The sequence below is a fragment of the Enterobacter sp. BNK-18 genome, from assembly GCF_047456135.1.
In the GTDB taxonomy this organism is placed as follows: Bacteria; Pseudomonadota; Gammaproteobacteria; order Enterobacterales; family Enterobacteriaceae; genus Enterobacter; species Enterobacter ludwigii.
In genome coordinates this window covers 2,058,727-2,972,993 of record NZ_CP179899.1, presented here as the reverse complement: position 1 = coordinate 2,972,993, position 914,267 = coordinate 2,058,727, and the positions used below count along the sequence as shown (strand labels likewise).

Here is a 914,267-nt window from a genome sequence, read left to right as displayed (position 1 = left end):
CAGAGATCAACCTGCGTAGCGACATCCATAACGCGGTAGGCATTACCCTGGATGAAAGCACTACCCGCGAAGATATCGTTAACCTGTTTAACGTCTTGCTGGGCGATGCACACGGCCTGGATATTGATACGCTCGATAAAGATGTCGCGCTCGACAGCCGCTCTATCCAGGAAAGCATGCTGCGTGATGATGCGATCCTGACTCACCCGGTGTTCAATCGCTACCACAGCGAAACCGAGATGATGCGCTATATGCACTCTCTGGAGCGCAAAGACCTGGCGCTGAATCAGGCGATGATCCCGCTGGGCTCCTGCACCATGAAGCTGAACGCTGCGGCAGAGATGATCCCAATCACCTGGCCTGAATTTTCCGAGCTGCACCCGTTCTGCCCACCAGAGCAGGCGGAAGGTTACCATCTGATGATCAACCAGCTCTCCGACTGGCTGGTGAAGCTGACCGGTTACGATGCACTCTGCATGCAGCCAAACTCCGGGGCGCAGGGGGAATACGCGGGCCTGCTGGCAATTCGTCACTATCACGAAAGCCGCAATGAAGGGCATCGCGATATCTGCCTGATCCCGAGTTCTGCGCATGGCACCAACCCGGCGTCTGCCCAGATGGCGGGTATGGAAGTGGTGGTGGTGGCCTGCGACAAGAATGGCAACATTGACCTGGCCGATCTGCGTGCGAAAGCCGAGCAGGCGGGTGAAAAACTCTCCTGCATCATGGTGACCTACCCGTCCACCCACGGTGTGTACGAAGAGACCATCCGTGAAGTGTGTGAAGTGGTCCATCAGTTCGGCGGTCAGGTTTATCTCGACGGTGCGAACATGAACGCACAGGTTGGCATTACCTCTCCGGGCTTTATCGGCGCGGATGTGTCGCACCTGAACCTGCACAAAACCTTCTGCATTCCACACGGCGGTGGTGGTCCAGGTATGGGCCCAATCGGTGTGAAAGCACACCTGGCGCCGTTTGTCCCAGGCCACAGCGTAGTGCAGATTGAAGGCATGTTGACCCGTCAGGGCGCGGTCTCTGCGGCACCGTTCGGTAGCGCCTCAATCCTGCCCATTAGCTGGATGTATATCCGCATGATGGGCGCGGAAGGGCTGAAGCAGGCAAGCCAGGTGGCTATCCTCAACGCTAACTACATCGCAACGCGTCTGAAAGAAGCGTATCCGGTGCTCTACACGGGCCGTGATGGTCGTGTGGCGCACGAGTGCATCCTCGATATCCGTCCTTTGAAAGAAGAGACAGGTATCAGCGAGCTGGATATTGCTAAGCGTCTGATTGACTACGGATTCCATGCGCCAACCATGTCGTTCCCGGTGGCGGGTACGCTGATGGTTGAACCCACCGAGTCTGAAAGCAAAGTTGAGCTGGACCGCTTTATTGACGCGATGCTGGCTATCCGCGCTGAAATCGACCGCGTGAAAGCCGGTGAGTGGACGCTGGCTGATAACCCGCTGGTTAACGCACCGCACACCCAGAATGAGCTGGTCTCCGGGTGGGAGCACGATTATACCCGTGAGCAGGCGGTGTTCCCGGCCGGCATAGCAAACAAATACTGGCCGACCGTGAAACGTCTCGATGACGTCTACGGTGACCGTAATCTGTTCTGCTCTTGTGTGCCAATGAGCGAATACCAGTAATCGTTCCGCGGTTATAACGTGTTACAGGCCGGGTCAGCGTTAACGCTACCCGGTTTTTTTTATAAGGAGACATAGATGGCAATTGCACTGGTCACCGGCGCCAGCCGCGGTATTGGTAAAGCCACCGCGCTGCAGCTGGCGCGCGAAGGCTACACCGTAGCGGTGAACTATCACCACAACATTAAAGCCGCGACGGATGTGATCACGATGATTACCGACGCGGGGGGTAACGCGTTTGCCGTGCGCGCAGATATCAGTGATGAAGCTCAGGTGCTGGCAATGTTCGACAGTATCGATCGTGAAGCCGGACCGCTTACCGCACTGGTGAACAACGCCGGGATCCTGTTTGAACAATCCACGATTGAACACCTCTCCGCTGAACGGATCAACCGCGTGTTAGCCACGAACGTGACTGGTTATTTCCTCTGCTGCCGCGAAGCGGTAAAACGCATGTCGTTCAGACATGGTGGTAAAGGCGGCGCGATCGTGAACGTGTCATCCGCGGCATCGCGCCTCGGTGCTCCGGGTGAATATGTGGATTACGCCGCGTCCAAAGGTGCTGTCGATTCGTTGACGACGGGATTATCGCTGGAAGTGGCAGCGCAAGGGATCCGCGTAAACTGCGTGCGTCCCGGGCTGATTTACACCGAGATTCATGCATCTGGCGGTGAGCCGGGCCGGGTGGATAGGGTCAAATCCATGCTGCCTATGCAGCGTGGCGGTCAGCCGGAAGAGGTGGCGCAGGCGATTGTCTGGCTGCTGAGCGAGAAAGCCTCGTATGTGACGGGAAGTTTTATTGAACTGGCGGGTGGGAAATAAACATCTCCTCTCCCCATCGGGGAGAGGAGAAAAGCGTTAAAGCGTCTCGCCGTTGCTGGCAATCACGTCTTTGTACCAGTTAAAGCTCTTTTTTCGCGAGCGTGACATATCGCCGGTACCGTCGTCGTGCTTGTTCACATAAATAAAGCCGTAGCGCTTACTGTACTGGCCGGTAGTGAACGACACGCAGTCGATGCAGCCCCACGGGGTATAACCCATCAGATCCACACCATCATACGTGACGGCTTTCATCATCTCTTCCACATGCGCACGCAGGTAGTCGATGCGGTAGTCATCATTGATGCTGCCGTCTTCTTCTACTTTGTCGTAGGCGCCAAAGCCGTTTTCCACGATAAACAGCGGTTTCTGATAACGCTCGTACAATTCGCACAGGGAATAGCGCAGACCCACCGGGTCAATCTGCCAGCCCCAGTCAGAGGCTTTCACATGCGGGTTCGGTACGCTGCCTTCAAAGCCTGAGATAGCATCGCCAGTACCGCCTTCCGCTTTCACGGCGTTGGTCATGTAATAGCTGAAGCCCAGATAGTCACAGGTGCCTTCACGCAGGATCTCCTCGTCACCCGCTTCCATATGGATGGTGAAGCCACGGCGTTCCCATTCATTAAGCACATAGGATGGGTAGTAACCGCGCAGCTGGACATCGGTAAAGACATAGCGTTCACGCATGGATTCCTGTGCAAACATCACGTCCTCTGGTTTACAGGAGAACGGGTAGAGCGCCACCATTGCCAGCATACAACCGACTTTCATTTCCGGGTTAATGCGACGCGCCGCTTTCACCGCCAGCGCGCTGGCAACGAACTGGTGGTGCAGCACCTGGTACATGGTCTCTTCCGGATTGTCATGCTCGGTATAAACCACGCCTGAGCAGCAGTAGCCAAACAGCGGCGCACGCCAGTTACGCTGGTTGTTGATCTCGTTAAAGGTCATCCAGTATTTGACCTTATTTTTGTAACGCTCAAACACCACTTCTGCGAAGCGCACAAAGAAATCCACCACTTTACGGTTGGTCCAGCCGCCGTACTCCTGCACCAGGTGCAGCGGCATTTCGAAGTGGGAGAGGGTAATGACCGGTTCAATATTGTATTTCAGCAGCTCATCGAACATGTCGTCGTAGAACTTCAGGCCTTCTTCATTCGGCTGTGTTTCATCCCCTTTCGGGAAGATACGCGTCCAGGCGATAGAGGTGCGGAAACATTTGAAGCCCATCTCAGCAAACAGCTTGATGTCTTCTTTGTAATGGCCATGGAAGTCGATAGCTTCGTGGTTAGGATAGTATTTCCCCGGCACGACTTCCTGCGTGATTTCGCGCGGCACGCCGTGCGCACCGCCCGTTAAGACATCGCAGATGCTCGGCCCTTTACCGCCTTTGTTCCAGCCGCCTTCAACCTGGTGAGCGGCCACTGCACCGCCCCATAAAAAGTCTTTTGGTAGGGTAAGTTTTTTCATCGCTGCTATTCTCAGTAAATGACATATTGCGTTCGAGTCTAGCAAAGCGGAATTAAATGTCACGATATAACAATTCGCTGAAAATGTAATTTGTCACATCGAAAAAACAGGGTGTTTTATTCTGTCAGTTTCTTCGCCAGTTTCCGGCCAAGCGATTCGAGAATATAGATGACGGGTATTTGTGTGGTGATATCGTACACGCCGCCTATCCGCGTCTGAGGGACATGCCAGGAGAGGTTAAAGTCCGCGAGCTTTGCCAGGCGCGAGTGCTCGTGGCTGGTAATGGAGAGCACTTTGCAGCGATGCAGGCTAAACTGGCTGGCAAAGCGCAGGATCTCTTCGGTTTCACCGGATACCGACAGCACAATCGCCAGCGCGTTTTTAGCCATATCATTGGTGACCGGGAAATAAGGATCGTCGATGTGGTTGCTGAATTTACCGATATTCGAAAAGAAGCGTGCGCCATATTTTGCCAGCGAGCCAGACGTGCCCGCGCCGACAAATATAATACGTTCGGAAGATAAAATAATATCGACCGCCTCATCTAATAAAGCATCGAACTCTTCGTTATTAACGCCTTTAAAGAAGCTGATAATTTCACTGGCACCAAAATTTGCCTGCTGAGGTTCGTTCTGCTCTAAATAGAGCTTAAAGCGCACGCGGAATTCAGAGTAGCCTTCGCAGTTGAGTTTGCGGCAAAAGCGCAGGATAGTGGTCGTTGAGACGCCAGCCGCATCCGCCAGCTCGCGGATGGTCATGTACATGACTTTGTCACGATTTTTAATGACATAGTTGTAGACCATCATTTCCAGATTATTGAGACTGGCAATGGCGGCGTGGGTGAACATACTCACAATGGCGAAACTCTCATTCAGACCTCATTTATCCATCATAACATGCAGCAAGGCGGCAGGATCCAATTTTATGCCCTTGATTCTTAATGATTAAATTTTAATGTGAACAAATGTTAGGTGAATAATTTATTTATGTTCATGATTTATAGATAAAAATTATGTTTGTGAAATTATTTTAGCTAACAGGTGTTCACTGGAATCATTCTCAGTTAGCATAGACAGGTGATGAATATTCATCGTTAGTTTTCCCGGAGTTTTGTATGGTGAGCAGACCATTAATTGCACAGGGATATTCGCTGGCTGAGGAAATAGCCAACAGTATTAGCCACGGTATTGGCCTGGTTTTTGGGATTGTCGGTTTAGTGTTATTGCTGGTGCAGGCGGTGGATACGAATGCCAGCGCAATGGCCATCACCAGCTACAGTCTGTATGGCGGGAGTATGATCCTGCTGTTCCTGGCGTCGACGCTGTACCACGCTATCCCGCATCAACGGGCCAAGATCTGGCTCAAGAAATTCGACCACTGCGCTATCTATCTTCTTATTGCAGGGACCTACACGCCTTTCCTGCTGGTGGGTCTTAACTCGCCGCTGTCGCGTGGCCTGATGATTGTTATCTGGAGCCTGGCGCTGCTGGGGATCCTGTTTAAGCTGACCATTGCGCACCGGTTTAAGGTGCTGTCGCTGGTGACCTATCTCACGATGGGCTGGCTTTCGCTGATTGTGGTTTATCAACTGGCGATCAAGCTGGCGGTAGGGGGCGTGACGCTTCTGGCCGTTGGGGGCATCGTCTACTCGCTGGGCGTCATTTTCTATGTCTGCAAGCGTATCCCGTACAATCATGCTATCTGGCATGGGTTTGTGCTGGGCGGTAGCGTGTGCCACTTTTTAGCGATTTATCTCTATGTGGGGCAGGTTTAATTTCAGAACGTTGATCTTCTTGCCTTCGCCCTCTCTTCGTGAGAGTAAGCAAAAAAAAACGGTAACCGTCAGGTTACCGTTTTTTTATCTCGACGCCGGGCAATGACGCCTTACTCTTCCAGCGAATACGGCAGTGGCTCAATGCTCAGCGTATTGGCATCGTCACGCACGCGGAACACGCTGTCGGCTTCCATATCGTTGTTCATGACGGCCTGCACCAGAAGGCGGCCATCATCCAGTTGAACTGCGGCTAACACCGTGCCGGTACGGCGCCAGTTCTCGCCCATCTTCAGCTCTAAATCTTCACCAGCGTCAGGCACGCGGCTGGCGTGGCCCGCCAGGGTCCACAGTGCGCGTTTGTTGGCTCCGCGGAATTTGGCGCGTGCCACCATCTCCTGGCCGGTATAGCACCCTTTCTTAAAGCTAATGCCACCCAGCGCCTGCAGGTTGGTGGCCTGAGGAATGAACTGCCCGCTGTTTGCGGCGTCAATCACCGGCAGACCGGCTTCAATGTTCAGCGCCAGCCACTGCTGGCTGTTATTAAACTGGGCTTCGCCGCGCAGCGCCTCGGTAATGCGTTCAGCGGTCGCGGTATCCGTGACTAACAGAAAGCGTTCAGCCGGGTGTTCAAACCACAGGATAGACGTTGCGCCTTCGCTGACGACCTGTTTCTGGGCATCCGGGAGTTCACTGAACAGATTTTTCAGCGCCGCACGGGCCTGGAAGCCTGCCACGCCCAGCAGAACGTGTTCATCATCCGCGGCAATAGTGACTTTTGAGAAGACCGCGTATTTTTTCAGCTCGGTGAGCTGCGCGTCCCGCAGGCTGCGGCGCTCAATAAAGGCAAAACCCTCCTGGCGACGGAACAGGCGCAGGTTGCTCCACATCTTCCCTTTTGGATCGCAGTGTGCGACCAGCAGATGCTGGTGTTCGTCCATCTGGCTGACGTCGGCGGTTACCTGGCCCTGCAGGTATTTTTCGCTGTCTGCACCGGTGAGTGTCGCCAGCGCCCAGTCATCAAGAGTAATAAGCGTCAGCGGCAGACGCGCAGAGGCGGCGGGCTGGCGAGGAGAAAATGGTGTAAAGGCCATAACGATATCCTGAATTGCTTAACGCTTTGATAATGCCTAATGGTAAAAGAGCCTGCTGGCATTGCAAGCGCTTTCAACAGGCCATTTGTGCCATAACCCGGTTATGCGTAGCGCCACGCAAAATAGTGTAATCCGCTGTCTTTATAGGGTTTATTGTGGAAGCGCGCTCGTGGTTCGCAATATTCCAGTAAAGAAACGGTCAAAAACACGTTACACTAGCTGGTGTCCCCGCAGAGAAATCAAGAACACTGGACGGGGTGCCGACTGTGCCAAACGTAATGCAGGAAACAGAACATGGATATTAACAACAAGGCCCGTATTCACTGGGCGTGCCGTCGCGGCATGCGTGAACTTGATATTTCCATCATGCCTTTCTTCGAATATGAGTATGACAGCTTAAGCGATGATGATAAGCGTCTGTTTGTTCGCCTGCTTGAGTCTGACGATCCTGATTTATTTAACTGGCTGATGAATCACGGCAAACCCGCCGACACCGAGTTGCAACGGATGGTGCAATTAATTCAAACACGGAATCAGGAACGTGGTCCTGTGGCAATCTGACCTTCGCGTCTCGTGGCGCTCGCAGTGGATGTCGTTGTTGCTCCACGGACTGGTCGCGGCCTTTGTGTTACTGATGCCGTGGCCGCTTAGCTATACGCCTCTGTGGCTGCTGTTGCTGTCGTTTGTGGTGTTTGACAGCGTGCGCAGCCAGCGCCGCATTCATGCCCGTCAGGGGGAGATCAAATTACTGATGGATTCCCGCCTGCGCTGGCAGGGAAAAGAGTGGGAAATTCTCGGTATGCCCTGGATGATCGCTTCCGGCATGATGCTGCGGCTACGTAGCGTGGACAGTGGGCGTCGCCAGCATCTGTGGCTGGCCGCGGACAGTATGGATAGCGCTGAGTGGCGGGACCTGCGTCGGATGTTATTACAGCAGCTGACGCAGGAGTAATTCGCGTTAGCTAAACTGTTCTGCCATTTCGCCCAGAATCTGCTCACACCAGCTTTGCAGGCGCTCATCGCTGAGATCGTACTGGTTGGTTTCATCCAGTGCCAGCCCGACAAACAGCTGCCCATCGGCAATAATCGGTTTCTTACTGGTGAACTCGTACCCTTCGGTTGGCCAGTAACCGATAAACGTGACGCCCTTCGGTGCCAGTTTGTCGTGCAGCATGCCAAGTGCGTCCAGGAACCACTCACCGTAACCCAGCTGATCTCCCATGCCGTACATGGCAATGATTTTGCCGTCGAGGTTAAGCGTATCAAGCTGGTCCCAGATGGCTTCCCAGTCTTCCTGTATTTCGCCAAAATCCCAGGTCGGGATGCCGAGGATCAGCACGTCGTACTGCTCCATCAGCGTAAGCGCGTCATCTTTCAGGTTATGCAACGTCACCAGTTCCGGGCCAATGATGTCCCGAATTTTCTCTGCCGCCATTTCGGTGTAGCAGGTGCTGGAACCATAGAACAGACCAATATTCATCGCGTGACTATCTCAATTCTTGCTTTGACTTTGCGCGTAGTGTACCAGAAACCGGTAGCAATCAGGCATAATGGCCTGACTGCAGAATCAAAGGGGCTGATGTGGAAAAGGATCTCGCACTCATCGAACAGTTTCTCGATGCACTGTGGCTGGAGAAGAACCTGGCCGAGAATACGCTCAGTGCCTACCGGCGCGATCTCACCATGCTGGTGGAGTGGCTGGCGCACCGCGGGCTGTCGCTGGCGAACGCACAAAGCGACGACCTGCAGGCGCTGCTGGGCGAGCGGATGGAAGGGGGCTACAAGGCCACCAGTTCCGCACGTTTGCTCAGCGCAATGCGTCGGCTGTTCCAGCACCTCAACCGTGAAAAAATTCGCGAAGACGATCCCAGCGCGCTCCTGGCCTCCCCGAAACTCCCGCAGCGGCTGCCGAAAGATCTCAGCGAAGAACAAGTTGAGAGATTATTACAGTCACCCGCAGTTGACCTGCCGCTGGAGTTACGCGATAAAGCCATGCTTGAGCTATTGTATGCTACCGGTTTGCGTGTTTCTGAACTGGTCGGCCTGACGATGAGCGACATTAGCCTTCGTCAGGGCGTGGTTCGCGTAATCGGTAAAGGAAACAAGGAAAGGCTGGTGCCGCTGGGTGAAGAGGCGGTGTACTGGCTGGAAACGTATCTGGAGCACGGTCGTCCATGGTTGCTTAATGGCGCTTCAATCGACGTCTTGTTTCCCAGCCAGCGCGCACAACAGATGACGCGGCAAACGTTCTGGCATCGCATCAAACATTACGCCACACTGGCGGGTATCGACAGTGAAAAGCTTTCGCCACACGTTTTGCGTCATGCCTTTGCGACGCATCTGCTGAACCACGGCGCCGACCTGCGCGTGGTGCAGATGCTGCTGGGACATAGCGATCTTTCCACGACCCAAATTTATACCCATGTCGCGACGGAACGGCTGCGGCAGCTACACCAACAGCACCACCCACGAGCGTGAGTGCCGACGAATTAGGATCTTATATGAAAAAGTCTTTCGCGCTGTTCACCCTGCTGGCAGCCTCATTTACCGGTTTTGCCCATGCGGATGACGCCGCTATCAAACAGTCTCTGGCGAAGCTAGGCGTCACCAGCAGTGATATCCAGTCTGCACCGGTTGCCGGCATGAAAACGGTTCTGACGAACAGCGGCGTGCTGTACGTGACCGAAGACGGAAAACACATTATTCAGGGGCCAATGTACGACGTGAGCGGTGCACAGCCGGTCAACGTAACCAACCAGCTGCTGATGAAAAACCTGAACGCGCTCGAAAAAGAGATGATCGTTTATAAAGCGGCGCAGGAAAAACACGTCATTACCGTCTTCACCGACATCACCTGTGGCTACTGCCATAAGCTGCATGAAGAGATGAAAGATTACAACGCGCTGGGGATCACCGTGCGTTATCTGGCCTTCCCGCGCGCGGGCGTTGAGAGCAAGCCAGAGCAGGATATGAAAGCTATCTGGTGTGCGAAAGACCGCAACAAAGCCTTTGATGACGCGATGAATGGCAAAGGCGTGCAGCCTGCATCCTGCGACATTGATATCGCTAACCACTACGCGCTGGGTGTGCAGTTTGGGGTGAACGGTACGCCAGCGATTGTCCTGAGCAATGGCTATGTTGTTCCGGGTTATCAGGGACCTAAAGAGATGAAAGAGTTCCTCGACGCGCACCAGAAACAGTTTGGTGGTAAATAATTCGCGTGAAAGCCCCAATAAAACTGCGCCGCCGCGAGGCGGTTGAACATGCTGATTTGCCTGACGACCTCCCGCCGCTGCTAAAGCGGCTATACGCCAGCCGTGGCGTGCGTATCGCCGCCGACCTTGAGCGCAGCGTTAAAGGGATGTTGTCATGGCAGCAGTTAAACGGCATCGAAAAAGCCACAGAAATACTCTACAACGCGCTGTGTGAAGGTACGCGCATTGTGGTGGTGGGGGATTTTGATGCTGATGGCGCAACCAGTACCGCGCTGAGCGTGCTGAGCCTGCGCGCGCTGGGCTGCGCCAACGTGACATATCTGGTGCCGAACCGGTTTGAAGATGGTTACGGCCTCAGCCCGGAAGTGGTCGATCAGGCCCATGCCCGCGGCGCACAGCTGATTCTGACCGTAGATAACGGGATCTCTTCCCATGCGGGCGTCGATCATGCGCATCAGCTGGGGATCCCGGTGCTGGTTACCGATCACCACCTGCCGGGTGAAACGCTGCCTGCCGCGGAAGCGATCATCAACCCGAACCTGCGCGACTGCGATTTCCCGTCGAAATCACTCGCAGGCGTTGGCGTGGCATTTTATCTGATGCTGGCGTTACGCACGCTGCTGCGTGATAAGGGCTGGTTCGACGCCCGCGGTATTGCCGTGCCGAACCTGGCCGAGTATCTCGACCTGGTCGCACTGGGGACCGTCGCAGACGTGGTGCCGCTCGATACCAATAACCGTATTCTGACCTGGCAGGGCTTAAGCCGCATCCGGGCGGGCAAATGCCGTCCCGGTATCAAAGCGCTGCTTGAGATTGCTAACCGCGATCCGCTCAAGCTGGCGGCAAGCGATCTGGGCTTCGCTCTGGGGCCTCGCCTGAACGCGGCCGGCAGACTGGACGACATGTCCGTTGGCGTCGCGTTGCTGCTGTGCGACAACATTGGTGAAGCGCGCGTGCTGGCTAATGAGCTGGACGCCCTGAACCAGACCCGTAAAGAGATTGAACAGGGAATGCAGGTTGAAGCGCTGACCCTGTGCGAAAAACTGGAACGCAGCGGCGATACGCTGCCGGGCGGCCTGGCGATGTATCACCCTGAGTGGCATCAGGGCGTGGTGGGCATTCTGGCTTCGCGTATTAAAGAGCGTTTCCACCGCCCGGTCATTGCGTTTGCACCGGCTGGTGATGGCACCCTCAAAGGCTCCGGGCGTTCGATTCAGGGGCTGCACATGCGCGATGCGCTGGAGCGTCTGGATACCCTCTACCCGGGTCTGATGCTCAAGTTCGGCGGCCATGCCATGGCGGCAGGTTTGTCGCTGGAAGAGGCGAAGTTCGACGAGTTCCAGCGTTTGTTCGGCGAGCTGGTCACCGACTGGATTGACCCGGCCCTGCTGCAGGGCGAAGTGGTTTCCGACGGCGAACTCACGCCGGTTGAGATGACGATGGAAGTGGCACAGATGCTCCGGGATGCAGGGCCGTGGGGGCAGATGTTCCCGGAACCCCTGTTCGATGGCCGCTTCCGTCTGCTGCAACAGCGCATTGTTGGTGAGCGCCATCTGAAAGTGATGGTCGAGCCTGTAGGCGGTGGCCCGCTGCTGGACGGTATTGCCTTTAACGTCGATACCGCTGTCTGGCCGGACAACGGCGTGCGCGAAGTTGAGCTGGCATACAAACTGGATATAAACGAGTTCCGCGGTAACCGCACCCTTCAGATCATCATCGACAATATCTGGCCAATTTAGCGGCAGTAATCTCTATAAAAAAGGGCGTGGATTCGGTACAATCCCGCTCTTATCACCGCATTTTGACAAGTCCATAAAAGAAAACAGACCATGTTTGAAATTAATCCGGTAAAAAACCGTATTCAGGACCTCACGGAGCGCTCTGACGTTCTTAGGGGGTATCTTTGACTACGATGCCAAGAAAGAGCGTCTTGAAGAAGTAAACGCCGAGCTGGAACAGCCGGACGTCTGGAACGAACCTGAACGCGCGCAGGCGCTGGGTAAAGAGCGTTCCTCTCTCGAAGCTATCGTAGATACGCTGGATCAAATGGCTCAGGGGCTGGAAGATGTTTCCGGTTTACTGGAGCTGGCCGTCGAAGCTGACGACGAAGAAACCTTTAACGAAGCCGTGGCTGAACTCGACGTGCTCGAAGAGAAGCTGGCACAGCTTGAATTCCGTCGCATGTTCTCCGGTGAATACGATAACGCTGACTGCTATCTCGATATTCAGGCAGGTTCTGGCGGTACCGAAGCCCAGGACTGGGCCAGCATGCTGATGCGCATGTATCTGCGCTGGGCGGAAGCCCGCGGCTTCAAAACCGAAATCATCGAAGAGTCTGAAGGTGAAGTGGCCGGTATTAAATCTGTCACCATCAAGATTATTGGCGATTACGCCTACGGCTGGCTGCGTACCGAGACGGGGGTTCACCGCCTGGTGCGTAAGAGCCCGTTCGACTCCGGCGGCCGTCGTCACACCTCCTTCAGCTCCGCATTTGTCTATCCGGAAGTTGACGAAGATATCGATATCGACATCAACCCGGCGGATCTGCGTATCGACGTTTACCGCGCATCCGGCGCGGGTGGTCAGCACGTTAACCGTACGGAATCTGCGGTGCGTATCACCCACATTCCAACCGGGCTGGTGACGCAATGCCAGAACGACCGTTCCCAGCATAAGAACAAAGACCAGGCCATGAAGCAGATGAAAGCGAAGCTTTATGAACTGGAGATGCAGAAGAAAAATGCTGAGAAACAGGCGATGGAAGATAACAAATCTGACATCGGTTGGGGCAGCCAGATCCGTTCTTACGTCCTTGATGACTCCCGCATCAAAGACCTGCGTACCGGGGTTGAAACCCGTAACACGCAGGCGGTGCTGGACGGCAGCCTGGACCAATTTATCGAAGCAAGTTTGAAAGCAGGGTTATGAGGAACCAACATGTCTGAACAACAAGCACAGGGCGCTGACGCGGTAGTCGATCTTAATAACGAACTGAAAACCCGCCGCGAGAAGCTGGCAGCACTGCGCGAGCAGGGCGTGCCGTTCCCGAACGATTTTCGTCGTGACCATACCTCAGACCAACTGCACGCTGACTTCGACGGTAAAGAGAACGAAGAGCTGGAAGCGCTGAACATCGAAGTGGCCGTTGCTGGCCGCATGATGACCCGTCGTATCATGGGTAAAGCCTCCTTCGTGACGCTGCAGGACGTTGGCGGCCGTATTCAGCTGTACGTCTCCCGTGACGACCTGCCGGAAGGCATCTACAACGAGCAGTTCAAGAAGTGGGACCTGGGCGATATCCTGGGGGCGAAAGGTAAGCTGTTCAAAACCAAGACCGGTGAGCTGTCTATCCACTGCACCGAACTGCGTCTGCTGACCAAAGCCCTGCGCCCGTTGCCGGACAAATTCCATGGCCTGCAGGATCAGGAAGCGCGCTACCGTCAGCGTTACCTGGATCTCATCTCCAACGATGAATCCCGTAAGACCTTCAAGATTCGCTCTCAGATCATGGCCGGTATCCGCCAGTTCATGGTTAACCGCGACTTTATGGAAGTGGAAACCCCAATGATGCAGGTGATCCCGGGCGGCGCGTCTGCACGTCCGTTCATCACCCATCACAACGCCCTCGATCTGGACATGTACCTGCGTATCGCGCCGGAACTGTACCTGAAACGTCTGGTCGTCGGTGGTTTTGACCGCGTGTTCGAAATCAACCGTAACTTCCGTAACGAAGGCATCTCCGTGCGTCATAACCCAGAGTTCACCATGATGGAACTCTATATGGCGTATGCGGATTATAAAGATCTGATCGAGCTGACCGAATCACTGTTCCGTACCCTGGCGCAGGACATTCTGGGCACCACTAAAGTGCCTTACGGTGAAGAAGTCTTCGACTTCGGCAAGCCGTTCGAAAAACTGACCATGCGCGAAGCGATCATGAAATACCGTCCAGAAACCAACATGGCCGATCTGGATAACTTCGACTCTGCGAAAGCGATCGCGGAAAGCATCGGTATCAACGTTGAGAAGAGCTGGGGTCTGGGCCGTATCGTGACCGAGATCTTCGAAGAAGTGGCCGAAGCGCACCTGATTCAGCCGACCTTCATCACCGAATACCCGGCAGAAGTTTCTCCGCTGGCACGTCGTAATGATGTGAACCCGGAAATCACTGACCGCTTTGAGTTCTTCATCGGTGGCCGCGAAATCGGCAACGGCTTTAGCGAGCTGAACGATGCAGAAGATCAGGCTCAGCGCTTCCAGGATCAGGTTAACGCGAAAGCGGCGGGCGATGACGAAGCGATGTTCTTCGACGAAGACTATGTGACTGCGCTGGAGCACGGTCTGCCACCAACCGCAGGTCTGGGGATTGGTATCGACCGTATGGTTATGCTGTTCACTAACAGCCACACCATCCGTGATGTGATCCTGTTCCCGGCGATGCGCCCGGTGAAGTAAGCCGTTAAGACAGTAAAAAAGCCCCGAAAGGGGCTTTTTTATTGCGCCGCGAAGGCCCTGAGCGCGTCGCGGGCGACCGTCGCTTCCTGCACCATCCACGGGCTAAAGCTCCAGGGGGCAGCGTCCAGTGCGCGGAACAACGCTTCCAGCTCGACCCATTCATACTCCATCACTTCATCGTGATTAATATGCAGTTCGCTGGTGACGCGTGCTGCGAATACCGGGCAAATCTCGTTCTCCACGATCCCCGAAGGATCGGCTTCACGATAACGGAACTCAGAGGCGATGGGAGTGATATTGGCGATCTCCGCGCCAACCTCAAAGCGGCAACGGCGGATGATAGCCTGTTCCGTCTTTTCACCAGACTGAGGATGTCCACAAACGGAGTTGGTCCAGACACCTGGCCAGGCTTTTTTGCTTAAGGCGCGTCGGGTAACCAGACACTCACCTCTGGCGTTAAAAAGCCACGATGAGAAAGCCAGGTGCAGCGGGGTGTGGGCGGTGTGGGCGGCGTACTTTTCCTGAGTGCCAATCACCATTCCCTGGTCATTTACCAAAATAACGTGTTCTTGAATACTCATTGATGCTCCAGTGCCAACGATGCGGATGGCTCAGCACCATCAGCAGCTGCATTATACCGCATTCCTCCATGCGCCGTTTGCTCTCAAGAGCGGAAAAGGGCTGACCCATATCAGTCTGGGCTGGTATCATAGTGCGCCATTCACGCTGACCGAGGATCTGTTTTGTTTGCAGGAAGCCTGACGAGAAATCCCATTACCGCCGTTTTTTGTCTGACGCTGACGCTATTACTGGCAGGCTGTTCAGGAAGCAAGTCGTCGGATATGGGCAGCTATTCCGGTGCGGTCTATACCGTTAAGCGCGGGGATACGCTGTATCGGATTTCGCGCGCAACGGGGACCAGCGTGAAGGATCTGGCGCGTCTGAATAACATCTCTCCACCCTACACTATCGAGGTGGGGCAGAAACTGAAGGTTAACGGTGGCGCGTCTTCAACGAAGAAATCCTCTAAAGGCAAAACAGCCAAAGTGACGCCGTCTTACGCGGTGCCGCAGTCCTCATGGCCTCCGGTCGGCCAGCGTTGCTGGGTCTGGCCTGCCAGCGGCAAGGTCGTGTTGCCTTACTCCTTGTCTGAGGGAGGCAATAAAGGCATTGATATCGCTGCTGCGCGCGGCACGCCAGTCTATGCATCAGGGGCAGGGAAGGTGGTCTACGTCGGCAACCAGCTGCGCGGTTACGGTAACCTGATCATGATTAAACATGGGGAAGATTACATCACTGCCTATGCCCACAACGATACGATGCTGGTGAACAACGGGCAGAATGTGAAGGCTGGGCAGAAGATTGCCACCATGGGCAGTACCGGCACGGACTCGGTGAAGTTACACTTCCAGATCCGCTATCGCGCCACAGCCATCGATCCGCAGCGTTATCTTCCGGTGCCAGGCAGCAAGCCAAAGTGCTAAGTGATTATATAATCGCCATTTAGTTGCAAAGAGGCTTGTATGAAGAGGCGTAAGGTCTATAATGCCTTACGCACCTCAAAGCGGGCGTAGTTCAATGGTAGAACGAGAGCTTCCCAAGCTCTATACGAGGGTTCGATTCCCTTCGCCCGCTCCAGAATCTCCCTTTCTGAAAAAGCCCTTTAAATCTTTCTCTATCAGCAAATTAAATAGTTACCTGTTTTAGTCGCCTATGGGGTCTACCATTATGATCCGTCCCTGGTAACTGTCACGCTAAGTTACACGGTGAGATGACAGGATAACTCAGCGTTGGCGGCAGTTGCATCCTCACACCGCGATAGTGAAACGTGAAAAAAACCTATCCTGGCATTGTTATGATATCGACAGACTGATCACTCGCATTAAAGCCCGATATACAGGCTCTTCCAGCGCTTCGACAGATATACGAGCACACCTGATAAGGTGTGATCCCTCAGACAATCTGATGAAGTCGCTACGCTCTGCTTGTTGCTTGTACCACTAACGGGGCTTTATGGCTGCTATTGTCCAAAATCTGTTAGTTGCGCATTTTATGCACCCTGGATACCCTGAGATTAATCCTATTAACTCAAGGGTGAGCATGGCTATCGGGAAGAGACAGAACCAAAAGGAATCACCTGAAGAAGAGTTAGATCGCTTGCTGGATGAGCTTGAACTCACACAAGAGCAACGAGAGTTTATAGAATCTATGCGGCAAGAGGAGGGGGATAAAAGCAACGGGGAGTAGTGTTTGCACCGTCACTGCGTTTGATGAATGGCTAAAGTTCGCGTATAGACTATTTCGAATTATGATTTTACGATGTAGATAAATCATACAAGGAGGGCAGTTTATGAGCGCGCAGGCGGAGGAAGGTACATTACGCCGGATGACGTTAGGCGAGATTGCAATGGCTCGTAGGGTGTTCGGAGATTCAATAGTTTATAGCCGTGTCTGGATTCATTGCGACAGCTATTTACCCTTCGGACTTCAGAAACAAAACTATGCGATGACTCCCAACGGAGAGTTATGGTACAGAAAGTCGATGTACAGAGAAGATTTTTCCGCAAACTCTGTTTTCATCGAAGATAAATACGTTTTCATCCACGAACTGGGGCATGTGTGGCAACACCAACATGGGCAATGGGTGAGAGTGAGGGGGGCTTTTAGCTGGGCTGCTGAATATACCTACAAGCTGGATAAAGAAAAGCTCACTGATTACTCTCTTGAACAGCAAGCCTCTATTTTGGCTGATTACTGGTTACTGCTGGTTTATGGTATCAATAAGTGGTCTTACTATCAGAGACCAGGGCGCATGGGGATGTACAGGGGCGTTGATATGTCGCAGGATGTCCCCTCGCTTTATCAGAAAATCGTAACAGGGAAGGGGCGTTAAACATGAAGAATAAAATATTGCTGGGTGTTGTATTCCTCTTAACGGGATGCCCTGGGCCTGGTGATCGAATGGTAGATCGCGAATCTACAACGGCATTAATCAAAGATAATCAAGTTTGTGTGGTGTCACCACTGGAGCCGCAGGAACGGATCACTGCTATTCAAATCAATAGCGATAATAGCGACTCTCTTCACAAGATTTTCGATGACAAGCCTGTTTATGTACCGAAGGGTGAGTGTCTTCCAGTATTTGGATTTAAATTTACATCTGGAAAACGATATAACTTCGCGTATGACGTCCAATCTGATAAGTCAGAATCGCATTTAGTCACCGCAGAATTTTCGTATCCCAAAGGATAAGGGGGGCAGAATGTCCCCAAGATCTTACTTCTTCAAGTCACCAGTATATTGATATTCCATTGTGACTATTGTTTCCATACATCCGCTTGAGGATGGTTGAGAACAAACTCAGGTATAACCGCCGTGACCTGCTCCCCATTCATTAACACATCACAATGTAAGTTATATCTGTATAAACCACATGAGAACATCCCCTTAAAAAAGTGTTTTTTACAAACACATCATCTTTATCCTCCGCCAGGCCAGACCGGGGTTTTGCATTGAAACGCTGTCTTAAGGATGCTATTTAAGACGCCATCTTCTGGAACTTATGCAAGAAGTCTGGCGGTATGGAAGTATCCGAAGTGAAGCGGGAAGCCGTGGGTGTTATGTCTGAGTGAATATGGATTCAGCGATATTTTCATGCCCGGAAAATCATAAATGGCTTGCGGCAGGGCTATAACGAGTACAGACCTCATTTATCGCTTAATGACCAGACTCCATCTTAATTTGTCGCAGGACTGACTTTTAATCAAAAAAATAAGGGGGGTAAATTCTTACCGCCTGGTAATAACTCCACCCCTTCAAAAAAATCAGGACTGTTTTACCGCTTTACTCTGTGGGCAATCGTTGCCGCCCTGCATCACAACCTTTTCACTGCGCGCAGCATCGCCATACACGCATAACGTACCTTCATCGGTATGAATTTGCTCTTTCAGCGGCAGGGGCGTTTCCTGGGCGATGGCATAGCAGGAGAGCGCCGGGAAAAGGGTGAGGGCACTTATGAACAGAAAGGTTTTCATCATCTCGCTCCAGAACAGGGATAACGTTTACTGTGTTATCACACCCTTAAGCCGGCAATCGCTGCGTACCCGCTAGCTTTTTTCCATCACCGACTGGCGAGGTGTGAGTTTACCAATCACGGGGGAGAGCTCTGACGTGCGAACAGGTCGGCCATCCACCAGGCTTTTAATGCGCTCAACGCACTGAGTGAGCAACTGATCCATTGGCCACGAGATACAGGTCAGCTGTGGATAGAGCTGGGTTGCCAGAGGTGAATCTTCCAGACTCAGCAGCGATACTTCCTGCGGAACGGAAATGCCAAATTCCCGGAACAGACGCATCGCTTCAGCGGCATAGGCATCACGTTTAACCACAATGGCGGAAAACTTGCTCAGGCTGTTGATGAGCGTCAGCAGCGCCTGTTCAACATCTTCATTCGCCGTTAACACCAGCTGGCGATTAAACGGCAAAGAGTAGTTTTGCAGGACGTTGCGATAGCCTTCCACCATCTTTTTACTGTTGTCATCGTGTTCGCTGTCAATCACCAGTGCGATATTGCGATGGCCCTTGCCCGTCATGTAACGACAGGCGCTTTCCGTCGCAAAGGCAAAGTCATATCCCTGAGGTTTCGCATCCACCACAGGACGATCGAAGGAGATAACATTCTCTGCGCTACCGGCTGCAACCGGCCCAAAGACTACGACAGCAACGCACTGGCGCTGAAGATCATCGACGGTGACAGCCTGCTCAACAGGATCGTTTACGTACTCTACGATGAGCGTTTTATTCAACGCTTTCATGGCGCGGGAGAGCGCAGGCAGCAAACGTGCTCCGCTGCTTTCATCCTTCGCAGAGAGAACCAGACCAACGTAGCTTGATGACTGACTTGCCAGGTTTTGCGCGGCAAAGCTTGGGCGATAATTAAGCTCTTCTACGGCGCGCAGCACGGCTTCACGGCTCTCTTCGCGCACGCCGCGCGTCCCCGTCAACACGCGTGAGACGGTTGCTCGTGAGACATTGGCTAATCGTGATACATCGTCAATCGTTGGCATAGCATTTTCTGCGTGGTGGGTTTTGGTTATCTTAACATAACCCACCTTAAGAATCTTAGCGCCCCCCACAGGCGGTTTCACGTCTGCGCGGCGTGCAAACCCGGTAGCCACGCCGCGCCACGCACGCCACTGGCGTCGCCGTAACGGGCCGGGACGATACGGGTACGGCAGCTTTCCGAGAAGATGTAGGGCCTGATGGCGGCCGGAAGTTCGTCGTACAGCTGGCTGACATTTGATAACCCACCGCCCAACACAATAACCTGCGGATCAAGAATATTGATCACCGAGGCCAGACTGCGGGCAAAAGCGTCGATAAAGTGTCGCCAATGGGCCCGCGCGGTCAGGTCTCCCTGGGCCGCCGCTTCAATGATGGCCTGCGCGCTCAGTTCGCTGGGATAACGGCGGGCAAAGCCGGTGCCAGAGATAAAGGTTTCGATACAGTTATGTTTCCCGCAATAGCAGGACTGCGCCGGACCATCCGTCTCGGGGGCATAGCCAGGCAACGGGTTATGTCCCCATTCGCCAGCGATGGCGTTTAGCCCCTGAAGCAGACGCTTATGTACCGCCACGCCACCGCCGCATCCGGTACCGACAATTACGCCAAAGACGGTTTCTGCTTCTGCGCCTGCGCCATCAACCGCTTCAGACAGCGTGAAGCAGTCCGCGTCATTGGCTATCCACACGGGCTGATTGAGCTGCTTTGCTAAATCATGCTTCAGGTCGTGACCGTTGAGCACCAGGCAGTTGCAGTTTTTAATTAGCCCGCTTTGTGGGTCGATGGCCCCCGGCAGGCCAATACCGATACTGAATGGCACTTCACCTACCGCGCGCGCTTCACCGATAAACGCCAGCAGATGGTGCATAAAGGCGTCATAACTCTCTTTTTGCGTCGGACGACGCTCACGCCAAAGGCATTCGCCCTGAGGCGAAAGCAGGACGGCTTCCATTTTTGTGCCGCCAATATCGAGTCCAAGATAGTGCATACGTTCCTCGAAAAGGAGAGGCCAGCGCCTCTTCTGAATGGTTATGCCTGACGAGTGCGGTACAGCTCGATCAGCTCCGTCACCAGTTCTTTCGCCAGAATCGAGGTCATCAAATGATCCTGAGCGTGCACCATCACCAGCGTCATTTTGGTTTTGCCTTCCCCTTCGTCAGCTTCGATCAGTTGGGTTTGCACCAGATGCGCTTCACGGCCGAAGTGCGCCGCCTCTTTCATCCGCGCGTCGGCTGAGGCAAAGTCACCTTTTTTTGCGAAGCCAAGCGCTTCGTAGCAGAGACTGCGTGACTGACCGGCATTGATAATAATGCCCATGACCTGTTCTTCTAATTCCATCAGTAACCTCTGTGTTTTCACTATCAGGCGGACTGTGCCGCTTCTTCAGATTGTTCAACCGAATTTTCATGCTCTTGTTCCAGCAGCTGCTTCTCGTACGCTTTGAGGAACGGGAAGTACATGGCCGCTGAGGTAACCATGCACAGCAGGCAGAGGATCACCGGGCTAAAACTCCAGTTGGCTGCCCAGGATGCGCCGATAGGGGCAGGCGTTGTCCACGGTGTCATCGAGACCACGCGACTGACCAGGTCGAAATCAAGGGCAAAATAGGCGAGGGTGGCATTGACCATCGGAACCAGCACGAACGGCAGGAAAAAGAGCGGATTCATGATGATAGGGGCACCGAATAAAATCGGTTCGTTGATATTAAACATCCCCGGTACCACGCCCATACGCCCAATGGTACGCAGATGCACCGCTTTGCTGCGCAGCAGCAGTAACGCCAGCGGCAGCGTGGAGCCGACCCCGCCAATCAGCAGGTAGTGATCCCAGAATCCCTGAACGTAAATGTGCGGGATCGCCTGACCGGCAGCCATTGCTGCCTGGTTAACCGACAAGTTCGCCATCCAGAACGGGTTCATAATTCCGGTGACAATCAGCGCGCCGTGGATGCCCGCAAACCACAGAACCTGGCACACCAGCACCGAGAGCAGAATGGCAGGCAGCGTATCGGAGGCGGCAACCAGCGGTTTCACCAGCGACATAATCGCTTCCGGAATAATCATGCCGAGCTGGGCCTCAATGAAGAGGTTGAGCGGGTGCAGAGTGACAACAATTGCCAGCACCGGGATCAGAATTTCGAACGAACGCGCAACGCCCGTAGGCACTTCTGGCGGCAGGCGGATGGTAATATTGTGACGCTTCAGGAAGGCATACAGCTCGGTAGAGTAGATAGCCACCAGAATGGCCGTGAAGATCCCTTGCCCGGAGAAATAGGCGGTAGAAATCTGTCCGTCTTTTAACGGCGCAGCCACCAGCAGAAATGCCATCAGCGACAGCATGCCGGCGGTAAGGGCATCCAGATCGTGATGTTTGGCCAGGCTCGCGGCGATCCCGACTGAAATGAAGATCGTCATGATCCCCATGCTGAAGTTGAACGGCAGCATCAGGGCTTCACGGTGATCCAAGGAGAATTGCAGCCATGCCCGGGCGAAACCCCAGGACGTGTCGGGTGAGAAGGGCGGGAAAATAAACACCAGCATAAAGGAACCGACGATCATGAACGGCAGGGCGGTGATAAAGCCGTCACGAATCGAGGTCACATACTTCTGCTGCCCGACGGCGCCTGCCATCGGGGTAATTTTCTGTTCAATGACCTGGATAAGTTTCGCGTACAGAGAGCTCATGGGTTTTCCCTTCGTTATTTGTTATCTATCAGGGAGAGGGCGAAATCGAGAACGGCGCCCCCTTTTTGCATGCCGTAATCCATCATGTTGATAGGCTCAACACGGATCCCGTATTTATCAGCTTGTTTCTGAAGATCGCTTTGCATGTACTTCACCTGCGGTCCAAGCAGCACCACCTGATAGTGACCGACCTGCTCGGCGAATTCGGCCACGCCAAACGCTTTGATCTCCGCTTCCAGGCCACGCTTTTGCGCTTCGTCGACCATTTTTTTCACCAGCAGGCTGGTGGACATCCCGGCAGAACAACACAACATGATTTTTTTCATAACGTCTCCTTTGAACTTATGGCTGGAATATAGTCATCATGGAACAAAACGGAAAGCGCTTTCCGTTGGTGGATAAGGTAATTGTGACCGCGATCACCTGAGGGAATCTTTCACTTTGTCCGGATGTGCGAGATCATCGCGGCTATTCACGAACTATTAAGGTCGAGTTATGAACATTCATTTGATGAATGTTGCTGTGGATTTGATTGAGCAACGTCTCACACCAGCAGCCAATATAATCACCAGAAATCAACATATTACCGCGATGCGGGACGGCTTTTCCCTCGCCATGCCTTTTGTGATTGTGGGAAGCCTGATGGTGCCACTGCTGTTTCCACCGTTCGCCATTTCAAGTGCATCGCGCCTCGGACACGTCTATCTGCTGCTGCGTCCGATGCTGTTGCCAACCTTTGAGCTGACGCTCGGACTGGTGGCGCTGATTGTCGCGTTTGGTGCCAGCGCCAGTCTGGCCAAGCAGTATCAACTGCCGGAACGGCTGTGTGGGCTCACCGGCTGCCTCTCCTTTTTGCTGTTCATTGGCTTTCGGGATAACGGTGCAACGAATATTTTTCTGGGCGGGATGGGGCTTTTCACTGCGCTCATTTCAAGTGCTTACTCTATTGAAATAATAAGGTTTTTCTACAAAAGAGGGTGGTGCATTCGTCTGCCGGAGGAGGTACCGGTGATGACGCGAAATGGTTTCCAGCTGCTGATGCCGCTGCTGGTGATCATGCTCTCCATTAGCGTAATGAATGCCGTGATGCTGCAGACGACCGGACAAATTTTGCCGCAGCTGATTGGCGAGGCGTTACGCCCGCTTATCGTGGCATCCGATACCCTTACGGCTGTGCTTATCTCCTTGTTTCTATGTAATCTTTTATGGTTCGTCGGTATTCATGGCGCCCTGATCATTACGGGCATCATGAACCCGTTCTGGCTCACCTATCTGTTTGAAAACCAGCGGGCCCTGGCCGCCGGGGAAGCCGTGCTGCCCCATATTTATCTGCAGGGATTCTGGGATTTTTATCTGCTGATTGGCGGTATCGGCTCTACGCTGCCGCTGGTCTTTATGGCGATGCGAAGCCGATCCCGGCAGTTGAAGAGCGTCGGGAAAATTGGCCTTCTGCCGTCGCTGTTCAACATTAACGAGCCGATATTGTTTGGTTTCCCCGTCATCATGAACCCGGTTTTTTTACTGCCCTTTGTGTTTGTACCACTGATAAATGCCTGTATAGCTTGGTATTTAACCCAGCTTGGCGTGCTCGACAGAGCCGTCGCCATGCTGCCCTGGTCTATGCCTTCACCGCTGGGCGCAGCCTGGTCGGCGAACGGCAGCTGGAAAAATATGTGCATGTGCCTGTTCGCCTTTTTTAATGCATGGATGCTCTATCGCCCCTTCTTCAAGGTTCATGAACGCCAGTTGATGCAGCTGGAAAAATAATCCCCGCCTCCCTGCTTCTGCCCGTTCCTGATGGGCAGAAGGTTATTTCGTGACATTCTTCACAAAAATTTTCTCTTTGATCTTAAATTTGTGATTCAATCCGGCAAACATGGAAAGCGCTTTCCGTTTGTGGATGTACATTTCCGAATTTGATCCTTACATTTCCCCTGCACGTTTAACCGTGAAAATAAAAATTCAAAGGGAACCTATGCAAACGTTAATGAAATCAATACCTCTGTCCTTGATTGCTCTTACTGTCATCAGCGGTTATGCCAGCGCCGATGAGAAATATGATTTCGCCCTCCACGGCTATTTACGCTCGGGTATTCTTGCCAATAGCGATGGCAACCGGGTCGATTCGGTGGGGCTGATGCCTGACGGGAAATGGCGTCTGGGTAACGAAGAAGATACCAAAATTGAGCTGATCCCGACGGTGACGCTGAAGTCGGATTCAGGTGCAGTCGCACGTATTCAGGCCAACCTGACGCACCAGACCAAATGTACTGCCGACTGGAACTGTACTGACGATGACGGCAAAGAGACCCAGTTCCGCGAAGGGTTTGCTGAATTAACGAATCTCGATTTTGCCCCGGACATGACCTTCTGGGCCGGTAAACGCTATAGCAGCTCCAACCTTTCCAGCCACCAGTTCGACTGGGAGTACATTCAGTACAACGGAACCGGGGGCGGGTTCGATAACCTGGACTTAGGCTTTGCGCGCTTTGATGCGGGTGTGTATGCCTTCTCGACCACCGACGAAGCCAAAGCTTATCCGGTAGATCTGGGGGATCAGGGCTATCCGGACGACTATTCGCTTAACCTGTGGTTTAAAAAGATCGGCGGCACCGGGCTCGATGTCGAACTTATCGGCCACCACATGAACCGCAATGAAAACCATCCTACCTCGGCTGAGAAGGGGTACGGCGTGACGGCGCTGTACAACTTTGACAGCTTCTACGGCCTGACCAACGGATACTCCCGCATCGCTTTCCAGTATGGCAAAGGCCTGGCCGCCGCGGATTCGCTGGGTAAAAACGGCTGGGGCTGGGCAAACCTTGAGGATACGCAATCCTGGCGCGTCGTGCTGGACAGCATGGCCAACCTGGGTGACGTGGAGGTATCGACCTTTGCGTTTTATCAGAAAGACAAAAACTACCGCTGGTGGACCAACGACGATGACGGCTGGGGACGTTCCATGTGGGTCGCGGGTATCCGTCCGTATCATCAGATAACCAAAAACTTCGCCATGCAATATGAGGTGGGCTACGAATATCTGGATGATAAAAACTACATGGGCGTAAACGGTAAAGGGAAAGGTGGGCTGACCAAGGTGACCATTGCGCCGACCCTGACCTTTGATTCAGGTTTCTGGAGCCGTCCGCAACTGCGCTTCTTTGCCACCTACGCAAAATGGGATAAAGGCGTCTCGGATGCGATGGACAGAAATTACGACTGGAGCACTGGCACCCTGAGTCCGGGGGGATATTCACGTAGCGGCGATACCGATACGCTGAATTTTGGTGTGCAGGCTGAAGTCTGGTTCTGAGGAGAAAAGAGATGACTTTCCCGATTCGAAAACTGCTTCTCGTTTCCTTACTCTCCGCGCTGGGAAGCGCGGGGGCTCTGGCGGCCGAGCAATCCCATTTTGAACACTTTATTACTCGCGATGGCGCAGCGTTAAAAGATGGCGATCGCGTCTTTCGCTTCGCCGGGATCCACGCCCCGGAGTTGCATCGTATAGAAGATGACGCGCGCGGAACCTGTAAGGCCGATCCGCGCGGCTGGGGGCAATACTTTAGATGGCCGACTGCTGAAGAGCAGGAGAACTGGATCAAAGCGCTGGTGCAAACCGGTGCTAAAGCACAGCGCGTATATGTGCTTTCCGTGCAGCAGGAAAATGATGCTGCCTGCGGACGTGAGACACATATTCTGGCACCGGCAACGCCGGACGGTATGCCGCGGCTGAATGAAACGGCCATGAAAGTGTATGACAATATGATTGCCGAGGCGGATAAGCAGGGGCTGCGCCTGATTCTGCCGTTTATTGACCACTGGTGGTGGTGGGGGGGACGCGAACAGCTGGCCGCGTTTTATCATGAAAAGCCGGAAGATTTTTATCGAACCGACAGTAAAACCTACCGTGCTTATCAGGACGTGATCCGTCAGGTGATTACCCGTACCAACACCATTACGGGACGCCATTACTACGATGAAAAGGCGATCATGGCCTGGGAAACGGGTAATGAGCTGGAAAACACCAATGCTGATTTCCTGCAGAAAACGTCGGCCTGGATCCGCAAGTGGGCGCCCCATCAGCTTGTCGTCGATGGTACCTATAAAAAGGTGAATGATTTCGCGCTCAACGATCCGAACGTCGACATCATCAGTAACCACTATTACACCAACGCCGAGAACAACCACCCCGAGCAGGTTCGTAAAGATCTGGAGGCGATTGGCGGCAAAAAGGTCTATCTGGTGGGCGAATTTGGTCTGCTCGATCAAAAAGACCTTAACACTATCATGCAGGCCATTGTGCATACCGAGGTCAACGGCGCGCAGGCGGCGGGGGGCTTTATCTGGGGCTTCCGTGGTCATCGCCATGATGGTGGTTTTTACTGGCACAAAGAGTTTACCGGGCACTACAGCTACCACCTGCCTGGCTTCCCGGTCGAGGGCAAAGCAAACCAGGAGATGGAGGTCGTCAATCTGGTGCGAACCGCCTCGGCGCAAATGGCGGGGCTGAGCCAGGCGCCGGCTCTGCCGGTCCCGGAAGCGCCTAAGCTGCGCGAGAGTAACTCACCGTTTGCCATTAACTGGATGGGATCCCCCGTCGGGCGTTATTACGATGTGGAGAGAGCGACTCAGCCACACGGCCCGTGGACCCGCGTTGGTCAGGATATCTCCGACGGCAAAAATGAGTGGGATCCGGCAAAAATGGATCTCTTCCGTGATGACTATCGCAGCCTGACGCTGGGCCAGACTTACTACTACCGGGTGATCGCAAAGAACGAAAGCGGTCAGTCTGCGCCTTCAAACGTGATTCGCCTTGAGCATACGAAGAAAAACCTGCCACCGGTCATCACTCTGCAGGATGCGCTCTCTACCACCGTGGATAAAGGCGTTCAGCTCACCGCGGCCTGGCAGGATGACAATCTGCCTGAGCCGAAGGTCAGCGTGGCATGGCATCACGAAGGCAAGGATAACGTCCACTTTTGTGACAGCACCAAAGCGGAAACCCGTGCCTGGTTCTCGGCTCCCGGTGACTATGCGTTGACCTTTACCGCTGACGATGGACTGCTGAAAAGCAGCAAGACGGTAAACGTTAGCGTGAAGGCCGCGGCGGGACCCGTGCCGGCGGACTACTGTCATTTTGGCGGCGGAACGCTGGACGTCAGCAAGGGGAAACTGAACATCACCAAGAGCGATAAAGATACGTTAGCGATTGGTGAAGACGGTTTCCTTGGTCCTTTTGCCAATGACGGAGACAGCGTGACCTGGCAGGTTAACGCCCCCTGGGACGGTAAGTTTGCCCTGCACGTGAAATTTAACGGCAAATGGGGAAGTAAGAAAAACTCGTTCATTGTGAACGGCGGAACGCCGGTGAGCATTGAATTCCCGCAAACGGATGAGAAAGGCCAGACGATGATCGTACCGGTCACGCTCAGGGCAGGGGACAACACCATTAGCTTTGGCAAGTTCTCTGGCGACTGGGGATATATGTTCATCAAATCAATTGAAGTCACTGCAGAGTAGTTATTTGGCTGCCCTGTTCGGGGCAGCCCTTTTTTCATTCAGGAGGCGTTATGAACCGGTATCAATTCCCGGAAGGTTTTTTTTGGGGCGCAGCGGCATCAGGTCCGCAGACGGAAGGCATAGCCAATAAGCCGCACCGTTCTGTCTGGGACAGCTGGTTTGCCGAACAACCGGAGCGTTTTTTTCAGCAGATTGGTCCGCAGCACGTTTGTGAAACCTACAGTAAATATAAAGAAGACGTAGCCCTGATGAAGCAAACGGGGTTTAACTCGTTTCGAACCTCTATTCAGTGGTCGCGTCTGATCGATGATTTCAAAACCGGACAGCCAAACCGCGACGCCGTCCGCTTCTATAACGATTATTTCGATGAAATGATTGCCAACGGCATCGAGCCCATCATCAATCTTTACCATTTTGATATGCCCGAGGCGCTGCAAAAAGCATATGGCGGATTTGAGTCATCCTACGTAACCGAGCTTTTTGCCCGCTTCGCCCGCACCGCGTTCGAGCTGTTTGGCCATAAGGTGAAATACTGGATAACCTTTAATGAGCCGATCGTACCGGTGGAAGGCGGTTATTTATATGACTTCCATTATCCGTGTAAAAAAGATGGCAAACTGGCGGCTCAGGTCGCCTTTAATATTATGCTGGCGCACGCCAGGGCGGTGAATGTCTACCGTGAAATGGGCTTGCCGGGTGAGATTGGTGTCGTGCTCAACCTCACGCCTTCTTATACCCGCAGCGACAGCGAGGCCGATAAAAAAGCGGCCTGGTATGCCGACCTGCTGTTTAACCGAAGCTTCCTCGACCCGCTGGTTAAACATGAATTTCCCAAAGAACTGTGCGAAATCTTAACCGCAAACGGCTGCTTACCAGAGGTTTCACGGCAGGATGTGGAGACGATCCTGCAGTCGAGAATTGATTTTCTGGGGGTGAATTATTATGTGCCGAGAAGGGTGAAAGCGCGGGAAAGCGTTTACGCGCTCGATTACTTCACGCCGGAAGTTTATTTCGAAAATTACATCGATCCTCAGGGACGGTTTAACCCTTATCGCGACAATAACGAGATCCACCCGGAAGCTATCTATGACATTGCCTGCAATATTCGCGATAACTACGGCAACATCAAATGGTATCTGGCGGAAATTGGCATCGCGATGGATCTGCAGTCCGAAGGGCCGGTGCAGGCCGATGGCGTGATAGATGACACCTTCCGTATCGCTCTGATGGAGGAACATCTGGCTCAGCTGCATCGTGGTATTGCTGACGGCGCCAACTGTTTTGGTGTTCATCAATGGACCTTCATTGATAACTGGTCCTGGATCAACAGCTTCAAGCGGCGATATGGCTTCTGGCGTCTGGATTTAGCCACCGGGGAGCGACAAATCAAACGTAACGCGTTGTGGTTTGCGCAGCTGGCGGCTGAAAATGGCTTCACCCCTGGCGAATGTGAAAAGGATACGCAATGAGTCAGCCTTTTTACCGGATGCGTAACGGCATCAAAAATTACGCCTGGGGGAGTCGCGTAGCGCTTAATCATCTTTTTGGCCTGCTCAACCCTGACGATCAACCCCAGGCCGAGGTCTGGATGGGAAGCCACCCCGCAGGCTGCTCGGAGATTGAAACCGATACAGGGTTACGCTCTTTACAGGACCTTATTTCACAGAGGCCGGCAGAGATGTTGGGCGCGTGCGCGGGAGAAACTGCGGGGCAGTTGCCTTACCTGCTGAAGTTGCTGTCAGCGGAGCGCGCACTGTCGCTGCAGGTACATCCCAATAAGCGCCAGGCAGAAGAAGGGTTCGCCCGTCAGGGCAACCTGCCCGGAGAGGATTACACCGATGCGAACCATAAGCCCGAGCTGGTTTTTGCCCTGACGCCTTTTATGGCCATGAACGGCTTCCGGCCGTATCAGGAGATTGCTAATCACTTTTTGCGCCTGGATGCCCCGGCCCTGACGTCCGCACTGTCGCTGTTTCGCAACAACCTGCATGCTGAAGGGCTTAAGGCCTTTTTTACGCGTCTGATGGCGCTTGAGCCGGCGGAAAAAGAGGGCGTGCTGACGTGTCTTGAAGCGCGACTTGCATGCGGGGTGTTTGCTCCGGTAGCGCCCTTTATCGAACGGCTACTGCGAGACTACCCGGGGGACATCGGGGCTCTGGCCCCGCTGTATCTGCACTGCATTACGCTTGCGCCGGGTGAGGCGATGTTCCTGCGCGCCGGTACGCTACATGCCTATGTGAACGGTACGGCGGTAGAGGTCATGGCCAGTTCTGACAACGTGCTGCGTGCGGGCTTAACCCCCAAGAACATCAACGTGGCAGAATTGGTGCGCTGTACGGTGTTTGACGAAACCCCAGCCGACCGCCTCAGGATGCATCCGCACCGGGAAGAGGGGATGCAGCAATACCCGATCCCGGTAACGGATTTTCGCTTTAGCGTCATTGAACATTGCGAGCAGCAAAGCATCCGGACAGACCGTGCGCAAATTCTGCTGGTGCTGAAGGGGAGTGCCACGCTCAGCCACGCCGAGGGTGCCACCATGACGCTGAACGCCGGTCAGTCTGCGTTCATCCCGGCGGTCACAACCTTATGGACGTTGACTCAGCGCGGGCAGTCTTGCCTGGTAAGCTGATGACGTAAGGCTTTCGCTGCCGTGTGCAGGCAGTATGTCGGGTATAAAAAAGGCTGCTTATCGCAGCCTTTTTACATTTAGTTTTTCGGGAAGATCCACACGTGCTTTTCAGGCAGCGAAAGGTGGCAGTGCAGCGGGTCCCGGGCCTCGTGACCATAGGCGCGAATGACAAAATCATCCCCCTGCGTGCGGAACAGGTATTCCCAGCGGTCGCCGAGATACATGCTGGTCAGTAACGGGAGCGCCAGCTGGTTTTCCCCCGGCCCCTCGACCACCGCCACGCGCTCGACGCGGATCACCGCGGTGGCGTCTTCACCGCTTCGTACCCCTTCACCGGCCTGGCCCCACAGCACCCAGCCTTTGCCTTCGATACGCGCTTTGCCGTCGCGCACTTCCGTAACCTTGCCGTGCAGGCGATTATTGCTGCCCATAAACTCAGCGGTAAACAGCGTTTTCGGCGAGCCGTACATCTCCTGCGGTGTGCCCTGTTGCTCGATTTTACCGTTGTTAAGCAGCAGGATACGGTCGGAAATCGACATCGCCTCATTCTGGTCGTGCGTTACCATCAATGCGGATAAGCCCAGCTTGATAATCAGCTCACGCAGGAATACGCGAGCCTCTTCACGCAGCTTAGCGTCGAGGTTAGAGAGCGGTTCATCCAGTAAAATGACCGGCGGGTTGTAGACCAGCGCCCGGCCAATTGCCACGCGCTGCTGTTGTCCACCGGAGAGCTGGTGCGGGTGGCGTTTGCCCAGATGGCCCAGCCCGAGCTGGTCCAGCACGTCCTGTACGCGCTGCTGGATCTCTTTGGCCGGAACCTTGCGCAGCTTGAGCGGATAGGCCACGTTTTCAAAAACGGTTTTGTGCGGCCACAGCGCATACGACTGAAACACCAGGCCCAGGTTACGCTCTTCCGCCGGGATCTCACTGCGCGGCGTGCCGTCATAGACTTTGTTTTTGCCAATGATAATCGAGCCCTGAGTCGGTTTTTCCAGGCCCGCCACCGCACGCAGCAGGGTGGTTTTCCCGCTGCCGGATGGCCCCAGCAGGGACACCACTTCGCCGCGGTTGAGGTTCATGGAGACCCCTTTTAAAACAGGATTGTCACCGTAGGTCAGGTGCAGATCGTTAACCGCTAATTCAATCATGTATTTTGACTCCGAAACGAAGGGCAATGCCCAGACCTACCACCACCAGCAGGATGTTAATAAAAGAGAGCGCCGCCACAATATCAATGGCTCCCGCGGCCCAGAGGGATACCAGCATTGAGCCGATGGTTTCCGTGCCGGGTGAAAGCAGGTATACACCCGTTGAATATTCGCGTTCAAAAATCAGGAACATCAGCAGCCACGAACCGATAAGGCCGTAGCGGGAGAGCGGGATCGTGACATGGCGGGTAATCTGGCCACGCGTAGCCCCCGTACTGCGGGCGGCCTCTTCAAGCTCCGGCGCAACCTGCAGCAGGGTGGACGAGATGAGTCTCAGCCCGTAAGCCATCCAGACCACCGTATAGGCCAGCCAGACGCTGAATATGGTGCTGCGCAGTGAACGTAGCCAGACAATCAGGTTTTCACGCATCCAGTCGCTCCAGGCGAACCCGGAAAGCCAGCCCGATTTCAGCGAGTTATCCAGCCACATTGGCAGGAACAGGAACACCCAGAGAAAGGCCAGACCCGCGAGCAGGCCAGGCACGGCGCGCGGCACCAGGACGCTGTAATCCAGGAAACGCGTGGTATTGTCCGGTTTGCGGTGCATGGCGATACCGACAAACAGGTAGCACGCCACGGCCAGCGCGCCGCCAATGACCCCAATGGACATGGAGTTGACGATGGCGCGCAGCAGGTTCGGCTGCGCCCATATCGTGCGAAAAGTACTCAGGGAAAGCTCGTCCCACAGCGAAACGCCCACGCCCCAGTTTGAGATAAACGCGCGCAATACCACGCCGAGCAGGGGAACGCCGATCGTGACGGTAAGCCAGAAGGCGACCACCGCGCCCGCCACCCAGCGCCATTTACCCAGAGGTAAGGCCCGGGCCTGGGACGCTTTGCCTTTCATGGTCACGAAACGGTTGGCGGTGCGCATCAGGCGACGCTGCAGCATGACCAGCGGAATGGTGATACAGATAAGCACCACCGCAACCGCCGCCATCAGGTGGTAGGAAGGGGTACCAAGCTTGTTGGTCAGCTGGTACAGGTAGGTTGCCAGCACCATGTTGCCTTCCGGATCGCCGAGGACCAGCATCAGACCAAACACTTCAAGACCGAGGAAGAACAGCAGAACGATGGCGTACAAAATGGACGGGCGCACCATCGGCAGGCTGACCGAGGTCATCACCTGTAACGGCGACGCACCCGCGGTACGTGCGGCCTCTTCCACATCGGAACCGACGCTTCGCAGCGCGGACGAAATATAGAGATAGGCATGCGGAACATGCGTCAGGCCAGCAATGACCACGATGCTCGACATGTCGTAGATATTCCACGGTACGAAACCAATCAGCGCCTGCGCCCAGAGGGATAAAAAGCCCACCGGACCGGCGGCCACCACGTAGCCGAATCCCAGCACCATTGGCGACACGAAAACCGGCACGAGGATCAGCGGTTCAATCAGGCGGCGGCCGGGCAGGTCGGTACGCACCATCAGAAAGGCCAGCACGCCCCCTAACGGAATGGCGATGATGACCAGCCCGAAAGCGAGAATAAAACCGCTTTTCAGCGCCTTATAGAAATCAGGGTCGGTGAAGATAAAACCAAATGATTCAAGGCTCCACTCTTTTGTCGGTGAAAAGAACGGGGCGGACAAGAAGCTCTGTATCACGATAAACGACAGCGGCGTGTAGATAACCAGGGCGGTTATCAACACGACAATACCGCGCGGCAGGCTTTGCCACTTTCTGCGTAATGTATTCATGGGGTATCCCTGGTGTTGCAGCCCAGCAAAACGAACTCAGGTAACAGGAGCGCGACGGCCCGCGTCGCGCTCAGACGCTTATTTGGCGGCGGCGGTACGCCACTGTTTGATGTACTCCAGGCGTTTTTTCGGCTGCAGATACTCCAGCAGGCTTTCATCAACCGGAATAGGTTTCAGCGCATTGCCGAGCACTTTCGTCAGGCCGTCGATATCATTTTTGCCGTCGATATCGTTACGAATGGACGGGATATCCGCCTGGCTTGCCAGAATACTTTGTCCTTTTTCAGACAGGACGTAGTCCAGCCACAGTTTCGCGGCATTGCTGTTTTGCGCCTGCTGGCTGATGAACGACACGCGTGATAACACCAGGGTGTAATCTTTTGGATAGGCGATCCCCAGCGACGGATCGTTCTTCGCGCGCGCTTCCGCGTAGGATCCGAGGATATTAAAACCGATCAGGTTTTCCCCTGATGACACCCTCTCCATCATGGTGCCGGTTGAAGACTGAACGGCTAAGCCACCTTTGGCGATATCGGCCAGGGTTTTGAAGTAGTTAGGATCGGCCTTGTGATCCTGCACCGAGAGCATAAAGCCCAGACCCGATTTTTCGATGTCGTAGGTGGTGACTTTGCTCTTGAATTTATCCGTCTGGCTGGCAATAAGCTTAGCCAGCGCCGCATGGGAATCAGGCACGTCGCCCGCCGGGATCAGCCGTTTGTTGTAGATAAACACGACGGGCTCATAGGTGGTGCCGTAGGCTTTATCTTTCCAGACCGCCCATTTCGGCAGCTGGCTTTGCTCCGGTGATTTGTACTCCATGGCGTAGTCGGTAGCGAGCTTTAGCCCGGTGTCCATGGAGGAGCTCCAGACCACATCGCCGCTTCCGCCACCCGAGGCCTGTTCGCTGATAAAACGGTTGTACAGCTCGGTGCTGTTCATGTCGTTATATTCAACTTTGATGCCCGGATAGGTTTTTTCGAAGCCCTCAATCAGCGGCCCGGCAGCTTTGGTGTCGGTGGTGGAGTAGATCACCACTTTGCCCTCTTTGGTCGCGGCATCGACCATTTTTTGATAGTCAGCAGGGTAGCCCTGCGGCAAAGCAGACAGTGCGGAAGCAGAACACAGTACGGTAGCGGTAATCAGAGAAATTCGGAAAATGTTCGACATTATAGTTAACCTTTTAGTTACATTTGAGGAACTAATTGTCAACATAGCGCATAGCTCCGCGCCGACAATAGGGGGGCGCGGGTTGCGGTTCCGAAGTGTGATTGTCAGCGTCGTTTCAGCAATTAACACCATAAAATCCGCGACGCTTAGCAAACGAACGGTTACGGATTACGTTTTCTCTGCCGCTTTGCGGTAAAGCCTTCTGGGATGTCCGATATTGCCATACAGCATTTCGATGCTGATTAACCCACTTTCCACGCAGTATTCCAGATAACGGCGGCCCGTGGTTTTGCTGATCCCGACGTATTCCACCACCTCTTCCACCGACATTGTTTTTTCGGGGTGTTCCGCAAATAAACGCTTAATACGGTCCAGGGTGTGGGGTTCAATACCCTTTGTGGACGGGGTCTGCGAGGCGTCCGCGGCGGGGAGGTTAAACAGGCGATCCAGCGCATGCTGGTCGACAACCTTCACCTGCTGCACGGTGTGGATGAAACGCATAAAACGCTCCAGCGAGGCGTGCAGACGCTGGAAAAAAACAGGCTTAATCAGGTAGTCAAACGCGCCGCTGCGCATGGCATGGCTACAGGTCTGCATATCGCTGGCTGCGGTGATAAAGATCACCGAGCATTCATAGCTTTTCAGGAGCGGGTTATCGATTAACGCCACGCCTTTACCGTCCGGGAGATAATTGTCCAGCAGTATCAGCCTCGGCTGATGCTGGCGTATCAGGTTACACGCCTGCTCAATCGACGCGGCAATGCCCACCACGCGCAAATGGAAATTTTGCTCGATATACTCGCGATGCAGTTCCGCCAGGTGCGGCTCATCCTCAACAATCACAACATCAAGTGCTCGGGTCGTGGTCATGCGTTAGCCCTGTCGAACGGGGAGTGGATTGGGAATAAACACAGAGAATATCGTGCCTTGAGGAGCATTATCCGTTATCTCAATGCTGCCGCCCGCCTTGTTGATATAGCCTGCCACCAGAAACAGGCCAATACCGTGCTCTGTGCCCACAATGTCGTTCTCGCTTTCCGGCTTACTGCTGAACCCCTGGCGGAAAAGATGCGGTTTCATCGCCTCATCCACCCCGCAACCCCGATCGGCCACCTCTATCAGCAACTCCTGGTTGCGATCGGAAATGTAGAGCTCAACAGCTGCGGGAGCCGGGGCTTTCAGGGTGGCGTCAACGGCGTTATCCAGCAGATTGCCAATCACCGACACCAGCTCCGTTTCCGTGATGCTGGCAGGCATTCGGGTGAGCTGGCAGGCGGGATCAAATTGCAGTTCAACGCCCTTTTCCCGGGCGCTGACATATTTCCCTAGCAGCAATCCGCACAGGGCCGGCGAGACAAAATGGGCTGAGACGAAGTCCAGCACGCGCTGCGCCCCTTCTGACTGTGCCTGGATGTAACGGATCGCCTCGTCATAGTGTTTCATCTGCAGCAACCCCACCAGCGTGGCGGTCCAGTTCAGCTGTTCATGACGCATAATGCGCAGGTTATCCGCATAGCGTTTAATCTGGCTTAGCTGGCTGCTGAGAGTGTTGATATCATTCTTGTCGCGAAAGCTATAAACCCAACCGCTTTCAACACCAGGTTCAACCTCAATCGCCACGCGGTTCACAATCACCTCGCGCTGGTTAAGCACCGCGATCTGGTCGTGGCTGCCGCGGCTAACCGAGGCGTAGCGCTGAGATAAAAAACCGGGGGACGTTTGCAGAACGTCTTCCAGCGGTTTGCCGATAAGCGCTTTCTCACTTTGATGAATATCCAGCATCTCTCTGGCGGCACGGTTAATTAAAATCAGCTGCTTTTCTTCATTGACGGCAAATACCCCTTCATACATTGCTTCCAGCAGCGCGCGTTGCTGTAAGACCAGTTGCGCAATATCTTTTGGCTCAAGGCGGAACATTTGCTTTTTAAGATTGCGGGTAAACAACCAGGAAAAAATAAACAGTAACAGCAACAGACCCATACCGTATAACCCGGACTGCCAGAGAATACGCGCATTGATATTCGCAATGTACGACGTCAAATAACCGACCGAGACAATCCCAATCACCTGATGCTGCGCATTAAAGATGGGCGCTTTGCTGCGCAGTGAAACCCCAATCCCACCCTTACGCACCGAAATAATTGTTTTGCCTTGTAATACCTCCGCATTATCCCCGCCGATCATCGGTAAATTGATGCGCTCCGGTGATTCTGAATGATAGAGATGCTGTTCCCGGGTATCGCCAATGACAATATAACTGGCATCACTTTCGGCCCGTATAGGCTGAATTAAACGGGCGATGGCGGGGATATTTCTGGACGCGACGTTTTCCGCCAGACCCGGCATCAACGCGATTTCGCTGGCCTGAACCCGGGCGCGCTGGCCGAGATCGTGATGCAATTGCCGGTCAATAAAATGAAACAGGATGGTTCCCAGCAGAACTAACAGCAGGCAGGAGAAGCACACCAGCGCTAAAAAAAGTTTTACCTGAAAAGAGAGTCTGCGTTTCATACGACCTGATGCGGGGAGTCTGATTAGAGCGGTCTGCGCAGACTGACATGAGGAAATGGGGGATGCAATCTGGCGAAAACAGAGTTGTGACCTGGCTTTTCGTTTTGGGGGTTATAGCTATCAGGATCGCGTAAGGCTATGCTTCATTCAGCACCCGAATAATTACAGAGGCAATGTCGTGGATAAAGCGCTACTGGATGCAGGCTACCGGGCCTATACCGGAGAGAAAATTGACGTTTACTTCAACACCGCGATCTGCAAACACTCAGGAAATTGCGTGCGCGGGAGCGCTAAGCTCTTCAACCTGAAACGTAAACCGTGGATTATACCGGATGAAGTGGACGTCGAAACGGTTGTACATGTGATTGATACCTGCCCGAGCGGTGCGCTGAAGTATCGCCAAAAATAAGCGAGGAACCATGGATATTCTGGAAGGCCATAACAAGTTTTACGTCAACGATGCTGACGGTAACCAGGTTGCAGAGATTGTCTTCGTACCGACCGGTGAACATCTGAGCATTATCGAGCACACCGATGTGGATCCGAGCCTGAAAGGGCAAGGTGTGGGTAAACAGCTGGTGGCAAAAGTGGTCGCGAAGATGCGCGGTGAAAATCGAAAAATTATCCCGCTATGCCCGTTTGCCAAACATGAGTTTGATAATACGCGGGAATATGACGATATTCGGGCGTAGAAACACACCGGCAATGGCCGGTGTTTTTTCATCTGATCTGTTCAAACAGCAGCACCACCGCAATCACTACCATCATTCCCCCTGATGCTCTGCTCACCAGACGTGCGGCCTGCGGGCGGGTGGCCAGGATGGCTTTTGAACCGTATCCCACCAGCAGATAGACCAGCGTACAGGTGATGAGGTGTAGCAAGCCCAGCGCGGACATCTGCATCGCAACCGACCAGCTTCCCGTCGGGTCAGTAAATTGTGGAAGCAGGGCCAGGAACAGCAAAAAAACTTTCGGGTTAAGGCCGCTGATACATAATCCCTTCACCGCCCACTGTTTCCAGTTTGCCGCCGAGGTTGTGGCGCTTTCCGGTGCGCCAGGAGCGCGTAACAGTGAGATACCAAGCCACAGCAAGTAAAGTGCTCCCGCTATCGTCAGCCCGGATAATGCCAGCGGATGTTGCGCCATCATGACGCCCACGCCCGCGACCACAATCAGTGTCGCCAGCAGATGCCCGGACATGAGGCCCATCACTGCGGGTACCACGCGCCGCCCGTGGATGCCGGCGCTAATGGCGTAAGCCCAGTCGGCGCCCGGCGTCATGATGAGCAGGAAAGACACCACCCAAAACCCGGCCACAATACTCATTTCCATCGTCTGTAAAACTCCAGAATTTCACCCGTCAACAGAGAGAAAGCATATCGGTATCCGGACGAAATGAGTTTTCAATGTTATGCTCAAAAGACGGTGAAATTGACAAAATCTTCCACATGGACAGCATTGATCGAAAAATTCTTGCGCAGTTGCAGGCTGATGGCCGTTTATCTCTTACGGAGCTGGCTGAACGGGTGAACCTGAGCCTCTCGCCGTGTCACCGGCGCGTGCGGGCACTGGAGCAGAGCGGGGCCATTACGGGATACCGGGCCAGTCTCGATCCCGCCAAAATGGGGTTTAACTTTCTGGCGATCGTGTTTGCGACGCTGAAAGAGGGCGACAGAAAGGCGGTGAGCGCCTTTGAGGAGGCGGTGGAAGAGATCCCGCAAATTGTGCTGGCGCAGCGTTTATTTGGCGATCCTGATTATCTGATGCACGTCGTGACCCGCGACCTGCCGGCTTTTCAGAAACTCTATGATGAGAAGCTCTCTGCGATGCCCGGCGTTCAGCATCTTCGCTCAACGCTGGTCATGAAAACGGTCGTGCAGGACAGGCCGTTTCCGCTCGACCTCTCAGGGCGTGACGAATAACGCGCCCGGCAGAGCGCCGGGCGCAGGGGCGTTTAGCCTACAAACATCACTGACACGCACAGTACGCCAACGATCAGCGTCAGCAGGTTGCCGACAGATCGGTACGGTTTCAGGGACGGGATCAGGTACGTCGACAGCGTCGGCATGATAAACAGGATCATGGCGATAAGCGGACCGCTGATGGCATAAATCATCGAAATGGCATTCGGGTTAATGCAGCACACCGCAAAGGTGATTAACGACACCCCCATGATGGAGATCGCGCGGTTAAAGGCGCGGCTCTTTTTCACGCCCACCTGGTTCAGCGATGACTTCACAATCTCCGTCGCCCCTTCGATCACCCCAAAATAGGTGCCGAGGAACGATTTCGACATGGCGATAATCGCCACAATAATCCCGGAAATCCCCAGCCATGCCGGAGAAGAGGGCATCATCGACAGCGCCGACAGAATGGTTACCCCTTCCTGTTTTGCCGAAACGATATAGGACGGTGGAATAGAGAGCAGGCAGCTGAACACGAAGAACAGCACGCTCAGGCAGATAATCAGGTACGCCACCTTCATGATTTTCTTGCACTTGTCCATGGCGGCGTCGCCAAACTTCTCACGGCGGTCAACGGCAAACGTCGAGATAATCGGCGTATGGCTGAAAGCGAATACCATCACCGGGATCGAAATCCATACCTGATGCAGCGTATGGCGGTCAAATGCCATCTGGCTTGTGAGCAGCGCGGGTTGCCAGCTTCCGGTCAGATAGAGCGAGACAAACAGGAAGTAGGCGATCAGCGGAAACACCAGGAAGCCCATCACTTTTATGGTGATATGCCGTCCCATCAGGAAGATCAGATTTAACACCAGCACCACGCCAAAACTGACCAGCACGCGAACGGCGGTATCCACCGTCATGTGTTTTGCCAGCTGCTCAGTTAACGAGTTGGTGATGGCCACTGCATAAATCTGCACCACCACGAAGAAGGCGATGAAATAGAGCGTGGTGATCAGGTTGCCTATCTTCCTGCCGTAATAATGGGAAACGGCGCCGGTGATCCCTTCATTGCCTTTTGTTTTCGACGACAGGATGAATTGTGCCAGCGCGCGGTGCGGCCAGTAGGTTAATGGGTAGGCCACAAGGGCAGTGATAAACAGGACGATAGCGCCTGCGGAGCCCAGCTGAATGGGCAAGAACAGCGTTCCTGCGCCCACGGCCGTGCCATAGAGAGCGAAACTCCAGAGAGTCTCATCTTTTGACCAAATTTTCGACATTAGAGCAACGTATCAACTATCAAACCAACAGAATGGAGCGCAATTTACCATAATTATGGGTTGAGAGCGCAGTTGCTTCGAAGGAGTTTGGCCGGAGCGGGCGTCCGGCCAGAGGGAATTAGCCTGCGAGGGCGCGTCGCTGCTGGCGACGTTTAAGGAATTTCTCGCGCAGCGTATCGTAAGCCCAGTTATAGAACATGGTGTACGGCAGGAAGAACAGGAAGAAACCAATTTCCAGTGTGAATGCCTGCAGCAGCGTGACGCCCAGCACCGCGGCGACTATCGACACGCCGATCACAATAAACCCGCACTCGAATCCCAGCGCATGCATTGCGCGGATTTTTGCCGTGCGTGTGATGCGGTGAACCGGCCAGAAACGGTCGAAGCCGACGTTATAGATAATGTTCCAGAGCATGGCGGTGGTTGCCAGAATAATGGTCAATCCACCCATCTCCACCACGGAACGTTGCATAAGCCACGCCGCCGTCGGGGCGAGGATCGCCGTGGCAATCCCTTCGAAACAGACGGCATGAAAGATCCGCTCCGGCAGTTTACGTTGGAGTGCATCCTGATGTTGCATAGTTTTAGACCTCGTGAATACGCATTTTGGCGTTGATGCGGCCTATTGTTATCGCTAAAGGTGATATATTAAAGATGGTATCCATCGATAAAGTAGATAGTGCATGCGTTATTCACCTGAAGCCCTTACCGCATTCGTTGAGACCGTCGCGGCGGGCTCTTTTTCTGCCGCCGCGCGTCGGTTACGTAAAAGCCAGTCGACCGTGAGCACATCCATCGCCAATCTTGAAGCCGATCTGGGCTTCGATCTGTTTGACCGTTCGGCCCGTCAGCCGGTGTTAACCGCCCAGGGCGAACAGGTGCTGGGTTATGTGCAGGCGATCCTCGCGGCCAGCACGCGGCTTGACGAACTGGCGGTGTCGTTAACGGCACAAACGGAGGCGCGCCTGACGTTTGTTCTTTCCGATACCCTCAACCCGGACGTGCTGGAAGACCTGATGAACCAGTTCGACCAGCGCTTTCCCCATACCGAATTTGAGTGCCTGATTGGCGAGGAAGAGGACGTTATCGATCTGCTGCAGAAGTCGCGTGCGCAGGTTGGTCTCACGGAAGCGCGTGACAGTTATCCGACCGATATTGGGTTTACCCGGTTGCCGATACAGACCCGGATGGCAATCTATGTCGCGACCAACCATCCTCTGGCCGGGCAGCAAGAAATCCAGGCCGATGAGCTGCACGGCTGGCGGGAATTGCGGCTCAGCACCTATCTGGAGCGGGAGGCAACGCTCGCACGCGGACCCGTCTGGTCGGCACCCAACTACCTGTTACTGCTGAGTATGGCCGTGCAGGGATTTGGCTGGTGCGTGCTGCCGTGCGCGCTGGTGGATGAATTTGCCGCCGCGAAATCGCTGGTGCAGCTGAATGTCCCCGGCTGGCCACGGGCGATCGGTATCGATCTGCTCTGGAATAAACGATCCCCTCCCGGCGTTGCCGGAAGCTGGCTGCGGCAGTATCTGCAGGATGCGCGCTAATCCTTGTGATTAAACTCACTATTTTTAAACAATTAAGATAATTGCTAATAACAATCCACTACTATCGTCATGTCATTTAACACAGAGGTTGTGATGAAAGATGTCGTTATAGTGGGTGCGTTGCGTACGGCTATCGGCTGTTTTCAGGGGGCGCTTGCACGCCACTCGGCTGTTGATTTGGGCAGCGTAGTGGTGAAAGCGCTGGTGGAACGCAGCGGGATTGCAGCACATGAAATTGATGAGGTGATCCTGGGACAGGTGCTGACCGCCGGTGCCGGGCAAAACCCTGCCCGTCAGGCGGCGCTCAAGGGTGGCCTGCCCAATACCGTCTCCGCTATCACCATCAACGACGTCTGTGGCTCAGGGTTAAAAGCGCTGCATCTGGCGACGCAGGCCATTCAGTGTGGTGAAGCGGATGTCGTGATTGCCGGCGGACAAGAAAATATGAGCCGGGCACCACACGTGCTGACCGACAGCCGTACCGGCGCGCAGCTGGGCAACAGCCAGTTGCTCGACAGTCTGGTGCATGACGGTCTGTGGGATGCGTTCAATGACTATCATATGGGCGTGACGGCGGAAAATCTGGCACGTGAGTATGGTATCAGCCGTGAGTTGCAGGACGCTTACGCGTTAAGCTCGCAGCAAAAAGCGCGCGCGGCGATTGATGCCGGGCGCTTTCGGGATGAAATCGTCCCGGTCAGCACGCAGCGTCAGAACGGTGAGGTTGCCGTGGTGGATACCGATGAGCAGCCGCGCACCGACGCCAGCGCTGAAGGGCTGGCGAGGCTCAATCCTGCGTTTGAAACTCAGGGCTCAGTGACGGCGGGAAACGCCTCCTCCATTAATGATGGCGCTGCGGCCGTGATGATGATGAGTGAAAGCAAAGCCCTTGAGCTGGATCTGCCCGTCCTGGCCCGCATTAAGGCATTTGCCAGCGTGGGTGTTGATCCTGCGTTAATGGGTATCGCCCCGGTTTATGCTACCCGTCGCTGCCTGGAACGCGCAGGGTGGCAGCTCTCTGATGTGGATCTGATTGAAGTCAACGAGGCCTTTGCCGCACAGGCAATCTCGGTTGGCAAAATGCTGGAATGGGATCCCCTGCGGGTAAACGTGAACGGTGGGGCAATCGCACTGGGTCATCCTATCGGCGCGTCCGGTTGTCGAATTCTGGTATCGCTGGTGCATGAGATGAAAAAGCGCAATGCCCGCAAAGGCATTGCGACGCTCTGTATCGGTGGTGGACAAGGTGTCGCCCTCGCCATTGAACGCTAAAATCCCGCCCGCATAAAAGAGCCTCCCTTCAGGAGGTTTTTTTTACATAACGTATGACGAATTAACCGTTATTAGTACATTCTCACTCTGGTATTGAATAATTACGGCCTTAATTATTATCGTTGTTAACATCTTAGTGTGATCCCCCTCCGGTAATTTCACGTTAATACACCCTGTTTGTTGATGGGTGTCACGTCCATCTTTGCCAAAAAAAATGAAACAAATAATTACGATCTTTGTCACTAAAATAATGTTCTTTAAAAAATAAACTGCAGTTTCATAAATAAGAAACATTATTTCAGTTGAGGGTTTTTTCATGTTTAAGAAATCTCTGGTCCTTACTTCCCTTATCGGTACGTCCTTCATGGCTCAGGCCGTTACCGTCGATCTGCGCCATGAATATATCGACAGTGGTGCCAATGCTGACCGTGTCTCGGTCTCACATCGCTTTGCTAACGGGGTCGGTTTTTCTGTAGAAGCTAAATGGAAATCCGGTGGTGATAAAGCCGACCAGCCGTTTGCGGATGTGGTGGGTAACGGGCATGAAGATCAAATTAGCTGGCGCTGGAAAGCGACTGAGAATATTGCACTGACGCCGGCGTTTACCCTTGAAAGTAACGACAGCCGCACAATATATAAACCGAATCTGCATCTGCAATATAGTTTCGACAATGGCTTTTATGTTGCCGCGCGTTATCGTTATGAATATACCCGCTACCCGTCAAGCTCGAATAAAGATGACGACAAAGTTAACCGTGGTGATGCCTGGGTTGGCTGGGTAATGGGTGACTGGCGCACCGAACTCAATTATGTTTATGCGAAGAGTTCTGAAGGTATGGTTCGTAATAATAACAAAGATTATTCCAACGAATATAACGCCAAGCTGGCGTATAAATGGGATAAAAACTGGGCACCGTATGTTGAAGTGGGTAACATCGGCGTGAAAGACACCGATGAACGCCAGACCCGCCTTCGTTTAGGCGTGGCCTATTCTTTCTGATATCACGTTATTCCGCTGAACATTGCCGGGTAGCGCCAGTGCCTACCCGGCTTTCCCATGTCTGATAAGCGCCGCCCAACGGGCAAAAGCCCACTGAAAAAAAAGCCCTCCGAAACGGAGGGCAAGGCCAGTTACAGAAACACAAACTCAAATCATGCTTGCAACATTTCAGGTTGCTCAGGAAGTTTCGCGATATAGAGGGCGGGTTGACCGTCTTTATCGGAACTGAACAGCACCGCTTTCTCATCCGGAGTAAAGGAGGGATGCGGGTGGGTGACCTGGCGGCTATTTGCCACCGTTGCCCAGGAGGTGTCGTGACGGGCAATGCGGAAGTAGCTTTTTTTCGCCACGTCAAAGGCGTACAGATAAGGATCGTTATCGATGGTGTAACCGTGCGTATCCTTCACATCAACCGGCGTGCCTGAACCATCGCCCACCAGCAGGGAGCCGTCAACGTTGCTCATCAGATGGGAACAGGCGGGCATTTGCATGACTGCCTCATTGACGCCCGTATCCGGATTGAAGCTGCAGATGGTGCGGCCCTTTTGGCCCTTCAGATAAGAGACATACACAAGGGCAGAACCGTTCGGCACCCAGAATTCATGGGTACAGCTTTCGCCTTCCGCATGCGTTTTCACTTTGCGCACGTGCGAACCATCTTCGTTGACCAGCCACATGCGGGCGTCGACCAGGTCGTGCGGCCCTTCATGGCAAAACGCCACCGTGTTGTCATCAAACGGACGATAGATAGGGTGGCCAAGCCAGTTTTTCTCTTCGTGGATTGTGGTGCTTAAACCGGTTTTCAGATCCACCCGCAGCAGTCGACAGTGCGGCCCCTTATGGAAGAAGTCGTGGAAAATTTTCCAGTCGTTGAGCGGCGTCCAGTCACGTCGGGCAATTTCTATCCCAACCAGTTTGGTGCAGTCGCTGTTGGCGACCCAGGTACCGTAACCGACCCAGTCATCTGGGACACGGTACACCTCGCGTTCTACCAGGGTATGGAGATCCACCTCCAGCAGCGTGCGGTCGTTCTTCACATAGTAGAAGGATTTATCATCCGGAGAGAGGAACCCGCCAAAGGTATTATCCCCCGCGCCTTCCGTCAGCTGTACCGCTTCGGCCTTCTGCAGATCCAGCAGGTAGTAGTTCCAGTGACCGTCAAACGCCCCTGCGAACAGCAGGTGGCTGCCATCATTAAAGAAGCACTTCTGATAGAAGTAGTTGCGGTGACAGGTCACGTCGGGTGGGGTCAGGCGGGTGACTTCCACGCCTGTATCCGGATCGTGGCTGATCTCGTAGTTCAGCTTGACCCGCATACCTTTAGCCATAATGCACTCCTTTGAACGATAAAAGTAGATTAAAAAGTGAGTATTAAATTATCAAAACAATGTTTCATTATGTGTGACTGATGGCGCACTTTGTCTGTTTCATTGGCGAGATTAATGTCTGGCTCTCTTTATCGTGATCCGAACGCCATTTCTGGTATAAACAAATAGAAAAAATGAAACGTTGTTTTAAATGTAATTGAAAACCCCCTTCTCTGGGGCTAGACTGTGCTCATCATGAAAACGGAACGTCGTTTCGTTAATTTTCTGCCTGCGGGCACGATCATTTCTGGAGGTTACGGTGGACGTCAGACAAAGCATCCACAGTGCGCACGCCAAAACGCTGGATACTCAGGGGCTGCGCAATGAGTTTTTAGTCGAGCAGGTGTTCGAGGCCGATAAGTACACCATGGTCTACAGCCATATCGACCGTATTATCATTGGCGGGATTATGCCGGTGACGCAGACCGTCTCCGTGGGTGGTGAAGTGGGTAAACAGCTTGGTGTGAGCTATTTCCTTGAGCGTCGCGAGCTGGGCGTGATTAACATCGGTGGCCCCGGCACCATCACAGTAGACGGACAGTGCTATGAGATAGGTCATCGCGACGCGTTGTATGTCGGTAAAGGGGCGAAAGAGGTCGTGTTCGCCAGCATCGACAGCGGTAAACCGGCGAAGTTTTACTACAACTGTGCGCCCGCACATACCCCGTATCCCACCAAAAAAGTGACCCCGGCGGATGTCGCCCCGGTGACGCTGGGTGACAACCTCACCAGCAACCGTCGCACCATCAATAAATACTTTGTTCCGGATGTGCTGGAAACCTGCCAGCTCAGCATGGGGCTGACCGAGCTTGCTCCGGGCAACCTGTGGAACACCATGCCGTGCCATACCCACGAGCGCCGTATGGAAGTGTATTTCTACTTCAACATGGACGAGGACGCCTGCGTGTTCCACATGATGGGGCAACCGCAGGAAACGCGCCATATTGTGATGCATAACGAGCAGGCGGTTATTTCGCCGAGCTGGTCTATTCATTCGGGCGTAGGCACGAAAGCGTACACCTTCATCTGGGGTATGGTCGGTGAAAACCAGGTCTTTGATGACATGGACCACGTCGCGGTTAACGATCTGCGCTAGCCGCAGGCAGTTAAGCATAAACCTGCCTGTTGGTGACAGGCGCTGAAAGATTAAGGAACAAACATGATTCTGGATGCATTTTCTCTGCAGGGTAAAGTGGCTGTGGTGTCCGGTTGTGACACCGGGCTGGGTCAGGGTATGGCGTTAGGGCTGGCGGAAGCGGGCTGCGATATCGTCGGGATTAACATTGTTGAGCCTACTGAAACCATCGAGCGCGTCACCGCGCTGGGTCGTCGTTTTCTGAGCCTGACCGCCGATCTGCGTAAAATTGACGCCATCCCTGAACTGCTGGATCGCGCGGTGGCGGAATTCGGCCATATCGACATTCTGGTGAACAATGCCGGACTGATTCGCCGTGAAGACGCGATTAGTTTCAGCGAGCGCGACTGGGACGACGTGATGAACCTGAACATTAAGAGCGTGTTCTTTATGTCCCAGGCGGCGGCGAAACATTTCATTGCCCAGGGGAAAGGCGGCAAGATCATTAATATCGCCTCTATGCTCTCCTTCCAGGGCGGTATCCGCGTGCCGTCTTATACCGCATCCAAGAGTGCGGTGATGGGCGTTACCCGTCTGCTGGCAAACGAGTGGGCGAAGCACAACATCAACGTCAACGCGATTGCGCCGGGGTACATGGCGACGAATAACACTCAGCAGTTGCGTGCTGACGAACAGCGTAGCGCGGAAATCCTCGACCGTATCCCGGCAGGCCGCTGGGGCCTTCCGGACGATCTCAAGGGGCCGATCGTGTTCCTGGCCTCTCCGGCATCCGATTACATCAACGGCTATACCGTGGCGGTCGATGGCGGCTGGCTGGCGCGTTAATTGCGTATTCCGTCTTAAACCTCTGCCGGTGGGTGGAGGTTTTTTTGCTCAAAAATTGCCATTATCCATATGGCTCAAGACGAAAAATCCATACTAAAAAATCATAAATGATATGCATCACAGTTTTATTGCTTAAAAATTAAATGATTAATAAAAACTGGCGGTATTTCATCGTTAGTTGAAATTGTAATATCCATCACAGATCGCTATGCCACAGCGAAATAATCCATATCTTCGCGAGTTACGGCCTGACACTTTTCCGCGCTATCTCGTAATTTCAGTTAACGAATTTCGCTGTTCAGGCAGGAAAATATGACATCTATAAATGACTCTACCCTTATGCCCGCCGCGTTGCGTGATACCCGACGCATGAATCAGTTTGTCTCCATCGCGGCTGCAGTGGCCGGTTTACTGTTCGGTCTGGATATTGGCGTGATCGCCGGGGCGCTGCCCTTTATCACCGATCACTTTACGTTGAGTAACCGCCTGCAGGAGTGGGTGGTCAGCAGCATGATGCTGGGTGCGGCCATCGGCGCGCTGTTTAACGGCTGGCTTTCGTTCCGCCTCGGGCGAAAATACAGCCTGATGGTGGGGGCGATTCTGTTTGTCGCCGGCTCCATTGGGTCAGCATTTGCCACGAACGTGGAAATGCTGCTGCTCTCCCGCGTGCTACTCGGCGTGGCGGTGGGGATTGCCTCTTACACTGCGCCGTTGTACCTCTCCGAAATGGCGAGCGAGAACGTGCGCGGCAAGATGATCAGTATGTACCAGCTGATGGTGACGCTGGGCATCGTGCTGGCGTTTCTGTCTGACACTTATTTCAGCTACAGCGGCAACTGGCGTGCGATGCTGGGCGTGCTGGCGCTCCCGGCGCTGGTGCTGATTGTTCTGGTGATTTTCCTGCCAAACAGTCCGCGCTGGCTGGCGCAAAAGGGTCGTCATGTGGAAGCGGAAGAGGTGCTGCGGATGCTGCGTGATACCTCAGAAAAAGCACGTGAAGAGCTGAACGAGATCCGTGAAAGCCTGAAGCTGAAGCAGGGGGGCTGGGCGCTGTTTAAGATCAACCGTAACGTTCGCCGCGCGGTGTTCCTCGGCATGCTGCTGCAGGCGATGCAGCAGTTCACCGGGATGAACATCATCATGTACTACGCGCCACGTATCTTCAAAATGGCGGGGTTCACCACCACGGAACAACAAATGGTTGCCACGCTGGTGGTGGGGCTGACCTTTATGTTCGCCACCTTTATCGCGGTGTTCACCGTGGATAAAGCCGGACGTAAACCGGCACTCAAGATTGGCTTTAGCGTCATGGCGCTCGGTACGCTGATCCTTGGCTACTGCCTGATGCAGTTTGATAACGGCACGGCCTCAAGCGGTCTTTCCTGGCTCTCTGTTGGCATGACCATGATGTGTATTGCCGGATATGCGATGAGCGCTGCGCCCGTCGTGTGGATCCTGTGTTCCGAAATTCAGCCGCTCAAATGCCGTGACTTTGGCATCACCTGTTCCACGACCACCAACTGGGTGTCGAACATGATCATCGGCGCGACCTTCCTGACGCTGCTGGATTCAATTGGCGCGGCAGGAACCTTCTGGCTCTATACGGTTCTCAACGTCGCGTTTATCGGGGTCACGTTCTGGCTGATCCCTGAAACCAAAGGCGTCACGCTGGAGCATATCGAGCGCAGGCTGATGTCCGGCGAGAAGCTGCGTAATATTGGCGTGTAATCTGTTGCCGGGTGGCGAAGAGGCCACCCGGCTTTTTGTTAGCGCATCGCGCGTTTCAGAATACGTTCAGCCTGACGCTGGAAGTCAGCGGCGGTCTCTTCCACGGATTTCTGTCCATAATCGATGTACTGCAGAGAGGTGCCGAACTGGGCCACAATCTGCGGATCGTCAAAGTAAGGTGACACGGAAAGTTTGGCCGGCAGAGACTGCGCCAGACGCAGCCCCGCGACCGACGGATCGCTCTCTTTGATGGTGCCGTCTTCGGTCAGGAACTGCACCGCGGCTTTACTCAGCGGCACGCCACGCTCCAGACCCAGCGTATCCACACCCTCTTTGCTGTTCAGCAGGAAATTAATCAGTTTCGCCGCCGCTTCCGGGTTTTTGGTGGATTTACCAATCGAGAGCATCTGCGCCGGTTTGAAGAAAAGGCCCGCATCGGTTGCGCCCGGCAGCATCGGGTAACTGCCCAGCACCAGTTTTGCCGGTGGCTTCAGGTTGTCGGAATACTTGTTGATGGTGGAGTTCCACATGTAGGTTCCCGCCCATTCTCCCTGGATCCACGGCTTCATCTCATACATGTTGCTCTTACCAAACGACGCATAGTATTTGGTGTCCGGCATGACGTGGCTATCCACCAGCGTTTTGTAGGTCTGGAAGAATTCCACCCACTGCGCTTTGCTGTAAGCGAACTTCTTGGTTTTCTCGTCCACGGCAGGGATGTTGTACTTCTGAATCATGTACGAGTTCAGCAATGCCAGCGTGTCCTGATGCTCCAGCACGACCGGGTAGTACTGCTTGCCGAGTTTACTCTCGAAGGTTTTACCCGCCGCCATCAGCTCGTCCCAGGTTTTCGGGTATGCAATACCGGCTTTTTTCCAGGTCTCGTCGTTGAAGTAGAACACGCGTGCGGTGACGGAGATCGGAATGCCGTTCAGCTTGCCGTTGATGGTGGTGGACTGAAGTTCTTTGGGATCGAACTGGGTCAGGTCGATCACGTCTTTCATTTTGTTCAGGTCGTAGAACCCGTCGCCGGTTTTCGAGAAGATTGGCAGCCAGTTCCAGTTGGTCTGCATCACATCCGGCTCGGTGCCGCCCGCAATTTGAGTGGTCAGGCGGGAGAGGTGCCCATCCCAGCCGGTGTACTCTGCTTTAACGTTGATATCCGGGTTCTGCTTATGGAATTCCTCCAGCGCTTTCAACGTCACCTGATGGCGGCCATTACCACCCCACCAGGACATGCGTAATTCGACATCTTTCGCCATCGATGGCAAAGCGGTAAGGCCCAGCGTCGCGGAGATTGCTGCGCTTAAAAGCACTTTTTTCATTTTTATAAACTCCATCAGAGAGAGAGGTTCTGTTCAGTTTTTGCGTCAAAAATATGACATTTATTCATATCAAATCTGAAATACACCTTGCGATGAAGGCCTTTATCAATCATGGGCTTAGCTTCATCGGAAGGAATTCTGGCGGTCAGTTCGTAGTCCGCAACCTTCAGATAGACGAAGAATTCGTGGCCCATATTTTCCACGCGAACCATTTCGCCACTGCAGCCCCCGTCAACGAATGGTGCGTCGGAGAGGGAAACGAATTCCGGACGTACGCCGTAGTAAATGGCCTGCCCGGCATAAGCGGAGACTTTCTCCTGCATCCCGGCATTCAGCGGCATGGTTTCATTGCCGATGGCGATGTGCAGTTTCCCGGCGCTTTCCACCAGCTGGCTTTGACGAATGTTCATCTCCGGCGCGCCGATAAAGCCTGCCACGAACATGTTTTTCGGCTTGTGGTAGAGGTTGTCAGGGGTATCAACCTGCATGATGTGGCCGAGCTTCATCACGCAGATGCGGTCGCCCATGGTCATCGCTTCGGTCTGGTCGTGGGTGACGTAGACGGTGGTCGCCGGTTTACCGGATTTCTTCAACTGCTTGTGCAGGTCGGAAATACGAATGCGCATTGAGGCGCGTAGTTTGGCGTCGAGGTTTGACAGCGGTTCGTCGAACAGGAATACATCCGGCTTTTTCACAATCGCACGGCCTACCGCCACGCGCTGTGCCTGGCCGCCGGAAAGCTGGCGTGGCAGGCGGTCGAGTAACTCTTCCAGCTCAAGGATTTTGGCCGCTTCGTTGACCTGAGATTCAATCTGATCTTTTGGCAGTTTGCTCAGCTTCAGACCAAAGGCCAGGTTTTCGCGCACCGTCATGTGGGGATAGAGCGCGTAGTTCTGGAACACCATCGCAATCCCGCGCTCTTTCGGCGCGAGGTTGTTCACAATCTTATCGCCGATGCGGACTTCACCCCCGCTGATAGTTTCCAGGCCAGCCAGCATGCGCAGGGTGGTGGATTTGGCGCAGCCGGAGGGGCCAACAATCACCATGAACTCTCCTTCAGCGATTTTCAGGTCAATGGCATGTACCGCTTTAAAGCCGTTGGAGTAGACCTTTTCCAGTTTGTTGAAGATAACTTCAGCCATAATATTTCCCTCTTAACCTTTAATTCCGCTGCTGGTAACGCCCTGGACGAAGTAGCGCTGTGCCAGGAAGAAGACAATGATGGATGGCAGAATGGAGATGCTCGCCATTGCCAGAATTTCGTTCCACGGCGCCCCTTCGGTGACGTCGATGGACATTTTCAGCGCCAGTGCAATCGGGTATTTATCCACGCTGTAGACATAAATCAGCGGCCCGATAAAGTCGTTCATTGACCACATGAACTGGAACAGGGCGACGGAGATAATGGCCGGTTTCAGGATCGGCACCACCACGTACCACAGCACCTGAAGCGAGTTACAGCCGTCAATTTGCGCCGCCTCCTCCATGTCACGCGGCACGCCGCGCAGGAACTGGATAAGCATGAAGACGAAGAACCCCTGGGTGGCGAAGGCTAGCGGCAGGTACAGCGGCATATAGCTGTTGAGCATGCCCATTTCACGGAACATAAGGTACTGCGGGATCAGCAGCACGGTGCTGGGGAGCAGCATGGTGGTGATGAGGGTAGCGAACCAGAATTTCTTCCACGGGATTTCAAAGCGCGCAAAGCCGTACGCCACGATGGTGGAGGAGATAATGGTCAGGATCACTTTCGGGATCACATATTTAAAGGTGTTCAGCATGTAATGGCCGAAGTTGTATTCGGTGCCGGTTTTCCAGCCATTCACAAAACCGTCCCAGGTCGCATGGGCAGGCCACAGGCTGAGAGTGGTGAAAATCTCGTGGTTCGGTTTAAACGACGCCGAGAACATCCACACCAGCGGATAAAGCATCAGCAGGCCGACAAACAGCAGGATCACGTAGCGCACTGCGGCGTTAATTTTCTCTCTGCGCAGCGTGCGGGCGACTTCACGCTCGGCAATCGTCCTCGCCGTGGAAAGTTGTTGGATATCAGCCATTTTTGCCTCCTTTATCGGCGGAGTAGAACACCCAATATTTCGATGACTTAAAGGCGATACCGGCAAAAATGGCTACCACCAGGAACAGGATCCACGCCAGTGCTGCGCCGTAACCCATGTCAAAGTATTTGAACGCGGTGTCGTAGATGTAGAGTGAGAACAGGTAAGTGGAATACGTTGGCCCGCCGCCGGTAATGACATACGGTCCGGTAAATTCCTGGAACGCCTGGGTGGTCTGCATAATGAAGTTGAAGAAAATCACCGGCGTGATCAGCGGCACGGTCACTTTCGTGAACATCTGCCATTTGGATGCCCCATCGATCATCGCAGCTTCATACTGCGACTGCGGAACGTTTTGCAGCGCGGCCAGGAAGATGACCATCGCGGAACCGAACTGCCAGACGCGCAGCAGGGTGACCGACATCAGGGCCAGCGAGGGCTCCCCCAGCCAGTTCACCGGGTCAAAACCAAATACGCCAATAAAGCTGTTCAGCAGACCATCAATGGCAAAGAGTGCGCGCCACAAAACAGCAATGGCCACGGAGCTGCCGAGGATCGACGGAATATAGTAGGCGGTACGGAAGAATCCAATACCGCGTAATTTAAAGTTCAGAACAAACGCAATCCCTAATGCAAAGGCCAGCTTCAGGGGGATGGTCAGAAATACATACGCAAACGTCACTCCCATTGATGTCCAGAAGAGCGTGTCTTCCGTAAACATGTAGCGATAATTTTCAATGCCGTTAAATACCGGCGGGCTCATCAGGTCGTAATCCGTAAAACTCAGGAAAAACGATGAGACGAAGGGGAAAGCCGTAAAGAGTATCAACCCAATGATGTAGGGTGATATCCACGCGAGCCCCAGCAGCTTGTTTTCATTCATACTTACCTACCTGGTAATCAATGGTTTAAAACGGAATCTGCGTCTGTAACAACCTTTCAGGCTGTCGAAACCGAGCCTGAACGGCAATGTTCTGGGTAATACGTGTCACGGTTACTTCATTTAACTTTGTTTTATAAGACTTTTTTCGATTTCATCGATGCGCGAAACGCCTGGATTTCAATACGGTAGAACTCGTGTTCCTGGATAATAAAACGCCGTTTTATTTTATATTATTGCTATTTGTTTCTGCGTCATTCGCTTAATAGCGGAAATGTGATCAAAGTCGAAACGGTGTTTCAATAAGGTGATGAGGATGGCATTTTTGCGCTATTTCAGGCGTTCAAAGAAGAGAGATGAGGGCGGGCGGAAAGAACCGGATGATTAATAAAGACAATACCGTGGAGAAACTAACTACTAATTCTGATAGCAGGTCTACAGCTGGATCATTCTTTCGTTCAGATAATTCTTACTTTCTTGTATCATCGGACCACTGTAACCAATCAGGCAGAAATGGTCTGCACCCTCAAAAGAAGAATGGCTATGTCAGCAATGGATTTCAAAAAAAATACGGATCTCGACTTCCCCCATTACGCGGCCCCGGCAGTCAGTTCCAAAGAAATTGACCTTCTGGGACTGTTAGAAGTTCTTCTGGCGGCAAAAAAACGTATCGTCGTGATTGCCTTCGCATTCGCACTGGTTGGACTGGCCATCGCGTTCTTACTGCCACAAAAATGGACCAGTAAAGCGGTGATCACACCGGCGGAACAGACGCAGTGGAACCCGCTGCGCCAGATGATGGTCGCCCTGCAGGTGCTCGACGTGGACGTGAAAATTACCCGTCCGGACGTGTTTAACCAGTTTATTAAAAAGTTCCAGTCGCAGTCGTTGCTTGAGGAGTACATGAAATCCTCACCTTACGTGATGGCACAGCTGGAAGGCACTGATGTGGATCCGCTTGAGCTGCATCGTGCGGTGGTCAATATCTCCGAAAAGATGAAAGCGGTAGATAACACTCTGGCAAAAGACGCGGATAAAGCGCCGTACGTCTCGTGGACATTGAGCTTCACCGCGCCGACGGCGGGGGATGCGCAAACGGTTCTTAAAGGTTACGTGGATTACATCTCGCAGATTGTTGAGCAGGAAACCATGGAGAATATCCGTAACCAGATCACCCTGAAAACCAAAGTGGTGGAGCAACAGCTGGAGCTGGATCGGGTACGTCTGACGAATGTTCACAACACCAATCTGCAGCGTCTTAACTATTCTCTGGAAGTGGCCAACGCGGCGGGTATCAAAAAGCCGGTCTACAGCAACGGTCAGGCGGTTAAAGACGATCCGGATTACTCCGTCGCGCTCGGTGCCGACGGTATCGCGCAAAAACTGCAGATTGAAAAAAATCTCAAGGACATCGCTGAGCTGAACGCAGACTTCCAGAACCGGGAATACTACCTGGCGCAGCTGAAAAAGCTGTCTGTCGAAGACGTCAAACTTGAACCGTTCAAGTATCAGCTCTCTCCATCGATGCCGGTGAAAAAAGACGGTCCGGGCAAAGCCCTGATTGTGATCCTGGCGGGACTGCTGGGCGGGCTGTTTGCCTGTGGCAGCGTATTACTGCGCGAGGCCATGCTCAGCCGCAATCCTCTGGTCGAGCCTGTAACGGAATAAAAAACGCAGACGAGAAGGGCGCTGTCATCAGCGCCCTTTTTTTATTTCAAAAAATCCTCACGTACCGGCGTGAAGGTATCCAGCAGCGTGCCGGGTTTAAGACACACGCAGCCGTGCATCACATGTGGCTTTTTGTAGAGGGTATCCCCGGCCGACACCACATGTTTTTCATCTCCAATCGTGAACTCAAACTCGCCGGACAGCACATAGGTTAACTGTTCATGAGGATGGTTATGCAGTGGGCCTGTCGCGCCCTGTTCAAAATTCACCTCCACCGCCATCATTTTACCGCCATGGGCAAGAATACGGCGCGTCACGCCGTTCCCCAGATCGTCAAGCGTGGTCTCGTTGTGGAAAATAAACATATCGTCACCCCAGAATGCATTAAAACAATGTTTCATTTAATTTATATCACCAGGGGTTAAAAAGAAACGACGTGACAAAGAACTGGAAACACGATCACAAGTTTGCTTCACTGGGATAAACACATAAGGAGGGATGATGAAAACGATCGGCCTGTTAGGGGGGATGAGCTGGGAATCGACAATCCCCTATTACCGCCTGATTAATGAAGGGGTGAAGCAACGTCTGGGGGGCCTGCATTCTGCCAGTCTGCTACTGCACAGCGTAGATTTCCATGAAATCGAAGCCTGCCAGTCGAGCGGTGAATGGGATAAAGCCGGGGAAATACTGGCTGAGGCCGCGCTGGGGCTGGAGCGTGCGGGAGCAGAGGGGATTTTGCTCTGTACCAATACCATGCATAAAGTCGCGTCCCATATCGAAGCGCGCTGTTCGCTGCCCTTCCTGCACATTGCTGATGCAACCGGGCGGGCTATCACCGCAACCGGATTACGTCGTGTGGCGCTGCTGGGAACGCGCTACACCATGGAGCAGGATTTTTACCGCGGTCGGTTGAGCAGCCAGTTTGGCATTGAAAGCCTGATCCCGGATGAGGCAGACCGGGCCCGCATCAACCAGATTATCTTTGATGAACTCTGCCTCGGCACCTTTAGCGAATCATCCCGGGCATATTACGTCAGCGTGATTGAAAAACTCGCGCAGCAGGGGGCGGAAGGGGTGATCTTCGGCTGTACGGAAATCGGTTTACTGGTGCCGGTTGAGCAAAGCCCGATTCCGGTCTTCGATACCGCCGCGATTCATGCCGCCGATGCCGTGGAGTTTATGCTGTCATAAACTTTGCCGATCGGATAAACGAAGCGCCACCTGACGGGCATGGGCTATCAGGTGTTCCGTAAACGCCTCCACCAGCGCTGAGACCGGGCGATGGAGGGGGCGGATCAGGCTCACGGTGAACGGGACTGACAGGCTAAACGGGCGGATCACAATATCGCGCCCGGCGTAATCCAGCGCCGTCAGTGGATTCACCACCGAAACGCCCACCCCGGCGCGCACCATGGCGCAAATGGAGGCCGCACTGTGGGTCTCGACCACCATCCTGCGCTTCACCTGATGCTCGGCAAACAGTGAATCCAGCAGTTGCCGGTAGCTGTCGGTTTGTGACAGGCTAATGTAGTTTTCACCGTGAAAATCCGCTGGCGTCAGAATCTGCTTGCGGGCAAGCGGGTGCCCGGCTGGCAGCACGCACACCTCATCTAAAGAGAGCAGTTCCGTGCGTTCCGTTCCCGCGGGCGTAGAGAGGGTTTCGGTCAGGCCTAAATCATGGCGCTGTGCGGAGAGCCACTCCTCAAGCAGCGGTGACTCCTGCGGGACAATCGTGAGATTCACCTCCGGATATCGGGCCAGAAAAGGCTGGAGCAGCGTCGGCAAAAAAGACTGCGAAAAGACGGGCAGGCAAACAATCGATAGCTCGCCCTGCCGAAACTCGCGCAGGCTTTCCGCCGCACTGACAATGCGATCCAGGCCGTACCATGAGCGCTGCACCTCTTCGAACAGGCGCAGCCCCTGTACCGTCGGGTGAAGCCTGCCCCGGGTGCGTTCGAACAGCTTCAGTCCCAGCACTTTCTCGAATCGCGCCAGCTCGCGGCTGACCGTTGGCTGCGAGGTATGGAGCATCTGCGCAGCCTCGGTGAGGTTGCCCGTGGTCATCACGGCGTGAAAAATCTCGATATGGCGTAAATTGACGGCGGGCATAGGTCACCTGAATACAGAGAACTGTCCATATCATTTTTGCATAGACTCGCGATAAAACGATATTTTTTATTCTCTTCCTGCTGTGGCGTAATCATAAAAAAATGTCACCCCGGAGAAAGACCATGCCACGCCCGCTTAACCAGACTGATACTGATTTGAATGCCGAAAACCTGCTACGCCTGCCTGCCGAGTTTGGCTGTCCGGTGTGGGTCTACGACGCGCAGATTGTTCGCGAGAAGATTGCTGCCCTGCATCAGTTTGACGTGGTGCGTTTTGCCCAGAAGGCGTGCTCCAATATCCACATTCTGCGTCTGATGCGTGAGCAGGGCGTGAAGGTCGACTCCGTCTCCCTGGGGGAGATTGAGCGCGCGCTGGCGGCCGGGTTTGATCCGAAAGCCGATCCTGACGCGATTGTGTTTACCGCCGATGTGATCGACGACGCCACGCTTGCTCGCGTCCATGAGCTGCAGGTGCCGGTAAACGCCGGGTCCGTGGATATGCTGGAACAGCTTGGGCAAGTTTCTCCGGGCCACCGCGTCTGGCTGCGCGTGAACCCTGGCTTTGGTCACGGTCATAGCCAAAAAACCAATACCGGCGGCGAAAACAGCAAGCACGGTATCTGGTATGCCGATATGCCCGCTGCCCTGGACGTACTGCAGCGTTACAATCTGAAGCTGGTGGGGATTCATATGCACATCGGCTCCGGCGTGGATTACGCGCACCTTGAGCAGGTCTGTGGCGCAATGGTGCGCCAGGTGATCGAGTCTGGTCAGGATCTGGAGGCGATCTCCGCCGGGGGCGGTCTTTCCATTCCTTACCGTGAAGGGGAAGAAGCGATCGATACCGATCACTATTACGGCCTGTGGAGCGCCGCGCGTGACCAGGTCGCCGCGCATCTTGGTCATGCCGTGAAGCTGGAAATTGAGCCGGGTCGTTTCCTGGTGGCTGAATCCGGGGTGCTGGTGGCGCAGGTTCGCAGCGTGAAAGAGATGGGCTCGCGCCACTTTGTGCTGATTGACGCCGGCTTTAACGATCTGATGCGCCCGTCAATGTACGGCAGCTATCACCACATTTCGGCTCTGGCTGCCGATGGCCGCGATTTAACTCACGCGCCGCGTATCGAGACGGTTGTCGCAGGCCCGCTGTGTGAGTCTGGTGATGTCTTTACCCAGCAGGAAGGGGGGAAAGTGGAAACCCGCGCGCTGCCGGAAGTTAAACCAGGCGACTATCTGGTGCTGCACGATACCGGTGCGTACGGGGCGTCAATGTCCTCAAACTACAACAGCCGCCCGCTGCTGCCAGAAGTGTTGTTTGATAACGGCAAGGCGCGGCTGATCCGCCGCCGCCAGACCATTCAGGAACTGCTGGCGCTGGAACTCGTCTGAGTGAAGTACGGCCCCGTCGTGACCGAGTCGCGTAATACCAGCGTACCGGTGAACGGCGGGATCGCGTCGACCGGTTGGTTTTTTGCCAGCCGGATCGCCTGATCGATAGCCGTAACGATCATATTGTCGATAGGCAGGTAAACCGACGAGAGCGCAGGCTCCAGCCATTTCGCGCATGGGGCATCGTCAAAGCCAAACAGGGAAATATCCTGTGGGATCCGCAGCCCCGCCTGGTGTAGCGCCTTGGACGCACCCAACGCCATATCATCGTTACAGGCAAACAGAGCGCTAAACGCTATACCGTCGGCAATCAGCTCTTTGCAGAGCTCATATCCTCGCGTCATTCCCGCATCGCCATACTTAATCCGCCGCTCGTCCAGACGAATACCGTGCTTTTCCAGCGCCTTACGGTAGCCCATCAGCCTCGCTTTCCCGGTTGGCGTGTGGATCGGGACGGTGATACAGGCGATCTCCCGGTGGCCCTGGTTGATCAGGTAATCCACGGCCTTAAAGGCGGCATCCTGCTGTTCGAAGAACACGCAGCGATCGGGCGCCTGGCTGACTTCACGGTTGATGACCACCAGCGGGGTTTGCACCGAATGGATCAGCTTCATGATCGCTTTTTCGCTCATGTAGCGGGTGTAAAGCACGATGGCATCGCATTTGCGATCGGCCAGCATTTGTACCGCCTGCTCTTCCTGCTCCGGGGCGTCGTGACCATCCGTGACGATCAGTTGCTTGCCGTGGGTTTCCGTCTGCCGGGAGGCCTGCTGAAGAAGACGACCAAAGTAAAAACCATCAAAGGTAGAGACCACCAGACCAATGCTGTTGCTGGTCTGGTTTGCCAGCGAACGCGCAAGAAAATTTGGGCGGTAGCCCAGCTCTTCCATCGCATTAAACACCTGCTGACGCGTACTCTCTTTAACCTGACCTGTGCCGTTCAGCACGCGCGATACCGTGGCTTTCGACACGCCCGCGCGTAATGAGACATCCAGCATTGTTGCCATTAGACATTCCTGATTCCACGTAACGATCTGCAGTTTAACACAGACCATCCGGTGCATAAGCGATGCGGGAAGGGCAAAACTTCCAGCACGATCACGCTTTTAGGTAACGATCGGTCAGTTCGAAATACCGGGTTTTAAGTGGTATGCCAAAATCGATGCAAACTGCATTTTGGAATACCTGTTACGTCGTTGAGAGCTTAATCACAGAACAAAACCCGACATGAAGCTATTTTTGGTATGCCAATAGTATCCGGCTGTACACCTTATCCAATAAAAGCCCTTTTACTGAGGTATTACCCTATGGCATTACAGGAAAAACTGATCGACGCTCTGGGCAGTTTTGCCACAAAATTCAACAGTTATCGCTATATCATGGCGATCAAGTCTGCCTTTATTACCTTAATGCCGGTCATCATCGTTGGGGCATTCTCTGTCTTGATCTCCAATATGGTACTGGATCCGAAAAATGGCCTGGCGAGCTTTCAGTCCCTCTCTTTTCTCGCCACGCTAAAACCCATCACCAGCGCGCTCAATTACGCCACCCTGAATTTCCTTAACATTGGCGCGGTGTTCTTAATCGGTATCGAACTGGGCCGCATCAACGGGATCAAATCCTTATTCCCTGGCCTGCTGGCGGTGATCTGCTTTATCTGCGTGACGCCGACAACCGTTGAGATGCTGGTGGATGGTGAAATGCACGTGGTGAAAGACGTGCTGCTGCGTCAGTTCTCTGATACCCGTAGCCTGTTCCTCGGCATGTTTATCGCGATTCTGTCGGTAGAAATTTACTGCTGGCTGGAAAACCGCAAGGGGCTGAAGATCAGGATGCCGGACACCGTACCGCCAAACGTGGCGGCATCGTTCTCCGCGCTGATCCCGGCGATCATCACCACTACCGCGATTGCCACATTGGGTTTCGTCTTCCATCAACTCACCGGCATGTATCTCTATGACGCGGTCTATCAGGTGGTGCAACAGCCGCTGGAGCGCGTGGTGCAAAGCCTGCCGGGCATTCTGCTGCTGATGTTTGTCGCACAGCTTTTCTGGGTGATTGGTATTCACGGCAACCAGATGATCAAGCCGATCCGCGAGCCGCTGCTGTTAGGCGCCATCACCGTTAATATGAGCGCCTTTGAGCAGGGCAAAGAGGTGCCGAATATCATCACCATGCCGTTCTGGGATGTGTACATGAGCATCGGCGGGTCGGGGCTGACCATCGGCCTGCTGATCGCGGTCATGATTGCCACCAAACGCAAAGAGATGAAAGAGATCGCCAAGCTTTCCATTGGTCCGGGGCTCTTTAACATCAACGAGCCGGTGATCTTCGGCATGCCAATCATGCTTAACCCGATCCTCGCCATTCCTTTCATTATCACGCCGCTGGTGACCGGCTCTATCGGTTACTTTGCCACCGTAACCGGCTTTGCCGGTAAAGCCGTGGTGATGGTGCCGTGGACCACGCCGCCGCTGATCAACGCCTGGCTCTCCACCGCCGGATCGATGGGGGCGGTCATCACTCAGCTTATCTGCATTGTGACTGCCGTCATTATCTACCTGCCGTTTGTGAAGATTGCTTCACGACGTGCCGAACAGGCCGCGCTGCAACAGGCGACCGACAATGCATGAGGATGTGATGACGACAAAACAGATAACCATTCCGCAGGATTTCATTCTGGGCGCGGCCGCGTCAGCCTGGCAAACCGAAGGCTGGAGCGGCAAAAAGGCGGGGCAGGATTCGTGGATCGATCTCTGGTACAAAAACGATCGCCACGTCTGGCACAACGGCTATGGCCCGGCGGTGGCGACCGACTTTATCAACCGCTTTCGCGAGGATGTGGCGCTGATGAAGCAGGCAGGGCTGACGCACTACCGAACCTCGATTAACTGGTCACGTTTTTTAACCGACTATGAAAAAGTGACGGTGGACGAGGAGTACGCCGCCTATTACGACGCGTTGTTCGATGAGATGCACCGTCAGGGTATTGAGCCGATGATTTGCCTCGAGCATTACGAGCTGCCGGGCGTGCTGCTTGACACTTACGGCGGCTGGGCTTCAAAGCAGGTTGTCGACCTGTTTGTCCGCTATGCGGAAAAAGTCTTTGAACGCTACCACGGTAAAGTCACCCGCTGGTTTACCTTCAATGAACCGATCGTGGTACAGACCCGCGTTTATCTCGATGCGCTGCGCTGGCCCTACGAGCAGAATACCGGTAAATGGATGCAGTGGAACCACCATAAGGTTCTGGCGACGGCAAAGGTTGTACAGCTGTTTCGTGCCAAAGGCTACCCTGGCTCGGTTGGTTGTATTCTCAACCCCGAAGTCACCTATCCTCGCTCGTGCGCGCCGCACGATGTTAACGCCGCAGAGAAGTACGATCTGTTCTATAACCGCGTATTTCTCGATCCGCTGGTGCACGGGCGCTACCCGTCAGAACTGTTTACGCTGCTGGAACAGCATCAGGTGGCGTGGGACTACACCGCAGAAGAGCTGGAACTGATTGCGCAGAACACCGTCGATGAGCTGGGGATAAACCTCTATTACCCGCATCGGGTGAAAGCGCCGTCTCGTGCCTGGCACCCGGAGACACCGTTCCACCCGGCGTACTACTACGAACCGTTCGAACTGCCAGGACGGCGAATGAATAAATCCCGCGGCTGGGAAATCTACCCCCGCATTATCTACGATATGGCGATGCGGATAAAAAATGACTACCGCAACATCGACTGGTTCGTGGCGGAGAGCGGGATGGGCGTGGAGAACGAAGCGCAGTTTCGCAACAGTGACGGGGTCATTGACGACGAGTACCGCATTGCGTTCATTCGCGAGCACCTCTATTACACGCTGCTGGCGCGGGAGGAGGGGGCAAACTGTCATGGCTATATGCTGTGGGCCTTCACGGACAACGTATCGCCGATGAACGCCTTCAAAAACCGCTACGGGCTGATTGAGATCGATCTCGATAACAATCGCGCCAGGCGGGCGAAAAGGTCGGCGAGCTGGTTCCGGCAGCTGCGCGATGCGCGCGTGCTCACGCTCCCGGTCGATGATGAATGGAAGTAAGCGAAAACCATGCTGGTTCTGGTAAAATAGCGCACAAACTGGCCGGGAGGACGCCCGGCCTGCGCATTAACTGAAAAAACAGGTGAAAACGTGGATAAGGCTGTCATCCTGCCGGAAAAAAAACAGTACCAGGAAATTGGCGAGGATTTACGGGCGCAAATTATCCAGGGGCACTATCCCGTAGGTTCCCGTCTGCCGCCCGAGCGAAATATTGCTGAGAAGTACGGCGTAAGTCGTACCATCGTGCGTGAGGCATTGCTGATGCTGGAACTGCAGGGCACGGTGGATATCCGCCAGGGTTCTGGCGTTTATGTGATGCGCATTCCTGAAGAACACGAAAACGAAGAAGAGCGTTTTCTGAACAGCGACGTCGGCCCCTTTGAGATCCTGCAGGCGCGCCAGCTCCTCGAAAGCAACATCGCCGCGTTTGCTGCCAAAATGGCGACACGCGCAGACATCGACAATCTGCGCCGTATTATTGAGCAGGAGCAGCGCGCTATTGCCGCCAACGATAACAGCCAGGACAACAATAAAATGTTTCACCTGGTGCTGGCGGGGGCAACGCAAAACCAGATGCTGCTGGCAACGGTAGAGAGTATCTGGCACCACATGGACAGCAGCCCGCTGTGGCAGCAATTCAATGGGCATATCGCCAGCCGTGCATACCGCCTGAAATGGCTGGGCGACAGACAAACCATCCTCGCGGCGCTTCGCCGTCGTGACGTGATGGGCGCCTGGCAGGCGATGTTCCAGCATCTGGAAAATGTGAAAAAGAGCTTACTTGAACTCTCCGATGAAGATGCGCCGGATTTTGACGGTTATCTTTTTGAATCTGTGCCCGTGTTTCAGGGGAAGCTGGTGTGACTATTTTGCCTCTCTATGCCGCGCCTCAGTATGCGGAACAGGTAACTGACTGGATCTGGCAGGCGTTCGGTGACGGGCTTACGCGGGCGTTTTTCCAGAGCATCGTTGAACATAGCCAGACGCCGGGCGCGTTACCGTTGACCTTTATTGCTCTGGAGGGCGAACAGCTTCTGGGTACGGTCGGGATCTGGCGCTGCGATTTAATCACCCGACAGGATCTTTGTCCGTGGCTGGCTGCGCTTTACGTTGATGAAGCGGCGCGTGGTAACGGACTGGCGGGAAAACTGCAGCAGCATGTTATCGCCTATGCCGCACAGGCCGGGTATCACGAACTGCATCTGTGGTCTGCCTGCCGCGACTTCTACGAACGTTACGGCTGGCAGTACATTGGCGATGCGCTCGAATACCCGAACAAAACGGTACATCTGTATCGCTATTCCTCTCCCGCTTCTGCTGGCGAACCTACAGAGTGACGGCGGACTAAGGTGGGGCTGAACAGGTGGGTGATATCCGGTGGCTGGCGTTGTTCGGCCAGCGCCAGTGCCAGCTCCGCAGCCTGCGTTGCCATTGTGATAATCGGGTAACGTACGGTGGTCAGGCGCGGACGCACGTAGCGGGACACCAGCACATCATCAAAGCCAATGAGTGAAATTTCTCCCGGCACCTCGATTCCGTTGTCATTTAACACCCCCATTGCCCCGGCGGCCATCGAGTCGTTATAGCTGGCAACCGCCGTGAAATTCCGTCCACGCCCCAGCAGCTCTGTCATTGCCTGTTCGCCGCCACTCTCATCTGGCTCGGCGTAGGCCACCAGCCGGTCATTACACGGCAAACCGTTTTCGCGCAGGGCATCGTAGTAGCCCTGCAGGCGATCTTCGGCATCGGAAATCGGGTGATTGGAGCAGAGATAACCAATGCGGGTATGGCCCTGCTGAATCAAATGGCGGGTAGCAAGCCAGGCGCCGTAGCGGTCGTCGAGTGCCACGCAGCGTTTCTCAAAACCGGGAATAATTCGGTTGATGATCACCATGCCGGGGATCTGCTTCATCAGATGAATGAGTTCAGCATCGGGGATCATTTTGGCGTGAACAACCAGCGCAGCGCAGCGGTGGCGCATCAACTGTTCGATAGCCTGGCGTTCTTTTTGTTCGTTGTGATAGCCATTGCCGATCAGCAGAAAATTGCCGGTCTGATAAGAAACCTGTTCAACCGCTTTTACCATAGCGCCGAAAAACGGGTCAGACACATCGCCCACCACCAGTCCGATGGTTTCAGTAGACTGTTGGGCAAGGGCGCGGGCGTTGGCATTCGGATGGTAATTCAATGATTCCATGGCGTTTTGCACCGCCTGGCGTGATGCGTCACTGGCTTTAGGGGAGTCGTTAATCACGCGCGAGACGGTCGCCACGGAAACACCAGCCAGACGGGCCACATCCTTTATTGTCGCCATTACATACCTTCTTAGTGGGGGTAAGCGTTTACACACGAAATAGTGTTGCGGAAAAGCGCCGTGCATTCAAGGGGCGCGGGGTTTCGCCCTCCACAAACGTGACGCAGCACAACCCTGGCCGTGTAATCGTTACACGGCCAGTCATGTCTGAATAATGTCAATCTGAACCTTTAGTTACACTTTGCCTCAGGCTGTTGCGATTGTCCGATGGCGAGGATGAGGGGGAGATTGATAGAGTCGAGATCCCAGAGGTATTGATTGGTGAGAATTCTTAGTACGGTTTCGTACTCTTCTCTTGCACCAACCTGCGCGGATGCGCAGGTTTTTTTTCGCCTCAACTTTGCAGTCGCTCCCGTATCACTTCTCGTGTAATCTGCCACCATTTACTATCAACCCTTCACACTGGCTGGCAAAGGGAGTTGAGATGCTTTTTGGGTTCTTCCGTACACTCTTCCGTATTCTCTTTCGCATTCGCGTCACTGGCGATGCTCAGGCGCTTCGCGGCGAACGCGTTCTTATCACACCAAACCATGTTTCCTTTATCGACGGCATTCTGCTGGCACTATTTCTGCCCGTGCGTCCGGTGTTTGCGGTTTATACCTCCATCAGCCAGCAGTGGTACATGCGCTGGCTCACGCCGCTGATTGATTTTGTGCCGCTCGACCCGACCAAACCGATGATGATTAAACATCTGGTGCGTCTGGTGGAGCAGGGGCGTCCGGTGGTTATTTTCCCGGAAGGGCGCATCTCGGTGACCGGTTCACTGATGAAAATCTACGACGGCGCCGGGTTTGTCGCGGCGAAGTCAAAAGCAACCGTGGTGCCACTGCGTATTGAAGGGGCGGAGCGCTCCTATTTCAGCCGTCTGAAAGGGCTGGTAAAGCAGCGCGTGTTCCCAAAAATTACGTTGCATATCCTGCCGCCAACGTCGTTACCGATGCCTGACGCGCCCCGTGCACGCGATCGCCGTAAAATTGCCGGAGAGATGCTGCACCAGATTATGATGGAAGCGCGTATGGCGGTCCGCCCGCGCGAGACGCTGTATGAATCCCTGCTGTCGGCACAGCACCGCTACGGCGCGAAGAAAAACTGCATCGAAGACATCAACTTTACCCCGGATACCTATCGCAAGCTGCTGACCAAAACATTGTTCGTGGGCCGTATTCTTGAGAAGTACAGTCAGCAGGGCGAAAAGATTGGCCTGATGCTGCCCAACGCAGGCATCAGTGCGGCGGTGATTTTTGGAGCCGTTTCCCGTGGCCGTATTCCGGCGATGATGAACTACACGGCGGGCGTGAAAGGGCTGACCAGCGCCATCACGGCAGCGCAAATCAAAACCGTCTTTACCTCCCGCCAGTTCCTCGACAAAGGCAAACTGTGGCATCTTCCTGAACAGCTTACCCAGGTACGCTGGGTCTTCCTGGAAGATCTTAAAGCGGATGTGACGACAGGCGACAAACTGTGGATTTTTGCTCATCTGCTGATGCCGCGTCTGGCCCAGGTGAAACAGCAGCCGGAAGACGACGCGATTATCCTCTTCACCTCTGGCTCTGAAGGCAACCCGAAAGGTGTCGTCCACAGTCACAAGAGTATTCTGGCGAACGTTGAGCAGATCAAAAGCATTGCCGACTTTACCGCGAAAGACCGGTTTATGTCAGCGCTGCCGCTGTTCCACTCGTTTGGCCTGACGGTGGGGCTTTTCACGCCGCTGCTGACCGGTGCCGAAGTCTTCCTTTATCCAAGCCCGTTGCATTACCGCATTGTGCCGGAGCTGGTGTATGACCGTAACTGTACCGTGTTGTTTGGAACCTCAACCTTCCTCGGAAACTACGCGCGTTTCGCCAATCCGTATGACTTCTTCCGCGTGCGCTACGTGGTTGCTGGCGCGGAAAAACTGCAGGAGAGCACGCGACAGATCTGGCAGGACAAATTTGGTCTGCGCATCCTCGAGGGGTATGGCGTGACAGAGTGTGCGCCGGTGGTCTCTATCAACGTGCCAATGGCGGCGAAGCCGGGGACAGTAGGCCGAATTCTGCCTGGGCTGGATGCTCGTCTGCTGGCGGTGCCTGGTATTGAAGACGGCGGCCGTCTGCAGCTGAAAGGGCCAAACGTGATGAACGGCTATCTGCGCGTGGAAAACCCCGGCGTGCTGGAAGCACCGACCGCAGAAAACGTTAATGGCGAGATTGAAACGGGCTGGTACGACACCGGCGATATTGTACGTTTCGATGAGCAAGGCTTTGTGCAGATTCAGGGGCGTGCAAAACGCTTTGCCAAGATTGCGGGTGAAATGGTCTCGCTTGAGATGGTTGAACAGCTGGCATCGGGCGTCTCCGCCGACAAGATGCATGCCACGGTTGTGAAGAGTGATGCAAGTAAAGGCGAGGCGCTGGTGCTGTTCACCACCGACAGCGAGCTTAAGCGCGACCAGTTACTGAGCTATGCCCGCGAGCACGGCATTCCGGAGTTGGCGGTACCTCGTGATATTCGCTACCTGAAACAGCTTCCGGTGCTCGGCAGCGGTAAGCCCGACTTCGTGACCCTCAAGGGCATGGTTGAACAGGCGGAACAACATAATGCGTGAGTCAGTACACACTAACACCTCTCTGCGCTCAAAGGGCATGATGGCGGTGATTGCCGCCCAGTTTCTTTCCGCCTTTGGCGATAACGCGCTGCTTTTTGCCACGCTGGCACTGCTCAAGGCTGAGTTTTACCCCGACTGGAGTCAGCCGGTTCTGCAGATGGTGTTTGTGGGCGCTTACATTATCTTTGCACCGTTTGTCGGACAGGTTGCGGACAGCTTCCCGAAAGGCCGGGTAATGATGTTTGCCAACGGTCTGAAACTGCTGGGAGCCGCCAGCATTTGTTTTGGTTTCAATCCGTTTATTGGCTATACGCTGGTCGGCATTGGCGCCGCAGCCTACTCCCCGGCGAAGTATGGCATTCTCGGGGAGCTGACCACAGGTGATAAGCTGGTGAAAGCCAATGGGCTGATGGAGTCCTCCACCATTGCGGCAATCCTGCTTGGCTCCGTCGCAGGCGGTGTCCTCGCTGACTGGCACGTGCTGGCGGCCCTCGGCGTGTGTGCCGTGGTGTACGGTGGTGCGGTAGTCGCTAACCTGTTTATTCCGAAACTGCCGGTGGCGCGTCCGGGGCAATCCTGGCGCTTTAAGCCGATGACCGGCAGCTTCTTCAATGCCTGCCGCGTACTGTGGCGTAACGGTGAAACGCGATTCTCTCTGATGGGCACCAGCATGTTCTGGGGCGCTGGCGTTACGCTGCGCTTCCTGCTGGTGCTGTGGGTGCCGGTGGCGCTGGGGATCACGGACAACGCGACGCCAACCTACCTTAATGCGATGGTGGCGATCGGGATTGTGGTGGGCGCGGGGGCAGCGGCAAAACTGGTGACGCTCGACACCGTTGCTCGCTGCATGCCGGCAGGGATACTGATTGGCGTTGCGGTGCTTTTTTTCGCGCTGCAACACGCGTTATTGCCAGCCTACGTACTGCTGATCCTGATTGGTATTCTGGGAGGCTTCTTCGTGGTGCCACTGAATGCGCTATTACAGGAGCGTGGCAAGCAGACGGTCGGGGCGGGCAATGCTATTGCGGTGCAAAACCTCGGTGAAAACCTGGCGATGCTGCTGATGCTGGGCCTGTATTCGCTGGCGGTTAAAGCCGGTGCGCCTGTGGTGGGGATTGGCGTCGGGTTCGGTGGACTGTTCGCGCTGGCGATTGCCGGCTTGTGGGTCTGGCAGCGCCGCCGCTGATTCGGGTCGTCTTCAGCGCCTTTTCACAAGCGGGTGCAAACATTAAAAACGGCAACAGAGGTTGCCGTTTTGCTTTTTTTACGGTGCCGGATAGGTATAAACCTGATGCACCGCTTCAATCTCCGCCAGCACATCCTCGCTCAGGTCCAGATGGAAACTCTCAATGTTGGTTTTCAACTGTTCCATCGTCGTTGCGCCCAGCAGGGTGCTGGCCACAAACGGCTGACGGCGTACGAAGGCCAGTGCCATCTGGGCAGGATCGAGCCCGTGACGCTTCGCAATATCAACGTAGGCCGCGACGGCTTTCTGCGTCTGCTCGCCGCTATAGCGGGTAAAGCGGCTGAAGAGCGTATTACGCGCGCCGGCTGGCTTCGCGCCGTTCAGGTATTTACCCGTCAGCGTACCAAAGCCCAGGCAGGAATAGGCGAGCAGCTCAACCTCTTCATATTGCGTCACTTCGGCCAGACCCACTTCGTAACTGCGGTTGAGCAGGCTGTAGGGGTTCTGGATGGTGACAATGCGCGGCAGATCGTGTTTATCAGCCAGGTGCAGGTAGCGCATAACGCCAAAAGCCGTTTCGTTAGACACGCCGATGTAGCGGATTTTGCCCGCTCGCTGGCATTCGGTCAGCGCTTCCAGCGTTTCAAGCAGCGTAACGGCGGGAGCGCTTTCGTTCCAGCTGTAGCCGAGCTTACCAAAGCAGTTGGTTGGACGCTGCGGCCAGTGTACTTGGTAGAGATCAAGATAATCGGTTTGCAGGCGCTTCAGGCTGGCATCCAGCGCGGCACGGATATTCTTGCGATCGAGGATCTGGTTTGGGCGGATCCCGGCATCGCTGTTACGCGCAGGGCCGCTGACTTTCGAGGCGATAACCAGTTTTTCTCGGTTGCCGCGTTTTGCCAGCCAGTTGCCGACGTAGGTTTCGGTAAGCCCCTGCGTTTCCGGGCGTGGAGGAACAGGGTACATCTCTGCGACATCAATCAGGTTAATGCCCTGGCTGACGGCATAATCGAGTTGTGCATGGGCATCGGCTTCGCTGTTTTGTTCACCAAATGTCATCGTGCCCAACCCCAGTTGGCTTATCTCCAGAGAGCTGTGGGGGATACGGTGATAATGCATAGCCGGCTTCCTTCAATAGACATGTAGACCGCGTCAGGAACCTCCCGACAAAGGAATATAAACATGGCAGAGGGGAAGCAAAAGGGGAAGAAAAAAATCAAAAAGGCCAGCAAGGTACTGACCTCTCTCTGTTTATCGCTCGATAATTTGCGAGACTTCGTCGCGATTGATCTGCATTTTATTCCCGGACTGATCGCGGTAGCTGACCAGACCAGTGTCATCATCGACTTCCGGCTTGCCGTCTGTCAGGATCATCCGGCCATCTTTTGTCGCCATCACGTAATCGCTGCTACAGCCCGATACTGCAAACGCTAATCCGACTGCTGAAATTAACACTGCCCATTTTTTCATCGTTATCGTCCTCACCTGGCTCGTATCAAATCATAGTGTAGTAATAACCCGATATTTCGACAGGAGGAAGCGGTAAAATCTTAAAAACCAGGTGATTATGTTTGAGAGCTCTCAAAATAAGTAAAAAACTACGTTTTGAGTAAGAAATGGCGAGCAAGCAGCGCCCCGGTAAAGTTCTTTTTGAGATAAAAACCGCGTGGCAATGTCAGTATCGGCTCGCCCCGGGCACCGATTGCTTCCGTGAGCGCTTTACTGTTCGCCGCCTTTGGCCGCAGCTGTAACACCTCTCCGTGTCGGGCGGTGATGCGCTCAACCTGACCGAGGACAATCATATCCATCAGCTCTTCCCAGTCCAGACGCAGCTGATGCTCTTCATCTTCATCCGGACTCCACAACAGCGGTGCGCCAACCCGGCGTTCAGCCAGCGGGATCTGACGTTCTCCTTCTACGGGGACCCAAAGCACGCGCTTCAGTTTATGGCGAACGTGACTGGTTTCCCACGTCACACCGGTATTCCCGGTTAACGGTGCAACGCAGACAAATGTCGTTTCCAGGGGCTTCCCAAGGCTATCGATGGGAATGGTTTTTAACTCTACGCCCAGGGCGGCGAAATCCTGCTCCGGTTTACTCCCTGCGCTTGCACCCAGCCACAGCTCCAGCAGCATGCCGATCCAGCCTTTATCCCGCTTCAGATCCTGAGGGATCGGCAGGCCAGCCATTGCCGCCAGCTCGCCAAGCGAAAAGCCAGCCAGACGCTGCGCCTGCTGTAGCAACTGGGTTTCGCTGGACGGCGGTGAAAGCAAGGGTAAAAGCGAATGCATGAAGGTAACCTTTTGATTAAAAAATACACTAAGAAATTGTCCCCTGTGGATAGAGTTTAACTTTTTCTGTACGAATATGCCATGTGCATGATTTATAGGTTTTTTTTGGTACACTAAAAATGGATGGCGAGGGACAAAAATTCGGTTGTTCAATTCTGGTCACTGACAATGAACAGGATCTTACACCATGTTATCCACAGAAAAGTGGGATAACTGGGCATAACCCTGACTACTGTTTCAATTTACAGCCTTGACGTGCGACGAAAATCCAATTTTCAAACAAATTGTGCCTAACTTATTGGCACAATCTGTGGATAAAACCGACGCTGTTCGATCTTTCATCAGCACAACGAACCCTGATGTGATGATCGTCACGCTTAAGCGGTGTGGGTTGGTTTTATGGTTATTAACTTTATGAAAATAATGATTTTATTTTTTATTGGTAATGGAGGGAGATTGACGGCGGCTGAGGTTGTTCATCGGTAATCAGACACTTCTTCACAACTATATCCACAGAAAAGGTGAATAAAATTCCCCTCAGAGCTGCTCATCTGTTTATAACTCTGCCTGTATTTGTGAGTTATTCAAATGTTATTAGGTTGCAGCCCTGTAAGAGAGTGGTTTACCGCCTCCCTGTAGTGTGAAACAATCATTCATATATAAGGTTTAGTTTGGGGTAGTCCGGTGATTGATGACGATGGCTACCGCCCGAACGTAGGAATAGTAATTTGTAATCGTCAGGGCCAGGTGATGTGGGCCCGTCGATATGGTCAGCACTCCTGGCAGTTCCCGCAAGGCGGGATCAACCCGGGAGAGTCCCCAGAACAAGCGATGTACCGGGAGCTGTTTGAAGAGGTTGGTTTAAGCCGAAAAGATGTTCGCATCCTGGCTTCGACCCGCAACTGGTTGCGTTACAAGTTACCGAAACGTTTGGTGCGTTGGGACACAAAGCCGGTTTGTATCGGCCAGAAACAAAAATGGTTTCTACTGCAGTTGGTGGGCAACGATTCAGATATCAATATGCAAACCAGCAGTACGCCGGAGTTTGATGGCTGGCGTTGGGTGAGCTATTGGTATCCTGTTCGTCAGGTCGTGTCATTTAAACGCGATGTTTACCGTAGGGTGATGAAAGAGTTCGCAAGTGTTGTCATGCAGCTTCAGGAGATCCCGCCTAAGCCGCAGAGCGCACCTGCCTGGCGACGTAAAAGAGGTTAAGCTACGCAAATCATGCTCACCCGCTTGCGAGAAATAGTCGAGAAGGTGGCCAGTGCGCCGCGTCTGAATGAGGCGCTGAACATTCTGGTTACCGACATCTGTCTTGCGATGGAGACCGAAGTCTGTTCGGTGTATCTGGCCGACCACGATCGGCGTTGCTATTACCTGATGGCGACCCGTGGTTTGAAAAAGCCACGTGGACGCACCGTAACGCTCGCGTTTGATGAAGGTATCGTTGGTCTGGTTGGGCGACTCGCCGAACCTATCAACCTTGCCGACGCGCAAAAACACCCCAGCTTTAAATATATCCCCTCCGTAAAAGAAGATCGTTTCCGCGCCTTCCTGGGTGTGCCGATTATTCAGCGCCGTCAGCTGCTTGGTGTGCTGGTGGTACAGCAGCGTGAGTTGCGTCAGTACGATGAAAGCGAAGAGTCTTTCCTCGTCACGCTGGCCACGCAGATGGCCGCGATCCTCTCCCAGTCCCAGTTGACGGCACTGTTTGGTCAGTACCGCCATACGCGTATTCGCGCGCTTCCGGCGTCGCCGGGCGTCGCTATCGCCGAAGGCTGGATGGACGCCACTCTGCCGTTGATGGAGCAAGTGTACGAAGCCTCAACGCTTGATGAAGCGCTTGAGCGTGAGCGTCTCACCGCCGCGCTGGAAGAGGCGTCGAATGAGTTTCGTCGCTACAGCAAGCGCTTTGCCGCTGGGGCGCAAAAAGAGACGGCGGCCATTTTTGACCTTTACTCGCACCTTCTCTCCGATGCACGTCTGCGCCGCGAGCTTTTTGACGAAGTCGACAAAGGTGCGGTTGCGGAGTGGGCGGTTAAAAAGGTCATCGAAAAATTTGCCGAGCAGTTTGCGGCACTGACCGACGGGTACCTGAAAGAGCGGGCCGGTGATTTACGCGCCCTGGGGCAGCGTTTACTGTTCCATCTTGATGACACTATTCAGGGCGCGAATGCCTGGCCAAAACGTTTTGTGCTGGTTGCCGATGAACTCTCCGCGACAACACTGGCTGAACTGCCTCATGACCGCCTGGCGGGCGTGGTGGTACGCGATGGCGCGGCGAACTCGCACGCGGCCATTATGGTGCGCGCGCTGGGAATTCCCACCGTTATGGGGGCAGATATCCAGCCATCGGTGCTGCACCGACGCACCCTGGTGGTCGACGGTTATCGCGGTGAGCTATTGGTTGATCCTGAGCCGGTTCTGCTTCAGGAATACCAGCGCCTTATCAGCGAAGAGAATGAATTAAGCAAGCTGGCAGAGGATGACGTTAATCTGCCCGCGCAGCTCAAAAGCGGCGAGCGAATCAAAGTCATGCTCAACGCAGGTTTAAGCCCCGAGCATGAAGAGAAGCTCGGCAGCCGCATCGACGGTATCGGCTTATACCGCACTGAAATCCCGTTCATGCTGCAAAGTGGCTTTCCCTCTGAAGAGGAGCAGGTCGCGCAGTATCAGGGCATGCTGCAGATGTTTAACGACAAACCGGTCACCCTGCGCACCCTTGATGTCGGGGCAGATAAACAGCTGCCGTACATGCCGATCAGTGAAGAAAACCCGTGCCTGGGCTGGCGTGGGATACGCATTACGCTCGATCAGCCTGAGATCTTCCTGATCCAGGTGCGTGCCATGCTGCGCGCGAATGCGGCGACGGGTAACCTCAGCATTTTACTGCCGATGGTCACCAGCATTGATGAGATTGACGAGGCGCGGCGTCTGATTGAGCGTGCCGGCCGTGAAGTCGAAGAGATGATTGGCTATGCGATCCCTAAACCACGAATTGGGGTGATGCTTGAAGTGCCGTCAATGGTCTTTATGCTGCCGCAGCTGGCTAACCGTGTCGACTTTATCTCGGTCGGTACCAATGACCTGACGCAGTATATTCTGGCCGTCGACCGTAACAACACGCGTGTTGCCAGCATTTATGACAGCCTGCACCCTGCGATGATCCGGGCGTTAGCGATGATCGCGCGAGAAGCCGAACAGCACGATATTGATTTGCGCCTGTGTGGTGAAATGGCCGGGGATTCGATGTGCGTTGCAATCCTGATTGGGCTGGGGTACCGCCACCTCTCCATGAACGGCCGTGCGGTTGCCCGCGTGAAGTACCTGCTGCGGCATATCGATATTGAGGATGCCCGCGAGCTGGCTGAACGCAGTCTTGAAGCGCAGCTGGCCGCCGAAGTGCGTCATCAGGTGGCTGCTTTCATGGAACGACGCGGTATGGGCGGCCTGATTCGCGGCGGTCGCTAATACGTACTTTTCCCCTCACTCCGTCCTCGTCCTTTGTGACAGGGCGGCGGTGAGGATATAACACACTCCTCTATACACATCTTTTACATCTCTGGCGCATCCTCCGCGTCCGCCTTATGCTATGATTCGCAACTTTGGAGCCTCTGCTAACAGCAGAATCGCATTTCTACCGCTGTCCACTTTCAGCGGAATAACAACATCTTGTGGTGACAGATGAACAGTGGTTATCTGCATTTTCCGGAATTTGATCCGGTCATTTTCTCAATAGGACCTGTTTCGCTTCACTGGTACGGTCTGATGTACCTGGTCGGCTTCATTTTTGCCATGTGGCTTGCTGGCCGTCGCGCCAGCCGTCCCGGCAGTGGCTGGACCAAAAACGAAGTCGAGAACCTGCTGTATGCAGGCTTCCTTGGCGTATTCCTGGGCGGCCGTATTGGGTATGTTCTGTTCTATAACCTCCCGGTATTCCTGAACGACCCACTCTACCTGTTCCGCGTCTGGGATGGCGGCATGTCCTTCCACGGCGGGCTGATTGGTGTGATCCTGGTGATGGTGATTTTTGCCAAACGCACCAAACGCAACTTCTTCCAGGTGTCAGATTTTATCGCGCCACTGATCCCGTTTGGTCTGGGAGCAGGACGTCTGGGCAACTTTATCAATGGTGAGCTCTGGGGGCGTGTCGACCCGAGTGTCTCCTTTACCATGCTGTTCCCGGGCTCGCGTGCAGAGGACATGGCGCTGCTGCCGTCTCATCCTGAGTGGCAATCCCTGTTCGATACTTACGGTGTTCTGCCGCGCCATATGTCTCAGCTTTACGAGCTGGCGCTGGAAGGCGTGGTGCTGTTTATCATACTGAATCTGTTTATCCGTAAACCGCGTCCGATGGGGTCTGTCTCCGGTCTGTTCCTGATTGGCTACGGTGCATTCCGTATCATCGTCGAGTTCTTCCGCCAACCGGATGCACAGTTCACCGGCGAATGGGTACAGTACATCAGCATGGGGCAGATCCTCTCCATTCCGATGATTGTCGCGGGTGTCATTATGATGATTTGGGCGTATCGTCGTCGTCCACAGCAACAACTTTCCTGAGGAACCATGAAACAGTATCTTGAACTGATGAAAAAAGTGCTCGATGAGGGCACGCCGAAAAATGACCGTACCGGTACCGGCACGCTCTCCATTTTTGGCCACCAGATGCGCTTCAATCTGCAGGAAGGTTTTCCGCTGGTGACGACAAAGCGCTGCCACCTGCGCTCGATCATTCATGAACTGCTCTGGTTCCTGCAAGGCGATACCAACGTTGCGTATCTGCATGAAAACAACGTCTCTATCTGGGACGAATGGGCAGATGAAAACGGCAACCTGGGCCCGGTGTACGGTAAGCAGTGGCGCGCATGGCCTACGCCGGATGGCCGCCATATTGACCAGATCACCACCGTGATGAACCAGCTGAAAAACGATCCGGACTCGCGCCGTATTATCGTTTCCGCCTGGAACGTCGGCGAGCTGGATAAAATGGCACTCGCACCGTGCCATGCGTTCTTCCAGTTCTATGTGGCAGACGGCAAGCTCTCCTGCCAGCTCTATCAGCGCTCCTGCGATGTGTTCCTCGGCCTGCCGTTCAACATTGCCAGCTATGCGCTGTTAGTGCATATGATGGCGCAGCAGTGCGATCTGGACGTGGGCGATTTCGTCTGGACCGGTGGGGATACCCATCTCTACAGCAACCATATGGAACAGACGCATCTCCAGTTGACCCGCGAACCGCGCGCCTTGCCTAAGCTGATTATCAAACGCAAACCGGAATCCATTTTTGATTACCGCTTTGACGATTTTGAGATTGAGGGTTATGACCCTCATCCAGGCATCAAAGCGCCCGTCGCTATCTGAGGCTCTCAATCCTGACATAACCGGTGCTGTTTAGCGCCGGTTTTTTTTCGCCTTCTTCCCGCTTTCCGACGCGTTATCCAGAACGTATGCAACGCACTGCAACCGTTTAACTTTCCTTGATAAGGGCTCGTAAAACGCTCATCCGTTGCTCGTCAATTCCAGGCCATTTCGCCACACTCCCGGCATGAAAAAAGAGAACGGTTTTACGCTTATCGAAACCCTGGTGGCTATCTCGCTGGTGGTCATTCTCAGCGCCTCCGGGCTATACGGCTGGGACAACTGGCAACGGCAGCAACGACTCTGGCAAACTGCCGGACAGGTGCGTGATTACCTGGTATTTCTGCGTAATGACGCAAACCGGCACAACCGTGACCACCAGGTCACACTGCGGCGCGACAGGGGCGTCACCTGTCTGATGAGCGCATTCGTGCAGGGCTGTGATAAAGGCAGTCCGTTTGTATTTATTCCCCTGTGGCCGGAGGTCACGGTAAGTGAAATAACGCCGTTATTTGGCTTCTATGGACTCAGGGATACGGCATGGGCAGGGCGAATACGCCTGCAAAGTCGTGCAGGAGAATGGCTCGTCATTGTCTCGAATGGAGGGCGAATCAGGATGTGCAATGTCACAGGAGAAGGTTCATGTCCCTAAACCAGCAGGGTTTCTCACTGATGGAAGTTTTGATTGCCACGGCGATCAGCAGTCTTTTACTGATAAGCGCCTCGCGCTTTTTACCGGGCTTGCAGCGGGCTGTTTTACAGCAGTCCGGTCAGCGGGAGCTTGAGGAGGAGGTGTGGCAACGCCTTTTTTCCCTCGGCAAACAGCTTCAGCGTGCGGGTTATTGCGCCGGAAACTGTGCGGGGCAGGGACTGACGATCGGCAGGCAAGGTCGCTGTGTCATTGTACGGTGGGATGCAAACAGTAACGGTAACTGGGATAGCTCGTCTTCGGAAAACGACAGCACAGGTTTTCGTCTGGAATCAGGTGCACTGGAGATCCTGCATGGGGCGACCTCGTGTGAGGGTAAAGGATGGGAGAAACTCACTGACCCCAACAGGCTTCTCATCCAGCACTTTGTGGTGAGTCAAGTTGAGCAAGCGGGGTTTGCCCCCCAATTGAATATTGAAATGACCGCCCTTCGTCAGGGCGAGCAGGGGGCCCCCTGTCAGGCTTTTTATGGCGTCACGGGGTACAACCTGTGAACCGGCAGCGCGGAATGTCCTCGCTGGCGCTGGTGTTACTTTTACTGGTGTTGGGCACGCTGATCCTCACCGGCCTCAATCAGCAGCTGATCACGTTTAGCGCACTGGTGGGCGGTGAGAGCCGCTCGGTTCAACAGCAGGCATCCGTGCAGTCAGCGCTTGAATGGGGACGCGTTCAGAACTGGTTATCTGAGCCTGAGATCCAGTGCAAAAAGGTATCGGCGTGGCGAGTTTGCCTGCGACTACTGAATGAAGCGCGTGTGCTGCTTATCGCCGGGAGTGATGACCTGCTGCTATGGCGCAGAGGCGAAATCATCGACGGTAAGATCTATTTCTCGCCACACGGCTGGAGTGATTTTTGTCCGCTTAAGGAGAGTGCGTTATGCCAGCTGCCGTGAGCAGAGAAAAAGGCTTTAGCATGGTTGAGGTACTTCTGGCGATGATGCTGCTGGTGATGATTGTCACGGCACTGTCGGGTTATCAGCGGGCACTGGCGACGCGGTTCTCTATGTTTAATCAGTATCGTCAGCTCTGGCACCATGCCTGGAATCAGTCTCAGCTTTCAACAATTGCTCTCCCGGCAGGCTGGCAGGTCAGTCGGGGGCAGACAACACTCTCTGGATGTGTCAGCATCACGGTTACACTTATTTCTCCTCTGGGGCGGCGCGGCGAGATGACGCGTCTGCATTGCCCGGTTAGCCAGTAGTCGGGAGCGTCTATGTTAAGGGTCTACCACTCAAATCGTCTGGATGTGCTGGAAGCGCTGATGGAATTTATCGTTGAGCGCGAGCGGCTTGACGATCCTTTTGAGCCAGAAATGGTGCTGGTGCAGAGCACCGGTATGGCACAGTGGCTGCAGATGTCGCTTTCGCGTAAATTCGGCATTGCCGCAAATATCGATTTCCCGCTGCCCGCGAGTTTTATCTGGGAGATGTTTGTCCGCGTGTTGCCGGATATCCCGGAGCAGAGTGCCTTCAACAAGCAAAGCATGAGCTGGAAGCTGATGGCATTGCTGCCGGACATGCTGCAGCATGATGAATTCGTCATGCTGCGCCACTACCTCAATGACGACACCGATAAACGCAAGCTGTTCCAGCTGGCATCGCGCACCGCCGATCTCTATGACCAGTATCTGGTGTATCGCCCGGAATGGCTGACTCGCTGGGAAGCGGGCGAGCGGGTCGACGGGTTACCGGAGGCGCAAGTCTGGCAGGCACCGCTCTGGAAAGCGCTGGTGGAACACACTGAGAAACTCGGCCAGCCGAAGTGGCACCGTGCAAACCTCTACCAGCGGTTTATCTCCATACTGGAAAACAGCGCTGAGCGACCAGCCCGGCTGCCCTCTCGCGTGTTTATCTGCGGCATCTCGGCGCTGCCACCGGTGTATTTGCAGGCGCTGAGTGCGCTGGGTAAACACATCGACATACATATCCTCTTTACCAATCCGTGTCGCCAGTACTGGGGCGACATTCAGGATGAACGCTGGCTTTCGCGGCTGGTGTCTCGCCAGAGACGACGCCTGTTTGAAGAGCGTACCGTGCCACTGTTTAAAGACAGCGCGTCTGCCGCACAGCTATTTGATGAGCACGGCATTCAAAACCTGCCAAACCCGCTGCTTGCCTCTTGGGGAAAGCTGGGCCGTGACTACATTCACATGCTCTCAGACATCACGTCGTCAGGCGAAGGGGATGTGGATGCCTTCGTCGAGATCGCTCCGGATAGCCTGCTGCATAATATCCAGCTCGACATTCTGGATCTCGAAAACCGCGCCGTCATGGGCGTTACGGCGAAAGAATTTGAACGCAGCGACAGTAAGCGCAAGCTGGACGGCGACGATCGCAGCGTCACGATCCACGTTTGCCACAGCCCGCAGCGCGAGGTTGAAGTCCTTCACGATCAACTGCTGGCGATGTTGCAGGACGATCCTGAGCTGACGCCACGTGACATTGTGGTGATGGTGGCGGATATCGACAGTTACAGTCCCTTTATTCAGGCTGTTTTTGGGAGTGCGACGGGTGAACGCTACCTGCCGTACGCCATTTCTGACCGACGGGCCCGCCAGTCTCATCCGGCCTTGCAGGCCTTTATTACTTTGCTTTCATTACCGGATAGCCGGTTTATCTCCGAAGATGTCCTGGCATTACTTGATGTCCCAGTCCTGGCCGCACGTTTCAATATCAATGAAGAGGGGCTGCGTTACCTTCGTCAGTGGGTTAACGAGTCCGGGGTACGCTGGGGCATTGATGATGACAACGTTCAGGCGTTCGAGCTTCCTCCCACCGGCCAGCACACCTGGCGGTTTGGCCTGACGCGTATGCTGCTGGGCTATGCGATGGAAAGCAGCCAGGGCGAGTGGAATGAAGTCCTGCCCTACGATGAGTCCAGCGGGTTGATCGCTGAGCTGGTCGGTCATTTAGCTTCTCTGCTGATGCAACTTAACCGCTGGCGGCTTGAGTTGATGCAGCCGCGTCCGCTGGATGCGTGGCTCCCGGTTTGCAGGGCATTGCTCAATGATTTCTTCCTGCCGGACAGTGATACCGAAGCCGCTATGGCGCTCATTGAAACGCAGTGGCAGGCAATCGTCGAAGAGGGCGTGAGTTCCCACTATAACGAGGCTATCCCGTTGTCATTGCTGCGCGATGAGCTGACGCAACGGCTCGATCAGGAGCGAATTAGCCAGCGTTTCCTGGCAGGCCCAATCAATATTTGCACCCTGATGCCAATGCGTTCTATCCCGTTCAAAGTGGTGTGCCTGCTCGGAATGAATGACGGTATTTATCCACGCGCCCTGGCGCCGCTGGGTTTTGATCTGATGAGTGCGAATCCAAAGCGGGGTGATCGTAGCCGTCGTGACGATGACCGCTATCTCTTCCTTGAGGCGCTCATTTCGGCTCAACGTCAGCTGTATATCAGCTATATCGGCCGCTCTATCCAGGACAACAGCGAGCGCTTTCCTTCTGTTCTGGTGCAGGAACTGGTGGATTATATCGGGCAGAGCCACTATCTGGCGGGGGATGAAGCCCGTAACTGTGATGAAAGTGCGCAGCGAGTGAAAGCGCATATCACCCGCTTCCATAGCCGCATGCCGTTTGACCCGGTGAACTACGTGGTCAGCGATCATCAGAGCTATGCCCACGAATGGCTGCCTGCGGCGAAAAAAGAGGGGAGAGCGCATACCGATTTCATTCAGGAGCTTGATCCTCGCCCGATAGACACCCTGACCTTTGAACAGCTTCAGCGGTTTTGGGGGCATCCGGTACGCGCTTTCTTCCAGCAACGGTTGCAGGTCAATTTCCGTTCTGAAGAGAGTGAAATTCCTGATGCAGAGCCGTTTACGCTGGAAGGGCTGGAGCGGTATCAGTTAAACCTGCAGTTGCTGAACGCGCTGGTTGAAGAGGAAGATGCCGACAAGCTTTACCGCCGCTACCGTGCTGCGGGGCAGTTACCCTACGGGGCGTTCGGAGAAATTGTCTGGGAGGCGCAGCGCCAGGAGATGGAATCTCTGGCAGAACGCGTGAGGGAATGCCGGCAACCCGGAACCAGTCTTGAAATCGATCTCAACTGCCAGGGTGTGCAGCTCACGGGCTGGCTAACTCAGGTACAGCCGGATGGGCTCCTGCGCTGGCGTCCTTCCATGCTTAGCGTTTCACAAGGTTTGCAACTCTGGCTCGAACATCTTGTCTACAGTGCTGGCGGCCATAAAGGCGAAAGCCGTATTTTTGTCCGCAAAGAGGGCGAATGGCGCTTTCCGCCGATGGACGCAGAGCAGGCGTTACGTTATTTATCCTTGTACGTTGAAGGCTATCTGCGGGGAATGAATAAACCGCTCCTGCTACTGCCCGAGAGCGGTGGCGCCTGGATAAAAGCTTGTTATGACGCACAGAATGATGCCATGTTAACGGATGACGCTTCACTGCAGAAAGCACGGAGTAAATTCATGCAGGCGTATGAAGGTAACATGATGGTGCGCGGCGAAGGTGAGGATGTCTGGTATCAACGTTTATGGCGAACGCTTGAGCCTGAATACTTCGAGGCTATCACGGAAGAAGCACAACGCTACCTGTTACCGTTGTTCAAATTTAATCAGTCCTGAGCGCTGTATAAAAATTGCGCAGTATGGGGTGTTCATTTATGATGCACTTCTTATCACGGACTGATGTACCCAAAGAAAGAGATGTTGGTGAGTCCAGCACGCAGTTTGTTAATGATGTAGCCGTGATAAAGAGGTCGTAATGCCAGGCAGCACCTTGTTCAAAGCGTTTGTTTTGTTTGTCGCCCTTTGGGCACCTTTCACTCAGGCAGGCTCCGGTTGGCAACCCATTCAGGAAACTATCCGTAAGAGCGAAAAAGATACCCGTCAGTATCAGGCTATTCGCCTTGATAACGGGATGACTGTGCTGCTGGTTTCCGATCCGCAGGCGGTAAAATCCCTGTCGGCACTGGTGGTGCCGGTTGGGTCGCTGGAAGATCCGGAAGCCCACCCTGGGCTTGCACACTATCTGGAACATATGACGCTTATGGGTTCCAAAAAATACCCACAGCCAGATAGCCTGTCCGAATTTCTCAAAATGCATGGCGGCAGCCACAACGCCAGCACGGCGCCGTACCGTACAGCCTTCTATCTCGAAGTTGAGAATGATGCGCTGGGAGGTGCAGTGGATCGTCTGGCGGATTCTATCGCGGCTCCCCTGCTGGATAAAAAATACGCTGACCGCGAACGCAATGCCGTTAATGCTGAACTGACCCTTGCCCGTACGCGAGACGGGATGCGCATGGCGCAGGTGAGTGCAGAAACCATTAACCCGGCGCACCCGGGATCGCGTTTTTCCGGTGGTAACCTGGAGACGCTGAGCGATAAACCGAACAGCCCGGTGCTGGATGCCCTGCATGCTTTTCGCTATAAATACTACTCCGCCAATCTGATGAAAGCGGTCATCTACAGCAACAAACCGTTGCCTGAGCTGGCAAGCATGGCGGCACAGACGTTTGGCCGGGTACCGAATAAAAATATCGACCTGCCGCAGATAAACGTTCCTGTGGTCACGGACGCGCAAAAAGGGATCGTTATCCACTACGTTCCTGCACTGCCGCGTAAAGTGTTACGCGTTGAGTTCCGCATTGATAACAATACGGCGCAGTTTCGCGGCAAAACCGATGAACTGGTCACCTACCTGATTGGCAATCGTAGCCCGGGAACACTTTCTGACTGGCTGCAAAAACAAGGGCTGGTGGAAGGTATCCGTGCCGACTCCGATCCGGTTGTGAACGGCAACAGCGGCGTGCTGGCGATCTCCGCCACCCTGACTGACAAAGGTCTGGCTCACGGTGATGACGTCGTGGCGGCTATCTTCAGCTATCTCTCTTTGCTGCGCGATAAAGGCGTCGATAAACGCTACTTTGATGAACTGGCGCACGTGCTGGATCTCGATTTCCGTTATCCGTCCATTACCCGCGACATGGATTACGTTGAATGGCTGGCGGATACCATGATCCGTGTGCCGGTGGAACATACCCTCGACGCGGTCAATATTGCCGACCAGTATGACGCCGACGCGGTAAAAGCCCGCCTGGCGATGATGACGCCGCAGAATGCCCGCGTCTGGTATATCAGCCCGAACGAACCGCATAACAAAATGGCCTATTTTGTCGATGCCCCTTACCAGGTGGATAAAATCAGTGACCAGACCTTCGCCAACTGGCAGAAAAAGGCCGGTGAGATCGCGCTTAAATTGCCGGAGCTGAACCCCTACATTCCGGATGATTTCTCGCTGATTAAAACCACGAAAGCCTATCCGCACCCGGAACTTATCGTTGATGAGCCGACGCTGCGCGTGGTGTATACGCCAAGCCGCTATTTCGCGAGTGAACCGAAAGCCGATGTGAGCGTGGTTCTGCGTAACCCAAAAGCAATGAACAGCGCTAAAAATCAGGTGATGTTTGCGCTCAATGACTATCTTGCCGGTATCGCACTCGATCAGCTTAGCAATCAGGCGGCCGTCGGCGGGATAAGCTTCTCGACCAACGCCAATAACGGTCTGATGGTCAATGCCAACGGCTACACCCAGCGTCTGCCGCAGCTGTTCCAGGCGTTACTGGAAGGTTATTTCAGCTATACCCCGACGGAAGAGCAACTTGAGCAGGCCAAATCCTGGTATGCGCAGATGATGGATTCTGCCGAGAAGGGTAAAGCGTATGACCTGGCGCTCATGCCGACGCAAATGCTTTCGCAAATTCCCTATTTCCAGCGCGAAGATCGCCGGGCGCTACTGCCCTCTATCACCTTAAAAGATGTGCTGGCGTATCGTGATGCGCTGAAAACGAACACGCGTCCGGAGTTCCTTATCGTCGGAAACATGAGTGACGTACAGGCTAAAACACTGGCAGAAAATGTCCGTACGCAGCTTGGTTCGAAAGGCGACGAGTGGTGCCGCAACCAGGACGTACTGGTTGAGAAAAAACAGAATGTGATTTTTGAAAAGGCGGGTAACAGCACGGATTCTGCCCTGGCCGCTGTGTTTGTACCCACGGGTTATGATGAATTCACCAGTACCGCGCAGAGTGCGGTGCTGGGGCAGATTATTCAGCCGTGGTTCTACAACCAGCTGCGTACAGAAGAGCAGCTTGGTTACGCGGTCTTTGCCTTCTCCATGAACGTGGGTCGCCAGTGGGGGCTGGGCTTCCTGCTGCAAAGCAGTGATAAACAGCCTGCTTATCTCTGGCAGCGTTATCAGGCATTCTTCCCACAGGCGGAAGCGAAGCTGCGGGCGATGAAGCCGGAGGAGTTTGCTCAGATTCAGCAGGCCGTCATCGCGCAGGTGATGCAGCCGCCGCAGACGCTGGGTGAAGAAGCATCACAACTGAGCAAAGATTTTGATCGCGGTAATCTGAAATTTGATTCGCGTGATAAAGTAGTGGCCGAGATAAAACAGCTGACGCCGCAGAAGGTTGCTGATTTCTTCCACCAGGCGGTGGTTAAACCGCAGGGAATGGCGATTCTGTCGCAGGTTTCCGGTAGTCAGAACGGGAAAACGGACTACGTTAACCCGAAAGGCTGGACGATCTGGAAGAGCGTCAGCGCGCTGCAGCAATCTATGCCCTGGAGTAAGAAAGAATGACCGATACCGCTGAGCCCCTTAATCCCTTACGTTTACCTCTACAGGGTGAACGATTGATTGAAGCCTCAGCGGGAACGGGAAAAACCTTCACCATCGCCGCGCTCTATCTGCGTCTTCTGTTAGGGCTTGGTGGTAACGCCGCTTTTCCACGTCCGTTAAGCGTGGAAGAGCTGCTGGTGGTCACCTTCACCGAGGCCGCTACCGCTGAGCTGCGCGGTCGTATTCGTGCCAATATTCATGAGCTGCGCATCGCCTGCCTGCGCCAGACCACGGATAACCCTCTCTACGCCAGCCTTCTTGAAGAGATTGCAGATAAGCAACAGGCCGCCCAGTGGCTGCTGTTGGCGGAACGGCAGATGGACGAAGCGTCCGTTTTCACCATTCATGGTTTTTGTCAGCGCATGCTGAGCCTGAATGCGTTTGAATCCGGAATGCTGTTTGAACAGCAGCTCATTGAAGATGAATCTGTGCTTCGCTATCAGGCCTGTGCGGATTTCTGGCGTCGCCACTGTTACCCTTTATCGCGCGATATCGCTGAAGCGGTCCATGCGTTGTGGAAAGGTCCCGAAGAGCTTCTTCGCGCTATCGACCGTTATCTTCAGGGCGAAGCGCCGGTTATCAAATCTCCGCCACCTGCTGACGAAACGCTGGCTTCACGGCATGAAAAGATTGTCGGAAAAATTGCTGCGCTCAAGCAAAAATGGAATGAGTCTGTCGGTGAGATTGAGGCGATCATCGAAAACTCCGGGATCGACAGGCGTAAATTTAACCGCGGCAACCAGGGTAAATGGATCGAGAAGATCAGCGCCTGGGCGCAGGAAGAGACGCGCGGTTATCAGCTTCCGGACGCACTGGAGAAATTCTCGCAGCGTTTTTTAATTGAGCGGACTAAAGCCGACGGCATTGTGCCTGAGCATCCTCTGTTTGTTGCGATTGAATCGCTGCTCGCTGAGCCACTTACGCTCAATGACCTGATGATCACCCGCGCCATGACGGAAATTCGCGAAGCCGTATCACGTGAGAAACGTCGCCGTGGCGAACTGGGTTTTGACGATATGCTGAGCCGCCTTGATGCGGCGCTGTGCAGTGAAAACGGCGAAGCCCTTGCCTGCGCGATCCGCACCCGCTTCCCGGTAGCGATGATTGACGAATTTCAGGATACGGACCCTCAGCAGTACCGTATTTTCCGCCGCATCTGGCGACAACAGCCCGACACCGCGCTGTTGCTAATCGGCGATCCGAAACAGGCCATTTACGCCTTCCGCGGTGCGGATATTTTCACCTACATGAAGGCCCGCAGTGAGGTAGAGGCGCACTATACGCTGGATACCAACTGGCGCTCTTCCCCGGGCATGGTGCAAAGCGTCAATGCGCTGTTTAGCCGCATGGATACGGCGTTTATGTTCCGTGAGATCCCCTTTCAGCCGGTAAAGTTTGCCGCAAAAAACAGCTCGCTGCGTTTCGAATTCAACGGGGTGACGCAGCCAGCCATGAACTTCTGGCTGCTTGACGGTGAAGGCTGTGGCGTCGCGGACTATCAAAATGCCATGGCCCAGCATTGTGCCGCGCAGATCCGTGACTGGCTCAGCGCTGGTGCGCGTGGCGAGGCGCTGTTGTGGAAGGAAAATGAGTCAGCCCCCGTGAAGGCGTCTGATATCACGGTGTTGGTGCGCAGTCGTCAGGAGGCGTCGCTGATCCGCGATGCGCTTACCCTGCTGAACATCCCGTCCGTGTACCTCTCAAACCGTGATAGCGTTTTTGAAACCCTGGAAGCACAGGAGATGCTGTGGCTGCTTCAGGCCGTGCTGTCCCCGGAGCGCGAAAGTACGCTTCGCAGCGCACTAGCCAGCGCAATGCTCGGTCTGAACGCCCGTGACATTGATGCACTCAATAATGACGAAGCCGCATGGGATGCGGTCGTCGAAGAGTTCGTTCACTACCGTGAGCGATGGCAGAAGCGCGGTGTGATGGCGATGGTGCGCGAGCTCATGGCGAAGCGACACCTTGCGGAGAATATGCTCGCGACAGCAGGCGGTGAACGCCGTCTGACCGACATTTTACATATCAGTGAGCTGTTGCAGGAGGCGGGCACGCAGCTTGAAAGCGAACATGCTCTGGTGCGCTGGCTGGCGCAACAGATTGCCGACCCAAACAGCAACGCCTCCAGCCAGCAGATGCGTCTTGAGAGTGATAAACATCTGGTACAGATCGTCACGATTCACAAGTCGAAAGGACTGGAGTATCCGCTGGTCTGGCTGCCGTTTATCGCCAATTACCGCGTGCAGGATCAGGCCTTTTACCACGATCGCGAATCGTTCGACGCGGTGCTCGATCTCAGTAAAGCGGAGTCCAGCGTTGAGCTGGCCGAGGCCGAACGTCTGGCGGAAGATTTACGCCTGCTCTACGTGGCATTGACCCGTTCGGTCTGGCACTGCAGCCTGGGCGTGGCGCCGCTGTTCCGCCGTCGTGGCGACAAGTCGGGGGAGAGCGATTTCCACCTGAGCGCGCTGGGGCGACTCATTCAGCTCGGCGAGCCCAAAGATGCTGCCGGGCTGCGCCAGTGCATCGAGTCGCTGTGCGGCGAGCATGTTGCCCTGCACATTCCGTCGCCACCCGATAACAGCCGCTGGCAGATGCCGGACTGGCGGGAATCTGAACTGGAAGCCCGGCAGATTCTGCGCACCATTGCCGACGACTGGCGCGTTACCAGCTACTCCGGGTTACAGCAGCACGGGCAGAGCATTGCGCAGGACCTGATGCCAAAGCTGGATATTGATGCCGCCGGAGCCGGTAGCGTACCGGTTGAGCCTGCGCTTACGCCGCATCAATTTCCACGCGGCGCGTCACCGGGAACCTTTTTGCATAGCCTGTTTGAAGAGCTGGATTTTACCCAGCCTGTCTCTGACGAATGGGTCCTGAAGATGTTACAGAGTGGGGGCTATGATGCACAATGGCAGCCGGTCCTCACCGAGTGGATCCGCGCTATTCTGCACGCCCCGCTCACGGCAGAGGGCCTCTCTCTCAGCCAGTTGACCGCCAAAGATAAACAGGTGGAGATGGAGTTTTACCTTCCCATCGCCAGCCTGCTGCGGGCTGACGCGCTTGATGCGGTGATCCGCGAGTATGACCCGTTGTCTGCCGGTTGCCCGCCGCTGAACTTCCGCCAGGTGCAGGGGATGTTAAAAGGCTTTATCGACCTGGTTTTCCGTCACGAAGGGCGCTACTACCTGCTGGATTACAAATCAAACTGGCTGGGTGAGAACAGCGAAGCCTACACCCAGCAGGCGATGGCATCCGCCATGCAAATGCATCGCTACGATCTGCAGTACCAGCTCTATACTCTGGCGCTGCATCGTTATCTGCGCCATCGCATTGCTGACTACCGTTACGAAGAGCACTTTGGTGGGGTGATTTACCTTTTCCTGCGCGGTGTGGATGCGGCTGACCCGCGTTCAGGCATCTTTAGCACACGCCCGCATGCGGCACTGATTGAGAAAATGGATAACTTATTTGCAGCAAACACGGAGGAAGTGGCATGACGATGCAGGAATTGTTGCTGGAAGCGGTAGAACAGCGACTACTGCGCCACCTGGACGTACAGTTCGCCATGATGGTGTCAGGTGATGAGCCTGCCGTGATGCTCGCCGCTGCCATCCTGAGTAAAGACGCAGGGGAAGGGCACGTTTGCCTGCCGCTTTCGCGTCTGGCGATGGATGAGAAAATGCCCGCGGCCCTGCAGTCCTGTTTTGCACTGCTGGGAGAATCCGTGGACTGGCCGACGGTGTTGCACCGTTCGCCTGCCGTCAGCGCAGCCGATAGCCAGACACCCATGATCCTGACGGGCGATCGTTTGTATCTCAACCGACTGTGGCGTAATGAACTGGCGGTCGCGCGTTTTTTCAGCGAGACCAATGCGCCTCTTCCCTGCGATGAAGCCCAACTGCGGCAAACGCTGGATACCTTGTTTACCTCTGTTGAGGCGACTGACTGGCAGAAAGTGGCGGCGGCCGTGGCCTTAACACGGCGGATCTCCGTCATCTCTGGCGGCCCGGGAACCGGTAAAACCACCACCGTGGCCAAACTGCTTGCCGCCCTGATTCAGTTATCAGGTGAGCAAAAGTGCCGTATTCGTCTGGCGGCCCCTACCGGCAAAGCGGCGGCGCGCCTGACCGAGTCGTTAGGTGGTGCGCTGCAGAAGTTGCCACTTACCGGGGAGCAGCTTGCCCTTTTCCCAAACGAAGCCAGCACGCTGCACCGGCTGCTGGGCGCTCAGCCGGGAAGCCAGCGTCTGCGCTATCACGCCGGTAACCCGTTGCACCTGGATGTGCTGGTGGTGGATGAGGCGTCAATGATCGACCTGACGATGATGGCGCGGTTGATTGATGCTCTGCCAGCGCACGCCCGCGTCATTTTCCTGGGCGATCGCGACCAGCTTGCCTCGGTGGAAGCCGGGGCGGTGCTGGGAGATATCTGCACTTATGCAAGCCTGGGATATACCGCTGAACGCGCTGAGGAGCTGTCCCGTCTGACCGGCTGTTCGCTCGCCAGTGAAAACCATTCCCTTGCGGGGGCGCTGCGCGACAGCCTGTGCCTGCTGCAAAAAAGCTACCGTTTCGGCAGCGACTCGGGCATCGGTCAGCTGGCTTCGGCTGTGAACAGAGGCGACCGGCACACGACCTGTGCGGTATTTGACGGTCAATTCACCGATATCGAGAAAAAATCGCTGCAAACCGGGGAAGAGTATCAGGCGATGCTTGATGACGCCCTGCAGGGGTATCAGCATTTTCTGACGGGTGTACAACAGCAATGCACGCCGGCACAGGCGCTCGCCGCCTTTGGGGAGTATCAGCTACTGTGCGCACTGAGGGAAGGGCCATTTGGCGTAAGCGGTCTGAACGACAGGTTCGAACAGCTGCTGGGCCAGAAACGCAAAATCCACCGCACCCCGCACTCGCGCTGGTATGAGGGACGCCCGGTGATGATCGCCCGCAACGATAGCGCGCTGGGTTTGTTTAACGGGGATATCGGGATTGCCCTCGATCGTGGACTGGGGCTGCGCGTCTGGTTCCAGATGCCGGATGGAAGCGTGAAGTCCGTTCAGCCCAGCCGTCTGCCTGAACATGAAACGGCCTGGGCAATGACGGTGCATAAGTCTCAGGGCTCCGAGTTCAACCATGCGGCGCTGATCCTGCCGACACAGCTTTCGCCCGTCATTACCCGCGAACTGATTTATACCGCCATTACGCGCGCGCGTCAGCGCCTGTCACTGTATGCCGATGAGCGCGTACTGCTACAGGCGATTGCCACCCGCACGGAACGTCGAAGCGGCCTGAGCGCGATATTTGAATCCCTTTAAGCGATAGCCCCCACCGGGTGGTGAGGGCTTCGTATTATCCCAGATCGGCCATCAGCACTTTTGACCGGCGCTGATAGTTGTACATCTCTTTCTTACTCTCCGGCAGTGATTCAATGTCCACCGGTGTAAATCCGCGCTCCTGGAACCAGTGAATGCTGCGTGTAGTCAACACGAACAGCTTGTTCAGCCCCATCTGACGCGCCTGAGCCGCCACGCGCTCAAGCAGCATTTCACCCCGTGAAGAGCTCCGGTAGTCAGGATGCACCGCCACGCAGGCCATTTCTCCGATCTGCTCTTCCGGGAACGGGTAGAGGGCGGCGCAGGCAATGGTCAGGTTATCGCGCTGAATAATGGTGAATTTGTCGATCTCCATCTCCAGCTGTTCGCGGGAGCGCCGAACCAGAATGCCCTGCTGTTCCAGTGGGCGAATCAGCTCCAGAATTCCGCCGATATCATTGATGGTGGCGCGACGGATCTGCTCCGCGCTCTCCATCACAATCTGGGTGCCGATACCATCGCGGGAGAACAGTTCCTGCAGCAGGGCACCGTCTTCCTGATAGCTGATCAGGTGGCTACGGCGTACGCCGCTGCGGCAGGCCTTCACGGCACCGCGCAAAAAACGCACGGTACCCGAGTGGTAATCCCCTTCGGCTTCCAGCGCTTCCACGCGAGCCTGGGCCTCATTCGGGAAGAGCTCTGGCACAATCACCCCTTCATCATTCACGACGCCCTGGGAAGAGCAAAACCCAATCATTTTCTCCGCCTTCAGCTTGATGGCCAACTGAGTGGCAATCTCTTCTGAGGTGAGGTTAAAGCTTTCACCGGTCACGGACACTGCCACAGGCCCCATCAGCACGATGGCACCGCTGTCCAGCTGGCGGTGAATGGCCTCTTCATCGATACGACGAATACGTCCGCTATGGCAATAGTCCACGCCATCGTCCACGCCGAGAGGCTGAGCGATGATAAAATTGCCGCTCACAACGTTGATGTGCGCGCCCTGCAGCGGTGTGTTGTTAAGGCTCATCGACAGGCGAGCGGTAATATCCAGCTGCAGCAAACCCGCCGCCTGTTTCACCAGCTCAAGGGTTTTCGCATCCGTGACGCGGGTATGTTTATGGTAAATCGGCTCGTGGTGATGCGCGGCCAGGTTGGCATCAATCTGCGGGCGCGCGCCATACACCACAACCAGGCGGATCCCGAGGCTGTGCAGCAGGCCAATGTCATTGACGATGCTGGAAAAGTTTTCATGCTCAATGGCTTCGCCGCCGAGCATGATGACAAACGTTTTTCCCCGATGGGCGTTGATATAGGGAACAGAATGGCGGAATCCCTGGACCAGTTCGGTTCTACGTTCCTTCACCATGACACAACCCTTAATGAATGTTTATTCGTAATTTCTGTATTTTTATTCGATTGTGGCCGTGTGTGCAAGCCTAAATTTTCTGCGACCCACAGAAATTGATAAGTAATCCGTGCGTTAGCGTATGAATGTTTACCCTTTTATAGATGACAGTTTATGCGTCATTCGTTAAAGTTTTCGGTCAATTTAGCGATTTTGTAAATCAATCACTTTCTTGCTCGGGAGAAGCATGTCGGGATCCAATTCAGCAATAAGCCGCCGCCGGTTGTTAAAAGGGGCAGGGGCGATGTGGTTGCTTAGCGTCAGCCAGGTGGGTCTTGCCGCCACCAGTCAGGTGGTGGCGGTGCGCGTCTGGCCGTCGTCGACCTATACACGCGTTACGGTAGAATCCAATCGGGTACTGAAATATAAGCAATTTGCTCTCAGCAATCCTGAACGTGTGGTGGTGGATCTCGAAGGTGTTAACCTCAACTCTGTGCTTAAGGGAATGGCGGCGCAGATCCGCGGCGACGATCCGTTTATCAAATCGGCGCGCGTGGGTCAGTTTGATCCGCAAACCGTGCGCATGGTGTTTGAGCTGAAGCAAAACGTTAAACCGCAGCTGTTTGCCCTGGCGCCTGTTGCGACGTTTAAAGAGCGTCTGGTCATGGATCTCTACCCGGCGAATGCGACGGATATTCAGGATCCGCTGCTGGCATTACTGGAAGACTACAACCAGGGCAACCTGGAGAAGCAGGTGCCACCGGCCCAGAGCGGTCCGCAGCCCGGAAAAGCAGGGCGCGATCGCCCGATTGTGATCATGCTTGATCCTGGCCATGGCGGCGAAGACTCGGGCGCAGTGGGGAAGTATCGTACCCGGGAAAAAGATGTGGTGCTGCAAATCGCCCGCCGGCTGAAGGCGCTGATCGATAAAGAAGGCAATATGCGCGCCTACATGACGCGAAACGAAGATGTCTTTATTCCACTGAAAGTCCGCGTGGCGAAAGCCCAGAAGCAGCGTGCAGACTTGTTCGTCTCGATCCATGCCGATGCGTTTACCAGCCGCCAGCCGAGCGGTTCGTCGGTGTTTGCGCTCTCGACTAAAGGGGCAACCAGCACCGCCGCAAGATTCCTGGCTGACTCTCAGAACGCCTCGGACCTGATTGGCGGCGTGAGCAAAAGTGGCGACCGCTATGTCGACCACACCATGTTTGATATGGTGCAGTCGCTGACCATCACCGACAGCCTGAAATTTGGTAAAGCGGTGCTGGGCAAGCTAGGCAATGTTAATAAGCTGCACAAAAACAGCGTTGAACAGGCCGGGTTCGCGGTGCTGAAGGCCCCGGATATTCCGTCGATTCTGGTCGAGACCGCGTTTATCAGTAACGTGGAAGAGGAGCGTAAGCTCAGGACGGCAAAATTCCAGCAGGAAGTGGCAGAGTCGATTCTGGCAGGGATCCGGGCGTATTTCTCAGATGGGGCGACGCTGGCAAGGCTTGGGTAGTTGAGTGCGCCGGGTAAACGCCCGGCAGTTTCACACACCGCAGATACAAAAAAACACCCTGAAGGGTGTTTATTGTTTTAGAAGTATTGGTTGCGGGGGCCGGATTTGAACCGACGACCTTCGGGTTATGAGCCCGACGAGCTACCAGGCTGCTCCACCCCGCGTCCGTCTTTCTACTCTTGTAGAAACTTACTTTTTCAAATTTGATTGGTTGCGGGGGCCGGATTTGAACCGACGACCTTCGGGTTATGAGCCCGACGAGCTACCAGGCTGCTCCACCCCGCGTCCGTCTTCCTACTGTCGTAGAAGATACTTCATCAAATTTTAATTGGTTGCGGGGGCCGGATTTGAACCGACGACCTTCGGGTTATGAGCCCGACGAGCTACCAGGCTGCTCCACCCCGCGTCCGTGGAAGCGCACTATACTCGGTTAGGTTTGTGATGCAACCCCTTTTTCACATAAATCATTAACTTTGTATGTAAATTGAACGGCGTTGCGATATTTGGACTATTTTTTGCTCAGAATTTGCCAAAGGGCATGTGATTCCGTTTCTTTAGAACAGTGGGTTTGTTATCTTCATCACGCGGTAATGGGCAACTTAAAGACGAGATATAATGAAAGGACGTTGGGCGAAGTATCTAATGACAGGGGCAATGGTAGCCATTCTTGCGGCCTGCTCTTCTAAACCGACCGATCGCGGTCAACAGTATAAAGACGGGAAGCTATCCCAGCCTTTCTCTTTAGTTAATCAACCTGATGCCGTTGGCGCACCGATCAACGCCGGAGACTTTTCCGAGCAGGTTTACCAGATCCGCAACGCGTCGCCACGTCTGTATGGCTCACAGAGCAGCGTTTATAACGCGGTACAGGACTGGCTGCGCGCGGGCGGTGATACGCGCAATATGCGCCAGTTTGGTATCGACGCCTGGCAGATGGAAGGGGCGGACAACTATGGCAACGTCCAGTTTACCGGCTACTACACCCCGGTTATCCAGGCGCGACACACGCGTCAGGGCGAGTTCCAGTATCCCATTTACCGAATGCCGCCTAAACGCGGTCGTCTGCCGTCCCGCGCTGAGATCTACTCCGGTGCGCTGAGCGAAAACTACGTTCTGGCCTACAGCAACTCGCTGATGGACAACTTCATCATGGATGTTCAGGGCAGCGGCTATATCGACTTTGGCGATGGCTCCCCCCTGAACTTCTTCAGTTATTCCGGTAAAAACGGTCATGCCTATCGCAGCATTGGTAAAGTGCTGATCGACAGAGGCGAAGTGAAAAAAGAAGACATGTCGATGCAGGCGATCCGCGAGTGGGGTGAAAAACACAGCGAAGCCGAAGTGCGTGAGCTGCTGGAACAGAACCCGTCGTTTGTCTTCTTTAAACCGCAAAACTTTGCGCCAGTGAAAGGGGCGAGTGCCGTTCCACTGATTGGCCGCGCCTCGGTAGCTTCGGATCGTTCTATTATTCCTGCGGGCACCACGCTGCTGGCGGAAGTGCCTCTGCTGGATAACAACGGCAAATTTAACGGTCAGTACGAGCTACGTCTGATGGTCGCGCTGGATGTCGGCGGTGCGATTAAAGGTCAGCACTTCGATATTTATCAGGGCATTGGCCCGGATGCGGGGCACCGTGCAGGCTGGTATAACCACTATGGGCGCGTATGGGTGCTCAAGGCAGCCCCTGGCAGCGGTAACGTATTCAGCGGCTGATTGTGGTATTCTGAGTCGTACTGAATTAACAGAGAAGGGTGAGGAATAACCTCACCCTTTTGACATCTGAGGTTTTATGTCTGTAGTAATCAGCGATGCCTGGCGTCAGCGTTTTGGCGGCACGGCACGTCTATATGGTGAAAAAGCCCTGCAGCTGTTTGCGGATGCGCATGTCTGCGTCGTGGGAATTGGCGGTGTTGGCTCCTGGGCGGCGGAAGCGCTGGCGAGAACCGGCATTGGCGCGATCACGCTGATTGATATGGATGACGTTTGCGTCACCAACACCAACCGTCAAATCCATGCCCTGCGCGATAACGTCGGGCTGGCGAAATCTGAGGTGATGGCGGAGCGTATTCGCCTGATTAACCCGGAATGCCGCGTGACGGTGATCGATGACTTTGTGACGGCAGATAACGTCGCCGAATACATGAGTAAAGGCTACAGCTATGTCATCGACGCGATCGACAGCGTGCGTCCAAAAGCGGCGTTGATTGCCTACTGTCGGCGTTACAAGGTTCCTCTGGTTACCACCGGGGGGGCTGGCGGGCAAATCGATCCCACGCAGATTCAGGTGGCCGATTTGGCAAAGACGATTCAGGACCCGCTGGCGGCCAAGCTGCGCGAGCGCTTAAAAAGCGATTTTAACGTCGTGAAAAACAGTAAAGGCAAGCTGGGCGTTGACTGTGTCTTTTCCACTGAAGCCCTGGTCTACCCGCAGGCTGACGGTTCGGTGTGTGCGATGAAAAGCACGGCGGAAGGGCCAAAAAGGATGGATTGTGCCTCAGGCTTTGGTGCGGCCACCATGGTGACCGCCTCTTTCGGCTTTGTAGCCGTCTCTCACGCCCTGAAGAAAATGATGGCGAAGGCGGAACGTCAGGCCTGAGCCTGACGCGCGGCATCCTGTACCGCCTCACTGAGCGCGACCAGACCCTGACCGCGCGAGGCGCTGAGCTGCGCCCGTAGCCCCAGTTCATCGAACAATGCCAGCGGCGAGTGCGTCAGCAGCTCCGCCGCGCTTTTCCCTTCCACAGCGGTTAACAGTACCGCCAGCAGCCCGCGAACGATACGCCCTTCGCTGTCGCCAAAGAAATGCAGTTTTTCACCGGATACCGTGCACCCCAGCCAGACGCGGTTCTCGCAGCCGGAAATCTCTTTCGCCTGCGCTTTGCGTTCGTCTGACAGCGCCGGCAACTGCTTGCCGAGCAGGATCAGCTGGCGATATTTATCTTCCCATTGCAACAGCGGGGCGAAAGTCTGTTTTAAGGTCTCTTCTGTGATGACCGTGCCAAACGGATGCTCGGCTAACGCTGAACTCGTCATTAATCCACCAGTATTTCAAGGGCGCGGTCAACGGCATCAACCAGCGCATCCACATCGCTTTGCGTATTATACGGCGCAAACGATGCACGCAGCGTACCGCTAACACCCAGTGCGGCCAGTAATGGTTGCGCGCAGTGCTGGCCGGCACGCAGGGCAATGCCATACCCGGCAAGCAGCGTAACCATATCGCTATGATGAACGCCGGCAAAATCAAAGGCCAGCAGGCTTGAGTCCTGCACGCGGAACGATCGAAAACCCGGACGTTTCTGCAGCGCTTCTTCTGCAAGCGTCGCCAGACCCCGGCTCCAGCGTTCTGCCTGAGCGATATCCGTTTCAGCCAGCCATTCAAGCGCGGCACTCAGGCCGATGACGCCTGCGACGTTCGGCGTTCCGGCTTCCAGACGGTAAGGGACATCCTGAGTTTTAAAGCTCTCAAAGGTCACCTCGGTGATCATTTTGCCTCCCCCAAGCCACGGCGTCATTTGCGCCAGCAGGGTCGGTTTTCCGTACAGCACCCCGATCCCGGTTGGGCCATACAGCTTATGTCCTGAGAAGGCATAAAAATCAATATCCAGCTTTTGTACATCAGCGGGGAAATGCACCACGCCCTGGGCACCGTCAACCATCACCACCATGTCGTTAGCGTGGGCCACGTCGATGGCCAGAGCCAGATCCGGGCAACCCCCTGTGACGTTCGACATTTGTCCAAGTGCCAGAATGCGGCTGCGGGGGGTAATGAACTCAGATAAGCGTGCTACGTCTGGCAGAAGATCTGCACCCAGCGGCAGTTTCACAATGCGCGCGCCCGTTTGCTCAGCCACCATCAGCCATGGAACCAGGTTGGCGTGATGTTCTGCCTCGCTGACAATAATTTCATCGCCGGGCTTTAGCCGCGGGCGCGCATAGCACTGGGCCACCATGTTAATGGCTTCAGTCGTGCCTCGCGTCCAGACGATGTTTTTCCCGCTTTCGGCGTTGATCAAGCGTGCGACCTGATCGCGTGCGGCTTCATAGCGCGCGGTTAATCGCTGTGCTTCGGCAAACTGGCTACGGTGCACGTTCCCGGCGCTCAGGCTGTAGAACTGCTGCGTCGCTTCAATGACTGCCTGAGGCTTAAGGGCGGTGGCTGCGCTATCAAGGTAAATACCGGCATCGGCCAGCGCCGGGAACTGTGCGCGAAACTGCGCGGGACTGAAAGCGTTCATGGAATTCCTCATCTCAATAGTGAGATCGTCGCGCAATTTCATCGGCAGGGCAAGGAGGTTGATATCTATCAGATTTGTCTGCTAATCCTCACTTATCCTGGCGACTCTGAAAAAGCAGGTTATGCTAAATAAGGTTAGGTGAATGTTTAAGCCTGTTATAAATCGATGTTTGAATAGCATTAATTGCTAAAGGAGAATAAGCATGAAAAAGACAGCCGCCATTATCTCTGCCTGTGCGTTGACCTTTGCCCTGAGCGCCTGTTCCGGTAACAACTACGTAATGCATACTAACGATGGCCGTTCTATCGTCTCTGAAGGGAAACCGACAACCGATAACGACACCGGTATGATTTCGTATAAAGATGCGAACGGTAACAAGCAGCAGATTAATCGCACTGACGTGAAGGAAATGAAAGAAATCGAGCATTAATCGATCGCAGGCGAAAAAAAAGCACCGCAAATTGGCGGTGCTACATTAATCACTATGGACAGACAGGGTAAATGTACAGGAAGTGAAAAATTGGTAGCGTTGCTACCGTGGTCTGAATCGCAGACCAATTGCAAACACAACAACACAACATCACAACCGTAAGCCAAAAGCCCTTCAGAACACGCATTCCGAAAAAAGCTCTTCGTTCCGGCTCAGGAAGTGCCGCCACTATAGGTATTTGCTGGTAGTTCCTCAACGGACAAATTATAATGGCTCAGATAAAAAAAACTAATAGGTTAAACATTGTTTCCTGTTTGTTAAATCTCGTTAACATCTAAGCCAGATAACCATGTCGAAGCGATTGCCACCCCTAAATGCATTACGTGTTTTTGATGCAGCAGCACGTCACCTGAGTTTCACGCGCGCAGCCGATGAGCTTTTTGTGACACAGGCCGCAGTAAGTCACCAAATCAAGTCTCTGGAGGATTTCCTGGGCCTTAAGCTGTTCCGTCGGCGCAACCGTTCGTTACTGTTGACCGAAGAGGGGCAGAGCTATTTTCAGGATATTAAAGAGATTTTTTCCCAGCTCACGGAAGCCACGCGCAAGCTGCAGGCCCGCAGTGCAAAAGGCGCGCTGACGGTAAGTTTATTACCCAGTTTTGCCATTCAGTGGCTGGTGCCAAGACTCACAAGCTTTAACTCAGCTTATCCGGGAATCGACGTTCGAATCCAGGCGGTGGACCGTCAGGAAGACAAGCTGGCCGATGATGTGGACGTCGCCATTTTTTATGGCCGCGGTAACTGGCCAGGCTTGCGTGTCGAAAAATTATACGCAGAATATCTGCTGCCGGTCTGTTCACCGCTGCTCTTAACGGGCGAAAAGGCGCTGAAGACCCCCGCTGACCTGGCGCGACATACGCTTTTACATGATGCTTCTCGCCGTGACTGGCAAACTTATACCCGTCAATTAGGTCTTAATCATATAAACGTGCAGCAGGGCCCCATTTTTAGCCACAGCGCAATGGTGTTACAGGCTGCCATTCACGGGCAAGGCGTGGCGTTGGCGAATAACGTCATGGCGCAGTCCGAAATTGAGGCAGGCCGTCTGGTTTGTCCATTTAATGATGTGCTGGTCAGCAAGAACGCGTTTTATCTGGTTTGTCATGACAGTCAGGCAGAACTGGGTAAAATAGCCGCTTTCCGACAGTGGATTCTGGCGAAAGCGGCGAGTGAGCAAGAAAAATTCCGCTTCAGGTATGAACAGTAACTTTTGTGTGCCGGGCACGCATCACTTTAGGATTTAAACATGACCAGCCGATTCATGCTGATTTTTGCCGCGGTGAGTGGCTTTATTTTTGTTGCACTGGGCGCCTTTGGCGCACATGTATTAAGCAAGTCGTTGGGGGCGGTAGAAATGGGCTGGATCCAGACCGGCCTTGAATACCAGGCATTCCACACGCTGGCGATTTTTGGGCTGGCGGTGGCAATGCAGCGCCGCATCAGCATCTGGTTTTACTGGAGCAGCGTATTCCTGGCGTTAGGCACCGTGTTGTTCAGCGGTAGTCTGTACTGCCTGGCGCTTTCGCATTTACGCCTGTGGGCGTTTGTTACACCTGTCGGCGGCGTCAGCTTCCTGGCAGGTTGGGTATTAATGTTTATCGGAGCCATCCGTCTGAAACGCAAGGGCGTTGTTCATGAATAAGGTTGTTTTATATTGTCGCCCGGGGTTTGAGAAAGAGTGCGCCGCGGAAATTACTGATAAAGCGGCGAAGCGCGAAGTCTTTGGCTTTGCACGCGTTAAAGAAAATGCCGGCTACGTCGTATTCGAGTGCTACCAGCCTGAGGATGCGGATAAACTCGCGCGTGAGCTGCCGTTCAGCTCACTGATCTTCGCTCGCCAGATGTTTGTCGCCGGTGAACTGCTCAAAGATCTTCCGCCGGAAGACCGCATCACGCCGGTTGTGGGTATGCTGCAGGGCGTCGTGGAAAAGGGTGGCGAGCTGCGTGTTGAAGTCGCGGATACCAACGAAAGCAAAGAGCTGATGAAGTTCTGCCGTAAGTTCACCGTACCGCTGCGCGCTGCACTGCGTGACGCAGGCGTGCTGACAAACTACGAAACGCCAAAACGTCCGGTGGTGCATATATTCTTTATCGCCCCCGGCTGCTGCTATACGGGTTACTCCTACACCAACAACAACTCTCCCTTCTTCATGGGCATTCCGCGTCTGAAATTCCCTTCAGATGCGCCAAGCCGTTCTACCCTGAAGCTGGAAGAGGCGTTCCACGTGTTTATCCCGGCGGATGAGTGGGATGAGCGTCTGGCGAACGGCATGTACGCGGTCGATCTCGGCGCGTGTCCGGGCGGCTGGACCTATCAACTGGTGAAACGCAACATGTGGGTCTCTTCGGTTGATAACGGCCCGATGGCCCAGAGCCTGATGGATACCGGACAGGTCACCTGGCTGCGTGAAGATGGTTTCCGCTATCGTCCCACCCGCAACAACATCTCCTGGATGGTGTGCGATATGGTTGAGAAACCGGCAAAAGTGGCCGCGCTGATGGCCTCCTGGCTGGTGAACGGCTGGTGCCGTGAGACTATCTTTAACCTCAAGCTGCCGATGAAAAAGCGCTATGAGGAAGTCTCGCAAAACCTGGCCTATATCCAGGCGCAAATGGATGAGCACGGCATTAACGTGGAGATTCAGGCGCGCCAGCTGTATCACGACCGCGAAGAAGTGACGGTGCACATTCGTCGCTGGTGGGCAGCTGTCGGCGGACGTCGCGACGAGCGATAATACGCGTTACATTGCCCGGTGGCGTTTTGCTTGCCGGGCGATTCATCTGAAAACGATTTAACGTTCTAAGCGCAACTGCTGCAAGTTCCCGTCCAGCTGTAAATCCGTCTGTAATGTCGCCACATCCCGGCAGATAAAGGCCATCTCTTTATGCGCCTCCAGCTTTTTGCGCCATTTTTCCGGGACCTCGTCCAGCCTGGCGTAAATCCCTTCCAGACTCTGAAAATCCGTCAGCAGTTGGGCGGCACTCTTCGGCCCGATGCCTGCCACTCCCGGAACCTTCGAGCTGCTTATTCCGGCCAGCCCCCAGTAGTCAGGAAGTTGTTCCGGCGAGACGCCAAACTCACTGGTGATAAAGGGGGCATCAAGCCAGCGCTTCTGGAAGTAATCGCGGATGCGGACGGTGGGCGAAAGCAGCTGGCAGTAGCCTTTATCAGTTGAGACGATGGTGGCCTGATGCCCGGCGTTCGCGACCTTGACGGCTAACGTGGCGGCCAGATCATCGGCTTCATTGCCATGGGCTCCCCAGCAGGGAACGCCGCGCTGTTCAAAGGCGGCGCGAATGGCTGGCATTTCGGCATGCAAATCGTCAGGCATTGGTGCGCGCCCGGCCTTGTAGTCGGGAAGGCGCTGGTGTCGCCAGCCGCTGTTACGCGCTTCGTCATCAAAAACGGCAACCACATGGGTCGGTTCGCTATGGCGGATAAGTTGCTCCAGCGCGTGCAGACACGTGTCCTTACAGGGCGTACCTTGCACCGCATGGATCCGGCGAATAAGGTTGAGCGCATCGACGATAAGCAAATGAACAGCCACAGATAATCTCCCTTCTGTTTAATGGGGGAAGGGTAACATTGTCAGCGGTGGGAAACTATGTGCGGTGGGGAAAACAGGAAGAAGCCTCGCAAAACGAGGCTTCCTGAAAGGCTTAATCGCAGGTCACGATCTTCATCGCCAGGCCGCCGCGAGATGTTTCGCGGTATTTGGCGTTCATATCTTTACCTGTTTCGTACATGGTTTCGATAACTTTATCGAGGCAAACGCGCGGTTCACTGGTACGACGCAGCGCCATACGTGCGGCGTTGACCGCCTTCACGGAGGCGATGGCGTTACGCTCGATGCAAGGCACCTGTACCTGTCCGGCAACCGGGTCGCAGGTCAGTCCCAGGTTATGTTCCATGCCGATTTCAGCCGCAATACAGACCTGTGTCGGGCTTGCGCCCAGCAGTTCTGCCAGACCCGCCGCAGCCATGGAGCAGGCGACGCCAACTTCACCCTGACAGCCTACTTCTGCACCGGAAATGGAGGCGTTCATCTTGTACAGTGAACCAATCGCACTGGCGACCAGCAGGTAGCGTGCCAGCGAGTTCGCGTTCACTTCGCGGATAAACTTGTCGTAGTACGCCAGTACCGCCGGAACGATACCGCAGGCGCCGTTAGTCGGTGCTGTCACCACGCGGCCACCCGCAGCGTTCTCTTCGTTTACCGCCAGCGCGAACATATTGATCCAGTCAACGACCGCCATGGGGTCCGTGGTCGTTTTGTCGGTGCTCACGAGCATCCGACGCAGCGCTGCCGCACGGCGTGGTACGCGAAGCTTACCGGGCAGAACACCTTCGGTAGTGATCCCGCGTTCGATACCGCCGCGCATGACTTCCCAGATGTTGGTGAAGTGCTGCTCCAGTTCCGCTTTGCTGTGCAGGGCCAGCTCGTTTTTCATCATCAGGCCGGAAAGGGAGAGACCCGTTTCCTGGCAGTGACGCTGAAGATCCGCCGCGGTTTTGTACGGATAAGGCACGTCAACGGAGGATGTGCTGGTTTCACCAAAGTGGTCTTCGTCGACGATAAACCCGCCGCCGATAGAGTAGTAAGTCTGGCTGTATACCGCTTTGTCGCCTGCCAGTGCGGTAATACGCATTCCGTTTTCGTGCAGTGACAGGTTGTCTGCATGGAAATTCATGCAATGATCAACCGGGAATTCCACTTCATGTTCGCCATTTGCCAGCAGCAGGCGACCGTGGGTATTGACGTCCTGGATGAAACCAGGGATCGCATCAATATCAACGGTATCCGGCAGGTTTCCTGCCAGGCCCATGATAATGGCGATATCGGTATGGTGGCCCTTACCTGTCAGGGAGAGAGAGCCGTACACATCGACAACCACGCGGGTTACGTCGTGCAAAATGCCGCGCGCAATCAAGTCATCCGTGAACTGCTTACCGGCTTTCATTGGTCCGACGGTGTGAGAGCTGGAAGGACCAATACCGATTTTGAAAATATCGAATACGCTAATCATGATGCGTCCATTGCTTTCAGTCAGAGGGGGAGGAGTGCGCCGTCCTGAGACGGCGCGGGTGATAATCAGAACATGGTGTACAGGGAGTAGAAGATTGCGGAGATAGCGATAAGCCCCATGATAACCACGAAGATATTGCTAATCTGACCGCTGTACTTGCGCATGGCAGGTACTTTCTGAATCGCGTACATCGGCATCAGGAACAGAATCATCGCGATAACCGGGCCGCCCAGGGTTTCAATCATGCCCAGGATGCTTGGGTTCAGCGTGGCAACTGCCCAGGTGGTGACCAGCATGAACAGCGCGGTCATCTTGTTCAGTTTGTTGACTTCAATGCTCTTGCCTTTACCGCGCAGAGATTTAATCACCATACCGTTGAAGCCTTCACGTGCGCCCAGGTAGTGGCCGAGGAAGGATTTGGTAATGGCGATGATCGCGATGATAGGTGCCATCCACGCGATGACCGGTGCGTTAAAGTGGTTCGCCAGGTAAGACAGAATGGTGATGTTCTGCTCTTTCGCTGCCGCCAGATCCGCCGGGGAGAGGCTCAGTACACAGCTGAAGACGAAGAACATAACGGTCAGCACCATCATGATGTGCGCACGCGCCAGGATGCTGGAGCACTTCTTCTCTGCACCGTCGCCGTACTCTTCACGCTTCGCCACGGCGAAGGAGGAGATGATCGGTGAGTGGTTAAAGGAGAATACCATCACCGGGATCGCCAGCCACAGGGTCATCAGCAGGCCGTTACCGGTCGCAGATGCGCTGCTAAGGGAGAGCGTTTCCAGCGCGGCACCGTGCCACTGTGGAATCAGATACAGCGCCAGTACCATCAGTGCAGCCACAAACGGGAACACCAGGATGCTCATCGCTTTCACGATCATCTGCTCACCGAAACGGACAATGGTCATCATGCCCACAATCAGGATCAGAGACAGAATGGCACGCGGTGGTGGCGTCATGTGCAGCTGGTGCAGCATGAAGCTTTCAACGGTGTTAGTGATTGCAACGCTGTAAACCAGCAAAATAGGGTAAATCGCGAAGAAGTAGAGCAGGGTAATCAGTTTACCTGCGCCCACGCCGAAATGTTCTTCAACGACTTCAGTAATGTCTTCGCCAGGATTTTTACCGGACAGCACGAAGCGGGTCAGGCCGCGGTGCGCAAAGTAGGTCATCGGGAAGGCAATGATAGCCATGATGATCAGCGGAATCAGACCGCCGACGCCTGCGTTAATAGGAAGGAACAATACACCAGCGCCGATAGCTGTGCCGTAAAGGCCAAGCATCCACATGGTATCTGATTTGCGCCAACCACTTCGGGATTCAATCGAAGCAACGGTGCTGGTTTGAGTGGTTTCCATCTGTATCTCCTGGAGGAAGCAAATTGTCAGGTTTGTAGTCAAATCCGATGAAAAAATGCCTGACGGTAATATGAAATTCGTTCAGTGACGGTTTTTTAATAATTTTCGCCCGTAACTATTGGCGGGCGGAAAGATACATTCTCGTTATGAATCTATCAGTGATCCCGATCCCAATTGCAATAATCCACTTTTGATGTGGGCATCTTTAGACCATTTATCTATTAAAAAAACATCGAATAGGATTTACGGGCGCGAAGGCTACCATCAACAACATGTGAGCTAAAAGAGCACCCGCGAAGATAGGTGTCTTACGCTGTAAAGAAATGGGTTTTTAGGATTTTCTGGCAGGTAATTTAGTTTAAGGCTGATAATTTACGGTTGTAAAAACGAGGTAATCGTTTGCGTGGTGTCAGAGTTTGTAAAAGGTATAAGCAATATCTATGAGTTGTTTCGGTAATAAAAAAGCCGGGCCCCACAGCATCGTGGCCCGGCTTTTATCAGGAGAGTGAAAATGTTACGTGCAGATTTCGTAGCAAGGAATGTACGCTGACCCGGGTAGCTTCATGCGGTGCTGGGCAACAAAGCCCTGCAGCATGTCATCCATGCGGCGCATCATTTCGCGATCGCCATGGATCTTATACGGACCATACTTCTCGATAGCACGGATACCCATCTCTTTCACGTTACCCGCCACGATGCCGGAGAAGGCGCGTCGCAGGTCGGCAGCCAGGACTTCTACCGGCTGGTCCGGGTACAGTTTCAGGTTGGCCATGTTTTCGTGCGAGGGTTCGAACGGGATCTGCAGGTCCGGCGCGATGCGGATTGACCAGTTAAAGCTGTAGGCATCTCCGGTGTCGCGACGGTTCTCTTTAACCAGCGGCATCGCTTTTTTCATCTGACGCGCCACTTCTGCCGCATCGTCAATGATGATGCGATAGTGACGACGCGCGGTTTCCCCCAGCGTATGCACGATAAACTCGTCCAGTACGCGGAAGTAGTCAGCGCTCTCTTTCGGCCCGGTCAGGATCAACGGCAGAACCTGATCTTTGTTAGCCGGATTCATCAGAATACCCAGCAGGTAGAGCAGCTCTTCTGCGGTTCCCACGCCGCCCGGGAAGATGATTATCCCGTGGGCGATACGGACGAACGCCTCAAGGCGCTTCTCGATATCCGGCATAATAATCAGTTCGTTAACCAGCGGGTTAGGTGGCTCAGCGGCGATGATCGACGGCTCGGTCATGCCGATAAAGCGCCCTTCTTTGTAACGCTGCTGAGCGTGTCCCACTGCCGCGCCTTTCATTGGCGCTTCCATCGCCCCGGGACCGCAGCCGGTACAGATATTCAGCTCACGCAGGCCGAGTTGGTTACCCACCCGACGGGCATAGAGATATTCGGTTTCGTTAATCGAGTGACCACCCCAGCAGACGACCATATTAGGGGCTTCGCCCACGTGCAGGGCGCGGGCGTTACGTAAAATGGAGAACACCAGATTGGTGATATGTACCGAGCTTTCCAGGTCAAGATGCTGGAAGCGGCCTGCGTTGTGGATCTGCCCGTTAACAAACAGGATGTCACGCAGCACGGCAAACAGGTTGGCCTGAAGGGAGCGAATGATGCGTCCGTCCACAAAGGCCTCTTCCGGCGGGTTGATCACTTCAAGTTTCACGCCACGCTCGCGGCGCAGCACGTTGATATCAAAGTTTTCGAAGCGGGACAGCAGCTCTTTACTGTTGTCGGTCAGGCTTCCGGAGTTCAGTACGGCAAGTGAACAGTTACGAAACAATTGATAAAGATCGCTGCTGGCCGTGCGTTTAAGCATGTCCACTTCCAGCTGCGACAACATATCCATTGAGCCAAGAGGGCTAATATGTGTAATCAAGTGAGCTCCTTACGGGACGATTATCGTCTTTCCCTGTTGATTACAATAGCCCTGGCTTACGACGTTTCACAACCTAAAGCGCGGAATAGACCGCGCATATTGCGAAAATATTTAGGTTACTGGCGTACAAGACGGCCGGTGGCAGGCACAAAGTCCGTGTTGGTGCGCCATGGATTGATATCCAGACCACCACGGCGGGTGTAGCGCGCATAAACGCTTAACGTTTCGGGATGACAGAAACGCTGAATATCATTAAAGATGCGCTCCACGCACTGCTCGTGGAATTCGTTGTGATGGCGGAACGACACCAGGTAGCGCAGCAGTTTTTCCCGGTCAATCTTCGGACCGCGATACTGGATCTGCACGGAGCCCCAGTCCGGCTGATGGGTGATCAGGCAGTTGGATTTCAGTAAATGACTTACCAGCGTCTCTTCAACGGTCTTTCCGCTTGCCGCATTTTCGAGGTAATCGGTACTGAATTCGTAATTATCCACTGCGATATCCTGATCGTCGATGCAGGTACCGTTGAAGTGGGCAACCGGCTGCCCTTCCAGCTCATTCAGACGATAGAGTGACACGCTCACCTTGCCCTGTGCGCAGGCGCTTAAATCCCGCTCCAGGGTATGCTGAACCTCTTCCTGACTGTCGAATTTGGTCTGGTTAAAGCTGTTGAGATAGAGCTTAAAGCTTTTGGATTCCACCAGGTTCTGGCTGGCATAATCCAGTTCAACATGGCCCACTGCGACCTGCGGCAGACCGCGGGCGTTGAGCCAGGAAAGCTCGTAGAGCGTCCAGATATCACCGCCAACAAACGGCAGCGCGTCAGCGCGCAGGCCCAGAGGATCGCGATTCAGACTGCGCGGTACGCCCTGCAGCAGGCCTGCATCGTAGGTGTCGCGGTAATCGGTCGATTTACCCAGCGTTAAGCCCGTTAACGCCTGATGATTTTCGTAAGACATGTTTCATAGCCACTTTACAGGTACACTTATGGGCTGAGTTTATCCTGTCTTACAAGAAGAGAGAAATCGGTGGACATCGAAACTGCAAATGCCCTCACTGCCTTCACGACCCGCTATTGCGATGCATGGCATGAAACGCACGGCACATGGCCGCAAAGCACTGACTTATATGGTGTACCTTCGCCATGTATTATCTCTTCTCCGGATGATTACGTTATCTGGCAACCGCAACCCCCGACGGGTGAGCAAAATGTAAATGCGGTTGAACGGGCAATGGACATTGTGGTACAACCAGCGGTTCACGCGTTTTATACCACGCAATTTGCAGGGGATATGCCTGCGCGATTTGCTGATATCACGCTGACGCTGTTGCAGACCTGGAGTGAAGACGATCTGCAGCGTGTTCAGGAAAACCTGATTGGTCATCTGGTCACGCAAAAGCGCCTTAAGCTTTCTCCGACGCTCTTTATTGCCACGCTGGACAGTGAACTGGACGTTATCTCAGTCTGCAACCTGTCTGGTGAAGTGGTTAAAGAGACCATCGGTACCCGCAATCGCGAGACTCTCGCACCCTCACTTGCGGAATTCCTCACCCGACTTGAGCCACTTCTGTAATCCACGATGCTATCGCGCGTGTGAGAGATCTCTTACAGAGTTGTGAGAGATCGCTGGATCATTCAATATTACCTTATTTAATTAAGATTAACATTACTCTATTTTTCAATATGTTAATGAGGTATCGCCGCGTCCAGGGGGGCACGGGACGACTTACAGCGCTGCCAGCATGGGTTGTAAGACGAAGCAGAATAGCGGATTCTAGTTGTGTCGACAGGACGCCGACACGAGAAACGAACATCAGGATGATGGCGTTTCTCACCAGGAACACGTCAGGATGACGCTGCAGGAAGGCTTCAGGATGAAGCAAAAGGATCGCGCAGGATGCGTAAGGGACACCTCCAGGAAGGGAGAATGAGAGCCGGTCAGGATGGTCGGTGGGTCAGGATGGCCAGGACGTTTCAGGATGAAACAAACACATCAGGACGATGTGAGCAGGATGCACAAGGTGAAGGATGACCAGGCCTTCGGGCTTCAGGAAAAGTTGTCACGGATGAGCAGGGAGCACGAATTGTAGCTGGATTGCTGCGGAACGAACCGGGAGCACTGTTTTTACAGTGCTCCCTTTTTTTATTTCTGTCTCCTGCAATGCTATGCTGCGCGCCGTTCACTTTTTCAGTTGAGGTTACTATGACGCAACACGATAGCGTTCGTGCCCGGTTGCACGCCATCGAGGCATTATTGCGCCAACATCAGCTGTGGCAGGAGACCGCGCCGCAGCCAGAAGCCTTCGCAAGCACTCAGCCGTTCTGTCTGGATACGCTGGCACCGTTCGAATGGCTCCAGTGGGTATTAATTCCGCGTATGCACGCGCTGCTCGACGGTGGCCACCCGCTGCCGCAGGCGTTCGCTGTTGCGCCTTACTATGAAATGGCGCTGGACGCGACCCACCCTGCGCGCGATGTCATGCTGATTGAGCTGGAAAAGCTGGATGCTGTGTTTGCCGGTGAAGATGCATGACGCTTGAGATCCTCTATCAGGATGAGTGGCTGGTCGCGGTAAACAAACCGTCTGGCTGGCTGGTGCACCGAAGCTGGCTGGACCGCGATGAAAAAGTGGTGGTGATGCAAACCGTGCGCGACCAGATTGGTCAGTACGTCTTTACGGCTCATCGTCTCGACAGGCCAACCTCCGGTGTGTTGCTGATGGGGCTTTCCAGCGAAGCGGGCCGCCTGCTGTCGCAGCAGTTTGAACAGCACCAGATCCAGAAACGCTACCACGCGATCGTTCGTGGCTGGCTGACGGAGAGCGCCACGCTCGATTATCCGCTGGTGGAAGAGCTGGACAAAATTGCCGATAAATTTGCCCGCGATGACAAAGGCCCGCAGCCCGCCGTGACGGATTACCGCGGCATGGCGACCACGGAAATGCCGGTGGCAACCAGCAAGTTTCCGACCACCCGCTACAGTCTGGTTGAGCTGTTGCCCAAAACCGGGCGCAAACACCAGCTCCGCCGTCACCTGAAACATCTGCGTCATCCGATTATCGGTGACAGCAAGCACGGCGATTTGCGCCAGAACCGCAGTGCTGCCGAACATTTTGGCTGCGACCGCCTGATGCTGCATGCCAGTGAACTGAGCCTGATGCACCCGTTTACCGGCGAACCGCTGACTCTCCATGCGGGGCTGGACAACGTCTGGATGCAGGCCCTGTCACAGTTTGGCTGGCTGGGGCAACTCCCCGAAAATGAAAGGGTTGAGTTTGTATCGGGCAACGTTCAGGATGAACAGCAAGCGCAATAATCAAGGAAATACATCATGGCTGAAGTGGGCATTTTTGTCGGCACAATGTACGGCAACTCGCTGCTGGTAGCAGAAGAGGCTGAGGCGATACTCGCAGGTCAGGGCCATAAAGCCACGGTCTATGAAGACCCGGAACTGGCAGACTGGGAAAAGTACAAAGATAAATACATTCTTGTGGTTACCTCCACTACCGGGCAGGGCGATCTGCCGGACAGCATCGTGCCGCTTTTCCAGGCAATCAAGGATCAGCTTGGCTATCAGCCGGATGTTCACTACGGCATCATTGCTCTGGGCGACAGTTCTTACGCCAATTTCTGCGGCGGTGGTAAGCAGTTCGATGCGCTTTTGCAGGAACAGAGCGCGCAACGCGTCGGTGAGATGCTGCTGATTGATGCCGGTGAACACCCTGAGCCAGAGAGTGAATCGAACCCGTGGGTTGAACACTGGGCAACGCTGCTTAAATAACCCTCTGGCCGGGCAGCCCTTCGCATACCCGGACCCCCGTGCCCACGTGGCGCGAGCGCAAACACAAAACGGTAACGTCGGTTACCGTTTTGCTTTTCTCCCGCCTTCCGGCGAATTCCGTGAACTACCTTCCACTGCTTTGGGCTTATGCCCCAAACAACTTCTCATTGACCCCTCAATGTTGTGTTCATGCACGGTGAGGGACAGAGGCACTTCTCCCTATACTTTTCCGGTCAGTCATCAAAAAGGCAGTGCGCACTATAAAACGGCATCAAGCCGTACCAAAACTGCCAAATACTAACCCTCATTCTGGTTACCCTACCGGTGCTGTACAGAATGAACTGGCGAGAGCCTGGATTCAGGAGTGCAACAATGAGTACATTAAGCCACGCGGCGAGCAGCGCTGAGAAGCGCACAAATGCGCGCTACTGGATAGTGGTGATGCTGTTTATCGTCACATCCTTTAACTATGGTGACCGTGCCACGCTGTCGATTGCCGGTTCTGAAATGGCAAAAGACATCGGTCTTGATCCGGTTGGCATGGGCTACGTTTTCTCCGCATTTTCATGGGCCTACGTTATCGGCCAAATTCCTGGCGGCTGGCTGCTTGATCGTTTTGGCTCCAAACGCGTCTATTTCTGGTCCATCTTCATCTGGTCGGCATTTACCCTGTTGCAGGGCTTCGTCGATGTGTTCAACGGATTTGGCATCATCGTTGCGCTCTTCACCCTGCGCTTCCTGGTGGGCTTAGCCGAAGCACCTTCCTTCCCCGGTAACAGCCGTATTGTGGCGGCGTGGTTCCCGGCGCAGGAGAGGGGAACGGCGGTAGCAATTTTTAACTCTGCGCAATACTTTGCGACGGTGATCTTTGCACCCATTATGGGCTGGCTGACGCATGAAGTGGGCTGGTCACATGTCTTCTTCTTTATGGGTGGGCTTGGGATCATCATTAGCTTCGTCTGGCTGAAAGTGATCCATGAACCGAACCAGCATCCCGGCGTGAATAAAAAAGAGCTGGAGTACATTGCTGAAGGCGGGGCGCTGATCAACATGGATCAGAAATCGGCAAAAGCAAAAGTGCCGTTCAGCCAGAAATGGGCGCAGATCAAACAGCTCGTCGGCTCGCGCATGATGATCGGCATCTATCTGGGCCAGTATTGCATTAACGCCTTAACCTACTTCTTCATCACCTGGTTCCCGGTTTACCTGGTGCAGGCACGCGGGATGTCGATCCTGAAAGCGGGCTTTGTGGCCTCAGTCCCGGCTATCTGCGGTTTTGTAGGGGGCGTGCTGGGGGGCGTGATTTCCGACTGGCTGATGCGTCGTACAGGCTCTTTGAATATCGCGCGTAAAACGCCGATTGTGCTCGGTATGCTGCTCTCCATGACCATGGTGTTCTGTAACTACGTCAGCGCTGAGTGGATGATTATTGGCTTTATGGCGATGGCCTTCTTCGGTAAAGGGATCGGTGCCCTCGGCTGGGCGGTCATGGCGGATACCGCACCGAAAGAGATCAGCGGCCTGAGCGGTGGACTGTTCAATATGTTTGGCAACATCTCCGGGATTGTGACCCCCATTGCCATCGGCTACATCGTGGGAACCACCGGCTCCTTCAACGGCGCGCTGATTTATGTTGGCGTACACGCGCTGGTGGCGGTCCTGAGCTACCTGGTTCTGGTGGGTGATATCAAGCGCGTGGAACTTAAACCTGTAGTGGAGCGCGGCTGATGACGACTCAATCAAGCCCGGTGATTACCGACATGAAGGTCATTCCGGTGGCCGGACAGGACAGTATGCTGCTCAACATCGGTGGCGCACATAACGCCTGGTTTACCCGTAATATCGTGGTGCTGACGGACTCCGCGGGCCACACCGGCGTTGGAGAAGCGCCGGGTGGCGAGGTTATCCACCAGACGCTGGTAGACGCCATTCCGCTGGTCGTCGGGAAAGAGGTAGCTCGCCTCAATAACGTGGTGCAGCGGGTGCACAAGGGCAATCAGTCGGCAGACTTTGATACGTTCGGCAAAGGCGCCTGGACATTCGAACTGCGCGTCAACGCTGTCGCCGCGCTAGAGGCTGCGCTGCTTGATTTACTGGGTAAGGCGCTGAAGGTCCCGGTCTGCGAACTGCTGGGGCCAGGAAAACAGCGCGACGCGGTGACGGTGCTCGGTTATCTGTTTTACGTTGGCGATCGCAATAAAACCGACCTGCCTTATCTGGCGCATTCCCCTGGCGACCATGAGTGGTATCACCTGCGTCACCAGGAGGCACGTTCCGGTGAGGCGGTGGTTCGGCTGGCGGAAGCCGCGCAGGATCGCTACGGATTTAAAGATTTCAAGCTGAAAGGCGGCGTATTGCCCGGCGAGCAGGAGATTGAAACTGCCCGCGCGCTCAAAAAACGCTTCCCGGATGCGCGCATCACGGTGGATCCGAACGGTGCATGGCTGCTGGATGAGGCCATTGCCTTATGCAAAGGGCTGGACGACGTGTTGACCTACGCGGAGGACCCGTGCGGGGCCGAGCAGGGCTTCTCCGGTCGTGAAGTGATGGCGGAATTCCGGCGTGCCACCGGTTTACCGGTGGCCACCAATATGATCGCCACCAACTGGCGTGAAATGGGCCATGCGGTGATGCTGAACGCGGTCGATATTCCGCTGGCGGACCCGCATTTCTGGACACTCTCAGGTGCCGTTCGCGTCGCACAGCTCTGCGACGACTGGGGACTGACCTGGGGTTGTCACTCCAACAACCATTTCGACATTTCGCTGGCGATGTTTACGCACGTTGGCGCGGCGGCTCCGGGCAACCCGACCGCCATTGATACCCACTGGATTTGGCAGGAGGGAGAAGCCCGCCTGACGAAAGAACCGCTGGTAATCAAAAATGGCAAGATTGCCGTACCAGATGCACCGGGGCTGGGCGTTGAGCTTGACTGGGATCAGGTTCATCACGCGCATGAGGCGTATAAAAAACTGCCAGGCGGCGCGCGTAACGACGCGGGGCCGATGCAGTACCTGATCCCCGGCTGGACATTTGATCGTAAGCGCCCTGTTTTTGGACGTCACTGATAAAAGGATTGAACGATGAGTACTTTTACTACCCCTGTAGTCACTGCCATGCAGATCATTCCGGTCGCCGGCCATGACAGCATGTTGATGAACCTGAGCGGAGCGCATGCGCCGTTTTTCACCCGCAATATTGTCATTATCAACGATAACTCCGGGCATACCGGCGTGGGTGAAATCCCCGGTGGTGAGAAGATCCGCAAAACGCTGGAAGAGGCCGCTCCGCTGGTGGTGGGAAAAACGCTGGGCGAATATAAAAATATCCTCAATACCGTGCGGAGCACCTTCGCTGACCGTGATGCCGGCGGTCGTGGTCTGCAAACCTTCGACCTGCGAACCACCATTCACGTGGTCACCGGTATCGAAGCCGCGATGCTGGATCTGCTGGGCCAACACCTGGGCGTTAACGTTGCGTCGCTGCTGGGCGAAGGCCAGCAGCGCAGTGAAGTGGAAATGCTGGGCTATCTGTTCTTCGTTGGCGACCGCACGCTGACGCCGCTGCCGTACCAGAACCAGGCGGATGAACAATGTGACTGGTACCGACTCCGCCACGAAGAAGCGATGACCCCGGATGCGGTGGTGCGCCTGGCGGAAGCCGCGTACGAAAAATATGGCTTCAACGATTTCAAACTTAAGGGCGGCGTGCTTGCGGGTGAACAGGAGGCGGAAGCCATTACCGCACTGGCAAAACGTTTCCCGCAGGCGCGCGTCACGCTCGACCCGAACGGTGCCTGGTCTCTGGATGAAGCTATCCGCATTGGTAAACAACTGAAAGGCGTGCTGGCGTACGCGGAAGATCCGTGCGGGGCTGAGCAGGGCTTCTCGGGCCGTGAAGTGATGGCGGAATTCCGTCGCGCCACCGGTTTACCCACCGCGACCAATATGATTGCCACTGACTGGCGTCAGATGGGGCACACCCTGTCGTTACAGTCTGTCGATATTCCGCTGGCAGACCCCCACTTCTGGACGATGCAGGGGTCGGTGCGTGTGGCACAGATGTGCCATGAATTTGGCCTGACCTGGGGCTCGCACTCCAATAACCACTTTGATGTCTCGCTGGCGATGTTCACCCACGTGGCCGCTGCCGCACCGGGCACGATCACTGCTATCGATACCCACTGGATCTGGCAGGAAGGTAATCAGCGTCTGACCAGAGAGCCGTTTGAGATCAAAGGAGGCATGGTGCAGGTGCCAACCACGCCGGGTCTGGGCATTGAGCTGGATATGGATCAGGTGATGAAAGCCCACGAGCTGTATCAAAAACATGGTCTGGGGGCACGCGACGATGCGATGGCCATGCAATATTTGATACCTGACTGGAAATTCGACAATAAACGTCCGTGCATGGTACGATAAACGCATTGGGACCGCTCCCATGAGCGGTCGTTTACGTGGTGTATGCTTAACGTAATGACTATGCGTAAGGATGGCTTATGAAGATTGTTATCGCACCGGATTCGTATAAGGAAAGCCTGAGCGCCCTTGAGGTAGCCACCGCGATTGAGCAGGGTTTTCGCGAGATTTTCCCCGCGGCCGACTTTGTGAAATTGCCGGTCGCCGATGGTGGAGAAGGTACCGTAGAAGCTATGGTGGCGGCGACGCAGGGGCGCATTGTCCATGCTTCTGTCTCAGGCCCGCTGGGTGAGCCTGTGGACGGGTTCTATGGCATCTCCGGTGACGAACAGAGCGCGTTTATTGAAATGGCGGCGGCAAGCGGTCTGGAGCTGGTCGCGCCTTCGCAACGCAATCCCCTTCTTACCACCTCCTGGGGGACCGGCGAGCTTATCCGGCACGCGCTGGATGCGGGAGTTAAGCATATTATTATTGGTATTGGCGGCAGTGCCACCAATGACGGCGGTGCCGGCATGGTGCAGGCGCTGGGGGTAAAGCTGCTGGATACCAACGAGCAGCCCCTTGGACAGGGGGGCGGCGAGCTGGCAAAACTGGCCCGTATCGACCTGAGCGGGCTGGATAAACGTCTGGCGGAGTGCCGGATTGAAGTCGCCTGTGACGTCACTAATCCGCTCACCGGCGACGAAGGGGCATCCGCGGTCTTTGGCCCGCAAAAAGGCGCCACGCCGGAGATGATTGTGACCCTGGATAATGCCCTGGCGCATTACGCGCAGGTCATTGCCCGGGATCTGGATATCGACGTCATCAACCTTGCCGGCGGCGGTGCGGCGGGTGGGATGGGGGCGGCACTCTACGCTTTCTGCGGTGCGCAGCTTCGTCAGGGGATTGAGATTGTCACCGACGCGCTGCATCTGGCAGAGCAGGTGGCTAACGCCGATCTGGTGATTACGGGAGAAGGGCGCATCGACAGTCAGACGATCCACGGCAAAGTGCCGGTGGGCGTCGCGAAGGTGGCTAAACGCTTTAATAAACCGGTCATCGGTATTGCGGGTAGCCTGACGGCGGATGTCGGGGTGGTACATAATCACGGCATCGACGCGGTATTCAGCGTGATTTATACCATCTGTTCGCTGGAGGACGCGCTGGAAAATGCCAGCGACAATGTGCGGATGGCCGCACGCAATATCGCTGCAGTGCTGAAAGTGGGGCAGGCGTTCAGGCTCTGAACGGCGGGCAATCCTGTTTGCCCTCTCCCGGCGGGAGAGGGCAACGCTAGTTACCTAACACCTTCATGGCTTCCCGCGTCACATTATCCATCTCGTCCAGCAGCTCCAGAAATTCCGGTTCAAGATCTGTTTCCGGCGTGCCCGCGCGAAGCTGTTGCTCCAGCAGCTGGCAGAGATTCTTCAGCCGCGGCACACCGCTGTAGCCGCAGCTACCGTGCAGCTTATGAATGGCTTCCAGCAGATCTTCCGGGTTTTCACCCACCAGCTGCTCTTCGACCTTATTACGAATTTCCGGCAGAAACGCGACCAGCATTTGCAGCATATCGCGGGCCAAATCAGGCTTACCCGCCGCCTGGCGCAGCGCAAGCTGCCAGTCAAAGGTGGCGTTTTGATTGACGCTGATTTCCACCGGTTCGGACGATACCGTGTACGTTCCGCCAATATGCCCCGGCTTATAGCGTAACAGCAGGCTGTGCAGCTTCTCTTCGTCGATAGGTTTGGCCAGATAATCATTCATTCCGGCGCTCAGCAGCTTCTCTTTCTGACCGGCCATCGCGTGGGCGGTGACCGCAATCACCGGCGTTTGCTGCTGATGCGGGAGCTGACGGATCAGCTCGCAGGCACGAATGCCATCCATGCCGGGCATTTGAATATCCATCAGAATTAAATCGAACTGCATCTGTTTCGCATGCTCAACCGCCTGCGCACCGCTGGTACACAGCTCTACGTGCTGAACCTGATCTTCAAGCAACACGCCAATCAGCTTCAGGTTGGCCGGATTATCATCCACCGCCATTACGCTCATCGGCAATTTTTGTTCATCGTCAATCAGCGGCAGGGCGTGCTGGCTCAGACGACAGTATTCCGTCAGTGCTGGCAGCAGGCGGGTCGCGGTAAGTGGCTTAAGCAGGCAGGCGGCGGCCCCGTCATTTTTTAACTCTTCCGCATTGATCTGGGCATGACACGGCAGGGCCAGCAGCAGGTAGTCGGTCATCGATGCGGCTTTCGCCAGACGTTCCTGTTGCATGGTGAGCTCGCCGGTAAAGGTGACCGGGACCCCCAACAGCAGGATGTCGTAATGCTCAACGGCAAGCGCTGAGAAGGTAGGACTGTAGATCACCTCCAGCGGCGTGGTGCTTAAGATATCAAGCGTACACTGCGCCGCTGCGGCGTTCGGCTCAACGTAGGCAAGGCGCATTCCTTTCAGGCAATTGGTTACCGGACCGTCGGTCAGCACGTTCGGGTTAAGGTCCAGATTGATATGGAACCAGAACGTGGAGCCCCGGTTTGGCTGGCTGTGGAAAGAGATATCTCCACCCATCTCCTTAACCAGTTTCTGTGTGATAACCAGACCCAGCCCCGTGCCGCCATGACGTCTGGAAATACTTGCATCGGCCTGACGAAACGCCTGGAACAGACGGGACTGATCCCGCTCCGGAATACCGATGCCGGTATCGCGGATCTGAACTTCAATCTGAACCTTGTTATTACTGATGGAGCGCTTTTCCACCAGAATATCAATGTTGCCGCTTTCGGTGAATTTGATGGCGTTACCGACAAGGTTTGTAATCACCTGCTGCAGGCGCAGCGGGTCGCCAATGACGTTATCCGGCACGTCATTTTTAATGTTGAGCGTCAGCTCCAGGCCTTTATCGTGCGACGAGTGTGCGAGCAGCGTCACCACTTCATCGAGCGTGCTGCGCAGCGGGAACGGGATGCTCTCCAGGATCAGCTTGCCGGCTTCCAGCTTGGAGAAGTCCAGCACGTCGTTAATGATCGCCAGCAGGTTGTTGGCCGAGCGCTCAATGGTGTGCAGATGATCGCGCTGGGTTGGGTTCAGTTCGCTTTTAAGCGTCAGACGGGTAAAGCCAATCACGCCATTGAGCGGCGTACGCAGCTCGTGGGACATATTCGCGAGGAACTCGGATTTGATACGTGCGGCTTCCTGCGCGCGTTTTTTCGCCAGATCCAGCTCAACGTTCTGAATCTCCATCTGCTCCAGGGTTTCGCGCAGGTCAGAGGTCGCCTGGTCGACGTTGTGCTGCATCTCTTCGTGATACGCTGCCAGCGACATCGCCATCGAGTTAATGCCGTTTTTGAGCATATCGAGCTCGCCCAGCATAAACCCTTCCACCCGGCTGTCGAGCTGGCCCCGGCGAATGCGGTCGACGGTGTTAACCATGTTGCGAATGGGCCCCGTCACGTCACGCATCAGGCGCCAGCCGAAGATAAGTGCAATCCCGATACAGAACAGCATCATAACGCCGGAGATGAAAATTTCTTTGTACTGCTGCAGACGCACCGACTTGAGATCCAGCTCCAGCGCCACATATCCGAGCATATTGTCGCTGGATTTGGCGTCAGATTGGGCGGATTCATCGGGTGAATAGCTTTCCGAAATAATCGGGGTGCGCAGGATCATGATATCGCCGCGTCGCAGCACGGTGAGGTGGCGCGGGAAGGGCGTACCGTCAGGAATTTTCAGGGCCGCTGGATCCAGATGAAAATTCGAGGTGACAAAGAGGCGGTTATGCTCGTCGTAAACGGAGATGGCACGCACGATATCCGAATGACGGCGGTGCAGCACGCTGATTAACTGACCTATCGATTCGCGGTTTTGCAGGTTCATCCCATACTCACTGGAGACGGCCAGCGGTTCGATAATGCTGGCACCGGCATCTTCCAGTTGCCGCTGCAAATCGTTATAGCGGTGCACCACAAAAAAGATACTCAGCAGCAAACCGATGAGAACGGTGGGGGCGAGGATCAAAATCATCATGCGCGCGCGCAGGCTGTAGTTGGTCATGGCGTTCCGTTATGGGACAATTAGGATAATTATGTTTATGTGAGAAAAATCTCGGCGATGGCGCAATTCTACTCTGCAAAGCGACGCGTGACGACGCGTCAGATCATAACTGTTGAAGCCACTGACCTCGATCCCTTTGGCCAGGGGGTTGCGCGTCACAATGGTAAGACACTGTTTATAACAGGTTTACTGCCAACAGAACGAGCAGAAATTACGCTGACGGAAGATAAACGCCAGTTTGCACGCGGGCAGGTTAAGCAGCGTCATAACGATAGCCCGGACCGCGTGAAGCCTCGCTGCCCGCATTTTGGCGTCTGCGGTGGCTGCCAGCAACAGCATGTCAGCACAGAATTACAGCAAAAAAGTAAAAGCAGCGCCCTGGCCCGCCTGCTTAAGCACGACGTCAACGAGATCATCGCCGACCAGCCCTGGGGCTATCGTCGTCGCGCGCGTTTGAGCCTGAGCTATCAGCCAAAAACTGAGCGGCTGGAGATGGGGTTTCGCAAAGCCAGCTCCAGCGATATCGTCGATATCAGGCAGTGCCCCATTTTGGTGCCCCGTCTTGAGGCATTGCTTCCTGACGTGCACGCCTGCCTCTGCGGACTGGACGGCGTTCGTCACCTCGGGCACGTCGAACTGGTCATGGCCAACAATGGCCCGCTGATGGTGCTGCGCCACACCGCGCCGCTGTCGAAAAAAGATCGCGAAAAACTGGAACGCTTTTCGCATTCCCACGAGCTGGCGCTTTTCCTTGCCCCACAAAGCGAGATACTTGAGCAACTGACAGGTGAAGCGCCCTGGTATGCGTCAAACGGGCTACGCTTAACGTTCAGTCCGCGAGATTTCATTCAGGTAAATGATGGCGTCAATCAGCAAATGATTGAGAAAGCGCTGATGTGGCTGGATGTGCAGAAGAGCGATCGGGTACTTGACCTGTTTTGCGGAATGGGCAATTTCACGCTGCCTTTGGCCCGGCAGGCGGCAAGCGTTGTGGGTGTCGAAGGCGTTGAGGCGCTGGTAGCTAAAGGGCAGGAGAACGCACGACAGAACGGCTTGCAAAATGTGACATTCTTTCACCAAAATCTTGAGGAAGATGTGACACAGCAGCCGTGGGCGACGCAGGGGTTTGACAAAATTCTTCTCGACCCGGCGCGCTCAGGTGCACCGGGAGTAATGCAACATATAATTAAACTCGCGCCCAGGCGCGTGGTCTATGTTTCCTGTAACCCGGCAACGCTTGCCCGAGACAGTGAGGCATTAATCCGTGCGGGTTACCAGATTCAGCGTCTGGCAATGCTGGACATGTTCCCGCACACTGGGCATCTGGAATCGATGGTGTTGTTTGAGCACATCTAATTAGTTTGGCTTGTCGACTTCGACAGGCCCTGGTCCCTAAAGGAGAGGACAATGGTTGCGGTAAGAAGTGCACATCTTAATAAAGCTGGGGAGTTTGACCCACAAAAATGGATAGCAAGTCTGGGGATTTCCAGCCAGCAGTCGTGTGAACGCTTAACCGAAACCTGGGCCTACTGTCAGCGCACCACTCTGGGGCATCCTGACGCCGAACTGTTATTGTGGCGCGGCGTGGAGATGGTTGAAATCTTATCCATGCTGAACATGGATATCGAAACGCTGCAGGCCGCGCTTTTGTTCCCGCTTGCCGATGCGGATGTCGTCACTGAAGACGTGCTGCGCGACAGCGTCGGGCAATCCGTCGTGGCGTTGATCCACGGCGTACGGGATATGGCGGCAATCCGCCAGCTCAAAGCCGCACATACCGATTCCGTCTCCTCTGAGCAAGTTGATAACGTTCGCCGGATGCTGCTGGCCATGGTGGACGATTTCCGCTGCGTGGTCATCAAGCTCGCTGAACGCGTTGCCCACCTGCGCGAAGTAAAAGATGCGCCGGAAGACGAGCGCGTACTGGCCGCGAAAGAGTGTACGAACATCTATGCACCGCTGGCGAACCGCTTAGGGATTGGTCAACTGAAATGGGAGTTGGAGGATTACTGCTTCCGTTACCTGCACCCGGCAGAATATAAGCGGATTGCAAAACTCCTGCACGAGCGCCGCATTGACCGCGAGCACTATATTGAGGAGTTCGTCAGCGGATTGCGCCAGTCGATGAAAGAAGAGAATGTGCGGGCTGAAGTCTATGGTCGACCCAAGCACATCTACAGCATCTGGCGCAAAATGCAGAAGAAACATCTCGCCTTTGATGAGCTGTTTGACGTGCGCGCCGTGCGCATCGTTGCGGAGCGTCTGCAGGATTGCTACGCCGCGTTAGGGATAGTACATACTCACTTCCGCCATCTGCCAGATGAGTTCGATGACTATGTCGCGAATCCGAAACCTAACGGCTATCAGTCTATTCATACCGTGGTGCTGGGGCCTGGCGGCAAAACGGTCGAGATTCAAATTCGTACCAAACAGATGCACGAGGACGCTGAGCTTGGCGTCGCGGCGCACTGGAAATACAAAGAGGGGACGTCAGGTGGCGTGCGCTCTGGTCATGAAGACCGCATTGCCTGGCTGCGTAAGCTGATTGCGTGGCAGGAAGAGATGGCGGATTCCGGCGAAATGCTGGATGAAGTGCGAAGCCAGGTCTTTGACGACCGGGTCTACGTCTTTACGCCGAAAGGTGACGTGGTCGACCTGCCAGCAGGCTCCACGCCGCTGGACTTTGCCTATCACATCCACAGTGATGTGGGGCACCGCTGTATCGGGGCGAAAATCGGCGGGCGTATCGTACCGTTTACCTATCAGCTGCAGATGGGCGACCAGATTGAAATCATCACGCAGAAGCAGCCTAACCCGAGCCGTGACTGGCTTAACCCGAACCTGGGTTATGTCACCACCAGCCGCGGGCGCTCAAAAATTCACGCCTGGTTCCGTAAGCAGGATCGTGACAAGAACATTCTTGCCGGTCGCCAGATCCTCGACGACGAGCTGGAACATATCGGCATAAGCCTGAAAGAGGCCGAGAAATTCCTGCTGCCGCGCTACAACTTCAACGAGCTGGATGAACTGCTGGCGGCGATTGGCGGCGGTGATATCCGTCTTAATCAGATGGTGAACTTCCTGCAGGCGCAGTTCAACAAGCCAAGCGCGGCGGAGCAGGATGCGGCGGCGCTGAAGCAGCTGCAGCAGAAAACCTATGCGCCACAACAGCGCAGCAAAGACAATGGCCGCGTTGTGGTGGAAGGGGTGGGTAATCTGATGCATCACATTGCCCGCTGCTGCCAGCCAATCCCGGGTGATGATATCGTTGGCTTTATCACTCAGGGACGCGGGATTTCCATTCACCGTTCAGACTGCGACCAGCTTGCCGAGCTGCAGTCGCATGCACCGGAACGTATTGTGGAAGCGGTCTGGGGCGAGAGCTACTCGGCGGGGTACTCGCTGGTGGTTCGCGTCACCGCAAACGACCGTAGCGGCCTGCTGCGTGATATTACGACCATTCTCGCGAACGAGAAGGTCAACGTGCTGGGCGTGGCCAGCCGCAGCGATACGCGCGAGCAGCTTGCCACCATCGATATGACCATCGAAATCTACAACCTGCAGGTGCTGGGCCGCGTGCTTGGCAAACTGAACCAGGTCCCGGATGTGATTGACGCACGTCGTCTGCACGGCGGGTAAGCCCACCTTTCTGTAAGCCGGGTAAGGCGTAGCCTTTACCCGGCATTTATTTTTAATCAGGACAGAATTATGACCCAAATTGACCGCCTGCTTGGCATCATGAAACGCCTGCGCGATCCTGAAAACGGCTGCCCGTGGGACAAAGAGCAGACTTTCGCCACCATCGCCCCGTACACCCTCGAAGAGACCTATGAAGTGCTGGACGCCATTTCACGCGAGGATTTTGATGACCTGCGTGGCGAACTGGGTGACCTGCTGTTCCAGGTGGTGTTCTATGCGCAAATGGCGCAGGAAGAGGGGCGTTTTAACTTCGATGACATCTGCGCTGCCATCAGCGACAAACTGGAACGCCGTCATCCGCATATCTTTAGCGATGCCACCGCAGGCGATAGCGCGGAAGTGCTGGAGCGCTGGGAACAGATTAAAAGCGCCGAGCGCGCGGAGAAATCCCAGCACTCGGCACTGGATGACATTCCCCTGAACCTGCCTGCGCTGATGCGGGCGCATAAAATTCAGAAACGCTGCTCCGCGGTTGGCTTTGACTGGACGTCTCTTGGCCCGGTGCTGGAAAAAGTGCATGAAGAGATCGACGAAGTGATGCACGAAGCGCAACAGGCCGTGGTAGATGAAGCAAAGCTTGAAGAAGAGATGGGCGATTTGCTGTTTGCGACCGTCAACCTTTCTCGCCATCTGGGTGTAAAAGCGGAAACCGCCCTGCAAAAAGCCAACATTAAGTTCGAAAGACGCTTTCGCGAAGTTGAGCGGATTGTGGCCTCGCGCGGCCTGGAAATGAGCGGAATTGACCTCGATGCGATGGAAAAAGTCTGGCAAGAAGTAAAACGCCAGGAAACTGATCTCTAACGAAATTTTGCGATCAAGCGCAATTTGTGTGATTTTTTAAATGACAAGCGCTTGATTTGCGTCAAAAACATTTACCCAAAAGGGGCTATTTTCTCACTCCTTATGTTTGTCATTGGCTGGACAGGAGACGGAGAATGAAAGTTTGTGGCGCTCGCCGTGTTCGGGTATACTACTTTCCCGTCCTGGTTATTCCATCGTTTCACCCTAACTTCTCAGGTTCAGCATGACAACGAACTATATTTTTGTGACCGGCGGGGTCGTATCCTCTCTGGGTAAAGGCATTGCCGCAGCCTCCCTCGCAGCCATTCTTGAAGCCCGTGGCCTCAATGTGACCATGATGAAACTGGATCCGTACATCAACGTCGATCCGGGTACCATGAGTCCAATCCAACACGGGGAAGTGTTCGTTACTGAAGACGGCGCTGAAACCGATCTGGATCTTGGCCACTACGAGCGTTTCATCCGCACTAAAATGACCCGTCGTAACAACTTCACGACAGGCCGCATCTACTCCGACGTTCTGCGTAAAGAGCGCCGTGGTGATTATCTTGGTGCTACCGTTCAGGTTATCCCACACATCACTAACGCTATCAAAGAACGCATTATTGCGGGCGGCGAAGGCCACGACGTGGTGCTGGTTGAAATCGGCGGTACCGTGGGTGATATCGAATCCCTGCCATTCCTGGAAGCGATTCGTCAGCTGGCGGTTGATATTGGCCGTGAAAACGCGCTGTTCATGCACCTGACGCTGGTGCCTTACATGGCAGCCGCAGGTGAAGTGAAAACCAAACCTACTCAGCACTCCGTTAAAGAGTTGCTCTCCATCGGTATTCAGCCAGACATCCTGGTTTGCCGTTCCGATCGCGCGGTTCCGGCGAACGAACGCGCGAAAATTGCATTGTTCTGTAACGTGCCGGAAAAAGCCGTTATTTCAATGAAAGATGTCGATTCCATTTATAAAATCCCGGGCCTGTTGAAATCACAGGGCCTGGACGATTATATTTGTAAACGATTCAGCTTGAACTGTCCGGAAGCTAACCTGTCTGAATGGGAACAGGTTATTTACGAAGAAGCGAATCCGGCTGGCGAAGTGACTATCGGCATGGTTGGCAAGTACATTGAACTGCCAGATGCCTATAAGTCAGTTATCGAAGCGCTGAAACACGGTGGTCTGAAGAACCGCGTCTCCGTTAACATCAAGCTGATTGATTCGCAGGATGTTGAAACGCGTGGCGTTGAAATTCTGAAAGATCTGGATGCGATCCTTATCCCTGGCGGCTTCGGCTACCGTGGTGTAGAAGGCAAGATCGCCACCGCACGCTATGCGCGTGAAAACAATATTCCATACCTCGGTATCTGCCTGGGTATGCAGGTTGCGCTGATCGAATTTGCGCGCAACGTAGCGGGAATGGAAAACGCGAACTCTACGGAATTTGTGCCAGACTGTAAGTACCCTGTCGTGGCGCTTATCACTGAATGGCGCGACGAAGAAGGTAACGTCGAAGTCCGTACCGAGAAGAGCGACCTGGGTGGCACGATGCGTCTTGGCGCACAGGCCTGCCAGCTGTCTGACGATAGCGTCGTTCGCAAGTTGTATGGCGAGCCGGTTATCACCGAACGTCATCGTCACCGCTATGAAGTCAACAACATGTTGTTGAAACAAATTGAAGCTGCGGGTCTGCGTGTTGCGGGCCGCTCCGGGGATGATCAGTTAGTCGAGATCATCGAAGTGCCAAACCATCCGTGGTTTGTCGCCTGCCAGTTCCACCCGGAATTTACTTCAACGCCACGTGACGGGCATCCGCTGTTTGCAGGCTTTGTGAAAGCCGCCAGCGATTACCAGAAGCGCCAGGCGAAGTAAAAAAAGTTAGAACGGCAACGCGTACCTCTGGTACGCGTTGTTTGTCTGGAGTTTTAGTTTAACTTGTACTGAGGAAAATCTAATGTCCAAAATCGTTAAAGTCATCGGTCGTGAAATCATCGACTCCCGTGGTAACCCGACCGTTGAAGCCGAAGTTCACCTGGAAGGTGGTTTCGTCGGTATGGCAGCTGCTCCGTCAGGTGCTTCTACTGGTTCCCGCGAAGCGCTGGAACTGCGCGATGGCGACAAATCCCGTTTCATGGGCAAAGGCGTACTGAAAGCTGTTGGCGCCGTAAACGGCCCTATTGCTCAGGCAATCATTGGCAAAGACGCTAAAGACCAGGCTGGCATCGACAAGATCATGATCGATCTGGACGGTACTGAAAACAAATCTAACTTCGGTGCTAACGCAATCCTGGCCGTTTCCCTGGCGAACGCCAAAGCTGCAGCGGCTGCTAAAGGTATGCCACTGTTCGAACACATCGCTGAACTGAACGGCACTCCAGGCAAATACTCCATGCCTGTACCGATGATGAACATCATCAACGGTGGTGAGCACGCAGACAACAACGTTGATATTCAGGAATTTATGATTCAGCCAGTTGGCGCGAAATCCCTGAAAGAAGCAGTACGTATGGGTTCTGAAGTGTTCCACAACCTGGCTAAAGTTCTGAAAGCTAAAGGTATGAACACGGCTGTTGGTGACGAAGGTGGCTATGCGCCAAACCTGGGTTCTAACGCAGAAGCACTGGCTGTTATCGCTGAAGCGGTTAAAGCAGCAGGCTACGAGCTGGGCAAAGACATCACTCTGGCAATGGACTGTGCAGCGTCTGAATTCTACAAAGACGGTAAATACGTTCTGGCTGGCGAAGGCAACAAAGCGTTCACCTCTGAAGAGTTCACTCACTTCCTGGAAGACCTGACCAAACAGTACCCAATCGTTTCTATCGAAGACGGTCTGGACGAGTCTGACTGGGATGGCTTCGCATACCAGACTAAAGTACTGGGCGACAAAATCCAGCTGGTGGGTGACGACCTGTTCGTAACCAACACCAAGATCCTGAAAGAAGGCATCGAGAAAGGCATCGTTAACTCCATCCTGATCAAATTCAACCAGATCGGTTCTCTGACCGAAACGCTGGCTGCGATCAAAATGGCGAAAGACGCTGGCTACACCGCTGTTATCTCTCACCGTTCTGGCGAAACTGAAGACGCTACCATCGCTGACCTGGCTGTTGGTACCGCGGCTGGCCAGATCAAGACCGGTTCTATGAGCCGTTCTGACCGTGTTGCTAAATACAACCAGCTGATTCGTATCGAAGAAGCACTGGGCGAAAAAGCACCATACAACGGTCGTAAAGAGATCAAAGGCCAGGCATAATCGCTAAGCCTTAAAATGAAAATGCCAGTCGTAAGACTGGCATTTTTTTTGGCTATTTAAAATCGACCGCCATTTGTTCCGGAATGGTCAGCCCCTGAGTGGTTTGCACGCAGCGGGCAATATAGTCCGTAAAGCGAGGTGGCTTAGGCATGCCCATGCTAAGCAGCTTATCATTGCTGAAGCGCACGTTGAGTGTGGCAAAAGCACCGTATAAACGCATTGCTTTCAGCATCAGGCGCTCGTTGCACGGCCCAAAAATATCCTTCAGTTCGCGGCGCATTCTGACCAGCGTTTCGTAACTCACCTGAGCGTATCGATCTCCGACAGGGGCTTTCTCCAGCGCCTGCGCCATTGCCTTATCAATATCAGCAAAGCGAACGCTGTTCTCTTCTCCGGCAGAAATATGTACCACTTCCCCTGAACGTGCATCACTGGTAAGCAGCATTAACAGCGCGTCGGCACAATAGTCCACCGGAACGACATCGATTTTGTCTTCCATCGAACACATGAATTTTTGCAGCATTAACCCCATGCTAAAGACCCAGAAAATACTGCTTGAAGGTGTGCAGCCGTGACGGGTATGGCCGACGACGATAGACGGGCGGGCGATGAGCAGCGGCAGGTCAGGACAGTGCTGGCGCATCAGCTGTTCAATGGTGGATTTCGAATAGGTATATTCCACCAGATGCTCGGCGTTCTCTCTGAATTCTGCACTTTCGGCGACCAGCGAATCCTGCTCCGGCGTGCAGGACATCGCCGTGCCAACGTGCAGGAAGCGCTGTAGGGTCGACACCCGTTCCATGCGGCGCGCCAGCGCCAGGGTTCCCTCGACGTTCACCTTCCAGATAAGCGGGTTGTTGCCAAATGACGCGACGGCCGCGCAGTTAACGACATGCGTCACCTGTTCAAGGCGCGGATCGTTCAGGAAGGCTTCCGGCTGGCTGAGATCGCCAATGAGGATATTCTCCACGCTCAGCGAGGCCAGTGCATGCTCAGGCACGTTGAACTTACGCATATTCTCCTGCACTCGCGCCAGCCCACCTTGCGGGTCACTGGCGCGCGCAAGCAGAAGTAAATTTACGGCGCTTTCGCCGGTCAGGATTTTTTCAAGTACTGCACCACCCAGAAATCCGGTCACGCCTGTAATCAGTAAGGTTTTCATTGATACCGTCTCATTATGATTGATGAGGCGGATTGTAGGCGGGCGAAAGTAAACGGCGTTTAAATAAAAAAATGGCCAGCCTTACCGTTTCTTAAGCTTATTTTAAGGTAAGGAATTCAGGGGATGAGATTGGACATTGCAGGAGGGAAGAAAATTCAATTTATCAAGATATTTATTTTAACTTACTGATTTGTATATTATAAACGTGCTTCCTGTGTCGTGGGAATATTAAGTCAAAATGTAATTATAAAAATACTTTGTAACATCATTCATTGATGCGGTAAATAATTTAACGGATGCTTAAGTACACTTAAAATAACGAACTCGCAGGCTATTGATATATAGCCTGCGAAGGTTTTTTACAGCAACAGAGGAAGCGTTGCGCTGGCGGTTTGTTGGCTGACCTCGCCGTAATGACCGTCTATTGCAATAAGGGAGTGGGTAAGCAACTCGACCAGCAGCATAACGCCCACTTTGGCATTGAGTGCGCCTGCGCTAAGCGGCCCCTCGGGTTTGGCTGCAACCAGAAGCATATCGCTAAGGGACGCCAGCGGGCTACGCGGCGTATTGCTGAGCGCCAGCACGGGGACGCCACGTTTGCGCGCAAGTTTTACGACGTGAAGTAAATCCCGCGTTGAGCCTGAACTGGAGATGGCTACCACCAGCGACGCTTTAGAGAGGGTGGTCGCATTCATGGCTGCACGGTGCATATCGCTGAAGAGCTGCACAGGTTTGCCCAGGCGCAACAGCTTATAATGCAGATACTCGCCGAGGATCGCACTGGCAGCGACCCCATAAATCTGGACTGACTGCGCCTGATGCAGTGCCTGTGCCGCCTTTTCCAGCAGTGCTCTGTCGAGCAGTCTGGCGGTATCCTGCAGAGCCTGTACAGACTCTTCCACTACGCTATCAATTTCATCGCCGGCCTGACGCTCTGGCTGACCCTGCTGAATGTCCAGCGCAAGCGCCATTTTGAATTCCGTGTACCCCTTACAGCCCAGTGTGCGGCAAAGACGCGTCACGCTGGCCTCGCTGGTATGACTTTCGCGCGCCAGCTCAGTGATCGTCAGGTAAAGCACCCGGGCAGGATCGTTGAGGACAAACTCTCCCAGTTTTCGTTGCGTTGGGCTGTATCCGGAAGCTTCCTGGCGTAGCTTCAGCAGCAGGTTTTCATGGTCTGACATGCGAGATCCTTAATGCATTCTTCTGCCGACTAGTGTGGCGGAAAGCGGGGGAAAGATGCCAGTCATTTCGAAAAAGTATGATCGTCCTCCTGGTTATTGATGATAATTTTCACTATTAATAATTAATATGGTAAAAATTTTCATCTATACGCAAGGGGATGAAAAAATGATGCAAATGTTCAGTGGGGCTTCTTCTGGCGGATGGTTTGAGAAAGCGCAGCGCTTTGGCAAATCATTTATGTTGCCCATCGCCGTCTTGCCCGCGGCGGGTTTGTTGCTGGGGATTGGAGGCGCGTTATCAAATCCCAATACCCTCACGGCCTACCCGTTTTTAGATGTTGCGTGGCTGCAGGCCATCTTTACCATTATGAGCAGTGCCGGTTCGATTGTGTTCGCCAACCTCTCGGTGCTGTTTGCTGTCGGGGTCGCCGTCGGGCTGGCAAAAAATGATAAAGGAACCGCAGGGCTGGCGGCATTGCTCGCTTTTCTGGTGATGAATGCCACCATCAATGCGCTGCTGATCCTGACCGGAAAACTGGCACTTGAGAACCCGGGTGCCGTAGGGCAGGGAATGACGCTGGGGATCCAGACGCTGGAAACCGGCGTATTTGGTGGCGTCGTCATCGGGCTTGTGACCTGCGCGTTACATCATCGGTTCAATAAGATCGCGCTTCCGCAGTTCCTGGGTTTCTTTGGCGGTTCACGTTTTGTACCGATCGTCAGCTCGCTGGCGGCAATACTTGTCGGGGCATTAATGACCGTCATCTGGCCGCATTTCCAGAAGCTGATCTTCGGTCTGGGCGGGCTTGTGGATGCCACCGGTTATCTGGGGACGATGCTGTACGGTTTCATTTTGCGCATGCTCGGGCCGTTTGGTTTACACCACATCTTCTATCTTCCCTTCTGGACGACCGCGCTTGGCGGCAGCGAGATCGTTAACGGTCAGCTGGTAGAAGGTACGCAGCGGATCTTCTTCGCCCAGCTTGCCGACCCGACAACACGCCTGTTTTATGAAGGCACGTCGCGTTTCATGTCCGGACGCTTCATCACGATGATGTTTGGTCTGCTGGGTGCCTGCCTCGCGATGTATCACACGGCAAAGCCGGAGAACAAAAAACGCGTCGCGGGGCTGTTACTTTCGGCGGCATTGACCTCGTTCCTGACGGGGATTACTGAACCTATTGAGTTCTCATTCCTTTTTGTTGCTCCTGTGCTGTACGTCATTCACGCCCTGTTTGACGGGCTGGCGTTTATGCTCGCCCATATTTTACACATCACTATCGGGCAAACCTTCTCAGGCGGTTTTATCGACTTCGTGCTGTTCGGCATTCTCCAGGGCGAGGCCAAAACCCACTGGATGTTCGTGCCGCTGGTAGGGGGGCCGTGGTTCTTCCTCTACTACTTTACGTTCCGCTATCTGATTAATCGCTTTGATTTTGCCACGCCGGGGCGTGAGAAAGAGGCGATGGCGGATGAAGTGACCTTTTCGCAGAGCGAGCGTGCCGTTGCGGTGATCGCCGGGTTAGGTGGCAAAGACAATCTCGAAGAGGTGGACTGCTGCGCGACGCGTCTTCGCGTCACGGTGAAGGATGGCAGCAAAGTGAACGAATCGGCGCTGAAAGCGACCGGCGCGCGCGGCGTTATCGTCCGCGGCAACGGTGTTCAGGTCATTTATGGGCCGCATGTCACGATTATTAAAAACGAAGTGGAAGAGATCTTATCGTAATGAAAACTGTACTGGATAACCTGAAGGGAAAACTGGTCGTCTCCTGCCAGGCGCTGGAGAATGAACCTCTGCATAGCGCGTTTATTATGTCACGAATGGCGCTGGCCGCCGCGCAGGGTGGGGCGGCAGCGATCCGTGCCAATAGTGTGGTGGACATCGAAGCCATCAAGCAGCAGGTGGCTCTGCCGGTTATCGGCATCATCAAACGCGATTATCCGGATAGTGAGGTGTTTATCACCGCCACGATGAAAGAAGTGGATGAGCTGATGACGGTTTCTCCGGAAATCATTGCCCTGGATGCGACTGCGCGACAGCGCCCTGGCGGCGAAGACCTGGCGACGCTGGTCGCGCATATCCGCACGCGGTACCCGTCGGTACGCCTGATGGCGGATATTTCCACAACAGAAGAGGCCGTGACGGCGCAGGCGCTGGGTTTTGATTGTGTGGGGACCACGCTTTACGGTTATACGACAGAAACCGCAGGCCATGCGCTACCGGACAATGACTGCGCGTTTCTGAAAGAGGTGCTGGCTGCCGTCGACATTCCCGTGGTGGCCGAAGGCAACGTTGACACACCTGAACGGGCGGCGAGGTGCCTGGAACTTGGTGCCTTTATGGTCGTTGTCGGCGGGGCCATCACCCGTCCACAGCAAATTACTGCGCGGTTTATGGCAGCGATTGGCGCTCAAAGCACCGATGGAGCATGACCATCTGACGGGGATCTGCGATACTTATCGTTTATCCCCTTAACTGAGATGACTATGCAGTACCCGATTAACGAGATGTTCCAGACCCTGCAAGGCGAGGGTTACTTTACCGGCGTTCCCGCCATCTTTATTCGATTACAGGGATGCCCGGTAGGCTGTGCCTGGTGTGATACCAAACATACGTGGGATAAACTCGCAGATCGGGAAGTGTCGCTGTTTAGCATTCTGGCTAAAACCAAAGAGAGCGATAAGTGGGGCGCGGGAAGTGCAGAAGATCTGCTGGCGATCATTGGCCGTCAGGGTTGGACGGCGCGCCACGTGGTGATTACCGGGGGTGAACCCTGCATCCACGACCTGACGCCGCTGACCGAGCTGCTCGAAAAGAACGGCTACAGCTGTCAGATTGAAACCAGCGGCACGCATGAAGTGCGCTGTTCTCACACCACCTGGGTGACGGTTTCGCCGAAAGTTAACATGCGCGGCGGCTACGATGTTCTCTCTCAGGCGCTGGAGCGTGCTGATGAGATCAAACACCCGGTTGGCCGCGTGCGTGATATCGAAGCGCTGGATGAACTGCTCGCCACGCTGACGGATGAAAAGCAGCGGATCATCGCGCTGCAGCCTATCAGCCAGAAAGAGGATGCCACGCGCCTGTGTATTGAAACCTGTATTGCCCGCAACTGGCGGCTGTCGATGCAGACGCACAAGTACCTGAACATCGCCTAAAAAAAAGCCCGGATATTCCGGGCTTTTTTTACTCACCGCGATAGATACAGCCCGCGGTGCAGGTCTCTTTGATCATCACCGCGCTCAGCAGAGGCACCTGCGGTTTCATCTGATCCCAAATCCATTTAGCCAGCACTTCACTGGTCGGGTTTTCAAGACCCGGGATATCATTCAGATAGTAGTGATCCAGACGATCGTAGGTCGGTTTGAATGCCGCCTTCAGCTCGGCAAAGTCCATGATCCAACCGGTATGCGGATCGACGTCACCGGTTATCTCAAGACGCACCATAAACGAGTGCCCGTGCAGACGGCCACATTTATGCCCTTCAGGAACATGCGGAAGGTGGTGGGCGGCTTCGAAGGTGAAATCTTTAAACAGTGTGGTGGACATTATTGCTCTCAGTAATGCGGAAAAAACCGCCGCATAGTACCGGAAAGCACAATTTTTATCATTAACTAAAACGGCTCTGTTGCCGCAACGTAGTGCATACGAGAAAGGACTACTATTTTGTGATTAAATTTCAATGGGTTAGTTAATCGTTTTTATCGTTAAGAACGATAACTAAAACAGGTTAGTCCATTTGGTTATTTATTATTTCCATCCCTTCTTTAATTGTTATTATCCTCGCCGTTAACCTTATCTTCAGTTTGGATTTATTCGCTTAAAGTCCGCTTGGCTACTGGAACATAACGACGCATGACAACACAGGCCCCACCTTCAAATTTGCTTCCCCTGAACCCGGAGCAACTGGCGCGCCTTCAGGCTGCCACCTCTGATTTTTCTCCCACCCAGCTTGCCTGGGTCTCCGGTTATTTCTGGGGAATGCTTAACCAGCAACCGGGCGCTGTGGCTGCTGCACCGGCAACTGCGGTAGAAATTCCGGCGATTACGCTGATTTCTGCCTCGCAGACGGGCAATGCTCGCCGTGTGGCCGAAGCGCTGCGCGACGACCTGCTGGCCGCCAAACTGAACGTGAACCTGGTGAACGCCGGGGACTATAAATTCAAACAGATCGCGTCCGAAAAACTGCTGGTGGTGGTGGCTTCAACCCAGGGTGAGGGTGAGCCGGCTGAAGAAGCGGTGGCCCTGCATAAATTCCTGTTCTCGAAAAAAGCCCCAAAACTGAACGGGACGGCGTTCGCCGTGTTTGGCCTGGGCGACACCTCCTACGAATTTTTCTGCCAGTCCGGTAAAGATTTCGACAGCAAACTGGCGGAACTGGGCGCTGAGCGCCTGCTGGACCGCGTTGATGCGGATGTGGAATACCAGACTGCAGCCGCTGAATGGCGTGCGCGCATCGTTGACGTGCTGAAAGCGCGCGTGCCGAAAGAGACCCCAACGCAGGCTGCCGTCACCGCGGCGGGTGCAGTCAATGATATTCACACCAGCCCGTATACCAAAGAGGCACCGCTGGCAGCGAGCCTGGCGGTTAATCAGAAAATTACCGGTCGCGACTCTGAGAAAGACGTGCGGCATATTGAAATCGATCTCGGTGATTCCGGTCTGCGTTACCAGCCGGGCGATGCACTTGGGATCTGGTACCAGAACGATTCGGCGCTGGTTAAAGAGCTGGTCGAACTGCTGTGGCTGAAAGGCGATGAGCCTGTCACCGTCGACGGTAACACGCAGCCGCTCTCTGAGGCGCTGCAGTGGCATTTCGAGCTGACGGTCAACACGCCAAACATCGTTGAAAATTATGCCACCTTAACGCGCAGTGAATCGCTGCTGCCTCTGGTGGGGGATAAGGCGAAGCTGCAGCATTACGCCGCGACGACGCCGATTGTCGATATGGTGCGTTTCTCTCCAGCACAGCTGGATGCGGATGCGCTAATTGGCCTGCTGCGTCCGCTGACGCCGCGCCTCTACTCCATTGCCTCTTCGCAGGCCGAAGTGGAGAGCGAAGTGCATATCACCGTGGGCGTGGTGCGTTATGACATCGAAGGCCGTGCCCGTGCGGGCGGGGCATCAAGCTTCCTGGCCGATCGCGTGGAGGAAGACGGTGAAGTGCGCGTGTTTATCGAGCACAACGACAACTTCCGTCTGCCTGCGAACCCGGAAACACCGGTCATCATGATTGGGCCGGGTACCGGTATTGCACCATTCCGCGCCTTTATGCAGCAGCGCGCTGCAGATGAGGCGCCGGGTAAAAACTGGTTGTTCTTCGGCAACCCGCACTTTACGGAAGATTTCCTCTACCAGGTTGAGTGGCAGCGTTACGTCAAAGAAGGTGTCCTGACGCGCATCGACCTGGCCTGGTCCCGCGATCAGCAAGAAAAAGTATATGTACAAGACAAACTGCGCGAACAGGGCGCAGAGCTGTGGCGCTGGATCAATGACGGTGCCCACATTTATGTCTGCGGCGACGCCAATCGCATGGCGAAAGACGTTGAGCAGGCATTGCTGGAAGTGATTGCCGAATTCGGCGGTATGGATGCCGAAACGGCGGATGAATTTTTAAGTGAGCTGCGCGTTGAGCGCCGTTATCAGCGAGATGTCTACTAATGAGCGAAAAACATCCAGGGCCACTGGTGGTCGAAGGTAAACTGACAGACGCCGAGCGCATGAAGCTGGAAAGCAACTATCTGCGCGGCACCATTGCTGAAGATCTGAATGACGGTCTCACCGGCGGCTTTAAAGGCGACAACTTTCTGCTGATCCGTTTCCACGGTATGTATCAGCAGGACGACCGTGATATCCGCGCCGAACGTGCAGAACAGAAGCTGGAGCCGCGTCATGCGATGCTGCTGCGCTGCCGTCTTCCGGGCGGGGTGATCACCACGAAACAGTGGCAGGCGATCGATAAGTTTGCGGGTGAAAATACCCTTTATGGCAGCATCCGTCTGACCAACCGTCAGACCTTCCAGTTCCACGGCATTCTGAAGAAGAACGTGAAGCCGGTACACCAGATGCTGCACTCTGTCGGGCTGGACGCGCTGGCCACGGCCAACGACATGAACCGTAACGTGCTCTGCACCTCGAACCCGTATGAGTCCGAGCTGCACGCCGAAGCCTATGAGTGGGCGAAGAAGATCTCTGAGCACCTGCTGCCACGCACTCGTGCCTATGCGGAGATCTGGCTCGATCAGGAAAAAGTGGCCACCACCGACGAAGAACCGATCCTTGGCCAGACCTATCTGCCGCGTAAGTTCAAAACCACCGTGGTGATCCCGCCGCAGAACGATATCGATCTGCACGCCAACGACATGAACTTCGTGGCGATTGCCGAAAATGGCAAGCTGGTGGGCTTTAACCTGCTGGTGGGCGGCGGTCTCTCCATCGAACACGGTAACAAGAAAACCTATGCCCGCACCGCAAGCGAGTTTGGTTTCCTGCCGCTGGAGCACACGCTGGCCGTGGCTGAAGCGGTTGTCACCACGCAGCGCGACTGGGGTAACCGTACGGATCGTAAAAACGCGAAAACCAAATACACCCTGGAGCGCGTGGGCGTAGAGACGTTCAAAGCGGAAGTGGAGCGTCGCGCGGGGATTAAGTTTGAGCCGATCCGTCCGTATGAATTTACGGGACGTGGCGATCGTATTGGCTGGGTTAAAGGCATCGACAATAAATGGCACCTGACGCTGTTTATTGAAAACGGCCGTATTCTTGATTATCCGGGCCGCCCGCTGAAAACCGGTCTGCTGGAAATTGCGAAGATCCATAAAGGTGAATTCCGTATCACCGCTAACCAGAACCTGATCGTTGCCGGCGTGCCGGAAAGCCAGAAAGCGAAGATTGAGAAACTGGCGCGCGACCATGGGTTGATGGACGCGGTGAAGCCTCAGCGTGAAAACTCAATGGCCTGCGTGTCGTTCCCGACCTGCCCGCTGGCGATGGCGGAAGCAGAGCGTTTCCTGCCGTCATTCACCGATAAGGTGGAAGCGATTCTGGAAAAACACGGTATTCCGGACGAGCATATTGTTATGCGTGTCACCGGCTGCCCGAACGGCTGTGGCCGTGCGATGCTGGCCGAGCTGGGTCTGGTGGGTAAAGCGCCGGGTCGCTATAACCTGCACCTCGGCGGCAACCGTATCGGAACGCGTATTCCGCGCATGTTCCGTGAGAACATCACCGAGCCGGAAATTCTTGATTCTATCGACGAGCTTGTCGGGCGCTGGGCGAAAGAGCGCGAAGCGGGTGAAGGCTTCGGCGACTTTACGGTGCGTGCGGGCATTATTCGCCCGGTGCTCGATCCCGCAAGGGATTTCTGGGAGTAAACACGAGAGGTAATTATGTCCGTACTCGATCTAAACGCCCTAAACGAACTGCCAAAAGTCGATCGCATTCTGGCGCTGGCAGAAACCAATGCGCAGCTTGAAAAGCTCGACGCTGAAGGCCGCGTAGCATGGGCCCTGGAAAACCTGCCGGGTGATTATGTGCTCTCGTCGAGTTTTGGTATTCAGGCTGCGGTGAGTTTGCATCTGGTGAACCAGATTCGTCCGGACATTCCGGTGATCCTGACCGATACCGGCTACCTGTTCCCGGAAACCTACCAGTTTATCGATGAGCTGACGGACAAGCTCGGGCTGAACCTGAAGGTCTACCGCGCGGAGCAAAGCGCGGCCTGGCAGGAGGCGCGGTATGGCAAACTGTGGGAACAGGGCGTTGAGGGCATTGAGAAATACAATGAGATCAACAAGGTCGAGCCGATGAACCGGGCGCTGAAAGAGCTTAACGCGCAGACCTGGTTTGCGGGGTTACGCCGCGAGCAGTCCGGAAGTCGCGCCACGCTCCCGGTGCTGGCGGTTCAGCGCGGGGTGTTTAAAGTGCTGCCGATCATCGACTGGGATAACCGTACGGTTTACCAGTACCTGCAAAAACACGGACTGAAATACCACCCGCTCTGGGACCAGGGTTATCTGTCAGTGGGCGATACCCATACCACGCGTAAATGGGAACCGGGCATGGCGGAAGAAGAGACGCGATTCTTTGGACTTAAGCGCGAGTGCGGATTGCACGAAGGGTAAATTCTGTTCCCTTTTCCCTCACCCTCTTACAAAGGGTAAGGGACATGTTCTGTTCTACGCTTTCCCAGCTTTTGCCAGCTCTTTCACCAACGGCAGCATCACTTTAACCACATCCCGACTGCGGTGTTCAATCCGCTGCGGCAGTGCGCTATCAATATGCTGCTGATTATCCAGCAGCACGTTATGCCAGCTCGTCCCGTCCGGGAAAGCCTTCGATTTCACCCGCTGCTGATAACCGTCTTTCTTACCCAGCATCCAGTTAGTGGCTTCCACGTACAGAACAGGAATGCCCGCTTTATCGAACACTTCACCATCGTTACAGCAGCCGGTTCCGCGAGGATAATCGGGATTCCCGCCCGGGTTGCTGGTGGCATACACCCCATGGCTGCGGGCAATCGCCAGCGCGCGGTCGCGCGTCAGTTTACGCACGGTACCCGGCGTACTCTGTCCGCTGTTGAAATAGAGCTTATCGCCGACGATCAGGTTATCGAGGTTAATCACCAGCAGCGTATTTTTCCTCTCCTCGGCACTCATGCGTTTCAGGAGATTCTCCGCGCCAAGTTTTCCCTCTTCTTCACCGCTGGTAGCAACGAAACGGATCCCGTATTGGGTTGGAATGTCTTTCATTCGCTCTGCCAGTTCGAGCATCACGCCCAGACCCGCCGCGTTATCGTCCAGCCCCTGTAACGTCAGCCCGCCGAGATTATTGTCGGTATCGGCGTCGCTCATTGGCGCGTAGGTGTCCAGGTGCGCCATGATAATGATCTGTTCCGCCGCGCTACCTTCATGCGCCGCAATGACCGTACTGCCGGTCACGTTATGCCAGTTTTTTGTTTTATTGCGCGAGGTATAGACGTAGCGGCTGTGAAACGATCGGATATCGCTCTGGTAACCCATGTCAGCAAATTGCTGGCGAATATAATCGGCGGAAAGCATTTCCGCTGGCGTGCCGGTCATACGACCCGGAAAGACGGTCGCAATATGCCGCGCCTGCATATTCGCGATTTCACCATAGGGCTGATTTTTTGCCTGGGCCGGAAGGATAAAGCAAACGCCGAGCGCCAGGGCAGCGATACGGTGGCGCGTTGCGGAAAACATAGTGAGTCCTTAAAAACAGAGCAAAATTTTAACCCGCCTAGTATGAAACTGTGATCGACCATACACAATTTGAATTGCTCTTAAATGCCCGAAAATTCGCGTGTTAAGCACTTTTTGATCTTTGCTTTTCCACGGCGTTATTCCATTGAGTAACTACTCATTCCAATTCGTAATTTCATTCGATCTAAGCCGCCCCCTATAGTCCCACTATTCCTTGTTGTTAGTGAGTTGTAGCTTGTGGACTATCTGCCCCTTTTTGCCGCGATAAAAGACAGACCTGTGCTGGTAGTCGGCACCGGTGAGGTTGCCGATCGCAAAATCGCGTTTCTGCAGCGAGCGGGGGCGCAGGTACGGGTAGTCGACGAGGCGGATTTCGACGAGTCGCAAATCGACACCGTGGTGCTGGTGATTGCGGCAACCGATAACCGTGAGCTCAACCGCCGTATTTCAGAGGCGGCTCAGGCCCGTCACCGTCTGGTGAACGTGGTGGACGATCGGCCGCTGTGTTCGTTTATCTTCCCGTCGATTGTTGACCGTTCGCCATTGCTGGTGGCCATCTCCTCCGGCGGGACCGCGCCGGTGCTGGCACGCGTGCTGCGGGAAAAAATCGAAGCGCTTTTGCCTACCAGCCTTGGGCGGATGGCGGAGAAAGCGAGCTTCTGGCGCAACCATCTGAAAACGCGCCTGAACAGCGTGACGGAACGCCGTCGCTTCTGGGAGCGCGTGTTCCGCGGTCGATTTGCCAGCCTGATGCATGCCGGAAATGAAACGGCGGCGCAGCAGATCCTCGAAGATGAGCTGGATAACCCTGGCAGTAGCGGCGGCGAGATCATTCTGGTCGGTGCGGGGCCGGGTGATGCCGGGCTGCTGACCCTGCGCGGCCTGCAGGTGCTTCAGGATGCCGATGTGGTGTTCTATGACCATCTGGTCACCGACGGGGTGCGCGAATTGATTCGCCGTGACGCAGAACAAATCTGCGTTGGCAAACGGGCGGGCGAGCACTCTGTACCGCAGCATGACACCAACCAGATGCTGGTGGCGGCGGCAAAAGCGGGCAAAACGGTGGTGCGGCTTAAAGGTGGCGACCCGTTTATCTTTGGTCGCGGCGGGGAAGAGCTGCAGGCGGCGGCTGAAGCGGGCGTGCCGTTCCAGGTCGTCCCGGGTATCACGGCGGCTTCCGCAGTGACGGCCTACGCCGGTATACCGCTTACTCACCGCGATTACGCCCAGAGCGTGACCTTTGTCACGGGCCATTACAAGGCGGACAGCACCCCGTTTGACTGGTCGCATCTGGCCCAGAGTCGTCAGACGCTGGCTATCTATATGGGCACGATGAAGGCGGCGGACATCAGTGAACAACTTATTCAACACGGTCGAGAGGCAACCACGCCGGTCGCCGTAATTTCTCGCGGCACGCGCGTCGATCAGCATGTGGCTATCGGTACGCTACAGGATCTTGCCACCCTGGCGAAAGAGGCCCCTATGCCCGCGCTTATCGTGGTAGGGGAAGTGGTGCACCTGCACAGCACACTCGCCTGGTTTCAACATACAACAGACTCAGAGGGGTTTGGCTCCTCTGTGGTGAATCTGGCTTAAGGAACGGTTATGGACCAAAAACGACTTACTCACCTGCGGCAGCTCGAAGCGGAAAGTATCCATATTATCCGCGAAGTGGCAGCCGAATTCTCTAACCCGGTGATGATGTATTCCATCGGTAAAGATTCCAGCGTGATGCTACACCTGGCGCGTAAAGCGTTTTACCCGGGTACGCTGCCGTTCCCGCTGCTGCACGTTGATACCGGCTGGAAATTCCGTGAAATGTATGAATTCCGCGACCGTACGGCAAAAGCCTACGGCTGCGAACTTCTGGTGCATAAAAATCCGGAAGGGGTGGCGATGGGCATTAACCCGTTCGTGCACGGTAGCGCCAAACACACTGACATCATGAAAACCGAAGGGCTGAAGCAGGCGCTGAACAAATACGGTTTTGACGCGGCCTTCGGCGGCGCACGCCGTGACGAAGAAAAATCCCGTGCGAAAGAGCGTATCTACTCTTTCCGCGACCGCTTCCACCGCTGGGATCCAAAAAACCAGCGCCCGGAGCTGTGGCATAACTACAACGGTCAGATCAACAAGGGCGAAAGCATTCGCGTGTTCCCGCTCTCCAACTGGACCGAGCTGGATATCTGGCAGTACATCTATCTGGAAAATATCGAGATCGTGCCGCTGTACCTGGCCGCTGAACGTCCGGTGCTGGAGCGTGACGGCATGCTGATGATGATCGATGACGATCGCATCGACCTGCAGCCAGGCGAAGTGATCAAAAAACAGATGGTGCGTTTCCGTACCCTCGGCTGCTGGCCATTGACCGGTGCCGTGGAGTCCAGTGCGCAGACGCTGCCGGAGATCATTGAAGAGATGCTGGTGTCGACCACCAGTGAGCGACAGGGCCGCGTGATTGACCGCGACCAGGCAGGCTCCATGGAGCTGAAGAAACGTCAGGGTTATTTCTAAGGAGCCGCCATGAACACGACCATTGCTCAACAAATTGCCAATGAAGGCGGCGTAGAAGCTTATCTGCACGCGCAACAACACAAAAGCCTGCTGCGCTTTCTGACCTGCGGCAGCGTCGATGACGGGAAAAGCACGCTGATCGGCCGTCTGCTGCACGATACGCGTCAGATTTACGAAGATCAGCTCTCTTCCCTGCACAACGACAGTAAACGTCATGGTACCCAGGGCGAGAAACTCGACCTGGCACTGCTGGTGGACGGCCTGCAGGCCGAGCGCGAGCAGGGCATCACCATTGATGTGGCGTATCGCTATTTCTCCACCGAGAAGCGCAAATTTATTATTGCCGACACCCCGGGGCACGAGCAGTACACCCGTAACATGGCGACCGGTGCGTCTACCTGTGAACTGGCGATCCTGCTGATTGACGCCCGTAAAGGGGTACTGGATCAGACTCGTCGCCACAGCTTTATCTCCACGTTGCTGGGGATCAAACACCTGGTGGTGGCGGTCAACAAAATGGATCTGGTGAACTTCAGCGAAGAGAAGTTTGATGAGATCCGTCAGAGTTACCTGACGTTTGCTGAACAGCTGCCGGGTAACCTGGATATTCGCTTTGTGCCGCTCTCTGCGCTGGAAGGCGACAACGTGGCTTCCCAGAGCGCGAACATGCCGTGGTATAGCGGCCCGACGCTGCTCGAAGTGCTGGAAACTGTGGAGATCCAGCGCGTGGTCGACACCCAGCCGATGCGCTTCCCGGTTCAGTACGTTAACCGTCCAAACCTCGATTTCCGCGGTTTCTCCGGCACTATCGCGTCGGGCACCGTGGCGGTCGGTCAGCGTGTTAAAGTTCTGCCGTCTGGTGTGGAATCCACCATCAGCCGTATCGTCACCTTTGATGGCGATCTGCCGCAAGCCGGTGCGGGTGAAGCGGTCACGCTGGTATTGAAAGATGAAATTGATATCAGCCGCGGCGATCTGCTGGTGGACGCTCAGGAGACGCTGGCAGCGGTGCAGGGGGCTTCCGTTGATGTGGTGTGGATGGCTGAACAACCGCTGACCGCCGGTCAGAGCTACGACATTAAAATCGCGGGTAAGAAAACCCGTGCCCGCGTGGACGGTATTCAGTTCCAGGTGGACATCAATAACCTGACCCAGCGCGACGTCACCGAACTGCCGCTGAATGGCATTGGTCTGGTCGACGTGACCTTTGACGAGCCGCTGGTGCTGGATCCCTACCAGCAGAACCCGGTAACGGGTGGGCTGATCTTTATCGATCGCCTCTCCAACGTGACCGTGGGTGCCGGTATGGTGCGTGAGCCAAATGAACAGGCTACGGTAGCCTCTGAGTTCAGCGCTTTTGAGCTGGAGCTGAATGCGCTGGTGCGTAAGCACTTCCCGCACTGGGGTGCGCGCGATCTGCAGGGAGGCAAGTAATGGCCGCCCATGATGAGAACGTCGTCTGGCATCCTCATCCGGTCACCGTCGCGCAGCGCGAGAAACTTCACGGTCATCGTGGCGTGGTACTGTGGTTTACCGGGCTATCCGGCTCTGGTAAATCCACGGTAGCGGGCGCGCTGGAAGAGGCGCTACACCAGCAGGGGGTCAGTACCTACCTGCTGGATGGCGACAATGTGCGCCACGGCCTGTGCAGCGATTTGGGCTTCAGCGACGACGATCGTAAAGAGAATATTCGCAGGGTGGGGGAAGTGGCCAGCCTGATGGCGGATGCCGGGTTAGTGGTACTGACCGCGTTTATCTCACCGCATCGTGCCGAACGCCAGATGGTGCGCGAGCGCGTCGGGCAGGATCGCTTTATCGAAGTGTTTGTCGATACGCCGCTGGAAATTTGCGAAGCGCGCGATCCCAAAGGGCTGTATAAGAAAGCGCGTGCGGGAGAGCTGCGAAACTTCACCGGCATTGACTCGGTGTACGAAGCGCCTGAATCGCCTGAAATTCACCTGGAAGGTCAACAATTGGTAACAAATTTAGTAAGCCAATTATTAGACCTGCTCAGGCGGGACGATATTATCAGATCCTGAGACGGTATCGTTCGGGAGCTGTCTTCCCGAACGATGAGTCACGGTCACAGGATCAGCTATGCGCAACAGTGAGAACTACATTATTACCACCGGGTCGGAGCCGTTAGCGACCGACGACGAGACGACCTGGTCCTTTCCTGGGGCCATAGTCGGCTTCGTCTCGTGGTTGCTGGCCCTGGGCATCCCTTTTCTTATCTACGGCGGTAATACGCTGTTCTTCTTTCTCTATACCTGGCCTTTCTTCCTGGCGCTGATGCCTGTGGCGGTTGTCGTCGGTATTGCGCTGCACTCGCTGCTTAATGGCAAACTCCTTTACAGTACCGTGGTCACGATTGTGACGGTGGTTCTGATGTTTGGTCTGTTATTTTTGTGGCTCATGGGCTAACTTCAGCCATAATTCAAACCGTAAACAACTGTGTGACGATATTGAGCAAGGCGATTCTGCGGAAAAAATGTGGTACATTTGCCCGCGATGTTGCGGCATCTCTGTTACCCCGGCAAAGAGATCTGGGGGCGTTTTGGGATGATGATGCCGTTTTTCAGGGGGCAGGATGGGTAAACTAACGCTGCTGTTGCTGGCTTTGCTGATCTGGCTGCAATATTCGCTGTGGTTCGGTAAAAACGGACTGCACGACTATAGCCGGGTAAGCGATGACGTCGCGGCTCAGCAGGCAACAAACGCCAAACTTAAGGCGCGAAACGATCAACTTTTTGCTGAAATTGATGACCTCAATGGCGGGCAAGAGGCGATTGAGGAACGCGCACGCAATGAACTCAGTATGACTAAGCCGGGCGAAACTTTTTATCGTCTGGTTCCGGATGCGTCTAAACGCAATCAGGGCTCAGCACAAAACAATCGATAATCAGGCCCAGGATTACGACATGGCAGTAACTTTTTCGGACGTATGCGCCGTGGTGCCGGCTGCGGGTTTTGGCCGGCGCATGCAGACAGAATGTCCCAAGCAATACCTCTCTATTGGCGATAAAACGATCCTCGAACATTCCGTGGCGGCGCTGCTGGCGCATCCGCGGGTGACGCGCGTGATTATCGCTATCAGCCCGGGTGATGCGCGTTTCGCGCAGTTACCGCTGGCAAATCATCCGCAGATTACCGTTGTTGACGGCGGCGCCGAGCGTGCCGATTCCGTGCTGGCGGGCATTCAGGCCGCCGGTGAGGCACCATGGGTTCTGGTCCATGACGCTGCCCGTCCGTGCCTGCATCAGGATGACCTTGCGCGCCTGCTGGCGCTTAGCGAAACCAGCCGGGTAGGCGGTATTCTTGCCGCCCCGGTACGCGACACCATGAAGCGTGCTGAGCCGGACAAGCAGGCTATCGCGCACACCGTTGAGCGCGTCGATTTATGGCACGCGCTGACCCCCCAATTTTTCCCCCGCGAATTACTTCACGACTGCTTAACGCGTGCGCTTAAAGAAGGTGCGACCATCACGGACGAAGCCTCGGCGCTGGAGTATTGCGGTTTCCATCCTGAGCTGGTTGAAGGACGCGCTGATAATATAAAAGTGACGCGTCCGGAAGATTTACAGCTCGCGGAATTTTATCTTACCCGTTCGACCCATCAGGAGAAGGCATAATGCGAATTGGACACGGTTTTGATGTACACGCCTTTGGCGGAGAAGGCCCAATTATCATTGGCGGCGTACGCATTCCTTATGAAAAAGGGCTGCTTGCGCATTCTGATGGCGACGTAGCTTTACATGCCCTGACCGATGCATTGCTGGGTGCTGCGGCACTGGGCGATATCGGTAAGCTGTTCCCGGACACTGACCCGGCCTTCAAAGGTGCGGACAGCCGTGCGCTGCTGCGTGAAGCCTGGCGTCGTATTCAGGCGAAAGGCTACACCCTCGGCAACGTGGATGTGACGATCATCGCTCAGGCCCCCAAAATGCTGCCGCATATCCCGCAGATGCGCGTGTTCATTGCAGAAGATCTCGGTTGCCACATGGATGATGTTAACGTCAAAGCGACGACAACAGAGAAACTGGGCTTTACCGGTCGCGGTGAAGGGATTGCCTGTGAGGCCGTGGCGCTGCTGGTGAAGGCAAGCCAATGACGGACTTCGACAACCTGACCTGGCTGCACGGTAAACCGCAGGGGAACGGGCTGCTGAAAGCCAGCCCTGAAGATTTTGTTGTGGTGGAAGACCTGGGATTCGCACCGGATGGCGAAGGCGAACATATCCTGGTACGCATTCTGAAAAATGGCTGCAATACCCGTTTTGTGGCCGATGCGCTGGCAAAATTCCTCAAAATTCATGCCCGCGAAGTGAGCTTTGCCGGGCAGAAAGATAAACACGCCGTCACCGAACAGTGGCTCTGCGCGCGCGTGCCGGGTAATACGATGCCTGATTTAAGCAAATTTGAGCTTGAGGGCTGTAAGGTACTGGAATACGCACGCCATAAGCGCAAACTGCGTCTGGGCGCGTTGAAGGGCAACCATTTTACGCTGGTACTGCGCGAGATTTCGGACCGTGATGATGTGGAAAAACGCCTGAACGCTATTAACGCGTGCGGCGTACCAAACTATTTTGGCGCACAGCGCTTTGGTATCGGCGGCAGCAACCTGCTCGGCGCACTGCGCTGGGCGCAAAGCGATGCCCCGGTCCGCGACAGGAATAAACGCAGTTTTTGGTTGTCGGCGGCCCGCAGTGCGTTGTTTAATCAGATTGTGAGCGAACGGCTGAAAAAACCGGACGCGAATCAAGTTGTTGTCGGCGATGCGCTACAATTAGCGGGACGCGGGAGCTGGTTTGTGGCAACGGCTGAAGAAATGGCCGATGTGCAGTCGCGCGTGGATACTCAAACGCTGATGATTACCGCAGCTTTGCCCGGCACGGGCGACTGGGGTACGCAGGGCGATGCGCTGGCTGCTGAGCAGTCTGCCGTCGCTGATATGCAGGCATTACAAACACTGCTGGTGCGGGAAAAAGTCGAGGCGGCACGCCGTGCGATGCTGCTCTATCCGCAACAGTTGAGCTGGAACTGGTGGGACGATGTAACCGTCGAGTTACGCTTCTGGCTGCCGGCAGGTAGCTTTGCCACCAGTGTTGTCAGGGAACTTATCAACACATCGGGTGATTATGCGAATATTGCTGAGTAACGATGACGGGATCCATGCGCCGGGTATACAGACCCTGGCGAAACACCTTCGCGAATTTGCGGAAGTGCAGGTCGTGGCACCCGATCGTAACCGCAGTGGAGCGTCTAACTCTCTGACGCTGGAGTCGTCGCTTCGCACCTTTACCTTCGAAAATGGTGATATCGCCGTCCAGATGGGCACGCCGACCGACTGCGTTTTTCTGGGCGTGAACGCGCTGATGCGCCCGCGCCCGGACATCGTCGTCTCCGGTATTAACGCCGGGCCCAATCTTGGCGACGATGTGATTTACTCCGGAACCGTGGCCGCCGCCATGGAAGGGCGCCATCTGGGGTTCCCTGCACTGGCCGTTTCGTTAAACGGCCACACGCACTACGACACGGCGGCAGCGGTGACCTGTTCTCTCCTGCGGGCGCTCAATCGCGAGCCGCTGCGTACCGGGCGCATCCTCAATATTAACGTGCCGGATCTGCCGCTGAGTGAAATCAAAGGCATTCGCGTAACGCGTTGCGGAAGCCGACACCCGGCTGACCAGGTGATCCCGCAGCAGGATCCGCGCGGCAATACGCTTTACTGGATTGGTCCTCCTGGCGACAAGTGTGACGCCGGACCGGATACCGACTTTGCCGCCGTTGATGAAGGATATGTCTCGGTTACGCCACTGCATGTAGATTTAACCGCGTATAGTGCGCATGATGTGGTGTCGGGTTGGCTGGATCGCGCAGGAGTGAACGCGCAATGGTAAGCAAACGTGTACAAACTCTTCTGGAACAGCTACGCGCTCAGGGGATCCGCGACGAGCATGTGCTCGACGCGCTCGCCCAGGTGCCGCGTGAGAAATTTGTAGACGAGGCGTTTGAACACAAAGCGTGGGAAAACGTGGCGCTGCCTATCGGGCAGGGTCAGACGATTTCACAGCCTTACATGGTGGCGCGTATGACGGAGCTGCTGGAGCTCACGCCCCATTCGCGCGTGCTGGAAATTGGCACCGGGTCGGGGTACCAAACCGCGATCCTGGCGCATCTGGTGCACCATGTTTGCTCCGTTGAGCGTATTAAAGGTTTGCAGTGGCAGGCGCGTCGTCGCCTGAAACAACTTGATTTACATAACGTTTCGACACGACACGGTGATGGATGGCAGGGTTGGCAGGCACGCGCCCCGTTTGACGCGATCATCGTGACGGCTGCTCCACCTGAAATTCCCGCTACTCTGTTATCGCAGCTGGATGAAGGCGGCATTCTTGTTCTGCCTGTCGGGGACGAGCAACAGCTCCTGAAGCGCGTTCGTCGGCGTGGCGGCGAGTTTATTATCGATACCGTGGAAGCCGTGCGCTTTGTTCCTCTGGTAAAGGGGGAGTTGGCCTGAGACTCAGAATTATCCAGGGTTATTAAGGCAAATTCAGCGTATGGTGTGGCGCGAAAGATTCGTGTCATCACGGTAAATTTTAAGTCACTGGTAGTTAACACATTCCTGGGGGATAAATGAGCGCGGGAAGCCCTAAATTCACCATCAGCCGTGTTGCGGCATTATCACTGGTTTCGCTCTGGCTGGCAGGCTGTACAAGTTCTAATAATGCACCTGCGCCCGTCAGTTCCGTGGGAGGATCCAGCAGCTCGGGTAACACGTCCAGCGGAATGTTGATCACGCCTCCGCCTAAAATGGGCACTGCTGCGGCACAACAAAATCCGCCCATTCAGCCAATGCAGCCTCCTGTTACGCAGCCAACACAGGTTCAGCCAGTGGAACACCCTGTGCAGACTCAAAATGGCCGCATAGTGTATAACCGCCAGTATGGGAACATTCCGAAAGGTAGCTATACCGGTGGGAGCACCTATACCGTAAAACGCGGCGACACGCTGTTCTATATTGCGTGGATCACCGGGAACGATTTCCGTGACCTGGCGCAGCGTAATAACGTCCAGGCCCCGTATGGTCTGGAAGTCGGCCAGACGCTCCAGGTGGGCAATGCGACGGGTACGCCGCTCACGCCTGGCAACACCGTTTCAGCGGCCGATGTCACTGCACAAAATAACAGCGTTAAGCCTGCACAAAAATCCACCACGGTGGTTGCTTCACAACCGGTAATTACGTATTCTGAGGATTCAGGTGATCAGACTGCTAACAAAATGTTGCCGAATAATAAAGGGACTGCGACTGTTGTCACAGCACCGACTACGGCACCTGTGGTTAGCTCTACTGAACCGACTGCCAGCAGTATGACCTCCAGTTCGCCAATTTCTGCATGGCGCTGGCCAACTGACGGCAAGGTTATCGAAAACTTCTCTTCCTCTGAGGGAGGAAATAAAGGGATCGATATCGCAGGGAATAAGGGACAGGCTATTATCGCGACCGCAGACGGTCGTGTTGTATATGCCGGTAACGCTCTGCGCGGTTACGGTAATCTTATTATCATCAAACATAACGATGATTACCTGAGTGCCTACGCCCATAACGACACAATGCTGGTCCGGGAACAACAAGAAGTTAAGGCGGGGCAAAAAATCGCTACCATGGGTAGCACCGGCACCAGTTCTACACGCTTGCATTTTGAAATTCGTTACAAGGGGAAATCCGTAAACCCGCTGCAGTATTTGCCGCAGCGATAAGTTGACGGGGCATGCCAGCCAGGGTGTCTCGTTCAGGGATCACGGGTAGGAGCCACCTTATGAGTCAGAATACGCTGAAAGTTCATGATTTAAATGAAGATGCGGAATTTGATGAGAACGGAGCAGAGGCTTTTGATGAAAAAGCCTTAGTAGAAGAGGAACCCAGTGATAACGATTTGGCTGAAGAAGAGCTGTTATCGCAGGGCGCCACACAGCGTGTACTGGACGCGACTCAGCTTTACCTTGGGGAGATTGGTTACTCCCCACTGTTAACGGCCGAAGAAGAAGTCTATTTCGCACGTCGTGCTTTGCGTGGTGATGTTGCCTCGCGCCGTCGCATGATTGAAAGTAACTTGCGTCTGGTCGTGAAAATTGCCCGTCGTTACGGCAATCGAGGTCTGGCTCTGCTGGACCTGATTGAAGAGGGCAACTTAGGTCTCATCCGCGCAGTTGAGAAGTTTGACCCGGAACGCGGGTTCCGTTTCTCAACCTACGCGACCTGGTGGATTCGTCAGACCATCGAACGGGCGATTATGAACCAAACCCGTACGATTCGCCTGCCGATTCACATCGTCAAAGAGTTGAACGTCTATCTGCGTACTGCGCGCGAGTTGTCCCATAAACTGGACCACGAGCCAAGCGCGGAAGAGATCGCCGAACAACTTGATAAACCGGTTGATGACGTAAGCCGTATGCTGCGTCTCAACGAGCGCATTACCTCCGTTGACACCCCGTTGGGTGGCGACTCCGAAAAAGCGCTGCTGGACATCCTGGCCGATGAAAAAGACAACGGTCCGGAAGACACCACGCAGGACGATGACATGAAACAGAGCATCGTCAAATGGCTGTTCGAACTGAACGCCAAACAGCGTGAAGTGCTGGCACGTCGTTTCGGTTTACTGGGGTATGAAGCTGCAACACTGGAAGACGTCGGCCGCGAAATTGGCCTGACCCGTGAACGTGTTCGTCAGATTCAGGTTGAAGGTCTGCGTCGCCTGCGTGAAATCCTGCAGGGACAAGGTCTGAATATCGAAGCGCTGTTCCGCGAATAAGCAATCTTTCATCAAAAAAGGCCCGTCGTGAGACGGGCCTTTTTCTTTTGCGTTACGATTGTGCCGTTTCGTGCAGCAAACGCCACGTTATCTTGCCATCCTTCTGATTGAGCACGGCGGTTGACCAGCGCACATTGACGGGCTGATCCGGGCGAGTTTGCGTTTCCCGGTAGTGAAGCACTGCGCCGTTGGCCCACGTCTGTAGCGTCGTTATCTCATCAAGAACAATCTCCAGACCAGGACGGCTGCCGCGCTGAAGGTCCAGGAAACCGACCAGCGCGTTATAGTCAAAATGGACGCCACCTGGGGTGAGCATCATAAAATCCGGCTGAAAGTGGGCAAGCAGGGCGTCAACATCCCCTTCGCCCTTACCCAACCAGTTCTCCAGCTTAACGTGAACGTCGATAATGTCCTGTTCGAAATGGGTCATGGTTTCTCCTGTTGCACCTCTGAAAGCACCTGCGTGTTGTTAAGACGAAAGACGTACACGACGGGCAGTAATGTGATGGCCGCAGCAACACTAAACATCCCGTGCCATGCGGTGAGCGGCGTGAAAAACGCCAGTGTCAGGTTCAGCACCTGCGAGAGCAGGAATGCCCCGGCAAAAAAACTGATCTGACGATTAAGATTCCATAGCGCGCTGGCGTCAGGCATATCGTCGCGCGGCGTCGTTAAAAATGCGCTGCTTTGCGCCGTACTGCTGCAAAGACTGCCGCCCGCGCCCATTAACGTAAACGCGACGCCAGGTAACAACACTGTGGTAGTCGGGCTGACGTTAAGCAGCAGTAAAACGCCCAGCGCCTGTAACAGGCAACCCACGACAATGAGAGGCCGGGGACCCACGCGGTTAAAATAACGTCCGGTCGCGGTGATCGCCATAAACGAGGCCAGAGACCATGGCAGCATCAGCATCCCCGTTGCGGCAGGTGTCATGTGCGCCTCGCTCTGAAGATAATACATCCCCGTGACGTTCACCCCAATAAACATGCCGGGTACGCACAAATAGACAAGCATGGAAAAACGCAGCAGCGGGTCGGCCAGCAGGGGCAGGTTTAACAGCCTGCTCGCTTTCACGGGGGCCCTCTCATTCTTAAGCCACACGCAGGCCAGGAAAAACGTCACGGCGGCGACAGGCGTTGTGGCAAAAAATATCCATCGCCAGCTGAGTGCCTGAACCAGCACTCCCCCTGCGGCGGGTGAGCATGCAGGCGCAAGCAATGCAACCAGCATGACCGCAGAAGAGAGCCTGGCACGCTCATGGGGTTTAAACTGTTGCCAGGTCAGCGCTTGTCCGACCGGGATCAGTAACCCCCCTCCCATGCCCTGCAGCACTCGCCAGGCAATCAGGCTCTCAAGTGAGGATGACAAACCTGCCGCAACGGAGGCGGCGCTAAAGAGAAAAAGCGAAAGCAGAATGACATGCTTCGGCCCGAGCCTGTGCGTCAGCAGGGTGCTGAAGGGGATGACGAGTGTCAGACCGGCAATATAGCCGTTACTGACCCAGGCAAGCGATGAGGGCGTGGCGTTGAACGCCTGAGCCATTGCCGGGAAAGCGACGCTGGCGATAAACATATTAATTAAATCAAGAAAAAAGCCCAGCAGATAGACAACGGCGACTTTGCTGCGATACGACATGGCGGCACCTCCAGTGAGGGGCGTATCGTATCGGGCAGGGAGGTACGGATAAACGTTATAAAGCGCGATATACTGTCAAAAAATTTTTGACAGTAATAGGGCTGACAATGATTAATTTGCAGCGTACCGCGATGTTTGTCGCCGTCGCAGATACCGGGAGTTTCACCGCCGCAGCAGAGGCAATGGGGCTGACAAAAGCGGTGGTCAGCTTCAATATCCGCCAGCTGGAAGATGAACTGGGTGTCACCCTGTTGCTGCGTTCCACCCGTCGACTGACGTTAACCGAGGCAGGGAGGCTTTTCCATCAACGGAGCGTCGCGCTTTTAAAGGACGCGGAACGCCTGAAGGACGACGTCCGTGCAAACCATGCAGGTCTCACGGGGGAGTTGCGGATCACCACCACACCGGAGTACGGCTCGCAGGTTGTGGTCCCGTTACTGGCTGAGTTTAGCCAGCAACACCCGGACCTTCGCGTGCGTCACGTTTCGTCTTCACTGCATGCCGATTTGATTTCAGAGCGCTTTGATGTCGCCATCCGGCTGGGAACCCTTGCCGATTCACGCTATCACGCGGCACTGATAACGCAGTTCACTATTTTCCCCGTAGCGACGCCCGGCTGGCTGCGTAACCATCCTGTAGAATCGCTTGAACAGCTGGCGAAAGCTGACTGGATTATTCATGAGCGCTTAGCCTCGCCGCTGCGCTGGCAGGTGAACGATGCCAGCGGTGAGCCTGCCACGCTGGAAATTAAAAAAGCACCGCGTTTGTTTGCGGACAGTGCTCAGGCGCTGATGGCCTTTGCGGTCGCGGGATGCGGTGTGGCGCTGTTGCCGGCGTGGCTGGTGCGCCATGCGCTTGATGACGGCACGCTGGTGTCGGTTTTACCGGAATATACCTTTGCGCGGCAGGGCATCTATGCGGTTTATCCCGATGCCCCGCATGTGCCCGCGAAAGTGCGCACCTTTATCGATTTTATGCGCACCCGGGTTAACTAGTCGCGCATCATTTTTTTGACGAGTGCGGAGAATTGCGCCCGCTCGTCGTTGCTCAGCCGCCCTAAAAACGCCTCATCCACGTCATTGCCGAGCGGTTTACAGCTGGCAAGCAGCGCTTCACCTTCCGGCGTCAGAAAGACGAAACGACGGCGCTTGTCCGCCGGATCGTGCTCGCGTTTTACCAGTCCACGCGCCTCCATGCGGCTCAGCATCTCCGCGAGCGTCGCCTTTGTGCTGACCGCCACTTCTGTCAGAGCAACTTGCTCAATCCCCGGATTTTCGGCAATAGACCGCAATACCGCGTACTGCGGTTTGGTCAGTTCCGGCAATACATGTTGCCAACGGGCAGTATGCTGTTGAAAAAGCTGGCGTAACAGGTGAAACGCCTCTTGTCTCAGTTCCATGAACACTCCGACGAAAAATTCTCTCCCTATGATAGCCGCTCTTGCCCAGGATTTTAACGCGGCAATTTTTAGCAATTAATGTGATCGTGTACGAACAATATTGTCAGAAACAGGATCCGGGAGTAACGTACCTAACATGTTCGTATGCGAACTAATTAATTGAGGTGCTGAATGAGATTGATAGTTGGAATGACGGGCGCAACGGGAGCGCCGCTGGGCGTAGCGTTGCTGCAGGCATTACGTGACATGCCGGAGGTGGAGACCCATCTGGTCATGTCGAAATGGGCAAAAACCACCATTGAGCTGGAGACGCCCTACACCGCACAGGATGTGGCTGCGCTGGCCGATGTTGTCCACAGCCCAGCCGATCAGGCTGCCACTATCTCATCCGGCTCGTTTCGCACCGACGGCATGATCGTCATTCCCTGCAGTATGAAAACGCTGGCAGGCATTCGCGCAGGCTACGCCGAAGGACTGGTGGGCCGTGCGGCAGATGTGGTGCTGAAAGAGGGGCGCAAACTGGTGCTGGTTCCTCGTGAAACCCCGCTCAGCACCATTCATCTCGAGAATATGCTCGCACTGTCCCGTATGGGCGTGGCAATGGTGCCGCCGATGCCCGCGTATTACAACCACCCGCAGACCGCCGACGATATCACCCATCACATTGTGACCCGCGTGCTCGACCAGTTTGGTCTGGAGCACAAAAAAGCGCGCCGCTGGAACGGGTTGCGGGAAGCAAAACATTTTTCACAGGAGAATAAAGATGGCATTTGATGATTTGAGAAGCTTCCTGCAGGCGCTCGATGAGCAAGGGCAACTTCTGAAAATTGAAGAAGAAGTGAATGCAGAACCGGACCTGGCCGCGGCAGCCAACGCCACAGGCCGTATTGGTGACGGCGCACCGGCGCTGTGGTTCGATAATATTCGCGGGTTTACCGATGCCCGGGTGGTAATGAACACCATTGGTTCCTGGCAGAATCATGCCATTTCTATGGGACTGCCCGCGAACACCCCCGTCAAAAAACAGATTGATGAGTTTATTCGCCGCTGGGATAAATTCCCCGTCACGCCAGAGCGCCGTGCAGATCCCGCCTGGGCTCAAAATACGGTGGAGGGTGAAGGCATTAACCTTTTCGACATCCTGCCGCTGTTCCGTCTGAACGACGGTGACGGCGGTTTTTACCTCGACAAAGCGTGCGTCGTTTCGCGCGATCCGCTTGATGCGGATAACTTCGGCAAGCAGAACGTCGGTATCTATCGCATGGAAGTGAAGGGAAAACGCAAGCTGGGTCTGCAACCGGTTCCGATGCACGATATCGCCCTGCATTTGCATAAAGCGGAAGAGCGCGGTGAAGATCTGCCGGTCGCGATTACGCTTGGCAATGATCCGATTATTACACTTATGGGCGCGACGCCGCTGAAATACGATCAATCTGAGTATGAGATGGCCGGTGCGCTGCGCGAAAGCCCCTATCCCATTGCGACGGCACCGCTGACCGGCTTTGATGTACCGTGGGGATCTGAAGTCATTCTGGAAGGGGTGATTGAAGGCCGCAAGCGCGAAATCGAAGGACCCTTTGGTGAGTTTACCGGGCACTACTCTGGTGGCCGTAACATGACGGTGGTGCGTATAGATAAAGTGTCTTACCGCACAAAACCCATTTTTGAATCCCTCTACCTCGGCATGCCGTGGACCGAAATTGACTACCTGATGGGCCCGGCTACCTGTGTACCGCTCTACCAGCAGCTGAAAGCAGAATTTCCGGAAGTGCAGGCGGTCAATGCCATGTATACCCACGGTTTGCTGGCGATTATCTCCACCAAAAAACGCTACGGTGGCTTTGCCCGTGCAGTCGGCTTACGTGCTATGACCACGCCGCACGGCCTGGGCTATGTGAAGATGGTGATTATGGTGGATGAAGACGTTGACCCGTTCAACCTGCCGCAGGTGATGTGGGCGCTGTCCTCGAAGGTGAACCCGGCGGGCGATCTGGTGCAGTTGTCGAATATGTCGGTGCTTGAACTGGACCCGGGCTCCAGCCCGGCAGGCATTACCGACAAACTGATTATTGATGCCACCACGCCTGTTGCACCCGACAACCGGGGCCACTTCAGCCAGCCGGTACAGGATTTACCTGAAACCAAGGCCTGGGCCGAAAAACTGACTGCGATGCTGGCTGCACGCCAATAAGGAGGAAAAGATGATATGTCCACGTTGTGCTGATGAGCATATTGAGGTGATGGCAACATCACCGGTGAAAGGGGTCTGGACTGTCTATCAGTGCCAGCATTGTCTGTATACCTGGCGTGACACGGAGCCGCTACGCCGGACCCACCGCGATCATTATCCGCAAGCGTTTCGCATGACGCAGAAGGATATCGATGACGCACCACAGGTGCCGACGATCCCGCCGTTACTGGCCGACGATAAGCGCTAAAAAAAGCCGGGTGGCGGTTTCGCCTTACCCGGCCTGTGTGTTTCAGATACCGCTACTTCCCGGCAGACCCGGTAAGCATTGCGCCACCGGGTGCGGATTACACCAGGCTTTTCAGGCGATAAATCCACTCCAGCGCCTGACGCGGCGTGAGCGAGTCCGGATCGAGATTTTCCAGCGCCTCAACGGCCGGTGACGTCTCTTCTGCCGGGGCTAGCAACGACATTTGCGTACCATCAATCTGCGTGGCCGCGGCATTCGGTGACAGGCTCTCCAGCTCACGCAATTTCTGGCGCGCACGTTTGATCACCTCTTTTGGAACCCCCGCCAGCGCGGCCACGGCCAGGCCATAACTCTTGCTCGCGGCACCATCCTGTACGGTGTGCATAAAGGCGATGGTATCGCCATGTTCCAGCGCATCGAGGTGGACGTTTGCCACGCCTTCCATCTTTTCTGGCAACTGTGTCAGCTCGAAATAGTGGGTTGCGAACAGCGTCATTGCCTTGATCTTATTGGCAAGGTTTTCAGCGCAGGCCCATGCCAGTGACAGACCATCATAGGTTGATGTTCCGCGCCCGACTTCATCCATCAATACCAGGCTGTATTCGGTCGCGTTATGCAGAATATTGGCGGTTTCGGTCATCTCCACCATAAAGGTTGAGCGGCCGCTGGCCAGATCGTCCGCTGCCCCGACACGGGTAAATATACGGTCGATAGGGCCAATCTCCACTTTTTGAGCAGGAACGTAGCTGCCGATATAGGCGAGCAGAGCGATAAGCGCTGTCTGGCGCATATAGGTACTTTTACCGCCCATGTTTGGACCGGTAATGATCAGCATTCTTCTCTGCGGCGACAGGCTTAGCGGGTTGGAGATGAACGGCTCGTTCAGCACCCGTTCCACAACCGGATGACGGCCTTCGGTGATGCGAATACCGGGTTTATCGGTAAAGGTCGGGCAGGTGTAGTTCAGCGTTTCAGCGCGTTCTGCCAGGTTGACCAGCACGTCCAGCTCTGCCAGCGCGCTGGCGCTTGACTGCAGGTCTGCAAGGTGCGGCATCAGCATGTCGAACAGCTCTTCATACAGCTGTTTCTCCAGCGCCAGCGCCTTGCCTTTCGAGGTGAGAACTTTGTCCTCGTACTCTTTCAGTTCAGGGATAATGTAACGCTCAGCGTTTTTCAGCGTCTGGCGGCGCACGTAGTGGATGGGGGCCAGATGGCTTTGTCCACGGCTGATCTGAATGTAGTAACCGTGAACCGCGTTATAGCCCACTTTGAGGGTATCGAGCCCAAGGCGTTCGCGCTCGCGAATTTCCAGCTTATCCAGGTAGTCCGTGGCACCGTCGGCCAGCGCACGCCATTCATCCAGCTCTTCGTTGTAGCCCGGGGCAATTACGCCGCCGTCACGCACCAGAACCGGAGGTGCGTCAATAATGGCGCGTTCGAGCAGCTCGCGCAGCTCGCTAAATTCACCCATGGTTTCACGCAGTTTCTGCACCGGCGCGCTATCCACATCGGCGAGCAAGCTGCGCAATTCCGGCAACTGCTGGAAGGCGTGACGCATGCGGGCGAGGTCGCGCGGACGCGCCGTACGCAGCGCCAGACGCGCAAGAATACGCTCCAGATCGCCGACCTGGCGCAGCACGGGCTGCAGTTCACTGTAGCGATCCTGCAACGCGGCAATCGTCTGCTGACGACAGGTAAGCGTGTCGGTATCGCGAATGGGCATATGCAGCCAGCGTTTTAACATACGGCTGCCCATCGGCGTCACCGTGCTGTCGAGGACGGAAGCGAGGGTGTTTTCCATGCTTCCGGCCAGATTCTGGGTGATCTCCAGATTACGACGCGTCGCGGCATCCATAATGATGCTGTCCTGCTGCCGCTCCATCGTGATCGAGCGGATATGCGGCAGGGTGGTGCGCTGGGTATCTTTGACGTACTGCAGCAGGCAACCCGCGGCACACAGTCCGCGCGGGGCGTTTTCCACACCAAAGCCAATCAGATCGCGGGTGCCAAACTGCAGATTCAACTGCTGGCGCGCGGTATCAATTTCGAACTCCCACAGCGGACGACGGCGCAAACCGCGGCGGCCTTCAATCAGCGCCATCTCGGCAAAATCTTCGGCATAGAGCAGTTCTGCCGGGTTCGTGCGCTGCAATTCAGCCGCCATCGTTTCACGATCTGCCGGTTCGCTCAGACGAAAACGTCCGGAGCTGATATCCAGCGTCGCATAACCGAAACCTTTGCCGTCCTGCCACAGTGCTGCCAGCAGGTTATCCTGACGCTCCTGCAGCAGGGCTTCGTCGCTGATCGTACCAGGCGTGACGATGCGCACGACTTTGCGCTCAACCGGCCCTTTTGACGTTGCCGGATCGCCGATCTGTTCGCAGATGGCGACTGACTCACCCTGATTCACCAGTTTCGCAAGGTAGTTTTCTACCGCGTGATGCGGAATACCGGCCATGGGAATGGGCTCGCCTGCAGATGCGCCACGCCGGGTCAGCGAGATGTCGAGCAACTGCGACGCACGTCTGGCATCGTCATAAAATAGCTCGTAAAAATCGCCCATACGGTAGAACAGCAAGATTTCCGGATGCTGTGCTTTCAGCTTCAGATACTGCTGCATCATCGGCGTATGTGCGTCGAAATTGTCGATTGTGCTCATGGAGTTATGATGTCCATTTCTTTGAAAATAATACGCTTTGGGCGGCTCAGTGGCCGTTAGTTCCTTCTATTGTCGCATGAAAAAAAGGTACGGCGCAGAAAAATGTCGCGGCTTTACGAGGCGCCTTCCTGCACTAACTCAATGACAATTTTTCCATGCTCAACCCCCACTCTGACCTGCGAATGGGTGGTAAACCCCGCTTTTTCAAGCCAGTCGCCCTTTAAGCTTAGCGCCGCATGCACGCTGTAGCGTTTGGGTATCTTGGTGTTACGGTCTTCATGACGCTTTCTGAAATACCCCACTTTCAAATGACGATAGGATTTGGTGATAGCGATCTCGTGCATACGGCCTCCGGACAACGTGGACAAGGGTCATTCCTGATGCTGTATAAAATACCAGTAATTTACTGCAGGCGTGGGCTTAATACTGGAATCAGCCTTCAGAAAACAGAATGCAACACCTGAAATCAGTATCTGAAAGGTGTATTATAAATGCACTTTATTGTCTGGTGAGCCGTTATGTCCGGAAAACGCATTGCACGTGAGAAAGAGACGATCGCGAAAATGATCGCGCTGTATGAAACACAGTGTCCTCAGGCTTCGCAGGAAGAGGGGCATTATCAGGCGCTGAAAGCGTATGCCAATAAGCGCCTGGATAAATGCGTTTTTGGTGAGGAAAAACCCGCCTGTAAACAGTGCCCTGTTCACTGCTATCAGCCTGCCAGGCGCGAAGAGATGAAGCAGGTGATGCGCTGGGCTGGACCACGCATGTTATGGCGTCATCCCATCCTGACGGTACGCCACCTGATGGATGACCGTCGCCCGGCACCAGAATTACCGGAAAAGTATCGCCCGAAAAAGTAACCGTTCAGGCGCTTCGCTGACAACCGTATCCCAACGCCTGCATGCGGGATCTCAGCCAGAATGACGCTACACCAGGCTCTCTTTATCAATCCCGAGACGTTTCATGCGCGACAGCAGCGTGGTGCGTTTTAGCCCCAGTCGCTGGGCGGCACCTTTCGGACCGGCCACGACACCGTTAGTCTCTTTCAGCACGCGCATGATCAGCTGATATTCGTCTTCACCTTCCTGCGCCACGTCGGTGGCTGTAACCGGTGTTTCAGGCAGGGAAACTTCGGGCAGGGAGAGTTGCAGTACGTTACCGCGCGTCAGCAATACCGCGCGCTCAATGACGTTTTCCAGTTCACGGACGTTACCCGGCCACTCCATTGAGGAGAGGGTACGTAGCGTCTCGGCGGGGATACTGTCGATGTTGCGGCCCATCCGGCGGGCTATTTTGGCGGTAAACGCTTTGACCAGCAGAGGGATATCTTCCGGCCGTTCACGCAGGGGCGGCAGGCAGATTGGGAAGACGTTCAGGCGATAATAGAGGTCGCTTCGAAACTCACGGTCGGCGACCATTTTTTTCAGGTCGCGGTTGGTGGCGGCAATGAGCCGGACGTCTGTCTGGATAAGTTTGTTACTGCCAAGACGTTCAAACTCCTGCTCCTGCAGGACGCGAAGCAGTTTGGGCTGCAGCTCCAGAGGCATGTCACCCACTTCATCAAGGAACAACGAGCTTTTGTCCGCCAGCTCGAAACGGCCCAGACGCTGGCTGCTGGCACCGGTAAACGCGCCGCGTTCGTGGCCAAAGAGATCGCTTTCCAGCAGGCCTGCGGGCATAGCGGCGCAGTTCATCTTCACCATGCGGCGGCTGTTACGGTTGCTGAGGTTGTGGATCGCACGGGCAATCAGCTCTTTACCGGTGCCGGTTTCACCGAGGATCAGCACCGTACTGTCACTTTGCGCCACCATCTCCACCTGTTTCAGCACGCTGTACATGGCATCGCTGCGGCCGATGATTTCGCCAAACTCGCTGTCCACGTTGTTGAGCTGTTCCGTCAGCGCCAGGTTTTCATCCACCAGCCGTTCTTTCAGACGGTGGATCTCCTGATAGGCCAGCGCGTTATCCAGTGCGATGGAGATACGCTCGGCAATCTGGCGCAACAGTTTCAGGTTGGCGGTGGTAAAGACGCCCTCTTCACACTGCGCCAGCTTCAGGACACCAAGCATAGTATTGCCGGACATCAGCGGCAGCAGGCACAGCGTCTGGATTTTATTCCCCCAGGTGTTAAACAGCATCCGCTCATAAGGCGCGAGCGCATCCTGCTCGTTGAGATTGAGCAGCAGGATCTCTTTGCTTTTAAATACCCGCTCAGAGAGCGTGCCCGCCTCATCCACTTCACTCTGTTCGTGGGCGGGGTTTGCCTCATCAAGATAGTGGGTGGAGTAGATGTTCAGCTTGCCTTTCCGGTGCCCCCGGAGCGCAATACTGATGGCGTCGATTTTGAAATAGTGGTGGATCTCTTTTGAGACTTCGCTGACCAGCTCATCCATATCGAGGCGCGAAAGCACCGCGTTGGTGATAGCCACCAGGATCCGGAAATTGTCACGTTCGCGGCTCAGCAGGTCATAATCCACATTATTGGTGACGCGGCTTTGAATTTGCTCCGCGACCACGCCCACAATCTGGGTAAAGGTGTGCAGACGCTCGTATTCCGCCTCGCTCCACGGCTGGTCGGTGTGACGAATAAACTCGCAGCCGCCGAAGATATGCCCTTCCACCGCCAGTGGCAGCAGGCTGTAATGGCCGAAAGGCGGGTATAACTGACTCTGCGCCAGCATCGGCCACGCCTCGCGAAATTCCTCAAAATTGCAGTGCAGCGCCTCCGGGCGGGAAAGAATACGCCGGACAGGACCATGAGCGAGGTAGGTTTCATCCTCGTACTCAAACGCTTTGCCATTGTCGCGCGTTGAATAGTAGCTCGCGCGATGGCTTGCGCTATGCCAGAGCACAATTGCGGCGCTGTCTGCCAGCGCTGATTGCCTGACCAGCCGCGTCAGGGCATCGCTCAGCGCGCCAAGATCGGGCTGCTGTAAAAGTGTGCGCGTAATGTCAAACAGGCCCTGCTGTCCAAGATCGCTCATCGGTGTATACGGCATATTGCTTTCCAATAGAAACTGGCAAAAAAGAGAAAGTCAGTGCTGACCGCTTTTGGCGCGGTTCTAGCAAATGCGGGGTAAAGGTTCCGCGTGCGGCAGATCCAGCGTCCGCTTGACGCCATACAGCCCGGTCAGGCGCACCCCTTTGCGCTCAACCACTTCACCAATCAGCGCAGCCTCTTTACCGAAAGGATGTGTCCGCAGCTGTTCAAGTACGGATTCGGCCGCCGCGCGCTCCACGCCAATGACCAGCTTGCCTTCATTTGCAAAGTTTAGCGGGTCGAGCCCGAGGAGTTCGCACAAGCCGCGAACGGCAGGCTTAACGGGCAGCGCGCGTTCAGTGAGTTCGATACCCAGACCGCAGCGCGCCGCGAACTCATGTACCACGGCGTTAACCCCGCCGCGGGTCGCATCGCGCAGGGCTTTCACGCCTGGAAGGGAACGCAGGGTCTGGATAAGCGGGGTCAGTACCGCGCAATCACTGCGTAATTCTCCGTCCAGCCCCAGGCCTTCACGCAGGTTCAGGATCGTCGCCCCGTGGCAGCCCAGCGATCCGCTGACGATCAGCACGTCGCCGACGGCAAGCTGCTGCGCGCCCCAGTGAATGTCGGCAGGGATCGCCCCCATGCCGGCGGTATTGATGAACAGTTTGTCGGCTGCGCCACGCTGGACCACTTTGGTGTCGCCGGTGACGATGGCGATACCCGCCTCGCGTGCCGTGTGCGCCATGCTGCTGACGACCGCAGAGAGCGTCTCCATCGGCAGCCCCTCTTCAAGGATAAAGCCGCAGGAGAGAAAGCGCGGAACAGCACCGCTGACGGCCACGTCGTTTGCCGTACCGCAGACCGCGAGCTTGCCGATATCGCCGCCCGGGAAGAACAGCGGGTCAATCACGTAGCTGTCGGTGGAAAAGGCCAGCCTGTCGCCCTGCGCGGTCAGGGTGGAGAGGTCAATGCGGGCCTGATCCTCCTGCTCCGCCAGCCAGGGGTTATCAAACGCGTCCATAAACAGACGGTTAATCAGCTGCTGCATCGCCAGGCCGCCGCTGCCGTGTGCCATTTCAACCGTATTCATGCTTCAGACTCCTGATTGCGATACTGATACCACGCGGCACACGCCCCTTCGGAAGAGACCATCAGCGCGCCAAAAGCCGTTTGCGGGTTACAGGTGTTGCCAAATAACGGGCAGTGATGGGGTTTGCATTTGCCGGTGAGCACTTCGCCACAGCGGGCCCGCGGGTCGTCACACACCTGTTGCGGCTGCGGGCGGAAGTGGGCTTCGGCGTCGAACGACCGGTAGGCTGGCGTCAGGCGCACGCCGGACTCAGCAATCAGCCCCAGACCACGCCATTCGCTGTCGCCCTCGACGCTAAATACCTCGGCTATCGCCTGCTGGGCCACCACATTTCCACTGTCGGGGACGACACGGCGGTACTGATTTTCTACTGCACTCTGGGCTGCTATTTTCTGCTCAACCAGCATGGTCACGCCTTGCAGTAGATCAAGAGGTTCGAAACCAGCCACCACTAAAGGCCGTTCGAACTGTTCAGCGATAAAGCCGTAGGCCGCCGTCCCGATAACCATGCTGACATGGCCCGGCGCCAGAAAAGCGTCAATTCCGTTGTCCGGCTCTTCAAGCAGGCTGCGTAACGTCGGGATGAGCGTAATGTGCTGGCAAAAAAAGAAAAAGTTATCAATGTCGCGGGCTTTGGCCTGCTGCAGCGTGATGGCCGTGGCGGGCATAGTGGTTTCAAAACCAAGCCCGAAAAAGACGACCTTGCGACCGGGGTTATGGGTGGCCAGCGTCAGGGCGTCCATCGGCGAGTACACGATCCTGATATCCGCGCCCCGGGCTTTTGCCTGCAGCAGCGAGCCGTTTTTGCCCGGCACGCGCATCGCATCGCCAAAGGTACAGAAAATCACGTCAGGCTGGTGGGCTATCTCAAGGCAGGCGTCGATGCGTCCCATCGGCAGGACGCACACCGGGCAGCCGGGGCCATGGATAAACTCGATGTTTTCCGGCAGAAGCTGGTCGAGGCCAAATTTAAAGATGGCATGCGTGTGCCCGCCGCAGACTTCCATAATACGCAGCGGCTTTTCGGCGGTATAGCTCAGCCCTGCCGCCCGTGTTTTCAGATGTTCAATCAGCTGCATCACCTGCTCAGGCGCGCGATATTCATCAACGTAGCGCATGGTTTACCGCTCCTCGCCGTACAGCAATGCCCCGACGTCCGGCTCCACGTCGAACATATTCTGAAGGGCATCGAGCGTGTCGCGGGCCTCCGCTTCGTTGATGATGCTCATGGCAAACCCCACGTGCACCAGCACCCACTGACCGAGGCGTGAGGCGCCGGTTTCGTCGGTGCTGCCGACAAGCGTCAGGTCGACGTCGCGCAATATGCCACACACCTCAACGCGGGCCTGATTCCCGTCAATGGCGTGAATTTGTCCGGGGACGCCTATGCACATCGTTCGCTCTCCAGCCAGTTCAGCCAGGCGTCCATCCCGTCACCGCGGGTGGCGGACACCAGCATGATGTCAATCTCCGGGTTCACTTCACGGGCATAGGCCATGCATTTGTCCACGTCGAAATTCAGGTACGGCAGCAGGTCAACTTTGTTCAGCAACATCAGCGAAGCGGCGGCAAACATATGCGGATATTTAAGCGGCTTGTCTTCACCTTCGGTCACCGAGAGCACCGCGACCTTATGTCGCTCACCGAGATCGAAGCTGGCCGGACAGACCAGGTTGCCCACGTTCTCAATAAACAGGATGCCGTTGTCCGCCAGCGGCAAGCGCGGCGTGGCGTCGGCAATCATTTGTGCATCCAGATGGCAGCCTTTACCCGTATTAACCTGAATGGCGGGCGTGCCGGTTTCGCGTATACGCGCGGCGTCGTTCACCGTCTGCTGATCGCCTTCGATCACCGCACAGGAGATGCGTCCGTTCAGGCGGTAGAGCGTTTGTGTCAGCAGCGTGGTTTTGCCGGAGCCGGGGCTGGAGACCAGGTTCAGGACCAGCTGTTTACGCGTGGCAAAGCGGGCGCGGTTGCGTGCTGCAATCTGGTTGTTTTTATCCAGAACGTTGATTTCCACCTCCAGCATCTGACGCTGGCTGATCCCCGGCGCGTGGGTACCGGCGACGCCATGCCCGTAATGCAGGTCGCCCGCAGCGGAGTGTTGGGGGGCGAAGGTGATACCGGTTAATGCCGCTGCAGGACGAGGGGCAGGTGAAAAGGGTGCGGAGCGAAACGCGGCGTGAGGACGGTGTTCATCCCCTTCTATATACAGGTTGCCTTCAGCGCAACCGCAGGTACTACACATATTTTACTCCTTCTCGATTTCGAGACGTTGGATCTGCATGCCGTCATCCGCCACGATGCGAAGCTCGCTGCTCTGGCACTGCGGACAGCGCTGAACCTTCGATGAAAGCAGAGTGACGTATTGCTGACACTGCGCGCACCAGCACTCCGCCTGCTGTTCTTCAATATGAAGTTCACAACCTTCCGCCAGCGTGCCGCGGCACACCAGCTCAAAGCAGAAGGTCAGGGCGCTGGTTTCAACGCAGGAAAAGGCCCCGACCTGTAGCCAGACGCCGGTGACGCGTTTTGCATTGTTTGCCCGCGCCTGCTGTTCAATTAACTCGACGGCCCGCTGGCAGAGGGTGATTTCGTGCATGACGCCTCCTCAATGAATTGCCCCGATAATGCAATAACGGTGCCAGCTTGATTTTTGTTAAGGCGTGACGATGTCAATGCTGTCGAAATGACACGTCGACACGACGCGATTGACACGCTTCTTTTGATTAAAATGGTTAAAAATCAATGTATTAAAAACTGGCATGGAATCTGCTTAACAGCCGCTATCTCCATTAACCGGATACCTTTTATGACTATTTGGGAAATTAGCGAAAAAGCGGATTACATTGCGCAGCGCCATCAGCAGTTACAGGAGCAGTGGCACCTTTACTGCAACTCTCTGGTTCAGGGCATCACCCTGTCAAAAGCCCGTCTTCACCACGCCATGAGCTGTGCAGCGCAGGGGGATATGCGCTTTGTGCTCTTCGGCCATTTCACGATAAACGTCACCCTGGCAGACACCTTCAACAGCCACACCATCGAGTACTACGTCGAAACAAAAGAAGGTGAAAAACAGTGTATTGCGAAGGCGCAGCTGATGGCCGACGGGATGGTCGATGGTCACGTCAGTAACCGCGATCGCCAGCAGGTGCTGGAGCACTATCTGGAAAAAATCGCGCCGGTTTATAACGGCCTGTATGCCGCTGTTGAACACGATCTCCCGGTCAACCTGAAACAGCTGATGGATGGAAATACCTCAGCGAACGTGGCCTGACCATTGCGTGTCGAGAAGTGTCGACAAGACAGTTTTTCGTCAAAAATGACTATCACCAGAGGATGACCCGGTGAACCGTTTTGTAATTGCTGACTCGACGGTCTGTATTGGCTGTCGAACCTGTGAGGCGGCCTGTTCGGAAACGCACCGTCAGCACGGGCTACAGTCCATGCCGCGCCTGCGCGTCATGCGTAATGAAAAAGAGTCTGCGCCGCAGCTCTGCCACCACTGTGAGGATGCCCCCTGCGCGGGAGTCTGTCCTGTTAATGCCATCACCCGTGTCGAGGGGGCGGTGCAGCTGAATGAAAGTCTGTGCGTGAGCTGCAAACTGTGCGGCATTGCCTGCCCGTTCGGTGCGATTGAATTTTCCGGCAGCCGTCCGCTGCATATCCCGGCGAATGCCAACTCCCCGAAAGCGCCGCCAGCGCCACCTGCGCCGGCGAAGGTGAGCACGCTGCTTGACTGGGTTCCCGGCGTGCGTGCCGTTGCGGTCAAATGCGACCTGTGCAGCTTTGATGAACAAGGGCCAGCCTGTGTGCGCACCTGCCCGACGAAGGCGCTGATTCTGGTCAATATTCGCGACATCGTTCGCACCAGTAAACGTAAGCGTGAGCTGACCATTAACAGTGATTTCGGCGATCTTTCTCTGCTTCAGGCGCTGAACGAGGGGGCGAAATGAACGCGGTGATGATGATTACCAGCGCAGTGGCCTATTTTGCCGCCGCCGCTGTGTTGGCCTTGATCTTCTCTTTCCATAAAACCCTGAGCGGCTGGATAGCCGGTATCGGCGGGGCGGTTGGCAGCGTGATGACGCTGGTGGCCGGTGGCCTCGTATTAACAGGCGGACAATCCGTCGAAGCGGTGATGCCGCTGATACGGCACACCGTTGAAATTACGCCGCTGAATGCCATCTGGCTGGTGACCTTTGGTCTGTGCGGCGTGTTTATCAGCCTGTTTAATATTGACTGGCACCGCCATCAGCACACTCAGCCCAACGGTCTGCTGGTCAATCTGCTGATGGCCGCGGCGGTCTGTACCGTGACTGCCAGCAACCTCGGCGCGCTGGTGGTGATGGCCGAGATCATGGCGCTGTGCGGCGTGTTCCTTACGGGCTGTAGCACCTCCGGCAAACTGTGGTTTGCGCTGGGGCGTCTTGGCACGTTGCTGCTGGCACTGGCCTGCTGGCTGGTGTGGCAGCGCTTCGGCACGCTGGACTTCTCCGCCCTTAACGGTCAGTCGCTGGGGAATGATGTCTGGCTCCTTGGCGTGATCGGCTTTGGCCTGCTGGCCGGGATTATCCCGCTGCACGGATGGGTGCCACAGGCACATGCACATGCCTCCGCGCCTGCCGCAGCGCTCTTCTCGACGGTTGTCATGAAGGTTGGTCTGTTCGGCATTCTGACGATAACGCTCACCGGTGGGCAGCCGCCGCTGTGGTGGGGCGTTGTGCTGCTGGTCGCCGGGATGATCACCGCCTTCGTCGGCGGCCTGTACGCCCTGATGGAGCACAATATCCAGCGTCTGCTGGCGTACCACACCCTTGAGAACATCGGCATTATCTTGCTGGGTATTGGCGCAGGCGTTACCGGGCTGGCGCTCAATCAACCGGCGCTGATTGCGGCCGGCTTTATTGGCGGCCTGTATCACCTGATCAACCACAGCCTGTTTAAAAGCACCCTGTTCCTCGGGGCAGGTAGCGTCTGGTTCCGCACCGGTCATCGCGATATCGAAAAACTCGGCGGCATCGGCAAAAAAATGCCCGTTATCTCTCTGTGCATGCTGGTGGGGCTGATGGCAATGGCTGCGCTGCCGCCGCTGAACGGCTTTGCCGGCGAGTGGGTTATCTATCAGTCCTTCTTCGCACTCGGCCAGAGCGAGGTGTTTATCGCCCGGTTGCTCGGCCCGCTGCTGGCGGTTGGGCTGGCGATAACCGGTGCGCTGGCGGTGATGTGTATGGCTAAAGTCTACGGCGTGACCTTCCTGGGTGCACCGCGCACGCGTGAGGCCGAAAACGCCTGCTGTGCACCGGCATTGATGGGGGCGAGCGTTGTCGCGCTGGCGCTGTGCTGCATCGCGGGCGGGGTGGCCGCCCCGTGGCTTCTGCCGCTGTTGGGTAACGCCATTCCTCTGCCGCTCACCACGGCGCATACCGCGGTGTCCCAGCCGATGATTGCGCTGCTGCTGATTGCCGCGCCGCTGCTGCCGTTCGTGCTGATGCTGTTCTTCAGACGCGACCGCCTCTCCTCTCGAGCACGCGGTACCGCCTGGGCTTGCGGTTACGCACACGAGCAATCCATGGTGATCACAGCGCACGGCTTTGCCATGCCGGTCAAAGAGAACTTTGCCGCGGTGCTGAAACTGCGGGACTGGCTTAACCCGGTGGGGTGGGTGCCGGGCTGGCAGAGCGCTGCCGTGCCCGTGCTGTTCCGCCGACTGGCGTTGATCGAGCTGGCGGTACTGGTTGTGATTGTGATTTCACGAGGAGCCTGACATGAGTCTGTTACTGGCAATACTTCAGGCGCTGGTGCTATTTGCCATGGCGCCGTTGCTCTCCGGGGTGAGCCGCGTGGCGCGTGCCCGGATGCATAACCGTCGCGGGCCTGGTGTACTCCAGGAGTACCGTGATTTGTTCAAGCTGATGGGACGTCAGAGCGTTTCCCCGGACGCGGCAGGATGGGTCTTTCGCCTGACACCGTTTGTGCTGGCTGGCGTCATGCTCACCATCGCCACGGCGTTACCGGTCGTCACCGTCGGGTCGCCGCTGCCGGTGCTGGGCGATCTCATTACGCTTATCTACCTCTTCGCTATCGCGCGTTTCTTCTTCGCGATTGCCGGCCTCGATACCGGCAGCCCGTTTACCGGGATTGGTGCCAGCCGCGAGGCCATGCTCGGCGTGCTGGTTGAGCCGATCCTGCTGCTCGGCCTGTGGGTCGCTGCGCAGGTCGCGGGGTCAACCCATATCAGCTTTATCACTCATACCGTGTATCACTGGCCCGTGGACCGTTCCCTTCCGTTGCTTTTGGCGCTCTGCGCCTGCGCTTTCGCGACGTTTATCGAGATGGGCAAACTGCCGTTCGACCTCGCGGAAGCGGAGCAGGAGCTGCAGGAAGGTCCGTTGACCGAGTACAGCGGTTACGGCTTTGCGGTGCTGAAATGGGGCATCAGCCTCAAACAGCTGGTGGTGCTGCAGATGTTTGTCGGTGTCTTCTTCCCGTGGGGGCAGATGACGCACTTTTCCGCGGCCGGCCTGGTGCTGGCGGTGGTCGTTGCCGCGCTCAAGCTACTTGTCGGCGTGCTGGTGATTGCCCTGTTTGAGAACAGCATGGCGCGTCTGCGTTTTGTGGCGACGTCGCGCATCACCTGGGCCGGTTTTGGTTTTGCATTTTTAGCGTTCGTCTCCTTGCTGGTGGCGTGATTAAAGAGAGTTTTTATGTCTGAAGAAAAGAAAGGTCAGCAGTATCTCGCCGCGTTGCACCAGGCCTTCCCGGGCGTGGTGCTGGAGGAGTCCTGGCAAACCAAAGACCAGATAACGGTGACCGTGAAAGTGAACTACCTGCCGGAAGTGGTGGAGTTTCTTTACTACCAGCAGGGTGGCTGGCTGTCGGTGTTGTTCGGCAACGACGAGCGTCAGCTGTGCGGAAACTATGCGGTTTACTACGTGATGTCGATGGAGCAGGGCGAGAAGTGCTGGCTCACCGTGCGTGTCGAAGTGGATCCCAACAAACCGGAATACCCGTCTGTCACCCCGCGCGTGCCCGCCGCCGTCTGGGGCGAGCGCGAAGTGCGCGATATGTATGGTCTGGTCCCGGTTGGGCTTCCGGATGAGCGCCGTCTGGTGCTACCGGACGACTGGCCAGACGAACTCTATCCCCTGCGCAAAGACAGCATGGATTACCGTCAGCGTCCGGCTCCGACCACCGACAGCGAGACTTACGCGTTCATCAATGAGCTCGGCAGCAAAAAGAACAACGTGGTGCCGATAGGCCCGCTGCACGTCACGTCTGACGAGCCGGGCCACTTCCGCCTGTTTGTCGACGGCGAGAATATTATTGATGCCGACTACCGCCTGTTCTACGTCCATCGCGGGATGGAAAAGCTGGCGGAAACCCGGATGGGATATAACGAAGTGACGTTCCTCTCTGACCGCGTGTGCGGCATCTGCGGGTTTGCCCACAGTACCGCCTACACCACCTCGGTGGAGAACGGCATGGGGATTGTGGTGCCGGAACGCGCGCAGATGATCCGCGCCATCCTGCTGGAAGTGGAGCGTCTGCACTCGCACCTGCTGAACCTCGGTCTGGCCTGTCACTTTGTCGGTTTTGACTCCGGCTTTATGCAGTTTTTCCGCGTACGTGAAGCCTCCATGAAGATGGCGGAGATCCTGACCGGGGCGCGTAAAACATACGGTCTGAACCTGATCGGCGGGATTCGTCGCGATCTGCTGAAAGATGACATGATCCAGACCCGCCAGCTGGCGCAGCAGATGCGTCGCGACGTTCAGGAGCTGGTGGATATGCTGCTCAGCACGCCGAACATTGAGCAGCGTACCGTCGGTATTGGCCGGCTGGATCCGCAAATCGCCCGCGATTTCAGTAACGTTGGCCCCATGGTTCGCGCCAGCGGCCACGCCCGCGATACCCGCGCCGATCATCCGTTCGTCGGCTACGGCCTGCTGCCTATGACCGTGCACAGCGAGCAGGGCTGCGACGTTATTTCGCGTCTGAAGGTGCGTATCAACGAGGTCTTCACCGCGCTGAACATGATCGACTTCGGTCTGGATAATCTGCCGGGCGGTCCGCTGATGGTTGAGGGCTTCACCTACATTCCAAACCGCTTCGCGCTGGGGTTTGCCGAAGCCCCGCGTGGAGACGATATCCACTGGAGCATGACCGGTGACAACCAGAAGCTCTACCGCTGGCGCTGCCGTGCGGCAACCTACGCCAACTGGCCAACCCTGCGCTACATGCTGCGCGGCAATACGGTATCCGATGCGCCGCTGATCATTGGCAGCCTCGATCCGTGCTACTCCTGCACCGACCGCATGACGGTGGTGGATGTGCGCAAGAAGAAAAGCCAGGTGGTGCCGTACAAAGAGCTGGAGCGCTACAGCATCGAGCGTAAGAACTCGCCGCTGAAATAGGGGATTTTGTGCAGGCTGATGCCCTCACCCTGACCCTCTTTTTGATGAGAGATCCGGGGTGCGGAGCACAGGCAGCACATAAGCAGGAGTCAACATGTTTACCTTCATCAAAAAAGTGATCAAAACCGGGACGGTGACCAGCCGCTATCCGCTGGAGCCGGTGCCGGTCGATAAAAACTTTCGCGGCAAGCCGGAGCACAACCCGCAGCAGTGCATCGGCTGTGCTGCCTGCGTTAACGCCTGCCCGTCAAATGCCCTGACGGTGGAAACCGATCTGAAAACGGGCGAGCTGGCCTGGCAGTTCAACCTCGGGCGCTGCATTTTCTGCGGCCGCTGCGAGGAGGTTTGCCCGACGGTGGCGATCCGTCTTTCGCAGGAGTACGAGCTGGCGGTCTGGAAGAAAGAGGATTTCTTGCAGCAGTCGCGTTTCGCGCTCTGCAACTGCCGTGTCTGCAAACGCCCGTTTGCCGTACAAAAAGAGATCGACTACGCCATCGCGCTGTTGCAGCACAACGGTGATGCCCGCGCGGAGCATCATCGCGAAAGCTTTGAAACCTGCCCGGACTGCAAACGGCAGAAATGCCTGCTGCCGTCGGACCGCATCGATATTACCCGTCATATGAGAGAGGCCAGCTGATGGAAAACCTGATCGGCCCACGCGACGCTAACGGCATTCCGGTGCCGATGACGGTGGAGGAATCCATCGCCAGCATGAAGGCCTCGCTGCTGAAAAACATTAAACGTTCGGCCTATGTGTACCGCGTGGACTGCGGCGGCTGCAACGGCTGTGAGATTGAGATCTTTGCCACGCTGTCGCCCCTGTTCGACGCCGAACGCTTCGGTATTAAAGTGGTGCCTTCGCCGCGTCATGCGGACATTTTGCTGTTTACCGGTGCCGTTACCCGTGCCATGAGATCGCCAGCATTACGTGCCTGGCAGTCCGCACCGGATCCAAAAATTTGTATCTCTTACGGTGCCTGCGGCAACAGCGGCGGCATCTTCCATGACCTGTACTGCGTCTGGGGTGGCACCGATAAAATTGTTCCGGTGGATGTCTACATTCCCGGTTGTCCGCCAACGCCTGCGGCCACGCTGTACGGTTTTGCCATGGCGCTCGGGCTGCTGGAGCAGAAAATACATGCCCGTGAACCGGGTGAACGCGACAACCAGGCTGCCGCAATTCTGCACCCGGATATGGTGCAGCCGCTGCGCGTGAAGGTCGATCGCACAGCGCGCCGGCTCGCGGGGTATCGCTATGGTCGCCAGATTGCCGACGATTATCTGCGTCTGCTGAGCCAGGGCGATCATCAGGTCACGCGCTGGCTGGAGGCGGAAAACGATCCTCGTCTTAATGAGATTGTCGCGAACCTGAATCAGGTGGTGGAAGAGGCGCGTATCCGATGAGTGAAACGGTGGTGTTCAGTCAGCTGAGCCGTAAGTTTATTGATGAGAACGATGCCACGCCGGATGCGGCGCAGCAGGTGGTCTATTACAGCCTGGCCATTGGGCATCACCTCGGGGTGATAGATTGTCTCGAAACGGCATTAAGCTGCCCGTGGCCTGACTATCTGGCGTGGATCGCCACGCTGGAGGAGGGCAGTACGGCGCGCCGCAAAATGGAGGGTGTGCCGAAGTACGGTGAGATCGTTATCGACGCCAACCACATTGCGATGCTCGCCAGTGCTTTCGACGCCGCGCTGAGCGTGCAAACCCCGCAGCAGCAGGCCTGGAGCAAAATTTTGCTCAGCATGCTGCATGATATTCATCAGGAGAGTGCCATCTACCTGATGGTGAGGAGATTACGTGACTGATGTTTTACTGTGTGTCGGCAACAGCATGATGGGCGACGACGGCGCGGGCCCGCTGCTTGCACAAATGTGTGCCGCGCATCCGCAGGGCGAATGGGTGGTTATTGACGGCGGCAGCGCACCGGAAAACGATGTGGTGGCGATCCGTGAGCTGCACCCGGACAGGCTGCTGATTGTGGATGCAACCGATATGGGACTTAATCCGGGGGAAACCCGCCTGATTGATCCCGATGACATCGCCGAGATGTTTATGATGACCACCCACAATATGCCGCTGAACTATCTGGTCGATCAGATTAAAGACGACGTGGGTGAGGTATTGTTTCTGGGTATTCAGCCGGACATCGTTGGGTTTTATTATCCGATGACGCCGCCGGTGAAAGAGGCCGTCGAAGAGGTTTACTCCCGGCTTGCCGGATGGCGTGAGGACGGCGGTTTTTCCCGACTGTGAGCAGTGCCGGGTGGTGGTAGCTTCCACCCGGCCTGGACACTCCCTCGCCCTCGCCCTGTGGGAGAGGGCGAGGGCAATAGGCTACGCCAGATCCGCGCCGTTACTTGCAATGACCTTCTTATACCACCAGAACGATTTCTTACGCGTTCTGTCCAGCGTACCGTTGCCCGCGTCGTCGCGGTCAACATAGACAAACCCGTAGCGTTTGCTCATCTCGCCCGTGGATGCGGCCACCAGGTCAATACAGCCCCAGGTGGTGTAGCCCATCAGCGGCACACCGTCTTCTATGGCATCGCCCATCGCACGAATATGTTCGCGCAGGTAGCTGATACGGTAGTCGTCATTAATCTCACCGTGTTCATCCATGACGTCTTTCGCGCCGAGGCCGTTTTCCACCAGGAACAGTGGCTTCTGATAGCGGTCGTACATCATGTTCATGGTGATGCGCAGCCCCAGTGGGTCGATACCCCAGCCCCATTCGCTGACCTGGATGTGCGGGTTGCGCAGGGATTTCACGATATTCGCCGCATTGGTATTACTGGCGTTCATGTCCGCCGACGCGCAGCGCGAGGCGTAATAGCTGAACGACACAAAATCGACGGTGTTTTTCAGCAGTTCATCGTCGCCAGGGTCTTTGACAATCACCACCCCTTTTTCGCGGAACACGCGGGCAGAATAGGCCGGGTAGCTGCCGCGCGCCTGCACGTCGATAAAGAACAGGTTTTCGCGGTCTTTCTCCAGCGCCATCCACACGTCTTCCGGTTTGCAGGAGTAGGGGTAGAAGTTGCCGCCGGCCAGCATACAGCCGACCTGGTTTTCCGGGTTCACCTCATGGGCGATTTTGGTTGCCAGGGCGCTTGCCACCAGTTCGTGATGCGCGGCCTGATATTTCACCTGATCTTCGTTCTCACCCTCTTCAAACACCAGACCCGCGCCGGAGAACGGGCTGTGCAGCATGATATTGATTTCGTTGAAGGTGAGCCAGTACTTCACCAGACCGTTAAATTCTTCGAAACAGGTACGGGCATAGCGGGCGAAGAAATCGACCATCTTGCGGTTGCGCCAGGATCCATACTCCGTGACCAGATGCATCGGTACGTCGAAATGGCACAGGGTGACCAACGGTTCGATGTTGTATTTTTTGCACTCTTCGAACACTGCGCGGTAGAAGGCAATCCCCTCTTTATTGGGCAGCGGCTCATCGCCGTTCGGGTAGAGGCGGCTCCAGGCAATTGAGGTACGAAATACCGTAAAGCCCATCTCCGCCATCAGGGCGATGTCTTCTTTGTAGCGATGGTAAAAATCAATCGCCTCGTGGCTCGGGTAAAACTCGTCGTCACGCAACGTAAAACGTTTTTCCTTACCGACCTTCACCGCCAGACGATTCGCGCCGTGGGGGATCATATCGACCGTCGTCAGTCCTTTGCCGCCTTCACGGTAAGCCCCTTCACTCTGGTTGGCGGCAAGCGCGCCGCCCCATAAAAATCCTTGTGGAAAAACAGACATCTTTACCTCGCTATAAATTTAGACTTGTGCTGCTTTGGCCTGAACCGGAGCGCTCTGCAGGGCGCGTGCTTTCTCAGCGTCGTCTTCGACCGGGATATCTTCAAAACCTAAAATCAGGGTCAGAACAAACGAGAGCACAACCGCCAGCGCCATGACCCCGAATACCCAGACGATGGTCATTGGGTTGGCCGGATCGAAGAACTGTACGCTGGTAAACAGCCCCGGCGCCGCCATTGAATGGCTGGCAAGACCGGCTATGCCAGCCACTGCCCCGCAGATGAAGCCGCTGATAAGGCTCGCAATCAGCGGGCGTTTCAGGCGTACCGCCACACCATAGAGGGCAGGTTCTGAAATGCCTGCCATGATGGCAGAAGCCGCTGCCGCCAGCGCCGTCTGGCGCAGTTCCGGGTTTTTCGTTTTCCATGCCACCGCCAGCGATGAACCGCCGAGCGACAGGTTGGCTCCGATTTCCGACGGCATAACCATTCCCTCTTTGCCCGTCTCGGCAATGGTCTGAATGATCGTCGGCGTAAATACGCGGTGCATCCCGGTCATCACCAGCAGCGGCCAGAGGGCGCCCATAATGGCCACGGAGAGCCAGCCCAGATAGCCGTGAATAGTGTAGACCAGCGCTGAAATCGCGCTCCCGATCCAGATCCCGAGCGGCCCTATCAGCACGATGGCGAGCGGGGCGGCAATCAGAACGATCAGCATCGGTTTAAGGAAGTTTTTCGTGACCGCCGGCGTAATACGATCAACCCAGCGTTCGATGTACGACAGGCACCAGGTCATCACCAGCGCCGGGATGACCGTGTAGGTGTATTTCACTGCCGTCACCGGAATAAAGGCGAATTCAACGTGCTCGCCCTGTGCGGCTTTCGCCATCAGTTCGATAAAGCCCGGGTGTACCAGCACGCCCGCGATGGCAATCGCCAGCGACATGTTGGTTTTGAATTTCACTGCGGCAGAGGCGGCGACCATCAGCGGCAGGAAGAAGAACGCGCCATCGCCAATCAGCGTCAGAAGGGTGAGCGTCGGTGCTCCTTTTTCCAGCGCGCCGGTCATCTCCAGGATCATTGCCAGCAGTTTGACCATTGAACCGCCGATGATCGCCGGGATCAGCGGTGACATGGTGCCGATCAGCGCATCGAGGATCCCGGCACCGATGCGGCGCAGGGTCATTTTCTGCGGGCCTTCCGGTACGGCAGGCTGCAGGTCGGTGGGCAGCAGGCTTACCACTTCGCGGTAGGCCTGAGACACGGTGTTGCCAATGATCACCTGGCACTGGTTGTCGTTGCGGACCACGCCGAGCACGCCGTTAATGCTTTTCAGGCGCGGGGCATCGGTGAGGCTTTCGTCTTTGAGGACGAAACGCAGTCGCGTCATGCAGTGGGTGACGGCGACGATGTTGTCTCTGCCGCCGAGCGCGCTGACAACGTCATTCGCCAGCGCAGCGTAATTTTTGGCCATCGGATGTAATCCTGTTATCGTTGTGAGAAATGTAGGAAACCGGTTCCACATAATCATCAATAGTTTCTTTGAATGAAACAAGATCACATTTTGTACATTTTTTCATTTCGTGATGATGATCACCTGGAGGGGCGAAAAGCGTGATATCGCCGCTGCGACAATTTTTCTGCAGTGCAGTACACTGCGCCCTGGTAGTTTCAAACGGAAGATTACGATGACCACGATGCTTGAAGTCGCGAAGCGGGCAGGCGTTTCGAAAGCGACGGTTTCCAGGGTATTGTCGGGCAATGGCTACGTCAGCCAGGAGACCAAAGACCGGGTGTTTCAGGCGATTGAAGAGAGCGGCTATCGCCCGAATTTGCTGGCACGAAATCTGGCGACCAAACGTACCCAGACGCTGGGTCTGGTGGTCACCAACACCCTTTATCACGGCGTCTATTTTAGCGAACTGCTCTTTCACGCCGCCCGCATGACGGAAGAGAAAGGGCGGCAGCTGATCCTGGCGGACGGTAAGCACAGTGCGGATGAAGAGCGCGAGGCCATTCAGTATTTGCTCGATATGCGCTGTGACGCGGTGATCATTTACCCGCGTTTCCTGAGCGTGGATGAGATGGACGACATCGTTGAGAAATGCGAACAGCCGATTATGGTCCTTAACCGCCGCTTACGGAAAAACAGCAGTCACAGCGTCTGGTCAGATCATAAAGCCTCCTGCCAGGACGCCGTGTCGCAGCTGATTCAGAAAGGGCACCGGGAGATTGCGTTTATCACCGGTTCGCTGGATTCCCCCACGGGCGTTGAGCGTCTCTCGGGCTACAAAGACGCCCTGGCACAACACCAGATCCCGCTGCGCCCGTCGCTGATTGCGCAGGGGAAATGGAACCCGGCCAGCGGTGCGGCAGCGGTGTCTGAGCTGCTTTCGCGCGGTGAAACCTTTTCGGCGCTGGTGGCGAGTAATGACGATATGGCGATTGGGGCCATGAAACAGCTGCACGAGTGCGGGATCGCCACCCCGGATGTCGTGTCGGTGATTGGCTTTGACGATGTGGCCATCGCCCCCTACATCGTCCCCTCGCTCTCCAGCGTGCGCATTCCGGTGACGGAGATGATCAAAGAGACCATTAGCCGCCTGATCTTCCTTCTGGATGGCGGTGAGTTTAAGTACCAGCAAACCTTCTCCGGCGAGCTTATCCTGCGTGACTCGGTCATTGACGGGCCTCACCGCTGATGTCGACAGCTGTCATCGTCAGAAGTGACGATGACAGCCCTGCTGTCATTTTATAAACCGCAGAAAATCAACAGGTTAATAATTGGCACGGTTTATGTATATCTCCGCGCAGGACTGTAATGCTGGAGAAGCAGATGAACCGTTTTATTATGGCCGATGCCAGTAAATGCATTGGCTGCCGTACCTGTGAAGTGGCGTGTGTGGTTTCCCATCAGGCGGAGCAGGATTGCGCATCGCTCACCCCTGATACCTTTTTACCGCGGATCCACGTCATTAAAGGCGTGAATATCTCCACTGCCGCTATCTGTCGCCAGTGTGAGGATGCGCCGTGCGCTAACGTCTGCCCAAACGGGGCCATCAAACGTGAGAAAGGATTCGTGCATGTGATGCAGGAGCGCTGCATCGGCTGCAAAACCTGTGTGGTTGCCTGCCCGTACGGTGCGATGGAAGTCGTGGTGCGTCCGGTTGTGCGCAACAGCGGCATGGGGCTGAGCGTGCGCGCGGAAAAAGCGGAAGCCAATAAATGCGACCTCTGCTACCACCGTGATGCCGGCCCGGCCTGTATGGAGGCCTGCCCGACGCACGCCCTGGTCTGCGTGGATCGCGACAAGCTTGAGCAGATGAGCGCGGAAAAACGTCGTCGTGCCGCGTTCGACACGTCATCGTCACTGCTGTTTTAAGTCGCGATGGGCGATAACGGCGTACAGTTGCGGGTGCGCGGCAAGGTGCAGGGGGTAGGGTTTCGTCCCTTCGTCTGGCAGCTGGCGCATCAGCTACAGCTGACGGGTGACGTTTGTAATGACGGAGAGGGCGTGCTGGTGCGTCTCGCGGGTAATGGGGGGGCCTTTACCGCGAGGCTGCATCAGGACTGCCCACCGCTGGCACGTATCGATGCTGTCGACAGCCAGCCGTTTACCTGGGCAACGGTGCCGCAGGCGTTCACCATTCGCCATAGCGCGGGCGGAGCGATGGACACCCAGATTGTGCCGGATGCCGCTACCTGCCCGGCGTGCCTGGCTGAAATGCGCGATCCCCGAGCGCGGCGTTATCGCTATCCGTTTATCAACTGTACCCATTGCGGTCCACGTTTTACCATCATTCGCGCCATGCCCTATGACCGCCCGGCCACGTCAATGGCGGCATTTCCCCTCTGTGAGCCGTGTGAAACCGAGTACCGCAATCCCGCTGACCGCCGTTTTCACGCGCAGCCGGTAGCCTGTCCGGATTGTGGACCCGAGCTGGAATGGCGCTCGGGCGAGACCGTTGCCACCCGCGAGTCTGCGCTGAGTGCGGCGGTCCACATGCTCAAACATGGCGGGATTGTCGCCATCAAAGGGCTGGGCGGTTTTCACCTTGCCTGTGACGCATCCAACGCGCAGGCGGTGGCAACCCTGCGGGCGCGCAAACAGCGCCCGATGAAGCCACTGGCGGTCATGATCCCGCAGGCGGAGGGAGTGCCGGAATCAGTGCAAACGCTGCTGCGCTCGCCTGCAGCGCCCATCGTGCTCACGCCAAAAGCATGGTGTCCTCCGCTTTCTGACGCGATCGCGCCAGGGCTGGACACCGTTGGACTGATGCTGCCCGCTAACCCGCTACAGCATGTGCTGATGATGGACTGTCAGCGCGCGCTGGTGATGACCTCCGGCAACCTCAGCGGGCGTCCGCCGGCCATCACCTGCCAGCAGGCACTGGATGAACTGGGCGACATCGCTGACGGATTCCTGCTGCACAACCGCGACATCCTGCAACGTATGGATGATTCCGTGATGGATCAGGACGGTATGATGCTGCGTCGCGCGCGCGGTTTTGTGCCGGATGCCATCACGCTGCCCGCCGGTTTCAGCGCTGTCCCGGCGATGGTGTGCACCGGTGCTGATATGAAAAATACCTTCTGTCTGGTGCGCGGTAACCAGGCGGTACTGAGTCAGCACTTTGGCGATCTGAGTGACGACGGTGTCGAGGCCCAGTGGCGTTCGGCGCTGTCGATGATGCAGCAGATCTATGCGTTTCAGCCGCAGCGCGTGGTATGCGACGCCCATCCGGGCTATCACGCCCGACAGTGGGCGCAAGCCCAGGCTTTGCCGATCGACACCGTGCTTCACCACCACGCTCACGCGGCGGCATGCATGGCAGAAAACGGCTGGCCGCTTGAGGGCGGAGATGTCATTGCCCTGACGCTGGATGGGATCGGCATGGGCGAAAACGGCGCGCTGTGGGGCGGAGAGTGCCTGCGGGTAAACTATCTCGACTGCGAACGTCTGGGCGGTCTGCCTGCGGTTGCGCTGCCGGGCGGGGACAGGGCTGCCATGCAGCCGTGGCGCAATTTACTCGCCCACTGCCTGGCGTTTGTGCCGGGCTGGCAGCAGTACCCGGAAACGCGTGACGTTCAGCGGCAAAACTGGCCGCTGCTGGCTACGGCCATTCAGCGCGGTTTAAACGCGCCGCTGGCCTCATCCTGCGGCCGTCTGTTCGACGCGGTGGCCTGCGCGCTCGGCATCACGTCAGAAACCCAGAGCTACGAAGGTGAGGCCGCCTGCCGGCTTGAAGCGCTGGCCGCGCAGTGCCACGACGTTCAACACCCGGTTACGCTTCAGGCCGAAAACCTTACGCGCTTCTGGCAACAGTGGCTGAACTGGCAGGCGGAACCCTGCGAGCGGGCATGGGCGTTTCACGATGCGCTGGCGAAAGGGCTGGCGGAGCTTGTCACCTCCCATACCCGGCGACTGGGGCTTTCCACCGTATGCTTCAGCGGCGGCGTGTTACATAACCGTCTGCTGCGCGCGCGACTGCGCCATTACCTCTCAGACTTCACGCTGCTTTTTCCTCATCATCTGCCGTCAGGTGACGGCGCTATCTCCTTCGGGCAGGCGGTGGTTGCTGCCGCCCGGTCATGTTCACAAAGGATGTAAAATGTTACGACTCTTACGCAATGAACCCCGCGCGGCGTTTCTGCTGCTGGCTTTGGTAATGGCTAATCTTCTGGCATGGGGCTGGGCATGGCAAACCTTCAGCGGCAGTACGGCGCTGATGGCCGCCAGCCTGCTGGCCTGGTGTTATGGACTCCGTCATGCGGTGGATGCCGACCACATCGCGGCCATTGATACCGTCACGCGTAAGATGATGCAGCAGGGTAAACGCCCTTCCGGCGTGGGGGCGTGGTTCTCTCTGGGACACTCCACCATTGTGGTGCTGGCCTCCATTGCCATTGCGGCCACCGCCACGGCGTTTCAGAAGAATATGGCATGGTTTCATGAAACCGGCAGCCTGATTGGCACCGCCGTTTCTGCAACGTTTCTGCTGGCGATGGCGATGGTCAATCTGGTGATTTTGCGCGGCGTGTGGCGTAATTTTCAGGCGCTGAAGAACGGTCAGGTCACGCGTGACGACATCACGCTTCCGGCATCAGGCGGAGTCATGAACTGGCTGTTTGGCGCAACGTTCCGCCTGGTGAACAAGAGTTGGCAAATGTACCTGGTCGGTTTCCTGTTTGGTCTGGGGTTTGATACCGCGACGGAAATCGGTGTGCTTGGGATTTCAGCCGCCAGCGCGTCAAACGGGATGTCAGTCTGGTCCATCATGATCTTCCCGGCGCTGTTTGCCAGCGGTATGGCGCTGGTCGATACTCTCGACAATCTGCTGATGGTCGGCGCTTACGGCTGGGCGTTTAACAAGCCGCAGCGCAAGCTTTACTACAACATGACCATCACCGGCACCTCTGTGGTGGTGGCGCTGTTTATCGGCGGGCTGGAAGCTCTGGGTCTGTTGATGGATAAGTTTGCCCTCAGCGGAGGCCTCTGGGATCGCATTGGCGCAGTTAATGACAACCTCGGTAACGCCGGGTTCGTGGTGGTCGGGCTGTTCGTTGCCTGCTGGCTGATTTCCATGATCAACTATCGCTGGCGCGGCTACGATACGCTTGTCGTGCGTTCCTGACGCGGCGTCTGAACATCATTGTCGTTATCTGGCTAAACGACGTTGAAAAAAAGCCCCGGGACATCGGGGCTGTGGACCATAAAATCCAAAGGTTACGTTAGCGTGGCAGGCAAATCAGCGTTAAGCGGGTAATGATTTCAGCAGAGCGAAAGCCTCTTTCATCCGGTCTTCGCTCACCACAAAGGCGCGCATTTGTCCTTCGCTGTCGCACCCACGAGCCACCATTCCCTGAGGTTCAATGGTGAGTTGCCAGTGCAGATCCGGACGCTCGGTTTCGCCTGCCAGGTGCAGCGGGAGCGCCGGCGTTTTTACTTTTACCAGCATGGCGGGTAATTTCAGTGGCGCACTGCCGCCAGACAGGTTTTTCGCCAGGTACATCGCGCTCAGTTGAATGGGCTGCAGGAAGGGCAGGACCTGTCCGTTAATTTCAGCGCAGTCACCCAGGGCGTAAATATCGGGCTGCGTGGTTTGCAGGTAGCTGTCTACCTTCACGCCACGACCTGTTTCCGCGCCGGCGCGATGCGCCAGCGCCGTTTCCGGACGCAGGCCCGTGGCGGCAACCACCACATCCACCTCAACGCTGCGGCTGCGGTCGAGCGTTGCATGAATCCCACTCCCGGTTTTCTTCAGGCTTTGCAGCTGGGATTTCAGCAGCAGATGTACGCCCATATCGGTCAGACGATGCTGTAAGCGACTACTTACTTCTGCGGGCATCAGCGCCGACAAAATGCTTGCCGCATGGTCGACCAGGGTGACGGTTTTGCCCGCCCGGCTAAAATCCATCGCCAGCTCTGTGCCAATCAACCCTGCGCCGACAATCATCACCCGCTTCGCGTCACGCAGCAGGGTTTCACTGGCCTGATACGCCTGCTGGCTGTTGAGGGTGATCATCAGTTCCCGGCCTTCCACCGGCGGGACAAAAGCAGACGCCCCTGTCGCCAGCACCAGCTTGTCGTACTGCCAGGTTTTGTCTTTTGCTTTTACCACATGGGCGGCGGCGTCGATATCGGTTATCCAGGTGTGCGGAAATAACCGCAGACTAAACTGTTCCGCGAACGCCCCTGCGGTCTGGCGGGTGAGGTCTTCGGCTCGCTGATTCTGGCTGATAACGTGGCTTAAATCAGGCTTGTTGTACTCGTCCATGCTGTCGGCGGCAATGAGCGTCAACGGCACGCTGGCGTCTTGTTTGCGAATGTTTTTCGCCAGCTGGCGGGCGGCAAAGCCCGAGCCGATGATAACGATACCGTGGTTCATTGTGCCTCCGTCGCCAGTTCGTCAAAGACCTCTTTTCCCAGGGAACATTCCGGGCAGAGGAAATTGTCCGGCACGTCGCACCAGGGGGTACCGGGGGCAACATCCTGCAGCGGCTCGCCCTGTGCCGGGTCGTAAATCCACTGGCAGACGCTGCACTGCATGCGAGGGCCAACGTCAGCGACCGCTGCGGCGCAGGCTTGTTGCGGCGCGGGGTTTTTGGCGTTCATGTCGGGGAGCGGCGCGAGCGCCCACTGACGCGCAATGTCACGGCCATGCTGGCGGCACAATTCAAGCGCGTCGATGTCCGGACGCCATTTCGCCTTCAGGCTCATGGACATCTCAAAACCGGCATCCTGCAAACGCGTGGAGAGCCGGTCTACTGCGCCGCCGCTCCAGCCGTGGGAGCCAAATGCGCTGGCCCGTTTATTACGAAAGCGCAGACCGGTCATCTCTTCTACAAGGCCCGCAATTTTCGGCATCATCACGTTGTTCATCGTGGAGGTGCCCACAAGCACGCCCTTGGAGCGGAAGACGTTGGTCAGGATTTCGTTTTTATCGCTACGCGCCACGTTGAAGATTTTCACCGCCACGTTCGGGTCGACTTCGTTAATACCCTGCGCAATGGCGTCCGCCATCATGCGGGTATTATTAGACATGGTGTCGTAGAAAAGCGTGATACGGTCTTCCTGGTAATCCGCGGCCCATTTGAGGTACAGCTCCACGATCTGGGTGGGGTTTTCGCGCCACACCACGCCGTGAGAGGTGGCTATCATATCCACGGGCAGGTTAAAGCCGAGGATTTCGGTGATTTTTGGCGTCACCAGACGGCTGAACGGCGTCAGGATATTGGCGTAGTAGCGCTGACACTGTTCGAACAGCTCGGTTTGATCCACTTCGTCGTTAAACAGGCGCTCGTCACAATAGTGCTGGCCGAAGGCATCGTTGCTGAACAGCACCGCATCGCCGGTCATGTAGGTCATCATACTGTCGGGCCAGTGCAGCATCGGGGTTTCAACGAAGATCAGCTGTTTGCCGTTGCCGATATCCAGCGTGTCGCCGGTTTTGACGGTGTGGAAATTCCACTCCGGGTGGTGGTGATGGCCGTTAATCGAGTCGATGGCGTTGGTGGTGCAGTAAATCGGGGTGTCGGGAATGCAGGACATTAACTCGGTCAGCGCCCCGGCATGATCCTCTTCCGCATGGTTAATGATGATGTAGTCGATATCAGCAAGATCGATTTCACTGCGCAGATTTTGCACGAACTCCCGGCTGAATTTGTGATCGACGGTATCGATGAGCACGTTTTTGCCTTCACGGATGAGATAGCTGTTGTAGCTGCTGCCGCGCAGCGTTTTGTACTCCGTTCCGTGGAAGTCACGCACTTCCCAGTCACGTTGACCAACCCAATGAATGTTATTTTTAACCAGAATAGACATAGCAACCTCAATTAATACGGCGTTTTTCAAATAAGATGTCTAGCCTTTATCAAGTTGCGTGCCAGTTTTTCATGTTGCTGTTTTTTATGATTTTTTAATTTTATCATCCGTAATGGGTAGTCAATATGACTATCTGATTTATGGTCATTGTGACAATATGAATGGTCAAAATGACAGTGAGGCGCAGATGAGCTTTTCCGTGGACGTACTGGCAAAAATTGCCATTGAACTGCAAACCGGTATCGGTCATCAGGACCGTTTTCAGAGGCTGATTTCGACGCTGCGCCAGGTGCTGGCGTGCGATGCGTCGGCGCTGCTGCGCTACGACGCCCGGCAGTTTATTCCGCTGTCTATCGACGGGCTGGCGCAGGACGTTCTTGGGCGACGCTTCTCCCTGGAAGGCCATCCGCGTCTGGAAACCATCGCGCGGGCCGGTGACGTGGTGCGCTTTCCGGCGGACAGTGATTTGCCCGACCCTTACGACGGGCTGATCCCGGGGCAGGAGAGCCTGAAAGTTCATGCCTGTATCGGTCTGCCGCTGTTTGCCGGACAAAACCTGATTGGGGCATTAACCCTCGACGGCCTGTCGCCGGATCAGTTCGACACCTTTAGCGATGAAGAGCTGCGGCTGATTGCCGCGCTGGCCGCCGGGGCGCTGAATAACGCGCTGCTGATCGAACAGCTTGAGAGCCAGAACATCCTTCCCGGCAGCCCGTCGGCGTTTGAACCGGTGGCACACACGGAGATGATTGGGCTGTCACCGGGGATGGTGCAGCTAAAAAAAGAGATCGATATCGTGGCGGCCTCGGATTTAAACGTGCTGATTTTCGGGGAAACCGGCACCGGTAAAGAGCTGGTGGCGAAGGGCATCCACGAGGCCTCGCCGCGCGCGGTCAACCCGCTGGTGTACCTCAACTGCGCCGCGCTGCCGGAAAGCGTGGCGGAAAGTGAACTGTTTGGTCACGTCAAAGGGGCGTTTACCGGGGCGATCAGCAACCGCAGCGGCAAATTCGAAATGGCGGATAACGGCACGTTGTTCCTTGATGAAATTGGCGAACTGTCACTGTCGCTTCAGGCTAAACTGCTGCGCGTCCTGCAGTACGGCGATATTCAGCGCGTCGGCGACGATCGCAGCCTGAGAGTCAACGTGCGTGTGCTGGCGGCAACCAACCGCGACCTGCGCGAAGAGGTGTTGGCCGGGAATTTTCGCGCTGACCTGTACCATCGTCTGAGCGTGTTTCCGCTTACCGTGCCGCCGCTACGCGAGCGCGGTGACGATGTGGTGCTGCTGGCGGGTTTTTTCTGCGAGCAATGTCGGTTACGAATGGGCCTTTCCCGCGTGGTATTAAGCCCCGGCGCGCGAGCCCATCTGATGCGCTACGGCTGGCCGGGTAACGTACGCGAACTGGAACATGCGATTCACCGCGCCGTGGTGCTGGCGCGGGCGACACGTTCGGGAGATGAGGTGGTGATCCACGCGCGGCATTTCGCATTGCACGATGACACCGCTTCGTTCGTTACGCCTGCCGCGCCGGAAATGGCCCATGAGAACCTGCGGGAAGCAACAGAAGCGTTTCAGCGTCAGACGATCGCCCGCGCGCTGGAGCAGAATAACCGCAGCTGGGCGGCGTGCGCGCGAGCGCTGGAAATGGACGTCGCCAACCTGCACCGGCTGGCGAAACGTCTGGGACTCAAAGGTTAAATAATCCCGGCCTGGTAGAAATCCTGCAGGTTGATGGCGCCGCACAGCGTGCCGTGCTCATCCACCACCGGCGCGGCGGTGATTTTGCGTTTCATCAGCACCTCTTTGGCTTCGATGGCGCGGCTCTCGGCGTTCAGGGTCAACCCGCCCCGGGTCATCGCTTCCGAAACCTGGGATTCCAGCTTGCCGCCGCCCACCAGCCAGCGGCGCAGGTCGCCGTCGGTAAACACGCCTTTAACGCTACCGGTTTCATCGCACACCGCTACCAGACCCAGCCCGGTGCGGCTCAGTTCCAGCATCGCATCCATTACGCTGGTGTTGAGTTTGACCTGCGGAATGGCCTCGTCGGTCCGCATCAGATGATGAACTTTATTGAGCAGTCGCGCACCGAGCGCGCCCGCCGGGTGCGAGCGGGCAAAATCTTCTTCGTTAAAGCCGCGTGCCTGCATTACCGCCATTGCCAGCGCGTCGCCCATCATCAGCGTATTTACGGTGCTGGAGGTGGGGGCGAGGTGCATCGGGCAGGCTTCGCGCTCAACGGAGATATCAAGCGTGGCCTTGGCCGCCAGTGCCAGCGGTGAGCGGGATTTACCGGTCATCGCCAGCAGCGCGACCGATTTTTCCTGCAGACGCGGGATGATGAGATCCAGCTCTTTGGCCGAACCGGAGTAGGAGATAAACAGCATCACGTCGCGGCTTTCAATCATCCCCAGATCGCCGTGCAGCGCTTCAGCCGGATGCACGAAGAACGCCGGTGTGCCGGTGCTGGCAAGCGTAGCGGCAATCTTTTTGCCGATATGACCGGACTTGCCGATCCCGGAGACCACCACTTTACCTTCGCACTGGATAATGGTGTTTGCCGCGCGCACAAAATCCTCGCCCAGACGTTCCGGCAGGCGGCTGGCTTCCTGCAGCTCCAGCATCAGGGTCTGGTGGCCTGCGTTTAACAGAAAATCACTCATCTCTCTCTCCGGTTACAATCACGTCGATCCCTTTCTCTTCCAGCGCTTTTTTGAACGCCGGGTCGATACCTGCGTCGGTAATGAGCTTATCGACGCTTTCAAGGCTGCAGACTATGTTGGGACTTTTACGGCCAAACTTCGACGAGTCTGCCATCAAAATCACTTCTCGCGCGGCGTTGCACATCGCTTTGCTGACGCTGAACACCTCGTTAAAGGTCGTCACACCGGCGTTCAAATCGATGCCGTCCGTGCCCATAAAGAGTTTATCAAAGCTGAAGTGTTCAAAGGCGTTTTCCGCCAGTTGACCGTGAAACGACGCAGATTTTTTACGGAACGTCCCGCCGGGCATCAGAATGGTTTGCTCGCTGTCGAACTCCGACAGGGCGTTGACGATGTGCAGACTGTTGGTCATCACCGTGATGTTGTTAAAGCGGCTGAGCATCGGGATCATCTGCAGCACGGTGCTGCCTGCATCAAGGATAATGGAGTCGCCATCATGGATAAATTTTACGGCGGCCTCGGCAATCAGCGCTTTCTGGTGAGTATTGATCAGCGTTTTGTGATCGATAGGCGGGTCGGCTTCATCTTTGTTGAGCATCACGCCGCCGTAGGTTCGGATGACTGCACCAGAGTTTTCGAGCAATACCAGATCCTTTCGTATTGTCGTGCCGGTGGTGTCAAAGTTGTGGGCCAGTTCTTCTACCGAGCATTTTCCCTGCTTTTGCAGATGCTCCAGAATGGCCGCCTGACGCTGACGTGGTTTCATAGGCGCTCAATTCCTTAGGTTGCGAAATGATAATTTCGCAAGCTTATCGCGTTCACAACGAAATTATCCATGTTTCAGATTAAGCGCTAATGATAGAGCATTCTGACAGAGCGAATCATGGGGAAAGATCACATCGGGTTGTAATTCCTGCAGCGATATCCCGTTAATCGCCTGGATTTTCGCCGGGCGGGCAAAAACGGTCATCCCGCGCATGATGAGGGAATCGCAGACCCTATTGTGTTCGTCCAGCGCAATAGCAACCACCACGCGCGGTTTGAAACGCCCGCCGGAACGCCCGACGCCCACGCGCCCTTTCTGACACAGGGCATCAAACGCGCGGTTAAACTGGCGGATTTGCCAGCCGCCAAAGATCAGCTGGCACATCCAGGCGATGGCGGCGACGGTAATGAATGCGGTAACCATACGAGCTCCTTGTTGTTCCCTCTCCCGAAGGAGAGGGGGATACGGGCATCAGCGTGTTCGATCAGAACATCACCTGCCCGCCGGTGACATTAATGGACTGCCCGGTGCAGTAAGAGGCTTTGGGGCTGGCATAAAACAGCAGCATGTTCAGCACGTCCTGATAATCGCAGCCGCGCTTCAGCGGCACTTTGTCGATGTAATACTGCTCCACTTCCTCCTCTTTCAGCCCGAGCTTGGTGGCATATTGCGGCAGCAGGGACTGGAACATCGGCGATTTCAGCAGGTTGCCCAGCATCAGCGAGTGAACGGTAATGCCATATTCGGCCAGATCGAGGGCCAGAGATTGCGTCAGCCCAACGCCGCCAAATTTCGCCGCGCTGTAACCGGAGTTGTGTTTGCTGCCCACTTTGCCCGATTTCGAGTTGATCTGGATGATGCGCCCCTGAATGCCATCGCGGATCATCAGACGGGAAAACTCGCGTGCGCAGAGGAAATAGCCCACCAGGTTAACCTGCAGGGAGCGGTCGAAGTCCCCCAGTTCGAAATCGCTGATAAAGGCCGCTTTGGCTATTCCTGCGCTGTATACCAGCAGGTCGGTACGGCCAAAAATCTCGTCCACGCCGCGGGCCAGCGCCATTACGCTCTGCTCGCTGGTGGCATCAGCACCAAATCCGTAGGCCATCCCTTCACCCAATTCGGTGTTGATGGTGTCCGCCACGCGTGCGGCTTTTTCACTCTGAATATCCACTACCGCCACGCGGTAACCCTCTGCAGCAAGCCCACGGCAGAGGAACTCGCCTAAGGTTTGTCCCCCACCAATGACAACGGCAACCTGACTCATATCTTTCTCCTTAAATTACGCAACAAACTTCAACGTGCAGCCTGGGGTGACAGCCTGCGGAACCGGGCCATCCACATGAACCGTGCCGGGATATTCCGCCTGCGGCTGGCCATCAAAACGCAGGGTGATATGGCCGAGCTCCCGCAGGTTCTGTCCGGCCACGTCGCCGACGGCGGTCACGGCGTAGCGCGCGTCACCCAACTCCAGCTGGCTCCCGGCCTTCAGCTCACCGTTCATCTCGCCGTGACAGTGGATAAAGCAAAACTCTTCGATATCCGCGGGCGCACCTTCGCGGAAGGTAATCAGCATCTGGTCGCTGAGCGCATCGGCCGCGCTCTGGCCAATGCGGGTGATGGTGGTCTGGTAAATTACGGTCATCACAGGAACCTCTTATTGGTAAATAAAGCCGGAGACAAACCAGGCAATCAGCACCGTCGGTGCGCCGGTCAGGAAACGGCTGACCAGTACAGACGGCACGCCAACGCGTACGGTGTCCTGGCGCGCTTCCGCCAGCGACAGCCCGACAGGAATGAAATCACACGCCGCCTGGGCATTAATGGCAAACAGGGCGGGCAGAGCCAGATGCGGGGGAATGTTGCCAAGGCCAATCTGCACGCCAATCAGCACGCCGATAACCTGCGCAATGACCGCGCCTGGGCCGAGAAAAGGCGACAGCAGCGGGAAGGAGCAGATCAGCGCCAGCGTCACCAGCCCGAGCGGGTGGCTCGCCAGCGGGGCGAGGCCGTGGGCAATCCAGTCGCCCAGACCCGAGGCCATGATGATGCCGATCAGCGCCGAAACGAATGCCATGAACGGCAGAATGGTTTTCAGCACCGTGTCGATGGTGTCGCGCCCGGACTGGAACAGCACGGCCACGGCAGAGCCCATCCCCATTCCGACTTTTGCCAGCAGGCCGTCACTCTGTTCGGTGATTTTTTTACTCGTGTCGTAATCGCGCGGGGCCGCTTTCTGAGGGGCAGCAGACCCTTGTGCCAGGTGAATGTTTTCCTCTTTCACGCCGGAGACATAAATGTCCTCCAGGATGTACTGCGCCAGCGGACCTGATTTACCGGTGGAATGGATATTCACGGTAGGAATACGCCGCTTGGGGTAGATGCCGCAGCGCAGCGTGCCGCCGCAGTCAATCACCGCCACGCCAATTTCCGCTTCAGGCGGTTCGCCCTCTTTGAAGCCGTCGACTGCTTCCCAGCCGGTCAGCTCACGCAGTTTGTCGACAATGGCCGGACGTGTGCCTGCGGTGATATAGACGATTTTTTTGCCTTCAGTGGCGTCGAATTCCAGCGGGCCGCCCCAGCCGCCCGTTCCTTTTTCAATACGAATACGGCTCATGCTGCGGCTCCTGAAAGATGGACTTTCTGTTCAAGCTGGATACCCATTTTCTTCTCGAAAATGGCGGTGGTGAGGTCCGTGACCCAGCCGCGGAAAAAGTTGGTTACCAGACCGACCAGCAGATAACTCACCGCCAGCGGACCGAGCGGCAGGCCAAGCGTGGTCAGGCCGCTGGCAATGCCCAGATAGACAAACAGCTCGCCGGGGTTGATATGCGGGAACAGGCCATTCATGGAGTGGCAGCTGTAGGAGGCTGCGGCGTAATAGCTGGGCTTGTACTTTTCAGGCATAAAGCGGCCGAGGCTCAGCGTCATCGGGTTGCAAAAAACAAACGTACCGATGAAGGGCAGAACCAGGTAACGGGACAGCGGATTGCCGGCGCAGCGCTGGGCAAAGCGTTCAATGCGTTGCTGGCCAATAAAGTTAATCAGCGCGTTCATGATGACCAGCAGGCTAATCAGCAGGGGCAGGATCCCGGTCACCATGCCGGTGAACACTTCTCCGCCTTTCTGAAACAGCCCGATGAACCACTCGGCGCCGTGGGTGATGGTTTCTATCATTCTTCTCTCCTGTGGGGCTTTTTTGTTTTTGTATAACTGAGGCTAATAATAATCACTTTGAAAGGTTTTAAAGTGTTAATTAGATTTCACAATGAAAGAAAAATGGATTATTTTGAAAGTTAATTGCCGACGGAAGTCTTGGGTGGACGAAAATTGCACAGATTTGCGATGGGGAGCGTAAAGATTTGGTGGGGGAGGTGCGTACCACTTCCTTGAGGTGTTGCGGATGCTTTACCATACTGGGTTCTTATCGAACCCGTTAAATGGATGTCACATGTTCAAGCGTCGTTATGTAGCGTTATTACCTGCGCTTATTCTGCTGTCTGCCTGTAGTAGCAAACCCAAGACCGAAGCCGTGCAGCAAACGGCTGGCGCGCCTTCCGGAGGATTCCTGCTGGAGCCGCAGCATAATATGATGCAGATGGGCGGCGACTTTGCGAATAACCCGGCGGCCGAGCAGTTCATCGATAAAATGGTGAGCAAACACGGTTTTGACCGCCAGCAACTGCATGAAATTCTGTCGCAGGCGAAGCGACTGGATTATGTTCTGCGTTTGATGGATCGCCAGGCACCGACGGCTCAGGTACCGACCGGGCCAAATGGCGCATGGCTGCGTTATCGCAAACAGTTTATTACGCCGGATAACGTGCAAAATGGCGTGGTCTTCTGGAACCAATATGAAGATGCGCTGAACCGTGCGTGGCAGGTGTATGGCGTACCGCCTGAAATCATCGTCGGGATTATCGGCGTGGAAACCCGCTGGGGCCGCGTGATGGGCAAAACCCGTATCCTCGATGCGCTGGCGACGCTCTCCTTCAACTACCCGCGTCGCGCTGAATATTTCTCGTCTGAACTGGAAACCTTCCTGCTGATGGCGCGCAATGAACAAGATGACCCGTTAGATCTCAAAGGCTCGTTTGCCGGTGCGATGGGCTACGGCCAGTTTATGCCGTCCTCCTATAAGCAATATGCCGTCGACTTTAACGGAGATGGTCATATCAACCTGTGGGATCCGGTGGATGCCATCGGCAGCGTGGCGAACTACTTTAAAGCGCACGGCTGGGTGCCGGGTGGTCAGGTGGCGGTGCAGGCTAACGGCCAGGCACCAGGGCTTGAGAACGGCTTTAAAACCAACTACAGCGTTTCGCAGCTGGCCGCTGCAGGCTTAACGCCAACGCAGCCGCTGGGAAATACGCAACAGGCGAGCCTGCTGCGTCTGGATGTCGGTACGGGTTATCAGTACTGGTACGGGCTGCCTAACTTCTACACCATCACCCGCTATAACCACAGCACTCACTATGCGATGGCCGTATGGCAGCTGGGGCTGGCGGTGTCACAGGCGCGCGTGCCTGCCGCGTCGCCGTTCAGTCAGTAACACTTGATGTTCAACCCTCTTCCGCCGGGAGAGGGTTGGGCTGACATCCAGAAACATTTCGCCACACTCCCGTTAATCTCCGCTCATTTACATCCGCATTATCTTTCATTATTGTTATGTTATAACATTTGGTGTGGTGATGAAATGTCTACTTCCTTTTTTTCTCTGTCTGCACCGGTCCGGCTTCTGATGGCGCTGGCGCTGATTGTCTTTATCGGACTGGCCGTGTGCTGGGCGGTGGCATTGCCATGATTGTGATGAATCAACTCACGGCGGGTTACGACCGCGAGCCGGTTACGCGTCCTCTGTCCGGGGTGATTGAATGCGGGAGCATGACCGCCATTCTCGGGGCCAACGGCTGCGGTAAATCAACGCTTCTGAAAACCCTCGCCGGGTTTATCCCACCGGTAAGCGGCCGTTTTCACTGGCAGAAAAAACGCCCGGTAATGGGCTGGCTGGCACAGCGTCATGCCCTGGAGGCGCAATTTCCGCTAACCGTACAGGATGTGGTCAGCATGGGCTGCTGGCCTGAAGCGTCGCTTTTTTCTGGCCTTCGCCGTGAAATGCGGCTGCGCATTGCCGGCGCGCTTGAGCGGGTGGGGCTTGGAACGATGGCGCTAACGACCATTGATGAGCTCTCCGGCGGTCAGTTTCAGCGCATGCTGTTCGCGCGGGTATTAGTGCAGCAGGCACCGCTGGTCATGCTCGATGAGCCCTTTACCGGCGTTGATGAAGCTACCTGTAATGTGCTGATGGACCTGATGCTGGAAATGTATATGCAGGGGCAAACGGTACTTGCGGTGCTGCACGACAGCGAGCGTGTATCGCGCCACTTCCCGCAGACGTTACGGCTGGACGCTGACATGCCCCAGTGGAAAACCGAGCGGGTGAGGGTGGCATGATCTGGCATATCTTTTTTCAGCCTTTTATTGAGTATGGCTTTATGCGCCGCGCGCTGGTGGTTTGCCTGGCGTTGTCCGTCAGTACCACTGCTCTGGGCGTTTTCCTTCAGCTGCGCCGGATGAGTCTGATGGGCGATGCCCTCTCTCACGCCATTTTGCCCGGTGTCGCGGTGGGGTATTTGCTCAGCGGTATGTCGCTGCTGGCCATGAGCGTGGGGGGCTTTATTGCCGGTATTACCGTGGCGCTGGTGGCCGGGCTGGTCAGCCGTCGAACGCCGCTTAAAGAGGACGCCAGTTTTGCCGGGTTCTATCTTGGCTCGCTGGCGCTGGGCGTCACGCTGGTATCACTGCGCGGTTCGAACGTCGATCTTCTGCACCTGTTGTTTGGCTCCATCCTGGCGGTGGATAACGATGCCGCGCTGTTTGTGGCAGGCGTTTGCATGTTCACCCTTATCACGCTGGCGATTTTCTACCGTGGGCTGGTGACCGAGGCCTTTGACACCGCCTGGCTGCAGGTAAACGCCCGCCATGTTCCCGGCTTATTACACGGCCTGTTTCTGGCGCTGCTGGTGCTTAACCTCGTTGCCGGTTTTCAGGTGCTTGGCACGTTGATGGCGGTCGGGCTGATGATGCTCCCTGCGGTAGCGGCACGCTGCTGGGCACGCACCTTACCCGGACTGCTATTGATGGCGGGTATCAGCGGTATTTTCTGCGCGTGGCTCGGACTCAGTCTCTCCTGGGCCGCCAGCCTGCCCGCGGGGCCGTCCATCGTGCTTACCGCCAGCGCGCTGTTCTTTATTTCCATTTTATTTGGCACGCGCAGCAGGCTGGCTGGCAGCCTGCGTGCGCTTTTTTAACGCAAGGGGAAACGATGAAACGTACGGGATTCGTAGTGGCGCTCGCGCTGGGGATGATGTCGCAAACGGTGATGGCGAAAACGCTCAATGTGGTGACCAGCTTTTCCATTCTGGGGGATATGACCCGGGAGGTGGGCGGTGACCATGTGAACGTCACGACGCTGGTGGGGCCGGACGGCGATCCGCATACCTTCGAGCCCTCGCCAAAAGATAGCGCGGCGCTAAGCAAGGCAGATGTTGTGGTGGTCAATGGTCTGGGACTGGAAGGGTGGCTGGATCGCCTGGTGAAAGCCTCCGGGTTCAAAGGCCAGCTGGTGGTGGCGTCGCGTGGTGTGCAGACGCATACCCTCGAAGAAGAGGGCAAAACCGTCACTGACCCGCACGCCTGGAACAGCGCGGCGAACGGGGCGCTGTACGCGCAAAATATTCTCAACGGGCTGGTGAAAGCCGACCCAGAAGATAAAACCGCGCTGGAAGCGACCGGAAAACCGTACATCGCGCAGCTTAAGCAGCTGGATAGCTGGGCCAAAACGCGTTTTAGCCAGATCCCGCTGGTGCAACGTAAAGTGCTGACCAGCCATGACGCGTTCGGCTATTTCAGCCGCGCCTACGGGGTGACGTTTATGGCGCCCCAGGGGTTGTCGTCAGAGAGCGAGGCCAGCGCGGCACAGGTCGCTGAGATCATTAATCAGATTAAAGCGGACGGCGTGAAAACCTGGTTTATGGAAAACCAGCTCGATCCGCGGCTGGTTAAACAGATTGCTACAGCCACCGGCGCGCAGCCGGGAGGCGAGCTTTACCCGGAAGCGCTCTCGGCAAAAGGGGGCGTGGCAGAGACCTACGTTAAGGCGTTCCGCCACAATGTGGATACCCTCGCTGACAGCATGAAATAATCCTCGCCACCGCCGGTGCGCTCGCATCGGCTTTTTTCTGAAGCCCCCTCGTAAATCCTGCAGCGCATCCCCATATCTGACGAGAAAGTGCTATCTTGTGCTGCATGTTTTTCTAAGGCCTGGAGCGAGAATGACTGACCATGAATTGATGCAGCTTAGCGAAGTGGTAGGGCTGGCGCTTAAGCAACGCGGGGCGACCCTCACCACCGCGGAGTCCTGCACCGGCGGCTGGGTGGCGAAAGCGATTACCGATATTGCCGGCAGTTCCGCCTGGTTTGAACGTGGTTTTGTGACCTACAGTAATGAAGCTAAAGCGCAAATGATCGGCGTGCGGGAATCTACGCTCGAACAGCATGGCGCGGTCAGCGAGCCAGTGGTGATTGAGATGGCTATTGGTGCGCTCAAAGAGGCGCGCGCGGATTATGCAGTATCGATTAGCGGCATCGCGGGCCCGGACGGGGGCAGTGACGTGAAGCCTGTCGGCACCGTCTGGTTTGGTTTTGCTACCGCCAGAGGTGAAGGGATCACCCGCCGGGAGTGCTTTAGCGGCGATCGCGAAAGCGTGCGTCGTCAGGCAACCGTTTATGCGTTAAAAACGCTCTGGCAACAATTTCTACAAAATACTTGATACTGTATGACCATACAGTATAATTGCACCAACAGAACAGAAATCCACGGTGAAGCACAGTCGCTTCTCCCGGCATGACAGGAGTAATAATGGCTATCGACGAAAACAAACAGAAAGCGTTGGCGGCAGCACTGGGCCAGATCGAAAAGCAATTCGGTAAAGGCTCCATCATGCGCCTGGGTGAAGACCGTTCCATGGATGTGGAAACTATCTCCACCGGTTCGCTTTCTCTGGATATCGCGCTGGGCGCTGGCGGCCTGCCAATGGGCCGTATCGTAGAAATCTACGGGCCTGAGTCCTCAGGTAAAACAACCCTGACGCTGCAGGTTATCGCTGCGGCACAGCGTGAAGGTAAAACCTGTGCGTTTATCGATGCCGAGCACGCGCTGGACCCTGTTTATGCTCGTAAGCTGGGCGTTGATATTGACAACCTGCTGTGTTCTCAGCCGGACACCGGTGAGCAGGCGCTGGAAATTTGTGACGCGCTGGCCCGTTCCGGTGCGGTTGACGTTATCGTGGTCGACTCCGTTGCTGCTCTGACGCCAAAAGCTGAAATCGAAGGCGAAATTGGTGACTCTCACATGGGCCTCGCGGCACGTATGATGAGCCAGGCAATGCGTAAGCTGGCCGGTAACCTGAAGCAGTCCAACACGCTGCTGATCTTCATCAACCAGATCCGTATGAAAATTGGTGTGATGTTCGGTAACCCGGAAACCACTACCGGTGGTAACGCGCTGAAATTCTACGCGTCTGTCCGTCTGGATATCCGCCGTATCGGCGCGGTGAAAGAGGGTGAAAACGTGGTGGGTAGCGAAACCCGCGTGAAGGTTGTGAAGAACAAAATCGCAGCGCCGTTCAAACAGGCTGAATTCCAGATCCTCTACGGTGAAGGCATCAACTTCTACGGCGAACTGGTTGACCTCGGCGTGAAAGAGAAGCTGATTGAAAAAGCGGGCGCATGGTACAGCTACAACGGCGACAAGATTGGTCAGGGCAAAGCAAATGCAATCTCCTGGCTGAAAGAGAACCCGGCTGCGGCGAAAGAAATTGAGAAGAAAGTGCGTGAGCTTCTGCTGAACAACCAGGACGGTACGCCTGATTTCGTGGTGGATAACGCGGGTGCTGAAGAAACCAACGAAGATTTCTAATTCTCTCGTTTAAAGATGAAGGGCTGCTAATGCGGCCCTTTTTGCATTTCTGAATCAGCAGGTTTTTTATGAGTGAATCGACTTCACGCCGCCCTGCCTATGCACGCTTACTGGACCGTGCGGTGCGCATTCTTGCCGTCCGTGACCACAGCGAACAGGAGTTGCGGCGAAAACTGTCGGCCCCCGTAATGAGTAAAAACGGGCCGGAAGAGATTGATGCGACTGCGGAAGATTACGACCGCGTCATTGCCTGGTGCTATGAGCACCGCTATCTGGATGACGAGCGTTTCGCTTCCCGGTTTCTTGCCAGCCGTGGCCGCAAAGGATATGGCCCCGCGCGTATCCGCCAGGAGCTGAACCAGAAAGGGGTCGCCCGTGAAACCATTGAAAAGGCCATGCGCGAATGCGACACAGACTGGTGCGCGCTGGCAAAAGAACAGGCCATTCGCAAGTACGGCGAACCCTTGCCACGTGAATTTTCAGAAAAAGTTAAAATCCAGCGCTTTTTGCTCTACCGCGGCTTTCTGATGGAAGATATTCAGGATATCTGGCGTAATTTTGCGGATTGAACGCATGCGGGATTTTACTTCCCACTAAAGAAAACTTATCTTATTCCCACTTTTTCCAGTAGCTGGTCTGTCCAACGTTTTACCGATACAGGCTTGCTACGACATTTCGTTAGCTTGATTTCAGGATAATTATGAGCAAGAGCACCGCTGAGATCCGTCAGGCGTTTCTCGATTTTTTCCATAGTAAGGGACATCAGGTAGTTGCCAGCAGCTCCCTGGTACCAAACAACGATCCGACTCTGCTGTTTACCAACGCCGGGATGAACCAGTTCAAGGATGTGTTCCTTGGTCTCGACAAACGTAATTATTCCCGCGCCACAACCTCACAGCGTTGCGTGCGTGCGGGCGGTAAACACAACGACCTGGAAAACGTCGGTTACACCGCGCGTCACCACACGTTCTTCGAAATGCTGGGTAACTTCAGCTTCGGCGACTATTTCAAACACGATGCCATTCAATATGCGTGGGAACTGCTGACCGGTGAAAACTGGTTCAACCTGCCGAAAGATCGTCTGTGGGTTACCGTCTATGAAACCGATGACGAAGCCTACGAAATCTGGGAAAAAGAGGTTGGTATCCCGCGCGAGCGTATTATTCGCATCGGTGATAACAAAGGCGCACCTTATGCGTCTGACAACTTCTGGCAGATGGGCGATACCGGCCCTTGCGGTCCGTGCACCGAGATCTTCTACGATCACGGCGACCATATCTGGGGTGGTCCTCCAGGCAGCCCGGAAGAAGACGGCGATCGCTACATTGAGATCTGGAATATCGTCTTCATGCAGTTCAACCGTCAGGCTGACGGTACGATGGAGCCGCTGCCGAAACCGTCCGTTGATACCGGTATGGGTCTGGAGCGTATCGCGGCTGTTCTGCAGCACGTTAACTCCAACTACGAAATTGACCTGTTCAGCACCCTGATTAAAGCCGTTGCGCAAGTGACGGGTGCAACCGATCTGAACAACAAATCGCTGCGCGTTATTGCAGACCATATCCGTTCCTGCGCGTTCCTGATTGCCGACGGCGTGATCCCGTCGAATGAAAACCGTGGCTATGTGCTGCGTCGTATCATTCGTCGTGCTATCCGTCACGGCAACATGCTGGGCGCGAAGGACACCTTCTTCTATAAACTCGTTGGGCCACTGATTGGCGTGATGGGCGCAGCCGGTGATGAGCTGAAACGTCAGCAGGCGCAGGTTGAGCAGGTTCTGAAAACGGAAGAAGAGCAGTTTGCTCGTACTCTGGAGCGCGGACTGGCGCTGCTGGATGAAGAGCTGGCGAAACTTAAGGGCGATACGCTGGACGGCGAAACCGCTTTCCGCCTGTACGACACCTACGGTTTCCCGGTTGACCTGACGGCGGACGTTTGCCGTGAGCGTAACATCAAAGTGGACGAAGCAGGCTTTGAAGCCGCAATGGAAGAGCAGCGCCGCCGTGCGCGCGAGTCCAGCGGTTTTGGTGCTGACTACAACGCGATGATCCGCGTTGATGGCGCATCAGAATTCAAAGGCTACGAAAATCTGGAACTGACTGGCAAAGTGACCGCCCTGTTTGTTGACGGTAAAGCCGTAGACAGCATCAACGCGGGTCAGGATGCGGTTGTCATTCTGGACAAAACGCCGTTCTACGCGGAATCCGGCGGCCAGGTTGGCGATAAAGGCGAACTGAAAGGCAACGGTTTCAGCTTCAGCGTAAGCGACACGCAGAAATACGGTCAGGCGATTGGCCATCAGGGCAAACTGACTGCCGGTTCTCTGAAAGTGGGCGAGGGTGTCCAGGCGAACGTTGATGAAGCTCGTCGTGCGCGCATTCGTCTGAACCACTCAGCTACGCACCTGATGCACGCTGCCCTGCGTGAAGTTCTGGGAACGCACGTTGCACAGAAAGGTTCTCTGGTTAACGATAAAGTGCTGCGCTTCGACTTCTCTCATTTTGAAGCGATGAAGCCGTCAGAAATCCGCGCGGTGGAAGATCTGGTGAATGCGCAGATCCGTCGTAACCTGCCAATCGAAACCGATATCATGGATCTCGAGGCGGCGAAGAAGAAAGGCGCGATGGCACTGTTCGGCGAGAAATACGACGACCGCGTTCGCGTGCTGAGCATGGGCGACTTCTCGACTGAGCTCTGCGGCGGGACGCATGCCTCCCGTACCGGCGACATTGGTCTGTTCCGCATTGTTTCCGAATCAGGAACGGCGGCGGGCGTGCGTCGTATTGAAGCGGTAACCGGTGAAGGCGCGATTGCCAGCCTGCATGCGCAGAGCGATCAGCTGCACGACATCGCGCAGTTGTTGAAAGGTGATAGCCAGAACCTGGGCGAGAAAGTGCGCGTTGCGCTGGATCGTACGCGTCAGCTGGAAAAAGAGCTGCAGCAGCTGAAAGAGCAGGCTGCGGCGCAGGAGAGTGCAAACCTCTCCAGCAAAGCTGTAGACATTAAAGGCGTCAAACTGCTGGTCAGCGATCTGGCGGGCGTTGAGCCTAAGATGCTGCGTACTATGGTCGACGATCTGAAGAACCAGCTCGGTTCCACAGTTATCGTGCTGGCGACAGTGGCAGAAGGTAAGGTTTCTCTGATTGCGGGCGTCTCTAAGGATGTGACCGACCGCGTAAAAGCAGGGGAACTGATTGGTATGGTCGCCCAGCAGGTGGGCGGTAAGGGTGGCGGTCGTCCGGACATGGCGCAAGCCGGTGGTACGGATGCGGCGGCACTTCCTGCGGCATTGGCCAGTGTTGAAAGCTGGGTGAGCGCGAAACTGTAATAACTACAAAGCACAAGCAGACGCCATAGCGGTAACGTTATGGCGTCTTGTTCACTGCGCTATCGATAACGATAAAGTCAGGTTGAGTTTGTGTATATCGGCTAAACTTACGTTTAACAGAATGTGATGCCGTGACTGCTTACACTTTACGTGTTTGTCATCGCTTACTTTTTGGCGTTATATGATGGATAATGCCGGGATACAAGAGACCCGACTCTTTTAATCTTTCAAGGAGCAAAGAATGCTGATTCTGACTCGTCGAGTTGGTGAGACCCTCATGATTGGGGATGAGGTCACCGTGACAGTTTTAGGGGTAAAGGGTAACCAGGTACGTATTGGTGTAAACGCTCCTAAAGAAGTATCTGTCCACCGTGAAGAGATCTACCAGCGTATCCAGGCTGAAAAATCCCAGCAGTCCAGTTACTGATATTGTCGCGTCTCGCTGTCGGGCGAGACGCAACCTCTCCCGCCATTTTTCCTGCTTAAAGTTACCGTTTAATTTCAATCGCTCTGTTTTTAACCACTCTCTTACCCTTAACTCGCCTCAACATCACTATTCTGTCATCAGTTTTCTGAGAAGATGCCTGCAAAATCCGCTTATAAAACACCCTCTTTGCAGCTTTTGCATGCGAATTGCGTGTGATTTGTGCAAACGATAAAAGCTTTTGGAAAATTGTTTGACTTATAAGTCCCAGAAAGTAATATATGCGCCACGCAGCGACGAGAAGCTCTTAACGAGTTACTCGAAGCACTCGAAAGAGGCGTTGTGTGGTGAGGTGGCCGAGAGGCTGAAGGCGCTCCCCTGCTAAGGGAGTATGCGGTCAAAAGCTGCATCCGGGGTTCGAATCCCCGCCTCACCGCCATTTTGCATCCGTAGCTCAGCTGGATAGAGTACTCGGCTACGAACCGAGCGGTCGGAGGTTCGAATCCTCCCGGATGCACCATCTATTACTTCATATTGCTTTCGAAGTGATATGAATATCGAGTAGTACAATAGTAAATCCCGATGCATCCGTAGCTCAGCTGGATAGAGTACTCGGCTACGAACCGAGCGGTCGGAGGTTCGAATCCTCCCGGATGCACCATCTTCTCCGAGATAACAGCAAAGCTGTTGTTTCAAGGTCTGCGGGTTAGCCGCAAGCACCAGGGAGGATAACGTTGCTTTAGCAACGGCCCGAAGGGCGAGGCGCAGCCGAGTAATCCTCCCGGATGCACCATTTACTATTTCTGAAAGCAGTACCCTGATGCATCCGTAGCTCAGCTGGATAGAGTACTCGGCTACGAACCGAGCGGTCGGAGGTTCGAATCCTCCCGGATGCACCATCTATTACTTCATATTGCTTTCGAAGTGATATGAATATCGAGTAGTACAATAGTAAATCCCGATGCATCCGTAGCTCAGCTGGATAGAGTACTCGGCTACGAACCGAGCGGTCGGAGGTTCGAATCCTCCCGGATGCACCATCTTCTTTTCTGTACCACTCTCTTTCTCCCTGGTTATTCCTTCGACGTTCCGTCAGCAATCATTTCTCTTTGAGCGACAAAAACCACCGTTTACGATAAAGTAATGCTTTGTTAATCGTTTAGCGAGAGCACGATGTACGCACAGTATGACGGTTTGATCTTCGATATGGATGGCACTCTCCTGGATACCGAACCCACGCATCGTCAAGCCTGGACTGATGTCCTTGCTCGTTACGGTATGCGTTTCGATCTTCAGGCGATGATCGCCCTCAACGGAGCCCCAACCTGGCGTATAGCGCAGGCCGTGATTGAACGTAATCATGCCGATCTCGACCCGCACCTTCTGGCCCGTGAAAAAACCGATGCGGTAAAAGCGATGCTTTTAGATACCGTGCGCCCGTTACCGTTAATTGACGTCGTAAAAGCATGGCACGGGCGTCGTCCTATGTCCGTTGGCACGGGCAGTGAAAGCGCTATTGCGGAAGCGCTGCTCACCCATCTTGGCCTGCGCCATTATTTCTCTGCGGTGGTTGCCGCCGATCATGTTCAAAATCACAAGCCCGCACCGGACACCTTCCTGCGTTGTGCAGAATTGATGGGTGTGCCTGCGGTGAAATGTGTTGTGTTCGAAGATGCTGATTTTGGTATTCAGGCCGCGCGCGATGCCGGGATGGATGTTGTGGACGTCCGCTTACTGTGAGTGACGCGCTGTCACTTTTATCATTATTCGCCAGCAGTTTTTTAAGCGCCACGCTCTTGCCGGGAAATTCGGAAGTAGTGCTGGTAGCGATGCTGTTGTCTGGCGTGAGTCAGCCCTGGTTGCTCGTGTTAATAGCAACAATGGGTAATAGCTTTGGAGGGCTGACTAACGTTATTCTTGGGCGTTTCTTTCCGCTGCGTGAAAAATCGCGCTGGCAGGAAAAGGCAGTCGGCTGGCTAAAACGCTATGGCGCTGCCACGCTGTTATTAAGCTGGATGCCTGTAATAGGTGATTTACTGTGCCTGCTGGCGGGATGGATGCGCATCTCCTGGGGGCCAGTGCTCTTTTTTTTGTGCCTTGGCAAGGCGTTGCGCTATGTTCTCGTGGCATGGGCAACACTACAGGGTATGACGTGGTGGCACTAATTGGTGGAATGAATACGCGACCTTCAATCGTCAACCATTACAATTATGCTGAGTAACAATACTTTGACAGGCGGGAGGTCAATTTGATCCCGGACGTATCTCAGGCGCTGGCCTGGCTGGAAAATCACCCTCAGGCACTGAAGGGTATTCAGCGTGGTCTTGAGCGTGAAACGCTGCGCGTTAACGCGGACGGTAGCTTAGCGACAACGGGTCACCCGAAGGCGTTAGGCTCGGCGCTGACACATAAATGGATCACAACCGATTTCGCTGAAGCGCTGCTGGAATTCATCACGCCAGTGGATGGTGATATTGATCATATGCTAACGATTCTGCGCGACATCCATCGCTACACTGCCCGCAATCTGGGTGATGAGCGTATGTGGCCGCTCAGCATGCCGTGCTATATCGAACAAGGCCAGGAGATTGAACTGGCGCAATACGGCACGTCAAATATCGGTCAACTGAAAACGCTCTATCGTGAGGGGCTGAAAAACCGCTACGGTGCGTTGATGCAGACCATTTCTGGCGTGCATTACAATTTCTCTTTACCCATGGCGTTTTGGCAGGCGAAGTGCGGCGAAACGGATAAAGACGCGATCTCCGCGGGCTATTTCCGCCTGATCCGCAACTACTATCGTTTTGGCTGGGTCATTCCGTATCTGTTTGGGGCATCGCCTGCGATATGCTCGTCATTCCTGCAGGGGAAACCGACCACGCTGCCGTTCGAGAAGACAGAGTGTGGAATGTACTATCTCCCGTACGCCACCTCCCTGCGTCTTAGCGATCTGGGTTATACCAATAAGTCGCAAAGCAATCTCGGTATTACGTTTAACGAATTGCACGAATATGTGGCAGGATTGAAGCGGGCGATCAAAACGCCGTCGGAAGAGTACGAGAAAATCGGCCTCGAAAAAGACGGTAAGCGCCTGCAGATCAACAGCAACGTGCTGCAGATTGAAAATGAACTGTACGCGCCTATTCGTCCGAAGCGCGTTACGCGCAGCGGTGAAACCCCGTCGGATGCACTGCAGCGCGGCGGGATTGAATACATAGAAGTGCGCTCGCTGGATATCAACCCGTTCTCACCCATCGGCGTTGATGAGCAGCAGGTTCGCTTCCTGGATCTGTTTATGGTCTGGTGCGTGCTGGCGGATGCGCCGGAAATGAGTTCAGAGGAACTACTCTGTACCCGTACCAACTGGAACCGCGTGATTCTGGAAGGGCGCAAGCCGGGTCTGACGCTGGGTATTGGCTGCGAAACAGCGCAGTTCCCGCTGACGAAAGTCGGTAAGGATCTGTTCCGTGACCTGAAGCGTGTTGCCCGGACCATGGACAGCATTGACGGTGGGGAAGCCTATCAAAACGTCTGCGACCAGCTGGTTGAATCGTTTGATAACCCGGAACTGACGTTCTCAGCGCGTATTCTGCGTTCTATGATTGATCAGGGTATTGGCGGCACCGGGCGTTCGCTCTCTGCGGAATACCGCGAGATGCTGAAGCAGGAGCCGTTAGAGATTCTGAGTGAAGCCGATTTTGTGGCAGAACGAGACGCCTCTGTCGTGCGTCAGAAAGAGGTTGAAGCGGCGGATACGGAGACGTTTGAGGCGTTTCTGGCGAAACAGGCTTAACAGAAAAGAAAAAGGCCACATCGCTGTGGCCAAAATATACATCTCTGAATTCAGGGATGATGATAACAAATGCGCGTCTTTCATATACTCAGACGTGCATTTTGTAGAAGAGTTCAGTTTATTTTAAAAAAAATCACTATCGGAGGTGACGTATGCCGTTATTAGATAGCTTTACTGTCGACCATACCCGTATGGAAGCACCTGCAGTACGTGTGGCGAAGACCATGCACACCCCGCACGGCGACACGATCACCGTATTCGATCTGCGCTTCTGCGTGCCTAACAAAGAAGTGATGCCAGAGAAAGGCATTCACACCCTGGAGCACCTGTTTGCCGGGTTTATGCGCGACCACCTGAACGGTAATGGCGTGGAGATCATCGATATCTCTCCGATGGGTTGCCGTACCGGTTTCTACATGAGCCTGATTGGCCAGCCTGAAGAGAAACGCGTCGCGGATGCCTGGAAAGCGGCAATGGAAGATGTGCTGAAGGTGAAAGAGCAGAACCAGATCCCTGAGCTGAACGTATATCAGTGCGGAACTTACCAGATGCACTCTCTGGAAGAAGCCCAGGAGATCGCGCGTCATATCATCGAGCGTGACGTTCGCGTAAACAGCAATGAAGAGCTGGCGCTGCCAAAAGAAAAACTGCAGGAACTGCACATCTAGTGCACCTTTTCCCTCTCCCTCAGGGAGAGGGTAGGGGGAGGGGTGTTTAACCTCATGACCACAACCTCAACCTCAACCTTCTCCTTTACCCATCGCCCACTTGTTCCTTATGCCCATGATTACCTTCATGGCGACAGCGAGCCGTGGCATCAGCATGACTGCGCGCAATTGCTGCACACCCTGAGTGGGGTGGTGAGAGTCGATACCGCATCAGGTTGTTGGGTGGTGCCGCCCGGACGCGGCGTCTGGCTACCCGCGGGCACTCCGCACTCTTTGCGTATTACCGGTAACGTTGCGGCGCGCACGCTGTTTATCGATCCCCTCGCGCGAGCCGATCTTCCGGCAACCTGTCAGATAGTCCAGATCTCCGGTCTGTTACGCGAACTTATCCTCACCTCGCTGACGCTTGAGGCGTCCTACTCGCCTGGCAGTCGTGATGAGCGCGTATATGAGCTCATTCTGGATGAAATTCGCACGATGCGGGTGCTGCCGTTTCACCTGCCTGAGCCGGAAAGCGAGCCGTTGCGTACCCTTTGCCAGCAGATCCGGCTGTTGCCGGGGGAAAGCTGGGGCAGCATGCAGGCCGCAAACACGCTTGGTATGAGTGAACGTACGATGAACCGCCATTTTAAGCAGCAGACGGGGTTAAGCTACGGTGAGTGGCTAAGAAGGGCGCGCCTGCTGGAAGCGCTGCTGCGCCTGGGACAAGGTCAGCCAGTGCTACGCGTGGCGCTGGATCTGGGCTACGGCAGCCACAGTGCCTTTACGGCGATGTTTCGCCGGGTGATGGGGATATCACCCAGCGATTATTTCAAAGACAGCTAGCTGACAGCATTGAACAGGGCCTGAAGAGACGCGCGGGCCACGTCGCTGTCAATGCCCACACCCCAGCGGCTGCTACCATCCTGAAACAGACAGCGGATATACGCCACCGAGCGGCTGTCGCTGCGCTCCCCAAGCGTATGTTCGTGATAGTCCTTAATCACAAACGGGGTCGTGACCCAGCGGCTTATACCATTGGCCGCCGCGGATAACAGCCCGTTGCCTTGCCCCTCCAGCTGGCGCATCCCGCCCTGCGTCGTGACGCTTGCCGTCAGATGTAACTGCCCGTCCTGCTGGCTGTCGCTATGGTAAGCGTGCAGGGCAAAGCCCGGCGTCTCTACCAGCCCATAACGGGTGCGGAACAGTTGCCACAGCGCATGCTGCGTCATCTCTTTACCGTGCTGGTCGGTTTCCTGCTGTACGTGCTGGCTAAAGTCCTGCTGCAGGGCGCGGGGTAATTTCAGACCATGGTTTTGTTCAATAAGCCACGCGCTGCCGCTTTTTCCTGACTGGCTGTTAACCCGGATCACCGCTTCGTAGGTGCAACCAATATCCTGTGGGTCAACCGGCAGATAGGGCATCTCCCAGCGTTCGTCAGGCTTGCGGGCATCAAAGCCTTTCTTGATGGCATCCTGATGTGAACCTGAAAATGCGGTATACGCCAGCCGTCCTGCCCACGGATGGCGCGGATGCACCGGCAGCTGATTGCAGGTTTCTACCACCTCCACCACGTGATTCATGTCGCTAAAGTCCAGATTCGGGCTAATCCCCTGGCTGTAGAGGTTCATTGCCAGCGTGACCAGGCAGACGTTACCGGTTCGTTCTCCGTTACCAAACAGACACCCTTCGACACGGTCTGCACCGGCCATCAGGGCCAGCTCCGCGCTGGCGACACCGGTGCCGCGGTCGTTATGCGGATGGACGCTGATGCAGACATCGCTGCGGCGGCTGAAATGACGGCAGAAATACTCAATCTGATCGGCATACACATTCGGTGTACTGACCTCAACGGTGGCCGGTAAGTTGATCACCATCGGGCGTTCGGCGCACGGCTGCCAGATGTCTGCCACGGCTTCGCAAATCTCCAGCGCAAAGTCCGGCTCGGTAAAGCAGAAAGTTTCCGGAGAGTATTCGTATTGCCAGCGGGTGGCGGGATTCTCTTCGCACAGCGTGCGGATAAGACGCGTGGAACGGGTCGCCAGCTCAACGATTTGCGCTTTCTCCATGCCGAACACCAGGCGGCGGAACAGCGGGGCGGTGGCGTTATACAGGTGTACGGTGGCCTGCTTCGCCCCGCGCAGCGACGCAAAGGTACGCAGGATAAGGTCTTCACGCGCCTGGGTTAATACCTGAATGGTGACGTCATCCGGAATGCGGTTTTCGTCGATCAACTGACGCACAAAATTGAAGTCCGTCTGTGAGGCAGAGGGGAAAGCGACTTCGATTTCTTTGAATCCGCAACGCAGTAACAACGCCCAGAACTGCAGTTTGCGGTTGCTGTCCATCGGCTCGGCAAGGGCCTGATTACCGTCGCGTAAATCGGTGGAAAGCCAGCGCGGCGCCTGCGTGAGGCGTTGCTCAGGCCAGCGGCGATCGGGCAGGGAAATAGCAGGTTGAGGTTGGTATTTGTCGGAAGGTGTTTTCAGCATGGTGCGCTCCTGTTGTCTTTTCACTATCGTGAATCGATTTCAGGAGCGCTGCTTTATCGTTACTGACAATCGCTGTCGCGATCTGGACACCGCACGTTAGTGCGCACCGCCGCCGCCGCCTCCGGCGCCAAACGGTGGTCGGGCAAACCATACCAGTCCCAGCAGGATGATAAAGATCCCCGCCGATATCCAGAATATCTCGTTTGCCGAGATAATCAGGCCCTGGTTGGTGATCTGCTGGGCGATCCAGCCGGATGCCTGCTGCTCCGTCATTCCCATTCCCTGAAGCTGACTGTACATCTGCTGCGAGTTAGGGTTAAACGGGTTCACCGCTTCGGTCAATTGCGCATGGTGCATCGACTCGCGGTTGGTCCAAAGGGTCGTGGTGATCGACGTCCCGATGGAGCCTGCCAGCGTACGCGTAAAGTTCGACAGGCTTGATGCCGCCGCCATGCGCTCTGGCGGCAAGCCGGAAAGCGTAATGGTTGTCAGCGGCATAAAGAAGCACGCCACGGCGAAGCCCTGAATGAACTGCGGCCATGCGGATGCGCCAAAGTCCATGCCCGGCTCGAACGTATACGCGCGCCAGTAGAAGCACACCGCGTACATGATAAAGCTGAAGGTCACCAGCCTGCGCATGTCGAGCTTGTGAGCGAAGCGGCCGATAATCGGCGACAGCAGGACTGGAATTAACCCCACTGGCGCAGAAGCCAAACCTGCCCAGGTTGCGGTGTAGCCATATACCTCCTGCAACAGCTGCGGCAGCAGAACGATTGCGCCGAAGTAGAGCATGTAGGCCAGGCTTATACACAGGCAGCCGATGGTGAAGTTTCGCGACTTAAACAGCGAGAGATCGACGATTGGGTTATCGTCCGTCAGCTCCCAGACTATCAGGAAGCTCAGCGATATCACCGCGACAACGGTCAGGATGATAATCTCTGTCGAGTTAAACCAGTCCAGCTCTTTACCCTGATCGAGCATCACCTGCAGGCTACCGATCCCGACCACCAGCAGCGCCAGACCAATGGCGTCAATTCGCCGCTGCTCTGTTCGGGTTTCGCGACCGCGCAGCGTTTGCAGGGTCAGCATCACCACCAGCGCACCAATTGGCACGTTGATGAAGAAGATCCAGCCCCAGTGGTAGTTGTCGCTGATATAGCCGCCGAGGATAGGCCCGCAAATCGGTGCGACAATCACCGTCATTGACCACAGCGCCAGCGCGATAGAGCGCTTAGCGGGCGGATAGTTGTTCAGCAGCAAACTCTGCGACAGCGGAATCAGCGGCCCGGCCACAATCCCCTGAATGACGCGGAAGATGATCAGCATCGTCAGGCTGTTGGACATGCCGCACGCCCAGGAGGCGAGCACGAACAATACCGTTGACCACAGGAACAGCTTTACTTCACCGACGCGCTTCGCCAGCCAGCCGGTGATAGGGATGGAGATGGCGTTTGCCACCCCAAACGAGGTAATGACCCAGGTCCCCTGGCTCAGTGACGAGCCAAGGTTACCGGCGATGGTTGGGATCGCCACGTTTGCGATGGTAGAGTCCAGCACCTGCATGAATGTCGCCAGCGACAGCGCAATGGTCATGATAACCAGTTGCGCCCCCTCCAGCGGTTTTTGCGGCTTTTGCTGTTGCATAACGCTCACCTTCGGATTAACCGGCGTTTGCCTTCACGATGTCATCGATCAGTTTATTGACCGGATCGAGGCTAATTTCACGGGCGTTACTTTCATAAGCCGGGGTGCTGCGCACCTGACTTGCCAGGATCTGACCATCGCGGTTGGCGGTATTAACCGTTACCAGCGTAGAGAGGCCAATACGCAACGGATGGTCCGCCAGCTGTTTTGCATCCAGTTCGATACGTACAGGCAAGCGCTGAACCACTTTGATCCAGTTCCCGGTGGCGTTTTGCGCTGGCAACAGGGAGAAGGCACTGCCGGTCCCCATATCCAGGCCGACCACTTTCCCGGTGTACTTCACGTCATCACCGTAAATATCGCTGATCACCGTCGCGGTCTGGCCGATACGCATATGGGCAAGCTGCGTCTCTTTAAAGTTCGCATCAACCCACAGGTTGTCCGCCGGAACGACCGCCATCAGCGGCGTGGTTGGGCTAATTTGGGCGCCAGGCTGGACGGAACGACGAGAGACGTAGCCGGTCATCGGGCTGACAATTTTAGTACGCTGCAGGGCAAGCCACGCGTTGCGCACGTCGGTGGCAGCCTGTTGCACGGCAGGCTGGTTTTCCAGGCTGGTGCCCAGCACCATCGCCTGGTTGGCGTTGTACTGTTGAATCGCCACGTCCAGCTGCGCCTGTGCGCTGGCAACGGCATCACGCGCGTGCTGCAGCTCTTCACGGCCAATCAGGTTGGCAGTGCCGAGGGGAACGCGACGGTTCAGGTCGCTCTGCGCCTGCGCCAGTGCGGTTTTCTGCACGTCGATGTTGGCCTGCAGCTGCTTGCTGTTGATCATCAGCTGGCGGGTCTGACGGACGCTGGAGGCCAGCGCGGTCTGGGCTTTTTCAAAAGCCTGTTGGGCGTCGGTCGGATCGAGCGTGACCAATACATCCCCTTTTTGCACAAAATCGGTGTTATCAGCCCAGACTTTCGTCACGCTGCCCGATACCTGCGCCATAATTTGTACCTGGTTCCCTGCCACGTATGCATCGTCTGTCTCTTCAGCATGACGCAATACTAAAAACCAATAGATCCCATATGCCACGGCAATAATAATAAAGAGCAATGTCAGTACAATAAGGGCGCTTTTGCGTTTGCCCTTTTTATTGACCGGTTGCTGCGGGGTAGTGCTCTCCGCATTTGCGCTCATTGTTGTTCTCCACGATCTTCTTATTTTCACATCGGCTGAGCCGAGCTGTTGTCAGAAAGGCCAGCAGTGTGACGTGCTGGCCTGTCGGTTTTCTTATGAGTCTGGGATTGTTGAGCGTGTTGTCGCGTTAGCGCAGCGCCTCTAGAACAGCGCCGTCTTCATCCATCTGGTCCAGACGGGTCAGCAGCTTGCGAGTAATGTGCTCAAGCTGGTCGCGCTCGGTGGTGCTGAGGGCAGACCACAGTTGATGCAGGCAATTATGCTGAGGTGGCAGCACCTCACGCAGGAATTGGTGACCTTTGTCGGTCAGCTGCAGATGCAGGCAGCGGCGATCGTTATCGCTTTCACGGCGTTCAATCCAGCCGCGTTTTTCCAGTTCATCGGCAATACGGGTGGCATTAGTACGGGATGAACCCAGCGCGCAGCTCAGCTCTGACGGCTGAATGCTGTGATTTTCCTGAGACTCCAGCGTAATTAACGCCATAAACAACGTCTCGTTAATCCCTTGAGCTTTCAGCATTTTATTACGATTTTCCAGTAGCTTACCCTGCATGTGCATGCACAGGCGGGTCAGCAGGATCTCCTGATACGGGAAGTCCTCATGACGACTGGCGCGGAATTTAAGCATTTGTTCAATGGGCGTAAACGAACTATCCATTTGGGCATAACCTCATTAATTACAGCCGATATAGTAACGATAGTGACAAATAATGTAAATGAATTATTTGTGCGGTTATATCCGCCAAACTTATGTCACCATCAGAAAGCGCCGGGTAAGTCCGTGACCCGGTGAGCACAGAGAGCGTTGGGTGTGAACCCGCGGAAGAGAGGATGTGAGGACGGGGGTCTGAACTATTCATGCCGGTAGAAAATATGTCACCCACATTAAAATTTCTGGGATAAATGATTACGTTTACATTAACAGACTGCAGGGCCCCTTTACACCCTAAGAGGCCCAAAGCAATGTAAAACTTAGTTAATTACGTCCTGGCGATGGTACCCACGCCACCATACTAGCAGATTCAGCGCGGCGACGATTGCCCCTATCCCACACACGCCTGACCAACCGGCATGCTGCCACGCCGAGGCTGAAATTAACGAACCCGCTGCGCCGCCAATAAAATAGCTGGTCATGTATCCGGCCGTGAGGCGGTTACGCGCCTCTGGCTTCACGCGGTAGATGACGGTCTGGTTAGTGATATGCACGCCCTGCACGGTGAGGTCGAGTACCAGAATACCGACGATCAGCGCCAGCACAGAGGTATGGCCATACCAGATGGCTGCCCAGGAGAGCAGGAGCAGAACCAGCCCGGCAGAGGTCGTCAGATGGGATTTGCCTTTATCCGCCAGTCCGCCCGCCGGACGCGCGCCCAGAGCTCCCGCAGCGCCCGCCAGACCAAACAGACCAATCACTGCTTCGGAATAATTGAACGGCGGCGCGGCCAGCAGAAACGCCATTGAGGTCCATAAGATGCTGAAGTTGGCGAAGGTCAAACAGCCCAGCAACGCACGCGTACGCAGCAGTTTATCGTGTGTGAAGAGGCTGAAAACGGAGGCGAGAAGCTGCGGATAATTAAGGTGATTTTCCTGCTTCACCTTTGGCAGCCCGCGCCACAGGGCAAGCGCCATCACGGCCATCAGTACGCTCGCCACCCAATACACGGTACGCCAGCCACCAAGACTCGCCAGCAGCCCGGCGACGGTCCGCGCCAGCAAAATCCCCAGCAGCAGGCCGCTCATGATTGTTCCCACCACCTTGCCGCGCTTTTCCGGTGAGGCGAGAGTGGCGGCGAGCGGAACCAGAATCTGCGCCACGACGGAGAACAGACCCGTTAACGCGGTGCCGATAATCATCATCGTTAACGAGTGGCTGCTGGCGGTGATCAGCATCCCGCCTGCGGCCAGCAAGGTCATGGAGACAATCAGCATTCGACGCTCAAACATATCGCCCAGCGGCACGAGGAAAAGCAGCCCGGCGGCATAGCCAAGCTGCGCGGCGGTGACAATAAAGCCAGCGGAGCTGGCAGAAAGGTTAAACGCGCGGGCGATGGTATCGAGCAGTGGCTGCGCGTAGTAGTTACTGGCGACGGCCAGACCCGTTGCCACGGACATTAAAAGGATGAGTGCCGGGCTAAGCCCTTGAGTTGTTTTAGTCATCAGGTTCAGGAATCGTGAGTTAAGTGATTATTTTTCCGTGAACCATAATAGCGAATGATTGTGAATGTGGTGGGATTGTTACGTGCTGGATTGTGCGGTTTAGGGGGAGTTAACCCTCTCCCGTGGGGAGAGGGCAGGTCTGAAGGGCTCTTATGACTTCTGCGCGTCCATCGCTTCTTTTACCCAACCATCAAACTGCTGCTGGTGGGCTTTGATCCAGCCATCCACGTGGCCTTTGATGTCAGCTTCGGACGATTTCCCCGCGTGCATCATTGCGTTCTGGGCGTTGATGTCCGCCAGAGGCAGTTTCATCACCGAGAACAGCTTCGCTGCCGCCGGGTTTTTCTCAGCCCAGGCTTTGTTAGCAACGATATGCATCGTGTTGACCGGGAAGCCATAGTTCATGCCGTTTGGCAGTTTGGTGTCGATATCTTTCTGCTCGCCCGGCAGGGAAGAGAAGGGTACCTGCAGCCACACCACGTCTTTCCCCGGCTTCAGCTCGTCGCTCACCCAGTACGGTGTCCAGGTGTAATAGATAACCGGTTTACCCTCTTTGAAGCGGGCAATGGTGTCGGCCATCATCGCCGAGTAGTTACCGTGGCTGACGTCGACCGTTTTCGCCAGGTCAAAGGCTTTGTTCTGGTGATTAATCACCGCCTCACAGCCCCAGCCCGGCGAGCAGCCCATCATGTCAGCTTTGCCGTCACCGTTGGTGTCGAACAGTTTGGCAATCTTCGGATCTTTCAGCTGCTCGATATTGGTGATGTGGTACTGGTCGGCTGTTTTCTTGTCGATCAGATACCCCTGCGCTGCGCCGGTCACGAAGGTGCCTTCGCGGTAGAATTTCTTATCCCCGCCGGCGGCGGCATACATGTCGTCGTGCAGCGGCTGCCAGTTGACGGCGGTAAAGGTGGCATCACCGGAGGCAATCGAGGTGTAGCCCACGTTGTAATCCACTTCACTTGGGGTGTTGACCGTATAGCCCAGTTTTTCCAGCGCGCGGCTGACTAACAGCGTCTGGAAGGTCTCTTCTGAAATGGTGCTTTGCACCGGTTGCACGGTAATGCCTTTGCCCGGCAGGTCTGCTGCAAACGTGCTGGTGGAGACAAGGGTGGCAAACGCTGTGGCAAAAAGTACGCGATGTCGCATCGTTGTTCCTTATTTTCTGAATGGGCGGGTGATTAACCCGACAGGGCCGGTGCTATACCAGCGACGGTTGCCGCGACTGCGTGAATCACGACCGACAGCCTGCGTCAGGCGGTCAAGGATAATGGCGAGGATCACAATGCCGACGCCGCCCACGGTGGCCAGTCCCATATCAAGACGACCAATGCCGCGCAGCACCATCTGACCCAGCCCGCCGACGGCGATCATTGAGGCAATTACTACCATGGAGAGGGCCAGCATCAGCGTCTGGTTGACACCCGCCATGATGGTTGGCATCGCCAGCGGAAGCTGAACTTTAAACAGCATCTGGCGCGGGCTGGCACCAAATGAACGCGACGCCTCGATAAGATCGGCCGGTACCTGGTTAATCCCGAGTATCGTCAGACGAATGACCGGCGGCAGGGCGAAGATAATGGTCACCACGACGCCCGGCACGTTGCCGATACCAAACAGCATCACGATCGGCACCAGGTAGACAAACGCGGGGGTGGTCTGCATCGCATCCAGTAGCGGACGAATAATCTTCGCCGCCCGCGGACTGCGCGCCAGCCAGATCCCCATCGGCAGGCCGATAGCGACGCAGAAGAGCAGGGCGGTGAGCACCAGCGCTAAGGTGATCATTGCCTGCGACCAGGCGCCAATCGCGCCGATGGCTATCAGTGAGATCAGCGTGGCGACACCCATGCCAGCGCTGCCAAACTGCCAGGCAATCAGGGAGAAGAGCACAATAGCGACCGGCGCGGGCATGCCGAGCATCAGCTGCTGGAAACCGTTCAGGATGTAATCCACCGGTACGCGGATCCCCTGGAAGACCGGACGGAAGTGAGTCACTACCCAGTCGATCCCCTCCGTGACCCAGCTATCCAGCGGGATCAGCGTCTTATGAAACGGATCCATAATATTGAAGTGCTCTGGCGCAGGAGCCGGTGCACTGTTGAGCCAGTCCGCCGCGCCGCCATCGGTTGGCGCAGGCGTGGAAGACCCCCACGCATCGGCAGATTGAGCAGCGCTGTCCGCCGCCTCGGTGGTTCCCCACGGGTTAGATTGATCAGCCATTGTTTGTCCCCTCGCGATCTAAAGCCTGCAGCAACATGCGTTTTGAGATGATGCCGACGTACTGTTGTTCCTCACTGACTACCGGTACGGCACACGGGGCCTGACCAACGTGAGAGAGCAGCTCGCTGAGCGGCGTTTCGGCGTCCACGGCAAGCGGGGAGTCGATAACCGCCGCATCAATGCCCTGATTTTCGCTGAGTGCGGTTTTCAGGGAGTCGATGGAAACAATGCCTACAAATTTATTACCGCGTTCGATCAGATAACCGTATTCCCGATCTTCATCCTGCAACAGTTTCAGTGCAGAGCGCGGACCAAAGCCCGGTGTTTTGCGGATAAGACCGTTCGGTGAACGACGGGCGATATCTTTCGCACTAAAGACCTGGCTAATATCCACGCCGCGGAAGAAGGTGCGCACATAATCATTGGCCGGATTATTCAGAATTTCATCCGGCGTGCCGACCTGCACCACTTCACCATTTTGCATAATGGCAATACGGTCACCAATACGCATGGCTTCATCAAGATCGTGGGAAATAAAAACAATGGTACGTTGATGTTTAGCCTGTAATTTTACCAGCTCATCCTGCATCTCGGTGCGAATTAATGGATCGAGTGCCGAGAAGGCTTCATCCATTAATAAAATGTCTGGGTTAATGGCTAATGCGCGGGCTAATCCGACACGCTGGCGCATCCCGCCAGAAAGCTCATCCGGGTAGGCATGCGCATAATTCTCGAGGCCCACCTGACGTAATGCATCCAGCGCTTTTTCCTGACGTTCATTAGCGGTAACGCCCGCTAATTCCATGCCAAAGGCGGCATTATCCAGCACCGTCATATGCGGCATCAGCGCAAATGACTGGAACACCATTGCAATCTTCTTTCTGCGCACCTCGCGAAGTTCAGCCTCTGATATTCTGGCGATATCAACGCCATCTATCAGCACCTGTCCACGGGTGGGTTCAATCAGGCGATTGAGAAGGCGAACCATAGTGGATTTACCCGAACCGGATAACCCCATGATGACAAAAATCTCGCCTTCTTCAATGGCCAGACTGGCGTCTTTAACGCCAAGCGACAGCCCGGTTTTTTCCAGAATTTGCTCTTTTGAAAGGCCTTTCTCAATATATTTGAATGCGCGCTGAGGATGCTCGCCAAATACTTTATAAAGATTTTTCACTTCTAATTTAATTGCCATGCAATAGAGAGTGTCCTGTTATTTGTTTATGTCGATATCATTACCATGGTAAATAGTTAACTGGCATTACCCTAACATACTGAGAATCTGAGACAACCCTGGGTTTGCTTATGGCAGGAATTTTACCGTAAGCGAAACGGCTGAATTTCCCATGAGTAAAGGGCTGAGCGTGGTTAGAATTTTTCTGAATTTTTTGCTTTTGCGCAGCGACATTTCGCCTGAATCGGAGTGATTCAGGCGAATATGAACGGGGAATTACAGTGTAGTTGCCCGTGAAATATTAGGGAGGAAATTGTTAGAATTATATTAAATTAATGAACGTTAACCCGCGCATTAAAAATCCCAGTCCTCATCTTCGGTCTCCACCGCTTTGCCCATCACATACGACGAACCAGACCCGGAGAAGAAATCGTGGTTTTCATCGGCGTTGGGTGACAGTGCCGCCAGGATCGCCGGGTTCACGTCGGCCATTTCCGGCGGGAAAAGCGCTTCGTAGCCGAGATTCATCAGCGCTTTATTGGCGTTGTAGCAAAGAAACGCTTTTACCTCCTCCTCCCAACCGGTACCGGCGTACAATTCTTCGGTATAACTCAGTTCGTTCTCGTACAAATCCATCAGCAAATCGAGGGCAAAACCTTTTAACGCTTCGCGCTTTTCTTCGCTGACGTTCTCCAGCCCTTTCTGATATTTATAGCCGATGTAGTACCCGTGTACGGCTTCATCACGAATGATGAGGCGAATCAAATCGGCGGTATTGGTCAGCTTGCCGCGGCTCGACCAGTACATCGGTAACCAGAAGCCCGAATAGAACAGGAAGGATTCGAGAAACACGCTGGCAATTTTCTTCTTCAGCGGTTCGTCGGCCTGATAATACTCCAGCACCAGGCTGGCCTTTCGCTGCAATGACTCGCTTTCTTCGCTCCAGGTGTATGCCGCGTCCACATCTTTGGTCTGGCACAGCGTGGAAAAAATCGAGCTGTAGGAGCGGGCATGGACCGCCTCCATAAAGCTGATGTTCGACATCACCGCCTCTTCGTGAGGCGTCAGCGCGTCGGCCATCAGCGCAGGGGCACCGACGGTATTTTGAATGGTGTCCAGCAGCGTCAGACCGGTGAACACACGGATCGTCAGCTGCTGTTCGGCGTGGCTGAGGGTTTGCCAGGCCGGAATATCGTTTGAAAGCGGGACTTTTTCCGGCAGCCAGAAGTTGCTGGTCAGGCGGTTCCACACCTCCAGGTCTTTATCATCCTGAATTTTATTCCAGTTAACGGCACTCACGCGTGACAGTTTCATCCTTTCTCCTTACAGCGCGCAGGACACGCAGCCTTCAATTTCGGTGCCTTCCAGCGCACGCTGGCGCAGGCGAATGTAGTAGAGGGTTTTGATCCCTCTCTTCCAGGCGTAAATCTGCGCCCGGTTGATGTCGCGCGTGGTGGCGGTGTCCGGGAAGAAGAGCGTCAGCGACAGCCCCTGATCCACGTGTTTTGTCGCCTCGGCGTAGGTATCAATAATTTTCTCAGGGCCAATCTCATACGCGTCCTGATACAGGGCCAGATTGTCGTTGGTCATAAACGGGGCAGGGTAGTAAACGCGCCCGGTCTTGCCTTCCTTGCGGATCTCAATCTTCGACACAATCGGGTGGATACTCGACGTGGCGTGGTTAATGTAAGAGATTGATCCGGTTGGCGGTACGGCCTGCAGGTTCTGGTTATAGATGCCGTAACGCATCACATCGTCCCGCAGCTGCTGCCACATCTCGCGGGTGGGCAGGAGAACCCCGGCATCGGCAAACAGCTGGCGCACTTTGTCGGTTTTCGGCTGCCAGTCTCCTTCCAGATATGGCCTGAAGTACTCACCGCTGGCGTAACGCGACTGTTCAAAGCCCGCAAAGCGCTGGTTACGCTCGCGCGCCAGCATCATAGAGGTATGCAGCGCATGCCAGGTAATGGTGTAAAAATAGAGGTTGGTGAAATCCAGTCCTTCCAGGCTACCGTAGGCGATACCTTCCCGCGCCAGATAGCCGTGCAGGTTCATCTGCCCAAGGCCGATGGCGTGTGAGGCGGCATTACCGGCTTCAATGGACGGCACGCTGCGGATGTGGCTCATGTCTGACACCGCGGTCAGCCCGCGAATAGCGGTCTCCACCGTGCGACCAAAATCGGGGGAATCCATGGTGTGGGCAATATTCAGCGACCCGAGGTTACAGGAGATATCTTTGCCGATGTCGGCGTAGTCCAGGTTTTCGTCATACGTTGATGCGCTGTTCACCTGCAATATCTCCGAGCAGAGGTTGCTCATATTGATTCGCCCGGCAATCGGGTTCGCACGGTTGACCGTATCTTCATACATGATGTACGGATAGCCGGACTCAAACTGAATTTCGGCCAGCGTCTGGAAGAAATCGCGGGCGTTAATGTATTTCTTACGAATGCGATCGTCGGCCACCAGATCGTGATACAGGGCGCTTATCGCCACATCACCAAACGCTTTCCCGTAAATACGCTCAATGTCGTATGGGGAGAAGAGCGCCATCTCGGCATTTTCTTTGGCGAGTGCAAAGGTGATATCCGGAATCACCACCCCAAGCGACAGGGTCTTAATGCGGATTTTTTCATCGGCGTTTTCACGTTTGGTATCCAGGAAGCGCAGGATATCCGGATGGTGCGCATGCAGATAGACCGCCCCCGCGCCCTGACGCGCCCCCAGCTGGTTGGCATACGAGAAAGCATCTTCCAGCATTTTCATGACCGGAATCACGCCGGAGGACTGGTTTTCGATGCGCTTAATTGGCGCACCGGCTTCACGCAGGTTCGACAGCAGAAACGCCACACCGCCGCCGCGTTTGGAGAGCTGCAGCGCCGAATTCACCGCGCGACCAATCGACTCCATATTGTCTTCGATGCGCAGCAGGAAGCAGGAGACCAGCTCGCCGCGCTGGGCTTTTCCGCAATTGAGAAAGGTCGGTGTGGCGGGCTGGAAACGGCCGGAGAGCATCTCATCCATCAGGCGTTCTGCCAGCGTTTCATCGCCCTGCGCGAGCGTCAGGGCAACCATCACCACGCGGTCCTCGAAGCTTTCAAGATAGCGTTTGCCGTCGAACGTTTTCAGGGTATAGCTGGTGTAAAACTTCCATGCGCCAAGAAACGTCTGGAAACGAAAACCGCGGCTATGGGCCTGCCCGAACAGCGTCTCCACAAAGGCACGATCGTACCGGGCCAGCACGCGCTCTTCGTAATAGCCTTCCTTGACCAGATAATCGAGACGTTCATTCTGGCTTGCAAAGGTCATGCTGTTGGGGCGGACGTGGGTGGCGATAAATGCCTCCACCGCCTCATGATCTTTGCCAAACTGAATGTGCCCCTCACGGTCATAGAGGTTCAGCATTGCGTTTAATGCGTGGTAATCCGGTGTCGCCTGAATTACACGTTCTGCGGTTGTCGTTGCCAAAATTCGTTCACTCCTTTACGCACGTTCTCTACGTCCTGCTGTGTCCCCATCAGTTCAAAACGATAGAGATACGGCACGCCGCATTTTTGAGAAATGACATCCCCGGCACGGCCAAAGGCATCGCCGAAATTGCGATTGCCCGCCGCGATAACGCCGCGAATAAGCTGTCGGTTGTGGGGATCGTTGAGAAAGCGGATCACCTGGCGAGGCACGGCCCCCGCGGTGCCACCTCCACCATAGCTCGGGACCACCAGAATGTAGGGTTCGTCTACCCGGATCCGTTCCCGCTCATTAAGCGGGATACGTATCGCAGGCAGCCCGACGCGCTCAATAAAGCGGAGCGTGTTTTCCGAGCTGCTGGAGAAGTAGACCAGCCCACTCATGCCCTGGCGGCCTGGGCGGCGAGGCGGTTAATCATGTCGGGGCGAAAGCCGGACCAGCTGGTCTCCCCGGCGACGACGACCGGCAGCTGGCGAAAACCTTGCGCCCGCAGGGTATCGGCAGCTTCGGGCTGCAGGTCAATGTTCACCATCTCAAAGGCCACTCCACGGCTTTCCATTGCACGTTTTGTCGCGTGGCACTGAACACAATCGTTACGAGTGTAAATAATAATGCTCATGATTCGTATTTCCATTTAAAATGAGAGAGCGGCGCGAATAAACGCGTCAGGTTGTGTGTATCTTGCTAAAGGGAATACTAGATGTAGTTGTCGTAAGATTCAACCATACAAGATATGGGAATTTCAGATTAATATGGCCCCGATGATGAGCACAGCGGGGCAGGGTGGGCTGTACGGCTTTTTCAGGCGCGCAGGCAAAGAAAAGCCCCGGGGGCTGACGCGACCGGGGCGGATACGGACAGGCTGAGACGACTATTTGCGCAGGCTAAGCAGCGCCCCCACGAAGATACCCACCGCGGCTACCGTACCAAGCGTACAGAGGGGTTTTTCGCGAACGAAGGTATTGGCGCAACTGATGGCATCGCAGGCAGCCTGCGTGGTGCGCGAACGCCCATTCATGCGGGCGCGGGTTTCACGTAGCAAAGACTGAGCCTTACGTTTTGCGGCATCCGCTTCGTCCTTCGCACCGGAACCCCAGGATTTCAGCACTTCTTCCAGCGAGTCCGCTAATTGGCTGACATCGTTACGAATATCCTGCGTGTCGTCGTTAATATCGTTTCGGTTCGGTCTGTTAAACATACGATCCTCCGTAATTTTGCGTTCCCGTTTAGTTTAGTCCAGAAATTTAATATCTGAAGCGCGTCACGCGTTATCTGGCAGTTTATGGAATATTCTGAAAGCCCTGCTAATGCTGAATACTGTAAGGTTGCCGGGCAGGAAAAGATAACGAGGAAAAGATATGTATTTACGACCTGATGAGGTGGCGCGCGTTCTTGAAAAAGAGGGATTCACCATGGATGAGGTGACATCAAAAGCGTATGGATATCGCCGTGGCGAGAATTATGTTTACGTTAATCGTGAAGCAAGAATGGGACGTACCGCTCTCATTATTCACCCGACGCTGAAAGACAGAAGTTTGTCATTTGCTGAGCCTGCCTCGGATATTAAAACCTGCGATCATTATCAGCAATTCCCACTGTATTTAGGTGGTGAAACGCATGAACATTATGGTATTCCGCATGGCTTCAGTTCGCGTATGGCGCTGGAGCGGTTTTTGAAGGGACTGTTTGGCGACGTACAGTAAATCTGCGACTGGCATTCGCCAGTCGCCTCACATCATGCTTTGGCCTGACTGTACTGGCTGACCTTAAACAGGCGGCGACAGTAGTCGAGAAAATAGCCATACACCGCACCCATCAGCATTGAAATCACGATATTTGAACTGACCGCTGCGACGATTTGATGCCAGTCTGCGCCCACTGTCAGCAGAATAGCCACGTAAACCGGCGACTGGAACGTCACGTATGCCAGAACGTCGGCGAGGTTTTTCACCCACCCTGACGGGCTAATACGACGCGCAAAGCGCATGACCGCATCGCGGTATAATCCGTAAGGCCACGCAATAATAATGTTGACCGGAATTGCCACCAGACGAGAAGAAAGTGACTGCTCAAAGGACATTCCGGAGAGGAAAATTTCGATCAGCATGTTCACGACGGAACAGTAAACAACCATCGCGAAGGTATCCGCTACCGCATGGCGCAGGCGAGATTGCGGTGAGAACATGTCTGAACTCCTTGAGAAGAACACAATAGAAACGATTTTCCCTCAGCGGTTAGTGCTTTAGGTTGGTTTGTCAGTCGTGTATAGCGTATATCTCTGCCTTTGAACTAACAACTAGTTATTAATTTTTATTTAGTCGCGTTTTGTCCACAAAATCCTCTAAAATTGCGTGTTTTTTGTTCGGTTCGTTATAATCTGTCCCTTCCGTCAGTTTTTGTATGTAAATCAATCTGTTGATCTTAAGTGTGCCGAAGCGAACGTTCTGCCCGAACGACGACAGTGCGGCATGCTTTGATTTGGATTAAATCTAACCGTTTATACTGAGATAAAGATTGAATCCGGCGGTATCGACAGTTATCCGCCGATATTATTAAACGCGATATTTTAAACCATTTACATTTTTAGCAAGACGTGCCCGCGGGTAGATATTCCAGGCGAAATGAATTATTCTCTTGTCGATTTTTCGATTTACCCTAAAGAAAAGGTTTTCAAATATATGTCTTTGACGTTACAGAATCTTAATAATATCCGAACTCTGCGTGCGATGGCGCGTGAATTATCCCTGGACGTTCTTGAAGAAATGCTGGAAAAAGTCAGGGTCGTTGCTGAAGAGAAACGGAGTGAGCTGGCGGAATTAGAGCAACAACGCGCTGAGCAGCAGGAAAAAATTAATGCCCTGCTGGAACTGATGAAAGCTGATGGTATTTCACCGTCCGATCTCCTCGGTTCAGATTTGGCGCAGGCCGGTAAGCCAGCGAAAAAACGTAAACCGCGTGAAGCGAAATATCGCTTTATTGATCTCAACGGTGAAGAGAAAACATGGACCGGTCAGGGGCGTACGCCAAAGCCTATTGCCAATGCACTGGCAAACGGTAAATCACTGGATGATTTTCTGATTTAATCCATGAGCCGGGCGGAGGACTCCGCCCGGTTGCCTGTTTAGCAGACGCCGAAATCACCCTCTTCGGTATACAGGGCCAGGTCTGCGGCCTTCAGGGTAAATTTCTCGCCTTGCTCATTGCTGGCCTGAACCGCCACAACGCTATCGCCGTTCACTTCGAGTACTTTCAGTTTTGGGCCGCCTTTACGCGGTTGCACATAATCACCGACAGAAAACATACTACCTCCTCATCGTTTCAATGATCTTCACCTTAGCCCACGTCTGATACCGGGTACAGCGTATTTCACCGATTACTGCTTACGAGGTACGCCGGTTCCAGGGCATCACTTTCAGCAGTCTCGCCATTCCGCAAAACCCGGTCAGCCCGGCAAACAGCAGCCCGGCACCCACAAAGCCACTCAGCAGGAAAAAGCCGCTGGAGAGCGTAAAGCCCAGCACGACCCCGCACAGGGTGAGCAGCCCGGCGGCAATTTGTACCTGGCGCATCAACGGCAGCGGCTGTGACGTGTCTTCCTGCGTGATCAACCCGGCCTGCTTCCACCCCTGAATTCCGCCTTCAACGATAAATGCCTGAGCAGGCGTGGCAGCCTGAGCAAGGCGGGCTGCGTTCGAGGATGTCCGGGCGCCAGACTGGCAGTGAAAAATCACCGTTTCTCCCGCGTGCGTCTCAAGCCCGCCGGGTAAGGTGTCCAGCGGCACGGACCGGGCGGCGGGAATATGCTCGCGGGCATATTCGTCGGGATCGCGAATATCGATCAGTTTTGCACCTTCAGCAACGAGCGCATTGGCCTGCTGGGGTGAAATGAGCGGTAGTGACATGGTGGCTCCTTACGGGCAATAGAGGCTTTTCAGGGTGCTGATCAGCTGATGCACCGCATCGTTTTTAATGAAATACAGGATGCGCTGCGCTTCACGGGTGCTGTCGATAAGCCCCTCTTCACGCATACGCGCCAGATGTTGTGACGTGGCGGATGGGCTAAGCCCCGTCGCCCGCGCCAGATCGCCCGCGCTGGTACCCGGTGTACCGCACAGCATGCAGAGGATCAGCAACCGACGCGGATTGCTCATCGCTTTTAACAGGGCTGCGGCCTGTCCGGCGCTGGCCTGAAGTTGTTCGAGTTCAGTCATATTAGTTTAGTATTTACTTAATTAAGAAAACTCTAAACTAATGGGGAGAATTAAGCCAGTGTCAAAAGCGTAAAAGAGGGTAAAAGGGCGATAAAGAGATGGCGCAGGCCGTTAAACTGGCTACGCTTAGAGAATGTTCTCTTTTTTATTTTCAATTGGTTAGCTTGCACGGAGTCGTTATGGGTTTTTGGCGTATTGTCTTTACTATTATCCTGCCACCGCTGGGCGTGCTGCTCGGCAAAGGGTTTGGCTGGGCGTTTATCATTAACATCGTTCTGACCTTACTGGGCTACATCCCTGGTCTTATTCACGCGTTTTGGGTGCAAAGCAAAAACTAAGCGCGCCACAATAGGTCGCTGTATATCCCGGTCAGCACGCCCTGTGGACCAAATTGCTGTTTGATCCAGCGCGTGACCTGGCCGGTCGCCGCATGCTGCGTGGCAAGCAGCATGCGTGAATCCTGACGCGGATTATTGATTCGCCGCGTGACCAGCAGCCCGTCCTCCACCGCCTCGCGGGCCATATACTCCGGTAAAAAACCAATCCCGTCCCCAAGGATCTGACACTGGCATTTGGTGTTGAAGTCGGGCACCAGAATCGCCTCCTGGCCGTGCAGCAGCCAGCCGACCTTCTTGTTTATAGTGTGCGCCGTGTCTTCCACCATGATGTTGGGGTACAGACGCAGCTGGCTTTCGGCTATCGGCTCCGGTACGAAGGCCAGCGGGTGTTCCGGCGCGATGGCGAATACCCAACGGATGGCACCGATCTCGGTGTAATCAATGCCGCCGCCGTCGAGCAGCGTGTCCGGTGCGCCAATCGCGATATTGGCCTGGTTGTTGATAATGGAGTCCCAGACGCCGTTGTAGACCTCGGTCGTGACGGTGATCTGGCAGGTAGGAAACTGTTTTTTCAGCACCTGCAGCAGCCGCGCCGTATGGCGTGGGGTGTACAAAAGCTGGTTGATGCAGATGCGGACCCGCGCCTCAATGCCCTGCGAAATGGTGTCTATCCCGCGCTTAATGGCATGAAAATCATTCAGCAGGTCGGTCGCTTTACGGTAAAAGTAAAACCCTGACTCGGTCAGCTCAATGCTGCGCGTATTGCGTACAAACAGCACCACATCCAGCCCGGTCTCCATTCGCTTGATGGTGTAACTGATGGCAGAGGTGGTTACGCCAAGCTCGGTGGCGGCTTTGCTGAAGCTGCCAAAGCGTGCCGCCGTGGTGAAGGCCAGCAGGTTCTCTTCAGTAAAGATGGAATTCATATTACGGCTCCTGTTAGCCATCAGTTTTGAACATATTTTAACAGCGCTGTTACAACGCATATGACGGCGGTCACAGTTCTGATTATTCGCGTCGAGCCGCGTCATGTCAGGCTTCATCAGGCATAAGCAGAATGCTGTCTGAGGCGAATAAAAGCGCTAAAACATAAGTAAAAGATTGCACGGCCGCACATTTTGGCTGAATTGTTGAATTTAACTCAATAATGAATTGACTGTCGATGAATGATTTTTAAGCGGATTCTTTTCTCACCAGGCTGTTGCTATTCTCAGGTCATGAGCAATACATCATGGGGAGTCTGAATATGTCTGCGAACGAACTCGTTACTGAATTTTTGCTGGCGGCAGAGCAGGGCAATATTGACGGGCTAAAAGCCTGCCTTGAAAAAGGTGTCGATATTAATGCCACTCAACGCCAGAAAAGAACGGCCGTTATTATTGCCAGCCTGAAAAAACATTATGACTGCGTGGCATTTTTAATTGCTGCCGGAGCAGATATTGATCAACAGGATCAGACCTGTTTTAACCCCTTCCTGATTAGCTGCCTGACAAATGATTTAACCCTGCTGCGAATAGTCTTACCCGCCAACCCGGATCTTGATCGCCTGACCCGCTTCGGTGGTGTCGGCATTACGCCTGCCAGTGAGAAAGGGCACGTTGAGATTGTGCGCGAGCTGCTGGAGAAAACCGATATTAACGTCAACCACACCAACTTCGTGGGCTGGACGCCGCTACTGGAGGCGATTGTCCTCAACGATGGCGGCGCGAAACAGCAGGAAATTGTAAAGCTGTTACTGGATAACGGCGCAAATCCGCACATGACCGATAAATACGGCAAAACCCCGCTCGAACTGGCGCGGGAAAAAGGCTATCACCAGATAGCAGACCTGCTGCTGGCCGCAGGCGCGTAATTCCTTCGGCCAGCCTTTTCCGGCTGGTCGCTCATTCAGACAGTATTTTACCGACGTGCCTATTGCACGACGGCGGCCCCCTTTTATCCTCATTCAGGAGAAAATAATGCCCACCAAAATCGTCATAAAAAAGAATACCTATTTTGACTCGGTGTCATTGATGTCGGTTTCCACCAAGGCCAATAAATTGCCGGGCGTTGAGCAGGCTTTTGTGGCTATGGCGACAGAAATGAACAAAGGCGTATTAAAAAATCTCGGGCTATTAACGCCGGAATTAGCGGATGCCAAAAACGGCGACTTAATGATCGTGATTAAAGGCGAGGCGGCGAATGACAAAACGCTGGCAGCCATCGAAGCGCTTTTCACCCGCAAGGAGAGCGGCGGGAGCCATGAAGCGCGTTATGCCACCCTTGCCAGTGCGAAAACCCATCGTCCTGAGAGCAACCTGGCGGTGATTTCAGTAAACGGCACGTTTGCCGCCCGCGAAGCACGTCAGGCGCTGGAAAACGATCTCAACGTCATGCTCTTCTCCGACAACGTCAGCCTTGATGACGAGCTGGCGCTGAAGCAGCTGGCACACCAGAAAGGGCTGCTGATGATGGGGCCGGACTGCGGCACGGCCATTATCAACGGTACCGGGCTGTGCTTCGCCAATGCGGTGCGCCGCGGACCGATCGGTATTATCGGGGCGTCCGGGACCGGCAGCCAGGAGCTGAGCGTGCGGATCCATGAATTCGGCGGCGGCGTGTCGCAGCTGATTGGCACCGGCGGGCGCGATCTGAGCGAAAAGATAGGTGGCCTGATGATGCTGGATGCCATCGCGATGCTGGACGCTGACGACGCCACCCAGGTGATTACCCTCATCTCTAAACCGCCTGCGCCGTCGGTGGCAGAAAAAGTGCTGGCCCGCGCCCGCACCTGCCGCAAACCGGTGGTGGTCTGTTTCCTCGGTCGTCATCAGCCGCCGGCTGATGAAGGCAACCTGCAGTTCGCCCGTGGCACCAAAGAGGCGGCGCTGAAGGCCGTGCTGTTAACGGGGGTGAAAAAAGAGTCTCTCGACCTGCATCCGCTGAACTGGCCACTGATCGAAGAGGAGCGTGCCCGGCTGACACCCCAGCAGAAATACATCCGCGGCCTGTTCTGCGGCGGCACCCTGTGCGATGAGGCCATGTTCGCCGCGCTGGAAAAGTTCGACGACGTCTACAGCAACATTCAACCCGACCCGGCGAAACGGCTGGACGATATCAACGTCAGTAAAGCCCACACCTTCCTTGATTTTGGAGATGACGATTTCACCCACGGCAAACCGCACCCGATGATCGATCCGACCAACCGCATCAGCCGCCTGTTGCAGGAGGCGCGTGACCCCGAGGTGGGCGTGATCGTGATGGACTTTGTCCTGGGCTTTGGCGCGCACGAGGATCCGGTCGGCGTGATGCTTGAGGCCATAAAAGAGGCGCAGGCGACGGCGAAAGCCGATAACCGTCCGCTGGCAATTCTCGGCTATGTGCTCGGAACCGACCAGGACTCACCGTCCCTGGCACAGCAGTGTCAGCTTCTGACCGAGGCAGGGGTGATCTGGGCGAGCAGCAGCACCAACACCGGATTACTGGCACGTGAATTTGTCTTTAAAGGGGAGACTGCCTGATGACGACCTTATTTAACCAGCCGTTGAACGTGATTAACGTCGGTATCGCGCTGTTCAGTGCGGATCTCAAAAAGCAGCATATCCCCGTGACCCAGCTCGACTGGACGCCGCCGGGGCAGGGGAATTTGCAGGTTGTAGAGGCGCTGGATCAGCTGGCCCTTGCGCCACTGGCTGACAAAATCGCCGCCGCCAATAAGATTGCCCTTGAGCGCATTATCCAGTCCCATCCGGTGCTGGTGGGCTACGACCAGGCGATCAACGTTGTGCCGGGCATGACCCGCACCACCATTCTTCACGCCGGTCCGCCCGTCAGCTGGGAAAACATGTGTGGCGCAATGAAAGGGGCCGTGACCGGGGCGCTGGTGTTTGAAGGGCTGGCACGCGATATCGACGACGCGGAGCGCGTGGCGGCGTCAGGGGCGATCACCTTCTCGCCCTGTCACGAGCACGACTGCGTAGGCTCAATGGCGGGCGTCACTTCGGCATCGATGTTTATGCACATCGTTGAGAACAAAACCTACGGCAACCGGGCGTTCACTAACCTTAGCGAGCAGATGGCGAAGATCCTGCGCATGGGCGCCAACGACCAGAGCGTTATTGACCGCCTGAACTGGATGCGTGACGTGCTCGGCCCGATGCTGCGCGATGCCATGAAAATCATCGGTGAAATCGACCTGCGCCTGATGCTCGCCCAGGCGCTGCACATGGGCGACGAGTGCCATAACCGCAACAACGCCGGCACCACGCTGCTGATCCAGGCGCTGACGCCCGGGCTGATTCAGGCCGGGTATCCGGTGGCACAGCAGCGTGAGGTGTTTGAGTTCGTCGCCAGCAGCGATTACTTCTCCGGCCCGACGTGGATGGCGATGTGTAAAGCCGCCATGGATGCCGCACACGGTATTGAGTACAGCACCGTGGTCACCACCATGGCGCGTAACGGCTACGAGTTCGGCCTGCGCATCTCCGGGCTGCCGGGGCAGTGGTTCACCGGCCCGGCGCAGCAGGTGATAGGGCCGATGTTCGCGGGCTACAGGCCGGAAGACTCCGGGCTGGATATTGGCGACAGCGCCATTACCGAAACCTACGGTATCGGTGGTTTTGCGATGGCCACAGCCCCGGCGATCGTGGCACTGGTGGGTGGCACGGTGGATGAAGCCATCGATTTCTCCCGTCAGATGCGCGAGATCACCCTCGGTGAAAACCCGAACGTCACCATTCCGCTGCTCTCGTTTATGGGCATTCCAACCGCCATCGACATCACAAAAGTCGCGGGCAGCGGCATTCTGCCGGTCATTAACACCGCCATTGCCCACAAAGACGCAGGTATTGGCATGATTGGGGCGGGCATCGTTCACCCGCCGTTTAGCTGTTTTGAAAAGGCGCTGTTGACCTTCCGCGATCGCTACTTTTTATAAGGCATGCATCCATGAAAAACATGAAACTGGAGTGGAAAAGAGGTGACTGGGCGGCGTATTTCGGGTTGATGACCAACAACCTGACCAATTTGCTGACCATGATGGGGCTGCTCATTTTTGTCGTCGGCATCCCGAAGGAGATTGTTTATGGACGCATTGCGCCAGCCTTCGGGCTGGCGGTGCTGGTCGCGAGCGTCTGCTACGCGTGGTTTGGCCTGCAGATGGCGCGCCAGACCGGGCGTACGGATGTCACCGCGTTGCCGTCTGGCCCAAGCGCGCCGTCAATTTTCACCGTGACCTTTCTGGTGCTGATGCCGGTCTACCAGCAAACCGGTGATGCGGATTTCGCTATCCAGATTGGTCTGGTGTGGTGCTTCGTGGAGGCGATGATTCTGGCGGGCGGTTCGTTCCTGGGGGAAACCATCCGCAAGATGATCCCGCGCACCGTCCTGCTGTCGTGCCTGTCCGGGCTGGGCCTGCTGCTGCTGGCGATGAACCCGATGCTGCAGGCGTTTGAGGCACCTACCGTGTCGTTCATCGTGCTGCTGCTGATCTTTATTAACTGGTTTGGTAAAAAGCCGATCTTCGCCAAAATCCCGACCGGCCTGCTCTTGCTGATTGCCGGTACCGCGCTGGCGTGGATCTCCGGTCTGCAAAGCCCGGAGGCCATCAAAGCCTCAATGTCGTCGTTTGGCTTTAACCCGCCGGAAGTGCATGTCGACAGCTTTATGCAGGGACTGCCACACGCATTACCGTACCTGGCCTCTGCCGTCCCGCTGGGTCTGGCGAACTACATTTTTGACCTGGAAAACATCGAAAGCGCCCACGCGGCGGGGGATGAGTACCCGACCCGCAAGGTGATGCTGGCAAACGGGCTGGCCTCCATGCTCGGGTGTCTGATGGGTAACCCGTTCCCGGTGACGGTTTACGTCGGCCACGCGGGCTGGAAAGCGATGGGGGCCAGCATTGGCTACACGCTGGCCTCCGGTGTGACCATGTTTATCGTGCCGCTGTTCGGGCTGGGGGCGTTTATGCTCGCCATCATACCGATGACCGCCATCGTGCCGATTCTGGTGTTTATCGGGGTGGTGACCGCCAACCAGGTAGTAAGGGAAACGCCCAAAGTGGAGGTCCCCGTGATCTTCATCTGCCTGTTCCCGTGGATCGCCAACTGGGCGTTGACCATGATGAACAGCGTGATGGGCGCGGCGGGGACCAGTGCGGCGAAAATTGGCACCGACGTGCTGCACAGCAAAGGGATCTACTACCAGGGACTGGTGCATCTGGGTAACGGCGCACCGCTCGCCAGTATGCTGTGGGGCTGCATCGCTATCTTCGCCATCATCAACAAACCGCTGCGCGGAGCCGTGGCCGCCGCCGTTGGGGCGTTGCTGGCGCTGTTCGGCGTGATCCACGCGCCCGTGGTTGGCTTTGCCGAAGGCAGTTCGCTGATGTTTGTCACGGCCTACCTGATGATGGGGGGCATGTTTGTGGTGAAACATTTTCTTGATAGCCGCGACGTGGTGAGCGCGGCAGCGCCGGTTTCGGAGTCCTGATAATGGCTGATGTCCTCACCCCGCACCATTTCAAAGGAAACACTATGAAAGAGCTCATGGTCGTCGCCATTGGCGGCAACAGCATTATCAAAGATAACGCCAGTCAGTCCATTGAACACCAGTCACAGGCCGTGAAATTGGTTGCAGAGTCAGTGCTGGAGATGCTGGCGTCTGACTATGACATCGTGCTCACTCACGGCAACGGCCCCCAGGTGGGGCTGGATCTGCGCCGCGCTGAAATTGCTCACGAGCGGGAAGGGCTACCCCTCACGCCGCTGGCAAACTGCGTGGCGGATACCCAGGGCGGTATCGGCTACCTGATCCAGCAGGCGCTCAATAACCGCATGGCCGCCCACGGCGAGCAAAAAGCGGTCACGGTCGTCACGCAGGTGGAAGTGGATAAACACGATCCGGGTTTCGCCCATCCCACCAAACCTATCGGCGCGTTTTTCAGTGAGACGCAGCGTGATGCGCTCCAGCGTGCCCATCCTGACTGGCATTTTGTTGAAGACGCCGGGCGCGGTTATCGCCGGGTGGTGGCCTCACCGCAGCCGCTGCGTATCGTTGAAGCGGAGGCTATCAAGACCCTGACGCAAAAAGGCTTTGTGGTGATCGGGGCGGGCGGTGGTGGTATTCCGGTGGTGCGCACAGCGCAGGGGGATTACCAGAGCGTCGATGCGGTGATTGATAAGGATCTCTCGACCGCGCTGCTGGCCCGCGAGATCCATGCCGACGTGCTGGTGATCACCACCGGGGTGGAGAAAGTGTGCATCAACTTTGGTAAGCCAGACCAGCAGGCGCTGGATACGGTGAATGTGGCGCAGATGAAACGCTACGTGGCGGCGGGGCACTTCCCAGCGGGCAGCATGCTGCCGAAAATCGTCGCCTCGCTGGCGTTTCTGAACGACGGCGGCAAGCGCGTGATCATCACCTCGCCGGACTGCCTGCCTGCGGCGCTGCGCGGTGAGACCGGTACCCACATTGTGAATGCGTAAGTAAAAGGAAGAGAAGATGAGTGAGAATAAAAGCCGACGCGAGTTTATTAGCCAGAGCGGCAAAATGGTTACCGCCTGCGCCCTGTTTGGCACCACTGGCTCCGTCGCGTATGCTGCAGAGACTGCGAAACCACGTTGTGAGACAGGCAAACCGATGAACATTACCGCCAGACACTACTACCTGGATAACGTGCTGCTGGAGGCCGGGTTCAACGTTGACGGCGGCGTGGCGATAAGCACCCGCACCGAACTGAAAACACTCGAAATTAATGACGGCAAAATTGTCGCCCTGCGTGATAACAAAAGCCATGGCGATGCCACACTGCCACACTATGATGCAGGCAGTAAGCTGATGCTGCCGGCAATGCGCGACATGCATATCCACCTGGATAAAACCTTTTACGGTGGTCCCTGGCATTCCCTTAACCGCCCGGCGGGCACGACCATTCAGGACATGATCCGTCTTGAACAAAAATTGCTGCCAGAGTTACAGCCCTACACGCAGGAGCGTGCGGAAAAGCTTATCGATCTAATCCAGTCGAAAGGCTCCACCCTCGCCCGCAGCCATTGCAATATTGAGCCGACATCCGGCCTGAAGAATCTGGAAAATCTCCAGGCCGTCTTAGCGCGCCGCAAGCCGGGGTTTGACTGTGAAATTGTCGCCTTCCCGCAGCACGGCTTGCTGTTATCGCACTCCGAAACGCTGATGCGCGAGGCCATGCAGGCTGGCGCACACTACGTGGGCGGTCTGGATCCGACTAACGTGGACGGTGCGATGGAAAAATCCCTCGACACGATGTTCCAGATTGCGCTGGATTATGATAAAGGGGTGGACATCCACCTGCATGAAACCAGCCCGGCAGGCGTCGCGGCGGTGAACTACATGGTAGAGACCGTGGAGAAAACGCCCGTGCTGAAGGGGAAACTGACCATCAGCCATGCCTTCGCGCTGGCCACGCTCAACGAGCAGCAGGTCGATGAAATCGCCACCCGCATGGCGGCGCAGCAGGTGACCATTGCCTCTACGGTGCCGATTGGCACCCTGCATATGCCGCTGAAGCAACTCCGTGACAAGGGGGTGTTCGTCATGACCGGCACCGACAGCGTCATTGACCACTGGTCGCCGTATGGGCTGGGGGATATGCTGGAAAAAGCCAATCTTTACGCCCAGCTCTATATTCGCCCGAATGAACAGACGCTCTCCCGCGCGCTGGGTATCGCCACCGGTGATGTGCTGCCGTTGAACGACAAAGGCGAGCGCGTGTGGCCAAAAGCGCAGGACGATGCCAGCTTTGTGCTGGTGGACGCTTCCTGTTCCGCCGAGGCCGTGGCGCGGATTTCACCGCGTACCGCGACCTTCCATAAGGGCCATCTTGTGTGGGGCACCGTCTCCTGACGCCACGTCGTGGTATTGCTACAGGTGATACCCCGACAGACGCAGCTCGCGATCAATCCATTCAACAAACTGCTGGATCTTCCAGGTGCGTTCGTTCATGTGCGGCATCACCAGATGATGCGCATTAATGGCGATCCCCGTTTCATCTGGTAGCACCTGCACCAGGGAGCCATCGTTCAGGTGATCGGTGGCCATCATCTTGCTTTCCAGAATAAATCCCAGCCCCATGCGCGCGGCTTCAAAGCTCATGTAAGAACGATCAAAACTCAGGCTGAAGTTGAGCCAGGGGCGGTCGATATTGTGCCAGGCAAACCATTTTTCCCAGTTGACGAGAGTGCTGGTCGACGAGATAAGCGCCTGTGAAAGCAGGTCCTGCGGCGTGTTGACGGGATGTGCACGCAGATATGCCGGTGAGGCCAGCACCACCAGCGCATCGTTTTTAATGGTCATGACCCTGTAAGCGTCCCAGTCCGGGATGCCGTGGCGAATATCAATATCGATGTTATCGCGTGCAAACTGCAGGTTCTCATAGGAGCAGGAAAGATTGACCGTAATATCCGGGTATTCACTGCGAAATTTGCCGAGCCGGCGCAATAACCACGTCAGGCCAAACGTTGGTGAAGAGTGAACGCGCAATACCGGATTATCGGCCTCTTTCATCACCTGTTCGGTTGCACGGCCGATGGCGCTCATCGCTGCGGAGACGTCGCGCAGATATTTTTCCCCCGTCGGGGTCAGGGTCACGCCTTTGCCGCTGCGGATAAATAACTTCTTCCCCATCCAGGATTCCAGCGAGGCGATCTGATGACTGACGGCTGACGCGGTGACGTTAAGCTGTTCGGCCGCCAGATGGATACTGAGAGAGTTGGCCACGGCGATAAAGGACTGAATATTTCGCAGCGAGGGTATGGGGAGGGTCTGGCGATCCTGCGCGGGCATGGCTCACTCCTTTTAAACGAGACAATTTTAAAAAACATAACATTGCGGCATCGCGTCAGCAATTTTTACCCGGCTGAATGGATTAAACATGATCCTGTTCACAGTGTTTTATCGATGAATATTGATGAGAGTTACATTTTATTTTTATGACCTGCATCGCGTATCAAATTTATCTCAGCAATAAATGAGTTTTATTGAATGGTGTTTCGTTCGATAGCCGATATATTGACGTTGAACGCATAAATAAAACGACTCACGTTGTTCGAATAATGAGGTAAAACATGTCTCGTATAGAACAAGTTGCCCCCTACATAGCGACAAAGAAAACCAATTACCGTTTCGTTGTGCTGGCATTAATATTTATTGTGTATGCCATTAACTATGCCGACCGAACAAATATTGGTGCTGTACTTCCTTTTATCATCGACGAGTTTCATATCAATAATTTCGAAGCCGGTGCGATCGCCAGTATGTTCTTTTTGGGATACGCCCTGAGCCAAATACCGGCGGGCTTTTTTATCGCCAAAAAGGGTATTCGCGGGATGGTGGCGCTGTCGATATTTGGCTTCTCGGCGTTTACCTGGTTGATGGGGACTGCGACCTCAGTGCTGGGCCTGAAGTTTATCCGCCTGGGGCTGGGGTTAACCGAGGGGCCATGCCCGGTGGGGTTGGCATCAACGATCAATAACTGGTTTCCACCAAAAGAGAAGGCCACGGCGACCGGCGTCTATATTGCTGCCACCATGTTTGCCCCCATCCTGGTGCCGCCGCTGGCAGTGTGGATTGCCATGACATGGGGCTGGCGCTGGGTCTTTTTCTCTTTTGCCATTCCGGGGCTGGTCATTGCTGTCCTGTGGTATTTACTGGTACGTACCCGGCCTTCCGAGAGCCCTTTCGTGTCAAAGGGCGAACTGGAGACCATTACCGCAGGTCAGGCGACACCGGATGCCAGACGGGAAAATATCGTGATTTCCCCCGGCTTCTCCCGCCTTGACCGTCTGATTCGCGTACGGGATCTGTCGCCCATCAGCACGGTAAAAGGTCTGTTCACATCGAAAAATATTCTCGGTGACTGTGTGGCCTACTTCATGATGGTCAGCGTGCTGTATGGCCTGTTGACCTGGATACCGCTTTATCTGGTGAAAGAAAAAGGCTTTACGTTCATGAGTATGGGCCTCGTCGCGAGTATGCCGTGTATCGGCGGTTTTATCGGCGCGATTTTTGGCGGCTATGTCTCCGATAAATGGCTCGGGCGCAGGCGTAAACCGACCATGATGTTTACAGCCATCAGCACCGTACTGATGATGGTCATCATGCTGAATATCCCGCAAAGCACCGTTGCGGTTTGTGTCGGCCTCTTTTTTGTTGGTCTCTGTCTGAATATAGGCTGGCCCGCCTTCACCGCTTATGGAATGGCCGTCGCGGACAGCAAAACGTATCCCATCGCCGCATCAATTATTAATAGCGGCGGCAATCTCGGCGGATTTGTTTCGCCGATGCTGGCAGGTTATCTGCTGGATAAAACTGGAAGCTTTAATTCTGTCTTTATTTATTTCGGTATTTGCGCAGCAATTGGCTTAGTCATGATTATCTTGCTGGAAGAACCGAAATAATAAATAAAACCTCTCTTACAATACTGGAGTAAATATATGCTTCTGAAAGATAAAGTCGCCGTGATTACCGGCGCGGCTTCTGTGCGCGGTTTGGGTTTCGCCACGGCAAAATTATATGCCGAGCAGGGCGCGAAAGTGGTCATTATTGATTTAGATGCCGAGGCCAGCCAGCGTGCGGCTGCATGTCTGGGTGAAGGGCATCTGGGGCTTGCGGCAAACGTCAGCAACGAGTTGCAGGTGAACGCAGCCATTGAGCAGGTTCTGGGTAAATATGGGCGCATCGACATTCTGGTGAATAACGCCGGGATAACCCAGCCGCTCAAACTGATGGATATTAAGCGCGACAATTACGATGCCGTACTGGATGTCAGCCTGCGCGGTACGCTGCTGATGTCCCAGGCGGTGATTCCCACTCTGCGCGCACAGAAGTCCGGCAGCATTGTCTGTATCTCTTCAGTTTCGGCACAGCGCGGCGGCGGTATTTTTGGCGGCCCGCACTACAGCGCTGCAAAAGCCGGCGTGCTGGGGCTGGCCAAAGCCATGGCCCGTGAGCTTGGGCCGGATAACGTGCGCGTGAACTGCATCACCCCGGGGCTTATCCAGACGGACATCACCGCTGGCAAGCTGAGCGATGAGATGAAAACCGCCATTCTGGCGGGTATTCCGCTCAACCGTCTTGGTGATGCACAGGATGTTGCCCGTGCCGCGCTGTTCCTGGGGAGCGATCTCTCTTCTTATTCCACCGGTATCACGCTCGACGTGAACGGCGGCATGCTGATCCATTAAGGGGAGACGAGAATGACGAATACGACAGTTCAACAGGTTGCCGCGGCCGCGTGGCGCATTCGCCGCTACGCGCTGCGAATGGGCGAAGTACAAGGTCAGGGCTATATCGGTCAGGCGCTGGGCTATGCCGACGTGCTGGCAACTGCGTTTGCGCACGGTATGACCTTCAGGGCTCAGGAGCCGGAGTGGGAAGGCCGCGACCGCTTCCTGCTCTCCCACGGACATTACGCCATTGCGTATTATGCGGCGCTGATCGAGGCGGGGATCGTTCCTGAAGAGGAACTTGAAACCTACGGCTCGGATGACAGCCGCCTGCCGATGTCCGGCATGGCAACGTATACACCCGGCATGGAGATCTCCGGCGGTTCTCTGGGGCAGGGACTCAGCATTGGTGTGGGAATGGCGCTGGGGCTGAAGCACAAACAGAGCACGGCGTGGGTAATTAACTCCATGTCTGACGGTGAGCTGGACGAAGGTTCAACCTGGGAAGCCGCCATGTCAGCCGCGCATCATGGGCTCTCGAATCTGATTGTGCTGGTGGACATTAACCGGCAACAGGCGGACGGTAATTCACATAACATCCTCGGTTTTGAGCCGCTGGAAGATAAGTGGACCTCCTTTGGCTGGTATGTACAACGCGTTAACGGTAACGATATCCCCGCGCTGGTGTCGGCGTTTGATAATGCCAGACGCTATCCCGAACAACAGCCGCGTGTCATCTTGTGCGACACGCTGATGGGCAAGGGCGTGCCTTTCCTCGAGCAGCGTGACAAGAACCATTTTATTCGTGTGGATGCCGATGAGTGGCAACAGGCGCTCGCCGTGCTCGATGCAAATAAACCAGAAGGAGCCCTGTAATGAGCCAGCCCGTCGAAAATAAACCGCGTTTAACCACCTCCGCCATGATTGCCTCGATTGCAGAGGAAGGGCAGGAAACCCGGGCCGCGCCGTTTGGCCACGCGCTGGTGAAACTGGCGGCTCAACGCCAGAACATTGTCGGCATGACGGCAGATTTATCGAAATATACCGACCTGCATATCTTTGCTCAGGCATACCCTGAACGTTTCTTTCAGATGGGAATGGCGGAACAGCTGTTAATGGGGGCGGCAGGTGGGATGGCCAAAGAGGGCTTTATTCCCTTTGCCACCACCTATGCCGTGTTCGCCACCCGCCGTGCCTACGATTTTATTCATCAGGTCATTGCTGAGGAACACCTCAACGTCAAGATTTGCGCCGCGCTGCCGGGGTTGACCACCGGCTACGGGCCAAGCCATCAGGCAACGGAAGATATTGCGATCATGCGCGGCATTCCGGGCATGACCATTATCGATCCTTGCGATGCGATTGACACCGAACAGGCGGTGCCTGCCATTGCCAGCCACGAAGGACCGGTTTATATGCGTTTGTTACGCGGTAAGGTCCCGGTGGTGCTGGATCAGTACAATTATCGGTTTGAAATAGGCAAAGCCGCGCTGCTGGAAGAGGGCAGTGATGTGCTGATTATCGCCTCAGGGCTGATGACCATGCGCGCACTGGAGGCGGCAAAGCAGTTGCGCAAGGATAATGTCAGCGTGGCGGTACTTCACTCACCCACGATTAAGCCCCTGGATGAAGCGACCATTCTGGCGCAAGCCGCGAAACCCGGACGTCTGGTTATTGTGGCTGAAAACCACAGTAGCGTTGGCGGGCTTTGTGAAGCCGTGGCGTCGCTGTTGATGCGCCATCGCGTTAACGTCGACTTTGATACCGTTGCGTTGCCGGATGCGTTCCTTGATGCGGGTGCGCTACCGACCCTTCACGCGCGTTACGGGATTTCGACTGCCGCCATGGTGGAGAAGATCCGGCGCAGGCTCTGATTTTCAGACGGGTATGTTGTCAACGGGCGAGGGGTGTTTTACCCTCGCCTCTGTTGCGATAAAGGAGTCCGTCATGGCACAAAACATCTACGACAACCCGGCCTTTTTTGAAGGCTATGCCCGGCTACCGCGTTCGGTGCAGGGTCTGGACGGCGCACCGGAATGGCCTGCGCTGAAAAGCATGCTGCCACCGTTATCCGGCAAGTCAGTTATCGATCTTGGCTGCGGTTACGGCTGGTTCTGTCGCGCTGCACGCGCGCTGGGGGCGGCAGAAGTGACCGGCGTTGATCTCTCCGAAAAGATGCTCGCCCGGGCGGCTGAACTGACGGACGACGTGCAAATACAGTATCAGCGCAGCGATCTGGCATCTCTGGCGTTACCTGAGCACAGCGTTGATTTGATCTACAGTTCACTGGCGCTGCACTACCTGCCGGCGCTGGAGACCCTGTTTGAGCAAATCCGGCGGGCGCTTAAACCCGGCGGCAGCCTCGTCTTTTCAATGGAACATCCGATTTACACCTGCGCCACACGTCAGGGCTGGCTGACCGACGACAACGGCGAGCGTTTCTGGGGCGTTAATCGCTATCAGGATGAGGGCGAGCGCGTCAGCAACTGGCTGGCGGACGGGGTGATCAAATACCACCGTACGCTCGGTACCACGCTCAATGCGCTTATTAAGGCGGGGCTGACAATAACGGAAGTGAACGAATGGGGACCAACGCAGGCACAAATTGATGCCTGGCCCGCGCTGGCCGAAGAGGCGGAACGTCCGATGCTAGTCCTGATTTCTGCCGCTAAGGCTCAGTAACCCACTTTATACACTCGTCCATTCTGCACCCCTTCCACGCTGCGACGATAGGCCTGCGCCACCGTTGCGGCGGGAACACTTTCAAAGCCCGGGAAGAAGCCATCGTACGCTTTTGCTGATTCGGTAAGTACCGTCGGGCTAATCAGGTTGATGCGGATCCCGCGCGGGAGTTCACAGGCCGCGGCGCGGACAAACCCTTCCAGGGCGGCATTCACCGTGGTGGCATTCACCCCCTGAGCGATAGGCTCATGCGCCACGATCCCGCTTATCAGGGTGATGGAGCCGCCTTCGTTGAGATAATGCTGGCCGGTCAACGCCAGACGAACCTGTCCCAGCAGCTTATCCTGCAAGCCCTGGTTGAAATCGCTGTCTTTCATGGTCGCGAGCGGGCCGAAGTGCAGGCCGCCACTGGCAGAGACAATCGCATCCACCGCTCCGATGTTTTCAAACAATGCCTGCACGCTGGCCTGAGAGGTGATATCCACCTGGTAGTCGCCCTGCGTGCGACCCACGCGGATCACGTCGTGGCGACGGCTCAGCTCTTCTGTTACCGCACGACCGACCGTACCGCTGGCACCAATAATCACGATTTTCATAGCTGACTCCTTAGGTTGTGAGCCTTCATTCTTTAATAAATCAAAACTCAGATAAACTGGGCTAAAGTTAGAGGATTGCTAACCAGGGGTTTGGAATATGGATAAGCTTCGCAGCATGGAGACCTTCATTGCTGTCGTTGAGAGCGGCAGTTTTACCGGCGCGGCAGGCCGGCTGGAGATGTCGGCGGTGATGGTGGGGAAGTACATAGCGTTACTGGAGTCTCAGCTCGGCACCCGGCTGCTGGAGCGAAACACGCGGCGTCAAAGTCTGACGGACGCCGGGCGGGTCTATTTCGACGAGGCGAAGCGGGTGCTGGAGCAGGTCTCTATCGCCGAAAGCGCGGTTGAGCGACTGCGTGCCGCCCCAGCCGGGACCTTGCGGGTCACGGCGCCCACCTCGTTTGGCGGTTGTGTGATAGCCCCCCTCACGGCGACCTTTTTGCAGCGCTACCCGGACGTGCGCGTGGAGCTGGATCTGACCAACCGGATGGTGGATCTGGTGGATGAAGGGGTCGATCTGGCCATTCGCATCGGTGACATTCATAACGACGATCTGGTGGCGAAATACCTCTGCCCGTACCGAATGGTGATCTGCGCGGCCCCGGCGTATCTGGCGCGTTACGGCACGCCGCGAACGCCTGCCGATCTGGCGGATCATCTCTGCCTGTCACACACGGTGTGGACCACGCGTAACGAATGGCGGCTGCCGGGGGTTGAAGGTGAGATGCGCTGGAAGCGCGATGCCATTCTGCGCTGCAACGATGGCTATGGGCTACGGATGGCGGCGAGAGCGGGGGCGGGATTATTACTGCAACCCGAAGTGCTGGTGGCGGAAGAGCTGGCGAGCGGCAGGCTGGTGCAGGTGCTGGAGAACTATACGCCTGCGCCACGACCGGTACATTTGCTGTGGCGCCAGGATTTACGTCCGCTACCCAAGCTCACGCAATTTGTCGCGCATATTCAGCAGGGCGCGGAATATTTCGGCCATGCCGTTGAAGAAAAGTAATTATCAAAGCCGCAGACTTATGCTACTAAGATTAGGCACATTATAAAAAAGAAGGTAAGCAAAGAATGTCTGTGAATAAACTCGCCAGCAGCGCACAGGGCCTGCAATCATCTGCCATCCGTGAATTATTAAAACATAGCAAAATGGCCGGGGTGATTTCGCTGGGTGGCGGTATTCCTAACCCTGCACTGTTCGATCATGAAGGCCTGAAAATTGCCGCTGATGCCGTATTATCACAGCATTTTGGTGAAGCTTTTCAGTACGGTCTGACCGAAGGCATCCCGGGGCTGCGTGAAGAAATTAAGCTCATCTGTGAAGGCCGTGGGATCTCCTGCAAGGCCGATGACGTGGTCATTACGTCCGGTTCGCAACAATCTCTCGACGTGCTGGCGCGGGCGTTAATTAACCCGGGCGATACCGTCGTCGTCGAACGTCCAACGTATCTCGCGGCACTGCAGGTATTTGGTCTGGCACAGGCCAAATTTGAATCCGTGGGCACCGATGGCGACGGAATGAAAGTGGATGAACTTGAAGCACTGGTGGCGAATAAAACCATCAAGGCGGTTTATATTGTTCCGACATTTGGTAACCCGGGTGGGGTAACGCTTTCTGAGGTGCGTCGTAAACAGCTGGTGGAATTATCGAAGCGCTATGACTTCGTTATTATCGAAGACGATCCGTACAGTGAAATTAATTATACCGATGAAGTGTTCCGCCCGTTAATTGCCCATGCCAAAGATATCGGCAATGAAGAGAATGTCGTCTATACCTCGACCTTCTCCAAAATCCTCGCCCCGGGCACTCGTGTGGGCTGGGTGCTGGTACCGGAGTGGCTGAAACGCGCGGTGGTTAATCTCAAGCAAACCACCGATCTGCACACCAGCACGCTGTCACAGCTGATGACCTATGAGTACCTGAAAACCGGTCGTCTGGCCGATCAGATTAAAATGATCCGTGAAGCATACCGCCAGAAATACCAGACCTTTGCAAATGAACTGGAGGCGGAACTGGGTGATGTCATGTCGTTCCATAAGCCGAAGGGCGGAATGTTCCTGTGGGCCAAAATGAACAATGGCATCAACACCACGCGCTGGCTGGAAAAAACGTTAAGCAACGGCGTGGTTTTTGTGCCGGGTGAGTTCTTCTTTTGCAATGAGCCAGACCATACGACGCTGCGCATGTCGTTTGTCACGCCAACCGATGAAGAGCTGAAAGAGGCGGTTCGTCGCCTGAAAAAATCGCTGTAACAGACCTGCGCATAATGGCACCTGTGCTGTTATGCGCATTACTTGTGCAGTGCGGCCAGCGCCGCAAGCGTTCATGGTGAATCCCATGTTTGAATTTCTGATCGGTATCCTCACGCACACCCCCGTCTGGGTGTGGGTTCTGTTTATCTTTCTTATCTCACGCGGCCTCAATGCCCGTAAGCCTGCCACCGTTACGCTGGAAAGGCTGGCCATCATTCCTGCCATCTTTCTTATCTGGGATATCTACGATCTGGTGGTCTATCGCGATCTTACTCTCGCGACGGTGGCCCTTTGGGTTGCGGGGATTGTGGCGGGCGCGGCGCTGGGGTATGTGCTGATTAAGCAGACGGTCATCACCCGCACCGACGCGCCGCGTACCCTTTATCGCCAGCCTGACAACACGGCTCTGCCGTTTATGATGCTGGCATTTGGGGTGAAATACGTGCTGGGGGTGATGAACGCCCTCTCTCCCCAGACGTTGCAACAGCCCGCCATGAGCGCGCTGGCGATAGTCTCCGGCGGGGTATTTGCCGGAGTGTTTATCGGGAAGTTTACGCGCTATGTGAGTGTGTATCTCAGCGGCGCACCGCAACCGGCTGAGTAACGTTAGCGCGTTGCATGGGCCAGCGTGCGAGCAGAAGCTTCACCGTTGGCTACTCGCGTGACTTCGTGGATCCGGCAGATTTTTCCTGCGCATAGCGTGGCAAACATATAAACCTCTATTTCAGCCTGATGGCCTTCGGGATACGTGACGGTCACGATATGCCGGTCAGCCAGCAGTGTGTCATGACACCCTATCTGTTCCACGCGGAAGGCGATATCGCGGATCTGCGAACGCACGTGCTCCAGGTGCTGAATAAAGCCAGAATAATCAAGAGAGTGACCGTCCGTGATCTGCTGATACGCTGGCGAAAAAACGTCTTTCGGATCAATCTCGCCTTTAAACAGGCCGGTCAGTAAACGGGACATTTCCTCACGCAAAATAGCATTGTCAGACTGGGTAATCAGGCGGGTGATGATGTTCATGGTGACTCCTCGTTGCGTTGAGTCGCCATTATCCTTGACAGACAGAGACGTAGTTTCTGTAATAAGCCAATGAATACCGATTTTCGGCCAAATAACGTGATCAGCTTCGAGACACTTTTGCATCCAGGTGGATACCATACGCCGTGGCACAGCCATCAGGCCGGTCAGCTCTGGCGGATTACGACGGGTCTGCTGGTTGTCGAAACAGCGTCTGGGCGTTCGGTTGTACCGGCGCAACATATCGGCTGGATCCCGCCTGGTCAGGAGCATGCTGCCTTTTCCGGAAGTGCGATTGACGGTCGTGCGATCTATCTGGATCCCGCAGGGTGTGACGCGCTGCCCGGTGAAACGACGCTTTTCGAACCCGACGAGCTCACCAGCGCGCTGTTTTCACGCTTAAACGCTGAAGGAAGCGGGTACGATCCGCGAAAGCTCACCCTGCTGCTGGATGAACTGGCGCGGGGCCGTCAGGTGCGCTATCTGCTGCCCATGCCAGCCGATCCCCGATTAAAGAAGGTAGCCAGCCATCTGATGCAACGTGTGGACGACAACCAGACGGTTGAGCACTATGCCTCCCTTGCGGGAATGAGCGTGCGGACATTCCACCGTCGGTTTAGCGCGGAAACGGGAATGAACGTTGTTAACTGGCGGCAACTTGCCCGCGTAATGCGGGCAATGGAGTGGCTGGCAGCAGGTAAACCGGTAGGCTGGATCGCGCTGTCGTGCGGCTACAACAGTATCAGCGCGTTTATTGAGGTTTTCAGGGCCTTTACCGGCAAAACCCCCGGGCAGTGGGCGCTTAAAGAAGCCCCTTCTGTGCGAAGGTAATGCGCGTGGCTTCGTTCAGATCCAGTGCTTTAATTGCTTCCGGGCGGACCCAGGCAACCTCCTGAAACTCGTCGTTAAACGTCACCAGCCGATTTGCGCTGATGCAGTCGAAAATCAGGTAAATCATATAAATCTCTTCCGTGGTGCCATCGGCATAGGTTTTCACCCGAATGTCGTCGCGAAACGCCCAGGGTTTGACCTCCGTGATCTCCAGCGCGTCGCCCAGCTCTTCGCGAATTTCACGGCGCAGCGCCTGCTCCATGGTTTCTCCCGGCTCCATCCCGCCGCCCGATAACGCCCACTGGCCGGGAAATACGCCGCGGTCATCGGCCATTTTGCACAGCAGATACGCCCCGTCGTTCTGAATGATGGGGCAGACAATAGTTCGTTGACGCATGGTTTCTTCCTGAAAAATGAGTTTGGGCTATTTTAACAGAAGGCGGAAAGGGAAAAGGTAAACGAGGTCAGACTTTCGCCGCTGGCTTAAGCGGTATTGTTGCGGGTTATGGATGCCATGACTCCGGCCCTCTTCCACGAGGAGAGGGCCGGAGAAACAAACCGCCAGTGATTAGCGCTCTCGCAGCGCCTCTTTCGCCCGGTTGAACGGCTTGATCATGTAATCCAGCACCGTTTTCTCACCGGTTTTAATGTCCACCGTCGCAATCATCCCCGGCACGATTGAGAAGTGCCTGCCTGCTTTATTCACCAGGTAATCCTGGCTGGTGCGGATAAATACCCGGTAATAGAACACCTCCGGCTTGGCTTCGTCCTGAATAGTGTCCGGCGAAATGGTTTCAACCACGCCGTGCAGCCCGCCATAAATGGCGTAATCGTAGGCGGTGATTTTTACCAGCGCTTCCTGATTCGGGTGGATAAAGGCGATATCGCGCGGGGAGAGACGGGTTTCGATCAGCAGGTGATCGTCCACCGGTACAATCTCCATCAGCTCGCCGTTAGGCGGGATGACGCCACCGATGGTGGTGACTTTGATGTTTTTCACGATCCCGCGCACCGGAGATTTCACCGTTAAGCGGGTCACTGAATCCTCGCGGCCTTTGAGGATCGCCGAGACCATATCCACTTCAGCGTTGGCCTTGGATAACGCCTCGCGGGCCTGAACATAGTACTGGGATCGCACGTCGGTGAGTTTCAGCTCCAGATCGCTTTTCTGCCGCTGCAGGCGCAGTACCTCCACGTGGCTGGCGGCGCCGGTTTTCACCAGACGCTGAGTGATCGCCAGCTCCTTATTCGCAAGATCCAATGCCGCACGCAGCTCCCGCTGGGTATCTTCCAGCTGCGCACGGCGTGAATTATAGAGCCGGGTTTCGGCAGCGGTCAGATCGGTCCACTTCGCCAGCGAAGGGGGAAATTTCAGCGGCAGATCGTTTACCTCGGCGTACAGTCGCACGCTGGAGGCCAGCGAGGCACGGTAGCGCGCCGCGCTTTCACCAACGTTAGATTCTGAACGCGTGGGATCGAGTCGCGCCAGCACTTGTCCGGCCTGCACCTGGTCACCCTCATGGACGTTCAGCTCGGTGAGGATCCCCCCGTCGAGCGACTGTAAAACCTGCTCGCGCGAACTGGGGATCACTTTGCCCGTGCCGGTTGAGACTTCATCCAGCACGCCAAACCACGCCCAGACGCCAAGTACCACGAACATCAGTAAAGAGAAGATAACAATCCGCCGCGCACCGGTGTAGCCGCTTTCGGAGTCGAGCGCATTGTCCAGGTCGTCCATTGCGGCGACGTCACGCTGACTGATTTTCATTTTTCCACTCCCGTCCTGTTGCTGCCTGCTGCTGCTGCTGCTGCTGCTGCATGCGGCTGTTGTTCAGCGCCTGCGCTTTCGGCGCGTCCATCACCAGCATTCCCTCTTTGAGCACCACGACCCGCTCCACCAGTTCCAGCACCGGCACGCGATGCGTGGCGACAATCAGGGTGCGGTTGCCAAGCCAGGCGCTCAGACGCTGGATAAATTCCCGCTCGGTGTGCTCATCGAGCGACGCAGTCGGTTCATCCATCAGCACAATATTGGGGTCGCGAAGCAGCATGCGCGCCAGCAGAATGGATTGCCGCTGGCCGCCGGATAACCCCACGCCGTTCTCCATAATCGGGTAGTCCAGACCCTTCGGCAGTTTCTGCACAAAGCCCGCAGCGCCGGTTAACTCCAGCACCTCGAAAATCTCCTCATCGGTGGCGCGCGGCATGCCGAGGGTGATGTTTTCGCGCAGGGTGCCGTAAAAGAGCCGGGCGTTCTGGGTCATAAAGCCGACGTTGCGCCGGACATCGGCGACATCGAGGTGCGGGAGGCTGAAGTTATCGAGCCGCAATTCACCGCCGGCGAGATCCATTCCACCCGCCATCGCCTGCAGCAGGGTCGATTTTCCGGCGCCGTTACGCCCGAGGATCGCCACTTTTTCGCCTGGCTTAATCTCCAGACGGTTAATGCGCAGGGCCATGCGCGGATCTTCCGGGTGATAGCGGAACTGCGCCTGCTCGAAAAGATAGTGACCGCGCAGTACGTCCTGGCGGATCGGCGTCTCCTCACGCTGGTTTTCTGTGGGGAGCTGCATAATGCTGTCCAGTCCCTCTTTCGCCGCTTTGACCTGCTGCCAGCGCGCCAGCACGCCGCACAGGGTAGCCATCGGAGCGATCATGCGCGAGGCCAGCATCGAGGCGGCGACCACCGAACCGGTCGTCAGCGTGCCGTCGATCACCATCGGCGCACCGACCACGATCACCCCTGCATAGACCAGGCTCTGAATCGTCATTCCCCAGCTGATCAGGTTCTGGGTCAGTTCACGGGTGCGCAGGCCAGATTCAGCGGTGATCTGGATGTAGCTGTTCCACTGCTGCAAAAAGCGGTTTTCCGCCTGCATCAGCTTTATGTCCTCCAGCCCCTGCACGCTCTCCACCAGCACGGCGTTGCGCAGGGTGGATTCGTGCGCCGACTGCTTCGCGAGCTCTGCCAGCTTTTTCTGCAGCAGCAGACCGGGCAGGACCATGATCACCGCGGCGACCGGTGCGATCCACGCCAGTTGGGGAGCGATGATCGCCAGCACCACCACGAACAGGAAAAAGAAGGGCAGATCGACAATTGTGGAGATGGTGGAGGAGGTGACCATCTCGCGGATCTGCTCCAGCTCGCGTAGCTGGGAGATAAAGCTGCCGGTCGAGCGAGGAATGGCGCTGTTGCGCAGCCGCAGGGCGTGACCGAAGACCCGATCCGATACGCGCAGATCGGAGCGTTTGCCCAGCAGATCCATAATGTGCCCGCGTGCCACGCGCAGCACAAAGCCAAACAGGGTGGCGATCAGCACGCCGATGGTCAGGACATACAGCGTCGGGTAGGACTGCGCGGGGATCACCCGGTCATACACCTGCATGGAAAAGACAATCCCCGACAGGGACAGGACGTTAATGAACAGCGCGGCGAGCATTACCCAGCTGTAGGGGCGCAAGTCGCGCATCACCAGCCGGTAAAGCCAGTCCGGACGGTATTTCGAAATATAGGCATCCACGCGGCTGTCTTTCAGCGCGGCCAGTGGGCGCAGGGCAATGACGTGGCGGATGGCGGGCAGCATGGCGGTCATCGAAAGCCGGTTGGTGTAGGTCTGATCGTCGAAAAAGCTGACCTCCAGCGTATCGTCGCCATCGAAATGTTCGATCACGCCGATCCTGCCGTCGTTCATTGCCGCCACGACCGGCAGACGCCAGCTGTTGATCGCCTGCTGATCCGCCGTCAGCAGCTGAAACGACAGCCCTGCTTCACGGGCCAGCTGAGTCAGTGCGGGCACCATCGGTTTGCCTTTTAGCCACGGCGCGCCCGCGAGCAGCGCACCGGGGGAGCAGGCGACGCGGTAGCGCGTGGCGACAAAACCAAAGGCCTGCGCCCACTGCGCCAGGGCCTCATCCGTCATGGTCTCACCTTGCGGGATATCGCGTTGCTTCATGGCTGGATCTCCACGGTCTGGATGGTGCGGTTATCAAGATCGAACGCGTGACGCAATTGCCCGGTGTTATAGAGGCAGTTGAGCTGCAGCTGGTGCAACTGTCCGAGGGTCTGCTGCTGGGTAAAACGCGCCTGATAGACCTCCTGCTCGGCGTTAAGCACATCGAGCAGCGGGCGCGAACCCAGATCGAGATATTGCTGCTGATAGAGTTCACGGGTGCGGGCGCTGAGCGCCTCCTGACGGCCCTGAATCTGCAGCGTGCTCAGCAGGCTTAATACCTGGCTGCGCGACTCCAGCAGTTTCTGGCGTACCTCGAGGCGGGTACGCTGAATGGTGGACTGTGCGGCTTCTACCGCGTGGCCTGCGGCGTTACGCCGGGCGGTGAGTCCGCCGCCCTGATAGAGCGGCATCTGCACTTTCACCCATGCAGAGTATTGGGTGCGATCCCGCGTTTCGTTACCCGCATAGCGTTCGTTCAGGTAGTGGCGCACCTCCGGCTCCAGCGAGACGGTCGGTGTCATCTGGGCGTCGGCGTAGTCGAGATTGGCCTGGGCGACGTTAGCCTGCGCCCAGGCGGCTAATACTGCCGGGACCAGGCGATCGTCCGGCTCGGCAATGTCGCAGCTGCGGGCCAGCTTTTGTGGAAAATCGTTGCTGATCGTGTTGAGGGTGTTCCAGCCAAGAAAGCTCATCAACGTGGCACGGGCGCTGTCGAGGCTGGCCTGGTACTGCATCAGCTGGGCGCGCGCGCCTTCGATACGTGCATCGGTCTGCACCACGTCAGAGAGTGAGGTGGCCCCTTCGTCATTACGCTGGCGGGTGAGGGTACCAATCGAGGAGAGCGCCTCAAGCTGCTCTTTGGCGGTGTCGACCATTTGCTGCCAGGTTTGTACCTGCACCATCGCGATGGCGGTATCGTGAGCGATGGTGTCGATGCTGACCAGCACGTTGGCCTGCTGCTGGGCGACGCCGGCACTTTCTGCACGCACCTGGCTTGCCACCTTGCCAAAGTCGTACAGCATTTGTGAGAGGGAGAGTACCAGCGACGGGGTAAAGCCATTATCGTCGCCGTCATGGGTATAACCGTTATCCATGCCGGCATTAATTTGCGGATAGTATTTCGATTTGGCGACGTCCACCTCTTCGCTTTGTTGGTAGAGTTTCCCCACGGCTTCACTGATGGCCGGGTGCCAGGTGACGGCGCGGTTGACGGCTTCGCCAAGCTGCAGCGTGCCGGGGGCAGCCTTGCCGACGACAGGTGCCACGCGGCCATTCAGAGAGGGGAGTTCCTGCGTTTCACGGAGTTGTCCGGTATTGATCATCGCCGCCGGCGTCGCGGAGAGGGCGGGCACAGATATCAGGCAGCACGAGAGCCACCAGTAAGGCATCTTCATTCCCATGTCTTATCCCTAATAAAAATGTACTGCTTTATTGTTTATGCCCGGGCGCTGTGCGCCCGGGTCATTTGTGCAGGTGCTATCAGGTAACGATGTGTTGCTGGTTCACTAACTCGTCGTAGGTGGTCTGGACGTTATCCAGCGTCACGAGCGTCGTATTAGTGTAGGTGCTCCCTGAACCATCACGGTCGATGGAGATCACGGTATTGCCATTACTATTAGTAACATGCAGATAATTACCGAGCGTTGAGCTGCTCCCGTTCCAGCCCACCAGCAGATCGCCGATATCGATTTTGTCCCCCTGCGTGAGCGAGAAGTTGGTCCAGTGATCGCCGGCAGTGCTGCTGACGTTGCCCGCGGTGGCGTTGCCTGCGGTGGCGTTCAGCACCTGGTAAATCAGGGTGTCGCCGTAGGCGGTGCCGGTAATGACGTCGTTATGTTCCGAACTGATGAACTGCGGCGCCATATTGATGGTCAGCGTGGCACTGTCTGTTTTCCCGTCGGCATCTGTCAGGGTGTAGTTGAAGGTCTCCTTCGAGGTGATGGTTGAGAGCGACACCCCGGTGTTGAGGGTGTAGGTGTAGTGGCCGTCCGCAGCAATTGCCAGCGTGCCGTAATGGCCGACGACGTTGACCGTTGCGCTGCCGGTGTACGGATCCAGCGTGGTGGTCACGCCGTTGTAGCCGGTCACGCTGAGGCGGGTATCCACCGAATGCAACTGATCCATCGCCCCGGCAGAGTCGGTGCCATCGAAGATGTTGCCGTCAACGGTGTGGCCGCTGGTAGAGTCGAACTGGGTCAGCGAGTAGGTGGTGCCGTTCACGCTTGGGGTAATGGTAATGTTCCCCACGCTGAGCCCCGGTACGCTACCGGTATAGCTCAGCGTATAGGTTCCGGCATTCAGGTCCAGCCCGGAGAGCGCGATGTCGATATTGCCACCCAACAGCGAACCGCCGCTGAAGGAGCCGCTGCGAACAACATTCGAACCGTCACTGATTGACCAGTTCACCGTCAGGCCGCCCAACGCCAGCAGCGATGCCACGTTAAAGTGCAGCGACACGTTATGCAGCGCGGTGTTCGGATCCACCACGAAGGTTCCGCTCCCGCTGCCCTGGGTTGATGACAGCAGCGCGGTTGTCCAGCTGGCCGTCCCGACGGTGGTATCCGAGTAGGTCGTCGTGTGATGTACCGAGGTGACGTCCATCGCGTTACTGACATCGTTGACCGCATCCATCGCCCGCGCGGTTGGGGTGATGTTGAGCGATGCCGTATCCTTCGCCCCGTTTGGTCCGGTGATGGTATAGACAAACGTATCCGGCGTACTGATCGCGTCAGCACCCACACCGGCTTTCAGGGTGTAGGTGTACTGTCCGGACGCATTGATGCTCAGCGTGCCGTATTCCCCCTGGATGTCGGTCAGGCCGCTGCTGTTCACCGCCACGCCGTTCACTTCTGATACCACCGCGCCGGTTGCGACATCGTTATCCAGCACATCTCCGGTGGTGGTCTCGCCCACGCTCGACACGCTGTAGACATGATCTTCCAGCACGTTCAGCGTGTAGGCGGTCAGGGCGGTGATCCCTGCAGCCGTATTCAGCAGGAAGAGGTACTCCCCGGCAGGCAGGTTCAGCGTCAGCTGAGACGAGGTACCGCCCAGCAACGGCGCACGCAGCCAGCCCGGTTCGACGCGCATCTGCTCGAAGGTCTGGGTCGCGTTATTGAACTTGTAGACATACAGGTCGAATACCGACGCCAGCGCCACACCGCCCACGGAAGCCTGAATGGTCATGGTGCGGGTGGTACCTTCCTCCACGTTATAGATGATCGGATTGCTCAGATCGTCCAGCAGGTTCAGCCCCAGCGTGTTGCCGAGATTGATCCCCACCACGGTAAAGCCGCCCTGCGACGAGGTGCCGTTATTGATTTCATGGACCGAGGTGTCAAAGGTCAGCGAGGCCGTGTCATCCACCGCCACAATACCGTTAGCGGTAGTACCGGCACCCAGCGACAGTACCAGGTTCGCCGACGCGCTGACGCCGTTATGGGTGATGGTGTAGGTGAAACTCTCCGTCCGGCCTACGACCGAGGCGCTGGTGTCGGTCAGGTTGTAGGTGTAGCTGCCATCGCGGTTAATGGTCAGCGTACCGTACTGGCCCTGAACAACCGTGCCGTCGGCGTTCACGCTGGTGGTGACACCCAGTGCGTTGGTGACAGCAGAGATCGTGGTCCCTGCCGGGGCGTTGTCGCTGCCCGCGGTCGGGTCGGCGTCGAGAATTACGTTACCGTTCAGGCTGGTGTCGCCCGTCACGGTACCGGCGCTGGTTTCTTTCACCGCCACATCGAGGCTGGTGTAGGAGCCGGTCGCCAGCAGGTTAGTGTTATAGCTCAGCACCCGGTAGTCGCCGTTCGCCAGCCCGGTCAGGTTCAGCGATACGCCGGTGGCCCCGAGGGTCAGCAGATCGGCAAACTGGGGTTGTCCGGTATCCACGACGGTAGTCCAGGTACCGTTGACGCTGTCCCAGCGCTGTACCACCAGCTCAAGGGTATTGAGCAGGGAGAGCACCGCACCCGTGGCATTGGCGTTCACTACAATATCCGCATTGCCGCCGCTGCCCACCGTGAAGTCCACCTGGGCAGTATCATTACCCAGCAACGTGAGAACGTTGCCTACGGCACCCACCAGCAGGAAGCCATAATCACTGTACTGGCTGTTGGTGACGGTGGCCGTGGTGCTGATATCCAGCTCTTCGACGTTATTGCTGGCGGAGAGCGGGACGACCGGTGCGAGGGCTGAGCCTGGCTGCGACGTATTACCTGCGGCATCGGTGGCGGTGATCTGCAGCGTCTGACCTTCCGTCTGTTTATTGAGGAAGGTATAGCTGTAGGTGCCGTTGCTGCCCGCGATTGTGGTCACCGTGCTGCCATCGCCAAGACGGATAGAGACGGTGCTGCCTGCCTCCGCGTTACCGGTCAATACGCTACCGTCAGCGTTAAAGGTTCCGGTTGGGGCCGTTGGCGCCGTCAGATCGACAATCACGCTGGCGGCGGAAGAGACCGGGCTGGTGCCCGAACTGTTCGTCGCCGTGGCGGTAAAGGCGTGAGAGCCTTCGCTTAACGCCGGGGTGGTGAAGGTCCAGTTGCCTGAACTATCTGCCACTGCCGTTCCCATCGACACGCCGTTGTTATACAGCGTGACGGTGGTGCCTGGCAGGGCCGTACCACTCAGGGTTGGCGTGGTGTCGTCAGTGGTTTTACCGTTGGTCAGGTTACCGGTGACGGTGCCGACGTTATCGTTGATGGTGGTGATAAGCGGTGCGTTCGGCACCGGCGTCGCAGGGGCAATCACCGACGTGCTGACACCGGCGTTACCCGCCTTATCGGTGGCATAGACCAGCAGTGATTCACCGTTGGTTTGGGCCGGCGTGATTGTCGCGTTAAAGTTTCCGCTGCCGTCAGCCGTCGCGGTACCGAGCACTGTTCCGGTACTGGTGGTGATGGTAACGGTGCTACCCGCTTCGGCGGTCCCGGTGACGTGCGTACCGTTGGTGATCACGGCAAGGCTTGCCGGCACGTTCGGTGCAGTCAGATCCACGGTAATGGTGGTGGTGGCCGATGGCGTACTGGTGTTGCCCGCGGCATCGGTGGCGGTGGCGGTGAAGTTATGCGTGCCTTCCGTCAGTGTGGTGGTGGTTTGCGGTAGCGTCCAGTTGCCGTTCGCATCGGCGGTGACCGTGCCGACAAGCGTCGTGCCGTCATAGATGCGCACCGTCGCGTTGGCTTCGGCGGTCCCGTTCAGCGATGGGCGCGCGTCATTGGTCGGGTTATTGCCGGTTACCGGTCCGGTGATGCTGCCGACATCATCGACAACCGCACTGATGACCGGCGCAGCTGGCGCGGCGGCATCCACGTTGATCACATAGGCGGTGGTCGGGGCGCTGGTATTGCCCGCGGCATCGGTGGCGGTAAAGGTCAGGCTGTGTGACCCGTTGCTCAGCGCCGGAGAAGGGGTAAAGCTCCATGCCCCGCCGGTCGCGACCGCGCTACCAATCTGGACGCCGTTATCGAAAATTTTCACCGTGGCGCCCGCTTCCGCCGTACCCGTGAGGGTAGGCTGCGCGTCGTTAGTCAATCCGCCATTGGCAATCGGCGTAGCCGCATTGCCCACATCATCCACAATGCTGCTCAGCACCGGCAGGGCTGGCGGCGTCGTGTCGATAGTCAGGCTAAAGGCCGCTGACGAAACGCTGGTATTACCCGCTGCATCCGTGGCCTGCGCGGTGAAGCTGTGCGCGCCCGTGGCTAAGGTGGTCGTGAGCAAGATACTCCAGTTGCCGCTGGCATCCGCGGTGCCCGTTCCGACAAGCGTTGTGCCTTCGTAGATATTCACAGTCGCAAACGGCTCACTGGTCCCGACAAGCCGCGGCACGGTGTCGTCGGTCGTCTGCCCTGAACTGAGCGGGCCGGTGATGCTGCCCGCATCGTCAACGGCCTGGCTGATAACCGGCGCATTGGGTGCGCTGGTATCAACAACCAGCGTAAAGCCAGGCGAAGCCGGGCTGACGTTCCCCGCCGCGTCGGTCGCGGTCGCGGTCCAGGTATGACTGCCATTGCTCAGCGCTGATGACGGCGTAAAGCTCCATGCTCCGGTGCCATCCGCCAGCGTGGTGCCGACCGGCTGTCCGTTCTCATAGATGGTCACCGTGGCGTTGGCTGCCGCGGTGCCCGTCAACGTTGGCGTGGTGTCGTCGGTACTTTGCCCGGAAGTCAGCGGCGTCTGTACGCTGCCTGCGTTGTCTCCCGCGGTCGTGATGGCCGGTGCCGCCGGTGGTGCCGTATCCACTGTCAGGTTAAACGGTGCCGTCGTGCTGCCGGTGTTGCCAGCCGCATCGGTGGCATTGAAGGTGATGGCATGAGGCCCGTCACTCAGGGCGGTGTCAGGCGTGTAGGTCCAGTTCCCCTGGGCATTAACCACCGCGGTGCCAATCTCGTTGCCATCCACAATGATATGCACTGTGGCACCCACTTCGCCCGTACCGTTGAAGGTCGGACGCGCGTCGTTGGTGCTGTTGCCGGTAGTGAGCGTACCGGTGACCGGGCCGACGTCGTCAATCACACTGCTGACCAGTGGCGCAGCAGGGCCTGCTGCATCCACGGTAAAGGCAAAGACCGACGAGTTTGCTGACGCATTGCCTGTCGCATCGGTAGCGTAGGCGCGAAGGAGATAGTTGCCGTCGCCCAGCGGCGTGCTCGGGGTAAAGGTCCAGTTACCACTTCCGTCGACGGTCGCAAGGCCAATTTGCGTACCGTTATTCATGATGTGGATTGTACTGCCCGGTTGTCCGGTGCCGCCGATCGTCGGGGTGGTGTCGTTGGTGACTTGCCCGCTGGTGAGGTTGCCGGTCACGCCGCCAGGGGCATTGTCGTTAACCGTATCCAGCGTTGGAACCGTTGGCGCCGTCAGGTCAACCACGACGTTCCAGCCGTTAGACACCTGGCTGACGTTGCCCTGTGGGTCGGTGGCGGTAACGGTGAAGGCGTGAGGTCCTTCGCTGAGCGCGGTGTCAGGGGTGAACGTCCAGGCACCGGTGCCGTCAGCCGTGACCACGGCAATCTGGGTACCGCCGTCGAAAATTTTCACCACGCTGTTCGCTTCCGCCGTCCCCGAAAGGGTTGGCGTGGCGTCATTAGTCGGATCGCCGCTCACAATCGTGGTGGCAGCATTGCCCACATTATCCGTTACGTTGGTGATCGCTGGCGTGGTGGAAACCGTATCAACGACGATGGTGAAGCCTGTCGACAGACCACTTTCATTGCCCGCGGGATCGGTCTCGCGGATGGTCAGAACGTTATTGCCCTCCGCCAGCGCAGGCGGTGTGAAGACCCAGGTCCCCGTATTGCCGACCAGTGCGGTACCCAGCAGCGTCCCGTTGCTGTAGACGGAGATGGTATCGCCCACCGTGCCGGAGCCGGTAAGGGTAGGCTGGTTGTCGTTGGTGGTCTGCCCGTTGGTGAGTTGACCAGTGCCAGGGCCGACATCATCAATCACTGAGCCAATGGTTGGCGTGTCCGGTGCAGTGAGGTCAACGGTGACGGTTGCAACCGGCGAGCGGCCGCTGGTCGAAAGCCCGACCGTCGCGGTCACTTCAAAGGTGTGCAGCCCTTCACCCAGCGCAATCAGTGGGGTATAGCTCCAGTTACCGTCCGCATCAGCAATCACGTTGATCAGCGGAACCGCGATGCCGTCCTGGTAGATGGTGATAATGCTGCCCGCTTCGGCCGTACCCACGAGTGTCGGGGTAATGTCGTTGGTGGTTTTGTCTTTCACGTCGCCGGTGACAGGCGTTTCATCATCGTTAATCGCCGTAATGATGGGCACATCCGGAAGATTCGGCAGCGTACCGGTGACGGTGTAGGATGCCTCAGGACTGAGGTTGCCCGCGGCATCGGTCGCGGTCACCGTCAGCACAGCGCCATCCGTTTGGGCTGGGCTGAGCGCGATGGAGAAGGTGCCACCGGTGGCTACGCCTGTACCGAGAACATTACCATTGTTATCGGTTACAGTGATGGTAGCTCCCGCTTCGGCGGTGCCGGTCAATGGAGTACCTTGAGCGGCTATGCCAGTAACCGCGGGAGCAGCCGGATCCAGAGTATCGACGTTAACGCTAAGCGGTGCAGAGCTACCGGACGTATTGCCGGCCGGATCGACCGCGGAGACGGTGAAGGTATGCGGGCCTTCCGCCAGCGTGCTGTCGGCGGTCCAGCTCCAGTTGCCGTCCGGCTGTACCGTTACCGGCACCGTGGATGCTGTACCGTCTACGGAGACGATAACGGTGGTACCCGGTTCGCCGGTGCCCGTGAGGGTCGGCGTGCCGTCACGGGTATAAAGCACATTGCTTGTGAGCTGGCTGTCAGACACCGCGTTAATCAGCGGGATTTCTGGCGCAGTGGTATCAACGGTGACGGTGAAGACCGGGCTGAGGCCGCTGACGTTACCCGCAGCATCGACTGCCGCAACGGTGATGTTGAGTGGGCCATCAGTCTGGGTCGGAAGATCGAGAGACCACTCGCCATTGCTGCCGATTTCGACGCGTCCTAGTTCAACACCATTGTTATAAACGATGACCGTTTCGCCCGCAGGGCCGGTACCGCCCACACCGGGGGTAGTATCCGTGGTAACACCACCGTCTGGCTTACCGCCAACGGCGCTAATGACAGGCGTATCAGGTGCCACGGTATCAACGGTGATAGTGATCCCCGGTGACGCCGCCGAAACATTACCGGCTTCGTCGGTGGCGGTGGCGGTAAATTCGTGGCTTCCCTCATCAATGCTGGCGTCAGGGCGCCAGCTCCAGTTGCCGTTACTGTCTACGGTGACGCGACCCACTTCGGTGGCAGGCTGACCATTAATGCTGTCATAAATAATAACCACATCGTTCGCTGTGCCGGTGCCGCTCAGGACCGGACGCGGATCGTTCGTGGTTTCCCCGTCGGCAACCGGTCCGGTTATCTGGCTGACGCTGTCCGTAATCACCGGTGCTGCTGGCGTAGCTGGCGGGTCGGTGTCAATGGTGATGGTCACCGGCTGGGACGGGGCGCTTTCGTTGCCCGCGCCGTCCTTGTTGGTGACGGTCAGGGTGATGTCGTAGGTACCGTTGGCCAGTGGGGTCTCCGGTGTCCATGTCCAGTTACCGTTGCTGTCCACCTCGGCGTCACCAATTTTGTCGGTGCCGTTGTAGATAGTCACGGTATCGCCCGGATTGCCGGTGCCGCTCAGCGTCGGCGTGGTATCGCGGGTGGTCTCTCCCGGGTTCAGCGGGGTTTCTGTTGTGCCGCCGTCAGGGTTCACGGTGATCTCTGGCGTCTCCGGCGTGGCGGGTGCCACGGTATCGACCACCAGCACAAACGGGCTGGAGACGGTCGTATTCCCGGCGGTGTCGGTCGCATGAACTGTCAGAGAGTGCGAGCCGTTGGTGAGCGGGGTGGTAGGGGTGAAGCTCCAGCCGCCGGTACCGTCGAGTGTGGCGGTACCGAGCAGGGTATTGCCATCATAAAGCGTAATAACCGTACCCGCCGGCGCGCTGCCCTGCAGCAACGGTTGCGTGTCATCCGTGGTGTCGCCGCTGGTGAGCGGGCCCTGAACGTCACCGACGTCATCGGTTACGGTGGTGATGGTCGCCGCCGGTGGCGGGGTGATATCGACCGTAAAGGTGAAGCCGCCTGACGGCAGGCTGATGTTACCTGCCGCGTCGGTGGTGACGGCGGTCAGGGTATGCTCACCGTTACCAATCGGTGCGCCTGGCGTAAATGTCCACGCGCCGCCGCTACCGACCAGCGCGGTGCCGATATCAACACCGTCCAGACGAATAGTGACCGTTGAGCCCGGTTCTGCAGTGCCGTTGAGTGTCGGGGTTGGATCGTTCGTAATGGCACCTGCGGTGAGCGCACCTGTGCTTCCCTGAACATCGTCCACCACTTGCGAAATTACCGGTACTTCGGGTGCAGTACCGTCGACAGTGATACTCCAGGCATTTGATGGCCCGCTTGGGTTACCGGCGGCGTCAACTGCCGTTGCCGTCAGCACGTGGCCGCCATCAGCAAGCGGTGAGGATGGCGTGATGCTCCATACGCCAGATGCCGGAACGAGTACCGTGCCGATGACCGTGCCGCCGCTGGAGAGCGTGATGGTTGTGCCAGGTTCGCCCGTTCCGTTTATGGTTGGTGTCCGGTCATTAGTGAGCCCGTTCTGGGCGACAGGGCCCGTAGTGGCAGAGGCATCGTCGTCCACTGAAACGATAACCGGCGTTTGCGCGGCGGTAATATCCGGCGCAATGGCAGGCGTTGTTGGCCCGGTATTGCCGGCGGGATCGGTGGCATCTGCGGTCAGGGTTTCACCGTTGGCTTTTGGTGGGGTCAGCGTGACGGTGAAGCTGCCGTCGTCATTGGCTTTCGCCTCGCCAACCGTGACGCCATTTTCACGGATGGTCACGGTGCTGCCCGGCTCTGCGGTACCTGTCACTTTGGTACCGTCATCTGAGACAACAACGTTATCCGGAGCCAGTGGCGCCGTGGTATCTGGTGCATCGGCTGTAGCGGGCAGGCTGGCGTTACCGCTGCCGTCGGTTGCCACGACCGTCAGCACTTCACCGTTGGTCTGTGCAGGACTAATAACTGCCGTAAAGGTGCCATCGCTGTTGGCGGTGGTTTCACCGATGACCGCGCCGTTAGGATCTTTAATGGTGACGGTGCTGCCTGGCTCCGCCGTGCCGCTGACGCTCTGGCCGTTATCTGCCACCTGAAGGTTGCCGGGGGCGACAGGAGGGGTTGTGTCCGTAGCCGTGACGGTCGCAGGTGTGCTCTGGTTACCAGCAGCATCAGACGCCACCACGGAGATCTGCTGGCCGTTAGTTTGCGCCGGCGTTAACGTGGCAACGAAGTTGCCGTTGCCGTCCGTTGTCGTCCGGCCAATTATGGTGCCGTCGCTGCTGGTGATGACAATGCTGCTGTTTGGCTCGGCAGTGCCGGTAATCTGCGTGCCTGCCGGATTAAGCGTGATGTCGGGCGTTTCCGGCGGCGTGGTATCGACAATGAAGTTGATTGGCTGCGACAACCCACTCTGGTTCCCGGCAGCGTCGGTGACCTGCACCGTTATAGAGTGAGCCCCCTCCGAAAGCGGTTTGTCCGGTGTGATGCTCCAGGTGCCGTTGGGCTGAACTTTAACGGTCGCAATGGGCACGCCGTTATCAAAAATCGTAATTGTCCCACCGGGCTCTCCTCTCCCTGCAAGAACAGGTTTAGCGGCATCAGTGAACAGGCCAGAGGTAATTGCGCCTTTGATGGCACCCGTTTCATCGTTCAGCACGATGGCGGTTGGCGCAGTTGGTGCGGTGAGATCGATGGTAACGGTGAACACCGGGGAAGCCGGTCCGGTGTTACCGGCGGCGTCGGTTGCCCGGACGGTGAGCTGATGCGTGCTTTCGCTGAGATTGATCGAGGGGGTAAACGTCCAGGTGCCGTTGCTGGCCACGACAGCGGTGCCAATCGCGATCCCGCCATCATAAATGGTGACCGTAGATCCGGCTTCCGCGGTGCCGGTAAGCTGTGGTCGCTGATCGTTGGTGCTACCACCGTTACTGACCGAGCCGGTGACCGGATTGGTATCGTCTGACACGAGCGTGATGGCCGGCGCTGTGGGGGCGACGGTATCCACCACAAAGGTCACGGCGCCGGAGGCTGGGCTGGTGTTACCTGCCGCGTCGGTCGCGGTGGTGGTAATGGAATGGCTTCCGTTAGCGAGATTTGTACCCGGGGTAAAGGTCCAGTTTCCGCTGGCATCAACCTTGGTCGTGCCAATCGGCTGACCATTATCGTACAGGGTGATGGTACTGCCTGCTTCGCCGATGCCGCTGAAGGTGGGGCGGGCATCATCGGTACGCTGACCGTTAGTCAGCGGTCCGGTTTCTCCGCCAACGTCGTCATTCACTATTACGATATCGGGCGCATCGGGTGCGGTGGTATCCGGTGCTGTAACATGCCCGGCCTGGCTGGTATTGCCTGATGAGTCGGTTGCTGTGGCGGTAAGTTGCTCGCCATTCGTCAGCGGCGTGCCCAGAACAATGGTGAATTTGCCGTCGCTACCGGTTTTACCCGTGCCGACCAGATTGCCGTCCGCGTCTTTCAGCGTAATCGTACTGCCGGGTTCGGCAGTACCTGTGACAGTTTTACCATCTGAGGAGAATTGAAGGTTGGAAGGCGCATTTGGCGGTGTGGTATCCGGATCGGAAGGATTGCCCGGCGTGCCGGGGTTCGTATTGTCATCATCATCGTCGCCACCCCCTCCGCCGCCGCTGCTTGCCGCGACAGCGATCCCGCCTGCGACAGCAAGACCACCGAGTACCCATGGCCAGATGGCTGCGCCACCGGTATCACCGCCTGAGGCCGCCAGTAATACGTCCGTGGAGGCGATAGATTCGTAGGTAGCAGCCCCGGTAGGATCTTCAATCCACCACAGCGCACCGTCACTCTCTTCCAGGACCAACTGACTCACCCCCTCCGCGTCGGTGACGTAGAAATTCTTCAGGGTAATGACCTCGCCAGAGTGCAGCGTGACCACCAGATCGTTACCACTGCGGGCGAAGTGGGAGACATCGGCTCGCTCTACATGAAGCTCAACGATAGAGGAATGGCTCAGCGTAACCTGTGTGCCTTCCGTGGTAGTTTCCACGCCAGTGAGTTTCGATATAACAGAGATTTGGCTCATTTAGGTATTACTCCAGCAGAGTTGTCGTGAACGGCGTGCAAGATGCGCCATCTCTGCGGAAGGTAAAGCACGCCCCCGGCGGAGTTGCTGTTATTTACGCAGCACTCACCGTTATTTTTTTTAGAGCGAACGATGCCCGCCATAATCCAGAGTGGCAACATCAGAGCGAATCTAATTACTCATGAGAGAGAATGTCGTTTATTTGTATTTTTGTGTTGTATAAAACCCTGTAATTAATAGAGGTATTGGTTTTGACGATATAAAAATGATATAGCCAGAAAAGTCTGAATGTGCAAATTAAGCATCTGTAAACACTGTGTGAAGCGTTGAAGGGGGCATTAATTCATAGCTGGCTATTATAATTTTAAAAATATAACCTGTTGTATTTATTGTTTTTTTATTTGTTTATAAAATGCGATGTTTTATCATTTGCCATGAATAAATATTTAGCAGGGGACTTTTTTTAGGATGGCGTTAAACGCTATTGTTTATGCCGGCTTAATGTGCGTTTAAGTTAGGGTAACGTTTTTGATATAACATATATTATGTTAGTAATTAATTAAAAATATATTCTTGTGCGGTGCCGGGATTCTGCTACTGAGAGAAAAATAATAACTAACAGGGAGTAAAGATAAAATATCCCGCTCAACATTTAATGGGGATACGACGTCAACATGATTCTGAGAAAAAAAAGAGGGGCCCGGGAATGAATAAAATGCATCGCTCACGCGTTTACTGACGTCATTCCCATTCACCCTGGAGCCTTTTATGAACACCACCTCTGTGCGTTTGATCCCGGTGCTGATTTTTTCCCTGTTGTCTCCTCTCGCGCTGGCGATGGGCGATAATAGTACCGAGAGTAAAACACCCGACTGTCCGTCCGGACAGGTGTATGACAGTGCAACTCAGAAATGTGTGCCCGATAAGAGCAGCAGCCTTAGCGATCAGGACAAAACCAACTATGCCTATCACCTTGCTAAAAAAGGCGAGTACCAGGCGGCGCTGAACCTTCTTGATTCGCTAAAAAATAACAACACGGCTGAAGCATGGAACTATCGCGGGTATGCCACCCGCAAACTGGGTCGTACGGATGAAGGTATCGGTTACTACCAGCGTGCGCTGGCTATCGCCCCGGATTATGCCAAAGCCCGTGAATACCTGGGCGAGGCGTGGATGGTCAAAGGACGTCCGGATCTGGCCAAAGAGCAACTGAAAGTGATTGCCGGTATTTGCGGCCAGTCCTGTGAAGAGTACCGTGACCTGCAGGCTGCCATTAACGGACATCCGGAATCCTGATTTTCTCGTGGAGGGAAAACACATCGCTACCCGTGAGGTTCGCCAACAGTTAGCCGTACACCTCTCACGTCTCTGGCGTTATGGGCTGGTGTTGTCGCGAAACAGGGATGTCGCCGAAGAGCTGGTTCAGTCCACCTGCGTCCGCGCGCTTGAAAAAAGCAGTCAGTACATGCCCGGTACGCGTATCGACAGGTGGCTGTTTGCGATATTGCACTCCATCTGGATCTCTGAGCTTCGGGCACGCCATGTTCGTCAGGGGCAGGGGTTTGTCGCCAGCGACGAGCTTCTGGCGCCGGATACCCGTGAAGAGGATGAGACGCACCTGCATTACCTGAAGGTGATGCAGCGCGTCAACGCGCTCCCGGAAGCCCAGCGCAACACGGTTTTTTTGGTGTATGTCGAAGGCTTTACCTATCAGGAAGCCGCGAACACCCTGGCGGTGCCGATCGGTACCGTAATGAGCCGACTGGCGACGGCACGGGCAACGCTGGCAGCGTCTGCCGATGCCTTGCCCCCGGTTAAGGAGAAACGCTCTTGAACGCGCACCGTTTTACAGCGCCCTATAACGATGAGGCTATCGTGGCATGGATAGATGGCGAGATGTGTCATGCCGACGCGCAAAAATTTGAAGAAGAGTTGAGACGTGACGAGCGCCTCTCCGGGCGGACCGCCGAGTTAATGAAAAGCAATGCGGATTACCCCGGCGCGTTTGCCGCTATGCTGGATGATGCTCCTCTGGAGAAGATGCAGGCCCGGCTGGCGGAACTGCCCGATCCGAAGCCCGCTACCCCGGCTGGCGTAAGCCGGCGCGCACTCATTGCCGCATCGGTCAGTTTCCTGGTGGTCGGTTCCGGCGTGGGATATGGGTTGCGACCCGCTTTCGCACCTTCTGATGAAAACGCCCATATTCGTGACCTCGAAGCGCAATACATGTCGCTTTACAGCGTCGAGACATTGCTGGATATGGACAGCGCGCCGCATGTTCTGCAGCGTGGGCTGGAACGGGCAGCGCAGGATATCGGCCTGCAACTTCAGGCGTCACAGCTTATCCTGCATGGAGCAGAGCTTAAAATGGTCCGCATGCTGCGCTATGAAACCACCTCTATCGCGCAGATCGCCTGGATAAATGCCGACTATGGCCCGATGGCGCTGTGCATCTCCCCGGCAGAGCAGACAACGACAGCCGCTCAACAGGAACAGCGGCACGACATGAACCTGGTGTGGTGGCAGAAAGCGGGATATCAGTTTGTGCTGATCGGCCGCAACCCGCTCCCACAGTTGCGGGGCAGTGCAGAGCAGCTGCAAAGCCTGATTTCAGGATGACGGGATACCGTTAGCCTGAATCGCAATGGTGATGGCAATCCTGTCATCAACGACCAGCGCAAATTTATCCATGCCGTAGTCCGCGCGCGAAATGGTCGTTGTCGCATCCAGCGTGAGGACCGGCGCGTGCGGATCTTTCACGACGGCGTCCAGAATGACCGGGCGGGCAATGTCGCGTACGGTCAATGTTCCGAACACCCTGAACGTTCCTGAACCCTGAGCGACCACGCGTGAGCTGATAAATTCGATAACAGGATAACGTTCAGATTCAAAAAACATGTCGCTTTTCAGTTGCCAGGTGAGCAGGCTGTTTGAGGCAACCAGGGTGGCCACGGGAAGGGTGATATGAATATGGTCATCGATATCCTTATCCGGGTTAAGCGTTACGGAACCCGTGACGCCACTGAATCTGGCCCAGGAGAGGATCCCCCCGAAGGCGTGCCAGGATAACCGAATGGCGGTGTTTTCAGTATCAATGGTATAGCTCTGCGGGGCGGCCTGCGCCAGCGGACAGAGCAACACGAACAGAATAACCAGGCGTCGCAACATCTCAGGATCTCTTTAGGGGTGGCAAGGCGTTAACGCGCAACCCCGGGGATCTATTCGGCTTTAGGCGTCAGGACGTCTTAATAATATCCACCGAGATCTCGACGGCGGTTACCGGACCCCGGTTTTCCAGCCAATGGACCGTGTTGTGATCTTCCGGCCAGCCGACACCGGGACCGTAATCAGTCGCAATACCGTTACGATGATCGGTGATGGTTCCTTCAAGGATAAATACGGTGCCGGGCCTGTCGATATGATTATGCACCGGACCAAAGACCGCGCCGGGAGCGAGAGTGACTCTGCGCATACGAAGCTGGCGACCGGCCATGCCCGCTATTTCCGGACCCAGATCGACGACGGAGAGTAATTCAACGGTAACGCCCTGGGTTTCAGGTGCGGTGTGTTTGCTGTTCATGATGGAGTCCCCCTGAGTCAAGTTTAGTCTGCAGGGAGCAGGGCAGGAGGGAATAAAAAAGGCCGCGTCTGCGGCCTTTCGAAGGGATTACTCAGTGACTTTCTTTTCCAGCTCGCTGGCACCTTCTTTGGTCTTATTCCAGCCTTTCTCAGCACCTTCTTTGGTGGCATCCCACCCTTTCTCGGTGCCTTCTTTGGTTTTATGCCAGGCTTTCTGGGAATCTTCGCTGACCTTGCTGCTTAAGTTTTCGGTTTTACCCTCTGCAGCATGCTTCTGTTTCAGCTTCAGCTCTTCGCCTTTATTCTGCTCTTCGTGCAGTTTTTGCTTCGCGTCGTTGGCGTTTGCCTTCGCCGCAGCGACGGTATCGTCAGTTGCATGTGTGGTCGTAGCAAATACTGGGGAAGCCAGCAGAACGGCAGATAATGCGATAATTGTTTTTTTCATAATATCCTCATTTAACGTTATCGGTTATGAGCGTGATTCAGCATGGCACAGACGAAGCGGCGTGGCTTTAGGAAAAAACTGTAATGTTATTTTGGCGTTATACCGTGAAGCGTATTTAGTTACGCAGAGGAATTAATTATTTTCAGGATCAATGCCGTGTACCAGGGGCGTGCATATCCCTATTACTGGTGGCTTTTGGCCATGAGTAAAGTTAATTAACTCACTGAGCTTCGCAAAATATATTTTGACTCTCCCCGCTTGTTGGGGAGAGTTCGCAGAACAGTTTCACGTTGTCGCTCCTGGAATAGCCTGAAAAAGGCCCGCCAAAGCGTCGGGAGGTGTAAATATCGCGTTTTTGTCCCTGAGGGTCGATTGTTGTCAGTGTCCAGCTACTCAGGCGATCTTGCGGTCCGACGGGTATAAAAACATGCCAGTCTCCCTGCGGTACGAAAGAAAAATACCCGTTATTATCCGTTTGTGTCGTGGCAATGTGTCGGTCGAATTCCACTAACGAAACGGTTACCCGGGGCAGCGGTTTCCCTGCGTTATTCAATGTGCCCTCAATACGAGGGGAGGGATAATCATGGTAAACGCAACCGCTGAGCAATAACGTGAGAGCCACGATAGCCTGGCTTGCGATGCGGTTTGAGGACGCTGTCATGGGTGCGAATCCTTTTGCGTTGAGGTGTTTTTCGGTGGCGTGAATGCAGTATACGCGGGTGGTGTAATTTCGGAACTATAGATTCTGTTAAGGGTTTTGATTTACTGAGTTTTTCCAGACTTATGCCTGGATAAATTGAGCGTGTGAATAGACACTGGCACCTCCAGGAGAATGTAGCTTTACGAGCTACATAATAAGAGGTCTTGTCGTTGCCTTTACAATGTTAACGTACTGACGTTGCGCTTTGCAGAAAGTCGCATCAACGAACTTTCTCTGGCGCAGGAGTGGCTGAAATCGTCATGTATTTTTTCAGGCCAGCCTCTCGTTTTGCACCTTGGGCTCTGAACCAAAAGGAAGCCTTAAGCGCGGGGAGTCGACGTTGTTCACTGTCCAGAGAAAATTACCAATGAATCGGAAATTGATACTAGCTACTGTAACGGATAATACCTCAAAACTTCCCGTAGAATACTCATTACCCAAACGGACGATTTCTTTAACGCCATCCTTAACATCGATAAGAGCAATTGACAGTGACTGCTCGAAAATAATGTCATCCGTTAAAAAAGATATAGCGATGATCATTAACCTGAACAGCTGCTTCCAGTATTTGCCCTGGTACAATAATGTCTGTGCTATTGCCATTGATCACTACGCTAGACTGCGCCTGGGATAAATCTGTCGCTTCCTGACCCTTTACCAGAGATATTAAATTAACCTGTTTCATAATCAATTCCACACACTCCCCATTTCCCATACTGCAAGAGCACAGCTGACAAAACCACCAATAAGTACACAAACAGGTGCATCTGGCCCACACATCAATCCCACCATTACGCAGCCTGCGGCGTTTATCGCTATTTGCCGCCCCGATTCTGAGATCTTATCCTCAGCGGTAGAAATTTCGTAAACAGAAATTGCAATCGAGGGCACGACGAGCCCTTTTCCTAAACGCGAGAGCTGTATCAATTTCTCTGGATTAAGCTGGTTGCCCTCGGACAACGACAGACACAAAAAAGCCCGCATGGCTTGCGCCGTGCGGGCTCTCAGGACTTCATCTGATGACTCTGGTAATCATCGATGGAGAATTTTGGTGGAGCTGGCTGAGAGCGACACCAAATATTAACTATCTGATTCTTTGAGCAATGTAGCGGGAATCAATGTCACAACAGTATGTCACACCCAGCTAGCTAGGATCAATAGTCCTAACGGCTCTGAGTTGATTGCTTTTTGGCTGCTTTGAGTTGCTGAGTGAAGAAGCGAGCTCTGTCTTTCTGCCTGAAGTCAACTTGACCAGCTGCATGTAGCTTGCCTGCTAGCTTTTCTAGATGGATTATTTTTGCAGAGTTGTCTTTTGCTTCAGCCAAAGTAACGAATTCTTTTCCGATTGAATCATTGTGTGCCCAACGTACCTTGAGTTCTCCATCCTGAATTACTATCCCTGTAAGCAGCTTTCCCTCTGATGAAGAATAAAATCGCTCTTTTTTGTCTTTAGAGGTGAGCCCATGAGATCGAATACATTTTTTAGCTTGGGCGGCAAATCCTTTTGGGATTTTCGAACCAGAAAACGCTACATCGTCAACATATGCCGTAAATACCAAGCTATTTGAGGCCGCAAGGTTGCTAAGCTCATCGAACATATCTTTATTAGCCCAAAACGCTATAGCCATGCTTATCGGGCTGCCTGTGGGCACTTTTCCTGCAAAGGTCACGAGATTGGTCATTACATAAGCCACATCAGGTGACATCTCAAATTTATCAACAAATGCCTTATAGACCTTCGCTGCCCTAGTGGAGGGGAAAAACTTGTGAATGTCGAGCTTCAGAAGCTCAGTTGCTTGCTTATGGGATTCTGCATTAGTTAATGTTGAATGCTTCTTCCGCCCGGAGTGAAGATATGGTGGTAACTCGATTCTACTCAATAATACGCCGATCTTCCTGTGAACTGCTTTGAGCTGGGCAATTGGTTCCTGAATCTTCCTTCCTGCGTCGTTCTCGAATTCTTTGTATGCTGAGTCAAGCATTAACTTATCTGCTTGTTTTTTCGATAACCCAGTGATTTCTAAAAGTTTTTTCTTGTTTTTGAGTTTGAATAATGGAGATTGATTCAGGGGGTAGAGTTTGAGGGATCTGTGAAGACTAGGGGTACGTTTTGTGCTTTTCATTGTTGTTTATCCTATCTATTACGGCCTCCATTACAGGAATCCCTTGATGGAAGCTAAGATGAAGGCAACAGTATCAGAGTGAATAATCGCTGTGAAAGCCTCGTTGGCAACACAGCTCAAGAAAAACATGCCTAAGCCTTTAAGGTTTTTCTTTAACTCTTCACTCACACAAAACGTTTGCTGAACACTAGCCTGGCATTTTTTACGTGTCTTTCGACCCATAATACATCTCCTTCTCAGTTCCCGGTCACCACTATGGTTACCGGCCTCGCCTGAACTGACAGGAATAAGAGATGTTCAGCAATTAACCCCAGTTTTCGACGTCACTAAGTGACGTCCCCTCGCCACAATCCCGGCAAGCCCAACTGTCACAGCAATTACCAGGGCGTTGGTGATGCGTTAGCATCGTAACGTTGGAACATTGAGAACGTGCGGCATGCGTCGTGTGGGGAGAGAATAGAGGCCGAAGCCTCCACGATGGCTGACAAGCAGACCATCAAGCTTTTGCGAGGAGCTCTCTCCTAGGTACTAGCAGGAGTATTTTATGATCAGATTCATATGGTTAGCAATAGAGAAGAGGAGGGAATGTTTTGAAGTGTGAGTGAAAATGATGATGGGTTTTAGGATGCGAATTCAACTCCCGCACTGGAAGTTGAATTCGTAAAGATCGTTAATGGGAAAGAATCGAACCAATGATTCGTTGTCGTAACTACAAAATCATCGAATAGCAGTGAGTTACCTTTGTGCTTCGATTTTGAATGTGTAACTAATTTGTCTCATCAACAACTCATTCCCTTACCCAAGTTGCAGCCAATCAGCAAAATTTGCTTACGAGTTCATCGACATGTTCGCGGGCTTCACGATACCTTTCTCTTACGACATTTATGACTTCACCGTTTGGCATCTCGTAGTGTGTCTGTGCAGGTAGTTTAAAAAGCGGAATTCCTAAGCTCGCTGAAACCTTACCTGAAGTGTGGAAGTCTTTTACTTCGGAAAGAAACTCCCGCTCCCAACCTGATTGAGTTCGGATTGTTCTGCTACGAGAAGTGAACAAGTCAGGAAAACGAAGATACTGCTCAAATGCGAATTCACATAGCGCTTCTTTAATCGAGTCATAGGCAGTAGCTACACCTTTGTTTGATGTGTAGTTGTTGAAGATAAAGCGATCAAGTTTAGGCAATTCGAGATTATTATCAGCAGCTTGGCTATGGAAGGTTACGAACTTTTGAGCATAAGTTTGAGCTGCTGAGGATGGATAATGTCCATATAGCAGCATCATGATCCCTTTCATGCCTTCCAGAGAGCTATAGTCAGCCATCATTGGCACAACAAGCCTATCTGCTGAAAGCAGTGCCATTTGAGTATAAATGGAGAAGCTTGGATTACAGTCAATAAATACCACTAAATCATCATACTCTTCAGTATCATGCTCTAGATGGCATAAACGACGAAAAGCTGTCATATACTCTCGCCATGCATACCTGTTCGCTGGGTTGATCACTGCATAGTTCAGAGCGAGAGTCAGGGATTCTAAAAAGGAGTCCCCTGCGATCAAAAACAGATTTTCACTAATCTGATCATTGTACCGATTTACTGGGACCTTGAAGGGACGGCGTATGCTAGTAAAGTCTGAGTTACCATCAAGTAGCCAGTCCAGGAATCCTACAACGTTTTTCCTCGTTCTGGACGATTGCAGTTCTTGGTTGGTTTCATAACCCCGATCTCCTCCACCCAGCAAGTATTGCGAGATGTTTGCTTGCGGGCATAGGTCAATAACCAAGACTTGCGTGCTTGGGTTTTCATCTGCGTATTGCGTGGCTATGTTGAAGCCAAGCGTTGTTTTACCAACGCCACCCTTGTTGTTGTACATCGCATAGATCTTTACGGACATTATAGTTTTACCCTGAGGTTAGGCATTTGCTGTGATAAGTGGTGATAGCAGCATATCACTGTAAATACCTAACCATAAAGGGGCCGAAATCAACCAATCGGCAGTACATTAAAGTATTTTATTTACTGCACTTCGCATGAATATTCGCCGCTCCCGCCACTTATCATTTTGAGGGTGAATTTTTTATCAGCTGTGTAGTCAATGTTGAATGCTATGCCTAAGCTAGAGAATGTCAGGCTGTTAACCCCCTTATCATCCTCTGCTCCCATAAAGAACTTAGCTCGTCGCGTTCCGTTTGGAGTTGATAGATCGGCCCATCCGATTTCTTCCTGTTTTTTCAGGGTGATATCTACTGTTATGTTGTTTTCGCATGATAGTTTTACATATACATCTTCAGATGCTGTTGCTGTGGTGGAAATGCTTGCAAGCAGCATAACGAGTAAGCCGATTCTTCTTCTCATTGAATAAATCCTTTTGCTTGTTTGTTTAGTTTTTTGATTGGTCACGCACTATTCGGTAAATGCTGGTGATACCGATACCTAACTGACGGGATATTTCGGGCTTGCTCAGTCCTTGCTCAAGCATTTCGATAACTTCATGCGATTTGCCGCGAGCAGTGGCCTTCCGACCCTTGTACTTGCCCTTGAGTTTTGCCAGAGCTATACCCTCAGCCTGACGCTCCAGCATCATTTCACGCTCAAATGTGGCAATAGCCCCGATCATCGTCAGCATCAGCTTTCCTGTAGGTGTGGCTGTGTTGATGCCAATATTGAGGATATTCAGGGCCACTCCTTTACCCTGAAGGTATTCGGATACTTCCAATAGATGGCGGGTATTACGGGCAAGGCGATCCAGTTTTGTTACCTGAACCACATCACCTTCACGAACAAACTCCAGCATTGCATGAAGTTCTGGACGGTCATCTTTTGCACCGCTGATTTTCTCCCTGAATATCTTCTCGCAGCCGGATAGCGCTTCGAGTTGTGTGTCCAGACTTTGCCCGGTAGTAGACACACGGGCGTAGCCAACTGTAGCCATACGAGCTCCTTACCCTGCCAATAGGCCATGCTATACTGCAAAGGCCTGCCAAAATGCCAAAACCACCCTATGGCATGTCCTTATCGGGCATTTCATTGTTGTGCTGGTGGCAGATCTTTAGGGCATGGTTATTGGCAGGGGGAAAGTGGTTGGTTAGATTGTGGAAACGTCCGGTGGTGTGAACATTTTGATGATTGATTCAAGTAATGCTGTGGCAAAGGCAACCAAGCCAGTTACCAGTGCCGGGATGATTACATCACGTATAAACATAGTGCCTCCTGTTGTGGTTAACACGTTGCTTATACCGACGATATGTTGCCCTATTGACCTAGGGCGGTGACACTTTTCAAATGATGTGAGATCTGCCAAAAAGGTTGATGTTGTCAGCCATTACTTCAAAGTAACTCGCCTATGACAACTGAATCCCTATACATTTGTAGAGGCTATAGGGCTGTATTGCGGTGGGTTTTGGGGGTTACGGCGTTTAAACCCTCCGCAATCCCCATGATCTCAACGTTTTAAGGTAACTTTGTTCAAACGTTTAGCTTGATCTTAGGTTACTAAGGATGTGCTCGACGCTTTTGGCAGGTAACCAACGGTGAAGAGCTTTAGCGAATGATTCCAGTGGCACCTTTAACTGGCGTTGCTTCTTGGTTCTGCCGTCATTATAACGGATGCCACATTTTTTCAGCGCCTCTTTAATGCCCCGCAGCGGTTGTTTATCGTAAGTTAGCATATCTGCATTCATGTTCTTTCTAGAATCATATGCATTCATTGCCGAGTTTGAATCAATGATGAGTGAATCGCCTTCGACTGTACGACAGGCGGAGATGATTCCGTCCAATAAAGCTGATTCAAAGCCAATAAGGCGATTGTTGTCACGCACTAGATCGAACCAATCATCACTTTCATCATGTTTGACCCTGATGATTGTCGTGTGAGGAGCCTCTTTTTTGATTTCTGTATCTCTAATCAGATCGGCTGCCTTGTTTGGGGCTAAAGCGTGCTCTTCTTCGTCAAACTCAATAAGGTACAAGTGGTAGTTTGAACTGTCCTCATTACCATTCCAGTAATGTTTTACAGCAAAATCAACGTAGTACTTGCCATTGCACATGCGATGCTGGGAATACAGTTCATAATCACCGTAGGTGATACTCGTAAGTTCAGCATCAATAAATTCACGGAGTTTGTGACCAAAGACAACCTCTCTCCGACTTAGCCCTTTTGGACGAATAAGCCTGATGCCAGTGTATTGTTCGACCTTCTGAGCAACTTCTAGATGCTTGTGATTTCGGGAACCGTAAGTCAATAAGACTAAGGCTGAACGGGCTGAAATCCAGGTTTCTTTGCCGATTTGGTCATGTAGAACGGCACCTATCTCACGAATTTCATGCCCGAAGAAGTTACTGGGTAATTTTTGAACCATGCTCTGGCTGGTTTTATACCAAATAGCCCTCGAACCACGCGGCTTCGGTAGGTTTTTAAACAGGATATAGAGGTTTAATTGCCATTTCCCATCATTATCCTGACGAAACATCGAATTACGTGGGAGAGTTGCATTTACCGGATAGCTCTTTTTGACTTGTATCATCATGCTACCTCGAAGCTCTGGAACAATTGAAGTGATGTGTATGGCCTGACTTGCGAGGTGATGGATGAAAAGTCAATATTATCAATAAGATGTTTCATTTGAGTCACGTCGGTAGGAAGAGGGAGACCGTAGTCACTTCCTTGGTGACCCATCATCCGTTGTAGATATTCTGGTGATGGATGCTGAGCAAAGAGCTTATCGCGGAATGCATGACGGAAAGCATAAAGCGTCGCTTCTTTTGGAAGGTTTTGCTTATCACGCAAGTTGTGGTTAAACCACTTACCCGGTGTATGAGAAAAATAACCCTGTACAGGGGTAATTTCAGGGAAAAGCCTGACATCTTGGCCTTGGGATGCTCGAATGTCTTCGACAAACTTAATGAACCCAATTTCAACAAACTTGTGGTGAATGGGTACATAGCGTTGAGCACTCGGTGTTTTAAGTGATTGTCCTTCAAATCTGTCATCAATGCGAAGGCACCAGCAGTCGCCAACAAGCTCAACATCTTCGGCATATAACTGGCATGCTTCGCTTGGCCTCATTCCGGTAAACAGGCAAAGAAGGGGAAGCCAAAAATGATGTGGATGCTGGATAGCCTTTTTGGTTAAAACTCCTTGATGTTGAGTGAAAATCCTGTGACTGAACACTCTGGTTGCATCTGTATCACTCATTGAGTGCCTTGCAGCTTTGTTGTTACGTTTAGGAGCTGGTAGTGGCTCTTTAGGAATCGGGTTCTCATTAGTTAAATGTCCCGTAGCTTGCATCCATTCGAAGAATCTACGTGTTTTTTCAAGGTGAGAATTTGCGGTTGCCGTCGTGATAAATTTTGTTGCCTTAATTTGAGATAGTAACTCTGGTAAAGGGTTATCCAGCATGTCTTTAGTTGCTAGCCCAACAGGAAGAGTCAAAAGCATTTCACGGAAGTCTCGCCCTTTGGCTACAGTTATGCTGTTTACCGAGACATTGCCAAAGAAACTGATGGTTAATGCTAAACATTGAGCGTATTTGTTTTGTGTTTTTTTAACGTGTTTCTTGATTTCATTTTCCCCCTGATATTTGCTGATCATATCAGCAAGAAGATGAACCTCTTGCTCAGGGGCTGTTGTCACAGGAACCAAGGATGAAGAGGCTCGACGCCAACCGGACTTGCGGCCAAGAATGATATTCCGTGTCTCTTGCAATGATTCGATTTTCGCATGGGCTACTTCACGGGCGATGTCCTGCAAGTCGTACTCGCTAAGCGAAGCTTTCAGGTGGGGTAATTTATCTAGGACAGTGTTGGCTTCTGCCTGATGGAGTTGGGGTCTATCATCAAACGCCACACGCTCTTTCAGATCAGACATGAGTGTATCAATGTCTTCGAGTAGTCGGTTGAGATCCCCTTCCGTGCGCCCTGAACGTGAAAACCAGCGTTCGGTTTCTTCTGCTGTCCATTCGGCAACTTGTGCTCTGAGAACTGCATCAATGGTTTCTTTTGTCTTATCGTCCATCAAATTCTTCTTCTGGTTAGGGGCCCCCAAAGATCTAACTAATCTCAAGCAAAGAGGCAACAAACGTAGTGCAAGAAGACGTGCACGGTCTAGATTTGCTGTTTTAAGGCTCATCCTAAATTCAATTGCACTGCCTTGTTCGACAAAACGCTTCCTGAACCACCAAGTGTGGTTACGCTTATAGAGGTAATGGGGGATGCTGTTTGATGGCATATGGTACACTCCTGAGTCACAGTTGTGCCACACGCCCAAAGAAAAACGGCCTGAAACTCTATGAGAATCAGGCCGTTATATTTGGTGGAGCTGGCGGGAGTTGAACCCGCGTCCGAAATTTCTACATCCTCGGTACTACATGCTTAGTTTGTCTTTACATTCGCACGCCAGCTGCGAACAAACACGCCACTAACGTACTAGCCTGATTAGTTTTAACGCTTCAACCCCAGGCAGGGCTTCCACGCGATCTCTTTTGGGTTTGACCTCTCTTGAATCCCCGTCTTAAGAGCGGAAGCTAGGGAGAGAGGGCTCAGAGCAGGTTATTAAGCTGCTAAAGCGTAGTTTTCGTCGTTTGCGACTATTTTTTTGCGGCTTTTTACGAGGCAAACCGCCCCTCGGCATGCACCTTGGGTTTCGCAAATCCCGTCGAATCCAGAATCAGCCCCAATAGTGTTGAACTGAGTATACCAGATTTTACATCCTGGATACCAGCCCGGAACGCTAACTTATTGAATAGTACAATAAGTGCGCAGAATCAACGTCCTGCGTTTTTCATAATACGTGCTTTGTCGAGCTGCCATTCGCGCTCTTTCAGATCGGTACGTTTGTCGTGCTGTTTTTTACCCTTCGCGACGCCAACTTTCACTTTGCACCAGGCATTTTTCCAGTACAGCGACAGGGCAACCACGGTGAAGCCTTCACGGTTAATGCGCCCATAAAGGGACTCCAGTTCGCGCTTGTTCAACAGCAGCTTACGGGTACGCGTTGGGTCACACACGTAGTGTGACGAGGCGACGGTCAGCGGCGTGAAGTTGGCACCGAACAGGAAGGCTTCGCCATCTTTCAGGATCACGTAGCTATCACCGATGTTGGCTTTCCCGGCGCGCAGCGATTTTACTTCCCAGCCCTGCAATGCAAGGCCAGCTTCGAATTCTTCTTCAATAAAATACTCGTGGCGAGCACGCTTGTTGAGCGCAATGGTCGCCGAGCCTGGTTTATGTGCTTTTTTCTTCGTCATAAGTATCGTAAAGCCATCGGTAATCTGATTTCAAAAAGTCACCTCATTGCGTCCTGTGAGGTCTAACGCGCTATATTAGCACGAGATGAGGCTTAGCGTTTTTTTAACAGGTGATAAATGTTATTATTTGTCGGTTGTGTGACCATGGGAAATGCTATGCCTCAGATTAGCCGTACTGCGCTTGTTCCATACAGCGCGGAACAAATGTATCAGTTAGTGAACGACGTTCAGTCTTATCCAGAATTTATTCCGGGATGTACCGGGAGCCGAGTGCTGGAGTCTGGCCCGACGCAGATGACGGCGGCGGTCGATGTCTCCAAAGCGGGGATCAGCAAGACGTTCACCACCCGCAATACGCTGACGAGCAATCAGAGTATTTTGATGCATCTGGTAGATGGTCCGTTTAAAACCCTGATGGGTGGCTGGAAGTTTACCCCCCTCAGCGCTGATGCCTGTCGCATCGAGTTCCAGCTGGACTTTGAGTTTACCAATAAACTGATTGAGCTGGCGTTTGGCCGCATCTTTAAAGAGCTGGCCTCGAATATGGTTCAGGCGTTCACGACCCGCGCCAAAGAGGTTTACAGTGTCGCATAAGATAGCTGTCGAGGTGGTGTATGCGCTGCCGGAGAAGCAATATCTGCAGCGTGTGATGCTGGAAGAAGGTGCGACCGTTGAGGCGGCTATTCGCGCTTCTGGCATCCTTGAGCTTCGTCGTGACATCGACCTGGCGAAAAATAAAGTCGGCATTTACAGCCGTCCGGTCAAACTGGCTGATGTGGTGAATGAGGGTGACAGGGTCGAAATTTATCGCCCGCTGATTGCCGACCCGAAAGAGCTGCGTCGCCAGCGTGCGGAGAAATCGGGTAAGTAGTTTGCTCTTCACCTTAAGCCTGATCTCAAAGGGGCGAGGGGGATGAAGGAATACAAAAAAGGTGCTCATTGAGCACCTTTTTGCATCTCTGACACCTGATTATTTGGTCAGGGCAGGCTTGTTGTCGATGTTGGTCAACACACCGGCGCTGCTGAAGGTCAGCGTCAGGGTCTGCTGGGACGCGTCTTCATGGCCCGGCTGCTGACGGAATACATAGAACCAGGTGTTTGTGCCGAACGGATCGGACATCATTGGGGTTCCAAGTGCATAAGCGACCTGCTGTTGTGTCATCCCCACACGGATTTTGGACACATCGTTAGGGGTAAGGTAGTTCCCCTGGTTGATGTCAGGACGGTAAACCACTTTCTCCAGAGTGGAACAGCCTGCGGTCAACATCAGAAGAACCGCTGCGGCAGCGGTCAGCATTTTACAACGCATAGTGATTTGATTCCTTTTCGGGCCCGAGCAGAACGCGGCTCATATGTTATATGCCGATGATAATAGACCTTGCCCCACTTTGAAACCGGTCTGGCGGCGTTTTTGTTGTTCTCTATGACCCTGAGATCCCGAAAAAGTTTATGCCGCCAGCAGTTCTTTCGCGTTCGCGAGCGTATTTCGCGTGACTTCACTGCCGCCCAGCAGGCGTGCCAGCTCCTGCAGACGTGCGCGTTTATCCAGTGGCTTCATGTGCGTTTCCGTCATTTCACCGTCAGTTTCTTTGCTGACGATAAAGTGATGATGACCACACCCGGCCACCTGCGGCAGGTGGGTAACACACATGACCTGCGTTGATTCACCCAACTGGCGCAACAGTTTGCCGACGACCGCCGCCGTAGGGCCGCTGATCCCCACGTCCACTTCATCGAAAATCAGCGCCGGGGTTTCCATTTTACGTGCGGTAATTACCTGAATCGCCAGCGCGATACGCGACAGTTCACCGCCGGAAGCCACTTTAGAGATGGGCTGCAACGGCTGCCCCGGGTTGGTAGTGACGCGGAATTCGATACGGTCCGCACCTTCCGCCGTCAGATGGTTCTCTTCGAAACGGACATCGATGGTGAATACGCCGTGCGGCATCGCCAGCGTGTGCATGCTGTCGGTGATGTGCTGACTCAGTTCCTGGGCGTAATGTTGACGGATCTCATGCAGCTGTTTCGCCGTCGTCAGCGCCTGTTCATGGTGCAGGTTCACCGCCAGTGACAGGGTTTCCAGCGAGTCAGCCTGATCGTCAAGCTGCTGTTGTTCATCAAGCAGGGACTGATAATAGCCAGGCAGCTCTTCTGGCGTAACGTGGTGCTTACGCGCCAGCGAGATCTGACGGGAGATGCGTTGCTCCAGCTCAAACAGACGGTTCGGGTCGAGATCCAGACGTTCACAGTAGTGGCGCAGTTCGTCACTGGCTTCTGAAATCTGAATCGCGGCCTCTTCCAGCATATCCAGTACGCCAGAGAGTTTGCTGTCCATGCCGGCCAGCTCGGTGATGAGCTGACGAACATTATACAGCTGGCTCTGCAGGTTCACGTCTTCACCGTCAGCCAGCATGTTAAGGGCATTCTGGCTGGTTGAGAGCAGGTGACCGCTGTTAGCCAGGCGCTTGTACTCTTCGTCGATAAGCTCAAATTCACCCACCTGCGGGCTAAATTCATTGAGTTCTTTAAGCTGGTATTCCAGAAGCTCAGCACGGGCGGCACGCTCCTGGCTTTGCTGCTGGTGTTGGGCAAGCTCACGGCAGCTTTGATGCCACTGGCGATAGTGCTCCGCCATGCGCTGAGTAAGTGCGTACTCACCAGCATAGCCATCAAGCAGCGCTTTCTGCTGCTCCGGTTTAATGAGTTGCTGGTGCGCGTGCTGGCCGTGGATCTGAATGAGTAACTGGCCGAGCTCGCGAAGCTGGGAAAGCGGGACTGCAGTGCCGTTGATAAAGCCGCGGGAACGACCATCGCTGCTGATAACGCGACGAAGTAAACACTCACGTCCGTCTTCCAGCTGGTTCTCTTCGAGCCAGCGCAGGGCAGCAGGGGTATCTTTCAGGGAGAAGCGAGCGCAGAGATCGGCACGGTTTGCGCCCCTGCGCACCATGTCACCTTCTGCACGGCCGCCGAGGCACAAGCCGAGGGCATCTATGGCAATGGATTTACCCGCACCGGTTTCCCCGGTGATCGCCGTCATGCCGCTGTGGAAATCGATCTCAAGCTCACGAACTATGGCAAAGTTGTTGATGGTCAGTTGCGCCAGCATAATTGTTTTCCTGTATGAAAAACCATGACTGTGTTTTCATACAGTATAAACTGGTTTTATATACAGTAAAGTACTGGATGCAAAATCAGAACAATTTTTTTGACCAGCCAAGCTTCGAGCTTAATGTATTGAAATAGCTGTAATCTTTCGGGTGAATAAGATTCAGGTGGTAATCACACCGACGAATGAGAACATCTTCACCTTCCTGAATAGGCAGCGCAATCTGGCTGTCGCAGCTGATCTCCAGATCGTTACGGCGGTGCGAGAAACGCAGACGAATGGTGCTGCTGCTGTTGATCACCAGCGGACGCGCGGAGAGCGTGTGCGGGAACATCGGTACCAGGGTGATGGCATCCAGTGAAGGGGTGAGGATCGGACCACCCGCAGAGAGCGAGTAGGCAGTCGACCCTGTCGGCGTGGAGATAATCAGCCCGTCAGAACGCTGAGAGAAGGCGAAGATTTCGTCGATATAGACTTCGAACTCAATCATGTGCGCCACTTTGCCGGGATGGAGCACCACTTCATTAATCGCGGTGCTGATGCGCTTCTGGCAGTCCTGCTGACACACCTGCGCTTCCAGCAAAAAGCGTTTTTCGCTGATATAATGACCTTCCAGCACGTCGGCCAGCTGCTGCTGGGCGTTGTCCGGATCGAGGTCGGTCAGAAAGCCGAGATTGCCGCGGTTGATACCGATGACCTTGATGTCATAACGCGCGAGCGTTCGGGCCGCGCCGAGCATATTGCCGTCGCCACCGACCACCACGGCGAGATCCGCCTGCTGGCCAATTTCCGCCAGCGTGCCGGTTTTGACGCTCTTCAGCTGCAGCTCCTGGGCAATCTGCTGTTCGACCATCACTTCATAGCCTTTGCTACACAGCCAGCGATACAACATTTCATGTGTCGTCAATGCGGTAGGGTGACGCGGATGCCCGACGATCCCAATACACCTGAAATGATTATTCATTTTCTGGAGGTCCTTGTGCCTGATGAATGATGACAATCTGTCTTGTTCCCTTGAATCCCGGAAACTGATCCCCATAATAAGCGAAGTTAGCGATATGAATGCAGAAAAACGCGGAGAAATTCATGAGTAGTAAAGAACAGAAAACGCCTGAGGGGCAAGCCCCTGAAGAAATTATCACGGAACAGCACGATGATGTTGAGGCTGTAGAGCCGGACGCATCTGCTGAGCAGGTGGACCCGCGCGATGAAAAAATTGCGAATCTGGAAGCTCAGCTGGTAGAAGCACAGAATCGCGAACGCGACAGTGTTCTGCGCATCAAGGCGGAAATGGAAAACCTGCGCCGTCGTACCGAGCAGGACGTTGAGAAGGCGCATAAATTTGCGCTGGAGAAATTCATCAACGAACTGCTGCCGGTTATTGATAGCCTGGATCGCGCACTGGAAGTGGCTGATAAAGCTAACCCGGACAACACCGCGATGATCGAAGGTATCGAACTGACACTGAAATCCATGCTGGATGTGGTACGTAAGTTTGGCGTGGAAGTGGTTGGCGATACCAACGTTCCGCTGGACCCAAACGTGCACCAGGCGATTGCGATGGTGGAATCAGAAGACGTTGAAGCCGGTAAAGTGCTTGGCGTGATGCAGAAAGGTTATACCCTGAACGGTCGTACCATTCGTGCTGCAATGGTTACCGTGGCGAAAGCGAAAGCGTAATTTGCCATCTGTAGTGCCGGGTGGCGGCTTGCGCCGTACCCGGCCTACTCTCTACTCAGCAATACTTTCCCGAATCGGTTTTACCGGCAGGACTTTCACCTGCTTAATCATATTGTCCTGCACGTCCAGGATATCAATATCGTATTGCTCAATGCGCACCCGCGTGCCCGCCGCCGGGATCTCTTCCAGTGCTTCCAGAATCATCCCGTTTATGGTGCGTGCTTCATCTTCCGGTAAATGCCAGTTAAAGGCTTTATTGAGTTCGCGAATGTTCGCGCTACCGTCGATCAGCACCGAGCCGTCGTTCTGCGGGGTGACTTCTTCCGCAAGGGAAGGGGACATTGAGGTGGTAAAGTCCCCGACAATCTCTTCCAGAATATCTTCAACCGTCACCAGCCCCTGAATATCCCCGTACTCATTAACCACCAGGCCGACCTTCTTCTTGTTACGCTGGAACTTCACCAGCTGGGTGCTGAGCGGCGTTCCTTCCGGCACGTAATAAATTTCGTCGGCGGCGCGGAGCATCACCTCTTTGGTGAACTCTTTTTTCTCGGTCATCAGACGATAAGCTTCACGCACGCGCAGCATGCTGATGGCATCGTCCAGAGAGTCGCGGTACAGCACGATACGCCCGTGCGGGGAGTGGGTCAGCTGGCGGACGATGGCTTTCCAGTCGTCATTGATATCAATGCCGACGATCTCGTTACGCGGCACCATGATGTCGTTAACGCTGACCTTTTCCAAATCCAGTACCGAGAGCAGCATGTCCTGATTACGCCGGGAGATCTGCGAGCGTGATTCATGCACGATGGTGCGCAGCTCTTCTTTGCTGAGCGCGCTGCTGATGGTGACGTCTGCTTTGATACCGATCATCCGCATCAGAACACGCGTCACCATGTTCAGTAACCAGACCAGCGGCATCATCAGGATCAGCAGCGGTGCCAGCAGGAAGCTGCTGGGGTAGGCCACTTTTTCCGGGTAGAGCGCGGCGATGGTTTTAGGCAACACTTCTGCAAACACCAGCACCACAAAGGTCAGCACACCGGTGGCAATGGCGACGCCGGCGTTGCCGTACAGGCGCATCCCAACGATGGTACCGAGTGCAGAGGCAAGAATGTTGACGAGGTTGTTACCGATAAGCACCAGACTGATCAGACGATCCGGTTGACGCAGCAGTTTTTCGACGCGACGGGCGGCACGGTTACCCTGTTTAGCACGATGACGTAACCGGTAGCGGTTTAAGGTCATCATGCCGGTTTCCGAGCCGGAGAAATAGGCGGAGATGACCACCATGACGATCAGGGTAATGATCAGCGTGGTGGTAGAGATGTGTTCCAGGGGGAACTCCTTTGTTACTTAGCCAGCAAATTGCTGTATGAAGCGGCTGCCAAAATAGGCAAGGGTGAGAATGCCCGCGCCCGCGACGTTGAACCAGACCACGCGACGACCGCGCCAGCCTTCATGATAATGGCCCCATAACAGGACAATATAGACAAACCACGCGATGATGGAGAGGACCGCTTTATCGATATTCTCCACGCTGAACAGGTTTTTCATATAAAACAGGCCCGTGCACAGCGTTAACGTCAGCAGCACGACACCGACCTGCGTGATGTGGAACATCTTACGCTCAATCACCATCAGCGGCGGCATCTCATGGTTAAAGGCCAGCTTTTTGTTTTTCAGCTGATAGTCAATCCAGGCGAGCTGCATGGCATAGAGCGCGGCGATAATCAGCGTTGCGTAAGCGAAGAGTGACAGGCCGATATGCACCAGCATTCCCGGCGTCGCTTCCAGATGCGTAATAAACTCATTGGGCATAAACGTGGCCAGGGCCAGGTTGATCAGCGCGAAGGCATACACAATCGGCAGTAGCAGCCAGCCACGGTTTTTAGAGGCGACAATGGTCATCACCGTACAGATCATCAGGCTGACCAGCGAGCCGACGTTGAGCACGCTCAGGTTCTGTACGCTGCCATCGCCGGGGATAATGCGCGATTCCAGCGCGAACGCATGGCTTATCAGTGCGATCACCGCCGAAAGAATAGCCATGCGTCGCCAGCCGCTGTTTTTTTGCAGCAGTCCAGGAATGATCAGCGCGAGGCTGACAGAGTAGGCAACAAGGGCGATCAGTGCGAAAACAGGCATATAGGCATCGACAGTTGTCTTAATAAGAAAGAGAAGCAGTATAACGTTACGTGACGCCTGCTCCAACCGTTGCATAACAACAAAGCCGCCTTCATGTTATACTCCGGCAAAATTCTGTGTATGTGTCGCTGCCAGCGACCCAACGTTTCTACTCAGGCGAGAGACAATGTTTGATAATTTAACCGATCGTTTGTCGCGCACGCTGCGCAACATCAGCGGCCGCGGACGCCTTACCGAAGACAACATCAAGGAAACGCTGCGCGAAGTGCGCATGGCGCTGCTGGAAGCAGACGTCGCGTTGCCGGTTGTTCGTGATTTTATCAACCGCGTTAAAGAGAAGGCGGTTGGTCATGAAGTTAACAAGAGCCTGACCCCGGGTCAGGAGTTCGTCAAAATCGTCCGTAACGAACTGGTTTCGGCGATGGGCGAAGAGAACCAGGTGCTTAACCTGGCGGCACAGCCACCGGCCGTCGTGCTGATGGCAGGCCTGCAGGGTGCGGGTAAAACCACCAGTGTGGGTAAGCTGGGTAAATTCCTGCGTGAAAAGCACAAGAAAAAAGTGCTGGTCGTTTCTGCGGACGTCTATCGCCCGGCGGCGATTAAACAGCTGGAAACCCTGGCGCAGCAGGTCAGCGTGGATTTCTTCCCGTCTGACGTTGCCCAGAAGCCTGTCGACATCGTTAACGCGGCGCTGAAAGAGGCGAAGCTGAAATTCTACGACGTGCTGCTGGTGGATACCGCCGGTCGTCTGCACGTTGACGAAGCGATGATGGATGAGATCAAACAGGTGCATGCCGCTATCAATCCGGTAGAGACCCTGTTTGTTGTTGACGCCATGACCGGTCAGGATGCGGCGAACACCGCGAAAGCGTTTAACGAAGCGCTGCCGTTAACCGGCGTAGTGCTGACCAAAGTGGACGGTGACGCCCGCGGCGGTGCGGCGCTTTCGATTCGTCACATCACCGGCAAGCCGATTAAATTCCTCGGTGTGGGTGAGAAAACCGAAGCGCTGGAGCCGTTCCACCCGGACCGTATCGCCTCCCGTATCCTCGGCATGGGTGACGTGCTGTCGCTTATCGAAGATATCGAGAGCAAGGTTGACCGCGCCCAGGCTGAGAAGCTGGCCAGCAAGCTGAAAAAAGGCGACGGCTTTGACCTGACCGATTTCCTTGAGCAGCTGCGTCAGATGAAAAACATGGGCGGCATGGCAAGCCTGATGGGCAAACTGCCGGGCATGGGCCAGATCCCTGACAACGTAAAAGCGCAGATGGATGACAAGGTGCTGGTGCGTATGGAGGCGATCATCAACTCGATGACCCTCAAGGAACGTGCTAACCCAGACATCATCAAAGGGTCCCGCAAACGCCGTATCGCAGCCGGTTGCGGCATGCAGGTGCAGGACGTAAACCGCCTTCTGAAACAGTTCGACGACATGCAGCGCATGATGAAGAAAATGAAGAAAGGCGGCATGGCGAAGATGATGCGTGGCATGAAGGGCATGATGCCGCCAGGATTCCCTGGCCGTTAATCGCCTGGCTGTTGGCTATTTTGATGCCGGGGTGTGCCCGAAAAGCGCACCTTGGCCGTGTTTTGCAGCAGAGTTTTAACTGCTGATTGCATTTTCCCCAGAAATCAGTAAAATTTTCGGGCTTTTAATATGACACCCGGGCTCCGTTCCTCGATGGGGCCCGGTTGTTTTATTCACACAAGAGGATGTTATGGTAACTATTCGTTTAGCACGTCACGGCGCTAAAAAGCGTCCGTTCTACCAGGTTGTTGTTACTGACAGCCGTAATGCACGCAACGGTCGCTTCATTGAGCGCGTTGGTTTCTTCAACCCGATCGCTTCTGGTTCTGAAGAAGAAACCCGTCTGGATCTGGATCGTATCGCTCACTGGGTTGGCCAGGGCGCTACTGTTTCCGATCGCGTTGCTACGCTGATCAAAGCAGCAAACAAAGCAGCTTAATCTGTCACGGTGGTCATGATGAGCAATAAAGCACCTGTTGAACCGATTGTATTGGGCAAAATGGGTTCTTGCTACGGTATTCGTGGTTGGCTCAGAGTGTTTTCCTCCACTGAAGACGCTGATAGCATTTTTAATTACCAGCCCTGGTTTATCCAGAAAGCCGGTAAGTGGGAAGAGGTCGAGCTGGAAAGCTGGCGTCACCACAATCAGGACATCATCATCAAGCTGAAAGGCATTGACGATCGTGATGCCGCGAATGCACTGACTAATTGTGAAATTATCGTGGATTCGTCGCAGTTGCCGCAGCTGGAAGAGGGCGACTACTACTGGAAAGACCTTATGGGTTGCCAGGTGGTCACCACTGAAGGTTATAGCCTGGGGAAAGTCATCGACATGATGGAAACCGGGTCAAATGACGTTCTCGTCATTAGGGCAAACCTGAAAGATGCATTTGGCATCAAGGAGCGGTTGGTTCCGTTCCTCGATGGACAGGTTATCAAGAAAGTCGATCTCGCTACTCAAACGATTGAAGTAGATTGGGATCCTGGTTTTTAAATTCTCCGGATAAACGGTAAAAGACGGCGCTATGTGGATTGGCATAATTAGCCTGTTTCCTGAAATGTTCCGCGCGATTACCGATTACGGGGTAACTGGCCGGGCAGTAAAGAATGGCCTGCTGAACATCCAGAGCTGGAGTCCTCGTGACTTTACGCATGACCGGCACCGTACCGTGGACGATCGTCCTTACGGCGGCGGACCGGGGATGTTAATGATGGTGCAACCCTTACGGGACGCCATTCACACAGCAAAAGCCGCGGCAGGTGAAGGCGCGAAGGTGATTTATCTGTCACCTCAGGGACGCAAGCTTGATCAAGCGGGCGTCAGCGAACTGGCGACGAATCAAAAATTGATTCTGGTCTGTGGTCGCTACGAAGGGATAGATGAGCGCGTAATTCAAACCGAGATTGACGAAGAATGGTCTATCGGCGATTACGTACTCAGCGGTGGTGAGTTACCAGCGATGACGCTGATTGACTCCGTTGCCCGGTTCATTCCGGGTGTACTGGGCCATGAAGCTTCGGCAACGGAAGATTCCTTTGCTGATGGGTTGCTGGACTGTCCACACTATACTCGTCCTGAAGTGTTAGAAGGGATGGAAGTACCGGCGGTGTTACTGTCAGGAAACCATGCTGAGATACGTCGCTGGCGTTTGAAGCAGTCGCTGGGCCGAACCTGGCTTAGAAGACCTGAACTTCTGGAAAACCTGGCTCTGACTGAAGAGCAAGCAAAGTTGCTGGCCGAGTTCAAAAAAGAACACGCGCAACAGCAGCATGAACATGATGGGAATGCGTAATACGCTCCCGAATATCAGTTTACCCAGGATAAGAGATTAAATTATGAGCAACATTATTAAGCAACTTGAACAAGAGCAGATGAAGCAGGACGTACCTTCCTTCCGTCCAGGTGACACCGTGGAAGTGAAAGTATGGGTTGTTGAAGGTTCCAAAAAACGTCTGCAGGCATTCGAGGGCGTGGTTATCGCTATTCGTAACCGCGGTCTGCACTCTGCATTCACTGTTCGTAAAATTTCCAACGGCGAAGGCGTTGAGCGTGTCTTCCAGACTCACTCTCCGGTAGTTGACAGCATTGCTGTTAAACGTCGTGGTGCTGTACGTAAAGCTAAACTGTACTACCTGCGTGAGCGTACTGGTAAGTCTGCTCGTATTAAAGAGCGTCTGAACTAAGATTCGCTTAAGCGACATCCTGTTAAAAAGGGCTGGCCGAAAGGCTGGCCCTTTTTTATTCCATCGCACCTCTCGTATTAACCCTTTCGTCATAAATCATTTACAATGCTGGCCTCTTAACGGGAGGGAAAGTGGATAACGTACTGCATCGGCATAACTGGAAACGCGCAGCGGCTTTGACCGCGCTGTTTGCGATCCTGCTGATCGTGGTTGCGCCGCTTATCTCCATCTCGCTGCAAAAAGATCCCATGAGCGCCATGCCGGGAATGCATCATGACATGAGCATGATGTCGATGGATGAGCACCATGGCGATATGCCGCACTCGATGCCCGTCGACCATGCGGAAGCGTGTGGCTACTGTGTACTGTTAGCGCATGTGCCGGGCGTGATGCTGGCGCTGATTGTACTGCTCAGTGTCGTACTGCAAAGGAGCCGCGTTACACCGCCGCAACCGCCGGTCAGCCACTGGCACTTTTTCCCCTGGCTCTTTCCTGATACCCGCGCGCCGCCGCGGCAGTCTGCTTTTTCCCTTTAAAAAAATCGATAACTTTTTGCCTTAAAAAGGAAAAGTATGACTACCTGCACTCCGCGCGCGGCATGGGGAAACCTGCTGCGTCGACTCCATTTCTATGTCGGGCTGTTCGTTGGCCCGTTTATCTTCTTCGCCGCGCTGACCGGTACGCTGTATGTGGCGACGCCGCAGCTGGAAAACACGCTCTACCGGCACGCGTTGCACACGGATTCGGTGGGAGAGGCACGGCCTCTGGCCGAGCAGATTGCCGTGGCGGAAAAAACCGTGGGTTCAGATCTGCGCCTGCATGCCGTTCGTCCGGGGCTGGTTGACGGTGATACTACCCGCGTGATGTTCGCTGACCCGGCGCTTGGCCCGTCGGAGAACCGCGCTATCTTTGTGGATCCCGTGAGCCTTGAGGTGCGGGGCGATATGACGGTGTACGGCACGAGTGGCATTCTGCCGTTGCGCCAGACCATCGATTATCTGCACACCTCGTTGATGCTTGGCGATGTCGGGCGTCTCTATAGCGAGCTGGCCGCCTCCTGGATGTGGGTTGCCGCGCTGGGTGGAATCGCCCTGTGGTTTTACACCCGACCAAAACGTCGGATGAACAACCGTTTCCAGAACCGCCGTCGTGTGCATGTGGCACTGGGCTGGGTGTTGCTGGGGGGAATGTTATTGTTCTCAGCGACAGGCCTGACGTGGTCTCAGTGGGCGGGCGGTAACGTGGATACACTGCGTACCCGGATGAACTGGCTTACGCCGCAGGTCAATACTACGCTCTCCGGTGTGCCTGCCATCATGGACGAGCACGCTGAGCACCGGGGGCATCATAGCGGGATGATGATGCCCCCGATGGTGATGGATCCGACGCTTTTTGATGACGTCCTGCATGCCGCCCGTACGGCGGGTATAGATGCCAGCAAGCTCGAAATCCGCCCGGCGAAAACGGCTGAACAGGCCTGGACCGTGACGGAAATCGATCGCAGCTGGCCGACTCAGGTCGATGCGGTGTCGGTCGATCCGCACTCCCTGCACATTCTGGACAGAACCCGGTTTGAAGATTTCCCCTTAATGGCAAAACTGACCCGCTGGGGCGTGGATTTCCACATGGGGATCTTGTTTGGGTTGGCCAATCAGCTGTTGCTGATCGCGTTCGGTATTGCCCTGTGCGTGCTGATCGTCTGGGGATACCGGATGTGGTGGATGCGTCGTCCGGCGCAATCGGTCGTGAACCCGGTTCAGACGCTCTGTCAGAGCTGGCTGGCGCTATCGGGATGGGGAAGAGCCGTCACGGCGATAGTGAGTGTCCTGCTGGGGCTGGCGATGCCGGTGATGGGTGTGAGTCTGGCCCTGTTTGTGCTGGTCGACTGGCTGCGCTGGCGAGCGGCAACAGGCGTGTCGCTCGCAGAATCATCGGTTAAATAACCTTATGGCGTGCTGATAACCACCGCAACCCGGCGGTTTTCAGCGCGCCCTTTTGCAGTACTGTTGCTCGCAACAGGGTATTTTTTGCCTAACCCCTGCGTGGTGAGGTTGCTGCGCGGGATATTGGCTCCCTTCGCCCAGGCGTCGGCTACCGCATTTGCACGTTTCAATGACAGCGCTTCGTTGTAGCGCTCTTCGCCGTAGTTGTCCGTGTGACCGTCCATACGCGCGTGGTTCAGGCCGGTTGCCGCGAGGCGAGAGGCCATGGTCTTGATCTGCGTTTCACTTTCCGCACGCAGCCTGGCGTCATTTTTATCAAACAGGATGGTATCTGACAGGCCAAGAGACCAGTCGCCGTTCAGTTCGTTAAAACCGTAAGACTTCATCGCCGCAATCTGCTCAGGAGTGAACTTGCCTTGCGGCGGTGACTGGCAACCTGCCAGCACGACTGAGGCTAATAACAACGGCGCGAAGTATCGCTTTAACATATCGTTTCCCTTCTAATTTATCGTTTTTGTACGCTGGTTTTTAACCAGGTACATATTGCGGTCGGCTTTCTCCAGTAATGCTTCCACAGAACCATTTTCCCACGCCAGAGCAAAGCCAATACTGAGTGACATTGATGCTTTTTGCCCGTTATGCAATTCGAACGGGCGGATAAACTGCTGCGATAAGGCAGCACAAAGATATTGAACCTCCGGCTCTGAATGGACGCCGTACAGCACCATGGCAAACTCGTCGCCGCCAAGGCGGTATGACTGATGGCGCTTATCACCGAACTCGACCATTCTTCTGGCGACTTCAATCAGCACACAATCTCCTGCCGCGTGTCCCCAGGTGTCATTAATAAACTTAAAATTATCACCGTCGAGGAAGAGCAGGGCCGAGTTTGTTTTTGCTGAGGGGTCATTCATTAATGCCGCGATGCTGTTACGAAACGCCGCACGGTTGGCAAGACCCGTCAGCGGGTCGTGCATGGCGGTGCGTAATAGCTGGGCGTTTTTCGCCTGCAGTTTAAGCTGCCACTCCTCCATTTCATCCAGAAGGCTGTTGAAGTCCTCGCCAAACTGGTGAAACTCTTCAATCCGCCCGTCTTTCACCCGTCGGGAGAAGTTACGGTTAGTGCGTACGTCATGAACGACGTCAGTAATGTTTTGCAGCGCTGTAACCATGCCGTGATGCAAGGATTGCGTAATGGTCAGTGCGACCACCGTCGCAAACAAAATACAGCCGGTGAGAACGGCAAACGACATCCAGATGAAGTGGCTTATCAGGCTGTCACGCGCGGTAAGGCGTATTTCGCCAATCGTTGAGCCGTTATGGAATACAGGCTGGGAAATCGGCTCGGGGAAAAGCCAGCGGCTGACCAGTGCGCCCAGAGTGTCGTTGTTATCCGCCGGGTTCCACGACCAGTACGCAAAGCGTTTTTTGTGCACGTTGAGGACTTCAGCCACGGCGAACTGGCCCTGTTTGCCAAGGGCGGCAAGCGTTTCATTGGCTGCCACTGAATCGTTGAACACCAGGGAGGCTTCAAGGCTGTGGCTCATGGTGGCGCCGGTTAATTCGAGATTCTTTTGTGCGTATTGCTTTAATGTCACGACGGAGGCAAAACAGAGGAGCAGCCATATTAATGTCATCGTGATGATGACGCTTATCATGCTGATTCGTCTGAGTGTTCTTTTAAACGTCGGACGTGGCGCTGAAGTGAAATCTTTATCCATGCTGCTTATTCCGTGCGAGCATTAATACATCCGGATTGACTCTCACGCCACTGCGAGTCAGCGCATCCAGATTGACGGAAAACCGGACATGGTTGCGATCAATTATCAGGCAAAAGGCGCTGCCAATAATACATTCCGGATTTTGCTCTGAGATTAATAGCAATGCTCTGCCCTGATACTGACTTATTAATTCACGTTGTTTTACGGGGGATTCCGCCCCGAAATAAATAGCATCACACGTCGCGGACAGGGCTTCCTGATCGTTACGCACAATAACGGGGGTATAAGGTAATTCGCTTTGCCCGTCCTTGCTGGTGAGTGCATGCGTGTAGTGAGAAGAAGCATAAACACAGAGTTTTGGCTGGCCGGAAAGTGACGGCCATCGGGTGTAGCTCACAATACCTGAAACGATCGAACGTACCGATTTATCGGTTTCGGTGAACGTGCCTGCCGCCGCTGCGCCCACCATAAGGAACAGCATTAGCACCAGAGTGAGTCGGAAAAAAGAGATCAAGGATAAATTTCTCACCAGAATCCGCCACTTCGCTCCGGAAATAGATGTCCTTAAGAGTTGTGGGCAGAATACCATTGTTTACCAAAGCCGTCATTATGTCAGAATTTTCCCTGCCTCGACCTAAGCTAAATCCTACACTTTGTTATATTCCGGTGAATAAAAAGAGGCTTAATTAAGTCTGCTGGAGCGCATGCTTTCATCCATGCCTTTTTGCCATGACTCGTGCAGTTTTGCTGCATTTTCAGCAGTATCGCAGCTGGCAGGAAAAGATTTGCCCGCTAATCCCCAGGCGTGGAGAAAACCTTCTTCACACACTTTCTTCTGTCCGTCTGCATATCCCCGGAGATATTCACTACGATCAACATGCGGATCATTAAAATTATCGGCCAGCGTCTGGTTATCTTTAACCGGCAGACCATTCATGGCGTCTTCTTTACCTGCATCAAACCAGCTGGGGCTGGTCCAGTCCGGGTGGAAGGTATAAGGATTGATTTGGCAACCCGATAAAATGAGCGACAACAGCACCAGAGCAATTGAACGCATAGCCATTCTCCTTTTTTCTTCAGCATAGCCTGGTAACGGAAATTAGTGGTGTAATTTAAAGTTTACGATTTTGGCGGCTGATTTTTGCAATAAATTTGCGATTGTAAAGAAAAGTGTACGTATTTTGGATTGAAATCTTTACTTGTTATGGTATCGTTGTTTCACCTCTTCGAGGAAAACAACTATCGCAAACGAGCTTTACAGGATCGCAATCATGCAAAAAGACGCGCTGAACAACGTACATATCACTGACGAACAGATTTTGATTACTCCGGATCAACTGAAAGCGGAATTCCCGCTTAGCGTCGCGCAGGAGGCTCAAATTGAGCACTCGCGTCAGACCATTTCAGACATTATCGCTGGCCGCGATCCGCGCCTGCTGGTGGTATGTGGTCCTTGTTCTATTCACGATCCTGAAGCCGCCATTGAGTACGCTCGTCGATTTAAAACATTAGCGGAGGAGGTCAGCGATAGCCTCTATCTGGTAATGCGCGTCTATTTTGAGAAGCCACGTACCACCGTTGGCTGGAAAGGGTTGATTAACGATCCGCACATGGATGGCTCGTTTGATGTGGAAGCAGGGCTGAAAATTGCGCGTCGCCTGCTGGTGGAGCTGGTCAGCATGGGGCTGCCGCTGGCCACTGAAGCGCTGGATCCGAACAGCCCGCAGTACCTGGGCGACCTGTTTAGCTGGTCTGCCATTGGGGCACGCACCACAGAATCACAAACCCACCGCGAGATGGCGTCTGGTCTGTCGATGCCGGTTGGTTTTAAAAACGGTACCGATGGCAGCCTGGCCACCGCAATTAACGCCATGCGTGCCGCGGCAATGCCGCACCGTTTTGTTGGCATTAACCAGGCGGGGCAGGTTTGCCTTCTGCAAACGCAGGGTAACCCGGATGGTCACGTGATCCTGCGCGGTGGTAAAGCACCGAACTACAGCCCGGCAGATGTGGCACAGTGTGAAAAAGAGATGGAGCAGGCGGGACTGCGCCCGGCACTGATGGTAGATTGCAGTCATGGTAATTCGAATAAAGATTACCGTCGTCAGCCTGCGGTTGCGGAATCTGTGGTGGCACAGATAAAAGACGGCAACCGTTCTATTATCGGTCTGATGATTGAGAGCAATATTCATGAAGGCAATCAGTCATCTGAACAACCGCGCAGCGCAATGAAGCACGGCGTATCCGTCACGGATGCCTGCATCAGCTGGGAAACCACCGACGCGCTGCTGCGTGAGATCCATAAAGATGTAAGCGGCCAGCTGGCGACGCGTCTGGCTTAAGAGGGTAGTTATGGTTGCTGAATTGACCGCGTTACGCGATCAAATTGATGAAGTGGATAAGGCGTTGCTGGACCTGCTGGCGCGCCGTATGGCTCTGGTTGCCGAAGTGGGTGAGGTAAAAAGCAAATACGGCCTGCCGATTTACGTCCCGGAGCGTGAGGCATCCATGCTGGCCTCGCGGCGCAAAGAGGCCCAGGCGCTGGGCGTCTCGCCGGATCTGATTGAAGATGTCTTGCGTCGCGTAATGCGGGAATCCTATTCCAGCGAAAACGATAAGGGCTTCAAAACCCTCTGTCCGTCCCTGCGCCCGGTGGTTATTGTGGGTGGTGCGGGCCAGATGGGGCGTCTGTTTGAAAAAATGCTGACGCTTTCTGGTTATCAGGTTCGCATTCTGGAAAAAGAGGACTGGGAACACGCGCCAGCGCTGATGGCCGATGCGGGGATGGTTATCGTCAGCGTGCCTATCCACGTGACGGAGCAGATCATTGGCAAGCTTCCACCGTTGCCGAAAGATTGCATCCTGGTTGACCTTGCATCGGTCAAAAATGGCCCCCTGCAGGCGATGCTGGCGGCGCATACTGGCCCGGTGCTTGGCCTGCACCCGATGTTTGGTCCGGACAGTGGCAGCCTGGCGAAGCAGGTTGTGGTGTACTGCGATGGTCGTCAGCCGGAGGCCTATCAGTGGTTCCTGGAACAGATCCAGGTATGGGGTGCCAGGTTGCACCGGATCAGCGCGGTAGAGCACGATCAGAACATGGCGTTCATTCAGGCGCTGCGCCACTTTGCGACCTTTGCCTACGGTTTGCATCTGGCGGAAGAGAATGTGCAGCTTGAAAAGCTGCTGGCGCTCTCTTCGCCGATCTATCGCCTGGAGCTGGCGATGGTCGGGCGTTTGTTCGCTCAGGATCCGCAGCTTTACGCCGACATTATTATGTCCTCTGAGAACAACCTGGCGCTTATCAAACGTTATTACCAGCGGTTTGGTGAAGCGATCACCTTGCTGGAGCATGGCGATAAGCAGGCGTTTATCGACAGCTTCCGTAAAGTCGAGCACTGGTTTGGCGATTATGCGCAACGTTTTCAGAGTGAGAGCCGCACGCTTTTGCGTCAGGCAAATGACAGTCGCCAGTAATGCGATGATGTATATACTAAAAGCCAGCAATGCTGGCTTTTTTCATTTTGGGGAACTGTTATGGCCGAACCGCAGCCGCTGTTGAATTACACCGGGCATCTGCCCGAATGTCCGACGTGGAGTGCCGAAGAGCATGCGCTCTACTGGGCAGATATTCTGGAGGGGGAGATCCACCGTTATCATCTGCCCACCGCGGAACACACGGTACTCTCTTTCCATGAAGAAGTAGGCTGTTTCGCTCTGCGTGAGCGTGGCGGCTTTATCGTCGCGATGCGCAATGGCATCTGGCTTGCTGACAAGCACGGCCTGCTTCAGCGCAAGGTGTGTGACAACCCCTCTAACCCGCAACTGGCGCGTTTTAATGATGGAGGTACCGATCATCATGGACGGTTCTATGCGGGAACCTTCTGGGGGCCGGGGGATTACAACGGCGCCATGCTGATGCGTATCGATAATGACCTGACGCCGAAAGTGATCCAGTGTGATATTCACGGGCACAACGGTCTGGCATTCAGCCCGGACAAACAGTGGATGTTCACCTCTGACACGCCAAATGGCGTTATCTACCGCACGCCGCTTGATGAGCAAGGTGAGCCGGGGAAACGCGAGATATTCCGCCGCTTTAAAGAGGGGGAGGGCATACCCGACGGTGCTGCGATGGATGAAGAAGGCTGCTACTGGAGCGCAATGTTTGATGGCTGGCGTATCGCGCGCTTTTCACCGCAGGGGGAACAACTGGAAGAGCATCGCATGCCGGTTCGTTGTCCGACGATGGTCTGCTTTGGCGGCGAGGATATGAAAACCCTGTTTATCACGACCACGCGGGAAAATATGGATGCGGATGAAGTGGCGCAGTATCCGCTCTCCGGCGCCATCTTCACCCTGCCCGTTAGCGTGGCAGGGATGAAGAAAAGCCGCTTTATCGAACGTTAAGCGGGGTCAACCGGCACGACGTTTTCGCTCGGATAGCAGCCCAGCACTTTCATTGAGCGGGTGATTTCACCCAGTTCACGCAGGGCTTTCTGCATGGATGCAGATTCCAGGTTGGCCTGGATATCCAGATAAAACATCTCTTCCCACGGATTACCATGAATCGGGCGAGATTCCAGCTTCGTCATGATCAGGTTGTGGTTACGCAGTACCAGCAGGGCCTCAACCAGCGCACCCGCCTGCTGCCCGGTCGCCATCAGCAGCGTCGTTTTAGCCGGAACCTGCTCAGAGACATTGATGGCTTTACGGGCCAGTACCACGAAGCGGGTGATATTTTGCGTCTGGTTCGCCAGGTTGCGTTCCAGTACCTGCAGCCCATACAGCGCTCCGCCCGCCTCGCTGCCAAGCGCGGCCACCGTCGGGGAATTTGCCTGCATCACTTTTTCCATCGCCGCAGAAGTGCTTTCGGTGTACTCAATTTTCCAGTTCGGATAACGGTTGAGGAACTGACTGCACTGCTGGAACGGTTGTGGGTGACTGTACACCGTCTCGATTTGGCTCAGGTCGGTTGAGCCAGAGACCAGTACGCAGTGATCGATAGGAATTGTCATCTCGCCAACCAGCGACAGCGTAGTGTGCTGCAGAAGATCGTACACGTCGTTAATGGCACCAGAGCTGGTGTTTTCAATCGGTACGACGGCGTAATCCGCCTGTCCGGTTTCGACCTGATTGAAAATATCAGCAAATTTTGCGCAGCCGCTTTCAATAAACTCTTCGAAATGACGCGCTGCGTACTGGCGTGCGGCAAGGTGAGAGTAAGAGCCTTTTGGGCCGAGGAAGGCGACACGTGCAGAGTGCGGGTTCGTTTTATTCAGATGCTGCTGGAGTAGCGCTTGCTGGGTCAGAACGGAGTCTTCGATGATGAGCTGGAACAAACGGGTGATGTAATGGGCGTCGAGGTGGTGCGCTTTGCCTAGCTGAATCAGGCGTTCCAGCAGGTCGCGTTCACGGTCGATATCACGCACCGGCCGATGGGAGTCCAGCTTGGCTTTTCCCACTTCGATGGCGAGTGTGCGACGTTCTGCCAGCAGGGCCAGTAATTTTTCGTCCAGTGCGCTGATTTTCACTCGCAGGTCCAGTAACGGGTTTTCCGGTGTCATAGTGTTGCCTGTCTCGTTTATCGTTATTAATAAAAAAGGCCTCCCGGTGTGGGAGGCCTTGTTGTTCGTCTTCGCATTCTTTATCACACGACGAAACGCCTCCCAATCAGGGGAAGGTAAAAAAGAATGCGAAGAAAAACGGTGTGTGTTTCATGAAATCATCCTGTCGTTGATACCGTTAAAGTACCCGTACTGTTTTCACGCTGTCAATAAAAAACGCGCCCGAAGGCGCGTTGGCGGTAAACTCAATTTAAAGGATTACTCTTCTTCAACTTCTTCCGCGAAGCTGGCGTCTTTCACCGACGTTGCGGCGCGACGGGCTTCACCTTTGTGTTGCACTTTATTGAGCTGCCGTTCCAGCTTGTTGATCAAATCGTTAATAGCGGTGTACATATCCTCATGTTTTGCGCTGGCGACCAGATGGCCGTTTGGAGTATTGATAGTTGCGTCAGCGATGAAACCTTGCGGCTCCTTGGACAGGATGATATGTGGGTTAATCAAATGTGTTTGCCATTTATCCAGTTTGGCGAGACGGTCTGCGACGTGTTGGCGGATTGCCGGAGTAATTTCCATTTGTTTACTGGTAATGTTCATTGTCATAAATTTTACCTCTTGTCTTTCCGTCTTGGTGATTCCAGCATACCTGTCCTAATGTCAAAATGTGTGATTTAGATCACGTTATTTTGTCGGTTTTTGTCAGGGAATGTTTTTTGTGAGGCAGGGCAGGAAGAGGTGATATTTACCTTGTGGAAGGCCCAATTTGCGGTCATAGTTGATAGGATGTGTTGAGGCTAAACCGCTTCAGCTGATCTCTGAACGCATAAAAAAACGGCAGCCTTCGGGCTGCCGTTTCGCATTGAGGCAATATCAGGTGTTGCTGCTGTTCGCGGCGATGATTTTCGCCACTTTGTCAGCCTGTGCGGTCATCTGCATCTGACGGTAAGCATTTTCCATCAGCTTCAGGCCATCACGCGTTGCCTGTGTATCCGGGTAATCACGCAGCATACCTTCTACACGATTAACCACGGCAACCCATGCGCCACGGCGGGTATAGTATTCCGCAACGGAGTATTCGTATTTCGCCAGACGATCTTTCAGGAACACCAGACGTTTGGTCGCGTCAGTGACGTACTGGCTGTTCGGGTAGCCGCGCACCAGTTTGGAGAAGTCGTTGAAAGCATCACGCGCATGCTGCGGGTCACGGTCAGAACGATCCACACCGAAGAAACCTTGCAGGGCACTGTCGTCCAGCGCCATGTTGGTAAGACCGCGCATGTACATGACGTAATCGATGTTAGGATGAGTCGGGTTCAGACGCATGAAACGATCGATGGTTGCCTGAGCCAGCGGCAGATCGGCATTTTTATAGTAGGCATAGATGAGATCTAACTGTACCTGCTGCGAATACGGACCAAATGGATAGCGATTATCCAACGCTTCCAGTTGCGTTATCGCCTGTTTCCAGTTACCGTCCTGCAACTTTTGTTGTGCAGTCGCATAGATTTCATTCGGCGGATTGTCAGGGACCTGTTCATTTGAACCGGAGCAGCCCACCAAAGCCAGGCTCAACGTGGCCGCTGCCACCAGATATTTCATGCGCGTCATGACGTTTTGACTTTCCTCAAATGTTTGTCCGGGAGAAACTCTGTTCCTGCTCCCGATTAAGACCAGCTACAATAGCACACTATATTAAACGGCAAAGCCGTAAAACCCAACGTTAAACGAAGAAGCAGTTTATGGCACAACGAGTAGAACTCACCGCAACAGTCTCCGAAAATCAGCTCGGTCAACGCTTAGATCAGGCTTTGGCCGAATTGTTCCCTGATTATTCGCGTTCACGCATAAAAGAATGGATCCTTGACCAGCGCGTGCTGGTAAACGGCAAGATCTGGGACAAACCAAAAGAGAAAGTGTTAGGTGGGGAAGCCGTCGCCATCAATGCTGAAATCGAAGAGGATATCCGCTTCGAGCCGCAGGATATCCCGCTGAACATCGTCTATGAAGATGATGACATCCTGGTGATCAACAAGCCACGTGACCTGGTTGTTCATCCGGGCGCGGGGAATCCTGATGGCACGGTCCTTAACGCACTTCTCCATTATTACCCGCCTATCGTGGATGTTCCGCGCGCCGGCATCGTTCACCGTCTGGATAAAGACACCACGGGTCTGATGGTGGTGGCAAAGACCGTTCCAGCTCAGACACGTCTGGTGGAATCTCTGCAGCTGCGTGAAATCACCCGCGAATATGAAGCGGTGGCCATTGGTCATATGACCGCTGGCGGTACGGTGGAAGAACCTATCAGCCGTCACCCAACCAAACGTACCCATATGTCGGTGCATCCGATGGGTAAGCCAGCGGTGACGCACTACCGCATTATGGAACACTTCCGCATTCATACGCGTCTGCGTCTGCGTCTGGAAACCGGTCGTACTCACCAGATCCGTGTTCATATGGCGCACATTACCCATCCGCTGGTGGGCGATCAGGTCTACGGTGGTCGTCCGCGTCCGCCAAAAGGTGCATCGGATGAGTTCATTAGCGTACTGCGTAAGTTTGATCGCCAGGCGCTGCACGCAACGATGTTGCGTCTTTACCATCCTATCACCGGTATTCAGATGGAATGGCACGCGCCGATCCCACAGGATATGGTCGACCTTATTGACGCCATGCGCGTTGATTTTGAAGAACATAAAGATCAAGTGGACTGGTTATGACCAAACTGATTGTCCCGGAGTGGCCACTGCCTGAGGGCGTGGCTGCCTGCAGTTCAACCCGTATCGGCGGTGTGAGCCAGGGCGCGTGGGAATCTTTGAATCTCGGCGCACACTGTGGTGACAACCTGGACCACGTTGAAGAAAACCGCAAACGCCTGTTTGCTGCCGGGAATTTACCGTCGAAACCGGTCTGGCTGGAACAGGTTCACGGTAAAACGGTACTGACGTTAACGGGCGAACCCTATGCGTCTAAACGGGCCGATGCGTCTTACAGTGATACCCCGGGAACGGTATGTGCGGTAATGACTGCCGATTGCCTGCCGGTTCTGTTCTGTAACCGTGCCGGTACCGAGGTGGCAGCAGCGCATGCGGGCTGGCGTGGTCTGTGTGAAGGTGTGCTCGAAGAGACCGTCGCCTGCTTCAAAGATGACCCTGCGAATATCATGGCCTGGCTCGGCCCGGCCATTGGTCCTCATGCGTTTGAAGTGGGACCCGAGGTTCGCGAAGCCTTTATGGAGAAAGATCTGCAAGCCGCGGATGCTTTCCTTCCTGCCGGTGAAAAATATCTGGCCGATATTTACCTGTTGGCCCGCCAGCGCCTGAATAATGTCGGCGTGACGCAGATCTTCGGCGGCGATCGCTGTACCTTCACCGAAAAGGGTGATTTTTTCTCTTATCGCCGCGACAAGACGACAGGTCGTATGGCAAGTTTTATTTGGCTGATATAACCTAAAGAATCAAGACGATCCGGAACGTGCCGTTTTCTTTTCACATAATTCAGGTCATTAACCTTGAATAATTGAGGGATGACCTCATTTAATCTCCAGTAGCAAATTTGACCTGTTATGGGAGGAGTTATGCGTCTGGATCGTCTTACTAATAAATTCCAGCTTGCTCTCGCCGATGCCCAGTCCCTTGCACTGGGGCACGACAACCAATTCATCGAACCTCTTCATTTAATGAGCGCCTTGCTGAATCAGGAAGGGGGATCGGTACGTCCGTTATTAACGTCTGCCGGCATTAATGCTGGCCAGTTACGCACCGCCATCGATCAGGCTCTGAGCCGTTTACCCCAGGTAGAAGGTACCGGTGGCGACGTTCAGCCGTCTCAGGATCTGGTGCGTGTGCTGAATCTTTGCGACAAGCTGGCGCAAAAACGTGGGGACAACTTTATTTCGTCAGAACTTTTCGTTCTGGCGGCGCTTGAATCACGCGGTACCTTGACCGACCTGCTGAAATCTGCCGGCGCAACCACCGCCAATGTGACTCAGGCGATTGAGAAAATGCGCGGAGGTGAAAGCGTGAACGATCAGGGAGCCGAAGACCAACGTCAGGCTTTGAAAAAATTTACGGTCGACCTGACCGAGCGTGCCGAGCAGGGCAAGCTTGACCCGGTGATCGGCCGTGATGAAGAGATTCGCCGTACTATCCAGGTACTGCAGCGTCGTACCAAAAACAACCCGGTGCTGATTGGTGAGCCGGGGGTCGGTAAAACGGCCATCGTCGAAGGTCTGGCGCAGCGCATTGTGAACGGTGAAGTGCCGGAAGGGCTGAAAGGTCGTCGTGTACTGGCGCTCGACATGGGTGCGCTGGTGGCCGGGGCGAAATACCGCGGTGAGTTCGAAGAACGTCTGAAAGGCGTGCTTAACGACCTGGCGAAACAGGAAGGCAACGTCATTCTGTTTATTGACGAACTGCACACCATGGTCGGCGCAGGTAAAGCGGACGGCGCGATGGATGCCGGTAATATGCTGAAACCAGCCCTGGCACGTGGGGAACTTCACTGCGTAGGGGCTACCACGCTGGATGAGTACCGTCAGTACATCGAAAAAGATGCTGCGCTGGAGCGTCGTTTCCAGAAAGTGTTTGTTGCTGAGCCAAGCGTTGAAGATACCATCGCGATTTTGCGTGGGCTGAAAGAACGTTATGAACTGCACCACCATGTGCAGATTACTGACCCGGCGATTGTTGCAGCGGCCACGCTTTCGCATCGTTATATCGCTGACCGTCAGTTGCCCGATAAAGCAATCGACCTTATTGATGAAGCGGCCTCGAGCATTCGTATGCAGATTGACTCGAAACCGGAAGAGCTGGACAGGCTCGACCGTCGCATCATCCAGCTCAAACTGGAACAGCAGGCACTGAAGAAAGAGTCTGATGAAGCCAGTAAGAAACGGCTGGATATGCTCAACGAAGAACTGGACGATAAAGAGCGTCAGTACTCTGAGCTGGAAGAAGAGTGGAAAGCGGAGAAAGCTTCACTCTCGGGTACTCAGACAATTAAAGCTGAACTGGAACAGGCGAAAATTGCCATTGAGCAAGCGCGTCGTGTGGGTGACCTGGCGCGAATGTCTGAACTGCAGTACGGCAAAATTCCTGAGCTTGAGAAACAGCTTGAGATCGCTACACAGTCAGAAGGCAAAACGATGCGTCTGTTACGAAACAAAGTAACGGATGAGGAGATCGCTGAAGTGCTGGCTCGCTGGACCGGTATTCCGGTTGCGCGCATGATGGAAAGCGAACGCGACAAACTGCTGCGCATGGAGCAGGATCTGCATCAGCGCGTGATTGGTCAGAACGAGGCGGTTGAAGCGGTCTCTAATGCGATTCGCCGTAGCCGTGCAGGGTTGTCTGACCCTAATCGTCCGATCGGTTCGTTCCTGTTCCTGGGTCCTACGGGTGTCGGTAAAACCGAACTGTGTAAGGCACTGGCTAACTTCATGTTTGACAGCGATGACGCGATGGTCCGTATCGATATGTCCGAGTTTATGGAGAAACACTCCGTTTCGCGACTGGTTGGTGCGCCTCCAGGATATGTGGGTTATGAAGAAGGTGGCTACCTGACAGAAGCGGTGCGCCGTCGTCCTTATTCCGTCATCCTGCTGGATGAAGTGGAAAAAGCGCATCCGGATGTGTTCAACATTTTGCTGCAGGTTCTTGACGATGGACGACTGACTGACGGACAGGGGAGAACGGTCGACTTCCGTAACACGGTAGTGATCATGACCTCGAACCTGGGTTCCGATTTGATTCAGGAACGTTTCGGTGAACTGGACTACGGCCATATGAAGGATCTGGTGATGGGCGTGGTAAGCCATAGCTTCCGTCCAGAGTTCATTAACCGTATTGATGAAGTGGTAGTGTTCCATCCTCTGGGTGAGAAACATATTGCGTCGATTGCGCAGATTCAGCTGCAGCGTCTGTATAAACGTCTGGAAGAGCGTGGATATGAAATTCACATCTCCGATGATGCGCTGAAGCTCTTGAGCGCAAATGGGTACGATCCGGTTTATGGGGCGCGTCCGCTGAAACGCGCAATCCAGCAACAGATCGAAAACCCACTGGCGCAGCAGATACTCTCCGGGGAGCTGATTCCGGGCAAAGTTATCCGTCTGGAAGCCAACGACGACAAAATTGTGGCAGTGCAGTAAGTCACAAAACGCAAAAACGGGCCGCTTGCGGCTCGTTTTTGTTTAAAAACCAGGCCAGAATTGAGGTCTGGGATGCAAATCGCCTGGAAAGTGAGCAGTCAGTAAATAATTTTCACTTTATCCTTGCAGCTTCAGAATTACCCCCTATAATGCGCCTCCACTGACACGGAACAACGGCACACACGCCGCCGGGTCAGCAGAGATAAGCGAAAATAAATGCTTGACTCTGAAGCGGGAAAGCGTAATATGCACACCCCGCGCCGCAGCGAAAACGAAGCGGCACTGCTCTTTAACAATTTATCAGACAATCTGTGTGGGCACTCAAAGTGACATGGATTCTTAATGTCTTCGGACACTAAATGAATACCAAAGTCTCTGAGTGAACATACGTAATTCATTACGAAGTTTAATTCACGAGCATCAAACTTAAATTGAAGAGTTTGATCATGGCTCAGATTGAACGCTGGCGGCAGGCCTAACACATGCAAGTCGAACGGTAGCACAGAGAGCTTGCTCTCGGGTGACGAGTGGCGGACGGGTGAGTAATGTCTGGGAAACTGCCTGATGGAGGGGGATAACTACTGGAAACGGTAGCTAATACCGCATAACGTCGCAAGACCAAAGAGGGGGACCTTCGGGCCTCTTGCCATCAGATGTGCCCAGATGGGATTAGCTAGTAGGTGGGGTAATGGCTCACCTAGGCGACGATCCCTAGCTGGTCTGAGAGGATGACCAGCCACACTGGAACTGAGACACGGTCCAGACTCCTACGGGAGGCAGCAGTGGGGAATATTGCACAATGGGCGCAAGCCTGATGCAGCCATGCCGCGTGTATGAAGAAGGCCTTCGGGTTGTAAAGTACTTTCAGCGGGGAGGAAGGTGTTGTGGTTAATAACCACAGCAATTGACGTTACCCGCAGAAGAAGCACCGGCTAACTCCGTGCCAGCAGCCGCGGTAATACGGAGGGTGCAAGCGTTAATCGGAATTACTGGGCGTAAAGCGCACGCAGGCGGTCTGTCAAGTCGGATGTGAAATCCCCGGGCTCAACCTGGGAACTGCATTCGAAACTGGCAGGCTAGAGTCTTGTAGAGGGGGGTAGAATTCCAGGTGTAGCGGTGAAATGCGTAGAGATCTGGAGGAATACCGGTGGCGAAGGCGGCCCCCTGGACAAAGACTGACGCTCAGGTGCGAAAGCGTGGGGAGCAAACAGGATTAGATACCCTGGTAGTCCACGCCGTAAACGATGTCGACTTGGAGGTTGTGCCCTTGAGGCGTGGCTTCCGGAGCTAACGCGTTAAGTCGACCGCCTGGGGAGTACGGCCGCAAGGTTAAAACTCAAATGAATTGACGGGGGCCCGCACAAGCGGTGGAGCATGTGGTTTAATTCGATGCAACGCGAAGAACCTTACCTACTCTTGACATCCAGAGAACTTTCCAGAGATGGATTGGTGCCTTCGGGAACTCTGAGACAGGTGCTGCATGGCTGTCGTCAGCTCGTGTTGTGAAATGTTGGGTTAAGTCCCGCAACGAGCGCAACCCTTATCCTTTGTTGCCAGCGGTCCGGCCGGGAACTCAAAGGAGACTGCCAGTGATAAACTGGAGGAAGGTGGGGATGACGTCAAGTCATCATGGCCCTTACGAGTAGGGCTACACACGTGCTACAATGGCGCATACAAAGAGAAGCGAACTCGCGAGAGCAAGCGGACCTCATAAAGTGCGTCGTAGTCCGGATTGGAGTCTGCAACTCGACTCCATGAAGTCGGAATCGCTAGTAATCGTAGATCAGAATGCTACGGTGAATACGTTCCCGGGCCTTGTACACACCGCCCGTCACACCATGGGAGTGGGTTGCAAAAGAAGTAGGTAGCTTAACCTTCGGGAGGGCGCTTACCACTTTGTGATTCATGACTGGGGTGAAGTCGTAACAAGGTAACCGTAGGGGAACCTGCGGTTGGATCACCTCCTTACCTTAAAGAACCTGCCTTTGTAGTGTCCACACAGATTGTCTGATGAAAAGTAAATAGCAAGGCGTCTTGCGATTGAGACTTCAGTGTCCCCTTCGTCTAGAGGCCCAGGACACCGCCCTTTCACGGCGGTAACAGGGGTTCGAATCCCCTAGGGGACGCCACTTGCTGGTTCGTGAGTGAAAGTCACCTGCCGACATATCTCAAAACTCATCTTCGGGTGACGTTTGAGATATTTGCTCTTTAAAAATCTGGATCAAGCTGAAAATTGAAACGACACACAGTTAATGTGTGTTCGAGTCTCTCAAATTTTCGCAAGTCGATGATGAATCGAAAGAAACATCTTCGGGTTGTGAGGTTAAGCGACTAAGCGTACACGGTGGATGCCCTGGCAGTCAGAGGCGATGAAGGACGTGCTAATCTGCGAAAAGCGCCGGCGAGGTGATATGAACCTTTGACCCGGCGATGTCCGAATGGGGAAACCCAGTGTGTTCCGACACACTATCGTTAACTGAATACATAGGTTAACGAGGCGAACCGGGGGAACTGAAACATCTAAGTACCCCGAGGAAAAGAAATCAACCGAGATTCCCCCAGTAGCGGCGAGCGAACGGGGAGCAGCCCAGAGTCTGAATCAGCTTGTGTGTTAGTGGAAGCGTCTGGAAAGTCGCACGGTACAGGGTGAAAGTCCCGTACACGAAAGCACACAGGCTGTGAACTCGAAGAGTAGGGCGGGACACGTGGTATCCTGTCTGAATATGGGGGGACCATCCTCCAAGGCTAAATACTCCTGACTGACCGATAGTGAACCAGTACCGTGAGGGAAAGGCGAAAAGAACCCCGGCGAGGGGAGTGAAAAAGAACCTGAAACCGTGTACGTACAAGCAGTGGGAGCCTCTTTTATGGGGTGACTGCGTACCTTTTGTATAATGGGTCAGCGACTTATATTCTGTAGCAAGGTTAACCGTATAGGGGAGCCGAAGGGAAACCGAGTCTTAACTGGGCGTTAAGTTGCAGGGTATAGACCCGAAACCCGGTGATCTAGCCATGGGCAGGTTGAAGGTTGGGTAACACTAACTGGAGGACCGAACCGACTAATGTTGAAAAATTAGCGGATGACTTGTGGCTGGGGGTGAAAGGCCAATCAAACCGGGAGATAGCTGGTTCTCCCCGAAAGCTATTTAGGTAGCGCCTCGTGAACTCATCTTCGGGGGTAGAGCACTGTTTCGGCTAGGGGGCCATCCCGGCTTACCAACCCGATGCAAACTACGAATACCGAAGAATGTTATCACGGGAGACACACGGCGGGTGCTAACGTCCGTCGTGAAGAGGGAAACAACCCAGACCGCCAGCTAAGGTCCCAAAGTCATGGTTAAGTGGGAAACGATGTGGGAAGGCACAGACAGCCAGGATGTTGGCTTAGAAGCAGCCATCATTTAAAGAAAGCGTAATAGCTCACTGGTCGAGTCGGCCTGCGCGGAAGATGTAACGGGGCTAAACCATGCACCGAAGCTGCGGCAGCGACGCTTATGCGTTGTTGGGTAGGGGAGCGTTCTGTAAGCCGTTGAAGGTGTCCTGTGAGGGGTGCTGGAGGTATCAGAAGTGCGAATGCTGACATAAGTAACGATAAAGCGGGTGAAAAGCCCGCTCGCCGGAAGACCAAGGGTTCCTGTCCAACGTTAATCGGGGCAGGGTGAGTCGACCCCTAAGGCGAGGCCGAAAGGCGTAGTCGATGGGAAACAGGTTAATATTCCTGTACTTGGTGTTACTGCGAAGGGGGGACGGAGAAGGCTATGTTAGCCGGGCGACGGTTGTCCCGGTTTAAGCATGTAGGCGGAGGTTCCAGGTAAATCCGGTTCCTTATTAACGCTGAGGTGTGATGACGAGGCACTACGGTGCTGAAGTAACAAATGCCCTGCTTCCAGGAAAAGCCTCTAAGCATCAGGTAACATCAAATCGTACCCCAAACCGACACAGGTGGTCAGGTAGAGAATACCAAGGCGCTTGAGAGAACTCGGGTGAAGGAACTAGGCAAAATGGTGCCGTAACTTCGGGAGAAGGCACGCTGATATGTAGGTGAAGCCCCTGCGGGTGGAGCTGAAATCAGTCGAAGATACCAGCTGGCTGCAACTGTTTATTAAAAACACAGCACTGTGCAAACACGAAAGTGGACGTATACGGTGTGACGCCTGCCCGGTGCCGGAAGGTTAATTGATGGGGTTAGCGGTAACGCGAAGCTCTTGATCGAAGCCCCGGTAAACGGCGGCCGTAACTATAACGGTCCTAAGGTAGCGAAATTCCTTGTCGGGTAAGTTCCGACCTGCACGAATGGCGTAATGATGGCCAGGCTGTCTCCACCCGAGACTCAGTGAAATTGAACTCGCTGTGAAGATGCAGTGTACCCGCGGCAAGACGGAAAGACCCCGTGAACCTTTACTATAGCTTGACACTGAACACTGGTCCTTGATGTGTAGGATAGGTGGGAGGCTTTGAAGCGTGGACGCCAGTCTGCGTGGAGCCAACCTTGAAATACCACCCTTTAATGGCTGGTGTTCTAACGTAGACCCGTAATCCGGGTTGCGGACAGTGTCTGGTGGGTAGTTTGACTGGGGCGGTCTCCTCCCAAAGAGTAACGGAGGAGCACGAAGGTTAGCTAATCCTGGTCGGACATCAGGAGGTTAGTGCAATGGCATAAGCTAGCTTGACTGCGAGAGTGACGGCTCGAGCAGGTGCGAAAGCAGGTCATAGTGATCCGGTGGTTCTGAATGGAAGGGCCATCGCTCAACGGATAAAAGGTACTCCGGGGATAACAGGCTGATACCGCCCAAGAGTTCATATCGACGGCGGTGTTTGGCACCTCGATGTCGGCTCATCACATCCTGGGGCTGAAGTAGGTCCCAAGGGTATGGCTGTTCGCCATTTAAAGTGGTACGCGAGCTGGGTTTAGAACGTCGTGAGACAGTTCGGTCCCTATCTGCCGTGGGCGCTGGAGAATTGAGGGGGGCTGCTCCTAGTACGAGAGGACCGGAGTGGACGCATCACTGGTGTTCGGGTTGTCATGCCAATGGCACTGCCCGGTAGCTAAATGCGGAAGAGATAAGTGCTGAAAGCATCTAAGCACGAAACTTGCCCCGAGATGAGTTCTCCCTGAGACTTTAAGTCTCCTGAAGGAACGTTGAAGACTACGACGTTGATAGGTCGGGTGTGTAAGCGCAGCGATGCGTTGAGCTAACCGATACTAATGAACCGTGAGGCTTAACCTTACAACGCCGAAGATGTTTTGGCGTGAGAGAGACGATTTTCAGCTGATACAGATTAACAGAATTTGCCTGGCGGCTTTAGCGCGGTGGTCCCACCTGACCCCATGCCGAACTCAGAAGTGAAACGCCGTAGCGCCGATGGTAGTGTGGGGTCTCCCCATGTGAGAGTAGGGAACTGCCAGGCATCAATTAAAAGAACCCCGTACCGTATGGTGCGGGGTTTTTTGCTTTGAATTTTTCCCGCCGCCGGAGACGCCATCAGACTGTACACCAGCCAACGACCCTTGGTCTTTATCCTATAACTTACCTTGCTAACAGAAAATGTGATCTTACTCTCAATGTTATTTATAACAAAATAATAACATTTGTTTTACAAGATCGTGAGTTCGCAGGACTCAGCATGCCGTTTTTATGGCAGGAGCATAATCACAATGACAGAAAGCATAACATCGAACGGGACGCTGGCTGCCAGTGATTCCCGTAGAAGGGTATGGGCAATCGTCAGTGCCTCTTCAGGGAACCTGGTGGAATGGTTCGACTTTTACGTCTACTCATTCTGTTCACTTTACTTCGCACATATCTTCTTCCCGTCCGGCAACACCACCACACAGCTTCTGCAAACGGCTGGCGTATTTGCTGCGGGCTTCTTAATGCGCCCCATTGGTGGATGGTTGTTTGGACGGATCGCAGACCGTCGAGGACGTAAGGCATCCATGCTGATTTCGGTCTGCATGATGTGTTTTGGCTCGCTGGTGATCGCCTGTCTTCCAGGTTATGACGCTATCGGGACATGGGCGCCGGCTCTTTTGCTACTGGCTCGTCTGTTCCAGGGGCTTTCTGTTGGAGGAGAATACGGTACCAGCGCCACTTACATGAGTGAAATTGCCCTTGAGGGCCGGAAAGGGTTTTACGCCTCTTTCCAGTACGTCACGCTTATTGGTGGCCAGCTTCTGGCCATTCTGGTGGTGGTTATTCTGCAGCAGGTCCTTACCGACAGCCAGCTTCATGAGTGGGGATGGCGAATTCCTTTCGCGATGGGCGCTGTACTGGCGGTCGTCGCACTCTGGTTGCGTCGTCAGTTGGATGAAACCTCGCAAAAAGAGGTCCGGGCGCTGAAGGAGGCGGGGTCGTTTAAAGGGCTGTGGCGTAACCGCAAAGCTTTCCTGATGGTTCTCGGGTTCACCGCGGGCGGTTCTCTCAGCTTTTACACCTTCACCACCTACATGCAAAAATATCTGGTGAACACCACGGGCATGCACGCCAACGTCGCCAGCGCTATCATGACCGTCGCGTTGTTCGTCTTTATGCTGATTCAGCCACTTATTGGCGCGCTCTCCGATAAAATAGGGCGTCGCACGTCAATGCTGATTTTTGGCGGCATGTCCGCGTTATGTACTGTTCCCATTTTAACTGCGCTTCAGCACATTTCCTCACCGTATGCCGCTTTTGGTCTGGTCATGCTGGCGATGGTCATTGTCAGTTTTTACACATCGATCAGTGGGATCCTGAAGGCTGAGATGTTCCCGGCACAGGTACGCGCTTTGGGGGTAGGGCTTTCTTATGCGGTCGCCAATGCGCTGTTCGGTGGCTCTGCGGAGTACGTCGCGCTGTCGCTTAAATCATGGGGAACGGAAACAACCTTCTTCTGGTACGTGACGGTGATGGGGGCACTGGCCTTTATTGTCTCCCTGATGCTGCATCGAAAGGGTAAAGGTATTCGTCTCTAATAGCGAGCCATCTGCCACACGGCATAGCCGGTCGTGGCACCGGCCACGTCCCAGGCAAAGTCTTTCCAGCTCCAGCCGCTCCCCGCGGGGCGGCTATCCCACAGTTCTTTTGAAGCCCCGAGGCTTACAGAGAACATCAGGCCGATTGCCGCACTACGATCCCGACTGTACCCCTGATGTTGTGCATACTCATTACCGGCAGCGGACAACATCGCGGAGGCGAGAAAGTGTTGCGCTTTATCCTGCCCGGACCAGCTATCATTAGCCATGTGGCTACAGCCACTGAGAAAGAGAGCACTCAGCAAGAGAAGAATACGCATTAGCGGACTCCAAAAAAAGCCCTGTCGCTGACAGGGCCCGGACATCACAGAATACGGCTGATAAGTCTGTCAATACGGATTCGACGCAGGCGACGAATAAGCTTACGGACTTTCACCGGGTAATCGGCAATGCTCTGCAGTTCGCGGTAATGCTGAACCACAGTGGTATGCGTGCGAATAAGCTCGAGCTCACGTTCACGACTGGTCGCTAACTCATGTTTCGGGTCATGGATCAGGATGGCATTTTCGAGATCCAGACGCCAGGCGCGAGGGTTGAGGTTATTGCCCGTAAGCAGCATCCATTCATCGTCGACCCACATTCCTTTCAGATGATAACTGTTGTCTTCATCTTTCCACAGACGCACGACCAGCTGGTCAGTGTTAACATAATACTGTAAACGGCTCAGGAAACGGCGCAGGTTAATCTCATAGAGATAAGGGAGGGCACCGATAATCTTGAACGGTTGATCTTCAGGAATAAAGAAGTCGTTAGCCGTTTTGTCACCGACGATAATTTCAACTTTTTTACCATCACGCAGCAGCTGAATGATATTACGCACCAGCACGGCGGGAAGGTTGAAGTAAGGGGTGCAGATGATGAGTTTCTGCTCCGCACACGGCATCAGGTGGAAAATCGTTTTGTTCAGCAAGCTTGATTTGCCCAACCCCACCAGCGGTGTAACAGATAGCTCTTCGTTATTGGCATCGCCCTGGAAATGGTAGACCGCATCACGCAGTTCCTGGCGGAACGCGCGGATATCATTTTTAATTTCCGGGCTTTTAGGACGGTGTGGATCGTCAAGACGATTTACGCCGCGACCTTGTACTAAGTTCTTATCAACCCAGTTAAACATGATATCCGCCATCTGCGGATTACGAACCAGATGATAACGGTCATATCGATATTTATCGAGCTGATGAAGGTAAACATCATTCAGGCTCGCGCCGCTGTACAGCACGCTGTCATCAATGATGAACCCTTTAAAATGAAGGACGCCGAGCGCTTCCCGGGTATTTACAGGTACGCCGTAAACGGGCACATCGACGCCAGGATTTTCCTGCGCCGTGCGGCAATACCAGTCAGCATTGGTGTTTGAAGCAGCAGCGCCTATACGGCCACGCTGAGCGCGGTGCCAGTCGACCAGCACGCGAACATCCAGTTCCGGACGTTGACGCTTGGCTTCATAGAGCGCATTTAAGATCGCGCGCCCACCTTCATCTTGTTCAAGATACAGGGCCACAATGCAAATGCGACGCGTAGCGCCGGCAATCTTTTCCAGAAGCGTCTCCCGAAAATGGGCGGGAGCGTAAAAGAACTCTACATCATCAACTGACTGAGAAATCTTCGGTAGTTGAGCAAGGTGTTGTTGATGTTTATTACGCTTAAATTTTGACAACATCACAGTGCGTTTCTTCTCTGTTCATTGAAGGGTTGTCTGTACCATGCAAACAACATAAGCGGACAATGATACCACCAGTCCCGTCCAAAGTGGGTAACATTTCCAGTAGCTTACTCGGCTTTATCCGCTGATATCAGGCTCAGGGATAAGGCCACAATACCTTCGTCCAGCTGAATATCAACGTCAAATCCAAGTTTTCGCGCCAGGGTCACCATACCGCGATTGTTAGGCATAGTAATGCCATTGAGGCGTAACAATCCGTGATCTCGCGTATAGCTGATGAGTTTTTCCAGCAGCCGTCGCCCCAGACCCAACCCTTTCAGATCGGAGCGCACCAGCACAGCAAACTCCGCATCAACATTATCCGGGTCGGAAATAGCACGCGTAACGCCGAGGATCTCATCGCCCTTATCGGAACGACGGACGGCGACAAATGCCATTTCTCGATCGTAGTCGATCTGGGTCATATTGGCTAAATCATCGTGGGTAAATTCGTTGATTTCGCTAAAATAGCGATAGTAAAGATCCTCTTTCGTTACCTGAGAGATGAACGTGCGCAGCTGCGGTTCATCTTCCGGCAGGATAGGGCGGAACAACGCGCGCTCTCCGTTTTTCATCTCCACCCACTCTTCCAGCTGCAGAGGATACGGACGGATCGCAAGGCGGCTCTCTCTGTCACCCTCGAAAGGCGCGATATCCAGCGTGACGTCCAGAGCCGTAAACTCACTGCCGGAGGCGAGCAGCGGGTGGATGTCCAGCCGCTGGATCTCCGCGCAATCAACAATCAGGTTAGACACCTGCACCAGGAACTGACTCAACCCGGCAATATCAAGAGGGCGCAGCGCGCTTCGGCCCCGGATTTTTTTGCTTTTAATGGCCTGAATGATCAGATAGCGCGCCAGGTTCATGTTCAGTGGTGGCAAAGCCACGACCGCCTGCTCCTCAGGACGCCACTCGACGCCGCCTTCCCCCAGCATGATAAGCGGGCCAAAGACGGGATCGTATTCAACCACCACGCGCAGCTCCTGAGCGCCCGCGCGATTAGCCATGCTTTGCACCAGCAGCCCGTGGATCCGAGCCTGAGGCCAGGCCATTTTGACCCGGTCGAATATGGCATCAGCGGCTTGCTGTACCTCGGTCGCAGTCCGCAGGTATAACATCACCCCCTGGACATCAGACTTATGCGGGATGTCCGGTGAGCGAAGCTTGAGGGCAACGGGATAGCCAATCTGTTCGGCAATATGCACGGCTTCGGCGCTGTCGCCGGCAATCCAGGTGGGCAGGGTTTGCATCCCGTAACTGCCCAGAATCGGCTGCACTTCGTGCGTATCAAGCGAGGTTGCTCCCTCTTCGATAGCCTGCTGTAAAAGCCGGTGAACATCGGCGGTGTTCGCCGTCAGGTTACCCGGTAAAGCCGGGGTTTCACGGAGCTGCTTCTGGTTGCGGCGATACTCCACCATATGCATGAACGCCGTAATCGTGCCTTCCGGAGTGCGGTAGGTGGGCATACCGGCTTCACTGAACAGGCGTCGTGCCTCCTGGGAAGAGAACTCACCGCACCAGTTGGTCAGCAGGGTGACATATTTGCCACGAGGATGGTTCCGGACAGCGTCAATCAGTGCGCGCGCGCTTTCACTCCCGGGAGCGACCGCGCTGGGGGAGTGAATAATCATCAGCGCGTCGAAATCCTGGCTATCCAGTAAAAGGGAGATCGCCCTGATATAGTGATCGCTACTGGCATCATCGCGCAAATCGAGGGGATTGCCCGGGCTAACGCTTGCCGGCAGCGCCTCTTTCAGGCGTTGTAGCGTCTCCTCACCCAGGGTGGCCAGCTTGCCATTGCGCAGCCACAGTTCATCCAGTGCAAGTGCGGCAGGAGCCGCGCCATTACTGACAATCATTATCTTCTCACCGCGTAACGGACGCATATGGCTTAACGTCTCGACGGCGGAAAAAAGCTCGTGTGTATCCTGAACCCGTAGCAAACCCGCGCGTTGAATCGCGGCATCCCAGGCGGGATCCATGCCGGAATGCGATTGCAGCAGACGCTGGGCGGCCGGGCTACGCCCGCTTTTAATCACCAGAATCGGTTTGTTACGGGACGCGCTACGGGAAGCCGACACAAAACGACGGGCGTCGCTCAGGTGCTCAAGATAAAGAAGAATGGCGCTGGTTTTGCTGTCGCGAGCCAGAAAATCGAGCAGTTCATCAACGTCGATGTCCAGGCTGTCCCCCAGAGCAATGAAGTAGGAAAACCCCATCTCACGCTGTTGCGCCCAGTCGAGGATCGTGTTCGATACCGCAGCCGATTGCGAAATGAAAGCGAGTTTGCCTTTGCGGATAGGGACCGGGGAGAAGCTGGCATTCAGCCCCTGCCACGGGGCGAGCAGGCCCAGACTGTTTGGCCCAAGAATGCGCATCTGGTAGCGACTGGCGCATGCCTGAAGCTCCGGCTGCTGTTCGGGCGGAGACGAGAGAATAATGCAGGTTTTACATCCTTTCCTGCCGAGCGACTCCAGCAGGGCTGGATTACGTTTCGCATTTGTACACAGGATGGCAAGGTCCGGTATGAAAGGCAGGCTCTGCACGTCCGGCCATGCCAGCACCCCCTGAACAGCCTTATAGGCAGGCGTCACGGGCATGACGGGGCCATTAAATCCGCCGGCCAGCAGGTTACGCATCATCAGATAGCCTGCGCGGTCCGGTTTCATTGATGCGCCGATAACGGCAATGGATTTAGGACGAAGTAGCGCTTCTAACCCTCGCTGGCTCATGCAGGCCTCCTGTGAATGCAAGCGACCTGATGATTTTAAACGTTTTCTGTCTCAGTTGCTGTGACGCTGCCCTTATGAACGGTTTTTCCTGCCAGGTAACGTTCACGAAAGCAGGAGAAATGGCTCCCCAGCGCACCTGCCGCGACGGTATCTCCCGCTAAATCCAGAAGGGCAATCGCCACTTCAGCGGTACAGTATTGCCCGTCAGCATGCGCTTCTCGCAGGCGGTAGGCCGAGACGCGTGAAAGGTCGACCGAAATCACCGGCAATGAATCGAGATAAGGACTTTTGCGGAACATTTTTCGCGCTTCGGTCCAGGTTCCGTCCAGCATAATAAACAGCGGCGGTTTACCTGATGGCGGTGCCGAAAGCACCTGGCGATCTTCGCCAGCATACGAGGCCGGAAATACGACCATTGGCTGATAGTCCGGGTTTGCTACTAAGTCGAGCAGGGCTTGAGGCGGTTCCGTGCGTGACCACTGAAATGCCGCGGTATCCGGCAGAATGTTGGCAATAAGGCGCCCGGTATTGCTGGGTTTCATTGGTTCGGTATCGAACATGACCAGGCAAAAACGACTCTTCGCGGTGCTCGGCGCAAGGGTCTCGCACAGACAAACTTTTAGCGGCAGCAGACAACGCTGACAGCGGCGAACACGATTGCCGCGGGCAAGAAAAGGGCGAGTCGCGCGGGCCAGGCGTGCGGCGCGCAGTTGAAGAACAGCGTTATCAGTCATGGGCGAAGTGCAGGAAAAACCCTATTTTCGCAGAGGAAGGAACGGGGCACAAGATGCGCCCCGTTAATGTTACAGTGATTCGTTTAACCAGCTATCAAACGGTGCTTTAGGAACGGCACCGTTAAGCATGTCGATCACTTCACCATTTTTGAAAATCATGATGGTTGGGATGCTGCGAATGCGAAAGCGTGCGCTCAGCTCACGTTCTGCTTCGGTATTGACCTTAACAAAACGCATTTTGCCGCTACGTTCTTCGGCAACATCTTCGAAGACTGGCGCGAAGCTACGGCACGGACCACACCACGGTGCCCAAAAATCGACAACCACCGGAAGATCGTCCTTGAGAAGTTTGTCCAGCGTAGCACCCGTAGCGTTGATAACATCGCCATCAAACAGTTCATGGCCACAACGCCCGCATTTCGCACCATCTTCAATCCGATCGTCCGGAATGCGATTAAGAGCCTGACAGTTGGCACATACGGTATTCATAACTAACCTCTGATAGAGCCGTGGGACAGCGGCAGAATGCCGATAATGTTTCTAATATGTTACATATTATCATTCAGCCTGTTTGAAACGACAATGCGTTTTATTCAATGAGAACAATAGTCACAGGCTTTTGTACGAATTTATGGCTATGAGCTTGCACATCGGGTAATCTGCGCGCTTCGCGCAGCGCTGGTGGAGAAAAGCATGAACGACGAAATGAAAAACAAAAGCGGCAAGGTCAAAGTGATGTATGTCCGCAGTGATGATGACTCTGATAAACGCACCCAAAATCCGCGTACCGGAAAAGGTGGCGGGCGTCCGGCGTCTTCTCGTGCAGACGGTGGCCGTCGCCCCGCCCGCGATGACAGAAATAACCGCGGTGATGACCGCAAACGTGATGACCGTAAGCGTGACGATCGCAAACGCGATGATTTCTCGCGCGAGGGTTCATCCCCCTGGCGTACCGTTTCTCGCGCCCCTGGTGATGAGGCGCCTGAAAAAGCCGATCACGGCGGCATCAGCGGGAAAAGCTTTATTGACCCGGAAGTGCTGCGCCGTCAGCGTGCAGAAGAGACCCGAGTCTATGGCGAGAACGCCTGCCAGGCGCTGTTCCAGAGCCGTCCTGAGTGCATCGTTCGCGCATGGTTTATCCAGAGCGTAACCCCGCGCTTTAAAGAAGCGCTGCGCTGGATGGCGGCAAACCGTAAAGCCTACCATGTGGTGGATGATGCTGAGCTGACGAAAGCATCAGGCACTGAACACCACGGTGGCGTGTGCTTCCTGATCAAAAAACGTAACGGGACTACCGTACAGCAGTGGGTTAGCCAGGCGGAAGCCGATGACTGCGTGCTGGCACTTGAAGATGTGGGCAACCCGCATAATCTGGGTGCAATGATGCGTAGCTGCGCGCACTTTGGCGTGAAAGGCGTGCTGTTACAGGATGCCGCGCTGCTGGAATCGGGTGCCGCGATCCGTACCGCAGAGGGCGGGGCAGAGCATGTGCAGCCGATCACCGGCGACAGCGTTCTGGATGCCATTGAGCAGTTCCGTAATGCGGGATATGCCATCGTCACTACCTCCAGCCATGCCGCTACGCCGCTGTTTAAAGCAACACTGCCGCGTAAAATGGTACTGGTGCTGGGTCAGGAGCGTGATGGCCTGTCGGATGCTGCGCTTTCCAGCGCGGATCTGAGCGTCTCTATCGACGGTACAGGCAATGTTGAAAGTCTGAACGTTTCCGTTGCGACTGGCGTACTGCTGGCGGAATGGTGGCGTCAGAATAAAGCATAAGACTGTGCGTCGGATGTGCCCGCTAAAACGGGCACATCCGATGCGTTACTCACTCTCAGCCGGTAACACTGGCATCCAGTCAATTGGCGTTTCGCCACGTTTTTCCAGCCACTCGTTCGTCAGAACAAAATGATTACAACCAAAGAAACCACGATGCGCTGACAGCGGTGACGGATGCGGTGCCTTCAGGACATGATGACGCTGCCTGTCGATAATCGCCCCTTTCTTCTGCGCGTGGGAACCCCACAGTAAAAACACCACCCCTTCACGATGCTCGTTGATAAGGCTGATGACTTTATCGGTAAAGGTTTCCCAGCCCAGGCTGGCGTGAGAATGTGCCTGACCGGCACGTACGGTGAGTACCGTATTCAGTAACAGCACGCCCTGGCGCGCCCAGCTTTCCAGATAACCATGAGTGGGCCGGGTAAACCCGGGCACGGTCTTTTCGAGTTCTTTGTACATGTTCAGAAGCGAAGGGGGGATAGCAACCCCAGGACGTACAGAGAAAGCAAGCCCGTGAGCCTGTCCCGGTCCGTGGTAAGGATCCTGACCGAGGATAACAACTTTCACATCGCTGAGTTCGGTATAGCGAAACGCGTTGAAAACATCTTTTTGTGGCGGATAAATCGTCTGGCCAGACTGCCGCTCTGCCGCAACGGTGCTGAGGGTGTTAATAAAATAGGGCTGCTGTTTCTCTTCTGCCAGCACATCGTGCCAGGTCAACGGTGTCGTCATCTCGCTCTCCTGCGAATCACATTCTGCGCCTAGCTTAACCGCTAAAACCCGGGGTGCAAAATCCCAGGCATAAAATCATCGTAAGTCATTCAATTTATTTTGAATAGATGCGAAAGGAGTTGAGCTGGCAAAGCAATGAAGTTGATCTGGAACAATAAAATCAAACCACACTCTTTGTGTGGTTGGTGTTTTTGTTGATTTAAATCAATAAATGACCGGGGTGCGAGTGATATATATACACACAAGAAACAATGGTTTTACCAATTGGCCGCGCGAGGCCGACACCAGTTAATGTAGCCTAAGGGAGGCAACACATGATTACAGGTATCCAGATTACTAAAGCTGCAAATGACGACCTGCTCAACTCTTTCTGGCTGCTGGACAGCGAGAAAAATGAAGCGCGCTGTGTAGTAGCGAAAGCGGGTTTTGCTGAAGATGAAATCGTTCCAGTGAACAAATTGGGCGAAATCGAATACCGTGAAATCCCAATGGAAGTAAAACCGGAAGTGCGCGTTGAAGGTGGTCAGCACCTGAACGTGAACGTGCTGCGTCGTGAAACGCTGGAAGATGCGGTTAAGCACCCGGAAAAATATCCACAGCTGACCATTCGTGTATCAGGTTATGCAGTACGTTTTAACTCTCTGACCCCGGAACAGCAGCGCGACGTTATTGCGCGTACCTTTACTGAAAGCCTGTAAGGTTTCAGTCTCGGGGGGGGAATAAAAAAGCCGGGGTTTTCCCCGGCTTTTTTTTACTCTTCAGTTTTCGTCTCTGGTGCGGCAGAGCTTGGTTTACGGCGTTTACCAATATTCTTGGTATCGCGGTGGCGCTGCTTCACGCGCGGCTTCTCTTTTTCTTTCTCTTTTTTCTCAGCACGTTTTGCGAGCGCTTTTTTAGACGGTTTGCCCGTCATTTTTTCACTCGGTGCACGTGTGGTCGGGCGAAGCTCATCAATAACGCGTGCTTTCAGTGGCTCATCAACGTAGCGGCCAATTTTCTGCAGCAGCAGGTAGTCATGCGCTTCGACCAGAGAGATCGCGATACCTTTGCGTCCGGCACGGCCGGTACGGCCAATGCGGTGCAGATAGGTGTCGCCGCTGCGTGGCATATCGAAGTTAATGACGTGACTGACGTCCGGAATGTCGATCCCGCGTGCAGCAACGTCTGTTGCGACCAGCACGTTCACGCGACCATCAGTCAGACGTTTAATCCCTTCGGTACGCTTAACCTGCGCCATCTCGCCTTCGAGATAGCAGTTATTGATCCCGGCATTACGCAGCATTTCAGCCAGTTCATGCACACGCTCGCGCTTACGCACAAAGACGATGGTACGGGTGGCATCGTCCTGCTTCAGCAGGTGCTTAAGTAACTCAACCTTGTGTTCAAGGTTATCTGCACGGTAATACCACTGGTGGATCTTCTTGCGCTCGCGCGTGGACGGCGTCGCGGAAACTTCCACCGGATCTTCCAGCAGGCGCTCTGCGAAGTCTTTGATCGCGTCCCCTTCAAGGGTGGCAGAGAACAGCATCGTCTGGTTACGCCAGCGTGTCTCACCCGCGATATGTTCGATATCCTGCGCGAAGCCCATGTCCAGCATGCGGTCAGCTTCATCCAGAATCAGTGTTTCTACCGCGCGGCAGTCGAAGTTCTCTTCTTTAATGTACTGCAGCAGGCGACCGGTCGTCGCAACGACGATGTCCTGGTTTTCGCTGAACACTTCGGCGTGGTTCATATACGCAACGCCGCCAGTGATCGTGGCGATATCCAGATGGGTATTGGCCGCCAGCTCGCGGGCGTGATCGGCAACCTGCATCGCCAGCTCGCGCGTCGGCGTCAGGATCAAAATACGCGGCGGGCCTGATTTTTTACGTGGAAAATCGAGCAGATGCTGCAACACAGGCAGCAAGTAAGCTGCTGTCTTCCCCGTGCCGGTTGGCGCAGAACCGAGCACATCGCGGCCCTCAAGCGCAGGCGGAATGGCCGCTGCCTGAATGGCGGTCGGGCGTGTAAAGCCTTTGCTCTCAAGTGCATTGAGCAGGCTTTCATCGAGTTCAAGTTCGGAAAAAGTCGTTACAGTCATGTTCTACCTCTGTGTGGGGCGCTGATTATAGACGTTACGGCTGTAATCTTCATCTGTTTGTATGGATATCGCTTTGCGGCCACTTCGCTTTCCCCTATGCTACTCCAGTTTCACTTAGAAGGTTGCCCTGACATGTCTCAACTCAAAGCGCAGTTGCGCCGCGATGGTTTTACGTTTAAACAATTTTTTGTCGCTCACGATCGCTGTGCCATGAAAGTCGGTACAGACGGTATTTTACTGGGTGCCTGGGCACCTGTCGCAGGTGTAAAGCGTATTCTGGATATTGGGACGGGCAGCGGGCTGTTGGCGCTGATGCTGGCGCAACGTACCGAAGCGCATGTCACCATAGATGCGGTGGAGCTGGATGCGCAGGCGGCAGAGCAGGCGAGTGAAAATGCGGCTGAATCTCGGTGGGCCGCCCGGATTAACGTTGAATGTGCAGATGTGCTCGACTGGACGCCGGAGCAAACCGCGCGTTACGACCTGATTGTCAGCAATCCTCCTTACTACGCGCCCGGAGTTGAGTGCGGAACGCCTGAGCGTGAACAGGCCCGTTATACCGGCTCTCTCGACCATAAGGCGCTGCTGATCAGTGCCGCAGAGCTTATTTCAGAAGAAGGGTTTTTCTGCGTGGTTCTGCCAGAAAGCACCGGCAATGCGTTTATTGGCATAGCGCAAGAGATTGGCTGGAAATTACGTTTACGCACCGATATTGCGGATACCGAAGGGCGATTGCCGCACCGCGTGCTGCTGGCGCTCTCACCCAAAGAAGGTGAATGCTTTAACGACCGAATGGTGATCCGTGGGCCAGACCAGCGTTATTCCGAAGATTACACCGCTCTGACCCAGGCGTTTTATCTGTTTATGTGAACCTGCGGGGAGAGGATCGACGGCCCGGACTCGGCCAGCTGATCGGGGTAGTCGAGGGTATAGTGCAAACCGCGGCTCTCTTTGCGCATCATCGCGCAGCGAACAATCAATTCGGCAACCTGAACCAGATTGCGCAGCTCCAGCAGATTATTGGATACGCGGAAATTGGCATAATATTCATCGATTTCCTGCTGCAGCATTGTGATACGGCGTAATGCGCGTTCAAGACGTTTCGTGGTCCGCACAATCCCGACGTAGTCCCACATAAACAGCCGCAGTTCGTGCCAGTTATGCTGAATAACGACCAGCTCATCCGGGTTCTCCACGCGGCTTTCATCCCAGGCAGGCAGATTTTCTGTCTGACGGGCGTAAGGCATGCGCTTCGTGATATCTTCCGCGGCAGACCAGCCGTAAACCAGACACTCCAGCAGTGAGTTCGACGCCATCCGGTTCGCGCCATGAAGCCCGGTATAACTTACTTCACCGATAGCATACAGGCCATCCACGTCGGTGCGACCGTGATCGTCAACCATTACGCCCCCGCAGGTATAGTGGGCGGCAGGCACGATGGGCACCGAATCGCGGGTTAAATCAATCCCCAGACCCAGCAGCTTTTCGTAGATCATCGGGAAATGCTGGCGGATAAACTCTGCCGACTTATGGCTGATGTCCAGATACATGCAGTCCACGCCAAGACGCTTCATTTCATGGTCGATGGCGCGGGCAACGATATCGCGCGGTGCCAGCTCGCCCCTGGGGTCAAAGTCCGGCATAAAGCGGGAGCCGTCAGGACGTTTCAGGTATGCGCCTTCACCGCGCAGGGCTTCCGTCAACAGGAAATTACGCGCCTGAGGATGGAACAGGGCGGTCGGGTGAAACTGGTTGAATTCAAGGTTTGCCACGCGACAACCGGCGCGCCAGGCCATGGCGATCCCGTCTCCGGAGGCAATATCGGGGTTGGTGGTATACTGATACACTTTGGATGCACCGCCAGTCGCCAGCACCACGGCCTTCGCCTGACAGGTCTCAACCTTCTCTTTATTGCGATTCCAGACCCAGGCACCCACGACACGACGCGTACCCGGAAGGCCAATCTTGTCGGAAATAATCAGGTCAACGGCATTGCTGCGCTCAAGGACCCGAATGTTAGGATGGCTGAGGGCTTTGCTGACCAGCGTGGTTTCGACTTCTTTACCGGTAGCGTCTGCGGCATGCAGGATACGGCGGTGGCTATGCCCGCCTTCGCGGGTCAGGTGGTAGCTCTCTTCACCGTTTGGCTGTACCTGTGTATCAAATAATACGCCCTGATCGATCAACCACTGCACGCAATGACGGGCATTACTGGCCACAAACTCTGCGGCATGTGCATCCACGATCCCGGCCCCGGCAATCAGCGTATCGTCGACATGCGACGCAATGCTGTCTGTCTCATCAAACACGGCGGCAATACCGCCCTGGGCATAAAACGTAGAACCTTCACTTATCGGCCCTTTGCTCAGAACGATAACGCTCTGATGTTCGGCCAGACGCAGTGCCAGGGAGAGACCGGCAGCGCCGCTACCGATGATCAGTACATCACAATGCAGTTCAGGTGTTGTGTTCATGATTTTTGTTTAATTTACTAAACAGCGTTTGGTCAGAATAGCATCCGAATGCGAGATATCGCACGTTTTTTTTGATGTGAGTTGTAACCGCTAAACTCGAGGCGGAGGATTAAAACCACGTAAAAGAAAGAAAATATTTTGCGAAGCAGATCGTTAGCGTCAGATTTTGTGGTGAAATAAAGACTGGGTTGCGTTACTCTTCTGGCGGGAAAAGAGATGTTTCTTGTCATAAAGTGGTGCGTATCGTGAACAGACTTATAATGAGAGAAAATGAACAGTCTGCGGCGCGATGAACAAAAACAAAGGCGTTACGGAACTTATTGAAGATCAGACACTCTAATTCGGTGCTTGCTCAAAGTGCGGTTTTTTAAGAGTGGCGTTTCGATAACGCGTGGAATTTAGGTTTGGGGAGACATTACCTCGGATGAGCGAGCAGTTAACGGACCAGGTCCTGGTTGAACGGGTCCAGAAGGGAGATCAGAAAGCCTTTAACTTACTGGTGGTGCGCTACCAGCATAAGGTGGCGAGCCTGGTTTCCCGCTATGTACCGTCAGGCGATGTGCCTGATGTAGTACAAGAGTCTTTTATTAAGGCCTATCGCGCGCTGGATTCATTCCGGGGAGATAGTGCTTTTTATACCTGGCTGTACCGTATTGCGGTCAATACGGCAAAGAATTATCTGGTCGCTCAGGGCCGCCGTCCGCCTTCAAGTGATGTGGACGCAATCGACGCCGAAAACTTCGAAAGTGGCGGTGCGCTGAAAGAAATTTCGAACCCTGAGAACTTAATGTTGTCAGAAGAACTGAGACAAATCGTTTTTCGCACGATCGAGTCGCTCCCGGAAGATTTACGCATGGCAATTACGTTACGGGAGTTGGATGGTCTGAGCTATGAAGAGATAGCCGCCATCATGGATTGTCCGGTCGGCACGGTACGTTCACGTATTTTCCGTGCGCGAGAAGCAATTGATAATAAAGTTCAACCGCTTATCAGGCGTTGACGATAGCGGGATACTGGAAAAGGTATTAGGCATGCAGAAAGAAAAACTTTCCGCTTTAATGGATGGTGAAACGCTGGATAGTGAGCTGCTCAACGAGCTGTCTCATTCTCCCGAAATGCAAGAGACCTGGGAGAGTTACCATCTCATCCGTGACACCCTTCGCGGTGACACCGGCGAGGTTCTCCATTTCGATATCTCAGCTCGCGTGATGGCGGCCATTGAAAATGAGCCTGTCCGTCAGACCACTCCGCTGATTCCTGAAGCTCAACCTGCGCCTCACCAGTGGCAGAAAATGCCGTTCTGGCACAAGGTGCGTCCGTGGGCCAGCCAGCTCACCCAAATGGGTGTGGCTGCATGCGTATCGCTTGCAGTTATCGTTGGCGTCCAGCACTATAATACTCAGTCTGAAACTAATCAGCAGCCAGAAGCGCCAGTGTTCAACACACTGCCGATGATGGGCAAAGCCAGCCCGGTAAGTTTGGGTGTTCCGGCTGATGCATCCGCCAGCGGCGGCCAGCAACAGCAGGTTCAGGAGCAACGCCGTCGCATTAATGCGATGTTGCAGGATTACGAGTTGCAGCGTCGTCTGCACTCTGAACAGCTTCAGTTTGAGCAGGCACAAACCCAGCAAGCGGCTGTGCAGGTGCCCGGAAACCAAACTTTAGGAACGCAATCGCAGTAATGAAGCAACTTTGGTTCGCCATGTCTCTGATGGCGGGTAGCCTGTTCTTCTCTGCCAACGCCTCGGCTGATGTTTCATCCGGGGCGTTGTTGCAGCAAATGAATCTGGCCAGCCAGTCACTCAATTACGAGTTGGCATTTATCAGTATCAATAAGCAGGGCGTCGAGTCGTTACGATACCGCCATGCCCGTCTTGATAACCAGCCGCTCGCCCAGCTTTTACAGATGGATGGCCCGCGTCGGGAAGTTGTCCAGCGTGGTAACGAAATCAGTTATTTCGAACCCGGTCTGGAGCCTTTCACGCTGAATGGCGATTATATCGTCGATTCTCTGCCATCGCTTATCTACACCGACTTCAAACGTCTTGCGCCTTACTATGATTTCATTTCGGTAGGGCGTACGCGCATTGCGGACAGACTGTGCGAAGTAATCCGCGTTGTTGCCCGTGACGGAACGCGCTACAGCTATATCGTCTGGATTGACGCCGAAACCAAGCTGCCAATGCGTGTAGACCTGCTTGACCGTGATGGTGAAACGCTGGAGCAGTTCCGCGTTATCTCCTTTAGCGTGAACAATCAGGTGGGTAATAGTATGCAGAATCTGGCGAAAGCCAGCCTGCCGCCGCTGCTTTCGGTACCGGCGGGTGATTCCGTCAACTTCAACTGGGTTCCTTCCTGGATCCCGCAAGGGTTTAGCGAAGTCTCCAGCAGCCGTCGACAACTGCCAACCATTGAAACACCGGTTGAATCGCGTCTTTATTCCGATGGTTTGTTCAGTTTCTCGGTGAACATTAACCGCGCATCGGCAAACAGTTCTGAACAAATGCTTCGTACCGGACGCAGGACGGTCAGCACCACGGTTCGCGATAACGCAGAGATCACCATTGTGGGTGAATTACCGCCACAAACGGCGAAGCGTATTTCCGACAGCATTAAATTCAGGACTGCACAATGATTAAAGAGTGGGCTACGGTCGTATCGTGGCAGAATGGCATTGCGCTTGTGAGCTGTGATGTTAAGGCCTCATGCAATAGCTGTGCTTCCAGAGCCGGTTGCGGTAGCCGCGTGCTGAATAAGCTCGGGCCGCAAACCTCGCATACCATTTCCGTGCCAAGCGATCGGCCGCTGATGGTGGGGCAAAAGGTGGAGCTGGGAATTGCAGAAGGTAGCTTGCTCACGTCCGCCATGTTGGTTTATCTCTCTCCGCTGGTGGGGCTGTTTGTTATGGGCGGCGTATTCCAGATGCTGTTTGGTACCGATGTGGCCGCCATGTGTGGTGCGGCATTGGGCGGCGTAGGGGGATTCTGGCTGGCCAAAGCTCTCTCCCCGAAGCTTGCCGCACGCGAAGAGTGGCAGCCTGTTATTCTCAGCGTTGGGCTGGAACCCGACCAGCTTCGTGTTGAGACGCTCTCTTCTGAGGCCCGGTGATCCATCGGGCTTTGTCCTTTTTTACGTCCTAAAACAGAAAACGTCATTTCTTCACGCTATACCTGGCGCTAAGTACATTTCCAGGTAACGGGGATGTAGTGTAGAATGCGGCGTTTTCGCACTGAAAAACGTCAGGCTAAGAACAGCGGCCTCCAGGAATTCGTAAGGCATAATTATTTAACTATATGAAGAACATACGTAACTTTTCGATCATTGCTCACATTGACCACGGTAAGTCGACGCTGTCTGACCGTATTATCCAGATTTGCGGTGGCCTGTCTGATCGTGAAATGGAAGCCCAGGTTCTGGACTCCATGGACCTGGAACGCGAACGCGGTATCACCATCAAAGCGCAGAGCGTTACGCTTGATTACAAAGCGGCTGATGGCGAAATCTACCAGCTGAACTTTATCGACACCCCAGGCCACGTTGACTTCTCCTATGAAGTTTCACGCTCGCTGGCGGCCTGTGAAGGCGCGCTGCTGGTTGTGGATGCCGGGCAGGGCGTTGAAGCCCAGACCCTGGCAAACTGCTACACCGCGATGGAAATGGATCTCGAGGTTGTGCCGGTTCTGAACAAAATTGACCTGCCAGCTGCCGATCCCGAGCGCGTAGCGGAAGAGATTGAAGATATTGTCGGCATCGACGCGACCGATGCGGTGCGCTGCTCCGCTAAAACGGGCGTGGGCGTGACCGACGTGCTGGAACGCCTGGTGCGTGATATCCCGGCACCAGAAGGTGACCCGGATGCCCCGCTGCAGGCGCTGATCATCGACTCCTGGTTTGATAACTACCTGGGCGTTGTCTCGCTGGTGCGTATTAAAAACGGCACCATGCGTAAAGGCGACAAAATCAAGGTAATGAGTACTGGCCAGGTTTACAACGCTGACCGTCTGGGTATCTTCACGCCAAAACAGGTTGACCGTACCGAGCTGAAATGTGGCGAAGTAGGCTGGCTGGTCTGCGCCATTAAAGACATCCTCGGCGCGCCAGTGGGTGATACCCTGACCGGTGCACGTAACCCGGCAGACAAAGCGCTGCCAGGCTTTAAAAAGGTTAAACCGCAGGTTTACGCGGGTCTGTTCCCGGTCAGCTCTGACGACTATGAAAACTTCCGCGATGCGCTCGGCAAGCTGAGCCTCAACGATGCTTCCCTGTTCTATGAACCAGAAAGCTCCACGGCGCTGGGCTTCGGCTTCCGCTGCGGCTTCCTTGGTCTGCTGCACATGGAGATCATCCAGGAGCGTCTGGAGCGTGAATACGATCTGGATCTGATCACCACGGCACCGACCGTTGTGTACGAAGTGCAGACCACCAACAAAGAGATCGTCTACGTCGATAGCCCGTCCAAGCTGCCGCCGCTGAACAATATCGAAGAACTGCGCGAGCCCATTGCAGAGTGTCATATGCTGCTGCCGCAGGAGTTCCTGGGTAACGTTATTACGCTGTGTATTGAGAAGCGTGGCGTACAGACCAACATGGTTTACCACGGTAATCAGGTTGCGCTGACGTACGAAATCCCTATGGCGGAAGTGGTCCTCGACTTCTTCGATCGTCTGAAGTCTACCTCTCGTGGCTATGCGTCACTGGATTACAACTTCAAACGCTTCCAGGCATCTAACATGGTGCGTGTGGACGTGCTGATCAATGGCGAGCGTGTGGATGCGCTGGCACTCATCACTCACAACGACAATGCGCCATACCGTGGCCGTGAGCTGGTTGAGAAGATGAAAGAGCTGATCCCGCGTCAGCAGTTTGATATCGCGATTCAGGCCGCCATCGGTAACCACATTATTGCCCGTTCTACTGTGAAACAGCTGCGTAAAAACGTTCTGGCGAAATGCTACGGCGGTGACGTCAGCCGTAAGAAAAAGCTGCTGCAAAAACAGAAAGAAGGTAAGAAGCGTATGAAGCAGGTCGGTAACGTCGAACTGCCGCAGGAAGCATTCCTTGCCATCCTTCATGTTGGTAAAGACGGCAAATAACCCTAAGGAGTTGGCATGGCGAACATGTTTGCCCTGATTCTGGTCATTGCTACCCTGGTGACAGGTTTGTTGTGGTGTCTGGATAAGTTTATTTTCGCCCCAAAACGCCATGAACGTCAGGCTGCCGCACAGGCAGCCACTGGCGATGGGCTGGACGCGAAAACCCTGAAGAAAGTCGGCCCGAAACCGGGCTGGCTGGAAACCGGGGCATCGGTATTTCCGGTGCTGGCGATTGTGCTGGTTGTCCGCTCGTTTATTTACGAGCCGTTCCAGATCCCGTCTGGTTCAATGATGCCAACGCTGCTGATTGGCGATTTTATTCTGGTTGAGAAGTTTGCCTACGGGATTAAAGATCCGATCTACCAGAAAACGCTGATCGAAACCGGTCATCCGAAACGTGGCGACATTGTGGTGTTTAAATACCCGGAAGATCCGCGTCTGGATTACATCAAGCGTGCAGTGGGTCTGCCGGGTGATAAAGTCACCTACGATCCGGTGGCGAAAGAAGTTACCGTTCAGCCTGGCTGCAGCTCCGGTACCGCGTGTGAAAACGCGCTGCCAATCACTTACTCAAACGTTGAGCCAAGTGATTTTGTGCAGACCTTTGCTCGCCGTAACGGCGGTGAAGCGACCAGCGGTTTCTTCCAGGTGCCCAAAGGCGAGACCAAAGAGGACGGTATTCGCCTGGTTGAACGTAAAGAGACGCTGGGTGATGTGACCCACCGTATCCTCACCGTGCCAATCGCGCAGGATCAAGTGGGGATGTACTACCGGCAGCCGGGCCAACAGCTGGCCAGTTGGATCGTACCACCGGGACACTACTTCATGATGGGTGATAACCGCGATAATTCCGCGGACAGCCGTTACTGGGGCTTTGTGCCGGAAGCGAATCTGGTAGGTAAAGCGACCGCTATCTGGATGAGTTTTGAGAAGCAGGAAGGCGAATGGCCGACCGGCGTTCGCCTGAATCGTATCGGCGGGATCCATTAATTCTCATTAAATGAACGCGTAGCCGCGTTAATTAGCGGCTACGTGAATTATTTCAGCGATAAATCTCTTTGGACTAACGACATCCCCTGTCGTTGTGTATAGAATATTCCCCCGAAGTTTAAGGTTGGCCCTGCAAGGGTGCCACGGCACACGAAACCGCGTTGGTCTTCTCAGGTCGGTTTCGTGTGCTGCATTTTTGACGCATTCATTTACTGGTATCGCATGAACCCCATCGTAATTAATCGGCTTCAACGGAAGCTGGGCTACACTTTTCATCATCAGGAGTTGTTGCAACAGGCATTAACCCACCGCAGTGCCAGCAGCAAGCATAATGAGCGCCTCGAGTTCCTGGGTGACTCTATTTTAAGTTTCGTGATCGCGAATGCGCTTTATCACCGTTTCCCACGTGTGGACGAAGGTGATATGAGCCGCATGCGCGCGACGCTGGTTCGGGGTAATACCCTGGCGGAAATCGCTCGTGAATTTGAACTGGGCGAATGTCTGCGACTTGGGCCGGGTGAACTGAAAAGCGGCGGCTTCCGTCGTGAATCTATTCTTGCCGACACGGTCGAAGCATTAATTGGTGGTGTGTTCCTGGACAGCGATATTCAGACCGTAGAAAAGCTGATCCTTAACTGGTATCAAACCCGTCTGGACGAAATCAGTCCGGGCGATAAACAAAAAGATCCGAAAACGCGTCTGCAGGAATATTTGCAGGGTCGCCACCTCCCGCTGCCATCCTATCTGGTGGTGCAGGTGCGGGGCGAAGCGCACGATCAGGAATTTACCATCCATTGCCAGGTCAGTGGCCTGAGTGAACCGGTGGTCGGCACAGGTTCTAGCCGTCGTAAGGCTGAACAGGCTGCCGCCGAACAGGCGTTAAAAATGCTGGAGCTGGAATGAGCGAAGAAAAAACGTATTGCGGGTTTATTGCCATCGTCGGACGTCCGAACGTTGGCAAATCTACCCTGTTGAATAATCTGCTTGGGCAGAAAATTTCCATTACTTCCCGTAAGGCGCAGACCACGCGTCACCGCATCGTCGGTATCCACACGGAAGGCGCCTATCAGGCGATCTACGTTGATACCCCGGGCCTGCACATGGAAGAGAAGCGCGCCATCAACCGCCTGATGAACAAGGCGGCGAGCAGCTCGATTGGCGACGTAGAGCTGGTGATTTTCGTGGTGGAAGGCACCCGCTGGACGCCTGACGACGAAATGGTGCTGAACAAACTGCGCGACGGTAAAACGCCGGTGATCCTTGCGGTCAACAAAGTGGACAACGTGCAGGAAAAAGCCGATCTGCTGCCGCACCTGCAGTGGCTGGGAAGCCAGATGAACTTCCTTGATATCGTCCCGCTGTCTGCCGAGACCGGTCTGAACGTCGATACTATCGCAGGCATCGTGCGCAAACATCTGCCGGAAGCGATTCATCACTTCCCGGAAGATTACATCACCGATCGTTCTCAGCGCTTTATGGCCTCTGAGATCATCCGTGAAAAACTGATGCGTTTCCTTGGCGCGGAACTGCCGTACTCCGTAACGGTTGAGATTGAACGTTTTCAGACCAACGAACGCGGCGGCTATGACATCAACGGCCTGATCCTCGTTGAGCGCGAAGGGCAGAAGAAGATGGTGATCGGCAACAAAGGTGCCAAGATCAAAACCATCGGCATTGAAGCGCGCAGAGACATGCAGGACATGTTTGAAGCCCCGGTTCACCTTGAACTGTGGGTGAAGGTGAAATCAGGCTGGGCCGATGATGAGCGTGCATTGCGCAGCCTCGGTTACGGCGACGACGTCTAAGACTGAACATCGTGGATGGATGGCAGCGTGCCTTTGTCCTCCATAGCCGTCCGTGGAGCGAGACCAGCCTTATGCTGGACGTTTTCACGGAAGAGTCGGGCCGTGTGCGCCTTGTTGCTAAAGGCGCACGTTCCAAACGCTCCGGCCTGAAGGGCGCCTTACAGCCTTTCACTCCGCTGCTGGTACGCTTCGGCGGGCGTGGGGAAGTCAAAACCCTGCGCAGTGCCGAAGCCGTCTCTCTGGCGCTCCCCCTTTCTGGTATCACGCTGTACAGCGGTCTCTATGTCAACGAACTCATCTCACGTGTTCTGGAGCATGAGACTCGCTTCTCTGAACTTTTCTTTGATTACCTGCACTGTATCCAGGCGCTGGCCGGCGCTACCGGTACGCCCGAACCTGCCCTGCGTCGTTTTGAACTGGCGCTGCTTGGACACCTGGGCTACGGGGTCGATTTTTTGCATTGTGCAGGGAGCGGAGACGAGGTAGAGGATGCGATGACCTATCGCTACCGTGAAGAAAAAGGCTTTATCGCCAGCGTCGTGATAGATAACAGCACTTTTACCGGGCGACAGCTTAGAGCGCTGTATGCGCGCGAGTTTCCCGATCAGGATACCCTTCGCGCAGCAAAACGCTTTACCCGGATTGCGCTCAAGCCGTATCTTGGCGGCAAGCCCTTAAAGAGCCGCGAATTGTTCAGGCAGTTTATGCCGAAACGTTAACGTATCAGACCCTCGCTCCAGCCCTCTCACTGAGGGAGAGGGAGGCAGGGACACGAACTAAAATACCGAGGATTGTCATGGCTGAATTACTGTTAGGCGTCAACATTGATCACATCGCCACGCTGCGTAATGCACGCGGCACGGCTTATCCCGATCCGGTTCAGGCGGCGTTCATCGCTGAGCAGGCTGGCGCCGATGGCATTACCGTTCACCTGCGTGAAGACCGCCGTCATATTACCGACCGCGATGTGCGTATTCTGCGTCAGACGCTGGACACCCGCATGAACCTGGAGATGGCGGTCACGGAAGAGATGCTGACGATTGCCTGCGAGACGAAGCCGCATTTCTGCTGCCTGGTACCGGAAAAACGTCAGGAAGTGACCACCGAGGGGGGCCTGGACGTGGCGGGTCAACGCGACAAAATGCGTGATGCCTGCAAGCGTCTGGCTGAGGCAGGTATCCTGGTCTCTCTGTTCATCGACGCCGATGTAGCACAGATCAAAGCGGCTGCCGAAGTGGGCGCGCCCTATATTGAAATTCATACCGGCTGTTACGCTGATGCGAAAGACGAAACTACTCAGGCCAAAGAGCTGGAGCGTATCGCCAATGCGGCCACCTATGCCGCGAGCCTGGGTCTGAAAGTTAACGCCGGGCATGGCCTGACCTACCATAACGTCAAGGCTATTGCAGCCCTGCCAGAAATGCATGAGCTGAATATCGGCCACGCTATTATTGGCCGTGCGGTAATGAGTGGCCTGAAAGAGGCGGTCTCAGAAATGAAACGCCTGATGCTGGAAGCGCGTCAGTAATGGCTATTCTGGGCTTAGGCACCGATATCGTTGAAATAGCCCGCATTGAAGCGGTGATCGCCCGTAGCGGCGATCGCCTGGCACGACGCGTGTTGAGCGATAACGAATGGGCCATCTGGGAGACGCATCAGCAGCCGGTACGTTTTCTGGCCAAGCGCTTTGCCGTCAAAGAGGCGGCAGCCAAAGCCTTCGGCACCGGTATTCGTAACGGTCTGGCGTTTAACCAGTTTGAAGTGTTTAACGATGAGCTGGGTAAACCGCGCCTGCGTTTATGGGGTGAGGCGCAAACGCTGGCAGAGAAACTCGGCGTAAATCACATGCATGTGACGCTCGCCGATGAACGCCACTACGCCTGCGCGACGGTGATTATCGAAAGTTAAAGTTTGTCCGCGTGATGCAGCAGGACAAACTTATCCCAAAGCTGCTCTTCACTCTCGACGTGTGCCGGATCCTTCAGGATGGTATTGGGGATTGGGCACACTTTCTGACAGGTCGGCGTTTCGTAGTGGCCGATGCATTCAGTGCAGCGGTCGCTGTTAATCTCATAAATGCTCTCGCCCATCGAAATCGCCTGGTTCGGGCATTCCGGTTCGCACATATCGCAATTGATGCATTTTTTGGTGATTAACAACGCCATCAGGAAATTCTCAGAAACAACACAAACAGGGCGGGCATTATACGCTCATTACCTGTTCAAACCAGTTTTTTTACCAGCTCTTCACTGTGCCGGATACGCTCTGGCGCGTGCTCCAGATCCTGTTGCACCAGGGCCATAAACAGCAGGTCGGTCAACATCATTTGCGCACTTGTCGAGGAGATCGCCGCGCTGCGCGTGGCCTGCTCTTCCGCGATAGTATATAAACAGCGCGTAGCCCGCTGCTGCAGCGCGTTGGGAGTAAACCCGGTGATGGCCAGAATCTTACCGCCTACGCGTAAGGCTTCATCGGTAGCCATATTGATCTCGCGGCGTTCGCCGGAATAGGAGATCGCCAGCAGCAGATCGTTAGCATCCATCGCCTGCACGGTCGCCAGCAGGGCGTGCATATCCTGCTCGACAATGGCGTTGTAACCTATTTTTGTCAGCTTCCAGCCAAAGTTACGTGCCACCAGTCCGGACGCGCCTATCCCGGTCAAAATAATACGTCGCGCTGCACGCAGCATCGCCACGCTTTCCAGTAATTTTTCTTCGGTATTCACATCAAGGGTGGCATGCATGGCCGCGACATTCTCTTTGATGAGCTTCTCTCCCACCAGACGCATCGGGTCATCGCCACGAATCTGATTATGCACCGGCATCGACTGCGGGTTGGGGTTACTCACCAGCGCTTCGCTAATCGCCAGCTTGAGAGCCGGGAAGCCTTTAAAGCCAATCTTCTGGGCAAATTTCACCACGCTCGACTGACTCACTCCGGCCTCACTCGCCAGCTGCTGCGAGCTGAGATGGCGGGCATGGTCGGGCTGAGAGAGCAGAAAATCCGCCAGCTTTTTGTCGCTTTGAGCAAAGCCTGCATAACGCTGGCGAATGCGAATTAAACAGTTCATAGGTTCTCCTGGCGAAATTGTGATTGTCTGCGCAAATACGAATTTTGCTCGCCTGAATGAATTTTATATTCCATTATAGTGAGATTATTATGAATTAAAAATTCTTGAGGTACAAAAGATGAATCTTGGCTCACTTGTTTCTGAAACGCGTAACCCACAAACCATGGATCTGGATGCGCTCAGCACCCTGGAGCTGGTTAACCGTTTTAATCAACAGGATACGCTGGTCGCGCAGGCAGTGAAAGAGACATTACCCGAGGTGGCGAAAGCTGTCGATGCGGCAGCGGAAGCACTGAAGGCCGGTGGTCGCATTATCTACATGGGCGCCGGAACCAGCGGGCGTCTTGGTGTGCTGGATGCCTCTGAATGCCCGCCAACGTTTGGTGTGCCGCACGGTCTGGTGGTCGGGTTGATTGCTGGCGGCCCTGGCGCGCTGCTGAAAGCCGTGGAAGGAGCGGAAGACAACAAACAGCTCGGTGAGGATGACCTGAAGGGGCTAAATCTGACCGCTCAGGATCTGGTTGTTGGGCTGGCGGCTTCCGGGCGTACGCCGTACGTTATCGGCGGTCTGGAGTATGCCAACAAGACGGGCTGCACCACGGTGGCGATTTCCTGTAATCCTGGCTCGCCGATTGCGCAGGTCGCTGCTATCGCTATCTCTCCGGTTGTCGGCCCGGAAGCGTTAACCGGCTCTACGCGTCTGAAATCCGGCACCGCGCAAAAGCTGGTGCTCAACATGATCTCCACTGGCGCGATGGTGAAGTTTGGCAAGGTTTATCAGAACCTGATGGTGGATATGCAAGCGACCAACATCAAGCTGGTGGACAGAGCCTGCCGTATGGTCATGGAGGCGACGGGAGCAAGCCGCGAAGAGGCGGAAGCAGTACTGAAACAAACCGATCACGATGTTAAACCGGCCATTCTGATGATCCTGAGCGGACTGGACGCTGCGGCCGCCAGAGCAAGGCTCAATGCCCATAACGGGTTCTTACGGGCGGCATTAGAAAACTAACAGAGGCGTGTATGGACAAAACAGCAGCGCTCGCCAGCGATATCCTGCAGGGGATCGGTGGGGAAAAAAATATTCAGCGTCTGGAAAACTGCATGACGCGCGTGCGTGTCGAGGTGCATAACGACGAGCAGCTTGATGTGCCGCGTCTGAAGCAGCTTTCCGGCGTGAGTGGTTACGTTAAACAGGGGCAACAGCACCAGCTGATTGTCGGGCCGGGAAAGGCGGCGCAGGTTGTGGATGCCATGCGTGCGCTGATGGTCGGCGGCGAGAGCGTGGCGATCGACGACGTCGAACGTACGAAGGCGCAGGCAAAGGCCCGATACAAAGCCCCCATGAGCGATGCGCTGCGACAACTGGCCAACGTCTTTATTCCGCTGATCCCGGCGTTTATTGCCTCTGGCTTAATCACCGGGATCATCAATATTCTTAAGCGTCCGGATATCGTAGGGGACTTCGCGACCCAGTATCCTAATTTATTAGGCATTCTCGGTATTTTCGGCAGCGCCGTGTTTGCCATCATGAACATTCTGGTGGGGGTCAACACCGCGAAGGTCTTTGGCGGCTCGCTGGCCATGGGCGGGGTGATGGCAGGTATTCTGTCCAGCCCACAACTGGCGCAGATAACCCTGTTTGGTGAGGCGCTCCAGCCTGGCCGCGGCGGGGTGATAGCCGTGCTGCTGGTGGTCATCCTGATGTGCTGGATCGAGAAGAAACTGCGCACTCTCCTGCCTGGATCAATTGAGCTGATCCTCAATCCACTGTTAACGACGTTAATCACCGGCAGCGTGGCTATTGTGGCGTTGCAACCGCTGGGGGGCTGGATCTCTGAGGCCATCGCCCATGGCGCATCGCTGGCTATCGATCGCGGCGGTCTGTTAGTGGGGGCCGTGCTGTCAGGCACCTTCTTGCCGCTGGTACTGACCGGTCTGCATCAGGGGCTGGTGCCGATCCACGTCGAGCTGGTGCAGGCGCACGGTTACAACGCGCTGCTGCCCATCCTGTCGATGGCTGGCGTGGGGCAGGTCGGGGCGGCGATTGCCGTACTGATGAAAACCCGCAACGCGCGGCTGAAAAAAGTGATCAAAGGTGCGTTGCCGGTCGGATTACTCGGAATTGGCGAGCCGCTGATTTTCGGCGTCACGCTGCCGCTGGGGAGACCGTTCCTCGGTGCTTGCCTGGGAGGGGCGGTAGGCGGAGCGCTGATCAGCTACTGGAAAGTGGCAACGGTGATCACCTTCGGGATCTCCGGGCTGCCGCTGGCGCTCACCATCGTGACCGGAAAAGTTATGCTCTATCTGTTAGGCTATCTGGTAGCGGTGATCGCCGGGTTCCTGTTTACCTGGCTGTTAGGATTCAACGATCCAGAGGAGTAAGGTTTGGCAAATCACGAGCGTCGCGTTGTTTTTTTCGACCTGGACGGTACGCTGCATCAGCAGGATATGTTTGGTACGTTTATGCGCTACCTGCTGCGGCGTCAGCCTTTGAATGCGCTGCTCGTATTACCTCTCTTACCCGTAATTGGCATTGCGCTGCTGCTAAAAGGTCGGGCAGCGCGCTGGCCAATGAGCCTGTTGCTCTGGGGCTGTACCTTTGGACGCAGCGAAGCGCGGCTTAAACAGCTTCAGCAGGACTTTGTGCACTGGTTTCGCGGGCATGTGACCGCGTTTCCGGTTGTTCAGGCAAGGCTCACCAGCTATCTCGACGCGAACGATGCCGACATCTGGTTGATTACCGGATCCCCGCAAGCGCTGGTGGAACAGGTCTATTATGATACCCCGTGGCTGCCGCGGGTGAATCTTATCGCCACGCAAATTACCCGCGGGTACGGTGGATGGGTACTGACCATGCGCTGCCTGGGACATGAAAAGGTGGTGCAACTGGAGAAGCGAATCGGTACGCCACTGCGTCTTTACAGCGGCTACAGCGACAGCAAGCAGGACAACCCGCTGCTCTATTTTTGCCAGCATCGCTGGCGCGTCACGCCCGCAGGCGAACTTCAGCAACTCGAATAGTCTTATCTATAGCGGGTGTGTATAATGCCGCCCGCTTTTAGACTGGAGTATCAACCGTTGTGCAACCCTGAACGCGATCATGAATACTGGATGCGCCATGCGCTTACGCTTGCCCAGCGCGCCTGGGACGAGGGGGAAGTGCCCGTGGGTGCTGTGCTTGTCCACAATAACCAGGTGATAGGGGAAGGGTGGAACCGCCCGATTGGCCGTCACGATCCGACTGCGCACGCTGAAATCATGGCTCTTCGTCAGGGCGGGATGGTGCTGCAAAACTATCGTCTGCTTGATACCACGCTGTATGTCACGCTTGAGCCGTGCGTTATGTGTTCCGGCGCGATGGTGCATAGCCGTATCGGCACGCTGGTCTTTGGCGCGCGGGATGAAAAAACCGGAGCGGCCGGTTCGCTGATGGACGTACTGGGACACCCGGGAATGAACCACCAGGTGCAGACTATCGGTGGGGTACTTGCACCAGAGTGTGCGGGGCTATTAAGTGATTTCTTTCGAATGCGCCGTCAGCAGAAAAAGCAACAAAAGGCAGAATTGAAGTTGTCGGGCGAGTAAGTTCGTCCGGTGCCACCACCGGATAACTCTGGGCCAGCTGATTTGCCTCTGCCGCCTCTTTTTCCTTCTCCAGCAGATAACCCACCAGGCTAATCTGATATTTACGGATATTTTCCACGTAGGCGTAGGCTTCATGCCCGCGTGCGTAACCGTAGGTCAGCTTGTTGTACCACGGCTTCTGGCTCAACAGCGGCAGGCGCTGTTTTACGTCTGACCAGCTGTCCGGGTTACCTTTCGTTTTCGCCGTCAGCGCGCGCGCGTCAAGCATGTGCGCATAACCCATGTTGTAGGCTGCCAGCGCAAACCAGATCCGTTCCTCTTCAGGCACCGTCTCCGGCACTTTGCCCATCATGTCCTGCAGATACCGTGCGCCGCCGCTGATGCTCTGTTCTGCATCGGTACGGTCAGTCAGCCCAAGGCTCTGAGCGGTATTTTTAGTGAGCATCATTAAGCCGCGAACGCCAGTGGGCGAGGTGGCCTGAGTATCCCAGTGGGATTCCTGATAAGAGATCGCTGCCAGTAATCGCCAGTCGATCTCCTGGGCATACTTTTCAAATAACGGCTGCAGGTCTGGCAGCACGCTATCGACCGCGCGCAAGAAGCTTCGGGTGTCGACGTAATCAAAATCGTCACCGTGGCCGAGGTATTTCTCTTCCAGACGCGCCAGCGTACCGTCTTCATTGATGGTGTTGAAGAAATCGAGCATCGCCGCAGAGAGGGTCTGATCGTCATCAAGCTGGCTAAACCAGGTCACCGGCTGTTCGTCTGTCACGTCCAGCGCCACCGCGATTTCGGGGTGCACGCGCTGGAAAAGGCTGATCGCGACCGAATCAGCGATGGTGTAGGGCAGTTTTTTATCTTTTACCTGGTCCAGCAGTTCAGTCGTACCGAGCTTAGGATCAACCGTCCAGCTCAGGTCCGGGAATTTCTTCTCCTTGAGCTCACGCAGATCGTCAATCACGACGTGGCCCGGGGCGATGGTCAACTGTTGTGCATTAATCGCCGCCAGCGTTCGCGGGCGCTGGCTCCCTACCCGGTAGACCAGCTGTTGCGAAACGGAGTAGTAGGTTGGGCCTGGCTGATAGTTCTTGCTGCGCTCGCTGTTGTACACCAGCCCGGCCGCAAGGATATCGGCGTCGTTGTTATCCAGGTCATCAAACAGCTGGCTGATATTCTGACGGACGGTAATTTTGAGCTTCACGCCAAGATAGTCGGCAAACTGCTGCGCCAGTTCATAATCCAGGCCAATCGTTTTGCCGTTAATGTCGCTGTAAATCAGCGGCGAGTTGAGGGTACTGACGCGCAATTCCCCCCGCTCCTGTATGGCGGCGATACGGTTTTCGGCTTTACCGAACCAGGGGATGGAAGGCCAGAGGGCCACTGCCAGCAGCAACGTTACAATGCCGATGAGCAGATAATTAATCTTTAATTTTTTCAATTAGTTAATTCTCTGCGACGCCGGGTGCCTCAGTATGCTGTAGCCATGTTAAGAATAAGGTTTGCCATTGAATGAGCGGCATTTTGCGTAAAGTTACGCCACTTGGCAACAAATTAGAGAGAGAGGTCACATCTATTGTTAAACGTAAACGTTGATTTTATTTCGACGCAAACGGTTTCGTCGACGCTCAGGATTCTCTATAATGACGCCCGTTTTCCCCCCTTGCGCACACTGTAAGCGCCCCGGCGCTTCGAAGACGAGAGACTTATGATGGAAATTCTGCGTGGTTCGCCTGCACTGTCTGCCTTCCGTATCAATAAACTGCTGGCACGTTTTCAGGCAGCCGACCTTCCGGTAAGCAATATTTACGCTGAGTATGTCCATTTTGCTGACCTGAATGCACCCCTGAATGCAGAGGAGCGAGTACAGCTGGAACGCCTGCTCAAATATGGTCCAAGCCTGAGCAGCCATACGCCAACCGGCAAACTGATCCTTGCGACGCCTCGTCCAGGCACCATCTCCCCCTGGTCTTCCAAAGCCACCGACATCGCCCACAACTGTGGTCTGAACCAGATTAACCGTCTGGAGCGCGGCGTGGCGTACTACGTTGAAGCCTCTACCCTGACCGATGCGCAGTGGCAAACCGTTGCCGCTGAGCTGCACGACCGCATGATGGAGAGTGTCTTTGCCTCTCTGGACGATGCGCAGAAACTCTTCTCCCACCATCAGCCTGCGCCGGTACAGAGCGTCGATTTGCTGGGGCAGGGCCGTCAGGCGCTGATTGACGCCAACCTGCGTCTCGGTCTGGCACTGGCAGAAGACGAAATTGACTACCTGCAGGATGCGTTTGTTAAGCTGAACCGCAACCCGAACGACATCGAACTTTACATGTTCGCTCAGGCAAACTCTGAGCACTGCCGTCACAAGATTTTCAACGCCGACTGGATTATCGACGGTGAAGAGCAGCCGAAGTCGCTGTTCAAAATGATCAAAAACACCATGGAAAAAACGCCTGACCACGTGCTGTCTGCCTACAAAGACAACGCCGCGGTGATGGAAGGTTCTGACGTGGGCCGCTTCTTCGCCGATCGCGAAGCAGGGCGCTATGATTTCCATCAGGAGCCGGCGCATATCCTGATGAAAGTCGAAACGCATAACCACCCGACGGCGATCTCGCCGTGGCCGGGTGCGGCGACCGGGTCTGGCGGGGAAATCCGCGACGAAGGCGCAACCGGACGGGGTGCTAAACCAAAAGCCGGTCTGGTCGGTTTCTCCGTCTCCAACCTGCGCATCCCGGGCTTTGAACAGCCGTGGGAAGAAGATTTCGGCAAGCCGGAACGTATTGTGACTGCGCTGGATATCATGACCGAAGGCCCACTGGGCGGGGCGGCGTTCAACAATGAATTTGGACGTCCTGCGCTGAACGGTTACTTCCGTACCTACGAAGAGAAAGTGGAGAGCCACAACGGCGAAGAGCTGCGCGGCTATCACAAACCGATCATGCTGGCTGGCGGGATCGGTAACATTCGCGCCGATCACGTGCAAAAAGGCGAGATCGTAGTTGGTGCGAAGCTGATCGTTCTGGGTGGCCCGGCAATGAACATCGGCCTGGGCGGCGGGGCTGCCTCCTCTATGACCTCCGGTCAGTCTGATGCAGATCTCGATTTTGCATCCGTACAGCGTGATAACCCGGAGATGGAACGCCGTTGCCAGGAGGTCATTGACCGCTGCTGGCAGTTGGGTGATGCCAACCCCATCCTCTTTATTCACGACGTAGGCGCGGGCGGTCTGTCCAACGCCATGCCGGAGCTGGTCAGTGACGGTGGTCGTGGCGGTCGTTTCAACCTGCGCGACATCCTGAGTGATGAGCCAGGCATGAGTCCGCTGGAAATCTGGTGTAACGAATCCCAGGAACGTTATGTTCTGGCCATCGCTGCCGATCAGTTGCCGCTGTTTGACGAGCTGTGCCGCCGCGAGCGTGCCCCGTATGCCGTCATCGGTGAAGCGACCGAAGAGCTGCACCTGTCCCTGAGCGACACCCATTTCGACAACCAGCCGATCGATCTGCCGCTGGACGTGTTGCTCGGTAAAACGCCGAAGATGACCCGCGACGTTGAGACCCGTAAAGCAGCTGGCAAAGCGCTGGATCGTCAGGGCATTACCGTGGCTGACGCGGTCAATCGCGTTCTGCACCTGCCGGCCGTGGCGGAGAAAACCTTCCTGGTCACCATCGGCGACCGTACCGTGACCGGTATGGTGTCGCGCGATCAGATGGTTGGCCCGTGGCAGATCCCGGTGGCTAACTGTGCCGTCACCACCGCGAGTCTCGACAGCTACTACGGTGAAGCGATGGCGCTGGGCGAACGTACCCCGGTCGCTCTGCTGGACTTCGCCGCGTCTGCTCGCCTTGCCGTTGGTGAAGCACTGACCAACATTGCCGCAACGCAGATTGGCGACATTAAACGTATCAAACTTTCCGCGAACTGGATGGCCGCAGCGGGCCACCCGGGCGAAGATGCGGGCCTGTATGAAGCCGTGAAGGCGGTAGGTGAGGAGCTCTGCCCGGCACTTGGCCTGACCATTCCGGTGGGTAAAGACTCCATGTCGATGAAGACCCGCTGGCAGGAGGGTAACGAGCAGCGCGAGATGACCTCTCCGCTGTCGCTGATCATCTCCGCGTTTGCCCGCGTAGAAGACGTGCGCCATACCGTGACGCCACAGCTGGTGACTGAAGATAACGCCCTGCTGCTGATTGACCTGGGTAAAGGCCATAACGCGCTGGGAGCGACCGCGCTGGCGCAGGTTTATCGTCAGCTGGGTGATAAGCCGGCAGATGTGCGTGATGTGGCGCAGTTAAAAGGTTTCTACGACGCCATCCAGGCCCTGGTGGCACAGCGTAAACTGCTGGCCTACCACGACCGTTCCGACGGCGGCCTGCTGGTTACTCTGGCTGAGATGGCCTTCACCGGCCACTGCGGTGTCGAAGCGAACATCGCGACGCTGGGCGAGGATCGTCTGGCGGCGCTGTTTAACGAAGAACTGGGCGCGGTGATTCAGGTGCGTGCCGCAGATCGTGACGCGGTTGAAAGCGTACTGGCTCAGCACGGCCTGGCAGACTGCGTGCATTATCTGGGTAAAGCCGTGCAGGGCGACCGCTTTGTCATTGAAGCGGATGGCCACGCGGTGTTCAGCGAGAGCCGTTCTACACTGCGTATGTGGTGGGCTGAAACCACCTGGCAGATGCAGCGCCTGCGTGACAACCCGGAGTGTGCCGATCAGGAACACAACGCGAAGGCTAACGACAACGATCCTGGCCTGAACGTGAAGCTCTCCTTCGACATCAACGAAGATATCGCCGCGCCGTACATTGCGACCGGCGCGCGTCCGAAAGTGGCCGTACTGCGTGAGCAGGGCGTCAACTCCCACGTTGAGATGGCTGCTGCCTTCTACCGTGCGGGTTTTGATGCCATCGACGTTCACATGAGCGACCTGCTGGCCGGGCGTACCGGTCTGGAAGATTTCCAGGCGCTGGTCGCCTGCGGTGGTTTCTCTTACGGCGACGTGCTGGGTGCAGGTGAGGGTTGGGCGAAGTCCATCCTCTTCAACAGCCGTGTCCGCGACGAGTTTGAAACCTTCTTCCACCGTCCGCAAACGCTGGCGCTGGGCGTATGTAATGGTTGCCAGATGATGTCCAACCTGCGCGAGCTGATCCCCGGTAGCGAAGCCTGGCCGCGCTTTGTGCGTAACCAGTCTGACCGCTTTGAAGCGCGTTTCAGCCTCGTGGAAGTGACCCAAAGCCCGTCTCTGCTGCTGCAGGGCATGGTAGGGTCGCAGATGCCCATCGCCGTTTCCCATGGCGAAGGCCAGGTTGAAGTGCGCGATGCAGCTCATCTGGCTCAGCTTGAAAGCAAAGGCCTGGTGGCGCTGCGCTTTGTCGATAACTTCGGCAAGGTGACAGAATCCTACCCGGCTAACCCGAACGGTTCGGTGAACGGTATCACTGCGGTGACCAGCGAAAGCGGTCGTGCGACCATTATGATGCCGCACCCGGAACGTGTGTTCCGTACCGTGAGCAACTCCTGGCACCCGGAAAACTGGGGCGAGGACAGCCCGTGGATGCGTATCTTCCGTAATGCGCGTAAACAGCTAGGTTAAGCGTACCGCTACTCCCACAGCAGGCCCGGTAAGCGAAAACGCCACCGGGCTTTTTTGTGCCTGTCGCAAAACCGCGACAATCCGCTATTCGTGGTGTCTCCAAAAGGAGACATTTAACCCATTGAATTATATAGGGTGTGGTAGGTTGTCGTTAAGGTGTTGCTTTTTAGCGACACTTAGCCTGGAAATCATTCAGCGGGCAATTAACGGCATAATTGCATAAAATAGATAAATATCAATAAGATAATTTATTGTTTTGCATTATGGCACGAGTGTTGCATAATATTAATCAGTGGCTCATTCACCTTCTTATGTCAGCCCCTTCGGGACGTGCTACATAAACTTCGAATGACGCACAAAAAGGTGCCTGCCGTCCAACTACTGATCATAGCGTTGCTTTATCAGGCCAGGGCGAAACGTCGAGTTAGGCACCGCCTCATTCCATGACAAAGCCGGGTTTTTACCCGGCTTTGTTGTATCTGAAGGGCAGACTCAGTTACGCTCTCCTTAAACCCCGATAAAGAGAGTAATGCGTTGAAACGCTGGCCCGTTTTTCCTCGTTCCCTGCGACAGCTTGTCATGATGGCCTTTCTGCTAATCCTGCTGCCTTTGCTGATCCTGGCATGGCAGGCGTGGCAGAGTCTCAACGCGCTGAGTGCGCAGGCGGCACTGACTAACCGCACGACGCTGATCGACGCCCGACGCAGTGAAGCGATGACTAACGCCGCGCTGGAGATGGAACGCAGCTATCGCCAGTACTGCGTGCTTGACGATCCTACTCTGGAAAAGGTCTATCAAAATCAACGTAAACGCTACAGTGAAATGCTGGACGCCCATGCAGGGGTGCTGCCGGACGATAAGCTTTATCAGGCGTTACGTCAGGATTTGAACGATCTGGCGCAACTGCAGTGTAAGAACAGCGGCCCGGATGCCGCAGCGGCTGCCCGTCTTGAAGCCTTTGCGAATGCCAATACCGAGATGGTGCAGTCTACCCGCACGGTTATCTTCTCGCGCGGGCAACAGCTGCAGCAGGAGATTGCGGAACGTGGCCAGTTCTTTGGCTGGCAGGCGCTGGTGCTGTTCCTCGTCAGCCTCGGTCTGGTTCTGCTCTTTACCCGCATGATCATCGGCCCGGTGAAGGGTATCCAGCGCATGATTAACCGCCTGGGCGAGGGGAAGTCTCTCGGGGATACGGTCGCCTTTAAAGGTCCTCGCGAGTTGCGCTCCGTTGGCCAGCGCATTATCTGGCTTTCTGAACGTCTGGCATGGCTGGAATCCCAGCGCCATCAGTTCTTGCGTCATATTTCCCATGAGCTTAAAACGCCGCTTGCCAGCATGCGCGAAGGAACGGAACTGCTGGCGGATGAAGTGGCGGGGCCGCTTACGCCCGAACAGAAAGAGATTGTCGACATCCTGGATGCCAGCAGCCGCAATCTGCAAAAGCTGATTGAGCAATTGCTGGACTACAACCGCAAGCTGGCGGATGGCGCGGTGGTGCTGGAAAACGTCGATATTGCGCCGCTGGTGGATATGGTGATCTCCGCCCATAGCTTGCCAGCAAGAGCTAAAATGATGCATACCGGGGTGGAGCTCAGTGAGCCAACCTGCCTCGCGGAACCGATGCTGTTGATGAGCGTTCTGGATAATCTTTACTCCAATGCGGTGCACTATGGTACTGAATCCGGTAACATTTATATCCGAAGTTATACGAATGGTTCACGGGTGTTTATTGACGTCGCTAACACCGGCACTCCAATCCCTGATGACGAAAAAACCATGATCTTTGAACCCTTTTTCCAGGGAAGTCATCAGCGGAAAGGGGCGGTAAAAGGAAGTGGGCTGGGCCTGAGTATTGCCCGGGACTGCATACGACGCATGCAGGGTGAGCTGAAAATTGCCACGGACGAACGGTCAGATGTTTGCTTCCGTATTGAACTGCCCCTGAGCCGGAAAAATCAATGAAATGAATCTATGCCTGGTGAGTATGTCACACGTCTTTTCCCGCGCCGTGCGCGCGGTGTTTTCCAGCAATATGTTTCGCCTGAGCCTGCCCTGTTTATTTCTGGCGGGCTGTGTTTCCCATGTGCCGCAAAGTGCGATTAGCGATAAACAACAAGATAAATGGCCAGATAATCAGCTGGCAGATTTCCTGTCGACCCGCTGTGACGACATCTGGAATCTGTCGGGGCATGACGTCGAGAGCAATCCGCTGTTCTGGCTACGTGGAATAGATTGCGCCCAGCGTCTGGCGCCGGTTGAGGCGCGCTCGCAAGCGGCGATGCTCAGTGACGATACCTGGCAGGACGCGTTCAAGCGTGGGATTTTACTCGCGGATGCGAAAATCACCCCCGTCGAGCGTCGCACCAACGTCACGCGGCTGGACACGTTTGTCGGAAATCTTCCGGCGCAGGTGCGCCCGGTGTATCAGCTCTGGCGTGATGGTCAGGCGTTGCAACTGCAGTTGTCTGAAGAGCGTTTTCGCTACAGCAAATTACAGCAATCCACCGACAGCGAGCTTGATACGCTGCGCCAGCAGGAGCAGCACTTGCGTGCTCAACTGGATACCACGACGCGCAAGCTTGAAAACCTGACCGACATCGAAAGACAGCTCTCGACACGTAAACCAGCCGGAAATTATCTGCCTGATGCGCCAAAAGGGTCAGCCGCGACGCCAGACGGTGATGCGCAGAAACAAGAGGATGTGAAGCCATGACAAGCCGAAAACCTGCCCATCTCTTACTGGTGGATGACGATCCGGGGCTGTTAAAGCTGCTGGGGATGCGTCTGGTCAGTGAAGGCTACAGCGTGGTGACGGCGGAAAGCGGGCAGGAGGGGCTGAAAGTCCTGAGCCGCGAGAAGGTTGATCTGGTGATTAGCGACCTGCGAATGGATGAAATGGATGGCCTGCAGCTGTTCGCGGAGATCCAGAAGCAGCAGCCTGGCATGCCGGTGATCATCCTGACGGCGCACGGATCGATTCCGGATGCCGTTGCCGCGACGCAGCAGGGGGTATTCAGCTTTCTCACCAAGCCGGTAGATAAAGATGCCCTCTATAAGGCTATCGACAGCGCGCTTGAGCACGCGGCTCCGTCGAATGATGAAGCGTGGCGGGAGTCTATCGTCACCCGCAGCCCGATTATGCTGCGTCTGCTCGAACAGGCCCGGATGGTGGCGCAGTCAGACGTTAGCGTGCTGATTAATGGCCAGAGCGGTACCGGGAAAGAGATCCTTGCCCAGGCTATCCATAACGCCAGCCCGCGCAGCAAAAACGCTTTTATCGCGATTAACTGTGGTGCGCTTCCTGAACAACTGCTTGAGTCTGAACTGTTTGGTCATGCCCGCGGGGCGTTCACCGGGGCGGTGAGCAGCCGGGAAGGGCTTTTCCAGGCGGCAGAAGGCGGCACACTTTTCCTGGACGAGATTGGCGATATGCCGGCACCGCTGCAGGTCAAATTGCTGCGTGTTTTGCAGGAGCGAAAAGTGCGCCCCCTCGGCAGTAACCGCGATATCGATATTAACGTGCGTATCATTTCGGCCACGCACCGCGATTTACCAAAAGTCATGGCGCGCAACGAGTTTCGTGAAGATCTCTACTACCGTCTGAACGTGGTGAACCTGAAAATTCCAGCACTGGCCGAGCGGGCGGAAGATATTCCGCTGCTGGCAAACCATCTTTTGCGCCAGGCGGCCGATCGGCATAAGCCTTTTGTCCGGGCGTTTTCCACCGATGCGATGAAACGGCTGATGGCTGCAAGCTGGCCGGGCAACGTGCGCCAGTTGGTGAACGTTATTGAACAGTGCGTGGCGCTGACCTCGTCACCCGTCATTAGCGACGCGCTGGTGGAGCAGGCGCTGGAAGGGGAAAACACCGCGCTGCCGACGTTTGCAGAAGCGCGTAATCAGTTCGAACTGAACTATCTGCGCAAGCTCCTGCAGATAACCAAAGGCAACGTAACCCATGCGGCGCGTATGGCCGGGCGCAACCGTACCGAGTTCTACAAGCTGCTCTCCCGCCATGAGCTGGAAGCAAACGATTTTAAAGAGTAGTACCGCAAAATCTGAATGAGTATGATACTGTGAGCAACCGATTACGAAGCAGCTTACAGGCAAGAGTTTAAGGACCCACCATGAAAAAGATTGATGCGATTATTAAACCTTTCAAACTGGATGATGTGCGTGAAGCGCTGGCGGAAGTGGGCATCACCGGGATGACAGTGACGGAAGTGAAAGGTTTTGGTCGCCAGAAGGGCCACACCGAACTTTACCGTGGCGCAGAGTACATGGTGGACTTTCTGCCAAAAGTGAAAATTGAAATCGTGGTGAGCGACGATATCGTGGATACCTGTGTGGATACCATTATCCGTACGGCGCAGACCGGCAAAATTGGCGACGGTAAAATCTTCGTCTTTGATGTGGCACGCGTGATCCGTATCCGTACCGGTGAAGAAGACGACGCCGCGATTTAATCGTCAGTACCTGATTCCTGATTCAGCCGGGTGGCGCTATGCTTACCCGGCCTGCAAAAACTCACCGGCCGGGAAAGTGTAGCGCCATCGGGCGATTACAGTACTTTATGCGGCCCAAAACATTCGTAATGAATGTTGTCTTTATTCACGCCCAACTCCACCAGCTGCTTCGCGGCATACTGCATAAACGCGACCGGTCCGCAGACATAAAACTGCATCTCCGGCGCGCTGAATGCCCCTTCGTGCTGACTCAAATTCATCAGACCTTCGCTGTCAAAGCGTGCGGCTGCACGGTCGGCATCCGTCGGCAGACGATACCAGGTATGGGCGGTAAAGCGTGGCAGACCGGAAGCCAGCGCATTCACTTCATCGGCAAACGCGTGCACTTCACCGTTCTCGGCGGCGTGGAACCAGTTTACCTGCGCGCTGTGGTTTGATTTAGCGAGGGTATCGAGCATCGCCAGCATTGGCGTCTGACCCACCCCGGCTGAGATCAGGGTGACCGGCGTATTCGCCTCAACCGCCATAAAGAAGTCGCCCGCAGGCGCGGCCAGATGAACCACATCACCCACGTTAGCCTCGTTATGCAGCCAGTTTGATACCTGGCCACCATCTTCGCGTTTTACGGCAATGCGATAACGTTTACCGTCTGGTTTGCGGGTCAGGGAGTACTGCCGAATCTCCTGGTGCGGGAAACCTTCAGGCTTCAGCCACACGCCCAGATACTGCCCCGGCTGATAATCAGCGACCGGCTTGCCATCCACTGGCTCGAACTCAAAACTGGTGATGAGCTGGCTGCGCGGCGTTTTCTCGACGATGCGGAAAGCGCGGGTACCTTCCCAGCCGCCAGCCTTACTGGCGTTTTCGCTGTAGATCTGTGCTTCACGGTTAATGAACACGTTTGCCAGCACGCCGTAGGCTTTTCCCCACGCGTCCAGCACCTCCTGACCCGGGCTAAACATCTCATCCAGTGTGGCCAGCAGATGGCCGCCGACGATATTGTACTGCTCGGGTTTGATCTGGAAGCTGGTGTGCTTCTGCGCAATTTTTTCCACGGCAGGCAGCAACGCCGCCAGGTTTTCGATATTACTGGCGTAGGCTGCGATGGCGTTGAACAGGGCTTCGCGCTGGTCGCCGTTACGCTGGTTGCTCATGTTGAAAATCTCTTTCAACTCCGGGTTATGCGTAAACATACGATCGTAGAAATGGGCGGTGAGTTTCGGGCCGGTTTCGACCAGCAGGGGAATAGTGGCTTTAACTGTGGCGATGGTTTGAGCGTCGAGCATAGCAGCGTCCTTCAGTGGTGTTTTTAATGATGTATTTTAAATGCATCTTATAAAAAATACCCCTGCGTTGTAAATGGTTCTTTGCAACGTGAAAAATATGCATCACAAACCTGAAAAGAAATCCGTTGAAAATGATGAGGGCTTTATTCCTCAAACCCTTGCGTGGCGGGTAGGAAAACGTTTGCGTAAAATCGTTTGTCAAGACCTGTTATCACAGAACTAATCAGTTATACTGTTGCCCGTCGTCCAACAGGACTGCCTTTTCAGGCCAAAATTTTATTGTTAGCTGAGTCAGGAGATGCGGATGTTAAAGCGTGAAATGAACATTGCCGATTATGATGCCGAACTGTGGCAGGCTATGGAGCAGGAAAAAGTACGTCAGGAAGAGCACATCGAACTGATCGCCTCCGAAAACTACACCAGCCCGCGCGTAATGCAGGCGCAGGGTTCTCAGCTGACCAACAAATACGCTGAAGGTTACCCGGGCAAACGCTACTACGGCGGTTGCGAGTACGTTGATATCGTTGAGCAACTGGCCATCGATCGCGCTAAAGAACTGTTTGGCGCCGACTACGCTAACGTACAGCCGCACTCTGGCTCTCAGGCTAACTTCGCGGTCTACACCGCGCTGCTGCAACCGGGCGATACCGTTCTGGGTATGAACCTGGCGCAAGGCGGCCACCTGACTCACGGCTCTCCGGTTAACTTCTCTGGCAAACTGTACAACATCATTCCTTACGGCATTGATGAGTCCGGTAAAATTGACTACGAAGATATGGCGAAGCAGGCGCAGACCCACAAACCGAAGATGATTATCGGCGGTTTCTCTGCTTACTCCGGTATCGTTGACTGGGCAAAAATGCGTGAAATCGCAGACAGCATCGGTGCTTACCTGTTCGTTGACATGGCGCACGTTGCCGGCCTGATTGCTGCAGGCGTTTATCCGAACCCGGTTCCGCATGCTCACGTTGTGACCACCACCACGCACAAAACCCTGGCGGGCCCACGCGGTGGCTTGATCCTGGCGAAAGGTGGCGACGAAGAGCTGTACAAAAAGCTGAACTCTGCCGTATTCCCAAGCGCGCAGGGCGGCCCACTGATGCACGTTATCGCGGCGAAAGCGGTGGCGCTGAAAGAAGCGATGGAGCCAGAGTTTAAAGTTTACCAGCAGCAGGTTGCTAAAAACGCCAAAGCGATGGTGGAAGTCTTCCTGAACCGCGGTTACAAAGTGGTTTCCGGTGGTACTGAGAACCACCTGTTCCTGCTGGACCTGGTTGATAAAAACCTGACCGGTAAAGAAGCTGACGCTGCCCTTGGCCGTGCCAACATCACCGTGAACAAAAACAGCGTGCCAAACGATCCGAAGAGCCCGTTCGTGACCTCCGGTATCCGTATCGGTTCTCCGGCTGTTACTCGCCGCGGCTTTAAAGAAGCGGAAGTGAAAGAGCTGGCAGGCTGGATGTGTGACGTTCTGGACAATATCAATGACGAAGCGGTTATCGAGCGCGTTAAAGGTAAAGTTCTGGAAATCTGCGCACGCTTCCCGGTATACGCATAATCTTTCTGTTTTGCAGAAATAAAAAAGGCCGCGATTGCGGCCTTTTTTTATGGGTTAACGCCGGTCAAGGGAGAGGGCTCCCGGTCCCACTATCGCCAGTAAAATAAACGCTCCGGCAATACTGATATTCTTGTAGAAGTTAATCATATTCGGCATGACGGCATCACCGGTCATATCCCAGTAGTGGTGGCCGATAATCGCGGTACCCAGCGTGTAAAATACAAAGAGTACGGCAACAGGGCGGGTGAAAAAGCCCAGCACGATCAGGATGGCGGCAGGCACCTCCATTACCACCGCAATAATGGCCGCCAGCATGGGCATGGGTGTACCCAGCGACGTCATATATTGTACGGTCCCGCTAAACCCCGTCAGTTTTGGATAGCCGAAGATAATAAACAGTACGACAAGCGCGATACGACCTATTAACAGCAACAGGTGACGTGCCTGGCCGAAATCTAAATAGCGAAGTGAGTTCATGGCAGAAATACCTCTGCAAGTGGAGTAATTTAAACGTAATACACATTTTCATTCCCTGCCATAAGTCAGATGACTGCACAGTATGTTAAATTTTCGTTAATTTATAGCAGGCTATCGACTTGCTTAATTTTTGTATTCTCGCCAGACTATGGCCTCCATTTCGGGAGGGATTCATGGTCTTGCATTCCACGCGCTGGCTGGCGCTCAGTTATTTCACCTATTTCTTTAGCTACGGTATTTTTCTGCCTTTCTGGAGCGTCTGGCTCAAGGGGATCGGCCTGACGCCCGAGACCATAGGTATCCTGCTTGGCGCTGGTCTGGTGGCACGTTTCCTGGGAAGCCTGCTGATCGCACCGCGCGTCAGCGATCCCTCCTTGCTGATTAAGGCGGTACGCATTCTGGCGCTGTTGACGCTGGTCTTTGTCGCCTGTTTCTGGGTGAGCCACCAGTTTGCATGGTTGATGGTGGTGATGGTCGGCTTCAACCTCTTTTTCTCGCCGCTGGTTCCGCTGACGGATGCTCTGGCAAACACCTGGCAAAAACAGATAACGATGGATTATGGCCGCGTGCGGCTGTGGGGCTCAATTGCCTTTGTCATCGGCTCTGCATTGGTGGGTAAACTGGTTAGCATTTACGATTACCGTGCGATCCTTGCGCTGCTGAGTATCGGCATTGCCTCCATGCTGCTGGGGATGCTGTTGCGTCCATCGGTAATGCCGCAAGGTAAGAGCCGTCATCAGGAAAGCGCCGGCTGGCCGGCCTGGCGAAGCCTGGTGGCACAAAGCTGGCGTTTCCTGGCCTGCGTCTGTCTGCTGCAGGGCGCGCACGCGGCGTACTATGGTTTCAGCGCCATCTACTGGCAGGGGGCAGGATACTCCGCATCTGCAGTGGGTTACCTGTGGTCGCTTGGTGTGGTCGCTGAAGTGATTATCTTCGCGCTGAGCAAAAAGCTGTTCCGGCGCTTCGGCGCGCGCGATCTGCTCCTGCTTTCTGCTGTCTGTGGTGTCGTACGGTGGGGCATTATGGGCTGGACGACGGAGCTGCCGTGGCTGATCGTGGCGCAAATTCTGCACTGCGGTACCTTCACGGTATGTCATCTGGCGGCCATGCGCTATATCGCCGCGCGTGAAGGCGGGGATGTCATTCGATTGCAGTCGGTTTATTCGGCGGTGGCGATGGGCGGCAGCATTGCGGTGATGACGGTCTTTGCGGGCTTCCTTTACCAGCATCTGGGACACGGGGTCTTCTGGGTCATGGCGCTTGTCGCCCTACCGGCGATGTTCGTTCGCCCTAAAGTCGCCGCGCGCGCGTAGCTACGATTCCAGCATGGCGCGAATATGTTCTTGCTGCTGCGTGTTCAGCGTCTCAACGGCGTGGATCAGCGGTGGTGAGAACAGGGGCAGGGCGGTCGGATAAGGGGTGATGACCAGCGCCGCTTCGCGCGGTGCCCCCTCTTTCTGATAGGCCTGCAGCGTCTGATATCGAATGTTGAGCGGCAGCAACGTCAATTCGCGCAGTTGCTGCTCAATCACGTCCTCACAGGATTTATCCTCTCCCGTCAATAACACCACCTGCTTCTCATGCAGATCGGTCTCCTGCATCAGCCAGGCGCCGAAAATGACCGCCACCAGGCTCATCTCTTCATCAGAAAAACGCAGCCCGAATTCCGCTTCCAGCTCAAACAACGCCTCTTTGGTAGTGCGTAACAGGCGGGGATAGAGACGATGGATCTCTTCCGGCAGGCTATTGTCGATGCCTATCTCAAACAGCGAACGGTCCAGCGCCTGGGCCAGATGAATATAAAGCTGGTCGGTCAGCCCCTGTTCATCGCTAAAGTTCATTCCGGTTTGCGCCCGAAAACGGGCGACCATGCGCACAATTGCCCGGCGCAGACGCTGATCCTGCTGATGCTTATCAAGCACAGGGTCAGGGGTGCGCAGCATCATAAACAGCAGTGCAAGAAACAGTTGTTCATCGCTGTGGGTCCCTTGTGGCACGCGGCGTTTCCAGTGACGAACAATCTCCTGAGCGGTGAAATATTCCCCTCTTGATTGCGTCCAGTTACGCTGCACCGATGAAAACTGCGGGGTATTCCCCAGATGATGCTGCATCAGGCAATACTGCAGATAGAGCTGCAAAAACTGTATGTCCCGGCAATCAAACGGCCGCTGAAGCTTGCGCGAGCAGAAGCTGATCAACGCCCGCAGGTTGGTATCGTCATAGAGAGGACGGGCAATGCCCTGCTGTTTAAGCGCGGTTTTCAGCGCGGGGGTAAACTGATGCGAAACGAATTGCGGACACAGCCGCATAGCCCTGCGCAGCCAGTGCAGCAGGCATAAACGTTGATTCAGGGCTGAGCCTTCAATCCTGTAGCTGCCGTCATGGTACGTGACGATGTCGAGCCGGTGATAGCGCTGGATTTCATCGCGCGTCTCGGCTATATCTTGCCGTGCCATAGCGTCGTCCACGCCATTGGCAGCGATAATGCTCTGTGCGGTAACGGCAGCATCGGGCAGGTAAAGCATTAAAAGCACCTGGCAGCGGCGCTGCGAACTGGAAAGCACAGATGGAATTTCAAGCGTCGTCATCATCTGTCGGGTATCCAGTGGGAATGTTTGATAAGAATAGCTAAAGGATGGGCGCTGAAAAGCGCGCCGGCAGGCCTTTCACTCAGGATTGCTGGCGAACATCACAGAATTTATGACGTGAGGAATTGATGCAAACAGTTAAACAAAGCGCAATGGCGTTATTTTTGACGGTGATCCCCTTTGCTGTCGTCGCGCATCCTCACAGTTTTATCAGCCTGAAAACCGAGCTGGTAACGGACGGAACGCAGCTCAGTGGCCTGAAAATGCGCTGGACGATGGATGAAATCACCTCGGCTGACCTGCTGTACGATGCCGGGAATGCAAAACCCGGGGATGAAATCTGGAAAAAGCTGGCGGCGGAAGTGATGGCCAACGTGCTTGGTCAGCATTATTTCACCGAGTTCTGGCACAACGGACAAAAGGTGAAATTTATGAATCGGCCGACGGAATATGGCATGACCCGCGACGGACATCAGGCGGTACTGACGTTTGTCCTGCCGCTGGCGCATCCGCAACCGCTGGCTGGGCAGACCTATACGTTTTCCACCTTTGATCCCACTTACTATGTCGATATGCATTACGCAGAGGAGAGTGATGTGACGCTACCGGCAGCCCTGCAAAAAACCTGCACGATGGCAATGCACACGCCAAAACCGAGCGAAGAGACGCTCAATTTTGCGGTCTCTCTCGATAAAGAAGATGCACCACCCGAAGACATGGAGCTGGGTAAACAGTTCGCACAGCAGGTGACGTTGCAATGTCAGTGATCGCGTCTCCGGCACGAAAATCACGCCGCTGGCTTCATCTCTGGCCGCTGGCGCTCTTTTTGCTGCTGGCCGTGTGCGGCGCGTTGTGGCTATGGCACGCCTGGCCGCAGGTGATGATGAAAAGCATTGTCTGGCAGCGCGAGGTCAACCAGCAGATGAGTGGCTTACTGAAGGCGGTGGCGGAAAACCCGACGAAGGCAGGCGGTTCTCTTCTGGCCTTCAGTTTTCTCTACGGTGTCCTGCATGCGCTGGGGCCGGGACACGGCAAAATCGTGATCGCGACCTGGCTTGCGACCCATCCGTCCAGGCTCAAATCAAGCATTGGGTTGACCCTCGCATCTTCGCTGCTTCAGGGCGGCGTGGCGATTGCGCTGGTGGTGGTCGTCCTGTCGTTATTACGCCTTCCTGCTCGTCAGCTTCATATCAGCAGTTTCTGGCTGGAGAAGGGCAGTTACGCGCTGGTCGGTGTGCTGGGGCTGCTCCTGTGCTGGCGGGCATTGAAAAAACTGCGGGCTTTGCTGCACAAACCCCAGTTCAGGGCTTTTACGCCGCACCATGAACACACTGCGAACTGCGGCTGTGGGCATCAGCATCTGCCGACGCAGGCGCAGTTGCAGAACGGTGATGACTGGCGAGCGCGGCTGATGGTTGTGCTCTCAATGGGCATGCGTCCGTGTTCAGGGGCAATCATGGTGCTGCTGTTCAGTAAGGTGATGGGTGTATTTGGCTGGGGAATGCTCTCGGCATTGGCCATGGCGGCCGGGACGTCACTCACGATTTCGTCACTGGCACTGCTGGTGCACAGTTTCCGTCAACTGGCGGTCAAACTCAGCGGCAATAAAACGCCGGTGCTGTGGCGGCAGGTCGGATGGACAACGCTCGCGCTGGCGGGCGGGATGATTCTGCTGGTGGCTGCGGTAACGATGTGGATGAGCGCGGTGCCGGTGGGAAGGGGATTAAGGCCGTTTTAGTCAGGTACAGCATGGTGCCCTTTCCCGGCGGGAGAGGGCACCGCAGGCTGGATTAACGCTTCAGCGCGTCGCTCAGCTCATCACGCATGTTTGCCAGCATGGCTTTAACAACACGTGGGTTACCTGCAACGATGTTGCCGGTCGTCAGATGGTTGTGGCCGCCGGTGAAATCGCAAACAATGGCGCCTGATTCACGCGCGATCAGCTCGCCCGCTGCAAAATCCCACGGCTTCAGTGACAGCTCAAAGTAACCGTCAACGCGACCGGTAGCCACATAGGCCAGGTCCAGCGCGGCAGAACCGGTGCGACGGAAGTCCGCGCATTCGGTGAACAGTTTGCCCAGGATATTCATGTAAGTGGTTGCGTGCTGCTTCGCCTTGAACGGGAAGCCGGTCGCCAGAATGGTACCGTCGAGGTCGCGTGCATTGCTGCAGCGCAGACGGTAGCCGTTCAGCTGCGCGCCCTGACCGCGGGTCGCGGTGAACAGTTCGTTACGCATTGGATCGTAAACCACGGCGACTTCAGTACGGCCTTTAATGCGTACTGCGATAGACACGGAGAAGTGTGGCAGACGTTTGACGAAGTTGGTGGTGCCATCCAGTGGATCGATAACCCATTGAACATCCTGATCGGTACCTTCAAGTTCACCGCTTTCTTCGGTGATGATGGTGTGCTGCGGGTAAGATTTGCGGATGGTATCGATAATAATCGCTTCAGCGGCTTTATCGACGTTGGTTACGAAATCATTGCTGCCTTTCTGGCTGGTTTCAACAGAATCTGGCGTTTCGTAGTGTTTGGCAATTACATTACCCGCCTTGCGCGCTGCGCGCACGGCGATGGTCAGCATCGGATGCATCGGTCTCTCTCACTGGATGTTAAAGAACGGGAAAATCGGCGCAGAGTATAGCAGCGAGATCGGAATATGTCTCTCGTTTATGATAATATGGCCGAATATTCTTCAGACACAGAATCCAGACATTAAAACTATGCTGCAAAACATTCGAATCGTGCTGGTCGAAACATCGCACACTGGCAATATGGGCTCCGTAGCCCGCGCTATGAAAACCATGGGCTTAACGAACCTGTGGCTGGTTAATCCACTGGTGAAACCCGACTCACAGGCTATCGCTCTGGCTGCGGGCGCCAGCGATGTCATTGGTAACGCGCAGATCGTGGATACCCTGGACGAAGCCCTGGCAGGGTGCAGTCTGGTGGTCGGAACCAGCGCCCGCTCCCGTACACTGCCGTGGCCGATGCTGGATCCGCGTGAATGCGGTCTGAAAAGCGTCTCTGAAGCCGAACAGGCTCCTGTAGCGCTGGTGTTTGGCCGTGAACGCGTGGGCCTGACCAACGATGAACTGCAGAAGTGCCATTACCACGTGGCCATTGCCGCTAACCCGGAATACAGCTCCCTGAACCTGGCAATGGCCGTTCAGGTGATTGCCTATGAAGTGCGTATGGCGTGGCTGGCGACGCAGGAAAAAGCAACGGCAGAGCCGCAGGAAGAGGCCGTCTACCCGCTGGTGGACGATCTGGAGCGCTTCTATGGTCACCTGGAGCAGACCCTGCTCTCTACCGGTTTCATCCGTGAAGGTCACCCGGGGCAGGTAATGAACAAGCTGCGCCGCCTGTTTACCCGTGCGCGTCCGGAAAGCCAGGAACTGAACATTCTGCGCGGGATTCTGGCGTCGATTGAGCAAAAGAATAAAGAGTAGAGCCCATCCTGGTGATACGGCACGGAAGGTTAAATACCTGACTAAAACAGTCAAGTAAATAGTTGACCATTTTAGTCAGGAATGTCAGACTTGGCCCTGCTATGCAATACCCCCATTTTACTATAAAAAACCCCGGGCAGGGGCGAGTTTGAGGTTAAGTAAGACATGAGACTGACATCTAAAGGGCGTTATGCCGTGACCGCGATGCTGGACGTTGCGCTCAACTCCGAAGCGGGCCCGGTTCCGTTGGCTGATATTTCTGAACGACAAGGGATCTCCCTCTCCTATCTGGAGCAGCTGTTCTCCCGACTGCGTAAAAATGGACTGGTTTCCAGCGTTCGTGGCCCAGGCGGCGGTTATCTGCTGGGTAAAGACGCGGGCAGTATTGCAGTTGGCGAAGTGATCAGTGCCGTTGACGAATCCGTTGATGCGACCCGTTGCCAGGGTAAAGGCGGCTGCCAGGGCGGCGATAAGTGCCTGACCCACGCGCTGTGGCGCGACCTGAGCGATCGTCTGACCGGCTTCCTGAACAACATCACCTTAGGTGAGCTGGTAAATAACCAGGAAGTTCTGGATGTCTCTGGCCGTCAGCACAGCCAGGACTCCCAACGCAGCACCCGCGGGCAGGACGCGATCGACGTCAAATTACGCGCGTAATAAAAAGATAAGTATTTCAGAATCAGGCCGGAGCGTTCGCTCGCTCCGTGTACTCGGTCGTACATCCAGCCGGTTGCCTGATTCCTTGCATTGAAGCGATGTACGGAGTTTATAGAGCAATGAAATTACCGATTTATCTCGACTACTCCGCAACCACGCCGGTGGACCCGCGTGTTGCCGAGAAAATGATGCAGTGTCTGACCCTGGACGGAAACTTTGGTAACCCAGCTTCCCGTTCACACCGTTTTGGCTGGCATGCTGAAGAGGCGGTAGATATCGCCCGTAATCAGATTGCTGACCTGGTAGGTGCCGACCCGCGTGAGATTGTATTCACCTCCGGTGCGACCGAATCCGATAACCTGGCGATCAAAGGTGCGGCCAACTTTTATCAGAAAAAAGGCAAGCACATCATCACCAGCAAAACCGAACACAAAGCCGTGCTGGACACCTGCCGTCAGCTCGAGCGTGAAGGTTTCGACGTGACTTACCTGGCACCACAGAGCAACGGTATCATCGACCTGAAAGAGCTCGAAGCGGCCATGCGTGATGACACCATTCTGGTTTCCATCATGCACGTAAACAACGAAATCGGCGTTGTGCAAGATATCGCGACCATCGGCGAAATGTGCCGTGCGCGCGGTATCATCTACCACGTAGACGCCACCCAGAGCGTGGGCAAACTGCCTATCGATCTGAGCCAGCTGAAAGTGGACCTGATGTCCTTCTCCGGCCACAAAATCTATGGCCCGAAAGGTATTGGTGCACTGTACGTTCGTCGTAAACCGCGTATCCGCATCGAAGCACAGATGCACGGTGGCGGTCACGAGCGCGGTATGCGTTCCGGTACGCTGCCTGTTCACCAGATCGTGGGTATGGGCGAAGCTTACCGTATTGCGAAAGAAGAGATGGAAACCGAGATGGCGCGCCTGCGCACGCTGCGTAACCGTCTGTGGGATGGCGTGAAAGATATGGAAGAAGTGTATCTGAACGGCGATCTCGAACAGGGCGCACCAAACATTCTCAACGTCAGCTTCAACTATGTTGAAGGTGAATCGCTGATTATGGCGCTGAAAGACCTGGCGGTTTCTTCCGGTTCTGCCTGTACGTCTGCAAGCCTGGAGCCATCCTACGTGCTGCGCGCACTGGGCATGACTGACGAGCTGGCACACAGCTCTATCCGTTTCTCTTTAGGTCGTTTCACTACCGAAGAAGAGATTGACTACACCATCAAGCTGGTTCGCAACTCCATCGGTCGTCTGCGTGACCTTTCTCCACTGTGGGAAATGTTCAAGCAGGGCGTGGATCTGAACAGCATTGAATGGTCACATCACTAATCGGTACATAAGGAGAATTCAACATGGCATACAGCGAAAAAGTTATTGATCATTACGAGAACCCGCGCAACGTCGGCTCTTTTGACAACAGCGACGAAAGCGTAGGTAGCGGTATGGTCGGTGCGCCAGCGTGTGGCGACGTGATGAAGCTGCAGATTAAAGTCAACAATGAAGGTATCATTGAAGACGCGCGCTTCAAGACCTACGGCTGCGGTTCTGCTATCGCCTCCAGCTCCCTGGTCACCGAATGGGTGAAGGGCAAGTCTCTGGACGAAGCACAGGCAATCAAGAACACGGATATTGCTGAAGAACTCGAACTGCCACCCGTGAAAATTCACTGTTCTATCCTGGCAGAAGACGCGATCAAAGCCGCCATTGCGGATTACAAAAGCAAACGTGAAGCAAAATAATTGAGGTTTGAGTATGTCGATTACCCTTAGCGACAGCGCTGCCGCGCGAGTAAGCTCTTTTCTGGCGAACCGTGGTAAAGGCTTTGGCCTGCGACTGGGCGTACGTACCTCCGGCTGTTCTGGTATGGCTTACGTACTGGAGTTTGTTGACGAACCGGCGTCTGATGACACCGTGTTTGAAGACAAGGGCGTGAAGGTGGTGGTCGATGGCAAAAGCCTGCAATTCCTCAATGGCACTCAGCTGGACTTTGTAAAAGAAGGCCTGAACGAAGGGTTCAAATTCACGAACCCGAACGTCAAAGACGAGTGTGGTTGCGGCGAAAGCTTCCACGTTTAACCGCGCGTCATCCGAAACCCCACCGCAGGACTCCTGTGCGTGGGGTTTGTTCTAACAGGCTACCCCTGAGATTGTTATGGATTACTTCACTCTCTTCGGACTACCCGCTCAATACCCGATTGATCTGCAGGCGCTGACGATCCGCTTCCAGGATCTGCAGCGTCAGTATCATCCGGATAAATTCGCCAGTGGTACTCAGTCAGAGCAATTGGCTGCGGTATCGCAATCTGCGACCATCAATCAGGCCTGGCAGACGCTGCGCCATCCACTGTCTCGCGCTGAGTATCTGCTCTCGCTTCATGGCTTTGATCTGGCGAGTGAACAGCACACCGTGCGTGATACGGCGTTTTTGATGGAACAGCTGGAACTGCGTGAAGAGCTGGATGAGATTGAACAGGCCAAAGATGAAGCGCGTCTGGAAAGCTTCATCAAGCGCGTAAAAGGCATGTTCGATACCCGCCATCAACTGATGGTGGAGCAACTGAACAACGAGACCTGGGATGTGGCGGCAGACACTGTGCGCAAACTCCGTTTTCTCGATAAACTGCGAAGCAGTGCTGAACAACTCGAAGAAAAGCTGCTCGATTTTTAATTTCGGAAGCAATTATGGCCTTATTACAAATTAGTGAGCCTGGCTTAAGTGCCGCACCGCACCAGCGTCGTCTGGCGGTAGGTATTGATCTGGGCACCACCAATTCTCTCGTGGCGACCGTGCGAAGCGGCCAGGCGGAAACGCTGGCTGACGAGCAGGGCCGTCATCTGCTGCCTTCCGTGGTCCACTACCAACAGCAGGGCCACGCGGTTGGCTACGACGCACGCGCGAACGCCGCGCGCGATCCGGCGAACACCATCAGTTCCGTAAAACGCATGATGGGCCGCTCCCTCGCCGATATTCAGACCCGTTATCCGCATCTACCGTATCAGCTGCAGGCCAGTGAAAACGGCCTGCCAATGATTGCCACGGCAGCGGGGCTGCTGAACCCTATCCGCGTTTCTGCTGATATCCTCAAAGCGCTGGCGGCGCGTGCTACGGCAACGCTCGGCGGCGATCTCGATGGCGTGGTCATTACCGTTCCGGCCTACTTTGATGATGCACAGCGTCAGGGCACCAAAGACGCGGCGCGTCTGGCGGGACTGCACGTTCTGCGACTGTTGAACGAACCGACGGCGGCCGCCATTGCCTACGGCCTGGACTCCGGTCAGGAAGGGGTGATTGCGGTTTACGATCTGGGTGGCGGGACCTTTGATATTTCTATCCTGCGCTTAAGCCGTGGGGTGTTTGAAGTGCTGGCTACCGGCGGTGATTCTGCGCTGGGTGGCGATGACTTCGACCATCTGCTGGCCGATTTCATTCGTGAACAGGCGGGTATTCCCGATCGCAGCGATGCACGCGTGCAGCGTGAACTGCTGGACGTGGCCATCGACGCGAAAATCGCGCTGAGCGATGCGCAGTCTGTCACCGTCAACGTGGCGGGCTGGCAGGGGGAAATCACCCGGGAACAGTTTAACGACCTGATCGCGCCTTTGGTGAAACGCACTCTGCTGGCCTGCCGTCGCGCACTGAAAGATGCGGGCGTTGAGGCTGACGAGGTGCTGGAAGTGGTCATGGTTGGCGGCTCCACGCGCGTACCGCTGGTGCGTGAACGGGTGGGTGAATTCTTTGGCCGCACGCCGCTGACGTCCATCGACCCGGATAAAGTGGTTGCCGTGGGCGCGGCTATCCAGGCGGATATTCTGGTCGGCAACAAGCCGGACAGCGAGATGTTGCTGCTGGATGTTATTCCGCTCTCCTTGGGTTTAGAAACCATGGGGGGACTGGTGGAGAAAGTCATTCCGCGTAACACCACCATTCCGGTGGCGCGTGCACAGGAATTCACCACCTTCAAAGACGGCCAGACCGCGATGTCCATCCATGTGATGCAGGGCGAGCGCGAGCTGGTGCAGGACTGTCGTTCACTGGCGCGCTTTGCGCTGCGCGGTATTCCTGCGCTGCCTGCGGGCGGTGCGCATATTCGCGTTACCTTCCAGGTGGATGCGGACGGCCTGCTGAGCGTCACGGCGATGGAGAAATCCACCGGCGTTGAGTCGTCTATCCAGGTGAAGCCGTCCTACGGCCTGACCGATGGTGAGATCGCCTCCATGATTCAGGATTCAATGAGCTACGCCGAACAGGATGTGAAGGCGCGTATGCTGGCAGAACAGAAAGTTGAAGCCGCACGCGTGCTGGAAAGTCTGAACGGTGCGCTCGCTGCCGATGCCGCGCTGTTAAGCGCCGCTGAGCGTCAGGTGATTGACGAGGCTGCCGCGCGCTTAAGTGCAGTGGCCGAAGGCAATGATGCTGATGCAATAGAAGAAGCCATTAAAAACGTTGATAAACAAACCCAGGACTTTGCTGCTCGCCGCATGGACAAATCTGTCCGCGTCGCGCTGAAAGGCCAGTCCGTGGACGAGGTTTAATATGCCAAAGATTGTTATTTTGCCTCATGCGGACCTCTGTCCGGATGGTGCTGTTCTGGAAGCGAAGACCGGTGAGACCATTCTCGATGTTGCCCTGCGTAACGGTATCGAAGTGGAACACGCCTGTGAAAAATCCTGTGCTTGCACAACCTGCCACTGCATCGTGCGTGAAGGTTTTGACTCTCTGGCCGAGAGCACCGAAGATGAAGACGACATGCTGGATAAAGCATGGGGTCTGGAGCCAGACAGCCGTTTGAGCTGCCAGGCTCTGGTGACCGATGAAGATCTGGTCGTGGAATTCCCACGCTACACCATCAACCACGCACGCGAGCACTGATATGGGACTGAAGTGGACTGACAGCCGTGAAATCGGCGAAGCGCTCTACGACGCTAACCCGGATCTCGATCCTAAAACCGTACGCTTCACCGATATGCATCAGTGGATCTGCGATTTAGACGATTTTGACGACGATCCAAACGCATCCAATGAAAAAATTCTGGAGGCGATTCTGTTAGTCTGGTTAGATGAAGCAGAATAAATCACCTTACGGGCTGCCTTCAGGCGGCCCGTTTGCTAATAAGGATAAATAAAATGACCGAAGCGATGAAGATTACGATCTCGAATCAGCCTGCTGACGCGCGCTGGGGCGAGAAAGCCACCTACAGTATCAACAACGACGGTATTACCCTGCACCTGACTGGCAACGATGATTTGGGTCTGATCCAGCGCGCGGCGCGCAAAATTGATGGTCTGGGCATTAAACATGTCACCCTGGACGGCGAAGGCTGGGATATCGACCGCAGCTGGGCATTCTGGGCGGGTTACAAAGGACCGAAAGGCAGCCGTAAAATCGAGTGGGCGACGCTCGACGAAGCGGGTCAGAAAGAGCTGGAAAGCCGTCTGACCATTATCGACTGGGTGCGCGATACCATTAACGCCCCGGCAGAAGAGCTGGGTCCTGAACAACTTGCGCAGCGCGCCGTTGACCTGCTGTGCGGCGTGGCCGGCGACAAAATGTCTTACCGCATCACCAAAGGTGAAGACCTGCGCGAGCAGAACTATATGGGGATCCACACCGTGGGTCGCGGTTCCGAGCGTCCTCCGGTATTGCTGGCGCTGGATTACAACCCAACCGGTGATAAAGCAGCACCGGTATTTGCCTGCCTGGTCGGGAAAGGCATCACGTTCGATACCGGCGGTTACAGTCTGAAGCAGAGCGCGTTCATGGACTCCATGAAGTCCGATATGGGCGGTGCGGCAACCATCACTGGCGCGCTGGCGTTTGCCATTACGCGCGGTCTGAACAAGCGCGTGAAGCTTTACCTGTGCTGTGCGGACAACATGGTGAGCGGTAATGCCTTTAAGCTCGGCGACATCATTCGCTACCGTAACGGTAAAAACGTGGAAGTGATGAACACCGATGCGGAAGGTCGTCTGGTGCTGGCCGATGGTCTCATCGACGCGTCTGCGCAGAAGCCAGAGCTGATTATCGACATGGCGACCCTGACCGGTGCGGCGAAAACCGCGCTGGGCAACGACTACCATGCGCTGTTCAGCTTTGACGACAAACTGGCAGCTCGCCTGCTGGCAAGCGCGGCCGCGGAGAACGAACCGTTCTGGCGTCTGCCGCTGGCCGAATTCCACCGCAGCCAGCTGCCGTCTAACTTCGCCGAACTGAACAACACCGCGAGCGCAGCCTATCCGGCGGGTGCGAGCACGGCGGCCGGCTTCCTGTCTCACTTCGTTGAGAACTATCACGAAGGCTGGCTGCACATCGACTGCTCCGCAACCTACCGTAAAGCGGCCGTTGAGCAGTGGTCTGCAGGGGCAACGGGACTGGGCGTGCGTACTATCGCGAACCTGCTGACTGCCGAGTAATTGTTTTTGTCCGGCGGCGCTGTGCTTGTCCGGGCCTACGGTTTTGTAGGCCTGTTAGCCTTGCGCCAGCCGACATTATGTTGAAGTAGCCAAACTATGTCTGAAACGAAAAACGAATTAGAAACTCTGCTGGAACAGGCGGCGACCGAACCTGCCCACCGTCCGGCATTTTTCCGCACGTTGCTGGAGTCCACCGTCTGGGTTCCGGGTACCGCAGCGGAAGGCGAACAGGTTGTTGAAGACAGCGCGCTGGACCTGCTCCACTGGGAGAAAGACGACGGCACGTCGGTGATCCCGTTCTTCACCTCGCTGGAAGCGCTGCAGCAGGCCGTTGAAGACGAGCAGGCGTTCGTGGTGATGCCGGTGCGCACTCTGTTCGAAATGACGCTGGGCCAGACCTTGTTCCTCAACGCCAAACTGCCAACCGGGAAAGAGTTCACCCCGCGTGAAATCAACCATCTGATTGGCGAGGAGGGCAACCCGCTCAGTACGCAGGAAGTGCTGGAAGGGGGCGAAACGCTGCTGTTGTCTGAAGTAGCCGAACCCCCTGCGCAGATGATTGATTCGCTGACCACGCTGTTCAAGACCCTCAAACCCGTGAGGCGCGCGTTCCTCTGCTCTGTTAAAGAGAGCACGGATGAACAGCCGGTACTGCTGATTGGCATTGAAGCAGACGGCGATATCGAGGAGATTATTCAGGCTGCGGGCAGTGTTGCCACCGATACGCTGCCGGGTGATGAGCCGATCGATATCTGTCAGGTGAAGAAGGATGAGAAGGGCATCAGCCACTTTATTACCGAGCACATCACGCCGTTTTACGAGCGTCGCTGGGGCGGATTCCTGCGCGATCTCAAAACCACCCGCATTATCTGATTACGCGGGGTGATTTTTCACCCCGTCGCTTCCAGCAGCAGTAAATCCATCAGCAGGACCAGATTCGACTCAAACGACGTCACGCCAGCGGCTTCTGCGGCGTAATGTACCGCCTCGTCATATAAGGCAAAGTGCAAATCTGCCATTCCCGCCAGCGTATTGGCCGAAGCGCGCGTAAAAGCCACGACCGTCATACCCACGTTTTTCGCGATCCGCGCTTTATCCAGCACCTGTTCGGTTTCACCGCTGCGTGAGACGGCGATAAACACCTGATACCGCGCAGCGTTGCTGAGGAAAATGTTCCGGCTATCCCCCGGCCCGGAAATAAACGCCGTTTTGCCCAGCACCTGCAATTTCTTGGTGAGGTACTCGGCGAAGAGATAAGAGAAGCCGGCGCCATAAAGAAAGAAGCTCTCTTTCTGGCGCAGTAACGTCGAAAATTGCGCGCGCTTCTCCTGCGTTACCCACTGAAAGGTTTGCTGATAGTTCGCGATAAATTGACTGAAAAGCGCCGGCAGTTCCGGGCGCTGTTGTGCCTGCGCGGCGATATACGGCGTCTCGGTTAACAGCTGTTTGCAGTGCCAGATAAATTCGCTGAAACCGCTGAAGCCTAATTTCTGACACAAACGCATAATGGTAGCGGTTGAGACGAACGTCGCCTGCGCCAGTTCGCGCACCGTAATATTGCCCACCAGCAGAGGATGATCTGTCAGGTGGGCCAGCACGCGATATTCCGCGCGGGTCAGTGACGCCCCGCGCGTTAACAGCGTGGCCAGACGGTTATCCATTATTTGGCCGGTTCAACGGGCAAATCGTCTCGTGCACCCCATTCACTCCAGGCGCCATCATAGAGCGTCACGTCGTTTACACCGAGTGTGGCGAGCGCCAGAATCACCACGCAGGCCGTGACGCCGGACCCGCAACTGGCAATAATGGGACGATGCAAATCCACGCCCTGACGATCAAAAATGGCGCGCAGCTCATCGGTCGTTTTTAATTCACCTTCAAACACCAGATCGCCCCACGGCACATTCAACGCGCCGGGAATATGGCCGCGCTTCAGCCCCGGACGCGGTTCATCCGCCTGGGCGTTAAAGCGCGCTGCAGGGCGGGCATCGACAATTTGCGCCGTTTTTTCATGGCTGACCACCAGCACGTCGGTCAGACGTTTTACCTGATGCGCATCAAACGTCGCGTCGAACTCGCCTTCCGGCAGCGTCACGTCGCCCTGCTGCAATGGCAGTTCATCACGCTTCCAGCCCGCGAGGCCGCCTGCCAGAATTGAGACTTTCTCCACGCCAAAGTTTTTCAGCATCCACCAGGCGCGCGGTGCGGAGAAGAGGTTACCTTCATCGTAAACCACGAGGTGTTTGTCACGATTAACGCCAAGTTCGCGCATCGCCACGGAGAACGCTTCCGGGCGCGGCAGCATGTGCGGGAGAGGGGAGTTATGGTCGGACAGAGCTTCAATATCAAAAAATACCGCGCCCGGCAAATGCCCTGCGCGGTATTCTGCGACCATATCGCGAAGATGTTCCTGCCCGGCAGGTGCCATACGCGCGTCAATAATCTGTACTTCCGGATCGTCACCGTGCTCAATCAGCCAGTCGGCGGCGACAAAATATGAGGTGGACATGGGTTGCCTCCATTCTTTTCCGTAAAAAAGGATTGTCGGTGTTTTTTCTGACACCGACAAGCAAACCACGTTCAACTCGCGAGCACGACCCTATTTTTTCACCGCTTCACCGTTCTGCCAGGCTTTTTGCAGCGCAGGCCAGTAGTCACGGTTGGCGTCAATCATCTCATCGAGAATCGCTTTTGCGTGCTCCATGGTGGGCACGGTACGGTTCAGGGTGAACGCCTGTAGCGCTTTTTCGTAGCTGCCTTCAATGGTCGCTTCCACCAGCAACTGTTCAGAGGCGAGCTGCTGTTGTAGCAGCGTCTGATGGAACAACGGGACCCGACCCACGCGGATAGGCTCTGGCCCTTCAGAGGTGATGTAGGCCGGGACTTCCACCACCGCGTCGTACGGCAGATTGGTTATCGCCCCGCGGTTTTCCACCATTACCAGATGGCGCTGACGCAGGTTAAATGCCAGCGAGCAGGCGACATCGACAATAAACTCGCCGTGGACGCCCACGTGGAAGGCATCCGGTAAAATCCCGGTACGCTTATACTCTTCTGCGGCGGCAAACAGCTTTTTCTCACGCCCGTTCATCACTTCGTTCGCGCGGGTATAGTCCGGGTTCTGATGCTCCACAATCTGGTTTGGCATCAGGTAGTACTGCAGATAGGGGTTTGGCAGATATTCCGGGAAGTTATCCATGATGGGCTTGATGTTGCGCCAGGTTTTCACCCACGACGGATCCGAGTGCTGCGGATCGGTTTTGGCCGCATCTTCCGTCAGCAGGCCGAACCTCGCGATATGCCGACGCAGTTCCGGCAGCTTGTCCTCGCCGTCCACCCGCACGCGGGTAAACCAGCCGAAGTGGTTCAGACCAAAGTAGTCCACCTCCAGCTTGTGGCGGTCCACACCCAAAATGGCCCCCATGTTACGCATCGCCGCCACTGGCATATCGCAGATATTAAGCACGCGGGCGTCCGGTCGCAGGCGGCGCACCCCTTCCGCAACGATCGCTGCCGGGTTGGAATAGTTCACGATCCAGGCTTTTTCATGCGCGTAGCGATCCACCAGATCGATCAGCTCGACCATCGGCAGGATCGTGCGCAGGCCGTATGCCAGCCCGCCAGGACCGCAGGTTTCCTGGCCCACCACGCCGTGGCGCAGCGGGATCTTCTCATCCTGCTCACGCATTCTGTACTGGCCGACACGCATCTGGGCGAAGACAAAGTGTGCCCCGCTGAACGCGACTTCCGGGTCTGTGGTCACGGTGAAGGTAATGCTCTGGCTATGGTCGCGAATGACCTTCTCCACCACCGGTGCAATGGTGTTCTGGCGTGCTTCGTCGATATCGTAGAGGCGAATCTCGGCCAGCGGGAAGTCCTGCAGGCGTACCATCAGGCTTTTCACGATACCCGGCGTATAGGTGCTGCCGCCACCGGCAATCGACAGAATAAAAGGGGGTGTAAACATCTTTAGCTCCTCTCAGAGAAACGTCTCAACGGCTTCTCGCATTTTTTTGACATGCAGCCCGTAGACCACCTGAACGTTGTTACCTTGTTTGATAATCCCTTTCGCGCCGGTCGCTTTCAGGCGCGGCTCGTCGATGATGGAGACATCCTTCACCGTGACGCGTAAGCGGGTGTAGCAGTTATCCACTACCTCAATGTTTTCCCGGCCTCCCAGCCCCACCACGATGGATTCACCCAGCCCGTCATTGTTCCCCTTCGCCTGATACTCCTGTTTGCTGTACAGGCGCGTCTCCTGATCGTCATCCTCGCGTCCCGGCGTCTTCATGTTGAAGCGCAGGATCAGGAAGCGGAACACCACAAAATAGAGCGCGAACATGATGAGCCCGACCACGATGTACATCGGCCAGTTGGACTTCTCCGTGCCGAGCGGCAGGTTATAAAGAATAAAATCGATAATTCCGTTAGCGCCGATGGCATGAACACCGAACAGGGAGAAAAGCATCATGCCGATGCCGGTCAGCACCGCATGTACCACAAACAGCAGCGGAGCGACGAACAGGAACGAAAACTCAATCGGCTCGGTAACGCCCACCAGCAGAGAGGTTAACGCTGCCGGGATCAGGATGGCTTTGGCTGTCGCTTTGCGCTCCGGCCTGGCGGTCATGTATATCGCCAGCGCCGCCGCGGGCAGGCCAAACATTTTGCTGATGCCGCGCGCGTCCCACACTACCGTGCTGCTCAACTGCTTCACTTCCGGGCAAGCCATTTCGGCGAAATAGATATTGCGTGCGCCCTGATAAACCGTGCCGCATACCTCTTGCGTACCCCCAAGTTCGGTATACAGGAAGGGGGTATAGACCAGATGATGCAGGCCGGTCGGCACCAGAATGCGTTCCAGGAAGCCGTAAATGGCCACCCCAAAAGGCCCGGAACCTTTGATCGCCAGCGCCAGTGCGCTGATGCCATGCTGGGCAAATGGCCACAGTTCGCTCATCACGACGCCGAGCAGCATTGAGACAGGAAGCATGACGATGGCGACGAAACAGTGGCCGGAATAGATGGCCATCGCGCCGTTAAACTGTACGCCGGAGTACTTGTTGTACAAGTATCCGGACAGCGCCCCTGTCAGGATCCCGGCGAAAACGCCCATCTCCAGCACCTGCACGCCCAGCACCATACTTTGCCCGGCGGCTTTCATCTGGTCAGCGGGGGCCAGTTCGCCCTGGAGCTGCAGCGTAACGTTCATCGCGTTAATGAAAACAACAAAGGTCACCAGGCCAATCAGGGCCGCATAGCCTTTATCACGCGTGGCCAGGCCAATCGGTATCCCGACGGCAAACACCAGCGCCAGGTTAACCAGTACTGACACGGCCGATTTCGCGATAAGCTGACCAACATGCTGAATCAGCGGATGGCCGAGAAACGGCACATACTCTGCGAGGTTACCGTTCCCCAGGACGTTACCGAATGCGATAAAAAGACCGACGATCGGTAAGATAAGTACCGGTCCGTACAACGATTTTCCGAAATTTTGTAGGGCGTTCACGGCTCGTTTCATGACTGTCTCTCTTAGTGAACCGCGCACTCGGGGTGCGTCTTGAGCTTAAAGCTAGCAGGCTAAAGGCGAGGTAATCCAGCTATCTTCTTGTTTTAAAAACAAATGACGTAAAAGGTAACATGTGACGTTTGCGACTGTGATCGGCATAGCAGTGCCTGAGTAAAGGCGTCGTCGCTCTGCGAGGTGCTTTCCAGATTCTAAAATTAGACTTTTTGTATTAATGAAACTTGCGGATAATACTTATCCGGAAGACGACCAACAGGCTCCATGGGCCAGGGACAAAGGATGACACCGTTTCGCTTAGCCGCGATTTCTCTCGCGCTGCTTACCACATTTTCGCTTGTCGGCTGTGATAACAGCGACGATAACTCTCAGGCTGCGGCTCCCGCAGCATCCACAGCAACGACACCGAAAGCACCGGAAAAGCCGGACGCTGAAAAGCTGGCAACGCTGGCGGCACAGAGTCAGGGCAAAGCGCTCACCCTGCTGGATACTTCAGAGGTGCAGCTTGATGGCGCGGCCACGCTGGTGCTGACCTTCTCTGTTCCGCTTAATCCCGATCAGGATTTCGCCAAAACAGTGCATGTGGTGGATAAAAAAAGCGGCAAGGTTGACGGGGCGTGGGAACTCGCACCTAACCTGAAAGAGCTACGCCTGCGCCATCTGGAGCCCAACCGCAATCTGGTTGTCACCGTTGAACGTGATTTGCAGGCGCTGAACAAAGCGACATTTGGTATCGATTACGAAAAAGCCCTGACTACACGGGATGTTGAACCGACGGTCGGTTTTGCCAGCCGTGGCTCGCTGCTGCCGGGCAAGGTGGTGGAAGGTCTGCCGGTAATGGCGCTCAACGTCAACAATGTTGACGTGAATTTCTACCGCGTGAAGCCTGAATCCCTGGCCTCCTTTGTCAGCCAGTGGGAGTACCGTAACTCCCTGACTAACTGGGAGTCCGATAATCTGCTCAAAATGGCGGACCTGGTGTATACCGGCCGGTTTGACCTCAATCCGGCACGCAACACCCGTGAAAAACTGCTGTTGCCGCTGCGGGATATTAAGCCGCTCCAGCAGTCAGGCGTGTACATCGCGGTCATGAATCAGGCCGGGCACTATAACTACAGCAATGCCGCGACGCTCTTTACCTTAAGTGATATTGGGTTGTCCGCTCACCGTTATCATAACCGTCTGGATATTTTCACCCAGAGCCTGGAAGATGGCGCGGCGCAATCCGGCGTTACCGTCACCCTGTTGAATGATAAAGGGCAGACGCTTGCCGAAGCGAACAGCGATGCTGACGGCCACGCAAAACTTGAGACTGACAAAGAAGCCGCGCTGATTCTGGCCAGCAAAGACGGACAGACCACGCTGCTTGACCTCAAGCTTCCGGCCCTCGATCTGGCGGAGTTTGATATCGCAGGTAGCCCAGGCTACAGCAAGCAATTCTTTATGTTTGGCCCGCGCGATCTCTATCGCCCTGGCGAAACGGTGATCCTCAATGGTTTGCTGCGCGACAGCGACGGTAAACCGCTTCCTGCCCAGCCCGTTAAACTCGACGTACTGCGCCCGGACGGACAGGTGGCGCGCACGGTTGTCGCCCAGCCTGAGAACGGCCTCTATCGCTTCAATTATTCCCTGGACGGCGGGGCGCAGACCGGTATGTGGCATATCCGCGCCAATACCGGCGATAACCAACAGCGCCTGTGGGATTTCCACGTTGAAGATTTTATGCCGGAGCGTATGGCGCTTAATCTGACGGGACAAAAAGCGCCGGTTTCCACCGAAGATAACGTCGACTTTAACATTGCGGGTTATTACCTGTATGGCGCACCTGCCAACGGAAATTCCCTGCAAGGCCAGCTTTTCCTGCGACCGCTGCGCGAAGCCGTCGCTGCACTGCCGGGCTTCCAGTTCGGTGATATCGCCGAAGAGAACCTGAGCCGCAGCCTGGATGAAGTTCAGCTAACCCTTGATGAACAGGGGCGCGGACAGGTCTCGACAGAAAGCCAGTGGAAAGAGGCGCATTCACCGCTGCAGCTGATCCTGCAGGCCAGCCTTCTGGAATCGGGCGGTCGCCCGGTGACGCGCCGTGCTGAGCAGGCCATCTGGCCGGCGGCCGAGCTGCCGGGTATCCGTCCTCAGTTTGCCAGTAAGGCCGTTTATGACTACCGCACTGACACCACCGTCAACCAGCCGATCGTGGATGAAAACGGCAATGCCAGCTTTGATATCGTCTATGCCGATGCCAGCGGGGCAAAAAAGGCGGTTTCCGGGTTACAGGTTCGCCTGATCCGTGAGCGCCGTGACTACTACTGGAACTGGTCAGAGAGCGATGGCTGGCAGTCACAGTTTGATCAGAAAGACCTGGTGGAGGGCGAGCAGGAGCTGACCCTCAAGGCCGATGAAACCGGTAAAGTGACCTTCCCGGTGGAGTGGGGTTCGTACCGTCTGGAGGTCAAAGCACCGGACGATATGGTCAGCAGCGTGCGCTTCTGGGCCGGCTACAGCTGGCAGGATAATAGCGACGGCACCGGTGCCGCTCGCCCCGACCGTGTGACCATGAAACTGGACAAGCCTTCCTATCAGCCGGGAGATACCATCCAGCTGCATATCGCTGCTCCGGCGGCGGGTAAAGGCTATGCGATGATCGAGTCCAGCGAAGGGCCGCTGTGGTGGAAAGAGATCGACGTACCGGCCAACGGGCTCGATCTCTCAATCCCGGTGGATAAGGCCTGGAAACGTCACGATCTCTATCTCAGCACGCTGGTGGTACGCCCTGGCGATAAATCCAAATCAGCGACGCCGAAACGTGCCGTCGGGTTACTGCATCTGCCGATGGGCGATGAGAATCGCCGCCTGAATGTCGCGCTGGAAAATCCGCAGAAAATGCGGCCAAACCAGACGCTGTCCGTGAAGGTGAAGGCCAGCGTCAAAGAAGGCGCCGTTCCGCAGAAAGTGAATGTGCTGATCTCGGCAGTGGACAGCGGCGTGTTGAACATCACCGATTACGTTACCCCGGATCCGTGGGAAGCGTTCTTCGGTCAGAAGCGCTACGGCGCGGATATCTACGATATTTACGGTCAGGTCATTGAAGGGCAGGGCCGCATGGCTGCGCTGCGCTTTGGTGGTGACGGCGATGAGCTTAAGCGCGGCGGTAAACCACCGGTGAACCACGTGACTATCATTGCCCAGCAGGCGCAGCCGGTCGAGCTCGATGCTAACGGTGAAGGGACCGTGACACTGCCCATTGGAGACTTCAATGGCGAGCTGCGTCTGATGGCGCAGGCCTGGACGGAAGATGATTTCGGCAGCAGCGAAGGTAAAGTGATTGTCGCCGCCCCAATCATTACCGAACTGAACACGCCGCGCTTCCTGGCAAGCGGCGATACCTCACGCCTGACGCTGGATGTGACCAACCTGACGGACCAGCCGCAAACGCTGAACGTTGCCTTTACCGCTACCGGCAAGCTGTCGCTTGAGGGCGCACAGCCGCAGCCCGTGAAGTTACCGCCGGGCGCGCGCAGCACCCTGTTTATCCCGGTACGTGCACTGGATGGTTACGGTGACGGTGAAGTGACCGCTCAGGTGACCGGCCTGCAGCTGCCGGGCGAGACTTTCGCTGCACAACAGAAGAGCTGGAAAATCGGCGTTCGTCCGGCATTCCCGGCGCAGACCGTTAACACCGGTGCCATGCTGAATCCCGGTGAGTCGTGGAGTGCACCGGCGCAGCACCTTAATGGCTTCTCTCCTGCCACGCTACAGGGACAATTGCTGCTGAGCGGGAAACCGCCTCTGAATCTGGCGCGCTATATTCGTGAGCTGCAGGCATACCCGTATGGCTGTCTGGAGCAAACCACCAGTGGTCTGTTCCCGTCGCTCTACACCAACGCGGCGCAGTTGACCGCGCTTGGCATCAAAGGGGATACGGATGACAAGCGCCGTGCGGCCATTGATATCGGGATCTCCCGTCTGCTGCAGATGCAGCGTGATGACGGAGGTTTCGCGCTTTGGGATAAAAACGGTCCGGAGGAGTACTGGCTCACCGCCTATGTCACTGACTTCCTGGTTCGTGCAGGCGAGCAGGGCTACAGCGTGCCTGCTGAGGCGGTTAACAACGCCAACAGCCGCTTGCTGCGTTACCTGCAGGACCCGGGTATGATGTCCATCCGCTACAGCGATGATACCCAGGCCAGTAAATTTGCGGTGCAGGCCTATGCCGCGCTGGTGCTGGCTCGCCAGCAAAAGGCCCCGCTTGGTGCGTTGCGTGAAATCTGGGAACGTCACGGACAGGCCGCTTCCGGGCTGCCGCTGATGCAGCTGGGGATGGCGCTAAAATTGATGGGCGACGCACCGCGCAGCCAGCAGGCGCTGGGTCTGGCCATCAAAACGCCGCGTAACGACAGCAAAAACTGGATGGCCGATTATGGCAGTGCGCTTCGTGATAATGCGCTGATGCTCTCTCTGCTTGAGGAGTACAAGCTTCTGCCGGATGCGCAAAATACGCTGCTGAACGCCTTGTCGGAACAAGCTTTCAGCCAGCGCTGGCTCTCGACCCAGGAGAGTAACGCCCTGTTCCTGGCCGGACGCTCGCTGCAAACTTTGTCCGGCGCATGGCAGGCGCAAACGTCTCTGGCGGATACTGCATCAGGCGGTGATAAAGCCCTGGTACAGAACGTGAACGGCGACCAGCTTGGCGCGCTGCAGGTGACAAATACCGGTAGCACACCGCTGTGGGTACGCCTTGATAGCACCGGTTATCCGGCATCTGCACCTCAGCCATCGTCTAACGTGCTGCAGATTGAGCGCCATATTCTGGCAACCGACGGCAGCACAAAGTCGCTCACGTCACTGAAGAGCGGCGAGCTGGTGCTGGTATGGCTTGAAGTGAAGGCCAGCCAGAACGTGCCGGATGCGCTGGTTGTCGATCTCCTCCCGGCGGGACTGGAACTGGAAAACCAGAACCTGGCGAGCAGCAGCGCCAGCCTGCAGGACAGCGGCAGCGAAGTGCAGAACCTGCTCAGTCAGATGCAGCAGGCGGATATTCAGCATATGGAATTCCGCGACGATCGCTTTGTGGCGGCGGTGCCGGTTAACGAAGGGCAGCCGGTCACGCTGGTTTATCTGGCGCGCGCCGTGACGCCGGGAACCTATGAGGTGCCGGTCCCGATGGTGGAGTCCATGTATGTTCCGCAGTGGCGGGCAACAGGTGCGGCCAGTGGCCCGCTGATTGTTGTACCGTAATATGCGGCTTGTACGTCTGATACGCTCCCGCTGGCTGTGGCTGGCGGGAGCGCTTCTCGTTTTATGGGGGCTGATCCTGGCCGCTGATCGCCTGTGGCCGTTGCCTCTGAAAGAGGTCAACCCCGCACGGGTGGTGGTGGACGAAAAAGGCACACCGCTTTGGCGTTTTGCCGACAGCGAAGGGATCTGGCGCTATCCGGTCACTCTCGAAGAGGTTTCTCCCCGCTATCTTGAAGCCTTGATCCAGTATGAAGATCGCTGGTTCTGGGACCATCCAGGCGTGAATCCGTTCTCTGTGCTGCGCGCCGCCTGGCAGGATCTTACCTCCGGGAGGGTTGTCTCAGGCGGCAGCACGCTCACTATGCAGGTGGCGCGCCTGCTGGATCCGCATCCGCGCACTTTTGGTGGCAAAATTCGTCAGCTCTGGCGAGCCATGCAGCTTGAGTGGCACCTCTCTAAGCGCGACATCCTCACGCTTTATCTTAACCGCGCCCCATTTGGCGGTACGCTGCAGGGGATTGGTGCGGCAAGCTGGACCTATCTCGGCAAACCGCCTTCGCAGCTCAGCTATTCCGAAGCGGCGCTGCTCGCCGTATTGCCGCAGGCGCCAAGCCGGTTGCGTCCTGACCGCTGGCCGGAACGTGCAGAAGCGGCACGCAACAAAGTGCTCGACCGGATGGTGACGCAGGGCGTCTGGCCGGCAAGCCAGGTTAAGGAGTCCCGTGAAGAAGCGGTATGGCTGGCGCCCCGGCAAATGCCGCAGCTGGCACCGCTCTTTTCGCGCATGATGCTCAGCAAAAGTCGCGATACTAAAATTGTGACTACCTTAGATGCGTCCCTGCAGCGGCAGCTTGAAGAACTGGCGATGAACTGGAAATCTCGTCTGCCGGCACGCAGTTCGCTGGCAATGATCGTCGTCGATCACACGGATATGAAAGTGCGTGGCTGGGTGGGATCGGTCGACATTAACGATGACACCCGGTTTAGCCATGTGGATATGGTGAATGCGATCCGATCGCCGGGATCGGTGCTCAAGCCCTTTATCTACGGTATGGCGCTGGACGACGGTTTGATCCACCCGGCATCGCTGCTCCAGGATGTTCCAAGAAAAACGGGGGATTATCGCCCGGGTAATTTCGACAGTGGGTTTCATGGGCCGGTGAGTATGAGTGAAGCGCTGGTACGTTCCCTTAATCTGCCCGCCGTGCAGGTGCTCGAGGCATACGGACCAAAACGTTTTGCTGCGATGTTGAGTAATGCAGGTTTGCCGCTGATTTTACCTGCTGGCGCACAGCCGAATTTATCGCTGATCCTGGGCGGGGCAGGGGCGCGGCTGGCCGATATTACCGCGGCCTATAGCGCGTTCGCCCGACACGGTAAAGCGGGCCGGCTGCGCTTACAGCCAGGCGATCCCCTGTCAGAGCGGCCGTTATTATCCCAGGGGGCGGCGTGGATCATTCGCCGTATTCTGGCCAATGAGGCGCAGCCGCTGCCGGACAATGCGCTGCCGCAGGTGGTACCTCTGGCATGGAAAACGGGAACCAGCTATGGCTACCGTGACGCATGGGCGGTAGGGCTGAATGCCCGTTACGTTATTGGGATCTGGACCGGACGACCGGACGGCACGCCTGTGGCGGGTCAGTTTGGGTTTGCGAGCGCGGTACCTCTGCTTAACCAGGTGAATAATGTACTGCAGTCTGGTTCAACGCTCGATCAGGCGCGTCTGCCACGCGACCCTCGTCCTGACGGTGTGGGGCGCGGCGTCATCTGTTGGCCGGGCGGCCAGTCGCTGCCGGAAGGGAGCGAAAATTGCCGTCGCCGCCTGGCGACCTGGCTGCTGGACGGCAGCGAGCCGCCGACGTTGCTCCTACCGGAACAGGAAGGTATTCGCGGGATCCGTTTCCCGGTCTGGCTGGATAAAGAGGGCAAACGCGTGGCGGCAGACTGCCCGGATGCGACCGAGAAAGTTCTGGATGTCTGGCCGCTGCCGCTGGAACCCTGGCTGCCTGCAGCCGAGCGGCGCTCAGCACGGATCCCTTCGCCATCGGCTACCTGTCCGCCCTTGTCGCAGGACTCACCTGCACCGCTGATGTTGACTGGCGTGCGTGAAGGCGCGGTTATCAAGCGTCTGCCGGGGGAATCCCGCGTCTCGTTACCGCTACAGGCCACCGGCAATAGCGGTGAACGCTGGTGGTTTTTGAATGGCGAACCGCTGGCGGTGAAGAGCCGGGTTTACACCTTGCAGCTTGATAAATCAGGCGATTATCAGGTGCTGGTGATGGATGAAGCGGGGCAGGTGGCGACGGTGAATTTCACGCTGCAGTAGCGTTAAACGTCTCTTCTGCTGTGAGCTGTTGCTAATCTTCGTCTCATTTTAAAAAAATGTTACCTGAATCCATAGGCAATGGCGCTATTGCTCATTATAATCCGCGCCACACCATACTCAGGTATGAAAAACAACAGAACATTTACAGAGGTTATCATGGCTATTGAACGTACTTTTTCCATCATCAAACCAAACGCGGTGGCAAAAAACGTTATTGGCAGCATCTTTGCTCGCTTTGAATCAGCAGGGTTCAAAATCGTTGGCACCAAAATGCTGCACCTGACCGTTGAGCAGGCTCGCGGTTTCTACGCTGAGCACGAAGGTCGTCCATTCTTTGACGGTCTGGTTGAGTTCATGACTTCTGGCCCGATCGTTGTATCCGTACTGGAAGGCGAAAACGCAGTACAGCGTCACCGTGACCTGCTGGGTGCGACCAACCCGGATAACGCACTGGCTGGTACCCTGCGCGCTGACTATGCAGACAGCTTCACCGAGAACGGCACCCACGGTTCCGATTCTGTTGAATCTGCCGCTCGTGAAATCGCGTTCTTCTTCGCTGAAGGCGAAGTGTGTCCACGTACCCGTTAATTTAACGGTTTCGTTTACACATTATTTTCGTAAATGCCGCGTGCAGACGTGGCATCCCTGCGCCAGACTTTGTACAATGCAACGCCCCGGACGAGCAGACTGCTTTCCGGGGCGTTTCTTTTCAACCCTCCATGGGCCATAACGTGTAACAACGAGGCCGGAAAAAATTATGTCTGAATTAGTGAATACCTCCGAAGTCGCCATTCCTGCGGTTCCAAATAAAAATGGAAAAATTAACCTGCTGGATCTGAACCGTCAGCAGATGCGCGAGTTCTTTAAAGAGATGGGCGAGAAGCCGTTTCGTGCCGATCAGGTCATGAAATGGATGTACCACTATTGCAGCGACAACTTTGATGACATGACTGACATCAACAAAGTGCTGCGCAATAAGCTCAAAGAAGTGGCTGAAATCCGTGCACCAGAAGTGGTGGAGGAGCAGCGCTCTGCCGATGGCACCATCAAATGGGCGATTGCCGTTGGCGATCAGCGCGTTGAAACCGTCTACATCCCGGAAGAAGACCGCGCCACGCTGTGCGTCTCCTCTCAGGTAGGCTGTGCGCTGGAGTGCAAGTTCTGCTCAACCGCTCAACAGGGATTCAACCGTAACCTGCGCGTGTCTGAAATTATCGGCCAGGTGTGGCGTGCGGCGAAAATCGTCGGTGCGGCGAAAGTGACCGGGACCCGTCCAATCACCAACGTAGTGATGATGGGCATGGGCGAGCCACTGCTGAACCTGACCAACGTCGTTCCGGCGATGGAAATCATGCTGGATGACTTCGGCTTTGGTCTGTCCAAGCGTCGCGTAACGCTGTCGACGTCAGGCGTAGTGCCTGCACTGGACAAGCTGGGCGACATGATTGACGTTGCGCTGGCGATCTCACTGCATGCACCGAACGACGAAATCCGTGACGAAATTGTACCCATCAACAAAAAGTACAATATCGAAACTTTCCTCGCCGCCGTGCGTCGCTACCTGGAGAAATCCAACGCGAACCAGGGCCGCGTGACGATCGAGTATGTCATGCTCGATCACGTAAACGACGGTACCGAGCATGCGCATCAGCTGGCTGAACTGTTGAAAGATACGCCGTGCAAAATCAACCTGATTCCATGGAACCCGTTCCCGGGCGCACCTTATGGCCGTAGCTCGAACAGCCGTATCGACCGTTTCTCCAAGGTGCTGATGGAGTATGGTTTCACCACTATCGTGCGTAAAACCCGTGGTGATGATATCGATGCTGCATGCGGACAGCTGGCAGGTGATGTGATTGACCGTACCAAACGTACCCTGCGTAAACGCATGCAGGGCGAGACGATTGCGGTCAAAGCTGTTTGATTCTTATGCACTCACGGCGCATTATTTGCGCCGTGAAGCATAATCTTACTGAATAATCAGTCAGATTCGTGATGACTGATCAATAATTACGGTGCGTTTCATCCGACTTTCGGGCAGTATGTAACGACGTAACAACAGTTTATCCTGACGGGCAGGGCTGTGCTGTCATCTCCGGGCTGACAGTCTTATACTGTCTGTTCAAGGTTAACTGATCAGAACTTTCGCGGTGCGGGTGGCATTGTGACTTACCGGCACCTGAACCCTTTTTTTTCACGTACCAGTAGTTGTAGCGAATGAATACTGAAGCCACTCACGACCAACATGAAGCACTCTCCACTGGCGTTCGTCTTCGCAACGCCCGTGAACAACTCGGACTCAGCCAGCAAGCCGTTGCAGAACGCTTATGTCTGAAGGTTTCCACGGTTCGCGATATTGAAGAAGATAAGGCTCCGGCCGATCTGGCTTCAACATTTCTGCGTGGTTACATCCGCTCTTATGCAAAACTGGTGCATATCCCTGAAGAAGAATTACTGCCAATGATGGAGAAGCAGGCACCGGTCCGCGCAGCAAAAGTTGCGCCGATGCAGACCTTCTCCCTGGGAAAACGTCGTAAAAAACGTGATGGCTGGCTGATGAGCTTTACCTGGCTGGTGCTGTTTGTGGTGATCGGCCTGACGGGCGCATGGTGGTGGCAAAACCACAAGGCGCAGCAGGAAGAGATCACCACCATGGCCGATCAATCCTCCGCCGAGCTCAATCAGTCCGGCAATGACAACGCTCAGAGCGTGCCGCTGAATACCGAAGGTGCTGCCACCTCCAGCGAGCCGCAGACTGCCGCGACCGATGCGCCTGCAACCGATGCCGGGCAGGCACCCGCCGCAACGGCTAATACCCCTGCGCCTCAGGCTCAGGATCCAAACGCGGTGGTTGCCCCTTCTCAGGCAAACGTGGATACCGCGACCAACGCGCCAGCGGCCACTCAGCCTGCGGACAACGGTGCTGCGTCACTGCCAACCAACCCGGCCGGAACGGCGGCGCCGGCGGCGGACCCAAATGCGCTGGTGATGAACTTCTCAGCTGACTGCTGGCTGGAAGTGACCGATGCAACAGGTAAAAAACTGTTCAGCGGTCTGCAGCGTAAAGATGGCACGTTAAACCTAACCGGCCAGGCACCGTATAAACTTAAAATCGGCGCTCCGGCAGCAGTTCAGATCCAGTATCAAGGAAAACCTGTCGACCTGAGCCGCTTTATCAGAACTAACCAGGTTGCGCGTCTTACCGTTAATGCCGAACAATCAGCAGCACAGTAACAGACGGGCAACGCGGGAGATTTTTCATGCATAACCAGGCTCCGATTCAACGTAGAAAATCGAAACGGATTTACGTTGGTAATGTGCCAATCGGCGATGGGGCTCCTATCGCCGTCCAGTCGATGACCAACACGCGCACCACAGACGTGGAAGCGACGGTCAATCAGATCAAAGCGTTAGAGCGTGTAGGCGCGGACATTGTTCGCGTCTCCGTGCCGACAATGGATGCCGCAGAGGCGTTCAAACTGATCAAACAGCAGGTCAGCGTTCCGCTGGTTGCTGATATCCACTTCGATTACCGCATTGCGCTGAAAGTTGCTGAATATGGCGTCGACTGCCTGCGTATTAACCCGGGCAACATCGGTAACGAAGAGCGTATCCGCATGGTGGTGGATTGCGCCCGCGATAAAAATATTCCTATCCGTATCGGCGTTAACGCCGGTTCCCTGGAAAAAGATCTGCAGGAAAAATACGGTGAGCCAACGCCGCAGGCGCTGCTTGAATCCGCGATGCGTCACGTTGATCATCTTGATCGTCTGAACTTCGAACAGTTCAAAGTCAGCGTAAAAGCCTCAGATGTGTTCCTGGCAGTAGAGTCTTATCGCCTGCTGGCAAAACAGATCGATCAGCCTTTGCACCTCGGGATTACGGAAGCCGGTGGCCTTCGTAGCGGTTCCGTTAAATCGGCGATCGGTCTGGGGCTGCTGCTCTCGGAAGGGATCGGTGACACCCTGCGCGTTTCGCTGGCGGCCGATCCGGTAGAAGAGATCAAAGTCGGTTTCGATATCCTCAAATCACTGCGTATCCGCGCACGTGGGATCAACTTCATTGCCTGCCCAACCTGTTCACGTCAGGAATTTGACGTGATTGGCACGGTGAATGCGCTTGAGCAACGTCTGGAAGATATCATCACCCCGATGGACGTCTCCATCATCGGGTGCGTGGTGAACGGTCCGGGTGAAGCCCTGGTGTCAACGCTCGGCGTCACCGGCGGTAACAAGAAAAGTGGTCTCTATGAAGATGGCGTGCGTAAAGATCGTCTGGATAATAGTGATATGATCGACCAGCTTGAAGCCCGCATCCGTGCCAAAGCAACAATGATGGATGAAGCGCAGCGCATCAGCATTCAGCAGGTTGAAAAATAACGTGATGGGAAGCGTGGCGCTTCCCATGTATGATTGAACCCATTCTTTGGGTTCTTTTTTGTATATAGAAAGAGAATAAACGTGGCAAAAAACATTCAAGCCATCCGCGGCATGAACGATTATCTGCCTGGCGAAACCGCCATCTGGCAGCGCATTGAAGGCACACTCAAACAGGTGCTCGGCAGCTACGGTTACAGCGAAATCCGTTTGCCGATTGTAGAGCAGACCCCGTTATTCAAACGCGCGATCGGCGAAGTGACCGACGTGGTTGAAAAAGAGATGTACACCTTTGAGGACCGCAACGGCGACAGCCTGACACTGCGTCCGGAAGGTACGGCGGGCTGCGTACGCGCCGGCATCGAACATGGTCTCCTGTACAATCAGGAGCAGCGCCTGTGGTATATCGGCCCGATGTTCCGCCACGAACGTCCGCAGAAAGGTCGTTATCGCCAGTTCAACCAGTTGGGTGTGGAAGTCTTTGGCCTGCAGGGCCCGGACATTGACGCCGAACTGATTATGTTGACTGCCCGCTGGTGGCGTGCGCTCGGCATTGCTGAGCATGTCTCACTGGAACTGAACTCCATCGGTTCTCTGGAAGCACGTGCGAACTACCGTGACGCACTGGTTGCGTTCCTGGAGCAGCACAAAGAGAAGCTGGACGAAGACTGCAAACGTCGTATGTACAGCAACCCACTGCGTGTGCTGGATTCCAAAAACCCTGACGTACAGGCGCTGTTGAACGATGCACCTGCATTGGGCGACTACCTGGACGAAGCGTCACGTGAGCACTTTGTGGGTCTGTGCAAACTGCTGGAAGCCGCGGGCATTGCTTATACCGTGAACCAGCGTCTGGTGCGCGGTCTGGACTACTACAACCGCACCGTGTTCGAGTGGGTGACATCCAGCCTCGGTTCCCAGGGCACTGTGTGTGCCGGCGGTCGTTATGACGGTCTGGTTGAGCAGCTTGGTGGTCGTCCAGCCCCTGGCGTTGGCTTCGCCATGGGTCTTGAGCGACTTGTTTTGCTGGTTCAGGCAGTTAATCCGGAATTTAAAGCAGATTCCGTTGTCGATATATACCTGGTAGCCTCAGGCGCGGAAACTCAGCCTGCGGCAATGCAGCTTGCGGAACGTGTGCGTGATGCACTGCCGGACGTGAAGCTGATGACCAACCATGGCGGCGGCAACTTCAAAAAACAGTTTGCTCGTGCCGATAAATGGGGCGCAAGTATTGCACTGGTGCTGGGCGAGTCCGAAGTGGCTAACGGCGAAGTGGTTGTGAAAGACCTGCGCTCTGGTGAGCAGACAACGGTAACGCAGGACGGCGTTGCGGCACACTTGCGCACTCTATTGGGCTAAGGAGAAGGACTGCGTGGAAATTTACGAGAACGAACACGATCAGGTCGACGCGATTAAACGCTTCTTTGTCGAAAACGGCAAGGCGCTGGTTGTTGGGGTTATTTTAGGTGTCGGTGCGCTGGTAGGCTGGCGTTACTGGAACAGTCATCAGGCGGACTCCGCGCGTGACGCGTCGCTGTCGTATGAAAATACCGTTAGCGCAATCCGTGCCGATCAGCCGCAAACGCTGACGGCGGCAGAGAAATTTGCCGCTGACAACAAAAACACCTACGGTGCGCTGGCCGCACTGGAAGTGGCGCAGCAGTACGTTGATAAGAACGAGCTGGATAAAGCCGCTAGCCTGCTGTCACAAGGGCTAACCGCCGCCAGTGATGAAAATCTGAAAGCGGTAATCAATCTGCGCCTGGCTCGTATTCAGGTTCAGCAGAAAAAAGCTGACGATGCGCTGAAAACGCTCGATACCATCAAAGGCGAAGGTTTTGCTGCCATTGTTGCCGATCTGCGCGGTGAAGCACTGCTGAGCAAAGGTGACAAAGCGGGCGCGCGTAAAGCGTGGCAAGCTGGCGTAGAGAGCAAAGCTTCACCTGCGCTGAGCGAAATGATGCAGATGAAAATAAATAATTTGTCCGTCTGAGAGGGACCCGATGCAATTGCGTAAATTACTTCTGCCAGGACTGCTTTCTGTTACGTTATTGAGTGGCTGTTCACTGTTCAGTGGCGAAGAAGACGTTGTGAAAATGTCCCCACTGCCGACTGTTGAAAACCAGTTTACCCCGTCCACCGCGTGGAGCACCTCCGTGGGCGATGGTATTGGTGATTTTTATTCCAACCTGCACCCGGCTTTTGCCGACAGCGTTATCTATGCAGCTGACCGCAAAGGTACCGTGAAGGCGGTTAACGCCGATGACGGGAAAGAAGTGTGGTCGGTTAACCTGGCGGAAAAAGACGGCTGGTTCTCTCGTAAACCGGCACTGCTTTCTGGCGGTCTGACCGTTGCCGGTGGGCATGTGTACGTGGGTAGCGAAAAAGCCCAGGTCTATGCTCTCAACACCAGCGATGGTTCTGTTGCATGGCAAACCTCCGTGGCCGGTGAGTCTCTGTCTCGTCCGGTCGTGAGCGACGGCATGGTACTGATCCACACCAGCAACGGCCAGCTGCAGGCGCTGAACGAAGCCGATGGTCTGGTGAAATGGACCGTGAACCTGGATATGCCTTCCTTGTCCCTGCGTGGTGAATCTGCGCCGGCTACCGCCTTTGGTGCTGCCATTGTTGGCGGTGACAACGGTCGTGTAAGCGCGGTACTGATGCAGCAAGGCCAGATGATCTGGCAGCAGCGTATTTCTCAGGCGACAGGCTCAACGGAAATCGATCGTCTGAGCGATGTCGACACGACCCCGGTTATCGTTGACGGTGTGGTTTACGCACTGGCCTATAACGGTAACCTGACCGCGCTGGATCTGCGCAGCGGCCAGGTCATGTGGAAACGTGAACTGGGCTCGATAAATGATTTCGTGGTTGATGGCAACCGTATCTATATGGTCGATCAGAACGACCGTCTGCTGGCGCTCAGCACCGAAGGTGGTGTTACGCTGTGGACGCAAAGCGATCTGCTGCACCGCCTGCTGACCGCACCAGCACTGTATAACGGTAGCCTGGTGGTGGGTGATAGCGAAGGGTATATGCACTGGATTGACCCGGACAATGGTCGTTTTGTTGCTCAGCAAAAAGTCGACAGCTCAGGTTTCCTGACGGAACCGGTCGTGGCTGACGGCAAACTGCTGATTCAGGCAAAAGACGGCACGCTGTACGCGATCACGCGTTAATTACCCAGCGGTTGTAGTATACTAAACGGCTCCTGTTCACTCAGGAGCCGTTTTGACATTTTTAAAAACGCCGCAAATGCGACGTTTATTTGAATTTTATGAGGCTTCAAACATGGTACCTGTGGTCGCGCTTGTCGGGCGCCCTAACGTTGGAAAATCCACTCTTTTTAACCGTTTAACACGCACCCGTGATGCGCTGGTTGCGGATTTCCCGGGGCTGACGCGTGACCGTAAGTACGGTCGTGCAGAAGTAGAAGGACGCGAGTTCATCTGTATTGATACCGGTGGTATTGACGGGACAGAAGATGGTGTTGAAACCCGTATGGCGGAACAGTCGCTGCTGGCGATTGAAGAAGCTGACGTGGTTCTGTTTATGGTGGACGCTCGCGCAGGCCTGATGCCGGCGGACTCCGCTATTGCGAAACATCTGCGCTCGCGTGAAAAACCCACTTTCCTGGTGGCGAACAAAACTGACGGTATTGATGCAGACCAGGCGGTTGCGGATTTCTGGTCCTTAGGTCTGGGCGAAATCTACCCGATTGCGGCATCTCATGGTCGTGGCGTGACCAGCCTGCTGGAAACCGTTTTGCTGCCGTGGGTTGATGAAGTTAACCCGCCGGAAGAGATCGATGAAGACGCCGAATATTGGGCGCAGTTCGAAGACGGCGAAGCGGGCGAGGAAGAGCCTGAAGACGACTTCAACCCGCAGGATCTGCCGATCAAACTGGCTATCGTGGGCCGTCCAAACGTAGGTAAGTCTACACTTACTAACCGTATCCTCGGCGAAGAGCGTGTGGTCGTTTACGACATGCCGGGCACCACCCGCGACAGTATTTATATCCCGATGCAGCGCGATGAGCGTGAGTATGTGCTCATTGACACCGCAGGCGTACGTAAGCGCGGGAAAATCACCGATGTGGTGGAAAAATTCTCCGTTATCAAGACCCTGCAGGCGATTGAAGATGCCAACGTGGTCATGCTGGTCATCGATGCGCGCGAAGGTATCTCCGATCAGGACCTTTCTCTGCTCGGCTTCATTCTGAATAGTGGGCGCTCACTCGTTATCGTGGTCAACAAATGGGATGGCCTGAGTAATGAGGTGAGAGAGCAGGTGAAAGAGACGCTCGACTTCCGTCTGGGCTTTATCGACTTTGCTCGCGTGCACTTTATCTCTGCGTTACACGGCAGCGGTGTAGGTAATCTGTTTGAGTCCGTGCGTGAAGCGTACGACAGCTCCACCCGTCGTCAGAGCACCGCCATGCTGACCCGTATCATGAACATGGCAGCAGAAGACCATCAGCCGCCGCTGGTGCGTGGTCGTCGCGTGAAGCTGAAATATGCTCATGCCGGGGGTTATAACCCACCAATCGTGGTGATTCACGGCAACCAGGTTAAAGACCTGCCGGATTCCTACAAGCGCTATCTGATGAACTACTTCCGTAAATCACTGGACGTAATGGGCACGCCAATCCGCATCCAGTTCAAGGAAGGGGAGAACCCGTTCGCCAACAAGCGCAATACCCTGACGCCAAACCAGATGCGTAAGCGTAAGCGTTTGATTAAGCACATTAAGAAAAGCAAATAAGCTTTGCCGTTCTTTCTGAAGCCCGCGTTGATCGCGGGCTTTTTTTCGCCCGCTCATACCGCCAGTCCACTCTGTGTGATGTCAATCACTATTCACTTTTAACCAAGTTTAAATCTAAGAAAGTAGACAATCATCGAATTTTCATCTTAAAGTCCAGGGTCCGGTACTAGACAAAACTAGCGACTGGTTATCAAATGGTTAACTAACTTTTCGCCGCATGTAAAAAATCGGTCAGATACGTAACTGGCCGGCGTACATGCTGGTGTTTACAAGCACGACACATACCTTCCTGGGAGAATTATGCAATCCTCTGTTAATCAAAAAGAAAGCCGAACGTTCTTCGGCCATCCTTATCCGCTCGGTTCGCTGTTCTTTACCGAGATGTGGGAACGTTTCTCGTTTTACGGCATTCGCCCATTACTGATCCTGTTTATGGCCGCCACCGTGTATGACGGCGGGATGGGGCTGGCACGTGAAAACGCGTCGGCAATTGTGGGCATCTTTGCCGGCACCATGTACCTGGCCGCACTGCCGGGGGGCTGGCTGGCGGATAACTGGCTCGGCCAGCAGAAAGCCGTCTGGTACGGATCCATCCTGATTGCGCTCGGCCACCTGTCGATTGCGCTTTCGGCCATCATGGGCGATAACCTGTTCTTTATCGGCCTGATGTTCATCGTGCTCGGTTCTGGTCTGTTTAAGACCTGTATCTCGGTCATGGTGGGGACGCTGTACAAAAAAGGCGATGCGCGTCGTGACGGCGGTTTCTCGCTGTTCTACATGGGCATCAACATGGGCTCGTTTATCGCGCCGCTGATTTCCGGCTGGCTGATTAAATCTCACGGCTGGCACTGGGGCTTCGGCATTGGTGGCATCGGGATGCTGGTTGCCCTGATCATCTTCCGCGTGTTTGCCGTTCCGGCAATGAAACGCTATGACAGCGAAGTGGGGCTGGACTCGACCTGGAATAGCCCGGTGGTGAAAAGAAACGGCGTGGGCGCATGGTTGCTGGCGCTGGCTGTGGGTGTGGCTGTTATCGTTACGCTGATCGCGCAGGGTGTGATTGTGATTAACCCGGTTGCGGTGGCCAGCGTGCTGGTTTACGTGATTGCGGCGTCCGTTGCCCTCTACTTTATCTACCTGTTCCTTTTTGCGGGCCTGAATCGTAAAGAGCGTGCCAGACTTCTGGTCTGTTTTATTCTGCTGGTCTCCGCCGCGTTCTTCTGGTCCGCCTTCGAGCAGAAGCCAACGTCATTCAACCTCTTTGCCAACGACTACACTAACCGCATGATCGGTGATTTCGAAATCCCGGCAGTATGGTTCCAGTCGATTAACGCCCTGTTCATCATCCTGCTGGCACCGGTATTCAGCTGGGCCTGGCCGAAACTTGCCAGCATGAACATTCGTCCGAGCAGTATCACCAAGTTTGTTATTGGTATTTTGTGTGCCGCCGCAGGTTTTGGTCTGATGATGCTGGCTGCGCAGAACGTACTGAATAACGGTGGCGCGGGCGTGTCGCCATTCTGGCTGGTGGGGAGCATTTTGATGCTGACGCTGGGGGAACTGTGCCTGAGCCCGATTGGTCTGGCGACCATGACGCTGCTGGCACCGGAAAGAATGCGTGGGCAGATGATGGGCCTGTGGTTCTGCGCAAGTGCGCTGGGCAACCTGGCGGCAGGTCTGATTGGCGGTCACGTGAAGGCCGACCAGCTGGATATGCTGCCGGATCTCTTCGCACGTTGCTCCATCGCGCTGCTGATTTGTGCCGCGGTGCTGATCGTCCTCATTGTTCCGGTACGTCGCATGCTGGAAAATGCGCAGACTAAACCGGCCGCTAACGCCTGATAACGCCTCGCTCGTCAATACCGGGGCAGGCGTTTGCCCCGGTAATTTACTCGACGAGGTAGAAGATGCTGTTAGGGTTTGTTGGTCTTGGCGCGGTGGTGGAAACCGCTTATTTACCTGCATTACACAATCTGTATGGCGATTCACTGCACTGCCTGGGGTTTGATGTTCAGCCTGGCAGACACCCTGAAGGCGTGACGCGCTGCGCCTCTCTCACCGAACTTCTCTCGCATCCTCTTGATACCCTGTTTATTACCACGGCTTCTCTGCAGCATCTTGAGGTGCTGGAGCACGCCCTGGCGTCTCCTGTGGCGCGGATCGTGGTTGAAAAACCCATCGTCGCCACGCTCTCGCAGCTCGAAAAACTGAACAGACTGCTGGCGTTGCCCGGTGCGGCGTCCCGTGTGCTCGCACTAGACCACTGGATGGCGCGCCTCGCAACGGTTCAGCTTGGGCTGATCGGGACTTTTGCTGATATCGCCAGAATTGACGGTTTTTTGCAGGAACCGAGCGGGTTTAACGCAAAAGGAGAACCTGTCGCGCTTAACTTCGCGACGGGTGAAGTGGACACCCGCACGCTTCGCCATCCTGACGGCGTTATCCTGGACATCGGCACGCATGTGCTGGCGATGCTGCGTGAAACGGTGCGTTATCTGGGGGGCGGGGATGATATGACGCTGCAGGTGGTGGCCGCTACTGACCGGCTTGGGCGTGAGATCAAACAGGGCGATCTCACCACGGCAGAGGGCAGCGCTCATCTTCGCGGGCAGCTTAGTGGCATTCCGGTGGAGATTTGGCTCAACAAATATGCGGGACCGTCAGGCGGGCAAAAAGGGTTACGGCTGTATCTGCATGACGGGCGCGTCATAAGCCACGATCGTCACGGAGCAGAAGATGTGCTCGTGCTGACGGACGGCGATCGGGTTCAGCGCTGGCATATTCCAGGCACGATTTATATGCACTGCCTGGCAGAGCGCATTCTGGGGCAGAAAAGTCTTTTCGAATGTGACCCGGAAGAAGTGAGCCGGACGACACGCCGTCGAATGGCGGAAGTAGAACTGCTGCTGACCTTACAGCAACAGCTGCGTGGCCCGCACTGAGTGCTGCGTGTTAATATCAACGTATTACAGAATGCCCAGCAAAGGAGTCATCATGTCGATTACCTGCCCGGATTGCCACGCAGAGCTTGAAGTGCAAAATGGCGTCGCCCACTGTGAGCACTGCGATAAGGATATCGCGCTCGAAGCCCGCTGCCCGGAGTGTCATCAGCCACTCCAGGTCTTAAAAGCCTGCGGTGCGGTGGATTATTTCTGCCAGAACGGCCACGGCCTGATTTCGAAAAAGCGCGTGGAGTTTGTCCCGGCTGAAGCTTAATCACACACGCAGCCTTCGCCTTTCTGCCATAGCTCGACCAGCGACTCAGGGGCTTCCTGCTCAGGCACCAGCACAATCATATCGGTGTACTGGGCCTGATTGTGCTGAGTCCAGATTATCTGGATGCGAAAATAACGCTGATCGCCACTCCCCGGCGAGGTGGGTTCACCCGGCGGCTGGCCGCGTGGAAATGCCTGCTCCAGGATGCTTACCACGCGCTGACGCTGGGCCTCATTGAGTGACGAAAGCGTAATGGTGCGTTGGCCGCTTAGCTTAGGGATAAAAGCGACGCCGCCTTCCCGGGCCAGCTCAACGACGGCGTCATCTGTGAGTTCCGGAACCTGCATTTACAGCACTCCCACCTGTTCCCAGGCTTGTTTTATCGCAGCTGCCACGTCACCACCGGACCGTTTCTCGCCGTGGGCAACCGTCAGTTTTGCGAAGGCCTCAAAATCGGCATCTTGCGCCAGGTGACGGTCGCAAACTGTGTCGTACCAGGCATATCCCGCTTTTTCCCAGGCATGACCCCCAATCGCCTTCGCGGCCAGATAAAACGCCCGGTTGGGAATACCTGAATTCAGGTGTACGCCGCCGTTGTCTTCGCGCGTTTTGATAAAGTCTTTCATGTGCCCAGGCTGCGGGTCTTTACCGAGCAGAGGATCGTCATAGGCGGTGCCGGGCGCTGACATGGAGCGCAGCCCTTTGCCGTTAATACCGTCTGCCAGAAGCCCCTCACCAATCAGCCAGTCGGCTTCATCGGCGGTCTGTTTGAGGTGGTACTGTTTGACCAGCGAGCCAAACACATCTGACAATGATTCATTCAGTGCGCCAGACTGCTCAAAATAGATAAGCCCGGCTTCGGTCTCGGTGACACCGTGGCTTAGCTCGTGGGCCACGACGTCAATGGCAATGGTAAAGCGGTTAAATATTTCGCCGTCGCCATCGCCAAAGACCATCTGCTGACCATTCCAGAAGGCGTTCTGATATTCCCGGCCATAGTGCACGGTACCGGTCAGGATCAGGCCTTTGTTATCAAGCGAATCGCGCTGATACATTTTCCAGAAGAAATCATGGGTGACCCCCAAATAATTGTAGGCTTCATCAACGGCCACATCGCCATTTGACGGCTGGCCCTCATAACGCACCTGGGTACCCGGCAGCTCCTGCGTCTGTCTGGCATCGTAAATATCACGCTCCAGTTGACCGGCTTTATTGACGTGCGGCGCGGCGGGTTTGCCCGGCATATGCGCCATGAGCGTTTGCACATGCGTTAATGTCTGACGGGCGCAGCGCTGCTGCGGCTCAGAGCCACTTTCGATAATGCGACGAAGAATATAGGGGGGAATGACGCTGTGAAGATAAGACATGCTGCTCTCCTTAGTTCGGGCAAGGCCAGATAAAAGGGAATAGCAGCAGTATAGTTTGTAACCGACGAAGAATTATCCGGTTTTTCGCTGGCGCGTTTTTTTCACCGGTTTAATCTCTTTCACTTCGCTCTCCACCCAGCCGTCTGACAGACGGGTGGTGAGAACATCTCCGGCTTTCACCTGCTTCGTTTGCTTCAGCACTTTACCGTCGGTGGCGGTCGTTACGCTATAGCCTCGTGCCAGCGTCGAGAGCGGGCTGACCGCCTCGAGGTGGGTCACGGCGTTGCCAAAGCGTTCACGTGTGGTGCTAAGACGTGCACGGATAGTGTCTGCCAGTCGATACTCAAGCTGTTGGATACGCGTTTGCGCGCGATAAATCTTCGGCTGTGGGTTCTGCTGGTTCAGGCGCTGAGTAATACGCTGCTGGCGCGAGACCGCGCGCTTGAGCTGAATATCCAGCGCGACGTTCATTCGCTGACGCAGACGCTCCAGCACGGTTTGCTGACGGGCCAGCCGCAATTGCGGGTGCTGCTGTTGCAGGCGATGATGAAGCTGGGTAAACCGGCGCGTCCGGTTGGCCAGGAAATAGTCCATCGCCATTTCCAGACGCTGCTGACCATTCTGCAGTTGACGCAGCAGCTCCAGCTGATTGCGGCTCACCACTTCCGCGGCTGCGGAGGGCGTTGGCGCGCGTAAATCCGCCACAAAATCAGCTATCGTTACGTCCGTTTCGTGGCCGACGGCGCTGACGACCGGGATCTGGCTTGCGAAAATGGCCCGTGCCACACGTTCGTCGTTAAAGCTCCACAGGTCTTCCAGCGAACCGCCGCCACGCCCGATAATCAGCACGTCGCACTCCTGACGTGCGTTTGCAAGTTCAATGGCGCGGACAATCTGACCCGGTGCGTCATCACCCTGAACAGCGGTCGGGTAGATGATAACGGGCAGGGACGGGTCGCGGCGTTTGAGGACATGAAGAATGTCGTGCAGTGCCGCCCCGGTTTTTGACGTAATCACCCCAACGCAGTGGGCAGGTGAGGGGAGCGGTTTTTTGAACTGCTGATCGAACAGACCCTCTTGCGAGAGTTTGTCTTTTAGCTGCTCGTACTTCTGCTGCAACACACCTTCGCCCGCAGGCTGCATACTTTCGACGATGATTTGATAATCGCCGCGCGGCTCATACAGGGTGATATTGGCGCGAACCAGAACCTGCTGACCATGCTGAGGGCGAAACGTCACGCGGCGGTTGCTGTTGCGGAACATTGCACAGCGCACCTGAGCGGTGTCGTCTTTTAACGTGAAGTACCAATGACCAGATGAAGGCTGCGTGAAGTTAGAAATTTCACCGCTGATCCAGACCTGCCCCATTTCCTGCTCAAGCAGCAAACGAACCGTCTGATTAAGGCGGCTGACAGTAAAAATTGAGGGGGATTGAGTGGATAACATGTGAGCGGGATCAAATTCTAAATCAGCAAGTTATTCAGTCGATAGTAACCTGCTGAGAGGGGAGTGCAAGGTTTTTTTATAAAAAAGTGTGGATGCAATCGGTTACGCTCTGTATAATGCCACGGCAATATTTAACCACCCACCAGGTCAGAGATATTGCCCATGCTACGTATCGCTAAAGAAGCACTGACGTTTGACGACGTCCTCCTCGTTCCCGCTCATTCCACCGTTCTGCCGAATACTGCCGATCTCAGCACGCAGTTGACGAAAACGATTCGCCTGAACATTCCTATGCTCTCTGCGGCAATGGACACCGTGACTGAAGCGCGCCTGGCTATCGCCCTGGCACAGGAAGGTGGCATCGGCTTTATTCATAAAAACATGTCTATCGAGCGTCAGGCTGAAGAAGTTCGCCGCGTGAAGAAACATGAATCCGGCATCGTGTCTGACCCACAGACCGTTCTGCCAACCACCACCCTGCACGAAGTGAAAGCCCTGACCGAACGTAACGGTTTCGCCGGTTACCCGGTTGTCACCGAAGATAACGAACTGGTGGGCATCATCACCGGCCGCGACGTGCGTTTCGTGACTGACCTGAACCAGCCTGTCAGCGTATACATGACCCCGAAAGAGCGTCTGGTAACCGTCCGTGAAGGCGAAACCCGTGACGTCGTGCTGGCTAAAATGCACGAGAAGCGCGTTGAGAAAGCACTGGTTGTGGACGCGAACTTCCACCTGCTGGGCATGATCACCGTTAAAGATTTCCAGAAAGCAGAACGTAAACCTAACGCCTGTAAAGACGAGCATGGCCGTCTGCGCGTAGGTGCTGCCGTTGGCGCGGGTGCAGGTAACGAAGAGCGTGTTGACGCGCTGGTAGCTGCGGGTGTTGACGTACTGCTGATTGACTCCTCTCACGGCCACTCCGAAGGCGTTCTGCAACGTATTCGTGAAACCCGTGCGAAATACCCAGACCTGCAGATCATCGGCGGTAACGTTGCAACGGGCGCAGGCGCTCGCGCACTGGCTGAAGCAGGCTGCAGCGCGGTGAAAGTCGGTATCGGTCCTGGCTCTATTTGTACCACCCGTATCGTGACTGGCGTAGGCGTTCCGCAGATCACCGCGGTATCCGACGCGGTTGAAGCGCTGGAAGGCACCGGTATTCCGGTTATCGCTGACGGCGGTATCCGCTTCTCTGGCGACATCGCGAAAGCGATCGCTGCAGGTGCTGCAGCCGTCATGGTTGGCTCCATGCTGGCCGGTACTGAAGAATCCCCGGGCGAAATTGAACTCTACCAGGGCCGTTCTTACAAATCATACCGTGGTATGGGCTCCCTGGGCGCGATGTCCAAAGGCTCTTCCGACCGTTACTTCCAGAGCGATAACGCCGCTGACAAACTGGTACCGGAAGGTATCGAAGGCCGCGTTGCCTATAAAGGCCGCCTGAAAGAGATCATTCACCAGCAGATGGGCGGCCTGCGCTCCTGTATGGGTCTGACCGGCTGTGGTACCATCGACCTGCTGCGTACTAAAGCGGAATTCGTACGCATCAGCGGTGCGGGTATCCAGGAGAGCCACGTTCACGACGTGACGATCACCAAAGAGTCCCCGAACTACCGTCTGGGCTCCTGATAAATTTCCGCGCCCGGCTCATGCCGGGCGCTCTGTATTTGTTTCACTTGCCTCGGAATTAGCGTCAATGACGGAAAACATTCATAAACATCGCATTCTCATCCTGGACTTTGGTTCTCAGTACACTCAACTGGTGGCGCGTCGCGTACGTGAACTGGGCGTTTACTGTGAACTGTGGGCATGGGATGTCACGGAAGCACAGATTCGCGAATTCAATCCAAGCGGCATCATCCTGTCCGGCGGCCCGGAAAGCACCACCGAAGAGAACAGCCCACGCGCACCGCAGTACGTGTTTGAAGCGGGCGTGCCGGTATTCGGCGTTTGCTACGGTATGCAGACCATGGCCATGCAGCTGGGCGGCCACGTAGAAGGGTCTAACGAGCGTGAGTTTGGCTACGCGCAGGTTGAAGTCGTCACCGACAGCGCGCTGGTTCGCGGTATCGAAGACTCCCTGACCGCAGACGGCAAACCGCTGCTGGACGTGTGGATGAGCCACGGCGACAAAGTCACCGCCATCCCGTCTGACTTTGTGACCGTTGCCAGCACCGATAACTGCCCGTTTGCGATTATGGCGAACGAAGAAAAACGCTTCTACGGTGTGCAGTTCCACCCGGAAGTGACCCATACCCGTCAGGGTATGCGCATGCTGGAACGCTTCGTGCGTGATATCTGCCAGTGTGAAGCACTGTGGACGCCAGCAAAAATCATCGACGACGCCGTTGAGCGTATCCGCCAGCAGGTTGGCAATGACAAAGTGATCCTCGGCCTGTCCGGCGGTGTTGACTCCTCTGTCACCGCGATGCTGCTGCACCGCGCAATCGGCAAAAACCTGACCTGTGTATTCGTGGACAACGGTCTGCTGCGTCTGAACGAAGCGCAGCAGGTTATGGATATGTTCGGCGACCACTTCGGTCTGAACATCATTCACGTGGAAGGCGAGAAGCGCTTCCTCGACGCGCTGGCTGGCGAGAACGATCCGGAAGCGAAACGTAAAATCATCGGTCGCGTCTTCGTTGAAGTGTTCGATGAAGAAGCGCTGAAGCTGGAAGACGTTAAATGGCTGGCGCAGGGCACCATTTACCCTGACGTGATTGAATCTGCGGCTTCCGCAACCGGTAAAGCACACGTCATTAAATCTCACCACAACGTGGGCGGCCTGCCGAAAGAGATGAAGATGGGCCTGGTTGAACCGCTGCGTGAGCTGTTCAAAGATGAAGTACGTAAGATCGGCCTGGAACTGGGTCTGCCATATGACATGCTCTACCGTCACCCGTTCCCGGGTCCAGGTCTGGGCGTGCGTGTGCTGGGCGAAGTGAAGAAAGAGTACTGCGACCTGCTGCGTCGCGCGGACGCTATCTTCATTGAAGAGCTGCACAAAGCTGACCTGTACAACAAAGTGAGCCAGGCGTTCACCGTGTTCCTGCCGGTGCGCTCTGTCGGCGTGATGGGCGATGGCCGTAAGTACGACTGGGTTGTTTCCCTGCGTGCGGTAGAAACCATCGACTTCATGACCGCGCACTGGGCGCACCTGCCGTACGACTTCCTGGGCCGCGTCTCTAACCGCATTATCAACGAAGTGAACGGTATCTCCCGCGTGGTGTATGACATCAGCGGTAAGCCACCGGCTACGATTGAGTGGGAATGATTTTCCCCTGATATCACCCCAAACCCTCTGCTTGCGCAGGGGGTTTTTTATTCTCCGTTACTTCCCACTGCCCAGCCGATATGCCAGCGCTACCACCAGCGACTGCACGAGGCACAGCGTCGCCGACTGCGAGCGAAACGCGTCAACCTGCGCCTCTTTCACCACAAAACAGAGATCGCTGAAGGTGGCCAGCGGGCTTATCTGGCTGTCGGTGATCACAATCTGCCGCGCGCCGACGCTGGCGGCGGTTTCGCTGACCATTACCGTCTCTTCCGCATACGGCGAGAAGCTGATCGATACCACAATGTCCTGCGCCTTGATGCGGTTGATCTGCTCACGCAGCATCCCCCCCATTCCGTCGAGCAGAATAGGGCGGCACTCCAGGTGGCTCAGGGCGTAGGTCAGATAGGCGGCGACGCTAAACGAGCGGCGTAACCCGGCGATATAGATTGTGTCGGCGTCGGCCAGCAGTTGTACGGCGCGTTCCAGCATCTCCGGCTCGGCGCGGGCGGCCAGCTGCTGGAGGGCCTGCGCATTTGAACGGGCGAACTCCTGCAGAATATCGAGCGGGGTTTCCGGGACGGCCTGACTTTCCATTTCGCGAAACAGCCGGGCGCGGTCACTGTAGCTGGCGGTCTCTTCCACCAGGTTCATGCGAAACAGCTGTTTCATCTCGTTGAAACCGGTGAAGTCAAAAGCGTTGGCAAAACGGATCAGCGTTGACGGCGGCACATCGGCACGCTCGGCAATGACGGCGACCGTATCAAAGGCCACGCTGTTGGTATTATCCAGCACATAGCGGGAGACCTGCTGCAGCCTCTTGCTCAGGCTATCGTAGCGATCGCGGATTTGCTGCTGCAGCTCATTCAGGCTGGTTGCTGTGGTCATTTTACCCCCTATGCATAGTTTTATGATTCTAAACGCAAAACTGCGTCTTTTAAATGCCGGCCGTCCATCTGGCCTCAAAAATGAAACAGAAGCTTCACGCATTTCAACGCCTGAAATGCCTTAATAGCGCAGGCTGCACCGGTGATGGTGGCTGTTAACATAAAAATCCATCCTTGATCACAATAATCATCATTTATTTTATTTCAACTTAAAATGGAATATTTGTTTCATATATAGTGTTCAGGTAACAGTCACGTATCAACAGCGAGAGGTTAAGGATGGAGACGGTAGCGAATTTTATTCACGGCGAGTGTGTCACCGGTTCAGGCCAGCGCGTTCAGGCAATCTTCAACCCGGCCACCGGAGAGCAGATCCGCCAGGTGGTGATGAGTACGGCACAGGAAACCGAACAGGCGATTGCCGCAGCACAGCAGGCATTTCCTGGCTGGGCGCGTCATTCTCCACTTAAACGCGCACGCGTGATGTTCCGCTTCAAAGCGCTGCTGGAAGAGAACATGGAGCGCCTGGCCCGCATCATCAGCGAAGAGCATGGCAAAGTCTTCTCCGACGCGGTGGGCGAGCTGACCCGCGGCCTGGAAGTGGTGGAGTTTGCCTGCGGCATCCCGCATCTGCAAAAAGGTGAGCATTCCGCTAATGTCGGCACCGGTGTCGACAGCCACTCGTTGATGCAGCCGCTCGGCGTCTGTGCCGGGATCACGCCGTTTAATTTCCCGGCAATGGTGCCGATGTGGATGTTCCCGATTGCGCTGGCCACCGGCAACACGTTCGTGCTGAAGCCGTCGGAAAAAGATCCCTCTCTGGCGCTCGCGCTGGCAAAACTGCTGAAAGACGCCGGCCTGCCTGACGGCGTGTTTAACGTGGTGCAGGGCGATAAAGAGTCGGTTGACGTGCTGCTGACTGACCCGCGCGTGCAGTCTGTGAGCTTTGTCGGTTCAACGCCGATCGCCCAATACATTTACGAGACCGCCTCCGCCCACGGTAAACGCTGTCAGGCGCTGGGCGGGGCAAAAAACCACTGCATCTTAATGCCGGATGCCGATATGGATATGGCGACGAACGCGATTATGGGCGCTGCCTTCGGCGCGGCGGGAGAACGTTGCATGGCGCTGTCGGTGGTGCTGGCGGTGGGGGATAACACCGCTGATGAACTCTGTTCCCGGCTGGAAAAACAGATTGCCGCGCTGCGCGTCGGACCGGGTCTGGACCAGACGCCAGAGAACGAAATGGGGCCGCTTATCTCCTCGGCACACCGTAACAAAGTGCTGGGCTATATCGACAGCGGTGAAACTCAGGGAGCCCGCCTGCGCGTGGATGGCCGTGGGTTCAGCGTGAAAGGCCACGAGCAGGGCTATTTTGTTGGACCAACGCTGTTCGATAACGTCACGCCGGAGATGACCATTTATAAAGAAGAGATTTTCGGGCCGGTACTTTCTGTGGTGCGTGTTGCAGATTACAGCAGCGCGGTGGACCTGATTAACCGGCATGAATATGGTAATGGCTCGGCAATATTTACCCGTGACGGTGGCTGCGCGCGCCGCTTCTGCGAAGAGGTGCAGGCGGGGATGGTTGGGGTGAACGTGCCGATCCCGGTGCCGATGGCGTTCCACAGTTTTGGTGGCTGGAAGCGTTCGATCTTTGGTGCGCTGAATGTCCACGGCAACGACGGCGTGCGTTTCTACACCCGAATGAAAACCATCACCGCACGCTGGCCGGAAATGCAGCAGGAGACTGGCGCTGCGTTCTCCATGCCGACGCTGGGCTGACAGGAGGTTTTATGCAAACCGAACGTATGACCATGGCTCAGGCCCTGGTCAGATTCCTTAATCAACAATATGTCTCCATTGATGGACAAGAAACGCCCTTCGTGGAGGGCGTGGCGACCATTTTTGGTCACGGCAACGTGCTGGGTATAGGCCAGGCACTGGAGCAGGATCCTGGCCACCTGCAGGTGATGCAGGGGTGTAACGAACAGGGCATCGCCCATATGGCGACCGGATTCGCTAAACAGCATCGCCGTCGGCGCATTTTTGCCGTCACCTCATCCGTCGGGCCCGGCGCGGCTAATATGGTGACGGCCGCGGCGACCGCCACCGCGAACCGCATTCCGCTCCTGCTGTTACCGGGGGATATCTATGCCAGCCGCCAGCCCGATCCGGTTTTGCAGCAAATCGAGCAGTACCACGATCTCAGTATCAGCACCAACGACTGCTTCCGTCCCGTTTCACGCTACTGGGACCGCATTAACCGTCCGGAACAGTTAATGAGCGCGATGTTAAATGCGATGCGTACGCTTACTGACCCCGCAGCGACGGGGGCAGTGACCATTTGCCTGCCGCAGGACGTACAGGGCGAAGCCTGGGATTATCCCTTGAGCTTCTTTGCGCGTCGCGTGCATCACATTGAACGCCGTCCGCCTGATCCCCAGCGTCTGGCCCAGGCACAGGCGTTGATTGCCCGTAAACACCGTCCGCTGGTGGTGTGTGGCGGGGGCGTGCGTTATTCCGGCGCGCATGAGGCATTTCGGGAATTTGTTGAGACGCTGCAGCTGCCGTTTGCCGAAACCCAGGCCGGAAAGGGGGCGCTGGTAAGCGATCATCCCCTTAATCTGGGGGGGATCGGTGTGACGGGCGGAATGGCCGCTAACCAGCTTGCACCCAGGGCGGATTTGGTGATTGGCATCGGCACGCGCCTGACGGACTTTACCACCGGCTCCAAAGCGCTCTTTTCCCATCCGGACGTCGAGTTCCTGCTTTTGAACGTCGCCGAATTTGATGCCCTGAAACTGGATGCCACGGCGCTGATTGCCGATGCGCAAACCGGGCTGCACGCGTTAACGCAGGCGCTCCCGGCGTACCGAAGCCACTGGGGAGAGGAGATCGCTCAGGCGAAATCTGCCTGGCATGCGGAGTGCCAGCGCTTATGGGGCCGTCAGTGGCATCCCGACGATGCGCCTGAAGTGGCAGGGCACCTTGATGCGCAGCTGGCGGAATACGGTGAGGCGCTCAATACCCGCCTGACCCAGACGCGGGTGCTGGGGCTTATCAATCAACATATCGAAGATAACGCCATCGTTGTGGGTGCGGCCGGATCGCTGCCCGGGGATTTACAGCGCCTCTGGCAGGTGAAGACGCCGGACAGTTATCACCTGGAGTACGGCTACTCCTGCATGGGGTATGAGATTGCGGCGGCGATAGGCGCGAAGCTTGCCAGCCCGCATCAGCCGGTTTACGCCATGGTTGGGGATGGCTCCTACATGATGCTGCACTCCGAGCTACAAACCGCGGTGCAGGAGGGGATCAACGTCACCGTCCTGCTGTTTGATAACGCCAGCTTCGGCTGCATTAATAACCTGCAGATGGGGCACGGGATGGGGAGCTTCGGTACGGAAAACCGTCATCGAAACCCAGATTCAGGCCGGCTTGACGGGCCGCTGGTGAAAGTCGATTTCGCCCAGAACGCGGAAAGCTATGGCTGCCGCGCGTGGCGGGTCCACGACGAGCAGAGTCTGCTGGCGGCGCTGGCGGCGTCGCGGGCGCATCCTGGCCCAACGCTGCTGGATATCAAAGTGCTGCCGAAAACCATGACCCATGATTACGCGTCATGGTGGCGAACCGGTGATGCGCAGGTCGCGGGATCGCCTGCGGTGAGCAAAGCCGCCGAGCAAACCCAGGCGCAGGTAAAAAAAGCACGCCAGTATTAAGTATTTCCCGCCATAACGAAATTTTCATTTCATTTTCCCCTCACCCTAACCCTCTCCCCAAAGGGGAGAGGGGATGGTGTGGTGCACTCTTTTCTCCCTCGCCCCTTTGGGGAGAGGGCAGGGGTGAGGGGTTAGTAGCATCTTCTTCCATGTTGTGAGATTGATAACAAAATTTATCTCAATCATCTCAAAAGTGTTAACCCGTACTCAAAAATATAATTTTCACTATTTATAAAAATGAAATAAATGTTTTATTTAAGGGGTCGTTAGTTCACAGCATTCACCAACACCGGGAGCCGTTATGTTTAACATTGCTTTACTGGGCGCTGGCCGAATTGGCCAGGTACATGCAGCTAACATCGCCAGCCACAGTGAGACCACGCTCTGGTCTGTGGTCGACCCGAATCAGGAATTTGCCACCCGCCTCGCCACGCAATATCAGGCTCGTCTGCAGAGCCTGGAGGACGCGATGAGCGACCCAAACGTTCATGCCGTGCTGATCGCGTCTGCGACGGATACCCACGCGGATCTGATTGAGATGGCCGCCCGCCACGGCAAAGCGATCTTCTGTGAAAAGCCGGTACACCTGGATCTTTCCCGCGTGCGCGACTGCCTGAACGTGGTTAACGAGTACAACGTACCGCTGTTTATCGGTTTTAACCGCCGCTTTGACCCGCAGTTTCGCCGGGTCAAAACCGAGGTGCAGGCCGGGCGGATCGGCAAGCCCGAATCGCTGCTGATTATCTCCCGCGACCCGTCCCCGCCACCGGCGCAATATGTGCGCGTTTCCGGCGGTATGTTCCGCGACATGACCATTCACGATTTTGATATGGCGCGCTTCATCATGGGCGAAGAGCCGGTGTCGGTGTATGCCCAGGGCAGCAATCTGGTGGATCCGGCGATTGGCGAGGCGGGGGATATCGATACCGCGTTTATCGTACTGAAGTATGCCTCCGGCGCGATGGCGACCATCGTCAACAGCCGCCGCTCTTCTTACGGCTACGACCAGCGCCTGGAGCTGCACGGCTCAGAGGGCCTGCTGTGCGCGGGCAATATTCTTGAAAATCAGGTGCAGCACTACGGCAAACAGGGCTGCACCGGCGCGCTGCCGGAACACTTCTTCCTGCAGCGCTACAAATCCGCTTACGCCGCGGAATGGGAACACTTTGTTGCGGTGCTGCGCGGCGAAGCGACGCCTGACTGTAGCGGCGACGATGGTGAACGTGCGCTGTACCTGGCGGATAAAGCGCTGGAATCCCTGCGTAGCCAGCGTGAGATCGTCCTCTAAACACAACCACCCTACACAGAGAGACATAATAATGAAAAAACTGATCTTAGCCGCCCTCATCGCCATGACCGCCGGGGCAGCAATGGCCGAAAACGAGCAAATAGTTTTCAGTACACCAAACCTGGCGATGCCGTTTGAAGTTCACATGCAGCGTACCGCGGTAAAAGCCGCAAAAGAGATGGGCGTAAAGCTTCAGGTACTGGACGGGCAGGGCAGCTCGCCGAAACAAGTCGCTGACCTGGAAAACGCCATCACCCGTGGTGCGCAGGGGTTCATCGTCTCCCCGAATGACGTCAATGCCGTCTCCAGCGCGGTGGATGAAATTCAGGATGCGAATCTGCCCGTTGTGACGCTTGACCGCTCCGTCGACAGCCAGAAGAAGGTGCCGCATTTTGGTGCCAACAACTACAAAGGCGGCCAGGCGATTGGCGACTTCGTTAAAAGCAAATTCCCCAACGGGGCAGACATTATTCTGCTCACCGGCCAGCCAGGTTCCTCCTCCAACATTGAACGTACCAAAGGGATCCGCGACAGCCTGAAGGCGGGCGGGGACAAGTACAAGATCGTTGCCGATCAGACCGGCAACTGGATGCGTTCTGAAGGGATGCGCATTGTGGAAAGCGTTCTGCCGTCACTGCCGAAACGCCCACAGGTGATCCTCTCCGCCAATGACGACATGGCACTGGGCGCAATTGAAGCGCTGCAGGGCCAGGGCGTGAAGCCTGGCGAAATTCTGGTGACCGGCTTTGATGCGGTACCTGAGGCGCTGGCGCGCGTGCGCGACGGCTGGCTGGCGGTCACGGCGGATCAACGCCCGGGCTTCGCGGTACAAACGGCGATGAGCCAGCTGGTGGCCAACGTGCGTGAGAAGAAAGCCATCACCGGCGCGGACTACCCGCCAACGCTTATCACCAAAGAAAATCTGCAGCAGGCTGAGCGCATCAGTGAGGCCGGTAACTGATTTATCCGGAGCCGCCGCACAGGTGGCGGCTCACTATTAAGGAGGAGCAGACCGATGTCGCAACCCTTACTGAAAGTGACCGACCTGGCAAAAAGCTTTTCTGGTGTCTGGGCGCTGAGCAGCGCACAGCTCACCGTCGGTGCCGGGGAGATCCACGCGCTGCTGGGTGAGAACGGAGCGGGGAAATCCACGCTGCTGAAAGCCCTGGCGGGCGCACAGCCGCAAACGCGCGGGGATATCTGGTTCAACGGCGACACGCTGCCGGTGGACGATTCACCGGTTGAGCGGCAGAACAAGGGCATTATCACTATCTATCAGGAATTTAACCTGCTGCCCAATATGACCGTCGCGGAAAACATGTTTCTCGGGCGTGAGCCGCGTAAACGTAACCTGATTGTCGACGAAAAAGCGGTGAACCAGGAGGCGCAGGTGATCCTCGATTATCTGCAGCTGAACGTTGCGCCAACCACGCCTGTCGCCCGTCTGAGCGTAGCCCAGCAGCAGATGGTCGAGATTGCCCGGGCGCTAACGCTGAACGCCAGGCTGATCATCATGGATGAACCCTCCGCGGCGCTGAGCGACAGCGAGGTGGAAAGCCTCCACCGCGTGGTGCGCGAGCTGAAAAACCGGGGGGTGAGCATTATTTATGTTACCCACCGACTGCACGAAGTTTTCCAGCTTTGCGATCGCTTTACCGTTTTCCAGGACGGCCGTTTCACCGGCAGTGGCGCCGTGGCGCAAACCAATGTCGAGCAGCTGATCCGTCTGATGGTGGGGCGTGACGTGGCCTTTAATCGTCGTCCCGCCAGCGAAACCCATCATGAAAACAAGCCGGTTCGTCTGGCAGTAAAAGGGCTGAGCCGCGAAAAACCGCCACTGGATCCGCACGGCATTGCCCTGCATGACATCAGCTTCCATGTCCACGCCGGAGAAGTACTGGGCATTGCCGGCCTGGTGGGGGCAGGGCGTACCGAAGTGGCGCGCTGCCTGTTCGGGGCGGATGCCTTTACCTCGGGCAGCTTTGAGCTGGACGGCGTCCCGTATCAACCGCGCGACCCAATGTACGCCCTTGAGCAGGGCATCGCGCTGGTCCCGGAAGATCGCAAGAAAGAGGGGGCGGTGCTGGGGTTATCGATTCGCGACAACCTGTCGCTCTCCAGCCTCTCTTCTCTGATGCAGTGGCGCTGGTTTGTGAATACCCGCAAAGAGGACGATCTGATTGAGTCCTACCGCAAGGCGCTGCAGATCAAAATGGTCAACAGCGCGCAGGAGGTGCGCAAGCTCTCCGGCGGTAACCAGCAGAAAGTTATCCTGGCGCGCTGTATGGCGCTGAACCCTCGGGTGCTGATTGTCGATGAGCCGACGCGCGGTATTGACGTGGGCACCAAGTCGGAAGTGCACCAGGTGCTGTTTGATATGGCCAAGCAGGGCGTGGCGGTGATCGTGATCTCCTCCGATCTGCCTGAAGTGATGGCGGTATCCGATCGGATCATCACGCTCAGTGAAGGCCGGGTGACCGGTGAGATCCACGGCGACGACGCTAACGAAGAGCGGCTGATGACGATGATGGCCATCAACCACAACGCCCTCAACGCGGCATAACGGAGTTTTCCATGACGCAGATGATTTCTAAAACGCAGGTTCCGGTGAAACGCAGCGGACGCCTCGATCCCATCGCCTTCTTCGAGCGCTTCGGGGTACTGATTTTCATGATCCTGCTGCTGATTTTCTTTCAGTCGCAGAACAGCAATTTTTTCTCTGAACGCAATATTTTCAACATCCTGACCGAGGTGTCCATCTACGGGATCATGGCCGTGGGGATGACCTTCGTCATTCTGACTGCCGGTATCGATCTTTCAGTCGGCTCCATCCTGGCGGTCTGCGCCATGACCGCCGCATACGTGATTAAGGGCGACAACTTCACCACCGTTGATCCGAACGCCTGGGGCGGCATGAGCTGGCTGATTGGGCTGGGGATTTGTCTGGCGATGGGCACGGCGATTGGCTTCCTGCACGGCCTGGGCGTAACCCGCCTGCGCCTGCCGCCGTTTATCGTCACGCTCGGCGGGATGACCATCTGGCGTGGCCTGACGCTGGTGATCAACGACGGCGCGCCCATTGCAGGTTTCGACCCGGGTTACCGCTGGTGGGGACGCGGGGAGCTGCTTGGCATCTCCATTCCAATCTGGATTTTCGCCATCGTGGCGCTTGGCGGGTACCTGGCGCTGCATAAAACCCGCTGGGGACGCTTCGTCTATGCCATCGGCGGTAACCCGGAGGCAGCGCGCCTGGCGGGGGTCAACGTGAAGCGCGTGCTGGTGAGTGTCTATGTGCTGATTGGCTGTCTGGCGGGACTGGCGGGCTTCATTCTCAGCGCTCGTCTTGGCAGTGCGGAAGCGGTCGCCGGGATCTCCTTTGAACTGCGCGTTATCGCCTCGGTGGTCATCGGCGGCACTTCGCTGATGGGCGGCTATGGACGCATCGGCGGCACCATCATCGGTTCCATCATTATGGGGATCCTGATTAACGGTCTGGTGCTGATGAACGTCTCGGCCTATTACCAGCAAATAATCACCGGATTAATTATCGTTCTGGCGGTGGCATTCGACACCTATGCCAAGAGCCGTCGCGGCGCATTGTGAGGATCAGGATGAAAGAGGTTCGTATTGGATTGATTGGCACCGGGTATATCGGCAAGGCACATGCCATCGCCTATGCCCAGGCGCCGACGGTATTTACCCTGCGCGGCAAACTGGTGCGCGAGATGGTGGCGGAAGTGACGCCCGCGCTGGCGGCAGAGCGGGCGCAGGCCTTTGGCTTCAACCGCTCAACCGGCGACTGGCGGGCACTGGTGGCTGACCCGGCGATTGATGTCGTGGATATATGCTCGCCCAACCATCTGCATAAAGAGATGGCGCTGGAGGCCATTCGCCACGGTAAGCATGTCTACTCGGAAAAGCCGCTGGCGCTGAATGCCCATGACGCACGTGAAATGGTGGACGCCGCGAAGCGGGCAGGGGTGAAAACGCTGGTGGGTTTTAACTACATGAAAAACCCGACGGCACAGCTGGCGAAAGAGATCATCGCCCGCGGCGAGATTGGCGAGGTGATCCACTTCTACGGTACCCACAACGAAGATTATATGGCCGACCCGCTTTCTCCCATTCACTGGCACTGTTTTAAAGAGACCGCCGGGCTGGGTGCACTGGGGGACCTGGCGGCGCATATCGTCAACATGGCGCAGTATCTGGTCGGGGACATTCAGCAGGTCTGCGGTGATTTAAAAATTGTTGTGCCTGAGCGCCCGGCGCAGGCCGGTTCGTCGCAAAACGTTGCGGTTGAAAATGAAGATCAGGCGCACGCGATGGTCCGTTTCGCCGGCGGAGCACAAGGGGTGATTGAAACGTCCCGCGTCGCCTGCGGGCGCAAGATGGGACTGTCGTATGTGATAACCGGCACCAAAGGGGCCATCAGTTTTACCCAGGAGCGGATGGCGGAACTGAAGCTCTATCTGCATGACGACCCGGTAAACCGCCAGGGATTCCGCACGCTGCTCGTGGGTCCGTCACATCCGGACTATGGCGCGTTTTGCATGGGAGCGGGCCATGGTATCGGCTTTAACGATCAAAAAACGGTGGAAGTACGCGACCTGGTCGACGGTATTGCCGCTGATGTGCCGATGTGGCCGGACTTTGAAGAGGGATGGAAGGTTTCGCGGGTGCTGGACGCCATCGCACTCTCACACCAGGAAGGCCGCTGGCTGAACGTGAACGACATTGTCTGATGAGGTATCAACGTGGAAAAGCAGTTTGATGTGATATGCATGGGCCGCGTGGCGGTAGACCTCTACAGTCAGCAAATTGGTGCCCGTCTTGAAGATGTGTCGAGCTTCGCGAAATATCTCGGCGGCTCGTCCGGCAACGTGGCCTACGGGACGGCGCGTCAGGGGCTGCGCTCATCGATGCTGGCACGCGTCGGTGATGAACATATGGGACGCTTCCTGCGAGAAGAATTACACCAGGTGGGCTGCGATACCAGCCATCTGATCACCGACAAAGAACGCCTGACGGCGCTGGTGCTCCTCGGCATTAAAGACCGGGACACCTTTCCACTGATTTTTTATCGCGATAACTGCGCGGATATGGCCATCACGGCCAGCGATGTGGATGAACGCTATATTGCCTCCGCACGGTGCCTTGCCATCACCGGGACCCATCTCTCGCACCCTCAGACCCGTGACGCGGTGCTGACGGCGCTTAACTATGCCCGCCGTCACGGTGTTCGTACGGTGCTGGATATCGACTACCGGCCGGTACTGTGGGGGCTGACCTCATTAGGGGACGGGGAGACGCGCTTTATTGCCGCAGAAAACGTGACCCGTGAACTGCAGGAGGTGCTGCACCTTTTCGACGTCATTGTCGGCACCGAAGAAGAGTTCCACATTGCAGGTGGCAGTACCGATACCCTGCAGGCGCTGGGTCGCGTGCGCGCCGTGAGTAACGCTACGCTAGTTTGCAAGCGTGGCGCGCTTGGCTGTTCGGTGTACACCGACGCTATACCGCCCCGGCTGGATGAGGGGCTGACGGTGACCGGCGTGCGCGTTGAGGTGCTGAACGTGCTCGGTGCGGGCGACGCGTTTATGTCCGGCCTGCTGCGCGGCTACCTTAACGACGAAGGCTGGGAGCAGGCCTGCCGCTATGCCAACGCGTGTGGCGCGCTGGTGGTTTCCCGCCACGGCTGTGCCCCGGCGATGCCGAGTAAGGCTGAGCTGGACGACTACCTGAGGCGTGCGGCGTCGGTGCCGCGTCCCGATCTTGACGCGCGCCTGAACCATCTGCACCGCGTCACCACCCGCCGCCGCGAGTGGCCGGAGCTGTGCGTGATGGCCTTCGATCATCGCAGCCAGCTGGAAGATATGGCGTTGCAGTGCGGGGCATCCCTGAAGCGCATCCCGGCGCTCAAGCAGCTTATTCTGCAGGCCAGCCGTGAGGCGGCCAGCAGCGCAGGGCTTGAGGGCAAAGCCGGCCTGCTGTGTGACGGTACTTTTGGTCAGGATGCCCTGAACGCGATTACCGGTGAAGGGTGGTGGATAGGCCGCCCTATTGAGCTGCCGGGCTCCCGGCCGCTGGAGATGGAGCACGGTAACATAGGCACGCAGCTCATCAGCTGGCCGCAGGAGCATGTGGTGAAATGCCTGGTCTTTTTCCATCCGGAAGATGCGCACGGCCTGCGTCTGGAGCAGGAGCAGAAAATCGCAGAGGTCTACCACGCCTGCTGCCAGTCCGGTCATGAACTGCTGCTGGAGGTGATCCTGCCTGCCAGCATGCCGCGCAGCGATGAGCTTTACCTGCGCGCCATCTCGCGTTTTTACAACCTGGGGATTTATCCCGACTGGTGGAAACTGCCGCCGCTCTCTGCCGAGGGCTGGACGGCGCTGAGCGAGATTATTGAACGTCGGGATCCACACTGTCGTGGCGTGGTGATCCTCGGGCTGGACGCCCCGGCTGAGCAGCTTCGTGCTGATTTTAAAGCCGCCTCGGGACACGCGCTGGTGAAGGGCTTTGCCGTAGGACGCACGCTGTTTGGCGATGCGTCCCGTGCATGGCTGAAACACGATATTGACGATGCGCAGCTGGTGGCACGCATCCGGGACAATTACCTGCAGCTTATCGCCTGGTGGCGCGAGCGCGGACACGCATAATTCAGGAGACGACAATGAGTGTGCAATTAGGTATTAACCCGCTGACATGGACGAACGACGATCTGCCTTCACTCGGCGCGGAGACGCCGCTGGATACCTGTCTGAGCGAAGGGAAAGAGGCCGGTTTTGCCGGTTTCGAACTGGGCAATAAATTCCCGCGTGAGGCGCGCCTGCTTGGCCCCATTTTGCAGCGCCACGATCTGCAGCTGGTCTCCGGCTGGTATTCAGGGCGTCTGCTGGAGCGTAGCGTGGAGGAGGAGATTGCCGCCGTGCAGTCCCACCTGACGCTGCTGCGCGAACTGGGGGCAAAGGTGCTGGTATTCGCCGAAGTGAGCGGCTGTATTCACGGCGAGCAACAGACGCCGGTTCATCTTCGCCCGCGCTTCCCGCACGCGCGCTGGAAAGAGTACGGCGAGAAGCTGACCGCTTTTGCCCGCTACACGCAGCAGCAGGGGGTGCAGATTGCCTACCATCACCATATGGGAACGGTCATTGAGTCCGCTGAAGATGTCGATAATCTGATGACCCATACCGGTGAAGAGGTGGGCCTGCTGCTGGACACGGGCCATCTGACCTTTGCCGGGGCTGATCCGCTGGCGGTGGCCCAGCGCTGGGCATCGCGCATTAACCATGTTCACTGTAAAGACGTGCGCGCCGACGTGCTGGCGGACGTCAAAAACCGCAAAACCAGCTTCCTTGATGCGGTGCTGAGTGGGGTCTTCACCGTACCGGGTGACGGCTGCGTGGACTATCCGCCCATCATGCGACTGCTGAAGGCGCAGGATTATCACGGCTGGCTGGTGGTGGAGGCGGAGCAGGATCCTGCTATCGCTCACCCGCTGATCTACGCCCGTCTGGGGTATAACAACCTGAGCCGTCTGGCGCGCGACGCCGGGCTTATCTGAGGAGGTGACATGTCACGTCTGTTATCACGCTGGCAACCGCCGAGTGCGGAGGGCCGTACCCAGTCCGTCACGCCGGAACGCGCGGGCTGGGGATACGTTGGCTTTGAAGCGTATGAACTGCAGGAAGGGCAGACGCTGACGCTGCCCGCCGTCAGCGAAGAGCGCTGTCTGGTGCTGGTGGCTGGACGAGCCTCTGTCAGCACACCTACCGCGCAGTTTACTGACATCGGCGAGCGGATGAGCCCGTTTGAGCGCATAAAGCCCTGGGCGGTCTACGTCACGCCGCAGGAGACGGTGCAGATTAAGGCGCTGACGACGCTGGAGCTGGCGGTCTGTGCCGCACCCGGCAAAGGGACCTTCCCGACACGGCTTATCGCTCCGCAGGATATCGACGCGCAGGCGCGCGGCAAAGGCCATAACCAGCGCTACGTGCACAACATTCTGCCGGAAGATCAACCCGCCGACAGCCTGCTGGTGGTTGAGGTCTGGACCCACGAAGGCTGCACCAGTTCATACCCGAGCCATAAGCACGATACGGATAATCCACCGCAGGAAACCTACCTGGAGGAGACCTACTATCACCGCCTCAATCCCGGGCAGGGGTTCTGCATGCAGCGGGTCTATACTGACGACAGGTCGCTGGATGAGTGTATGGCCGTTTATAACCGCGACGTGGTGATGGTGCCGAAGGGGTACCATCCGGTGGCGACGCTGGCTGGTTATGACAGCTACTATCTCAACGTGATGGCCGGTCCGGTGCGAAAATGGATGTTCACCTGGGAAGACGATCACGCGTGGATCAACCGCGACTATCCACGTTGACGTTGCAGAAGCCCGCACCCCGCGGGCTTTTTTTATCACCCTTATCCTGTCTTGCGCGTTACCCACCAGAACACCAGCGCCACCAGGCTCACCGCTGCGCCAGTCAGGCAGACGCCCTGCCAGCCCGCGATGGCATACGTCATCGTGGTGCTCAGCGCGCCCAGACCGCTGCCGACAGCATAAAACAGCATATAAAGCCCGACCAGCCGGCTATGCGCCTCGGGGCGGGCACGAAAGATCAGGCTCTGGTTGGTGACATGCAGCGCCTGCCCGCCCAAATCGAGCAGCACGATGCCAATGAGCAAAATGCCGAGCGAACGGTCCATCAGTGAAATCGGCCACCAGGCCAGGAGTAACAAGACCAGTGCAGCCGCGCTGGTGCGCCGGGCATATCCTCGATCGGCCCACTCTCCGGCCCGGGTTGCCGCTAACGCGCCTGCCATTCCGGCCAGGCCAAAAGCACCAATGGCGGTATGCGATAAGTTATAGGGTGGGGCACTTAACGGCAGCACCAGGGCGCTCCAGAAAATATTGAACGCAGCGAACATCAGTAAAGCCAGTACGCCGCGCACCTGCAGGACTTTTTCTTCCCGCAGCAGGGTCAGCATTGAGTGAATCAGGCGCGGGTAACTCATCGTTTCAGGCACCGCAGGCAAGCGGGGCAGCCTCCACCACAGCGGAAACGCAATAATGACCATCAGCCCGGCGGCAGAGAGATACACGCCACGCCAGCCCGCGATATCACTGATGCCTCCGGAGACGACGCGGGCCACTAACAGGCCCGTAAATACCCCGCCTTGTGCCGCACCAATAACGCGGCCTTGCTCATGCGGCGACGCGGCGTTGGCGGCATAGGCGATAAGCCCTTGCGTCATGGCCGTTCCTGCCATGCCGGTGGCGAGCATACCCACCAGCAGCATCGTTGACGTCTGCGCCATGCCGACCGCGACCAGAGCGGCGACCAGTACGACAAGCTGTAGCGCCATCAGGCGCCGGCGATCCATTTTATCGCCCAGAGGAACCACGAACAGCAGAGCCAGAGCACAGCCAATCTGCGTGGCGGTGACCACGCCGCCAATGGCACCCTGGCTGATGCCAAAGTCTCTGGACAACGCGTCAAGCAACGGCTGTGCGTAATAGACGTTGGCCACGCTTAAGCCGCTGGCGAGGGCGAACAGCCACACCAGGCTACGCGGCATGTCGCCTGAGCGGACGTGCCCGGTTTTTCGATCTGACGGTAGTGGTGACGCGTGTGACATGTTCAAATCCTCGCCCTGGGTAATGTGGTTTTAAAAAGAAACCAGTTGAAGGCTAGGTTATGCAGTTTTAAAATGCAACCAGTTATTATTGACTGACCTGCCGGGGTAACGCTGTGCCGTCTCGTAAACCGATTGAACAGGAATTTTGTCCCGTTGCCCGCAGCGTCGATCTGATTGGCGATCGCTGGTCGCTTCTGATTGTGCGTAATGCTTTTGACGGCATGCGCCGTTTCGGGGATTTTCAGCGGGATCTCGGGGTTGCGCGTAACATTCTGGCTGACCGACTGCGCAAGCTGGTCGACGCGGGCATTCTCGCGATGCAGGGGGCGTCAGACGGTACGTCGTATCAGGAATATGTCCTGACGGACAAAGGCGAAAGCCTGTTTCCCATCGTCGTTGCGCTTCGCCAGTGGGGAGAGCAGCATCTGTTTGAGCGCGGGGAGCGCCACTCGCTGTTGATCGACAGGCGTACCGGCAAGCCGGTTCCCCTGATGGCGCCAGCAGCGCAGGATGGAACGGCGCTGAAGGCGCAAGATACTGAGGTGCAGAAAGTGACGTAACCCGACGCTCTGCAAGCCCGCGATACGCGGGCTGTTGTGTCATTCTTAATGGTTTGTTATTGCCTGCTCAATCGTGCGGGCAATATCATCCGGCTGACTCACCATCGACACGTGGCTTGCTGCCACTTCCGTGGTTTTCGCGTGGATCGTTTTCGCCATCGCACGTTCAAGCTCCGGGTTAATCATCCGGTCATTTTTGCTGACCACAAACCAGCTTGGCTTTTCATGCCAGGCCGCATGGCTCACTTTTTCCGCAAACGCGTCGGCCTTGATCGGCCCCTGAGTGGCTGCAATGGTCTGCTGTTCAACGGCGCCTGCATCCGGTGCGAAGTCTTTCATCACGGCTTCTGGCGGGAGATACAAATACCCGTCTGCCGTTTTTGCGATATCCGCACTCCCCGCTGGCGGTGGGTAACTTCCCGCCAGGTCCGCCGTCGACTGGCCGGAATCAGGCGCAAAGGCCGCTACGTACACCAGGGATTTTACCCGTGCATCGTTGCCCGCTTCGCTGATCACCGTTCCGCCCCAGGAATGACCTACCAGCACCACATCGCCCTGCGCCCGTGCAATGGCGCGCCGGGTGGCGGCAACGTCATCTTTAAGCGACGTGAGCGGCAGCTGGACGGCAATCACCTCGGTATGCTGTTTTTGCAGCCGGGTAATGACCTTGTTCCAGCTGCTGCCATCGGCAAACGCGCCATGGACCAGCACCACGCTGGTTTTGCTCTCAGCAAAGGCGCTGGCTGAAAGCGCCAGCAGACCCGCCGTCAGTACAAAGCGTGCTTTCATTGCCTGGCTCCTTAAAAATGATGGACCGTTGCGTGAGGCGGTACGGTGAATTCAATGGTTTTATGGTCGATGGGTTTATGCGTGGGGTCGGCCAGAATTATGGTCACTTTATGCTTCCCGGCGGGTAACCCAACCAGAATGATTGGCTCTCCGCTGGTATCGGCCCAGTGCCAGGGGGCGTCATCCACCACGACATGGATATGGCCGATACGTGGTGTGACCTTCAGCGCATCGGGCCCGAATACCGGCTCGATGCGCAGGTTTTCAGCCCGGTATTGAATAAAGACCGCCCCCTTGCTCAGCGGGCCGGCAAGCGGTGGATCGACAATCAGCTTAGCGGCCGGCTGTGGACGTTCCAGCGGGGCAACAGCGGCAGGGCCGTTGACGTCGGCAGCTCTGAGGTTATCCAGCGGTGCGGCCCAGGAGCAGGTTGCTGACGCCAGAACAAGTGCAGGGAGCAGTAAATAACGACGGATCATCTGAGTCTCTCCTCAATCGGTTTCAAATTCGGTTTCAAACAATGACAGAGACAGAAAACCATTTTTATGTATCCGGGATGTTTGCGGGGAACGGCGTTTTGTACCGGCTTGTCAGCGTGGCGCTCCGGATACAGTGGGATACATTTCATCATTCCGCGCGGGGTCGGCACTGCGCACAATCGCTATCGCCAGCCCGGCAATCACCAGCGTCAGCGCGGTGGAAACCCACATTGCGCCGGCGATCCCCAGCGTTTTGTTTAGCCACGCATAGGCAAACGGCGATGCCGCGGCCATAAGCTGTGCGGGAATGAGCAGCATGCCGGTGCGGCGGGCATAGCTTTCGGCGCTGAAAAGCGTCAGCGGCAGGGTGGCTTTTACTATCGTCATCAGCCCGTTGATGGCGCCGTAGCCCAGCACAAAACCAGCGGCACACCCGACAAACAGCGAGCTGCTTAACCCGATAACAAAGCAGAGCGGCATGGCGAGGGCGGTCAGGAGCGTCAGGTTGAGCGGGGTTAAGCGTGCACCCGCCAGCACCTCCGTGGCGCGTGCGCCCGTCTGGCCAACTCCCCACAGCATGCCGATGGCGACCGGCAGGCCAAAACTGGCAATAAACTCTGGCAGATGGGTGGACGTGCCGTTAGAGACAAAGGTCATGAGGGCAATAAACGTGGCATACCGCCAGCCGTTACGCCGTTCCTCGCGCACGGGCGGCGCGGTAACGTGCGGGGGGGCCGCCAGCCGCTGGTGGGGAAGCGTGCGAATCAGCACCGCGCTCAGCAGGCCAAAGAGGGCGTAGATCTGCAATGCGTGTTGCCAGCTCATCACTTTCAGCAGCCCATCACCCAGCGGCCAAAAAACCGCTGATGCCAGACCGCCAGCGAGCGTGATGCGCGAGATCGTTCTGCGTGCCTGCTGGCCGTACAGGTTCACCAGCGCGGCGAACAGCGCATCATACAGCGACAGCCGCATCCCGATACCGGCAACCAGCCAGGCACCGTACCAGCCGAACAGCGTCTGCGTATATGCCATGCCCGCGCAGCTTGCGGCAATCAGTAACGTTCCGCTCATCACCACGTTCTGCCCGCCAGCGTACGCCAGCAGTCGGGCGACAAAAGGGGAGACCATCGCCATTACCAGCATCGCCAGCGTCAGGCCGAGGTAGAGCTGCGGTGATGACCACCCCCGGTCGGCCACAATCGCCTGGGCAAAGGTCCCGGGCATATAAAACGAGATCCCCCAGTTGATAAGCTGATGACAACCTGCCCGGAGGGCGAGGTGACGGGGAAGGGCAGGTGTTTTCATTGTTTTTCATTCCGTTATGCAGTTGTCCTGAGCATAGCGAGCGCGCTATTGTGCTGGCAGGTCAGCCACCTTATGCGCCGTATAAGAGAAACTTTGAATGACAACGCTCAACCTGGGCTATCTCGCGACGTTCCGTCTGGTTATCCAGCGCGGCAGTTTTTCCGCGGCGGCGGACCTGCTGGGCATTTCCCAGCCGGCCGTCAGCCTGCAAATCCGCCAGCTGGAGCAGTTTCTGCAAACCCGGCTGGTAGAGCGTACCGGGCGGGGTATCAAACCCACGGCTGCCGGGCAGGCGTTGCTGGTGCACGGGGAGCGTATTCAGCAGGCGGTGGATGAAGCCATTCGGTCCGTGAGTGAGTTCAGCCACGACGTGAGTGGCACCATTACGCTTGGCACGGGCGCAACGGCCTGCATTCATCTTCTGCCGCCGCTGTTGCAGCAGCTCGGGCGTGACTATCCGCTTCTCAGAGTGGGCGTGACGACCGGCAATACGCTCGACATCGTCCGGGCAATTGAAGAAAACCGACTTGATATGGGGCTGGTGACGTTACCGGTGAGCGGAAGAGCGCTCGACGTTACGCCGGTGATGGACGAAGAGTTTGTTTTTATCGCGTCGCTGGACCAGCAGGATGGTTTTCAGTCGTTGACGCCCGCTGCGTTGCACGCGCAGCCATTCATTGCTTTTGAATCAGGCAGCGGCACCCGGGCGCTGATCGACGGCTGGTTTGCGGCCGAGGGGCGAATCCTCACGCCGGTGATGCAACTGGGCAGCATCGAGGCGATCAAGCGGATGGTACGTGCGGGGCTTGGCTACAGTATCGTGCCGCGTATGGCCGTAGACCTGGCGGCTGACCGCGAAGGGCTATGCGTGATGTCGCTCACGCCCGTGCTGCAGCGACAGCTGGCTGTGGTGATGCGCCAGGATAAAATCCTGAGCAAAGGAATAGCAGGGATAATTCGGATATTACAAAATCCTTCGACGCGCTAGCGATCGGCTGAATCAACGGTCAGGCTGGATTGCTGTGACTGGGCCTTGTCCTGATGGTGATACCAGGCGCCAATAGAGGAGTATACGAAGCGGCCGAAGAAGAACAGGAAGCTGATAAGCAGTATGATGCGGGTCATCCGGGTGTTGAACTGATGTCGTTTTCGCATACGCGTGGCCTGACTCACTGTGTTTTTCCTGGGCATGCCCTTTTGGGCGACAGGGATATTAAGGCACAGCGGGAAGAGAGGGTCAATTCGCAAATGTGTAAATAACCGTCAATAGTTACATTAATTAATGTTATTGAAATTAATAATTGCATTTACCATATTGATAATATGAAGAAAACTATTTCAAAAAAAATGTAAGAAAGGATCGTTTGAGTAAATTAGTTTGATTTAAGTCAACGGTTTCCCTGGCCTGGTATTTAAAATCCCACCTCCATACTGTTCGCCCCGCACGTTGTCGGGCGGCAGGTACGTCAGGTTGGATGCCTGTCTTCATTTCCCTCTGGAGCGAAAGGGGTTTAAACGGGCATCTATGAACATTATTTCTTTCCTGAAAAACAATAAAGACCGCTGGTGGGCTTTACCGCTTATTTTACCGGTGGGTTTACTGCCTGTATTAAGCGTTGCCAATACCTTTACCCGATTGGGCGATGGTCTGGTGGCACTCTATTATTTACCTCTCTCCTTTCTGCTTTCGGTGATGATGTTTTTTGGTCTGGAAGCGCTTCCCGGCATCGTATTGTCACTGTTCATCCGCTACTACCCGTCGGTTGGGTTGTTCGAAACCATCGCCGGCATTTTTCATTTTATTGTCCCTGTTGTGCTCAGCTGGGGAGGGTATCGGGTGTTTGCGCCCAGACGCAGCATGACGGCTTACGGGGATGTCAGACTGATGGCGCAGCGTATCTTCTGGCAGGCCTTTTGCCCCGCGACGCTGTTTCTGCTGCTGTTTCAGTTTGCCCTCTATCTGGGTGTGTATGAGAGCCGTCAGAGCCTGGAGGGGTTGACCCCGCTTAATATTCGCACGCTGATTAACTATCAGACGCTGCTGGTCAGCGGGCTGACGGGCGTGCCGTTAAGCTATTTACTGATCCGTCTGATTCGCCATCCGCGGTATATCAGAAGTCTTGTCTCGCAGGTGCGAATGCAGATAGACAAAAAGGTGACGGTCATTGAATTTCTGCTGTGGGCCATTGCGCTTGGCGGGCTGCTTACCCTGCTGCTGCTCCCGATGAACGAAAACAGCTCGATTTTCACCACCAACTACACCCTGTCGTTGCTGATGCCGGTGATGCTCTGGGGAGCGATGCGGTTTGGCTATAAGCTGATGTCGCTTATCTGGACCCCGGTGCTGCTGGTGTCTATTCACTATTTTTACCGCTATATCCCTCAACAGTCCGGGTATGACATTCAGCTGGCAATTACCTCTTCCAGCTATCTGGTCTTTTCGTTTGTGGTGATTTACATGTCGATGCTGGCCACCTGCCAGCGCGCCGCGAATAAACGTTCCCGCAGGCTGGCGCTACTCGACCCGGTTGTCCATATGCCGAACCTGCGGGCCTTGTCGCGCGATCTTGCTAAAAACCCGTGGTCGGCGCTCTGTCTGCTGCGCATTCCGGAGCTGGAGGTGCTGGGCCGAAATTACGGAGTGTTGTTGCGGATCCTGTATAAACAGCAGCTGGCGCAGTGGGTCAATGGCACCTTGCAGCCCAGTGAGCGGGTCTATCACCTCACCGGCTGTGACCTGGCGGTTCGCCTTAACGCGGAATCGCACCAGCAACGCATTGAGGCGCTGGACGAGCATATTAAACAGTTCCGCTTTGTCTGGGATGGGATGCCGCTGCAGCCTCAGGTGGGCGTGAGCTACTGCTATGTGCGCTCACCGGTGACCCATCTCTATCTGGTCCTCGGTGAACTGGGGGTAATTGCCGATCTGTCGATTTCGACCAACCATCCGGAAAATCTGCAGCAGCGCGGTGCTGTCCATCTCCAGCGTAGCCTGAAGGACAAGGTTGCGATGATGAGCCGTCTGCAAAGTGCGCTCGACAGTAACGCGTTTACTCTGCTGGTCCAGCCGGTTTGCGGCGTGCGGGGCGATTGCTACCACGAGGTGTTGCTGCGGATGTCGGATGCAAACGGGGCGTTGCTCTCTCCCTTGCAATTCCTGCCCGTCGCCCAGGAGTTTGGCCTGTCGTCGCGGGTTGATTTGTGGGTACTGGAGAACACGCTACGCTTCCTGGCAGAGCATCGGGTACATCTGCCCGGCCAGCGTTTTGCCATTAATCTGGGCCCTTCCACCGTGTGCCGTGCGCAGTTCCCGGCTGAGGTGAGTCGTCTGCTGGCGAAATACGCCGTCGAACCCTGGCAGCTGATATTTGAAGTGACCGAGTGCAGCACCTTCGGCAGTGGTGAGCAGGCGTTACATACCCTCAGGAAGTTGCAAAAAATGGGGGTACGCATTGCGATTGATGATTTCGGTACCGGCTATGCGAGCTACGCGCGGCTGAAAAGCGTGGACGCCGATATCCTTAAGATAGACGGAAGCTTTATCCGCAATATCGTCAACAACAGTCTGGACTATCAGATAGTGGCCTCGATTTGCCATCTGGCGCGAATGAAGAAAATGCTGGTGGTCGCGGAGTATGTCGAAACAGAAGAGATACGTAGCGCGGTTCACGCGCTAGGTATCGATTATGTACAGGGTTATCTGATTGGCAGACCGGTGGCGCTTGAGTCACTGCTGGAAGCAGAGGCGTCGCCGGTCGAGGCCTGAGGGGTTACGCCGCGACGTCTGAGTTCTCTTCTTCGATTTTGAGTAGCCAGCCGGTGACCGCTTCCCAGTACTGCTGTTCTTTTTCCAGATCCAGCAGCACCAGCGCATTCTGGCTAAACCAGTCTGGCGGGAAGCTCAGGGTCCAGTGGTTGTCATCCGTTTTGAGCTTCAGCGTGGGCGGGGTGGTCGTGGCCTGACGCTGGTTATTGAGCAGGACGCCGAGACGCAGCAGCTGGATAAGCGGCAGGAATTGCTTCTTCTTAAACAGCGTGAAACGCGGCAGATCGTCAAGCTTGATGGCTTTACGATGGTAGCGCACCAGGGTCGCCATCATGGTTTGCTGCTCCTGGTTGAAGCCAGGCAGATCGCTGTTTTGCAGGATATAGGCTGAGTGGCGGTGCATTCCGCTGTGGTTAATATTCAGTCCCACTTCGTGCAGCATCGCTGCCCATTTCAGCAGGGCGGCAAGCTGCGGATGCGCCAGCTTAGGGTTCTGCTCCTGCCACTGGTCGTATATCTGAACGGTTGTTTCCAGCACGCGCTTCGCCTGTTCTCGGTCGATATTGTACTGGTTTGCCAGGCTTTGTGCGGTGCGGCTACGAATATCCTGATGGCGGAAACGGCCTTCCATTTCATACAGCACACCTTCACGCAGCGCGCCGTCGGAAAGACGCAGCTCTTTAATTGCCAGCGCATCAAATACGCCGCACAGAATAGCCAGCCCCGGTACGAATACCGCTTTGCGCTCGTCGGAAAGACCCGGCAGGCTTAAGGCGTCAAAGCTTTTATGTTTCAGCACCTCTTCGGTCAGCAAGGTCAGGCGCTCTGGGGTGATAAACCCATCTTTTTCACCCATCGCCAGCAGCACTTCATGTGCCGCTTTGATGGTGCCCGATGCGCCCAGCGCTACGTTCCAGCCCTGAATACGGTACTGCCAGGCCAGGTTCTCCAGTTTCTGGATAGCGGCCATGCGCGCGCGCTGGAAGTTTTCGCGGCTGATTGCGCCACCCGGGAAATACATCTGCGCAAAGCTGACGCAGCCCATACGACGGCTTTCGACCAGACGCGGCTCAAAATCTTCGCCGATCACCAGTTCCGTAGAGCCGCCGCCGATGTCGATGACCAGCTTGCGTCCTTTTTCCGGCTGAGTGTGTTCAACACCCATGAAAATCAGACGGGCTTCCTCGTTACCGGAGATGATCTCAATGGGGTAGGGGATCACTTTTTCGGCCCGCTTGAGGAATTCTGGCGCATTCAGCGCCTGGCGCAACGTGTGGGTGCCCACAATGCATACGCTGGAGGGCGAGAAGCCCTGCAGGCGTTCAGCAAACAGCGACAGGCAGTTTAAGCCTCGCTCCATTGCCTCTTCGCTGAGCATGCTGCGCTCATCAAGACCATCCGCCAGGTGTACACGCTGCTTCAGACGACCGATGATCTGCAACGCCCCATCCACCTCACGGGCGATGACCATGTGGAAACTGTTAGAACCAAGATCGACCGCGGCGAATTCCTGCGGGCGTGGGGTCTTATCATTTATCGGCATAGGTTAATCGGGTTGCTCGAGTGATTTGATATAGTCGTAAATCGCCAGTTGCGACCGCACTTTACGGCGATTGCCGCGCGGTACATAGCGGTTACTGAGTTCTTTGTCGATATAGCGTGCTTTCACCGTATCGCTGAACAGAATCTCGATGATATCGAGGATCTGCTGCTTCAGCCGCGGATCCAGGAGCGGTGTCGCGACTTCAATTCGGTAGTCAATATTGCGCGTCATCCAGTCTGCAGAGGAGAGATAGACCTGTTTATCACCCGCATTATCGAAAATATAGACCCGATCGTGTTCCAGGTAGCGGTCAACAATGCTGATCACGCGAATATTGTCGCTAATGCCTTCGAGTTCAGGGATCAGTGAGCACATACCGCGTATCAGCAGATTGACCGGAACGCCGGAGCTGGACGCCGCATACAGACGATCCACCAGCCCTTTGTCGACCAGGTTGTTGAGTTTCAGCGTAATGCCCGACGACAGCCCTTTCTGGGCATTGGCAATCTCTTTATCGATCATGTCGTACAGCAAGCGGCGTGAGTTCTGCGGCGAGACCAGCAGATAATCGAAGCTGACCGGGCGGTACGGGTTCTCAATAAAGTTGAACACCCGGCGAACCTCGTTAGTGATGCGTGCATCGGCAGTCAGCAGCGAGTAGTCGGTATAAATTCGCGCGGTTTTTTCGTTAAAGTTCCCGGTACCGATGTGGGCATAACGCACCACGTCCTCCCCCTCTTTACGGGAGATAAGGAACAGCTTGGCGTGAATTTTCAGCCCAGGTGCTGAGAAGATAACGTGGACACCGGCTTCCGTCAGACGGCGCGCCCAGTGAATGTTTGCCTCTTCGTCGAAGCGTGCCTGCAGCTCAACCACCACGGTCACTTTTTTGCCGTTATGCGCCGCATGGATCATCGCATCAATGATGCGGGAATCTTTTGCCACACGGTAGATGTTGATTTTGATCGCCAGTACGTTCGGGTCGAACGAAGCCTGACGCAGCAGTTCCAGCACGTGTTCAAACGTATGGTACGGATAGTAGAGCAGGACATCGCGCTCGCGAATGGCGTCGAAACCGTTGCGGAATTTATCGAACCAGAGATGGCGCAGACGCGGCAGCGGTTTGTTCACCAGATTGGCCTTGCCGACGTTCGGGAAGCCAATAAAGTCTTTAAAGTTATGGTAACGACCGCCCGGCACGATGGAGTCATAGCGAGAAATGGTCAGCTTGTCGCGCAGCATTTCCACCATGGCATCTGGCATATCGCGCTGATAAACAAAGCGCACCGGCTCCGCCGTCAGGCGCTGTTTCAGGCTGGATGACATCAGCTCCATCAGGCTGGCTTCCATCTCGTGCACCAGATCGTATTCGGCGTCACGGGTCATCTTCATGGAGTAGGCGTTTAACGCGTCGTAATCGAAGAAGCCCTTAAAGATGTCGTCCAGGCAGTAACGCAGGATGTTATCGAGCAGGATCATTGGTTTGCGTCTGCGCGGGGTTTCCGGCGGGAGGTTCACAAACCGCGGCACCTTATCGGACGGGATCTCAAGCAATGCGTAACGAATCGTGTCGCCACGAATAATTTCCACCGCGAGGTAGGTGTAGTCATCTTTCAGGAACTGCACCAGATCGGTTTCGCGGTTGATCAGAATAGGGGTAATGTGCTGGCGCAGGTAATGTTTGAAATAGTGACGCAGCCAGGTTTGTTGGTTAACAGAAAGCTGACGTTCGTTAATCAGGAAGATTTGATTGCGTGCCATTTCCAGCAGCAGTTCGTTATACAGGCCGTCAAACTCCTGATCGGCTTTCAATACGCGCGACTGAATTTTGCCCAGCAGATGGCGCGAGTGAGAGTTTAAGCCCTGTTCTTCGCTGATGATGATTCGCCGTTTCAGTTCGGCAAAGCGAACCTTGTAGAACTCATCCAGGTTGTTGGAATAAATCCCCAGAAAACGCATACGCTCAATAAGCGGGTTACTTTTGTCTGCCGCTTCCTGGAGTACACGTTCGTTGAATGCTAACCAGCTTAGCTCTTTCTCGATATATAACTTTTCCTGACCCATTACAGCTCACACTCCAGTTCAATCACAGGACGTGGTAAATCCGTCTCGTCCTTATTATGGCGAGCATTTCCACGATATGTCCAACAGTGCCAGAAAAGTATGACAGTTATTTTTTTTCTGGGGGATTTTAGAGGGTTGGGGGAAGGGCATGTCGGGAAGCGCGGTGCTCACCCGACAGTGAAGACCACAGGCCCGTGCAGGCGTCGCGCCGCCGGGCACATCAAACAAACTACTCGTCAGCGGCATAACCCTGTGCAGGGAGCCTGACGCCGTCCAGCCAGGCGGCACCGTCGCGCATCTGAAGACGCCCGTCAACAAACCAGCTTACCACCAGAGGATAAATGGCGTGTTCCTGCGTCTGCACGCGTTCGGTAACGTCGTCTTCGCTGTCACCTTCAAAGACCGGCACCTTTGCCTGCAGGATCACCGGCCCGCCGTCCAGCTCGTCGGTAACGAAATGCACGGAGGTACCGTGCTCCTCATCGCCGTTTTCCAGAACCTGACGATGGGTGTGCAGGCCGGGATACTTCGGCAGGAGGGAAGGGTGGATATTCAGCAGACGACCAGCGTAGTGCCCGACAAATGCCGGGCTCAGGATACGCATATACCCCGCCAGCACGACAACGTCAGGCGCATAGGCATCAATCTCCTGAACCAGTTCCCGGTCAAACGCTTCACGTCCGGAGAACTGGCTGGCTTCCAGCGCGTGCGCGGGAATGTTCTCTTCCCGGGCACGTTCAAGGCCGAACGCGTCGGCCTTATTGCTGAATACTGCCCGAATGGTGCCGTTGATTTTCTTCTGTTTGCAGGCGTCAATTATCGCCTGCAAATTGCTTCCGTTACCGGAAATGAGCACCACAATGTTTTTCATTCAATGACCACACGCTGTTCGGAATCGGATGCTTTGATAATACCGATTTTCCACGCGTTTTCACCTTTGTCGGTCAGCAGTTTAATCGCCTTATCCGCTTCGCTTGCTGGCAGCGCGATAACCATGCCCACGCCACAGTTAAAGGTGCGGTACATCTCGTGTGAGCTCACGTTGCCCGCAGTCTGCAGCCAGTTAAAGACGGACGGCCACTGCCAGGACGATTCGTCAATCACCGCCTGGGTGTTGTCCGGCAGTACGCGCGGAATGTTTTCCCAGAAGCCGCCACCGGTCAGGTGGGCAATGGCGTGAACGTCAACCTTCTCGATCAGCTCCAGCACGTTTTTCACGTAGATGCGGGTCGGCGCCAGCAAATGGTCAGCCAGTGGCTTGCCATCAAGCTCGGTGGTCAGTGGATCGCTGCCGCTCACGTCGAGGATTTTACGCACCAGAGAGTAGCCGTTCGAGTGCGGGCCGCTGGAGGCCAACGCGATCAGCACATCACCATCAGCCACTTTACTGCCGTCGATAATTTCTGATTTTTCTACTACGCCAACGCAGAAGCCTGCGACGTCATAATCTTCGCCGTGATACATACCGGGCATTTCGGCGGTTTCACCACCGACCAACGCACAGCCAGACTGCAGACACCCTTCGGCAATGCCGTTAATGACGCTTGCTGCGGTATCCACGTCCAGTTTTCCGGTCGCGTAGTAATCCAGGAAGAACAGCGGCTCTGCGCCCTGAACCACCAGGTCGTTAACACACATCGCGACCAGATCGATACCGATCGTGTCGTGACGTTTTAAATCCATCGCCAGGCGCAGTTTCGTCCCTACACCATCAGTACCCGAGACCAGAACAGGTTCACGATATTTTTGCGGCAGCGCGCACAGTGCGCCGAATCCACCCAGACCACCCATCACTTCCGGGCGGCGGGTTTTTTTCACCACACCTTTGATTCGGTCAACCAGCGCATTACCTGCGTCAATATCAACACCGGCATCTTTGTAGCTGAGAGAAGTTTTGTTGGTCACGGCTCAAGTCCCCACGCGATTGCATAGCTAGTAAGAAAAATCGGCGCAATTCTAACAGTCCAGGCAAACGTTTGCGAGCCTATTCTCGGCGAGAGGATTTTTTTTTCAGCAGGCCCTGCGAATGCGCCCAAAGTTGAGTCTGTTCACGAAAATGAAACCGGTTTCGGTTTTCTCCTTGCAACATAAAGCCCCTTTGCACATCATCATAATGAAACCGGTTTCTGTAATTGTTTTTGCAGAAAATAACGCAGAATGAGGGAAAGTGTATGTCTGGATTCAAAGCAGATTTTCTGTGGGGTGGTGCGGTCGCAGCGCATCAGCTGGAAGGGGGCTGGAACGAGGGCGGTAAGGGGATCAGCGTTGCCGATGTGATGACCGCCGGCGCGCACGGCGTGCCGCGTGAAATCACCAACGGCGTGCTGCCAGGGAAAAATTACCCTAACCATGAAGCCATCGATTTCTACCATCGCTATAAAGAGGACATCAAACTCTTTGCCGAGATGGGCTTCAAATGCTTCCGTACCTCCATCGCCTGGACGCGTATCTTCCCGAAAGGGGACGAGCTGGAGCCTAACGAAGCTGGCCTGAAATTCTATGACGACCTGTTTGACGAGTGCCTGAAGTATGGCATCGAGCCGGTTATTACCCTTTCCCATTTCGAGATGCCGTTCCACCTTGTCACCGAATACGGTGGCTGGCGTAACCGTAAGCTGATCGACTTCTTTGTTCGCTTTGCGGAGGTTGTGTTCAGACGTTACCAGCATAAAGTGAAGTACTGGATGACCTTTAACGAGATCAATAACCAGGCTAACTTCCACGAAGACTTTGCACCGTTTACCAACTCCGGTCTGAAGTACGAGCCGGGCGAAGACCGCGAACCGGTGATGTTCCAGGCGGCACACTATGAGCTGGTGGCCAGTGCCCTGGCGGTGAAGGCCGGGCGCGACATTAACCCGTCGCTGCGGATCGGCTGCATGATTGCCATGTGTCCAATCTATCCGCTGACCTGTGCCCCGGACGATATGATGATGGCGATGAATGCCATGCACCGTCGCTACTGGTTCACCGATGTCCACGTGCGCGGCAAGTACCCACAGCATCTGCTTAACTACTTTGCTCGTCGCGGTTTCACGCTGGATATCACAGAAGAAGATAACGCGGCGCTGACGCAGGGGTGTGTCGATTACATTGGCTTTAGCTATTACATGTCTTTCGCCACCAAAGCGACGGCGGATAACCCGGAGCTGGATTACGACGAAAGTAAGAGCCTGGTCTCCAACCCGTACGTGCAGAAATCTGACTGGGGCTGGCAGATTGATCCGGTGGGCCTGCGTTACTCCCTGAACTGGTTCTGGGATCACTATCAGCTGCCCCTGTTCATCGTGGAGAACGGCTTTGGCGCCATCGACGTGCAGGAGAGCGACGGTTCGGTAAATGACCAGTACCGTATTGATTACCTTGCCGCGCACATCCGCGAAATGAAAAAAGCGGTGGTCGAAGATGGCGTTGATCTGATGGGGTATACCCCGTGGGGCTGTATCGACCTTGTGTCTGCCGGAACGGGTGAAATGAAAAAACGCTACGGCTTTATCTTTGTCGACAAAGACAATGAAGGTAACGGCACCCTGAACCGCAGTAAGAAGAAGTCGTTTGACTGGTATAAGCAGGTGATAGCCAGCAACGGCGACACTCTTTAATTCTAGCAGAGTAAAAACGCAAAAAGCCGGAGCTTGCCCTCCGGCTTTTTTGCCTCTAAAACACTTTGCTTGATGTACGTCAAGCAAGTTGGGTATGGTGCAATCCGAAAAAAGCGGTATAATCCCGCGATTTTTTTGCGGTTGCCCCCTCAGAGGAGAAAGAGAATGAAGATTGTGGAAGTGAAGCACCCACTCGTTAAACACAAGCTGGGCCTGATGCGTGAGCATGACATCAGCACGAAGCGTTTTCGCGAACTGGCTTCTGAAGTCGGCAGCCTGCTGACCTATGAAGCGACCTCTGACCTGGAAACGGAAAAAGTGACCATCGAGGGCTGGAACGGCCCGGTTCAGGTTGAGCAGATCAAAGGTAAGAAAATTACCGTTGTGCCCATCCTGCGTGCCGGCCTCGGCATGATGGAAGGCGTGCTGGAGCACGTGCCAAGCGCGCGCATCAGCGTGGTCGGGGTCTACCGCGACGAAGAGACCCTGGAGCCGGTACCGTACTTCCAGAAGCTGGTGTCTAACATCGACGAACGTATGGCCCTGGTGGTTGACCCGATGCTGGCGACCGGCGGTTCAATGATTGCCACCATCGACCTGCTGAAAAAAGCCGGTTGCAGCAGCATCAAAGTGCTGGTGCTGGTTGCCGCACCAGAAGGTATCGCGGCGCTGGAAAAAGCGCACCCGGACATCGAACTCTATACCGCGTCTATCGACCAGGGGCTGAATGAGCACGGGTACATCATCCCGGGGCTTGGCGATGCCGGCGATAAGATTTTTGGTACTAAATAATCGAATAACGATAATGAAGCCGACTTTGATAGTCGGCTTTTTTTTGAATAAAACGCCAACAACAATACTACTCAGAGGAAAACACTATGACGCGCCGTGCTATCGGGGTGAGTGAAAGACCGCCGCTTTTACAGACAATCCCGCTTAGTCTGCAGCATCTGTTCGCCATGTTTGGCGCAACCGTGCTGGTGCCAATCCTGTTTCACATTAACCCGGCTACCGTGCTGTTGTTCAACGGTGTGGGTACGCTGCTTTACCTCTTTATCTGTAAAGGCAAAATCCCTGCCTATCTCGGCTCAAGCTTCGCCTTTATTTCACCGGTTCTGCTGTTGCTGCCGCTGGGGTATGAAGTGGCGCTGGGCGGCTTCATTATGTGTGGCGTCCTGTTCTGCCTGGTCTCTTTCATTGTGAAGAAGGCCGGTACCGGCTGGCTGGACGTTATGTTCCCGCCTGCCGCAATGGGGGCCATTGTCGCCGTCATCGGTCTGGAGCTGGCGGGCGTGGCGGCCAATATGGCCGGCCTGCTGCCTGCTGACGGGCAGTCACCGGATTCCAAAACCATCATTATCTCGATGGTGACACTGGGCGTAACGGTATTTGGTTCCGTGCTGTTCCGCGGTTTTATGGCAATTATCCCGATCCTGATCGGTGTGCTGGCGGGGTATGCGCTCTCCTTCGTGATGGGCGTTGTTGATACCACGCCCATTGCTGAAGCGCACTGGTTCGCACTGCCAACCTTCTATACGCCGCGCTTTGAATGGTTTGCCATTTTCACGATCCTGCCCGCGGCGCTGGTGGTTATTGCTGAGCACGTAGGTCACCTGGTGGTGACGGCAAACATCGTTAAACGTGACCTGATCCGCGACCCGGGTCTGCACCGCTCGATGTTTGCCAACGGCCTCTCTACCATTATCTCCGGTTTCTTTGGTTCTACGCCGAACACCACCTACGGTGAGAACATCGGCGTGATGGCGATTACCCGTGTCTACAGCACCTGGGTTATTGGCGGCGCGGCAATCATCGCCATCCTGCTCTCCTGCGTGGGCAAACTGGCGGCGGCTATCCAGATCATTCCGGTACCGGTAATGGGAGGCGTCTCTCTGCTGCTGTACGGTGTGATCGGCGCGTCCGGTATTCGCGTGCTGATTGAATCGAAAGTGGACTACAGCAAAGCGCAAAACCTGATCCTCACCTCCGTGATCCTGATCATCGGCGTGAGCGGCGCGAAGGTGCACATCGGTGCGGCTGAACTGAAAGGCATGGCGCTGGCGACCATCGTGGGTGTGGGCCTGAGCCTGATCTTCAAACTGATCTCCGTCCTGCGCCCGGAAGAAGTGGTGCTGGATGCTGAAGACAGCGAAAAAGCGTCACATTGATCGTAAAACCGGGCGGACGATCCGCCCGGTTCTCTCCTTGCACGTTCCGTGCTAAACTCACCGCCGATTTTATGTAAGATCTGGTTGAGGTACTTCTGAACGGACCGGCACAGCTCTCTCTGCCACTCTATCTCCCTGACGACGAAACTTTTGCGAGTTTCTGGCCGGGTGATAACCCCTCTTTACTGGCTGCACTGCAAAACGTGCTGCGTCAGGAACACAGCGGATACATCTATATCTGGTCACGCGAAGGCGCGGGGCGCAGCCACCTGTTGCATGCCGCCTGTGCGGAGCTTTCCGCGCGGGGTGATGCGGTAGGCTATGTGCCGCTGGATAAACGTACCTGGTTTGTGCCTGAAGTCATGGAGGGAATGGAACATCTCTCACTGGTCTGCATCGATAATATCGAATGTGTGGCGGGGGATGAGCCATGGGAAATGGCGATCTTTAACCTCTATAACCGCATTCTGGAGTCGGGGAAAACCCGGCTGCTGATCACCGGCGATCGTCCGCCGCGCCAGTTGAATCTGGGGCTGCCGGATCTGGCTTCCCGTCTGGACTGGGGGCAAATCTACAAGCTGCAGCCGCTGTCGGATGAAGACAAACTTCAGGCGTTACAGCTGCGCGCAAGATTGCGCGGCTTTGAACTCCCGGAAGACGTGGGGCGCTTCCTGCTCAAGCGCCTGGACCGGGAAATGCGCACGCTCTTTGATACGCTCGATCAGCTCGATCGCGCTTCGATTACCGCGCAGCGCAAGCTGACCATTCCTTTTGTGAAAGATATTCTGAAGCTGTGATGCGCTTTTCTCCCTCTGCCTGGCGCAGAGGGAGAACCAGTGCCACCGGCTAAAACTCACCTGTCTTCCAGCAAATGCTCAACCAGAAGTGGAATGGGTCTGCCCGAGGCCACGCTTTTGCCGTTCTCACGCCACAGCGCCGTGCCGCTAATATCCAGATGGGCCCATGGAATGGTCGGCGGGCAAAAATGGTGTAACAGCCAGGCCGCCGATGCGCTGATCGCCGCATTATTGGGTGGGGTATTGCACAGGTCGGCGATGGCGCTGTCGGTCTGTTTTTTTAACCGTGCATCCAGCGGCAGGGACCACACCTCATCACCGCTCCGTTTCCCCGCGTGGGTGAGCGCCTGACGTAGCGCTTCGTCCTGCGTCATTAACCCACTCAGCTCGTACCCCAGCGCTTTCACGACGGCACCGGTTAAGGTCGCCATATCAATAATATAGCGAGCCTGCGGATGACGCTGGCTGGCCCAGGCGATAGCATCCGCCAGTACCAGCCGGCCTTCGGCATCGGTATTGTTGATTTCAACCGTGATACCGTTACAGGCGTTGGCCACCGTGCCCGGCTGCATTGCATCCGGTCCTATGCCGTTTTCCGCCAGCGCCAGTACGCCCATAATACGAACCGGCAGGCCGAGTTCTGCCACGCTCAGCATTAACCCGAGCACGTTCGCTGCCCCGCACATGTCATATTTCATGGTGTACATGCCCGCGCCTTCCTTCAGCCACAGGCCACCGGTATCAAACGTTATGCCTTTGCCCACGTAACAGCGTACCGGGCCATCAGCGATGCCGTTATAGTGAATGACCAGCAGCCGCGGTGGACAGGTCGCGCCTTTACCGACGGCATGCAGAAGCCCCAGTCCCTGTTCAATCATTTGCTTTTCATCAAGCACTTCACACCGCAGGGCGGGGAAGGCGGCGCACAGCTTTTGCGCTTCGTCGACGACATACTGCGGCGTACAGCGATCGGACGGCATATCCGCCAGACGTCGCGCGGCGACCATTCCTCGGGCAATGGCCTGCTGTTGCTGGAAGAGAGCGTCCAGCCTTTCACGCTGTTGCGGATGACACAGGGCGGTGACATGGCGAAGGCGAACGCTTTTGCCATCGGTTTTCTTAAGCTGCAGATCGCGAAGGTCATACGCCTGGTTAAAGAGAAAACGCAGAACCTGCGTCAGCACCACCTCGTCAATATCCGTGACATCCAGTACCACATCGGCGCTGACCGGGGCTGCCAGCAGTGGACGGAGGGCGGCGAGTAACCCTTCTGTCAGACTGTCCTGCCAGAGGGCATCCGGCAGCAGCGTGATTCTGGCAAACGGAGCACAGCCAAAGCGGGTATCCGCGACGGCGTTTTGTTCACGCATTTCAGCGATGAGTGCGGTGTCCGGCAGTAACGCGCAGGCGGCCCGGGCAATAAGATGACTCTGGGGCTTTGCGTCTGCAAGGTCGGTGATAAGCTTAAAGGTAATCATTATGACTCCTCAACTGGCGCGCGGATCCGCGCGGCATAGGCCTGCATCCATTCCTCATCCACGGGCTGATAGTGTGTTTTTTCCCGCAGGCGCTCGGCGCGAAATACGGTGAGAGGCTGGCGGGCCGTTGCCACCACAAATGAGAAGGTTTTGATGTTGGTTGCGGCGCCGAATTCGCCTTTATTATTCATGCACACCACCGAGAGATCGCCCGCGCGGCCAAAGCGCGACATCAGTTTGTCTTCCAGTTCGAAGACCACCGAGTCCGCCGCCTGCTGCGGTGACATGCCCTGTGCCATGCGGCGAACAATTTCGTAGCTGGTGCAGCCTTTCATCAGGTCTTCCCCCACGCCGGTGGCGGTAGCGGCACCGGTTTCACTGTCGCAGTAAAAGCCGGAGCCGATAATCGGCGAGTCGCCAATACGGCCGCGCTTTTTCATAAACAGACCGCTGGTGGAGGTCGCCACGCTCATCGACCCCCTTTTGTCGAGGCCAATAATCCCGACGGTGTCATGCCCATCGTACGGGCTTAAGCCTTTGTCCAGCGTCTCCCGGCAGCGCTTACGGTAATGCTGCATCGCGCGGTCGGTAAGCATGGTTTTGTCGGCAAACCCCTGACTCAGCGCCCATTCGCGCGCGCCCTGGCCGACCAGCAGGCTGTTATAGCGCTGGCGGCTTAGCGCATGGGCGACACGCACCGGGTTCGCAATATCAACCAGATCTCCCACGGCCCCAAACGCAAGCGTATCGCCATCCATATACGCCGCGTCCAGTTCGACTTCGCCATTTTCGGTTGGCAGCCCGCCGTAGCCGACGGATTTATACAACGGGAAGTCCTCGACGGCAGCAACGGCATCGACCACCGCTTCTGCTACCGGTTTCCCCGCAGCCAGCGCGGACGCAGACTCCGTGACCCCTTCAAGCGCCATTCGCCAGGTTGCGATAATTCCCCACATGCTTTACTCCTGTTTTGCAAGGGTTGGGTCGGTTTGCGTCACGGTGGCAATCTCCGCGGCGCGGTATTGTTTATCCACGATACGCATGAAAGGCAGATACAGCATGGCGCCAATCAGCAGGTTGATAAGCTGCATCACGCTGCCGCTGAGATGCCCCGTGACGATAAACCCGCTGATCACCGGCGGTAACGTCCAGGGGATAAACACCCCGGTGGTCACAGCGACGGCACCCATTTTCATCGCAGCATATTGCACGGTAACCAGGACCAGCGGCACCAGATTGAACGGGATCAGCATGATGGGGTTCATGATAACCGGCAGGCCAAACAGAATCGGCTCGTTGATGTTAAACACCGAGGCCCCCGCGCCGAGACGCGCCACCTCGCGCATGTTTTTGCTGCGGGCAAAAATCAGCATCGCAATCACCAGCGAGAGTGTTGCCCCTGCGCCACCCATCCAGATCATGTCAAAAAACTGTTCGGTGATAATGTGCGGCGGCGTCGTACCCGCCTGAATGGCGGCGATGTTATCGGTCTGGTTCTCCATCCACAGCGGGCGAATGATGCCGTTGATCATTGAGCCGGAGTTAATGCCCACAGACCACAGAATGGTGATGCTGAACACCGTCATCAGCGCGCCGAAATAGGAGGTCCCGTAGTGGCGAACCGGCGTGGCGACCACCTCGTAAATAAACTGGTGAATGGTGTTGTAGTGGGTGTTTTCGAAAATGATGCGGATAATAAGCACCAGAATCATTACCAGCAGGGCCGGGATCAGCGCGGCGAACGACTCCTGCACCGCTGGCGGCACGCCATCAGGCATTCTGATGACCAGCTTTTTGCGCTTCAGCCAGCAGAACAGCTCCGTCCACAGCAGAGAGCCAATCATCGCTACGAACAACCCTTTGCTGCCAATCCACTCCACCGGCATGACCGTGATACCGCCGTTTTCGGCCACTTTGATAAAAGGTGTCAGGATTAAAAAAGCAACCAGAGCCAGAATACCGCAGGAGATGCGATCTTCGCCGTAGTGTTCAGCCAGGCGAAACGCCACCAGGAAGCTGATAAACAGCGACATGGTTGAGAACACCGCGTTGAACGGAATTTCAATGATGGCACTCCAGCTTTCACCAAATGCCTGAGACATAAACTGCTGATAGGTTTGGTTCGGAAAAGAGGAGATGACCAGCAGAATCGAGCCGACGATGATAAACGGCATGAAGGAAACATAGGCCCCGCGTATGGCGCCCAGATGCCGCTGTTGCGCGGTTTTGGCCGCCAGCGGCATCAGTTTTGCTTCAAGAAATCCCAGAACATTGTTCATTGTGAACTCCGTACAAGATTGAGGGGTGTTGTTATGTTATGTCTGTGGATTATCAGTGAAGCGCGGTGGCTGAAAGGTGAAACAGGTCACAAAGCACTCGCTAAGATATTATAAATCTCATGAGATTGGTTATGGAGTTACAGCGATGGAAATCAAATTGCACGCCAATGCCACCACCACGCCGCGGATCCGTCGCTATCTGCAACAATCCAATAAAAGCGACAGAGAACTGGCTACGGAGCTGGGTATTTCCGTGACGACCGTGCGGCGATGGCGCAATCGCGATCGGGTTTCTGACAACCATACGATCCCAAAAATGATACACAAAGCGATGAGACAAGAGCAGGTTGATCTTGTTAATGCGCTGCGTGATATCACGGGCGCACCGCTGGATGAACTCCTGCTGCTGGTTAACGCGGTGCTGGGGATTTCCGTTTCGCGGGCGACACTGAACCGATATCTCCGTCCCGCTCCTGCGAAACGCAAAGGCGATGAACTTCAGGGGAAAAAAGCGCTAAAGGCAGGCGTTTTACCCACAAAACTGCTGGTGCATCACCAGCCTTTATCGCTGCATATGGATGATGGCGGGGAGCAGCATCTGCTGTGGGGGCGCGAACCGGTGAGCGGCTGGTGTTATGCCCGGCTCTATGCGGGAATTTCATCACAGCTGCTGAATAACTGGATGTGTGAGTTGCTGAACGCCTGTCCGGCTGATATCCAATCTGTTGAGACTTCCGGTTTTGAACCCGACTTACCCGCGGGTGAACCTGTCGTAAAAGTACAGCCGACCAGGCACAAGGCCGTGCAGGTTGCGGTACCGCTCGGCGACATCATTCCACGAGTGAATGCTGTTCCGTTAGGGCAGGTGTTGATCGAGATGTGCGAGTTTTACAATCGGGGCAAAGCGCAGAAAAAGCTGGGAGAGAGCACGCCGCAGGCCTTTCTGGAAGCGCTGCGGCGTAAGGATTAGAGAATCTCGAGCACCTCTTCCGGCGGGCGTCCAATACGCGCCTGACCGTTTGCGACCACAATGGGGCGCTCAATCAGTTTCGGATTTTCAACCATCGCCTGAATCAGCTCAGCCTCGGTTAGACGACTGTCATTCAGATTGAGCGACGTATACAGATCCTCTTTATGGCGCATTAGCTCTCTGGCACTGCCCATTCCCAGCATGTGCAGCAGCTGACGAAGCGTCTGTGCATCTGGCGGTGTCTCCAGATACAGCACCACTTCCGGGTCAATGCCGTTCGACTTCAACAGGCTAAGGGTGTCGCGGCTCTTCGAACAGCGTGGGTTGTGGTAGATTTTTACCGCGTCTGTCATGACCTGAATTCTCCTTTATTACATCTTCTCGTACGGCTTAAAGCGCTGCTGCAGACCGCGAAGCTGATCGATACGTGCATCGTAACGGGCCTGTTGCAGACTGCCGAGCTTAACCTGGGAACTGGCACTGCTCAGGAGGGAAATCGCCTGATCAAGACGTCCCACCAGGGCAAAGCCTTCGGCGCGTGCCGCAAGCTCTTGATCGCGATTGCCCAGCTGCGCTTCTGCCTGGGCAAGCAGATCCCAGCCGTTCTGATCGTCTTTATTGTTAAAGGTGTAGCGGTTCAGAATGTTCGCCGCTTCAGCAGGCTGACCACCCTGTAAGTAAGCATTCGCCAGGTTAAGCTGCAGCACCGGGTTAGTCCGCACCTCTTTTGCCCCTTTCAGGCGATTAATCGCATCGGTGGCTTTTTTCTGCCCCAGATCGATATCCGTGGCGAGATCGAGATACCACGGGTTATTCGGATCGGCGGCGAGAAGTGGCTGCAGCGTTTTACGCGCTTCGTCATATTTGCTGGCTTCCATCGCCTGTAACGCCTGGCCATACTGAGCCGCGTTTTTCTCACGCACGTTGCCTTTCGCCAGCGCATCCAGCAGGTCACTGGTCAGCTGGTTACGCCCGGAATTGTACATTCCAAGCGTTCGCACTTTTGCCATGTAGAAATCCTGCGACGACTGAACCACGACCGGGCGCATCTGGTTGGCACGGTTACGCGCATCCGACAGACGGCTTTCCGGTAAGGGGTGCGTCAGCAAAATTTCCGGCGGACGGGAGGAGTAGCGCGCCTGGTCGAGCAGCTTTTCGAGGAAGCTCGGCATGGCCTGCGGGTCAAAGCCCGAACGTTGCAGCACCTGAATGCCAATACGATCCGCTTCCTGTTCATTTTGCTGGGTGAAACTGATCATCCCCTGACGTGTTCCCGCCAGCGTACCGGTTAACGCCGCCATCCCGGCCTGCGGGCTGGCCATTGCCAGCAGAATGGAACCCAATGCGCCAACCCAGGTCAGCGGAGCGTTACGCTTCTGGTCTTCCATTGCACGGGCAAGGTGGCGCTGGGTGACGTGAGAGATTTCGTGCGCCATGACCGAGGCCAGCTGACTTTCGTTATCAGAGTAACGGAATAACGCCGAATGCAGCACCACGTTGCCGCCAAAGAAGGCGAAGGCGTTGATTTCGTCATTATTGATTAAATAGAAGTGGAAGGGGGTTTTTACCGAGTTCGCGTGCGCGACCAGGCGCATGCCCAGCCCGTTAATGTACTGAACCAGCAACGGGTCGTTAATCAGCGGCGCGCTGCCACGCAGCTGACGAACGTAATAATCCCCCATCTGCATTTCCTGCCCAATGGAGAGCGTGCTTCCTGCTGTAGTGCCCATGTCCGGCAATGAATCGGACGAGTCAGCGAAAGCTGGCAACACCTGACCGACCGTCAGTGCGGCAATCAGTGTCGCAACCAGTGTTTTTCTCAACTGCCTGAACATAACCACTGTCCTGTATTTGGGATGTGCTAATTTGACCGATGAACCGGCATATCGTTCATCTCCACTGCCCTGCGAGTGTAGCCGTGTTGAGGCATGAAGAAAATCCCATTCATCAGGGTTTTGCGGATCGTGGCAGGGAGACAAAAAGCGAAAGTCTTTTTTGTGACAGTTAGATACAATTCACGTTCTCACTCCCGCCATCCGATTCAGGGAAGGGTTGTATGCTCGAAATGTTAATGCAGTGGTACCGCCGTCGGTTTAGCGACCCGGAAGCCATTGCTTTGTTGGTTATTCTCGTCGCCGGGTTCGGCATTCTGTTCTTCTTCAGCGGTCTTCTCGCCCCCCTGCTGGTCGCGATTGTGCTGGCGTACCTGCTGGAGTGGCCAACGGCGCGTCTGGAAAATATAGGCTGTTCCCGTCGCTGGGCGACCAGTATCGTCCTGGTGCTGTTTGTCGGCATTCTGCTGTTAATGTCGTTTGTCGTTATGCCTGTGGCCTGGCAACAGGGGATTTACCTTATCCGCGATATGCCCGGCATGCTGAATAAGCTTTCTGATTTTGCCGCCACGCTGCCGCGCCGATATCCCGCCCTGATGGATGCCGGGATCATTGATGCGATGGCCGAAAACATGCGCGCCCGCATCATGACAATGGGCGATTCCGTGGTGAAATATTCCCTGGCGTCGCTGGTAGGGTTGCTCACGCTGGCCGTCTACCTTGTCCTCGTTCCGTTAATGGTTTTCTTCCTCGTCAAAGATAAAGAGCAGATGCTGAACGCGGTGCGGCGCATTCTGCCGCGTAATCGCGGGCTGGCCGGGCAGGTGTGGGAAGAGATGAACCAGCAGATCACCAACTACATTCGCGGCAAAGTGCTGGAGATGATTGTGGTGGGTGTGGCTACCTGGATTGGTTTTTTAATTTTCGGGCTTAACTACTCGCTGCTGCTGGCGGTGCTGGTGGGGCTGTCGGTGCTCATTCCCTACATCGGTGCCTTTGTGGTGACCATTCCGGTTGTCGGCGTTGCGCTGTTCCAGTTTGGTCTGGGGACCGAGTTCTGGAGCTGCTTCGCGGTGTACCTGATCATTCAGGGACTGGATGGCAACCTGCTGGTGCCGGTGCTGTTCTCAGAAGCGGTGAACCTGCATCCGCTGGTGATTATCTTATCCGTGGTGATTTTCGGCGGGCTGTGGGGATTCTGGGGTGTGTTCTTTGCCATTCCGCTGGCAACGCTGATCAAAGCAGTGGTTCACGCGTGGCCGGATGTGCCTGCGGTTGAGGATAAGTAGATAGTTGTGCGGCCTGATACCCTCTCCCGTGGGGAGAGGGGCAAATATCAAAAACGGTAACCTGCGTTACCGTATTGCATTTACCGCGTAGGTCGGGTCAGGCGAAGCCGCGGCCCAACGATCAGGCGCTTTGTTTGAGCCAGTTCAGCACCACGTCGTGGTGGTTGCTGGTTTTGAAGTCATCAAACACATGTTCAACTTTACCGTCAGCGTCAATCAGGAAGCTGATACGGTGAATGCCGTCGTAGGTTTTGCCCATGAAGGTCTTCTCGCCCCAGACGCCAAACTGCTCGCATACCTGGTGGTCTTCGTCAGAAAGCAGCGTAAAGTTAAGCAGCTCCTTTTCAGCAAATCGTGACAGCTTTTCTGGCTTATCGGTGCTGATACCCAGCACTTCCACGCCGACTTTTTTCAACTCGTCCATGTTGTCGCGTAAGCCGCAGGCCTGTACGGTGCAGCCCGGGGTCATGGCTTTCGGGTAAAAATAGACCAGAACACGCTGTCCCTGGAAGTCGGTCAAATTTACTTGCTCACCATCCTGGTCAGGTAAGCTAAATTTCGGTGCGATGTCACCGGCTTTCAGTGGGTTCATTACTCAACTCCATCCTGTTCATGCTGCGAATAATTGACGACGCTTATACTGCCTTGCGCGTTTAATTCTGTACAGAGGGCTTTGAACGCTTGCTCGATATTTGACGCATCCTGCGAGGCAGGGCTGTGCGCGGTAATCTGAATAAAAAGGGTGGGAATGGCGCTGCCGTCACCCGGCTGCGTTCGGGAAACGAGTTCGGCAATATTCATCTGATGGCTGTCAAATAACGCGGTGAAGCGCTCAATCAGATGGGGGGAATCGGGGACTTCAACCTGCACCCAGACGGTCGCGGGCAGGGCCGGACGTGGGCGAGCAGTAGTGCGTTTCATCACGATCAGCAAATCCAGCTCCGCACCTTTGAGCGGCAGGGTCGATTCGATAAGGGTAATGGCATTCCATGTCCCGGACAGCAGCATAATAAACGTGAACTCTTCGCCCAGCATAGCCAGACGACTGTCCTCGATATTACAGCCGCAGCTGCTCACATGGCGGGTGATGGTGTTCACGATACCCGGCCTGTCAGCACCCAGCGCAGTGATAACCAGGTAATGTTGTGATGAGGTTGTCAAACCTGTTCTTCCTTTGCATGGTTAAGTCTTCCTAAGGAAAGCATAAAAAAAACATGCATACAACCGCCTGAGGGCCTCACGTCGCTTGCTTTTATTACAGTTCCAAACGTACCATTGAGGCTCTTGTTCGCACAGAGGATGGCTCATGTTCACGGGAAGTATTGTCGCGCTTGTTACACCGATGGATGAAAAAGGTAATGTCTGCCGGTCAAGCATGAAGAAGCTGATTGATTACCATGTCGCCAATGGAACCTCGGCGATCGTTTCGGTAGGGACTACCGGTGAATCTGCAACGCTAAGCCACGAAGAGCACGGCGATGTGGTGATGCTGACCCTGGAACTGGCTGACGGGCGTATCCCGGTCATCGCAGGGACAGGCGCTAACGCCACGGCAGAAGCTATCAGTTTGACCAAACGTTTTAACGACAGCGGCATCGTGGGCTGTCTGACGGTGACCCCTTATTACAACCGTCCTACTCAGGAAGGTCTGTTCCAGCATTTCAAAGCCATCGCAGAACATACTGACTTGCCACAAATTCTGTATAATGTGCCGTCCCGTACTGGCTGCGATATGCTGCCGGAAACCGTTGGTCGTCTCTCGAAAGTAAAAAATATTATCGGGATTAAAGAGGCGACAGGGAACTTAAGCCGCGTTCATCAGATCAAAGAGCTGGTTTCAGACGACTTTATCCTGTTGAGCGGCGATGATGCGACCGCACTGGACTTTATGCAGCTCGGTGGCCATGGCGTGATCTCCGTAACGGCGAACGTTGCGGCCCGCGATATGGCTGAAATGTGCAAACTGGCGGCTGCCGGTCACTTTGATGAAGCTCGCGTGATTAATCAGCGTCTGATGCCGTTGCATAATAAATTATTTGTCGAACCCAATCCGATCCCCGTGAAATGGGCGTGTAAGGAGTTGGGACTTGTAGCAACCGATACGCTGCGTCTGCCAATGACACCGATTACCGACCACGGTCGTGAAATTGTCACAGCAGCGCTGAAGCATGCCGGTTTGCTGTAGAGTTTAGGGAGATTTGATGGCTTATTCAGTACAGAAGTCGCGCCTGGCGAAGGTTGCGAGTGTTTCGCTTGTTATGCTGCTCGCTGCCTGTAGTTCAGACTCGCGCTACAAGCGCCAGGTGAGCGGTGATGAATCCTATCTGGATGCGACCCCGCTTGCTGAACTTCACGCACCGGCTGGTATGATCCTGCCGATTCAGAACGGCGATTACAATATTCCCGTGACCAACGGCAGCGGCCTGGTCGGTAAAGCGCTCGATATTCGTCCGCCAGCACAGCCTCTGGCGCTGGTGAGCGGGGCGCGTACCCAGTTCACCGGTGATACGGCGTCGCTGCTGGTTGAAAGCGCCCGCGGTACCACCCTGTGGCCGCAGGTTGTGAGCGTCATTCAGGCGAAGAACTACACCATCGATAAACGTGATGATGCCAGCCAGACCTTAACCACCGACTGGATCGAGTGGAACCGTCTGGACGAAGATCAGCAGTACCGTGGGCGTTATCAAGTCTCCGTTAAACCTCAGGGGTATCAGCAGGCGGTTACCGTTAAGCTGTTGAACCTGGAGCAGGCGGGTAAACCGGTTGCGGATGCCGCATCAATGCAGCGTTATAGCACTGAAATGCTGAACGTGATTGCCGCGGGTCTGGATAAGAACGCCAGCGACGCCGCTAACGCAGCGCAGAGCCGCAACGGCGCGACGTTTGACGTTCAGAGCGGTGCGGATGACACCGGTCTGCCAATGCTGGTTGTGCGTGCACCGTTTAACCAGACCTGGCAGCGCCTGCCAGCGACGCTGGAAAAAGTGGGCATGAAAGTGACCGACAGCACCCGTTCAACCGGTAGCATGACGGCAACCTATAAGCCGCTGTCTGACAGTGCATGGCAGGAACTGGGCGCCACCGATCCACAGTTGGCTTCCGGCGACTACAAGATTCAGGTAGGTGACCTCGATAACCGCAGCAGTCTGCAGTTTATCGATCCGAAAGGCCACACGCTGACCCAGTCGCAGAACGATGCGCTGGTGGCCGTCTTCCAGGCTGCATTCAGCAAATAAATACGAGGGCTGGTTAATCCAGCCCTTTTTATTTTCGTGCTACGCAAACGTGTGCGTGGCATAATATCCCCAGTTTTGAACACCAATCATCACACCAGGAGTAATGAAGATGCAGAAGCAAGCTGAGTTGTATCGTGGCAAAGCGAAGACCGTATACAGCACGGAAAACCCGGATCTGTTGGTGCTCGAGTTCCGCAATGATACGTCAGCAGGGGATGGCGCACGCATTGAGCAGTTCGATCGTAAAGGCATGGTGAACAACAAGTTCAACCACTTCATTATGACCAAACTGGCCGAAGCGGGTATCCCGACCCAAATGGAAGCGCTGTTGTCCGATACGGAATGTCTGGTGAAAAAACTGGATATGGTTCCGGTTGAGTGCGTCATTCGTAACCGCGCAGCAGGCTCCCTGGTGAAGCGTCTTGGTATTGAAGAAGGTATTGAGCTGAATCCACCGCTTTTTGACCTGTTCCTGAAAAACGATGCCATGCACGATCCGATGGTCAATGACTCTTATTGCGAAACCTTCGGCTGGGTGAATAAAGAGAACCTGGCGCGCATGAAAGAGCTGACCTACAAAGCCAACGACGTGCTGAAAAAACTGTTTGATGACGCGGGTCTGATCCTCGTCGACTTCAAACTGGAGTTCGGCCTGTTCAAAGGCGAAGTGGTTCTGGGTGATGAGTTCTCTCCGGACGGCAGCCGTCTGTGGGATAAAGAAACGCTGGATAAAATGGACAAAGACCGTTTCCGTCAGAGCCTGGGTGGCCTGATTGAAGCGTACGAAGCGGTTGCTCACCGTTTAGGCGTTAAGCTCGACTAACTCCCTCATCGCCAAAGGATATGTATATCCTTTGGCGTCTTACCCTTGTTTCCTATGGTAATCTTGCCGTTAACCGCCTACGATCATAGCTATTATTAATGGAATAGTTCGAGGTGGTTATGCGCTGGCAAGGGCGTCGTGAAAGTGACAATGTAGAAGACAGGCGCAGCGATAGCGGCGGCGGTCCTTCAATGGGTGGGCCTGGCTTCCGGTTACCCAGCGGAAAGGGCGGTATTATTCTGCTGATTGTGGTGCTGGTCGCGGGGTACTACGGTGTCGATCTGACCGGTTTAATGACCGGCCAGCCTCTGCAGCAACAGCAGCATTCTGAGCGCTCAATCAGCCCTAACGAGGATGAAGCGGCCAAATTTACCTCCGTTATTCTCGCCACCACAGAAGAAACCTGGGGTCAGCTGTTCGAGAAAATGGGGCGTACCTATCAGCAACCCAAGCTGGTGATGTACCGTGGTGCCACCCGTACCGGATGCGGCACCGGACAATCGGTTATGGGGCCGTTCTACTGTCCGGCAGACAGCACCGTCTATATCGATCTCTCTTTCTATGATGACATGAAACGCAAGCTTGGCGCTGACGGCGATTTTGCCCAGGGCTACGTTATTGCGCATGAAGTTGGGCACCATGTGCAAAAACTGCTGGGGATAGAACCCAAAGTACGCCAGCTTCAGCAAAACGCCTCTCAGGCTGAGGTAAACCGTCTTTCCGTACGCATGGAACTGCAGGCGGACTGCTTCGCGGGCGTCTGGGGGCACAACATGCAGCAGCAGGGCGTACTGGAATCCGGCGACCTGGAAGAGGCGCTCAATGCCGCGCAGGCTATCGGTGACGATCGTCTTCAGCAGCAGAGCCAGGGCCGCGTCGTGCCGGACAGCTTTACTCACGGCACGTCACAACAACGATACAGCTGGTTCAAACGCGGTTTCGACAGCGGTGACCCGGCGCAGTGTAATACCTTTGGCAAAGCCATGTAATGGTGGCGTTTGAACATCTGATTCGCGAGCTTGAGCGCAAAGGTCATCGTCGGCTGGTGGTGCTCAGCGGCGATGAGCAGTGGACATTCACGCAGGCATCAGCCCTGCGTGATGCCTTGCCCGGAGACTGGCTGTGGCTGGCGGATAACGCGTCCAGAGCCATCAGCGGGCTGCTGGGACGCGAGTTCCGGCACGCAATTTTTGATGCCCGCGCCGGGTTTGACGTCTCAGCCTTTGCGGCCCTGAGCGGGACGCTGCGTGCCGGTAGCCTTCTGGTGCTGCTGGTACCGCCCCCTGACGTGTGGGCGGAACAACCTGACAGCGATTCCCTGCGCTGGAGTGACAGCGCCGAACCCATCGCCACACCAAATTTTATTCACCACTTTTGCCGGACGATTGACGAGGATCCTGAGGCGATCGTCTGGCTTCAGCACCAGCCTTTATCGCTCCCTGCACGATCCGACGCCCCTGACTGGCAGCCTGCCAGCGGTGCGCCGCAGCGCGAGCAGGCTGAGATCCTGGCAGCACTCCTGGCCATGAAACGCGGCGTTGTGGCCGTTACGGCCCCGCGCGGACGCGGGAAGTCTGCGCTGGCGGGAATGCTGTTGAGCCGCACGCAGGGCAGTGCCATTGTCACCGCGCCATCAAAGGGGGCGACGGAGGTTATCGCCCGTTTTGCCGGCGAACGTTTTCACTTTATGGGCCCGGACGCGCTGCTGGCCTCTGAAGAGCAGGCCGACTGGCTGATTGTCGACGAAGCCGCCGCCATCCCCGGACCGCTGCTTGAAAAACTGGTCGACCGTTTCCCGCGCGTACTGCTGACCACAACGGTGCAGGGTTACGAAGGAACTGGAAGAGGCTTTCTGCTTAAGTTCTGTAGCCGGTTCAGCGGGTTGCAGCGGTATACCTTATCAACCCCGGTACGCTGGGCTGCAGGATGTCCTCTTGAGCGGGTCGTTGCCAGCGCACTGCTGTTTGACGATACGCTTATCGATCGCAGCCCAACAGGCGCCATACAGTTGACCTCTCTGGCTCCGGAAGCCTGGGCGAGCAACCCGGCGCTGGCGGCGAGTGTGTATGAGCTGCTTTGTGCGGCACATTACCGCACCTCACCGCTTGATTTACGCCGCATGATGGACGCGCCCGGCCAGCACTTCGCCGTCGCCCAAACGGACTCTGTCATTGCCGGGGCGCTCTGGCTGGTGGAAGAGGGGGGATTAACGGCGCAGCTCAGCCGTGCCGTCTGGGCGGGGTTCCGCCGCCCTCGCGGGAACCTGGTGGCGCAGTCCCTTGCCGCGCATGGCGGCTCCCCGCTGGCGGCAACGCTCAAAGGCCGACGGGTGACCCGAATAGCGGTACATCCTCGTCGTCAAAGGGAAGGCATCGGACAGGCGCTGATCCGCAGCGCAAGCGGCGAGGATTACCTGTCGGTGAGCTTTGGCTATACCGATGAACTGTGGCGTTTCTGGCAGCGATGCGGCTTTGTGCTGGTGCGCATGGGCAGCCATCGCGAAGCCAGCAGCGGCTGTTATACCGCAATGGCCTTGCTGCCGCTCAGCGACGCGGGGCGACAGCTGTGTGAGCAGGCACATCAGCGACTGCGCCGCGATGCGCGCGTGTTATCGGCCCTGAACGGTGAAAAGATCCCGGTGGACGATGGCTGGGAGGCTACCCTTAATAGTGACGACTGGCTGGAGCTGGCGGGGTTTGCCTTTGCCCATCGCGCATTTTCTACCTCCGTCGCGGCGTTAACGCGGTTGCTGCTAAGCGTGGACATGCCGCTGCCCGCCCTGCGCGGGAAAGTGGAGGCGAGAAGTGATGACGCCCGGCTCAGCGCTGAACTGCTTCTTTCGGGGCGAAAAGCGTTACTGGCCAGGCTTCGCAGTGAAACGGCGCAAGCGCTTGAAAGCCTTGAACCTGCACGCTGTCAGCAGCTGAAAGACGACATTTTGCAATGGCAATTTTTTCAATGACTTCTTCAGTAAAGTGGCATGGTCATTCCTCCTGAGAGGCGTAGAATCCAGGCCATCAAATAAGGAGACCGCCATGAAACACGATCATTTTGTTGTTCAAAGCCCTGATAAACCGGCTAAACAGTTACTGCTTCTGTTTCATGGTGTTGGCGATAACGCCGTCAATATGGGCCAGATTGGCAGCTGGTTTGCCCCGATATTTCCGCAAGCGCTGATTGTCAGTATTGGCGGGGTGGAGCCGTGTGGTCCGAACGGACGGCAGTGGTTCTCCGTTCAGGGCGTAACGGAAGAGAACCGCCAGGCACGTATTGACGCCGTCATGCCTGTCTTTATCGACACCGTGCGTTACTGGCAGCAACAGAGCGGCGTTGGTGCCGATGCGACCGCGCTGATTGGCTTTTCGCAGGGGTCTATCATGTCCCTGGAGAGCGTAAAAGCGCAGCCAGGCCTGGTGTCGCGTGTGATTGCTTTTAACGGTCGCTTTGCGACGTTACCGCAACGCGCGACGACGCAGACCACGATCCATCTGATCCACGGTGGTGAAGACCGCGTGATTGAACTTTCGCATGCGGTTGCCGCGCAGGAAGCACTGATCCGCGAAGGCGGGGATGTGACGCTGGATATTGTAGACGATCTGGGGCACGCGATTGATGACCGCAGCATGCAGTTTGCGCTCGATCATCTGCGTTATACCGTACCGAAGCACTACTTTGATGAAGCGCTAAGCGGTGGCAAGCCAAATGACGATGATATCGTCGAATTTATGTGATGTAGCCCCCTCTCCCGCAGGAGAGGGGACAGAGAATCACTTCTTCTGGTCTTTCTTCGGCCAGTCGTCATCATCGTCCCACTTATCGTTAAAATCACGATGCGGTGGAAGATCCGGTTTGTTGGCGAGAAACTTTTTGTGATCAACGCGCTTAAGATCTTTAATGACGTTAAGTAACACGCCGACCAGAAACACTAACACCAGAATCCACCAGTACTTTGAAAGCCAGTCCATTCGCTATTCCTCTCAGAGCGTTCGTCAGGCGACGAGTTGCTCCATAATTCGTTGATACATACGGGCCAGCAGCTGCAAATCAGCAGCATTCACACATTCATTGATTTTATGAATGGTTGCGTTCACCGGCCCCAGTTCGACAACCTGGGCCCCCATCCGGGCAATAAAGCGTCCGTCTGAGGTGCCACCTGTCGTCAGCAGTTGTGGCTTAATTTCATTATAGTGCTCGATGGCGTTCACTACCGCATCCACCAGTTTGCCGCGCTGGGTCAGGAACGGCTGGCCGGAAAGCCACCAGTCCACGGTGTAACGCAGATTATATTTTTCCAGCAGCGCGATAACGCGCGCTTTGATCATCTCATCGGTCAGTTCAGTGCTGAAGCGGAAGTTAAACTGGACAAAGAAATCACCCGGGATCACGTTGTTGCTGCCGGTACCGGCCTTCAGGTTTGCAATCTGCATGCTGGTCGGCGGGAAGAACTCATTGCCTTTATCCCACTCGATGGTCACCAGTTCGTTCAGCATCGGTGCCGCGCGATGGACCGGGTTATCGGCCAGGTGTGGATAGGCAACGTGCCCCTGAACGCCATGAAGGGTCAAATTGCAGGTCAGCGAACCACGGCGACCATTTTTGACGACGTCTCCCACCACTTCCGTACTGGACGGCTCGCCGACCAGGCAGTAGTCGAGACGCTCATTGCGGGCCATCAGCGCCTCAACGACCTTCACGGTGCCGTTATGGGCGCTGGCTTCTTCGTCAGAGGTGATCAGAAACGCGAGGCGGTTTCTGTGGTTCGGATGTTGGGCAACGAAGCGCTCTGCCGCCACGACCATCGCCGCCAGCGAGCCTTTCATGTCTGCCGCACCGCGCCCGAACAACATGCCATCGCGGATGGTCGGTTCAAACGGCGGGTTGATCCAGCGATCCGCATCACCTGCGGGAACGACGTCGGTATGTCCGGCAAAGGCCAGCGTTTCGCCCTGACCGCGCCACGCCCAGAAGTTCTGTGTGTCGCCAACGTCCATGCGTTCAACGGTGAAACCGATGGCACGCAGGCGCTCAATCATTAATGCCTGACAACCTGCGTCGTCCGGGCTAAGGGAGGGACGGCGAATAAGCTGCTGAGTCAGCTCAATGACCGGGCATGACATAAACTACACCTCAACGAAAAAAGTCGGAATAAAGGGTTTCACTGAAACCCAGCAGCATAGGCTGCCCGGGCGCGCAGAGCAATGGGCGTTTGATGATTGCCGGCATTTCGAGCATCAGTTTGGCGGCACTGTCGGCGTCGGTGATGCCAGCCCGGACGGCTTCATCCAGTTTACGCCAGGTGGTACCACGGGTATTCAGCAGCGCCTCCCAACCCAGTTCCGTGATAGCGGTATGCAGAAATTCTGCATCAAGCCCGTCAACGCGATAGTCATGGAAACGGTACTCCACGTTGTTCGCTTCCAGCCAGCGGCGTGCTTTTTTGATGGTGTCGCAATTTTTAATGCCGTACATCACAACCATGGTGAATCCTTTTGTTCTTATGATGATTAAATGTTCAGTAATTTCGAAGATATATCCTTAAGTGGAATATAACACATTCAGGAATTGTCTTGATTTACACTTCTTCTTAATTCAACTCACAACTGTACGCTGAATATTCTTTCATCATTTAAGCATAGATGTCCATAAGACCGAAAATGCTAATGAACTCAGGCGGTAATTTAAATCTCACCTGCCTGTATGGTTATTTCAAAATATTGCTGAGCGTCACACAAAATTTAAGGCCCTGCGTTCATATTTATCATAAATCCCTGACAGTAGCGGGGTACAATCACAGCGATAGGTTAGACGGTCTTCACAATGATGATACGTTTTCGTAGAATGCGCATAATAATAAGAGAGGTAGTTATGATTGAACGTGAACTGGGGAACTGGAAAGATTTTATCGAAGGCATGCTTCGTAAATGACATTCAGTAAGAATTGCAAGAGCACTTAAATAAGTAAAATAACCATAGTGTGAATTAATCACACACCCTAAAAGGCGGCCCTGAGAGCCGCCTTTTTTATTACGTACTGTTATTCAGGACGTTCCTTCAGCGGGAAGCGGCGACGCACCAGCACAAAGAACAGCGGCACAAAATAAATGGCCAGGACGGTTGCCGAAATCATGCCTCCCATCACCCCTGTACCTACCGCATGCTGGCTGCTGGAGCCCGCACCGGTGCTGGTTGCCATCGGTAATACCCCAAAAACAAATGCCAGCGACGTCATCAGGATCGGACGCAAGCGCTGACGGCAGGCGTGCAGTGTGGCCGCCATCAGCTCGTGGCCTTTGGCATTCATCTCGTTGGCAAACTCAACAATCAGGATCGCGTTTTTCGCCGACAGGCCGATCACGGTGAGCAGCCCTACCTGGAAGTACACATCATTCTCCAGACCGCGCATCCAGGTCGCCAGCAGCGCACCGATGACGCCAAGCGGCACCACCAGCATGACCGAGAACGGAACGGACCAGCTTTCATACAGCGCGGCAAGACAGAGGAAGACCACCAGCAGGGAAAGCGCGTAGAGCGCAGGCGCCTGTGCCCCGGAGAGCCGCTCCTGATAAGACATCGCCGTCCACTCCAGCCCAAACCCGGCAGGCAGCTGTTGCACCAGTTTCTCCATGGTGTCCATGGCGGTACCGGTACTGACGCCCGGCGCGGCTTCACCGACGATTTCTACCGCCGAATAGCCGTTATAGCGTTCCAGACGCGGCGAACCACTCTCCCAGTGCGACGAGGCGAACGCCGAGAACGGCACCATCCCGCCTGCGTTATTACGAACAAACCAGCGGTTAATATCATTCGGCAACATACGGAACGGCGCGGCGGACTGGACATACACTTTTTTCACACGCCCACGATCCATAAAGTCATTCACATAGCTTGAGCCCCAGGCCGTCTGCAGGGTGTCGTTAATGTCGTCGATGGAAACACCCAGAGCCTGCGCCTTACGCTGATCAATATCCACCTGCAGCTGCGGGCTGTCATCCAGGCCGTTATGACGAACGCGGGTCAGGTCAGCGTCTTTGCCCGCCAGCGCTAACAGCTTATCGCGCGCCGCCATCAGCGCCGTGTGGCCTGCACCGGCGTGATCCTGCAGTTCCATGTCAAACCCGGCAGAACTGCCCAGCCCGCTAATGGCCGGTGGGCTGCTGGCAAAGACGCGCGCTTCGTTGATCTTCGTAAACGCGTGGGTTGCGCGTTCAATGATGGCCGACGCGGTCCCCGTTTTTGTGTCGCGCTCGTCCCAGTCCTTCAGGCGTACAAACATACGGGCAACGTTCTGCCCGTTACCGCCCGGGCCAGAGCCCACGGTGGAGAAGACCGACACCACATTATCTTTCTCCTGGGTGAAGAAGTACTGTTCGACTTTTTCGACCACTTTTAGCGTCTGCTGCTGCGTCGCGCCGCTCGGAAGTTGCACGGAGGTGGTGAACATTCCCCGGTCCTCCATCGGCAGGAACGAGGTAGGCAGATGCAGGAACAGCCAGACCATTCCACCCAGCAGCACTACGTAAATCAGCATCCAGCGCAAGCTGCGGTGCAGCACTTTACCGACGGCGGATTCATAACGCGCGGCATTGCGGTTAAACATGCGGTTAAACCAGCCGAAGAACCCTTTCTGACCATGCTGCTCGCCTTTGTGCAAAGGCTTAAGAAGGGTAGAGCAGAGCGCAGGGGTCAGGATCAGCGCCACCAGTACCGAAAGCACCATTGCCGAGACGATGGTTATCGAGAACTGGCGGTAAATGGCGCCGGTTGTGCCGCCAAAGAAGGCCATCGGGATAAAGACCGCCGAAAGCACCATGGCGATGCCGACTAACGCGCCCTGTATTTGCCCCATCGATTTACGCGTGGCCTGGCGCGGGGAAAGGCCTTCCTCGCTCATGATGCGCTCGACGTTTTCAACCACCACGATGGCGTCATCCACCAGAAGGCCAATTGCCAGCACCATTGCAAACATCGTCAGCGTGTTGATGCTGTAGCCAAACGCGTAAAGCACCGCGAAGGTGCCCAGCAGGACCACGGGGACGGCTATGGTCGGGATCAGCGTCGCCCGGAAGTTTTGCAGGAACAGGTACATGACCAGGAAGACCAGCGCGATGGCTTCCAGCAGGGTCTTCACCACATCCTCAATCGACGCTTTAACGAAGGAGGTGGTTTCGTAGGCGACTTTGTATTCAAGGCCGTGAGGGAAATAGTTCGACAGCTCGTCCAGGCGGTCTAACACCAGTTTCGCCGTCGCCATTTCATTTGCGCCGGAGGCCAGTTTAATCCCCAGGCCGGAGGCGGGATTACCGTTAAAGCGGCTCAGGTAGTCGTACTTTTCCGCGCCCATTTCCACCGTGGCGACATCGCCCAGCCGCACTTCTGAACCGTCCTGATTCACGCGCAGGGTGATGTTGCGGAACTGCTCCGGAGTCTGAAGCAGCGATTGCGAGTTAATGGTGGCATTCAGGGCTTGTTTTTCGACGGAAGGCGTTCCTCCCAGCTGCCCTACGGCAATCTGGGCGTTCTGCGATTTGATGGCGTCCGTCACGTCAGTCGCCGTCATCTGGAAGCTGTTCAGCTTGTCAGGATCGAGCCAGATGCGCATTGAATATTGTGACCCGTAGGCGTCGATATCCCCTACGCCGTTAATACGGCTGAGCGGGTCCTGAATGTTACTGGCAACGTAGTCCGCAATATCCTGCTTATCCATGGAACCATCGGTGGAGACAAACGCGATGGTCAAAATATTGGTATCCCCCGTTTTACGTACGGTAACGCCCTGATTTTGCACTGCCTGCGGCAGTTTTCGCATGGCTGACTGCAGCTGGTTTTGTACCTGTTGCACCGCTTCATCCGGGTCAGTCCCGGCCGTAAAGCTCAGGGTCACCGTCGCCTGGCCCGTGGCACTGCTTTGTGAGGACATGTACATCAGGTTATCCAGACCCGTCATGTTCTGCTCGATAACCTGCGTCACGGTATTTTCCAGCGTCTGTGCCGAGGCGCCGGGGTAGTTTGCTGTGACACGCACGTTAGGAGGTGCCAGATCGGGGTATTGCTCAACGGGAAGTGAAGTAATGGCCAGGACACCTGTCAGACACAACAGAATGGCAAGTACCCAGGCAAAAATGGGGCGATCGATGAAAAAATTCGCCATGAAAAATTGACCTCGTTTTGCTGCACGTCATTATTGTTTATTGCCCGCACCACTTTAGCGGCAAGACGAAGACCAAACGTGGAGAAATAAAGGAGATAATGTAAATTATCATGCGCGTTTCTCTGCGCTGCCCCCTTTACGGTTATTTACCTGTTAACGCCAGCGACGAAGGGAATGTCACGCTCACCTGTGTTCCCCCATTTTGTGGCTGCGAAAAGTGCAGGATACCGCCGAGCCGTTCCGCGCGTTCACGCATAATATTCAGCCCGTAATGTCCCGGCGGCTCGCTGGCTTCGCCAATCCCGATGCCATTGTCGCGAATGCTCACGCTGTGCGTGCCGTCCACGGCGGTGATACAGCTTACGGTGATCTCGCTGGCCTGCGCGTGCTTGATTGCGTTCAACACCGCTTCACGCACGATCTGCAGCAGATGCACCTGCTTTTGTGCGTCAAGGGCCAGCGAGGAGAGGCGACAGTCAAGATGCAGCTTTGCCTGCGTCTGGCTCTGCAGACCGTCGAGTGACTCCTGAAGGGCTGCCGGCAGGTTAGCGTGGTTGAGCGTCAGGCGGAAGGTGGTGAGCAGCTCGCGAAGCTGATGCCAGGCATTGTTAAGCTCGCGGGAGAAGTCGGTGATGATGGTCTGCGCGGGGGCATTCTCTTGCGGTACGGCACGCTTAAGCAGCGCAAGCTGGATCCGCAGATACGACAACACCTGCGCGAGGGAATCATGCAGTTCGCGGGCAATCGTCGCCCGCTCTTCCATCAACAGCAACTGCTGGTAATGCTTTTGTGCCTGGTTGAAGTAAAGCCCGCGCCCGAGCATTGTCGCCACGCTTCTCATCAGCGGAAGCGGGACGCTGTCCGTCTCGCTCTGCCAGCGCAGCTCGCCGTAGAGCGTGTCCTGCATCAGCACCGGCAGGTTTTGCAGCGGCATGTCGGCTGCCTCACTCCCTTCACACAGACGCCAGTCGTCGCTGGTCCGTAACTCCAGATAATTCATCCGGGTGTATTCATGGACGATTTGCAATATATGCCGGAAACAGTGGCTGTCTATCTGTCCGGTGTTGAGCGCCTGCGAACATTTGAACAGCATTTCGAGCTGCTGGTGCGCCTCGTTCAGGTGCCGGGTCTTTTCCGCAACTGAATCTTCAAGCGAGCGATAGAGGGTGTGTAACTCCGCCGACATATGGTTAAAGGCCCGGGACAGCTGACCGAGTTCATTCGGCAAAGCGGTATCCGGTGCCGGGGTATCAAATTGTCCCCGTTCAACGCGTTCGCTTGCGGCGACCAGATTGTTGAGTGGCAAGACCACCTGACGACGGATGCGTCGCAGGGTAAACACCGTCAGCAGCAGGATCCCCAGCGCGCCAGCCAGCGAGAGCAGGGTCACTGTCTGAATTTTATGTTCGGTATAGTGCTGAAGGGCGAGCACAAAGGCATCAATACGGCCAACAAAATCTTCGATATGGGTTTGATACCACGCGAGATCGCCGCGGGCGATGTGCGTATCCATCTCCTGCCAGGCCAGATGCAGCTGCTGGTAGCGCTGTTTGACATCGTCCGGCACGTACCAGCGGTTCAGCTTTTGTAGTGCAGGTGCGCTCAGGGTGTGTTGCCAGTGTTGGCGATGCTGTGTCAGGGAAGGGCTATTGCGCTGCATCTCATAGCCCAGCCGGTAACTCTGCATACGCAGTGAACCCGCAATATTGATGGCTTCGGCGTCACGCTGGCTGCTGGCAAGCGTCAGCAGCGCGACGGTGCTGGTCAGAACGGATAACACAATCATCGAAAAGAAAGCCCAGGCCAGGCTTGCGGAAACAGGGCGTTTAACGGTCACAGAACGGCTTCCTGAATAAAATTGATCTGCCACAGGTTCACTGGAAATAGTTTGGCATTCCGGGCAATTGAACATTGCCTGACGACGCTGTGATGAGTAAATACCATATTCATACAAAGAATAAGGTTATTGAACCAAAAACAGGTGTCGTTATGAATCGTTTTATTATGGCTAACAGCCAGCAATGTATTGGGTGCCACGCCTGCGAAGTTGCCTGCGTAATGGCGCATAATGATGAGCAACATGTCCCGAGCAAGCGCCATTTCCATCCCCGTATTACGGTCCTTAACTCTGGCGCGCAGAACAGCCCCGTCACCTGTCACCACTGTGAAAATGCCCCGTGTGCACTCAGTTGCCCGAACGGCGCCATCAGCAAACGCGATGACAGCGTACAGGTGAATCAACAAAAATGCATCGGTTGTAAAGCCTGCGTGGTTGCCTGTCCCTTCGGCACGATGGAGATTATCGTTACGCCGCTCGACAACGGCAGTGCAAAAGCCTCGGCGTATAAATGCGATCTCTGCCTGACCCGCCCGCAGGGCCCGGCCTGTATCGAAAATTGCCCGGCAGATGTGCTGACGCTGGCGACGCCAGACGTGCTGGATAACCTGGCAAAATCGCGCCGTCAGCGCACCGCTAGGCTGGAGGCGCAGCCCTGGCACAGTGAGGCAGTCAGCGAGGAGACGGCACCCACCAAACTGCAGCAGATGCACAACACACCGCCACGCGGCGAGCCCGACAAACTGGCTGCCGAAGAGCGGGTTGGCCATTTCAATGAAATATACCTGCCGTTTCGGACCGAACAGGCCAGACGCGAGGCATCGCGCTGCCTGAAATGCGGGGAGCACAGCATATGTGAATGGACCTGCCCGCTGCACAACCACATTCCGCAGTGGATTGAACGGATTAACGCCGGTGACATCCTCGGCGCGGTTGAACTTTCTCATCAGACCAACTGTTTACCTGAAATTACTGGCCGGGTCTGCCCGCAGGACAGGTTATGTGAAGGTGCCTGCACCGTGCGCGATGCATCAGGGTCGGTGACCATTGGCAACCTCGAGCGCTACATCTCTGACCAGGCGCTGGCGCTGGGCTGGCGACCGGATATGTCTGACGTTTCTTCGGTGGGAAAACGCGTCGCGATTATCGGCGCGGGGCCTGCCGGACTGGCATGCGCGGATGTGCTGGTGCGCAGCGGGGTGAGCGTAACGGTCTATGACAGGCATCCCGAAATCGGCGGCTTGCTGACCTTCGGCATTCCGGCCTTTAAGCTGGATAAATCCCTGCTCGCACGACGCAGAGAGATTTTTACTGCGATGGGGGTTCACTTCGAGCTGAACTGCGACGTGGGCAGCGATGTATCGTTGTCTCAGTTGCAAACAGATTACGACGCCCTGTTCATTGGCGTGGGAACCTATCGTTCGATGAAAGCGGGCATCCCCCATGAAGATGCGCCGGGCGTCTACGATGCACTGCCGTTCCTGGTGGGGAACACGCGCCACGTCATGGGGCTGGACGCGACGGCCAACGAACCGTTTATCGACACCCGTGGGCTCAACGTGGTGGTGCTGGGCGGGGGGGATACCGCAATGGACTGCGTGCGCACCGCGTTACGTCACGGCGCGGCAAAAGTCACCTGCGCCTATCGCCGGGATGAAGCCAATATGCCGGGCTCGAAAAAAGAGGTGAAGAATGCGAAAGAAGAGGGAGCCGCATTTGAATTTAACGTCCAGCCCGTTGAATTGACCCTTGCTGCTGACGGCAAGGTTAACGGCATCCGGATGCTGCGCACCCGGATGGGAGAGCCGGATGCGCAGGGGCGTCGTCGACCCGTCCCGGTGGAGGGCAGCGAGTTTGTCATGCCGGCCGATGCGGTGATTATGGCTTTTGGCTTTAACCCACATGCCATGCCCTGGCTGGAAAGTCAGGGCGTCAACACCGATGACTGGGGGCGAATCATTGCCTCGGTGGAAAGCCGCTATCGTTACCAGACGTCTAACCCGCAAATTTTCGCCGGCGGTGATGCGGTGCGCGGCGCTGATCTGGTGGTGACGGCGATGGCGGAAGGGCGTCATGCGGCGCGGGGGATCCTCGACTGGCTTGAGGTCAGTGTGCCGAAAACGCACTAAACCAGGCGGGCGACAAAGCGGGTTTCACGGCGTACTATAGGAAGACTCATTGTGTCGTGGAGCCCGTATGACCCTGAAAATTGACGTTATCAAAGACAAAATCCTTTCTGAAAACTACTTTGTCCTGCGTAACATCACTTACGATTTAACCCGTAATAACGGTGAAGTGATCCGCCATAAACGCGAGGTCTATGACCGCGGCAATGGCGCCACCATTTTGCTCTATAACCGTGAAAAGCAGAGTGTGGTGCTGATCCGTCAGTTCAGGGTAGCAACATGGGTCAATGGCAACCCTGACGGCAGGTTGATTGAAACCTGTGCGGGCCTGCTTGATGACGACGAGCCGGAAGTGTGCATCCGCAAAGAGGCCGTCGAAGAGACTGGCTTTGAAGTGGGAGAGGTCAAAAAGGTCTTCGAGCTGTTTATGTCTCCTGGCGGCGTGACGGAAATCGTCCACTTCTTCATCGCGGAATACAGCGATGCGCAGCGTACTCACCGCGGCGGTGGCGTGGAAGATGAAGATATTGAAGTGCTGGAGTTGCCGTTTTCCCGGGCGCTGGAGATGATGCATGCCGGGGAAATCAGGGATGGTAAAGCTGTGATATTACTACAGTATCTTCAAACGACCGGGCTGATGAACGCCTCTTTCGAACGGTGATAGAATGTATTTCGGATAAATCTATCCGATAAATCCGATTGAGCAACCCGGGCGGGAACACGAAGATACAGCCCAGTTAAGCGTTTTCGTTCCGGGATTGTGCCATTCATGCGCTATTGCGTCTCTCTTCTCTGCCTGTTTTGCGTGCTCACCTCCTCGCAGGTGTGGGCTGCGCCTGCCCAGCAATTATTTTCTGACTGGCAGGTGACCTGCAATAACCAGAATTTTTGCCTCGCACGCAATACCGGTGAACACCGGGGGCTGGTCATGACGCTCAGCCGCAGTGCCGGCGCGAAAACCGACGCTACGCTGCGTATCGATCTCGGCGGCCTTGCTGACCCTGCCGTGAAAGAAGCGGATATTGCGCCGCGGTTGTTGCTGGATAAGGTTCCTCTCAAGCTGGATCGGCAGCACTGGCAGTTAACCCCGTGGCATCTGAAAAGTGATGATGCCGCCACCATCACGGCGTTTCTGAAAAATATCCAGGAAGGAAAAGCCCTGACCTTGCGCGGCGGTGACCAGGTTATCTCTCTGAACGGCCTGAAAGCCGCGCTGTTGTTTATTGACGCGCAGCAGAAACGTGTCGGGAGTGAAACGGCCTGGATTAAAAAAGGTGACGATCCGCCGTTAAGCGTGCCGCCTGCACCCGCCTTAAAAAAGGTGGCGGTAGTCAATCCGACGCCGACGCCGCTCTCCCACGCCGAATTGAACGACCTGCTGGATTATGGCACCTGGCGGATGAACAACAGCCAGTGCTCGCTCGATCCTAACCGCCGTGAAGTGCGCGTTACCGCGTTAACCGATGAAAAAGCATTGCTGATTATTAGCTGTGAGGCAGGGGCGTATAACACGGTCGATCTGGCCTGGCTGGTATCGCGCAAAAAGCCGTTTTCTTCCCGCAGTGTAAGGCTGCGTCTGCCTTTCACCCCTGCAGACGATAGCAGTGAAATCGAATTGATGAATGCCCGCTTTGATGAGAAAACGCGCGAGCTGACTACGCTCGCGCTGGGGCGCGGTATTGGCGATTGTGGGGTCCAGACGCGCTGGCGTTTTGACGGCCAGCGTTTCCGCCTGGTGCGTTATGCAGAAGAGCCCAGCTGCGATAACTGGAATGGGCCAGATGCCTGGGCCACGTTGTGGATCACGCGCTAAATTACGCTCAGCGCCTTCTCAACCACATTCTCAACGGTAAAGCCAAAATACGGGAACAGCTTGTCGGCAGGCGCCGACTCGCCGTACCCACGCATCCCGACGATAGCACCTTTCAGCCCGACATATTTGTACCAGTAGTCGGCGATACCCGCCTCGACGGCCACACGGGCTGCGACGTTAGAGGGCAGGACCGATTCACGGTAGGCCTCATCCTGAGCATCAAAAATGTCGGTGGACGGCAGGGATACCACGCGTACCGCATGACCTTCGGCGGTCAGTTTTTCCGCGGCCTTCACGGTAATTTCCACCTCAGAACCGGTAGCAATCAGAATGACATCCGGTTTGCCGCCGCTGTCTTTCAGGATGTACCCGCCGCGGGCGATATTTTTTACCTGCTCCGGCGTGCGTTCAATCTGGGCCAGGTTTTGCCGAGACAGAATTAATGCCGTTGGCCCCGTGTGGCGCTCAACCGCCAGCTTCCAGCCAACCGCCGCTTCGACCTGATCGCACGGACGCCAGGTGCTGAAGTTTGGCGTTAAACGCAGGCTCGCCAGCTGCTCAACGGCCTGGTGCGTGGGACCGTCTTCACCCAGACCAATCGAATCGTGGGTGTAGACCATGATCTGCCGCGCTTTCATTAATGCCGCCATACGCGCCGCGTTACGGGCATACTCAACGAACATCAGGAAGGTAGCAGTGTAGGGCACAAACCCGCCGTGATGGGCGATGCCATTGGCAATGGCGGTCATCCCGAACTCACGCACCCCGTAGTGGATATAGTTCCCGGCAATATCCTCTTTCAGCGATTTTGAGCCAGACCAGATCGTCAGGTTACTTGGAGCCAGATCCGCGGAGCCGCCCAGCAGTTCGGGCAGGAGGGGGCCGATGGCGTTAAGCGTGTTTTGCGAGGCCTTACGGGTGGCAATTTTTGCCGGGTTAGACTGCAGATTTTCAAGCAACGCCTGGGTTTTCGCTTCCCAGTCCTCCGGCAGGCCACCGCTCATGCGGCGCGAGAATTCAGCGGCCAGTTCCGGGTGGGCTTTTTGATAGGCGGCAAATTTTTCATTCCACGCGTGCTGGGCTTTTTCACCCTCTTCGCGGGCGTCCCACTCGCGGTAGATCTCTTTCGGGATCTCAAACGGCGGGTATTTCCAGCCCAGTTTCTGCCGGGTCAGCGCCACTTCTTCTTCACCCAGCGCCGCGCCGTGGGCTTCCTCTTTACCCGCTTTGTTCGGTGAGCCGAAACCGATGGTGGTGCGACAGATGATCAGGGACGGTTTGTCCTTCACGCTTTGCGCTTCCTGAATCGCTTTTTTCACCGCTTCTGGGTCGTGGCCGTCAATTTCATGCACTACGTGCCAGTGGTAGGCCTCAAACCGTTTTGCCGTGTCGTCGGTAAACCAGCCTTTGGTCTCCCCGTCGATGGAGATACCGTTGTGATCGTAAAATCCGATCAGCTTGCCCAGCCCCAGCGTGCCCGCCAGCGAACAGACTTCGTGAGAAATCCCCTCCATCAGACAGCCGTCACCCATAAACACATAAGTGTAGTGATCGACAATCTCGTGGTCTGGCTGGTTAAACTGCGCCGCCAGCGTGCGTTCGGCAATCGCCAGCCCGACCGCGTTGGCTAACCCCTGGCCGAGCGGCCCGGTGGTGGTCTCCACACCCGGCGTATAGCCTATCTCCGGGTGGCCCGGCGTTTTTGAGTGCAGCTGGCGGAAGTTTTTTAACTCGGATAGCGGCAGGTCGTAGCCGGAAAGGTGCAGCAGGCTGTAGAGCAGCATGGAGGCGTGGCCGTTAGAGAGAATAAAACGGTCACGATCGTACCAGCTGGGGTCGTTCGGGTTGTGCTTCAGGAAATCATTCCACAGCACTTCGGCAATGTCAGCCATGCCCATGGGGGCGCCAGGGTGGCCGGAATTGGCCTTCTGCACGGCATCCATACTGAGGGCGCGAATGGCATTGGCTAGCTCTTTACGGGACATAATTCACTCCGTGGCAAGGTTAAAGTTTGGCGGCAAGAAGATCTTCAAGTTTGCGCTGGTCGACGGCGAACAGGCGGATGCCTTCCGCCAGTTTTTCGACGGCCATTGCGTCCTGATTGTGCTCCCAGCGGAATTCCGCTTCGGTCATGGCTTTAGGTTTGGGGAGAACGGTTGATGTGGGCACCAGTTTGCGGATAACCGTCTCCTCTTTGTCCTGCAGCTCTTTAAGCAGGTTAGGGGAGATGGTCAGGCGGTCACAGCCTGCCAGGGCGAGGATCTGCTCGGTACGGCGGAAGCTGGCGCCCATCACGATGGTTTCGTAGCGGTGCTGTTTGTAATAGTCGTAGATATTACGCACCGATTTCACGCCCGGGTCCTCATCCACCACGTACGGATCCATCGGCTGTTTAGCCTGATACCAGTCATAGATTCGCCCGACGAACGGAGACACCAGGAAGACGCCGGCTTCGGCACAGGCGCGCGCCTGCGCAAAGGAGAACAGCAACGTCAGGTTGCAATGGATCCCCTCTTTTTCCAGAACTTCCGCCGCGCGGATCCCTTCCCAGGTTGAGGCCAGCTTAATCAGAATGCGCGATTTATCGATGCCCTGCTCCTGGTAGAGCTCAACCAGGCGGCGGGCTTTCGTGATGCTCTTCTCCTGGTCGAAGGAGAGGCGGGCGTCCACTTCGGTAGAGACGCGTCCCGGGATGCTTTTCAGAATTTCCGCACCGAAATTAACGGCCAGCTTGTCGCTCGCTTCGGCGACCTGCTGCTCCTGTGTTTTACCGCGCTGTTTACCGTAGTCGATAGCGTCATCAATCAGATGACTAAAATGAGCAAGACCGGCCGCTTTGAGCAGCAGCGAAGGGTTAGTGGTCGCATCTTCGGGCTGATAGTGGCGAATCGACTCGATATCACCGCTGTCGGCGACCACGGTAGTGAATTGTTTGATGCCGTCTAGTTGGTTCATAAATAATTACTCCTTGGAAATAAAAGAGTTACTTGAGTGCGTTAGTTCACACTTCTGCGAAAATCATGATGGACTTAACAAAAAAGCATAGCAGACGGGGGAGGCATTGCTTTCTGAGACGGGTAACATGGCTGTTATAAATTGATAACAATTTTTATTCTGCAATGGTGAGAGTTTGGCAGCCTTCAAAGTTTATGTGGCTGCCTGCGGCGATACTAGGCGGCACACCAGGGTGTGCTTCAGGATCGCAAACGTCACCCTTTTGACCGATACGTGAAAGGAAAAATAAGATGGATGATCAGTTAAAACAGAGTGCTCTCGATTTCCACGAGTTCCCTGTCCCAGGTAAAATTCAGGTCTCCCCGACAAAACCGCTGGTGACTCAGCGCGATCTGGCGCTGGCCTACTCGCCCGGCGTCGCGGCGCCGTGCCTCGAAATCGAAAAAGATCCGCTGGCAGCCTATAAATACACCGCGCGTGGCAACCTGGTCGCCGTGATCTCTAACGGGACGGCGGTGCTGGGATTAGGCAATATTGGTGCGCTGGCCGGTAAGCCCGTGATGGAAGGCAAGGGCGTTCTGTTCAAGAAATTTGCCGGTATTGACGTGTTTGATATCGAAGTGGATGAGCTCGATCCTGATAAATTCATCAATGTGGTTGCCGCGCTGGAACCAACCTTCGGTGGGATCAACCTCGAAGACATCAAAGCGCCGGAATGTTTCTATATCGAGCAGAAACTGCGCGAGCGTATGAACATTCCCGTGTTCCATGATGACCAGCACGGTACCGCGATTATCAGCACCGCGGCCATTCTGAACGGTCTGCGTGTGGTTGAGAAAAACCTCTCTGACGTCCGTATGGTGGTCTCCGGCGCAGGCGCGGCGGCAATCGCCTGTATGAACCTGCTGGTGGCGCTGGGTATGCAGAAGCACAACATTGTGGTCTGCGACTCCAAAGGCGTTATTTACAAGGACCGTGAGCCGAACATGGCGGAAACCAAAGCGGCCTACGCGGTAGAAGACGACGGTAAACGCACGCTGGAGGACGTGATTGACGGCGCGGATATCTTCCTTGGCTGTTCAGGCCCGAAAGTGCTGACCCAGGAGATGGTGAAGAAAATGGCGCGTGCGCCAATGATTCTGGCGCTGGCAAACCCGGAACCGGAAATTCTGCCGCCGCTGGCAAAAGCCGTGCGTGAAGATGCCATTATCTGTACCGGTCGTTCCGATTACCCGAACCAGGTGAACAACGTTCTCTGCTTCCCGTTCATCTTCCGCGGGGCGCTGGACGTGGGCGCGACGGCGATCAACGAAGAGATGAAGCTCGCGGCCGTTCATGCCATTGCGGAACTGGCGCATGCCGAGCAGAGCGAAGTGGTCGCCTCGGCGTATGGTGACCAGGATCTGAGCTTTGGCCCGGACTACATCATTCCAAAACCATTCGACCCGCGTCTGATTGTCAAAATCGCCCCGGCGGTTGCTAAGGCGGCAATGGACTCCGGCGTGGCGACGCGCCCCATCAAAGATTTCGATGCTTACGTCGATAAGCTCACCGAGTTTGTCTACAAAACCAACCTGTTTATGAAGCCCATTTTCTCCCAGGCGCGTGCCGACGCGAAACGCGTGGTGCTGGCGGAAGGGGAAGAGGCGCGCGTTCTGCATGCCACGCAGGAGCTGATCACCTTAGGTCTGGCGAAGCCAATCCTGATCGGTCGTCCGAGCGTTATCGAGATGCGTATCCAGAAGCTGGGGCTGCAGATCAAAGCGGGTGTGGATTTTGAGATCGTTAATAACGAATCCGATCCGCGCTTTAAAGAGTACTGGAACGAATACTACGCGATCATGAAACGTCGCGGGATCACCCAGGAGCAGGCGCAAAAGGCCGTGATCAGCAACACGACGGTGATCGGGGCGATCATGGTCCACCGCGGTGAAGCGGATGCGTTGATCTGCGGCACGATCGGTGATTACCACGAGCACTTCAGCGTGGTGCAGGAGATCTTCGGCTATCGCGAAGGGGTCCACACCGCCGGGGCGATGAACGCGCTGCTGCTGCCAAGCGGCAACACCTTTATTGCCGACACCTACGTTAACGACGATCCGAGCCCGGAAGAGCTGGCGGAGATCACCGTGATGGCGGCAGAAACCGTGCGTCGCTTTGGTATTGAACCGAAGGTAGCGCTGCTGTCGCACTCCAACTTCGGTTCGTCGAAATCAGCGGCGGCGTGCAAAATGCGCCAGACGCTGGAGCTGGTTCGCCAGCGTGCGCCGGAACTGATGATTGACGGCGAGATGCACGGTGATGCTGCGCTGGTGGAGAGCATTCGTAACGAACGCATGCCGGACAGCCCGCTGAAAGGTTCTGCAAACGTGTTGATTATGCCGAACGTGGAAGCGGCCCGCATCAGTTACAACCTGCTGCGTGTCTCCAGCTCTGAAGGGGTCACCGTAGGACCGGTACTGATGGGCGTGGCGAAGCCAGTGCACGTGTTGACGCCGATTGCTTCGGTGCGTCGTATCGTGAATATGGTGGCACTGGCGGTGGTTGAAGCGCAGACGCAGCCGCTGTAAGCGCTGCGCCTGCCGGTATTACACCCAGTCCCGAATCGTAATAAAGTCTTTCAGGGCAGCCTCCGGGCTGCCTTCTTTTGGTTCGTAGCTGTACTCCCAGCGAACCAGCGGCGGCATCGACATCAAAATGGACTCCGTGCGCCCGCCGGTCTGCAGGCCAAACAGCGTACCGCGATCCCATACCAGGTTGAACTCTACGTAGCGCCCACGGCGGTAAAGCTGGAACTCGCGCTCGCGCACGCCGTAGTCGGTATCTTTACGCCGCGCCACGATCGGCAGATAGGCCTCGGTATACCCTTCACCTACCGCCCGCATAAAGCTGAATGCGGTATCAAAATCTGGCGTGTTGAGATCGTCAAAGAACAGCCCGCCAATGCCGCGCTGCTCATCGCGGTGCTTCAGATAAAAATAGTCATCGCACCATTTTTTAAATTTCGGGTAGATGTCGTCCCCAAACGGCTGACAGAGATCGCGTGCGGTGGTGTGCCAGTGCACGGCATCTTCTTCAAACCCGTAGTAGGGCGTTAAGTCAAAACCGCCGCCAAACCACCAGACCGGATCGGCCCCGGGTTTTTCAGCAATGAAAAAGCGCACGTTGGCATGGCTGGTCGGCACATACGGGTTGTGCGGATGAACCACCAGCGATACGCCCATTGCTTCGAAGCTGCGGCCTGCCAGTTCTGGTCGATGAGCCGTGGCGGAAGCGGGCATCGCGTCTCCGTGGACGTGGGAAAAATTGACGCCAGCCTGCTCAAAGATGCCACCGTTACGCAGCACGCGGCTGCGTCCGCCGCCACCGGCTTCGCGCTGCCAGCTATCTTCCTGAAATTCACCGCCATCTGCGGCGGCCAGTTTCTGGCAAATCTCATCCTGCAGCTGCAGCAGGAATGTTTTTACCAGCTGTGCATTGGGTTTCATCAACGTTTCCTGGAGTGCGCTTTCTGGTTATCGAACCAGTTGAAGTAACTGATTATGCCTGAGGCGATGGCGTTGGCGATCTTCTGGCGAAACGCGGTGGTGCCGAGCAGGCGCTCTTCCTCCGGGTTGGTGATGAACGACGTCTCCACCAGTACGGACGGAATTGATGGCGACTTAAGCACCACGAACGCCGCCTGTTCGGTGCTCCTGCTGTGCAAGCGATGCACCGGTTTAATCTTCTTCAGAATATGCGAGCCGAGCGTCAGGCTGTTTTTAATGGTGTCCGTCTGAACGAGGTCAAACAGCACCTGCTGTAACAGATGATCTTTGTCGGTGGCTTTTTTCCCCGCAACCTCATCCGCCCGGTTTTCACGATCGGAGAGATATTTCGCCATGGCGCTACTCGCCCCACGGTTGGAGAGGGCGAACACCGAAGCCCCCGCCGCCGACGGGTTGGTAAAACCGTCCGCGTGAATCGACATAAACAGATCGGCACCGTGCTGGTGGGCGATCTCTACGCGGTCGTACAGCGGAATAAACGTGTCGCCAGAACGCGTCAGGCGGGCGTCAATGCCATTGCTGCGTAAAATTGCGCGCACATTTTTTGCAATCGCTAACACGACATGCTTTTCTTTCGCACCGTTTTTACCAATAGCGCCGGTATCAATTCCGCCGTGACCGGGGTCCAGCATGACCAGACGCTTCGCGCCCGGCTTTTTCGATTTCGGTTTACTGTGTCCGTTACTGGTTTTGAGCGTGCTCTCTTCTTTAGCCTGAGCCTGCTGTGCGATGCCCGTTAACGTTAAGGCCGCCAGCCCCGCTTTGAGAACCTGACGACGCGATGTGAGTGCTTTTAATGGTTTGAATGTGCTCATGCGGCCTGAATTGTAAAAATTGGGGTCCTGGTGTTATATCGTATCGTGATTAGCGTTACGACAGTCCTTATTGAGAATTGTTTTACTTTTCATTTCAATACGTGACAAAGTGACATTATGCCAAATTTTGGCGAGTTTTTCCCCGGTTATTGGCTAAACGCGATGTTCACGCCATAATCACTGTTTTTAAACCCGAAAAGGCGGTTAATACCATGGAGATACGCGTTTTTCGCCAGGAAGATTTCGAAGAGGTGATCACCCTTTGGGAGCGCTGCGATCTGCTGCGTCCGTGGAACGATCCGGAAATGGATATTGAACGTAAGCTGAATCACGACGTCAGTCTGTTTCTGGTGGCAGAAGTCAACGGCGAGGTGGTGGGAACAGTGATGGGCGGGTACGACGGCCATCGCGGCTCGGCCTATTATCTGGGCGTGCACCCGGAATTTCGTGCGCGCGGCATCGCCAATGCGCTGCTCAATCGGCTGGAAAAGAAACTGATTGCCCGCGGCTGCCCGAAGATTCAGATCATGGTGCGGGAAGATAACGACGTGGTGCTGGGCATGTATGAACGCCTGGGTTATGAACACGCGGACGTACTGAGCTTAGGTAAGCGCCTGATAGAAGATGAAGAGTACTGAGATCCATCCGGCAGATTATGATGCGCAAGGGCGTGTCAGGCTGCCCTTTTTGTTCTGGTGCGTTCTGCTGCTGCAGGCCCGTACCTGGGTGCTGTTTGTGATGGCCGCCGCGTCGCGCGGGCAGGGCGATACGCTTCTGACGCTCTTCTATCCCGATCACGATGCCTTCTGGCTCGGCTTGCTGCCGGGCGTGCCGGCGGTGGTGGCGTTTTTATGCAGCGGGCGACGGCATACGATCCCGTGCCTGTGGGGTGAGCTTCGCTGGCTGCTGATCCTTGCTCAGCTTGCGCTGCTCGTCTGGCAACCGGTGCTCTGGTGGAGCGGTGAACCGCTTACGGGGATCGGTATTGCGCTGGTCGTGGCGGATATCGTGGCGCTGCTGTGGCTGCTGACGAATCCCCGCCTTCGCGCCTGTTTTACGCATCAGGAAGATTAACCTGGCACTTTTTGCCGATACCGCACTCCAACAAGCGTTGATTTAACACGTAAGGACGTTTCAATGAAATCGCTGCGTTTACTTTTATGCGCTCTCCCGCTGGCGTTAACCGGCTGTTCAACGCTCTCATCAATTAACTGGTCTGCGGCCTATCCGTGGAACTGGTTTGGCTCTTCAACGGAAGTGACCGAGCAGGGCGTGGGTAAAATTACCGCCGCGACGGCACTGGATCAGGACGCCCTTCAGGATGCACTGGGTGGCGGTTATCGCCTGCGCAGCGGCATGAAAACAGAAAACGGCAATATCGTGCGTTATTTCGAAGCGCTGAAGGGTGACACGCTGGCGCTGGTGATTAACGGTGATAAAGGCACGGTAAACCGCATTGCTGTGATGGACGACGACATCCCAACCGAAAGCGGTGTGAAAGTGGGAACCCCGTTTAGCGAACTCTATAAACAGGCCTTCGGCAACTGCACCAGTGCCCCGTCTGACGACGGCGTGGCGGTGGAATGTAAAGCGCAGGGCAGCCAGCACATCAGCTATCTCTTCACCGGTACCTGGAGTGGTCCGGAAGGTTTAATGCCGTCTGACGACACGCTGAAAAGCTGGAAAGTGAGCAAAATTATCTGGAAGCAGTAATTTGCGCCTGGACAAACCGTCTCGCTGAAATACGGGTATAATAGCCGCCATCAATGCCACGCTGACGTGGCATCTTTATTTCAGGAGGAGCGATGTCTCAGGTTCAGAGTGGCATTTTGCCAGAACATTGCCGCGCGGCGATTTGGATTGAAGCCAATGTTAAAGGGGATGTGGATGCCCTGCGTGCGGCCAGTAAAGCGTTCGTTGATAAGCTGGCCACCTTCCAGGCCAAATTCCCGGACGCCCACTTGGGCGCGGTCGTTGCCTTTGGTCATAACGTCTGGCGTCAACTGAGCGGTGGCGAAGGCGCCGAAGAGCTGAAGGATTTTATCCCTTACGGTAAAGGCCTGGCACCCGCAACGCAGTTCGACGTGCTGATCCACATTCTCTCGCTGCGTCATGATGTGAACTTCTCCGTTGCCCAGGCGGCGGTTGCGGCTTTTGGTGACAGCATTGACGTTCAGGAAGAGATCCACGGTTTCCGTTGGGTGGAAGAACGCGACCTGAGCGGCTTCGTTGACGGAACTGAAAACCCGGCGGGTGAAGAGACGCGTCGTGAAGTGGCAGTGATCAAAGACGGCGTCGACGCGGGCGGCAGCTATGTGTTCGTCCAGCGCTGGGAGCACAACCTCAAGCAGCTGAACCGCATGAGCGTGCATGACCAGGAGATGATGATTGGCCGTACGAAAGAGGCCAACGAAGAGATCGACGGCGATGCCCGTCCTGTCACCTCTCACCTGAGCCGCGTTGACCTCAAGGAAGACGGGAAAGGTCTGAAGATTGTTCGCCAGAGCCTGCCATACGGCACAGCAAGCGGTATCCACGGTCTTTACTTCTGTGCGTACTGCGCGCGCCTGCATAACATCGAACAGCAGCTGCTGAGCATGTTTGGCGATACCGACGGCAAGCGCGACGCCATGCTGCGCTTCACCAAACCGGTGACCGGCGGCTACTACTTCGCCCCGTCCGTCGAGCGTCTGCTGGCGCTGTAAGTGCTGTCCACCCTCTCCCGCACGGAGAGGGCTGGGGTGCGGACCACGACGGGCTGCACCCTTATTCTCTTTTCTGCTTGTAAATCACCAAACGGTATATAAAACCGTTACTCCTTTCGTCCTCGTTATAAATATTATGACTATAAGATAGTCATCACATTTATAAGGGTGCGCAATGGCCGTTACTGTACTGAAAAAAGGATCGCTGGCACTGGCAGGTTTGCTGCTGGTGGCACAGGCGCAGGCTACTGAGCTGCTGAACAGTTCGTATGATGTTTCCCGCGAGCTGTTTGCCGCCCTTAACCCACCGTTTGAACAGCAGTGGGCGAAAGACAACAACGGCGACAAGCTGACCATTAAACAGTCACACGCAGGGTCGTCCAAGCAGGCGCTGGCCATTCTCCAGGGGCTGAAAGCGGATGTGGTGACCTATAACCAGGTCACTGACGTGCAGATCCTGCACGACAAAGGCAAGCTGATCGCCGCTGACTGGCAGAGTCGTTTGCCGAACAACAGCTCGCCGTTCTATTCCACCATGGGTTTCCTGGTGCGTAAGGGCAACCCGAAAAATATCCACGACTGGAATGACCTGGTGCGTTCCGACGTGAAGCTGATTTTCCCGAATCCAAAAACCTCCGGTAACGCGCGCTATACCTATCTGGCAGCGTGGGGCGCGGCGGATAAAGCTGACGGTAACGATAAAGCGAAAACCGAGCAGTTCATGACCCAGTTCCTGAAAAACGTCGAGGTGTTTGATACCGGCGGTCGCGGCGCGACCACGACCTTTGCAGAGCGCGGCCTGGGCGATGTGCTGATCAGCTTTGAGTCGGAAGTGAATAATATCCGCAAACAGTACGAGGCGCAGGGTTTCGAGGTCGTTGTCCCGAAAACCAATATCCTCGCCGAGTTCCCGGTAGCGTGGGTAGATAAAAACGTGCAGTCCAACGGCACAGAGAAAGCGGCAAAAGCTTACCTCAACTACCTGTACAGCCCACAGGCGCAGACGATCATTACCGATTACTACTACCGCGTGAATAACCCGGATGTGATGAACAAACTGAAGGATAAATTCCCGCAGACCGAGTTGTTCCGCGTGGAAGACCATTTCGGCTCCTGGCCTGATGTCATGAAAACGCATTTTGCCAGCGGCGGTGAGTTAGACAAATTGCTGGCGGCGGGGCGTAAGTAATGTTTGCAGTCTCTACCAGACGTGTGCTGCCGGGCTTTACCTTAAGCCTCGGGACCAGCCTGCTGTTCGTCTGCCTGATCTTATTGTTGCCGCTCAGCGCGCTGGTGATGCAGCTTGCGCAAATGAGCTGGGCGCAGTACTGGGAAGTGATAACCAACCCGCAGGTCGTCGCAGCCTATAAGGTGACGCTGCTGTCGGCGTTTGTGGCGTCCATTTTTAACGGGGCCTTTGGCCTGCTGATGGCGTGGATCTTAACCCGCTACCGTTTCCCGGGCCGTACGCTGCTCGACGCGTTAATGGACCTGCCGTTTGCGCTGCCGACGGCGGTGGCGGGCTTAACCCTTGCCTCGCTCTTTTCCGTGAACGGGTTTTACGGTGAGTGGCTGGCGAAGCTTGATATCAAAGTGACCTATACCTGGCTCGGTATCGCGGTCGCGATGGCGTTTACCAGTATTCCTTTTGTTGTACGCACCGTGCAGCCAGTGCTCGAAGAATTAGGCCCTGAATACGAAGAAGCGGCGGAAACGCTGGGTGCCACGCGCTGGCAGAGCTTCCGCAAGGTCGTCCTGCCTGAGCTTTCTCCGGCGCTGCTGGCCGGTATCGCGCTGTCGTTTACCCGTAGCCTCGGTGAGTTCGGCGCGGTTATTTTCATTGCCGGGAACATTGCGTGGAAAACCGAAGTCACCTCGCTGATGATTTTTATCCGCTTGCAGGAGTTTGATTACCCGGCGGCGAGCGCGATTGCCTCGGTCATTCTTGCCGCATCGCTGCTGCTGCTCTACTCAATTAACACTCTGCAAAGTCGCTTTGGTCGACGCGTGGTAGGTCACTGATGGCGGAAGTTACTCAATTGAAGCGATACGATGCTCCCCGTATCAACTGGGGAAAATGGTTTCTGATTGGTACGGGCGTGCTGGTGTCCGCCTTCATTCTCGTCGTGCCGACGATTTATATTTTTGTTCAGGCGTTCAGCAAGGGGTTGATGCCCGCGCTGGAAAACCTGGCGAACCCGGATATGCTGCACGCCATCTGGCTGACCGTACTGATTGCGCTTATCACGGTGCCGGTCAACCTGGTGTTCGGTACGCTGCTGGCCTGGCTGGTGACGCGCTTTAACTTCCCGGGACGTCAGCTGCTGCTGACCCTGCTGGATATCCCGTTTGCCGTGTCGCCGGTAGTGGCCGGTCTGGTTTATCTGCTCTTCTACGGCTCTAACGGCCCGCTGGGTGGCTGGCTGGATGAGCATAACCTGCAGGTCATGTTTGCCTGGCCGGGCATGGTGCTGGTCACGGTGTTTGTAACCTGTCCATTTGTGGTGCGCGAACTGGTCCCGGTGATGTTAAGCCAGGGCAGCAACGAAGACGAAGCGGCAATTCTGCTGGGCGCATCCGGCTGGCAGATGTTCCGCCGCGTGACGCTGCCGAATATTCGCTGGGCGCTGCTCTACGGCGTCGTGCTGACCAATGCCCGCGCCATAGGCGAGTTCGGTGCAGTTTCGGTCGTCTCGGGCTCTATTCGCGGCGAAACGCTGTCGTTACCGTTACAGATTGAATTACTGGAACAGGACTACAACACCGTCGGTTCCTTTACTGCCGCAGCGTTACTGACGCTGATGGCGATTTTGACCCTGTTTTTGAAGAGTGTGGTGCAGTGGCGTTTAGAGAATCAGGAAAAACGTCAGCACCAGGAGGGAAATCATGAGCATTGAGATTGCCAATATTAAGAAGTCTTTTGGTCGCACCCAGGTGCTGAATGATATCTCGCTGGATATCCCTTCCGGACAAATGGTGGCACTGCTCGGGCCGTCTGGCTCGGGTAAAACCACGCTGCTGCGCATTATCGCCGGGCTTGAGCATCAGACCAGCGGACATATTCGTTTTCACGGTACCGACGTAAGCCGTTTGCACGCCCGCGACCGAAAAGTGGGCTTTGTGTTCCAGCATTACGCGCTGTTCCGCCATATGACCGTGTTCGATAACATCGCTTTCGGTCTGACCGTCCTGCCTCGCCGCGAGCGTCCGGATGCGGCCACCATCAAAGCGAAAGTGACCAAACTGCTGGAGATGGTACAGCTTGCGCATCTGGCTGACCGCTTCCCGGCGCAGCTTTCCGGCGGCCAGAAGCAGCGCGTCGCGCTGGCGCGGGCCCTGGCCGTTGAGCCGCAAATTCTGCTGCTGGATGAGCCGTTTGGCGCGCTGGATGCGCAGGTGCGTAAAGAGTTACGCCGCTGGCTGCGTCAGCTGCATGAAGAGCTGAAATTCACCAGCGTCTTCGTCACCCACGATCAGGAAGAGGCGATGGAAGTCGCAGACCGCGTGGTGGTGATGAGTCAGGGGAACATCGAGCAGGTTGATGAGCCAGAGCAGCTCTGGCGTGAACCGGCGACCCGATTTGTCCTCGAGTTTATGGGCGAAGTTAACCGGCTGCAGGGCACCATCCGCGGTGGGCAATTCCACGTGGGCGCACACCGCTGGCCGCTGGGATACACCTCCGCACATCAGGGGCCGGTCGATCTGTTCCTGCGTCCCTGGGAAGTGGACGTGAGCCGCCGGACGAGTCTGGATTCACCGCTGCCGGTGCAGGTGCTGGAAGCTAGCCCTAAAGGGCACTACACCCAATTGGTGGTACAACCGCTGGGCTGGTATACCGAGCCGCTGACGGTGGTGATGCGTGATGACGAGCCGCCGTACCGGGGCGAACGCCTGTTTGTTGGGCTGCAGCATGCCCGTATTTATCATGGCAATGAGCGCATAGAGACGCGCGAGGATATTGCTCTGGCGGAGTCAGCCTGATAGGTTAATGACACGTAGTTTGACCGGAGGCGCTGCGCTTAGCCGGTCTGGAATATGATCTCCGTATGCCCGGAGCGCTGCGCGCCACCGGGCTTTTTATTGGACAGCGATCTTGAACACATTAGAACACACCATCGGCAACACCCCTCTGGTCAAACTTCAGCGCATGGGGCCGGACAACGGCAGCGAAATCTGGGTCAAACTCGAAGGCAATAACCCTGCCGGTTCGGTGAAGGACCGGGCTGCGCTCTCCATGATTGTGCAGGCCGAAAAACGCGGTGAAATTCAGCCCGGCGACGTGCTGATTGAAGCCACCAGCGGTAACACCGGTATTGCGCTGGCGATGATTGCCGCGTTGAAAGGCTATCGCATGACGTTGCTGATGCCCGATAACATGAGCCAGGAGCGCCGTGCGGCGATGCGTGCCTATGGTGCCGAACTGATTCTGGTCTCTAAAGAAGAAGGGATGGAAGGGGCGCGCGACCTGGCGCTAGCCATGGCCGAACGCGGTGAAGGCAAACTGCTCGATCAGTTTAATAACCCGGATAACCCGTACGCTCACTACACCACTACCGGTCCGGAAATCTGGCAGCAGACCAACGGGCGCATCACTCACTTCGTCTCCAGCATGGGCACGACAGGGACCATTACCGGCGTATCCCGTTTTCTGCGCGAGCAGGAAAAGGCGGTAACGATTGTGGGTCTGCAGCCGGAAGAGGGGAGCAGCATACCGGGTATTCGCCGCTGGCCGGCGGAATACATGCCGGGCATTTATAACGCCCAGCTGGTGGATCAGGTGCTGGATATTCATCAACGCGAGGCGGAGAATACGATGCGTGAACTGGCCGTGCGTGAAGGTATCTTCTGCGGGGTCAGCTCGGGTGGCGCGGTAGCGGGAGCATTGCGTGTTGCGCAGGCACATCCCGGGGCTGTCGTGGTGGCGATTATCTGCGACCGCGGCGATCGCTATCTTTCTACCGGCGTCTTTGGTGAAGAGAGTTATACGCAGGGGGCGGGGATTTAAGCGTCATGGAGATGATTTTATTCCGGGATAACACCCGGGCGCAGCAAACCGATATTGTCGCGGTACAGTCGCAGGTGGTTTACGGCAGCGTGGGGAACAGCATTGCGGTGCCGAATATTCGTACCCACCGGCTGACCGTCACCGCCGTGCCGACCGTGCTGTTCAGCAACACGCCGCACTACGATACCTTTTACGGTGGCGTGATCCCCGATGAGTGGTTCAGCGGGTATCTTAAGGCGCTGGAAGAGCGCGAGATCCTGCGCGAGCTTAAAGCCGTTACCACGGGCTACATGGGCAGCGCCAGCCAGATAAAATGCCTGGCGCAGTGGCTCACCGCGATCAAAGCGCAGCATCCTGACCTGCTGGTGTTGGTTGACCCCGTTATTGGCGATATTGACAGTGGGATGTATGTGAAACCTGATATCCCTGAAGCGTATCGGGAGTACCTGCTGCCACTGGCGCAGGGGATCACGCCTAACGTCTTTGAGCTGGAAGTGCTAAGCGGTAAACCGTGTCGTACGCCTGAAAGTGCCATAGCGGCAGCGCAGGGGTTACTTTCCGACACGCTGAAATGGGTGGCCATCACCAGTGCGCCGGTGGCGGACGATCCGGAGAATATTCACGTGGTGCTGGTTACCCGAGACGGTGTGACCGTCAGTGCGCATCCGCGTGTTGAAACGGACCTGAAAGGCACGGGCGACCTCTTCTGTTCAGAGCTGGTGAGCGGGATCGTTGAGGGCAAAACCGTTGCCGATGCGATTCGCATGGCAGGAGACCGCGTCACAGATGTGATGATTTATACGCAGTCGAAAGGCTACGACGAGCTTATCCTGCCCGCATAAACAAAAATGGCGCCCGAAGGCGCCATTTTTCTGTGCGGCAAGAATTACTTCTTGATGCGGATAACCGGGGTTTCACCCACGGTGACGCTGCCAGACAGTTTGATCAGTTCTTTGATTTCGTCCATGTTGGAGATAACAACCGGCGTCAGGGTAGACTTGGCTTTTTCTTCCAGCAGTGGCAGATCGAATTCAATGACCGGGTCGCCAACTTTAACACGCTGGCCTTCTTCCGCGATACGTTTGAAGCCTTCGCCTTTCAGTTCAACGGTGTCGATACCGAAGTGAACGAACAGTTCGATACCGCTATCAGATTCGATAGAGAACGCATGGTTGGTTTCAAAAATTTTACCGATGGTGCCGTCAACTGGAGCAACCATTTTGTTGCCAGTTGGTTTGATAGCAATGCCATCACCAACGATTTTCTCAGCAAACACTACATCCGGCACGTCTTCGATGTTGACGATCTCGCCGGAGAGCGGAGCAACAATCTCAATAGTTCCGGAGTCTTTCTTATCATCAGAAACCAGAGATTTCAGTTTATCGAACAAACCCATGATCTTCTCCTAAGCAGTAATTTGGGCCGCATCTCGTGGATTAGCAGATTGTTTTTTCTTCAATGAACTTGTTAACCAGCGTCATTAACTCGTCCGTTGTCGGTTGAGCAAGAGCCTGCTCTGCTAACACCTTCGCATCTTCGAAGTTCGTGTTACGGATAATCTTCTTAATGCGCGGGATGGAAATGGCGCTCATAGAGAATTCGTCCAGACCCATACCCAGCAACAGAAGTGTAGCACGTTCGTCGCCTGCAAGCTCACCACACATGCCAGTCCATTTACCTTCTGCATGAGAAGCATCAATAACTTGCTTGATCAAGTTCAGTACGGACGGTGACATTGGCTGGTAGAGATGTGAAATCATATCATTACCACGGTCAACTGCCAGGGTGTACTGCGTTAAATCATTGGTACCGATACTAAAGAAATCAACTTCTTTGGCTAAATGACGCGCAATGGTCGCCGCCGCAGGTGTTTCCACCATCACGCCGATCTCAATTGACTCGTCAAATGCTTTACCTTCGTCGCGCAGTTCCTGTTTGTAGATTTCGATCTCTTTCTTCAGTGCACGCACTTCTTCAACAGAGATGATCATCGGGAACATGATGCGCAGTTTACCGAAAGCAGACGCACGCAGGATAGCGCGAACCTGATCGCGCAGGATCTCTTTACGATCCATCGCGATACGAATCGCACGCCAGCCCAGGAACGGGTTCTCTTCTTTCGGGAAGTTCATGTACGGCAGCTCTTTGTCGCCACCGATATCCATGGTACGGACGATAACCGCCTGAGAGCCACACGCTTCAGCCACAGCTTTGTACGCAGCAAACTGTTCTTCTTCAGTTGGCAGCGCGTCACGGTCCATGAACAGGAATTCAGTACGATAGAGACCCACACCTTCCGCGCCGTTGCGCTCAGCGCCATCGACGTCACGTACGGTACCGATGTTTGCGCACACTTCAACCTGATGACCGTCCAGAGTGATGGCTGGCAGGTCTTTCAGCTTAGCGAGTTCCGCTTTTTCAGTCGCAACTTGCTCCTGAACCGCGCGCAGTTTTTCGATCTCTTCGTTAGTTGGGTTGACGTAAACCACGTTGTTTACGGCATCCAGAATCAGATAATCGTCGTTTTTAACCTGAGAGGTGACGCTACCGGTACCCACAATGGCAGGCAGTTCCAGAGAACGCGCCATGATAGAGGTGTGGGAGGTACGGCCGCCCGCGTCAGTGATGAAACCGAGGACCTTTTTCAGGTTCAACTGTGCGGTTTCAGACGGGGTCAGATCGGCGGCAACCAGGATGACTTCATCCTGAATAGCGCTCAGGTCGATAATGGCCAGACCCAGGATGTTGCGCAGCAGGCGCTTACCGATGTCACGTACGTCAGCCGCACGCTCTTTCAGGTATTCATCATCCAGTTCTTCCAGGGCAGTTGCCTGACCTTCGATAACTTCATGCGCAGCAGCGTCTGCCGTCATGCTTTTATCTTTAATCAGGGCTATGATTTCCTGCTCCAGCTCCTCATCTTCGAGCAGCATGATGTGCCCTTCGAAGATGGCTTCTTTTTCTTCACCGAAAGTTTCGCCAGCTTTAGTCTTGATTGCTTCCAGTTGCGCAGATGCCTTGGCACGACCGCTCAGAAAACGTTCAACTTCCTGATCAACCTTGTCGGCAGAAATTTTTTTCCGGTCGATGACGATCTCGTCTTCTTTCAGCAGCAGTGCTTTGCCGAAAGCGATACCCGGGGATGCTAAAATGCCTGAAATCATAACCCTACCTTACTTGTGACTGATATTTAAAAGAACCCGGAAACTTACTCGAGCTCAGCCATCAGTTTTACCAGATGCTCAACTGCTTTCTGCTCGTCTTCACCTTCAGCAGAGATGGTGACAACGGTACCCTGAGTCAGTCCCAGAGTCTGCAGTTTGAACAGGCTTTTTGCGCTGGCGCTTTTGCCGTTGGAAGTCACAGTGATTTCAGAAGTGAAGCCTTTCGCTTCTTTAACAAACTGAGCAGCAGGGCGGGTGTGCAGACCGTTCGGAGCGGTAATGGTAACTTCTTGCTGGAACATTGTATTTCCCCAACTTATAGGTTTAGTGTTGTGGAACTAAAGTCTAGCCTGGCGACTTAACTTTAGCCTGTATTGTTAGCGCTGACGTTTCGATCGTCATTAAACATTATGCAGCGAAAGCAAGACTTGAACCAAATCATAAAATCGATTCAGCAAGGCTATTTCGTTCACTGATTAATTTCACGCATCAAAATAATTGCTGGTTTAAATACCAGACCCAACGGGGTGAATCAATGCCAGGAGGGGTAAAACTTTGAAGCAGGCCACAAAAAAGCACCCAAAAAGGTGCTTTTTTACGCGTTATTAACATGCTGGCATTACTGTTGCAGTTCTTTTTCAGTGAACAGATCGGCAAACAGTGCGGTGCTCAAGTAACGCTCACCCGATGAAGGCAGGATAACCACAATATTCTTATTGGTAAAGGCCTCATCTTCCTGAAGTTTGAGCGCTGCCGCAACAGCAGCACCGGAAGAGATGCCCGCCAGAATACCTTCCTCGTCCATCAGACGACGTGCGGTAGAGATAGCTTCTTCGTTGGTGATGGTCACCACTTTATCAATAAGCTTCAGATCCAGGTTGCCCGGAATGAAGCCGGCACCGATACCCTGAATTTTATGTGGGCCGGGTTTGATCTCTTCGCCCGCCAGCGCCTGGGTGATCACCGGTGAGTCGGTTGGTTCCACGGCAACGGTGATCAGGTCTTTTTTACCTTTTGTGCCTTTTATATAGCGCGACACGCCAGTCAGGGTTCCGCCGGTGCCTACACCGGAGATAAATACATCAACCTGACCGTCGGTATCTTCCCAAATTTCCGGGCCGGTGGTCTTTTCGTGAATTTCCGGGTTCGCCGGGTTGCTGAACTGCTGCAGCAGCAGATATTTCGCCGGATCGCTGGCAACAATCTCTTCTGCTTTCTGAATCGCACCCTTCATGCCTTTGGCACCTTCGGTCAGCACCAGGTTCGCGCCCAGCGCTTTCAGCAGTTTGCGACGTTCGATGCTCATGGTTTCAGGCATGGTCAGCGTCAGTTTATAACCGCGCGCCGCCGCAACATAGGCCAGTGCGATACCGGTGTTACCGCTGGTTGGTTCAACCAGCTCAACGCCTGGCTTCAGCACGCCACGTTTTTCAGCATCCCAAATCATATTTGCACCGATACGGCACTTCACGCTGAAGCTCGGGTTACGTGATTCGACCTTCGCCAGAATGCGTCCATTACCGATACGGTTCAGTCGAACCAGGGGCGTATGACCGATAGTCAGCGAGTTGTCTTCATAAATCTTACTCATGGCCTGTCCTTAACTGTATGAAATTGGGATACCGTCCCAGCATACCTGTTGAACAGGTAGGGGGAAGTAAGGAATTCGCATATCTATATACTGCAAGGAAATAATGGGGATCAGTATGGAATAAGGGGCGGCATAAGCCACCCCCTTTTTACACATTTTTGCATTACTTCCATAACGCGTGCTTAGCACGGTAGCAGTCAACCCACATCGCCGTTGCGCCGCAAACGGCGACCGGCATGATGAACAGGTTGAGCACCGGGATCATGGTGAACAGACTGGTCAGCGCCCCGAACTGCATATTCGCGACTTTTTGCGTGCGCAGGGCGCTGCGCATCGTTTTGAACGGCACCTTGTGGTTATCGAACGGATAATCGCAGTACTGGATTGCCAGCATCCAGGCGCTGAACAGGAACCACAGCACCGGGGCCACCGTTTGACCGACTCCAGGGACAAAATAAAGGATAAGCAGCACAATGGCGCGGGGAAGATACCAGGCAAACTTCTGCCATTCGCGCTTCATGATGCGTGGGATATCTTTCATGATCCCCAGCATGCCCGTATCCGGCGGCGTTGCGCCGGTAAGACGTGCTTCCAGCTGTTCTGCCAGCAGGCCGTTAAACGGCGCAGCTATCCAGTTTGCAATCGTCGAGAAGAAGTAGCCGAACACCAGCAGCACGGAGATGACCGCAACCGGCCAGAGCAGGTAGTTCAGCCACTGCAGCCAGTCCGGCACATGGCTCATCAGCGAAGGGATCCAGCTCTCCAGTCTGGTGAACAGCCACCAGAACGCGCCGCCCATCAGGATAATGTTAATCAGCAACGGCAGAATGACGTAGCGACGAATCCCCGGCAGTGAGACCAGTTTCCAGCCCTGAGAAAAATACCAGACGCCGCTGCGCGGGGGAGAAGATGATGTTGAAACCATAACCAGGCTGTACTCCTTTTTTCACAACCAGTGGAATTGCCCGCCTATATTATCCACTTACGGACCAATGACCAGTTCGGAAAGTTCGAAAAAACAGCAAAAAGCACGATTTAGTTCATCTTTATGCTGTGAATGCTCTGCACACACTTGCACTTGACGTAAACGGCAAATACTCTTAGTGAGTAAATGTTTGCCGTGGTGGCAAGGTGTTAGAACAACAGAGAATATAATGATGCAGGATTTGCGTCTGATATTAATCATTGTTGGCGCGATCGCCATAATCGCTTTACTGGTACATGGTTTCTGGACCAGCCGTAAAGAGCGTTCCTCTATGTTTCGCGATCGCCCACTGAAGCGCATGAAGTCCAGTCGTGATGACGATGACAGTGAAAATGACATCGACGGAAGCGACGACGACGGCGTGGGTGAAGTTCGTGTTCATCGGGTCAATACTGCGCCCGGCGCGGCTCATGGGGAGCATGAAGCCCCTCGTCAGCCTCCGCAGCACCAGTATCAACCGCCGTATGCTTCTGCACAGCCGCGCCAGCAGGCGCCGCAGCCTGGAGAAGAGCCGGTGCGTCAGCCGCCGCAACAGCCTGTCCATCAGCAGCCTGCTGCGCCACAGCCGGTTCAGCAACAGCCTGTGCAGCAACCTGCACCACAACAGCCTGCACAGCCGGTACACCAACCGCAGCAGCCTGTTCACGTGCAGCCTGCACCTCAGCCTGCGCCGGCCCCGCTCGTTGAACCAGAGCCCGTAGTTGAGCCAGAACCGGTTGTTGAAAAACCGCAGCGTAAAGAAGCGGTCATCATCATGAACGTGGCTGCGCATCATGGCACCCACCTGAATGGCGATGTCCTGCTTAACAGCATTCAACAGGCAGGCTTCAAGTTTGGCGACATGAATATTTTCCATCGTCACCTGAGTCCTGACGGTAGCGGTCCGGCGCTGTTTAGCCTGGCCAATATGGTTAACCCTGGCACCTTTGACCCGGAAATGACCGGTGATTTCGTGACGCCGGGTGTCACTATCTTCATGCAGGTGCCGTCCTACGGTGATGAACTGCAAAACTTTAAGCTGATGCTGCAGTCCGCACAGCACATTGCTGACGAAGTCGGTGGTGTGGTGCTCGACGATCAGCGTCGTATGATGACGCCGCAGAAATTGCGCGAATATCAGGACCGCATCCGCGAAGTTAAGGAAGCCAACGCGTAATCATCGCGTTTACATCGACTCCTCCTCAACCCCCGCATGTCGGGGGTTTTTTCTCATTGATGGTGTGATATGGACTCAATCGAACAACAACTCACTGAACTGCGAACCACGCTTCGCCATCATGAATACCTCTATCATGTTATGGACGCGCCGGAAGTGCCGGATGCGGAGTATGACCGTCTGATGCGCGAGCTGCGCGAGCTAGAGGCGCAGCACCCGGAATTAATTACGCCCGACTCACCCACGCAGCGCGTGGGCGCGGAGCCGCTGGGTGCTTTCAGTCAGGTACGTCATGAAGTCCCAATGTTGTCTCTGGATAACGTCTTTGATGAAGAGAGCTTCCTCGCGTTTAACAAGCGCGTGCAGGATCGCCTCAAAAGCAGCGACTCCCTGACCTGGTGCTGCGAGTTGAAGCTGGATGGTCTGGCGGTCAGCCTTCTCTATGAAAACGGTGTGCTGGTGCGTGCCGCGACGCGGGGTGATGGTACGACGGGTGAAGACATTACCACCAACGTACGCACCATCCGTGCGATCCCGCTGAAGCTGCAAGGGGATAATATTCCAGCCCGACTGGAAGTGCGCGGTGAAGTATTCCTCCCGCAGGCGGGCTTCGAGAAAATCAACGAAGAGGCGCGCCGTACCGGCGGGAAAGTGTTTGCTAACCCGCGTAATGCGGCGGCAGGCTCCCTGCGCCAGCTTGATCCCCGTATCACCGCGAAGCGACCGCTTACTTTCTTCTGCTATGGCGTCGGGATTCTGGAAGGCGGTGAACTGCCGGATACCCATCTCGGACGTTTATTGCAGTTTAAAGCGTGGGGCCTGCCGGTGAGTAACCGTGTTCAGCTGTGCGACTCCCCGGAAGCCGTGCTGGCGTTCTACCACAAAGTGGAAGAAGACCGCCCGACGCTTGGTTTTGATATTGATGGCGTGGTTATCAAGGTTAACTCACTTGCGCTGCAGGAGCAGTTAGGCTTTGTGGCGCGCGCGCCGCGCTGGGCAGTGGCGTTTAAATTCCCGGCGCAGGAGCAGATGACCTTTGTCCGTGACGTGGAGTTCCAGGTGGGCCGTACGGGCGCGATTACCCCGGTTGCCCGTCTGGAGCCTGTGCAGGTTGCTGGCGTGCTGGTGAGTAACGCCACGCTGCATAACGCCGATGAAATTGAACGTCTCGGCCTGCGCATTGGTGACAAAGTGGTGATTCGTCGCGCGGGCGATGTTATCCCGCAGGTGGTGAACGTGGTTGAGTCAGAGCGTCCTGACGATACGCGCGCCATCGTGTTCCCGACGCATTGCCCGGTATGTGGATCTGACGTTGAGCGCGTTGAAGGTGAAGCGGTGGCTCGCTGTACGGGCGGCTTAATCTGCGGGGCACAACGTAAAGAGTCACTGAAGCACTTCGTTTCCCGTCGGGCGATGGACGTCGACGGAATGGGCGACAAAATTATCGATCAGCTGGTAGAGAAAGAATATGTTCATACGCCTGCAGATCTCTTCAAACTGACCGCGGGTAAGCTCACGGGTCTTGATCGCATGGGACCGAAGTCGGCCCAGAATGTGGTTAATGCCCTGGATGCTGCCAAAGAGACGACCTTTGCCCGATTCCTTTATGCGCTCGGTATTCGCGAAGTGGGCGAAGCCACGGCGGCGGGGCTGGCGGCGTATTTCGGTACGCTGGAAGCTCTGGAAAAAGCGAGTATTGACGAGCTGCAGAGAGTCCCGGACGTGGGGATTGTCGTCGCGACGCATGTCTTTAACTTCTTTGCCGAAGAGAGCAACCGCGAGGTGATCGGCAAGCTGTTGGAAGAGGGCATCAGATGGCCGGCTCCGGTCGTGGTCAATGCTGACGAGATCGACAGCCCGTTTGCCGGCAAAACGGTCGTGCTGACCGGCAGCCTGAGCCAGCTTTCACGTGATGATGCTAAAGCGCGACTGGTTGCGCTGGGTGCAAAAGTGGCAGGCAGCGTGTCGAAGAAAACCGATCTGGTTATTGCCGGGGAAGCCGCCGGTTCGAAGCTTGCTAAAGCTCAGGAGCTGGGCATTGAGGTTATCGACGAAGCGGAAATGATGCGCCTGTTAGGAGAGTAACGTGGAGAAAGAGCAGCTCGTTGAGATCGCCAACACGGAGATGCCATTCGGTAAATATAAAGGCCGCAGGCTGATTGATTTACCGGAAGATTATTTGCTGTGGTTTGCCCGCAAAGATGGGTTCCCGGCTGGACGACTGGGTGAGCTGATGGCTATCACGTTACTGATTAAAACCGAGGGGCTGACGCAGTTGGTTCAGCCCCTGAAACGTCCTTAAGCTTTCGCGGCGCGGGTCTCTTCCTGCGCCTGTTTTTCCGTCTGGCGTTTGTAACGACGCGCCAGCACCGCGCAGACCATCAGCTGGATCTGATGGAAAATCATCAGTGGCAGTACCATCATCCCTATCATTGAGGTCGGGAAGAGAATGTTTGCCATAGGAATGCCGTTCGCCAGGCTCTTCTTCGAGCCACAGAAGACAATGGTAATTTCATCGGCTTTGTTGAAGCCGCACTTGCGGGCCACAAAGACGTTTACGCCAATCACAATCGCCAGCAGAACAAGGCTGACCACCACGATAAACAGCAGCGAGCCTGCGCCCACCTTATGCCAGATGCCATTCACAACCGCTTCACTGAAGGCCGAATAGACCACCAGCAGAATCGACGACTGGTCGGTTTTTGAGATCCATTTTTTGTGCTTTGCAACAAACGCGCCCGTCCACGGACGAGAGAGATGACCCAGCACAAACGGCAACAGCAGCTGCAGACAGATTTTACCTACCTGTTCCAGGTTACCTTCCGCGCCGTGCATGTTCATCAGCAGACCCACCAGCAGTGGCGAAACGAAAATCCCTAACAGGCTGGATGCCGACGCTGAACAGACTGCGGCTGCGACGTTACCGCCCGCCAGAGAGGTAAACGCGATAGCGGACTGCACGGTAGCCGGCAGAATGCACAGATACAGGAAGCCGGTATAAAGGGCTGGGTCGACATTCACCGGTGCCCACCATGCGAACAGCACGCCGAGTACAGGAAAGAGGATGAACGTGCTGCACATCACCCACAGGTGCAGTCGCCAGTGACTCCCTCCCGCAATAATGGCTTCGCGCGAGAGCTTTGCGCCGTGCATAAAGAACAACAGCGCGATGGCCGCGGTCGTCAGTCCTTCAAAAAAAGGAACGAACCCGCCCCGCGCAGGGAAGAAGGAGGCCAGTAATACCGTGACAACCAGAGTAAGCGTAAACGGATCAAGAATACGAAATAGTTTCATAATGACTCCTGAAAACAGATATCGCTATTGTGCTTTTTTTCGTTTGAGAAATAAAATTGATTTATTGCATCCATTCATGAATTAAACAGATGAATTATTCCTTACGCCAACTTCGCATCTTCGTCACCGTAGCCCATGCCCGCAGCTTCAGTCGGGCAGGGGAGATCATCGGCCTGAGCCAGTCCGCAGTAAGCCACAGCGTGAAAGAGCTGGAGAGCCAGACGGGTGTCCGGTTGCTTGATCGCACCACGCGTGAAGTCGTGCTCACGGAAGCCGGACAGCAGCTGGCTCAGCGCCTTGAACGGCTGCTGGACGAACTCAACAGTACGCTCAGAGATGTAGGTCGACTGGGGCAGCAGCTGTCGGGTACCGTACGGGTTGCGGCCAGCCAGACGATATCCGCGCACCTTATCCCGCAGTGTATTGCAGAGGGTAATCATCGCTATCCGGATATCGATTTTGTTTTGCATGACAGGCCGCAGCAGTGGGTGCTGGAGAGCATCCGTCAGGGCGATGTGGATTTTGGTATGGTTATCGATCCTGGTCAGGTGAGTGACCTGGAGTGTGAAATTGTGCTTTCTGAGCCATTTCTGTTGCTTTGCCGGGACGACGATCCGCTAGCCGCGCAGCCGTCTGTTCACTGGCAGGCGTTGCAGGGAGCGAACCTGGTATTACAGGATTATGCCTCAGGCAGCCGTCCGCTGATTGATTCTGCTCTGGTGACGCAGGGCGTTAAGGCGACCATTGTGCAGGAGATTGGACACCCGGCAACGCTGTTTCCCATGGTGGAGGCCGGCATAGGGATCAGTGTATTACCCGCCCTGGCGCTCCCTTTGCCGCAGGGAAGCCGTCTGGTCGTGAAGCGACTGACGCCTGCTATTGAGCGAAAACTGATGCTGGTACGGCGAAAAAACCGTTCGCTCTCCGGGGCTGCGCAGGCTATCTGGGAAGTGGTGCGTATCCAGGCGCAACGATTAACCGAGGCCCGTATACGCGATCCACTGTTTAACTCAACAGAGCGTTAGACGTAAATGTCTATTTGATGATTGTCTGATGCGTTCTTCGGACCTTCCACGTTGACCAGACTTTGCTCTTGTTTCTTCTGGGCTTCTTCCGCCTGCTGGCGCTGCAGCTGTGCGAGCTGTGCCTGCAGCACTTTGATTTGCACCTGGATAAGCTCCTGCTGTTTCTTCTTCTCTTCCGCACTGCCGGAACCGTTCGCAACCTCTTTTAACTGTTGAGTCAGCTTGGTTATCTTGTCAGTGATGCGGCTGATCTGGGCAGCGATATCGTTGCCGCCGGAAGAACGACTCCCGCCACCGCTGGTTTGAATGGGCTGGGTTGTAGCCTGAATGGTCGTCATACTTTTTCCTCTCGCTGTAAAAAAGAGGTATCGGCGCCAACGCAATTAGCTTGAGCAAAACTGCCATATCTGGCAGGGAAAGGTATTGATACCAAATCAGTATTGATGGTGCCGAGAAAGTGTATTGGAGGTAACCCGCAGGCTCCAGATATAAGACTAAGGTCATGCGATCGGTGATATCGCGATCTTAATTCTCAAGGAGCTTTTATGACCCTCTCGAATAATCCCTGGTTCTCTGCCGACATCATTCGTGCCGCTAAACCTGATTTCACTCCGCGGGTTGCGTTTATTCTCGGCTCTGGTCTTGGCGCGCTCGCCGAGCAGATTGTTGATGCTGTAGTACTGAGCTATGAAAAACTGCCGGGCTTCCCGGTGAGCACCGTTCACGGTCACGCCGGTGAGCTGGTGTTGGGGCATCTTGCCGGTGTTCCGGTCGCCTGTATGAAAGGGCGCGGTCACTTCTATGAGGGCCGCGGCATCGCCGTCATGACCGATGCAATCCGCACCTTCAAACTGCTGGGCTGCGAACTGCTGTTCAGTACCAATGCCGCCGGTTCATTACGTCCGGAGGTTGAACCGGGAAGCCTGGTTGCCCTCAGCGACCACATCAACACCCTGCCGGGTACCCCGATGGTCGGGCTGAACGATGACCGTTTTGGCGACCGTTTTTTCTCGCTGGCCAATGCTTATGATGCAGATTGCCGTGCCCTGCTGCAGACCGTGGCGAGCGAGAAGGGCTTTCCATTGCATGAAGGGGTGTTTGTCTCTTATCCAGGCCCTAACTTCGAAACCGCGGCTGAGATCCGCATGATGCAGATCATCGGCGGAGATGTGGTGGGAATGTCAGTGGTGCCGGAAGTGATCTCGGCGCGCCACTGTGGCCTGAAGGTGGTCGCCGTTTCGGCCATAACCAACCTTGCTGAAGGTTTGAGCGATGTAAAACTGTCGCATGAACAAACGCTTGCCGCCGCCGAACTCTCTCGCCAGAACTTCATCGATCTTATCTGCGGTTTTCTGCGCCAGCTTGCCTGAGCGAAACAACACCGTGGCCCGTGAGGGCCACTCTGCTATAAGGAATCGGGTATGAACATCACGACGCGCTTAAAGATGATGTCCTTTATGCAATATTTTATCTGGGGAAGCTGGCTCGTTACTCTCGGCGCTTACATGATTAACACCCTGGGTTTTTCCGGCTCTGACGTGGGGATGGTCTACAGCTCGAAGGGGCTTGCCGCGATCGTGATGCCCTCGCTGGTGGGCATTATTGCCGATAAGTGGCTGCGGGCAGATCGTGCATACGTGATTTGCCATCTCGTCTGTGCCGTTGCGCTTTGCTATGCCGCGCAGGTCAATGAGCCGGGGCTGATGTTCTGGGTCATGCTGGTTAATGCCATGGCCTTTATGCCGACCATTGCGCTATCGAATACCATTTCCTACTCCTGTCTTGAGCAGGCAGGGCTGGACACGGTGACCCATTTTCCAACGGTACGGGTCTATGGCACGGTAGGCTTCATTGTGGCGATGTGGGCCATAAGCCTGATGGGTGCAGAGTTAACCAACATTCAGCTCTACATTGCTGCTGCCGCGTCGCTGGTACTGGCGCTCTATTCACTGACGTTACCGGCCATTCCGGTGGCGAAGAATAAAACCTCATCGTCGCTGGCAAGCAAACTTGGCCTGAATGCGTTCGTCCTGTTTAAACAGCCCCGAATGGCGGTGTTCTTTTTGTTTGCGATGCTGCTGGGCGCCGTGCTGCAAATCACCAATACTTTCGGTAGCCCCTTTCTGCATGATTTTGCGCGTAATCCGGCGTATGCGGAAAGCTTTATCGTTAAATACCCTTCTATTTTGCTCTCCGTCTCGCAGATGTCAGAGGTGCTGTTCATCCTGACCATTCCTTTCTTCCTCCGACGTTTTGGCATAAAAACCGTGATGCTGATGAGCATGGTGGCCTGGATGCTGCGGTTTGGACTCTTTGCGTATGGCGATCCTTCCGCGACAGGCGTCGGGCTGTTGATGCTGTCAATGCTGGTCTACGGTTGCGCGTTCGACTTCTTCAACATCTCCGGTTCGGTGTTTGTCGAACAGGAGGTAAGCGCTGATATCCGCGCCAGCGCGCAAGGGCTGTTTATGACGACCGTTAACGGTATCGGTGCTTATTTCGGATCGGTATTGAGCGGCGCGGCGGTAGATTATTTCTCCGTGGATGGGGTGAAAGACTGGCAGACCATCTGGCTGGTATTTGCGGCGTATGCGTTGATGCTCGCCGCGGTGTTTTATTTCAGCTTTAACTATCGCCACACCAGTAAAAACAGCGAGTTGCGCACAGTTGCGCATTAAAGTTTTCCCGGCAGGCGGTGAAAGGCTTTAAGGTGGGAGCATAAGTGTTATCGCCAGGATATGTGTTGATGGAACGCGTCTACCGAACCGACCTTAAGCTGCTGCGCTATTTTCTGGCCGTCGCTGAGGAACTTCATTTTGGACGGGCTGCGGCCCGGCTCAATATGTCGCAGCCGCCGTTGAGCCTGCATATAAAAGAGCTGGAGAGTCAGCTCGGTACCTTACTGTTTATTCGCCACTCACGAAGCGTCGCCTTGACCCATGCGGGTAAAGTATTGATGGAAGAGTCCCGTCGACTGCTTGCCAGTGCAAACCAGGCTCTGGCCCGGGTCGAACAAATTGGACGGGGTGAGGCGGGGCGGATTGCGCTGGGCATTGTCGGTACCGCCATGTGGAGCGAAGTGCGCACGGTCATGCGCACATTTTTGAAAGAGCATCCGAACGTTGATGTCGTCTTTCGCGAAAAGTCGCCGGTAATGCAAATGGCGCTGCTGGAGCGTCGGGAGCTGGATGTCGGGATCTGGCGAATGGCAACCGAGCCCACCGCAGGGTTTACCAGTATCCGCTTACGGGATGCGGCATTTCTGGTTGCGCTGCCGGAGGATCACCGGCTGGTGGGGGAAAGCGCAATTGCGCTCACCGAACTGCAGAATGAGTACTTTGTCACTATGCCGTCTGCGCATTCTGACTGGTCGTTCTTACAGCGAGTGTGTCAGCAGGCCGGTTTTTCACCGATGATAGTGCGTGAAGCCGATGAACCACAGACGGTGCTGGCAATGATCAGCATGGGAATGGGGATTACGTTAGCTGCTGACAGCTATGCGCAAATGCAGTGGCCCGGTGTGGTATTTCGTCCATTACAGGTACGTATACCGGCAGATTTGTATGTGGTGTATGACGAGAAGCAGGCGACACCGGCGATTAAGTCGTTGATAGCAACGTTGACGGAAGAGTGATGTTATACCGCAGATAGCAAAAAAGCGCCTTTAGGGCGCTTTCTTACATTGGTGGGTCGTGCAGGATGACTCGCTTCGCTCGCCCTTCGGGCCGTCGCCGTAAACGGCTCCGTTGCCTCACTGCGTTCGGCTCGGACCTGCTGCAGGTTCGAATCATCCATACCGCAGATAGCAAAAAAGCGCCTTTAGGGCGCTTTTTTACATTGGTGGGTCGTGCAGGATTCGAACCTGCGACCAATTGATTAAAAGTCAACTGCTCTACCAACTGAGCTAACGACCCGAAATGGTGGGCGATGACGGGCTCGAACCGCCGACCCCCTCCGTGTAAAGGAGATGCTCTACCAACTGAGCTAATCGCCCATTTCGGAACTACTGCGATAAGGTGAGAATGGTGGGCGATGACGGGCTCGAACCGCCGACCCCCTCCGTGTAAAGGAGATGCTCTACCAACTGAGCTAATCGCCCAATCTCAATACTTATCTACACTGCGAGTCTACTTAAGTAGATGGTGGGTGATGACGGGCTCGAACCGCCGACCCCCTCCGTGTAAAGGAGATGCTCTACCAACTGAGCTAATCACCCCCGCTGTGTGGAGTCGCATTATAGGGAGAGTTGAAAATGAGTCAACGCATTTTCTAAAGTTTTTATTCGTTCGTCGTAAAATTAAACAAAACGATCGCGAAACGGGCGATGACGCATGATTTCTAAACAAAAATCGCAAACTCCCTCACGATAAAGGGATCAACATTGAGGAATCCCCCCACAGTGATAGAATATTGCCCATTGTTTTTTTCCCAGGATTTGCCGATTGCCGGCATCTTTATAACGTAAGGCCATTTCATGAAAATCAAAACTCGCTTCGCGCCGAGCCCGACAGGCTATCTGCACGTCGGTGGTGCACGTACCGCTCTCTATTCCTGGCTTTTTGCACGCCACAACAAAGGTGAGTTCGTACTGCGTATTGAAGACACCGATCTCGAGCGCTCCACGCCGGAAGCAATTGAAGCCATTATGGATGGTATGAACTGGCTCAATCTGGAGTGGGACGAAGGCCCGTATTTCCAGACCAAACGTTTTGACCGCTACAACGCCGTGATTGATGAGATGCTGGTCGCGGGTACAGCGTATAAATGCTATTGCTCCAAAGAACGCCTTGATGCGCTGCGTGAAGATCAGATGGCGAAGGGTGAAAAACCGCGTTATGACGGCCGCTGCCGCCATGACCATAGCGAGCATGCAGCTGATGAACCGTGCGTGGTGCGTTTTGCTAACCCGCAGGACGGCTCGGTAATTTTTGACGACCAGATCCGTGGCCCGATCGAATTCAGCAACCAGGAGCTGGACGATCTGATCATCCGCCGCACCGACGGTTCCCCAACCTATAACTTCTGCGTTGTGGTTGACGACTGGGATATGGAAATCACGCATGTTATCCGTGGCGAAGACCATATCAACAACACCCCACGTCAAATCAACATCCTGAAAGCGCTGAACGCCCCTGTTCCGGTCTATGCGCACGTGTCCATGATCAATGGCGACGACGGCAAAAAACTGTCTAAACGCCACGGTGCAGTCAGCGTCATGCAGTATCGCGACGACGGCTATCTGCCGGAAGCGCTTCTGAACTATCTGGTGCGTCTGGGCTGGTCCAGCGGCGATCAGGAGATCTTTAGCCGTGAAGAGATGATCAATCTGTTCTCTCTGGGCGCGGTGAGCAAATCTGCGAGCGCGTTTAACACTGATAAGCTGCTCTGGCTGAACCACCACTACATCAATACCATGCAGCCGGAATATGTGGCGACATACCTGCAGTGGCACATCGAGCAGGCAAATATTGATACTCGTACTGGCCCTGAACTGGCGGAACTGGTGAAACTGCTCGGCGAGCGTTGCAAAACACTGAAAGAGATCGCTGAAAGCTGCCGCTACTTCTATGAAGAGTTTGACGAGTTCGACGCGGACGCGGCGAAGAAGCACCTGCGTCCGGTTGCGCGTCAGCCACTCGAAGTGGTGCGTGACAAACTGGCGGCGATGACTGACTGGACTGCCGAGAATGTGCATCATGCCATTCAGGCGACGGCAGATGAGCTGGAAGTTGGTATGGGCAAAGTGGGTATGCCACTGCGTGTGGCAGTAACCGGTGCGGGTCAGTCTCCGGCACTCGATGTTACCGTTCATGCCATTGGTAAATCACGCAGCGTAGCGCGCATTAACAAGGCGCTGGATTTTATTACTGAGCGCGAAAACCAGCAGTAATAACGCCTGAACCATGAAAAACGGCAGGGAGACCTGCCGTTTTTTTATGCATTAAATTCAGCAATGCCGAGACGTGCAAGAAAGCCGCGTATCCCTTCACGCTTTAGTAAGGCATCCAGACGCTCCTGCTCAAGGTGCGTCATATTCTCCAGCGTCTCGATGATCCCAGGACGCAAAGTAGAGGAGGGGTCACTGTACAACGATGTCACCTCCGCCAGATGGTACACCGCCTGACGGTTACGGACAGCCGGGAGGCTCATGATGTGCTCCTTCACGCGGGCATCAATGTGAATCAGCCGTGCACGTCCGCCTTTCACCCCATTGACGCCCTCGGTTTTCCATCCCTGCTGGCGTATCCAGCGGTTCACCGTTTGCCGTGCAACACCCAAATTTTCTGCCAGCTCTTCGGTGGTCATTTTGCTACGGAATCTTTTCATATCAGTTCTGGTCGCGTATCCCTAAACGTTGCAACAATCCGGTAATCCCTTCCCGCAGTAACAGTGATGTCATCTGCCTTTGCTCTTCCGGCGTCATTTCATTTGCCAGCGTCAGGAGCAGGGAGTGAAGCGAGCCATCATGGCTGGCACTTTCTGGTATCTCAGACGTTTCACTTGCCCGGCGCGCGCTGCGGATAAACTCACGCACTTTTTCATTAACGTGCACCAGACGCGCTTTGCCGCCCTGGACTCCTGGTTTTGGCGATGTAATCCAACCCTCTTTGCGTACCCATTTATTGATGGTCTGGCGGCTATAGCCAGTGAGCAGGGCTAACTCTTCTGGCGTCATTCGTTCCTTGATCATGCAATTTCCTGAGTATTCGTGGGGTTAATTAACGGCTCATTTTATAGCACCGTTTTAGAGGAAAATGTGACAGGCTTAACTCATGACTGCGAGCAGACTCGCAAAGTGATTCATTTGCATGATTTTTCGGCGATTGAACCGCCGTCATTGATTTTGCCGTTGACACTCCGCAGCGGAATTCATATTATGCCGCCCGTCAACATGACAGCTTTACGATGGGGCTATAGCTCAGCTGGGAGAGCGCTTGCATGGCATGCAAGAGGTCAGCGGTTCGATCCCGCTTAGCTCCACCACACTCTGAACCCAACAGAGTGCGGTCAGTAAAGTCAACATGTGGGGCTATAGCTCAGCTGGGAGAGCGCTTGCATGGCATGCAAGAGGTCAGCGGTTCGATCCCGCTTAGCTCCACCAAAATTTGAACCCTCGTCGAAAGACGGGGGTTTTTTTTATGCTTTTGTAAAACTCTTCACCCTAATTTGTTGCTGAAATAGAGGTATTTTTGTACCTCACCTCAATCAAAATCAATAAAGCGGTCTATAAATAGACTTCAACTTGATTCGCGCAATTAATAAACCTATTATCCATCCGGTCAATGATACGAATGGAAAATAGATTATCTAACTTAATGAATAGAAAAACTTACAATAATGTAAAGATATTTATAACTGCCCTGGCGCTTTGCCTGGTTGCGGTGCCATTCTCCCGTTATATCTCTCCGCGCGCTGTTGTTAATGGTCATGACGTATATTTAGCATGGCTGCCTTTAAGCGTAATGCTGGCGGTTATTCTGGTATTTGGGCGTCGGGCGGTTATTCCTGTTCTGTTAAGTTTTACTATCACTAATATATTCAGCATTGATTTAGCACCGCTACAATATTCAGTTTTATTGTTCTGTCAGACGTTCTCGGTGTTTGCGGGGTGCGGCATCCTCAGGATCATACTGGGCAAGCGCTGGCGCTACTGCGTGCCGAACAAGCATATTGGGTTACGGATATTTTGGCTCGGCTTTATGGTACCGATAGGCATAAAAGTGTCGATGTACCTGGCAGGTTATTTGTTCCATTTCCCGGTTACTATCTCAACCTTCTTCGGTGAAGGTACCGCAATTTATAACGTAGTCGATATACAAAGTCTGATCTGCGCGGCGTTGATATTTACCATGATGTTCTATTACCCGTTAAGAATGATAATTAATCCACGTTATGCCATCACCTTCTGGCGACGCAGTGTGAAGCCCGTGTTTTTTCAAAAGAAATCGCTATATATATTAGTCTGGCTGATGCTTTTAATCGTCATCCTCGCAATTTTATGTGCTCCTTTTGAGTCACCTATTATTGCGGGCTATTTAATGCCAGTGATTTTTATTCTCTTTACGTTAGGGATCAGTCGCCTGAGCTACGCGCTCATTTCTCTTTTCTGGGCGGCATCCGCACTTCTGCTGTTGACCTATAACTATAATTTCCTCAATGGCGTGGAGTCAGGCCATTCGCTCTCCTTTATTTTGTCTGTCCTTATCTCTTTCGCCATCTGTTTGCTCTACATGTCGCGGATTTATCAGCGCAGCGAGTGGCTGAAGCAGGACTGGCAGGACAGGGCGCTAACCGATCCGCTGACCGGTTTACCGAACATTCGTGCACTGGAAGATTTTTTGCAGGACCACCCTGATGCCAAAGTGTGCTGTCTGCGAATGGACAACCTCGAGTTCTTGAGTCGTCACTACGGCATTCTTATGCGGGTGCATTGCAAACGGATGGTGACCACCTCGCTGCAGCCATTTTTGCAAAAAGATGAGCGGCTTTTCCAGCTCCCGGGCAGCGAACTGGTGCTGGTATTGCTGGGGCCGGGAACCGCTGAGCGCCTGCAGCATATGGTCGATCAACTGAACAGCCGTAAGATTGTCTGGAACAACACCGGGCTGGATATTGAATTTGGCGCTTCCTGGGGAATGGTTGAAAACGGTGAGAAGTTACATCATACGCTGGGGCAGCTCAGCTGGCTGGCTGAGCAATCTTGCGGAGCGCATAATGTACTGGCGCTCACCAATAGCCTCGAGGTGGCATCAGGACAAACAACCGAGCGGGTTTTGATGTTAGCGCGCATCAAACATGCTCTGGATGCCGGACAGTTTCATTTATACGCCCAGCCAATCCAGAAGGCAGATGGTAGCGGGTATTACGAAATACTGACGCGCATGGAAAGCGAGGGCGAGATCATCACCCCAGACCGCTTTATACCGCTGATTGCCCAGTTTAACCTGAGCCACCGCTTCGACATGTGCGTGATGGAAAAATTACTGGTGTGGCTGCGCGATCATCCAGCGACGCATGCCGGTGTGCGTTTTTCTGTCAATCTGATGCCCCTGACGTTGATGCAAAAAGAGGTGGCCATCGAGATTTGCTCGCTCTTTGAACGCTATGGCGTAGCACCACAGGCGGTGGTGATTGAGATCACCGAAGAGCAGGCTTTCTCTAATTCGGGCAGCAGTATCAAAAACATTCAGCAGTTGCGGGACTGCGGTTTCCGGATCGCGATTGATGATTTCGGCACCGGATATGCCAACTACGAACGTCTCAGACGTTTGCAGGCGGACATCATCAAAATTGACGGGTGCTTTGTGAAAGATATCTGTACCGACGATATGGATGCGATGATCGTGCAGTCGATTTGCAACCTGGCGAAGACGAAATCACTGAGTGTGGTGGCCGAGTATGTTGAAACGCCGGAACAGCGGGAGAAGCTGCTTCACTTCGGGGTCGACTATCTGCAGGGTTACCTGATTGGTAAACCCAAACCGCTTAATGAATTACGGACATAAAAAAACCGGGAGCTGAGCTCCCGGTTTTTATTTCGCTGCAGGTGTTACAGTACCAGTGCCGCAATAGAGGCAGACAGTACGCTCACCAGCGTAGAACCGTAAACCAGCTTCAGCCCGAAGCGAGAAACCACGTTACCCTGTTCTTCATTCAGACCTTTAATCGCACCGGCGATAATACCGATGGAAGAGAAGTTAGCGAAGGAGACCAGGAACACGGACAGGATGCCTTCCGCGCGTGGCGAGAGCGTGCTGGCAATTTTCTGCAGATCCATCATCGCAACGAATTCGTTAGAGACCAGTTTAGTCGCCATGATACTGCCTACCTGCAGCGCTTCATGTGCAGGAACACCCATCACCCAGGCAACCGGGTAGAAGATGTAGCCCAGAATGCCCTGGAAGGAGATACCCAGAACCGCTGCGAACAGGGCGTTCAGAGCAGAAATCAGGGCAATAAAGCCGATCAGCATCGCCGCAACGATAATCGCCACTTTGAAACCAGCCAGAATGTACTCACCCAGCATTTCGAAGAAGCTCTGACCTTCATGCAGATTTGCCATCTGCAGGTTTTCTTCGCCTTCGTCAACACGGTACGGGTTGATCAGAGAGAGAACGATAAAGGTACTGAACATGTTCAAGACCAGCGCGGCAACCACGTATTTAGGTTCCAGCATCGTCATATACGCACCCACGATAGACATGGAGACGGTAGACATTGCGGTGGCTGCCATGGTGTACATGCGGTTGCGGGACATCTTACCGAGGATGTCTTTATAGGCGATGAAGTTCTCAGACTGACCCAGGATCAGGGAGCTGACGGCGTTGAACGATTCCAGTTTACCCATGCCGTTAACTTTGGAGAGTACGGTACCAATGGCGCGGATAACGACGGGCAGCACACGAATGTGTTGCAGAATACCGATCAGCGCAGAGATGAAGACGATAGGGCACAGTACCTTCAGGAAGAAGAACGCCAGACCTTCGTCGTTCATTTTACCGAAGACAAAGTTCGTCCCTTCGTTGGCGAATCCGAGCAGTTTTTCGAACATTTCGGAGAAGCCTTTTACGAAGCCAAGCCCCACGTTGGAGTTCAGGAAGAACCACGCGAGCAAAACTTCAATAACGAGAAGCTGAACAACAAAGCGGATGCGGATTTTTTTACGGTCATGGCTGACCAGTAACGCAAGCGCAGTAACGACAACGAGTGCCAGGACAAAATGAAGGACGCGGTCCATATTTGCTCCAAATATGAGGCAGGTTTAATTTTCGTGCACATTCTATGTAACAAGCGAAAAGAAAACGAGATCAAGGACACACTATAGTTACATCCTGTGACGAGTCTCAAAATTAGTGATCCACAATACATTTTTGTTATGTTAGGTAAATGCGTGAAAAGTTAAGTTTGTGTGCTAGTCTTCACAAAAGCGTGCGCGATTGCAGGTTTTGTTAGATCGCCCCACCTTACCCGCCCGTCTATTGTTCAAAGCTATCAGAGAAATCACTATAAACTCACTAAATGATCTTGATAATCATTCTCATTTTGATAGCATTAAACATAGCAAAGGCTATATTTCCAGAGGCAGAAATGACAAACAGTCGCGTAGAGGGTAGCAGTGGCAGAGCAGCGCGCAAGTTGCGGTTCGCGTTAATGGGACCTGCGTTCATTGCTGCCATCGGCTATATCGATCCAGGTAACTTTGCGACCAATATTCAGGCCGGGGCCAGCTTCGGCTATAAGCTGCTCTGGGTGGTCGTGTGGGCTAACCTGATGGCCATGTTGATCCAGATGCTGTCTGCGAAGCTGGGGATTGCCACGGGCAAAAACCTGGCTGAACAAATTCGCGATCATTATCCGCGTCCGGCGGTATGGCTTTACTGGGTTCAGGCGGAAATTATCGCCATGGCAACCGACCTCGCCGAATTCATCGGGGCCGCGATTGGTTTTAAATTGATCCTCGGCGTCTCGCTGCTTCAGGGCGCGGTGCTCACCGGGATTGCCACTTTCCTGATCCTGATGCTGCAGCGTCGCGGTCAAAAACCGCTGGAAAAAGTTATCGGCGGGCTGCTGCTGTTTGTGGCGGCGGCCTATATCGTCGAGCTGATTTTCTCTCAGCCGAATCTGGCACAGCTCAGCAAAGGGATGATTATCCCGAGCCTGCCAACCTCTGAAGCGGTGTTCCTGGCCGCCGGGGTGCTGGGCGCAACCATCATGCCGCATGTCATTTACCTGCATTCCTCGCTGACTCAGCACCTGCACGGTGGGACGCGCAAAGAGCGTTACTCTGCGACGAAATGGGATGTGGCGATCGCCATGACCATTGCCGGTTTTGTGAACCTGGCGATGATGGCGACCGCTGCCGCCGCTTTCCATTTTAACGGTCACACCGGTATTGCCGATCTCGACCAGGCATACCTTACGCTGGAGCCGTTACTGAGCCACGCTGCTGCCACGATATTCGGGCTGAGCCTGGTGGCGGCCGGTCTCTCGTCAACGGTTGTGGGGACGCTGGCAGGGCAGGTGGTGATGCAGGGCTTTGTTCGTTTCCACATTCCGCTTTGGGTTCGTCGCTCCGTGACCATGCTGCCCTCCTTTGTTGTGATTCTGATGGGGCTGGATCCCACGAGAATTCTGGTCATGAGCCAGGTACTGCTGAGTTTTGGTATCGCGCTTGCACTGGTGCCGCTGCTGATCTTTACCAGTGACAAAAGCCTGATGGGCGAACTGGTGAACAGCACGCTGGTGAAACGAACCGGTTGGGTCATTGTGGCGGTAGTGGTGTCGTTGAACCTGTGGCTCCTGGTCGGCACTGCTCTGGGGTTATAGCATCGCGTTGAACCAAAGAAAAAGGAGCCGGGAGGCTCCTTTTTGCATTACTGATGACGCATTAGTGATGATGGCCGTGACCACCGTGTCCTCTGCCACCGCGGCGGTCGTCACGATCGTTCCAGCCTTCACGGTAACCACGCTCATAGGCGTTGTTTTTGTACCAGCCGCGATGCAGGCCATTATCATGTCTGCGCCAGCGGTCGCCGCGCCACTCATAGTGACGGTTCCAGTAATCACGGTCGCGCCAGTAGCCACCGTCCCAGTATCTGCCGTAGTCGTCACGATCGCCAATTTGTAATTTAACTGATGGCAACAGGGTGATTTCGCCCGCAGTGGCGATCAGCGGGGCCGAAGCCAGTAATACCGCTGCAAGAATCAGTGACCTGAACATACTCTTTCTCCTTCACGATCGGGGCCTTTGTGGGGCCTGTTAACGCAATATTACGAGTTGGTAAAGGCTCGTTTCATCGCCTCAACTCCTAATTCATGAATGAGAGCACTTTTTGCTAAAAGTGATTTTATTTTGAACTGTTCAGGATCCCATCAATGATTGCCAGTTCTTCCGCCGAGAAATGGCGGTTTTCCAGCATTGCCACGGCATCGTCAATCTGGGCAGTTTTACTGGCCCCAATCAGGACTGACGTTACCGACTCGTGGCGTAAAATCCACGCCAGCGCCATCTGTGACAGTTTCTGGCCGCGGTTTTCCGCCAGCGCGTTCAGTTGACGAACCTTCTCCAGCTTCTCTTCGGTGATCTGATCGGGATTAAGGAACTTACTGCCGCTTGCCGCACGCGAGTCTGCAGGAATACCGTTCAGGTAGCGGTTAGTCAGCTGTCCCCCCGCCAGCGGCGAGAAGGGAATGCAGCCGACGCCTTTTTCCTGCAGCACGTCCAGCAGGCCTTCCTCTGGCGCACGTTCAAACATCGAATATTTCGGCTGGTGGATCAGACACGGCGTCCCAAGGTCATTCAGGATATCGATAGCCTTGCGGGCCTGTTCTGCAGGGTAATTTGATAACCCGACGTAAAGGGCTTTTCCCTGGCGCACCACATGGTCAAGCGCTTTCATGGTTTCCAGCAGTGGCGTTTGTGGGTCAGGACGGTGATGATAGAAGATATCCACATATTCCAGCCCCATACGCTTCAGGCTTTGATCCAGGCTGGCAACCAGATATTTGCGTGACCCCCAGTCGCCGTAGGGGCCATCCCACATGGTATAACCCGCTTTGGTCGAGATGATCAGCTCGTCGCGCCATGGCAGGAAATCTTCCTGCAAAATGCGACCGAAATTACGTTCGGCTGAGCCGGGAGGAGGACCGTAATTATTGGCAAGGTCGAAATGCGTAATACCCAGATCGAATGCGCGTTGTAAAAGTTGACGGCTGTTTTCGACAAGCGTGGCGTCGCCAAAATTGTGCCACAACCCGAGTGAGATAGCGGGCAACCTGAGTCCGCTTTGCCCGCAGCGGCGATACTGCATTGTCTGATAACGATTTTTGTCCGGCTGGTAACCCATTCTGATGCCCTCTGGCGCTGAAAGGAAAAATCAGTGTATACGTTTACATTTACGTGAAAAAAAAGAGCATAGCGCAGCCTTTTTTGTAAAGCATTCTTTCCATGCCCTTCTTACGACCAATTCTGGACAGCCATCACGCTTCTTTAATACTCAAAGTGAGGTCAACGTCAGAAGGACACCTGTTATGCGAACCCCATACTGCGTCGCCGATTACCTGCTGGACCGTCTTACAGATTGTGGTGCCGATCATCTGTTTGGCGTGCCGGGCGACTATAACCTGCAGTTTCTCGACCACGTAATAGACAGCCCGGATATTTGTTGGGTGGGCTGTGCCAATGAGCTGAACGCATCCTATGCCGCTGACGGATACGCCCGATGTAAGGGTTTTGCCGCGCTGCTGACCACATTCGGCGTTGGGGAGTTAAGTGCCATGAACGGCATTGCCGGCAGCTATGCCGAGCATGTCCCGGTTTTACATATTGTGGGGGCGCCGGGTACGGCGGCACAGCAAAGGGGAGAGTTGCTGCATCATACATTGGGGGATGGGGAGTTCCGTCACTTTTATCATATGAGCGAGCCGATCACCGTCGCACAGGCGGTCCTTACCGAACAAAATGCCTGTTATGAAATCGACCGTGTGTTGACAACCATGCTTCGGGAACGTCGCCCCGGTTATCTGATGTTACCCGCCGATGTGGCAAAAAAAGCCGCCACGCCGCCTGTAAACGCTCTCACTCATAAGCAGGCTCATGCCGATAGCGCCTGCCTGAAAGCGTTCCGGGATGCTGCTGAGAACAAACTGGCGATGAGCAAACGTACCGCGCTGCTGGCCGACTTCCTTGTTCTGCGCCATGGCCTGAAGCATGCGCTACAGAAGTGGGTGAAGGAGGTACCGATGGCTCATGCCACCATGCTGATGGGGAAAGGGATATTCGACGAGCGGCAGGCGGGTTTTTACGGCACATACAGTGGTTCAGCCAGCATCGGTGCGGTAAAAGAGGCGATTGAAGGGGCTGACACGGTATTGTGTGTTGGCACGCGTTTTACCGATACCCTGACGGCCGGGTTCACGCACCAGCTTACCCCGGCGCAAACCATTGAAGTCCAGCCGCATGCCGCACGCGTCGGGGATGTCTGGTTTACCGGCATCCCAATGAACCAGGCGATTGAGACGCTGGTCGAACTCTGCAAACAGCACGTGCATGCTGGCCTTATGTCGTCATCATCCGGCGCAATACCGTTCCCGCAGCCGGACGGTTCGCTTACCCAGGAGAATTTCTGGAGAACGTTGCAAACCTTTATTCGCCCGGGGGACATTATCCTTGCCGACCAGGGAACATCGGCCTTCGGCGCGATTGATCTGCGTTTACCGGCTGATGTGAACTTTATCGTCCAGCCGCTGTGGGGCTCGATTGGTTACACGCTGGCGGCGGCGTTTGGTGCACAAACCGCATGCCCGAACCGGCGCGTGATTGTGCTGACGGGGGATGGCGCGGCCCAGCTCACCATTCAGGAACTAGGCTCGATGCTGCGTGATAAACAGCATCCCATTATTCTGGTGCTCAACAACGAAGGCTACACGGTTGAGAGGGCTATCCATGGGGCGGAGCAGCGGTATAACGACATTGCTCTGTGGAACTGGACGCACATTCCACAGGCGTTGAGCCTCGATCCTCAGTCTGAGTGCTGGCGGGTCAGTGAAGCGGAACAGCTGGCGGACGTACTTGAAAAAGTGGCGCACCACGAGCGGCTCTCGTTGATTGAGGTGATGCTCCCGAAAGCGGATATCCCGCCGCTGCTCGGGGCGCTTACCAAAGCTCTGGAAGCGCGTAATAACGCCTGATTACTTGTCGTTTCGCCAGGCCATCATCATCGGTTTGCCCGCCAGCAGGAGCCAGGCGGGCAACATCACGATACAGAGCAGGGGGAAGAGCGTTGAATCCGGCACCACTACCGCCGCCATAAACAGGCTCAGCCACGCATCGCGCGTCACCACCAGCACCAGCCCCAGAATTGAGCAAGAGACCGTTATCGCTGCCGGCACCGCATCCACATGTTCATGCAGCATCAGCCCCAACGCCACGCCGATAAACACCGCCGGGAAGATACGCCCACCGCGGAACCCACATGCTGCAGCTACCACCAGCGCCGCCAGTTTAACCAGCGCAAACAGCAGGTAATCAGACACGCTGAACACCTGGCTGAAAGCCAACTGCTGCATTTCATCAAGGCCTTTAAACAGCGTTACCGTTCCGCCGATAGCCCCTAATACGCCCAGCATCAGACCACCCGCCCCCAGAATCAGCACCGGGTGCTTCAGCCGGTGCATCAGACGGTGCAGGCGCGGAAGGCACCATACCGCAATCATCCCGAGTGCAATGGCGATCGCGACGACGATGGCACCGCTGAAAATATCGGCAATATGCATCTGGCCGTAGTGGGGCAGAGAGAGTGAGAAATGAGGATGGAAAAACAGACTGGTCGTGAGCGCACCAGCCGCAGCGGCCATCAGCGGCGCAAAGAGTTTATCCCAGAGCGGGACGTCGTTATTGCTGGTAAGCGTCTGAGAAAAAATAAGGGCGGCGGCAACGGGCGTGCCGAAAAGCGCCCCGATGGTGCCTGCAGAGGCGAGGATGGTCCAGTCCAGCGCACCGACCCGGGGTAAAATGCGCGAACCGAGAAAGACCGCCATACCAATGTTTACCGCCATGATGGGATGTTCAGGACCAAGGCTGACACCGCCCGCCAGACCCAGGATCAACGCGATAATCAGCCCCGGCAGCGCCGAGGGGGGAACGGGCGCACCGATCAGTGGCTCAAGCGCCGGATCCGGCCCGGCGTGCCCTGGGCTAAAGCGGATCACCAGACCCACCGCAACGCCGGTGAGCGTCAGCATCAACATGATCCATCCCGGCGAATCCACGCTGACGCCCAGTTGTGCAGGAAGCGCCGTCCATAACATCGCCTGCAACACCGACGCGACTTTCATCACGACAATGAGCACCAGACTTGAGGCAACGCCAATAATCAGCGCCGGTATTGCCAGTAAGAGCATGGTTCTGGCTCGCGGATGGAGCATGATGATTTCCTTGTACAAAACGCTATTACGTTACTTTGCACAATCAGCTTTATGGCAATAGTGCAAAAGGTGCTGAAACGGTAAAGTTATTCTGTGACGAAGATCGATAATCCACGGGCATTCACCTTCCGGTCGTTGTTGTTATCACGCCTTGAACTTACAGTGTCCCAAAGATTTATTCTGACTTTAGCGGAGCAGTAGAAGAATGACAAAGTATGCTTTGGTAGGCGATGTGGGCGGCACGAATGCTCGCCTTGCCCTATGCGATGTAAATAGCGGTGAAATTTCCCGGGCGAAAACCTATTCAGGGCTGGATTATCCAAGTCTTGAGGCCGTTGTTCGGGTCTATCTTGAAGAGCAACAGGTGAGCATCGAAGACGGATGTATCGCCATTGCCTGCCCGATTACCGGTGACTGGGTGGCGATGACCAACCATGTCTGGGCATTTTCCATCGCTGAGATGAAAAAAAACCTTGGTTTTGCGCATCTTGAAATCATCAATGACTTTACTGCCGTGTCCATGGCGATCCCGATGCTGAAGCCAGAGCATCTGATTCAATTTGGCGGTACAGCGCCAGTAGAAGGTAAGCCGATTGCGGTCTACGGTGCCGGTACCGGTCTTGGCGTTTCACATCTGGTTCACGTCGACCAGCGCTGGGTAAGCCTGCCGGGTGAGGGCGGTCACGTGGACTTTGCGCCCAACAGCGAAGAAGAGGGCATTATCCTCGAAGAGCTGCGCGCTGAAATCGGCCATGTCTCCGCCGAGCGCGTGCTTTCCGGTCCGGGTCTGGTGAATCTGTACCGGGCGATTGTAAAATCAGACGGCCGTCTGCCGGAGAATCTGCAGCCAAAAGATGTGACCGAGCGCGCGCTGGCGGACAGCTGCATCGACTGTCGCCGTGCGCTGTCGCTGTTCTGTGTGATCATGGGACGGTTTGGCGGCAACCTGGCGCTGACGCTGGGTACCTTCGGGGGAGTCTATATCGCGGGCGGGATCGTACCGCGTTTCCTCGACTTCTTTACAGCCTCAGGCTTCCGCGGTGCGTTTGAAGACAAAGGTCGCTTCAGAAGCTATGTGCAGGACATCCCTGTGTATCTGATTGTGCACGATAACCCTGGCCTGCTTGGCTCGGGCGCGCACCTGCGTCAGGTACTGGGTCAAATCCTCTGACAACTATCCCTCTCCTGCGGGAGAGGGGATTTTTACAGATGCATCAGCTGGCGGAACTCTTTCACCTTGCTGCGACTCACCGGGACCTGAAAATCAAGATCCTTCAGACGCAAAATATAGGTGTTGTTAAACCACGGTTCGATCTCGCGGATCTTGTTTAGATTGACGCAAAACGAACGGTGGCAGCGGAAAAAGTGCGCCGCCGGCAGTTTGTTGCAAAACTCGGTGATGTTCATTGCCATCACGTATGATTCACGCCGTGTATAGACAAACGTCATCTTCTCGTGCGCTTCGGCATAGTAGATATCGTCGATAGGCGTCACGATGATGCGTTCATCCTTGACCAGGTTTATGGTGTCGTTTTCACGTATCGCCGGGCTTGCGTTAGCAGGCGTGACCTGTTGTTGCCATGCGGCTTCCAGCTTTCGCAGCATGCTGACAATACGCGATTCCTGGTAAGGCTTCAGAATATAGTCAAACGCTTCCAGTTCGAAGGCTTCTACGGCGTGCTCTTTCCAGGCGGTAACGAAAACAATAAACGGCTTATGGGCAAACTGATTAATATTTTGCGCCAGTAATACACCGTCCAGTGATGGAATGTTGATATCCAGAAAAATGGCGTCGACCCGGTTATGCTGCAAAAACTTGAGTACGTCCAGACCATCCTCAAAGGTACCCACAATCTCCATCTGGCTGTGCGTTTTGATAAGCCAGCTCAGCTCCTGTTGAGCCAGAATTTCATCTTCCACGATGATGACTTTCATTGATTACTCCGGCCTATGGCAACAGTGATGTCGCCGCATGAACGGGGGAGCGTTCATTCGGGACGTAAAAAGCAATTTCGGTGCCGGGTTCGAGACGGTGAATGTGCAGTCCGTCGCCGAACAACAGCTTGACCCGATGGTGCACGTTCAGCAGTCCAATTTTATTGCCCGGCATTTCGTTAGACTCCACGCGCTCAATGACTTTTGGATCAATGCCGTGGCCGGTATCGCGCACGGCAATGCGCACGCGGTTACCGCTTTCGGTTACGCTGATGGTGACCACGCCTTTACCTTTACACGGCTGAATGCCGTGAACAATCGCGTTTTCCACCAGCGGCTGGATCAGCAGGCTTGGGATCACACAGTTGACCTCTTCATCGATATCGTAAATCACCGTGAGCTTGTCGCCAAAACGGGCCTGCTCAATCGCGATATAGTCCTTGATCTGATACAGCTCTTTTTTGATGTCGATCTGCTCGTCATCGTTCAGTTCAATGTTGTAGCGCAGGTAGCGCGACAGATTGAATATAAGCTGACGCGCGGTGTCCGGATTCATCCGGATGGAGGACGAGATGGCGTTCAGCGCGTTAAACAGAAAATGAGGATTGATTTTGCTCTGAAGCGCGCGCAGCTCTGCCTTATTTGCCATCTCGCGCAGCTGTTCTGCACGGGAAACTTCCAGCTGGGTAGAGATAATTTGCGACAGGCCGATGGCCATCTCCTGAAGCGTGGAGGTGATCTGGTGCGCGTGGCAGTAGTAGATTTTTAGTGTGCCCGTTACCACGCCTTTTTCCCACAGCGGAATCACCAGCATGGAGTGGATTTCCGGCGTTCGGTGAGCTTCATCATTGTTCTTAATGATGATTTTACCGTAGTTGATCGCCTGTCGGGTGGTGGGGCTAATGGTATCGTCATTATCGCGGTAATTGTGTTCCCCGACGCCGACGTAAGCCAGTACGTGGTCGTTATTGGTAATGGCGACCGCATCGGCATGAATATCGCGGCGGATTATATCGCAGACCTGACGTAACGACTCCGCGTTCACATGGCGGAAGAGTGGCAGCGTTTTGTTGGCGATATCCAGCGCCAGCTTCGCCTGACGCGCGGCACTGGCCTCTTTTTCTCCCTCAACGCTTTGTACCAGCAGCACGATAAAACCGATGCAGACGCTGCCGAGGATCATGGGAATACCGATTTTCGAAACGATATCCAGCCCCAGTGCGATAGTGGGGGCCCACACCACCACCAGGATCATGGTCAGCGTTTCGCACACCATGCCGGCGATGATCCCGGCGCGCCAGCGCTGCTTTTTCGGGATCTTGCGGTTAATCCATCCTGACAGTACCCCGGCAATAATACTGGTAATAAAACAGGGAATTGCCGTCACGCCACCGATATCAATCAGGTAACGGTGCGTACCGGCAATCAGTCCGGTGATGACGCCGACCCACGGGCCAAACAAAATCCCGCCGGACATGACGGCAATGATACGCACGTTAACCAGCGACCCCTCGACCGGCACGCCGGACCAGGTGCTGAACAACGCGAACAGCGAGAAGATCGCGGTTACGGCCAGCAGCTCTTTTGGCGAGTGCGCAGACTTGTGCAAAAGCTCGCGGAACAGGCGAATGCGGATAAGGAAAAACAGGCAAATCAGCATTAATGCCGCGCGGTCAAAAACCGCCAGCAGCATATTGAATATTTCGTGCACGAGTAGACCAGGGAAAACGGGAAAGAACCATGATAAAAAACCTGGCGCGTATTGACCAGCTATCCGTCAGGTTTATCAAATGGGGAAAAGCCCTGTTTTGCAAAGGGGATTATCAGGAGAGGGCTGAAGTCTCCCGATTTTTTTGTGATAACGCCTGAGCAGGTAACGGTTTTGATATCATCGTGTTACACAACAGATATCAGAAAGAGGCTGTCACTTCGGACGCTTCCGCTTTTCAATGCAGCAGGGTTCCGATTTTAGTGCGCACTCTTTTTTTTCATTTCCCTCTCGACAGCATGATTTTTTTCAGGTTATTTTCTAAACATGCCACATCGGTGGCAGCGTCGCTCGGACGGTCCGGGCGCTAACGTTAATCTGAGGAATCTATGGCTGAATTCAGTCCTGAACGCCGTTTTACGCGTATCGATCGTCTCCCCCCTTATGTATTCAACATCACTGCTGAACTGAAAATGGCTGCGCGTCGGCGCGGCGAAGACATTATTGATTTCAGCATGGGTAACCCTGACGGCCCAACACCGCCGCATATTGTTGAGAAATTATGTACGGTTGCTCAGCGTCCGGATACGCACGGCTACTCCACCTCTCGCGGTATTCCTCGATTACGTCGTGCAATTTCTCGCTGGTATCAGGATCGCTACCAGGTCGATATCGACCCTGAAAGCGAGGCGATTGTCACCATCGGCTCAAAAGAGGGGCTGGCGCACCTGATGCTGGCGACTCTGGATCATGGTGATACCGTACTGGTACCCAATCCGAGCTACCCGATTCACATTTATGGCGCAGTGATTGCCGGAGCGCAGGTTCGCTCCGTACCACTGGTGGAAGGGGTCGATTTCTTTAACGAACTGGAACGTGCGATTCGCGAAAGCTACCCGAAACCTAAGATGATGATCCTCGGTTTTCCGTCGAACCCGACGGCGCAGTGCGTAGAACTCGATTTCTTTGAAAAAGTGGTCGCCCTGGCTAAACGTTACGACGTGCTGGTGGTGCATGATTTAGCCTATGCCGATATTGTCTATGACGGCTGGAAAGCCCCTTCGATTATGCAAGTTCCTGGTGCACGCGATGTGGCGGTTGAGTTCTTTACGCTGTCGAAAAGCTACAACATGGCTGGCTGGCGCATCGGCTTTATGGTGGGCAACAAGACGTTGGTGAATGCCCTGGCGCGCATCAAGAGTTATCACGACTACGGTACCTTTACCCCGCTTCAGGTCGCGGCTATTGCAGCACTTGAAGGCGATCAGCAGTGTGTGCATGAGATTGCTGCGCAGTATAAGCGTCGCCGTGATGTGCTGGTCAAAGGGTTGCATGAAGCGGGCTGGATGGTGGACATGCCGAAAGCGTCCATGTACGTCTGGGCTAAAATTCCGGAGCCGTATGCGGCAATGGGATCGCTGGAGTTTGCCAAAAAGCTGCTGCAGGACGCGAAGGTATGTGTCTCGCCGGGCATTGGCTTTGGTGATTATGGCGACACCCATGTGCGATTCGCTCTGATTGAAAACAGTGACCGCATCCGGCAGGCGGTGAGGGGCATCAAGAGTATGTTCCGCGCCGACGGACTTCTCTCATCGAAAAGCGTCACCGAACATCACGCGTCATCATGACATAAAAAAACAGGAGCCATCGGCTCCTGTTTTTTTGACTGCATGTTCTTCACTAGATCATCAGGGCAAACGTTCCGGCCCAGACTAAAACAATCACCGAAATGCCCATAAAGAAATATTTCACGTTTCATCGCTCCGCGTATCTTGTGGTACGCATTTAAAAACAGAGTCCACCTGATTATAGAGAGCTGAAGTTGGCTTATAGCGGAAATAAGATTTTTCCCGTAATACCGCCGACTCCCGCTCAGAATTCTGTGCTTTCCTGTTGCCAGACGGCGCTAATGTACGCCTAAAAATGGGGGGTGACAAGAGGGATTTTTTTAAATAATTTCCGTCACTTACGGGTGTCGTGGAACGGCGACAGTTTGATTTCAGAACGCAATAAATTCACTTTGAGCGACGCAAAGAAAGACAGTACACAGCGTGATTACAGGTCATTGAAAAGGTTAGTTTCTTAACGAAACTAACCTTCTGGAATTTAGATATACAGCGAGGCTTCGCCAAGAGGGCGTGTTTTGAAACGGCGATGCATCCAGAGATATTGCTCAGGCGCACGCATGATTTCCATTTCGATAACTTTATTGATGAACGTAGCGGCTTCGCCTTCGTTTTCCGGATAGTTAGCCATCTCAGGGGAGATATGCAGGCGATAGCCTGATTTATCCGCTTTTCTGACCATCGTGACGGTCAACATGGAGGCACCGGAAAGACGTGAAATCACAAAGGTACCATTGGTCGTGGCGACATCTTTCACCGCAAAGAACGGAGCGAAGCTACTGCCTTTACGCCCATAATCCTGGTCCGGTGCGAACCAGACGGCCTCACCTTTTTTCAGTGCGCCAACCATGCCGCGCAGGTTGTTACGGCTGATCATCGCCTTATTCGAGCGCATACGACCACGTGTCTGCACCCATTCCATCACAGCGCTGTTGTGCGGACGGTAGGTTGCCATCATCGGCTGGCAAAGCCCCATGACGCGCCCCCCCAGTTCCAGAGACATAAAGTGAACGCCGACCACCATCACGCCGCGGTTTTGCATCTGGGCACGTTTCAGGTTATCCAGGCCTTCCACATCAAACCATTTACGAACACGTTCATCAGACCAGAACCATGCCATACCGGTTTCAAGCAGAGCCATGCCGATAGATTTAAAGTTTTCAGCAATCAGTTTTTCGCGCTGTTCCGCATTGTACTGTGGAAAGCAAAGTTCGAGATTTTTACGCGCAATAGACTCACGACGTTTAAGGAAGTGGCGCGATGCGCTGCCAAGCCTGGAGCCCAGAATGCGGATTACGGGATAAGGAAGCTGAACCAGTAACCAGAGCACGCCAAGACCAAACCATGTGAACCAGTAACGCGGGTGCAGAAACGCGCGTTTGAATTTGGATTGTGACAAAATAATGGGAACCTATATAAAGTCGGTGAAAGTCACGCATTGCGTAACCACGTACCTGTTAGACCGTAGTACAAGGTCATGGTTGCAGGCTTTACCGATCTTTACGGCGTTGCCTGGCCATTGCTGACGTTGGGTGGGCGGTATAATGTAGCACCCTTTATACGGTATGTGCTATTATTCGTGCTTGATTAAAAAAGCGGCAATTCGAAAGGTCTTTGATTTTTCTGTTTTTATAAACCAGAACAGATGCGCGACGGCATCTGTTTGGATATTTTGAAAGCAGTCGTTATGCTTTCCAGGCCGCATCGCCAGGCTGTACCTGTTTATACCATGCCATCAGCGCGGCTGTACCGGGCTCTCCCTCGGCGGGGGCCCAGGTAACGAAATCCTCATCAGCCACCGGTTGATAGCCACCGTGTTTAACTTCAAAAATAACGCCGCCGTGATCCAGTGACAGCACGGCATGCCAGGTTCCCGCCTCCATCTCCAGCGCCATACACGCTTCACCTAATACGACGCGACGGGTGACGACGCCCTGGTCGTCAAAATTCAGCACGACAAAACGCCCGCGAAGGGGAAGTAACAGCTCAAAGGTATGCGGATGACGATGAGGGCGAACATAGGTGCCTGGTTCCATCGCGATGGCCAGCCGCTGAACCGGGTCGCTCAGTTCAGGATGAAAGTTACGATGTGCGCGTAAACGCGGGGCGTTAGCCGCCGCTTCACTTTGTTGCTTCAAATCGGAGAGCGTGATTTGTTTCATGATGGTTGCCTAAAGAGAAGAGGGCCTGTGGAGTAAAGCAGTGGAATTGTAATACGGAATAACATAACCCGTATAAATGAGGGTTCAATCACTGCACATCACCTCTGGAGCATAATAACCTGTGCTGCTAAATTCTCTTTAGCGGCTAAAACGTGACTGACAGGGAAAAGCGGGTGACAGAGCAAATCGATTATCAGATTGAAAAATACAGATTTACCGAGGCGAATGAACCTCCGCGTCTTACCCGTCAGTGGGCCGACGTTTTAAGCGAGTGCAAGGCGATCCAGGCCGGGGCCGAGGCGCGTCTGCGTATTGCCCTGACCAATGTCGATTACGTTACCAGCTTTGAGCTGCCTTTCCGCCTGCTGCTCGTGCGGACACCTCAGTTAATTGCCGGGTTGCGTGATGAACTGCAGCTCAGCCAGAAGAATGCCATTTTTAACGGGAAACGGTTTGGCTGTGTCTGGAGCGTGAAGTCCGATTTGAGCGATGTACCTGACGTTTTTCAATATCATCTGTCCACACGTATACGGCGAATGGAAGCGACACAATTGACCGCGGAACCTTTTTTGCAGATAGCCAAAGAAATTAAGCCCCCCACGGAACGTCTGAAGCGTGCTCTGTTAAGTGGTCTGGAGGTAACCGCACTCGATGCGCTGTTCTGGTTTGGGAGCCAGCGGATTGCTGCTGAGGTGTCGCGTCTGAGAAAGGCCGGAATGAGAATTACCACTGCGGAAAAACAGGTATTTGATAATCTTACCGGAACCACTCGCCTTGTGCCGGTGTATCGGCGCGCCGATGAGAGCATGGTGTCCCCTGCAGGAATCGAACCTGCAACTAGCCCTTAGGAGGGGCTCGTTATATCCATTTAACTAAGGGGACAAGGCGGCACGAGTATAGCCTCATTTACACTTTGCGTTAAGCTCATCGCCGCCTGACTGCTCAAAGAGTCACCATTCAGGTCGATTTTTTTGCAGATTTATCATCGTTTTCCCGCGCTTTCTGTTCGGCCTTGCGCTTATTAGACATGTCGTTACGGATTTGCGCATGGCTTAACAGTGCGAAGATAAACGTTCCGCCGCAGATATTGCCTGCCAGCGTCGGCAGGGCGAACGGCCAGAAAAAATCGCTCCAGTGAAGCGTACCATTAAAGACCAGATAGAGGATTTCAACGGTTCCGACCACGATGTGCGTGGTGTCAGCCAGTGCTATCAGCCAGGTCATTAATATGATCACGACAATTTTGGCACTGCCCGCGGAAGGAAACATCCACACCATGGTCGCGATTATCCAGCCGGAGATGATGGCATTCGAGAACATTTCGAACGGCGTGTTTTTCATTACGTCCATACCGATTTTCACGAAGGCATCCCGGGTGGGCTCATCGAATATCGGCATATATTCAAATGCCCATGCCGCCACGCCTGTACCGATGATATTCCCCAGCAGCACCACGCTCCATAAACGCATCAGTAAACCGAAATTACCGAGGGTAGGGTTTTGCATCACCGGGAGAACGGCAGTAACGGTGTTTTCAGTAAACAGCTGCTGGCGCGCCATAATGACAATCACAAAGCCAAAGGTGTAGCCGAGATTTTCAAGTAAAAATCCACCGGGTACCCCTTCCAGTTGCACATGAAATATGCCCTTGGCGAGGAGTGAGGCGCCCATCGACAAGCCTGCCGCGATGGCCGACCAAAACAGAGCCATGGCATCACGCTCCATCTCTTTTTCGCCATCCTGTCGGATATGTTCATGGATCGCCATCGCACGGGAAGGAAGGCGATCTTCATTGATTTCTATCTCCTCACCGCGCTCTTTTTCCTCGCTTTCAATTTCAATTTCCTCATTACTCTCGCCAATTTTTTCTTCACCCACTTCTTTCATAGCCACTCCAACACGATGATCTTTCTATAAAGCGTAGCGGCTTTTAATGAAATGCCCGTGGGGATGCTCTTAAATTGGCGGCAATGGCAACAAAGGCGATACATCTCATTAAAAGACATTATAAAATTGCCAGCGAAACGAATTCTAAAAGCCAGGCTATGCTGAGATCAGAGTGACGGTGGTTACTGCCCGTAATTGTGCTCGTAGACATCGGTAAACGTGCTGTTACAATCACTTGCACGTTTACAGGCGGAGCAACCCATGCTCCGTTACGGATGGCAATCAACGATAGCCATACTGAACAGGGAGATATTTATGAAACTTCGGCTGTCGGCGCTTGCGCTGGGCGCGACGATGCTTGTGGGCTGCGCCAGCTCTGGAGAGCAAACGGGACGCTCCGATCCTCTCGAAGGATTTAACCGCTCAATGTACAGCTTCAACTACAACGTGCTGGACCCGTATGTGGTTCGCCCGGTGGCAGTTGCATGGCGTGATTATGTTCCACAACCTGCGCGTAACGGGTTGAGTAACTTCACCAGTAACCTGGAAGAACCTGCGGTGATGGTGAACTACTTCCTGCAGGGCGATCCGTATCAGGGTATGGTGCACTTTACCCGCTTCTTCCTGAACTCATTGCTGGGGATGGGGGGCTTCATCGATGTTGCCGGTATGGCGAACCCGAAACTTCAGCGTGAGCAACCGCACCGTTTCGGCAGTACGATGGGGCATTATGGCGTGGGTTATGGTCCGTATGTTCATCTGCCATTCTACGGCAGTTTCACCGTACGTGATGACGGCGGCGACATGGTGGATACGCTGTATCCGGTTCTGTCGTGGCTGACCTGGCCGCTGTCGGTAGGGAAATGGACGGTGGAAGGGATCGAGACGCGTGCGCAACTGCTTGATTCGGACGGTCTGCTGCGTCAGTCTTCTGACCCGTATATTATGGTCCGCGAAGCTTACTTCCAGAATCACGACTTTATTGCCAATGGCGGCAAGCTGAAGCCGGAAGAGAATCCGAACGCGAAAGCAATCGAGAACGAATTAAAAGATATCGACTCGGAATAAAGATATCGACCCGGAATAAAGAAAAAAGGTGAGCCATGCTCACCTTTTTTAATCCCTGCGCGATTAGAACGCGTAGTTGAAGTTCATGCCATACAGCCAGGCTTTACCTTCAGAAGAGAACTCATACGGCCCCTCCTTAAAGTTAACTTTTTGACCGTGCATGTAAGAGATGCCCGCATCGATAGAAGCATCTTTATTGAAGGCATAGGTTGCACCTGCGCTCAGCCAGAAGCGGTCCTGGTCCGGAATGGAGATGGAACGCTTGTCAGCCGGTACCGGACTATCATCGAAGGCAATACCGGTACGGAATGTCCAGTTGTCATCCATATAGTAGGTGGTACCCAGCGCGATACGGTAGGCATCACGGAAGCTTTCATCTTTATAGAAGAGCGTGTCACCATTGCTGTTGGTCGCTTTCAGCTCCTGGAACTGACTCCAGCTGGTATAAGTCAGGCTATAGTGAACCGCCCACTGCGGCGCCACTTTGTTATAACCCGACAGTTCCCACATTTCTGGCAAGTGCAGGCTCAGAGAACCGCCAGTGGTACGGCCGTCGGTGCCCATTGGCAGGCCGAAGCTACCCAGAATCTGGTTATAGGCTGAAGGCAGGCTGCTCTTATAATCGCCATCGAAGTCAATTTTCACTTCGGAACGGTAGGTTAAACCGTAGCGGTTATTTTTATCGATTTCATAAAGGATACCGGCGTTCCAGCCGAAGCCCCATTCGTCACCCTTGAGGTAAGCAATCTGGGTATCTGCCGGAATACCTGCAACCTGCTGTGCCAGACCCGGAATCGGCGGCAGAGCGCCTGAGCCAGCAACGACTTTACCCAGGTCACCCGCGTAGCGCTCGATCTTCGCTTTAGCATAAACCGCATCAAAGCCGACGCCGAAGCTCCAGTGGTTGTCCAGACGGTAAGCACCGCTCAGGTTCAGGTTCAGGGTTTCAAGGTCGGTTTTACCGCCATACGCCCCTGCGGCGTAGTTATTATTAAACTCGGTAGCCAGACCGTAGTTAGACGTCACGGAAGCGCCCCAGCCGAACTGGTCATTAATTGGCGCAACGAAGTGGAGGTTTGGCACCCAGGCTGTTGGCGCGATGTTGTCTGCCTTCAGGCTGGCGCCTGTTGGCGAGCGGCCCGAGATATCAACACCCGGATCAACAAAGATTGCACCAGCAGAGAAGGTCGGACGATCGAACATCATGATCAGTGCAGGGTTACGACTCGCGTTACCCGCATCATCAGCAATTGCGCCTTCCCCGGAATACGCACGGCCAAGGCCAGAGGAAGAAAATTCGTTTAACTGAAAGCCCGCGGACCAGGCGGACGTAGAGACGATTGCCACTGCGACTGCCAGCGCAGTCTTTTTGAACAGGGTTTTCTGGCTCATGACCATAACCTCATTGAGTTATTTTTATTCAATAATTGTTACATACCGTAACAGGAGCGCGAAGTGTAGGGTCTGAGGTATGACATACAAATCAGACCAGTGGCGAGAGTATAGGTCTGACCAGCCAGAATGTTGCAAGTTTGTTTATTAATATTTTCAAACATGTTTCTTGAAACGAGATCTGGTTGGCAAAATTGTGACCATTGCGAATCGTCTGAAAGGGTGATTTTTGTTCTAGATCATTTTTTAGTGTGATATTGGTCACTTATCCGCTTTTGCGCCATTAACGGCTGGAGAGAGCCAGCCCCGGGGCGTAAAATAGCAGCATCGTGTTTATCTCGCGCCTTGCGCGAATACAGAGGAAATTGAGCTATGAGTAAATGCAGTGCTGATGAAACCCCGGTTTGCTGCTGTATGGATGTTGGTACCATCATGGACAACTCCGATTGCACCGCCTCTTACAGCCGCGTATTCAGCAACCGCGCCGAAGCGGAAGAAACCCTGGCCGCGCTGAGCAAACGTGCACGTGAGGTCGAATCCGATCCGTGCGAAATCAAATCCACCTTTACTGACGTGGACGGCGGCGTGAAGCTGGATATCGACTTTGTGTTCGCCTGCGAGGCGGAAACGCTGATTTTCCAGCTGGGTCTGCGCTAACCTCAACGGCGTAATGCCCTCATCCTGGCCCCTCTCTCACAGAAGAGGGTGCACACTAAAACGGTAACCTTCGGGTTACCGTTTTGCTTTTGTTTTCGCAGAGACATTTTCTTTTTCTTCTCTGTGCCTTAGCTCGCACTTTTTCGTTTCCCTGATTGGCTGAATGTAAAAAAATGGTTAAGACTGTTATCAGGTCAGACCACTTTATGTTTGAGTAAAAAATTTTACAGGGGAAGGTTATGAGTCAGGCGTTACCACTTATTACCCGTCAGGGCGATCGCATTGCCATTGTCAGTGGATTACGTACGCCATTTGCACGTCAGGCGACAGCGTTTCATGGCATACCGGCTGTCGATCTGGGGAAAATGGTGGTGGGGGAGATGCTGGCTCGCAGCGAAATTCCGCCTGAGGTCATCGAGCAGCTGGTTTTTGGCCAGGTTGTGCAGATGCCTGAAGCACCCAATATTGCGCGAGAAATCGTCCTCGGTACGGGGATGAACGTCCACACTGATGCCTACAGCGTCAGCCGGGCATGTGCTACCAGTTTCCAGGCGGTGGCTAACGTGGCTGAAAGCCTGATGGCAGGTACCATTCGCGCTGGGATCGCCGGCGGGGCGGACTCCTCTTCGGTTCTGCCGATTGGGGTCAGTAAAAAGCTGGCCCGGATCCTGGTTGACGCCAACAAAGCCCGCACCGTCGGTCAGAAACTCAAACTTTTCTCACGCTTACGCCTGCGTGACCTTATGCCTGTACCGCCCGCAGTGGCGGAGTATTCCACCGGTCTGAGAATGGGCGATACCGCCGAGCAGATGGCAAAAACTTACGGGATCACCCGTGAGCAGCAGGATGCGCTGGCTCATCGCTCACATCAGCTGGCGGCGAAAGCCTGGTCGGAAGGCAAACTGGCTGATGAAGTCATGACGGCGTACATCCCGCCATACCGTGAACCGCTCTCAGAAGATAACAATATTCGCGGCAGCTCGACGATGGCGGATTACGCCAGGCTCCGTCCGGCATTTGACCGCAAACACGGTACCGTCACGGCCGCCAACAGTACTCCGCTGACGGACGGTGCCGCCGCGGTGATCCTGATGACGGAATCCCGAGCCAAAGAGCTGGGCATAAAACCGCTGGGCTACCTGCGCAGCTACGCCTTCACGGCGATAGATGTGTGGCAGGACATGTTGTTAGGGCCGGCGTGGTCCACACCGCTGGCGCTGGAACGCGCGGGACTTACCCTCGCGGATTTAACCCTCATTGATATGCACGAAGCATTTGCCGCACAAACCCTGGCAAACATACAACTGCTGGCGAGTGAACGTTTCGCGCGCGATGTTCTTGGCCGGGCGCATGCCACTGGCGAAGTGGATCAGAGCAAATTTAACGTCCTGGGTGGCTCCATCGCCTACGGTCATCCATTTGCGGCGACGGGGGCAAGGATGATCACCCAGACATTACATGAGTTACGTCGCCGGGGCGGTGGTTTTGGTCTCGTAACCGCCTGCGCAGCGGGTGGTCTGGGCGCGGCAATGGTTCTGGAGGCTGAATAATGGATATGCCATCTGCATTTAATCTGACGGTACGCCTCGATAACGTCGCCGTTATTACTATCGATGTTCCCAACGAGAAGATGAACACCCTGAAAGCCGAGTTCGGCGTTCAGGTGCGCGCGATGCTAAAGCAGATCCGTGAGAACAAAGCGATTCGCGGCCTGGTGTTTATCTCGGCGAAACCGGACAACTTTATTGCCGGAGCCGATATCAACATGATTGCCCGGGCGCAAAACGCTCAGGAAGCCGAAGAGCTGGCGCGTCAGGGACAACAGGTTATGGCGGAGATCCATGCGCTGTCTATCCCGGTCATCGCGGCGATCCACGGTGCCTGTCTGGGCGGTGGGCTGGAGCTGGCGTTGGCCTGTCACAGCCGCATTTGTACCGACGATGCGAAAACCGTTCTGGGCCTGCCTGAAGTACAGTTAGGCCTCCTGCCAGGCTCCGGCGGGACGCAGCGTCTGCCGCGTCTGGTTGGGGTCAGCACTGCGCTGGAAATGATATTAACCGGCAAACAACTGCGTGCCCGTCAGGCGCTGAAAGCCGGCCTGGTCGACGAGGTGGTTCCTCACGCCATTTTGCTTGAGGCGGCGGTTGAACTGGCGCTCAAAGGACGGCAGGCAAAACGTCCTCTGCCGGTGCGTGAGCGCGTGCTGGCCGGGCCACTGGGCCGCACACTCCTGTTCAGCATGGCGGGCAAGAAAACCGAACAAAAAACCAAAGGCAACTACCCGGCGGCGAAACGTATCCTTGAGGTTATTGAAGTGGGCTTATCTCAGGGCAGCAGCAGCGGCTATGTCGCAGAAGCAAAAGCCTTTGGCGAGCTGGCGATGACGCCGCAGTCTCAGGCGCTGCGTAACATCTTTTTTGCCAGTACAGAGGTAAAAAAAGACCCCGGCAGCGAGGCGCAACCTGCCCCGCTGCATGCCATTGGCGTACTGGGTGGCGGGCTGATGGGGGGCGGAATATCTTTTGTTACCGCCAGCAAAGGCAAATTGCCTGTACGTATCAAAGACATCAATGCGAAAGGAATCAATCACGCGCTGCAGTACAGCTGGCAGAACCTTGATCAAAAGGTTAAACGCCGCCATATCAAGGCCAATGAGCGTGATAAAACCCTGGCACTGATCTCCGGCACGACAGACTACAGCGGTTTTGCCCATCGCGATCTGGTGATTGAAGCGGTGTTTGAAGACCTGGCGCTTAAGCAGCAGATGGTGGCTGACGTTGAGCAACATTGCGCACCCCATACCATTTTTGCGTCGAACACCTCGTCATTGCCCATTGGCGATATTGCGGCCAGAGCCCAGCGTCCGGAGCAGGTGATTGGCCTGCACTATTTCAGTCCGGTTGAAAAAATGCCGCTGGTGGAGGTTATCCCACACGCCAGTACCAGCCCGCAAACCGTTGCTACCGTGGTTAAACTGGCCAAAATGCAGGGTAAGACACCGATAGTGGTGGCGGACAAAGCCGGCTTTTACGTTAACCGCATTCTGGCGCCTTATATAAATGAAGCGATGCGGCTTCTGACGGAAGGGGAGAAGATCGAACACGTCGACGAGGCGCTGGTGAAGTTTGGGTTCCCCGTTGGCCCAATCCAACTTTTGGATGAGGTGGGAATTGACACCGGCACTAAAATTATACCTGTGCTGGAAGATGCTTATGGAGATCGTTTTAGCCCGCCTGCAAACATTGTTTCTGCAATTTTGAAGGACGATCGCAAAGGCAGAAAAAATGAACGCGGTTTCTATCTTTACGGCGCGAAAGGGCGTAAAAGCAAGAAACAGGTCGACCCTTCGGTTTATGGGCTTATTCCGACAACCGGTCAGGGGAAACTGTCACCCGTTCAGTGTGCTGAACGGTGTGTGATGATGATGCTTAATGAAGCGGCACGCTGCTTTGGTGAGCAGGTGATTAAAAGCGCGCGCGATGGTGACATCGGTGCGGTATTTGGCATTGGTTTCCCGCCGTTCCTCGGCGGCCCGTTCCGTTACATGGACACTCTCGGTGCGGGTGAAGTGGTTGCAATCCTGCAACGTCTGGCCTCGCAATACGGTCCGCGGTTTACACCGTGTGACGAATTATTGCAGATGGCGGAACGGGGCCAGACATTTTGGCCTTCAAGGGAAACTGTCCTCGTAAGTTGAGGTCAAAAAAGGGTAAATCCTGAAGTGTATGAACCTGTTTTGGCGATTTTGTAAACAGAGATTGACTATACTTACGCCATTGAGGTAAAAAACAGCGTTTCATTCACCGAATGGATCAGGCACAATGCCCGACCATCGGGTTTTCTACCTCGGAGCGGTAATCGCGGGTAGTCAACGCCGGTGATTCTGGTTAACAAAAGCGGTGCAATATGCAAGTTTTTATCATGCGTCACGGCGACGCGGCACTCGATGCCGCCAGTGACTCAGTACGTCCTTTGACCGTCTGTGGCTGCGACGAATCTCGTCTGATGGCGACCTGGCTTAAAGGTCAAAAAGTGGACATCGAACGCGTTCTGGTGAGTCCGTTCCTGCGTGCAGAACAGACGCTGGAAGTGGTGGGGGAGTGTATGAACCTGCCAGCCAGTGTGGATGTTCTCCCGGAACTCACCCCGTGCGGTGATGTCGGCCTTGTCAGCGCTTATCTTCAGGCGCTGTGCAATGAAGGTGTCGCTTCTGCGCTGGTCATTTCCCACCTGCCACTGGTTGGCTATCTGGTATCTGAGCTGTGCCCGGGCGAGACGCCGCCGATGTTCACGACTTCCGCCATTGCCAACGTCGCTCTCGACGAAACGGGCAAAGGGGTCTTCAACTGGCAAATGAGTCCGTGCAATCTGAAGATGGCAAAAGCTATCTGATGTGACGTGCGATATGGCGGGGAGCAGAACATGCCTCCCGCCGTCCTGTCAGGGTAATTCTGGCGGCTGCCACTCTTCTACTTCAATCAACACCAGTAATGCGGCATCTCCGCCGTACTCTTTGGGGGCCTGATGAAACGCCATCACGTGGGGATGCTGAGCCAGCCACAGCGGTGTTTGTTGCTTCAGGATATGTTTGCCGTGGCCGTGCATCACGCAGGCGCAGAAAACATGTTCGCGACGACAGGCGGCAATTAACGCGCCCAGCTCCTGCTTCGCCTGCATCTGCGTCAAACCGTGCAGATCAAGAAACAGTTCGGGCGAGTAATCCCCCCGGCGTAATTTTTTCAGCTCAAAGTGGCTGACATCTTCCCGTACGTACTTCACCGCGCCCTGCGTATTGAGCAGCGGCTGAAATTCATCTGAAAAATAGTGGCTATTATCCGCCTGCTCCTGGAGCAATCGCTTGACCGGGACTTCCGTGATTTTTTTGCGCATCGGACGGTGGACAATGATGTCCTGCTTGATTTGACGCGTCCCGGTCATCAGCTGACGGAAGAGCGCCTGATCCTCCTCGCTAAGGGATGTTTTCTTTTTCATGGGTCATTCTCATCTCGTATTTCCGACAGTGTACCCGACTAAACGCATTTTTTAACCTCAAGCGCGACGCGTCATTGCTGATTTATCGCCGTCTTCATGGCAAACTAGCCGCCGAAAATTATGCGAGCATGCCCTGGAGGAAAGAGTGGATAAAATTTTTGTCGATGAAGCAGTAAACGAGCTGCATACCATACAGGACATGTTGCGCTGGTCGGTTAGCCGCTTCAGCGCCGCCAATATCTGGTACGGGCACGGTACCGATAACCCGTGGGATGAGGCCGTTCAACTGGTGCTGCCGTCCCTCTACCTGCCGCTCGATATTCCGGAAGACATGCGTACCGCACGCCTGACCTCCAGCGAAAAGCACCGTATCGTGGAGCGTGTTATCCGCCGCGTTAACGAGCGCATTCCGGTTGCCTATCTGACCAACAAAGCCTGGTTCTGTGGTCACGAGTTCTATGTTGATGAACGCGTTCTGGTGCCGCGCTCGCCGATTGGCGAACTGATCAACAACCACTTTGAAGGCCTGATTAACCATCAGCCAGAGCATATTCTTGATATGTGTACCGGCAGCGGTTGTATCGCGATTGCCTGTGCGTACGCCTTCCCGGAAGCGGAGGTGGATGCCGTGGATATCTCCACCGATGCGCTGGCTGTGACCGAGCACAATATTGAAGAGCACGGTCTGATCCATCACGTTACGCCAATCCGCTCCGATCTGTTCCGCGATCTGCCAACGCTGCAGTACGATCTGATCGTCACCAACCCGCCGTATGTAGATGCGGAAGACATGTCCGATCTGCCAAACGAATATCGCCACGAGCCGGAGCTGGGTCTGGCGTCAGGCTCTGATGGCCTGAAGCTTACCCGTCGCATTCTGGCCTGCGCGCCGGATTATCTGACCGACGACGGTGTTCTGATTTGTGAAGTGGGCAACAGCATGGTACATCTGATAGAGCAGTACCCGGATGTGCCGTTCACCTGGCTCGAGTTCGATAACGGCGGTGACGGCGTCTTTATGCTGACCAAAGCGCAGCTGCTTGACGCGCGCGAATACTTCAGCATTTACAAAGATTAATCCAGCGGGCTTCGGCCCGTTTCACAACGCTCAAACACAAATAACGACATCGGAGCCGTGATGGCAGGAAACAGTATTGGACAATTATTCCGGGTGACCACCTTTGGTGAATCGCACGGGCTGGCACTGGGCTGTATCGTTGACGGCGTACCGCCAGGCATCGAACTGACCGAAGCCGATTTACAGCACGACCTCGACCGTCGTCGTCCGGGGACTTCTCGCTACACCACGCAGCGTCGCGAGCCGGACCAGGTCAAAATTCTTTCCGGCGTTTTCGAAGGCCGCACCACCGGCACCAGCATCGGGCTGCTGATTGAAAATACCGATCAGCGCTCGCAGGATTACGGCGCCATCAAAGATGTGTTCCGTCCTGGACATGCCGATTACACCTACGAACAAAAGTATGGCTTCCGTGATTATCGCGGCGGCGGACGTTCGTCTGCCCGTGAAACCGCGATGCGCGTTGCGGCAGGGGCTATCGCCAAAAAATACCTGCAGCAGAAATTTGGCATTGTGATCCGCGGCTGTCTGACCCAGATGGGCGATATTCCACTGGCTATCAAAGACTGGGATCTGGTCGAGCAAAATCCGTTCTTCTGTGCAGATGCAGATAAGCTGGAAGCGCTGGACGAACTGATGCGTGGCCTGAAAAAAGAGGGCGACTCCATTGGTGCCAAAGTCACCGTCGTGGCTGATGGCGTACCGCCAGGCTGGGGTGAACCGGTATTTGACCGTCTGGATGCGGATATCGCTCACGCGCTGATGAGCATCAATGCGGTGAAGGGCGTAGAAATTGGCGACGGTTTTGACGTCGTTGCGCTGCGGGGCAGCCAGAACCGCGACGAAATCACCAAAGACGGTTTCCAAAGCAACCACGCGGGCGGCATCCTCGGCGGTATCAGCAGCGGTCAGCAGATTATTGCCAATATTGCGCTGAAACCCACCTCCAGCATTACCGTGCCAGGCCACACGATTAACCGCTCTGGCGAAGAAGTTGAGATGATCACTAAAGGACGTCACGATCCCTGTGTGGGGATCCGTGCGGTGCCGATCGCAGAAGCGATGCTGGCGATCGTACTGATGGATCACTTCCTGCGCCAGCGTGCGCAGAATGCGGATGTGACGACCACCATTCCACGCTGGTAAACATGAAAAAAACCGTCATTGCTCTGCTGGCACTGCTTGCCAGTGGAGCCAGTCTGGCCGCGACGCCATGGCAGAAAATCACCCATCCTGTGGCGGGCAGCGCGCAGTCTATTGGCGCGTTCTCGAACGGCTGTATCGTTGGGGCACAGGAACTTCCGCTGCAGTCCGATACCTATCAGGTGATGCGTACCGACCAGCGTCGTTATTTTGGCCATCCGGACCTGGTGCTGTTTATCCAGCGTCTGGGAAACCAGGTGCATAACCTGGGGCTGGGCACGATGCTGATTGGCGATATGGGGATGCCTGCCGGCGGTCGGTTCAACGGCGGACACGCCAGTCACCAGACCGGTCTCGATGTCGATATCTTCCTGCAACTGCCGAAAGCGCGCTGGAGTTCAGCCCAGTTGCTGAAACCGCAGGCGCTGGATCTGGTGGCGCGCGACGGTAAAAACGTCGTGCCATCGTTGTGGACGCAGGACGTCTTCAGCATGATTAAGCTGGCGGCGAAAGATAACGATGTCACGCGGATTTTCGTGAACCCGGCCATCAAGCAGCAGCTCTGCCTGGATGCCGGCACCGATCGCGACTGGCTGCGTAAAGTGCGTCCGTGGTTCCAGCATCGTGCACATATGCACGTTCGTCTGCGCTGCCCGGCAAACAGCCTGGAATGTGAAGATCAGCCGTTACCCCCGCCAGGCGATGGCTGTGGTGCGGAACTGCAGAGCTGGTTTGAGCCGGCAAAACCTGGAACCTCTAAGCCTGAGAAGAAGACACCGCCTCCGTTGCCGCCTTCCTGCCAGGCGCTACTGGATGAGCATGTACTTTAATGGATAATTTCGTCGAACTGTTTATGGTGTCGCCGCTTCTGCTGGTGGTGCTTTTCTTTGTGGCGATGCTGGCCGGGTTTATTGATGCTCTGGCGGGCGGCGGTGGTTTGTTAACCGTACCGGCGCTGCTGGCCGCGGGCATGAGCCCGGCACAGGCGCTCGCCACTAACAAGCTTCAGGCGTGCGGCGGCTCGCTCTCCGCGTCGCTCTATTTTATTCGCCGTAAGGTCGTCAGTCTGGCTGACCAGAAGCTCAATATTCTGATGACCTTTATTGGCTCGACCTCGGGTGCACTGCTGGTTCAGCATGTACAGTCCGATATTCTGCGCCAGATCCTCCCCATTCTGGTTATCTGCATCGGTCTCTACTTTTTGTTGATGCCAAAGCTCGGGGAAGAAGACCGGCAGCGACGTCTGCATGGCCTGCCGTTCGCTCTTATCGCGGGTGGCTGCGTCGGGTTTTACGATGGCTTCTTTGGCCCCGGAGCAGGCTCGTTCTATGCCCTTGCGTTCGTGATGCTGGCCGGCTTTAACCTCGCTAAATCCACCGCCCACGCCAAAGTGCTCAATGCGACGTCAAACGTCGGCGGCCTGCTGCTGTTTATCATTGGTGGAAAAGTTATCTGGGCAACCGGGTTTGTGATGATGGCAGGGCAGTTTTTAGGCGCACGTGCGGGCTCGCGTCTGGTATTAAGCAAAGGACAGAAGCTCATTCGCCCGATGATTGTTGTCGTCTCAGCGGTCATGAGTGCCAAACTGCTTTATGACAGCCATGGACAAGAGATCCTCACCTGGCTGGGAATGAATTAATGAACACAACGCATAAATACGAACAGCTGATTGAGATTTTTGATGGCTGTTTTGCTGATGATTTTAATACCCGTCTGATTAAAGGCGACGACGAACCGATCTATCTTCCTGCTGATGCGGACGTGCCGTATAACCGTATCGTGTTCGCGCACGGCTTTTACGCCAGCGGGTTACACGAGATTTCGCACTGGTGTATAGCGGGGAAAGCGCGTCGTGAGCAGGTGGACTTCGGATACTGGTATTGTCCGGACGGCCGTGACGCCGCCACGCAGAGCCAGTTTGAAGATGTGGAGGTGAAACCGCAGGCGCTGGAATGGTTATTCTGTGTGGCGGCAGGTTTCCCGTTCAACGTCAGCTGTGACAACCTCGAAGGAGAGGTCGAGCCAGACCGTATTCTCTTCCAGCGCCGCGTTCATGCGCAGGTGATGGAGTATCTTGAGAAAGGCATCCCGGAACGCCCGGCGCGCCTGATCGAGGCCTTACAGAATTATTACCACACGCCGGAGATCACGGCGGAATGCTTCCCTTGGCCGGAAGATCTTTAACAGAGGAAAGAAGATGATCGCAGAATTTGAATCACGCATTCTGGCGTTAATTGATGACATGGTGGAACACGCCAGTGATGATGAGCTGTTCGCCAGCGGTTATCTGCGTGGTCACCTGACGCTGGCTGTCGCTGAGCTGGAAGCAGGGGACGATCACTCTGCCGAGGCCATTCATGATGAAGTGAGCCGCAGCCTGGAGAAAGCGATCCAGGCAGGGGAACTCTCTCCGCGTGACCAGTCATTAGTGCTGGGTATGTGGGACACCCTGTTCCAGCAGGCAAAAGGCAGGTAGTCATTTTTCCTCCCTCTCCCGGTGGGAGAGGGAGGACATCGACCCGCACGTTACTTCACCCTTTTTCCTTTCAGTAACTTCCGTACCCACAAACGGTTGGGATTGAGCCCCGCAAGCGTAACGCTGTCCAGCGGAACGGGCTCATCACTCATCTGTGCCGCCAGCACTTCGGCCAGCAACGGCGCTGAGCATAATCCCCGTGAACCGAGTCCCCCGAGCATAAACAGCTGCGGATAAACTGGCGCACTCACCGCGGTATCACGGTTTTCAGCAAGATCCTGATAAGCCTCAAGCGTTGCTTCATAGTCAGGCACATTTCCCGCCATCGGCAGATGGTCCCGGGTGGCGCAGCGTACGCCACAGCGCGCGTCACCGGCGCTGATATCAACCTCTTTTGCCCAGTCGGCCTGCGGGAAGCAGTTGAGCAGGCGCTGGCGATTTTGCTGCTGATCGTCTTCGCTGTAGCGCATGTCGGTCTCACCGCGATGGTAGCTGGCACCAATGCAGTGGTGGCCGTTGGACGGATTTTGTGGAGTCAGATAGCCGTCGTAGCAGAGTACCTGCTGCAGTTTTTCCAGCGCTGGCGAGGTGGGGATATGGCTGACCTGGCCGCCGACAGGGTAAAGCGGCAGCTTTTCCGTCTGGTTGAACTGGCTGATAGGGTGACCGTTGGCCAGCACTACGCAGGTATGCTGCGCCTCTTCGCCGGTGGTGAAATGCAGGTTCCAGTGCTCCGTGTGGTGAAGTGAGGCGACCTGGCGGGAATAGTGCACTGTCAACCCGCGCGACTGCGCCAGCGCAATGGCTGCCGTCGTCAGATCTGCCGGACACAGCCAGCCACCGAGCGGATAGTGGATACCGTCGCAGCCCGTATCGACGCCCGCGGTTTCGGTTATCTGCTGCGCATTCACCGCCCGGGCAATTTCGAGCGGCAGACCCAGCGACAACATGTGCGCGATTTTTTGCTGGCTCTTCTCATCCCAGCCCAGTTGCGTAACGCCACACCAGTCGTGGTCAAACGCCACAGGCAGGGCATCATACAGGCGCCGGGCAAAGGTAAAGGCTACCGGGAAAAACTGGCTCAGCGCCGGATCGTGAGCGCTTAACAGTGGGTAGAGCGCCCCCTGGCGGTTGCCGGAAGCGCCCTTTGCCGGCGCGTCGTCGGCGCAGTAGAGCGTTACCTGCCAGCCTCGGTGTAAAAGCGCGAGCGAAAGCAGGGCGCTGGCAATCCCGCCGCCGACAATTGCTACCTCACGTGATGCGCTGGCGCTGCGTGAAAACCAGGGCGTCTGAGCGGGGATCTCCAGCGTCTGATCCATTCTTCCGACCAGCATGTCGCGCTTGCGACCAAAACCTTTGGTCTTTTGCATGGTAAAGCCGGCCTCCTGCAATCCGCGGCGGACAAAGCCTGCCGAGGTGAAGGTCGCGAGCGTTGCGCCAGGACGTGCCAGGCGTGCCATTGCGTTAAACAGATGCTGGCTCCACATGTCTGGATTCTTGGCGGGGGCAAAACCATCGAGGAACCATGCGTCCACTTTCTGGTTCATCGAATCATCAAGCTTATCGGTTAGATCATTGATGTCGCCGAGCCACAGATCCAGCGTGACGCGCCCGCCGGCCAGCAGAAGACGATGGCAACCGCCGAGGTGCGGCGGCCACTGCGCCTGAAGCTGCTCCGCCCATGGCGCAAGTTCCGGCCAGTGTTGATGGGCCAGATGAAGGTCATGCGCGGTGAGCGGAAATTTTTCAAAACTGATGAAATGTAATCTTTGCAGTGTAGCGTCAGGGTGAGCAGCGTGAAACTGATCGAACATCTGCCAGAGGGTGAGAAAATTCAGACCGGTACCAAACCCGCTCTCAGCGACCACGAACAGACTGCGCGGATGCGTGGGGAAACGGGCGTTTAACTGATTTCCGTCGAGGAAAACATAGCGGGTTTCTTCCAGTCCGTTATCATTAGAAAAGTAGACGTCATCAAAATCTCGGGAAACAGGTGTACCCTCAGCGTTGAATTCGAGGTTGGCGGGTTGTATAGCGTTTTGTTTCACGTAAGTTACTCGTCTGACAGGCAGTGACACGATCTTAACGATGTGCGTCCATCGGTGCAAATTTCCGCAGAAAATGTCTGATCGGACTTGTTCGGCGTACAAGTGTACGCTATTGTGCGACTCGAAACTTAATATAGTGCGACTTACAGAGGTATTGAATGAAACGTGCAGTGATTACTGGCCTGGGCATCGTTTCCAGCATCGGTAATAACCAGCAGGAAGTCCTGGCATCTCTGCGTGAAGGACGCTCCGGGATCACTTTCTCTGAAGAGTTTAAAGATTCAGGTATGCGTAGCCACGTATGGGGTAACGTCAAACTGGACACCACCGGTTTGATTGACCGTAAAGTGGTTCGTTTCATGAACGATGCCTCTATTTATGCTTATCTCTCCATGCAGGAAGCGATTGCGGATGCGGGTCTGAGCGCGGAAGTTTACCAGAACAACCCACGCGTAGGTCTGATCGCCGGTTCCGGTGGCTCATCTAAAGCGCAGGTCTTTGGTGCTGACGCAATGCGTAGCCCACGTGGTCTGAAAGCGGTAGGTCCTTATGTTGTGACTAAAGCTATGGGTTCAGCGGTTTCCGCTTGCCTGGCGACCCCGTTCAAAATCCACGGCGTTAACTACTCCATCAGCTCTGCCTGTGCGACCTCCGCACACTGCATCGGTAATGCGGTTGAGCAGATCCAACTGGGTAAACAGGACATCGTGTTTGCTGGCGGCGGCGAAGAACTGGGCTGGGAAATGGCCTGTGAATTCGACGCAATGGGGGCACTGTCCACCAAATATAACGAAACTCCGGATAAAGCATCCCGTACCTATGATGCGCACCGTGACGGTTTCGTTATCGCAGGCGGCGGCGGTATGGTTGTGGTTGAAGAGCTGGAGCACGCGCTGGCGCGTGGTGCGCACATCTACGCTGAGATCGTGGGCTACGGTGCAACGTCTGACGGCGCTGACATGGTGGCTCCATCCGGTGAAGGCGCAGTGCGCTGCATGAAGATGGCGATGCACGGCGTTGACACACCAATCGACTACCTGAACTCCCACGGTACCTCTACTCCGGTAGGCGACGTGAAAGAGCTGGGTGCGATCCGTGAAGTGTTCGGCGACAACAGCCCGGCTATCTCCGCGACCAAAGCCATGACCGGTCACTCTCTGGGTGCTGCTGGCGTTCAGGAAGCGATCTACTCTCTGCTGATGCTGGAAAATGGCTTTATCGCCCCAAGCATCAACATTGACGAGATGGACGAGCAGGCCGCAGGTCTGAACATCGTGACCCAGCCAAAAGAAGCGACACTGACTACCGTCATGTCCAACAGCTTCGGTTTCGGCGGTACTAACGCCACGCTGGTGATGCGTAAGTACAACGCATAAGTTCTGACTGATTCAAAAGGGGAGCCTGACGGCTCCCTTTTTTTAAGCATTGACAAGCGGCTGATCTCGCAGGCAAACTTCCTACCTCAACATTATCCTCACGATAATGCGTAAGCGTTCAACGTCAACCAACGCACCTAAATCCTGGTTATCAGGAAGAGGGGGCGTGGTTTTTCCCCGCCTTACTCTTCATTTCGGAGTAAAGCATGACTGCAGTCACTCAAACAGAAACAACCTCTTCAGCGAATGTCTCGCTGTTTCGCATCGCGTTTGCGGTGTTCCTGACCTATATGACCGTCGGCCTGCCGCTGCCGGTGATCCCGCTGTTTGTTCATCAGGAGCTGGGGTATGGCAACACCATGGTCGGCGTCGCCGTGGGTATTCAGTTCCTGGCTACGGTATTAACCCGCGGTTATGCAGGACGTCTGGCGGATCAGCACGGGGCAAAACGCTCGGCGTTACAGGGCATGTTTGCCTGTGGTCTGGCGGGAGGTGCATGGCTGCTGGCCGCTCTCCTGCCGGTTGACGCTGCGTATAAATTTGCGCTGCTGATCGTGGGGCGTTTAATCCTGGGCTTTGGTGAAAGCCAGCTCCTGACCGGTACGCTGACATGGGGTATGGGACTGGTGGGGCCTGCACGCTCCGGCAAAGTCATGTCCTGGAATGGTATGGCCATTTATGGCGCGCTTGCCGCAGGCGCCCCGCTCGGGTTGCTTATCCACAGCCACTTTGGCTTTGCCGCGCTGGCAGCGACTACCCTGATGCTGCCTCTGCTGGCATGGGCATTCAACGGTCCGGTACGTAAAGTCCCTGCCCATAAAGGGGAGCGCCCGTCTTTGTGGAGCGTGGTGGGCCAAATCTGGCAGCCGGGCCTTGGCCTGGCCCTGCAGGGCGTCGGTTTTGCGGTAATCGGTACGTTCGTCTCGCTCTACTTTATGAGCCGCGGCTGGGCGATGGCAGGTTTTACGCTGACCGCCTTTGGTGGCGCATTTGTCTTAATGCGCGTGCTGTTCGGCTGGATGCCGGATCGTTTTGGCGGCGTGAAGGTTGCAGTGGCATCACTGGTGATTGAAACCCTGGGTTTGCTATTATTGTGGAGTGCACCCGTTGCGTCCGTAGCGTTGTTAGGCGCGGCATTGACCGGCTGCGGATGCTCGCTTATTTTCCCGGCGCTGGGTGTGGAGGTGGTAAAACGTGTCGCCCCGCAGGTGCGTGGCACGGCGCTTGGCGGCTATGCGGCGTTTCAGGATATCTCATACGGGGTAACCGGGCCGCTGGCAGGTCTGTTAGCGACATCGTTCGGGTATCCGTCTGTTTTCCTGGCGGGCGCGGTTGCAGCGGTTATGGGCATTGTGGTGACGCTGGTGGCGTTTCGGCAGTCTTAGCTGGTTAAGTGCCGGGGCGGCATGCCTTCCCCGGTGTGCTGTCGGCCCGGCAGGCGTAGCGCCACCGGGCGAAACCGTTATGCGACCAGCCAGAAAATCGCCAGTGCAATCATTAACGCAATAAACATCAATCCTGGACGGGCAGAGAGGGTTCTGAACGTTTCCACCACCGGCGCAAACAGCGGATTGTAGATTGGCTGTATGTTTCGTGCTTCCGGCACGCCCCCTTCGCGTTCGGCGCGGCGAACGAAAATCTGATTGAGCACATCCTGCACCTGCGCGGTGGTCAGTACCGTTTGCGGTGTGGCCTGCCAGGTCTGCTGGGCGTAATCACGAATGGTGTCAAATTCGTTCGGCTCCAGCGGCTGCTTAAGTGCCGCCTGAACCGTGTGCAGGGTTGGAGCGGTCTGGGTGCTGAGCGTCTGACGCGCCTGTAGCCAGGTCACCAGATGCGTAAACTGTTTCGCCGGGATCAGCTCGCCCGCTTTTACGCCGGAGAGTTCCAGCATTGATTGCCAGATAAGCTTCGTCGGTTCGCCGGTGGCGGCGGCCAGCTTGGTCACCATCTGCTTGAGCGTGTTGTGCTCGGCAGGCAGCAGCGGACGCTCGGTCGCAGGGCGTTGCTGAGGCTGTGGAATTGACAGCTGATTGGTTTGCAGCAGCGTCAGTACGGTTTTGAGCTGTTCCGGGGTCAGCTGGCTCAGGGCGGTCTGACCAAACTGCTGGCGAATAAAATCACTCACCGCCTGGCGGTTATTTCCCTGGCCCAACAGCTCGGTCAGCTGCGAGACAATCTGGCGTGTGCTGTGATTCTGCTGTGCAGTATCAATCCGCTGGTTCAGGTTTTGCTCGGCAGCAGGGAAATGGCGCGACTGCAAAGGTGCGTCGTTCCTGACACCTAAATCGTGCTTTACCCCAGCCCAGACTTCCGCGTTTTGCTGCGACGTCAGCGCGATCAGACGCGTGATCAGTCGCTCCAGCACGGTGCGCTGTTGTGTGGATAGCGGTTGTTCGCCTGCAACGTTTGGTGTGACAGGGCCTTCACCCGGAGGGCGCGGCGGCGTACCTGAAATGGGCTGCATCGTCAAAAATCCTTAAAGTCAAAACTCAGCGTAAACCTGGCAGACGTATATGCCTGGCGGCCAGATTATGGCACACTTGATGGGTTTTCTTCCTCTCAAACAGGTACTCAGACGTGAAAATCCTCGTTGATGAAAATATGCCTTATGCCCGCGAGCTCTTTAGCCGCCTCGGCAACGTTAAGGCTGTCCCGGGTCGGCCGATCCCGGTAAACGAGCTGGATGATGCAGACGCGCTGATGGTGCGCTCGGTAACCAAAGTAAATGAAGCGTTGCTCTCCGGCAAAGCGGTAAAATTTGTCGGGACCGCAACGGCAGGGACGGATCATGTGGATGATAAATGGCTTAAGCAGGCGGGGATCGGTTTTTCAGCCGCGCCGGGCTGCAACGCCATTGCGGTCGTGGAATATGTCTTCTCCTCCCTGCTGATGCTGGCTGAGCGCGACGGTTTTGCGTTGCAGGACCGTACCGTCGGGATTGTTGGTGTGGGCAACGTGGGCGGGCGCCTGCATAAACGTCTTGAGGCGTTAGGCATTCGCACTCTGCTGTGCGATCCGCCGCGTAAAGACAACGGTGATGAAGGCGACTTCCGTTCGCTGGATGAACTGGTTGCACAGTGCGATGTGATCACTTTCCATACGCCGCTGTTTAAAGAGGGGCCTTATAAGTCGCTGCACCTTGCTGATGAAGCCCTGATCCGTCGTCTGAAGCCTGGCACTATTCTGATAAATGCCTGCCGGGGCCCGGTGGTCGATAACCTTGCGCTGCTGAAATGTCTGGAAGAGGGGCAAGCGCTTAGCGTGGTGCTGGACGTCTGGGAGCCGGAGCCTGAGCTTAACGTTGCGCTGCTTAACAAGGTGGACGTCGCAACGGCGCATATTGCCGGTTATACCCTTGAAGGAAAAGCCCGCGGCACGACGCAGGTCTTTGAGGCCTATAGCGCCTTTATCGGCCATCCACAGCAGGTGGCGCTGGATACCTTACTGCCTGCGCCTGAATTTGGCCGCATTACCCTGCACGGGCCACTCGATCAGGCAACGCTGAAACGACTGGTCCATTTGGTGTATGATGTGCGCCGCGATGACGCGCTGCTGCGTAAAGTGGCGGGTATTCCGGGTGAGTTTGATAAGCTGCGCAAGAACTATGTTGAGCGCCGCGAGTGGTCTTCCCTGTATGTGATTTGCGACGACGCAACGGCTGCGACGCAGCTGCATAAACTGGGTTTTAACGCCGTTCATCACCCGGCACATTAATGTCTTCTTAATGCTCCCTGTTGGATACTCCGACAGGGACGCTTTTTTATTTCTGGAGTAAACCACCATGTCTGAAGGCTGGAACATTGCCATTTTAGGTGCCACGGGTGCCGTGGGTGAAGCCCTGCTCGAAACCCTTGCTGAGCGTCAGTTCCCGGTGGGTGATATCTATGCGCTGGCGCGTACAGATAGCGCGGGTGAACATCTGCGTTTTGGCGGTAAATCTGTCATGGTTCAGGATGCGGCCGGGTTCGACTGGACTCAGGCGCAGCTGGCGTTTTTTGCAGCCGGTGCTGAGGCTACGGCGTCTTACATTGAAGAGGCCACCAACTCGGGTTGTCTGGTGATTGACTTAAGCGGCCTGTTCGCGCTTGAGCCGGATGTGCCGCTGGTGGTGCCGGATGTGAACCCGTTTGTGCTGGCAGACTACCGTAACCGCAACGTTATCGCCGTACCGAACAGCCTGACCAGTCAGCTGCTTACCGCGCTGAAACCGCTGATCGATGAAGGCGGCCTGTCGCGTATCTTCGTCACCAGCCTGCTGTCTGCGTCTGCCAACGGCAAGCAAGCGGTTAACGCGCTAGCCGGGCAGAGCGCGAAATTGCTGAGCGGCGTTCCGATTGATGAAGACGACTATTTTGGTCGCCAGCTGGCGTTTAACATGCTGCCACTGCTGCCGGATCGCGAAGGCAGCGTGCGCGAAGAACGCCGTATTGTCGATGAAGTCCGTAAAATTCTGCAGGATGACGGCCTGATGATCTCTGCCAGCTGCGTGCAGTCTCCTGTCTTCTACGGCCACGCACAGATGGTCGGTTTTGAAGCGCTGCGCCCGCTCGCCGCAGAAGAAGCGCGTGACGCGTTTGGTCGCGGTGAGGATATCGCCCTCTCCGAAGAGAGTGAGTTCCCGACGCAGGTTGGTGATGCGACCGGTAGTGCACATCTGTCTGTTGGCTGCGTGCGTAACGATTACGGAATGCCTGAGCAGATCCAGTTCTGGTCAGTTGCCGATAACGTTCGCTTTGGCGGCGCTCTGATGGCGGTGAAAATTGCGGAGAAACTCGTGCAGGAGTACCTGTACTGATGTCAGAAGTGGATCACAAGCCTGTTCATAAAATTGCCCTCGGTATTGAGTACGATGGCAGTAAGTATTATGGCTGGCAGCGTCAAAATGAGGTGCGCAGCGTCCAGGAAAAACTGGAAAAAGCGCTCTCTCAGGTGGCGAACGAACCGATAGTCGTTTTCTGTGCCGGGCGTACGGATGCCGGCGTTCACGGCACGGGGCAGGTGGTTCATTTTGAAACCACCGCTGTGCGAAAGGACGCCGCATGGACGCTGGGGGTGAATGCGAATTTACCTGGAGACATTGCGGTTCGTTGGGTTAAAGATGTTCCCGAAGATTTTCATGCGCGTTTCAGCGCCACCGCGCGCCGTTACCGCTATGTCATCTACAATCAGCGTCTACGTCCGGCGGTGTTAAGCCAGGGCGTGACGCATTTTTATGAACCGCTTGATGCTGAACGTATGCATCGTGCGGCGCAGTGTCTGATTGGTGAAAATGACTTTACCTCGTTCCGTGCGGTGCAGTGCCAGTCCCGTACGCCGTGGCGTAATGTCATGCACATAAACGTCAGCCGTTATGGCGCGTATGTGGTGGTGGATATCAAAGCCAATGCCTTTGTACATCATATGGTGCGGAATATTGTGGGCAGCCTGATGGAAGTGGGTGCCGGACACCAGCCGGAGAGCTGGATTGCAGAACTGCTGGCAGCGAAGGACAGAACGCTTGCGGCAGCCACGGCGAAAGCGGAAGGGCTGTATCTGGTCTCGGTAGACTATCCGGATCGGTTTGACCTGCCGAAACCGCCAATGGGCCCGCTGTTTTTAGCGGACTAATCAAAGGTGCAATTAAGGCTTAGACAAAATGGACGTAATACGTTTTTTGATTGATTTCATCCTGCATATTGATGTTCACCTGGCGGAGCTGGTCGCGCAGTACGGCGTCTGGGTTTACGCTATTCTGTTCCTCATTCTGTTCTGTGAAACCGGTCTGGTTGTCACCCCGTTCCTGCCGGGGGATTCACTGCTGTTCGTGGCCGGCGCGTTATCCGCGTTACCGACTAACGATTTGAATGTGCATCTGATGGTTGTGTTGATGGTTATCGCCGCGATTATTGGTGATGCGGTGAACTACACGATTGGACGGGTGTTTGGTGAGCGGCTTTTCAGCAATCCGAACTCGAAAATTTTCCGTCGCAGCTATCTCGACAAAACCCATGCGTTCTATGAACGCCATGGCGGCAAAACCATTATCCTTGCCCGTTTTGTGCCTATTGTGCGTACATTTGCACCGTTTGTGGCGGGAATGGGGCATATGTCCTATCGTCACTTTGCGGCATATAACGTTGTTGGCGCGCTGCTGTGGGTGCTGCTGTTTACCTATGCCGGCTACCTGTTTGGCGATCTCCCGGTGGTCCAGGAAAACCTTAAGTTACTGATTGTAGCGATTATTGTGCTTTCGGTACTGCCTGGGGTTATTGAGATTATTCGTCACCGACGTGCGGCAGCAAAGCAAGCGAAGTAAATGCATACTGGCGGTTCGACCACTTTTTTATCCAAAGTTTCGGGCTGTTATGTTTTAATGTGCAACATTCATGGTCTGTTGGAGGCAAAAATGGCATTATTCGCCTCTTATAGCAAAACTGGCATACGACCAGGTTCAGGCAGAAAGGTTATCAATGAGCTGGATTGAACGAATTAAAAGCAACATAACCCCGACTCGTAAAGCGAGCATTCCTGAAGGGGTATGGACGAAGTGTGATAGCTGCGGCCAGGTTCTGTACCGCGCAGAGCTGGAACGCAATCTTGAGGTGTGTCCGAAATGTGACCACCATATGCGTATGACGGCGCGTAATCGCCTGCATAGCCTGCTGGACGAAGGTTCTTTGGTAGAACTGGGTAGCGAGCTTGAGCCAAAAGACGTGCTGAAGTTCCGTGATTCCAAAAAATACAAAGACCGTCTGGCCTCTGCACAGAAAGAGACCGGCGAGAAAGACGCGCTGATCGTCATGAAAGGCACCCTGCACACGATGCCGGTGGTGGCTGCCGCGTTTGAGTTCTCCTTTATGGGTGGCTCAATGGGCTCTGTCGTGGGTGCGCGCTTTGTGCGTGCCGTTGAGCAGGCGCTGGAAGACAACTGCCCGCTGATCTGCTTCTCCGCTTCCGGTGGTGCACGTATGCAGGAAGCGCTGATGTCGCTGATGCAGATGGCGAAAACCTCTGCTGCGCTGGCGAAAATGCAGGAGCGCGGTTTGCCGTACATCTCCGTGCTGACCGACCCGACGATGGGTGGCGTTTCCGCAAGCTTTGCCATGCTGGGCGATCTGAACATCGCTGAGCCGAAAGCGCTGATCGGTTTTGCGGGTCCACGCGTCATCGAACAGACCGTACGTGAAAAACTGCCGCCGGGCTTCCAGCGCAGTGAGTTCCTCATCGAGAAAGGCGCTATCGACATGATCGTCCGCCGTCCGGAGATGCGCCTGAAACTGGCAAGCATCCTGGCGAAGATGATGAATCTGCCAGCGCCGAACCCGGATGAGCCGCGCGAAGGCGTGGTGGTACCGGATCAGGAACCCGAGGCCTGATAACTGAAAAGGGCAGGGCCGGATGGCGCTGCCCTTTTGCTTTCTCAACTGTTAATGACCGGGCATCATGGAAAATAAAAGCATTCCCCAAGCCACGTCGCCCCTGGCCGCGTGGCTTTCTTATCTGGAAAACCTGCACAGTAAAACCATCGATATGGGGCTTGAGCGCGTAAGCCAGGTTGCCGCGCGTCTCGACGTACTGAAACCAGCGCCGTTTGTGTTCACCGTTGCCGGAACGAACGGTAAAGGCACGACGTGCCGCACGCTGGAGTCTGTCCTGATGGCAGCAGGCTATAAGGTTGGCGTTTACAGCTCTCCACACCTCGTGCGGTATACCGAGCGGGTGCGTGTGCAAAACCGCGAGCTGCCGGAATCAGCGCATACTGCCTCTTTCGCGGAAATTGAAGCTGCGCGCGGTGAAATTTCATTAACCTATTTTGAATACGGCACCCTGTCGGCACTGTGGTTGTTTAAGCAGGCGCAGCTGGACGTGGTGATTCTGGAAGTCGGCCTCGGCGGGCGTCTTGATGCTACCAACATGGTGGATGCGGATGTGGCCGTCGTGACCAGCATTGCGCTGGATCATACCGACTGGCTGGGGCCGGATCGCGAAAGCATTGGTCGCGAGAAAGCCGGGATTTTCCGGACGAATAAACCTGCCGTGGTCGGCGAGCCGGATATGCCGCACACCATTGCAGAGGTGGCGAATGAGACGGGTGCGCGTCTGCTGCGCCGTGGCGTAGAGTGGCAGTATGAGGTTCAGGCAGACGACTGGCGCTTTAGCGATGCGCAGGGCGCACTGGACAACCTGCCATTGCCGCAGGTGCCGCAGCCTAACGCGGCAACCGCGCTGGCGGCACTGCGCGCAAGCGGTCTGGCGGTGAGCGAGCAGGCGATTCGCGAGGGCATTGAGCGGGCGATCCTGCCCGGGCGTTTCCAGATTGTCAGCGAGTCACCGCGCCTGATCCTCGATGTGGCGCACAACCCGCATGCCGCGGCGTATCTCGCGGGACGTCTCAAATCGTTACCAAAAACCGGGCGCGTGCTGGCGGTTATCGGTATGCTTCATGATAAAGATATTGGCGGTACGCTGGCCTGCATGGAGAGTGTGGTCGATAGCTGGTATTGTGCTCCTCTGGAGGGGCCACGCGGGGCGACCGCTGAGCAGTTGATGGAACATCTCGGCAAAGGCGCAATCTATAATAGCGTGGCTCAGGCCTGGCATGCCGCGATGGCGGATGCTAAACCAGAAGATACCGTGCTGGTGTGTGGTTCGTTCCACACGGTGGCACATGTCATGGACGTGATGGACGCGGGGAGAACCGGTGGCGAGTAAGTTTCAGAACCGTTTAGCAGGAACAATAGTGCTGGTGGCGCTGGGAGTCATTATTCTTCCGGGCCTGCTCGACGGGCAGAAAAAGCACTATCAGGATGAGTTTGCAGCCATTCCACTGGTACCGAAACCGGGCGATCGCGACGAGCCGGATATGTTGCCTGCGGCGACACAGGCCCTTCCTGCTCAGCCGCCGGAAGGCGCAGCGGAAGAGGTTCGCGCGGGCGATGCGGCTGCGCCGTCTCTTGATCCGTCTCGTCTGGCGGCGAGCAACACCAACGATATCGATCCTGTACCGGTTCCGGTCGTGCAGCCTAAACCGGCTGAGAAACCGAAGCCGGTCGAAAAAACGCAGCCGAAACCGCAGCGTGATAAAACGAGCGAACAGCTTGCCGCAGCGACAGAGACACCGCCTCCGGCGAAATCGGCTCAGCAGGAAGCCGCTCCGACGGGCAAAGCCTACGTCGTGCAGCTGGGTGCGCTGAAAAATGCCGATAAGGTCAATGAGGTGGTGGGTAAACTGCGCAGTGCGGGATATCGTGTTTACACTTCACCTTCCACGCCGGTACAGGGTAAAATTACCCGTATTCTCGTGGGGCCAGAAGCGTCCAAAGATAAGCTTAAAGGATCGCTGGGTGAGCTGAAGCAGATCTCCGGCCTGAGCGGTGTGGTGATGAGCTACAGCGCGAACTAACCCCTCCCTCACCCTTATCCTTTCTGTGAGGAGAGGGTGGGGGGAAGAGTGACGGCAGACGTCCACAGAGACGTAAAAAGCCACGGCGTTGAACATTTTTTCAGCGCCTTTTTTATTTACGCGCGGGAAGGAAATCCCTACGCAAACGTTTTCTTTTTCTGTTAGAATTCGCCCCGAACTGGATGACAGGGCGTTAAATCGTGGGACACATATGGTCTGGATTGATTACGCCATCATTGCGGTGATTGGTTTTTCCTGTCTGGTTAGCCTGATCCGTGGCTTTGTTCGTGAAGCGTTATCGCTGGTAACCTGGGGTTGTGCTTTCTTTGTTGCCAGTCATTACTACACTTACCTGTCTGTCTGGTTCACGGGCTTTGAAGATGAACTGGTCCGAAATGGAATCGCTATCGCGGTGCTGTTTATCGCGACGCTGATTGTCGGCGCTATCGTAAATTACGTGATAGGTCAGCTGGTCGAGAAAACCGGTCTGTCAGGAACAGACAGGGTACTCGGGATCTGTTTCGGCGCACTACGAGGCGTGCTGATTGTGGCCGCGATCCTGTTCTTCCTGGATACCTTTACCGGGTTCTCCAAAAGTGAAGACTGGCAAAAATCGCAGCTCATTCCAGAGTTCAGTTTCATCATCAGATGGTTCTTTGACTATCTGCAAAGCTCGTCGAGTTTCTTGCCCAGAGCGTAATGCGCTCTGAGATGTGGCTTAACGAGGAAAAGACGAATGTGCGGTATTGTCGGTATCGCCGGTTTCATGCCGGTAAACCAGTCGATTTATGACGCGTTAACGGTGCTTCAGCACCGTGGGCAGGATGCTGCGGGTATCATCACCATTGATGCAAACAACTGCTTCCGTTTACGTAAGGCGAATGGTCTGGTAAATGATGTGTTTGAAGCCCGCCATATGCAGCGTCTGCAAGGTAATATGGGGATCGGTCACGTTCGTTATCCTACTGCTGGCAGTTCCAGCGCCTCTGAGGCTCAGCCTTTCTACGTCAACTCACCGTATGGCATCACGCTTGCCCACAATGGCAACCTGACCAACGCGCACGAGCTGCGTAAGAAGTTGTTCGAAGAGAAACGTCGCCACATTAACACCACCTCTGATTCTGAAATTCTGCTCAATATCTTTGCCAGCGAGCTGGATAACTTCCGTCACTACCCGCTGGAAGCAGACAACATTTTTGCCGCCGTTGCCGCGACTAACCGCCAGATCCGTGGTGCGTATGCCTGCGTGGCGATGATTATCGGCCACGGGATGGTTGCCTTCCGCGATCCAAACGGCATCCGCCCGCTGGTACTCGGTAAGCGCGATCTCGGTGATGGTCGTACCGAATACATGGTTGCCTCTGAAAGCGTGGCGCTGGATACCCTGGGCTTCGAGTTCCTGCGTGATGTTGCGCCTGGCGAAGCGGTCTATATCACTGAGAAGGGCCAGCTGTTCACCCGCCAGTGTGCTGACAACCCGGTGAGCAATCCGTGCCTGTTTGAATATGTTTACTTCGCCCGTCCGGACTCGTTTATCGACAAGATTTCCGTCTATAGCGCGCGCGTGAACATGGGGACAAAACTTGGCGAGAAGATTGCCCGCGAGTGGGACGATCTGGATATCGACGTCGTTATTCCTATTCCGGAAACGTCCTGCGATATCGCTCTGGAAATCGCCCGCATTCTGGACAAGCCATACCGTCAGGGGTTTGTGAAAAACCGCTACGTTGGTCGTACCTTTATCATGCCGGGTCAGCAGCTGCGCCGTAAGTCCGTACGTCGTAAACTGAACGCAAACCGCGCTGAGTTCCGCGACAAAAACGTCCTGCTGGTGGATGACTCCATCGTTCGCGGCACCACTTCAGAACAGATTATTGAGATGGCGCGCGAAGCGGGTGCGAAGAAAGTGTATCTGGCCTCAGCCGCACCGGAAATTCGTTTCCCGAACGTGTACGGCATCGATATGCCAACCGCCAACGAGCTGATCGCTCACGGTCGTGAAGTGGACGAAATTCGTCAGATCATCGGTGCCGACGGCCTGATTTTCCAGGATCTGAACGATCTTATCGACGCAGTACGCGCTGAGAACCCGGATATTCAGCAGTTCGAATGCTCTGTGTTTAATGGCGTCTACGTGACGAAAGACGTTGACCAGCAGTACCTCGACTACCTTGATTCGCTGCGCAACGACGATGCGAAGGCCGTCCAGCTGCAAAACGATCTCGAAAGTTTAGAGATGCACAACGAAGGTTGATGTCTGTGCAAGTGAGGGCATTTGCCCTCACTTGCAACTCCCCGCAAAATCCTGCACAGTCTGCCCTGAAATCAGTTAGGGCGAAAATCATGAAACGACTCATTGTTGGGCTCAGTGGTGCCAGTGGCGCGATTTACGGCGTACGTCTGTTACAGGTGCTGCGTGACGTGGCAGAAGTGGAAACGCATCTGGTCATGAGCCAGGCGGCACGTCAGACCCTCTCTCTTGAAACCGACCTCTCACTGCGTGATGTTCAGGCGCTGGCGGATGTGGTTCACGATGCCCGCGATATCGCCGCCAGCATCTCCTCAGGCTCGTTTAAAACGGCCGGCATGGTTATCCTGCCATGTTCCATTAAAACGCTCTCCGGCATTGTAAACAGCTATACCGACACGCTGGTGACCCGCGCCGCGGACGTGGTGCTGAAGGAGCGTCGTCCTCTGGTTCTCTGCGTGCGGGAAACGCCGCTGCACCTGGGACATCTGCGTTTAATGACTCAGGCTGCTGAACTCGGCGCGGTGATCATGCCACCGGTACCGGCGTTCTATCACCGGCCCGTTTCACTGGATGATGTGATTAATCAGACGGTTAACCGCGTTCTCGATCAGTTTGATATCGACCTGCCCGAAGACCTCTTCACCCGCTGGCAGGGTGCCTGAATCTGTGCACCCACAGCGTGCATGAAAAGATAACGTGCCCTGTTTCAGGGCAATTATGCAACGGCGATCATATCCTCGACATTTAATTCGCTTTTTCCCTTTTTCTCTTTCCGGTTCGTTCGGCAGACCTGCTATCTTTCACCATTAAGGCAATATCGCAACGTTTTATTAACATATTTAACGTCGAACTTTTCACCAGACGGCAATGTGGCATAAGACCTGCAAGAGAAGCCTGCAACACAACACACAACACAATACATAATAAAATCACGGTACTTGAGGGTAAATGTATGAAGAAGACGGTTCTGGCTCTGTCTTTGCTGGTGGGGTTAAGTGCGGCAGCAGGTAGCTACGCAGCGCTTCCACAGACAGTTCGTATCGGTACAGACGCAACTTACGCGCCATTCTCTTCCAAGGATGCGAAAGGCGATTTCGTTGGGTTTGATATCGATCTGGGAAATGAAATGTGCAAACGCATTGCGGTGAAATGCACATGGGTGGGCAGCGACTTTGATGCGTTAATCCCGTCGCTGAAAGCCAAGAAAATCGACGCCATTATCTCTTCTCTCTCTATCACCGAAAAACGTCAGCAGGAGATTGCCTTCTCTGACAAGCTTTACGCTGCAGATTCACGTCTGATTGCCGCTAAAGGCTCCCCGATTCAACCCACCATCGACTCGCTGAAAGGCAAGCATGTCGGCGTGCTTCAGGGCTCAACGCAGGAAGGGTTTGCCAATGCGAACTGGCGTGAGAAGGGCGTCGATGTGGTGGCGTACCAGAACCAGGATCTGATCTACTCTGACCTGGCGGCAGGCCGTCTGGATGCGGCATTCCAGGATGAAGTCGCCGCGAGTGAAGGCTTCCTGAAACAGCCAGCGGGCAAAGAGTACGCTTTTGCTGGCCCGTCCGTGAAAGACAAAAAGTACTTTGGTGACGGTACGGGTATCGGCCTGCGTAAGGACGATACCGAGCTGAAAGCCGCCTTCGACAAAGCGTTTGCTGAGCTGCGTAAAGACGGTACCTACGACAAACTGGCGAAGAAATACTTCGACTTCAACGTCTACGGTGACTAATACCTGACGACAATGCACTGCTGAGGTGCATTGTCAGGCGGGATGATCCAATATGGTGCAATTAATGCACTGTATTGGATCACTGTGTGCATACTTACGCATTTATAATGCAAAAAATCCCGGCTCAAAGGCATTATTCTTTGCCTGACGGAGGGGATTGATGGCACATTAGCACCACCCCGTCGTCGTAAAAATCCCGTATGTAGACAGTTTGTTGAGGACAGATATGAAAAAACTAGTATTGTCACTTTCTCTGGTGCTGGCCTTTTCCAGCGCCACCGCGGCATTCGCAGCAATTCCGCAGAAAATTCGAATCGGTACCGATCCTACCTATGCACCGTTCGAATCGAAGAATTCTAAAGGTGAATTGGTTGGTTTTGACATCGATCTGGCCAACGAACTGTGCAAACGCATCAAAGCGCAGTGTACCTACGTTGAGAACCCACTGGATGCGCTGATCCCGTCGCTGAAAGCGAAAAAAATCGACGTGATTATGTCCTCGCTCTCCATCACTGAAAAACGCCAGCAGGAGATTGCTTTCACGGACAAACTCTACGCGGCAGATTCACGTCTGGTTGTCGCCAAATCTTCTGACATTCAGCCTACTCTCGAGTCGCTGAAAGGCAAACGCGTGGGCGTGCTGCAGGGGACCACTCAGGAAACCTACGGTAACGAACACTGGGCGCCGAAAGGGATTGAAATCGTCTCTTATCAGGGCCAGGAAAATATCTACGCTGACCTGACGGCAGGTCGCATTGACGCAGCGTTCCAGGATGAAGTTGCGGCGAGCGAAGGCTTCCTGAAACAGCCGGTCGGCAAAGACTATAAGTTTGGCGGTCCATCCATCAAGGATGTGAAGTTGTTTGGTGTAGGCACCGGTATGGGCCTGCGCAAGGAAGACAACGAACTGCGTGAAGCGCTGAACAAAGCCTTTGCCGAAATGCGCGCTGACGGCACGTACGAGAAAATTGCGAAAAAATACTTCGATTTCAATGTTTACGGCGGCTAATCGCCCCGTCAAATAACGTGCAGCCCCTCCCACTGTGGGAGGGGAAAAGACACGGTTCCACCACTCACGATACGACAGGGCTCGCGGTATGCTGTACGGATTTTCTGGCGTTATTTTACAGGGCGCGCTTGTCACCCTTGAGCTGGCTCTCAGCTCCGTGGTGCTGGCGGTGCTGATAGGTCTGGCGGGCGCAGGGGCGAAGCTTTCGGCTAACAAGCCGCTGGCGCTGATTTTTGAAGGCTATACGACGCTGATTCGCGGTGTTCCCGATCTGGTGCTGATGCTTCTGATCTTTTACGGTCTGCAGATTGCGCTTAACAGCGTGACGGACGCAATGGGTATGGGACAAATCGATATCGACCCGATGGTGGCCGGTATTATTACGCTCGGTTTTATCTACGGGGCCTATTTCACCGAAACCTTCCGCGGCGCGTATATGGCTGTGCCGAAAGGCCACATTGAAGCGGCAACCGCATTCGGTTTCACCTCCTCACAGACGTTTCGTCGAATCATGTTCCCGGCCATGATGCGCTATGCGCTTCCAGGTATCGGTAACAACTGGCAGGTTATTCTTAAGGCAACCGCGCTGGTCTCTCTGCTTGGCCTGGAAGATGTGGTGAAAGCGACCCAGCTTGCCGGCAAAAGCACCTGGGAGCCGTTCTACTTTGCGGTGGTATGTGGCGTAATCTATCTGGTCTTTACAACCGCCTCCAATGGTGTGCTGCTTCTGCTCGAACGTCGCTACTCCGTGGGTGTGAAGAGGGCTGATCTGTGATTGAGATTATTCAGGAATACTGGAAATCGCTGCTGTGGACAGATGGCTATCGCTTCACCGGCGTCGCCATTACGCTCTGGCTTCTGATCTCCTCTGTGGTGATGGGCGGCATTCTGGCGGTATTTCTCGCCATTGGTCGTGTGTCGAACAATAAATTTATCCAGTTCCCAATCTGGCTGTTTACCTATGTGTTTCGCGGTACGCCGCTGTACGTGCAGCTGCTGGTGTTCTATTCGGGGATGTACACGCTTGAGATCGTAAAAGGCACTGAAATGCTCAATGCGTTCTTCCGCAGCGGTCTGAACTGTACGGTGCTGGCATTGACGCTCAATACCTGCGCCTATACCACCGAGATTTTCGCAGGGGCGATTCGCTCTGTCCCGTACGGTGAAATTGAAGCGGCGCGTGCGTACGGCTTCTCCTCCGTGAAGCTTTACCGTTGCATCATTCTGCCGTCGGCGCTGCGTATTGCGTTACCGGCGTACAGTAACGAAGTGATTCTGATGCTGCACTCCACGGCGCTGGCCTTTACCGCCACGGTGCCGGACTTACTGAAGATTGCCCGGGATATTAACTCGGCAACCTATCAGCCGTTTACCGCATTCGGTATTGCGGCAGTGCTTTATTTGATAATTTCATACGTCCTGATTAGCCTGTTCCGTAAGGCAGAAAAACGCTGGTTGCAGCATATAAAACCTTCTTCGACGCACTGAGAATGATGATGGCTGAGAACAAATTAAACGTTATTGATCTGCACAAACGCTACGGCGAACATGAAGTGCTGAAAGGGGTGTCGCTGCAGGCAAACGCGGGCGATGTCATCAGTATTATCGGCTCATCCGGCTCCGGTAAAAGTACTTTCCTGCGCTGCATTAACTTCCTCGAAAAACCGAGCGAAGGCTCAATTGTGGTGAGCGGGCAGAACATCAATCTGGTGCGTGACAAAGACGGCCAGCTGAAGGTGGCGGATAAAAATCAGCTGCGTCTGTTGCGTACGCGCCTGACGATGGTTTTCCAGCACTTTAATCTCTGGAGCCATATGACGGTGCTGGAGAACGTAATGGAAGCGCCAATCCAGGTGCTGGGTCTTAGCAAACAGGACGCCCGAGACCGTGCGGTGAAATACCTGGCGAAAGTGGGTATTGATGAGCGCCAGCAGATGAAGTATCCGGTACATCTGTCCGGCGGGCAGCAGCAGCGCGTATCCATAGCCCGCGCGCTGGCGATGGAGCCGGAAGTCTTGCTGTTCGACGAACCGACCTCCGCGCTGGACCCGGAACTCGTTGGCGAAGTGCTGCGCATCATGCAGAAGCTCGCCGAAGAGGGCAAAACGATGGTGGTGGTGACGCACGAGATGGGCTTTGCCCGGAACGTCTCTAACCACGTCATCTTCCTGCATCAGGGGAAAATCGAAGAGCAGGGGCATCCCGATGAGGTGTTAGCGAACCCGCAAAGCCCACGTTTACAGCAGTTCCTGAAGGGGTCTTTGAAGTAGGTTTTGCCTTTCCCCTCTCCCGGTGGGAGAGGGCCGGAGTGTGGGCCTCAAACCGCACCACACTCCAGTCGATACACCCAGTCGTCATACCGCACACCGTTAATCTCATACGCTTTTTCCAGCACCTGCGTGCGCACAAAACCCGCTTTCTCCAGTACCCGGACTGACCCGCCGTTGTCTGCCAGCACATATGCGTTAATCGCCTTTACGCCCGTCTGGTTAAATGCGTAGTCACACACCGCGCGCAGTGCCTCACTGGCGATGCCCTGGCCCTGCGCGGCAGACACGACCGTATAGCCGATATCCGCCTCTTCACGATTTTCAGCGCTAATTTGCAGGCCGATATCGCCCAGTGGGGTCTCTTCATCGCGTAAGCGGATAACGAACACATGCGCTGCCGTCAGACGTGCGGCAAACAGGCGTCGGGTCTCTTTTTCCGGGGCGATAGCGGCCATATACTGCATGATGGCGCGATCCTCGCGCAGGGCACGGAAAAAAGGCCAGTCAGTGGGTTCGAAGGGCGTGAGGTGGAGCCGGGGAGTGGTAATGGTTGCCATAGATATGCCATTTCGTCGGAACATGGCATATCACTGTAACATTATCTCACCACATCCCCCAGCGCCTCTTCTAAGTCATACCAGCGGAACGCAAACCCGGCCGCTTCCAGCCGTTTTGGCAGGGCCCGTTGCCCGCCTAACACCAGCACGGATGCTTCACCCATCATCAGGCGGATCACCGTAGCAGGCACGCGCAAAATCGCCGGGCGATGCAGGGCATGTCCGAGAGCATGGGCAAACTGTTCATTTCGTACCGGGTAGGGCGCAACCATATTAAACGGCCCGCGCAGATCGTTATCCAGCAGCCAGAGAATACCGTTGACCATATCGTCGATATGGATCCACGCCAGATACTGACGGCCATTGCCGATTGGCCCGCCAAGACCGAGCCTGAAAGGGGGGAGCATCTTCGCCAGAATGCCGCCTTTCGGGGCAAGGACCACACCGGTGCGTAGCAGGCAGACGCGGGTATGATCGCTTTGCGCAGCACAGGCGATACGCTCCCACTGGGCGCAAAGTTTATGGGTGAACTCGTTGTGCGGCGGCTCTTCTTCCGTTACCACCACCTCGCCGAGATCGCCGTAATACCCTACGGCAGAACCCGAAATGAGAACCGACGGCGGGGTATGACTGTTGCGGATAAGCTCAACCAGCTTCTCGGTAAGGGTCCACCGGCTGCTGCACAGGAGCTGTTTTTGTTCTTCCGTCCAGCGCTTATCGGCGATCGGTTCGCCTGCCAGGTTGATGACGGCGTCAAACCCGTCCAGATTCTGCTGCTCGGCCAGATTTCTCCAGATGTCGATACCTGCGCCCAGCACCTGGCGCGCTTTCTCTGGACTGCGCGTCACCACGGTGATGTCGTGATGCAACGCCTGCAGACGCGCAATGAGATGGCGACCAATCAGGCCGGTACCGCCGGTCAGCAAAATCTTCATACAACCTCCAGGGTTACGCCTGGCGTTGCCAGCTTAACGTCATCGAGACGGAATCGGCGTAACGCAGGGCGTGAAGTTTATCAATCTCTACTTCAGCATAAGTGACCCAGTGATGATCGCGTGCGATGTCGAGCACATCCTGAGTTAATTTTTCCAGTAAAGAGAAGCGGTTGTTTTCCACGTACTGGATGATTTTTTTGGTTATCGTGCGGTAGTTCAGCGCATCATTAATATCTTCGCTGGCCCGCGCTTTCTCAGCCGGGTAGTGGATAACCACATTAATCACGATATCCTGACGGTTGGCGATCTCTTCCTCTTTGATACCGATGAAGGTGCGTAGGCGTAAATTTTTTATACGAATAATAGCGTCATGCTGTGACATTGCAGGTCTTCTCCGTGTCAGAATTTCCTTCACATAATACATGAGAGCCTCTCCGGCACACACCAGCCACCGGCTTAAATTTGCTGGATTTTTTGCATGGCGCGTTCGGTGGCCGGACGCGTGCGGATTCGTTCAAACCAGTTGTTCACCGCCGGGTAAGACGCCAGGTCAATGCGGTGCTTTTCATGGGTATTCACCCAGGGCCAGCAGGCAATGTCGGCGATGCTGTAATGATCCCCGCCGAGCCACGGTGCTTTCTCCAGCCGACGGTTCAGAACGCCGTATAACCGCTGGGTTTCCACCTGATAGCGTTCGATAGCATAAGGAATCGGCTGCGGCGCGTAGGCGGTAAAATGGTGGTTTTGTCCGAGCATCGGCCCCAGACCGCTCGTCTGCCAGAAAAGCCACTGCAGCGTGTGGTGACGCTCGCGCAGCTCTCCGCTCAGCAATTTGCCTGTCTTCTCTGCCAGATAGAGCAATATTTCTCCGGATTCAAACAGGCTCAACGGCTTGCCCCCATCGGCAGGATGGTTATCAATAATGGCCGGGATTTTATTGTTTGGCGATATAGCCAGAAAGAGAGGACTGAACTGATCGCCTTTGCTGATATCCACGCGAATGATCCTGTAATCCAGTTCGGCTTCCTCAAGAAAGAGGGTGATCTTATGGCCGTTCGGGGTAGGGGCATAATAAAGGTCGATCATTCTCAACTCCTGTCAGTGAAAATAGTGACGCCATGAAAAATGAGTATAGGTGGTTGTTGTAAATCGTGAGTTTTCATCAAGTGACAGCGAGGCAAAGAGATTATATGTTGAATGAAAACCGATCAGCCGATGAGGATGTTATGAACCAGCCCGTAATCACGTTATGGTCCGATGCAGATTTCTTTTCTCCCTATGTTCTGAGCGCGTATGTGGCGCTGGCCGAAAAAGGACTGTCATTTACGCTAAAGACGGTGGATCTGGACGGCGGTGAACATCTGAAACCCCAGTGGCAGGGCTACGCCCTGACCCGTCGCGTGCCGGTGCTGGATATTGATGGCTTCGCGCTGAGTGAATCGTCGGCGATCGATGAGTATCTGGAAGAGCGGTTCGCACCACCTGAGTGGGAGCGCATCTACCCTCACGATCTGCAAAAACGTGCCCGCGCACGTCAGATCCAGGCGTGGCTGCGCAGCGATCTGGTGCCGATTCGCGTGGAACGCTCCACGGATGTGGTGTTTGCCGGGGTGAAAAAACCGGCGCTGAGTAAAGACGGTGCGGCCAGTGCCCAAAAACTGATCGATACCGCGACTTCTCTGCTGGCTCATGGTAATCCGAATTTATTCGGCGAGTGGTGTATTGCCGATACCGATCTGGCGCTGATGCTGAACCGTCTGATCCTCAATGGGGATGAGGTGCCTCAGCTGCTGGTGGATTATGCCGCGTTTCAGTGGCAACGCGCCTCAGTGCAGCGCTATGTGGCACTCTCCGCTAAGCGGGCGGGCTGATATAGCCTGACGCTTCAGGTATGATAGGGCAGTCTGATTTCCAGGGAGTGACTGATGAAACTGATGTTTGCGTCTGATATCCATGGTTCCCTGCCCGCGACCGAGCGTGTTCTTTCTCTGTTTGCTCAAAGCGGGGCGCAATGGCTGGTGATTCTGGGGGATGTGTTAAATCATGGTCCGCGCAATGCGCTGCCGGAAGGCTATGCACCGGCGCAGGTAGCGGAAAAACTCAACCAGTATGCTTCGCGCATTATCGCCGTTCGCGGTAACTGCGACAGTGAAGTGGACCAGATGTTGCTGGATTTTCCCATCACTGCCCCCTGGCAACAGGTGCTGATGGAAAATAGCCGTCTGTTCCTGACCCATGGTCATCTTTTTAGCCCGGAAAATCTCCCGGCACTGGCGGCTGGCGATGTCCTGGTTTACGGTCATACTCATATTCCGGTGGCAGAAAAACGCGGCGAGATGTATCACTTTAACCCCGGTTCGGTCAGCATACCGAAAGGTGGAAATCCAGCAAGCTATGGCATGCTCGATGAGAATACGTTAAGCGTAATCGCACTTAATGATCAGCAAGTTATTGCGCAAATAGCGATTAATCCGTAAGTTACACCTCAACTGCAAACGCGCCGAAAGAGCGCTTAGACGAGAAGGTTTCCCGATGGTGGAGCAGAGTCATTTGGCAAGTACAGAGTGGGTTGACATTGTCAACGAAGAGAATGAAGTGATCGCGCAGGCCAGCCGCGAACAAATGCGCGCGGAGCGTCTGCGTCACCGTGCGACATACATCGTTGTGCATGACGGGATGGGCAAAATTCTGGTTCAGCGCCGCACGGACACCAAAGATTTTCTCCCTGGTATGCTGGATGCAACTGCAGGCGGCGTTGTTCAGGCGGATGAAGTTCTGCTGGACTCCGCGCGTCGTGAAGCGGAAGAAGAGTTAGGGATTGCCGGCGTGCCGTTTGCCGAGCATGGTCAGTTCTATTTCGAGGACGAACATTGCCGTGTCTGGGGCGGGCTGTTTAGCTGCGTTTCCCATGGCCCGTTCGCCCTGCAGGAAGAAGAAGTGAGCGAAGTGAACTGGATGACGCCGGAAGAAATTACCGCGCGTTGCGACGAGTTCACCCCGGATTCGTTAAAAGCGCTGGCGCTGTGGATGACCCGCAACGCTAAAAACGAATCCACGAAAGCGGAAAAAGAGGAAGAGGCGGAGTAAGCCTCAACAACTCTCCCGCAGACACAGGCTGGACGCGATAGGTTTATGATCGCGCCAGTCTCCATCATTCAGACGTTCCAGTAACGCGCGTCCCGCTTCAATCCCAATCTTACGATGTGGCACAGCCATGGTCGTCAGCGGTGGCTGACAGACCCGGCTGACGTCGCTATCGCCAAAACCCACCACGGCCAGATCGTCCGGTACTTTTATACGCCGACGCTGGCATTCATAAAGTGCCCCGCAGGCCAGTTCATCCGACACGCACACCAGTGCATCCAGCTCCGGCCATGCCAGCAGGAACTCCGGCAGTTGCGCCGCACCCGTGGAAAAACTCGGTGGCATGGCGGCGTTAATCACCCGGTTTGGTGACATATGGTGGCGAAGCATCGCTTTGTACCAGCCCTGTAAATGCTGCTGGAAAATCCACTGCTCCTGGTTAGCGCACAGCAGGCCAATATTCTGGTAGCCGCGGTTAATAACCATCTCCGTCAGTTCGTACATCGCCGCGACGTTATCAATCCCGATATTCATATCAATAGGATCGGCGCGCATGGCCCCCATCTCCATGACCGGAATGGACGCGTTTTTCAGCCAGTGGCGGACAGTATCGGAGTGTTCAACACTGAGCAAAATCGCAGCGGCAATGTTCGACGCCAGCAGCGTCTCCAGCAATTTTTCTTCCTGCTCGAGTCGATGCTGTGATTCGGCCAGCATGATCTGGTATCCGGCAGGCTGCAGCACCTGCTGAAGCCCGGCGAACATCTCCGAGCAACCGGATTCGGAGAGATTAGGAACGACCATCGCAATCGTCCATGACGATGCCGAGGCCAGCGCGCTGGCAGCGAGATTAGGCATGTAACCCAATTCCTGTACAGCGGCTTCTATTTTTTCTCGCAGTTTATCGGAAACCTGTTCAGGCGTGCGGAGTGCACGGGACACGGTCATCGTGCCCACCCCGGCAAGCTGTGCGACATCGGCGAGTGTCACTTTACCGGTACTGCGCCGTTTTCGGGTTAGAGACATACACCTTCCTGCTGACCAGACGCGTTTTTATTATCATCCTTCGTTTCACGTGAAACGCAGTATACGCCTTAAATCCTTTTTTTTGCTGTGAATTCACACCATGATTACAATTTGATAGCGCTATCACACTTCTGAATGTTAGCAATTGGTAGCGCTATCTTTGTGATCCCGATCGCAGTCAATATGGGATGTGTTGAATAAAGTTTGCTCATCTTTTGCATTGTGGCGGGACGGAGAAATGCTGAAAAAGTGGATATATGATACAACCATCACGCTGCAGGAGAGCGTGGAAAGCTGGCCGCAGGCGCTGGAAATATGCGCGAAACCGTTGCTGGATCTGCAGGTGATTGACCCGGAATACGTGACGGCCATCATTGAGCAGCATCATGCATTAGGACCTTATTATGTGCTGGCACCAGGGCTGGCCATGCCGCATGCGCGGCCGGAAGAGGGGGCCAAAGGATTAGGCCTCTCATTATTAAAACTGAAAAAGGGAGTCTCTTTTGGTGCCGGTGAGTTCGATCCCGTGGATGTTATTATTATGCTCGCGGCGCCGGATAAACACAGTCACATCGACATGATCTCTGCCCTGGCTGAATTATTTTCCAGCGACGACGATATGGCTGAATTGCATCAGGCGAATACCCTGGAGGATATTAAAACGATTATTGACCGCTTCTGATTTAATTCTCTCATCCGATTTATCACAACATTACGTTTAGCGTGATGGGGCGTGCTCTACTCAAAAAAAGGGGACAACAATGAAAATTATGGCTATTTGCGGTTCAGGCCTGGGCAGTAGTTTTATGGTCGAAATGAATATTAAAAAGGTGCTCAAGAAGCTGGCCATTGACGCCGACGTTGAACACTCCGATCTCTCCTCGGCAACGCCGGGTACCGCCGATCTTTTCGTGATGGCGAAAGACATTGCCGCCAGCGCCAGCGTGCCGGAAAGCCAGCTGGTGGTGATCAACAACATCATTGATATCAACGAACTCGAAGCGCAGCTCCGCGCCTGGTTCGACAGACAATAATCCTGATAAGGCGAGGTGGATATGTTTATCCTTGAAACGCTGAATTTCGTTGTTGATATATTAAAAGTACCCTCGGTGCTGGTGGGTTTAATAGCCTTAATTGGCCTGGTCGCTCAAAAGAAATCTTTTTCTGATGTTGTGAAAGGGACCATTAAAACCATACTCGGTTTTATTGTGCTTGGCGGTGGGGCTACGGTGCTGGTTGGGTCATTAAATCCGTTAGGCGGAATGTTTGAACACGCCTTTAATATTCAGGGCATTATTCCCAATAACGAGGCAATTGTTTCTATTGCGCTAGAGAAATACGGTGCCTCTACCGCACTGATTATGGCATTCGGTATGGTGGCAAATATCATTGTCGCCCGCTTTACGCGTCTGAAGTATATCTTCCTGACCGGGCATCACACCTTCTACATGGCATGCATGATTGGGGTCATCCTCACCGTGGCGGGCTTTGAGGGCGTTGGTCTGGTCTTTACCGGGTCGCTGATCCTCGGTCTGGTGATGGCCTTCTTCCCGGCGCTGGCGCAGCGTTACATGAAGCGCATTACCGGCAACGATGACATCGCTTTTGGTCACTTCGGTACCCTGGGCTATGTTCTCTCCGGCTGGATTGGCAGTAAGTTCGGCAAAGGCTCTCGCTCGACTGAAGAGATGAACCTGCCGAAGAACCTGAGCTTCCTGCGCGACAGCTCTATCTCCATCTCGCTGACCATGATGATCATCTACCTGATCATGGCGGTGAGCGCCGGGCGTGACTACGTTGAGGCGACCTTTAGCGGCGGTCAGAACTACCTGGTCTATGCCATCATCATGGCCATCACGTTCGCCGCGGGGGTGTTCATCATCCTGCAGGGTGTGCGCCTGATTCTGGCGGAAATCGTCCCGGCCTTTACCGGCTTTTCTGAAAAACTGGTGCCGAATGCACGTCCGGCTCTGGACTGCCCGGTTGTCTATCCGTATGCGCCAAATGCGGTGCTGATTGGCTTCCTGTTCAGCTTCCTTGGCGGGCTGGTGGGTCTGTTTATCTGTGGGCAGTTCAGCTGGGTGCTGATTCTGCCTGGTGTGGTGCCGCACTTCTTCACCGGCGCTACCGCGGGCGTGTTTGGTAACGCCACCGGGGGACGTCGTGGAGCGATGATTGGTGCGTTTGCCAACGGCCTGCTTATCACCTTCCTGCCGGTTCTGCTGCTGCCGGTGCTGGGGGCAATTGGATTTGCCAATACCACGTTCTCAGACGCTGACTTTGGCGCTGTCGGGATCGTGCTGGGTAACCTGGCGCGCTTCCTGTCGCCGCTTGCCATCACCGGCCTTGTTGTGGCGTTGTTCGCACTGCTGGTGGCGTACAACGTGTTCGCTAAAAACAAATCTGCGGGCGATAACGCGCAGGAAAACACCGGAGCCAAATCATGAATGAGAATGAGATAACCCATCTGGCGCGTCAGATCCGCCTTGAAACGCTGAAAATGCTGACCCAGCTGGGCTTTGGTCACTACGGCGGCAGTATGTCGGTTGTTGAAACCCTGGCCGTGTTGTACGGCGCAGTGATGAAAATTGACCCGGCCGACCCGGACTGGCCAGAGCGTGACTACTTTGTCTTGTCAAAAGGACATGCTGGTCCGGCGCTGTACAGCACCCTGGCGATCAAAGGCTATTTCCCGATGGAAGAGCTGAGCACGCTGAACCAGAACGGTACGCGTCTGCCGAGCCATCCGGACCGGCTAAAAACGCGCGGCGTGGATGCCACCACCGGCTCGCTGGGGCAGGGGATTTCCATCGCCGGTGGAATGGCGCTGTCGCATAAGCTGGCGGGACGCCCCAACCGGGTTTTCTGTATCGTCGGCGACGGCGAGCTGAACGAAGGGCAGTGCTGGGAAGCGTTCCAGTTTATTGCACACCATCGCCTGAATAACCTGACGGTATTCGTTGACTGGAACAAACAGCAGCTTGATGGCGAACTCGACGACATTATCTGTGCGTTCGATCTGGAAGGAAAATTCCGTGCCTTCGGGTTTGACGTGGTGACGGTGAAAGGAGATGACATTCCGGCACTGCTGGAGGTGACATCGCTGGTTCCGGCGGCGGATGCTCGCCCGCTGGTGGTGATCCTCGACAGTATCAAAGGGCAGGGCGTGCCGTATCTGGAGCAACTGAGTAACTCGCACCATCTGCGATTAACCGCCGAGAGCAAGGCGGCCCTCAACGAGACGATTCGCCAACTGGAGGCTTCACATGATTAAGGTTGCACCTGCAGGTCAGAAAGACGCCGTTGAGATGCGTAAAGTCTACGCGGGGTTTGTGGCACAGCAGATTGAAGCCGGGAGCGACATTATCGCCCTCGAGGCGGATCTGATGAGCTCAATGGCGATGGATGGCGTGGCACGTGATTATCCGCAGCATGTGATTAACTGCGGCATCATGGAAGCTAACGTTATGGGGACGGCGGCGGGGCTGTCGCTGACCGGACGCAAGCCGTTCGTGCATACCTTTACCGCCTTCGCCAGCCGTCGCTGTTTCGACCAGCTGTTTATGTCCCTGGACTACCAGCGTAACAATGTGAAGGTCATTGCCTCAGATGCCGGCGTGACGGCCTGTCATAACGGCGGCACGCATATGTCGTTTGAAGATATGGGCATCGTGCGGGGGCTGGCCCATTCGGTGGTGCTGGAGGTAACGGATGCGGTGATGTTTGAAGATGTACTGCGCCAGCTTATTGACCTCGAAGGTTTCTACTGGGTGCGTACCATCCGTAAGCAGGCTCCGAGCGTGTATGCGCCGGGTTCGACATTTACGCTTGGCAAGGGCAACGTACTGCGCGAAGGCAGTGACATCACCCTGATTGCCAATGGTATTATGGTGGCGGAAGCGCTTGAAGCGGCGCGTCAGCTCGAACAGGAGGGCGTCAGCGCCGCGGTGATCGACATGTTTACCCTTAAGCCGATTGACCGGATGCTGGTGAAAAACTACGCCGAGAAAACCGGACGTATCGTGACCTGCGAAAACCACAGCATTCATAACGGGCTGGGATCGGCAGTGGCGGAAGTGCTGGTGGAAACCTGTCCGGTGCCGATGCGTCGGGTGGGCGTGAAGGAGCGTTACGGCCAGGTGGGGACACAGGACTTCCTGCAGAAGGAGTATGGCCTGACGGCACACGACATTGTGTCGGCGGCGAGGGAGTTGTTGTAAATAAAAAAGGCGACCCTCGGGTCGCCTTTTTAGTCAGTAACGTATTACTGCTGTTGTGAAGACTGGATCGCGGTCAGAGCGATGGTGTAGACGATATCGTCAACCAGCGCGCCACGGGACAGGTCGTTCACAGGTTTGCGCATACCCTGCAGCATTGGCCCGATGGAGATCAGGTCTGCAGAACGCTGTACCGCTTTGTAGGTGGTGTTACCGGTGTTCAGATCCGGGAAGATGAACACGGTAGCGCGACCCGCAACCGGTGAGTTCGGTGCTTTGGATTTCGCAACGTCAGCCATAACCGCGGCATCATACTGCAGTGGACCGTCGATCATCAGGTCAGGACGTTTTTCCTGCGCCAGACGCGTCGCTTCACGGACTTTCTCTACATCGCTACCTGCACCAGAAGTACCGGTGGAGTAGGAGAGCATTGCCACGCGAGGTTCAATACCGAAGGCAATCGCGGAATCGGCAGACTGAATAGCAATCTCAGCCAGCTGCTCTGCAGTTGGATCCGGGTTGATCGCACAGTCACCGTAAACGTAAACCTGTTCAGGCAGCAGCATGAAGAACACGGAAGATACCAGAGAACTGCCTGGCGCCGTTTTGATCAGCTGCAGCGGTGGACGGATGGTGTTCGCCGTGGTGTGAACCGCACCGGAAACCAGACCGTCAACTTCGTCCTGCTCCAGCATCAGCGTGCCCAGCACAACGTTGTCTTCAAGCTGCTCACGCGCTACGGCTTCGGTCATGCCCTTGCTCTTACGCAGTTCAACCAGACGTGCAACGTAGCTTTCGCGAACCACTTCCGGGTCGACGATTTCAATGCCTGCACCCAGCTCAACGCCCTGAGAGGCAGCAACGCGGTTAATTTCATCCGGGTTACCCAGCAGCACACAGGTCGCGATGCCGCGCTCTGCACAGATGGCAGCCGCTTTAACGGTACGTGGTTCGTCGCCTTCTGGCAGAACAACACGTTTGCCCGCTTTACGCGCCAGCTCGGTCAGCTGGTAACGGAAGGCCGGAGGAGACAGACGACGGCTGCGCTCGGAGGTCGCCGTCAGGGATTCAATCCAGTCTGCGTTGATGTAGCCCGCAACGTATTCCTGCACTTTCTCGATACGCTCATGGTCATCAACCGGCACTTCCAGGTTGAAGCTCTGCAGGCTCAGAGAGGTCTGCCAGGTGTTGGTGTTCACCATAAAGACTGGCAGGCCAGTGGCGAACGCACGTTCGCACAGCTTGCTTACGCGTGGATCCATCTCGTAAGCACCGGTCAGCAGAATGGCGCCGATTTCCACACCGTTCATCGCGGCCAGGCACGCAGCAACCAGCACGTCAGGACGGTCAGCGGAGGTCACGAGCAGGGAGCCTGCGCGGAAGTGTTCCAGCATGTGCGGAATGCTACGCGCACAGAAGGTCACAGACTTCACGCGGCGGGTGTTGATGTCGCCTTCGTTAATCACGGTAGCGTTCAGGTGACGCGCCATGTCGATTGCACGGGTAGCAATCAGGTCGAAGCTCCATGGCACCACGCCCAGTACTGGCAGCGGGCTGGAATCCTGCAGGGTAGCCGGATCAACTTTAACCACTTTCGCTTTAGAAGAGTCATCGAAGATTTCGGACAGGTCAGGACGGGTACGACCTTGTTCATCAACCGGTGCGTTCAGTTTGTTAACGATAACGCCGGTGATGTTGGTATTTTTCGCGCCGCCAAAGCTGCTGCGGGTCAGTTCGATACGCTCTTTCAGCTGTTCCTGGTTATCGGTACCCTGGGACATGACGAACACGATTTCCGCATTCAGCGTTTTCGCGATTTCGAAGTTCAGAGACTGAGCGAACTGGTGTTTGCGGGTCGGGACCAGGCCTTCAACCAGCACCACTTCCGCATCTTGCGTGTTAGCGTGGTAGTTGGCGATGATCTCTTCCATCAGCACGTCTTTCTGGTTGCTGGAGAGCAGAGATTCAACGTGGCTCATCTTCAGCGGTTCAGCCGCTGGCAGATTGGAGTTCTTACGCACGATGGTGGTGGTCTGGTCTGGTGCATCGCCACCGGCACGAGGCTGGGCGATAGGCTTAAAGACGCTCAGACGAACGCCTTTGCGTTCCATAGCACGGATAACGCCAAGGCTGACGCTGGTCAGACCGACGCTGGTTCCGGTAGGGATCAGCATAATAGTACGGGACACGGTTTATCCTCTTTCGTTACCGCCGACAGGGGGCGGGCTACAAAACAGCACCGCCAGCATTGCTGGCGGTGTGGAATCAGGCAGTCAGGCGGTGCGCGTCTTGCGCGATGACCAGCTCTTCGTTAGTTGGGATAACGATAGCCGGACGGGTACCTTCTTTGTTGATGAAGCCAGACTTGCCGAAGCGGGCAGCCAGGTTACGCTCGTGGTCAACTTCGAAGCCCAGAACGCCCAGTTTACCCAGGGACAGTTCACGAACCATTGCCGCGTTCTCACCGATACCACCGGTGAAGATAACCGCGTCCAGACGACCGTCCATCAGCGCAGTGTAAGAGCCGATGTACTTCGCCAGACGGTGGCAGTAAACGTCCATTGCACGTTTAGCGTCTGCTTTTTCTGCGTAGTTGTCTTCAACATAACGGCAGTCGCTGGTGACTTCGGTCAGACCCAGCAGGCCAGACTCTTTGGTCAGCATTTTGTTGATCTGATCAACGCTCATGCCCAGGGTGTCGTGCAGGTGGAAGATGATCGCCGGGTCGATGTCACCGGAACGGGTACCCATCACCAGACCTTCCAGCGGGGTCAGACCCATGGATGTATCAACACATTTACCGTTGCGGATGGCAGAAACAGAACCACCGTTGCCCAGGTGGCAGGTGATGATGTTAACTTCTTCAACCGGCTTGTTCAGCACTTTAGCGGCTTCCTGAGTCACATAGAAGTGGCTGGTGCCGTGCGCGCCGTAGCGACGAACGCCGTGCTCTTTGTACAGGCTGTACGGCAGGGCATAGAGGTAAGATTCTTCCGGCATGGTCTGGTGGAACGCAGTGTCGAACACAGCCACGTTTTTGTCTTTCAGCTGCGGGAAGGATTTCAGCGCTTCAGCGATACCGATCAGGTGAGCTGGGTTGTGCAGCGGTGCGAAAGAGGCCGAGTCTTTAATGCCCTGGATAACCGTTTCGTCGATAACGACGGAACGGGTGTATTTTTCGCCGCCGTGGACGATACGGTGACCAATCGCAGTCAGCTGAGCAGACAGTTCTGGTTTTTGTGCCAGAATAGTGTTAACGATAAAGTTCAGCGCTTCACTGTGAGCGGCGCCTGCACCTAAAGCCGCTTCCTGTTTGCTGCCGTCCATCTTCCACTTGATACGTGCTTCAGGCAGATGGAAACATTCGGCCAAACCAGAGAGGTATTCGTCACCGTTGAGCGCATCGATGATGGCGAATTTCAGTGAGGAGCTACCGCAGTTCAGAACCAGTACTAACTTACTCGACATGGAAGTACCTATTATTGATACGTGGCTAAAAAAACGTCAGGGAGTCTAAAAGCGTAACGCATAATGACTCAGACATTTATGATTAACATCATGCCAAACGAACATTGTGGCATGATGGAAGAAATACATATGATTTTATGCCATTTTGAACATTTTTCAGCCAATGGCATAATATGCGATAATTTGACGAGTTAATGGTTCTCGTCTAAGGGCCTATCAGGCTGGCACAGAATACCCGATACGGGGTGCTGATGACAAAATATTTTGAACGTTGTCATAGCCTGTTGTGGTTTTGCACGAAAATTTTAATTTTTATATGTGAAGTTGAGGTACAGCCATGTCGACACCAGAGAACCCGTCCGTGAATTTTTTCAGTCTGTTTCGTCGGGGACAGCATTACGCAAAGACGTGGCCAATGGAAAAGCGCCTTGCGCCCATGTTTATTGAGAATCGCACGATCCGCGCCACGCGCTATGCGATTCGCTTTATGCCACCTGTCGCCATCTTTACGCTCTGCTGGCAAATCGCGCTGGGCGGGCAGCTTGGCCCGGCCGTTGCGACGGCACTTTTCGCGTTAAGTCTGCCGATGCAGGGTCTGTGGTGGTTAGGTAAACGTTCTATCACGCCACTCCCGCCTTCTATTTTACACTGGTTTTATGAAGTTCGCGGGAAACTGGAGGAAGCCGGGCAGGCGCTTGCCCCGGTCGAAGGCAAGCCCGATTACCAGGCGCTGGCTGACACGCTCAAGCGCGCTTTTAAGCAACTCGACAAAACATTCCTCGATGACTTGTGATTGATCATCGAAACGACGAATAAAAGAAGGCACAGTAACTCACCGTTACCGTGTCTTTTTTTTACAGTGCAATGCGCTACAGGAGTCGAAAGATGGAAATGACCCATGCTCAACGTCTGATTTTGTCCAACCAGTACAAAATGATGACTATGCTTGATCCCGATAACGCTGAGCGCTACAGCCGCCTGCAGACAATCGTCGAACGTGGCTTTGGTTTGCAGATGCGTGAACTGGACCGCGAATTTGGTGAGATGAAAGAAGAAACCTGCCGCACCGTGATCGACATTATGGAGATGTATCACGCCCTGCATGTTTCCTGGACCAATCTCAAAGATCAGCAGTCCATTGACGAACGTCGCGTCACCTTCCTGGGCTTTGATGCCGCAACGGAAGCGCGTTATCTGAGCTATGTGCGTTTTATGGTGAACACGGAAGGGCGCTATACCCATTTTGACGCGGGCACACACGGCTTCAATGCGCAGACCCCAATGTGGGAAAAATATCAGCGCATGCTGAGCGTCTGGCACGCCTGCCCGCGCCAGTACCATTTAAGTAACAATGAGATTCAACAAATTATTAATGCCTGATGGAGGTGCTTGTGCAGTGTAGAGGTTTTCTGTTTGATTTGGACGGTACGCTGGTGGATTCGCTGCCGGTTGTGGAGCGTTCATGGTGCCATTGGGCGGACAGACATGGCATTGACCATCAGGAAGTACTGAATTTTATCCATGGCAAACAGGCCATAACCTCATTGCGGCACTTCTTAGCAGGACGTTCTGAGGAAGAGATTCAGGCGGAGTTCAGCTATCTTGAGCACATTGAAGCCACCGACACGGATGGCATCACAGCGCTGCCGGGGGCGCGTGAACTGCTTGAACATCTGAACGAAGCACAAATCCCGTGGGCGATCGTCACCTCCGGCTCGGTGCCCGTTGCCCATGCCCGCCACAAGGCCGCAGGGTTACCGACGCCCGAAGTGTTTATCACGGCAGAGCGCGTGAAGCGCGGCAAGCCTGAACCGGATGCCTTTTTGCTCGGTGCCGAACTGCTTGGCCTGGCACCAGCCGATTGTGTGGTGGTGGAGGATGCGGCAGCAGGCGTACTGGCGGGGTTGAACGCCGGAAGCCACGTCATCGCCGTTAATGTTCCGGCGGGTTCACCCCGCCTGAACGAGGCGGATCTGGTGCTTAACACGCTGACGGCCATTAACGTTGCGAAGGCACCGGACGGAGTTGTAACCGTCTCGCTTAAAATGTAATCCCATGATATAGCCCCACATTGTTGGGGCTTTTTTATGGCAAAATTTTGTCTCCTCCACTGACAAGGATATGTTGTGAACGGTGAACTGATTTGGGTCCTGAGCCTGCTTTTAATCGCCATCCTTCTCTTTGCCTCAGGCAAGGTGCGCATGGATGCCATCGCCTTGTTTGTCATCGTTGCCTTTGTGCTGAGCGGTACGCTCACGCTGCCGGAGGCTTTCTCCGGATTTAGTGATCCCAACGTTATCCTGATTGCCGCCCTATTTATTATTGGCGACGGGCTGGTGCGCACTGGCGTGGCGACCATTATGGGGTCGTGGCTGGTCAAGGTGGCCGGCAACAGCGAAACCAAAATGTTGATCTACCTGATGCTGACGGTTGCCGGGCTGGGGGCGTTTATGAGCTCCACGGGCGTCGTCGCCATCTTTATCCCGGTGGTGCTGAGCGTCTCCATGCGGATGCAAACCTCGCCGTCGCGCCTGATGATGCCTCTGAGCTTTGCCGGGCTTATTAGCGGGATGATGACGCTGGTGGCGACCCCGCCGAACCTGGTCGTCAACAGTGAGCTTATCCGCGAAGGGTTTGAAGGCTTTAGCTTTTTCAGCGTGACCCCACTTGGACTGGTGATTCTGGTGCTGGGTGTGGTCTACATGCTGTTAACTCGTTTTGCCCTGAAGGGGGAAAAACAGGATAAAAGCAAAGACGGCTGGAAACGACGGACTTTCCGCGATCTGATCAAAGAGTACCGTCTGACCGGGCGGGCGCGCCGTCTGGCTATCCGCCCCGGCTCGCCCCTCATTGGCCAGCGTCTTGACGACCTGAAGCTGCGCGAGCGCTATGGCGCGAACGTGATCGGCGTAGAGCGCTGGCGTCGTTTTCGGCGGGTGATTGTTAACGTCAACGGGGTGTCGGAATTCCGTGCACGCGACGTTTTGCTGATTGATATGTCCACCGCCGATGTCGATTTGCGCGAGTTTTGCAGTGAACAGTTGCTGGAACCCATGGTGCTACGTGGGGAGTATTTTTCAGACCAGGCGCTGGATGTCGGCATGGCCGAAGTGTCGCTGATCCCGGAATCAGAATTACTGGGTAAAACCGTGCGCGAAATCGGCTTCAGGACCCGCTATGGGCTAAACGTGGTGGGCTTAAAGCGTGATGGCGTGGCGATGGAAGGGGCGGTAGTGGATGAGCCTATCCTGCTCGGTGATATCTTCCTGGTCGTCGGCAACTGGAAACTGATCGGTCAGCTCGGGCAGAAAGGCCGCGACTTTGTGGTACTTAATATGCCGGTTGAAGAGAGCGATGCTTCTCCGGCGCACAGCCAGGCACCGCATGCGATTTTTTGCCTGGTGTTGATGGTCGCACTGATGCTGACTGACGAAATTCCAAACCCCATTGCGGCCATTATCGCCTGTCTTCTGATGGGGAAATTCCGCTGTATTGATGCCGAAAGCGCCTACAAAGCCATTCACTGGCCGAGCATCATTCTGATTGTCGGAATGATGCCTTTTGCCCTGGCGTTACAAAAAACCGGTGGGGTGGATTTGATCGTCAAGGGACTCATGGACGCAGGCGGTGGATACGGGCCTTACATGATGCTGGTCTGCCTGTTTATCATGTGCGCCACGATAGGCCTGTTTATCTCCAATACGGCCACGGCCGTCCTGATGGCACCCATTGCACTGGCGATGGCGAAATCAATGGGGGTTTCGCCGTACCCGTTTGCCATGATCGTCGCTATGGCGGCATCTGCAGCGTTTATGACTCCGGTCTCGTCACCGGTCAATACGCTAGTGCTTGGCCCGGGAAATTACAAATTCAGTGATTTTGTGAAGATAGGCGTGCCCTTCACCGTGCTGGTGATGATGGTGTGCGTGATACTGATCCCCGTGCTGTTCCCGTTTTAAACCCTGATGCCGGGTGGCGATGTCGCGACCCGGCATACCGTCAGAGAGGGGAGTCCTGACTGATCTCGTCCAGCGACAAATGGAAGCTCGGCACAAACACCTGCATGAAATAATCCATCTCTTCGCTGCGGCGTGATTCCAGCGTTTTTTCCAGACGCGTTTTCGCCAGCAGAAATTCGTTATTCCCCGCGGACAGCTCTTCCAGACATTTCAGGTAAGCGCATAGCGCATCCGCCTGCTTAACCAGCAATTTTTCCTCTTCCGTGTACTGATGCTCATCAATCAGCGGCTCAAAAATATCGCGCAGCTCGTCCGGCACCATGTCGATCAGTTTCTGCTGAGCAATCTTCTCAATGGCCTTATATTCCTGGGCTATCTGCGAGTTGAAATATTTCACGGGTGTCGGTAAATCCCCGGTCAGCACTTCCGAGGCATCGTGATACATCGCCAGCAGGGCAATACGTTCAGCGTTAACCTCCCCGTTGAATTTACGGTTTTTAATGGCAGCCAGAGCGTGAGCGACCATCGCAACCTGCAGACTGTGCTCCGACACATTCTCGGTGCGGACATTGCGCATCAGCGGCCAGCGGTTGATCAGTTTTAGGCGGGAGAGGTGGGCAAAGAAATGACTCTGACTCATAGGTTACCTTTTGTCTTCACTGCGACAGACTTCATTGTGCGGGGAGGGGAGGCAAGATGCAAATCAGGCTACCGGAGTAGCCTGATTTTAAGATTACTGGTGGTAACCTGAGAGGAAACGTCCAAAGCGGCTGATGGCCATCTCGAGGTCATCTTCACGCGGCAGGGTAACGATACGCACGTGATCCGGCCACGGCCAGTTAAAGGCGGTACCCTGAACCAGCAGCACTTTTTCCTGCAGCAGGAAATCGAGCACCATCTTCTGGTCGTCATGAATATTAAAGCGTTTCGCGTCGATTTTCGGGAACATGTAGAGCGCGCCGTTCGGCTTCACGCAGGAGACGCCTGGAATATCGTTGATAAGCTCCCACGCGCGGTTACGCTGCTCATATAAACGCCCGCCCGGCACGATAAACTCGCTGATGCTCTGATAGCCGCCGAGTGCGGTCTGGATAGCATGCTGCGCCGGCACGTTGGCACATAAACGCATAGAGGCGAGCATTTCCAGCCCTTCAATATAGCCTTTCGCATGTTTTTTCGGGCCGTTTAAGACCATCCAGCCCTGACGGAAACCGGCCACGCGGTAGGTTTTAGAGAGACCATTAAAAGTCACGGTCAGCAGGTCCGGAGCCAGTGCGGCGATAGAGTGGTGCTGCGCCGCGTCATACAGGATCTTGTCGTAAATTTCGTCGGCAAAGATGATCAGGTTGTGCTGGCGGGCGATCTCCACGATCTCCATCAGCAGCTCTTTTGAGTAGACCGCGCCCGTTGGGTTGTTCGGGTTAATAATGACGATGCCGCGCGTGCGTGGGGTAATTTTCGCGCGAATATCATCGAGATCCGGGAACCAGTCAGAGGACTCATCGCAAAGATAGTGCACGGCTTTACCGCTGGACAGGGATACGGCCGCCGTCCACAGCGGATAATCCGGCGCGGGAACCAGCATTTCGTCGCCGCTGTTCAGCAGCGCCTGCATGGCCTGCACGATCAGCTCAGAGACGCCGTTGCCGATATAGATATCTTCAACGGTAACATCACGCATATCGCGCGCCTGGTAGTGCTGCATGATGGCTTTTCGTGCAGAGTAAAGTCCTTTTGAATCGCAATAGCCTTGCGCAGTGGGCAGGTTGCGGATCACGTCAACCAGAATCTCATCCGGCGCTTCAAAACCAAATGGCGCAGGGTTACCAATGTTGAGTTTCAGAACCTTATTGCCTTCTTCTTCAAGGCGTTTAGCCTCTTTCAGAACCGGGCCACGGATGTCGTAACAGACGTTATCTAGCTTGCTGGATTTTTCGATAGGGGACATGAACCTTTAACCTTTTCGCGATTGTTGCCACTCCCTGCCGTGGAAGTCAGCACGGAATAATGTACTCCCCCCTCGCTTCGTTTTGAAGGGCGGGCAGGAGAAGATTTTGTGTAGTGAATGAAAATGGTGTGAATCTTTTTCGCTATCAACGAACAATTTAACTGACGTAAAGTAAGGTTAATGGTGTAATAATAGGTTTATTGTGCTGTTAAAGAATATAAAATTTGTATATTGTGCTGATAAAAATAAATAATATCCGCAACCTGCGTGGCAGTTACGCTGAGTGACCTTTCGTAAAACCTGAATGCTTCGTTACGTGGCGTTGTAATAGTGTGCATTGGCTAAAAGTTACTCATGTGAAATTAATGTTAAGTGTTATTAATGAATGGCCTTAATCTAAATTAAAATTTATTTATTATTAACCGACAAAATGCAACTTTAGTTAATTTTAATAAAATTAGTTGAGAAGCTTAACAACCCTCATAAATCCGCAATATTGCAATAAGACTTATAAATAAAGTGGATTTGGGTTAAGATGTCTTTCAGGAACGCTGGTCACAGATACATATGTTTTGTATTTGTGGAACAGGTTTTCTGAATTAATTGATTGTTATTGTTAGAGTTATCTCTGGCCGGAATGGGTTAAACATCTCCTGCTACGTTGACAGCACTGCGAGAAAGATGGCAGAAAGGGTGTATCACCCTTAATGGAATTTACATAAACCTGCAAACATCTAAATATCCTGAACGTTTAAGAGAATAAAAATAACGTCATGAAACGTGCTTTCTGACTGTTGATATTAAAACAGCACAATAACTATCTGTCAGGCAGTCTGCCGGGCCGGGATGCGAGGGAAAACCTTCAGAGGGAATTGCTTAACTGTTACACACACAGCTTCAACCCGGGCAGCTCCGCACGAGCAACCTGAAAGTGAAAAGATATGATAAATGCAAATCGTCCGATAATGAATCTCGACCTCGATCTGCTGAGAACGTTTGTTGCGGTCGCCGATCTCAACACTTTTGCAGCTGCTGCTGCCGCCGTTTGCCGAACCCAGTCCGCCGTTAGCCAGCAAATGCAACGGCTGGAACAACTGGTTGGTAAAGAGCTCTTTGCCCGTCACGGGCGTAATAAGCTCTTAACGGAACACGGTATTCAGCTTCTGGGTTATGCCAGGAAAATACTTCGCTTTAATGACGAAGCATGTATGTCATTAATGTATAGCAACCTGCAAGGGGTGCTAACGTTAGGTGCGTCTGATGAGTCAGCAGACACAATATTGCCATTTCTTCTCAATCGAATTAGTTCGGTTTATCCGAAGCTTGCGCTGGACGTTAGCGTAAAACGAAATGCTTTTATGATTGAGATGCTAAATGAGAATAAGGTCGATCTGGTGGTGACCACGCACCGTCCAGGGCAATTTAATTGCCTGACGTTGCGCACGTCTCCGACGCATTGGTATTGCGCAGCTGAATATGTGCTGCAAAAAGGTGAGCCAATTCCATTGGTATTACTGGATGATCCTAGTCCGTTCCGCGATATGGTGTTGGCGGCGCTCAATGAGGCCAATATTCCATGGCGTCTGGCTTATGTGGCTTCCACATTGCCAGCGGTACGTGCTGCCGTGAAAGCGGGGCTTGGGGTAACGGCCCGTCCGGTCGAAATGATGAGCCCGGATCTGCGCGTACTGGGTAAATCAGATGGTCTTCCTGCTTTGCCTGATACGGAGTATCTGCTCTGCCACAATACGTCCAGCAATAACGAACTGGCGAAAGTCGTGTTCGAGGCGATGGAAAACTACCATAATCCATGGCAGTTCGAACATGTTACCTGCGAAGGGGGGGATGATTCCCTGATCGTTGAAGGGGACTTTGAGTGATCGACAGCTCAAAATTCTGGTAACAATTTGTAAATGTAAAAAAAAGCCACTCACGCGATTTTCGCCTGCAGTGGCTTTTTTTTGGCAGTAATAACCGCGATCACCGCGTGGATTTTCAGGATAGTCGCTATTTATCAGTAAGATAAATGCTTTTGTTCAAATGTTGTGCATTTCCCGTTCAGTCTCCCTCCAGCTCGCCTCGATGTTAATAAAACAGGAAATATGTTGCTGGTTTTTTGGGTGAATTAACAAAAGCGTGTCTCAGATCAAGAAAATACTCCTCTTTGGGGGGAGGAATCGTTGGCAAATCCTGTCAAAATAGGAGGGTTATTTTTTTTACTTCCAAAACGGACACGATTCAACAACATGCATTTGACGTAAACTCAGGTACCCACCAGGGTTAAAGGGCACCAAATGTTAATGAGAATCGCTCGATGTAATTTAATGTGAAGAAACCTTTGTTAAAGTTGACAAAAGGTTATAGAAAGGAGTAAAAAACCCCATCATTTTGCTGTCTACGTCTCATTTCTGACAGTTAGTGTAAGGTTTTTCGTTCCTCCCCATGAATCGATGTGATGCCCATCTGCCAGCAAGAGCAGTGTCGTAGGTATCACTTTTGATGAGTAAGCAATGAGTATGTCAACATCCACAGAAGTCATCGCTCATCACTGGGCATTCGCAATCTTTCTTATTGTAGCCATTGGCCTGTGCTGCCTGATGTTAGTCGGCGGCTGGTTCCTGGGCGGTCGCGCCCGTGCAAGGCACAAGAACACACCTTTCGAATCAGGTATTGATTCAGTAGGTTCCGCTCGCTTACGCCTGTCTGCCAAGTTCTATCTGGTAGCCATGTTCTTCGTCATCTTTGACGTGGAAGCGCTTTACCTTTTCGCATGGTCAACTTCCATCCGCGAAAGTGGTTGGGTGGGCTTTGTCGAGGCCGCAATTTTCATTTTAGTGTTACTGGCCGGTCTGGTTTATCTGGTGCGTATTGGCGCGCTTGACTGGACGCCTGCGCGTTCACGTCGTGAACACATCAACCCGGAAAACAGTATCTCTAATCGTCAGCAGTAACAGCGAGGCAATAAGATGGATTATACGCTCACCCGCATAGATCCTAACGGTGAGAATGACCGTTACCCCCTGCAAAAACAGGAGATCGTAACCGACCCCCTGGAGCAAGAAGTCAATAAAAGCGTGTACATGGGCAAACTCGAGCATGCCATGCACGATATGGTCAACTGGGGTCGTAAGAACTCCATCTGGCCTTACAACTTTGGCCTTTCTTGCTGCTACGTTGAAATGGTGACGTCATTCACTGCGGTGCATGACGTTGCGCGTTTTGGGGCAGAGGTACTGCGTGCTTCCCCACGTCAGGCTGACCTGATGGTGGTGGCAGGTACATGCTTTACCAAGATGGCACCTGTTATTCAGCGTCTGTATGACCAGATGCTGGAGCCAAAATGGGTTATTTCCATGGGCGCATGTGCAAACTCTGGCGGTATGTACGACATTTATTCCGTCGTACAGGGCGTAGATAAGTTTATTCCAGTGGATGTTTACATCCCGGGTTGTCCGCCGCGTCCGGAAGCTTACATGCAGGCGCTGATGCTGCTGCAGGAGTCTATCGGTAAAGAACGTCGTCCGCTCTCCTGGGTGGTTGGCGATCAGGGTGTTTACCGCGCCAACATGCAGTCTGAGCGCGAGCGTAAACGCGGCGAACGTATTGCAGTAACCAATCTGCGTACGCCTGACGAAATTTAATTTGCGCCTGTGGGCATGGAGTAAACCTTCGCATATCACTACTCAAATAGCGCGAAGCCACGCCCTACAGTCACCACGGACCATTTGCAATGGTGAACAATATGACCGACTTAACCGCGCAAGAAGCCGCCTGGCAAACACGGGATCATCTGGATGACCCTGTCATTGGCGAACTGCGCAACCGTTTTGGGCCGGATGCCTTTACTGTTCAGGCGACCCGCACCGGGGTACCCGTTGTTTGGGTGAAGCGTGAGCAATTACTGGAAGTGGTCGATTTCCTCAAGAAATTGCCAAAACCTTACGTCATGCTGTTTGATTTACACGGCATGGATGAACGTCTGCGTACGCACCGCCAGGGTCTCCCTGCTGCGGATTTTTCCGTTTTCTACCACCTGATCTCAATAGACCGTAATACGGATATCATGCTCAAGGTGGCATTGTCTGAAAACGACATGCATCTGCCGACGATCACTAAACTTTTCCCGAACGCTAACTGGTATGAGCGTGAAACCTGGGAAATGTTCGGGATGACCTTCGACGGCCACCCGCATCTGACGCGCATCATGATGCCGCAGACGTGGACCGGCCACCCGCTGCGTAAAGACTATCCGGCACGTGCGACTGAATTCGACCCGTTTGAGCTGACGAAAGCCAAGCAGGATCTGGAGATGGAAGCGCTGACCTTCAAGCCGGAAGACTGGGGCATGAAACGCGGGACGGAAAACGAGGACTTCATGTTCCTCAACCTCGGTCCAAACCACCCCTCTGCGCACGGTGCTTTCCGTATTATTCTTCAGCTTGATGGCGAAGAGATTGTCGACTGCGTACCGGACATCGGTTACCACCACCGTGGTGCTGAGAAGATGGGCGAGCGTCAGTCCTGGCACAGCTACATTCCGTATACCGACCGTATCGAGTACCTCGGCGGTTGCGTAAACGAAATGCCTTACGTGCTGGCCGTTGAGAAACTGGCAGGTATCACCGTACCGGATCGCGTTAACGTCATCCGCGTGATGCTCTCCGAACTGTTCCGTATCAACAGCCACCTGCTGTATATCTCCACGTTCATTCAGGACGTTGGCGCGATGACCCCGGTCTTCTTTGCCTTTACCGATCGTCAGAAAATTTACGATCTGGTAGAAGCCATCACCGGTTTCCGTATGCACCCGGCCTGGTTCCGTATCGGCGGTGTGGCACACGATCTGCCGCGCGGCTGGGAACGTCTGCTGCGTGAATTCCTCGACTGGATGCCAAAACGTCTGGCTTCTTACGAGAAAGCCGCACTGCGTAACACCATCCTGAAAGGCCGTTCCCAGGGCGTTGCAGCCTACGGTGCGAAAGAAGCGCTGGAGTGGGGTACGACAGGTGCGGGTCTGCGCGCAACCGGTATTGATTTCGACGTGCGTAAAGCCCGTCCTTACTCTGGCTATGAAAACTTCGACTTCGAAGTCCCGGTTGGCGGCGGTGTTTCCGACTGCTACACCCGCGTGATGCTGAAAGTTGAAGAGTTGCGCCAGAGTCTGCGCATCCTTGAGCAGTGCCTCAACAACATGCCGGAAGGCCCGTTCAAGGCGGATCACCCGCTGACGACGCCGCCGCCGAAAGAGCGCACGCTGCAACATATCGAAACCCTGATCACCCACTTCCTGCAGGTTTCCTGGGGTCCGGTCATGCCGGCGCAAGAATCCTTCCAGATGATTGAAGCGACCAAGGGTATTAACAGTTACTACCTGACCAGTGACGGCAGCACCATGAGCTACCGTACCCGCGTGCGTACACCAAGCTTTGCGCACCTGCAGCAGATCCCGTCCGCCATCCGCGGCAGTCTGGTCTCCGACCTGATTGTGTATCTGGGTAGTATCGATTTTGTTATGTCAGATGTGGACCGCTAATTATGCACGAGAATCAACAACCACAAACCGAGGCTTTTGAGCTGAGTGAAGCAGAACGTGCCGCCATTGAGCACGAGATGCACCACTACGAAGACCCGCGTGCGGCGTCCATTGAAGCGCTGAAAATCGTACAGAAACAGCGTGGTTGGGTGCCGGATGGGGCGATCTATGAGATCGCAAAAGTGCTGGGCATTCCGGCAAGTGACGTAGAAGGCGTAGCCACGTTCTACAGCCAGATCTTCCGTCAGCCGGTGGGTCGCCATGTGATCCGCTACTGTGACAGCGTGGTCTGTCACATTACCGGTTATCAGGGCATTCAGGCAGCAATTGAGAAAAAGCTCAATATCAAGCCAGGCCAGACCACGTTCGATGGCCGCTTTACGCTGCTGCCAACCTGCTGCCTGGGGAACTGCGACAAGGGGCCGACCATGATGATTGATGAGGATACTCACAGTTATCTGACGCCGGAAGCCATTCCTGACCTGCTGGAGCAGTACAAATGAAAACTGTAATTCGTACTGCTGAAACTCATCCACTGACCTGGCGTCTGCGTGATGACAAACAGCCGGTATGGCTCGACGAATACCAGAGCAAAAACGGCTATGCCGGTGCGCGTAAAGCCCTGGGCGGCATGGCGCCGGACGACATCGTCAGTGCGGTCAAAGACGCTGGCCTGAAAGGGCGCGGCGGCGCAGGCTTTTCCACCGGTCTGAAGTGGAGCCTGATGCCAAAAGACGAATCCATGAACATCCGTTACCTGCTGTGTAACGCTGATGAAATGGAGCCGGGCACCTATAAAGACCGCCTGCTGATGGAACAGCTGCCGCACCTGCTGGTGGAAGGCATGCTGATCTCCGCGTTCGCGCTGAAAGCGTACCGGGGTTACATCTTCCTGCGCGGTGAATACATCGAAGCGGCTGAAAACCTGCGTCGCGCGATTGCCGAAGCCACTGAAGCGGGCCTGCTGGGTAAAAACATCCTTGGCACCGGTTTTGACTTCGAGCTGTTCGTGCACACCGGGGCAGGGCGTTATATCTGTGGTGAAGAGACCGCACTGATTAACTCCCTGGAAGGCCGCCGTGCGAACCCACGTTCCAAGCCACCGTTCCCGGCAAGTTCTGGCGTCTGGGGTAAACCGACCTGTGTAAACAACGTCGAAACCCTGTGTAACGTCCCGGCAATCCTCGCCAATGGCGTGGAGTGGTATCAGGGCATCTCGAACAGTAAAGATGCCGGTACCAAGCTGATGGGCTTCTCCGGTCGCGTGAAGAACCCTGGCGTCTGGGAACTGCCGTTTGGCACCACCGCACGTGAAATTCTTGAAGACTACGCTGGCGGCATGCGTGATGGCCTGAAATTCAAAGCCTGGCAGCCAGGCGGTGCAGGGACCGACTTCCTGACCGAGGCCCATCTTGATCTGCCAATGGAATTCGAAAGCATTGGTAAAGCAGGCAGCCGTCTGGGTACGGCGCTGGCGATGGCCGTCGACCACGAGATCGGCATGGTATCGCTGGTGCGTAACCTCGAAGAGTTCTTTGCCCGCGAGTCCTGCGGCTGGTGTACACCGTGCCGTGATGGTCTGCCGTGGAGCGTGAAGATCCTGCGTGCTATCGAACGTGGCGAAGGCCAGCCTGGCGATATCGAGACACTTGAGCAACTGTGTCGATTCCTGGGTCCAGGGAAAACCTTCTGTGCCCACGCACCAGGCGCCGTTGAGCCACTGCAGAGCGCGATTAAATATTTCCGCGACGAATTCGAAGCAGGCATCAAGCAGCCGTTCAGCAATACCCATGCAATCAATGGGATTCAGCCGAACCTGCTGAAAGCGCGCTGGTAAAACAGAATTTTGATTAACGCTCAGTTACGACTGAGCCAACTGGAAGCATGCTAATGGCTACGATTCATGTAGACGGCAAAGAGTATGAGGTCAACGGGGCGGACAACTTGCTGGAAGCTTGTCTGTCGCTCGGCCTTGATATTCCGTATTTTTGCTGGCATCCGGCGCTGGGCAGCGTCGGTGCTTGCCGCCAGTGTGCGGTGAAGCAATATCAAAACGCGGAAGACACGCGTGGTCGCCTGGTGATGTCCTGTATGACGCCAGCCACCGAAGGCACTTTTATTTCGATTGATGACGAAGAAGCCAAACAGTTCCGTGAAAGCGTTGTGGAATGGTTGATGACCAACCACCCGCACGATTGCCCGGTCTGTGAAGAGGGCGGTAACTGCCACCTTCAGGATATGACCGTAATGACCGGTCACAGCTTCCGTCGCTATCGCTTTACCAAACGTACCCACCGCAACCAGGATCTGGGGCCGTTCATCTCTCACGAAATGAACCGCTGCATCGCCTGCTACCGCTGCGTGCGTTACTACAAAGATTACGCAGACGGACAAGATCTGGGCGTGTATGGCGCGCATGACAACGTCTACTTCGGTCGTCCGGAAGACGGTACGCTGGAAAGCGAATTCTCCGGTAACCTGGTCGAGATTTGTCCAACCGGCGTCTTCACCGATAAAACCCACTCCGAGCGTTACAACCGTAAGTGGGACATGCAGTTTGCACCAAGCATCTGCCAGCAGTGTTCGCTGGGCTGTAACACCAGCCCGGGTGAGCGCTATGGCGAACTGCGTCGTATTGAAAACCGTTATAACGGTACCGTTAACCATTACTTCCTGTGCGACCGCGGTCGTTTCGGCTACGGCTACGTGAACCTGAAAGACCGTCCACGTCAGCCCGTTCAACGCCGTGGTGATGACTTCATCACCCTGAACGCTGAACAGGCGATGCAGGGCGCGGCAGATATTCTGCGCCAGTCGAAGAAAGTGATCGGTATCGGCTCCCCGCGCGCCAGCATCGAAAGTAACTTCGCGCTGCGTGAGCTGGTTGGGGCGGAAAACTTCTACACCGGTATCGCTCAGGGCGAGCAGGAACGTCTGCAGCTGGTACTGAAAGTGCTGCGTGAAGGCGGTATTCATACCCCAGCGCTGCGTGAAATTGAATCTTATGATGCGGTTCTGGTGCTGGGTGAAGATTTGACGCAGACCGGCGCTCGCGCTGCCCTGGCGGTTCGTCAGGCGGTCAAAGGTAAAGCTCGTGAAATGGCGGCGGCTCAGAAAGTGGCTGACTGGCAGATTGCGGCAATCCTCAACATCGGTCAGCGTGCGAAGCATCCTCTGTTTGTGACCAACGTAGACAGCACGCGTCTGGACGATATCGCGGCGTGGACCTACTGCGCGCCGGTTGAAGACCAGGCCCGTCTTGGCTTTGCGATTGCTCATGCGCTGGACAGCAATTCTCCGGCCGTTGAAGGTCTCGATCGCGACCTGCAGAACAAGGTTGATGTGATTGTTCAGGCCCTGGCGGGTGCGAAGAAACCCCTGATTGTTTCCGGGACTAACGCCGGTAGCGCGGAGATCATTCAGGCTGCCGCGAACGTGGCTAAAGCGCTGAAAGGCCGTGGTGCAGACGTTGGCGTGACCATGATTGCCCGTGCGGTGAACAGCATCGGTCTGGGAATGATTGGCGGTGGCTCTCTGGAAGCTGCATTAAGCGAACTGGAATCCGGTGCCGCTGACGCCGTTGTGGTGCTGGAAAACGACCTGCATCGCCATGCTTCTGCCGCACGCGTTGACGCAGCGCTCTCCAAAGCGCCGCTGGTGATGGTTATTGACCATCAGCGCACCGCGATCATGGACAAAGCGCACCTGGTGCTCTCTGCGGCAAGCTTCGCGGAAAGCGACGGTACGGTTATCAACAACGAAGGCCGCGCACAGCGTTTCTTCCAGGTGTATGACCCGGCGTACTACGACAGCAACACCATAATGCTGGAAAGCTGGCGCTGGCTGCACTCTCTGCACAGCACCGTTCAGAGCCGTGAAGTGGACTGGACGCAGCTCGACCATGTTATCGACGCGGTCGTGGAAAAACTGCCTCAGCTGGCTGGCATCAAAGATGCGGCTCCTGACGCAAGCTTCCGTATTCGTGGCCAGAAACTGGCGCGTGAACCGCACCGTTACAGCGGTCGTACCGCGATGCGAGCCAACATCAGCGTTCACGAACCTCGTCAGCCGCAGGATAAAGACACGATGTTTGCCTTCTCAATGGAAGGGAACAACCAGCCGTCTGCACCGCGCTCTCAGGTTCCGTTCGCATGGGCACCAGGCTGGAACTCCCCGCAGGCATGGAACAAATTCCAGGCTGAAGTGGGCGGTTCTCTGCGCCACGGTGACCCGGGCGTGCGTCTGATTGAAGCTTCCGACACCGGTCTGGACTTCTTCACCACCGTGCCGGCGAGCTTCCAGGCGCAGGAAGGGAACTGGCGTATTGCGCCGTACTACCATCTGTTCGGCAGTGACGAATTGTCCCAGCGTTCTCCGGTATTCCAGAGCCGCATGCCGCAGCCGTACATCAAGCTTAACCCGGCAGATGCCGCGAAGCTTGGCGTTAACGCGGGTGCGAACATCGCCTTTAGCTATGATGGCCAGACAATCAGCTTGCCGCTGATTATATCTGAAAGTCTGACAGCAGGGCAGGTGGGTCTGCCGATGGGTATGCCTGGCATCGCGCCGGTACTGGCGGGTGCGCGTCTTGATAATCTGCAGGAGGCAAAAGCATGAGTTGGTTAACGCCGGATCTTATCGACATCCTGCTGAGCATTCTGAAAGCGATAGTTATCCTGCTGGTGGTCGTCACCTGCGGCGCGTTCATGAGCTTTGGTGAACGTCGTCTGCTCGGTCTGTTCCAGAACCGTTACGGACCGAACCGCGTGGGCTGGGGTGGTTCACTCCAGCTGGTAGCGGACATGATCAAGATGTTCTTTAAAGAGGACTGGATCCCGCGCTTCTCGGACCGCGTGATCTTTACTCTGGCACCGATGATCGCCTTTACCTCGCTGCTGCTGGCGTTCGCGATTGTTCCTGTCAGCCCGACCTGGGTAGTGGCTGACCTGAACATCGGCATTCTGTTCTTCCTGATGATGGCAGGCCTCGCCGTGTATGCGGTGCTGTTCGCGGGCTGGTCCAGTAACAACAAATACTCCCTGCTGGGTGCGATGCGTGCTTCTGCGCAGACGCTGAGCTACGAAGTATTCCTGGGGCTTTCCCTGATGGGTGTGGTGGCGCAAGCCGGTTCATTCAACATGACCGACATCGTCAACAACCAGGCTGACATCTGGAACGTTATCCCGCAGTTCTTTGGTTTTATTACCTTTGCTATCGCGGGCGTGGCGGTGTGTCACCGTCACCCGTTTGACCAGCCAGAAGCCGAACAGGAACTGGCCGACGGTTACCACATCGAATATTCCGGTATGAAATTCGGTCTGTTCTTCGTGGGCGAGTACATCGGTATTGTCACCATTTCCGCGTTGATGGTAACGCTGTTCTTTGGTGGCTGGCATGGCCCGTTCTTACCGCCGTTCATCTGGTTCGCGCTGAAAACCGCGTTCTTCATGATGATGTTCATTTTGATTCGCGCAGCGTTACCGCGTCCGCGTTATGACCAGGTAATGTCCTTCGGCTGGAAAGTGTGCCTGCCGCTGACGCTCATCAACTTGCTGGTAACGGCGGCTGTCATTCTCTGGCAGCAGCCATAAGGGGCTATAGACCATGACCTTAAAAGAATTATTGGTAGGTTTCGGCACTCAGGTACGCAGTATCTGGATGATCGGCCTGCACGCGTTTGCCAAACGCGAAACCCGGATGTACCCGGAAGAGCCGGTATATCTGCCGCCGCGCTACCGTGGCCGTATCGTGCTGACGCGCGATCCGGACGGTTCAGAGCGCTGCGTTGCCTGTAACCTGTGTGCGGTAGCGTGTCCGGTGGGCTGTATCTCTCTGCAGAAAGCAGAGACGGTAGATGGCCGCTGGTATCCTGAGTTCTTCCGCATCAACTTCTCACGCTGCATTTTCTGCGGTCTGTGTGAAGAAGCGTGCCCAACCACGGCGATTCAGCTGACCCCGGACTTCGAACTGGGTGAGTATAAGCGTCAGGACCTGGTGTACGAGAAAGAGGATCTGCTGATTTCCGGTCCGGGCAAATACCCGGAATATAACTTCTACCGGATGGCGGGTATGGCAATCGACGGCAAAGATAAGGGCGAAGCAGAGAACGAAGCTAAGCCTATCGACGTCAAGAGCCTGTTACCGTAAGGAGAGGGCAATGGAATTCGCTTTTTATATCTGTGGCCTTATCGCCATCCTGGCTACGCTGCGAGTGATTACGCACACCAATCCGGTGCATGCGCTGCTGTACTTAATTATCTCGCTGCTGGCTATTTCCGGGGTGTTCTTTGCGCTGGGCGCGCACTTTGCTGGTGCGCTGGAGATCATCGTCTACGCCGGGGCCATCATGGTGCTGTTCGTCTTCGTGGTGATGATGCTGAACCTGGGCGGCTCTGAAATTGAGCAGGAACGTCAGTGGTTAAAACCGCAGGTCTGGATTGGCCCGGCGATCCTGTCGGCGATCATGCTGGTGGTCATTGTTTACGCCATTCTGGGTGTGAATGATCAGGGCATCGACGGCACGCCAATCGGCGCTAAAGAGGTGGGTATTACGCTGTTTGGCCCATACGTCCTGGCGGTTGAACTGGCCTCTATGCTGCTGCTGGCGGGCCTGGTTGTTGCCTTCCACGTTGGCCGCGAAGAGCGTGCTGGTGAGTTGCTGAGCAACCGCACTGACGACCGCGCGAAAAGAAAAACGGAGGAACGCGCATGATCCCCTTAACACATGGACTGATCCTCGCTGCGATTTTATTCGTTCTGGGCTTAACCGGTCTGGTTATCCGCCGCAATCTGCTGTTTATGCTGATCGGTCTGGAAATCATGATTAACGCCTCCGCGCTGGCCTTCGTGGTCGCCGGAAGCTACTGGGGCCAGACCGATGGTCAGGTGATGTACATTCTCGCCATCAGCCTCGCGGCTGCCGAAGCGAGTATTGGCCTGGCGCTGTTACTGCAGCTCCATCGTCGCCGCCAGAACCTGAACATCGATTCAGTAAGTGAGTTGCGTGGATGAACATGCTTGCCTTAACCATTATTTTTCCGCTGATTGGCTTCGTGCTGCTGGCGTTTTCTCGTGGCCGCTGGTCTGAGAATCTGTCCGCCACCGTCGGCATGGGCTCTGTGGGTCTGGCTGCGCTGGTGACAGCGTATGCGGGTATCGACTTCTTTAATAACGGGCGTCAGGCCTTCAGCGTTCCGCTGTGGACCTGGATGTCGGTCGGTGATTTCAACATCGGTTTCAACCTGGTGCTGGATGGTCTCTCTCTGACCATGCTCTCCGTGGTAACCGGCGTGGGCTTCCTGATCCACATGTTTGCCTCCTGGTATATGCGCGGTGAAGAGGGTTACTCCCGCTTCTTCGCCTACACCAACCTGTTTATCGCGAGCATGGTTGTTCTGGTGCTGGCCGATAACCTGCTGTTGATGTATCTCGGCTGGGAAGGCGTGGGTCTCTGCTCTTATCTGCTGATCGGCTTCTACTATACCGATCCGAAGAATGGCGCAGCGGCCATGAAAGCGTTTGTCGTGACCCGTGTGGGTGACGTCTTCCTCGCCTTCGCGCTGTTCATTCTCTACAACGAACTGGGCACGCTGAATTTCCGCGAAATGGTGGAACTGGCGCCAGCGCACTTCGCTGCCGGCAATGACATGCTGTGGTGGGCAACGCTGATGCTGCTGGGTGGTGCCGTGGGTAAATCCGCGCAGCTGCCGTTGCAGACATGGCTGGCCGACGCGATGGCAGGTCCAACGCCTGTCTCCGCGCTGATCCACGCCGCAACCATGGTTACCGCTGGGGTCTACCTGATTGCGCGTACGCATGGTCTGTTCCTGATGACGCCGGAAATTCTGCATCTGGTGGGTATCGTTGGTGCGGTAACGCTGGTGCTGGCAGGCTTTGCCGCGCTGGTTCAAACCGACATCAAACGCGTTCTCGCGTACTCCACCATGAGCCAGATTGGTTATATGTTCCTGGCACTGGGTGTTCAGGCATGGGACGCAGCCATTTTCCACCTGATGACGCACGCGTTCTTTAAAGCGCTGCTGTTCCTCTCATCCGGTTCCGTGATTCTGGCCTGCCACCACGAGCAGAACATCTTCAAGATGGGCGGACTGCGTAAGTCCATTCCGCTGGTTTATGTCTGCTTCCTGGTGGGCGGCGCGGCGCTGGCGGCACTGCCGCTGATTACCGCGGGCTTCTTCAGTAAGGACGAAATCCTTGCCGGTGCCATGGCGAATGGTCATATCAATCTGATGGTTGCGGGTCTGGTCGGTGCGTTCATGACCTCCCTGTATACCTTCCGTATGATTTTCATCGTATTCCACGGTAAAGAACAAATTCACGCTCACGCAGGGAAGGGGATTACTCATCACCTGCCGCTGATTGTGCTGCTGGTACTCTCCACCTTCGTTGGCGCACTGATTGTGCCACCGCTGCAGGGCGTACTGCCGGACACCACCGAGCTTGAGCACGGTCGCGTTCTGACGCTTGAAATCACCTCGGGTGTGGTCGCTATCGCGGGCATCCTGATCGCAGCATGGCTGTGGCTGGGCAAACGTACGCTGGTGACTGCCGTTGCCAACAGTGCGCCAGGCCGCCTGCTGGGGACCTGGTGGTACAACGCGTGGGGCTTCGACTGGCTGTACGACATGATCTTCGTCAAGCCGTTCCTGGGCATTGCGTGGCTGCTGAAACGCGATCCGCTGAACTCCCTGATGAATATCCCGGCGATCCTTTCCCGCTTTGCAGGTAAAGGCCTGCTGTTCAGCGAGAACGGTTACCTGCGCTGGTATGTGGCGTCCATGAGCATCGGTGCGGTTGTCGTGCTGGCGCTGCTGATGGTGTTGCGTTGATCGTTAAGTGAATTTTATTCGAATTCGTTGAAAATCAGGCTCCTGCTGGGGGCCTTAAAAAGGAATGTAAATCGCCATGTTACTACCCTGGCTAATATTAATTCCCTTCATCGGCGGCTTCCTGTGCTGGCAGACTGAACGCTTTGGCGTGAAGATGCCGCGCTGGATCGCGCTGATCACCATGGGATTGACGCTCGCGCTTGGTCTGCAACTGTGGTTGCAGGGTGGCTACTCTCTGACGCAGTCTGCGGGGATTCCGCAGTGGCAGTCTGAATTTATTCTGCCGTGGATCCCGCGTTTTGGGATAACCATTCACCTGGCTATCGACGGTCTGTCGCTGCTGATGGTGGTGCTGACGGGTCTGCTCGGCGTTCTGGCGGTACTGTGCTCCTGGCGAGAAATTGAAAAATACCAGGGCTTCTTCCACCTGAACCTGATGTGGATCCTGGGCGGCGTTATCGGCGTGTTCCTTGCCATCGACATGTTCCTGTTCTTCTTCTTCTGGGAGATGATGCTGGTGCCGATGTACTTCCTGATCGCGCTGTGGGGCCATAAGGCGTCCGACGGTAAAACGCGTATCACGGCGGCAACCAAGTTCTTCATCTATACCCAGGCGAGCGGTCTGGTGATGTTGATTGCGATTCTGGCGCTGGTGTTTGTTCACCATACGGCGACCGGTATCTGGACCTTCAACTATGAAGACCTGCTGAAGACCCCGATGTCTCACGGTGTTGAATACCTGCTGATGCTGGGCTTCTTCATTGCCTTCGCGGTGAAAATGCCGGTGGTTCCCCTGCACGGCTGGCTGCCAGACGCGCACTCACAGGCGCCAACGGCGGGTTCCGTTGACCTGGCGGGGATCTTGCTGAAAACCGCGGCCTACGGTCTGCTGCGTTTCGCTCTGCCGCTGTTCCCGAATGCGTCCGCTGAGTTCGCGCCAATTGCGATGTGGCTTGGTGTGATCGGTATCTTCTACGGTGCCTGGATGGCCTTCACGCAGTACGACATTAAACGTCTGATTGCGTACACCTCCGTTTCCCACATGGGCTTTGTACTGATTGCCATCTACACCGGCAGCCAGCTGGCTTACCAGGGTGCGGTTATCCAGATGATTGCGCACGGTCTGTCCGCAGCCGGTCTCTTCATCCTGTGTGGTCAGCTGTACGAACGTCTTCACACCCGTGACATGCGTATGATGGGCGGTCTGTGGAGCAAAATTAAATGGCTGCCAGCGCTCTCTATGTTCTTCGCGGTGGCCACGCTGGGTATGCCAGGCACCGGTAACTTCGTCGGCGAATTTATGATTCTGTTCGGCAGCTTCAAAGTGGTGCCGGTCATTACCGTGATCTCCACCTTTGGTCTGGTGTTCGCTTCCGTTTACTCGCTGGCGATGCTGCACCGCGCTTACTTCGGTAAAGCGAAGAGCGAAATTGCTGCAAAAGAACTGCCGGGGATGTCGCTGCGTGAGCTGTTCATCATCCTGCTGCTGGTCGTACTGCTGGTGCTGTTGGGCTTCTTCCCGCAGCCAATTCTGGATACCTCGCACTCCGCGATGGGGAATATCCAGCAGTGGTTTGTTAATTCTGCTTCTACTACAAGGCCGTAATTCGCCATGACAATAACTCCACAACAACTGATCGCGCTGCTACCGCTGCTGATCGTCGGATTGACGGTGGTGGTTGTGATGCTCTCCATTGCGTGGCGACGCAATCACTTCCTGAATGCCACGCTGTCGGTCATCGGTCTGAACGCCGCATTAGTCTCTCTCTGGTTTGTTGGCCAGGGCGGGGCGATGGACGTCACTCCGCTGATGCGCGTTGACGGCTATGCCATGCTGTACTCGGGTCTGGTTCTGCTGGCGAGTCTGGCAACCTGTACGTTTGCGTACCCATGGCTGGAAGGCTACAACGACAACAAAGAAGAGTTTTACCTGCTGGTACTGATTGCCGCGCTGGGCGGTATTCTGCTGGCGAATGCGAACCATCTGGCTGCGCTGTTCCTCGGTATTGAGCTTATCTCTCTGCCGCTGTTCGGTCTGATTGGTTACGCCTTCCGTCAGAAACGTTCTCTGGAAGCGAGCATCAAGTACACCATTCTGTCTGCTGCCGCGTCGTCTTTCCTGCTGTTTGGTATCGCGCTGCTGTACGCACAGTCCGGTAATCTCTCTTTCATGGCGCTCGGCAAGAGCCTCGGCGACGGTATGCTGCACGAACCGCTGCTGCTGGCGGGTCTGGGCATGATGATTGTTGGCCTTGGCTTTAAGCTCTCTCTGGTTCCGTTCCACCTGTGGACGCCAGACGTCTACCAGGGCGCGCCTGCTCCTGTCTCAACCTTCCTGGCGACGGCGAGCAAAATCGCTATCTTCGGGGTGGTGATGCGTCTGTTCCTGTATGCGCCGGTGGGTGACAGCGAAGCGGTTCGCGTGGTGCTGGGCATCATCGCGTTTGCTTCCATCATCTTCGGTAATCTGATGGCGCTGAGCCAGACCAATATTAAACGTCTGCTGGGCTACTCATCTATCTCCCATCTGGGCTACCTGATGGTGGCACTGATTGCGCTGCAGAGCGGTGAGATGTCGATGGAGACCGTCGGTGTTTATCTGGCCGGTTACCTGTTCAGCAGCCTCGGCGCGTTCGGCGTGGTGAGTCTGATGTCCAGCCCGTACCGTGGTCCGGATGCAGATTCCCTGTTCTCCTACCGTGGTCTGTTCTGGCACCGTCCGATTCTGTCCGCCGTTATGACCGTGATGATGCTCTCTCTGGCGGGTATTCCGATGACGCTGGGCTTTATCGGTAAGTTCTACGTGCTGGCAGTGGGTGTGCAGGCACACCTGTGGTGGCTGACGGCGGGCGTGGTTATCGGCTCTGCAATCGGTCTCTACTACTACCTGCGTGTGGCCGTGAGTCTGTATCTGAGTGCACCTCAGCAGCTGAACCGCGATGCGCCGCGTAACTGGCAGTACAGCGCCGGTGGTATCGTGGTACTGATCTCCGCGCTGCTGGTACTGATCTTCGGTATCTATCCACAGCCGCTGATCACCATCGTGCAGCACGCGATGCCGCTGATGTAATCACGTTGCTGTTTGACCGCAGTGAATAAAAAAACCCGCCTCGGCGGGTTTTTTGTTGGCTTGCGCCCTTGCTCTGTCGGGAAGGCGTGAGCCTGCTGAAAGTTAAGCCAGCTGTTTACGGCTAATCAGCGGACCGTCAATCTTCTTCATTGACCGATCCAGAACTTCTTCAATGACTGACGACAGTTCATTGAGTTCAAACTTTGCCACGTAACCGTCGGCTTTCACCTTGCGAATATGATCTTCGTTAGCATTGCCGGAGAGGGAAGAGTGGATCACCACCGGAATATCTTTCAACAGCGGGTCGGTTTTGATTTTACGCGTCAGAGTAAAGCCGTCCATCTCCGGCATTTCCAGGTCGGTCAGCACCAGTGCAATCTTATCGGTAATCGGCACACCTTCAGCTTGAGCCTGTGCCGCCAGCACGCTAATTTTCTCCCACGCGTCTTTGCCGGTGATATGCAGCTGCGCCGGGATCTCCATCGCCTGCAGACCTTTTTCCAGCATCGAGCGTGCCACTTTAGAGTCTTCGGCGACAATCGCGACGGCACCGGGCTTGATGTGGAATTTCGTGGTCTTCAGATCCGTGGCATGCAGGTCGTGGTTGGCCGGGGTGATGTCATACAGGATCTGCTCAACGTCGAGCACCATCGCCAGCTCATTGGTATCGGTCTTCTCATCCAGACAAGCGATACTGGTGATGTACCGCCCGCTGACGGCAGTTTCCGCCGCGTGCACCTGCTTCCAGTCAAGACGCATGATGTTCTCAACGGATTCCACCGCAAAAGCCTGCACGCTGCGGGCATATTCCGTGATCAGCAGGATGTTCAGCCCGGTGGTTGGCTTACAGCCCGCCACGGCAGCCAGGTCGATTACCGGGATAACCTGATCGCGAATATTCACCATGCCCATCAGCGGTGATTTCATCCCGGCGGGTTTCGTGAACTCTGGCATCGGCACAATTTCACGCAGCTTAAAGACGTTAATGCCAAACAGCTCGGATTTATTTGCGTTCAGAGAGGTGCCAAGACGGAACAGCAACAGTTCAAAACGGTTCGACAGGGTGAGATTCGCCCTGTCATCAATATCTTTCTGGAAATTATCCATTCTACCCTCGAGAGAAATGCTGACCTTTTAATCGTTATCGGCACTCTGAGAGAAAAATGAAGGACTAAACGCTGACCTTAGCGAAATCTTCGGCCAGCTCACATTCCTGGAACCGTTCACGGCACTCTGCCAGCAGGCGTTCACAGCCCCGGGCATCGTAGCGCGAGCTGACATGGGTGACGATCAGTTTCCCGACGCCCGCGTCACACGCAAGCTGCGCCGCCTGGTGCGTAGAGCTATGGCCCCGGCTGTTGGCTTTCTCTTCCATCGCCGCCTCGAGGGTGGCTTCATGCACCATGAGATCCACACCCTGCGCCAGCAGCAACGCCGCCGGGCACGGGGCTGTGTCGCCAAAAATCGCCAGTTTTTTCCCGGGCTGTGGGGCGGCGAGGTAATCCTGCCCGTTGATGACGCGCCCGTCTTCCAGCGTCACGGTTTCGCCCTGCTTCAGGCGCTGGAACAGCGGCCCGGGTTTTATTCCGTCGGCCAGTAACGCCGACGCATTGAGCGCGCCGGGTTTATCCTGCTCCTCAATGCGATAACCATAGCACTCCACCGGATGGCTAAGGGGTTGGGCTGTCACCCGATAAACACCGTCATCCAGGACCAGACCGGCGGTTATCTCCACCACCTCCAGGGGATAATCTGTCCATGAGCCGCTCAGGCGCAGCGTGGTGTCGACAAATTCCCGGATACCCGCAGGCCCGTAAATCGTCAGCGGGTTGGCATTGCCCGCCATTGAGCGGCTGCACAGCAGGCCAGGCAGGCCAAACAGATGGTCGCCATGCAGATGGGTAATGAAAATGTTATCCAGTTTGCCGGGATGATACGAGGTATGTAACAGCTGATGCTGCGTCCCTTCACCGCAGTCAAAAAGCCATAATCCACCCCGCGTCGGGTGCTGCAAATCCAGCAGAATCGCGGTCACATTTCGTGATCGGGTTGGCACTCCAGCGGACGTACCGAGAAAAATCAGTTCCATAACGTAATCAGCCCTTTGCCGAACGGGGAGGGGTTTAGTATAACGTGATGAACCCAGGAAGGAGACTGACATGATCCAGTGGCAAGATTTACACCATAGTGAGCTCACGGTAACGTCACTTTACGCGCTGCTTAAACTGCGTTGCGAAGTGTTTGTTGTTGAACAAACCTGCCCGTATCAGGATATCGATGGCGATGATCTTATTGGCGAGAATCGCCATATTCTTGGCTGGCGGGACAACGCGCTGGTGGCGTATGCGAGGATTCTGAAAAGCGAAGACGATTTTGAGCCTGTCGTGATTGGTCGCGTGATTATCAGCGGCAACGCGCGTGGTGAAAAACTGGGCTATCAGCTGATGGAAAAAACGCTGGAAGCGTGCCAAAAACAGTGGCCGGACAAGGCGTTATATCTGGGCGCGCAGGCGCACCTGCAACCGTTCTATGGGCATTTTGGGTTTACCCCCGTGACGGACGTGTACGATGAGGACGGTATTCCACACATCGGCATGGCGCGGGAAGCGAAACAGGCGTAATGGCGAGTCGTTGGCTATAGTTAGCGGACTGGTGTACTAACATGGAGAAAAATATGTCATTTCAATCCTGGGATACCCGTATCGATGACGACCTGGCCTTGCTGAGCGAAACGCTGGAAGAGGTGTTACGTTCGTCGGGCGACCCTGCCGATCAGAAATATATTGAGCTGAAAGCCCGTGCCGAAAAAGCGCTGGATGATGTTAAAAATCGCGTCAGCCATGCTTCGGACAATTACTACTACCGCGCGAAAAAGGCGGTATACCGTGCCGATGATTACGTCCATGAAAAACCATGGCAAGGCATCGGGGTAGGGGCAGCTGTCGGACTGGTGCTGGGGCTGCTTTTAGCCCGCCGTTAACGTTCCTTATACGGTTAACCACTCCCTATACGTGGGTACTGCTATTTATGGTCAGTACCCCGTATAATATGCGGTTTTAACAGGGAGAGGTTCGCGTGAATTCGATTTCCACCGCGCTGGAGCATCTGCGTAGCCAGCTTACGCAAGCGTTACCCGCTGCACCCGGTTTACATCACTTCGACGTCTCTTTCCCGTTAAACGACGCCTTCGATCCCCTGGCCTGGCTGGGTGTTCAGCATTGCTATCCTCAGTTTTACTGGCAACAGCGTAACGGTGATGAAGAACTTGCTGCGCTTGGTGCCGTCGCACATTTCTCCTCTCTGGCATTTGCCTCACAGTTTTTGCAGGCGCATGATGCGGCCCGCGACACGCGTATCTGCGGCCTGAATGCGTTTAATCCCGAGCAGGGCAGTCTGTTTTTACCGCGTCTGCTGTGGCGACGTACCGCCGGACAGGCCACGTTACGCCTGCAGCTGTGGAGCGACAGTTCACTTCACGATGATGCCCGCGCCGCGCTGGATTTTCTCCAGCAGCTCGGTGAGGCGAGACCCATTCGTCCGCTGTCCGTTGAGGTTGTGCAGGAAAAGCATCATCCGGAACAACCCGAATGGCTGCGCCTTATCCGCAAGGCAACCCAGACCATCGCACGCGGTTATTTTGAAAAGGTGGTGCTCGCCCGGGCAACCGACCTGCAGTTTAAGCACTCTGTTAACCCTGTCGCACTGATGGCTGCCAGCCGCGCCCTGAACCTGAACTGCTACCATTTCTGCATGGTGTTCGATGCCAGCAATGCGTTTCTCGGCTCGACCCCCGAGCGCCTGTGGCGCAGACGCGGCAAGCTGCTGCGCACGGAAGCGCTGGCAGGCACCGTCGCCAGCCATACCGATGATAAACAGGCCGAACGGCTGGGCGACTGGCTGATGAACGACGACAAAAATCAGCGTGAAAATATGCTGGTGGTGGAAGATATTTGCCAGCGGCTCCAGCACCATACCCAGACGCTGGAGGTGCTGCCCGCCCAGGTTGTACGGCTGCGTAAAGTACAGCATCTGCGTCGCTGTATCTGGACCGAGCTCAAACACGCTGACGATGCACAATGCCTGCATGTTCTGCAGCCCACGGCGGCCGTCGCCGGTCTGCCGCGTCAGGCGGCGCGCGACTTTATCCACCACAACGAGCCGTTCGACCGCGAGTGGTACGCCGGTTCTGCCGGGTATTTATCCCCTGAACAAAGCGAGTTCTGCGTGGCGTTGCGTTCTGCCCGTGTTTACGAAGACGCCCTGCGGCTGTACGCCGGGGCGGGAATTGTCAGCGGCTCTGACCCGGAGCAGGAGTGGCAGGAGATAGAAAACAAAGCGGCCGGGCTGCGCTCTCTGCTCCTAAGGGATTAATACTGATTCGCGCAATCCCGATTCATATCAAAATTCCAATTTTTTCTATTATTTATACTGTGTCGCATTCTTGATACCGGACAATCTCATGTCAGTAAGTTCTTTTAACCGACGCTGGGCGGCGGTGATCCTTGAAGCCCTGACTCGCCATGGCGTCAGGCACGTGTGTATTGCACCGGGTTCTCGTTCAACCCCGCTGACGCTGGCGGCCGCTGAAAACCGGGCATTTATTCACCACACTCATTTTGATGAACGCGGGCTTGGCCATCTGGCGCTGGGGCTGGCGAAAGTCAGCAACGAGCCTGTGGCGGTGATTGTGACCTCCGGTACCGCGGTGGCAAACCTCTATCCGGCGCTGATCGAAGCCGGATTAACCGGGGAGAAACTGATCCTGCTGACCGCGGATCGTCCCCCCGAGCTTATCGACTGTGGCGCCAACCAGGCCATTCGTCAGCCGGGCATCTTTGCCTCGCATCCTTCACAGGCAATCGCGTTACCGCGTCCTACTCAGGATATTCCGGCAAGCTGGCTGGTCTCGACAATCGATCATGCCATCGGGACACTGCGCAGCGGGGCGCTGCATATTAACTGTCCGTTTGCCGAACCGCTGTATGGCGAAATGGATGACACCGGTCTTGAATGGCAGCGCACCCTGGGTGAGTGGTGGCAAAGTGAAAAGCCGTGGCTGCGTGCACAACCGCATCCTGAAAGCGCCAGACAACGTGACTGGTTCTTCTGGCGGCAGAAACGTGGCGTGGTGGTTGCCGGGCGCATGAGCGCCGCGCAAGGCAAGCTGGTTGCGGAATGGGCGCAAACCCTTGGCTGGCCGCTGATTGGCGACGTACTTTCCCAGACCGGTCAGCCGCTGCCGTGTGCCGATCTCTGGCTGGGGAATGCGAAGGCGGTCACCGAGCTTGCGCAGGCGCAGATTATTATCCAGCTCGGCTCAAGCCTGACCGGCAAACGGTTACTGCAGTGGCAGGCTACCTGTGATCCAGAAGAGTACTGGCTGGTGGACTCGCTGGAAGGGCGGCTCGACCCGGCGCACCATCGTGGTCGTCGTCTGGTCAGTGAGATTGATGCCTGGCTTGCGCTCCATCCAGCTGAAAAACGCAAGCCCTGGGCCGTTGCGATCCCGGCGCTTTCGGAACAGGCCTGGGCGTTAACCCAGGCGAGCTGCGAAACGTTCAGTGAGGCCGGGCTGGCACACCGTATTCGTCAGTATCTGCCCGAGCAGGGGCAGCTGTTTGTCGGCAACAGTCTGGTGGTTCGCCTGATAGATGCCTTTTCAAAACTGCCAGCCGGTTACCCGGTCTACAGTAACCGGGGGGCCAGCGGCATTGACGGGTTGATCTCCACGGCGGCGGGCGTACAGCGTGCCAGCGCGAAGTCTACGCTGGCAATCGTCGGCGATCTCTCCGCGCTGTACGACCTCAATGCCCTGGCGCTGCTGCGTCAGGTTTCGGCACCGTTTGTGCTGATTGTGGTTAACAACAACGGTGGACAGATTTTCTCCCTGCTGCCCACCCCGCAGAGCGAACGTGAGCGTTTCTATCTGATGCCGCAGAACGTGCAGTTTGAACACGCCGCGGCAATGTTCAGCCTGAAATACCATCGCCCGGAAAGCTGGGAAGCGCTTGATGCGGCCCTGAGCAGCGCCTGGCGACAGCCCGGTGCAACGCTGATCGAGCTGGTGGTGAACGATGCTGACGGCGCGCAGAAACTGCAAAGCCTGCTGGCCCAGGTAAGCCACCTGTGATCCTCGCGGGCGTGCAGCAGGCTGGAAAGCCAGGTTATCCCTGGCTGGTGTTTTTGCACGGTTTTTCCGGGGATTGCCGCGAGTGGCAGACGGTCGGGGCGGCGCTGAGCGATTACCCGCAGCTGTATCTCGACCTGCCGGGGCACGGTGATTCCGGCAATACTGGCGTAACCGGGTTCGAGGAGATGAGCGATTTGCTGACCCGAACCCTGCTTAGTTACAACATACTGAATTTCTGGCTGGTGGGTTACTCCCTCGGCGGCCGCATTGCGATGTTCCATGCCTGCCAGCAGCCAGAGGGGCTGAAGGGCATTATTGTGGAAGGCGGCCATCCCGGGCTACAGGATGCCGGTGAGCGGAGTGCGCGGCTGGCATCCGATCGCCGCTGGGCGCGGCGCTTTCGCACCGAATCGCTCGACGTGGTTTTCACCGACTGGTACCGACAACCCGTATTTGCTTCCCTGACGGACGTTCAGCGGCAGGCGCTTATTCGCCTGCGTAGCCAGAACAATGGCGCGAATCTGGCGATGATGCTCGAGGCCACCTCGCTGGCCGTGCAGCCTGATTTGCGTCCGGCACTGAGCGCCTGCAACGTCGCTTTTGATTATTTATATGGTGAACGTGATGAGAAGTTCAAAGCCCTTGCGGCTGAACTGCACGCCGTACGCCATGCGATTCCCCATGCCGGACACAACGCCCACCGGGAAAACCCCGCTGCGGTTGCTGCGAGTCTGGCTCAGATACTGCGTCTTCGAATAAAGGACTCTCTATGATCTATCCTGATGAACACATGCTCTATGCGCCGGTTGAATGGCAAGACTGCTCCGAAGGTTACTCCGACATTCGTTACCACAAATCCGCAGACGGCATTGCCAAAATCACCATCAACCGCCCGCAGGTGCGTAACGCGTTCCGTCCGCTGACCGTCAAAGAGATGATTCAGGCGCTGGCAGACGCGCGCTATGACGACAACATCGGTGTTATCGTCCTGACCGGCGAAGGTGAAAAAGCCTTCTGTGCCGGTGGCGATCAGAAAGTGCGCGGCGATTACGGCGGATACCAGGATGACTCTGGCGTTCACCACCTGAACGTGCTCGATTTCCAGCGCCAGATCCGCACTTGTCCAAAACCGGTGGTGGCGATGGTGGCAGGCTACTCCATCGGCGGCGGCCATGTGCTTCACATGATGTGTGACCTGACCATTGCCGCAGAGAACGCCATCTTTGGCCAGACGGGCCCGAAAGTGGGTTCGTTCGATGGTGGCTGGGGGGCTTCCTACATGGCTCGCATTGTCGGTCAGAAAAAAGCCCGCGAAATCTGGTTCCTGTGCCGTCAGTACACTGCTCAGGAAGCGCTGGATATGGGCCTGGTGAACACCGTGGTGCCAATTGCCGACCTCGAGAAAGAGACCGTGCGCTGGTGTCGTGAAATGCTGCAAAACAGCCCAATGGCGCTGCGCTGCCTGAAAGCGGCCCTGAATGCCGACTGTGACGGTCAGGCAGGTCTGCAGGAGCTGGCAGGTAACGCCACCATGCTGTTCTACATGACCGAAGAAGGGCAGGAAGGTCGCAACGCCTTTAACGAAAAACGCCAGCCTGACTTCAGCAAATATAAACGGAATCCGTAATGCGTCGCGCGCAGGTTTACCGCTGGCAGATACCGATGGACGCGGGCGTGGTGCTGCGTGGACGGCGGTTAAAAACCCGTGATGGCATGCTGGTGCATCTGCAGCAGGGCGAGCAGGAAGGCTGGGGCGAGATTTCGCCGCTGCCGGGCTTTAGCCTTGAATCGCTGGAGGACGCGCAGGCGGTATTGCTGGCGTGGGCCAGTGAGTGGCGTGAGGGCGCGAACCCGGCGTTGCCGGAGGTTCCTTCCGCGGCTTTTGGTATTAGCTGCGCGCTGGCAGAGCTGGACGGTAGCTTGCCTGCAGAGGCTAATTACCGCGCGGCACCGCTCTGTACGGGCGATCCGGATGAACTGTTTGCGTTGCTCGCCGCCATGCCGGGCGAGAAAGTGGCGAAAATCAAAGTCGGTCTCTATGAAGCGGTGCGCGATGGAATGGTCGCTAACCTCTTACTGGAAGCATTGCCCGACCTGCATCTGCGTCTGGATGCTAACCGCGCCTGGACGCCGCTGAAGGCGCAGCAGTTCGCGAAGTACGTAAACCCGGCGTACCGCAGTCGCATCGCGTTTCTGGAAGAGCCGTGTAAAACCCGCGACGATTCCCGGGCGTTTGCCCGTGAAACCGGCATTGCCATCGCGTGGGATGAAAGCCTGCGTGAAGACGGCTTTGCGTTTGTCGCCGAACCGGGTGTCCGCGCGGTGGTCATTAAACCGACCTTGACCGGCAGCCTTGCTAAGGTACGCGAGCAGGTCGCGGCGGCCCATGCCGCCGGGCTGACGGCGGTCATTAGCTCTTCGATTGAGTCCAGCCTGGGGCTGACCCAACTGGCGCGCATTGCCGCCTGGTTAACGCCAGACACTGTCCCCGGTCTCGATACGCTGAACCTGATGCAAAATCAGTTTATCCGTCCGTGGCCAGACAGCACGCTGCCGCTCCTTGACGTTGAGGGGCTGGAGCCGTTGCTATGAGTTTTACCGACTGGCCGTGGCGACACTGGTGCGCGAAGTATGCTGATAAACCGGCCCTGAGGCTGAACGATGAGACGCTCAGCTGGCAACAGCTGTGTGCGCGCATCGACAGACTGGCCGCGGGCTTTCAGCTGCAGGGTGTGCAGGAGGGCGACGGCGTACTGCTGCTGGCGCATAATCACCCGCAAACCCTGATGGCGTGGCTGGCATTGCTTCAGTGCGGGGCACGTATTCTTCCCGTTAACCCGCAGCTGCCGCATCCGCTGCTGGACGTGTTGCTCCCGCAGATGACGCTGCGCTTTGCCCTGGTGCTGGACGGCGTCTACGACGGGCTGGTCGCGCTCAGTATGCGCGAGGCGCCGGGCGGGTGTCGCGTGGCGTGGCAACCATCGCGGCTGGCTTCCATGACGCTGACATCCGGTTCAACCGGTTTACCCAAGGCGGCGGTCCATACCTGTGCCGCCCATCTTGCCAGTGCGCGCGGCGTGCTTTCGCTGATGCCCTACGACGATGAAGACGACTGGCTGCTCTCCCTGCCGCTGTTTCATGTCTCCGGGCAGGGGATTTTGTGGCGCTGGCTGCAGGCTGGCGCGCGCTTAACCGTCCGCGAGAAGCAGCCGCTGGCGCAGGCCCTGCAGGGCTGTACGCATGCCTCACTGGTACCGACGCAGCTCTGGCGTCTGCTTAATGCACGCCAGCCTGTCGCGCTAAAAGCCGTACTGCTTGGCGGGGCCGCGATCCCCATTGACCTGACTCAGCAGGCGAGCCAGCGGGGAATCCGCACTTTCTGTGGCTACGGTCTGACGGAGTTTGCCTCAACGGTTTGTGCCAAAGAGGCGGACGGTGAACCGGACGTCGGCGCTGCGCTGCCGGGCAGAGAGGTGCGGGTGGTTGACGGTGAAGTGTGGATCAAAGCGCAAAGTATGGCCGCAGGTTACTGGCGGGACGGTGCATTGATTCCGCTGACCAATGCTCAGGGCTGGTTTGCCACCCGCGATCGCGGGGAATGGCATGACGGGCGCCTGACGATCCTTGGCCGAATGGACAACCTCTTTTTCAGCGGGGGCGAAGGGATCCAGCCGGAAAGCCTTGAGCGGGTTATTGCCCGCCATCCGCAGATAAACCAGGCGTTTATCGTCCCACTCGATGACGCCGAGTTCGGTCAGCGTCCGGTGGCGGTGGTGGAGTGTGAACCGGGAACCGATATCACCGGCTTCCCGGCGTGGGTACGGGGTAAACTAGCGCGCTTTGAGCAGCCGGTGCACTGGCTGATGCTGCCGGCAGAGCTCAAAAATGGCGGGATTAAGATCTCCCGCCAGGCATTAAAACAGTGGGTCACCCGTCTGTTGAAAGGATAATCAACCGATATCCGGTGCCGGTTTGCGCTGGCGGCGACGCAGCAGACGCAATACCGGCGGAACCACAATCACCAGAATGGCCATCGCTAACAGCACCTTCGTCACGCTGCTGTCCCACAGAATAGACATATTGCCGTTGCTGATGGACAAGGCGCGGCGCAGGTTCTGCTCCAGCATCTCTCCCAGCACAAAGCCTAAAATCAGCGGTGACATCGGGAAGTGCATCTTACGCAGGATGTAGCCCAGTACGCCAAGCAGCACCATCAGCACCAGATCGAAAGTGGTGCTGTGTACCGCATACACCCCCACCGCAGAGACGGCCGCGATAGCCGGGACCAGGAACCACAGGGGAATTGTCAGCATCCGGGTGAACAGACCAATCAGCGGAATGTTCATGACCAGCAGCATCACGTTGGCGATCAGCAGCGCTGCAATCAGCCCCCAGACAATATCCGGCTGCTCGGTAAACATGGCCGGTCCAGGCGTAATGTTATAGAGCGTCAGCGCGCCCATCATCACCGCCGTGGTGCCCGAGCCCGGTACGCCAAGGGTCAGCATCGGGATAAACGAACCGCAGGCCGAGGCGTTATTCGCAGCCTCTGGTGCCGCTACCCCGCGAATGTCGCCCTTGCCGAAGCTGTCACTGTTGCCGCTGAGCTTTTTCTCGGTCATGTAAGTGATGGCGCTGGCGATGGTAGCCCCGGCCCCCGGCAGAATGCCGACGAAGAAGCCAATCACCGACGAACGCAGCGTCGCGCCGATACACTTTGCGCCCTCTTTGGCACTGAAAAGCATGCGGCCCGTTTTACGCACCAGCGTCTGTCCGCTGCTGGTATGTTCCAGCATCAATAAAATTTCAGAGACCGAGAACAGGCCAATCACGACCACGATAAACTGCACGCCGTCGGAAAGGTGCACGCTGTCAAAGGTAAAGCGATAAACCCCGGTGTTGGCATCCACGCCGACGGTGGCTAACCCTAAGCCAATCAGCGCGGACAAAAACGATTTCAGCGGATTCTGCGCCATCATGCTGCCGAGACAGGCGATGGCAAAGACCATCAGCGCAAAATACTCTGCCGGACCAAACGCCAGCGACCACTGGGCCAGCGCTGGGGCAAACAGAATGATACCGCCGATGGCAATCAGCGAACCACAAAACGAACTGACCGCGGAGATGGACAGCGCCACGCCTCCGCGACCCTGCCGTGCCATCGGGTAGCCATCCAGCGCGGTCATAATGGCCGCCGCATCGCCGGGCACGTTCAGCAGGATGGATGAAATTCGCCCGCCATATTCACAGCCGATATACACCGTCGCCAGCAGGATCAGCGCCGATTCCGCAGGCAGATGCAGGGCAAACGCCAGCGGGAGTAAAATGGCAACGCCGTTAATCGGCCCAAGGCCGGGCAGCAGACCCACAATGGTCCCGACAAAGCAGCCGATCAGGGCTATCACCAGGTTTTCGGGGGTCATCGCCACGGCGAACCCCTGCGAGAGATAAATCCAGGTATCCATAGCGTGCTCCGTTAATTAAACCATGCGCCGAGCGGTAAGGTCACATCCAGCAGGCGGTCAAAGGCAAACCACAGCAAGATCCCCATTACCGCGCCGGAAATCCCCGCCGCCGGGAGGGTGGCGTTAAACAGCATGCCGATCACCATCGTCAGGATGGCGGTTGCCACCGGAAAACCGAGCCACTCAAAACCCCAGGCGTACATCAGCAGAACAATGACCATCACCAGCAGACGCTGCAGAATACGGCGCGGTGGCCACTCTACGGTATCCGGATGACGGAGCAGCAGGGCCACCGAGCAGAGCAGCATCAGTCCAACAATGCCCATCGGGAAGGGGCGCGGCCCCACCGGTTCATAGCTGTATTCGCTGTGGATCTGCCAGGCGACGAACATCCCACCGACGCAGAGCAGCAGCCAAATCCCGGCAAAAATACGATCGCTCATACCGCCTCCGGTTATTTGGCAAGGCCAAAGGCTTTCGCCTGTTCGCGATAGTCATTGACCTGTTTTTTGACGTACTCATCCAGCGGCTTGCCGCTCAGGTTGAACTCAAACAGCCCGCGCAGATCGCGCTGCTTTTTAAACGCTTCTGTCTGCTGGAGTTTATTGAAGGTTTCGACCCACCACTGATATTCGGCATCGGTCACTTTTGGCCCGACGAAGAAACCGCGGATAATCGGCCAGACCAGGTCATAACCCTGTTCTTTTGCGGTAGGGGCGTTCGCCAGCTGGCCCGGCAGGCGGTTCTCAGAGAAGACCGCCAGCACGCGGATTTTATCGCCGTTCAGGTAGGGCACCATTTCACTGAGATCGCCAGATACCGCCTGAACGTGATTTCCCATCAGCGCCGTCACCGGTTCGCCGCCCCCTTCAAACGCCACGTAGCGCATCTTGTGAGGATCAACCTTCGCCTGCTGTGCCAGCAGGGCGGCTTTCATCCAGTCCTGGCTGCCGATGGAGGCACCGGCGCCAATCACCACGCTGTTCGGATCTTTTTCCATGGCGGTCAGCAGGTCTTTCAGGGATTTCCACGGTGAATCCGCGCGCACGGCAATCATGCCGTAGTCAGTACCGACGGTTGCCAGCCAGCGCACGTCATCCACGCCGTAGCGGCCAAACTTCCCCTGAGACAAGTTCAATAGCGAGCCACCGGAGAAAGCCACCACCGTGCCGGCTTCCGCAGGGCGTTGCGCGACAATCGCGTTGTACGCAACGGCACCCACGCCGCCGGGCATATAGGTCACACGCATGGGTTTTGCGATAGCGCCGGTCTCCAGCATGCTGACCTGAATGAGTTTGCAGGTGAGATCGAAACCGCCGCCGGGTTTCGCCGGCGCGATGCACTCGGTGCGGGACGGGGCATCCTGCGCCTGAACGACAGAGGCACTTATCATCAATACGCTTGCAGCAAGAGTCGAAAGTAGTTGTTTTTTCATCGTTTATCCTCACGCCGGAGTTCCGGGAGTACGGGTACGGGGCTTTTTTCTGATTATGTGAACCACCTTGTAGCGGTTCCGTTGCGTGATTGTTAAAACAATAACCTTTCATTTCCCTTTCAATGCGACACCAACTTTACAGGATGTGATATGCGTCTCTTACTCGCGGAAGATAATCGTGAGCTGGCTCACTGGCTGGAGAAAGCGCTGGTGCAGGAGGGCTTTGCCGTGGACTGCGTTTCTGACGGGCGCGCCGCCGACCATCTGCTGCAGGGAGAAAGCTATGCGGTTGCCATTCTGGACATCGGAATGCCCGGCTTTGACGGTCTGGAGGTCGTGCATCGTCTGCGTAAACGCGGTCAGACGCTGCCCGTCCTGTTTCTCACCGCGCGCAGCAACGTGGCGGACCGGGTGAAAGGGCTCAACGCCGGGGCGGATGATTATCTGCCGAAACCGTTTGAGCTGGAGGAGCTTGACGCGCGGCTGCGCGCCCTGTTGCGCAGAAGCGAAGGGCGAACGCAGGAGCGTCAGCGCCTTGGGGAGCTGGAATATGACGACGAAGGCTTTTTCCTGCTGCGCGACGAGCCTCTGTCGCTCACGCCACGCGAACTGTCGCTGCTGAAGGTGTTGATGCATCGCCGGACCCGGCCCGTTTCCCGGCAGCAGCTGTTCGATCAGGTGTTTAGCCTGAATGACGACGTCAGCCCGGAGAGTATCGATCTCTATATTCATCGTCTGCGCAAAAAGCTCAGCGGTAGCGGCGTGAGGGTTACCACCCTTCGCGGACTGGGTTATGTGCTGGAGTGCGGCGATGAGGTGGGTTAAGCCGCAGTCGCTTTACCTGCAACTGCTGCTGTTTCTTGGGCTTCCGTTGTTGTTGCTATGGGGGTTGTCGGCATTTAACAGCTATGTCAGCGCATTGCAGGCGGCCACGCAGGCTTACGACCGCACGCTGTTATCCTCTGCCCGAACAATATCGGAACGGCTGGAGGTTCACGACGGCAGGCTGGGCGTGAATGTTCCCTGGGTGGTGCTCGACAGTTTTGAACTCAATATGAACGACCGGCTCTATTATAAAGTGGTCGATCCCGACGGGCGGGTGATCTCCGGTTATGACGATCTGCCCCGGATGCCCCCGGCAACATCCCGCACCACGCTCTATCCGGCGCTGGCCTGGTTTTATCACACCGAATACCGCGGGCAGGCGATCCGTGTCGCGCGTCTGCTGCAGCCCGTCAATGAAGGTAATATCGTCGGCATGGCGGAGATTTATGTCGCGGAGACGCTCCAGTCCCGCCGCTATCTCGCCAGTCAGTTGCTCTTTTCATCATGGGTCTCTCAGGGATTGCTGGTGCTGCTGACCCTGGTGTTGACCGCGTGGTTGCTGCGTCGCGTACTGCGCCCAATGCGCCAGCTCTCTTCGCTGATGGTGCGCCGTGATCCAGGCCTGCTCGCGCCGCTGCCGGAGTTGTTGCCCTGGTCTGAGACCCGGCTGCTGATTGTGGCGTTCAACCGCTATATCGACAGGCTGCGCGGCGTGCTGTCGCGTCAGGAACGCTTCAACGCGGATGCCTCGCATCAGCTCAAAACCCCGCTGGCGGTGCTGAAAACCCAGGTCTCCGTTGCCCTGACGCGTCAGGATCCCGCCCTGTGGCAGGAGAGCCTGCGGGCAATGAATGCGACCCTGGATGACACCATTGTACTGACCGAACGGCTGCTGCAGCTTTCTGCGGTGAAGCGTAAGGAGCAGGGGGAGGGCCAGTTTGCGCCGGTGGATTTGGTTCAGGTAGTGCAAAACTGCTGCTTCTCACGGCTGGCGCAGGCGCGCAGTAAAGCGATTGACCTGGGCTATGACGGTCGGCAGCAGCCGGTCATGATCGAAGGCGATGACGTGCTGCTGGGGGAGTTATGCGCCAACCTGCTGGAGAATGCGATCAAATATACCCCTGCAGAAGGGACAGTGACCGTGTTCCTGCGAACAGACCAGGGCGCCGTTGAGCTGAGCGTGGAGGACAGTGGTCCGGGCATCGAAGAGGACCAGATCCAGCAGGCGATGCTGCCTTTCCACCGGCTGGATAACGTCGGAGATGCCGCCGGGTCAGGGATCGGGCTGGCGCTGGCCGCTGATATTGCCCGTCTGCACCGAAGTCCCTTACAGCTGACGCGCAGCGAAACGCTGGGTGGCCTGAGCGTTAAAATGCGTTTTCTGCTGCTCACGTAAAAAAATACCGGGTATCAAATCGTTACAAACTACTCGCCTGCCGCACGCAGAGTGCTTGATCCCCGGGCGACTCAGGTTAAAATCTCGCGGTTTTGGGACTTCTCTATAAAATTGTGCGGGATCACGACAATGAAAAAAGTGGCATTAGTGGGCTTAGGCCTGATGGTTGTTTCTTCGGCGGCGAACGCCATCAGCTTCAACGGCTCGGCGGGTCAGGATTATACTCACCTCGGCTTTGGCCTTGGGACCGAGACCTCCGGTCTGGCGATGACCGGCGGCTGGACACATAACGATGACGATGGCGATGCGGCAAGCCTCGGCCTGGGTCTGAACATTCCGCTTGGCCCGTTCCTGGCTACCGTGGGCGGTAAGGGGATTTACACTAACCCGAACGACGGTGATGAAGGTTACGCGGCGGCGGTAGGCGGCGGCCTGCAGTGGAAAATTGGCGATAGCTTCGGCCTGTTTGGCGAGTATTACTACTCACCGGATTCGCTCTCCAGCGGTATCGACAGCTATGAAGAAGCCAACGCGGGCGCGCGCTGGACCATCATGCGTCCGATTACGATTGAAGCAGGCTATCGCTATCTGAACCTGGCGGGTAAAGACGGCAACCGCGACAACGCACTGGCTGACGGCCCGTACGTGGGGGTCAGCGCAGGGTTCTAATCACGCCGGCGCGGCATTCTGTCGCGCCAGTTTCTCTCTTCTCCCGACATCCATTTGCGCTATAGTGTTTTGACCATATAAGCGGGAGAACACAATGATTAACGTGGAGATGTTATCCACCGGCGACGAAGTGCTGCATGGACAAATTATTGATACCAATGCTGCCTGGCTTGCCGATCTTTTCTTTGAGCAAGGATTACCGTTAACGCGCCGCAATACGGTGGGCGACAATCTTGAGTCACTGGTGAATGTGCTGCGCGAGCGTAGCGAACACGCCGACGTGTTGATTGTGAACGGCGGGCTCGGTCCCACCAGCGACGATCTCAGCGCCCTGGCCGCCGCGACCGCAAAAGGTGAAGGGCTGGTGCTGCATGAAGAGTGGCTGGCGCAGATGGAGCGTTTCTTCTCCGAACGTGGCCGTGTTATGGCACCCAGCAACCGCAAGCAGGCGGAAATTCCCGCCAGCGCCGAACTGGTCGATAACCCCGTGGGTACCGCGTGTGGGTTTGCCATTACGCTGAACCGCTGCCTGATGTTCTTCACGCCGGGCGTACCGTCAGAATTTAAAGTGATGGTCGAGCAGCAGATCCTGCCGCGCCTTCGCGAACGTTTTACCCTGCCTGAGCCTCCGCTCTGCCTGCGTCTGACCACGTTTGGCCGCTCCGAAAGCGATCTGGCCCAGAGTCTTGATCATCTCTCCCTGCCACCCGGTGTCTCAATGGGCTACCGCTCCTCCATGCCTATCATTGAACTCAAGCTGACAGGACCGGCCTCAGAGAAGGCGGCGATGCTGGCGCTCTGGCCGGAGGTGCAGCGCGTCGCAGGTGAAAGCCTGATCTTTGAAGGCACCGAGGGGCTGCCGGCGCAGATTGCGTCACATCTGCAGTCTCGGCAGCTGAGCGTGACCTTAAGCGAACAGTTCACCGGCGGCCTGCTGGCGCTACAGCTGTCGCGCGCCAGTGCGCCGCTGTTGGCCAGTGAAGTGGTGCCGTTCCAGCAGGAAACGCTGGCGCAGACCGCGCGCTGGGCTTCGGAAAGAAGGGTGAAACATTTTGCTGGCCTGGCGCTGTTTGTGGGGGGGCTGGATGAGGAACATCTCAACTTTGCGCTGGCGACGCCGGAAGGCACGTATGCTTTGCGGGTTAAAATGAGCATTACTCGCCACAGTCTGGCGGTACGTCAGGAGGTCTGCGCCATGATAGCGCTGAACATGCTGCGCCGCTGGCTGAAGGGTAAAGAGGTGGCCAGCGAGCACGGCTGGATTAATGTTGTCGAATCGCTGTTTGTTGAGTGATGCCTTTGCCGGGGCGTTTTGCCCCGGCACGGTTTAGCCCAGCGCCTTCGCCAGCAGAGTGATCGGATGCTCGCAGCGCTTGCTGGTAGACATCTCTATCTGCCACTTGCAGGTTTCGCAGTCGGTGACCACGATATCTGCGCCACTCTCTTCAATCTGGCGAAACAGCGGGGCGCCGATCGTCTGTGACGTTTCGTAGTTTTCTCGCTTAAAGCCGTAAGTGCCCGCGATGCCGCAGCAGCGCGAGTCCAGCACCGTCAGCTCCAGCCCCGGAATGAGCCGCAACAGCTCAAGCGTATAGAGCGACCAGCCCATTTTCTCCATATGACACGGTGTGTGATACACCACTTTCAGCGGTAGTTCCCGCAGCGGCAGCGTCTGCCCGCTGTCCAGTTTGCGCCACAGGAAACGCGTCGCCAGCTCAATGTGCTCGCGCAGACCGGTGTTATCCACGTCCAGCAGGTGCGGATACTCATCACGCAGGGTGAAGGTACAGGTGGACGAGGTGGCCAGCACCGGAATCCCTTTATCAACGATGGCCTCGCGCAGGGACGTGACGTTGCTTTTGGCTTGTTTGCGCGCCTTATCGGTAAAACCGTTGGCAATCAACGGCACACCGCAGCACTTCTCTTTATTCAGGAGCTGCACGCCGGTCCCCATCGCGTTGAGTACCTTCAGCAGATCTTTTCCCAGTTGCGGGTGGTTGTAGTTGACATAGCAGCCGTGGAAGAACGCGACCTGATCGGTGTACTGCGCCTGTTCCGCTGCCACGGATGTATACCAGCGTCGGAAGGTACCGTGAGAGTATTTTGGCAGGCTGCGGTGGTGGTCTATCTTCAGCGTCGCATCCAGCAGTTTTCGCACCGGCTTGAGAGACGTTGCAGCATTCACCAGCGGGGCAAAAGGCGTGGAGACACTGCCCATCAGGTCGGTGTGACTCAGGATCGCATCGCGCAGGGACGGCTTTTGCGTGCTGTAACGCGCGCGGGCTCGCTGGATGATATCGCCGATCTTCACGTCCGACGGACAGGCCACTTCGCAACGTTTACAGTTGATGCAGTATTTCAGCGCCTCATCGTACAGCGCACCGTCTTTAAGACGCAGGCGCTCGCCGTCAGGTCCGGCCTGTTTCGGGCCCGGGTAGCGCGGATTCACACCGCTGACCGGGCAGACGGTGGTACAAACTGTGCATTTGATGCAGCTTTCAAACCGGGTATCGTTCATTGCTCAGCCTCCATGCGCTGGCCAATTTGCTCTGCCACATACAGCGCCGTGATGGCGCAGACCCCGCCGCCGCAACCCTGAGCGATGGGATCGTATCCCCCCAGAAGAGAGCCAATGGCATAGAGATTACTGACCGGCTGACCAGAAAGTTGCGGGTGCAGTTGCTTATCGACAATCACGCCGAACTGCTGCCAGGGTTGTGGGGTGAAGAAATCACTCTGATACCAGTCCGCGCGGGAGGACGTTTGTCGGACATCCAGCCCCATAATGGCCTCCTGGATGCCGTCCCGACAACTCAGCAGCCCGTTGCTGAAGAAACTGCCGCTTGCCAGCACCGTATAACGCGCGCGAAGCGGAATATCAGCGTGATTACGCGTCCAGACTTCGCTCACCGAGCCATCCGTCAGGGTGATTTTTTTCACCTCGTCACCCGCCATCCACACGCCACCCTGAGCGATAAACCGACGCTGAAGCTGGGTATGCAGGCGAATGCCGGGGACAGAAGGGGGAAGCGTCGGCAGCAGGCCAAGCGAGCAGGGCAGGCGATCCGAGAGCCAGCGCCAGAGCCGGTTGTCGCTTAAGCCAAAGCAGGCGGGCATAAACAGCGTGTCGCAACCTTCGGCAAGCGGCCGGATCGCGGCATACAGCAGCGGCCATTTATCGTCGTTGTCGAGAAAACGGGCAATATTCACCGCGCGAAACTCGCTCGGGTTGTCGCGCAGGACGTCAAGCTCAGGAAGCTCTATCTCAGCCGTTTGTGCGTTCACGCCCTGGCGACAGAGCGATGCCGCAGCGAGGTGGGGCTGGAAATCAAGAAAACCGCTAATACCCACGACCAGGACCCGTCCTGCGTTGAAGGGGGCAACAGGCACCTCTTCCGGGCTGAGCCAGGCAGAGCGCAGGGTGCCGAGCGGGGTAACCCGATGATGATTTTTCCGGGCGTTACCCTGCAGCCGTGCGCCACACTCGGCCAGAAGGGTTTCGGCTTCATGGGCGAAGCGGTCGACGGTGTCTCTGCCCGTCAGGTTATAGGGATGCTCTGGCGGCAGGGCATCGCGATACGCCTCATCCAGCAGATCCAGCGAACCCGACGAGAAGTGCAGCGCGCTCTGGCCCCGGGTGATGATGGCGCAGCGCAGCCCCTGCTTCGTTAGCCTGATACCACAGAGCAGACCCGCCAGCCCACCACCGACAATCACGGTATCAAATTTCATCCTGTTGCTCCTTCTCAAGACCGCACAGCCCCTGGTAGACCCAGCGGGTAAACTCGCTTTCACGCAGGGCATCACCCCAGGCGACAGGCTGAATACCTTTCCAGCGTTCGTTCAGGAAATCACTGAGTTGTGCCAGCGACTGGGTGGCAGTGGTGGTATGAAAACGTTGTAACAACCCGGCGGCACGGCAGGCGCACAGCTCACCCTGGCAGGTGCCCATGCCCACGCGGGTGCGCCGACGTAAATCAAGCAGGCTGTTGACGGTCAGATTCTCCACGGCGTATTGCACTTCACCCGCCGTGACGGCTTCGCATTCACACACCAGGCTACGGCTCAGCCGTCCTTCCCCCAGCCAGACCGGCGTGCGGTCTCCGTGGCGATAGATGGCGGAACCGCGCAGGGGGGCGGAAAGGGAGATGATTTTTTGCAGCGTTTTCTCGGTGGACTGACGCGAGCCGGGCAGAGGTTGCTCTGCAGTCACACACCGTTCGCTATTACCCAGCTTGCGGCAGACGGCATCGGTTGCCCACTCGGCCATCAGGCGGTAGGTCATCAGCTTGCCGCCGGTGATGGTGATAAACCCGTCCAGACCATCGCGCGCGGCGTGGTCGAGCAGCACGATGCCACGGCTGACGTTGCGCCCGCTCGGGTCGTTATCGCTCGCCACCAGAGGGCGCACGCCGGCATAGGCACGAAGAATTCGGGTCTGCGCCATCACAGGGGCCAGCTTTTCCCCTTCGCGCAGCAGGATATCCACCTCGTCGGCGGTCACGCGGTTGTAATCAATCTCGCTATAGTCCACGTGGGTTGAGGTGGTGCCGATAAGCGAAATGGTATCGCCCGGCACCAGGATGTCGGCATCAGAAGGTTTGCGGCAGCGGTTGATCACGTGGTTGTTAATGCGGTGGTCGAGGATCAGCAGCGAGCCTTTTGCCGGGAACATGCGCACAGACAGCTCGGCGTACTCCGCGATGCGTTGCCCCCAGATCCCCGCCGCGTTGACCACCACGGCGGCGTACAGTTCGCCATGCTCCTTATACTGCGTATCAAAAACACGTACGCCGCAGACGCGGTTCCCTTCCCGGATAAGCCCGATCACTTCCTGCCCGGTCAGAACCTGTGCGCCGTGTTCACGGGCGTCCAGCATGTTCGCGGCGGTCAGGCGGAAAGGGTCAACCGTGCCGTCCGGGACCTTCACCGCACCGATAAGGGCCGGGTTGACAGACGGTTCCAGGCGACGCGCGAGTTCGGGGTCGATGACGTCAGCCTCAATCCCTGCAGCGCGGCAGGCGGTCACAAAGGTTGGCTGAAATGAGAGATCGTCTTCGGGAAGCGTAATGAACAGACCGTTGGTCGGTTCAATGCAGTGGCGGGCAATGCGTCTGAGGATCTGGTTTTCAGCAATGCATTCCCGCGCGGATTCGGGGTCGGTCACCGCGTAACGGGCACCACTGTGCAGCAGGCCATGATTGCGCCCGGTTGCGCCCGTCGCAATGTCATGGCGCTCCAGAAGCGTGACGCTCAGCCCACGCAGGGCGCAGTCGCGTGCGATGCCGGCGCCGGTCGCGCCACCGCCAATGATAATCACATCGCTGTAGCGAGGATCGTGAATTGTCATTGTTATCCCTCTGTGTTCGTTTTTTACCATTTAGCCACATCAAAACTGTGGTTTGTTTGATTTCGAACATAAACGAACGAAATTCGAAAGTGAAACGTGATTCCATGCGCTTTTCTGCGCACATTGTCATATTTCTGTAACAATTTGTGCGTTGATTCACAGTAACAATCACCGTGATTTCTTAACATCGCCGCCTCTCTGGAGTGTGGGGCAGTTAAACCCCTGTAAATTCAATACCTGGCCACGGAGGCTGTCATGCTCAGTATCTTCAAACCTGCGCCGCATCGGGCGCGTCTGCCAGAGGCAGAAATTGATCCGCTATACCGTCGTCTGCGTTGGCAAATCTTCCTGGGGATCTTCTTCGGGTACGCGGCGTACTACCTGGTACGTAAAAACTTTGCGCTCGCCATGCCGTATCTGGTGGAGCAGGGCTTTTCTCGTGGCGATCTGGGGTTCGCGCTGTCGGGGATCTCTATCGCCTACGGTTTTTCCAAATTCATCATGGGTTCAGTGTCCGATCGCTCGAATCCACGCGTGTTCCTGCCTGCGGGTCTGATCCTGGCGGCAGCGGTGATGCTGTTCATGGGCTTTGTGCCATGGGCAACCTCCAGCATCGCCGTGATGTTCGTGCTGCTGTTCCTCTGTGGCTGGTTCCAGGGAATGGGGTGGCCGCCTTGCGGGCGCACCATGGTGCACTGGTGGTCGCAGAAAGAGCGTGGCGGCATCGTGTCGGTGTGGAACTGCGCGCATAACGTCGGTGGCGGTATTCCACCTCTGCTGTTCCTGCTGGGGATGGCGTGGTTTAACGACTGGAAAGCCGCGCTTTATATGCCTGCCTTTGGTGCCATTCTGGTGGCGGTTATCGCTTTCGCCCTGATGCGTGACACTCCGCAGTCCTGTGGCCTGCCGCCGATTGAAGAGTACAAAAACGACTATCCGGATGATTACAGCGAGCAGCATGAAGAAGAGCTGACGGCCAAACAGATCTTCATGAAGTACGTCCTGCCCAACAAACTGCTGTGGTATATCGCGGTGGCCAACGTCTTCGTGTACCTGCTGCGTTACGGCATCCTCGACTGGTCACCTACCTATCTGAAAGAGGTGAAGCATTTCGCGCTGGATAAATCCTCCTGGGCTTACTTCCTCTATGAGTACGCCGGGATCCCGGGGACGCTGATTTGCGGCTGGATGTCGGACAAAGTGTTCCGGGGTAACCGTGGTGCGACGGGCGTCTTCTTTATGACGCTGGTGACCATTGCCACCGTGGTTTACTGGCTCAACCCACCGGGTAACCCGTCAGTCGATATGGCCTGTATGATCGTCATCGGCTTCCTGATTTACGGCCCGGTGATGCTGATTGGTCTGCATGCCCTGGAGCTGGCACCGAAGAAAGCGGCAGGTACGGCAGCCGGCTTTACCGGTCTGTTCGGTTACCTGGGCGGTTCGGTCGCGGCGAGCGCCATTGTGGGCTACACCGTTGACTTCTTCGGCTGGGACGGCGGCTTTATGGTGATGATTGGCGGTAGCGTGCTGGCGGTGCTGCTGTTGATTGTGGTGATGATTGGTGAAAAACGTCATCACGCCGAAATGCAGGCGCGTCGTCAATAAGGAGAAGGCTGATGAAATTAACTTACGTAGCAACGGGCCTGCTGCTGGCGGGCCTGATGACAGGCTCAGCGCTGGCTAACGAGAAAATGGTTATCGCCCATCGCGGCGCAAGCGGCTATCTGCCAGAGCACACGCTCCCGGCAAAAGCGATGGCCTATGCGCAGGGGGCAGATTATCTCGAGCAGGATCTGGTGATGACCCGTGACGACCAGCTGGTCGTCCTTCATGACCACTATCTTGACCGCGTGACGGACGTGGCTGAGCGTTTTCCGGCCCGCGCCCGCAAAGATGGTCGCTACTACGCCATTGACTTTACGCTGGATGAGATTCGTTCGCTGAAGTTTACCGAGGGTTTCGAGGTTGAAAACGGCAAGAAGGTGCAGGTCTATCCGGGACGTTTCCCGATGGGTAAATCTGATTTTCGCATTCATACCTTCGAAGAAGAGATTGAGTTTGTTCAGGGACTGAACCACTCAACCGGGAAAAACATCGGCATCTACCCGGAGATAAAAGCGCCGTGGTTCCACCATCAGGAAGGGAAGGACATTGCCGCGAAGACGCTGGACGTGCTGAAAAAGTACGGCTACACCAGCAAGCGCGACAAAGTCTATCTGCAGTGTTTTGACGCCGCTGAGCTGAAGCGCATCAAAACCGAGCTGGAGCCAAAGAGAGGGATGGATCTCAATCTGGTACAGCTGATTGCCTACACCGACTGGAATGAAACTCAGGAGAAACAGCCCGACGGCACGTGGGTGAATTACAACTACGACTGGATGTTTAAGCCGGGCGCAATGAAACAGATCGCGCAGTACGCCGACGGTATCGGACCGGATTACCATATGCTGGTGGCGGAAGGCTCAACGCCGGGCCACGTCAAGCTGACGGCAATGGTGAAAGAGGCGCACGCCAGCCATATGCAGGTTCATCCGTATACGGTGCGTGCGGACCAGCTTCCGGCTTATGCGACGGACGTAAACCAGCTGTACGACGTGCTGTATAACCAGGCCGGGGTGGACGGGCTGTTCACCGATTTCCCGGATAAAGCCGTGCAGTTTTTGAAGTAAAAGAAAAAGGGCCGTAAGGCCCTTTTTTATGTCGCCCGGAGGGGCGGTTTACATCTCAATCTCTATATCGCCTTTTGCCCGGCAGCAGCAGGGCAAAATTTCACCTTCGTTGATGAAGGCCAGCGGTTCGGTCAGCCAGTCCACTTGTCCGGCGACTAAACGGCAGCGACATGAGCCGCAATAGCCTGAGCGGCATTGATACTCCACTTCAACCTGATGCGCCTCAAGCGCAATCAACAGGGAAGGGTGTTCTTCCCGGCACAGCACTTCGGTACCGGAAAGGCTAAGCGTTACGCGGCTCATCAGAGCTGGAAGTCGCTCAGGTCGTCGGTATTAACTTCAGAGTCAATCTGCCCGACCAGATAAGAACTGACTTCCACTTCCTGTGGCGCAACCTGCACGTTATCGGATACCAGCCAGGTGTTGATCCACGGAATTGGGTTAGAGCGGGTCTTGAACGGCAGCTCAAGCCCGACCGCCTGCATACGGATGTTGGTGATGTACTCAACATACTGGCACAGGATATCTTTGTTCAGGCCAATCATGGAGCCGTCGCGGAACAGGTAGTCTGCCCACTCTTTCTCCTGCTGAGCGGCCAGCACGAACAGGTCATAGCACTCCTGTTTGCACTCTTCGGCAATCTCAGCCATCTCCGGATCGTCTGTACCGCTGCGCAGCAGGTTCAGCATATGCTGGGTGCCGGTCAGGTGCAGGGCTTCGTCACGGGCGATCAGACGGATGATTTTGGCATTACCTTCCATCAGCTTGCGTTCCGCAAAAGCGAAGGAGCAGGCGAAGCTCACGTAGAAGCGGATGGCTTCCAGTGCGTTAACGCTCATCAGGCACAGGTAAAGCTGTTTCTTCAGCGCGCGCAGGCTCACGGTGACGGTTTTGCCGTTCACGGTGTGGGTGCCTTCGCCCAGCAGATGCCAGTAGCTGGTCATCTCGATCAGTTCGTCGTAGTAGTGCGCAATACCTTCAGCACGTTTCTGGATCTGCTCGTTAGTGACGATATCGTCAAACACCACCGCCGGATCGTTAACGATGTTGCGGATAATGTGGGTGTAAGAGCGGGAGTGGATGGTCTCAGAAAACGCCCAGGTTTCCACCCAGGTTTCCAGCTCCGGAATGGAGATCAGCGGCAGCAGCGCCACGTTCGGGCTACGGCCCTGAATGGAGTCCAGCAGCGTCTGGTACTTCAGGTTGCTGATGAAGATATGCTTTTCGTGCTCCGGCAACGCCTGGAAATCGATACGATCGCGAGAGACGTCAACTTCTTCCGGGCGCCAGAAGAAGGAGAGTTGCTTTTCAATCAGCTTTTCGAAGATGTCATATTTTTGCTGATCGTAGCGTGCCACGTTGACCGGTTGCCCGAAGAACATCGGCTCTTTGAGCTGGTCGTTTTTCGTCTGTGAAAAGGTGGTGTATGCCATGAATTGGAGTCCTGTCTTACGAAATAAAGGCGGGGATATCCCCGCCCTTCATTAGATCTTACATGCGCCGCTTTCGCAGCCATCGTCCTGAATTGACGGTGCCATGTCATCCTGAGCGTCTTCCGCACCATCACGAGTGTTGTGATAGTACAGGGTTTTCACACCAAATTTGTAGGCGGTGAGCAGGTCTTTCAACAGTTGCTGCATCGGTACCTTGCCAGACGGGAAGCGCGTCGGGTCGTAGTTGGTGTTAGCAGAAATCGACTGGTCGATAAACTTCTGCATGATCCCCACCAGCTGCAGGTAACCGTCGTTGTTTGGCATTTCCCACAGCAGCTCATAGTTGTCTTTCAGCAGCTCGTAGTCAGGCACAACCTGACGCAGGATACCGTCTTTCGACGCTTTAATGCTGACGTGGCCGCGCGGTGGTTCAATACCGTTGGTGGCGTTAGAGATCTGCGAAGAGGTCTCAGACGGCATCAGGGCAGACAGCGTGGAGTTACGCAGGCCGTGAGTCTTGATGGATTCACGCAGCGCTTCCCAGTCCAGATGCAGCGGTTCGTTAGAGATCGCATCCAGGTCTTTCTTATAGGTATCGATCGGCAGAATGCCTTTCGCATATGTGGTTTCGTTGAACCACGGGCACGCGCCTTGCTCTTTCGCCAGCTCGTTGGAGGCTTTCAGCAGGTAGTACTGAATCGCTTCGAACGTTTCGTGGGTCAGGTTGTTCGCGCTGCCGTCGGAGTAACGCTTACCGTGTTTCGCCAGCCAGTAGGCAAAGTTGATAACGCCGATACCGAGGGTACGACGGCCCATCGCTCCACGTTTTGCCGCCGGGATTGGGTAGTCCTGGTAATCCAGCAGGGCATCCAGCGCACGCACGGCCAGCACCGCCAGCTCTTCCAGCTCTTCCAGGCTCTTGATAGCGCCCAGGTTGAAAGCAGAGAGGGTACAGAGCGCGATTTCGCCGTTTTCGTCGTTAACATCTTCCAGCGGTTTGGTCGGCAGGGCGATTTCCAGGCACAGGTTAGACTGGCGCACTGGCGCAACCACCGGGTCAAACGGGCTATGGGTGTTGCAGTGGTCAACGTTCTGAATGTAGATACGGCCGGTAGAGGCACGTTCCTGCATCATCAGGGAGAACAGGTCAACCGCCTTAACGCGCTGCTTACGGATGCTGTCGTCTTTTTCGTATTTGGTGTACAGACGCTCAAACTCATCCTGATCGGCGAAGAACGCGTCATACAGGCCCGGGACGTCGGACGGGCTGAACAGGGTGATGTCTTCACCTTTCAGCAGACGGGTGTACATCAGCTTGTTGATCTGTACGCCGTAGTCCATGTGACGAACGCGGTTGCCTTCAACGCCACGGTTGTTTTTCAGTACCAGCAGGCTTTCCACTTCCAGGTGCCACATTGGGTAGAACAGGGTGGCAGCACCACCGCGTACGCCGCCCTGAGAGCAGGATTTTACCGCGGTCTGGAAGTGTTTGTAGAACGGGATACAGCCGGTGTGGAACGCTTCACCGCCGCGAATCGGGCTACCCAGTGCACGGATGCGACCGGCGTTGATGCCGATACCGGCACGCTGGGAGACATATTTCACGATGGCGCTGGAAGTCGCGTTGATGGAATCCAGGCTGTCACCACACTCGATCAGGACGCATGAGCTGAACTGACGGGTTGGGGTACGCACGCCAGACATGATTGGCGTAGGCAGAGAAATCTTGAACGTGGAAACCGCATCGTAGAAACGCTTCACGTATTCCAGACGGGTGTCACGCGGGTAGTTAGAGAACAGGCAGGCGGCCACCAGAATATAGAGGAACTGGGCGCTTTCGTAGATCTCACCGGTCACACGGTTCTGAACCAGGTATTTGCCTTCGAGCTGCTTCACCGCCGCGTAAGAGAAGTTCATGTCGCGCCAGTGATCGATAAACCCGTTCATCTGCTCGAACTCTTCTTCCGTATAGTCTTCCAGCAGATGCGTGTCGTATTTGCCCAGCTCAACCATTTTCACCACGTGATCGTAAAGCTTTGGCGGCTCAAACTGGCCGTACGCTTTTTTACGCAGGTGGAAAATCGCCAGACGTGCAGCGAGGTACTGATAATCCGGGGCTTCACGGGAGATGAGATCCGCCGCAGCCTTGATGATGGTTTCGTGGATATCAGATGTCTTGATGCCATCGTAGAACTGAATGTGAGAGCGCAGTTCAACCTGGGAGATAGATACGTTATTCAGTCCTTCTGCTGCCCAGTCGAGAACACGATGGATTTTGTCCAGATTGATACGCTCGGTGGTACCGTCGCGCTTAGTCACCAGCAGACTCTGATTCATGTGGGTTTTACCTGTCCGTGAAATAAAAAATATCCCCCGCTTATCCACAGATCCGTCTTGTGACTAACTCTGTGGATAAATACTACATATAGGGGGTTTGCGATAAGAAAAACGCTATATGGTGAGTATTCTAGTATCGAATCTTTTCAGCACAAGGGTTGATTTTGACGTTAAATTGAGGTTGTCAAAGGGTAAAAAAGGCTAAGTCCTCGTACCGTAAGGCCTGGAAGAGATGTCAATAATTAAGAAAAAAAATTCAAAATTTGATCGAGTGCTGATTTCTTCAACGGGAGGTCAGAATTGCGCAACATGATGTCGCGCAATCTTTATAAGAATAATGGATGACGTCAGTCATTTTTGGCGGTTGTATGCAACATATAGTTAACATCTACACCCGGTGCGAGTTTGAATTTATCGGTCAATGGATTGTAATGCAGACCGGTGATGTGCTGCTCCTTGAGCCACGTTTGATCAACCCAGCTCAGTAATTCAGCAGGCTTGATGAATTTCTTCACGTCGTGCGTGCCTTTTGGCACCATACGCAGCACATACTCCGCCCCGACGACCGCCATCAGCCAGGCTTTTCCGTTTCGGTTGATCGTCGAGAAGAAGACCTGGCCGCCCGGTTTCACCAGTTTTGCACAGGCGTGAACCACGGACTGGGGGTCGGGAACGTGCTCCAGCATCTCCATACAGGTCACCACGTCGTACTGATGGGCATGCTTTGCCGCATGTTCTTCGACGGTTTCCTGCACATATTCCACCTGCACTCCAGATTCCAGCGCATGAAGACGGGCAACCTGCAGCGGTTCAAAGCCCATATCCAGACCGGTGACGGTGGCCCCTTCGCGCGCCATGCTTTCTGCCAGAATGCCGCCGCCGCAGCCGACGTCGAGCACTTTCTTACCGAACAGGCCGCCGGAACGCTCCGCGATATAGCCCAGACGCAGCGGGTTAATGCGGTGCAGAGGTTTAAACTCACCTTCGAGATCCCACCAGCGGGATGCCACCGCTTCGAATTTGGCAATCTCTTCATGGTCAACGTTGTGAGCCACCGGGGATTTTTCGGCATTCATGGGCGCTTTTACTCCTTATTTTGCAAGACTTCGGAGTATATCAGCCCGCGTGGTTGAATAAAGCTTATTGGTTTACCTCAATCACCGCGGCTGTGTTATAATTTGCGACCTTTGAATCCGGGATACAGTAGAGGGATAGCGGTTAGATGAGCGACCTTGCGAGAGAAATTACACCGGTTAACATCGAGGAAGAGCTGAAGAGCTCCTATCTGGACTATGCGATGTCGGTCATTGTTGGCCGTGCGCTGCCGGACGTCCGCGATGGCCTGAAGCCGGTACACCGTCGCGTACTATACGCCATGAACGTATTGGGCAATGACTGGAATAAAGCCTACAAAAAATCTGCCCGTGTCGTTGGTGACGTAATCGGTAAATACCATCCCCATGGTGATTCCGCGGTGTACGACACTATCGTCCGAATGGCGCAGCCATTCTCGCTGCGTTACATGCTGGTAGATGGTCAGGGTAACTTTGGTTCTATCGACGGCGACTCCGCCGCGGCAATGCGTTATACGGAAATCCGTCTGGCGAAAATTGCCCATGAGCTGATGGCTGACCTGGAAAAAGAGACGGTTGATTTCGTTGATAACTATGACGGCACGGAACGCATTCCGGACGTTATGCCAACGAAAATCCCTAACCTGCTGGTGAACGGTTCGTCCGGTATCGCCGTCGGTATGGCAACCAACATTCCACCGCATAACATCACGGAAGTGATCAACGGCTGCCTGGCCTATATTGAGGATGAAGACATCAGCATTGAAGGGCTGATGGAACACATCCCGGGTCCAGACTTCCCGACGGCGGCGATCATCAACGGTCGTCGTGGTATTGAAGAAGCGTACCGCACCGGACGTGGCAAGATTTATATCCGTGCCCGCGCCGAAGTGGAAGCGGATGCCAAAACCGGCCGTGAAACCATCATTGTTCACGAGATCCCGTATCAGGTGAACAAAGCGCGTCTGATTGAAAAAATCGCCGAGCTGGTAAAAGAAAAACGTGTTGAAGGCATCAGCGCGCTGCGTGACGAATCTGATAAAGACGGCATGCGCATCGTGATTGAAATCAAACGCGACGCGGTGGGCGAGGTTGTACTGAACAACCTGTATTCCCAGACTCAGCTCCAGGTCTCCTTCGGTATCAACATGGTTGCATTGCACCATGGTCAGCCGAAGATCATGAACCTGAAAGATATTCTGAGCGCGTTTGTGCGTCACCGCCGTGAAGTGGTGACTCGCCGTACTATTTTCGAACTGCGTAAAGCCCGCGACCGTGCGCATATCCTTGAAGCGCTGGCCGTTGCACTGGCAAACATCGACCCAATCATTGAGTTGATTCGCCGTGCACCAACCCCTGCGGAAGCGAAAGCGTCTCTGATTGCCCGTCCGTGGGATCTGGGCAACGTGGCCGCCATGCTGGAACGCGCTGGCGACGATGCTGCGCGTCCTGAATGGCTGGAGCCTGAGTTCGGCGTGCGTGACGGTCAGTACTACCTGACTGAACAGCAGGCCCAGGCGATTCTGGATCTGCGTCTGCAGAAACTGACTGGCCTTGAGCACGAAAAACTGCTCGACGAATACAAAGAACTGCTGGAACAGATTGCCGAGCTGCTGCATATCCTGGGTAGCGCAGAGCGCCTGATGGAAGTGATCCGTGAAGAGCTGGAACTGGTCCGCGATCAGTTCGGCGATGAGCGTCGCACCGAAATCACGGCGAACAGCTCTGATATCAACATTGAAGATCTGATTAACCGCGAAGATGTGGTGGTCACCCTGTCTCACCAGGGCTATGTGAAGTATCAGCCGCTGACCGACTACGAGGCACAGCGTCGTGGCGGTAAAGGCAAATCGGCAGCACGTATTAAAGAAGAAGACTTTATTGACCGTCTGCTGGTGGCAAACACCCATGACACGATCCTCTGCTTCTCAAGCCGTGGTCGTCTGTACTGGATGAAGGTCTATCAGCTGCCAGAAGCGAGCCGTGGTGCGCGTGGTCGCCCAATCGTGAACCTGCTGCCGCTGGAAGCGAACGAACGTATCACCGCGATTCTGCCTGTACGTGAGTACGAAGAAGGCGTGAACGTCTTTATGGCGACCGCCAGCGGTACCGTGAAGAAAACCGCGCTGACCGAATTCAGCCGTCCACGTTCTGCCGGTATCATCGCGGTGAACCTGAACGACGGTGACGAACTGATTGGCGTTGACCTCACCTCCGGTTCCGATGAAGTGATGCTGTTCTCCGCCGCCGGTAAAGTGGTGCGCTTCAAAGAGAACGCGGTTCGTGCAATGGGCCGTACTGCAACAGGTGTTCGTGGTATCAAACTGGCCGGTGAAGATACCGTCGTTTCCCTGATCGTTCCGCGCGGTGAAGGTGCTATCCTGACCGTCACGCAGAACGGCTACGGTAAACGTACTGCCGAAAGCGAATACCCGACCAAGTCTCGTGGCACGCAGGGCGTAATCTCTATCAAGGTTACCGAGCGCAACGGATCCGTTGTGGGTGCGGTACAGGTAGACGATGCCGACCAGATCATGATGATCACGGATGCCGGTACGCTGGTGCGTACACGCGTATCTGAGATCAGCGTGGTTGGCCGTAATACTCAGGGTGTGATCCTCATCCGTACCGCGGAAGATGAAAACGTCGTGGGTCTGCAGCGTGTAGCTGAGCCTGTGGATGACGAAGAGCTCGACTCCATCGACGGTAGCGTCGCAGAAGGTGATGATGAAATCGCACCAGAAGCCGATACCGAAGATGATGCAGCAGATGACGCTGACGAGTAATGTCTCCTGATGCAAAAAGGGCCGGTTTCCGGCCCTTTTCTTTTGCACAAGCAGATAAGTGAACGTTGCGACAAGGCGCGTTTACCGCTACCTTAACCACATTCTTTTTGACCCCGACGGCGGAGCCTCGCCCCTTTGAAATACCTCGTCTCCTTTCGTACCACGCTGAAAGTCTCTCGCTATCTGTTTCGGGCGCTGGCGCTCTTGCTTTGGTTGCTGGTGGCATTATTGTCGGTGTTTTACATCGTTAACGCCCTTCATCAGAAAGAAGCGGAGATCCGCCAGGAGTTTAACTTAAGCTCCGATCAGGCCCAGCGCTATATTCAGCGAACGTCCGACGTGATGAAGGAGCTGAAGTACATTGCCGAGAATCGCCTGACCGCGGAAAACGGCATTCTTGCCATCCGTGGGCGTAATGACAAAACCGAAGTGCCGAATTTCGAGCCGCTGTTTCCGGATTCCGATTGCTCTGCGATGGGCAGCACCTGGCGCGGTTCACTGGAGTCGCTCTCCTGGTTTATGCGCTACTGGCGTGACAACTTTTCCGCCGCCTATGATCTGAACCGCGTCTTCCTGATTGGCAGTGAAAATCTCTGTATGGCCGACTTTGGCCTGCGCGATGTGCCCGTTGAGCGCGATGATGCGCTGAAAAGCCTGCACGAACGGATTGTGAAATATCGCAATGCGCCGCAGGACGAGCGCGGGAATAACATCTTCTGGATAAGCCAGGGGCCACGCATGGGCGTGGGCTATTTCTACGCCCTGACGCCGGTCTATCTGGGCAATCGTCTGCAGGCGCTGCTGGGGATTGAACAAACCATTCGCATGGAAAACTTCTTCACGCCGGGCAGTCTGCCGATGGGCGTGACCATTCTGGATGAAAACGGACATACCCTGATCTCACTCGCCGGTCCGGAGAATCGACTGAACGTCGATCCGCACTGGATGCAGGAGCGGTCGTGGTTTGGCTATACCTCAGGCTTCCGTGAGCTGGTGCTTAAAAAGAGTTTGCCGCCTTCGTCGCTGAGTATTGTCTATTCGCTGCCCGTGGATATGGTGCTTGAGCGGATCCGCATTCTTATCATGAACGCGATTTTGCTGAACCTGCTGGCCGGGGGGGCGCTGTTTACCCTGGCGCGAATGTATGAGCGCAAAATCTTTATTCCCGCCGAAAGCGACGCCCAGCGGCTGGAAGAGCACGAGCAGTTTAACCGCAAGATTGTCGCCTCGGCGCCGGTGGGGATCTGCATCCTGCGCACGCAGGACGGGACCAATATCCTCAGTAACGAGCTGGCGCATAACTACCTGAACATGCTGACGCATGAGGACCGACAGAGGCTGACGCAGATTATCTGTGGCCAGCAAGTGAACTTCGTTGACGTGCTGACCAGCACGCACACGAACCTGCAAATCAGCTTTGTGCACTCCCGCTATCGTAATGAGAACGTGGCAATTTGCGTCCTGGTAGACGTCTCGGCGCGTGTGAAGATGGAAGAGTCCCTGCAGGAGATGGCGCAGGCCGCTGAGCAGGCCAGCCAGTCGAAATCCATGTTCCTTGCCACCGTCAGCCACGAGTTGCGTACCCCGCTGTACGGGATTATCGGTAACCTTGATCTTCTCCAGACCAAAGAGCTGCCGAAAGGGGTCGATCGCCTGGTGACGGCGATGAATAACTCCTCCAGCCTGCTGCTGAAAATCATCAGCGATATTCTCGATTTCTCCAAAATTGAGTCGGAGCAGCTGAAAATTGAGCCGCGGGAGTTCTCTCCGCGCGAGGTGATGAACCACATCAGCGCCAACTATCTGCCGCTGGTGGTGCGTAAACAGCTGGGCCTCTACTGCTTTATTGAGCCGGACGTGCCGCTGACGCTGCATGGCGATCCGATGCGTCTGCAGCAGGTCATTTCTAACCTGCTCAGTAACGCCATTAAATTTACCGATATCGGCTGCATTGTGTTGCACGTGTGTCGGGCAGGGGACTACCTGAGTATTCGCGTGCGTGATACCGGCGTGGGTATCCCGGCGAAGGAAGTGGTGCGTCTGTTTGACCCGTTCTTCCAGGTCGGTACCGGCGTACAGCGTAACTTCCAGGGGACCGGGCTGGGTCTGGCGATCTGTGAGAAGCTCGTGAGCATGATGGACGGCGATATCTCCGTTGATACCGAGCCAGGCATGGGCAGCCAGTTTACTATCCGCATTCCGCTCTATTCTGCCCAGTACCCGGCAAAAGCGGTGGTGGACGGGCTGAGCGATAAGCGCTGCTGGCTGGCAGTACACAATGCCTCACTGAATGATTACCTGACGGCGCTTCTTACCCACAGCGGCGTGCGCGTGTCCCGCTATGAAGGGCAAACGCCGGATGTCGACGATGTGCTGATCACCGACGAGGTGCTGGAACAACCCTGGCAGGGCAGAGGGGTGGTTCACTTCTGCCGTCGCCATATCGGTATTCCGGTCGAACGAGCTCCGGGTGAATGGGTGCACAGCGTGGCGACGCCACATGAGCTCATGAGCCTGCTGGCACGTATCTACAGCGTGCAGCTGGAAGATAGCGACGGGGCGACGGAGTTGTCGTCACCGGATGCGCTGGCATCGCTGAATGACGATATGATGATTCTGGTGGTGGATGACCATCCGATTAACCGTCGCCTGCTGGCAGACCAGCTGGGTTCGCTTGGCTATCAGTGCAAAACCGCCAATGACGGCGTGGATGCGCTGAACGTGCTGAGTAAAAACCACATTGATATCGTTCTTAGCGACGTCAACATGCCGAATATGGATGGCTACCGTCTGACGCAGCGTATACGCCAGCTTGGCCTGACGTTGCCGGTCGTGGGCGTGACGGCGAATGCGCTGGCGGAAGAGAAACAGCGCTGTCTGGAGTCAGGGATGGACAGTTGTCTGTCGAAACCGGTGACGCTGGACGTCCTGAAACAGACGATTTCCGTGTATGCGGAACGGGTCAGAAAAGCGAGAGTATAAAAAAAGGCCCGTCAGGGCCTTTTTTGTTGTTTCCCTCACACGCCGGGAGGGGGAGGTGAGGCCATCAGGCCGCACACCCGGTCAACATCAATCCTTATCCGACGCGCTCAGCGTAACGGAGGAGAGATAGTTCAGCAGTGCAATATCGTTATCCACACCCAGTTTCATCATTGCTGATTTCTTCTGGCTACTGATGGTTTTAATACTGCGGTTCAGCTTCTTGGCAATCTCGGTGACCAGGAAACCTTCGGCGAACAGGCGCAGAACTTCGCTCTCTTTCGGAGACAGGCGTTTGTCGCCATAGCCACCGGCGCTGATTTTTTCCAGCAGACGAGAGACGCTTTCAGGCGTGAACTTCTTGCCTTTCTGCAGCGCAGCGAGCGCTTTTGGCAGATCGGTCGGCGCACCCTGTTTCAGCACAATCCCTTCGATATCCAGATCCAGCACGGCGCTCAGAATGGCCGGGTTGTTGTTCATGGTCAGAACAATGATCGAAATGTCCGGGAAGTGACGTTTGATATATTTGATGAGTGTGATCCCATCACCGTATTTGTCCCCAGGCATGGAGAGATCGGTGATGAGCACATGCGCATCAAGCTTTGGGAGGTTATTGATCAGTGCTGTAGAGTCTTCAAATTCACCGACTACATTCACCCACTCGATCTGTTCAAGTGATTTGCGAATACCGAACAGTACAATCGGATGGTCATCGGCAATAATTACGTTCATATTGTTCATGTATAAGGCTACCTTGCTACAGCAAGCTTTTGACGTAGGCGTCAATGTCGCTGATGTATTTTTCAATGCCAGAGGCATCTTTCTCACGAATTAGATGTTCCAGCGTTTCACATAACTGCTTGCCGGGAACCAGATTAAGCATGGCAAACACCCCTTTAAGCCGGTGTGCTGTCTGTGCCAGCGCTGCAAAATCATTCGCAGCGGACTCAGTATACAACCGCTTAACATCATCTGGTACTGTATCAACAAAGAGTGAATAGTATCCGCTGGCGTGAAGCTCGGCATTTTCATTGCCGCCTAACGGTGATTCCGCTATCTCTTCCTGCGCCAGTTGCTCTTCTATTAGTTGTAGTACAGCTTCCTGCATCGCATTGCTTATATTAAAGTTGACGCGCAGCTGGCCTGGGCCGATTTTTCGCACGCCTGGCTCATCATCGCTTAAAAGCAAGCCGGAGGCAGTAAGATTAGACGGATTATCAGTTAAAAACAGATCAAATTCTTGACTTGAGAGTCTTTCATCCGGTGTTATGCAGGCCGCGCCCCAGTTTTCTAACTGACGAACCACAATATTGCGGATCTCATTCGAGGTCACATCCACCATCACGACCACATCATCCAGCAGGCGTTCTTCGTCTTCTTCCTGTGGATTCGCCGCCATTTTAACGTGCAGTGAGTAACGCGTGCCAAGTGATTCGCGGGCCTTGATATTCAGATGGCCGCCGAGCTTACGTGCCAGCTGATCGCACAGCCAGAAGGTCAGGGCATTGGCCTTGCCGTAATGATCGCTCTGGGTGTCATTCAGGAACGGGAAATGCAGATTATCGATTTCGCTTGTCGTTACGCCTTCCCCGGTATCCAGGATACGGAACGTCAGGCGATCTTCAGCCGACTCGTCGGTACTGACTTCCAGGGTGATCTTGCCGATCTGGGTGGTGGTGACGGCGTACTGAATAATCATCAGCAGAATGCGACGCAGCGCTTCGCGATCGCCGTGACGTTCATCATTCGCCGGTAAATGGTTATTGATCAGCAGCTGCAGCCCTTTGCGCTTAATCACGGGCAGGACCTCAGGCACCACTTCATCGATCAGATTCTGGATAGAGAAGAGAGTCGGCGTTCCTTTCCAGAAATCATTTTCGAGCATATTCGCCAGCTGGATCTCATCTACCATGCGCACCAGCGAGTCGGCCTGGCAGGCAAGCTGATGACTTTCAGATGTATTCAGCGCCGCCGCCTGGGTCGCCAGCATTTTTAACGGCTTCTTGAAGGCATCACCAATATTTTGCATAAAGGCAGCGCGCCCCTGCTGGTTTTTCTCATACAGACGTTGTGCCTGCTTGAGCTTTTTATTCACCAGCACTTCACGATCCTGATCGCGGATGATGAAGATCTGCGTGCGGGAGGCGATCTGGCTGCGGAACTGTCGGATCTCATACAGCTCGTTATTAATGGTGGCCTGAATCACGCCCTGATGTTGATCCGCCATAGCGGTGATGTTCTGCAGATTGAGATGAGGCAGCAGGTGGTCAGCAATTTTATTGCTCATCACCGTACGGTTGGCTTCCTGATCGTGAACCAGCACCCCAAGCGGCAGCACGGAAATAATCTCTTCATTCAGCGCGCGCAACACGCGCAGTTCGTTACTGGTTCCTGCCGGGACCGGGGCGGCATCGCTTTGACGCCCTGACTGGAAGCGGAACGTGCTGTAGCCAAACAGCGCCAGCGCCAGCAGGCCGATATTCAGCAGCAGGGGCAGCAGGATATTTTGCAGCGTATCAAGCAGCAGGGTGCCGAACGGCACTTGCCACACCAGACGCATACCAGTTGAGTTCAGCGAAGAGGCAATTTCGATTTTCGAGCCGTTAAAGGAGATCGATACGCTCTCTGCGGCCTCTTTATCCGATGCGGCACGCATATTCTGAGTGCTGCTGTCCGGCTCCAGACGGAAGCTGTCGAGCGGCATATCCGGTGGAATCAAGTCATTGATGGGCAAATCGAAGGCCACCACCGTCGCCAGATGGCCTGGCTGGTTAAAAGTGGTACGCAGCGTAAAGTAATGGCCATTCTGCCAGGCGAGGCGGCGCAGAGATGAGAAGCTCTCACGTTCATCAAGGGCGTTCGCCTGTTGCAGCATTTCTGCCCGGCGGGAATCGACAATGCTGCCCACGGTCGTCTCTTTGAAACCGGAAGAGAGATCTTTTAGCGGCAGGGTTGAGATCAGGATCATGCTGTTGTCCTGACCGTTCAGATAGTACATCGACCACGGCACCGTCTCGGCACCCCAAAGGGTATCAAGATAGGTTGAGATGCGTTGGGTCATCTCAAGCGTTGCGCTGTCATGAGAGCCGAAGATCAGCGCTTCGGTTTTGCGCTGTGGTTTTTCCAGATAATAGACGTCCTGCTTCAGGCGAGTCTCCTGAAGCCCGTCGCCGGAAGAGGTTGCCGGCGCGGCCGCGATGTTGTCGTAAATCTGCCAGGTTGCATAGCGCCAGGTATCAATGCGCTTGTGGACGGCGTGGGTGATATCAACAACCTGATAGCTCTTGTCCTTCAGCCAGGCGTTAACCGCGCTCTGAACCATAACCCCCATTGTGACTAGCAGCACAACGATCAAAAGAAGAAAGAAACGGGTGATGCTCCCGGGTAAGAGGGAGAATTTGCTCGGAGCGGTAGTTTCAGTCTGACTCATTGATATCTTTAACCCGTAATGGTCGTGCTCTATGGCGATAGGGCAGTATAAAGGGTAATACCTGAATTTCCAGCGTCACGCTCTTTGAACCCGCCACTTTTTCGACTGACAATATCGGAGAACGCCATTGCATGAAACATGTACAAAGCGAGTGAGAGTGTACAAATAAAAACCGATACATACCGGTAAATAGCACGAATTAACAAGAAATTGAGATTTGCAGTAATGACGCGGTTCTCGAGGAGAGAGGAAACGAATTTAGTTAATAGTCGTTACAATTTCAGTGCGGTAGCACAAAAAAACGCATGCTACGTAAAGAAAGGTAAAAAAAAACCGAATGCCAGGCATTCGGTAGAATTAGGGATAAACAGACATTCAAATCTGAATGACGGTAATAAATAAAGTTAATGATGATAGCGAGAGTTATTTTAGAGATAACGGCCGATCTTGTTTTGTCATTCAGTGCTGTAAATATTTTTAATGTAGTTTACTGAATTTAAATGTTTTTTCTTCTCGCTTGATGATAAGTGCTAAATTCTTAAGCTCTCTGTGCTTTGTAAAAGTTCCTTGATATTTACATTTTGAAACATGTTTATCGTGAAATGAAACATTTTCAAAGTTTTCGTATCATATTCCCGTTGGATTATTCTGTAATTTTGCGGAGAATGAAATTGCCGACTGGTTAATGAGGGTTAATCAGTAAGCAGTGGCAATTATAAGGCATATAACAGAGGGTTAATAAAATGAAAGTTAAAGTACTGTCCCTCCTGGTACCAGCTCTGCTGGTGGCAGGCGCAGCAAATGCGGCTGAAATTTATAACAAAGATGGCAACAAATTAGATCTGTACGGCAAAGTTGATGGTCTGCACTATTTCTCTGACGACAAGAGCAATGATGGCGACCAGACTTACATGCGTCTTGGCTTCAAAGGCGAAACCCAGGTTAACGATCAGCTGACCGGTTACGGCCAGTGGGAATACCAGATTCAGGGCAACACCTCTGAAAGCGACAACCAGTCCTGGACGCGTGTAGCGTTCGCGGGTCTGAAATTTGCTGACGCGGGTTCTTTCGATTATGGTCGTAACTACGGTGTGATCTACGACGTAACGTCCTGGACTGACGTTCTGCCAGAATTTGGCGGCGACACCTACGGTGCAGACAACTTCCTGCAATCCCGTGCTAACGGCGTAGCAACCTACCGTAACCAGGACTTCTTCGGTCTGGTTGATGGCCTGAACTTTGCTCTGCAGTATCAGGGTAAAAACGGCAGCGTAAGCGGTGAAAACGATTCCGGTCGTAGCACCCTGAAACAGAACGGTGACGGTTACGGCGCGTCTGTGACCTACAACCTGGGCGAAGGCTTCAGCATCGGTGGTGCGATGTCTTCTTCTAAACGTACTGCTGACCAGAACGACACCACTAACCTGGCGCTGAAAGGCGAAGGCGATCGTGCTGAAGTTTACTCTGGTGGCCTGAAATACGACGCCAACAACATCTACCTGGCGGCGCAGTACTCTCAGACCTATAACGCAACCCGTTTCGGTAACTCTCAGAGCAGCAGCGACATTTACGGCTTTGCTAACAAAGCACAGAACTTCGAAGTGGTTGCTCAGTACCAGTTCGACTTCGGTCTGCGTCCATCCGTGGCTTACCTGCAGTCCAAAGGTAAAGACATCGAAGGTTACGGCGATCAGGATCTGCTGAAATATGTTGATGTTGGCGCGACTTACTACTTCAACAAAAACATGTCCACCTACGTTGATTACAAAATCAACCTGGTTGATGAAAATGAATTCACCCGTCAGGCGGGTATCGGTACTGATGATATCGTAGCGCTGGGTCTGGTTTACCAGTTCTAATCGCTTCATCGTGTGACAAAGGGGGCCTTATGGCCCCTTTTTCGTGCCTTTTCGGTTCTTACAATTCACCCTTTTGGTGTACTCTTGCCGCCCTGGCATGAGGATAATAATGAATGGACATGACTTTTTTACGCGCCAGCTTCCTGGCTATACTTTTTTTCCTGACAGCATGTGACTCTTCCACGCCTGTGGCCAAAACGGATGCTCCCGCGGCGACGGTGCTGGAAGGCAAAACGATGGGCACATTCTGGCGTGTCAGCGTGATGAATCTCGATAAGACACGCGCTGACGAACTTCGCAGCAAAATTCAGTCGCAGCTGGACGCCGACGATCAGCTTCTTTCGACCTACAAAAATGACTCTGCGCTGATGCGCTTTAACCTCTCTACCAGCACTTCCCTGTGGCCGGTGAGCGAAGCAATGGCCGATATCGTGACCGAATCAATGCGCGTGGGCTACAAGACCAACGGCGCGATGGACGTGACCGTGGGGCCGCTGGTTAACCTGTGGGGGTTTGGCCCGAACAAGCAGCCTGTCACCACACCTGACCAGGCGGCGATAGATGACGCCCGCGCCCGGACAGGGTTGCAGCACCTGACGGTGATCAACCAGTACGGGCAACAGTACCTGCAAAAAGATATTCCCGATCTGTTTGTTGATCTGTCGACGGTAGGGGAAGGGTATGCGGCAGATCATCTGGCCGCGCTGATGGCCCAGGAAGGTATTTCGCGTTACCTGGTGTCCGTGGGCGGTGCGTTAGTCAGCCGCGGCATGAATGCCAGCGGTAATCCGTGGCGAGTGGCGATTCAAAAACCGACCGACCAGCAAAACGCCGTACAGGCGATTGTGGATATCAACGGTCACGGTATCAGCACCTCCGGGAGCTACCGTAACTATTATGAGCTCGACGGGAAGCGGATTTCGCATGTCATCGATCCGCAGACCGGCCGCCCAATCGCGCATAATCTGGTCTCGGTGACGGTCATTGCCCCCACCGCGCTGGAAGCCGATGCCTGGGATACCGGGTTAATGGTCCTCGGTCCGGAGAAAGCCAAAGAGGTGGTCCGCCAGGAAGGACTGGCTGTCTATATGATCACCAAAGAGGCTGAGGGCTTCAAAACCTGGAGTTCGCCGCAGTTCGACAGCTTCCTGGTAAGTGATAAGAATTAAAAAGCAAGGTTGCGGGTTTTTAATCAGTGGCACTCGGGCACGCTGTATGTATGCTTGTAAGAGGAGCTGATGATGAAAAACCCGACCTTTACTACCGATGACGATCGCTGGCTGGCCGTGCTGGCTCGCGATCCGCGTGCTGACGATCAGTTTGTCTTTGCCGTGCAAACGACGGGGATCGTCTGTCGTCCGTCCTGCCGTGCCCGCCACGCGTTACGTAAAAATGTCCGCTTCTACCCCGATGTAGATCGTGCCCTTCAGGCAGGGTTTCGCCCGTGTAAACGCTGTCAGCCGGACAAACGCGATCCGCAGGAACAGACGCTGGCAAAAGTTGAACATGCCTGCCGTCTGCTGGAGCGCGATCCCGCGTTAACGCTGGAAATGCTGGCGCAGCAGGTCGCCATGAGTCCTTTCCACTTCCACCGCTTGTTTAAGTCCGTTACCGGTATGACGCCTAAAGCCTGGCAACAGGCGGCGCGGGTACAACGCCTGCGTACCGCGCTTGCGCAGGGGGACAAAATTACCGATGCCGTGCTGGCCGCCGGGTTTCCTGACAGCAGCAGCTATTATCGTCAAGCCAACGCTGCGCTGGGCATGACGGCGAAGCAGTACCGGAAAGGGGATGTGGCCGTGCGTTATGCGATTGGTGAGTGTTCGTTAGGCCGTTGCCTGGTGGGTGAAAGCGAGCGCGGGATCTGCGCGATTCTGCTGGGTGACGACGATGCGACATTAACCGAGGAGCTTTTGACGCTGTTTCCAAAAGCAGAGCGAGAAACGCTGGAAGGAGAATTCGCCCGGCGTATTGAGCGGGTGATTAGCGCTATCGATGACCATACCGTGCCGCTGGCACTTCCGCTGGATATTCGGGGCACCGCTTTCCAGCAGCGTGTGTGGCAGGCGCTTCGTGACATTCCCCGCGGTGAAACGGCAAGTTATCGCCAGGTGGCGCAGACGATCGGTAGCCCAGGCGCTGTCCGTGCGGTGGCGGGAGCCTGTGCCGCAAATAAACTGGCCGTTATCATCCCCTGCCACCGTGTTGTTCGTCACGACGGTACGCTTTCGGGCTACCGCTGGGGGACAGAACGAAAGGCGTTGTTACTGAAACGTGAGGCAAAGAACCCGGAGGGATAATGCTCGATCTTTTTGCGGATGCGGAACCCTGGCAGGAGCCCCTTGCGCCCGGCGCGGTGATCCTGCGCCGCTTTGCGCTTTCCCGCGCGGCGGCGCTGCTTGCCGGCATCGATGAAGTGGCGGCGGTCTCGCCGTTTCGACACATGGTGACACCCGGGGGGTACACCATGTCGGTGGCGATGACGAACTGCGGGGAACTGGGCTGGGCGACAAACGCGCAGGGCTATGTATATGCCCCGGGCGATCCTGTAACCGGCCAGCCATGGCCGCCGATGCCTGACGTTTTTCGGGCGCTCTGCCATGACGCCGCCGTTGAAGCGGGCTATGCCGACTTTCGCCCGGATGCCTGTCTGATTAACCGCTACGCCGTGGGGGCAAAGCTCTCGCTGCATCAGGACAAGGATGAACCCGATCTGCGCGCGCCGATCGTCTCGGTATCCTTAGGCCTGCCCGCGGTCTTCCAGTTTGGCGGATTACGCCGTAACGATCCGCTGAAACGGCTCATGCTGGAGCACGGTGATGTGGTGGTTTGGGGCAGGGAATCGCGGCTTTTTTATCACGGCATTCAGCCCCTCAAACCGGGAGTACATCCTCAGACCGGCGAGTTCCGTCTTAACCTGACGTTCCGGCAGGCATCCCGTGGCCAATAAAAATAAGAATTATTCTTGATGTAACCGTCCGGCAGTTTAAACTGCTGGCTGATTTTTATTGCCCGGATTGCCTGCATGCAACTACTTCTTCTCGTCTGGCGTCAGTATCGCTGGCCCTTCATTGCCGTCATGGCGTTAAGCCTCGCCAGCGCCGCGTTAGGTATCGGCCTGATCGCGTTTATTAACGTGCGCTTGATTGAAATGGTCGATACCTCACTCGCCGTCCTGCCGGAGTTTCTTGGCCTGCTGCTGCTGTTGATGGCGGTGACGCTCGGCTCGCAGCTGGCGCTGACGGCGCTGGGACACCATTTCGTTTTCCGTCTGCGCAGTGAATTTATCAAGCGTATTCTGGACACGCAGGTAGAACGCGTTGAGCAGCTTGGAAGTGCCTCCCTGCTGGCAGGGCTGACCAGCGACGTGCGCGCCATTACCATTGCCTTCGTTCGTCTGCCGGAGCTGGTGCAGGGCATTATTTTGACCTTTGGTTCGGCGGCGTATCTCGCCTGGCTCTCCACAAAAATGCTGGCGGTCACTGCGCTGTGGATTGTTATCACCATCTGGGGCGGTTTTCTGCTGGTGTCGCGCGTCTATAAACACATGGCGGTGCTGCGTGAAACCGAGGATAATCTCTATAACGATTACCAGACCGTGCTGGAAGGGCGTAAAGAGCTGACCCTGAATCGCGAGCGTGCCGAGCATATCTTTAACCATCTCTATATTCCCGATGCCCGCGAATACCGGCATCACATCATTCGCGCCGATACCTTCCACCTGAGCGCGGTGAACTGGTCGAACATTATGATGTTGGGCGCCATTGGCCTGGTCTTCTGGATGGCGAACAGTCTGGGATGGGCGGATACCAACGTCGCGGCGACCTATTCACTGACGCTGCTGTTTTTACGTACACCGCTCCTCTCCGCCGTGGGCGCATTGCCAACGTTGCTGAGCGCTCAGGTGGCGTTTAACAAGCTCAATAAATTCGATCTCGCACCGTTTAAAGCCGAATTCCCACGCCCGCAGGCCTTCCCGAACTGGCAAACCCTGGAGCTGCGTAACGTCATGTTCCGCTATCAGGACAACGCTTTTTCCGTCGGACCGGTAAACCTGACGATTCATCGCGGCGAGCTGCTGTTCCTGATTGGCGGTAACGGTAGCGGGAAATCCACGCTGGCGATGCTGCTCACCGGTTTATATCAGCCGCAATCGGGCGAGATTTTGCTGGATGGTAAAGCGCTGAGCGCGGAGAAACCAGAGGATTATCGCAAGCTCTTCTCGGCGGTCTTCACCGATGTCTGGCTCTTTGATCAGCTGCTGGGGCCGGAAGGGCAGCAGGCTAACCCTGCGCTGGTGGAGAAATGGCTTGGGCAACTGCAGATGTCCCATAAGCTTGAGCTTCAGGACGGTAAAATCCTGAACCTGAAACTCTCGAAGGGGCAGAAAAAGCGCGTGGCATTGCTGCTGGCACTGGCTGAAGAGCGCGACATCATCCTGCTTGATGAGTGGGCGGCAGACCAGGACCCGCATTTCCGCCGCGAGTTTTATCAGGTGTTACTGCCGCTGATGAAGGCGATGGGCAAAACTATTTTCGCCATCAGCCATGACGATCACTACTTCATTCATGCCGACCGTCTGCTGGAGATGCGCGACGGTAAGCTCAGCGAGTTGACCGGCGAGGAGCGCGATGCGGCGTCTCGTGATGCGGTAGCGCGCACGGCCTGATGTCTCGTCTTCCCTTCTCCGACCGTGAGAGGGGATAAAATCGCGGCCGATGTGCCGCTTTTTTATGCATCCCGTCCCGTTGTTTATTCTTATTTACATATCCCCGCGCTATGCTTAATGCCATCTCATTTCATGGATTTATGATTGATGTCGGTATTAAAGAAAAACAGCGCCCGGCAGCGTGACCAGGAACGTGCGCGTCTCATCTGGCTTCTCACGACCGATAAAGCGGTCACTTCTGCGTTACTGGGCAAACTGACCTTGGCTGAGCAATATGATGTCGGCACTTTAGCCGACGATATTGCTGAGGTAGGTGCACTGGTTGCCCATTTGCCTCCGCCCGACCTGGCGGATACCCTCGAAGCGCTTCCCTCGGAAGAGCGTCACGCCCTGTGGCGTCTGGTGCAGGATCACGAGCGCGGGCAGGTGCTGCTGGAGGCGTCGGAAAACGTCTGGGATGATCTTATCGATGAGATGAGCGACCGGGATATTCTTGATGCCCTGCAAACGCTGGATATCGACGAGCAGATTTACCTTGTTCAACACCTGCCGCGTAACCTGACCGGCCGACTGCTGGCCTCGCTGCCTGCCGATGAGCGGGCGCGCGTGCGCCAGGTGATGCACTACGATAAACACAGCGTTGGCGCAATTATGGAGTTTGGCGTCATCACGGTGCGCCCGGACGTCACGCTCGGCACGGTGCAGCGCTATTTACGCCGCCTGGGCAGTATGCCCGACAACACCGATAAACTGTTCGTGACCTCGCGGGATAAAACCTTGCTTGGTGAGCTGGAGCTGAAAACGATCCTGCTCAACAGCACTCAGCGGCGGGTGAGCGAGGTCATGGAAAACGAGCCGATGGTCTTCTCGCCGGAGGATGACGCGGAAAAAGCCGCGCGTACCTTCGAACGTGACGACCTCGTGAGTGCGGCGGTCGTGGACTCGGTCGGCAAGCTGATGGGACGTCTGACAATCGATGAGATCGTTGACGTGGTCTACGAAGAGACCGATAACGATCTGCGTGCGCTTGGTGGGATCAGCGCCGAAGATGACGTCCATGCCTCCGTGGGCAAGGCGGTCAAAACCCGCTGGGCCTGGCTTGCCATTAACCTCTGTACCGCGTTTATCGCCTCCCGCGTGATTGATGGCTTCGAACACACCATTTCGCAGCTGGTCGCGTTAGCCTCGCTGATGCCGATTGTGGCCGGGATAGGCGGCAACACCGGCAACCAGACCATCACCATGATTGTTCGCGCGCTGGCGCTGGAGAACATTCAGCCGGGTAACTTTGCCTTCCTGATCTTCAGAGAGATGGGCGTGGCGCTGATTAATGGCCTGGTGTGGGGCGGAATTATGGGCGGCATTACCTGGTGGCTGTACGACGATATGGCATTAGGCGGCGTGATGATGCTGGCGATGGTGCTGAACCTGCTGGTTGCGTCGATGATGGGCGTCATCATCCCGTTGACGATGACAAAACTCGGGCGCGACCCCGCAGTGGGGTCGAGCGTCATGATCACTGCCATCACCGATACGGGCGGCTTCTTTATTTTTCTTGGGCTGGCAACGCTTTTTCTTCTTTAACCCGACGCTTAATTCGGGCGGGAAGGAGTGCCATCACGATAATCCCGCCCAGCACGCCAATGGCCAGGTTACCGGTTGATACCGTGGCTGCAACGGTCACCAGCATCACGACCGTTTCCGCAAGGGGGGCATTTTTCACCGTCGCGGGCTGCAGGCTATGCCAGCTGAAGGTTTTGACGGCGACAATCGCCATAATCCCGGCCAGCACGGCCATCGGGATGCGGGCCATCACTTCACTCAGCGCCGTCACCAGCACCAGAAGCACCAGACCGGCCGCAACAGTGGAAATGCGGCTGCGGCCTTTGCCCATCTCCACGTTGACGATGGTTTGACCAATCATGGCGCAGCCTGCGATACCGCCATACCAGCCGGCCAGAATGTTACCGATGCCCAGACCAATGCTTTCGCGGCGCTTGCCGGACGGGCTCGCCGTCAGCTCATCCACCAATTTTGCCGTCAGCAGCGACTCCAGCAGACCCACAAACGCAATGCTTAATGCGCATGGCCAGATAATGCTCAGCGTATCGGTGTTCAGCGGGACAAGCAGCTGCGTCAGCCCGGGCAGGCCACCGCTCATGGTGCCTTCGTCACCCACGGTCGGCAGGATTTGCCCGGTGGTCACGGTAAACAGGGTTAACACCACAATGGCAATAAGCGGCGCGGGGATACTTTTGATATAGCGGGGCACCCAGAGGACGATCAGCAGCGTCAGCACGAACAGGCCCACAATCAGCGGGCTTCGGCTCCAGAAATGGGGAACCTGGGCGAAGAAGATCAAAATACCGAGCGCGTTAACAAACCCGGTCATCACCGACTGCGGAATAAAGCGCATCAGTCGCGCCATGCCGAGCACGCCGAAGAGGATCTGGATCGCCCCGGCCAGCAGAACGGCCGGCAAAATGTACTGCACGCCATGCTGATGCACCATCGGGCCAATCACCAGCGCCACGGAACCCGCTGCCGCCGTGACCATTGCCGGGCGGCCGCCGAGCACGGACAGGGCAAGACACAGCACCACGGAAGCAATCAGGCTGACTTTAGGATCAACCCCTGCCACGACAGAAAACGAAATCACTTCAGGAATAAGCGCCAGGGCAGTAATCACGCCCGCCAGCGTTTCACGCATCAGCAGCCGGGGAGAGCGTAACACCGAGGCGACATGGCCTTCATGGGGTAAAGAAGAATCGGGTAATGACATAACACTTCGCAGGTTAGGGCAGGCTTCCGTGCGCGCGATCACAAAACGCAACATACTAGCCAGAAAAGCCGCCTTTTGCCAGCCGCATAGGTAATCCCTCACAAACAATCCATCATTAAATTTCACAATTACAATAATTTCTTAACCTTTAAACACCATTTAAAAGTTGTTACCGTTCCCGCGCAGCTTTTTTCACCTGCAATTTCCACGCATCACGCACTTTTACACTAAGGCATAAATTATGAAAAAAATGACTGCCATGCTCTTGTCTCTGGCCGTGGGGCTGAATACCGTCTCAATGGCGGCAAAAGCTGACACGCCAAAAGAGCAGGAAACGGACGTCCTTTTAATTGGTGGCGGTATTATGAGCGCCACGCTGGGAACCTATCTGCAAGAACTGCAGCCAGACTGGTCTATGACCATGGTCGAGCGCCTCGATGGCGTGGCGCAGGAGAGCTCGAACGGCTGGAACAACGCCGGTACGGGCCATTCGGCACTCATGGAACTGAACTACACACCGCAGAAAAAGGACGGTTCCATTAGTATCGAGAAGGCGGTTGAGATCAACGAAGCATTCCAGATTTCTCGCCAGTTCTGGTCTCACCAGGTGAACAGCGGCGTAATGCACGATCCGCACTCCTTCATCAACACCGTGCCGCACATGAGCTTTGTGTGGGGCGAGCAGAACGTTAACTTCCTGCGTGCGCGCTATGCGGCTCTGCAGCAGAGCACGCTGTTCCGCGGCATGAAATACTCCGAAGATCACGCGCAGATTAAAGAGTGGGCTCCGCTGGTCATGGAAGGTCGTGACCCGAACCAGAAAGTCGCCGCGACCCGTACTGAAATTGGTACTGACGTGAACTACGGCGAAATTACCCGCCAGCTGGTAGGTTCCCTGCAGAAAAAAGAGAACTTTAATCTGCAGCTCAGCACCGAAGTGCGTGGTTTCAAGCGCAATGCGGATAACAGCTGGAGCGTGACCGTTGCCGATCTGAAACACAATGAAGAAGAGCACGTCATCAAGGCGAAGTTTGTCTTTATTGGTGCGGGCGGCGCGGCGCTGAAACTGCTGCAGGAAACCGGTATTCCGGAAGCTGACGATTACGCAGGCTTCCCGGTGGGCGGTCAGTTCCTGGTGTCTGAAAACCCGGAAGTGGTGAATCGTCACCTGGCAAAAGTCTACGGTCAGGCTTCCGTTGGTGCGCCACCCATGTCCGTTCCGCACATCGACACCCGCGTGCTTGACGGTAAACGTGTGGTGCTATTCGGGCCATTCGCGACCTTCTCCACGAAGTTCCTGAAAAACGGTTCCCTCTGGGACCTGCTGAGTGCGACCACCACCTCTAACGTTAAGCCAATGATGGACGTCGGTCTGGATAACTTCGATCTGGTGAAATACCTGATTAGCCAGGTGATGCTCTCTGACGATGAACGCTTTGAGGCGCTGAAAGAGTACTATCCGCAGGCGAAGAAAGAAGACTGGCGTTTATGGCAGGCGGGTCAGCGTGTGCAGATCATCAAACGCGATCCGAAAGAGGGCGGTGTACTGCGTCTGGGTACCGAAGTGGTCAGTGACAAAGAAGGCACCGTTGCTGCGCTGCTGGGTGCGTCACCGGGGGCTTCTACCGCTGCGCCAATCATGCTGCATCTGATGGAAAAAGTGTTTAAAGACAAAGTTGCCAGCCCGGAATGGCAGGCAAAACTGAAAACCATTATTCCTTCTTACGGCACTAAGCTGAACGGTAACGTTGACGCGACGGAACAGGAACTGGAATACACCAGCCGCGTTCTGCAGCTGCAATATGTGAAGCCGCAAGCTGCTGCTGACGCAGCACCGAAGGCAGAGCTGAAGCCTCAGGCGGAAAACAAACCGGTCGCGGATATCGCACTCTGATGTGAAAAAGCCGGGTAGCGTTAGCGCTTACCCGGCTTATTAAACCGCACAGTATCATGGCCGGGTCAGGCGTAATCGCCACCCGGCTTATCCTTAACGGACTTCTGCGGTGCCCGTCTCTTCTTCCGCCTTCCACACGCGATATTTCACTTCCACGTTTGCAGGCGTATAAACGACGATTGGCAGCTTGCTGTTATAGCGCAGCAGACTGTTGTCACCCAGATACGCGGTAACAAATTTCTTCTCTTTCTTGCCATCCAGGCAGGCCATCATGGTCGAAACCGGAGACGTCACTTTATCAAAGACGTAATAGTCGTAGCCCCAACCTTCCAGGGTTTTGCTTTCCAGCTGACCGCCCAGACGGTGCTGGTTGCAGTCCACTTCCAGCGTCTGGCCAATTAACAGTTCCACTTTGAAATTCGCTTCATCCTGCTGAGCGGGTAACTGAATGACCTGACGCTTCATCCCTTTTTCCGCTTGCGGATAAGGCGCTACTTTTTCCAGAGGCTGCGCTTTAGGGGTGTCGCTGGCGAAAGCGCTGGTGCTAACGCATGCGGCGGCAATCAGGGCAATGGCAAATTGAGGTGCTTTTTTCACAGTCATTCCTTTATGTCAAACTATCAGGCACAGGTTAACATAATGTTCGTGAATGGTTAGTGTAATTTACTTACATTTTCAATATTGGCAGCGTATAAAACTCTATTAATGCGCAATGAGTGGTTGTTTGTACTGCATTGGAGTCTGGTGGCAGATCGTGTTATTTTAAGCGCCACATAATGTTATTCATCTGTGAAGGGAAGAGAGAGATGGTACGTGCAAAACTGAAAACACCTGAAGGCCGCAAGTTCCTGTTGGCGCTACTGGTTGTGTTTATGATTGCTGCCGCGTGCGTTGGGCGGGCAACCATTGTTGGCGTTATTGAACAGTACAACATTCCTCTCTCTGCCTGGACGACCAGCATGTATGTCCTGCAATCAGCGATGATCTTTGTTTATAGCCTGGTGTTCACCGTGCTGCTTGCCATTCCGCTGGGCATTTTCTTCCTGGGTGGGCGTGATAAACACTAAACGCCTTTCCTGCGATAAAAAAGCCAGCCTGAGCGCTGGCTTTTTTATTGGCTCGTTGTTCTTCCTCAGGTTTTTAATCCGTCGTATCCTATTCTATAAGCAGTCAGGCCACTATTTTCAGAGCAGGAGTTACAGATGCTTTCCAGATTTACGGTACTCAGCCGGATCCCTCGTGGGGTCTGGGTAGTGGGTGGCGTCAGTATGTTGATGGACATCTCGTCAGAGAGTATTCACAGCCTGCTTCCACTGTTTATGGTGACTACGCTTGGAACGAGCGTGTTGGTTATCGGCCTGATTGAAGGACTCGCGGAGGCTACCGCTCTCTTTATCAAAGTCTTTTCGGGGGCGATTAGCGACTATCTTGGCAAGCGTAAAGGGCTGGCGCTACTCGGGTATGGCCTCGGTGCGCTGAGCAAACCCTTTTTCGCCCTCGCATCCTCTTCGGGGATGGTTTTAGGCGCGCGCCTGATGGATCGTGCGGGGAAGGGGATCCGCGGTGCTCCACGGGATGCGCTGGTCGCAGATATCACCCCGCCGGAACTGCGTGGGGCGGCATATGGCCTGCGTCAGTCTATGGATACCACCGGCGCATTTCTGGGGCCACTACTGGCCGTGGGGTTAATGCTGCTGCTACACAATGATTTTCGCGCGGTTTTCTGGATAGCCCTGATCCCCGGCTTTCTTTCGGTTGCGCTGCTGTATTTCGGCCTGAAGGAGCCGAAAACCCCTGTCGAACATAAACGCACTAATCCCATCAAAAGAGAGAATTTAACGCGGCTGGGAAAATCGTGCTGGTGGGTCATTGGCCTGGGGGCGGTATTCACACTGGCACGTTTTAGCGAGGCTTTTCTTGTCCTCCGTGCGCAACAGTCTGGCGTTCCCCTGGCCTTAATCCCGCTGGTGATGGTGGTGATGAACGTGATCTATTCTTTCTCGGCCTATCCGTTTGGCAAACTCTCTGATGGTATGAGCCATACCCGGCTTCTGCAGTGGGGGCTAGTCGTATTGATTGCCGCTGATGTCGTTCTGGCCCTGAGTACCCACTGGACCGGTATTATTATTGGCGTTGCGCTCTGGGGCATGCATATGGGCATGACTCAGGGGCTGCTGGCCGCGATGGTGGCCAAAACTGCGCCAGCGGATTTGCGCGGTACGGCGTTTGGTCTTTTCAGTCTGGTCAGCGGGGTCGGGTTACTGATGGCCAGCGTGGGTGCCGGCGCTATCTGGGAACTGTGGGGCGCAGAATATACCTTTTATGCCGGCGCGGTGATTTGTTTGCTGACGCTGCTTTATCTGCGTAAAACGCCTGCCGAAGTGCGGTAAGAATACGGTTATTAAAATGCTTTTCTTTTTTTAGTCGTACGAATCTGGGCTGGACAGCATTTATGCTGATTCAACCAGCCCTGTCATCCATTGCAATAAATTCCTGCCTCTGTAATTAGCCTCCCGCTATACCGCCACGTTGTTCAATTATCACACCTCTTATCGCGTGAAATCCGGGCATGTATTCCTCTCTGCATTGCTGACGGTGTCTGGCTTGGGGCCACACCAGCTATGCAGGGACAGGGCGCTTTATCCAGAGGAGGGATGCTTTCGTTACGTCAATGCACGTGCACTGAAACATTATTTCACTTTTTTTATGCAGGGTAATGAACCGGAAAAATTCACCATCTTAGTGTTATCCACTAAAAAAATGATTTGTTGCGATAACAATAGAGATGTTTTGAAGCGAATTAACAGGGAAATGTAGTGGTTGAGTTGATTGTTATTTCTACGATTTGAATTAGGGATATTGATAAATATCAAAAGTGTAATCGTTTACAGTCGTTATTATGCGCGGTTTGAAGTGCTTGTTTCGCTTATTGAAAAAAGTCCCCGACATGTGCCGGGGTAGTTAATTGTTGTTTCTGTTTTCCCTTAACGTAAATTAAAGGTAATTATTGTAATGAACCGCCATTCTATCATTTCTTTATCCGTAATAATTGCGCTTTCATGCGGAAGTGTGAACGCCTTCGCTTCTAATTTCATGACTATGGATGAAAAAGCCACGGCTATTCAGTCGATTCGCAATGAAGCCAATCAGGCCATGGAGGATAAGCAGGCTGCATTAAAGGCTTACAATGCCGACCGTTCACCTGAAAATATGGCCCGTTTAGGGGACATCGAAAACAGCTTACGCACTGCAGGCGATCGTATTAATGCAGTACAGGCAACTGAAATGGCTCCCGATGCGCCGCGACCTGTAACACAAAGAGCGCCGCAACTCCTGCAGCAGAAAACGCCACACATTACGGGCACGACTTACCGGAACGCTGTGATTTCAATGCAGCAAGTCACAACAGGGCCAGCCTTACCTGCTGGAACTGCCGTTAACCCCTCTGACGCCACCAAAACGTCTGCAGTGGCTGCGCCACAAATCACAGGCACAACTTACCGCGCCGCAGTGGTGTCTATGCAGCAAGCGACAACAGGACCAGCCTTACCCGCTGGCACGGCGGTTACTGCGCCCTCGCTTACTCATACTCCAGCCACCACGAAAGCACCTGATAACGTTACAAGTGTTGCCATAACAAAAGACACGGGCTCGATTAACGTTGCTGTGTCCAGTATGAAGCCGGGGACGCCTGTGAATATCACGGTTAACGGTGTCACCACTACCACCACCGCAGGGGAGATCGCCAAAGTCGATCCGAATGTGCAAATCGCAGTTCCGCATGTAGACGCGTTGATCGTCTCTCAGAGTCAGGGAAGCGATCATAGCCGTAATAACTCACGACATGAGCATGGAACGGGAAACGGCAGCAACAATGCAGCCAACAGCAACAGCGCCCACGGCTTAGGCGGTGGCAATCATATTGGTGGTGGTAGCGCTCAGTCTGGCTCCAGAAACGTGGGTCACTGGTGATAGTCAATCTCTTGATGGGGTGGTTTTTGGGGGTTGTCAGTGGCTGGTGTATGGCTGGAATAGTGGCAAACCTGAAAGAAATCAGGCGACAACATGTCGAATTTGGGAAGTATTTTAAGTGAAACCCTTAAAAAAAGCGTTACTGATGAAAAAGGCTCAGTGGATATTAATCATTCTGGCAGCGGTGACTACTACAGGATGTTGCATTGCTTCTCAACCCGAAACGGATGCATTAAGCACCCGGCCTTTCATGGGGGGGAATGGTAAACGTGTTGCGGCAATGTCAGATTTTCAAATCTGCGAGGCGTTGGGCTATGCACAGGCCCACCACGAAACGAAAGTTTACAACACGCTTTCCGCATTGTTGGAGCAACGCCAACAGGCGGGCACGCTCAGGATCGCTCAGGGTGATTGCACCGCAGCAGCGCTAAACGTCATCAATGAGGAAAAGGCCAAAGTGAAACAGTAGCGCATCAGGGGGCCTAAACGGGCCCCTTTTTTTCCAGTGAGTGACATGACACCCATTTCTCTTTGCAGAAATAAAAAAACAACCCGGAAGGGTCGGTTTTCAAGAATATGTTGGTCGGAAAAACGCTTCTTGGGGATGTCCTCATGTGGCTTATGAAGACATTACAAACATCGCGGTGAGTTAATCAATGGGGGGCAGGGCAGGGTTAGATATGTAGTAGCTCAGAATCGTTTTGGCAGTTTCAATACACCGAACCAAAGCTAATATGGCAGTAAACGCTCAATCGCGACGTAACAGATTTGGACTTACACTCGTAGCCCATCCACACTTACTCGTGGCAGATCAATTACTGTCTTAATGCTTGTTTCGATGCAGTCAATGATGGACTCACGAGGCCCGCAGCGCCAGTCTGCGCTCGCGTAGAAAGAATTAAGCACTGTATTCATATTTTCAATACTTTCAAAGGCTCGAATGAGATAGTAGCAATCAAGATCGTGCAGAGAGTTACCAAATGACACCACATCGATGCCATGGCGTTGATGTAGGGGAACGCTAATTTCTGCCATGACGTTATGAAAAAATGCTCCGGTGCCTTTGTGTAAATTGTATTGCAGTATCTCGACTGTTTTCATCATCACTGCTCCAGACGTTGGTGTATCGCACTAAGTCGATTGTCCAATGTTATTGTGTTACACAAAGGAAAATTATCAGCTAAAGTCCGCGCCAGTACATTCGATATGAGGGCTTCAAAGAAATTTATTCATTTGTAAGCCACATATCAGACTCTTCAAACATATCCTCCAGCATGCGGTTCAACTTTTCACGATCGCTTTTACTGGCATCGCTATTGAGTCCGTTAGCCTGCATAGGCTTAACCTTCACTTCAGCATCAGGGAAGATGTTATGCACTCGCTTCGTAAGCTCGGCCAATATAATTTCTCTGGCTCCATCCAGACCCTGAACATTTCGCTTATCGTAAACCAATTCAACAAACATAAAACCTCCGTAATAACTTCAAGTGGGGGAGGTATTTTTACTGTAAAAATATACAGCGTCAAGCTTGGCGGAGTGTTTTAAGGGGGGTTGTCGACCGTTGGTGCTGAAACTACAGGTAATGATTCCCATCAGAAATGATGCAATAAAAAACCAGCCATAGGTGGCTGGTTTTAAAGAGTATTTTTGGTCGGCACGAGAGGATTTGAACCTCCGACCCCCGACACCCCATGACGGTGCGCTACCAGGCTGCGCTACGTGCCGACGCATAAAAAGAATACTACTCGATTCCGTTTTGAATGCAAGGGAATCTGTTGCTAACTGGTTTATAATTAATCAGTTAGCGATAAAGCGCTTCTCATCCGTCAAGACCTGCAGCAGCAGGCTCAGCTGCGGTTTTTGGTCTTTCAACCGCTCACCCTGCAGATTATACGTCTGATACTTCCCATTATTGTTCAGCACCAGCGTCAACGCTGGCGTAGTCACCACCAGCGTGCTCTCTCCGGCAGCCGTCACCCAGTTATGGCGGCGGGTGGCACTGAAGAGATCCTGCCCCTGTGAATATTCGTTTGCTGGCGTGCTGACGTGCAGCAGACGTTGCATCAGGGTCGTCATCACATCTTTATGTTCAGTCAGCATATTGATGCGCTGCGCCGGCGTTCCCGGCCAGTGGATCACCAGCGGAACATGCAGATTTGGACGCGACCACTCCATGCTCTTCGTCTCGTCACCCAACGGGATACCATGACCGGCCGTGACGATCACGACGGTATTATCCAGCTTGCCAGACTCGCGCAACGCGTCGAGCACGCGGCCAATCTGTGCATCAACATCACCGGCAGCGCGGCTGTAGCGGCGCGCAAAGCCTTTCTGATTCGTGTCCTCAAGGTTGGTGCCGTTTAAGGCAACCCACGAGAACCAGCGGTTATCTTCCTGGGCGTAGCGTTGCAGCCAGCTAATCCACTGACTGGCGGTCTGTTCATCTGTCTGGCTCTGTGCCGCCGGCAGTGAGAAGTCTGACAGCAGCGCCTGGCGATAGAGCGCGCTGTTAAAGCCATCCGATGAGAATAGCCCTAACTGATAACCCTGCTGATTAAGCCCGGTGATCAGTGCCGCAGGAATACGGGCGGACAGCACGCCGTCCATGTATCCGGCTGAAATGCCGTAGAAGAGACCAAAGATACCCGCGTCGGTCGAGTTACCGGAACTCATATGCTGTGTAAACGTCACGTTCTTACTGGCGAAATCAGCCAGAGCAGGCATCTGCTTCTCGTAACGTGAATAATTCAGGCCATCGACGGTGATTAACAGGACGTTTTGCCCGCGGCCCATATCGCGATAGCGTAGTTCGCTCAGCGGATACTGAACGCTGACCGCTTCCGGATTACCCTGTTCGACCAGACGGCGCTGATACTCCTGCGCATCCAGCAGGCCGTGTTTTTCGAGGAAACGGCGGGCCGTCATCGGATAAGAGAGCGGCAGGTTAGCGCGCTGCATGGTAATAGGGCGATAGAAGTTCGCATCCGCCCAGATATACATGATGTGCGAGCTAATAAAGGAGACGAAAAAGAGCGTCGCAACGGGCTTCGCGTAATGGCGGCGCCGGGTCAGGCTGCGCAGTTTTTGCCAGCTCCAGGTGGCAAACAGCATCTCAATAAGCAGGATCACCGGAACGCTGATAAACATCAGCTGCCAGTCACGGGCCGTTTCGTTTTGATCCGGGTTGATCACCAGTTCCCAGACGATGGGGTTGAGATGCAGGTGAAAACGGGTAAAGACTTCGCTGTCGATAAGCAGCAGCGTTATCCCCGCCGTCGCGAGGATAGCGGACAAGAAGCGCATGAGCCGCTGCGACATGACGATAAACGTCAGGGGGAACAGGATCAGCAGATAGGTGGCGAAAACCAAAAAGCTAAAGTGACCCACAACGCTCATCCAGGAGTAAATACGCCCGGTTAGCGTTGTCGGCCAGTCTGCGACAAACAGATAACGACAGCCAATGACCGACGCTAACAGAATGTTGAACAGGGCAAACCAGTGTCCCCAGCTGACCATCTGGGAGACTTTTTCACGGTAGCGCTGACGATTCGTCACCATAAACTGTTGTTCGTTTCCCTTAATGGGCCTGGTCGTCGCTGACGGAGGACTGTAACGCCTGGGCGAAAGATTTGGCGATCGCCTGACGCTGAGCCGGAGCAACGCTGGTATTGATAAGGTTGGTGACCATATTTCCCAAAACCATCAGGGAGAGATCGGTCGGCGTTTTATGTTTTTCCAGTACGTTGACCAGCTCACTGAGCAATTGTTCAACGTGTTCATCACTGTAGCGGGAATGTTGTGGCATAAATCAAAATCAGTTTGTTGATGAAAGGGCAACATATTACCGTAGCGACAGCTTTTTTTCCCCTTTTTTATCTGTTGTTGCACACATGACCTGGTGGTGGTTGAATACCGCCCGGTCTAAAAGGAGAGTTTATCATGAGTCTGGAAATCAACCAGATTGCCTTGCACCAGCTTATCAAGCGTGATGAGCAAACCCTTGAAGTGGTGCTTCGCGATTCGTTACTGGAACCCACGGCGACCGTTGTGGAAATGATGGCGGAGTTGCACCGCGTCTACAGTGCTAAAAATAAAGCCTATGGTCTGTTCAGCGAAGAGAGCGAACTGGCTGATAGTCTTCGTCTGCAGCGTCAGGGCGAAGAGGATTTCCTGGCGTTTAGCCGCGCCGCCACCGGACGTCTGCGTGACGAACTGGCAAAATACCCGTTCGCAGACGGCGGTATCGTCCTGTTCTGTCACTATCGCTACCTGGCAGTAGAGTATCTGCTGGTCACCGTGCTGAACAATTTAAGCAGCATGCGCGTGAATGAGCAGCTGGATATCAGCTCTACCCACTATCTTGATATCAACCATGCGGATATCGTGGCGCGTATCGATTTAACCGAGTGGGAAACGAACCCGGAATCGACCCGCTACCTGACCTTCCTGAAAGGCCGCGTCGGTCGTAAAGTGGCTGATTTCTTTATGGACTTCCTCGGCGCCAGCGAAGGTCTTAACGCCAAAGCGCAGAACAAAGGGCTGCTGCAGGCGGTTGACGACTTTACCGCTGAAGCGCAGCTCGATAAATCTGAGCGTCAGACCGTGCGCCAGCAGGTGTACAGTTACTGCAACGAACAGCTGCAGGCGGGAGAAGAGATTGAGCTGGAGTCGCTGTCAAAAGAGCTGGCGGGCGTCAGTGAAGTCAGCTTCCAGGAATTTACCGCTGATAAAGGCTATGAGCTCGAAGAGAGCTTCCCGGCGGATCGCAGTACGCTGCGACAGCTCACTAAATTTGCCGGTAGCGGCGGTGGGTTGACCATCAACTTTGATGCCATGCTGTTGGGTGAACGCATCTTCTGGGATCCGGCCACCGATACGCTGACCATCAAAGGCACGCCGCCGAACCTGCGCGATCAGCTTCAGCGCCGCACCTCTGGTGGGAAATAACAGGCATAAAAAAAGCCCCGCAGAAGCGGGGCTTTTTTTTCGACGTGTTTGCGATTACGCGCGAACGAAGTCGATGTGAGTGACTTTTGGCTTGAACGCGTGACGCTGAACAGCCTGAACTTTCACTTTTTCTTCTTTACCGCCAACAACGATGGTCAGAACTTCGCTGTAGAATTCAGGTTTGTTCTGCAGGTTCCACACTTTGTCGTGATCCAGTTCGATTGCAACTGGAGCAGCTTCGCCACCGTAAACGATAGCCGGGAACTTGTTAGCGTTACGCAGGCGGCGGCTCGCACCCTTACCCTGCACGTTACGTACTTCTGCTTCGATAGTAAACATTGATTTCTCTCTGTATTTTAAACCCTACTACAGGCGACCCAGCAGCAGGTGAGTGTTCTGCTTCACGGATATGAAGCGGGCGGCATTTTATACTCAAATGCCCCTCACATCAATGAAAAGTCCCCTTAACCGCGCAATTCGTTGGCGCGACGAAAACGGCCTTCGTAATCAAACACCTTTTCCCGAACCTGCCAGAACTGTCCTTTCATACGAGCCACAACAAAATCCGGGTGGCGCAGTAACACCTGCTGGCGCACGATATCGGCCACGGTTATCCAGCGCAGCGGTACACCGGGCGTACGGGTGTGCGGGCGAATAAAGAGTTGTTCGAAGGCCATACGCTGGGCAGGCGTATGTACCCTGAAGCGCTCGCTGACGTCTGCGCCGTCTTCATCGTAATAGGTGATTTTCAGCCACTCGCCTTTGTCATCCGCGCCGGGTTGCAGTGCCATACCGGAACAGCGCAGCACCAGCGCATCTTTTAACTTCAGCGCTGCTTTTAGCATGTCATCAGGATCGACCAGAACCGTATCGCATTCGCGACAGCGACGGGCGGCAATATCGTTTTCCGCATTGCACTGCGGGCAGTTTTTAAAGCGGAAACGGAAATCGCACTGTTCGCGATGTCCTTCGTCATCTTCAAACCAGCCCTGACAGCGGCGGCCAAAATGTTCAATCAGCGTGCCGTCTGCGGTGGTTTTACCCCAGAAGGTGTTGGCAAAACCACAGGCAGGACAAAAGACCTGAACGGGGACGTTGTCGCTTTTGCCTTTTGGCGTGCCGACTTCCGGAGAGTAGAGATCGTGCGGGTTACCGGCGTAATCCAGAATAAGACAGTCGGTTTTCCCGGGCGCCAGGCGCAGGCCGCGCCCCACAATCTGCTGATAAAGACTGACCGATTCGGTCGGACGTAAAATGGCAATCAGATCGACATGCGGGGCATCAAACCCGGTGGTTAACACCGACACGTTCACCAGATAGCGGAATTGTTGCGCTTTGAAGGCGTCGATCAGGCGGTCGCGCTCCGGCCCGGGCGTCTCGCCGGTGATTAAGGCCGCGTCCTCGGCGGGCAGCAGCCCGGTAATTTCTCGCGCATGCTCCACGGTGGCGGCAAAGATCATGACCCCTTTGCGCGTCGCGGCGAACTCTTCTATCTGGCTAATGATATGCGGGGTAATGCGCTTTTGCTTTTTCAGCTCCTGGTTCAACTCCGCTTCGCTGAATAACCCGTTGCTCTGCGCCTGTAACCGGCTGAAATCGTACTGCACTACCGGCATGTCCAGCCGCTCGGGCGGCGTCAGGTAGCCATGCTTGATCATGTAGCGCAAAGGAAGTTCATAGATACAGTCGCTGAACAGCGCTTTCTCGTCGCCGCGCACCATGCCGTGATAATGGTAGCGATAGATCCAGCCTTTACCCAGGCGAAACGGGGTCGCCGTCAGGCCAAGCAGGCGAAGGTGCGGGTTCACCTCTTTCAGGTGAGTGAGGATTTGCTGATACTGGCTGTCGTCGTCATCGCTGATGCGGTGACACTCGTCGACAATCAGCAGCGAAAACTCACTGCGAAACAGATCAAGGTTGCGGGCCACCGACTGTACGCTGCCAAAGACCACTTTGCCGTGGCTCTCTTTACGCTTTAGCCCGGCAGCGAAAATGTCAGCTTCCAGCCCGAGCGCGCAATACTTGGCATGGTTTTGCGCCACCAGCTCTTTGACGTGGGCCAGCACCAGCACGCGTCCGCGTGCCAGACGCGCCAGTTCGGCGATCACCAGGCTTTTGCCAGCACCGGTCGGAAGCACAATGGCCGCCGGTGCCTGGTGTTTACGAAACCAGGCGAGAGTGGCGTCAACGGCTTCCTGCTGATAAGGACGAAGTGTAAAAGTCATGGGGTCTCGGTTTAGTTATTTCGCATATAGTATGCCACGAAACTTTTTCCCTTGAGTGGCGCAACCAGACCATTATACTGAGCCATTCCAGACTGCTTCTTTTTCGGACCTGTTGTCCGACTTCCAGCACCATTAAGGCTAAAAAGATTTCATGCGACTTGATAAGTTTATCGCTCAGCAACTCGGCGTAAGCCGCGCTATTGCCGGGCGTGAAATTCGCGCCAGCCGCGTTACCGTGGATGGCGACATTGTGAAAGACACTGCGTTCAAACTCCAGCCTGACCATCAGGTTGAATATGACGGCAACCCGCTGACCCAACAGCATGGGCCGCGCTATTTCATGCTCAATAAGCCGGAAGGCTATGTCTGTTCTACGGACGATCCGGATCATCCAACGGTGCTTTATTTCCTCGACGAACCGGTCGCGCACAAGCTGCATGCCGCTGGCCGTCTTGATATCGACACCACCGGGCTGGTGCTGATGACCGACGACGGGCAGTGGTCGCACCGTATCACGTCTCCCCGTCATCACTGCGAGAAGACGTATCGGGTGACGCTGGAGTCTCCGGTCGCGGATGACACGGCAGAACAATTTGCCAACGGGGTTCAGTTGCATAATGAAAAAGATCTGACCCGGCCTGCCGTGCTCGAAGTGATCGCGCCTACCGAGGTTCGTCTGACCATCAGTGAAGGGCGCTACCATCAGGTGAAGCGTATGTTTGCCGCGGTGGGTAACCACGTTGTCGGTCTGCATCGTGAACGTATTGGCGCAATTGAACTCGATCCTGAGCTGGCGCCCGGCGAATATCGCCCGTTAACGGAAGAAGAGATCGCCAGCGTTGGTCTGCCTTCGCATTAATTTCAGGAGAACTCTGTGACCACCAGGCCACACTCGTCGTTCAAAATCGTCTTCATTCTTGGCCTGCTGGCCATGCTGATGCCGCTGTCTATTGATATGTATCTGCCTGCACTGCCGGTTATTTCCGCGCAGTTTGGCGTACCGGCAGGCAGCGCGCAGATGACGCTCAGCACCTATATTCTCGGTTTTGCCCTCGGTCAGCTGTTTTATGGCCCGATGGCGGACAGCTTTGGCCGCAAGCCCGTTATTCTTGGCGGGACCCTGATTTTTGCAGGGGCGGCGGTGGCCTGTGCGCAGGCGCAAACCATCGATCAACTGATTGTCATGCGCTTTTTCCACGGTCTGGCGGCGGCAGCGGCAAGTGTGGTGATCAATGCCCTGATGCGCGATATCTACCCGAAAGAAGAGTTCTCCCGGATGATGTCGTTCGTGATGCTGGTGACGACGATTGCACCGCTGGTGGCCCCTATGGCCGGCGGTGCGGTGCTGGTATGGTTCAGCTGGCATGTGATTTTCTGGATCCTGGCGCTTGCCGCGCTGCTGGCCTCGGCAATGATCTTCTTCTTTATTGATGAAACGCTACCCGCGGAGCGCCGACAGAAGTTCCACATCCGAACCACAATGGGGAATTTCGCCTCACTGTTTCGCCATAAGCGCGTGCTGAGCTATATGCTGGCGAGCGGTTTCAGCTTCGCCGGGATGTTCTCATTCCTGAGCGCCGGGCCGTTTGTCTATATCGAACTGAACCATGTTTCTCCGCAGCACTTCGGTTATTACTTTGCGCTCAACATCGTCTTCCTGTTCATTATGACCATCATTAACAGCCGCTTTGTCCGCCGAGTCGGGGCGTTGAACATGTTCCGCGCCGGGCTTTGGATCCAGTTTGTGATGGCTATCTGGCTGGTGCTGAGTGCTTTTACAGGCGTGGGCTTCTGGGCGCTGGTGGTGGGGGTTGCGGCCTTCGTCGGCTGCGTGTCGATGGTTTCCTCCAATGCGATGGCGGTGATCCTCGACGAATTCCCGCATATGGCAGGCACCGCCTCGTCGCTGGCCGGAACATTCCGCTTTGGCATCGGTGCCATCGTCGGGGCGTTACTGTCGATGGCCACGTTTAATACGGCCTGGCCGATGCTGTGGGCGATGGCGTTTTGTGCAACCAGCTCCATTCTTTTCTATCTCTACGCCAGTCGGCCGCGAAAGGTGGCCAGCTAACGCGCAAATAAGGCCCAGTCAGGGCCTTTTTTGTTGACACACATCAACCAAAGCTGCGTTCGTTTACCCTGTGTTTGTTTCTTTTATGTAAAATCTATTTGTGTAAAAAGTCACATCATTGTATTTAAAAAGGTTGAGTTAGATCGCAGAAACGGGTACATATAGCGCCGACGCGAGCCTGAACACCTATAAAAAAGCGCCGAATAGTGCAGGCTGGCGATGATGTGTTACTATAAATGTAAATAAATTGTGAAGTAAATTTTGCTTCCGGGGAACGAACGTGAATACATTACAACTCTCCATAGTCCATCGCTTGCCCCAGAGCTATCGCTGGTCGGCGGGTTTTGCAGGTTCGAAAGTTGAACCGATTCCGCAAAGCGTCGCGGGTTGCGAGAATTGTCTGGTTGCACTTAAGCTGCTGAGCCCGAGCGACGAAAATGCATGGCGAGTCATGGAGCGTCTCAGCGAGGCCCTGACGGATATTGAAGTGGACAGCTCCGTACTGGAGTGTGAAGGTGAACCCTGCCTGTTCGTGAAAAGCCAGGATGAATTTGCCGCGACCTGCCGTCTGAAAAACTTTGGTGTTGCTATTGCTGAGCCTTTCTCGGGCCAGTATCCTTTCTGAGCGCTAGTCTGCGGACAACAGCTGGCGCGTGTAGCTCTGCGTTGGCGCAGCAAATACGCGCTGGCACTCTCCCTGCTCGACCACTTCTCCCTGTCGCAACACAATCACCTGATGGCATAACGCCCGCACAACCTGTAAATCATGGCTGATAAAGATATAGGCCAGCCTGTGCTTTTCCTGCAATCCTTTCAGTAATGCCAGGATCTGAGCCTGAACGGTTCTGTCCAGCGACGACGTCGGTTCATCCAGAATGATCAGCTCCGGTTTGAGGATCAGCGCGCGGGCAATGGCGATACGCTGGCGCTGACCGCCGGAAAATTCAGCCGGGTAGCGGTGCCGGGTATCCGGATCTAAGCCAACTTCTGCCATAACGCGTATCACTTCTTCTTCCCGCTGCCGGACGGTCAATGCCGGCTGATGAACGCGCAGACCCTCTTCGACAATCTGTAATACGTTCAGCCGTGGGTTAAGCGAGGAGTTTGGATCCTGAAACACAACCTGCATGCGGGGACGAACGGGCAACATCTGGCGACGGTTCCAGTTGTGCAGCGGCATACCGTCAAAGAGGATCTCACCCTGCGAGGCGATTAAGCGCAGCAGTGCCAGGCCGGTGGTGCTTTTCCCCGAACCGGACTCGCCCACCAGCCCCAGCGATTCGCCCGGACGCAGGGAAAAATGGATATTTTTCAATACCGGATTCTGGTCGACGATGCGCCGCAGAATCCCTTTGCGAACAGGAAACGACACGCCCAGCCCCTCAACGCGCAGCAACGGCGCGCTGTCAGCCGGCAGGGGAACCGGGTCACCCGTGGGCTCGCTATCAAGCAGACGCTGCGTATAGGGGTGCTGAGGCGCTTTCAGCAGGGTGGCTGCGGTGTTCTGCTCGACGCAGCGTCCGTTTTGCATCACGGCGACGCTGTCGGCGAGCTTTCTCACAATGCTGAGATTATGGGTGATAAACAGCAGGCTCATGTTCAGTTCGTCACGCAGCTCCCGCAGCAGCCGCAGAATTTGCGCCTGCACCGTCACGTCCAGCGCGGTGGTGGGCTCATCGGCAATCAACAGTTCGGGTCGCGTGAGCAGGGCCATTGCAATCATCACCCGCTGACGTTCGCCGCCGGAAAGCTGATGGGGGAAATCGTTCAGCCGTTTTGCGGCATTGCGAATGCCGGTTCGTTCAAGACAATCCAGAATCTCCCCCCGCGCCGCCTCTTTGCGCATGCCCCGGTGCAGGGACAGCACTTCATAGAGCTGTTTTTCCAGCGTGTGCAGTGGGTTAAGGGAGACCATCGGCTCCTGGAAAATCATGGCAATGTTATTGCCGCGAATTCCGCGCAGGGTTTTTTCATCGGCATGCAGCAGCGAGCGACCGTGAAACAGAATGTCGCCTTGCGGATAGCTGACGGGCGGAGACGGAAGCAGGCGCAGGATCGACAGTGCCGATACGCTCTTGCCGGATCCTGACTCGCCTACCAGCGCCAGCGTTTCGCCGCGCTGGATCTGCAGCGACAACTCCGTGACCACGGTACGCGCCTCACCCTGTTTCGAAAAGGCAATCGACAGGTTATCAATACTGAGAAGGGGCTGCGTCATCTTATACCGCCTTGTTGGGATCAAAAGCATCGCGCACGGCTTCGCCAATAAAAATCAGCAGTGAAAGCAGCACGGCCACGGCAAGAAAGGCGGTGATGCCTAACCACGGTGCCTGCAGGTTGTTCTTGCCCTGCAGCAGTAGCTCGCCGAGCGACGGGGAACCGAGAGGGAGCCCGAAGCCAAGGAAATCAAGCGAGGTGAGGGTAGTGATGGAACTGCACAGAATAAACGGCAGGAAGGTGAGGGTCGCTACCACGGCGTTAGGAAGCATATGGCGGAAAATGATCCCGCGGTCGCTCACCCCCAGCACCTGGGCAGCGCGAATGTAATCGTAATTACGGGTGCGCAGGAATTCCGCCCGCACCACGCCTACCAGCGCCATCCAGCCGAAGATGACGGTAATGCCTAACAGCCACCAGAAGTTTGGCTGTACCACGCTTGAAAGCAGAATGATCAGAAACAGCGTCGGCATGCCTGACCAGACTTCAATAAAACGTTGACCCCACAGGTCGATTTTCCCGCCGTAGTAGCCCTGAACGGCACCTGCTACCACGCCCATCACGCTGGAAAAGACGGTCAGCATTAGCCCAAAGAGGATCGAGATCCGCGTGCCGTAGAGGATGCGTGCCAGCACATCGCCACCGTTGGCATCCGTTCCCAGCCAGTTTTGCGCGGAAGGCGGGGAAGGGAAGGGGGTGGTGGTCGCAAAGTTAATGCTGTTTGCGCCAAAACGCACCGGCGCCCAGAGTGCCCAGCCGTGCTGTTCAATTTGCTGGCGAAGCCACGGATCCTGATATTCAGCGGGCGTCGCAAACGGGCCACCAAAATCGCTTTCGCTGTATTGGGTGAGAACGGGCACATACCAGCGGTCGTTAAAGTGCACCAGCAGCGGTTTATCGTTGGCAATCAATTCCGAACACATGCTTAAGACAAACAGGACGGCAAAGATCCACAGCGACCAGTAGCCGCGGCGGTTGTGGCGAAAACGGGCCCATCGGGCCTGGTTGACGGGGCTTAAACGCGGCATCAGCGGCCCTCAAAATCAATTCGGGGATCAACCAGCGTATAGCTGATATCGCTGATGATATTCAGCAGCAGGCCAATCAGGGTGAAGATATAAAGTGTGCCAAACATGACCGGATAATCGCGCGACACGGTGGCTTCATATCCCAGCAAGCCCAGTCCGTTGAGAGAGAACATCACCTCTATCAGCAGCGAGCCGGTAAAAAACATACTGATGAACGTGGCAGGAAATCCGGCAATCACCAGCAGCATGGCGTTGCGAAAGACATGTTTCCACATGATCTGCTTTTCGCCGACGCCCTTCGCACGGGCAGTCACAACGTACTGTTTACGGATTTCATCGAGAAAGGCGTTTTTGGTCAACATGGTCAGGGCCGCAAAGCCGCCAATGACGGTCGCAAGCACCGGCAGCGTGATGTGCCAGAAATAATCGGTGATCTTCTTGTACCAGGGCAGGGTGCTGAAATCCGCTGACACCAGCCCCCGCAGCGGAAAGATATCGAAATAGCTGCCACCGGCAAAAAAGACAATCAACAGAACGGCAAACAGAAACGCCGGAATGGCATAGCCGATGATGATAAACGTGCTGCTCCAGACATCGAAGCGGCTGCCGTTGTGAACCGCTTTACGGATCCCCAGGGGAATAGAGACGAGATAAATAATCAACGTTCCCCACAGCCCCAGGGTAATCGACACCGGCAGACTTTGCTTAATCAATGTTAAAACTGACGCGCTGCGAAACAGGCTGTCGCCAAAATCAAAGCGGAGGTAGTCCCAGAGCATGTTGAAATACCGCTCGTGAAGCGGTTTGTCGAAGCCATAACGATGGGTGATCTCGGCGATGACTTCCGGATCCAGGCCACGTCCGCCGCGATAATGGCTTTCACTGATATTTCCCAGGCCGGTGCGGGCATGGCTCGCGCCCATTCCTTCGCCACCGCCGCCAGGCATGCCGCCGCTGTTGCCAAATTCAATGGCTGCAATAGCCTGGTCGACCGGGCCGCCGGGCGCGATTTGCACAATAAAAAAGTTAATCGTGATGATTGCCCAGAGGGTCGGGATAATCAGCAGGAGACGGCGGATCAGATACGCACCCATGATGATTCCTTATCGCCGCTCAGCGGGAAGTCTGGCGGCTTTGTTAACGTCATACCACCAGGTGTCGAAGCCCAGTGAATAGACAGGGCGTACGGCAGGCTCGGAGAACTTGTCCCAGCGCGCAAGCCGGTCTTCGCCCATATACCACATTGGCAGCATGTAGTAATTCCAGGTTAAGACCCTGTCGAGGGCGCGTCCCAGCGGCAGGAGTTTTTCTTTATCACCCTGCGCCGCCACAATTTTCGCAATCAAGGCATCAATCGCCGGGCTTTTCACCCCCGGCGCATTGTAGGAGGAGTCGATATAGCTGGATGCCCAGGAGATTTGCAGATCCGAACTGGGCCACGGCTGCGCGGGCCACAGGGTTTGCATCATGTCGTAATCACGGCTGCGTTTGCGGTTGGTGAGCTGCGCGTTGTCGACCTGGCGAATGTTCATGGTAATCCCCAGCCGTTCAAGATTGTGCTTAAACGGCAGCACCCACTGATCGTTGCTTCCGGACGCAAGCAGCAGCTCAAAGCTTAACGGTTTGCCCGTTCTGGAATCGACGCGTTTTTGATTCTTCAGTGGCCAGCCTGCGTCATCCAGCAGTTTACTGGCTTTAAGCAGGTTGTCGCGATCGTAGCCGTCGCCCTTTGACGCCGGAGGCTGAAATACCGTCGTGAACACCTCCGGTGGCAGTTCTGCTTTCAGCGGTGCCAGCAGGACAAGTTCGTCCGCTTTTGGGTAATCGCGAGCGGCATATTCAGTGTTCTGGAAATAGCTATTTGCCCGGCTGTAAGCGCCGTAAAATAGCGCTTTGTTCATCCATTCAAAATCAAAGGCCAGGGTAATGGCTTCCCGCACCCGGCGGTCAGTAAATACCGGACGCTGAATATTAAACGCCAGCCAGCGCGTATCCTGAGCGGACGCGTTTTTATGCTCGTCTTTAACGATATACCCGTTAGCGAAGTTTTTGCCGATATACCGTGTCGCCCAGTTTTTAGCGCTGCTCTCCACGCGCATATCGAACGCACCGGCTTTGAAGGCTTCAAATGCCACGTTATCGTCAAGGTAATAATCGTAGCGAAGGGTATCAAAATTCCAGCGGCCACGGTTTACCGGCAGGTTTGCCGCCCAGTAGTCTTTGACCCGGGAATAGACAACATACTGCCCCATGCGCCAGTCGGTGATGCGGTATGGGCCACCCGCCAGCGGGGGCGTGGAGAGCGGGTCGCTAAGTTTGTGATCTTTCCAGAACGATTCAGGCATCACGGGCAGGGAGAACAGGCTGAGCATGTTCTCTTTATTCGGCTCACTCAGCTCAATACGCACCGTGAGCGGGGCAATGGCTTTGACCGTAACGCCTTTGTAGACAATGCGGAACTGGGGAACGCCCTCAGTCATAAATTTGTGAAATGTGAAGGCAATGTCGCTGGCTTTGACCGGCGTCCCATCGTGAAAACGCGCCCGTGGGTTAATCGAAATTTCCGCCCACGCGAAGTTATCCGCGTAACGTACGTTGTCGGCAATCAGCGGGTAGTAACTGCCGGGTTCATCATCAGACGTAACAAACAGCGTATCGTAGAGCGATTCTGTTCGCGCTGCCGCCACGCCGCGCAGGGCGAAGCGGTTGAAGTTGTCGAACGTCCCCGTGGCGGAGAGGGTCACGTTCCCGCCTTTTGGCGCGCCAGGGTTGACGTAATCAAAGTGCGTAAAATTGACCGCGTACTTTGGCTCACCAATCACGGAGAACGCGATGTTCTCTTTGATGGTTTGCGCCTGGCTGGACAGGCTCGTTAATGCCAACAGCAGCAACATAAAGCGCATAAGCATCTCGCGGCGGCTCCCTTTCGACTGACCGGCTCAGTTAAGCTGAATAATAAGTGACGTCACGGGCAATGTGAAATCATTCAACGTTCAGGCTGCCATTGGCGGAACTGCTCCAGCGGCATCGGGCGGCTAATCCAGTAACCCTGAAGGAAAACAACGCCATGTTCGCGCAGCCAGGCTGCCTGCTCCGGCGTTTCCACCCCTTCGGCGACGGTCGACATATTCAGTCGTCTTGCCAGGGTGAGTACGGCATCAAGCACCGGGGAGGTCACGGTTTCCGTCCCGATCGCGTTGACAAAACCCCGGTCAATTTTGATGTAATCCATGGTGAAACGCTCAAGGTAAATCAGCGCACTGTGGCCGGTACCAAAATCATCAATCGCAATTTCAAAGCCTTCATTGTGCAGCCATTCGAAAAGATTGTTGGCTTCCCGATGGTTAACCATGTCGCGCTCGGTGATTTCCAGCACGATCTGGAAATGATCCGGCGGCATTAAGTCCAGGAAAGTGCGCATATCCTCTTTGAAGCTTTCCGCATGAAGATGCCCCGGCGCAATGTTAATGCCCAGTTTTGCGCCCGGCGGCAGAAGGGTCTGTAATACCGGCGCGTCGCGAATGATGAGGTCAAAGAGATGCAGCGTCAGCGGCACAATCAGCTTCTGCGCTTCGGCGAAGTTGATAAAGGCATCAGGCGGAATTTCCCCCATCGTCGGGTGTTTCCAGCGCATCAGGACTTCGACACCACGCATTTGCAGCGTCTCGGCATCCACAACAGGCTGATACACCACATAAAACTGACCGCGTTTAATGGCGCTCAGGATCTCTTTGCCTGGGTTAAGACGCGTGGTGAGGATATAGAAATTAAGCGAGCCGGCCGCGATCCCGCAGACCAGTCCAAAGAACACCGCGAACAGGATTTCATCGCTCGTCCACTCTTCGGCGTACAGTTTGATCGTCAGCGGAACCTCTTTTAGGGTCGCGGTGCGTGCCGGCGTTTCATGTAAATCCTGTGCCTTAACCAGTGTGGCGGACCTGGTCGACAACGCATTGTCGCCAATAATGATGGCAATGCCCGCGAACTCGTTCTGGCGTGCGGTGTAAAGCATATAGGGAGTCAGGTTGATGTTTACCGAAGTAAACACGCCGCCGTCCTTCACCAGCGGATTTCGATACCAGATGGCAATCGCGGGTCTGTGCGGCATCATCGGTGTGCCCGGCAGTAATGCCATATCAATCTGTTTATCGATGTGCAGCTCGGGTATCAGCTCTTCCATCGGGACGTTCATCGGACCGGTGGCTGAAGAGCAGTACGCCAGTTTATCCCTGACCAGCAAAAAGGCGCGCACGTTAAGGCTAAAGGCCGCGCGAGAGGTCAGCTCAGCGTTGACGTCGTGGCAGCTGTTCAGCGTGAGCGGCTGAAGGAGATCGATAGAGCTTTTTAACTCATCGAAGTAGCTTTCCATGTAGATGCTCACGTCGTCAATCAGGGTGTCGAATCTGACTTCCCGCTTGTGGTAGCTCCAGAAAAATTGCAATGAACCCAGGAGCAGGGCTGTGATCAGGCCGGTGATAAGGCTGAGGAAAAGTATCTTGCGATTACTGGAGAAGTAGCGGGTGAACATAGACGTCGTGGTTCCTGGATTGCCGCTGAATGTATTCAGTGTAACGGGCAAAAAAAAACACCGCCGAAGCAGTGCTTTTTTTTATCATATCGCCGGCCAAGGGATAACCAACGATACAATGATTATTTTAACTGCGGGTCAGTACGCGGCGCGCTTCGTTATAGCGCTTCTTCCAGTAAGGTTCGTTCATGCTGGAAATGGTCACACCGCTGCTGGTGGAGGCATGTACAAACTGGTCATTGCCAATGTAAATGCCAACATGTCGACCTGTCGAACCCGCACGGAACAGGACTAAATCCCCGGTGCGCAGTTTAGTGCGTGAAATCGACTTGCCCATCTCCTGCTGTTCGTAGGTTGAACGCGGAAGATCTAACCCAAACTGCTCACGGAAAGTACGCTGTACGAAACCGGAACAATCAATGCCTTTTTTGGTGCTGCCGCCAAGACGATAACGCACGCCTTTCCAGTCAGCATACTGGTCCATAATACGGGACTTCACGTCCAGATTACGTACCATATTTTCAAATTCATCCTGAGAGGCTTGCAGTGACGAGGAATCTTCCATTCCCACAACACGCGTCTCAGGATGCATATTCTTTGCGGTGTTCGATGTACTACATGCAGATAACAGTACCGCCACTGCTATCGCCGGGATCCCCCGTAAGATATATCTCAAAATCGGTTGAGATTTGACCATTTTGTTTATTATCCCTTGAAGTCCTTAACGACAAATATCGTTATAAAAAATGCCAAACGTGACGAGACTAATTATCTGTTCACAATGAGACAATTCTTTCTGATCACATTTGTGGCGTAGCGCACAAATTTATTCACCAGCGAAATAATTATCTCTATGGGGCAAAACGAGTTCGAGATTAACCGATTGCCTGGGGTATTGCGAGCAAAAAAAGCCTTTTTTTTATAAGAAATTGTGATACAGAAAGTAAAAATTGATAATTGTTCAAAAAGCGCACGATCAAGGTTAAAAACCGTGCAACACATTCATTTTTATCACGAATATTGTGACGAAATGATGACGGGAGGGGGCGAAACGGGAGAAAAGTGCATCAGGGATCAAAACGATCCCTGATGCATAGTGTTAATTAAGGTTAATTATTGGTTTCTGATTTGTTGCGTTTTGCCGGGGAGGTAGCGATCGAACACGGCTATTATCTTGTCGCTCAGCGGTGTCATCAGACACCACGGCAGCGCAACCAGCACAGAAGAGAGCGAACCGACTGCAATATCAGTAAACCAGTGAGCGCCAATCATTACCCGTGGGAAGGCAAAAACCACAAAAATAATCAGGGCTATCGCAAAGGCTTTTCGGCCGAAATAGCGGAGCATCACGCCGGAAAAAATAAGCAGCATCATTCCGTGATCGCCCGGGAAACTGGCCTTCGACGCATCTTTCGTTGGAATATGCAGCAGCTCGCTGACGCGATAAATATCGGGGAAGAAGAGCGTTGGGCTGGAACGCTTAACCGGAATAATGGCCGTTGCCAGCTGGTTAATTACCACCGCAAGCAGCAACATCATCAAACCAATAATCAGAATACGGCGGCGTCCTGTTTTGTCCTCTTTCAGCCAGAAAGAGAGCATCAGGCCGCCCATCGCCAGCAGCGAGCAGCCGTCAAAGGCGCGGTTATTCGTGATAGCTACCAGCCACAGGAAGGCTTCGCTCTTCACCAGCTCCTGGTTGAAGAAGTGAAAAATGGCAGAATCCAGCGGAAACCAGACACCATGATTCGCCGGGATATACCAGGAGAAAAAGAGCGCCAGACCGGCGACATTAAGCAGTAATATCAGGGGAAGTCGAGTCGTCATAACATTCAGCATAGAGTGAAATCTGGGGCAACGTTAGCCGCCCAAACTTAAACGAAGCTTCAACAGGCTGGACTGCAGGGCATTCCAGTCGGCGTTAACCGCACTAATTAACTCTATTCGGCTATCAGGTGGCGCCACATTTTGCGTTTCGATAAAGAAATCTTCGCCCTGACGGTTGATCCGCACCAGCCCGTCCGGGGTGCGCATGATCCCTTTAACACGATCGACCGGAGCCAGTCTGGCCCATTCGAGTATGCCGATGGTGTCGAATACGGTATCCGCATCGAAAATCCATCCGCAGGCCTGATAGCCCTGGCCGCTGTTAAGGTTACGACGCCAGCGCTGGTGTTCCGGCAGACTCAGGGCAGCCAGACCCTGTTTTTGCGGATGGCTGTGGGCATGTTCCGCGCTTGCCGGGAGCGCCGCCAGGTTCAGGCGAGGCAGGTCAAGCAGGGCGTTATCAATTTTCCCCTGGGTGGTCTGCACCCGCTGACGGTTGCCACCAAAATGCTGCCACCATGTCTCCAGCGCGGACTGGCTTTCCGCCGTTGCGCGATCCTCTTTATTGGCGACGATAATATCTGCCGAGGCGAGCTGGTCGCGAAAGTTCTCGTTGGTCACGGCTTTTTCATCCAGCAGCTGACGGGGGTCCAGCAGGCACAGCGTGGCACGCAGATCGATCCACGGCTCGTAGACCGGCGCGGTCAGTAAATCGAGAATTTGCTTCGGATGACCCAGCCCGGTCGGTTCAATCAGCAGACGGTCTGGTTTGCCCTGACGCAGCAGCGTATTCAGCCCGACCTGCATCGGCAGACCATTTACGCAGCACATGCAGCCACCGGGTATCTCTTTGATCATCGCGCCGCTGTCTGCCAGTAATGCGCCATCAATACCCACTTCGCCAAATTCATTGACCAGGACGGCCCATTTTTCTGCCGGATCCTTATTGGCCAGCAGGTGGAGAATTGAGGTGGTTTTACCGCTGCCGAGAAAACCGGTAATGAGGTTGGTTTTGGTCACGTGCGCTCCAGTCGATAATTGTGATGCTATAACAATTATCCATCATCCTGGCGAAAAACGGGCGCAATGAGAAGAGGGAGGGCGAACGGAGGCAATCGCCGTTCGCCTTAAGCGCAATAATCGCTAAATATTTAACGTTTCGATAACAGCCTGACGCGCGCCATGGCGGGCGATGCGCTGATAGGCCTGGCTGATGGCCTCCACGAATAGGCTATTTTGTGCGAGATCGTGACCAAAGATTTCACTCAGCCCCAGCAGGGCGTTGACGCGCTCAGCGTCGCTGCTGGCTGCAACAAGGGTGCGGATTTTATCACTCAGCGGATCGCGCACATCAATCGCGTCGCCACGCTCGTCGGTACCGCTGACGTAGCGGATCCAGCCTGCAACGCCCAGGGCCAGCAGCGGCCACGCGGTTTTACGTTCAAGATGGATGCGGATCCCATCCAGCATGCGTTGCGGCAATTTCTGGCTTCCGTCCATCGCAATTTGCCAGGTCCGGTGCTGCAGTGCCGGATTGGCAAAGCGTTCGAGCAGGCTATCGGCATAAGCCGTGAGGTCGACATCCTTAATACGCAGCGTAGGAGCCTGCTCATTTAGCATTAACCGACGTGCGGCTTCGCGAAAAGCGGTGTCTTCCATACATTCGTTGATGTGCGCATACCCGGCGAGGTATCCCAGATACGCGAGGAAAGAGTGGCTGCCGTTGAGCATGCGCAATTTCATCTGTTCCCACGGCAGCACGTCCTGCACCATTTGTACACCAGCTACTTCCCATGCCGGGCGTCCGGCAACAAAGTTGTCTTCCACTACCCACTGAATAAACGGTTCGCAGCTGATAGCACAAGGATCTTCTACTCCAAGCTCCTGCGTGATTTCTGCCAGCGACGCCTCTGTCGCGGCGGGAACAATTCGGTCGACCATGGTTCCCGGAAAGCTCACATGTGAATCAATCCACTCTGCCAGCGCCGGGTCGCGTTTCTGGGCCATGCCTAATACCGCGTTTTTCACCACATGGCCGTTATCAGGGATGTTGTCGCAGGAGAGGACGGTAAAAGCGGACAAACCGCGTTCACGGCGGCGGTGGAGCGCCTCGACCAGGATCCCGGGCGCGGAGTGCGGTTCAGACGGGTTCTCCAGATCGTGAACGATCCGGGGGTTGTGCAAATCCAGATTACCGGTGGCGGGATCGATGCAATAACCTTTCTCTGTGATGGTGAGCGACACAATGGCGACCTGAGGTTCACAAAATTTCTCAATGATGGCAGGCAGAGAATCCAGTTTTGCGTTCAGACATTCATGGACGGCACCGACGATAATCGGCTGGTTTCCCTCCGCCCCTTTTTCCAGCACGGTGAAGAGATGATCCTGTGCGCGCAACTGGCTCATCAGCACGTCGCCGCTGAAGAGGCTAATCTCACAAATACCCCAGTCGCCGCCTTTCTCATTCAGCACCCTGTTTGTTAACAAGGCCTGATGCGCGCGGTGAAATGCGCCGAAGCCAAAATGGACGATGCGAGAGCGTAACTGCTTACGATCGTAGCGAGGGAGCTGGACATGGGCAGGAAGCGAGGTGGAGGCAATTGTCTTCATGAAATACACACCTGATTAACCATTAATTAACAACGCCAGTGTAAAGTTATATGACAGCAAATTAAATTGGTGAGCCGTAAATATCCGTGAAGTGTGAGTTTGATCAATCAATGTGTGGCGGTGTGTTGACCCTTTACGGCAAACATGTATGGTAGTCGTCATCGTAGTCATCCATATTGGTATAACAACTTTAGAGGTGAGGCAATGGAACAGACCTGGCGTTGGTACGGGCCGAACGATCCGGTTTCTCTTGATGATGTGCGTCAGGCTGGCGCAACGGGTGTCGTGACGGCGCTGCATCACATTCCTAATGGTCAGGTATGGCCGATTGAAGAAATCAAAAAGCGTCAGGCGCTGCTGGCGGAAAAAGGCTTGACCTGGTCTGTGGTGGAAAGCATCCCGGTTCACGAAGATATCAAAACCCATTCAGGTGATTATCAGACCTGGATTGCCAACTACCAGCAGAGCATTCGTCACCTGGCGGCCTGCGGTATTGATACTGTTTGCTATAACTTCATGCCCATTCTTGACTGGACGCGCACCGATCTTGAGTACACGTTGCCGGACGGTTCAAAAGCATTACGTTTCGATCAGATTGCCTTTGCCGCATTTGAGCTGCACATCCTGAAACGTCCTGGTGCAGAAGCCGATTACACGGCTGAAGAGCAGCAGCAGGCGCTCGCGTGGTTTAACGCAGCCAGTGACGCCGAGATTGAAAAGCTGACCCGCAATATTATTGCTGGCCTGCCGGGCGCTGAAGAGGGCTATACGCTGGATCAGTTCCGCGCGCGACTGGCGGAATACGGGAATATTGATAAAAACCAGCTGCGTGAAAACATGGCGTTTTTCCTGCGCGCTATCGTACCGGTAGCGGAAGAAGCGGGCGTACGCCTGGCTGTGCACCCGGACGATCCTCCGCGTCCTATTCTCGGTTTACCGCGTATCGTGTCCACGATTGAAGATATGCAGTGGCTGAAAGAGACCGTGGACAGTATCTATAACGGATTCACCATGTGTACCGGCTCTTACGGCGTGCGTGCGGATAACGATCTGGTGCAGATGATTGAAACCTTCGGCGATCGTATTCACTTCACGCATCTGCGTGCGACCTGTCGTGAGGATAATCCAAAAACCTTCCATGAAGCAGCGCACCTGGGCGGCGATGTGAATATGGTCGCGGTAGTGGATGCGATTCTGGCGGAAGAGGTACGTCGTAAGCACGCGGGTGACGTTCGTCCTATCCCGTTCCGTCCCGATCATGGTCACCAGATGCTGGACGATCTGCGTAAGAAAACGAACCCAGGTTATTCGGCGATTGGTCGTCTGAAAGGCATGGCGGAAGTGCGGGGCGTTGAGCTGGCGCTGAAGATGACGAAATACCCGGAACTGCTGTAACGTCTGTTGCCCGGTGGCGTTGTGCCACCGGGCGAATATCGCATTAGTCTGCGCGACCCATATAGCGTTTTTCTTCGATATGGATGCGGATTTTCTCGCCCGCGGAGAGGTATTCTGGCACCTGCACCACCAGACCGGTCGTCAGGGTTGCTGGTTTGTTGCGGGCACTTGCGGATGCACCTTTGATGCCCGGAGCCGTTTCCACGATTTCCAGATCCACGGTCTGTGGCAGCTCCAGCGCCAGCAGCACGCCATCCCAGGTCAGAACCTGCATGTCAGGCATCCCGCCTTCAGGAATGAAGAGGAGTTCTTCTTCAATCTGATCTTTGGTGAAGATATACGGGGTGTAATCTTCTTTATCCATGAACACGTATTCGTTGCCATCAATGTAGGAAAAATCAACATAGCGGCGGGTCAGGGTCACGGTATCAACGATATCGTCACCTTTAAAACGTTCTTCCACTTTCAGACCGGTACGCACATCGGCGAAACGCATTTTGTACAGCGTTGCTGCACCACGGGCGCTCGGGGCCTGAATATCGATATCTTTCACAATCAGCAGCTTGCCGTTGTAATTCAGTACCATACCTTTCTTAATTTCGTTCGCTCTTGGCATTGCAGTAATCCTGTTTACGGGTGGTAAAAAATATCGCGCCAAATTACTCGTGCTCGGCCTTTCAGGCAAGCGGAATTCGTGGCTTTTGCTATCAATACACAAAAGGTGTTACTGTGCGCGCAATGCCCGACTGCGCGGGCGTTCTTCAGCGAAAGAGAGCCTGTATGGATTGTCGTCCCGATTGTGGCGCGTGTTGTACCGCACCGTCCATTTCAAGCCCCATTCCTGGCATGCCGGACGGCAAACCTGCCAATACCCGCTGTGTGCAGCTTGCTGAAAATAACCTGTGCATGATCTTTGGTTCCCCGCTGCGCCCGAAAGTCTGTTCCGGCCTTCAGCCGTCCGCGGAGATGTGCGGCAGCACGCGCACACAGGCGATCACCTACCTTCTTGAGCTGGAAGCGCTCACCGCCCCTTAAACGTCCTTAATTCGCACCAGACACGCTATCGTCAGCGTACACATCACCAGCGCAATCCAGAATACCGTGTGATAGCTCCAGATCTCGGCCACGATGCCGGCCATTGAACCTGCAATAATCCAGCCCACGCGAGTGGTATTGGTATAAAGGGTGGTGGCGGAGCCTGCCTGGCCTGGCATCAGGTCCTGGAAGTAGAGCATGCCAATCCCGGCGAGTATGCCGATATAAATGGCGTTGAGAAGCTGCAATGCCAGCAAGAGTCCCGGCGTGTGCACCGTCAGCATACCGATATAGAACAGCAGTCCTGCGACAGCCGCGATGCGCATTAAAAAACGCTTTCCGAAACGCTTCGCGTAATAGCCCGCGATCAGCATGGTCGGGATCTCAAGCCCAGCCGCGGTTCCCATCATAATGCCCGCCAGCTTCTCTGGCAGATGCAGCTCATCAATAATAAACAGCGGCATGTTGATAATATAAAGGCTGTTTGTTCCCCACATCAACGTACAGATAACAAACAGGAGCAGCGCATCACGACGGTTATGGCGCGGGGCTTCCAGTACGCCTGAAGCCACTTTGGGCTCTTTGCGCATCGACGGCAGGAAGAACCACACCATGGTGCCGCACACCACAAACGCGACAGCCGCACTCAGGTACATCACCGTAAAGCCAAACCCCATCGCCAGGGCATACGCCAGCGGCGGGCCAATGACCCATGCCAGCGACACCTGGGCACGCAGAATAGAGCTGAACATCACCGCTTCACGACCGGTATGGTCGGCGTGCTCGCGGGCGAGGGCGAACATCTGCGGGTTCGCCGTGGAACCGAAGCTGCTCAGGAACACCCCCACGAACAGCAGGATGAAATAGTTGCGGTTAAAAGCAAACAACACGCAGGCAAACACCCCGAGAAGGCAGCAAAAGACGATCAGACTTTTACGATCGCCTTTTCTGTCGGAACGCCCCGCCAGAAACTGACTCACCAGAATGCCGATGATGGCACTGCCGGTAAAAAAGAAGCCAACCATTGCAGGACGGGCGTGGACTTCATTGGTCAGAAACAGGCTCAGCGTGGGCGTCTGTAACGCCCCGGCAATGCCGGTAAGGAAGGCAACAATCAAAAACGCCGTGGACGTCAAATCAAAGGGTTTTGGCGAGGCGGCGGCAGGGGTGTTATGCATACTTTCAGTGTCAGCAAGTCATAAAGAGACGCGGAGTGTACGACGCTTGTCAGAAAATAAACAGGTACTGCGGTCAATTTCGCCACGAAAAATCAAAATGCCATTTCAATTAACAGTCGCGGGCTGAACTTAGCTGAAACTGACTTGCTGAACGTCAGCAAGATTCAGCTGAGCGAAGAAGAAATGTGCTGTATCTCTAAATTCTGCATCGCCATTTGTAACTTTTCTTGCAAGGTTAAGCAGAAAGCGCAAGACTTTTTGAAACGTTTCAGCGCTATCTTGTTTTAACAAACGGAGCAGGCTAGCGCATTTTTTCTCATTTAAGCTGAAACGATTCAAGTTCAGCAGGAGAGGAGAACCATGTTCCAGTTATCTGTTCAGGATATCCACCCGGGCGCTCAGGCCGGGAACAAAGAAGAGGCCATTCGCCAGGTTGCCGCTGCCCTTGTGCAGGCGGGTAATGTCGCGGACGGCTACGTTAACGGCATGCTGGCGCGCGAGCAGCAGACCTCCACTTTCCTCGGCAATGGCATTGCCATTCCGCACGGTACAACGGACACCCGCGGTCAGGTGCTGAAAACCGGCGTTCAGGTTTATCAGTTCCCTCAGGGTGTGGTGTGGGGCGACGGTCAGGTTGCTTACGTGGCAATCGGTATCGCTGCCAGCAGCGACGAGCACCTGGGCCTGCTGCGTCAGCTGACGCATGTGCTGAGCGATGATTCGGTGGCTGAACAGCTGAAGTCCGCGACGACTGCGGAAGAGCTGCGCGCGTTGCTGATGGGCGAAAAACAGAGTGAAGCGCTGAAACTGGATAATGAAACATTGACCCTGGATGTTGTGGCGAGCGATCTGGTCACGCTGCAGGCGCTGAACGCAGGCCGCCTGAAAGAAGCCGGTGCGGTAGACGCGTCCTTTATCACGCGCGTTATCAATGAGAAGCCGCTGAACCTGGGACAAGGTATCTGGCTGAACGACAGTGCTGAAGGTAACCTGCGCAGCGCTATCGCGGTGAGCCGCGCGGCCAACGCGTTTGACGTTGAGGGCGCGCACGCTGCGATGCTGATCACCGTCGCGATGACCGATGAACAGCCGGTTTCCGCGTTAAAACGTCTTGGCGATCTGCTGCTGAATGACAAGGCTGAAAAACTGCTGAACGCTGACGCAAGCACGCTGCTGGCGCTGCTGACCAGCGATGATGTGCTGACTGATGACGTGCTGACCGCTGAGTTTGTAGTGCGTAACGAGCACGGCCTGCATGCCCGTCCTGGCACCATGCTGGTGAATACCATTAAACAATTCGAAAGTGAGATTACCGTGACTAACCTTGATGGCACGGGCAAACCGGCCAACGGCCGTAGCCTGATGAAAGTTGTCGCGCTGGGCGTGAAGAAAGGTCACCGTCTGCGCTTTACCGCACAGGGTGCTGATGCTGAACAGGCGCTGAAAGCGATTGGCGACGCCATCGCGGCAGGTCTGGGGGAGGGCGCATAATGAGCAGACGTGTTGCGACTATTACGCTGAACCCGGCATACGACCTGGTGGGGTTTTGCCCGGAGATTGAGCGCGGCGAAGTAAACCTCGTGCGTACCACTGGCCTGCATGCTGCAGGTAAAGGGATTAACGTCGCGAAAGTGCTCAAGGATCTCGGTATCGATGTCACCGTGGGCGGATTCCTCGGTAAAGATAACCAGGATGGTTTCCAGCAGCTGTTCAGCGAGCTGGGGATTGCTAACCGTTTTCAGGTTGTTCAGGGTCGTACCCGTATCAACGTCAAGCTGACGGAGAAAGACGGCGAAGTGACCGATCTGAACTTCTCAGGCTTCGAGGTGACTCCGTCAGACTGGGAGCGCTTCGTGAACGACTCTCTGACCTGGCTTGGTCAGTTCGACATGGTCTGCGTCAGCGGCAGCCTGCCGTCCGGCGTGAGCCCTGAAGCGTTCACCGACTGGATGACGCGTCTGCGAAGCCAGTGCCCATGCATTATTTTTGACAGCAGCCGTGACGCGCTGGTCGCCGGCCTGAAAGCCTCGCCGTGGCTGGTGAAGCCGAATCGCCGCGAACTGGAGATCTGGGCTGGCCGTAAGCTGCCAGAATTAAAAGATGTGATTGACGCTGCCCATGCGCTGCGCGAGCAGGGTATCGCTCACGTGGTTATCTCTCTTGGTGCAGAAGGGGCGCTGTGGGTTAACGCTTCTGGCGAATGGATCGCCAAACCGCCATCGGTTGACGTTGTCAGCACCGTTGGCGCAGGGGATTCAATGGTTGGCGGTCTGATTTATGGCCTGCTGATGCGTGAATCCAGTGAACATACTTTACGTCTTGCCACCGCCGTTGCTGCCCTGGCCGTTAGCCAGAGCAATGTCGGTATTACCGATCGTACCCAGTTAGCCGCGATGATGGCGCGCGTTGACTTAAAACCTTTTAACTAACAGCAGGAGAGGAATAATGAAAACGCTGCTGATCATTGACTCCGGTCTCGGACAGGCTCGCGCCTATATGGCGAAGACCTTGCTGGGAGCGGCGGCGAACAAAGCACATCTCGAGATGACGGATAACCCGGGCGACGCCGAAATGGTGATTGTTCTGGGTGATAAAATTCCCGCTGACAGTGCGCTGAATGGCAAAAAAGTGTGGCTGGGCGACATCAATCGCGCGGTGGCACACCCGGAGCTGTTCCTGAGCGAAGCGAAAGGTCATGCGTCTGTTTACAGCGCACCGGTCGCGGCGCCGGTTGCCGCGTCCGGACCAAAACGTATTGTGGCGATCACGGCCTGCCCGACGGGCGTGGCTCATACCTTTATGGCGGCTGAAGCCATTGAAACCGAAGCGAAAAAACGCGGCTGGTGGGTAAAAGTTGAAACACGTGGATCCGTTGGTGCGGGCAACGCAATCACCCCTGAAGAGGTGGCTGAAGCCGATCTGGTGATGGTTGCGGCTGACATCGAAGTGGACCTGGCGAAATTTGCCGGTAAGCCGATGTACCGCACGTCAACGGGCCTGGCGCTGAAAAAGACCGCTCAGGAGTTTGATAAAGCGCTGGTGGAAGCGAAGCCGTATCAGGCAACGGGGTCCACGCAAACTGCGACGGAAGGTAAGAAAGAGTCAGCTGGCGCCTATCGCCATCTGCTGACCGGCGTGTCTTATATGCTGCCGATGGTGGTGGCGGGCGGTCTGTGTATTGCCCTCTCGTTCGCGTTTGGTATTACCGCGTTTAAAGAAGAAGGCACGCTGGCTGCCGCCCTGATGCAGATTGGTGGTGGTTCCGCGTTTGCCCTGATGGTGCCGGTGCTGGCAGGCTTTATCGCCTTCTCCATCGCTGACCGTCCGGGCCTGACGCCGGGTCTTATCGGCGGTATGCTGGCGGTGAGCACCGGTTCTGGCTTTATCGGCGGTATCATTGCCGGTTTCCTGGCGGGTTACGTTGCGAAGCTTATTAGCTCGAAGCTGAAACTGCCGCAGAGTATGGAAGCGCTGAAACCGATTCTGATCATCCCGTTGATTTCCAGCCTGGTGGTGGGCCTGGCGATGATTTACCTCATCGGTAAACCTGTAGCGGGTATCCTGGCGGGTCTGACCCACTGGCTGCAAACCATGGGTACCGCGAATGCGGTACTGCTGGGAGCTATTCTCGGTGGCATGATGTGTACCGACATGGGTGGCCCGGTGAACAAAGCAGCATACGCATTCGGTGTTGGCCTGCTGAGTACCCAGACCTACGCGCCAATGGCAGCGATTATGGCGGCCGGTATGGTGCCACCATTGGCTCTTGGCCTGGCAACCATCATTGCACGTCGTAAGTTCGACAAAGCGCAGCAGGAAGGGGGGAAAGCCGCCCTGGTACTTGGCCTGTGCTTTATCACCGAAGGGGCAATTCCGTTCGCGGCGCGTGACCCAATGCGCGTGCTGCCATGCTGTATCGTGGGGGGCGCGGTAACCGGTGCTATCTCCATGGCGGTTGGCGCGAAACTGATGGCACCACATGGCGGTCTGTTCGTGCTGCTGATCCCAGGTGCAATCACGCCAGTGCTGGGTTATCTGCTGGCGATTGTGGCCGGTACGCTGGTGGCAGGTCTCTCTTACGCGGTGCTGAAACGTCCGGAAGCGGAAGGGGTCGCGAAAGCGGCGTAAGCGGTAAAACAATAAAAAAGCCGGGTGCTTATGCGACCCGGCTTTTTTTATGCCGCCTGTTCAGCGGTTTGCTGTGCCTTCAGCCAGGCAATCTCTTCTGCCCAGATGTCCGGATTAATGGTTTCCAGCACCATCGGGATACCGTCGAAACGGGCATCCTGCATAATAAAGCGAAACGCATCGTGGCCAATATTGCCTTCACCGAGGCTGTGATGGCGGTCCACGCGGCTGCCAAACGCGCTTTTCGCATCGTTCAAGTGCATTCCGCGCAGATACTTGAAGCCCACAATGCGTTCAAACTCATCGAAGGTCTTTTTCGTCTCATCAAGCGTTCGCAGATCGTAACCCGCGGCAAAGGCATGGCAGGTATCAATACATACGCCCACGCGGGATTTATCCTCCACGCCGTCAATAATGGCCGCCAGATGTTCGAACTTAAAGCCGAGGTTACTGCCCTGCCCGGCGGTGTTCTCGATGACCGCCGTCACGCCCTGGGTTTTATCCAGCGTGATGTTGATGGATTCGGCAATGCGCGCCAGACAGGCATCTTCGTCAATCTGCATCAGATGACTTCCCGGATGGAAGTTCAACAGCGTCAGCCCAAGCTGCTCGCAGCGCTGCACTTCATCAAGAAACGCCTCGCGGGATTTCTCCAGCGCCTCCTGCACGGGATGGCCGAGGTTAATGAGATAGCTGTCGTGGGGAAGGATTTGACCCGGCCCGTAGTGGTATTTCTCACAGGCGGCTTTGAAATCATCAATCACTTCAGAGGTGAGCGGGGCGGCGCGCCACTGGCGCTGGTTCTTGGTGAACAGGGCGAAAGCGGTCGCCTCAATTTCGGCGGCGCGAATGGCGGCATTCGCAAGGCCACCTGCAGCGCTGACGTGCGCTCCAACATATTTCATAAAGGGACTCCTGTTAACCCGAAATACGTATGATAGCGGGTTAACAGGAGAAGGATGAAGTGGTTTATGCCATCAGGCTATGTACCGCGAGGTTAATCGCACCGCCGCCAACGATCAGCCAGATGAAGAGTACCAGCGCCATCAGCAGCGGTTTTGAACCTGCTTTTTTCAGCGCGCTAACGTGTGTCGTGACCCCGAGCGCCGCCATCGCCATCGCCAGCAGGACGGTATCAAGCGTGACCAGCATATCCACCACGGCTTTCGGCAGCAGGTGGAAGGAGTTAAATACCGCCACCACGATGAAAAGAATCGCAAACCACGGAATGGTGATTTTACTCTTCTGGCTACTGCCTGCCGGCGCGAGTTGTTTTACGCGAGCGGCCAGGATAATCAGGAACGGAGCCAGCATCATGACGCGCAGCATTTTGGCAATGACCGCGGCATTTTCCGCATCCGGATTAATGGCGTGACCCGCCGCCACCACCTGAGCCACTTCATGCATGGTTGAACCAATATAAATGCCGTAGGTCTCCGGGCTAAACCAGTGCGCAACCAGCGGGTACATGGCCGGGTAGAGGAAAATCGCCAGCGTACCGAAAATAACCACGGTCGCGACGGCAACCGTCACTTTGCTGGATTCTGCCTTAACGACAGGCTCGGTTGCCAGTACCGCGGCAGCCCCGCAGATGCTGCTGCCGGCACCAATCAGCCAGCTGGTTTGTTTATCCAGCCCAAACACTTTCTGGCCAATAAAGCAGGCCAGTAAAAAGGTGCTGGTCAGGGTCAGGACGTCAATAGCGATCCCGCTGACGCCGACATCCGCAATCTGTGAAAAGGTCAGGCGGAAGCCGTAAAGGATAATCCCGAGGCGCAGCAGATGCTGTTTGGCGAAAATAACCCCGCCATCACAGGACTTCCAGATATGGGGGTAAACGGTATTTCCCACCACCATGCCGAGCAATATTGCCAGCGTTAAGGCACTAAAACCTGCCCCGGCGACGGCCGGAATACTGCCGCCCCATAACGCTACGCCAGTTACCACCGCGCTGAGCGCAAGACCCGGCACGAAGTGCCACAATGTACGTTGATGCTGTAAGGTGTGTTCTGACATAACCTTCTCCTTTATCTGGCTAAAAGGTTACGGCGTTGTGGCTTAAAAATAAAATTGATTATATACTTATAATCAATCTATATAAGTGGTAAGTAACCATGCACATTACGTTGCGTCAGCTGGAAGTTTTTGCCGAAGTGCTGAAAAGCGGGTCGACGACGCAGGCCTCGCAAATGCTGGCGCTGTCCCAGTCCGCGGTAAGCGCAGCCCTGACCGATCTGGAAGGGCAACTGGGGGTTCAGCTTTTCGACAGAGTGGGGAAACGGCTGGTCGTCAATGAACATGGCCGCCTGCTGTACCCGCGCGCGCTGGCATTGCTGGAGCAGGCGACTGAAATCGAACAATTGTTCCGCGAAGAGAACGGGGCCATCCGCGTTTACGCCAGCAGTACGATCGGCAATTACATTCTGCCGGAAGTGATTGCCCGTTATCGCCGGGATTTCCCGACCCTGCCGCTGGAGATGAGCGTTGGCAATAGCCAGGATGTCATCAATGCGGTGATCGATTTCCGCGTGGACATCGGTTTGATTGAAGGGCCGTGTCACAACGTCGATATCATTGCTGAACCCTGGTTGGAAGATGAGCTGGTGGTGTTCGCCTCCCCGGCCTCTTCTTTATTACAGGGTGAAGTGACGCTGGAACGGCTGGCTCAGGCGCAGTGGATCCTCCGGGAACAGGGCTCCGGTACCCGTGAAATTGTCGATTACCTGCTGCTCTCTCACCTGCCGCATTTCCGGCTGAGTATGGAGCTGGGCAACTCGGAAGCCATCAAACACGCGGTCCGTCATGGGCTGGGCATCAGCTGTCTCTCCCGGCGGGTGATTGCTGAACAGCTTGAGGCCGGCACGCTGGTCGAAATACCGCTCCCGTTGCCTAAACTGGTGCGCACGTTGTGGTGCATTCATCATCGTCAGAAACACCTTTCCAGCTCGCTGCAGCGTTTTCTGCGCTATTGCGACATGTAAACCCGCAATGCGGATCCTCTCTCCGTTGGGAGAGGGGAGATGCAGATGCGTGCTTTACTTATAATCCTGGCCGAGTCATGAAGCTCTCTTATAACTGAGCATTTCTGCCGGAAGGAACGCGTATCGTCTGCTACAATCGCGCCTCATTTGTTGAAGGGACAGCATTTTCACATGGTTTCAGAAATTAAAACCACAGAAGCGCCCGCGCTACGTCGCGAACTTAAGGCGCGTCACCTGACGATGATCGCTATCGGCGGTTCAATCGGTACAGGTCTTTTTGTTGCCTCTGGCGCAACAATTTCGGCAGCCGGCCCGGGTGGGGCACTTTTCTCTTATATCCTGATTGGCCTGATGGTGTACTTCCTGATGACCAGTCTGGGCGAACTGGCGGCGTACATGCCGGTATCCGGTTCGTTTTCGACCTACGGTCAAAAATACGTTGAAGAAGGCTTCGGCTTCGCGCTGGGCTGGAACTACTGGTACAACTGGGCCGTTACTATTGCCGTTGACCTGGTCGCCGCACAGCTGGTGATGAACTGGTGGTTCCCGGACACGCCAGGCTGGATCTGGAGTGCGCTGTTCCTGGCGGTGATCTTCCTGCTCAACTACATCTCCGTGCGTGGTTTTGGCGAAGCGGAATACTGGTTCTCTTTGATCAAAGTGGCAACCGTCATCATCTTTATCGTCGTCGGTGTGGCGATGATCGTTGGTATTTTCAAAGGCGCTCAACCTGCAGGATGGAGTAACTGGAGCATTGGCGATGCGCCATTTGCGGGTGGATTCTCGGCCATGATTGGCGTGGCGATGATTGTCGGCTTCTCCTTCCAGGGAACCGAGCTGATCGGGATTGCTGCCGGTGAATCCGAGAACCCGGAGAAGAACATTCCACGCGCGGTGCGTCAGGTATTCTGGCGTATCCTGCTGTTCTATGTGTTTGCGATTTTGATTATCAGCCTGATCATTCCTTACACCGATCCAAGCCTGCTGCGCAATGATGTGAAAGACATCAGCGTTAGCCCGTTCACGCTGGTCTTCCAGCATGCCGGTCTGCTCTCCGCCGCGGCGGTGATGAACGCCGTTATCCTGACCGCCGTGCTCTCAGCGGGTAACTCCGGCATGTATGCGTCTACCCGTATGCTCTATACCCTGGCATGCGACGGCAAAGCGCCACGCATCTTTTCTAAGCTGTCCCGTGGCGGCGTACCGCGTAACGCCCTGTATGCCACAACGGTGATTGCCGGTCTGTGCTTCCTGACCTCCATGTTTGGCAACCAGACGGTGTACCTGTGGCTGCTCAATACGTCCGGTATGACGGGCTTTATCGCCTGGCTCGGGATTGCTATCAGCCACTATCGCTTCCGCCGCGGTTACGTTATGCAAGGTCATGACATCAATGACCTGCCGTATCGCTCAGGGTTCTTCCCACTGGGGCCTATTTTCGCCTTCATTCTGTGCCTGATTATTACGCTGGGACAGAACTATGAAGCGTTCCTTGCGGACCGTATCGACTGGGGTGGTGTAACGGCGACCTACATCGGTATTCCGCTGTTCCTGATAATCTGGTTTGGTTACAAACTGACGAAGGGGACGCGCTTTGTTCGCTACAGTGAAATGGAATTTCCGGGACGCGTAAAACAATAACCGCACTTCCTCTCTTTTAGCCCGCTCGGTTGAGCGGGCTTTTTTATTGGCGATCAGAAGCTGTAGGTCATGCCGACAGTGTAACGGCGGCCATCAAGTACGGTATCGTAAGTCTCGTAATCAATCTGTTTATCCAGCACGTTATACACGCCTGCGGTTACCAGCAGGTTCTTGTTGGCGTTATAACGCAGACCCACATCAACCTGCGTGTAAGACGGTGTGCCCTGTGACATTGAGGTCCGGCTGAGATACTCAGAAGATTTGCCGCGGAAGTTCAGGCGGCTCCAGAAGCCCACATCCTGCGTAGCCTGCCAGTCCAGCGTGGTGTTGAACATATGCTTAGGCATTTTATTCAGCGGCTTACCGGAGAACTGACCGCTCTTCTGCTCGGATTCGGTATAGGTGTAGTTAGCCGTCCAGTTAACATCACGGGTGATTTTCCAGCCGAAAGTGGATTCCACACCGCGCATGTTGGCTTTGTCGACGTTGACCCGGTCGCTGACAAAATCGTAGGCATGGCCGCCAATCGTACAGGCAGGGTCGGCACTGCTGTTACAGCGACGTACTTCAGTGATTTTGTTTTTGAAGTCGGTATTGAACAGCGTAACGCCGGCGTTAAGACTGTCATTGTTATCCCAGAGCAGGGCGATCTCTTCGCTCAGACTCTTCTCCGGCTTGAGGTCCGGGTTACCCACGATCATGCCGTCCAGCCGACCGCCGCCCGTTGCCTGACCCCAGCTGGCGGAGGACTGACGCAGATCCGGTGCACGGTAGCCGGCAGAAACGCCCCCTTTTAACGTCCACTGTTCTGCAAGGTGCCACACCCCATAACCGCGAGGCGTCCAGTTGGTGCCATAGTTCTGGTCTTTATCCATACGCAGACCACCGGTCGCCGTGAAGCTATCGGTCATCGCCCACTCATCTTCAGCAAACAGCGCCCAGCTCCAGCGCGTCAGTTTGTTGAGCCCGTCCGCCGCCTCAAGCTGGTTACCGTTGTCACGCAGCTTCTCATAGCGATACTGACCGCCGAGGGTCAGGGTATGGTCGCCGAGGAAGATCTGGTTCTGGTTGTTGAAAGTGGTGTTATACGAACGCATTTTGCGAACCGGGTTATTGGTCTCTTCCTGCTGGATGTAGCTGGTAGTGTTGAAGTCGCTGTAGTAACCGCTGTGGGTAAGGGAATAGGTCGTATGTTCGTAGCGGGTTTCGCTTTTGCTGTTTGGCGTGCAGGTTGTCCCGCGGCAGGTTTCAGTCGCTTTCGACTTGCCCGGCGTGCTGTTTCGGTCCTGAAGTTCGCGGGCAAAATCGAGGTCAAAATCGTTCTGCTCGTCCGGGGTAAAGTTCAGCGTGATCCCGCCGTTACGCATTTTCTGCTCATTGAAACCGTTCAGGATCTGATCTTCCGCGCGACGTGAGAGCAGGCCTGTCACTTTTGCACCGAGCAGTCCGTCAATTAACGGGCCGGAAGCGTAGGCGTTGGTCTGGAAGATATCCCCGGAATCATGGTTCTCCTGGAACGTGGCATCGCCGTGTAACGATCCGGTCCAGGCTTTGGTATTCGAGACTTTTTTGGTAATGATGTTGATTACGCCGCCCATTGCATCTGAGCCATAGAGCGATGACATGGGCCCGCGGATCACTTCGATGCGCTCGATAGACTCCAGCGGCGGTAGCCAGCCTTGCTCAATGCCCGAGTTATCGCTGTTCGGGCGCGTGCTGCGTGTGCTGACGCGCTTGCCATTGACCAGGAACAAGGTGTACTGGGACGCCATGCCGCGAATGCTGATATCGCTGCTGCTTCCGCCGCCCGTGACGACGACGCCCGGGACATCTTTTAGCGCATCGGTCACATCGCGGTAAGCCTTGTCTTCAATCTGCTGCTTTGAAATGACGGAGATAGAAGCCGGGGCATTCTGGATTTTTTGCTCAAAACCCGTGGCGGTCACCACCACGGTATCCGGGTCGGCTGCGTGAGCAAGAGGGGAGAGCATGGCGGCGCTGATGGCAACAGCCAGTAACGTAACGCGTGGTATTGTCATTTGAACATTCCATATCAAAAAGAAAAACACTCCATCGGGTAACCCTGAGAACTGTATGTATTTGTCTTGTAAGAACTCTTTGTGATGGAGAAGAGCCTGGAATTGTACAAAAGAATGTGAAATTGTAAACACAAATGATAATCGAAATCATTTGTGTTTTGGCACTGATTAGTGAAACTGGCTTTTATTCAAAGGGATAGGGTTTTGAGGCCCGGCAGACGGAGCGCCACCGGGCAAGGAGGGAGGAACTTACTTAAACAGATGCGCCGCATGGAAGCGGAGATGATCTTCAATAAATGACGCCATAAAGTAATAGCTGTGGTCATACCCTGGCTGGATACGCAGCGTCAGCGGCCAGTCCTTCTGGCGTGCCGCTTCGGCCAGCACCGCAGGTTGTAGCTGACCGGCGAGGAACTGATCCGCATCGCCCTGATCGATCAGCGTCGGGATGGCGTCCCCCGTGTTGCTGGCCAGCATCAGCGCACAGCTGTCCCACGCCTGCCATTTATCCGTGTCACTGCCCAGATAATGGGTGAAGGCTTTCTGACCCCATGGCACCTGGGTGGGGTTCACAATCGGGGCAAATGCCGACACGCTGGTGTATTTTCCCGGATTTTTCAGCGCCATTATCAACGCGCCGTGTCCACCCATGGAGTGTCCGCTAATGGCGCAGCGGTCGCTTACCTCAAATTCGGCCTGAACCAGCGCAGGCAGTTCGTCACGAATGTAATCATACATGCGGTAATGACGTGCCCAGGGCTGCTCTGTCGCGTTCAGGTAGAATCCGGCGCCTTTGCCCAGATCGTACCCGGCATCATCGGCGACATCATCGCCACGCGGGCTGGTGTCAGGCATGACCAGCGCAATCCCCAGTTCAGCCGCAATACGCTGCGCGCCCGCTTTGGTGGTGAAGTTTTCGTCGGTACAGGTTAAACCGGACAGCCAGAACAGCACGGGTGGCTTTACGCCCGTTTCAGTTGGCGGCAAAAAAATGCTGAACGTCATGGCACAGTTCAGTACGCTGGAGTCGTGTCGCCAGCGCTGCTGTCGACCTTCAAAACAACGATGCTCTTCGAGCAGTTCCATGCAGGGCTCCTTAATACGAATTGCTATTCATTCGGCCCATAATACAGAGTTTTCATTTACCTGTGAGTAACTTTCACTTTCGCAGGACGGTAAGATGCGGCATCATAAATTAACTTTTCTTTAACAATTGGAGCGGTCATGGCGCTGCGTATCGCGCTCAGTGGGTTTGTGGTTCTGGTGGTAGCGATGGGGATAGGGCGCTTTGCTTTTACCCCTCAGGTGCCGCTAATGATTGCTGCCGGGCAACTCACGCTCACCAGCGCGGGCCTGGTGGCGGCGATGAACTATCTGGGCTATCTGGTGGGAGCATGGGATGCAATGCGTGCGCACCGCTTCGTTGAAACACGCCTCTGGTTGGGTATTTTTGGTGCGGTTGCGCTGACGCTGCTTTCCGCTGCGGCCGATAACGCCGTGGTACATGGCCTGCTGCGCTTTGTGATTGGCTGCATGAGCGGCTGGTCGATGGTGCTGATTGCCGCCTGGACCAACGAGCGGCTGGGACAACTGGGGAAACCGGGTCTCAGCGCCGCGGTATTTGCCGGGCCGGGTGCAGGTATTGCGCTCAGCGGGCTGCTCGCCGTCTATATCCAGGCTAAGGCGCTCTCCGCCGGTGCAGCATGGCAAATCTACGGCGTGCTGGCGCTGGTGCTTATCGCGCTGGTGGCCCGGTATCTGCCGCGGGCGGGTCAACTTCACCGGCCGGGCAGCGCACCGGAACCGCTCGTCCTGACGAAGAATTTAAAGCGCCTGGTCTGGAGCTACAGCCTGGCCGGGTTTGGCTATATCCTTCCGGCGACCTTTTTATCGCAAATGGCGGCCGTGCGTTTTCCCGGCAGTCTGTTTGCCCAGTTTGTCTGGCCGATATTCGGTATTGCCGCCGTGGCGGGCATTGCGCTCAGCATCGTTTTACGCCACACCTCAACCTCAAACCGCAGGCTGGCTATCGTATTGTGGTTGCAGGGGGCCGGCGTACTGGCAGCCTGGCTGCTGCCGGGGATTGGCGGGTTACTGACCGGCGGCTTGCTCGTTGGGGGCGGGTTCTTGTGTGCCGTTCAGCTCTCTTTACTTTATGGGCGCGAACTGGCACCAGATCACACGCGCTACATGGCGGGACTGCTTACTACCGGTTATGCCATCGGTCAGTTGATTGGCCCGGTAACGTCGGCGTTGTCGACGTGGCTCACGCACCGACTGGAGCCTGCGCTGGGGCTGGCGGGCGTCGCGCTGTTCATCGGCGGCGCACTGGTCTGGGATCGTCAGGCCGAAAGGCAACAGCAATTGCAATAATTATCGTCGTGAATACTGGATTATGTGCGCCGCCTCACGCACAATGAGCGCACACTTTTGCCACAACGAGGGCAAAAGACGCCACACCTGCAGGAGAAAAGAATGCCATCACTCAGTAAAGAAGCAGCCCTGGTTCACGAAGCTCTGGTTGCGCGTGGTCTTGAAACGCCACTGCGTCCACCCGTTCAGGAACTGGACAATGAAACCCGTAAGCATCTGATTGCTGGGCATATGACCGAGATCATGCAACTGCTGAATCTCGATCTGAGCGACGACAGTCTGATGGAGACGCCGCACCGTATCGCAAAAATGTACGTTGACGAAATTTTCTCCGGCCTGGATTACGCCAATTTCCCGAAAATCACCGTCATTGAAAACAAGATGAAGGTGGATGAGATGGTAACGGTACGTGATATCACGTTAACCAGTACCTGCGAACACCACTTCGTGACCATCGACGGTAAAGCGACCGTGGCTTATATTCCTAAAGATACGGTGATTGGTCTGTCGAAGATCAACCGCATCGTGCAGTTCTTTGCTCAGCGTCCACAGGTGCAGGAGCGTCTGACGCAGCAGATCCTGACCGCGCTGCAAACGCTGCTGGGCACCAATAACGTGGCAGTATCTATCGACGCCGTTCACTACTGTGTGAAAGCGCGCGGCGTGCGTGATGCCACCAGTGCGACCACCACGACGTCGCTGGGCGGTCTGTTTAAATCCAGCCAGAACACCCGCCAGGAGTTTCTGCGCGCCGTGCGTCACCACAACTAATCTGACAGGGCAGGCTACATGGAGCGAAACGTCACGCTCGATTTTGTTCGAGGCGTCGCTATTCTCGGTATCCTGCTGCTTAACATCAGCGCCTTCGGCTTGCCGAAGGCGGCGTATCTCAATCCTGCGTGGTATGGCGACATTACCCGCAGCGATGCCTGGACGTGGGCCATCCTCGATCTCTTTGCCCAGGTCAAATTCCTCACCCTGTTTGCCCTGCTGTTTGGCGCGGGCCTGCAGCTACTGCTCAGGCGCGGTACGCGCTGGATCCAGTCGCGTCTGACATTGCTGGTGATCCTCGGCTTTATTCACGGGCTGTTCTTCTGGGATGGCGACATTCTTCTCGCCTATGGCTTAGTCGGGCTGATTTGCTGGCGGCTCATTCGCGATGCGCACAGCGTAAAAAGCCTGTTTAACACGGGCGTGATGCTTTACGTCATGGGCCTTGGTGTGCTGTTACTGCTGGGGATAATCTCCGGTGATGCGGCAAACCGTTCATGGATCCCCGATGCCGCCAACCTTCAGTACGAGCAGTACTGGAAGCTGAAAGGAGGCACGGAAGCGATAAGCAACCGTGCGGATATGCTTGGCGATAACCTGCTGGCGCTGGGGGCGCAGTATGGCTGGCAGCTGGCAGGGATGATGCTGATGGGGGCATCACTGATGCGTACCGGCTGGCTGAAAGGGGAGTTTTCCCTTCGCCACTATCGCCTGACGGGAGCCGGGTTAATTCTTCTCGGCGTGCTGATTAATCTGCCGGCAGTGATCTTGCAATGGCATCTTCACTGGAACTACCGTTGGTGTGCGTTTCTGCTTCAGGTCCCGCGCGAGCTGAGCGCGCCCTTTCAGACGATTGGCTATGCGGCACTCATTTACGGCTTCTGGCCACAAATGTGTCGCGCATGGATTGTCAGTGCCATTGCCTGCGTAGGCCGTATGGCCCTCAGCAATTACATTCTGCAGACGCTGATATGCACCACGATTTTCTATCGGTTTGGCCTGTTTATGAAATTCGACCGGCTTTCGCTGCTGGCGTTTGTTATCCCGGTCTGGATGGTTAACCTGGCGTTTTCTGTTCTCTGGCTACGTTATTTCCGCCAGGGGCCGCTGGAGTGGGTGTGGCGTCAGTTAACCGCACATGCTTCAGGGGTATCATTGAGAAATACATCCAGATAACGATCTGGATCACAATCATTAACAAAACGGATGTAAACGTTTTCATCTGTGTGAGCTTCTTCACGTAGTCCCCTTTCTCTCGCTGCCAAAATAGCCACCTTGCTAAACACAGGGGGTGTCTGTGAGTTGCTGCAATCCTTTGAAGGATGGTGAATATGATCACCATTCGTGACGTCGCCCGTCAGGCGGGTGTTTCTGTGGCTACCGTCTCACGCGTGCTGAACAACAGCGCGCTGGTCAGCCCTGACACCCGCGAAACCGTAATGAAAGCCGTGACCCAGCTGGGTTATCGCCCTAATGCCAATGCGCAGGCGCTTGCCACGCAGGTCAGCGATACCATTGGCGTGGTGGTGATGGATGTCTCTGATGCCTTTTTCGGTGCGCTGGTTAAAGCGGTAGACGTTGTCGCTCAGCAGCATCAGAAATACGTGCTGATTGGCAACAGCTATCACGAGGCTGAAAAAGAGCGTCATGCGATTGAAGTGCTGATCCGCCAGCGTTGTAACGCACTGATTGTGCACTCAAAAGCCTTAAGCGATGACGAGATTTCCGGGTTTATGGAGCAAATCCCGGGCATGGTGCTGATTAACCGTATTGTGCCAGGGTATGCCCACCGCTGCGTCGGGCTGGATAACGTCAGCGGGGCGATGATGGCCACCAAAATGCTCATCAACAACGGGCATCAGCGGATCGGTTTTTTGGCCTCCAGCCATCATATTGAAGATGATGAGCTGCGGCGCGAAGGCTGGCAAAACGCCCTTAAAGAACAGGGTATTACGCCGTCTGAAAGCTGGGTCGGAACCGGAACGCCGGATATGCAGGGCGGGGAGGCGGCGATGGTGGAGTTGCTGGGCCGTAATCTGCAGCTGTCTGCCGTGTTTGCCTATAACGATAACATGGCGGCCGGGGCGCTGACTGCGCTGAAGGATAACGGCATTGCGGTGCCACAGCATTTATCGTTGATTGGTTTTGATGATATTCCCATTGCCCGTTACACCGACCCGCAACTGACCACCGTGCGTTACCCCATTGCCTCTATGGCCAAACTGGCCACTGAGCTGGCGTTACAGGGGGCGGCAGGGCTGCTGGATCCGGGCGCAACACACTGTTTCATGCCGACTTTAGTGCGTCGACATTCTGTCGCTGCCCGGCAAATTGTGGTTCCGATCACTAACTGATTACATCAGCTGATGTAACCGTTTTCAATCTGTGAGTAAATTCACAGTATCTTAACAAGGCGCTGACTATGATGTCAGCGTTTTAGGGGCTGAAACGCTATGTAACAGTGATTAATCACTTTCACCATAGCCAATGTGCCGCAAACAACGAATAAAACGCATTTCTGGAGCGTTACCGAACACGGAAGATAGAAATTTTATAAGTGAACTTCGGCTGTCAGTAACGTTTCATTAACACCTGCCTGCCGATCGTTATTCACAAGAACTACCCTGCATAAAAAAAACCGGAGATACCATGAATAAGAAGGTGTTGACCCTGTCTGCTGTAATGGCAAGCATGCTTTTTGGTGCAGCAGCGCACGCTGCGGATACCCGTATTGGTGTGACCATCTATAAATACGACGACAACTTCATGTCTGTTGTCCGTAAAGCTATCGAGAAAGATGCTAAAGCAGCGCCAGATGTTCAGCTGCTGATGAATGACTCCCAGAACGACCAGTCCAAACAGAACGACCAGATCGACGTTCTGCTGGCAAAAGGCGTGAAGGCACTGGCCATCAACCTGGTTGACCCCGCTGCGGCAGGCACGGTCATTGAAAAAGCGCGCGGCCAGAATGTGCCGATTGTCTTCTTCAACAAAGAACCTTCCCGTAAAGCGCTGGACAGCTATGACAAAGCGTTTTACGTCGGTACTGACTCCAAAGAGTCCGGCATTATTCAGGGCGATCTGATCGCTAAACACTGGGCGGCGAACCCGAACTGGGACCTGAACAAAGACGGCCAGATCCAGTTCGTGCTGCTGAAAGGCGAACCAGGCCATCCGGATGCTGAAGCCCGTACCACTTACGTTATCAAAGAGCTGAATGATAAGGGCCTGAAAACCCAGCAGCTGGCATTAGATACCGCGATGTGGGATACCGCTCAGGCGAAAGATAAGATGGACGCGTGGCTGTCCGGCCCGAACGCTAACAAAATCGAAGTGGTAATTGCCAACAACGATGCGATGGCTATGGGTGCGGTAGAAGCGCTGAAAGCGCACAACAAATCAGCCATTCCTGTGTTCGGTGTGGATGCACTGCCAGAAGCTCTGGCCCTGGTGAAATCCGGTGCAATGGCCGGTACCGTGCTGAACGATGCCAACAACCAGGCGAAAGCAACCTTCGATCTGGCGAAAAACCTGGCCGATGGCAAAGGTGCGGCAGACGGTACGACCTGGAAAATTGAAAACAAAATCGTTCGCGTACCTTACGTCGGCGTAGACCAGTCCAACCTGGCTGAGTTTATCGGTAAATAAGTTATTTGAATTGTCTTCACTGGGCGCAACTTGTTGCGCCCTTTTATAACGCGATATGCGAGGCCAACAAGGTATAATTATGGTCAGCACAAATACTCAGTCATCTGGTGAATACTTGTTGGAAATGAGCGCTATCAACAAGTCATTTCCCGGGGTTAAGGCACTCGATAATGTTAATTTAAAAGTTCGTCCTCACTCTATTCATGCATTAATGGGGGAGAACGGCGCAGGTAAATCAACATTATTAAAATGTCTTTTTGGGATCTATCAAAAAGATTCTGGCAGCATTCTTTTTCAGGGGAAAGAGATCGATTTCCATTCAGCAAAAGAAGCACTGGAAAACGGTATCTCAATGGTTCACCAGGAATTAAACCTGGTGCTGCAGCGTTCTGTTATGGATAACATGTGGCTGGGCCGTTATCCGACCAAAGGTGTCTTTGTCGATCAGGATAAAATGTATCGCGACACCAAAGCGATTTTCGATGAACTGGATATTGATATCGATCCGCGCGCCCGCGTGGGAACGTTATCCGTATCCCAAATGCAGATGATCGAAATTGCCAAAGCGTTCTCCTATGATGCGAAAATCGTCATCATGGACGAACCGACATCGTCATTAACGGAAAAAGAGGTTAACCACCTTTTTACCATTATTCGTAAGCTCAAAGACCGCGGCTGCGGCATTGTTTATATCTCTCACAAAATGGAAGAGATCTTCCAGCTGTGTGATGAGATTACCATCCTGCGCGACGGCCAGTGGATTGCCACCCAGCCTCTCGAAGGGCTGGATATGGACAAGATCATCGCCATGATGGTGGGGCGCTCTCTGAACCAGCGCTTCCCGGACAAAGAGAACAAGCCGGGTGAAGTGATCCTTGAGGTTCGCAATCTCACCTCGCTGCGTCAGCCGTCTATTCGCGACGTCTCTTTTGACCTGCATAAAGGCGAAATTCTCGGTATCGCAGGTCTGGTCGGGGCAAAACGTACTGATATTGTCGAAACCCTGTTCGGTATTCGTGAGAAAGCCGCGGGCAGCATCACGCTGCACGGTAAGAAAATCAATAACCACAGCGCCAACGAAGCCATTAATAATGGTTTTGCGCTGGTCACGGAAGAGCGTCGTTCGACCGGTATTTATGCGTATCTGGATATTAACTTTAACTCGTTAATTTCCAATATTCGCAACTATAAAAACAAAGTCGGGCTGCTGGATAACTCCCGCATGAAGAGCGATACCCAGTGGGTGATTGACTCCATGCGCGTCAAAACGCCAGGTCACCGCACGCAAATTGGTTCGCTGTCAGGCGGTAACCAGCAGAAGGTCATTATTGGTCGTTGGTTATTAACCCAGCCAGAAATCCTGATGCTGGATGAACCGACCCGCGGTATTGACGTCGGCGCGAAGTTTGAGATTTATCAGCTGATTGCCGAGCTGGCGAAAAAGAATAAAGGGATCATTATTATTTCTTCCGAAATGCCGGAATTGTTAGGGATCACAGATCGTATTCTGGTTATGAGCAATGGTCTCGTTGCCGGTATTGTTGACACCAAAACGACAACGCAAAACGAAATTTTGCGTCTTGCGTCTTTGCACCTTTAAGATCAGGGGCTCCTCATGAGTGCGTTAAATAAAAAAAGTTTTCTCACTTACCTGAAAGAAGGCGGTATTTACGTTGTTCTTTTAGTACTGCTGGCTATCATCATTTTCCAGGACCCTACGTTCTTAAGCCTGTTGAACCTCAGTAACATCCTGACCCAGTCCTCCGTGCGCATTATTATCGCGCTGGGCGTGGCGGGACTTATCGTGACGCAGGGGACTGACCTGTCAGCGGGACGTCAGGTTGGCCTCGCGGCGGTTATCGCGGCAACGCTGCTGCAGTCGATGGAAAACGCCAACAAGGTGTTCCCGGAAATGGCGACCATGCCCATTTTCGTGGTGATCCTGATTGTCTGTGCGATCGGCGCAGTGATTGGTCTGATTAACGGCATCATTATCGCTTACCTTAACGTGACGCCATTTATCACTACCTTAGGTACGATGATCATCGTTTACGGTATCAACTCCCTGTACTACGACTTCGTGGGGGCGTCGCCAATCTCTGGCTTCGACAGCGGGTTCTCGACCTTTACGCAAGGGTTTATCGCGCTGGGCAGTTTCCGCCTGTCGTACATTACCTTCTACGCCCTGATTGCCGTCGCTTTTGTCTGGATCCTGTGGAACAAAACCCGCTTCGGTAAAAACATCTTCGCTATCGGCGGTAACCCGGAAGCGGCGAAAGTGTCCGGCGTCAACGTTGCCCTGAACCTGCTGATGATCTACGCCCTGTCAGGTGTGTTCTACGCCTTTGGTGGGATGCTGGAAGCGGGCCGTATCGGCTCTGCAACGAACAACCTGGGCTTCATGTACGAACTGGATGCGATCGCAGCCTGTGTGGTCGGCGGCGTCTCCTTTAGCGGCGGCGTGGGTACCGTGTTCGGCGTGGTAACCGGTGTCATCATCTTTACCGTAATCAACTACGGTCTGACCTACATCGGCGTGAACCCGTACTGGCAGTACATCATCAAAGGCGGCATCATCATCTTTGCGGTCGCCCTGGATTCACTCAAATACGCGCGTAAAAAATAATCGCCTCTGGCATTACCTGGCCCGCTCATCGAGCGGGCTTTTTTGTGCTTCATGCCAGACTCGACTCCTCCCGGGTGACGATGCTCTCGAACCAGTCGAGCTCGGAGAGTTTGCAGGCAACCCACTGTTGAGAAAAAGCCTCTCCCAGGCTGTCGGTAAGATACTGACAGCGTGCAAATGTCTCGATCGCCTCCTGCTGAAACAGCGGCAGATCCGGCCCGTCCTGCTGAGGTTCAGGTAAATCCTGCTCGTCAAAATTTTCCAGCCCGTACAGCATTCCGCTCAGAAGCGTTGCCGCCACCAGATACGGATTGGCATCAGCCCCGGCCAGCCGGTACTCAATACGCCGGTTATGGTCATCAGAGCAGGGAATACGCAGCGCGGCGGAGCGGGTGTTATAGCCCCAGGAGTTAAATAGCGGTTCCGTGAGGTTTTTACGCAGGCGGCGGAATGCGTTAACGCCAGGGGCGAGAATGGCGATGGAGGCGGGCATCAGCGCCAGCTGGCCAGCGATGCAGAGGCGCATCATGCTGTTCAGCGCTTCTACCGGTGACGCGAATACGTTTTCGCCATGAATATCGTTCAGGCTGAAATGGAAGTGCAAACCGCTGCCGGACTGCTGGCTGAACGGTTTGGCCATAAAGTTGGCCTGCAGACCCTGTTTCTCCGCAACGTAGCGGGTCAGGCGTCGCAGGGCCAGCACGTTATCGCAGACTTCAACGACGCGATGGCTATGCTTCAGGTTTAACTCGAACTGGCCGGATTCGGCCTCGGCCACGATCCCGGTCAGGGGGATACGCTGCAGGTGCGCCAGCTGCTCCAGCTCGTCAAACAGCGCCGCGTGTGCCGTTGAGGTATCCATATGAAAGCAGCCCTGATTTTGTGGATCCTGCGTGCCGCGTCCGGTCAGATAAAACTCAATTTCCGGGGCAATCACCGGGAAGAGCCCGTGCTGATGGAAACGAGCCAGAACGTTTTGCAATATCACCCTTGGCTCAAGCGGGCACGGTTTGCCGTCGCTCTCTTTCATGGTCAGCAGGATCTGCGCGTTATGCTGAGGGTCTTGCGAACAGGGGCGCAGGGAACCGCCGACGGGAACGCAGAGCCGGTCGGGCTCATCATCAAGCGGGGCGGCTATTTTGCCTTTATGGTCCATGGAGTAGACGGAGAGGGGGAAGTAACAGCCTTTTTCCAGATTCAGCATGTTTTCCACCGAGAGCCGCTTGCCGCGCATAATGCCATTGATATCGTTCAGGTAAACGTCAATATGTTTCGTCTGCGGGTAACGTTCCAGGTAATCCGCCACTTCCAGCGAGACGTTGTGCTGCATGGCATCAAGTTTGTCATCAAGCCAGAGGCCAGCATTGAGTGCCGTCGGGAGTGATAAACCCGGGAAGTTAAAATAAGGGCGGATATTTTTCAGGAAAAACGCATTCATTATTGAGTTCATAGTCATTCTTCAATGAAGCCGTAGCGGCAGTGAACTCAGCTTAAAAGGGGCGGCGTAAAGGCGGGATAAAAAGCGTTATGCCCGGTATAAAGAAAGTATAAAGGCGAGGCTATTTTTTCTCTTTTTTCTGCATATCAAGCAGTTGTTCTGGCGTGACGGCCGGGTAGCCCTGCGCATCTTCCGGCACTTCATGCATCGCCGGAATGGGTACCAGCGGGCCTAAAAAGCGCGGTTCACGTTTGAAGATGTACAGATCGGCCAGAGCGCCAAAACGCGCGCCAAACTCACGTACGCGGACGCTCAGCATATCTTTAGGCGACGGCACGGCGTAGCACTGCGCCTGAATACCCATATGCAGTGCGATAAACAGCGCCCGTTCGCAGTGGAAGCGTTGGGTAATGATGATGAAATCGTTGGTGTCGAACACCTTGCGCGTACGCACGATGGAATCCAGAGTACGGAACCCGGCGTAGTCGAGCACAATATCGGCCGGATCGACGCCAGCGGCAATCAGGTCTTTGCGCATGGTGACCGGTTCGTTATAGCTTTGCAGCGCATTATCGCCGCTCAGCAGCAGGTAATTCACTTTGCCGCTGTTATACGCGTTCAGCGCGCCCTGAATGCGGTAACGGTAATACTGATTAATCACCCCGGTGCGGTAATACTTGGCGGTACCCAGCACAACGCCGACCTGACGATAGGGCAGGTCCTGCAGGTCGTCAAAGATATACGGAGCCGTTTTCCAGCTCATCCAGCGATCAAGACCCAGCACGATCAACAGCAGTATGCCGACCAGGACAGACAGGCTGTAAAAAGCGCGCTTTAACATGCAGATGGCTCGTACCGAAGGTGAAATTTAACTCAGGCTACTTTACCCGCCTGGTTAGCGCAAGAAACAGCGAATCAACTGAGGGGTTTTTCAGCAAAGCGGCGGGCATTTCTGCCCGCCGGAAGCATTACGCAAGCAAAACACGGTCAATAGTTGAGCAGCCGAGCGCTTTCAGCGTTGCGCCGGTGGCATCCCACTGGATCAACGGCGCGTCGGCTTTCTCTGCCAGAATAGCGCGCTGAATGTCCGGGTAGTCATAGCCATTGAGGCTCAGCAAATTCAGGGCGCCCTGAAGCGGTGGCAGCGTCGGGTTAAAGGCGGCGTTTTCGGCATAGCTGCCGGTGAAGATGCGACCATCACGACACTGCAGCGCCACACCGCTTGGGGAGTGACTGTATGGCGTGTGGCTCTTGTTCGCCGCACGAATCGCGGCTTCGCTCAGCGCATCACCGGAAAGAGCAAAACCGTGATCCTGTTCATCCATCAGCAGCGTTTTGATGTCGAGATCTTTCGGACCAAACGCGTCAGGCAGGTAATCCCCAAGGGTATGCGGCGCACGGCCTGGCAGATTGATGCGTAACTCCAGCCCGCTGTTCAGCTCGTTCATGAACTGGCGGCAGTGGCCGCAAGGGGTGTAGTTAACGGTAATGGCGCTCAGCGCTTGTTCACCGCGCAGCCAGGCGTGGCTGATGGCGCTTTGTTCCGCGTGAACGGTCTGCTGCATGGTCGCGCCCAGGAACTCCATGTTGCCACCGAAGTACCAGGTTCCGCTTACGCCGCGTGCAATCGCACCGACGTTGAAATGAGAGAGATCGGCGCGGGCGCAGGCTGCCGCCAGCGGCAGCAGCGCGAAGGCCAGCGCGTCGTCGTCCAGCCCTGTGGCTTCTTTCAGTGCCGTGACGTGTTCAGCCGTCAGCAGGGCCGGGAAATGCTCATCCGCCAGAATCGGGGCCAGAGCTGATTGCACATTCTCTGCAAGCTGGGCGAAAGCAGCTTGAAAACGTGGATGCATGGCGTTTGCCTCATAAAGGTTAATGGATCGGTAGTTTACGGAGCCGCTGGGGCTTTATATGTGATCCACTTCTCATTATGTATGCAACTTATGAAAACAAAATGAAATTTGCGCGACGCATCGCAAATTTTAACCCATGACCGCCACAATCAGCGGGAAAATAAACGGTGCGAGCAGGGAGGTGATAATCCCGCAGATCACCAGTGCGAGTGAGCTAAACGCCCCTTCCTGATAATCCAGTTCAGCGCAGCGCGCGGTGCCCAGGGCGTGCGACGCGGTACCCATCGCCAGACCTCGTGCCGCTTTGGTATGGATACGCATCGCATTCAGCAGGGTATGTCCAAAGACCGCGCCGAGGATCCCCACGAATATCACACACATGGCGCTGATGGCCGGAATCCCCCCCAGGCTGCCGCCCACGGCCATCGCGATAGGCGTGGTGACCGACTTAGGCAGAATAGAGGCCGCAATTTGCGGAGACGCGCCCATCAACAGCGCCACCGAGGTGCCGGTGATCATCGCCACCAGGCTCCCGACAAAACAGATGGTAATGATGGATTTCCAGCGGGCGCGGATCTGGTGCAATTGCTCATATAAAGGAAAGGCGAGCGCCACCACGGCGGGCTGCAGAAGGTCGTTCAAAATTTTGCTGCCGGCAAAGTAGCGTTCATAAGGAATGCCGGTGAGAAGCAGGAACGGGATAATCACCACCATCGCCACCAGCAGCGGATTAAGTAACGGCATTTTGAAACGTGCGGCGAGTTTGCGTGCGGCGAAGAACACTGCCAGCGTTAACGGCAGCGACCACCAGATATTGGCCATCATTGTTTTGTTCCTTTCTGCCCAACCACTTTACGTTCGCCATGCACCAGATGCGAACTCCAGCTTACTACCAGGAAAACCACCAACGTACTGACCGCGCAGGACACCACAATGGGTCCGAACTGCGCCTGGAGCAAATCAAAATACTGCATAACCCCGACGCCGATAGGCACGAACAGCAGCGCCATATAGCGAATAAGGACAAAGCAGCCAGGGTTAACCCATCTGGCAGGCAAAATTTGCAACGCCAGCAAAACAAAGAGGATCAACATTCCGATGATGCTGCCAGGAATGGTGATGGGAAGCAGGGATGCGATAAAGATTCCGGCATACAGGCAGGCGTAAATCAGGACGAATGCGCGAAGATATTGCCAGATAATGTTCAATGATTTTCTCATGGTGAAAGTCCTTGATGAAACTCATTCATCATACAATTAAACCTAAAAATGTGCCACGGATCACATCATGAATTTTGAGCATACCAGACATTCCGAAATGGAACGTCTGGTATAACCTCACCGGGTTAACCGCCGGGCTTTCCTCATGCCGGGAGAGCGGCTACTATAGCGCGTCTTTTTTCACAGGTACTGCTATGCGTGTTTTACTGGCCCCAATGGAAGGCGTGCTCGACTCTCTCGTGCGCGAGCTTCTGACCGAGGTGAACGACTACGATCTCTGCGTGACGGAGTTTTTGCGCGTGGTCGATATGTTGTTGCCAGTAAAATCATTCTATCGCCTTTGCCCGGAACTGCATCATCAGAGCCGCACCTCTTCCGGCACGCTGGTGCGCATTCAGCTACTGGGTCAGTATCCCGAATGGCTGGCGGAGAACGCGGCCCGTGCCGTAGAGCTTGGTTCCTTTGGGGTTGACCTCAACTGCGGTTGCCCATCAAAACTGGTGAATGGCAGCGGCGGCGGCGCCACCTTGCTGAAAGATCCGGAGCTGATTTACCGTGGTGCAAAAGCCATGCGTGAGGCTGTACCGTCGCATCTGCCGGTGACGGTAAAGGTGCGTCTGGGATGGGACAGCGACGCGCGGCAATTTGAGATTGCCGATGCCGTGCAGCAGGCCGGGGCCACTGAGCTGGTGGTGCATGGCCGCACCAAAGAAGATGGCTACAAAGCCGAACGTATTAACTGGCAGGCGATTGGCGAGATCCGCAAAAGACTCACCATTCCCGTTATTGCCAACGGGGAAATCTGGGATTACGAAAGCGCGCAGGCGTGCCTGAAAGAGACTGGCTGCGATGCGGTGATGATTGGCCGCGGCGCGCTTAACGTACCAAACCTCAGCCGGGTGATTAAATATAACGAACCACGTATGCCGTGGGCTGATGTGGTCACGCTGCTGAAAAAATACAGTCGCCTCGAAAAACAGGGTGATACCGGGTTATATCACGTCGCGCGAATTAAGCAGTGGCTCAGTTATTTACGCAAAGAGTACAGTGAAGCACTGGGGTTATTTCAGGAGATCCGCACGCTGCAGACTTCCGCTGATATTGCACGGGTGATTCAGTCCAAATAATAATCGTTAATTTGCTCACACTTTTTTAAAATATAAAACAAAGCAGGTTTTCAATGTGACGCCACGATGTTAAGGTGCCACTGTATTCAACGCAGGATTGTTACTGGTTAACAGGCAAAACCTAAGCGTTTCACAGCACGTATCGCTGTGGAGCGCTTAGGTTTTTTTTTTGCCTGTCATTTACGCAGGAGAGAAATTTGGCTTAACAATTTTTACTGACGTCTTTCACTGAAATAAATAATTAAATCGCGACAGGAAAAGAGAATTTTCCTGCGACGGCTTACGCACTCAATACTCACTCACAGGTTGTTATGATGGCATATAAAAATATACACACTACACTGTGCGCGCTCGCCTTAATAACATTCCCCCCTTTATCAGGGGCACAGGAATGGAATGGAACGGTGTTAGGTTTTGAAGCGCCACCGGACCCTCTCCTGGGCGATATGGGCGGCATCCGCAAGATCATTAACGATAACGGGTTTACTTATAATCTGGGCTATCTGAACGAAATCGCCTGGAACGGAGGTGGCGGCTATAACCATGATTCTCACGTGGCGTATATTGATCAGTTTGCGCTGACCTTTAATCAGGATCTGGAGCGCTGGACAGGCGTGCCGGATGCGCGGATCGAAGGAAATATCGTCAACCGTAATCACAATGACGATCTTACCACCAGGCGTGTTCAGGATCCGCGCGTTAACTTCAACGACCTGACCCAGGAAAGCTGGGGAGGGCAGTCCATTACCCGCCTGGGCTGGCTCACCTTTGCCCGCAGTTTTGACGATCGGCGTCTGACCTGGCGCATCGGGATGATGAACAAAGTGCAAACCTTTGATCAAATCATTCCGTGTGACTTCCAGTTGCTCTCGCAGTGCGGCGGGAAATCTGCCAACTCACTGACCTGGAACAACTGGAACGTGCATACCTGGGGCTCCACGCTAGCGTATAAAGTAACGCCCACGCTGACCATAAAAGGCGGTGTGATGGAGCAAAACCCGGACGCGTCAAGCCGTAGTCATGCCTGGAGCTGGTCAACAAAGGGCAGTAAAGGAATATTACTCCCGGTTGAAATCGAAGCGCGTCCGCATATCAACGGTCTGCCGGGCGCGTACAATCTGGGCGTAGTGTTTACCAATGCGCCGCAAACCGATCTTTACAGGGGTAAATCCGGTGGGGCGGGTGCGAGCGACCCGGATGGATTTGATAAGCACAACCGCACCTGGTTTATGTATGCCGGGCTAAACCAGCAACTGACCCAACATCAAAATGATCCGAATCGTGGGTTGAGCGCCTCTTTCAGCATGAGTCTTGCCGATCAACGCACGAACTCTATGCACCAGGTATACGCTGCCTCACTGCGATACCGTGGGTTGTTTGATGCGCGTCCACAAGACTGGATTGGCTTCGGTCTGACCTGGATTGATATGAGCAGCCAGTACGCACGCAACCAACGTTACCTGAACAGCCTGAGCGGGGCTTCCGATTATAACGATCCGGCGTACCATCCTGTGCCGGACCATTCGCTGAACGGTGAGTTCTACTATCGCTTTCGTCCGCTGTCATGGCTGGAGCTACAGCCGGGCATTCAATACTGGCACCATCCTGGTGGGGTTTCCCGCACGCAGGATGCCTGGGTAACCGAGCTGAAAACGGTGGTGACCTTCTGAGATCACCGTCTCAAGTTCGATCTGCGTCACGTTTCTTACTCGTGACATATTGAGGCTACGAATGAAACTGATAGAGTGCCAGAACTGGATTGTTACTGCTTAGGCAGGCAAAACCTGATTTTCTGGCATCTGCCGGAGGTCAGGTTTTTTTGTTTCTGGGGTTCCGATGAAAATCGCCAAAATTCTTAATAATAATGTGGTGGTTGTTCAGGATGATCGCGGATGTGAACAGGTCGTGATGGGGCGTGGGCTGGGGTTCCAGAAACGCGTCGGTGATGAACTGGATACCGCGCTTATTGAAAAGGTGTTTGCATTACAAAGCGATGAGTTGATGCGTCGACTCGGAGAGCTGCTGAGCCAGATCCCGCTTGAGGTGATGACCACCTGTGACTGCATTATTGGGCAGGCAGCGCAGCGGCTGGGGAAACTGCAGGACAGTTTGTATATCACCTTAACGGACCACTGCTACTTTGCGATTGAACGCCAAAAGAAAGGGCTGGCAATCAAAAATGTGCTGCTGTGGGATATTAAACGTCTCTATCCGAAGGAGTTCGAATTAGGGCAGGAGGCGCGGGCCATTATCGCCAAACGCCTGAATGTTGAACTCGAGGAGGATGAAGCTGGGTTTATCGCGCTGCATCTGGTGACGGCGCAACTGAATAGCGAAATGCCGGAAGTGATGCACGTGACGCGGGTGATGCAGGAGATCCTGCAACTGGTGAAGTATCAGCTACAACTTGAGTATGACGAAGAGTCGCTCAGTTATCAGCGTTTTGTCACCCATCTGAAATTTTTTGCTCAGCGGATGCTTACCCGCACCGTGGTAGAAGATGATGATGTTTCGTTGCATACGGCGGTAAAGGACAATTACGCGAAAGCCTGGAAATGCGCAGAGAAAATCGCGCAGCATCTGAATAAGAGCTATCAGCGTGAGCTGACAACCGAAGAAATTATGTTCCTCGCGATTCATATTGAGCGAGTAAGAAAAGAGGGGCGCTAAGCCTCAACAATGGGATTGTTACTGCATAATGCAGGCAAAACCCGGGTGCGGTCTTTGAAAAAAGACCGTTCTCGGGTTTTTTTATTTTGTACTCAGTCAACAGGTGCCTTCGGGCATCGGATGTAAGGAAATCGAGATGGAATACCAGGCTTTAGCACAGGATATTCTCGGGCACGTTGGCGGGAAAGCGAACATCGTCAGCCTTGTTCACTGCGCCACCCGGCTTCGCTTCAAACTGAAAGAGAATCAAAAAGCGGATGCGGAAGGGTTAAAGAAAAACCCGGGGGTGATCATGGTAGTCGAAAGCGGCGGTCAGTTTCAGGTCGTGATTGGTAACCATGTGCATGATGTGTGGCTGGCGGTACGTAAGGAAGCAGGGCTGACAGATGATACCCCTGTGGTGGACGATAAGACGGAAAAAGGCAACCTGCTGGGCCGTCTGATCGACATTGTTTCCGGGATCTTCACGCCGTTTATTGGCATCCTGGCTGCTTCCGGTATTTTAAAAGGGCTGCTTGCGCTGGCCGTAGTTTGCGGCTGGCTCACGACTGAAAGTGGCACCTATAAAATCTGGTTTGCCGCAAGCGACGCGCTGTTCTTCTTCTTCCCGCTGGTGCTGGGCTATACGGCCGGGAAAAAATTCGGCGGCAACCCGTTTATTACCATGGTGATCGGCGGGGCGCTTACCCATCCGATGATGATCGCCGCCTTTAATGCGAGCCAACAGCCGGGGGCGGTATCGGAAGCCTTTCTTGGTATTCCGGTTACCTGGTTCAACTACAGCACGTCGGTGATCCCGATTATTCTCGCTTCGTGGGTAAGCTGCTGGCTGGAAAAGCAGAGCACCAGGTGGCTGCCATCATCGATGAAAAACTTCTTCGCTCCGCTGATCTGTTTAGGCGTTACTGTTCCACTGACGTTCCTGGTCATTGGTCCGCTGGCGACCTGGCTGAGTCAGATACTGGCGAACAGCTATCAGGGGATTTATGTGCTGGCACCGTGGCTGGCGGGGGCGGCAATGGGGGCACTGTGGCAGGTATGCGTAATTTTTGGCCTGCACTGGGGGCTGGTGCCGCTGATGATTAATAACCTGGCGGTACTGGGGCATGACTCGATGCTGCCCATGTTGCTGCCAGCAGTATTTGGTCAGGTGGGTGCGGCGCTGGGCATTTTCCTGCGTACCCACGATGCCCGTCAGAAAATGCTGGCAGGCTCATCCGTCACGGCCGGGATCTTTGGCATCACCGAGCCAGCCGTGTATGGCGTAAACCTGCCGCTGCGCCGTCCGTTTATCTTTGGTTGTGTCGCTGGTGCTATCGGCGGGGCGATTGTCGGCTTCAGCGATACCCACGTTTATTCCTTCGGCTTCGCGAATATCTTTACCATCGCACAAATGATCCCGCCGGCTGGGGTGAATGCCACGCTGTGGGGCGGCGTTATTGGTACGGTGGTTGCGCTGGTACTGAGCTGTGGCCTGACGCTGGTGGCCGGTATGCCGGGGCGCACAATGCCTGAGTCTGCAGTGTCGGTCGGGGAAAATGACGTGTTATCCCCGATGACCGGTACCGTTCTGGCGCTCGATCACGTGCCGGATACCACTTTTGCCAGCGGCCTGCTGGGCAGCGGGGTTGCCATTATTCCTTCAGATAACAAAGTGGTTTCCCCTTTTGCTGGCGTTGTAGCTTCGCTTTTCCAGACCAAACACGCCATCGGCCTGCTCAGTGAAAACGGTATTGAAGTGTTAATCCACGTAGGTATCGACACCGTGAAGCTCGACGGCAAGCCATTTACTGCACATGTGAAGGTGGGGGACAAGGTACAGCCGGGGGATCTGCTGCTGGAGTTTGATCGTCAGGCGATTATCGATGCCGGATACGACCTGGCGACCCCGATTATTATCAGTAATAGCGACGAGTACCGCGAAGTGGTGACCGTGGCGGCAACCTCCGTGAATGCGGGAGCACCGTTACTCAGCGTAAACCATCAATAACAGGAGAATGGAATGAAGACTTTCCCGGATGATTTTTTATGGGGCGGTGCGGTTGCCGCGAATCAGGTAGAAGGCGCTTATCGGGAAGACGGTAAAGGGTTGTCCACCTCTGACGTCCAGCCGCAGGGAGTTTTTGGCCCGGTGGTTGAGCGCGTCGAGGGCGACAGCGGCATCAAGGATATCGCGATTGATTTCTATCATCGATACCCCGAGGACATCAAACTGTTCGCCGAGATGGGCTTTAGCTGCCTGCGCGTTTCCATTGCCTGGACACGCATTTTCCCGAACGGCGACGAGCAGCACCCTAACGAAGCGGGGCTGGCTTTTTACGACAAACTGTTTGACGAACTGGCCGCGCACAACATCACGCCGCTTGTCACACTGTCGCATTACGAAATGCCGTGGGGGTTGGTGAAGCAGTACGGAGGCTGGGCCAGTCGTCAGACCATTGGGTTCTTTGAGCGCTATGCCCGTACCGTATTTACGCGCTACAAAACGAAGGTAAAGCTGTGGCTGACGTTCAATGAGATCAATATGTCTCTGCATGCACCGATGACCGGCGTCGGCCTGCCGGAAACCAGCAGCAAAGGTGAGGTGTATCAGGCTATCCATCATCAACTGGTGGCTAGCGCGCTGGCAGTGAAAGCCTGCCATGAGATCATTGCAGACGCCCGGATTGGCAACATGTTGCTGGGCGGTCTGATGTATCCGCTGACCTGCAAGCCGGAAGATGTCCTGGAAACACTGCAGGAAAACCGCGCCTGGCAATTCTTTGGCGATGTGCAGTGCCGTGGTGTTTATCCGGGGTATATGCAGCGCTTCTTCCGCGATAACGATATCCAGATTGATATCACCGATGCCGATCGTGAGGCGCTGAAATCGACCGTCGATTTTATCTCGTTCAGTTACTACATGACGGGATGTGTCACCGCGGATGAGGCGCTTAATGAGCAGGCTCGGGGCAATATCCTTAGCATGGTACCTAACCCGCATCTGGCTAGTTCCGAGTGGGGCTGGCAGATTGACCCTGTCGGCCTGCGTACCCTGCTGAACGTGCTCTGGGATCGCTATCAGAAGCCGCTATTTATCGTGGAAAACGGTCTGGGCGCGAAAGACACGCCGGATGCTGACGGCGTAGTGCAGGATGATTACCGCATCAGCTACCTTAACGACCACTTGGTACAGGTGCGTGAAGCCATTGAAGATGGTGTGGAGGTAATGGGTTACACCAGTTGGGGGCCGATCGATCTGGTCAGTGCGTCTAAAGCAGAACTCTCAAAACGCTATGGCTTTATTTATGTCGATCGTGATGACAGTGGAAAAGGGACGTTAGCGCGCAGTCGTAAGAAAAGCTTCTACTGGTATAAAGAGGTTATTGCCACAAAAGGCGCTTCCCTGAAAGCATAATGATGTGAATTTGCCCGGCGCTGAGCCGGGCAATGAAATCAGAAAATCATCTTGAATACACCGGTTACCACCAGCAGCCCTATCAGAAATATAATTAAAATAACCCACAGTAATATTTTCATTCGTTTCTCCTGCGTCTGTTTGTCGAAAGTAAGTGTAGCAGTGAATTTATAATGAAGATGAATTCACTCATTTAATTCATTCTTGTGATGAATAATTTTCTGAGTATGAAAATGTATGACAAATTGCGGGTTGCCACGCGTTACTAAAAAAAAGAGCGACGTCTGGCGTAAGTTGCGCCTTTATTTTTCGCGTGAATGGCGTAATGAAACCTTTATCTCTGAGTATTCCCCTGGTTTTTATTCTGGTGGCCTGCGCGCCGGAACATGCCTCGGTTTCCCCTGTAAATATGCAATCAACAACGGCTGCGGTGAATACTACGCTGAGCCATACCGCGTGGCCGAAAGATGCATGGTGGAAAACGTATAACGATCCTGAACTCAATTCGCTGATTGCGAAGGCGCTGAACGATGCGCCGGATATGCAAATTGCCCGTCAGCGCATCACGCTGGCGGAAGCGCAGGCAAAAGCCACCCTGGCCGCCGGGGGGCCGGAAATTGATTTCTCAGCGGATGCTGAACGGCAAAAAATGTCAGCCGAGGGGCTGATGGGGCCCTTTGCGATAACCGATCCGGCGGCGGGAACCACCGGACCGTGGTACACCAACGGTACTTTTGGTCTGAGCGCGGGCTGGGATCTCGATTTGTGGGGGAAAAATCGTGCACGGGTTGAAGCCCGAATTGGCCGGGTAAACGCGCAAAAAGCGGAGCTTGAGCAAACCCGGCAACTGCTTGCCAGCAGCGTCGCACGTCTTTACTGGGCGTGGCAAACCCAGGCCGCGGTGGGGGATGTCCTCACGGAGATTAAACACCAGCAGGACACGATTATTGCAGCCGACCGCGAACTGTATCAGCATGGGATCACCTCTTCCGTTGAGGGCGTCGAGACCGACATCAACGCCAGCAAAACTGACGAGCAGCTGGCAGAAGTGAACGGAAAAATGAAAGCCGTTGAGGCGCGTCTGAGCGCCCTGACGAACACCTCCTCAGTGACGCTTACACGCCACGCCTTACCCACAGTAGAAGCCTCGCTCCCGGCCACGCTGGGGTATGAACTGCTGGCACGTCGACCGGATTTGCAGGAGGCTCGCTGGTATATCGAGGCCTCCATGAGTGACGTTGAGGCCGCCAGAGCAGCCTTCTATCCCGATGTGAATCTGATGGCTTTCTTACAGCAGGATGCCCTGCACCTGAGCGATTTGTTCCGCTCTTCTGCGCAGCAGATGGGCGTCACCGCCGGGCTGACGCTGCCCATTTTCGACAGCGGCAGGCTAAACGCCGAACTGGATATTGCCCAGGCGCAGAACAATCTCTCCGTCGCGCGTTATAACAAAGCGGTGGTGGATGCGGTGAATCAGGTGGCGCGCACGGCCAGCGAAGTCGAAACACTGACCGCAAAAAACCAGCACCAGCAGCGTGTCGAAAAAGAGGCTGCCCGCGTTGTTGCACTGGCTCAGGCCCGCTTTCGCGCCGGCATTATCGCCGGCTCCCGCGTGAGTGAGGCCAGAATACCGGCCCTCAGGGAGCAGCTCACCGGGGTGATGCTCAAAGGCCAGTACGTTGACGCCACGCTGCAGCTGACCTCGGCGCTGGGCGGCGGCTATCATCAGGGCTAAAAAGTGCGATTATCTATACTTACCTCTTTGCAGCTTTTCTGGAGGTGAGTATGACCAAAGTCGCGATTGTTACCGCATCGGATTCAGGGATTGGGAAAACCACGGCCCTGATGCTGGCTGAACGAGGGTTTGATATCGGCGTCACCTGGCATTCCGACGAAAAAGGTGCGCTGGAAACCTGCCGCGAAGTCGAGGCGAAGGGCCGGCGTGCAGAGGCGGTTCAACTTGATTTAAGCACTCTCCCGCAGGGGGCGCAGGCCATTGAAACGTTAATTACGCGCTTTGGTCGGCTGGACGTGCTGGTCAACAATGCCGGGGCGATGACCAAAGCGCCGTTTCTCGACATGCCGTTTGAGGAGTGGCGGGGGATTTTTACCGTTGACGTGGATGGCGCGTTTCTCTGTTCACAGATCGCTGCGCGTCAGATGGTGAAGCAGGGAGAGGGGGGGCGAATTGTGAACATTACCTCGGTGCATGAACACACGCCTTTACCGGATGCCAGTGCGTATACGGCGGCCAAGCATGCCCTGGGCGGATTAACCAAATCCATGGCGCTGGAGCTGGTCGAGCATAACATCCAGGTGAATGCCGTTGCGCCAGGTGCCATTGCCACGCCAATGAATGATATGGACGACAGTGAAGTGAAGGCCGGTTCGATGCCCGCGATCCCGCTCGCGCGGCCGGGGCATACCAAAGAGATTGCCAGCCTGGTGGCGTGGCTGTGTGACGGTGACGCCAGCTATGCTACCGGACAATCATTTATTGTCGACGGCGGTTTTATGCTGGCGAATCCGCAATTTAAGCCCGCCGGGTAGAAACTTTTCGCCCTCTCTTTCTGCGAGAGGGCGCCATTGCACTTACTCTTCATCCCGCGTCTTTTCCCGATGCTTCAGCCACAGCCGGACCGCAATCACCACCACGACAATCAGGATAACCCATGCCCAGTGCTTCAGATGCTGGTCAACATTATGCAGCCACGGACCAATCACTTCTCCACCCACATAACCGAGCGTGGTAAAGATCAGGGCCCAGGCAATCGCGCCAAGAATATTCAGCGGCAGGAAAATTTTCGGCGGTAAATGGCTGGCGCCAATCAGTATTGGGCCGATAATCCGAAAGCCGTACATAAAACGGGTGCCAATTACGAACAGGTAAGGGTGACGCTGGATAAGCCGTTGGGCACGGTGAATTTTCTTGCGGTGCTTTGAAAAGCGCTTCAAAAGCATGGGGCCAAAGCGCAGTCCCAGAAAGTAGAGCAGCTGATCGCCAATCATCCCGCCGAGTGCGACTGCGACAACAACAAGCGGGAATTTGAGTAACCCCTGATGCGCGGCCACCCCGCCGAGCAGCGTGATGGTTTCTCCTTCCGCCACGCTGCCAACGACCAGTGCAGCGTATCCATAGTGTTCAATAAGACTGTTGATATCCATTACGTCAATGTCATCTCCCTTATTATGCCTCGTTTAATCATATACCCCATGAATCAATAACGGGGCAATCAACGGAAATTTCCCACTGTACATAAAATAATCTCAGGCCTGCATTATACTTAAGATATCGCTGACGGGCCGACAACAAGGGGGCGTTATGAACCATGTCTGGGGACTTTTCTCCCATCCCGATCGTGAAATGCATGTCATCAAAACGGAGAACGAAACGGTCTCGCATCATTACACGCATCATGTGCTGCTGATGGCAGCGGTGCCTGTAATCTGCGCGTTTATTGGCACAACACAAATCGGCTGGAACTTTGGTGATGGCACCGTGGTTCAGCTTTCCTGGTTTACCGGTCTTTCACTGGCCATTCTCTTTTATGGCCTGATGCTGGCGGGTGTGGCTGTCATGGGGCGTGTCATTCACTGGATGGCGCGTAACTATCCGCAACGTCCATCGCTGGCACACTGTATGGTTTTCGCCGGGTATGTCGCGACCCCGCTGTTCTTAAGCGGTATTGTGGCGCTGTATCCACTGGTCTGGTTGTGCGCGCTGATCGGTACTATTGCCCTCTTTTACACCGGTTATCTGCTGTATGTGGGGGTACCAACCTTCCTCAATATCAATAAAGAAGAGGGCCTGAGCTTCTCCAGTTCAACGCTCGCTATCGGCGTGCTGGTGCTGGAAGCGCTACTGGCTCTGACGGTTATTCTGTGGGGTTATGGATACCGTCTCTTCTAGGCTCTCTGCATTGCTGGCGTAAATGCCAGCAATGCAGCATCTGTTCACGATTATCCTCTGGCGACAAAGCCCGGTGACCGCTATGATGCCGAAGCCAGCCTGCGTTTCTCCATCGACACAGGCGGTGTACGTCATAACGTGCGTGAATAATTATCAGAAGTCTCACCATGCTGAAATTCCGAGTCTCTTTACTTAGCCTGGCCCTGTTGCTGGGAGCGTCCGCTGCCGCGCCAGCGATCGCCAAAACGCCCGCCGTGACCACCGCTGCTGCCCAGCCGCAAATCGCTTCCGGCAGTGCGATGATTGTTGATCTCAACACCAATAAGGTGATTTACGCCAGCCATCCGGATCTGGTACGCCCGATCGCCTCGATTACCAAATTAATGACCGCGATGGTGGTGCTTGATGCACATCTGCCGCTGGACGAAAAACTGAAAGTGGATATCAGCCATACGCCGGAGATGAAAGGGATCTACTCCCGCGTGCGACTGAACAGCGAAATCAGCCGTAAAAACATGTTGCTGTTGGCGCTGATGTCTTCTGAAAACCGCGCGGCGGCGAGCCTGGCCCACCACTATCCGGGTGGCTACGACGCATTTATTCGTGCGATGAACGCAAAAGCCAAATCGCTGGGGATGACCAATACCCGTTACGTCGAGCCGACTGGCCTGTCGATTCACAACGTCTCCACGGCCCGCGACCTGACAAAACTGCTAATTGCCAGCAAACAGTACCCGCTGATTGGTCAGCTCAGTACGACCCGTGAAGAGATGGCGACCTTTGCGAACCCGGCCTATTCGCTGCCGTTCCGTAATACTAACCATCTGGTGTACCGGGATAACTGGAATATTCAGTTAACGAAAACCGGGTTTACCAACGCGGCGGGACACTGCCTGGTGATGCGTACCGTATTCAACGGTAAACCGGTGGCGCTGGTGGTGATGGATGCCTTTGGTAAATACACCCACTTCGCGGATGCAAGCCGACTTCGTACCTGGATTGAGACGGGGAAAGTGCAGCCGGTACCGGCCGCGGCGTTGACCTACAAAAAGCAGAAAGCAGAGCAGATGGCAACCGCCCAGAACGACTGAGCCGGACTGCAGATGACTGTGTTTTCGCCCTCTCCCGCGGGAGAGGGCAACAGACCTCGCTGCGCCTTACTCCGGCAGCGTCCAGTCTCCGTCATTGAGTGAGCGCTGCATGATCACCGTATCCCGCCAGTCACCTTTCTTATACCCGACGCTGCGTAACTGACCGACGATTTCGAAGCCGTATTTTTTATGCAACCGTAACGAGCCGGCATTGTTGTTGCCATCCCCCACAACGGCAATCATCTGCCGCCACGGTCCTTGCTCGCAGCGGGCGATCAGCGCATCCATCAGGACGGAGCCAAAACCACGACCGGTAGTACTCGCATCCACGTAAATCGACTCTTCCAGAGTGTAGCGATAGGCATGGCGCGGACGGTATGGCGTCGCGTAGCAGTAGCCTACGACGATGCCGCGATACAGCGCGACAAGCCACGGTAAGCCATTCTCGGCCACGCTTTTCATTCGCTGACGCATTTCATCAATGGTGGGGGGAACTTCTTCAAAGGATGCGCGCCCGTGAAGCACATGCCAGGCGTAGATAGCGGCGATAGCATGCACATCGTCGGGAAGGGCATCGCGCACTTCCACTTCGGTTTCGGATAAAATATCAACAGCCGACATGATGTGCCTGCTCCTCGTAACAGATGCCGGAGAAACGTTTCTCCGGCGACAGAACGCTACTCTAGTACGATTAAGGCGCGCTTAACAATCTCTCAAATTTGGCTGTGGGAATTAATCAGACGCTTGCGTCACGGGCTGCTCCGCGTCAGGACTCTCTTTCCAGTATTTATTCCGCGTTGTTTTACCAATGCCGGGGTTCATGCTGTTTGTGGGGTCATTCTCGCGATAAAACTGCTTAAGTGCGTCAGGAGCCTTATAAAGATGCCCCACGTTATGTTCCGCAGGATATTGTGCGCCTCGCGCGTGCAGCAGCGCGAGCATCTGCTCTTTCAGCGCGTGCGCATCCACCCCTTTCTTAACGATGTAATCCTGGTGGAAGACGTAGCACATAAAGTGGCCGTAATAGAGCTTGTGGACCAGCTTGCTGTCAATTTCCGGCGGCAAGTGTTCAAACCACTCGGTATCGTTGCGGCGAAGGGCGATATCCAGCGCCAGAATGTCTTCCACCTCGTCTGAATGCACCGCCTGATAACGAATGGCGGCACCCGCAGCGGCGAAACGGTGCAGGAAGGCTTTGCTGCCCTCTTCAGGGGTACAGGCAAAGAAATCGCCTTCGGCAGTTTTGAAGAATTCACTGAGCCAGGTTTGCGCTTCGGCAATTCCGTCCCCGGCCATTTTCAGCAGCAGGTGATGCTCGTACTTATCGCGCCAGGTTTTCATCCGCTCCGGCAGATGTGACGGGAAGACGTTGCCCAGTTTCTGCATAAAGCGGTCGGTAAAGTGGGGTTTAAACAGCGGCACTTTTTCCAGCATCGCGTCGGTACGGCCCTTCATGGTGAAGAAGAACGGCATTTTATCGGTGCCGAGCTTGTCGATCATCAGGAACGTATCTTTGCCGTAGCGTTCCGCGATGTCGTAAATATCACGGTGCATGTACTCGCCCGCCACCGGCAGGTGAGCGAACTCGCCCAGAATATGACGACGGATCTCGGTCAGCACGTCCGGCTGATTGGTGCCGATGTAGAACACCTGCTGTTTTTTCTCGGCCGGGAAGGTGTCGAGGCGCACGGCAAAAACAGCCAGCTTGCCCGCACAGCCCGAAGATTCAAACAGGCGATCAGGGTCGGCGTTGTAACGTGCCGGGGTATCCGCTTCGATATCCCGCACGCGGGTGATGTAATCGTGGTCGTGAGCATGACGACCGTCGTGCTGGACGTCTTCATCTTTCACCCGATCGTCGTCGAGCTTACTCAGGATCTGCTCCGGCGTAACGCCAAGATCAATGCCCAGATGGTTGACCAGGGTCAGCTTGCCGTTTTCGTCGATACGGGCAAAAAGTGACATCTCGGTGTAAGCCGGGCCGCGCTGCACCAGCGAACCGCCGGAGTTATTGCAGATCCCGCCGATCACGGAGGCGCCAATACAGGATGAGCCAATGACCGAATGCGGTTCGCGTCCCAGCGGCTTAAGCGCTTTTTCAAGGGAGTAGAGCGTCGTGCCAGGGAACGCGAGCACCTGCTCGCCTTTATCCAGCAGATGCAGTTTGTCGAGACGCAGGGTGCTGATGATCACGATGTCACGATCGTAATCGTTGCCGTTCGGCGTTGAGCCTTCAGTCAGGCCGGTGTTAGCCGCCTGCATGAGAATAATTTTGTCGGCGGCCACGCAGGCGCTCAGGACGCGCCAGAGTTCAAGCAGCGTGCCGGGAAACACCACCGCCAGCGCCTCGCCCTGACCGGAACGAAAGCCCTTACGGTAGCGGGCGGTTTTTGCCGGGTCGGTAAGCAGGTGAGAGGAGCCAACCAGGCGCGACAGTTCGTTAATAAACGTCGTGTTATCGTGAGTTCGAACAGAAGACATCTTCCACTCCTTGTGGTGGGGCAAATTTCTCGCTGTAAAGCATAGCGCGATTAACTGTTAAGCGGTCGAGTATTCACGAGAAAAATCAGAGAATAACCCTGCAACGTTCTGAGGGTTTGTGGCACACTGCGCTTTTCGCACGGTCTGGCCGAGTTCTTCCGGCGGTTATTGATGAGAGAGTAAAACGACATGAAATGGCTATGTTCTGTAGGTGTCGCCGTCAGCCTGGCGCTGCAACCTGCGCTGGCAGAGGATTTGTTTGGCAATCACCCGCTCACGCCTGAAGCACGGGACGCGTTTGTCACGGAATTGCTCAAGAAAATGACGGTCGATGAGAAAATTGGCCAGTTGCGTCTTATCAGCGTCGGCCCGGATAACCCGAAAGAGGCCATCCGCGAGATGATCAAAGACGGGCAGGTCGGGGCTATTTTTAACACCGTCACCCGCCCGGATATCCGCAAAATGCAGGATCAGGTGATGGAACTCAGCCGCCTGAAAATTCCGCTGTTCTTCGCCTATGACGTGGTGCACGGTCAGCGTACCGTCTTCCCGATTAGCCTTGGTCTGGCATCGTCCTTTAACCTTGATGCGGTGAAAACCGTGGGGCGCGTTTCCGCCTATGAAGCGGCGGATGATGGCCTGAATATGACCTGGGCACCGATGGTGGACGTCTCCCGCGATCCGCGCTGGGGCCGCGGCTCAGAAGGGTTCGGTGAAGATACCTATTTAACAGCCACGATGGGGAAAACCATGGTGGAAGCGATGCAGGGTAAGAGCCCGGCAGATCGCTACGCGGTGATGACCAGCGTCAAACACTTCGCGGCCTATGGCGCCGTGGAAGGGGGTAAAGAGTACAACACCGTGGATATGAGCCCGCAGCGGCTGTTCAACGACTACATGCCACCGTACAAAGCGGGGCTGGATGCCGGCAGCGGCGCGGTGATGGTGGCGCTGAACTCCCTCAACGGCACGCCGGCGACCTCCGATTCGTGGCTGCTGAAAGACGTTCTGCGTGACCAGTGGGGCTTTAAGGGCATTACCGTCTCTGACCACGGCGCCATTAAAGAGCTCATTAAGCACGGTACCGCCTCCGATCCGGAAGATGCGGTACGCGTGGCGCTCAAGTCCGGCATCAACATGAGCATGAGCGACGAGTACTACAGCAAATACCTGCCGGGGCTGGTGAAGAGCGGTAAGGTGACCATGGCGGAGCTGGACGACGCCACGCGCCACGTGCTGAACGTGAAATATGATATGGGGCTGTTTAACGACCCGTACAGCCACCTGGGGCCGAAAGATTCTGACCCGGTAGACACCAACGCGGAAAGCCGTCTGCACCGCAAAGAGGCCCGCGATGTGGCACGCGAAAGCCTGGTGCTGCTGAAAAACCGCCTCGACACGCTGCCGCTGAAGAAATCCGGCACCATTGCCGTGGTGGGACCGCTGGCTGACAGCAAGCGCGACGTGATGGGGAGCTGGTCTGCAGCGGGGGTGGCCGATCAGTCCGTCACGGTGCTGACCGGTATCAAGAACGCCGTGGGTGAGAACGCGAAAGTGGTTTACGCCAAAGGGGCGAACGTCACCAATGATAAAGACATTGTCACCTTCCTCAATCAGTACGAAGAGGCGGTGAAGGTCGATCCGCGTTCGCCGAAAGAGATGATTGATGAAGCGGTGAACACCGCTAAGCAATCTGACGTGGTTGTCGCGGTAGTGGGTGAAGCGCAGGGGATGGCGCATGAGGCCTCCAGCCGTACCGACATCACCATTCCGCAAAGCCAGCGCGATCTGATTGCCGCCCTGAAGACGACCGGCAAGCCGCTGGTGCTGGTGCTGATGAACGGTCGTCCGCTGGCGCTGGTTAAAGAAGACCAGCAGGCCGACGCGATCCTGGAAACCTGGTTCGCCGGTACTGAAGGCGGTAACGCGATTGCCGACGTGCTGTTTGGCGATTACAACCCGTCAGGCAAGCTGCCAATGTCCTTCCCGCGCTCGGTCGGGCAGATCCCGGTTTACTACAGCCACCTGAATACCGGCCGTCCGTACAACGCCGACAAACCGAATAAGTACACCTCCCGTTACTTCGATGAAGCGAACGGCCCGCTGTATCCGTTTGGTTACGGTCTGAGCTACACCACCTTCAAGGTTTCTGACGTCAAAATGTCTGCGCCGACCCTGAAGCGTGACGGCAAAGTTACCGCAAGCGTCGAGGTGAGCAACACCGGTAAACGCGAAGGGGCAACGGTCATTCAGATGTACGTCCAGGATGTGACCGCCTCCATGAGCCGTCCGGTGAAACAGCTGCGTGGCTTCGAGAAGGTCAACCTGAAGCCGGGCGAAACCAAAACCATCAGCTTCCCCATCGACGTGGATGCGCTGAAGTTCTGGAACCAGCAGATGAAATATGATGCGGAGCCAGGCAAGTTTAACGTCTTTATCGGGGTCGATTCCGCCCGCGTTAATAAAGGCGAGTTCGAGCTGCTCTGACGTTTCCCTCCCTTGCATCCCCCGCTTTGCGGGGGATGCGTCTTACCTTATGTTAAAAAGGCATTTTGACGGTTAATTCCGCCGTTTTAAGCTACGCTTTTCTCTCAAGCCTCTGAAAAAGGCAGCAAAAAAATGAGGACAGTGGAATGACGATTGCAAAGGGGATGTTGGGTTCAGCGGTGTTACTGGCGGCGCTGAGTCTGCCATTACAGGCGGCAGAACCGGTAAAAGTGGGTTCCAAGATAGATACCGAAGGTGCGCTGCTCGGTAACATTATTCTGCAGGTACTGGAAAGCCACGGTGTTAAAACCGTCAATAAAGTCCAGCTGGGAACCACGCCTGTGGTACGCGGCGCGATTACCTCCGGCGAGCTGGATATCTACCCGGAATACACCGGCAACGGCGCGTTCTTCTTCAAAGATGAAAACGATCCGGCGTGGAAAAATGCCAAAGCCGGGTATGAAAAAGTCAAAAAACTCGACGCTGAGCAAAATAAGCTGGTCTGGCTGACGCCGGCGCCGGCCAACAATACCTGGACCATCGCGGTGCGCAAGGACGTGGCGGAGAAAGGAAAGCTGACCTCGCTTGCGGATTTGAGTCGCTACCTGAAAGAGAAGGGTGACTTTAAGCTTGCGGCTTCCGCTGAGTTTATTGAGCGTCCGGACGCGCTGCCGGCGTTTGAAAAAGCCTATGATTTCAAACTGGATCAGGCCCAGCTGCTCTCTCTGGCGGGCGGTGATACCGCGGTGACCATCAAAGCCGCTGCGCAGCAAACGTCAGGCGTTAATGCGGCGATGGCTTACGGCACCGACGGCCCGGTCGCGGCGCTTGGCCTGCAAACCTTAACCGATCCAAAAGGCGTCCAGCCGATTTACGCCCCGGCACCTGTCGTGCGGGAAGCGGTACTTAAAGCGTACCCGGATATTGCTGAATGGCTCAAACCGGTCTTCGAAAAGCTGGATGCAAAAACGCTGCAACAGCTGAATGCCAGCATTGCCGTTGAGGGACTGGATGCCAAAAAAGTGGCCGCCGATTTCCTGAAACAACAAGGGCTTGTGAAGTAACAGGACAGGGCTGTGCCAATAAAATGTCATAACCGCGTACTGCTGCTGTTGGCCTGTGTGGCCATCGCGGCGGTCGCGTTACCGTTTGTGAATGTGGCCCCGAATCGCCTGATGTCGGGGGAGAGTCGCTCGCTCTGGCAGGTCTGGTCATTTACGCCGTGGTTACTGGTGACGGCACTGGGCGCGTGGGTTGCGTTGTCGCTCTGGCAAGGACGCACGGCTCAGTGGCTGACGCTGCTGCTTTGTGAAGGGCTGTTTATCGCCTTATTCTGGGGAGGCGGGCTTGCGGCAACGCACATGACCTCGGCGGAAAGTCCGCTGGCAAGAACCTCTGTGGGTAGCGGTTTGTGGCTCTGGCTGGCGCTGTGTCTGCTGGCCTGCAGCGATGCTATTCGCCGTCTTATCTCAACATCCGTCTGGCGCTGGATACTCAATGCCCAGATATGGTGTATTCCATTGCTGCTGCTGTTTAGCGGTGAGCTGAATAATCTCTCGCTGTTAAAAGAGTACGCCAACCGTCAGGAGGTGTTTAATGACGCCCTGGCGCAACACCTCACGATCCTCTTCGGCACCCTGATCCCGGCCTTACTGCTCGGCATACCGCTGGGTATGTGGTGCTATCGCCACCCTTCACGTCAGGGTGGGGTGTTTGCCGTACTGAATGTGATTCAGACCATCCCGTCCGTCGCTCTGTTTGGCCTGTTGATTGCTCCGCTGGCCGGGCTGGTGAAGTCGTTCCCGGTGCTGGGAACGATGGGGATCGCCGGAACCGGTTTAACGCCAGCCCTTATCGCGCTGGTGCTCTATGCGCTGCTGCCGCTGGTGCGCGGCGTGGTGGCCGGGCTGAGCCAGGTCGCGCCGGACGTGCTGGAAAGTGCCCATGCAATGGGGATGAGCGCGAGACAATGTTTCTGGAAGATCCAGCTGCCGCTGGCTTTGCCCCTGCTGCTGCGCAGCCTGCGGGTGGTGGCGGTGCAAACCGTTGGTATGGCGGTGATTGCGGCGCTGATTGGCGCGGGCGGCTTTGGCGCGCTGGTTTTCCAGGGGCTGTTGAGTAGCGCCCTGGACCTGGTATTATTGGGCGTGGTGCCCACGATTGCGCTGGCGGTTGTCATCGACGCGCTGTTTGCCTTATGGCTCGCGCTGCTCAGGAGAAGAGCCAATGATTGAATTTCACGATGTCAGTAAAACCTTTGCGGGTCGTCCGGCGGCAAGCCATCTCAATCTGAATTTTGCCGAGGGCGCATTTTCCGTGCTGATTGGCACATCGGGATCGGGAAAATCCACCACCCTGAAGATGATTAACCGCCTGGTTGAGCATGACAGCGGTCTGATCCGCTTTGCCGGAGAAGAGATCCGCAGCCTGCCTGTGCTGGAACTGCGTCGTCGTATGGGGTATGCCATCCAGTCCATCGGCCTGTTTCCGCACTGGACGGTCGCGCAGAACATCGCCACCGTGCTGCAGCTGGAGAAATGGTCGCGGGCAAAAACTGCCGACCGGGTTGATGAACTGATGTCTCTGCTCGGGTTAGAACCTGCGCTGCGTGACCGCTACCCGCACCAGCTTTCCGGAGGCCAGCAGCAGCGGGTGGGCGTGGCGCGTGCGCTGGCGGCCAATCCGCAGGTGTTACTGATGGATGAACCCTTCGGCGCGCTGGATCCGGTCACGCGCGCCGCATTGCAGGCGGAAATGACCCGCATTCATCGCATTCTGGGGCGAACAATCATTCTTGTGACGCACGATATTGATGAGGCGCTGCGTCTGGCCGACCATCTGGTGCTGATGGACCATGGCGAGGTGGTGCAGCAGGGGACGCCGCTTGAGCTGCTGACCTGGCCGAAAAACGATTTTGTGCGTGAGTTTTTTGGCCGCAGCGAGTTGGGCGTCAGGCTGCTCTCGCTGCGTACGGTCAGCGACTATATGCGTCGACAGGACGCGACGGTGCGTGGCGAGCCTCTGCAGGAACAGATGAGCTTGCGGGATGCGCTTTCGGCGTTTGTTGCCCGTCAGTGTGAAGTGTTGCCCGTTGCGGATGCCCGGGGCGCGCCAAGTGGCACCCTGCATTTTCGCGATCTGCTGGCAGGGGAGGTGACACGTGAAGGCTCTTCGTGATCCGCTGCTTTGGCTGGTCGTGCTCTTTGTCGCTTTGCTGTTCCTGATGCCGCACAGCGCGGCGCTGTTTAGCACGCTCTTCCCCGACTTGCCGCGCCCGGTGTATCAGCAGGAGAGTTTTATTAATCTCGCCCTGGCCCATCTCTGGCTGGTGGTGCTCTCAAGTGCCATCGCTATTGTACTGGGCGTGGGGGCGGGCATCGCGGTCACGCGGCCCGCGGGACGTGAGTTTCGCCCGCTGGTGGAGACCATTGCGGCGATTGGCCAGACGTTTCCGCCGGTGGCGGTGCTGGCGATTGCAGTGCCGGTGATGGGTTTTGGTCAGCAACCGGCCATCATTGCGCTGATTTTATACGGTGTGTTGCCCATTTTGCAGGGTACGCTGGCCGGTATTGCGGCGGTACCTGCGTCGGTACTGAGCGTTGCTGAAGGGATGGGGATGAGTCGCGCAGAGCGTCTGCGCAAAGTTGAACTCCCCCTGGCGGCACCGGTCATCCTTGCGGGGATCCGTACGTCGGTGATCATCAACATCGGGACGGCGACCATTGCGTCGACGGTGGGAGCCAATACCCTGGGAACGCCGATTATCATCGGCTTAAGCGGGTTCAATACGGCCTATATTGTGCAGGGGGCGTTGCTGGTCGCGCTGGCGGCAATCGTCGTCGATCGCGTTTTTGAGCGTCTGGCGCAGTATCTCAGCCGACACCGCCACGAACAATAAACGAATACCCGGCCAGCATCACGCCGCCGATACCGCTTACGGCCATCAGAACAAAAAGGGTAATTACGGCCAGTTTGGTTGCCTTCATCATGTGCTCCTGTTGTTAACGGAACAATTATACGGTGAAGCGCAGCTGTTAATGAACCATTAAATGCCGTTACGGCTCTTCCGGGCCAAGCGAGTAAACCGGGTAACCATGTTCACGCCATTCCGTCATCAGCTGTTGCTGTGAGGCGGAAGGCACTTCCCCGCACCAGACCAGCAGGGTCTGGCCGTCGAACAATTCAGGGCGAAATTGCGCCAGCGAGTGCACAAGAACATCAACGCGCCAGCCATTCTGGGTGGCAATCCAGGCCTCCAGCCACAGACGAGTAGTATCGTGCACGTTCCAGCCGACCACCAGCGCGTCTTTTCCGTGCTTGTTCTTCGCCGAGGCAAGGCAGACGGCAATGTAGTTGATCAGGACGCCGTCGAGCATACTCAGCAGCGCCTGCAGGGTGGTCTGCTGGCACTGCAGGCGTCGACGGAGCGGGATGAAAAGATGCGTGATCAGCGTTTGCGCAGGATAATCGCGCCCTTGCTCTTTTATCCATGCGCGCAGGCGCTGCAGATTGCCCGCCTGCAGAAGGCGCAGCAACGTTTCCTGTTGTTCGCGCCAGAGAAGCTGCGTGTCAGGATCGTCATGGCTGAGCAGGGATTTCACTTTGCCAACCTGCACACCGTTATCGATCCAGCTTTTGATCTCGCGGATCCGGTCGATATCGGCATCGTTGAAGAGACGATGGCCTCCGTCCGTTCTCTGCGGTTTGAGTAATCCATACCGTCGCTGCCATGCCCGTAGCGTGACGGGATTGATATCACAAAGGAGTGCCACTTCACCGATTGTGTAAAGCGCCATATTCGCCCCCTGGCTTACGCGTCCCCAGGTTAACTGTAGTCCCTGTTTACTGAACCAGGAAGAAATGGTTGTTTTTTGCACGAATAATGCGAAGCAGGCGTTAGGTTCGGCAAAAGGTGTGATGCCGGGCACGAATTGCAGCTTTTTTGCCGCGCTTCAAAGAAAGTTTACCGCCAGCAGTGTATGTTACGCGTTTTGAGGGTGTGCGGTTTTGAGTATGTACGAGTTTAATCTGGTGCTGCTGTTGCTTCAGCAGATGTGCGTGTTTCTTGTCATCGCCTGGTTGATGAGTAAAACGCGTCTGTTCATTCCGCTGATGCAAGTTACCGTACGCCTGCCGCACAAGCTGCTCTGCTACGTGACCTTCTCGATTTTCTGCATTATGGGAACCTATTTTGGTCTCCATATCGAAGACTCCATTGCCAATACGCGAGCCATCGGTGCCGTGATGGGCGGGCTGCTTGGCGGCCCTGTGGTCGGTGGGCTGGTCGGATTAACCGGTGGCCTGCATCGGTATTCGATGGGCGGCATGACGGCGCTAAGCTGTATGATCTCAACGATCGTCGAAGGGCTGCTCGGCGGCCTGGTTCACAGCTATATGATTAAGCGCGGTCGTCCGGATAAAGTCTTTAGCCCGCTCACCGCCGGGGCGATCACCTTTGTCGCTGAAATGGCGCAAATGGCCATCATCTTGCTGATTGCCCGACCGTTTGAAGATGCGCTCCATCTGGTGAGCAATATCGCCGCCCCGATGATGGTGACGAATACCGTGGGTGCTGCGCTGTTTATGCGTATTCTGCTCGACAAGCGCGCCATGTTTGAGAAGTACACCTCGGCGTTTTCCGCGACGGCCCTGAAGGTCGCCGCCTCGACGGAGGGGATCCTTCGTCAGGGCTTTAACGAAGAGAACAGCATGAAGGTGGCGCAGGTGCTTTATAAGGAGCTGGATATCGGCGCGGTGGCGATAACCGACCGTGAACGGTTGCTGGCTTTTACCGGCACGGGCGACGATCACCATCTCCCCGGGAAACCGATCTCCTCCGCCTATACGCTGCGCGCCATTGAAACCGGGGAAGTGGTGTATGCCGACGGCAACGAAGTTCCTTACCGCTGTTCGCTGCACCCGCAGTGCAAACTGGGCTCCACGCTGGTCATTCCGCTGCGCGGGGAAAACCAGCGGGTAATGGGCACCATCAAGCTTTATGAAGCGAAAAACCGTCTGTTCAGCTCTATCAACCGTACGCTGGGAGAGGGCATCGCTCAGCTGCTCTCCGCGCAGATCCTCGCCGGGCAGTATGAGCGTCAGAAAGCGTTGCTGACGCAATCCGAAATTAAACTCCTGCACGCTCAGGTGAATCCGCATTTCCTGTTCAATGCGCTTAATACGCTCAAAGCGGTGATCCGCCGCGACAGCGATCAGGCCGCGCAGCTGGTTCAGTTCCTGTCGACGTTTTTCCGCAAAAACCTTAAACGTCCGTCCGAGATTGTGACCCTGGCCGATGAAATAGAACACGTTAATGCCTACCTGCAGATTGAGCAGGCCCGCTTCCAGACTCGTCTGCAGGTGTCGTTATCCGTCCCGGATGAGCTGGCGTATCAGCATCTTCCGGCCTTTACCCTGCAGCCTATTGTGGAAAACGCCATTAAACACGGTACGTCACAGCTGTTGGGGATTGGGGAGATCACCATTTCCGCCAGCCGCTTTAACCATCACCTGGTGCTGGATATTGAAGATAACGCCGGGCTTTACGTGCCTTCCACCTCAGGCGGATTAGGGATGAGCCTGGTGGATAAACGCCTGCGCGCGCACTTTGGTGATGACTGTGGCATTACCGTTGCCTGCGAGCCCGACCGATTCACCCGTATTACGTTACGACTGCCGCTGGAGGAAAACGCATGCTAAGAGTGCTGATTGTGGATGATGAGCCGTTAGCACGGGAAAACCTGCGCGTTCTGTTGCAGGAGCAGCCTGACATTGAGATTGTGGGGGAGTGCGCAAACGCCATTGAGGCCATTGGCGCCGTGCACAAACTGCGCCCGGACGTGCTGTTCCTCGACATTCAGATGCCCCGAATTAGCGGTCTGGAGATGGTCGGAATGCTCGACCCGGAGCATCGCCCCTACATTGTGTTTTTGACCGCCTTCGATGAATACGCCGTCAAAGCCTTTGAGGAGCACGCATTCGATTATTTACTGAAACCGATTGAAGAGAAGCGTCTTGAAAAGACTCTCAGCCGTTTGCGCCAGGAGCGCACCGTGCAGGATGTCACGCTGTTGCCGGAAAACCAGCAGCCGCTGAAGTTTATCCCCTGCACCGGCCACAGTCGGATTTACCTTCTGCAGATGGACGATGTGGCGTTTGTCAGCAGCCGTTTGAGCGGCGTATTTGTTACCAGCGCGGAGGGGAACGAAGGCTTTACCGAGCTGACGCTGCGGACGCTGGAGAGCCGAACGCCGCTCGTTCGTTGCCATCGCCAGTATCTGGTGAACATGGCGCACCTGAAAGAGATCCGGCTGGAAGACAACGGACAGGCAGAGCTGGTGCTGCGTGCCGGGCAAACCGTCCCCGTCAGTCGCCGCTACCTTAAGAGTTTGAAAGAGGCGATCGGCCTGTAAAACTGGTACACTGCGCCCCATTGCATCATCGACAGTTAAGTTAAAGGCACCCATGCTCAGTAATGATATTCTCCGTAGCCTGCGCTACACCCTGAAAGCAAACAATAACGATATGGTGCGCATTCTTGCGCTTGCTGGCATGGAGTCCACCTCTGCCGGTTTCGACACATGGATGACAAAAGAGGATGAAGAGGGGTTTGTTCGCTGCCCTGACATTATCCTGTCTGGCTTCCTGAACGGCCTCATCTACGACAAGCGCGGGAAAGATGACTCAGCACCAGAACTGGCGCTTGAGCGTCGGGTGAATAACAACACGGTGCTGAAAAAGCTGCGTATCGCGTTTTCACTGAAAACAGACGATATTCTGGCGATTATGACAGAGCAGAAGCACCGCGTGTCGATGCCGGAGATCACCGCCATGATGCGTGCGCCGGACCATAAGAACTACCGCGAGTGCGGCGACCAGTTTTTGCGTTATTTTTTACGCGGACTGACTCACCGGGTGCATCACGCTAAGCCGTGAGTGGTACCGGGGCGTGAAGGATGAAGAGGCAAAAAAAAAGCCGGAGATTATCTCCGGCTTTTTTATTATTTCACCTGCTGACCTGGTTTGGCGCCTTCATCAGGGCTTAACAGGAAGATATCTTTCCCGCCAGGACCTGCCGCCATCACCATGCCTTCCGAGATGCCGAAGCGCATTTTGCGCGGTGCCAGGTTAGCGACCATCACGGTCTGACGGCCAATCAGCACCTGCGGATCAGGATAGGCAGAACGGATACCGGAGAAGACGTTACGCTTCTCACCGCCCAGATCCAGCGTCAGGCGCAGCAGTTTGTCCGAGCCTTCGACAAATTCCGCGTTTTCAATCAGTGCGACACGCAGATCGACCTTGGCGAAATCATCAAAGGTAATGGTCTCCTGAATCGGATCGTCTGCCAGCGGGCCAGTCACCGGCGCAGCGGCAGCCTTCACCTCTTCTTTAGACGCTTCCACCAGGGATTCTACCTGCTTCATCTCGATGCGGTTGTACAGCGCCTTGAAGGTATTCACCTTGTGGCCGAGCAGCGGCTGCTGGATAGCATCCCAGGTCAGCTCGGTGTTGAGGAACGCTTCAGCGCGGGAGGCCAGCTGTGGCAGTACCGGCTTCAGCCAGGTCATCAGCACGCGGAACATGTTCAGGCCCATGGTGCAGATCGCCTGCAGGTCGGCGTCGCGGCCTTCCTGTTTCGCGACAACCCACGGTGCCTGCTCGTCAACGTAGCGGTTAGCCACGTCAGCCAGCGCCATGATTTCACGAATCGCTTTACCGAACTCACGGCTTTCCCAGGCTTCGCCAACCGCCGCGGCGGCGTCGGTGAAGGTTTTGTACAGCTCAGGATCGGCCAGTTCGGCAGACAGCACGCCGTCGAAACGCTTGGCGATAAAGCCTGCGTTACGGGAAGCCAGGTTCACGACTTTGTTGACGATGTCGGCGTTCACGCGCTGCACGAAATCTTCCAGGTTCAGGTCGATATCGTCGATGCGAGAAGAGAGCTTCGCCGTGTAGTAATAACGCAGGCTGTCCGCGTCGAAGTGGTTCAGCCAGGTGCTGGCTTTAATGAACGTACCGCGAGATTTGGACATCTTCGCGCCGTTGACCGTCACGTAGCCGTGCACAAACAGGTTGGTTGGTTTACGGAAGTTACTGCCTTCCAGCATCGCCGGCCAGAACAGGCTGTGGAAGTAAACAATGTCTTTGCCGATAAAGTGATACAGCTCGGCGTCGGAATCTTTCTTCCAGTATTCGTCAAAGCTGACGGTGTCGCCGCGCTTGTCGCACAGGTTCTTGAAGGAGCCCATGTACCCGATTGGCGCATCCAGCCAGACGTAGAAGTATTTACCCGGTGCGTTCGGAATTTCGAAACCGAAATACGGTGCATCGCGGGAGATATCCCACTGCTGCAGACCGGATTCGAACCACTCCTGCATTTTATTCGCGACCTGCTCCTGCAGCGCGCCGCTGCGGGTCCACGCCTGCAGCATTTCGCTGAAGGACGGCAGGTCGAAGAAGAAGTGCTCGGAATCACGCATTACCGGTGTGGCACCCGAAACAACAGATTTCGGATCGATAAGCTCGGTCGGGCTGTAGGTTGCGCCGCACACTTCGCAGTTATCGCCATACTGATCCGGTGATTTACATTTTGGGCAGGTACCTTTGACAAAGCGGTCCGGCAGGAACATGCCTTTTTCCGGATCGTACAGCTGAGAGATGGTGCGGTTTTTAATAAAACCGTTCTCTTTCAGGCGAGAGTAGATCAGCTCCGACAGCTCACGGTTTTCTTCGCTGTGCGTGGAGTGATAGTTGTCATAGCTGATGTCAAAGCCCGCAAAATCGGTCTGATGCTCCTGACTCATTTCGGCAATCATCTGCTCTGGGGAGATCCCCAACTGCTGCGCTTTCAGCATGATCGGCGTGCCGTGGGCATCGTCCGCGCAGATGAAGTTAACCTCGTGGCCGCGCATTCGCTGGTAACGGACCCAGACATCAGCCTGGATATGCTCCAGCATGTGGCCGAGGTGGATTGAGCCGTTGGCGTACGGCAGTGCGCACGTTACCAGAATTTTCTTCGCGACTTGAGTCATAGTAGGCATTACTTCTTTTAACTGTGAAAAGGGTTTTTGATATTACCAAAAGGGGCATTATTAAGTAAGCACAAACCACGGCCTTTCAGGTAAACTTGTTCATCTAAGGTCTTATTCACAAGAACAAAGGAGTCGGGATGAGTTCTCAATCCCAGGCCAAATCACCGGAAGCCTTAAGAGCAATGGTCGCCGGGACGCTGGCTAACTTTCAGCATCCAACCCTGAAGCACAATCTCACCACGCTGAAAGCGTTACACCATGTCGCATGGCTGGACGATACGCTGCACATCGAGCTGCAGATGCCCTTCGTCTGGACCAGCGCGTTTGACGCGCTGAAAGAGCAAACCAGCTCTGAGCTGTTGCGCATTACCGGCGCGAAAGCCATTGACTGGAAGCTGACCCACAGCATCGCCACCCTCAAGCGTGTGAAAAACCACCCGGGCGTGAACGGCGTGAAAAACATCATTGCCGTCAGTTCAGGCAAGGGTGGGGTGGGTAAATCCTCCACGGCGGTAAACCTGGCGCTCGCGCTGGCAGCCGAAGGGGCGAAAGTCGGTATTCTGGACGCCGATATTTACGGACCGTCTGTGCCTAACATGCTGGGCGCGGAAAACCAGCGCCCGACCTCGCCGGATGGCACGCACATGGCACCGATCATGGCCCACGGTCTGGCAACCAACTCCATTGGTTATCTGGTGACTGACGATAACGCCATGGTGTGGCGTGGCCCGATGGCCAGCAAAGCGCTGATGCAGATGTTGCAGGAGACAATGTGGCCCGATCTGGATTATCTGGTGCTGGATATGCCGCCGGGCACCGGTGACATTCAGCTGACGCTGGCGCAAAACATTCCGGTCACGGGAGCGGTCGTGGTGACCACCCCGCAGGACATCGCGCTGATCGACGCCAAAAAAGGCATCGTGATGTTCGAGAAAGTGGACGTGCCGGTGCTGGGTATTGTCGAGAACATGAGCATGCATATCTGCAGCAACTGCGGACACCATGAGCCTATCTTTGGCACCGGTGGGGCAGAAAAACTGGCTGCGCAGTATCACACCCAACTGCTTGGGCAGATGCCGCTGCACATCTCGCTGCGTGAAGATCTGGACAGCGGGAAGCCGACGGTCGTCAGCCGTCCGGACAGTGAATTTGCAGAGATGTATCGACAGCTGGCGGGGCGCGTTGCGGCGCAGCTTTACTGGCAGGGCGAAGTCATCCCGAGTGAAATTGCGTTTCGCGCGGTGTGAGTGCTTTAGTCTGAATTGCCGGGCGGCGTTTGCGCCTGACCCGGCCTACGGAAATAACGTGTTGTAGGCCGGCTCAGCGAAGCGTCACCCGCGTTTAACGCTGTACGTAATGCATTAAAAAGTACTCACCTTCCGGCGAGTCACCCTTCGCTTCAATATGCCAGCCATGGCGCTGGTAAAAGGCAACAGCCCGGTCATTCTTTACCAGACACTTCAGCGAACCCGTACTGGTGAACGCGTTTTGCACCTGTTCAAGGAGCAAATGACCGACGCCCAGACCTTGATACTGCGGATCGACAAACAGATTGTGCAGGAAATTGTCGTTCGTCCACACCGACGCAAAACCCAGTCGATGACCGTCCTGAACGGCCACCCAAATCACTTCGTCGCGGGTTGCCGCGTCAAAGTCTTCAAGCTGCCACTCGGAACCGTCCAGCCATGGCCAGGCCTCGCGCCGCGCGTGGAGATAGAGTGTTCGCAAAAAGGGGCGATCGCTCTCCTGCCAGGGCCGGATTAAAATGTCATTAGCGGTGATAGAAGATATCTCCATTGTAGGCTTTGTAGATTTTGCCATCTGCATCGCCAATCAGGACGTAGTTCTCGCCCATATAGGTCCAGTGGGTACCCGCATCCGGGGCCGGCAGGTTACGCAGCTGGTACTGTTTAATGGTGTACTCAGGCGTTTGATACTGCGCCGGTGCGGTGTCGCCAATCTTGAATTTGGTGAAATCAGCGATGAACTCTTGTTCCTCATAGGCTTTAATGCCTGATGGCGCAGCGGCGGTTTGCGGGGCAGAAAACGCGGAACCCGCCAGAGACAGTAATACACCCAGAAGCAGCAATTTACGCTTAGCCATTTTTTCTCCAGTGATATCGTTACAGATACTTTTCGTCTGCGGGTTCATGGAACGCGAGGCAGACGGTCCATTTTAAGTACCAAAGCATGGTGTGTTTGAAAAAAAATGTAACAAAAGTGGACGGTTTTGTGTAGTCGTAATGACGCGTGCAGTATCACTACGGTCAATATCTCACGAATTTGATATTTCCAATATTTATTATTCCATTAATCAATTCTGAAAATACCTTCTCACTTCGCAAATGGACTGTTCAACGCATGCTTTCCCACGTAAGAACATTTAATATCGCCTCCGTATGACATCAATCTCTTTCCATTTTTTTCAAAAGAATGGGAACGATTTTTCTTTTTTATCGCCAGGAAGGGAAACGTTGTCTGTTTTTTGTAATACGTCCGCTAAAACAATAACTCGTTGAAAATTTTAATGTAAATGAATTTATTTTTTATCTGTTTAACAACAAACACAACAATAAAAGAACTTTTTATATAAATGAAAAATACAACGCTATTTTCACTTTTATTTCTTTCAGTCGGCCAGTTAACTGGTTGCGTATTTTCGCCAGGTCAGGATCTCAGCATTACCGGGAAAAAAGTCATGACTGACGGAGAAACAAATTATCAGCTCGATCAACACGTGGAAATTTATCCCCTGACCCCGGCGCTCATTGAAAGATTGCGACCGCCTGTCCTCAAATCTCAGGCAAATCCTACTCTGGATGAGCAGGTTAAAAACTGGGAATACCGCATAGGCACCGGCGACATCCTGACGGTCACCGTCTGGGATCATCCAGAATTAACCACGCCCGCAGGGCAGTATCGTACCGCGAGTGACGCGGGTAACTGGGTAAATGCGGATGGAACGCTCTTCTATCCCTACGTCGGAAAACTGCATGTTGCAGGCAAAACGGTCGCGCAGGTGCGTGAAGCAATCACCGAGCAACTGGAGAAGGTCATTGAGAGCCCGCAGGTGGATGTCAGCGTGGCGTCTTTCCGCTCACAAAAAGCCTATGTGACGGGAGAGGTGGCAAAATCAGGCCAGCAACCGATAACCAATATTCCGTTGACGGTAATGGACGCGGTCAACGCCGCAGGTGGGCTTTCCGCGGATGCCGACTGGCGTAACGTGGTCCTCACGCATAATGGCCAGGACGCGCGCCTTTCGCTCTATGCGCTGATGCAGCACGGTGATTTAAGCCAGAATAAGCTGCTGTATCCGGGCGATATCCTCTTTGTTCCGCGTAACGATGCCTTAAAAGTGTTCGTGATGGGCGAGGTGGTGAAGCAGAGCACGCTGAAGATGGATCGTAGCGGAATGACCCTGGCGGAAGCCCTGGGGAATGCAGGCGGGCTGGATCAGAATATGGCCGATGCAACCGGGATTTTTGTTATTCGTTCGGTAGCGAAAAAAGGGGCGACGGACAAAATTGCCAATATCTATCAGCTCAATGCGAAGGATGCCTCCGCGATGGTACTGGGGACGGAATTCCAGCTGGAACCGTATGACATTGTCTACGTCACCACCGCGCCGTTGTCACGCTGGAATCGCGTGATCACACAGCTGGTACCCACCATCAGCGGTGTCCATGACCTGACCGAAACCGTCCGCTTCATCCGTTCATGGCCGCAATAATGTTCAACTCAATCTTAGTGGTTTGCACCGGCAATATTTGCCGTTCGCCGATGGGGGAGCGGCTGTTGCGACAACAGCTGCCCGGCAGACTTGTGACATCGGCTGGGATTTACGGATTTGAAGGACGCCCGGCGGATGCAACTGCACGGGAGGTGGCCCGGTGTTACGGCGTTTCGCTGGAGGGGCACGTGGCACGCAAGATGACGCGCAGCATGTTGCAAACTTCCGATTTAATTCTGGTGATGGAGCCGGAGCACCTGCGTTTTATTGCCGCTGTGTCGCCCGAATGTCGCGGAAAATCGCTGCTGTTTGGCCAATGGCTGGAAAACAGGGACATTCCCGATCCTTACCGCAAAAGTCGTGAAGCGTTTGAATATGTTTTCGGGCAGCTGGTAAAAGCCAGTCAGGAATGGGCTCGTCGTGTGGGTCAAAAAGGAATGAAGCGTTAATGTCTTCTCATACATCAGACAAATACGGTGCTGCCGCACCGCACAGTAATGAAATCGATCTTATGCAGCTACTTGCTGAGATGATTGATCACCGCATGCTAATCGGGCTGGTCACGCTCCTGTTTACGGTGTGCGCGGGGCTCTACGCGTTTAGCGCCACGCCGGTCTACCAGGCGGATGCCCTGGTACAAATAGAAGCAAAGCAGGACAACTCGTTGCTTAAAAGCTTAAGCCAGTTTGGGTCTGACCTTTCACCCGACGCTGAACCTGAACTGTTGCTGCTTAAATCGCGCATGATCCTGGGGGGAACCGTTGATAATCTGGGGCTGACATATCAGGTAACACAGCGCGTTCTCCCGGTTGTGGGGCGCCTCTGGGAACGTCTACGCGGCAGCAAACCGGGCAACATGACGATAGGTGAGCTTACCCTGCCCCAGCAGGAAGGGAAACCGCAAGCGGTTGTCCTGACCGTGCTGGGGCAGGGCCGGTATCGCCTGGAAGGGGAGACGCTTAAGGCTGACGGTAGGGTTGGCAAACGGCTGGTGAAAGACGGGGTCGCGCTTCTGGTGACCTCGCTCAGCGCGGAGCCGGGGACCCAATTTACCCTTCATGCCTTCACCAGGCTTGAGGCAATTAACGCGCTGCAGAAGAGACTCTTTGTCGCGGAATCCGGTAAACAGAGCGGTATGATCACCCTGACGCTGACGGGTGAGGATCCGGACAGGATAGCGGTGGTGCTCAATACGATTGCTGAAAATTATCTCAGCCAGAATATTGCGCGCCAGGAGGCACAGGATGCCCGAAGTCTGGCGTTTTTGCAGGAGCAGTTGCCTAAGGTCCGTCACGAACTGGATGAGGCCGAAGCACGACTGAATGCCTATCGGGCGCAGCGCGATTCCGTCGACTTATCCCTTGAGGCGAAGTCCGTACTGGATCAGGTCGTTAACGTGGAAAATCAGCTCAACGAACTGACTTTTCGTGAGGCAGAGGTTTCTCAGCTTTTCAAAAAGGATCACCCGACCTATCGCGCATTACGGGAGAAGCGACAAACGCTCGAAGAGGGACGCGCGCGCCTGAACAGCCGGGTTTCATCTATGCCTTCTACCCAGCAGGAAGTGTTGCGCCTTAGCCGTGATGTCGAGTCCGGGCGTACCATTTACCTGCAGCTGCTGACACGCCAACAGGAACTGAACATTTCACGCTCCAGCGCTATCGGCAACGTGCGGATCATTGATACCGCGGTTACGCAACCTGAGCCAATAAAGCCCCGTAAAGCGCTTATTATTCTGCCTGGTGTGCTGCTAGGGCTGATGGTCTCCATGGGTTGGGTGTTGGTTCGTACTGCCTGTCGGCGAGGGATCACCTCGTCAGAGCAAATAGAAGAGCAGGGGATGCCGGTTCTGGCGACGCTGCCGCGCTCGGTCTGGCTGTGGAAAAAAACGCATTTGCGCCGAAAGCACTTTTTGGCGCCCCACGGGAAACACAAAACTTCGGATATCCCCTTCCTGCCCACAGACCGGCCAGCGGATATGTTTGTTGAAGCGATGCGCGGACTGCGTACCAGCCTGCACTTCACGATGATGGACGCCTCAAACCAGATCGTGGTGATTACGGGCCCCACACAGAATTGCGGCAAAACGCTGGTCAGCACGTCACTGGCATCAATAGCGGCTCAGGCCGGAAAGCGGGTGCTCTTTATCGATGCGGATATGCGTAAAGGCTATGTGCATAATCTCTTTAAGCTGAACAACCATCACGGATTATCCGCTGTCCTTGAGGGAAATGTGGCGTGGCAGGAGGCGATCCAGCGCGTTGATAAGGCGGGCTTTGATGTTCTGACCTGTGGTCCCCAGCCGTTACGTCCCGTGGAGCTGCTCATGGGAGAACGCTTCCAGGAGGTGATGTCGGGGATGAACGCACACTATGACGTTGTTATCGTTGATACACCGCCGGTGCTGGCCGTGACCGATGCGGTGCTGATTGCCAGAGTGGCCGCAACCACGTTACTGGTTGCCCGCTTTGGTAAAACCAACGTGAAAGAGACGGAAAACTGTGTAAAGCGTCTGCAGCAGATGGGTGTGCAGGTGAACGGTGCCATTCTCAATGATATCGTGAAATCTGCGGCGCTGTATTACAGCGCGGGGTATAGCCATTTCGACTACGGCTATACCCCGAAGGAAAAGAGGCGTGAGGGTTAGTGCTTCACCAGCGTGGCGAAGTAATACACCAGGGGAATGGCGAGGATCCAAAGACCGACGGGGATATCGCGCCATTTCCCGGCTATCGCTTTGATAACGATATAAAACAGCAGCCCGCCCGCAATACCGGTCCCGAAACTGTTGGCAATCAGCGTAATCATCACCATCATCAACACCGGCAAGCCGTCGGTGAAGTTCGCCAGATCAACCTTACGTAAACCGCTAAACATATTCAGCCCGATGAGGATCAGGGCGGGCGCCGTGGCTTCTTTCGGGATCATCAGCGCCACAGGGGTAAACAGCAGCATCAGCAGGAACATTACCGCCGCGGCCAGCGCGGTCATGCCGGTTTTGCCGCCAGCTTCCGCGGCTGCGGACGATTCAATCAGCGCCGTGGCGGCAGGAATGCCTACCCACGGGCCAATCGCGGCGGCAATGGAGTCCACCATAAACGGGCGGTTAATGTTTGGCATATTGCCTTCTTCATCCAGCAGCCCTGCTTCCCCGCCCACCGCCAGCGTTGTTCCCATGGTGGAGAAAAACTCGGAGGCGAAGAAGACAAACAGGAATGGCAGAAAAGCAATATTCAGCGCGCCCAGCATATCGACATGCCCAAGGACGGGAGCGATGGAGTGGGGCACATCGATAAAACTGGCGGGTAATTTCGTGACGCCCATCGGAATACCCACGAGGGTCGCGAGCAGGATAGCCCACAGGATCGCACCCGGAATACGACGAGCCTGCAGGCCGATAGCCAGGAACAGGCCGAGTAACGCCACCAGTGCACCGGGTGACAAAAAATCTCCCAGCATCAGTGCGTTCGTTTTGGCATTCGCCAGCACCAGCCCGGCGTTGCGGAAACCGAGTACGGCGACAAACAGCCCGATGGAGGCCGTCAGCCCCAGCTTGATGGACTGTGGCACCGAGCGGGTCACCACTTCACGCAGGCCAAACCGGGTCAGCAGAAAGAATAAAATCCCCGACCAGCAGGCGATACCCAGACCAATTTGCCAGCCAATGCCTTCACTGCCCGCAAGCGTCACTCCGACCAGCACCGAGCCACCAATTCCTGGCCCGACGATAAACGGCAGGTTGGCGTAAAACGCCATCAGCAGCGTCCCGGCAACGAAGACCAGAATGGTGCCCGTGGTCGCGGCGCCTTTGTCCATTCCTCCCACGGCCAGCAGCCCCGGGATCACCACCAGCAAATAGGCGGCGGCGAAAAAACCGGTGATCCCCGCCAGGCACTCGGTGCGCACGGTGCTCCCGCGTGCACGGAGTGCAAAACGACGTTCAAGCCAGCGCCCTGGTGCTGGCGAATTAACGGTATTGTCGGCCATTATCCGGCTCTCCTTCGGTATTATTGTGTGTTGTCCGGGGTTTCCCGGTAAGAAATCAGCGGATCGACAATCTGGCGCGTGCTGCCATCGGTCAGTCCAAGATCGGTCAAATGTGGCCCGGCATTACAGGCAAGGCAGGTTCCTTCTATGGCCTTAAAGACCCGATAAGGCGGTTCCCAGTCGGCAATCAGACTGCTGCGATCGCGCAGCGTCCTGAACTGCAGCGCCAGCTCGGCAGGTGGCAGTTCCGACAGCATGCCCGCAATCGGCATGGCAACGTGGGCAATCACGTCACCCTGTTGCGCCAGCGCCATGCCACCACCGCTGTTGATAAGCGTATTGGCAGCCAGCGCCATATCGTTCGGATCGCGGCCCAAAACCACCAGGTTGTGAGAGTCGTGCGAGTAGCTGGTGGCAATCGCCCCGCGCAGTTCCCCCCAGCCTTGAAGCAGGGCAATTTGCGGTTTTGCTGCATGACGGGCATGGCGATGCTGAACCCAGATCAGGCTAAAACCGTCCGGGATCTGCACGCACCCGTTGCGCACCTGCACATCTGTTTCACCCCAGCGGGTAAAGCGCGCGCCGTAGATGTGGCGCAAGCGAGCCACGCCATGGTTCGCGTTGCCAATACGCATGCAAAAATCATCAGCGGTCAGGGCAGACAACCGTACGGTATCACGCGGCAACGTAAGAGGCGTATCAGCAACAGGTTCGAGCGTTGCCCCGTCCCGGGCAATCAGCTTTCCGGCGACGTAGACCTGGCGCGCCGTCAGTTTATCCAGCGAGTCAAACACCACCAGATCCGCGCGACGCCCGGCGGCAATCAGCCCCAGGTCGTTACGCTGCAGGCGAATGGCTGCATTGAGCGTTGCAAAACGCAGTGCGTCGGTGGCCGCTAATCCATGTTCAATCAGCAGGTTCAGCAGCGCGATGATCCCGCCTTTTTCCATGAGGATGTCTGGCGGAACATCATCGGTACAAACCGTGATGTGAGACGAAAGATGGGGGAGCGTTTTCAGGGCGCTGACAATATCGGGCAGCAGATAAGGGTGCGAACCGCGGATCTCCAGCGTCAGCCCGGCACGCAGTTTTTCCAGCGCATCGTCAGCCGACGTTAACTCATGGTCAGAAGTCACGCCTGCTGCCAGATAAGCCTGTAAATCCGCACCGCTGAGACCGCGGGCATGGCCTTCAATCAGCTTTCCGCTGTCGAGCCCGGCCTGCATAATTTCAAGCATACGCTGGCTGCCATTAAGCACCCCGTGCATGTCCATCACTTCAGCCACACCGCGCACTTCCGGCCAGCCAAGCAGGGTGTTCATCTCGTCTCCGGCAAAATCCGCCCCGGACATTTCCAGGCCGGGCGTTGAGGGCACGCTTGAAGGCGCGGCGACCATCACCTGCAGCGGCAGATTGCGGCTGGCCTCAATGGCAAAACGGACGCCGTCAATGCCCAGCACGTTGGCCAGTTCATGCGGATCCCAGAAGACCGCCGTGGTGCCCTGTGCAAGCACAATCTCCGCGTAGCGGGCGGGCATAAGATGGGAGCTTTCAAGGTGGACGTGGGTATCGATCAGCCCTGGCGACAGAAACTGGTTGTTCAGCGCGTGGGTCTCATGTGCGTCGTTGCGGCTGCCGCGCGGATGGACACTGGCAATCAGTGATCCCACGATACCAACATCCGCTTCGCGGATCTCACCGGTGACCATATCCACAATACGGGTATCGGTGAGCAGCAGGTCAAAGGGCATTTCGCCTCGTGCAGCCTGAACGGCGCGGCGTCGGGTTTCAGCAGTCATGCAATTAACAGTTCCAGCATCAAAATAATGACGCTACTCTATGCACACGGCAAACGTTTGCCCAGCTGATAAAATTTATCGCCCGATAACCCCGGGTTATTCTGTGACGCGTGTAATGGATAATCATGACGGAACCCTGGCAGCGCTTGCCCGCGCTCTCTCTTCGACAGCTACAGTATTTTGTCACTCTGGCGCAGCTGCGTCATTTTACTGATACCGCCAGCAAACTGGCTATCAGCCAGCCGGCCCTCAGCAGTGCGTTGCGGCAAATCGAGACGGTGCTTGGGGGCAAACTGGTTAACCGGACCGCCTCGGCCGTGACGTTGACGGAGCTTGGCAATGCCATCCTGCCGCACGCGCAGCGGGTGCTCAGCGTGGCGCAGCTTGCGTTTGACGACATGCAGCACATTGTTCAGGCGGGCGGCGAAGGAACGGTGCGTATCGGGCTGATCCCTTCCGTGAGTTCGCTGCTGTTCCCCTTGTTGCCCCGGACGCTCGCGCAGGCTTTTCCCCGCCTCAGGGTGGAATTTCACGATCAAACCAACGATGCGCTGGTGGCTCAGCTGCTGAAAGGGCAGATTGATTTCGGCATTGGTGCGCTCGATAACTCGGTTCCCGACCAGTTGAACGTGTTTCCCTTACAGGATGACCCGTTTGTCGCGGTCATTCACATCGACGATCCGCTGGCCGCGTCGGCGCACCTGCCCTGGAAGCAACTGGCAGGGCGGGATATCGCCGTGTTCTCAAAAGGTAATATTCAGCGTCTGGTTGCGGCGCTCGCGGAAAGCCACCGTTTGTCGTTGCCGACACGCTATCAGGTGGACTACATCGAAACTTTGTATGGTCTGGTGCGCTCGAAACTCGCCGTGGCGATTTTACCGCAGCTCTATACCACGCACCTCCAGGACCCGCAGCTCAGGGTGGTACATCTTCAACAACCGGCCCTGGCCCGCACGGTGGCGTTAATGCGTGCCCCGCAGCCGCTTCCTTCGCTTATCGAATCCTGCTTTACGCTGATGGCCGACACGTTGCGAACGAAATGACCCGACACTTCTTTACAGCGTGATGACGCATTGCTCGCTAAGATGACCGTCGATTCATCAAGAGGTCACAATGGAAAACCGCACATTCAGTCGACTGCGCCGCTGGGCGCGGGAAGGGATCATCTTCTTTCTGCTCGCGCTGGCCGTAATGTGGGGCGTGGATCAATACCGCAAGCCCACACTCCCCGCCAGCTTTAGCGCTGCACCGATGCACAGCATCGACGGAAAGATCCACGATATAACGGCACTCAGCCAGGAACGCCCGCTGCTGATATACGTATGGGCAACTTGGTGCAGCATCTGCCGGTTTACGACGCCCTCGGTCAATACGCTGGCAGAACAGGGTGGCAACGTCGTGAGTATCGCCATGCGTTCCGGCGACGATGCAAAGCTGGCGCGCTGGGTCGACAAGAAACAGCTGGTCATGCCGGTGGTCAACGATGCCAACGGTGCGCTGTCACAGGGGTGGCAGGTGAGCGTAACACCGACGCTGGTGATCGTGTCGAAGGGGAAAGTGGTCAGTACTACTACGGGGTGGACAAGTTACTGGGGAATGAAGCTCAGACTGTGGTGGGCAGGGCTGTAAAGAGAGCCCCTCTTCCGGCGGAAGAGGGGCTGGATATTACTTCGCCAGAACTTCCTGTGCGGTACGCTCAACCAGCGACAGCAGGACTTTAATGTCCTCCAGGGTCACGGTTGGGTTCAGCAGAGTCAGTTTCAGGCAGGTGACGCCGTTATGCTCGGTCACGCCGACGTTAGCACGGCCGGATTCCAGCAGCGCATCACCAATTTTCTGGTTCAGCAGGGCGATACCCGCGTCGTCCATCTGTACCTGTCCACGGAAGCGGAACAGTACGCTTGCCAGCTGCGGTTGCATAACCAGTTCCAGAGCAGGCTGCTCTTTCACGTAAGCCGCAACCTGCTGTGCCAGCGTAACACCGTGATCGATGATCGCCGCGTATTGTTCCTGACCCAGCGCTTCCAGGCTCATCCACAGCTTCAGCGCGTCGAAACGACGGGTCGTCTGCAGAGATTTGGACACCAAGTTAGGCACGCCAGCTTCTTCATCGAACTCAGAGTTCAGATAGGCCGCCTGATAGCGCATCAGCTCATAGTGGCGCGCTTCTTTGAGCAGGAACGCACCGCAGCTGATGGTCTGGAAGAACTGCTTGTGGAAGTCCAGAGTAACGGAATCCACCAGCTCGATACCGTCCAGGTAGTGACGATACTGCTCGGACATCAGCAGCGCGCCGCCCCAGGCCGCATCAACGTGTACCCAGATATTCTGTTTCGCCGCCAGTTCAGCAATGGCACGCAGCGGATCGATTGCACCTGCATCGGTAGTACCGGCAGTGGCAACAATCGCCAGGATCTGCTCGCCGTTAGCATTGCACTGCTCAATTTTCGCTGCCAGATCGTTGAGATCCATGCGCGAGAATTCATCCGTTTTCACCTGCACGACGGACTGGTAGCCCAGACCCATCAGCGCCATGTTCTTCTGCACGGAGAAGTGTGCGTTTTCAGAGCACAGCACGCGGATTTTACGCAGATCGCCAACCAGGCCGTCCTGCTGAACGGAATGACCCTGACGCGCGAAGAACGCATCACGGGCCAGCATCAGACCCATCAGGTTGCTCTGCGTGCCGCCGCTGGTGAACACACCGGCGTCGCCAGCCTGATAACCCACGCGGGTACGCAGCCATTCGATCAGCTTGATCTCAATGATGGTTGCGGACGGGCTTTGATCCCAGGAGTCCATGCTCTGGTTAGTGGCGTTAATCAGTACTTCCGCCGCCTGGCTAACCACCAGGCTTGGGCAGTGCAGGTGCGCCACACACTGCGGGTGATGAACGGACAGGCTGTCTTTCAGGAAGAACTCCACGGCGCGTTCAATTGCCGCTTCGTTGCCCAGCCCTTTCGGGTTGAAATCCAGCTTAATACGGTCGCGCAGTTCCGCGACCGTTTTGCCCTGATACATCTCAGGCTGTTTCAGCCACTGCATCACAGCCTGAGTGCTTTGTTCAATCGCCTGCTGGTAAGCTTCAATGCTCTGTGCAGAGGAGAACAAAATTGGGTTTGAATCTGACATCGTGTTCAACAACTCCGGTTACGCCGGGCGAACGCCCGCAGCAAGCAGCGCCTGCTCGAATTTATCCAGGAAGACTTTCAGCTCATCATCGCTGATCAGCAGGGAAGGCAGCAGACGCAGAACAATACCGTTGCGACCACCGCGCTCCAGAATCAGGCCGGCTTCGAAGCACTTCTTCTGAATCAGTGCAGACAGCTCGCCATCACCCGGGTAGCAACCCATGTGGTCTGCCGCTTCGTGTGGCTTAACGATCTCAATCCCGATCATCATGCCCAGGCCGCGAACGTGACCGATAACCGGATAGCGTTTCGCCATCTCGTTCAGCTGGCCTTTCAGCCATTCGCCCTGTGCGGCCACTTTGCCCGCGATGTTCTGGTCTTTCAGGATTTTCAGCGTTGTCAGACCGGTTGCCATTGCCAGCTGGTTGCCGCGGAAGGTACCGGTGTGGTGGCCTGGTGCCCACGCATCGAACTGTTTTTTGATGCCGAGTACCGCCAGTGGCAGACCGCCGCCAACCGCTTTAGACATCACGATGATGTCTGGCTCAATGCCCGCGTGTTCGAAGGCGAAGAATTTACCGGTACGGGCAAAGCCAGCCTGAACTTCGTCGAGGATCAGCAGAATGCCGTGTTCCTGAGTCACTTTACGGATGCGCTGCAGCCACTCAACCGGAGCCGGGTTCACGCCGCCTTCACCCTGAACGGCTTCAAGGATCACTGCCGCAGGTTTACGCACGCCGCTTTCAACGTCGTTGATCAGGTTTTCGAAATAGTAGGTCAGCGCTTTCACACCCGCCTCACCGCCGATACCCAGTGGGCAACGGTACTGGTGTGGGTAAGGCATGAACTGCACTTCTGGCATCATACCGTTAACCGCTTCTTTCGGAGACAGGTTGCCGGTAACGGCCAGTGCGCCGTGAGTCATACCGTGGTAACCACCAGAGAAGCTGATGATACCGCTACGACCGGTCACTTTTTTCGCCAGTTTCAGCGCCGCTTCAACGGCGTCAGCACCGGATGGACCGGTGAACTGCAGGCAGTACTCTTTGCCCTGGCCAGGCAGCAGAGAGAGCAGATATTCTGAGAACGCGTCTTTCAGAGGCGTAGTCAGATCCAGAGTATGTAACGGCAAGCCGCTGGTAATGACATTTTGGATGCTTTTCAGCACATCAGGATGGTTATGTCCAAGCGCAAGGGTGCCTGCGCCTGCTAAACAGTCAAGGTATTCTTTATTGTCTGCATCGGTGATCCACACGCCTTCTGCTTTAGTGATTGCTAAAGGCAGTTTGCGCGGATAACTCCTGACGTTAGATTCAAACTCGGCCTGACGGGCCAGATAGGTTTCGTTGCTTTTGTGGGCATCTACGGTGTCAATACGGACTTTATCCGTCATCATATCACTCCTACAACCGCCGCTTCGTTATGAGCAACGATTGAATAAAAAGTTAAAAAACAGATGGGGGCCTGAAAAAAACGCCGCCAATATAGAGCCTTTTGTCACGAGGCTCAATGGTTAATTTGTTTACTGTTTTATGACATGCGGTACGGGGGAGGGAATATCCTCATTTTAAGAATAAAAATTGCGCTTTATGCCAAACAAAAACAGCCGGTTACGCGTATTTTGTCAGGACTGTAAAAAGAGAGAAAAGTGTGTGACAAATCGTGCCATTGAGGGACGTTAAGGGGGGCAGATAGCCCCTTTAAGCGCATTATCTCGACATTACCTGCAAAATACCGGGGTCACGACAGGTTGTTTTTATTCCCGGACATAGCGGTTACAGGCTTCTCATTACATCTGATTGGTATAACAAAATCGTGAAAGCGAGAAATCATCAGGTCTTGCATCACTGGTACTCTTCCCCTAATCTGCCAAATGTAAGTGAATTCTTACCAATGACTCGGGGTGCCCTTCTTAAATGAAGGCTGAGAAATACCCGTATTACCTGATCTGGATAATGCCAGCGTAGGGAAGTCAGATGCCTTCCCGGTCATCGCTTCTTCACGCACGGCAGGAGCGATACCATGCAGCCTGACCTGCTCGATTTACACGTTTTACATCAGTTTCGAACCCGTTCCCCGCTTACCCACTGTATGACCAACGATGTGGTACAGACCTTTACGGCCAATGTGTTACTGTCGCTTGGCGCTTCTCCGGCTATGGTGATTGAAGCCGAAGAGGCCGAGCAGTTTGCCGCGCTCGCAGATGCCCTGCTGATTAACGTCGGGACGCTGACGGCGCCGCGCGCCCAGTCGATGCGCCGGGCGATTGAGAGTGCAGTGGCAGCAGGGAAACCCTGGACGCTTGACCCGGTTGCCGTAGGGGCGCTGACGTTCCGCACCCGTTTTTGCCACCAAATCCTCGCCCTGAAACCGGCGGCCATTCGCGGCAATGCCTCGGAAATTCTCGCCCTGGCCGGGATGAGTGCGGGCGGGCGCGGCGTCGATACCACCGACACGGCGGCGGCTGCGCTGCCTGCCGCGCAGGCGCTGGCTCGCCAGACGAATGCCATTGTGGTGGTCACCGGTGAACGGGATTACGTCACCGACGGGCAGCGCACCCGCACGGTCGTGGGCGGTGACCCGATAATGACCCGCGTGGTGGGAACGGGATGCGCGCTCTCGGCAGTCGTGGCGGCGAGCTGCTCGCTTCCCGGTGACCGGCTGGATAACATCGCCGCCGCCTGCGGATGGATGAAACGTGCCGGAACGGCGGCCGTCACCCGGTCTGGTGGTCCCGGCAGTTTTGCCAGCGCGTTCCTCGACGCGCTCTACACTCTGGAGGAACGGGTATGAAACGGATTAACGCCCTTACTATTGCCGGTACCGACCCAAGCGGCGGCGCGGGCATTCAGGCTGATTTGAAAACATTCTCCGCACTCGGCGCATACGGCTGCTCGGTGATTACCGCGTTGGTGGCGCAAAATACGCGTGGCGTGCAGTCGGTTTACCGCATTGAGCCGGACTTTGTCGCCGCACAGCTGGATTCGGTTTTCAGCGATGTGCGAATCGACACCACCAAGATTGGGATGCTGGCCGAGACCGACATTGTTGAAGCGGTGGCAGAACGGCTTAAACGTTACCAGGTGCAAAACGTGGTGCTGGATACCGTGATGCTGGCAAAAAGCGGTGACCCGCTGCTGTCCGCCTCCGCCGTCGAGACGCTGCGAAATAAGCTGCTGCCGCAGGTTGCGCTTATCACGCCTAATCTGCCTGAAGCCGCTGCGCTGCTGGATGCGCCGCACGCGCAGAATGAGCGCGAAATGAAAGAGCAGGGGAATGCGCTCCTGGCGATGGGCTGCGGCGCCGTGCTGATGAAAGGCGGTCATCTTGATGATGAAGAAAGCCCTGACTGGTTGTTTACCCACGACGGTGCGCTGCGTTTCACGGCCCCGCGGGTACAGACCAAAAACACCCACGGGACCGGCTGCACGCTCTCTGCCGCGCTGGCGGCTTTGCGCCCCCGTCGTGACAACTGGGGGGATACGGTCCGCGACGCTAAAATCTGGCTCTCCGAAGCGCTGGCAAAAGCCGATACTCTCGAGGTTGGTCACGGTATTGGTCCGGTACACCATTTTCATGCCTGGTGGTAAGCCGTATACTGGCAACACACACCAGGCCTGAGAAAAACAGAGATGGAACAAGCGCATACCCGGTTAATCGACCAACTGAATGAACGCATTGCCGCCCCGGACAACACGCCGCTGTATCTGAAATTTGCCGAAACGGTAAAAAACGCGGTACGCAACGGGGTGCTGGAGCATGGGAATATACTGCCCGGCGAGCGCGATCTCAGTCAGTTAACCGGCGTGTCGCGCATTACCGTGCGCAAAGCGATGCAGGCTCTGGAAGCCGAGGGCGTAGTGACGCGCGCCCGGGGCTATGGGACGCAAATCAATAACATCTTTGAATACTCGCTCAAGGAAGCGCGCGGTTTTTCTCAGCAGGTGGTGCTGCGCGGCAAAAAGCCCAACACGCTGTGGGTGAATAAACGGGTGGTGAAATGCCCGGAAGAGGTGGCCAGCCAGCTGTCAGTGCCGCCGGAGAGCGAGGTCTTTTTGCTTAAGCGCATCCGCTATGTGGATGATGACGCCGTATCGATTGAGGAGTCCTGGGTGCCGGTAGGGTTGATTCACGATCCGGATGCAATTGGGATTTCCCTGTATGACTACTTCCGTAGCCAGAATATCTTCCCGCAACGCACCCGCTCACGCGTCAGTGCCCGCATGCCGGACAGCGAGTTTCAGACGCATATCCGCATGGATGACAAAATCCCGGTGCTGGTGATCAAGCAGGTTGCACTTGATCAGCAGAACCGGCCCATTGAGTTCAGCATCAGCTACTGCCGTAGCGATTTATACGTCTTTGTGTGCGAGGAGTAACGCCTCGCGCCCTGGCGCGCAGTCGCCGCCGCGGTGGCTAACGACCCAGGCTGCCACTGCATTGCCAAGCGTAACGGCATCAGCCAGCGACCATCCTGCCGCCAGCCCGGCAAGCGTGCCACCGGCGTGGCTGTCGCCCGCACCGATCGTGTCGACGACGGTTGCGGGAAACGCCGGAACGTAGCCCGATTTATCACCCTCATACCAGGCGGCACCGTCTTTATCGTGGCGAATAATCAGCGCAGAACCAAAACGCTGTAGCCACTGCGGGCCGAGTGTTTCAGCTTCCATGCCAAATCGTCCCGCTGCCATCTCGGCTTCCTGGCGATTAAGCGATACCATCGGCTTACAGGCCATGATCCGCGCCATCAGCGCATCAGGAATATCGGCAATGCGCGGCCCAAAGTCGATAAACGCGGTAATGTTTTCCAGGCCTTCCAGCCAGGCCGTCAGACGCTCTCCGCACGGTGACGCCAGCTGATAGCCTGAGAGGTAGACCAGGCTTTCAGACGGCACGTGCAGCGCATCCAGCCAGCGCTGTTGCCACTGGTTCTCCACGCCGCTAAACGACATAAAGGTCCGCTCACCGTCCGGTTCGACCAGCGCCAGACACCAGCCGTTGTCGCCCGTTTCTACTTCGATGACGCTGTGCAGATCCTGTTTGGCCATGGCGTTACGGATGATGTCTGCCCACACTCCGTGACCGACAGGGAGCGCGTTTTGCGCGGCGATCCCGAGCCGTTTCAGCGCAATAGCAATATTCAGCGCACAGCCGCCGATATTGACACCCTGTTGTTTGAGTTCGATATCACACCCGCGCCAGGGCAGGGCATAGGCGTCGGCGATCACGTCGATGACCGCAGCACCCAACACCGTGACCGGGCGAGTGGCGTGCAGTGTTTCAAGGCGTGCAGCAAAAGCACTCATACGCCCTCCCTTTGCTCCCGGAAGTGCAGCAGTTTTTCACAGTAGTGGTTAAAGTCGAGGCGGTTTACGGCGTCGAGTTCCTCCTTGTACGCCGGGTCAATCGCCTGTACGCCGTGAAGCGCACCGCAGATTGCCGTCGCCATCGCGCCGATGGTGTCCGTATCACCGCCGAGGTTGGCGCACAAAATGGCGCAGCGGTTCGGGTCGGTGCCTGCCAGTTCGACCATCGCAATCGCCGCTGGAACCGACTCAAGCGTGCTGGTGCCCGCGCCAATAAGCTGGTAAACCTGCTCGCTGGCGGAATCGATGCCGTTGGCTTCACGCACGGTCTTAAGGGCGAGCTCAATCCGTGCCGCCAGCGATGCGCTGAAGGTGGTTGTTTTCGCTTCCTGTGCGTAGCGGGCAATGCCTGGCAGGGCATCGACGATGTTCTGCCAGCGTTCACCGTCAATGGCACGCGACACCGCCCAGGCTATCACCACCGCGCCGGCAATCGCGAGGTCGGATTTATGGGTCGGGCTTGAGGCCAGCGCCACCTCTGCGACAAAGTGCTCCAGACGCGTGGCCGGCAGCAGGCAGCCCAGCGGAGAGGCGCGCATCGCCGCACCGTTGGTGACGCCGTTGTTTTCCAGTTCACTGACCGGCTTGCCGTCACGAATGGCGTTAAGCGCAATCTTCGATGTCGGACCTAACACATTCTTGTTAAACGCATCGAACGACTCCGCCCAGTGCAGAATATGTTTGCCGATAACATCCGCGTTGATCTGCCCGTCGCATTCGATAATCGCATCCGCCAGGCATAACGCCATTGACGTATCGTCGGTGAATTCTGCCTGCTTAAAATAGCAGGCGGCGTTATTTTCAGCCGGTCCGGGTAAAAAACGGTCGATCCAGCCGAAGTGCGCTTTGACGCGCTTTCTCGGCCAAAGCTCCGACGGCATGCCCATCGCATCCCCTAACGCTTGCCCGTAAAGGGCACCGAGAACACGTTCTTGTTTCATTTAACTTCCCCTCGTGTCAGCGCGGTATCGCCTTCAACCACCTCAATTGCGGTGATCTCTTTGTCCGATTCGCGGAAAAACAGCATAAACAGCACGGCGATCACGGCAATCATGATCCCTCCGAATGCCCACATTCCGGCCCAGTTGAAGGTCAACCCATTCACCGGCTCTTTGTATGCGAACATTTTTTCCATCATCACGCCGCCCAGGCGGTAACCTAACAGGCTACCAAACCCCTGACAGCACAGCGTAATCAGGCCTTGTGCGGCGGTGCGCATATGCACCGGCGCTTTTTTATCCACGTAGATATACGCGGTCACATAGTAGAAGTCGTAGCTCACGCCATGCAGCAGAATGCCGAGGAACAGCAGGGCATAGGTGAAGTACTGATCGGCACCACCGTAAACAAAGAAGCCATAGCGGATGGCGGCGGTGAGCAGGCCCAGCAGCAAGACCTTCTTAATACCAAAGCGTTTGGTGAAGAACGGCAGCGCCAGCATAAAGAAGATTTCGGAGAACTGGCCGAGCGTCATCCAGCCGGTGGCGTTTTTCATCCCCACTTCGGTGAGATAGCCGTTAGCAAAGATGTAATAGAAGGCCAGCGGCATCGCGAACAGGAATGAGCAGAAGAAGAACACCAGGAAGTTTTTATCGCGCAGCAGGATCAGCGCATCCAGCCCCAGCATGACTTTGAAATCCATCTTGCCGGTACTCTTCGGCGGGGTGTTCGGCAGGAACAGCGCAAAGACACCGAGCAGGGCGGAGCTGCCCGCCGTCATCAGCAGCGGAATATTGGTATCGGAAATGTCGTTATAGCCCATCATCTGCGGCAGGAAACCGCACGCCAGTCCCGAGGCGATCCAGCCGAGGGTGCCCATCACGCGGATACGCGGGAAATCAGCCTCCACATCATCCACATTGGCGAAGGCAATACTGTTGGTCAGCGCAATGGTCGGCATATAGGTCAGGGAGTAAACCAGCAGCAGCGGGAAAAAGGTGCTGAACTGGGTTTGCTGTGCGGCGAAGTACATCACGATGGCACCGGCGAACATCAGTACGGCCAGTACTTTCTGCGCAGCGAAAAAGCGGTCGGTCAGTGAACCCACCAGAATGGGGGAGAGGATCGCGGCAATCGCGGTACAGGCATAAGACCAGCCAATTTCCCCGGCGGTAAAACCGCTTTTGCTCAGCCACAACCACAGCGGTACAAACCACGCGCCCCAGATAAACCATTCAACAAACATCATGAATGACAGTTGGACTTTCGTTTTCATTGTTTAATCCTGCATGTCAGAGAGGGTACGCCTTTAACATACCACTTAATAATACCTTTTAAATACCTTTGCGGTGATTGTTTGATCAATGTAACAGTTTTGTTGTACACGAATCGAGCCAGCAGATTGTGCTGAAAAAAAATGCAAATGGTGGAAAATCTGTTAAGTCGGTACCAGGCTTAGTCTGCCCATAACGCTATGGGTCTGGATAAACACTCACCGACATCACGTCGGGCTTACGGGAGCATCACATGACTGATATTGCGCAGTTGCTTGGCAAAGACGCCGACAGCCTTTTACAGCATCGTTGTATGACCATTCCAGCCGACCAGCTTTATCTGCCTGGCCACGATTACGTCGACCGCGTGATGGTTGATAACAACCGTCCGCCTGCGGTACTGCGAAATATGCAGACCCTCTATAATACCGGCCGACTGGGGGGAACCGGGTATCTTTCTATTTTGCCGGTTGACCAGGGCGTTGAGCACTCCGCGGGCGCCTCCTTTGCGGCGAACCCGTTGTATTTCGATCCGAAGAACATCGTCGAACTGGCGATAGAAGCAGGCTGTAACTGCGTGGCGTCCACCTATGGCGTACTGGCCTCCGTATCGCGTCGCTATGCCCACCGCATTCCATTCCTCGTCAAACTGAATCACAACGAAACCCTGAGTTACCCGACCGAATACGATCAGACGCTTTACGCCAGCGTAGAGCAGGCGTTCAATATGGGTGCGGTCGCGGTCGGGGCGACGATCTACTTTGGTTCTGAGCAGTCACGTCGCCAGATTGAAGAAATTTCTGCTGCCTTCGAACGCGCGCATGAGCTGGGTATGGTCACCGTTCTGTGGGCGTATCTGCGTAACTCCGCATTTAAGAAAGACGGAGTGGACTACCACGTTTCTGCCGACCTGACCGGCCAGGCGAACCATCTGGCGGCGACCATTGGCGCGGATATTGTGAAGCAGAAGATGGCGGAAAATAACGGCGGTTATAAAGCGGTAAACTTCGGTTACACCGATGACCGGGTCTACAGCAAACTGACCAGCGAAAACCCTATCGACCTGGTGCGTTATCAGCTGGCGAACTGCTATATGGGACGTGCCGGGTTAATTAACTCCGGTGGTGCGGCGGGTGGCGACACCGATCTCTCCGATGCGGTGCGCACGGCGGTTATCAATAAGCGCGCGGGCGGTATGGGGCTGATCCTGGGCCGTAAGGCGTTTAAAAAATCGATGGCTGACGGCGTGAAGCTGATCAATGCCGTGCAGGATGTGTACCTGGACAGCAAAGTGACTATCGCTTAAGACTTTTTGTAAAACGCTGGCCGGGTCAGGCGTTACCGCCGCCCGGCCACACTGTCAACGCAGAAGCTGGCAGTCCGGTGGCAGCCGGCACTGTAGCGCGCCCGGTAACACCTCAATGCGGAACTGCTTCCCGCTCAGCGGCTCTCCGTCAAGATTAAACGTCATGCCGTGTGGGGCATTCACTTCAAACCACGCGGATTTACCGGCAATAATATTCGGGCTCTCCTCTGGCTGGGTCAGGGTGGTAAACAGCGCAGGCAGCAGGCCATCACCCGTGAAAATACGCAGCTGTAACTGACCATCATTGATCAGCGCCTCCGGGCATAACTGCTGTCCGCCACCGGCCTGACGGCCATTGCCGATACCAATCACCAGCGCATCACCCTGCCACTGAAAGTTCTCGCCGTGAATCTCACAGCGGTCCGGCTTCAGGGTATCCATACGCATCAGGCCATGGATCAGATACGAGACGCCGCCCAGCGCTGCCTTCAGCTTTTCAGGGGTTTCGCTGGTAATGCGCGTCCCGAATCCACCGGTCGCCATATTGATAAAACAGGTTTTTTCATTCACCTGAGCAATATCCACGGCGGTGGCTTTGCCGAGGATAGCCAGCTGCAGGGCTTTTCCCAGTTCTTCGGGGATTCCGGCGCTGGTGGCGAAATCGTTGGCCGTACCGAGCGGCAAAATGCCCATCACCGGGCGGTCGGTTGCGGGAAGATCTATCAGAGCGCCGGCAATTTCATTAATGGTGCCATCGCCCCCGCCAGAAATAATGGTTTCGACCCCGAGCTTCAGACCTTCGTCGATATAGCGTGCCGCATCACCTTTTTCCCACGTCACTCGCACGTGTATACGCGCACCGTCTTCACGCAAATCCGTCACTGCCTGGCGCAACAAATCGTTGCCCGCACTTTTGCCATTGAGAATCAATAAACTGTCTGGATAGATTGCCATCCGCGCTGCTCCCTTTTTTAGCGTTAGTAAGAGTGTATAGCAGGGAGGAAAAAAGCGGGTAAGAACAGGATGAAAGGGAAAAAATAAGCCCGCGTAAGGGAGATTACGCAGGCTAAGGAGGTGGTTCCTGGTACAGCTAGCATTTATGGGTTATGTTTTTCAGCGGGGGGATAATACCCGTATTGAACGAAGCGGTATGTGATCCGATTCTAAGAATTATCCCAGCGCGAAAAAATTTCCCTGCTTGATTATTTACTGTGCGGGTTACGGGTACTTTCACCGTTGAAATTACGCATCAGCAGCGCAAACTCCAGCTCCACTTCTTCGGGTACCGGCAGCCAGACGGTATGGCCGTTGCCTGGCGCCACGTCAATTGCTTCGCCTTTACCGTTTTCCAGATGTTCCAGGGTGAAGTTCATGTTGCCCTGCGGGGTCATCAACTCCAGGCTGTCGCCTTTGGTGAATTTGTTCTTCACCGCCACGGCGGCCAGCGCACCTTTGCGCTCACCGGTAAAATCACCGACAAACTGCTGGCGCTCGGAAACGGAATAGCCGTGTTCGTAGTTCTGGTAATCGTCATGGGTGTGACGACGCAGGAAGCCTTCGGTATAACCGCGATGCGCCAGGCCTTCCAGGGTTTCCAGCAGGCTGGTATCGAACGGTTTGCCGGCAGCGGCATCGTCGATGGCTTTACGGTACACCTGAGCAGTACGCGCGCAATAGTAGTAGGACTTGGTACGGCCTTCAATTTTCAGGGAATGCACGCCCATCTGCGTCAGACGCTCAACGTGCGCAATCGCACGCAGGTCTTTGGAGTTCATGATATAAGTGCCATGCTCGTCTTCAAAGGCGGTCATGTACTCACCCGGACGTTTGGCTTCTTCAATCATGAACACGCTGTCAGTTGGCGCGCCGATGCCTAAGGTTGGCTCCACGTTGGTCACCGGGATCGGCTCATGTTTGTGGACGATATTGCCAATGTCGTCTTCTTTGCCTTCCTGAACGTTATATTCCCAGCGGCAGGCGTTGGTGCAGGTACCCTGATTCGGGTCACGCTTGTTGATGTATCCCGAGAGCAGGCAGCGACCGGAGTAGGCCATGCACAGCGCGCCGTGAACGAAGATTTCGATTTCCATATCCGGCACCTGCGTGCGGATTTCTTCAATCTCTTCCAGCGAAAGTTCACGAGACAGAATGACGCGGGTCAGCCCCATCTGTTTCCAGAATTTCACCGTTGCCCAGTTAACGGCGTTGGCCTGAACGGAGAGGTGAATATCCATCTCCGGGAAGTTCTCCCGAACCAGCATGATTAAACCCGGGTCCGACATGATCAGTGCGTCCGGTCCCATATCAACCACCGGCTTCAGATCGCGAATGAACGTTTTCAGCTTGGCGTTATGCGGCGCAATGTTGACCACCACGTAGAATTTTTTGCCCAGGGCATGTGCTTCGTTAATGCCGAGCTGCAGGTTCTCGTGGTTGAATTCATTGTTACGCACGCGCAGTGAATAGCGCGGCTGGCCAGCATAGACGGCGTCAGCGCCATAGGCGAAAGCGTAACGCATATTTTGCAGAGTTCCCGCCGGGGAAAGGAGTTCCGGTTTAAACATGTTTGTTCTCGTTCTGATGACAGGTCAGATCCGCATGCACCAGGTGCAGCGGTAAGGGGAGATCCCCCACTTTAAGGGCGGGCATTGTAGCGCTGAGGGACAGGGAGGTAAAGCGCCGGGTCGTACCATCGCTAACCCGGCCGGATGCGTGTCGTCAGGTATTGTCTTTTACCGTCTGGCTTGAACCGTTAGTTTTGACCGACGCGATGCCTTTATCTCGCGACTGTTCCGAGGCATACATCTGGCTGCTACCAATAACCTGATGATTCCCGGCCTTCAGATTGAAGTGGAATTTACCGTTGGTGGCCACTTTCTTCTCATAACGTTCATCAGAAGGGCTATTGGTGCGAACGGAGGCGATACCGTTTTCGGCGGAATTTTTGGTGGTGTAAAGCTCACTGGTCAGGATCGTTTCTCCGTTTCCTGCTTTGAGAACAAACCTGAACTGCCCATCACTGCTTTTGTTTAACTCGAACCAACCAGACATAGGAACTCCTTGAACGAAGTGGAATTATCTGCACCAGTTATCAATAAGCGAACCGGTAATGTGAGTATGGTTGATTCTTCGTTGCTTTCCAGAAATGAAAAACCCGCCAGCAGGCGGGTTCGGTAAGCTAAATGCTCAGGCTATCCTGCAGGCATCGGCTTCCCATCGGTATCCCACGCCATACACCGCGCGGATAAATGACTGCTCCGCATCGAGCGCTTCCAGCTTGCGGCGCAGGTTTTTAATATGGCTGTCGATGGTACGATCAGTCACGACGCGGTAATCATCATACAGACGGTTCAGCAGTTGCTCGCGGGAGAAGACCTTCCCCGGCTCGTGGGAGAGGGTTTTCAACAGGCGGAATTCGGCGGGGGTGAGATCCAGCAGCTTGCCGCGCCAGCTCGCCTGGAAGCGGCTTTCATCGACGATAAGTGGGCTTTCCGCGTCCAGTACCTGCAGTTCACGATGGGGCTTACAGCGGCGCAGAATGGTTTTTACGCGCGCGACCACTTCACGCGGGCTGTATGGCTTGCAGATGTAATCATCCGCACCAATTTCGAGGCCCAGCAGGCGGTCGATCTCTTCGATTTTCGCCGTCACCATCACCACCGGCACGTCTGAGAAGCGACGAATTTCCCGGCACAGGGTCAGGCCATCGGTTCCGGGGAGCATCAGATCCAGCAGGATCAGGTCCGGCGGCGTCTGGCGCACATAAGGCAGCACCTGATCGCCATGGCTGATAAGCGTGGGGGCATAGCTTGCCGCGCGTAAATAGTCGATCAGTAACTGCCCGAGCTTCGGCTCGTCTTCGACAATCAAAATGCGTGGCGTGTTTTCGTCAATCGGTAACTCGGTCATGCTTCTCTCGATAAATCCCGTTCCAGAGGTAACTCTACTGTAATGCTTACCCCGCCAAAAGGCGAATGGGCGGCGCGGATCGTGCCATTATGGGCCTCGACGATGTTTACGCAAATCGCCAGCCCCAGACCGGACCCGCCGCTGGCGCGATTGCGGGAGCCTTCGGTGCGATAAAATCGCTCAAACAGTTTTTCCAGCTGTGCATCCTGCACGCCGGGAGTGGAATCCGCAAAGGTCAGGGCAAAATGCCCGTTTTCTTGTTTGCCGGAAATATGCAGGCCACCGCCGCTGTCGGTGTAGCGCAGGCTATTTTCCAGCAGATTGTTGAACAGCTGCATCAGGCGGTCTTTGTCGCCAAACACCACGGCGCTGTCAGGCAGTGAGAGATCGATTTTCAGGTTGCGGCTGGCGAAACGTTCGCGGAAGGCACCGCTTACCACCTCCAGCACGTTTATCACATCGACGGGCGCTTTCTGATAGGCCAGCGCGCCTTCGTCCGACATGGAGAGCTGGTGGAGGTCATCGACCAGTTTGGTCAGCGTGCCCACTTCCGCCTGCAGCGAGGCCACCGATTCGGGAGTGAACTGACGCACGCCGTCCTGAATAGCTTCCAGCTCGCCGCGCAGCACCGCCAGCGGCGTGCGGAGTTCATGGGAAATATCAGCCATAAAATCGCGTCGCATCTGCTGGTTTTTTTCCAGGGTGCTGGCGAGCTGGTTAAAGTCCTGCGCCAGCTTGCCGAGTTCGTCCTGGCTACGGGTATCGACGCGGGTGGAGAAATCCCCGGCGGCCAGCTTATGCGTCCCTTCCACCAGCCGTTTAACCGGCGCGAGCAGACCGCGGGCCAGCGGGAAGGTCGCGAGCGCGGCCAGCAGGGTGGAGAGCGCGACAATCAACCAGCTGGTGCGGCGCTGCTGGCGATCAAAGTTGATATCGGTGTTGCGCGTCAGGCGTTCAACCGGCGAGGCGATCACCCAGCCGACGGTGGCGTTATTCACTGTGATCGCCCGCTTTGTGCCATCCGGCGGAATGGGCGCGCGCGGGCCAACCAGTACGCGCATATCCTGGTCTATCACCCAGAACTGGGTGCGCCAGCCGTGCGGCGGCATCCCGGGGCCCGGGCGATCGTCACCGGTATCATGCTCAAGCGAGCGCAGGATCTGGAATACGAAGCGGTCGTTATTGCGCAGAAAACGCCAGTTACCGTGCAGGGCATACTGATCGCTCAGCGCATCGCTCAGCCCCTGTAAACGCTGTTCATTTCCATGCTTGATGTAATCAATAAAACCCCGTTCGAAACTGACCCGCACGGCCCAGTGCATGGTGACCAGCAGCACGATACAGGTGGCAAATATCGCCACAAAGAGTTTACCGGTAATGCCCGGACGCCAGAATTTCATGGTGCACTCCTTTTGCCGTGTCGGATAACGACGTTCTTACGGGTATCATCCGGCACTCTGGCGAAGATGAACGCGGGCAGGGCGATAATCACCGCCATGCTGAGATAGGTATACAAAAAGACCTGATGGGCGACCGGCGTGTCGACGCTGAGATGATGCTGTCCGTACATGCCGAGCAGTAAACCGGCAAGGGTCACCCCTACGCTCATGGAGAGCTGCATGATCATCGACAGCAGGCTGTTTCCGCTGCTCGCCAGGTCATCCGGGAGTGCTTTTAACGTCAGGGTATTCATTGACGAAAAGCGCACAGAGTTAATTATGCCCTGGCAGAACAGCACCAGCGGCAACGCGTAGTACCAGCCCAGCAGCGCCACGGCCATAAACAGCAGGCTCACCAGGGCTAACCCAAGCGTCGCGGCAACCAGGACGTGGCGATAACCAAAACGGTTAACCACCTGCACCACGATGCGTTTCATTCCCATGCTGCCAAGTACCATCGGGATCATCATCAAGCCGGCGTGAAACGGTGAAAATCCCATTCCAATCTGCAAAAAGACCGGCGTCATAAAGGGCAACATGCCGCTGCCGACGCGCCCGGCAAAGCTCCCGAACAGGCCCAGACGATAGGTGGGGTTTTTAAACAGTTCGAGCGTAAACAACGCGCTCTCGTTACCTCTGGCATGCCAGAGATACCACAGGATAGCGGTAATGCCGAGCGCCACCAGAAGGCCAAGCGTCAGGGCGGAAATCCCGAGGCCTTTTTGGCCATCAAGCGCGAGGGTGAGCATCGCCATCCCCGCCGCCAGCAGGATAAAACCCAGGAAATCAAAGCGCCGGGTCTGCATGGTGTAGTTAGGCATCAGCATCAGGGTGGCAATCGCGCCGATGATGCCCACCGGCAGGTTGATTAAGAAGATCCAGTGCCAGGAGGCATACTCCACCAGCACTCCGCCCAGCGCCGGGCCAAGCAGCGGGCCGACCTGGCCGGGCAGGGTGACGAAGGTCATCGCGGCCATATACTGCTCGCGGGGCACAATCTTCATCACCGTCAGCCGCCCGACAGGCACCATCATCGCCCCGCCAATGCCCTGTAACGCGCGGGCCATCACCAGCTGATCCAGCGTATTCGCCTGGGCGCAAAACAGCGAGCCTGTGGTAAACAGCACGATGGCGGTGAAAAAGATATTCCGCACGCCCACTTTGTCCGCCAGCCAGCCGCTGGCCGGAAGCATAACGGCCACCGTTAATACATAGGAGACAATCACCATATGCATATGCAGCGGACTCTCCCCCAGGCTTTTTGCCATCGAGGGGAGGGCGGTATTGACGATGGTTGTATCCAGCGACTGCATAAAGAAGCCGAAGGCGACAATCCACAGCTGCCAGCGCACGTGACGTGGGAGGTCGGTCATTTATTCGGTTACCGTCGTTCTGTTTTTACGCGAAAAACGCACCCGCAGGCGGTCAAAGAACAGATAGACCACCGGCGTGGTGTAGAGCGTCAGCAGCTGGCTCATCACCAGCCCCCCGACAATGGTGATCCCCAGCGGCTGGCGCAATTCTGAACCGTCACCGCCGGAAATCACCAGCGGCAGCGCGCCAAACAGCGCCGCCAGCGTGGTCATCATGATCGGGCGAAAACGCAGCAGACAGGCCTGGAATATGGCCTCTTCTGGCGTCAGGTTGCCATTTCGCTGGGCGTCCAGCGCGAAGTCCACCATCATGATGGCGTTTTTCTTCACGATGCCAATTAACAGCATGATACCAATCAGCGCAATCAGGCTGAAGGGCGCGCCGAACAGCTCCAGCGCCAGCAGCGCCCCGACGCCCGCCGACGGCAGCGTGGAGAGAATGGTCAGCGGATGGACGTAGCTTTCATAAAGCACGCCCAGCACGATATAGACTGTCGCAATGGCCGCCAGAATCAAAATCACCTGCGAATTCATCGTCTCCTGGAACACCTGCGCGGTACCGGCAAAACTGCCGCGTACCGTGGACGGCACGCCAAGCTGGGTCATCGCACGGTTGATCGCATCGCTGGCCTCAGAGAGGGACGAACCGGCTGGCAGGTTAAAGGAGATGGTCGACGCCGCCGAAAGGCCCTGGTGGTTCACCGACAGCGGCGCGTTCGCCGGCTGCCAGCTGGCAAAGTAAGAGAGCGGGATCGCCTTACCGTCGTTATTAATCACAAACATTTTGTCCAGCGCGCTGATGTCCTGGGTGTAACGCGGGTCCACCTCCATCACCACCTTGTATTGGTTCATGGGCTGGTAGATGGTGGAAATCTCACGCTGGCCGAAGGCATTGTTCAGCAGGCTGTTGGCGGCATCGACGTTAATCCCCAGACGTGACATGGTTTCACGATTGTAGGTTAGCGCCATTTCTGCGCCGTTGTCCTGCTGATCGGAGTTAACGTCCGCCAGCTGTGGCAGGGCGGCCAGCGCCTTGCGGATCTTAGGCTCCCACTCGCGCAGGGCGGCTAAATCGTCAGAGAGTAACGTGTACTGATAGCTGGCGTTAGCCTGACGCCCGCCGACGCGGATATCCTGAACGGCCATCAAAAACAGATTAGCGCCCGGCTCTTTGGCGAGCTTCACGCGCAGGCGGTCGATAACCTGCTGGGCGGTTTCATTGCGCTCGTCACGCGGCTTCAGGGTGATAAACATCATCCCGCTGTTCACCCGCGAACCGCCGGTGAAGCCGGTTACGTTATCTACCGCTTTATCTTCGCGGATGATCTTCATAAAGTCCTGCAGCTTGCCGCGCATGGCCTGAAACGAAATACTCTGGTCTGCCTGGATCCCGCCCATCAGCACCCCGGTGTCCTGCTCCGGGAAGAAGGTTTTCGGGATAGTAATGTACATCCAGACGTTGAGCACGATGGTGCCAATCAGCACCAGGCCGACAATGCGCGTATGTCTCAGCACCCACTTCAGGGACTTGCCATAGCTCTCCTGCATCGCCAGCAGGAAGCGACCAAATCCCTTACGGCGCGGCTGAGAGTGGGGCTTGCTGCGTTTTAACATCCAGCCGCACATCATCGGCGTGAGCGTGAGGGACACGATCAATGAAATACCGATGGCGACCGAGAGCGTGACGGCAAATTCCCGTAACAGCCGGCCAGGCAGGCCGCCCATCAGCAGTAACGGCAGGAACACCGCCACCAGCGACAGGCTCATCGACAGTACCGTAAAGCCCACTTCCCGCGTTCCCTGCAGCGCGGCCTGCAGCGGTTTCATCCCCGCCTCCAGATGGCGCGAGATGTTCTCCAGCACCACAATGGCGTCATCCACCACGAAGCCGGTGGCAATCGTCAGCGCCATCAGCGACAGGTTGTTAAGGCTAAATCCGCACAGGTACATCGCCGCGAAGGTCCCTATCAGCGAGACAGGCACTGCCACCGCGGGGATCAGCGTGGCCCGGCCTGAACGCAGAAACAGGAAGACCACCAGAATCACCAGCGCAACGGAGATCACAAGCGTCTGTTCCACCTCTTCGAGCGAGGCGCGAATGGTGGGGGAGCGATCCTGGGCAATCTGCAGATCGATCGCCGCCGGGATGGTCTGCTGGAGTTCCGGCAATCTCGCGCGGATACCGTTCACCGTCTCAATAATGTTGGCTTCCGGCAGCTTGCGGATCATCAGCAAAATGGCCGGTTTAGCGTTGGTCATCCCGGCATTGCGCACGTCCTGCACCGAGTCGGTGACGCTCGCGACATCGCTCAGGCGCACCGCCGCACCGTTGTTGTAGTGAATGATCAGCGGCTGGTATTCCGCAGCGGTTTTCAGCTCATCGTTAGTCTGGATTTGCCAGCGGTGGCTACTGTTCTCGATGGCCCCCTGCGGTTTGCGCACGTTTGCATTGCTGATGGCGGAGCGCACATCGTCCAGTGAAACACCCTGGTTAAACAGCGCCTGCGGGTTTAAGCCCACGCGCACGGCGGGCAGAGAGCTTCCGCCAACGCTGACATCACCCACGCCGTTAATCTGGGCGAGAGTCTGCGCCAGTTGGGTGGAGGCGAAATCGTACAGTTGCCCCTGCGAATAGGTGTCCGAGGTAAGCGTCAGGATCATGATCGGCGCATCGGACGGGTTCGCTTTACGGTATGTCGGACGGCCCGGCATCCCGCTCGGTAGCAGGTTTTGCGCGGCGTTGATCGCCGCCTGCACATCGCGCGCGGCGCCGTTAATATCCCGGTCGAAGCTGAATTCCAGAATAATGCGCGTGCTGCCAAGCGAGCTGCTGGAGGTCATCTCGTTGACCCCGGCAATTCGCCCGAGTGAACGTTCCAGCGGTGTGGCAACCGACGAGGCCATGGTTTCCGGTGATGCACCGGGCAGCGAGGCGCTGACCATGATCACCGGGAAATCCACCTGCGGCAGCGGGGCCACCGGCAGCAGCCGGAAGCCCAGGACGCCGCACAGGGTGATGGCGAGTGAGAGTAAAATCGTCGCCACCGGGCGATAAATGAAGAGGGCGAAAAACTTCATTTACGCCTCCTCTTCACGTTTCGGGAAGCGGCTTTTCGTCCACAGCGCCAGACGGTCAAACAGCAGATAAATGACCGGCGTGGTGAACAGAGTCAGGACCTGGCTTACCAGCAGGCCACCGACCATACCAATCCCCAGCGGACGACGCAGCTCGGCACCAACACCGGTACTGAGCATCAGCGGCAGGGCACCTAGCAGGGCGGCGAGCGTGGTCATCAGGATCGGGCGAAAACGCAGCAGGCAGGCCTGGAAAATTGCCTCGCGCGGCGACATCCCCTGCTCGCGCTCGGCGGCAAGGGCAAAGTCGATCATCATGATGGCGTTTTTCTTCACGATCCCGATAAGCAGGATGATCCCAATGATGGCAATCACGTCCAGCTCGCTCCCCGCCAGCATCAATGCCAGCAGCGCCCCCACGCCCGCCGTTGGCAGGGTGGAGAGGATGGTAATGGGGTGAATGAAGCTTTCATACAGCACACCGAGTACGATATACATCGCCACCACGGCCGCGACAATCAGCCAGATGGTGTTGCCCAGCGCGGCCTGGAACGCCAGCGTGCTGCCCTGGAACTGGGTCTGAATATCAGACGGGAAGTTCAGCGTCTTCTCTGCGGCCAGAATGGACTCCACCGCTTCGCCCAGCGAATAACCGTCCGGTACGTTAAACGAGATGGTGGTGGACGGGAACTGATCCAGATGGTTAATCGACAGCGGTGTGTAGCGCTCTTCCACCGTCGCGATGGCGCTGAGGGGCACGATGCCCCCGTCTTTGCTGGTCAGGCGCACCGAATCGAGCGCGGCCAGGCCGGGCGTGTTTTCCGTGTTGTGTTCCAGCACCACGCGATACTGATTCGCCTGGGTATAGATGGTGGAGATCAGACGCTGACCGAATGCGTTATACAGCGCGTTATCCACGTCGGCCATGGTGATCCCAAGCCGGCTGGCGGTATCGCGGTTAACGTTCACATATGCCGCCAGCCCTTTGTCCTGCCAGTCGCTGCTGACGTCCGAGAGCTGCGGCAGGGCGTTGAGTTTATCCACCAGTTGCGGTACCCAGGTGCTGAGTGCATCAAGGGTGGTGGCCTGCAGCGTGAACTGGTACTGGGTACGGCTCACCTGGGTATCGATGGTTAAATCCTGAATTGGCTGGAGGTACAGCTCAATACCCGGGACGCGCGCCACGGCAGTTTGCAGGCGGTCGATTACCGTCTGCACGCGGTCGTCGCGATCGTCAAGCGGTTTAAGGTTGATCTGCAGGCGGGCACTGTTTAGCGACGGGTTGGTGCCATCGACACCGACATATGACGTCAGGCTCTCTACTGCCGGATCTTTCATGATGATCTCTGACACCTGCTGCTGACGCTGCGCCATGTTAGCGAAGGAGACCGTCTGCGGTGCCTGAAGCGTACCCTGGATAATGCCGTTGTCCTGAATCGGGAAGAAGCCTTTCGGGATGAAAATCCACAGCATAACGCTGAGCGCCAGCGTACCAAGCGCCACGCCAAGGGTTGCCCATGGATGGTTAAGCACTTTCGCCAGCACCCGTCCGTAAGCGGCAATAATGCGTTCGAACATCCGCTCAGAGGCGCGCGAGAAGCGGTTTTGCTTGCGCAGGGAGGCGTGGCTCAGCATACGGGCGCACATCATCGGCGTGAGGGTCAGTGACACCACGGCGGAAATCAGAATGGCGACGGCCAGCGTCACGGCAAATTCGCGGAACAAACGCCCGACGATATCGCCCATAAACAGCAGCGGGATCAGTACCGCAATCAGTGAGAAGGTGAGGGAGATAATGGTAAAGCCGATCTCGCCCGCCCCTTTCAGCGCCGCGGCTAACGGTTTTTCACCTTTTTCGATATAGCGCGAGATGTTCTCGATAACAACGATAGCGTCATCGACCACAAAGCCGGTGGCAATGGTAAGGGCCATCAGCGTCAGGTTGTTTATCGAAAAATCGAGGAACACCATGACGGCAAATGTTCCCACCAGTGAGAGCGGCACGGCGACGGCAGGAATGAGGGTCGCCGGGACGTTACGCAGGAACAGGTAGATGATCATCACCACCAGCGCAATCGCCAGCATCAGTTCAAACTGGGTGTCAGTCACGGACGCGCGAATATTGGTGGTCCGGTCAGACAGCACTTTCACGCTAACTGACCTGGGCAGGCTTTCAATCAGTTGCGGCAGCATAGTGCGAATGCTGTCTGCGGTTTCAATGATATTGGCACCCGGCTGGCGCTGGACGTTCATCACGATCGCCTGCTGTTTGTTGGCCCAGGCGCCGAGCCAGCTGTTTTCCGCACCTTGCTCAACGGTTGCCACATCACCCAGACGCACCGGCGCACCGTTCTGGTACGCGACGATCAGCTGTCGATATTCATCCGCGGACTGCATTTGATCGTTCGCCGAGAGGGTCACGGCCCGGGTTGGGCCATCAAGCGAGCCTTTCGCCGAGTTGACGTTGGCGTTACTGATGGCGCTGCGGATGGTTTCGCTGGTGAGGCCCAGCGCGGCAATGGCCTGGGCATTGAGCTTCACGCGCACCGCCGGACGTTGACCCCCGGCAAGCGTAACCAGCCCCACGCCAGAGACCTGTGAAATTTTCTGCGCCACGCGCGTTTCGACCATGTCTTCGACCTGAGTCATCGGCATGGCGGAGGAGGTGACGGCGAGCGTCATGATCGGCGGATCCGCCGGGTTTACTTTGCTGTAGACCGGTGGGTTGGGCAGGTCCGATGGCAGCAGGTTGGTGGCTGCGTTAATCGCGGCCTGTACTTCCTGTTCGGCAACGTCGAGTGAGAGCGTAAGCTGGAACTGCAGCGTCACCACGGATGCTCCGCCGGAGCTTTGCGAGGACATTTGCTTCAGGCCAGACATCTGACCAAACTGGCGCTCCAGCGGCGCGGTGATGGCCGACGTCACCACATCCGGGCTCGCACCCGGATAAAGTGTGACCACCTGGATGGTGGGATAATCCACTTCCGGCAGCGCCGAGACGGGCAGGAAGCGATAGCCAATAATCCCGGCCAGCAGGATTGCCACCATTAACAGCGTGGTGGCAACAGGGCGCAGAATAAACAGGCGTGAAGGCCCACCTGTAGAGCTCGGGGGCATAACCTGCATCAGGAAGTCGCTCCCTGCTTAGCAGGCTGTTGCTGGCCTTCAACCACTTCGACTTTCGCCCCCTCGGTGAGACGATCAATACCGTCGGTAACCACGCGGTCACCTGCGGAAAGGCCGGCGCTGATCACCACCGTCTGGCTGTCCTGAATGCCGGTTTTCACCAGATGCTTGCTGACGTTATTCTCACTGTTAAGCACCCAGACAAAGTTCCCTTCGTTGCCCATCTGCAGCGCCGCCGTCGGGATAACGACCGCATTTTCTTGTGTCGCGACCAGCATCCGCGCATTCACGAACTGATTTGGGAAAAGCGCATCATCCTGATTGTTAAAGCGGGCTTTTAACTTGATGGTGCCGGTGGTGGTGTCAATCTGGTTATCCAGACTGAGCAGGGTGCCTTCGCTCAATTTTTGCTTGTTGGTGCGATCCCAGGCTTCCACAACCAGCCCTTTGCCGGCTTTTTGTGCCTGAACCACGGTTGCGATGTCGCTCTCCGGCAGGGTAAAGACTAAATCGACAGGATGCGTCTGGGTGATGACCACGATACCGGTGGTATCGCCGCTGGAAATCTGGTTGCCAATATCAACCTGCTTCAGACCGACGCGGCCGTCAATCGGGGCGGTGATGCGGCTCCAGTCGAGCTGCAACTGTGCGCTGGCCACGGCGGCTTCGTCGGCTTTAAGGGTGCCCAGCGCTTCGCTGACCAGAGACTGCTGCGTATCCAGTTCCTGACGCGATACCAGGTTGGTTTTCACCAGTTGCTGATAGCGTGCCAAATCGCGTCGGGCGTTCGCGAGCGTGGCCTTGTCTTTCGCGAGCTGGCCCTGCGCCTGCGCGAGGGTGACTTTAAACTGGCTTGGGTCAATTTCCGCCAGTAAGTCCCCGGCTTTAACCTGCTGGCCTTCCTGGAAGTGAAGCGCCATCAGCTGCCCGTCCACACGGCTGCGAACCGTAACGGTGTTGGCGGCGGTAATGGTTCCCAGCCCGGAGAGATAACGGGGCACCGCTTTATTTACCGCAGTAGCCGCCTGAACGGGAGCCAGCGCACCGCCGCGCATGCCGTGACGCCCGCCACTCGCGGGACGCTGTGATGGACTGCTGGCACCTGCGGAAGTGTCAGAAGAGTGATTGTGCCAGAACCAGGCGGCGGCAAGAGCCACCACAATGATGCCAGCGGCGATTGCCCAGCGGGATTTGTTACTGCCTTTCATCGTTATACGTTCTCATCCTGAATACTTCGGGGAATGATACTAGTTTAGTCAGGCAACACGGCAGAAAAATGGAGGAAATATGGAAGACTGTCTGGATTTGTCTGATTGGCAGGGGGAGGGGCGCGGCGTGAGACGGCCTTCAAATCGGATCAATTGCCAGTGCATAATTTACCAGGAATATTCCCTGCCACCTGAAATATTCTTATTATTTATCTGCCGGGTGAGAAACGGAGAAAAATAACAATTGGTTTTATTATTTAATTTGTCTTTAGGAAAATTTCATTATTCATCATGTAAGGATCGGAATATTCTCTGTTATACCAATATTTTTCATCTTGTTATCAAATCATTAACAAACTAATGATTTTTTGCAATGTGACGTATTTATTTGATTTGAAATATGTTTTTGTTATTCCTTTCATTGCACCACTTTTGATTTGTATCAAAAAGCTAAAACAGTTTAAATTGCCTAAAATTGCTATAATTATAGATTTTTATTTTAAAAATGTTATTTAAATGGTTTTATGTTTTTATTTAAGCGATCTCGTCATGAATGATTATGAGAAAAATCCTAACGGCGGAGGGTTTTTTCGTCATTCGATTGGTTGTCCTGAAACATAATTCAAATAATACTTTTTTGGCGCGGTAAATCCCGTTCGCATTTAAATGGAGCTTCCAGGTTATTTATTAAATGGCACCTGGCAGTACGTTTGTTCTCAGGAGATGAAAATGAAAAAATTATTACTGGTGGCCTCTCTGGTTTCTGTATTTGCTGCTGCAAATGCTATGGCTGATGTTACGGCATCTGCCACCGCATCATGGGATGCAACGGCAACGAAAGATACAACCAGCCTGCTGGTCGTGACCCCATTGAACTCGCTGACGTTCCAGTATGCAGAGGGCCTGAATGGGTTTAACACTCAGGATGGCGCTTTTGATGTGACGATTCAGGGACAGGAAAGTGCAACCGATTTTGAACTGACTGCTCAGGTCATCAGCAATACGCTGACCAATGCAAGCGGTGATGCATCTACCCTGAATGTGGGCGTGGCATGGAATGGTCAGGCGCTGTCTAACTCTGCCGAAACTGTTCTGGTGAATGCGGCTTCCACTTCAGGTCTGGAAAGCCTGCTGGCCGATGGCGCCTATAACGGCGCTGAGCGTGTAAGCGATCAGTCCAGCTTCAAATTCTCCATCGCTTCAGCGACTTCTGACGGTTCGACTGCTGTAACTGACTATTCTGCGCTGCCGGATGGTTACTGGACGGGTGACGTAAAAGTTCAGTTCAATGCAACCTGGACCACTCCAGCGTAATGAATATTAATTCGGGAGAGGCTCTCTCCCGAATTTCTCAGGAATGCACTGATGAAGAAATATTTGCCACTCGCAGCGCTGGCAGGGATGGCTATATCCTTTTCCAGTCTGGCGATTAATGTGGGTGATATCACGTCGATAATGACGGCCGATCAAAACGCGTTATCAAAAGAAATTATCAACACCACTGATTCCGCCCGCTATGTGAGCGTTACCGTAAAAAGGCTCTCTTCACCGCTGCCTGACGGAACAGAAATGCAATTTGAAACGTCGGGAGAATTACTTTCTACACCGGCGAGCCTTATTTTACCCGGTGAGGCAAAAGATGTTTTTCGCTTTTTCTATAAGGGCCCTGAAGATGACAAAGAACGTTATTACCGGCTGCAGTGGGTTGACGAACCCGTAAGCGAAAGCGCATCGACTAAGGCTGGCAAAGCCGCGATTGCGACGGCGTCGGCAGAAATCGGGACAATTCTGGTCGTGGCGCCACGCAAGGAACGATTTGAATACGGTCGTGACGGGGATGTCATCACCAACAAAGGCAACGTCTCGTTTCGGGTCATTGCTTACGGAGCCTGCAAAGAGGCGTCACAGGATCGGGGACGCGGGTGTCGCGAGCGTTATTACGTCATGCCAGGTACAAAAATAAGATTGCAGAAAAGCGATGTGTCAAACAGTCGCACCCGCATTGGGATTTGGCATGGCAAGCAATTTATTACAGTGAAGTAATACACGGCGTCATTTCCGGTACCAGTAATAAAAATACCGAAAAGTAAGGATGCGTATGTCTTTTAAATATCTTATAGGAGGGAGTTTATTACTCTCTTATGCGCTAACATCAGGGGTTGCGCATTCTGCACCGGTTAAGATTGGTAATTATGTTATTCCAGGGGCATTCGCGCGTTCTCTTGAACAGGGGATGACGGTCCCCGTTTATATCCGCTACCAGGAGACGGATACAAAAAGCCAACAAAAAATTGCTGATGCGGTCATCTCGCTGGTTGAGGGAAATGTCGTTGTAAAATCCATTATGGTTGCCGATTTGCCCAATAACGCGGTGCTTTCAGAAAAAACGCGCGAGATGGTGGAAAAAATAGGCGATGCGAAATTTATCGACAATACCTCTCTTGCCCTTTCGCGAGACGCACGGCTGAAATTAAACGTCTCCTCTTTTCATCTGGAGATGATTGTCAGCCGGGATGCCCTGACTGAAGCGGTAGTCGCCCGCAGTTCATTGCTGGGACCGTCCAGCGTTGATCGACTGTCTACTGTGCTGAATTACAACTTTGGTACCTATTACAATGACTACCGCAATGGCAGCAGCTCTCGCAGTTATTTAACACTGGATAACACCACCTCGTTGAGAGAGCACCACCTCAATATCAATGGCTCGGTCTATGGTATTGGCGAGAGTAACCGCTCCAGCAAACTGTATCGTGCCATGTATGAGCGCGATTATGAGGGTTATCGTCTGGCGTTGGGCATGCTCGACACCTGGAACGTTCAGTCGATCGCCAGCCTCAATGCGCTGAATGGCGGCAAGATCTACGGCGTCAGCTACGGCAATAAAGGCAGTACGGTGGTTGAAAACACCTCCCTGTCCTTGATCCCAATAACCATATTTTTACCGTCTGCCGGCGAAGTGCATGTGTTTCGTGATGGGCGCTTGTTAAGCGTTCAGAACTTCAACATGGGCAGCTACGAAATTGACACCAGCCGGTTCCCTTACGGTGTGTATGACGTCACGGTGGATGTCGTGGTAAATGGCCGGACGGTGAACACCCGCGTCAGTCGGGTGAATAAAATATTTGCCCGCCAGCAGGCCGCAGGCCTGCATGAAGTCGCATGGCAAATTTTTGGCGGTTCACTTGATTACGACCGCGTGAGTTATAAACGCAATCATTACCGTGATGCCGGCAGTGAACAGACCTGGATTGCGGGTGGTGCGGCCTCGTTAACCCTGGCAATGCTCTCCGGGCTCACCCTGAAAACGACAGGTTATGGGTTTGATGACAATGCCGTCAATGAAACGGACATTACTCTTAACGTCAACGAATATGTCAGCGTCGGGACACAAACGCTGGTGGCGAACGACGGAACATGGCGCAACGTCAGCAGCGCCAGTCTTAATGCTCCAGGCGGGTTTGGCTCGCTGTGGGCGTCGCGGGAAGACAGCAAAATCGGTAACCGTCTGCCGGTGCAGGAGCGGGATAACTATTCGGTTGGCGCAACATTGAACCTGAGCCGGTTTATTCCGCACGGTGGCACGTTAACGGTCAGCCAGACCGAAAACCGCTATTCCGGTAATACCTACCGAAACCTGGATTACAGTACCACCCTCTATGCGGGACGGTACGCCACAGTGGGGTTACGGGCCGGGATACAGCGCTATTACTACAACAATACGAATGATGACGGACGTCAGGAACGCTATGTCAGCCTGGATTTATCGCTGCCGCTGGCCTCGTGGATGAGTGTCGGGGTTTCACGCGATCGCTACGGCGCAACACAGGGCAATATCAGCGCGCGTAAACAATTTGAGGATAGCGTCATTACGTCTGCAGGCATTTCCGCCTCGACTCGCCTGAGTGGAGAGCAGAACTACGACAACAATTACGCTGTAAATGGCAACCTGAGTTATGACACCCGCTATAACGGCGGGACGGTTTCGGTGACCCGTTCAGCGGACAACTCGACCAATATGAACTTCTCCTCTCAGGGTTCCGTTGCCTGGGCGGGTGGGGATTTTGGTCTGAGCAAAGAGCGACAGCGCTCGGGCATTATTGTGAAAACCGATCTTGTGGGTGATGGAAAGCTGGCCGCAAAAATAAATAACCGAAATTATATTCTTAGCGGCAAATCGAGCTTTATTGCACTCCCGCCTTACGCGCAATACAAGCTGGAAATTATGAATGATAAAAACTCTGAAGACAGTTTTGACATTGTCTCGGGCCGTAAACAGGCGCTTAACCTTTATCCCGGTAACGTCGGCGTGGTGTCACCTGAGGTGAAAAGCATGGTGACCGTGTTTGGCCGGGTGCGATATCCGAATGGTGAACTGGCGTCAAATACGGACATTCATAACCACATCGGCAAAACGCGCACCGACGCGAAAGGTGAGTTCGCCATTGATATTGATAAGAAGTATCCCGTTATTACCCTGGTGTCCGCCAACGGTAATATCTGCGAAGCGGATTTAGATCTGGAAAAAGCCAGGGGCGCTGCGTGGGTAGGGGATGTTAAATGTGCACCGCAAACCACGATGGCGCAGAGATAATGCTATGAAAAAAAGTGCTTCCGTTTTTATTTCGCTCCTGTTTTTGGCGGGGTTGATTCCCTTCACCGCAAGGGCACTGACCGCCTCATCGTCAGGGGCGATCAACAACACGTTTTTATTTATCGAGAACGACATTGACGGTGAGTATTTCATTACGCCGTCCGCGTTAGATCCCCGTTTCAGCGGCTCAAATACCTGGGTTAAATACGGTACCTCCCAGGTCAGCCTCGGTTATCTGGGTTATGTCATTTGGACTACGCCGGCCAATAATTATCAGGATATGTGGATTGATAATTCGCCCATTGATGCTCCTTTCACAGGAATACGCTGCTACCGAGGTTCGCAGTGTCCGACGACGGGCTACATTGCCGGGCAGGGGGTGGATAACAATGGTTTTTACCACGCGCAGGTTGGATCCGTGGCGGGGGTTATTGGCGGAGCGTATGGCTTTGCTTCGCTGAGCAACTCAGCCTATGAGTATTTTCGTAATATGCCGACGGGTGGCAGCGAAACCTATGTTTTTAACCGCTGCTATACCTCGGTTAACTATGATTACGCCTCAGGACAACGCTGTAAGGATCAGACCACAGGTCGCTGGAATTACATCAATTACACGTTAAACAAGCGGGGACATCTGGCGCTGGAATCAACAAGTGCCTTTCAGGAGCTGTGGATCGCCAGTGATGGAACCCCAAGCATCACAAATGATTCCGGATCCTGTGAGCTGGGTGTTGTCAGTAACGTTGATGGCGTAATTTGTAAAATGGTCAAATACAACCTTGAGCAGACACAAAATTTGACGGCATCGTTGACGTTTAGAGCGTATATCGATTCTGCTGCGTTGGGTTTTACCCCTTCCGCAACCACCGTGAAATATTCAGGAAATGGCTCGACATGGTATAACTTCAGCGCCTCGACGGCGTATTACAACGTCTTTTCGACATCTGGCCAGTATATCTATGTCTTTTTGTCGAAAACATTCCTTAAGAATCTGGTGGATGCAGGCGTCAGTATTACCAACAGCCAGCCCTTTACGTTTGCGTTTACGAATGCATTAACCCCGGAGTCAGGCTATTACCAGTTTACCCCCTCTTTGCAGCTCAATATTGTGCCGAAGGAGTATGGGATTAGCATTGTCTCATCGAATAATACGGCCTCTGCCAGTGGAAGCGGCACCATCGGAGATGACGCGCCGATTGAGATGGATTACGTCGTCACCGTATCGGGACCTCGTCAGGCTGACAGTATTACGGCCCAGGTTATCGGGGACAGCACGACAATCAACGATACCCCTTACTGCCTGTTTACGTCGGCCCAGGGGGGGATAAACGTGCCTGTCCCTGCCTATCTGCAATACAACACCGCGTCGGGAAGCCCTACTCAGGTGAGGAACAGCTGCAGTGAAAATGCCATTAGTCTGAACGATGCGTTATGGCAACAGGTGCCATGGGATGCCAACAACACGGATGATGGCAGCTTTTTCAGCACCAACTTAACGCTGCTGTTCCCGATGAATGATTCCCGCTCAGCACTGACGGTGGCTGGCGCTGACTGGGAAGGCGTGGTCAGCGCCAGTGGTGAAATCAAAGTCACCGCGAACTGGCTGGGAGTAACAAAATGATGCGCTGGCGGAAGGTCGCGGAGGGTGTGGTGGGACTCTGCATTGCGCTTTACACGCTTTCTGCCCACGCGCTGTATCTGGACTCCACGATCTATGATATCCCCGCAGAGCGGTCGTTCATTAGCAAACGTATTTACAACGACAGCCACAAACAGAATGTGTACAGCATTTCGGCGATTAAAATCGATCGTCCAGGACCGGGTGGGGAAAAGCGTCTGCCAATAGAGGACGGGGAGTTGCTGTTTACACCGCTCACGTTTTCGCTCGCCCCGGACGCCGGGGAGTATTTTAAGATCTTCTATCGCGGGCCCGAGGATGACAAAGAGCGTTACTACCGGATTCAGTTTCGCGAGATGCCGGTAACGCTGTTTGCTGAACGTCATTCAGGCAAAGCAAGTGAAGCTGTGCCCGCTATTGCATTGGATACGATACTGGTGGTCAGGCCCAGAAAGCTGACGCTAGGTTATACTCTGGATGAGCAAAAAGGGGTGCTGACAAATACCGGCAATACGTTTTTCAGGATCATCGTACACAAGGGATGCCAGTCAACCGATGACGAGGCGACGATGCGCTACCTGCTGCCTGGAGAGACCTACCGAAGCAGCGCGTTAAACACTAAAAATAAAAAATTCATCGTTGCGTTGAAAAAATATATACCGATAGGCGATGGTTGTTTTAAAAATAACAGTTAAAGTTTAAAGAAACAGTTCTTATATTGCTAACTGAACTCTGGGAATATATTCTGTACTGCGTGCTGGCATTGCCGCCGATAATAAAAGAGTTCCCGGATGAAAAAGATAATCAATGATCATATTGTATACGATTCAGAGACCAGAGCACTAAGTGTACAGGGAGAAAGAGTGGTTCTGTCCGCTGCAACGGCAAGATTACTGGAGCTCTTTATTGCGAATAACCGCAAACAATTACATCGGGATCTGATTATAGAAGAAGTGTGGGGAAGGTATGGGTTGATCCCATCAGGTCACAGTCTGAATAAAAATGTCAGTATTTTGCGCAAAACGTTAGCAGAACTGGGAATGGATAATCTGATCGCAACTATCCCCCGAGAAGGATTTGTTTTTCAGGCGCAGATCGAAAACGTAAAAGAAGATGCGTTGCCGCATAGCATTACTGCATTAACCTCCGCCACCAAACCCGGGTTAAGGCGATACGGTAAAACGATCGTTGGCGGAATGTTAGGCATCAGCCTGGTGATATCTGGCTTTGTCCTTCTGCCAAAATTATTACGAGATACCGATGGTGTCGTGCATGTACAAAAATCCGGTTCCTGTGAAATATTTACGACAGATGATAATTCAGTTGAGAAAATATCCACTTTTTTGAATTCATCCCGATGGCAGCAATTCAAATCTATCTGTAAGGGAAGAAATAAGGTCATTGTGTTTTATGATGACAATGGATTGTCTGCGGGTAATAAACTAAAGGAATCATTTTTCAGTATATGTACGTTAGGCTCCCGGGGAGTTGCACATGCGTGCGAAAATTATGTATTTTAGTCTTGCCGTAGCGCTTGTTATTATTTTTTTGTTTTTATTTAAACGTCATGAGGTTCCGGCAGCGCTGGTATGCTCAGCGAAGAACCATCTTGTGCTCAATACGCAAAAAACAGGTATGCACATCGAAGGGGAGGTATTGCTGGTTTTCAGGATATCATCTGCTGAAGAGGGGGTATTGTCACAAGTGGGCGTGATTAATGTTAATGGGAAAAGCTACGCCATTAACCGTTCCACGATGCTTAAATTTTTAGGTAATGATAGTGACGGCTACATACGTACCCAACGGGTTTCTGTGATCAAAAATGATAATGATGATTTGCCTGATGAGATCACGGGATTAATTATGTCTAAGCAACACAACTTCTATTATAAAATAATGCATATTGCGCACAATGTGTACGGTATACGCGATTTGCGACGCACCCTGTTGGTGTGTCGGGCAGCGTAATCCTCAGAATAGGGTATCGTCTTCTTCTGAAATAATAACCTATGTGTCGCATCATTTATGGTTTTTTATTCTGTTAAAGTAGTGTTTATTATCACTAGAGTTTGTCAGAATGTGAATATAAGCGCATAAGTTTGTACTCATTTCGGACCTCAGAATTCGCTACCGATACAGCAAGAATATTCTTATCATTTCCCCTGCGCTCAGTTTTATTGCAAGGGGGATGAGCTACTACACACTATGCAATCTAAAGGCATTTTATTTGTTTTACCTTAAGTCTATGTGAATACCAGGTCAATTGTGAATACACTTTCCTGTTCGGGAAGGCTGCGTTTTACAATGAAAACGTGATGGTGATTATTATGAATAAGAAAAAGGTCTTCCTGCTCAGTTATGACATTTATCTTTTCGCCGGGCTTAGGGCTTTTTTGCCTAATCTGGTACTGGTCGACAGTCAGACATTTATTTCAGAGTCAGACCTTTCTTTTCAGCAATACAACTCCTGTCTGTTAATTGTTGATAACCGGATGCCCTTTTTCCTGGTGAAGAAATGGCTACATCGTAACAGTAGCCAGTTTATCATGGTAAACAGCGTTGTTCTCAGGGTGAGCGAAAATGAGTGTATTAATCGAGGCTATGAATACAGTACCTCAATTGATGTAACACTGCATTATACGACCGTCATCGATATACTCACGCGTATACTGATGACCACCCCGCAACCGGAATCACGCGTAAAATCAGATGAGCTGGACGTTTTCGCGTTAACCGAATTTGAGGCAGACATGCTTAATGCCATGATGACGAAAGAGGGGCAGGCCGAATTCTGCCGGGCAAATTCATTGACCACAAAATCCCTGTATCGCTACCGGGATAAAATAACGCACAGGCTTGGTTTTAAAAATTTTATTGAATCTATTATTTTTCTTATCCGCAATGGTTTCCTGACTGAAAGAGATGTGGGGCAGAACAGTACGTTAATGCGCAAATCCACCGGGCGTAGTTATGATAATAATGATGCGGGGCGCCTGAGTCTGGCACTCAAAAATGATGAAATTTTACCTTATTATCAACCCGTTGTCGGTGCAGGTGGTGAGCTGTGTGGTATAGAGATTTTGGCCCGCTGGCCATTAGGGCATAATTACACGATTTCGCAGCGAGAATTTATTCCGCTGGCAGAAAGCTGTGGCCTGATTAACGAACTCACCAGCTATTTAATGCATAAAGTTGCCAGTGACTTAAAGCAAAAGAATAACGGGTTAAATACACCGCTGTTTGTGGCGTTTAATGTCAGTCCAACCACGTTAAGTAACCCGGTATTTTATTGGGAGTGCCTCAATTTTTTAGAGCTGACAGAATCGTTACCGGTGAAGCTCATGATTGAGATCACCGAAAATCAAACGCTGGCCGTGACGCCTGCAATAAAAGAACTGATCCGTTCACTGCGTAATCGCGGGGTGATGTTTGCTCTGGATGACTTTGGTACAGGATACGCGAATTTATGCTATCTGAATGAACTCGAACTGGATGTCATAAAAATTGATAAGACCTTTATCAACGCTATCCAGGCTGATAACCAACCGCTGCCGATGCTGGAATCGATTATTAATCTGGCGATGATTCTGGGGCTGCGTACCGTGGCGGAAGGGGTGGAGTACGCTTATCAGCGAGAGTGGCTTATCAGCAAACAGGTGGATTACCTGCAGGGGTATCATTTCCTGCCCCCGGTGCCGTTCGCTGATTTCCGGCGATTTGTCGAGCAAAGCCAGCCGACGACACGAGAAGCGGCATGCAAAAAGGGCAGCGTGCTGCCAGGTAAAAAGGAAAATGCGCGTTTTAACGCGCTGTAAACGACGGAAGCCCTGCGCATTTCGAGGGCTTCCGTCGGGGCTTAACGGAACATCACCTGTGCCCAGCGGGCCAGACCTGCCGTTACAGAGCCAAAGTCATCGCCACCGGCAATCGGAATACCCGGAAGCTGTTCCGCAAGCGCTTTCTTGATAAGCGGTGAACGGGCGCTACCGCCGGTCAGGTAAATCACATCCGGCTTCTCTTTACCATTCTCCAGCGCCAGTTGCACCTGCTCGAGGATCCGCTGCAGCGGCTGGGCGAGTGCCGTTTCCAGCCCTTCCTGCGATATCGCGGTCGCCAGCTCATCACTGATAAAAGGTAATGAGACAGCGTGTTCAGCACGGTCAGAGAGGGCGATTTTGCTCTCTTCAGCGGTACGCACCACGCGATAGCTGAGACGCTGACGCCACACTTTATAGAGCAGGGCGACTTTATCCGCGTCCTGCGCGTCGCGTACCAGATCGTTCAGGAAGCGCCCGTTCGCGATGCTGTAAAAATCACTCTGCGCCGGAACGTCGTTGATGGCGATGGCGTTCCACCAGGGCAGAATTGGCAGGGCAATGCCTTTTTCGGTTTGTCCGCCCATGCCGAGCAGCGGCATCAGGCTTTTAAATGCCAGAGCAATGTCCAGGTCGTTACCGCCTACGCGGCAGCCGCTGTGGCCCAACAGGCTGGTTTCGCGGTCACGACGCTGATGCCATTGTGGCCCCATCAGCAGTAAAGAGCAGTCGGTGGTGCCCCCGCCGATATCCACAACGAGCACGCGTTGCTCTTGCGTTAATGTGGCTTCAAAATCCAGTCCTGCCGCAACCGGCTCATACTGGAAGACCACGTCACGGAAACCGGCTCGGTGTGCGGCGCGCTCGAGGATCCCCTGCGCTTGCTGGTTAGCCTCTTCACCGCCCAGACCCTGGAAGTTGATCGGGCGACCAATAACGGCCTGCGTGATGGGATCGGGTACCTGGGTCTGCGCCTGGTTACGGATGTGCAGCATCATGGCGCACACCAGGTCTTCGAACATCGCCACCTGCTGTGGTTTTAACCCGCTGGCGCCCAGAAACGATTTCGGTGATTTAACGAAGTAAACCTCTTCCGGATCGTCAATGTAATGGCCCAGCGATGAGAGGCCAAACTGCACGCTGGAAGGGGTCACGTCGATATCTTCGTCGCGGTTAAAACTGACCGCCCGGCGCAGCAGCGCCTGGGTTTCCGCCGCGGTAGCGGGCACCTGATGATGACGGAACAGCCATTCGCTGACCGCTTCGCGAGTGGGTGCGCAGAGCATTGATGGCAGCAGCGTGCTCTCTTTTTCCATCTTCAGGAGCTGTGGTTGCCCGTTTTGCATAATGGCAACCGAACAGTTTGCCGTACCGTAGTCAAATCCAATAAACACGATTAATCCCCATGCCAGTGAGAAGGGGCGAGACTTTAGCGAAATGTCTGCCTGGCGACAACAGGAATATGAAAGCAAGGCGAAACAAGGCCTTTCGGTTTATGCTGAGGGGAACAAAAAAGGAGCGATGATGTATACCCTGACCTGGCAACCCCCTTACGACTGGCAATGGATGTTTGGTTTCCTTGGCGCACGTGCGGTAGCGGGCGTAGAGACCGTCACGGACCACTATTACGAGCGCAGTTTCGCCTGTGAGGGGCATCAGGGGATATTTCGCGTTACGCCGGACAGCCAAACCCCTACGCTTACCGTGACGCTCAGCCCGGGCTTGATTCCGGTTGCGCAGACCTGCCTTGAGCGTATCGGGCGACTTTTCGATCTTGGCTGCGATCCTCAGGCGATCCGCTCGACACTGGGGGATCTGGGGGCCGCACGGCCAGGCTTACGGTTGCCGGGGGCGATGGATGCCTGGGAGCAGGGTGTGCGGGCGATACTCGGGCAACTGGTTAGCGTGGCGATGGCGGCAAAATTGGCTTCCCGCGTTGTCGCCCTGTGCGGAGTGCCGGTTGAAGACGCCCCGGGTTATCTCTGCTTCCCGACCCCGCACGCGCTGGCCGCAGCGGACCCGCTGGCGTTGAAAGCGCTTGGAATGCCGGTAAAGCGGGCGGAGTCGATCGTTCATCTGGCTCAGTCTGTGGTGGACGGGACGTTTCCGCTTTCCCCTCCTGCGGATATTGAGGCGGGAATGAAGGCCTTACAGCAGCGGCCCGGAATAGGACGCTGGACGGCAAACTACCTGGCCCTGCGCGGCTGGCAGGCGAAGGACGTTTTTCTGCCGGATGATTATCTGATTAAGCAACGTTTTGCCGGGATGACGCCTGCGCAAATTCGGCGCTACGCCCAGCGCTGGCAGCCCTGGCGCTCGTATGCGTTGCTGCACATCTGGTATACCGATGGCTGGGCGCCATCAGTTGATGGCGAAATAGCTGGTATTAAGCAGTAGATCCAACGGCTGCGGCTCGGCGATGGTGTCGCCGTAAATAAAATCAATGCCGATGCCGGAGAGCGTGTCCATCATGATGGGCTGGTTACACGGACCGGCGATGGTTTTCATGCCCAGGCGCTGGGCGTGCCCCTGAACGATCGTCACCATCATCTCATCCATCAGGTTGCCATAAACATTCGTCACCATTTCCGTATCAAGCATCAGATAATCGGCCATATTGGCGCTGAGGTGGCTAAAGACGTTCATATCGCGTCCCACCTGGCTGAGCACGACACGGCAGCCAGCATGGCGAAGCTTTTGCAGGCCCTGCTGCAGGTTCTCATCCGGGTTACATACCACGTCGGCAGCGATAACCAGATGCAGCAGACGGCCCGGCATGGGGCTCTTCTCCAGCAGGTCGACAAGTTCATCAACCAGCGTGACGCTTGCTAAACCCGCTTCAGACAGCGGAAGCCCGACCCCCATGCCTTTGTGGGCGACCTGTGCGGCGGAGGTGCGGAAAAACTCGTTGAAGATACGTCTGTCAAGGGCGTGCAACAGTTCAGGCTCCGCAAGTCCGGAGCGGAACGCATGCTCTTCCTGCACTTCGCCCTGGCTGGTCCACAGGCGTAATGAAATCAGCCAGAAGTTGCAGCTTTCCGGTATCCGTGGAGACGCGACGCTGCGGGCAATCATCATCAGGTGATTGTCTTTAATCATGTGCCACTGCTCATCAAGCGACATCATGCTGCGCATGCCGTGGTCCCGTTCCTGCTGGGGTTCGTAAACCGTGACGACACCGCGTCCGCTGTTTTTCGAGGCGTAACAGGCGATATCCGCCTGCGACATGATTTCTGAAGCCTGATGGTTATTTTCATCAATCAGAGTGATACCCGCGCTGGCGCCGATCCGGTGCAGACGTCCTTCCCACATAAAGTGATAGTCATTGATGGTGTTAATCAGGCGGCCGGTAATATAACGCGCGCTTTCGATATTGCAGTCCGGGAGCAACAACCCGAATTCGTCCCCGCCGAGACGAGCCAGCACGTCGCTGGAACGGAGCATGGTCAACATTAATGACGAAAGCTCCCGCAGCAGAGCATCACCCGCCGCATGGCCTGCGGTGTCGTTGACGGCTTTAAAACGATCGAGATCGATAAACACCAGCGCATGACGCTGGCGTGTCTCCTGTACGGTCTGTAAGAGCCGTTTGAGGTGATTTTCGAAACTGACCCGGTTTGCGAGGTGGGTGAGGGCATCGTGCGAGGCACTGTAACTGAGCTGACGCAGCATTTTGCGCGATTCCGTCACGTCCTGAATCACGATCACGGAGCCAATGTTCTGCCCGTCCAGCGTACTGAGCGGGGTGATGCTGTAGTGGATATCGTAGTTGCCGCCGGTACGGCAGTTCAGCACCACGTCCTGGTCTATATCGGAACGAGACATATCGCCGCTGTGAATATTCTCCATCAGCGGTCCCTTTTCACCAAAGGTGATGTGCAACACTTTCAGGACAGGCTGCCCGATAGCCTCGGTCTGCAGCCAGCCGCTCATTTTCTCGGCAACCGGGTTCATAAAGGTGACATTCATGTCGATATCGGTACACAACACCGCTTCGCCGATGGAATCGAGGGTAATGTGCAAACGCTCTTTTTCCTGGAACAGCGCTTCGTTGAGCTGCTTCACCTCGGTCATGTCCATGTTGATGCCGAGCAGGCGTTCGACTTCACCCTGTTTGTTCAGTACCCGGTTCGCCAGAGAGCGTATATGGCGCACGCCTTCTTTAACACGAATGCGGAACTCAAGCTTAAACGGCAAACGTGAAATGAGGGAATCCCGGAGCACCTTTTCAGCGTGAGCGCGGTCTTCCGGGAGCATCGTTTCGTGCCAGAGCTGCCAGGTGGGCTTGATGTGCGGTGGGATCTCATACAGCTCAAACATCCGCTTATCCCAGCTGATAATGTCCGGCTCCAGATCCCACTCCCAGATGCCGATACCGCCCGCTTCGTTGGCGAGGGTGATGCGCTCCATCAGGCGTTTATTGACCCACTCGGTCTGCTTCAGGTCGTTAATATCTTCAATCTGGGCGATAAAATAGAGCGGTGAACCGTCGGTGTGGCGCACCACGGAGACGGCAAGCAGGGCCCAGACCACTTCACCATTGCGGGTGTAGTAACGCTTCTCAAGGGTGTAGGTGTTGATGTCGCCGTTGACCAACTGCTCCAGCTGTTCGAGATCGGTATTCAAATCTTCCGGCCAGGTTAACTGCTGGAAGGTGAGGGCCTGAAGCTCCGTCTGGCTGTATCCCAGGAAGTTACACAGGGCTTTATTGGCCTGAAGCCACTGCCCCTCAATGCTGACCAGCGCCATGCCGATGGCGGAATACTCCATCGCGTTACGAAAACGTGCTTCACTTTCGGTGATATGTTTGCGTTCGGCGCGAAAGGCATACATCACCATGGTCATAATATTGGCCGGCAACAGCATCATTAAAAAGGGCAGCCAGGGCGCGTTCAGCGTCACCAGCAGGTTTTGCGGCGTCATGGATACAGGGTTACGCGTCATGATCAGCGAGACCATCATTACGGTGACCAGAAACACCAGAAACGCCTCCATTCGCGGCAGGCGCACGGCGCTCCACATAAGCAGAACGATAACGCAGGTGAAGGGCCACGGCAGCCAGGTAATCGCCATCCAACTGAGAGCCAGCGTCACGGCCATGGTGGCCAGCGTTTCCAGCAGCAATTTTGGGTTGCGGTGACGCAGCAGATAATGTGGTTTAAACAGTAACCCTAACGGTACCAGCGCCAGCGCACCAATGGCTTCTGATAACACCCAGACGAGAAAATTACGCAGCGGCTCCGGACCCGGCACCAGAAGATACACCAGCACCCCGCCAACCAGCGGTGGCACCAGCGCACTGCCGATGGACAGACGGATCCAGTCATTCAGATTCTGCAGGGGGTTATACCACGGGAGCAGTTTACGCAGTAACACCGCGCCAATCACGGCTTCAACCACGTTGATAGCGGTATAGGTCGGGTTGATCGACGACCAGGAGAAAAGCATCCACGCGGCCAGGATATTGCCAAACGAGCAGGCCAGGGCGATACCCGGCCACATCTTTCCTGCATGACGGTAAAAGGCCACCATCATGATGGCGGTAGGGAACCAGAGCGGGGCGAGCAGGGTGCCGAAACGGGTCAGCTCCAGCGAAAATAAGGTAAAGATAAAGGTGACCAGGCCCAGACAGACAAGTCGCAATAAAGGATGTGGGGTGGTAACCAAAACCCGCTGGTATTGTTTATTCATTACCGCTTTATCCAGAGACGCCATGCCGTCAGGAGAGAAGTCCGGACGAGTGAATTTGATAATTTGGTTTATGCTAGTACAAACAATTTACAATTCATATGGCGACTGCTCATAATTTGACATCATAGACTTATTAAATAGTTACTCGGTAAAAAATCCCCGACAAACGCTGAAAAAACGTGCGTTTAAATTTCACAAAGGGATCATTTCGTCGCTTTTCACCCTGTCTCGCAGAACCTGCGCTTTCGACTGGTATCATGCCCGCGAAATCCCTATAATTGCCGCGTTTGACGCTCCGGCGTCGTCCTTCCTTAACATCCAGGTTAATCAGGTCGCTAAATTTATGACTGATAAGTCTCATCAGTGCGTCATTATAGGCATCGCCGGCGCATCGGCTTCAGGTAAAAGTCTTATTGCCAGTACGCTTTACCGCGAACTGCGTGAACAAGTTGGTGATGAGCATATCGGCGTCATTCCCGAAGACAGCTATTACAAAGATCAATCCCATCTGTCGATGGAAGAACGCGTAAAAACTAACTATGACCATCCTAATGCGATGGATCACAGCTTACTGTTCCAGCATTTAGAAGCACTTAAAAGCGGCCAGGCAATTGAACTTCCCGTCTATAGTTATGTAGAACATACCCGTACGCAGGAAACGATCCGTATCGAACCGAAGAAGGTCATTATCCTTGAAGGTATTTTGCTTCTGACCGACTCCCGTCTGCGTGAATCAATGAACTTCTCGATTTTCGTCGATACGCCGCTGGATATCTGCCTGATGCGCCGCATTAAGCGTGACGTGAATGAGCGTGGACGTTCGATGGACTCCGTGATGGCGCAATACCAGAAAACTGTCCGCCCGATGTTCCTGCAATTCATTGAACCATCCAAGCAATACGCCGATATCATCGTGCCTCGCGGCGGTAAAAACCGCATAGCCATTGATATCTTAAAAGCGAAAATCAGCCAGTTTTTTGAATAAGCCGCGCGAATTGTGTACCGTTCAGGGATAACCTGGTTTTGCCCTGAGTCTTTATGGCTTCAGGGTACGATGCATGAAAGGAGAAAGTGCGATGCGTCTTTGTGATCGCGATATTGAAGCCTGGCTGGATGAAGGCCGTCTGTCTATTACACCACGTCCACCCGTGGAACGTATCAATGGTGTGACTGTTGATGTGCGCCTGGGAAATAAATTCCGCACCTTTAGCGGCCATACCGCACCGTTCATCGACCTTAGCGGGCCGAAGGATGAAGTCAGCGCCGCACTTGATCGCGTGATGAGTGATGAAATCGTTATTGACGAGGGCGAAGCCTTTTATCTGCATCCGGGTGAACTGGCGCTGGCGGTGACCTATGAATCCGTGACGCTGCCTGCGGACCTGGTCGGCTGGCTCGATGGCCGTTCTTCTCTGGCGCGACTGGGGCTGATGGTTCACGTGACCGCGCACCGTATCGATCCAGGCTGGTCGGGCCGTATCGTGCTCGAGTTCTTCAATGCCGGTAAACTGCCTCTGGCACTGCGTCCAGGGATGATGATCGGTGCGCTGAGCTTTGAACCGCTAACCGGTCCGGCAGATCGTCCTTATAACCGCCGTCAGGACGCTAAATATCGCGACCAGCAGGGTGCGGTCGCGAGCCGTATTGATAAAGACTGATCGTTAGTCCACTGAGGATGCTATGAGAAGAGTTCTGACAACGCTGATGATTTTGCTGGTGGTTCTGGTTGCTGGCCTTTCGGCGTTAGTCCTGCTTGTTAACCCTAATGATTTCCGTGCTTACATGGTGCGGCAGGTCGAAGCGCGTAGTGGTTATCAACTGAAGCTTGATGGGCCGCTGCGCTGGCACGTCTGGCCGCAACTCAGCATTCTCTCAGGCCGCATGTCGTTAACCGCGCCGGGTGCCTCCCAGCCGCTGGTCTCTGCCGATAACATGCGTCTTGATGTGGCGTTGATCCCGCTCTTTTCACACCAGTTGCAGGTCGACCAGGTGATGCTGAAAGGGGCGGTGATTCAGCTGACGCCGCAAACTGAAGCCGTGCGTGACTCGGATGCGCCGGTCGCCCCGCGGGAAAATACGCTGCCCGACGAGCCGACGGATACGGGCTGGTCATTTGATATAGCCAAACTGAAAGTCGCCGACAGCGTGCTGGTTTTCCAGCATGAGTCCGACGAGCAGGTAACCGTCCGTAACATCAACCTGAAGATGGAGCAGGACGCCCATCATATTGCCTCGCTGGAGTTTAGCGGAAGGCTGAACCGCGATCAGCGCGATCTGAATCTGTCGCTGAACGCCAACGTAAATGCCTCAGATTACCCCCATCAGCTCACGGCGGATATTCAGCAACTGAACTGGCAACTGACGGGAGCCGATCTTCCTGCCCAGGGGATCACCGGTCAGGGAACGCTGCAGGCCGTGTGGCGCGAAGAGCAAAAACAGCTTGAGCTGGATAACCTCAATCTGCAGGCGAATGACAGCAGTCTGACAGGGCAGGCGAGCGTCACGCTTGAGGAGAAGCCGAAGTGGGTAATGAATCTGCAGTTTGACAAGCTCAATCTGGAGAACTTACTTCCGCCTCAGCCAGCGGGTGCAACCGACGGTAACGCCGCTCAGAATGGGCAAAGCCAGCCGTCCAAGCCGCGTCCGGTCATCTCCTCGAGTCTTGATCAGCCAGACTATAACGGTCTGCGTGGATTCACGGCCGATATCTTACTGAAAGCTAACAGCCTGCGCTGGCGCGGTATCGATTTTACCGACGTGAGCAGCCAGATGTTTAACCATAACGGTTTGCTGGTGATCTCCGAACTGAGCGGCAAAATGGGCGCCGGACATCTTTCTCTGCCGGGCACGCTGGACGTGCGTAAAGAGACGGCCAGCGCCGAATTCCAGCCGCGTCTCGACAACGTTGAGATTGGTACCATCCTTAAAGCCTTTAATTACCCGATCTCCTTAACGGGCCAACTGACGCTGGCGGGTGACTTCTCGGGGACGAAGATTGATGCTGAGGCTTTCCGCCGCGAATGGCAGGGGCAGGCCCATCTTGATCTGAAAGATTCCCGTATGGAAGGGCTTAATTTCCAGCAGCTGGTGCAGCAGGCGGTGGAGCGCAGCAGTGATGTCAAAGCCCAGGAAAACTACGACAGCGCAACGCGCCTCGACAGCTTTACCACTGACCTGACGCTGGATAACGGGCAGCTCACCCTCGACGGAATGCAGGGAACCTCTTCACTCCTGTCGTTAACCGGTGAAGGTAAGCTGGATCTGGTGAAAGAGACGGCGGATACCCGATTTAACGTGCGGGTACTTTCCGGCTGGCAGGGTGAAAGTAAACTGATCGACTTCCTTAAAGAGACGCCGGTTCCGCTCACTGTCTATGGCAAATGGCAGGCGCTGAATTACAGCCTTCAGGTGGATCAGATCCTGCGCAAACATCTGCAGGACGAAGCGAAACGTCGTCTGAACGACTGGGCGGATCGGAATAAAGATTCACAGTCAGGGAAGGATGTGAAGAAGCTGTTAGATAAGCTTTGATGCCCGAGCGCCCGGTAGCGCACATGCTACCGGGCAAAACAACTCACTAAACCTCATAGTCCAGTTCTTCTTCATCCCGCAGTGGAATGAGCTGCACCTTCTGTACACGGTGGCTCTCAACCTGCAACGTTTTAAGCAGATAGTCGCCCACCTGAACCTCTTCTCCCGGTTGCGGGATACGCTGCAAATATTCCATCAGCAGACCGGCAATAGTGTGGTATTCGCGTTTTTCATCCAACGGCAGCGGCACATATTGCACCAGGTCTTCCAGCGGCATATGGCCGTTCGCCGTCCACGACCCGTCGGCATTTTTCTGGATGTCGTGGCGCGCATCAATCTCATCCACCTCGTTGGGCAAATTACCGGCGATGGTTTCCATGACGTCGCTGAGCGTGACCAGTCCTTCAACGGAACCGAATTCATCCACCACAAAGGCAAAGTGAGTGCGCGCGTTACGGAACTGCTCAAGGGCAGAAAGCAGCTGCAGTCCTTCAGGGAAGACCAGCGGCTGGCGCACCAGAGCGCGCAGATTGAGTGCTTCACCGTGCAGCTGCTGTTGCAGCAGGTCGATGACGTGCACCACGCCCAGCAACTCCTCTTCCTCTTCACCACCGGTGACAACCACGCGGGTGTGCTGGTTTTTATCCAGCAGGGCGCGAATGTGCTCCTCCGGTGCCGTCAGGTCGATATGCTCAATGTCATGCCGTGATGTCATGATGCTGCTGACCGTCCGCTGATTAAGATTGAGCACTCGCTCAATCATCAGTCGCTCCTGCGGATTAAAGATCAGCCCGTCACTGTGATCGGCAAGCATCGCGGCGGATTCCGCATCCAGTTCCGCATCCTCTTTTTTCCCGCTCAGCAGGCGCATGACCGTGTCGGCCGTGCGTTGACGTAACGTCTGATTCGCTGAGAGGAAACGGCGACGGTTGAATATCGCCAGCTGGTTCAGCGCTTCAATCATTACTGAGAAACCAATGGCGGCATACAGATAGCCTTTCGGAATGTGGAATCCAAACCCGTCTGCCACCAGGCTAAAGCCAATCATCAGCAGGAAACTCAGGCAGAGAATAACAATGGTCGGGTGGCTGTTAACGAACCGGGTCAGGGCTTTACTTGCCATCACCATCAGCGTAATGGCAATGATCACTGCGGCCATCATCACGGCCAGGTGGTCAACCATCCCGACGGCGGTGATCACCGAGTCCAGTGAGAAGACGGCATCCAGCACCACGATTTGCGCCACCACAGGCCAGAATTTTGCCCCGCGTCGCTGGGTCGGGTTTTCACTGTCTTTGCCTTCGAGCCGCTCATTAAGTTCAACCGTCGCTTTAAACAGCAGGAACAACCCACCGAAGAGCATGATCAGGTCACGGGCGCTGAAGCTCAGGCCGTGAACGGAGAACAGAGGCTGTGTCAGCGTGACCAGCCAGGAGATAGAGGCCAGCAGCAGCAACCGCATCACCATCGCCAAAAGCAGGCCCGTTACGCGAGCGCGGTCACGCTGAGAAGGGGGCAGTTTTTCGGCGAGGATGGCGATAAAGACCAGATTATCAATACCGAGCACCAATTCGATGACAACCAGCGTCACCAGTCCGGCCCAGATTGATGGATCGGCAATCCATTCCATAGTAATAGCAATACCTTCTGTTATATGACGAATGTCACACTTCGATCATGGATAAAGCGGCGGGAAATTGCAATGCCGGGCTGAGATTTCTCTTAATAAGGCCGAACAAAAAGAGAGCAATACGCTGGCGCTGTAAATAAGGTAATTACGTATATTTTATTACGCACAGTACATTTTAGGATATATCGCAATTAATGGTTTTTATTGTTGCTTTGTCAATATAAAGAAAATCCTAAAAGGTCAAAACTTTGCTCTTAATATTAATCTTAAAAACAGTTATTAGGACAGTTGTCTCCTTGCCTGCTATTAGGTTAGCTGCAACAATTCCTCCAGCATCAAATGTTAAATCTCCTTGTTGCTATTATTGTTTCGGTCTTCAGGAATGGTTATTGATTATCCGTCGGGCGTTTTTGCGGCTGATATATTTCCAGAAGACCTTGTTCAAGAGGGTGTCTATCCATAACACATTGTTTAGTCAGTGGATTGGTAACTGAAAGCCAAGGGCGGTAGCGTGCCTGAAAGCGTGTGAATCAGCCTCGATTATTCTGTCAATAGCCAATGGATGAATAAGCTTTTTTTAGGACTGATGCCAGTTATATTTCTATTTGATTAACTGCATGCTGAAACCCAATACGACCCGGCTTATTTTAAATTGCACAGGATAATTACTCTGCCAAAGTGATAAATAATCAATGATGAAATCCAAAATGAAATTGATGCCATTATTGGTGTCTGTGACCTTGATGAGTGGTTGTACGGTCTTTCCCGGCAGCAATATGTCAACAATGGGTAAGGATGTGATCAAGCAGCAGGATGCCGATTTTGATCTCGACAAAATGGTGAATGTTTATCCACTCACGCCACGTCTGGTCGAACAATTACGTCCACGTCCGAATGTTGCTCAGCCAAATATGTCTCTGGATCAGGAGATTGCCTCCTACCAGTACCGCGTGGGGCCGGGTGATGTCATCAACGTCACCGTCTGGGACCACCCTGAACTGACCACACCAGCGGGCCAGTACCGTAGCTCAAGCGACACCGGTAACTGGGTACAGTCAGACGGCACCATGTTCTATCCCTATATTGGCAAGGTACACGTTGCCGGGAAAACGCTCGCCGAAATCCGCAGTGATATTACCGGCCGCTTAGCGCAGTACATCGCCGATCCGCAGGTGGACGTTAATATCGCCGCATTCCGCTCGCAAAAAGCCTATATCTCCGGACAGGTGAATAAATCCGGTCAACAGGCCATCACCAACGTACCGCTGACCATTCTGGATGCCATTAACGCCGCCGGCGGTTTAACCGACGGTGCCGACTGGCGCAACGTGGTTCTGACACACAACGGCAAAGAGCAGCGCATTTCGCTGCAGGCGCTGATGCAAAACGGTGACCTGACTCAGAACCGTCTGCTCTATCCGGGCGACATTCTTTACGTACCGCGCAATGACGATCTGAAAGTGTTCGTGATGGGCGAAGTTAAGAAACAGAGCACCCTCAAAATGGACTTCAGCGGCATGACCCTGACCGAAGCGCTGGGTAATGCAGAGGGTATTGATCTGACCACCTCCAACGCCACCGGTATCTTCGTGATCCGTCCGCTGAAAGGTGAGGGCAGTGCGAAAGGCAAGATTGCCAACATCTACCAGCTGGATATGTCCGATGCGACGTCTCTGGTGATGGCAACGGAGTTCCGTCTCCAGCCATACGATGTGGTGTATGTCACCACCGCACCGGTTGCCCGCTGGAACCGTCTGATCAACCAGTTGCTGCCAACCATCAGTGGCGTTCGCTACATGACGGATACGGCGCGCGACATTCATACCTGGTAATCCGCGATGTTTAACAAAATTCTGGTGGTATGCGTGGGGAACATTTGCCGTTCCCCTACGGCTGAACGGCTGCTGAAACTCTACCAGCCCGAACTGACCGTTGAATCCGCAGGGCTGGGTGCGCTGGTCGGTAAAGGTGCCGATGAGCGCGCAACGAGCGTGGCCCGCGATCATAACCTTTCGCTCGACGGGCACATCGCCCGTCAGGTCACCGGCCGTATGTGCCGGGAGTATGACCTGATCCTGACGATGGAAAAACGCCATATCCATGCGCTGTGTGATATCGCACCGGAGATGCGCGGCAAGGTGATGCTGTTTGGTCACTGGGACAATGAACGCGAAATCCCCGATCCATATCGCAAAAGCCATGAGGCCTTCGAGGCGGTATACACCTTACTTGACCAGTCTGCCCGTCAGTGGGCGCAGGCACTGAAAGCTCAGCAGGGATAACAATGACAGAAAAAACAAAACCTTCTGCCGCCCCGACTTCGGGCAGTGATGAAATCGATATTGGTCGCCTGGTCGGCACCGTCGTAGAGGCAAAGTGGTGGGTGCTTGGGATCACCGCCGTGTTTGCCGCGGCGGCCGTCGTCTATACGCTGTTTGCGACGCCCATCTACAGTGCCGATGCGCTGGTGCAGATTGAGCAGAATACCGGTAACTCGCTGGTGCAGGACATTGGCTCCGCACTGGCGAACAAACCGCCGGCCTCCGATGCGGAAATTCAGCTGATCCAGTCGCGCCTGGTTCTGGGTAAAACCGTTCACGACCTCGGCCTTGATATCTCCGTCACCAAAAATACCTTCCCGATCTTTGGTGCCGGCTGGGACCGTCTGATGGGACGCAGCAACGACACGGTCAAAGTGACTGACTTTGTGCTGCCAAAAGGAAGCGCGGATCAGACCTTTACCCTGACGGTGTTAGGCCCAAAACAGTACCAGTTAACCAGCGATGCGGGCTTTAGCGCGCGCGGTGAGGTGGGGCAGATGCTGACGAAACAGGGTGTCAGCATGATGGTCAGCGCGATCCACGCCCAGGAGGGCGGTGAATTTACCGTGACCAAATTCTCCACGCTGGGAATGATTAACAATCTGCAGAACAACCTGACCGTCACCGAAAACGGCAAGGACACCGGTGTCCTGAGCATGACCTTTACCGGTGAAGATAAGGATCAGATCCGCGACATCCTCAACAGCATCACCCGTAACTATCTTGAGCAGAACGTTGAGCGTAAATCGGCTGAAGCAGCGAAAAGCCTGGCATTCCTCGCTAAACAGCTTCCGGAAGTCCGCGCCCGTCTGGATGATGCCGAGAACAAGCTTAACGCCTATCGTCAGGATAAAGACTCTGTCGACCTGCCGCTGGAAGCGAAATCCGTTCTCGACTCGATGGTTAACATTGATGCGCAGCTTAACGAGCTGACCTTCAAAGAGGCGGAAATTTCCAAGCTTTATACCAAGCGTCACCCGGCCTACCGTACGCTGCTCGAGAAACGCCGCACGCTGGAAGAAGAGAAAGCGAAACTCAACGACCGCGTCACTGCGATGCCTAAAACGCAGCAGGAAATCGTACGTCTGACCCGCGATGTGGAATCCGGACAGCAGGTGTACATGCAGCTGCTGAATAAACAGCAGGAGCTGAAAATCACCGAAGCCAGTACCGTTGGTGATGTGCGCATCGTTGACCCGGCCATCACCCAGCCTGGGGTGCTGAAGCCGAAGAAAGCCCTCATCATTCTCGGCAGCATTATTCTGGGTCTTATCCTCTCCATCGTTGGCGTGCTGCTTCGCTCGCTGTTCAACCGTGGAATCGAAAGCCCGCAGGCACTGGAAGAGAGCGGTATCAACGTCTACGCCAGCATCCCGCTGTCGGAGTGGCAAAAATCGCGTGACAGCGTCAAAACCACCAAAGGCGTTAAGCGTTACAAACAAAGTCAGCTGCTGGCAGTGGGTAACCCAACCGATCTGGCCATCGAAGCGATTCGTAGTCTGCGTACCAGTCTGCACTTCGCCATGATGCAGGCCAAAAACAATGTTCTGATGCTGACCGGTGTCAGCCCGTCAATTGGTAAGACCTTTGTCTGTGCCAACCTGGCGGCGGTGGTGAGCCAGACCAATAAACGGGTGCTGCTGATCGACTGTGATATGCGTAAGGGCTATACCCACGAACTGCTGGGTACCAATAACGTCAACGGGCTGTCGGAAATCCTGCTGGGCAAAGGTGAGATTAGCCAGAGTGCAAAACCGACGACGGTGCCGAAGTTTGACCTTATTCCGCGTGGTCAGGTGCCGCCGAATCCATCAGAGCTGCTGATGAGTGAACGTTTTAGCGAGCTGGTGGAGTGGGCGAGCAAAAACTATGACCTGGTGTTGATTGATACCCCACCAATTCTGGCGGTGACCGATGCCGCCATTGTGGGCCGCCATGCCGGCACCACGCTGATGGTGGCGCGTTACGCGGTGAACACGCTGAAGGAAGTGGAAACCAGCCTGAGCCGCTTCGAGCAAAACGGAATTGAAGTGAAAGGGGTGATCCTGAACTCCATCTTCCGTCGTGCGACCGGTTACCAGGACTACGGTTACTACGAGTACGAATACAAGTCTGACAGTCACTAATCGTTAGCTTTCGGGGAAGACCATGACTACACAACGCCCTTTAGTTTCTATTTATATGCCGACATGGAATCGTCAGCAGCTGGCGATCCGCGCAATAAAATCTGTGCTGCGACAGGATTACGATAACTGGGAACTGATCATCGTTGATGACTGTTCTTCCTCGTACGAACAGCTGCAAAAGTTTGTGACTGACCTTAACGACCCGCGCGTGGTTTACACGCACAACGAGATTAACTCCGGTGCGTGCGCGGTGCGTAACCAGGCGATTATGCAGGCTAAAGGCCAGTATCTGACCGGCATCGACGACGATGACGAATGGACGCCGAACCGTCTGTCGATCTTCCTGTCGCACAAAGCACAGCTGGTGACGCATGCGTTTTTGTATGCCAACGACTATGTCTGTCAGGGTGAAGTTTACTCGCAGCCTGCCAGCCTGCCGTTGTATCCGAAATCGCCTTACTCACGCCGCCTGTTCTATAAACGCAACATCATTGGTAATCAGGTCTTTACCTGGGCGTGGCGCTTTAAGGAGTGCCTGTTCGATACCGAGCTGAAGGCTGCGCAGGATTACGACATCTTCCTGCGCATGGTGATGGAGTATGGCGAGCCGTGGAAGGTGGAAGAGGCGACGCAGATCCTGCATATCAATCACGGGGAGATGCAAATCACCTCGTCGCCGAAGAAATTCTCTGGTTACTTCCACTTTTACCGCAAGCACAAGGACAAGTTCGACCGTGCCAGCCGGAAGTATCAGCTGTTTACCCTCTATCAGATCCGCAATAAGCGCATGAACTGGCGCACGTTGCTCACGTTGTTGTCCGTGCGTAACGGCAAGCGTCTGGCTGATGGACTTCGGGGGAAATAATGTTTCTGGAAGATTGCCGCGCTAACAGCTGGAGCCTGCGCCCGTGCTGCATGGTTCTGGCGTACCGCATCGCGCATTTTTGCTCGGTGTGGCGCAAGAAAAATGTTTTAAACAATCTCTGGGCAGCACCGGTGCTGGTGCTGTACCGCATCATTACTGAATGTTTTTTTGGTTATGAAATTCAGGCCGCTGCCACCATTGGTCGCCGTTTTACCATTCATCACGGTTATGCCGTGGTGATCAACAAATTCGTTGTAGCCGGTGATGATTTCACTATTCGCCACGCGGTCACCATCGGTAACCGTGGGCCCGACAGCCTGGCCTGCCCGGTGATTGGCAATAACGTCGAGCTGGGCGCGAACGTGGTCATCATTGGCGACATCACGATTGGTAACAACGTCACGATAGGCGCAGGGAGCGTGGTGCTGGACAGTATTCCGGATAACGCGCTGGTGGTGGGTGAGAAAGCCCGCGTGAAGGTGATCAAATGAACATTCTGCAATTTAACGTCCGTCTCGCAGAGGGCGGGGCGGCCGGTGTGGCGTTGGATCTTCATCAGCGCGCGCTGCAAAAAGGACTTCAGTCTCGTTTTATTTACGGTTATGGCAAAGGCGGTAAGAAAAGCGTCAGCCACGATAACTACCCGCAGGTGCATAAGCACACGCCGCGCCTGACTTCCGTGGCCAACATTGCCTTGTTCCGCCTGTTTAACCGCGATCTGTTTGGCAATCTTAATACCCTTTATCGCACCGTGACGCGCTCCCAGGGGCCGGTTGTACTGCATTTCCATGTGCTTCACAGCTACTGGCTGAACCTGGAAGAGGTGGTGGCGTTTTGCCAGAAGGTGCAGGCCCACAAACCGGATACCCGCTTCGTCTGGACGCTGCACGATCACTGGAGCGTGACCGGTCGCTGCGCCTTTACCGACGGGTGTGAAGGCTGGAAAAGCAACTGCCAGAAGTGCCCGACGCTGAGCAACTACCCGCCGGTGAAAGTGGATCGTGCCCATCAGCTGGTGGCCGGAAAGCGCCAGCTGTTCCGCGACATGCTCTCGCTCGGCTGTACGTTTATCTCCCCAAGCCAGCACGTTGCCGATGCCTTTAACAGTCTGTATGGGGCAGGGCGCTGTCAAATCATCAATAACGGTATCGACGTGGCGACGGAAGCGATTCTGGCCGAACTTACCCCGGTTGCAGAAACCCCGGGTAAACCAAAAATCGCTATCGTTGCGCATGACCTGCGTTACGACGGCAAAACCAATCAGCAGCTGGTGCGCGACATGATGGCGCTGGGTGACAAGATTGAACTGCACACCTTCGGCAAGTTCTCGCCGTTCGAAGGGGCTAACGTGGTGAATCACGGGTTTGAAACCGACAAGCGCAAACTGATGAGTGCCCTCAATGGGATGGATGCGCTGGTATTCAGTTCGCGCGTGGATAACTACCCGCTGATCCTGTGCGAAGCGCTCTCCATCGGTGTGCCGGTGATTGCCACCCACAGCGATGCGGCACGTGAAGTGCTGGAAAAATCGGGCGGGACCACGTTTGCGGAGCATGAGGTACTGCCTCTGGTGCAACTGCCGAAGGCGCAGATCGCGCAGGCCGTTTTTGGCACCGACCTGGAATCGTTCCGCAACCGCAGCCGCAAGGCCTACAGTGGACAACAGATGCTGGAGGAATATGTCTCGTTCTATCAGAGTCTGTAGTTATCTGCTGCTGCCGCTGATTTACCTGCTGGTCAACGTCAAAATTGCCCAGCTTGGCGAAAGCTTCCCGATAACCATAGTGACCTTCTTGCCCGTTCTGCTTCTGCTGTATGTCGACAAAATCAACCTCAAGAAGCTGATGATGGCCTTGGGGCTGGGCGTGGGTCTGACGCTATTTAACTACATCTTTGGTCAGTCTCTGGATGCCAGTAAATACGTCACCTCCACCATGCTGTTTGTTTATATCGTCATTATTATTGGCATGGTCTGGAGTATTCGTTTCAAGGTTATTTCGCCACACAATTATCGGAAAATCCTTAGGTTCTTTTATATTGCCGTTGCGTTAATTGTTATGCTTGCTGCACTGGAAATGGCGCAAATTATTTTGACCGGTGGCAGTAGCCTGATGGAGATAATTTCGAAATATCTCATTTACAGTAACAGCTATGTATTGAACTTCATCAAGTTTGGCGGAAAACGTACGACAGCCCTCTATTTTGAACCGGCGTTTTTTGCTCTGGCACTAATCTCAATTTGGCTCAGCATCAAACAGTTTGGTATCAAAACCCCTAAGACCGATGCTATGATTCTTGCAGGAATTGTTCTGTCAGGATCGTTCTCAGGGGTAATGACATTTATCCTGTTTTACCTGCTGGAGTGGGCGTTCCAGTACCTGAACAAAGATGCGATTAAGAAAAAACTGCCGCTGGCGATTATCTCTCTGACAGTATTTATGGTTGGCGTGATATTTGCCTTCCCATACATCTCAGAACGCCTGGGAGATTTGGGAACCGAAGGCTCGTCATCCTATTATCGTATCATTGGTCCGCTGGTGATGGTGGGTTATTCCTTAACCCATATCGATGGTGTAGTAAGATTCGGCTCACTTTACGAATATGTTGCATCATTCGGAATCTTTAACGGTGCGGATGTCGGTAAAACCATAGACAATGGCCTGTATCTGTTAATTATCTATTTTTCGTGGTTCGCCGTACTGTTGACACTGTGGTATCTGTTTAAAGTTTTCAAAATGATGATTAACGCGTTTGGTGATAACCAGAACTTTCGCGTGCAGCTTTATCTGTTTACACCGGTGTCGTTGTTTTTTACCGGGTCAATATTTAGCCCGGAATATGCTTTCTTGATTGTCTGTCCGTTTATTTTGCGCAAAGCGCTTAATATTACGAACGTATGACGAAATGAGGTGATTTATGTTTCTTAGCGTCATTACTGTCGCTTTTCGTAATTACGAAGGGGTGGTAAAAACCTGGCGCTCGCTGCGCAACCTGGCGCGCGATCCAAGCCTCACCTTTGAGTGGATTGTGGTCGATGGCGGCTCGAACGATGGTACGGCGGAGTTTCTGGAAAAACTCAACGGTGAGTTCAACTTACGTTTCATCAGCGAGAAAGATAAAGGCATCTACGATGCGATGAATAAAGGCATCGACATGGCGCAAGGCCGTTATGCCATCTTCCTGAATTCCGGTGACGTATTCCATGAGGATGTGGCGTTATTTGCCCGTCAGCTGGCGCGCCAGAAAGAGGATGCGATGTACATTGGCGACGCGCTGCTCGATTTTGGCGATGGCCATAAAGTTTGCCGCAGTGCGAAACCCGGCTGGTATATCTACCACAGTTTGCCTGCCAGCCATCAGGCCATTTTCTTCCCGGTAAAAGGTCTGAAAAAACAGCCTTACGATCTGCAGTATAAAGTTTCTTCAGATTATGCGCTGACTGCCAGCCTGTATAAATCAGGTTACCCGTTCCGTCGAATTAAAGGGCTGGTATCTGAATTTTCAATGGGCGGCGTGTCAACGTCTAATAATCTGGAACTGTGCCAGGATGCCAGAAATGTGCAGCGTAAAATATTAGGCGTGCCGGGGTTCTGGGCGGAATTATCTTATTTATTACGTCTGCGTACCACCGATAAAACGAAAACCTTATATAACAAAGCCTGAATATAAGGAAACGTAATGCAGGATCTTAAAGGTTTCTCCGTGCCGAAAGGCTTTCGGGGCGGGAGCGGTATTAAAGTGCAGTTGTGGTGGGCCGTACAGGCCACCTTATTTGCCTGGTCACCGCAAATACTGTACCGCTGGCGAGCTTTTTTATTGCGACTGTTTGGCGCAAAAATCGGAAAAAACGTAGTCATTCGCCCGTCGGTAAAAATTACCTACCCGTGGAAATTAACGCTTGGGGATTATGCGTGGGTAGGGGATGACGCGGTGTTATATACCCTTGGCGATATTACGATTGGCGCAAATTCAGTGGTTTCACAGAAGTGTTATTTGTGCACCGGCAGTCACGATTTTATGAGTCAGCATTTTGATATTACCGCCACTCCGATTGTGATTGGCGAAAAATGCTGGCTGGCGACAGATGTTTTTGTTGCACCTGGTGTTTCTGTTGGCGATGGCACGGTAGTCGGTGCCCGCAGCAGCGTTTTTAAATCGCTACCGGCAAATAAAATTTGCCGTGGCAACCCCGCAGTGGTGATACGCGAACGCGTTGAAACTGATTAAATTCATAAGTAGAGGAATATAAACATGTCTAAAGTCGCTCTCATCACCGGCGTTACCGGACAGGATGGTTCTTACCTGGCAGAACTGCTGCTGGAAAAAGGTTATGAAGTACACGGTATTAAGCGTCGTGCTTCTTCATTCAACACCGAACGTGTGGATCACATTTATCAGGATCCTCATGCGGCGAACCCGAAATTCCATCTGCACTACGGCGACCTGACCGATACTTCCAACCTGACCCGTATTCTGCAGGAAGTGCAGCCGGATGAAGTGTACAACCTGGGCGCGATGAGCCACGTTGCGGTCTCCTTCGAATCTCCGGAATACACCGCTGACGTTGACGCAATGGGTACGCTGCGTCTGCTGGAAGCGATTCGCTTCCTCGGCCTTGAGAAGAAAACCCGTTTCTACCAGGCATCCACCTCTGAGCTGTACGGTCTGGTGCAGGAAATTCCTCAGAAAGAGACTACCCCGTTCTATCCACGTTCTCCGTACGCCGTGGCGAAACTGTACGCGTACTGGATCACCGTGAACTACCGTGAATCCTACGGCATGTATGCCTGTAACGGCATTCTGTTCAACCACGAATCCCCACGTCGTGGTGAAACTTTCGTTACCCGTAAAATCACCCGCGCTATCGCTAACATCGCACAGGGTCTGGAATCTTGCCTGCACCTCGGCAACATGGATTCCCTGCGTGACTGGGGCCATGCCAAAGACTACGTAAAAATGCAGTGGATGATGCTGCAGCAGGAAAAACCAGAAGACTTCGTTATCGCAACCGGCGTGCAGTACTCCGTACGTCAGTTCGTTGAGATGGCTGCCGCTCAGCTGGGTATCAAACTGCGCTTCGAAGGTACCGGCGTGGAAGAGAAAGGCATCGTGGTTTCCGTAACGGGCCATGACGCACCGGGCGTGAAACCGGGCGACGTGATTGTACAGGTTGACCCACGTTACTTCCGTCCTGCTGAAGTGGAAACCCTGCTGGGCGACCCAACCAAAGCACACGAAACACTGGGCTGGAAACCAGAAACGACTCTGCAGGAGATGGTTTCCGAGATGGTTGCCAAAGATCTTGAAGCAGCGAAAAAACACTCCCTGCTCAAGTCTCATGGCTACGAGGTTGCCATCGCGCTGGAGTCCTGAGAATGACAAAACAACGTATTTTTGTCGCGGGTCATCGCGGAATGGTGGGTTCCGCGATTGTTCGCCAGCTTGAACAGCGCGGTGATGTCGATGTGATTGTCCGTACCCGTGACGAGCTGAACCTGCTCGACAGCAAAGCGGTACAGGACTTCTTCGCCAGTGAACGTATTGACCAGGTGTATCTGGCGGCGGCGAAAGTGGGCGGCATTGTTGCCAACAACACGTATCCGGCGGATTTCATCTACGAGAACATGATGATTGAGAGCAACATCATTCACGCAGCGCATCTGCACAACGTGAATAAGCTGTTGTTCCTCGGCTCATCCTGTATCTACCCGAAAATGGCGAAGCAGCCGATCGCTGAGAGCGAACTGCTGCAGGGCACGCTGGAAGCAACCAACGAGCCGTATGCGATTGCCAAGATTGCCGGGATCAAGCTGTGCGAATCCTACAACCGTCAGTATAACCGCGACTATCGTTCGGTGATGCCGACCAACCTGTACGGACCGCATGACAACTTCCACCCGAGCAATTCACACGTGATCCCGGCGCTGCTGCGTCGTTTCCACGAGGCAACGGCCGAAAATGCACCGGATGTGGTGGTGTGGGGCAGCGGGACGCCAATGCGTGAATTCCTGCATGTGGATGACATGGCGGCTGCCAGCATCCACGTAATGGAGCTGGATCGTGAGGTGTGGCAGGAAAACACCGAACCGATGCTGTCGCACATTAACGTCGGTACTGGCGTGGATTGCACCATTCGCGAGCTGGCGCAAACCATCGCGCAGGTGGTGGGTTACAAAGGCCGCGTGGTCTTTGACGCCACCAAACCGGACGGCACGCCGCGCAAACTGCTGGACGTGACCCGTCTGCATCAGCTGGGCTGGTATCACGAGGTATCACTGGAGCAGGGGCTGGCAAGCACCTACCAGTGGTTCCTTGAAAACCAGCACCGCTTCCGGGGGTAATGATGTTTTTAAGTCAGGAAGATTTTGCCACGGTAGTGCGTTCCACTCCGCTCATCTCAATTGATTTGGTGGTGGAAAACGAACGCGGCGAGTTCTTGCTGGGAAAACGAACCAACCGTCCTGCACAGGGCTTTTGGTTCGTGCCCGGCGGGCGCGTGCAGAAGGATGAGACGCTGGAAAATGCTTTTGAGCGTCTCACTCTGGCGGAACTGGGCCTGCAACTGCCGATGGCGGCAGGCCAGTTTTACGGGGTCTGGCAGCACTTCTATGACGATAACTTTTCGGGCACCGGTTTCACCACGCACTATGTGGTGCTCGGTTTTCGCCTGAAGGTGAGTGAGGCAGACCTGCGTCTGCCTGATTCTCAGCATGACGACTACCGCTGGCAGACGCCAGAGGCGTTGCTGGCCAGTGACAATGTGCATGACAACAGTCGTGCCTATTTCCTGGCCGATCGTCAGTCCGGAGTGCCGGGCTTATGAAAATTCTGGTGTACGGAATCAACTATTCGCCGGAGTTAACCGGAATCGGTAAATACACCGGCGAAATGGTCGAGTGGATGGCGAGCCAGGGACATGACGTGCGGGTCATTACCGCGCCGCCATACTACCCGGAATGGAAAGTAGGTGAGCGCTATTCAGGCTGGCGCTACCGTCGCGAAGAGGGTGCCGCGACCGTCTGGCGTTGCCCGCTGTACGTGCCGAAACAGCCCTCAACGCTGAAGCGGTTACTTCATCTGGGCAGCTTTGCCCTGAGCAGTTTCTTCCCGCTGATGGCGCAACGTCGCTGGAAGCCGGATCGCATTATCGGTGTGGTGCCAACGCTGTTCTGCACCCCAGGCATGCGCCTGCTGGGCAAACTCTCCGGCGCGCGCACGCTGCTTCACATTCAGGATTATGAAGTGGACGCCATGCTCGGCCTGGGAATGGCCGGCAAAGGTAAGAGCGGGAAGGTGGCGAAACTCGCCAGCGCCTTCGAGCGCAGCGGCCTGCATAACGTGGATTATGTCTCGACCATCTCGCGCTCAATGATGAACAAAGCGCAGGAGAAGGGCGTACCGGCGGAAAAAGTGATCTTTTTCCCCAACTGGTCTGAAGTGGCGCGTTTTCGCGACGTAACAGACAGTGACGCTCAGGCGCTACGCGCTCAGCTCGGTCTGCCTGACGACCAAAAAATCATTCTTTACTCAGGCAACATCGGCGAGAAGCAGGGGCTGGAGAGCGTCATCGACGCCGCACAGCAACTGAGCCATCAACCCTGGATGTTTGTCATCGTCGGGCAGGGCGGCGGAAAAGCGCGACTGGAAAAAATGGCCAACGAACGCGGCCTGACGAACGTGAAATTTTTCCCGCTTCAGTCTTACGAGGCACTGCCTGCGTTGCTGAAGATGGGCGACTGCCATCTGGTAGTACAAAAGCGCGGCGCGGCAGACGCGGTGCTGCCGTCCAAGCTGACCAACATTCTGGCAGTGGGCGGTAACGCGGTGATCACGGCGGAAGCCGAAACAGAATTAGGCCAGCTGTGCGACAGCTATCCGGGGATCGCCGTTTGCGTGGAGCCGGAATCGGTCCCGGCGCTGGTCACTGGCATTGAACGGGCACTTGCCATGCCAAAAACGAACACGGTGGCACGTGAATATGCCGAACGCACGCTCGAGAAAGAGAACGTGCTGAGCCAATTTATTGCAGATATACGGGGATAAATCATGAGTCAAACCACTTTGTATCCGGTTGTGATGGCAGGTGGCTCTGGTAGCCGGTTGTGGCCGCTGTCCCGCGTGCTCTATCCAAAGCAGTTCCTCTGCCTGAAAGGGGAGCTCACCATGCTGCAGACGACGGTTAACCGCCTGCAGGGTGTGGAGTGTGAAAGCCCGGTGGTGATTTGTAACGAACAACACCGCTTTATTGTCGCCGAGCAGCTGCGCCAGCTGAACAAACTCACAGAAAATATCATTCTGGAGCCTGCCGGACGTAACACCGCCCCCGCGATTGCGCTGGCGGCGCTGGCGGCCAAACGCAGCAGCCCGGATTGCGATCCGCTGATGCTGGTTCTGGCGGCAGACCATGTTATTCAACAGGAAGAGTCGTTCCGCGAGGCGGTACGCGCGGCTATTCCTTACGCCGAAAACGGCAAACTGGTGACTTTCGGCATCGTGCCGGACCTGCCGGAAACCGGCTACGGGTATATTCGTCGTGGCAATGTGACCCCGGGCGAAGGCGACAGCGTAGCGTTTGACGTGGCGCAGTTTGTCGAAAAACCGAATCTGGAAACCGCGCAGGCGTATGTGGCCAGCGGTGAATATTACTGGAACAGCGGGATGTTCCTGTTCCGCGCTGGCCGCTACCTGGAAGAGCTGCGCAAATATCGCCCGGATATTCTGGACGCCTGCGAGAAAGCGATGGCGGTAGTGGATCCGGATCTCGATTTTATCCGTGTTGACGAAGCGTCTTTCCTCGCCTGCCCGGAAGAGTCAATTGACTATGCGGTAATGGAACGCACGGCCGATGCCGTTGTGGTACCGATGGATGCGGGCTGGAGCGATGTTGGCTCCTGGTCCTCCCTGTGGGAGATCAGCGCCCATACCCCGGAGGGTAACGTCCACCACGGTGATGTTATCAGCCACAAAACGGAAAACAGCTATGTCTACGCCGAGTCCGGTCTGGTGACCACAGTTGGCGTGAAGGATCTGGTGGTCGTACAGACGAAAGACGCCGTGCTGATTGCTGACCGTAATGCCGTGCAGGACGTTAAAAAAGTGGTGGAGAAGATCAAGGCCGATGGTCGCCATGAACACCATATCCACCGCGAAGTGTATCGTCCGTGGGGCAAATATGACTCCATCGATGCCGGTGAACGTTACCAGGTGAAACGCATCACCGTGAAACCGGGTGAGGGGCTGTCGGTACAGATGCACCACCACCGTGCCGAGCACTGGGTCGTGGTGGCGGGTACCGCCAAAGTCACGATTGATGGCGAAGTGAAACTGCTGGGCGAAAACGAGTCAATCTATATTCCGCTGGGGGCCACGCACTGTCTGGAAAACCCGGGGAAAATTCCTCTCGACTTAATTGAAGTGCGCTCCGGTTCGTACCTGGAAGAAGACGATATTGTCCGTTTCCAGGACCGTTACGGGCGGGTATAGCGCCGTCTCTAAAGCCGGATAGCGTTTCGCGCATCCGGCCTGCGAATGAATAAAAACAAATTTGCCTGTTAATCGGGCGGGCCAACTGTTGCCTGAAAAAGGGGTCATCATGGAAAAATTAACCTGTTTTAAAGCCTACGATATTCGCGGCAAGCTGGGCGAAGAGCTGAATGAAGACATTGCGTGGCGCATTGGCCGCGCATACGGCGAATATCTTAAGCCACAAACGATTGTCCTGGGCGGCGATGTGCGCCTGACCAGTGAGTCCCTGAAGCTGGCGCTGGCAAAAGGGCTGCAGGATGCGGGAGTGGACGTGCTGGATATCGGCTTGTCCGGCACCGAAGAGATTTACTTTGCCACCTTCCACCTCGGCGTGGACGGCGGTATCGAAGTGACAGCCAGCCATAACCCGATGGACTACAACGGTATGAAGCTGGTGCGCAAGGGCGCGCGTCCTATCAGCGGCGATACCGGTCTGCGTGACGTGCAGCGTCTCGCCGAAGCTAACGATTTCCCGCCGGTGAATGAAGCAAAACGCGGCAGCTATAAGCAGATCGACCTGCGTAAAGCATACATCGACCACCTGCTGGGCTACATCAACGTTGCAAACCTGAAACCGCTGAAGCTGGTGATCAACTCCGGTAACGGCGCGGCCGGCCCGGTGGTGGATGCGCTCGAAGCCCGCTTTAAGGCCCTGAACGTGCCGGTAACCTTCGTTAAGGTCCATAACACCCCGGATGGCAACTTCCCGAACGGTATTCCTAACCCGCTGCTGCCGGAGTGCCGCGACGACACCCGTAACGCGGTCATCGAACACGGTGCCGATATGGGTATCGCCTTTGACGGCGATTTCGACCGCTGCTTCCTGTTCGACGAAAAAGGCCAGTTCATCGAAGGCTACTACATTGTCGGCCTGCTGGCGGAAGCGTTCCTCGAGAAGAACCCGGGCGCGAAGATCATTCACGATCCGCGTCTGTCCTGGAACACCGTGGATGTGGTGAACGCCGCGGGCGGCCAGCCGGTGATGTCCAAAACCGGTCATGCCTTCATCAAAGAGCGTATGCGCGAAGAAGACGCCATTTATGGCGGCGAGATGAGCGCCCACCACTATTTCCGTGACTTTGCCTACTGCGACAGCGGGATGATCCCGTGGCTGCTGGTGACCGAGCTGCTGTGTCTGAAAGGGCAGACCCTTGGCGAGCTGGTACGCGACCGCATGGCGGCCTTCCCGGCAAGTGGCGAAATCAACAGCAAACTGGCGCAGCCGGCCGAGGCCATTGCCCGCGTGGAGCAGCATTTTGCCCTCCATGCGCTGGAAATTGACCGTACCGACGGCATCAGCATGGCGTTCCCGCAGTGGCGTTTTAACCTGCGCTCTTCAAATACCGAGCCGGTGGTGCGCCTGAACGTGGAATCCCGCGCGGATACAGCGCTGATGGAAGCGCGAACGAAGGACATTCTGGCGCTGTTGAATCAGTAAATAGCTTTCCCCCTCACCCTGATGTGGGGTGAGGGGGCAGGTGTTGAACTAAAGGAACAACGATGACGAATCTAAAAAAACGCGAACGAGCGAGAACGAATGCATCGTTAATCTCCATGGTGCAGCGTTTTTCTGATATCACCATCATGGTCGGCGGATTATGGGTGGTGAGTTGGGTAAGCGGGCAATCCTTCTTCTACATGCATCTGCTCATGGCGCTGATTGCGCTGGTTGTGTTCCAGATGATCGGGGGGATGACCGACTTCTACCGTTCGTGGCGTGGTGTGAAAATGACCACCGAACTGATGCTGTTGCTGCAGAACTGGACATTAAGCCTGATCTTCAGTGCAGGTCTGGTGGCATTCAGCCATGATTTTGATAATCGCCTGGTGACGTATCTGTGCTGGTACCTGATTACCAGCGTCGGCATGGTGGTATGCCGCACCCTGATCCGTTTTGGCGCCGGCTGGCTGCGTAACCGCGGTTATAACCGTCGCTTTGTCGCCGTGGCGGGGGATTTGCCGGTAGGGAAGGTGCTTCTCGATAGCTTCCGCAAAGAGCCATGGTTAGGTTTTGAAGTGGTCGGGATTTATCACGACGCGAAGCCTGGCGGCGTGCCTTCAGACTGGGCCGGTAATTACGAACAGCTTATTGAGGACGCGAAAGCCGGCAAAATTCATAACGTCTACATCGCGATGCAGATGAAAGATGAATCCCGCATTAAGAAACTGATGCGTGAACTGGCCGATACCACCTGTTCGGTGATCCTGATCCCGGACGTCTTTACCTTTAACATCCTCCACTCCCGTATTGAAGAAGTGAACGGCGTGCCGGTCGTGCCGCTGTATGACACCCCGCTGTCGGGTATCAACCGCGTGCTCAAGCGCCTGGAAGATATCGTGCTCTCTTCACTGATCTTACTGCTGATCTCCCCGGTGCTGTGCTGCATTGCTCTGGCGGTGAAGCTGAGCTCCCCGGGCCCGGTTATCTTCCGTCAGACCCGCTACGGCATGGACGGTAAGCCTATCATGGTGTGGAAATTCCGCTCAATGAAGGTGATGGAGAACGACAAGGTCGTGACCCAGGCGACGCAGAACGATCCTCGTGTTACGCGGGTGGGGAACTTCCTGCGCCGTACCTCGCTGGATGAGCTGCCGCAGTTTATCAACGTCTTTACCGGTGGCATGTCGATTGTCGGACCCCGTCCCCATGCCGTGGCTCACAACGAACAGTACCGCTCGCTGATTGAAGGTTACATGTTGCGCCATAAAGTGAAGCCAGGCATTACCGGCTGGGCGCAGATCAACGGCTGGCGCGGCGAGACCGACACGCTTGAAAAAATGGAAAAACGCATCGAATTCGACCTGGAGTACATCCGTGAATGGAGCCTCTGGTTCGATATCAAGATCGTCTTTCTGACCATCTTCAAAGGTTTCGTGAACAAAGCGGCGTACTAAGATGAGCTTACGTGAAAAAACCATCAGCGGCGCCAAATGGTCAGCGATGGCGACCATTGTCATCATTGGCCTCGGCCTGGTGCAGATGACGGTGCTGGCGCGCATTATCGATAACCACCAGTTCGGTCTGCTGACCGTCTCGCTGGTGATTATCGCGCTGGCCGATACGCTGTCTGACTTCGGCATTGCTAACTCGATTATCCAGCGCAAAGAGATCAGCCATCTGGAACTGACCACGCTCTACTGGCTGAACGTTGGGTTGGGGGGGGCGTTTTCGTGCTGGTGTTCCTGTTGAGCGATACCATCGCCAGCGTGCTGCACAACCCCGATCTGGCACCGCTGATGCGTACGCTCTCGTTTGCTTTTGTGGTGATCCCGCACGGGCAACAGTTCCGCGCGCTGATGCAGAAAGAGCTGGAATTCAACAAGATTGGGATGATCGAGACCAGCGCCGTTCTCGCAGGGTTTACCTTTACCGTGGTCAGCGCCCATTTCTGGCCGCTGGCCATGACCGCTATCCTCGGATATCTGGTTAACTCTGCCGTGCGTACGCTGCTGTTCGGCTACTTTGGCCGCAAGATTTACCGTCCTGGGCTGCATTTCTCTCTCGCTTCGGTGTCATCCAACCTGCGTTTTGGCGCGTGGCTCACCGCCGACAGCATCATCAACTATGTCAACACCAACCTCTCCACGCTGGTGCTGGCACGCATCCTCGGCGCGAGCGTCGCGGGCGGGTACAACCTGGCGTACAACGTCGCGGTAGTACCACCAATGAAGCTCAACCCGATTATCACCCGCGTACTGTTCCCGGCGTTCGCCAAAATTCAGGACGACACCGAGAAGCTGCGCGTTAATTTTTACAAGCTGCTCTCTGTGGTGGGCATTATCAATTTCCCGGTTTTGCTGGGGCTGATGGTGGTCTCGAGCAACTTCGTGCCGCTGGTGTTTGGCGAGAAGTGGAACAGCATTATCCCGATCCTGCAGCTGCTGTGCGTGGTGGGGCTGCTGCGATCCGTTGGCAACCCGATTGGCTCACTGCTGATGGCTAAAGCGCGGGTTGATATCAGCTTCAAATTCAACGTGTTTAAAACGTTCCTGTTTATTCCGGCGATTATCGTCGGTGGACATATGGCCGGTGCCATTGGGGTCACGCTTGGTTTTCTGCTGGTGCAGATCATCAACACCGTTCTGAGCTACTTCGTGATGATCAAGCCGGTGCTGGGCTCCAGCTACCGGCAGTACATTCTGAGCCTGTGGCTGCCGTTTTATCTGTCACTGCCTACCCTTGCGGTGAGCTATGGCCTGGGCATCGTGCTCACTGGCCATCTGCCGCTCGCGGCCATGCTGGCAATACAGGTCGCAGCAGGTGCACTGGCGTTTGGCGTGATGATTGTGCTGTCACGTAATGCGCTGGTGGTAGAGATGAAGCGCCAGTTTTGCCGTAATGAAAAAATGAAAACGCTGCTTCGCGCAGGCTAGTTATTTAAGAGGCCATTATGAAATTACTTATTCTTGGCAACCATACCTGCGGCAACCGTGGCGACAGCGCCATTCTGCGCGGTTTATTGGATGCGATTAACACCCTTAAGCCTGAGACTGAAGTGGACGTGATGAGCCGTTATCCGGTCAGCTCTTCCTGGTTATTGAACCGCCCGGTCATGGGCGACCCGCTCTACAGCCAGATGAAGCAGCACAACAACGCCGCCGGCGTGATGGGACGCGTGAAGAAAGTTCTGCGCCGTCGCTATCAGCACCAGGTGTTGCTGTCCCGTGTAACTGATACCGGCAAGCTGCGTAACATCGCCATTGCTCAGGGCTTCACGGATTTCGTTCGACTGCTGTCGGGCTACGACGCCATTATTCAGGTCGGCGGATCGTTCTTCGTCGATCTTTACGGTGTGCCGCAGTTTGAGCACGCACTCTGCACATTCATGGCGAAAAAACCGCTGTTTATGATTGGTCACAGCGTCGGGCCGTTCCAGGATCCGCAGTTTAACCAGCTGGCAAACTATGTCTTCGGCCACTGCGATGCCCTGATCCTGCGTGAGTCGGTAAGCCTCGATATGATGAAACGCAGCGAGATTGACACTACGAAAGTGGAACACGGGGTGGACACCGCCTGGCTGGTGGATCATCAGGACGACAGTTTCCAGGCGAGCTACGCAGTGCAGCACTGGCTGGACGTGGCGGGGAAACAGAAAACGGTCGCCATCACCCTGCGCGAACTTGCACCGTTTGATAAACGTTTAGGCACCACCCAGGCGGCGTATGAGAAAGCGTTTGCTGACGTGGTTAACCGCGTGCTGGACAGCGGATACCAGGTGCTGGCGCTTTCAACCTGTACCGGCATCGACAGCTATAACAAAGATGACCGCATGGTGGCGCTGAACCTGCGTAACCTGGTAAACGATCCGTCCCGTTATCACGTGGTGATGGACGAACTGAACGACCTCGAGATGGGCAAATTGCTCTCAGCCTGTGACCTCACCGTGGGCACGCGTCTGCACTCGGCGATCATTTCGATGAACTTTGGCACGCCGGCCATTGCGATTAACTACGAGCACAAGTCAGCCGGCATTATGCAGCAGCTTGGCATGCCTGAAATGGCCGTTGATATTCGTCATCTGCTGGATGGTTCGCTTGGCGCGATGGTGGGCGATACCCTGGGGCAACTGCCTGCCATCAATGAACGCCTGGCCGTCGCGGTGAAAGCCGAGCGCGAGAAGGGAATTGGGATGGTGAAATCGGTGCTCGACCGCGTCCGGGAGGGGAAATGAAGGTTGGTTTCTTCTTACTGAAATTTCCGCTGTCGTCTGAAACCTTTGTGCTGAACCAAATCACCGCGTTTATCGATATGGGATACGACGTGGAGATCATCGCCCTGCAAAAGGGCGATACACAAAATACCCATGCGGCGTATACGCAGTATGGACTGGAGGCGAAAACCCGCTGGCTGCAGGACGAGCCCTCAGGAAGAGTAAATAAGCTGCGCCACCGGGCCAGCCAGACCTTACGCGGGATCCATCGTGCATCGACCTGGCGCGCGCTGAATGTTTCCCGCTATGGCGCGGAATCTCGCAACCTGATCCTGTCCGCCATTTGTGGTCAAACGGCGCAGCCGTACCGCGCCGATGTGTTTATTGCTCACTTTGGCCCGGCGGGCGTGACCGCCGCCAAACTGCGTGAGTTGGGGGTGATTGACGGTAAAATTGCGACCATCTTCCACGGTATCGACATCTCCAGCCGCGAGGTATTGAACCACTACACGCCGGAGTATCTGCAGCTTTTCCGCCGTGGCGACATGATGCTGCCCATCAGCGACTTGTGGGCCGGGCGTCTGAAAAACATGGGCTGTCCGCAGGAAAAAATAACCGTTTCGCGTATGGGCGTGGATTTAGAGCGCTTTACTCGCCGCCCGGTCAAGGTGCCGGGAAAACCGCTGCAGATAATCTCTGTTGCGCGTCTGACGGAGAAAAAAGGTCTGCACGTCGCCATCGAAGCCTGCCGCCAGCTGCGAGCGCGCGGCGTGGATTTCCGCTATCGCATTCTCGGTATTGGCCCGTGGGAGCGTCGTCTTCGCACGCTTATCGAACAGTATCAGCTGGAAGATTACGTGGAGATGCCAGGTTTTAAGCCAAGCCACGAGGTGAAGGCCATGCTGGATGAGGCGGATGTATTCCTGCTGCCTTCCGTGACCGGCGCCGATGGCGATATGGAGGGGATCCCGGTTGCGTTAATGGAGGCGATGGCCGTCGGTATTCCGGTGGTGTCGACCCTGCACAGCGGGATCCCGGAGTTAATCAAGTCTGATTACTCCGGCTGGCTGGTACCGGAGAATAATGCGATGGCCCTTGCGGATCGTTTAGCCGAATTTAGCGGCATCGACCAACAGGCGCTGGAGCCCGTTATCCACAACGCCCGACAAAAAGTTGAAGCAGATTTTAACCAGCAGGTGATTAATCGCCAGTTAGCGAGCCTGCTGCAAACGTTGTAACGCCGAGGTTGTATGCTGAAAAAGATTACCCGACGCACCTTTGTCTCTTCTTTATCCGTCCTGGCGGCTACGCCGCTGCTGTCGTCCCGCATTGCGCGGGCGGCAACCGGAAAGACGGTCTCTGTTAACCAGTACAATAACAACGACTGGATCGCCGCCTTTAAGCAGGCGTTTAACGAAGGCGACACCGTTGTTGTCCCTGCCGGGCTCACCTGTAAAAACATCAATACGGGCATTTTCATTCCTGACGGTAAAACGCTGCTGATCCGCGGTGCGTTAACGGGCAATGGTCGCGGACGCTTCGTGCTGCAGGAAGGCAGTAAAGTGATTGGTGAAGGTGACGGCCGCACGGAGAACATTACGCTGGACATTCGCGGTTCAGACTGTGTGATTAAAGGGCTGGCAATGAGCGGCTTTGGACCGGTGACGCAGATCTACATTGGCGGCAAAAAGCCGCGCGTCATGCGCAACCTGCTGATTGATAACATCAGCGTAAGCCAGGCGAACTACGCCATCCTGCGCCAGGGATTCCATAATCAGATAGATGGCGCGCGCATCACTAACAGTAAATTCAGCCATCTCCAGGGCGACGCGATTGAGTGGAACGTCGCCATTAATGACCGTAACATCCTGATCTCCGATCATGTGATTGACAACATTAACTGTACGAACGGCAAGATCAACTGGGGCATCGGCATTGGTCTCGCCGGCAGCACCTACGACAACGATTATCCGGAAAAGCAAACCGTGAAGAACTTCGTGGTGGCAAATATCACCGGCAGCAACTGTCGTCAGTTAGTCCACGTCGAAAACGGTAAGCACTTTATTATTCGCAATATTAAGGCCAAGAATATCACTCCTGACTTCAGCAAGAAGGCGGGAATAGACAACGCCACGGTAGCCATTTATGGCTGTGATAATTTCATTATTGATAATGTCGATATGGTCAATAGTGCCGGCATGCTGATCGGCTACGGTGTAATAAAGGGCGACTATCTCTCGATACCTCAGAACTTTAAGCTGAACGACATTCGCCTGGATAATCGCCAGCTTGCGTACAAACTGCGCGGAATACAAATTTCCTCCGGCAACGCCACCTCCTTCGTGGCCATCACCAACGTTGAGATGCAGCGGGCTACGCTTGAGTTGCACAACAAACCGCAGCACCTCTTCTTGCGTAATATCAACGTGATGCAGGAAGCTGCCGTCGGCCCGGCGCTGAAGATGAATTTCGACCTGCGTAAGGATGTCCGAGGCAAGTTTATGGCTAAAGATGAGACCTTACTGTCGCTGGCGAACATCAAGGCTGTGAATGAGAAAGGGCAGAGCTCCGTGGATATTGACCGCGTGGACCAGCAGGTGGTGAATACGGAGCGGCTGAATTTTGCGCTCCCGCACAGATAATCGACAATTGTCTTTTTTTGCGACTATTCCTGGCACAGAAACGCGATCTATTCAGATTACAACTACTGTTTTTTGTGATGTGGTCCCCTAACATCATATACGAATCACGGCAAATCATGCTGGCGAAAACAGGTTAAAGAGCTATAATTCGTCAACCATTTTAAGGTGGAAGAAATAATGATTAATTTGAAAGCAGTCATTCCGGTAGCAGGCTTGGGCATGCATATGCTGCCAGCCACAAAAGCCATTCCTAAAGAGATGCTGCCGATTGTCGACAAACCGATGATTCAATACATTGTCGATGAAATTGTTGCTGCAGGGATCAAAGAAATCGTCCTGGTTACGCACTCCTCCAAGAATGCGGTAGAAAACCACTTCGACACCTCTTACGAACTCGAAGCGTTGCTTGAGCAGCGCGTAAAACGCCAGCTGCTGGCTGAAGTGCAGTCTATCTGCCCTCCTGGCGTAACCATCATGAACGTGCGTCAGGCGCAGCCGCTGGGTCTGGGCCACTCCATTCTTTGCGCGCGCCCGGTCGTGGGTGACAATCCGTTCATCGTTGTTCTGCCGGATATCATTATCGACAGCGCATCTGCCGATCCGCTGCGTTACAACCTGGCGGCAATGGTGGCGCGCTTCAACGAAACGGGTCGTAGCCAGGTGCTTGCTAAGCGCATGAAAGGCGATCTCTCCGAATACTCTGTTATCCAGACTAAAGAAGCGCTGGAGACGGAAGGGCAGGTGAGCCGTATCGTTGAGTTTATCGAGAAACCGGATCAGCCGCAGACGCTGGATTCTGACCTGATGGCCGTTGGCCGTTATGTTCTCAACGCGGATATCTGGGCCGAGCTGGAAAAAACCGAGCCGGGTGCCTGGGACCGTATCCAGTTGACCGATGCGATTGCTGAACTGGCGAAAAAACAGTCTGTTGACGCGATGCTGATGACGGGTGACAGCTATGACTGCGGTAAGAAAATGGGGTATATGCAGGCGTTTGTGAACTATGGGCTGCGTAACCTGAAGGAAGGGGCGAAGTTCAGAAGCCGGATTGAGAAGTTGCTGGCTAACGACTGATTCCTCTCTGTCTTTTGAATAAGCGGCAGTTATCATTTGGCTATGTAAAACATAACCAAAATGGTGACTGCCGTTTTTTGTTATTAATTATAATGATAACATGGGGTTATCTGATTCAAATGTGGACTGATTTGTAACGATTTGTGCTTGTTTCTAAGACCATTTAGGATGACAATTAACGCCAGTTTTTGTCTGTTATCAGACTCCCAAAATCTTTATTCAACATTCGCTCAGTGCACTGGTAGCTGTTAAGCCAGGGGCGGTAGCGTGCAAAATTTCTGAATCCACGGTTATATGGCTGGTTTCAGGGCATCAATATCTCGACATATTCAATAGACGGAACAGATAACGTGAAAATTCTTGTGACGGGTGGAGCAGGTTTTATCGGCTCAGCGGTGGTACGACATATTATCAAAAATACCCAGGACGACGTCGTCAATGTGGATAAGCTCACCTATGCTGGTAACCTTGAGTCGCTTACTGACGTTAGCGATAGCGGTCGATATGTCTTTGAGCGTGCGGACATTTGTGACAAAGCTGCTATGGACCGTATCTTCGCTGAGCATAAACCGGATGCCGTAATGCACTTGGCGGCAGAAAGCCACGTTGATCGCTCCATCACAGGTCCGGCTGCATTTATTGAAACCAATATCGTTGGCACTTATGTCTTGCTCGAGGCGGCTCGCGCGTATTGGTCAACACTGGATGATACCGCGAAGAAAGCGTTCCGTTTCCATCATATATCTACGGACGAAGTGTACGGTGATTTACCGCACCCTGACGAGCATCCAGCCTCAATCGATTTGCCGATGTTCACTGAAACCACCGCCTATGCGCCAAGTAGCCCTTATTCTGCCTCAAAAGCTTCCAGCGACCATCTGGTTCGCGCATGGCTGCGTACTTACGGTTTCCCAACAATCGTGACCAACTGCTCCAATAACTATGGGCCGTATCACTTTCCTGAGAAGCTGATCCCGCTGGTGATTTTGAATGCTCTGGACGGTAAAGTGCTGCCTATTTACGGTAAAGGCGACCAGATCCGTGACTGGCTGTATGTTGAAGATCATGCGCGTGCGCTGTACACCGTCGTAACCCAGGGTAAACCGGGTGAAACTTATAACATCGGTGGGCATAACGAAAAGCAGAATCTGGATGTGGTACACACCATTTGCGATCTGCTGGATGAAATCGTGCCGAAAGAAGGTTCCTATCGCGATCAGATCACCTACGTCGCTGACCGCCCTGGGCATGACCGCCGCTACGCGATTGATGCGCATAAAATTGGCGTTGAGCTGGGATGGAAGCCTGAAGAGACCTTCGAAAGCGGTATCCGTAAGACCGTGGAATGGTATCTGAGCAACCAGGACTGGGTTAACAACGTTAAAAGCGGTGCTTACAAGACCTGGATCGAACAGAATTACGGAGAACGTCAATAATGAACATTCTTCTGTTCGGCAAGACAGGACAAGTGGGCTGGGAGCTACAGCGCGCACTCGCACCGTTAGGGAACGTGATTGCACTTGACGTGCATTCCAAAGAATACTGCGGGGATTTTAGCAATCCGGAAGGCATCGCTGAAACCGTCCGCACCATCAGACCTGACGTCATCGTCAACGCAGCGGCGCATACCGCAGTCGATAAAGCTGAATCAGAGCAGGAATTCGCTCAGTTGCTCAACGCAACCAGCGTCGAGGCAATTGCGAAAGAAGCGGCTAAAATCGGTGCCTGGGTTGTTCACTATTCTACTGATTACGTCTTTCCAGGCGATGGCGAAACGCCATGGCGCGAAACGGATGCGACCGCACCTCTTAATGTGTATGGACAGACCAAGCTCGACGGTGAAAAAGCGCTCCAGGCACATTGCGCTAAATACCTGATTTTCCGCACAAGTTGGGTTTACGCCGGCAAAGGCAATAACTTTGCAAAAACAATGCTTCGCCTGGCGAAAGCGCGTAAAGAACTCTCCGTAATCAACGATCAGGTTGGTGCGCCAACAGGCGCTGAGTTACTGGCTGACTGTACCGCGCATGCTATCCGTGTGGCCATGGTAAAACCTGAAGTGGCTGGCCTCTATCATCTCGTTGCATCAGACACGACCACCTGGTATGACTATGCCGCGTTAGTCTTCGATGAAGCCAGAAAGGCGGGGATTGAACTGGAAATTGAAAAGCTCAATGCCGTTCCTACCACCGCGTATCCTACGCCTGCGCGTCGTCCTCAGAATTCGCGTTTAAATACAGAGAAATTCCAGCGCAACTTTGGCCTGGTTTTACCGGCATGGGATGTTGGCGTTAAGCGAATGCTCGCCGAGCTTTTTTCCGCTGAATCAATCTAACATTAAATAATTGCCCGGCTTCGGGCATTTTGCATTTATAGAGAAATTACAATGGCTACGCGTAAAGGTATTATTCTTGCTGGTGGATCCGGCACTCGTCTCTACCCAGTTACTATGGCAGTGAGCAAGCAATTGCTGCCAATTTATGACAAACCAATGATTTACTATCCGCTGTCAACACTGATGCTGGCGGGGATCAAAGATATTCTCATCATCAGTACGCCGCAGGATACTCCGCGCTTTGAACAACTTCTGGGCGACGGCAGCCAGTGGGGATTAAACCTTCAGTATAAAGTTCAGCCAAGCCCTGATGGACTTGCACAGGCCTTTATTATTGGCGAAGAGTTCATTGGTGACGATAGCTGCGCGCTGGTGCTGGGCGATAACATTTTCTATGGCCATGATCTGCCGAAGCAGCTTGAAGCTGCGTTGAATAAAGATGATGGTGCAACTGTATTTGCCTATCACGTTAACGACCCTGAACGCTATGGCGTTGTGGAGTTTGATAAAAACGGTACGGCAATCAGCCTGGAAGAAAAGCCGCTGGAGCCTAAGAGTAACTATGCCGTTACGGGCCTTTACTTCTACGATAACGACGTTGTAGAAATGGCTAAAAACCTGAAACCTTCTGCGCGCGGTGAGCTTGAAATTACGGATATCAACCGTATTTATCTTGAGCAGGGACGTCTGTCAGTTGCCATGATGGGACGTGGTTATGCCTGGCTGGATACCGGTACGCACCAGAGCCTGATTGAAGCAAGTAACTTCATCGCAACAATTGAAGAGCGTCAGGGGCTGAAGGTCTCCTGTCCGGAAGAGATTGCGTATCGCAAAGGGTTTATTGATGCGGAGCAGGTAAAGAAGCTGGCTGAGCCGTTGAAGAAAAATGCATATGGCCAATACCTGCTGAAGATGATTAAAGGTTACTAAGACATGAACGTAATTAAAACTGATATACCAGATGTATTAATTTTTGAACCAAAAGTATTTGGTGACGATCGTGGCTTTTTCTTTGAAAGTTTCAGTCAGAAAATTTTTGAAGAGGCGGTAGGTCGTAAAGTTGAGTTTGTGCAGGATAATCATTCAAAATCCTGCAAAGGAGTTCTGCGTGGTTTGCATTATCAACTGGAACCCTATGCACAGGGCAAACTGGTGCGCTGTGTTGCAGGGGAAGTATTTGATGTCGCAGTTGATATTCGCAAATCTTCGCCTACTTTTGGGAAATGGGTTGGGGTGAATCTTTCAGCTGAGAATAAACGTCAGTTGTGGATCCCTGAAGGGTTTGCTCATGGCTTTTTAGTGATCAGTGATATGGCTGAGTTTGTTTATAAAACAACAAACTATTATCATCCAGAAAGTGACCGCGGATTGTTATGGAATGATGAGACGCTTTCAATAAATTGGCCAATTGAAGAGTATCCAATCTTGTCAGAAAAAGATAAAAACGCAAAAAAGATAACTAATCTTTAATTAAGAGAATTCTTGTGAGTTTAATAAAAAACACATTTTGGAATCTTAGTGGTTATATCATACCTTCTTTGATAGCTATTCCATCTTTAGGTTATCTTGCTAGACATTTAGGTCCAGAGAAATTTGGACTTTTTACTTTGGCTACGGCTCTGGTAGGGTATGCGAGTATTTTCGATGCAGGACTTACCAGAGCTGTTATCAGAGAAATCTCGTTTTATAGAGATAATTTGGAAGAAGTGAAAAAAATAGTATCTAATTCAACCTTGATTCTTACTGTTCTTGGTTTGTTGGGGGGCGGATGTATCTACTTCGGAGCAGGTAATATAGTAAATTTCCTTAATATTAAGGATGGTTTACGTGTTGAAACAAAAAACGCAATTGAGATACTTGGTATAACTCTACCATTGTTCTTACTTAATCAAGTTTGGTTAGGAATATTGGAGGGCTATGAACAGTTTAAGAAGATTAATTTTATTAAGACATTTAATAGCTCATTTATTGTAGGGTTGCCGGCATTTTTTGTTTTTTTTAATAATTCATTAATTTATGCTGTAATTGGTTTGCTAGGTGCTCGTTTGTTATCGATAATAATTACATTTGTAGCATGCAAGCATCATATAATAACATCAGGATTAAAATTAGACCGTAACACATCTACAAGGTTATTGAAATATGGTGGTTGGATTACTGTAAGTAATATAATTAGCCCTTTAATGGCTTATTTAGATCGTTTCTTCATATCGAATGTGCTCGGTGCTGCTCATGTTGCCTTCTACACTGCACCATCTGAGGGCGTCCAACGGTTATCTATATTTCCCGGAGCTCTATCGAGAGCTGTTTTCCCAAAATTAAGCAGTTTGAGTGAAAAAAAAGAAAAAAATAAACAAAAAAAATTAGCGTATGCGTTGATGGCTGCTGCTATTTTTCCTCTTTGTTTGGTGGGTTTTATTTTTTCTGAACAAATAATGGTTACTTGGATGGGTTCTGAATTCTCTGGTACACCATCATTGATTTTGAAAATTCTTATTGTCGGTTATTTTTTTAACTGCATAGCGCAGATACCATTTGCGGATATACAAGCGGCAGGAAAATCTAAGACTACGGCATTTCTACACCTATCTGAAGTTGTGCCATACTTTGCTCTTCTATTCATGCTCGTCAACTTCTATGGGATTATAGGCGCTGCATTAGCATGGTCCATAAGAACTACCATTGACTGTTTGTTATTAGTATGGCTAAATAACAAAGTAAGGTAAATCATGTTTTTTTTCATTTATACTTTGGCTTTTATTCTTTCTACGTCTATAACGTATCGTTTTTGGAAAAGATTAACATACAATACGCTTATAAATATTCCTATATTCATTATAATTTCTTTGTATCAACTATTTGGTTCGTCATTCAAATTTAAAGAACTGAATGGCGACGTTTATTTATACTTATCAATTTTTGTGATTTTCGGTTCGCTTATCGAAATATTAACTGTTTTTGGCTTGAGAAATATTTATAACAACTCTTTACCTCAACGTTCAGCACCAGTTGTGCCGGGTATTTTTAGTTTTTTTGTGATCATTCTGAGTTCGGCGATATTGTTTTTTGCATCATTATATTCAAAACAGTATGGAATAATTAGTGAAGAGTTCGAGGCCAAAATGGCCTCAGGTTTTGTAGGGCACGCCCTAGTGTTTTTGATGATCACACCTCCGTTTATTTATTTATCATATGCAAATAAAAAAATTAATAAATGGACATTCATGTTTTGTTTGATTTTAGTCTTCTCTTGTTTGTTTCTTAAGCAAGTTAAATCTTGGATAATGATTCCTACAGTATTCTTATTCTTGACTTATCTCTATTATAATAATGTAAATAAGAAGAAGTTTATATTTTACGCTTCACTCGCTTCATTCTTATTATTTACTTTTTTCTTTCTTGTGTATTTTTTCAAAACTACAATTGTTAACCCTGATGCAAACAGTATAGAGTTGCTTGGTCAAATATATCAGCATTTCCTGTTCTACCTTTTTAGCGGTGTTGGGGCATTTTCTGAGTATCTCAATTCGAATGTTAGCACTGATACTTCTCATTGGTATGTTCTGATTCTCCCCTTAGTTAATATCATTAATTTCATCGCGGGCGATCCAATGGAGTCAGCGATAAATCCATTAAACTTTGTCATAAATTATGATATTACAAATGGATCCAATGTTTTTACAATGTTTGGCACCCTATGGATATATTTGAATTATTTATCCTTCTTCTTTTATGGGATTATAGTTTTTTTGCAGGCTTTTTTATATTTAAATCGTAGCAATTATATACTGTGCAATGTTTTTTGGCTTATAACAAGTTTCGGTATGTTTTCATGGTTTGAATATTACTATTTCCATTTGGCCTCCTATGAAGCGCCAATATACGTATTTATTTTATCAGTTCTCTTTTCAGGATCTAAAAGTGGAAAACAATTGCGCAACAATTATTCTTAATTGGAATGGTTCAAGTGATACTATAGCATGTATTGAAAGTATGAATAACCTGGAAGGAAAAACAACTGATTTGGTAGTTATTGATAATGATTCTACTCCAGAACAGTTTAATGTCCTTTCGAATTATTTTGAAAATTATGATTTATGTGCTGAAATTCCAGCCATGACAATGGAAAATGATGTTGTTTTCACGTCCATAAAAAAATTCCAAAAAGATGATAAAGTTATTTATCTAATTTGCGCTGAAACTAACTATGGTTTTTCAAAAAGCTGCAATGCAGGTGCGTATTTGGCTGCCCTATTCAAATATAAATATGTTCTTTTTTTAAATAACGATACAGAAGTCGAGCCTGACTTCTTGAATATACTCATTAATGATCTAGAGAAAGATGCAATATTGTTAACAGTGATTCCTCAAATAAGATATTTTTATAATAAAGATATCATATGGAATTGCGGCGGCACAATATCTAAGTATGGTAATAGAAAGTACTATTACGCAAACTCAATCTCCAAAGAAACAAAAAATAAAGAAAATTTATTTGAAATTAGTTTTGCAACTGGATGTTGCATTCTGTTTAGAACAAAAGAATTTATTGATATCGGCATGTTTACAGAAAGATTTTTCTTCGGTGAAGAAGATATCGAATTGTCACTACGATTACTAAAGATGAACAAAATTATTAAATGCGATCTAAATTCTCTGATATATCATAAAGTAGGTGCCAGTATTAAAGGGGATCGTGTCAAAATTCTTCGCAAAGCATATATACACTATTTAAACCGTCTCGTTAATATGAAAACATTTTTAGGGTTAAAATGGTGGATATGGATGATTCCATCTATGTTAAAAATCATGGTGAACATTATAAGATTGAACAAGGTATCGTTCTCTGAATTCATTTCCTTTGTATACTCTATTTTTATAGATGCATTGAAATGTAATAGTGTTGGCAAAAATAAATTCGAACAAATTCTTAAAAACGGTTTTTGAATAATTGTAGGCAATCAATATGAAAGCATTATTACTATCTTCAGCTTGCTGCATCCATACCAGAAAATGGTGTAATGGTCTCGCTGAAAAAGGTATAGACGTTCACTTGGTATCACAGCAAGAACCAATGGACGGCTACAACCAGAATGTGGTCTTTCACAAATTACCATATTCAGGGTTAAAGGGGTATATATTCAACAGATGGGCACTTATTAAAACTATAAAAAATATCAATCCAGATGTTATCAACGTGCATTATGCCTCTGGTTATGGAACATTAGCAGCTATTTCAGGCTTGAAGAACTTTATTCTTTCAGTGTGGGGCTCTGATGTCTATGATTTCCCTTTTAAATCAAAATTGCATTATAAATTAGTTAATTATAATCTCAATAGAGCTAACGTAATTTGTTCGACTAGTGAAGTTATGGGGCGTTTTGTTAAAGATAACTTTAATATTAGCCCAAATATATCGATAGAAATTACACCTTTTGGAGTTGATGTATCAAAGTTTAGGAAAAATGAGCAAATATCCAAAACTGATACTCTTACAATTGGAACAGTTAAGACTTTAAGACCTAAGTATGGCATTGATAATCTAATTCGAGCCTTTAGTATTCTGGTCCATAAAGGGCATAACAATATTGAATTAAAAATTGCAGGTAAAGGCTATCTTCTTGAGAATTTGCAAGCTTTAACGACAGAGCTTGGAGTTGCTGATAATGTTCAGTTCTTGGGATGGGTTGAAAATAACGAAGTACCAGCCTTGTTAAATACTTTTGATATTTATGTGGCGCCAAGTACGTTAGATAGCGAAAGTTTTGGGGTGGCAATCGTTGAAGCATCAGCATGTAATTTACCTGTAATCGTGACCAACGTCGGTGGGTTACCAGAAGTGGTAATCAATGAGGTAACAGGAATCGTTGTTGAGCCTGATAATGTTGAATTGTTATGTGCAGCAATTGAAAAATTACTCATCAACCCTGCTTTACGTCACGAAATGGGAGAAGCTGGGCGTGAAAATGTATTAACAAAATATGAATGGGACTTTTGTGTTCGTAAAATGGTAGATATTTATTCCAAAGTAGCTCTCTAATTAGGTTTTAAAATGAAAAATATTTGCATTGTTGGATCACTTAGCAGTATTTTCACACATAGCTATATTTGCTCTCTTATTTCAAGTGGTTTTAATGTTGTAATTATAAATACATCCAATAAAATTAATTATGATAATTATAAAGATTGTGATGTATTAAATCTGAACAAAGCTGAAAGTTCGAAATTAAGTATGCGTTCTAAATCAAAACTAAAAGACAATAAGTTTTTTTGTTACTTTTACGAACTTTATCTTTTCTTTAATGCTTTATTTACCTCAAACAAAAGAATTGAAACCTTTTTAGAAGGAAAAGATTTGGATCATTTTATCTTTTTCTGGGGTACATCTATAAGAAAAGAGTTTTACAATATAAAGAAAATATACAATAAAAAAAATAAGTTGCCAGAGTTTATTTTAGATGTGGCAACTTATCCTATTAGAGATTACGCCATGAAAAAAACACCTAAGTTTCTTTTATGGTTTGATTCGCTTTATTTCAATTCCTTTGACAGAGTCTTATCTCATTCAAAAATAATGGATCGATTTTTAGTAAATGAATTGTCTGTTAAGGAGAGAATTATACAAAGGTTTATTTGTTCTTTTCCTAAATCATCTTATTATAATAAAAAAGAATATAAAGAAAATACTAAGCCAAGAAAAATTATATTTCTTGGTACATTAGATGGCGCATCATCTATCAATAATATAACTTCTGACGTTTTGCAGTTGGCAAACTGTGACGTTGAAGTATATATACAAAATAGTCGCAATTCAAATATTGAACATCCGAACGTCAAAACGTTTGAACCTTTTAGCTTCGAAGAAATCATTGAAGGAAAATTATCTAATTTCTGTTCGGAATTTGATGGTGTGTTAGTAGCATATGGTCCTATGTCGAAACTTAGAGAGCATTTGACCTATCCAACAAGATATGCCTTGGCATTGCTTCAAAATTTACCAATTTTTATACAAGCTGGTAGGTTTTCATCATTAATGGAAATTACCTCTAACAATATGACAGATCAAAATATATATTATAATAGCGTTGAAGAAATAGTGAATTATTCAATAGGAGCTCATGAGCTTTCAGGTGATCTAAGCGATTGCATGGAAAACAAGTTGAAAATGTTATTTCACAAGGATCATGAACTTTAATGAATACTAATGATATTAAAATAAGTATTATCACTCCAACCTTTAACTCAGCCTCGACAATATTACAAACTTATAATTCTATTTCGGAACAAACCCATCATAACTGGGAATGGCTTGTTACAGATGATTGTTCAAGCGATAATACAATCAGTATCATGAATGCCATATGCGAAAAAGACTCAAGGGTTAAGTTGTTTAAAAATGCAGTGAACTCAGGCGCAGCTGTTACAAGAAATAACTCACTGGCAAACGCATCAGGGGATTATATATCTTTCATTGATAGTGATGACCTATGGTTTACTTCAAAACTTGAAAAACAACTTAATTTTATGTTTGCCAATGATTTAGATTTTACATTCACTGCATATGACCTTGTCGATGCTCATGGAAATCCTTTGGATAAGGTGGTGGATTTACAAGGCGACAACTTTAGCGTTGATTATTCCGATATGCTTAAAAAAAAGGCTACTTTGGGATGTTCGACAGTAATGTTCAAAAGAGCAGCTTTTTCAGATTTCTTTATGCCATTAATTAGAACTGGCCAAGATTATGCACTTTGGTTAAAGTTATTGAAGTCTGGCAAAAAAGCTTACTTGCTAAATGAAATATTAACTCGCTATCGTATTTTGCCAAACTCAATATCACGCAATAAGATTAAAAAAAGTCAAAGGCAATGGAGTATATACAGAAAAATTGAAAAGTTGTCCTTGGTACACAGTGCTTATTGTTTTAGCTTTTATGCTTGGCGTGCTGTATTCCGCAAATAATCTTTTCTCAGCTTTTTTAGCTTACGGCTTGTTACTAAAAATCACTATGCATTGTGGTCAAGATTTGTCCTTAATTCAGCCCAAAATGATAAATTTGTAACTACCAAAATAAGAACACTTTAGGTTAATATCAACTAAACATATCAAGCCGCGCATTAGCCGCGGTGACCACACCTGACAGGAGTAAGTAATGTCCAAGCAACAGATCGGCGTTGTCGGTATGGCAGTGATGGGGCGCAACCTGGCGCTCAACATCGAAAGCCGTGGTTATACCGTCTCCGTTTTCAACCGCTCCCGTGATAAGACCGAAGAAGTCATCGCTGAGAACCCAGGTAAGAAACTGGTTCCTTTCTATACGGTTAAAGAGTTTGTTGAGTCCCTGGAAACGCCTCGTCGTATCCTGTTAATGGTGAAAGCGGGCGCAGGTACCGATGCAGCCATCGATTCCCTGAAACCTTACCTGGACAAAGGCGACATCATCATTGATGGCGGTAACACCTTCTTCCACGATACCATTCGTCGTAACCGTGAACTGTCTGAAGAAGGCTTTAACTTTATCGGTACCGGCGTATCCGGCGGTGAAGAAGGTGCACTAAAAGGTCCATCTATCATGCCTGGCGGTCAGAAAGAAGCGTACGAACTGGTTGCGCCTATCCTGACCAAAATTGCAGCCGTTGCTGAAGATGGTGAGCCGTGCGTTACCTATATCGGTCCTGACGGTGCTGGCCACTACGTTAAAATGGTTCATAACGGCATCGAATACGGCGATATGCAGCTGATTGCAGAAGCGTATTCCCTGCTGAAAGGAGGCCTGAACCTCTCTAACGAAGAACTCGCCGAGACCTTCACCGAGTGGAACAAAGGTGAGCTGAACAGCTACCTGATTGACATCACCAAAGATATCTTCACCAAGAAAGATGAAGAGGGTAAATACCTGGTTGATGTGATTCTGGACGAAGCTGCGAACAAAGGTACCGGTAAATGGACCAGCCAGAGCTCTCTGGATCTGGGTGAACCGCTGTCTCTGATCACCGAATCCGTATTTGCACGTTATATCTCTTCTCTGAAAGAGCAGCGTGTAGCGGCATCCAAAGTGCTGTCTGGCCCACAGGCTAAACCAGCCGGTGACAAAGCTGAATTCGTCGAGAAAGTTCGCCGTGCTCTGTACCTGGGTAAAATTGTCTCCTACGCGCAGGGCTTCTCTCAGCTTCGTGCCGCTTCAGACGAAAACAACTGGGATCTGAACTACGGCGAAATCGCGAAGATCTTCCGTGCGGGTTGCATTATTCGCGCTCAGTTCCTGCAGAAAATTACTGATGCGTACGCTGAAAATGCCGGTATCGCGAATCTGCTGCTGGCACCGTACTTCAAGAAAATCGCGGACGAATACCAGCAGGCGCTGCGTGACGTGGTTGCTTACGCTGTGCAGAACGGTATCCCTGTACCGACTTTCTCCGCTGCGGTCGCGTACTATGACAGCTACCGTGCTGCCGTGCTGCCAGCGAACCTGATTCAGGCGCAGCGTGATTACTTCGGTGCGCATACCTATAAACGTACCGATAAAGAAGGTGTGTTCCATACCGAATGGCTGGATTAATCTGATTTAACTCAGCCTGATAATTAAGCCCGGTGATGCTCACCGGGCTTTTTTTATCACGAATAAGCCCATCTGGACTTGCTTTGTCCAGCGAGCGTCTTTCAACGCCGTATAAACCACTGCATTTTCACATTTTCGCAGCCAGGCATTCGCCTTGACAGCCGCTCAACTTAAGAGGTAAAAACCTCAACAGTTGTTTATTGCGGTGGTGTACTTACGCCTCCTGAAACTTAAACTTGAAGAAGTTGAACGAATGAAAATAACTATCTCCGGAACAGGCTATGTAGGCCTATCAAACGGCATTCTGATCGCACAAAACCATGAAGTGGTGGCGTTGGATATCGTTCAGTCTAAAGTGGATATGCTTAATCAAAAGCAATCCCCGATTGTCGATAAAGAAATCCAGGAATACCTCGCCAACAAACCGCTGAATTTCCGTGCAACGACGGACAAAGAAGACGCCTACCGCGACGCAGATTTCGTCATCATCGCCACACCAACGGATTACGACCCTAAAACCAACTACTTCAACACTTCAACCGTGGAAGCGGTGATCAAAGATGTTATCGCAATCAACCCAAAAGCGGTGATGATCATCAAATCGACCATTCCAGTAGGCTTCACCAAATCGATTAAAGAAGAGTTGGGTATTGATAATGTCTTCTTCTCGCCAGAGTTTCTGCGCGAGGGCAGGGCGTTATACGATAACCTGCATCCATCCCGTATCGTGATCGGTGAGCGCTCTGAGCGTGCGGAGCGCTTCGCCGCACTGCTGCAGGAAGGAGCAATCAAGAAAGATATTCCGGTCCTGTTCACTGACTCCACCGAAGCCGAGGCAATCAAGCTCTTCGCCAATACCTATCTGGCAATGCGCGTGGCCTACTTCAACGAGCTGGACAGCTATGCCGAGAGTCTGGGCCTGAACACCCGTCAGATCATCGAAGGTGTTTGCCTCGACCCGCGTATCGGTAACCATTACAACAACCCGTCGTTTGGCTACGGTGGTTACTGCCTGCCAAAAGATACCAAACAGCTGCTGGCGAACTATCAGGCTGTGCCAAACAATTTGATTTCCGCGATTGTGGATGCCAACCGTACGCGTAAAGACTTCATTTCCGATTCCATTCTCGCGCGTCAGCCGAAAGTGGTGGGCGTATATCGCCTGATCATGAAGAGCGGTTCTGATAACTTCCGCGCCTCTTCCATTCAGGGGATCATGAAGCGTATTAAGGCTAAAGGCGTTCAGGTGATTATTTATGAGCCAGCGATGCAGGAAGATGAATTCTTCCATTCCCGCGTGATTCGTGACCTGGATGCATTCAAACAGGAAGCGGATGTGATTATCTCTAACCGTATGGCGGAAGAACTGGCCGACGTGGCGGATAAAGTGTATACCCGCGATCTGTTTGGTAGCGACTGAGTCTCTGCTTAAGGCGCATAAAAAAACCGGCACTTGCCGGTTTTTTTATTTTTATACTTTGTAGAAGTCGCGATACCAGTCAACGAAATTCTTCACGCCTTCTTTAACGGAAGTCTGCGGTTTGAAGCCAATAACCTCATACAGCGCTTTAGTATCTGCGCTGGTTTCAAGTACGTCACCCGGCTGGATTGGCATCATATTCTTTTCTGCCTCTATCCCGAGTGCCTCTTCAAGAGCCGTAATGTAATCCATCAGTTCAACCGGAGAGCTGTTTCCGATGTTATAGACGCGATAAGGCGCAGAGCTGGTTGCCGGTGAACCGGTTTCAACGGTCCAGTTTGCATCGGCCTGAGGAATAACATCCTGCAGACGGATAATGGCTTCGGCGATATCATCAATGTAAGTGAAGTCGCGCTTCATCTTACCGTAGTTGTAGACATCAATGCTTTTGCCTTCAATCATCGCTTTGGTGAATTTAAACAGCGCCATATCCGGACGACCCCACGGACCGTACACGGTAAAGAAACGCAGGCCCGTCGTGGGCAGGTTGTACAGGTGGGAATAGGTATGCGACATCAGTTCATTGGCTTTTTTGGTCGCGGCATAAAGTGAGACAGGGTGATCGACCGAATCGTCAGTCGAAAAAGGCATCTTGCGATTCAGACCGTAAACGGAGCTGGAAGATGCATACAGAAGATGTTGTACCTTGTGATGGCGACAGCCTTCCAGCACGTTGAGGTGCCCTACCAGGTTGGCATCTGCATAGGCGTGAGGGTTTTCAAGCGAGTAGCGTACGCCTGCCTGTGCGGCCAGGTGGATGGCGCGATCAAATTTCTCACGCGCGAACAGTGCGGCCATGCCTTCACGATCGGCCAGGTCCAGCTTGTGGAAGGTGAAATTGCCAGATGTCAGCAGATCCAGACGTGCCAGCTTAAGATTGACATCATAGTAGTCATTCAGGTTATCAATACCGACGACCTGATGACCGGCATCCAGGAGTCGTTTGCTGACATTTGCGCCGATAAAGCCTGCTGCACCCGTTACCAGAAATTTCATACCTTCCCTCATAAAAATGTGTTCTTACTGATGCCATAACGCATCACATTGCGTCTATCATAGCGCGGCGGATGCCAGTTACATAACCCATCTTTCCGATTTAACTCATCGGATTCTTATAGAAAAATCCGTAGCAACAGATACACTATGTGAACATGTTTATTTTTGCCCTTTTTCATCTGTTAGGGATTGTATGACGCAAAACAACAATAACCTGGTCAATCGCAGCAATGACCCGGAGCAAATTGATTTACTTGGTTTAGTTCTACAGCTGTGGCGTGGTAAATGGGTGATTGGAGCTTTTATCGCCGCTTTTATTGTTCTCGCCATAGTCTATATTTCTGTTGCAAAAGAAAAATGGACTTCATCTGCCATCATATCCCAGCCTGATGCCGCTCAAATTGCAACCTATTCTAATGCGTTGAACATTCTTTACGGTGGTGCTGCACCCTCAATGCTGGACATCCAGAGCCGAGCCATTGGTCGTTTCAACTCATCTTTCTCTGCTTTAGCTCAAGCTCTTGAAAATCAAGAAGAGCCAGAGAAGTTAACCATCGATGCCACTGTTAAAGGTCAGGCGTTGCCATTAACCGTAACCTACCAAGGTGAATCGGCTGAAGCTGCTCAAAAGCAATTAGCTCAATACATCCAGCAGGTCGACGAGCAGACAGCAAAAGAGCTGGCTCTTGACCTCAGAGATAACATCAAGCAACAGATTACAACCCTTAACGACTCTCTGGAAAACCAGGAGAAAGTCTCTCAGGAGCAAAAAGATCTGCGCATTAAACAGATTACGGAAGCGCTGAAGAACGCTGAAGCGGCTAAAATCACTTCTCCACAGATTCAGCAAACTCAGGACGTGACGCAGGAAACCATGTTCCTGCTGGGCAGCGAAGCGTTAAAATCGATGATTGAAAACGAAGCGTCTCGTCCGCTGGTGTTCTCAGGAGCGTACTACCAGACCAAGCAGAACTTGCTGGATATCGAAAAGCTGAACGTTAACCCTGACACTATCCATGTCTACCGTTATGTGATGAAGCCAAATTTACCGATCAAACGAGACAGTCCGAAAAAAGCCATTACCCTTATCCTTGCCGTACTCCTTGGCGGGATTATCGGTTCAGGTGTGGTGTTGGGTCGCAACGCGTTGCGGAACTACAAACCAAAAGCGTGATTCTCATCAGATAAAAAACCGGGGAAATTCCCCGGTTTTTTTATTTATGTCTCTTACGTAAATTCTCAATCACCGCCGTCAAATCCAGCTCCTGATCCTGCAGCAGCACCAGCAGGTGATACATCAAATCCGACGCCTCGTTCGTCAGCTCCTCGCGGTCATGCACGGTCGCGGCCAGCGCTGTCTCAACGCCTTCTTCCCCCACCTTTTGCGCGATACGTTTGGTTCCGCTGGCGTAGAGTTTCGCCGTATACGAACTTTCAGGATCCGCCGTTTTACGCTCAGCGAGTAACTGTTCCAGCTGATACAGGAACAGCCACTGGTGGCTTGCGTCGCCGAAGCAGCTGCTGGTGCCCTTGTGGCAGGTTGGGCCGATCGGATTCGCCAGTACCAGAAGCGTATCGTTATCGCAGTCCGGCGTAATGCTGACTACATTCAGGAAATGGCCAGAGGTTTCCCCTTTGGTCCACAAGCGTTGTTTGGTACGCGAGAAAAAGGTGACCTTGCCGCTGTCGATGGTTTTGGTTAGTGCATCCTGGTTCATATATCCCAGCATCAGCACTTCACCTGAGACGGCATGCTGTACAACCACCGGCAGTAATCCGTCAGTTTTTTCCCAGTCCAGTTGTGCCTGTTGTTGCTCTGTTAACATACCCTGATCTCCACGCCCTGGTCGGCCAGGTACGTTTTTAACTCACCAATATTGATAATCTGTTTGTGGAACACAGAGGCCGCCAGCGCGCCGTCAACGTTTGCATCGCGGAAGGCTTCAAGGAAGTGTTCCATGGTGCCTGCACCGCCGGAAGCAATCAGCGGTACGTGGCAGACCGCGCGGACTTTTTTCAGCTGCTCAAGGTCATAGCCGTTACGCACGCCGTCCTGGTTCATCATGTTCAGCACAATTTCGCCTGCGCCACGTTTCTGGACTTCCTGCACCCAGTCCAGCGTCTCCCATTGGGTTACACGGGTCCGGCTTTCATCGCCGGTGTACTGGTTGACATGGTATTTACCCGTTGCGGCGTCATACCAGGTGTCAATCCCCACGACAATACACTGTACCCCAAAGCGATCGGCCAGACGGGTAATCAGCTCCGGGTCTGCCAAAGCAGGGGAGTTAATGGAAATCTTATCGGCACCAAAGGAGAGGATTTTTGCCGCGTCTTCCGCAGATTTAATCCCACCTGCCACGCAGAAGGGAATATCAATCACTTCTGCCACGCGCGCCACCCAGCTTTTATCCACGACGCGGCCATCGCTGGAGGCGGTGATATCGTAAAATACCAGTTCATCTGCGCCTTCTTCAGCGTAGCGTTTTGCCAGCGGGACGATATCGCCAATGATTTCGTGGTTGCGGAACTGCACGCCTTTCACTACCTGGCCGTCACGTACGTCCAGGCAAGGGATTATCCGTTTTGCCAGCATTGAATCGCCTCCGTCACAGTAAATTTACCTTCCAGCAGGGCCCGGCCCACAATCACGCCCTGTACACCCGTTCCGCGCAACGCGGCAATATCAGTGATATCACCAATACCGCCCGACGACTGGAAGGCCACCTGCGGATAACGCGCGCAGATTTCTTGATATAAAGAAACGTTAGAGCCTGCCAGCGTGCCGTCGCGGGAGATATCGGTGCACAGCACGTGCTTCAGGCCAACGGGCAGATACCTCTCGACCAGCTCTTCCAGCGTCACCCCGGAGTTTTCCTGCCAGCCGCTGACTGCAACCTGCTTGTTACCCTGTTCGTCGATACGAACATCCAGCGCCAGCACCAGCGCGTCAGCGCCAAAGCGGCGGAACCAGGCTTTAACCTTTTCAGGATCGTTAACGGCAGTCGAGCCGACGACCACGCGCGCCACGCCAGCGTCCAGCAGCGCCGCAACGTCATCTTCCGTACGCACGCCACCGCCTACCTGGACGGGCACATCCACGCCGGCCACCAGTTTTTTAAGAAGTGGGATTTGACGTTTTGTCGGATCTTTTGCGCCAGTCAAATCCACAAGGTGCAACACCTGCGCGCCCTGGGCGGCGTAATCCTGCAGACGTGGCAAGGGGTCGTTACCGTAGTCGCGTTGCTGCCCGTAATCGCCCTGATGGAGACGGACAACCGTGCCGTCGATTAAATCTAAAGCGGGAATAATCATTACATCTCCAGGAAGTTTTTCAGCAACTGTGCGCCTGCGGCACCCGAACGTTCCGGGTGAAACTGCACGCCGAAGAAGTTATCTTTCTGCACCGCCGCGGTAAATGCTTCGCCGTAATTGCACTGGGCAATGGTGTACGGATTTACCGGCATGGCGTAGCTGTGCACGAAGTAAAAATAGGCCCCGTCTTCAATGCCGCGAAACAGTCTGTCACCGGCTTTGGCATAAACACGGTTCCAGCCCATGTGCGGCAGAGGCAGACCGTGATCGGTCATTTTCGGCACGTCTTCGTCGATAATCCCGAGCAGATCAACACCGTTACTCTCTTCACTGCGTCGGCCCAAGAGCTGCATGCCCAGACAAATTCCCAGCACCGGTTGAGTACAGGCTTTGATGAGACTCACCAGCTCACGCTCGTGGATCTGATCCATCGCCGCCTGCGCTGTCCCTACGCCGGGCAGAAAAAGCTTATCGGCGCGCAGTACGACGTCCGGGTCGCGACTCACGTCCGGTGCATAGCCGTGACGGGCAATTGCCGATTTTACGGAGTTCAGGTTGGCGCATCCGGTATCCAGAATCACCACATTCATTACAGCACTCCTTTCGATGAGGGCAGGGCGTCACCTTCCACACGAATCGCCTGGCGAAGGGTACGGCCAAAGGCCTTGAACAGGCTTTCCACGCGGTGGTGGTCGTTCTTGCCCTTGGTCTTGAGGTGCAACGTCAGGCCCATGGTGTAGGACAATGAACGGAAGAAGTGTTCAACCATTTCGGTGCTGAGGTCGCCCACGCGCTGGTAGGTGAAATCCGCTTTGTATTCCAGGTGTGGGCGCCCGGAGATATCCATTGCGCAGCGCGCCAGGCACTCGTCCATCGGCAGCACAAAACCAAAACGGTTGATGCCGCGTTTGTCGCCGAGTGCCAGCTTCAGCGCTTCACCCAGCGCCAGGCCGGTATCTTCCACGGTGTGGTGATCGTCGATATACAAATCGCCTTTCACGGCGATCTCCATGCGGAAACCACCATGGGTCGCGATCTGGTCCAGCATATGGTCAAAGAAACCCACACCGGTGTGGATCTTGCTGCCGCCTTCACGATCCAACCAGACCTTAACGTCGATTTGCGTCTCTTTGGTGTTGCGCTCAACGTGCGAGTAGCGGTCACGCTGGGTCAGTTGATCACCAATTTTTGCCCAGTTAAGGGTGGAACGGTCATAGCGCAGCCCGGAGATACCCATGTTCTCCGCCAGCGTAATATCGGTCATGCGATCGCCAATGACATAGCTATTGGCTTTATCCAGCACGTCATCCGTCAGGTAACGTTCGACCAGCTTTACCTTCGGCTTGCGGCAGTCACATTCATCGGCAGGCAGGTGTGGGCAGATCAGCACCTCATCAAATTCAACGCCCTGAGAGGTCAGCACCTGCATCATTAGGTTATGCGGGCCGTCAAAATCCGCCTGCGGGAAACTGTCGGTACCCAGCCCGTCCTGGTTAGTGATCATCACCAGCTTATAGCCGGCTTTCTGCAGCTTGAGCAGCACCGGGATTACATCGGGTTCAAAAGCCAGTTTGTCGAAACGATCGACCTGAAAATCGGTTGGCGGCTCCGAAATAAGGGTACCGTCACGATCGATAAAGAGGGTCTTCTGGCTCATACTTTCTCCGCTTTCAGGGCGTCAATCACGCGCTGACTCTCTGCACGGGTGCCTACGGTAATACGCAAACAGCCGCTTAAGGATGGTTGTTTATTTTGGTCTCGTAAGATAATGCCCTGATCCCATAAAGATTTAAATACGGCACTCGACGCGGTAAAGCGTACCAGGATGTAGTTGGTTTCAGAGTCGAATACCTGCTCCACGCAGGGAATATCTTTCAGGGCAGTGACCAGATACTGCCGTTCTTCAAGGATTTGTGCCACGCGTTCGCGCATCGCCTTGATCCCCTGAGGGGCCAAAGCCTGCGCCGCAATGTCGGCAACCGGCGTAGAGAGGGGATATGGCGCAATCACTTTCATCAGCAGGTCGATGACTTCTTTATTGGCCAGCGTAAAGCCGCAGCGCAGGCCAGCGAGAGCGAAAGCTTTTGACAGCGTACGCAGTACAACCAGGTGCGGGTACTCCTCGAGCCAGCCAGCCAGCGTCGCCTGCGGGCAGAACTCAATATAGGCTTCGTCAGCCACCACCAGCGCTTTACCGCGCGTCATCTCCAGCAGGGTTCGAATGTCCTGCGGGTTGATAATCTGCCCGGTCGGGTTATTTGGACTGCAGACGAACACCACTTTCACGCCGTCAAGATTGTCGGCAATCCCCTGCAGATCGAGCTGCCAGTCTTCCAGCGAAAGCACGTTACGGCACGCCACGCCAAAGGTTTCTGCGCTGACGCTGTACATTCCGTAGGTTGGCTGGCAGTACATCACCGCGTCTTTACCCGGTTCGCAGAAGGCTCGAATCAGCAGTTCAATGCCTTCATCTGCCCCCCGGCTGACCAGCACCTGCTCAGGCTTTACGCCTGCGTACCGGGCGTAATTTTCGATAACCGCTTTCGGCTGGCATTCCGGATAGCGGTTCAGCGTTTGCTGCGACAGCTCGAACTGTACGGCCGTCGGGTATTCGTTGGCGTTCAGCCAGACATCACCGTTGCCACCCAAACGACGAGCAGACTGATAAGGCGTCAGGCGGCGGACATTTTCGCGGGCTAATTCTTCAATGCTCATGCTTGCTCCTTCAGGGCTGCAACGCGCAGCGTAACGGCGTTTTTGTGGGCGGTCAGACGTTCGGCGGCGGCCAGGGTCTCAATGGTGGAGGCCAGAGAGGCAAACCCCTCGCGGGACAGCTCCTGTACGGTCATGCGTTTCTGGAAATCCGCCAGCCCGAGGCTCGAACAGGTTGATGTATAGCCGTAGGTTGGCAGAACGTGGTTGGTGCCGGAAGCGTAATCGCCGGCGGATTCCGGTGACCAGTCGCCAAGGAAGACCGAACCTGCGCTGGTAATGCTGTCAACCAGATCGCGCGCATTGCGGGTCTGGATAATCAGGTGCTCAGGACCGTACTGGTTGGAGATGGCGATGCACTGGTCAAGATCGCGGGCCACAATCAGGCGGCTGGCGGATAACGCCTGACGCGCCGTTTCCGCACGCGGCAGGTCAGCCAGCTGACGCTCAACGGCGTCGCCCACGCGTTTTGCCATGTCGGCATCTGGCGTCAGTAAAATCACCTGCGAGTCAGGGCCGTGCTCGGCCTGCGAGAGCAGGTCAGAGGCAACGAAATCCGGTGTAGCGCCGCTGTCGGCAATCACCAGCACTTCAGACGGACCGGCAGGCATATCAATCGCCGCGCCGTCCAGACGCTGGCTGACCTGGCGCTTCGCTTCGGTTACGTACGCATTGCCCGGGCCAAAGATTTTGTCGACCTTAGGAATGGATCCCGTCCCGAACGCCAGGGCGGAAATCGCCTGCGCACCGCCCACTTTATAGATCGCCTGCACGCCGCACAGCTTCGCCGCGTACAGGATCTCGTCGGCGATCGGTGGCGGAGAGCAGAGCACCACCTTCTGACAACCGGCAATACGTGCCGGGGTGGCCAGCATCAGGACGGTCGAAAACAGCGGGGCAGAGCCGCCAGGAATATAGAGGCCGACGGACGCCACCGGGCGCGTCACCTGCTGGCAGCGCACGCCGGGCAAGGTTTCCACATCCACCGCCTGCAATTTCTGCGCGGTGTGGAAGGTATCAATATTTTTCACCGCGACGGCCATCGCCTGTTTGATCTCATCACCGAGGCGGCTTTCCGCGTCCGTGATTTCCTGTTCGGTTACCTTTAAAGCGCCAACCTCGGTTTTATCAAACTTTGCGCTGTATTCCCGCAGCGCATCGTCGCCACGGGCTTTGACGTTATCGAGGATCTCCGCCACGGTGCGGGTGATGCTCTCCGAGGCGGAAATTGCCGGGCGCATCAGCAGCTCGCGCTGTTGCGCGTCGCTACAGGTATTCCATTCGATGATTGTGTTAAAGCTCATGGTCGTTACTCCATCATCTTCTCAATTGGCAGCACCAGAATTGAGCTTGCGCCCAGCGCCTTCAGTTTTTCCATGGTCTCCCAGAACAGGGTTTCGCTACTGACCATGTGCATGGCGACGCGCTGCTGATCACCGGCCAGAGGCAGGATGGTCGGGCGCTCTGCGCCCGGCAGCAGGGCAATGACCTCATCAAGACGTTCGGTTGGCGCGTGCATCATGATGTATTTCGATTCACGGGCCTGAATCACGCCCTGAATACGGGTCAGCAGTTTGTCGATCAGCTGTTGTTTCGCATCGGCCATTTCGCCGTCGCGCTGGATAAGGCACGCTTTGGAGCGGTAAATCACTTCCACTTCGCGCAGACCGTTCGCTTCCAGCGTGGCGCCCGTAGAGACGAGGTCACAGATGGCGTCAGCCAGACCCGCGCGCGGCGCCACCTCAACAGAGCCGTTCAGCAGGCAGGATTTAAACTGCACGCCTTTCTGATCCAGGTAACGTTTTAACAGGTGAGGGTAGGAGGTGGCGATACGTTTGCCGTTCAGCGCGGCCGGGCCGTCCCAGGCTTCATCGACAGGCGTGGCCAGCGACAGGCGGCAGCCACCGAAGTCCAGACGACGCAGGGTAAAATAGCGTGGATCTTCACCCTGGGCACGGCGGGTCAGGAGCTCTTCTTCCAGCACGTTTTCACCGATGATGCCGAGGTCAACAACGCCATCCATCACAAGGCCGGGAATATCGTCATCACGCACGCGCAGAATGTCGATGGGCATATTTTCAGCCAGGGCAATCAGGCGCTGGGTGTGCAGGTTGATTTTAATCCCGCAGCGGGCGAGCAGTTCGCGTGAATCATCACTCAAACGGCCTGATTTTTGAATAGCTATGCGTAAACGTGAGTTATCTAACATTCTGTTTTCCTCGTTAACCTGTTTTAACCTGTCTGAATTTGGTCCAAAAAAAAGCCCCCGGAAGAAGATCTTCCGGGGGCTTTTTCATGCGTTCATGCACCACTGGAAGATCCAAACGTCTTCCAGCACACATCGCCTGAAAGACTAGTCAGGATGATGGTGATGATGGTGGTGTTTAAATGGAACGCGTGTCATAAAATTCTCGATGAATGCTTATTCATTTGATGTCTTTTAACCTAAACCAGTTGTATGACTGATTGCAAGGGCTTTTTTTGATCATTAATTCATTTCATATTGACGCTATGAATTGTGTGTTCTGCCGGGCTGGCGTAGCCTTAAGAAAGACGAGTAAAAGTCAGGAGAATTCGCATGAAAAAGGTCGCGATTGTCGGTTTAGGTTGGCTGGGAATGCCGCTGGCGATGTCATTGGCCGCAAAAGGCTGGCAGGTGACCGGAAGCAAAACCACGGCGGATGGGGTAGAAGCGGCGCGTATGTGCGGTATTGACGGCGTCGAGCTGCGTCTGGAACCTGAACTGGTGTGTGATGCTGACGATCTGGACACGCTGATGAACGTTGATGCGCTGGTGATTACGTTACCGGCACGGCGCAGTGGCCCGGGCGAATCATTTTATCTGCAGGCGATGCAGGAGATTGTCGACAGCGCGCTGGCGCATCACGTCCCACGCATTATTTTTACCAGCTCAACCTCGGTCTACGGCGATGTTGACGGCGTGGTGAAAGAGACCTCTGAGCGTCATCCCGTTACCGCAAGCGGTAAAGTGCTGAAAGAGCTGGAAGACTGGCTGCATCATCTTCCCGGCACCCAGGTCGATATCGTACGGCTGGCAGGTCTGGTTGGCCCCGGGCGACATCCAGGGCGCTTCTTCGCGGGAAAATCCGCGCCAGACGGACAACATGGCGTCAATCTTGTGCATCTTGATGACGTAATTGCCGCAATAGAACTACTCTTACAGGCTCCAAAAGGTGGGCACATCTATAATATATGTGCGCCTTCTCATCCAGCGCGGAGCACGTTTTACCCGCTGATGGCACGCCAGCTGGGTCTGGTTCCGCCTGTTTTTGGTGAAGCAAAGGACGAAAGTAAAGGCAAAATTGTTGATGGCAATCGCATTTGTCATGAACTGGGGTTTGAGTATCAATATCCCGATCCGCTGGTGATGCCGATGGAATAAGTTTCTCAGCGGAAACGATCGCACACCGGAAGGGGGCGAACATGAAACCGCTGCTGGATGTTCTTATTATTCTGGATGCACTGGAAAAAGAGGGGAGCTTTGCCGCTGCTTCGGCAAAGCTCTTCAAAACCCCGTCGGCGCTGAGCTATACCGTTCATAAACTGGAAAGCGATCTTAATATCCAGATCCTCGATCGCTCTGGCCACCGCGCCCGTTTTACCCGTACCGGGCAGATGCTGCTGGAGAAGGGGCGCGACGTCCTGCATACCGTTCGCGAACTGGAAAAACAGGCCGTCAAACTGCACCAGGGATGGGAGAACGAACTGGTCATCGGCGTTGATGATACTTTTCCGTTTTCTCTTCTGACGCCGCTGATTGAGGCGTTCTATCAGCACCACAGCGTAACCCGGTTAATCTTCATTAATGGCGTGCTGGGCGATTCATGGGATGCCTTAACTCAGGGCAGGGCCGATATTTTTGTCGGTGCGCTGCATGAACCGCCCCAGTTAAGCGATTTCGGTTTCGCCCGGCTGGGTGTGCTGGAGCAGGTTTTCGCCGTCGCGCCACACCATCCGCTCGCGCAGGAGCCGGAACCCCTTAACCGGCGCACGATTAAAGGCTACCGCGCCATTGTGGTCGGTGACAGCTCGCGTCCCGACTGTGCGGCCTCCACGCAGTTGCTTGATGAGCAGGAGGCGATCACGGTGTTCGACTATAAAACCAAGCTGGAGCTGCAAATCAGTGGCCTGGGGTGCGGCTATTTACCCCGCTATCTGGCGCAGCGGTTTTTAGACAGCGGTGCGCTTGTTGAAAAACAGGTGCTTGCACAAAGCAGCAATGAATCGGTGTGGGTCGGCTGGAATGAACAAACTGCGGGGCTGGCAAGTGCCTGGTGGCGGGACGAAATTTTAGCAAATAGTGCTATTGCTGCCGTTTACTCGCAAAGCAGCGTCGAGAAATCAGCCAGTTAGAAAAAAGAAAATCGCCCCGGGCGTTGCAAAGTATTGCCTTTTGTATCCGATGTGGGGCAAAATGCGCCGCTGCAACCAAATGAATAATCGACGATATAAAAGGCGTCGGTTATTTTTTTTTGCACGTATGAAACGAAACTAAAAACCAAGAGGCCGGGCTTCGTACCGGATAGATATTTACTAAAATCCGACAGTTGTTGTCGCTGAGGAATACAGAAATGGGGCAATTTTTCGCTTACGTGGCGGTTATCACCGTAAAGGAGAATAACTATGTCGCATAACGCAACTCCAAACACCTCTCGCGTGGAATTACGTAAAACCCTTACGTTAGTTCCGGTTGTTATGATGGGCCTTGCCTATATGCAGCCAATGACGCTGTTCGATACATTCGGTATCGTATCAGGCCTCACAGACGGTCATGTGCCGACGGCTTACGCCTTCGCACTGATTGCGATCCTCTTTACCGCGCTGAGCTACGGTAAACTGGTCCGTCGCTATCCGTCTGCCGGTTCCGCCTACACCTACGCCCAGAAATCCATCAGCCCGACCGTTGGCTTTATGGTGGGCTGGTCTTCGCTGCTCGACTATCTGTTCGCGCCGATGATCAACATTCTGCTGGCTAAAATTTATTTTGAAGCACTGGTGCCGTCGATCCCTTCGTGGATGTTCGTCGTGGCGCTGGTGGCCTTTATGACGGCGTTTAACCTGCGCAGCATCAAGTCCGTTGCGAACTTTAACTCCGTTATTGTTGTGCTTCAGGTCATCCTGATTGCCGTGATTCTGGGCATGGTTATCTTTGGTGTCTTCCACGGTGAAGGCGCAGGTACCCTGGCGAGCAGCAAGCCGTTCTGGTCTGGTGATGCGCATGTGATCCCGATGATTACCGGGGCAACCATTCTGTGCTTCTCCTTTACCGGTTTTGACGGCATCAGCAACCTGTCTGAAGAGACCAAGGACGCAGAGCGTGTTATCCCGCGTGCTATCTTCCTGACGGCGCTGATTGGTGGTCTGATCTTTATCTTTGCGACCTACTTCCTGCAGCTGTACTTCCCGGATATCTCTCGCTTTAAGGATCCGGATGCCTCTCAGCCAGAAATTATGCTCTACGTGGCGGGTAAAGCGTTCCAGGTTGGCGCGTTGATCTTCTCCACCATCACGGTACTGGCATCCGGCATGGCCGCGCACGCAGGCGTTGCACGTCTGATGTACGTAATGGGTCGTGACGGCGTATTCCCGAAAAGCTTCTTCGGCTACGTTCACCCAACCTGGCGTACGCCGGCGATGAACATCATCCTGGTCGGCGCTATTGCTCTGCTGGCGATTAACTTTGACCTGGTGATGGCAACTGCGCTGATTAACTTCGGTGCGCTGGTGGCGTTCACCTTTGTTAACCTGTCGGTTATTTCTCAGTTCTGGATCCGTGAAAAGCGTAATAAAACGCTGAAAGATCACTTCCAGTATCTGTTCCTGCCGATGTGTGGTGCGCTGACCGTGGGTGCGCTGTGGGTTAACCTGGAAGAGAGTTCCATGGTGCTTGGCCTGATTTGGGCGGGTATCGGCCTGGTTTACCTGGCGTGCGTCACGAAGAGCTTCCGTAACCCGGTTCCTCAGTACGAAGACGTTGCGTAAGAGCTAAGAAAAAAAACCGGAGACCATCGCCTCCGGTTTTTTTTCGCCCAAAATCTGTCAGACGATTTCCTGCGCATACTGATACAGCGCTTTTAACAGCGCCTGCTTTTCAGCATTTCCTTCATACTGGCTATACAGCATCTCCAGCTCCTGCGCGTAGCTCTGCAGAAACTCCGGTGTAAACACATGACGACGATGCTGAAGCCAGCGCGCCTGTTCGGTTTCATCCAGCGTGCCAGGATAGTTGCGCGCGCGATAATTAAACATCAGTTTTTCGATACGTGCGTCCGCGAAGGTAATATCCAGCGCGGGTAAGTTACGCGGTTCGTTTTGCAGAACAATATTCATTGCCGCACGGTCTGCGTCGCTGAAAAAGCCGTTGTACAGCTGCGCATCGACGTTGTCTGACGGAACAAAGGGTTCGGCTTCGGCAAAGATCGCCACCGCTTTCTCACGCACCTGCGGGTTTTCACGCAGCACCTTGAGGTTATCCAGGCAACGCTGACGGTTAATCCCCAGCCTGTCGGCATCCTCTGCGCGCAGAGTATTGGCCTGGGCCAGGACCGGACATTTATTGATATGGACCAGTTTGACCGGCACCGCGGGCAGATCGCCGAGTTCATCTTTTGGGGTGTAGAGCCGTTCGCGCAGCGTATCGCTGTCGAGATCGAGCAGCGGTGTAATATCACCGGCTAAATCCACCATAATCACGGCATTACGGTTATCCGGATGCCAGGCCAGCGGTGCGACCCAACTGGTATTGCCGCGCCAGGCGCCAAACATACCGGAGATATGTACCAGCGGTTTCATCTGCGGCACATCAATCAGCGTGGTGAGTTTCTGCTTGCTGCGGTGGCTCAGCAGATAGTCAAACAGCCGCGGCTGAGCGGTTTTCACCAGCTTTGCCATAGCAATGGTGGCGTAGACATCGGCCATCGCATCGTGGGCATTGCTGTGCTCAATACCGTTTGCGCGCGTCAGGTGTTCCAGTCTGAAGCTCGGCAGCCCTTCATCATTCTCAGGCCAGTTGATGCCTTCCGGGCGCAGCGCATAGCAGGCACGCATAATGTCGAGCAAATCCCAGCGCGAGTTGCGGTTCTGCCAGCTCCAGGCATAAGGATCGTAGAAGTTGCGGTAGAAGATATTGCGCGTCACTTCGTCATCGAAACGGATGTTGTTGTAACCGACCACGCAGGTATTCGGGACGGTGAAGAGGTCGTGAATGCGCCGGGCGAATGCGGCCTCGTTCACGCCTTTGTCCCGGGCTTCCTGTGGGGTGATCCCGGTGACCATTACCGCGCCGGGCTGGGGCAGGTAGTCATCGGCCGGCTTACAGTAAAAGACCTCAGGCTCGCCAATGATGTTGAATTCGTCGTCGGTACGGATGGCCGCAAACTGTGCCGGTCTGTCCAGCGCCGGGTGGGTGCCAAAGGTTTCGTAGTCGTGGAACAAAAATGTAGGGCGCGCGGCTGAATCAGACACCAGTAATACCATCCTGTTAAAAAATGACGTCTCTATGGTAAACGATCGTGCAGGTCAGTCCGAATAAAAAGCGCCATCACCGTGCAAATTTGCGAGGCCGCTTCAGCGTAAAATCTGCTTTCTGTCACATTTTTTTGCAATTAAGCCAGGTAACGACAAGAGAACTCCCGTAAAAAGGTCATCGATTTTTAATGACCTGAGGATATACCGTTGAAACGCCGTCTGTTTATTGCTGTTTCTTTACTCGCTTCGAGTGTCTCTTCTGCCTTCGCGGCCGATCCGCTGGATTTTTCGCCGCAGCCTCCGGCCATTCAGGCGGGCTCCTGGGTGCTAATGGATTACACGACTGGTCAGATCTTAACGGCGGGCAACGAACATCAACAACGTAATCCGGCGAGCCTTACCAAGCTGATGACGGGTTACGTTGTCGATCGGGCCATCGACAGCCACCGCATTACCCCGGATGACATCGTTACCGTTGGCCGCGACGCGTGGGCAAAAGGGAACCCGGTGTTTGAAGGATCGTCGCTGATGTTCCTGAAAGAGGGCGATCGCGTCTCGGTGCGCGACCTGAGCCGTGGTCTGATTGTGGATTCCGGTAACGACGCCTGCGTGGCGCTGGCGGATCACGTAGCGGGTGGTCAGCCGCAGTTTGTGAAGATGATGAACGACTATGTACAAAAGCTGAATCTGCGCGATACCCACTTTGAAACCGTCCACGGTCTGGACGCGCCGGGCCAGCACAGCTCTGCCTATGACCTGGCCGTGCTCTCCCGGGCTATCATTCACGGCGAGCCAGAGTTCTACCACATGTACAGCGAAAAGAGCCTTACCTGGAACGGGATCACCCAACAAAACCGTAACGGCCTGCTGTGGGATAAAACCATGAACGTTGATGGCCTGAAAACGGGGCACACGTCGGGAGCGGGCTTTAACCTGATTGCGTCAGCGGTTGACGGTCAGCGTCGTTTAATCGCGGTGGTGATGGGCGCTGACAGCCCGAAAGGGCGTGAGGAACAGGCCCGGAAGCTGCTGCACTGGGGGCAGCAGAACTTTGATACGGTGCAGATCCTGCATAACGGCAAAAAAGTGGGAACAGAGCGTATCTGGTACGGCGATAAAGAGCAGGTGGAACTGGGCACCGACCAGGATTTCTGGCTGGCCTTGCCTAAAACAGAAGTTCCTAACATCAAAGCCAAGTACGTGCTGGATAAAAAAGAGCTGGAAGCGCCGATTGCGGCTCATCAGCGGGTAGGGGAAATCCAGCTTTACGATCGTGACAAAGTCGTGGCGCACTGGCCGCTGGTGACGCTCGAAGCGGTGAATAAAGGCGGCCTCTTCTCCCGTCTGAGCGATTATCTGCATCACACGCTGTAACGGCCTGCGTTAAAGCTCATGAGCAGACTGGCGCGGTTGCGAGTCTGCTCACATAATAAACACTCCTCGTTTGCTGAACAGTTAAAACCTGCTTTATAGTGTATAAATATACAGTAATAAAAGGAGGCAGCATGGACTACAGCATCAAGCAGCAACAGAAACGTAAAATCGCCGGCTTTCATCTGGTCGGGCCGTGGGACAAAACGGTAAAACAGGGCTTCGAACAGTTAGTCATGTGGGTGGATGGACGTCACATTCAGCCGCTGGAGTGGGTTGCGGTTTACTACGATAATCCGGACGAGGTCCCGGCAGAAAAATTGCGCTGTGACACGGCCGTAACGGTACCGGACGATTTTGTCATTCCTGAAAACAGCGAAGGCGTCATGATGACGGAAATCGCCGCTGGAGAGTATGCGGTGGCGACGGCGCGCGTTGAAAACCATGACTTCGCGACCCCATGGAACCAGTTCTTTAATTCCCTCTTGCAGGACAACAGCTACCAGATGGCCCCTAAACCCTGCTTTGAGCGCTACCTTAATGATGGTAACGCGGACGGTTACTGGGACATCGAAATGTATATTGGTGTAGAGCACAAAGCCGGTTAAGCCTGGTTATTACAGGGTTTTTCAGCCGGGTGTGATCCGCCCGGCTGAAAACACAGTACAATTGTGATTTGCCCTGTAGCTGGAGAGCGGGTGTGCGTCCCGACAAATCATTAACCCCTTTTGAAATTCGTCTGTACAAACACTACCGCGTGGTACATGGGTGCCGTATCGCGCTGGCCTTTGTGTTGACGTTTGTGCTGGTTCGTTTGCTGGATGTTCCTGAGGGAACATGGCCGCTTATCACGCTGGTGGTCGTGATGGGGCCTATTTCGTTCTGGGGGAACGTTGTTCCACGCGCCTTCGAGCGCATTGGCGGTACCGTTTTAGGCTCTGCCCTGGGGCTTATCGCGCTGAAGCTTGAGCTTATCTCGTTTCCGGTTATGTTGATCTGGTGCGGTGCCGCGATGTTCCTTTGCGGCTGGCTGGCTTTAGGCAAAAGGCCCTATCAGGCGCTGCTGATTGGTATCACGCTGTCGGTGGTGGTCGGTGCACCGGCAGGAGATATGACGACCGCCCTGTGGCGAAGCGGGGACGTGATCCTCGGCTCACTGCTGGCTATGCTCTTTACCGGCATCTGGCCACAGCGTGCTTTTCTGCACTGGCGTATTCAGATGGCTAACTATGTCACCGCGTTCAACCGTGTCTATCAGGCCGGATTTTCCCCTAACCTGGTTGAACGTCCCCGGCTGGAAAAACATCTGCAAACGATCCTCAACGATGTGGTCAGGATGCGCGGGCTGATTACCCCGGCCAGCAAAGAAACCCATATCCAGAAATCCATTTTTGAAGCCATTCAGACGGTAAGCCGCAATCTGGTATGCATGCTTGAGCTGCAAATCAACGCGCACTGGGCTTCTCGTCCCAGTCACCTTTTAATGCTCAACGCCCATACCTTAAAAGAGACGCAGCAGATGACGCAGCAAACGCTGCTCACCATCGCCCACGCGCTTTATGAAGGTAACCCGCAGCCCATCCTGGCGAACAGTGAACGTCTGAATGAGATCGTTGCGGAGCTGAAGCAGTTAATGAATGAGCGTCAGAGCGATAAAGTTGCGGAAACGCCTATTCATGGTTATGTCTGGCTGAGCATGGAGCTGGCGCGGCAGCTGGAGCTACTGTCGCATCTCATTTGCCGGGCGCTGCGCAAATAAAGAGCAGCTATCTCCATATGTGACGCCTGCTGCTTCGATTCAGCATCAATTGGGGTTATGATAGCTTTAAACGATATACTCATTGTCATTCGCAGCCGCTGTCAGTAAGGTTATTGTTACAACGGTTGCTTTAACGAATCCGAATCTCACATTATCAGGGGTGTAAAAATGGAAACTACCAAGCCTTCGTTCCAGGATGTTCTGGAATTCGTCCGCCTGTTCCGCCGCAAAAACAAACTGCAGCGTGAAATCCAGGACGTTGAGAAGAAGATCCGTGACAACCAGAAACGTGTCCTGCTGCTCGATAACCTGAGCGACTACATCAAGCCAGGCATGAGCGTTGAGGCTATTCAGGGCATCATCGCCAGCATGAAGAGCGACTACGAAGACCGCGTTGATGACTACATCATCAAAAACGCTGAGCTGTCTAAAGAACGCCGTGATATCTCCAAGAAACTGAAAGTAATGGGCGAAATCAAAAACGGTGAAGCCAAAAGCGAGTAATCGCCGATGAATACAAAAAAGGCTCTCTGGTGACAGAGAGCCTTTTTTATTACGCAGTACGCGGCTGTAGCTGATAAATCCAGGCGTTGACCTGTTTTCCATCCGGCGTGGTCACATTGACCTCAACCCGATCGTAGCCGTCTTCAAATTCGTCCAGCATTGGCCAGTGTGCACTCAGGCTATCAGAGATAAACAGAAAGCCCTCCACGCATGGGCCGTCCGGGTGCAGCACTATTCCCGGAAAATCTGCCGCCGCGCCCCAGCCATGTTCGTAAAACGTCCCGGTGACAAAACCGGCCTGCCATTCGCCACCGATGTTTTCAAGAATATGTGCATTCGCGTGACCCGGACGTAGCGTGCCGTAGACAAACAGAGCGTTCATTTTCCCTCATCAGCAAAGCAAAAAGCCTGCTATAAAAGCAGGCTTTTTAAATTTGGCTCCTCTGACTGGACTCGAACCAGTGACATACGGATTAACAGTCCGCCGTTCTACCGACTGAACTACAGAGGAATCGTTGTGGAGGCTTATCTTAGCGGCGAAAAAAGTTTTGTCAAACCTGATCTTAGCGATTAGCGATCGATTGATGATTCTGTCGACAGTTTGTTGTAAATCCACACATCTTTTTATGGAAAATACTTTGCAGGTTTAGCATTTCTCCCCCATCATTTGAAATGGAGTTTCAACTTTCTCGTTAAGGTCCATTTTGAACGTCACTGCCCCCCTACGCCAGGCGATTATGCGCACGCCATGGTATGCAAAGCGTAAAAGCTATCGTGTTCTGTTCTGGCGTGAAATCACCCCCCTTGCCGTGCCTATTTTCCTGGAAAACACCTGCGTTCTGTTGATGGGGGTGCTGAGTACCTTCCTGGTCAGCTGGCTGGGTAAAGAGGCGATGGCCGGTGTCGGGCTGGCGGACAGCTTTAACATGGTGGTTATTTCTTTTTTTGCCGCCATTGACCTCGGGACGACGGTTGTCGTCGCCTTTAGCCTCGGTAAGCTCGATCCTAAACGTGCGCGCGAGGCTGCCCGACAGTCGCTGATGATCATGACCATTTTCTCGATCGTGCTGGCGGCGGTGATCCACTATTTCGGCAGGGAAATTATCGATTTTGTCGCCGGTGAGGCCACAAATGAAGTTAAAGACCTGGCGCTGACCTACCTGGAAATGACGGTCCTGAGTTATCCGGCTGCAGCCATCGCGCTGATTGGCAGCGGCGCGCTGCGCGGGGCGGGCAACACCAAAATTCCGTTGCTGATAAACGGCGGGATGAACATCCTGAATATCATTATTAGCAGCGTGCTGATCTACGGCGTCTTCTCCTGGGACGGGCTCGGGTTCGTGGGTGCCGGGCTGGGGTTAACGATTTCACGTTATATCGGTGCGGCCGCCATTCTTGGGGTGCTGATGGCGGGGATCACGCCGTCACTGCGCCTTACGCTGAAGAGCTATTTCCGCCCCTTTAACTTCGCCATTATCTGGGAAGTGATGGGAATTGGTATTCCCGCCAGTATTGAATCCGTGTTGTTTAACGGGGGCAAGCTGCTAACGCAAATGTTTGTCGCCGGGATGGGGACTGACGTTATCGCCGGTAACTTTATTGCCTTCTCCATCGCCTCCCTGATAAACCTACCGGGCAACGCCCTCGGTTCGGCGTCGACCATCATTACCGGTAAACGGCTGGGGAAAGGGCAGATAGGGCAGGCGGAACGGCAGTTGCGGCACGTCTTCTGGCTGTCAACCATTGGCCTGACGCTGATCGCCTGGGGAAGCGCCCCCTTTGCCGGGCTTATGGCCTCTTTTTATACCCACGAAGATGATGTCAAAGAGGTCGTTAAGATCCTGATCTGGCTGAATGCGGCCTTTATGCCCATCTGGGCGGCTTCATGGGTTCTGCCTGCCGGGCTGAAAGGGGCACGCGATGCACGCTTCGCGATGTGGGTGTCGATGCTCGGCATGTGGGGTTGCCGCGTGGTGGTGGGTTACACGCTCGGGGTCATGCTTGGCATGGGGGTAGTCGGCGTCTGGCTGGGGATGTTCCTTGACTGGGCGGTGCGTGGGGCGTTGTTCTACTGGCGTATGGTCAGTGGGCGCTGGCTCTGGAAATACCCGCGAATAAAACAGGAACCGACGACCACAGAATCTACAGAATGCCTGACAAATGCGCGAAGTGGAGAATAATTCGGCAAACAGTCAGAAATATGCATTCTGCCTTTGACATCATCGGGGAGCATCGATAATATGCGCCCCGTTCACACGATTCCTCTGTAGTTCAGTCGGTAGAACGGCGGACTGTTAATCCGTATGTCACTGGTTCGAGTCCAGTCAGAGGAGCCAAATTTAAAAAGCCTGCTTTTATAGCAGGCTTTTTGCTTTTCTGCGTTCTGAAAAAGTCCGATGCGACGGGCTTACAGCCGGGTCAGGCGAAACCGCCGCCCGGCATCCACCTGATATTTCTAGTGGTTAACCCCAACCGGCATCGTCGCCTCAAGCAACCATTGCCGCGCGTCGCTGTCGACCAACGGTAACAGGGCATCACGCACCTGCTGATGATACTCATCCAGCCACTGTTTTTCCTGTTCGTTCAACAGCTGTAACTCGACCTGGCTCAGGTCGATCGGGATCAGCGTCAGTGAGGAAAACGTGCAGAATCCCGGACGGCTTTCGACAATCTCCACCTGGTTTTCAATGCGGATCCCATGGCTGTCCGCCAGATAATATCCAGGCTCGATAGTCATGATGGTGCCGGCCACCAGGGGCCACGGGTTAACCTTTTTGGCGAGACGATGCGGGTTCTCATGGATAAGCAACTGATGTCCTACGCCATGCCCTGTCCCGTGATCGTAATCCAGCCCCATTTCCCACAACGGGCGACGCGCGAAGGCATCAAGCTGATGGCCCTGGCTGCCGGAGGGGAACGGTAAGGTTATCAACGACAGGAACCCTCTCAGTACGGCGGTGTAGTGCAACTTCTGCTGTGGCGGCACGCTACCCCATGCCAGCGTACGCGTGGCGTCAGTGGTGCCGTTATGGTACTGACCGCCGGAATCATTAAGGTAAAAATGATGATGACCGATGGGCTTATTGCTGGCTTCGCTTGAGTGATAGTGGCACATCGCCGCATTACTGGAGGAGGCGGAGATGGTGGCAAAACTTTGCTCAATAAATCCAGGCTGCTGTTTACGGAACGCAAGCTGCTGCGCCTGCGCTTCCAGCTCCGTCAGCGGTTTTCCCGCCGCCTCACGTAGGGGGACTTCACGGCTTAGCCAGGCCAGGAAATTCACCCAGGCAGCACCGTCCTGGTGATGACACTCGCGATACCCGGCAAGTTCGACCGGGTTTTTAGTGGCTTTCATCAGAGTGATGGGATCGGTTCGCCAGACTATTTCGCCCTCTGGCTCAATGGCAAAGCGCAGGGCGACCGGCGCGGAATCGGCATCTACCATCACCCGCTTACCTTGTGACAGGCGCTGGCAGCGTTCGATAAAGGCATCCTGTGGCGCAATCCTGAACGCGTTTCTCACGCTCTCGGGTAGCTCGCTGAGCTTATTGTCGTTAACAAACCACTCCACGCTACCGTCACGGTCAAGAAGGGCAAAGGAGAGGGGAACAGGACTGGATGGGATGTCGGCGCCACGCACGTTCAACAGCCAGGCGATGTTATCCGGCAGAGTCACGGCCAGATAATCGGCATCGTGTGCGACCAGCACGGCGGCAACGCGCTGGCGTTTGGCGAGGCTGCTTTCGCCACTGACCTCCACCGGCATTTCTCGAATACGTCCCGCCGGCGCGGCAGGGCGATCGTGCCATAAGGTATCAAACGGCGACTGACTGAGCGGAACCAGTTCACAGGGTGTTGCAGACAGCTGCCCGAACTCCGTATTGGTCATCAGCAGTGCTTCAAACCCAATACGCATGCCAGACCCGACGTTGGCTGTGAGCCATTCGGCCAGCGGTTCATTGTGCAGATGGTGGATTTCAATTTCATCCATATTGACCTGAAGGCGAGCCTGAACCTGATAGCGGCCATCGACAAACAGCAGCGCTGTGTTTTTCAGTATCAGCGCCAGACCTGCGGAGCCATCAAAGCCCGTCAGCCAGGCCAGCTTTTCATCGTACGGCGCGCAGTACTCACTCTGCCAGGCATCCGCGCGCGGCACGATCATGCCATCAAGATTGTTTTCCTGTAGCCATCGGCGCAGGGCCGATAAGCGCGATGGGGTGTGCATGGTTATTCCTTGTTCTGGTTAGCGGAATGGCGGCTCGTTGAAGGTACGTAATTTACGGGAATGCAGCCTGTCACCTTCCGCACGCAGCAAATCAATGGCGCGAATGCCGATTTGCAGATGTTCGGAGATTGCCCCTTCATAGAAACGGTTGGCCTGACCCGGAAGCTTAATTTCGCCGTGCAGCGGTTTGTCGGAAACGCACAGCAGCGTGCCGTAAGGGACGCGGAAGCGATATCCCTGTGCGGCGATGGTGGCGCTTTCCATATCAATCGCGACGGCACGGCTGAGGTTGAAACGCAGCGCGGAGGCGGAGTAACGCAGCTCCCAGTTGCGGTCATCCGTCGTCACTACCGTACCGGTACGCAGACGCTGTTTAACCTCTTCACCCGGCATACCGCTCACCTCTTTGGTGGCGTCATACAGCGCACGCTGCACTTCGGCGATGCTCGGGATAGGAATATCCGGTGGAAGCACAGCGTCAAGCACATGGTCATCACGCAGATAGGCGTGGGCCAGCACGTAGTCGCCAATCAGTTGGCTTTCACGCAGGCCACCGCAGTGTCCAATCATCAGCCACACGTCCGGACGCAATACCGCCAGATGGTCGCAGATGGTTTTGGCATTTGACGGACCAACCCCGATGTTAATTAAGGTGATCCCCTGGCCGTCAGCGGTGATCAGGTGCCAGGCAGGCATCTGGTGTTTTTTCCACGCCAGGTCGGAGATGGCCTGCTCGGGTGCCTCGGTTTCCGCGGTGATCCAGATCCCGCCGGCGCAGGACAGCGCGATGTAAGGGCTCTCCGGGTCGAGGATCTGGCTACAGCCCCAACGGACAAACTCGTCGACATAGCGGGTGTAGTTGGTAAACAGTACAAAGGGCTGGAAATGGTCGACGGGCGTCCCGGTATAGTGGCGCAGGCGCGCCAGAGAGAAATCCACGCGGCGGGCATCAAAGTGCGACAGCGGTGAAAATTCTGCCGGGTGGTAGATACCATCCGCCGTCTCATCGCCAATCTGCGACAGCTCGGTGGTCGGGAAATGGCGCGTCAGCCCCGCGCTCATGGAGCGGTCAAGGGTTAATGCCGAACCGTCAATCACATACGGATACGGGATCTCATGCTGTGAAGGTGCAACGGCAATGTGCGCACCGTAATCCTGATACAACAGCGTGAGTTGCTCTTCAAGATAAGGGCGGAACAGTGCAGGGCGGGTGACGGTGGTGCTGTAGCAGCCGGAGTGGGTAAAGCGTGCGTAGGCGCGCGTTTTCGGCGTGTTAGTCGCGCTGCCGTCCCAGGTGACGGAAAGCGATGGATAAACAAAAAGGCCCTTACTTCTGGCCTTTTCGTCGGGGAGTTTCCCTGTTTCAATATACTCACTGATGGCGCTGCGCAGCGCGTTGACGGACTGTTCATACAGTGCATCGAGTTTTTCCAGTGCCTGAGCCGGGGTCAGGCTGGAGCCCTTATTATTCATCTCTGTCTCCTTGTTCCACAGGTGTGCGACTCTACCCGATAGTATGTCACACGCCTGTGAAACAAAAGTGAGATCAGGTGTGGCTCGTCTCTTTCATCAAGAGCGCCGTCGCCGCTGACAGCAGGCAACCGGCCAGCAGATAAAGTGCCACACTGTGCCAGTTGCCGCCGGAGAAGGTCACCAGCGCGGCGGCAATAAATGGCGTAAACCCGCCGCCGACCACGCTTGCCACCTGATAGCCTACGCCCGCGCCGCTGTAGCGATAGCTCGCCCCGAACAGTTCGGTAAACATGGGCTGCTGCACGCAGACCACCATATCGTGGGCGATGTTAGCGAGCATGATGGCAAAGAAGACAATCCAGAAGATCGACTGTGCCTCCAGCGCCATGAAGAACGGCCAGGCGCTGAGGGTGCCAATCAGCGCCCCGGTGATATAGACGCGACGGCGACCAAACCTGTCCGCCAGGCAGGCGAAGCAGGGGATAGTCAGGCAGCTGATCCCGCCGACCAGCAGGCCAATGTTCAGGAACAGCTCGCGGGGCAGACCGAGATTTTGCGTTGAATAATTGAGGGCAAATGCGGTCACGATATACATCGTCAGCAGTTCGCACAGGCGCAGGGCGATAATTTTCAGAAAAGCGCCAGGATGCCGGACAAGCGCTTCCATCACCGGCAGTCGTTTTCTGGCAACGGGCGGTTCTTGCCGCTGTTGTTCGAACTCAGCAGATTCCTCCATGCCGTTGCGGATCCACAGGGCAGCGACAACCAGCACGATGCTGAAGATAAACGGAATGCGCCAGCCCCAGCTCAGGAATTGTTCATCGGTGGTGAAGTGGCTCATCAGCGACACCAGCCCGGTGGAGAGCAGCAGACCTACGCCATAGCCCACCTGCACGCCACTGCTGTAAAACGCTTTCTTGTTCTTCGGGGCACTCTCAACGGATAACAGCGCCGCGCCACCCCATTCGCCGCCTACCGCGAAGCCCTGAATGGCGCGCAGCGTAACCAGCAGCACCGGCGCCCACCAGCCAATGGTGGAAAATGAAGGGAGAACGCCAATCAGCGCGGTGGCGATGCCCATCATCCAGACGGTGAGCATCAGCATGCGTTTGCGACCGAGACGGTCACCGAAGTGGCCGAAGATCACTCCGCCCAGTGGACGAAACAGGAAGCCGACGCCAAAGGTAGCAAACGCGGCGAGCGTACCCATTGCCGGGCTAATCTGGGGGAAGAATTCGCGGTTAAACACCAGCGCGGCAGTAATGCCGTAAAGCAGAAAATCATACCAGTCGACGACGGCACCCGCGAAGCTGCCGAGGGCTGCGCGGCGGGCACGATTGAGCGAAGGTGTCTCCTCGTTGGGATGTGTGGAGGTGAGAGTGGAGTCCATAGTTGTCCTGTCTGCACGTATTTCTAATTATTGGTATAAGAAAAGGTCACTCACATAGCCACCGTCATATAAACGGAACGTATGAGACTACCGCGCCAGGGCGCGTGTGCAAACTGATTTTATTTCCTGATGGGTAATGCAAAGCGGCTACGCTATGCTTAGCAAATCAAGGTGCGACTGAGGAAGGGAATATGTGTCGTATAAATGTGTTGAGTTGTCTTGCTGCATTACTTATCAGCCAGAGCGTTCAGGCGGTAAGTTATCCTTTACCGCCGACAGGCAGTCGGCTGGTGGGCACTTCGCAAACCATTACCGTGCCGGATCACAATACGCTACCGCTCGAAGCGTTTGCCGCGCAATACGGGCAGGGTCTGAGCAATATGCTGGAAGCGAACCCGGGCGTGGATCCTTTTTTGCCTAAATCCGGTACGCAACTGGTGATACCCCAGCAGCTGATTTTGCCTGACACCGTCCGCGAGGGAATTATCGTTAATGCGGCAGAAATGCGCCTCTACTATTACCCACCGGGAAGCAACACTGTTGAAGTGTTACCCATCGGCATTGGTCAGGCCGGGCGCGAAACCCCGCGAAACTGGGTCACAGCGGTAGAGCGTAAGCAGGAAGGCCCCACCTGGTCTCCTACGCCGAATACGCGCCGTGCCTATGCGGCAGAGGGGAAAACGCTGCCTGCATTCGTGCCCGCCGGGCCCGATAACCCAATGGGACTGTATGCGATTTATATTGGCAGGCTGTATGCCATTCACGGGACAAACTCCAATTTTGGCATCGGACTGCGGGTGAGCCAGGGGTGTATTCGTCTGCGCAATAACGACATTAAATATCTTTTCGATAACGTCTCGGTAGGCACCCGTGTGCAGCTTATCGATCAGCCCGTTAAAGTGACGACAGAGCCGGACGGCAGCCGCTGGGTAGAGGTGCACGAGCCGCTATCACGGAACCGGGCGGAATTTGAATCGACCCGGAAAGTGCCTTTGCCGATATCTGCCTCGCTGCGAACCGAGCTTGTCAACGAGGGGGCGGGCGCGGAACTGGAACGTCGGTCAGGGATGCCGGTTAAGCTCGGCAACTGAGGGCAATTTTACCTGCCCCAGAAAAGCAAAAAGCCTGCTATAAAAGCAGGCTTTTCAAATTTGGCTCCTCTGACTGGACTCGAACCAGTGACATACGGATTAACAGTCCGCCGTTCTACCGACTGAACTACAGAGGAATCGTGTGAACGGGGCGCATATTATCGACGTCAGCCGGCCTTGTCAAAGGGTGGATCAACGCCTTTTGATCGTTTGCTGACAAAATCAGCAAAATGGCGTTTTTGACGCCGGAATGCACCGTAATGGTGCGCACATACCCCTAATGGGGCAGATCATAAACTGCTGTTTCAGTAATAAAACCGCTGCTTATGATTAGCTTTCCTTATTTTCAGCCGCTTAGCGACAAATCAGACCTCTTCGTAAAACTGGCATTCATATTGCAAAACCCTATCAACAATGAAAAGCCAGTACCGGCACAGCATTTCGAACAGGGGGCAAAATGAACTTAAGACGACTGAAATACTTCGTAAAAATCGTCGATATCGGCAGCCTGACTCAAGCGGCGGAAGTGCTGCATATCGCGCAGCCTGCGCTGAGCCAGCAGGTGGCTACTCTGGAAGGCGAGATGGATCAGCAGCTGTTGATCCGCACCAAACGTGGCGTGACGCCAACGGAAGCAGGCAAAATCCTTTATACCCATGCGCGCACCATCCTTCGCCAGTGCGAACAGGCGCAGCTGGCGGTGAATAACGTGGGCCAGACGCTGAGCGGCCACGTATCCATTGGGCTGGCTCCGGGAACGGCCGCGTCCTCTATTACCATGCCGCTGCTGCAGGCCGTCCGCGCAGAGCTGCCAGAAGTACTGGTTTACCTGCATGAGAACAGCGGTTCTGTGCTGAATGACAAACTTCTTAGCGGCCAGCTGGATATGGCGGTGCTGTACGACCGCTCACCGGTGGCCGGGATCACCAGCCAGCCGCTGTTGAAAGAAGATCTCTACCTTGTGGGCACCCGCGACTGTCCGGGGCAGAGCGTCGATCTGACGGCCGTAGCAGAAATGAATCTTTTCCTGCCACGTGACTACAGCGCGGTGCGCGTGCGTGTGGATGAAGCGTTCTCCCTGCGCCGCCTGACGGCAAAAATTATCGGTGAAATTGATTCCATCTCCACGCTAACCGCCGCTATAGCCAGCGGTATGGGTGTGACCGTCCTGCCTGAATCCGCAGCACGTTCGCTGTGCAGCGCGGCAAACGGCTGGATGGCGCGCATCACCACGCCTTCGATGAGCTTACCGCTGTCGCTGAATATGTCCGCGCGCGGATCGCTGTCACCTCAGGCGCAGGCGGTAAAAGAGATTCTGATGTCGCTGGTCAGCAAACCGTCTCTGGAGAACCGTGAGCTGCAGCTGGTGAGTTGATATTCCATAAAAGCATAAGATGCTGGTTTTTATTATTTGTTCTGCAGGTCGGCTGACTCTAACAATAGCGTTATGTCAGATGCGCCGGAGTGAATCGTGAATTTCCAGCAACTTAAAATTATCCGTGAGGCGGCCAGGCGGGACTACAACCTGACCGAGGTCGCCAATATGCTTTATACCTCTCAGTCCGGCGTCAGTCGCCATATCCGCGAGCTGGAAGAAGAACTGGGGATAGAGATTTTTATCCGTCGCGGCAAGCGTCTGCTTGGCATGACGGAGCCGGGAAAAGCCTTGCTGACCATCGCTGAGCGGATCCTCAACGAGGCCAGCAATGTGCGTCGCCTGGCGGATCTCTTTACCAATGACGCCTCGGGCGTCCTCACTATCGCCACCACCCACACCCAGGCGCGTTACAGCCTGCCGCCGGTGATTAAAGCCTTCCGTGAACTTTTCCCTGACGTCCGTCTGGAGCTTATCCAGGGCACACCGCAGGAAATTGACGTGCTGTTACAAAACGGTGGGGCAGATATCGGCATTGCCAGTGAACGGTTGAGCAACGACCCGCTGCTGGTGGCTTTCCCGTGGTTTCGCTGGTACCACAGTCTGTTACTTCCCGTCGACCATCCGCTGAATCAGGTCACGCCCCTGACGCTGGAAGATATCGCGAAATGGCCACTGATTACCTACCGGCAGGGTATTACCGGACGCTCGCGCATTGATGAAGCCTTTAACCGCAAAGGCTTAACGCCGGATGTGGTGCTGAGTGCACAGGACTCTGATGTAATCAAAACCTACGTCGAGCTGGGGCTGGGCATTGGTCTGGTGGCGGAACAGTCCGGTGGTGAACGCGAGACGGAGAACCTGGTACGACTGGATACGCGTCATCTCTTTGATGCCAATACCGTATGGCTCGGCCTGAAGCGTGGACAACTGCAGCGCAACTATGTGTGGCGCTTTATCGAACTCTGCAACGCCGGGCTGTCCGTGGAGGAGATTAAACGTCAGGTGATGGAGCCAGAAGAAGTGGCGATTGATTATCAGATTTAAGCCCCTTATAGCACCCGTCCCCGTCGACAAGAAGCACAAGCCTGCAATTAAAGCAGGCTTTTTTATTGAAACCGTTTAATTTCCTGACCGCTGGTTCTCAATAATATCCTGATGAATAACGATACCTTGTGACGTCATAAGATTGCTTTATATTGAAATGTTTCTCATATTTTCCATTGGGTTACATATAAGAATAAATAAAGAAATATGATTCTTTTAGATGAGGATAATATTCCCGTGCGGCAGAAAAAGGGCTGAAAAGCCCCATAACACGCCGAGCGAAGCGTTAACTAAAAGGGTATTTTTTAAATGCCGCCTGGTTTTCGAAAACGTCGGCTACCGCCTGAATTCTTTTAAAATCCCCGGCGTTAACGACGTGAGGGATCATTGACTGAATAAATGTCCAGATAACCGTACTGGTAACAGCAACCTGATCGGCCACCGCGTTTTCCGGGCGTGCTTCCAGCAGCGCGTTCCATTCCCGACAGGCAGCCAGCAGCTGGACGGTAATACGTTCTATCCACGGATTATGTTGTTTCTCCGCCGGGCGCAGGTTGTGTTCGTACACATTTTGCACAGCTTTCTCCGCGGCGGCGAGGATAAAGCCCAGCGTCTGGAGATCGTTCGCCAGTGCATCCGGCGTCACGGGCAGGAGTCTCCGTTCAGGCGCGGCCTGAGCCTCAAAATAATTCAGTATGAGGGACGAGTCCATCAGACGTGTTCCATTCTCCAGAACCAGCGTTGGCGCTTTTACCGCGGGGTTAATCCGGGAAAATTCCTCAAACGTGCTGAATACGGACAACGGCTGGCTTTCAAACGCAACGCCATAAAGTTCCAGGGAGACCGCCACGCGGCGTACATAAGGAGAATCCATCATGCCAATCAGCTTTATCATGATTCCCGTTTTCCTGTCTGTGTGAAAAAACGCTTCATTGAAGATGATAAACAGACATTACAATAAATTCGTTATGGCGAATATCATCAGTATCTTACGGCCTAAGTTAGTATTACTGACAGATTGGCCGGTTAGCGTTTATCAGATTCAGTGTATGAGGGCGTGGTTTCATGTCGGATTTTCCTCCTATCGCAAGTTTGCGTAGTTTTGAAGCTGTGGCTCGCCTTGGCAGCGTAACGCTTGCGGCGAAAGAGCTTCACGTTACCCATTCCGCCATCAGCCAGCAGATTAAAGTGCTGGAGGAAATGGTGGGGGTGAAGCTGTTTATCCGTCATGGGCGAGGGGTGCAAATCAACGAAGAGGGGCGTCTCTACGCGTTACAGGTGCGCGAAGCGCTGAATCATATCGCAGATGCCACCCGGTTAGTGCAGGTGAAACCGAGAATACAGGAACTGACGCTGGCGATGGTGCCGTCTTTTGGTTGTCACTGGTTGTTGCCGCGTCTGGAGCGGTTTCGGGAAAAATATCCACACATCACGCTGCGGATCCAGGCCAGTCTGACGATCACCCGCATGCAGCAGGAAGGGATAGATGTGGCGATACGCATGGGGAAAGGTAATTGGGAAGGAAGCGACTGCCATTATCTTTTTTCAGATGAACTGATTGTGGTTGCAGCACCCGGTTATAACGGCGGCGTCCTCCCGGTAACGCCAACTGAGGTGGCGAAGAGTAAAATCATATTCTCCATGGAGTCGTGGAAAACCTGGTGTTTCAATGCGGGACTGGAAAAAGATATTGTGCCCGGCGGGTTATGCATTAACGACTCAAATTTAGTCCTTGAGGCTGTCAGACTCGGTAAAGGTATCGCGCTGGAGCGTCGCTCTCTGGTACAGGATGCCATCACCCGGGGCGAGCTGGTCCAGCTTACCCCTTTCACTGCACCTTATCCCTGGCCTTACTGGCTGGTGACATCGCAGTTAACGGAAGCGAAACCGGAGGTGGCTCTCTTTAGTGAGTGGCTGGATGAGGAAGTGACGACCTGGCGTCAGGTGACAGGGGATGTGGAAAGTAACGGCTAACAGAAAAGCAAAAAGCCTGCTTTAAAAGCAGGCTTTTCAAATTTGGCTCCTCTGACTGGACTCGAACCAGTGACATACGGATTAACAGTCCGCCGTTCTACCGACTGAACTACAGAGGAATCGTGTGAACGAGGCGCATAGTATCGGCCTCAGTTCGTCTTGTCAAAGGGGGAAAACGCACTTTTCGTTCGTTTGCCGACAATTTCAGCAAATCGCTGATTTTATAGCAAATTCGCGCTGAAATTACACAGTAAATTGCGCCGCCCGCAGGCGGCGCGCAGGATTAGAACAGTACGGAGTAGTTCAGACCAAACGTACGGCCACGGCCTTTATAAGTATACAGACCTGGTGCACCGTAGGTTGGGCTATACAGCCCCGGCGCACGCTGACCCCAGGCGGTGGTGTAGTCTTTGTCCAGCACGTTTTCCACGCTGAAGCTCACTTTACCCACCGGCAGGTCGTAGCTGCCCAGGAAGTCGACCGTGTTATAGCCATCGATCTTCTTACCGTCGGCATCTGACACGTCAAAGGTCTGCGTACTTTGCACGCGCAGGGTCCAGTCGCCCGGTGCCCAGTTGACCCAGGCGCTGGCTTTCGACGGGCTGGCGCTGTCTACCGTCAGCTTCTCCCATTTACCGTTTTCGCGGGTTTCAGACTTAATGGCGTTAAAGTTCGCGCCGGTGCTCCAGTCGCTGTCGGTGAAGAAATAGTCCACCTGGCCTTCAATCCCGTAGATACGACGCTTGTCGTCTTCGAGGTTGATGGTCATGTCCGTCTTGTTGATGGTGATGGTTTTGTCCGAGAGCGAGTAATACGCCGCAACCTGCGTGCGCAGGTTGTCGCCGGTGTAGCGCCAGCCCAGCTCATACGCGTTAACCTTAATGCCGTCCAGCGTCGAGTCGTTCACGTTCACGCTGTTCAGCAGGCGATAGTGCCCGTCGACAAGCTGGTAAGTACCGGAGCCGTAGTACTTCGCCAGGTCCGGAATTTCGAAGCCCTGGGAGAAGTTAAACCACAGCTGCTGCTGTTCGGTCAGACGGCCAAGGATCCCGGCGTTGAACAGGAAATTGTTGTAATTGGTTTTCCCGCCCGGTACCGCATCAGCCGATGTGGCTTTCCCGTTAGCGATGGCCTGTTGCTGGGTATAACCAACGAAGTCATCCACCTTGTTTTCGGTGTACTGATAGCGCACGCCGCCGCTCAGGGTGATGGCATCAATGTCGTAGCTGGCCTGCAGGAACGGGGCGAGGTTGGTAATGCTGTAACCCGGGTAACGGCCAACGTTATAGGCGTTCTCCAGATCCATACCGCCGCTTGCTGCCGCTTTATCCAGGTTGAAGAACTGCTGGTTAGCGTCGAAGGTTTCGTGGTCAGCATCCACACCCCAGGTCAGCGTTAAATCATCCATCGGTTTGCTGTTCAGCGTCAGCTTGCCGCCGTAAAAATCGGTTTTCTGTTGCGACGCACCGATGCTGCTCACCACGCCTTTGGTCAGTGTCGGGAACGGGTAGTAGGTCAGGCTTTCGTCACGATAGTAAATCTGTGCGACCAGATCCTGGCCCCAGAAATCGGTGTTGGAGTACTGCAGGTTAATCAGATGCCGCTCTGTGCCCGGCAGGCGGTCAGAGTTCAGGTTGCCTTTATTGTAGGCTTTGGCATCACCCGTAACCGCGGAGAAGTTTTCCCCGAGGAACAGGCCGTGCTTCCCGTCGGACTCGCTCTTGTAGTATTGCGTCGTAAGCTGCAGCTGCTGGTGATCGTCGATGTTAAGGGTGCCTGTTCCCATCACATCCAGACGGTCGGAATACTGTAATCCGGTCTGGGTGTTATCAATAATCACCTCGTTGCCTTTGCCGTCGTACCAGCCGCCGTAGCGCTGATACGATACTGACAACCGGCCAGAGGAATTGTCGTTGCCGCCGCTCACCGCGGCTGACACGTTCTCATCGTGATCGTTATGGCTGTTAAAGCCACTCTTTGCTCCGGTCTGGAACTCCACTTCGGTATCCGGCTGGCCTTTTTTGGTCACGATATTCACCAGACCGCCGGTACTGCCGCCGCCGTAGAGGGATGTGGCGCCGGAGATCACTTCGATACGGTCAATGTTGAACGGATCGATGGAGTCGAGCTGGCGGCTGTCGCTGCGGGAGGAGTTCAGGCGCACGCCGTCCACCATCACCATCATTGAGCGGCCGCGCAGGTTCATACCGTAGTTGGTGCGGCCCTGGCTGCTGACGTCCATGCCCGGGATCAACTGCGCCAGCACCTCTTTAATCTCTTTTCCACCCTGAACCTGCTGTTCAATCTCAGCACGCTCAATAACCCAGGTAGTCTGCGCCATCTCCGCCACGCTGCGGTGCGCGCGGCTGGCGGAGACAACAATATTTTCTTCCTTTTGTTCTTCCGCCCACGCAGAGGTAGAAAGCATTGCAAGCAAGCAAGGATTTAAAACCCAAAGATGAGAACGTTTCATTGTTATGTAGTTCCTGAATGTGTGTGTCAGTACTCGGTGGTTCTTGCTAAAGATTGATAAACCTGGCTGCTGTCCGGGCGGGGAGTGCTTCGCCAGTGGATCACGCCAGGGGTGGTGGCCAGCTCAAACGGCTCGTCGTCGTGCGCGCGATTCAGAATTCGCGCGGCGCGCCAGGCCATCAGGCTGAGCTGGGGTTCGGCAATGCCAAGACGGTGCATCCCGGCATTCACGGCGAACAGGCGGTTGCTCTGCGGGCCGTCCCATTCAAGGGTGAAATCATTGTTGATGCAGAAGGTTTCGTCGGCGTCCAGACGCAGGCGATGGGAGAGCGGTGCCAGAAACGCAGGCTGCACGGTGCGATAGCCGGTAGCGAAAATCACCACGTCGGTATCGAGTTGTTCACGGCCGCCGTCAAGGTGATGCTGTAACGTCAGACGCTTACCGTTTTCCTGCTGCGCGATCGCGGTGACCGAGCGAGAGGGCAGGAGGTGTGCCCACGGTTTTTCCCGCAGCACTTCGAAGCGGTGATACATGGCGCGATAAATCGCCAGCAGAGACTCCGTGGTGATGCCGTCGGAGGTCATCTTCTGCTCGTGCAGCATCTGACGACGCGCCTCTTCGCCAAGCGTGGAGAAGCTGTCTACATATTCCGGTGTGAAATACTCGTTGGCGAAAGCCGCTTCATCCAGCGCGTTATAATTGTTGCGTCGGGAAACCCAGTTCAGGCTCAGTGGCTGACCCCACTCCCCGCGGAAGATATTCAGAAACAGATCCGCACCACTCTGACCTCCGCCGACGACGGTGACGCGCTTGCCCGCTAAGTCCGGCGTGCGCAGCATCATCTCGCTGGCGTGGAAGCAGCTGTCATCCTGCGCCGGAGCGCAGTCAGGCAGGTTAATCTGTTTGCCAATTCCCACGCAGACGTGACGCGCCAGGAAGCGATCGCGCTGAGTCACCACGTCGAACAGACCGTTTTTTTCATCAAAACTGACCTGCTGTACCTGCTGGCTGAAGGACAGGTTGGTGAGATTTTCCGCGGCCCAGCACAGGTAATCGGCAAACTCTTCGCGAGAGACCGTACGCTGCTCGGTGGTCAAAAAACGATAGAACTTTTTACGCTGCACCAGATAGTTAAGAAAACTGTGGCGATTGGTGGGCTCCACGGCGCTCACCAGATCTTTCAGGAAGCTGGTTTGCATATGGCAGTCCGGCACCATCATGCCAGGGTGCCAGGAGAAATGCGGCTTACGTTCAAGAAACAGCGAACTAAAACCGTCCAGTCCTTCAGCCAGTGCGGCGATGCTGAGGTTAAACGGGCCAATACCAATGCCGATGAAATCATACGTTTTCATTGCGCTGACTCCTGGGAGACCAGAAAAAGAGGGTTATCAAGATCGGTGACATAGTTCGGCAACATGCGGCTGCCGCCGTCGTGTTCGGAGAAGGTCAGTTTGACCGGGTTGAGGATCACGCGAATAATTTGCGGCTTAAACAGATCAAACTTCGCAAAGCGTTCGGCGAGATCGGGATGCGCGGCCATATAGCGGCGCAATACCTCGGCCAGGATCTGGTAGAAACGGGTTTCGCTGACGCCGCTTTGCAGGGTAAGGCGTGAAATAAACCGCAGCACCGTGACAAAGTTACCGGTTTGCAGATCGTGAATGATGTAATCCGCACTCAGGCGCGCCGTGACGGACTTCACCTGTTCAGGCAGGCTTGCTGCCTGCGGGAAATCTTCATCCACCAGGCGCATGTCCCCCTGGAAATCTTTCAGCAGGATGCGTTGCGGGATGGCGTCTTTCATCACCAGCGTCACGTTCTGGCCGTGGGCGATAAGCGCCACGCCGTAGCGGCAGAGCAGGTGATAGAAAGGGATGACCGTCGCGTCAAAGAGCTTTTCCAGCCAGGCTTCAGCGGTCAAACCGGATTGGGCGATCCATGCGTCAATCAAGGGGCGTCCGGCGTTATCGCTCTCCATCAACGCGGCCATCAGCACCGCTTCTTCACCCTGCTGAAGATAACAGGACGGATTTTCGCGCCAGATAACCCCCAGCATCTCCTGATAGCGGTAAGGCGCTTTCGGCAGCGCGGCGTAACCCGGGTGGGAAAGATACCCGGCCGCGGGCTCGCCAAGCACCTGCGCGCCACAGCGAATAAGCGTGGCATCGCTGGCGAACTGCTGCTGTAACCAGCGTGAGGCCAGCGGGCCAGCGGCAATGTACTTACCCGGAATACCGCGATAGCAGGAGGTGTTGTAAATGGTCAGCGGCAGCTTGATGTCAAACGGCGCGCGGCGGCTGGCATTGGTGAGGGTACGCAACGATTGCTGCGCCAGGTACTCGTCGCCAAACTCGCCCAGCTCAACCATTTCGCCGCGCGCGAGTTGCGCCAGGAAATGGACAGCAATCTTTTGTTGCCACTGCCACGGATGCAGCGGCACGGGCAGCCAGTTATCATCAAGATCCAGCGCCTGCCAGCGGGCATCAAACCGGGCGCGCTCGGCGTTATCCATGGCGCTCGCCAGCAGGGTATTGATATCGCAATCAACATCGCTGCTCCAGACCAGGTGCGCACGTTGCACGGCGACCCAGTGCAGGCGAAAACGGCCACGGTATTCCGGAGCATACTGGCGTAGCGCATCCAGCCCCCAGCCGCGGCGTCCCTTGTTAAAGATAAACTTAGGATGGCCGCTCATCAGGCACTGTAATTCGTCCGGGTCGAGATGAATGAGCGCATCAGCATCCAGCGTTTCGCGCGCCTGTAACAGCTGAATATCACCCCGCAGCGTGGCATAGAGATCTTCCAGATGCTCCGCGGTCTGCGCGTCGCTCATCTCCAGTACCGTAGCAAGCTGCAGCAGTGCAGTTTCTGCGTCCACTGCCTTACCGCTGACGGTGGTCAGGCTCGCGGGGTCGATATGCAGCCAGCCCCAGATCCCGCGCGTAGCCTGGAACTGCCAGGTCTCCGCGCCCATGGTGATTTGCCATCGATTGTCTGCCAGCTGCCGGGCGCTCAGGGTGCGTTCATATTCCAGCTCGGCGAGGATTTTCGCCACCATGTCGCGGTTCACTTTCTGCCAGTACACGTTCACAGTCCCACCTCGCTGAAGAAGCGGTGACGCTGGTTCATGATGAGGCGCGAGCGTTTATGCGGGAAGTCGAACTCTTTCACGGTTTCGAAACCGGCAGACGAAAGATGGCGGAACAGGCGCTGGTTGTCGAAACGTGGCTCGGCAACGATGCGTGTTGTGCGTGGCTCATCCAGCCACAGATAATGGCTCAGACCGCGCAGCCAGTTGCGGATATAATGCGCGCCGCGCCAGTTTTCTTCCCCAACCAGCATGTGCAGGCCGCGGTCAAACGGCTGCCAGCGATAGTGACGGCCAATACGGTCTTCCGCCGCCCAGTAAATTTCAAAGTAGCCGAACGGCTGGTCATCAAAGCAGCCGATAAGCGGATAACAATAGGTCGAGTCGAGCTGACGGCGCAGGTAATTTTCCTGCTCCGCCTGCGGGCCGGCCATCTCCCAGAAGGCGTTAACGCGCGGGGTGTTCATCCAGCGGGTGAAACGTTCGCCGTCCTGCGCCACATCGGCCACGCGGAAACTCAGGGTGCGTTTAATCTGCGGGTCGTAACGGCGATAGACTTCACCTTGCGGGCGGTGAGGGCGCAGCGGGAAGTAAAGCTGACGGCTTTCATCGAACTGCATGCCGCCGTGGTTCTGGGACCGTTCTCCCTGCAGCCACAGAGGCAACTGCCAGAACGTTTCGCGCGCCAGATAATCCCCGCTGGCAAGCGTAAACAGCGCCTGCGCCTGCGGTTCATCCTGCCAGGCGGACCAGGGGAGCGTGACGCCGGTCAGTGCCGGCGCGGCGATAAACAGCTGATCCAGCGCGTCGACTAACCAGCCTTCCGGGATACCACTCACGCGCTCAAGCACTGCGCTGCCGTCGAGACCTAACGTCAGGGGCAGAGTGTTCTCCGTTTCGGTGCAGCGAAAGCCATAGCCAGAATGGACGATATTCGCGTTTGCCATCACGCCTTCTCCTTGTAAAACGGGTTGCTAAAGTCGAAATAGATCACTGCCGGATCGGCGATGGTGTTTTCGTTGCGATCGTGCAGATAGCAGAAAAAGTTGCCTTTACAGTTCCAGGTTGGGCTGTCGAGCACGTAGTCGAGGCAGCGGGTCTGTTTCGCTGTTTTGCGTAATTCGGCCAGTGCGTCACGCACCTGCGCCATCAGGCTCTCTTCGCTGTCGAAACCGGCGGCGGCGAGGGCGGCAGTCACGGCAAGCGTTGAGTTCAGCAGCAGGTAGTAGGGGAAGTAGCGCAGCAGCTGGCTTTCGCCAAAACGGTTTTCCACATCATGTTCACCCGCCTCTTTTAGCCATTCATCGGCCCCTTCGGTCCAGGCGCTGCCTTGGCAATCACGGTAGATCAGCCCGACGGGGAAATCCTGCTGCATCTCAACGAGGATATTTTGCTGGTGTGCCAGCAGAACCAGGCCGTAATCCGCTTCCGCGCTAAACAGCGGAAGTAAGACGCGATCGCAATACGCCTGCACCCAGCAGCGCGCAGCCTCGGCGAGGGGTAAATCCAGGCGCTGGCTCAGACGACGTACCGCCGCAACCAGCAGACTGTCACCTCCGTCCGGTGCCGCCTGCGTCAGGCTCACCAGTACGTTGGTCTGGTTGTCTGGCGTCTCGAACAGCAGGTTCACGCGCAGGGCCATCAGGCTCTCTTCCTGGATGACGCCATTTTCATCACGCAGCCCCGCCCAGCCGTCTTCCTGCATAACACGCATGGTCGGGTAGCGTGCCTGTAAGGTCTGCCAGCGCGCTGTCTTAGCCAGACGCGCCAGGCGCATACCGCGTTTAACCTCTTTCACTGACAGCGTGCGCACGGAGTTGGTCAGGCGCACGCTGAGGGAAAACTTGATCATGTCGCTGTTAGTTTCGCTGTACAGCGAGCGCGAGGAGCTGGTGGGCAGCCACTGCGCGCCCGCTTCGCCCAAATCCTGCAGGTCGCCGTTAGCCACAAGACGCTGGCACCAGGCCTGACCCAGCAGATGCTCGGCCTGCCACGGATGCATCGGCAGCAGCCAGCAGGTATCGATGAAGTGACCGAGGAGCTCAGGGGCACTCTGCGCTGCGAAGCGCAGCAGGCGTTCGCGAAGAGAGACGGCCAGGCTGTCGCCGGCAATCAATTCACTCTTAACCGCAAACCAGCGCAGCGGGAAGCGGGAGGCAAAATCAGGCAAATAGCGGCGCGCTTCACTTTCGTTAAACGGCTCGTGAGATTTGGGGGCCGGGTGAAACGCATGCCCCACCAGCAGCGCCTGTTCTGCTTGCGCAAAATTCAGCGGTTTGTCACGCAGGTTTGCCCAGTTGTGGCGCAAATCGATGGCCTGCCAGGTGTGGGCATGGCTTTCAAGGGCGCGTTGCTTAAAGCGCGCCAGCGTTTCGGTATCGAGTGAGCCTTTAACTGAAGGTTTTTCAAGAATTAAGTCAACCAGTTGCGTGAAAGTGACGGCGTCACCGCTGTCGCTGTCGCGCTGGATAAGCGTCGCCGGAAAGTGATACTGATGATGCTGAGTCGGAGAGAAATAGCGTACCGGAACCCGAATGGCCTGGGTTGAAGAGAGCGGAATATGAATCTGCGATAGCTCATCCGCAACGGTAGCGGGGAGATAGCGCCAGTCCTTCGTTTCACGCAACAGGGCGTTCAAAAAACACTGGGCCGCAACGTCTGTACCGGCGGAGCGGGGCAGAGTACGCATAGGTGTACCTCATTCCATGATTGATAATAATTATCGTTATGATATGCATTCTGTTTACAGTCGCAACTATTTTTGCAATATTTGTTTTCATAAACTTCATGATTTCCACACATTTATTGACACTATGTTCACATTCTCATGCGCACTTACCCTGAAACACTGACGGAAAACCTCACCCCGAAAGCGAACTGGCCACTGGCGTTATGCGCCGGATTGTTAGGTATTGGGCAAAACGGTTTGCTGGTCATGCTGCCGCAACTGGTCACCCTGACCGGGTTATCGCTCTCCGTCTGGGCGGGGCTGTTAATGTTCGGCTCCATGCTCTTTTTACCCGCATCGCCGTGGTGGGGACGCCAGAGTGAGCGACACGGCTGTAAGGTCGTGATGCAGGCCTCGCTAAGTGGCTATCTGGCGAGTTTCGTCGTGATGGCGCTGGTGGTCTGGGCGATGGCAAGCGGGATGATGAGTGCTGTCTGGGGGCTGGCGGGCCTGATCCTCTCGCGTACGCTGTACGGCCTGACCGTCTCAGGGCTGGTGCCCGCGGCTCAGACATGGGCCATTCAGCGCGCGGGTCTGGATAAACGCATGGCCGCGCTGGCGACCATTAGCTCCGGCCTCAGCTGCGGTCGTCTGCTGGGGCCGCCGCTGGCGGCGATGATGCTTAGCGTCAATCCGGTGGCACCCCTCTGGTTGATGGCGATTGCACCGTTTATTGCTCTCCTGCTGGTCCTTCGAGAGGTCGCCGATCCGCCGCTGCCGCCTGTCGCGCATCAGGCAACGCATGTGCAGGTTTCAATGCTGCCGTACCTTGTGCTGGCGTTGCTTCTGGCCGCACTGGTGAGCCTGATGCAGATTGGCCTGTCACCGCATCTCAGCCCCCTGCTGGACGGTAACCCGCGAGAGGTGAGTCATCATGTCGCGCTGCTGCTGAGTCTGGCCGCGCTGGCAACCCTCGCTGCGCAATTTCTGGTGGTCCGTCCGCAGCATTTCAGCCCGGTGACATTGCTCTGCCTGGCCGCGGTACTGATGGTGACGGGACTGGGGCTAATGTGTATTGCCGGTCTGGTGTTGTTCTACGTGGGAATTGTCATGACGTCGCTGGGAGCCGCCATGGCGACGCCGGGATACCAGCTGCTGCTGAATGAACGGCTGACCACCGGAAAAGGGGCGGGAGTGATTGCCACCAGCCACACGCTGGGCTACGGCCTGAGTGCGCTGCTGGTGCCTGTCGTCACGCGTTTATTCGGCGAGGTATTTTTAACGCAGGCCGCCTGGGTGATGGCGCTGATGTTTCTGGTGATGAGCCTATGGGTACGGGCGCTCAATCGTACCCATGTCGACCCGTCTTAATGGAGCTGGTGAGATGAATTGCCGGCAGGATCCTCATTTTGCCGCAGACGCAGCAGAGGGTCTTGCTGATAAAACTGACAGAACCGTTGCCACAGGGCCGGGAAACGGGGTGCGAAAAGCTCAGGCGCGCTAAAGAAATATTCTGACAGCACCGCAAAGCACTCCGCAGGATCGGTTGCCGCATAGGCATCGATGCTGGCGGCACTTTCGCCCACCAGATCTATCTCATCCTGGATATTATCCATTGCGGCATGCAGATCGTGTTCCCAACCTGCAACCTCACGAAGCGGGATCAGCGGTACACCGCTGGCACGATCCCCGTTGCGGGTATCCAGCTTATGCGCCACTTCGTGAATGATCAGGTTAAAGCCTGATGCGTCGAAGGAGTCCTGAATATCAAGCCAGTTCAGGATGATCGGTCCTTGCTGCCAGCTTTGCCCGGACTGCACCACCCGCTGGTTATGCACCAGGCCGAAATCGTCCTGCCATTCATCGTCCACCACAAACGGTGCGGGGTAAATGAGTACTTCATGGAAGCCATCCAGCCACTCAATACCGAGTTCCAGTACCGGCAGACAGAAAAGCAGGGCGATACGCGCGTTTTTCAGGGGATCCAGCTCGAAGCCCTGCAGCGGAACCAGACGTTTTTGCTGCAAAAAGCGATCCGCCAGTTGAACCAGTTTTGATTGTTCATCCGGCTGAAGATTAGCCAGAACAGGGATCGCCAGCGCTTCATCCCACGGCAGCGCCATATTTCGGCCAGCGTCATTCGTTTTCCAGGGCCACTTAATCATCGCTTTGCTCGCAAACTCGTCACTTGAACAAAAGGGGAAGGTAAGGTTCTGTTAAAATGCCAGACATTCGGTCATTGCTTCAATTCCAGCCTGGATAAACTATCACTTCGTACGTAACGGTGGATAGCGGTTTGCTGGTATCACCTTCATTTTGTGAACTCAGTCGAAGCCTAATCTTATGACACTTACCCCATTATGGTCAGCGTGAAAACCAACTCCTTAAAGGATTTCGGTGCTTCACCGGTTGCGGCTGGACAATAAGCCGCTATTATTTTTGACTTTCGTTCGTATTGCCAGACAGGACATTCAGACGCTATGCCCGTAAATTTTGACCTTAACGATCTTTATGCTTTCAGAGCGTTAGTGGAATACGGCAACTTTCGGGTTGCTGCTGAATCTATCTGTTTGTCCCCGTCAGCACTGAGCCGCAGGATTGAAAAACTGGAGGCGGCGCTGGGAGCGAAGCTGTTTGACCGGACCACCCGCCACGTGGCTCTGACACTGTACGGGCAGAACTTTGCTGAACGTTCAGCGCAGTTGCTCGATAACGTTGAGTCCATGCTGGCTGATATTGATAAAGTGAGTGAAGAGCGGACCGGGCTGATTACCGTCGCTACGGTACCGTCTGCGGCCTATTACTTTATGCCGGATGTCATTCGTCGCTTTCAGTCCCGTTATCCGCGTGTCCGGATTAAGCTCATCGACAGCAGCGCGGGGAATGTCATTGACGCGGTTGCCCGTAGCCAGGCGGATTTCGGGATCTGTTTCGCCGGGAGTTTGCCCTCTGAAATCGAGTTTTTCCCCCTTGTGGAAGATAGCTATGTCGCCGCGTGCAGGCGCGATCACCCGCTGGCAAAAAAGACTCACCTGACGTGGCAGGCGTTTTATCAGCAGGACTATATCATCCTCGACAAAACGTCAGGCAACCGTAACCTGCTCGACCGGATGCTGGGGGATATCGTGCCTGCGCGTCCCAGCGTTTGCGAAACGCGGCATGTGACCACGATGCTCGGTATGGTAGAGGCGGGCATCGGCATTGCTGCCGTGCCCGCCATGTCGATGCCGACGTCAGAGCACTCGCTACTGACGTCTGTCCCGCTCGTGGCGCCGGAGGTGAAACGCACTGTGGGGCTTATCCGACGCCGGGGGCGTATCCAGTCTTACATTGCGGCTGAACTGGAAAAACACATTACTGAGCAGTACCGCGGGACGTGACGGGGCTCATCCCCGTGTCGCGAATCACGGCGCTGGACTGTGTCGAGGAAAGGTAATCCAGCAGCGCTTTCCCTTCGCCAGGATGGTCGGCGTGGCGGGTCACGGCACCAGCAAAGCGGGTGATGTATTGCAGGTTGTCCGGGAGTTTGCCAATAAACGTCACCCCTGGAATCGGCAGCAGTTCGCTGACCTGCTGGAAACCTACCGCGTATTTCCCTTTCGCCACTTCTTCGGCGACGGGGATGCGCTCAACCTTCGTTGCTTTACCCATCACCTCTTTTTCAATCCCCAGCGTTTTGAACAGCGTCTGGCTGACGTATCTGCCGCTGGCGCTGTCGGAGTAGGCGATGGACTCCGCCTGAAGCAGCGTATGGCGAAGTTTCGCCTCGTTACTGATATCCGGGACGTCAGCGCCTTTTTTTACCACCATACCGACAGGGGAGTCCGCAAGTTCCGTGCGTGAGCCTGGCTGAGTCAGGTTGTCCTTTTCAAGTGTTGCCAGCGCATCGCCCACCATGATCACCACGTCGGCTTTTTCCCCGCGCGCAAGCCGGTTAGGAATTGCCTGCGGAGTCGTTCCCATAGACGGGCCGGGAATGAGCACAATGTTATCTCCGGTCTGGCGTTCATATTCCGGTGCCAGCTTTTCAAGGGCGGCTTTAAAACCGCCTGAGATCATGACCGTCACCTCTTTCGCTGCGGCACTGAAGCTCAGGATGGTCAGTATCAACGCGCTGGTGGTCAGTCGAGGAATCAGTCTCATGCCGCCCCCTCTGATTTCACGGTATTTTGCAGCGTCACTGCACGACGACGGTACAGGTAGAGCGTTGCCAGCAGGGCGCATACCGCGGCGAAACTCATCCAGTAGCCGGGAGAGGCTTTATCCCCGGTATATTCAATCAGCGCGGTAGACATTACCGGCGTGAACCCCCCAAATACCGCCGTTGCCAGACTGTAGGCCAGAGAGAACCCCGCCACGCGAACTTCAGAAGGCATGATCTCCGTGAGCGCCGGGATCATCGCACCGTTGTACAGGCCATAGAGGAAAGAGAGCCACAGCAGGACGCTCAGCATCATTGAGAAGCTCGGTGCCTGCGCCAGCAGCGTCAGTGCGGGGTAGCTCGTCGCCAGAGCCAGCAGCGTCATGGCGATAAGCACCGGTTTACGCCCAAAGCGGTCCGACAGCGCACCGCCTACCGGCAGCCAGATAAAGTTGGAAATTGCCACCAGAAGCGTAACCAGCAGGCTGTCCGAAGCGCTGAGCATCAGCACTTTTTTCCCGAAAGTCGGCGCGTAAACGGTGATCAGATAAAAGGCCGTGGTGGTCATTGCCACCATTAGCATGCCGGCAATGACCACCTGCCAGTTACCGAGCAGGCTTTTAAAGACCTGATGCATCTCCAGGTGATGGCGGCGTGCATTGAACTCCTCTGTCTCCTCCAGCTTGCGGCGCAGGAAAAAGATAAACGGTACGATTAAACAGCCGACCAGGAACGGGATACGCCAGCCCCATTCACGAATGGCGCTCTCTGCCATCAGCGCATTCAGCGCAAACCCCATGGCTGCCGCAACCATAATCGCGACCTGCTGGCTGCCGGACTGCCAGCTGGTGTAAAAACCTGTGCGGCCGGGCGTGGCAATTTCAGCCAGATAGACCGATACGCCACCCAGCTCCGCTCCGGCAGAAAATCCCTGCAACAGTCGGCCAGTCAGAACCAGTAACGGTGCCCACAGACCTATGCTGTGATAAGACGGAATAAGTACGATCAGGAAGGTACCCGCCGCCATAATCGACAGGGTCACGATGAGTCCTTTTCTGCGCCCAACCTTGTCGATATAGGCACCCAGTACGATTGCCCCGATGGGGCGCATTAAAAATCCTGCGCCGAAGACGGCAAACGTCATCATCAGGGAAGCAAATTCACTGCTCGCCGGGAAAAAGGTATGCGCGATGTAGGTCGCATAAAAGCCAAAGAGGAAGAAGTCGAATTGCTCGAGAAAGTTGCCGGACGTCACGCGAAGTATCGCGCCCGCTTTCGAGCGAACGGTTGCAGGTGAGGTTGAGGAAAACATGGTTATCTCCAGTTTATTGTTGACGTTTTGCTCGTCTGTTTCTGAAAACTGGATCAAGAACCCCAAATTTATAAGCGCAATTAATACATGGACTGATGCATTTAACGCATCAATAGCGCGTGGTCGATCGGGAGTGATTGTCGTAACAACAACTTAACAATTAATTGATTTTTTATTCACCAGTTTGGGTAAGTCACTGATATTGCCGTTTTGTGACATCGCGCAGAGGCACCCTTGTTTGCAGCGAATACAAAAGCCAGGCGATGCCTGGCAGTTAACTATCACTTACCGCGACTTACCGCAACGCGTTGGCAATCGCACTGAACATCAGTGAGGCTTCCAGCGGCTGTGCGCTAAACGACGGTTCGGCCTGCGGCCAGGTGGACCACTGAACGATCACCAGATTTTCCGCCTGGTTTACCATGATCATCTGCCCAAAGATCCCCAGCGCCCAGAGCGAGCCTTTCAGCGATTCATTTGCCGCGGGCACCATCTTCGTGGCCGTGACGGGCACTTCGTTGTTCCACCACTGATAGCCGTACAAGCCGGTCGGGTGTGCGTCAGAGACAGATCCATCAGCCTGCGTCCAGCGTGAGGCGTCTTTCACCCAGTTGTCGGGCAGGATCTGTTTACCGTTCGGTAGTGTGCCGTTATGCAGGATAAACTCCCCGAAGCGTCCCCAGTCTTCCAGCGTGGCGTTAAAGCCATGCGCGCCGACATCATGCTGACCTTTACGGTAGGCATGCCATACACCGTCGCTCGCCATGCCGTACGGCTGCCAGATGCTCTTCTCAAGATAGGCGGCCAGGGTCATGCCCGTTGCACGCTCAAGCACGTCACCCAACAGCCAGGCGCCACCGGAGGAGTAAGACCAGTGCTGGCCTGCCGGGTATTCGCGTTTCAGCCCGGACACCAACTTACGCACGCAGTCATAGGTGCCTGGTTTCGCTTCACACTCGGTGAGCTGCGCGAAATCGGAGGCGGGATTAGTGTAGTCTTCGTTCCATGCCACGCCGGAGGTGTGGGTGATCAGCTGTTTTAACGTCACGCCGTCCCAGGCGGTGCCTTTCAGGTCTGGCTCGTATTGCGTGACCCGGTCGTCGAGTGAGCGAATTTTTCCCTCTTTGAGAGCCACGCCAACCAGCGTTGAGACCACGGATTTCCCGACCGAACGGGAGGTCCAGAGCGTCGTATCCGTATTGCCTTCGCCGAGATATTTCCACGCGATTTTGCCGTCTTTCAGTACCAGCATGCCGCTCACGTTCTGACGTTTCAGGTAGTCCTGCAGGTTATAGGTCTTGCCGTTGACCTGATAGCGGGCGTCAGTGAGCGGTTTCTCTGCGCTGAGCAGCGGCGTGGCGTTGCCGTGATGGAACACATCTCCCGCGTAGTTGCGGTAGTCATTTCGAAAGCCGACCACGCGATCCGCCTGACTCCAGGTGAGCATCTTGTGCGTGTCAGGAAGCTGTTTGTCGAACGGAGCAGGGCAGGTGTTCAGGTCAGTACCGTCGCAGGCCGCCAGCGCGACAGGCGCAAACAGAGCGCTGCACAGGCTAATTACAACGCCCGCCAGCAGCGTGCGGTTCAGTGAAGGATAATTCATCATTTTTCTCGCTGTGATTAGGAACGCCTTCAGTTTAAGAACCCGCGACTTATAATAAAAAACGCGTAATGGGGGAAATTCCCCCCGAAAACTGAATGGAGAGTGGCGTGTCGACGGTAATTTATTCCTTTGCCCAACTGGAAGCGTTTACCGCCGTGGTGGAATACGGTGGCCTGGCAAAAGCGGCGATGAAGCTCGGGAAAGATCGTACGACGCTGCGCGACCTGATTGATTTTCTCGAAGATGGATTAGGGTACAGGCTGTTTGTGCGTGAAGGACGCACGCTGCGTCTGACCCCTGAGGGCGAGCAGCTGCAGCGGCAGGCGCACCTGCTGATGCGCCAGGTGAAAGCCTTTGAGGCATTTGCCAGCGCGGTACCGGAGCGTGCTACGCAGGACATCACGCTGGTTTACGATCCCTTTACCTCGAGGCCATTTTTGCAGGCGCTGATTGGCGAGATGGCGAAGCGACATTTACGTCTGAGCCTGGTCAGCGCCTCCCGGGATGAGGCGGAAGCGATGCTGGCCAGCGGGCAGGCGGATCTGGGCATTTGCCAGGCACGTAATCGCAGTGTGGGTAATGAAATGGAGTGGCGGGCGCTCGGGGCGATCGATATGGATTTCTACGCCTGCAACACGCTGTTCGCTGAAACCACGCAGCCGCTGTCGCTGCTTGAGTTATCGCTGGTGCCGCAGGTGATTATGCACGCCGCCTCGGATGAGCCGGTGGCGCGTCGTCTGCAAATTTCGGGGCACACCCTTTTTACCAACGAGCTGGAGATGTTGCGGGGCCTGCTGGAGCAGGGATGCGGCTGGGGATTTTTACCGACGCATTTCCAGCCGACCGGGTGGAAAAAGGTAAAAAGGCTGCACACCGAAGTGGGCAGCCAGGGGATAAGTCAGACGATGGTGACCATCTGGAAGCCGGGAAGCGACAAGCGAGAGAGGATCGCTGAAACGCTGTCACTGTTACCGGCGTTGTGGAAAAACTCAGCGCTGTGAACACCCATTGCACTGCTGATTCTGGATCTGCTGGAAGAAGTCGTTACCCTTGTCATCCACCAGGATAAACGCCGGGAAGTTTTCCACTTCGATTTTCCAGATGGCTTCCATACCCAGCTCAGGATAGGCCACGCACTCCAGACGCTTGATGCTGTTTTGTGCCAGTACCGCCGCCGGGCCGCCGATGCTGCCGAGGTAGAAACCGCCGTGCTTATGACAGGCATCGGTCACCTGCTGGCTACGGTTGCCTTTCGCCAGCATGATCATGCTCGCACCGTGAGACTGCAGCAGGTCGACGTACGAATCCATCCGTCCTGCCGTGGTTGGGCCGAGAGAGCCTGATGCATAGCCTTCCGGAGTCTTGGCCGGGCCTGCGTAGTAGATTGGATGGTCTTTGACGTACTGCGGCAGTTCTTCACCGTTGTCGAGCAGCTCTTTCAGCTTCGCGTGGGCAATGTCGCGCGCCACGATGATGGTGCCGTTCAGTGACAGGCGGGTAGAGACCGGATGAGCAGAAAGCTGGGCCAGGATCTCCTTCATCGGCTTATTCAGATTGATGCTGACCACGTCGCCTTCGCCCTGTTGACGCAGGGATTCAGGAATATACTGGCCCGGATTGTGCTCCAGTTTTTCAATCCAGATACCGTCGCGGTTGATTTTGGCTTTGATGTTGCGGTCAGCGGAGCAGGAGACGCCCATACCAATGGGGCAGGAGGCGCCGTGGCGCGGCAGACGGATCACGCGAATATCATGGGCGAAGTATTTCCCGCCAAACTGTGCGCCCAGGCCGAGGTTCTGTGCTTCCTGAAGCAGTTCCTGTTCGAGCTGAACATCACGGAACGCCTGACCGTGTTCGTTACCTTCGGTGGGCAGCGCGTCGTAATAGCGCGTTGAGGCGAGCTTAACGGTTTTCAGCGTCGCTTCAGCCGACGTTCCCCCAATCACGAAGGCAATATGGTAAGGCGGGCAGGCCGCGGTACCCAGGGTACGCATTTTCTCAACCAGGTAGTTTTTCAGCTTCGCCGGGGTAATCAGCGCTTTGGTTTCCTGATAGAGATAGGTTTTATTCGCGGAACCGCCGCCTTTTGCCATGCACAGGAATTTATATTCGTCCCCGTCGACGCTGTAGAGATCGATCTGCGCAGGCAGGTTAGTGCCGGTATTGACTTCTTTATACATATCCAGCGCGGCATTCTGGGAATAACGCAGGTTATCTTCGATGTAGGTGTTATAGACACCCTGACTCAGCGCGGCTTCGTCACCGCCACCGGTCCAGACGCGCTGGCCTTTTTTACCCATGATGATCGCCGTGCCGGTATCCTGGCAGGTGGGCAGCACGCCTTTGGCCGCGATTTCAGAGTTGCGCAGGAACTGCAGGGCAACGTATTTATCATTTTCGCTGGCTTGTGGGTCGTTAAGAATCGCGGCAACCTGTTTCTGATGCGAAGGGCGCAGCATAAAGGCGGCGTCGTGGAAAGCCTGCTGTGCCAGCAGCGTCAGCGCTTCGGGTTCCACTTTCAGGATCTCCTGACCCTCAAATTCGGCAACAGAGACGTGTTCTTTGGTCAGCAGATAGTATTCGGTATCGTCGTGTGCGAGAGGGAAGGGGTTCTGGTAGTAAAACGGTTTGTTTGACATAGCGTATTGCTCCAAAAAAATAAAACCGCCGGAGAGGTAGCCCGGCGGTCAGGGATCAGAACATCATGGACATCCACGGATAACCAATCAGCAGCAGGGCCGCCAGGAAGATGGCACCAAAGATGGTGCCGAGGCGCCAGTAGTCTTTGGTTGGCAGGTAGCCGCTACCGTAGTAGATAGGGCTAGGGCCGGTACCGTAAGGGGTGATAATCCCCATGACACCCAGGGAGGTCACCATCAGCAGGACGAACACCTCCATATTCATGCCCGGAATGGTAGAGGCGATGGTCAGCATCGCTGGCAGCAGCGCCGTGGTGTGTGCGGTGGTGCTGGCAAACAGGTAGTGCAGCAGGTAGAACGCCAGCAGCAGTACGATGGTGGCAACACCCGGCGAGATACCGCTCATCAGCAGACCGCCTTCTTTACCCAGCCAGCTAATGAAGCCCGTGGAGGAGAGGCCATCCGCCAGCGCAACCAGGGTGGCGAACCAGACGAAGGTGTTCCAGGCGGCTTTATTCCCGGTGATATCGTTCCACTCCAGCACCCCGGTCCACAGCATCAGACCCACGATTAACAATGCAGCCATCGCCGGTTCAATCCACGCGGCGGCGAAAATCCACATCAGCAGCGCGCAGCAGACGAAAATCAGCAGCAGGATTTCGTTACGGGACAGTTTGCCCAGTTTTTCCAGTTCACGGGTCGCCCACAGTGGCACTTCGTTGTTCACTTTAACTTCAGGCGGGTAGAACCAGTAGGCCAGCAGCGGCATGGTCAGAATCAGCAGCACGCCCAGCGGCAGGAATGCGATAAACCAGGTGCCCCAGGAGATGTCGATCCCCACGGTGCTTTTCACCAGCGCCAGCGCCAGCAGGTTCGGTGCGAGGGCAGACAGGAACATTGAGCTGGTAATACAGGCCGCGGTGATCGCCACCCACATCAGGTAAGAACCAATTTTACGCGCGCTTGGATCGTTCGGTTTTGAACCATACAGCGGCGGCAGGTTAGCGATAATCGGATAGATGGTCCCGCCGCTACGCGCGGTGTTGGAAGGTGTAAACGGTGCCAGCAGCAGGTCCGCGAAGGTGATAGCGTAACCGAGCGTCAGGCTGCGACGACCCAGATATTTCACCAGAATCAGCGCCAGACGGCGGCCGAAGCGGGTTTTGTCATAGCCTGCGGCAAACATGAAGGCACCGAAAATCAGCCATACGGTAGAGTTACCAAAACCGCTCACGGCCCATTTAAAGGAGGCACCCGCCAGTTTGAATTTCGGGTCGGCCAATTGTTCCGGGCTGAACAACACCCACTGGCTGCAGAGCGCAATTGCCACGACGCCGGTCAGGCCAATGACCGCGCCTGGCAGCGGTTCGAAGATTAAACCGACAATCACGCCGACAAAGATAGCGAAGTAGTGCCACGCGTAAGGAGGAAGCCCTTCCGGGACCGGAACAAACAGTAACAGCACGGCAACGACAATGGGCAATGCCATCATTAGCAGACGTTTTGCCTTTCCGTTGGATGCTTGACTCGCCACAGGGGGCGTTACAGCAGTTTTTGTATTCATAGTTTCGCGTCTTAAGTTGTCAGGAATTCGGTTATGCGCTGAAATATTCATTTGCTTTCTTTAGTTTGTTTTTATTTTATTTAGTTACTAAATGTGCGCATTTGCTATTTCAGTAATAGCGATTTAACGCATTTTTGATGCGCTAAATTAAAAATTGATGATATTTATATATTGCGCCTTTGACTGTCTCGATGCTTGATCGCGATCAAAAAAATAGAGTTGCGGTGGTGTTTTTGTTCAGTTGATAATAACCACTCTGGCGTATGTGGGTATTATTTATTTTGATATGTATTTTACTCAATGTTGTTAACATTTCAAATAACCATTTTCATATAACTATTTGTTTTTAATGGTTTGTTTTTGTCTCTTGGGATCGTAAAAAGGTCATTGATACGTTAACAGTGTTTAAAGGATTGTGAATGGAGTAATTAATATTGCTAACACCAATGTGTTATTAATGTTATTGAAGGGATTAAATAGTTTTTTAACTAACGTAATAGCTTTAGAAACTAAAAAAATCATTATATTAGTATTATGACATCGGAATAAAAAAATCGAAATAAAACTGAGCCCGATAACGAATTCTTAATTTTAAAGTTTGGAGTTTCTATTATGAGCACTAACGAACGTATTCTAAGCCCCTTCACATTACCGAATGGTACCGAACTGAAAAACCGTTTGTTAATGGCCCCTATGACGACCTGTACCGGTTATTACGACGGTACGGTGACCAGCGAGCTGGTTGAGTACTATCGCGCCCGCTCAGGCAGTATTGGTACCATTATTGTTGAGTGCTGCTTTGTTGACGATCTCGGTCTCGCCTTCCCGGGTGCGATTGGCATTGATAACGACGAGAAAATCGCCGGGCTGGCGAAGATCGCTGAGGCGATTAAGTCCAAAGGATCTAAAGCGCTGCTGCAGATCTACCACGGCGGCCGCATGGTTGATCCGAAACTGATCGGTGGCCGCACGCCGGTGGGGCCAAGTGCCGTTGCCGCGCCGCGTGACGGCGCCGCCACGCCGGTTGCCCTGACGGGGGAAGAAGTCGAAGGGATGATCGGTAAGTTCGGTGAAGCAGTACGCCGTGCGATTCAGGCGGGTTTCGATGGCGTTGAAATCCATGGGGCCAACACCTATTTGATTCAGCAGTTCTACTCTCCAAACTCTAACCAGCGTGACGACGAGTGGGGTGGCAGCCGCGATAACCGCGCGAAATTCCCGCTGGCCGTGCTCGACATCACCCATAAAATGGTGCGCCAGTACGCCGATGACGCCTTTATCATCGGCTATCGCTTCTCCCCTGAAGAGCTGGAAGAGCCGGGCATCCGCTTTGAAGACACCATGTACCTGCTGGAAAAGCTGGCCGCGCGCGGTGTGGATTATCTGCACTTCTCCGTTGGCGCAACCCTGCGTCCTTCTATTGTCGACACGCAGGATCCGACCCCGCTTATCGAAAAATACCGCGCAATGCGTTCTGACACGCTGGCGCAGGTGCCGGTCATGGGCGTCGGTGGCGTGGTCAATGCCGCGGATGCGAACGAGGCGCTGGAACATGGCTACGATCTTATCGCCGTAGGCCGCGCCACCATCGCCTATCCAGACTGGACAGACCGCATCGCGGCGGGAGAAACGCTGGAACTGTTTATGGACAGCACCCGACGCGAAGCGCTAAGCATCCCTGAGCCGCTGTGGCGTTTCTCGCTGGTGGAGGCGATGATCCGCGATATGAGCATGGGTGAATCGAAATTTAAACCGGGCATGTTTATTGAGAATGTTCGGGACGATAGCAACGAACTGGTGATTAACGTCAGCCTGGAGACCGACCGCATCGCCGACATTGAACTGGCTTCTGGCCCGACCCAGGACGTTGAGTTTGTCACCAGCTTCGAAGAGATCCGCACCCGTATTCTGGATGCAAACACCCCGCACGTGGATGCCATTACCGGTGCAACCAGCCAGAGTGAAGCGGTCAAAAAAGCGGTGTCCAAAGCCATGCTGAAATCCAGCAAAGCGCTGGCAGCCGAAGAGGGTGTCGACCCGAACGAGACCCGAAGCGTTGACGTTGTGGTGGTCGGTAGCGGTGGCGCGGGTCTGGCCGCAGCAATCCAGGCGCATGACGAAGGCGCAAGCGTGCTGATTGTTGAGAAAATGCCCTCCATCGGCGGTAACACCATTAAAGCGTCTGCGGGGATGAACGCCGCGGAAACACGCTTCCAGCGGGTGAAAGGAATTCAGGACAGCAAAGAGCTGTTCTATCAGGAAAGCCTGAAAGGCGGTAAAAACAAGAACAACCCGGAACTGTTGCGCCGCTTTGTGGAAAATGCCCCACAGGCGATAGAGTGGCTGGCGACCCGCGGCATTATGCTCAACGACATCACCACCACCGGCGGGATGAGCATCGACCGTACTCACCGTCCAAAAGACGGTTCTGCGGTGGGCGGCTATCTGATTAGCGGCCTGGTGCGTAACGTCAACAAACGCAACATCGAGGTCATGCTCGATACGTCGGTCAGCGACATTCTCTTCGAGAACGGCGAAGTCACCGGCGTACGTCTGACCACGGAAGAAAACGAAACCCTTACCGTAGCAACCAAAAGCGTCATTGTGGCTACCGGTGGTTTCAGCGCCAATAGCCAGATGGTGGTTAAGTACCGTCCTGACCTGGAAGGTTTCGTGACCACCAACCACAAAGGGGCGACAGGGGGCGGTATCGCGCTGCTGGAGCGTATTGGCGCCGGTACGGTCGATATGGGTGAAATCCAGATCCACCCAACCGTTGAGCAGAAAACCTCGTACCTGATTTCCGAATCCATCCGCGGTGGCGGGGCGATTCTGGTGAACCAGCAGGGGAACCGTTTCTTCAACGAGATGGAAACCCGCGATAAAGTCTCTGCACAAATTATCGCCCTGCCGGAGAAATACGCTTACATCGTCTTTGATGAGCATGTCCGCGCCAAAAACAAAGCGGCAGATGAGTACATCGCCAAAGGGTTTGTCACCAGCGCCAGCTCACCTAAAGCGCTGGCTGAAGCCCTGGGTATGGATTATCACGCTTTCCTGGCGACCCTGGAGCGTTACAACGGCTTTGTTGAAAAACAGCACGATGACGATTTTGGCCGTACGACCGCGCTGCGTGCGCCGATCAACGAAGGGCCATTCTATGCCATTCAGATTGCGCCGGGCGTGCACCACACCATGGGCGGTGTGACCATTAACACCGAAACCTGCGTACTGGACAGCAACCACAACGTGCTGCCAGGGGCATTTGCGGCCGGTGAAGTGGTCGGTGGTATCCACGGTGGTAACCGCATCGGGGGTAACGCGGTGGCAGATATCATTATTTTTGGTACGCTTGCCGGACATCAGGCGGCGATGCGCGCGAAAAGGGCGTAAGTCAGCCGTAAGGGTATGCCGGATACGCACCGTGTATCCGGCATTTCAACCAGGGAGCTTGCACCATGTTTTCTGACCACCGCGTCTACAGTTACTCCGCCGTTCTGATGGGATCGCCCATTCTCCTGAAGCTTTTCTCTCATGATGAAGCCCTCGCTTCTCGCGTTTTTAGACTGATTAAACAGTATGAAGACCTGCTGACCGTCAACCGTGCCAGCTCGCAGGTGATGGATATCAACCATGCTGCCGGTCAGCATCCTGTCACCGTCAGTCGCCCGGTTTTTGAGCTTATCCGCTGTGCGAAAGCGGCAAGCCAGCTCAAGGACAGCGCATTTAACCTGGCTATCGGCCCGCTGGTGAAACGCTGGAAAATCGGTTTTCGGGGAGATAGCGTTCCGCCTGCCGATGAAATCGCGTCGTTGCTCGCCATTACCCATCCTGAGGATGTGGTCCTTGATGAGGCCAGCAGCAGCGTGTTCCTGACCCGGGCGGGCATGGAGATTGATCTGGGGGCCATCGCCAAAGGCTATATCGCCGACAGAGTGCGCGATTACCTGCGTAAAGAGGGCGCTCAACTGGGGCTTATTAATCTTGGCGGTAATATCCAGACGCTGGGTTCACCGGAAGGGGGCTGGAGCGTGGGGCTCAAAAAACCGTTCGCCGGGGAGGCGCTGCTTGGTACGATGACCGTAGAGAACATGTCGGTGGTGACATCGGGTACCTACGAACGCTTTTTTGAGCAGAACGGCAGGCGTTATCACCACATACTTGACCCGCGCACCGGCTATCCGCTGGATAACGAACTGGACAGCGTCACCATCATTTCGAAAAACTCCATTGACGGTGATATCTGGACCACGCTGATGTACGGCATGGGCGTCAGTAAAGGCTGTTCAGCGCTGCGTGCACGACCCGACATTGAAGCAATCTTCGTGACCAAAACAAAAGAAGTGGTGCTCTCTTCAGCGCACCACTTCCGCTTTACCTTGCTGGATAACAGCTACCGCGTTACTGACAGTACTGCTTGAGCAGTGCCGTCTGCTCGGGCTGCAGGCGATAGCGATACACCGGCCGCCCGGTGGCACCGTAGTGAATGCTGGTAAACAGAATGTTGATTTGCGCCAGCCAGATCAGGTATTTGCGACAGGACACGCGTGAAATATTGACCGCGTTTGCCAGATCATCGGTGGAAAACTCCGTCTCCGGGTGCGCATCAATCCACTGACAAATCGTACGCAGCGTTTGCGGCGTTAACCCTTTCGGCAGTTTTTTACTGTCCGCCAGTTCCGGCGCACCGCCGTGGATCAATCTGTCGACGTCGGCCTGCTCATAGTACTGATGCGATCCCATCAGGCTGTGCTTTGCCTTCCAGCCGTTCAGCGCCTCTTCAAAACGCGGGAACTGGAACGGTTTAATCAGATAATCCACCACACCGTAATGGATGGAGGTCTGGATGGTGGCGGCATCGGCGGCGGAGGAGATCATAATGACATCGATCGGTCGGCCTGAGGCACGGATGACGGGAAGGAGATCCAGCCCGTTATCCTGCTGCATATAGACATCCAGCAGCACCAGATCGACAGGCTGGCTGGGGTCGTTAATGATGGCCCTGGCCTGGTTGAGCGTGGAGGCGACGCCGCAGCAGCTAAAGCCTTCAACACGGTTGACATACAGACGGTTGAGGTCGGCCACCATGGCGTCATCATCGACAATTAACACATTTATCACGCGATATTCCTCTCGCTATCCCAGGGGATGTGAACAAAAAATTGGGTAAATACGCCAGGCTCAGACTCGACGGTAATATCTCCGCCCAGGTTCTGGATCTGCTGACGAGCAAGGAACAGCCCAACGCCGCGATTTTCGCCTTTGGTTGAGAAGCCCTTTGTAAAAACAGCCTCGAGCTGAGCCGGATCAATACCGGGGCCATCGTCGCTGACTTCGCAACTGAGCCAGCCATTCTGATAATGTAGCAGCAGGCCAATTTCGCCTTCCTGCTGTCCTGCCATCGCGTCGAGCGCGTTTTCAATGAGATTACCCAGCACGGTAATCAGCACCGCAACCTGCTCTTCGTTGGCGGTATCCGGTATCTGGCACTCATCGGCCAGCGTCAGGGCGATCCCTGCTTCCTTAGCCCGGTTGATTTTACCCAGCAGGAACCCGGCTATCACCGGAGATTTAACTTTGCTCTGAATGGTACCAATATCGGTCTGATAATTATGCGCCGTCTGGATGATGTACTCTTCAAGTTTGTCGTAGCGCTTCATATGCAGCAGACCGAGGATCACGTGCAGTTTGTTCATAAACTCGTGCGTATGGGAGCGCAGGGCATCGACATAATTGACCATGCCATCGATACGCTGCATCAGCTGGCTGATTTCCGTTTTATCGCGAAAAGTGGTGATGGCACCAATAACCCGCTCCTGGCTTTTAACAGGTACCATGTTGCACAGCAAGAGTCGCCCGTTGCAGCTGATCTCCTGATCCTTGCGTGCAATGCCGCTCTTCGAGACTTCCCGCAGGCTTGCCAGCAGGGGAGCACTGGCATTTTCGGTCTGTTTGCCGGAAGGCAGAAGCAATATTTCTCTGGCGGTGTGGTTAATCATTGTCACCCGACCCTGGATATCCACGGCCAGTACCCCTTCGCGAAGCGACTGCAGCATCGCCTGCCGCTGTTCGAACAGCGCAGAGATCTCATACGGCTCAAGGCCGAACAGGATACGTTTGAGCACGCGAACCAGACCCCAGATGGCCAGCGAGCTCATCAATATACTGAATAATATGGTCCAGACGGCGTTAAGCCGCCCGCGGGCAATCTGATCTTCCACTTTTTTAAGGGAGATACCGACCACCACTACGCCGATCTGCTCGTGCTGGCTATCAAAGACGGGTGTGAAGACGCGAAGCGCTTCCGCGAGGGCACCCCGGTTAACGGCGACATGCTCCTTTCCTTCCAGCGCGGGCGTCAGGTCATCGCCGATAAAGTGCAGGCCTAACAGGGCTTCGTTCGGGTGCGAGTAACGAATACCGCGCATGTCGGTGACCACGGTGAAGAGCAGGTCGTTGCGCCTGGTGACCGCCTGGGCGATGGGCTGAATAATATCCGCCTGGGGAGCCTGCATCAGACCGCGTTGAATTTCGGGACTGTCGGCCAGCGTTCGCGCGATCCCAAGGGCCGTATCCTTAACATCATCGCGGGTGGCACGGGTGATTTGGACGGAATAGAGCGCAAATACCAACAGCAGCACAGAACCGATAATCGCGCACACCATTAACGTGACCAGGGTGTTCAGTTTCATGGGGCGCTTGCGCGTCAGGGGGAAGGGCTGCAAATCGCTCATCAAAACTCCGCGATGATTAAGAAAGGGGTAATTATCGCCGATGACGCGCGTTTCTTAAAGCCATGTAAAGGCATGGATTCGGTCCTCTTTTCGTGACCCTCCTCGCAGGTCACCTGTCTAAAACACTTTATAGTGTAGGGGTACTCATAATAAGGAGGTTGTTTATGAGCATTACGCTTACCGGTTCGGTCAAGGAAAGACGGCACGCCAGCACGATGAATATCGATAGATTGTCCACGCTGGACATGCTGAAAGTCATTCACCAGGATGATGCCCTCATCTCCGCTGCAATAACCCCATGTTTAACAACGATCGCCCGCGTGGTGGATAACGCCGCTGCGACCCTGAGTCACGGTGGTCGTCTGGTCATTGTTGGCGCCGGCCCCTCAGGCCGTGTCGCGCAGCAGGCAGCCGATGAGTATGCCCCGGGAAAAACGCCTGTGATCGCCATAACGGCGGGAGAGGAGGCGGGCAGCTACGAGCGCGGTGTCGCCGACCTGCAGGCCATCAAATTTGGTGAACAGGATATGATGCTGGCGGTCACCGTCAGCGGAAAAACACCGTGGGTCTGGGGCGCGATGCGCCATGCGTGGTCGTTGGGTTCCCCGGTCGCGGCTATTACGGATGACGCGCAAAGTGAAGCCGCACAGCTGGCGAGCATGGTGATTGCCCCGGAGCTTGGCTCGGACGCGATCGCGGGTTATATCAATACCAAAGCCGGGATCGCACAAAAAATGATCCTGACCATGATAACCACCGGCCTGGCGGTTCGAACCGGACGCGTATTCAGCAACCTGCGCGTGGATCTGGACGCCAGCAACACCAAATGGTCTGAACGGCAAATTGCCATCGTCATGGAAGCGGGGGGATGCACCCGGTCAGCGGCGAAAGCCGCGCTGGAGAGCTGCAACCATAACTGTAAAACAGCGGTGCTGATGGTGCTGACAGGGCTGGATGCCTGGAAGGCGCATGAACTGCTGGCGCAGAACAACGGCTTTATTCGTCTGGCACTGCAGGAAGCTCCGTAACATTTCTCTGTTGAATAAAAAAAAGCCCGCGATGCGGGCTTTTATCATAGTGGGAAGTTAGAACTGGTACGTCATACCTACGCCAACGATGTCATCTGTAGAGATGCCGTTTGCTTCGTAGAAGCTTTCGTCGTTGTCCAGCATGTTGATTTTGTAATCAACATAGGTGGAGAAGTTTTTGTTAAAGCTGTAGGTCATACCGACGTCGATATAGTTAACCAGATCCATGTTGCCATGCTGGCCCTGTGGGTTACCCGCATTGCCAGGATAAGTCATGTCCTTGCCTTTGGAGTAAACCCATGCCAGGGATGGACGCAGGCCGAAGTCGAACTGGTATTGCGCCACGGCTTCAAAGTTCTGCGTCTCATCCGCAATCCCGGTATCGCCATATGGCGTCATATTACGGGTTTGCGCATACATCATCGCCAGATAAACGCTGTTGGCATCATATTTCGCGCCAACGGTCCACACTTCCGCAGTCTTACCGCCGGCGAAACGTGCGCTGTCTTGTATACCCTTCGCTTCCTGCTCATTGGTACGGTCAGAAGAGGAGTAGGCCGCGCCTAAGGTCAGGCCAGACAGATCGCCGGAGAAATCATAGCTAGTGGACATACCGAAGCCGTCACCGTTCTGGAAACGCACGTCGTCATGACCGTTCTTGGTCCCTTCCTGATCTTCTGTTGCGTCCTGACCTTCGTTTGCCCCCTGATACTGCAGCGCAAAATTCAGACCCTCAACCAGGCCGAAGAAATCGGCATTACGGTAGGTCGCCACACCGTTTGCACGGCCGACCATGAAGTTGTCGGTCCAGGTATAAGAATCGCCCCCAAATACGGGCAGCATATCGGTCCAGGCTTCAACATCATACACGACGCCGTAATTACGACCGTAATCGAATGAACCGTATTCGCCATATTTCAGGCCAGCGTACGCCAGACGGTTAAATGAAGTATCACCGGCACTTTCGGTATTATTGGCGTAAGTTTTATATTCCCACTGGCCATAACCAATAACATCGTTAGTGATTTGTGTTTCGCCTTTGAAACCAATTTGTACATAGGTTTCATCGCCATCATCCCCAGGGTGGTCAGAGAAGGTATGACGCGCATCGATCTTACCGTACAGATCAACTTTATTGCCGTTTTTGTTATACATTTCAGCTGCATGTGCTGCGCCAGCCATTAATAATGCGGGTACGAGAATTGCCAGAACTTTTCTTTTCATTATATATTCCCTTTAAAGATAATTAATATGAATATATGTAATCACTCTCTGTCATTACAGAATTGATACTATTCTACGCAATGTCATTTTGGTTCAAAAATAAATGTAATTAAAATCATAGAAATATTGCAAAATATTTCTATCTGTCGCTTTATTTTTCTGGTGAATTAGAGTTTAAAATATATAGAAATAAATTAGCATTAAGTATTTAGCGGCAGTATTATTTAATATCTCCAATTGATATTAAATATATTTCCTCGGGAATGCAGGGTACACGCGTCCCTGTCAGGACAAGCCGTGATAGCGGCGGGGAAAGTTGCTATTGTAGCCGTTTTAACAACAGGACGTGATGATGGAACTTACGCAGTGGCAGTCTCGCTTTGAGCGTTGGCTCGATAAAAACCACGCGACCCACGACGCTGCGCATGATATTTCGCACTTTCGTCGTGTCTGGATGACGGCGCAAAAAATCATGGCGAACCAGGCGGTCGATTCACTGGTGGTACTGACCGCCTGTTATTTCCATGACATTGTCAGCCTGCCGAAAAACCATCCCCAACGCAGCCAGTCATCACGTCTGGCGGCCAGCAAGACGCTCGACATTCTGCGTCGCGATTTTCCGGATTTCTCCTCTGAACGCTATGCGGCCGTGGAGCATGCCATTGAAGCGCACAGTTTTAGCGCCGGTATCGCGCCGCACAGTCTTGAAGCCAAAATTGTTCAGGATGCTGACCGGCTGGAAGCGCTTGGTGCTATTGGTCTTGCGCGCGTCTTTGCGGTATCGGGGGCGCTGGGCGTGGCGCTCTTTAACGCTGAAGACCCGTTTGCCGACGCGCGCACCCTTAATGACCGCGCCTTTGCCCTCGACCATTTTCAGACCAAGCTGCTGCGCTTGCCTGATACAATGCACACAGACGTGGGGCGCGAACTTGCGCAACACAACGCCGATTTTCTCATCCAGTTTATGGCGAAATTAAGTGCCGAATTACAGGGCGACTGCCTGGGGCTGGATACCCAGGTGCTGAGCCGCTTCCGTCGCAGTTTGAGCGAGTGAACTGTGGTAATCTGTTTCCAGTCTTTATTCTCCGGTTAAAAGAATGCAGGAAAATCGATCAGTGAGTGAGCCCGCGCCAGAGCAGGCTGAGAAATCAACGGCAACGGTGCAGGCTTTATTGCGCCAGCTGCTGGATATCTATGATGCTAAAACGCTGGCGAATCAGCTGGTGGCGCACGGTGAGAGCCACTGGAGCCCGGCAATCCTGAAGAGACTGCTGACCAGCGAGCGAGCAGGGCAGCGTCTGAGTGAGGGCGAGTTTCGTTACCTGCAAAACCTGCTTCCGCGTCCTTCAGCCGCGCACCCGAACTATGCCTTCCGTTTTATCGATCTGTTTGCCGGCATTGGCGGCATTCGACACGGGTTTGAGGCCATTGGCGGGCAGTGTGTGTTTACCAGCGAGTGGAACAAACATGCGGTCCGTACCTACAAAGCCAACTGGTACTGCGATCCCCATGAACACCGTTTCAACGCCGATATCCGTGATGTTACGCTGAGCCACAAAAGTGGCGTGAGTGATGAAGAGGCGGCTGAGCACATTCGCCAGTCAATTCCGGCCCATGATGTCCTGCTGGCGGGCTTCCCGTGCCAGCCTTTCTCGCTGGCCGGCGTGTCGAAAAAGAATGCCCTCGGACGCGCCCACGGTTTTGCCTGCGATACGCAAGGCACGCTGTTCTTTGATGTTGTCCGCATTATCGATGCCCGTCGTCCGGCGATTTTCGTGCTGGAGAACGTCAAGAATCTCAAGAGCCATGACGGCGGGAAGACCTTCCGCATTATCATGCAAACGCTCGATGAGCTGGGGTATGACGTAGCGGACGCTCAGCATATGGGCGCGGATGACCCGAAAATCATCGACGGTAAGCATTTCCTGCCGCAGCACCGCGAACGCATTGTGCTGGTTGGTTTTCGCCGCGACCTCAACCTGAAGGGGGATTTTACCCTGCGGGATATTCCCTCTTTATATCCTGCGCGTCGCCCAACCGTGGCCGACCTGCTGGAACCAGTCGTCGACGCGAAATTTATCCTCACCCCGGTGCTGTGGAAATACCTCTACCGCTATGCGAAAAAACACCAGGCCAAAGGCAACGGTTTTGGCTTCGGGATGGTTAATCCGAACGATCCGCACTGTGTGACGCGCACGTTGTCCGCTCGCTACTATAAAGATGGCGCAGAGATCCTGATCGACCGGGGCTGGGATAAAGCGCTGGGGGAGAAAGATTTTGACGATCCCGATAACCAGCGTCACCGTCCGCGCCGCTTAACGCCGCGTGAATGCGCTCGGCTGATGGGGTTTGAGACCCCGCAGGGGTACACCTTCCGCATTCCGGTGTCGGACACCCAGGCTTATCGGCAGTTTGGTAACTCGGTGGTCGTTCCCGCGTTTGCGGCGGTGGCAAAACTGCTGGCCTCCCGCATCAGACAGGCCGTGGCGTTACGTGAGAGTGAGGCCGTCAATGACGGATGTTCACAATAAGGCGACGCGCAGTAAAAACATGCGTGCCATCGGCACGCGTGATACCGCCATTGAAAAGCGACTAGCCGGGCTGCTGACCGAGGCGGGGTTTGATTTCCGCGTGCAGGGTGCCGCGCTTGCGGGCCGTCCGGATTTCGTTATCGATGCGTATCAATGCATCATCTTTACCCACGGCTGTTTCTGGCATCACCACGACTGCTACCTGTTTAAGGTTCCCGCGACGCGTACGGATTTCTGGCTGGAGAAGATTGGCAAGAACGTCGCGCGGGACAACCGTGACCTTAGCACGCTTCTCGCGCAGGGCTGGCGGGTGTTGATTGTCTGGGAGTGCGCGCTGCGCGGCAGATTAAGACGTACCGATGCCGACCTGACAGAACGGCTGGAAGAGTGGATCTGCGGCGGCGGGCAGGCCGCGCAGATCGACACCCAGGGTATTCACCCGCTTACGGTTTCTCCACCTCACACGGCGTAACAACCGGCTTCGCAGGAAGCAGATATTTCCCCAGCGTTACCAGCACAACGGCAAAGACAATCACGCCCAGCGCCAGCCATTCCACCGGAGACAACGTTTCGCCGGCAAAGCTGGTGCCCAGCAGTACGGCAACCACCGGGTTCACGTAAGCGTAGCTGGTCGCGATCGCCGGCGAGACATTGCGGATCAAGAACATATAGGCGTTAATGGCGATGACAGAGCCAAATAGAGCCAGGTAACCCACGGCCAGGAAGCCCGAAAGGTCCGGCATGGCTGTCAGTTTTTCGCCCGTCAGCGTTGAGGTAATCAGCAGCACAATTCCCGCCGCGAGCATCTCAATCGCGCCCGCCATCATGCCGGTCGGTAGCTCAATTCGTGAACCGTATACCGACCCAAATGCCCAGCTCATGGAGCCGATCAGGATAATCACTGCGCCCCACGGATTTCCGCTCAGGTTACCGCCGCTGTTGAGCAGGATGATCCCGGCAAGCCCGATCCCAATCCCTACCCATTCGAGCTTGCGGGTGCGGATGCCGAAAAGACGGCTAAAGCACAGGGTAAACAGCGGGACGGTCGCGACCACGACGGCGGCAATTCCGGACGGCACGTTCTGGTGCTCGGCGACCGTCACAAACCCATTCCCTATGGCCAGTAGCAGCAGGCCAATCAGGGCGGCATTGAGCATCGGGCGAAGCGGAGGCAACTTATGGCCCCGTAACAGCAGAAAGGCCATCAGTAACACGCCCGCCGAGAGAAAGCGTACGCCCGCCATCATGAGCGGCGGCCAGCTCTCCACGCCGATACGAATGACAAAGTAGGTGGAACCCCAGATGATATACAGCGAAAAAAGTGCCCCAATGAGCGGTAGCAGTTGCCGGAAACGCATAATCCCTCGCGACAAAATGAAAAGGTCGCTGACAGTAAACGCCAAAACTATCGGCCTGGCGAGCCCTTTAATTGTGTAGTTGATGTGAATTTTTTGTTGACGCGAGGTGCCTGTTTCCGGGTTTACACTTTTGCTCCATACTATTCACTTAATTACCAAAAAAAGAAGGAATGAGATTTTGGCAGGAAGTAGCTTATTAACATTACTGGATGATATTGCCACCTTACTGGATGACATTTCGGTGATGGGAAAACTGGCGGCGAAGAAAACCGCCGGGGTTCTGGGAGACGATTTATCGCTCAACGCCCAGCAGGTGAGCGGCGTTCGGGCCAACCGTGAATTACCGGTGGTATGGGGCGTAGCGAAAGGCTCATTCCTGAATAAGGTGATCCTGGTGCCGCTTGCGCTGCTGATCAGCGCATTTATCCCATGGGCGATCACGCCGCTGCTGATGATTGGCGGCGCATTTTTATGCTTCGAAGGCGCTGAGAAAATCCTGCACTCGTTCGCCGCACGTAAGAACAGCGACACGCCGGAAATGCGCCAGCAGCGTCTTGAGGCGCTGGCAGCGCAGGATCCTAAAACTTTCGAGCGTGATAAGGTGAAAGGTGCCATTCGTACCGACTTTATTCTGTCGGCGGAGATCGTGGCCATTACGTTGGGTATTGTCTCTGAAGCACCGCTTCTGAACCAGGTCCTGATCCTCTCCGGGATCGCCATTCTGGTCACGGTGGGGGTGTACGGGCTGGTGGGGCTTATCGTTAAGCTGGATGATATCGGCTACTGGCTGGAAGAAAAATCGAGCGCTATCGCCAAAGGTATCGGTAAAAGCCTGCTGGTGACCGCGCCCTGGCTGATGAAGAGCCTGTCAGTGGTGGGTACGCTGGCGATGTTCCTTGTCGGAGGCGGTATTGTGGTTCACGGTATCGCGCCGCTGCACCATGCTATTGAACATTTCGCCTCGGCGCAGGGCAGCATAGTGGCGGCGATTCTGCCCACGCTGCTTAATCTTGTGCTGGGCTTTATCATTGGCATTATCGTGGTTGGGGCCGTAAAACTGGTCGAAAAAATCCGCGGAACGTCGCACTAATTGTTACCTGTTGCGGGGTGCAAAAAGATCATTCCTCGTCTAAATTGAAAACGTTTCACCCTGATACAGGAGGCAGGTATGGTCTTTTTGGTCAGTGATGAAGTTAAGCCTAAGAAGGGCGGCCCACGTATGATTGTCACCGGGTATTCCAGCGGTATGGTGGAATGCCGGTGGCACGACGGTTATAGCATCAAGCGGGAAGCGTTCCGTGAAGATGAGCTTCAGCCGGGAGACGGGCAGCGCAAGCGAGACAAGGCTTAATGACATAACGCCCGGCTTTGCCGGGCGTTTTTACCTTCCGTATCCGGCGTCGGGCAGTAATCAGGGAGTGTGTGTGCAGCGCGAGACCTTTGTTGTAAGACGATCTTTTCTGCAATGGCTGCATATGCGTAGCAATCCGGGGTTGATTGTTAATCTCTGTTTTCTCATCGTACTGATATTTTCCACGCTCCTGACCTGGCGAGAGGTGGTGGTACTGGAAGATGCGTATATCTCCAGCCAGCGTAATCATCTGGAAACGGTAGCCACTTCGCTGGACCGGCAGTTACAGTACAGCGTGGATAAAATGCTTTTTTTCCGCAAAAGCATGCGTGATGCCATCCAGACGCCGCTGGCCTTTGATGTCCTGTATGAAGCGATTTCACGCTTTAACGCCTTTCGCACGCGCCCCAGCTGGCAGCTCGCCGTTGATAAAAAACGCACTCTCCCCATTAACGGCGTGTCGGATGCGTTCGTCGAAAAAACCACGCTGTTGAATCGTGATCCTGAGCGTATCAGCAATGAAATTTCTGCCGCCCTCGAAGTGGGGTATTTACTCCGACTGGCGTCCTCGGTGGGGCAAAGTGAAGAGCGGGTTATCTATGCGTCACGCGCCGGGTTTTACCTTGCGACGGACACGCCTGAACAGACGAGTGATATTAGCCAGCGCTATTACTATCTGGTTACCCAGCCGTGGTTTACCCAGCAGTCTGAACGTAACAATCGCGCTCGCGCGGTGCGCTGGTTTATCTCCAGCCCGTCGCCCTGGACCGGTGGTGAACGGATGATCACGGCCAGCGTACCGATCTATTTTGACCATTACTGGTATGGCGTTGTGGCGATGGATTTCTCATTGAAGACCATGAAACATCTGCTGGAAGAGGCAACGCAAGAGCGTACAGAGGGGGAATATCAGCTGTACGACACCCGGCTGAATATGATTGCCACGTCAGAAGAGACCGGTAGTCTGGTGAACCGGTTTGACGAACGCGAAACGGCGCAGATAGCGCACGCGATTGAGAACGATACCGGCGGGGGGATCCGCCTCGGAAGCCGCTTTATCAGCTGGGAGCGGCTCGATCACTTCGATGGTGTGATTTTACGCGTTCATACCCTGCATGAAGGCGTGAAGGGGGACTTCGGCAGTATCAGTATCGTGCTGGCGCTGCTCTGGGCACTCTTCACCGCCATGCTTCTTATCTCGTGGCTGGTTATCCGTCGGATGGTCAGCAATATGTATACGCTTCAGCACTCTTTGCAGTGGCAGGCCTGGCACGATCCGCTCACCCGCCTGAATAACCGTGGTGCCCTGTTTGAGCGTGCCAAAATGCTGTCGGAAAAATGTCGGCAGCAGTCGCTGCCGTTCTCGGTGATTCAAATCGATCTCGACCATTTTAAAAGCATTAACGATCGCTTTGGCCATCAGGCCGGGGACAAAGTGCTTTCCCATGCCGCAGGCCTGATTGGCAGCGCACTGCGCAAGAATGATGTTGCCGGACGCGTGGGTGGGGAAGAGTTCTGCGTGGTACTGCCCGGCAGCGGGCTTGAAGAGGCGAGGGGGATTGCGGAACGCATTCGCTCACGCATCAACAGTAAAGAGATCCTGGTGAAAAAGAGTACCACCGTGCGTATCAGTGCCTCACTGGGGGTAAGTAGCGCCCAGGAAAAGGACAATTACGATTTCGAACAGTTGCAGTCAGTGGCGGATGCCCGGTTGTATCAGGCCAAGCAGTGCGGGCGCAACCGGGTGTTCTGGCACGATCAGGATAAGAAGTGATCCAGCCCCTCCTGCCAGCCCGCGGGGCCGGGCTGTTGCGTGTGGTACACCCGGGCGGGGTTATCGTCGCGTAACGTGATGCCCTGCCGGTTAATGCCTTTAATCACCACGGCGTAGTCCACGCTGTCCAGCAGCGGGGCATCATTTGGACCATCGCCAAGCCCCAGAGTGACCGGCACAATGCCTTCCCGCTCACGGTACTGCTCAATCAGCCAGTCAACCGCAACGTCTTTACCGCAGCGAGCATCCAGAACATGCCAGAAGCGGGCTCCCTGCAGGCATTTCAGGCCGCACTGCGCCAGCGCCTCGTCAAATTGCGCCATTTTTTCATCGCTGTCGCGCCAGATGAGCGTGACGGAGGCTTCGTGTCGGCGCGCGAGGGTCGAACGATAACGCGTCAGCCCCGTCCACTCGCTGATAACCCGTTCGTCGACGTCATCAAAGGTGGTGAATTTAAAGCCCCGCTGCTGGCGAATCTGGTCGATCAGCGGGCGAATGTCGCGGTGCGTCATCCCCCTGATGTGGCGTTGACCTGTCTCCCAGCGCACGTCGGGCTGAATCACCGCGCCATTCTCAGCTATCAAGGGTAACCCCTCCAGACCCAGATCCTGCTGGATATCCAGCATTTCTGCCGCGGTCTTGCTGCTGCAGAGAATAACCGGCACCTGGTTATCCTGGAGGGTGTCCAGCCAGGGCATGGCCGGTTGCCACTCGTACGTATGAATATCGAGCAACGAGCCGTCGAGATCGGAAAAGATCAGCAGGCTATCCTGCAGTGAAGGCATAACGACTCCTGATAACTGACAAACTGCCACCTAAGAATATTCCTAAAAAAATTCCTAATGCTTAAGTCAGGCAAAAGGGTATCTCTCCTGCCAAACCCGCATGCAGCGCATGTTGTCCCTCATAACTAAATTTATTATGTACCAAATATTATATTCGCCATGAGAATATATGCTTGTCATACAAAATGGTTGAGGATAGTGTTTTGTGTACATCAGATTTCCTGGTGTAACGAATTTTCAAGTGCTTCTTGCATAAGCAAGTTTTGATCCCGGCCATCCCCATGACCGGGATTTTTTTCGTCCTAACGATTTGCTTCAGACACGCTAAAATCGTGGATATCAAGCTCGAAGGCCTCCGCCAGTTCACGGTAGGTGTGATAATCCCTTCCGTTCACAATGACCCTGTCTGAATTGTCGTCTGAACGACGGACTTCTGACTCACTGATCTCATTGATGGCGGCCAGCAGGGCATCGACATCCACCTCAACCTCGCGTTTGATGGTGTCGCTGTACTCTTTGTCGGTCTTCATTACGGGGTACCTCATTTTGCCGTCTCCAACCGTAAGTATAGACTGCGCACAAAAACGCCATTCACACCGGGCAGCGATGCCAGTTAAGGCGTTTTGTTCTACACTGGCTCAAAACCAGAGGAGGAACGTATGAAGGTCAACGATCGGGTAACCGTTAAAACGGACGGTGGGCCGCGCCGCCCGGGTGTGGTCCTGGCAATTGAAGAGTTTAGTGAAGGCACGATGTACCTGGTATCACTTGAAGACTACCCGCTCGGCATCTGGTTTTTTAACGAACTGGGACACCCGGATGGCATCTTTGTAGAGAAAGCGCAATAGCATGGCGTCGGGTGGCGACTGGCGCGCCCGACACTGTCCACAGAAGCAAAAATCTCTGGCCAGGCCAGAGATCAAAGGTAGGGTGCAAAGGGTTTTTTTAGCGACTAACGCATGTTGACGAAAATCCCGTTCGTCACATTATCGGTGAGGCGTACCACGTGATAGATCACTTGCTTATTATGCGTTTTAATTTTCCTTTTAATATTTCCTTTATGTGACGAAACGGTTTTGGCTTTAATATTCATCTGGTCTGAGATCTGAATAGTCCCTTGCCCTGCCATCCACATTCGCAGCATGCTTGATTCAGTCCTGCTTAATGATAGGGTGGGTAAGTTAACCGCTCCTACATTTTTAACTTCTTTATTCAAATAATCACCCAGAATGTCATCCAGCGACTCTGGTTTAATCGATTTAGAACTGATCAATAAATTTTTACGAACCAACAAATACTCATCGAAATGGATATTCGCGATCGCCATAAAAACAATAAACAGGGTTTTTGGATGCTGATTAATGATTTGCTTAATGTGCTGACTGTTGGCTGGATCGTGAATGAAACAGTCCTCATTAATAAACACCACGCCTGGTTTAAGTTCGTCACAAGCGGCTGCGAGTTCGTCAACGGTGTGTGCATCGTTGATGTCTCTCTTTCTTACCCCTCTGCTTGCCAGGTACCCGGTTAACCCTAGCCGGGTGTAGCTGCATAAATCCATAATGATCGTTGACATGGCATACCCTCACTCAATGCGTAACGATAATTCACCATCTGCCTGAGAGCTCATAACAGCCATACGGGATGGAAAAAATTAATAAACCTGTGAGCATGACAAAGACTTTCAGGCGGACTCACTATCCCGTAAAGTTACGTATAATTTGCCAGGAATCTTCTTAAAGTAAAGTAAATATTAAGTATTGTGAGGTGGTTAGAAACAATTAAACCCCGTCAGATATATCCTGGAAGATGTTTTTCACGTTTTATTTTAGGAATATCCTCAGAAAGACAATATCAACTATGAGGGCTATTATTTACGCGGTAGCTCACTGACAATATCTGCTAACAGATTGAATATCTCGCCGAATAAGTGCTCACAGAAGGGGGCGATAAGGGGCATCAGTAATGACATTAATAAAATACCGACCGTCAGCGTCAGCGGAAAACCAATGACGAACACCGAGAGCTGCGGTGCCATTCGGTTGAGTAAGCCTAAGGCGAGGTTCACGGTCAGCAGCAGGGTGATGATCGGCAGCGCCAGCATCAGGCCATTCAGGAAAACAAGCCCGGCCGCACGCGTAAGCGCCAGAAACGCGTTGCTGTTCACCGGGTTTTCCCCAATCGGCAGCGTATGGAAAGTATCCACCAGCATGGAGATGAGCCACAGATGGCCGTTGAACGACAGGAACAGCAGCATGGCGAGCAGATCGATAATGCGCGCCAGCACCGGCATGTTGAGGTGGCTACCGGGATCCACAAACGTGGCGAATGATAAACCCATTTGCAGGCCAATCAGTTCGCCGGCGGTCCGCACGGCCGCGAAGGCAAGCTGCATGGTAAAGCCTACGGCCACGCCAATCATCACCTGTTGCAGTGCAACCCACACCGCTTTCGCCGAGAAGATCGGAATATCCACGGGCGGGAGAGAAGGGGCGACGATAATGGTGATGATGATGCCCAGCCCCACTTTGACGCGCTTGGGTATCGTTTTCTCACTGAGAATGGGGGCCGTTGTAATCAGCGCCAGGATACGCAGCATCGGCCAGAAATAGACGCCAAGCCATTGAACCCACTGGTCACTGGTGAAGTGCAGCATCGTCGGGTCAGCCGATGATGTACGGCAGATTGGTAAACAGGTTGCGCATATAGTCCAGCAACAGGTTCAGCATCCACGGCCCGGCAACGATAATCGCCACGAACACGGCGATGATTTTTGGGATAAATGACAGCGTCATTTCGTTAATCTGCGTGGCGGCCTGCAGGATACTGATAATCAGACCGGTCACCAGCGCGACAAGCAGTAACGGCGCGGCAACGGCTATCGCGATTTTCATCGCTTCCGTGCCCATCATCATGACCGATTCTGGCGTCATTACGGCTCCTTAACTGTAGAAACTCTGCGCCAGCGAACTGACCAGCAGTTGCCAGCCATCGACCAGGACAAAGAGCATGATCTTAAAGGGCAGGGCAATGGTGGCCGGGGGGACCATCATCATCCCGAGCGCCATCAGAACGCTGGCGATCACCAGATCGATAATCAGGAACGGAATAAAGATGGTAAAGCCAATCTGAAAGGCCGTTTTCAGCTCACTGGTGACATACGCAGGCAGCAGAATACGCATCGGAACGGCTTCCGGTCCCTGAAGCTCGCCGGTATTGGACAGGCGGGCGAAGAGTGCCAGGTCCGCTTCCCGGGTCTGGCGGAGCATAAACTCCCGCAGCGGCTGAGCCCCTTTATCGAGCGCCTCCTGCATGGAGATTTTATCTTCGCTAAACGGCTGGTATGCGTCGGTATAAATCTTGTCGATAACCGGCGACATAATGAAAAAGGTTAAAAACAGCGCCAGACCCAGCAGTACCTGGTTAGGCGGCGCGGACGGGGTGCCCAGCGCATTGCGCAGCAGACCAAAGACGATGATGATTCGGGTGAAACTGGTCATCATCAGCAGGATCGCCGGAATAAACGTCAGCGAGGTGATGAAAACCAGCGTCTGCACCGGCAGCGACCAGCTTTGCCCGCCGCCTGCAAGAGGGGTTGAGACCAGACCGGGCAGTTGCGCGTAAACCGCAGGGGCAAACAGGCCGACGCCCGCAAGCGTAAGGGATAACAAACGGCGCATCAGGATCTCCCGGAACGCTTAAGCAAACTCTTCATGACGGACTGAAAATCCGCAGGGACTTCTGCGCGCTCGTCACCCGTTGCCGGGGCTGGCGGCAGTTTATGCAAGACGTTGATGCTGGAGGCAGTCACGCCCAGCACCAGCCGTGCATCTTCCACATCGACAACGACCACGCGCTCGCGTGGCCCCAGTGTCGTGCTGGCGCTGACCTTCAGACCGCGGGTGCCGGCGGTTTTACCCGCCAGGCCGAAGCGCTTCGCCAGCCATGCGGCGATAAGAATAAAGGCAATAATACCGAGCAACGCGCCACTCACCTGGAGCAGCGGAGAGCCGGGAACGGCAGAGGGCTGTGATATTGTTGCCTGGGTTTTCATGCTTAACGGCTCAGACGACGCATACGTTCAGATGGCGTAATAATGTCGGTGATGCGCACGCCGTATTTATCGGCAACCACCACGACTTCACCCTGGGCAATGAGATAACCGTTGATCAGAATATCCAGCGGTTCGCCGGCGAGACCGTCAAGGGCCACCACGGAACCCTGCGTCAGACGCAGCAGCTCTTTAATGGTCATGCGGGTGCGGCCCAGTTCCACGGTCAGCTTAACCGGGATATCCATAATCAGATCAATATCCTGCAGCGTACCGCTGACATCGCCGCCGCCGAGCTGCTGGAACACAGCATCCGCTGCACTTTTGGCCGGAGTCGTTTTTTGCTCGTTTAACGCGTCAGCCCACAGATCGTCCAGTGCTCCGCTGTTTTCATCGGACGGATTGTTCATGTCACTCATTTGGGCTGTTCCTCATTCAGCGAATTCAATATCGGGTTGATCAAGTGCTCAACGCGTAACGCATACTGACCGTTAATTGTGCCGTACTGACTTGTCAGCACGGGGACACCATCCACATGGGCAATAATGCGGTCGGGTTTTTCTATCGGCAAAACATCGCCGGGTTGTAATTTCAGGATCTGGGATAAGCGCAGCGGGATATCCGCGAAGCTCGCCACCAGCTCAAGCTGAGAATGCTGAACCTGACGCACCAGGTTTTCACGCCAGTTCTGATCTTCGTTGCGTGAGTTCTCCAGCGGCGGGTTGACCAGCAGTTCACGCAGCGGTTCGATCATGCTGAACGGCAGGCAGATGTTGAACTCACCGGTCAGGTTACCGATCTCCACATGGAACGGGGTATTCACGACGATATCGTTCGGGGAGGTGGTGATATTGGTAAATTTCACCTGCATCTCAGAACGTACGTACTCCACTTCCAGCGGGTTAATCGCTTTCCACGCGTCGCTGTAAGATTCCAGCGCCAGCTTCAGCATGCGGTTGATGACGCGCTGCTCGGTGTGGGTAAATTCACGCCCTTCCACTTTGGTTGGGAAACGCCCGTCGCCACCAAACAGGTTATCCACCGCAATGAACACCAGGCTTGGCGAAAACACCACCAGACCTGTGCCGCGCAGCGGTTTCAGGTGGATCAGGTTAAGGTTCGTTGGCACCGGCAGGTTGCGGGCAAACTCATGATACGGCTGAATACGGATCGCACCGACCGTGATATCCGGGCTACGACGCAGCAGGTTAAACAGCCCCATACGGAACTGACGTGCAAAGCGTTCGTTAATGATCTCCAGCGCCTGCAGACGTTCACGTACTACGCGGCGCTGGGTATTGGGATCATAAGGACGAATATCGCTATCGCCGCCAATACCCGGTTGCGGATCATCGTTCTTATCGCTGTCGCCGTTAAGAAGCGCGTCGATTTCTGCCTGAGAAAGAATACTGTCGCCCATGTCGTTACCGCAGTATGAAGGCTGTATACAGAACGTCAGTGACTTCCTGCTTGGGTTGACCGTTTACCAGCGGGGTCGCCAGCGTCTGTTTAATGGCGTCGACCAGCTTTTGCTTACCGTCATCGGTAGCAAGCGTTGAGGCGTCCTGACGAGAGAACAGCAGCAGCAGACGGCTACGCACTTCAGGAAGATAATCATTCAGGCGCGCACGCGTGGCTTCATCTTTCAGGCGTAACGTGATACCCACATACAGCACACGATCCGCATCACCCAGATTCACGGTGAAGGTATCCAGTGGGAAGAATACCGGTGCCGGCGGAGGAGGCGGTTCGGCTTTGGCCGCAGCGGTAGAAGGTTCCTGCTGCATACGCCAGTAACTATAGCCCGCGGTAGCGCAGGCGGCGAGCGTGATTAACACCAGCAGCGGGATCCAGATGGAACGCTTGCTTTTTTTGGTGATCGCGGAGTCAGTCATCTGATACGAGCTTCCTGTTTCGGTACAGCATAATAAGGTGATTATCCCGTGTCCTGCTGTCGTCAAAGCGTGGAAAAGACGGGGATAATCACGCTACCTCTGGCGTTTAGGCAAAGATGTCTACGGCACTGTTGCCACGCGCCGCGGATTGCAGGGCGGCAGGGGCAGGCAGTAACTCATCGCTCTCCTCATTAAAACCGCCGGTATTACCGGAACGTGAAGCCTGTTGCTGCTGTTGAGAGGAGGACTGCTGCTGTCCGGCAAAGCTCTCGCTGCTGACACTGCTTTGCGCGAGCTGAATGCCACTCTCAGCAAGCGACGTGCGCAGGACAGGCAGTGCGGCTTCCAGGGCCGCACGCACGTGGCTGTGCGCCGACACCATTTGCAGCTGTGCCTGGTTATCATCCAGTTTCAGGGTAATCTGGACCTGGCCCAGATCTTCCGGGTGCAGACGCAACTCTGCGGTCTGCTGGCCCTGTTTCGTGAACAACGTAATGTGCTGACTCAGAGATTGCTGCCACTCCTGGGTTCCCAGCGGCTGGCTCAATACCGGTGCCGTGGCAACGGTTGCGGCAGCGTGGCTGGTGACGTTGCTTGAAATGACGGGCGCAAGCGTTGCGGTTGGGGCTGTTGAAGAGGGTGAACTGGCGAGATCCTGCTTCTCAGCGGCGGCGGCCACGATCGGGGTCGCCGGTGCGTTGACCGGTTGAGACGGATCGGCGTTTTGCGCCTGCGCCTGATAAGTCGACGCTTGTTGCGCTTTTTCATGGCCCGCCAGCAGGGTGCTCATGGACTGTTGACCTGCACCATTTTGCGAAAGCGCGGCAGCGTTCAGCGTTGATTTCGCCGTCAGGCCATTGCCTGTCGCGCCAGAGGCCACCGGCGTTGCCGTCTGCTGGTGGGGCAGCATGGCCATCAGCGCGCTCAACCCTGCCAGCTCTTCTTCGCTCAGCTCGCTTTTGCTGTCATCTTGCGTTTTCACCGCGCTCAGGGTCTTCAGGGCATCATCTTTTGAAACCGGCACCAGCCCGGAAACGAGGGTGTCCAGCGGGGTGGCTGCTGTCGGTTCATCGCCTGTCAGGGCTGGTTGACGCGAGAGCAGGTTGGCTATTTTGGCCTGCAGGGTGTTCTCTCCCCCGGCTTCCTGAGCAACTTTTGACAGCTTACTGCCGGCTGCTTTCAGGTCAGCCAGCGTCAGCGGCGCATCGTTGCCTTGGCCTGTTGCGTCCGTCAGGGCGCCTGCCAGCAGAGAAAGAAAGTCTTGTGCACCGTCGGTGCCTTTCCCTGTTTGCATGCCGCCCGACAGGTCGCTGTCGGTCATCAGCAGTTGTTGCAATGTGATCATTCCGGTTTCCTCATTGATGCGCGCTGGGCAAACTCATCCATTTTCTTCTGATCCAGACGGTTTTCCGCCAGGGTCGTTGCCGCGATCTGTCGGTCCTGTAAGGTCTGCCAGGCCTGCAGTCGCTGCTTTTTCTCGCGCCAGAAATTCAGCGCGGTGTCGACTTTCTGGGTCCACTGGTTAAGCTGCTGGCGATGCTGTTCAATCGCCTTTTCCAGCGTCTGAATAAACTGCTGATAGTTAATCCAGCGCTGGCTTCCAATGCCTTGTGTCATATCGGTATTGAGGTTGGTGCGATATTCATGCTGATAGTCGATTAACATCTTCAACTGCTCTTCAGCCTGCTGGCACCCGCGTCGCATTGCGCCAAGCTGCAATGCGGCATCATCAACTTCTTTCTCAGCCAGATCTTTCAGCGTTGATAACGCGCTGTTTTGCGCCATGACCTTCGCCCTCCACCTGTGTTACACCTGCGGGAAAATCAGATCCAGTGCCTGGAGTGAGTCTTCCCAGTCGGCGCGTTCAAAAATACCTTGTTGCAAAAACGCCTCCAGCTGCGGCCACAGGCTAATCGCTTTGTCGAGCATCGGGTCGCTGCCTTTGGCATACGCCCCCACGCTCACCAGATCGCGGTTGCGCTGGAAGCTGGAGAGGAGTTGTTTGAAGTTACGCACGCGGGCGTAGTGCTTCTCTGTGATCAATGCCGTCATTGCACGGCTGATTGATGCTTCGATATCAATTGCCGGGTAGTGGCCGGCTTCGGCCAGACGGCGCGATAACACAATATGACCGTCGAGGATCGCACGCGCGGAGTCGGCAATCGGGTCCTGCTGGTCATCGCCTTCGGTCAGAACCGTATAAAAAGCGGTGATTGAGCCGCCGCCGCTGATGCCGTTTCCTGCACGTTCGACCAGCGCCGGGAGCTTGGCAAAGACCGAAGGCGGATAACCTTTGGTCGCCGGAGGTTCTCCGATGGCGAGAGCGATTTCACGCTGCGCCATCGCATAGCGGGTCAGGGAGTCCATAATCAGCAGCACGTGCTGGCCGCGGTCACGGAAATCTTCCGCGATACGGGTGGCATACGCAGCACCCTGCATACGCAGTAACGGTGAGACATCCGCCGGTGCGGCGATGACCACCGAGCGGGCACGGCCTTCTGCACCGAGAATGTTTTCAATAAAGTCTTTTACTTCGCGACCACGTTCACCGATCAGACCCACGACGATGACATCGGCCTGGGTGTAGCGTGCCATCATGCCAAGCAGGACGGATTTGCCCACTCCTGAGCCGGCAAACAGGCCCATACGCTGCCCGCGGCCTACGGTCAGCAGGGCGTTAATCGGGCGTACGCCGGTGTCGAGGACATGTTCGATGGCGGTACGCTGAAGGGGGTTAAACGGCTGGGTGATCAGCGCGCCGGTTTCGGTGGTGTCCGGCGAGGGCAGACCGTCCAGCGGTTTACCGCTTCCGTCCAGTACGCGGCCAAGCAGGGCAGGGCCAAGCGGGAGCTGTTTCCCGCTTTGCAGTCCATCGCCGCTGATGTTTTTCGCATACACGCGCGCACCGGGCAGAATGCCTTCAACTTCTTCAAGGGGCATCAGGAACAGGCGTTGGCCGTTAAAACCGACGACTTCGCTCTCAACTTCACGCGTCTCTTGTCCATCCTGACGCTCAATCACGCAGGTAGCTCCCAGCGGAAGCTGCAGGCCAGTAGCTTCCAGCACCAGGCCGGTGGCACGCGTGAGTCGTCCGTAACGGCGAACGGACGGCAGCTGCGTCATCTTCGCTTCAAAATTATCGAGCGTGTTGAGCCAGCGGGTGAGGCGTGCAGTCATCAGACGACTCCCGGTGCTGCCAGGCGGCACAGTTCCTGCCAGCGGGTCGCAACGCTGGCATCCAGGTCACCTTCATCGGCAGAGACCTTGCAGCCTCCGTGATGCAGCGACGGGTCGCCGCGCAGACGCCAGCCGTGCAGGCTCAGCGTCGCGCCCAGACTCTCTTCCACGCGCTGGAGGTCGTCCGGATGCACGCGCAGCTGCGGTTTCCCACTGAACAGCGGCTCCTGCTGAAGCAGGCCCTGAATTTGTTTAATCAGCGCGGTGTTGTCCACCGCCGGCGCGTGGCCGATCACCTGACGGGCGGCTTCCAGCGCCATCTGCATCAGCCTTGAGGCAATGACGCTGTCCAGCGCATCCAGCGTGTGCTGAAACTCGCTGACCAGCTGCTGCATACGGGCGTGAAGCGGAGCCTGTTGCTGGCGCGCCTGTTCAATGCCGTGTTCTAACCCTTTGGCCAGACCTTCCTGATACCCCTGATCGTGGCCTTTCTGGCGTCCTTCGTTCAGGCCAGCCGTGTAGCCCTGCTCATGGGCCTGCATCTGCAACTGGGCCAGCATCTGCGCGCGCTGCTCTTCTTCGCTCAGCTCAGGCTGCTCGACATCCGGGTCGCCCTCTTCGGGCGACAGCACGGCGGGTGTGAACTCTGACAGGGGAGGCGCCAGATCGTCGGGCGTCCAGCGCTTCCACGGCAGTTCATTAGACATAGGTGTCGTCTCCGCTGCCAATCACCATCTCGCCGGTTTCCGCCAGACGACGAACGATAAGCAGGATGGCTTTCTGTTCGTTTTCCACCTGAGACAGACGGACCGGGCCACGGTTGGCAAGGTCGTCGCGCAGGATATCTGCCGCACGCTGAGACATGTTGCGCAGGAACTTCTCGCGCAGCGGCTGCTCGGCACCTTTGAGGGCGATAAGCAGCGACTCGGAATCCACTTCCTGGAGCAGGCGCTGGATGCTGCGATCGTCCACTTCGACCAGGTTTTCGAACAGGAACATCTCGTCGATAATTTTCTGTGCCAGCTCGCCGTCGAATTCGCGAACGGCGGTAATGACCGCTTCTTCCTGCTGCGTTTTCATCAGGTTGATGATCTCTGCCGCCGTTCTCACGCCGCCCATTTTGCTGCGCTTGAGGTTCTGGCCATCGAGCAGGTTGTTCAGCACTTCGGTCAGCTCCGCCAGCGCGGCTGGCTGGACACCACCGAAGGTCGCGATACGCAGCATCACATCGTGACGCAGGCGCTCTTCGAACAACGCCAGAATATCGGCCGCCTGGCCACGTTTGAGGTGGACAAGAATGGTGGCGATAATCTGCGGGTGCTCGTCGCGGATAAGGTCGGCGGCACTCTGCGGCTCCATAAAGTTGAGCGTCTCAATACCGCTGGCGGTATCGCGCGTTTCCAGAATGTCTTCCAGCAGGCTGGCAGCACGCTCTTCGCCCAGCGCCTTGACCAGCACGGAGCGCAGATAGTCGTTGGCGTTGACGTTGAGCGCAGCAAACTGTTCGGCTTCCTGCTCAAATTCAGACAGCACTTCCGTCAGTTGTTTGTTAGAGATCTGGCGTACGTTTGCCATAGCCGCACTGAGAATCTGTACTTCGCGCTGGGAGAGGTGTTTGAACACCTCGGCCGCACGGTCTTCGCCAATGGTCATCAGCAGGATGACGCTTTTATCGGTGCCTGAAAGCGTGTTACTCATGTTCGTTACCCATCCACTGGCGGATGACCAGCGCCACGACGCGCGGATCGTTATCTGACATTTCGCGAATGCGCTGGCTCATGACCTCGGCGCCCATACGCTGGTTAGCACGGCGTTGCTGCATCTGTTCGTCTTTGCTGAGGCGAACTTCAACCGCATCTTCCACTTCCTGGCGGGTACTGACCTGTTCGCGCGCCGCTTTTTCAGCTTCAGCACGACGCTGGAGCTGAGGACGAATGCCCTTACGCCACAGCAGCCACGCGACAATCAGAACCAGCAGCCAGCGACCTGCGGACAGCAGCTGATCGATAAACGCCTGCTGTTGCCAGAACGGCAGTTCGCCACCTGACTCTTCAACCGAGTTGAACGGTGAGTTCACCACGTTGAGCGTGTCGCCGCGCTTCTCGGAGTAACCCATCGCTTCACGGGTCAGGTCTTCAATCTGTTTCATCTGCTCGGCGGTCAACGGCAACGGTTTGCCATCCGCCAGCGTTTTGTAGTTCACCACCACCGCAACCGACAGACGCTGTACATCGCCCACGTTCAGTTTGGTGTGGCGGATAGTACGGTCCACTTCGTAGTTGGTGGTTTCGTTACGACTGCTGGTACGCGGACCGGCGGTGCTGGCTGTTGATGTGGTCTGCTGATTCGTTTGCTGACCGTTCTGCTGATTAGCCGGTGGCGTTGAGATTGGTGCCGCGTTAGCCGGTGCTGGCTGGTTAGACAATGCGCCTGGCACACCGCCTGGGTATGCGCCGCCAACCTGTTCGTTTTCATTGACCTGACGAGAGCGCATTACCGCCTGAGCCGGGTTGCCATTCGGGCTGTATTGCTCTTCGGTCTGTTCTTTATTAGAGAAGTCAATCTGCGCGGTAACCTGCGCATGCACGTTGCTGTTACCGACGACCGGGCCAAGGATGGCTTCGATGCGGCGCTGCACGCGACCTTCCACATCCGCGGCATATTTCAACTGCGCGTCATTCAGATCGCGGCCTGCGGTATTGGACTGGGTCAGCAGATGACCACTTTGATCAACCAGCGTCACGTTACCCGGCGGGAGACCGGCAACGGCGCTGGAGACCAGATGGGTCACCGCGCTGATTTGTCCTTCATCCATTGCACGGCCAGGCTGGAGGTTAACGGTGACGGAGGCCGACGGGGATTTCTGCTCGCGGACAAACAGGGAGGGTTTAGGCATGGCCAGGTGCACACGTGCACTCTTCACCGGACCCAATGTTTCAATCGTACGGGCCAGCTCACCTTCCAGCGCACGCTGGTAGTTCACCTGCTCGCTGAACTGACTGATACCGAATTTTTCCTGATCCAACAGTTCAAAACCTACCGCACCGCCCTTTGGCAGTCCCTGTTGCGCCAGGCGCAGACGAAGTTCGTGCACCTTATCAGCCGGTACCTCCAGCGCACCGCCGTTATCCGCAAAGCGATAAGGGATGTTCATCTGGGTAAGCTGGGTGACGATGGCACCGCCATCCTGATCGGAAAGGTTACTGTAAAGCGTGCGGTAATCAGGGCTTTTCGCCCACAAGACCATCGCTACAAGGATCGCAATTGCGGCAGCGCCTGCCACGATCAACGGGATTTTAGGATTCGCGCGAAGGCGGTTCATCCACTCGAGTGATTTATTTTGTGGCGCTGTCGATGCTGTTGCACTCATTGCGCACCTCTTAAATCCTGGTGGTTTACGTTATTCGTGTAGAGAAACAAAACTGACTCCCGGGTCGGCAAACACGACAAAAGTTCCATATTGATGGCCCTGCCATTATTTGATGATTCAGGATTTTCTATGCGTCAAATAACCTGGTTTTTTCACGCTATTTACCGCCATTATCTTATTGACAAGCTGTTAGTCTTGACCCCGTAAAAAACCATTCAGGGGAGAGTCATGGCTATACAGGGTATTGAAGGGGTGATCAGTCAGTTGCAGGCAACGGCGATGACGGCCCGTAATCAGAATGTGGCAGAACAACCGAGCATCAGTTTTGCAGGACAACTGCATGCCGCGCTTGACCGTATCAGCGATACCCAGACCGCCGCTCGTACTCAGGCGGAGAAGTTCACCCTCGGCGAGCCGGGCGTGGCACTGAATGATGTGATGACCGATTTGCAAAAAGCCTCGGTTTCCCTGCAGATGGGGATTCAGGTGCGTAACAAGCTTGTGTCTGCTTATCAGGAAGTGATGGGCATGCAGGTTTAGGTTGTTTAACCTAATGATATTTATAATTAATAATCATCCGATCCCACTGCGTGGGGCATGGATGGGGCAAACTCACTCAATTTCTGGTTGAGGATGAGTACCTGGTCCTGGTTATTTTCAGCCATCCAGGATCCGTACACCCGGTAGACCATTTGTGCGTCGGTGTGGCCCATTTGCTTCGCGATGAAGTTCGGGTTAGCACCGGCGGCCAACGACCAGCATGCATACGTGTGTCGGGACTGGTATGCTCTGCGATAGCGAATCCCGGCGCGTCGCATTGCTGCCTCCCACGACTGGTTGATCGACCCCACCGCGTAATGATGCCCAGCACGGCCATTGCGCAATCCTTTTTGTGGGTTAAACACGAATGTGCACGGATGCACTTCTGTGCGACCAAACTCACGCAGTTTCACCTCTAACTGATACTGCTTACCCAGGCGTGTTAGTTCGGCCTGGTTCTTCAGCACGTCAATAGCTGGCTGAATAAGGTTGATGATGCGGTTTGTCCCGGCCTCGGTTTTCGGAAGGGTAAACTCCTTCGTCAACGTGTGGTTTCGGCGGATCATCATCGTTCCTGCTTTCAGGTCGATATCTTCCCAGGCCAGCGACACCAGTTCACCGTGGCGCACGCCGGTGTACACAGCCAGCGACCACATATTTTTCAGCTGCTGGTGACTGCAGGCGTTAATCAGCCTGACAAACTCGTCGCGGGTGAGCGGATCAGGCTCGCAACGAGAACGCTTGAGAAGGGCGATCCCGGTGAACGGGCTAACCTTCACATAACCACTTTCAGCAGCGAACTTGAACATGCCAGCCATGGTCTTCATGTAATTGTTGACCGTTCTGACTGTGCGGCCCTTAACCGGTGTTTTGTGTCCAGCTTTCAACGTCTGATACCCGGTCAGCAGTTCCTTTCTGATAAACAGCAAATCTTCCTGTGTTACTGCAGATACAAGCCTGTCACCGCCGATCCTCGGCACCATATTGCGCGTTATAGATGTATAGCGTGCCATCGCGTTGGTGCTGATCTCCATACGCTTCAGTTCAAGCCACTTGTTCGCCAGTTCGAGCACGGTGATCTCCTTGCTCTCCACCCCAAACCTTCTCAAGTTCGGCGAGTCAGGGAACTGTGCGGCATAGTTGAAGTTGCCTGTCTTTATAGCGAAGCACACCGACGCACGTAACTCGCCAGCTACTTTTCTGTTTTTGGGTGTATCTGGCACGCCGAGGCTTTCGCGTACACGGCTTCCTTTATAGATGAACCATATGCGGAGCGTTCCGCCGTGGTTCTCCACGCCTGTTGGGTATGCTGACTTAGCCATTATTCCCTCCTGACGTCCAAGAGCCCGCTAAGCATAAACGGATCCTCATTGACGCGCACCTGGCTGTTTCTTTTTGAGGCTTTCAACCCACTGATCGATGGCTTTGTGGTTATACAAGCACTCGCTGTTTTCCTTTGGGATGCTGTCAGGCGACATGTGGACGTACTCCCTTCCACACAGCCAACTTTTCTTGCGGGCCCGCGCTATCGTTCCCGGGCGAAGCCCTGTCATTTTCACAAGCAGGTCTTCTGTCACCCACTCGCTGGGCACGATTTGAATGATTTCGCTCATGATCGCTCCTATGACATCGTTTTATAAAACTGCGGCTGGTCTGGAGTGGCCGCGCGCAGTTCGTATTCGTAGTGGATCTGGTAAGTGCCGCCATCCCATGCAACATAAACCCGCGCCTTATCGTTTTCCGGTTCCAGCAGGCTTTCGACTATCCCAGTCAGTCCGCCGGTCTTCTTCTGGACTATTGCGCCCACATTAAAAGCAGCCATTGCACACCTTCCGGTTCGTGAAAAAATGAGATGAGAGCGCCCAGTGCGATAAGCGCGCCGATAAACTTAAGTACGGGGTTTGATTGCATGGTGAACTCCCAAAAAGAAGCCCGGCGCGGAGCCGGGCAAAAGGGATAACGGAGCAGTGCTTTCGCACCCAATAGCCAGCTCATAACTGGCTATCAGTTGCGTCACATGATGAATCCGGTCACCACAACCATTTCGATGCGGCCCTCATAAACAAGGATTGGTTCGCCAGTATCTACAGCTGAACCATCCCACTTACCCACTTCTTCATGAGCAAGACCGCACTCAGTCGCCGCTTCCGCTGAATAGTTATTAGGCGATCCGAGTCGAAGGTTTACGCGTGAGATTGCATTCTCAATGTCCTCGTTATCCACCGAATTAATGTAATTTCCATGCGATAGCCGCAAGTCCTTCAAATCTTCTTCGTTTGCTTCAACGATAAAAAGGTCAGTAGTTTCGGGAATATTTTCAAAAACTATCAGTACTTTCATGCTCTCTCCTCATGCCGCACGCTGGGCGCGCAGCGATTTAATGTGCTCGCTAGTCTCAAGTTCGGCGCGTATATGTGCCGCCTCACGGTGATCGAGGTGTTCGAAATCGTTATTAAAGCGGTCGATTGAAGCGGTGTTGATCCGGCCCTGTCGCCAGTAGCGGACTATCTGAGATGTGCAGCTGTGGATGATGACGGGCCAACCGTGCTGGTCAGCGTAAATCTGACCCCGTTGAATGAGTGCAAACATCACGCACCTCGCTGCTTCTTCCTCAATTCGATAACACCCTGGCACTCCGCGCACGTCTGGCAGCCGGGAACAGCAGCGCGCCGCGGAGCCGGGATATCCTCGCCGCATTCAGCGCAATGCTCAGCTGATACGGCGTTGCGGTTGATGCGGTGAGCGGCAATAGCCATGTCGATGCGCTGCTGTGTAAGCTCGTTGGCTTGGTCGATGATTTCAGCGGTCATGAGAATCTCTCTTGATATATGCGATAGGGATGTAAGTGCATTCATATCCAGATGACAGGAGGTCGGCATAAACTGTATCGACTACGCGCTTATCTCGGTTGCACTGGTGAGTGCCACTGCGCTTTGATTTAAAGTACATCCCATCTTTCGTAAGCCAGTAGTTGTCCAGCAAGATTTCAGCGCCATTTCGCGGAGTTTTTATATCTGACAGAGGAAAAGGCTTAATGAATTTTTCCATGCTCATAATCAATGCTCCCGGAACTGTCGGTTAATTCGGTTGAATGTGAACGCCAGCAATAAAAAAGGCCGCGATAGCGACCTGGTGATTAGTTCCTTCATGCGGTACCACTTTCGTTTGCGTCAAGGTCATCAAAAAGGCTCCAGTAACGAGACCAATCAGGCTGTTTGTAATCTTCGGTTTCTTCATCCCACCCGCCAAGAAATGGGTTTTCACATACCGAAGTGAGCCATAAACCAATAGCCGGGCACTCAGGTGAGCTTTCAAAAATTTCAGCAATGCGGGGCCAGTGGTTTACATATCTATCATCAGCCGGGAAGTCAGTTAGGTATTTGCGGATGCAATCTGCTGCCAACGCGTAATGCTCCCGCTTCACAAACATGCGGTCGTATGTCATAGCGAGGACAGCGCGATGGTGATAGGGGATATCAAGGCGGTTAGCCAAGGGCCAAAGGCTATCTATTTTCATCATGTACTGATGGGCCGGTAGACCAAGATATTTCATTGCCATGTCGTTCCAGATGACAGGGCCACTTCCCCAGCCATTGCGGAGCTCTTCATCTTCTTCAGACTTCTCTCCAGGCCAAACTTTTATAACTGTTGAATAACTCACGATTCCACTCCGAAGCGGCGATTAAGCCGCCCTGTGTATACGACGAACTCCAGGAGGCTAACTCCCAGAGCTTCAATTTTCTTGTGATGCTTGTTGATGATGGGAGGCACCGTTTCGTTCCAGTTAGGCTTTGGCTTCTTGCGCATGGCCTGCTGGATTTCCTCGGTGCAGCGGCGGCAGGCGGCGCGGATTGCGTTGTTTGTTTCTGGCGTCATGCGGCCTCCGTCTTCTTTTTGAAGGAGTGAGCAATTCGCGCAGAAGCAATGGTTACGTAATCCGGGTTCAGGTCGATGCCGATGAAGTTGAAACCTTCCTCGATAGCTGCCCGGCCAGTGCTCCCGCTCCCCATCCACGGGTCAAGCACGGTACCGCCAGGCGGAGTAATCAGCCTGCAGAGATAACTCATCAGAGCGATCGGCTTAACGGTAGAGTGGTTGTTCTTCGCGCCACTGGTACGCCCGGCACCGGCGCGCGGATCATTGATGCCGACGCTTCCTTCTTTGCGTCCGCCGGTCATGTCGCTGGCTGACGTCGCGATAAATCTCTCGAGGCCTTCATCGCGCTCTTTCGGCTTTACCTTGGCGCAGTAGAAGAAGCGGGCAGCGCTCTTGCTGCTATCGATACGTGGAATTGACTCGTGCCGACGGTCCATTTGCCCGTAGCAATTCGCCGCACCCATTTTAGAGCTTGGCTCATTGCCGGTAAGCGCTCCTTGCTGGCCTTTGGCATCCGGGAACGCTGACACGACAACATCACTTCCGTCGTGAATGATGTTTGCCGGCCAGCGCCCCTCTGGTGCCTGCTCGTAAGCAGCAACAGGTTCGGTACCGTCACGCTGGTGTGAAAGCAGGCCGCCAGCACCGCCATTTAGCGCCTCGTCGGTAGGGATGCGGCAGGCATCAATATTGATTGCACCGGTACCATGCTCGGCCATATTCGCCGACACCGTTTTTTTGAAAGGTTTGCGCGCCATGACGATTGGCTCATGGGCTGGTTTCAATGCGGTACCCCAGCCATCAAAATCACCGTCAAGGTTATGCGATTTTGGGAAGCCGCTGCCGTAAATCCAGAGGATTTGGTCGCGGATTTCGAAACCGGCATCCTCTGCATTAACCACAAGGCGGTGATAGGTACGTGATCCGCCGAACGCCAGCAGGTGTCCGCCAGGCTTGAGAACGCGCAGGCATTCCTGCCACTGCTCAACGGTGGGAACGTCGTAATCCCACTTGTGGTTCATGAAGCTCAGCCCGTACGGAGGATCCGTCACGATGGCGTCAACGGAGTTATCCGGGAGCGTTTTCAGGACGTCTTCACAGCGCCCGACGTGAAGTTGATAGGTCATGCCGCCTCCTGTCTTTCCCGATATTCCTCAGCGAGCCGCTGCGCCTTTAATGGATTGGTGACCACTTCACCCCATGGCATTAGCCAGCCGTTACCAATGAATGGAAGGCACAGTGTGCAAACCCTGATGTCGTCGTGAGCGTGAGTCATTAGTCACCCCTTGAAGCGCCACCGAGGCCTTTGCGATTGTCGTTTAGGTATGGGTCAGCTGGCGTGTAGTTGGATGGGGAAGGGGGTGAATCGTCGTTGGCTCTTTCTTGCTGGATGATTTGGTAAAGCTCTTTGCGATCGGCTCGCTCAGAGGGTGAAAGCTTCCGGTCAGGGATTGGCCGGAGAAGATATTTTCGATACTCGGGGGTAAATTTGTTCATTGGTTTCTCCTGGCCGGGAGATGCTTCAAAAGGGTATATCGTCGTCGAAGTCCATCGGTGGTTCGCTTTGTTGCTGTTGTGTGGCCGATGAGCGTTGATGTTGCTGGCGTTGTGGCTGCGATGATGCCTGTTGACGGTGATTATCATTCCCTTGCGTGCCGCGTGGTGGGAGATCGATATCCCGTACCAGGATGGTCGGTGTCTGTACCTGAGAACCGTCCTGCTTAGTCCACTCCTCAATTACAAACTCGCCAGTAACAGCAACCTTTGCTCCCTTAACAATCGCGCCAGAGAGCTTCTCGGCCATTACCCCGAACATCTTGCAATTCAGCCATGATGTCTTCTCATTCTCGCCAAACCCAGATTTTGCCGGGAGTGAAAACGAGGCGATGTGTTTCCCGTTTGGCGTGACGCGCAGTACCGCGTCTCTACCGACATTTCCTGAAACTGTGATCGTGTTAATTGCCATTTAAGCCGCCTGTTTGTGAAGTTCTCGACCGCGCGTTTTGTACGTCTCTGCTGCGCGTTCTTCGTATGATTTAACGCCGCCTAACTTAGGCCATACCTCTTTGTATGCTCCCTGCAATTCCTCTACTGACTGAGCTAGCTGTGCTTTGTCGCCAAACTCTCTCAGTGCAGCCTCAGCGTCTTGGGGCGCTACCTGATGCACCTCAGCATCAGCATCGAGTGCTGTCTCTTCAGTTGGTATGCAGAACGCCTGAAACGCCGCGTATTTGTATGCTATCGACATGGCTTTGTTTGTGGCTTTGTCGCCACTATCCATCGCTTCACCATAGGTGGTGACAGTGTGGATGCTGCCGTCCTCGGTGCTGACGAAATCGAAGTCACCACGAACCGTGATGTAGAACAGCGCGCCGCCATTTTTGCTGGTTCGCTCGACGCTGGTGCGCTCGGTGTAGCGCGGTAGTATCAGGAGCTTGTTCTTTACCAGTTCCGGGGCCAGCGCGTTGTAAATGTCGTCGATGCCACGAAACGCGTAATTGACCTGACTCCCTTGCTTCCTTTCTTTGCTGATACCCTTTTCAGCAAGAGCCGAAGCGACTCCGCTAATAGCTGCGTATACTTTTTTTTCTGTCATGTGTAATTCCCCGCAAATTCATCCCAACTTATGACCGGGTTCTGCCTTTCGGCGGCCAGGTTAACCGGCTCGTCTTCGCCCTCTGGCTGATCTGGTAACACGTCGCGCATAAGGCGCAGGAACGACTCTTCATCCCACCGCTCTGCTGCCGTCATGCTGCACGCTCCTGATGAGTGATGACGTAACCCTTCTCAGCCAGCCACTCGATGACTTCTGCGCCGTCGAGTTGGGGTAGGACGTCACGGGTTTTTACGGTACCGGCCAGCACAACGCCTTCCATCTCAACTTTGATGGTGTTGTGGGGGCCGACGGATGTGCGCATGTCCACGCACTCGCATGTGATATTCATGAGTCACCTCAGTAGTTAATTTTTGTTCTTGGAATGAGCTCATCCTTGATGGCTGTCAGCACCTCAATAGCCTGTTCACGCGTAATGCTGGTGTGGCTGGTTAGTGCGTTAACGATATTGGTTCCGACCATCTTGCGATGCTTCACGTCAGCTTCACGCTTTGCCTGTCCGTCGGCCTTGCGCTGCTCTTCAGCCAGACGGGCTTTTTCTTTCGCTTCAGCTTCACGCTTGATGCGATCTGCCTCTTCCTGCGCTTTGCGTTTTTCTTCTGCGATAGCTTCTTGCTTCTCACGTTCTGCACGGTCAGCATCTTCTTTGCGCTTACGCTCGGCCGCATCAGCGCGGGCTTTCTCTTCCGCTTCACGGCGCGCTGCAGCATTCAATTCCGCTTTATGCCTCTCTTCGGCTTCGCGCTTGGCCTTGTCTGCAGCTTCTTGCTTCAATCGCTCTTCGTGCTCACGCTGAGCATGTTCCGCTTGGCGGCGCTGTTCTTCGCGGTCGCGGTCAATATCCTTGTTCATCAGCAGGGCCATTTCATGGTCTGCTTCGATCTTGGCAGCCAGTTCCTGATCGAACTTGATGTTCATTTCCAGAGCTTCGGCGTGCATCGCGTTCATGGCTTCTTCAGCCTTAATGCGTTCCTGCTCGGCTTCCCATTCGGTGAGTGGGCGGCGGGTGGCATCGCGTAGCTCGTCGCATGCATCAACGAATCGCTTAATTTCGGCCTCAGCCGGGCGCACAGCCTCTTTCAGGCGTTTCAGGTACTCACGCCCCGGCTTTTCGATTGCTGTCTTGCTGCGGGATACCTGCGCAGCCAGAGAGGCGACACGGTCACGACCTTTCTTCGTGGACAGGTCTGGCACTTCGTTTACTGCCTGGCGGATTTGCTCAAGGTAAGCATCAAGGCCGCCAGCTACGTAAAGCACTGGCGCTTGTTCCGGCTTGATTTCGATGACAGTTAAGTCCGTTACTTCGCTCATGGTTTCTCCTGAAATTTGGATGTGCAGATGCCGCCCGCGTAATGCCAGGCCGATCAGTTGAATAGGGTGGTTACTGCTGCGCGATGGATTTCGCCGGGAACTCGCCGTTGCGGAGAATGCTTTCTACCGGCCAGCACTCAGCTGACACTTTCTGCTCTGTAGCCGCCTGGCTGCATTCTTGCTGGCTGTCGTAAACGCCGAGAATGACATCCTGATAATCACCGTTGGTCATTGCCACGGTCAGGACTAATGCGAATAAGGTTCCCATCAGTGAAGAGTCCTCCCGATGGCGACGGCGTAAAGGCGCTTTGCTTCTTCCCACGCCGGAGCATTGCGATGGAGTACCGCGAACGACGCGAGCCGTTGGGCCTCTCTGATCTGCTGCTGGTTTACCATTATTTCCTCTTGGCCTTATCGCGGCGAACGGAACGGTTTATACAAGACTTCAACGCATTTATTCAGTGTTTCAATGGGCGGTGGATGGCCGCCGGTTGTCATAACTAAGCCGCCTCTGTGAAGCGACTGAGGTATGAGGTAATAAAAAGGCCGCCTTCAGGCAGCCTCAACTTGAATGAGTGCCGGGGTGTTTAGTCACGCCCGGCGCGTGATTTCCTTCACTTTCCACAGTCGAAGGAATGTCGTAGACTGCTGTTTCCACAGTCAAAATAAGGAAATGTTTATGGCAATCTATACTGTTCGTGTGGTTTTGCGCGGAGCTGAATGGGACACTTATGAAAAGCTTCATGAAAGCATGCAGGCATCAGGATACACACGAGAAGTAACCAGCGACGATGGCGTGGTTTTCAAGCTGCCTGACGCCGAATACGTTACAACCAAAAGCATTGACGTCTACCAGGTTCGAGATGAAGTCCTGCGCATTGCAAAGACTTATAACTTTGATCCACAGGTTCTTGTTACAGAAGCTGTTCAATGGGCGTGGGCTCTACAGAAGGCTTGATGCGCCTCCATATATGGCAGGCCACTCATTAAACGACTTTCTGCTCTGAATTTCGTATTGAAGCGTCTTTATCGAAATATCTGTGGCATCGGCTAAACTGATGCCTTCTTCATCTGCTAGTTCCTGAACTACATTTCTCAATTCATTGTCCGGTTTTCCATACTCTCACCCCTTTGTTTATTCACCGCAGGCCACTCGCAAATGACCTCTGGTGAATCGTGTTACGCACCATTGCCGCTCTCCCTGAGCCCGCCGGGCGTCCGACGCATGGTTTACTGTCGCGCCGTTCGACTGACCGAGACGCTAGATTGTCTCGATGCCTAAACAATACTAGCGGTATTAATATAAATCAATACTGGCGGTATTAATAATTGATTGCGCGGTATTATGTTTATGAAAATAAGAAAGAAATATTTTTGTAAGCGAGCAGAGCGGCTAGTATTGATGGGGTTTTGAACTTTATAGGAGAGGGAAAATGAGGTTACTTATAGCTGCGGCGTTAGTTTTACCGATGGTTGCAAACGCATCGTGCTGGACTGTGAAAGATCTTAAAGGGTCAAGCTACAGTGAGAGAGAAGGGTATTCGCGGATTGACGACGCGTTTTCTGGAACATTCACAATCGTTATTGATGGCGATAATGCGACAGTACTGTATGACGGTCTTGATGGTGGAGGCATGGTTTATCGAGCTATGAGTAAAAATGTTGTCGTAGGGCTTACCACTGAACCTGGAAAGCACGCCATGGAGACTTGGGTTGTACAGCCTGATGGTGTGGTATTGATGAGCAAAACGCTATCTGGTTTTGGAGGGATAGATTCAACGAAGGCAATGGTGGGCAGGGTCGCCGGTCAGTGCAAATAGAGGCGCGAAAACGCCCCTGTTTACAAACTTATCAAACGAGCTTTAGCTTCGTCTCAATCGCAACACCGATAATTCTGCAATTACCATTGATGGGAACGAGGGGCCACTGCGGGTTAAGGCCCTTGAGGTATTTTTGGCCTCCATCAATGATCAATTTCTTAAATGTAGCTTCGTTTGAATCAGATAGTTTAGCGATAACGAGGCTGCCATTAATTGGTTCTCGTCCGGTATCGAAAAGCACAAACGTGCCTTCTGGTATGCTTAAACCAGCGGGCGCAGTCATTGAATCCCCTTCAACACGCAACCAGAAAGCATCTCCCTGAATGTGAGCATCTGATTCCAGCCACTGATCAACATCCTTAATCGAGTATGGCTCTAAAGCCTCACACCATGAACCCGCCTGTACGCTACTAATCACCGGATAGCGTTTGCCTTGTGTATATCCAACTACATACGGAACTGATGGCTCATTAAAGCTGGCTAGCCCCATTTCGGAAAGCTCTTTAGCCAAAGTCGGGCTGAATTCCTCAACGCTAACTTTAAGAAGGCGAGCAAAAACAGATGCTACTGGAACGTTGAGTGGATTCCTGCCGTTTAGGTAATGGCCTACCGCACCCTGAGTTATGTCCAACTCGTCAGCAATAGACTGTTGGGTAACTCCGAGTACTTTTTTCTTCGCCTCATAGATGGCTTTAAGGCGCTTTGCGTCCTCAGCCTGATTCGGTGTGATTTCTTTTTTCTTTTCCATTATCAGATAGTAATACCTGAGCTATTAATTTAAAAATACCGCCGGTATTGCATGTTTTAATACTTATGGTATTGTTTTTGTATCAACGGTAAGGGGTCACGTAAAAAAAATGAAAATTTCACTCGCTGAATATGTCGACGAGGTTGGTCAGGTAAAAGCAGCTGATGCCATTGGCGTCCACCAAACGGCAATTAGCAAAGCGATCAGGGTCGGCCGTCAGATTTTCATCAACAAGCTTCCTACTGGCGAGGTTCAGGCGGTCGAGTATCGCGAATTTCCTCACAGTAAGAAGCAGGAACATCAGGAATAGCAAATGCATTCACTTGCGTATCAACACAATACCGGAATACACCCGGGAGCGATGATAAACCTCGCTCAACCTAAGGCGGCGCCAGACCACGAAAAGATCCGCGATGCGGTCCGGGCATGGTCGTCGGCGCTGGACAATCAGGACGTCGTGTCGGCGCTGATCATCAACGAATACCGGGAGCAGGGCGGGACCGCCATCAGCTTCCCGGAAGACATCAGCCGGGCGCGCCAGAAGCTGTTTCGCTTCCTGGATAACCGCTTCGACTCCGAGCAGTACCGCGAGAACGTGCGCCAGCTGACACCGGCAATCATGTCCGTGTTGCCACTGGAGTACCGCAACCGCCTGGCGCCGCAGAACGACACGATGTCGCTGATCGCTTCTGCGATGAAAGAGTGTGCCGAAGCTAAACAGGCCGTGCTGCTGGACGCGCCAGAGCATCAGAAGTTGAAAGAGGTAAGCGAGGGTATAGCTTCACTGTTCCGCCTCATGCCGGAGCAGGTAGGGCCGCTGATGACGATGGTCACGTCGATGCTGGGGGTTATGTGAGAACTACAGAAATGGCGAAAGCCGGTCTGCGCGAACAGAACCGACTTTCAGGTGCAAATGCAGATAACAAGTGCGAGGTCATTATGACAAATGCTAATCCAAAACGCCAGGCGCAGGAGGTTTAACTGTGTCTAACGTCGCTTACGCAAATTTCGCGGCGCACTCAGCCGCAAGGAGCAACAGGATGGAGAACCAGAAGTCTGGTTACGTCCCGTTGTACCGGAGCATCAAGAAGAAGTCCTGGGCTAAGGATGTATTCCTGCGCGCGCTGTGGGAGAACCTGCTCATTGACGCAGCCAGACAGCCATACACGGCATTCTTCAAGGGCAAGCAATGGCCTCTGCAACCCGGTCAACTGGTCGTCACTGCTGCAGATCTTGGCCTTCAGTTGTGTGACCGTCAGGGCAACCCGACAAGCCGCGACGCAGTGGAGAGAATGCTGTCAGTTTTCGTCCGCGAAGGGATGATTTCCATCGAGGGAGAGAAGCGAAAAGGCAGGGTGATCACCATCACAAATTACGTCGAATATGCTCAAAAAATGGACGATTTACCCGCACTTAAAGCCGCACATACAGACGCACATGATGAAGCCAGTAACGGCGCTGGTTCAGAGGGGTATGCCGCACATAAGGCCGCACAATTCCCCGCACATCATGAACAAGAAGGTAATAACAAGAATATAAATAACTTATCGTCCGAGAATTCTGACGAATCCTCTGACAAGCCCGGAAAGAAACCGCCTGTCCTGAAACCTGAAGCGGCAATCCAGAGCGGCACGAAGTGGGGTAACTCTGAAGACCTACGCTGCGCTGAATGGCTGTTCACTATGGTGCAAAGCATTTCACCATCTGCCAAAAAACCAAACTTCGCAGGCTGGGCTAACGACATCCGACTGATGCGCGAGCGTGACGATCGCACCCATTACGAAATCGCTGCCTTGTTCAAGTGGGCCTGTAACGACAAGTTCTGGAAGGGAAATGTGCTGTGTCCTGCAACGCTGCGTGACAAGTGGACCCAACTCGATATTAAACGCAACAAGCAACAGACAGGCGAAGAGCCTGGCAAGCCGGATCTGGACTTCAACAATACTGACTGGGCCTATGAGGTGATGCGATGAAATCTCTTGCAGAGCAGATGCGTAACCACGACCGCGAGCAGATGAGCCGTATGGCCCATAACCTGCCAGAGCAGTACCAGGAGCGCGCGCCGGTCGAGCAGGTGGCTCAGGTATTCAACAAGCTGTTCAACGAACTGCGTGCCGCGTTCCCGGCAAGCATGGCGAACTTCCGCACTCAGGACGACCTGAACGAATTCCGCCGTCAGTGGCTGCTAGCGTTTCAGGAGAACGGGATCCACTCAATGGCTCAGGTCGATGCCGGTATGCGCATTGCCCGCCGCCAGGAGCGCCCATTCCTGCCTTCCCCGGGTCAGTTCGTCGCCTGGTGCAAGCAGAGCGGCGGGGCGCTGGGCGTCACCATTGACCAGGTGATCGCCGAATACTGGGACTGGCGTAACCGTTCGTTCGAATTCACCTCCAGTGAGCAATTTCCTTGGTCGCAGCCGGTCATGTACCACATCTGCGTCGAACTGCGTCACCGCAGCACAGAGCGCCAGTTAACGCATGGTGAGCTGGCACGCGAGGCGGTTGATCTGCTGGACATGTGGGAGAAGCGCGTCAACGAGGGTAAACCAGTGCCTCCGGTACGTCGGGCAATTGCAGCTCCGGCTGCCGAGCATGGTCCTACGCCGATCCAGTTGCTTCAGGCGAAGTACAACCGCAACAAGTCGAACGGGATGGTGTGAGATGAAAGGCAAGCAGGCAATTCTGCGTTATCTCGAAACGCACCGGACCTTCACAGCGAAGGATGTGTCCGAAGAGTGCGGCATGACCATCAACTGCATCACGAAGAACGCTATCGATCTGGAGCGGTCCCGGAAGATTGTGCGCGTGAGCAAGGTCTGGCGAACGGTGACTTATCGGCTCGCTACGCCGGAAGAGCAGGATGGCACCGCGCGCAGCTGCACTAACGGAATATTTCAGGAGTGCCGGAACAGTCCGGCGATGAAGCGGGTATTGATGGTTTGGGGGAGGGTAGGGGTATGAGCGTAAAACGTTATGAGTGTGTGGCCTGTGATGAGCATGCGTGCCACTGCGATGTGGTCGAGAGCGCTCAAGGCGATATGGTCGATTACGAAGATTACGCAGCACTTGAGCGGCGCCTAATCGAGTCAGAGCGCTACGGACGCCAGACTGATATCACAATCGATAATCTGGAGATGAAGCTGGCGCAGATGGCTGCGGAGAATGCAGATTTGAAACACTCAATGGCCGTAATCATGGAGCATGTATCTGTGACGGATGCTGGTCAGGCCGGAGTTGTTGCGATGATTATCAACGACGCCCTGCACAACAGTGAAACACCAGTCACTGCTACCTTCCTGGCTGAATTGCGGGCAAGTGTCGTCGACGGTGCAATCGAAGAGTTAAACCAAATTGCTGAGCGAAACGATAAAGAAGCGCCAATTGCAGCAGATCATTATCGCTCAGCAGCACTGTACCTCAAGTTATTTGCAGACCAGCCTCGCAAAGGAGTGCAGTCATGAGCATTGTTGACGATTCACATCTGACCGATGAAGTGGTCAATGCAGCATTCGAAGGAACCAACTTCGGGCGTGAAGACTTCCGCACTATTCTGGCTGAGACCGTTCTCAAGCGTGCTGCCGGGTATCACTCTGGCCGGACTGCAACAACTATCTGCATGGGGCTTGGCTTGCTGAGCTCGAAGAACCAGAGTGCAACTAAGCTCGGACTGACGTTCGCTTTCCATCACTACTACAAGCCATGCGTGCGTGAAGCACTGATGCCGGATAACAGCCTTGAAATATGGGAAAAACTTGGTGCACAGGAGGCCGCCCAATGAGCAACATCGACAAACAGGCTCGCCAGGTACAGCGCTTCGCTAACTATGGCGTAGACATGATGGAGTGGGCTGACGGTGGCTACGTCAAACACTCTGACTATCTGGCGCTGCTGGATGAGCTGGAAGCCAAAGACCGACGTATCGAAGAAGAGATTGGCAGAGCTAACCGCGAGCACCATCGTGGCTTCATGATGGCGTGCGGGCATCTGAAAGAGCATTCCAATGTCCACTACGCCGACGCTGCTGAGATGGAGATAGCGGCCCTGCGCAAGCGCATCAATGAGCTGGAAAACGCCGCAGCCGGTAAAGGAGAGGCATCATGAGCATTATTACCAGAGAACGCATTGAAAACCTCCTTGAGTTCAATTCAGAGGGCAGCGACTGTCAGGCCAATGCTGAACAGTGGGAAGTTCACGAACTGGCGCGTATCGCGCTGGCATCGTTCGAATCTGAGCCTGTGGCATGGTTGCGTGAAAGCGCGCTGAAAAATACCCACGAAGGCGCATGGGCGCCAATCATTCAGATGGAGAGCGATCGCATGGGAGCAGATTTAACAGAGTTGTTGGGAGTAAGCTACATTCCGCTCTACACCGCCCCGCCAGCGCCGTTATCTGTGCCTGATGAGTTGAAGGAATTTCTGCGCCTGGTTGAATGCATGCTTGTAGATTATCGAGAAAGTAATCTCGGTAACGCCAGAGAATGGATTAGGCACATCTCTTCTGCATCGGATGCTTTTGAAGATGCGCACTCCCTATCACCGTGGTTATGGGTTCGAACTGCCCGCCTCGCCGCCATGCTTCAGGGTGCCGAACCTGATTTTCGGGAAATCTCAAATTCGTCAACCAAACATTTTCGGGAAAACGCGGAAACGTCAACCAAATGCTGGTGCCAAACCTGCCGCCCTGTGACTATTGATGATATGCGCTTCGTCGTCTGTCCTGAATGCGGCAACAAGCGCTGCCCGCACGCCAATGACCACAAGCATGCATGTACCAAAAGCAACGAGCCAGGCCAGGAAGGTAGTGCGTATCCAGCAGCACCGCAGCAGGAGGTGAAGCAGTGACCTTCAACCGTTTCGTAATCACCGTAATGCCGCCTAACCTGATTTTCTTCAATTTAGTCGGCAAGCCAGCAATGTAGATAGAGCGTGTCGCGCGGAAAGTTCGCCTGGCATGTGGCGGCCGCATGGAGCGCGTAATGAAGGATGCGCCGCCAAAGTAAACCAAGTGATATAATCCCTCCACAATGCGGAGGGATTATGAGCAACAAACGTAGAAGCAAACATGACTTACATCCTTTTGACCCATACATAAAATGGCTAGCTAATCGCATTTTTATGATTGGAGTTTGGCTAGTAATCATGGCATTAGGTTTATACCTTTCCGAACATTATTCTCAGTGGAGCATCCTCCCAAGATTTGGGGCAATTGGAATAATGGTTGGTACATTACTAACGCTCTCTCCTCTTTTTGCAGATGGGATTTACCTATCTCAAAGTGAGGCATTTGGTTTTGCTTGTCTTGATGAGGAAGGAAAGACGAGAGTAACCACTGAAGAGGGCAGAAAGGTTTCAATCAACATTTTTTGGGGGGTGATACTTATAGTTGTTTCGTCCTTTATAAATGCTTTTGGAGACTATCTCGGTGACTATCTATGAGCGAATACAATATTGCAGCCAAAAGCCAAGAAGATCGAGACAAGGTTAATGTTGACCTGGCGGCATCTGGCGTGGCGTACAAAGAACGCCTGAACATGCCGGTTATCGCTGAGCAAGTAGCGCGTGAGCAACCAGAGCATCTACGCGAGTATTTCATGGACCGAGTGCGGCACTATCGCGAGCAGAGCGTTGCATTGCCTAAAGCTTCCGATCCGCGCTATGTTGAGATGACAGAAGCTAACAAAAAATAAGGATAAGTATGGATTTTGATCTTTTAGTTTTCCGAGGGCCCTTTGGCAGTTTTGTAGATTATCGGTCTTATTCCGGGCGCGTTCCTCCAGAGATAAGCGCTATAGAAATTGATGGTGAGAAGTACTCTCTATCCCTTTATGAATACCATGGTGATAAGTATTTAGTAGCTCATCAAGAAAAGATGGAGTCAGAACCGTTAGAGTTGGCAATTAACGAGTTCAGGCCATCACCACTGAATTGATTTTCTGGAATCAACCCGCCATAATCATGTCATCGGAGCCTGAACAACTCCGGTGACTTCTGCGCATTTAAGGGGACTTAAATGCGACCACAATCTGAACTCCTCACCTTGTCACAGATGCAGAAATGCACCTGCGATTTCTTGCATTCTGCGGTTTCCGTTAAGGAGGCCGCATGAAGCAGCACTACTGCATCGTCAACGACACCGTAAAAGACAACCTCATCGCGTACATTCGCACCCTGCCAGTTAACCCTCGCGCGCCGATGGTGGTCGAGGCCCGGGAAGAGACGCGCACCGATAAGCAAAACCGTCTTATGTGGCCACTGCTGAAGGACCTGTCTGACCAGGTAGTCTGGCACGGCGAAAAGCTGACCCGCGAGGAATGGAAGGACCTCATCACCGTTCTGGTAAACCAGACACAAGACCAGGAACAGAAATCCGCGCCGGGAATTAACGGCGGTCGCGTTTATTTCGGCGTCCGCACATCCAAATCCAGCAAGCGATATATGGTCGACGTCATCGAGGCGATTTACTGGTTCGGTACAGACCGCGGCGTGAAGTTCTCCGAAGCATCCAGCAAACGCATCGCCTGGGCGCAAGAGTGGAGGGCGTCCCGTGGGTAATCCTCTCGCTCGCGTCATCACAAACGAAATCTTCCGCGTACCGGCGCGCCGCCAGCGTAAAGCCGTGGTTAAGCCGTCCGACATCCCAACACTGAAAGACTACACCGCTCGCCTGGTGGATCAGAAATGGCTGCGTCTCGCGGCACGGAGGAGTCATGCGTAAACCATCCCGCCGTAAGTGCAAAGTATGCGGTGAATACTTCGTGCCGAAATTCCACGACATCCGGATCCGCTGGTGCTGCCCGGAGCACGGCGCAATCCTCGCTATGCAAGAGCGAGAAAAGGAGAAGGTGAAAGCCGCGGCTAAGCGTATCAAGGAGCAGAAGGAAGCCGAAAAAGCCGGGCGCAAACGTCGCAAGGAGCGACTGGCAGAACTGCGGCCCGCCGGTTACTACAAGGCGCAGGCTCAGCAGGCATTTAACGCCTTCATCCGCGCGCGTGATGCTGATTTGCCATGCATCAGCTGCGGAGAGACCAACCCGCCCGATCTGCACGGCGGCCAGTGGGACTGTGGCCATTTCAAATCTGTAGGTGCAAACCCTGAACTTCGCTTTGAAGAACGCAACGCCCATAAGCAGTGTAAATCCTGCAATGCCGGAGCTGGCAAGTACACCGCTAAAGAGGCGACGGTCGCCCAGCAATACGAAGCTGGCTTGGTTGCTCGCTACGGTCAGGATTACGTCGACTGGCTCAACGGCCCCCACGAAATGACCAACTACCGCCGTGAAGACTTCATTCGGATCCGCGATGAGTACCGCGCCAAGCTCAAAGCACTGAAACAGCAGGAGGCAGCATGAAGCCAGAAACGATCGAGATACTCCGAGCGCGCTGGCAGCGCCTCCGGATTTACCGCCGCCCGGGTTCCGTGCTGGTCGATTACCGCATTCTCCGTAACTTCGTTCGCATCTATCATCCTGCAGGAGCCGCACAATGAACAGTCAGCAACTGGAATACGTACGTCAGCAGCTCATTGTGGCAACTGCCGATCTGAGTGGTGCCACCAAAGGTCAGTTGGTAGCTTTCGCCGAGAATGCGCAATTCACCGCTACGGCGCGCAGCCGGGGACGGAAGAAGGTATTCGACAAGGATAAGCAGCGCATGGTCAACCCGGACGGTCCACCGATGAGCGGAAGCCAGTCGCGCGGGAAAGGCTCATCCATCGCGCTGGTTGGGCCGGTTGAGTTCGTGACTGCATCGTGGCGCCGCGCCGTCCTGTCGCTGGAAGACCATCAGAAAGCTTGGCTGCTGTGGAACTACAGCGAGAACATCCGATTCGAGTATCAGGTAGCGATCACCCAGTGGGCATGGGCTGAGTTCCGGGAGCAGCTCGGCGCGAAGAAGGTAGCCGGAAAGACGATGGAGCGCCTGAAGAAGCTTATCTGGCTGGCGGCACAGGACGTCAAAGCGGAACTGGCGGGCAGGGATGTGTATCAGCACCAGGACCTGGCGGCTCTGTCCGGCGTTAAGCCTGATAACTCGTGCCATAACTACGCCGATTACTGGCGTGCCATGTGCGCCATCTTTAAGCGACTTGATGGCAATTCTCTTCTCTGCACTGTGAGAACACGATCACAACAAAAGGCTACTTTTTCGCAGCAGGGTGTTGCAAAAGTCAATTAAATAGCATACATTTCTTATAAATCTGATATCGTCGCCATAGCTTCGCAGGTCGACAAAGAATTAAGAGCCTCGCCATCGTGCGGGGCTTTATTTTTTCGTGCTAATCTGCCATTGCAGTTGAGATATCGCCTATGAATTAAATTTCGGCTATGTAGAATTATCGCAAGGCAAAATCAACGGGTAGATATCATGCAGGACTTTCAACTTTATGTTGGTGGCACTAACAACATCACCTATCGTTACGAAGTGAAAAAGGTAGATGATGCTTTTAGTGTCCGCATCTTCAATGTCATCGATAAAGTGCACAAAGAAGTGGGTAATAAGCTACTTCGCTCGGTCACAGCTCACGACGTTATTGATGAATGTGTTTCACATTACAAAAGACAAGCGGAAGGCTTTAAGGGTTTTCTGCGCTGGCTTGGGTTGTGAAAAAAGATTCAGATTAGACAGGTCGCTCAGGCGGCCTTTTTTATTGCCTGTAGCTAAGTGGTAAAGCTCCCAGCGCATAGTTGGATTAACGCTGATTCGATTCCAGCCAGGCGAACCAAACCCACTACCTGGGACCCTTAGGCCGAAGAGCCGACATTGCCACACCCTCATATTCCCGGCCTGTCGCCGGGTTTTTTATTCAGGCCGCAGACAATCAATTCCAGATGCCACGTAGCTATCGTGTCTGACGGCCTTTCCCCACTACACAAACAGCACCCCGTTTTTTCGGAGGTGATATGGCTAAACGTATGCAAGATAAAGAAAGCATTGCCGGAGTGTCATGGCTTATTGTCCTTGCTCTGTCATGCTGGGGCGGCCTGGTCCGATACCTTATTGACGTTAAGCAGAACAAAGCCACCTGGAGCTGGATCAACGCGCTGGCACAAATTGCAGTGTCCGGATTTACCGGCCTCATTGGTGGCCTGATCAGCGTTGAAAGCGGCCTGAGCCTTTACATGATTCTGGTTACGTCTGGAATTAGCGGAGCGATGGGATCCGTGGCACTGACGTACTTCTGGGAACGCCTGACGGGGATGAAGAATGCAAACCAGTGACAAAGGCATTGCCCTGATCAAGCAGTTCGAAGGCTGCAAGCTCACCGCGTACCAGGACAGCGTCGGAGTGTGGACGATTGGCTATGGCTGGACTCAGGCAGTCGACGGTAAACCTATCCGCGCAGGGATGACGATTAAGCAGGAAACTGCGGAGCGACTGCTGAAAACCGGACTGGTCAGCTACGAAAGTGACGTGTCCCGCCTGGTTAAAGTCGGTCTGACTCAAGGGCAATTCGATGCTCTGGTGTCCTTCACGTATAACCTCGGCGCCCGGTCTTTGTCGACATCGACCCTTCTGCGAAAACTCAACGCCGGGGATTACGCTGGCGCTGCTGATGAGTTCCTGCGCTGGAATAAAGCTGGTGGAAAAGTCCTGAATGGGCTGACCCGTCGGCGTGAGGCGGAGCGCGCTCTGTTCTTGTCGTGATTGGCGCGCTGGTAAAACGTTACTGGCTGCAGTTGCTGGTGGTGGCTTTCATCGGCGTGCTGGCGTTCTTCGTGAACCACTACCGCGACAACGCCATCACCTACAAAGACCAGCGCGACAAAGTCCATGAACAGCTCAGCCTGGCGACCGCCACCATCAAAGATATGCAGGTGCGCCAGCGTGATGTCGCTGCGCTGGATGCCAAATACACCGGAGAACTGGCTGATGCGAAAGAAACCATTGAGCGTCTGCATAGCGATGTCATTGCTGGCCGTAAGCGGCTGCGCATCGCCGCAACCTGCCATGGAGTGTCAAAAGCCACCTCCGCCACCGGCGTGGATGATGCAGGAGCCCCCGAACTTACTCCAGACGCTCGACGGAATTATTTCGATCACCGGGACGGAATCGCAACCGCTGACAAGATGATTCGCGGCATGCAGGACTACATCAAAGATCAGTGCCTAAAGTAGAAATATTTCCGAGTGGTCAAGTCTATTTATGCCTATTCAAACGTACTCATAGCTATTAATAGGCTGGCTATATCTAATTGAAATTTAATGTTTTACTCAAGACTCGCATCCGTGAGGCTTTTTATTTTGCGGTGACAACCCGCACTAAGAACTGCCGACCGAATCGGTAGAGCATGTGCCTGCGATAACTGCCAGATCCTGATTGGTTATCGTATGTTCGATGCAAATAAAACACACCGAACCCTAACCTGTGAAATGAGCCTTTGGAGACGTCAGTTTAGTGCTGGCGAGCTTTCGGTGGGCTGGCGTTTCAATTCGGCAAAGGTTCATCTCACATGTAAGGAAAACGCTATGAATAATCCGTCAGTTATTCCGGCCTTCGACTTCCGCGAAATGGTGCAAGCAAAAAACGGAGAGGTCGTTACCACATCCAGAAAAGTTGCCACGTATTTCGGCAAGCGTCACGGCGATGTGCTCAGGAAAATCGAGCAGGTTAAAGCCGATTGCTCGAATGAGTTTAGCCAACGCAATTTTGCGTCGGCTGATTATATCGATGAGCAGGGTAAGGTACGCCCGATGTACAACCTGACGAAAGATGGCTGGATCATGGTTGTGATGGGGTTCACCGGGAAAGCTGCTGCAGCTATCAAAGAAAGCTACATTTCAGCGTTCAACTGGATGTCTGAGCAACTTAGCCGTCGCCTTGCCATGGGTGAAGAAATGCAACATCTCTACGCCATCAAAGAAACTCGCTCAAAGCTGAAAGGCACGATCGGTAGCCGGTTGATGAACGAGCGGAAGAAAGAGAAGCGCGTTCTGGAGCTCGAGCATGAGCACATCATGCAGGTAACGCAGCCGGAATTACTTATTGGCTGATCGCGGCATTACAGAAGCTCTTCACTGAGGGGCTTCGATAATGATCTGTGTAACCCCGCAAGGATGGTGATCACATCTTGCTGACGGGTAAGCCGTAAGTGGCTAAGCACTTCTGAGAAGCAGGGCAACCGCTGCGACAAGGCAAAGAGGCTCTCAATGTCCGACATCTACCAAATCACAATCACCACCACATCGAAAGAAACTTTCACCGGCCTGATGAAACGCAGCCAGCCTGAAATCGTAAACGGATTCGTGGCGCTGGCGACAGACACTGGCGAGTGGCGTTACTTCCGGCCTGATAGTGTGGAGCAGTTCCACTTTGTTCCGGTGGAGGAAAATGAAACGTCAGAGGGCGCTTAGTCGGCATCCCCTGACGTCACTATTACTGCTCTACCATTACACTATGAATTGTAAGCCCATTTTTATCTTTGAAAATTACATTCAAAGGCAAGTCTTTGTCTTTTACTGGGTCACCGGTATGTGCTGATATAACATCAACTTTCAGTTCAAACTTACCAGACTTGATAAGCATCTTAGCGAATTCTTCGAGTGTCATCTTTTCCTCCTGTTAAAACCATATTATCGGGAGTGCGCGCATAACCTTTAAGGAATTATATGGCGACCAAAGCAAAAACTGGCCGCCCTTCTGATTATCTACCAGAGGTGGCTGCTGACATCTGTTCACTGCTTGCCGATGGGGAAAGTCTGCGCAAAGTTTGTGAGCGCCCCGGCATGCCTAACAAGGCTACAGTGTTCCGCTGGCTGGCGCAGCATGCAGAGTTTCGCGACCAATACGCGAAAGCCACTGAGACCCGAGCTGATGCAATTTTCGATGAAATGTTCGATATCGCTGACGGCGTCAAAGAAGAAGCAGCAGCAGTAGCGAAAGCACGCCTTCGTATCGACACTCGCAAGTGGGCCTTGGCCCGAATGAACCCTAAGAAATACGGCGACAAAGTTAGTCAGGAAATCGACCACAAATCATCTGACGGAACAATGACGCCGAAGCCGACTATCATCCAGTTACTCCCCGTTGAGCCGAAAGCATGAGTAACGCCGTTCAACTGCCGATCCCCGCGAAGCTTGCGCCACTGTTCACTGCGGTGAATAAGCGTTATCGGTGCTCTCACGGTGGGCGCGGCAGCGCCAAGACGCGCACCTTTGCTCTGATGACTGCCGTAAAGGCGTATCAGTCGATGATGAACGGTGAGAGCGGTGTAGTCCTCTGCGCGCGTGAGTTCATGAACTCGCTGGAAGAGTCGAGCATGCAGGAGGTGAAACAGGCGATCCTGTCTGTCCCCTGGCTGGCTTCCAACTTTGACATCGGCGAGAAGTACATCCGCACCATCGACAAGAGCGTTAACTACGTGTTCTGCGGTCTGCGGCATAACCTCGACAGCATCAAATCGAAGGCGCGCATTCTGCTGTGCTGGGTGGACGAGGCTGAATCAGTCAGCGAAATAGCCTGGCAGAAGCTGAGCCCGACCGTTCGTGAAGAAGGATCAGAGATTTGGGTGACGTGGAACCCGGAGCGCGATGGTAGCGCCACGGATAAGCGTTTCCGCAAAGAGGCTGGAGACGACTGTATCACCGTTGAGATGAATTACACGGATAACCCGTGGTTCCCGGACGTGCTTGAAGGTGAGCGACAGAACGATCAGCGCCGTCTTGACCCGGCTACATACGCATGGGTTTGGGAAGGTGCTTACCTCGAAAACTCAGATAAGCAGGTGCTGTCCGGAAAATACCGGATCGCTGAGTTCTCGGAAAACCTTTGGAAAGAGGCAGAGCGCCTGTTCTTTGGTGCTGACTTCGGTTTCGCCAAAGACCCTAACACGCTGGTTCGCTCGTTCATCCTGCACAACCGGCTTTACATCGAATACGAGGCATACGGGCAGCAAACAGAGCTCGACCACATGCCAGAGCTGTACGACACGATTCCGGGGGCGCGTGACTGGCCCATCAAGGCCGACTCAGCACGACCAGAGACAATCAGTTATCTAAAGCGGCAGGGCTTCAACATATCTGCTGCCGAGAAATGGCAGGGTAGCGTTGAGGACGGGATCGCCCATCTTCGTGGGTTCGACGAAATCATTATCCACCCGCGCTGCAAGAACGTAGCGCGAGAGGCTCGCATGTGGTCGTACAGGACGGACCGCATCACCGGCGAGGTATTGCCGAAACTGGCTGACGGCTTTGAGCACTGCTGGGACGGTATTCGTTACAGTCTTGACGGTCATATCAAGCGGAAGGGACAGATGGCCGGGATGATGATCCCAAAGCGTTTGCAACGAAAATGAAGTTATAATGTGCCTTCTTTAAAATTGGACAGGAATTTAACTTTGTCTCGTAAATACATGCAAACTAGTACCGAAATTATTACCGTATTCTGTTCGTCTACTAACGCTAATCTGTTGGCTAAAACCGTTATCACTTACGAAGATGGATTAGTGGCTGAAGGGTTACACCCATTCCAACTACCATTATCCTGTGATGAAAAGGTGTATGAAAATGCAGTTAGTGAAGCTGTAAAATCAGCCATCATCTCTGCAAAAAAATATGCAAATGATCTGAGAAAATTCTCCAACATGTAATGCCACTTTAAGGCCCCTCGGTGGGCCTTTCAACTAATCCCCTTCCACGGACAAACCATGACTGACAAATTAACTCTCGCCGTCAACCATGCGTTGAACGATGCGCGGATGGCCCGCGCCCGTATGGGGCTGATGGCACCAACAATGGGCCTGGATAATAAGCGCCATTCCGCATGGTGTGAGTATGGCTTCCCTGAGCAGGTAACCTACGAAAACCTTTACGCCCTGTACCGCCGCGGTGGTATCGCTCACGGCGCAGTTGAGAAGTTGGTTGGCAAGTGTTGGCAGACCAACCCAGAGATTATCGAGGGTGACGATGCCGACGAGAGCAGGGATGAAACTGACTGGGAGAAGAAAACCAAAAAGGTTTTTACTAAGCGACTCTGGCGCGCTTTTGCTGAAGCAGATCGCCGCCGCTTGGTTGGACGTTATGGCGGAATCCTGCTGCACATCAATGACTCCAGAAAGTGGGACCAGCCAGTTGTTCGAGGGAAGTCACTCAAAAAGTTAACGATCGCATGGGCTGGTTCTCTGACTGTAAGCCAGTGGGTAACTGACGAGAATTCGGCAGACTACGGGCAGCCAAAGCAATGGAAATACGTTGAGAGTCTGCCAAACGGTGGTACAAATCAGCGGTTCGTTCATCCCGATCGCGTCTTCATCCTTGGTGACTATTCTAACGATGCCATTGGCTTCCTTGAGCCGGGCTATAACGCCTGCGTCAGCCTTGAGAAGGTTGAGGGTGGTTCAGGTGAGGCATTCCTGAAGAACGCCGCTAATAAGCAGAGCATTAATTTCGACAAAGACGTTGATTTCAACAACCTTGCTTCTTTGTACGGCGTATCTGTTGATGAGCTTCAGGAGCGATATAACGATGCTGCCAGAGAGTTAAACATCGGCAATGATGTTCTTCTGATTACTCAGGGGGCGCAGGTTACGTCGATGGTTTCTGCCGTTTCAGACCCTGATCCAACCTACAACGTAAACCTTCAAACTTTCGCGGCGTCTGTTGATGAGCCCGTGAAAATTTTGGTGGGGATGCAGACTGGTGAAAGGGCAAGCACCGAGGACCAGAGATATTTCAATGCTCGCTGCCAGTCACGGCGAGGCGACCTATCATTCGAAATTGAAGACTTCAGTGACAAGCTCATAGATCTGAGAATCATTGATGCTGTCAGCGAGAAGACGGTTATCTGGGATGACCTTAACGAGCAGACTGGCACTGAGAAACTCGCCAATGCCAAAACCATGGCAGAGATTAACCAGACGTTCCAGGGTAGTGGAGAGAATCCGGCCTTCAGTCGTGAAGAAATTCGCACAGCTGCTGGTTATGAAAACGTCGATGAATTCCCATTAGGAGAAGAGGATGGCGACGAAGAAGACGAAGCCACCAATTCTGCCACGTAACTATCAGGATCCGACCGGAGTCGATGCGCTGGAGCGCCGGGCGATGAAAGACTTCGCCAGGCGGATGAATAAGATTGGCAGGGCGTACAAATCAGCACTCGACAAAATACCTTCCTCCCTCGCAGTAAACGCCCGATACGAATACCAGTTAAACCCAACGTTACTCTCCATCATCCTGAACGATGCCAGCTACCTGGTAAATCAGGTCCTGCTTGAAGGTGGCGATTACGACCTGTGGTTTTACGAGTACATCGATCTGGCTTCGGAGAAAGGGACCGGGCAGTCGTTCTACAACCTCAGCCAGCAATCACCGGTGTACGCAGTCGGGCGTGAGTCGCTGGCGTCAATCCTCGGAAGCGACCCGTACCAGCAACGAATGGCACTGGTGCATGCGCGTGTATTTGAGGAAATGAAGGGGCTGACAGCTGACGTTAAGCGCGACATGGCGCGTGTGCTTACTGATGGTGTGGGGCGCGGGCTCAATCCGCTGGACATTGGCCGCAACCTGACAAACCAGACCGGCATCGAGAAGCGCCGGGCGAACCGGATAGCACGCACTGAAGTGACTACCGCGCTGCGCCGGGCTAAGTGGGATGAAGACCAGGAGGCGAATGACCTCTTCGGCCTGAAAACGCTGCTGGTTCACATCTCGGCACTGTCACCGACAACCCGACACACCCATGCGGTGCGCCATGCCCACCTCTACACCAATGAAGAAGTGCGTGACTGGTACAGCAAAGATGGCAACTCCATCAACTGCAAATGCAGCCAGCAATCGGTGCTGGTGGATGCGGACGGTAAACCGGAGTACCCGGACACCATCACGAAACTCAAACAGGAATATAAATCGATGCAGGCGCGCGGTTACGCCTGGGCGGAGAAATAACTATGCCTATGCAGGTCAATATCACCACGAAGGTGAACAGCCAGTCTATCCGGCGCGAAACATACAACGGCCGCGAGCATCTGGTGCTGCCGAGCTACACGCTGCCGGCGAACGTCGTCATGAATGGCGGGTTGTATACGCAAGAACAAATCGACGCCCACTATCAGGGTCTCGAAGGCACCCTGGCGCCGCTGGGCCACCCTCAGGTTAACGGTCAGTTCGTGTCTGCTTTCTCGCCAGAGGGGATTAACGCAGGCCATATCGGCGCGTGGAACCGCAACGTTAAGAAGTCCGGTAATCGCATCTACCTCGAAAAGTGGGTTGATGTGGCCCGTGCCAGCGAGTCGGAAGGTGGCAGGGAGCTTCTTGAACGTGTCGCTGCCATTGAGCGCGGTGAAGACGTTCCGCCAATTCATACCAGCGTTGCTGCATTCCTCGACCAGCTTGAACCCAACGATCAGCAGCGCGCCACAGGTGCTGAGTGGGTAGCTGATATCCACGGCATGGACCACGACGCGATCCTGCTGCACGAAGTCGGAGCCGCTACTCCGGAGCAGGGCGTTGGCCTGATGGTTAACGCCGATCTGGCTCAGCCTCTTAAGGCGAACTCGGGCGCACTGGTGGGTGAATCCTACCGGGAGCGCGAACAGCGTCTCGATCGCGCAGCCAAAGCGAAGTTTGCGGCGGGCGCGGATGAATACGCCTGGGTTGCTGACTTTACCGATTCGCAGGTGGTTATCGTGCGAAATGGCGGCGATGCGCAGGTTTACGGTTATTCCGCTGATGGCGGGAAGATCACAATCGACGATACCGGCACCGCAGTAGCGCGCCAGGAGTCGTGGGTGGCAGTCGTGGCAAACAAATTCAAAGCTCTATTCACACCGCAGGAACAGCCTGCACCAAACCACAAAACGGAGGGCGACATGCCTTTAACCAAAGAAGAACTGGAACAAATCGGCAGCATGATCGGCCAGGCTGTTGCGACCAACACGGAAGCGGCTATTAAGCCTCTCGCGGAGAAGGTTGATGCACTGCAGGCCAATCAGCAGCAGCTCGCTGAAACCCTGACTGCCAACTCTCGAGCCGAAGAGAAAACAAAGCGCGAAGCGGTTGCCAAGGTGCATGGCGATATCGTGGCTAACACGCTGTCTGGCGAAGCTCTGGACGCGATGTTCAAATCGCTGGGCGAAGCTGCCCCGCTAGGCACCAACAATGCACAGCAGCACAAAGAAACCGGCGCACCTGCCGCTGAAGAACACTTTAAGTAAGGAGCCGGAATAATGCCACGTTATCGTCGCGTTAATATCGACGGTCAGTCTCTGTACAAGACCGAAACCCGCACTACGGCCGCCGCGCTGCTTCCGGGCACCGCCGCAACCATCAACTCTTCCGATAAGTTTGCTCAGGCCACCGCGCTAACCGGCCGCCTGTACATCATCGATGTCGGTTATCACCAAGGCCTGACCATCACAGAGGCAATTCCTGCTGGTGATTCTGCTGTCGGCAATTACGTCGAAGAAGGGCGTGAGCTGGCGCTGCTGTGCGTGCCTGGGGCGTACAAGAAAGACAGCCCGATCAAACTGGGTACGGCTGGTCAGTTTACCCTGGCAACCGATGACACTGATTCAGTGATCGGCTACAGCCAGGATGAACACACCATCGCAGCCAGCACCACCGACTTCATTCGCGTGCGCATGCGCGTTGGCACTGTCGCCGCAGCTGGCGCGTAACAAAAGGACAAACACATATGTACTTCTCTAAAGAGACGCTGGCGACAAACTCCCGCCTCGGCGGGCACTGGAGCGAGCTGTGGGCAAACCGCAACATGTGGAACCTGCAAAACGATTCCATCATCGCAGCTAACCGCGCAATCATGACGCCTGACATGCTGGCCTGTAACGCCGTTGGCGGTTTCTCCCGTGACTTCTGGGCTGAGATTGACAACCAAGTGCTGCAACTGCGGGATCAGGAAGTTGGCATGGAAATCGTGAACGACCTGATCGGCGTTCAGACGGTTCTGCCGGTCGGTAAAACCGCCAAGCTGTATAACGTGGTTGGCGACATCGCCGATGACGTGTCAGTTAGCATCGATGGTCAGGCGCCGTTCTCCTTCGACCACACTGACTACGCGAGCGACGGCGACCCGATTCCGGTGTTCACTGCTGGTTACGGTGTTAACTGGCGTCATGCTGCTGGCCTGAACTCTGTGGGCATCGATCTGGTGCTGGACTCGCAGATGGCGAAGATGCGCAAGTTCAACCAGAAGCGCGTCAACTACTACCTGAACGGCGATTCAAAAATTCAGGTTCAGTCCTATCCTGCGCAGGGCATCAAGAACCACCGCAACACCAAGAAGATTAACCTCGGATCTGGTGCTGGTGGCGCGAACATCGACCTGACCACCGCTGACATGACTGCGATCTTCTCATTCTTCGGTAAAGGGGCATTCGGTACAACCGCGCGCACCAACAAAGTCGCCGCATACGATGTGATGTGGGTTTCCCCGGAAATCTGGGCAAACCTGGCGCAGCCGTACGTGGTGAATGGCGTTGTAAGCGGTACTGTATTGCAGGCGGTTCTGCCGTTCGCGCCGGTGAAAGAAATCCGCATGAGCTTCGCGCTGACCGGTAACGAGTTTATCGCGTACGTTCGTCGCCGTGACGTGATCTCTCCACTGGTGGGTATGGCCGTAGGTGTTGTTCCTCTGCCGCGCCCAATGCCTAACGTTAACTACAACTTCCAGATCATGTCTGCTGAAGGTCTGCAAATTACCGCAGACGATCAGGGTCTGTCCGGCGTTGTCTACGGCGCTAACCTGGCGTAAGGAAACAGCATGGCAAAATACGAAGTTGTGCGCCCATGGTTCGGCGTGAAGGTTGGCGACGTGGTGGAGTTGAAAGAGCTTCATCCGGCGCTAAAGTCTAACGTTCGGCTGATGAAAGGCGAGGCTGGTGGCGAGCTGAAACCTGCAACACCTGATGCCGGTACCAGTGAAAAATCTCGCAAAGAGATTATTCAGGACCGCCTTACTGAGCTGGGCATTGAGTTCAAGGGCACCCTGGGCGCTGAAAAGCTCAGTGAGCTGTTGCCAGATGGTGAACTCGAAAAGCTTTTCCCTGCTGAATAACAGCCGCCGCTAAGGCGGTTTTTTTATGCCCCGCTCCGGCGGGGTATTTCACGGAGTCGATAATGGTAACTCTCGAACAGGCAAAGGAGTATCTGGAGAGCCAGGGAATTACCATTCCCGATTTTGTTCTTCAGGCTCTCGTCGACCAGGCCAACAGCATCCAGGAGTGTCTTGATGCGCATTATCCGGCATCGACCGCCCTGCTGATTCAGCTCTATCTACTGGCGCTTATGGGGCTCGGGCAGGGGGATAAATACATCTCCAGCCAGACGGCTCCGAGTGGTGCATCGCGATCGTTCCGATACCAGTCATTCACCGATCGCTGGAAAGCATCAGTGAACCTGTTGCGCGGGCTGGATAAGTACGGCTGCGCCACTGCCCTTATTCCTGCTGACCCTACCGCAGCCCCGGCATTCGCTGGTATCTGGATCGGGAAGGGCGGCTGTATGTGCGGGGATAAGTGATGACGTACAAATCAGTTAAGCACGGCCTGCCGCGTTCGTTCACCCGCGTCTGGGTGATGACCGACACGGGGCGGGAAACTACCGGCTACGTAAAATCGGATGGTGAGTGGCATATCAATTGTGAGCGCATCCGGGCGACTGGCGCGAAGGTGCTGAGGTGGAAAGATGGCTGAACGATACGATGTGCATGCGTTTAAATGCGAAGATAACTGGTCGCTGTTCATCTGGATAAACGATTCCGGCGTTAAGTTTATTGGGCGCCATGCTGAAACATACGAGAAAGCCAAAGCTGACTTTCTGGAACAGGCTGATGCTAAGCGCCTAGCCAGTCAGTCAGGAATGATGGAACCTCTCGCTGATTTCAAAATCACTGATAAGGTAGAGGTCTTCACGCTATGAGCAGCGTAGCGAACTGGAGTTACACCGCCACGGCAACCATCTGGCGCAAGTTGGAAGGTAATGACGAATACGGCGACCCACTGGGCTATGCGGAACCTGAGCAAATTCTCTGTGATTACGAGGGCGGGCTCAGCAAGAAGTTAGCCAGTCTGGGCGCTGAAATCGTCGTGAAGAATACCGTATGGACGGAGTTCGCACTGGCGGCGGCCGGTGATTATCTGCTGATTGGCGTATCGACCGAAGCTGACCCGGTTGTGGCCGGTGCCGATGAGGTGCGGCAGGTTATCCGCTACGCCGATACGTTCGAGCGCCTGGCGGATGATTACGCCATCCTTACAGGAGTCTGATAAACCTGTGCAATAATGGCCCAAAACATTAAATGGAATGACAGGTGATGGGCTTTCAATATTGGCTTGCGGTATGTGGAATTTTTCTGACCGGCCCCTTTGCGTTTGTTCAGTCGATTATCTTTTTGCGACGAGGTGTCTATACAAAGACATTTAAGGGGACGACGCGAAAGGAGTACATCCATAAAGACAGCAAACCAATTGAATACTGGTTCAGCGTTATTGCTCAAATGATTATTGGCGTTGTGATGATTGGATTGGGATTCTGGTTATTAGATGACCTGCCTGCCTTTCATAACTGGCACACTGAAATCCGCGCAATGCTCCCTTTTTGATTCATCTTTAAATGAAATCAAACCTCGCTCAGGCGGGGTTTTTTATTGCCTGGAGACAACCATGGGTATCAAAGTGCGCGGCGTTAAGCAGTCGAAAGCCGGGCTCAACCGCATCATCAACGACGTGAAAGGGCGAAAGGTTGTCCGGGCGCTTCAGTCAGCAATGATAATCGGCAGCTCACAGGCTGCTCTTTATACGCCTATCGACACCTCAACGCTGCTTAATAGCCAGTATCGGGAGTTGATTAACAACGGCGTTCGGCTGACAGGTCGGGTGGGATACACCGCGAACTACGCTGTGTTCGTTCACGATCCGAATGTTCCTCAAACCTTCCGCCGCGCTACCGCGCAGAAAGAGTTCCTCACTAAAGGCTTTGAAGACACCCGCAGCCAAATTGATGCCGTAATGCGCAAGGAGCTTTCAGTATGACACCAGCCATGTACGAGCGCGTGCGTAACTATTTCGTTGATGCCGGGCTTACCACTGGCTTCATCGTTCAGTTGCTGGCGTGGGAAGACACGACAAAGTTAACTGATGCATTCATCGTGTTCAGGCCTAACGGCGGTACCGACATCCGAAATGACCTCGGATCTGATCACTACGTGCTGGTGGATGTCATCTCCGCCAAGGACAAGCGCCGCGCAGCAGCAGAGAAGGCGCAGGAGATCATCAATTATGTCGAACAGCACGACATTACGGATGAGTGTCTTGGCCTGATTCAAAATCTCGGCAACATGCCGGCGCCTATCCTGACTGAGGAGGGCCGTCTGGTCTTCCGGCTTCAGTTCATGTGTGTCTACGGCGAATAACCCCATCACCAACCCATCAGGCTGCCATCCGGCGGCCTTTTTTATTTGAGAGGTACACATGCAAGGCTGTGCTAATGATTTTGGCAAGCTGATCGGGAAAGTAGCTGTGCTACGCATGGCCTATGGCTGCCCCGACGCAGTGCCAGCGCTTTCTGAATGGAAGCGTCTTGGTGCTATGACGACCAAGGGTTTCGATTATTCGATGAACACAATTAACTCTGAAGCTGATGATTCCAAGGGGTTGGTTGAGAACCTGGTCAATAACATGGACATTACAATTTCTGGTGAAGGCGAGGCTCGCAAGAGGGACAAAAGCACAGAAATTGGTGCCTGGAGAATGGGCAAATACATCTTCGATGAAGTGCAAGCAGGTCGACAGCCGACTCTGTGGGTTAGATTTGATTTTGCTGGCGAAGATGCTGGCACCTACATCATGGGTTACTTCAACACCACCTCATGGTCTGGTGACTTTGGCACTAACGACGTTGTCACCTTCTCCGGCGAGTGGAAGGTCTACGACGCTGACACCGTTGTGTTTGAAGTTGCTGATTCCATTGCGGCCACTGGTGTGGAAGTAACCCCGGCAACTGCATCTCTGGTCGTCGGGGCAACCCAGCAACTCAGCGGCGCAGTTCAGCCAGTTGATGCAACGAATAAGTCGATCACATGGACGACATCGGCGCCTTCCATCGCGACAGTCAGTTCAACCGGCCTGGTTACTGCCGTTGCTGCTGGTACCGCGACTATTACGGCAACTACGGCTGACGGTGACTTTACTGACACCTGCGCTGTTACCGTAACTGCCGCGCCGTAATCACTACAAAGGGCAGCGTGCTGCCCTTAATACTGATTATGGAGACCGATATGACCCCTTTGAAAGAAATTGGCGAGTGCGTGATCGGCGCGGGCGAGCATGAGTATTTCTTCCGACCGTCTTTCCGTAACATGACGCGGATAGGCGAGCCAGAGCATATCGTCCGCACGTTCTATGCACTCTTCAGTGATGACGTGGCGAAAATGCTTGAGTCAGCGCGCGAAATTCACAGCGCTATACCTGAGCATCAGAGAAGATTTTACGCGTACTACTTCGGAGACGTAACGCATCCTCGCTGGGCGCTTGAAGCTGCTGGTTCAGCAGCGTTTCTCCGCGAAACCTTACTCTCCGCGATCAACGTCATCCAGTCCTGCTGCGATGAGGATGTTTCTGAACTTACTGGATGGCATGAGCTATCCCGTACTGGACGACGTACATTTGTATGGCACCGCGGTTCGCTACCTCCTGAGAACCTCATTCTGATAGCTCAGTCGTTGATGATGCATGGCATTATTGGACGGGCCAGAGTCAGGACGCTGCAGAAGAACGAAAGTAAGGAAACGACTTCTGAGTTTCATGCGACTGAATACATCATGGCCGCCCGCAATCATTTTGGCATCAGCAAGGAAGAGGCGATGGAGCTAACCATGACCGAATTCGCCATGATGCTGAACGCCAAATACCCGGACCAGAAAGGCTTCACCAGGGAAGAGTATGACGCGGTTATGGATGATGATGATCGTCGATGGAAGGCAATGATTGAGCGCGAACGTAACCTTTTAAAAACCTGAACTGCGAATTGTAGGAGTTAATTAATTGTGTTTGAAAGATTAGAATAATCTGAACTTTCCTTCTCAGGGTTATAAAATGCTAACTCCTAAGCAAAAGGCTATCATCTGGGCTTTAGGTATCATCTTTGGCGTACCTACCAGCATTTATGGTATCCAATGGACTTTAACTAAATTTGCGAAGCAACAAGTAAATTGCCTTTCTGATGCATCACATGCTGTCATCGAATTAACTGAAAAATCGTTAAGTGAACAAGGCGATGGAAGTCAACTTTCAAAAGACTTCACCACTTGTAGAAAAAATATTGACCCAAATAAAGGGACATTTGATTTCTTCAAGGAAGAGATTCATAGGCACAAGTCAAAAACCTGACCCGCTTCGGCGGGTTTTTTTATGCCCGGAGAAAACTGATGTCTGAAAAAGCAGGCGAGATTTATTACGACATCGAAGCCGATGTTTCTGGCTTGCTGAAGGCGCAGGGAAAGGCCAATAAGTCGCTCGACTCTATTGGCAACTCTGCCACGAATGCAGCCAAAAAGATGGATGAGCTGCAGACGAATATCAACCGCGTAGCTGGTGCCATTGCAGCTTCGCTTGTTGTTGACTGGGGTAAGGCGTTTCTCGTTGCCGCTGACAACATGAGTCAGTTGAATGCACGAATTGAACGACTAACCGGTAGCGCCGCCGCGGCTTCACAGACGATGCAAAGTCTGATGCGTATCAGCTCATCTACAGGCGGGTCGCTTCAGGACACGGAAAAGCTTTGGGAAACCCTGAGCACAGCGCTGCGCGATACCGGTGCGACAAACGGTCAAATTTTACAGTTGACCGAGACGCTTCAGAAAATCGGTCGCATCGGCGGTTCCTCATCTGAGGAAATGGCTAATGCGCTCCGCCAGTTCGGCCAGTCGATATCTTCTGGCACGGTCCGGGCTGAGGAATTCAACTCCATCCTTGAGCAGATGCCGGAACTGGCTCGCCAGATCGCCGCGGGAATGGGTGTCAGCATCGGACAGTTACGTCAGCTTATGCTGGACGGGAAACTAACCGCTGAGGACGCGTTAAACGCCATTCAGAAACAAACCGGTGCCGTGAATGCTGAGTTCGAGAAGCTACCGCGTACGCTTGCGCAGGCTAATACAGCGCTGACTAACTCATTCCTTACTATGGTCGACTCTGTTAACCAGGCAACCGGCGCAAGCTCGGGGATGGTTACTGTTATCGACTCGTTGGCTGCCGCACTGGACCGCCTGGTAGGAAAAGCTGTTTCAGCGGATGCAAAAATCTCCGATCTTAACAGCACGGCAGAGATGTTTAGTCGTCGCGCTCGCACCTGGTCATGGCTGGGGCTTGATGGGTGGGCTGCCCAAAATGAGGCCCTTTCAACTCTTAGTGATCAAGCTGCAACACTTGTCGGTGATATGCAGGCTGTTACTAAAGCATCAAACACGGCGGCAAATACAAAGCCGATTGAGATTAAAACTACAGGCACCACTACTGGCAGTAAGTCGAAAGGCGGTAAGTCATCAGCGCAGAAGGATGCTGAGCAATATGCGAAAGCACAGGAGTCTGTTAACCAGAAACTGGACGAACTGAGGCAGAAATCTGAGATCTCTGCGGGAAGTGTAGGCGAGCTGTCGCGCGCTCAAGCCATCCTTAACGCTCAGCAGTCTCTCGGTAATACTGCTTCGCAAGAGCAAATCATGCTCGCCGGGCAACTGGCAGGAAAAGCCTGGGATAATGCTAATGCACTGCGTGAGCAGGCAAAAGCAGAGCGGGAGCGCACTGAAGCTGCTAACAAATTCAGCTCGATCCAGGGTAAGACCAGTAAAACAGCCGGTCTTGATAGCCAGTATCAGAAAGACATTGCTGACATCCAGTTATATGCCCAGTTATACCCGCAAAAAATTGGCGAGGCAGAAGCTGCCCGTGCTGCGATTGAACAGCAGTACCGGGACCAGCGTAATGCTGCCATGTGGGAAGAGTGGTCTCAGCAAAACCTTGCCACACAGGCCGCATCTGCAGCCTTTGAAGCATTCGGTAACAACGCATCAAACGCCCTGACAGGGATTATTACTGGCAGCATGTCAGCTTCTGAAGCTCTGCAATCCATCGGTAGCACTGTGCTAAACAGTGTTGTAAATACGTTCGTGCAGATGGGCATGGAGTGGGTGAAGGCCGCAGTTACTGGCAGCAGCGCACAGATAGCCGCTACTGCAGCTACAACTTCGGCGGCTGTAGCCGGTACGGCGACAACTACCGCAGCGAGCGTCTCTTCTGCAGCTGCAACTACTGCTGCGTGGACACCTGCAGCTATTGTGGCATCTATCGGCTCGTTCGGTGGTGCTGCAGCCATTGGTATCGGTGCAGTTATTGCCGCCATGGCGATGGCTGGTGGCATTGCTGGTAAGCGTAAAAATGGCGGTCCTGTATCAGCAGGCTCTATGTACCAGGTAGGCGAGGGCGGCATGCCTGAAATCTACCGGGCCAGCAATGGCAGTCAGTACATGATCCCCGGCGATAACGGAAAGGTAATTAGCAATAAGGATCTGACGAATGGCGGAGGTGGTGGAGTAGTGGTCAATATCAACAACTATACGTCGTCAAACGTAGATGCGCAGGCAACACCAGACGGAAATGGAGGTTGGACGGTGGATGCATTCGTCTATGACCTCGATAACGGTGGTCCTGCCAGTCAGGCCATACAGCGAAATCACCAGGCGCCACGTAAGGCAAGGAGCTAAATATGCCTATTCCCTATCCTGACTGGCTGCCCCTGGCGCAAAAAGGGAAAACACCGTCGACCGATACCGGTTTTCGGACGGACCAGCCGACGGTCGGCGCGCCAATATTTCAGAAGCTCACCGATGACCTGAAAACCACTTTCTCTCTTACGTGGATATTCACCCGGGATCAGCATCGGGCCTTCATGCAGTGGTTGCGGAGCCCGAACTACCTCGATAACTGCAATCAGTGGTTCACAATGCGCATCGGGACTGGAACTGGCGACACAGGCCTTGAAGTTCAGGAACTGCATTTCCTCTCCTGGCCGACATGGTCGCAGTCCGGATCCATTTTTACCTGGAGTGGAGATGTTGTCGCGCGAGAACTGGTTAACTCGGATGATGAGTTTGACGACATTATTGTCGAGCTTCCGCCGCCGTGGGGTTCATGGCTCGATATCATCGTCACCGGTTACCCGGATGGACGCGATCCGGAAAGCCTGCCGAGGGTTCCGTAATGCCCACACTGAGAGAATTTCAGAGCCAGAGACCGAACCGGATACTTTACGAGACGATCACCTTCTACAACGAGACGTTTGGATATGTGCGTCTGGTGAACAACCAGATATTCCCCAAAACGCTCGGCGGTCAGGTGTTCACTCCATGCCGGATGGAGCTTACGGAGAGCCAGCAAAGCAATACACCGGTACTCGACAGCACGGTTAAATTTAGCCGTCTGGCGCAGGACTTTAAGCAGAAGTTGAAACTCTGGAAGGCGCATTCTCGCATCACGCCGATCTCTGCCACCTATCAACAGTTTGACGCTGCTGATATGAGCACAGCTATCAAGTCCTGGACGCTATATGTCAATGACTGCTCTATGGACGACAAGGACGTCACATGCAGCCTGACTCGCATAAATCCCTTAAACCGGAACGTTGGCCGTCTGTACACCGTCGAAGAATACCCGGGGCTTCAGAATGCATAGAGGCGAGTTTATTTCTCGAATTGAGGGTGTGCCATGGAGTAACCGGGCGTGCAGTTTCGACGCAGCAGACTGCTGGGGTCTGGTGGTGATGTATTACCGGCATGTTCTCGGCATCGAGGTACACCAGACGGCGGACTACGAATCCGGGCGCGACTTCATGACCTGCTATGACGCTGATGTCGTGTTCTGGCAGCGAAGCGAAACATTTTGCGATGAAGGGATCTTCGTGGCCTGGGTCGGCAGTCAGCCCGTGCATGTTGGGCTGATACTGGGAGGTCGGGCGCTGCACAGTCGCGGGGAAAACGGGCACGTCAGATTTGACGCGATACGGACAATTCAGAAGCTATTCACCAGAGTGGAGTTTTACCAGTATGCCGGTAATCGAAATTCAGCGCGTCCCGGGGATGCCGAAGGACAGGGCGGAAGTTGAAGCAGGGACGGTGTTTTATGACTGGCTAACGCAGGAAAGCTTCCACCGCGATATCCGCATCAACGTTAACGGCAAGGAACTGCAGCCTGAAGAAGAACTGGGCTTTATTCTTCAGGAAAATGACCGGGTAGTCATTTTTGACCAGCCCAAAAGCGGCGGATTGATTGGTACCATCCTGAACCCGCTCGAGCACCTCAACCCGATAAAGTTTACGCAGAAAGTACTTTCCGGGCTGATGCCGAAAGCAAATGCGGGCGCTGCCGGCGGGAACAGCAAAACGTCGCCAAACAACAGCCTGAAAGGCCAGACCAACATTGCGCGTAATGGCGAATCCAAGCCTGATAACTTCGGTCAGGTACGTTCTTTCCCGGATCTGGCTCAGGAATCACTTTTCGAATATATCAGCAACCTGAAATACATTACTGAACTGATGGTGTTCGGGCTTGGCAAATACGACGTTACATCTGTGCGCTTCTCAGAGTCAAACCTCGGCTCTATGGCCGGGGCCAGCTACACCATTTACCAGCCAGGTGACGTTATCCCTGTAGTGAATGAAGGCTACCATTTCGATGACGTTGACGGGCAGGAAGTGCCAGGGTTAAACGAGAGCGGCGATTTCCCGGTCGAAACGGCCACTGCAAACACTGTTATCAGCGGTGTCTATGCCGGGGGCCAGATAGCGATGAAAATCGTGAAACAGGCATCCTTCGATTACTTTGCCGATCTGACTTTCCCGCACCCGGTGACATTCACCATTAATGTGACGTATCCAATCACTGGCGGTACCAGAACGGAAGACGTAACTCTTTCGGGCAGGCTGATACAGTTTCAGGAAACAAACGACGGAGCAGTGGTTAACCCGACCTATTACTACACCTTCACATTTGACCGTCTGAATGGACCGGCCATCCCCATTCAGGATGCAACCATCAATACGACGAAGTTCATCCTTAATGATAACGCTGCGCTGATAGTGGGGCCGTTTTTCTCGCCGATTGCATCAAGCCAGTTATGGCTTCACACGCAGTCCGGTCTCGGCGGTAACAGCGAAACAAACTGGAAGGTGACAATCTGGAAAGTCGACGACAGCAATAATCAGATCCCCGGAACAGAACAGGTCTTTACTTACCGCCAGACAACCCCTC

845 protein-coding genes, 23 tRNA genes, 3 rRNA genes, 2 other RNA genes, 3 pseudogenes, 1 riboswitch and 2 other annotated features (2 of these 879 only partly in view) are annotated in these 914,267 nt (G+C 54.8%); of the genes and pseudogenes, 530 read left to right on the top strand and 346 right to left on the bottom strand.

The window, feature by feature from the left end:
* Together gcvP and ACMGG3_RS14255 are read left to right on the top strand one after the other, a co-directional pair.
* Nucleotides 1-1,652: the 3' portion of an aminomethyl-transferring glycine dehydrogenase gene (gcvP, locus tag ACMGG3_RS14260; protein ID WP_138014143.1), read on the top strand. Its footprint begins 1,222 nt before the window's first position; the window shows 1,652 of its 2,874 coding nt (coding positions 1,223-2,874); the start codon falls outside the window, past its left edge; the stop codon is at nucleotides 1,650-1,652.
* Between the two features lie 75 nt (nucleotides 1,653-1,727).
* Complete coding sequence (locus tag ACMGG3_RS14255) at nucleotides 1,728-2,471, top strand: SDR family oxidoreductase (protein WP_014171520.1); 744 nt, start codon at nucleotides 1,728-1,730, stop codon at nucleotides 2,469-2,471.
* A gap of 36 nt (nucleotides 2,472-2,507) precedes the next feature.
* Here the strand turns inward: ACMGG3_RS14255 and bglA are convergent, their stop codons facing one another.
* Entirely contained in the window at nucleotides 2,508-3,941 is a 1,434-nt protein-coding gene (gene bglA, locus ACMGG3_RS14250; protein ID WP_020883728.1) for a 6-phospho-beta-glucosidase BglA, read from the bottom strand.
* A 116-nt stretch (nucleotides 3,942-4,057) separates the two neighbouring features.
* On the bottom strand, nucleotides 4,058-4,789 hold the full coding sequence (locus tag ACMGG3_RS14245; RefSeq protein WP_040018863.1) for a MurR/RpiR family transcriptional regulator: 732 nt from the start codon (nucleotides 4,787-4,789) through the stop codon (nucleotides 4,058-4,060).
* Nucleotides 4,790-5,055: 266 nt separating this feature from the next.
* Here ACMGG3_RS14245 and trhA point away from each other — a divergent pair, with 266 nt between their 5' ends.
* The gene (gene trhA, locus ACMGG3_RS14240) at nucleotides 5,056-5,715 is read left to right on the top strand and encodes a PAQR family membrane homeostasis protein TrhA (protein WP_014171517.1); all 660 of its coding nucleotides are present in this window, start codon (nucleotides 5,056-5,058) and stop codon (nucleotides 5,713-5,715) included.
* 110 nt (nucleotides 5,716-5,825) lie between these two features.
* Here the strand turns inward: trhA and ygfZ are convergent, their stop codons facing one another.
* Nucleotides 5,826-6,806 carry a tRNA-modifying protein YgfZ gene (gene ygfZ, locus ACMGG3_RS14235; RefSeq protein ID WP_414149267.1) on the bottom strand — a complete coding sequence of 327 codons (981 nt, stop codon included), beginning with the start codon at nucleotides 6,804-6,806 and terminating at the stop codon, nucleotides 5,826-5,828.
* Nucleotides 6,807-7,100: 294 nt separating this feature from the next.
* Here ygfZ and sdhE point away from each other — a divergent pair, with 294 nt between their 5' ends.
* Entirely contained in the window at nucleotides 7,101-7,367 is a 267-nt protein-coding gene (gene sdhE / locus ACMGG3_RS14230) for an FAD assembly factor SdhE (RefSeq protein WP_003863437.1), read from the top strand.
* Complete coding sequence (locus ACMGG3_RS14225; RefSeq protein WP_014171514.1) at nucleotides 7,348-7,758, top strand: protein YgfX; 411 nt, start codon at nucleotides 7,348-7,350, stop codon at nucleotides 7,756-7,758. The genes sdhE and ACMGG3_RS14225 overlap by 20 nt, the downstream gene beginning before the upstream one ends.
* A 6-nt stretch (nucleotides 7,759-7,764) precedes the next feature.
* On the opposite strand, the gene fldB is transcribed toward ACMGG3_RS14225, so the two are convergent.
* Complete coding sequence (fldB, locus tag ACMGG3_RS14220; protein WP_014171513.1) at nucleotides 7,765-8,286, bottom strand: flavodoxin FldB; 522 nt, start codon at nucleotides 8,284-8,286, stop codon at nucleotides 7,765-7,767.
* Between the two features lie 101 nt (nucleotides 8,287-8,387).
* On the opposite strand from fldB, the gene xerD reads away from it, so the two are divergent.
* The 5 genes from xerD to lysS all read left to right on the top strand — a co-directional run bounded on the left by xerD (nucleotide 8,388) and on the right by lysS (nucleotide 14,476).
* The gene (gene xerD, locus ACMGG3_RS14215) at nucleotides 8,388-9,284 is read left to right on the top strand and encodes a site-specific tyrosine recombinase XerD (protein ID WP_050737268.1); all 897 of its coding nucleotides are present in this window, start codon (nucleotides 8,388-8,390) and stop codon (nucleotides 9,282-9,284) included.
* Nucleotides 9,285-9,307: 23 nt separating this feature from the next.
* Nucleotides 9,308-10,021, top strand: coding sequence for a bifunctional protein-disulfide isomerase/oxidoreductase DsbC (dsbC, locus tag ACMGG3_RS14210; RefSeq protein WP_020883731.1), 714 nt, complete (start codon nucleotides 9,308-9,310; stop codon nucleotides 10,019-10,021).
* A gap of 5 nt (nucleotides 10,022-10,026) precedes the next feature.
* Nucleotides 10,027-11,760, top strand: coding sequence for a single-stranded-DNA-specific exonuclease RecJ (recJ, locus tag ACMGG3_RS14205; RefSeq protein ID WP_414149266.1), 1,734 nt, complete (start codon nucleotides 10,027-10,029; stop codon nucleotides 11,758-11,760).
* A gap of 90 nt (nucleotides 11,761-11,850) precedes the next feature.
* Nucleotides 11,851-12,949, top strand: a protein-coding gene (gene prfB / locus ACMGG3_RS14200; protein WP_104440355.1) for a peptide chain release factor 2 whose coding sequence is annotated in 2 segments (ribosomal slippage) — nucleotides 11,851-11,925 and nucleotides 11,927-12,949 — 1,098 coding nt in all. Because the reading frame shifts where the segments join, the coding sequence is not laid out codon by codon here.
* Nucleotides 12,950-12,958: 9 nt separating this feature from the next.
* Nucleotides 12,959-14,476, top strand: coding sequence for a lysine--tRNA ligase (lysS, locus tag ACMGG3_RS14195; RefSeq protein ID WP_025203283.1), 1,518 nt, complete (start codon nucleotides 12,959-12,961; stop codon nucleotides 14,474-14,476).
* Between the two features lie 38 nt (nucleotides 14,477-14,514).
* On the opposite strand, the gene idi is transcribed toward lysS, so the two are convergent.
* Nucleotides 14,515-15,057 (bottom strand): isopentenyl-diphosphate Delta-isomerase, encoded by a 543-nt coding sequence (gene idi / locus ACMGG3_RS14190; protein WP_020883734.1) that lies wholly within the window; start codon nucleotides 15,055-15,057, stop codon nucleotides 14,515-14,517.
* 25 nt (nucleotides 15,058-15,082) lie between these two features.
* Between idi and ACMGG3_RS14185 the strand changes: the two genes are divergently transcribed.
* From ACMGG3_RS14185 to ACMGG3_RS14155, 7 genes are all read left to right on the top strand, one after another.
* Nucleotides 15,083-15,238, top strand: a complete 156-nt coding sequence (locus ACMGG3_RS14185) for a hypothetical protein (RefSeq protein ID WP_153852832.1) — start codon at nucleotides 15,083-15,085, stop codon at nucleotides 15,236-15,238.
* On the top strand, nucleotides 15,220-15,960 hold the full coding sequence (gene actS, locus ACMGG3_RS14180) for an amidase activator ActS (protein ID WP_032680337.1): 741 nt from the start codon (nucleotides 15,220-15,222) through the stop codon (nucleotides 15,958-15,960). Before ACMGG3_RS14185 ends, actS begins: the two co-directional genes overlap by 19 nt.
* Before the next feature lie 80 nt (nucleotides 15,961-16,040).
* A tRNA-Gly gene (locus tag ACMGG3_RS14175) sits at nucleotides 16,041-16,114 on the top strand.
* A gap of 375 nt (nucleotides 16,115-16,489) precedes the next feature.
* Nucleotides 16,490-16,723, top strand: a complete 234-nt coding sequence (locus ACMGG3_RS14170) for a hypothetical protein (RefSeq protein ID WP_080337681.1) — start codon at nucleotides 16,490-16,492, stop codon at nucleotides 16,721-16,723.
* 103 nt (nucleotides 16,724-16,826) lie between these two features.
* Entirely contained in the window at nucleotides 16,827-17,369 is a 543-nt protein-coding gene (locus ACMGG3_RS14165; protein WP_014171503.1) for a type IV secretion protein Rhs, read from the top strand.
* A gap of 2 nt (nucleotides 17,370-17,371) precedes the next feature.
* Entirely contained in the window at nucleotides 17,372-17,728 is a 357-nt protein-coding gene (locus ACMGG3_RS14160) for a putative T6SS immunity periplasmic lipoprotein (RefSeq protein ID WP_025203316.1), read from the top strand.
* Between the two features lie 380 nt (nucleotides 17,729-18,108).
* Nucleotides 18,109-18,216, top strand: a complete 108-nt coding sequence (locus ACMGG3_RS14155) for an integrase core domain-containing protein (RefSeq protein WP_071820462.1) — start codon at nucleotides 18,109-18,111, stop codon at nucleotides 18,214-18,216.
* Between the two features lie 84 nt (nucleotides 18,217-18,300).
* Here the strand turns inward: ACMGG3_RS14155 and ACMGG3_RS14150 are convergent, their stop codons facing one another.
* The 6 genes from ACMGG3_RS14150 to ACMGG3_RS14125 form a co-directional block, all read right to left on the bottom strand.
* The gene (locus ACMGG3_RS14150) at nucleotides 18,301-18,513 is read right to left on the bottom strand and encodes a hypothetical protein (protein ID WP_080346982.1); all 213 of its coding nucleotides are present in this window, start codon (nucleotides 18,511-18,513) and stop codon (nucleotides 18,301-18,303) included.
* Between the two features lie 69 nt (nucleotides 18,514-18,582).
* Entirely contained in the window at nucleotides 18,583-19,542 is a 960-nt protein-coding gene (locus ACMGG3_RS14145) for a LacI family DNA-binding transcriptional regulator (RefSeq protein WP_025203317.1), read from the bottom strand.
* Nucleotides 19,543-19,619: 77 nt separating this feature from the next.
* Entirely contained in the window at nucleotides 19,620-20,525 is a 906-nt protein-coding gene (locus ACMGG3_RS14140) for an ROK family protein (protein WP_414149265.1), read from the bottom strand.
* 41 nt (nucleotides 20,526-20,566) lie between these two features.
* On the bottom strand, nucleotides 20,567-20,896 hold the full coding sequence (locus ACMGG3_RS14135) for a PTS lactose/cellobiose transporter subunit IIA (RefSeq protein WP_072126471.1): 330 nt from the start codon (nucleotides 20,894-20,896) through the stop codon (nucleotides 20,567-20,569).
* 2 nt (nucleotides 20,897-20,898) lie between these two features.
* Nucleotides 20,899-22,221, bottom strand: a complete 1,323-nt coding sequence (locus ACMGG3_RS14130) for a PTS sugar transporter subunit IIC (RefSeq protein WP_044867588.1) — start codon at nucleotides 22,219-22,221, stop codon at nucleotides 20,899-20,901.
* A gap of 14 nt (nucleotides 22,222-22,235) precedes the next feature.
* Nucleotides 22,236-22,547 (bottom strand): PTS sugar transporter subunit IIB, encoded by a 312-nt coding sequence (locus ACMGG3_RS14125; protein ID WP_014171497.1) that lies wholly within the window; start codon nucleotides 22,545-22,547, stop codon nucleotides 22,236-22,238.
* A gap of 169 nt (nucleotides 22,548-22,716) precedes the next feature.
* Here ACMGG3_RS14125 and ACMGG3_RS14120 point away from each other — a divergent pair, with 169 nt between their 5' ends.
* The 5 genes from ACMGG3_RS14120 to manA all read left to right on the top strand — a co-directional run bounded on the left by ACMGG3_RS14120 (nucleotide 22,717) and on the right by manA (nucleotide 30,373).
* Entirely contained in the window at nucleotides 22,717-23,988 is a 1,272-nt protein-coding gene (locus ACMGG3_RS14120; RefSeq protein ID WP_020883745.1) for a PTS sugar transporter subunit IIC, read from the top strand.
* 208 nt (nucleotides 23,989-24,196) lie between these two features.
* Nucleotides 24,197-25,534: a maltoporin gene (locus ACMGG3_RS14115; protein ID WP_025203318.1), complete on the top strand. Its 1,338-nt coding sequence runs from the start codon at nucleotides 24,197-24,199 to the stop codon at nucleotides 25,532-25,534.
* An 11-nt stretch (nucleotides 25,535-25,545) separates the two neighbouring features.
* Nucleotides 25,546-27,741 carry a CBM35 domain-containing protein gene (locus tag ACMGG3_RS14110; RefSeq protein ID WP_414149264.1) on the top strand — a complete coding sequence of 732 codons (2,196 nt, stop codon included), beginning with the start codon at nucleotides 25,546-25,548 and terminating at the stop codon, nucleotides 27,739-27,741.
* 50 nt (nucleotides 27,742-27,791) lie between these two features.
* Complete coding sequence (locus tag ACMGG3_RS14105; RefSeq protein WP_032678911.1) at nucleotides 27,792-29,210, top strand: glycoside hydrolase family 1 protein; 1,419 nt, start codon at nucleotides 27,792-27,794, stop codon at nucleotides 29,208-29,210.
* Nucleotides 29,207-30,373, top strand: a complete 1,167-nt coding sequence (gene manA / locus ACMGG3_RS14100) for a mannose-6-phosphate isomerase, class I (RefSeq protein ID WP_232947221.1) — start codon at nucleotides 29,207-29,209, stop codon at nucleotides 30,371-30,373. Before ACMGG3_RS14105 ends, manA begins: the two co-directional genes overlap by 4 nt.
* Before the next feature lie 77 nt (nucleotides 30,374-30,450).
* Here the strand turns inward: manA and ACMGG3_RS14095 are convergent, their stop codons facing one another.
* The 5 genes from ACMGG3_RS14095 to ACMGG3_RS14075 all read right to left on the bottom strand — a co-directional run bounded on the left by ACMGG3_RS14095 (nucleotide 30,451) and on the right by ACMGG3_RS14075 (nucleotide 36,961).
* On the bottom strand, nucleotides 30,451-31,521 hold the full coding sequence (locus ACMGG3_RS14095) for an ABC transporter ATP-binding protein (protein WP_219372393.1): 1,071 nt from the start codon (nucleotides 31,519-31,521) through the stop codon (nucleotides 30,451-30,453).
* Nucleotides 31,514-33,283: an ABC transporter permease gene (locus ACMGG3_RS14090; protein WP_414149263.1), complete on the bottom strand. Its 1,770-nt coding sequence runs from the start codon at nucleotides 33,281-33,283 to the stop codon at nucleotides 31,514-31,516. Before ACMGG3_RS14090 ends, ACMGG3_RS14095 begins: the two co-directional genes overlap by 8 nt.
* Nucleotides 33,284-33,361: 78 nt before the next feature.
* Nucleotides 33,362-34,450 (bottom strand): ABC transporter substrate-binding protein, encoded by a 1,089-nt coding sequence (locus ACMGG3_RS14085; protein ID WP_020883753.1) that lies wholly within the window; start codon nucleotides 34,448-34,450, stop codon nucleotides 33,362-33,364.
* A gap of 168 nt (nucleotides 34,451-34,618) precedes the next feature.
* A complete protein-coding gene (locus ACMGG3_RS14080; protein ID WP_414149262.1) occupies nucleotides 34,619-35,320 on the bottom strand; it encodes a response regulator in 702 nt (233 codons plus the stop codon).
* A gap of 3 nt (nucleotides 35,321-35,323) precedes the next feature.
* Nucleotides 35,324-36,961, bottom strand: coding sequence for an ATP-binding protein (locus tag ACMGG3_RS14075; protein WP_414149261.1), 1,638 nt, complete (start codon nucleotides 36,959-36,961; stop codon nucleotides 35,324-35,326).
* Between the two features lie 178 nt (nucleotides 36,962-37,139).
* Here ACMGG3_RS14075 and yjdI point away from each other — a divergent pair, with 178 nt between their 5' ends.
* A complete protein-coding gene (yjdI, locus tag ACMGG3_RS14070; RefSeq protein ID WP_020883756.1) occupies nucleotides 37,140-37,370 on the top strand; it encodes a 4Fe-4S mono-cluster protein YjdI in 231 nt (76 codons plus the stop codon).
* 10 nt (nucleotides 37,371-37,380) lie between these two features.
* Complete coding sequence (locus ACMGG3_RS14065; protein WP_014171484.1) at nucleotides 37,381-37,653, top strand: GNAT family N-acetyltransferase; 273 nt, start codon at nucleotides 37,381-37,383, stop codon at nucleotides 37,651-37,653.
* Nucleotides 37,654-37,681: 28 nt separating this feature from the next.
* Here the strand turns inward: ACMGG3_RS14065 and ACMGG3_RS14060 are convergent, their stop codons facing one another.
* Nucleotides 37,682-38,293, bottom strand: a complete 612-nt coding sequence (locus tag ACMGG3_RS14060; RefSeq protein ID WP_020883757.1) for a LysE family translocator — start codon at nucleotides 38,291-38,293, stop codon at nucleotides 37,682-37,684.
* Nucleotides 38,294-38,409: 116 nt separating this feature from the next.
* On the opposite strand from ACMGG3_RS14060, the gene ACMGG3_RS14055 reads away from it, so the two are divergent.
* The gene (locus ACMGG3_RS14055; RefSeq protein WP_025203324.1) at nucleotides 38,410-38,883 is read left to right on the top strand and encodes an Lrp/AsnC family transcriptional regulator; all 474 of its coding nucleotides are present in this window, start codon (nucleotides 38,410-38,412) and stop codon (nucleotides 38,881-38,883) included.
* 32 nt (nucleotides 38,884-38,915) lie between these two features.
* Here the strand turns inward: ACMGG3_RS14055 and ACMGG3_RS14050 are convergent, their stop codons facing one another.
* Both ACMGG3_RS14050 and ACMGG3_RS14045 read right to left on the bottom strand, forming a co-directional pair.
* Nucleotides 38,916-40,145 (bottom strand): amino acid permease, encoded by a 1,230-nt coding sequence (locus ACMGG3_RS14050; RefSeq protein WP_032678908.1) that lies wholly within the window; start codon nucleotides 40,143-40,145, stop codon nucleotides 38,916-38,918.
* A gap of 118 nt (nucleotides 40,146-40,263) precedes the next feature.
* Nucleotides 40,264-40,725 carry a multidrug/biocide efflux PACE transporter gene (locus ACMGG3_RS14045; protein WP_414149260.1) on the bottom strand — a complete coding sequence of 154 codons (462 nt, stop codon included), beginning with the start codon at nucleotides 40,723-40,725 and terminating at the stop codon, nucleotides 40,264-40,266.
* Between the two features lie 103 nt (nucleotides 40,726-40,828).
* Here ACMGG3_RS14045 and ACMGG3_RS14040 point away from each other — a divergent pair, with 103 nt between their 5' ends.
* From ACMGG3_RS14040 to ACMGG3_RS14030, 3 genes are all read left to right on the top strand, one after another.
* Nucleotides 40,829-41,695 (top strand): LysR family transcriptional regulator, encoded by an 867-nt coding sequence (locus tag ACMGG3_RS14040; protein ID WP_014171479.1) that lies wholly within the window; start codon nucleotides 40,829-40,831, stop codon nucleotides 41,693-41,695.
* A gap of 93 nt (nucleotides 41,696-41,788) precedes the next feature.
* Nucleotides 41,789-42,967, top strand: coding sequence for an acetyl-CoA C-acetyltransferase (locus ACMGG3_RS14035; protein WP_020883759.1), 1,179 nt, complete (start codon nucleotides 41,789-41,791; stop codon nucleotides 42,965-42,967).
* 316 nt (nucleotides 42,968-43,283) lie between these two features.
* Nucleotides 43,284-43,967 (top strand): porin, encoded by a 684-nt coding sequence (locus ACMGG3_RS14030; RefSeq protein ID WP_014171477.1) that lies wholly within the window; start codon nucleotides 43,284-43,286, stop codon nucleotides 43,965-43,967.
* A gap of 152 nt (nucleotides 43,968-44,119) precedes the next feature.
* Here ACMGG3_RS14030 and ACMGG3_RS14025 read toward each other — a convergent pair whose 3' ends face one another.
* Entirely contained in the window at nucleotides 44,120-45,295 is a 1,176-nt protein-coding gene (locus ACMGG3_RS14025) for an oligogalacturonate lyase family protein (protein WP_414149259.1), read from the bottom strand.
* A gap of 298 nt (nucleotides 45,296-45,593) precedes the next feature.
* Between ACMGG3_RS14025 and kduI the strand changes: the two genes are divergently transcribed.
* The 3 genes from kduI to ACMGG3_RS14010 all read left to right on the top strand — a co-directional run bounded on the left by kduI (nucleotide 45,594) and on the right by ACMGG3_RS14010 (nucleotide 48,983).
* Entirely contained in the window at nucleotides 45,594-46,430 is an 837-nt protein-coding gene (gene kduI, locus ACMGG3_RS14020; RefSeq protein WP_032680355.1) for a 5-dehydro-4-deoxy-D-glucuronate isomerase, read from the top strand.
* 63 nt (nucleotides 46,431-46,493) lie between these two features.
* On the top strand, nucleotides 46,494-47,255 hold the full coding sequence (gene kduD, locus ACMGG3_RS14015) for a 2-dehydro-3-deoxy-D-gluconate 5-dehydrogenase KduD (RefSeq protein WP_348571260.1): 762 nt from the start codon (nucleotides 46,494-46,496) through the stop codon (nucleotides 47,253-47,255).
* A gap of 294 nt (nucleotides 47,256-47,549) precedes the next feature.
* Nucleotides 47,550-48,983: a sugar porter family MFS transporter gene (locus tag ACMGG3_RS14010; protein ID WP_226777985.1), complete on the top strand. Its 1,434-nt coding sequence runs from the start codon at nucleotides 47,550-47,552 to the stop codon at nucleotides 48,981-48,983.
* A gap of 38 nt (nucleotides 48,984-49,021) precedes the next feature.
* On the opposite strand, the gene ACMGG3_RS14005 is transcribed toward ACMGG3_RS14010, so the two are convergent.
* Genes ACMGG3_RS14005 through ACMGG3_RS13990 form a run of 4 tightly spaced genes read right to left on the bottom strand, consistent with a single transcriptional unit; the run spans nucleotide 49,022 to nucleotide 53,248 of the window.
* On the bottom strand, nucleotides 49,022-50,308 hold the full coding sequence (locus tag ACMGG3_RS14005; protein ID WP_068795067.1) for an ABC transporter substrate-binding protein: 1,287 nt from the start codon (nucleotides 50,306-50,308) through the stop codon (nucleotides 49,022-49,024).
* Nucleotides 50,309-50,322: 14 nt separating this feature from the next.
* Nucleotides 50,323-51,450, bottom strand: a complete 1,128-nt coding sequence (locus tag ACMGG3_RS14000) for an ABC transporter ATP-binding protein (RefSeq protein WP_025203330.1) — start codon at nucleotides 51,448-51,450, stop codon at nucleotides 50,323-50,325.
* 12 nt (nucleotides 51,451-51,462) lie between these two features.
* Nucleotides 51,463-52,365 (bottom strand): carbohydrate ABC transporter permease, encoded by a 903-nt coding sequence (locus ACMGG3_RS13995; RefSeq protein ID WP_025203331.1) that lies wholly within the window; start codon nucleotides 52,363-52,365, stop codon nucleotides 51,463-51,465.
* A complete protein-coding gene (locus tag ACMGG3_RS13990) occupies nucleotides 52,358-53,248 on the bottom strand; it encodes a carbohydrate ABC transporter permease (RefSeq protein ID WP_014171468.1) in 891 nt (296 codons plus the stop codon). The genes ACMGG3_RS13995 and ACMGG3_RS13990 overlap by 8 nt, the downstream gene beginning before the upstream one ends.
* Before the next feature lie 540 nt (nucleotides 53,249-53,788).
* Here ACMGG3_RS13990 and wzz(fepE) point away from each other — a divergent pair.
* Nucleotides 53,789-54,913 carry an LPS O-antigen length regulator Wzz(fepE) gene (gene wzz(fepE), locus ACMGG3_RS13985; protein ID WP_032670189.1) on the top strand — a complete coding sequence of 375 codons (1,125 nt, stop codon included), beginning with the start codon at nucleotides 53,789-53,791 and terminating at the stop codon, nucleotides 54,911-54,913.
* Nucleotides 54,914-54,954: 41 nt separating this feature from the next.
* Here the strand turns inward: wzz(fepE) and ACMGG3_RS13980 are convergent, their stop codons facing one another.
* Entirely contained in the window at nucleotides 54,955-55,278 is a 324-nt protein-coding gene (locus tag ACMGG3_RS13980) for a cupin domain-containing protein (RefSeq protein ID WP_086532150.1), read from the bottom strand.
* Between the two features lie 136 nt (nucleotides 55,279-55,414).
* On the opposite strand from ACMGG3_RS13980, the gene ACMGG3_RS13975 reads away from it, so the two are divergent.
* Complete coding sequence (locus ACMGG3_RS13975) at nucleotides 55,415-56,107, top strand: aspartate/glutamate racemase (RefSeq protein ID WP_032678900.1); 693 nt, start codon at nucleotides 55,415-55,417, stop codon at nucleotides 56,105-56,107.
* Here ACMGG3_RS13975 and ACMGG3_RS13970 read toward each other — a convergent pair.
* Entirely contained in the window at nucleotides 56,102-57,025 is a 924-nt protein-coding gene (locus tag ACMGG3_RS13970) for a LysR family transcriptional regulator (RefSeq protein ID WP_014171464.1), read from the bottom strand. The genes ACMGG3_RS13975 and ACMGG3_RS13970 overlap by 6 nt on opposite strands.
* 122 nt (nucleotides 57,026-57,147) lie before the next feature.
* Between ACMGG3_RS13970 and lysA the strand changes: the two genes are divergently transcribed.
* Nucleotides 57,148-58,410, top strand: coding sequence for a diaminopimelate decarboxylase (lysA, locus tag ACMGG3_RS13965; RefSeq protein WP_151887160.1), 1,263 nt, complete (start codon nucleotides 57,148-57,150; stop codon nucleotides 58,408-58,410).
* Here lysA and ACMGG3_RS13960 read toward each other — a convergent pair.
* Complete coding sequence (locus ACMGG3_RS13960; protein WP_032678896.1) at nucleotides 58,380-59,417, bottom strand: LacI family DNA-binding transcriptional regulator; 1,038 nt, start codon at nucleotides 59,415-59,417, stop codon at nucleotides 58,380-58,382. The two genes, lysA and ACMGG3_RS13960, sit on opposite strands and share 31 nt — an antisense overlap.
* Nucleotides 59,418-59,717: 300 nt before the next feature.
* On the opposite strand from ACMGG3_RS13960, the gene ACMGG3_RS13955 reads away from it, so the two are divergent.
* The 4 genes from ACMGG3_RS13955 to ACMGG3_RS13940 all read left to right on the top strand — a co-directional run bounded on the left by ACMGG3_RS13955 (nucleotide 59,718) and on the right by ACMGG3_RS13940 (nucleotide 63,815).
* Nucleotides 59,718-61,043: a PTS sugar transporter subunit IIC gene (locus ACMGG3_RS13955; RefSeq protein ID WP_020883770.1), complete on the top strand. Its 1,326-nt coding sequence runs from the start codon at nucleotides 59,718-59,720 to the stop codon at nucleotides 61,041-61,043.
* Between the two features lie 7 nt (nucleotides 61,044-61,050).
* The gene (locus ACMGG3_RS13950; RefSeq protein WP_279258597.1) at nucleotides 61,051-62,478 is read left to right on the top strand and encodes a glycoside hydrolase family 1 protein; all 1,428 of its coding nucleotides are present in this window, start codon (nucleotides 61,051-61,053) and stop codon (nucleotides 62,476-62,478) included.
* A gap of 90 nt (nucleotides 62,479-62,568) precedes the next feature.
* The gene (locus ACMGG3_RS13945) at nucleotides 62,569-63,342 is read left to right on the top strand and encodes a GntR family transcriptional regulator (protein WP_014171459.1); all 774 of its coding nucleotides are present in this window, start codon (nucleotides 62,569-62,571) and stop codon (nucleotides 63,340-63,342) included.
* On the top strand, nucleotides 63,339-63,815 hold the full coding sequence (locus ACMGG3_RS13940; RefSeq protein WP_014171458.1) for a GNAT family N-acetyltransferase: 477 nt from the start codon (nucleotides 63,339-63,341) through the stop codon (nucleotides 63,813-63,815). Before ACMGG3_RS13945 ends, ACMGG3_RS13940 begins: the two co-directional genes overlap by 4 nt.
* On the opposite strand, the gene galR is transcribed toward ACMGG3_RS13940, so the two are convergent.
* Complete coding sequence (gene galR, locus ACMGG3_RS13935) at nucleotides 63,776-64,792, bottom strand: HTH-type transcriptional regulator GalR (RefSeq protein ID WP_414149258.1); 1,017 nt, start codon at nucleotides 64,790-64,792, stop codon at nucleotides 63,776-63,778. The two genes, ACMGG3_RS13940 and galR, sit on opposite strands and share 40 nt — an antisense overlap.
* A gap of 424 nt (nucleotides 64,793-65,216) precedes the next feature.
* Here galR and aas point away from each other — a divergent pair, with 424 nt between their 5' ends.
* Together aas and lplT are read left to right on the top strand one after the other, a co-directional pair.
* Nucleotides 65,217-67,376 (top strand): bifunctional acyl-ACP--phospholipid O-acyltransferase/long-chain-fatty-acid--ACP ligase, encoded by a 2,160-nt coding sequence (aas, locus tag ACMGG3_RS13930; RefSeq protein ID WP_020883773.1) that lies wholly within the window; start codon nucleotides 65,217-65,219, stop codon nucleotides 67,374-67,376.
* On the top strand, nucleotides 67,369-68,562 hold the full coding sequence (gene lplT, locus ACMGG3_RS13925; RefSeq protein ID WP_025203340.1) for a lysophospholipid transporter LplT: 1,194 nt from the start codon (nucleotides 67,369-67,371) through the stop codon (nucleotides 68,560-68,562). Before aas ends, lplT begins: the two co-directional genes overlap by 8 nt.
* 78 nt (nucleotides 68,563-68,640) lie before the next feature.
* On the opposite strand, the gene ACMGG3_RS13920 is transcribed toward lplT, so the two are convergent.
* The 4 genes and pseudogenes from ACMGG3_RS13920 to ACMGG3_RS13905 form a co-directional block, all read right to left on the bottom strand.
* Entirely contained in the window at nucleotides 68,641-69,681 is a 1,041-nt protein-coding gene (locus ACMGG3_RS13920) for an NADP(H)-dependent aldo-keto reductase (RefSeq protein ID WP_020883775.1), read from the bottom strand.
* 132 nt (nucleotides 69,682-69,813) lie between these two features.
* Nucleotides 69,814-70,032: a YgdI/YgdR family lipoprotein gene (locus ACMGG3_RS13915; RefSeq protein WP_020883776.1), complete on the bottom strand. Its 219-nt coding sequence runs from the start codon at nucleotides 70,030-70,032 to the stop codon at nucleotides 69,814-69,816.
* A gap of 128 nt (nucleotides 70,033-70,160) precedes the next feature.
* Nucleotides 70,161-70,853, bottom strand: coding sequence for a DNA mismatch repair endonuclease MutH (gene mutH, locus ACMGG3_RS13910; RefSeq protein ID WP_032678891.1), 693 nt, complete (start codon nucleotides 70,851-70,853; stop codon nucleotides 70,161-70,163).
* A gap of 155 nt (nucleotides 70,854-71,008) precedes the next feature.
* Nucleotides 71,009-71,074 (bottom strand): annotated as a pseudogene (locus ACMGG3_RS13905) (hypothetical protein); the annotation flags it as partial.
* 463 nt (nucleotides 71,075-71,537) lie between these two features.
* On the opposite strand from ACMGG3_RS13905, the gene rppH reads away from it, so the two are divergent.
* From rppH to recD, 12 genes are all read left to right on the top strand, one after another.
* Nucleotides 71,538-72,068: an RNA pyrophosphohydrolase gene (gene rppH, locus ACMGG3_RS13900; protein WP_013098553.1), complete on the top strand. Its 531-nt coding sequence runs from the start codon at nucleotides 71,538-71,540 to the stop codon at nucleotides 72,066-72,068.
* 12 nt (nucleotides 72,069-72,080) lie between these two features.
* Nucleotides 72,081-74,327, top strand: coding sequence for a phosphoenolpyruvate--protein phosphotransferase (ptsP, locus tag ACMGG3_RS13895; RefSeq protein ID WP_014171450.1), 2,247 nt, complete (start codon nucleotides 72,081-72,083; stop codon nucleotides 74,325-74,327).
* A 213-nt stretch (nucleotides 74,328-74,540) separates the two neighbouring features.
* Nucleotides 74,541-75,416 carry a prolipoprotein diacylglyceryl transferase gene (gene lgt, locus ACMGG3_RS13890; RefSeq protein WP_014171449.1) on the top strand — a complete coding sequence of 292 codons (876 nt, stop codon included), beginning with the start codon at nucleotides 74,541-74,543 and terminating at the stop codon, nucleotides 75,414-75,416.
* 6 nt (nucleotides 75,417-75,422) lie between these two features.
* Nucleotides 75,423-76,217 (top strand): thymidylate synthase, encoded by a 795-nt coding sequence (gene thyA / locus ACMGG3_RS13885; protein ID WP_014171447.1) that lies wholly within the window; start codon nucleotides 75,423-75,425, stop codon nucleotides 76,215-76,217.
* A gap of 184 nt (nucleotides 76,218-76,401) precedes the next feature.
* On the top strand, nucleotides 76,402-76,866 hold the full coding sequence (locus tag ACMGG3_RS13880) for a prepilin peptidase-dependent protein (protein WP_032680368.1): 465 nt from the start codon (nucleotides 76,402-76,404) through the stop codon (nucleotides 76,864-76,866).
* Nucleotides 76,857-77,417 carry a prepilin peptidase-dependent protein gene (locus tag ACMGG3_RS13875; protein WP_078774212.1) on the top strand — a complete coding sequence of 187 codons (561 nt, stop codon included), beginning with the start codon at nucleotides 76,857-76,859 and terminating at the stop codon, nucleotides 77,415-77,417. The genes ACMGG3_RS13880 and ACMGG3_RS13875 overlap by 10 nt, the downstream gene beginning before the upstream one ends.
* Nucleotides 77,414-77,815 carry a DUF2509 family protein gene (locus ACMGG3_RS13870; protein ID WP_414149257.1) on the top strand — a complete coding sequence of 134 codons (402 nt, stop codon included), beginning with the start codon at nucleotides 77,414-77,416 and terminating at the stop codon, nucleotides 77,813-77,815. The genes ACMGG3_RS13875 and ACMGG3_RS13870 overlap by 4 nt, the downstream gene beginning before the upstream one ends.
* The gene (locus ACMGG3_RS13865) at nucleotides 77,800-78,123 is read left to right on the top strand and encodes a prepilin-type N-terminal cleavage/methylation domain-containing protein (RefSeq protein ID WP_014171443.1); all 324 of its coding nucleotides are present in this window, start codon (nucleotides 77,800-77,802) and stop codon (nucleotides 78,121-78,123) included. Before ACMGG3_RS13870 ends, ACMGG3_RS13865 begins: the two co-directional genes overlap by 16 nt.
* A 12-nt stretch (nucleotides 78,124-78,135) precedes the next feature.
* Nucleotides 78,136-81,510 (top strand): exodeoxyribonuclease V subunit gamma, encoded by a 3,375-nt coding sequence (recC, locus tag ACMGG3_RS13860; RefSeq protein WP_150342949.1) that lies wholly within the window; start codon nucleotides 78,136-78,138, stop codon nucleotides 81,508-81,510.
* Nucleotides 81,511-81,649: 139 nt separating this feature from the next.
* Nucleotides 81,650-84,532, top strand: coding sequence for a pitrilysin (gene ptrA, locus ACMGG3_RS13855; protein ID WP_414149256.1), 2,883 nt, complete (start codon nucleotides 81,650-81,652; stop codon nucleotides 84,530-84,532).
* Nucleotides 84,529-88,071: an exodeoxyribonuclease V subunit beta gene (gene recB, locus ACMGG3_RS13850; RefSeq protein WP_414149255.1), complete on the top strand. Its 3,543-nt coding sequence runs from the start codon at nucleotides 84,529-84,531 to the stop codon at nucleotides 88,069-88,071. Before ptrA ends, recB begins: the two co-directional genes overlap by 4 nt.
* On the top strand, nucleotides 88,068-89,888 hold the full coding sequence (gene recD, locus ACMGG3_RS13845; RefSeq protein ID WP_032680375.1) for an exodeoxyribonuclease V subunit alpha: 1,821 nt from the start codon (nucleotides 88,068-88,070) through the stop codon (nucleotides 89,886-89,888). The genes recB and recD overlap by 4 nt, the downstream gene beginning before the upstream one ends.
* A gap of 34 nt (nucleotides 89,889-89,922) precedes the next feature.
* On the opposite strand, the gene argA is transcribed toward recD, so the two are convergent.
* On the bottom strand, nucleotides 89,923-91,254 hold the full coding sequence (gene argA / locus ACMGG3_RS13840; protein ID WP_020883786.1) for an amino-acid N-acetyltransferase: 1,332 nt from the start codon (nucleotides 91,252-91,254) through the stop codon (nucleotides 89,923-89,925).
* 226 nt (nucleotides 91,255-91,480) lie between these two features.
* On the opposite strand from argA, the gene amiC reads away from it, so the two are divergent.
* The gene (gene amiC / locus ACMGG3_RS13835) at nucleotides 91,481-92,734 is read left to right on the top strand and encodes an N-acetylmuramoyl-L-alanine amidase AmiC (RefSeq protein WP_020883787.1); all 1,254 of its coding nucleotides are present in this window, start codon (nucleotides 91,481-91,483) and stop codon (nucleotides 92,732-92,734) included.
* 87 nt (nucleotides 92,735-92,821) lie between these two features.
* Here amiC and ACMGG3_RS13830 read toward each other — a convergent pair.
* From ACMGG3_RS13830 to ACMGG3_RS13820, 3 genes are all read right to left on the bottom strand, one after another.
* Nucleotides 92,822-92,898 (bottom strand) — tRNA-Met (locus ACMGG3_RS13830).
* A gap of 44 nt (nucleotides 92,899-92,942) precedes the next feature.
* Nucleotides 92,943-93,019 (bottom strand) — tRNA-Met (locus tag ACMGG3_RS13825).
* 44 nt (nucleotides 93,020-93,063) lie between these two features.
* Nucleotides 93,064-93,140, bottom strand: a tRNA-Met gene (locus ACMGG3_RS13820).
* 209 nt (nucleotides 93,141-93,349) lie between these two features.
* Between ACMGG3_RS13820 and mltA the strand changes: the two genes are divergently transcribed.
* Nucleotides 93,350-94,447 carry a murein transglycosylase A gene (mltA, locus tag ACMGG3_RS13815; protein ID WP_025203349.1) on the top strand — a complete coding sequence of 366 codons (1,098 nt, stop codon included), beginning with the start codon at nucleotides 93,350-93,352 and terminating at the stop codon, nucleotides 94,445-94,447.
* 76 nt (nucleotides 94,448-94,523) lie between these two features.
* A complete protein-coding gene (tcdA, locus tag ACMGG3_RS13810; protein WP_006811804.1) occupies nucleotides 94,524-95,330 on the top strand; it encodes a tRNA cyclic N6-threonylcarbamoyladenosine(37) synthase TcdA in 807 nt (268 codons plus the stop codon).
* On the opposite strand, the gene csdE is transcribed toward tcdA, so the two are convergent.
* Nucleotides 95,321-95,767, bottom strand: a complete 447-nt coding sequence (gene csdE / locus ACMGG3_RS13805) for a cysteine desulfurase sulfur acceptor subunit CsdE (protein WP_014171435.1) — start codon at nucleotides 95,765-95,767, stop codon at nucleotides 95,321-95,323. The genes tcdA and csdE overlap by 10 nt on opposite strands.
* Nucleotides 95,767-96,972: a cysteine desulfurase CsdA gene (csdA, locus tag ACMGG3_RS13800; RefSeq protein ID WP_414149254.1), complete on the bottom strand. Its 1,206-nt coding sequence runs from the start codon at nucleotides 96,970-96,972 to the stop codon at nucleotides 95,767-95,769. The genes csdE and csdA overlap by 1 nt, the downstream gene beginning before the upstream one ends.
* A gap of 202 nt (nucleotides 96,973-97,174) precedes the next feature.
* On the opposite strand from csdA, the gene ACMGG3_RS13795 reads away from it, so the two are divergent.
* The 4 genes from ACMGG3_RS13795 to rlmM all read left to right on the top strand — a co-directional run bounded on the left by ACMGG3_RS13795 (nucleotide 97,175) and on the right by rlmM (nucleotide 100,197).
* A complete protein-coding gene (locus ACMGG3_RS13795; RefSeq protein WP_003862759.1) occupies nucleotides 97,175-97,402 on the top strand; it encodes a YgdI/YgdR family lipoprotein in 228 nt (75 codons plus the stop codon).
* A gap of 349 nt (nucleotides 97,403-97,751) precedes the next feature.
* Nucleotides 97,752-98,669 carry a glycine cleavage system transcriptional regulator GcvA gene (gene gcvA / locus ACMGG3_RS13790; RefSeq protein WP_014171433.1) on the top strand — a complete coding sequence of 306 codons (918 nt, stop codon included), beginning with the start codon at nucleotides 97,752-97,754 and terminating at the stop codon, nucleotides 98,667-98,669.
* A 39-nt stretch (nucleotides 98,670-98,708) separates the two neighbouring features.
* Complete coding sequence (locus tag ACMGG3_RS13785; RefSeq protein WP_008499646.1) at nucleotides 98,709-99,104, top strand: DUF423 domain-containing protein; 396 nt, start codon at nucleotides 98,709-98,711, stop codon at nucleotides 99,102-99,104.
* Nucleotides 99,097-100,197, top strand: a complete 1,101-nt coding sequence (rlmM, locus tag ACMGG3_RS13780) for a 23S rRNA (cytidine(2498)-2'-O)-methyltransferase RlmM (RefSeq protein WP_020883791.1) — start codon at nucleotides 99,097-99,099, stop codon at nucleotides 100,195-100,197. Before ACMGG3_RS13785 ends, rlmM begins: the two co-directional genes overlap by 8 nt.
* 57 nt (nucleotides 100,198-100,254) lie before the next feature.
* Here the strand turns inward: rlmM and xni are convergent, their stop codons facing one another.
* The 5 genes from xni to queF form a co-directional block, all read right to left on the bottom strand.
* The gene (xni, locus tag ACMGG3_RS13775; RefSeq protein ID WP_414149253.1) at nucleotides 100,255-101,010 is read right to left on the bottom strand and encodes a flap endonuclease Xni; all 756 of its coding nucleotides are present in this window, start codon (nucleotides 101,008-101,010) and stop codon (nucleotides 100,255-100,257) included.
* 112 nt (nucleotides 101,011-101,122) lie between these two features.
* Nucleotides 101,123-102,490: an L-serine ammonia-lyase gene (locus ACMGG3_RS13770; RefSeq protein WP_414149252.1), complete on the bottom strand. Its 1,368-nt coding sequence runs from the start codon at nucleotides 102,488-102,490 to the stop codon at nucleotides 101,123-101,125.
* Nucleotides 102,491-102,555: 65 nt separating this feature from the next.
* Nucleotides 102,556-103,851 (bottom strand): HAAAP family serine/threonine permease, encoded by a 1,296-nt coding sequence (locus ACMGG3_RS13765; protein ID WP_020883794.1) that lies wholly within the window; start codon nucleotides 103,849-103,851, stop codon nucleotides 102,556-102,558.
* 514 nt (nucleotides 103,852-104,365) lie between these two features.
* Nucleotides 104,366-105,730, bottom strand: a complete 1,365-nt coding sequence (ppnN, locus tag ACMGG3_RS13760; RefSeq protein WP_032680379.1) for a nucleotide 5'-monophosphate nucleosidase PpnN — start codon at nucleotides 105,728-105,730, stop codon at nucleotides 104,366-104,368.
* Between the two features lie 116 nt (nucleotides 105,731-105,846).
* Nucleotides 105,847-106,689, bottom strand: a complete 843-nt coding sequence (gene queF / locus ACMGG3_RS13755; RefSeq protein ID WP_014171427.1) for an NADPH-dependent 7-cyano-7-deazaguanine reductase QueF — start codon at nucleotides 106,687-106,689, stop codon at nucleotides 105,847-105,849.
* Nucleotides 106,690-106,758: 69 nt separating this feature from the next.
* Between queF and syd the strand changes: the two genes are divergently transcribed.
* The 8 genes from syd (at nucleotide 106,759) to ACMGG3_RS13715 (ending at nucleotide 115,155) form a co-directional block, all read left to right on the top strand.
* The gene (gene syd / locus ACMGG3_RS13750; protein WP_020883796.1) at nucleotides 106,759-107,304 is read left to right on the top strand and encodes a SecY-interacting protein; all 546 of its coding nucleotides are present in this window, start codon (nucleotides 106,759-106,761) and stop codon (nucleotides 107,302-107,304) included.
* Between the two features lie 630 nt (nucleotides 107,305-107,934).
* Nucleotides 107,935-108,264 carry a YqcC family protein gene (locus ACMGG3_RS13745; RefSeq protein WP_032678877.1) on the top strand — a complete coding sequence of 110 codons (330 nt, stop codon included), beginning with the start codon at nucleotides 107,935-107,937 and terminating at the stop codon, nucleotides 108,262-108,264.
* Nucleotides 108,261-109,046 carry a tRNA pseudouridine(65) synthase TruC gene (gene truC / locus ACMGG3_RS13740; RefSeq protein WP_414149251.1) on the top strand — a complete coding sequence of 262 codons (786 nt, stop codon included), beginning with the start codon at nucleotides 108,261-108,263 and terminating at the stop codon, nucleotides 109,044-109,046. The genes ACMGG3_RS13745 and truC overlap by 4 nt, the downstream gene beginning before the upstream one ends.
* A 15-nt stretch (nucleotides 109,047-109,061) precedes the next feature.
* The gene (locus ACMGG3_RS13735) at nucleotides 109,062-109,511 is read left to right on the top strand and encodes a flavodoxin (RefSeq protein WP_014171421.1); all 450 of its coding nucleotides are present in this window, start codon (nucleotides 109,062-109,064) and stop codon (nucleotides 109,509-109,511) included.
* A gap of 372 nt (nucleotides 109,512-109,883) precedes the next feature.
* The gene (locus tag ACMGG3_RS13730; RefSeq protein WP_020883799.1) at nucleotides 109,884-111,239 is read left to right on the top strand and encodes an MFS transporter; all 1,356 of its coding nucleotides are present in this window, start codon (nucleotides 109,884-109,886) and stop codon (nucleotides 111,237-111,239) included.
* Complete coding sequence (locus ACMGG3_RS13725; protein ID WP_333177463.1) at nucleotides 111,239-112,579, top strand: enolase C-terminal domain-like protein; 1,341 nt, start codon at nucleotides 111,239-111,241, stop codon at nucleotides 112,577-112,579. The genes ACMGG3_RS13730 and ACMGG3_RS13725 overlap by 1 nt, the downstream gene beginning before the upstream one ends.
* Nucleotides 112,580-112,594: 15 nt before the next feature.
* A complete protein-coding gene (gudD, locus tag ACMGG3_RS13720; RefSeq protein ID WP_324284949.1) occupies nucleotides 112,595-113,932 on the top strand; it encodes a glucarate dehydratase in 1,338 nt (445 codons plus the stop codon).
* 77 nt (nucleotides 113,933-114,009) lie between these two features.
* Nucleotides 114,010-115,155 carry a glycerate kinase gene (locus ACMGG3_RS13715; RefSeq protein ID WP_020883802.1) on the top strand — a complete coding sequence of 382 codons (1,146 nt, stop codon included), beginning with the start codon at nucleotides 114,010-114,012 and terminating at the stop codon, nucleotides 115,153-115,155.
* A gap of 46 nt (nucleotides 115,156-115,201) precedes the next feature.
* On the opposite strand, the gene barA is transcribed toward ACMGG3_RS13715, so the two are convergent.
* Nucleotides 115,202-117,961, bottom strand: coding sequence for a two-component sensor histidine kinase BarA (gene barA, locus ACMGG3_RS13710; RefSeq protein WP_032678874.1), 2,760 nt, complete (start codon nucleotides 117,959-117,961; stop codon nucleotides 115,202-115,204).
* 57 nt (nucleotides 117,962-118,018) lie between these two features.
* On the opposite strand from barA, the gene rlmD reads away from it, so the two are divergent.
* From rlmD to eno, 5 genes are all read left to right on the top strand, one after another.
* A complete protein-coding gene (gene rlmD / locus ACMGG3_RS13705) occupies nucleotides 118,019-119,317 on the top strand; it encodes a 23S rRNA (uracil(1939)-C(5))-methyltransferase RlmD (protein ID WP_414149250.1) in 1,299 nt (432 codons plus the stop codon).
* A gap of 51 nt (nucleotides 119,318-119,368) precedes the next feature.
* Nucleotides 119,369-121,600 carry a GTP diphosphokinase gene (gene relA, locus ACMGG3_RS13700; protein ID WP_014171414.1) on the top strand — a complete coding sequence of 744 codons (2,232 nt, stop codon included), beginning with the start codon at nucleotides 119,369-119,371 and terminating at the stop codon, nucleotides 121,598-121,600.
* A 69-nt stretch (nucleotides 121,601-121,669) separates the two neighbouring features.
* On the top strand, nucleotides 121,670-122,461 hold the full coding sequence (gene mazG, locus ACMGG3_RS13695) for a nucleoside triphosphate pyrophosphohydrolase (RefSeq protein ID WP_414149249.1): 792 nt from the start codon (nucleotides 121,670-121,672) through the stop codon (nucleotides 122,459-122,461).
* 223 nt (nucleotides 122,462-122,684) lie between these two features.
* Entirely contained in the window at nucleotides 122,685-124,322 is a 1,638-nt protein-coding gene (gene pyrG / locus ACMGG3_RS13690) for a glutamine hydrolyzing CTP synthase (RefSeq protein ID WP_014171412.1), read from the top strand.
* An 82-nt stretch (nucleotides 124,323-124,404) separates the two neighbouring features.
* Entirely contained in the window at nucleotides 124,405-125,703 is a 1,299-nt protein-coding gene (gene eno, locus ACMGG3_RS13685; RefSeq protein ID WP_014885045.1) for a phosphopyruvate hydratase, read from the top strand.
* 52 nt (nucleotides 125,704-125,755) lie between these two features.
* Here the strand turns inward: eno and ACMGG3_RS13680 are convergent, their stop codons facing one another.
* On the bottom strand, nucleotides 125,756-126,865 hold the full coding sequence (locus tag ACMGG3_RS13680) for an SDR family oxidoreductase (RefSeq protein WP_044857973.1): 1,110 nt from the start codon (nucleotides 126,863-126,865) through the stop codon (nucleotides 125,756-125,758).
* A 359-nt stretch (nucleotides 126,866-127,224) separates the two neighbouring features.
* On the bottom strand, nucleotides 127,225-128,049 hold the full coding sequence (locus ACMGG3_RS13675) for a MurR/RpiR family transcriptional regulator (protein ID WP_020883807.1): 825 nt from the start codon (nucleotides 128,047-128,049) through the stop codon (nucleotides 127,225-127,227).
* Nucleotides 128,050-128,215: 166 nt separating this feature from the next.
* Between ACMGG3_RS13675 and ACMGG3_RS13670 the strand changes: the two genes are divergently transcribed.
* Genes ACMGG3_RS13670 through queE form a run of 3 tightly spaced genes read left to right on the top strand, consistent with a single transcriptional unit; the run spans nucleotide 128,216 to nucleotide 131,208 of the window.
* The gene (locus ACMGG3_RS13670) at nucleotides 128,216-129,775 is read left to right on the top strand and encodes a maltose/glucose-specific PTS transporter subunit IIC (RefSeq protein WP_414149248.1); all 1,560 of its coding nucleotides are present in this window, start codon (nucleotides 128,216-128,218) and stop codon (nucleotides 129,773-129,775) included.
* Complete coding sequence (locus ACMGG3_RS13665; RefSeq protein ID WP_025203360.1) at nucleotides 129,775-130,482, top strand: N-acetylmannosamine-6-phosphate 2-epimerase; 708 nt, start codon at nucleotides 129,775-129,777, stop codon at nucleotides 130,480-130,482. Before ACMGG3_RS13670 ends, ACMGG3_RS13665 begins: the two co-directional genes overlap by 1 nt.
* A 54-nt stretch (nucleotides 130,483-130,536) precedes the next feature.
* Nucleotides 130,537-131,208 carry a 7-carboxy-7-deazaguanine synthase QueE gene (gene queE / locus ACMGG3_RS13660; protein WP_020883810.1) on the top strand — a complete coding sequence of 224 codons (672 nt, stop codon included), beginning with the start codon at nucleotides 130,537-130,539 and terminating at the stop codon, nucleotides 131,206-131,208.
* Nucleotides 131,209-131,236: 28 nt separating this feature from the next.
* Here the strand turns inward: queE and queD are convergent, their stop codons facing one another.
* A complete protein-coding gene (queD, locus tag ACMGG3_RS13655) occupies nucleotides 131,237-131,599 on the bottom strand; it encodes a 6-carboxytetrahydropterin synthase QueD (protein WP_014171404.1) in 363 nt (120 codons plus the stop codon).
* 306 nt (nucleotides 131,600-131,905) lie between these two features.
* On the opposite strand from queD, the gene cysJ reads away from it, so the two are divergent.
* Genes cysJ through cysH form a run of 3 tightly spaced genes read left to right on the top strand, consistent with a single transcriptional unit; the run spans nucleotide 131,906 to nucleotide 136,173 of the window.
* On the top strand, nucleotides 131,906-133,711 hold the full coding sequence (gene cysJ / locus ACMGG3_RS13650) for an NADPH-dependent assimilatory sulfite reductase flavoprotein subunit (protein ID WP_414149247.1): 1,806 nt from the start codon (nucleotides 131,906-131,908) through the stop codon (nucleotides 133,709-133,711).
* Nucleotides 133,711-135,423 carry an assimilatory sulfite reductase (NADPH) hemoprotein subunit gene (gene cysI, locus ACMGG3_RS13645; RefSeq protein WP_014171402.1) on the top strand — a complete coding sequence of 571 codons (1,713 nt, stop codon included), beginning with the start codon at nucleotides 133,711-133,713 and terminating at the stop codon, nucleotides 135,421-135,423. Before cysJ ends, cysI begins: the two co-directional genes overlap by 1 nt.
* Nucleotides 135,424-135,438: 15 nt before the next feature.
* Complete coding sequence (gene cysH / locus ACMGG3_RS13640; RefSeq protein ID WP_014171401.1) at nucleotides 135,439-136,173, top strand: phosphoadenosine phosphosulfate reductase; 735 nt, start codon at nucleotides 135,439-135,441, stop codon at nucleotides 136,171-136,173.
* Between the two features lie 54 nt (nucleotides 136,174-136,227).
* Here the strand turns inward: cysH and ACMGG3_RS13635 are convergent, their stop codons facing one another.
* Nucleotides 136,228-137,271: an aminopeptidase gene (locus tag ACMGG3_RS13635; RefSeq protein ID WP_032678868.1), complete on the bottom strand. Its 1,044-nt coding sequence runs from the start codon at nucleotides 137,269-137,271 to the stop codon at nucleotides 136,228-136,230.
* Nucleotides 137,272-137,517: 246 nt separating this feature from the next.
* On the opposite strand from ACMGG3_RS13635, the gene cysG reads away from it, so the two are divergent.
* The 13 genes from cysG (at nucleotide 137,518) to rpoS (ending at nucleotide 148,597) form a co-directional block, all read left to right on the top strand.
* A complete protein-coding gene (cysG, locus tag ACMGG3_RS13630) occupies nucleotides 137,518-138,867 on the top strand; it encodes a siroheme synthase CysG (RefSeq protein ID WP_217193211.1) in 1,350 nt (449 codons plus the stop codon).
* Between the two features lie 9 nt (nucleotides 138,868-138,876).
* On the top strand, nucleotides 138,877-139,785 hold the full coding sequence (cysD, locus tag ACMGG3_RS13625) for a sulfate adenylyltransferase subunit CysD (protein WP_006811770.1): 909 nt from the start codon (nucleotides 138,877-138,879) through the stop codon (nucleotides 139,783-139,785).
* 9 nt (nucleotides 139,786-139,794) lie between these two features.
* Entirely contained in the window at nucleotides 139,795-141,219 is a 1,425-nt protein-coding gene (cysN, locus tag ACMGG3_RS13620) for a sulfate adenylyltransferase subunit CysN (RefSeq protein WP_410392761.1), read from the top strand.
* Nucleotides 141,219-141,824 (top strand): adenylyl-sulfate kinase, encoded by a 606-nt coding sequence (gene cysC, locus ACMGG3_RS13615; RefSeq protein WP_014171397.1) that lies wholly within the window; start codon nucleotides 141,219-141,221, stop codon nucleotides 141,822-141,824. Before cysN ends, cysC begins: the two co-directional genes overlap by 1 nt.
* A gap of 58 nt (nucleotides 141,825-141,882) precedes the next feature.
* Nucleotides 141,883-142,209 carry a DUF3561 family protein gene (locus tag ACMGG3_RS13610; protein ID WP_014171396.1) on the top strand — a complete coding sequence of 109 codons (327 nt, stop codon included), beginning with the start codon at nucleotides 141,883-141,885 and terminating at the stop codon, nucleotides 142,207-142,209.
* A gap of 166 nt (nucleotides 142,210-142,375) precedes the next feature.
* Nucleotides 142,376-142,687: a cell division protein FtsB gene (gene ftsB, locus ACMGG3_RS13605; RefSeq protein WP_008499609.1), complete on the top strand. Its 312-nt coding sequence runs from the start codon at nucleotides 142,376-142,378 to the stop codon at nucleotides 142,685-142,687.
* A 19-nt stretch (nucleotides 142,688-142,706) separates the two neighbouring features.
* Nucleotides 142,707-143,417: a 2-C-methyl-D-erythritol 4-phosphate cytidylyltransferase gene (gene ispD / locus ACMGG3_RS13600; protein WP_414149246.1), complete on the top strand. Its 711-nt coding sequence runs from the start codon at nucleotides 142,707-142,709 to the stop codon at nucleotides 143,415-143,417.
* A complete protein-coding gene (gene ispF, locus ACMGG3_RS13595) occupies nucleotides 143,417-143,896 on the top strand; it encodes a 2-C-methyl-D-erythritol 2,4-cyclodiphosphate synthase (RefSeq protein WP_014171394.1) in 480 nt (159 codons plus the stop codon). The genes ispD and ispF overlap by 1 nt, the downstream gene beginning before the upstream one ends.
* The gene (gene truD, locus ACMGG3_RS13590; RefSeq protein ID WP_014171393.1) at nucleotides 143,893-144,942 is read left to right on the top strand and encodes a tRNA pseudouridine(13) synthase TruD; all 1,050 of its coding nucleotides are present in this window, start codon (nucleotides 143,893-143,895) and stop codon (nucleotides 144,940-144,942) included. Before ispF ends, truD begins: the two co-directional genes overlap by 4 nt.
* Nucleotides 144,923-145,684, top strand: a complete 762-nt coding sequence (gene surE, locus ACMGG3_RS13585) for a 5'/3'-nucleotidase SurE (RefSeq protein ID WP_020883819.1) — start codon at nucleotides 144,923-144,925, stop codon at nucleotides 145,682-145,684. The genes truD and surE overlap by 20 nt, the downstream gene beginning before the upstream one ends.
* Nucleotides 145,678-146,304: a protein-L-isoaspartate(D-aspartate) O-methyltransferase gene (locus ACMGG3_RS13580; protein WP_414149245.1), complete on the top strand. Its 627-nt coding sequence runs from the start codon at nucleotides 145,678-145,680 to the stop codon at nucleotides 146,302-146,304. The genes surE and ACMGG3_RS13580 overlap by 7 nt, the downstream gene beginning before the upstream one ends.
* A 116-nt stretch (nucleotides 146,305-146,420) precedes the next feature.
* Nucleotides 146,421-147,545 carry a murein hydrolase activator NlpD gene (gene nlpD, locus ACMGG3_RS13575; protein ID WP_020883821.1) on the top strand — a complete coding sequence of 375 codons (1,125 nt, stop codon included), beginning with the start codon at nucleotides 146,421-146,423 and terminating at the stop codon, nucleotides 147,543-147,545.
* Nucleotides 147,546-147,604: 59 nt separating this feature from the next.
* Nucleotides 147,605-148,597 (top strand): RNA polymerase sigma factor RpoS, encoded by a 993-nt coding sequence (gene rpoS / locus ACMGG3_RS13570; protein ID WP_013098493.1) that lies wholly within the window; start codon nucleotides 147,605-147,607, stop codon nucleotides 148,595-148,597.
* 52 nt (nucleotides 148,598-148,649) lie between these two features.
* On the opposite strand, the gene ACMGG3_RS13565 is transcribed toward rpoS, so the two are convergent.
* Nucleotides 148,650-149,027: a DUF4440 domain-containing protein gene (locus tag ACMGG3_RS13565; RefSeq protein WP_414149244.1), complete on the bottom strand. Its 378-nt coding sequence runs from the start codon at nucleotides 149,025-149,027 to the stop codon at nucleotides 148,650-148,652.
* Complete coding sequence (locus ACMGG3_RS13560; RefSeq protein WP_414149243.1) at nucleotides 149,024-150,232, bottom strand: MFS transporter; 1,209 nt, start codon at nucleotides 150,230-150,232, stop codon at nucleotides 149,024-149,026. The genes ACMGG3_RS13565 and ACMGG3_RS13560 overlap by 4 nt, the downstream gene beginning before the upstream one ends.
* Nucleotides 150,233-150,339: 107 nt before the next feature.
* Here ACMGG3_RS13560 and ACMGG3_RS13555 point away from each other — a divergent pair, with 107 nt between their 5' ends.
* Complete coding sequence (locus ACMGG3_RS13555) at nucleotides 150,340-151,227, top strand: LysR family transcriptional regulator (RefSeq protein WP_073396493.1); 888 nt, start codon at nucleotides 150,340-150,342, stop codon at nucleotides 151,225-151,227.
* Here the strand turns inward: ACMGG3_RS13555 and ACMGG3_RS13550 are convergent.
* On the bottom strand, nucleotides 151,224-151,631 hold the full coding sequence (locus ACMGG3_RS13550) for a MarR family winged helix-turn-helix transcriptional regulator (protein WP_272755716.1): 408 nt from the start codon (nucleotides 151,629-151,631) through the stop codon (nucleotides 151,224-151,226). The two genes, ACMGG3_RS13555 and ACMGG3_RS13550, sit on opposite strands and share 4 nt — an antisense overlap.
* Before the next feature lie 171 nt (nucleotides 151,632-151,802).
* Between ACMGG3_RS13550 and ACMGG3_RS13545 the strand changes: the two genes are divergently transcribed.
* Genes ACMGG3_RS13545 through ACMGG3_RS13535 form a run of 3 tightly spaced genes read left to right on the top strand, consistent with a single transcriptional unit; the run spans nucleotide 151,803 to nucleotide 154,069 of the window.
* Entirely contained in the window at nucleotides 151,803-152,405 is a 603-nt protein-coding gene (locus ACMGG3_RS13545) for a non-oxidative hydroxyarylic acid decarboxylases subunit B (RefSeq protein WP_014171383.1), read from the top strand.
* Nucleotides 152,395-153,822 carry a non-oxidative hydroxyarylic acid decarboxylases subunit C gene (locus ACMGG3_RS13540; RefSeq protein ID WP_014171382.1) on the top strand — a complete coding sequence of 476 codons (1,428 nt, stop codon included), beginning with the start codon at nucleotides 152,395-152,397 and terminating at the stop codon, nucleotides 153,820-153,822. Before ACMGG3_RS13545 ends, ACMGG3_RS13540 begins: the two co-directional genes overlap by 11 nt.
* Before the next feature lie 10 nt (nucleotides 153,823-153,832).
* Nucleotides 153,833-154,069 (top strand): non-oxidative hydroxyarylic acid decarboxylases subunit D, encoded by a 237-nt coding sequence (locus ACMGG3_RS13535; RefSeq protein WP_014171381.1) that lies wholly within the window; start codon nucleotides 153,833-153,835, stop codon nucleotides 154,067-154,069.
* A gap of 97 nt (nucleotides 154,070-154,166) precedes the next feature.
* Here the strand turns inward: ACMGG3_RS13535 and mutS are convergent, their stop codons facing one another.
* Both mutS and ACMGG3_RS13525 read right to left on the bottom strand, forming a co-directional pair.
* On the bottom strand, nucleotides 154,167-156,728 hold the full coding sequence (gene mutS, locus ACMGG3_RS13530; RefSeq protein WP_414149242.1) for a DNA mismatch repair protein MutS: 2,562 nt from the start codon (nucleotides 156,726-156,728) through the stop codon (nucleotides 154,167-154,169).
* Between the two features lie 113 nt (nucleotides 156,729-156,841).
* Entirely contained in the window at nucleotides 156,842-157,072 is a 231-nt protein-coding gene (locus tag ACMGG3_RS13525; protein ID WP_032680397.1) for a SymE family type I addiction module toxin, read from the bottom strand.
* Between the two features lie 174 nt (nucleotides 157,073-157,246).
* Between ACMGG3_RS13525 and ACMGG3_RS13520 the strand changes: the two genes are divergently transcribed.
* Nucleotides 157,247-157,591 carry a nitrous oxide-stimulated promoter family protein gene (locus ACMGG3_RS13520; RefSeq protein ID WP_333192792.1) on the top strand — a complete coding sequence of 115 codons (345 nt, stop codon included), beginning with the start codon at nucleotides 157,247-157,249 and terminating at the stop codon, nucleotides 157,589-157,591.
* A gap of 66 nt (nucleotides 157,592-157,657) precedes the next feature.
* Here ACMGG3_RS13520 and flhA read toward each other — a convergent pair whose 3' ends face one another.
* The 6 genes from flhA to hypA form a co-directional block, all read right to left on the bottom strand.
* Nucleotides 157,658-159,730, bottom strand: coding sequence for a formate hydrogenlyase transcriptional activator FlhA (gene flhA / locus ACMGG3_RS13515; RefSeq protein ID WP_414149241.1), 2,073 nt, complete (start codon nucleotides 159,728-159,730; stop codon nucleotides 157,658-157,660).
* A gap of 63 nt (nucleotides 159,731-159,793) precedes the next feature.
* Nucleotides 159,794-160,804, bottom strand: coding sequence for a hydrogenase expression/formation protein HypE (gene hypE / locus ACMGG3_RS13510; protein ID WP_032680399.1), 1,011 nt, complete (start codon nucleotides 160,802-160,804; stop codon nucleotides 159,794-159,796).
* Nucleotides 160,801-161,922: a hydrogenase formation protein HypD gene (gene hypD / locus ACMGG3_RS13505; RefSeq protein WP_104440324.1), complete on the bottom strand. Its 1,122-nt coding sequence runs from the start codon at nucleotides 161,920-161,922 to the stop codon at nucleotides 160,801-160,803. The genes hypE and hypD overlap by 4 nt, the downstream gene beginning before the upstream one ends.
* 3 nt (nucleotides 161,923-161,925) lie before the next feature.
* Nucleotides 161,926-162,198, bottom strand: coding sequence for a HypC/HybG/HupF family hydrogenase formation chaperone (locus ACMGG3_RS13500; protein WP_014171373.1), 273 nt, complete (start codon nucleotides 162,196-162,198; stop codon nucleotides 161,926-161,928).
* Nucleotides 162,189-163,052, bottom strand: a complete 864-nt coding sequence (hypB, locus tag ACMGG3_RS13495) for a hydrogenase nickel incorporation protein HypB (RefSeq protein ID WP_279257793.1) — start codon at nucleotides 163,050-163,052, stop codon at nucleotides 162,189-162,191. The genes ACMGG3_RS13500 and hypB overlap by 10 nt, the downstream gene beginning before the upstream one ends.
* A 3-nt stretch (nucleotides 163,053-163,055) precedes the next feature.
* Nucleotides 163,056-163,406 carry a hydrogenase maturation nickel metallochaperone HypA gene (gene hypA, locus ACMGG3_RS13490; protein WP_014171370.1) on the bottom strand — a complete coding sequence of 117 codons (351 nt, stop codon included), beginning with the start codon at nucleotides 163,404-163,406 and terminating at the stop codon, nucleotides 163,056-163,058.
* A 210-nt stretch (nucleotides 163,407-163,616) separates the two neighbouring features.
* Between hypA and hycA the strand changes: the two genes are divergently transcribed.
* The 9 genes from hycA to hycI all read left to right on the top strand — a co-directional run bounded on the left by hycA (nucleotide 163,617) and on the right by hycI (nucleotide 171,480).
* Nucleotides 163,617-164,081, top strand: a complete 465-nt coding sequence (gene hycA / locus ACMGG3_RS13485) for a formate hydrogenlyase regulator HycA (RefSeq protein WP_020883831.1) — start codon at nucleotides 163,617-163,619, stop codon at nucleotides 164,079-164,081.
* Nucleotides 164,082-164,151: 70 nt separating this feature from the next.
* Nucleotides 164,152-164,760, top strand: coding sequence for a 4Fe-4S dicluster domain-containing protein (locus ACMGG3_RS13480; RefSeq protein WP_014171368.1), 609 nt, complete (start codon nucleotides 164,152-164,154; stop codon nucleotides 164,758-164,760).
* Entirely contained in the window at nucleotides 164,757-166,571 is a 1,815-nt protein-coding gene (gene hycC, locus ACMGG3_RS13475) for a formate hydrogenlyase subunit 3 (protein ID WP_032680404.1), read from the top strand. The genes ACMGG3_RS13480 and hycC overlap by 4 nt, the downstream gene beginning before the upstream one ends.
* Before the next feature lies 1 nt (nucleotide 166,572).
* Complete coding sequence (locus ACMGG3_RS13470; RefSeq protein WP_014171366.1) at nucleotides 166,573-167,496, top strand: respiratory chain complex I subunit 1 family protein; 924 nt, start codon at nucleotides 166,573-166,575, stop codon at nucleotides 167,494-167,496.
* 15 nt (nucleotides 167,497-167,511) lie between these two features.
* Nucleotides 167,512-169,221: a formate hydrogenlyase subunit HycE gene (gene hycE / locus ACMGG3_RS13465; protein ID WP_020883834.1), complete on the top strand. Its 1,710-nt coding sequence runs from the start codon at nucleotides 167,512-167,514 to the stop codon at nucleotides 169,219-169,221.
* Nucleotides 169,222-169,315: 94 nt separating this feature from the next.
* A complete protein-coding gene (locus ACMGG3_RS13460; RefSeq protein ID WP_020883835.1) occupies nucleotides 169,316-169,858 on the top strand; it encodes a formate hydrogenlyase complex iron-sulfur subunit in 543 nt (180 codons plus the stop codon).
* The gene (locus tag ACMGG3_RS13455) at nucleotides 169,858-170,625 is read left to right on the top strand and encodes an NADH-quinone oxidoreductase subunit B family protein (protein WP_014171362.1); all 768 of its coding nucleotides are present in this window, start codon (nucleotides 169,858-169,860) and stop codon (nucleotides 170,623-170,625) included. The genes ACMGG3_RS13460 and ACMGG3_RS13455 overlap by 1 nt, the downstream gene beginning before the upstream one ends.
* On the top strand, nucleotides 170,622-171,032 hold the full coding sequence (locus ACMGG3_RS13450) for a formate hydrogenlyase maturation HycH family protein (RefSeq protein ID WP_020883837.1): 411 nt from the start codon (nucleotides 170,622-170,624) through the stop codon (nucleotides 171,030-171,032). Before ACMGG3_RS13455 ends, ACMGG3_RS13450 begins: the two co-directional genes overlap by 4 nt.
* The gene (gene hycI, locus ACMGG3_RS13445; RefSeq protein WP_063858412.1) at nucleotides 171,025-171,480 is read left to right on the top strand and encodes a hydrogenase maturation peptidase HycI; all 456 of its coding nucleotides are present in this window, start codon (nucleotides 171,025-171,027) and stop codon (nucleotides 171,478-171,480) included. Before ACMGG3_RS13450 ends, hycI begins: the two co-directional genes overlap by 8 nt.
* Before the next feature lie 81 nt (nucleotides 171,481-171,561).
* On the opposite strand, the gene ACMGG3_RS13440 is transcribed toward hycI, so the two are convergent.
* Entirely contained in the window at nucleotides 171,562-172,986 is a 1,425-nt protein-coding gene (locus tag ACMGG3_RS13440) for a 6-phospho-beta-glucosidase (protein ID WP_020883838.1), read from the bottom strand.
* 18 nt (nucleotides 172,987-173,004) lie between these two features.
* Nucleotides 173,005-174,456, bottom strand: coding sequence for a PTS cellobiose/arbutin/salicin transporter subunit IIBC (gene ascF, locus ACMGG3_RS13435; RefSeq protein ID WP_020883839.1), 1,452 nt, complete (start codon nucleotides 174,454-174,456; stop codon nucleotides 173,005-173,007).
* Nucleotides 174,457-174,670: 214 nt separating this feature from the next.
* On the opposite strand from ascF, the gene ACMGG3_RS13430 reads away from it, so the two are divergent.
* From ACMGG3_RS13430 to ACMGG3_RS13415, 4 genes are all read left to right on the top strand, one after another.
* Nucleotides 174,671-175,684, top strand: coding sequence for a LacI family DNA-binding transcriptional regulator (locus ACMGG3_RS13430; protein WP_032678843.1), 1,014 nt, complete (start codon nucleotides 174,671-174,673; stop codon nucleotides 175,682-175,684).
* A gap of 134 nt (nucleotides 175,685-175,818) precedes the next feature.
* The gene (hydN, locus tag ACMGG3_RS13425) at nucleotides 175,819-176,364 is read left to right on the top strand and encodes an electron transport protein HydN (protein WP_023308960.1); all 546 of its coding nucleotides are present in this window, start codon (nucleotides 175,819-175,821) and stop codon (nucleotides 176,362-176,364) included.
* Between the two features lie 6 nt (nucleotides 176,365-176,370).
* The gene (gene hypF, locus ACMGG3_RS13420) at nucleotides 176,371-178,593 is read left to right on the top strand and encodes a carbamoyltransferase HypF (protein ID WP_414149240.1); all 2,223 of its coding nucleotides are present in this window, start codon (nucleotides 176,371-176,373) and stop codon (nucleotides 178,591-178,593) included.
* A gap of 1 nt (nucleotide 178,594) precedes the next feature.
* On the top strand, nucleotides 178,595-179,617 hold the full coding sequence (locus ACMGG3_RS13415) for a HoxN/HupN/NixA family nickel/cobalt transporter (RefSeq protein ID WP_414149239.1): 1,023 nt from the start codon (nucleotides 178,595-178,597) through the stop codon (nucleotides 179,615-179,617).
* Between the two features lie 120 nt (nucleotides 179,618-179,737).
* Here ACMGG3_RS13415 and norW read toward each other — a convergent pair whose 3' ends face one another.
* Nucleotides 179,738-180,871, bottom strand: a complete 1,134-nt coding sequence (norW, locus tag ACMGG3_RS13410) for an NADH:flavorubredoxin reductase NorW (RefSeq protein ID WP_047356665.1) — start codon at nucleotides 180,869-180,871, stop codon at nucleotides 179,738-179,740.
* Nucleotides 180,868-182,307, bottom strand: a complete 1,440-nt coding sequence (gene norV, locus ACMGG3_RS13405; RefSeq protein WP_047356664.1) for an anaerobic nitric oxide reductase flavorubredoxin — start codon at nucleotides 182,305-182,307, stop codon at nucleotides 180,868-180,870. The genes norW and norV overlap by 4 nt, the downstream gene beginning before the upstream one ends.
* A gap of 187 nt (nucleotides 182,308-182,494) precedes the next feature.
* Between norV and norR the strand changes: the two genes are divergently transcribed.
* A complete protein-coding gene (gene norR / locus ACMGG3_RS13400; protein WP_414149919.1) occupies nucleotides 182,495-184,009 on the top strand; it encodes a nitric oxide reductase transcriptional regulator NorR in 1,515 nt (504 codons plus the stop codon).
* Here the strand turns inward: norR and gutQ are convergent.
* The 7 genes from gutQ to srlA form a co-directional block, all read right to left on the bottom strand.
* Nucleotides 184,006-184,971: an arabinose-5-phosphate isomerase GutQ gene (gene gutQ / locus ACMGG3_RS13395; RefSeq protein ID WP_414149238.1), complete on the bottom strand. Its 966-nt coding sequence runs from the start codon at nucleotides 184,969-184,971 to the stop codon at nucleotides 184,006-184,008. The two genes, norR and gutQ, sit on opposite strands and share 4 nt — an antisense overlap.
* On the bottom strand, nucleotides 184,964-185,737 hold the full coding sequence (srlR, locus tag ACMGG3_RS13390) for a glucitol operon DNA-binding transcriptional repressor SrlR (RefSeq protein ID WP_414149237.1): 774 nt from the start codon (nucleotides 185,735-185,737) through the stop codon (nucleotides 184,964-184,966). Before srlR ends, gutQ begins: the two co-directional genes overlap by 8 nt.
* A gap of 63 nt (nucleotides 185,738-185,800) precedes the next feature.
* Nucleotides 185,801-186,160: a transcriptional regulator GutM gene (gene gutM, locus ACMGG3_RS13385; RefSeq protein ID WP_014171347.1), complete on the bottom strand. Its 360-nt coding sequence runs from the start codon at nucleotides 186,158-186,160 to the stop codon at nucleotides 185,801-185,803.
* 61 nt (nucleotides 186,161-186,221) lie between these two features.
* A complete protein-coding gene (gene srlD / locus ACMGG3_RS13380; protein ID WP_014171346.1) occupies nucleotides 186,222-187,001 on the bottom strand; it encodes a sorbitol-6-phosphate dehydrogenase in 780 nt (259 codons plus the stop codon).
* A gap of 15 nt (nucleotides 187,002-187,016) precedes the next feature.
* Nucleotides 187,017-187,379 (bottom strand): PTS glucitol/sorbitol transporter subunit IIA, encoded by a 363-nt coding sequence (gene srlB, locus ACMGG3_RS13375; protein ID WP_073396507.1) that lies wholly within the window; start codon nucleotides 187,377-187,379, stop codon nucleotides 187,017-187,019.
* A gap of 12 nt (nucleotides 187,380-187,391) precedes the next feature.
* Nucleotides 187,392-188,351, bottom strand: coding sequence for a PTS glucitol/sorbitol transporter subunit IIB (locus ACMGG3_RS13370; RefSeq protein WP_014171344.1), 960 nt, complete (start codon nucleotides 188,349-188,351; stop codon nucleotides 187,392-187,394).
* Nucleotides 188,348-188,911 (bottom strand): PTS glucitol/sorbitol transporter subunit IIC, encoded by a 564-nt coding sequence (srlA, locus tag ACMGG3_RS13365; protein WP_014171343.1) that lies wholly within the window; start codon nucleotides 188,909-188,911, stop codon nucleotides 188,348-188,350. Before srlA ends, ACMGG3_RS13370 begins: the two co-directional genes overlap by 4 nt.
* A 274-nt stretch (nucleotides 188,912-189,185) precedes the next feature.
* Between srlA and mltB the strand changes: the two genes are divergently transcribed.
* The 19 genes from mltB (at nucleotide 189,186) to ACMGG3_RS13270 (ending at nucleotide 203,752) form a co-directional block, all read left to right on the top strand.
* Nucleotides 189,186-190,286, top strand: coding sequence for a lytic murein transglycosylase B (gene mltB, locus ACMGG3_RS13360; RefSeq protein ID WP_169802899.1), 1,101 nt, complete (start codon nucleotides 189,186-189,188; stop codon nucleotides 190,284-190,286).
* A gap of 248 nt (nucleotides 190,287-190,534) precedes the next feature.
* Nucleotides 190,535-191,188, top strand: coding sequence for a metal ABC transporter ATP-binding protein (locus tag ACMGG3_RS13355; protein ID WP_040018928.1), 654 nt, complete (start codon nucleotides 190,535-190,537; stop codon nucleotides 191,186-191,188).
* Entirely contained in the window at nucleotides 191,185-192,045 is an 861-nt protein-coding gene (locus ACMGG3_RS13350; protein WP_025203390.1) for a metal ABC transporter permease, read from the top strand. Before ACMGG3_RS13355 ends, ACMGG3_RS13350 begins: the two co-directional genes overlap by 4 nt.
* Before the next feature lie 14 nt (nucleotides 192,046-192,059).
* Entirely contained in the window at nucleotides 192,060-192,938 is an 879-nt protein-coding gene (locus ACMGG3_RS13345) for a metal ABC transporter substrate-binding protein (RefSeq protein WP_252068847.1), read from the top strand.
* Between the two features lie 130 nt (nucleotides 192,939-193,068).
* Nucleotides 193,069-193,566: a nicotinamide-nucleotide amidase gene (gene pncC / locus ACMGG3_RS13340; protein WP_252068848.1), complete on the top strand. Its 498-nt coding sequence runs from the start codon at nucleotides 193,069-193,071 to the stop codon at nucleotides 193,564-193,566.
* Between the two features lie 89 nt (nucleotides 193,567-193,655).
* The gene (gene recA, locus ACMGG3_RS13335; protein WP_020883855.1) at nucleotides 193,656-194,714 is read left to right on the top strand and encodes a recombinase RecA; all 1,059 of its coding nucleotides are present in this window, start codon (nucleotides 193,656-193,658) and stop codon (nucleotides 194,712-194,714) included.
* A gap of 68 nt (nucleotides 194,715-194,782) precedes the next feature.
* Nucleotides 194,783-195,283, top strand: a complete 501-nt coding sequence (gene recX / locus ACMGG3_RS13330; RefSeq protein ID WP_014171334.1) for a recombination regulator RecX — start codon at nucleotides 194,783-194,785, stop codon at nucleotides 195,281-195,283.
* A gap of 131 nt (nucleotides 195,284-195,414) precedes the next feature.
* On the top strand, nucleotides 195,415-198,042 hold the full coding sequence (alaS, locus tag ACMGG3_RS13325) for an alanine--tRNA ligase (RefSeq protein ID WP_078774237.1): 2,628 nt from the start codon (nucleotides 195,415-195,417) through the stop codon (nucleotides 198,040-198,042).
* A gap of 241 nt (nucleotides 198,043-198,283) precedes the next feature.
* Nucleotides 198,284-198,469: a carbon storage regulator CsrA gene (gene csrA, locus ACMGG3_RS13320; protein WP_000906486.1), complete on the top strand. Its 186-nt coding sequence runs from the start codon at nucleotides 198,284-198,286 to the stop codon at nucleotides 198,467-198,469.
* 343 nt (nucleotides 198,470-198,812) lie between these two features.
* Nucleotides 198,813-198,905, top strand: a tRNA-Ser gene (locus ACMGG3_RS13315).
* Between the two features lie 4 nt (nucleotides 198,906-198,909).
* Nucleotides 198,910-198,986, top strand: a tRNA-Arg gene (locus tag ACMGG3_RS13310).
* Nucleotides 198,987-199,050: 64 nt separating this feature from the next.
* A tRNA-Arg gene (locus ACMGG3_RS13305) sits at nucleotides 199,051-199,127 on the top strand.
* Between the two features lie 161 nt (nucleotides 199,128-199,288).
* A tRNA-Arg gene (locus ACMGG3_RS13300) sits at nucleotides 199,289-199,365 on the top strand.
* Nucleotides 199,366-199,429: 64 nt separating this feature from the next.
* Nucleotides 199,430-199,506: transfer RNA gene (locus ACMGG3_RS13295), tRNA-Arg, on the top strand.
* Nucleotides 199,507-199,639: 133 nt separating this feature from the next.
* Nucleotides 199,640-200,206 carry a fructose-1-phosphate/6-phosphogluconate phosphatase gene (yqaB, locus tag ACMGG3_RS13290; RefSeq protein ID WP_014171331.1) on the top strand — a complete coding sequence of 189 codons (567 nt, stop codon included), beginning with the start codon at nucleotides 199,640-199,642 and terminating at the stop codon, nucleotides 200,204-200,206.
* Complete coding sequence (locus ACMGG3_RS13285) at nucleotides 200,203-200,631, top strand: YqaA family protein (protein WP_032678833.1); 429 nt, start codon at nucleotides 200,203-200,205, stop codon at nucleotides 200,629-200,631. The genes yqaB and ACMGG3_RS13285 overlap by 4 nt, the downstream gene beginning before the upstream one ends.
* 83 nt (nucleotides 200,632-200,714) lie before the next feature.
* Nucleotides 200,715-202,259, top strand: a complete 1,545-nt coding sequence (gshA, locus tag ACMGG3_RS13280; protein ID WP_025203395.1) for a glutamate--cysteine ligase — start codon at nucleotides 200,715-200,717, stop codon at nucleotides 202,257-202,259.
* A 152-nt stretch (nucleotides 202,260-202,411) separates the two neighbouring features.
* A complete protein-coding gene (gene luxS / locus ACMGG3_RS13275) occupies nucleotides 202,412-202,927 on the top strand; it encodes an S-ribosylhomocysteine lyase (RefSeq protein WP_008499539.1) in 516 nt (171 codons plus the stop codon).
* Nucleotides 202,928-202,981: 54 nt separating this feature from the next.
* Nucleotides 202,982-203,752 carry an AraC family transcriptional regulator gene (locus tag ACMGG3_RS13270; protein ID WP_414149236.1) on the top strand — a complete coding sequence of 257 codons (771 nt, stop codon included), beginning with the start codon at nucleotides 202,982-202,984 and terminating at the stop codon, nucleotides 203,750-203,752.
* Here the strand turns inward: ACMGG3_RS13270 and leuA are convergent.
* The 13 genes from leuA to ACMGG3_RS13205 form a co-directional block, all read right to left on the bottom strand.
* Nucleotides 203,749-205,398: a 2-isopropylmalate synthase gene (gene leuA, locus ACMGG3_RS13265; protein WP_333098461.1), complete on the bottom strand. Its 1,650-nt coding sequence runs from the start codon at nucleotides 205,396-205,398 to the stop codon at nucleotides 203,749-203,751. The genes ACMGG3_RS13270 and leuA overlap by 4 nt on opposite strands.
* A gap of 96 nt (nucleotides 205,399-205,494) precedes the next feature.
* Nucleotides 205,495-207,042 (bottom strand): multidrug efflux MFS transporter permease subunit EmrB, encoded by a 1,548-nt coding sequence (gene emrB / locus ACMGG3_RS13260; RefSeq protein WP_020883860.1) that lies wholly within the window; start codon nucleotides 207,040-207,042, stop codon nucleotides 205,495-205,497.
* 16 nt (nucleotides 207,043-207,058) lie between these two features.
* Nucleotides 207,059-208,231, bottom strand: coding sequence for a multidrug efflux MFS transporter periplasmic adaptor subunit EmrA (emrA, locus tag ACMGG3_RS13255; protein ID WP_414149235.1), 1,173 nt, complete (start codon nucleotides 208,229-208,231; stop codon nucleotides 207,059-207,061).
* A 127-nt stretch (nucleotides 208,232-208,358) separates the two neighbouring features.
* Nucleotides 208,359-208,889 (bottom strand): multidrug efflux transporter EmrAB transcriptional repressor EmrR, encoded by a 531-nt coding sequence (emrR, locus tag ACMGG3_RS13250; RefSeq protein WP_014171323.1) that lies wholly within the window; start codon nucleotides 208,887-208,889, stop codon nucleotides 208,359-208,361.
* 314 nt (nucleotides 208,890-209,203) lie between these two features.
* On the bottom strand, nucleotides 209,204-210,388 hold the full coding sequence (locus ACMGG3_RS13245) for an MFS transporter (RefSeq protein WP_014171322.1): 1,185 nt from the start codon (nucleotides 210,386-210,388) through the stop codon (nucleotides 209,204-209,206).
* A gap of 150 nt (nucleotides 210,389-210,538) precedes the next feature.
* On the bottom strand, nucleotides 210,539-211,537 hold the full coding sequence (proX, locus tag ACMGG3_RS13240; RefSeq protein ID WP_414149234.1) for a glycine betaine/L-proline ABC transporter substrate-binding protein ProX: 999 nt from the start codon (nucleotides 211,535-211,537) through the stop codon (nucleotides 210,539-210,541).
* 9 nt (nucleotides 211,538-211,546) lie between these two features.
* Nucleotides 211,547-212,611: a glycine betaine/L-proline ABC transporter permease ProW gene (gene proW / locus ACMGG3_RS13235; RefSeq protein ID WP_014171320.1), complete on the bottom strand. Its 1,065-nt coding sequence runs from the start codon at nucleotides 212,609-212,611 to the stop codon at nucleotides 211,547-211,549.
* On the bottom strand, nucleotides 212,604-213,806 hold the full coding sequence (gene proV / locus ACMGG3_RS13230; RefSeq protein WP_020883862.1) for a glycine betaine/L-proline ABC transporter ATP-binding protein ProV: 1,203 nt from the start codon (nucleotides 213,804-213,806) through the stop codon (nucleotides 212,604-212,606). Before proV ends, proW begins: the two co-directional genes overlap by 8 nt.
* A gap of 333 nt (nucleotides 213,807-214,139) precedes the next feature.
* Complete coding sequence (gene nrdF, locus ACMGG3_RS13225) at nucleotides 214,140-215,099, bottom strand: class 1b ribonucleoside-diphosphate reductase subunit beta (RefSeq protein WP_020883863.1); 960 nt, start codon at nucleotides 215,097-215,099, stop codon at nucleotides 214,140-214,142.
* 9 nt (nucleotides 215,100-215,108) lie between these two features.
* The gene (nrdE, locus tag ACMGG3_RS13220) at nucleotides 215,109-217,253 is read right to left on the bottom strand and encodes a class 1b ribonucleoside-diphosphate reductase subunit alpha (RefSeq protein WP_414149233.1); all 2,145 of its coding nucleotides are present in this window, start codon (nucleotides 217,251-217,253) and stop codon (nucleotides 215,109-215,111) included.
* A complete protein-coding gene (gene nrdI, locus ACMGG3_RS13215) occupies nucleotides 217,226-217,636 on the bottom strand; it encodes a class Ib ribonucleoside-diphosphate reductase assembly flavoprotein NrdI (RefSeq protein WP_040018935.1) in 411 nt (136 codons plus the stop codon). Before nrdI ends, nrdE begins: the two co-directional genes overlap by 28 nt.
* Nucleotides 217,633-217,872, bottom strand: a complete 240-nt coding sequence (gene nrdH / locus ACMGG3_RS13210) for a glutaredoxin-like protein NrdH (protein ID WP_020883865.1) — start codon at nucleotides 217,870-217,872, stop codon at nucleotides 217,633-217,635. Before nrdH ends, nrdI begins: the two co-directional genes overlap by 4 nt.
* Nucleotides 217,873-218,124: 252 nt before the next feature.
* Nucleotides 218,125-218,451 (bottom strand): DUF883 domain-containing protein, encoded by a 327-nt coding sequence (locus ACMGG3_RS13205; protein WP_014171314.1) that lies wholly within the window; start codon nucleotides 218,449-218,451, stop codon nucleotides 218,125-218,127.
* Nucleotides 218,452-218,611: 160 nt separating this feature from the next.
* Between ACMGG3_RS13205 and ACMGG3_RS13200 the strand changes: the two genes are divergently transcribed.
* A complete protein-coding gene (locus tag ACMGG3_RS13200; RefSeq protein ID WP_006811693.1) occupies nucleotides 218,612-218,956 on the top strand; it encodes a DUF2002 family protein in 345 nt (114 codons plus the stop codon).
* Nucleotides 218,957-218,988: 32 nt separating this feature from the next.
* On the opposite strand, the gene alaE is transcribed toward ACMGG3_RS13200, so the two are convergent.
* On the bottom strand, nucleotides 218,989-219,438 hold the full coding sequence (gene alaE / locus ACMGG3_RS13195; protein ID WP_020883866.1) for an L-alanine exporter AlaE: 450 nt from the start codon (nucleotides 219,436-219,438) through the stop codon (nucleotides 218,989-218,991).
* A 493-nt stretch (nucleotides 219,439-219,931) separates the two neighbouring features.
* Between alaE and stpA the strand changes: the two genes are divergently transcribed.
* On the top strand, nucleotides 219,932-220,336 hold the full coding sequence (gene stpA, locus ACMGG3_RS13190; protein ID WP_044858472.1) for a DNA-binding protein StpA: 405 nt from the start codon (nucleotides 219,932-219,934) through the stop codon (nucleotides 220,334-220,336).
* A 38-nt stretch (nucleotides 220,337-220,374) separates the two neighbouring features.
* Here the strand turns inward: stpA and ACMGG3_RS13185 are convergent, their stop codons facing one another.
* From ACMGG3_RS13185 to ACMGG3_RS13175, 3 genes are all read right to left on the bottom strand, one after another.
* The gene (locus tag ACMGG3_RS13185) at nucleotides 220,375-220,554 is read right to left on the bottom strand and encodes a hypothetical protein (protein ID WP_014171310.1); all 180 of its coding nucleotides are present in this window, start codon (nucleotides 220,552-220,554) and stop codon (nucleotides 220,375-220,377) included.
* A gap of 79 nt (nucleotides 220,555-220,633) precedes the next feature.
* A complete protein-coding gene (locus tag ACMGG3_RS13180) occupies nucleotides 220,634-221,155 on the bottom strand; it encodes a rhodanese family protein (protein ID WP_150342913.1) in 522 nt (173 codons plus the stop codon).
* Between the two features lie 9 nt (nucleotides 221,156-221,164).
* Nucleotides 221,165-221,464, bottom strand: coding sequence for an ArsR/SmtB family transcription factor (locus ACMGG3_RS13175; protein WP_020883869.1), 300 nt, complete (start codon nucleotides 221,462-221,464; stop codon nucleotides 221,165-221,167).
* Nucleotides 221,465-221,643: 179 nt separating this feature from the next.
* Here ACMGG3_RS13175 and ACMGG3_RS13170 point away from each other — a divergent pair, with 179 nt between their 5' ends.
* Entirely contained in the window at nucleotides 221,644-221,802 is a 159-nt protein-coding gene (locus tag ACMGG3_RS13170; RefSeq protein ID WP_032678825.1) for a YqaE/Pmp3 family membrane protein, read from the top strand.
* On the opposite strand, the gene ACMGG3_RS13165 is transcribed toward ACMGG3_RS13170, so the two are convergent.
* The gene (locus ACMGG3_RS13165; protein WP_020883871.1) at nucleotides 221,799-222,728 is read right to left on the bottom strand and encodes a LysR substrate-binding domain-containing protein; all 930 of its coding nucleotides are present in this window, start codon (nucleotides 222,726-222,728) and stop codon (nucleotides 221,799-221,801) included. The two genes, ACMGG3_RS13170 and ACMGG3_RS13165, sit on opposite strands and share 4 nt — an antisense overlap.
* A 320-nt stretch (nucleotides 222,729-223,048) precedes the next feature.
* Here ACMGG3_RS13165 and ACMGG3_RS13160 point away from each other — a divergent pair, with 320 nt between their 5' ends.
* From ACMGG3_RS13160 to ACMGG3_RS13135, 6 genes are all read left to right on the top strand, one after another.
* The gene (locus ACMGG3_RS13160; RefSeq protein ID WP_020883872.1) at nucleotides 223,049-223,654 is read left to right on the top strand and encodes an ankyrin repeat domain-containing protein; all 606 of its coding nucleotides are present in this window, start codon (nucleotides 223,049-223,051) and stop codon (nucleotides 223,652-223,654) included.
* Between the two features lie 106 nt (nucleotides 223,655-223,760).
* Nucleotides 223,761-225,302, top strand: a complete 1,542-nt coding sequence (gene fdrA, locus ACMGG3_RS13155; protein ID WP_414149232.1) for an acyl-CoA synthetase FdrA — start codon at nucleotides 223,761-223,763, stop codon at nucleotides 225,300-225,302.
* Entirely contained in the window at nucleotides 225,302-226,717 is a 1,416-nt protein-coding gene (locus tag ACMGG3_RS13150; RefSeq protein ID WP_032680426.1) for a DUF1116 domain-containing protein, read from the top strand. Before fdrA ends, ACMGG3_RS13150 begins: the two co-directional genes overlap by 1 nt.
* Nucleotides 226,718-226,728: 11 nt before the next feature.
* Nucleotides 226,729-228,273 carry a hypothetical protein gene (locus ACMGG3_RS13145; RefSeq protein WP_047742219.1) on the top strand — a complete coding sequence of 515 codons (1,545 nt, stop codon included), beginning with the start codon at nucleotides 226,729-226,731 and terminating at the stop codon, nucleotides 228,271-228,273.
* 44 nt (nucleotides 228,274-228,317) lie between these two features.
* On the top strand, nucleotides 228,318-229,268 hold the full coding sequence (locus ACMGG3_RS13140; RefSeq protein WP_040018939.1) for a carbamate kinase family protein: 951 nt from the start codon (nucleotides 228,318-228,320) through the stop codon (nucleotides 229,266-229,268).
* A 16-nt stretch (nucleotides 229,269-229,284) separates the two neighbouring features.
* Nucleotides 229,285-230,664 carry an amidohydrolase family protein gene (locus tag ACMGG3_RS13135; RefSeq protein ID WP_414149231.1) on the top strand — a complete coding sequence of 460 codons (1,380 nt, stop codon included), beginning with the start codon at nucleotides 229,285-229,287 and terminating at the stop codon, nucleotides 230,662-230,664.
* Between the two features lie 18 nt (nucleotides 230,665-230,682).
* Here the strand turns inward: ACMGG3_RS13135 and ACMGG3_RS13130 are convergent, their stop codons facing one another.
* Nucleotides 230,683-231,603 (bottom strand): LysR substrate-binding domain-containing protein, encoded by a 921-nt coding sequence (locus ACMGG3_RS13130; RefSeq protein WP_020883878.1) that lies wholly within the window; start codon nucleotides 231,601-231,603, stop codon nucleotides 230,683-230,685.
* Between the two features lie 281 nt (nucleotides 231,604-231,884).
* Here ACMGG3_RS13130 and ACMGG3_RS13125 point away from each other — a divergent pair, with 281 nt between their 5' ends.
* The 5 genes from ACMGG3_RS13125 to ACMGG3_RS13105 all read left to right on the top strand — a co-directional run bounded on the left by ACMGG3_RS13125 (nucleotide 231,885) and on the right by ACMGG3_RS13105 (nucleotide 236,666).
* Nucleotides 231,885-233,216 (top strand): MFS transporter, encoded by a 1,332-nt coding sequence (locus ACMGG3_RS13125; RefSeq protein WP_014171298.1) that lies wholly within the window; start codon nucleotides 231,885-231,887, stop codon nucleotides 233,214-233,216.
* A 36-nt stretch (nucleotides 233,217-233,252) separates the two neighbouring features.
* Nucleotides 233,253-234,002, top strand: a complete 750-nt coding sequence (locus ACMGG3_RS13120; protein ID WP_014171297.1) for an SDR family NAD(P)-dependent oxidoreductase — start codon at nucleotides 233,253-233,255, stop codon at nucleotides 234,000-234,002.
* 12 nt (nucleotides 234,003-234,014) lie between these two features.
* On the top strand, nucleotides 234,015-234,860 hold the full coding sequence (locus ACMGG3_RS13115) for a transketolase (RefSeq protein ID WP_279256386.1): 846 nt from the start codon (nucleotides 234,015-234,017) through the stop codon (nucleotides 234,858-234,860).
* Nucleotides 234,860-235,858, top strand: coding sequence for a transketolase family protein (locus tag ACMGG3_RS13110; protein ID WP_020883880.1), 999 nt, complete (start codon nucleotides 234,860-234,862; stop codon nucleotides 235,856-235,858). The genes ACMGG3_RS13115 and ACMGG3_RS13110 overlap by 1 nt, the downstream gene beginning before the upstream one ends.
* 73 nt (nucleotides 235,859-235,931) lie before the next feature.
* Nucleotides 235,932-236,666 carry a class I SAM-dependent methyltransferase gene (locus ACMGG3_RS13105; RefSeq protein ID WP_307372749.1) on the top strand — a complete coding sequence of 245 codons (735 nt, stop codon included), beginning with the start codon at nucleotides 235,932-235,934 and terminating at the stop codon, nucleotides 236,664-236,666.
* Here the strand turns inward: ACMGG3_RS13105 and ACMGG3_RS13100 are convergent.
* Entirely contained in the window at nucleotides 236,660-237,262 is a 603-nt protein-coding gene (locus tag ACMGG3_RS13100; protein WP_414149230.1) for a short chain dehydrogenase, read from the bottom strand. The genes ACMGG3_RS13105 and ACMGG3_RS13100 overlap by 7 nt on opposite strands.
* Before the next feature lie 97 nt (nucleotides 237,263-237,359).
* Here ACMGG3_RS13100 and ACMGG3_RS13095 point away from each other — a divergent pair, with 97 nt between their 5' ends.
* The 3 genes from ACMGG3_RS13095 (at nucleotide 237,360) to ACMGG3_RS13085 (ending at nucleotide 240,119) form a co-directional block, all read left to right on the top strand.
* Complete coding sequence (locus ACMGG3_RS13095) at nucleotides 237,360-238,268, top strand: LysR family transcriptional regulator (protein WP_025203410.1); 909 nt, start codon at nucleotides 237,360-237,362, stop codon at nucleotides 238,266-238,268.
* 65 nt (nucleotides 238,269-238,333) lie between these two features.
* Nucleotides 238,334-239,515 carry a PLP-dependent aminotransferase family protein gene (locus ACMGG3_RS13090; RefSeq protein WP_032678814.1) on the top strand — a complete coding sequence of 394 codons (1,182 nt, stop codon included), beginning with the start codon at nucleotides 238,334-238,336 and terminating at the stop codon, nucleotides 239,513-239,515.
* A gap of 85 nt (nucleotides 239,516-239,600) precedes the next feature.
* Entirely contained in the window at nucleotides 239,601-240,119 is a 519-nt protein-coding gene (locus ACMGG3_RS13085) for a DUF6622 family protein (protein WP_063156769.1), read from the top strand.
* 2 nt (nucleotides 240,120-240,121) lie between these two features.
* Here the strand turns inward: ACMGG3_RS13085 and ACMGG3_RS13080 are convergent, their stop codons facing one another.
* On the bottom strand, nucleotides 240,122-240,541 hold the full coding sequence (locus ACMGG3_RS13080; RefSeq protein WP_185791273.1) for a nuclear transport factor 2 family protein: 420 nt from the start codon (nucleotides 240,539-240,541) through the stop codon (nucleotides 240,122-240,124).
* 69 nt (nucleotides 240,542-240,610) lie between these two features.
* Here ACMGG3_RS13080 and ACMGG3_RS13075 point away from each other — a divergent pair, with 69 nt between their 5' ends.
* The gene (locus ACMGG3_RS13075) at nucleotides 240,611-241,369 is read left to right on the top strand and encodes an AraC family transcriptional regulator (protein WP_414149229.1); all 759 of its coding nucleotides are present in this window, start codon (nucleotides 240,611-240,613) and stop codon (nucleotides 241,367-241,369) included.
* Here the strand turns inward: ACMGG3_RS13075 and nudI are convergent.
* The 5 genes from nudI to ACMGG3_RS13050 all read right to left on the bottom strand — a co-directional run bounded on the left by nudI (nucleotide 241,341) and on the right by ACMGG3_RS13050 (nucleotide 257,976).
* The gene (nudI, locus tag ACMGG3_RS13070; protein ID WP_047956001.1) at nucleotides 241,341-241,766 is read right to left on the bottom strand and encodes a nucleoside triphosphatase NudI; all 426 of its coding nucleotides are present in this window, start codon (nucleotides 241,764-241,766) and stop codon (nucleotides 241,341-241,343) included. The genes ACMGG3_RS13075 and nudI overlap by 29 nt on opposite strands.
* A gap of 171 nt (nucleotides 241,767-241,937) precedes the next feature.
* The gene (locus ACMGG3_RS13065; RefSeq protein WP_086462978.1) at nucleotides 241,938-243,107 is read right to left on the bottom strand and encodes an HlyD family efflux transporter periplasmic adaptor subunit; all 1,170 of its coding nucleotides are present in this window, start codon (nucleotides 243,105-243,107) and stop codon (nucleotides 241,938-241,940) included.
* Nucleotides 243,108-243,117: 10 nt separating this feature from the next.
* The gene (locus tag ACMGG3_RS13060) at nucleotides 243,118-245,322 is read right to left on the bottom strand and encodes a type I secretion system permease/ATPase (RefSeq protein ID WP_414149228.1); all 2,205 of its coding nucleotides are present in this window, start codon (nucleotides 245,320-245,322) and stop codon (nucleotides 243,118-243,120) included.
* Nucleotides 245,319-246,722, bottom strand: coding sequence for a TolC family outer membrane protein (locus ACMGG3_RS13055; RefSeq protein WP_014171284.1), 1,404 nt, complete (start codon nucleotides 246,720-246,722; stop codon nucleotides 245,319-245,321). The genes ACMGG3_RS13060 and ACMGG3_RS13055 overlap by 4 nt, the downstream gene beginning before the upstream one ends.
* A 79-nt stretch (nucleotides 246,723-246,801) precedes the next feature.
* Complete coding sequence (locus ACMGG3_RS13050; RefSeq protein ID WP_414149227.1) at nucleotides 246,802-257,976, bottom strand: BapA/Bap/LapF family large adhesin; 11,175 nt, start codon at nucleotides 257,974-257,976, stop codon at nucleotides 246,802-246,804.
* A 768-nt stretch (nucleotides 257,977-258,744) separates the two neighbouring features.
* Between ACMGG3_RS13050 and ACMGG3_RS13045 the strand changes: the two genes are divergently transcribed.
* The 3 genes from ACMGG3_RS13045 to ACMGG3_RS13035 are packed head-to-tail and all read left to right on the top strand — an operon-like array spanning nucleotide 258,745 to nucleotide 260,595.
* Nucleotides 258,745-259,272, top strand: coding sequence for a tetratricopeptide repeat protein (locus tag ACMGG3_RS13045; protein WP_032678808.1), 528 nt, complete (start codon nucleotides 258,745-258,747; stop codon nucleotides 259,270-259,272).
* Nucleotides 259,273-259,279: 7 nt separating this feature from the next.
* Nucleotides 259,280-259,810 carry a sigma-70 family RNA polymerase sigma factor gene (locus ACMGG3_RS13040; protein ID WP_414149226.1) on the top strand — a complete coding sequence of 177 codons (531 nt, stop codon included), beginning with the start codon at nucleotides 259,280-259,282 and terminating at the stop codon, nucleotides 259,808-259,810.
* Nucleotides 259,807-260,595: an anti-sigma factor family protein gene (locus ACMGG3_RS13035; protein WP_047356646.1), complete on the top strand. Its 789-nt coding sequence runs from the start codon at nucleotides 259,807-259,809 to the stop codon at nucleotides 260,593-260,595. The genes ACMGG3_RS13040 and ACMGG3_RS13035 overlap by 4 nt, the downstream gene beginning before the upstream one ends.
* Here the strand turns inward: ACMGG3_RS13035 and ACMGG3_RS13030 are convergent.
* The 13 genes from ACMGG3_RS13030 to smpB all read right to left on the bottom strand — a co-directional run bounded on the left by ACMGG3_RS13030 (nucleotide 260,587) and on the right by smpB (nucleotide 272,064).
* Entirely contained in the window at nucleotides 260,587-261,144 is a 558-nt protein-coding gene (locus ACMGG3_RS13030; RefSeq protein WP_414149225.1) for a YceI family protein, read from the bottom strand. The two genes, ACMGG3_RS13035 and ACMGG3_RS13030, sit on opposite strands and share 9 nt — an antisense overlap.
* A 67-nt stretch (nucleotides 261,145-261,211) precedes the next feature.
* Nucleotides 261,212-261,556 (bottom strand): cupin domain-containing protein, encoded by a 345-nt coding sequence (locus ACMGG3_RS13025; protein ID WP_414149224.1) that lies wholly within the window; start codon nucleotides 261,554-261,556, stop codon nucleotides 261,212-261,214.
* Nucleotides 261,557-261,643: 87 nt separating this feature from the next.
* A complete protein-coding gene (locus ACMGG3_RS13020) occupies nucleotides 261,644-262,000 on the bottom strand; it encodes a hypothetical protein (protein ID WP_047366113.1) in 357 nt (118 codons plus the stop codon).
* 1,211 nt (nucleotides 262,001-263,211) lie between these two features.
* A complete protein-coding gene (locus ACMGG3_RS13015) occupies nucleotides 263,212-263,385 on the bottom strand; it encodes a hypothetical protein (RefSeq protein ID WP_414149223.1) in 174 nt (57 codons plus the stop codon).
* A gap of 478 nt (nucleotides 263,386-263,863) precedes the next feature.
* Nucleotides 263,864-264,823, bottom strand: coding sequence for a reverse transcriptase family protein (locus ACMGG3_RS13010; protein ID WP_251336570.1), 960 nt, complete (start codon nucleotides 264,821-264,823; stop codon nucleotides 263,864-263,866).
* Nucleotides 264,824-264,853: 30 nt separating this feature from the next.
* Entirely contained in the window at nucleotides 264,854-265,045 is a 192-nt protein-coding gene (locus ACMGG3_RS13005; protein ID WP_058608446.1) for a hypothetical protein, read from the bottom strand.
* Nucleotides 265,046-265,637: 592 nt separating this feature from the next.
* Nucleotides 265,638-266,714: a ParA family protein gene (locus ACMGG3_RS13000; protein WP_251336571.1), complete on the bottom strand. Its 1,077-nt coding sequence runs from the start codon at nucleotides 266,712-266,714 to the stop codon at nucleotides 265,638-265,640.
* Between the two features lie 122 nt (nucleotides 266,715-266,836).
* Nucleotides 266,837-267,175, bottom strand: coding sequence for a hypothetical protein (locus ACMGG3_RS12995; protein WP_251336572.1), 339 nt, complete (start codon nucleotides 267,173-267,175; stop codon nucleotides 266,837-266,839).
* A gap of 25 nt (nucleotides 267,176-267,200) precedes the next feature.
* Nucleotides 267,201-267,752 carry a recombinase family protein gene (locus ACMGG3_RS12990; RefSeq protein WP_251336573.1) on the bottom strand — a complete coding sequence of 184 codons (552 nt, stop codon included), beginning with the start codon at nucleotides 267,750-267,752 and terminating at the stop codon, nucleotides 267,201-267,203.
* A gap of 541 nt (nucleotides 267,753-268,293) precedes the next feature.
* A complete protein-coding gene (locus ACMGG3_RS12985) occupies nucleotides 268,294-269,346 on the bottom strand; it encodes a hypothetical protein (protein WP_251336574.1) in 1,053 nt (350 codons plus the stop codon).
* Entirely contained in the window at nucleotides 269,343-271,046 is a 1,704-nt protein-coding gene (locus ACMGG3_RS12980; protein WP_414149222.1) for a site-specific integrase, read from the bottom strand. The genes ACMGG3_RS12985 and ACMGG3_RS12980 overlap by 4 nt, the downstream gene beginning before the upstream one ends.
* An 82-nt stretch (nucleotides 271,047-271,128) precedes the next feature.
* Nucleotides 271,129-271,492: a transfer-messenger RNA gene (gene ssrA / locus ACMGG3_RS12975) on the bottom strand.
* An 89-nt stretch (nucleotides 271,493-271,581) separates the two neighbouring features.
* Complete coding sequence (smpB, locus tag ACMGG3_RS12970) at nucleotides 271,582-272,064, bottom strand: SsrA-binding protein SmpB (RefSeq protein ID WP_008502505.1); 483 nt, start codon at nucleotides 272,062-272,064, stop codon at nucleotides 271,582-271,584.
* 156 nt (nucleotides 272,065-272,220) lie between these two features.
* On the opposite strand from smpB, the gene ACMGG3_RS12965 reads away from it, so the two are divergent.
* Entirely contained in the window at nucleotides 272,221-272,658 is a 438-nt protein-coding gene (locus tag ACMGG3_RS12965; protein ID WP_024908332.1) for a type II toxin-antitoxin system RatA family toxin, read from the top strand.
* Entirely contained in the window at nucleotides 272,648-272,935 is a 288-nt protein-coding gene (locus ACMGG3_RS12960; protein WP_032680464.1) for an RnfH family protein, read from the top strand. Before ACMGG3_RS12965 ends, ACMGG3_RS12960 begins: the two co-directional genes overlap by 11 nt.
* Nucleotides 272,936-273,034: 99 nt before the next feature.
* Here ACMGG3_RS12960 and bamE read toward each other — a convergent pair whose 3' ends face one another.
* The 3 genes from bamE to nadK form a co-directional block, all read right to left on the bottom strand.
* The gene (gene bamE, locus ACMGG3_RS12955) at nucleotides 273,035-273,373 is read right to left on the bottom strand and encodes an outer membrane protein assembly factor BamE (RefSeq protein ID WP_014171256.1); all 339 of its coding nucleotides are present in this window, start codon (nucleotides 273,371-273,373) and stop codon (nucleotides 273,035-273,037) included.
* Nucleotides 273,374-273,511: 138 nt separating this feature from the next.
* Nucleotides 273,512-275,173 (bottom strand): DNA repair protein RecN, encoded by a 1,662-nt coding sequence (gene recN, locus ACMGG3_RS12950; RefSeq protein ID WP_150344238.1) that lies wholly within the window; start codon nucleotides 275,171-275,173, stop codon nucleotides 273,512-273,514.
* Nucleotides 275,174-275,258: 85 nt separating this feature from the next.
* Nucleotides 275,259-276,137 carry an NAD(+) kinase gene (gene nadK, locus ACMGG3_RS12945; RefSeq protein ID WP_020883909.1) on the bottom strand — a complete coding sequence of 293 codons (879 nt, stop codon included), beginning with the start codon at nucleotides 276,135-276,137 and terminating at the stop codon, nucleotides 275,259-275,261.
* A 122-nt stretch (nucleotides 276,138-276,259) separates the two neighbouring features.
* Between nadK and grpE the strand changes: the two genes are divergently transcribed.
* Nucleotides 276,260-276,853 (top strand): nucleotide exchange factor GrpE, encoded by a 594-nt coding sequence (gene grpE / locus ACMGG3_RS12940; protein ID WP_020883911.1) that lies wholly within the window; start codon nucleotides 276,260-276,262, stop codon nucleotides 276,851-276,853.
* A gap of 51 nt (nucleotides 276,854-276,904) precedes the next feature.
* Here the strand turns inward: grpE and ACMGG3_RS12935 are convergent, their stop codons facing one another.
* Both ACMGG3_RS12935 and ACMGG3_RS12930 read right to left on the bottom strand, forming a co-directional pair.
* A complete protein-coding gene (locus ACMGG3_RS12935; RefSeq protein ID WP_032670206.1) occupies nucleotides 276,905-278,191 on the bottom strand; it encodes an HlyC/CorC family transporter in 1,287 nt (428 codons plus the stop codon).
* Between the two features lie 18 nt (nucleotides 278,192-278,209).
* Complete coding sequence (locus ACMGG3_RS12930; protein ID WP_003863130.1) at nucleotides 278,210-279,001, bottom strand: inner membrane protein YpjD; 792 nt, start codon at nucleotides 278,999-279,001, stop codon at nucleotides 278,210-278,212.
* Nucleotides 279,002-279,167: 166 nt separating this feature from the next.
* On the opposite strand from ACMGG3_RS12930, the gene ffh reads away from it, so the two are divergent.
* From ffh to ACMGG3_RS12895, 7 genes are all read left to right on the top strand, one after another.
* Complete coding sequence (ffh, locus tag ACMGG3_RS12925) at nucleotides 279,168-280,529, top strand: signal recognition particle protein (RefSeq protein WP_014171250.1); 1,362 nt, start codon at nucleotides 279,168-279,170, stop codon at nucleotides 280,527-280,529.
* A 190-nt stretch (nucleotides 280,530-280,719) separates the two neighbouring features.
* Nucleotides 280,720-280,968, top strand: coding sequence for a 30S ribosomal protein S16 (gene rpsP, locus ACMGG3_RS12920; RefSeq protein ID WP_014171249.1), 249 nt, complete (start codon nucleotides 280,720-280,722; stop codon nucleotides 280,966-280,968).
* Between the two features lie 15 nt (nucleotides 280,969-280,983).
* Complete coding sequence (gene rimM / locus ACMGG3_RS12915) at nucleotides 280,984-281,523, top strand: ribosome maturation factor RimM (RefSeq protein WP_032670210.1); 540 nt, start codon at nucleotides 280,984-280,986, stop codon at nucleotides 281,521-281,523.
* A gap of 31 nt (nucleotides 281,524-281,554) precedes the next feature.
* Entirely contained in the window at nucleotides 281,555-282,322 is a 768-nt protein-coding gene (gene trmD / locus ACMGG3_RS12910) for a tRNA (guanosine(37)-N1)-methyltransferase TrmD (RefSeq protein ID WP_014171247.1), read from the top strand.
* 43 nt (nucleotides 282,323-282,365) lie between these two features.
* Nucleotides 282,366-282,713 carry a 50S ribosomal protein L19 gene (gene rplS, locus ACMGG3_RS12905; protein WP_002914145.1) on the top strand — a complete coding sequence of 116 codons (348 nt, stop codon included), beginning with the start codon at nucleotides 282,366-282,368 and terminating at the stop codon, nucleotides 282,711-282,713.
* Nucleotides 282,714-282,844: 131 nt separating this feature from the next.
* Nucleotides 282,845-283,249, top strand: a complete 405-nt coding sequence (locus ACMGG3_RS12900) for a DUF2946 domain-containing protein (RefSeq protein WP_025203431.1) — start codon at nucleotides 282,845-282,847, stop codon at nucleotides 283,247-283,249.
* A gap of 36 nt (nucleotides 283,250-283,285) precedes the next feature.
* Entirely contained in the window at nucleotides 283,286-284,656 is a 1,371-nt protein-coding gene (locus ACMGG3_RS12895) for a PepSY-associated TM helix domain-containing protein (protein ID WP_414149221.1), read from the top strand.
* 2 nt (nucleotides 284,657-284,658) lie between these two features.
* Here the strand turns inward: ACMGG3_RS12895 and ACMGG3_RS12890 are convergent, their stop codons facing one another.
* From ACMGG3_RS12890 to ACMGG3_RS12875, 4 genes are all read right to left on the bottom strand, one after another.
* The gene (locus tag ACMGG3_RS12890; RefSeq protein ID WP_014171244.1) at nucleotides 284,659-285,144 is read right to left on the bottom strand and encodes an OmpA family protein; all 486 of its coding nucleotides are present in this window, start codon (nucleotides 285,142-285,144) and stop codon (nucleotides 284,659-284,661) included.
* Nucleotides 285,145-285,156: 12 nt separating this feature from the next.
* Entirely contained in the window at nucleotides 285,157-286,377 is a 1,221-nt protein-coding gene (gene dgcN, locus ACMGG3_RS12885; protein WP_014171243.1) for a diguanylate cyclase DgcN, read from the bottom strand.
* Entirely contained in the window at nucleotides 286,370-286,858 is a 489-nt protein-coding gene (locus tag ACMGG3_RS12880; protein ID WP_020883918.1) for a YfiR family protein, read from the bottom strand. The genes dgcN and ACMGG3_RS12880 overlap by 8 nt, the downstream gene beginning before the upstream one ends.
* A gap of 201 nt (nucleotides 286,859-287,059) precedes the next feature.
* A complete protein-coding gene (locus ACMGG3_RS12875) occupies nucleotides 287,060-287,434 on the bottom strand; it encodes a DUF2799 domain-containing protein (RefSeq protein WP_020883919.1) in 375 nt (124 codons plus the stop codon).
* Between the two features lie 214 nt (nucleotides 287,435-287,648).
* Between ACMGG3_RS12875 and aroF the strand changes: the two genes are divergently transcribed.
* From aroF to ACMGG3_RS12860, 3 genes are read left to right on the top strand one after another with little or no spacing between them, the layout of a single operon-like run.
* Nucleotides 287,649-288,719, top strand: a complete 1,071-nt coding sequence (gene aroF / locus ACMGG3_RS12870) for a 3-deoxy-7-phosphoheptulonate synthase AroF (protein WP_032680469.1) — start codon at nucleotides 287,649-287,651, stop codon at nucleotides 288,717-288,719.
* Between the two features lie 10 nt (nucleotides 288,720-288,729).
* Nucleotides 288,730-289,851 carry a bifunctional chorismate mutase/prephenate dehydrogenase gene (gene tyrA / locus ACMGG3_RS12865; RefSeq protein ID WP_414149220.1) on the top strand — a complete coding sequence of 374 codons (1,122 nt, stop codon included), beginning with the start codon at nucleotides 288,730-288,732 and terminating at the stop codon, nucleotides 289,849-289,851.
* Between the two features lie 60 nt (nucleotides 289,852-289,911).
* Nucleotides 289,912-290,784, top strand: a complete 873-nt coding sequence (locus ACMGG3_RS12860; RefSeq protein WP_014171237.1) for an SMP-30/gluconolactonase/LRE family protein — start codon at nucleotides 289,912-289,914, stop codon at nucleotides 290,782-290,784.
* Here the strand turns inward: ACMGG3_RS12860 and pheA are convergent.
* The 4 genes from pheA to bamD all read right to left on the bottom strand — a co-directional run bounded on the left by pheA (nucleotide 290,781) and on the right by bamD (nucleotide 293,546).
* A complete protein-coding gene (gene pheA, locus ACMGG3_RS12855) occupies nucleotides 290,781-291,941 on the bottom strand; it encodes a bifunctional chorismate mutase/prephenate dehydratase (protein ID WP_020883922.1) in 1,161 nt (386 codons plus the stop codon). The two genes, ACMGG3_RS12860 and pheA, sit on opposite strands and share 4 nt — an antisense overlap.
* Before the next feature lie 29 nt (nucleotides 291,942-291,970).
* Nucleotides 291,971-292,096 (bottom strand) — a sequence feature (Phe leader region).
* A complete protein-coding gene (pheL, locus tag ACMGG3_RS12850; RefSeq protein ID WP_001386991.1) occupies nucleotides 292,048-292,095 on the bottom strand; it encodes a pheA operon leader peptide PheL in 48 nt (15 codons plus the stop codon). (Overlaps the previous feature by 48 nt.)
* 103 nt (nucleotides 292,097-292,199) lie before the next feature.
* Nucleotides 292,200-292,541, bottom strand: a complete 342-nt coding sequence (gene raiA, locus ACMGG3_RS12845) for a ribosome-associated translation inhibitor RaiA (RefSeq protein ID WP_003863162.1) — start codon at nucleotides 292,539-292,541, stop codon at nucleotides 292,200-292,202.
* A 267-nt stretch (nucleotides 292,542-292,808) separates the two neighbouring features.
* Entirely contained in the window at nucleotides 292,809-293,546 is a 738-nt protein-coding gene (bamD, locus tag ACMGG3_RS12840; RefSeq protein ID WP_013098339.1) for an outer membrane protein assembly factor BamD, read from the bottom strand.
* 131 nt (nucleotides 293,547-293,677) lie between these two features.
* Between bamD and rluD the strand changes: the two genes are divergently transcribed.
* From rluD to ACMGG3_RS12800, 8 genes are all read left to right on the top strand, one after another.
* Nucleotides 293,678-294,658 (top strand): 23S rRNA pseudouridine(1911/1915/1917) synthase RluD, encoded by a 981-nt coding sequence (rluD, locus tag ACMGG3_RS12835; RefSeq protein ID WP_014171235.1) that lies wholly within the window; start codon nucleotides 293,678-293,680, stop codon nucleotides 294,656-294,658.
* Entirely contained in the window at nucleotides 294,655-295,386 is a 732-nt protein-coding gene (gene yfiH / locus ACMGG3_RS12830; protein ID WP_063156741.1) for a purine nucleoside phosphorylase YfiH, read from the top strand. The genes rluD and yfiH overlap by 4 nt, the downstream gene beginning before the upstream one ends.
* A gap of 129 nt (nucleotides 295,387-295,515) precedes the next feature.
* Nucleotides 295,516-298,089 (top strand): ATP-dependent chaperone ClpB, encoded by a 2,574-nt coding sequence (gene clpB, locus ACMGG3_RS12825; protein ID WP_032680474.1) that lies wholly within the window; start codon nucleotides 295,516-295,518, stop codon nucleotides 298,087-298,089.
* A 428-nt stretch (nucleotides 298,090-298,517) separates the two neighbouring features.
* Nucleotides 298,518-300,057, top strand: a 16S ribosomal RNA gene (locus ACMGG3_RS12820).
* Nucleotides 300,058-300,142: 85 nt separating this feature from the next.
* Nucleotides 300,143-300,218, top strand: a tRNA-Glu gene (locus tag ACMGG3_RS12815).
* Between the two features lie 192 nt (nucleotides 300,219-300,410).
* Nucleotides 300,411-303,317 (top strand): 23S ribosomal RNA (locus ACMGG3_RS12810).
* A 65-nt stretch (nucleotides 303,318-303,382) separates the two neighbouring features.
* Nucleotides 303,383-303,498: ribosomal RNA gene (gene rrf / locus ACMGG3_RS12805) — 5S ribosomal RNA — on the top strand.
* The 16S, 23S and 5S rRNA genes sit together here with 1 tRNA gene alongside, the layout of an rRNA operon.
* A gap of 247 nt (nucleotides 303,499-303,745) precedes the next feature.
* The gene (locus ACMGG3_RS12800; RefSeq protein WP_068794878.1) at nucleotides 303,746-305,041 is read left to right on the top strand and encodes an MFS transporter; all 1,296 of its coding nucleotides are present in this window, start codon (nucleotides 303,746-303,748) and stop codon (nucleotides 305,039-305,041) included.
* Here the strand turns inward: ACMGG3_RS12800 and ACMGG3_RS12795 are convergent.
* From ACMGG3_RS12795 to trxC, 5 genes are all read right to left on the bottom strand, one after another.
* Nucleotides 305,038-305,361 (bottom strand): YfiM family lipoprotein, encoded by a 324-nt coding sequence (locus ACMGG3_RS12795; RefSeq protein WP_014171230.1) that lies wholly within the window; start codon nucleotides 305,359-305,361, stop codon nucleotides 305,038-305,040. The two genes, ACMGG3_RS12800 and ACMGG3_RS12795, sit on opposite strands and share 4 nt — an antisense overlap.
* A 44-nt stretch (nucleotides 305,362-305,405) precedes the next feature.
* Nucleotides 305,406-306,761: a CDP-diacylglycerol--serine O-phosphatidyltransferase gene (pssA, locus tag ACMGG3_RS12790; RefSeq protein ID WP_020882993.1), complete on the bottom strand. Its 1,356-nt coding sequence runs from the start codon at nucleotides 306,759-306,761 to the stop codon at nucleotides 305,406-305,408.
* 110 nt (nucleotides 306,762-306,871) lie between these two features.
* Nucleotides 306,872-309,535, bottom strand: coding sequence for a bifunctional acetate--CoA ligase family protein/GNAT family N-acetyltransferase (locus tag ACMGG3_RS12785; RefSeq protein WP_414149219.1), 2,664 nt, complete (start codon nucleotides 309,533-309,535; stop codon nucleotides 306,872-306,874).
* A gap of 35 nt (nucleotides 309,536-309,570) precedes the next feature.
* Nucleotides 309,571-310,269: a tRNA-uridine aminocarboxypropyltransferase gene (tapT, locus tag ACMGG3_RS12780; protein WP_414149218.1), complete on the bottom strand. Its 699-nt coding sequence runs from the start codon at nucleotides 310,267-310,269 to the stop codon at nucleotides 309,571-309,573.
* Between the two features lie 69 nt (nucleotides 310,270-310,338).
* On the bottom strand, nucleotides 310,339-310,758 hold the full coding sequence (gene trxC / locus ACMGG3_RS12775) for a thioredoxin TrxC (RefSeq protein ID WP_014171226.1): 420 nt from the start codon (nucleotides 310,756-310,758) through the stop codon (nucleotides 310,339-310,341).
* 204 nt (nucleotides 310,759-310,962) lie between these two features.
* Here trxC and ACMGG3_RS12770 point away from each other — a divergent pair, with 204 nt between their 5' ends.
* Nucleotides 310,963-312,048 (top strand): tRNA/rRNA methyltransferase, encoded by a 1,086-nt coding sequence (locus ACMGG3_RS12770; protein ID WP_025203443.1) that lies wholly within the window; start codon nucleotides 310,963-310,965, stop codon nucleotides 312,046-312,048.
* Between the two features lie 45 nt (nucleotides 312,049-312,093).
* Here the strand turns inward: ACMGG3_RS12770 and ung are convergent, their stop codons facing one another.
* Complete coding sequence (gene ung / locus ACMGG3_RS12765) at nucleotides 312,094-312,783, bottom strand: uracil-DNA glycosylase (protein ID WP_014171224.1); 690 nt, start codon at nucleotides 312,781-312,783, stop codon at nucleotides 312,094-312,096.
* 314 nt (nucleotides 312,784-313,097) lie between these two features.
* Between ung and grcA the strand changes: the two genes are divergently transcribed.
* Nucleotides 313,098-313,481, top strand: a complete 384-nt coding sequence (gene grcA, locus ACMGG3_RS12760) for an autonomous glycyl radical cofactor GrcA (RefSeq protein ID WP_013098327.1) — start codon at nucleotides 313,098-313,100, stop codon at nucleotides 313,479-313,481.
* Nucleotides 313,482-313,534: 53 nt separating this feature from the next.
* On the opposite strand, the gene srmB is transcribed toward grcA, so the two are convergent.
* Entirely contained in the window at nucleotides 313,535-314,863 is a 1,329-nt protein-coding gene (gene srmB / locus ACMGG3_RS12755; protein WP_020882998.1) for an ATP-dependent RNA helicase SrmB, read from the bottom strand.
* 132 nt (nucleotides 314,864-314,995) lie between these two features.
* Between srmB and trmN the strand changes: the two genes are divergently transcribed.
* Entirely contained in the window at nucleotides 314,996-315,733 is a 738-nt protein-coding gene (gene trmN / locus ACMGG3_RS12750; protein WP_040018164.1) for a tRNA(1)(Val) (adenine(37)-N(6))-methyltransferase TrmN, read from the top strand.
* On the opposite strand, the gene nadB is transcribed toward trmN, so the two are convergent.
* Nucleotides 315,718-317,337: an L-aspartate oxidase gene (nadB, locus tag ACMGG3_RS12745; RefSeq protein WP_047356628.1), complete on the bottom strand. Its 1,620-nt coding sequence runs from the start codon at nucleotides 317,335-317,337 to the stop codon at nucleotides 315,718-315,720. The genes trmN and nadB overlap by 16 nt on opposite strands.
* A gap of 424 nt (nucleotides 317,338-317,761) precedes the next feature.
* Here nadB and rpoE point away from each other — a divergent pair, with 424 nt between their 5' ends.
* The 11 genes from rpoE to acpS all read left to right on the top strand — a co-directional run bounded on the left by rpoE (nucleotide 317,762) and on the right by acpS (nucleotide 327,133).
* Nucleotides 317,762-318,337, top strand: a complete 576-nt coding sequence (gene rpoE, locus ACMGG3_RS12740; RefSeq protein WP_006176728.1) for an RNA polymerase sigma factor RpoE — start codon at nucleotides 317,762-317,764, stop codon at nucleotides 318,335-318,337.
* A gap of 31 nt (nucleotides 318,338-318,368) precedes the next feature.
* Nucleotides 318,369-319,019, top strand: a complete 651-nt coding sequence (gene rseA / locus ACMGG3_RS12735) for an anti-sigma-E factor RseA (RefSeq protein ID WP_025203448.1) — start codon at nucleotides 318,369-318,371, stop codon at nucleotides 319,017-319,019.
* Entirely contained in the window at nucleotides 319,019-319,972 is a 954-nt protein-coding gene (gene rseB / locus ACMGG3_RS12730) for a sigma-E factor regulatory protein RseB (RefSeq protein WP_047955969.1), read from the top strand. The genes rseA and rseB overlap by 1 nt, the downstream gene beginning before the upstream one ends.
* Entirely contained in the window at nucleotides 319,969-320,445 is a 477-nt protein-coding gene (gene rseC, locus ACMGG3_RS12725) for a SoxR-reducing system protein RseC (protein WP_410378223.1), read from the top strand. The genes rseB and rseC overlap by 4 nt, the downstream gene beginning before the upstream one ends.
* Before the next feature lie 185 nt (nucleotides 320,446-320,630).
* A complete protein-coding gene (lepA, locus tag ACMGG3_RS12720) occupies nucleotides 320,631-322,430 on the top strand; it encodes a translation elongation factor 4 (protein ID WP_014171216.1) in 1,800 nt (599 codons plus the stop codon).
* Between the two features lie 15 nt (nucleotides 322,431-322,445).
* The gene (gene lepB / locus ACMGG3_RS12715; protein ID WP_014171215.1) at nucleotides 322,446-323,420 is read left to right on the top strand and encodes a signal peptidase I; all 975 of its coding nucleotides are present in this window, start codon (nucleotides 322,446-322,448) and stop codon (nucleotides 323,418-323,420) included.
* Nucleotides 323,421-323,642: 222 nt separating this feature from the next.
* A complete protein-coding gene (gene rnc / locus ACMGG3_RS12710; protein ID WP_003860711.1) occupies nucleotides 323,643-324,323 on the top strand; it encodes a ribonuclease III in 681 nt (226 codons plus the stop codon).
* A complete protein-coding gene (gene era / locus ACMGG3_RS12705; RefSeq protein ID WP_014171212.1) occupies nucleotides 324,320-325,225 on the top strand; it encodes a GTPase Era in 906 nt (301 codons plus the stop codon). The genes rnc and era overlap by 4 nt, the downstream gene beginning before the upstream one ends.
* An 11-nt stretch (nucleotides 325,226-325,236) precedes the next feature.
* Nucleotides 325,237-325,944, top strand: coding sequence for a DNA repair protein RecO (gene recO, locus ACMGG3_RS12700; protein WP_014171211.1), 708 nt, complete (start codon nucleotides 325,237-325,239; stop codon nucleotides 325,942-325,944).
* A 77-nt stretch (nucleotides 325,945-326,021) separates the two neighbouring features.
* Nucleotides 326,022-326,753 carry a pyridoxine 5'-phosphate synthase gene (gene pdxJ / locus ACMGG3_RS12695; protein ID WP_014171210.1) on the top strand — a complete coding sequence of 244 codons (732 nt, stop codon included), beginning with the start codon at nucleotides 326,022-326,024 and terminating at the stop codon, nucleotides 326,751-326,753.
* A complete protein-coding gene (gene acpS / locus ACMGG3_RS12690) occupies nucleotides 326,753-327,133 on the top strand; it encodes a holo-ACP synthase (RefSeq protein WP_014171209.1) in 381 nt (126 codons plus the stop codon). The genes pdxJ and acpS overlap by 1 nt, the downstream gene beginning before the upstream one ends.
* On the opposite strand, the gene ACMGG3_RS12685 is transcribed toward acpS, so the two are convergent.
* Together ACMGG3_RS12685 and ACMGG3_RS12680 are read right to left on the bottom strand one after the other, a co-directional pair.
* A complete protein-coding gene (locus ACMGG3_RS12685; protein WP_020883006.1) occupies nucleotides 327,130-327,390 on the bottom strand; it encodes a YfhL family 4Fe-4S dicluster ferredoxin in 261 nt (86 codons plus the stop codon). The two genes, acpS and ACMGG3_RS12685, sit on opposite strands and share 4 nt — an antisense overlap.
* Before the next feature lie 56 nt (nucleotides 327,391-327,446).
* Entirely contained in the window at nucleotides 327,447-328,295 is an 849-nt protein-coding gene (locus ACMGG3_RS12680; protein ID WP_014171207.1) for a MurR/RpiR family transcriptional regulator, read from the bottom strand.
* Nucleotides 328,296-328,413: 118 nt separating this feature from the next.
* On the opposite strand from ACMGG3_RS12680, the gene murQ reads away from it, so the two are divergent.
* The 4 genes from murQ to tadA are packed head-to-tail and all read left to right on the top strand — an operon-like array spanning nucleotide 328,414 to nucleotide 331,883.
* Nucleotides 328,414-329,307: an N-acetylmuramic acid 6-phosphate etherase gene (gene murQ, locus ACMGG3_RS12675; RefSeq protein ID WP_228176508.1), complete on the top strand. Its 894-nt coding sequence runs from the start codon at nucleotides 328,414-328,416 to the stop codon at nucleotides 329,305-329,307.
* 11 nt (nucleotides 329,308-329,318) lie between these two features.
* Entirely contained in the window at nucleotides 329,319-330,680 is a 1,362-nt protein-coding gene (locus tag ACMGG3_RS12670; RefSeq protein ID WP_333096846.1) for a PTS transporter subunit EIIC, read from the top strand.
* Between the two features lie 3 nt (nucleotides 330,681-330,683).
* Nucleotides 330,684-331,319: a phosphatidylglycerophosphatase C gene (gene yfhb, locus ACMGG3_RS12665; RefSeq protein WP_020883009.1), complete on the top strand. Its 636-nt coding sequence runs from the start codon at nucleotides 330,684-330,686 to the stop codon at nucleotides 331,317-331,319.
* A gap of 24 nt (nucleotides 331,320-331,343) precedes the next feature.
* Nucleotides 331,344-331,883, top strand: coding sequence for a tRNA adenosine(34) deaminase TadA (gene tadA, locus ACMGG3_RS12660; RefSeq protein ID WP_020883010.1), 540 nt, complete (start codon nucleotides 331,344-331,346; stop codon nucleotides 331,881-331,883).
* Here the strand turns inward: tadA and mltF are convergent.
* Nucleotides 331,771-333,321 carry a membrane-bound lytic murein transglycosylase MltF gene (mltF, locus tag ACMGG3_RS12655; protein ID WP_257805470.1) on the bottom strand — a complete coding sequence of 517 codons (1,551 nt, stop codon included), beginning with the start codon at nucleotides 333,319-333,321 and terminating at the stop codon, nucleotides 331,771-331,773. The two genes, tadA and mltF, sit on opposite strands and share 113 nt — an antisense overlap.
* Nucleotides 333,322-333,588: 267 nt before the next feature.
* On the opposite strand from mltF, the gene purL reads away from it, so the two are divergent.
* The 5 genes from purL (at nucleotide 333,589) to glnB (ending at nucleotide 341,942) form a co-directional block, all read left to right on the top strand.
* Nucleotides 333,589-337,476, top strand: a complete 3,888-nt coding sequence (purL, locus tag ACMGG3_RS12650) for a phosphoribosylformylglycinamidine synthase (protein ID WP_047743092.1) — start codon at nucleotides 333,589-333,591, stop codon at nucleotides 337,474-337,476.
* Nucleotides 337,477-338,010: 534 nt separating this feature from the next.
* Nucleotides 338,011-339,438, top strand: coding sequence for a two component system sensor histidine kinase QseE/GlrK (qseE, locus tag ACMGG3_RS12645; protein ID WP_025203453.1), 1,428 nt, complete (start codon nucleotides 338,011-338,013; stop codon nucleotides 339,436-339,438).
* A 1-nt stretch (nucleotide 339,439) separates the two neighbouring features.
* Complete coding sequence (gene qseG, locus ACMGG3_RS12640; protein ID WP_014171197.1) at nucleotides 339,440-340,189, top strand: two-component system QseEF-associated lipoprotein QseG; 750 nt, start codon at nucleotides 339,440-339,442, stop codon at nucleotides 340,187-340,189.
* Nucleotides 340,186-341,523 (top strand): two-component system response regulator GlrR, encoded by a 1,338-nt coding sequence (gene glrR / locus ACMGG3_RS12635; protein ID WP_014171196.1) that lies wholly within the window; start codon nucleotides 340,186-340,188, stop codon nucleotides 341,521-341,523. The genes qseG and glrR overlap by 4 nt, the downstream gene beginning before the upstream one ends.
* An 80-nt stretch (nucleotides 341,524-341,603) precedes the next feature.
* Nucleotides 341,604-341,942, top strand: coding sequence for a nitrogen regulatory protein P-II (glnB, locus tag ACMGG3_RS12630; RefSeq protein WP_003860685.1), 339 nt, complete (start codon nucleotides 341,604-341,606; stop codon nucleotides 341,940-341,942).
* A 95-nt stretch (nucleotides 341,943-342,037) separates the two neighbouring features.
* On the opposite strand, the gene hmpA is transcribed toward glnB, so the two are convergent.
* A complete protein-coding gene (gene hmpA / locus ACMGG3_RS12625; RefSeq protein ID WP_025203455.1) occupies nucleotides 342,038-343,228 on the bottom strand; it encodes an NO-inducible flavohemoprotein in 1,191 nt (396 codons plus the stop codon).
* 304 nt (nucleotides 343,229-343,532) lie between these two features.
* On the opposite strand from hmpA, the gene glyA reads away from it, so the two are divergent.
* On the top strand, nucleotides 343,533-344,786 hold the full coding sequence (gene glyA / locus ACMGG3_RS12620) for a serine hydroxymethyltransferase (RefSeq protein ID WP_020883014.1): 1,254 nt from the start codon (nucleotides 343,533-343,535) through the stop codon (nucleotides 344,784-344,786).
* Nucleotides 344,787-344,840: 54 nt separating this feature from the next.
* Here the strand turns inward: glyA and ACMGG3_RS12615 are convergent, their stop codons facing one another.
* Nucleotides 344,841-345,263, bottom strand: a complete 423-nt coding sequence (locus tag ACMGG3_RS12615) for a DoxX family protein (protein WP_014171191.1) — start codon at nucleotides 345,261-345,263, stop codon at nucleotides 344,841-344,843.
* A 173-nt stretch (nucleotides 345,264-345,436) separates the two neighbouring features.
* On the opposite strand from ACMGG3_RS12615, the gene ACMGG3_RS12610 reads away from it, so the two are divergent.
* The gene (locus ACMGG3_RS12610) at nucleotides 345,437-346,576 is read left to right on the top strand and encodes a 3-phenylpropionate MFS transporter (RefSeq protein ID WP_150343690.1); all 1,140 of its coding nucleotides are present in this window, start codon (nucleotides 345,437-345,439) and stop codon (nucleotides 346,574-346,576) included.
* On the opposite strand, the gene csiE is transcribed toward ACMGG3_RS12610, so the two are convergent.
* The gene (gene csiE, locus ACMGG3_RS12605) at nucleotides 346,577-347,854 is read right to left on the bottom strand and encodes a stationary phase inducible protein CsiE (protein ID WP_063156711.1); all 1,278 of its coding nucleotides are present in this window, start codon (nucleotides 347,852-347,854) and stop codon (nucleotides 346,577-346,579) included.
* A gap of 125 nt (nucleotides 347,855-347,979) precedes the next feature.
* Here csiE and ACMGG3_RS12600 point away from each other — a divergent pair, with 125 nt between their 5' ends.
* Both ACMGG3_RS12600 and ACMGG3_RS12595 read left to right on the top strand, forming a co-directional pair.
* Nucleotides 347,980-348,618, top strand: coding sequence for a DUF1007 family protein (locus tag ACMGG3_RS12600; protein ID WP_020883017.1), 639 nt, complete (start codon nucleotides 347,980-347,982; stop codon nucleotides 348,616-348,618).
* Nucleotides 348,609-349,589, top strand: coding sequence for a nickel/cobalt transporter (locus ACMGG3_RS12595; RefSeq protein WP_025203459.1), 981 nt, complete (start codon nucleotides 348,609-348,611; stop codon nucleotides 349,587-349,589). The genes ACMGG3_RS12600 and ACMGG3_RS12595 overlap by 10 nt, the downstream gene beginning before the upstream one ends.
* Nucleotides 349,590-349,641: 52 nt before the next feature.
* Here ACMGG3_RS12595 and suhB read toward each other — a convergent pair whose 3' ends face one another.
* Nucleotides 349,642-350,445: an inositol-1-monophosphatase gene (suhB, locus tag ACMGG3_RS12590; RefSeq protein WP_020883019.1), complete on the bottom strand. Its 804-nt coding sequence runs from the start codon at nucleotides 350,443-350,445 to the stop codon at nucleotides 349,642-349,644.
* Nucleotides 350,446-350,575: 130 nt separating this feature from the next.
* Here suhB and trmJ point away from each other — a divergent pair, with 130 nt between their 5' ends.
* The 11 genes from trmJ (at nucleotide 350,576) to sseB (ending at nucleotide 359,251) form a co-directional block, all read left to right on the top strand.
* Nucleotides 350,576-351,304, top strand: coding sequence for a tRNA (cytosine(32)/uridine(32)-2'-O)-methyltransferase TrmJ (gene trmJ / locus ACMGG3_RS12585; protein ID WP_032669904.1), 729 nt, complete (start codon nucleotides 350,576-350,578; stop codon nucleotides 351,302-351,304).
* A gap of 165 nt (nucleotides 351,305-351,469) precedes the next feature.
* The gene (iscR, locus tag ACMGG3_RS12580) at nucleotides 351,470-351,961 is read left to right on the top strand and encodes a Fe-S cluster assembly transcriptional regulator IscR (RefSeq protein WP_020883021.1); all 492 of its coding nucleotides are present in this window, start codon (nucleotides 351,470-351,472) and stop codon (nucleotides 351,959-351,961) included.
* A 119-nt stretch (nucleotides 351,962-352,080) separates the two neighbouring features.
* Nucleotides 352,081-353,295, top strand: a complete 1,215-nt coding sequence (gene iscS, locus ACMGG3_RS12575; RefSeq protein ID WP_020883022.1) for a cysteine desulfurase — start codon at nucleotides 352,081-352,083, stop codon at nucleotides 353,293-353,295.
* Between the two features lie 23 nt (nucleotides 353,296-353,318).
* A complete protein-coding gene (gene iscU, locus ACMGG3_RS12570) occupies nucleotides 353,319-353,705 on the top strand; it encodes a Fe-S cluster assembly scaffold IscU (RefSeq protein WP_003860661.1) in 387 nt (128 codons plus the stop codon).
* A 13-nt stretch (nucleotides 353,706-353,718) separates the two neighbouring features.
* Nucleotides 353,719-354,042, top strand: coding sequence for an iron-sulfur cluster assembly protein IscA (gene iscA, locus ACMGG3_RS12565; protein WP_003860659.1), 324 nt, complete (start codon nucleotides 353,719-353,721; stop codon nucleotides 354,040-354,042).
* Nucleotides 354,043-354,118: 76 nt separating this feature from the next.
* Nucleotides 354,119-354,634 (top strand): co-chaperone HscB, encoded by a 516-nt coding sequence (gene hscB, locus ACMGG3_RS12560; RefSeq protein WP_014171181.1) that lies wholly within the window; start codon nucleotides 354,119-354,121, stop codon nucleotides 354,632-354,634.
* Nucleotides 354,635-354,648: 14 nt separating this feature from the next.
* Entirely contained in the window at nucleotides 354,649-356,499 is a 1,851-nt protein-coding gene (gene hscA / locus ACMGG3_RS12555; protein WP_020883023.1) for a Fe-S protein assembly chaperone HscA, read from the top strand.
* Between the two features lies 1 nt (nucleotide 356,500).
* Nucleotides 356,501-356,836 (top strand): ISC system 2Fe-2S type ferredoxin, encoded by a 336-nt coding sequence (fdx, locus tag ACMGG3_RS12550; RefSeq protein ID WP_014171179.1) that lies wholly within the window; start codon nucleotides 356,501-356,503, stop codon nucleotides 356,834-356,836.
* Nucleotide 356,837: 1 nt separating this feature from the next.
* Nucleotides 356,838-357,038, top strand: a complete 201-nt coding sequence (gene iscX, locus ACMGG3_RS12545) for a Fe-S cluster assembly protein IscX (protein ID WP_014171178.1) — start codon at nucleotides 356,838-356,840, stop codon at nucleotides 357,036-357,038.
* Nucleotides 357,039-357,091: 53 nt separating this feature from the next.
* Nucleotides 357,092-358,378, top strand: a complete 1,287-nt coding sequence (gene pepB / locus ACMGG3_RS12540; protein WP_020883024.1) for an aminopeptidase PepB — start codon at nucleotides 357,092-357,094, stop codon at nucleotides 358,376-358,378.
* Nucleotides 358,379-358,474: 96 nt separating this feature from the next.
* Nucleotides 358,475-359,251, top strand: coding sequence for an enhanced serine sensitivity protein SseB (gene sseB / locus ACMGG3_RS12535; protein ID WP_020883025.1), 777 nt, complete (start codon nucleotides 358,475-358,477; stop codon nucleotides 359,249-359,251).
* 17 nt (nucleotides 359,252-359,268) lie between these two features.
* Here the strand turns inward: sseB and ACMGG3_RS12530 are convergent, their stop codons facing one another.
* The 4 genes from ACMGG3_RS12530 to ACMGG3_RS12515 all read right to left on the bottom strand — a co-directional run bounded on the left by ACMGG3_RS12530 (nucleotide 359,269) and on the right by ACMGG3_RS12515 (nucleotide 363,902).
* Entirely contained in the window at nucleotides 359,269-360,039 is a 771-nt protein-coding gene (locus ACMGG3_RS12530; protein ID WP_121339137.1) for a MurR/RpiR family transcriptional regulator, read from the bottom strand.
* A complete protein-coding gene (gene sseA / locus ACMGG3_RS12525) occupies nucleotides 360,039-360,887 on the bottom strand; it encodes a 3-mercaptopyruvate sulfurtransferase (protein ID WP_025203463.1) in 849 nt (282 codons plus the stop codon). Before sseA ends, ACMGG3_RS12530 begins: the two co-directional genes overlap by 1 nt.
* Nucleotides 360,888-360,977: 90 nt before the next feature.
* Nucleotides 360,978-362,345, bottom strand: coding sequence for a 6-phospho-alpha-glucosidase (locus ACMGG3_RS12520; protein WP_106503406.1), 1,368 nt, complete (start codon nucleotides 362,343-362,345; stop codon nucleotides 360,978-360,980).
* 12 nt (nucleotides 362,346-362,357) lie between these two features.
* Nucleotides 362,358-363,902 carry a PTS transporter subunit EIIC gene (locus ACMGG3_RS12515; protein WP_414149217.1) on the bottom strand — a complete coding sequence of 515 codons (1,545 nt, stop codon included), beginning with the start codon at nucleotides 363,900-363,902 and terminating at the stop codon, nucleotides 362,358-362,360.
* A 285-nt stretch (nucleotides 363,903-364,187) separates the two neighbouring features.
* Here ACMGG3_RS12515 and ACMGG3_RS12510 point away from each other — a divergent pair, with 285 nt between their 5' ends.
* The 13 genes from ACMGG3_RS12510 to ACMGG3_RS12450 all read left to right on the top strand — a co-directional run bounded on the left by ACMGG3_RS12510 (nucleotide 364,188) and on the right by ACMGG3_RS12450 (nucleotide 383,825).
* Entirely contained in the window at nucleotides 364,188-369,140 is a 4,953-nt protein-coding gene (locus tag ACMGG3_RS12510; protein WP_414149216.1) for an alpha-2-macroglobulin family protein, read from the top strand.
* Nucleotide 369,141: 1 nt separating this feature from the next.
* Nucleotides 369,142-371,466: a peptidoglycan glycosyltransferase PbpC gene (pbpC, locus tag ACMGG3_RS12505; protein ID WP_252068928.1), complete on the top strand. Its 2,325-nt coding sequence runs from the start codon at nucleotides 369,142-369,144 to the stop codon at nucleotides 371,464-371,466.
* Nucleotides 371,467-371,622: 156 nt separating this feature from the next.
* The gene (gene ndk / locus ACMGG3_RS12500) at nucleotides 371,623-372,054 is read left to right on the top strand and encodes a nucleoside-diphosphate kinase (RefSeq protein ID WP_003860625.1); all 432 of its coding nucleotides are present in this window, start codon (nucleotides 371,623-371,625) and stop codon (nucleotides 372,052-372,054) included.
* Nucleotides 372,055-372,223: 169 nt separating this feature from the next.
* Nucleotides 372,224-373,390, top strand: coding sequence for a bifunctional tRNA (adenosine(37)-C2)-methyltransferase TrmG/ribosomal RNA large subunit methyltransferase RlmN (locus ACMGG3_RS12495; protein WP_014171168.1), 1,167 nt, complete (start codon nucleotides 372,224-372,226; stop codon nucleotides 373,388-373,390).
* Nucleotides 373,391-373,683: 293 nt separating this feature from the next.
* On the top strand, nucleotides 373,684-374,700 hold the full coding sequence (gene rodZ / locus ACMGG3_RS12490; RefSeq protein ID WP_014171167.1) for a cytoskeleton protein RodZ: 1,017 nt from the start codon (nucleotides 373,684-373,686) through the stop codon (nucleotides 374,698-374,700).
* Nucleotides 374,701-374,726: 26 nt separating this feature from the next.
* Complete coding sequence (ispG, locus tag ACMGG3_RS12485; RefSeq protein WP_063214644.1) at nucleotides 374,727-375,845, top strand: flavodoxin-dependent (E)-4-hydroxy-3-methylbut-2-enyl-diphosphate synthase; 1,119 nt, start codon at nucleotides 374,727-374,729, stop codon at nucleotides 375,843-375,845.
* An 81-nt stretch (nucleotides 375,846-375,926) separates the two neighbouring features.
* Nucleotides 375,927-377,201, top strand: a complete 1,275-nt coding sequence (hisS, locus tag ACMGG3_RS12480) for a histidine--tRNA ligase (RefSeq protein ID WP_252070236.1) — start codon at nucleotides 375,927-375,929, stop codon at nucleotides 377,199-377,201.
* A 13-nt stretch (nucleotides 377,202-377,214) separates the two neighbouring features.
* Nucleotides 377,215-377,835 (top strand): YfgM family protein, encoded by a 621-nt coding sequence (locus ACMGG3_RS12475; RefSeq protein ID WP_020883032.1) that lies wholly within the window; start codon nucleotides 377,215-377,217, stop codon nucleotides 377,833-377,835.
* A 10-nt stretch (nucleotides 377,836-377,845) separates the two neighbouring features.
* Nucleotides 377,846-379,024, top strand: coding sequence for an outer membrane protein assembly factor BamB (gene bamB / locus ACMGG3_RS12470; RefSeq protein WP_414149215.1), 1,179 nt, complete (start codon nucleotides 377,846-377,848; stop codon nucleotides 379,022-379,024).
* Between the two features lie 112 nt (nucleotides 379,025-379,136).
* Nucleotides 379,137-380,609 carry a ribosome biogenesis GTPase Der gene (gene der, locus ACMGG3_RS12465; protein ID WP_020883033.1) on the top strand — a complete coding sequence of 491 codons (1,473 nt, stop codon included), beginning with the start codon at nucleotides 379,137-379,139 and terminating at the stop codon, nucleotides 380,607-380,609.
* 300 nt (nucleotides 380,610-380,909) lie between these two features.
* Nucleotides 380,910-382,451 (top strand): peptide MFS transporter, encoded by a 1,542-nt coding sequence (locus ACMGG3_RS12460; RefSeq protein ID WP_025203468.1) that lies wholly within the window; start codon nucleotides 380,910-380,912, stop codon nucleotides 382,449-382,451.
* 65 nt (nucleotides 382,452-382,516) lie between these two features.
* Nucleotides 382,517-383,551, top strand: coding sequence for a Gfo/Idh/MocA family oxidoreductase (locus tag ACMGG3_RS12455; RefSeq protein ID WP_151887769.1), 1,035 nt, complete (start codon nucleotides 382,517-382,519; stop codon nucleotides 383,549-383,551).
* A gap of 52 nt (nucleotides 383,552-383,603) precedes the next feature.
* Nucleotides 383,604-383,825 (top strand): zinc ribbon domain-containing protein, encoded by a 222-nt coding sequence (locus ACMGG3_RS12450; RefSeq protein WP_025203470.1) that lies wholly within the window; start codon nucleotides 383,604-383,606, stop codon nucleotides 383,823-383,825.
* Here ACMGG3_RS12450 and ACMGG3_RS12445 read toward each other — a convergent pair.
* The 3 genes from ACMGG3_RS12445 to xseA form a co-directional block, all read right to left on the bottom strand.
* The gene (locus ACMGG3_RS12445; RefSeq protein ID WP_020883037.1) at nucleotides 383,822-384,172 is read right to left on the bottom strand and encodes a protealysin inhibitor emfourin; all 351 of its coding nucleotides are present in this window, start codon (nucleotides 384,170-384,172) and stop codon (nucleotides 383,822-383,824) included. The two genes, ACMGG3_RS12450 and ACMGG3_RS12445, sit on opposite strands and share 4 nt — an antisense overlap.
* Complete coding sequence (locus ACMGG3_RS12440) at nucleotides 384,173-385,192, bottom strand: M4 family metallopeptidase (RefSeq protein ID WP_014171157.1); 1,020 nt, start codon at nucleotides 385,190-385,192, stop codon at nucleotides 384,173-384,175. It lies immediately after the preceding gene.
* 72 nt (nucleotides 385,193-385,264) lie between these two features.
* A complete protein-coding gene (xseA, locus tag ACMGG3_RS12435) occupies nucleotides 385,265-386,638 on the bottom strand; it encodes an exodeoxyribonuclease VII large subunit (RefSeq protein ID WP_414149214.1) in 1,374 nt (457 codons plus the stop codon).
* 162 nt (nucleotides 386,639-386,800) lie between these two features.
* Here xseA and guaB point away from each other — a divergent pair, with 162 nt between their 5' ends.
* The gene (gene guaB, locus ACMGG3_RS12430) at nucleotides 386,801-388,267 is read left to right on the top strand and encodes an IMP dehydrogenase (protein ID WP_020883040.1); all 1,467 of its coding nucleotides are present in this window, start codon (nucleotides 386,801-386,803) and stop codon (nucleotides 388,265-388,267) included.
* 67 nt (nucleotides 388,268-388,334) lie between these two features.
* Nucleotides 388,335-389,912, top strand: a complete 1,578-nt coding sequence (guaA, locus tag ACMGG3_RS12425; RefSeq protein WP_014171154.1) for a glutamine-hydrolyzing GMP synthase — start codon at nucleotides 388,335-388,337, stop codon at nucleotides 389,910-389,912.
* Between the two features lie 57 nt (nucleotides 389,913-389,969).
* On the opposite strand, the gene ACMGG3_RS12420 is transcribed toward guaA, so the two are convergent.
* Nucleotides 389,970-390,800 (bottom strand): MurR/RpiR family transcriptional regulator, encoded by an 831-nt coding sequence (locus tag ACMGG3_RS12420; RefSeq protein WP_020883041.1) that lies wholly within the window; start codon nucleotides 390,798-390,800, stop codon nucleotides 389,970-389,972.
* A 278-nt stretch (nucleotides 390,801-391,078) separates the two neighbouring features.
* Here ACMGG3_RS12420 and ACMGG3_RS12415 point away from each other — a divergent pair, with 278 nt between their 5' ends.
* The 10 genes from ACMGG3_RS12415 (at nucleotide 391,079) to iolB (ending at nucleotide 404,198) form a co-directional block, all read left to right on the top strand.
* Entirely contained in the window at nucleotides 391,079-392,584 is a 1,506-nt protein-coding gene (locus tag ACMGG3_RS12415; protein WP_394246811.1) for a CoA-acylating methylmalonate-semialdehyde dehydrogenase, read from the top strand.
* Between the two features lie 11 nt (nucleotides 392,585-392,595).
* Nucleotides 392,596-394,521 (top strand): 3D-(3,5/4)-trihydroxycyclohexane-1,2-dione acylhydrolase (decyclizing), encoded by a 1,926-nt coding sequence (iolD, locus tag ACMGG3_RS12410; RefSeq protein WP_394246812.1) that lies wholly within the window; start codon nucleotides 392,596-392,598, stop codon nucleotides 394,519-394,521.
* A 301-nt stretch (nucleotides 394,522-394,822) separates the two neighbouring features.
* Nucleotides 394,823-395,809 carry an inositol 2-dehydrogenase gene (gene iolG / locus ACMGG3_RS12405; RefSeq protein ID WP_414149213.1) on the top strand — a complete coding sequence of 329 codons (987 nt, stop codon included), beginning with the start codon at nucleotides 394,823-394,825 and terminating at the stop codon, nucleotides 395,807-395,809.
* A 31-nt stretch (nucleotides 395,810-395,840) separates the two neighbouring features.
* Nucleotides 395,841-396,770: a sugar ABC transporter substrate-binding protein gene (locus ACMGG3_RS12400; RefSeq protein WP_020883045.1), complete on the top strand. Its 930-nt coding sequence runs from the start codon at nucleotides 395,841-395,843 to the stop codon at nucleotides 396,768-396,770.
* 54 nt (nucleotides 396,771-396,824) lie between these two features.
* Entirely contained in the window at nucleotides 396,825-398,372 is a 1,548-nt protein-coding gene (locus ACMGG3_RS12395; protein WP_014171148.1) for a sugar ABC transporter ATP-binding protein, read from the top strand.
* 11 nt (nucleotides 398,373-398,383) lie between these two features.
* Nucleotides 398,384-399,412: an ABC transporter permease gene (locus tag ACMGG3_RS12390; protein ID WP_014171147.1), complete on the top strand. Its 1,029-nt coding sequence runs from the start codon at nucleotides 398,384-398,386 to the stop codon at nucleotides 399,410-399,412.
* 8 nt (nucleotides 399,413-399,420) lie between these two features.
* The gene (locus ACMGG3_RS12385; RefSeq protein ID WP_020883047.1) at nucleotides 399,421-400,554 is read left to right on the top strand and encodes a Gfo/Idh/MocA family protein; all 1,134 of its coding nucleotides are present in this window, start codon (nucleotides 399,421-399,423) and stop codon (nucleotides 400,552-400,554) included.
* A gap of 12 nt (nucleotides 400,555-400,566) precedes the next feature.
* Nucleotides 400,567-402,471 (top strand): bifunctional 5-dehydro-2-deoxygluconokinase/5-dehydro-2-deoxyphosphogluconate aldolase, encoded by a 1,905-nt coding sequence (locus tag ACMGG3_RS12380; protein ID WP_394246817.1) that lies wholly within the window; start codon nucleotides 400,567-400,569, stop codon nucleotides 402,469-402,471.
* 14 nt (nucleotides 402,472-402,485) lie between these two features.
* Nucleotides 402,486-403,376, top strand: coding sequence for a myo-inosose-2 dehydratase (iolE, locus tag ACMGG3_RS12375; RefSeq protein ID WP_414149212.1), 891 nt, complete (start codon nucleotides 402,486-402,488; stop codon nucleotides 403,374-403,376).
* 9 nt (nucleotides 403,377-403,385) lie between these two features.
* The gene (gene iolB, locus ACMGG3_RS12370) at nucleotides 403,386-404,198 is read left to right on the top strand and encodes a 5-deoxy-glucuronate isomerase (RefSeq protein ID WP_063156696.1); all 813 of its coding nucleotides are present in this window, start codon (nucleotides 403,386-403,388) and stop codon (nucleotides 404,196-404,198) included.
* Nucleotides 404,199-404,239: 41 nt separating this feature from the next.
* Here the strand turns inward: iolB and ACMGG3_RS12365 are convergent, their stop codons facing one another.
* The gene (locus ACMGG3_RS12365; protein WP_414149211.1) at nucleotides 404,240-405,457 is read right to left on the bottom strand and encodes an MFS transporter; all 1,218 of its coding nucleotides are present in this window, start codon (nucleotides 405,455-405,457) and stop codon (nucleotides 404,240-404,242) included.
* A 113-nt stretch (nucleotides 405,458-405,570) separates the two neighbouring features.
* Here ACMGG3_RS12365 and ACMGG3_RS12360 point away from each other — a divergent pair, with 113 nt between their 5' ends.
* The gene (locus tag ACMGG3_RS12360; RefSeq protein WP_073396230.1) at nucleotides 405,571-406,017 is read left to right on the top strand and encodes a winged helix-turn-helix transcriptional regulator; all 447 of its coding nucleotides are present in this window, start codon (nucleotides 405,571-405,573) and stop codon (nucleotides 406,015-406,017) included.
* A 45-nt stretch (nucleotides 406,018-406,062) separates the two neighbouring features.
* Here ACMGG3_RS12360 and ACMGG3_RS12355 read toward each other — a convergent pair whose 3' ends face one another.
* The 3 genes from ACMGG3_RS12355 to ACMGG3_RS12345 all read right to left on the bottom strand — a co-directional run bounded on the left by ACMGG3_RS12355 (nucleotide 406,063) and on the right by ACMGG3_RS12345 (nucleotide 408,590).
* Nucleotides 406,063-406,806, bottom strand: coding sequence for an alpha/beta fold hydrolase (locus ACMGG3_RS12355; protein WP_032680500.1), 744 nt, complete (start codon nucleotides 406,804-406,806; stop codon nucleotides 406,063-406,065).
* Between the two features lie 11 nt (nucleotides 406,807-406,817).
* Nucleotides 406,818-407,285: a DUF6130 family protein gene (locus ACMGG3_RS12350; protein WP_394246823.1), complete on the bottom strand. Its 468-nt coding sequence runs from the start codon at nucleotides 407,283-407,285 to the stop codon at nucleotides 406,818-406,820.
* 111 nt (nucleotides 407,286-407,396) lie between these two features.
* Nucleotides 407,397-408,590: an MFS transporter gene (locus ACMGG3_RS12345; RefSeq protein WP_032680502.1), complete on the bottom strand. Its 1,194-nt coding sequence runs from the start codon at nucleotides 408,588-408,590 to the stop codon at nucleotides 407,397-407,399.
* Nucleotides 408,591-408,687: 97 nt separating this feature from the next.
* Here ACMGG3_RS12345 and ACMGG3_RS12340 point away from each other — a divergent pair, with 97 nt between their 5' ends.
* The gene (locus ACMGG3_RS12340; RefSeq protein WP_014171137.1) at nucleotides 408,688-409,578 is read left to right on the top strand and encodes a LysR family transcriptional regulator; all 891 of its coding nucleotides are present in this window, start codon (nucleotides 408,688-408,690) and stop codon (nucleotides 409,576-409,578) included.
* On the opposite strand, the gene ACMGG3_RS12335 is transcribed toward ACMGG3_RS12340, so the two are convergent.
* On the bottom strand, nucleotides 409,575-409,745 hold the full coding sequence (locus ACMGG3_RS12335) for a YfgG family protein (RefSeq protein WP_020883056.1): 171 nt from the start codon (nucleotides 409,743-409,745) through the stop codon (nucleotides 409,575-409,577). The two genes, ACMGG3_RS12340 and ACMGG3_RS12335, sit on opposite strands and share 4 nt — an antisense overlap.
* 370 nt (nucleotides 409,746-410,115) lie before the next feature.
* Here ACMGG3_RS12335 and ACMGG3_RS12330 point away from each other — a divergent pair, with 370 nt between their 5' ends.
* Nucleotides 410,116-412,356 carry an EAL domain-containing protein gene (locus ACMGG3_RS12330; RefSeq protein ID WP_078774689.1) on the top strand — a complete coding sequence of 747 codons (2,241 nt, stop codon included), beginning with the start codon at nucleotides 410,116-410,118 and terminating at the stop codon, nucleotides 412,354-412,356.
* A gap of 4 nt (nucleotides 412,357-412,360) precedes the next feature.
* On the opposite strand, the gene ppx is transcribed toward ACMGG3_RS12330, so the two are convergent.
* The 4 genes from ppx to purM all read right to left on the bottom strand — a co-directional run bounded on the left by ppx (nucleotide 412,361) and on the right by purM (nucleotide 417,868).
* On the bottom strand, nucleotides 412,361-413,899 hold the full coding sequence (gene ppx / locus ACMGG3_RS12325) for an exopolyphosphatase (protein ID WP_241189750.1): 1,539 nt from the start codon (nucleotides 413,897-413,899) through the stop codon (nucleotides 412,361-412,363).
* A 3-nt stretch (nucleotides 413,900-413,902) separates the two neighbouring features.
* Entirely contained in the window at nucleotides 413,903-415,963 is a 2,061-nt protein-coding gene (gene ppk1 / locus ACMGG3_RS12320; protein ID WP_014171133.1) for a polyphosphate kinase 1, read from the bottom strand.
* Nucleotides 415,964-416,192: 229 nt separating this feature from the next.
* Complete coding sequence (gene purN, locus ACMGG3_RS12315; RefSeq protein ID WP_014171132.1) at nucleotides 416,193-416,834, bottom strand: phosphoribosylglycinamide formyltransferase; 642 nt, start codon at nucleotides 416,832-416,834, stop codon at nucleotides 416,193-416,195.
* A complete protein-coding gene (gene purM, locus ACMGG3_RS12310) occupies nucleotides 416,831-417,868 on the bottom strand; it encodes a phosphoribosylformylglycinamidine cyclo-ligase (RefSeq protein WP_020883059.1) in 1,038 nt (345 codons plus the stop codon). Before purM ends, purN begins: the two co-directional genes overlap by 4 nt.
* A 266-nt stretch (nucleotides 417,869-418,134) precedes the next feature.
* Here purM and ACMGG3_RS12305 point away from each other — a divergent pair, with 266 nt between their 5' ends.
* The 4 genes from ACMGG3_RS12305 to ACMGG3_RS12290 all read left to right on the top strand — a co-directional run bounded on the left by ACMGG3_RS12305 (nucleotide 418,135) and on the right by ACMGG3_RS12290 (nucleotide 422,530).
* A complete protein-coding gene (locus tag ACMGG3_RS12305; protein WP_020883060.1) occupies nucleotides 418,135-419,565 on the top strand; it encodes a 6-phospho-beta-glucosidase in 1,431 nt (476 codons plus the stop codon).
* A gap of 165 nt (nucleotides 419,566-419,730) precedes the next feature.
* A complete protein-coding gene (gene upp, locus ACMGG3_RS12300) occupies nucleotides 419,731-420,357 on the top strand; it encodes a uracil phosphoribosyltransferase (protein WP_020883061.1) in 627 nt (208 codons plus the stop codon).
* A gap of 86 nt (nucleotides 420,358-420,443) precedes the next feature.
* Nucleotides 420,444-421,733, top strand: a complete 1,290-nt coding sequence (gene uraA / locus ACMGG3_RS12295; RefSeq protein ID WP_014171128.1) for a uracil permease — start codon at nucleotides 420,444-420,446, stop codon at nucleotides 421,731-421,733.
* 95 nt (nucleotides 421,734-421,828) lie between these two features.
* On the top strand, nucleotides 421,829-422,530 hold the full coding sequence (locus tag ACMGG3_RS12290) for a DnaA inactivator Hda (protein WP_212479862.1): 702 nt from the start codon (nucleotides 421,829-421,831) through the stop codon (nucleotides 422,528-422,530).
* Nucleotides 422,531-422,586: 56 nt separating this feature from the next.
* Here the strand turns inward: ACMGG3_RS12290 and ACMGG3_RS12285 are convergent, their stop codons facing one another.
* Genes ACMGG3_RS12285 through celB form a run of 3 tightly spaced genes read right to left on the bottom strand, consistent with a single transcriptional unit; the run spans nucleotide 422,587 to nucleotide 426,287 of the window.
* Nucleotides 422,587-424,008 (bottom strand): leucyl aminopeptidase family protein, encoded by a 1,422-nt coding sequence (locus tag ACMGG3_RS12285; protein ID WP_414149210.1) that lies wholly within the window; start codon nucleotides 424,006-424,008, stop codon nucleotides 422,587-422,589.
* The gene (locus ACMGG3_RS12280) at nucleotides 424,008-424,964 is read right to left on the bottom strand and encodes a N(4)-(beta-N-acetylglucosaminyl)-L-asparaginase (protein WP_047366201.1); all 957 of its coding nucleotides are present in this window, start codon (nucleotides 424,962-424,964) and stop codon (nucleotides 424,008-424,010) included. The genes ACMGG3_RS12285 and ACMGG3_RS12280 overlap by 1 nt, the downstream gene beginning before the upstream one ends.
* 3 nt (nucleotides 424,965-424,967) lie before the next feature.
* Nucleotides 424,968-426,287: a PTS cellobiose transporter subunit IIC gene (gene celB, locus ACMGG3_RS12275; RefSeq protein ID WP_014171124.1), complete on the bottom strand. Its 1,320-nt coding sequence runs from the start codon at nucleotides 426,285-426,287 to the stop codon at nucleotides 424,968-424,970.
* A gap of 145 nt (nucleotides 426,288-426,432) precedes the next feature.
* On the opposite strand from celB, the gene ACMGG3_RS12270 reads away from it, so the two are divergent.
* On the top strand, nucleotides 426,433-427,257 hold the full coding sequence (locus ACMGG3_RS12270; protein WP_414149209.1) for an XRE family transcriptional regulator: 825 nt from the start codon (nucleotides 426,433-426,435) through the stop codon (nucleotides 427,255-427,257).
* Here ACMGG3_RS12270 and arsC read toward each other — a convergent pair.
* Nucleotides 427,254-427,610, bottom strand: a complete 357-nt coding sequence (gene arsC, locus ACMGG3_RS12265; protein ID WP_414149208.1) for an arsenate reductase (glutaredoxin) — start codon at nucleotides 427,608-427,610, stop codon at nucleotides 427,254-427,256. The two genes, ACMGG3_RS12270 and arsC, sit on opposite strands and share 4 nt — an antisense overlap.
* Nucleotides 427,611-427,628: 18 nt before the next feature.
* Nucleotides 427,629-429,092 (bottom strand): beta-barrel assembly-enhancing protease, encoded by a 1,464-nt coding sequence (bepA, locus tag ACMGG3_RS12260; protein ID WP_020883065.1) that lies wholly within the window; start codon nucleotides 429,090-429,092, stop codon nucleotides 427,629-427,631.
* 221 nt (nucleotides 429,093-429,313) lie between these two features.
* Between bepA and ACMGG3_RS12255 the strand changes: the two genes are divergently transcribed.
* The gene (locus ACMGG3_RS12255; RefSeq protein WP_014171120.1) at nucleotides 429,314-430,378 is read left to right on the top strand and encodes an AI-2E family transporter; all 1,065 of its coding nucleotides are present in this window, start codon (nucleotides 429,314-429,316) and stop codon (nucleotides 430,376-430,378) included.
* A 121-nt stretch (nucleotides 430,379-430,499) separates the two neighbouring features.
* On the opposite strand, the gene bcp is transcribed toward ACMGG3_RS12255, so the two are convergent.
* Nucleotides 430,500-430,970, bottom strand: coding sequence for a thioredoxin-dependent thiol peroxidase (gene bcp / locus ACMGG3_RS12250; RefSeq protein ID WP_014171119.1), 471 nt, complete (start codon nucleotides 430,968-430,970; stop codon nucleotides 430,500-430,502).
* Nucleotides 430,970-431,539, bottom strand: a complete 570-nt coding sequence (locus tag ACMGG3_RS12245) for a glycine cleavage system transcriptional repressor (protein ID WP_014171118.1) — start codon at nucleotides 431,537-431,539, stop codon at nucleotides 430,970-430,972. Before ACMGG3_RS12245 ends, bcp begins: the two co-directional genes overlap by 1 nt.
* A gap of 145 nt (nucleotides 431,540-431,684) precedes the next feature.
* Between ACMGG3_RS12245 and dapA the strand changes: the two genes are divergently transcribed.
* From dapA to ypfH, 6 genes are all read left to right on the top strand, one after another.
* Nucleotides 431,685-432,563, top strand: a complete 879-nt coding sequence (gene dapA, locus ACMGG3_RS12240; RefSeq protein ID WP_014171117.1) for a 4-hydroxy-tetrahydrodipicolinate synthase — start codon at nucleotides 431,685-431,687, stop codon at nucleotides 432,561-432,563.
* A 16-nt stretch (nucleotides 432,564-432,579) separates the two neighbouring features.
* A complete protein-coding gene (bamC, locus tag ACMGG3_RS12235) occupies nucleotides 432,580-433,614 on the top strand; it encodes an outer membrane protein assembly factor BamC (RefSeq protein ID WP_020883067.1) in 1,035 nt (344 codons plus the stop codon).
* A gap of 109 nt (nucleotides 433,615-433,723) precedes the next feature.
* Nucleotides 433,724-434,437 carry a phosphoribosylaminoimidazolesuccinocarboxamide synthase gene (gene purC, locus ACMGG3_RS12230; RefSeq protein ID WP_008501631.1) on the top strand — a complete coding sequence of 238 codons (714 nt, stop codon included), beginning with the start codon at nucleotides 433,724-433,726 and terminating at the stop codon, nucleotides 434,435-434,437.
* Nucleotides 434,438-434,556: 119 nt separating this feature from the next.
* Nucleotides 434,557-435,426, top strand: coding sequence for a neutral zinc metallopeptidase (locus tag ACMGG3_RS12225; protein WP_020883068.1), 870 nt, complete (start codon nucleotides 434,557-434,559; stop codon nucleotides 435,424-435,426).
* Nucleotides 435,426-437,399, top strand: coding sequence for a tRNA(Met) cytidine acetyltransferase TmcA (locus ACMGG3_RS12220; protein ID WP_414149207.1), 1,974 nt, complete (start codon nucleotides 435,426-435,428; stop codon nucleotides 437,397-437,399). Before ACMGG3_RS12225 ends, ACMGG3_RS12220 begins: the two co-directional genes overlap by 1 nt.
* 73 nt (nucleotides 437,400-437,472) lie before the next feature.
* Complete coding sequence (ypfH, locus tag ACMGG3_RS12215; RefSeq protein ID WP_020883070.1) at nucleotides 437,473-438,168, top strand: esterase; 696 nt, start codon at nucleotides 437,473-437,475, stop codon at nucleotides 438,166-438,168.
* 36 nt (nucleotides 438,169-438,204) lie between these two features.
* Here ypfH and ACMGG3_RS12210 read toward each other — a convergent pair whose 3' ends face one another.
* From ACMGG3_RS12210 to ACMGG3_RS12200, 3 genes are read right to left on the bottom strand one after another with little or no spacing between them, the layout of a single operon-like run.
* Nucleotides 438,205-438,402 (bottom strand): YpfN family protein, encoded by a 198-nt coding sequence (locus tag ACMGG3_RS12210; RefSeq protein ID WP_014171111.1) that lies wholly within the window; start codon nucleotides 438,400-438,402, stop codon nucleotides 438,205-438,207.
* Between the two features lie 24 nt (nucleotides 438,403-438,426).
* Nucleotides 438,427-439,554: a succinyl-diaminopimelate desuccinylase gene (gene dapE / locus ACMGG3_RS12205; RefSeq protein WP_014171110.1), complete on the bottom strand. Its 1,128-nt coding sequence runs from the start codon at nucleotides 439,552-439,554 to the stop codon at nucleotides 438,427-438,429.
* 10 nt (nucleotides 439,555-439,564) lie between these two features.
* Nucleotides 439,565-439,915, bottom strand: a complete 351-nt coding sequence (locus ACMGG3_RS12200; protein WP_059305771.1) for an ArsC family reductase — start codon at nucleotides 439,913-439,915, stop codon at nucleotides 439,565-439,567.
* Nucleotides 439,916-440,302: 387 nt separating this feature from the next.
* Between ACMGG3_RS12200 and ypfM the strand changes: the two genes are divergently transcribed.
* Nucleotides 440,303-440,362 carry a protein YpfM gene (gene ypfM, locus ACMGG3_RS12195; RefSeq protein ID WP_015572204.1) on the top strand — a complete coding sequence of 20 codons (60 nt, stop codon included), beginning with the start codon at nucleotides 440,303-440,305 and terminating at the stop codon, nucleotides 440,360-440,362.
* 109 nt (nucleotides 440,363-440,471) lie between these two features.
* Here the strand turns inward: ypfM and acrD are convergent, their stop codons facing one another.
* Both acrD and narQ read right to left on the bottom strand, forming a co-directional pair.
* On the bottom strand, nucleotides 440,472-443,585 hold the full coding sequence (gene acrD, locus ACMGG3_RS12190; protein WP_014171108.1) for a multidrug efflux RND transporter permease AcrD: 3,114 nt from the start codon (nucleotides 443,583-443,585) through the stop codon (nucleotides 440,472-440,474).
* A gap of 142 nt (nucleotides 443,586-443,727) precedes the next feature.
* A complete protein-coding gene (gene narQ / locus ACMGG3_RS12185; protein WP_063924715.1) occupies nucleotides 443,728-445,422 on the bottom strand; it encodes a nitrate/nitrite two-component system sensor histidine kinase NarQ in 1,695 nt (564 codons plus the stop codon).
* Nucleotides 445,423-445,574: 152 nt separating this feature from the next.
* On the opposite strand from narQ, the gene aegA reads away from it, so the two are divergent.
* The 3 genes from aegA to ACMGG3_RS12170 all read left to right on the top strand — a co-directional run bounded on the left by aegA (nucleotide 445,575) and on the right by ACMGG3_RS12170 (nucleotide 449,361).
* A complete protein-coding gene (gene aegA / locus ACMGG3_RS12180) occupies nucleotides 445,575-447,551 on the top strand; it encodes a formate-dependent uric acid utilization protein AegA (RefSeq protein ID WP_414149206.1) in 1,977 nt (658 codons plus the stop codon).
* Nucleotides 447,552-447,618: 67 nt separating this feature from the next.
* Nucleotides 447,619-448,209, top strand: coding sequence for a GDP-mannose pyrophosphatase NudK (nudK, locus tag ACMGG3_RS12175; RefSeq protein WP_020883075.1), 591 nt, complete (start codon nucleotides 447,619-447,621; stop codon nucleotides 448,207-448,209).
* A gap of 108 nt (nucleotides 448,210-448,317) precedes the next feature.
* Nucleotides 448,318-449,361: a DUF1176 domain-containing protein gene (locus tag ACMGG3_RS12170; RefSeq protein WP_414149205.1), complete on the top strand. Its 1,044-nt coding sequence runs from the start codon at nucleotides 448,318-448,320 to the stop codon at nucleotides 449,359-449,361.
* Here the strand turns inward: ACMGG3_RS12170 and tkt are convergent.
* Both tkt and tal read right to left on the bottom strand, forming a co-directional pair.
* Complete coding sequence (gene tkt, locus ACMGG3_RS12165) at nucleotides 449,358-451,346, bottom strand: transketolase (RefSeq protein ID WP_138278302.1); 1,989 nt, start codon at nucleotides 451,344-451,346, stop codon at nucleotides 449,358-449,360. The genes ACMGG3_RS12170 and tkt overlap by 4 nt on opposite strands.
* 19 nt (nucleotides 451,347-451,365) lie before the next feature.
* On the bottom strand, nucleotides 451,366-452,316 hold the full coding sequence (tal, locus tag ACMGG3_RS12160) for a transaldolase (protein WP_014171101.1): 951 nt from the start codon (nucleotides 452,314-452,316) through the stop codon (nucleotides 451,366-451,368).
* Between the two features lie 290 nt (nucleotides 452,317-452,606).
* On the opposite strand from tal, the gene maeB reads away from it, so the two are divergent.
* A complete protein-coding gene (maeB, locus tag ACMGG3_RS12155; protein WP_414149204.1) occupies nucleotides 452,607-454,886 on the top strand; it encodes an NADP-dependent oxaloacetate-decarboxylating malate dehydrogenase in 2,280 nt (759 codons plus the stop codon).
* Between the two features lie 18 nt (nucleotides 454,887-454,904).
* Here maeB and hemF read toward each other — a convergent pair whose 3' ends face one another.
* Nucleotides 454,905-455,804, bottom strand: a complete 900-nt coding sequence (gene hemF, locus ACMGG3_RS12150; protein WP_414149203.1) for an oxygen-dependent coproporphyrinogen oxidase — start codon at nucleotides 455,802-455,804, stop codon at nucleotides 454,905-454,907.
* On the bottom strand, nucleotides 455,804-456,679 hold the full coding sequence (amiA, locus tag ACMGG3_RS12145; RefSeq protein ID WP_014171098.1) for an N-acetylmuramoyl-L-alanine amidase AmiA: 876 nt from the start codon (nucleotides 456,677-456,679) through the stop codon (nucleotides 455,804-455,806). The genes hemF and amiA overlap by 1 nt, the downstream gene beginning before the upstream one ends.
* A 212-nt stretch (nucleotides 456,680-456,891) precedes the next feature.
* Here amiA and ACMGG3_RS12140 point away from each other — a divergent pair, with 212 nt between their 5' ends.
* The 10 genes from ACMGG3_RS12140 (at nucleotide 456,892) to pdxK (ending at nucleotide 465,231) form a co-directional block, all read left to right on the top strand.
* Nucleotides 456,892-457,317, top strand: a complete 426-nt coding sequence (locus ACMGG3_RS12140) for a GNAT family acetyltransferase (RefSeq protein WP_020883079.1) — start codon at nucleotides 456,892-456,894, stop codon at nucleotides 457,315-457,317.
* Nucleotides 457,304-457,753 carry a DUF2919 domain-containing protein gene (locus tag ACMGG3_RS12135; RefSeq protein WP_044858159.1) on the top strand — a complete coding sequence of 150 codons (450 nt, stop codon included), beginning with the start codon at nucleotides 457,304-457,306 and terminating at the stop codon, nucleotides 457,751-457,753. Before ACMGG3_RS12140 ends, ACMGG3_RS12135 begins: the two co-directional genes overlap by 14 nt.
* A 63-nt stretch (nucleotides 457,754-457,816) precedes the next feature.
* Nucleotides 457,817-458,392 carry an RpoE-regulated lipoprotein gene (locus tag ACMGG3_RS12130; RefSeq protein WP_020883081.1) on the top strand — a complete coding sequence of 192 codons (576 nt, stop codon included), beginning with the start codon at nucleotides 457,817-457,819 and terminating at the stop codon, nucleotides 458,390-458,392.
* Nucleotides 458,393-458,484: 92 nt separating this feature from the next.
* Nucleotides 458,485-459,384, top strand: coding sequence for a Dyp-type peroxidase (locus ACMGG3_RS12125; RefSeq protein WP_020883082.1), 900 nt, complete (start codon nucleotides 458,485-458,487; stop codon nucleotides 459,382-459,384).
* A gap of 175 nt (nucleotides 459,385-459,559) precedes the next feature.
* Nucleotides 459,560-460,573: a sulfate ABC transporter substrate-binding protein gene (locus tag ACMGG3_RS12120; protein ID WP_414149202.1), complete on the top strand. Its 1,014-nt coding sequence runs from the start codon at nucleotides 459,560-459,562 to the stop codon at nucleotides 460,571-460,573.
* A complete protein-coding gene (cysT, locus tag ACMGG3_RS12115) occupies nucleotides 460,573-461,406 on the top strand; it encodes a sulfate/thiosulfate ABC transporter permease CysT (RefSeq protein ID WP_020883084.1) in 834 nt (277 codons plus the stop codon). Before ACMGG3_RS12120 ends, cysT begins: the two co-directional genes overlap by 1 nt.
* Nucleotides 461,406-462,281, top strand: a complete 876-nt coding sequence (cysW, locus tag ACMGG3_RS12110; protein ID WP_020883085.1) for a sulfate/thiosulfate ABC transporter permease CysW — start codon at nucleotides 461,406-461,408, stop codon at nucleotides 462,279-462,281. Before cysT ends, cysW begins: the two co-directional genes overlap by 1 nt.
* On the top strand, nucleotides 462,271-463,365 hold the full coding sequence (gene cysA / locus ACMGG3_RS12105; RefSeq protein ID WP_014171090.1) for a sulfate/thiosulfate ABC transporter ATP-binding protein CysA: 1,095 nt from the start codon (nucleotides 462,271-462,273) through the stop codon (nucleotides 463,363-463,365). The genes cysW and cysA overlap by 11 nt, the downstream gene beginning before the upstream one ends.
* A 112-nt stretch (nucleotides 463,366-463,477) precedes the next feature.
* Complete coding sequence (gene cysM, locus ACMGG3_RS12100) at nucleotides 463,478-464,389, top strand: cysteine synthase CysM (protein WP_014171089.1); 912 nt, start codon at nucleotides 463,478-463,480, stop codon at nucleotides 464,387-464,389.
* A 5-nt stretch (nucleotides 464,390-464,394) separates the two neighbouring features.
* On the top strand, nucleotides 464,395-465,231 hold the full coding sequence (pdxK, locus tag ACMGG3_RS12095; RefSeq protein WP_014171088.1) for a pyridoxine/pyridoxal/pyridoxamine kinase: 837 nt from the start codon (nucleotides 464,395-464,397) through the stop codon (nucleotides 465,229-465,231).
* Between the two features lie 44 nt (nucleotides 465,232-465,275).
* Here pdxK and crr read toward each other — a convergent pair whose 3' ends face one another.
* From crr to cysZ, 5 genes are all read right to left on the bottom strand, one after another.
* Entirely contained in the window at nucleotides 465,276-465,785 is a 510-nt protein-coding gene (crr, locus tag ACMGG3_RS12090) for a PTS glucose transporter subunit IIA (protein ID WP_003861316.1), read from the bottom strand.
* A 40-nt stretch (nucleotides 465,786-465,825) separates the two neighbouring features.
* Nucleotides 465,826-467,553 carry a phosphoenolpyruvate-protein phosphotransferase PtsI gene (gene ptsI / locus ACMGG3_RS12085; protein ID WP_014171087.1) on the bottom strand — a complete coding sequence of 576 codons (1,728 nt, stop codon included), beginning with the start codon at nucleotides 467,551-467,553 and terminating at the stop codon, nucleotides 465,826-465,828.
* A gap of 44 nt (nucleotides 467,554-467,597) precedes the next feature.
* A complete protein-coding gene (gene ptsH / locus ACMGG3_RS12080) occupies nucleotides 467,598-467,855 on the bottom strand; it encodes a phosphocarrier protein Hpr (protein ID WP_000487600.1) in 258 nt (85 codons plus the stop codon).
* 317 nt (nucleotides 467,856-468,172) lie between these two features.
* Nucleotides 468,173-469,144: a cysteine synthase A gene (gene cysK, locus ACMGG3_RS12075; RefSeq protein WP_020883087.1), complete on the bottom strand. Its 972-nt coding sequence runs from the start codon at nucleotides 469,142-469,144 to the stop codon at nucleotides 468,173-468,175.
* Between the two features lie 163 nt (nucleotides 469,145-469,307).
* Nucleotides 469,308-470,069: a sulfate transporter CysZ gene (gene cysZ / locus ACMGG3_RS12070; protein ID WP_014171085.1), complete on the bottom strand. Its 762-nt coding sequence runs from the start codon at nucleotides 470,067-470,069 to the stop codon at nucleotides 469,308-469,310.
* Between the two features lie 229 nt (nucleotides 470,070-470,298).
* On the opposite strand from cysZ, the gene zipA reads away from it, so the two are divergent.
* The 3 genes from zipA to ACMGG3_RS12055 all read left to right on the top strand — a co-directional run bounded on the left by zipA (nucleotide 470,299) and on the right by ACMGG3_RS12055 (nucleotide 473,587).
* Entirely contained in the window at nucleotides 470,299-471,285 is a 987-nt protein-coding gene (gene zipA / locus ACMGG3_RS12065; protein ID WP_020883089.1) for a cell division protein ZipA, read from the top strand.
* A gap of 69 nt (nucleotides 471,286-471,354) precedes the next feature.
* Nucleotides 471,355-473,370 (top strand): NAD-dependent DNA ligase LigA, encoded by a 2,016-nt coding sequence (gene ligA, locus ACMGG3_RS12060; RefSeq protein ID WP_025203500.1) that lies wholly within the window; start codon nucleotides 471,355-471,357, stop codon nucleotides 473,368-473,370.
* A 1-nt stretch (nucleotide 473,371) separates the two neighbouring features.
* Nucleotides 473,372-473,587, top strand: coding sequence for a DUF3820 family protein (locus tag ACMGG3_RS12055; RefSeq protein WP_014171082.1), 216 nt, complete (start codon nucleotides 473,372-473,374; stop codon nucleotides 473,585-473,587).
* Here the strand turns inward: ACMGG3_RS12055 and ACMGG3_RS12050 are convergent.
* Complete coding sequence (locus ACMGG3_RS12050; protein ID WP_014171081.1) at nucleotides 473,584-474,579, bottom strand: bile acid:sodium symporter family protein; 996 nt, start codon at nucleotides 474,577-474,579, stop codon at nucleotides 473,584-473,586. The two genes, ACMGG3_RS12055 and ACMGG3_RS12050, sit on opposite strands and share 4 nt — an antisense overlap.
* Before the next feature lie 89 nt (nucleotides 474,580-474,668).
* Here ACMGG3_RS12050 and ACMGG3_RS12045 point away from each other — a divergent pair, with 89 nt between their 5' ends.
* The gene (locus ACMGG3_RS12045; protein ID WP_414149201.1) at nucleotides 474,669-475,604 is read left to right on the top strand and encodes a LysR family transcriptional regulator; all 936 of its coding nucleotides are present in this window, start codon (nucleotides 474,669-474,671) and stop codon (nucleotides 475,602-475,604) included.
* Here the strand turns inward: ACMGG3_RS12045 and ACMGG3_RS12040 are convergent.
* A complete protein-coding gene (locus ACMGG3_RS12040) occupies nucleotides 475,601-475,942 on the bottom strand; it encodes a FlxA-like family protein (RefSeq protein WP_020883093.1) in 342 nt (113 codons plus the stop codon). The two genes, ACMGG3_RS12045 and ACMGG3_RS12040, sit on opposite strands and share 4 nt — an antisense overlap.
* Nucleotides 475,943-476,149: 207 nt before the next feature.
* Between ACMGG3_RS12040 and xapA the strand changes: the two genes are divergently transcribed.
* From xapA to ACMGG3_RS12025, 3 genes are all read left to right on the top strand, one after another.
* Entirely contained in the window at nucleotides 476,150-476,974 is an 825-nt protein-coding gene (gene xapA / locus ACMGG3_RS12035) for a xanthosine phosphorylase (RefSeq protein WP_014171078.1), read from the top strand.
* 51 nt (nucleotides 476,975-477,025) lie between these two features.
* Nucleotides 477,026-478,282 (top strand): nucleoside permease, encoded by a 1,257-nt coding sequence (locus ACMGG3_RS12030; RefSeq protein ID WP_394246847.1) that lies wholly within the window; start codon nucleotides 477,026-477,028, stop codon nucleotides 478,280-478,282.
* 68 nt (nucleotides 478,283-478,350) lie between these two features.
* The gene (locus ACMGG3_RS12025) at nucleotides 478,351-479,238 is read left to right on the top strand and encodes a LysR family transcriptional regulator (protein ID WP_020883096.1); all 888 of its coding nucleotides are present in this window, start codon (nucleotides 478,351-478,353) and stop codon (nucleotides 479,236-479,238) included.
* A gap of 49 nt (nucleotides 479,239-479,287) precedes the next feature.
* Here ACMGG3_RS12025 and ACMGG3_RS12020 read toward each other — a convergent pair.
* From ACMGG3_RS12020 to ACMGG3_RS12000, 5 genes are all read right to left on the bottom strand, one after another.
* A non-coding RNA gene (locus ACMGG3_RS12020) (RtT sRNA) lies at nucleotides 479,288-479,415 on the bottom strand.
* Between the two features lie 27 nt (nucleotides 479,416-479,442).
* Nucleotides 479,443-479,518: transfer RNA gene (locus ACMGG3_RS12015), tRNA-Lys, on the bottom strand.
* Nucleotides 479,519-479,522: 4 nt separating this feature from the next.
* Nucleotides 479,523-479,598 (bottom strand) — tRNA-Val (locus tag ACMGG3_RS12010).
* Nucleotides 479,599-479,627: 29 nt separating this feature from the next.
* Nucleotides 479,628-479,703, bottom strand: a tRNA-Val gene (locus tag ACMGG3_RS12005).
* Nucleotides 479,704-479,744: 41 nt separating this feature from the next.
* A tRNA-Val gene (locus ACMGG3_RS12000) sits at nucleotides 479,745-479,820 on the bottom strand.
* Between the two features lie 258 nt (nucleotides 479,821-480,078).
* Between ACMGG3_RS12000 and gltX the strand changes: the two genes are divergently transcribed.
* Entirely contained in the window at nucleotides 480,079-481,494 is a 1,416-nt protein-coding gene (gltX, locus tag ACMGG3_RS11995) for a glutamate--tRNA ligase (protein WP_014171074.1), read from the top strand.
* A gap of 44 nt (nucleotides 481,495-481,538) precedes the next feature.
* On the opposite strand, the gene ACMGG3_RS11990 is transcribed toward gltX, so the two are convergent.
* Both ACMGG3_RS11990 and ACMGG3_RS11985 read right to left on the bottom strand, forming a co-directional pair.
* Nucleotides 481,539-481,931, bottom strand: coding sequence for a YfeC-like transcriptional regulator (locus ACMGG3_RS11990; protein ID WP_014171073.1), 393 nt, complete (start codon nucleotides 481,929-481,931; stop codon nucleotides 481,539-481,541).
* Between the two features lies 1 nt (nucleotide 481,932).
* On the bottom strand, nucleotides 481,933-482,295 hold the full coding sequence (locus ACMGG3_RS11985) for a YfeC-like transcriptional regulator (protein WP_014171072.1): 363 nt from the start codon (nucleotides 482,293-482,295) through the stop codon (nucleotides 481,933-481,935).
* Nucleotides 482,296-482,512: 217 nt separating this feature from the next.
* On the opposite strand from ACMGG3_RS11985, the gene ACMGG3_RS11980 reads away from it, so the two are divergent.
* From ACMGG3_RS11980 to ACMGG3_RS11970, 3 genes are all read left to right on the top strand, one after another.
* A tRNA-Ala gene (locus ACMGG3_RS11980) sits at nucleotides 482,513-482,588 on the top strand.
* Nucleotides 482,589-482,630: 42 nt separating this feature from the next.
* A tRNA-Ala gene (locus ACMGG3_RS11975) sits at nucleotides 482,631-482,706 on the top strand.
* Nucleotides 482,707-482,920: 214 nt separating this feature from the next.
* Nucleotides 482,921-485,110: an EAL domain-containing protein gene (locus ACMGG3_RS11970; RefSeq protein ID WP_025203504.1), complete on the top strand. Its 2,190-nt coding sequence runs from the start codon at nucleotides 482,921-482,923 to the stop codon at nucleotides 485,108-485,110.
* A 44-nt stretch (nucleotides 485,111-485,154) separates the two neighbouring features.
* Here the strand turns inward: ACMGG3_RS11970 and ACMGG3_RS11965 are convergent, their stop codons facing one another.
* Nucleotides 485,155-486,342, bottom strand: a complete 1,188-nt coding sequence (locus ACMGG3_RS11965; protein ID WP_014171069.1) for a NupC/NupG family nucleoside CNT transporter — start codon at nucleotides 486,340-486,342, stop codon at nucleotides 485,155-485,157.
* 350 nt (nucleotides 486,343-486,692) lie between these two features.
* On the opposite strand from ACMGG3_RS11965, the gene ACMGG3_RS11960 reads away from it, so the two are divergent.
* Nucleotides 486,693-487,931, top strand: a complete 1,239-nt coding sequence (locus tag ACMGG3_RS11960) for an Nramp family divalent metal transporter (protein ID WP_020883097.1) — start codon at nucleotides 486,693-486,695, stop codon at nucleotides 487,929-487,931.
* Between the two features lie 61 nt (nucleotides 487,932-487,992).
* Here the strand turns inward: ACMGG3_RS11960 and ACMGG3_RS11955 are convergent, their stop codons facing one another.
* Nucleotides 487,993-488,325 (bottom strand): DUF2502 domain-containing protein, encoded by a 333-nt coding sequence (locus ACMGG3_RS11955; RefSeq protein WP_414149200.1) that lies wholly within the window; start codon nucleotides 488,323-488,325, stop codon nucleotides 487,993-487,995.
* A gap of 127 nt (nucleotides 488,326-488,452) precedes the next feature.
* Nucleotides 488,453-489,451 (bottom strand): L-glyceraldehyde 3-phosphate reductase, encoded by a 999-nt coding sequence (mgrA, locus tag ACMGG3_RS11950; protein ID WP_134180176.1) that lies wholly within the window; start codon nucleotides 489,449-489,451, stop codon nucleotides 488,453-488,455.
* A 184-nt stretch (nucleotides 489,452-489,635) separates the two neighbouring features.
* On the opposite strand from mgrA, the gene ipdC reads away from it, so the two are divergent.
* On the top strand, nucleotides 489,636-491,294 hold the full coding sequence (gene ipdC / locus ACMGG3_RS11945; RefSeq protein ID WP_414149199.1) for an indolepyruvate decarboxylase: 1,659 nt from the start codon (nucleotides 489,636-489,638) through the stop codon (nucleotides 491,292-491,294).
* Here the strand turns inward: ipdC and ACMGG3_RS11940 are convergent, their stop codons facing one another.
* A complete protein-coding gene (locus tag ACMGG3_RS11940; RefSeq protein ID WP_020883101.1) occupies nucleotides 491,295-492,530 on the bottom strand; it encodes an ion channel protein in 1,236 nt (411 codons plus the stop codon).
* A gap of 205 nt (nucleotides 492,531-492,735) precedes the next feature.
* On the opposite strand from ACMGG3_RS11940, the gene glk reads away from it, so the two are divergent.
* Complete coding sequence (gene glk / locus ACMGG3_RS11935; protein WP_020883102.1) at nucleotides 492,736-493,701, top strand: glucokinase; 966 nt, start codon at nucleotides 492,736-492,738, stop codon at nucleotides 493,699-493,701.
* 32 nt (nucleotides 493,702-493,733) lie between these two features.
* Here glk and ACMGG3_RS11930 read toward each other — a convergent pair whose 3' ends face one another.
* Both ACMGG3_RS11930 and ACMGG3_RS11925 read right to left on the bottom strand, forming a co-directional pair.
* Nucleotides 493,734-494,465: a LytR/AlgR family response regulator transcription factor gene (locus ACMGG3_RS11930; RefSeq protein ID WP_014171062.1), complete on the bottom strand. Its 732-nt coding sequence runs from the start codon at nucleotides 494,463-494,465 to the stop codon at nucleotides 493,734-493,736.
* Nucleotides 494,466-494,478: 13 nt separating this feature from the next.
* Complete coding sequence (locus tag ACMGG3_RS11925) at nucleotides 494,479-496,176, bottom strand: sensor histidine kinase (protein ID WP_025203510.1); 1,698 nt, start codon at nucleotides 496,174-496,176, stop codon at nucleotides 494,479-494,481.
* Nucleotides 496,177-496,562: 386 nt separating this feature from the next.
* Here ACMGG3_RS11925 and alaC point away from each other — a divergent pair, with 386 nt between their 5' ends.
* Entirely contained in the window at nucleotides 496,563-497,801 is a 1,239-nt protein-coding gene (alaC, locus tag ACMGG3_RS11920) for an alanine transaminase (RefSeq protein WP_025203511.1), read from the top strand.
* Between the two features lie 52 nt (nucleotides 497,802-497,853).
* On the opposite strand, the gene ypdK is transcribed toward alaC, so the two are convergent.
* The 3 genes from ypdK to ACMGG3_RS11905 all read right to left on the bottom strand — a co-directional run bounded on the left by ypdK (nucleotide 497,854) and on the right by ACMGG3_RS11905 (nucleotide 499,960).
* The gene (gene ypdK / locus ACMGG3_RS11915) at nucleotides 497,854-497,925 is read right to left on the bottom strand and encodes a membrane protein YpdK (protein WP_099458937.1); all 72 of its coding nucleotides are present in this window, start codon (nucleotides 497,923-497,925) and stop codon (nucleotides 497,854-497,856) included.
* A 354-nt stretch (nucleotides 497,926-498,279) separates the two neighbouring features.
* Entirely contained in the window at nucleotides 498,280-499,200 is a 921-nt protein-coding gene (gene lpxP, locus ACMGG3_RS11910; RefSeq protein ID WP_086532242.1) for a kdo(2)-lipid IV(A) palmitoleoyltransferase, read from the bottom strand.
* 283 nt (nucleotides 499,201-499,483) lie between these two features.
* Complete coding sequence (locus tag ACMGG3_RS11905) at nucleotides 499,484-499,960, bottom strand: WbuC family cupin fold metalloprotein (RefSeq protein ID WP_025203513.1); 477 nt, start codon at nucleotides 499,958-499,960, stop codon at nucleotides 499,484-499,486.
* 173 nt (nucleotides 499,961-500,133) lie between these two features.
* Between ACMGG3_RS11905 and ACMGG3_RS11900 the strand changes: the two genes are divergently transcribed.
* A complete protein-coding gene (locus tag ACMGG3_RS11900; RefSeq protein ID WP_148576322.1) occupies nucleotides 500,134-500,808 on the top strand; it encodes a DNA-binding protein in 675 nt (224 codons plus the stop codon).
* On the opposite strand, the gene ACMGG3_RS11895 is transcribed toward ACMGG3_RS11900, so the two are convergent.
* Both ACMGG3_RS11895 and ACMGG3_RS11890 read right to left on the bottom strand, forming a co-directional pair.
* Nucleotides 500,768-500,842: transfer RNA gene (locus tag ACMGG3_RS11895), tRNA-Arg, on the bottom strand. The genes ACMGG3_RS11900 and ACMGG3_RS11895 overlap by 41 nt on opposite strands.
* Before the next feature lie 75 nt (nucleotides 500,843-500,917).
* On the bottom strand, nucleotides 500,918-501,847 hold the full coding sequence (locus ACMGG3_RS11890) for a formate/nitrite transporter family protein (RefSeq protein WP_020883107.1): 930 nt from the start codon (nucleotides 501,845-501,847) through the stop codon (nucleotides 500,918-500,920).
* 315 nt (nucleotides 501,848-502,162) lie between these two features.
* On the opposite strand from ACMGG3_RS11890, the gene mlaA reads away from it, so the two are divergent.
* Nucleotides 502,163-502,915 carry a phospholipid-binding lipoprotein MlaA gene (mlaA, locus tag ACMGG3_RS11885; protein WP_020883108.1) on the top strand — a complete coding sequence of 251 codons (753 nt, stop codon included), beginning with the start codon at nucleotides 502,163-502,165 and terminating at the stop codon, nucleotides 502,913-502,915.
* Between the two features lie 63 nt (nucleotides 502,916-502,978).
* Here the strand turns inward: mlaA and fadL are convergent, their stop codons facing one another.
* Nucleotides 502,979-504,307, bottom strand: a complete 1,329-nt coding sequence (gene fadL, locus ACMGG3_RS11880; protein ID WP_020883109.1) for a long-chain fatty acid transporter FadL — start codon at nucleotides 504,305-504,307, stop codon at nucleotides 502,979-502,981.
* Between the two features lie 372 nt (nucleotides 504,308-504,679).
* On the opposite strand from fadL, the gene ACMGG3_RS11875 reads away from it, so the two are divergent.
* The 4 genes from ACMGG3_RS11875 (at nucleotide 504,680) to sixA (ending at nucleotide 509,356) form a co-directional block, all read left to right on the top strand.
* A complete protein-coding gene (locus ACMGG3_RS11875; RefSeq protein ID WP_014171053.1) occupies nucleotides 504,680-504,964 on the top strand; it encodes a YfcZ/YiiS family protein in 285 nt (94 codons plus the stop codon).
* A gap of 239 nt (nucleotides 504,965-505,203) precedes the next feature.
* Nucleotides 505,204-506,514, top strand: coding sequence for an acetyl-CoA C-acyltransferase FadI (gene fadI / locus ACMGG3_RS11870; RefSeq protein ID WP_032678623.1), 1,311 nt, complete (start codon nucleotides 505,204-505,206; stop codon nucleotides 506,512-506,514).
* Nucleotides 506,514-508,661, top strand: coding sequence for a fatty acid oxidation complex subunit alpha FadJ (gene fadJ, locus ACMGG3_RS11865; RefSeq protein WP_196355797.1), 2,148 nt, complete (start codon nucleotides 506,514-506,516; stop codon nucleotides 508,659-508,661). The genes fadI and fadJ overlap by 1 nt, the downstream gene beginning before the upstream one ends.
* 209 nt (nucleotides 508,662-508,870) lie before the next feature.
* Nucleotides 508,871-509,356: a phosphohistidine phosphatase SixA gene (sixA, locus tag ACMGG3_RS11860; RefSeq protein WP_014171048.1), complete on the top strand. Its 486-nt coding sequence runs from the start codon at nucleotides 508,871-508,873 to the stop codon at nucleotides 509,354-509,356.
* Nucleotides 509,357-509,404: 48 nt separating this feature from the next.
* Here the strand turns inward: sixA and smrB are convergent, their stop codons facing one another.
* The gene (gene smrB / locus ACMGG3_RS11855) at nucleotides 509,405-509,956 is read right to left on the bottom strand and encodes an endonuclease SmrB (protein WP_014171047.1); all 552 of its coding nucleotides are present in this window, start codon (nucleotides 509,954-509,956) and stop codon (nucleotides 509,405-509,407) included.
* Between the two features lie 145 nt (nucleotides 509,957-510,101).
* On the opposite strand from smrB, the gene prmB reads away from it, so the two are divergent.
* From prmB to ACMGG3_RS11825, 6 genes are read left to right on the top strand one after another with little or no spacing between them, the layout of a single operon-like run.
* Nucleotides 510,102-511,034, top strand: coding sequence for a 50S ribosomal protein L3 N(5)-glutamine methyltransferase (prmB, locus tag ACMGG3_RS11850; protein WP_014171046.1), 933 nt, complete (start codon nucleotides 510,102-510,104; stop codon nucleotides 511,032-511,034).
* A 60-nt stretch (nucleotides 511,035-511,094) separates the two neighbouring features.
* Entirely contained in the window at nucleotides 511,095-512,180 is a 1,086-nt protein-coding gene (gene aroC / locus ACMGG3_RS11845) for a chorismate synthase (RefSeq protein WP_025203566.1), read from the top strand.
* A gap of 2 nt (nucleotides 512,181-512,182) precedes the next feature.
* On the top strand, nucleotides 512,183-513,007 hold the full coding sequence (gene mepA / locus ACMGG3_RS11840; RefSeq protein WP_014171044.1) for a penicillin-insensitive murein endopeptidase: 825 nt from the start codon (nucleotides 512,183-512,185) through the stop codon (nucleotides 513,005-513,007).
* Nucleotides 513,007-513,816, top strand: coding sequence for a sulfite exporter TauE/SafE family protein (locus ACMGG3_RS11835; RefSeq protein WP_414149198.1), 810 nt, complete (start codon nucleotides 513,007-513,009; stop codon nucleotides 513,814-513,816). The genes mepA and ACMGG3_RS11835 overlap by 1 nt, the downstream gene beginning before the upstream one ends.
* Complete coding sequence (locus ACMGG3_RS11830) at nucleotides 513,816-514,361, top strand: elongation factor P hydroxylase (RefSeq protein ID WP_050737145.1); 546 nt, start codon at nucleotides 513,816-513,818, stop codon at nucleotides 514,359-514,361. Before ACMGG3_RS11835 ends, ACMGG3_RS11830 begins: the two co-directional genes overlap by 1 nt.
* Nucleotides 514,362-514,374: 13 nt before the next feature.
* The gene (locus tag ACMGG3_RS11825; protein WP_014171041.1) at nucleotides 514,375-514,653 is read left to right on the top strand and encodes a YfcL family protein; all 279 of its coding nucleotides are present in this window, start codon (nucleotides 514,375-514,377) and stop codon (nucleotides 514,651-514,653) included.
* A 50-nt stretch (nucleotides 514,654-514,703) separates the two neighbouring features.
* On the opposite strand, the gene mnmC is transcribed toward ACMGG3_RS11825, so the two are convergent.
* The gene (gene mnmC / locus ACMGG3_RS11820; protein WP_277491915.1) at nucleotides 514,704-516,701 is read right to left on the bottom strand and encodes a bifunctional tRNA (5-methylaminomethyl-2-thiouridine)(34)-methyltransferase MnmD/FAD-dependent 5-carboxymethylaminomethyl-2-thiouridine(34) oxidoreductase MnmC; all 1,998 of its coding nucleotides are present in this window, start codon (nucleotides 516,699-516,701) and stop codon (nucleotides 514,704-514,706) included.
* A gap of 158 nt (nucleotides 516,702-516,859) precedes the next feature.
* Here mnmC and fabB point away from each other — a divergent pair, with 158 nt between their 5' ends.
* Together fabB and ACMGG3_RS11810 are read left to right on the top strand one after the other, a co-directional pair.
* Nucleotides 516,860-518,077 carry a beta-ketoacyl-ACP synthase I gene (gene fabB, locus ACMGG3_RS11815; RefSeq protein ID WP_014171039.1) on the top strand — a complete coding sequence of 406 codons (1,218 nt, stop codon included), beginning with the start codon at nucleotides 516,860-516,862 and terminating at the stop codon, nucleotides 518,075-518,077.
* A gap of 206 nt (nucleotides 518,078-518,283) precedes the next feature.
* On the top strand, nucleotides 518,284-519,462 hold the full coding sequence (locus ACMGG3_RS11810) for an MFS transporter (protein WP_025203568.1): 1,179 nt from the start codon (nucleotides 518,284-518,286) through the stop codon (nucleotides 519,460-519,462).
* Nucleotides 519,463-519,539: 77 nt separating this feature from the next.
* On the opposite strand, the gene flk is transcribed toward ACMGG3_RS11810, so the two are convergent.
* On the bottom strand, nucleotides 519,540-520,544 hold the full coding sequence (flk, locus tag ACMGG3_RS11805) for a flagella biosynthesis regulator Flk (protein WP_059306630.1): 1,005 nt from the start codon (nucleotides 520,542-520,544) through the stop codon (nucleotides 519,540-519,542).
* 113 nt (nucleotides 520,545-520,657) lie between these two features.
* Here flk and pdxB point away from each other — a divergent pair, with 113 nt between their 5' ends.
* The 15 genes from pdxB to hisP all read left to right on the top strand — a co-directional run bounded on the left by pdxB (nucleotide 520,658) and on the right by hisP (nucleotide 534,727).
* Nucleotides 520,658-521,794 carry a 4-phosphoerythronate dehydrogenase PdxB gene (gene pdxB / locus ACMGG3_RS11800; RefSeq protein ID WP_020883119.1) on the top strand — a complete coding sequence of 379 codons (1,137 nt, stop codon included), beginning with the start codon at nucleotides 520,658-520,660 and terminating at the stop codon, nucleotides 521,792-521,794.
* Between the two features lie 67 nt (nucleotides 521,795-521,861).
* Nucleotides 521,862-522,875: an aspartate-semialdehyde dehydrogenase gene (locus tag ACMGG3_RS11795; protein ID WP_014171035.1), complete on the top strand. Its 1,014-nt coding sequence runs from the start codon at nucleotides 521,862-521,864 to the stop codon at nucleotides 522,873-522,875.
* Nucleotides 522,875-523,687 (top strand): tRNA pseudouridine(38-40) synthase TruA, encoded by an 813-nt coding sequence (gene truA, locus ACMGG3_RS11790; RefSeq protein WP_059306629.1) that lies wholly within the window; start codon nucleotides 522,875-522,877, stop codon nucleotides 523,685-523,687. Before ACMGG3_RS11795 ends, truA begins: the two co-directional genes overlap by 1 nt.
* Nucleotides 523,688-523,715: 28 nt before the next feature.
* Nucleotides 523,716-524,375 (top strand): DedA family protein, encoded by a 660-nt coding sequence (locus tag ACMGG3_RS11785; protein WP_121339212.1) that lies wholly within the window; start codon nucleotides 523,716-523,718, stop codon nucleotides 524,373-524,375.
* Nucleotides 524,376-524,529: 154 nt separating this feature from the next.
* Nucleotides 524,530-525,435, top strand: coding sequence for an acetyl-CoA carboxylase, carboxyltransferase subunit beta (gene accD, locus ACMGG3_RS11780; RefSeq protein WP_108647979.1), 906 nt, complete (start codon nucleotides 524,530-524,532; stop codon nucleotides 525,433-525,435).
* Nucleotides 525,436-525,502: 67 nt separating this feature from the next.
* Complete coding sequence (folC, locus tag ACMGG3_RS11775) at nucleotides 525,503-526,771, top strand: bifunctional tetrahydrofolate synthase/dihydrofolate synthase (protein ID WP_414149197.1); 1,269 nt, start codon at nucleotides 525,503-525,505, stop codon at nucleotides 526,769-526,771.
* Nucleotides 526,761-527,462, top strand: coding sequence for a cell division protein DedD (dedD, locus tag ACMGG3_RS11770; protein WP_322415976.1), 702 nt, complete (start codon nucleotides 526,761-526,763; stop codon nucleotides 527,460-527,462). Before folC ends, dedD begins: the two co-directional genes overlap by 11 nt.
* A 211-nt stretch (nucleotides 527,463-527,673) precedes the next feature.
* Nucleotides 527,674-528,162, top strand: a complete 489-nt coding sequence (gene cvpA, locus ACMGG3_RS11765; RefSeq protein ID WP_000262116.1) for a colicin V production protein — start codon at nucleotides 527,674-527,676, stop codon at nucleotides 528,160-528,162.
* Between the two features lie 36 nt (nucleotides 528,163-528,198).
* Nucleotides 528,199-529,716, top strand: a complete 1,518-nt coding sequence (gene purF, locus ACMGG3_RS11760) for an amidophosphoribosyltransferase (RefSeq protein WP_014171028.1) — start codon at nucleotides 528,199-528,201, stop codon at nucleotides 529,714-529,716.
* Between the two features lie 89 nt (nucleotides 529,717-529,805).
* Nucleotides 529,806-530,375 carry a UbiX family flavin prenyltransferase gene (locus ACMGG3_RS11755; RefSeq protein WP_014171027.1) on the top strand — a complete coding sequence of 190 codons (570 nt, stop codon included), beginning with the start codon at nucleotides 529,806-529,808 and terminating at the stop codon, nucleotides 530,373-530,375.
* Nucleotides 530,376-530,665: 290 nt separating this feature from the next.
* A complete protein-coding gene (gene argT, locus ACMGG3_RS11750; protein WP_014171026.1) occupies nucleotides 530,666-531,448 on the top strand; it encodes a lysine/arginine/ornithine ABC transporter substrate-binding protein ArgT in 783 nt (260 codons plus the stop codon).
* A 226-nt stretch (nucleotides 531,449-531,674) separates the two neighbouring features.
* Entirely contained in the window at nucleotides 531,675-532,457 is a 783-nt protein-coding gene (gene hisJ / locus ACMGG3_RS11745) for a histidine ABC transporter substrate-binding protein HisJ (protein WP_020883126.1), read from the top strand.
* An 88-nt stretch (nucleotides 532,458-532,545) separates the two neighbouring features.
* Nucleotides 532,546-533,232 carry a histidine ABC transporter permease HisQ gene (locus ACMGG3_RS11740; RefSeq protein WP_020883127.1) on the top strand — a complete coding sequence of 229 codons (687 nt, stop codon included), beginning with the start codon at nucleotides 532,546-532,548 and terminating at the stop codon, nucleotides 533,230-533,232.
* Nucleotides 533,229-533,945, top strand: coding sequence for an ABC transporter permease (locus ACMGG3_RS11735; protein ID WP_008502590.1), 717 nt, complete (start codon nucleotides 533,229-533,231; stop codon nucleotides 533,943-533,945). Before ACMGG3_RS11740 ends, ACMGG3_RS11735 begins: the two co-directional genes overlap by 4 nt.
* A gap of 8 nt (nucleotides 533,946-533,953) precedes the next feature.
* Nucleotides 533,954-534,727, top strand: a complete 774-nt coding sequence (gene hisP / locus ACMGG3_RS11730; protein ID WP_020883129.1) for a histidine ABC transporter ATP-binding protein HisP — start codon at nucleotides 533,954-533,956, stop codon at nucleotides 534,725-534,727.
* Between the two features lie 47 nt (nucleotides 534,728-534,774).
* Here hisP and ACMGG3_RS11725 read toward each other — a convergent pair whose 3' ends face one another.
* The 4 genes from ACMGG3_RS11725 to yfcG form a co-directional block, all read right to left on the bottom strand.
* Nucleotides 534,775-535,284: a GNAT family N-acetyltransferase gene (locus tag ACMGG3_RS11725; RefSeq protein WP_414149196.1), complete on the bottom strand. Its 510-nt coding sequence runs from the start codon at nucleotides 535,282-535,284 to the stop codon at nucleotides 534,775-534,777.
* A 41-nt stretch (nucleotides 535,285-535,325) separates the two neighbouring features.
* Nucleotides 535,326-536,219: a TIGR01777 family oxidoreductase gene (locus ACMGG3_RS11720; protein WP_014171021.1), complete on the bottom strand. Its 894-nt coding sequence runs from the start codon at nucleotides 536,217-536,219 to the stop codon at nucleotides 535,326-535,328.
* A 13-nt stretch (nucleotides 536,220-536,232) separates the two neighbouring features.
* Nucleotides 536,233-536,601, bottom strand: a complete 369-nt coding sequence (gene folX, locus ACMGG3_RS11715; RefSeq protein ID WP_020883131.1) for a dihydroneopterin triphosphate 2'-epimerase — start codon at nucleotides 536,599-536,601, stop codon at nucleotides 536,233-536,235.
* 74 nt (nucleotides 536,602-536,675) lie between these two features.
* On the bottom strand, nucleotides 536,676-537,305 hold the full coding sequence (yfcG, locus tag ACMGG3_RS11710) for a GSH-dependent disulfide bond oxidoreductase (RefSeq protein ID WP_020883132.1): 630 nt from the start codon (nucleotides 537,303-537,305) through the stop codon (nucleotides 536,676-536,678).
* Nucleotides 537,306-537,445: 140 nt separating this feature from the next.
* Between yfcG and yfcF the strand changes: the two genes are divergently transcribed.
* The 3 genes from yfcF to yfcD are packed head-to-tail and all read left to right on the top strand — an operon-like array spanning nucleotide 537,446 to nucleotide 539,306.
* Entirely contained in the window at nucleotides 537,446-538,090 is a 645-nt protein-coding gene (gene yfcF, locus ACMGG3_RS11705; protein WP_020883133.1) for a glutathione transferase, read from the top strand.
* A 54-nt stretch (nucleotides 538,091-538,144) separates the two neighbouring features.
* Nucleotides 538,145-538,696: a phosphodiesterase gene (gene yfcE, locus ACMGG3_RS11700; protein WP_014171017.1), complete on the top strand. Its 552-nt coding sequence runs from the start codon at nucleotides 538,145-538,147 to the stop codon at nucleotides 538,694-538,696.
* Nucleotides 538,697-538,751: 55 nt separating this feature from the next.
* Nucleotides 538,752-539,306 (top strand): NUDIX hydrolase YfcD, encoded by a 555-nt coding sequence (gene yfcD, locus ACMGG3_RS11695; protein ID WP_014171016.1) that lies wholly within the window; start codon nucleotides 538,752-538,754, stop codon nucleotides 539,304-539,306.
* 3 nt (nucleotides 539,307-539,309) lie between these two features.
* Here yfcD and ACMGG3_RS11690 read toward each other — a convergent pair whose 3' ends face one another.
* Nucleotides 539,310-540,329: a LacI family DNA-binding transcriptional regulator gene (locus tag ACMGG3_RS11690; protein ID WP_148576163.1), complete on the bottom strand. Its 1,020-nt coding sequence runs from the start codon at nucleotides 540,327-540,329 to the stop codon at nucleotides 539,310-539,312.
* A 238-nt stretch (nucleotides 540,330-540,567) separates the two neighbouring features.
* On the opposite strand from ACMGG3_RS11690, the gene ACMGG3_RS11685 reads away from it, so the two are divergent.
* The 5 genes from ACMGG3_RS11685 to ACMGG3_RS11665 all read left to right on the top strand — a co-directional run bounded on the left by ACMGG3_RS11685 (nucleotide 540,568) and on the right by ACMGG3_RS11665 (nucleotide 544,549).
* Nucleotides 540,568-541,011, top strand: coding sequence for a PTS sugar transporter subunit IIA (locus tag ACMGG3_RS11685; protein ID WP_050737136.1), 444 nt, complete (start codon nucleotides 540,568-540,570; stop codon nucleotides 541,009-541,011).
* 79 nt (nucleotides 541,012-541,090) lie between these two features.
* Nucleotides 541,091-541,363, top strand: coding sequence for a PTS sugar transporter subunit IIB (locus ACMGG3_RS11680; protein WP_414149195.1), 273 nt, complete (start codon nucleotides 541,091-541,093; stop codon nucleotides 541,361-541,363).
* Nucleotides 541,364-541,384: 21 nt separating this feature from the next.
* Nucleotides 541,385-542,776: a PTS ascorbate transporter subunit IIC gene (locus ACMGG3_RS11675; protein WP_020883137.1), complete on the top strand. Its 1,392-nt coding sequence runs from the start codon at nucleotides 541,385-541,387 to the stop codon at nucleotides 542,774-542,776.
* Entirely contained in the window at nucleotides 542,773-543,603 is an 831-nt protein-coding gene (locus tag ACMGG3_RS11670) for a transketolase (RefSeq protein ID WP_014171011.1), read from the top strand. The genes ACMGG3_RS11675 and ACMGG3_RS11670 overlap by 4 nt, the downstream gene beginning before the upstream one ends.
* On the top strand, nucleotides 543,596-544,549 hold the full coding sequence (locus ACMGG3_RS11665; RefSeq protein ID WP_025203581.1) for a transketolase family protein: 954 nt from the start codon (nucleotides 543,596-543,598) through the stop codon (nucleotides 544,547-544,549). The genes ACMGG3_RS11670 and ACMGG3_RS11665 overlap by 8 nt, the downstream gene beginning before the upstream one ends.
* A gap of 44 nt (nucleotides 544,550-544,593) precedes the next feature.
* Here ACMGG3_RS11665 and pta read toward each other — a convergent pair whose 3' ends face one another.
* Complete coding sequence (pta, locus tag ACMGG3_RS11660) at nucleotides 544,594-546,735, bottom strand: phosphate acetyltransferase (RefSeq protein ID WP_014171009.1); 2,142 nt, start codon at nucleotides 546,733-546,735, stop codon at nucleotides 544,594-544,596.
* 76 nt (nucleotides 546,736-546,811) lie between these two features.
* Nucleotides 546,812-548,014 (bottom strand): acetate kinase, encoded by a 1,203-nt coding sequence (ackA, locus tag ACMGG3_RS11655; protein ID WP_014171008.1) that lies wholly within the window; start codon nucleotides 548,012-548,014, stop codon nucleotides 546,812-546,814.
* Between the two features lie 337 nt (nucleotides 548,015-548,351).
* Here ackA and yfbV point away from each other — a divergent pair, with 337 nt between their 5' ends.
* The 4 genes from yfbV (at nucleotide 548,352) to ACMGG3_RS11635 (ending at nucleotide 551,973) form a co-directional block, all read left to right on the top strand.
* Nucleotides 548,352-548,807, top strand: coding sequence for a terminus macrodomain insulation protein YfbV (gene yfbV, locus ACMGG3_RS11650; protein ID WP_008502875.1), 456 nt, complete (start codon nucleotides 548,352-548,354; stop codon nucleotides 548,805-548,807).
* 92 nt (nucleotides 548,808-548,899) lie between these two features.
* Nucleotides 548,900-549,394: a YfbU family protein gene (locus tag ACMGG3_RS11645; protein ID WP_020883140.1), complete on the top strand. Its 495-nt coding sequence runs from the start codon at nucleotides 548,900-548,902 to the stop codon at nucleotides 549,392-549,394.
* Between the two features lie 11 nt (nucleotides 549,395-549,405).
* Nucleotides 549,406-550,065: a sugar phosphatase gene (locus ACMGG3_RS11640; RefSeq protein ID WP_047356572.1), complete on the top strand. Its 660-nt coding sequence runs from the start codon at nucleotides 549,406-549,408 to the stop codon at nucleotides 550,063-550,065.
* Between the two features lie 75 nt (nucleotides 550,066-550,140).
* The gene (locus ACMGG3_RS11635) at nucleotides 550,141-551,973 is read left to right on the top strand and encodes an SLC13 family permease (protein ID WP_063214715.1); all 1,833 of its coding nucleotides are present in this window, start codon (nucleotides 550,141-550,143) and stop codon (nucleotides 551,971-551,973) included.
* Nucleotides 551,974-552,013: 40 nt separating this feature from the next.
* Here ACMGG3_RS11635 and yfbR read toward each other — a convergent pair whose 3' ends face one another.
* Nucleotides 552,014-552,613, bottom strand: coding sequence for a 5'-deoxynucleotidase (yfbR, locus tag ACMGG3_RS11630; protein WP_371005734.1), 600 nt, complete (start codon nucleotides 552,611-552,613; stop codon nucleotides 552,014-552,016).
* A gap of 93 nt (nucleotides 552,614-552,706) precedes the next feature.
* On the bottom strand, nucleotides 552,707-553,921 hold the full coding sequence (gene alaA, locus ACMGG3_RS11625) for an alanine transaminase AlaA (protein WP_014171002.1): 1,215 nt from the start codon (nucleotides 553,919-553,921) through the stop codon (nucleotides 552,707-552,709).
* Nucleotides 553,922-554,862: 941 nt separating this feature from the next.
* On the opposite strand from alaA, the gene lrhA reads away from it, so the two are divergent.
* The 14 genes from lrhA (at nucleotide 554,863) to nuoN (ending at nucleotide 571,373) form a co-directional block, all read left to right on the top strand.
* The gene (gene lrhA / locus ACMGG3_RS11620; RefSeq protein WP_414149194.1) at nucleotides 554,863-555,801 is read left to right on the top strand and encodes a transcriptional regulator LrhA; all 939 of its coding nucleotides are present in this window, start codon (nucleotides 554,863-554,865) and stop codon (nucleotides 555,799-555,801) included.
* Nucleotides 555,802-556,431: 630 nt separating this feature from the next.
* Nucleotides 556,432-556,872, top strand: coding sequence for an NADH-quinone oxidoreductase subunit NuoA (nuoA, locus tag ACMGG3_RS11615; protein ID WP_014171000.1), 441 nt, complete (start codon nucleotides 556,432-556,434; stop codon nucleotides 556,870-556,872).
* Nucleotides 556,873-556,887: 15 nt separating this feature from the next.
* Nucleotides 556,888-557,562, top strand: a complete 675-nt coding sequence (gene nuoB, locus ACMGG3_RS11610; RefSeq protein WP_003861482.1) for an NADH-quinone oxidoreductase subunit NuoB — start codon at nucleotides 556,888-556,890, stop codon at nucleotides 557,560-557,562.
* Nucleotides 557,563-557,651: 89 nt separating this feature from the next.
* A complete protein-coding gene (nuoC, locus tag ACMGG3_RS11605; RefSeq protein WP_014170999.1) occupies nucleotides 557,652-559,454 on the top strand; it encodes an NADH-quinone oxidoreductase subunit C/D in 1,803 nt (600 codons plus the stop codon).
* A gap of 2 nt (nucleotides 559,455-559,456) precedes the next feature.
* A complete protein-coding gene (nuoE, locus tag ACMGG3_RS11600; RefSeq protein ID WP_014170998.1) occupies nucleotides 559,457-559,957 on the top strand; it encodes an NADH-quinone oxidoreductase subunit NuoE in 501 nt (166 codons plus the stop codon).
* Nucleotides 559,954-561,291 carry an NADH-quinone oxidoreductase subunit NuoF gene (gene nuoF / locus ACMGG3_RS11595; protein ID WP_014170996.1) on the top strand — a complete coding sequence of 446 codons (1,338 nt, stop codon included), beginning with the start codon at nucleotides 559,954-559,956 and terminating at the stop codon, nucleotides 561,289-561,291. Before nuoE ends, nuoF begins: the two co-directional genes overlap by 4 nt.
* 53 nt (nucleotides 561,292-561,344) lie before the next feature.
* Nucleotides 561,345-564,071: an NADH-quinone oxidoreductase subunit NuoG gene (nuoG, locus tag ACMGG3_RS11590; protein WP_020883144.1), complete on the top strand. Its 2,727-nt coding sequence runs from the start codon at nucleotides 561,345-561,347 to the stop codon at nucleotides 564,069-564,071.
* Complete coding sequence (nuoH, locus tag ACMGG3_RS11585) at nucleotides 564,068-565,045, top strand: NADH-quinone oxidoreductase subunit NuoH (protein ID WP_014170994.1); 978 nt, start codon at nucleotides 564,068-564,070, stop codon at nucleotides 565,043-565,045. Before nuoG ends, nuoH begins: the two co-directional genes overlap by 4 nt.
* Before the next feature lie 13 nt (nucleotides 565,046-565,058).
* Entirely contained in the window at nucleotides 565,059-565,601 is a 543-nt protein-coding gene (gene nuoI, locus ACMGG3_RS11580) for an NADH-quinone oxidoreductase subunit NuoI (protein ID WP_003861491.1), read from the top strand.
* 10 nt (nucleotides 565,602-565,611) lie between these two features.
* Nucleotides 565,612-566,166: an NADH-quinone oxidoreductase subunit J gene (gene nuoJ / locus ACMGG3_RS11575; RefSeq protein WP_014170993.1), complete on the top strand. Its 555-nt coding sequence runs from the start codon at nucleotides 565,612-565,614 to the stop codon at nucleotides 566,164-566,166.
* On the top strand, nucleotides 566,163-566,465 hold the full coding sequence (nuoK, locus tag ACMGG3_RS11570; RefSeq protein ID WP_003861496.1) for an NADH-quinone oxidoreductase subunit NuoK: 303 nt from the start codon (nucleotides 566,163-566,165) through the stop codon (nucleotides 566,463-566,465). Before nuoJ ends, nuoK begins: the two co-directional genes overlap by 4 nt.
* Complete coding sequence (gene nuoL / locus ACMGG3_RS11565; protein ID WP_014170992.1) at nucleotides 566,462-568,303, top strand: NADH-quinone oxidoreductase subunit L; 1,842 nt, start codon at nucleotides 566,462-566,464, stop codon at nucleotides 568,301-568,303. The genes nuoK and nuoL overlap by 4 nt, the downstream gene beginning before the upstream one ends.
* A 76-nt stretch (nucleotides 568,304-568,379) precedes the next feature.
* Nucleotides 568,380-569,909 (top strand): NADH-quinone oxidoreductase subunit M, encoded by a 1,530-nt coding sequence (nuoM, locus tag ACMGG3_RS11560; RefSeq protein WP_014170991.1) that lies wholly within the window; start codon nucleotides 568,380-568,382, stop codon nucleotides 569,907-569,909.
* 6 nt (nucleotides 569,910-569,915) lie between these two features.
* Nucleotides 569,916-571,373: an NADH-quinone oxidoreductase subunit NuoN gene (nuoN, locus tag ACMGG3_RS11555; protein ID WP_014170990.1), complete on the top strand. Its 1,458-nt coding sequence runs from the start codon at nucleotides 569,916-569,918 to the stop codon at nucleotides 571,371-571,373.
* A 102-nt stretch (nucleotides 571,374-571,475) separates the two neighbouring features.
* On the opposite strand, the gene ACMGG3_RS11550 is transcribed toward nuoN, so the two are convergent.
* Nucleotides 571,476-572,480 (bottom strand): chemotaxis protein, encoded by a 1,005-nt coding sequence (locus tag ACMGG3_RS11550; RefSeq protein WP_014170989.1) that lies wholly within the window; start codon nucleotides 572,478-572,480, stop codon nucleotides 571,476-571,478.
* A 64-nt stretch (nucleotides 572,481-572,544) separates the two neighbouring features.
* The gene (gene rnz / locus ACMGG3_RS11545) at nucleotides 572,545-573,462 is read right to left on the bottom strand and encodes a ribonuclease Z (RefSeq protein ID WP_414149193.1); all 918 of its coding nucleotides are present in this window, start codon (nucleotides 573,460-573,462) and stop codon (nucleotides 572,545-572,547) included.
* A gap of 70 nt (nucleotides 573,463-573,532) precedes the next feature.
* On the opposite strand from rnz, the gene ACMGG3_RS11540 reads away from it, so the two are divergent.
* From ACMGG3_RS11540 to menE, 8 genes are all read left to right on the top strand, one after another.
* Nucleotides 573,533-573,994, top strand: coding sequence for a GNAT family N-acetyltransferase (locus ACMGG3_RS11540; RefSeq protein ID WP_014170987.1), 462 nt, complete (start codon nucleotides 573,533-573,535; stop codon nucleotides 573,992-573,994).
* A gap of 53 nt (nucleotides 573,995-574,047) precedes the next feature.
* A complete protein-coding gene (gene elaB, locus ACMGG3_RS11535) occupies nucleotides 574,048-574,353 on the top strand; it encodes a stress response protein ElaB (protein ID WP_020883147.1) in 306 nt (101 codons plus the stop codon).
* Nucleotides 574,354-574,448: 95 nt separating this feature from the next.
* Complete coding sequence (gene menF, locus ACMGG3_RS11530) at nucleotides 574,449-575,744, top strand: isochorismate synthase MenF (RefSeq protein ID WP_414149192.1); 1,296 nt, start codon at nucleotides 574,449-574,451, stop codon at nucleotides 575,742-575,744.
* 88 nt (nucleotides 575,745-575,832) lie between these two features.
* Nucleotides 575,833-577,503, top strand: coding sequence for a 2-succinyl-5-enolpyruvyl-6-hydroxy-3-cyclohexene-1-carboxylic-acid synthase (gene menD, locus ACMGG3_RS11525; protein WP_414149191.1), 1,671 nt, complete (start codon nucleotides 575,833-575,835; stop codon nucleotides 577,501-577,503).
* Nucleotides 577,500-578,276, top strand: a complete 777-nt coding sequence (gene menH, locus ACMGG3_RS11520) for a 2-succinyl-6-hydroxy-2,4-cyclohexadiene-1-carboxylate synthase (RefSeq protein ID WP_073396186.1) — start codon at nucleotides 577,500-577,502, stop codon at nucleotides 578,274-578,276. Before menD ends, menH begins: the two co-directional genes overlap by 4 nt.
* Complete coding sequence (gene menB / locus ACMGG3_RS11515; RefSeq protein WP_014170982.1) at nucleotides 578,273-579,130, top strand: 1,4-dihydroxy-2-naphthoyl-CoA synthase; 858 nt, start codon at nucleotides 578,273-578,275, stop codon at nucleotides 579,128-579,130. Before menH ends, menB begins: the two co-directional genes overlap by 4 nt.
* Nucleotides 579,130-580,095, top strand: a complete 966-nt coding sequence (gene menC / locus ACMGG3_RS11510) for an o-succinylbenzoate synthase (protein ID WP_414149190.1) — start codon at nucleotides 579,130-579,132, stop codon at nucleotides 580,093-580,095. Before menB ends, menC begins: the two co-directional genes overlap by 1 nt.
* Nucleotides 580,092-581,453 carry an o-succinylbenzoate--CoA ligase gene (gene menE / locus ACMGG3_RS11505; protein WP_414149189.1) on the top strand — a complete coding sequence of 454 codons (1,362 nt, stop codon included), beginning with the start codon at nucleotides 580,092-580,094 and terminating at the stop codon, nucleotides 581,451-581,453. The genes menC and menE overlap by 4 nt, the downstream gene beginning before the upstream one ends.
* Here the strand turns inward: menE and ACMGG3_RS11500 are convergent, their stop codons facing one another.
* Genes ACMGG3_RS11500 through ACMGG3_RS11490 form a run of 3 tightly spaced genes read right to left on the bottom strand, consistent with a single transcriptional unit; the run spans nucleotide 581,454 to nucleotide 584,403 of the window.
* Complete coding sequence (locus ACMGG3_RS11500; RefSeq protein ID WP_414149188.1) at nucleotides 581,454-582,968, bottom strand: tripartite tricarboxylate transporter permease; 1,515 nt, start codon at nucleotides 582,966-582,968, stop codon at nucleotides 581,454-581,456.
* Between the two features lie 11 nt (nucleotides 582,969-582,979).
* Nucleotides 582,980-583,411: a tripartite tricarboxylate transporter TctB family protein gene (locus ACMGG3_RS11495; RefSeq protein WP_020883153.1), complete on the bottom strand. Its 432-nt coding sequence runs from the start codon at nucleotides 583,409-583,411 to the stop codon at nucleotides 582,980-582,982.
* Nucleotides 583,412-583,422: 11 nt separating this feature from the next.
* Complete coding sequence (locus ACMGG3_RS11490) at nucleotides 583,423-584,403, bottom strand: Bug family tripartite tricarboxylate transporter substrate binding protein (protein WP_414149187.1); 981 nt, start codon at nucleotides 584,401-584,403, stop codon at nucleotides 583,423-583,425.
* A gap of 150 nt (nucleotides 584,404-584,553) precedes the next feature.
* Here ACMGG3_RS11490 and tctD point away from each other — a divergent pair, with 150 nt between their 5' ends.
* The 4 genes from tctD (at nucleotide 584,554) to ACMGG3_RS11470 (ending at nucleotide 588,587) form a co-directional block, all read left to right on the top strand.
* Entirely contained in the window at nucleotides 584,554-585,228 is a 675-nt protein-coding gene (gene tctD / locus ACMGG3_RS11485; RefSeq protein ID WP_014170976.1) for a transcriptional regulator TctD, read from the top strand.
* The gene (locus ACMGG3_RS11480; RefSeq protein ID WP_047955898.1) at nucleotides 585,215-586,624 is read left to right on the top strand and encodes a sensor histidine kinase; all 1,410 of its coding nucleotides are present in this window, start codon (nucleotides 585,215-585,217) and stop codon (nucleotides 586,622-586,624) included. Before tctD ends, ACMGG3_RS11480 begins: the two co-directional genes overlap by 14 nt.
* Nucleotides 586,625-586,753: 129 nt before the next feature.
* Complete coding sequence (locus tag ACMGG3_RS11475; RefSeq protein ID WP_020883156.1) at nucleotides 586,754-587,293, top strand: YfaZ family outer membrane protein; 540 nt, start codon at nucleotides 586,754-586,756, stop codon at nucleotides 587,291-587,293.
* Between the two features lie 94 nt (nucleotides 587,294-587,387).
* The gene (locus ACMGG3_RS11470) at nucleotides 587,388-588,587 is read left to right on the top strand and encodes a nicotinamide mononucleotide deamidase-related protein YfaY (RefSeq protein WP_414149186.1); all 1,200 of its coding nucleotides are present in this window, start codon (nucleotides 587,388-587,390) and stop codon (nucleotides 588,585-588,587) included.
* A 33-nt stretch (nucleotides 588,588-588,620) separates the two neighbouring features.
* Here the strand turns inward: ACMGG3_RS11470 and glpC are convergent, their stop codons facing one another.
* From glpC to glpA, 3 genes are read right to left on the bottom strand one after another with little or no spacing between them, the layout of a single operon-like run.
* Complete coding sequence (glpC, locus tag ACMGG3_RS11465) at nucleotides 588,621-589,811, bottom strand: anaerobic glycerol-3-phosphate dehydrogenase subunit GlpC (RefSeq protein ID WP_414149185.1); 1,191 nt, start codon at nucleotides 589,809-589,811, stop codon at nucleotides 588,621-588,623.
* Nucleotides 589,808-591,025, bottom strand: a complete 1,218-nt coding sequence (gene glpB, locus ACMGG3_RS11460; protein WP_414149184.1) for a glycerol-3-phosphate dehydrogenase subunit GlpB — start codon at nucleotides 591,023-591,025, stop codon at nucleotides 589,808-589,810. The genes glpC and glpB overlap by 4 nt, the downstream gene beginning before the upstream one ends.
* Nucleotides 591,015-592,643 carry an anaerobic glycerol-3-phosphate dehydrogenase subunit A gene (gene glpA, locus ACMGG3_RS11455; RefSeq protein WP_032680569.1) on the bottom strand — a complete coding sequence of 543 codons (1,629 nt, stop codon included), beginning with the start codon at nucleotides 592,641-592,643 and terminating at the stop codon, nucleotides 591,015-591,017. The genes glpB and glpA overlap by 11 nt, the downstream gene beginning before the upstream one ends.
* 255 nt (nucleotides 592,644-592,898) lie before the next feature.
* Here glpA and glpT point away from each other — a divergent pair, with 255 nt between their 5' ends.
* A complete protein-coding gene (gene glpT, locus ACMGG3_RS11450) occupies nucleotides 592,899-594,251 on the top strand; it encodes a glycerol-3-phosphate transporter (RefSeq protein WP_020883160.1) in 1,353 nt (450 codons plus the stop codon).
* Nucleotides 594,252-594,262: 11 nt separating this feature from the next.
* Nucleotides 594,263-595,315: a glycerophosphodiester phosphodiesterase gene (gene glpQ, locus ACMGG3_RS11445; protein ID WP_148576177.1), complete on the top strand. Its 1,053-nt coding sequence runs from the start codon at nucleotides 594,263-594,265 to the stop codon at nucleotides 595,313-595,315.
* Nucleotides 595,316-595,363: 48 nt separating this feature from the next.
* Here the strand turns inward: glpQ and yfaE are convergent, their stop codons facing one another.
* From yfaE to ubiG, 4 genes are all read right to left on the bottom strand, one after another.
* Nucleotides 595,364-595,618 carry a class I ribonucleotide reductase maintenance protein YfaE gene (gene yfaE, locus ACMGG3_RS11440; RefSeq protein WP_014170967.1) on the bottom strand — a complete coding sequence of 85 codons (255 nt, stop codon included), beginning with the start codon at nucleotides 595,616-595,618 and terminating at the stop codon, nucleotides 595,364-595,366.
* Nucleotides 595,618-596,748 (bottom strand): class Ia ribonucleoside-diphosphate reductase subunit beta, encoded by a 1,131-nt coding sequence (nrdB, locus tag ACMGG3_RS11435; RefSeq protein ID WP_014170966.1) that lies wholly within the window; start codon nucleotides 596,746-596,748, stop codon nucleotides 595,618-595,620. Before nrdB ends, yfaE begins: the two co-directional genes overlap by 1 nt.
* Nucleotides 596,749-596,799: 51 nt before the next feature.
* Nucleotides 596,800-599,085, bottom strand: a complete 2,286-nt coding sequence (gene nrdA / locus ACMGG3_RS11430) for a class 1a ribonucleoside-diphosphate reductase subunit alpha (protein WP_020883162.1) — start codon at nucleotides 599,083-599,085, stop codon at nucleotides 596,800-596,802.
* A gap of 347 nt (nucleotides 599,086-599,432) precedes the next feature.
* A complete protein-coding gene (gene ubiG / locus ACMGG3_RS11425; RefSeq protein ID WP_014170964.1) occupies nucleotides 599,433-600,161 on the bottom strand; it encodes a bifunctional 2-polyprenyl-6-hydroxyphenol methylase/3-demethylubiquinol 3-O-methyltransferase UbiG in 729 nt (242 codons plus the stop codon).
* A 146-nt stretch (nucleotides 600,162-600,307) separates the two neighbouring features.
* Here ubiG and gyrA point away from each other — a divergent pair, with 146 nt between their 5' ends.
* Together gyrA and rcsC are read left to right on the top strand one after the other, a co-directional pair.
* On the top strand, nucleotides 600,308-602,944 hold the full coding sequence (gyrA, locus tag ACMGG3_RS11420) for a DNA topoisomerase (ATP-hydrolyzing) subunit A (RefSeq protein WP_014170963.1): 2,637 nt from the start codon (nucleotides 600,308-600,310) through the stop codon (nucleotides 602,942-602,944).
* Nucleotides 602,945-603,079: 135 nt separating this feature from the next.
* Nucleotides 603,080-605,926, top strand: a complete 2,847-nt coding sequence (rcsC, locus tag ACMGG3_RS11415) for a two-component system sensor histidine kinase RcsC (protein ID WP_414149183.1) — start codon at nucleotides 603,080-603,082, stop codon at nucleotides 605,924-605,926.
* 87 nt (nucleotides 605,927-606,013) lie between these two features.
* On the opposite strand, the gene rcsB is transcribed toward rcsC, so the two are convergent.
* Together rcsB and rcsD are read right to left on the bottom strand one after the other, a co-directional pair.
* A complete protein-coding gene (gene rcsB / locus ACMGG3_RS11410) occupies nucleotides 606,014-606,664 on the bottom strand; it encodes a response regulator transcription factor RcsB (RefSeq protein WP_006176468.1) in 651 nt (216 codons plus the stop codon).
* Between the two features lie 16 nt (nucleotides 606,665-606,680).
* Nucleotides 606,681-609,353, bottom strand: coding sequence for a phosphotransferase RcsD (gene rcsD, locus ACMGG3_RS11405; RefSeq protein ID WP_020883163.1), 2,673 nt, complete (start codon nucleotides 609,351-609,353; stop codon nucleotides 606,681-606,683).
* 743 nt (nucleotides 609,354-610,096) lie between these two features.
* Here rcsD and ACMGG3_RS11400 point away from each other — a divergent pair.
* From ACMGG3_RS11400 to mgtE, 6 genes are all read left to right on the top strand, one after another.
* On the top strand, nucleotides 610,097-611,212 hold the full coding sequence (locus ACMGG3_RS11400; protein ID WP_014170959.1) for a porin OmpC: 1,116 nt from the start codon (nucleotides 610,097-610,099) through the stop codon (nucleotides 611,210-611,212).
* A gap of 113 nt (nucleotides 611,213-611,325) precedes the next feature.
* Nucleotides 611,326-612,381: an FAD:protein FMN transferase ApbE gene (gene apbE, locus ACMGG3_RS11395; RefSeq protein ID WP_086532276.1), complete on the top strand. Its 1,056-nt coding sequence runs from the start codon at nucleotides 611,326-611,328 to the stop codon at nucleotides 612,379-612,381.
* A gap of 72 nt (nucleotides 612,382-612,453) precedes the next feature.
* Nucleotides 612,454-613,512, top strand: coding sequence for a bifunctional DNA-binding transcriptional regulator/O6-methylguanine-DNA methyltransferase Ada (ada, locus tag ACMGG3_RS11390; RefSeq protein WP_414149918.1), 1,059 nt, complete (start codon nucleotides 612,454-612,456; stop codon nucleotides 613,510-613,512).
* Nucleotides 613,512-614,162: a DNA oxidative demethylase AlkB gene (gene alkB / locus ACMGG3_RS11385; protein ID WP_020883168.1), complete on the top strand. Its 651-nt coding sequence runs from the start codon at nucleotides 613,512-613,514 to the stop codon at nucleotides 614,160-614,162. The genes ada and alkB overlap by 1 nt, the downstream gene beginning before the upstream one ends.
* Before the next feature lie 75 nt (nucleotides 614,163-614,237).
* Complete coding sequence (locus ACMGG3_RS11380) at nucleotides 614,238-615,881, top strand: multidrug ABC transporter permease/ATP-binding protein (RefSeq protein ID WP_414149182.1); 1,644 nt, start codon at nucleotides 614,238-614,240, stop codon at nucleotides 615,879-615,881.
* A 147-nt stretch (nucleotides 615,882-616,028) separates the two neighbouring features.
* Nucleotides 616,029-617,465: a magnesium transporter gene (gene mgtE, locus ACMGG3_RS11375; RefSeq protein WP_020883169.1), complete on the top strand. Its 1,437-nt coding sequence runs from the start codon at nucleotides 616,029-616,031 to the stop codon at nucleotides 617,463-617,465.
* Here the strand turns inward: mgtE and ACMGG3_RS11370 are convergent.
* Nucleotides 617,428-618,717, bottom strand: a complete 1,290-nt coding sequence (locus ACMGG3_RS11370) for a SulP family inorganic anion transporter (RefSeq protein WP_047742943.1) — start codon at nucleotides 618,715-618,717, stop codon at nucleotides 617,428-617,430. The genes mgtE and ACMGG3_RS11370 overlap by 38 nt on opposite strands.
* 187 nt (nucleotides 618,718-618,904) lie before the next feature.
* Here ACMGG3_RS11370 and mqo point away from each other — a divergent pair, with 187 nt between their 5' ends.
* Complete coding sequence (gene mqo / locus ACMGG3_RS11365; protein ID WP_138014043.1) at nucleotides 618,905-620,557, top strand: malate dehydrogenase (quinone); 1,653 nt, start codon at nucleotides 618,905-618,907, stop codon at nucleotides 620,555-620,557.
* Nucleotides 620,558-620,650: 93 nt separating this feature from the next.
* Here mqo and eco read toward each other — a convergent pair whose 3' ends face one another.
* The gene (gene eco / locus ACMGG3_RS11360; protein ID WP_414149181.1) at nucleotides 620,651-621,154 is read right to left on the bottom strand and encodes a serine protease inhibitor ecotin; all 504 of its coding nucleotides are present in this window, start codon (nucleotides 621,152-621,154) and stop codon (nucleotides 620,651-620,653) included.
* A 209-nt stretch (nucleotides 621,155-621,363) separates the two neighbouring features.
* Between eco and ACMGG3_RS11355 the strand changes: the two genes are divergently transcribed.
* The 4 genes from ACMGG3_RS11355 to ACMGG3_RS11340 all read left to right on the top strand — a co-directional run bounded on the left by ACMGG3_RS11355 (nucleotide 621,364) and on the right by ACMGG3_RS11340 (nucleotide 624,998).
* Nucleotides 621,364-621,624, top strand: coding sequence for a DUF2534 family protein (locus ACMGG3_RS11355; RefSeq protein WP_010433451.1), 261 nt, complete (start codon nucleotides 621,364-621,366; stop codon nucleotides 621,622-621,624).
* 135 nt (nucleotides 621,625-621,759) lie between these two features.
* A complete protein-coding gene (locus tag ACMGG3_RS11350) occupies nucleotides 621,760-622,947 on the top strand; it encodes an MFS transporter (RefSeq protein ID WP_134178569.1) in 1,188 nt (395 codons plus the stop codon).
* Nucleotides 622,948-623,569: 622 nt separating this feature from the next.
* Nucleotides 623,570-624,529: a hypothetical protein gene (locus tag ACMGG3_RS11345; protein ID WP_414149180.1), complete on the top strand. Its 960-nt coding sequence runs from the start codon at nucleotides 623,570-623,572 to the stop codon at nucleotides 624,527-624,529.
* Between the two features lie 118 nt (nucleotides 624,530-624,647).
* Complete coding sequence (locus ACMGG3_RS11340; protein ID WP_025203612.1) at nucleotides 624,648-624,998, top strand: hypothetical protein; 351 nt, start codon at nucleotides 624,648-624,650, stop codon at nucleotides 624,996-624,998.
* Nucleotides 624,999-625,303: 305 nt separating this feature from the next.
* Here ACMGG3_RS11340 and ACMGG3_RS11335 read toward each other — a convergent pair whose 3' ends face one another.
* The 5 genes from ACMGG3_RS11335 to ACMGG3_RS11315 all read right to left on the bottom strand — a co-directional run bounded on the left by ACMGG3_RS11335 (nucleotide 625,304) and on the right by ACMGG3_RS11315 (nucleotide 628,335).
* On the bottom strand, nucleotides 625,304-625,630 hold the full coding sequence (locus ACMGG3_RS11335) for an NIPSNAP family containing protein (RefSeq protein ID WP_032681961.1): 327 nt from the start codon (nucleotides 625,628-625,630) through the stop codon (nucleotides 625,304-625,306).
* A gap of 124 nt (nucleotides 625,631-625,754) precedes the next feature.
* Nucleotides 625,755-625,994, bottom strand: coding sequence for a DinI family protein (locus ACMGG3_RS11330; protein ID WP_014170944.1), 240 nt, complete (start codon nucleotides 625,992-625,994; stop codon nucleotides 625,755-625,757).
* Nucleotides 625,995-626,178: 184 nt separating this feature from the next.
* Nucleotides 626,179-626,255, bottom strand: a tRNA-Pro gene (locus ACMGG3_RS11325).
* Nucleotides 626,256-626,327: 72 nt separating this feature from the next.
* Nucleotides 626,328-628,088 carry an LPS biosynthesis-modulating metalloenzyme YejM gene (yejM, locus tag ACMGG3_RS11320; protein WP_032680580.1) on the bottom strand — a complete coding sequence of 587 codons (1,761 nt, stop codon included), beginning with the start codon at nucleotides 628,086-628,088 and terminating at the stop codon, nucleotides 626,328-626,330.
* 19 nt (nucleotides 628,089-628,107) lie between these two features.
* Nucleotides 628,108-628,335: a YejL family protein gene (locus ACMGG3_RS11315; protein ID WP_001135586.1), complete on the bottom strand. Its 228-nt coding sequence runs from the start codon at nucleotides 628,333-628,335 to the stop codon at nucleotides 628,108-628,110.
* A gap of 134 nt (nucleotides 628,336-628,469) precedes the next feature.
* Between ACMGG3_RS11315 and yejK the strand changes: the two genes are divergently transcribed.
* A complete protein-coding gene (gene yejK / locus ACMGG3_RS11310; RefSeq protein ID WP_014170942.1) occupies nucleotides 628,470-629,477 on the top strand; it encodes a nucleoid-associated protein YejK in 1,008 nt (335 codons plus the stop codon).
* A 54-nt stretch (nucleotides 629,478-629,531) separates the two neighbouring features.
* On the opposite strand, the gene rplY is transcribed toward yejK, so the two are convergent.
* Together rplY and ACMGG3_RS11300 are read right to left on the bottom strand one after the other, a co-directional pair.
* Entirely contained in the window at nucleotides 629,532-629,816 is a 285-nt protein-coding gene (gene rplY, locus ACMGG3_RS11305; RefSeq protein ID WP_014170941.1) for a 50S ribosomal protein L25, read from the bottom strand.
* A 125-nt stretch (nucleotides 629,817-629,941) separates the two neighbouring features.
* A complete protein-coding gene (locus ACMGG3_RS11300; RefSeq protein ID WP_020883178.1) occupies nucleotides 629,942-631,702 on the bottom strand; it encodes a DEAD/DEAH box helicase in 1,761 nt (586 codons plus the stop codon).
* A 151-nt stretch (nucleotides 631,703-631,853) separates the two neighbouring features.
* Between ACMGG3_RS11300 and rsuA the strand changes: the two genes are divergently transcribed.
* From rsuA to ACMGG3_RS11285, 3 genes are all read left to right on the top strand, one after another.
* Nucleotides 631,854-632,561 carry a 16S rRNA pseudouridine(516) synthase RsuA gene (rsuA, locus tag ACMGG3_RS11295; RefSeq protein WP_014170938.1) on the top strand — a complete coding sequence of 236 codons (708 nt, stop codon included), beginning with the start codon at nucleotides 631,854-631,856 and terminating at the stop codon, nucleotides 632,559-632,561.
* A 15-nt stretch (nucleotides 632,562-632,576) separates the two neighbouring features.
* On the top strand, nucleotides 632,577-633,773 hold the full coding sequence (locus tag ACMGG3_RS11290; protein WP_014170937.1) for a Bcr/CflA family multidrug efflux MFS transporter: 1,197 nt from the start codon (nucleotides 632,577-632,579) through the stop codon (nucleotides 633,771-633,773).
* 280 nt (nucleotides 633,774-634,053) lie between these two features.
* A complete protein-coding gene (locus tag ACMGG3_RS11285) occupies nucleotides 634,054-634,398 on the top strand; it encodes a YejG family protein (protein ID WP_014170936.1) in 345 nt (114 codons plus the stop codon).
* 3 nt (nucleotides 634,399-634,401) lie between these two features.
* On the opposite strand, the gene yejF is transcribed toward ACMGG3_RS11285, so the two are convergent.
* From yejF to ACMGG3_RS11240, 9 genes are all read right to left on the bottom strand, one after another.
* Nucleotides 634,402-635,991, bottom strand: coding sequence for a microcin C ABC transporter ATP-binding protein YejF (yejF, locus tag ACMGG3_RS11280; protein WP_040018007.1), 1,590 nt, complete (start codon nucleotides 635,989-635,991; stop codon nucleotides 634,402-634,404).
* Between the two features lies 1 nt (nucleotide 635,992).
* Nucleotides 635,993-637,018 carry an ABC transporter permease gene (locus ACMGG3_RS11275; protein ID WP_014170934.1) on the bottom strand — a complete coding sequence of 342 codons (1,026 nt, stop codon included), beginning with the start codon at nucleotides 637,016-637,018 and terminating at the stop codon, nucleotides 635,993-635,995.
* A complete protein-coding gene (locus tag ACMGG3_RS11270) occupies nucleotides 637,018-638,112 on the bottom strand; it encodes a microcin C ABC transporter permease YejB (protein ID WP_014170933.1) in 1,095 nt (364 codons plus the stop codon). Before ACMGG3_RS11270 ends, ACMGG3_RS11275 begins: the two co-directional genes overlap by 1 nt.
* Nucleotides 638,113-638,121: 9 nt before the next feature.
* Nucleotides 638,122-639,927, bottom strand: a complete 1,806-nt coding sequence (locus tag ACMGG3_RS11265) for an extracellular solute-binding protein (RefSeq protein ID WP_020883181.1) — start codon at nucleotides 639,925-639,927, stop codon at nucleotides 638,122-638,124.
* Between the two features lie 77 nt (nucleotides 639,928-640,004).
* Nucleotides 640,005-641,546 (bottom strand): cyclic di-GMP phosphodiesterase, encoded by a 1,542-nt coding sequence (locus ACMGG3_RS11260; protein ID WP_020883182.1) that lies wholly within the window; start codon nucleotides 641,544-641,546, stop codon nucleotides 640,005-640,007.
* A gap of 127 nt (nucleotides 641,547-641,673) precedes the next feature.
* Nucleotides 641,674-642,243, bottom strand: a complete 570-nt coding sequence (gene mepS / locus ACMGG3_RS11255) for a bifunctional murein DD-endopeptidase/murein LD-carboxypeptidase (RefSeq protein WP_014170930.1) — start codon at nucleotides 642,241-642,243, stop codon at nucleotides 641,674-641,676.
* 416 nt (nucleotides 642,244-642,659) lie between these two features.
* Nucleotides 642,660-643,373, bottom strand: a complete 714-nt coding sequence (locus ACMGG3_RS11250; protein WP_025203633.1) for a phosphatase PAP2 family protein — start codon at nucleotides 643,371-643,373, stop codon at nucleotides 642,660-642,662.
* A gap of 33 nt (nucleotides 643,374-643,406) precedes the next feature.
* Nucleotides 643,407-644,393 (bottom strand): CobW family GTP-binding protein, encoded by a 987-nt coding sequence (locus tag ACMGG3_RS11245; RefSeq protein WP_014170928.1) that lies wholly within the window; start codon nucleotides 644,391-644,393, stop codon nucleotides 643,407-643,409.
* A gap of 123 nt (nucleotides 644,394-644,516) precedes the next feature.
* Complete coding sequence (locus ACMGG3_RS11240; protein ID WP_328704706.1) at nucleotides 644,517-645,983, bottom strand: fructuronate reductase; 1,467 nt, start codon at nucleotides 645,981-645,983, stop codon at nucleotides 644,517-644,519.
* A 204-nt stretch (nucleotides 645,984-646,187) separates the two neighbouring features.
* On the opposite strand from ACMGG3_RS11240, the gene uxuA reads away from it, so the two are divergent.
* Entirely contained in the window at nucleotides 646,188-647,378 is a 1,191-nt protein-coding gene (gene uxuA, locus ACMGG3_RS11235) for a mannonate dehydratase (protein ID WP_032678583.1), read from the top strand.
* A 43-nt stretch (nucleotides 647,379-647,421) separates the two neighbouring features.
* Here uxuA and yeiP read toward each other — a convergent pair whose 3' ends face one another.
* Entirely contained in the window at nucleotides 647,422-647,994 is a 573-nt protein-coding gene (gene yeiP / locus ACMGG3_RS11230) for an elongation factor P-like protein YeiP (RefSeq protein ID WP_008500940.1), read from the bottom strand.
* Between the two features lie 164 nt (nucleotides 647,995-648,158).
* On the opposite strand from yeiP, the gene ACMGG3_RS11225 reads away from it, so the two are divergent.
* Nucleotides 648,159-648,413 carry a zinc/iron-chelating domain-containing protein gene (locus ACMGG3_RS11225; protein ID WP_020883186.1) on the top strand — a complete coding sequence of 85 codons (255 nt, stop codon included), beginning with the start codon at nucleotides 648,159-648,161 and terminating at the stop codon, nucleotides 648,411-648,413.
* Here ACMGG3_RS11225 and setB read toward each other — a convergent pair.
* Nucleotides 648,410-649,591 (bottom strand): sugar efflux transporter SetB, encoded by a 1,182-nt coding sequence (gene setB, locus ACMGG3_RS11220; protein ID WP_394245823.1) that lies wholly within the window; start codon nucleotides 649,589-649,591, stop codon nucleotides 648,410-648,412. The genes ACMGG3_RS11225 and setB overlap by 4 nt on opposite strands.
* A gap of 360 nt (nucleotides 649,592-649,951) precedes the next feature.
* Between setB and fruB the strand changes: the two genes are divergently transcribed.
* The 3 genes from fruB to fruA are packed head-to-tail and all read left to right on the top strand — an operon-like array spanning nucleotide 649,952 to nucleotide 653,719.
* Nucleotides 649,952-651,082 (top strand): fused PTS fructose transporter subunit IIA/HPr protein, encoded by a 1,131-nt coding sequence (gene fruB / locus ACMGG3_RS11215; RefSeq protein WP_394245824.1) that lies wholly within the window; start codon nucleotides 649,952-649,954, stop codon nucleotides 651,080-651,082.
* On the top strand, nucleotides 651,082-652,020 hold the full coding sequence (gene fruK / locus ACMGG3_RS11210) for a 1-phosphofructokinase (RefSeq protein ID WP_014170919.1): 939 nt from the start codon (nucleotides 651,082-651,084) through the stop codon (nucleotides 652,018-652,020). The genes fruB and fruK overlap by 1 nt, the downstream gene beginning before the upstream one ends.
* Before the next feature lie 16 nt (nucleotides 652,021-652,036).
* Nucleotides 652,037-653,719, top strand: a complete 1,683-nt coding sequence (fruA, locus tag ACMGG3_RS11205; protein ID WP_025203638.1) for a PTS fructose transporter subunit IIBC — start codon at nucleotides 652,037-652,039, stop codon at nucleotides 653,717-653,719.
* A 47-nt stretch (nucleotides 653,720-653,766) separates the two neighbouring features.
* On the opposite strand, the gene nfo is transcribed toward fruA, so the two are convergent.
* Both nfo and ACMGG3_RS11195 read right to left on the bottom strand, forming a co-directional pair.
* Entirely contained in the window at nucleotides 653,767-654,624 is an 858-nt protein-coding gene (nfo, locus tag ACMGG3_RS11200; RefSeq protein ID WP_014170917.1) for a deoxyribonuclease IV, read from the bottom strand.
* Between the two features lie 64 nt (nucleotides 654,625-654,688).
* Nucleotides 654,689-655,735, bottom strand: coding sequence for a YeiH family protein (locus ACMGG3_RS11195; protein WP_333097943.1), 1,047 nt, complete (start codon nucleotides 655,733-655,735; stop codon nucleotides 654,689-654,691).
* A gap of 98 nt (nucleotides 655,736-655,833) precedes the next feature.
* Here ACMGG3_RS11195 and yieE point away from each other — a divergent pair, with 98 nt between their 5' ends.
* Together yieE and ACMGG3_RS11185 are read left to right on the top strand one after the other, a co-directional pair.
* The gene (yieE, locus tag ACMGG3_RS11190; protein WP_014170915.1) at nucleotides 655,834-656,700 is read left to right on the top strand and encodes a DNA-binding transcriptional regulator YeiE; all 867 of its coding nucleotides are present in this window, start codon (nucleotides 655,834-655,836) and stop codon (nucleotides 656,698-656,700) included.
* Between the two features lie 171 nt (nucleotides 656,701-656,871).
* Nucleotides 656,872-658,341: an amino acid permease gene (locus tag ACMGG3_RS11185; RefSeq protein ID WP_020883191.1), complete on the top strand. Its 1,470-nt coding sequence runs from the start codon at nucleotides 656,872-656,874 to the stop codon at nucleotides 658,339-658,341.
* Nucleotides 658,342-658,394: 53 nt separating this feature from the next.
* Here the strand turns inward: ACMGG3_RS11185 and ACMGG3_RS11180 are convergent, their stop codons facing one another.
* Nucleotides 658,395-660,380: a ligand-gated channel protein gene (locus ACMGG3_RS11180; RefSeq protein WP_414149900.1), complete on the bottom strand. Its 1,986-nt coding sequence runs from the start codon at nucleotides 660,378-660,380 to the stop codon at nucleotides 658,395-658,397.
* Nucleotides 660,381-660,629: 249 nt separating this feature from the next.
* Nucleotides 660,630-661,466, bottom strand: a complete 837-nt coding sequence (fghA, locus tag ACMGG3_RS11175) for an S-formylglutathione hydrolase (RefSeq protein WP_014170912.1) — start codon at nucleotides 661,464-661,466, stop codon at nucleotides 660,630-660,632.
* 138 nt (nucleotides 661,467-661,604) lie between these two features.
* On the opposite strand from fghA, the gene ACMGG3_RS11170 reads away from it, so the two are divergent.
* The 7 genes from ACMGG3_RS11170 to mglC all read left to right on the top strand — a co-directional run bounded on the left by ACMGG3_RS11170 (nucleotide 661,605) and on the right by mglC (nucleotide 669,798).
* A complete protein-coding gene (locus tag ACMGG3_RS11170) occupies nucleotides 661,605-662,753 on the top strand; it encodes a YbfB/YjiJ family MFS transporter (protein WP_032678574.1) in 1,149 nt (382 codons plus the stop codon).
* A 102-nt stretch (nucleotides 662,754-662,855) separates the two neighbouring features.
* Nucleotides 662,856-663,524 (top strand): GTP cyclohydrolase I FolE, encoded by a 669-nt coding sequence (gene folE, locus ACMGG3_RS11165; RefSeq protein WP_020883194.1) that lies wholly within the window; start codon nucleotides 662,856-662,858, stop codon nucleotides 663,522-663,524.
* Between the two features lie 18 nt (nucleotides 663,525-663,542).
* Complete coding sequence (gene yeiB, locus ACMGG3_RS11160) at nucleotides 663,543-664,700, top strand: DUF418 domain-containing protein YeiB (RefSeq protein ID WP_348571595.1); 1,158 nt, start codon at nucleotides 663,543-663,545, stop codon at nucleotides 664,698-664,700.
* A gap of 155 nt (nucleotides 664,701-664,855) precedes the next feature.
* Nucleotides 664,856-665,878 carry an HTH-type transcriptional regulator GalS gene (gene galS, locus ACMGG3_RS11155; RefSeq protein WP_020883196.1) on the top strand — a complete coding sequence of 341 codons (1,023 nt, stop codon included), beginning with the start codon at nucleotides 664,856-664,858 and terminating at the stop codon, nucleotides 665,876-665,878.
* Nucleotides 665,879-666,173: 295 nt separating this feature from the next.
* Nucleotides 666,174-667,172, top strand: coding sequence for a galactose/glucose ABC transporter substrate-binding protein MglB (gene mglB, locus ACMGG3_RS11150; RefSeq protein WP_014170907.1), 999 nt, complete (start codon nucleotides 666,174-666,176; stop codon nucleotides 667,170-667,172).
* A 79-nt stretch (nucleotides 667,173-667,251) separates the two neighbouring features.
* Nucleotides 667,252-668,772 carry a galactose/methyl galactoside ABC transporter ATP-binding protein MglA gene (mglA, locus tag ACMGG3_RS11145; protein WP_414149899.1) on the top strand — a complete coding sequence of 507 codons (1,521 nt, stop codon included), beginning with the start codon at nucleotides 667,252-667,254 and terminating at the stop codon, nucleotides 668,770-668,772.
* Between the two features lie 15 nt (nucleotides 668,773-668,787).
* Nucleotides 668,788-669,798, top strand: a complete 1,011-nt coding sequence (gene mglC, locus ACMGG3_RS11140; protein ID WP_014170905.1) for a galactose/methyl galactoside ABC transporter permease MglC — start codon at nucleotides 668,788-668,790, stop codon at nucleotides 669,796-669,798.
* Between the two features lie 49 nt (nucleotides 669,799-669,847).
* On the opposite strand, the gene ACMGG3_RS11135 is transcribed toward mglC, so the two are convergent.
* The 5 genes from ACMGG3_RS11135 to ACMGG3_RS11115 form a co-directional block, all read right to left on the bottom strand.
* Entirely contained in the window at nucleotides 669,848-671,236 is a 1,389-nt protein-coding gene (locus ACMGG3_RS11135; protein ID WP_414149917.1) for a glutamine synthetase family protein, read from the bottom strand.
* A 121-nt stretch (nucleotides 671,237-671,357) separates the two neighbouring features.
* On the bottom strand, nucleotides 671,358-672,077 hold the full coding sequence (gene sanA, locus ACMGG3_RS11130) for an outer membrane permeability protein SanA (protein WP_014170903.1): 720 nt from the start codon (nucleotides 672,075-672,077) through the stop codon (nucleotides 671,358-671,360).
* A gap of 127 nt (nucleotides 672,078-672,204) precedes the next feature.
* Nucleotides 672,205-673,089, bottom strand: a complete 885-nt coding sequence (cdd, locus tag ACMGG3_RS11125) for a cytidine deaminase (RefSeq protein WP_414149898.1) — start codon at nucleotides 673,087-673,089, stop codon at nucleotides 672,205-672,207.
* A 129-nt stretch (nucleotides 673,090-673,218) separates the two neighbouring features.
* Nucleotides 673,219-673,914: a CidB/LrgB family autolysis modulator gene (locus tag ACMGG3_RS11120; protein ID WP_014170901.1), complete on the bottom strand. Its 696-nt coding sequence runs from the start codon at nucleotides 673,912-673,914 to the stop codon at nucleotides 673,219-673,221.
* Nucleotides 673,911-674,309 carry a CidA/LrgA family protein gene (locus ACMGG3_RS11115; RefSeq protein WP_020883202.1) on the bottom strand — a complete coding sequence of 133 codons (399 nt, stop codon included), beginning with the start codon at nucleotides 674,307-674,309 and terminating at the stop codon, nucleotides 673,911-673,913. The genes ACMGG3_RS11120 and ACMGG3_RS11115 overlap by 4 nt, the downstream gene beginning before the upstream one ends.
* Nucleotides 674,310-674,503: 194 nt before the next feature.
* Here ACMGG3_RS11115 and dusC point away from each other — a divergent pair, with 194 nt between their 5' ends.
* The 7 genes from dusC (at nucleotide 674,504) to ACMGG3_RS11080 (ending at nucleotide 684,053) form a co-directional block, all read left to right on the top strand.
* The gene (gene dusC, locus ACMGG3_RS11110) at nucleotides 674,504-675,436 is read left to right on the top strand and encodes a tRNA dihydrouridine(16) synthase DusC (RefSeq protein WP_040017989.1); all 933 of its coding nucleotides are present in this window, start codon (nucleotides 674,504-674,506) and stop codon (nucleotides 675,434-675,436) included.
* Nucleotides 675,437-675,750: 314 nt separating this feature from the next.
* Nucleotides 675,751-677,106 carry a carbohydrate porin gene (locus tag ACMGG3_RS11105; protein WP_414149916.1) on the top strand — a complete coding sequence of 452 codons (1,356 nt, stop codon included), beginning with the start codon at nucleotides 675,751-675,753 and terminating at the stop codon, nucleotides 677,104-677,106.
* A gap of 166 nt (nucleotides 677,107-677,272) precedes the next feature.
* Complete coding sequence (gene licT, locus ACMGG3_RS11100; RefSeq protein WP_414149897.1) at nucleotides 677,273-678,106, top strand: BglG family transcription antiterminator LicT; 834 nt, start codon at nucleotides 677,273-677,275, stop codon at nucleotides 678,104-678,106.
* A 136-nt stretch (nucleotides 678,107-678,242) separates the two neighbouring features.
* Nucleotides 678,243-680,096, top strand: coding sequence for a PTS beta-glucoside transporter subunit IIABC (bglF, locus tag ACMGG3_RS11095; protein WP_414149896.1), 1,854 nt, complete (start codon nucleotides 678,243-678,245; stop codon nucleotides 680,094-680,096).
* A 12-nt stretch (nucleotides 680,097-680,108) separates the two neighbouring features.
* Nucleotides 680,109-681,503, top strand: a complete 1,395-nt coding sequence (locus ACMGG3_RS11090) for a glycoside hydrolase family 1 protein (RefSeq protein WP_371005759.1) — start codon at nucleotides 680,109-680,111, stop codon at nucleotides 681,501-681,503.
* Between the two features lie 325 nt (nucleotides 681,504-681,828).
* Entirely contained in the window at nucleotides 681,829-683,238 is a 1,410-nt protein-coding gene (mdtQ, locus tag ACMGG3_RS11085; RefSeq protein ID WP_079231860.1) for a multidrug resistance outer membrane protein MdtQ, read from the top strand.
* A gap of 50 nt (nucleotides 683,239-683,288) precedes the next feature.
* A complete protein-coding gene (locus ACMGG3_RS11080; protein ID WP_414149895.1) occupies nucleotides 683,289-684,053 on the top strand; it encodes an SDR family oxidoreductase in 765 nt (254 codons plus the stop codon).
* Between the two features lie 42 nt (nucleotides 684,054-684,095).
* On the opposite strand, the gene ACMGG3_RS11075 is transcribed toward ACMGG3_RS11080, so the two are convergent.
* On the bottom strand, nucleotides 684,096-684,668 hold the full coding sequence (locus tag ACMGG3_RS11075) for a DedA family protein (RefSeq protein ID WP_163326619.1): 573 nt from the start codon (nucleotides 684,666-684,668) through the stop codon (nucleotides 684,096-684,098).
* Nucleotides 684,669-684,825: 157 nt separating this feature from the next.
* Between ACMGG3_RS11075 and ACMGG3_RS11070 the strand changes: the two genes are divergently transcribed.
* Both ACMGG3_RS11070 and pbpG read left to right on the top strand, forming a co-directional pair.
* On the top strand, nucleotides 684,826-685,413 hold the full coding sequence (locus ACMGG3_RS11070; protein WP_148576202.1) for a Yip1 family protein: 588 nt from the start codon (nucleotides 684,826-684,828) through the stop codon (nucleotides 685,411-685,413).
* A gap of 167 nt (nucleotides 685,414-685,580) precedes the next feature.
* Nucleotides 685,581-686,504 carry a D-alanyl-D-alanine endopeptidase gene (pbpG, locus tag ACMGG3_RS11065; protein WP_014170890.1) on the top strand — a complete coding sequence of 308 codons (924 nt, stop codon included), beginning with the start codon at nucleotides 685,581-685,583 and terminating at the stop codon, nucleotides 686,502-686,504.
* 66 nt (nucleotides 686,505-686,570) lie between these two features.
* Here the strand turns inward: pbpG and ACMGG3_RS11060 are convergent, their stop codons facing one another.
* Both ACMGG3_RS11060 and dld read right to left on the bottom strand, forming a co-directional pair.
* Entirely contained in the window at nucleotides 686,571-687,125 is a 555-nt protein-coding gene (locus ACMGG3_RS11060; protein WP_020883208.1) for a GNAT family N-acetyltransferase, read from the bottom strand.
* A gap of 111 nt (nucleotides 687,126-687,236) precedes the next feature.
* Nucleotides 687,237-688,985: a D-lactate dehydrogenase gene (gene dld, locus ACMGG3_RS11055; protein ID WP_020883209.1), complete on the bottom strand. Its 1,749-nt coding sequence runs from the start codon at nucleotides 688,983-688,985 to the stop codon at nucleotides 687,237-687,239.
* 189 nt (nucleotides 688,986-689,174) lie between these two features.
* Between dld and bglX the strand changes: the two genes are divergently transcribed.
* The 5 genes from bglX to ACMGG3_RS11030 all read left to right on the top strand — a co-directional run bounded on the left by bglX (nucleotide 689,175) and on the right by ACMGG3_RS11030 (nucleotide 695,370).
* Nucleotides 689,175-691,472: a beta-glucosidase BglX gene (gene bglX / locus ACMGG3_RS11050; protein ID WP_059306313.1), complete on the top strand. Its 2,298-nt coding sequence runs from the start codon at nucleotides 689,175-689,177 to the stop codon at nucleotides 691,470-691,472.
* Between the two features lie 146 nt (nucleotides 691,473-691,618).
* Nucleotides 691,619-692,536, top strand: a complete 918-nt coding sequence (locus ACMGG3_RS11045) for an ABC transporter substrate-binding protein (RefSeq protein ID WP_014170886.1) — start codon at nucleotides 691,619-691,621, stop codon at nucleotides 692,534-692,536.
* A gap of 12 nt (nucleotides 692,537-692,548) precedes the next feature.
* Nucleotides 692,549-693,706 (top strand): ABC transporter permease, encoded by a 1,158-nt coding sequence (locus ACMGG3_RS11040; RefSeq protein ID WP_025203650.1) that lies wholly within the window; start codon nucleotides 692,549-692,551, stop codon nucleotides 693,704-693,706.
* A complete protein-coding gene (locus ACMGG3_RS11035; protein ID WP_032678565.1) occupies nucleotides 693,699-694,649 on the top strand; it encodes an ABC transporter ATP-binding protein in 951 nt (316 codons plus the stop codon). The genes ACMGG3_RS11040 and ACMGG3_RS11035 overlap by 8 nt, the downstream gene beginning before the upstream one ends.
* Nucleotides 694,633-695,370, top strand: coding sequence for an ABC transporter permease (locus ACMGG3_RS11030; RefSeq protein ID WP_025203651.1), 738 nt, complete (start codon nucleotides 694,633-694,635; stop codon nucleotides 695,368-695,370). The genes ACMGG3_RS11035 and ACMGG3_RS11030 overlap by 17 nt, the downstream gene beginning before the upstream one ends.
* Here the strand turns inward: ACMGG3_RS11030 and ACMGG3_RS11025 are convergent.
* Together ACMGG3_RS11025 and mlrA are read right to left on the bottom strand one after the other, a co-directional pair.
* The gene (locus ACMGG3_RS11025) at nucleotides 695,345-695,458 is read right to left on the bottom strand and encodes a protein YohO (RefSeq protein ID WP_010433613.1); all 114 of its coding nucleotides are present in this window, start codon (nucleotides 695,456-695,458) and stop codon (nucleotides 695,345-695,347) included. The genes ACMGG3_RS11030 and ACMGG3_RS11025 overlap by 26 nt on opposite strands.
* A gap of 69 nt (nucleotides 695,459-695,527) precedes the next feature.
* Complete coding sequence (gene mlrA, locus ACMGG3_RS11020) at nucleotides 695,528-696,268, bottom strand: HTH-type transcriptional regulator MlrA (protein WP_020883214.1); 741 nt, start codon at nucleotides 696,266-696,268, stop codon at nucleotides 695,528-695,530.
* Nucleotides 696,269-696,485: 217 nt separating this feature from the next.
* Here mlrA and ACMGG3_RS11015 point away from each other — a divergent pair, with 217 nt between their 5' ends.
* The 3 genes from ACMGG3_RS11015 to ACMGG3_RS11005 are packed head-to-tail and all read left to right on the top strand — an operon-like array spanning nucleotide 696,486 to nucleotide 699,407.
* On the top strand, nucleotides 696,486-698,171 hold the full coding sequence (locus ACMGG3_RS11015) for a sensor histidine kinase (RefSeq protein ID WP_040017978.1): 1,686 nt from the start codon (nucleotides 696,486-696,488) through the stop codon (nucleotides 698,169-698,171).
* Entirely contained in the window at nucleotides 698,165-698,884 is a 720-nt protein-coding gene (btsR, locus tag ACMGG3_RS11010) for a two-component system response regulator BtsR (RefSeq protein ID WP_020883216.1), read from the top strand. The genes ACMGG3_RS11015 and btsR overlap by 7 nt, the downstream gene beginning before the upstream one ends.
* Nucleotides 698,885-698,936: 52 nt before the next feature.
* Nucleotides 698,937-699,407: a DUF1456 family protein gene (locus ACMGG3_RS11005; RefSeq protein ID WP_014170878.1), complete on the top strand. Its 471-nt coding sequence runs from the start codon at nucleotides 698,937-698,939 to the stop codon at nucleotides 699,405-699,407.
* A gap of 65 nt (nucleotides 699,408-699,472) precedes the next feature.
* Here ACMGG3_RS11005 and metG read toward each other — a convergent pair whose 3' ends face one another.
* Entirely contained in the window at nucleotides 699,473-701,506 is a 2,034-nt protein-coding gene (gene metG, locus ACMGG3_RS11000) for a methionine--tRNA ligase (RefSeq protein ID WP_414149894.1), read from the bottom strand.
* Nucleotides 701,507-701,643: 137 nt separating this feature from the next.
* On the opposite strand from metG, the gene apbC reads away from it, so the two are divergent.
* The gene (apbC, locus tag ACMGG3_RS10995) at nucleotides 701,644-702,753 is read left to right on the top strand and encodes an iron-sulfur cluster carrier protein ApbC (RefSeq protein ID WP_020883218.1); all 1,110 of its coding nucleotides are present in this window, start codon (nucleotides 701,644-701,646) and stop codon (nucleotides 702,751-702,753) included.
* A gap of 94 nt (nucleotides 702,754-702,847) precedes the next feature.
* Here the strand turns inward: apbC and ACMGG3_RS10990 are convergent, their stop codons facing one another.
* Both ACMGG3_RS10990 and ACMGG3_RS10985 read right to left on the bottom strand, forming a co-directional pair.
* Nucleotides 702,848-703,303 carry a GNAT family N-acetyltransferase gene (locus ACMGG3_RS10990; protein ID WP_014170875.1) on the bottom strand — a complete coding sequence of 152 codons (456 nt, stop codon included), beginning with the start codon at nucleotides 703,301-703,303 and terminating at the stop codon, nucleotides 702,848-702,850.
* Complete coding sequence (locus ACMGG3_RS10985) at nucleotides 703,278-703,610, bottom strand: RcnB family protein (protein ID WP_008500887.1); 333 nt, start codon at nucleotides 703,608-703,610, stop codon at nucleotides 703,278-703,280. Before ACMGG3_RS10985 ends, ACMGG3_RS10990 begins: the two co-directional genes overlap by 26 nt.
* A gap of 489 nt (nucleotides 703,611-704,099) precedes the next feature.
* On the opposite strand from ACMGG3_RS10985, the gene ACMGG3_RS10980 reads away from it, so the two are divergent.
* Genes ACMGG3_RS10980 through ACMGG3_RS10970 form a run of 3 tightly spaced genes read left to right on the top strand, consistent with a single transcriptional unit; the run spans nucleotide 704,100 to nucleotide 707,886 of the window.
* The gene (locus ACMGG3_RS10980; RefSeq protein WP_371005765.1) at nucleotides 704,100-705,239 is read left to right on the top strand and encodes a polysaccharide export protein; all 1,140 of its coding nucleotides are present in this window, start codon (nucleotides 704,100-704,102) and stop codon (nucleotides 705,237-705,239) included.
* Nucleotides 705,239-705,688 carry a protein-tyrosine-phosphatase gene (locus ACMGG3_RS10975; RefSeq protein ID WP_020883220.1) on the top strand — a complete coding sequence of 150 codons (450 nt, stop codon included), beginning with the start codon at nucleotides 705,239-705,241 and terminating at the stop codon, nucleotides 705,686-705,688. Before ACMGG3_RS10980 ends, ACMGG3_RS10975 begins: the two co-directional genes overlap by 1 nt.
* Complete coding sequence (locus tag ACMGG3_RS10970) at nucleotides 705,688-707,886, top strand: polysaccharide biosynthesis tyrosine autokinase (protein WP_414149893.1); 2,199 nt, start codon at nucleotides 705,688-705,690, stop codon at nucleotides 707,884-707,886. The genes ACMGG3_RS10975 and ACMGG3_RS10970 overlap by 1 nt, the downstream gene beginning before the upstream one ends.
* On the opposite strand, the gene ACMGG3_RS10965 is transcribed toward ACMGG3_RS10970, so the two are convergent.
* Together ACMGG3_RS10965 and ACMGG3_RS10960 are read right to left on the bottom strand one after the other, a co-directional pair.
* The gene (locus ACMGG3_RS10965) at nucleotides 707,883-709,226 is read right to left on the bottom strand and encodes an NCS2 family permease (protein WP_414149892.1); all 1,344 of its coding nucleotides are present in this window, start codon (nucleotides 709,224-709,226) and stop codon (nucleotides 707,883-707,885) included. The genes ACMGG3_RS10970 and ACMGG3_RS10965 overlap by 4 nt on opposite strands.
* Before the next feature lie 20 nt (nucleotides 709,227-709,246).
* Nucleotides 709,247-711,025: an adenine deaminase gene (locus ACMGG3_RS10960; RefSeq protein ID WP_078774602.1), complete on the bottom strand. Its 1,779-nt coding sequence runs from the start codon at nucleotides 711,023-711,025 to the stop codon at nucleotides 709,247-709,249.
* Nucleotides 711,026-711,147: 122 nt separating this feature from the next.
* Between ACMGG3_RS10960 and ACMGG3_RS10955 the strand changes: the two genes are divergently transcribed.
* Entirely contained in the window at nucleotides 711,148-712,068 is a 921-nt protein-coding gene (locus ACMGG3_RS10955) for a LysR family transcriptional regulator (RefSeq protein WP_163326644.1), read from the top strand.
* A gap of 70 nt (nucleotides 712,069-712,138) precedes the next feature.
* Complete coding sequence (locus ACMGG3_RS10950; RefSeq protein ID WP_414149891.1) at nucleotides 712,139-712,654, top strand: protein disulfide oxidoreductase; 516 nt, start codon at nucleotides 712,139-712,141, stop codon at nucleotides 712,652-712,654.
* Nucleotides 712,655-712,690: 36 nt separating this feature from the next.
* Here the strand turns inward: ACMGG3_RS10950 and ACMGG3_RS10945 are convergent, their stop codons facing one another.
* Both ACMGG3_RS10945 and ACMGG3_RS10940 read right to left on the bottom strand, forming a co-directional pair.
* A complete protein-coding gene (locus ACMGG3_RS10945; RefSeq protein ID WP_025203662.1) occupies nucleotides 712,691-714,157 on the bottom strand; it encodes a pyridoxal phosphate-dependent decarboxylase family protein in 1,467 nt (488 codons plus the stop codon).
* Nucleotides 714,158-714,175: 18 nt separating this feature from the next.
* Nucleotides 714,176-715,552, bottom strand: a complete 1,377-nt coding sequence (locus tag ACMGG3_RS10940) for a diaminobutyrate--2-oxoglutarate transaminase (protein ID WP_014170865.1) — start codon at nucleotides 715,550-715,552, stop codon at nucleotides 714,176-714,178.
* 493 nt (nucleotides 715,553-716,045) lie between these two features.
* A riboswitch (TPP riboswitch) is annotated at nucleotides 716,046-716,143 on the top strand.
* Between the two features lie 35 nt (nucleotides 716,144-716,178).
* On the opposite strand from ACMGG3_RS10940, the gene thiM reads away from it, so the two are divergent.
* The 3 genes from thiM to ACMGG3_RS10925 are packed head-to-tail and all read left to right on the top strand — an operon-like array spanning nucleotide 716,179 to nucleotide 718,535.
* Nucleotides 716,179-716,949 (top strand): hydroxyethylthiazole kinase, encoded by a 771-nt coding sequence (gene thiM / locus ACMGG3_RS10935; protein ID WP_333178166.1) that lies wholly within the window; start codon nucleotides 716,179-716,181, stop codon nucleotides 716,947-716,949.
* Nucleotides 716,946-717,746, top strand: coding sequence for a bifunctional hydroxymethylpyrimidine kinase/phosphomethylpyrimidine kinase (gene thiD / locus ACMGG3_RS10930; RefSeq protein WP_025203664.1), 801 nt, complete (start codon nucleotides 716,946-716,948; stop codon nucleotides 717,744-717,746). The genes thiM and thiD overlap by 4 nt, the downstream gene beginning before the upstream one ends.
* A gap of 42 nt (nucleotides 717,747-717,788) precedes the next feature.
* Entirely contained in the window at nucleotides 717,789-718,535 is a 747-nt protein-coding gene (locus tag ACMGG3_RS10925) for a GntR family transcriptional regulator (protein WP_014170861.1), read from the top strand.
* Here the strand turns inward: ACMGG3_RS10925 and ACMGG3_RS10920 are convergent.
* From ACMGG3_RS10920 to ACMGG3_RS10910, 3 genes are read right to left on the bottom strand one after another with little or no spacing between them, the layout of a single operon-like run.
* Nucleotides 718,509-719,462, bottom strand: a complete 954-nt coding sequence (locus ACMGG3_RS10920) for a PfkB family carbohydrate kinase (RefSeq protein WP_032680616.1) — start codon at nucleotides 719,460-719,462, stop codon at nucleotides 718,509-718,511. The two genes, ACMGG3_RS10925 and ACMGG3_RS10920, sit on opposite strands and share 27 nt — an antisense overlap.
* Nucleotides 719,459-720,463 carry an ADP-ribosylglycohydrolase family protein gene (locus tag ACMGG3_RS10915; RefSeq protein WP_020883237.1) on the bottom strand — a complete coding sequence of 335 codons (1,005 nt, stop codon included), beginning with the start codon at nucleotides 720,461-720,463 and terminating at the stop codon, nucleotides 719,459-719,461. The genes ACMGG3_RS10920 and ACMGG3_RS10915 overlap by 4 nt, the downstream gene beginning before the upstream one ends.
* On the bottom strand, nucleotides 720,460-721,737 hold the full coding sequence (locus ACMGG3_RS10910; RefSeq protein WP_025203667.1) for a nucleoside permease: 1,278 nt from the start codon (nucleotides 721,735-721,737) through the stop codon (nucleotides 720,460-720,462). The genes ACMGG3_RS10915 and ACMGG3_RS10910 overlap by 4 nt, the downstream gene beginning before the upstream one ends.
* A 251-nt stretch (nucleotides 721,738-721,988) precedes the next feature.
* Here ACMGG3_RS10910 and fbaB point away from each other — a divergent pair, with 251 nt between their 5' ends.
* Nucleotides 721,989-723,041, top strand: coding sequence for a class I fructose-bisphosphate aldolase (gene fbaB, locus ACMGG3_RS10905; RefSeq protein ID WP_014170857.1), 1,053 nt, complete (start codon nucleotides 721,989-721,991; stop codon nucleotides 723,039-723,041).
* Nucleotides 723,042-723,095: 54 nt separating this feature from the next.
* Here fbaB and yegS read toward each other — a convergent pair whose 3' ends face one another.
* The 9 genes from yegS to ACMGG3_RS10860 form a co-directional block, all read right to left on the bottom strand.
* Nucleotides 723,096-723,995, bottom strand: a complete 900-nt coding sequence (gene yegS, locus ACMGG3_RS10900; RefSeq protein WP_014170856.1) for a lipid kinase YegS — start codon at nucleotides 723,993-723,995, stop codon at nucleotides 723,096-723,098.
* A gap of 248 nt (nucleotides 723,996-724,243) precedes the next feature.
* A complete protein-coding gene (gene yegQ, locus ACMGG3_RS10895; protein WP_014170855.1) occupies nucleotides 724,244-725,605 on the bottom strand; it encodes a tRNA 5-hydroxyuridine modification protein YegQ in 1,362 nt (453 codons plus the stop codon).
* 154 nt (nucleotides 725,606-725,759) lie between these two features.
* Nucleotides 725,760-726,092: a YegP family protein gene (locus ACMGG3_RS10890; RefSeq protein ID WP_014170853.1), complete on the bottom strand. Its 333-nt coding sequence runs from the start codon at nucleotides 726,090-726,092 to the stop codon at nucleotides 725,760-725,762.
* Nucleotides 726,093-726,227: 135 nt separating this feature from the next.
* Nucleotides 726,228-726,950: a two-component system response regulator BaeR gene (gene baeR / locus ACMGG3_RS10885; protein ID WP_014170852.1), complete on the bottom strand. Its 723-nt coding sequence runs from the start codon at nucleotides 726,948-726,950 to the stop codon at nucleotides 726,228-726,230.
* Nucleotides 726,947-728,350 (bottom strand): two-component system sensor histidine kinase BaeS, encoded by a 1,404-nt coding sequence (gene baeS, locus ACMGG3_RS10880; RefSeq protein WP_063924752.1) that lies wholly within the window; start codon nucleotides 728,348-728,350, stop codon nucleotides 726,947-726,949. The genes baeR and baeS overlap by 4 nt, the downstream gene beginning before the upstream one ends.
* Entirely contained in the window at nucleotides 728,347-729,762 is a 1,416-nt protein-coding gene (locus tag ACMGG3_RS10875; RefSeq protein WP_414149890.1) for an MFS transporter, read from the bottom strand. Before ACMGG3_RS10875 ends, baeS begins: the two co-directional genes overlap by 4 nt.
* The gene (gene mdtC, locus ACMGG3_RS10870) at nucleotides 729,763-732,840 is read right to left on the bottom strand and encodes a multidrug efflux RND transporter permease subunit MdtC (protein ID WP_322415952.1); all 3,078 of its coding nucleotides are present in this window, start codon (nucleotides 732,838-732,840) and stop codon (nucleotides 729,763-729,765) included.
* Nucleotides 732,841-735,963, bottom strand: a complete 3,123-nt coding sequence (locus tag ACMGG3_RS10865; protein WP_014170848.1) for an MdtB/MuxB family multidrug efflux RND transporter permease subunit — start codon at nucleotides 735,961-735,963, stop codon at nucleotides 732,841-732,843. It abuts the gene before it with no gap.
* Nucleotides 735,963-737,171 (bottom strand): MdtA/MuxA family multidrug efflux RND transporter periplasmic adaptor subunit, encoded by a 1,209-nt coding sequence (locus tag ACMGG3_RS10860; protein ID WP_020883246.1) that lies wholly within the window; start codon nucleotides 737,169-737,171, stop codon nucleotides 735,963-735,965. The genes ACMGG3_RS10865 and ACMGG3_RS10860 overlap by 1 nt, the downstream gene beginning before the upstream one ends.
* 729 nt (nucleotides 737,172-737,900) lie before the next feature.
* Here ACMGG3_RS10860 and ecpA point away from each other — a divergent pair.
* From ecpA to ACMGG3_RS10820, 8 genes are all read left to right on the top strand, one after another.
* Entirely contained in the window at nucleotides 737,901-738,485 is a 585-nt protein-coding gene (gene ecpA, locus ACMGG3_RS10855) for a common pilus major fimbrillin subunit EcpA (protein WP_020883247.1), read from the top strand.
* Between the two features lie 51 nt (nucleotides 738,486-738,536).
* Nucleotides 738,537-739,214 carry a hypothetical protein gene (locus ACMGG3_RS10850; protein ID WP_032680622.1) on the top strand — a complete coding sequence of 226 codons (678 nt, stop codon included), beginning with the start codon at nucleotides 738,537-738,539 and terminating at the stop codon, nucleotides 739,212-739,214.
* 55 nt (nucleotides 739,215-739,269) lie between these two features.
* On the top strand, nucleotides 739,270-741,762 hold the full coding sequence (locus tag ACMGG3_RS10845; RefSeq protein ID WP_414149889.1) for a TcfC E-set like domain-containing protein: 2,493 nt from the start codon (nucleotides 739,270-739,272) through the stop codon (nucleotides 741,760-741,762).
* A 4-nt stretch (nucleotides 741,763-741,766) separates the two neighbouring features.
* Nucleotides 741,767-743,383 (top strand): fimbrial protein, encoded by a 1,617-nt coding sequence (locus ACMGG3_RS10840; protein ID WP_414149888.1) that lies wholly within the window; start codon nucleotides 741,767-741,769, stop codon nucleotides 743,381-743,383.
* Nucleotides 743,380-744,075, top strand: a complete 696-nt coding sequence (locus tag ACMGG3_RS10835) for a molecular chaperone (RefSeq protein ID WP_138614345.1) — start codon at nucleotides 743,380-743,382, stop codon at nucleotides 744,073-744,075. Before ACMGG3_RS10840 ends, ACMGG3_RS10835 begins: the two co-directional genes overlap by 4 nt.
* A 96-nt stretch (nucleotides 744,076-744,171) precedes the next feature.
* On the top strand, nucleotides 744,172-744,900 hold the full coding sequence (locus tag ACMGG3_RS10830; protein ID WP_014170839.1) for a winged helix-turn-helix domain-containing protein: 729 nt from the start codon (nucleotides 744,172-744,174) through the stop codon (nucleotides 744,898-744,900).
* A complete protein-coding gene (locus ACMGG3_RS10825; RefSeq protein WP_020883251.1) occupies nucleotides 744,875-745,348 on the top strand; it encodes a hypothetical protein in 474 nt (157 codons plus the stop codon). Before ACMGG3_RS10830 ends, ACMGG3_RS10825 begins: the two co-directional genes overlap by 26 nt.
* A 359-nt stretch (nucleotides 745,349-745,707) precedes the next feature.
* Entirely contained in the window at nucleotides 745,708-747,195 is a 1,488-nt protein-coding gene (locus ACMGG3_RS10820) for an EAL domain-containing protein (RefSeq protein ID WP_414149887.1), read from the top strand.
* 41 nt (nucleotides 747,196-747,236) lie between these two features.
* On the opposite strand, the gene yegD is transcribed toward ACMGG3_RS10820, so the two are convergent.
* Nucleotides 747,237-748,589 (bottom strand): molecular chaperone, encoded by a 1,353-nt coding sequence (yegD, locus tag ACMGG3_RS10815; protein WP_414149886.1) that lies wholly within the window; start codon nucleotides 748,587-748,589, stop codon nucleotides 747,237-747,239.
* Nucleotides 748,590-748,719: 130 nt separating this feature from the next.
* On the opposite strand from yegD, the gene alkA reads away from it, so the two are divergent.
* Complete coding sequence (alkA, locus tag ACMGG3_RS10810) at nucleotides 748,720-749,592, top strand: DNA-3-methyladenine glycosylase 2 (protein WP_414149915.1); 873 nt, start codon at nucleotides 748,720-748,722, stop codon at nucleotides 749,590-749,592.
* Here alkA and ACMGG3_RS10805 read toward each other — a convergent pair.
* Nucleotides 749,557-752,886 carry a diguanylate cyclase gene (locus ACMGG3_RS10805; protein WP_047355807.1) on the bottom strand — a complete coding sequence of 1,110 codons (3,330 nt, stop codon included), beginning with the start codon at nucleotides 752,884-752,886 and terminating at the stop codon, nucleotides 749,557-749,559. The two genes, alkA and ACMGG3_RS10805, sit on opposite strands and share 36 nt — an antisense overlap.
* Before the next feature lie 343 nt (nucleotides 752,887-753,229).
* On the opposite strand from ACMGG3_RS10805, the gene udk reads away from it, so the two are divergent.
* The 3 genes from udk to asmA all read left to right on the top strand — a co-directional run bounded on the left by udk (nucleotide 753,230) and on the right by asmA (nucleotide 756,417).
* Complete coding sequence (gene udk, locus ACMGG3_RS10800; RefSeq protein ID WP_020883256.1) at nucleotides 753,230-753,871, top strand: uridine kinase; 642 nt, start codon at nucleotides 753,230-753,232, stop codon at nucleotides 753,869-753,871.
* A gap of 91 nt (nucleotides 753,872-753,962) precedes the next feature.
* The gene (gene dcd, locus ACMGG3_RS10795; RefSeq protein ID WP_020883257.1) at nucleotides 753,963-754,544 is read left to right on the top strand and encodes a dCTP deaminase; all 582 of its coding nucleotides are present in this window, start codon (nucleotides 753,963-753,965) and stop codon (nucleotides 754,542-754,544) included.
* 22 nt (nucleotides 754,545-754,566) lie between these two features.
* Nucleotides 754,567-756,417, top strand: coding sequence for an outer membrane assembly protein AsmA (gene asmA, locus ACMGG3_RS10790; RefSeq protein ID WP_032680627.1), 1,851 nt, complete (start codon nucleotides 754,567-754,569; stop codon nucleotides 756,415-756,417).
* Between the two features lie 46 nt (nucleotides 756,418-756,463).
* Here the strand turns inward: asmA and ACMGG3_RS10785 are convergent, their stop codons facing one another.
* A complete protein-coding gene (locus ACMGG3_RS10785; RefSeq protein ID WP_020883259.1) occupies nucleotides 756,464-758,047 on the bottom strand; it encodes a TerC family protein in 1,584 nt (527 codons plus the stop codon).
* 692 nt (nucleotides 758,048-758,739) lie between these two features.
* Here ACMGG3_RS10785 and ACMGG3_RS10780 point away from each other — a divergent pair.
* The 33 genes and pseudogenes from ACMGG3_RS10780 to ugd all read left to right on the top strand — a co-directional run bounded on the left by ACMGG3_RS10780 (nucleotide 758,740) and on the right by ugd (nucleotide 795,565).
* Nucleotides 758,740-759,879: a polysaccharide export protein gene (locus ACMGG3_RS10780; RefSeq protein ID WP_414149885.1), complete on the top strand. Its 1,140-nt coding sequence runs from the start codon at nucleotides 758,740-758,742 to the stop codon at nucleotides 759,877-759,879.
* A gap of 6 nt (nucleotides 759,880-759,885) precedes the next feature.
* Nucleotides 759,886-760,329 (top strand): low molecular weight protein-tyrosine-phosphatase Wzb, encoded by a 444-nt coding sequence (gene wzb, locus ACMGG3_RS10775; RefSeq protein WP_014170828.1) that lies wholly within the window; start codon nucleotides 759,886-759,888, stop codon nucleotides 760,327-760,329.
* Between the two features lie 2 nt (nucleotides 760,330-760,331).
* A complete protein-coding gene (gene wzc, locus ACMGG3_RS10770) occupies nucleotides 760,332-762,494 on the top strand; it encodes a tyrosine-protein kinase Wzc (RefSeq protein WP_020883260.1) in 2,163 nt (720 codons plus the stop codon).
* Between the two features lie 22 nt (nucleotides 762,495-762,516).
* Nucleotides 762,517-763,359, top strand: coding sequence for a colanic acid biosynthesis glycosyltransferase WcaA (wcaA, locus tag ACMGG3_RS10765; RefSeq protein WP_014170826.1), 843 nt, complete (start codon nucleotides 762,517-762,519; stop codon nucleotides 763,357-763,359).
* Nucleotides 763,359-763,850, top strand: coding sequence for a colanic acid biosynthesis acetyltransferase WcaB (wcaB, locus tag ACMGG3_RS10760; protein ID WP_014170825.1), 492 nt, complete (start codon nucleotides 763,359-763,361; stop codon nucleotides 763,848-763,850). Before wcaA ends, wcaB begins: the two co-directional genes overlap by 1 nt.
* Nucleotides 763,847-765,064 (top strand): colanic acid biosynthesis glycosyltransferase WcaC, encoded by a 1,218-nt coding sequence (gene wcaC, locus ACMGG3_RS10755; RefSeq protein WP_014170823.1) that lies wholly within the window; start codon nucleotides 763,847-763,849, stop codon nucleotides 765,062-765,064. Before wcaB ends, wcaC begins: the two co-directional genes overlap by 4 nt.
* Nucleotides 765,039-766,259: a colanic acid polymerase WcaD gene (gene wcaD, locus ACMGG3_RS10750; RefSeq protein WP_020883262.1), complete on the top strand. Its 1,221-nt coding sequence runs from the start codon at nucleotides 765,039-765,041 to the stop codon at nucleotides 766,257-766,259. The genes wcaC and wcaD overlap by 26 nt, the downstream gene beginning before the upstream one ends.
* Before the next feature lie 16 nt (nucleotides 766,260-766,275).
* On the top strand, nucleotides 766,276-767,022 hold the full coding sequence (gene wcaE / locus ACMGG3_RS10745) for a colanic acid biosynthesis glycosyltransferase WcaE (protein ID WP_410384310.1): 747 nt from the start codon (nucleotides 766,276-766,278) through the stop codon (nucleotides 767,020-767,022).
* 15 nt (nucleotides 767,023-767,037) lie between these two features.
* A complete protein-coding gene (gene wcaF, locus ACMGG3_RS10740) occupies nucleotides 767,038-767,586 on the top strand; it encodes a colanic acid biosynthesis acetyltransferase WcaF (RefSeq protein ID WP_020883264.1) in 549 nt (182 codons plus the stop codon).
* 24 nt (nucleotides 767,587-767,610) lie between these two features.
* Nucleotides 767,611-768,732 carry a GDP-mannose 4,6-dehydratase gene (gmd, locus tag ACMGG3_RS10735; RefSeq protein WP_014170819.1) on the top strand — a complete coding sequence of 374 codons (1,122 nt, stop codon included), beginning with the start codon at nucleotides 767,611-767,613 and terminating at the stop codon, nucleotides 768,730-768,732.
* A 2-nt stretch (nucleotides 768,733-768,734) separates the two neighbouring features.
* Complete coding sequence (gene fcl / locus ACMGG3_RS10730; RefSeq protein WP_014170818.1) at nucleotides 768,735-769,700, top strand: GDP-L-fucose synthase; 966 nt, start codon at nucleotides 768,735-768,737, stop codon at nucleotides 769,698-769,700.
* A 2-nt stretch (nucleotides 769,701-769,702) separates the two neighbouring features.
* Nucleotides 769,703-770,182 (top strand): GDP-mannose mannosyl hydrolase, encoded by a 480-nt coding sequence (locus tag ACMGG3_RS10725; RefSeq protein ID WP_072126435.1) that lies wholly within the window; start codon nucleotides 769,703-769,705, stop codon nucleotides 770,180-770,182.
* Entirely contained in the window at nucleotides 770,179-771,402 is a 1,224-nt protein-coding gene (gene wcaI, locus ACMGG3_RS10720) for a colanic acid biosynthesis fucosyltransferase WcaI (protein ID WP_014170816.1), read from the top strand. Before ACMGG3_RS10725 ends, wcaI begins: the two co-directional genes overlap by 4 nt.
* 3 nt (nucleotides 771,403-771,405) lie before the next feature.
* On the top strand, nucleotides 771,406-772,842 hold the full coding sequence (cpsB, locus tag ACMGG3_RS10715) for a mannose-1-phosphate guanyltransferase (protein WP_014170815.1): 1,437 nt from the start codon (nucleotides 771,406-771,408) through the stop codon (nucleotides 772,840-772,842).
* Nucleotides 772,843-772,951: 109 nt separating this feature from the next.
* On the top strand, nucleotides 772,952-774,322 hold the full coding sequence (cpsG, locus tag ACMGG3_RS10710; RefSeq protein ID WP_032680630.1) for a colanic acid biosynthesis phosphomannomutase CpsG: 1,371 nt from the start codon (nucleotides 772,952-772,954) through the stop codon (nucleotides 774,320-774,322).
* Nucleotides 774,323-774,384: 62 nt separating this feature from the next.
* Complete coding sequence (wcaJ, locus tag ACMGG3_RS10705; RefSeq protein WP_014170813.1) at nucleotides 774,385-775,779, top strand: undecaprenyl-phosphate glucose phosphotransferase; 1,395 nt, start codon at nucleotides 774,385-774,387, stop codon at nucleotides 775,777-775,779.
* Between the two features lies 1 nt (nucleotide 775,780).
* Nucleotides 775,781-777,258, top strand: a pseudogene (gene wzxC / locus ACMGG3_RS10700) (colanic acid undecaprenyl disphosphate flippase WzxC).
* Between the two features lie 17 nt (nucleotides 777,259-777,275).
* The gene (gene wcaK / locus ACMGG3_RS10695; protein WP_414149884.1) at nucleotides 777,276-778,556 is read left to right on the top strand and encodes a colanic acid biosynthesis pyruvyl transferase WcaK; all 1,281 of its coding nucleotides are present in this window, start codon (nucleotides 777,276-777,278) and stop codon (nucleotides 778,554-778,556) included.
* Nucleotides 778,553-779,773 (top strand): colanic acid biosynthesis glycosyltransferase WcaL, encoded by a 1,221-nt coding sequence (gene wcaL / locus ACMGG3_RS10690; RefSeq protein WP_414149883.1) that lies wholly within the window; start codon nucleotides 778,553-778,555, stop codon nucleotides 779,771-779,773. Before wcaK ends, wcaL begins: the two co-directional genes overlap by 4 nt.
* Nucleotides 779,774-779,785: 12 nt before the next feature.
* Nucleotides 779,786-781,177 (top strand): colanic acid biosynthesis protein WcaM, encoded by a 1,392-nt coding sequence (gene wcaM, locus ACMGG3_RS10685; protein WP_025203690.1) that lies wholly within the window; start codon nucleotides 779,786-779,788, stop codon nucleotides 781,175-781,177.
* Between the two features lie 177 nt (nucleotides 781,178-781,354).
* Nucleotides 781,355-782,251 carry a GalU regulator GalF gene (gene galF, locus ACMGG3_RS10680; protein WP_414149882.1) on the top strand — a complete coding sequence of 299 codons (897 nt, stop codon included), beginning with the start codon at nucleotides 781,355-781,357 and terminating at the stop codon, nucleotides 782,249-782,251.
* 350 nt (nucleotides 782,252-782,601) lie between these two features.
* Nucleotides 782,602-783,687 carry a dTDP-glucose 4,6-dehydratase gene (rfbB, locus tag ACMGG3_RS10675; protein ID WP_014170807.1) on the top strand — a complete coding sequence of 362 codons (1,086 nt, stop codon included), beginning with the start codon at nucleotides 782,602-782,604 and terminating at the stop codon, nucleotides 783,685-783,687.
* Nucleotides 783,687-784,586 carry a dTDP-4-dehydrorhamnose reductase gene (gene rfbD / locus ACMGG3_RS10670; protein WP_014170806.1) on the top strand — a complete coding sequence of 300 codons (900 nt, stop codon included), beginning with the start codon at nucleotides 783,687-783,689 and terminating at the stop codon, nucleotides 784,584-784,586. Before rfbB ends, rfbD begins: the two co-directional genes overlap by 1 nt.
* Nucleotides 784,587-784,637: 51 nt before the next feature.
* Nucleotides 784,638-785,516, top strand: coding sequence for a glucose-1-phosphate thymidylyltransferase RfbA (gene rfbA, locus ACMGG3_RS10665; RefSeq protein ID WP_014170805.1), 879 nt, complete (start codon nucleotides 784,638-784,640; stop codon nucleotides 785,514-785,516).
* Between the two features lie 3 nt (nucleotides 785,517-785,519).
* On the top strand, nucleotides 785,520-786,056 hold the full coding sequence (gene rfbC, locus ACMGG3_RS10660) for a dTDP-4-dehydrorhamnose 3,5-epimerase (protein WP_047366478.1): 537 nt from the start codon (nucleotides 785,520-785,522) through the stop codon (nucleotides 786,054-786,056).
* 14 nt (nucleotides 786,057-786,070) lie between these two features.
* Nucleotides 786,071-787,312 (top strand): flippase, encoded by a 1,242-nt coding sequence (locus ACMGG3_RS10655; protein WP_047366477.1) that lies wholly within the window; start codon nucleotides 786,071-786,073, stop codon nucleotides 787,310-787,312.
* A gap of 3 nt (nucleotides 787,313-787,315) precedes the next feature.
* Nucleotides 787,316-788,539: a DUF6337 family protein gene (locus ACMGG3_RS10650; RefSeq protein ID WP_014170803.1), complete on the top strand. Its 1,224-nt coding sequence runs from the start codon at nucleotides 787,316-787,318 to the stop codon at nucleotides 788,537-788,539.
* Nucleotides 788,508-789,533, top strand: a complete 1,026-nt coding sequence (locus tag ACMGG3_RS10645) for a glycosyltransferase (protein WP_414149881.1) — start codon at nucleotides 788,508-788,510, stop codon at nucleotides 789,531-789,533. Before ACMGG3_RS10650 ends, ACMGG3_RS10645 begins: the two co-directional genes overlap by 32 nt.
* A 19-nt stretch (nucleotides 789,534-789,552) precedes the next feature.
* The gene (locus ACMGG3_RS10640) at nucleotides 789,553-790,626 is read left to right on the top strand and encodes a glycosyltransferase family 4 protein (protein ID WP_014170801.1); all 1,074 of its coding nucleotides are present in this window, start codon (nucleotides 789,553-789,555) and stop codon (nucleotides 790,624-790,626) included.
* 12 nt (nucleotides 790,627-790,638) lie between these two features.
* The gene (locus ACMGG3_RS10635) at nucleotides 790,639-791,781 is read left to right on the top strand and encodes a hypothetical protein (protein WP_014170800.1); all 1,143 of its coding nucleotides are present in this window, start codon (nucleotides 790,639-790,641) and stop codon (nucleotides 791,779-791,781) included.
* Nucleotides 791,781-792,548 carry a glycosyltransferase family 2 protein gene (locus ACMGG3_RS10630; RefSeq protein WP_041162765.1) on the top strand — a complete coding sequence of 256 codons (768 nt, stop codon included), beginning with the start codon at nucleotides 791,781-791,783 and terminating at the stop codon, nucleotides 792,546-792,548. Before ACMGG3_RS10635 ends, ACMGG3_RS10630 begins: the two co-directional genes overlap by 1 nt.
* A 190-nt stretch (nucleotides 792,549-792,738) precedes the next feature.
* Nucleotides 792,739-794,145 carry an NADP-dependent phosphogluconate dehydrogenase gene (gndA, locus tag ACMGG3_RS10625; RefSeq protein ID WP_047366475.1) on the top strand — a complete coding sequence of 469 codons (1,407 nt, stop codon included), beginning with the start codon at nucleotides 792,739-792,741 and terminating at the stop codon, nucleotides 794,143-794,145.
* A 253-nt stretch (nucleotides 794,146-794,398) separates the two neighbouring features.
* Complete coding sequence (ugd, locus tag ACMGG3_RS10620) at nucleotides 794,399-795,565, top strand: UDP-glucose 6-dehydrogenase (protein WP_041162985.1); 1,167 nt, start codon at nucleotides 794,399-794,401, stop codon at nucleotides 795,563-795,565.
* Between the two features lie 51 nt (nucleotides 795,566-795,616).
* Here the strand turns inward: ugd and ACMGG3_RS10615 are convergent, their stop codons facing one another.
* Entirely contained in the window at nucleotides 795,617-796,621 is a 1,005-nt protein-coding gene (locus tag ACMGG3_RS10615; RefSeq protein WP_041162764.1) for an NAD-dependent epimerase, read from the bottom strand.
* A gap of 193 nt (nucleotides 796,622-796,814) precedes the next feature.
* Between ACMGG3_RS10615 and wzzB the strand changes: the two genes are divergently transcribed.
* The gene (wzzB, locus tag ACMGG3_RS10610) at nucleotides 796,815-797,795 is read left to right on the top strand and encodes an LPS O-antigen chain length determinant protein WzzB (protein ID WP_014170796.1); all 981 of its coding nucleotides are present in this window, start codon (nucleotides 796,815-796,817) and stop codon (nucleotides 797,793-797,795) included.
* Between the two features lie 40 nt (nucleotides 797,796-797,835).
* On the opposite strand, the gene hisIE is transcribed toward wzzB, so the two are convergent.
* The 9 genes from hisIE to hisL form a co-directional block, all read right to left on the bottom strand.
* Nucleotides 797,836-798,447, bottom strand: a complete 612-nt coding sequence (gene hisIE, locus ACMGG3_RS10605; RefSeq protein ID WP_014170795.1) for a bifunctional phosphoribosyl-AMP cyclohydrolase/phosphoribosyl-ATP diphosphatase HisIE — start codon at nucleotides 798,445-798,447, stop codon at nucleotides 797,836-797,838.
* Nucleotides 798,441-799,217, bottom strand: coding sequence for an imidazole glycerol phosphate synthase subunit HisF (hisF, locus tag ACMGG3_RS10600; protein ID WP_014170794.1), 777 nt, complete (start codon nucleotides 799,215-799,217; stop codon nucleotides 798,441-798,443). The genes hisIE and hisF overlap by 7 nt, the downstream gene beginning before the upstream one ends.
* Nucleotides 799,199-799,936 (bottom strand): 1-(5-phosphoribosyl)-5-[(5-phosphoribosylamino)methylideneamino]imidazole-4-carboxamide isomerase, encoded by a 738-nt coding sequence (hisA, locus tag ACMGG3_RS10595; RefSeq protein WP_014170793.1) that lies wholly within the window; start codon nucleotides 799,934-799,936, stop codon nucleotides 799,199-799,201. The genes hisF and hisA overlap by 19 nt, the downstream gene beginning before the upstream one ends.
* On the bottom strand, nucleotides 799,936-800,526 hold the full coding sequence (gene hisH / locus ACMGG3_RS10590; RefSeq protein ID WP_020883288.1) for an imidazole glycerol phosphate synthase subunit HisH: 591 nt from the start codon (nucleotides 800,524-800,526) through the stop codon (nucleotides 799,936-799,938). The genes hisA and hisH overlap by 1 nt, the downstream gene beginning before the upstream one ends.
* Nucleotides 800,526-801,593 carry a bifunctional histidinol-phosphatase/imidazoleglycerol-phosphate dehydratase HisB gene (hisB, locus tag ACMGG3_RS10585; RefSeq protein WP_014170791.1) on the bottom strand — a complete coding sequence of 356 codons (1,068 nt, stop codon included), beginning with the start codon at nucleotides 801,591-801,593 and terminating at the stop codon, nucleotides 800,526-800,528. Before hisB ends, hisH begins: the two co-directional genes overlap by 1 nt.
* Nucleotides 801,590-802,651, bottom strand: a complete 1,062-nt coding sequence (hisC, locus tag ACMGG3_RS10580; RefSeq protein WP_032678504.1) for a histidinol-phosphate transaminase — start codon at nucleotides 802,649-802,651, stop codon at nucleotides 801,590-801,592. Before hisC ends, hisB begins: the two co-directional genes overlap by 4 nt.
* Nucleotides 802,648-803,952, bottom strand: coding sequence for a histidinol dehydrogenase (gene hisD / locus ACMGG3_RS10575; RefSeq protein WP_414149880.1), 1,305 nt, complete (start codon nucleotides 803,950-803,952; stop codon nucleotides 802,648-802,650). Before hisD ends, hisC begins: the two co-directional genes overlap by 4 nt.
* A 5-nt stretch (nucleotides 803,953-803,957) precedes the next feature.
* On the bottom strand, nucleotides 803,958-804,857 hold the full coding sequence (gene hisG / locus ACMGG3_RS10570; protein WP_000886595.1) for an ATP phosphoribosyltransferase: 900 nt from the start codon (nucleotides 804,855-804,857) through the stop codon (nucleotides 803,958-803,960).
* Between the two features lie 45 nt (nucleotides 804,858-804,902).
* Nucleotides 804,903-805,026: a sequence feature (His leader region), on the bottom strand.
* Nucleotides 805,002-805,052 carry a his operon leader peptide gene (hisL, locus tag ACMGG3_RS10565; RefSeq protein ID WP_154298781.1) on the bottom strand — a complete coding sequence of 17 codons (51 nt, stop codon included), beginning with the start codon at nucleotides 805,050-805,052 and terminating at the stop codon, nucleotides 805,002-805,004. Its footprint overlaps the feature before it by 25 nt.
* Nucleotides 805,053-805,226: 174 nt before the next feature.
* On the opposite strand from hisL, the gene ACMGG3_RS10560 reads away from it, so the two are divergent.
* From ACMGG3_RS10560 to plaP, 4 genes are all read left to right on the top strand, one after another.
* The gene (locus tag ACMGG3_RS10560) at nucleotides 805,227-806,051 is read left to right on the top strand and encodes an SDR family oxidoreductase (protein WP_014170788.1); all 825 of its coding nucleotides are present in this window, start codon (nucleotides 805,227-805,229) and stop codon (nucleotides 806,049-806,051) included.
* 41 nt (nucleotides 806,052-806,092) lie between these two features.
* A complete protein-coding gene (locus ACMGG3_RS10555) occupies nucleotides 806,093-807,022 on the top strand; it encodes a LysR substrate-binding domain-containing protein (RefSeq protein ID WP_014170787.1) in 930 nt (309 codons plus the stop codon).
* A gap of 218 nt (nucleotides 807,023-807,240) precedes the next feature.
* The gene (gene yoeI, locus ACMGG3_RS10550; protein WP_099458931.1) at nucleotides 807,241-807,303 is read left to right on the top strand and encodes a membrane protein YoeI; all 63 of its coding nucleotides are present in this window, start codon (nucleotides 807,241-807,243) and stop codon (nucleotides 807,301-807,303) included.
* Entirely contained in the window at nucleotides 807,293-808,651 is a 1,359-nt protein-coding gene (gene plaP / locus ACMGG3_RS10545) for a putrescine/proton symporter PlaP (RefSeq protein ID WP_014170786.1), read from the top strand. The genes yoeI and plaP overlap by 11 nt, the downstream gene beginning before the upstream one ends.
* 57 nt (nucleotides 808,652-808,708) lie before the next feature.
* On the opposite strand, the gene sbcB is transcribed toward plaP, so the two are convergent.
* The gene (gene sbcB / locus ACMGG3_RS10540) at nucleotides 808,709-810,145 is read right to left on the bottom strand and encodes an exodeoxyribonuclease I (protein WP_414149879.1); all 1,437 of its coding nucleotides are present in this window, start codon (nucleotides 810,143-810,145) and stop codon (nucleotides 808,709-808,711) included.
* A gap of 198 nt (nucleotides 810,146-810,343) precedes the next feature.
* Here sbcB and dacD point away from each other — a divergent pair, with 198 nt between their 5' ends.
* From dacD to ACMGG3_RS10520, 4 genes are all read left to right on the top strand, one after another.
* Nucleotides 810,344-811,510, top strand: a complete 1,167-nt coding sequence (dacD, locus tag ACMGG3_RS10535; protein ID WP_014170783.1) for a serine-type D-Ala-D-Ala carboxypeptidase DacD — start codon at nucleotides 810,344-810,346, stop codon at nucleotides 811,508-811,510.
* A 131-nt stretch (nucleotides 811,511-811,641) separates the two neighbouring features.
* A complete protein-coding gene (sbmC, locus tag ACMGG3_RS10530; RefSeq protein ID WP_032678501.1) occupies nucleotides 811,642-812,115 on the top strand; it encodes a DNA gyrase inhibitor SbmC in 474 nt (157 codons plus the stop codon).
* A 92-nt stretch (nucleotides 812,116-812,207) separates the two neighbouring features.
* Nucleotides 812,208-813,266, top strand: coding sequence for an FUSC family protein (locus ACMGG3_RS10525; RefSeq protein ID WP_414149878.1), 1,059 nt, complete (start codon nucleotides 812,208-812,210; stop codon nucleotides 813,264-813,266).
* 168 nt (nucleotides 813,267-813,434) lie between these two features.
* Entirely contained in the window at nucleotides 813,435-813,770 is a 336-nt protein-coding gene (locus ACMGG3_RS10520) for a DUF496 family protein (RefSeq protein ID WP_008499467.1), read from the top strand.
* A 49-nt stretch (nucleotides 813,771-813,819) separates the two neighbouring features.
* Here ACMGG3_RS10520 and ACMGG3_RS10515 read toward each other — a convergent pair whose 3' ends face one another.
* Together ACMGG3_RS10515 and ACMGG3_RS10510 are read right to left on the bottom strand one after the other, a co-directional pair.
* Entirely contained in the window at nucleotides 813,820-814,152 is a 333-nt protein-coding gene (locus ACMGG3_RS10515; protein WP_279256292.1) for a gamma-glutamylcyclotransferase family protein, read from the bottom strand.
* A gap of 53 nt (nucleotides 814,153-814,205) precedes the next feature.
* Nucleotides 814,206-814,281 (bottom strand) — tRNA-Asn (locus tag ACMGG3_RS10510).
* A gap of 193 nt (nucleotides 814,282-814,474) precedes the next feature.
* On the opposite strand from ACMGG3_RS10510, the gene emmdR reads away from it, so the two are divergent.
* Nucleotides 814,475-815,950 carry a multidrug efflux MATE transporter EmmdR gene (emmdR, locus tag ACMGG3_RS10505; protein ID WP_071605454.1) on the top strand — a complete coding sequence of 492 codons (1,476 nt, stop codon included), beginning with the start codon at nucleotides 814,475-814,477 and terminating at the stop codon, nucleotides 815,948-815,950.
* A gap of 80 nt (nucleotides 815,951-816,030) precedes the next feature.
* Nucleotides 816,031-816,106, top strand: a tRNA-Asn gene (locus ACMGG3_RS10500).
* A 119-nt stretch (nucleotides 816,107-816,225) separates the two neighbouring features.
* On the opposite strand, the gene ACMGG3_RS10495 is transcribed toward ACMGG3_RS10500, so the two are convergent.
* The 3 genes from ACMGG3_RS10495 to shiA all read right to left on the bottom strand — a co-directional run bounded on the left by ACMGG3_RS10495 (nucleotide 816,226) and on the right by shiA (nucleotide 820,861).
* Nucleotides 816,226-817,998, bottom strand: coding sequence for an aminopeptidase P family protein (locus ACMGG3_RS10495; protein ID WP_414149877.1), 1,773 nt, complete (start codon nucleotides 817,996-817,998; stop codon nucleotides 816,226-816,228).
* An 18-nt stretch (nucleotides 817,999-818,016) separates the two neighbouring features.
* The gene (locus ACMGG3_RS10490) at nucleotides 818,017-819,471 is read right to left on the bottom strand and encodes an AMP nucleosidase (protein WP_113656044.1); all 1,455 of its coding nucleotides are present in this window, start codon (nucleotides 819,469-819,471) and stop codon (nucleotides 818,017-818,019) included.
* A gap of 73 nt (nucleotides 819,472-819,544) precedes the next feature.
* Nucleotides 819,545-820,861: a shikimate transporter gene (gene shiA, locus ACMGG3_RS10485; protein ID WP_414149876.1), complete on the bottom strand. Its 1,317-nt coding sequence runs from the start codon at nucleotides 820,859-820,861 to the stop codon at nucleotides 819,545-819,547.
* A 191-nt stretch (nucleotides 820,862-821,052) separates the two neighbouring features.
* Here shiA and ldtA point away from each other — a divergent pair, with 191 nt between their 5' ends.
* Nucleotides 821,053-821,952 (top strand): L,D-transpeptidase, encoded by a 900-nt coding sequence (gene ldtA / locus ACMGG3_RS10480; protein WP_414149875.1) that lies wholly within the window; start codon nucleotides 821,053-821,055, stop codon nucleotides 821,950-821,952.
* Nucleotides 821,953-822,013: 61 nt separating this feature from the next.
* Here ldtA and ACMGG3_RS10475 read toward each other — a convergent pair.
* Nucleotides 822,014-822,089, bottom strand: a tRNA-Asn gene (locus ACMGG3_RS10475).
* Nucleotides 822,090-822,409: 320 nt separating this feature from the next.
* Here ACMGG3_RS10475 and nac point away from each other — a divergent pair.
* Both nac and cbl read left to right on the top strand, forming a co-directional pair.
* The gene (nac, locus tag ACMGG3_RS10470) at nucleotides 822,410-823,327 is read left to right on the top strand and encodes a nitrogen assimilation transcriptional regulator NAC (RefSeq protein WP_014170773.1); all 918 of its coding nucleotides are present in this window, start codon (nucleotides 822,410-822,412) and stop codon (nucleotides 823,325-823,327) included.
* Between the two features lie 96 nt (nucleotides 823,328-823,423).
* On the top strand, nucleotides 823,424-824,374 hold the full coding sequence (cbl, locus tag ACMGG3_RS10465) for an HTH-type transcriptional regulator Cbl (RefSeq protein ID WP_138614287.1): 951 nt from the start codon (nucleotides 823,424-823,426) through the stop codon (nucleotides 824,372-824,374).
* A gap of 286 nt (nucleotides 824,375-824,660) precedes the next feature.
* Here cbl and ACMGG3_RS10460 read toward each other — a convergent pair whose 3' ends face one another.
* Entirely contained in the window at nucleotides 824,661-825,269 is a 609-nt protein-coding gene (locus ACMGG3_RS10460; protein ID WP_106504309.1) for a glutathione S-transferase family protein, read from the bottom strand.
* Nucleotides 825,270-825,439: 170 nt separating this feature from the next.
* Here ACMGG3_RS10460 and ACMGG3_RS10455 point away from each other — a divergent pair, with 170 nt between their 5' ends.
* Nucleotides 825,440-826,348, top strand: coding sequence for a LysR substrate-binding domain-containing protein (locus ACMGG3_RS10455; RefSeq protein ID WP_394245865.1), 909 nt, complete (start codon nucleotides 825,440-825,442; stop codon nucleotides 826,346-826,348).
* 43 nt (nucleotides 826,349-826,391) lie between these two features.
* Here ACMGG3_RS10455 and ACMGG3_RS10450 read toward each other — a convergent pair.
* The 6 genes from ACMGG3_RS10450 to ACMGG3_RS10425 all read right to left on the bottom strand — a co-directional run bounded on the left by ACMGG3_RS10450 (nucleotide 826,392) and on the right by ACMGG3_RS10425 (nucleotide 834,598).
* Nucleotides 826,392-826,467 (bottom strand) — tRNA-Asn (locus ACMGG3_RS10450).
* A 164-nt stretch (nucleotides 826,468-826,631) separates the two neighbouring features.
* The gene (locus ACMGG3_RS10445) at nucleotides 826,632-828,821 is read right to left on the bottom strand and encodes a TonB-dependent siderophore receptor (RefSeq protein ID WP_414149874.1); all 2,190 of its coding nucleotides are present in this window, start codon (nucleotides 828,819-828,821) and stop codon (nucleotides 826,632-826,634) included.
* 26 nt (nucleotides 828,822-828,847) lie between these two features.
* Entirely contained in the window at nucleotides 828,848-830,173 is a 1,326-nt protein-coding gene (locus ACMGG3_RS10440) for a lysine N(6)-hydroxylase/L-ornithine N(5)-oxygenase family protein (RefSeq protein ID WP_020883310.1), read from the bottom strand.
* The gene (gene iucC, locus ACMGG3_RS10435; protein ID WP_348637210.1) at nucleotides 830,170-831,912 is read right to left on the bottom strand and encodes an aerobactin synthase IucC; all 1,743 of its coding nucleotides are present in this window, start codon (nucleotides 831,910-831,912) and stop codon (nucleotides 830,170-830,172) included. Before iucC ends, ACMGG3_RS10440 begins: the two co-directional genes overlap by 4 nt.
* Nucleotides 831,909-832,856, bottom strand: a complete 948-nt coding sequence (locus ACMGG3_RS10430) for a GNAT family N-acetyltransferase (protein ID WP_414149873.1) — start codon at nucleotides 832,854-832,856, stop codon at nucleotides 831,909-831,911. The genes iucC and ACMGG3_RS10430 overlap by 4 nt, the downstream gene beginning before the upstream one ends.
* Nucleotides 832,856-834,598, bottom strand: a complete 1,743-nt coding sequence (locus ACMGG3_RS10425; protein ID WP_414149872.1) for an IucA/IucC family protein — start codon at nucleotides 834,596-834,598, stop codon at nucleotides 832,856-832,858. The genes ACMGG3_RS10430 and ACMGG3_RS10425 overlap by 1 nt, the downstream gene beginning before the upstream one ends.
* A gap of 138 nt (nucleotides 834,599-834,736) precedes the next feature.
* Here ACMGG3_RS10425 and ACMGG3_RS10420 point away from each other — a divergent pair, with 138 nt between their 5' ends.
* Nucleotides 834,737-835,948, top strand: coding sequence for an MFS transporter (locus ACMGG3_RS10420; RefSeq protein ID WP_044857423.1), 1,212 nt, complete (start codon nucleotides 834,737-834,739; stop codon nucleotides 835,946-835,948).
* Here ACMGG3_RS10420 and mtfA read toward each other — a convergent pair.
* On the bottom strand, nucleotides 835,945-836,742 hold the full coding sequence (gene mtfA, locus ACMGG3_RS10415; RefSeq protein ID WP_014170764.1) for a DgsA anti-repressor MtfA: 798 nt from the start codon (nucleotides 836,740-836,742) through the stop codon (nucleotides 835,945-835,947). The two genes, ACMGG3_RS10420 and mtfA, sit on opposite strands and share 4 nt — an antisense overlap.
* 315 nt (nucleotides 836,743-837,057) lie before the next feature.
* Here mtfA and ACMGG3_RS10410 point away from each other — a divergent pair, with 315 nt between their 5' ends.
* Entirely contained in the window at nucleotides 837,058-837,957 is a 900-nt protein-coding gene (locus tag ACMGG3_RS10410) for a LysR family transcriptional regulator (RefSeq protein ID WP_014170763.1), read from the top strand.
* On the opposite strand, the gene ACMGG3_RS10405 is transcribed toward ACMGG3_RS10410, so the two are convergent.
* The 3 genes from ACMGG3_RS10405 to ACMGG3_RS10395 all read right to left on the bottom strand — a co-directional run bounded on the left by ACMGG3_RS10405 (nucleotide 837,932) and on the right by ACMGG3_RS10395 (nucleotide 841,633).
* On the bottom strand, nucleotides 837,932-838,720 hold the full coding sequence (locus ACMGG3_RS10405; RefSeq protein ID WP_086463527.1) for a substrate-binding domain-containing protein: 789 nt from the start codon (nucleotides 838,718-838,720) through the stop codon (nucleotides 837,932-837,934). The genes ACMGG3_RS10410 and ACMGG3_RS10405 overlap by 26 nt on opposite strands.
* Nucleotides 838,717-840,030, bottom strand: a complete 1,314-nt coding sequence (locus ACMGG3_RS10400; protein ID WP_414149871.1) for an MFS transporter — start codon at nucleotides 840,028-840,030, stop codon at nucleotides 838,717-838,719. The genes ACMGG3_RS10405 and ACMGG3_RS10400 overlap by 4 nt, the downstream gene beginning before the upstream one ends.
* A 295-nt stretch (nucleotides 840,031-840,325) precedes the next feature.
* Nucleotides 840,326-841,633, bottom strand: a complete 1,308-nt coding sequence (locus ACMGG3_RS10395) for a serine hydrolase domain-containing protein (protein ID WP_414149914.1) — start codon at nucleotides 841,631-841,633, stop codon at nucleotides 840,326-840,328.
* A gap of 95 nt (nucleotides 841,634-841,728) precedes the next feature.
* On the opposite strand from ACMGG3_RS10395, the gene ACMGG3_RS10390 reads away from it, so the two are divergent.
* The gene (locus ACMGG3_RS10390) at nucleotides 841,729-842,634 is read left to right on the top strand and encodes a LysR family transcriptional regulator (RefSeq protein ID WP_113656033.1); all 906 of its coding nucleotides are present in this window, start codon (nucleotides 841,729-841,731) and stop codon (nucleotides 842,632-842,634) included.
* On the opposite strand, the gene fumA is transcribed toward ACMGG3_RS10390, so the two are convergent.
* Nucleotides 842,623-844,272 carry a class I fumarate hydratase FumA gene (gene fumA / locus ACMGG3_RS10385; RefSeq protein ID WP_025203790.1) on the bottom strand — a complete coding sequence of 550 codons (1,650 nt, stop codon included), beginning with the start codon at nucleotides 844,270-844,272 and terminating at the stop codon, nucleotides 842,623-842,625. The two genes, ACMGG3_RS10390 and fumA, sit on opposite strands and share 12 nt — an antisense overlap.
* Nucleotides 844,273-844,327: 55 nt before the next feature.
* Nucleotides 844,328-845,836, bottom strand: coding sequence for an anion permease (locus ACMGG3_RS10380; protein WP_072126457.1), 1,509 nt, complete (start codon nucleotides 845,834-845,836; stop codon nucleotides 844,328-844,330).
* A gap of 612 nt (nucleotides 845,837-846,448) precedes the next feature.
* Between ACMGG3_RS10380 and ACMGG3_RS10375 the strand changes: the two genes are divergently transcribed.
* The gene (locus tag ACMGG3_RS10375) at nucleotides 846,449-849,229 is read left to right on the top strand and encodes a flavocytochrome c (protein ID WP_014170755.1); all 2,781 of its coding nucleotides are present in this window, start codon (nucleotides 846,449-846,451) and stop codon (nucleotides 849,227-849,229) included.
* Between the two features lie 65 nt (nucleotides 849,230-849,294).
* Nucleotides 849,295-850,257 carry an FAD:protein FMN transferase gene (locus tag ACMGG3_RS10370; protein WP_068794770.1) on the top strand — a complete coding sequence of 321 codons (963 nt, stop codon included), beginning with the start codon at nucleotides 849,295-849,297 and terminating at the stop codon, nucleotides 850,255-850,257.
* On the opposite strand, the gene dcuR is transcribed toward ACMGG3_RS10370, so the two are convergent.
* A complete protein-coding gene (gene dcuR, locus ACMGG3_RS10365; RefSeq protein ID WP_014170753.1) occupies nucleotides 850,238-850,957 on the bottom strand; it encodes a two-component system response regulator DcuR in 720 nt (239 codons plus the stop codon). The two genes, ACMGG3_RS10370 and dcuR, sit on opposite strands and share 20 nt — an antisense overlap.
* Nucleotides 850,954-852,570 (bottom strand): sensor histidine kinase, encoded by a 1,617-nt coding sequence (locus ACMGG3_RS10360; protein WP_328704438.1) that lies wholly within the window; start codon nucleotides 852,568-852,570, stop codon nucleotides 850,954-850,956. Before ACMGG3_RS10360 ends, dcuR begins: the two co-directional genes overlap by 4 nt.
* A gap of 164 nt (nucleotides 852,571-852,734) precedes the next feature.
* Between ACMGG3_RS10360 and ACMGG3_RS10355 the strand changes: the two genes are divergently transcribed.
* Nucleotides 852,735-853,598 (top strand): N-acetylmuramic acid 6-phosphate etherase, encoded by an 864-nt coding sequence (locus ACMGG3_RS10355; RefSeq protein ID WP_414149870.1) that lies wholly within the window; start codon nucleotides 852,735-852,737, stop codon nucleotides 853,596-853,598.
* 57 nt (nucleotides 853,599-853,655) lie between these two features.
* On the opposite strand, the gene ompC is transcribed toward ACMGG3_RS10355, so the two are convergent.
* Nucleotides 853,656-854,822, bottom strand: a complete 1,167-nt coding sequence (gene ompC, locus ACMGG3_RS10350) for a porin OmpC (RefSeq protein WP_414149869.1) — start codon at nucleotides 854,820-854,822, stop codon at nucleotides 853,656-853,658.
* A 352-nt stretch (nucleotides 854,823-855,174) separates the two neighbouring features.
* On the opposite strand from ompC, the gene ACMGG3_RS10345 reads away from it, so the two are divergent.
* The 3 genes from ACMGG3_RS10345 to ACMGG3_RS10335 all read left to right on the top strand — a co-directional run bounded on the left by ACMGG3_RS10345 (nucleotide 855,175) and on the right by ACMGG3_RS10335 (nucleotide 857,825).
* Nucleotides 855,175-855,876, top strand: a complete 702-nt coding sequence (locus ACMGG3_RS10345; protein WP_138014294.1) for a phosphohydrolase — start codon at nucleotides 855,175-855,177, stop codon at nucleotides 855,874-855,876.
* A 61-nt stretch (nucleotides 855,877-855,937) separates the two neighbouring features.
* A complete protein-coding gene (locus ACMGG3_RS10340) occupies nucleotides 855,938-857,353 on the top strand; it encodes a DNA cytosine methyltransferase (protein ID WP_047355482.1) in 1,416 nt (471 codons plus the stop codon).
* Complete coding sequence (locus tag ACMGG3_RS10335; RefSeq protein ID WP_414149868.1) at nucleotides 857,334-857,825, top strand: very short patch repair endonuclease; 492 nt, start codon at nucleotides 857,334-857,336, stop codon at nucleotides 857,823-857,825. Before ACMGG3_RS10340 ends, ACMGG3_RS10335 begins: the two co-directional genes overlap by 20 nt.
* Here ACMGG3_RS10335 and yedA read toward each other — a convergent pair.
* Complete coding sequence (gene yedA / locus ACMGG3_RS10330; protein WP_410389986.1) at nucleotides 857,797-858,711, bottom strand: drug/metabolite exporter YedA; 915 nt, start codon at nucleotides 858,709-858,711, stop codon at nucleotides 857,797-857,799. The two genes, ACMGG3_RS10335 and yedA, sit on opposite strands and share 29 nt — an antisense overlap.
* 178 nt (nucleotides 858,712-858,889) lie before the next feature.
* On the opposite strand from yedA, the gene ACMGG3_RS10325 reads away from it, so the two are divergent.
* The 3 genes from ACMGG3_RS10325 (at nucleotide 858,890) to dgcQ (ending at nucleotide 861,836) form a co-directional block, all read left to right on the top strand.
* The gene (locus tag ACMGG3_RS10325; RefSeq protein WP_020883330.1) at nucleotides 858,890-859,801 is read left to right on the top strand and encodes a DUF808 domain-containing protein; all 912 of its coding nucleotides are present in this window, start codon (nucleotides 858,890-858,892) and stop codon (nucleotides 859,799-859,801) included.
* A 78-nt stretch (nucleotides 859,802-859,879) separates the two neighbouring features.
* On the top strand, nucleotides 859,880-860,062 hold the full coding sequence (locus ACMGG3_RS10320) for a YodC family protein (protein WP_014170745.1): 183 nt from the start codon (nucleotides 859,880-859,882) through the stop codon (nucleotides 860,060-860,062).
* A gap of 73 nt (nucleotides 860,063-860,135) precedes the next feature.
* Entirely contained in the window at nucleotides 860,136-861,836 is a 1,701-nt protein-coding gene (gene dgcQ / locus ACMGG3_RS10315; RefSeq protein ID WP_044867762.1) for a cellulose biosynthesis regulator diguanylate cyclase DgcQ, read from the top strand.
* On the opposite strand, the gene ACMGG3_RS10310 is transcribed toward dgcQ, so the two are convergent.
* Nucleotides 861,821-862,621: a mannosyl-3-phosphoglycerate phosphatase-related protein gene (locus tag ACMGG3_RS10310; protein WP_414149867.1), complete on the bottom strand. Its 801-nt coding sequence runs from the start codon at nucleotides 862,619-862,621 to the stop codon at nucleotides 861,821-861,823. The two genes, dgcQ and ACMGG3_RS10310, sit on opposite strands and share 16 nt — an antisense overlap.
* A gap of 302 nt (nucleotides 862,622-862,923) precedes the next feature.
* Entirely contained in the window at nucleotides 862,924-863,151 is a 228-nt protein-coding gene (yodD, locus tag ACMGG3_RS10305; RefSeq protein ID WP_008500310.1) for a YodD family peroxide/acid resistance protein, read from the bottom strand.
* Between the two features lie 129 nt (nucleotides 863,152-863,280).
* On the opposite strand from yodD, the gene dsrB reads away from it, so the two are divergent.
* Complete coding sequence (gene dsrB / locus ACMGG3_RS10300) at nucleotides 863,281-863,469, top strand: protein DsrB (protein ID WP_020883333.1); 189 nt, start codon at nucleotides 863,281-863,283, stop codon at nucleotides 863,467-863,469.
* 104 nt (nucleotides 863,470-863,573) lie between these two features.
* Here the strand turns inward: dsrB and rcsA are convergent, their stop codons facing one another.
* The 14 genes and pseudogenes from rcsA to fliF form a co-directional block, all read right to left on the bottom strand.
* Complete coding sequence (rcsA, locus tag ACMGG3_RS10295; protein WP_008500313.1) at nucleotides 863,574-864,197, bottom strand: transcriptional regulator RcsA; 624 nt, start codon at nucleotides 864,195-864,197, stop codon at nucleotides 863,574-863,576.
* A 278-nt stretch (nucleotides 864,198-864,475) separates the two neighbouring features.
* A pseudogene (gene fliR, locus ACMGG3_RS10290) lies at nucleotides 864,476-865,277 on the bottom strand (flagellar biosynthetic protein FliR).
* 7 nt (nucleotides 865,278-865,284) lie between these two features.
* Entirely contained in the window at nucleotides 865,285-865,554 is a 270-nt protein-coding gene (gene fliQ, locus ACMGG3_RS10285; protein ID WP_008500315.1) for a flagellar biosynthesis protein FliQ, read from the bottom strand.
* Between the two features lie 9 nt (nucleotides 865,555-865,563).
* Complete coding sequence (fliP, locus tag ACMGG3_RS10280; protein WP_008500316.1) at nucleotides 865,564-866,301, bottom strand: flagellar type III secretion system pore protein FliP; 738 nt, start codon at nucleotides 866,299-866,301, stop codon at nucleotides 865,564-865,566.
* Nucleotides 866,301-866,675 (bottom strand): flagellar biosynthetic protein FliO, encoded by a 375-nt coding sequence (gene fliO, locus ACMGG3_RS10275; RefSeq protein ID WP_025203802.1) that lies wholly within the window; start codon nucleotides 866,673-866,675, stop codon nucleotides 866,301-866,303. The genes fliP and fliO overlap by 1 nt, the downstream gene beginning before the upstream one ends.
* Nucleotides 866,676-866,677: 2 nt before the next feature.
* Nucleotides 866,678-867,091, bottom strand: coding sequence for a flagellar motor switch protein FliN (gene fliN, locus ACMGG3_RS10270; protein ID WP_014170738.1), 414 nt, complete (start codon nucleotides 867,089-867,091; stop codon nucleotides 866,678-866,680).
* The gene (gene fliM, locus ACMGG3_RS10265) at nucleotides 867,088-868,092 is read right to left on the bottom strand and encodes a flagellar motor switch protein FliM (protein WP_014170737.1); all 1,005 of its coding nucleotides are present in this window, start codon (nucleotides 868,090-868,092) and stop codon (nucleotides 867,088-867,090) included. Before fliM ends, fliN begins: the two co-directional genes overlap by 4 nt.
* 4 nt (nucleotides 868,093-868,096) lie before the next feature.
* Nucleotides 868,097-868,567 (bottom strand): flagellar basal body-associated protein FliL, encoded by a 471-nt coding sequence (gene fliL, locus ACMGG3_RS10260; RefSeq protein WP_020883336.1) that lies wholly within the window; start codon nucleotides 868,565-868,567, stop codon nucleotides 868,097-868,099.
* 106 nt (nucleotides 868,568-868,673) lie between these two features.
* Nucleotides 868,674-869,912 carry a flagellar hook length control protein FliK gene (gene fliK / locus ACMGG3_RS10255; protein WP_414149866.1) on the bottom strand — a complete coding sequence of 413 codons (1,239 nt, stop codon included), beginning with the start codon at nucleotides 869,910-869,912 and terminating at the stop codon, nucleotides 868,674-868,676.
* On the bottom strand, nucleotides 869,909-870,352 hold the full coding sequence (gene fliJ / locus ACMGG3_RS10250; protein WP_014170734.1) for a flagellar export protein FliJ: 444 nt from the start codon (nucleotides 870,350-870,352) through the stop codon (nucleotides 869,909-869,911). Before fliJ ends, fliK begins: the two co-directional genes overlap by 4 nt.
* Before the next feature lie 21 nt (nucleotides 870,353-870,373).
* Nucleotides 870,374-871,744, bottom strand: a complete 1,371-nt coding sequence (gene fliI / locus ACMGG3_RS10245) for a flagellar protein export ATPase FliI (RefSeq protein ID WP_025203804.1) — start codon at nucleotides 871,742-871,744, stop codon at nucleotides 870,374-870,376.
* Nucleotides 871,744-872,451 carry a flagellar assembly protein FliH gene (fliH, locus tag ACMGG3_RS10240; protein ID WP_032678466.1) on the bottom strand — a complete coding sequence of 236 codons (708 nt, stop codon included), beginning with the start codon at nucleotides 872,449-872,451 and terminating at the stop codon, nucleotides 871,744-871,746. Before fliH ends, fliI begins: the two co-directional genes overlap by 1 nt.
* The gene (fliG, locus tag ACMGG3_RS10235; protein WP_014170730.1) at nucleotides 872,444-873,442 is read right to left on the bottom strand and encodes a flagellar motor switch protein FliG; all 999 of its coding nucleotides are present in this window, start codon (nucleotides 873,440-873,442) and stop codon (nucleotides 872,444-872,446) included. The genes fliH and fliG overlap by 8 nt, the downstream gene beginning before the upstream one ends.
* Nucleotides 873,435-875,114: a flagellar basal-body MS-ring/collar protein FliF gene (gene fliF / locus ACMGG3_RS10230; protein WP_014170729.1), complete on the bottom strand. Its 1,680-nt coding sequence runs from the start codon at nucleotides 875,112-875,114 to the stop codon at nucleotides 873,435-873,437. The genes fliG and fliF overlap by 8 nt, the downstream gene beginning before the upstream one ends.
* 228 nt (nucleotides 875,115-875,342) lie before the next feature.
* Between fliF and fliE the strand changes: the two genes are divergently transcribed.
* Nucleotides 875,343-875,654, top strand: coding sequence for a flagellar hook-basal body complex protein FliE (gene fliE / locus ACMGG3_RS10225; RefSeq protein WP_014170728.1), 312 nt, complete (start codon nucleotides 875,343-875,345; stop codon nucleotides 875,652-875,654).
* 26 nt (nucleotides 875,655-875,680) lie between these two features.
* On the opposite strand, the gene ACMGG3_RS10220 is transcribed toward fliE, so the two are convergent.
* The 16 genes from ACMGG3_RS10220 to ACMGG3_RS10145 all read right to left on the bottom strand — a co-directional run bounded on the left by ACMGG3_RS10220 (nucleotide 875,681) and on the right by ACMGG3_RS10145 (nucleotide 883,723).
* Nucleotides 875,681-876,976, bottom strand: a complete 1,296-nt coding sequence (locus tag ACMGG3_RS10220) for a tyrosine-type recombinase/integrase (RefSeq protein ID WP_414149865.1) — start codon at nucleotides 876,974-876,976, stop codon at nucleotides 875,681-875,683.
* A 45-nt stretch (nucleotides 876,977-877,021) separates the two neighbouring features.
* On the bottom strand, nucleotides 877,022-877,267 hold the full coding sequence (gene xisR, locus ACMGG3_RS10215; protein ID WP_025913358.1) for an excisionase family protein: 246 nt from the start codon (nucleotides 877,265-877,267) through the stop codon (nucleotides 877,022-877,024).
* 8 nt (nucleotides 877,268-877,275) lie between these two features.
* Nucleotides 877,276-877,476 (bottom strand): hypothetical protein, encoded by a 201-nt coding sequence (locus ACMGG3_RS10210; protein WP_063615981.1) that lies wholly within the window; start codon nucleotides 877,474-877,476, stop codon nucleotides 877,276-877,278.
* A 191-nt stretch (nucleotides 877,477-877,667) separates the two neighbouring features.
* Nucleotides 877,668-877,994, bottom strand: coding sequence for a hypothetical protein (locus tag ACMGG3_RS10205; RefSeq protein ID WP_414149864.1), 327 nt, complete (start codon nucleotides 877,992-877,994; stop codon nucleotides 877,668-877,670).
* Nucleotides 877,995-878,003: 9 nt separating this feature from the next.
* On the bottom strand, nucleotides 878,004-878,243 hold the full coding sequence (locus ACMGG3_RS10200; protein WP_414149863.1) for a DUF4222 domain-containing protein: 240 nt from the start codon (nucleotides 878,241-878,243) through the stop codon (nucleotides 878,004-878,006).
* Nucleotides 878,243-878,464, bottom strand: coding sequence for a TraR/DksA family transcriptional regulator (locus ACMGG3_RS10195; protein WP_414149862.1), 222 nt, complete (start codon nucleotides 878,462-878,464; stop codon nucleotides 878,243-878,245). The genes ACMGG3_RS10200 and ACMGG3_RS10195 overlap by 1 nt, the downstream gene beginning before the upstream one ends.
* 335 nt (nucleotides 878,465-878,799) lie before the next feature.
* Nucleotides 878,800-879,315, bottom strand: a complete 516-nt coding sequence (locus ACMGG3_RS10190) for a hypothetical protein (protein WP_414149861.1) — start codon at nucleotides 879,313-879,315, stop codon at nucleotides 878,800-878,802.
* The gene (locus ACMGG3_RS10185; RefSeq protein ID WP_248247934.1) at nucleotides 879,312-879,530 is read right to left on the bottom strand and encodes a hypothetical protein; all 219 of its coding nucleotides are present in this window, start codon (nucleotides 879,528-879,530) and stop codon (nucleotides 879,312-879,314) included. The genes ACMGG3_RS10190 and ACMGG3_RS10185 overlap by 4 nt, the downstream gene beginning before the upstream one ends.
* Nucleotides 879,527-880,657, bottom strand: a complete 1,131-nt coding sequence (locus ACMGG3_RS10180) for a DNA-methyltransferase (protein ID WP_414149860.1) — start codon at nucleotides 880,655-880,657, stop codon at nucleotides 879,527-879,529. Before ACMGG3_RS10180 ends, ACMGG3_RS10185 begins: the two co-directional genes overlap by 4 nt.
* The gene (locus tag ACMGG3_RS10175) at nucleotides 880,654-880,806 is read right to left on the bottom strand and encodes a DUF1317 family protein (RefSeq protein WP_414149859.1); all 153 of its coding nucleotides are present in this window, start codon (nucleotides 880,804-880,806) and stop codon (nucleotides 880,654-880,656) included. Before ACMGG3_RS10175 ends, ACMGG3_RS10180 begins: the two co-directional genes overlap by 4 nt.
* Before the next feature lie 246 nt (nucleotides 880,807-881,052).
* Entirely contained in the window at nucleotides 881,053-881,496 is a 444-nt protein-coding gene (locus tag ACMGG3_RS10170) for a single-stranded DNA-binding protein (RefSeq protein WP_414149858.1), read from the bottom strand.
* Nucleotides 881,497-882,126, bottom strand: coding sequence for an ERF family protein (locus tag ACMGG3_RS10165; RefSeq protein WP_414149857.1), 630 nt, complete (start codon nucleotides 882,124-882,126; stop codon nucleotides 881,497-881,499).
* Nucleotides 882,123-882,281, bottom strand: a complete 159-nt coding sequence (locus ACMGG3_RS10160) for a hypothetical protein (protein WP_333179046.1) — start codon at nucleotides 882,279-882,281, stop codon at nucleotides 882,123-882,125. Before ACMGG3_RS10160 ends, ACMGG3_RS10165 begins: the two co-directional genes overlap by 4 nt.
* A complete protein-coding gene (locus ACMGG3_RS10155) occupies nucleotides 882,278-882,475 on the bottom strand; it encodes a thioredoxin reductase (protein WP_414149856.1) in 198 nt (65 codons plus the stop codon). The genes ACMGG3_RS10160 and ACMGG3_RS10155 overlap by 4 nt, the downstream gene beginning before the upstream one ends.
* An 8-nt stretch (nucleotides 882,476-882,483) precedes the next feature.
* On the bottom strand, nucleotides 882,484-883,455 hold the full coding sequence (locus ACMGG3_RS10150; protein ID WP_414149855.1) for a hypothetical protein: 972 nt from the start codon (nucleotides 883,453-883,455) through the stop codon (nucleotides 882,484-882,486).
* Between the two features lie 70 nt (nucleotides 883,456-883,525).
* Nucleotides 883,526-883,723, bottom strand: coding sequence for a DUF1482 family protein (locus ACMGG3_RS10145; RefSeq protein ID WP_414149854.1), 198 nt, complete (start codon nucleotides 883,721-883,723; stop codon nucleotides 883,526-883,528).
* Nucleotides 883,724-884,134: 411 nt separating this feature from the next.
* Between ACMGG3_RS10145 and ACMGG3_RS10140 the strand changes: the two genes are divergently transcribed.
* Nucleotides 884,135-884,413 (top strand): hypothetical protein, encoded by a 279-nt coding sequence (locus ACMGG3_RS10140; protein ID WP_047647803.1) that lies wholly within the window; start codon nucleotides 884,135-884,137, stop codon nucleotides 884,411-884,413.
* Between the two features lie 475 nt (nucleotides 884,414-884,888).
* Nucleotides 884,889-885,275 (top strand): hypothetical protein, encoded by a 387-nt coding sequence (locus ACMGG3_RS10135; RefSeq protein ID WP_041162643.1) that lies wholly within the window; start codon nucleotides 884,889-884,891, stop codon nucleotides 885,273-885,275.
* A gap of 31 nt (nucleotides 885,276-885,306) precedes the next feature.
* Here ACMGG3_RS10135 and ACMGG3_RS10130 read toward each other — a convergent pair whose 3' ends face one another.
* Entirely contained in the window at nucleotides 885,307-886,023 is a 717-nt protein-coding gene (locus ACMGG3_RS10130) for a LexA family protein (RefSeq protein WP_047647802.1), read from the bottom strand.
* Nucleotides 886,024-886,132: 109 nt separating this feature from the next.
* Here ACMGG3_RS10130 and ACMGG3_RS10125 point away from each other — a divergent pair, with 109 nt between their 5' ends.
* The 24 genes from ACMGG3_RS10125 (at nucleotide 886,133) to ACMGG3_RS10010 (ending at nucleotide 897,369) form a co-directional block, all read left to right on the top strand.
* A complete protein-coding gene (locus ACMGG3_RS10125; RefSeq protein WP_014170208.1) occupies nucleotides 886,133-886,333 on the top strand; it encodes a Cro/CI family transcriptional regulator in 201 nt (66 codons plus the stop codon).
* Nucleotides 886,334-886,336: 3 nt separating this feature from the next.
* Nucleotides 886,337-886,879, top strand: a complete 543-nt coding sequence (locus ACMGG3_RS10120; protein WP_414149853.1) for a toxin YdaT domain-containing protein — start codon at nucleotides 886,337-886,339, stop codon at nucleotides 886,877-886,879.
* Nucleotides 886,880-887,063: 184 nt separating this feature from the next.
* The gene (locus ACMGG3_RS10115) at nucleotides 887,064-887,996 is read left to right on the top strand and encodes a replication protein (RefSeq protein WP_414149852.1); all 933 of its coding nucleotides are present in this window, start codon (nucleotides 887,064-887,066) and stop codon (nucleotides 887,994-887,996) included.
* Nucleotides 887,993-888,682: a replication protein P gene (locus tag ACMGG3_RS10110; protein WP_333062052.1), complete on the top strand. Its 690-nt coding sequence runs from the start codon at nucleotides 887,993-887,995 to the stop codon at nucleotides 888,680-888,682. The genes ACMGG3_RS10115 and ACMGG3_RS10110 overlap by 4 nt, the downstream gene beginning before the upstream one ends.
* A gap of 1 nt (nucleotide 888,683) precedes the next feature.
* Nucleotides 888,684-888,983 (top strand): protein ren, encoded by a 300-nt coding sequence (locus tag ACMGG3_RS10105; protein ID WP_333062050.1) that lies wholly within the window; start codon nucleotides 888,684-888,686, stop codon nucleotides 888,981-888,983.
* Nucleotides 888,980-889,483: a hypothetical protein gene (locus tag ACMGG3_RS10100; protein WP_414149851.1), complete on the top strand. Its 504-nt coding sequence runs from the start codon at nucleotides 888,980-888,982 to the stop codon at nucleotides 889,481-889,483. Before ACMGG3_RS10105 ends, ACMGG3_RS10100 begins: the two co-directional genes overlap by 4 nt.
* Nucleotides 889,480-889,800, top strand: a complete 321-nt coding sequence (locus ACMGG3_RS10095) for a hypothetical protein (RefSeq protein WP_333062046.1) — start codon at nucleotides 889,480-889,482, stop codon at nucleotides 889,798-889,800. The genes ACMGG3_RS10100 and ACMGG3_RS10095 overlap by 4 nt, the downstream gene beginning before the upstream one ends.
* On the top strand, nucleotides 889,797-890,123 hold the full coding sequence (locus tag ACMGG3_RS10090) for a hypothetical protein (RefSeq protein WP_414149927.1): 327 nt from the start codon (nucleotides 889,797-889,799) through the stop codon (nucleotides 890,121-890,123). The genes ACMGG3_RS10095 and ACMGG3_RS10090 overlap by 4 nt, the downstream gene beginning before the upstream one ends.
* Complete coding sequence (locus ACMGG3_RS10085; protein WP_414149850.1) at nucleotides 890,120-890,863, top strand: hypothetical protein; 744 nt, start codon at nucleotides 890,120-890,122, stop codon at nucleotides 890,861-890,863. Before ACMGG3_RS10090 ends, ACMGG3_RS10085 begins: the two co-directional genes overlap by 4 nt.
* A gap of 195 nt (nucleotides 890,864-891,058) precedes the next feature.
* On the top strand, nucleotides 891,059-891,457 hold the full coding sequence (locus ACMGG3_RS10080; RefSeq protein WP_414149849.1) for a hypothetical protein: 399 nt from the start codon (nucleotides 891,059-891,061) through the stop codon (nucleotides 891,455-891,457).
* Complete coding sequence (locus tag ACMGG3_RS10075) at nucleotides 891,454-891,708, top strand: DNA polymerase III subunit theta (RefSeq protein ID WP_414149848.1); 255 nt, start codon at nucleotides 891,454-891,456, stop codon at nucleotides 891,706-891,708. The genes ACMGG3_RS10080 and ACMGG3_RS10075 overlap by 4 nt, the downstream gene beginning before the upstream one ends.
* A gap of 8 nt (nucleotides 891,709-891,716) precedes the next feature.
* On the top strand, nucleotides 891,717-891,950 hold the full coding sequence (locus ACMGG3_RS10070; RefSeq protein WP_414149847.1) for a hypothetical protein: 234 nt from the start codon (nucleotides 891,717-891,719) through the stop codon (nucleotides 891,948-891,950).
* Nucleotides 891,951-892,123: 173 nt separating this feature from the next.
* Nucleotides 892,124-892,573, top strand: coding sequence for a recombination protein NinB (locus ACMGG3_RS10065; RefSeq protein ID WP_017383065.1), 450 nt, complete (start codon nucleotides 892,124-892,126; stop codon nucleotides 892,571-892,573).
* Nucleotides 892,566-892,736 (top strand): NinE family protein, encoded by a 171-nt coding sequence (locus ACMGG3_RS10060; protein ID WP_414149846.1) that lies wholly within the window; start codon nucleotides 892,566-892,568, stop codon nucleotides 892,734-892,736. Before ACMGG3_RS10065 ends, ACMGG3_RS10060 begins: the two co-directional genes overlap by 8 nt.
* Nucleotides 892,729-893,370 carry a recombination protein NinG gene (locus ACMGG3_RS10055; RefSeq protein ID WP_414149845.1) on the top strand — a complete coding sequence of 214 codons (642 nt, stop codon included), beginning with the start codon at nucleotides 892,729-892,731 and terminating at the stop codon, nucleotides 893,368-893,370. The genes ACMGG3_RS10060 and ACMGG3_RS10055 overlap by 8 nt, the downstream gene beginning before the upstream one ends.
* Nucleotides 893,367-893,507, top strand: a complete 141-nt coding sequence (locus ACMGG3_RS10050) for a YlcG family protein (protein ID WP_017693180.1) — start codon at nucleotides 893,367-893,369, stop codon at nucleotides 893,505-893,507. Before ACMGG3_RS10055 ends, ACMGG3_RS10050 begins: the two co-directional genes overlap by 4 nt.
* Nucleotides 893,504-894,193 (top strand): bacteriophage antitermination protein Q, encoded by a 690-nt coding sequence (locus tag ACMGG3_RS10045; protein ID WP_414149844.1) that lies wholly within the window; start codon nucleotides 893,504-893,506, stop codon nucleotides 894,191-894,193. Before ACMGG3_RS10050 ends, ACMGG3_RS10045 begins: the two co-directional genes overlap by 4 nt.
* A 189-nt stretch (nucleotides 894,194-894,382) precedes the next feature.
* The gene (locus ACMGG3_RS10040; protein WP_333178981.1) at nucleotides 894,383-894,622 is read left to right on the top strand and encodes a hypothetical protein; all 240 of its coding nucleotides are present in this window, start codon (nucleotides 894,383-894,385) and stop codon (nucleotides 894,620-894,622) included.
* A 43-nt stretch (nucleotides 894,623-894,665) separates the two neighbouring features.
* Nucleotides 894,666-894,740, top strand: a tRNA-Ile gene (locus ACMGG3_RS10035).
* A 190-nt stretch (nucleotides 894,741-894,930) separates the two neighbouring features.
* A complete protein-coding gene (locus tag ACMGG3_RS10030) occupies nucleotides 894,931-895,236 on the top strand; it encodes a phage holin family protein (protein WP_122008274.1) in 306 nt (101 codons plus the stop codon).
* Entirely contained in the window at nucleotides 895,223-895,663 is a 441-nt protein-coding gene (locus tag ACMGG3_RS10025) for a lysozyme (RefSeq protein WP_414149843.1), read from the top strand. Before ACMGG3_RS10030 ends, ACMGG3_RS10025 begins: the two co-directional genes overlap by 14 nt.
* Nucleotides 895,660-896,133, top strand: coding sequence for a lysis protein (locus ACMGG3_RS10020; RefSeq protein WP_044856878.1), 474 nt, complete (start codon nucleotides 895,660-895,662; stop codon nucleotides 896,131-896,133). The genes ACMGG3_RS10025 and ACMGG3_RS10020 overlap by 4 nt, the downstream gene beginning before the upstream one ends.
* Nucleotides 896,134-896,484: 351 nt before the next feature.
* On the top strand, nucleotides 896,485-897,009 hold the full coding sequence (locus tag ACMGG3_RS10015) for a Rha family transcriptional regulator (protein WP_044856877.1): 525 nt from the start codon (nucleotides 896,485-896,487) through the stop codon (nucleotides 897,007-897,009).
* Nucleotides 897,010-897,165: 156 nt separating this feature from the next.
* A complete protein-coding gene (locus ACMGG3_RS10010) occupies nucleotides 897,166-897,369 on the top strand; it encodes a hypothetical protein (RefSeq protein WP_414149842.1) in 204 nt (67 codons plus the stop codon).
* 22 nt (nucleotides 897,370-897,391) lie between these two features.
* Here the strand turns inward: ACMGG3_RS10010 and ACMGG3_RS10005 are convergent, their stop codons facing one another.
* Nucleotides 897,392-897,565 (bottom strand): hypothetical protein, encoded by a 174-nt coding sequence (locus ACMGG3_RS10005; RefSeq protein WP_414149841.1) that lies wholly within the window; start codon nucleotides 897,563-897,565, stop codon nucleotides 897,392-897,394.
* A gap of 59 nt (nucleotides 897,566-897,624) precedes the next feature.
* On the opposite strand from ACMGG3_RS10005, the gene ACMGG3_RS10000 reads away from it, so the two are divergent.
* From ACMGG3_RS10000 to ACMGG3_RS09885, 24 genes are all read left to right on the top strand, one after another.
* Nucleotides 897,625-898,059, top strand: a complete 435-nt coding sequence (locus ACMGG3_RS10000) for a ubiquitin carboxyl-hydrolase (protein WP_414149840.1) — start codon at nucleotides 897,625-897,627, stop codon at nucleotides 898,057-898,059.
* Entirely contained in the window at nucleotides 898,056-899,309 is a 1,254-nt protein-coding gene (locus ACMGG3_RS09995; RefSeq protein WP_414149839.1) for a PBSX family phage terminase large subunit, read from the top strand. The genes ACMGG3_RS10000 and ACMGG3_RS09995 overlap by 4 nt, the downstream gene beginning before the upstream one ends.
* 42 nt (nucleotides 899,310-899,351) lie before the next feature.
* Nucleotides 899,352-899,603 (top strand): hypothetical protein, encoded by a 252-nt coding sequence (locus tag ACMGG3_RS09990; protein ID WP_333052481.1) that lies wholly within the window; start codon nucleotides 899,352-899,354, stop codon nucleotides 899,601-899,603.
* Nucleotides 899,604-899,660: 57 nt separating this feature from the next.
* Nucleotides 899,661-901,010, top strand: a complete 1,350-nt coding sequence (locus ACMGG3_RS09985; RefSeq protein ID WP_414149838.1) for an anti-CBASS protein Acb1 family protein — start codon at nucleotides 899,661-899,663, stop codon at nucleotides 901,008-901,010.
* On the top strand, nucleotides 900,970-901,896 hold the full coding sequence (locus tag ACMGG3_RS09980) for a phage minor head protein (protein ID WP_414149837.1): 927 nt from the start codon (nucleotides 900,970-900,972) through the stop codon (nucleotides 901,894-901,896). The genes ACMGG3_RS09985 and ACMGG3_RS09980 overlap by 41 nt, the downstream gene beginning before the upstream one ends.
* A gap of 2 nt (nucleotides 901,897-901,898) precedes the next feature.
* Nucleotides 901,899-903,164 (top strand): hypothetical protein, encoded by a 1,266-nt coding sequence (locus tag ACMGG3_RS09975; protein WP_414149836.1) that lies wholly within the window; start codon nucleotides 901,899-901,901, stop codon nucleotides 903,162-903,164.
* A 12-nt stretch (nucleotides 903,165-903,176) separates the two neighbouring features.
* Complete coding sequence (locus ACMGG3_RS09970) at nucleotides 903,177-903,626, top strand: hypothetical protein (protein WP_045911062.1); 450 nt, start codon at nucleotides 903,177-903,179, stop codon at nucleotides 903,624-903,626.
* Nucleotides 903,627-903,643: 17 nt separating this feature from the next.
* Nucleotides 903,644-904,720 carry a major capsid protein gene (locus tag ACMGG3_RS09965; protein WP_414149835.1) on the top strand — a complete coding sequence of 359 codons (1,077 nt, stop codon included), beginning with the start codon at nucleotides 903,644-903,646 and terminating at the stop codon, nucleotides 904,718-904,720.
* 9 nt (nucleotides 904,721-904,729) lie between these two features.
* The gene (locus ACMGG3_RS09960) at nucleotides 904,730-905,023 is read left to right on the top strand and encodes a hypothetical protein (RefSeq protein ID WP_414149834.1); all 294 of its coding nucleotides are present in this window, start codon (nucleotides 904,730-904,732) and stop codon (nucleotides 905,021-905,023) included.
* Between the two features lie 62 nt (nucleotides 905,024-905,085).
* Nucleotides 905,086-905,487, top strand: a complete 402-nt coding sequence (locus ACMGG3_RS09955; protein WP_032665694.1) for a hypothetical protein — start codon at nucleotides 905,086-905,088, stop codon at nucleotides 905,485-905,487.
* Nucleotides 905,487-905,660, top strand: coding sequence for a hypothetical protein (locus ACMGG3_RS09950; protein ID WP_048244371.1), 174 nt, complete (start codon nucleotides 905,487-905,489; stop codon nucleotides 905,658-905,660). Before ACMGG3_RS09955 ends, ACMGG3_RS09950 begins: the two co-directional genes overlap by 1 nt.
* Nucleotides 905,653-905,886, top strand: a complete 234-nt coding sequence (locus tag ACMGG3_RS09945) for a hypothetical protein (RefSeq protein WP_414149833.1) — start codon at nucleotides 905,653-905,655, stop codon at nucleotides 905,884-905,886. The genes ACMGG3_RS09950 and ACMGG3_RS09945 overlap by 8 nt, the downstream gene beginning before the upstream one ends.
* The gene (locus ACMGG3_RS09940) at nucleotides 905,883-906,233 is read left to right on the top strand and encodes a hypothetical protein (protein WP_006808949.1); all 351 of its coding nucleotides are present in this window, start codon (nucleotides 905,883-905,885) and stop codon (nucleotides 906,231-906,233) included. The genes ACMGG3_RS09945 and ACMGG3_RS09940 overlap by 4 nt, the downstream gene beginning before the upstream one ends.
* A gap of 47 nt (nucleotides 906,234-906,280) precedes the next feature.
* Nucleotides 906,281-906,568: a hypothetical protein gene (locus ACMGG3_RS09935; RefSeq protein WP_414149913.1), complete on the top strand. Its 288-nt coding sequence runs from the start codon at nucleotides 906,281-906,283 to the stop codon at nucleotides 906,566-906,568.
* A gap of 61 nt (nucleotides 906,569-906,629) precedes the next feature.
* Nucleotides 906,630-906,998, top strand: coding sequence for a hypothetical protein (locus tag ACMGG3_RS09930; RefSeq protein WP_014883994.1), 369 nt, complete (start codon nucleotides 906,630-906,632; stop codon nucleotides 906,996-906,998).
* Nucleotides 906,995-907,378, top strand: coding sequence for a hypothetical protein (locus ACMGG3_RS09925; RefSeq protein WP_414149832.1), 384 nt, complete (start codon nucleotides 906,995-906,997; stop codon nucleotides 907,376-907,378). Before ACMGG3_RS09930 ends, ACMGG3_RS09925 begins: the two co-directional genes overlap by 4 nt.
* Nucleotides 907,379-907,436: 58 nt before the next feature.
* On the top strand, nucleotides 907,437-908,192 hold the full coding sequence (locus ACMGG3_RS09920; RefSeq protein ID WP_414149831.1) for an Ig-like domain-containing protein: 756 nt from the start codon (nucleotides 907,437-907,439) through the stop codon (nucleotides 908,190-908,192).
* A 50-nt stretch (nucleotides 908,193-908,242) separates the two neighbouring features.
* Nucleotides 908,243-908,983: a DUF6246 family protein gene (locus ACMGG3_RS09915; RefSeq protein ID WP_414149830.1), complete on the top strand. Its 741-nt coding sequence runs from the start codon at nucleotides 908,243-908,245 to the stop codon at nucleotides 908,981-908,983.
* Nucleotides 908,984-909,059: 76 nt separating this feature from the next.
* On the top strand, nucleotides 909,060-909,353 hold the full coding sequence (locus ACMGG3_RS09910) for a hypothetical protein (RefSeq protein WP_414149829.1): 294 nt from the start codon (nucleotides 909,060-909,062) through the stop codon (nucleotides 909,351-909,353).
* 38 nt (nucleotides 909,354-909,391) lie between these two features.
* A complete protein-coding gene (locus ACMGG3_RS09905; protein ID WP_414149828.1) occupies nucleotides 909,392-911,725 on the top strand; it encodes a tape measure protein in 2,334 nt (777 codons plus the stop codon).
* Nucleotides 911,726-911,727: 2 nt separating this feature from the next.
* Nucleotides 911,728-912,222 carry a hypothetical protein gene (locus tag ACMGG3_RS09900; RefSeq protein WP_414149827.1) on the top strand — a complete coding sequence of 165 codons (495 nt, stop codon included), beginning with the start codon at nucleotides 911,728-911,730 and terminating at the stop codon, nucleotides 912,220-912,222.
* Complete coding sequence (locus ACMGG3_RS09895; protein WP_044865745.1) at nucleotides 912,222-912,692, top strand: hypothetical protein; 471 nt, start codon at nucleotides 912,222-912,224, stop codon at nucleotides 912,690-912,692. The genes ACMGG3_RS09900 and ACMGG3_RS09895 overlap by 1 nt, the downstream gene beginning before the upstream one ends.
* A complete protein-coding gene (locus ACMGG3_RS09890) occupies nucleotides 912,685-913,122 on the top strand; it encodes an NlpC/P60 family protein (RefSeq protein ID WP_414149826.1) in 438 nt (145 codons plus the stop codon). Before ACMGG3_RS09895 ends, ACMGG3_RS09890 begins: the two co-directional genes overlap by 8 nt.
* Nucleotides 913,064-914,267: the beginning of a host specificity factor TipJ family phage tail protein gene (locus tag ACMGG3_RS09885; RefSeq protein WP_414149825.1), read on the top strand. It continues 1,280 nt past the right edge of the window; the window shows 1,204 of its 2,484 coding nt (coding positions 1-1,204); it begins with the start codon at nucleotides 913,064-913,066; the stop codon falls past the right edge of the window. Before ACMGG3_RS09890 ends, ACMGG3_RS09885 begins: the two co-directional genes overlap by 59 nt.

Excerpts from the sequence above, each read along its gene's own strand:
- iolE (WP_414149212.1), top strand. The coding sequence starts at position 402,486 with ATGAGTGTGCAATTAGGTATTAACCCGCTGACATGGACGAACGACGAT.
- ACMGG3_RS11250 (WP_025203633.1), bottom strand. The coding sequence starts at position 643,373 with ATGACGACTCGACTTCCCCTGATATTACTGCTTAATGTCGCCGGTCTG.
- ACMGG3_RS09925 (WP_414149832.1), top strand. The coding sequence starts at position 906,995 with ATGACACCAGCCATGTACGAGCGCGTGCGTAACTATTTCGTTGATGCC.
- dapA (WP_014171117.1), top strand. The coding sequence starts at position 431,685 with ATGTTCACGGGAAGTATTGTCGCGCTTGTTACACCGATGGATGAAAAA.
- ACMGG3_RS10010 (WP_414149842.1), top strand. The coding sequence starts at position 897,166 with ATGTCCGACATCTACCAAATCACAATCACCACCACATCGAAAGAAACT.
- ACMGG3_RS10430 (WP_414149873.1), bottom strand. The coding sequence starts at position 832,856 with ATGGCAAACGCGAATATCGTCCATTCTGGCTATGGCTTTCGCTGCACC.
- sbmC (WP_032678501.1), top strand. The coding sequence starts at position 811,642 with ATGGACTACAGCATCAAGCAGCAACAGAAACGTAAAATCGCCGGCTTT.
- clpB (WP_032680474.1), top strand. The coding sequence starts at position 295,516 with ATGCGTCTGGATCGTCTTACTAATAAATTCCAGCTTGCTCTCGCCGAT.
- elaB (WP_020883147.1), top strand. The coding sequence starts at position 574,048 with ATGTCATTTCAATCCTGGGATACCCGTATCGATGACGACCTGGCCTTG.
- argT (WP_014171026.1), top strand. The coding sequence starts at position 530,666 with ATGAAGAAGACGGTTCTGGCTCTGTCTTTGCTGGTGGGGTTAAGTGCG.
- ACMGG3_RS10045 (WP_414149844.1), top strand. The coding sequence starts at position 893,504 with ATGAACAGTCAGCAACTGGAATACGTACGTCAGCAGCTCATTGTGGCA.
- ACMGG3_RS13075 (WP_414149229.1), top strand. The coding sequence starts at position 240,611 with ATGAATACCGATTTTCGGCCAAATAACGTGATCAGCTTCGAGACACTT.
- hypF (WP_414149240.1), top strand. The coding sequence starts at position 176,371 with ATGGGCGATAACGGCGTACAGTTGCGGGTGCGCGGCAAGGTGCAGGGG.
- ACMGG3_RS13915 (WP_020883776.1), bottom strand. The coding sequence starts at position 70,032 with ATGAAAAAATGGGCAGTGTTAATTTCAGCAGTCGGATTAGCGTTTGCA.
- aroF (WP_032680469.1), top strand. The coding sequence starts at position 287,649 with ATGCAAAAAGACGCGCTGAACAACGTACATATCACTGACGAACAGATT.
- ACMGG3_RS11960 (WP_020883097.1), top strand. The coding sequence starts at position 486,693 with ATGACAAACAGTCGCGTAGAGGGTAGCAGTGGCAGAGCAGCGCGCAAG.
- ACMGG3_RS12330 (WP_078774689.1), top strand. The coding sequence starts at position 410,116 with ATGAACATTATTTCTTTCCTGAAAAACAATAAAGACCGCTGGTGGGCT.
- fliN (WP_014170738.1), bottom strand. The coding sequence starts at position 867,091 with ATGAGTGACATGAACAATCCGTCCGATGAAAACAGCGGAGCACTGGAC.
- nlpD (WP_020883821.1), top strand. The coding sequence starts at position 146,421 with ATGAGCGCGGGAAGCCCTAAATTCACCATCAGCCGTGTTGCGGCATTA.
- gltX (WP_014171074.1), top strand. The coding sequence starts at position 480,079 with ATGAAAATCAAAACTCGCTTCGCGCCGAGCCCGACAGGCTATCTGCAC.
- grcA (WP_013098327.1), top strand. The coding sequence starts at position 313,098 with ATGATTACAGGTATCCAGATTACTAAAGCTGCAAATGACGACCTGCTC.
- ACMGG3_RS11985 (WP_014171072.1), bottom strand. The coding sequence starts at position 482,295 with ATGATCAAGGAACGAATGACGCCAGAAGAGTTAGCCCTGCTCACTGGC.
- ACMGG3_RS13005 (WP_058608446.1), bottom strand. The coding sequence starts at position 265,045 with ATGGGTCGAAAGACACGTAAAAAATGCCAGGCTAGTGTTCAGCAAACG.
- udk (WP_020883256.1), top strand. The coding sequence starts at position 753,230 with ATGACTGATAAGTCTCATCAGTGCGTCATTATAGGCATCGCCGGCGCA.
- fliG (WP_014170730.1), bottom strand. The coding sequence starts at position 873,442 with ATGAGTAACACGCTTTCAGGCACCGATAAAAGCGTCATCCTGCTGATG.
- ACMGG3_RS11720 (WP_014171021.1), bottom strand. The coding sequence starts at position 536,219 with ATGAAGATTTTGCTGACCGGCGGTACCGGCCTGATTGGTCGCCATCTC.
- yfaE (WP_014170967.1), bottom strand. The coding sequence starts at position 595,618 with ATGAGCCGCGTAACGCTTAGCCTTTCCGGTACCGAAGTGCTGTGCCGG.
- ACMGG3_RS09950 (WP_048244371.1), top strand. The coding sequence starts at position 905,487 with ATGACGTACAAATCAGTTAAGCACGGCCTGCCGCGTTCGTTCACCCGC.
- ACMGG3_RS11875 (WP_014171053.1), top strand. The coding sequence starts at position 504,680 with ATGAGTAAATGCAGTGCTGATGAAACCCCGGTTTGCTGCTGTATGGAT.
- ACMGG3_RS13560 (WP_414149243.1), bottom strand. The coding sequence starts at position 150,232 with ATGTCGTATCGCAGCAAAGTCGCCGTTGTCTATCTGCTGGGCTTTTTT.
- ACMGG3_RS09935 (WP_414149913.1), top strand. The coding sequence starts at position 906,281 with ATGGGCTTTCAATATTGGCTTGCGGTATGTGGAATTTTTCTGACCGGC.
- ACMGG3_RS12385 (WP_020883047.1), top strand. The coding sequence starts at position 399,421 with ATGAAAGAGGTTCGTATTGGATTGATTGGCACCGGGTATATCGGCAAG.
- ACMGG3_RS09940 (WP_006808949.1), top strand. The coding sequence starts at position 905,883 with ATGAGCAGCGTAGCGAACTGGAGTTACACCGCCACGGCAACCATCTGG.
- glpB (WP_414149184.1), bottom strand. The coding sequence starts at position 591,025 with ATGAAATTTGATACCGTGATTGTCGGTGGTGGGCTGGCGGGTCTGCTC.
- glk (WP_020883102.1), top strand. The coding sequence starts at position 492,736 with ATGACAAAGTATGCTTTGGTAGGCGATGTGGGCGGCACGAATGCTCGC.
- ACMGG3_RS09970 (WP_045911062.1), top strand. The coding sequence starts at position 903,177 with ATGCCACGTTATCGTCGCGTTAATATCGACGGTCAGTCTCTGTACAAG.
- ACMGG3_RS14095 (WP_219372393.1), bottom strand. The coding sequence starts at position 31,521 with ATGATTGAATTAGCGGTTAACGATCTGCACCTGACCTACGGTGACAAT.
- yodD (WP_008500310.1), bottom strand. The coding sequence starts at position 863,151 with ATGAAGACCGACAAAGAGTACAGCGACACCATCAAACGCGAGGTTGAG.
- rcsD (WP_020883163.1), bottom strand. The coding sequence starts at position 609,353 with ATGAGTCAGACTGAAACTACCGCTCCGAGCAAATTCTCCCTCTTACCC.
- mgrA (WP_134180176.1), bottom strand. The coding sequence starts at position 489,451 with ATGGGTTACCAGCCGGACAAAAATCGTTATCAGACAATGCAGTATCGC.
- rfbA (WP_014170805.1), top strand. The coding sequence starts at position 784,638 with ATGGCTACGCGTAAAGGTATTATTCTTGCTGGTGGATCCGGCACTCGT.
- hisJ (WP_020883126.1), top strand. The coding sequence starts at position 531,675 with ATGAAAAAACTAGTATTGTCACTTTCTCTGGTGCTGGCCTTTTCCAGC.
- ftsB (WP_008499609.1), top strand. The coding sequence starts at position 142,376 with ATGGGTAAACTAACGCTGCTGTTGCTGGCTTTGCTGATCTGGCTGCAA.
- ACMGG3_RS10405 (WP_086463527.1), bottom strand. The coding sequence starts at position 838,720 with ATGAGACTGATTCCTCGACTGACCACCAGCGCGTTGATACTGACCATC.
- ACMGG3_RS13135 (WP_414149231.1), top strand. The coding sequence starts at position 229,285 with ATGAGTGAGAATAAAAGCCGACGCGAGTTTATTAGCCAGAGCGGCAAA.
- ACMGG3_RS13500 (WP_014171373.1), bottom strand. The coding sequence starts at position 162,198 with ATGTGCATAGGCGTCCCCGGACAAATTCACGCCATTGACGGGAATCAG.
- luxS (WP_008499539.1), top strand. The coding sequence starts at position 202,412 with ATGCCGTTATTAGATAGCTTTACTGTCGACCATACCCGTATGGAAGCA.
- hisD (WP_414149880.1), bottom strand. The coding sequence starts at position 803,952 with ATGAGCTTTAACACAATCATCGAATGGAATACCTGTAGCGACGCGCAA.
- ACMGG3_RS09900 (WP_414149827.1), top strand. The coding sequence starts at position 911,728 with ATGCCTATTCCCTATCCTGACTGGCTGCCCCTGGCGCAAAAAGGGAAA.
- iscU (WP_003860661.1), top strand. The coding sequence starts at position 353,319 with ATGGCATACAGCGAAAAAGTTATTGATCATTACGAGAACCCGCGCAAC.
- cysD (WP_006811770.1), top strand. The coding sequence starts at position 138,877 with ATGGACCAAAAACGACTTACTCACCTGCGGCAGCTCGAAGCGGAAAGT.
- dld (WP_020883209.1), bottom strand. The coding sequence starts at position 688,985 with ATGTCTTCTGTTCGAACTCACGATAACACGACGTTTATTAACGAACTG.
- ACMGG3_RS10445 (WP_414149874.1), bottom strand. The coding sequence starts at position 828,821 with ATGAAACGTTCTCATCTTTGGGTTTTAAATCCTTGCTTGCTTGCAATG.
- btsR (WP_020883216.1), top strand. The coding sequence starts at position 698,165 with ATGCTAAGAGTGCTGATTGTGGATGATGAGCCGTTAGCACGGGAAAAC.
- trhA (WP_014171517.1), top strand. The coding sequence starts at position 5,056 with ATGGTGAGCAGACCATTAATTGCACAGGGATATTCGCTGGCTGAGGAA.
- ACMGG3_RS13045 (WP_032678808.1), top strand. The coding sequence starts at position 258,745 with ATGAACACCACCTCTGTGCGTTTGATCCCGGTGCTGATTTTTTCCCTG.
- alkB (WP_020883168.1), top strand. The coding sequence starts at position 613,512 with ATGCTCGATCTTTTTGCGGATGCGGAACCCTGGCAGGAGCCCCTTGCG.
- nuoF (WP_014170996.1), top strand. The coding sequence starts at position 559,954 with ATGAAAACTGTAATTCGTACTGCTGAAACTCATCCACTGACCTGGCGT.
- ACMGG3_RS12995 (WP_251336572.1), bottom strand. The coding sequence starts at position 267,175 with ATGAGAAGAAGAATCGGCTTACTCGTTATGCTGCTTGCAAGCATTTCC.
- ACMGG3_RS11475 (WP_020883156.1), top strand. The coding sequence starts at position 586,754 with ATGAAAAAAGTGGCATTAGTGGGCTTAGGCCTGATGGTTGTTTCTTCG.
- ACMGG3_RS10320 (WP_014170745.1), top strand. The coding sequence starts at position 859,880 with ATGGTCTTTTTGGTCAGTGATGAAGTTAAGCCTAAGAAGGGCGGCCCA.
- ACMGG3_RS11060 (WP_020883208.1), bottom strand. The coding sequence starts at position 687,125 with ATGTCGGCTGTTGATATTTTATCCGAAACCGAAGTGGAAGTGCGCGAT.
- ACMGG3_RS12355 (WP_032680500.1), bottom strand. The coding sequence starts at position 406,806 with ATGAAAGCACGCTTTGTACTGACGGCGGGTCTGCTGGCGCTTTCAGCC.
- ACMGG3_RS11955 (WP_414149200.1), bottom strand. The coding sequence starts at position 488,325 with ATGTTCAGGTCACTGATTCTTGCAGCGGTATTACTGGCTTCGGCCCCG.
- surE (WP_020883819.1), top strand. The coding sequence starts at position 144,923 with ATGCGAATATTGCTGAGTAACGATGACGGGATCCATGCGCCGGGTATA.
- nadB (WP_047356628.1), bottom strand. The coding sequence starts at position 317,337 with ATGAACACAACACCTGAACTGCATTGTGATGTACTGATCATCGGTAGC.
- ACMGG3_RS09895 (WP_044865745.1), top strand. The coding sequence starts at position 912,222 with ATGCCCACACTGAGAGAATTTCAGAGCCAGAGACCGAACCGGATACTT.
- ACMGG3_RS11755 (WP_014171027.1), top strand. The coding sequence starts at position 529,806 with ATGAAACGACTCATTGTTGGGCTCAGTGGTGCCAGTGGCGCGATTTAC.
- ACMGG3_RS14120 (WP_020883745.1), top strand. The coding sequence starts at position 22,717 with ATGAACATTCATTTGATGAATGTTGCTGTGGATTTGATTGAGCAACGT.
- ACMGG3_RS13000 (WP_251336571.1), bottom strand. The coding sequence starts at position 266,714 with ATGTCCGTAAAGATCTATGCGATGTACAACAACAAGGGTGGCGTTGGT.
- stpA (WP_044858472.1), top strand. The coding sequence starts at position 219,932 with ATGTCTTTGACGTTACAGAATCTTAATAATATCCGAACTCTGCGTGCG.
- ACMGG3_RS10165 (WP_414149857.1), bottom strand. The coding sequence starts at position 882,126 with ATGACAGAAAAAAAAGTATACGCAGCTATTAGCGGAGTCGCTTCGGCT.
- bglA (WP_020883728.1), bottom strand. The coding sequence starts at position 3,941 with ATGAAAAAACTTACCCTACCAAAAGACTTTTTATGGGGCGGTGCAGTG.
- dcd (WP_020883257.1), top strand. The coding sequence starts at position 753,963 with ATGCGTCTTTGTGATCGCGATATTGAAGCCTGGCTGGATGAAGGCCGT.
- nuoH (WP_014170994.1), top strand. The coding sequence starts at position 564,068 with ATGAGTTGGTTAACGCCGGATCTTATCGACATCCTGCTGAGCATTCTG.
- ACMGG3_RS12610 (WP_150343690.1), top strand. The coding sequence starts at position 345,437 with ATGGTCTTGCATTCCACGCGCTGGCTGGCGCTCAGTTATTTCACCTAT.
- ACMGG3_RS13555 (WP_073396493.1), top strand. The coding sequence starts at position 150,340 with ATGATTAATTTGCAGCGTACCGCGATGTTTGTCGCCGTCGCAGATACC.
- nrdI (WP_040018935.1), bottom strand. The coding sequence starts at position 217,636 with ATGAGTGGGCTGGTCTACTTCTCCAGCAGCTCGGAAAACACGCTCCGC.
- rpoE (WP_006176728.1), top strand. The coding sequence starts at position 317,762 with ATGAGCGAGCAGTTAACGGACCAGGTCCTGGTTGAACGGGTCCAGAAG.
- ACMGG3_RS11690 (WP_148576163.1), bottom strand. The coding sequence starts at position 540,329 with ATGTCTCTAACCCGAAAACGGCGCAGTACCGGTAAAGTGACACTCGCC.
- ppk1 (WP_014171133.1), bottom strand. The coding sequence starts at position 415,963 with ATGGGTCAGGAAAAGTTATATATCGAGAAAGAGCTAAGCTGGTTAGCA.
- ACMGG3_RS10195 (WP_414149862.1), bottom strand. The coding sequence starts at position 878,464 with ATGACCGCTGAAATCATCGACCAAGCCAACGAGCTTACACAGCAGCGC.
- pbpC (WP_252068928.1), top strand. The coding sequence starts at position 369,142 with ATGCGGCTTGTACGTCTGATACGCTCCCGCTGGCTGTGGCTGGCGGGA.
- wcaJ (WP_014170813.1), top strand. The coding sequence starts at position 774,385 with ATGACGAATCTAAAAAAACGCGAACGAGCGAGAACGAATGCATCGTTA.
- plaP (WP_014170786.1), top strand. The coding sequence starts at position 807,293 with ATGTCGCATAACGCAACTCCAAACACCTCTCGCGTGGAATTACGTAAA.
- mlrA (WP_020883214.1), bottom strand. The coding sequence starts at position 696,268 with ATGGCGCTTTACACAATCGGTGAAGTGGCACTCCTTTGTGATATCAAT.
- ACMGG3_RS11500 (WP_414149188.1), bottom strand. The coding sequence starts at position 582,968 with ATGGATACCTGGATTTATCTCTCGCAGGGGTTCGCCGTGGCGATGACC.
- ACMGG3_RS10125 (WP_014170208.1), top strand. The coding sequence starts at position 886,133 with ATGAAAATTTCACTCGCTGAATATGTCGACGAGGTTGGTCAGGTAAAA.
- ACMGG3_RS10825 (WP_020883251.1), top strand. The coding sequence starts at position 744,875 with ATGCGTGCGAAAATTATGTATTTTAGTCTTGCCGTAGCGCTTGTTATT.
- ACMGG3_RS10630 (WP_041162765.1), top strand. The coding sequence starts at position 791,781 with ATGAATACTAATGATATTAAAATAAGTATTATCACTCCAACCTTTAAC.
- yfcF (WP_020883133.1), top strand. The coding sequence starts at position 537,446 with ATGAACCAGCCCGTAATCACGTTATGGTCCGATGCAGATTTCTTTTCT.
- wcaI (WP_014170816.1), top strand. The coding sequence starts at position 770,179 with ATGAAAATTCTGGTGTACGGAATCAACTATTCGCCGGAGTTAACCGGA.
- ACMGG3_RS14115 (WP_025203318.1), top strand. The coding sequence starts at position 24,197 with ATGCAAACGTTAATGAAATCAATACCTCTGTCCTTGATTGCTCTTACT.
- cysC (WP_014171397.1), top strand. The coding sequence starts at position 141,219 with ATGGCCGCCCATGATGAGAACGTCGTCTGGCATCCTCATCCGGTCACC.
- fruA (WP_025203638.1), top strand. The coding sequence starts at position 652,037 with ATGAAAACGCTGCTGATCATTGACTCCGGTCTCGGACAGGCTCGCGCC.
- bamD (WP_013098339.1), bottom strand. The coding sequence starts at position 293,546 with ATGACGCGCATGAAATATCTGGTGGCAGCGGCCACGTTGAGCCTGGCT.
- ACMGG3_RS12120 (WP_414149202.1), top strand. The coding sequence starts at position 459,560 with ATGGCCGTTACTGTACTGAAAAAAGGATCGCTGGCACTGGCAGGTTTG.
- ompC (WP_414149869.1), bottom strand. The coding sequence starts at position 854,822 with ATGAAAAGAAAAGTTCTGGCAATTCTCGTACCCGCATTATTAATGGCT.
- cpsB (WP_014170815.1), top strand. The coding sequence starts at position 771,406 with ATGAGTCAAACCACTTTGTATCCGGTTGTGATGGCAGGTGGCTCTGGT.
- fliJ (WP_014170734.1), bottom strand. The coding sequence starts at position 870,352 with ATGGCGCAAAACAGCGCGTTATCAACGCTGAAAGATCTGGCTGAGAAA.
- glpC (WP_414149185.1), bottom strand. The coding sequence starts at position 589,811 with ATGAACGATACCCGGTTTGAAAGCTGCATCAAATGCACAGTTTGTACC.
- ACMGG3_RS11315 (WP_001135586.1), bottom strand. The coding sequence starts at position 628,335 with ATGCCACAACATTCCCGCTACAGTGATGAACACGTTGAACAATTGCTC.
- manA (WP_232947221.1), top strand. The coding sequence starts at position 29,207 with ATGAGTCAGCCTTTTTACCGGATGCGTAACGGCATCAAAAATTACGCC.
- ACMGG3_RS14090 (WP_414149263.1), bottom strand. The coding sequence starts at position 33,283 with ATGAATACATTACGCAGAAAGTGGCAAAGCCTGCCGCGCGGTATTGTC.
- ndk (WP_003860625.1), top strand. The coding sequence starts at position 371,623 with ATGGCTATTGAACGTACTTTTTCCATCATCAAACCAAACGCGGTGGCA.
- bglF (WP_414149896.1), top strand. The coding sequence starts at position 678,243 with ATGGAATACCAGGCTTTAGCACAGGATATTCTCGGGCACGTTGGCGGG.
- ACMGG3_RS12220 (WP_414149207.1), top strand. The coding sequence starts at position 435,426 with ATGGTGGCGTTTGAACATCTGATTCGCGAGCTTGAGCGCAAAGGTCAT.
- recA (WP_020883855.1), top strand. The coding sequence starts at position 193,656 with ATGGCTATCGACGAAAACAAACAGAAAGCGTTGGCGGCAGCACTGGGC.
- trmJ (WP_032669904.1), top strand. The coding sequence starts at position 350,576 with ATGCTGCAAAACATTCGAATCGTGCTGGTCGAAACATCGCACACTGGC.
- nadK (WP_020883909.1), bottom strand. The coding sequence starts at position 276,137 with ATGAATAATCATTTCAGGTGTATTGGGATCGTCGGGCATCCGCGTCAC.
- hycA (WP_020883831.1), top strand. The coding sequence starts at position 163,617 with ATGACTATTTGGGAAATTAGCGAAAAAGCGGATTACATTGCGCAGCGC.
- ACMGG3_RS13525 (WP_032680397.1), bottom strand. The coding sequence starts at position 157,072 with ATGCACGAGATCGCTATCACCAAATCCTATCGTCATTTGAAAGTGGGG.
- ACMGG3_RS13460 (WP_020883835.1), top strand. The coding sequence starts at position 169,316 with ATGTTTACCTTCATCAAAAAAGTGATCAAAACCGGGACGGTGACCAGC.
- ACMGG3_RS14040 (WP_014171479.1), top strand. The coding sequence starts at position 40,829 with ATGCGTTATTCACCTGAAGCCCTTACCGCATTCGTTGAGACCGTCGCG.
- glyA (WP_020883014.1), top strand. The coding sequence starts at position 343,533 with ATGTTAAAGCGTGAAATGAACATTGCCGATTATGATGCCGAACTGTGG.
- ACMGG3_RS13150 (WP_032680426.1), top strand. The coding sequence starts at position 225,302 with ATGACGACCTTATTTAACCAGCCGTTGAACGTGATTAACGTCGGTATC.
- ACMGG3_RS13270 (WP_414149236.1), top strand. The coding sequence starts at position 202,982 with ATGACCACAACCTCAACCTCAACCTTCTCCTTTACCCATCGCCCACTT.
- ACMGG3_RS13110 (WP_020883880.1), top strand. The coding sequence starts at position 234,860 with ATGAGCCAGCCCGTCGAAAATAAACCGCGTTTAACCACCTCCGCCATG.
- ACMGG3_RS13745 (WP_032678877.1), top strand. The coding sequence starts at position 107,935 with ATGACGCAACACGATAGCGTTCGTGCCCGGTTGCACGCCATCGAGGCA.
- ACMGG3_RS13100 (WP_414149230.1), bottom strand. The coding sequence starts at position 237,262 with ATGAAAATCGTGATTATTGGTGCCAGCGGTACGGTCGGTCGTGCGGTA.
- ispF (WP_014171394.1), top strand. The coding sequence starts at position 143,417 with ATGCGAATTGGACACGGTTTTGATGTACACGCCTTTGGCGGAGAAGGC.
- ascF (WP_020883839.1), bottom strand. The coding sequence starts at position 174,456 with ATGGCCAAAAATTACGCTGCGCTGGCGAATGACGTTGTCAGCGCGCTC.
- truD (WP_014171393.1), top strand. The coding sequence starts at position 143,893 with ATGACGGACTTCGACAACCTGACCTGGCTGCACGGTAAACCGCAGGGG.
- ACMGG3_RS11810 (WP_025203568.1), top strand. The coding sequence starts at position 518,284 with ATGACTGCAGTCACTCAAACAGAAACAACCTCTTCAGCGAATGTCTCG.
- yeiB (WP_348571595.1), top strand. The coding sequence starts at position 663,543 with ATGGAGCGAAACGTCACGCTCGATTTTGTTCGAGGCGTCGCTATTCTC.
- ACMGG3_RS13990 (WP_014171468.1), bottom strand. The coding sequence starts at position 53,248 with ATGAATGAAAACAAGCTGCTGGGGCTCGCGTGGATATCACCCTACATC.
- ACMGG3_RS13765 (WP_020883794.1), bottom strand. The coding sequence starts at position 103,851 with ATGGAAACCACTCAAACCAGCACCGTTGCTTCGATTGAATCCCGAAGT.
- ACMGG3_RS11105 (WP_414149916.1), top strand. The coding sequence starts at position 675,751 with ATGGCATATAAAAATATACACACTACACTGTGCGCGCTCGCCTTAATA.
- nuoN (WP_014170990.1), top strand. The coding sequence starts at position 569,916 with ATGACAATAACTCCACAACAACTGATCGCGCTGCTACCGCTGCTGATC.
- ACMGG3_RS14110 (WP_414149264.1), top strand. The coding sequence starts at position 25,546 with ATGACTTTCCCGATTCGAAAACTGCTTCTCGTTTCCTTACTCTCCGCG.
- yfcG (WP_020883132.1), bottom strand. The coding sequence starts at position 537,305 with ATGATCGACCTTTATTATGCCCCTACCCCGAACGGCCATAAGATCACC.
- ACMGG3_RS12455 (WP_151887769.1), top strand. The coding sequence starts at position 382,517 with ATGCTGTTAGGGTTTGTTGGTCTTGGCGCGGTGGTGGAAACCGCTTAT.
- ACMGG3_RS10975 (WP_020883220.1), top strand. The coding sequence starts at position 705,239 with ATGTTCAACTCAATCTTAGTGGTTTGCACCGGCAATATTTGCCGTTCG.
- xseA (WP_414149214.1), bottom strand. The coding sequence starts at position 386,638 with ATGTTATCCACTCAATCCCCCTCAATTTTTACTGTCAGCCGCCTTAAT.
- ACMGG3_RS11905 (WP_025203513.1), bottom strand. The coding sequence starts at position 499,960 with ATGAAACAAATCACGCTCTCCGATTTGAAGCAACAAAGTGAAGCGGCG.
- mqo (WP_138014043.1), top strand. The coding sequence starts at position 618,905 with ATGAAAAAAATGACTGCCATGCTCTTGTCTCTGGCCGTGGGGCTGAAT.
- ACMGG3_RS10030 (WP_122008274.1), top strand. The coding sequence starts at position 894,931 with ATGCAAGATAAAGAAAGCATTGCCGGAGTGTCATGGCTTATTGTCCTT.
- ACMGG3_RS12770 (WP_025203443.1), top strand. The coding sequence starts at position 310,963 with ATGAACGACGAAATGAAAAACAAAAGCGGCAAGGTCAAAGTGATGTAT.
- yedA (WP_410389986.1), bottom strand. The coding sequence starts at position 858,711 with ATGCGTTTCCGGCAACTGCTACCGCTCATTGGGGCACTTTTTTCGCTG.
- dusC (WP_040017989.1), top strand. The coding sequence starts at position 674,504 with ATGCGTGTTTTACTGGCCCCAATGGAAGGCGTGCTCGACTCTCTCGTG.
- ACMGG3_RS10890 (WP_014170853.1), bottom strand. The coding sequence starts at position 726,092 with ATGTCTGGTTGGTTCGAGTTAAACAAAAGCAGTGATGGGCAGTTCAGG.
- ACMGG3_RS11075 (WP_163326619.1), bottom strand. The coding sequence starts at position 684,668 with ATGGATATCAACAGTCTTATTGAACACTATGGATACGCTGCACTGGTC.
- ACMGG3_RS13080 (WP_185791273.1), bottom strand. The coding sequence starts at position 240,541 with ATGAACATCATCACCCGCCTGATTACCCAGTCTGACAATGCTATTTTG.
- nuoK (WP_003861496.1), top strand. The coding sequence starts at position 566,163 with ATGATCCCCTTAACACATGGACTGATCCTCGCTGCGATTTTATTCGTT.
- ACMGG3_RS10915 (WP_020883237.1), bottom strand. The coding sequence starts at position 720,463 with ATGAAACAAGAACGTGTTCTCGGTGCCCTTTACGGGCAAGCGTTAGGG.
- ACMGG3_RS10965 (WP_414149892.1), bottom strand. The coding sequence starts at position 709,226 with ATGGCCGACAATACCGTTAATTCGCCAGCACCAGGGCGCTGGCTTGAA.
- ACMGG3_RS14165 (WP_014171503.1), top strand. The coding sequence starts at position 16,827 with ATGAGCGCGCAGGCGGAGGAAGGTACATTACGCCGGATGACGTTAGGC.
- ACMGG3_RS10210 (WP_063615981.1), bottom strand. The coding sequence starts at position 877,476 with ATGGCTGCTTTTAATGTGGGCGCAATAGTCCAGAAGAAGACCGGCGGA.
- yfbR (WP_371005734.1), bottom strand. The coding sequence starts at position 552,613 with ATGAGTCAGAGTCATTTCTTTGCCCACCTCTCCCGCCTAAAACTGATC.
- ACMGG3_RS10845 (WP_414149889.1), top strand. The coding sequence starts at position 739,270 with ATGTCTTTTAAATATCTTATAGGAGGGAGTTTATTACTCTCTTATGCG.
- ACMGG3_RS10095 (WP_333062046.1), top strand. The coding sequence starts at position 889,480 with ATGAGCATTGTTGACGATTCACATCTGACCGATGAAGTGGTCAATGCA.
- truA (WP_059306629.1), top strand. The coding sequence starts at position 522,875 with ATGTCAGAAGTGGATCACAAGCCTGTTCATAAAATTGCCCTCGGTATT.
- wzzB (WP_014170796.1), top strand. The coding sequence starts at position 796,815 with ATGACGCAAAACAACAATAACCTGGTCAATCGCAGCAATGACCCGGAG.
- ACMGG3_RS13970 (WP_014171464.1), bottom strand. The coding sequence starts at position 57,025 with ATGCCCGCCGTCAATTTACGCCATATCGAGATTTTTCACGCCGTGATG.
- ACMGG3_RS10410 (WP_014170763.1), top strand. The coding sequence starts at position 837,058 with ATGCCCGTAAATTTTGACCTTAACGATCTTTATGCTTTCAGAGCGTTA.
- gutQ (WP_414149238.1), bottom strand. The coding sequence starts at position 184,971 with ATGAGTGATTTTCTGTTAAACGCAGGCCACCAGACCCTGATGCTGGAG.
- ACMGG3_RS12445 (WP_020883037.1), bottom strand. The coding sequence starts at position 384,172 with ATGCAGGTTCCGGAACTCACAGATGACGCCGTCGTTGAGCTGGCCCGG.
- fadJ (WP_196355797.1), top strand. The coding sequence starts at position 506,514 with ATGGATATGCCATCTGCATTTAATCTGACGGTACGCCTCGATAACGTC.
- rnc (WP_003860711.1), top strand. The coding sequence starts at position 323,643 with ATGAACCCCATCGTAATTAATCGGCTTCAACGGAAGCTGGGCTACACT.
- ACMGG3_RS10725 (WP_072126435.1), top strand. The coding sequence starts at position 769,703 with ATGTTTTTAAGTCAGGAAGATTTTGCCACGGTAGTGCGTTCCACTCCG.
- hscB (WP_014171181.1), top strand. The coding sequence starts at position 354,119 with ATGGATTACTTCACTCTCTTCGGACTACCCGCTCAATACCCGATTGAT.
- shiA (WP_414149876.1), bottom strand. The coding sequence starts at position 820,861 with ATGGACTCCACTCTCACCTCCACACATCCCAACGAGGAGACACCTTCG.
- ACMGG3_RS10425 (WP_414149872.1), bottom strand. The coding sequence starts at position 834,598 with ATGCGTACTCTGCCCCGCTCCGCCGGTACAGACGTTGCGGCCCAGTGT.
- yegQ (WP_014170855.1), bottom strand. The coding sequence starts at position 725,605 with ATGTTTAAACCGGAACTCCTTTCCCCGGCGGGAACTCTGCAAAATATG.
- ACMGG3_RS13200 (WP_006811693.1), top strand. The coding sequence starts at position 218,612 with ATGTATTTACGACCTGATGAGGTGGCGCGCGTTCTTGAAAAAGAGGGA.
- ACMGG3_RS12125 (WP_020883082.1), top strand. The coding sequence starts at position 458,485 with ATGTCTCAGGTTCAGAGTGGCATTTTGCCAGAACATTGCCGCGCGGCG.
- recC (WP_150342949.1), top strand. The coding sequence starts at position 78,136 with ATGTTAAGGGTCTACCACTCAAATCGTCTGGATGTGCTGGAAGCGCTG.
- ACMGG3_RS10185 (WP_248247934.1), bottom strand. The coding sequence starts at position 879,530 with ATGACGCCAGAAACAAACAACGCAATCCGCGCCGCCTGCCGCCGCTGC.
- ACMGG3_RS10140 (WP_047647803.1), top strand. The coding sequence starts at position 884,135 with ATGGCAATCTATACTGTTCGTGTGGTTTTGCGCGGAGCTGAATGGGAC.
- norR (WP_414149919.1), top strand. The coding sequence starts at position 182,495 with ATGAGCTTTTCCGTGGACGTACTGGCAAAAATTGCCATTGAACTGCAA.
- ACMGG3_RS13725 (WP_333177463.1), top strand. The coding sequence starts at position 111,239 with ATGACGACTCAATCAAGCCCGGTGATTACCGACATGAAGGTCATTCCG.
- ACMGG3_RS11135 (WP_414149917.1), bottom strand. The coding sequence starts at position 671,236 with ATGAATGCGTTTTTCCTGAAAAATATCCGCCCTTATTTTAACTTCCCG.
- ACMGG3_RS10075 (WP_414149848.1), top strand. The coding sequence starts at position 891,454 with ATGAGCGAATACAATATTGCAGCCAAAAGCCAAGAAGATCGAGACAAG.
- ACMGG3_RS10150 (WP_414149855.1), bottom strand. The coding sequence starts at position 883,455 with ATGAGCGAAGTAACGGACTTAACTGTCATCGAAATCAAGCCGGAACAA.
- ACMGG3_RS09960 (WP_414149834.1), top strand. The coding sequence starts at position 904,730 with ATGGCAAAATACGAAGTTGTGCGCCCATGGTTCGGCGTGAAGGTTGGC.
- ACMGG3_RS13350 (WP_025203390.1), top strand. The coding sequence starts at position 191,185 with ATGATCTGGCATATCTTTTTTCAGCCTTTTATTGAGTATGGCTTTATG.
- dgcN (WP_014171243.1), bottom strand. The coding sequence starts at position 286,377 with ATGGATAAAGATTTCACTTCAGCGCCACGTCCGACGTTTAAAAGAACA.
- ACMGG3_RS10495 (WP_414149877.1), bottom strand. The coding sequence starts at position 817,998 with ATGCACACCCCATCGCGCTTATCGGCCCTGCGCCGATGGCTACAGGAA.
- emrB (WP_020883860.1), bottom strand. The coding sequence starts at position 207,042 with ATGCAACAGCAAAAGCCGCAAAAACCGCTGGAGGGGGCGCAACTGGTT.
- ACMGG3_RS11260 (WP_020883182.1), bottom strand. The coding sequence starts at position 641,546 with ATGTTCACCCGCTACTTCTCCAGTAATCGCAAGATACTTTTCCTCAGC.
- aroC (WP_025203566.1), top strand. The coding sequence starts at position 511,095 with ATGGCAGGAAACAGTATTGGACAATTATTCCGGGTGACCACCTTTGGT.
- ACMGG3_RS13770 (WP_414149252.1), bottom strand. The coding sequence starts at position 102,490 with ATGATTAGCGTATTCGATATTTTCAAAATCGGTATTGGTCCTTCCAGC.
- sseA (WP_025203463.1), bottom strand. The coding sequence starts at position 360,887 with ATGTCCACCTCATATTTTGTCGCCGCCGACTGGCTGATTGAGCACGGT.
- ACMGG3_RS11400 (WP_014170959.1), top strand. The coding sequence starts at position 610,097 with ATGAAAGTTAAAGTACTGTCCCTCCTGGTACCAGCTCTGCTGGTGGCA.
- bamB (WP_414149215.1), top strand. The coding sequence starts at position 377,846 with ATGCAATTGCGTAAATTACTTCTGCCAGGACTGCTTTCTGTTACGTTA.
- ACMGG3_RS09945 (WP_414149833.1), top strand. The coding sequence starts at position 905,653 with ATGGCTGAACGATACGATGTGCATGCGTTTAAATGCGAAGATAACTGG.
- ACMGG3_RS10015 (WP_044856877.1), top strand. The coding sequence starts at position 896,485 with ATGAATAATCCGTCAGTTATTCCGGCCTTCGACTTCCGCGAAATGGTG.
- ACMGG3_RS10040 (WP_333178981.1), top strand. The coding sequence starts at position 894,383 with ATGCAGGACTTTCAACTTTATGTTGGTGGCACTAACAACATCACCTAT.
- ACMGG3_RS12225 (WP_020883068.1), top strand. The coding sequence starts at position 434,557 with ATGCGCTGGCAAGGGCGTCGTGAAAGTGACAATGTAGAAGACAGGCGC.
- pepB (WP_020883024.1), top strand. The coding sequence starts at position 357,092 with ATGACCGAAGCGATGAAGATTACGATCTCGAATCAGCCTGCTGACGCG.
- ACMGG3_RS12025 (WP_020883096.1), top strand. The coding sequence starts at position 478,351 with ATGGAACGCGTCTACCGAACCGACCTTAAGCTGCTGCGCTATTTTCTG.
- ACMGG3_RS11940 (WP_020883101.1), bottom strand. The coding sequence starts at position 492,530 with ATGCTCCATCCGCGAGCCAGAACCATGCTCTTACTGGCAATACCGGCG.
- celB (WP_014171124.1), bottom strand. The coding sequence starts at position 426,287 with ATGAACAATGTTCTGGGATTTCTTGAAGCAAAACTGATGCCGCTGGCG.
- alaS (WP_078774237.1), top strand. The coding sequence starts at position 195,415 with ATGAGCAAGAGCACCGCTGAGATCCGTCAGGCGTTTCTCGATTTTTTC.
- der (WP_020883033.1), top strand. The coding sequence starts at position 379,137 with ATGGTACCTGTGGTCGCGCTTGTCGGGCGCCCTAACGTTGGAAAATCC.
- ACMGG3_RS11785 (WP_121339212.1), top strand. The coding sequence starts at position 523,716 with ATGGACGTAATACGTTTTTTGATTGATTTCATCCTGCATATTGATGTT.
- ACMGG3_RS10135 (WP_041162643.1), top strand. The coding sequence starts at position 884,889 with ATGAGGTTACTTATAGCTGCGGCGTTAGTTTTACCGATGGTTGCAAAC.
- ACMGG3_RS11370 (WP_047742943.1), bottom strand. The coding sequence starts at position 618,717 with ATGTTGCGTTTTGTGATCGCGCGCACGGAAGCCTGCCCTAACCTGCGA.
- pyrG (WP_014171412.1), top strand. The coding sequence starts at position 122,685 with ATGACAACGAACTATATTTTTGTGACCGGCGGGGTCGTATCCTCTCTG.
- xapA (WP_014171078.1), top strand. The coding sequence starts at position 476,150 with ATGACCCTCTCGAATAATCCCTGGTTCTCTGCCGACATCATTCGTGCC.
- ACMGG3_RS13125 (WP_014171298.1), top strand. The coding sequence starts at position 231,885 with ATGTCTCGTATAGAACAAGTTGCCCCCTACATAGCGACAAAGAAAACC.
- hmpA (WP_025203455.1), bottom strand. The coding sequence starts at position 343,228 with ATGCTCGACGCTCAAACCATCGCCACAGTTAAAGCCACTATTCCCCTG.
- ACMGG3_RS13055 (WP_014171284.1), bottom strand. The coding sequence starts at position 246,722 with ATGGGAATGAAGATGCCTTACTGGTGGCTCTCGTGCTGCCTGATATCT.
- ACMGG3_RS10460 (WP_106504309.1), bottom strand. The coding sequence starts at position 825,269 with ATGATAAAGCTGATTGGCATGATGGATTCTCCTTATGTACGCCGCGTG.
- ACMGG3_RS13085 (WP_063156769.1), top strand. The coding sequence starts at position 239,601 with ATGTTTGAATTTCTGATCGGTATCCTCACGCACACCCCCGTCTGGGTG.
- sdhE (WP_003863437.1), top strand. The coding sequence starts at position 7,101 with ATGGATATTAACAACAAGGCCCGTATTCACTGGGCGTGCCGTCGCGGC.
- acpS (WP_014171209.1), top strand. The coding sequence starts at position 326,753 with ATGGCTATTCTGGGCTTAGGCACCGATATCGTTGAAATAGCCCGCATT.
- srmB (WP_020882998.1), bottom strand. The coding sequence starts at position 314,863 with ATGACTGTAACGACTTTTTCCGAACTTGAACTCGATGAAAGCCTGCTC.
- idi (WP_020883734.1), bottom strand. The coding sequence starts at position 15,057 with ATGAGTATTCAAGAACACGTTATTTTGGTAAATGACCAGGGAATGGTG.
- wcaK (WP_414149884.1), top strand. The coding sequence starts at position 777,276 with ATGAAATTACTTATTCTTGGCAACCATACCTGCGGCAACCGTGGCGAC.
- ACMGG3_RS10085 (WP_414149850.1), top strand. The coding sequence starts at position 890,120 with ATGAGCATTATTACCAGAGAACGCATTGAAAACCTCCTTGAGTTCAAT.
- lepA (WP_014171216.1), top strand. The coding sequence starts at position 320,631 with ATGAAGAACATACGTAACTTTTCGATCATTGCTCACATTGACCACGGT.
- ACMGG3_RS11970 (WP_025203504.1), top strand. The coding sequence starts at position 482,921 with ATGAATAGAAAAACTTACAATAATGTAAAGATATTTATAACTGCCCTG.
- ACMGG3_RS13450 (WP_020883837.1), top strand. The coding sequence starts at position 170,622 with ATGAGTGAAACGGTGGTGTTCAGTCAGCTGAGCCGTAAGTTTATTGAT.
- csdE (WP_014171435.1), bottom strand. The coding sequence starts at position 95,767 with ATGACGAGTTCAGCGTTAGCCGAGCATCCGTTTGGCACGGTCATCACA.
- trmD (WP_014171247.1), top strand. The coding sequence starts at position 281,555 with ATGTGGATTGGCATAATTAGCCTGTTTCCTGAAATGTTCCGCGCGATT.
- hisP (WP_020883129.1), top strand. The coding sequence starts at position 533,954 with ATGGCTGAGAACAAATTAAACGTTATTGATCTGCACAAACGCTACGGC.
- ACMGG3_RS10950 (WP_414149891.1), top strand. The coding sequence starts at position 712,139 with ATGGAAAACCGCACATTCAGTCGACTGCGCCGCTGGGCGCGGGAAGGG.
- fliP (WP_008500316.1), bottom strand. The coding sequence starts at position 866,301 with ATGCGCCGTTTGTTATCCCTTACGCTTGCGGGCGTCGGCCTGTTTGCC.
- ACMGG3_RS10110 (WP_333062052.1), top strand. The coding sequence starts at position 887,993 with ATGAAATCTCTTGCAGAGCAGATGCGTAACCACGACCGCGAGCAGATG.
- alaE (WP_020883866.1), bottom strand. The coding sequence starts at position 219,438 with ATGTTCTCACCGCAATCTCGCCTGCGCCATGCGGTAGCGGATACCTTC.
- ACMGG3_RS10970 (WP_414149893.1), top strand. The coding sequence starts at position 705,688 with ATGTCTTCTCATACATCAGACAAATACGGTGCTGCCGCACCGCACAGT.
- ACMGG3_RS10025 (WP_414149843.1), top strand. The coding sequence starts at position 895,223 with ATGCAAACCAGTGACAAAGGCATTGCCCTGATCAAGCAGTTCGAAGGC.
- cysT (WP_020883084.1), top strand. The coding sequence starts at position 460,573 with ATGTTTGCAGTCTCTACCAGACGTGTGCTGCCGGGCTTTACCTTAAGC.
- ACMGG3_RS13050 (WP_414149227.1), bottom strand. The coding sequence starts at position 257,976 with ATGAGCCAAATCTCTGTTATATCGAAACTCACTGGCGTGGAAACTACC.
- ACMGG3_RS11495 (WP_020883153.1), bottom strand. The coding sequence starts at position 583,411 with ATGAGCGATCGTATTTTTGCCGGGATTTGGCTGCTGCTCTGCGTCGGT.
- ACMGG3_RS10055 (WP_414149845.1), top strand. The coding sequence starts at position 892,729 with ATGCGTAAACCATCCCGCCGTAAGTGCAAAGTATGCGGTGAATACTTC.
- ACMGG3_RS12335 (WP_020883056.1), bottom strand. The coding sequence starts at position 409,745 with ATGCGAAAACGACATCAGTTCAACACCCGGATGACCCGCATCATACTG.
- ACMGG3_RS13520 (WP_333192792.1), top strand. The coding sequence starts at position 157,247 with ATGTCCGGAAAACGCATTGCACGTGAGAAAGAGACGATCGCGAAAATG.
- purN (WP_014171132.1), bottom strand. The coding sequence starts at position 416,834 with ATGAAAAACATTGTGGTGCTCATTTCCGGTAACGGAAGCAATTTGCAG.
- gutM (WP_014171347.1), bottom strand. The coding sequence starts at position 186,160 with ATGGTTACCGCATTCATTACCGTCGCCGCCATCGCCTGGATGTGCCAG.
- rodZ (WP_014171167.1), top strand. The coding sequence starts at position 373,684 with ATGAATACTGAAGCCACTCACGACCAACATGAAGCACTCTCCACTGGC.
- wzb (WP_014170828.1), top strand. The coding sequence starts at position 759,886 with ATGTTTAACAAAATTCTGGTGGTATGCGTGGGGAACATTTGCCGTTCC.
- ACMGG3_RS12520 (WP_106503406.1), bottom strand. The coding sequence starts at position 362,345 with ATGTTTACACCCCCTTTTATTCTGTCGATTGCCGGTGGCGGCAGCACC.
- ACMGG3_RS13880 (WP_032680368.1), top strand. The coding sequence starts at position 76,402 with ATGAAAAAAGAGAACGGTTTTACGCTTATCGAAACCCTGGTGGCTATC.
- ACMGG3_RS14065 (WP_014171484.1), top strand. The coding sequence starts at position 37,381 with ATGGATATTCTGGAAGGCCATAACAAGTTTTACGTCAACGATGCTGAC.
- pncC (WP_252068848.1), top strand. The coding sequence starts at position 193,069 with ATGACTGACCATGAATTGATGCAGCTTAGCGAAGTGGTAGGGCTGGCG.
- ACMGG3_RS12930 (WP_003863130.1), bottom strand. The coding sequence starts at position 279,001 with ATGCCTGTTTTCGCACTGATCGCCCTTGTTGCCTACTCTGTCAGCCTC.
- nuoL (WP_014170992.1), top strand. The coding sequence starts at position 566,462 with ATGAACATGCTTGCCTTAACCATTATTTTTCCGCTGATTGGCTTCGTG.
- ACMGG3_RS13865 (WP_014171443.1), top strand. The coding sequence starts at position 77,800 with ATGCCAGCTGCCGTGAGCAGAGAAAAAGGCTTTAGCATGGTTGAGGTA.
- ACMGG3_RS12305 (WP_020883060.1), top strand. The coding sequence starts at position 418,135 with ATGTCTGGATTCAAAGCAGATTTTCTGTGGGGTGGTGCGGTCGCAGCG.
- yfcD (WP_014171016.1), top strand. The coding sequence starts at position 538,752 with ATGGTGGAGCAGAGTCATTTGGCAAGTACAGAGTGGGTTGACATTGTC.
- maeB (WP_414149204.1), top strand. The coding sequence starts at position 452,607 with ATGGATGATCAGTTAAAACAGAGTGCTCTCGATTTCCACGAGTTCCCT.
- ACMGG3_RS11740 (WP_020883127.1), top strand. The coding sequence starts at position 532,546 with ATGCTGTACGGATTTTCTGGCGTTATTTTACAGGGCGCGCTTGTCACC.
- ACMGG3_RS11480 (WP_047955898.1), top strand. The coding sequence starts at position 585,215 with ATGAGGTGGGTTAAGCCGCAGTCGCTTTACCTGCAACTGCTGCTGTTT.
- ACMGG3_RS10830 (WP_014170839.1), top strand. The coding sequence starts at position 744,172 with ATGAAAAAGATAATCAATGATCATATTGTATACGATTCAGAGACCAGA.
- fldB (WP_014171513.1), bottom strand. The coding sequence starts at position 8,286 with ATGAATATTGGTCTGTTCTATGGTTCCAGCACCTGCTACACCGAAATG.
- ACMGG3_RS11965 (WP_014171069.1), bottom strand. The coding sequence starts at position 486,342 with ATGGACCGCGTCCTTCATTTTGTCCTGGCACTCGTTGTCGTTACTGCG.
- ispD (WP_414149246.1), top strand. The coding sequence starts at position 142,707 with ATGGCAGTAACTTTTTCGGACGTATGCGCCGTGGTGCCGGCTGCGGGT.
- ispG (WP_063214644.1), top strand. The coding sequence starts at position 374,727 with ATGCATAACCAGGCTCCGATTCAACGTAGAAAATCGAAACGGATTTAC.
- yejM (WP_032680580.1), bottom strand. The coding sequence starts at position 628,088 with ATGGTGACGAATCGTCAGCGCTACCGTGAAAAAGTCTCCCAGATGGTC.
- ACMGG3_RS13440 (WP_020883838.1), bottom strand. The coding sequence starts at position 172,986 with ATGTCTGTTTTTCCACAAGGATTTTTATGGGGCGGCGCGCTTGCCGCC.
- ACMGG3_RS10120 (WP_414149853.1), top strand. The coding sequence starts at position 886,337 with ATGCATTCACTTGCGTATCAACACAATACCGGAATACACCCGGGAGCG.
- iolG (WP_414149213.1), top strand. The coding sequence starts at position 394,823 with ATGTTTAACATTGCTTTACTGGGCGCTGGCCGAATTGGCCAGGTACAT.
- ACMGG3_RS10345 (WP_138014294.1), top strand. The coding sequence starts at position 855,175 with ATGGAACTTACGCAGTGGCAGTCTCGCTTTGAGCGTTGGCTCGATAAA.
- nuoA (WP_014171000.1), top strand. The coding sequence starts at position 556,432 with ATGAGTATGTCAACATCCACAGAAGTCATCGCTCATCACTGGGCATTC.
- nac (WP_014170773.1), top strand. The coding sequence starts at position 822,410 with ATGAACTTAAGACGACTGAAATACTTCGTAAAAATCGTCGATATCGGC.
- ACMGG3_RS10335 (WP_414149868.1), top strand. The coding sequence starts at position 857,334 with ATGACGGATGTTCACAATAAGGCGACGCGCAGTAAAAACATGCGTGCC.
- ACMGG3_RS13180 (WP_150342913.1), bottom strand. The coding sequence starts at position 221,155 with ATGTCACTACCGCTCATTTCACCCCAGCAGGCCAATGCGCTCGTTGCT.
- ACMGG3_RS10375 (WP_014170755.1), top strand. The coding sequence starts at position 846,449 with ATGAGCACTAACGAACGTATTCTAAGCCCCTTCACATTACCGAATGGT.
- asmA (WP_032680627.1), top strand. The coding sequence starts at position 754,567 with ATGAGAAGAGTTCTGACAACGCTGATGATTTTGCTGGTGGTTCTGGTT.
- grpE (WP_020883911.1), top strand. The coding sequence starts at position 276,260 with ATGAGTAGTAAAGAACAGAAAACGCCTGAGGGGCAAGCCCCTGAAGAA.
- hisF (WP_014170794.1), bottom strand. The coding sequence starts at position 799,217 with ATGCTGGCAAAACGGATAATCCCTTGCCTGGACGTACGTGACGGCCAG.
- rseA (WP_025203448.1), top strand. The coding sequence starts at position 318,369 with ATGCAGAAAGAAAAACTTTCCGCTTTAATGGATGGTGAAACGCTGGAT.
- ACMGG3_RS13175 (WP_020883869.1), bottom strand. The coding sequence starts at position 221,464 with ATGACTGAACTCGAACAACTTCAGGCCAGCGCCGGACAGGCCGCAGCC.
- ACMGG3_RS14150 (WP_080346982.1), bottom strand. The coding sequence starts at position 18,513 with ATGATGAAAACCTTTCTGTTCATAAGTGCCCTCACCCTTTTCCCGGCG.
- norV (WP_047356664.1), bottom strand. The coding sequence starts at position 182,307 with ATGTCTATTCTGGTTAAAAATAACATTCATTGGGTTGGTCAACGTGAC.
- ACMGG3_RS11070 (WP_148576202.1), top strand. The coding sequence starts at position 684,826 with ATGAACCATGTCTGGGGACTTTTCTCCCATCCCGATCGTGAAATGCAT.
- ACMGG3_RS13540 (WP_014171382.1), top strand. The coding sequence starts at position 152,395 with ATGGCATTTGATGATTTGAGAAGCTTCCTGCAGGCGCTCGATGAGCAA.
- ACMGG3_RS14140 (WP_414149265.1), bottom strand. The coding sequence starts at position 20,525 with ATGCACTATCTTGGACTCGATATTGGCGGCACAAAAATGGAAGCCGTC.
- ACMGG3_RS12200 (WP_059305771.1), bottom strand. The coding sequence starts at position 439,915 with ATGGTTGTGATGTACGGCATTAAAAATTGCGACACCATCAAAAAAGCA.
- fumA (WP_025203790.1), bottom strand. The coding sequence starts at position 844,272 with ATGTCAAACAAACCGTTTTACTACCAGAACCCCTTCCCTCTCGCACAC.
- ACMGG3_RS10380 (WP_072126457.1), bottom strand. The coding sequence starts at position 845,836 with ATGAATACAAAAACTGCTGTAACGCCCCCTGTGGCGAGTCAAGCATCC.
- srlD (WP_014171346.1), bottom strand. The coding sequence starts at position 187,001 with ATGAGTCAGGTTGCCGTTGTCATTGGTGGGGGACAAACCTTAGGCGAG.
- ecpA (WP_020883247.1), top strand. The coding sequence starts at position 737,901 with ATGAAAAAATTATTACTGGTGGCCTCTCTGGTTTCTGTATTTGCTGCT.
- cysN (WP_410392761.1), top strand. The coding sequence starts at position 139,795 with ATGAACACGACCATTGCTCAACAAATTGCCAATGAAGGCGGCGTAGAA.
- wcaB (WP_014170825.1), top strand. The coding sequence starts at position 763,359 with ATGTTTCTGGAAGATTGCCGCGCTAACAGCTGGAGCCTGCGCCCGTGC.
- iolB (WP_063156696.1), top strand. The coding sequence starts at position 403,386 with ATGTCACGTCTGTTATCACGCTGGCAACCGCCGAGTGCGGAGGGCCGT.
- ACMGG3_RS14050 (WP_032678908.1), bottom strand. The coding sequence starts at position 40,145 with ATGTCGAAAATTTGGTCAAAAGATGAGACTCTCTGGAGTTTCGCTCTC.
- ACMGG3_RS12795 (WP_014171230.1), bottom strand. The coding sequence starts at position 305,361 with ATGCGTATTCTTCTCTTGCTGAGTGCTCTCTTTCTCAGTGGCTGTAGC.
- norW (WP_047356665.1), bottom strand. The coding sequence starts at position 180,871 with ATGAACCACGGTATCGTTATCATCGGCTCGGGCTTTGCCGCCCGCCAG.
- ACMGG3_RS12680 (WP_014171207.1), bottom strand. The coding sequence starts at position 328,295 with ATGAACTGTTTAATTCGCATTCGCCAGCGTTATGCAGGCTTTGCTCAA.
- recD (WP_032680375.1), top strand. The coding sequence starts at position 88,068 with ATGACGATGCAGGAATTGTTGCTGGAAGCGGTAGAACAGCGACTACTG.
- ACMGG3_RS13580 (WP_414149245.1), top strand. The coding sequence starts at position 145,678 with ATGGTAAGCAAACGTGTACAAACTCTTCTGGAACAGCTACGCGCTCAG.
- aas (WP_020883773.1), top strand. The coding sequence starts at position 65,217 with ATGCTTTTTGGGTTCTTCCGTACACTCTTCCGTATTCTCTTTCGCATT.
- ACMGG3_RS10560 (WP_014170788.1), top strand. The coding sequence starts at position 805,227 with ATGAAAAAGGTCGCGATTGTCGGTTTAGGTTGGCTGGGAATGCCGCTG.
- ACMGG3_RS13140 (WP_040018939.1), top strand. The coding sequence starts at position 228,318 with ATGAAAGAGCTCATGGTCGTCGCCATTGGCGGCAACAGCATTATCAAA.
- cpsG (WP_032680630.1), top strand. The coding sequence starts at position 772,952 with ATGGAAAAATTAACCTGTTTTAAAGCCTACGATATTCGCGGCAAGCTG.
- barA (WP_032678874.1), bottom strand. The coding sequence starts at position 117,961 with ATGACCAACTACAGCCTGCGCGCGCGCATGATGATTTTGATCCTCGCC.
- guaB (WP_020883040.1), top strand. The coding sequence starts at position 386,801 with ATGCTACGTATCGCTAAAGAAGCACTGACGTTTGACGACGTCCTCCTC.
- ACMGG3_RS10850 (WP_032680622.1), top strand. The coding sequence starts at position 738,537 with ATGAAGAAATATTTGCCACTCGCAGCGCTGGCAGGGATGGCTATATCC.
- ACMGG3_RS13795 (WP_003862759.1), top strand. The coding sequence starts at position 97,175 with ATGAAAAAGACAGCCGCCATTATCTCTGCCTGTGCGTTGACCTTTGCC.
- ACMGG3_RS10835 (WP_138614345.1), top strand. The coding sequence starts at position 743,380 with ATGATGCGCTGGCGGAAGGTCGCGGAGGGTGTGGTGGGACTCTGCATT.
- yfbV (WP_008502875.1), top strand. The coding sequence starts at position 548,352 with ATGTCGACACCAGAGAACCCGTCCGTGAATTTTTTCAGTCTGTTTCGT.
- ACMGG3_RS13950 (WP_279258597.1), top strand. The coding sequence starts at position 61,051 with ATGACGACAAAACAGATAACCATTCCGCAGGATTTCATTCTGGGCGCG.
- ACMGG3_RS11725 (WP_414149196.1), bottom strand. The coding sequence starts at position 535,284 with ATGGCAACCATTACCACTCCCCGGCTCCACCTCACGCCCTTCGAACCC.
- folE (WP_020883194.1), top strand. The coding sequence starts at position 662,856 with ATGCCATCACTCAGTAAAGAAGCAGCCCTGGTTCACGAAGCTCTGGTT.
- ada (WP_414149918.1), top strand. The coding sequence starts at position 612,454 with ATGAAAAACCCGACCTTTACTACCGATGACGATCGCTGGCTGGCCGTG.
- nuoI (WP_003861491.1), top strand. The coding sequence starts at position 565,059 with ATGACCTTAAAAGAATTATTGGTAGGTTTCGGCACTCAGGTACGCAGT.
- ACMGG3_RS10370 (WP_068794770.1), top strand. The coding sequence starts at position 849,295 with ATGTTTTCTGACCACCGCGTCTACAGTTACTCCGCCGTTCTGATGGGA.
- ACMGG3_RS11830 (WP_050737145.1), top strand. The coding sequence starts at position 513,816 with ATGAACACAACGCATAAATACGAACAGCTGATTGAGATTTTTGATGGC.
- folX (WP_020883131.1), bottom strand. The coding sequence starts at position 536,601 with ATGTCACAGCATGACGCTATTATTCGTATAAAAAATTTACGCCTACGC.
- zipA (WP_020883089.1), top strand. The coding sequence starts at position 470,299 with ATGATGCAGGATTTGCGTCTGATATTAATCATTGTTGGCGCGATCGCC.
- ACMGG3_RS13160 (WP_020883872.1), top strand. The coding sequence starts at position 223,049 with ATGTCTGCGAACGAACTCGTTACTGAATTTTTGCTGGCGGCAGAGCAG.
- ACMGG3_RS14130 (WP_044867588.1), bottom strand. The coding sequence starts at position 22,221 with ATGAGCTCTCTGTACGCGAAACTTATCCAGGTCATTGAACAGAAAATT.
- rpoS (WP_013098493.1), top strand. The coding sequence starts at position 147,605 with ATGAGTCAGAATACGCTGAAAGTTCATGATTTAAATGAAGATGCGGAA.
- fliQ (WP_008500315.1), bottom strand. The coding sequence starts at position 865,554 with ATGACGCCAGAATCGGTCATGATGATGGGCACGGAAGCGATGAAAATC.
- ACMGG3_RS12170 (WP_414149205.1), top strand. The coding sequence starts at position 448,318 with ATGCGCTATTGCGTCTCTCTTCTCTGCCTGTTTTGCGTGCTCACCTCC.
- rnz (WP_414149193.1), bottom strand. The coding sequence starts at position 573,462 with ATGGAACTGATTTTTCTCGGTACGTCCGCTGGAGTGCCAACCCGATCA.
- ACMGG3_RS10875 (WP_414149890.1), bottom strand. The coding sequence starts at position 729,762 with ATGACCGACCTCCCACGTCACGTGCGCTGGCAGCTGTGGATTGTCGCC.
- thiM (WP_333178166.1), top strand. The coding sequence starts at position 716,179 with ATGCAGCCTGACCTGCTCGATTTACACGTTTTACATCAGTTTCGAACC.
- ACMGG3_RS10180 (WP_414149860.1), bottom strand. The coding sequence starts at position 880,657 with ATGACCTATCAACTTCACGTCGGGCGCTGTGAAGACGTCCTGAAAACG.
- ACMGG3_RS11825 (WP_014171041.1), top strand. The coding sequence starts at position 514,375 with ATGATCGCAGAATTTGAATCACGCATTCTGGCGTTAATTGATGACATG.
- ACMGG3_RS12985 (WP_251336574.1), bottom strand. The coding sequence starts at position 269,346 with ATGATGATACAAGTCAAAAAGAGCTATCCGGTAAATGCAACTCTCCCA.
- ACMGG3_RS12495 (WP_014171168.1), top strand. The coding sequence starts at position 372,224 with ATGTCTGAATTAGTGAATACCTCCGAAGTCGCCATTCCTGCGGTTCCA.
- ACMGG3_RS13090 (WP_032678814.1), top strand. The coding sequence starts at position 238,334 with ATGTCTGTGAATAAACTCGCCAGCAGCGCACAGGGCCTGCAATCATCT.
- ACMGG3_RS10175 (WP_414149859.1), bottom strand. The coding sequence starts at position 880,806 with ATGACTCACGCTCACGACGACATCAGGGTTTGCACACTGTGCCTTCCA.
- alaC (WP_025203511.1), top strand. The coding sequence starts at position 496,563 with ATGGCTGAATTCAGTCCTGAACGCCGTTTTACGCGTATCGATCGTCTC.
- ACMGG3_RS12875 (WP_020883919.1), bottom strand. The coding sequence starts at position 287,434 with ATGCGTTCAATTGCTCTGGTGCTGTTGTCGCTCATTTTATCGGGTTGC.
- yqaB (WP_014171331.1), top strand. The coding sequence starts at position 199,640 with ATGTACGCACAGTATGACGGTTTGATCTTCGATATGGATGGCACTCTC.
- ACMGG3_RS12600 (WP_020883017.1), top strand. The coding sequence starts at position 347,980 with ATGCAAACAGTTAAACAAAGCGCAATGGCGTTATTTTTGACGGTGATC.
- ACMGG3_RS11115 (WP_020883202.1), bottom strand. The coding sequence starts at position 674,309 with ATGAGAAAATCATTGAACATTATCTGGCAATATCTTCGCGCATTCGTC.
- ACMGG3_RS13415 (WP_414149239.1), top strand. The coding sequence starts at position 178,595 with ATGTTACGACTCTTACGCAATGAACCCCGCGCGGCGTTTCTGCTGCTG.
- pssA (WP_020882993.1), bottom strand. The coding sequence starts at position 306,761 with ATGTTGTCAAAATTTAAGCGTAATAAACATCAACAACACCTTGCTCAA.
- ACMGG3_RS11350 (WP_134178569.1), top strand. The coding sequence starts at position 621,760 with ATGCTTTCCAGATTTACGGTACTCAGCCGGATCCCTCGTGGGGTCTGG.
- cysI (WP_014171402.1), top strand. The coding sequence starts at position 133,711 with ATGAGCGAAAAACATCCAGGGCCACTGGTGGTCGAAGGTAAACTGACA.
- ACMGG3_RS14025 (WP_414149259.1), bottom strand. The coding sequence starts at position 45,295 with ATGGCTAAAGGTATGCGGGTCAAGCTGAACTACGAGATCAGCCACGAT.
- yejK (WP_014170942.1), top strand. The coding sequence starts at position 628,470 with ATGAGTCTGGAAATCAACCAGATTGCCTTGCACCAGCTTATCAAGCGT.
- lrhA (WP_414149194.1), top strand. The coding sequence starts at position 554,863 with ATGATAAATGCAAATCGTCCGATAATGAATCTCGACCTCGATCTGCTG.
- wcaE (WP_410384310.1), top strand. The coding sequence starts at position 766,276 with ATGTTTCTTAGCGTCATTACTGTCGCTTTTCGTAATTACGAAGGGGTG.
- ACMGG3_RS10860 (WP_020883246.1), bottom strand. The coding sequence starts at position 737,171 with ATGAAAGGCAGTAACAAATCCCGCTGGGCAATCGCCGCTGGCATCATT.
- fliK (WP_414149866.1), bottom strand. The coding sequence starts at position 869,912 with ATGATCACATTGCAACAACTGCTGATGACCGACAGCGACCTGTCGGGC.
- ACMGG3_RS10200 (WP_414149863.1), bottom strand. The coding sequence starts at position 878,243 with ATGTTTGCACTCATTCAACGGGGTCAGATTTACGCTGACCAGCACGGT.
- mltB (WP_169802899.1), top strand. The coding sequence starts at position 189,186 with ATGTTCAAGCGTCGTTATGTAGCGTTATTACCTGCGCTTATTCTGCTG.
- ACMGG3_RS10420 (WP_044857423.1), top strand. The coding sequence starts at position 834,737 with ATGCGCACTTACCCTGAAACACTGACGGAAAACCTCACCCCGAAAGCG.
- truC (WP_414149251.1), top strand. The coding sequence starts at position 108,261 with ATGACGCTTGAGATCCTCTATCAGGATGAGTGGCTGGTCGCGGTAAAC.
- ACMGG3_RS14080 (WP_414149262.1), bottom strand. The coding sequence starts at position 35,320 with ATGACCACGACCCGAGCACTTGATGTTGTGATTGTTGAGGATGAGCCG.
- ACMGG3_RS11120 (WP_014170901.1), bottom strand. The coding sequence starts at position 673,914 with ATGATGGCCAATATCTGGTGGTCGCTGCCGTTAACGCTGGCAGTGTTC.
- ACMGG3_RS12440 (WP_014171157.1), bottom strand. The coding sequence starts at position 385,192 with ATGTCTTATCTTCACAGCGTCATTCCCCCCTATATTCTTCGTCGCATT.
- ACMGG3_RS11835 (WP_414149198.1), top strand. The coding sequence starts at position 513,007 with ATGGATAATTTCGTCGAACTGTTTATGGTGTCGCCGCTTCTGCTGGTG.
- thyA (WP_014171447.1), top strand. The coding sequence starts at position 75,423 with ATGAAACAGTATCTTGAACTGATGAAAAAAGTGCTCGATGAGGGCACG.
- tkt (WP_138278302.1), bottom strand. The coding sequence starts at position 451,346 with ATGTCCCGTAAAGAGCTAGCCAATGCCATTCGCGCCCTCAGTATGGAT.
- trxC (WP_014171226.1), bottom strand. The coding sequence starts at position 310,758 with ATGAATACCGTATGTGCCAACTGTCAGGCTCTTAATCGCATTCCGGAC.
- ACMGG3_RS11045 (WP_014170886.1), top strand. The coding sequence starts at position 691,619 with ATGACGATTGCAAAGGGGATGTTGGGTTCAGCGGTGTTACTGGCGGCG.
- alkA (WP_414149915.1), top strand. The coding sequence starts at position 748,720 with ATGTATACCCTGACCTGGCAACCCCCTTACGACTGGCAATGGATGTTT.
- ACMGG3_RS10170 (WP_414149858.1), bottom strand. The coding sequence starts at position 881,496 with ATGGCAATTAACACGATCACAGTTTCAGGAAATGTCGGTAGAGACGCG.
- cysH (WP_014171401.1), top strand. The coding sequence starts at position 135,439 with ATGTCCGTACTCGATCTAAACGCCCTAAACGAACTGCCAAAAGTCGAT.
- ACMGG3_RS13130 (WP_020883878.1), bottom strand. The coding sequence starts at position 231,603 with ATGCCCGCGCAGGATCGCCAGACCCTCCCCATACCCTCGCTGCGAAAT.
- ACMGG3_RS13185 (WP_014171310.1), bottom strand. The coding sequence starts at position 220,554 with ATGTTTTCTGTCGGTGATTATGTGCAACCGCGTAAAGGCGGCCCAAAA.
- nudK (WP_020883075.1), top strand. The coding sequence starts at position 447,619 with ATGACCCTGAAAATTGACGTTATCAAAGACAAAATCCTTTCTGAAAAC.
- purF (WP_014171028.1), top strand. The coding sequence starts at position 528,199 with ATGTGCGGTATTGTCGGTATCGCCGGTTTCATGCCGGTAAACCAGTCG.
- ACMGG3_RS11035 (WP_032678565.1), top strand. The coding sequence starts at position 693,699 with ATGATTGAATTTCACGATGTCAGTAAAACCTTTGCGGGTCGTCCGGCG.
- ACMGG3_RS09980 (WP_414149837.1), top strand. The coding sequence starts at position 900,970 with ATGGCGACGAAGAAGACGAAGCCACCAATTCTGCCACGTAACTATCAG.
- mdtQ (WP_079231860.1), top strand. The coding sequence starts at position 681,829 with ATGAAACCTTTATCTCTGAGTATTCCCCTGGTTTTTATTCTGGTGGCC.
- ACMGG3_RS10065 (WP_017383065.1), top strand. The coding sequence starts at position 892,124 with ATGAAGCAGCACTACTGCATCGTCAACGACACCGTAAAAGACAACCTC.
- menD (WP_414149191.1), top strand. The coding sequence starts at position 575,833 with ATGTCAGTAAGTTCTTTTAACCGACGCTGGGCGGCGGTGATCCTTGAA.
- murQ (WP_228176508.1), top strand. The coding sequence starts at position 328,414 with ATGAATCTTGGCTCACTTGTTTCTGAAACGCGTAACCCACAAACCATG.
- ACMGG3_RS12460 (WP_025203468.1), top strand. The coding sequence starts at position 380,910 with ATGCAATCCTCTGTTAATCAAAAAGAAAGCCGAACGTTCTTCGGCCAT.
- fabB (WP_014171039.1), top strand. The coding sequence starts at position 516,860 with ATGAAACGTGCAGTGATTACTGGCCTGGGCATCGTTTCCAGCATCGGT.
- sixA (WP_014171048.1), top strand. The coding sequence starts at position 508,871 with ATGCAAGTTTTTATCATGCGTCACGGCGACGCGGCACTCGATGCCGCC.
- ACMGG3_RS10440 (WP_020883310.1), bottom strand. The coding sequence starts at position 830,173 with ATGAAAACGTATGATTTCATCGGCATTGGTATTGGCCCGTTTAACCTC.
- tcdA (WP_006811804.1), top strand. The coding sequence starts at position 94,524 with ATGTCTGTAGTAATCAGCGATGCCTGGCGTCAGCGTTTTGGCGGCACG.
- ACMGG3_RS14245 (WP_040018863.1), bottom strand. The coding sequence starts at position 4,789 with ATGTTCACCCACGCCGCCATTGCCAGTCTCAATAATCTGGAAATGATG.
- ACMGG3_RS10395 (WP_414149914.1), bottom strand. The coding sequence starts at position 841,633 with ATGAATTATCCTTCACTGAACCGCACGCTGCTGGCGGGCGTTGTAATT.
- gmd (WP_014170819.1), top strand. The coding sequence starts at position 767,611 with ATGTCTAAAGTCGCTCTCATCACCGGCGTTACCGGACAGGATGGTTCT.
- fliO (WP_025203802.1), bottom strand. The coding sequence starts at position 866,675 with ATGAAAACCCAGGCAACAATATCACAGCCCTCTGCCGTTCCCGGCTCT.
- ACMGG3_RS12980 (WP_414149222.1), bottom strand. The coding sequence starts at position 271,046 with ATGCCATCAAACAGCATCCCCCATTACCTCTATAAGCGTAACCACACT.
- raiA (WP_003863162.1), bottom strand. The coding sequence starts at position 292,541 with ATGACAATGAACATTACCAGTAAACAAATGGAAATTACTCCGGCAATC.
- ACMGG3_RS12255 (WP_014171120.1), top strand. The coding sequence starts at position 429,314 with ATGCTCGAAATGTTAATGCAGTGGTACCGCCGTCGGTTTAGCGACCCG.
- ACMGG3_RS14055 (WP_025203324.1), top strand. The coding sequence starts at position 38,410 with ATGGACAGCATTGATCGAAAAATTCTTGCGCAGTTGCAGGCTGATGGC.
- lysS (WP_025203283.1), top strand. The coding sequence starts at position 12,959 with ATGTCTGAACAACAAGCACAGGGCGCTGACGCGGTAGTCGATCTTAAT.
- ACMGG3_RS12615 (WP_014171191.1), bottom strand. The coding sequence starts at position 345,263 with ATGAACTCACTTCGCTATTTAGATTTCGGCCAGGCACGTCACCTGTTG.
- ligA (WP_025203500.1), top strand. The coding sequence starts at position 471,355 with ATGGACTCAATCGAACAACAACTCACTGAACTGCGAACCACGCTTCGC.
- ACMGG3_RS10005 (WP_414149841.1), bottom strand. The coding sequence starts at position 897,565 with ATGACACTCGAAGAATTCGCTAAGATGCTTATCAAGTCTGGTAAGTTT.
- ACMGG3_RS09905 (WP_414149828.1), top strand. The coding sequence starts at position 909,392 with ATGTCTGAAAAAGCAGGCGAGATTTATTACGACATCGAAGCCGATGTT.
- hycC (WP_032680404.1), top strand. The coding sequence starts at position 164,757 with ATGAACGCGGTGATGATGATTACCAGCGCAGTGGCCTATTTTGCCGCC.
- ACMGG3_RS12135 (WP_044858159.1), top strand. The coding sequence starts at position 457,304 with ATGAAGAGTACTGAGATCCATCCGGCAGATTATGATGCGCAAGGGCGT.
- uxuA (WP_032678583.1), top strand. The coding sequence starts at position 646,188 with ATGGAACAGACCTGGCGTTGGTACGGGCCGAACGATCCGGTTTCTCTT.
- ACMGG3_RS10100 (WP_414149851.1), top strand. The coding sequence starts at position 888,980 with ATGAGCGTAAAACGTTATGAGTGTGTGGCCTGTGATGAGCATGCGTGC.
- ACMGG3_RS12210 (WP_014171111.1), bottom strand. The coding sequence starts at position 438,402 with ATGGACTGGCTTTCAAAGTACTGGTGGATTCTGGTGTTAGTGTTTCTG.
- ACMGG3_RS10940 (WP_014170865.1), bottom strand. The coding sequence starts at position 715,552 with ATGATGACGGATAAAGTCCGTATTGACACCGTAGATGCCCACAAAAGC.
- leuA (WP_333098461.1), bottom strand. The coding sequence starts at position 205,398 with ATGCTGAAAACACCTTCCGACAAATACCAACCTCAACCTGCTATTTCC.
- pheA (WP_020883922.1), bottom strand. The coding sequence starts at position 291,941 with ATGACACCGGAAAACCCGTTACTGGACCTGCGAGTGAAAATCAGCGCA.
- ACMGG3_RS13730 (WP_020883799.1), top strand. The coding sequence starts at position 109,884 with ATGAGTACATTAAGCCACGCGGCGAGCAGCGCTGAGAAGCGCACAAAT.
- rluD (WP_014171235.1), top strand. The coding sequence starts at position 293,678 with ATGGCACAACGAGTAGAACTCACCGCAACAGTCTCCGAAAATCAGCTC.
- fruK (WP_014170919.1), top strand. The coding sequence starts at position 651,082 with ATGAGCAGACGTGTTGCGACTATTACGCTGAACCCGGCATACGACCTG.
- ptsH (WP_000487600.1), bottom strand. The coding sequence starts at position 467,855 with ATGTTCCAGCAAGAAGTTACCATTACCGCTCCGAACGGTCTGCACACC.
- ACMGG3_RS13020 (WP_047366113.1), bottom strand. The coding sequence starts at position 262,000 with ATGAAAAAAACAATTATCGCATTATCTGCCGTTCTGCTGGCTTCCCCA.
- ACMGG3_RS12365 (WP_414149211.1), bottom strand. The coding sequence starts at position 405,457 with ATGTCACACGCGTCACCACTACCGTCAGATCGAAAAACCGGGCACGTC.
- rsuA (WP_014170938.1), top strand. The coding sequence starts at position 631,854 with ATGCGACTTGATAAGTTTATCGCTCAGCAACTCGGCGTAAGCCGCGCT.
- galR (WP_414149258.1), bottom strand. The coding sequence starts at position 64,792 with ATGGCGACAATAAAGGATGTGGCCCGTCTGGCTGGTGTTTCCGTGGCG.
- gudD (WP_324284949.1), top strand. The coding sequence starts at position 112,595 with ATGAGTACTTTTACTACCCCTGTAGTCACTGCCATGCAGATCATTCCG.
- ACMGG3_RS12395 (WP_014171148.1), top strand. The coding sequence starts at position 396,825 with ATGTCGCAACCCTTACTGAAAGTGACCGACCTGGCAAAAAGCTTTTCT.
- ACMGG3_RS13565 (WP_414149244.1), bottom strand. The coding sequence starts at position 149,027 with ATGACCCATTTCGAACAGGACATTATCGACGTTCACGTTAAGCTGGAG.
- emrR (WP_014171323.1), bottom strand. The coding sequence starts at position 208,889 with ATGGATAGTTCGTTTACGCCCATTGAACAAATGCTTAAATTCCGCGCC.
- ACMGG3_RS13535 (WP_014171381.1), top strand. The coding sequence starts at position 153,833 with ATGATATGTCCACGTTGTGCTGATGAGCATATTGAGGTGATGGCAACA.
- galF (WP_414149882.1), top strand. The coding sequence starts at position 781,355 with ATGATTAATTTGAAAGCAGTCATTCCGGTAGCAGGCTTGGGCATGCAT.
- xisR (WP_025913358.1), bottom strand. The coding sequence starts at position 877,267 with ATGAGCGAAATCATTCAAATCGTGCCCAGCGAGTGGGTGACAGAAGAC.
- baeR (WP_014170852.1), bottom strand. The coding sequence starts at position 726,950 with ATGACCGAGTTACCGATTGACGAAAACACGCCACGCATTTTGATTGTC.
- ACMGG3_RS10555 (WP_014170787.1), top strand. The coding sequence starts at position 806,093 with ATGAAACCGCTGCTGGATGTTCTTATTATTCTGGATGCACTGGAAAAA.
- ACMGG3_RS14105 (WP_032678911.1), top strand. The coding sequence starts at position 27,792 with ATGAACCGGTATCAATTCCCGGAAGGTTTTTTTTGGGGCGCAGCGGCA.
- ACMGG3_RS11890 (WP_020883107.1), bottom strand. The coding sequence starts at position 501,847 with ATGAAAGAAGTGGGTGAAGAAAAAATTGGCGAGAGTAATGAGGAAATT.
- ACMGG3_RS14085 (WP_020883753.1), bottom strand. The coding sequence starts at position 34,450 with ATGTCGAACATTTTCCGAATTTCTCTGATTACCGCTACCGTACTGTGT.
- ptsP (WP_014171450.1), top strand. The coding sequence starts at position 72,081 with ATGCTCACCCGCTTGCGAGAAATAGTCGAGAAGGTGGCCAGTGCGCCG.
- alaA (WP_014171002.1), bottom strand. The coding sequence starts at position 553,921 with ATGTCCCCTATCGAAAAATCCAGCAAGCTAGATAACGTCTGTTACGAC.
- licT (WP_414149897.1), top strand. The coding sequence starts at position 677,273 with ATGAAAATCGCCAAAATTCTTAATAATAATGTGGTGGTTGTTCAGGAT.
- ACMGG3_RS14075 (WP_414149261.1), bottom strand. The coding sequence starts at position 36,961 with ATGAAACGCAGACTCTCTTTTCAGGTAAAACTTTTTTTAGCGCTGGTG.
- ACMGG3_RS12530 (WP_121339137.1), bottom strand. The coding sequence starts at position 360,039 with ATGGATAACCGTCTGGCCACGCTGTTAACGCGCGGGGCGTCACTGACC.
- eno (WP_014885045.1), top strand. The coding sequence starts at position 124,405 with ATGTCCAAAATCGTTAAAGTCATCGGTCGTGAAATCATCGACTCCCGT.
- rseC (WP_410378223.1), top strand. The coding sequence starts at position 319,969 with ATGATTAAAGAGTGGGCTACGGTCGTATCGTGGCAGAATGGCATTGCG.
- yegS (WP_014170856.1), bottom strand. The coding sequence starts at position 723,995 with ATGGCAATCTATCCAGACAGTTTATTGATTCTCAATGGCAAAAGTGCG.
- nuoB (WP_003861482.1), top strand. The coding sequence starts at position 556,888 with ATGGATTATACGCTCACCCGCATAGATCCTAACGGTGAGAATGACCGT.
- ACMGG3_RS10945 (WP_025203662.1), bottom strand. The coding sequence starts at position 714,157 with ATGTCAGATTCAAACCCAATTTTGTTCTCCTCTGCACAGAGCATTGAA.
- ACMGG3_RS13735 (WP_014171421.1), top strand. The coding sequence starts at position 109,062 with ATGGCTGAAGTGGGCATTTTTGTCGGCACAATGTACGGCAACTCGCTG.
- aegA (WP_414149206.1), top strand. The coding sequence starts at position 445,575 with ATGAATCGTTTTATTATGGCTAACAGCCAGCAATGTATTGGGTGCCAC.
- ACMGG3_RS10820 (WP_414149887.1), top strand. The coding sequence starts at position 745,708 with ATGAATAAGAAAAAGGTCTTCCTGCTCAGTTATGACATTTATCTTTTC.
- ACMGG3_RS12800 (WP_068794878.1), top strand. The coding sequence starts at position 303,746 with ATGACAGAAAGCATAACATCGAACGGGACGCTGGCTGCCAGTGATTCC.
- suhB (WP_020883019.1), bottom strand. The coding sequence starts at position 350,445 with ATGCATCCGATGCTGACCATCGCCGTGCGCGCAGCGCGCAAGGCGGGT.
- ACMGG3_RS13030 (WP_414149225.1), bottom strand. The coding sequence starts at position 261,144 with ATGTTGCGACGCCTGGTTATTCTGTTCGTGTTGCTCTGTCCGCTGGCG.
- wzc (WP_020883260.1), top strand. The coding sequence starts at position 760,332 with ATGACAGAAAAAACAAAACCTTCTGCCGCCCCGACTTCGGGCAGTGAT.
- emrA (WP_414149235.1), bottom strand. The coding sequence starts at position 208,231 with ATGAGCGCAAATGCGGAGAGCACTACCCCGCAGCAACCGGTCAATAAA.
- ACMGG3_RS13015 (WP_414149223.1), bottom strand. The coding sequence starts at position 263,385 with ATGAAACAGGTTAATTTAATATCTCTGGTAAAGGGTCAGGAAGCGACA.
- csrA (WP_000906486.1), top strand. The coding sequence starts at position 198,284 with ATGCTGATTCTGACTCGTCGAGTTGGTGAGACCCTCATGATTGGGGAT.
- amiA (WP_014171098.1), bottom strand. The coding sequence starts at position 456,679 with ATGAGCACATTCAAACCATTAAAAGCACTCACATCGCGTCGTCAGGTT.
- ACMGG3_RS13355 (WP_040018928.1), top strand. The coding sequence starts at position 190,535 with ATGATTGTGATGAATCAACTCACGGCGGGTTACGACCGCGAGCCGGTT.
- sbcB (WP_414149879.1), bottom strand. The coding sequence starts at position 810,145 with ATGGTATTACTGGTGTCTGATTCAGCCGCGCGCCCTACATTTTTGTTC.
- ACMGG3_RS10220 (WP_414149865.1), bottom strand. The coding sequence starts at position 876,976 with ATGGCTAAGTCAGCATACCCAACAGGCGTGGAGAACCACGGCGGAACG.
- glpA (WP_032680569.1), bottom strand. The coding sequence starts at position 592,643 with ATGACAATTCACGATCCTCGCTACAGCGATGTGATTATCATTGGCGGT.
- mepS (WP_014170930.1), bottom strand. The coding sequence starts at position 642,243 with ATGGTCAAATCTCAACCGATTTTGAGATATATCTTACGGGGGATCCCG.
- csiE (WP_063156711.1), bottom strand. The coding sequence starts at position 347,854 with ATGATGACGACGCTTGAAATTCCATCTGTGCTTTCCAGTTCGCAGCGC.
- ACMGG3_RS11330 (WP_014170944.1), bottom strand. The coding sequence starts at position 625,994 with ATGTTTGTTGAATTGGTTTACGATAAGCGAAATGTTCAGGGTCTGGAT.
- yeiP (WP_008500940.1), bottom strand. The coding sequence starts at position 647,994 with ATGCCAAGAGCGAACGAAATTAAGAAAGGTATGGTACTGAATTACAAC.
- hemF (WP_414149203.1), bottom strand. The coding sequence starts at position 455,804 with ATGAAACCCAATGCACAGCTGGTAAAAACATTCCTGCTGCAGCTGCAG.
- ACMGG3_RS10780 (WP_414149885.1), top strand. The coding sequence starts at position 758,740 with ATGATGAAATCCAAAATGAAATTGATGCCATTATTGGTGTCTGTGACC.
- ACMGG3_RS12420 (WP_020883041.1), bottom strand. The coding sequence starts at position 390,800 with ATGACCACAGCAACCAGCCTGAATGAGCTGCAGCAGCAAATCCGCGAT.
- srlA (WP_014171343.1), bottom strand. The coding sequence starts at position 188,911 with ATGATAGAAACCATCACCCACGGCGCCGAGTGGTTCATCGGGCTGTTT.
- ACMGG3_RS11270 (WP_014170933.1), bottom strand. The coding sequence starts at position 638,112 with ATGGGTGCGTATCTGATCCGCCGTCTCCTGCTGATTATCCCGACCCTC.
- bamE (WP_014171256.1), bottom strand. The coding sequence starts at position 273,373 with ATGCGTTGTAAAATGCTGACCGCTGCCGCAGCGGTTCTTCTGATGTTG.
- ACMGG3_RS12785 (WP_414149219.1), bottom strand. The coding sequence starts at position 309,535 with ATGAGCCAGCGAGGGTTAGAAGCGCTACTTCGTCCTAAATCCATTGCC.
- ACMGG3_RS13170 (WP_032678825.1), top strand. The coding sequence starts at position 221,644 with ATGGGTTTTTGGCGTATTGTCTTTACTATTATCCTGCCACCGCTGGGC.
- smrB (WP_014171047.1), bottom strand. The coding sequence starts at position 509,956 with ATGAAAAAGAAAACATCCCTTAGCGAGGAGGATCAGGCGCTCTTCCGT.
- ACMGG3_RS14160 (WP_025203316.1), top strand. The coding sequence starts at position 17,372 with ATGAAGAATAAAATATTGCTGGGTGTTGTATTCCTCTTAACGGGATGC.
- ACMGG3_RS11185 (WP_020883191.1), top strand. The coding sequence starts at position 656,872 with ATGGTTTCAGAAATTAAAACCACAGAAGCGCCCGCGCTACGTCGCGAA.
- ACMGG3_RS12050 (WP_014171081.1), bottom strand. The coding sequence starts at position 474,579 with ATGAAACTATTTCGTATTCTTGATCCGTTTACGCTTACTCTGGTTGTC.
- proX (WP_414149234.1), bottom strand. The coding sequence starts at position 211,537 with ATGCGACATCGCGTACTTTTTGCCACAGCGTTTGCCACCCTTGTCTCC.
- ACMGG3_RS13145 (WP_047742219.1), top strand. The coding sequence starts at position 226,729 with ATGAAAAACATGAAACTGGAGTGGAAAAGAGGTGACTGGGCGGCGTAT.
- ACMGG3_RS10990 (WP_014170875.1), bottom strand. The coding sequence starts at position 703,303 with ATGGAGATATCTTCTATCACCGCTAATGACATTTTAATCCGGCCCTGG.
- ACMGG3_RS13545 (WP_014171383.1), top strand. The coding sequence starts at position 151,803 with ATGAGATTGATAGTTGGAATGACGGGCGCAACGGGAGCGCCGCTGGGC.
- ACMGG3_RS11015 (WP_040017978.1), top strand. The coding sequence starts at position 696,486 with ATGTACGAGTTTAATCTGGTGCTGCTGTTGCTTCAGCAGATGTGCGTG.
- lgt (WP_014171449.1), top strand. The coding sequence starts at position 74,541 with ATGAACAGTGGTTATCTGCATTTTCCGGAATTTGATCCGGTCATTTTC.
- ACMGG3_RS13060 (WP_414149228.1), bottom strand. The coding sequence starts at position 245,322 with ATGAAGCAACGCGATATCCCGCAAGGTGAGACCATGACGGATGAGGCC.
- ACMGG3_RS10355 (WP_414149870.1), top strand. The coding sequence starts at position 852,735 with ATGAGCATTACGCTTACCGGTTCGGTCAAGGAAAGACGGCACGCCAGC.
- rpsP (WP_014171249.1), top strand. The coding sequence starts at position 280,720 with ATGGTAACTATTCGTTTAGCACGTCACGGCGCTAAAAAGCGTCCGTTC.
- mlaA (WP_020883108.1), top strand. The coding sequence starts at position 502,163 with ATGAAACTTCGGCTGTCGGCGCTTGCGCTGGGCGCGACGATGCTTGTG.
- ACMGG3_RS13975 (WP_032678900.1), top strand. The coding sequence starts at position 55,415 with ATGAAAACGATCGGCCTGTTAGGGGGGATGAGCTGGGAATCGACAATC.
- ACMGG3_RS11685 (WP_050737136.1), top strand. The coding sequence starts at position 540,568 with ATGCTGAAAAAGTGGATATATGATACAACCATCACGCTGCAGGAGAGC.
- baeS (WP_063924752.1), bottom strand. The coding sequence starts at position 728,350 with ATGAAATTCTGGCGTCCGGGCATTACCGGTAAACTCTTTGTGGCGATA.
- ldtA (WP_414149875.1), top strand. The coding sequence starts at position 821,053 with ATGTGTCGTATAAATGTGTTGAGTTGTCTTGCTGCATTACTTATCAGC.
- ACMGG3_RS10205 (WP_414149864.1), bottom strand. The coding sequence starts at position 877,994 with ATGAAAGTACTGATAGTTTTTGAAAATATTCCCGAAACTACTGACCTT.
- ACMGG3_RS13165 (WP_020883871.1), bottom strand. The coding sequence starts at position 222,728 with ATGAATTCCATCTTTACTGAAGAGAACCTGCTGGCCTTCACCACGGCG.
- folC (WP_414149197.1), top strand. The coding sequence starts at position 525,503 with ATGGAAAATAAAAGCATTCCCCAAGCCACGTCGCCCCTGGCCGCGTGG.
- hypA (WP_014171370.1), bottom strand. The coding sequence starts at position 163,406 with ATGCACGAAATCACCCTCTGCCAGCGGGCCGTCGAGTTAATTGAACAG.
- recN (WP_150344238.1), bottom strand. The coding sequence starts at position 275,173 with ATGCTGGCGCAACTGACCATCAACAACTTTGCCATAGTTCGTGAGCTT.
- ACMGG3_RS12670 (WP_333096846.1), top strand. The coding sequence starts at position 329,319 with ATGGACAAAACAGCAGCGCTCGCCAGCGATATCCTGCAGGGGATCGGT.
- ACMGG3_RS11345 (WP_414149180.1), top strand. The coding sequence starts at position 623,570 with ATGAACCGCCATTCTATCATTTCTTTATCCGTAATAATTGCGCTTTCA.
- acrD (WP_014171108.1), bottom strand. The coding sequence starts at position 443,585 with ATGGCGAATTTTTTCATCGATCGCCCCATTTTTGCCTGGGTACTTGCC.
- ppx (WP_241189750.1), bottom strand. The coding sequence starts at position 413,899 with ATGCCGATAAATGATAAGACCCCACGCCCGCAGGAATTCGCCGCGGTC.
- era (WP_014171212.1), top strand. The coding sequence starts at position 324,320 with ATGAGCGAAGAAAAAACGTATTGCGGGTTTATTGCCATCGTCGGACGT.
- ACMGG3_RS11275 (WP_014170934.1), bottom strand. The coding sequence starts at position 637,018 with ATGCCGCGTTTAAGCCCCGTCAACCAGGCCCGATGGGCCCGTTTTCGC.
- ACMGG3_RS10635 (WP_014170800.1), top strand. The coding sequence starts at position 790,639 with ATGAAAAATATTTGCATTGTTGGATCACTTAGCAGTATTTTCACACAT.
- nuoJ (WP_014170993.1), top strand. The coding sequence starts at position 565,612 with ATGGAATTCGCTTTTTATATCTGTGGCCTTATCGCCATCCTGGCTACG.
- wcaM (WP_025203690.1), top strand. The coding sequence starts at position 779,786 with ATGCTGAAAAAGATTACCCGACGCACCTTTGTCTCTTCTTTATCCGTC.
- ugd (WP_041162985.1), top strand. The coding sequence starts at position 794,399 with ATGAAAATAACTATCTCCGGAACAGGCTATGTAGGCCTATCAAACGGC.
- ACMGG3_RS11540 (WP_014170987.1), top strand. The coding sequence starts at position 573,533 with ATGATCCAGTGGCAAGATTTACACCATAGTGAGCTCACGGTAACGTCA.
- nuoM (WP_014170991.1), top strand. The coding sequence starts at position 568,380 with ATGTTACTACCCTGGCTAATATTAATTCCCTTCATCGGCGGCTTCCTG.
- ACMGG3_RS12280 (WP_047366201.1), bottom strand. The coding sequence starts at position 424,964 with ATGTGGGGAATTATCGCAACCTGGCGAATGGCGCTTGAAGGGGTCACG.
- ACMGG3_RS11240 (WP_328704706.1), bottom strand. The coding sequence starts at position 645,983 with ATGAAGACAATTGCCTCCACCTCGCTTCCTGCCCATGTCCAGCTCCCT.
- ACMGG3_RS10050 (WP_017693180.1), top strand. The coding sequence starts at position 893,367 with ATGAAGCCAGAAACGATCGAGATACTCCGAGCGCGCTGGCAGCGCCTC.
- recX (WP_014171334.1), top strand. The coding sequence starts at position 194,783 with ATGAGTGAATCGACTTCACGCCGCCCTGCCTATGCACGCTTACTGGAC.
- ACMGG3_RS10910 (WP_025203667.1), bottom strand. The coding sequence starts at position 721,737 with ATGAAAACGAAAGTCCAACTGTCATTCATGATGTTTGTTGAATGGTTT.
- hypB (WP_279257793.1), bottom strand. The coding sequence starts at position 163,052 with ATGTGTAGTACCTGCGGTTGCGCTGAAGGCAACCTGTATATAGAAGGG.
- ACMGG3_RS14145 (WP_025203317.1), bottom strand. The coding sequence starts at position 19,542 with ATGCCAACGATTGACGATGTATCACGATTAGCCAATGTCTCACGAGCA.
- sseB (WP_020883025.1), top strand. The coding sequence starts at position 358,475 with ATGTCTGAAACGAAAAACGAATTAGAAACTCTGCTGGAACAGGCGGCG.
- ACMGG3_RS11170 (WP_032678574.1), top strand. The coding sequence starts at position 661,605 with ATGGCGCTGCGTATCGCGCTCAGTGGGTTTGTGGTTCTGGTGGTAGCG.
- fcl (WP_014170818.1), top strand. The coding sequence starts at position 768,735 with ATGACAAAACAACGTATTTTTGTCGCGGGTCATCGCGGAATGGTGGGT.
- hisA (WP_014170793.1), bottom strand. The coding sequence starts at position 799,936 with ATGATTATTCCCGCTTTAGATTTAATCGACGGCACGGTTGTCCGTCTC.
- mglA (WP_414149899.1), top strand. The coding sequence starts at position 667,252 with ATGGTCAGCACAAATACTCAGTCATCTGGTGAATACTTGTTGGAAATG.
- queD (WP_014171404.1), bottom strand. The coding sequence starts at position 131,599 with ATGTCCACCACACTGTTTAAAGATTTCACCTTCGAAGCCGCCCACCAC.
- ACMGG3_RS11795 (WP_014171035.1), top strand. The coding sequence starts at position 521,862 with ATGTCTGAAGGCTGGAACATTGCCATTTTAGGTGCCACGGGTGCCGTG.
- gcvA (WP_014171433.1), top strand. The coding sequence starts at position 97,752 with ATGTCGAAGCGATTGCCACCCCTAAATGCATTACGTGTTTTTGATGCA.
- gndA (WP_047366475.1), top strand. The coding sequence starts at position 792,739 with ATGTCCAAGCAACAGATCGGCGTTGTCGGTATGGCAGTGATGGGGCGC.
- cvpA (WP_000262116.1), top strand. The coding sequence starts at position 527,674 with ATGGTCTGGATTGATTACGCCATCATTGCGGTGATTGGTTTTTCCTGT.
- glrR (WP_014171196.1), top strand. The coding sequence starts at position 340,186 with ATGACAAGCCGAAAACCTGCCCATCTCTTACTGGTGGATGACGATCCG.
- fbaB (WP_014170857.1), top strand. The coding sequence starts at position 721,989 with ATGACTGATATTGCGCAGTTGCTTGGCAAAGACGCCGACAGCCTTTTA.
- ACMGG3_RS11265 (WP_020883181.1), bottom strand. The coding sequence starts at position 639,927 with ATGCTTATGCGCTTTATGTTGCTGCTGTTGGCATTAACGAGCCTGTCC.
- menE (WP_414149189.1), top strand. The coding sequence starts at position 580,092 with ATGAGTTTTACCGACTGGCCGTGGCGACACTGGTGCGCGAAGTATGCT.
- ACMGG3_RS10805 (WP_047355807.1), bottom strand. The coding sequence starts at position 752,886 with ATGAATAAACAATACCAGCGGGTTTTGGTTACCACCCCACATCCTTTA.
- ACMGG3_RS12890 (WP_014171244.1), bottom strand. The coding sequence starts at position 285,144 with ATGTTAAAGCGATACTTCGCGCCGTTGTTATTAGCCTCAGTCGTGCTG.
- mtfA (WP_014170764.1), bottom strand. The coding sequence starts at position 836,742 with ATGATTAAGTGGCCCTGGAAAACGAATGACGCTGGCCGAAATATGGCG.
- galS (WP_020883196.1), top strand. The coding sequence starts at position 664,856 with ATGATCACCATTCGTGACGTCGCCCGTCAGGCGGGTGTTTCTGTGGCT.
- glpT (WP_020883160.1), top strand. The coding sequence starts at position 592,899 with ATGCTCAGTATCTTCAAACCTGCGCCGCATCGGGCGCGTCTGCCAGAG.
- ubiG (WP_014170964.1), bottom strand. The coding sequence starts at position 600,161 with ATGAATGCCGAAAAATCCCCGGTGGCTCACAACGTTGACCATGAAGAG.
- ACMGG3_RS12510 (WP_414149216.1), top strand. The coding sequence starts at position 364,188 with ATGACACCGTTTCGCTTAGCCGCGATTTCTCTCGCGCTGCTTACCACA.
- ACMGG3_RS13675 (WP_020883807.1), bottom strand. The coding sequence starts at position 128,049 with ATGTCAGACCATGAAAACCTGCTGCTGAAGCTACGCCAGGAAGCTTCC.
- nrdF (WP_020883863.1), bottom strand. The coding sequence starts at position 215,099 with ATGAAACTGTCACGCGTGAGTGCCGTTAACTGGAATAAAATTCAGGAT.
- ACMGG3_RS11335 (WP_032681961.1), bottom strand. The coding sequence starts at position 625,630 with ATGAAAACAGTCGAGATACTGCAATACAATTTACACAAAGGCACCGGA.
- ACMGG3_RS13550 (WP_272755716.1), bottom strand. The coding sequence starts at position 151,631 with ATGGAACTGAGACAAGAGGCGTTTCACCTGTTACGCCAGCTTTTTCAA.
- ACMGG3_RS12895 (WP_414149221.1), top strand. The coding sequence starts at position 283,286 with ATGACTACCTGCACTCCGCGCGCGGCATGGGGAAACCTGCTGCGTCGA.
- nrdA (WP_020883162.1), bottom strand. The coding sequence starts at position 599,085 with ATGAATCAGAGTCTGCTGGTGACTAAGCGCGACGGTACCACCGAGCGT.
- ACMGG3_RS13120 (WP_014171297.1), top strand. The coding sequence starts at position 233,253 with ATGCTTCTGAAAGATAAAGTCGCCGTGATTACCGGCGCGGCTTCTGTG.
- ACMGG3_RS12345 (WP_032680502.1), bottom strand. The coding sequence starts at position 408,590 with ATGAAAACACCTGCCCTTCCCCGTCACCTCGCCCTCCGGGCAGGTTGT.
- ACMGG3_RS13025 (WP_414149224.1), bottom strand. The coding sequence starts at position 261,556 with ATGAACAGCAAACACACCGCACCTGAAACCCAGGGCGTTACCGTTGAA.
- ACMGG3_RS13980 (WP_086532150.1), bottom strand. The coding sequence starts at position 55,278 with ATGTTTATTTTCCACAACGAGACCACGCTTGACGATCTGGGGAACGGC.
- ACMGG3_RS13470 (WP_014171366.1), top strand. The coding sequence starts at position 166,573 with ATGAGTCTGTTACTGGCAATACTTCAGGCGCTGGTGCTATTTGCCATG.
- iolD (WP_394246812.1), top strand. The coding sequence starts at position 392,596 with ATGCAAACCGAACGTATGACCATGGCTCAGGCCCTGGTCAGATTCCTT.
- queE (WP_020883810.1), top strand. The coding sequence starts at position 130,537 with ATGCAGTACCCGATTAACGAGATGTTCCAGACCCTGCAAGGCGAGGGT.
- ffh (WP_014171250.1), top strand. The coding sequence starts at position 279,168 with ATGTTTGATAATTTAACCGATCGTTTGTCGCGCACGCTGCGCAACATC.
- ACMGG3_RS09955 (WP_032665694.1), top strand. The coding sequence starts at position 905,086 with ATGGTAACTCTCGAACAGGCAAAGGAGTATCTGGAGAGCCAGGGAATT.
- gyrA (WP_014170963.1), top strand. The coding sequence starts at position 600,308 with ATGAGCGACCTTGCGAGAGAAATTACACCGGTTAACATCGAGGAAGAG.
- nrdB (WP_014170966.1), bottom strand. The coding sequence starts at position 596,748 with ATGGCATACACCACCTTTTCACAGACGAAAAACGACCAGCTCAAAGAG.
- iscS (WP_020883022.1), top strand. The coding sequence starts at position 352,081 with ATGAAATTACCGATTTATCTCGACTACTCCGCAACCACGCCGGTGGAC.
- menB (WP_014170982.1), top strand. The coding sequence starts at position 578,273 with ATGATCTATCCTGATGAACACATGCTCTATGCGCCGGTTGAATGGCAA.
- cysZ (WP_014171085.1), bottom strand. The coding sequence starts at position 470,069 with ATGGTTTCAACATCATCTTCTCCCCCGCGCAGCGGCGTCTGGTATTTT.
- ACMGG3_RS13670 (WP_414149248.1), top strand. The coding sequence starts at position 128,216 with ATGATGCAAATGTTCAGTGGGGCTTCTTCTGGCGGATGGTTTGAGAAA.
- csdA (WP_414149254.1), bottom strand. The coding sequence starts at position 96,972 with ATGAACGCTTTCAGTCCCGCGCAGTTTCGCGCACAGTTCCCGGCGCTG.
- ACMGG3_RS10640 (WP_014170801.1), top strand. The coding sequence starts at position 789,553 with ATGAAAGCATTATTACTATCTTCAGCTTGCTGCATCCATACCAGAAAA.
- mutS (WP_414149242.1), bottom strand. The coding sequence starts at position 156,728 with ATGAGCACAATCGACAATTTCGACGCACATACGCCGATGATGCAGCAG.
- ACMGG3_RS10455 (WP_394245865.1), top strand. The coding sequence starts at position 825,440 with ATGTCGGATTTTCCTCCTATCGCAAGTTTGCGTAGTTTTGAAGCTGTG.
- nuoG (WP_020883144.1), top strand. The coding sequence starts at position 561,345 with ATGGCTACGATTCATGTAGACGGCAAAGAGTATGAGGTCAACGGGGCG.
- ACMGG3_RS10130 (WP_047647802.1), bottom strand. The coding sequence starts at position 886,023 with ATGGAAAAGAAAAAAGAAATCACACCGAATCAGGCTGAGGACGCAAAG.
- cysW (WP_020883085.1), top strand. The coding sequence starts at position 461,406 with ATGGCGGAAGTTACTCAATTGAAGCGATACGATGCTCCCCGTATCAAC.
- fliL (WP_020883336.1), bottom strand. The coding sequence starts at position 868,567 with ATGACTGACTCCGCGATCACCAAAAAAAGCAAGCGTTCCATCTGGATC.
- wcaC (WP_014170823.1), top strand. The coding sequence starts at position 763,847 with ATGAACATTCTGCAATTTAACGTCCGTCTCGCAGAGGGCGGGGCGGCC.
- wcaD (WP_020883262.1), top strand. The coding sequence starts at position 765,039 with ATGTCTCGTTCTATCAGAGTCTGTAGTTATCTGCTGCTGCCGCTGATT.
- glpQ (WP_148576177.1), top strand. The coding sequence starts at position 594,263 with ATGAAATTAACTTACGTAGCAACGGGCCTGCTGCTGGCGGGCCTGATG.
- ACMGG3_RS09920 (WP_414149831.1), top strand. The coding sequence starts at position 907,437 with ATGCAAGGCTGTGCTAATGATTTTGGCAAGCTGATCGGGAAAGTAGCT.
- ACMGG3_RS10865 (WP_014170848.1), bottom strand. The coding sequence starts at position 735,963 with ATGCAGGTTATGCCCCCGAGCTCTACAGGTGGGCCTTCACGCCTGTTT.
- ACMGG3_RS11470 (WP_414149186.1), top strand. The coding sequence starts at position 587,388 with ATGATTAACGTGGAGATGTTATCCACCGGCGACGAAGTGCTGCATGGA.
- ACMGG3_RS12045 (WP_414149201.1), top strand. The coding sequence starts at position 474,669 with ATGAATTATTCCTTACGCCAACTTCGCATCTTCGTCACCGTAGCCCAT.
- hypD (WP_104440324.1), bottom strand. The coding sequence starts at position 161,922 with ATGCGCTACGTTGATGAATATCGCGCGCCTGAGCAGGTGATGCAGCTG.
- ACMGG3_RS13955 (WP_020883770.1), top strand. The coding sequence starts at position 59,718 with ATGGCATTACAGGAAAAACTGATCGACGCTCTGGGCAGTTTTGCCACA.
- ACMGG3_RS13920 (WP_020883775.1), bottom strand. The coding sequence starts at position 69,681 with ATGCATTATCACCGTATCCCCCACAGCTCTCTGGAGATAAGCCAACTG.
- ACMGG3_RS13875 (WP_078774212.1), top strand. The coding sequence starts at position 76,857 with ATGTCCCTAAACCAGCAGGGTTTCTCACTGATGGAAGTTTTGATTGCC.
- fdx (WP_014171179.1), top strand. The coding sequence starts at position 356,501 with ATGCCAAAGATTGTTATTTTGCCTCATGCGGACCTCTGTCCGGATGGT.
- ACMGG3_RS13785 (WP_008499646.1), top strand. The coding sequence starts at position 98,709 with ATGACCAGCCGATTCATGCTGATTTTTGCCGCGGTGAGTGGCTTTATT.
- ptsI (WP_014171087.1), bottom strand. The coding sequence starts at position 467,553 with ATGATTTCAGGCATTTTAGCATCCCCGGGTATCGCTTTCGGCAAAGCA.
- relA (WP_014171414.1), top strand. The coding sequence starts at position 119,369 with ATGGTTGCGGTAAGAAGTGCACATCTTAATAAAGCTGGGGAGTTTGAC.
- ygfZ (WP_414149267.1), bottom strand. The coding sequence starts at position 6,806 with ATGGCCTTTACACCATTTTCTCCTCGCCAGCCCGCCGCCTCTGCGCGT.
- ACMGG3_RS10615 (WP_041162764.1), bottom strand. The coding sequence starts at position 796,621 with ATGAAATTTCTGGTAACGGGTGCAGCAGGCTTTATCGGCGCAAATGTC.
- ACMGG3_RS11180 (WP_414149900.1), bottom strand. The coding sequence starts at position 660,380 with ATGACAATACCACGCGTTACGTTACTGGCTGTTGCCATCAGCGCCGCC.
- ACMGG3_RS09975 (WP_414149836.1), top strand. The coding sequence starts at position 901,899 with ATGCCTATGCAGGTCAATATCACCACGAAGGTGAACAGCCAGTCTATC.
- ACMGG3_RS09995 (WP_414149839.1), top strand. The coding sequence starts at position 898,056 with ATGAGTAACGCCGTTCAACTGCCGATCCCCGCGAAGCTTGCGCCACTG.
- dsrB (WP_020883333.1), top strand. The coding sequence starts at position 863,281 with ATGAAGGTCAACGATCGGGTAACCGTTAAAACGGACGGTGGGCCGCGC.
- rfbD (WP_014170806.1), top strand. The coding sequence starts at position 783,687 with ATGAACATTCTTCTGTTCGGCAAGACAGGACAAGTGGGCTGGGAGCTA.
- yejF (WP_040018007.1), bottom strand. The coding sequence starts at position 635,991 with ATGACGCAGCCCCTTCTCAGTATTGATAACCTGTCGATTGCCTTTTCG.
- mazG (WP_414149249.1), top strand. The coding sequence starts at position 121,670 with ATGACCCAAATTGACCGCCTGCTTGGCATCATGAAACGCCTGCGCGAT.
- mutH (WP_032678891.1), bottom strand. The coding sequence starts at position 70,853 with ATGCATTCGCTTTTACCCTTGCTTTCACCGCCGTCCAGCGAAACCCAG.
- lysA (WP_151887160.1), top strand. The coding sequence starts at position 57,148 with ATGCCACGCCCGCTTAACCAGACTGATACTGATTTGAATGCCGAAAAC.
- mglC (WP_014170905.1), top strand. The coding sequence starts at position 668,788 with ATGAGTGCGTTAAATAAAAAAAGTTTTCTCACTTACCTGAAAGAAGGC.
- ACMGG3_RS10310 (WP_414149867.1), bottom strand. The coding sequence starts at position 862,621 with ATGCCTTCACTGCAGGATAGCCTGCTGATCTTTTCCGATCTCGACGGC.
- ACMGG3_RS13960 (WP_032678896.1), bottom strand. The coding sequence starts at position 59,417 with ATGGCAACAATGCTGGATGTCTCATTACGCGCGGGCGTGTCGAAAGCC.
- ACMGG3_RS12040 (WP_020883093.1), bottom strand. The coding sequence starts at position 475,942 with ATGACGACCATTCAGGCTACAACCCAGCCCATTCAAACCAGCGGTGGC.
- setB (WP_394245823.1), bottom strand. The coding sequence starts at position 649,591 with ATGCATAACACCCCTGCCGCCGCCTCGCCAAAACCCTTTGATTTGACG.
- ACMGG3_RS12880 (WP_020883918.1), bottom strand. The coding sequence starts at position 286,858 with ATGCTGTTCCTTATGGTGGGCGCAGCGGCGGCAGGCACGTTCACCGAA.
- bamC (WP_020883067.1), top strand. The coding sequence starts at position 432,580 with ATGGCTTATTCAGTACAGAAGTCGCGCCTGGCGAAGGTTGCGAGTGTT.
- hisH (WP_020883288.1), bottom strand. The coding sequence starts at position 800,526 with ATGAATGTGGTGATTCTGGATACCGGATGCGCCAACCTGAACTCCGTA.
- ACMGG3_RS10160 (WP_333179046.1), bottom strand. The coding sequence starts at position 882,281 with ATGACGGCAGCAGAGCGGTGGGATGAAGAGTCGTTCCTGCGCCTTATG.
- dsbC (WP_020883731.1), top strand. The coding sequence starts at position 9,308 with ATGAAAAAGTCTTTCGCGCTGTTCACCCTGCTGGCAGCCTCATTTACC.
- ACMGG3_RS13105 (WP_307372749.1), top strand. The coding sequence starts at position 235,932 with ATGGCACAAAACATCTACGACAACCCGGCCTTTTTTGAAGGCTATGCC.
- rlmD (WP_414149250.1), top strand. The coding sequence starts at position 118,019 with ATGGCGCAATTCTACTCTGCAAAGCGACGCGTGACGACGCGTCAGATC.
- ypfH (WP_020883070.1), top strand. The coding sequence starts at position 437,473 with ATGAAACACGATCATTTTGTTGTTCAAAGCCCTGATAAACCGGCTAAA.
- rcsB (WP_006176468.1), bottom strand. The coding sequence starts at position 606,664 with ATGAACAATATGAACGTAATTATTGCCGATGACCATCCGATTGTACTG.
- apbE (WP_086532276.1), top strand. The coding sequence starts at position 611,326 with ATGGACATGACTTTTTTACGCGCCAGCTTCCTGGCTATACTTTTTTTC.
- bepA (WP_020883065.1), bottom strand. The coding sequence starts at position 429,092 with ATGTTCAGGCAGTTGAGAAAAACACTGGTTGCGACACTGATTGCCGCA.
- nrdH (WP_020883865.1), bottom strand. The coding sequence starts at position 217,872 with ATGAGCATTATTATTTACACTCGTAACGATTGTGTTCAGTGCCACGCG.
- fruB (WP_394245824.1), top strand. The coding sequence starts at position 649,952 with ATGTTCCAGTTATCTGTTCAGGATATCCACCCGGGCGCTCAGGCCGGG.
- fadL (WP_020883109.1), bottom strand. The coding sequence starts at position 504,307 with ATGAGCCAGAAAACCCTGTTCAAAAAGACTGCGCTGGCAGTCGCAGTG.
- ACMGG3_RS10105 (WP_333062050.1), top strand. The coding sequence starts at position 888,684 with ATGAAAGGCAAGCAGGCAATTCTGCGTTATCTCGAAACGCACCGGACC.
- ACMGG3_RS13715 (WP_020883802.1), top strand. The coding sequence starts at position 114,010 with ATGAAGATTGTTATCGCACCGGATTCGTATAAGGAAAGCCTGAGCGCC.
- queF (WP_014171427.1), bottom strand. The coding sequence starts at position 106,689 with ATGTCTTACGAAAATCATCAGGCGTTAACGGGCTTAACGCTGGGTAAA.
- trmN (WP_040018164.1), top strand. The coding sequence starts at position 314,996 with ATGTCTCAACTCAAAGCGCAGTTGCGCCGCGATGGTTTTACGTTTAAA.
- proV (WP_020883862.1), bottom strand. The coding sequence starts at position 213,806 with ATGGCAATTAAATTAGAAGTGAAAAATCTTTATAAAGTATTTGGCGAG.
- ACMGG3_RS14030 (WP_014171477.1), top strand. The coding sequence starts at position 43,284 with ATGTTTAAGAAATCTCTGGTCCTTACTTCCCTTATCGGTACGTCCTTC.
- ACMGG3_RS11005 (WP_014170878.1), top strand. The coding sequence starts at position 698,937 with ATGCTCAGTAATGATATTCTCCGTAGCCTGCGCTACACCCTGAAAGCA.
- ACMGG3_RS14000 (WP_025203330.1), bottom strand. The coding sequence starts at position 51,450 with ATGGCTGAAGTTATCTTCAACAAACTGGAAAAGGTCTACTCCAACGGC.
- srlB (WP_073396507.1), bottom strand. The coding sequence starts at position 187,379 with ATGACCGTAATTTACCAGACCACCATCACCCGCATTGGCCAGAGCGCG.
- ACMGG3_RS12340 (WP_014171137.1), top strand. The coding sequence starts at position 408,688 with ATGACAACGCTCAACCTGGGCTATCTCGCGACGTTCCGTCTGGTTATC.
- glnB (WP_003860685.1), top strand. The coding sequence starts at position 341,604 with ATGAAAAAGATTGATGCGATTATTAAACCTTTCAAACTGGATGATGTG.
- ACMGG3_RS10145 (WP_414149854.1), bottom strand. The coding sequence starts at position 883,723 with ATGGGAACCTTATTCGCATTAGTCCTGACCGTGGCAATGACCAACGGT.
- ACMGG3_RS11380 (WP_414149182.1), top strand. The coding sequence starts at position 614,238 with ATGCAACTACTTCTTCTCGTCTGGCGTCAGTATCGCTGGCCCTTCATT.
- ACMGG3_RS10080 (WP_414149849.1), top strand. The coding sequence starts at position 891,059 with ATGAGCAACAAACGTAGAAGCAAACATGACTTACATCCTTTTGACCCA.
- ACMGG3_RS11645 (WP_020883140.1), top strand. The coding sequence starts at position 548,900 with ATGGAAATGACCCATGCTCAACGTCTGATTTTGTCCAACCAGTACAAA.
- fliH (WP_032678466.1), bottom strand. The coding sequence starts at position 872,451 with ATGTCTAATGAACTGCCGTGGAAGCGCTGGACGCCCGACGATCTGGCG.
- pbpG (WP_014170890.1), top strand. The coding sequence starts at position 685,581 with ATGCTGAAATTCCGAGTCTCTTTACTTAGCCTGGCCCTGTTGCTGGGA.
- ACMGG3_RS14125 (WP_014171497.1), bottom strand. The coding sequence starts at position 22,547 with ATGAAAAAAATCATGTTGTGTTGTTCTGCCGGGATGTCCACCAGCCTG.
- apbC (WP_020883218.1), top strand. The coding sequence starts at position 701,644 with ATGAGTTCTCAATCCCAGGCCAAATCACCGGAAGCCTTAAGAGCAATG.
- ACMGG3_RS12350 (WP_394246823.1), bottom strand. The coding sequence starts at position 407,285 with ATGATCCGTCGTTATTTACTGCTCCCTGCACTTGTTCTGGCGTCAGCA.
- ACMGG3_RS12515 (WP_414149217.1), bottom strand. The coding sequence starts at position 363,902 with ATGAAACGAGCCGTGAACGCCCTACAAAATTTCGGAAAATCGTTGTAC.
- flk (WP_059306630.1), bottom strand. The coding sequence starts at position 520,544 with ATGCAGCCCATTTCAGGTACGCCGCCGCGCCCTCCGGGTGAAGGCCCT.
- ACMGG3_RS13635 (WP_032678868.1), bottom strand. The coding sequence starts at position 137,271 with ATGTTTTCCGCAACGCGCCACCGTATCGCTGCCCTGGCGCTCGGCGTT.
- ACMGG3_RS12860 (WP_014171237.1), top strand. The coding sequence starts at position 289,912 with ATGGCCGAACCGCAGCCGCTGTTGAATTACACCGGGCATCTGCCCGAA.
- flhA (WP_414149241.1), bottom strand. The coding sequence starts at position 159,730 with ATGCCGTATACACCGATGAGCGATCTTGGACAGCAGGGCCTGTTTGAC.
- ACMGG3_RS11080 (WP_414149895.1), top strand. The coding sequence starts at position 683,289 with ATGACCAAAGTCGCGATTGTTACCGCATCGGATTCAGGGATTGGGAAA.
- ACMGG3_RS12965 (WP_024908332.1), top strand. The coding sequence starts at position 272,221 with ATGCCTCAGATTAGCCGTACTGCGCTTGTTCCATACAGCGCGGAACAA.
- ACMGG3_RS11670 (WP_014171011.1), top strand. The coding sequence starts at position 542,773 with ATGAATGAGAATGAGATAACCCATCTGGCGCGTCAGATCCGCCTTGAA.
- ACMGG3_RS11300 (WP_020883178.1), bottom strand. The coding sequence starts at position 631,702 with ATGACTTTTACACTTCGTCCTTATCAGCAGGAAGCCGTTGACGCCACT.
- ACMGG3_RS11680 (WP_414149195.1), top strand. The coding sequence starts at position 541,091 with ATGAAAATTATGGCTATTTGCGGTTCAGGCCTGGGCAGTAGTTTTATG.
- mltA (WP_025203349.1), top strand. The coding sequence starts at position 93,350 with ATGAAAGGACGTTGGGCGAAGTATCTAATGACAGGGGCAATGGTAGCC.
- ACMGG3_RS10360 (WP_328704438.1), bottom strand. The coding sequence starts at position 852,570 with ATGAGCGATTTGCAGCCCTTCCCCCTGACGCGCAAGCGCCCCATGAAA.
- ACMGG3_RS13010 (WP_251336570.1), bottom strand. The coding sequence starts at position 264,823 with ATGAAAAGCACAAAACGTACCCCTAGTCTTCACAGATCCCTCAAACTC.
- ACMGG3_RS11490 (WP_414149187.1), bottom strand. The coding sequence starts at position 584,403 with ATGAAAAAACAACTACTTTCGACTCTTGCTGCAAGCGTATTGATGATA.
- ACMGG3_RS12450 (WP_025203470.1), top strand. The coding sequence starts at position 383,604 with ATGTCGATTACCTGCCCGGATTGCCACGCAGAGCTTGAAGTGCAAAAT.
- rplS (WP_002914145.1), top strand. The coding sequence starts at position 282,366 with ATGAGCAACATTATTAAGCAACTTGAACAAGAGCAGATGAAGCAGGAC.
- ACMGG3_RS11090 (WP_371005759.1), top strand. The coding sequence starts at position 680,109 with ATGAAGACTTTCCCGGATGATTTTTTATGGGGCGGTGCGGTTGCCGCG.
- thiD (WP_025203664.1), top strand. The coding sequence starts at position 716,946 with ATGAAACGGATTAACGCCCTTACTATTGCCGGTACCGACCCAAGCGGC.
- ACMGG3_RS14060 (WP_020883757.1), bottom strand. The coding sequence starts at position 38,293 with ATGGAAATGAGTATTGTGGCCGGGTTTTGGGTGGTGTCTTTCCTGCTC.
- cysK (WP_020883087.1), bottom strand. The coding sequence starts at position 469,144 with ATGAGTAAGATTTATGAAGACAACTCGCTGACTATCGGTCATACGCCC.
- ACMGG3_RS11550 (WP_014170989.1), bottom strand. The coding sequence starts at position 572,480 with ATGGATAATTTCCAGAAAGATATTGATGACAGGGCGAATCTCACCCTG.
- ACMGG3_RS09890 (WP_414149826.1), top strand. The coding sequence starts at position 912,685 with ATGCATAGAGGCGAGTTTATTTCTCGAATTGAGGGTGTGCCATGGAGT.
- ACMGG3_RS13095 (WP_025203410.1), top strand. The coding sequence starts at position 237,360 with ATGGATAAGCTTCGCAGCATGGAGACCTTCATTGCTGTCGTTGAGAGC.
- rplY (WP_014170941.1), bottom strand. The coding sequence starts at position 629,816 with ATGTTTACTATCGAAGCAGAAGTACGTAACGTGCAGGGTAAGGGTGCG.
- ACMGG3_RS09985 (WP_414149838.1), top strand. The coding sequence starts at position 899,661 with ATGACTGACAAATTAACTCTCGCCGTCAACCATGCGTTGAACGATGCG.
- srlR (WP_414149237.1), bottom strand. The coding sequence starts at position 185,737 with ATGAAACCACGTCAGCGTCAGGCGGCCATTCTGGAGCATCTGCAAAAG.
- ACMGG3_RS10090 (WP_414149927.1), top strand. The coding sequence starts at position 889,797 with ATGAGCAACATCGACAAACAGGCTCGCCAGGTACAGCGCTTCGCTAAC.
- hypE (WP_032680399.1), bottom strand. The coding sequence starts at position 160,804 with ATGAATACGGTTGAAATGGCACACGGCAGCGGCGGCCTGGCGATGCAG.
- hscA (WP_020883023.1), top strand. The coding sequence starts at position 354,649 with ATGGCCTTATTACAAATTAGTGAGCCTGGCTTAAGTGCCGCACCGCAC.
- ACMGG3_RS09930 (WP_014883994.1), top strand. The coding sequence starts at position 906,630 with ATGGGTATCAAAGTGCGCGGCGTTAAGCAGTCGAAAGCCGGGCTCAAC.
- ACMGG3_RS13680 (WP_044857973.1), bottom strand. The coding sequence starts at position 126,865 with ATGAAAACCTTACTGATTACAGGCGTGACCGGATTTCTGGGTGGTGCA.
- ACMGG3_RS11665 (WP_025203581.1), top strand. The coding sequence starts at position 543,596 with ATGATTAAGGTTGCACCTGCAGGTCAGAAAGACGCCGTTGAGATGCGT.
- fghA (WP_014170912.1), bottom strand. The coding sequence starts at position 661,466 with ATGGAACTGCTCGAAGAGCATCGTTGTTTTGAAGGTCGACAGCAGCGC.
- metG (WP_414149894.1), bottom strand. The coding sequence starts at position 701,506 with ATGACTCAAGTCGCGAAGAAAATTCTGGTAACGTGCGCACTGCCGTAC.
- yfcE (WP_014171017.1), top strand. The coding sequence starts at position 538,145 with ATGAAACTGATGTTTGCGTCTGATATCCATGGTTCCCTGCCCGCGACC.
- wcaL (WP_414149883.1), top strand. The coding sequence starts at position 778,553 with ATGAAGGTTGGTTTCTTCTTACTGAAATTTCCGCTGTCGTCTGAAACC.
- ACMGG3_RS10920 (WP_032680616.1), bottom strand. The coding sequence starts at position 719,462 with ATGAGTGCTTTTGCTGCACGCCTTGAAACACTGCACGCCACTCGCCCG.
- bcp (WP_014171119.1), bottom strand. The coding sequence starts at position 430,970 with ATGAACCCACTGAAAGCCGGTGACATCGCACCGAAATTTAGCTTACCT.
- ptrA (WP_414149256.1), top strand. The coding sequence starts at position 81,650 with ATGCCAGGCAGCACCTTGTTCAAAGCGTTTGTTTTGTTTGTCGCCCTT.
- pdxJ (WP_014171210.1), top strand. The coding sequence starts at position 326,022 with ATGGCTGAATTACTGTTAGGCGTCAACATTGATCACATCGCCACGCTG.
- mgtE (WP_020883169.1), top strand. The coding sequence starts at position 616,029 with ATGTCGGTATTAAAGAAAAACAGCGCCCGGCAGCGTGACCAGGAACGT.
- ACMGG3_RS12390 (WP_014171147.1), top strand. The coding sequence starts at position 398,384 with ATGACGCAGATGATTTCTAAAACGCAGGTTCCGGTGAAACGCAGCGGA.
- fliI (WP_025203804.1), bottom strand. The coding sequence starts at position 871,744 with ATGACTGCACGCCTCACCCGCTGGCTCAACACGCTCGATAATTTTGAA.
- hydN (WP_023308960.1), top strand. The coding sequence starts at position 175,819 with ATGAACCGTTTTATTATGGCCGATGCCAGTAAATGCATTGGCTGCCGT.
- nuoC (WP_014170999.1), top strand. The coding sequence starts at position 557,652 with ATGGTGAACAATATGACCGACTTAACCGCGCAAGAAGCCGCCTGGCAA.
- tal (WP_014171101.1), bottom strand. The coding sequence starts at position 452,316 with ATGAACCAACTAGACGGCATCAAACAATTCACTACCGTGGTCGCCGAC.
- ACMGG3_RS11195 (WP_333097943.1), bottom strand. The coding sequence starts at position 655,735 with ATGTCAGAACACACCTTACAGCATCAACGTACATTGTGGCACTTCGTG.
- iscA (WP_003860659.1), top strand. The coding sequence starts at position 353,719 with ATGTCGATTACCCTTAGCGACAGCGCTGCCGCGCGAGTAAGCTCTTTT.
- pdxK (WP_014171088.1), top strand. The coding sequence starts at position 464,395 with ATGGAGATGATTTTATTCCGGGATAACACCCGGGCGCAGCAAACCGAT.
- guaA (WP_014171154.1), top strand. The coding sequence starts at position 388,335 with ATGACGGAAAACATTCATAAACATCGCATTCTCATCCTGGACTTTGGT.
- rimM (WP_032670210.1), top strand. The coding sequence starts at position 280,984 with ATGATGAGCAATAAAGCACCTGTTGAACCGATTGTATTGGGCAAAATG.
- ACMGG3_RS14035 (WP_020883759.1), top strand. The coding sequence starts at position 41,789 with ATGAAAGATGTCGTTATAGTGGGTGCGTTGCGTACGGCTATCGGCTGT.
- rcsA (WP_008500313.1), bottom strand. The coding sequence starts at position 864,197 with ATGTCAACGATCATTATGGATTTATGCAGCTACACCCGGCTAGGGTTA.
- ACMGG3_RS13610 (WP_014171396.1), top strand. The coding sequence starts at position 141,883 with ATGCGCAACAGTGAGAACTACATTATTACCACCGGGTCGGAGCCGTTA.
- arsC (WP_414149208.1), bottom strand. The coding sequence starts at position 427,610 with ATGACAGACGCGGTAAAAATCTACCACAACCCACGCTGTTCGAAGAGC.
- ACMGG3_RS10000 (WP_414149840.1), top strand. The coding sequence starts at position 897,625 with ATGGCGACCAAAGCAAAAACTGGCCGCCCTTCTGATTATCTACCAGAG.
- ACMGG3_RS11025 (WP_010433613.1), bottom strand. The coding sequence starts at position 695,458 with ATGAAGGCAACCAAACTGGCCGTAATTACCCTTTTTGTTCTGATGGCC.
- ACMGG3_RS13345 (WP_252068847.1), top strand. The coding sequence starts at position 192,060 with ATGAAACGTACGGGATTCGTAGTGGCGCTCGCGCTGGGGATGATGTCG.
- ACMGG3_RS13665 (WP_025203360.1), top strand. The coding sequence starts at position 129,775 with ATGAAAACTGTACTGGATAACCTGAAGGGAAAACTGGTCGTCTCCTGC.
- amiC (WP_020883787.1), top strand. The coding sequence starts at position 91,481 with ATGTCGGGATCCAATTCAGCAATAAGCCGCCGCCGGTTGTTAAAAGGG.
- ACMGG3_RS10925 (WP_014170861.1), top strand. The coding sequence starts at position 717,789 with ATGGAACAAGCGCATACCCGGTTAATCGACCAACTGAATGAACGCATT.
- wcaF (WP_020883264.1), top strand. The coding sequence starts at position 767,038 with ATGCAGGATCTTAAAGGTTTCTCCGTGCCGAAAGGCTTTCGGGGCGGG.
- ACMGG3_RS10980 (WP_371005765.1), top strand. The coding sequence starts at position 704,100 with ATGAAAAATACAACGCTATTTTCACTTTTATTTCTTTCAGTCGGCCAG.
- ACMGG3_RS10515 (WP_279256292.1), bottom strand. The coding sequence starts at position 814,152 with ATGAACGCTCTGTTTGTCTACGGCACGCTACGTCCGGGTCACGCGAAT.
- ACMGG3_RS12685 (WP_020883006.1), bottom strand. The coding sequence starts at position 327,390 with ATGGCGTTGTTAATCACCAAAAAATGCATCAATTGCGATATGTGCGAA.
- mglB (WP_014170907.1), top strand. The coding sequence starts at position 666,174 with ATGAATAAGAAGGTGTTGACCCTGTCTGCTGTAATGGCAAGCATGCTT.
- ACMGG3_RS12140 (WP_020883079.1), top strand. The coding sequence starts at position 456,892 with ATGGAGATACGCGTTTTTCGCCAGGAAGATTTCGAAGAGGTGATCACC.
- qseG (WP_014171197.1), top strand. The coding sequence starts at position 339,440 with ATGAATCTATGCCTGGTGAGTATGTCACACGTCTTTTCCCGCGCCGTG.
- ACMGG3_RS12415 (WP_394246811.1), top strand. The coding sequence starts at position 391,079 with ATGGAGACGGTAGCGAATTTTATTCACGGCGAGTGTGTCACCGGTTCA.
- ACMGG3_RS13455 (WP_014171362.1), top strand. The coding sequence starts at position 169,858 with ATGGAAAACCTGATCGGCCCACGCGACGCTAACGGCATTCCGGTGCCG.
- ACMGG3_RS12285 (WP_414149210.1), bottom strand. The coding sequence starts at position 424,008 with ATGATTACCTTTAAGCTTATCACCGACCTTGCAGACGCAAAGCCCCAG.
- uraA (WP_014171128.1), top strand. The coding sequence starts at position 420,444 with ATGACGCGCCGTGCTATCGGGGTGAGTGAAAGACCGCCGCTTTTACAG.
- nfo (WP_014170917.1), bottom strand. The coding sequence starts at position 654,624 with ATGAAATATGTTGGAGCGCACGTCAGCGCTGCAGGTGGCCTTGCGAAT.
- ACMGG3_RS11355 (WP_010433451.1), top strand. The coding sequence starts at position 621,364 with ATGGTACGTGCAAAACTGAAAACACCTGAAGGCCGCAAGTTCCTGTTG.
- ACMGG3_RS09965 (WP_414149835.1), top strand. The coding sequence starts at position 903,644 with ATGTACTTCTCTAAAGAGACGCTGGCGACAAACTCCCGCCTCGGCGGG.
- ACMGG3_RS10155 (WP_414149856.1), bottom strand. The coding sequence starts at position 882,475 with ATGAATATCACATGCGAGTGCGTGGACATGCGCACATCCGTCGGCCCC.
- ipdC (WP_414149199.1), top strand. The coding sequence starts at position 489,636 with ATGCGAACCCCATACTGCGTCGCCGATTACCTGCTGGACCGTCTTACA.
- smpB (WP_008502505.1), bottom strand. The coding sequence starts at position 272,064 with ATGACGAAGAAAAAAGCACATAAACCAGGCTCGGCGACCATTGCGCTC.
- ACMGG3_RS14045 (WP_414149260.1), bottom strand. The coding sequence starts at position 40,725 with ATGCAACATCAGGATGCACTCCAACGTAAACTGCCGGAGCGGATCTTT.
- ACMGG3_RS12595 (WP_025203459.1), top strand. The coding sequence starts at position 348,609 with ATGTCAGTGATCGCGTCTCCGGCACGAAAATCACGCCGCTGGCTTCAT.
- ACMGG3_RS10070 (WP_414149847.1), top strand. The coding sequence starts at position 891,717 with ATGGATTTTGATCTTTTAGTTTTCCGAGGGCCCTTTGGCAGTTTTGTA.
- fdrA (WP_414149232.1), top strand. The coding sequence starts at position 223,761 with ATGCCCACCAAAATCGTCATAAAAAAGAATACCTATTTTGACTCGGTG.
- ACMGG3_RS11990 (WP_014171073.1), bottom strand. The coding sequence starts at position 481,931 with ATGAAAAGATTCCGTAGCAAAATGACCACCGAAGAGCTGGCAGAAAAT.
- ACMGG3_RS14170 (WP_080337681.1), top strand. The coding sequence starts at position 16,490 with ATGGCTGCTATTGTCCAAAATCTGTTAGTTGCGCATTTTATGCACCCT.
- ACMGG3_RS12270 (WP_414149209.1), top strand. The coding sequence starts at position 426,433 with ATGGAAATCAAATTGCACGCCAATGCCACCACCACGCCGCGGATCCGT.
- ACMGG3_RS12030 (WP_394246847.1), top strand. The coding sequence starts at position 477,026 with ATGAACATCACGACGCGCTTAAAGATGATGTCCTTTATGCAATATTTT.
- iscX (WP_014171178.1), top strand. The coding sequence starts at position 356,838 with ATGGGACTGAAGTGGACTGACAGCCGTGAAATCGGCGAAGCGCTCTAC.
- cysA (WP_014171090.1), top strand. The coding sequence starts at position 462,271 with ATGAGCATTGAGATTGCCAATATTAAGAAGTCTTTTGGTCGCACCCAG.
- fliF (WP_014170729.1), bottom strand. The coding sequence starts at position 875,114 with ATGAGTGCAACAGCATCGACAGCGCCACAAAATAAATCACTCGAGTGG.
- ACMGG3_RS13115 (WP_279256386.1), top strand. The coding sequence starts at position 234,015 with ATGACGAATACGACAGTTCAACAGGTTGCCGCGGCCGCGTGGCGCATT.
- mepA (WP_014171044.1), top strand. The coding sequence starts at position 512,183 with ATGAAAAAAACCGTCATTGCTCTGCTGGCACTGCTTGCCAGTGGAGCC.
- ACMGG3_RS14185 (WP_153852832.1), top strand. The coding sequence starts at position 15,083 with ATGGCTCAGCACCATCAGCAGCTGCATTATACCGCATTCCTCCATGCG.
- ACMGG3_RS13430 (WP_032678843.1), top strand. The coding sequence starts at position 174,671 with ATGACCACGATGCTTGAAGTCGCGAAGCGGGCAGGCGTTTCGAAAGCG.
- ACMGG3_RS10400 (WP_414149871.1), bottom strand. The coding sequence starts at position 840,030 with ATGTTTTCCTCAACCTCACCTGCAACCGTTCGCTCGAAAGCGGGCGCG.
- ACMGG3_RS14255 (WP_014171520.1), top strand. The coding sequence starts at position 1,728 with ATGGCAATTGCACTGGTCACCGGCGCCAGCCGCGGTATTGGTAAAGCC.
- purC (WP_008501631.1), top strand. The coding sequence starts at position 433,724 with ATGCAGAAGCAAGCTGAGTTGTATCGTGGCAAAGCGAAGACCGTATAC.
- cysJ (WP_414149247.1), top strand. The coding sequence starts at position 131,906 with ATGACAACACAGGCCCCACCTTCAAATTTGCTTCCCCTGAACCCGGAG.
- tyrA (WP_414149220.1), top strand. The coding sequence starts at position 288,730 with ATGGTTGCTGAATTGACCGCGTTACGCGATCAAATTGATGAAGTGGAT.
- ACMGG3_RS13995 (WP_025203331.1), bottom strand. The coding sequence starts at position 52,365 with ATGGCTGATATCCAACAACTTTCCACGGCGAGGACGATTGCCGAGCGT.
- hisIE (WP_014170795.1), bottom strand. The coding sequence starts at position 798,447 with ATGTTAACAGAGCAACAACAGGCACAACTGGACTGGGAAAAAACTGAC.
- rlmM (WP_020883791.1), top strand. The coding sequence starts at position 99,097 with ATGAATAAGGTTGTTTTATATTGTCGCCCGGGGTTTGAGAAAGAGTGC.
- upp (WP_020883061.1), top strand. The coding sequence starts at position 419,731 with ATGAAGATTGTGGAAGTGAAGCACCCACTCGTTAAACACAAGCTGGGC.
- ACMGG3_RS10390 (WP_113656033.1), top strand. The coding sequence starts at position 841,729 with ATGGAGAGTGGCGTGTCGACGGTAATTTATTCCTTTGCCCAACTGGAA.
- ACMGG3_RS12990 (WP_251336573.1), bottom strand. The coding sequence starts at position 267,752 with ATGGCTACAGTTGGCTACGCCCGTGTGTCTACTACCGGGCAAAGTCTG.
- ACMGG3_RS12130 (WP_020883081.1), top strand. The coding sequence starts at position 457,817 with ATGAAATCGCTGCGTTTACTTTTATGCGCTCTCCCGCTGGCGTTAACC.
- yfiH (WP_063156741.1), top strand. The coding sequence starts at position 294,655 with ATGACCAAACTGATTGTCCCGGAGTGGCCACTGCCTGAGGGCGTGGCT.
- cdd (WP_414149898.1), bottom strand. The coding sequence starts at position 673,089 with ATGCATCCACGTTTTCAAGCTGCTTTCGCCCAGCTTGCAGAGAATGTG.
- ACMGG3_RS11225 (WP_020883186.1), top strand. The coding sequence starts at position 648,159 with ATGGATTGTCGTCCCGATTGTGGCGCGTGTTGTACCGCACCGTCCATT.
- purL (WP_047743092.1), top strand. The coding sequence starts at position 333,589 with ATGATGGAAATTCTGCGTGGTTCGCCTGCACTGTCTGCCTTCCGTATC.
- hisB (WP_014170791.1), bottom strand. The coding sequence starts at position 801,593 with ATGAGCCAGAAGACCCTCTTTATCGATCGTGACGGTACCCTTATTTCG.
- ACMGG3_RS10785 (WP_020883259.1), bottom strand. The coding sequence starts at position 758,047 with ATGGAATGGATTGCCGATCCATCAATCTGGGCCGGACTGGTGACGCTG.
- accD (WP_108647979.1), top strand. The coding sequence starts at position 524,530 with ATGAGCTGGATTGAACGAATTAAAAGCAACATAACCCCGACTCGTAAA.
- lplT (WP_025203340.1), top strand. The coding sequence starts at position 67,369 with ATGCGTGAGTCAGTACACACTAACACCTCTCTGCGCTCAAAGGGCATG.
- ACMGG3_RS11675 (WP_020883137.1), top strand. The coding sequence starts at position 541,385 with ATGTTTATCCTTGAAACGCTGAATTTCGTTGTTGATATATTAAAAGTA.
- fliM (WP_014170737.1), bottom strand. The coding sequence starts at position 868,092 with ATGGGCGACAGTATTCTTTCTCAGGCAGAAATCGACGCGCTTCTTAAC.
- wcaA (WP_014170826.1), top strand. The coding sequence starts at position 762,517 with ATGACTACACAACGCCCTTTAGTTTCTATTTATATGCCGACATGGAAT.
- ACMGG3_RS09915 (WP_414149830.1), top strand. The coding sequence starts at position 908,243 with ATGACCCCTTTGAAAGAAATTGGCGAGTGCGTGATCGGCGCGGGCGAG.
- ACMGG3_RS13205 (WP_014171314.1), bottom strand. The coding sequence starts at position 218,451 with ATGTTTAACAGACCGAACCGAAACGATATTAACGACGACACGCAGGAT.
- hisC (WP_032678504.1), bottom strand. The coding sequence starts at position 802,651 with ATGAGCATTGAAGAATTAGCCCGCGAAAATGTCCGCCGCCTGACGCCT.
- argA (WP_020883786.1), bottom strand. The coding sequence starts at position 91,254 with ATGGTGAAGGAACGTAGAACCGAACTGGTCCAGGGATTCCGCCATTCT.
- ACMGG3_RS10520 (WP_008499467.1), top strand. The coding sequence starts at position 813,435 with ATGGAAACTACCAAGCCTTCGTTCCAGGATGTTCTGGAATTCGTCCGC.
- crr (WP_003861316.1), bottom strand. The coding sequence starts at position 465,785 with ATGGGTTTGTTCGATAAACTGAAATCTCTGGTTTCTGATGATAAGAAA.
- ACMGG3_RS10960 (WP_078774602.1), bottom strand. The coding sequence starts at position 711,025 with ATGACTGCTGAAACCCGACGCCGCGCCGTTCAGGCTGCACGAGGCGAA.
- tctD (WP_014170976.1), top strand. The coding sequence starts at position 584,554 with ATGCGTCTCTTACTCGCGGAAGATAATCGTGAGCTGGCTCACTGGCTG.
- ACMGG3_RS10985 (WP_008500887.1), bottom strand. The coding sequence starts at position 703,610 with ATGGCTAAGCGTAAATTGCTGCTTCTGGGTGTATTACTGTCTCTGGCG.
- bglX (WP_059306313.1), top strand. The coding sequence starts at position 689,175 with ATGAAATGGCTATGTTCTGTAGGTGTCGCCGTCAGCCTGGCGCTGCAA.
- rfbC (WP_047366478.1), top strand. The coding sequence starts at position 785,520 with ATGAACGTAATTAAAACTGATATACCAGATGTATTAATTTTTGAACCA.
- ACMGG3_RS10650 (WP_014170803.1), top strand. The coding sequence starts at position 787,316 with ATGTTTTTTTTCATTTATACTTTGGCTTTTATTCTTTCTACGTCTATA.
- lepB (WP_014171215.1), top strand. The coding sequence starts at position 322,446 with ATGGCGAACATGTTTGCCCTGATTCTGGTCATTGCTACCCTGGTGACA.
- fliE (WP_014170728.1), top strand. The coding sequence starts at position 875,343 with ATGGCTATACAGGGTATTGAAGGGGTGATCAGTCAGTTGCAGGCAACG.
- ACMGG3_RS13065 (WP_086462978.1), bottom strand. The coding sequence starts at position 243,107 with ATGGACGACCTGGACAATGCGCTCGACTCCGAAAGCGGCTACACCGGT.
- ACMGG3_RS11930 (WP_014171062.1), bottom strand. The coding sequence starts at position 494,465 with ATGAAAGTCATCATCGTGGAAGATGAAATTCTGGCTCAACAGGAGCTG.
- hisG (WP_000886595.1), bottom strand. The coding sequence starts at position 804,857 with ATGTTAGATAACTCACGTTTACGCATAGCTATTCAAAAATCAGGCCGT.
- fadI (WP_032678623.1), top strand. The coding sequence starts at position 505,204 with ATGAGTCAGGCGTTACCACTTATTACCCGTCAGGGCGATCGCATTGCC.
- ACMGG3_RS10840 (WP_414149888.1), top strand. The coding sequence starts at position 741,767 with ATGAAAAAAAGTGCTTCCGTTTTTATTTCGCTCCTGTTTTTGGCGGGG.
- tapT (WP_414149218.1), bottom strand. The coding sequence starts at position 310,269 with ATGACTGATAACGCTGTTCTTCAACTGCGCGCCGCACGCCTGGCCCGC.
- dapE (WP_014171110.1), bottom strand. The coding sequence starts at position 439,554 with ATGTCATGCCCGGTCATTGAGCTGACTCAGCAGCTTATTCGCCGTCCC.
- recB (WP_414149255.1), top strand. The coding sequence starts at position 84,529 with ATGACCGATACCGCTGAGCCCCTTAATCCCTTACGTTTACCTCTACAG.
- ACMGG3_RS10115 (WP_414149852.1), top strand. The coding sequence starts at position 887,064 with ATGGAGAACCAGAAGTCTGGTTACGTCCCGTTGTACCGGAGCATCAAG.
- rseB (WP_047955969.1), top strand. The coding sequence starts at position 319,019 with ATGAAGCAACTTTGGTTCGCCATGTCTCTGATGGCGGGTAGCCTGTTC.
- proW (WP_014171320.1), bottom strand. The coding sequence starts at position 212,611 with ATGGCTGATCAATCTAACCCGTGGGGAACCACCGAGGCGGCGGACAGC.
- ackA (WP_014171008.1), bottom strand. The coding sequence starts at position 548,014 with ATGTCGAGTAAGTTAGTACTGGTTCTGAACTGCGGTAGCTCCTCACTG.
- ACMGG3_RS13245 (WP_014171322.1), bottom strand. The coding sequence starts at position 210,388 with ATGACTAAAACAACTCAAGGGCTTAGCCCGGCACTCATCCTTTTAATG.
- hycE (WP_020883834.1), top strand. The coding sequence starts at position 167,512 with ATGTCTGAAGAAAAGAAAGGTCAGCAGTATCTCGCCGCGTTGCACCAG.
- ACMGG3_RS12400 (WP_020883045.1), top strand. The coding sequence starts at position 395,841 with ATGAAAAAACTGATCTTAGCCGCCCTCATCGCCATGACCGCCGGGGCA.
- ACMGG3_RS14005 (WP_068795067.1), bottom strand. The coding sequence starts at position 50,308 with ATGAAAAAAGTGCTTTTAAGCGCAGCAATCTCCGCGACGCTGGGCCTT.
- nuoE (WP_014170998.1), top strand. The coding sequence starts at position 559,457 with ATGCACGAGAATCAACAACCACAAACCGAGGCTTTTGAGCTGAGTGAA.
- kduD (WP_348571260.1), top strand. The coding sequence starts at position 46,494 with ATGATTCTGGATGCATTTTCTCTGCAGGGTAAAGTGGCTGTGGTGTCC.
- mdtC (WP_322415952.1), bottom strand. The coding sequence starts at position 732,840 with ATGAAGTTTTTCGCCCTCTTCATTTATCGCCCGGTGGCGACGATTTTA.
- nudI (WP_047956001.1), bottom strand. The coding sequence starts at position 241,766 with ATGCGTCAACGAACTATTGTCTGCCCCATCATTCAGAACGACGGGGCG.
- ung (WP_014171224.1), bottom strand. The coding sequence starts at position 312,783 with ATGACGACACCGTTGACCTGGCACGATGTGCTGGCAGAAGAGAAACAG.
- ACMGG3_RS10490 (WP_113656044.1), bottom strand. The coding sequence starts at position 819,471 with ATGAATAATAAGGGCTCCAGCCTGACCCCGGCTCAGGCACTGGAAAAA.
- ACMGG3_RS09910 (WP_414149829.1), top strand. The coding sequence starts at position 909,060 with ATGCTAACTCCTAAGCAAAAGGCTATCATCTGGGCTTTAGGTATCATC.
- menC (WP_414149190.1), top strand. The coding sequence starts at position 579,130 with ATGCGTCGCGCGCAGGTTTACCGCTGGCAGATACCGATGGACGCGGGC.
- tadA (WP_020883010.1), top strand. The coding sequence starts at position 331,344 with ATGCCGCCCGCTTTTAGACTGGAGTATCAACCGTTGTGCAACCCTGAA.
- ACMGG3_RS13370 (WP_014171344.1), bottom strand. The coding sequence starts at position 188,351 with ATGAGCCGTATTCGTATTGAAAAAGGAACGGGCGGCTGGGGCGGCCCG.
- sanA (WP_014170903.1), bottom strand. The coding sequence starts at position 672,077 with ATGTTAAAGCGCGCTTTTTACAGCCTGTCTGTCCTGGTCGGCATACTG.
- iscR (WP_020883021.1), top strand. The coding sequence starts at position 351,470 with ATGAGACTGACATCTAAAGGGCGTTATGCCGTGACCGCGATGCTGGAC.
- yieE (WP_014170915.1), top strand. The coding sequence starts at position 655,834 with ATGCACATTACGTTGCGTCAGCTGGAAGTTTTTGCCGAAGTGCTGAAA.